The organism is Pseudomonas sp. GL_117, from assembly GCF_057835125.1.
Genome location: NZ_CM174418.1, coordinates 2,573,357 through 3,496,102, shown reverse-complemented (window position 1 = coordinate 3,496,102; position 922,746 = coordinate 2,573,357). Strand labels below are relative to the sequence as shown.

General features: G+C 60.5%; 807 protein-coding genes, 2 tRNA genes, 20 pseudogenes and 2 riboswitches (2 of these 831 only partly in view). Of the genes and pseudogenes, 395 read left to right on the top strand and 434 right to left on the bottom strand.

Going from position 1 to position 922,746, the window contains the following annotated elements:
* From AC3ISR_RS15700 to AC3ISR_RS15665, 8 genes are all read right to left on the bottom strand, one after another.
* Positions 1-464, bottom strand: the 5' end (the start) of a protein-coding gene (locus AC3ISR_RS15700; protein WP_192300832.1) for a GntP family permease. It extends 928 nt beyond the left edge of the window; only the first 464 of its 1,392 coding nucleotides appear in the window; it begins with the start codon at positions 462-464; its stop codon lies beyond the left edge, outside the window.
* Positions 465-760: 296 nt separating this feature from the next.
* The gene (locus AC3ISR_RS15695; RefSeq protein WP_463984609.1) at positions 761-2,158 is read right to left on the bottom strand and encodes a sigma-54 interaction domain-containing protein; all 1,398 of its coding nucleotides are present in this window, start codon (positions 2,156-2,158) and stop codon (positions 761-763) included.
* A gap of 80 nt (positions 2,159-2,238) precedes the next feature.
* Entirely contained in the window at positions 2,239-3,810 is a 1,572-nt protein-coding gene (locus tag AC3ISR_RS15690; protein WP_463984608.1) for an ABC transporter ATP-binding protein, read from the bottom strand.
* 10 nt (positions 3,811-3,820) lie between these two features.
* A complete protein-coding gene (locus AC3ISR_RS15685; RefSeq protein ID WP_192300835.1) occupies positions 3,821-4,843 on the bottom strand; it encodes an ABC transporter permease in 1,023 nt (340 codons plus the stop codon).
* Entirely contained in the window at positions 4,843-5,904 is a 1,062-nt protein-coding gene (locus tag AC3ISR_RS15680; RefSeq protein WP_192300836.1) for a microcin C ABC transporter permease YejB, read from the bottom strand. Before AC3ISR_RS15680 ends, AC3ISR_RS15685 begins: the two co-directional genes overlap by 1 nt.
* Entirely contained in the window at positions 5,904-7,751 is a 1,848-nt protein-coding gene (locus AC3ISR_RS15675; protein ID WP_192300837.1) for an extracellular solute-binding protein, read from the bottom strand. Before AC3ISR_RS15675 ends, AC3ISR_RS15680 begins: the two co-directional genes overlap by 1 nt.
* Positions 7,752-7,881: 130 nt before the next feature.
* Complete coding sequence (locus AC3ISR_RS15670) at positions 7,882-8,163, bottom strand: peptidylprolyl isomerase (protein WP_010210937.1); 282 nt, start codon at positions 8,161-8,163, stop codon at positions 7,882-7,884.
* 576 nt (positions 8,164-8,739) lie between these two features.
* Positions 8,740-9,234 carry a DUF1543 domain-containing protein gene (locus AC3ISR_RS15665; protein ID WP_226457326.1) on the bottom strand — a complete coding sequence of 165 codons (495 nt, stop codon included), beginning with the start codon at positions 9,232-9,234 and terminating at the stop codon, positions 8,740-8,742.
* Positions 9,235-9,340: 106 nt separating this feature from the next.
* Between AC3ISR_RS15665 and AC3ISR_RS15660 the strand changes: the two genes are divergently transcribed.
* Entirely contained in the window at positions 9,341-10,162 is an 822-nt protein-coding gene (locus AC3ISR_RS15660; protein WP_489324369.1) for an aldo/keto reductase, read from the top strand.
* Between the two features lie 37 nt (positions 10,163-10,199).
* Here the strand turns inward: AC3ISR_RS15660 and AC3ISR_RS15655 are convergent, their stop codons facing one another.
* Positions 10,200-10,715, bottom strand: coding sequence for an Hcp family type VI secretion system effector (locus AC3ISR_RS15655; protein ID WP_192300840.1), 516 nt, complete (start codon positions 10,713-10,715; stop codon positions 10,200-10,202).
* Between the two features lie 468 nt (positions 10,716-11,183).
* Here AC3ISR_RS15655 and tssA point away from each other — a divergent pair, with 468 nt between their 5' ends.
* Genes tssA through AC3ISR_RS15575 form a run of 16 tightly spaced genes read left to right on the top strand, consistent with a single transcriptional unit; the run spans position 11,184 to position 30,672 of the window.
* Positions 11,184-12,737 carry a type VI secretion system protein TssA gene (tssA, locus tag AC3ISR_RS15650; protein ID WP_489324368.1) on the top strand — a complete coding sequence of 518 codons (1,554 nt, stop codon included), beginning with the start codon at positions 11,184-11,186 and terminating at the stop codon, positions 12,735-12,737.
* Between the two features lie 31 nt (positions 12,738-12,768).
* Positions 12,769-13,266, top strand: a complete 498-nt coding sequence (gene tssB, locus AC3ISR_RS15645) for a type VI secretion system contractile sheath small subunit (protein WP_192300842.1) — start codon at positions 12,769-12,771, stop codon at positions 13,264-13,266.
* A gap of 25 nt (positions 13,267-13,291) precedes the next feature.
* Positions 13,292-14,767, top strand: a complete 1,476-nt coding sequence (gene tssC / locus AC3ISR_RS15640; protein ID WP_226457329.1) for a type VI secretion system contractile sheath large subunit — start codon at positions 13,292-13,294, stop codon at positions 14,765-14,767.
* Positions 14,764-15,183: a type VI secretion system baseplate subunit TssE gene (tssE, locus tag AC3ISR_RS15635; protein WP_489324367.1), complete on the top strand. Its 420-nt coding sequence runs from the start codon at positions 14,764-14,766 to the stop codon at positions 15,181-15,183. The genes tssC and tssE overlap by 4 nt, the downstream gene beginning before the upstream one ends.
* Positions 15,173-16,942, top strand: coding sequence for a type VI secretion system baseplate subunit TssF (gene tssF, locus AC3ISR_RS15630; protein WP_489324366.1), 1,770 nt, complete (start codon positions 15,173-15,175; stop codon positions 16,940-16,942). Before tssE ends, tssF begins: the two co-directional genes overlap by 11 nt.
* Positions 16,906-17,913: a type VI secretion system baseplate subunit TssG gene (tssG, locus tag AC3ISR_RS15625; RefSeq protein WP_192300845.1), complete on the top strand. Its 1,008-nt coding sequence runs from the start codon at positions 16,906-16,908 to the stop codon at positions 17,911-17,913. The genes tssF and tssG overlap by 37 nt, the downstream gene beginning before the upstream one ends.
* A gap of 12 nt (positions 17,914-17,925) precedes the next feature.
* Entirely contained in the window at positions 17,926-20,349 is a 2,424-nt protein-coding gene (locus AC3ISR_RS15620; RefSeq protein WP_489324365.1) for an AAA family ATPase, read from the top strand.
* Positions 20,346-21,860 (top strand): sigma-54 interaction domain-containing protein, encoded by a 1,515-nt coding sequence (locus AC3ISR_RS15615; protein WP_489324364.1) that lies wholly within the window; start codon positions 20,346-20,348, stop codon positions 21,858-21,860. Before AC3ISR_RS15620 ends, AC3ISR_RS15615 begins: the two co-directional genes overlap by 4 nt.
* A gap of 42 nt (positions 21,861-21,902) precedes the next feature.
* On the top strand, positions 21,903-22,034 hold the full coding sequence (locus AC3ISR_RS15610) for a type VI secretion protein (protein WP_226457334.1): 132 nt from the start codon (positions 21,903-21,905) through the stop codon (positions 22,032-22,034).
* Positions 22,035-22,050: 16 nt separating this feature from the next.
* On the top strand, positions 22,051-23,160 hold the full coding sequence (tagH, locus tag AC3ISR_RS15605) for a type VI secretion system-associated FHA domain protein TagH (protein WP_489324363.1): 1,110 nt from the start codon (positions 22,051-22,053) through the stop codon (positions 23,158-23,160).
* 5 nt (positions 23,161-23,165) lie between these two features.
* On the top strand, positions 23,166-23,633 hold the full coding sequence (gene tssJ / locus AC3ISR_RS15600; protein WP_463984599.1) for a type VI secretion system lipoprotein TssJ: 468 nt from the start codon (positions 23,166-23,168) through the stop codon (positions 23,631-23,633).
* 1 nt (position 23,634) lies between these two features.
* Positions 23,635-24,963 (top strand): type VI secretion system baseplate subunit TssK, encoded by a 1,329-nt coding sequence (gene tssK, locus AC3ISR_RS15595; RefSeq protein WP_192300851.1) that lies wholly within the window; start codon positions 23,635-23,637, stop codon positions 24,961-24,963.
* A gap of 5 nt (positions 24,964-24,968) precedes the next feature.
* Positions 24,969-25,811: a type IVB secretion system protein IcmH/DotU gene (gene icmH / locus AC3ISR_RS15590; RefSeq protein ID WP_192300852.1), complete on the top strand. Its 843-nt coding sequence runs from the start codon at positions 24,969-24,971 to the stop codon at positions 25,809-25,811.
* A gap of 15 nt (positions 25,812-25,826) precedes the next feature.
* Complete coding sequence (tssM, locus tag AC3ISR_RS15585) at positions 25,827-29,165, top strand: type VI secretion system membrane subunit TssM (protein ID WP_489324362.1); 3,339 nt, start codon at positions 25,827-25,829, stop codon at positions 29,163-29,165.
* Positions 29,162-29,869: a PP2C family protein-serine/threonine phosphatase gene (locus AC3ISR_RS15580; protein ID WP_489324361.1), complete on the top strand. Its 708-nt coding sequence runs from the start codon at positions 29,162-29,164 to the stop codon at positions 29,867-29,869. The genes tssM and AC3ISR_RS15580 overlap by 4 nt, the downstream gene beginning before the upstream one ends.
* The gene (locus tag AC3ISR_RS15575; protein ID WP_192300855.1) at positions 29,866-30,672 is read left to right on the top strand and encodes a serine/threonine-protein kinase; all 807 of its coding nucleotides are present in this window, start codon (positions 29,866-29,868) and stop codon (positions 30,670-30,672) included. Before AC3ISR_RS15580 ends, AC3ISR_RS15575 begins: the two co-directional genes overlap by 4 nt.
* 74 nt (positions 30,673-30,746) lie before the next feature.
* Here AC3ISR_RS15575 and AC3ISR_RS15570 read toward each other — a convergent pair whose 3' ends face one another.
* Positions 30,747-30,995: a hypothetical protein gene (locus AC3ISR_RS15570; RefSeq protein WP_305390970.1), complete on the bottom strand. Its 249-nt coding sequence runs from the start codon at positions 30,993-30,995 to the stop codon at positions 30,747-30,749.
* A gap of 394 nt (positions 30,996-31,389) precedes the next feature.
* On the opposite strand from AC3ISR_RS15570, the gene AC3ISR_RS15565 reads away from it, so the two are divergent.
* Positions 31,390-33,465 carry an EAL domain-containing protein gene (locus AC3ISR_RS15565; protein ID WP_463984594.1) on the top strand — a complete coding sequence of 692 codons (2,076 nt, stop codon included), beginning with the start codon at positions 31,390-31,392 and terminating at the stop codon, positions 33,463-33,465.
* Here AC3ISR_RS15565 and AC3ISR_RS15560 read toward each other — a convergent pair.
* Genes AC3ISR_RS15560 through AC3ISR_RS15550 form a run of 3 tightly spaced genes read right to left on the bottom strand, consistent with a single transcriptional unit; the run spans position 33,462 to position 36,730 of the window.
* Positions 33,462-34,295, bottom strand: a complete 834-nt coding sequence (locus AC3ISR_RS15560; RefSeq protein WP_226457343.1) for a metal-dependent hydrolase — start codon at positions 34,293-34,295, stop codon at positions 33,462-33,464. The genes AC3ISR_RS15565 and AC3ISR_RS15560 overlap by 4 nt on opposite strands.
* A gap of 15 nt (positions 34,296-34,310) precedes the next feature.
* Positions 34,311-35,201 carry an SDR family NAD(P)-dependent oxidoreductase gene (locus AC3ISR_RS15555; protein WP_226457344.1) on the bottom strand — a complete coding sequence of 297 codons (891 nt, stop codon included), beginning with the start codon at positions 35,199-35,201 and terminating at the stop codon, positions 34,311-34,313.
* The gene (locus tag AC3ISR_RS15550) at positions 35,198-36,730 is read right to left on the bottom strand and encodes a flavin-containing monooxygenase (protein WP_489324360.1); all 1,533 of its coding nucleotides are present in this window, start codon (positions 36,728-36,730) and stop codon (positions 35,198-35,200) included. The genes AC3ISR_RS15555 and AC3ISR_RS15550 overlap by 4 nt, the downstream gene beginning before the upstream one ends.
* A gap of 274 nt (positions 36,731-37,004) precedes the next feature.
* Between AC3ISR_RS15550 and AC3ISR_RS15545 the strand changes: the two genes are divergently transcribed.
* From AC3ISR_RS15545 to AC3ISR_RS15500, 10 genes are all read left to right on the top strand, one after another.
* Positions 37,005-38,003: an alpha/beta fold hydrolase gene (locus tag AC3ISR_RS15545; protein WP_463984591.1), complete on the top strand. Its 999-nt coding sequence runs from the start codon at positions 37,005-37,007 to the stop codon at positions 38,001-38,003.
* A gap of 294 nt (positions 38,004-38,297) precedes the next feature.
* Entirely contained in the window at positions 38,298-39,578 is a 1,281-nt protein-coding gene (locus tag AC3ISR_RS15540; protein ID WP_226457347.1) for an alkane 1-monooxygenase, read from the top strand.
* Between the two features lie 136 nt (positions 39,579-39,714).
* On the top strand, positions 39,715-40,209 hold the full coding sequence (gene praA, locus AC3ISR_RS15535) for an alkane oxidation protein activator PraA (protein ID WP_192300863.1): 495 nt from the start codon (positions 39,715-39,717) through the stop codon (positions 40,207-40,209).
* A gap of 133 nt (positions 40,210-40,342) precedes the next feature.
* On the top strand, positions 40,343-40,846 hold the full coding sequence (gene praB / locus AC3ISR_RS15530) for an alkane oxidation protein activator PraB (protein ID WP_192300864.1): 504 nt from the start codon (positions 40,343-40,345) through the stop codon (positions 40,844-40,846).
* Between the two features lie 128 nt (positions 40,847-40,974).
* Positions 40,975-42,399, top strand: coding sequence for an outer membrane protein transport protein (locus tag AC3ISR_RS15525; RefSeq protein WP_305390966.1), 1,425 nt, complete (start codon positions 40,975-40,977; stop codon positions 42,397-42,399).
* Between the two features lie 292 nt (positions 42,400-42,691).
* Positions 42,692-45,217 carry an acyl-CoA dehydrogenase gene (locus AC3ISR_RS15520; RefSeq protein WP_463984590.1) on the top strand — a complete coding sequence of 842 codons (2,526 nt, stop codon included), beginning with the start codon at positions 42,692-42,694 and terminating at the stop codon, positions 45,215-45,217.
* Positions 45,218-45,304: 87 nt separating this feature from the next.
* Positions 45,305-46,648 carry a 3-oxoacyl-ACP reductase gene (locus tag AC3ISR_RS15515; RefSeq protein WP_489324359.1) on the top strand — a complete coding sequence of 448 codons (1,344 nt, stop codon included), beginning with the start codon at positions 45,305-45,307 and terminating at the stop codon, positions 46,646-46,648.
* 3 nt (positions 46,649-46,651) lie between these two features.
* Positions 46,652-47,542 (top strand): MaoC/PaaZ C-terminal domain-containing protein, encoded by an 891-nt coding sequence (locus AC3ISR_RS15510; RefSeq protein ID WP_192300868.1) that lies wholly within the window; start codon positions 46,652-46,654, stop codon positions 47,540-47,542.
* A complete protein-coding gene (locus tag AC3ISR_RS15505; RefSeq protein WP_192300869.1) occupies positions 47,539-48,837 on the top strand; it encodes an acetyl-CoA C-acetyltransferase in 1,299 nt (432 codons plus the stop codon). The genes AC3ISR_RS15510 and AC3ISR_RS15505 overlap by 4 nt, the downstream gene beginning before the upstream one ends.
* A gap of 31 nt (positions 48,838-48,868) precedes the next feature.
* Positions 48,869-50,572 carry an AMP-binding protein gene (locus AC3ISR_RS15500; RefSeq protein ID WP_489324358.1) on the top strand — a complete coding sequence of 568 codons (1,704 nt, stop codon included), beginning with the start codon at positions 48,869-48,871 and terminating at the stop codon, positions 50,570-50,572.
* A 2,387-nt stretch (positions 50,573-52,959) separates the two neighbouring features.
* On the opposite strand, the gene AC3ISR_RS15495 is transcribed toward AC3ISR_RS15500, so the two are convergent.
* The gene (locus AC3ISR_RS15495) at positions 52,960-54,075 is read right to left on the bottom strand and encodes a Gfo/Idh/MocA family protein (RefSeq protein ID WP_463984696.1); all 1,116 of its coding nucleotides are present in this window, start codon (positions 54,073-54,075) and stop codon (positions 52,960-52,962) included.
* Between the two features lie 306 nt (positions 54,076-54,381).
* Here AC3ISR_RS15495 and AC3ISR_RS15490 point away from each other — a divergent pair, with 306 nt between their 5' ends.
* The 5 genes from AC3ISR_RS15490 (at position 54,382) to AC3ISR_RS15470 (ending at position 59,683) form a co-directional block, all read left to right on the top strand.
* Positions 54,382-55,419: a WD40/YVTN/BNR-like repeat-containing protein gene (locus AC3ISR_RS15490; protein WP_192300545.1), complete on the top strand. Its 1,038-nt coding sequence runs from the start codon at positions 54,382-54,384 to the stop codon at positions 55,417-55,419.
* Between the two features lie 18 nt (positions 55,420-55,437).
* Positions 55,438-57,813 (top strand): efflux RND transporter permease subunit, encoded by a 2,376-nt coding sequence (locus AC3ISR_RS15485; RefSeq protein WP_226457355.1) that lies wholly within the window; start codon positions 55,438-55,440, stop codon positions 57,811-57,813.
* Between the two features lie 78 nt (positions 57,814-57,891).
* Complete coding sequence (locus AC3ISR_RS15480; protein ID WP_192300537.1) at positions 57,892-58,185, top strand: DUF5629 family protein; 294 nt, start codon at positions 57,892-57,894, stop codon at positions 58,183-58,185.
* The gene (locus tag AC3ISR_RS15475; RefSeq protein WP_463984697.1) at positions 58,172-59,347 is read left to right on the top strand and encodes a lactonase family protein; all 1,176 of its coding nucleotides are present in this window, start codon (positions 58,172-58,174) and stop codon (positions 59,345-59,347) included. The genes AC3ISR_RS15480 and AC3ISR_RS15475 overlap by 14 nt, the downstream gene beginning before the upstream one ends.
* Before the next feature lie 156 nt (positions 59,348-59,503).
* A complete protein-coding gene (locus AC3ISR_RS15470) occupies positions 59,504-59,683 on the top strand; it encodes a hypothetical protein (RefSeq protein WP_192300535.1) in 180 nt (59 codons plus the stop codon).
* 125 nt (positions 59,684-59,808) lie between these two features.
* On the opposite strand, the gene AC3ISR_RS15465 is transcribed toward AC3ISR_RS15470, so the two are convergent.
* The 10 genes from AC3ISR_RS15465 to AC3ISR_RS15420 all read right to left on the bottom strand — a co-directional run bounded on the left by AC3ISR_RS15465 (position 59,809) and on the right by AC3ISR_RS15420 (position 73,270).
* Positions 59,809-60,402 (bottom strand): glutathione S-transferase, encoded by a 594-nt coding sequence (locus AC3ISR_RS15465; RefSeq protein WP_489324357.1) that lies wholly within the window; start codon positions 60,400-60,402, stop codon positions 59,809-59,811.
* Positions 60,399-64,037, bottom strand: coding sequence for an AAA family ATPase (locus tag AC3ISR_RS15460; RefSeq protein ID WP_489324356.1), 3,639 nt, complete (start codon positions 64,035-64,037; stop codon positions 60,399-60,401). Before AC3ISR_RS15460 ends, AC3ISR_RS15465 begins: the two co-directional genes overlap by 4 nt.
* Complete coding sequence (locus tag AC3ISR_RS15455; protein ID WP_192300532.1) at positions 64,034-65,275, bottom strand: exonuclease SbcCD subunit D C-terminal domain-containing protein; 1,242 nt, start codon at positions 65,273-65,275, stop codon at positions 64,034-64,036. The genes AC3ISR_RS15460 and AC3ISR_RS15455 overlap by 4 nt, the downstream gene beginning before the upstream one ends.
* Before the next feature lie 585 nt (positions 65,276-65,860).
* Positions 65,861-67,501: a BatD family protein gene (locus AC3ISR_RS15450; RefSeq protein ID WP_463984700.1), complete on the bottom strand. Its 1,641-nt coding sequence runs from the start codon at positions 67,499-67,501 to the stop codon at positions 65,861-65,863.
* Entirely contained in the window at positions 67,498-69,237 is a 1,740-nt protein-coding gene (locus AC3ISR_RS15445) for a tetratricopeptide repeat protein (protein WP_192300530.1), read from the bottom strand. The genes AC3ISR_RS15450 and AC3ISR_RS15445 overlap by 4 nt, the downstream gene beginning before the upstream one ends.
* On the bottom strand, positions 69,234-70,322 hold the full coding sequence (locus AC3ISR_RS15440) for a vWA domain-containing protein (protein ID WP_192300529.1): 1,089 nt from the start codon (positions 70,320-70,322) through the stop codon (positions 69,234-69,236). The genes AC3ISR_RS15445 and AC3ISR_RS15440 overlap by 4 nt, the downstream gene beginning before the upstream one ends.
* A complete protein-coding gene (locus AC3ISR_RS15435; RefSeq protein WP_192300528.1) occupies positions 70,315-70,809 on the bottom strand; it encodes a DUF4381 domain-containing protein in 495 nt (164 codons plus the stop codon). The genes AC3ISR_RS15440 and AC3ISR_RS15435 overlap by 8 nt, the downstream gene beginning before the upstream one ends.
* On the bottom strand, positions 70,806-71,738 hold the full coding sequence (locus tag AC3ISR_RS15430; protein WP_226457836.1) for a DUF58 domain-containing protein: 933 nt from the start codon (positions 71,736-71,738) through the stop codon (positions 70,806-70,808). Before AC3ISR_RS15430 ends, AC3ISR_RS15435 begins: the two co-directional genes overlap by 4 nt.
* Positions 71,739-71,743: 5 nt before the next feature.
* A complete protein-coding gene (locus tag AC3ISR_RS15425; RefSeq protein ID WP_034119884.1) occupies positions 71,744-72,703 on the bottom strand; it encodes an AAA family ATPase in 960 nt (319 codons plus the stop codon).
* A 213-nt stretch (positions 72,704-72,916) separates the two neighbouring features.
* Entirely contained in the window at positions 72,917-73,270 is a 354-nt protein-coding gene (locus AC3ISR_RS15420; RefSeq protein WP_192300526.1) for a hypothetical protein, read from the bottom strand.
* 481 nt (positions 73,271-73,751) lie between these two features.
* Between AC3ISR_RS15420 and AC3ISR_RS15415 the strand changes: the two genes are divergently transcribed.
* Positions 73,752-78,611: an NAD-glutamate dehydrogenase gene (locus tag AC3ISR_RS15415; RefSeq protein ID WP_192300525.1), complete on the top strand. Its 4,860-nt coding sequence runs from the start codon at positions 73,752-73,754 to the stop codon at positions 78,609-78,611.
* A gap of 196 nt (positions 78,612-78,807) precedes the next feature.
* On the opposite strand, the gene AC3ISR_RS15410 is transcribed toward AC3ISR_RS15415, so the two are convergent.
* The 3 genes from AC3ISR_RS15410 to AC3ISR_RS15400 all read right to left on the bottom strand — a co-directional run bounded on the left by AC3ISR_RS15410 (position 78,808) and on the right by AC3ISR_RS15400 (position 81,708).
* Complete coding sequence (locus AC3ISR_RS15410; RefSeq protein ID WP_192300524.1) at positions 78,808-79,494, bottom strand: GntR family transcriptional regulator; 687 nt, start codon at positions 79,492-79,494, stop codon at positions 78,808-78,810.
* Positions 79,495-79,511: 17 nt separating this feature from the next.
* Positions 79,512-80,213, bottom strand: a complete 702-nt coding sequence (locus tag AC3ISR_RS15405) for a FadR/GntR family transcriptional regulator (RefSeq protein WP_192300523.1) — start codon at positions 80,211-80,213, stop codon at positions 79,512-79,514.
* A gap of 169 nt (positions 80,214-80,382) precedes the next feature.
* Complete coding sequence (locus tag AC3ISR_RS15400; RefSeq protein WP_192300544.1) at positions 80,383-81,708, bottom strand: C4-dicarboxylate transporter DctA; 1,326 nt, start codon at positions 81,706-81,708, stop codon at positions 80,383-80,385.
* 217 nt (positions 81,709-81,925) lie between these two features.
* Between AC3ISR_RS15400 and AC3ISR_RS15395 the strand changes: the two genes are divergently transcribed.
* Complete coding sequence (locus tag AC3ISR_RS15395; protein ID WP_226457674.1) at positions 81,926-82,555, top strand: DNA-3-methyladenine glycosylase I; 630 nt, start codon at positions 81,926-81,928, stop codon at positions 82,553-82,555.
* Between the two features lie 9 nt (positions 82,556-82,564).
* On the opposite strand, the gene AC3ISR_RS15390 is transcribed toward AC3ISR_RS15395, so the two are convergent.
* The 4 genes from AC3ISR_RS15390 to AC3ISR_RS15375 all read right to left on the bottom strand — a co-directional run bounded on the left by AC3ISR_RS15390 (position 82,565) and on the right by AC3ISR_RS15375 (position 86,211).
* On the bottom strand, positions 82,565-83,332 hold the full coding sequence (locus tag AC3ISR_RS15390; protein WP_192300521.1) for an SDR family oxidoreductase: 768 nt from the start codon (positions 83,330-83,332) through the stop codon (positions 82,565-82,567).
* A gap of 9 nt (positions 83,333-83,341) precedes the next feature.
* On the bottom strand, positions 83,342-84,409 hold the full coding sequence (locus AC3ISR_RS15385; protein ID WP_463984701.1) for a phosphotransferase family protein: 1,068 nt from the start codon (positions 84,407-84,409) through the stop codon (positions 83,342-83,344).
* Between the two features lie 129 nt (positions 84,410-84,538).
* Positions 84,539-85,492 carry a 2-hydroxyacid dehydrogenase gene (locus tag AC3ISR_RS15380; protein WP_226457673.1) on the bottom strand — a complete coding sequence of 318 codons (954 nt, stop codon included), beginning with the start codon at positions 85,490-85,492 and terminating at the stop codon, positions 84,539-84,541.
* A gap of 173 nt (positions 85,493-85,665) precedes the next feature.
* A complete protein-coding gene (locus AC3ISR_RS15375; protein ID WP_192300518.1) occupies positions 85,666-86,211 on the bottom strand; it encodes a cysteine hydrolase family protein in 546 nt (181 codons plus the stop codon).
* Between the two features lie 385 nt (positions 86,212-86,596).
* Between AC3ISR_RS15375 and AC3ISR_RS15370 the strand changes: the two genes are divergently transcribed.
* A complete protein-coding gene (locus AC3ISR_RS15370) occupies positions 86,597-87,874 on the top strand; it encodes a serine/threonine transporter (RefSeq protein WP_192300517.1) in 1,278 nt (425 codons plus the stop codon).
* Between the two features lie 160 nt (positions 87,875-88,034).
* A complete protein-coding gene (locus AC3ISR_RS15365) occupies positions 88,035-89,678 on the top strand; it encodes a SulP family inorganic anion transporter (protein WP_192300516.1) in 1,644 nt (547 codons plus the stop codon).
* Positions 89,679-89,729: 51 nt separating this feature from the next.
* On the opposite strand, the gene acnB is transcribed toward AC3ISR_RS15365, so the two are convergent.
* Entirely contained in the window at positions 89,730-92,339 is a 2,610-nt protein-coding gene (gene acnB / locus AC3ISR_RS15360; RefSeq protein ID WP_192300543.1) for a bifunctional aconitate hydratase 2/2-methylisocitrate dehydratase, read from the bottom strand.
* 398 nt (positions 92,340-92,737) lie between these two features.
* Between acnB and AC3ISR_RS15355 the strand changes: the two genes are divergently transcribed.
* Complete coding sequence (locus AC3ISR_RS15355; RefSeq protein ID WP_192300515.1) at positions 92,738-93,208, top strand: DUF1289 domain-containing protein; 471 nt, start codon at positions 92,738-92,740, stop codon at positions 93,206-93,208.
* A gap of 67 nt (positions 93,209-93,275) precedes the next feature.
* On the opposite strand, the gene AC3ISR_RS15350 is transcribed toward AC3ISR_RS15355, so the two are convergent.
* Positions 93,276-94,139: a universal stress protein gene (locus AC3ISR_RS15350; RefSeq protein WP_192300514.1), complete on the bottom strand. Its 864-nt coding sequence runs from the start codon at positions 94,137-94,139 to the stop codon at positions 93,276-93,278.
* A gap of 151 nt (positions 94,140-94,290) precedes the next feature.
* Here AC3ISR_RS15350 and AC3ISR_RS15345 point away from each other — a divergent pair, with 151 nt between their 5' ends.
* A complete protein-coding gene (locus AC3ISR_RS15345; RefSeq protein ID WP_192300513.1) occupies positions 94,291-94,893 on the top strand; it encodes a MiaE family protein in 603 nt (200 codons plus the stop codon).
* Here AC3ISR_RS15345 and AC3ISR_RS15340 read toward each other — a convergent pair.
* Positions 94,849-96,048, bottom strand: a complete 1,200-nt coding sequence (locus tag AC3ISR_RS15340) for an MFS transporter (RefSeq protein ID WP_192300512.1) — start codon at positions 96,046-96,048, stop codon at positions 94,849-94,851. The two genes, AC3ISR_RS15345 and AC3ISR_RS15340, sit on opposite strands and share 45 nt — an antisense overlap.
* A gap of 156 nt (positions 96,049-96,204) precedes the next feature.
* On the opposite strand from AC3ISR_RS15340, the gene AC3ISR_RS15335 reads away from it, so the two are divergent.
* Entirely contained in the window at positions 96,205-96,912 is a 708-nt protein-coding gene (locus tag AC3ISR_RS15335; protein ID WP_226457666.1) for a winged helix-turn-helix domain-containing protein, read from the top strand.
* A complete protein-coding gene (locus AC3ISR_RS15330) occupies positions 96,913-98,190 on the top strand; it encodes an ATP-binding protein (RefSeq protein WP_192300510.1) in 1,278 nt (425 codons plus the stop codon).
* A gap of 53 nt (positions 98,191-98,243) precedes the next feature.
* Here the strand turns inward: AC3ISR_RS15330 and AC3ISR_RS15325 are convergent, their stop codons facing one another.
* Both AC3ISR_RS15325 and ampC read right to left on the bottom strand, forming a co-directional pair.
* Positions 98,244-99,047 carry a MipA/OmpV family protein gene (locus tag AC3ISR_RS15325; RefSeq protein ID WP_489324355.1) on the bottom strand — a complete coding sequence of 268 codons (804 nt, stop codon included), beginning with the start codon at positions 99,045-99,047 and terminating at the stop codon, positions 98,244-98,246.
* Between the two features lie 130 nt (positions 99,048-99,177).
* Positions 99,178-100,320, bottom strand: a complete 1,143-nt coding sequence (gene ampC / locus AC3ISR_RS15320) for a class C beta-lactamase (RefSeq protein ID WP_463984703.1) — start codon at positions 100,318-100,320, stop codon at positions 99,178-99,180.
* A 130-nt stretch (positions 100,321-100,450) separates the two neighbouring features.
* Here ampC and AC3ISR_RS15315 point away from each other — a divergent pair, with 130 nt between their 5' ends.
* Both AC3ISR_RS15315 and AC3ISR_RS15310 read left to right on the top strand, forming a co-directional pair.
* Positions 100,451-101,329, top strand: a complete 879-nt coding sequence (locus AC3ISR_RS15315) for a LysR family transcriptional regulator (protein WP_192300508.1) — start codon at positions 100,451-100,453, stop codon at positions 101,327-101,329.
* A 73-nt stretch (positions 101,330-101,402) separates the two neighbouring features.
* Entirely contained in the window at positions 101,403-102,587 is a 1,185-nt protein-coding gene (locus AC3ISR_RS15310) for a DUF2252 family protein (protein WP_463984704.1), read from the top strand.
* 205 nt (positions 102,588-102,792) lie between these two features.
* Here the strand turns inward: AC3ISR_RS15310 and yghX are convergent, their stop codons facing one another.
* Both yghX and AC3ISR_RS15300 read right to left on the bottom strand, forming a co-directional pair.
* Positions 102,793-103,680, bottom strand: coding sequence for a YghX family hydrolase (yghX, locus tag AC3ISR_RS15305; RefSeq protein WP_305390950.1), 888 nt, complete (start codon positions 103,678-103,680; stop codon positions 102,793-102,795).
* A gap of 44 nt (positions 103,681-103,724) precedes the next feature.
* Positions 103,725-104,219 (bottom strand): PaaI family thioesterase, encoded by a 495-nt coding sequence (locus AC3ISR_RS15300; protein WP_463984705.1) that lies wholly within the window; start codon positions 104,217-104,219, stop codon positions 103,725-103,727.
* 89 nt (positions 104,220-104,308) lie between these two features.
* On the opposite strand from AC3ISR_RS15300, the gene AC3ISR_RS15295 reads away from it, so the two are divergent.
* Positions 104,309-104,875 (top strand): YceI family protein, encoded by a 567-nt coding sequence (locus AC3ISR_RS15295; protein WP_463984706.1) that lies wholly within the window; start codon positions 104,309-104,311, stop codon positions 104,873-104,875.
* Here AC3ISR_RS15295 and AC3ISR_RS15290 read toward each other — a convergent pair.
* The gene (locus AC3ISR_RS15290; RefSeq protein ID WP_192300503.1) at positions 104,872-105,762 is read right to left on the bottom strand and encodes a DMT family transporter; all 891 of its coding nucleotides are present in this window, start codon (positions 105,760-105,762) and stop codon (positions 104,872-104,874) included. The genes AC3ISR_RS15295 and AC3ISR_RS15290 overlap by 4 nt on opposite strands.
* Positions 105,763-105,851: 89 nt before the next feature.
* Between AC3ISR_RS15290 and AC3ISR_RS15285 the strand changes: the two genes are divergently transcribed.
* Positions 105,852-107,177: an aminotransferase-like domain-containing protein gene (locus AC3ISR_RS15285; RefSeq protein ID WP_463984707.1), complete on the top strand. Its 1,326-nt coding sequence runs from the start codon at positions 105,852-105,854 to the stop codon at positions 107,175-107,177.
* A 29-nt stretch (positions 107,178-107,206) separates the two neighbouring features.
* Here AC3ISR_RS15285 and AC3ISR_RS15280 read toward each other — a convergent pair whose 3' ends face one another.
* A complete protein-coding gene (locus tag AC3ISR_RS15280; RefSeq protein ID WP_192300501.1) occupies positions 107,207-107,638 on the bottom strand; it encodes a nuclear transport factor 2 family protein in 432 nt (143 codons plus the stop codon).
* A gap of 235 nt (positions 107,639-107,873) precedes the next feature.
* On the opposite strand from AC3ISR_RS15280, the gene AC3ISR_RS15275 reads away from it, so the two are divergent.
* Both AC3ISR_RS15275 and AC3ISR_RS15270 read left to right on the top strand, forming a co-directional pair.
* Complete coding sequence (locus AC3ISR_RS15275) at positions 107,874-108,098, top strand: DUF6434 domain-containing protein (protein WP_192300500.1); 225 nt, start codon at positions 107,874-107,876, stop codon at positions 108,096-108,098.
* Positions 108,095-108,832, top strand: a complete 738-nt coding sequence (locus AC3ISR_RS15270; protein ID WP_463984708.1) for a CPBP family glutamic-type intramembrane protease — start codon at positions 108,095-108,097, stop codon at positions 108,830-108,832. Before AC3ISR_RS15275 ends, AC3ISR_RS15270 begins: the two co-directional genes overlap by 4 nt.
* A 76-nt stretch (positions 108,833-108,908) precedes the next feature.
* On the opposite strand, the gene AC3ISR_RS15265 is transcribed toward AC3ISR_RS15270, so the two are convergent.
* Both AC3ISR_RS15265 and AC3ISR_RS15260 read right to left on the bottom strand, forming a co-directional pair.
* A complete protein-coding gene (locus AC3ISR_RS15265; RefSeq protein WP_226457653.1) occupies positions 108,909-110,618 on the bottom strand; it encodes an amidase in 1,710 nt (569 codons plus the stop codon).
* 53 nt (positions 110,619-110,671) lie between these two features.
* Complete coding sequence (locus AC3ISR_RS15260; protein ID WP_463984709.1) at positions 110,672-111,460, bottom strand: helix-turn-helix domain-containing protein; 789 nt, start codon at positions 111,458-111,460, stop codon at positions 110,672-110,674.
* Positions 111,461-111,543: 83 nt separating this feature from the next.
* Here AC3ISR_RS15260 and AC3ISR_RS15255 point away from each other — a divergent pair, with 83 nt between their 5' ends.
* Positions 111,544-111,849 carry a DUF2834 domain-containing protein gene (locus tag AC3ISR_RS15255; RefSeq protein ID WP_463984710.1) on the top strand — a complete coding sequence of 102 codons (306 nt, stop codon included), beginning with the start codon at positions 111,544-111,546 and terminating at the stop codon, positions 111,847-111,849.
* Complete coding sequence (locus AC3ISR_RS15250; RefSeq protein ID WP_463984711.1) at positions 111,842-112,285, top strand: MAPEG family protein; 444 nt, start codon at positions 111,842-111,844, stop codon at positions 112,283-112,285. The genes AC3ISR_RS15255 and AC3ISR_RS15250 overlap by 8 nt, the downstream gene beginning before the upstream one ends.
* A gap of 119 nt (positions 112,286-112,404) precedes the next feature.
* On the opposite strand, the gene AC3ISR_RS15245 is transcribed toward AC3ISR_RS15250, so the two are convergent.
* From AC3ISR_RS15245 to AC3ISR_RS15235, 3 genes are read right to left on the bottom strand one after another with little or no spacing between them, the layout of a single operon-like run.
* Positions 112,405-113,328, bottom strand: a complete 924-nt coding sequence (locus AC3ISR_RS15245) for a sugar ABC transporter substrate-binding protein (RefSeq protein WP_192300494.1) — start codon at positions 113,326-113,328, stop codon at positions 112,405-112,407.
* Positions 113,329-113,371: 43 nt separating this feature from the next.
* Positions 113,372-114,496: a phytanoyl-CoA dioxygenase family protein gene (locus tag AC3ISR_RS15240; RefSeq protein WP_489324354.1), complete on the bottom strand. Its 1,125-nt coding sequence runs from the start codon at positions 114,494-114,496 to the stop codon at positions 113,372-113,374.
* Positions 114,496-115,341 (bottom strand): SDR family oxidoreductase, encoded by an 846-nt coding sequence (locus tag AC3ISR_RS15235; RefSeq protein WP_192300492.1) that lies wholly within the window; start codon positions 115,339-115,341, stop codon positions 114,496-114,498. The genes AC3ISR_RS15240 and AC3ISR_RS15235 overlap by 1 nt, the downstream gene beginning before the upstream one ends.
* A gap of 123 nt (positions 115,342-115,464) precedes the next feature.
* Between AC3ISR_RS15235 and AC3ISR_RS15230 the strand changes: the two genes are divergently transcribed.
* Positions 115,465-116,490, top strand: a complete 1,026-nt coding sequence (locus AC3ISR_RS15230) for a LacI family DNA-binding transcriptional regulator (protein ID WP_192300491.1) — start codon at positions 115,465-115,467, stop codon at positions 116,488-116,490.
* 34 nt (positions 116,491-116,524) lie between these two features.
* The gene (gene iolG, locus AC3ISR_RS15225; RefSeq protein ID WP_463984713.1) at positions 116,525-117,529 is read left to right on the top strand and encodes an inositol 2-dehydrogenase; all 1,005 of its coding nucleotides are present in this window, start codon (positions 116,525-116,527) and stop codon (positions 117,527-117,529) included.
* A gap of 61 nt (positions 117,530-117,590) precedes the next feature.
* Here iolG (AC3ISR_RS15225) and AC3ISR_RS15220 read toward each other — a convergent pair whose 3' ends face one another.
* The 4 genes from AC3ISR_RS15220 to AC3ISR_RS15205 form a co-directional block, all read right to left on the bottom strand.
* Entirely contained in the window at positions 117,591-117,977 is a 387-nt protein-coding gene (locus AC3ISR_RS15220) for a hypothetical protein (protein ID WP_463984714.1), read from the bottom strand.
* On the bottom strand, positions 117,974-119,383 hold the full coding sequence (locus AC3ISR_RS15215; protein ID WP_463984715.1) for a PAAR domain-containing protein: 1,410 nt from the start codon (positions 119,381-119,383) through the stop codon (positions 117,974-117,976). The genes AC3ISR_RS15220 and AC3ISR_RS15215 overlap by 4 nt, the downstream gene beginning before the upstream one ends.
* Before the next feature lie 277 nt (positions 119,384-119,660).
* Positions 119,661-120,827 (bottom strand): GGDEF domain-containing protein, encoded by a 1,167-nt coding sequence (locus tag AC3ISR_RS15210; protein ID WP_463984716.1) that lies wholly within the window; start codon positions 120,825-120,827, stop codon positions 119,661-119,663.
* A 107-nt stretch (positions 120,828-120,934) separates the two neighbouring features.
* Positions 120,935-122,146, bottom strand: a complete 1,212-nt coding sequence (locus AC3ISR_RS15205) for an MFS transporter (protein WP_192300488.1) — start codon at positions 122,144-122,146, stop codon at positions 120,935-120,937.
* An 85-nt stretch (positions 122,147-122,231) separates the two neighbouring features.
* Between AC3ISR_RS15205 and AC3ISR_RS15200 the strand changes: the two genes are divergently transcribed.
* Positions 122,232-123,053, top strand: coding sequence for an AraC family transcriptional regulator (locus tag AC3ISR_RS15200; RefSeq protein ID WP_463984720.1), 822 nt, complete (start codon positions 122,232-122,234; stop codon positions 123,051-123,053).
* A gap of 6 nt (positions 123,054-123,059) precedes the next feature.
* On the opposite strand, the gene AC3ISR_RS15195 is transcribed toward AC3ISR_RS15200, so the two are convergent.
* Both AC3ISR_RS15195 and proP read right to left on the bottom strand, forming a co-directional pair.
* Positions 123,060-125,612 carry a bifunctional diguanylate cyclase/phosphodiesterase gene (locus AC3ISR_RS15195; protein ID WP_463984717.1) on the bottom strand — a complete coding sequence of 851 codons (2,553 nt, stop codon included), beginning with the start codon at positions 125,610-125,612 and terminating at the stop codon, positions 123,060-123,062.
* Between the two features lie 182 nt (positions 125,613-125,794).
* Positions 125,795-127,297, bottom strand: coding sequence for a glycine betaine/L-proline transporter ProP (gene proP / locus AC3ISR_RS15190; protein ID WP_192300486.1), 1,503 nt, complete (start codon positions 127,295-127,297; stop codon positions 125,795-125,797).
* Between the two features lie 283 nt (positions 127,298-127,580).
* On the opposite strand from proP, the gene AC3ISR_RS15185 reads away from it, so the two are divergent.
* Positions 127,581-128,984: an MFS transporter gene (locus tag AC3ISR_RS15185; protein WP_192300485.1), complete on the top strand. Its 1,404-nt coding sequence runs from the start codon at positions 127,581-127,583 to the stop codon at positions 128,982-128,984.
* Between the two features lie 38 nt (positions 128,985-129,022).
* Here the strand turns inward: AC3ISR_RS15185 and AC3ISR_RS15180 are convergent, their stop codons facing one another.
* Positions 129,023-129,943, bottom strand: coding sequence for a bifunctional helix-turn-helix transcriptional regulator/GNAT family N-acetyltransferase (locus tag AC3ISR_RS15180; protein WP_192300484.1), 921 nt, complete (start codon positions 129,941-129,943; stop codon positions 129,023-129,025).
* A gap of 151 nt (positions 129,944-130,094) precedes the next feature.
* Between AC3ISR_RS15180 and AC3ISR_RS15175 the strand changes: the two genes are divergently transcribed.
* The 5 genes from AC3ISR_RS15175 to AC3ISR_RS15155 all read left to right on the top strand — a co-directional run bounded on the left by AC3ISR_RS15175 (position 130,095) and on the right by AC3ISR_RS15155 (position 137,654).
* Positions 130,095-131,123, top strand: coding sequence for a UV damage endonuclease UvsE (locus tag AC3ISR_RS15175; protein WP_463984718.1), 1,029 nt, complete (start codon positions 130,095-130,097; stop codon positions 131,121-131,123).
* A gap of 59 nt (positions 131,124-131,182) precedes the next feature.
* Positions 131,183-131,689, top strand: coding sequence for a P-loop nucleotide/nucleoside kinase family protein (locus tag AC3ISR_RS15170; protein WP_192300482.1), 507 nt, complete (start codon positions 131,183-131,185; stop codon positions 131,687-131,689).
* A 75-nt stretch (positions 131,690-131,764) separates the two neighbouring features.
* Positions 131,765-134,476, top strand: a complete 2,712-nt coding sequence (locus AC3ISR_RS15165; RefSeq protein WP_489324353.1) for a type VI secretion system Vgr family protein — start codon at positions 131,765-131,767, stop codon at positions 134,474-134,476.
* A complete protein-coding gene (locus AC3ISR_RS15160) occupies positions 134,473-136,374 on the top strand; it encodes a phospholipase D-like domain-containing protein (RefSeq protein WP_489324352.1) in 1,902 nt (633 codons plus the stop codon). The genes AC3ISR_RS15165 and AC3ISR_RS15160 overlap by 4 nt, the downstream gene beginning before the upstream one ends.
* Positions 136,374-137,654 (top strand): SEL1-like repeat protein, encoded by a 1,281-nt coding sequence (locus AC3ISR_RS15155; RefSeq protein ID WP_489324351.1) that lies wholly within the window; start codon positions 136,374-136,376, stop codon positions 137,652-137,654. Before AC3ISR_RS15160 ends, AC3ISR_RS15155 begins: the two co-directional genes overlap by 1 nt.
* Positions 137,655-137,688: 34 nt before the next feature.
* Here AC3ISR_RS15155 and AC3ISR_RS15150 read toward each other — a convergent pair whose 3' ends face one another.
* Both AC3ISR_RS15150 and AC3ISR_RS15145 read right to left on the bottom strand, forming a co-directional pair.
* Positions 137,689-138,456, bottom strand: coding sequence for a methyl-accepting chemotaxis protein (locus AC3ISR_RS15150; RefSeq protein ID WP_412547885.1), 768 nt, complete (start codon positions 138,454-138,456; stop codon positions 137,689-137,691).
* An 87-nt stretch (positions 138,457-138,543) separates the two neighbouring features.
* Positions 138,544-139,548, bottom strand: a pseudogene (locus tag AC3ISR_RS15145) (cache domain-containing protein); the annotation flags it as partial.
* 256 nt (positions 139,549-139,804) lie between these two features.
* On the opposite strand from AC3ISR_RS15145, the pseudogene AC3ISR_RS15140 reads away from it, so the two are divergent.
* Both AC3ISR_RS15140 and AC3ISR_RS15135 read left to right on the top strand, forming a co-directional pair.
* Positions 139,805-139,963 (top strand): annotated as a pseudogene (locus tag AC3ISR_RS15140) (HIT family protein); the annotation flags it as partial.
* Positions 139,964-139,995: 32 nt separating this feature from the next.
* Positions 139,996-140,253, top strand: a complete 258-nt coding sequence (locus tag AC3ISR_RS15135) for an NUDIX hydrolase (protein WP_489324350.1) — start codon at positions 139,996-139,998, stop codon at positions 140,251-140,253.
* 6 nt (positions 140,254-140,259) lie between these two features.
* Here AC3ISR_RS15135 and AC3ISR_RS15130 read toward each other — a convergent pair whose 3' ends face one another.
* The gene (locus tag AC3ISR_RS15130; RefSeq protein ID WP_489324349.1) at positions 140,260-141,801 is read right to left on the bottom strand and encodes a COG3904 family protein; all 1,542 of its coding nucleotides are present in this window, start codon (positions 141,799-141,801) and stop codon (positions 140,260-140,262) included.
* 125 nt (positions 141,802-141,926) lie between these two features.
* Here AC3ISR_RS15130 and AC3ISR_RS15125 point away from each other — a divergent pair, with 125 nt between their 5' ends.
* Complete coding sequence (locus tag AC3ISR_RS15125) at positions 141,927-143,342, top strand: XAC2610-related protein (RefSeq protein ID WP_192300475.1); 1,416 nt, start codon at positions 141,927-141,929, stop codon at positions 143,340-143,342.
* Here the strand turns inward: AC3ISR_RS15125 and AC3ISR_RS15120 are convergent.
* The 3 genes and pseudogenes from AC3ISR_RS15120 to AC3ISR_RS15110 form a co-directional block, all read right to left on the bottom strand.
* Positions 143,305-143,904, bottom strand: a complete 600-nt coding sequence (locus AC3ISR_RS15120) for a DUF6630 family protein (RefSeq protein WP_192300474.1) — start codon at positions 143,902-143,904, stop codon at positions 143,305-143,307. The genes AC3ISR_RS15125 and AC3ISR_RS15120 overlap by 38 nt on opposite strands.
* An 80-nt stretch (positions 143,905-143,984) precedes the next feature.
* Positions 143,985-144,929: pseudogene (locus AC3ISR_RS15115) on the bottom strand (methyl-accepting chemotaxis protein); the annotation flags it as partial.
* Positions 144,930-145,277: 348 nt separating this feature from the next.
* Positions 145,278-145,550 (bottom strand): annotated as a pseudogene (locus AC3ISR_RS15110) (PAS domain-containing protein); the annotation flags it as partial.
* Positions 145,551-145,712: 162 nt separating this feature from the next.
* Here AC3ISR_RS15110 and AC3ISR_RS15105 point away from each other — a divergent pair.
* Positions 145,713-147,911 (top strand): OsmC domain/YcaO domain-containing protein, encoded by a 2,199-nt coding sequence (locus AC3ISR_RS15105; RefSeq protein WP_463984786.1) that lies wholly within the window; start codon positions 145,713-145,715, stop codon positions 147,909-147,911.
* Positions 147,912-148,064: 153 nt separating this feature from the next.
* Here the strand turns inward: AC3ISR_RS15105 and AC3ISR_RS15100 are convergent, their stop codons facing one another.
* The 4 genes from AC3ISR_RS15100 to AC3ISR_RS15085 all read right to left on the bottom strand — a co-directional run bounded on the left by AC3ISR_RS15100 (position 148,065) and on the right by AC3ISR_RS15085 (position 152,354).
* Complete coding sequence (locus AC3ISR_RS15100; protein WP_489324348.1) at positions 148,065-149,231, bottom strand: cystathionine gamma-synthase; 1,167 nt, start codon at positions 149,229-149,231, stop codon at positions 148,065-148,067.
* On the bottom strand, positions 149,228-150,604 hold the full coding sequence (locus tag AC3ISR_RS15095; RefSeq protein ID WP_463984784.1) for a pyridoxal-phosphate dependent enzyme: 1,377 nt from the start codon (positions 150,602-150,604) through the stop codon (positions 149,228-149,230). The genes AC3ISR_RS15100 and AC3ISR_RS15095 overlap by 4 nt, the downstream gene beginning before the upstream one ends.
* Before the next feature lie 121 nt (positions 150,605-150,725).
* Positions 150,726-151,589: a 4-hydroxy-tetrahydrodipicolinate synthase gene (gene dapA, locus AC3ISR_RS15090; RefSeq protein ID WP_192300469.1), complete on the bottom strand. Its 864-nt coding sequence runs from the start codon at positions 151,587-151,589 to the stop codon at positions 150,726-150,728.
* 282 nt (positions 151,590-151,871) lie between these two features.
* Complete coding sequence (locus AC3ISR_RS15085; protein ID WP_192300468.1) at positions 151,872-152,354, bottom strand: VOC family protein; 483 nt, start codon at positions 152,352-152,354, stop codon at positions 151,872-151,874.
* A 246-nt stretch (positions 152,355-152,600) separates the two neighbouring features.
* On the opposite strand from AC3ISR_RS15085, the gene AC3ISR_RS15080 reads away from it, so the two are divergent.
* Together AC3ISR_RS15080 and AC3ISR_RS15075 are read left to right on the top strand one after the other, a co-directional pair.
* Positions 152,601-152,861 (top strand): hypothetical protein, encoded by a 261-nt coding sequence (locus tag AC3ISR_RS15080; protein WP_192300467.1) that lies wholly within the window; start codon positions 152,601-152,603, stop codon positions 152,859-152,861.
* Between the two features lie 164 nt (positions 152,862-153,025).
* Positions 153,026-153,127 (top strand): annotated as a pseudogene (locus tag AC3ISR_RS15075) ((R)-mandelonitrile lyase); the annotation flags it as partial.
* 54 nt (positions 153,128-153,181) lie between these two features.
* Here AC3ISR_RS15075 and AC3ISR_RS15070 read toward each other — a convergent pair.
* Entirely contained in the window at positions 153,182-154,051 is an 870-nt protein-coding gene (locus tag AC3ISR_RS15070) for an AraC family transcriptional regulator (protein WP_463984783.1), read from the bottom strand.
* A gap of 103 nt (positions 154,052-154,154) precedes the next feature.
* Positions 154,155-154,595: a hypothetical protein gene (locus AC3ISR_RS15065; RefSeq protein WP_463984782.1), complete on the bottom strand. Its 441-nt coding sequence runs from the start codon at positions 154,593-154,595 to the stop codon at positions 154,155-154,157.
* 324 nt (positions 154,596-154,919) lie between these two features.
* Between AC3ISR_RS15065 and AC3ISR_RS15060 the strand changes: the two genes are divergently transcribed.
* Positions 154,920-156,941 carry a methyl-accepting chemotaxis protein gene (locus AC3ISR_RS15060; protein ID WP_053257157.1) on the top strand — a complete coding sequence of 674 codons (2,022 nt, stop codon included), beginning with the start codon at positions 154,920-154,922 and terminating at the stop codon, positions 156,939-156,941.
* 8 nt (positions 156,942-156,949) lie between these two features.
* Here the strand turns inward: AC3ISR_RS15060 and AC3ISR_RS15055 are convergent.
* Positions 156,950-157,657 (bottom strand): annotated as a pseudogene (locus AC3ISR_RS15055) (transposase); the annotation flags it as partial.
* A gap of 134 nt (positions 157,658-157,791) precedes the next feature.
* Here AC3ISR_RS15055 and AC3ISR_RS15050 point away from each other — a divergent pair.
* Complete coding sequence (locus AC3ISR_RS15050) at positions 157,792-158,250, top strand: GNAT family N-acetyltransferase (protein WP_192300462.1); 459 nt, start codon at positions 157,792-157,794, stop codon at positions 158,248-158,250.
* A gap of 345 nt (positions 158,251-158,595) precedes the next feature.
* Here the strand turns inward: AC3ISR_RS15050 and AC3ISR_RS15045 are convergent, their stop codons facing one another.
* The 19 genes and pseudogenes from AC3ISR_RS15045 to AC3ISR_RS14955 all read right to left on the bottom strand — a co-directional run bounded on the left by AC3ISR_RS15045 (position 158,596) and on the right by AC3ISR_RS14955 (position 184,006).
* Positions 158,596-159,006 (bottom strand): SMI1/KNR4 family protein, encoded by a 411-nt coding sequence (locus AC3ISR_RS15045; RefSeq protein ID WP_463984781.1) that lies wholly within the window; start codon positions 159,004-159,006, stop codon positions 158,596-158,598.
* An 809-nt stretch (positions 159,007-159,815) separates the two neighbouring features.
* Complete coding sequence (locus tag AC3ISR_RS15040) at positions 159,816-160,202, bottom strand: hypothetical protein (protein WP_463984780.1); 387 nt, start codon at positions 160,200-160,202, stop codon at positions 159,816-159,818.
* A gap of 75 nt (positions 160,203-160,277) precedes the next feature.
* Positions 160,278-160,742, bottom strand: coding sequence for a GNAT family N-acetyltransferase (locus AC3ISR_RS15035; protein ID WP_226456930.1), 465 nt, complete (start codon positions 160,740-160,742; stop codon positions 160,278-160,280).
* A 123-nt stretch (positions 160,743-160,865) separates the two neighbouring features.
* On the bottom strand, positions 160,866-163,019 hold the full coding sequence (locus tag AC3ISR_RS15030) for a TonB-dependent siderophore receptor (RefSeq protein WP_192300457.1): 2,154 nt from the start codon (positions 163,017-163,019) through the stop codon (positions 160,866-160,868).
* Between the two features lie 211 nt (positions 163,020-163,230).
* Positions 163,231-165,798 (bottom strand): autotransporter family protein, encoded by a 2,568-nt coding sequence (locus tag AC3ISR_RS15025; protein WP_192300456.1) that lies wholly within the window; start codon positions 165,796-165,798, stop codon positions 163,231-163,233.
* A gap of 220 nt (positions 165,799-166,018) precedes the next feature.
* On the bottom strand, positions 166,019-166,780 hold the full coding sequence (locus AC3ISR_RS15020) for a PIG-L deacetylase family protein (protein WP_192300455.1): 762 nt from the start codon (positions 166,778-166,780) through the stop codon (positions 166,019-166,021).
* A gap of 316 nt (positions 166,781-167,096) precedes the next feature.
* Positions 167,097-169,256, bottom strand: coding sequence for a glycogen debranching protein GlgX (gene glgX / locus AC3ISR_RS15015; protein WP_463984778.1), 2,160 nt, complete (start codon positions 169,254-169,256; stop codon positions 167,097-167,099).
* A 188-nt stretch (positions 169,257-169,444) separates the two neighbouring features.
* Positions 169,445-169,684, bottom strand: coding sequence for a DUF2934 domain-containing protein (locus AC3ISR_RS15010; RefSeq protein WP_489324347.1), 240 nt, complete (start codon positions 169,682-169,684; stop codon positions 169,445-169,447).
* Positions 169,685-169,708: 24 nt separating this feature from the next.
* Positions 169,709-172,444 (bottom strand): malto-oligosyltrehalose synthase, encoded by a 2,736-nt coding sequence (locus AC3ISR_RS15005; protein ID WP_489324346.1) that lies wholly within the window; start codon positions 172,442-172,444, stop codon positions 169,709-169,711.
* On the bottom strand, positions 172,441-174,525 hold the full coding sequence (malQ, locus tag AC3ISR_RS15000) for a 4-alpha-glucanotransferase (RefSeq protein WP_192300451.1): 2,085 nt from the start codon (positions 174,523-174,525) through the stop codon (positions 172,441-172,443). Before malQ ends, AC3ISR_RS15005 begins: the two co-directional genes overlap by 4 nt.
* Positions 174,522-176,267 carry a malto-oligosyltrehalose trehalohydrolase gene (treZ, locus tag AC3ISR_RS14995; protein ID WP_489324345.1) on the bottom strand — a complete coding sequence of 582 codons (1,746 nt, stop codon included), beginning with the start codon at positions 176,265-176,267 and terminating at the stop codon, positions 174,522-174,524. Before treZ ends, malQ begins: the two co-directional genes overlap by 4 nt.
* Positions 176,268-176,286: 19 nt before the next feature.
* Positions 176,287-177,843, bottom strand: coding sequence for a glycogen synthase GlgA (gene glgA / locus AC3ISR_RS14990; protein ID WP_192300449.1), 1,557 nt, complete (start codon positions 177,841-177,843; stop codon positions 176,287-176,289).
* A gap of 512 nt (positions 177,844-178,355) precedes the next feature.
* A complete protein-coding gene (locus AC3ISR_RS14985) occupies positions 178,356-179,309 on the bottom strand; it encodes a D-2-hydroxyacid dehydrogenase family protein (RefSeq protein WP_489324344.1) in 954 nt (317 codons plus the stop codon).
* 66 nt (positions 179,310-179,375) lie between these two features.
* On the bottom strand, positions 179,376-179,807 hold the full coding sequence (locus AC3ISR_RS14980) for a YqaA family protein (RefSeq protein ID WP_192300447.1): 432 nt from the start codon (positions 179,805-179,807) through the stop codon (positions 179,376-179,378).
* Positions 179,804-180,250, bottom strand: a complete 447-nt coding sequence (locus AC3ISR_RS14975; RefSeq protein WP_489324343.1) for a DUF411 domain-containing protein — start codon at positions 180,248-180,250, stop codon at positions 179,804-179,806. The genes AC3ISR_RS14980 and AC3ISR_RS14975 overlap by 4 nt, the downstream gene beginning before the upstream one ends.
* 80 nt (positions 180,251-180,330) lie before the next feature.
* Entirely contained in the window at positions 180,331-180,789 is a 459-nt protein-coding gene (locus AC3ISR_RS14970; RefSeq protein ID WP_489324342.1) for an SRPBCC family protein, read from the bottom strand.
* A gap of 90 nt (positions 180,790-180,879) precedes the next feature.
* A complete protein-coding gene (locus tag AC3ISR_RS14965; protein ID WP_489324848.1) occupies positions 180,880-181,692 on the bottom strand; it encodes a methyl-accepting chemotaxis protein in 813 nt (270 codons plus the stop codon).
* A 48-nt stretch (positions 181,693-181,740) separates the two neighbouring features.
* Positions 181,741-182,874: pseudogene (locus AC3ISR_RS14960) on the bottom strand (HAMP domain-containing protein); the annotation flags it as partial.
* A gap of 136 nt (positions 182,875-183,010) precedes the next feature.
* Entirely contained in the window at positions 183,011-184,006 is a 996-nt protein-coding gene (locus AC3ISR_RS14955) for an aldo/keto reductase (RefSeq protein ID WP_192300443.1), read from the bottom strand.
* A gap of 121 nt (positions 184,007-184,127) precedes the next feature.
* Here AC3ISR_RS14955 and AC3ISR_RS14950 point away from each other — a divergent pair, with 121 nt between their 5' ends.
* The gene (locus AC3ISR_RS14950; RefSeq protein ID WP_192300442.1) at positions 184,128-185,039 is read left to right on the top strand and encodes a LysR family transcriptional regulator; all 912 of its coding nucleotides are present in this window, start codon (positions 184,128-184,130) and stop codon (positions 185,037-185,039) included.
* Positions 185,040-185,057: 18 nt separating this feature from the next.
* Here AC3ISR_RS14950 and AC3ISR_RS14945 read toward each other — a convergent pair whose 3' ends face one another.
* Positions 185,058-188,594, bottom strand: coding sequence for a membrane-targeted effector domain-containing toxin (locus AC3ISR_RS14945; RefSeq protein WP_489324341.1), 3,537 nt, complete (start codon positions 188,592-188,594; stop codon positions 185,058-185,060).
* 306 nt (positions 188,595-188,900) lie between these two features.
* Here AC3ISR_RS14945 and AC3ISR_RS14940 point away from each other — a divergent pair, with 306 nt between their 5' ends.
* Positions 188,901-189,095, top strand: coding sequence for a hypothetical protein (locus tag AC3ISR_RS14940; RefSeq protein ID WP_192300440.1), 195 nt, complete (start codon positions 188,901-188,903; stop codon positions 189,093-189,095).
* A 1-nt stretch (position 189,096) separates the two neighbouring features.
* Here AC3ISR_RS14940 and AC3ISR_RS14935 read toward each other — a convergent pair whose 3' ends face one another.
* Positions 189,097-189,477, bottom strand: coding sequence for a fe2+ zn2+ uptake regulation protein (locus tag AC3ISR_RS14935; protein ID WP_192300439.1), 381 nt, complete (start codon positions 189,475-189,477; stop codon positions 189,097-189,099).
* A 237-nt stretch (positions 189,478-189,714) separates the two neighbouring features.
* Here AC3ISR_RS14935 and pvdQ point away from each other — a divergent pair, with 237 nt between their 5' ends.
* The 6 genes and pseudogenes from pvdQ (at position 189,715) to AC3ISR_RS14905 (ending at position 194,906) form a co-directional block, all read left to right on the top strand.
* A complete protein-coding gene (pvdQ, locus tag AC3ISR_RS14930) occupies positions 189,715-192,003 on the top strand; it encodes a bifunctional acylase PvdQ (protein WP_489324340.1) in 2,289 nt (762 codons plus the stop codon).
* Between the two features lie 212 nt (positions 192,004-192,215).
* A tRNA-Cys gene (locus AC3ISR_RS14925) sits at positions 192,216-192,289 on the top strand.
* A gap of 217 nt (positions 192,290-192,506) precedes the next feature.
* Complete coding sequence (locus AC3ISR_RS14920) at positions 192,507-192,677, top strand: hypothetical protein (RefSeq protein WP_489324339.1); 171 nt, start codon at positions 192,507-192,509, stop codon at positions 192,675-192,677.
* 151 nt (positions 192,678-192,828) lie between these two features.
* Positions 192,829-193,437: a LysE family translocator gene (locus tag AC3ISR_RS14915; RefSeq protein ID WP_192300436.1), complete on the top strand. Its 609-nt coding sequence runs from the start codon at positions 192,829-192,831 to the stop codon at positions 193,435-193,437.
* Positions 193,438-193,741: 304 nt separating this feature from the next.
* Positions 193,742-193,852 (top strand): annotated as a pseudogene (locus AC3ISR_RS14910) (signal peptidase I); the annotation flags it as partial.
* 70 nt (positions 193,853-193,922) lie between these two features.
* Positions 193,923-194,906 (top strand): GlxA family transcriptional regulator, encoded by a 984-nt coding sequence (locus tag AC3ISR_RS14905; protein ID WP_192300540.1) that lies wholly within the window; start codon positions 193,923-193,925, stop codon positions 194,904-194,906.
* Between the two features lie 203 nt (positions 194,907-195,109).
* Here AC3ISR_RS14905 and AC3ISR_RS14900 read toward each other — a convergent pair whose 3' ends face one another.
* Genes AC3ISR_RS14900 through AC3ISR_RS14880 form a run of 5 tightly spaced genes read right to left on the bottom strand, consistent with a single transcriptional unit; the run spans position 195,110 to position 201,530 of the window.
* Positions 195,110-196,345 (bottom strand): NAD(P)/FAD-dependent oxidoreductase, encoded by a 1,236-nt coding sequence (locus AC3ISR_RS14900; protein ID WP_489324338.1) that lies wholly within the window; start codon positions 196,343-196,345, stop codon positions 195,110-195,112.
* Between the two features lie 3 nt (positions 196,346-196,348).
* Positions 196,349-197,920: an aldehyde dehydrogenase (NADP(+)) gene (locus AC3ISR_RS14895; RefSeq protein ID WP_489324337.1), complete on the bottom strand. Its 1,572-nt coding sequence runs from the start codon at positions 197,918-197,920 to the stop codon at positions 196,349-196,351.
* 60 nt (positions 197,921-197,980) lie between these two features.
* A complete protein-coding gene (locus tag AC3ISR_RS14890; protein ID WP_305390893.1) occupies positions 197,981-198,928 on the bottom strand; it encodes a dihydrodipicolinate synthase family protein in 948 nt (315 codons plus the stop codon).
* 37 nt (positions 198,929-198,965) lie between these two features.
* Positions 198,966-199,892, bottom strand: a complete 927-nt coding sequence (locus AC3ISR_RS14885) for a 4-hydroxyproline epimerase (protein ID WP_192300432.1) — start codon at positions 199,890-199,892, stop codon at positions 198,966-198,968.
* A gap of 12 nt (positions 199,893-199,904) precedes the next feature.
* Positions 199,905-201,530 carry an APC family permease gene (locus AC3ISR_RS14880; protein ID WP_463984767.1) on the bottom strand — a complete coding sequence of 542 codons (1,626 nt, stop codon included), beginning with the start codon at positions 201,528-201,530 and terminating at the stop codon, positions 199,905-199,907.
* A gap of 189 nt (positions 201,531-201,719) precedes the next feature.
* Between AC3ISR_RS14880 and AC3ISR_RS14875 the strand changes: the two genes are divergently transcribed.
* Both AC3ISR_RS14875 and treS (AC3ISR_RS14870) read left to right on the top strand, forming a co-directional pair.
* Positions 201,720-202,487 carry a PAS domain-containing protein gene (locus AC3ISR_RS14875; protein WP_489324336.1) on the top strand — a complete coding sequence of 256 codons (768 nt, stop codon included), beginning with the start codon at positions 201,720-201,722 and terminating at the stop codon, positions 202,485-202,487.
* A 291-nt stretch (positions 202,488-202,778) separates the two neighbouring features.
* The gene (treS, locus tag AC3ISR_RS14870; RefSeq protein ID WP_192299960.1) at positions 202,779-204,842 is read left to right on the top strand and encodes a maltose alpha-D-glucosyltransferase; all 2,064 of its coding nucleotides are present in this window, start codon (positions 202,779-202,781) and stop codon (positions 204,840-204,842) included.
* 164 nt (positions 204,843-205,006) lie between these two features.
* Here treS (AC3ISR_RS14870) and AC3ISR_RS14865 read toward each other — a convergent pair whose 3' ends face one another.
* From AC3ISR_RS14865 to AC3ISR_RS14850, 4 genes are all read right to left on the bottom strand, one after another.
* Positions 205,007-206,149, bottom strand: coding sequence for a helix-turn-helix domain-containing protein (locus AC3ISR_RS14865; RefSeq protein WP_489324335.1), 1,143 nt, complete (start codon positions 206,147-206,149; stop codon positions 205,007-205,009).
* A gap of 107 nt (positions 206,150-206,256) precedes the next feature.
* Positions 206,257-206,535 carry a hypothetical protein gene (locus AC3ISR_RS14860; protein ID WP_192299961.1) on the bottom strand — a complete coding sequence of 93 codons (279 nt, stop codon included), beginning with the start codon at positions 206,533-206,535 and terminating at the stop codon, positions 206,257-206,259.
* A gap of 112 nt (positions 206,536-206,647) precedes the next feature.
* Positions 206,648-208,018, bottom strand: a complete 1,371-nt coding sequence (locus AC3ISR_RS14855) for an ATP-binding protein (protein WP_192299962.1) — start codon at positions 208,016-208,018, stop codon at positions 206,648-206,650.
* On the bottom strand, positions 208,015-208,677 hold the full coding sequence (locus AC3ISR_RS14850) for a response regulator (RefSeq protein WP_192299963.1): 663 nt from the start codon (positions 208,675-208,677) through the stop codon (positions 208,015-208,017). The genes AC3ISR_RS14855 and AC3ISR_RS14850 overlap by 4 nt, the downstream gene beginning before the upstream one ends.
* A 234-nt stretch (positions 208,678-208,911) precedes the next feature.
* Between AC3ISR_RS14850 and AC3ISR_RS14845 the strand changes: the two genes are divergently transcribed.
* Positions 208,912-209,463, top strand: a complete 552-nt coding sequence (locus tag AC3ISR_RS14845; RefSeq protein ID WP_192299964.1) for a cytochrome b — start codon at positions 208,912-208,914, stop codon at positions 209,461-209,463.
* A gap of 13 nt (positions 209,464-209,476) precedes the next feature.
* Here AC3ISR_RS14845 and AC3ISR_RS14840 read toward each other — a convergent pair whose 3' ends face one another.
* The gene (locus AC3ISR_RS14840; RefSeq protein ID WP_463983796.1) at positions 209,477-210,403 is read right to left on the bottom strand and encodes a universal stress protein; all 927 of its coding nucleotides are present in this window, start codon (positions 210,401-210,403) and stop codon (positions 209,477-209,479) included.
* Positions 210,404-210,621: 218 nt separating this feature from the next.
* Here AC3ISR_RS14840 and AC3ISR_RS14835 point away from each other — a divergent pair, with 218 nt between their 5' ends.
* Positions 210,622-211,695, top strand: a complete 1,074-nt coding sequence (locus AC3ISR_RS14835; protein ID WP_226456897.1) for an NAD(P)-dependent alcohol dehydrogenase — start codon at positions 210,622-210,624, stop codon at positions 211,693-211,695.
* A 63-nt stretch (positions 211,696-211,758) separates the two neighbouring features.
* Here the strand turns inward: AC3ISR_RS14835 and AC3ISR_RS14830 are convergent, their stop codons facing one another.
* The 3 genes from AC3ISR_RS14830 to arcD all read right to left on the bottom strand — a co-directional run bounded on the left by AC3ISR_RS14830 (position 211,759) and on the right by arcD (position 214,795).
* Positions 211,759-212,496 (bottom strand): helix-turn-helix domain-containing protein, encoded by a 738-nt coding sequence (locus tag AC3ISR_RS14830; protein WP_489324334.1) that lies wholly within the window; start codon positions 212,494-212,496, stop codon positions 211,759-211,761.
* A gap of 179 nt (positions 212,497-212,675) precedes the next feature.
* Positions 212,676-213,218 carry an Hsp20/alpha crystallin family protein gene (locus AC3ISR_RS14825; protein WP_192299968.1) on the bottom strand — a complete coding sequence of 181 codons (543 nt, stop codon included), beginning with the start codon at positions 213,216-213,218 and terminating at the stop codon, positions 212,676-212,678.
* An 86-nt stretch (positions 213,219-213,304) separates the two neighbouring features.
* Positions 213,305-214,795 carry an arginine-ornithine antiporter gene (gene arcD / locus AC3ISR_RS14820; protein WP_192299969.1) on the bottom strand — a complete coding sequence of 497 codons (1,491 nt, stop codon included), beginning with the start codon at positions 214,793-214,795 and terminating at the stop codon, positions 213,305-213,307.
* 386 nt (positions 214,796-215,181) lie between these two features.
* Between arcD and AC3ISR_RS14815 the strand changes: the two genes are divergently transcribed.
* Positions 215,182-216,420, top strand: a complete 1,239-nt coding sequence (locus tag AC3ISR_RS14815; RefSeq protein ID WP_192300135.1) for an MgtC/SapB family protein — start codon at positions 215,182-215,184, stop codon at positions 216,418-216,420.
* Between the two features lie 101 nt (positions 216,421-216,521).
* A complete protein-coding gene (locus AC3ISR_RS14810) occupies positions 216,522-217,439 on the top strand; it encodes a universal stress protein (RefSeq protein WP_489324333.1) in 918 nt (305 codons plus the stop codon).
* A gap of 44 nt (positions 217,440-217,483) precedes the next feature.
* On the opposite strand, the gene AC3ISR_RS14805 is transcribed toward AC3ISR_RS14810, so the two are convergent.
* A complete protein-coding gene (locus tag AC3ISR_RS14805) occupies positions 217,484-218,047 on the bottom strand; it encodes a GNAT family N-acetyltransferase (protein WP_192299971.1) in 564 nt (187 codons plus the stop codon).
* Between the two features lie 243 nt (positions 218,048-218,290).
* Between AC3ISR_RS14805 and AC3ISR_RS14800 the strand changes: the two genes are divergently transcribed.
* Positions 218,291-218,725: a hypothetical protein gene (locus AC3ISR_RS14800; RefSeq protein ID WP_192299972.1), complete on the top strand. Its 435-nt coding sequence runs from the start codon at positions 218,291-218,293 to the stop codon at positions 218,723-218,725.
* A 35-nt stretch (positions 218,726-218,760) separates the two neighbouring features.
* On the opposite strand, the gene AC3ISR_RS14795 is transcribed toward AC3ISR_RS14800, so the two are convergent.
* The gene (locus AC3ISR_RS14795; RefSeq protein ID WP_463983791.1) at positions 218,761-218,976 is read right to left on the bottom strand and encodes a hypothetical protein; all 216 of its coding nucleotides are present in this window, start codon (positions 218,974-218,976) and stop codon (positions 218,761-218,763) included.
* A gap of 173 nt (positions 218,977-219,149) precedes the next feature.
* Positions 219,150-219,992 carry an AraC family transcriptional regulator gene (locus AC3ISR_RS14790; RefSeq protein WP_192299974.1) on the bottom strand — a complete coding sequence of 281 codons (843 nt, stop codon included), beginning with the start codon at positions 219,990-219,992 and terminating at the stop codon, positions 219,150-219,152.
* A 143-nt stretch (positions 219,993-220,135) separates the two neighbouring features.
* Here AC3ISR_RS14790 and AC3ISR_RS14785 point away from each other — a divergent pair, with 143 nt between their 5' ends.
* From AC3ISR_RS14785 to AC3ISR_RS14760, 6 genes are all read left to right on the top strand, one after another.
* Positions 220,136-220,324 carry a DUF1656 domain-containing protein gene (locus AC3ISR_RS14785; protein ID WP_192299975.1) on the top strand — a complete coding sequence of 63 codons (189 nt, stop codon included), beginning with the start codon at positions 220,136-220,138 and terminating at the stop codon, positions 220,322-220,324.
* Between the two features lie 12 nt (positions 220,325-220,336).
* Positions 220,337-221,245, top strand: coding sequence for an efflux RND transporter periplasmic adaptor subunit (locus AC3ISR_RS14780; protein WP_463983790.1), 909 nt, complete (start codon positions 220,337-220,339; stop codon positions 221,243-221,245).
* Entirely contained in the window at positions 221,245-223,209 is a 1,965-nt protein-coding gene (locus AC3ISR_RS14775; RefSeq protein WP_489324332.1) for an FUSC family protein, read from the top strand. The genes AC3ISR_RS14780 and AC3ISR_RS14775 overlap by 1 nt, the downstream gene beginning before the upstream one ends.
* A gap of 426 nt (positions 223,210-223,635) precedes the next feature.
* Positions 223,636-224,541, top strand: coding sequence for a transcriptional regulator GcvA (gcvA, locus tag AC3ISR_RS14770; RefSeq protein WP_192299978.1), 906 nt, complete (start codon positions 223,636-223,638; stop codon positions 224,539-224,541).
* 74 nt (positions 224,542-224,615) lie between these two features.
* Complete coding sequence (locus AC3ISR_RS14765) at positions 224,616-225,443, top strand: DMT family transporter (RefSeq protein WP_192299979.1); 828 nt, start codon at positions 224,616-224,618, stop codon at positions 225,441-225,443.
* Between the two features lie 29 nt (positions 225,444-225,472).
* A complete protein-coding gene (locus AC3ISR_RS14760) occupies positions 225,473-226,234 on the top strand; it encodes an SDR family oxidoreductase (RefSeq protein ID WP_192299980.1) in 762 nt (253 codons plus the stop codon).
* Between the two features lie 52 nt (positions 226,235-226,286).
* Here AC3ISR_RS14760 and AC3ISR_RS14755 read toward each other — a convergent pair whose 3' ends face one another.
* Positions 226,287-227,240, bottom strand: a complete 954-nt coding sequence (locus tag AC3ISR_RS14755) for an AraC family transcriptional regulator (RefSeq protein WP_489324331.1) — start codon at positions 227,238-227,240, stop codon at positions 226,287-226,289.
* A 102-nt stretch (positions 227,241-227,342) separates the two neighbouring features.
* Between AC3ISR_RS14755 and AC3ISR_RS14750 the strand changes: the two genes are divergently transcribed.
* From AC3ISR_RS14750 to AC3ISR_RS14740, 3 genes are read left to right on the top strand one after another with little or no spacing between them, the layout of a single operon-like run.
* A complete protein-coding gene (locus AC3ISR_RS14750) occupies positions 227,343-228,593 on the top strand; it encodes an MFS transporter (protein ID WP_192299982.1) in 1,251 nt (416 codons plus the stop codon).
* A 46-nt stretch (positions 228,594-228,639) separates the two neighbouring features.
* Positions 228,640-229,989 (top strand): MFS transporter, encoded by a 1,350-nt coding sequence (locus tag AC3ISR_RS14745; protein WP_489324330.1) that lies wholly within the window; start codon positions 228,640-228,642, stop codon positions 229,987-229,989.
* Positions 229,986-231,650 (top strand): N,N-dimethylformamidase beta subunit family domain-containing protein, encoded by a 1,665-nt coding sequence (locus AC3ISR_RS14740; RefSeq protein ID WP_489324329.1) that lies wholly within the window; start codon positions 229,986-229,988, stop codon positions 231,648-231,650. The genes AC3ISR_RS14745 and AC3ISR_RS14740 overlap by 4 nt, the downstream gene beginning before the upstream one ends.
* Before the next feature lie 258 nt (positions 231,651-231,908).
* Here AC3ISR_RS14740 and AC3ISR_RS14735 read toward each other — a convergent pair whose 3' ends face one another.
* The 8 genes from AC3ISR_RS14735 to AC3ISR_RS14700 all read right to left on the bottom strand — a co-directional run bounded on the left by AC3ISR_RS14735 (position 231,909) and on the right by AC3ISR_RS14700 (position 236,853).
* On the bottom strand, positions 231,909-232,796 hold the full coding sequence (locus AC3ISR_RS14735; RefSeq protein WP_489324328.1) for an aldo-keto reductase family protein: 888 nt from the start codon (positions 232,794-232,796) through the stop codon (positions 231,909-231,911).
* A 34-nt stretch (positions 232,797-232,830) separates the two neighbouring features.
* Positions 232,831-233,085, bottom strand: coding sequence for a helix-hairpin-helix domain-containing protein (locus tag AC3ISR_RS14730; RefSeq protein ID WP_225595626.1), 255 nt, complete (start codon positions 233,083-233,085; stop codon positions 232,831-232,833).
* Positions 233,086-233,521: 436 nt separating this feature from the next.
* Positions 233,522-234,556 (bottom strand): site-specific integrase, encoded by a 1,035-nt coding sequence (locus AC3ISR_RS14725; RefSeq protein ID WP_489324327.1) that lies wholly within the window; start codon positions 234,554-234,556, stop codon positions 233,522-233,524.
* Positions 234,557-234,772: a DUF4224 domain-containing protein gene (locus AC3ISR_RS14720; protein WP_305390866.1), complete on the bottom strand. Its 216-nt coding sequence runs from the start codon at positions 234,770-234,772 to the stop codon at positions 234,557-234,559.
* A gap of 2 nt (positions 234,773-234,774) precedes the next feature.
* Entirely contained in the window at positions 234,775-234,996 is a 222-nt protein-coding gene (locus AC3ISR_RS14715) for a hypothetical protein (protein WP_489324326.1), read from the bottom strand.
* Positions 234,997-235,281: 285 nt separating this feature from the next.
* Positions 235,282-235,956, bottom strand: a complete 675-nt coding sequence (locus AC3ISR_RS14710; RefSeq protein WP_305390862.1) for a hypothetical protein — start codon at positions 235,954-235,956, stop codon at positions 235,282-235,284.
* Positions 235,956-236,402 carry a hypothetical protein gene (locus AC3ISR_RS14705; RefSeq protein WP_305390861.1) on the bottom strand — a complete coding sequence of 149 codons (447 nt, stop codon included), beginning with the start codon at positions 236,400-236,402 and terminating at the stop codon, positions 235,956-235,958. Before AC3ISR_RS14705 ends, AC3ISR_RS14710 begins: the two co-directional genes overlap by 1 nt.
* Before the next feature lie 328 nt (positions 236,403-236,730).
* Positions 236,731-236,853, bottom strand: coding sequence for a DUF4406 domain-containing protein (locus AC3ISR_RS14700; RefSeq protein WP_489324325.1), 123 nt, complete (start codon positions 236,851-236,853; stop codon positions 236,731-236,733).
* Positions 236,854-236,886: 33 nt separating this feature from the next.
* On the opposite strand from AC3ISR_RS14700, the gene AC3ISR_RS14695 reads away from it, so the two are divergent.
* The gene (locus tag AC3ISR_RS14695; RefSeq protein WP_489324324.1) at positions 236,887-237,573 is read left to right on the top strand and encodes a hypothetical protein; all 687 of its coding nucleotides are present in this window, start codon (positions 236,887-236,889) and stop codon (positions 237,571-237,573) included.
* Here the strand turns inward: AC3ISR_RS14695 and AC3ISR_RS14690 are convergent.
* Both AC3ISR_RS14690 and AC3ISR_RS14685 read right to left on the bottom strand, forming a co-directional pair.
* Complete coding sequence (locus AC3ISR_RS14690; RefSeq protein WP_489324323.1) at positions 237,551-239,731, bottom strand: DNA cytosine methyltransferase; 2,181 nt, start codon at positions 239,729-239,731, stop codon at positions 237,551-237,553. The two genes, AC3ISR_RS14695 and AC3ISR_RS14690, sit on opposite strands and share 23 nt — an antisense overlap.
* A gap of 52 nt (positions 239,732-239,783) precedes the next feature.
* Positions 239,784-240,734 (bottom strand): phosphoadenosine phosphosulfate reductase domain-containing protein, encoded by a 951-nt coding sequence (locus AC3ISR_RS14685; RefSeq protein ID WP_489324322.1) that lies wholly within the window; start codon positions 240,732-240,734, stop codon positions 239,784-239,786.
* Positions 240,735-240,815: 81 nt separating this feature from the next.
* On the opposite strand from AC3ISR_RS14685, the gene AC3ISR_RS14680 reads away from it, so the two are divergent.
* Positions 240,816-241,475: a hypothetical protein gene (locus tag AC3ISR_RS14680; protein ID WP_489324321.1), complete on the top strand. Its 660-nt coding sequence runs from the start codon at positions 240,816-240,818 to the stop codon at positions 241,473-241,475.
* 41 nt (positions 241,476-241,516) lie between these two features.
* On the opposite strand, the gene AC3ISR_RS14675 is transcribed toward AC3ISR_RS14680, so the two are convergent.
* The 9 genes from AC3ISR_RS14675 to AC3ISR_RS14635 form a co-directional block, all read right to left on the bottom strand.
* Positions 241,517-241,846, bottom strand: a complete 330-nt coding sequence (locus tag AC3ISR_RS14675) for a hypothetical protein (protein ID WP_489324320.1) — start codon at positions 241,844-241,846, stop codon at positions 241,517-241,519.
* Positions 241,847-241,915: 69 nt separating this feature from the next.
* Positions 241,916-242,518: a hypothetical protein gene (locus AC3ISR_RS14670; protein ID WP_489324319.1), complete on the bottom strand. Its 603-nt coding sequence runs from the start codon at positions 242,516-242,518 to the stop codon at positions 241,916-241,918.
* A gap of 9 nt (positions 242,519-242,527) precedes the next feature.
* Complete coding sequence (locus AC3ISR_RS14665; protein WP_489324318.1) at positions 242,528-243,199, bottom strand: 3'-5' exonuclease; 672 nt, start codon at positions 243,197-243,199, stop codon at positions 242,528-242,530.
* Positions 243,196-244,062, bottom strand: coding sequence for an ATP-binding protein (locus tag AC3ISR_RS14660; RefSeq protein ID WP_489324317.1), 867 nt, complete (start codon positions 244,060-244,062; stop codon positions 243,196-243,198). Before AC3ISR_RS14660 ends, AC3ISR_RS14665 begins: the two co-directional genes overlap by 4 nt.
* Before the next feature lie 10 nt (positions 244,063-244,072).
* Complete coding sequence (locus AC3ISR_RS14655; RefSeq protein WP_489324316.1) at positions 244,073-244,213, bottom strand: hypothetical protein; 141 nt, start codon at positions 244,211-244,213, stop codon at positions 244,073-244,075.
* Positions 244,210-244,704, bottom strand: a complete 495-nt coding sequence (locus AC3ISR_RS14650) for a hypothetical protein (protein WP_489324315.1) — start codon at positions 244,702-244,704, stop codon at positions 244,210-244,212. Before AC3ISR_RS14650 ends, AC3ISR_RS14655 begins: the two co-directional genes overlap by 4 nt.
* Before the next feature lie 265 nt (positions 244,705-244,969).
* On the bottom strand, positions 244,970-245,218 hold the full coding sequence (locus AC3ISR_RS14645; RefSeq protein WP_489324314.1) for a hypothetical protein: 249 nt from the start codon (positions 245,216-245,218) through the stop codon (positions 244,970-244,972).
* Between the two features lie 19 nt (positions 245,219-245,237).
* A complete protein-coding gene (locus AC3ISR_RS14640) occupies positions 245,238-245,522 on the bottom strand; it encodes a hypothetical protein (RefSeq protein WP_489324313.1) in 285 nt (94 codons plus the stop codon).
* A 31-nt stretch (positions 245,523-245,553) separates the two neighbouring features.
* Positions 245,554-245,955 carry a hypothetical protein gene (locus AC3ISR_RS14635; RefSeq protein ID WP_489324312.1) on the bottom strand — a complete coding sequence of 134 codons (402 nt, stop codon included), beginning with the start codon at positions 245,953-245,955 and terminating at the stop codon, positions 245,554-245,556.
* 427 nt (positions 245,956-246,382) lie between these two features.
* Here AC3ISR_RS14635 and AC3ISR_RS14630 point away from each other — a divergent pair, with 427 nt between their 5' ends.
* The gene (locus AC3ISR_RS14630) at positions 246,383-246,904 is read left to right on the top strand and encodes a DUF2441 domain-containing protein (RefSeq protein ID WP_489324311.1); all 522 of its coding nucleotides are present in this window, start codon (positions 246,383-246,385) and stop codon (positions 246,902-246,904) included.
* On the opposite strand, the gene AC3ISR_RS14625 is transcribed toward AC3ISR_RS14630, so the two are convergent.
* Positions 246,901-247,209, bottom strand: coding sequence for a hypothetical protein (locus AC3ISR_RS14625; protein ID WP_489324310.1), 309 nt, complete (start codon positions 247,207-247,209; stop codon positions 246,901-246,903). The genes AC3ISR_RS14630 and AC3ISR_RS14625 overlap by 4 nt on opposite strands.
* Positions 247,210-247,293: 84 nt before the next feature.
* Positions 247,294-247,653 carry a hypothetical protein gene (locus AC3ISR_RS14620; protein ID WP_489324309.1) on the bottom strand — a complete coding sequence of 120 codons (360 nt, stop codon included), beginning with the start codon at positions 247,651-247,653 and terminating at the stop codon, positions 247,294-247,296.
* 104 nt (positions 247,654-247,757) lie between these two features.
* Between AC3ISR_RS14620 and AC3ISR_RS14615 the strand changes: the two genes are divergently transcribed.
* Entirely contained in the window at positions 247,758-248,675 is a 918-nt protein-coding gene (locus AC3ISR_RS14615; protein WP_489324308.1) for a hypothetical protein, read from the top strand.
* On the opposite strand, the gene AC3ISR_RS14610 is transcribed toward AC3ISR_RS14615, so the two are convergent.
* On the bottom strand, positions 248,672-248,884 hold the full coding sequence (locus tag AC3ISR_RS14610) for a hypothetical protein (protein ID WP_489324307.1): 213 nt from the start codon (positions 248,882-248,884) through the stop codon (positions 248,672-248,674). The two genes, AC3ISR_RS14615 and AC3ISR_RS14610, sit on opposite strands and share 4 nt — an antisense overlap.
* 552 nt (positions 248,885-249,436) lie before the next feature.
* On the opposite strand from AC3ISR_RS14610, the gene AC3ISR_RS14605 reads away from it, so the two are divergent.
* Positions 249,437-249,751 carry a DUF1654 domain-containing protein gene (locus AC3ISR_RS14605; RefSeq protein WP_489324306.1) on the top strand — a complete coding sequence of 105 codons (315 nt, stop codon included), beginning with the start codon at positions 249,437-249,439 and terminating at the stop codon, positions 249,749-249,751.
* 40 nt (positions 249,752-249,791) lie between these two features.
* Here AC3ISR_RS14605 and AC3ISR_RS14600 read toward each other — a convergent pair whose 3' ends face one another.
* From AC3ISR_RS14600 to AC3ISR_RS14570, 7 genes are all read right to left on the bottom strand, one after another.
* Positions 249,792-250,115 (bottom strand): hypothetical protein, encoded by a 324-nt coding sequence (locus AC3ISR_RS14600; protein WP_028616750.1) that lies wholly within the window; start codon positions 250,113-250,115, stop codon positions 249,792-249,794.
* Between the two features lie 70 nt (positions 250,116-250,185).
* Positions 250,186-250,404, bottom strand: a complete 219-nt coding sequence (locus AC3ISR_RS14595; protein ID WP_489324305.1) for a hypothetical protein — start codon at positions 250,402-250,404, stop codon at positions 250,186-250,188.
* A gap of 186 nt (positions 250,405-250,590) precedes the next feature.
* Positions 250,591-250,917, bottom strand: a complete 327-nt coding sequence (locus AC3ISR_RS14590; RefSeq protein WP_489324304.1) for a DUF2388 domain-containing protein — start codon at positions 250,915-250,917, stop codon at positions 250,591-250,593.
* 93 nt (positions 250,918-251,010) lie between these two features.
* Complete coding sequence (locus AC3ISR_RS14585; protein ID WP_169994967.1) at positions 251,011-251,784, bottom strand: DUF1828 domain-containing protein; 774 nt, start codon at positions 251,782-251,784, stop codon at positions 251,011-251,013.
* Complete coding sequence (locus tag AC3ISR_RS14580; protein ID WP_489324303.1) at positions 251,765-252,253, bottom strand: hypothetical protein; 489 nt, start codon at positions 252,251-252,253, stop codon at positions 251,765-251,767. The genes AC3ISR_RS14585 and AC3ISR_RS14580 overlap by 20 nt, the downstream gene beginning before the upstream one ends.
* A 27-nt stretch (positions 252,254-252,280) precedes the next feature.
* Positions 252,281-252,478, bottom strand: a complete 198-nt coding sequence (locus tag AC3ISR_RS14575; protein WP_489324847.1) for a hypothetical protein — start codon at positions 252,476-252,478, stop codon at positions 252,281-252,283.
* 4 nt (positions 252,479-252,482) lie between these two features.
* Entirely contained in the window at positions 252,483-253,319 is an 837-nt protein-coding gene (locus AC3ISR_RS14570; protein ID WP_489324846.1) for a S24 family peptidase, read from the bottom strand.
* Positions 253,320-253,431: 112 nt separating this feature from the next.
* Between AC3ISR_RS14570 and AC3ISR_RS14565 the strand changes: the two genes are divergently transcribed.
* From AC3ISR_RS14565 to AC3ISR_RS14400, 34 genes are all read left to right on the top strand, one after another.
* Positions 253,432-253,668 carry a helix-turn-helix domain-containing protein gene (locus tag AC3ISR_RS14565; protein WP_017479602.1) on the top strand — a complete coding sequence of 79 codons (237 nt, stop codon included), beginning with the start codon at positions 253,432-253,434 and terminating at the stop codon, positions 253,666-253,668.
* 50 nt (positions 253,669-253,718) lie between these two features.
* Positions 253,719-254,333: a hypothetical protein gene (locus AC3ISR_RS14560; protein WP_489324302.1), complete on the top strand. Its 615-nt coding sequence runs from the start codon at positions 253,719-253,721 to the stop codon at positions 254,331-254,333.
* 69 nt (positions 254,334-254,402) lie between these two features.
* Positions 254,403-255,260, top strand: a complete 858-nt coding sequence (locus AC3ISR_RS14555) for a BRO-N domain-containing protein (protein WP_489324301.1) — start codon at positions 254,403-254,405, stop codon at positions 255,258-255,260.
* Positions 255,260-256,009 (top strand): DnaT-like ssDNA-binding domain-containing protein, encoded by a 750-nt coding sequence (locus AC3ISR_RS14550; RefSeq protein WP_489324300.1) that lies wholly within the window; start codon positions 255,260-255,262, stop codon positions 256,007-256,009. The genes AC3ISR_RS14555 and AC3ISR_RS14550 overlap by 1 nt, the downstream gene beginning before the upstream one ends.
* Positions 256,006-256,719 carry a replication protein P gene (locus tag AC3ISR_RS14545; protein ID WP_489324299.1) on the top strand — a complete coding sequence of 238 codons (714 nt, stop codon included), beginning with the start codon at positions 256,006-256,008 and terminating at the stop codon, positions 256,717-256,719. The genes AC3ISR_RS14550 and AC3ISR_RS14545 overlap by 4 nt, the downstream gene beginning before the upstream one ends.
* Entirely contained in the window at positions 256,716-257,036 is a 321-nt protein-coding gene (locus tag AC3ISR_RS14540; RefSeq protein WP_489324298.1) for a hypothetical protein, read from the top strand. The genes AC3ISR_RS14545 and AC3ISR_RS14540 overlap by 4 nt, the downstream gene beginning before the upstream one ends.
* Positions 257,033-257,509: a hypothetical protein gene (locus tag AC3ISR_RS14535; protein WP_489324297.1), complete on the top strand. Its 477-nt coding sequence runs from the start codon at positions 257,033-257,035 to the stop codon at positions 257,507-257,509. Before AC3ISR_RS14540 ends, AC3ISR_RS14535 begins: the two co-directional genes overlap by 4 nt.
* A complete protein-coding gene (locus tag AC3ISR_RS14530) occupies positions 257,506-257,922 on the top strand; it encodes a recombination protein NinB (RefSeq protein WP_489324296.1) in 417 nt (138 codons plus the stop codon). The genes AC3ISR_RS14535 and AC3ISR_RS14530 overlap by 4 nt, the downstream gene beginning before the upstream one ends.
* Positions 257,922-258,527: a recombination protein NinG gene (locus tag AC3ISR_RS14525; RefSeq protein WP_489324295.1), complete on the top strand. Its 606-nt coding sequence runs from the start codon at positions 257,922-257,924 to the stop codon at positions 258,525-258,527. The genes AC3ISR_RS14530 and AC3ISR_RS14525 overlap by 1 nt, the downstream gene beginning before the upstream one ends.
* Positions 258,524-259,105, top strand: a complete 582-nt coding sequence (locus AC3ISR_RS14520; RefSeq protein ID WP_489324294.1) for a hypothetical protein — start codon at positions 258,524-258,526, stop codon at positions 259,103-259,105. Before AC3ISR_RS14525 ends, AC3ISR_RS14520 begins: the two co-directional genes overlap by 4 nt.
* A gap of 309 nt (positions 259,106-259,414) precedes the next feature.
* Positions 259,415-259,600, top strand: coding sequence for a zinc finger domain-containing protein (locus AC3ISR_RS14515; RefSeq protein WP_489324293.1), 186 nt, complete (start codon positions 259,415-259,417; stop codon positions 259,598-259,600).
* A gap of 11 nt (positions 259,601-259,611) precedes the next feature.
* Entirely contained in the window at positions 259,612-260,574 is a 963-nt protein-coding gene (locus AC3ISR_RS14510; RefSeq protein ID WP_489324292.1) for a beta propeller repeat protein, read from the top strand.
* A 334-nt stretch (positions 260,575-260,908) separates the two neighbouring features.
* Complete coding sequence (locus AC3ISR_RS14505; protein ID WP_003218335.1) at positions 260,909-261,247, top strand: hypothetical protein; 339 nt, start codon at positions 260,909-260,911, stop codon at positions 261,245-261,247.
* Positions 261,244-261,588 carry a hypothetical protein gene (locus AC3ISR_RS14500; protein WP_489324291.1) on the top strand — a complete coding sequence of 115 codons (345 nt, stop codon included), beginning with the start codon at positions 261,244-261,246 and terminating at the stop codon, positions 261,586-261,588. The genes AC3ISR_RS14505 and AC3ISR_RS14500 overlap by 4 nt, the downstream gene beginning before the upstream one ends.
* Positions 261,589-261,644: 56 nt before the next feature.
* Entirely contained in the window at positions 261,645-262,085 is a 441-nt protein-coding gene (locus tag AC3ISR_RS14495; RefSeq protein WP_489324290.1) for a proteasome subunit beta, read from the top strand.
* Positions 262,086-262,618: 533 nt separating this feature from the next.
* Positions 262,619-263,227 carry a hypothetical protein gene (locus AC3ISR_RS14490; protein WP_489324289.1) on the top strand — a complete coding sequence of 203 codons (609 nt, stop codon included), beginning with the start codon at positions 262,619-262,621 and terminating at the stop codon, positions 263,225-263,227.
* A gap of 1 nt (position 263,228) precedes the next feature.
* On the top strand, positions 263,229-264,716 hold the full coding sequence (locus tag AC3ISR_RS14485) for a terminase (RefSeq protein ID WP_489324288.1): 1,488 nt from the start codon (positions 263,229-263,231) through the stop codon (positions 264,714-264,716).
* Positions 264,716-266,176 (top strand): DUF4055 domain-containing protein, encoded by a 1,461-nt coding sequence (locus AC3ISR_RS14480; protein ID WP_489324287.1) that lies wholly within the window; start codon positions 264,716-264,718, stop codon positions 266,174-266,176. Before AC3ISR_RS14485 ends, AC3ISR_RS14480 begins: the two co-directional genes overlap by 1 nt.
* The gene (locus AC3ISR_RS14475; protein ID WP_489324286.1) at positions 266,151-267,236 is read left to right on the top strand and encodes a minor capsid protein; all 1,086 of its coding nucleotides are present in this window, start codon (positions 266,151-266,153) and stop codon (positions 267,234-267,236) included. The genes AC3ISR_RS14480 and AC3ISR_RS14475 overlap by 26 nt, the downstream gene beginning before the upstream one ends.
* A 27-nt stretch (positions 267,237-267,263) precedes the next feature.
* The gene (locus AC3ISR_RS14470) at positions 267,264-267,611 is read left to right on the top strand and encodes a hypothetical protein (RefSeq protein WP_489324285.1); all 348 of its coding nucleotides are present in this window, start codon (positions 267,264-267,266) and stop codon (positions 267,609-267,611) included.
* 75 nt (positions 267,612-267,686) lie between these two features.
* Positions 267,687-268,394 (top strand): hypothetical protein, encoded by a 708-nt coding sequence (locus AC3ISR_RS14465; RefSeq protein ID WP_187601371.1) that lies wholly within the window; start codon positions 267,687-267,689, stop codon positions 268,392-268,394.
* Between the two features lie 11 nt (positions 268,395-268,405).
* The gene (locus AC3ISR_RS14460; RefSeq protein ID WP_489324284.1) at positions 268,406-269,374 is read left to right on the top strand and encodes a major capsid protein; all 969 of its coding nucleotides are present in this window, start codon (positions 268,406-268,408) and stop codon (positions 269,372-269,374) included.
* 49 nt (positions 269,375-269,423) lie between these two features.
* Positions 269,424-269,999 carry a hypothetical protein gene (locus tag AC3ISR_RS14455; RefSeq protein ID WP_489324283.1) on the top strand — a complete coding sequence of 192 codons (576 nt, stop codon included), beginning with the start codon at positions 269,424-269,426 and terminating at the stop codon, positions 269,997-269,999.
* 59 nt (positions 270,000-270,058) lie between these two features.
* Positions 270,059-270,562, top strand: a complete 504-nt coding sequence (locus AC3ISR_RS14450; protein ID WP_489324282.1) for a DnaT-like ssDNA-binding protein — start codon at positions 270,059-270,061, stop codon at positions 270,560-270,562.
* A gap of 17 nt (positions 270,563-270,579) precedes the next feature.
* On the top strand, positions 270,580-270,951 hold the full coding sequence (locus AC3ISR_RS14445; protein ID WP_489324281.1) for a hypothetical protein: 372 nt from the start codon (positions 270,580-270,582) through the stop codon (positions 270,949-270,951).
* Complete coding sequence (locus AC3ISR_RS14440; protein WP_489324280.1) at positions 270,948-271,604, top strand: hypothetical protein; 657 nt, start codon at positions 270,948-270,950, stop codon at positions 271,602-271,604. The genes AC3ISR_RS14445 and AC3ISR_RS14440 overlap by 4 nt, the downstream gene beginning before the upstream one ends.
* Positions 271,601-272,017 (top strand): phage tail terminator-like protein, encoded by a 417-nt coding sequence (locus AC3ISR_RS14435; RefSeq protein ID WP_489324279.1) that lies wholly within the window; start codon positions 271,601-271,603, stop codon positions 272,015-272,017. Before AC3ISR_RS14440 ends, AC3ISR_RS14435 begins: the two co-directional genes overlap by 4 nt.
* A gap of 73 nt (positions 272,018-272,090) precedes the next feature.
* Positions 272,091-272,747, top strand: coding sequence for a phage tail protein (locus AC3ISR_RS14430; protein ID WP_489324278.1), 657 nt, complete (start codon positions 272,091-272,093; stop codon positions 272,745-272,747).
* Positions 272,748-272,750: 3 nt separating this feature from the next.
* Complete coding sequence (locus tag AC3ISR_RS14425; RefSeq protein ID WP_042572017.1) at positions 272,751-273,131, top strand: phage tail assembly chaperone; 381 nt, start codon at positions 272,751-272,753, stop codon at positions 273,129-273,131.
* 17 nt (positions 273,132-273,148) lie between these two features.
* Positions 273,149-273,451 carry a DUF1799 domain-containing protein gene (locus tag AC3ISR_RS14420; RefSeq protein WP_489324277.1) on the top strand — a complete coding sequence of 101 codons (303 nt, stop codon included), beginning with the start codon at positions 273,149-273,151 and terminating at the stop codon, positions 273,449-273,451.
* A 27-nt stretch (positions 273,452-273,478) separates the two neighbouring features.
* Positions 273,479-276,532 carry a phage tail tape measure protein gene (locus AC3ISR_RS14415; RefSeq protein WP_489324276.1) on the top strand — a complete coding sequence of 1,018 codons (3,054 nt, stop codon included), beginning with the start codon at positions 273,479-273,481 and terminating at the stop codon, positions 276,530-276,532.
* A complete protein-coding gene (locus tag AC3ISR_RS14410; protein WP_489324275.1) occupies positions 276,532-276,870 on the top strand; it encodes a phage tail protein in 339 nt (112 codons plus the stop codon). Before AC3ISR_RS14415 ends, AC3ISR_RS14410 begins: the two co-directional genes overlap by 1 nt.
* A gap of 11 nt (positions 276,871-276,881) precedes the next feature.
* Positions 276,882-277,634, top strand: coding sequence for a phage minor tail protein L (locus AC3ISR_RS14405; protein WP_489324274.1), 753 nt, complete (start codon positions 276,882-276,884; stop codon positions 277,632-277,634).
* Between the two features lie 2 nt (positions 277,635-277,636).
* On the top strand, positions 277,637-278,410 hold the full coding sequence (locus tag AC3ISR_RS14400; RefSeq protein WP_489324273.1) for a C40 family peptidase: 774 nt from the start codon (positions 277,637-277,639) through the stop codon (positions 278,408-278,410).
* On the opposite strand, the gene AC3ISR_RS14395 is transcribed toward AC3ISR_RS14400, so the two are convergent.
* Entirely contained in the window at positions 278,386-278,985 is a 600-nt protein-coding gene (locus AC3ISR_RS14395; protein ID WP_489324272.1) for a hypothetical protein, read from the bottom strand. The two genes, AC3ISR_RS14400 and AC3ISR_RS14395, sit on opposite strands and share 25 nt — an antisense overlap.
* Positions 278,986-279,143: 158 nt before the next feature.
* Between AC3ISR_RS14395 and AC3ISR_RS14390 the strand changes: the two genes are divergently transcribed.
* From AC3ISR_RS14390 to AC3ISR_RS14345, 10 genes are all read left to right on the top strand, one after another.
* On the top strand, positions 279,144-279,752 hold the full coding sequence (locus AC3ISR_RS14390) for an AbiU2 domain-containing protein (RefSeq protein WP_489324271.1): 609 nt from the start codon (positions 279,144-279,146) through the stop codon (positions 279,750-279,752).
* 94 nt (positions 279,753-279,846) lie between these two features.
* The gene (locus AC3ISR_RS14385) at positions 279,847-280,269 is read left to right on the top strand and encodes a hypothetical protein (protein WP_489324270.1); all 423 of its coding nucleotides are present in this window, start codon (positions 279,847-279,849) and stop codon (positions 280,267-280,269) included.
* 55 nt (positions 280,270-280,324) lie between these two features.
* On the top strand, positions 280,325-280,918 hold the full coding sequence (locus AC3ISR_RS14380; RefSeq protein WP_489324269.1) for a tail assembly protein: 594 nt from the start codon (positions 280,325-280,327) through the stop codon (positions 280,916-280,918).
* A 59-nt stretch (positions 280,919-280,977) separates the two neighbouring features.
* Positions 280,978-284,745, top strand: a complete 3,768-nt coding sequence (locus AC3ISR_RS14375) for a TipJ family phage tail tip protein (RefSeq protein ID WP_489324268.1) — start codon at positions 280,978-280,980, stop codon at positions 284,743-284,745.
* Between the two features lie 332 nt (positions 284,746-285,077).
* Positions 285,078-285,704, top strand: coding sequence for a hypothetical protein (locus AC3ISR_RS14370; RefSeq protein WP_489324267.1), 627 nt, complete (start codon positions 285,078-285,080; stop codon positions 285,702-285,704).
* Positions 285,705-285,767: 63 nt separating this feature from the next.
* Positions 285,768-286,532 carry a phage tail protein gene (locus AC3ISR_RS14365; protein ID WP_489324266.1) on the top strand — a complete coding sequence of 255 codons (765 nt, stop codon included), beginning with the start codon at positions 285,768-285,770 and terminating at the stop codon, positions 286,530-286,532.
* On the top strand, positions 286,529-286,858 hold the full coding sequence (locus AC3ISR_RS14360) for a hypothetical protein (RefSeq protein WP_305390755.1): 330 nt from the start codon (positions 286,529-286,531) through the stop codon (positions 286,856-286,858). The genes AC3ISR_RS14365 and AC3ISR_RS14360 overlap by 4 nt, the downstream gene beginning before the upstream one ends.
* A complete protein-coding gene (locus AC3ISR_RS14355; RefSeq protein WP_226456091.1) occupies positions 286,855-287,094 on the top strand; it encodes a hypothetical protein in 240 nt (79 codons plus the stop codon). Before AC3ISR_RS14360 ends, AC3ISR_RS14355 begins: the two co-directional genes overlap by 4 nt.
* 57 nt (positions 287,095-287,151) lie before the next feature.
* Positions 287,152-287,577 (top strand): structural protein, encoded by a 426-nt coding sequence (locus AC3ISR_RS14350; RefSeq protein ID WP_489324265.1) that lies wholly within the window; start codon positions 287,152-287,154, stop codon positions 287,575-287,577.
* Positions 287,574-288,050, top strand: coding sequence for a DUF2514 family protein (locus tag AC3ISR_RS14345; RefSeq protein WP_226456089.1), 477 nt, complete (start codon positions 287,574-287,576; stop codon positions 288,048-288,050). The genes AC3ISR_RS14350 and AC3ISR_RS14345 overlap by 4 nt, the downstream gene beginning before the upstream one ends.
* 678 nt (positions 288,051-288,728) lie before the next feature.
* On the opposite strand, the gene AC3ISR_RS14340 is transcribed toward AC3ISR_RS14345, so the two are convergent.
* Positions 288,729-288,815: transfer RNA gene (locus tag AC3ISR_RS14340), tRNA-Leu, on the bottom strand.
* Between the two features lie 229 nt (positions 288,816-289,044).
* Between AC3ISR_RS14340 and AC3ISR_RS14335 the strand changes: the two genes are divergently transcribed.
* Positions 289,045-289,503, top strand: a complete 459-nt coding sequence (locus AC3ISR_RS14335; protein ID WP_192299988.1) for a GFA family protein — start codon at positions 289,045-289,047, stop codon at positions 289,501-289,503.
* Between the two features lie 2 nt (positions 289,504-289,505).
* On the opposite strand, the gene AC3ISR_RS14330 is transcribed toward AC3ISR_RS14335, so the two are convergent.
* Entirely contained in the window at positions 289,506-290,033 is a 528-nt protein-coding gene (locus AC3ISR_RS14330) for a DinB family protein (protein ID WP_489324264.1), read from the bottom strand.
* A gap of 125 nt (positions 290,034-290,158) precedes the next feature.
* Between AC3ISR_RS14330 and AC3ISR_RS14325 the strand changes: the two genes are divergently transcribed.
* The gene (locus tag AC3ISR_RS14325) at positions 290,159-290,848 is read left to right on the top strand and encodes a tellurite resistance TerB family protein (RefSeq protein WP_463983780.1); all 690 of its coding nucleotides are present in this window, start codon (positions 290,159-290,161) and stop codon (positions 290,846-290,848) included.
* Here the strand turns inward: AC3ISR_RS14325 and AC3ISR_RS14320 are convergent.
* The 8 genes from AC3ISR_RS14320 to AC3ISR_RS14285 all read right to left on the bottom strand — a co-directional run bounded on the left by AC3ISR_RS14320 (position 290,845) and on the right by AC3ISR_RS14285 (position 298,396).
* Positions 290,845-291,648, bottom strand: a complete 804-nt coding sequence (locus AC3ISR_RS14320) for a hypothetical protein (protein ID WP_489324263.1) — start codon at positions 291,646-291,648, stop codon at positions 290,845-290,847. The two genes, AC3ISR_RS14325 and AC3ISR_RS14320, sit on opposite strands and share 4 nt — an antisense overlap.
* Positions 291,649-291,666: 18 nt before the next feature.
* A complete protein-coding gene (locus AC3ISR_RS14315; protein ID WP_226456866.1) occupies positions 291,667-292,014 on the bottom strand; it encodes a DUF2493 domain-containing protein in 348 nt (115 codons plus the stop codon).
* A gap of 61 nt (positions 292,015-292,075) precedes the next feature.
* Positions 292,076-294,790: a magnesium-translocating P-type ATPase gene (mgtA, locus tag AC3ISR_RS14310; RefSeq protein ID WP_463983777.1), complete on the bottom strand. Its 2,715-nt coding sequence runs from the start codon at positions 294,788-294,790 to the stop codon at positions 292,076-292,078.
* Between the two features lie 223 nt (positions 294,791-295,013).
* Positions 295,014-295,286, bottom strand: coding sequence for a hypothetical protein (locus AC3ISR_RS14305; protein ID WP_192299994.1), 273 nt, complete (start codon positions 295,284-295,286; stop codon positions 295,014-295,016).
* Between the two features lie 318 nt (positions 295,287-295,604).
* A complete protein-coding gene (locus tag AC3ISR_RS14300) occupies positions 295,605-296,216 on the bottom strand; it encodes a LysE family transporter (RefSeq protein WP_192299995.1) in 612 nt (203 codons plus the stop codon).
* Positions 296,217-296,264: 48 nt separating this feature from the next.
* Positions 296,265-296,735: an arsenate reductase ArsC gene (locus tag AC3ISR_RS14295; protein WP_192299996.1), complete on the bottom strand. Its 471-nt coding sequence runs from the start codon at positions 296,733-296,735 to the stop codon at positions 296,265-296,267.
* A gap of 1 nt (position 296,736) precedes the next feature.
* Positions 296,737-298,020, bottom strand: a complete 1,284-nt coding sequence (locus AC3ISR_RS14290; protein WP_226456863.1) for an arsenic transporter — start codon at positions 298,018-298,020, stop codon at positions 296,737-296,739.
* A gap of 19 nt (positions 298,021-298,039) precedes the next feature.
* A complete protein-coding gene (locus AC3ISR_RS14285) occupies positions 298,040-298,396 on the bottom strand; it encodes a metalloregulator ArsR/SmtB family transcription factor (RefSeq protein ID WP_192299998.1) in 357 nt (118 codons plus the stop codon).
* 176 nt (positions 298,397-298,572) lie between these two features.
* Between AC3ISR_RS14285 and AC3ISR_RS14280 the strand changes: the two genes are divergently transcribed.
* The 3 genes from AC3ISR_RS14280 to AC3ISR_RS14270 all read left to right on the top strand — a co-directional run bounded on the left by AC3ISR_RS14280 (position 298,573) and on the right by AC3ISR_RS14270 (position 299,863).
* Positions 298,573-298,788 carry a hypothetical protein gene (locus AC3ISR_RS14280; protein WP_025856028.1) on the top strand — a complete coding sequence of 72 codons (216 nt, stop codon included), beginning with the start codon at positions 298,573-298,575 and terminating at the stop codon, positions 298,786-298,788.
* Between the two features lie 71 nt (positions 298,789-298,859).
* Positions 298,860-299,555: an AzlC family ABC transporter permease gene (locus tag AC3ISR_RS14275; RefSeq protein WP_192299999.1), complete on the top strand. Its 696-nt coding sequence runs from the start codon at positions 298,860-298,862 to the stop codon at positions 299,553-299,555.
* Positions 299,552-299,863 (top strand): AzlD domain-containing protein, encoded by a 312-nt coding sequence (locus AC3ISR_RS14270; protein ID WP_192300000.1) that lies wholly within the window; start codon positions 299,552-299,554, stop codon positions 299,861-299,863. Before AC3ISR_RS14275 ends, AC3ISR_RS14270 begins: the two co-directional genes overlap by 4 nt.
* Before the next feature lie 154 nt (positions 299,864-300,017).
* Here AC3ISR_RS14270 and AC3ISR_RS14265 read toward each other — a convergent pair whose 3' ends face one another.
* Complete coding sequence (locus AC3ISR_RS14265) at positions 300,018-300,233, bottom strand: hypothetical protein (RefSeq protein WP_192300001.1); 216 nt, start codon at positions 300,231-300,233, stop codon at positions 300,018-300,020.
* Between the two features lie 145 nt (positions 300,234-300,378).
* On the opposite strand from AC3ISR_RS14265, the gene AC3ISR_RS14260 reads away from it, so the two are divergent.
* Entirely contained in the window at positions 300,379-300,732 is a 354-nt protein-coding gene (locus AC3ISR_RS14260) for a hypothetical protein (protein ID WP_489324262.1), read from the top strand.
* Between the two features lie 144 nt (positions 300,733-300,876).
* Here AC3ISR_RS14260 and AC3ISR_RS14255 read toward each other — a convergent pair whose 3' ends face one another.
* The 11 genes from AC3ISR_RS14255 to AC3ISR_RS14205 form a co-directional block, all read right to left on the bottom strand.
* Entirely contained in the window at positions 300,877-301,581 is a 705-nt protein-coding gene (locus AC3ISR_RS14255; protein WP_192300003.1) for a YoaK family protein, read from the bottom strand.
* Positions 301,582-301,650: 69 nt separating this feature from the next.
* On the bottom strand, positions 301,651-303,273 hold the full coding sequence (locus tag AC3ISR_RS14250; protein WP_192300004.1) for an ABC-F family ATP-binding cassette domain-containing protein: 1,623 nt from the start codon (positions 303,271-303,273) through the stop codon (positions 301,651-301,653).
* Between the two features lie 124 nt (positions 303,274-303,397).
* Positions 303,398-304,435: a DNA topoisomerase IB gene (locus AC3ISR_RS14245; RefSeq protein WP_192300005.1), complete on the bottom strand. Its 1,038-nt coding sequence runs from the start codon at positions 304,433-304,435 to the stop codon at positions 303,398-303,400.
* 76 nt (positions 304,436-304,511) lie between these two features.
* A complete protein-coding gene (gene modC, locus AC3ISR_RS14240) occupies positions 304,512-305,591 on the bottom strand; it encodes a molybdenum ABC transporter ATP-binding protein (RefSeq protein WP_463983773.1) in 1,080 nt (359 codons plus the stop codon).
* Between the two features lie 5 nt (positions 305,592-305,596).
* The gene (gene modB, locus AC3ISR_RS14235; RefSeq protein ID WP_192300007.1) at positions 305,597-306,277 is read right to left on the bottom strand and encodes a molybdate ABC transporter permease subunit; all 681 of its coding nucleotides are present in this window, start codon (positions 306,275-306,277) and stop codon (positions 305,597-305,599) included.
* Positions 306,278-307,030 (bottom strand): molybdate ABC transporter substrate-binding protein, encoded by a 753-nt coding sequence (modA, locus tag AC3ISR_RS14230; protein ID WP_489324261.1) that lies wholly within the window; start codon positions 307,028-307,030, stop codon positions 306,278-306,280.
* A 113-nt stretch (positions 307,031-307,143) separates the two neighbouring features.
* The gene (locus AC3ISR_RS14225) at positions 307,144-308,208 is read right to left on the bottom strand and encodes an NAD(P)H-dependent flavin oxidoreductase (protein WP_489324260.1); all 1,065 of its coding nucleotides are present in this window, start codon (positions 308,206-308,208) and stop codon (positions 307,144-307,146) included.
* A 105-nt stretch (positions 308,209-308,313) separates the two neighbouring features.
* On the bottom strand, positions 308,314-309,360 hold the full coding sequence (gene ada / locus AC3ISR_RS14220) for a bifunctional DNA-binding transcriptional regulator/O6-methylguanine-DNA methyltransferase Ada (RefSeq protein ID WP_489324259.1): 1,047 nt from the start codon (positions 309,358-309,360) through the stop codon (positions 308,314-308,316).
* 76 nt (positions 309,361-309,436) lie between these two features.
* Positions 309,437-310,102: a DNA oxidative demethylase AlkB gene (gene alkB / locus AC3ISR_RS14215; protein ID WP_489324258.1), complete on the bottom strand. Its 666-nt coding sequence runs from the start codon at positions 310,100-310,102 to the stop codon at positions 309,437-309,439.
* A 4-nt stretch (positions 310,103-310,106) separates the two neighbouring features.
* A complete protein-coding gene (locus AC3ISR_RS14210; RefSeq protein ID WP_463983768.1) occupies positions 310,107-310,271 on the bottom strand; it encodes a hypothetical protein in 165 nt (54 codons plus the stop codon).
* A gap of 26 nt (positions 310,272-310,297) precedes the next feature.
* Positions 310,298-310,600 (bottom strand): DUF1883 domain-containing protein, encoded by a 303-nt coding sequence (locus AC3ISR_RS14205; protein ID WP_003173824.1) that lies wholly within the window; start codon positions 310,598-310,600, stop codon positions 310,298-310,300.
* Between the two features lie 213 nt (positions 310,601-310,813).
* Between AC3ISR_RS14205 and AC3ISR_RS14200 the strand changes: the two genes are divergently transcribed.
* Positions 310,814-311,164 carry a hypothetical protein gene (locus AC3ISR_RS14200; protein WP_192300012.1) on the top strand — a complete coding sequence of 117 codons (351 nt, stop codon included), beginning with the start codon at positions 310,814-310,816 and terminating at the stop codon, positions 311,162-311,164.
* A gap of 21 nt (positions 311,165-311,185) precedes the next feature.
* Positions 311,186-311,416, top strand: a complete 231-nt coding sequence (locus AC3ISR_RS14195) for a hypothetical protein (RefSeq protein WP_489324257.1) — start codon at positions 311,186-311,188, stop codon at positions 311,414-311,416.
* 1 nt (position 311,417) lies between these two features.
* Here AC3ISR_RS14195 and AC3ISR_RS14190 read toward each other — a convergent pair whose 3' ends face one another.
* Entirely contained in the window at positions 311,418-311,699 is a 282-nt protein-coding gene (locus AC3ISR_RS14190) for a hypothetical protein (RefSeq protein ID WP_192300014.1), read from the bottom strand.
* A gap of 144 nt (positions 311,700-311,843) precedes the next feature.
* A complete protein-coding gene (locus AC3ISR_RS14185) occupies positions 311,844-312,029 on the bottom strand; it encodes a hypothetical protein (protein ID WP_012724166.1) in 186 nt (61 codons plus the stop codon).
* 309 nt (positions 312,030-312,338) lie between these two features.
* On the opposite strand from AC3ISR_RS14185, the gene galU reads away from it, so the two are divergent.
* Both galU and gorA read left to right on the top strand, forming a co-directional pair.
* Positions 312,339-313,178 (top strand): UTP--glucose-1-phosphate uridylyltransferase GalU, encoded by an 840-nt coding sequence (gene galU, locus AC3ISR_RS14180; protein WP_003212579.1) that lies wholly within the window; start codon positions 312,339-312,341, stop codon positions 313,176-313,178.
* Between the two features lie 106 nt (positions 313,179-313,284).
* Entirely contained in the window at positions 313,285-314,643 is a 1,359-nt protein-coding gene (gene gorA, locus AC3ISR_RS14175; protein WP_463983767.1) for a glutathione-disulfide reductase, read from the top strand.
* On the opposite strand, the gene AC3ISR_RS14170 is transcribed toward gorA, so the two are convergent.
* Positions 314,644-315,651 (bottom strand): DNA-binding protein, encoded by a 1,008-nt coding sequence (locus AC3ISR_RS14170; protein WP_463983766.1) that lies wholly within the window; start codon positions 315,649-315,651, stop codon positions 314,644-314,646.
* A gap of 170 nt (positions 315,652-315,821) precedes the next feature.
* On the opposite strand from AC3ISR_RS14170, the gene AC3ISR_RS14165 reads away from it, so the two are divergent.
* The 3 genes from AC3ISR_RS14165 to ahpF all read left to right on the top strand — a co-directional run bounded on the left by AC3ISR_RS14165 (position 315,822) and on the right by ahpF (position 319,128).
* Entirely contained in the window at positions 315,822-316,754 is a 933-nt protein-coding gene (locus AC3ISR_RS14165) for a site-specific integrase (RefSeq protein ID WP_463983765.1), read from the top strand.
* A gap of 133 nt (positions 316,755-316,887) precedes the next feature.
* On the top strand, positions 316,888-317,451 hold the full coding sequence (gene ahpC, locus AC3ISR_RS14160; RefSeq protein ID WP_010210361.1) for an alkyl hydroperoxide reductase subunit C: 564 nt from the start codon (positions 316,888-316,890) through the stop codon (positions 317,449-317,451).
* A 120-nt stretch (positions 317,452-317,571) separates the two neighbouring features.
* Positions 317,572-319,128, top strand: coding sequence for an alkyl hydroperoxide reductase subunit F (ahpF, locus tag AC3ISR_RS14155; RefSeq protein ID WP_463983763.1), 1,557 nt, complete (start codon positions 317,572-317,574; stop codon positions 319,126-319,128).
* A gap of 50 nt (positions 319,129-319,178) precedes the next feature.
* Here the strand turns inward: ahpF and gloA are convergent, their stop codons facing one another.
* Positions 319,179-319,700, bottom strand: coding sequence for a lactoylglutathione lyase (gloA, locus tag AC3ISR_RS14150; RefSeq protein ID WP_012724171.1), 522 nt, complete (start codon positions 319,698-319,700; stop codon positions 319,179-319,181).
* A 195-nt stretch (positions 319,701-319,895) separates the two neighbouring features.
* Between gloA and AC3ISR_RS14145 the strand changes: the two genes are divergently transcribed.
* Positions 319,896-320,432: a DUF4946 domain-containing protein gene (locus tag AC3ISR_RS14145; RefSeq protein WP_463983762.1), complete on the top strand. Its 537-nt coding sequence runs from the start codon at positions 319,896-319,898 to the stop codon at positions 320,430-320,432.
* A gap of 112 nt (positions 320,433-320,544) precedes the next feature.
* Here the strand turns inward: AC3ISR_RS14145 and AC3ISR_RS14140 are convergent, their stop codons facing one another.
* The 3 genes from AC3ISR_RS14140 to AC3ISR_RS14130 all read right to left on the bottom strand — a co-directional run bounded on the left by AC3ISR_RS14140 (position 320,545) and on the right by AC3ISR_RS14130 (position 323,638).
* The gene (locus tag AC3ISR_RS14140; protein WP_192300020.1) at positions 320,545-320,910 is read right to left on the bottom strand and encodes a histone-like nucleoid-structuring protein, MvaT/MvaU family; all 366 of its coding nucleotides are present in this window, start codon (positions 320,908-320,910) and stop codon (positions 320,545-320,547) included.
* Between the two features lie 198 nt (positions 320,911-321,108).
* Complete coding sequence (locus tag AC3ISR_RS14135) at positions 321,109-322,650, bottom strand: EAL domain-containing protein (protein WP_192300021.1); 1,542 nt, start codon at positions 322,648-322,650, stop codon at positions 321,109-321,111.
* 118 nt (positions 322,651-322,768) lie between these two features.
* Positions 322,769-323,638, bottom strand: a complete 870-nt coding sequence (locus AC3ISR_RS14130) for a LysR family transcriptional regulator (protein ID WP_192300022.1) — start codon at positions 323,636-323,638, stop codon at positions 322,769-322,771.
* Positions 323,639-323,713: 75 nt separating this feature from the next.
* Between AC3ISR_RS14130 and AC3ISR_RS14125 the strand changes: the two genes are divergently transcribed.
* Positions 323,714-324,628, top strand: a complete 915-nt coding sequence (locus AC3ISR_RS14125; protein ID WP_192300023.1) for a DMT family transporter — start codon at positions 323,714-323,716, stop codon at positions 324,626-324,628.
* A 249-nt stretch (positions 324,629-324,877) separates the two neighbouring features.
* Positions 324,878-325,954, top strand: a complete 1,077-nt coding sequence (gene hppD / locus AC3ISR_RS14120; protein ID WP_192300024.1) for a 4-hydroxyphenylpyruvate dioxygenase — start codon at positions 324,878-324,880, stop codon at positions 325,952-325,954.
* A gap of 54 nt (positions 325,955-326,008) precedes the next feature.
* Here hppD and rarD read toward each other — a convergent pair whose 3' ends face one another.
* The 3 genes from rarD to AC3ISR_RS14105 form a co-directional block, all read right to left on the bottom strand.
* A complete protein-coding gene (rarD, locus tag AC3ISR_RS14115; RefSeq protein ID WP_192300025.1) occupies positions 326,009-326,890 on the bottom strand; it encodes an EamA family transporter RarD in 882 nt (293 codons plus the stop codon).
* Between the two features lie 164 nt (positions 326,891-327,054).
* A complete protein-coding gene (locus tag AC3ISR_RS14110) occupies positions 327,055-328,065 on the bottom strand; it encodes an aldo/keto reductase (RefSeq protein WP_226456825.1) in 1,011 nt (336 codons plus the stop codon).
* 82 nt (positions 328,066-328,147) lie between these two features.
* Positions 328,148-329,050 (bottom strand): LysR family transcriptional regulator, encoded by a 903-nt coding sequence (locus tag AC3ISR_RS14105; RefSeq protein ID WP_192300027.1) that lies wholly within the window; start codon positions 329,048-329,050, stop codon positions 328,148-328,150.
* Between the two features lie 101 nt (positions 329,051-329,151).
* On the opposite strand from AC3ISR_RS14105, the gene AC3ISR_RS14100 reads away from it, so the two are divergent.
* Entirely contained in the window at positions 329,152-329,856 is a 705-nt protein-coding gene (locus AC3ISR_RS14100; RefSeq protein ID WP_463983761.1) for an SDR family oxidoreductase, read from the top strand.
* A 144-nt stretch (positions 329,857-330,000) separates the two neighbouring features.
* Here AC3ISR_RS14100 and AC3ISR_RS14095 read toward each other — a convergent pair whose 3' ends face one another.
* Positions 330,001-331,311, bottom strand: coding sequence for an MFS transporter (locus AC3ISR_RS14095; RefSeq protein WP_192300029.1), 1,311 nt, complete (start codon positions 331,309-331,311; stop codon positions 330,001-330,003).
* Positions 331,312-331,471: 160 nt separating this feature from the next.
* On the opposite strand from AC3ISR_RS14095, the gene AC3ISR_RS14090 reads away from it, so the two are divergent.
* The 4 genes from AC3ISR_RS14090 (at position 331,472) to AC3ISR_RS14075 (ending at position 335,502) form a co-directional block, all read left to right on the top strand.
* Positions 331,472-332,578 (top strand): sugar diacid recognition domain-containing protein, encoded by a 1,107-nt coding sequence (locus AC3ISR_RS14090; RefSeq protein ID WP_192300030.1) that lies wholly within the window; start codon positions 331,472-331,474, stop codon positions 332,576-332,578.
* Positions 332,579-332,669: 91 nt separating this feature from the next.
* Complete coding sequence (locus AC3ISR_RS14085; RefSeq protein ID WP_192300031.1) at positions 332,670-333,809, top strand: glycerate kinase; 1,140 nt, start codon at positions 332,670-332,672, stop codon at positions 333,807-333,809.
* Positions 333,810-333,863: 54 nt separating this feature from the next.
* On the top strand, positions 333,864-334,928 hold the full coding sequence (locus tag AC3ISR_RS14080; RefSeq protein ID WP_463983759.1) for a DUF1176 domain-containing protein: 1,065 nt from the start codon (positions 333,864-333,866) through the stop codon (positions 334,926-334,928).
* Between the two features lie 61 nt (positions 334,929-334,989).
* Positions 334,990-335,502 carry a GNAT family N-acetyltransferase gene (locus tag AC3ISR_RS14075; protein ID WP_463983758.1) on the top strand — a complete coding sequence of 171 codons (513 nt, stop codon included), beginning with the start codon at positions 334,990-334,992 and terminating at the stop codon, positions 335,500-335,502.
* On the opposite strand, the gene AC3ISR_RS14070 is transcribed toward AC3ISR_RS14075, so the two are convergent.
* From AC3ISR_RS14070 to ccoN, 3 genes are all read right to left on the bottom strand, one after another.
* Positions 335,499-336,191, bottom strand: coding sequence for an aspartate/glutamate racemase family protein (locus tag AC3ISR_RS14070; RefSeq protein ID WP_192300034.1), 693 nt, complete (start codon positions 336,189-336,191; stop codon positions 335,499-335,501). The genes AC3ISR_RS14075 and AC3ISR_RS14070 overlap by 4 nt on opposite strands.
* A gap of 90 nt (positions 336,192-336,281) precedes the next feature.
* Positions 336,282-336,491 carry a cbb3-type cytochrome c oxidase subunit 3 gene (locus AC3ISR_RS14065; RefSeq protein ID WP_192300035.1) on the bottom strand — a complete coding sequence of 70 codons (210 nt, stop codon included), beginning with the start codon at positions 336,489-336,491 and terminating at the stop codon, positions 336,282-336,284.
* Positions 336,491-337,918, bottom strand: a complete 1,428-nt coding sequence (gene ccoN / locus AC3ISR_RS14060) for a cytochrome-c oxidase, cbb3-type subunit I (RefSeq protein ID WP_192300036.1) — start codon at positions 337,916-337,918, stop codon at positions 336,491-336,493. Before ccoN ends, AC3ISR_RS14065 begins: the two co-directional genes overlap by 1 nt.
* Positions 337,919-338,179: 261 nt before the next feature.
* On the opposite strand from ccoN, the gene AC3ISR_RS14055 reads away from it, so the two are divergent.
* Together AC3ISR_RS14055 and AC3ISR_RS14050 are read left to right on the top strand one after the other, a co-directional pair.
* On the top strand, positions 338,180-338,674 hold the full coding sequence (locus AC3ISR_RS14055) for a hypothetical protein (RefSeq protein ID WP_463983757.1): 495 nt from the start codon (positions 338,180-338,182) through the stop codon (positions 338,672-338,674).
* A 72-nt stretch (positions 338,675-338,746) separates the two neighbouring features.
* A complete protein-coding gene (locus tag AC3ISR_RS14050; protein WP_192300038.1) occupies positions 338,747-339,418 on the top strand; it encodes a DUF3313 domain-containing protein in 672 nt (223 codons plus the stop codon).
* Here the strand turns inward: AC3ISR_RS14050 and AC3ISR_RS14045 are convergent.
* The 6 genes from AC3ISR_RS14045 to AC3ISR_RS14020 form a co-directional block, all read right to left on the bottom strand.
* Positions 339,415-340,425, bottom strand: coding sequence for a DUF3829 domain-containing protein (locus AC3ISR_RS14045; RefSeq protein WP_463983756.1), 1,011 nt, complete (start codon positions 340,423-340,425; stop codon positions 339,415-339,417). The two genes, AC3ISR_RS14050 and AC3ISR_RS14045, sit on opposite strands and share 4 nt — an antisense overlap.
* Entirely contained in the window at positions 340,422-341,972 is a 1,551-nt protein-coding gene (locus AC3ISR_RS14040) for a J domain-containing protein (RefSeq protein ID WP_463983755.1), read from the bottom strand. The genes AC3ISR_RS14045 and AC3ISR_RS14040 overlap by 4 nt, the downstream gene beginning before the upstream one ends.
* Positions 341,973-342,002: 30 nt before the next feature.
* A complete protein-coding gene (locus AC3ISR_RS14035; protein ID WP_463983754.1) occupies positions 342,003-343,403 on the bottom strand; it encodes a DUF1254 domain-containing protein in 1,401 nt (466 codons plus the stop codon).
* Positions 343,404-343,550: 147 nt separating this feature from the next.
* On the bottom strand, positions 343,551-343,916 hold the full coding sequence (locus AC3ISR_RS14030; protein ID WP_192300042.1) for a response regulator: 366 nt from the start codon (positions 343,914-343,916) through the stop codon (positions 343,551-343,553).
* Positions 343,917-344,052: 136 nt separating this feature from the next.
* A complete protein-coding gene (locus AC3ISR_RS14025; RefSeq protein ID WP_489324256.1) occupies positions 344,053-346,503 on the bottom strand; it encodes a hypothetical protein in 2,451 nt (816 codons plus the stop codon).
* Positions 346,421-347,395 carry a hypothetical protein gene (locus AC3ISR_RS14020; protein WP_489324255.1) on the bottom strand — a complete coding sequence of 325 codons (975 nt, stop codon included), beginning with the start codon at positions 347,393-347,395 and terminating at the stop codon, positions 346,421-346,423. The genes AC3ISR_RS14025 and AC3ISR_RS14020 overlap by 83 nt, the downstream gene beginning before the upstream one ends.
* A gap of 243 nt (positions 347,396-347,638) precedes the next feature.
* On the opposite strand from AC3ISR_RS14020, the gene AC3ISR_RS14015 reads away from it, so the two are divergent.
* The 5 genes from AC3ISR_RS14015 to AC3ISR_RS13995 all read left to right on the top strand — a co-directional run bounded on the left by AC3ISR_RS14015 (position 347,639) and on the right by AC3ISR_RS13995 (position 354,207).
* Positions 347,639-351,136, top strand: a complete 3,498-nt coding sequence (locus AC3ISR_RS14015) for a response regulator (protein ID WP_463983752.1) — start codon at positions 347,639-347,641, stop codon at positions 351,134-351,136.
* Positions 351,137-351,967: a CheR family methyltransferase gene (locus tag AC3ISR_RS14010; RefSeq protein ID WP_370694898.1), complete on the top strand. Its 831-nt coding sequence runs from the start codon at positions 351,137-351,139 to the stop codon at positions 351,965-351,967.
* A complete protein-coding gene (locus AC3ISR_RS14005) occupies positions 351,964-352,563 on the top strand; it encodes a chemotaxis protein CheB (protein WP_192300045.1) in 600 nt (199 codons plus the stop codon). The genes AC3ISR_RS14010 and AC3ISR_RS14005 overlap by 4 nt, the downstream gene beginning before the upstream one ends.
* On the top strand, positions 352,557-353,750 hold the full coding sequence (locus tag AC3ISR_RS14000; protein ID WP_192300046.1) for a hybrid sensor histidine kinase/response regulator: 1,194 nt from the start codon (positions 352,557-352,559) through the stop codon (positions 353,748-353,750). Before AC3ISR_RS14005 ends, AC3ISR_RS14000 begins: the two co-directional genes overlap by 7 nt.
* Positions 353,751-353,829: 79 nt before the next feature.
* Entirely contained in the window at positions 353,830-354,207 is a 378-nt protein-coding gene (locus AC3ISR_RS13995) for a response regulator (RefSeq protein WP_192300047.1), read from the top strand.
* 73 nt (positions 354,208-354,280) lie between these two features.
* Here AC3ISR_RS13995 and AC3ISR_RS13990 read toward each other — a convergent pair whose 3' ends face one another.
* From AC3ISR_RS13990 to AC3ISR_RS13970, 5 genes are all read right to left on the bottom strand, one after another.
* Positions 354,281-358,936 (bottom strand): hypothetical protein, encoded by a 4,656-nt coding sequence (locus AC3ISR_RS13990; protein WP_192300048.1) that lies wholly within the window; start codon positions 358,934-358,936, stop codon positions 354,281-354,283.
* A gap of 122 nt (positions 358,937-359,058) precedes the next feature.
* On the bottom strand, positions 359,059-360,729 hold the full coding sequence (locus AC3ISR_RS13985) for an ATP-binding protein (protein ID WP_192300049.1): 1,671 nt from the start codon (positions 360,727-360,729) through the stop codon (positions 359,059-359,061).
* Positions 360,729-362,228 carry an ATPase domain-containing protein gene (locus tag AC3ISR_RS13980; RefSeq protein WP_192300050.1) on the bottom strand — a complete coding sequence of 500 codons (1,500 nt, stop codon included), beginning with the start codon at positions 362,226-362,228 and terminating at the stop codon, positions 360,729-360,731. Before AC3ISR_RS13980 ends, AC3ISR_RS13985 begins: the two co-directional genes overlap by 1 nt.
* Positions 362,229-362,372: 144 nt before the next feature.
* Positions 362,373-363,431, bottom strand: a complete 1,059-nt coding sequence (locus tag AC3ISR_RS13975) for a HEAT repeat domain-containing protein (RefSeq protein WP_192300051.1) — start codon at positions 363,429-363,431, stop codon at positions 362,373-362,375.
* 67 nt (positions 363,432-363,498) lie between these two features.
* Positions 363,499-364,392, bottom strand: a complete 894-nt coding sequence (locus AC3ISR_RS13970) for a bestrophin family protein (protein WP_192300052.1) — start codon at positions 364,390-364,392, stop codon at positions 363,499-363,501.
* A gap of 216 nt (positions 364,393-364,608) precedes the next feature.
* Between AC3ISR_RS13970 and AC3ISR_RS13965 the strand changes: the two genes are divergently transcribed.
* From AC3ISR_RS13965 to AC3ISR_RS13945, 5 genes are read left to right on the top strand one after another with little or no spacing between them, the layout of a single operon-like run.
* Positions 364,609-366,252 (top strand): AMP-binding protein, encoded by a 1,644-nt coding sequence (locus tag AC3ISR_RS13965; protein WP_192300053.1) that lies wholly within the window; start codon positions 364,609-364,611, stop codon positions 366,250-366,252.
* Positions 366,253-366,273: 21 nt separating this feature from the next.
* On the top strand, positions 366,274-367,041 hold the full coding sequence (locus AC3ISR_RS13960) for an SDR family NAD(P)-dependent oxidoreductase (protein ID WP_192300054.1): 768 nt from the start codon (positions 366,274-366,276) through the stop codon (positions 367,039-367,041).
* Positions 367,042-367,054: 13 nt separating this feature from the next.
* Positions 367,055-368,239: an acetyl-CoA C-acyltransferase gene (locus AC3ISR_RS13955; protein WP_370694897.1), complete on the top strand. Its 1,185-nt coding sequence runs from the start codon at positions 367,055-367,057 to the stop codon at positions 368,237-368,239.
* Between the two features lie 9 nt (positions 368,240-368,248).
* Positions 368,249-369,376 (top strand): acyl-CoA dehydrogenase, encoded by a 1,128-nt coding sequence (locus AC3ISR_RS13950; RefSeq protein WP_192300056.1) that lies wholly within the window; start codon positions 368,249-368,251, stop codon positions 369,374-369,376.
* 11 nt (positions 369,377-369,387) lie between these two features.
* Complete coding sequence (locus tag AC3ISR_RS13945) at positions 369,388-370,161, top strand: enoyl-CoA hydratase (RefSeq protein WP_192300057.1); 774 nt, start codon at positions 369,388-369,390, stop codon at positions 370,159-370,161.
* 137 nt (positions 370,162-370,298) lie between these two features.
* On the opposite strand, the gene AC3ISR_RS13940 is transcribed toward AC3ISR_RS13945, so the two are convergent.
* From AC3ISR_RS13940 to arnC, 15 genes are all read right to left on the bottom strand, one after another.
* Positions 370,299-371,450 (bottom strand): acyl-CoA dehydrogenase family protein, encoded by a 1,152-nt coding sequence (locus AC3ISR_RS13940; protein ID WP_226456791.1) that lies wholly within the window; start codon positions 371,448-371,450, stop codon positions 370,299-370,301.
* A 3-nt stretch (positions 371,451-371,453) separates the two neighbouring features.
* The gene (locus tag AC3ISR_RS13935; RefSeq protein ID WP_463983747.1) at positions 371,454-372,557 is read right to left on the bottom strand and encodes an enoyl-CoA hydratase/isomerase family protein; all 1,104 of its coding nucleotides are present in this window, start codon (positions 372,555-372,557) and stop codon (positions 371,454-371,456) included.
* Positions 372,558-372,683: 126 nt separating this feature from the next.
* Positions 372,684-373,553, bottom strand: a complete 870-nt coding sequence (locus AC3ISR_RS13930) for an alpha/beta hydrolase (protein WP_463983746.1) — start codon at positions 373,551-373,553, stop codon at positions 372,684-372,686.
* A complete protein-coding gene (locus tag AC3ISR_RS13925; protein ID WP_463983745.1) occupies positions 373,538-375,142 on the bottom strand; it encodes a cytochrome P450 in 1,605 nt (534 codons plus the stop codon). Before AC3ISR_RS13925 ends, AC3ISR_RS13930 begins: the two co-directional genes overlap by 16 nt.
* Before the next feature lies 1 nt (position 375,143).
* Positions 375,144-376,763 carry an acyl-CoA dehydrogenase family protein gene (locus tag AC3ISR_RS13920; RefSeq protein ID WP_463983744.1) on the bottom strand — a complete coding sequence of 540 codons (1,620 nt, stop codon included), beginning with the start codon at positions 376,761-376,763 and terminating at the stop codon, positions 375,144-375,146.
* A 245-nt stretch (positions 376,764-377,008) separates the two neighbouring features.
* A complete protein-coding gene (locus AC3ISR_RS13915) occupies positions 377,009-377,719 on the bottom strand; it encodes an HPP family protein (RefSeq protein ID WP_192300061.1) in 711 nt (236 codons plus the stop codon).
* 170 nt (positions 377,720-377,889) lie between these two features.
* Entirely contained in the window at positions 377,890-378,132 is a 243-nt protein-coding gene (locus AC3ISR_RS13910) for a type VI secretion system contractile sheath small subunit (protein WP_463983743.1), read from the bottom strand.
* Between the two features lie 211 nt (positions 378,133-378,343).
* Positions 378,344-379,966 (bottom strand): ArnT family glycosyltransferase, encoded by a 1,623-nt coding sequence (locus tag AC3ISR_RS13905; protein WP_463983742.1) that lies wholly within the window; start codon positions 379,964-379,966, stop codon positions 378,344-378,346.
* A 3-nt stretch (positions 379,967-379,969) separates the two neighbouring features.
* Positions 379,970-381,349: a UDP-glucose dehydrogenase family protein gene (locus tag AC3ISR_RS13900; RefSeq protein ID WP_226456785.1), complete on the bottom strand. Its 1,380-nt coding sequence runs from the start codon at positions 381,347-381,349 to the stop codon at positions 379,970-379,972.
* On the bottom strand, positions 381,346-381,747 hold the full coding sequence (gene arnF / locus AC3ISR_RS13895) for a 4-amino-4-deoxy-L-arabinose-phosphoundecaprenol flippase subunit ArnF (RefSeq protein ID WP_463983741.1): 402 nt from the start codon (positions 381,745-381,747) through the stop codon (positions 381,346-381,348). The genes AC3ISR_RS13900 and arnF overlap by 4 nt, the downstream gene beginning before the upstream one ends.
* Positions 381,744-382,091 (bottom strand): 4-amino-4-deoxy-L-arabinose-phosphoundecaprenol flippase subunit ArnE, encoded by a 348-nt coding sequence (arnE, locus tag AC3ISR_RS13890; RefSeq protein ID WP_192300065.1) that lies wholly within the window; start codon positions 382,089-382,091, stop codon positions 381,744-381,746. Before arnE ends, arnF begins: the two co-directional genes overlap by 4 nt.
* On the bottom strand, positions 382,088-383,743 hold the full coding sequence (gene arnT, locus AC3ISR_RS13885; protein WP_463983740.1) for a lipid IV(A) 4-amino-4-deoxy-L-arabinosyltransferase: 1,656 nt from the start codon (positions 383,741-383,743) through the stop codon (positions 382,088-382,090). The genes arnE and arnT overlap by 4 nt, the downstream gene beginning before the upstream one ends.
* On the bottom strand, positions 383,740-384,624 hold the full coding sequence (arnD, locus tag AC3ISR_RS13880; RefSeq protein ID WP_192300067.1) for a 4-deoxy-4-formamido-L-arabinose-phosphoundecaprenol deformylase: 885 nt from the start codon (positions 384,622-384,624) through the stop codon (positions 383,740-383,742). The genes arnT and arnD overlap by 4 nt, the downstream gene beginning before the upstream one ends.
* Positions 384,624-386,615 carry a bifunctional UDP-4-amino-4-deoxy-L-arabinose formyltransferase/UDP-glucuronic acid oxidase ArnA gene (gene arnA / locus AC3ISR_RS13875; protein ID WP_463983739.1) on the bottom strand — a complete coding sequence of 664 codons (1,992 nt, stop codon included), beginning with the start codon at positions 386,613-386,615 and terminating at the stop codon, positions 384,624-384,626. Before arnA ends, arnD begins: the two co-directional genes overlap by 1 nt.
* Positions 386,612-387,649, bottom strand: a complete 1,038-nt coding sequence (arnC, locus tag AC3ISR_RS13870) for an undecaprenyl-phosphate 4-deoxy-4-formamido-L-arabinose transferase (RefSeq protein ID WP_192300069.1) — start codon at positions 387,647-387,649, stop codon at positions 386,612-386,614. The genes arnA and arnC overlap by 4 nt, the downstream gene beginning before the upstream one ends.
* A gap of 444 nt (positions 387,650-388,093) precedes the next feature.
* On the opposite strand from arnC, the gene AC3ISR_RS13865 reads away from it, so the two are divergent.
* Positions 388,094-388,900 (top strand): M949_RS01915 family surface polysaccharide biosynthesis protein, encoded by an 807-nt coding sequence (locus AC3ISR_RS13865; protein ID WP_463983738.1) that lies wholly within the window; start codon positions 388,094-388,096, stop codon positions 388,898-388,900.
* A 108-nt stretch (positions 388,901-389,008) separates the two neighbouring features.
* Entirely contained in the window at positions 389,009-389,923 is a 915-nt protein-coding gene (locus tag AC3ISR_RS13860; RefSeq protein ID WP_463983737.1) for a site-specific integrase, read from the top strand.
* Between the two features lie 16 nt (positions 389,924-389,939).
* Here AC3ISR_RS13860 and AC3ISR_RS13855 read toward each other — a convergent pair whose 3' ends face one another.
* The gene (locus AC3ISR_RS13855; RefSeq protein WP_463983736.1) at positions 389,940-391,148 is read right to left on the bottom strand and encodes a multidrug effflux MFS transporter; all 1,209 of its coding nucleotides are present in this window, start codon (positions 391,146-391,148) and stop codon (positions 389,940-389,942) included.
* A 140-nt stretch (positions 391,149-391,288) separates the two neighbouring features.
* Here AC3ISR_RS13855 and AC3ISR_RS13850 point away from each other — a divergent pair.
* From AC3ISR_RS13850 to AC3ISR_RS13840, 3 genes and pseudogenes are all read left to right on the top strand, one after another.
* Positions 391,289-392,044 (top strand): annotated as a pseudogene (locus AC3ISR_RS13850) (MCP four helix bundle domain-containing protein); the annotation flags it as partial.
* Positions 392,039-392,902 (top strand): methyl-accepting chemotaxis protein, encoded by an 864-nt coding sequence (locus AC3ISR_RS13845; RefSeq protein WP_370694914.1) that lies wholly within the window; start codon positions 392,039-392,041, stop codon positions 392,900-392,902. The pseudogene AC3ISR_RS13850 and the gene AC3ISR_RS13845, both read left to right, overlap by 6 nt.
* Positions 392,903-393,175: 273 nt before the next feature.
* Positions 393,176-393,634 carry an Hsp20 family protein gene (locus tag AC3ISR_RS13840; RefSeq protein WP_192300074.1) on the top strand — a complete coding sequence of 153 codons (459 nt, stop codon included), beginning with the start codon at positions 393,176-393,178 and terminating at the stop codon, positions 393,632-393,634.
* A gap of 2,605 nt (positions 393,635-396,239) precedes the next feature.
* Here the strand turns inward: AC3ISR_RS13840 and AC3ISR_RS13835 are convergent.
* The 3 genes and pseudogenes from AC3ISR_RS13835 to AC3ISR_RS13825 all read right to left on the bottom strand — a co-directional run.
* Positions 396,240-396,464 (bottom strand): annotated as a pseudogene (locus AC3ISR_RS13835) (transposase domain-containing protein); the annotation flags it as partial.
* An 866-nt stretch (positions 396,465-397,330) separates the two neighbouring features.
* On the bottom strand, positions 397,331-397,504 hold the full coding sequence (locus AC3ISR_RS13830; RefSeq protein WP_167496719.1) for a hypothetical protein: 174 nt from the start codon (positions 397,502-397,504) through the stop codon (positions 397,331-397,333).
* Positions 397,505-397,692: 188 nt separating this feature from the next.
* A complete protein-coding gene (locus AC3ISR_RS13825) occupies positions 397,693-398,205 on the bottom strand; it encodes a hypothetical protein (RefSeq protein WP_200846544.1) in 513 nt (170 codons plus the stop codon).
* 99 nt (positions 398,206-398,304) lie between these two features.
* Between AC3ISR_RS13825 and AC3ISR_RS13820 the strand changes: the two genes are divergently transcribed.
* A complete protein-coding gene (locus AC3ISR_RS13820) occupies positions 398,305-398,595 on the top strand; it encodes a helix-turn-helix domain-containing protein (protein WP_102060515.1) in 291 nt (96 codons plus the stop codon).
* A 176-nt stretch (positions 398,596-398,771) separates the two neighbouring features.
* Here AC3ISR_RS13820 and AC3ISR_RS13815 read toward each other — a convergent pair.
* Positions 398,772-399,608 (bottom strand): annotated as a pseudogene (locus tag AC3ISR_RS13815) (IS3 family transposase).
* A 593-nt stretch (positions 399,609-400,201) separates the two neighbouring features.
* Here AC3ISR_RS13815 and AC3ISR_RS13810 point away from each other — a divergent pair.
* From AC3ISR_RS13810 to AC3ISR_RS13790, 5 genes are all read left to right on the top strand, one after another.
* Positions 400,202-401,128, top strand: a complete 927-nt coding sequence (locus AC3ISR_RS13810) for a LysR family transcriptional regulator (protein ID WP_489324827.1) — start codon at positions 400,202-400,204, stop codon at positions 401,126-401,128.
* A 124-nt stretch (positions 401,129-401,252) separates the two neighbouring features.
* Positions 401,253-402,542 carry a flavin-containing monooxygenase gene (locus AC3ISR_RS13805; RefSeq protein WP_177045276.1) on the top strand — a complete coding sequence of 430 codons (1,290 nt, stop codon included), beginning with the start codon at positions 401,253-401,255 and terminating at the stop codon, positions 402,540-402,542.
* Between the two features lie 13 nt (positions 402,543-402,555).
* The gene (locus tag AC3ISR_RS13800; RefSeq protein ID WP_489324826.1) at positions 402,556-403,269 is read left to right on the top strand and encodes an SDR family NAD(P)-dependent oxidoreductase; all 714 of its coding nucleotides are present in this window, start codon (positions 402,556-402,558) and stop codon (positions 403,267-403,269) included.
* A gap of 89 nt (positions 403,270-403,358) precedes the next feature.
* On the top strand, positions 403,359-404,708 hold the full coding sequence (locus AC3ISR_RS13795) for an MFS transporter (RefSeq protein ID WP_489324825.1): 1,350 nt from the start codon (positions 403,359-403,361) through the stop codon (positions 404,706-404,708).
* An 8-nt stretch (positions 404,709-404,716) separates the two neighbouring features.
* Positions 404,717-405,109 carry a Rid family hydrolase gene (locus AC3ISR_RS13790; protein ID WP_489324824.1) on the top strand — a complete coding sequence of 131 codons (393 nt, stop codon included), beginning with the start codon at positions 404,717-404,719 and terminating at the stop codon, positions 405,107-405,109.
* 127 nt (positions 405,110-405,236) lie between these two features.
* On the opposite strand, the gene AC3ISR_RS13785 is transcribed toward AC3ISR_RS13790, so the two are convergent.
* From AC3ISR_RS13785 to AC3ISR_RS13775, 3 genes are all read right to left on the bottom strand, one after another.
* Positions 405,237-406,121 carry a helix-turn-helix domain-containing protein gene (locus tag AC3ISR_RS13785; RefSeq protein WP_489324823.1) on the bottom strand — a complete coding sequence of 295 codons (885 nt, stop codon included), beginning with the start codon at positions 406,119-406,121 and terminating at the stop codon, positions 405,237-405,239.
* On the bottom strand, positions 406,118-406,906 hold the full coding sequence (locus tag AC3ISR_RS13780) for an aspartate/glutamate racemase family protein (RefSeq protein ID WP_489324822.1): 789 nt from the start codon (positions 406,904-406,906) through the stop codon (positions 406,118-406,120). Before AC3ISR_RS13780 ends, AC3ISR_RS13785 begins: the two co-directional genes overlap by 4 nt.
* 64 nt (positions 406,907-406,970) lie before the next feature.
* A complete protein-coding gene (locus AC3ISR_RS13775; protein ID WP_177045289.1) occupies positions 406,971-408,326 on the bottom strand; it encodes an MFS transporter in 1,356 nt (451 codons plus the stop codon).
* 430 nt (positions 408,327-408,756) lie between these two features.
* Between AC3ISR_RS13775 and AC3ISR_RS13770 the strand changes: the two genes are divergently transcribed.
* The gene (locus AC3ISR_RS13770; RefSeq protein ID WP_177045291.1) at positions 408,757-409,584 is read left to right on the top strand and encodes an SDR family NAD(P)-dependent oxidoreductase; all 828 of its coding nucleotides are present in this window, start codon (positions 408,757-408,759) and stop codon (positions 409,582-409,584) included.
* 43 nt (positions 409,585-409,627) lie between these two features.
* Here AC3ISR_RS13770 and AC3ISR_RS13765 read toward each other — a convergent pair whose 3' ends face one another.
* From AC3ISR_RS13765 to hutU, 19 genes are all read right to left on the bottom strand, one after another.
* Complete coding sequence (locus tag AC3ISR_RS13765) at positions 409,628-411,064, bottom strand: NAD(P)(+) transhydrogenase (Re/Si-specific) subunit beta (protein WP_177045293.1); 1,437 nt, start codon at positions 411,062-411,064, stop codon at positions 409,628-409,630.
* Positions 411,064-411,384: an NAD(P) transhydrogenase subunit alpha part 2 gene (locus AC3ISR_RS13760; protein WP_003187417.1), complete on the bottom strand. Its 321-nt coding sequence runs from the start codon at positions 411,382-411,384 to the stop codon at positions 411,064-411,066. Before AC3ISR_RS13760 ends, AC3ISR_RS13765 begins: the two co-directional genes overlap by 1 nt.
* Positions 411,385-411,399: 15 nt before the next feature.
* Positions 411,400-412,521 (bottom strand): Re/Si-specific NAD(P)(+) transhydrogenase subunit alpha, encoded by a 1,122-nt coding sequence (locus tag AC3ISR_RS13755; RefSeq protein ID WP_177045294.1) that lies wholly within the window; start codon positions 412,519-412,521, stop codon positions 411,400-411,402.
* Between the two features lie 119 nt (positions 412,522-412,640).
* Positions 412,641-413,144 carry a DUF1097 domain-containing protein gene (locus AC3ISR_RS13750; protein WP_489324821.1) on the bottom strand — a complete coding sequence of 168 codons (504 nt, stop codon included), beginning with the start codon at positions 413,142-413,144 and terminating at the stop codon, positions 412,641-412,643.
* 134 nt (positions 413,145-413,278) lie between these two features.
* Positions 413,279-414,562: an OprD family porin gene (locus AC3ISR_RS13745; RefSeq protein WP_489324820.1), complete on the bottom strand. Its 1,284-nt coding sequence runs from the start codon at positions 414,560-414,562 to the stop codon at positions 413,279-413,281.
* A 177-nt stretch (positions 414,563-414,739) separates the two neighbouring features.
* Entirely contained in the window at positions 414,740-415,444 is a 705-nt protein-coding gene (locus tag AC3ISR_RS13740) for a helix-turn-helix transcriptional regulator (RefSeq protein ID WP_177045299.1), read from the bottom strand.
* Between the two features lie 29 nt (positions 415,445-415,473).
* Positions 415,474-416,655 (bottom strand): MalY/PatB family protein, encoded by a 1,182-nt coding sequence (locus AC3ISR_RS13735; RefSeq protein WP_489324818.1) that lies wholly within the window; start codon positions 416,653-416,655, stop codon positions 415,474-415,476.
* Positions 416,656-416,669: 14 nt separating this feature from the next.
* A complete protein-coding gene (gene nhaC / locus AC3ISR_RS13730) occupies positions 416,670-418,103 on the bottom strand; it encodes a Na+/H+ antiporter NhaC (RefSeq protein ID WP_177045303.1) in 1,434 nt (477 codons plus the stop codon).
* Positions 418,104-418,163: 60 nt separating this feature from the next.
* Positions 418,164-418,538: a RidA family protein gene (locus AC3ISR_RS13725; RefSeq protein ID WP_218171982.1), complete on the bottom strand. Its 375-nt coding sequence runs from the start codon at positions 418,536-418,538 to the stop codon at positions 418,164-418,166.
* 338 nt (positions 418,539-418,876) lie between these two features.
* A complete protein-coding gene (gene nudC, locus AC3ISR_RS13720) occupies positions 418,877-419,707 on the bottom strand; it encodes an NAD(+) diphosphatase (protein ID WP_489324817.1) in 831 nt (276 codons plus the stop codon).
* A 112-nt stretch (positions 419,708-419,819) separates the two neighbouring features.
* On the bottom strand, positions 419,820-420,212 hold the full coding sequence (locus AC3ISR_RS13715) for an ACT domain-containing protein (RefSeq protein WP_489324816.1): 393 nt from the start codon (positions 420,210-420,212) through the stop codon (positions 419,820-419,822).
* 68 nt (positions 420,213-420,280) lie between these two features.
* On the bottom strand, positions 420,281-421,483 hold the full coding sequence (locus AC3ISR_RS13710; protein ID WP_489324815.1) for a M20 aminoacylase family protein: 1,203 nt from the start codon (positions 421,481-421,483) through the stop codon (positions 420,281-420,283).
* A 29-nt stretch (positions 421,484-421,512) separates the two neighbouring features.
* Positions 421,513-422,271, bottom strand: coding sequence for an ATP-binding cassette domain-containing protein (locus tag AC3ISR_RS13705; protein ID WP_489324814.1), 759 nt, complete (start codon positions 422,269-422,271; stop codon positions 421,513-421,515).
* On the bottom strand, positions 422,268-423,032 hold the full coding sequence (gene hisM, locus AC3ISR_RS13700) for a histidine ABC transporter permease HisM (RefSeq protein WP_489324813.1): 765 nt from the start codon (positions 423,030-423,032) through the stop codon (positions 422,268-422,270). Before hisM ends, AC3ISR_RS13705 begins: the two co-directional genes overlap by 4 nt.
* Complete coding sequence (locus AC3ISR_RS13695) at positions 423,029-423,718, bottom strand: ABC transporter permease (RefSeq protein WP_489324812.1); 690 nt, start codon at positions 423,716-423,718, stop codon at positions 423,029-423,031. The genes hisM and AC3ISR_RS13695 overlap by 4 nt, the downstream gene beginning before the upstream one ends.
* Positions 423,719-423,812: 94 nt before the next feature.
* Entirely contained in the window at positions 423,813-424,586 is a 774-nt protein-coding gene (locus tag AC3ISR_RS13690; protein ID WP_489324811.1) for an ABC transporter substrate-binding protein, read from the bottom strand.
* Positions 424,587-424,687: 101 nt separating this feature from the next.
* Complete coding sequence (gene hutH / locus AC3ISR_RS13685; RefSeq protein ID WP_489324810.1) at positions 424,688-426,214, bottom strand: histidine ammonia-lyase; 1,527 nt, start codon at positions 426,212-426,214, stop codon at positions 424,688-424,690.
* Between the two features lie 36 nt (positions 426,215-426,250).
* Positions 426,251-427,774 (bottom strand): amidohydrolase family protein, encoded by a 1,524-nt coding sequence (locus AC3ISR_RS13680; protein ID WP_489324809.1) that lies wholly within the window; start codon positions 427,772-427,774, stop codon positions 426,251-426,253.
* A 12-nt stretch (positions 427,775-427,786) separates the two neighbouring features.
* Positions 427,787-429,478 (bottom strand): urocanate hydratase, encoded by a 1,692-nt coding sequence (hutU, locus tag AC3ISR_RS13675; protein ID WP_489324808.1) that lies wholly within the window; start codon positions 429,476-429,478, stop codon positions 427,787-427,789.
* Positions 429,479-429,675: 197 nt separating this feature from the next.
* On the opposite strand from hutU, the gene ertD reads away from it, so the two are divergent.
* The 3 genes from ertD to AC3ISR_RS13660 all read left to right on the top strand — a co-directional run bounded on the left by ertD (position 429,676) and on the right by AC3ISR_RS13660 (position 433,326).
* Positions 429,676-431,046, top strand: a complete 1,371-nt coding sequence (ertD, locus tag AC3ISR_RS13670; RefSeq protein ID WP_489324807.1) for a hydantoin-5-propionate amidohydrolase — start codon at positions 429,676-429,678, stop codon at positions 431,044-431,046.
* Between the two features lies 1 nt (position 431,047).
* Positions 431,048-432,307 carry an N-carbamyl-l-glutamate amidohydrolase ErtE gene (gene ertE / locus AC3ISR_RS13665; RefSeq protein ID WP_489324806.1) on the top strand — a complete coding sequence of 420 codons (1,260 nt, stop codon included), beginning with the start codon at positions 431,048-431,050 and terminating at the stop codon, positions 432,305-432,307.
* Between the two features lie 95 nt (positions 432,308-432,402).
* Positions 432,403-433,326 (top strand): LysR family transcriptional regulator, encoded by a 924-nt coding sequence (locus AC3ISR_RS13660; RefSeq protein WP_489324805.1) that lies wholly within the window; start codon positions 432,403-432,405, stop codon positions 433,324-433,326.
* Positions 433,327-433,521: 195 nt separating this feature from the next.
* Here AC3ISR_RS13660 and istB read toward each other — a convergent pair whose 3' ends face one another.
* Both istB and istA read right to left on the bottom strand, forming a co-directional pair.
* The gene (istB, locus tag AC3ISR_RS13655; protein ID WP_029241171.1) at positions 433,522-434,325 is read right to left on the bottom strand and encodes an IS21-like element ISPsy20 family helper ATPase IstB; all 804 of its coding nucleotides are present in this window, start codon (positions 434,323-434,325) and stop codon (positions 433,522-433,524) included.
* A complete protein-coding gene (gene istA, locus AC3ISR_RS13650; protein WP_489324845.1) occupies positions 434,318-435,817 on the bottom strand; it encodes an IS21 family transposase in 1,500 nt (499 codons plus the stop codon). The genes istB and istA overlap by 8 nt, the downstream gene beginning before the upstream one ends.
* A gap of 45 nt (positions 435,818-435,862) precedes the next feature.
* Between istA and AC3ISR_RS13645 the strand changes: the two genes are divergently transcribed.
* Positions 435,863-436,054, top strand: coding sequence for a hypothetical protein (locus tag AC3ISR_RS13645; RefSeq protein WP_489324804.1), 192 nt, complete (start codon positions 435,863-435,865; stop codon positions 436,052-436,054).
* Positions 436,055-436,143: 89 nt separating this feature from the next.
* Here AC3ISR_RS13645 and AC3ISR_RS13640 read toward each other — a convergent pair whose 3' ends face one another.
* Positions 436,144-437,010, bottom strand: coding sequence for a LysR family transcriptional regulator (locus AC3ISR_RS13640; RefSeq protein WP_489324803.1), 867 nt, complete (start codon positions 437,008-437,010; stop codon positions 436,144-436,146).
* Positions 437,011-437,102: 92 nt separating this feature from the next.
* Between AC3ISR_RS13640 and AC3ISR_RS13635 the strand changes: the two genes are divergently transcribed.
* The 3 genes from AC3ISR_RS13635 (at position 437,103) to AC3ISR_RS13625 (ending at position 439,676) form a co-directional block, all read left to right on the top strand.
* Complete coding sequence (locus AC3ISR_RS13635; RefSeq protein WP_489324802.1) at positions 437,103-437,696, top strand: LysE family translocator; 594 nt, start codon at positions 437,103-437,105, stop codon at positions 437,694-437,696.
* 799 nt (positions 437,697-438,495) lie between these two features.
* Positions 438,496-438,888 (top strand): VOC family protein, encoded by a 393-nt coding sequence (locus AC3ISR_RS13630; RefSeq protein WP_489324801.1) that lies wholly within the window; start codon positions 438,496-438,498, stop codon positions 438,886-438,888.
* A 167-nt stretch (positions 438,889-439,055) separates the two neighbouring features.
* Entirely contained in the window at positions 439,056-439,676 is a 621-nt protein-coding gene (locus tag AC3ISR_RS13625; protein WP_489324800.1) for a tyrosine-type recombinase/integrase, read from the top strand.
* 286 nt (positions 439,677-439,962) lie between these two features.
* Here AC3ISR_RS13625 and AC3ISR_RS13620 read toward each other — a convergent pair whose 3' ends face one another.
* The 3 genes and pseudogenes from AC3ISR_RS13620 to AC3ISR_RS13610 form a co-directional block, all read right to left on the bottom strand.
* Entirely contained in the window at positions 439,963-443,043 is a 3,081-nt protein-coding gene (locus AC3ISR_RS13620; RefSeq protein WP_489324799.1) for an AAA family ATPase, read from the bottom strand.
* Complete coding sequence (locus AC3ISR_RS13615; RefSeq protein ID WP_341639049.1) at positions 443,043-444,857, bottom strand: hypothetical protein; 1,815 nt, start codon at positions 444,855-444,857, stop codon at positions 443,043-443,045. Before AC3ISR_RS13615 ends, AC3ISR_RS13620 begins: the two co-directional genes overlap by 1 nt.
* Positions 444,858-445,082: 225 nt before the next feature.
* A pseudogene (locus tag AC3ISR_RS13610) lies at positions 445,083-445,316 on the bottom strand (DNA-binding protein); the annotation flags it as partial.
* 78 nt (positions 445,317-445,394) lie between these two features.
* Here AC3ISR_RS13610 and AC3ISR_RS13605 point away from each other — a divergent pair.
* A complete protein-coding gene (locus tag AC3ISR_RS13605) occupies positions 445,395-446,591 on the top strand; it encodes a site-specific integrase (RefSeq protein WP_489324798.1) in 1,197 nt (398 codons plus the stop codon).
* Between the two features lie 269 nt (positions 446,592-446,860).
* Here the strand turns inward: AC3ISR_RS13605 and AC3ISR_RS13600 are convergent, their stop codons facing one another.
* The 4 genes from AC3ISR_RS13600 to AC3ISR_RS13585 all read right to left on the bottom strand — a co-directional run bounded on the left by AC3ISR_RS13600 (position 446,861) and on the right by AC3ISR_RS13585 (position 451,791).
* A complete protein-coding gene (locus AC3ISR_RS13600) occupies positions 446,861-447,277 on the bottom strand; it encodes a Mov34/MPN/PAD-1 family protein (RefSeq protein ID WP_489324844.1) in 417 nt (138 codons plus the stop codon).
* 77 nt (positions 447,278-447,354) lie between these two features.
* Positions 447,355-448,986, bottom strand: a complete 1,632-nt coding sequence (locus AC3ISR_RS13595) for a HesA/MoeB/ThiF family protein (RefSeq protein ID WP_489324843.1) — start codon at positions 448,984-448,986, stop codon at positions 447,355-447,357.
* 158 nt (positions 448,987-449,144) lie between these two features.
* Complete coding sequence (locus tag AC3ISR_RS13590) at positions 449,145-450,287, bottom strand: SMODS domain-containing nucleotidyltransferase (RefSeq protein ID WP_489324797.1); 1,143 nt, start codon at positions 450,285-450,287, stop codon at positions 449,145-449,147.
* Between the two features lie 4 nt (positions 450,288-450,291).
* Positions 450,292-451,791 (bottom strand): SAVED domain-containing protein, encoded by a 1,500-nt coding sequence (locus AC3ISR_RS13585; RefSeq protein ID WP_489324796.1) that lies wholly within the window; start codon positions 451,789-451,791, stop codon positions 450,292-450,294.
* 408 nt (positions 451,792-452,199) lie between these two features.
* Here AC3ISR_RS13585 and AC3ISR_RS13580 point away from each other — a divergent pair, with 408 nt between their 5' ends.
* Both AC3ISR_RS13580 and AC3ISR_RS13575 read left to right on the top strand, forming a co-directional pair.
* Positions 452,200-452,418 (top strand): hypothetical protein, encoded by a 219-nt coding sequence (locus AC3ISR_RS13580; protein WP_421560483.1) that lies wholly within the window; start codon positions 452,200-452,202, stop codon positions 452,416-452,418.
* A 107-nt stretch (positions 452,419-452,525) separates the two neighbouring features.
* A pseudogene (locus tag AC3ISR_RS13575) lies at positions 452,526-452,768 on the top strand (IS3 family transposase); the annotation flags it as partial.
* 73 nt (positions 452,769-452,841) lie between these two features.
* On the opposite strand, the gene AC3ISR_RS13570 reads toward AC3ISR_RS13575, so the two are convergent.
* The 4 genes from AC3ISR_RS13570 to AC3ISR_RS13555 all read right to left on the bottom strand — a co-directional run bounded on the left by AC3ISR_RS13570 (position 452,842) and on the right by AC3ISR_RS13555 (position 457,944).
* On the bottom strand, positions 452,842-454,248 hold the full coding sequence (locus tag AC3ISR_RS13570; protein ID WP_489324795.1) for a hypothetical protein: 1,407 nt from the start codon (positions 454,246-454,248) through the stop codon (positions 452,842-452,844).
* Positions 454,245-455,231 carry an ATP-binding protein gene (locus tag AC3ISR_RS13565; protein ID WP_489324794.1) on the bottom strand — a complete coding sequence of 329 codons (987 nt, stop codon included), beginning with the start codon at positions 455,229-455,231 and terminating at the stop codon, positions 454,245-454,247. Before AC3ISR_RS13565 ends, AC3ISR_RS13570 begins: the two co-directional genes overlap by 4 nt.
* 4 nt (positions 455,232-455,235) lie before the next feature.
* Entirely contained in the window at positions 455,236-457,194 is a 1,959-nt protein-coding gene (locus AC3ISR_RS13560; RefSeq protein WP_489324793.1) for a hypothetical protein, read from the bottom strand.
* 75 nt (positions 457,195-457,269) lie between these two features.
* The gene (locus AC3ISR_RS13555) at positions 457,270-457,944 is read right to left on the bottom strand and encodes a hypothetical protein (protein ID WP_489324792.1); all 675 of its coding nucleotides are present in this window, start codon (positions 457,942-457,944) and stop codon (positions 457,270-457,272) included.
* A gap of 635 nt (positions 457,945-458,579) precedes the next feature.
* On the opposite strand from AC3ISR_RS13555, the gene AC3ISR_RS13550 reads away from it, so the two are divergent.
* Positions 458,580-459,662 (top strand): hypothetical protein, encoded by a 1,083-nt coding sequence (locus AC3ISR_RS13550; protein WP_489324791.1) that lies wholly within the window; start codon positions 458,580-458,582, stop codon positions 459,660-459,662.
* 557 nt (positions 459,663-460,219) lie between these two features.
* Here the strand turns inward: AC3ISR_RS13550 and AC3ISR_RS13545 are convergent.
* The 5 genes and pseudogenes from AC3ISR_RS13545 to AC3ISR_RS13525 form a co-directional block, all read right to left on the bottom strand.
* The gene (locus AC3ISR_RS13545; RefSeq protein ID WP_192300075.1) at positions 460,220-460,696 is read right to left on the bottom strand and encodes an Lrp/AsnC family transcriptional regulator; all 477 of its coding nucleotides are present in this window, start codon (positions 460,694-460,696) and stop codon (positions 460,220-460,222) included.
* Between the two features lie 680 nt (positions 460,697-461,376).
* Positions 461,377-461,517 (bottom strand): annotated as a pseudogene (locus AC3ISR_RS13540) (leucine ABC transporter subunit substrate-binding protein LivK); the annotation flags it as partial.
* A 19-nt stretch (positions 461,518-461,536) separates the two neighbouring features.
* Positions 461,537-462,457, bottom strand: coding sequence for a branched-chain amino acid transaminase (locus tag AC3ISR_RS13535; RefSeq protein ID WP_463983729.1), 921 nt, complete (start codon positions 462,455-462,457; stop codon positions 461,537-461,539).
* Between the two features lie 65 nt (positions 462,458-462,522).
* On the bottom strand, positions 462,523-463,314 hold the full coding sequence (locus AC3ISR_RS13530) for an HpcH/HpaI aldolase family protein (RefSeq protein ID WP_192300077.1): 792 nt from the start codon (positions 463,312-463,314) through the stop codon (positions 462,523-462,525).
* Between the two features lie 265 nt (positions 463,315-463,579).
* Entirely contained in the window at positions 463,580-464,179 is a 600-nt protein-coding gene (locus tag AC3ISR_RS13525) for a TetR/AcrR family transcriptional regulator (protein ID WP_463983728.1), read from the bottom strand.
* Positions 464,180-464,345: 166 nt separating this feature from the next.
* On the opposite strand from AC3ISR_RS13525, the gene AC3ISR_RS13520 reads away from it, so the two are divergent.
* The 4 genes from AC3ISR_RS13520 (at position 464,346) to AC3ISR_RS13505 (ending at position 468,334) form a co-directional block, all read left to right on the top strand.
* Positions 464,346-465,446: an alkene reductase gene (locus AC3ISR_RS13520; RefSeq protein WP_463983727.1), complete on the top strand. Its 1,101-nt coding sequence runs from the start codon at positions 464,346-464,348 to the stop codon at positions 465,444-465,446.
* Between the two features lie 52 nt (positions 465,447-465,498).
* Positions 465,499-466,287: an SDR family NAD(P)-dependent oxidoreductase gene (locus AC3ISR_RS13515; RefSeq protein ID WP_463983726.1), complete on the top strand. Its 789-nt coding sequence runs from the start codon at positions 465,499-465,501 to the stop codon at positions 466,285-466,287.
* Between the two features lie 103 nt (positions 466,288-466,390).
* Positions 466,391-467,260 (top strand): alpha/beta fold hydrolase, encoded by an 870-nt coding sequence (locus AC3ISR_RS13510; RefSeq protein WP_463983725.1) that lies wholly within the window; start codon positions 466,391-466,393, stop codon positions 467,258-467,260.
* Between the two features lie 75 nt (positions 467,261-467,335).
* On the top strand, positions 467,336-468,334 hold the full coding sequence (locus AC3ISR_RS13505) for an NADP-dependent oxidoreductase (protein ID WP_192300082.1): 999 nt from the start codon (positions 467,336-467,338) through the stop codon (positions 468,332-468,334).
* 504 nt (positions 468,335-468,838) lie between these two features.
* Here AC3ISR_RS13505 and AC3ISR_RS13500 read toward each other — a convergent pair.
* Positions 468,839-468,961, bottom strand: a pseudogene (locus AC3ISR_RS13500) (transcriptional regulator); the annotation flags it as partial.
* Positions 468,962-469,026: 65 nt separating this feature from the next.
* Entirely contained in the window at positions 469,027-469,353 is a 327-nt protein-coding gene (locus AC3ISR_RS13495; RefSeq protein ID WP_305392728.1) for a nuclear transport factor 2 family protein, read from the bottom strand.
* A gap of 89 nt (positions 469,354-469,442) precedes the next feature.
* Between AC3ISR_RS13495 and AC3ISR_RS13490 the strand changes: the two genes are divergently transcribed.
* The 14 genes from AC3ISR_RS13490 (at position 469,443) to AC3ISR_RS13425 (ending at position 483,982) form a co-directional block, all read left to right on the top strand.
* The gene (locus AC3ISR_RS13490) at positions 469,443-469,805 is read left to right on the top strand and encodes a winged helix-turn-helix transcriptional regulator (RefSeq protein ID WP_192300084.1); all 363 of its coding nucleotides are present in this window, start codon (positions 469,443-469,445) and stop codon (positions 469,803-469,805) included.
* A 349-nt stretch (positions 469,806-470,154) separates the two neighbouring features.
* Positions 470,155-471,369 (top strand): methyl-accepting chemotaxis protein, encoded by a 1,215-nt coding sequence (locus tag AC3ISR_RS13485; protein ID WP_463983724.1) that lies wholly within the window; start codon positions 470,155-470,157, stop codon positions 471,367-471,369.
* Positions 471,370-471,378: 9 nt separating this feature from the next.
* On the top strand, positions 471,379-471,747 hold the full coding sequence (locus AC3ISR_RS13480; RefSeq protein ID WP_192300086.1) for a response regulator: 369 nt from the start codon (positions 471,379-471,381) through the stop codon (positions 471,745-471,747).
* A 23-nt stretch (positions 471,748-471,770) separates the two neighbouring features.
* Entirely contained in the window at positions 471,771-472,058 is a 288-nt protein-coding gene (locus tag AC3ISR_RS13475) for an STAS domain-containing protein (RefSeq protein WP_463983723.1), read from the top strand.
* A gap of 41 nt (positions 472,059-472,099) precedes the next feature.
* A complete protein-coding gene (locus AC3ISR_RS13470; RefSeq protein ID WP_463983722.1) occupies positions 472,100-474,136 on the top strand; it encodes a chemotaxis protein CheA in 2,037 nt (678 codons plus the stop codon).
* A 29-nt stretch (positions 474,137-474,165) separates the two neighbouring features.
* Positions 474,166-475,824, top strand: coding sequence for a methyl-accepting chemotaxis protein (locus AC3ISR_RS13465; protein WP_192300089.1), 1,659 nt, complete (start codon positions 474,166-474,168; stop codon positions 475,822-475,824).
* 36 nt (positions 475,825-475,860) lie between these two features.
* Complete coding sequence (locus AC3ISR_RS13460; RefSeq protein WP_192300090.1) at positions 475,861-476,400, top strand: chemotaxis protein CheW; 540 nt, start codon at positions 475,861-475,863, stop codon at positions 476,398-476,400.
* A gap of 10 nt (positions 476,401-476,410) precedes the next feature.
* Positions 476,411-477,220, top strand: a complete 810-nt coding sequence (locus AC3ISR_RS13455) for a CheR family methyltransferase (RefSeq protein ID WP_463983720.1) — start codon at positions 476,411-476,413, stop codon at positions 477,218-477,220.
* Entirely contained in the window at positions 477,217-477,750 is a 534-nt protein-coding gene (gene cheD, locus AC3ISR_RS13450) for a chemoreceptor glutamine deamidase CheD (protein WP_192300092.1), read from the top strand. Before AC3ISR_RS13455 ends, cheD begins: the two co-directional genes overlap by 4 nt.
* The gene (locus AC3ISR_RS13445) at positions 477,713-478,795 is read left to right on the top strand and encodes a protein-glutamate methylesterase/protein-glutamine glutaminase (protein WP_192300093.1); all 1,083 of its coding nucleotides are present in this window, start codon (positions 477,713-477,715) and stop codon (positions 478,793-478,795) included. The genes cheD and AC3ISR_RS13445 overlap by 38 nt, the downstream gene beginning before the upstream one ends.
* Positions 478,796-478,929: 134 nt before the next feature.
* Positions 478,930-479,865 carry a LysR family transcriptional regulator gene (locus AC3ISR_RS13440; RefSeq protein WP_463983719.1) on the top strand — a complete coding sequence of 312 codons (936 nt, stop codon included), beginning with the start codon at positions 478,930-478,932 and terminating at the stop codon, positions 479,863-479,865.
* A gap of 175 nt (positions 479,866-480,040) precedes the next feature.
* On the top strand, positions 480,041-481,492 hold the full coding sequence (tcuA, locus tag AC3ISR_RS13435; RefSeq protein WP_192300094.1) for an FAD-dependent tricarballylate dehydrogenase TcuA: 1,452 nt from the start codon (positions 480,041-480,043) through the stop codon (positions 481,490-481,492).
* Positions 481,479-482,636 carry a tricarballylate utilization 4Fe-4S protein TcuB gene (gene tcuB, locus AC3ISR_RS13430; protein ID WP_463983718.1) on the top strand — a complete coding sequence of 386 codons (1,158 nt, stop codon included), beginning with the start codon at positions 481,479-481,481 and terminating at the stop codon, positions 482,634-482,636. Before tcuA ends, tcuB begins: the two co-directional genes overlap by 14 nt.
* A gap of 47 nt (positions 482,637-482,683) precedes the next feature.
* Entirely contained in the window at positions 482,684-483,982 is a 1,299-nt protein-coding gene (locus AC3ISR_RS13425) for an MFS transporter (RefSeq protein WP_489324842.1), read from the top strand.
* A 160-nt stretch (positions 483,983-484,142) separates the two neighbouring features.
* Here the strand turns inward: AC3ISR_RS13425 and AC3ISR_RS13420 are convergent, their stop codons facing one another.
* From AC3ISR_RS13420 to AC3ISR_RS13400, 5 genes are all read right to left on the bottom strand, one after another.
* Complete coding sequence (locus AC3ISR_RS13420) at positions 484,143-485,816, bottom strand: methyl-accepting chemotaxis protein (protein WP_463983717.1); 1,674 nt, start codon at positions 485,814-485,816, stop codon at positions 484,143-484,145.
* 80 nt (positions 485,817-485,896) lie between these two features.
* On the bottom strand, positions 485,897-487,150 hold the full coding sequence (locus AC3ISR_RS13415) for an OprD family porin (protein WP_192300097.1): 1,254 nt from the start codon (positions 487,148-487,150) through the stop codon (positions 485,897-485,899).
* Between the two features lie 91 nt (positions 487,151-487,241).
* The gene (locus tag AC3ISR_RS13410) at positions 487,242-488,546 is read right to left on the bottom strand and encodes a CitMHS family transporter (RefSeq protein WP_192300098.1); all 1,305 of its coding nucleotides are present in this window, start codon (positions 488,544-488,546) and stop codon (positions 487,242-487,244) included.
* Positions 488,547-488,687: 141 nt separating this feature from the next.
* Positions 488,688-490,019, bottom strand: a complete 1,332-nt coding sequence (locus AC3ISR_RS13405; protein ID WP_463983716.1) for a dicarboxylate/amino acid:cation symporter — start codon at positions 490,017-490,019, stop codon at positions 488,688-488,690.
* Positions 490,020-490,063: 44 nt separating this feature from the next.
* Positions 490,064-491,146, bottom strand: a complete 1,083-nt coding sequence (locus AC3ISR_RS13400; protein ID WP_463983715.1) for a 4-oxalomesaconate tautomerase — start codon at positions 491,144-491,146, stop codon at positions 490,064-490,066.
* Positions 491,147-491,313: 167 nt separating this feature from the next.
* On the opposite strand from AC3ISR_RS13400, the gene AC3ISR_RS13395 reads away from it, so the two are divergent.
* The 4 genes from AC3ISR_RS13395 (at position 491,314) to AC3ISR_RS13380 (ending at position 496,803) form a co-directional block, all read left to right on the top strand.
* A complete protein-coding gene (locus AC3ISR_RS13395) occupies positions 491,314-492,204 on the top strand; it encodes a LysR family transcriptional regulator (RefSeq protein ID WP_192300101.1) in 891 nt (296 codons plus the stop codon).
* A gap of 160 nt (positions 492,205-492,364) precedes the next feature.
* Positions 492,365-494,011 carry a hypothetical protein gene (locus tag AC3ISR_RS13390; RefSeq protein ID WP_463983714.1) on the top strand — a complete coding sequence of 549 codons (1,647 nt, stop codon included), beginning with the start codon at positions 492,365-492,367 and terminating at the stop codon, positions 494,009-494,011.
* Between the two features lie 132 nt (positions 494,012-494,143).
* Positions 494,144-495,013: an isocitrate lyase/PEP mutase family protein gene (locus tag AC3ISR_RS13385; RefSeq protein WP_226457589.1), complete on the top strand. Its 870-nt coding sequence runs from the start codon at positions 494,144-494,146 to the stop codon at positions 495,011-495,013.
* A 467-nt stretch (positions 495,014-495,480) separates the two neighbouring features.
* Positions 495,481-496,803: an OprD family porin gene (locus tag AC3ISR_RS13380; RefSeq protein WP_463983713.1), complete on the top strand. Its 1,323-nt coding sequence runs from the start codon at positions 495,481-495,483 to the stop codon at positions 496,801-496,803.
* 49 nt (positions 496,804-496,852) lie between these two features.
* On the opposite strand, the gene AC3ISR_RS13375 is transcribed toward AC3ISR_RS13380, so the two are convergent.
* Positions 496,853-498,208, bottom strand: coding sequence for a methyl-accepting chemotaxis protein (locus AC3ISR_RS13375; RefSeq protein WP_192300105.1), 1,356 nt, complete (start codon positions 498,206-498,208; stop codon positions 496,853-496,855).
* Positions 498,209-498,393: 185 nt separating this feature from the next.
* Here AC3ISR_RS13375 and AC3ISR_RS13370 point away from each other — a divergent pair, with 185 nt between their 5' ends.
* Together AC3ISR_RS13370 and AC3ISR_RS13365 are read left to right on the top strand one after the other, a co-directional pair.
* Positions 498,394-498,774: a RidA family protein gene (locus AC3ISR_RS13370; RefSeq protein WP_192300106.1), complete on the top strand. Its 381-nt coding sequence runs from the start codon at positions 498,394-498,396 to the stop codon at positions 498,772-498,774.
* Positions 498,775-499,019: 245 nt separating this feature from the next.
* On the top strand, positions 499,020-500,999 hold the full coding sequence (locus AC3ISR_RS13365; protein WP_192300107.1) for a peptidase U32 family protein: 1,980 nt from the start codon (positions 499,020-499,022) through the stop codon (positions 500,997-500,999).
* Here the strand turns inward: AC3ISR_RS13365 and AC3ISR_RS13360 are convergent.
* Positions 500,977-501,882 (bottom strand): DMT family transporter, encoded by a 906-nt coding sequence (locus AC3ISR_RS13360; protein ID WP_192300108.1) that lies wholly within the window; start codon positions 501,880-501,882, stop codon positions 500,977-500,979. The genes AC3ISR_RS13365 and AC3ISR_RS13360 overlap by 23 nt on opposite strands.
* Before the next feature lie 109 nt (positions 501,883-501,991).
* On the opposite strand from AC3ISR_RS13360, the gene AC3ISR_RS13355 reads away from it, so the two are divergent.
* The 3 genes from AC3ISR_RS13355 to AC3ISR_RS13345 all read left to right on the top strand — a co-directional run bounded on the left by AC3ISR_RS13355 (position 501,992) and on the right by AC3ISR_RS13345 (position 505,116).
* Positions 501,992-502,432, top strand: a complete 441-nt coding sequence (locus AC3ISR_RS13355; RefSeq protein WP_463983712.1) for an Lrp/AsnC family transcriptional regulator — start codon at positions 501,992-501,994, stop codon at positions 502,430-502,432.
* A 127-nt stretch (positions 502,433-502,559) separates the two neighbouring features.
* Complete coding sequence (locus AC3ISR_RS13350; RefSeq protein WP_489324582.1) at positions 502,560-503,597, top strand: IS110 family RNA-guided transposase; 1,038 nt, start codon at positions 502,560-502,562, stop codon at positions 503,595-503,597.
* A 376-nt stretch (positions 503,598-503,973) separates the two neighbouring features.
* A complete protein-coding gene (locus AC3ISR_RS13345) occupies positions 503,974-505,116 on the top strand; it encodes a helix-turn-helix domain-containing protein (protein ID WP_489324404.1) in 1,143 nt (380 codons plus the stop codon).
* A 163-nt stretch (positions 505,117-505,279) separates the two neighbouring features.
* On the opposite strand, the gene xylB (AC3ISR_RS13340) is transcribed toward AC3ISR_RS13345, so the two are convergent.
* The 6 genes from xylB (AC3ISR_RS13340) to AC3ISR_RS13315 form a co-directional block, all read right to left on the bottom strand.
* Complete coding sequence (gene xylB / locus AC3ISR_RS13340; protein WP_463984985.1) at positions 505,280-506,743, bottom strand: xylulokinase; 1,464 nt, start codon at positions 506,741-506,743, stop codon at positions 505,280-505,282.
* A gap of 16 nt (positions 506,744-506,759) precedes the next feature.
* A complete protein-coding gene (locus tag AC3ISR_RS13335) occupies positions 506,760-507,752 on the bottom strand; it encodes a LacI family DNA-binding transcriptional regulator (RefSeq protein ID WP_305392711.1) in 993 nt (330 codons plus the stop codon).
* A 21-nt stretch (positions 507,753-507,773) separates the two neighbouring features.
* On the bottom strand, positions 507,774-508,706 hold the full coding sequence (locus AC3ISR_RS13330; protein ID WP_489324789.1) for an ABC transporter substrate-binding protein: 933 nt from the start codon (positions 508,704-508,706) through the stop codon (positions 507,774-507,776).
* Positions 508,707-508,743: 37 nt separating this feature from the next.
* Complete coding sequence (locus AC3ISR_RS13325) at positions 508,744-509,724, bottom strand: ABC transporter permease subunit (RefSeq protein ID WP_463984986.1); 981 nt, start codon at positions 509,722-509,724, stop codon at positions 508,744-508,746.
* Positions 509,717-511,249, bottom strand: a complete 1,533-nt coding sequence (locus AC3ISR_RS13320) for a sugar ABC transporter ATP-binding protein (RefSeq protein ID WP_192300114.1) — start codon at positions 511,247-511,249, stop codon at positions 509,717-509,719. Before AC3ISR_RS13320 ends, AC3ISR_RS13325 begins: the two co-directional genes overlap by 8 nt.
* 392 nt (positions 511,250-511,641) lie before the next feature.
* Positions 511,642-512,187: a hypothetical protein gene (locus AC3ISR_RS13315; RefSeq protein ID WP_192300115.1), complete on the bottom strand. Its 546-nt coding sequence runs from the start codon at positions 512,185-512,187 to the stop codon at positions 511,642-511,644.
* A 485-nt stretch (positions 512,188-512,672) separates the two neighbouring features.
* On the opposite strand from AC3ISR_RS13315, the gene AC3ISR_RS13310 reads away from it, so the two are divergent.
* Positions 512,673-514,082: a circularly permuted type 2 ATP-grasp protein gene (locus AC3ISR_RS13310; protein ID WP_192300116.1), complete on the top strand. Its 1,410-nt coding sequence runs from the start codon at positions 512,673-512,675 to the stop codon at positions 514,080-514,082.
* 2 nt (positions 514,083-514,084) lie between these two features.
* Positions 514,085-515,035 carry an alpha-E domain-containing protein gene (locus AC3ISR_RS13305; protein WP_226457597.1) on the top strand — a complete coding sequence of 317 codons (951 nt, stop codon included), beginning with the start codon at positions 514,085-514,087 and terminating at the stop codon, positions 515,033-515,035.
* Positions 515,036-515,067: 32 nt separating this feature from the next.
* On the opposite strand, the gene msrA is transcribed toward AC3ISR_RS13305, so the two are convergent.
* Together msrA and AC3ISR_RS13295 are read right to left on the bottom strand one after the other, a co-directional pair.
* Complete coding sequence (gene msrA, locus AC3ISR_RS13300; protein ID WP_463984987.1) at positions 515,068-515,760, bottom strand: peptide-methionine (S)-S-oxide reductase MsrA; 693 nt, start codon at positions 515,758-515,760, stop codon at positions 515,068-515,070.
* 82 nt (positions 515,761-515,842) lie between these two features.
* Positions 515,843-517,537 (bottom strand): cytochrome c biogenesis protein DipZ, encoded by a 1,695-nt coding sequence (locus AC3ISR_RS13295; RefSeq protein WP_463984988.1) that lies wholly within the window; start codon positions 517,535-517,537, stop codon positions 515,843-515,845.
* Between the two features lie 147 nt (positions 517,538-517,684).
* Between AC3ISR_RS13295 and AC3ISR_RS13290 the strand changes: the two genes are divergently transcribed.
* Both AC3ISR_RS13290 and AC3ISR_RS13285 read left to right on the top strand, forming a co-directional pair.
* Complete coding sequence (locus AC3ISR_RS13290; protein ID WP_463984989.1) at positions 517,685-518,395, top strand: response regulator transcription factor; 711 nt, start codon at positions 517,685-517,687, stop codon at positions 518,393-518,395.
* A complete protein-coding gene (locus AC3ISR_RS13285) occupies positions 518,392-519,858 on the top strand; it encodes a sensor histidine kinase (RefSeq protein ID WP_463984990.1) in 1,467 nt (488 codons plus the stop codon). Before AC3ISR_RS13290 ends, AC3ISR_RS13285 begins: the two co-directional genes overlap by 4 nt.
* Here AC3ISR_RS13285 and AC3ISR_RS13280 read toward each other — a convergent pair.
* From AC3ISR_RS13280 to AC3ISR_RS13270, 3 genes are all read right to left on the bottom strand, one after another.
* On the bottom strand, positions 519,821-520,753 hold the full coding sequence (locus AC3ISR_RS13280; protein WP_463984991.1) for an alpha/beta fold hydrolase: 933 nt from the start codon (positions 520,751-520,753) through the stop codon (positions 519,821-519,823). The two genes, AC3ISR_RS13285 and AC3ISR_RS13280, sit on opposite strands and share 38 nt — an antisense overlap.
* A gap of 80 nt (positions 520,754-520,833) precedes the next feature.
* Entirely contained in the window at positions 520,834-523,089 is a 2,256-nt protein-coding gene (locus AC3ISR_RS13275; protein ID WP_463984992.1) for an ATP-dependent DNA helicase, read from the bottom strand.
* A complete protein-coding gene (locus AC3ISR_RS13270; protein WP_463984993.1) occupies positions 523,086-524,729 on the bottom strand; it encodes a VRR-NUC domain-containing protein in 1,644 nt (547 codons plus the stop codon). The genes AC3ISR_RS13275 and AC3ISR_RS13270 overlap by 4 nt, the downstream gene beginning before the upstream one ends.
* A gap of 187 nt (positions 524,730-524,916) precedes the next feature.
* Between AC3ISR_RS13270 and AC3ISR_RS13265 the strand changes: the two genes are divergently transcribed.
* Positions 524,917-525,141, top strand: coding sequence for a YgdI/YgdR family lipoprotein (locus AC3ISR_RS13265; protein WP_192300125.1), 225 nt, complete (start codon positions 524,917-524,919; stop codon positions 525,139-525,141).
* A 149-nt stretch (positions 525,142-525,290) separates the two neighbouring features.
* Here AC3ISR_RS13265 and AC3ISR_RS13260 read toward each other — a convergent pair whose 3' ends face one another.
* The 8 genes from AC3ISR_RS13260 to AC3ISR_RS13225 all read right to left on the bottom strand — a co-directional run bounded on the left by AC3ISR_RS13260 (position 525,291) and on the right by AC3ISR_RS13225 (position 535,878).
* Positions 525,291-526,703, bottom strand: coding sequence for a polyurethane esterase (locus AC3ISR_RS13260; RefSeq protein ID WP_192300126.1), 1,413 nt, complete (start codon positions 526,701-526,703; stop codon positions 525,291-525,293).
* Between the two features lie 42 nt (positions 526,704-526,745).
* Positions 526,746-528,083 (bottom strand): TolC family outer membrane protein, encoded by a 1,338-nt coding sequence (locus AC3ISR_RS13255; protein ID WP_192300127.1) that lies wholly within the window; start codon positions 528,081-528,083, stop codon positions 526,746-526,748.
* Between the two features lie 2 nt (positions 528,084-528,085).
* Positions 528,086-529,378 (bottom strand): HlyD family type I secretion periplasmic adaptor subunit, encoded by a 1,293-nt coding sequence (locus tag AC3ISR_RS13250; protein ID WP_192300128.1) that lies wholly within the window; start codon positions 529,376-529,378, stop codon positions 528,086-528,088.
* Positions 529,375-531,075 carry a type I secretion system permease/ATPase gene (locus AC3ISR_RS13245; RefSeq protein WP_192300129.1) on the bottom strand — a complete coding sequence of 567 codons (1,701 nt, stop codon included), beginning with the start codon at positions 531,073-531,075 and terminating at the stop codon, positions 529,375-529,377. Before AC3ISR_RS13245 ends, AC3ISR_RS13250 begins: the two co-directional genes overlap by 4 nt.
* A 104-nt stretch (positions 531,076-531,179) precedes the next feature.
* Positions 531,180-531,548: an AprI/Inh family metalloprotease inhibitor gene (locus tag AC3ISR_RS13240; protein WP_192300130.1), complete on the bottom strand. Its 369-nt coding sequence runs from the start codon at positions 531,546-531,548 to the stop codon at positions 531,180-531,182.
* Positions 531,549-531,600: 52 nt separating this feature from the next.
* The gene (locus tag AC3ISR_RS13235) at positions 531,601-533,034 is read right to left on the bottom strand and encodes a serralysin family metalloprotease (RefSeq protein WP_489324788.1); all 1,434 of its coding nucleotides are present in this window, start codon (positions 533,032-533,034) and stop codon (positions 531,601-531,603) included.
* A gap of 366 nt (positions 533,035-533,400) precedes the next feature.
* The gene (locus tag AC3ISR_RS13230; RefSeq protein WP_192300132.1) at positions 533,401-534,504 is read right to left on the bottom strand and encodes a DmpA family aminopeptidase; all 1,104 of its coding nucleotides are present in this window, start codon (positions 534,502-534,504) and stop codon (positions 533,401-533,403) included.
* Positions 534,505-534,513: 9 nt separating this feature from the next.
* Positions 534,514-535,878 carry an APC family permease gene (locus AC3ISR_RS13225; RefSeq protein ID WP_192300133.1) on the bottom strand — a complete coding sequence of 455 codons (1,365 nt, stop codon included), beginning with the start codon at positions 535,876-535,878 and terminating at the stop codon, positions 534,514-534,516.
* Between the two features lie 199 nt (positions 535,879-536,077).
* Between AC3ISR_RS13225 and AC3ISR_RS13220 the strand changes: the two genes are divergently transcribed.
* Positions 536,078-536,866, top strand: coding sequence for a helix-turn-helix transcriptional regulator (locus AC3ISR_RS13220; RefSeq protein WP_192300134.1), 789 nt, complete (start codon positions 536,078-536,080; stop codon positions 536,864-536,866).
* A gap of 1,298 nt (positions 536,867-538,164) precedes the next feature.
* Here AC3ISR_RS13220 and AC3ISR_RS13215 read toward each other — a convergent pair.
* Genes AC3ISR_RS13215 through AC3ISR_RS13200 form a run of 4 tightly spaced genes read right to left on the bottom strand, consistent with a single transcriptional unit; the run spans position 538,165 to position 541,938 of the window.
* Positions 538,165-539,244 carry a polyamine ABC transporter substrate-binding protein gene (locus AC3ISR_RS13215; protein WP_463984801.1) on the bottom strand — a complete coding sequence of 360 codons (1,080 nt, stop codon included), beginning with the start codon at positions 539,242-539,244 and terminating at the stop codon, positions 538,165-538,167.
* 60 nt (positions 539,245-539,304) lie between these two features.
* A complete protein-coding gene (locus tag AC3ISR_RS13210) occupies positions 539,305-539,646 on the bottom strand; it encodes a cupin domain-containing protein (protein WP_463984800.1) in 342 nt (113 codons plus the stop codon).
* Between the two features lie 26 nt (positions 539,647-539,672).
* On the bottom strand, positions 539,673-541,079 hold the full coding sequence (locus AC3ISR_RS13205; protein ID WP_463984799.1) for an NAD(P)/FAD-dependent oxidoreductase: 1,407 nt from the start codon (positions 541,077-541,079) through the stop codon (positions 539,673-539,675).
* Positions 541,080-541,128: 49 nt separating this feature from the next.
* On the bottom strand, positions 541,129-541,938 hold the full coding sequence (locus AC3ISR_RS13200; RefSeq protein WP_192300950.1) for a helix-turn-helix transcriptional regulator: 810 nt from the start codon (positions 541,936-541,938) through the stop codon (positions 541,129-541,131).
* A gap of 256 nt (positions 541,939-542,194) precedes the next feature.
* Between AC3ISR_RS13200 and AC3ISR_RS13195 the strand changes: the two genes are divergently transcribed.
* The gene (locus AC3ISR_RS13195) at positions 542,195-542,467 is read left to right on the top strand and encodes a DUF1652 domain-containing protein (RefSeq protein ID WP_192300951.1); all 273 of its coding nucleotides are present in this window, start codon (positions 542,195-542,197) and stop codon (positions 542,465-542,467) included.
* A 91-nt stretch (positions 542,468-542,558) separates the two neighbouring features.
* On the opposite strand, the gene AC3ISR_RS13190 is transcribed toward AC3ISR_RS13195, so the two are convergent.
* Entirely contained in the window at positions 542,559-545,006 is a 2,448-nt protein-coding gene (locus tag AC3ISR_RS13190; RefSeq protein WP_192300952.1) for a UvrD-helicase domain-containing protein, read from the bottom strand.
* A 219-nt stretch (positions 545,007-545,225) separates the two neighbouring features.
* Here AC3ISR_RS13190 and AC3ISR_RS13185 point away from each other — a divergent pair, with 219 nt between their 5' ends.
* On the top strand, positions 545,226-545,921 hold the full coding sequence (locus AC3ISR_RS13185) for a pirin family protein (RefSeq protein ID WP_192300953.1): 696 nt from the start codon (positions 545,226-545,228) through the stop codon (positions 545,919-545,921).
* A 69-nt stretch (positions 545,922-545,990) separates the two neighbouring features.
* On the opposite strand, the gene pgm is transcribed toward AC3ISR_RS13185, so the two are convergent.
* The 4 genes from pgm to AC3ISR_RS13165 all read right to left on the bottom strand — a co-directional run bounded on the left by pgm (position 545,991) and on the right by AC3ISR_RS13165 (position 552,363).
* Complete coding sequence (gene pgm, locus AC3ISR_RS13180) at positions 545,991-547,634, bottom strand: phosphoglucomutase (alpha-D-glucose-1,6-bisphosphate-dependent) (protein WP_192300954.1); 1,644 nt, start codon at positions 547,632-547,634, stop codon at positions 545,991-545,993.
* A 113-nt stretch (positions 547,635-547,747) separates the two neighbouring features.
* Entirely contained in the window at positions 547,748-549,154 is a 1,407-nt protein-coding gene (locus AC3ISR_RS13175) for an aminotransferase-like domain-containing protein (RefSeq protein ID WP_463984798.1), read from the bottom strand.
* 36 nt (positions 549,155-549,190) lie between these two features.
* Complete coding sequence (locus tag AC3ISR_RS13170) at positions 549,191-550,627, bottom strand: hypothetical protein (protein ID WP_463984797.1); 1,437 nt, start codon at positions 550,625-550,627, stop codon at positions 549,191-549,193.
* A gap of 713 nt (positions 550,628-551,340) precedes the next feature.
* Positions 551,341-552,363, bottom strand: a complete 1,023-nt coding sequence (locus AC3ISR_RS13165; RefSeq protein WP_192300956.1) for a zinc-dependent alcohol dehydrogenase family protein — start codon at positions 552,361-552,363, stop codon at positions 551,341-551,343.
* Positions 552,364-552,631: 268 nt separating this feature from the next.
* Here AC3ISR_RS13165 and AC3ISR_RS13160 point away from each other — a divergent pair, with 268 nt between their 5' ends.
* The gene (locus AC3ISR_RS13160; RefSeq protein WP_225595727.1) at positions 552,632-553,546 is read left to right on the top strand and encodes a LysR family transcriptional regulator; all 915 of its coding nucleotides are present in this window, start codon (positions 552,632-552,634) and stop codon (positions 553,544-553,546) included.
* A gap of 262 nt (positions 553,547-553,808) precedes the next feature.
* Here the strand turns inward: AC3ISR_RS13160 and AC3ISR_RS13155 are convergent, their stop codons facing one another.
* From AC3ISR_RS13155 to AC3ISR_RS13125, 7 genes and pseudogenes are all read right to left on the bottom strand, one after another.
* The gene (locus AC3ISR_RS13155; protein WP_489324787.1) at positions 553,809-554,861 is read right to left on the bottom strand and encodes a hypothetical protein; all 1,053 of its coding nucleotides are present in this window, start codon (positions 554,859-554,861) and stop codon (positions 553,809-553,811) included.
* A complete protein-coding gene (locus AC3ISR_RS13150) occupies positions 554,861-556,351 on the bottom strand; it encodes a hypothetical protein (protein ID WP_489324786.1) in 1,491 nt (496 codons plus the stop codon). The genes AC3ISR_RS13155 and AC3ISR_RS13150 overlap by 1 nt, the downstream gene beginning before the upstream one ends.
* Positions 556,352-557,158: a hypothetical protein gene (locus AC3ISR_RS13145; protein WP_463984459.1), complete on the bottom strand. Its 807-nt coding sequence runs from the start codon at positions 557,156-557,158 to the stop codon at positions 556,352-556,354.
* A complete protein-coding gene (locus AC3ISR_RS13140) occupies positions 557,158-558,603 on the bottom strand; it encodes a hypothetical protein (RefSeq protein WP_463984460.1) in 1,446 nt (481 codons plus the stop codon). The genes AC3ISR_RS13145 and AC3ISR_RS13140 overlap by 1 nt, the downstream gene beginning before the upstream one ends.
* A 353-nt stretch (positions 558,604-558,956) precedes the next feature.
* Entirely contained in the window at positions 558,957-560,249 is a 1,293-nt protein-coding gene (locus tag AC3ISR_RS13135; RefSeq protein WP_463984461.1) for a type II toxin-antitoxin system HipA family toxin, read from the bottom strand.
* The gene (locus tag AC3ISR_RS13130) at positions 560,242-560,559 is read right to left on the bottom strand and encodes a helix-turn-helix domain-containing protein (RefSeq protein WP_060752876.1); all 318 of its coding nucleotides are present in this window, start codon (positions 560,557-560,559) and stop codon (positions 560,242-560,244) included. The genes AC3ISR_RS13135 and AC3ISR_RS13130 overlap by 8 nt, the downstream gene beginning before the upstream one ends.
* Positions 560,560-561,398: 839 nt before the next feature.
* Positions 561,399-562,574: pseudogene (locus tag AC3ISR_RS13125) on the bottom strand (CoA-acylating methylmalonate-semialdehyde dehydrogenase); the annotation flags it as partial.
* 1 nt (position 562,575) lies between these two features.
* On the opposite strand from AC3ISR_RS13125, the pseudogene AC3ISR_RS13120 reads away from it, so the two are divergent.
* The 3 genes and pseudogenes from AC3ISR_RS13120 to acuI form a co-directional block, all read left to right on the top strand.
* Positions 562,576-562,827 (top strand): annotated as a pseudogene (locus AC3ISR_RS13120) (ABC transporter permease); the annotation flags it as partial.
* A gap of 174 nt (positions 562,828-563,001) precedes the next feature.
* Entirely contained in the window at positions 563,002-563,634 is a 633-nt protein-coding gene (acuR, locus tag AC3ISR_RS13115; RefSeq protein WP_463984462.1) for an acrylate utilization transcriptional regulator AcuR, read from the top strand.
* Between the two features lie 47 nt (positions 563,635-563,681).
* Positions 563,682-564,665 (top strand): acrylyl-CoA reductase (NADPH), encoded by a 984-nt coding sequence (acuI, locus tag AC3ISR_RS13110; protein ID WP_463984463.1) that lies wholly within the window; start codon positions 563,682-563,684, stop codon positions 564,663-564,665.
* A gap of 128 nt (positions 564,666-564,793) precedes the next feature.
* Here the strand turns inward: acuI and AC3ISR_RS13105 are convergent, their stop codons facing one another.
* From AC3ISR_RS13105 to AC3ISR_RS13090, 4 genes are read right to left on the bottom strand one after another with little or no spacing between them, the layout of a single operon-like run.
* Positions 564,794-565,642, bottom strand: a complete 849-nt coding sequence (locus tag AC3ISR_RS13105; protein WP_192300960.1) for an alpha/beta fold hydrolase — start codon at positions 565,640-565,642, stop codon at positions 564,794-564,796.
* Between the two features lie 17 nt (positions 565,643-565,659).
* On the bottom strand, positions 565,660-566,952 hold the full coding sequence (locus AC3ISR_RS13100; RefSeq protein ID WP_463984464.1) for an NAD(P)/FAD-dependent oxidoreductase: 1,293 nt from the start codon (positions 566,950-566,952) through the stop codon (positions 565,660-565,662).
* Between the two features lie 60 nt (positions 566,953-567,012).
* Positions 567,013-567,435: a RidA family protein gene (locus tag AC3ISR_RS13095; RefSeq protein WP_463984465.1), complete on the bottom strand. Its 423-nt coding sequence runs from the start codon at positions 567,433-567,435 to the stop codon at positions 567,013-567,015.
* A gap of 34 nt (positions 567,436-567,469) precedes the next feature.
* Positions 567,470-568,609, bottom strand: a complete 1,140-nt coding sequence (locus tag AC3ISR_RS13090; RefSeq protein WP_192300963.1) for an ornithine cyclodeaminase family protein — start codon at positions 568,607-568,609, stop codon at positions 567,470-567,472.
* Between the two features lie 186 nt (positions 568,610-568,795).
* On the opposite strand from AC3ISR_RS13090, the gene AC3ISR_RS13085 reads away from it, so the two are divergent.
* The 5 genes from AC3ISR_RS13085 (at position 568,796) to AC3ISR_RS13065 (ending at position 573,121) form a co-directional block, all read left to right on the top strand.
* Entirely contained in the window at positions 568,796-569,611 is an 816-nt protein-coding gene (locus AC3ISR_RS13085) for a helix-turn-helix domain-containing protein (protein ID WP_192300964.1), read from the top strand.
* Between the two features lie 155 nt (positions 569,612-569,766).
* On the top strand, positions 569,767-570,513 hold the full coding sequence (locus AC3ISR_RS13080; protein WP_192300965.1) for a response regulator: 747 nt from the start codon (positions 569,767-569,769) through the stop codon (positions 570,511-570,513).
* Positions 570,510-571,586 carry an ATP-binding protein gene (locus AC3ISR_RS13075; RefSeq protein WP_192300966.1) on the top strand — a complete coding sequence of 359 codons (1,077 nt, stop codon included), beginning with the start codon at positions 570,510-570,512 and terminating at the stop codon, positions 571,584-571,586. The genes AC3ISR_RS13080 and AC3ISR_RS13075 overlap by 4 nt, the downstream gene beginning before the upstream one ends.
* 249 nt (positions 571,587-571,835) lie before the next feature.
* Positions 571,836-572,228 carry a hypothetical protein gene (locus AC3ISR_RS13070; RefSeq protein WP_463984466.1) on the top strand — a complete coding sequence of 131 codons (393 nt, stop codon included), beginning with the start codon at positions 571,836-571,838 and terminating at the stop codon, positions 572,226-572,228.
* Positions 572,201-573,121 (top strand): ABC transporter six-transmembrane domain-containing protein, encoded by a 921-nt coding sequence (locus AC3ISR_RS13065; protein ID WP_463984467.1) that lies wholly within the window; start codon positions 572,201-572,203, stop codon positions 573,119-573,121. The genes AC3ISR_RS13070 and AC3ISR_RS13065 overlap by 28 nt, the downstream gene beginning before the upstream one ends.
* A gap of 18 nt (positions 573,122-573,139) precedes the next feature.
* On the opposite strand, the gene AC3ISR_RS13060 is transcribed toward AC3ISR_RS13065, so the two are convergent.
* From AC3ISR_RS13060 to AC3ISR_RS13020, 9 genes are read right to left on the bottom strand one after another with little or no spacing between them, the layout of a single operon-like run.
* Positions 573,140-574,081 carry a helix-turn-helix domain-containing protein gene (locus AC3ISR_RS13060; RefSeq protein ID WP_463984468.1) on the bottom strand — a complete coding sequence of 314 codons (942 nt, stop codon included), beginning with the start codon at positions 574,079-574,081 and terminating at the stop codon, positions 573,140-573,142.
* 43 nt (positions 574,082-574,124) lie between these two features.
* Positions 574,125-574,904: a 2-keto-4-pentenoate hydratase gene (locus tag AC3ISR_RS13055; protein ID WP_489324785.1), complete on the bottom strand. Its 780-nt coding sequence runs from the start codon at positions 574,902-574,904 to the stop codon at positions 574,125-574,127.
* Positions 574,901-576,508 carry a bifunctional 3-(3-hydroxy-phenyl)propionate/3-hydroxycinnamic acid hydroxylase gene (locus AC3ISR_RS13050; RefSeq protein WP_463984469.1) on the bottom strand — a complete coding sequence of 536 codons (1,608 nt, stop codon included), beginning with the start codon at positions 576,506-576,508 and terminating at the stop codon, positions 574,901-574,903. Before AC3ISR_RS13050 ends, AC3ISR_RS13055 begins: the two co-directional genes overlap by 4 nt.
* Positions 576,509-576,568: 60 nt before the next feature.
* Positions 576,569-577,171 (bottom strand): amino acid synthesis family protein, encoded by a 603-nt coding sequence (locus tag AC3ISR_RS13045; RefSeq protein WP_192300972.1) that lies wholly within the window; start codon positions 577,169-577,171, stop codon positions 576,569-576,571.
* A 10-nt stretch (positions 577,172-577,181) separates the two neighbouring features.
* Positions 577,182-577,640, bottom strand: coding sequence for a VOC family protein (locus AC3ISR_RS13040; RefSeq protein ID WP_192300973.1), 459 nt, complete (start codon positions 577,638-577,640; stop codon positions 577,182-577,184).
* A gap of 11 nt (positions 577,641-577,651) precedes the next feature.
* The gene (locus AC3ISR_RS13035; RefSeq protein WP_226457058.1) at positions 577,652-578,692 is read right to left on the bottom strand and encodes a WD40/YVTN/BNR-like repeat-containing protein; all 1,041 of its coding nucleotides are present in this window, start codon (positions 578,690-578,692) and stop codon (positions 577,652-577,654) included.
* Between the two features lie 12 nt (positions 578,693-578,704).
* Positions 578,705-579,499, bottom strand: a complete 795-nt coding sequence (locus AC3ISR_RS13030) for an SDR family NAD(P)-dependent oxidoreductase (protein ID WP_192300975.1) — start codon at positions 579,497-579,499, stop codon at positions 578,705-578,707.
* A 27-nt stretch (positions 579,500-579,526) separates the two neighbouring features.
* Positions 579,527-581,017, bottom strand: a complete 1,491-nt coding sequence (locus tag AC3ISR_RS13025; protein WP_192300976.1) for an aldehyde dehydrogenase family protein — start codon at positions 581,015-581,017, stop codon at positions 579,527-579,529.
* Positions 581,018-581,028: 11 nt separating this feature from the next.
* Complete coding sequence (locus tag AC3ISR_RS13020) at positions 581,029-582,570, bottom strand: acetolactate synthase large subunit (protein WP_463984470.1); 1,542 nt, start codon at positions 582,568-582,570, stop codon at positions 581,029-581,031.
* 209 nt (positions 582,571-582,779) lie between these two features.
* Here AC3ISR_RS13020 and AC3ISR_RS13015 point away from each other — a divergent pair, with 209 nt between their 5' ends.
* Positions 582,780-583,538, top strand: coding sequence for an IclR family transcriptional regulator (locus tag AC3ISR_RS13015; RefSeq protein WP_192300978.1), 759 nt, complete (start codon positions 582,780-582,782; stop codon positions 583,536-583,538).
* 5 nt (positions 583,539-583,543) lie between these two features.
* Here AC3ISR_RS13015 and AC3ISR_RS13010 read toward each other — a convergent pair whose 3' ends face one another.
* The 4 genes from AC3ISR_RS13010 to AC3ISR_RS12995 form a co-directional block, all read right to left on the bottom strand.
* Positions 583,544-584,857, bottom strand: coding sequence for an alginate export family protein (locus tag AC3ISR_RS13010; protein ID WP_463984471.1), 1,314 nt, complete (start codon positions 584,855-584,857; stop codon positions 583,544-583,546).
* Positions 584,858-584,947: 90 nt separating this feature from the next.
* Entirely contained in the window at positions 584,948-586,297 is a 1,350-nt protein-coding gene (locus AC3ISR_RS13005) for an aminotransferase class III-fold pyridoxal phosphate-dependent enzyme (RefSeq protein ID WP_463984472.1), read from the bottom strand.
* An 11-nt stretch (positions 586,298-586,308) separates the two neighbouring features.
* Entirely contained in the window at positions 586,309-587,730 is a 1,422-nt protein-coding gene (locus AC3ISR_RS13000; RefSeq protein WP_463984473.1) for an aldehyde dehydrogenase family protein, read from the bottom strand.
* Between the two features lie 77 nt (positions 587,731-587,807).
* On the bottom strand, positions 587,808-589,256 hold the full coding sequence (locus AC3ISR_RS12995) for an APC family permease (RefSeq protein ID WP_463984474.1): 1,449 nt from the start codon (positions 589,254-589,256) through the stop codon (positions 587,808-587,810).
* A gap of 265 nt (positions 589,257-589,521) precedes the next feature.
* Here AC3ISR_RS12995 and AC3ISR_RS12990 point away from each other — a divergent pair.
* From AC3ISR_RS12990 to AC3ISR_RS12980, 3 genes and pseudogenes are all read left to right on the top strand, one after another.
* Positions 589,522-590,715 (top strand): annotated as a pseudogene (locus AC3ISR_RS12990) (HAMP domain-containing protein); the annotation flags it as partial.
* 15 nt (positions 590,716-590,730) lie between these two features.
* Positions 590,731-591,573 carry a methyl-accepting chemotaxis protein gene (locus tag AC3ISR_RS12985; RefSeq protein ID WP_370694912.1) on the top strand — a complete coding sequence of 281 codons (843 nt, stop codon included), beginning with the start codon at positions 590,731-590,733 and terminating at the stop codon, positions 591,571-591,573.
* 78 nt (positions 591,574-591,651) lie between these two features.
* A complete protein-coding gene (locus AC3ISR_RS12980) occupies positions 591,652-593,145 on the top strand; it encodes an MFS transporter (RefSeq protein ID WP_489324784.1) in 1,494 nt (497 codons plus the stop codon).
* Here the strand turns inward: AC3ISR_RS12980 and AC3ISR_RS12975 are convergent.
* Together AC3ISR_RS12975 and AC3ISR_RS12970 are read right to left on the bottom strand one after the other, a co-directional pair.
* On the bottom strand, positions 593,142-594,590 hold the full coding sequence (locus tag AC3ISR_RS12975; RefSeq protein WP_305392631.1) for an APC family permease: 1,449 nt from the start codon (positions 594,588-594,590) through the stop codon (positions 593,142-593,144). The genes AC3ISR_RS12980 and AC3ISR_RS12975 overlap by 4 nt on opposite strands.
* A gap of 198 nt (positions 594,591-594,788) precedes the next feature.
* Positions 594,789-595,751: a helix-turn-helix domain-containing protein gene (locus AC3ISR_RS12970; RefSeq protein ID WP_192300986.1), complete on the bottom strand. Its 963-nt coding sequence runs from the start codon at positions 595,749-595,751 to the stop codon at positions 594,789-594,791.
* A gap of 204 nt (positions 595,752-595,955) precedes the next feature.
* Here AC3ISR_RS12970 and AC3ISR_RS12965 point away from each other — a divergent pair, with 204 nt between their 5' ends.
* The 3 genes from AC3ISR_RS12965 to AC3ISR_RS12955 all read left to right on the top strand — a co-directional run bounded on the left by AC3ISR_RS12965 (position 595,956) and on the right by AC3ISR_RS12955 (position 599,450).
* Positions 595,956-597,332 carry an aspartate aminotransferase family protein gene (locus AC3ISR_RS12965; RefSeq protein ID WP_192300987.1) on the top strand — a complete coding sequence of 459 codons (1,377 nt, stop codon included), beginning with the start codon at positions 595,956-595,958 and terminating at the stop codon, positions 597,330-597,332.
* A 15-nt stretch (positions 597,333-597,347) separates the two neighbouring features.
* Positions 597,348-598,802 (top strand): aldehyde dehydrogenase family protein, encoded by a 1,455-nt coding sequence (locus tag AC3ISR_RS12960; RefSeq protein ID WP_192300988.1) that lies wholly within the window; start codon positions 597,348-597,350, stop codon positions 598,800-598,802.
* An 84-nt stretch (positions 598,803-598,886) separates the two neighbouring features.
* The gene (locus AC3ISR_RS12955; protein WP_489324783.1) at positions 598,887-599,450 is read left to right on the top strand and encodes a cytochrome b; all 564 of its coding nucleotides are present in this window, start codon (positions 598,887-598,889) and stop codon (positions 599,448-599,450) included.
* A 41-nt stretch (positions 599,451-599,491) separates the two neighbouring features.
* Here the strand turns inward: AC3ISR_RS12955 and AC3ISR_RS12950 are convergent, their stop codons facing one another.
* Positions 599,492-600,829: an alginate export family protein gene (locus tag AC3ISR_RS12950; protein WP_192300990.1), complete on the bottom strand. Its 1,338-nt coding sequence runs from the start codon at positions 600,827-600,829 to the stop codon at positions 599,492-599,494.
* 204 nt (positions 600,830-601,033) lie between these two features.
* Between AC3ISR_RS12950 and AC3ISR_RS12945 the strand changes: the two genes are divergently transcribed.
* The 20 genes from AC3ISR_RS12945 (at position 601,034) to AC3ISR_RS12850 (ending at position 620,037) form a co-directional block, all read left to right on the top strand.
* Complete coding sequence (locus AC3ISR_RS12945) at positions 601,034-601,423, top strand: DUF6152 family protein (RefSeq protein ID WP_192300991.1); 390 nt, start codon at positions 601,034-601,036, stop codon at positions 601,421-601,423.
* A gap of 53 nt (positions 601,424-601,476) precedes the next feature.
* Positions 601,477-602,232, top strand: coding sequence for a hypothetical protein (locus tag AC3ISR_RS12940; RefSeq protein WP_489324782.1), 756 nt, complete (start codon positions 601,477-601,479; stop codon positions 602,230-602,232).
* Between the two features lie 10 nt (positions 602,233-602,242).
* Entirely contained in the window at positions 602,243-603,724 is a 1,482-nt protein-coding gene (locus AC3ISR_RS12935) for an alpha/beta hydrolase domain-containing protein (RefSeq protein ID WP_489324781.1), read from the top strand.
* A gap of 21 nt (positions 603,725-603,745) precedes the next feature.
* Positions 603,746-604,222 carry a DUF6644 family protein gene (locus tag AC3ISR_RS12930; protein ID WP_192300993.1) on the top strand — a complete coding sequence of 159 codons (477 nt, stop codon included), beginning with the start codon at positions 603,746-603,748 and terminating at the stop codon, positions 604,220-604,222.
* 32 nt (positions 604,223-604,254) lie between these two features.
* Positions 604,255-604,743: a DUF6644 family protein gene (locus AC3ISR_RS12925; RefSeq protein ID WP_192300994.1), complete on the top strand. Its 489-nt coding sequence runs from the start codon at positions 604,255-604,257 to the stop codon at positions 604,741-604,743.
* A complete protein-coding gene (locus AC3ISR_RS12920; RefSeq protein WP_192300995.1) occupies positions 604,743-605,444 on the top strand; it encodes a DUF6162 family protein in 702 nt (233 codons plus the stop codon). The genes AC3ISR_RS12925 and AC3ISR_RS12920 overlap by 1 nt, the downstream gene beginning before the upstream one ends.
* A complete protein-coding gene (locus AC3ISR_RS12915; RefSeq protein ID WP_192300996.1) occupies positions 605,441-606,373 on the top strand; it encodes a metal ABC transporter solute-binding protein, Zn/Mn family in 933 nt (310 codons plus the stop codon). The genes AC3ISR_RS12920 and AC3ISR_RS12915 overlap by 4 nt, the downstream gene beginning before the upstream one ends.
* Before the next feature lie 14 nt (positions 606,374-606,387).
* Complete coding sequence (locus AC3ISR_RS12910; protein ID WP_225595731.1) at positions 606,388-607,056, top strand: metal ABC transporter ATP-binding protein; 669 nt, start codon at positions 606,388-606,390, stop codon at positions 607,054-607,056.
* Positions 607,053-607,958: a metal ABC transporter permease gene (locus AC3ISR_RS12905; protein WP_192300998.1), complete on the top strand. Its 906-nt coding sequence runs from the start codon at positions 607,053-607,055 to the stop codon at positions 607,956-607,958. Before AC3ISR_RS12910 ends, AC3ISR_RS12905 begins: the two co-directional genes overlap by 4 nt.
* Complete coding sequence (locus AC3ISR_RS12900; protein ID WP_489324780.1) at positions 607,955-608,899, top strand: metal ABC transporter substrate-binding protein; 945 nt, start codon at positions 607,955-607,957, stop codon at positions 608,897-608,899. The genes AC3ISR_RS12905 and AC3ISR_RS12900 overlap by 4 nt, the downstream gene beginning before the upstream one ends.
* A 28-nt stretch (positions 608,900-608,927) precedes the next feature.
* Positions 608,928-609,239, top strand: a complete 312-nt coding sequence (locus tag AC3ISR_RS12895; protein WP_463984479.1) for a hypothetical protein — start codon at positions 608,928-608,930, stop codon at positions 609,237-609,239.
* Between the two features lie 8 nt (positions 609,240-609,247).
* The gene (locus AC3ISR_RS12890; RefSeq protein WP_463984480.1) at positions 609,248-610,075 is read left to right on the top strand and encodes a DUF4198 domain-containing protein; all 828 of its coding nucleotides are present in this window, start codon (positions 609,248-609,250) and stop codon (positions 610,073-610,075) included.
* 90 nt (positions 610,076-610,165) lie between these two features.
* A complete protein-coding gene (locus AC3ISR_RS12885; RefSeq protein ID WP_463984481.1) occupies positions 610,166-610,597 on the top strand; it encodes a YeeE/YedE family protein in 432 nt (143 codons plus the stop codon).
* A 2-nt stretch (positions 610,598-610,599) separates the two neighbouring features.
* On the top strand, positions 610,600-611,019 hold the full coding sequence (locus tag AC3ISR_RS12880; protein ID WP_305392623.1) for a DUF6691 family protein: 420 nt from the start codon (positions 610,600-610,602) through the stop codon (positions 611,017-611,019).
* Between the two features lie 323 nt (positions 611,020-611,342).
* Positions 611,343-613,775, top strand: a complete 2,433-nt coding sequence (locus tag AC3ISR_RS12875) for a TonB-dependent receptor plug domain-containing protein (RefSeq protein ID WP_192301002.1) — start codon at positions 611,343-611,345, stop codon at positions 613,773-613,775.
* Between the two features lie 62 nt (positions 613,776-613,837).
* A complete protein-coding gene (locus tag AC3ISR_RS12870) occupies positions 613,838-615,451 on the top strand; it encodes an ABC transporter substrate-binding protein (RefSeq protein ID WP_192301009.1) in 1,614 nt (537 codons plus the stop codon).
* On the top strand, positions 615,448-616,398 hold the full coding sequence (locus tag AC3ISR_RS12865; protein WP_489324779.1) for an ABC transporter permease: 951 nt from the start codon (positions 615,448-615,450) through the stop codon (positions 616,396-616,398). The genes AC3ISR_RS12870 and AC3ISR_RS12865 overlap by 4 nt, the downstream gene beginning before the upstream one ends.
* Before the next feature lie 3 nt (positions 616,399-616,401).
* Entirely contained in the window at positions 616,402-617,295 is an 894-nt protein-coding gene (locus AC3ISR_RS12860) for an ABC transporter permease (RefSeq protein WP_192301004.1), read from the top strand.
* A complete protein-coding gene (locus AC3ISR_RS12855; RefSeq protein ID WP_489324778.1) occupies positions 617,292-618,908 on the top strand; it encodes a dipeptide ABC transporter ATP-binding protein in 1,617 nt (538 codons plus the stop codon). Before AC3ISR_RS12860 ends, AC3ISR_RS12855 begins: the two co-directional genes overlap by 4 nt.
* Before the next feature lie 91 nt (positions 618,909-618,999).
* A complete protein-coding gene (locus tag AC3ISR_RS12850) occupies positions 619,000-620,037 on the top strand; it encodes an IS110 family RNA-guided transposase (protein ID WP_489324582.1) in 1,038 nt (345 codons plus the stop codon).
* Between the two features lie 843 nt (positions 620,038-620,880).
* On the opposite strand, the gene AC3ISR_RS12845 is transcribed toward AC3ISR_RS12850, so the two are convergent.
* Positions 620,881-622,221 carry an ABC transporter substrate-binding protein gene (locus tag AC3ISR_RS12845; protein WP_463984484.1) on the bottom strand — a complete coding sequence of 447 codons (1,341 nt, stop codon included), beginning with the start codon at positions 622,219-622,221 and terminating at the stop codon, positions 620,881-620,883.
* A 253-nt stretch (positions 622,222-622,474) separates the two neighbouring features.
* Here AC3ISR_RS12845 and AC3ISR_RS12840 point away from each other — a divergent pair, with 253 nt between their 5' ends.
* The 9 genes from AC3ISR_RS12840 to AC3ISR_RS12800 all read left to right on the top strand — a co-directional run bounded on the left by AC3ISR_RS12840 (position 622,475) and on the right by AC3ISR_RS12800 (position 635,465).
* Complete coding sequence (locus AC3ISR_RS12840; protein WP_192301158.1) at positions 622,475-623,011, top strand: sterol desaturase family protein; 537 nt, start codon at positions 622,475-622,477, stop codon at positions 623,009-623,011.
* Between the two features lie 153 nt (positions 623,012-623,164).
* Positions 623,165-624,532 carry a cytochrome C gene (locus AC3ISR_RS12835; protein WP_489324777.1) on the top strand — a complete coding sequence of 456 codons (1,368 nt, stop codon included), beginning with the start codon at positions 623,165-623,167 and terminating at the stop codon, positions 624,530-624,532.
* The gene (locus AC3ISR_RS12830; protein WP_192301160.1) at positions 624,529-625,041 is read left to right on the top strand and encodes a sorbitol dehydrogenase; all 513 of its coding nucleotides are present in this window, start codon (positions 624,529-624,531) and stop codon (positions 625,039-625,041) included. The genes AC3ISR_RS12835 and AC3ISR_RS12830 overlap by 4 nt, the downstream gene beginning before the upstream one ends.
* Entirely contained in the window at positions 625,038-627,248 is a 2,211-nt protein-coding gene (locus AC3ISR_RS12825) for a GMC family oxidoreductase (RefSeq protein WP_463984486.1), read from the top strand. Before AC3ISR_RS12830 ends, AC3ISR_RS12825 begins: the two co-directional genes overlap by 4 nt.
* Before the next feature lie 357 nt (positions 627,249-627,605).
* Positions 627,606-628,847 (top strand): multidrug efflux RND transporter periplasmic adaptor subunit MexE, encoded by a 1,242-nt coding sequence (mexE, locus tag AC3ISR_RS12820; protein ID WP_489324776.1) that lies wholly within the window; start codon positions 627,606-627,608, stop codon positions 628,845-628,847.
* Between the two features lie 15 nt (positions 628,848-628,862).
* The gene (locus tag AC3ISR_RS12815; protein WP_226457014.1) at positions 628,863-632,042 is read left to right on the top strand and encodes an efflux RND transporter permease subunit; all 3,180 of its coding nucleotides are present in this window, start codon (positions 628,863-628,865) and stop codon (positions 632,040-632,042) included.
* Positions 632,039-633,454: an efflux transporter outer membrane subunit gene (locus AC3ISR_RS12810; protein WP_463984488.1), complete on the top strand. Its 1,416-nt coding sequence runs from the start codon at positions 632,039-632,041 to the stop codon at positions 633,452-633,454. The genes AC3ISR_RS12815 and AC3ISR_RS12810 overlap by 4 nt, the downstream gene beginning before the upstream one ends.
* 138 nt (positions 633,455-633,592) lie before the next feature.
* Positions 633,593-634,120 (top strand): hypothetical protein, encoded by a 528-nt coding sequence (locus AC3ISR_RS12805; protein WP_463984489.1) that lies wholly within the window; start codon positions 633,593-633,595, stop codon positions 634,118-634,120.
* A gap of 814 nt (positions 634,121-634,934) precedes the next feature.
* Complete coding sequence (locus tag AC3ISR_RS12800; protein ID WP_463984490.1) at positions 634,935-635,465, top strand: hypothetical protein; 531 nt, start codon at positions 634,935-634,937, stop codon at positions 635,463-635,465.
* A gap of 60 nt (positions 635,466-635,525) precedes the next feature.
* On the opposite strand, the gene AC3ISR_RS12795 is transcribed toward AC3ISR_RS12800, so the two are convergent.
* On the bottom strand, positions 635,526-635,906 hold the full coding sequence (locus AC3ISR_RS12795; protein WP_463984491.1) for a hypothetical protein: 381 nt from the start codon (positions 635,904-635,906) through the stop codon (positions 635,526-635,528).
* 295 nt (positions 635,907-636,201) lie between these two features.
* Positions 636,202-637,218: an AraC family transcriptional regulator gene (locus AC3ISR_RS12790; protein ID WP_463984492.1), complete on the bottom strand. Its 1,017-nt coding sequence runs from the start codon at positions 637,216-637,218 to the stop codon at positions 636,202-636,204.
* A 167-nt stretch (positions 637,219-637,385) separates the two neighbouring features.
* On the opposite strand from AC3ISR_RS12790, the gene efeU reads away from it, so the two are divergent.
* The 4 genes from efeU to efeO (AC3ISR_RS12770) are packed head-to-tail and all read left to right on the top strand — an operon-like array spanning position 637,386 to position 641,594.
* Positions 637,386-638,219, top strand: a complete 834-nt coding sequence (gene efeU, locus AC3ISR_RS12785) for an iron uptake transporter permease EfeU (protein ID WP_463984493.1) — start codon at positions 637,386-637,388, stop codon at positions 638,217-638,219.
* A gap of 10 nt (positions 638,220-638,229) precedes the next feature.
* Positions 638,230-639,432: an iron uptake system protein EfeO gene (gene efeO / locus AC3ISR_RS12780; protein WP_463984494.1), complete on the top strand. Its 1,203-nt coding sequence runs from the start codon at positions 638,230-638,232 to the stop codon at positions 639,430-639,432.
* Positions 639,429-640,748, top strand: a complete 1,320-nt coding sequence (gene efeB, locus AC3ISR_RS12775) for an iron uptake transporter deferrochelatase/peroxidase subunit (protein WP_463984495.1) — start codon at positions 639,429-639,431, stop codon at positions 640,746-640,748. Before efeO (AC3ISR_RS12780) ends, efeB begins: the two co-directional genes overlap by 4 nt.
* A gap of 27 nt (positions 640,749-640,775) precedes the next feature.
* Positions 640,776-641,594 (top strand): iron uptake system protein EfeO, encoded by an 819-nt coding sequence (gene efeO, locus AC3ISR_RS12770; protein WP_192301172.1) that lies wholly within the window; start codon positions 640,776-640,778, stop codon positions 641,592-641,594.
* A 60-nt stretch (positions 641,595-641,654) separates the two neighbouring features.
* Here the strand turns inward: efeO (AC3ISR_RS12770) and AC3ISR_RS12765 are convergent, their stop codons facing one another.
* Together AC3ISR_RS12765 and pssA are read right to left on the bottom strand one after the other, a co-directional pair.
* Positions 641,655-645,434: a hypothetical protein gene (locus AC3ISR_RS12765; protein WP_463984496.1), complete on the bottom strand. Its 3,780-nt coding sequence runs from the start codon at positions 645,432-645,434 to the stop codon at positions 641,655-641,657.
* A 158-nt stretch (positions 645,435-645,592) separates the two neighbouring features.
* Positions 645,593-646,936 carry a CDP-diacylglycerol--serine O-phosphatidyltransferase gene (pssA, locus tag AC3ISR_RS12760; protein ID WP_463984497.1) on the bottom strand — a complete coding sequence of 448 codons (1,344 nt, stop codon included), beginning with the start codon at positions 646,934-646,936 and terminating at the stop codon, positions 645,593-645,595.
* Between the two features lie 125 nt (positions 646,937-647,061).
* Here pssA and AC3ISR_RS12755 point away from each other — a divergent pair, with 125 nt between their 5' ends.
* Entirely contained in the window at positions 647,062-647,625 is a 564-nt protein-coding gene (locus AC3ISR_RS12755) for a TetR/AcrR family transcriptional regulator (RefSeq protein ID WP_463984498.1), read from the top strand.
* Positions 647,626-647,679: 54 nt separating this feature from the next.
* Positions 647,680-648,159, top strand: coding sequence for a nuclear transport factor 2 family protein (locus tag AC3ISR_RS12750; RefSeq protein ID WP_192301176.1), 480 nt, complete (start codon positions 647,680-647,682; stop codon positions 648,157-648,159).
* Between the two features lie 74 nt (positions 648,160-648,233).
* Here AC3ISR_RS12750 and AC3ISR_RS12745 read toward each other — a convergent pair whose 3' ends face one another.
* The 4 genes from AC3ISR_RS12745 to AC3ISR_RS12730 form a co-directional block, all read right to left on the bottom strand.
* Positions 648,234-649,391 carry a PQQ-dependent sugar dehydrogenase gene (locus tag AC3ISR_RS12745; RefSeq protein ID WP_463984499.1) on the bottom strand — a complete coding sequence of 386 codons (1,158 nt, stop codon included), beginning with the start codon at positions 649,389-649,391 and terminating at the stop codon, positions 648,234-648,236.
* 11 nt (positions 649,392-649,402) lie between these two features.
* A complete protein-coding gene (locus AC3ISR_RS12740) occupies positions 649,403-649,717 on the bottom strand; it encodes a hypothetical protein (protein WP_463984500.1) in 315 nt (104 codons plus the stop codon).
* Between the two features lie 117 nt (positions 649,718-649,834).
* Positions 649,835-650,734, bottom strand: a complete 900-nt coding sequence (gene lpxO / locus AC3ISR_RS12735; protein ID WP_192301179.1) for a lipid A hydroxylase LpxO — start codon at positions 650,732-650,734, stop codon at positions 649,835-649,837.
* 201 nt (positions 650,735-650,935) lie between these two features.
* A complete protein-coding gene (locus AC3ISR_RS12730) occupies positions 650,936-652,183 on the bottom strand; it encodes a Wzz/FepE/Etk N-terminal domain-containing protein (RefSeq protein WP_463984501.1) in 1,248 nt (415 codons plus the stop codon).
* Between the two features lie 309 nt (positions 652,184-652,492).
* On the opposite strand from AC3ISR_RS12730, the gene AC3ISR_RS12725 reads away from it, so the two are divergent.
* Positions 652,493-652,879, top strand: a complete 387-nt coding sequence (locus tag AC3ISR_RS12725) for a TIGR03067 domain-containing protein (RefSeq protein ID WP_192301181.1) — start codon at positions 652,493-652,495, stop codon at positions 652,877-652,879.
* A 10-nt stretch (positions 652,880-652,889) separates the two neighbouring features.
* Here AC3ISR_RS12725 and AC3ISR_RS12720 read toward each other — a convergent pair whose 3' ends face one another.
* Positions 652,890-653,696: a class I SAM-dependent methyltransferase gene (locus AC3ISR_RS12720; RefSeq protein WP_192301182.1), complete on the bottom strand. Its 807-nt coding sequence runs from the start codon at positions 653,694-653,696 to the stop codon at positions 652,890-652,892.
* A 154-nt stretch (positions 653,697-653,850) separates the two neighbouring features.
* Between AC3ISR_RS12720 and AC3ISR_RS12715 the strand changes: the two genes are divergently transcribed.
* On the top strand, positions 653,851-655,089 hold the full coding sequence (locus AC3ISR_RS12715) for an MFS transporter (protein WP_192301205.1): 1,239 nt from the start codon (positions 653,851-653,853) through the stop codon (positions 655,087-655,089).
* Positions 655,090-655,269: 180 nt separating this feature from the next.
* The gene (locus tag AC3ISR_RS12710) at positions 655,270-655,524 is read left to right on the top strand and encodes a hypothetical protein (protein ID WP_192301183.1); all 255 of its coding nucleotides are present in this window, start codon (positions 655,270-655,272) and stop codon (positions 655,522-655,524) included.
* Between the two features lie 131 nt (positions 655,525-655,655).
* On the opposite strand, the gene AC3ISR_RS12705 is transcribed toward AC3ISR_RS12710, so the two are convergent.
* The 3 genes from AC3ISR_RS12705 to AC3ISR_RS12695 form a co-directional block, all read right to left on the bottom strand.
* Complete coding sequence (locus AC3ISR_RS12705) at positions 655,656-655,991, bottom strand: hypothetical protein (RefSeq protein WP_192301184.1); 336 nt, start codon at positions 655,989-655,991, stop codon at positions 655,656-655,658.
* A 74-nt stretch (positions 655,992-656,065) separates the two neighbouring features.
* Positions 656,066-656,713: a hypothetical protein gene (locus tag AC3ISR_RS12700; protein WP_192301185.1), complete on the bottom strand. Its 648-nt coding sequence runs from the start codon at positions 656,711-656,713 to the stop codon at positions 656,066-656,068.
* 800 nt (positions 656,714-657,513) lie between these two features.
* Positions 657,514-658,116, bottom strand: a complete 603-nt coding sequence (locus AC3ISR_RS12695) for a hypothetical protein (protein ID WP_192301186.1) — start codon at positions 658,114-658,116, stop codon at positions 657,514-657,516.
* A 292-nt stretch (positions 658,117-658,408) separates the two neighbouring features.
* On the opposite strand from AC3ISR_RS12695, the gene AC3ISR_RS12690 reads away from it, so the two are divergent.
* Both AC3ISR_RS12690 and AC3ISR_RS12685 read left to right on the top strand, forming a co-directional pair.
* The gene (locus AC3ISR_RS12690) at positions 658,409-659,995 is read left to right on the top strand and encodes an ABC-F family ATPase (protein WP_028616043.1); all 1,587 of its coding nucleotides are present in this window, start codon (positions 658,409-658,411) and stop codon (positions 659,993-659,995) included.
* Positions 659,996-660,197: 202 nt separating this feature from the next.
* Positions 660,198-661,373: an MFS transporter gene (locus AC3ISR_RS12685; RefSeq protein ID WP_489324775.1), complete on the top strand. Its 1,176-nt coding sequence runs from the start codon at positions 660,198-660,200 to the stop codon at positions 661,371-661,373.
* Here the strand turns inward: AC3ISR_RS12685 and AC3ISR_RS12680 are convergent.
* Both AC3ISR_RS12680 and AC3ISR_RS12675 read right to left on the bottom strand, forming a co-directional pair.
* The gene (locus tag AC3ISR_RS12680) at positions 661,367-662,404 is read right to left on the bottom strand and encodes an alpha/beta hydrolase family protein (protein ID WP_192301188.1); all 1,038 of its coding nucleotides are present in this window, start codon (positions 662,402-662,404) and stop codon (positions 661,367-661,369) included. The genes AC3ISR_RS12685 and AC3ISR_RS12680 overlap by 7 nt on opposite strands.
* A 212-nt stretch (positions 662,405-662,616) precedes the next feature.
* Entirely contained in the window at positions 662,617-663,228 is a 612-nt protein-coding gene (locus tag AC3ISR_RS12675) for an FMN-dependent NADH-azoreductase (RefSeq protein WP_192301189.1), read from the bottom strand.
* Positions 663,229-663,352: 124 nt separating this feature from the next.
* Between AC3ISR_RS12675 and AC3ISR_RS12670 the strand changes: the two genes are divergently transcribed.
* Positions 663,353-664,261 (top strand): LysR substrate-binding domain-containing protein, encoded by a 909-nt coding sequence (locus AC3ISR_RS12670; protein ID WP_463984503.1) that lies wholly within the window; start codon positions 663,353-663,355, stop codon positions 664,259-664,261.
* Complete coding sequence (locus AC3ISR_RS12665) at positions 664,258-664,614, top strand: MmcQ/YjbR family DNA-binding protein (RefSeq protein ID WP_489324774.1); 357 nt, start codon at positions 664,258-664,260, stop codon at positions 664,612-664,614. The genes AC3ISR_RS12670 and AC3ISR_RS12665 overlap by 4 nt, the downstream gene beginning before the upstream one ends.
* Here the strand turns inward: AC3ISR_RS12665 and AC3ISR_RS12660 are convergent.
* Positions 664,603-664,986 carry a DUF1294 domain-containing protein gene (locus AC3ISR_RS12660; RefSeq protein WP_489324773.1) on the bottom strand — a complete coding sequence of 128 codons (384 nt, stop codon included), beginning with the start codon at positions 664,984-664,986 and terminating at the stop codon, positions 664,603-664,605. The two genes, AC3ISR_RS12665 and AC3ISR_RS12660, sit on opposite strands and share 12 nt — an antisense overlap.
* A complete protein-coding gene (locus AC3ISR_RS12655) occupies positions 664,983-665,813 on the bottom strand; it encodes an undecaprenyl-diphosphate phosphatase (RefSeq protein WP_192301192.1) in 831 nt (276 codons plus the stop codon). Before AC3ISR_RS12655 ends, AC3ISR_RS12660 begins: the two co-directional genes overlap by 4 nt.
* A 197-nt stretch (positions 665,814-666,010) precedes the next feature.
* Here AC3ISR_RS12655 and AC3ISR_RS12650 point away from each other — a divergent pair, with 197 nt between their 5' ends.
* The 4 genes from AC3ISR_RS12650 (at position 666,011) to AC3ISR_RS12635 (ending at position 670,166) form a co-directional block, all read left to right on the top strand.
* Positions 666,011-667,645, top strand: coding sequence for a methyl-accepting chemotaxis protein (locus AC3ISR_RS12650; RefSeq protein WP_489324772.1), 1,635 nt, complete (start codon positions 666,011-666,013; stop codon positions 667,643-667,645).
* A 119-nt stretch (positions 667,646-667,764) separates the two neighbouring features.
* Positions 667,765-668,907, top strand: a complete 1,143-nt coding sequence (locus AC3ISR_RS12645) for a helix-turn-helix domain-containing protein (protein WP_489324404.1) — start codon at positions 667,765-667,767, stop codon at positions 668,905-668,907.
* 174 nt (positions 668,908-669,081) lie between these two features.
* A complete protein-coding gene (pnuC, locus tag AC3ISR_RS12640) occupies positions 669,082-669,645 on the top strand; it encodes a nicotinamide riboside transporter PnuC (RefSeq protein WP_192301194.1) in 564 nt (187 codons plus the stop codon).
* Complete coding sequence (locus tag AC3ISR_RS12635) at positions 669,642-670,166, top strand: AAA family ATPase (RefSeq protein ID WP_192301195.1); 525 nt, start codon at positions 669,642-669,644, stop codon at positions 670,164-670,166. Before pnuC ends, AC3ISR_RS12635 begins: the two co-directional genes overlap by 4 nt.
* A 120-nt stretch (positions 670,167-670,286) precedes the next feature.
* Here AC3ISR_RS12635 and ggt read toward each other — a convergent pair whose 3' ends face one another.
* Both ggt and pdxR (AC3ISR_RS12625) read right to left on the bottom strand, forming a co-directional pair.
* Positions 670,287-672,011, bottom strand: coding sequence for a gamma-glutamyltransferase (gene ggt, locus AC3ISR_RS12630; protein ID WP_192301196.1), 1,725 nt, complete (start codon positions 672,009-672,011; stop codon positions 670,287-670,289).
* Positions 672,012-672,121: 110 nt separating this feature from the next.
* The gene (gene pdxR / locus AC3ISR_RS12625) at positions 672,122-673,504 is read right to left on the bottom strand and encodes a MocR-like pyridoxine biosynthesis transcription factor PdxR (RefSeq protein ID WP_489324771.1); all 1,383 of its coding nucleotides are present in this window, start codon (positions 673,502-673,504) and stop codon (positions 672,122-672,124) included.
* A gap of 134 nt (positions 673,505-673,638) precedes the next feature.
* Here pdxR (AC3ISR_RS12625) and AC3ISR_RS12620 point away from each other — a divergent pair, with 134 nt between their 5' ends.
* From AC3ISR_RS12620 to AC3ISR_RS12605, 4 genes are read left to right on the top strand one after another with little or no spacing between them, the layout of a single operon-like run.
* Entirely contained in the window at positions 673,639-674,115 is a 477-nt protein-coding gene (locus tag AC3ISR_RS12620) for a carboxymuconolactone decarboxylase family protein (RefSeq protein ID WP_192301198.1), read from the top strand.
* Complete coding sequence (locus tag AC3ISR_RS12615; RefSeq protein WP_463985088.1) at positions 674,108-674,548, top strand: GNAT family N-acetyltransferase; 441 nt, start codon at positions 674,108-674,110, stop codon at positions 674,546-674,548. The genes AC3ISR_RS12620 and AC3ISR_RS12615 overlap by 8 nt, the downstream gene beginning before the upstream one ends.
* Positions 674,545-675,138 carry an FMN-dependent NADH-azoreductase gene (locus AC3ISR_RS12610; RefSeq protein ID WP_463985087.1) on the top strand — a complete coding sequence of 198 codons (594 nt, stop codon included), beginning with the start codon at positions 674,545-674,547 and terminating at the stop codon, positions 675,136-675,138. Before AC3ISR_RS12615 ends, AC3ISR_RS12610 begins: the two co-directional genes overlap by 4 nt.
* 60 nt (positions 675,139-675,198) lie before the next feature.
* Positions 675,199-676,344 carry a MalY/PatB family protein gene (locus AC3ISR_RS12605; protein WP_489324770.1) on the top strand — a complete coding sequence of 382 codons (1,146 nt, stop codon included), beginning with the start codon at positions 675,199-675,201 and terminating at the stop codon, positions 676,342-676,344.
* Positions 676,345-676,386: 42 nt separating this feature from the next.
* On the opposite strand, the gene AC3ISR_RS12600 is transcribed toward AC3ISR_RS12605, so the two are convergent.
* The 4 genes from AC3ISR_RS12600 to AC3ISR_RS12585 form a co-directional block, all read right to left on the bottom strand.
* On the bottom strand, positions 676,387-676,602 hold the full coding sequence (locus AC3ISR_RS12600) for a TOBE domain-containing protein (protein ID WP_003173733.1): 216 nt from the start codon (positions 676,600-676,602) through the stop codon (positions 676,387-676,389).
* A gap of 132 nt (positions 676,603-676,734) precedes the next feature.
* Positions 676,735-677,637, bottom strand: coding sequence for a FecR domain-containing protein (locus AC3ISR_RS12595; RefSeq protein ID WP_192301202.1), 903 nt, complete (start codon positions 677,635-677,637; stop codon positions 676,735-676,737).
* Positions 677,634-678,140 carry a sigma-70 family RNA polymerase sigma factor gene (locus tag AC3ISR_RS12590; RefSeq protein WP_192301203.1) on the bottom strand — a complete coding sequence of 169 codons (507 nt, stop codon included), beginning with the start codon at positions 678,138-678,140 and terminating at the stop codon, positions 677,634-677,636. Before AC3ISR_RS12590 ends, AC3ISR_RS12595 begins: the two co-directional genes overlap by 4 nt.
* A 145-nt stretch (positions 678,141-678,285) precedes the next feature.
* Positions 678,286-678,927 (bottom strand): hypothetical protein, encoded by a 642-nt coding sequence (locus AC3ISR_RS12585; RefSeq protein ID WP_192301204.1) that lies wholly within the window; start codon positions 678,925-678,927, stop codon positions 678,286-678,288.
* Positions 678,928-679,259: 332 nt separating this feature from the next.
* Here AC3ISR_RS12585 and AC3ISR_RS12580 point away from each other — a divergent pair, with 332 nt between their 5' ends.
* Together AC3ISR_RS12580 and AC3ISR_RS12575 are read left to right on the top strand one after the other, a co-directional pair.
* Positions 679,260-680,510, top strand: a complete 1,251-nt coding sequence (locus AC3ISR_RS12580; protein ID WP_489324769.1) for a ribonucleotide-diphosphate reductase subunit beta — start codon at positions 679,260-679,262, stop codon at positions 680,508-680,510.
* An 85-nt stretch (positions 680,511-680,595) separates the two neighbouring features.
* Positions 680,596-681,084 carry a DUF1289 domain-containing protein gene (locus tag AC3ISR_RS12575; RefSeq protein WP_192299580.1) on the top strand — a complete coding sequence of 163 codons (489 nt, stop codon included), beginning with the start codon at positions 680,596-680,598 and terminating at the stop codon, positions 681,082-681,084.
* 124 nt (positions 681,085-681,208) lie between these two features.
* Here AC3ISR_RS12575 and mdeB read toward each other — a convergent pair whose 3' ends face one another.
* Positions 681,209-683,869 (bottom strand): alpha-ketoglutarate dehydrogenase, encoded by a 2,661-nt coding sequence (mdeB, locus tag AC3ISR_RS12570; RefSeq protein WP_463983926.1) that lies wholly within the window; start codon positions 683,867-683,869, stop codon positions 681,209-681,211.
* Between the two features lie 193 nt (positions 683,870-684,062).
* Between mdeB and AC3ISR_RS12565 the strand changes: the two genes are divergently transcribed.
* The 3 genes from AC3ISR_RS12565 to AC3ISR_RS12555 all read left to right on the top strand — a co-directional run bounded on the left by AC3ISR_RS12565 (position 684,063) and on the right by AC3ISR_RS12555 (position 686,817).
* A complete protein-coding gene (locus AC3ISR_RS12565) occupies positions 684,063-684,977 on the top strand; it encodes a class I SAM-dependent methyltransferase (protein WP_226457166.1) in 915 nt (304 codons plus the stop codon).
* A 150-nt stretch (positions 684,978-685,127) separates the two neighbouring features.
* A complete protein-coding gene (gene pcsA / locus AC3ISR_RS12560; RefSeq protein ID WP_192299583.1) occupies positions 685,128-685,847 on the top strand; it encodes a phosphatidylcholine synthase in 720 nt (239 codons plus the stop codon).
* A gap of 190 nt (positions 685,848-686,037) precedes the next feature.
* Positions 686,038-686,817: a TSUP family transporter gene (locus AC3ISR_RS12555; RefSeq protein WP_305392594.1), complete on the top strand. Its 780-nt coding sequence runs from the start codon at positions 686,038-686,040 to the stop codon at positions 686,815-686,817.
* Here AC3ISR_RS12555 and nudC (AC3ISR_RS12550) read toward each other — a convergent pair.
* Both nudC (AC3ISR_RS12550) and AC3ISR_RS12545 read right to left on the bottom strand, forming a co-directional pair.
* Positions 686,785-687,618, bottom strand: coding sequence for an NAD(+) diphosphatase (nudC, locus tag AC3ISR_RS12550; RefSeq protein WP_226457095.1), 834 nt, complete (start codon positions 687,616-687,618; stop codon positions 686,785-686,787). The two genes, AC3ISR_RS12555 and nudC (AC3ISR_RS12550), sit on opposite strands and share 33 nt — an antisense overlap.
* 5 nt (positions 687,619-687,623) lie before the next feature.
* A complete protein-coding gene (locus tag AC3ISR_RS12545; RefSeq protein WP_463983927.1) occupies positions 687,624-688,436 on the bottom strand; it encodes a crotonase/enoyl-CoA hydratase family protein in 813 nt (270 codons plus the stop codon).
* A 172-nt stretch (positions 688,437-688,608) separates the two neighbouring features.
* Here AC3ISR_RS12545 and AC3ISR_RS12540 point away from each other — a divergent pair, with 172 nt between their 5' ends.
* From AC3ISR_RS12540 to AC3ISR_RS12530, 3 genes are all read left to right on the top strand, one after another.
* A complete protein-coding gene (locus tag AC3ISR_RS12540) occupies positions 688,609-689,163 on the top strand; it encodes a UPF0149 family protein (protein ID WP_192299587.1) in 555 nt (184 codons plus the stop codon).
* A gap of 91 nt (positions 689,164-689,254) precedes the next feature.
* Positions 689,255-690,511, top strand: coding sequence for a 3-phosphoshikimate 1-carboxyvinyltransferase (locus AC3ISR_RS12535; protein ID WP_463983928.1), 1,257 nt, complete (start codon positions 689,255-689,257; stop codon positions 690,509-690,511).
* A gap of 32 nt (positions 690,512-690,543) precedes the next feature.
* Positions 690,544-690,933 carry a hypothetical protein gene (locus AC3ISR_RS12530; RefSeq protein WP_192299589.1) on the top strand — a complete coding sequence of 130 codons (390 nt, stop codon included), beginning with the start codon at positions 690,544-690,546 and terminating at the stop codon, positions 690,931-690,933.
* Between the two features lies 1 nt (position 690,934).
* Here the strand turns inward: AC3ISR_RS12530 and AC3ISR_RS12525 are convergent, their stop codons facing one another.
* Positions 690,935-691,534, bottom strand: coding sequence for an NAD(P)H-dependent oxidoreductase (locus AC3ISR_RS12525; RefSeq protein ID WP_463983929.1), 600 nt, complete (start codon positions 691,532-691,534; stop codon positions 690,935-690,937).
* Positions 691,535-691,603: 69 nt separating this feature from the next.
* Here AC3ISR_RS12525 and AC3ISR_RS12520 point away from each other — a divergent pair, with 69 nt between their 5' ends.
* Positions 691,604-692,236 carry a TetR/AcrR family transcriptional regulator gene (locus tag AC3ISR_RS12520; RefSeq protein ID WP_192299591.1) on the top strand — a complete coding sequence of 211 codons (633 nt, stop codon included), beginning with the start codon at positions 691,604-691,606 and terminating at the stop codon, positions 692,234-692,236.
* Between the two features lie 148 nt (positions 692,237-692,384).
* On the opposite strand, the gene AC3ISR_RS12515 is transcribed toward AC3ISR_RS12520, so the two are convergent.
* Both AC3ISR_RS12515 and AC3ISR_RS12510 read right to left on the bottom strand, forming a co-directional pair.
* Positions 692,385-693,062: a GNAT family N-acetyltransferase gene (locus AC3ISR_RS12515; protein WP_489324768.1), complete on the bottom strand. Its 678-nt coding sequence runs from the start codon at positions 693,060-693,062 to the stop codon at positions 692,385-692,387.
* Between the two features lie 28 nt (positions 693,063-693,090).
* Entirely contained in the window at positions 693,091-693,984 is an 894-nt protein-coding gene (locus tag AC3ISR_RS12510; RefSeq protein ID WP_489324767.1) for a LysR family transcriptional regulator, read from the bottom strand.
* 113 nt (positions 693,985-694,097) lie between these two features.
* On the opposite strand from AC3ISR_RS12510, the gene AC3ISR_RS12505 reads away from it, so the two are divergent.
* The 6 genes from AC3ISR_RS12505 (at position 694,098) to AC3ISR_RS12480 (ending at position 701,976) form a co-directional block, all read left to right on the top strand.
* Complete coding sequence (locus tag AC3ISR_RS12505) at positions 694,098-695,270, top strand: MFS transporter (RefSeq protein WP_463983932.1); 1,173 nt, start codon at positions 694,098-694,100, stop codon at positions 695,268-695,270.
* Positions 695,271-695,324: 54 nt separating this feature from the next.
* Positions 695,325-696,035: a FadR/GntR family transcriptional regulator gene (locus AC3ISR_RS12500; RefSeq protein ID WP_192299595.1), complete on the top strand. Its 711-nt coding sequence runs from the start codon at positions 695,325-695,327 to the stop codon at positions 696,033-696,035.
* 103 nt (positions 696,036-696,138) lie between these two features.
* Positions 696,139-697,332 carry an L-2-hydroxyglutarate oxidase gene (gene lhgO / locus AC3ISR_RS12495; RefSeq protein WP_192299596.1) on the top strand — a complete coding sequence of 398 codons (1,194 nt, stop codon included), beginning with the start codon at positions 696,139-696,141 and terminating at the stop codon, positions 697,330-697,332.
* A gap of 58 nt (positions 697,333-697,390) precedes the next feature.
* A complete protein-coding gene (locus AC3ISR_RS12490) occupies positions 697,391-698,716 on the top strand; it encodes an MFS transporter (protein ID WP_192299597.1) in 1,326 nt (441 codons plus the stop codon).
* An 82-nt stretch (positions 698,717-698,798) separates the two neighbouring features.
* Positions 698,799-699,650 carry a CAP domain-containing protein gene (locus tag AC3ISR_RS12485; protein ID WP_192299598.1) on the top strand — a complete coding sequence of 284 codons (852 nt, stop codon included), beginning with the start codon at positions 698,799-698,801 and terminating at the stop codon, positions 699,648-699,650.
* A gap of 139 nt (positions 699,651-699,789) precedes the next feature.
* On the top strand, positions 699,790-701,976 hold the full coding sequence (locus AC3ISR_RS12480; RefSeq protein WP_192299599.1) for an ATP-binding protein: 2,187 nt from the start codon (positions 699,790-699,792) through the stop codon (positions 701,974-701,976).
* A gap of 4 nt (positions 701,977-701,980) precedes the next feature.
* Here the strand turns inward: AC3ISR_RS12480 and AC3ISR_RS12475 are convergent, their stop codons facing one another.
* The 4 genes from AC3ISR_RS12475 to AC3ISR_RS12460 form a co-directional block, all read right to left on the bottom strand.
* Positions 701,981-703,147 (bottom strand): GGDEF domain-containing protein, encoded by a 1,167-nt coding sequence (locus AC3ISR_RS12475; RefSeq protein ID WP_463983933.1) that lies wholly within the window; start codon positions 703,145-703,147, stop codon positions 701,981-701,983.
* Positions 703,148-703,198: 51 nt separating this feature from the next.
* Positions 703,199-705,436 carry a 1,4-alpha-glucan branching protein GlgB gene (gene glgB, locus AC3ISR_RS12470; protein WP_463983934.1) on the bottom strand — a complete coding sequence of 746 codons (2,238 nt, stop codon included), beginning with the start codon at positions 705,434-705,436 and terminating at the stop codon, positions 703,199-703,201.
* On the bottom strand, positions 705,433-708,774 hold the full coding sequence (gene treS, locus AC3ISR_RS12465) for a maltose alpha-D-glucosyltransferase (protein ID WP_463983935.1): 3,342 nt from the start codon (positions 708,772-708,774) through the stop codon (positions 705,433-705,435). The genes glgB and treS (AC3ISR_RS12465) overlap by 4 nt, the downstream gene beginning before the upstream one ends.
* 97 nt (positions 708,775-708,871) lie before the next feature.
* A complete protein-coding gene (locus AC3ISR_RS12460; RefSeq protein WP_192299603.1) occupies positions 708,872-710,848 on the bottom strand; it encodes an alpha-1,4-glucan--maltose-1-phosphate maltosyltransferase in 1,977 nt (658 codons plus the stop codon).
* Between the two features lie 203 nt (positions 710,849-711,051).
* On the opposite strand from AC3ISR_RS12460, the gene AC3ISR_RS12455 reads away from it, so the two are divergent.
* Positions 711,052-711,228: a hypothetical protein gene (locus tag AC3ISR_RS12455; protein ID WP_192299604.1), complete on the top strand. Its 177-nt coding sequence runs from the start codon at positions 711,052-711,054 to the stop codon at positions 711,226-711,228.
* On the opposite strand, the gene AC3ISR_RS12450 is transcribed toward AC3ISR_RS12455, so the two are convergent.
* Positions 711,206-711,697 (bottom strand): MgtC/SapB family protein, encoded by a 492-nt coding sequence (locus AC3ISR_RS12450; RefSeq protein WP_192299605.1) that lies wholly within the window; start codon positions 711,695-711,697, stop codon positions 711,206-711,208. The genes AC3ISR_RS12455 and AC3ISR_RS12450 overlap by 23 nt on opposite strands.
* 121 nt (positions 711,698-711,818) lie before the next feature.
* Between AC3ISR_RS12450 and AC3ISR_RS12445 the strand changes: the two genes are divergently transcribed.
* From AC3ISR_RS12445 to AC3ISR_RS12430, 4 genes are all read left to right on the top strand, one after another.
* The gene (locus tag AC3ISR_RS12445) at positions 711,819-712,058 is read left to right on the top strand and encodes a DUF3203 family protein (RefSeq protein ID WP_192299606.1); all 240 of its coding nucleotides are present in this window, start codon (positions 711,819-711,821) and stop codon (positions 712,056-712,058) included.
* Positions 712,059-712,243: 185 nt separating this feature from the next.
* The gene (ccoG, locus tag AC3ISR_RS12440; protein ID WP_463983936.1) at positions 712,244-713,659 is read left to right on the top strand and encodes a cytochrome c oxidase accessory protein CcoG; all 1,416 of its coding nucleotides are present in this window, start codon (positions 712,244-712,246) and stop codon (positions 713,657-713,659) included.
* Positions 713,660-713,819: 160 nt separating this feature from the next.
* Positions 713,820-715,229 carry a GntR family transcriptional regulator MpaR gene (gene mapR, locus AC3ISR_RS12435; protein ID WP_192299608.1) on the top strand — a complete coding sequence of 470 codons (1,410 nt, stop codon included), beginning with the start codon at positions 713,820-713,822 and terminating at the stop codon, positions 715,227-715,229.
* Positions 715,230-715,295: 66 nt separating this feature from the next.
* Positions 715,296-715,553, top strand: coding sequence for a hypothetical protein (locus AC3ISR_RS12430; protein ID WP_463983937.1), 258 nt, complete (start codon positions 715,296-715,298; stop codon positions 715,551-715,553).
* Positions 715,554-715,560: 7 nt separating this feature from the next.
* Here AC3ISR_RS12430 and AC3ISR_RS12425 read toward each other — a convergent pair whose 3' ends face one another.
* The 7 genes and pseudogenes from AC3ISR_RS12425 to tpx all read right to left on the bottom strand — a co-directional run bounded on the left by AC3ISR_RS12425 (position 715,561) and on the right by tpx (position 728,559).
* On the bottom strand, positions 715,561-716,307 hold the full coding sequence (locus tag AC3ISR_RS12425; protein ID WP_192299610.1) for an SDR family oxidoreductase: 747 nt from the start codon (positions 716,305-716,307) through the stop codon (positions 715,561-715,563).
* A gap of 54 nt (positions 716,308-716,361) precedes the next feature.
* The gene (locus AC3ISR_RS12420) at positions 716,362-718,458 is read right to left on the bottom strand and encodes a putative bifunctional diguanylate cyclase/phosphodiesterase (RefSeq protein ID WP_192299611.1); all 2,097 of its coding nucleotides are present in this window, start codon (positions 718,456-718,458) and stop codon (positions 716,362-716,364) included.
* 395 nt (positions 718,459-718,853) lie between these two features.
* Positions 718,854-720,323: an efflux transporter outer membrane subunit gene (locus AC3ISR_RS12415; protein WP_192299612.1), complete on the bottom strand. Its 1,470-nt coding sequence runs from the start codon at positions 720,321-720,323 to the stop codon at positions 718,854-718,856.
* Positions 720,320-723,427 carry an efflux RND transporter permease subunit gene (locus AC3ISR_RS12410; protein WP_226457115.1) on the bottom strand — a complete coding sequence of 1,036 codons (3,108 nt, stop codon included), beginning with the start codon at positions 723,425-723,427 and terminating at the stop codon, positions 720,320-720,322. Before AC3ISR_RS12410 ends, AC3ISR_RS12415 begins: the two co-directional genes overlap by 4 nt.
* Positions 723,424-726,525, bottom strand: a complete 3,102-nt coding sequence (locus tag AC3ISR_RS12405) for an MdtB/MuxB family multidrug efflux RND transporter permease subunit (protein WP_192299614.1) — start codon at positions 726,523-726,525, stop codon at positions 723,424-723,426. The genes AC3ISR_RS12410 and AC3ISR_RS12405 overlap by 4 nt, the downstream gene beginning before the upstream one ends.
* Positions 726,522-727,826, bottom strand: coding sequence for an MdtA/MuxA family multidrug efflux RND transporter periplasmic adaptor subunit (locus AC3ISR_RS12400; protein WP_192299615.1), 1,305 nt, complete (start codon positions 727,824-727,826; stop codon positions 726,522-726,524). Before AC3ISR_RS12400 ends, AC3ISR_RS12405 begins: the two co-directional genes overlap by 4 nt.
* Before the next feature lie 232 nt (positions 727,827-728,058).
* Positions 728,059-728,559: pseudogene (gene tpx, locus AC3ISR_RS12395) on the bottom strand (thiol peroxidase).
* A 156-nt stretch (positions 728,560-728,715) separates the two neighbouring features.
* Between tpx and AC3ISR_RS12390 the strand changes: the two are divergent.
* The 12 genes from AC3ISR_RS12390 to AC3ISR_RS12335 all read left to right on the top strand — a co-directional run bounded on the left by AC3ISR_RS12390 (position 728,716) and on the right by AC3ISR_RS12335 (position 747,099).
* On the top strand, positions 728,716-730,005 hold the full coding sequence (locus AC3ISR_RS12390) for a glycosyltransferase (protein WP_192299617.1): 1,290 nt from the start codon (positions 728,716-728,718) through the stop codon (positions 730,003-730,005).
* Positions 730,006-730,077: 72 nt separating this feature from the next.
* Positions 730,078-730,983 (top strand): AraC family transcriptional regulator, encoded by a 906-nt coding sequence (locus AC3ISR_RS12385; RefSeq protein WP_192299618.1) that lies wholly within the window; start codon positions 730,078-730,080, stop codon positions 730,981-730,983.
* 139 nt (positions 730,984-731,122) lie between these two features.
* Positions 731,123-737,518: a hypothetical protein gene (locus AC3ISR_RS12380; RefSeq protein ID WP_463983941.1), complete on the top strand. Its 6,396-nt coding sequence runs from the start codon at positions 731,123-731,125 to the stop codon at positions 737,516-737,518.
* Positions 737,519-737,772: 254 nt separating this feature from the next.
* A complete protein-coding gene (locus AC3ISR_RS12375) occupies positions 737,773-739,083 on the top strand; it encodes an ABC transporter substrate-binding protein (protein WP_192299620.1) in 1,311 nt (436 codons plus the stop codon).
* Between the two features lie 152 nt (positions 739,084-739,235).
* Positions 739,236-740,126: a carbohydrate ABC transporter permease gene (locus tag AC3ISR_RS12370; RefSeq protein ID WP_159959151.1), complete on the top strand. Its 891-nt coding sequence runs from the start codon at positions 739,236-739,238 to the stop codon at positions 740,124-740,126.
* Between the two features lie 10 nt (positions 740,127-740,136).
* Entirely contained in the window at positions 740,137-740,967 is an 831-nt protein-coding gene (locus AC3ISR_RS12365) for a carbohydrate ABC transporter permease (RefSeq protein ID WP_003173672.1), read from the top strand.
* A 22-nt stretch (positions 740,968-740,989) separates the two neighbouring features.
* On the top strand, positions 740,990-742,093 hold the full coding sequence (locus tag AC3ISR_RS12360) for an ABC transporter ATP-binding protein (protein ID WP_192299621.1): 1,104 nt from the start codon (positions 740,990-740,992) through the stop codon (positions 742,091-742,093).
* Between the two features lie 16 nt (positions 742,094-742,109).
* Positions 742,110-743,585 carry a mannitol dehydrogenase family protein gene (locus AC3ISR_RS12355; protein WP_192299622.1) on the top strand — a complete coding sequence of 492 codons (1,476 nt, stop codon included), beginning with the start codon at positions 742,110-742,112 and terminating at the stop codon, positions 743,583-743,585.
* Between the two features lie 175 nt (positions 743,586-743,760).
* Positions 743,761-745,242 carry a xylulokinase gene (gene xylB / locus AC3ISR_RS12350; RefSeq protein ID WP_463983942.1) on the top strand — a complete coding sequence of 494 codons (1,482 nt, stop codon included), beginning with the start codon at positions 743,761-743,763 and terminating at the stop codon, positions 745,240-745,242.
* A gap of 12 nt (positions 745,243-745,254) precedes the next feature.
* Positions 745,255-746,193: a carbohydrate kinase family protein gene (locus AC3ISR_RS12345; protein ID WP_463983943.1), complete on the top strand. Its 939-nt coding sequence runs from the start codon at positions 745,255-745,257 to the stop codon at positions 746,191-746,193.
* Positions 746,194-746,364: 171 nt separating this feature from the next.
* Positions 746,365-746,619, top strand: a complete 255-nt coding sequence (locus tag AC3ISR_RS12340; RefSeq protein WP_192299624.1) for a DUF2790 domain-containing protein — start codon at positions 746,365-746,367, stop codon at positions 746,617-746,619.
* 81 nt (positions 746,620-746,700) lie between these two features.
* Positions 746,701-747,099, top strand: a complete 399-nt coding sequence (locus tag AC3ISR_RS12335; protein WP_463983944.1) for a hypothetical protein — start codon at positions 746,701-746,703, stop codon at positions 747,097-747,099.
* On the opposite strand, the gene AC3ISR_RS12330 is transcribed toward AC3ISR_RS12335, so the two are convergent.
* A complete protein-coding gene (locus tag AC3ISR_RS12330; RefSeq protein WP_192299626.1) occupies positions 747,100-747,366 on the bottom strand; it encodes a DUF1652 domain-containing protein in 267 nt (88 codons plus the stop codon).
* Positions 747,367-747,624: 258 nt separating this feature from the next.
* Positions 747,625-748,593 (bottom strand): annotated as a pseudogene (gene ilvA / locus AC3ISR_RS12325) (threonine ammonia-lyase, biosynthetic); the annotation flags it as partial.
* 255 nt (positions 748,594-748,848) lie between these two features.
* On the opposite strand from ilvA, the gene AC3ISR_RS12320 reads away from it, so the two are divergent.
* The gene (locus AC3ISR_RS12320) at positions 748,849-749,049 is read left to right on the top strand and encodes a ParD-like family protein (protein WP_226457126.1); all 201 of its coding nucleotides are present in this window, start codon (positions 748,849-748,851) and stop codon (positions 749,047-749,049) included.
* On the top strand, positions 749,049-749,810 hold the full coding sequence (gene map, locus AC3ISR_RS12315; RefSeq protein WP_463983945.1) for a type I methionyl aminopeptidase: 762 nt from the start codon (positions 749,049-749,051) through the stop codon (positions 749,808-749,810). Before AC3ISR_RS12320 ends, map begins: the two co-directional genes overlap by 1 nt.
* Here map and sfnG read toward each other — a convergent pair.
* A complete protein-coding gene (sfnG, locus tag AC3ISR_RS12310) occupies positions 749,782-750,879 on the bottom strand; it encodes a dimethylsulfone monooxygenase SfnG (RefSeq protein ID WP_463983946.1) in 1,098 nt (365 codons plus the stop codon). The two genes, map and sfnG, sit on opposite strands and share 29 nt — an antisense overlap.
* A gap of 255 nt (positions 750,880-751,134) precedes the next feature.
* On the opposite strand from sfnG, the gene AC3ISR_RS12305 reads away from it, so the two are divergent.
* The gene (locus tag AC3ISR_RS12305; RefSeq protein WP_463983947.1) at positions 751,135-752,373 is read left to right on the top strand and encodes an acyl-CoA dehydrogenase family protein; all 1,239 of its coding nucleotides are present in this window, start codon (positions 751,135-751,137) and stop codon (positions 752,371-752,373) included.
* 32 nt (positions 752,374-752,405) lie between these two features.
* Here AC3ISR_RS12305 and AC3ISR_RS12300 read toward each other — a convergent pair whose 3' ends face one another.
* From AC3ISR_RS12300 to AC3ISR_RS12290, 3 genes are all read right to left on the bottom strand, one after another.
* A complete protein-coding gene (locus tag AC3ISR_RS12300) occupies positions 752,406-753,191 on the bottom strand; it encodes a sulfite exporter TauE/SafE family protein (protein WP_192299632.1) in 786 nt (261 codons plus the stop codon).
* Positions 753,192-753,475: 284 nt separating this feature from the next.
* Complete coding sequence (locus tag AC3ISR_RS12295; RefSeq protein ID WP_192299633.1) at positions 753,476-754,777, bottom strand: ATP-binding protein; 1,302 nt, start codon at positions 754,775-754,777, stop codon at positions 753,476-753,478.
* Positions 754,778-754,780: 3 nt separating this feature from the next.
* Complete coding sequence (locus AC3ISR_RS12290; protein ID WP_192299634.1) at positions 754,781-755,482, bottom strand: response regulator; 702 nt, start codon at positions 755,480-755,482, stop codon at positions 754,781-754,783.
* Between the two features lie 290 nt (positions 755,483-755,772).
* On the opposite strand from AC3ISR_RS12290, the gene AC3ISR_RS12285 reads away from it, so the two are divergent.
* From AC3ISR_RS12285 to AC3ISR_RS12270, 4 genes are all read left to right on the top strand, one after another.
* Complete coding sequence (locus tag AC3ISR_RS12285; protein WP_192299635.1) at positions 755,773-756,927, top strand: efflux RND transporter periplasmic adaptor subunit; 1,155 nt, start codon at positions 755,773-755,775, stop codon at positions 756,925-756,927.
* A 6-nt stretch (positions 756,928-756,933) separates the two neighbouring features.
* Positions 756,934-760,026 carry an efflux RND transporter permease subunit gene (locus AC3ISR_RS12280; RefSeq protein ID WP_192299636.1) on the top strand — a complete coding sequence of 1,031 codons (3,093 nt, stop codon included), beginning with the start codon at positions 756,934-756,936 and terminating at the stop codon, positions 760,024-760,026.
* 192 nt (positions 760,027-760,218) lie between these two features.
* Positions 760,219-760,860, top strand: coding sequence for a DUF1345 domain-containing protein (locus AC3ISR_RS12275; protein WP_192299637.1), 642 nt, complete (start codon positions 760,219-760,221; stop codon positions 760,858-760,860).
* Positions 760,861-761,065: 205 nt separating this feature from the next.
* Positions 761,066-761,527 carry a hypothetical protein gene (locus tag AC3ISR_RS12270; RefSeq protein ID WP_192299638.1) on the top strand — a complete coding sequence of 154 codons (462 nt, stop codon included), beginning with the start codon at positions 761,066-761,068 and terminating at the stop codon, positions 761,525-761,527.
* A 62-nt stretch (positions 761,528-761,589) separates the two neighbouring features.
* Here the strand turns inward: AC3ISR_RS12270 and AC3ISR_RS12265 are convergent, their stop codons facing one another.
* The 3 genes from AC3ISR_RS12265 to AC3ISR_RS12255 all read right to left on the bottom strand — a co-directional run bounded on the left by AC3ISR_RS12265 (position 761,590) and on the right by AC3ISR_RS12255 (position 767,557).
* Positions 761,590-763,857, bottom strand: coding sequence for an autotransporter outer membrane beta-barrel domain-containing protein (locus tag AC3ISR_RS12265; protein WP_192299639.1), 2,268 nt, complete (start codon positions 763,855-763,857; stop codon positions 761,590-761,592).
* Between the two features lie 223 nt (positions 763,858-764,080).
* Positions 764,081-766,057 (bottom strand): hypothetical protein, encoded by a 1,977-nt coding sequence (locus AC3ISR_RS12260; protein ID WP_192299640.1) that lies wholly within the window; start codon positions 766,055-766,057, stop codon positions 764,081-764,083.
* A 216-nt stretch (positions 766,058-766,273) separates the two neighbouring features.
* Entirely contained in the window at positions 766,274-767,557 is a 1,284-nt protein-coding gene (locus AC3ISR_RS12255; protein ID WP_192299641.1) for a hypothetical protein, read from the bottom strand.
* Between the two features lie 249 nt (positions 767,558-767,806).
* Here AC3ISR_RS12255 and AC3ISR_RS12250 point away from each other — a divergent pair, with 249 nt between their 5' ends.
* The 5 genes from AC3ISR_RS12250 to AC3ISR_RS12230 all read left to right on the top strand — a co-directional run bounded on the left by AC3ISR_RS12250 (position 767,807) and on the right by AC3ISR_RS12230 (position 772,958).
* Positions 767,807-768,865, top strand: a complete 1,059-nt coding sequence (locus AC3ISR_RS12250) for a LacI family DNA-binding transcriptional regulator (RefSeq protein ID WP_192299642.1) — start codon at positions 767,807-767,809, stop codon at positions 768,863-768,865.
* Between the two features lie 64 nt (positions 768,866-768,929).
* Complete coding sequence (locus AC3ISR_RS12245) at positions 768,930-769,712, top strand: sugar phosphate isomerase/epimerase family protein (RefSeq protein WP_192299643.1); 783 nt, start codon at positions 768,930-768,932, stop codon at positions 769,710-769,712.
* Positions 769,705-770,646 (top strand): sugar kinase, encoded by a 942-nt coding sequence (locus tag AC3ISR_RS12240; RefSeq protein ID WP_192299644.1) that lies wholly within the window; start codon positions 769,705-769,707, stop codon positions 770,644-770,646. Before AC3ISR_RS12245 ends, AC3ISR_RS12240 begins: the two co-directional genes overlap by 8 nt.
* A gap of 45 nt (positions 770,647-770,691) precedes the next feature.
* On the top strand, positions 770,692-771,984 hold the full coding sequence (locus AC3ISR_RS12235; protein WP_192299645.1) for an MFS transporter: 1,293 nt from the start codon (positions 770,692-770,694) through the stop codon (positions 771,982-771,984).
* Entirely contained in the window at positions 771,981-772,958 is a 978-nt protein-coding gene (locus AC3ISR_RS12230) for a 2-hydroxyacid dehydrogenase (protein WP_463983948.1), read from the top strand. The genes AC3ISR_RS12235 and AC3ISR_RS12230 overlap by 4 nt, the downstream gene beginning before the upstream one ends.
* Positions 772,959-773,087: 129 nt before the next feature.
* Here the strand turns inward: AC3ISR_RS12230 and AC3ISR_RS12225 are convergent, their stop codons facing one another.
* Positions 773,088-774,713, bottom strand: coding sequence for a methyl-accepting chemotaxis protein (locus AC3ISR_RS12225; protein WP_192299648.1), 1,626 nt, complete (start codon positions 774,711-774,713; stop codon positions 773,088-773,090).
* Between the two features lie 234 nt (positions 774,714-774,947).
* Between AC3ISR_RS12225 and AC3ISR_RS12220 the strand changes: the two genes are divergently transcribed.
* Together AC3ISR_RS12220 and AC3ISR_RS12215 are read left to right on the top strand one after the other, a co-directional pair.
* Entirely contained in the window at positions 774,948-776,375 is a 1,428-nt protein-coding gene (locus AC3ISR_RS12220) for a nucleobase:cation symporter-2 family protein (RefSeq protein WP_192299649.1), read from the top strand.
* Between the two features lie 12 nt (positions 776,376-776,387).
* A complete protein-coding gene (locus AC3ISR_RS12215) occupies positions 776,388-776,831 on the top strand; it encodes an LEA/WHy family protein (protein ID WP_192299650.1) in 444 nt (147 codons plus the stop codon).
* A gap of 148 nt (positions 776,832-776,979) precedes the next feature.
* Here AC3ISR_RS12215 and AC3ISR_RS12210 read toward each other — a convergent pair whose 3' ends face one another.
* On the bottom strand, positions 776,980-777,906 hold the full coding sequence (locus AC3ISR_RS12210) for a carbon-nitrogen hydrolase family protein (RefSeq protein WP_192299651.1): 927 nt from the start codon (positions 777,904-777,906) through the stop codon (positions 776,980-776,982).
* 81 nt (positions 777,907-777,987) lie between these two features.
* On the opposite strand from AC3ISR_RS12210, the gene AC3ISR_RS12205 reads away from it, so the two are divergent.
* Positions 777,988-778,881 carry a LysR family transcriptional regulator gene (locus tag AC3ISR_RS12205; RefSeq protein ID WP_192299652.1) on the top strand — a complete coding sequence of 298 codons (894 nt, stop codon included), beginning with the start codon at positions 777,988-777,990 and terminating at the stop codon, positions 778,879-778,881.
* On the opposite strand, the gene AC3ISR_RS12200 is transcribed toward AC3ISR_RS12205, so the two are convergent.
* The gene (locus AC3ISR_RS12200; RefSeq protein WP_003190904.1) at positions 778,874-779,128 is read right to left on the bottom strand and encodes a hypothetical protein; all 255 of its coding nucleotides are present in this window, start codon (positions 779,126-779,128) and stop codon (positions 778,874-778,876) included. The two genes, AC3ISR_RS12205 and AC3ISR_RS12200, sit on opposite strands and share 8 nt — an antisense overlap.
* Positions 779,129-779,291: 163 nt before the next feature.
* Here AC3ISR_RS12200 and AC3ISR_RS12195 point away from each other — a divergent pair, with 163 nt between their 5' ends.
* A complete protein-coding gene (locus AC3ISR_RS12195) occupies positions 779,292-779,612 on the top strand; it encodes an ElaB/YgaM/YqjD family protein (RefSeq protein ID WP_095015928.1) in 321 nt (106 codons plus the stop codon).
* A gap of 34 nt (positions 779,613-779,646) precedes the next feature.
* Here AC3ISR_RS12195 and AC3ISR_RS12190 read toward each other — a convergent pair whose 3' ends face one another.
* Complete coding sequence (locus tag AC3ISR_RS12190) at positions 779,647-780,684, bottom strand: Ldh family oxidoreductase (RefSeq protein ID WP_192299653.1); 1,038 nt, start codon at positions 780,682-780,684, stop codon at positions 779,647-779,649.
* 194 nt (positions 780,685-780,878) lie between these two features.
* On the opposite strand from AC3ISR_RS12190, the gene AC3ISR_RS12185 reads away from it, so the two are divergent.
* Positions 780,879-786,023 carry a dermonecrotic toxin domain-containing protein gene (locus AC3ISR_RS12185; RefSeq protein WP_489324766.1) on the top strand — a complete coding sequence of 1,715 codons (5,145 nt, stop codon included), beginning with the start codon at positions 780,879-780,881 and terminating at the stop codon, positions 786,021-786,023.
* 19 nt (positions 786,024-786,042) lie between these two features.
* Here AC3ISR_RS12185 and AC3ISR_RS12180 read toward each other — a convergent pair whose 3' ends face one another.
* Complete coding sequence (locus AC3ISR_RS12180) at positions 786,043-786,312, bottom strand: PepSY domain-containing protein (RefSeq protein ID WP_192299655.1); 270 nt, start codon at positions 786,310-786,312, stop codon at positions 786,043-786,045.
* A gap of 142 nt (positions 786,313-786,454) precedes the next feature.
* On the opposite strand from AC3ISR_RS12180, the gene AC3ISR_RS12175 reads away from it, so the two are divergent.
* The 7 genes from AC3ISR_RS12175 (at position 786,455) to fapF (ending at position 792,483) form a co-directional block, all read left to right on the top strand.
* Positions 786,455-787,450 (top strand): FecR family protein, encoded by a 996-nt coding sequence (locus tag AC3ISR_RS12175; protein ID WP_192299656.1) that lies wholly within the window; start codon positions 786,455-786,457, stop codon positions 787,448-787,450.
* 327 nt (positions 787,451-787,777) lie between these two features.
* Positions 787,778-788,236 (top strand): fibril amyloid chaperone protein FapA, encoded by a 459-nt coding sequence (gene fapA / locus AC3ISR_RS12170; RefSeq protein ID WP_489324765.1) that lies wholly within the window; start codon positions 787,778-787,780, stop codon positions 788,234-788,236.
* Entirely contained in the window at positions 788,233-788,784 is a 552-nt protein-coding gene (fapB, locus tag AC3ISR_RS12165) for a fibril amyloid subunit FapB (protein ID WP_192299657.1), read from the top strand. The genes fapA and fapB overlap by 4 nt, the downstream gene beginning before the upstream one ends.
* A gap of 67 nt (positions 788,785-788,851) precedes the next feature.
* The gene (gene fapC / locus AC3ISR_RS12160) at positions 788,852-789,601 is read left to right on the top strand and encodes an amyloid-like fimbrin subunit FapC (RefSeq protein WP_192299658.1); all 750 of its coding nucleotides are present in this window, start codon (positions 788,852-788,854) and stop codon (positions 789,599-789,601) included.
* Positions 789,602-789,662: 61 nt separating this feature from the next.
* A complete protein-coding gene (locus AC3ISR_RS12155; RefSeq protein WP_192299659.1) occupies positions 789,663-790,343 on the top strand; it encodes a C39 family peptidase in 681 nt (226 codons plus the stop codon).
* 39 nt (positions 790,344-790,382) lie between these two features.
* The gene (gene fapE / locus AC3ISR_RS12150) at positions 790,383-791,129 is read left to right on the top strand and encodes a fibril amyloid subunit FapE (protein ID WP_192299660.1); all 747 of its coding nucleotides are present in this window, start codon (positions 790,383-790,385) and stop codon (positions 791,127-791,129) included.
* 49 nt (positions 791,130-791,178) lie between these two features.
* A complete protein-coding gene (fapF, locus tag AC3ISR_RS12145; protein WP_192299661.1) occupies positions 791,179-792,483 on the top strand; it encodes a fibril amyloid transporter FapF in 1,305 nt (434 codons plus the stop codon).
* A 64-nt stretch (positions 792,484-792,547) separates the two neighbouring features.
* On the opposite strand, the gene AC3ISR_RS12140 is transcribed toward fapF, so the two are convergent.
* Complete coding sequence (locus AC3ISR_RS12140; protein ID WP_192299662.1) at positions 792,548-793,873, bottom strand: sigma-54 dependent transcriptional regulator; 1,326 nt, start codon at positions 793,871-793,873, stop codon at positions 792,548-792,550.
* A 347-nt stretch (positions 793,874-794,220) separates the two neighbouring features.
* On the opposite strand from AC3ISR_RS12140, the gene AC3ISR_RS12135 reads away from it, so the two are divergent.
* Complete coding sequence (locus AC3ISR_RS12135; protein ID WP_010210845.1) at positions 794,221-794,481, top strand: hypothetical protein; 261 nt, start codon at positions 794,221-794,223, stop codon at positions 794,479-794,481.
* On the opposite strand, the gene AC3ISR_RS12130 is transcribed toward AC3ISR_RS12135, so the two are convergent.
* The 4 genes from AC3ISR_RS12130 to gnd form a co-directional block, all read right to left on the bottom strand.
* Positions 794,482-799,200, bottom strand: coding sequence for a dermonecrotic toxin domain-containing protein (locus tag AC3ISR_RS12130; protein WP_463983950.1), 4,719 nt, complete (start codon positions 799,198-799,200; stop codon positions 794,482-794,484).
* Positions 799,201-799,297: 97 nt separating this feature from the next.
* A complete protein-coding gene (locus AC3ISR_RS12125; RefSeq protein WP_463983951.1) occupies positions 799,298-800,128 on the bottom strand; it encodes an HAD family hydrolase in 831 nt (276 codons plus the stop codon).
* Entirely contained in the window at positions 800,125-801,648 is a 1,524-nt protein-coding gene (gene zwf / locus AC3ISR_RS12120; RefSeq protein ID WP_192299665.1) for a glucose-6-phosphate dehydrogenase, read from the bottom strand. The genes AC3ISR_RS12125 and zwf overlap by 4 nt, the downstream gene beginning before the upstream one ends.
* A complete protein-coding gene (gnd, locus tag AC3ISR_RS12115; RefSeq protein WP_463983952.1) occupies positions 801,645-802,628 on the bottom strand; it encodes a phosphogluconate dehydrogenase (NAD(+)-dependent, decarboxylating) in 984 nt (327 codons plus the stop codon). Before gnd ends, zwf begins: the two co-directional genes overlap by 4 nt.
* Positions 802,629-802,898: 270 nt before the next feature.
* On the opposite strand from gnd, the gene AC3ISR_RS12110 reads away from it, so the two are divergent.
* From AC3ISR_RS12110 to AC3ISR_RS12095, 4 genes are all read left to right on the top strand, one after another.
* Positions 802,899-803,075 (top strand): DUF6026 family protein, encoded by a 177-nt coding sequence (locus AC3ISR_RS12110; protein WP_263864823.1) that lies wholly within the window; start codon positions 802,899-802,901, stop codon positions 803,073-803,075.
* A 140-nt stretch (positions 803,076-803,215) separates the two neighbouring features.
* Complete coding sequence (locus tag AC3ISR_RS12105) at positions 803,216-804,958, top strand: phosphoethanolamine transferase CptA (protein ID WP_192299668.1); 1,743 nt, start codon at positions 803,216-803,218, stop codon at positions 804,956-804,958.
* 128 nt (positions 804,959-805,086) lie between these two features.
* Positions 805,087-807,324: a TonB-dependent siderophore receptor gene (locus AC3ISR_RS12100; protein WP_192299669.1), complete on the top strand. Its 2,238-nt coding sequence runs from the start codon at positions 805,087-805,089 to the stop codon at positions 807,322-807,324.
* 154 nt (positions 807,325-807,478) lie between these two features.
* Complete coding sequence (locus tag AC3ISR_RS12095) at positions 807,479-807,700, top strand: hypothetical protein (RefSeq protein ID WP_192299670.1); 222 nt, start codon at positions 807,479-807,481, stop codon at positions 807,698-807,700.
* A gap of 98 nt (positions 807,701-807,798) precedes the next feature.
* Here AC3ISR_RS12095 and AC3ISR_RS12090 read toward each other — a convergent pair whose 3' ends face one another.
* From AC3ISR_RS12090 to AC3ISR_RS12055, 8 genes are all read right to left on the bottom strand, one after another.
* Positions 807,799-808,290 (bottom strand): GNAT family N-acetyltransferase, encoded by a 492-nt coding sequence (locus tag AC3ISR_RS12090; RefSeq protein ID WP_192299671.1) that lies wholly within the window; start codon positions 808,288-808,290, stop codon positions 807,799-807,801.
* A gap of 165 nt (positions 808,291-808,455) precedes the next feature.
* Positions 808,456-809,562, bottom strand: coding sequence for a cell division protein ZapE (zapE, locus tag AC3ISR_RS12085; protein WP_463983953.1), 1,107 nt, complete (start codon positions 809,560-809,562; stop codon positions 808,456-808,458).
* 5 nt (positions 809,563-809,567) lie between these two features.
* Entirely contained in the window at positions 809,568-812,225 is a 2,658-nt protein-coding gene (pepN, locus tag AC3ISR_RS12080) for an aminopeptidase N (RefSeq protein WP_463983954.1), read from the bottom strand.
* Between the two features lie 13 nt (positions 812,226-812,238).
* On the bottom strand, positions 812,239-813,069 hold the full coding sequence (locus AC3ISR_RS12075) for a DUF2797 domain-containing protein (protein ID WP_192299674.1): 831 nt from the start codon (positions 813,067-813,069) through the stop codon (positions 812,239-812,241).
* Positions 813,066-813,326 carry a YeaC family protein gene (locus AC3ISR_RS12070; RefSeq protein WP_463983955.1) on the bottom strand — a complete coding sequence of 87 codons (261 nt, stop codon included), beginning with the start codon at positions 813,324-813,326 and terminating at the stop codon, positions 813,066-813,068. Before AC3ISR_RS12070 ends, AC3ISR_RS12075 begins: the two co-directional genes overlap by 4 nt.
* Positions 813,327-813,339: 13 nt before the next feature.
* The gene (locus AC3ISR_RS12065) at positions 813,340-814,209 is read right to left on the bottom strand and encodes a rhomboid family intramembrane serine protease (RefSeq protein ID WP_192299675.1); all 870 of its coding nucleotides are present in this window, start codon (positions 814,207-814,209) and stop codon (positions 813,340-813,342) included.
* On the bottom strand, positions 814,206-815,177 hold the full coding sequence (locus tag AC3ISR_RS12060) for a metallophosphoesterase (protein WP_192299676.1): 972 nt from the start codon (positions 815,175-815,177) through the stop codon (positions 814,206-814,208). The genes AC3ISR_RS12065 and AC3ISR_RS12060 overlap by 4 nt, the downstream gene beginning before the upstream one ends.
* Entirely contained in the window at positions 815,177-816,067 is an 891-nt protein-coding gene (locus AC3ISR_RS12055) for an NAD(+) kinase (protein WP_003217892.1), read from the bottom strand. Before AC3ISR_RS12055 ends, AC3ISR_RS12060 begins: the two co-directional genes overlap by 1 nt.
* Before the next feature lie 145 nt (positions 816,068-816,212).
* Between AC3ISR_RS12055 and AC3ISR_RS12050 the strand changes: the two genes are divergently transcribed.
* Entirely contained in the window at positions 816,213-817,160 is a 948-nt protein-coding gene (locus AC3ISR_RS12050) for a DUF1853 family protein (protein WP_463983956.1), read from the top strand.
* A 111-nt stretch (positions 817,161-817,271) separates the two neighbouring features.
* On the opposite strand, the gene AC3ISR_RS12045 is transcribed toward AC3ISR_RS12050, so the two are convergent.
* The 9 genes from AC3ISR_RS12045 to AC3ISR_RS12005 all read right to left on the bottom strand — a co-directional run bounded on the left by AC3ISR_RS12045 (position 817,272) and on the right by AC3ISR_RS12005 (position 829,159).
* Positions 817,272-818,294 carry a hypothetical protein gene (locus AC3ISR_RS12045; protein ID WP_463983957.1) on the bottom strand — a complete coding sequence of 341 codons (1,023 nt, stop codon included), beginning with the start codon at positions 818,292-818,294 and terminating at the stop codon, positions 817,272-817,274.
* A gap of 68 nt (positions 818,295-818,362) precedes the next feature.
* The gene (locus tag AC3ISR_RS12040) at positions 818,363-818,917 is read right to left on the bottom strand and encodes a hypothetical protein (protein WP_463983958.1); all 555 of its coding nucleotides are present in this window, start codon (positions 818,915-818,917) and stop codon (positions 818,363-818,365) included.
* Positions 818,883-819,422, bottom strand: coding sequence for a hypothetical protein (locus AC3ISR_RS12035; protein WP_463983959.1), 540 nt, complete (start codon positions 819,420-819,422; stop codon positions 818,883-818,885). Before AC3ISR_RS12035 ends, AC3ISR_RS12040 begins: the two co-directional genes overlap by 35 nt.
* Positions 819,415-821,451 carry a lipase family protein gene (locus tag AC3ISR_RS12030; protein ID WP_463983960.1) on the bottom strand — a complete coding sequence of 679 codons (2,037 nt, stop codon included), beginning with the start codon at positions 821,449-821,451 and terminating at the stop codon, positions 819,415-819,417. Before AC3ISR_RS12030 ends, AC3ISR_RS12035 begins: the two co-directional genes overlap by 8 nt.
* Positions 821,452-821,678: 227 nt before the next feature.
* Positions 821,679-822,281: a vWA domain-containing protein gene (locus AC3ISR_RS12025; RefSeq protein WP_463983961.1), complete on the bottom strand. Its 603-nt coding sequence runs from the start codon at positions 822,279-822,281 to the stop codon at positions 821,679-821,681.
* A gap of 53 nt (positions 822,282-822,334) precedes the next feature.
* Complete coding sequence (locus AC3ISR_RS12020) at positions 822,335-823,333, bottom strand: magnesium chelatase ATPase subunit I (protein WP_463983962.1); 999 nt, start codon at positions 823,331-823,333, stop codon at positions 822,335-822,337.
* Positions 823,333-827,094: a cobaltochelatase subunit CobN gene (gene cobN / locus AC3ISR_RS12015; RefSeq protein ID WP_463983963.1), complete on the bottom strand. Its 3,762-nt coding sequence runs from the start codon at positions 827,092-827,094 to the stop codon at positions 823,333-823,335. Before cobN ends, AC3ISR_RS12020 begins: the two co-directional genes overlap by 1 nt.
* 3 nt (positions 827,095-827,097) lie before the next feature.
* The gene (gene cobW / locus AC3ISR_RS12010; RefSeq protein WP_192299683.1) at positions 827,098-828,159 is read right to left on the bottom strand and encodes a cobalamin biosynthesis protein CobW; all 1,062 of its coding nucleotides are present in this window, start codon (positions 828,157-828,159) and stop codon (positions 827,098-827,100) included.
* Between the two features lie 93 nt (positions 828,160-828,252).
* A riboswitch (cobalamin riboswitch) is annotated at positions 828,253-828,452 on the bottom strand.
* Between the two features lie 560 nt (positions 828,453-829,012).
* Entirely contained in the window at positions 829,013-829,159 is a 147-nt protein-coding gene (locus tag AC3ISR_RS12005) for a hypothetical protein (RefSeq protein WP_463983964.1), read from the bottom strand.
* Between the two features lie 32 nt (positions 829,160-829,191).
* A riboswitch (cobalamin riboswitch) is annotated at positions 829,192-829,392 on the top strand.
* Between the two features lie 97 nt (positions 829,393-829,489).
* Between AC3ISR_RS12005 and AC3ISR_RS12000 the strand changes: the two genes are divergently transcribed.
* The 4 genes from AC3ISR_RS12000 to cobM all read left to right on the top strand — a co-directional run bounded on the left by AC3ISR_RS12000 (position 829,490) and on the right by cobM (position 831,594).
* Positions 829,490-829,678 (top strand): CbtB domain-containing protein, encoded by a 189-nt coding sequence (locus AC3ISR_RS12000; RefSeq protein WP_192299684.1) that lies wholly within the window; start codon positions 829,490-829,492, stop codon positions 829,676-829,678.
* Positions 829,679-829,689: 11 nt separating this feature from the next.
* On the top strand, positions 829,690-830,388 hold the full coding sequence (locus AC3ISR_RS11995) for a CbtA family protein (protein WP_463983965.1): 699 nt from the start codon (positions 829,690-829,692) through the stop codon (positions 830,386-830,388).
* Positions 830,385-830,777 (top strand): cobalamin biosynthesis protein, encoded by a 393-nt coding sequence (locus tag AC3ISR_RS11990; protein ID WP_192299686.1) that lies wholly within the window; start codon positions 830,385-830,387, stop codon positions 830,775-830,777. The genes AC3ISR_RS11995 and AC3ISR_RS11990 overlap by 4 nt, the downstream gene beginning before the upstream one ends.
* 70 nt (positions 830,778-830,847) lie before the next feature.
* A complete protein-coding gene (gene cobM / locus AC3ISR_RS11985; protein WP_192299687.1) occupies positions 830,848-831,594 on the top strand; it encodes a precorrin-4 C(11)-methyltransferase in 747 nt (248 codons plus the stop codon).
* 130 nt (positions 831,595-831,724) lie between these two features.
* On the opposite strand, the gene nfuA is transcribed toward cobM, so the two are convergent.
* From nfuA to AC3ISR_RS11970, 3 genes are all read right to left on the bottom strand, one after another.
* Positions 831,725-832,309, bottom strand: a complete 585-nt coding sequence (gene nfuA / locus AC3ISR_RS11980) for a Fe-S biogenesis protein NfuA (RefSeq protein WP_003190728.1) — start codon at positions 832,307-832,309, stop codon at positions 831,725-831,727.
* Between the two features lie 59 nt (positions 832,310-832,368).
* Complete coding sequence (locus AC3ISR_RS11975; protein ID WP_463983966.1) at positions 832,369-833,394, bottom strand: acyltransferase family protein; 1,026 nt, start codon at positions 833,392-833,394, stop codon at positions 832,369-832,371.
* A gap of 86 nt (positions 833,395-833,480) precedes the next feature.
* Positions 833,481-835,772, bottom strand: a complete 2,292-nt coding sequence (locus tag AC3ISR_RS11970; protein ID WP_463983967.1) for a fatty acid cis/trans isomerase — start codon at positions 835,770-835,772, stop codon at positions 833,481-833,483.
* Between the two features lie 167 nt (positions 835,773-835,939).
* Here AC3ISR_RS11970 and metH point away from each other — a divergent pair, with 167 nt between their 5' ends.
* Both metH and AC3ISR_RS11960 read left to right on the top strand, forming a co-directional pair.
* Complete coding sequence (gene metH, locus AC3ISR_RS11965; RefSeq protein WP_489324764.1) at positions 835,940-839,650, top strand: methionine synthase; 3,711 nt, start codon at positions 835,940-835,942, stop codon at positions 839,648-839,650.
* Positions 839,651-839,838: 188 nt separating this feature from the next.
* Positions 839,839-840,057, top strand: coding sequence for a DUF2970 domain-containing protein (locus AC3ISR_RS11960; RefSeq protein ID WP_192299691.1), 219 nt, complete (start codon positions 839,839-839,841; stop codon positions 840,055-840,057).
* Here AC3ISR_RS11960 and AC3ISR_RS11955 read toward each other — a convergent pair.
* Positions 840,054-841,121: an ABC transporter substrate-binding protein gene (locus AC3ISR_RS11955; RefSeq protein WP_489324763.1), complete on the bottom strand. Its 1,068-nt coding sequence runs from the start codon at positions 841,119-841,121 to the stop codon at positions 840,054-840,056. The two genes, AC3ISR_RS11960 and AC3ISR_RS11955, sit on opposite strands and share 4 nt — an antisense overlap.
* A 423-nt stretch (positions 841,122-841,544) precedes the next feature.
* On the opposite strand from AC3ISR_RS11955, the gene AC3ISR_RS11950 reads away from it, so the two are divergent.
* Positions 841,545-843,203, top strand: a complete 1,659-nt coding sequence (locus tag AC3ISR_RS11950) for a nitrite/sulfite reductase (RefSeq protein ID WP_192299693.1) — start codon at positions 841,545-841,547, stop codon at positions 843,201-843,203.
* Positions 843,187-843,681, top strand: coding sequence for a DUF934 domain-containing protein (locus AC3ISR_RS11945; RefSeq protein ID WP_192299694.1), 495 nt, complete (start codon positions 843,187-843,189; stop codon positions 843,679-843,681). The genes AC3ISR_RS11950 and AC3ISR_RS11945 overlap by 17 nt, the downstream gene beginning before the upstream one ends.
* A 41-nt stretch (positions 843,682-843,722) precedes the next feature.
* Here AC3ISR_RS11945 and AC3ISR_RS11940 read toward each other — a convergent pair whose 3' ends face one another.
* Positions 843,723-844,127: a MerR family transcriptional regulator gene (locus AC3ISR_RS11940; RefSeq protein WP_463983970.1), complete on the bottom strand. Its 405-nt coding sequence runs from the start codon at positions 844,125-844,127 to the stop codon at positions 843,723-843,725.
* Between the two features lie 72 nt (positions 844,128-844,199).
* Here AC3ISR_RS11940 and AC3ISR_RS11935 point away from each other — a divergent pair, with 72 nt between their 5' ends.
* A complete protein-coding gene (locus AC3ISR_RS11935; protein WP_489324762.1) occupies positions 844,200-845,432 on the top strand; it encodes an NADH:flavin oxidoreductase/NADH oxidase family protein in 1,233 nt (410 codons plus the stop codon).
* Between the two features lie 77 nt (positions 845,433-845,509).
* Entirely contained in the window at positions 845,510-847,234 is a 1,725-nt protein-coding gene (gene poxB / locus AC3ISR_RS11930) for a ubiquinone-dependent pyruvate dehydrogenase (protein WP_463983971.1), read from the top strand.
* Between the two features lie 74 nt (positions 847,235-847,308).
* Here the strand turns inward: poxB and AC3ISR_RS11925 are convergent, their stop codons facing one another.
* Positions 847,309-847,866, bottom strand: a complete 558-nt coding sequence (locus AC3ISR_RS11925) for an NADPH-dependent FMN reductase (protein ID WP_463983972.1) — start codon at positions 847,864-847,866, stop codon at positions 847,309-847,311.
* A 218-nt stretch (positions 847,867-848,084) separates the two neighbouring features.
* Here AC3ISR_RS11925 and AC3ISR_RS11920 point away from each other — a divergent pair, with 218 nt between their 5' ends.
* Positions 848,085-848,321, top strand: coding sequence for a hypothetical protein (locus AC3ISR_RS11920; protein WP_122310093.1), 237 nt, complete (start codon positions 848,085-848,087; stop codon positions 848,319-848,321).
* Between the two features lie 61 nt (positions 848,322-848,382).
* Here AC3ISR_RS11920 and AC3ISR_RS11915 read toward each other — a convergent pair whose 3' ends face one another.
* On the bottom strand, positions 848,383-848,727 hold the full coding sequence (locus AC3ISR_RS11915; protein ID WP_463983973.1) for a hypothetical protein: 345 nt from the start codon (positions 848,725-848,727) through the stop codon (positions 848,383-848,385).
* Between the two features lie 109 nt (positions 848,728-848,836).
* Between AC3ISR_RS11915 and AC3ISR_RS11910 the strand changes: the two genes are divergently transcribed.
* The gene (locus AC3ISR_RS11910) at positions 848,837-849,730 is read left to right on the top strand and encodes a LysR substrate-binding domain-containing protein (RefSeq protein WP_226457220.1); all 894 of its coding nucleotides are present in this window, start codon (positions 848,837-848,839) and stop codon (positions 849,728-849,730) included.
* Here the strand turns inward: AC3ISR_RS11910 and AC3ISR_RS11905 are convergent.
* The 5 genes from AC3ISR_RS11905 to AC3ISR_RS11885 form a co-directional block, all read right to left on the bottom strand.
* A complete protein-coding gene (locus AC3ISR_RS11905) occupies positions 849,727-850,308 on the bottom strand; it encodes a GNAT family N-acetyltransferase (RefSeq protein ID WP_192299702.1) in 582 nt (193 codons plus the stop codon). The two genes, AC3ISR_RS11910 and AC3ISR_RS11905, sit on opposite strands and share 4 nt — an antisense overlap.
* 8 nt (positions 850,309-850,316) lie before the next feature.
* Complete coding sequence (locus AC3ISR_RS11900; RefSeq protein ID WP_192299703.1) at positions 850,317-852,572, bottom strand: Orn/Lys/Arg family decarboxylase; 2,256 nt, start codon at positions 852,570-852,572, stop codon at positions 850,317-850,319.
* A gap of 214 nt (positions 852,573-852,786) precedes the next feature.
* A complete protein-coding gene (gene dnaQ / locus AC3ISR_RS11895) occupies positions 852,787-853,527 on the bottom strand; it encodes a DNA polymerase III subunit epsilon (protein WP_192299771.1) in 741 nt (246 codons plus the stop codon).
* Between the two features lie 70 nt (positions 853,528-853,597).
* Positions 853,598-854,050: a ribonuclease HI gene (rnhA, locus tag AC3ISR_RS11890; protein WP_192299704.1), complete on the bottom strand. Its 453-nt coding sequence runs from the start codon at positions 854,048-854,050 to the stop codon at positions 853,598-853,600.
* Between the two features lie 29 nt (positions 854,051-854,079).
* Positions 854,080-854,838 (bottom strand): class I SAM-dependent methyltransferase, encoded by a 759-nt coding sequence (locus AC3ISR_RS11885; protein ID WP_192299705.1) that lies wholly within the window; start codon positions 854,836-854,838, stop codon positions 854,080-854,082.
* A gap of 65 nt (positions 854,839-854,903) precedes the next feature.
* Here AC3ISR_RS11885 and gloB point away from each other — a divergent pair, with 65 nt between their 5' ends.
* The 8 genes from gloB to AC3ISR_RS11845 all read left to right on the top strand — a co-directional run bounded on the left by gloB (position 854,904) and on the right by AC3ISR_RS11845 (position 866,013).
* Entirely contained in the window at positions 854,904-855,671 is a 768-nt protein-coding gene (gene gloB, locus AC3ISR_RS11880) for a hydroxyacylglutathione hydrolase (RefSeq protein WP_463983974.1), read from the top strand.
* Between the two features lie 98 nt (positions 855,672-855,769).
* A complete protein-coding gene (locus tag AC3ISR_RS11875; RefSeq protein ID WP_192299707.1) occupies positions 855,770-857,185 on the top strand; it encodes a lytic transglycosylase domain-containing protein in 1,416 nt (471 codons plus the stop codon).
* A 236-nt stretch (positions 857,186-857,421) separates the two neighbouring features.
* On the top strand, positions 857,422-859,251 hold the full coding sequence (locus tag AC3ISR_RS11870) for an extracellular solute-binding protein (protein ID WP_192299708.1): 1,830 nt from the start codon (positions 857,422-857,424) through the stop codon (positions 859,249-859,251).
* A complete protein-coding gene (locus AC3ISR_RS11865) occupies positions 859,248-861,080 on the top strand; it encodes an extracellular solute-binding protein (protein WP_192299709.1) in 1,833 nt (610 codons plus the stop codon). Before AC3ISR_RS11870 ends, AC3ISR_RS11865 begins: the two co-directional genes overlap by 4 nt.
* Positions 861,081-862,154 carry a microcin C ABC transporter permease YejB gene (locus AC3ISR_RS11860; RefSeq protein WP_226457213.1) on the top strand — a complete coding sequence of 358 codons (1,074 nt, stop codon included), beginning with the start codon at positions 861,081-861,083 and terminating at the stop codon, positions 862,152-862,154.
* Position 862,155: 1 nt separating this feature from the next.
* Positions 862,156-863,175, top strand: coding sequence for an ABC transporter permease (locus AC3ISR_RS11855; RefSeq protein WP_192299711.1), 1,020 nt, complete (start codon positions 862,156-862,158; stop codon positions 863,173-863,175).
* A 1-nt stretch (position 863,176) separates the two neighbouring features.
* A complete protein-coding gene (locus AC3ISR_RS11850) occupies positions 863,177-864,778 on the top strand; it encodes an ABC transporter ATP-binding protein (protein WP_463983975.1) in 1,602 nt (533 codons plus the stop codon).
* A 359-nt stretch (positions 864,779-865,137) separates the two neighbouring features.
* Positions 865,138-866,013: an AraC family transcriptional regulator gene (locus AC3ISR_RS11845; RefSeq protein ID WP_192299713.1), complete on the top strand. Its 876-nt coding sequence runs from the start codon at positions 865,138-865,140 to the stop codon at positions 866,011-866,013.
* Here the strand turns inward: AC3ISR_RS11845 and AC3ISR_RS11840 are convergent.
* Positions 865,955-866,542 carry a LysE family translocator gene (locus AC3ISR_RS11840; protein WP_192299714.1) on the bottom strand — a complete coding sequence of 196 codons (588 nt, stop codon included), beginning with the start codon at positions 866,540-866,542 and terminating at the stop codon, positions 865,955-865,957. The genes AC3ISR_RS11845 and AC3ISR_RS11840 overlap by 59 nt on opposite strands.
* Between AC3ISR_RS11840 and AC3ISR_RS11835 the strand changes: the two genes are divergently transcribed.
* Complete coding sequence (locus AC3ISR_RS11835) at positions 866,529-867,056, top strand: Rossmann-fold NAD(P)-binding domain-containing protein (protein WP_463983976.1); 528 nt, start codon at positions 866,529-866,531, stop codon at positions 867,054-867,056. The two genes, AC3ISR_RS11840 and AC3ISR_RS11835, sit on opposite strands and share 14 nt — an antisense overlap.
* A gap of 22 nt (positions 867,057-867,078) precedes the next feature.
* On the opposite strand, the gene AC3ISR_RS11830 is transcribed toward AC3ISR_RS11835, so the two are convergent.
* Positions 867,079-867,708 carry a ribonuclease T2 family protein gene (locus tag AC3ISR_RS11830; protein ID WP_463983977.1) on the bottom strand — a complete coding sequence of 210 codons (630 nt, stop codon included), beginning with the start codon at positions 867,706-867,708 and terminating at the stop codon, positions 867,079-867,081.
* Positions 867,709-867,744: 36 nt separating this feature from the next.
* Positions 867,745-868,725, bottom strand: coding sequence for a Gfo/Idh/MocA family protein (locus AC3ISR_RS11825; protein ID WP_192299716.1), 981 nt, complete (start codon positions 868,723-868,725; stop codon positions 867,745-867,747).
* Between the two features lie 127 nt (positions 868,726-868,852).
* Between AC3ISR_RS11825 and AC3ISR_RS11820 the strand changes: the two genes are divergently transcribed.
* Positions 868,853-869,215 (top strand): NUDIX hydrolase, encoded by a 363-nt coding sequence (locus AC3ISR_RS11820; protein WP_463983978.1) that lies wholly within the window; start codon positions 868,853-868,855, stop codon positions 869,213-869,215.
* Positions 869,216-869,218: 3 nt separating this feature from the next.
* Here AC3ISR_RS11820 and AC3ISR_RS11815 read toward each other — a convergent pair whose 3' ends face one another.
* The 4 genes from AC3ISR_RS11815 to AC3ISR_RS11800 are packed head-to-tail and all read right to left on the bottom strand — an operon-like array spanning position 869,219 to position 871,032.
* Positions 869,219-869,680: a periplasmic heavy metal sensor gene (locus tag AC3ISR_RS11815; RefSeq protein WP_192299718.1), complete on the bottom strand. Its 462-nt coding sequence runs from the start codon at positions 869,678-869,680 to the stop codon at positions 869,219-869,221.
* A complete protein-coding gene (locus AC3ISR_RS11810) occupies positions 869,677-870,108 on the bottom strand; it encodes a hypothetical protein (protein ID WP_463983979.1) in 432 nt (143 codons plus the stop codon). The genes AC3ISR_RS11815 and AC3ISR_RS11810 overlap by 4 nt, the downstream gene beginning before the upstream one ends.
* Positions 870,105-870,683 (bottom strand): RNA polymerase sigma factor, encoded by a 579-nt coding sequence (locus AC3ISR_RS11805; protein ID WP_463983980.1) that lies wholly within the window; start codon positions 870,681-870,683, stop codon positions 870,105-870,107. The genes AC3ISR_RS11810 and AC3ISR_RS11805 overlap by 4 nt, the downstream gene beginning before the upstream one ends.
* 37 nt (positions 870,684-870,720) lie before the next feature.
* Positions 870,721-871,032, bottom strand: coding sequence for a YXWGXW repeat-containing protein (locus AC3ISR_RS11800; protein WP_192299721.1), 312 nt, complete (start codon positions 871,030-871,032; stop codon positions 870,721-870,723).
* A 225-nt stretch (positions 871,033-871,257) separates the two neighbouring features.
* On the opposite strand from AC3ISR_RS11800, the gene AC3ISR_RS11795 reads away from it, so the two are divergent.
* Positions 871,258-871,398, top strand: coding sequence for a hypothetical protein (locus AC3ISR_RS11795; RefSeq protein ID WP_192299722.1), 141 nt, complete (start codon positions 871,258-871,260; stop codon positions 871,396-871,398).
* On the opposite strand, the gene AC3ISR_RS11790 is transcribed toward AC3ISR_RS11795, so the two are convergent.
* Complete coding sequence (locus AC3ISR_RS11790; RefSeq protein ID WP_318652603.1) at positions 871,395-871,598, bottom strand: DUF1652 domain-containing protein; 204 nt, start codon at positions 871,596-871,598, stop codon at positions 871,395-871,397. The two genes, AC3ISR_RS11795 and AC3ISR_RS11790, sit on opposite strands and share 4 nt — an antisense overlap.
* A gap of 124 nt (positions 871,599-871,722) precedes the next feature.
* Here AC3ISR_RS11790 and AC3ISR_RS11785 point away from each other — a divergent pair, with 124 nt between their 5' ends.
* Entirely contained in the window at positions 871,723-872,667 is a 945-nt protein-coding gene (locus tag AC3ISR_RS11785) for a GGDEF domain-containing protein (RefSeq protein ID WP_192299723.1), read from the top strand.
* 277 nt (positions 872,668-872,944) lie between these two features.
* Here the strand turns inward: AC3ISR_RS11785 and AC3ISR_RS11780 are convergent, their stop codons facing one another.
* Positions 872,945-873,205, bottom strand: a complete 261-nt coding sequence (locus tag AC3ISR_RS11780; protein WP_463983981.1) for a hypothetical protein — start codon at positions 873,203-873,205, stop codon at positions 872,945-872,947.
* A 93-nt stretch (positions 873,206-873,298) separates the two neighbouring features.
* A complete protein-coding gene (locus AC3ISR_RS11775; RefSeq protein ID WP_463983982.1) occupies positions 873,299-874,348 on the bottom strand; it encodes an AbrB family transcriptional regulator in 1,050 nt (349 codons plus the stop codon).
* A gap of 107 nt (positions 874,349-874,455) precedes the next feature.
* On the opposite strand from AC3ISR_RS11775, the gene AC3ISR_RS11770 reads away from it, so the two are divergent.
* Positions 874,456-875,355, top strand: a complete 900-nt coding sequence (locus AC3ISR_RS11770; RefSeq protein WP_226457200.1) for a LysR family transcriptional regulator — start codon at positions 874,456-874,458, stop codon at positions 875,353-875,355.
* A 5-nt stretch (positions 875,356-875,360) separates the two neighbouring features.
* Here AC3ISR_RS11770 and AC3ISR_RS11765 read toward each other — a convergent pair whose 3' ends face one another.
* The 3 genes from AC3ISR_RS11765 to AC3ISR_RS11755 form a co-directional block, all read right to left on the bottom strand.
* A complete protein-coding gene (locus AC3ISR_RS11765) occupies positions 875,361-875,690 on the bottom strand; it encodes a hypothetical protein (RefSeq protein WP_192299727.1) in 330 nt (109 codons plus the stop codon).
* An 80-nt stretch (positions 875,691-875,770) separates the two neighbouring features.
* Positions 875,771-878,269, bottom strand: a complete 2,499-nt coding sequence (locus AC3ISR_RS11760) for a TonB-dependent siderophore receptor (RefSeq protein ID WP_463983983.1) — start codon at positions 878,267-878,269, stop codon at positions 875,771-875,773.
* Positions 878,270-878,416: 147 nt separating this feature from the next.
* Positions 878,417-878,854: a DUF3995 domain-containing protein gene (locus tag AC3ISR_RS11755; RefSeq protein ID WP_192299729.1), complete on the bottom strand. Its 438-nt coding sequence runs from the start codon at positions 878,852-878,854 to the stop codon at positions 878,417-878,419.
* Between the two features lie 93 nt (positions 878,855-878,947).
* On the opposite strand from AC3ISR_RS11755, the gene AC3ISR_RS11750 reads away from it, so the two are divergent.
* Together AC3ISR_RS11750 and AC3ISR_RS11745 are read left to right on the top strand one after the other, a co-directional pair.
* Positions 878,948-879,337, top strand: coding sequence for a DUF2946 domain-containing protein (locus AC3ISR_RS11750; RefSeq protein WP_226457198.1), 390 nt, complete (start codon positions 878,948-878,950; stop codon positions 879,335-879,337).
* A 95-nt stretch (positions 879,338-879,432) separates the two neighbouring features.
* A complete protein-coding gene (locus tag AC3ISR_RS11745) occupies positions 879,433-881,559 on the top strand; it encodes a TonB-dependent receptor (protein ID WP_463983984.1) in 2,127 nt (708 codons plus the stop codon).
* A 47-nt stretch (positions 881,560-881,606) separates the two neighbouring features.
* Here the strand turns inward: AC3ISR_RS11745 and AC3ISR_RS11740 are convergent, their stop codons facing one another.
* Together AC3ISR_RS11740 and AC3ISR_RS11735 are read right to left on the bottom strand one after the other, a co-directional pair.
* Positions 881,607-882,623, bottom strand: coding sequence for an ABC transporter substrate-binding protein (locus AC3ISR_RS11740; RefSeq protein WP_192299732.1), 1,017 nt, complete (start codon positions 882,621-882,623; stop codon positions 881,607-881,609).
* A 131-nt stretch (positions 882,624-882,754) separates the two neighbouring features.
* Positions 882,755-883,204: a hypothetical protein gene (locus tag AC3ISR_RS11735; protein ID WP_064452050.1), complete on the bottom strand. Its 450-nt coding sequence runs from the start codon at positions 883,202-883,204 to the stop codon at positions 882,755-882,757.
* A 416-nt stretch (positions 883,205-883,620) separates the two neighbouring features.
* On the opposite strand from AC3ISR_RS11735, the gene AC3ISR_RS11730 reads away from it, so the two are divergent.
* Both AC3ISR_RS11730 and AC3ISR_RS11725 read left to right on the top strand, forming a co-directional pair.
* Positions 883,621-883,890 carry a hypothetical protein gene (locus AC3ISR_RS11730; protein WP_192299733.1) on the top strand — a complete coding sequence of 90 codons (270 nt, stop codon included), beginning with the start codon at positions 883,621-883,623 and terminating at the stop codon, positions 883,888-883,890.
* Between the two features lie 111 nt (positions 883,891-884,001).
* Positions 884,002-884,232, top strand: a complete 231-nt coding sequence (locus tag AC3ISR_RS11725) for a hypothetical protein (protein ID WP_192299734.1) — start codon at positions 884,002-884,004, stop codon at positions 884,230-884,232.
* Positions 884,233-884,260: 28 nt separating this feature from the next.
* Here AC3ISR_RS11725 and AC3ISR_RS11720 read toward each other — a convergent pair whose 3' ends face one another.
* The 12 genes from AC3ISR_RS11720 to AC3ISR_RS11665 all read right to left on the bottom strand — a co-directional run bounded on the left by AC3ISR_RS11720 (position 884,261) and on the right by AC3ISR_RS11665 (position 898,730).
* On the bottom strand, positions 884,261-885,481 hold the full coding sequence (locus AC3ISR_RS11720; RefSeq protein WP_442962227.1) for a methyl-accepting chemotaxis protein: 1,221 nt from the start codon (positions 885,479-885,481) through the stop codon (positions 884,261-884,263).
* A gap of 544 nt (positions 885,482-886,025) precedes the next feature.
* The gene (locus AC3ISR_RS11715) at positions 886,026-886,430 is read right to left on the bottom strand and encodes a TraR/DksA family transcriptional regulator (protein ID WP_010564800.1); all 405 of its coding nucleotides are present in this window, start codon (positions 886,428-886,430) and stop codon (positions 886,026-886,028) included.
* A gap of 412 nt (positions 886,431-886,842) precedes the next feature.
* Positions 886,843-887,865, bottom strand: a complete 1,023-nt coding sequence (locus AC3ISR_RS11710) for an ABC transporter permease (RefSeq protein WP_192299736.1) — start codon at positions 887,863-887,865, stop codon at positions 886,843-886,845.
* 27 nt (positions 887,866-887,892) lie between these two features.
* Positions 887,893-889,446 carry a sugar ABC transporter ATP-binding protein gene (locus tag AC3ISR_RS11705; RefSeq protein WP_192299737.1) on the bottom strand — a complete coding sequence of 518 codons (1,554 nt, stop codon included), beginning with the start codon at positions 889,444-889,446 and terminating at the stop codon, positions 887,893-887,895.
* A gap of 56 nt (positions 889,447-889,502) precedes the next feature.
* On the bottom strand, positions 889,503-890,432 hold the full coding sequence (locus AC3ISR_RS11700; protein WP_226457191.1) for a sugar ABC transporter substrate-binding protein: 930 nt from the start codon (positions 890,430-890,432) through the stop codon (positions 889,503-889,505).
* A 48-nt stretch (positions 890,433-890,480) separates the two neighbouring features.
* Entirely contained in the window at positions 890,481-890,657 is a 177-nt protein-coding gene (locus AC3ISR_RS11695; RefSeq protein WP_192299738.1) for a hypothetical protein, read from the bottom strand.
* A 128-nt stretch (positions 890,658-890,785) separates the two neighbouring features.
* Positions 890,786-891,814, bottom strand: coding sequence for a Gfo/Idh/MocA family protein (locus AC3ISR_RS11690; RefSeq protein WP_463983986.1), 1,029 nt, complete (start codon positions 891,812-891,814; stop codon positions 890,786-890,788).
* Between the two features lie 158 nt (positions 891,815-891,972).
* The gene (iolG, locus tag AC3ISR_RS11685) at positions 891,973-892,983 is read right to left on the bottom strand and encodes a bifunctional inositol 2-dehydrogenase/D-chiro-inositol 1-dehydrogenase (protein ID WP_463983987.1); all 1,011 of its coding nucleotides are present in this window, start codon (positions 892,981-892,983) and stop codon (positions 891,973-891,975) included.
* Between the two features lie 19 nt (positions 892,984-893,002).
* Positions 893,003-894,934 carry a 3D-(3,5/4)-trihydroxycyclohexane-1,2-dione acylhydrolase (decyclizing) gene (iolD, locus tag AC3ISR_RS11680; RefSeq protein WP_192299741.1) on the bottom strand — a complete coding sequence of 644 codons (1,932 nt, stop codon included), beginning with the start codon at positions 894,932-894,934 and terminating at the stop codon, positions 893,003-893,005.
* 10 nt (positions 894,935-894,944) lie between these two features.
* Complete coding sequence (iolB, locus tag AC3ISR_RS11675; RefSeq protein WP_192299742.1) at positions 894,945-895,733, bottom strand: 5-deoxy-glucuronate isomerase; 789 nt, start codon at positions 895,731-895,733, stop codon at positions 894,945-894,947.
* Entirely contained in the window at positions 895,730-896,623 is an 894-nt protein-coding gene (gene iolE / locus AC3ISR_RS11670; protein WP_463983988.1) for a myo-inosose-2 dehydratase, read from the bottom strand. The genes iolB and iolE overlap by 4 nt, the downstream gene beginning before the upstream one ends.
* 169 nt (positions 896,624-896,792) lie before the next feature.
* A complete protein-coding gene (locus AC3ISR_RS11665; protein ID WP_463983989.1) occupies positions 896,793-898,730 on the bottom strand; it encodes a bifunctional 5-dehydro-2-deoxygluconokinase/5-dehydro-2-deoxyphosphogluconate aldolase in 1,938 nt (645 codons plus the stop codon).
* Between the two features lie 284 nt (positions 898,731-899,014).
* Here AC3ISR_RS11665 and AC3ISR_RS11660 point away from each other — a divergent pair, with 284 nt between their 5' ends.
* Positions 899,015-899,911 (top strand): MurR/RpiR family transcriptional regulator, encoded by an 897-nt coding sequence (locus AC3ISR_RS11660; RefSeq protein WP_192299745.1) that lies wholly within the window; start codon positions 899,015-899,017, stop codon positions 899,909-899,911.
* Positions 899,912-899,947: 36 nt separating this feature from the next.
* Here the strand turns inward: AC3ISR_RS11660 and pdxR (AC3ISR_RS11655) are convergent, their stop codons facing one another.
* Positions 899,948-901,366, bottom strand: coding sequence for a MocR-like pyridoxine biosynthesis transcription factor PdxR (gene pdxR / locus AC3ISR_RS11655; RefSeq protein WP_463983990.1), 1,419 nt, complete (start codon positions 901,364-901,366; stop codon positions 899,948-899,950).
* Between the two features lie 92 nt (positions 901,367-901,458).
* On the opposite strand from pdxR (AC3ISR_RS11655), the gene AC3ISR_RS11650 reads away from it, so the two are divergent.
* On the top strand, positions 901,459-902,685 hold the full coding sequence (locus tag AC3ISR_RS11650; RefSeq protein WP_463983991.1) for a multidrug effflux MFS transporter: 1,227 nt from the start codon (positions 901,459-901,461) through the stop codon (positions 902,683-902,685).
* 158 nt (positions 902,686-902,843) lie between these two features.
* Here AC3ISR_RS11650 and AC3ISR_RS11645 read toward each other — a convergent pair whose 3' ends face one another.
* On the bottom strand, positions 902,844-903,731 hold the full coding sequence (locus AC3ISR_RS11645; protein WP_192299748.1) for a hypothetical protein: 888 nt from the start codon (positions 903,729-903,731) through the stop codon (positions 902,844-902,846).
* A 413-nt stretch (positions 903,732-904,144) separates the two neighbouring features.
* On the opposite strand from AC3ISR_RS11645, the gene AC3ISR_RS11640 reads away from it, so the two are divergent.
* Entirely contained in the window at positions 904,145-904,828 is a 684-nt protein-coding gene (locus AC3ISR_RS11640; protein WP_010564812.1) for a response regulator transcription factor, read from the top strand.
* Positions 904,806-906,197, top strand: coding sequence for a sensor histidine kinase (locus AC3ISR_RS11635; RefSeq protein WP_192299749.1), 1,392 nt, complete (start codon positions 904,806-904,808; stop codon positions 906,195-906,197). Before AC3ISR_RS11640 ends, AC3ISR_RS11635 begins: the two co-directional genes overlap by 23 nt.
* Positions 906,198-906,333: 136 nt before the next feature.
* On the opposite strand, the gene AC3ISR_RS11630 is transcribed toward AC3ISR_RS11635, so the two are convergent.
* Genes AC3ISR_RS11630 through AC3ISR_RS11615 form a run of 4 tightly spaced genes read right to left on the bottom strand, consistent with a single transcriptional unit; the run spans position 906,334 to position 910,551 of the window.
* Positions 906,334-906,744, bottom strand: coding sequence for an SRPBCC family protein (locus AC3ISR_RS11630; protein WP_463983992.1), 411 nt, complete (start codon positions 906,742-906,744; stop codon positions 906,334-906,336).
* 55 nt (positions 906,745-906,799) lie between these two features.
* A complete protein-coding gene (locus AC3ISR_RS11625) occupies positions 906,800-908,083 on the bottom strand; it encodes an NAD(P)/FAD-dependent oxidoreductase (RefSeq protein WP_192299751.1) in 1,284 nt (427 codons plus the stop codon).
* Positions 908,080-909,168 (bottom strand): polyamine ABC transporter substrate-binding protein, encoded by a 1,089-nt coding sequence (locus tag AC3ISR_RS11620; protein WP_192299752.1) that lies wholly within the window; start codon positions 909,166-909,168, stop codon positions 908,080-908,082. The genes AC3ISR_RS11625 and AC3ISR_RS11620 overlap by 4 nt, the downstream gene beginning before the upstream one ends.
* A 24-nt stretch (positions 909,169-909,192) precedes the next feature.
* A complete protein-coding gene (locus AC3ISR_RS11615; RefSeq protein WP_192299753.1) occupies positions 909,193-910,551 on the bottom strand; it encodes a glutamine synthetase family protein in 1,359 nt (452 codons plus the stop codon).
* Positions 910,552-910,690: 139 nt separating this feature from the next.
* Here AC3ISR_RS11615 and AC3ISR_RS11610 point away from each other — a divergent pair, with 139 nt between their 5' ends.
* Complete coding sequence (locus AC3ISR_RS11610) at positions 910,691-911,578, top strand: helix-turn-helix domain-containing protein (protein WP_192299754.1); 888 nt, start codon at positions 910,691-910,693, stop codon at positions 911,576-911,578.
* 71 nt (positions 911,579-911,649) lie between these two features.
* Here the strand turns inward: AC3ISR_RS11610 and AC3ISR_RS11605 are convergent, their stop codons facing one another.
* From AC3ISR_RS11605 to AC3ISR_RS11595, 3 genes are read right to left on the bottom strand one after another with little or no spacing between them, the layout of a single operon-like run.
* Positions 911,650-912,753, bottom strand: coding sequence for an acetoin dehydrogenase dihydrolipoyllysine-residue acetyltransferase subunit (locus AC3ISR_RS11605; RefSeq protein ID WP_463983993.1), 1,104 nt, complete (start codon positions 912,751-912,753; stop codon positions 911,650-911,652).
* Positions 912,750-913,769: an alpha-ketoacid dehydrogenase subunit beta gene (locus AC3ISR_RS11600; protein ID WP_192299756.1), complete on the bottom strand. Its 1,020-nt coding sequence runs from the start codon at positions 913,767-913,769 to the stop codon at positions 912,750-912,752. The genes AC3ISR_RS11605 and AC3ISR_RS11600 overlap by 4 nt, the downstream gene beginning before the upstream one ends.
* A gap of 26 nt (positions 913,770-913,795) precedes the next feature.
* Complete coding sequence (locus AC3ISR_RS11595) at positions 913,796-914,773, bottom strand: thiamine pyrophosphate-dependent dehydrogenase E1 component subunit alpha (RefSeq protein WP_463983994.1); 978 nt, start codon at positions 914,771-914,773, stop codon at positions 913,796-913,798.
* A gap of 299 nt (positions 914,774-915,072) precedes the next feature.
* Here AC3ISR_RS11595 and AC3ISR_RS11590 point away from each other — a divergent pair, with 299 nt between their 5' ends.
* Positions 915,073-916,923, top strand: a complete 1,851-nt coding sequence (locus tag AC3ISR_RS11590; RefSeq protein ID WP_192299758.1) for a sigma-54-dependent Fis family transcriptional regulator — start codon at positions 915,073-915,075, stop codon at positions 916,921-916,923.
* Positions 916,924-917,051: 128 nt separating this feature from the next.
* On the opposite strand, the gene AC3ISR_RS11585 is transcribed toward AC3ISR_RS11590, so the two are convergent.
* The 3 genes from AC3ISR_RS11585 to AC3ISR_RS11575 all read right to left on the bottom strand — a co-directional run bounded on the left by AC3ISR_RS11585 (position 917,052) and on the right by AC3ISR_RS11575 (position 918,394).
* Positions 917,052-917,177, bottom strand: coding sequence for a hypothetical protein (locus tag AC3ISR_RS11585; protein WP_263864826.1), 126 nt, complete (start codon positions 917,175-917,177; stop codon positions 917,052-917,054).
* 147 nt (positions 917,178-917,324) lie between these two features.
* A complete protein-coding gene (locus tag AC3ISR_RS11580; RefSeq protein ID WP_263864826.1) occupies positions 917,325-917,450 on the bottom strand; it encodes a hypothetical protein in 126 nt (41 codons plus the stop codon).
* A gap of 164 nt (positions 917,451-917,614) precedes the next feature.
* On the bottom strand, positions 917,615-918,394 hold the full coding sequence (locus AC3ISR_RS11575) for an acetoin reductase (RefSeq protein WP_192299759.1): 780 nt from the start codon (positions 918,392-918,394) through the stop codon (positions 917,615-917,617).
* Positions 918,395-918,587: 193 nt separating this feature from the next.
* Here AC3ISR_RS11575 and AC3ISR_RS11570 point away from each other — a divergent pair, with 193 nt between their 5' ends.
* Positions 918,588-920,738 carry a TonB-dependent siderophore receptor gene (locus AC3ISR_RS11570; protein WP_489324761.1) on the top strand — a complete coding sequence of 717 codons (2,151 nt, stop codon included), beginning with the start codon at positions 918,588-918,590 and terminating at the stop codon, positions 920,736-920,738.
* An 18-nt stretch (positions 920,739-920,756) separates the two neighbouring features.
* On the opposite strand, the gene AC3ISR_RS11565 is transcribed toward AC3ISR_RS11570, so the two are convergent.
* Complete coding sequence (locus tag AC3ISR_RS11565; RefSeq protein ID WP_463983996.1) at positions 920,757-922,202, bottom strand: mechanosensitive ion channel domain-containing protein; 1,446 nt, start codon at positions 922,200-922,202, stop codon at positions 920,757-920,759.
* Positions 922,203-922,590: 388 nt separating this feature from the next.
* Here AC3ISR_RS11565 and AC3ISR_RS11560 point away from each other — a divergent pair, with 388 nt between their 5' ends.
* Positions 922,591-922,746: the 5' portion of a pyrroline-5-carboxylate reductase family protein gene (locus AC3ISR_RS11560; RefSeq protein WP_489324760.1), read on the top strand. Its footprint extends 123 nt past the window's final position; the window shows 156 of its 279 coding nt (coding positions 1-156); it begins with the start codon at positions 922,591-922,593; the stop codon falls past the right edge of the window.

The following is a 922,746-nucleotide window of genomic DNA, read 5'->3' as shown; positions in this document are numbered from 1 at the left end:
TCCATGGTGAACGAAAAGGCGCCGAGGGCGATGGTCGCCGGGATCAGGCGCTTGGGGATATTGCTTTGGCGGAACATCTCCGCGGCAAATGGGTACACCGCAAACACCACCACAAACAGCGACACACCGCCGTAGGTGAGCAGGGCGCAGACCAGCACGATCACCAGCATTGCCTGGCGGGTGCCGAGCAAGCGGATCGCGGCGGCGACAATCGAACGAGAAAAGCCCGACAGCTCGATCAGCTTGCCGAACACCGCACCGAGCAGGAACACCGGGAAATACAGTTTGATAAAGCCGACCATCTTTTCCATGAACACCCCGGTAAAGGCAGGCGCGACGGCGGACGGGTCGGTGAGCAGGACGGCGCCGAGGGCGGCGATGGGGGCAAACAGGATAACGCTATAGCCACGGTAGGCAGCCAGCATCAGCAGCGCGAGGGCTGCCAGGGCGATGATTACACTCATGGAGTGTCTCCAGATCGAATTGTTATTTTTGTGGGTGTTGCGGTGGGGAGAGGCTATAGCGAGATGCGTGCCAAGATATTAAGTTATTGAAATATAAGGATAAATTATTTATTTCTGTTCGCGGTTTCGAATAATGTCTTGAATTTGAGACGGTCGCGAAACAAATGTGGGAGCGGGCTTGCTCGCGAAGGCGCAGTATCAGTCAAAGATACGTCGGCTGAACCAGCGTTTTCGCGGGCAAGCCCGCTCCCACAGGAGGCTGTCTTGATAGGGAGAGTGTTGTCTCTGTTTTGAGACTAGGCGATGCCCAGGGCCTGCATCTTTTTGTACAGTGTCGAGCGGCCAAGCCCCAGCCGCTTGGCTGCCTCCACCACATTCCCGCCACAGGTCGCCAACGCCGCCGCAATGATCTGCCGGTCAAAGCGCTCCCGCGCCGCGCTGAAGCTTTCGCCCGCTACCGTCGCCACGGCAGTGCGTTGCACCGGGGTGAAGGTGCCGATGGCTGCGCGAATGTCCTCGGCGTTCAACACCAGGTCGTCACTGAGCAACGCCGCCCGTTCCAGCACATTACGCAGTTCGCGGATATTCCCCGGCCACGCATGTTGCGCCAGCAGCGCCAGGGCTTCGCGATCCAGTTCGTGCTGGCTGCGCAACTCCTCCAGAATCGCTTCGCTCAACGCTGGGATGTCCTCCAATCGTTCACGCAACGGCGGCACCTGGATCGGCAATACATTCAGGCGGTAATACAGGTCCGCACGAAACTCGCCACGCTTGATCGCCGCCTCCAGGTCCATGGACGTGGCGGCAATCACCCGCACATCGCTGTGCAGCATCTCGTTGGAGCCTACCGGCTCGAACTCCTTTTCCTGCAACACCCGCAGCAATTTGCTTTGCAGGGGCAGGGGCATATCGCCGATTTCGTCGAGGAACAAGGTGCCGCCCTGGGCAATCTGGAACTTGCCGGGACGGCCCTTGCGGTCGGCGCCGGTAAATGCGCCCGGCGCGGTGCCGAAGAACTCGGCCTCCAGCAGGTCGGCCGGAATCGCCGCGCTGTTGACGCTGACAAACGCCTTGTGTGCCCGCTTCGATGCGCCGTGAATCGCCTGGGCCAGCAGCTCCTTGCCGGTGCCGGTTTCGCCAAGCAGCAACACCGGCGACTCGGCACTGGCACTGCGCCGCGCACGGCGCTTGACTTCGAGGCTGGCGGCGCTGGTGCCGATAAAGTGCGCGAAGTTGTATTTGCTCTGTCGCGAACGCAGCAACGAGCGGGTCGAAGCCAGTTCCTGCTGCATGCTCAGGTAGCGTTCGATCAGCGGCGACAGGTTGCGCAGCTCATCAAACAGCGCAAAGCCAATCGCACCGATGACCGCGCCGGCATCGTTGTGGATCGGCAGGCGCATCACCACCAACGGGCCTTTGGGCGTGTCCTGTATATCCAGCAGGATCGGCTGGTCATTGCGCACTACCTGGCGTAGCAGGCTGTTGGAGATCACCTGTTCGCACGGCTGGCCGATGGCCTCGTCGGCGCTTTTCAAGCCGAAACGCTTGGCGTAGCGCTCATTCATCCAGACGATATTCGCGTCGCGGTCGACAATCACCGTGCCTTCACTGGACTGCTCGATGATCTCGAACAGCGACTGGATGGCCAGGCCGCGCACCTGTTGGTAATCCTTGAGGCTTTCGTTGGTGTTCATGCTTATGTCGCCAACACAAAATGGGAGTAGGAGTGCGGTCCTGTGGGAGCAGGCAAGCCAGCTCCCACAGGGGGATGGGTTTACAGGGGGATGTGCGCGGCGGCCAGCAGCTCCTGGGTGTAGGCGTGCTGGGGCGCTTCGAATACCTGCTGGCTTGCGCCGCGCTCCACGACCTTGCCGTCCTTGATCACGATCATGTCATGGGCCATCGCCCGCACCACCGCCAGGTCATGGCTGATAAACAGGTAGGTCAGGCCGTACTTCTCCTGTAACTCACGCAACAGCGCCACCACCTGCTTCTGCACCGTGCGGTCGAGGGCCGAGGTCGGCTCATCCAGCAACATCAATGCAGGCTTGAGCACCAGGGCGCGGGCGATGGCGATCCGTTGACGTTGGCCGCCGGAGAATTCATGGGGGTAACGATGCCGGCTGGCAGGGTCGAGGCCGACGTCCTTGAGCACCTGGATCACTTGCGCGTCACGGTCTGCAACGCTGCACGGCGCATGCACTTCGAGGCCTTCGCTGATGATCTGCTGCACTGTCATGCGTGGGCTGAGGCTGCCGTAAGGGTCCTGGAACACCACCTGCATCTGCTTGCGCCACGGGCGCATCTGCTGATGATTGAGCGGGTCGAGGGCTTCGCCCTGGAAGCGGATGCTGCCGGTGGAGTCGAGCAAGCGCAGGATCGCCTGGCCCAGGGTGGATTTGCCCGAGCCCGATTCGCCGACAATCCCCAGGGTCTTGCCGCGCTGCACACTGAGGCTGATGCCGTCCACCGCGCGCAGGTAGGTTTTGCGCTGGAACAGGCCGCCGCCGAGGGGGAATTGCACGGTCAGGTCGTCAACCTGTAACACGGTCTCGCGCTCCTCGCTGCACAGCGCGTCACCCGCCGGCTCGGCATCCAGCAGCAGGCGGCTGTAAGGGTGCTGCGGTGCGTTGAACAAGGTCTGGCAATCGGCCTGCTCGACGATCTCGCCGGCATGCATCACGCACACGCGCTGGGCAATGCTGCGCACCAGGTTGAGGTCGTGGCTGATCAGCAGCAACGACATGCCCAGGCGTTGTTGCAGTGACTTGAGCAGCAGCAGGATCTTGCGCTGCACCGTCACGTCCAGCGCGGTGGTGGGTTCGTCGGCGATCAGCAGTTCCGGCTCGCAGGCCAGGGCCATGGCAATGATGACCCGTTGGCGCTGGCCGCCGGAGAGTTGGTGCGGGTAGGCCTTGAGGCGTTCCCGGGGATTCTGGATGCCCACCAGATCGAGCAATTCGAGGATGCGCGCCTGCGCCGCCTTGCCGCCCAGGCCCTTGTGCAACAGCAGGGTTTCGCCGATCTGTTTTTCAATGCTGTGCAGTGGGTTCAGGGACGTCATTGGCTCCTGGAAGATCATTGCAATGCGGTTGCCGCGCAGCTTTTGCAGAGTCGAAGCCGGCGCGCCAATCAGCTCCTGGCCGCGGTACTGGATGGAGCCTGTGGTTTGCGTGCCGGCTTCGGGCAGCAATTGCAGGATCGAGTGGGCCGTCACCGACTTGCCCGAGCCCGATTCGCCCACCAGTGCCAGGCACTCGCCGGGGCGTACGTCCAGGCTCAGCTTGTTCACTACGGTCTGGCCGCTGAAGGCGACGCTGAGGTCGCGGATTTCGATCAGGTTCATCTGCAGTCACTCATGAACGGGGGTCGAAGGCATCACGTAATGCCTCGCCGATAAACACCAGCAGCGACAGGATCAGTGCCAGGGTGAAAAACGCCGTCAGGCCCAGCCACGGCGCTTGCAGGTTCTGCTTGCCCTGGGCGATCAATTCACCCAGCGAGGCGCTGCCGGCGGGCATGCCGAAGCCGAGGAAGTCCAGGGCGCTGAGGGTGGAGATCGCACCGGTCAGAATAAACGGCAGGTAGCTCAAGGTTGCGGTCATGGCATTCGGCAGGATGTGTCGGCGGATGATCTTGGCGTCGCTCAGGCCCAGTGCGCGAGCGGCCTTGACGTACTCCAGGTTGCGTCCGCGCAGGAACTCGGCGCGTACCACGTCCACCAGGGCCAGCCAGGAAAACAGCGCCATGATCCCCAGCAACCACCAGAAATTCGGCTCGACAAAGCCCGACAGGATGATCAACAGGTACAGCACCGGCAGCCCCGACCACACCTCCAGCACCCGCTGGCCGATCAGGTCGACCCAGCCGCCGTAGTAGCCCTGCAACGCACCGGCGGCAATGCCGATGGCGGCACTGATCGCGGTGAGCGCCAGGGCAAACAGGATCGAGACCCGCGCGCCAAAGATCACCCGCGCCAGCACATCCCGCGACTGGTCATCGGTGCCCAGCCAGTTCACGGCCGAAGGCGGGCTGGGGGCAGGGCGGGTCAGTTCGTAGTTGGGCGTGTCGTCGCTGAATGGGATCGGCGGGAACAGCATCCAGCCGCCATCCTGTTTGATCAGCTTTTGCACGTAGTCACTGCGGTAGTCGGCCTGGAACGGCAACTGGCCGCCGAACTGCTGCTCGGTGTAGCGCTTGAACACCGGGAAATACAGTTCGTTCTTGAAGCTCAGCACCAGGGGCTTGTCATTGGCGATCAACTCGCCGCCGAGGGTCAGGATGAACAGGCCGATAAACAGCCACAGCGACCACCAGCCACGCCGGTTTTTCTTGAACCGTTCGAAGCGTCGACGGGCCACGGGAGACAGGTTGAACATCAGGCGTTCCTCGCGGCGAAGTCGATACGCGGGTCGACCAGGGTGTAGCAGAGGTCACCAATGAGTTTTATCAAGAGGCCGAACAAGGTGAAGATAAACAGCGAGCCGAACACCACCGGATAATCCCGCGACACCGCCGCTTCGTAACTCATGCGCCCGAGGCCGTCGAGGGAGAAAATCACCTCGATCAGCAGCGAACCGGCAAAGAACACGCTGATAAACGCCTGGGGAATCCCCGAGATCACCAGCAACATGGCGTTGCGGAACACATGGCCGTACAGCACCCGGCGTTCGCTCAAGCCCTTGGCGCGCGCGGTGACCACGTATTGGCGTGTGATTTCATTGAGGAACGAGTTTTTGGTGAGGATGGTCAGGGTGGCGAAACCGCCGATCACCAGCGACGTGACCGGCAGCACCAGGTGCCAGAAGTAGTCGGCGATCTTGCCGACGGTGCTCAGTTCCTCGAAGTTTTCCGAGACCAACCCGCGCACCGGAAACCAGTTCAGCGAGGTGCCGCCGGCGAAGACCACGATCAAGAACATCGCAAACAGGAATGCTGGCATGGCGTAGCCGATGACGATGGCGGTGCTGCTCCACACATCAAAGCTGCTGCCATGGCGCACCGCCTTGCGAATCCCCAGGGGGATCGACACCAGGTAGGTGATCAGGGTGGCCCACAGGCCGAGGGAGATGGTGACGGGCATTTTCTCCAGGATCAGGTCGATCACTGTTTTGCCGCGAAAGAAGCTGTTGCCGAAATCCAGCTTGGCGTAGCTCGTCAGCATCAGCCACAGGCGTTCCGGTGCGGGCTTGTCGAAACCGTATTGTTTTTCGATGTCCTTGATCAGCTTCGGGTCCAGGCCGCGACTGGCCCGGGAGCCGCCGCTGATGCCGTCACCCCCCGAGCCGCCGACCGCGCCGCCGCCGATGCCTTGCAGGTGGGCGATGGCTTGTTCCACCGGGCCGCCGGGGGCGGCCTGCACGATGACGAAGTTGACCAGCAGGATAATCACCAGCGTGGGGATGATCAGCAGCAGGCGCCGTACGATATAAGCAAGCATCAGTGGCGGCCTCCGCGTTTTTGCATCTGCTCGTTTGTCAGCGGTGTAGGGCTGATTTCCCACCAGCTTTCCAGGGCTTCATCGTTTTTCGCCTCGACGGCAGGGCGGCCGAATCGGTTCCACCATGCGGCGGACGTGCCGGGCGGGTAGTAGTTGGGAATCCACAGGTAATTCCATTGCAGCACCCGGTCCAGGGCGTGGGCGTAGGTGAGCATCTGCGCCTGGGTGTCGGCCTTGACCAGACCCTTGATCAAGGTATCGACCGCCGGGTCCTTGAGGACCATGTAGTTGTTGGCCCCTGGATCGAACGCGGCGTCTGAGCCGAAGTAGTTGTACAACTCCATCCCCGGCGAAGTAGTGACCGGGAAGCCGACCACGATCATGTCGTAGTCGCGCGCCATCATCCGGTTGACGTACTGCGAGGAGTCGATACGGCGGATATTCAAGGTGATGCCGATTTGCGCGAGGTTGCGCTTGTACGGCAGCAGCAGACGCTCAAGGCCGTTCTGGGTGTTGAGGAAGGTGAACTCCAGCGGCTCGCCGTCGGCGTTCACCAGGCGGTCGCCGTCGGGTTTCCAGCCGGCTTCTTCCAGCAGGGCCAGGGCTTGCAGTTGTTTGTCGCGGATCATGCCGCTGCCGTCGGTGACCGGGGCCTTGAACACTTGCGTAAAGACTTCGTCGGGAATTTGCCCGCGCAAGGGTTCGAGGATCGCCAGTTCCTCTGGGGTCGGCGGTTGGCTGGCGGCCAGCGGGCTGTTGGAGAAGAAGCTCTGCTGGCGGATGTACATGTTGCGCATCATCTGCCGGTTGGCCCATTCGAAATCCCACAGCATCGCCAGGGCCTGGCGTACGCGGCGGTCCTTGAACATCGGTTTTTGCACATTGAACACGTAGCCCTGGGCCGGTTGCGGCATCTCCTTGGCCAAATGCGCGCGTTGCAGGCGACCGTCGTCGAGGGCCGGGCCGTTGTAGCCGATGGAATAGCCGGTGGCGGAAAACTCGCGGTTGAAGTCATAGGCGCCGCCGCGCAAGACCTGGCGCGCTACTTCGGTATCGCCGAAATATTCCAGGCTCAGGTGATCGAAGTTGTACAGGCCGCGGCTGACGGGCAGGTCCTTGCCCCACCAGTCGGGGTCACGGGTAAAGGTGATGGTGCTGCCGGAATCGATCTTGCTGACTTTATACGGGCCGCTGCCCAGTGGTGCCTCGTAGCCGCCGCCGTTGGCGAAGTCGCGGGTTTTCCACCAGTGCTCGGGCAGCACCGGCAGGGTCGCGAGGTCGAGGGGCAGGGTGCGGTTTTCATTGCTGGAGAAATCGAAGCGTACCTGGCGCTCACCTTCGACTTCGACGTGCTTGACGTCGGCGAACAGCGTGCGAAAGCCAAGGCGGCCTTGGGTCATCAGCAGGTTATAGGTGTAGCGCACGTCTTCGGCGGTGATGGGCGTGCCGTCGGCGAAACGCGCCTTGGGATTGAGGAAGAAGCGCAGCGACAGGCCGTCTTCGGCGCGCTCCATCTTCTCGGCAACCAGGCCATACACCGTGTAAGGCTCATCCAGGGAGCGCTGGGCCAGGGGCGAATAGAGCCAGCCGTCGACCTGGGACACACCGATGCCTTTGTCGATGTAGGGCAGCACATGGTCAAAGCGCCCGATCTCAATGGCCGAGCGCCGTAGGTTGCCGCCCTTGGGCGCATTGGGGTTGACGTAGTCAAAGTGGTGGAAGCCGGCGGGGTACTTGGCCGGCTCGCCATAGACCGTAAGGTACGGCAGCGGTGCCGCGATCACGGCGCTGCTGGCCAGCAGCAGGGCCAGGGTAGAGCTAAGCAGGGTAGAAAAAGCCAGTCGCATTATCAGCCTTGAACGCCGCGTATAGAAGAATAGGGATTTGTACGCTAACGGCGGCAGCGTCGCCAGTCATCACATGCACAACGGCCCACCAAAAGGCGGGCCGTTGTGTAGGGCATCAGCGCAGACCGGATCAGTCCTGGCGGCTGGTGACTTCCAGCAGGTGGTAGCCGAACTGGGTCTTCACCGGGCCTTGCACGGTGTTGACCGGGGCGCTGAAGACGACGGTGTCGAATTCCTTGACCATCTGGCCTGGGCCGAACGAACCCAGATTGCCGCCGTCGCGGCTGGATGGGCAGCTGGAATTGGCTTTGGCGATTTCTGCGAAATCAGCGCCGCCTTCGATTTGGGCCTTGAGTTCGTTGCACTTGTCTTCAGTGGAAACGAGGATGTGGCGGGCGGTGGCTTTGGCCATGGGGATTAACTCCTTGAATAAAAAGGGTGAGCCTACCGGATTCAGGCGGTTATTTCCCGGCAAAGTTCCGCTGGTGTTCCGACACGCCTGACCAACGCCCCATGCCACCCAACCGCGACCGCACCATGTAGTGAGCGGGCTTGCCCCGCGCCGGGTGGCGAAGCCGCCCCAAATCCAGACACCTCAATCTTCCTGACCCACCGCAGCGGACCGTTGGGGGCGGCTTCGCCGCCCAGCGCGGGCAAGCCCGCTCACTACAAAGAGGTGTGAGTGTGTGGCGACTTAGTGCGCACCCCGACCTGTTGTAGTGAGCGGGCTTGCCCCGCGCCGGGTGGCGAAGCCGCCCCAAATCCAGATACCTCAATCTTCCTGACCCACCGCAGCGGGCCGTTTGGGGCGGCTTCGCCGCCCAGCGCGGGCAAGCCCGCTCACTACAAAGAGGTGTGAGTGTGGGGCGGCTTAGTGCGCGCCCCGACCTGTTGTAGTGAGCGGGCTTGCCCCGCGCCGGGTGGCGAAGCCGCCCCAAATCCAGACACCTCGGTCTTCCTGATCCACCGCAGCGGACCGTTTGATGTGTCAGGGCAGCACGATGTAGTCGTTGTGCTGCACGATCGGCCGGTGTGGGGCTTGTTCAAGGTGAACATAGCGCCCATCCACCAGATCGATCGGCAGGCAGTCGTCTATATCCATCACGGCATCGGTATGCGCCTGGGCCCAGTGACGCAGCATCTGCTGCTTGCCCAACGCTTTCGCCTCCCGCGCAGTGCGTGCCACAACCAGCACGTACTGATGCGCCTCGCCAAACACGTTGGCTGCATAACCACCGAGGTTGATGAAATACAGGCGCGGGGCATCGGCCTGGGGGGCGAGGTGACTGAGTTGGACCTTCCAGCCATCCACACCGTCTACCGCCATCCACGAATCGATGTGCACGCCCTTGGCGCTGCCAAACCAGGCGTCGCGCAGTTGCGGGTAGGTGGCTTGCAGTGTATCCGCCACGGCGAACACCACATCGTGCACTTCAATCCGGGCCCGTGGGTGCTTGCCCCCGAGCATGACGACAAACAGCATTGCAGGTACTTCCTGGCGACTTGGCAGGCGCCAACCATACTGCGATTGAACCCTTTTGTCCGGCCAATGCCACACTGTTTATCCGCGAACTCATCAGGAGGTTGTCATGCGTACCATTGATCTGGCCGGTGTTCCGGTCCCTGTTATCGGCCAGGGCACCTGGCGCATGGGCGAAGACCCCGGGCAGCGCCGCGCTGAAGTCGCCGCGCTGCAACTGGGGATCGACGAGGGCATGACCCTGATCGATACCGCTGAAATGTATGGCGAAGGCGGCGCCGAAGCAGTCGTCGGCGAAGCCATTCGCGGCAGGCGTGACCGGGTGTTCCTGGTCAGCAAGGTGTATCCGCACAACGCCAGCCACAAAGGCGTGCCGCGCGCCTGCGACGCCAGCCTGCAACGCATGGGCACGGACTACATCGATCTGTACTTGCTGCACTGGCGTGGCCAGTATCCCCTTGAAGAAACTGTCGAAGCCTTCGAGCGCCTGCGCGAAGCCGGCAAGATCGGCCGCTGGGGCGTGTCCAACTTCGATGTGGCAGACCTCCAGGAGCTCGCCGCCCCGGCATGCGCCACCAACCAGGTGCTCTACAACATCGAAGAGCGCGGCATCGAATTCGACCTGTTGCCCTGGTGGCAACAACACCATCTGCCGCTAATGGCTTATTGCCCGATTGCCCAGGGCGGCGCATTGCTGGACAGCAGCACACTCAAGCAGATCGCCCGACGCCATGACGTCACCCCAGCCCAGGTGTGCCTGGCCTGGGTGCTACGCCAAAACGGTGTGATCGCGATCCCCAAGGCCGTTACTCCCGAGCACGTGCGGCTCAACGCCAGCGCCGCGCAACTGGTGCTGGATGAGCATGACCTGGACGCAATCGACCGGGTGTTTGGCGCACCCCAGCGCAAGCACCCGCTGGCGATGGTCTAGTCACGGCTGCCGTCCCTGGCGGCCGCGACCCGCGACGTCAGCCGGAGACTGGTGTGCGCCAGTCATCCGAGCCAGAGGTGCCGGCCACTTCGTGGGTCCAGACGATCTTGCGATAGGTGAAATACACGTCCTCCAGATGGGTGAAGTGCGCATTGGCCGGGTCCTGGCAGTTCGGCATGCGCGACTGGATGTCGACGATGGTCGCGCCTTCCAGCTCGATGGTGAAGTAGTGCTCCTGGGTGCCGGCCGACGAGGTGCGGAACCACTCCAGGCGACATTTGACCTCTTCGCCGCCAGTGAGCGCACTGAAGAGCAGCGGTGACGACTTGTCGAAGATCTTGCTGATCATCAGCGGTTTGTGCACGCGCTGGCCGGTCGGCTGGCCGGACTGTGGATCACGGGGAATGATCACCTGATGGGCGAACGCCTGGACCAGGATCTGATCTTCATGACCTTCCTGGTAAATGTTACCTACCGAGTCCTGGGTAAACGTGCCTGCCGTAATCAAACCTTGTTTGACACCGGTGATGGAGAGATACGCGGGTGTTGGCATGACGGGTTTCCTTGCCTGATGGTTGAGGTAGTTCCACCCGACAGACGGTGCCGGGTGGGCAGGGCTCTATAACAAGAAACGTGCCTGAAAGTGTGTGAGCCAATGAAATATGGCTGGAGCGGTAAGTTGCGGGTTTTCTTTTGGTCAGTATGCGAAATTTAAGTCGGATTAGTTGCGCGTAAGTGCGCAATTAATTGCTCATGTTGGCGTCTCTTGGATTTGCTTGAAGTGCGCATGAATAACGCCAGGCTTACACGTTTGTGCTGCGCAAATTGCTGCGCAGGCCTTGATTTTTGCGGTGTGTAGGATATTCCTTAACTCTTGTTTGGTTGCTTGCTGAACGTTTTATGCATGGCTAAGGTTTGCTGGCTTCGCGGCGATCGAGCGAAGTTAATGTGGCGCGCTACTTCGTGCGATAAGTGCAATTAGTTTGCCAGTCCTGCTTCTGACGGTCATGTATGGCGGCCCATGAACTATTCCGATAAGTGCCTCGACTATTACCTTGAACTTGCACGTTCACCTTGCTTGCAAACGAGTTTTGCCGGCAGTGATATGCGTTATTCAAGCGAATATGAAGCGCTGGAGTCAGAACTGGCCAAGTTGCAGTCGATGCACGGCACCCGCCAGCCGGACTGGCAGAAAGTCCGCGAGATCAGTGAGTGCCTGTTGCGCGAGCATTCAAAGGATGTGCGCGTCGCGGTGTGGCTGACCTGGGCGCTGCATGAGTGCGAATCCTTCCCGGGGTTGCTCGCCGGCCTTGGGCTGCTGCGCTATCTCTGCGAGCAGCATTGGGTCGAGGTGTTTCCCGCCAAGCCACGTACGCGTGCCGCCGCCTTTGCCTGGTTGGTATTGCGTCTTGAGCCGCTGTGTCTGCAAAACCTGCCACTGGCCCAGCAACGCCCGCTGTTTCAAGCGATCCTCGAACACCTGACGCGACTCGATGAACTCTGGGCCGGGCACTTGGGGGATGACGCACCGATGTTGCTGCCGTTGCGGCGGCAACTGTCGGAGCACCTGGAGCACGCCACACAAGGCGCACCGGCACCCGGCGCGGTGGCGGGGGTGATCGCCCAGCTCAAACAGGCCACCACCCAATTGCTCGCCCCCGAATCCACCATCGACAGTGAAAAAGACGCACACAAGCGCCTGCGCACGTTACAGGATCAGGCCCGACCCCTTTGCGCCTGGTGGTTGCGCCAGGACGCCACCGACTTGCGCGCCCTGCGCCTGAGCCGAGCCATGGCCTGGCTGACCCTGGTCGGCTACCCGGACGCCAATAGTGAGCGCATCACTAGCCTGCGCGGCCCGGCGCCGGACAAGCTCCAGCGCTACCAGGAGCGCTTCGCCCAAGGGCACTACGCCGATTTGTTGCTGGAGCTGGAAGCCAGCCTGGCCACCGCGATGTTCTGGTTCGATGGCTTGCACATGGCCTGGCAGTGCCTCGCCGCGTTGCAGGCCGAGCTGGCGATGAGCGAGCTGGAGGCTGACTTTGCCCAGTTGCTCAAGCGCCTGCCGGACCTGCCCCAGCTGCATTTTCACGACGGCACAGCCTTTGCCAGCCGCGCCACCCGCGACTGGATCTCGCTGCATGTCGAACGTCACTTGCGTCAGCCCGCGCCGCCCAAAGTGCTCGTCGACGCCACGGCGCAACCGTGGGAAGCCGCGTTGCAGCAGGTCATGTCGATCCTGCGCAAGGACGGGCTCAAGGCCGCCGTCAGCCAACTCAACCAAGGTATGCAAGCCGCCACCAGCGAGCGTGAACGCTTCCAGTGGCGCCTCGCCGTGGCCCGCTTGTGTGTGCTGGCGGGCAAGCATGAGCTGGCAAAAATCCAGCTCGAACAGCTCGATCAGGAACTGCAACACGCCGGGCTGGAACGCTGGGAACCGGCGTTGGCCCTGCAGGTTGCGCAATTGTTGTACCGCTGTTGCGACCTGTTGCCACAAAACCAGGCCGTGCGCGAATGCAAGGAAGACAGCCATCGCAGGCTGTGCCGTTTCGATCTCGAAGCGGTACTTGAATAGGCTTTCAAGCCACAGGAAAAGGAGAAACACCATGGCCAAAGAAGGTTCGGTTGCACCCAAGGAACGCATCAATATCACGTTCAAACCGGCGGTTGGCGGCGCCCAGGAAGAGGTTGAACTGCCGTTGAAGTTGCTGGTGCTGGGGGATTTCACCCGACGCGAGGACCTGCGCAAGCTGGAAGACCGCAAACCCATCGGCATCGACAAGAACACCCTCGACGAGGTGCTCGCCAAACAGGCCTTGAGCCTCACCCTCAGCGTGCCCAATCGCCTGCAAGACGACGCCGACGTCGATGAACTGGCGATCCAGTTGCGCATCAATGCGATGAAAGACTTCAACCCCGCCAACCTGGTCGAGCAGGTGCCCGAACTGCGCAAACTGATGGTCCTGCGCGAAGCGTTGATGGCGCTCAAGGGCCCGTTGGGCAACACCCCCAGTTTCCGCAAAGCCATTGAGCAGGCTCTGGCTGACGATGATTCCCGCGCTCGGGTATTGGCAGAGCTGGGATTGAACAGCGCCCACCCGTGACTCTTCAGTAAAAGGACACTGATGCATGACCACCCAAACACACCTCCAACCCCAGCCTCTGAGCAGCGACGCCAGCATTCTCGATCACATCATCGCGCAGACACTGCTGAGCGCCGATGACGAGGCCTATGGCATTGCCAAGCGCGGTGTCGCGGCGTTTATCGAAGAACTGGTCAAGCCGCACAACAGCGGCGAGCCGGTGAAAAAACGCCTGGTCGACCGGATGATCACCGAGATCGATACCAAGCTCAGCCAGCAAATCGATGAGATCCTGCATCACCCCGAATTCCAGGCACTGGAATCGGCGTGGAAGGGCTTGCAGCTGTTGGTCGAGCGCACCGATTTTCGCGAAAACATCAAGATCGAGCTGTTGAATGTCGCCCGCCAGGATCTGCTCGACGACTTCGAGGACTCGCCGGAAATCACCCAGTCCGGCCTTTACAAACATATCTACAGCGCCGAATACGGCCAGTTTGGCGGCCAGCCCGTGGGCGCGATCATTGCCAATTACTACCTGTCACCCAGCGCTCCGGACGTCAAGCTCATGCAGTACGCCGCCAGCGTCGCCTGCATGGCCCACGCGCCCTTTATCGCTTCGGCGGGGCCGGGTTTCTTTGGCCTGGAAAGCTTTACCGGGCTGCCGGACCTGAAGGACCTCAAGGATCATTTCGAAGGCCCGCAGTTTGCCAAATGGCAGAGCTTTCGCCAGAGCGAGGACGCGCGCTACATAGGCCTCACCGTGCCGCGATTCCTGCTGCGCACGCCATACGATCCGCTGGAAAACCCGGTCAAGACCTTTGCCTATCAAGAAAACGTGGTCAACAGCCATGAGCACTACCTGTGGGGCAATACCGCCTACGCCTTTGCCACGCGCCTGACCGACAGTTTCGCGCGCTTTCGCTGGTGCCCGAACATCATCGGCCCGCAAAGCGGCGGGGCGGTGGAGGACCTGCCGCTGCATCATTTCCACAGCATGGGCGAAATCGAAACCAAGATTCCCACTGAAGTATTGGTGTCCGACCGTCGCGAATACGAGCTGGCCGAGGAGGGGTTCATCGCCCTGACCATGCGCAAGGGCAGTGACAACGCAGCGTTCTTTTCCGCCAGCTCGGTGCAAAAACCCAAGCACTTCGGCATCAGCGCCGAAGGCAAGGAGGCGGAGTTGAACTACCGCCTGGGTACGCAGTTGCCTTACATGATGGTGGTCAACCGCCTGGCCCATTACCTCAAGGTCTTGCAGCGCGAACAGCTGGGCTCCTGGAAGGAGCGCACGGACCTGGAGTTGGAGCTCAACAAGTGGATTCGCCAATACGTCGCCGACCAGGAGAACCCCAGCGCTGAAGTGCGTGGCCGGCGGCCGTTGCGGGCTGCGCGGATTGTGGTCAGTGATGTCGAGGGCGAACCCGGCTGGTATCGCGTCAACCTCAGCGTGCGCCCGCACTTCAAGTACATGGGGGCGGACTTCACTTTGTCCCTGGTCGGCAAGCTCGACAAAGCATGAGTGCCGGCCAAGGGGTGAACGATCACCGCAGTCTGTTCGAGCGTCTCGAGCAGCCGACGCCCACCGGTGCATCACGGGTGACCTGCGTCGCCGCCCACCTGGGGAAAATGCTCAGCACCCGTGCTGGCAGCGTGCAGACGCTGCCGGACTACGGCTTGCCCGACTTCAATGACATGCGTCGCAGTTTGCATGAGTCATTGAGCCAGTCGCGCCTGCAAATCGAGGGTTTTATCCAGGCCTACGAGCCTCGCCTGGCCAATGTCCACGTCCGGTTGTTGTCCCGTGATCGCAACCCCCTGGCCCTGGCATTCGCGATTGAAGCCTTGCTGACCGTCGATGGCACCACCCAACCCGTCGCCTTCTGCGCGCGGCTGAGTGACGGTGGCCATGTCGAGGTGCTGCCCGATGGCATTTAACCGTTACTACCAAAGCGAACTCAGCGCCTTGCGCCAGCTTGGCCGACGTTTCTCCGAGCGCAACCCGGCCCTGGCGCCGTTTCTGGCGGATGCCGGGCAGGACCCGGATGTGGAGCGATTGCTCGAAGGCTTCGCGTTTCTCACCGGGCGCTTGCGCCAGAAGCTGGATGACGAGTTGCCCGAGCTGACTCACTCGTTGATGCATTTGTTGTGGCCTAACTACATGCGTCCGTTACCGGCGTTCAGCATCTTGCAGTTCGACCCGCTCAAGCGTGCCGGGCACGCCGTTCAGGTGGCCCGGGACACTGCCGTGGAGAGTGTGGGGGTGAATGGGCAGCGTTGTCGTTTTCGCACCTGCTACGCCACGCGGATCATGCCGCTGCAACTCGGTGCGCTGGATTACGTTGCCAGAGGCGAACGCGGGCTGATGAGCCTGCGCCTGGACATGTGCGCCCAGGGCAATTTCAGCGAGCTGGTATTCGACGCCCTGCGTCTGCACCTGGCCGGTGATCGCTACATTAGTCAGGGCTTGTATCTCAGCCTGCTGCGGCACCTGGATGGCATCGAGTTGGTGCTGCTGGATCAACATGGCAGCCCGGTCACGGACGCGGCCGTGTTGAGGCTGCGCCCGGACCATGTGCGCCCCGTAGGGTTTGCCGAGGACCAGGCGCTGATCCCTTATCCGCAGAATACCTTCCGTGGCTATCGCCATTTGCAGGAGTACTTCGCATTTCCCGAGAAGTACCTGTTTGTCGACATCGAGGGGCTGGAGGCGCTACACACGCTGCCCGCCGCAGTGCTGAAACAGGCTCGCAGTCTGGTGTTGCGCTTTGACCTGCGGGCGCGCGGGGCGGTGCTGCAAGCGCCGACGCTGGACAATGTGAAGCTGTACTGCACGCCCATCGTCAACCTGTTCCAGCACGACGCGGTGCCGGTTCGACTGGACGCAAAGAGGGATGAATACCTGCTGTTGCCGGGTGAGTACACCCAGGGCACCGCCAGTGTGTTTTCCGTGGACAGCGTCACCGGGTGGCGGCCAGGCGGCTTGGGTTACCAGGCCTACGTGCCGTTCGAATCGTTTGAACATGACGCCAATGACTGCGCAAAACCAGCAAGTTACACCGTGCGCCAACGGTCCTCGGCGCAGCATGGCGGGTTGGATACCTGGCTGGTGGTGAGGAGTGGGCGTGGGCATGAGCAGGAAACCCTGTCGGTTGAGCTGACGTGCACCAACCACAACCTGCCGCGGCAACTGCAAGTCGGCGAGATCAACAGGGCCTGCGAACAAACTCCGGAATTTATCGCGTTCCGCAATATCAGCGTACCGACCCAGAGCTTTGCTCCGCCCCTGGACCAGGACTTCCTGTGGAAGCTGATCAGCCACATGTCGCTCAACTACCTGTCGCTGACTGACATCAACGCACTGAAGGTCATCCTCGAAACCTACGACCTGCCGCGTTACCACGACCGCCAGGCACAGAAGGTCAGCCGTCGACGCCTGGACGCCTTGCGCTCCATCAGTCACTCCGCCGTCGACCGCTTGCATCGCGGCTTGCCCGTTCGCGGTCTGCGCGTCGACCTGGGCATCGACCCCCAGGGCTTTCTCGGCCAAGGCGAAGTGTTTGTATTCGCCTCGGTCCTCAATGAGTTTTTCGCGTTGTACGCCAGCCTCAATTCGTACCACGAACTTCGCGTCATCAGCACACAAGGAGATGTGTACCTATGGCCACCCAGGATGGGCCAGCAGCCCGTGCTTTAACCCCGCTGTCGCGCTGCATCCGCGAGTACTCGCTGTACCAGGCGGTGTTGCAGGTGATTGAGCATTTGCGTGAAGCCCATCCTTTGCTGGATGAGGACGCGCTGTACGACCAGTTGGAATTTGTCGCCAACCCGGGCCTGGGGTTTGCCGGGCACGACATTGACCGCGTGGAGTTTTTCACCGAGCACGGCCAGTTGCGCGCACGTCTGCGCCTGAATGTGCTCGGGCTGTTTGGTGCGGGCTCGCCACTGCCGGCGTTCTACGGCGATCAGGCCTACGCCGAGCAGTCGGGAGGCAACACCACGCGGGATTTTCTCAACCTGTTTCAACATCGCCTGCACCGGCTGTTGCTGCCGATCTGGCGCAAGTATCGCTACCAGGCTCGGTTTCGCAGTGGCGCCGGTGATGCCTTCTCCGAGCAGATGTTTGCGTTGGTGGGCTTGGGCGGTCCGGCGATCCGCGAAGCCGCGCCACTCGATTGCAAGCGATTGCTGCCGTATCTCGGGCTGTTGAGCCTGCGCGCGCATTCGGCGGCGTTGATCGAGACCGTGCTGCGGTACTACTTCAAGCACCAGCGCTTGTTTATCGAGCAGTGGGTGGCGCGCAGCGTGCTGATCGCGCCGTGTCAGCTCACCCGGTTGGGCCAGGCCAATCATGGACTTGGCCTGGACTCGGTATTGGGCGAACGGGTTGCCGACCGTAGCGGCAAGTTCAGGGTGCATATCGTCGGGCTCGATTGGCAGCGCTTCCATGAGTTCCTGCCGTTCGGTGCGGGCTACCAGCCGCTGTGTGCGCTGGTGCGGCTGACCGTGCGCGACCCGTTGGCCTACGACCTGAGGCTGGGGCTGGCCGAGGGCGAAATCCGCGCGTTGCATATCGGCGAACGCAATGTGTGTCGTCTGGGCTGGACCACTTGGCTGGGGCACGAGCGCGCCGACGGCGTGGTCACGCTGGCCGGCAACCTTCATTAAGGATCAAGGGTGATGATGAATATCGACTTGCAACAACTTATCCAGACGTTGACCGCCCGCACGCGTGGCGACCTGGAGCGTGCCGCCGAGCGTTGTGTCAACCGCGGTGGCCGCGAAGTGCTGGTGGAAGACCTGCTGCTGGTGCTGCTGGAGCATGCCGACGGGCTAGTCGGCAAGGCCCTGGCGGACGCCGGTGTGGCAGTGAGCGAACTGCATGCGCTGCTGCAACCCAAGAGCGAACAACATGCCACGCGCAATCCGGTCTTTGCCCCACCGTTGGTGCGCTGGTTGCAACAGGCGTCAATGCTTGCGCATGTGGAGCTCGGTCAGCACGAGGTGGATCACGGCGCACTGTTGCTGGCGCTGCTGCGTCATCCGCTGGAGCACGCGGGCAACGGCTATCAGCGGGTGTTGGCAGGTTTGGACGCCGAGCGTGTGCGCGATTTTGTTCTGAGCCACAGCAGCCCAGCCGGGCAGCCGGTGGCGGAGTCGATGTTGCAACGGTTTACCCATGACCTGACGCAGCAGGCCCGTGAAGGGCAAATCGACCCGGTGCTGTGTCGCGATGTTGAAATCCGCCAGTTGATCGACATCCTGATGCGTCGGCGCAAAAACAACCCGATCCTGGTGGGCGAGGCTGGCGTCGGTAAAACCGCCGTGGTGGAAGGGCTGGCCCTGCGCGTGGTCGCGACGCAGGTGCCGGAGCCGCTCAAGGACGTGCGCCTGCTGAGCCTGGACATGGGCTTGCTGCAAGCGGGCGCGAGCATCAAGGGCGAATTCGAGCGCCGTCTCAAGGGCGTGATCGATGAGGTGCACGCCTCGCCACGCCGGGTGATCCTGTTCGTCGACGAGGCGCATACCCTGGTGGGCGCGGGTGGCCAGGTGGGCGGCAATGATGCCGCCAACCTGCTCAAGCCCGCCCTGGCCCGTGGGGAGTTGCGCACCATCGCGGCCACTACCTGGTCGGAGTACAAGCGCTACATCGAAAAAGACCCAGCCCTGGCCCGGCGTTTCCAGCCGGTGCTGGTCGACGAGCCCAGTGTTACCCAGACGGTGTCGATCCTGCGCGGGTTGGTGCCGGCGTACGAGCGTAGCCACGGCGTGTATGTGCGGGATGACGCGGTGGTCGCCGCCGCACAGTTGAGCGCTCGTTACCTGGTGGGGCGCCAGTTGCCGGACAAGGCCGTGGATGTGCTCGACACTGCCTGCGCGCGGCTGCGCACCCAACTGGCGATGCCGCCCGAGGCGCTGCAGCGTCTGCACGCCGAGCGCGCCGAAGCCACGCGCCAGCAACTCGCGCTGACACGGGACGCACAGGCCGGGCTGCCCATCGATACGACGGCGCTGCAGGCGGTGGGCCAGCAACTGGAGAGCATCGATCAAGCCTGTCTCGCGTTGGCGCAAGACGTGCCGCCGCCACGTAAACCGCAGGTATGCCCACGCCTGATCGCCGACGTCATCAGCGCCTGGACCGGCATTCCCGTCGAACAACTGGCCCTTGAACACAACGACAAGGTTCTAGGGTTTGCCGAGTTCCTGCGCGCCCGCATCCTCGGCCAGGAGCACGCCGTACAGGCGCTTGACCGCAGCCTGCGGGCCGTTGCGGCGGGGCTCAACAATGCCGACTCGCCCGTGGGCGTGTTCCTGCTGGTGGGGCCCAGTGGCGTGGGCAAGACGCAAACCGCATTGGCCTTGGCCGAGGCGTTGTATGGCGGTGAACGTTTTGTCACCACCCTCAATATGTCCGAGTACCAGGAGCGGCACTCGTTGTCCCGCTTGATCGGCGCACCACCGGGCTACGTCGGCTACGGCGAGGGCGGCGTACTGACCGAGGCGGTGCGCCAGCGGCCTTACTCGGTGGTGCTGCTCGATGAGGTCGAGAAGGCCGATCCGGAGGTGTTGAACCTGTTTTATCAGGTGTTCGACAAGGGCCGCGCCAATGACGGCGAGGGCAGGGCGATTGATTTTCGCAACACCCTGATCCTGATGACCTCCAACCTTGGCAGCGCGCACATCAACGCACTGTGCGCCGACGGCCGGCGACCCGGGATCGAGGTGCTGCAAGCGCAGCTTCAACCGTTGCTGAGCGCCCATTTCAAACCGGCGCTGCTGGCGCGCATGCGCGTTGTGCCGTACTACCCGATAACCGGCGCAGTCTTGCATGACGTGGTCCGCCTCAAGCTGGAGCGTCTTGGCCAGCGTTTGCAGTTGCGCCAGCTGACCTTCACCTACACACCTGAACTGGTGGCGCACATGGCCGAGCGTTGCGTGCATAACGACAGCGGTGCGCGCTACATCGACGCGTGGATCGAGACCCGGTTGCTGCCGCAGATGGCCGATCGGCTGCTCGCGGCGATGTCCAGTGGCGAGTGCCTGGCGCACGTCCATGCGCGACTGGATGAGCACGGCGCGCCGCTCTGTGAGTTCAGCCAATGATGCCGACCTTATTCAGCCAATTGCCCGAGCCTGTGGCCTACGCCGAAACCCTGCTGGGCTGGATCACGCGCCTGGGCCTGGAAAACGACGACCAGCGCCTTACTTGCCTGTGCGTGGACGCGGCGGCACAGCTGAGCCAATGCGAACTCAGTCAGTTGTATGGTCTTGATGAGGCAAGCGGGCAACTGGCGCTGATTGCCCAGCATTTTGCCGAAGCGGTGGCGACGGGCGACAGCCATTTGCGGAACGAACAGTTGTTGCACGTCGTGCTCGACCAGCGTAGTGCCCTGTGCCTGGATGACTTGGGCGACAGCCCGTATGACTGTGCATTTCTGCCGGCGACAGCAGACCCTTGGCGCACGTTGATCGGTGTGCCGCTGTTCAACCGATGCCAGGCCGCCGTGGGCGTATTGCTCTGCGCCAGCCAACGTAAAGCGGCGTTGCAGGGGCACGCGCCGGCGCTGGCGCACCTGGGCAGTTTTGCCCTCAATCAACGGGTGTTGTTGCGACGTCTGTACCCTCGCCACGCGGACTGCCTGCCGTTGCTCAACGTGCCACCCCCCAGCACCTATGGCCTGATCGGTGCCAGCGCGGCGATGGAGGAAACCTGCCGCTTGATCGGCAAGGTCCAGCACACCCCCTACACCGTATTGCTGCGTGGCGAGACCGGCACAGGCAAGGAGGTGGTAGCCCGCGCGATCCACGCCAGCGGTCCGCGCAGCGCCAAGGCCTTTGTGGTACAGAACTGTGCCGCGTTTCCGGAAGGCTTGCTGGAAAGCGAGTTGTTCGGCTATCGCAAGGGCGCTTTCACGGGTGCCGAGCGCAACCATCCTGGGCTGTTTGACACGGCGCACGGCGGCACGCTGCTGTTGGACGAGATCGGTGACATGCCGTTGTCACTGCAAGCCAAGCTGCTGCGGGTACTGCAAGAGGGTGAGATTCGCCCACTGGGTGCCAACGCCGCGCACAAGGTCGACGTACGGATCATCGCCGCCACCCATCGCGACCTCGCGGCCATGGTCGCCCAGGGCAGTTTTCGCGAAGACCTGTACTACCGCCTGGCGCAGTTTCCTATCGAGTTGCCCGCGTTGCGCGCCCGCGACGGCGACGTGCTGTTGCTGGCACGGCACTTTGCCGAGCAGGCCTGCGCAGCGCTGGGCAAAGCTGCGGTGGCGTGGTCGAGTGCGGCGATTGATCAACTGTCGGCACACGGCTTTCCCGGCAACGTGCGTGAACTCAAGTGCCTGGTGGAACGCGCCGTGTTGTTGAGCGATGACGGGGTGATTTTGCCGGCGCACCTCGGACTGCCGACAGCTGCGTCGGCGGTGCTGGATGCGACGCTGCGCCAGCGCCTGGAGCGGGTCGAACGGGTCTTCCTGATCGATTGCCTGCACAAGAACCGCGGCAATCGCACCCGCACTGCACGTGAGCTGGGTGTCGCCCGGCGCACGCTGCTGTATCGCCTGGCACGCCTGAATATCCCGTGCCGCGATGCCCAGGAGGAACGCTGAGTGGCACGCGTTGATGACTTACTTTTTTTGCGGAGAGACCCCATGCCTGATCGTCCTTGGCGAGCCCTGGTGCTTGTCGTGTTGCTGCTCAGCGGCTGCAACGCCAATTACGTGTTTGATGACGCCGACTACCGCCCGTTGGGTGACCCCCAGCTCAGCCGTCGTGGCCAGTGAACGGCGGAGGTTTGGCATGCAATTAGTCTTGGAAGCCAGTGGCGACGGCCCTGGAGTGGCGCGCAAGGTATTCGACGGCGCAGGCGGCGTGATCGGCCGTGGCAATGGCTGCGACTGGGTGATCCCCGATGGCAGTCGTGTGCTCTCCGGTCAGCATGGGGTTGTCAGTTACCGGGATGGTCGGTATTTCCTCACCGACATCAGCAGCAACGGCATCGGGCTGGCGGGTAGCGACGAGCGTTTGCGCAAGGGGCAGCCACACCTTATCAACGATGGCAACCTCTTCGAGTTCGGCCCGCTGGCAATCCGGGCTCGATTGGTGGAATCAAGGCCGTGCCAGGCTGAAGGCGGGCCGATTCCCGATGATGCTTTCCTGACGCACGGCCTGCAGCCGTTGATCGAGCCGCAGCTGGTCCCTGATTCTGCCTGGGTAGAGCGGGGCGCGCCGGAGTCAGACCACCTGGTGCCGCCGACGCTTGCCAAACCCGTACATGACGCACTCGTGCCGCAGCCGATTGCACCTGCGGACGATGGGTTGTTCTGGAGCCACTTTGCCCAGGCCCTGGGCATGCCTCTGGACGGCCTCGACACCCCTGGCCGCGAGGCATTGGCGATCAAGGTCGCGAGCTTGCTCAAGCACACCCTCGATGACGTGCAGCAGTGCGTGCGCACCTGCGACGAACTCAAACGCGAATTGCGCCTGGGGACCGCCCACAGCCCCGGCATCAGCCACAACCCCTTGCACGACCGCCAGGGCGTCGAGGCGGCGTTGCAGGCGTTGCTGGGTGACGGCGCGCTGGGTGAACTATCGGCGCAGCAGTCCGTGGCCCAGGTGTTCCGGGACCTGCAGGCGCATCAGGTGGCAATGCTCGCCGCGTGCCGCGCCGCTCTGCGGGGTGCACATCAGGCGTTCGCGCCGCACTACCTGCAACGACGTCTCGAACGCCAGGCCAAGCGCCCCAGGCTGCTCACTGACGGTGCGCGCTGGCGTGCCTATCAACGTTATTACCAGCAACTGCTCGACGCGCAGGCGCCGGGCGAAGGTGAGCTTGGCCGGGATTTTTCCACGGCTTACCAGGAGCAATTGCGCCTGATCGCCACCTTGCATGCTGCCTACTCGGGATGATGTCCATGTATCGAATATGCCTCACAACCCTGTTACTCACGCTGCTGACTGCGTGCAGCAGCCTGTCGCCGTTTTCGACACTGACCAAGCTGGACTTGAGCCTGGCCGCCGGCGAGCGGCTCAACCCCGACTTGCATGGGCGTCCCTCGCCCGTGGTGGTGCGCTTGCTGGAACTGCGCCAGCCGGTGGCCTTTGAAAACAGCGATTTTTTCAGTCTCTATGAACGTGCCGAGCAGATATTGCCCAAGGATTGGGTGAGCAGCGAGGAGCTCCAATTGCAGCCTGGCGAACACCTGGCCCTCAAGCTCAGCGTTGCACCGCAGAGTCGCTACGTGGGCGTGCTGGCCGCATATCGCGACCTCCCGCAAGTGCAATGGCGCGTGGTGGTGCCCGTGGCCCGGCAACGGCGAACCCACGCAGCGCTGATCCTGGACGAACTGGGTGTGCGCCAGATCGGCGTGGAGGAACGCTGAGATGCAGGTGCATAACGTCATTTGGCAGGAAGGCATGCTCTTGCGCCCCCAGCACCTGCAACACAACGACCGTTACTACCAACAGCAGCTCAACCGGAGCCGTTTGCTCACGCCCGATGCCTGGGGCTTCTTGAGCCTTGAGCTGGACTTGCAGTACCTCAACCTGGGCAAGCTGGTCGTCAGCCAAGCCCGTGGTGTGTTGCCCGATGGCAGCCTGTTTGAACTTGACGGGGCGATGCCACCGTTGGTCTTGCAGGTCGCGGCCAACAGCGGCCCGCAAGGTGTTTACCTGGCGTTGCCGCTGGCCACCGGCAACCAGGTCGAAACCCGTCGGCCGGAGCAGGTCGACGTGCTGGCGCGCTATGTCAGTTGCGAGGTTCAGGCGCGCGACGCCAATGCGGGCGGCGAATCCGAGTGTCGGCTCGACTGCGCGCGCCCGGACCTGCGCCTGGTGGCGGGTGCACAGTCCGCCGATCCGTCGCTGGTGACACTCAAGGTGGCCGAGATCGTGGGTTGCACAAGCGAAGGGGGGGTGAGCCTGGACACCGATTTCACCCCGACCTTCATCCACCTGCCAGCCCGTGGCTACCTGGCGGCGTGTTTACAGGAGGTGATCAGCCTGTTGGCCAGCCGTGGCGATGCGCTGGCCGAGCGCATTCGTGGCAACGGCGCGGCCGCGGCGACACAGGTTGGCGATTTTTTGTTACTGCAACTGATCAATCGTACGGAGCCCGTGTTGCGCCATTACGCGAGCCAGCCTCAGGTGCGTCCGCACACGCTGTATCGCGAATTGTTGGCGTTGCTTGGCGAATTGTCGTCCTTTGCCTGTGACAGCAAGCGTTGTGAATGGGACGTGCACTATCAGCACAGCGATCAGGGCGCGAGCTTTCGCGGCCTGATGGACGGCTTGCGCAGCGTGCTGTCGATGGTGCTGGAACAACAGGCCATCGAGTTGGAATTGCAGCAACGCCAGTACGGGGTGCTGGTATGCCCGGTCAGCGATCTGAAGCTGCTTGGCCGCGCGACCTTCATTTTGGCGGCCACCGCCGGATGCGACAGCGAAGCGCTGCGCAATCGCCTGCCAACGCACCTCAAGGTCGGGCCCGTCGAACGCATCCGCGAGCTGGTCAACCTGCATCTGGCGGGCATCCGGCTCCAGCCGCTGCCGGTGGCGCCGCGCCAGTTGCCGTTTCATGCCGGCAAGACGTATTTCATGCTCGAACTCACTGCCCGTGACATTGCGCAGTTGGAGCATTCGGGCGGCTTTGCCTTCCATGTCAGCGGCGAATTTGCCGAGCTGCAACTGAACTTCTGGGCCATCAGGAACTGAACACCATGGACAACACTTACCCGGCCGATGAGAAAACCATCCTGCTTGACCGCGACGGTCGCGGCCCCGCGCAGGCGGCATTGACGGATTACCCCTCACCGCCACGTTTTGAGCAGTTGGAAGACCGCATGATCTACGCCGCCCGTTTGCACGGCGCGCACACCTTTGACCTGGGGCTCAACCCGCTGGTGGCGGGTGCCTGGGAGTTGCTGGTCGAGGCGGCTCAGCTCAAAGGTCGAGTCGGGCGTGAAAGCCTGGGTGCCCTTAACGAGCGGCTGTCGGCAGCGGTCAGCGGGTTTGAACGGCACGCGCAACATCACGGTGTGGAGAGCGCCCAGGTGGAGGCGGCCTGTTACGTCTTGTGCTGTGTCATCGATGAAAGCGTACTCACCGCGCAATGGGACAGTCGCGGCGAGTGGTCGAAGATGAGCCTGTTGAGCCGCTTTCACCACGAAACCTTTGGGGGCGAGAAGTTTTTCCAGATGCTGGAGCGCCTGTCCCGGGACCCGATCAAGAACGTCGCGCTGCTGGAGTTGATGTACCTGTGCCTGTCGATTGGTTTCGAGGGCAAATACCGCGTCATGGAGCGTGGTGTGTTGCAGCTTGAGGCCGTGCGTGACGGGCTGTACCGGCAGATCCGGCACGTGCGCGGTGACCCGCTGCCCATGCACGTGCCTGAGCCGGTGCACTGGCGCAACAGACGCTTGCGCATGCTTTCCATCCCGTGGCTGGGGGTGTGGCTGGTGGCCAGTCTGTTGGCTGTGTATCTGGGGTTTGCCTGGGTTCTGGGCAATGAACGTGTGGCGGCGCTGCAACCCTTTCATTCTGCGGCACCGCCGCCCCTATAACGCTGGGAGCAATCAATGAACGCATTCTTCAAGAGCGCGGACAGCGTGCTGCGTCGGGTTTGGGTTTGGAGCCTGTTGCTGGTGCTGTTGAGCGCCGCGTTGGTGTGGTGGTTCGGACCTTTACTGGCGGTGGATGACTACCGCTTCTGGCAGGGCGTGTCGGCGCGCTGGGTGACGATCAGCAGTCTGTTGCTGTTATGGGGCATCGCCATGGTCTTGGTCGGTGGGCGCCGTGGGGCCCAGACCCATCGCCCGGAAAATCCGCGCTCGGAACACCAGAATCCGGAGAACCAGGCCCGGCATGTCCAACAGCGAGTAGACGCTGAGCGGCGCCAGGTGCGTGGGCGCTTCAAGGAGGTCGTGCAGGCGCTGAAAAGTGCAGGTTGCTATGGCGCCAAGCGTCAGCGCTGGCGCAATGAATTGCCCTGGTACGTACTGATTGGCGAGGAGGGCAGCGGCAAAACCCAGCTGTTGATGGCGAACGGGTTGCTGGCGCCGCTGGATCGCCTGGACGCCGCACGCTCGGGCCGCACCCCATTCTGTGAAGGCTATTTTGCCGACCAGGCGGTGTTGCTCGATACGCCTGGTCGTTACCTGACCCAGCCTGATGCGGCGGTGGATGGCGCGGGGTGGTCGACCTTGCTGCACCTGCTCAGGGCCAGGTGCCGGGCCAGCCCGCTCAACGGCGTAGTGGTGACGTTATCGGTGGACAGCCTGCTCGCCGGCAACACCCATGACCTCGACGTGCTGGCGCGTCAGGTGTATTCCCGTGTGCAGGAGATCCGGCAGACGCTGCATGTGGATGTGCCCGTAACGTTGGTGTTGACCAAGGTCGACCGACTGCCGGGATTTGTCGAGTTCTTCGATGGGCCCACAGGTGACGTCGCAACACCTGTGTTTGGCGAAGCCCTGGCTGGGGGCACGCAAATGCCCGAGGTCCGCCAGGCCTTCGAGCGGTTGCTGCAACGCTTGAGTGGTGAGTTGATCCAGCGTTTGCACCAGGAGCGCAATGTCGAGCGGCGCGGCCTGATGCTGGACTTTCCCCTGCAACTCGCCGGGCTTGGCGAACGCTTGTGCCACTTCATCGAATCGGCGTTTTGTGCCCATCGCTACCAGCGCATCCAGGGCCTGCGCGGTATGTATTTGACCAGCGCGGATGCCGCTCGGGGGCGCTTTGTCCCAGGGTTGTTCCGCCAAGTGATCGTGGCCGAGGCTGACTTTGCGCAGTTGCATAGCGACGAGCGCCGGCGCATTCGTTGGCGCCAGCTCGGCGCGGCCCTCGCCGCAACGGCGATACTCGCAGGCGCCACGGTGTTATGGGCGCACAGTTATTCACTCAACCATCAGCGCCTGGAGCAGTTGGTTGCGCTGGCTCAACCTGTGCCGCCAGCCCCACTGGAGACGGACAGCAACCTGGTCGCCCTTGCCCGGTTGGACCGCCTGTTTGCGGCGACCCAGGTGTTCCCGGTAGAGGTGCGGAGGGTGGAACGTTTGGGCCTGTACCAGGGCAAGCTGAGCGCGCCGGTATTGGACGATGCCTACGTACACGCCTTGCAGCAGCAATTGCTGCCGCAAGTCATCGAGCTGTTGGGAGCGCAGGTACGCGCCAGCCTGGGCGAACGCGAACAACTGCTGGACCACCTGCGTGCGTATCTGATGCTGACGCTGCACGAGCGTCGGGATTCGGTGTGGTTGGCCGAGCGTGTGGGCGCGGCCTGGGCGGTGCGGCATGCCGGTGAGGTCGCGGTGCAGCAGCGGTTGAACCAACATTTCGCGCGGCTGTTGGCGCAGCCGTTCGTGGCGTCCCTCGATGACGCGCTGGTCGCTCAGGCCCGCCAGGCACTGCGCGGCGAGTCACTGGCTGACGTGGTGTATCGGGTGTTGCGTGAGCAGGCGCGCAGCCTGGAGCCGTTGCGCCTGGCTGAAGGACGCGGGCTGGTTGCCAGCGAGCCGCCGATCCCGGGTTTTTACACCAAGCGTTTCCTGCAGTATTTCGAGGCGCAGGGCCCACGGTTGGTGAATGCGATTGCGCAGGACAACTGGGTGTTGGGCGAGGGCACCGACCTGAGCGCCGCCGATCTGCGCCGCCTGATGCTGGCGTTGGAGCAGCGCTATTTCAGTGAGTACGGCGATGTCTGGGGCAACGCGCTGGGCCAGGTGCGCCTGTCGGATACCGATGGCCTGCGCCAGGATGCCGAGCGGCTTGCACGCTTGACTTCGGCCCAGTCGCCCTTGGTGCAACTGCTGCAACAGGTGCGGGAAAATACGCGCCTGCTGCCGTCCAATGGCGGGCTGGACACGTTGAACCAGGTCGCCGGGCCGTTGCCGCTGCCGGCGGACTCCGCCCGGCGCACCTTGCAGCGGCGCTTCGAGCCGCTGCACCAATTGCTCGACGAACAACACAACCCCGGCACCGAGTTGACCCAGGCCTTGCGCCAGCTTGACGAACTGCACCTGCAACTGGTGGCGCTGCACCGTGAAAGTTCGCCGGGGCAGGCGGCGTTTCAACGGGTCAAGCGGCGCATGGAAGGGCAGCCGGATGGGTTGGGCAATCTGCGTGATGTCGCCACGCGCCTGCCGCTGCCGCTTTCGGCGTGGGTTGAAGGCTTGGCGGATGACAGTTGGCGGCACTTGCTGGACGAAGCCTATGTGCACGTCAACCAGCGTTATCAAAGCGAGGTGTACGGTGTGTATGCCAAGGCGATCCGCCAGCGCTACCCTTTCAATGCGCATGCCTCCAGCGACGTCGCTCTCAGTGATTTTCAGGAGTTTTTCAAGCCCCAAGGCATCCTGGCGCGCTTTCATGAGACTTATCTGCGGCCCTTCGTCAGTGCCGATGGCGGGCGCTATCGCCTGCGTGGCCTGGACGGGCGCAGCCTGCCGCTGGCGCGCAGCCTGTTGCCGCAACTGAGCAAGGCGCAACTGATTCGGCGCAGCTTCTTCAACGAGGCCCAGGGCGACTTGCAGGTGCGATTCAGCTTGGCGCCCTACAGCCTGGACCAGGCTGCCAGTCGGGCGGTGTTGCGCATGGGTGATCGGCAGTTGGAATACCGTCACGGGCCTATCGTGGCGATGCACTTTGAGTGGCCTGTCGCGGCGGAAAACGGCCGCAGCAGCCTGGTCCTGGAGCGGGGCGCAGAGCGGCCGCTGGGGTTGGAAAAAAATGCCGGTGCCTGGTCGTGGTTCCGCTTGCTCGAGTTGTTCCAGAGCGAGCCCGCCAGTGGTCGCGATGGGCAGTTGCTCAAGTCCGACCTGGCGGGTTTGCGCGCCACTTTCCTGCTCACCAGCCAGCGCACGCCAAGCCCATTCCCGCTGGGTGAATGGCGCACGTTCCGTTTGCCGGAGCAGCTATGACGCACGCGGCTTGGCACAGCGCCGGGCGTACGCAGCGTGGCAAGCAGCGAATGCGCAACGAGGATGCGTTTCTCGATTGCCCGCAGCAAGGCTACTGGGCGGTGGCCGATGGCATGGGTGGGCATCAGGCCGGCGATGTTGCCAGCCAGGCAGTCATCGACAGTCTGGCCAGGTTGAACGAGTGCGGCACGTTTGAGCAACGGATCGAGTCGATGCGCCGCTGCCTGCAACGGCTCGACCGGCAGTTGGGCGTGCAGCGCGCACACGGCCGGATGGGCAGCACGGTCGTCGCGTTGCTGCTGGAGGGCCGTCGCGCCGCCTGCGTGTGGGCGGGCGACAGCCGTTGTTACTTGTGGCGCGGGCAGTGTTTGTACCAGTTGTCGCGGGATCACTCCTGGCAGGAGCGCTTGATGGTCGAGCAGCAGCTCAACCGCCAACAGGCCCAGGCGCATCCGGATGCGAGAGCCTTGACCCGTGCGGTGGGCGGGCGCGAGCCGTTGGCGCTGGAGGTCCTCGAACTTTGCACGCGTCCCGGTGATGTATTCCTACTCTGCAGCGATGGCCTGTACCAGGCGCTCAGTCACTGCGAACTGGGCAGTGCCATGGGCCACGGTTCGCCGCAACAGATGGTGGACCGTTTGTTCAGCCAAGTGTTGCGCGGGCCCGCCCGGGATGACCTGACGGCCGTTGTGGTGCAGGCATGAACGAGACACGCCTGCTCGCCGGGCGGTATCAGTTGGAGCGGGAGCTGGGCCGCGGTGGCATGGGCGTCGTGTATCGCGCCCGCGATCTGTTGCACGAGCAATTTGGCGAGCCGTGTTCCCGTGTGGCGTTGAAGTTGCTGGGCGACTGTTTGACCCAGTCCAGCGATGCGCATGTGCTGTTGTACAGCGAGTTTGCGCTGACCCGCAGCCTGCGCCATGAGCGGATCGTCCGCGCGTTTTCGTTCGAGGTCGATACCGCCAGCCAGGTCGCGCTTTTTACTCTGGAGTTGCTGCACGGGATGACGTTGGACCGCCTGCTGTTGGAGCGTCCCGGCGGACTGCCCTGGCGGGAGTTGCAGCCAGTGGCGGTGCAATTGCTCGATGCGTTGGTTTACGCCCACGGGCAGGGCGTGCTGCACGGTGATTTGAAGCCGGGCAATGTGATGCTCGGCGAGGAGGGGGTTCGCTTGTTCGATTTCGGTCTGGGCCATGGCCAGAAACAGGGCTTGCCGAGTCTGAGCCGCAACCGTTTCAACGCGTGGACCCCGGCGTACGCAGCGCCGGAGTTACGCGATGGCGCTGTGCCGACTGCCGCTGCCGACCTGTATGGTGTGGCGTGCCTGTTGTACGAACTGGCGCAGGGCAGTCGCGCTACCGATATTCAAAACCGCCCCCGGCAATGGCCGAGGCAATGCTGGCCGGCGCTGAAGACCGCACTGACCGCCGACCCCGAGCGTCGCGCCATCACGGTCGCCGAATTGCGCAACGTGATCCGCCGCACGCCACATCATGGATGGCTGTAACCCGCGGTCTTGCTGAAACACCGCGGCGGCCCGTTTGGGGCGGCTTCGCCCCCCAGCGCGGGCAAGCTCGCTCACTACAGGTCGAGTTGTCGGCGGCGGGAGTGTTTGCGCAGGCGCCGGTCATTCCAGTGCCTTATGGGTTTGAGCGTAAACAGCAGCACGTACGCGACCAGGACGGTGGCCAAGTCCATCGAATCGTCGCCGAGTTGACCGGTAAATTGTTCCACCACGTCCTTGATCATCAACATCAATGAAACCCCACACAGCCACAGCAATACGTAGAGCAGTATCGGGCGCACGGTTCCTGATGGTTTTTCTGACATGTTGACCCTCTTTTCCCTGAAGCCGATTTCCTCGCAGATATTACCGATCGACCCGGGCTCAGGGACGCTCCCCAGTCAAAAATCCAATTAATGGTAGTGCTCAGGCTCATTACGGCGAGACCAAAGAAGCGCGGTAATACCTGCCCTTGGATTGACTATAGCGGGCTTGAGCAGATTCGCCTGAAGGGCCATGGCAGGAGAGCGGGCGACAGGGGGTGAGGATGAATTGGTCGAATGAGTGGGTCGAGTGCAATAAGGCAATTCAAACGACAACTCAATAATTGGCGTTGCCGTGCTAAAAACCTTTTGCTCCCGGCCTAAGGACGTGTAGCGTTAGGCGGTATTTTCGACCCTGTTTTCCAGGGGCGTGGAGCGATGGACAGAGGGATGGGTCATGGCGCAAACGCTGTTCAAGCTGTTCTTCACCCAGCGTCTGGCCGCCTTGGCCAGCACCGAGTCATTGCGTGCTATCCGCGAGGGATTGTTGTGGATCCTGCCATGCCTGCTGGTATCGGCGGGGTTTCTGATCCTGTCCGAATGCGCCCGGGTACTGGGTTTCGATGCGCAGGTGGTGAGTTTACTGGCCGGGTTGCATAACCAGATCAGCTCGGTGATTCCGCTGCTGGTGGCTGCTTCCATTGGCTACATGCTGGCGATCCAGTACCGCTTGCCCCAGCTTCCCGTTGCGTTTCTGTGCCTGGCCCACGTGGTGATCGCGACTTTCATCCTGCGTGAGTACCCTCGGGCATCGGCCACGTTTGTGTTGTTTATCGCGATTGCTTCGCCCCTGATCAATGTGCCGGCAATTGCCTGGTTGCACCGTTTGCGCTGGACACGCCTGGTCAACGAGGACCTGGTGGGGCACAACCTGCGAGGCACCATCAATATGGTGGTGCCCGGTGCAATCACCGCGCTGGCCTTGGTGCTGGTGTTGTCGTTGCTTTTGCAGATTCCCTATGTCGCCCAGTTGCAGGGCCCGCAAGTGCTTGAAGCCCTGGACTCGCCCTACCGCAGCGGCTTGTTCGTGACGCTGATGAATTCGCTGCTGTGGTTTTTTGGCATCCACGGCGTGTACGCCATGCAACCGCTGTTCGATGTGCTCGACCAGGCCGTGGTGCTCAATGGCACGGCGTTGGCCGCCGGGGAGCCGATCAAGTATCTGCTCAACAGCGGACTGCTCGGCAGCTTCGCCTTTATCGGCGGTTCGGGCGGTGCGCTGTGCCTGTTGCTGGCGATCCTGCTGTTCTCCAAGAGCCAGTCCATGCGGTTGCTGGCGATTGCCAGTCTGCCGCTGTCACTGTTCAACGTCAGCGAGGTGCTGTTGTTTGGCTTGCCGATCATCCTCAACCCGCGCTTGTTCATTCCGTTCCTGGTGGTACCGGCCCTGAATGGGATGGTCGCGTTGACCGCAGTGCAACTGGGCTGGGTGATGCCGGCGGTGGCCAGCGTGCCGTTCACCTCGCCGGTGCTGCTCAACGCCTACCTCAGTACCCACGGCGATATGGCGGCCGTGGTCCTGCAAGTGCTGCTGCTGGGCCTGGGCACGCTGGTCTACGCCCCCTATGTGCGAGCGATCCATCGTCAGCCAGCCGAAGGCGGGACGGTGTACCTGCGTTCGATGGACATGACCTTTCGCGGCCTTGAAGAAAAGGGCCGCCTGCTCGAAGCCGACCCGGTGCTCGCATCCCACAAGGCCCTCGCACGCCAGGCCAGTGAGCTGAGTCGTATCCAGCAGATCAGCGACTACGAGTTCTACCTCGAGTACCAACCCCAAGTGTCGACCCTGACTGGCTTGTGCACCGGCTGCGAAGCCCTGATGCGTGCGCGTGACAGCCACGGCACGGTGCATTCGCCGTGGGAGTTCCTGCAGTGGCTGGCGCAGGCGCGCCTGATGCCGGACGTGGATGTGTGGGTGGCCTCCGAGGCGGTGCGCCAGTACCAGAAATGGCACGCCCTGGGGTTTGCGTTACCGATGACGATCAATATTTCCAGCGCGACCCTGACCGACCCGGCCTACGGCAACCGCCTGGTGAAGATCCTCGCCCAGGCCCGAGGCCAGGTGTCGGTGGAAATCACCGAGGACGCCCTGGTCAGTGACATCCAGGCCACGCGCCAGACCATCCAGAAGCTGCAGGCCATCGGCGCCAAGGTGTATATCGATGATTTCGGTACCGGGTTCTCTGCCCTGAGCTACCTGCACCAGTTTCCGGTGGATTTCATCAAGATCGACCGCAGCTTCGTCGTTGCCCAACACGACCCCAAGGGCGCTCAAGTGTTGACCGGCATGTTGCGCTTCTGCGAGGCGTTGAACCTGGGGGTGGTCGTCGAAGGCGTTGAGACCGCCGAGCAGTTGGCGTTCTTGAATACCGGCAGCGAGCTGTTTATCCAGGGCTGGTATTTCAGCAAGGCGCTGCCGGGCGATCAGTTGCCGGGGTTTGTACGTGAGCGCGCCGCCCTGGCCGAGCCCTAGGTGGATGTGTAGGTACGCTCGATCTCTTCGATCAGTCCATCGATGCGTTCCAGACGGGCGCGGTTGTCGTGGTCCCAGGGGTGAAACCCTGGCCGGAAGTAATCCAGCCAAGGCCGCAGCATCCGTGGGAATACGCCTTTTGGCCCATACAGAAACTTCAGCATGCGCCAGAAGCCCTTCAGGTGCCCGCCGGCCTTGCGGTCGGCAATCAGCAGGCGCAGGTGAAAATCGAACACCACCAGCCAGAAGAACAGCGTGGTCGTCAGCATGGTCCCGGTGCGCAGCAGGTAGCGCTTGGGGCCGGGCTTGATTACGCGGGACCACACGTCGAAGGCCACGGCCTTGTGTTCGGTTTCTTCGAGGGCGTGCCAGTACCACATCTGTTGGTAACCCTTGAGTGAGTTGCCAAAACGCGACGGGTCACTGAGCAGGATCTCCGCGAGCATCGCGGTGTAGTGCTCAAGGGCGATGGTGATCGCCAGGTTGAATGACGGCGGGAAGTGTTTCTTCTGCCAGTCGAGGATGAACTTGAGGCGTCGGTCCAGGGTGTGCGCGGGCAGGCCGGCGGCTTGCAGCAGGTCGTTGTAGGCCACGTGTTCGCGGCTGTGCATGGCTTCCTGGCCGATAAAACCCTGGATCTGCTGTTTCAGCTCTGGATCGTCGATGCGCGAGCGGTAGTGGCGCACGCTGTCCATGAAAAACAGTTCGCCCTGGGGAAACAGCAGTGACAGCGCATTGAAAAAATGCGTGATGAACGGGCCTTGTTCATGCCAGTCCTTGATGTGTTCGGCGGGCAAGGCAAAGCGGATGTCGCGACGGATCGGCAGCATGGTGTGTGCTCCTGTTCAGAGACGGGGCTCGTCGTTGGTTTCCAGGACCGGCGTGCGCGGTTTGGGGGCCATGCGTTTGCTGGCGAACACCACCAGCGCTTGGTAGGCCGCCGGCAGGCAGCGGGCGAGCAGGTCGAGAAAGTAGGCGTCCCGGCCGATCAACACGCGGCGCTTATTGCGGCGTACGCCTTGCAGGATCACCTTGGCGGCCGTGTCGGCGTCGGTGATAAACAGCTTCTCGAAGTCGGCGCGGGCTTGTTGCTCGCTGTGAATCAGAAAGCCGGTCATGTTCGCGTCGATGCGGCTGCTGCGGCAGATGTCGGTGCGGATGCCGCCGGGGTGCACGCAGGTCGCCGAGACACCGCAGCGTTGCAGGTCGAGTTCCTGGCGCAGGGCTTCGGTAAAGCCGCGCACGGCGAACTTGGTGGCGTTGTAGCCGCTCATGCCCGGCTGGGCGAACAGGCCGAACACGCTCGAGGTGTTGATCACATGCCCATCGCCACTGGCTTTGAGGTACGGCAGGAATGCCTTGGTGCCGTGCACCACGCCCCAGAAATTGATGCCGACGATCCATTCCAGGTCGGTGTAGTCGACCCCTTCCACGGTGCTCGACAGCGCCACACCGGCGTTGTTGAAAATCAGGTTGACCTGGCCGTGCCGGGCGAACGTGTCGCTGGCCCAGGCTTGCATGGCCTCGCGGTCGGACACATCCAGCACCTGCGTGGTGAGCGTGATCGGCGCCAGCGTCATGGTCTTGATGATTGCCTCGGTCTGCGCCAGGCCCTGGGCATTTTTGTCTGCCAGTGCCAGGTGGCAACCTTCCCGTGCCAACGCCAGGGCCAGCGCACGGCCCATGCCGGAGGCGGCGCCGGTGATTGCGGCCACGCGGCCGTTGAACGATTTCATGACAGGCTCCCTTCGACGGTGGCGTGGGGCGCAGTGACGGCGGCCGCCTGGATCGGCAGCAACTGGGCGACGTAGTCCTTGAGCGCGAAATGCCGGGTGACCTGCTTGAAGCGCCAGGTCGAACCGGGCCACAGGGTGGTGTTCTTGCCGGTGCGCGGGTCGAGGTACCAGCTCTGGCAGCCGCCGGTGTTCCAGATGGTGCGCTTGAGCCGGTCTTGCAGTTGGCGGTTGTAGACCTCTTCCACGGCGGGCTTGACGTCGACGCTGGCGATGCGATGGCGCTGCATTTGCCGCAGGGCGTCGAGGATGTAAGTCACCTGGGCCTCGATCATCAGAATCATCGAGTTGTGCCCCAGGCCGGTGTTGGGGCCGACGATCAGGAACAGGTTCGGGTAGCCCGGCACGGTGGTGCCTTTGTAGGCATGGGCGCCATCGCGCCAGGTGTCCAGCAGGTCGATGCCGCCACGGCCGATGATGCAGTCGCGCGGCAGTGGGGCGGTGGCCTGGAAACCGGTACCGAAGATCAGGCAATCGGCCGGGTGCTTGATGCCGTTGGCGGTGACCACGCCATCGGCTTCGATGCGCTGCACGGTGTCGGTGATCACCTCGACGTTGCTGCGGGACAGCGCCGGGTAGTAGTCATTCGAGATCAGCACGCGCTTGCAGCCGATGGTGTAGTCCGGCGTCAGGGTCTTGCGCAGGGAAGGGCGGGCCACTTGCCGGTGCAGGTGGCGCTGGGCGATTTTTTGCACCATGGTCATCAACCGTGGATGCAGGGCAAAGCCCACCACACGGCCTTCCAGCGCCCAATAGAAGGCGCCGCGGACCAGGCGCTGGGTGAACGGCAGGTGCTTGAACAGCCAGCGTTCGAGCGATGAGATCGCCCGGTCCGGCTTGGGCATGATCCACGGTGGCGTGCGCTGGAACAGGTCCAGATGGGCAACCTGCGGCGCAATCTGTGGCACGAACTGGATGGCACTGGCGCCGGTGCCGATCACCGCGACGCGTTTGCCTTTGAGTGAGTAGTCGTGGTCCCACTGCTGGGAGTGGAAGCGTTTGCCCTTGAAACTCTCGAGCCCCGGGATCGCTGGCAGTGCCGGACGCGACAACCCGCCCATGCCCGACACCAGCACGCGCGCGCTGACCTGACGGCCGTCGCTGAAGCGCAGTTGCCAGCGTTGTTGTGCCTCGTCGAACACGGCGCGCTCAAGGCCCATGCCAAAACGCAGGAACGGCGCCAGTTCATAACGCCGGGCGCATTGCTCCAGGTAGGCGCGGATCTCGGCTTGCGGCGCGAACTGCCGGGTCCAGTCCGGGTTGGGGGCAAAGGAAAACGAATACACGTGGGATTGCACGTCGCAGGCGCAACCGGGGTAGCTGTTATCACGCCATGTGCCGCCGAGGGTGTCGGCTTGTTCGGCGATAAAGAAGTCGCGCCAGCCGGCTTCCTTGAGCTTGATGGCCATGCACAAGCCGGCAAAGCCGGAACCGATGATGGCGATGTCGATGACCTCGTCGTGGGCATTCATAGGCAGTCCTTCGTGGGCATCTGCGGTGCTCCTGTTTTTGTTTTGTCTTTTAGATAAAACACCATTGCAAAGGAAAATTGAATTATTTATTTTAAAAAAGATTTTAAATAATCTACCTGAAAATATCGCCTACGCTACGACCTTGTTCCTCAGGTGCGATCTGTCCGACGGACGCGCACGTTATGTAGAGCGTCTAGGTCCAGGGTGGACGGTGGCTGAGGCCTTGACCAATCCCGGTCGGGTCGCCAGCAGCAGGGAAGCAGAGGACCGAGCTATGGCTGTCGAGTGGGTTGTCGCTGCGGCTGTGTTGGCAGGGGGGAGTGCGCTGTTATGGCGATTCAGTGCGCGGATGACGCGGCGCATTGAAGCGGCGGTGCCGATTGATGGGCGCTTCGTCGAGGTCGATGGCGAGCGCTTTCATTATGTGGAGGAGGGCAAGGGCCCGCCGCTGGTCATGATTCACGGGCTGATGGGCAGCAGTCGTAACCTGACGTATGCCTTGTCCGCCCCGTTGCGTGAGCAGTTCCGGGTGATCAGCGTTGATCGACCAGGATCGGGGTATTCCACGCGGCATGCGGGTACTGCGGCCGACCTGCCGGGCCAGGCGCGGCAAATCGCCGGGTTCATCAAGGCGCTGGGTCTTGAGCGACCATTGGTGCTGGGTCACTCCCTCGGCGGGGCGATTGCCCTGGCGTTGGCCCTCGATCATCCCCAGGCTGTGGGCGGGTTGGTACTGGTGGCGCCGTTGAGCCATCCGCAGCGGATGTTGCCGTTGGTATTTCTGTCGCTGGCCGTTCGCCCGGCGTGGCTGCGACGTTGGCTGTCACACACGTTGACCGTGCCCATCGGGCTGCTGACCCAAGGTTCAGTGGTCAAGGGCGTATTCGCGCCGGACCCCGCGCCCGAGGATTTTGCCACCCGTGGCGGCGGCATGCTCGGCATGCGTCCCGCCAACTTCTACGCCGCCTCCACCGAGATCAATCGCGTCAACGATCACCTGCCAGGCATGGTCAAGCGCTACCCGCAACTGCGCCTGCCCATCGGCCTGATCTATGGCGCACGGGATCAGGTGTTGGACTTTCGCAAACATGGCCAGGCCCTGGCCGACAAGGTGCCGGGGCTGAAGCTGCAGTTGGTGGAAGGGCGCGGCCATATGCTGCCGATCACCGCCGTCGCGCGTGTGGTCGAGGTGGTGCAGCAGGTCGCCAAACGCACCCGAGCGCCGCAAAACGCCACGGTTTTGCACCCGCCATTTGCCATGGCGAACAAATAAACGTGGCCCTCGTTGCGGGGTGGATCGGCGCAAATGCTTGCTCTAGAGACCTGACCAAACAGCTGAAAAACAGACTGTCCGGTCACGTAAAAAAGCCCTCGAAAAAGTAGTTGACGACCTATCGATTCCGCGTTATTTATTTAAAAAAATATTTCAATTTATATTTTGAAATGATTTTTGAAATGCCTAAGAGCGAATAAAAATGAAAAAAACGCCTTTTATCGCATGGTCAATTTCCTGGAGCATTCCACGCTCCACGAACCTGTTTCGGGTCTCCCTGTCGCGGAGGCTGCCATGAACCAGACCCTCGCAGCGCCAAGTGTATGGACTGACGGCAAGCGCCACCTGTGGTGGTTGGGCATCATGCCGCTGGCCACGCCGCTGTTGTCCGGCGCGCTTGCCATCAGTACGGGCATCCAGCAATTGTGGTGGGTCGGTGTACTGGTGATCTTCGGCCTGATCCCACTGATCGACGGCCTGCTCGGCGAAGACGTCAGCAACCCGCCTGAATCCGCCGTCAGCCAGCTTGAATCCCAACGCTACTACCGCTGGATCGTCTACACCGGCGTGCTGTTCGTGATCTCATCGGTGGTGATCACCGGCTGGCTGGCCGCCGGCGGCATCGACTGGATCATCGGCGGCGGCCTGTTGCACGCCGTCGCCGATCTCGACCCCGCCAGCTGGCCGGCCCGCGCCGCCGCCTACATCACCGCGCGTACGCAGTTGCATGGCGAGCTGAGCTGGTTCACCTACCTGGGCATGGCCATGTCGACCGGCGCCGCCACCGGCATCGCCATCAACACTGCCCACGAACTGGGGCACAAACCCAATGCGCTGGAAGTGTTTCTCGCCAAGGTCACCCTGGCGCCGACCTTCTACGGGCACTTCTACACCGAACACAACCGTGGCCATCACGTGCGCGTCGCCACCCCGGAAGACCCGGCCAGTTCACGCCTGGGGGAAAGCTTCTGGGCCTTCCTGCCGCGCTCGGTGTGGTTCAGCGCCCGTTCGGCCTGGAACCTCGAGCGCGAACGCCTGCGCAAACTCGGCCTGCCGGCCTGGCACTGGCGCAACGGTGTGCTCAGCGCCTGGATGTACAGCGTGGTGTTGTGGGGCGCGATGATTGCCTGGTTGGGGGCAGCGGTGATTCCGTTCCTGCTGATCCAGGGCATCTACGGGTTCTCGCTGCTTGAAGTGGTCAACTATGTCGAACATTACGGCCTCAAGCGTCAGAAGTTGCCCAATGGTCGTTATGAACGTTGTTCGCCACGCCACTCCTGGAACAGTAATCGGATTGTCACCAATATCTTCCTGTTTCAACTGCAACGGCACTCCGACCACCATGCCAACCCCACTCGTAGTTATCAGTCGTTGCGCCACTTTGATGAATCACCGCAACTTCCTTATGGCTACGCGAGCATGATTGTATGGGCCTATGTTCCCTACTTGTGGCGACGCCGCATGGATCATCGGGTACTCAATCACTATGCCGGGGATATAACCCTGACCAATCTTCAGCCGTCGCAACGCTTGAAGTATCTGGAGAAGTACAGCGGCAGTGCCAAGCCGTTCTGATGTGAACTTATAGATCAACAGTGGACTCGGGATCTGTGTATCGCGCAGGTTTTTATTGCCCGAATTACGCTGAACGTTAGTTGCAAGAAGTTTGTTTGACCCGAACAACAATAATTTCAAGGGAAGGACGTACACCATGCACACACCTGCCAGGTTCACCAGCCACCTCGTATTGGCCGCACTTGGGTTGATTGCCTATCAACAGGCCCAGGCCGCGCGCATCGAGCCCGCCGGCAGCGCCTTTACGGCCCAGGGCCCGATCAGCTTTTCCAAGGGCGCGCTGATCAGCGCCGACTGCACCATCAAGGTCGCCGGCAAAGTTGCGGCCGACGGCACTTCGGTGAATGTCGATAAAGTCGAGTTCGACGGCGGCCTCAAGTGCAGCCGCGTCGAAGCCATCAACTTGCCGTGGGTCTTGATCGCCAAAGACACCAAGAGTGGTTCCATGTCGAAGATCAGCGTGGATGTGCACGCCTTTGGCCTGGGCGGCAAGTGCGGGCCATCAACGGCCGATGGCACGTGGGATAACGCCACCGGCAAGTTGGAAGCGAGCAATGTACCGATTGGCGAAGACTGCAAGATCAAAACGGTATCGATCAAGATGCCGCCAAACTTCAAGGTTGTTGAATAAGCATCAGATGTTGTTGTGGTAATCGAATTGAGATTTGGCTGGAAAGGGAAGTTCTGCAGTTTCACCGTGACCTCTCGTTCATGGCCATTACCCCCTGGCGAAATGAATTCGCCATAACATGTGAGGAAAAACAATGAAAAGTTTGAAAACCCTCGTATCGTTGTCTGCTTTGGCTGTTTGCATGGGTGCTGCGTCGATGGCCAATGCCAGCACCATTACCCCTAACCCAACAGCGTTCACCACGCCAGGCGGTACGATTGCCGTGAGTTCGCCAGCGTCTCTTGGCATCCCTGTGAACTGCGGCATTGTTTTCACCGGCTCAGTTGCCGCTGGGGGGGCTTCAGCGTCGATCACCGGCGCCACTGTTACCGGCGGCGGCTTGTGTGGCGTTCCGGTTCTGCTGGGCCTGCCTTGGACACTGACGCCTGGCGCCGGTACGTCGGGCGTGTACACCGGCACGGTGTCTGGCGTTAACTTCAAGATCGTAAATGATTGCGCCACTGCCCCTGCCACGATCGATGTGAAGTTCGATAACGCGACCCATGCCCTGACCATCGGTACTGCGCAAACAGTCGGCAAGTGCAAGATCACCGCGCTCAATGTCACACCGTCTCCGCAGTTCACGCTTAACCCTTAATGCAACTGGCTGATTTGACGTGGTGATCACACGTTGAAAAAAAGCAGGTGTCTTGCAAAAGGCACCTGCTGCTTCAGGCCATATCGGCGCAACCGATCATGGTTGAAAACAATAATAAGGAGTGGAGCATGAACAATAAGAAACAGCAGGCGCACGCATTCCTCGGTCTTGCGTTGTTGGGGGGCTTGATTGCGACTGCCGGCTCGGCACAGGCCGGTGGCTTCTCTACTCCGACCTTCGGGGCAGAAGGTTGGGGTCGGGCTTTTGGTGGTGGTTCGATGTTTAAGAATGACCCGTCATCGGCCTTTAACAACCCTGCCGCCATGGCGTTTATTGATCACAACATTGCGCAGTTCAATGTTGACTACGCACGCATCAATATCAAATACAAAGGCACGGCCAAGGACTATGCCGGCAACCCTACGTCATCCACGACCCTTGACCCCGATACCTTTGAGCCCGTTTCAGTGCCGCGCACCGGTGATGGTGGCCAAGGCGGTTTTACGGCCTGGCTGCCGACTGGGTTCATGGTCATGCCTATCGGTGATCGTTTCGCCTTTGGCCTGAGCCAAGTCGTGCCCATGGGCGCGCGTACCACCTGGGACAATGACTGGAAGGGCCGGGATTTCGCGGTTGACACACGGATCGAAACCGTTGGGTTGACCGGATCGCTGTCGTTCAAGGTCAATGATCAATTCTCTATCGGCGCTGGTGCAATTGTTCAGCACACCAAAGGTTTCGTCAGCCAGAACGTTGACTTGTATGCGGCGGCGGCGCTTGCGCCGAATTCGATTCCATTTCCGGCGGGCATTGGCTATTCGCTGATGCGCGTCAAAGTCGACAACACCTCGGTGGGTTGGTTTGCCGGTCTGGCCTGGAAACCAACACTGCAGGACACTGTCGGTTTGAACTACCACGCCAAGATCAAGAACAAGCTTGAGGGCAAATACAATATCTACGCCGATGAAGGGTCGACGGGGCTGATCGAGGGTGGGTTGCCGGGTCTTTTGTACCCTGGCCTGAACCTGCAAATGAACGGTAAAGCCTCGACGCAGTTGGATGTGCCTGCCAACGCTTCCATCGACTGGGTACACAGTTTCACCGGCAGCCTGGACCGCCTGACCCTCGGCGCCAGTGTCACTTGGACCCAATGGTCATCGTTCAAAAACCTGACGTTGAAGTCTGAAGGTTCGACCATCGTCGCCATCCCTTACAACTACAAGGATGCCTGGATGGTCTCCCTCGGTGGCGACTACAAACTCACCGACGACTTCACCTTGCGCGCCGGTGTGGCGACTGACCAGACACCGACCCGCAACTCCACCCGCGACCCGCGTATCCCGGACGGCGACCGGATCTTCACCTCCCTGGGCTTTGGCTACAAAGTCCGCGCCATCCCCGGCCTGGGCATCGACGGTTCCTACTCCCACCAGTTCGTGGAAAAGGCCAAGTTGAAAACCCACAACCAGGATCGTCTTGGCGGTGCATCGCTGGACGGTAAAGCCGACGCCTACGGCGATGTCGTCAGCCTGGGGGTGACCTACGAGTTCTGATCCCGCGTAACGTCCCGCAATACCGGTATGAGTGGGCAGTCAGCGCATCTTTCTGTCGTATTCCATGCCGGTCATGCATCGACGGGTCGCACGCGACCCGTTCCGATTTCCCACTCAATCAACGTATCTGGCTGACCCTGTTCAGTCGGTGATTTTTTCGCCCAAGCATTAAATAAAAATTTCAAAACAAAATTTGAATTTGTCTTTCCAAGTTTGTAGTGTGGCTTTACGCCGCAGGTCTGTAGGACCTGTCGCGTCACAGCCGTACCCTGAATCGAGTAGAGGTATCCCTATGGTTATCTGGTTATTGATGGGTTTCGCAGCCGCGATTGCTTTGGCGTATCGACAAGCTGCCGCCACCCTGTGGCTGGGCGTCGGCCTGATCTGGCTGGCAGTGGGCTACCTGTTCAACGTAGTGGCTGCTGTTGGCGTGACGGTCGCAGCGCTGCTGGTGCTGGCACCGGCTGCGCTGCTGAGCATCAAACCCTTGCGCCGCGTGTTGTTGACCAACAAGGCCCTCGGCCTGTTTCGTACAATCATGCCGGCAATGTCCGACACCGAGCGCGCGGCCATCGAGTCTGGCACGGTGTGGTGGGACGCCGAGTTGTTCAGCGGCAAGCCCGACTGGCAACGTCTGTTGCACGCCGCGCCAGCGCGCCTCAGCGCAGAAGAACAAGCCTTCCTCGACAACGAGGTGGAAACCCTCTGCGACATCGCCAATGACTGGGAAACCACCCAGGTCTGGCAGGACATGTCCCCCGAGGGCTGGCAGTACACCAAGGACGCCGGTTTCCTCGGCATGATCATCCCCAAGCAGTACGGCGGCAAAGGCTTCTCCCATTACGCGCATTCGCAGGTGGTGATGAAGCTGTCGACTCGCTGCTCGGCGGCGGCGATTTCGGTGATGGTGCCCAACTCCCTGGGCCCGGCCGAGCTGCTGCTGCATTACGGCACCGATGCCCAGCGCAACTACTACCTGCCGCGCCTGGCGCGGGGCGAAGACATCCCGTGTTTTGCCCTGACCAGCCCCTACGCGGGCTCCGATGCCGGGGCGATTCCGGATCTCGGCATCGTCTGCAAAGGCAGGCATGAGGGCCAGGAAGTCCTGGGTTTTCGCGTGACCTGGGACAAGCGCTACATCACCCTGGGCCCCATCGCTACCGTGCTCGGCCTGGCGTTCCGCGCCGAAGACCCGGACGGTTTGCTCGGCGCCGCCGGCTCCCTGGGCATCACATGTGCGTTGATTCCGACGTCCCATCCCGGCGTCAACAGCGGTCGGCGCCACTGGCCGCTGAACGCGGTATTCCAGAACGGCCCGACCACCGGCAAAGACGTCTTTATCCCACTGGAATGGGTAATCGGCGGCCGCGAGCAGATCGGCAATGGCTGGCGCATGTTGATGGAATGCCTGGCAGCAGGGCGCGCCATTTCCCTGCCGTCGGCCAACGTCGGCCTGGGCAAGGTGGCGGTGCGCGGCACCACGGCGTACGCGGCGATGCGCAAACAGTTCGGCCTGCCCATCGGTAAGTTCGAAGGCGTGCAGGCACCGTTGGCGCGCATGGCCGGGCACCTGTATGCCTGCGATGCGGTGCGCAAAGTGTCGGTGGCGTCCCTCGATGCGGGGGAGAAGCCCTCGGTGATCTCGGCCATCGCCAAGTACCACGTGACAGAGCGTGCGCGGATTATCGTCAACGACGGCATGGACATCGTCGCCGGCAAGGGTATCTGCATGGGGCCGAACAACTTCCTCGCCCGTGCCTACCAGCAAAGCCCGATTGCCATCACGGTAGAAGGCGCGAACATCATGACCCGCTGCCTGATCATCTATGGCCAGGGCCTGATCCGTTGCCATCCCTATGTGTTCCGCGAGATGGAAGCGGCGCGCAACCCCGACCGGCGCAAAGCCCTGGAAGAGTTCGACAGCGCAATGTTCGGCCATGTGAGCTTTGTGTTGGCCAACACCGTACGCGCGGCGGTGCATTCCCTGACGGGTGGGCGGCTACTCTCCGCACCAGCCAAGACCGACCCGGCGCTGGCGTCCTACTACCGCCAGGCCAATCGGCTGTCGGTGGTACTGGCGTTGGTCTCGGACATTTCCATGGGGGTGCTGGGCGGTGCGCTCAAGCGCAAGGAAAGTATCACCGGGCGCCTGGGGGATATTCTGTCGCAGCTGTACATTTTGTCCTGCGTGCTCAAGCGCTTCGAGGACGACGGTCGACCGCAGGCGGACCTGCCCCTGGTGCACTGGTCGGCCCAGGATGCCTTGCTGCGAGCGCATGAAGCGTTGGCCGAAGTGCTCGCCAACTATCCGTCGCAAGCGGCTGCGGCGGTGCTGCGCGGCTTGAGTTTTCCGTTCGGGATTCCATCGCGCAAACCGTCGGATCGCCTGCTGGCCCAAGTGGCCGAGGTGGTGCAGACCCCCGGCGAAACCCGCGACCGTCTGCTGGCCAATTCCTACATCCCACGGCCGGAAATCGACAAGTTGGCGTATGGCGAACTGGGGTTCCGTTTATTGCCACAGGTGGAGTTGATCGACGCACGGCTCAAACCTGCGATCAAACAAGGCCTGATCGAACCCCTGCCGATTTCCGCCACGGCCTTCACCGCCTGGCGCGTCAAGGCGCGGGCGCTGGATTTGATCAGCGACGACGAAGACAGCTTGCTGGCGCGGTATGTGGAATACGCCGACCACGCGATCCAGGTCGACGACTTCCCGCAGGACTTCGGGCTGCTGGAAGCGTTGCAGCAGCGCAAGCAAGCGCTGGAACCAGCGACCAAGCGCCGTAGCAGCCAAGGCGAAAACGCCTCGGTGAATTAGCTGCAACGCGGCCAATGTGGGAGTCGGGCTTGCCGGCGCCCACAGGGGCCGGGTTTACAGGTCAAGACACTGTGAGTGGATCTTTCTATGAGTGACAGCTACTTATCTTTTGTTAACTCCCCCTGGGGCCGTCGCCTGGCCCAGGCCGTCGGCTTGCCGCAGCCCTTGGCGCTGCAACGCCACCGCAGCGGCCAACCAGGCTTGGTCAACCCGGTGATCGTCGCCGGGGCAGGGCGCCTGACCGCACACGTGCAACAGCTGTTCAGCGCCACCGACACGGTCACCGCCACCGCGGCGACCCTCACGGCGCCGTCCACCAGCAAGGTGCAGGGTGCGGTGTTTGATGCCAGCGACATCAGCGGCCTGCAACAACTCGATGAGCTCTATGTGTTTTTCCACGCCAACGCCAAGCGTCTCGGCCAGCACGGCCGTGTGGTGGTGCTCGGCACCGCGCCGGAACACTGTGCGGACTTGCCCCAGGCCATCGCCCAGCGTGCGCTGGAAGGTCTGGTGCGGTCGCTGGCCAAGGAACTGCGCCGCGCGATCACCGTGCAATTGCTCTATGTTGCGCCGGGCGCCGAAGACGCGCTGGACAGCAGCCTGCGCTTCTTCCTGTCGCGCCGTTCGGCCTACGTCTCGGGGCAAGTGGTACGCCTGGAACCGCCGGTCGATGGCCACGTTGCCGTCAACTGGGACCAACCCTTCACCGGCCGTCGCGCACTGGTCACCGGCGCGTCCCGTGGCATCGGCCTGGCGATTGCCCAGGTGCTGGCCCGCGACGGTGCGCACGTGGTGTGTGTGGATGTGCCCCAGGCCCAGGAATCCCTGCAACAGGCGGCCGACAGCGTAGGCGGTTCAGCGTTGCCGTTGGACATCACCAGCGCCGACGCGGCCACCTTGTTGCACGCCCATGTCAGCCAATACGGCGCCTTTGACGTGGTGGTGCACAACGCCGGGATCACTCGCGACAAAACCATCGCCAAAATGACCGAAGCCGCCTGGCGCAGGGTGCTGGCGGTCAACCTGGAAGCGCCGTTGCACCTGAGCAATGCGCTGCTGGACAACCAGGGCGTCAATCCTGGTGGGCGCATCGTGTGTGTGTCGTCGATCTCCGGCATCGCCGGCAACCTCGGGCAGAGCAACTACGCCACCTCCAAGGCCGGGGTGATCGGCCTGGTGCAGGGCCTCGCGCCGCAGGCGGCGGCGCGCCAGGTCACGGTGAATGCGGTGGCACCGGGGTTTATCGAAACCCAGATGACCGCGAAGATCCCGCTGATGATCCGCGAGGCGGGGCGACGCATGAATTCGTTGTCCCAGGGCGGCCAGCCGATAGATGTGGCCGAGACGATTGCCTGGCTGGCGCATCCGGCGTCCGGCGCGGTCAACGGCCAAGTCGTACGGGTGTGCGGGCAAAGCCTGCTGGGAGCTTGAGCCATGGACTACGTGACACAGATTATCGATCCACCGCCGTCGCGCAGCCAACTGCTGATGGATGGCCTGCGCGGCCTGCGTAAACCCAAACTCGATGGGCCGCCCGCGCTGCCCGTGGAACGTCTGGTGCGCTCGGCGGTGGCGTTGTCGGCTGCCGAGATTGGCGCCTATGGGCGTGCCTGCGGTTTTCGCCATGAGCAGGGCGTGCCGCTGTCGTTTCCCCATGTGTTGGCGTTCCCGCTGCACTTGATGCTGCTGACGCGGCCAAGTTTTCCGTACCCGGCCAGCGGCATGGTGCACCTGGCCAATCGCATCCGTCAGCACCGGCGCCTGCACGAGGGCCAGGCCTTGCGCCTGGAAGTGTTCTGCGCGCGCTGGGTCGCGCATCCCAAGGGCCAGGCGCTGAGCATCGCCACCCGTGCCTACAGTGAAGGCAGCCTGGTGTGGGAAAGCGACAGCCTGTACCTGCGCCGAGAGGTAAAAAATCCGGTCGGTGAGCCGTGGAATGATGGTTTGCCGTTGCAGGAAGAAGGCCTGCTGCGCACCCAGCGCTGGGTATTGCCCGCCGACCTTGGCCGGCGTTTTGCCAGGGTGTCGGGGGATTTCAATCCGATCCACACCTCGGTGATCGGCGCGAAGCTCTTTGGCTTTCGGCGCGCCATTGCCCACGGCATGTGGACCCTCGGCCGTGCACTTGCAGCCCAGCAACCGCCCGGCGGGCTGGACCAGGCCGAGGCCCATTGCGACTTCAAGCTGCCGATTTTCCTGCCTGGCCAGGTCGCCCTGTGGAACCACCCCGCAAGCGGCCCGCGCCGTGAGTTTGAGGTGCGCAATTTTGCCGGTGATAAACCGCACATGCGCGGGCTCTTTGTCTGGAATGAGAACCGTCGATGACTGACTACAGCTTCAACCCGGCTCCGACTCGCCGCGTGGCGATTATCGGCGGCAACCGTATCCCGTTTGCTCGCTCCAACACCGTGTATGCCCACGACAGCAACCAAGACCTGCTGGTGGCGGCGCTGCAAGGTCTGGTCGACCGCTATAACCTGCACGGCCAGCGTCTTGGCGAGTTTGCCGCCGGGGCCGTGATCAAGCATTCGCGGGATTTCAACCTGGCGCGTGAGTCGCTGCTGTCCACCACCTTGTCCCCGGACACACCGGCCTACGACGTGCAACAAGCCTGCGGCACTGGCCTGGAAGCGGCGCTGCTGGTGGCGAATAAAATCGCCCTCGGCCAGATCGAAGTGGGTATCGCAGGCGGCGCGGACACCACCTCCGATGCGCCCATCGGCATCAACGAAGCCCTGCGCCACACCTTGCTCGCGGCCAATCGCGCCAAAGGCCTGGGCGACAAGGTGAAGAGCTTGCTCAAGGTGCGCCCATCGATGTTTTTCAAACCATTGCTGCCGCGCAATGGCGAGCCGCGTACCGGGCTGTCCATGGGCGAGCACTGCGAGGAAATGGCCAAGCGCTGGCAGATCAAGCGCCTGGCCCAGGATGAGCTGACGCTGACCAGCCATCAACGCCTCGACGCCGCCTACCGGCGGGGCTTTTTCGATGACCTGATCAGCCCCCATCGTGGCCTGGCGCGGGACAACAACCTGCGTGCCGACACCAGCCTGGAGAAACTCGCCAGCCTGGGCCCGGCCTACGACCGCCAGAACGGTACGCTCACGGCGGGTAACTCCACGCCGTTGACCGATGGCGCCTCGGTGGTGCTGCTGGCCAGCGAGCAATGGGCTGCCGCCAATGGCTGGCCGGTGCTGGCGTATCTACGCACCGGCGAAACAGCGGCGGTGAATTTTGTCGACGGCACCGAGGGCCTGCTGATGGCCCCGGCCTACGCCGTACCACGCATGCTCCAACGCGAGGGCCTGAGCTTCAAGGACTTCGATTTCTTTGAAATCCACGAAGCCTTCGCCGCCCAGGTGCTGTGCACGCTCAAGGCCTGGGAAGACGCCGACTACTGCCGCGAACGCCTGGGCCTGGACGCGCCGCTGGGCGCCATCGACCGCGCCAAAATGAACGTCAACGGCGGCTCGCTGGGCTGTGGCCATCCGTTTGCCGCTACCGGCGGCCGGCAACTGGCGACGCTGGCCAAGACCATCCATGCGAACGGCGGCGGGCGCGGCCTGATTTCCATCTGCGCTGCGGGCGGGCTGGGCATTACCGCCATCGTCGAAAAGTAGCTCTATCAAAAACAACAACAAGGAGACTGCCATGAGCACTGTAAGCCTGGAACACACCGAACGGATCTGGCTGAACGCGTACCTGCCTGGCGTGCCGGCGGACATCGATGCCGGGATCGAGGATTACCCGTCGCTGCGCGAAGTGTTCCTGGAGCACCTGGAAAAATTCCGCGAGCGTGTGGCCTATGTGAGCATCGGCACCGAAATGACCTACGCCGACTGGCACATCCAGGGCATCGCGTTCGCCGCCTGGCTGCAAGGGCAGGGCGTGCAGAAAGGCGACCGCGTGGCGCTGATGATGCCCAACTGCTTGCAGTACCCGATCTGCCTGTTGGGTACGATTTTGGCTGGTGCGGTGGTGGTCAACGTCAACCCGCTGTACACCGCCCATGAACTCAAGCATCTGCTCAAGGACAGCGGTGCCGAGACGGTGGTGATCTTCGAGAACTTCGCCCACACCCTGGAAAAGGCCGTGGCTGGCAGCAGCGTCAAGCGCGTGGTGGTGGCAGCCATCGGTGACTTGCTCGGCACCTTCAAGGGGGCAGCGATGAACTTCATCCTGCGTCACGTGCAAAAGCAGGTGCCGCGCTTCAATCTGCCGGGTGCGTTGCGCTTCAACCGGGTGCTCACGCAAGGGCGCGCGCTCAATCACTTCCCGGTGCCCATGGGCCTCGACGACCTGGCCTTCCTGCAATACACCGGCGGTACCACCGGCGATGCCAAGGGCGTGATGCTCAGCCACCGCAATATCATCGCCAACCTGCTGCAAGCCAAGGCCTGGGTCGGTGACCAACTGGACCAGGACAAACAGGAAACCAACGTCACCTTGCTGCCGCTGTATCACATCTTTTCGCTGACGGTGAATTGCCTGATGTTCATGTGCCTGGGCGGGCGCAACATCCTGATCGCCAACCCGCGTGATGTGAAGCGGGTGCAGATGATCCTGCGCAAGGAGCGCTTCAACGGCATTGCCGGGGTCAACACCTTGTTTAACGGTTTGCTGGAGAACAAGGAGTTCTGCGCGCGGGATTTTTCCGATTTGCGCATGGTGATTGCGGGTGGCATGGCCACTCACACCGCAGTGGCCAAGCGCTGGAAGGAGGTCACCGGGCTGCCGATTATCGAAGGCTACGGCCTGACCGAATGCTCGCCGGTGGTGAGTATCAGCCCGATCAACATTGCGCGCATGCGCGAGATGGACTTTACCGGCAGCATCGGCGTGCCGTTGCCGTCGACCTGGGTGCGCTTTATCCGCGAAGACGGTGAACTGGCCGACATCGGCGAGCAAGGCGAACTGCAAGTGCGTGGCCCGCAGGTGATGCAGGGCTACTGGAAACGCCCGAAAGAGACGGCCGAGGTGCTGGATGCCGAGGGGTGGTTGTCGACCGGAGATATTGGCGTGATGGACGAGCGCGGTTACATCCGCTTGGTGGACCGCAAGAAGGACATGATCCTGGTTTCGGGTTTCAACGTATATCCCAACGAGATCGAAGACGTGGTGGCGCTGCACCCGGGCGTCGCCGAAGTGGCAGCCGTGGGCGTCGAGGATGCGGTGACCGGGGAGAAGGTCAAGATCATCGTGGTGCGCAAGGACCCGAACCTGACGCAGGAACAGATTCTCGCCCATTGCCGGGAATACCTGACGGGGTACAAGGTGCCCAGGTACGTAGAGTTTCGGACCACCGAACTGCCCAAGACCACAGTCGGCAAGGTGCTGCGCAGGGCGTTACGCTGATAAACAGGCGGGGGACTCGATGATTGAGGCCAGCACCTCTACCAACAGTGCCGCCGCCTTCGCAGCCTCGCCAAAGCTCGACAGCTCCCACAGGGGATTGGCGGTGCCCGGGCGATCTCCAGCCGAACACTGACATCCCAGCAACACAGCTCAAATGTGGGAGCGGGCTTGCCCGCGAAAGCGGTGGTTCAGCCAACACCTCTACCAACAGTACCGCCGCCTTCGCAACCTCGCTAAAGCTCGACAGCTCCCACAGGGGATTGGCGGTGTGAGAGGGATCTCCAGCCGAACACTGACATCCCAGCAACACAGCTCAAATGTGGGAGCGGGCTTGCCCGCGAAAGCGGTGGGTCAGCCAACACCTCTACCAACAGTACCACCGCCTTCGCAGCCTCGCTAAAGCTCGACAGCTCCCACAGGGGATTGGCGGTGTGAGAGGGATCTCCAGCCGAGCGCTGACATCCCAGCAACACAGCTCAAATGTGGGAGCGGGCTTGCCCGCGAAAGCGATGGTTAAGCCAACACCTCTACCAACAGTACCGCCGCCTTCGCAGCCTCGCTAAAGCTCGGCAGCTCCCACAGGGGATTGGCGGTGTGAGAGGGATCTCCAGCCGAGCGCTGACATCCCAGCTACACAGCTCAAATGTGGGAGCGGGCTTGCCCGCGAAAGCGGTGGTTCAGCCAACATCTCCACCAGCAGTACCACCGCCTTCGCAGCCTCGCTAAAGCTCGACAGCTCCCACAGGGGATTGGCGGTGTGAGAGGGATCTCCAGCCGAACACTGACATCCCAGCAACACAGCTCAAATGTGGGAGCGGGCTTGCCCGCGAAAGCGGTGGTTCAGCCAACACCTCTACCAACAGTACCGCCGCCTTCGCAGCCTCGCTAAAGCTCGACAGCTCCCACAGGGGATTGGCAGTGCCTGGGGGATCTCCAGCCGAACACTGACATCCCAGCAACACAGCTCAAATGTGGGAGCGGGCTTGCCCGCGAAAGCGGTGGTTAAGCCAACACCTCTACCAAAAGTACCGCCGCCTTCGCAGCCTCGCTAGGGCTCGACAGCTCCCACAGGGGATTGGCGGTGTGAGAGGGATCTCCAGCCGAACACTGACATCCCAGCAACACAGCTCAAATGTGGGAGCGGGCTTGCCCGCGAAAGCGGTGGTTCAGCCAACACCTCTACCAACAGTACCGCCGCCTTCGCAGCCTCGCTAAAGCTCGACAGCTCCCACAGGGGATTGGCGGTGTGAGAGGGATCTCCAGCCGAACACTGACATCCCAGCAACACAGCTCAAATGTGGGAGCGGGCTTGCCCGCGAAAGCGGTGGTTAAGCCAACATCTCCACCAGCAGTGCCACCGCCTTCGCAGCCTCGCTAGGGCTCGACAGCTCCCACAGGGGATTGGCGGTGTGAGAGGGATCTCCAGCCGAACACTGACATCCCAGCAACACAGCTCAAATGTGGGAGCGGGCTTGCCCGCGAAAGCGGTGGTTCAGCCAACACCTCTACCAACAGTACCGCCGCCTTCGCAGCCTCGCTAAAGCTCGACAGCTCCCACAGGGGATTGGCGGTGCCCGGGGGATCTCCAGCCGAACACTGACATCCCAGCAACCCCAATCAAATGTGGGAGCGGGCTTGCCCGCGAAAGCGGTGGTTCAGCCAACATCTCCACCAGCAGTGCCACCGCCTTCGCAGCCTCGCTAGGGCTCGACAGCTCCCACAGGGGATTGGCGGTGTGAGAGGGATCTCCAGCCGAACACTGACATCCCAGCAACACAGCTCAAATGTGGGAGCGGGCTTGCCCGCGAAAGCGGTGGTTCAGCCAACATCTCCACCAGCAGTGCCACCGCCTTCGCAGCCTCGCTAAAGCTCGACAGCTCCCACAGGGGATTGGCAGTGCCCGGGGGATCTCCAGCCGAACACTGACATCCCAGCAACACCCATCACCTGTGGGAGCGGGCTTGCCCGCGAAAGCGGTGGTTCAGCCAACACCTCTACCAACAGTACCGCCGCCTTCGCAGCCTCGCTAAAGCTCGGCAGCTCCCACAGGGGATTGGCGGTGTGAGAGGGATCTCCAGCCGAGCGCTGACATCCCAGCAACACAGCTCAAATGTGGGAGCGGGCTTGCCCGCGAAAGCGGTGGTTCAGCCAACATCTCTACCAACAGTGCCGCCGCCTTCGCAGCCTCGCTAAAGCTCGACAGCTCCCACAGGGGATTGGCAGTGCCCGGGGGATCTCCAGCCGAACACCGACATCCCAGCAACACCCATCACCTGTGGGAGCGGGCTTGCCCGCGAAAGCGGTGTGTCAGTCAGCTCATTCATTGGCTGACCCACCGCGTTCGCGAGCAAGCCCGTCCCCACATAAATCCACTGCAATGTTGAGGACTAGACGCTGCTCACTTTGACCCAGCGTTCTTCGCTGGCGGCCACGCGAATGGCTGTTGCCAGTTGCTCCACCGCCCATGCCGCCTCGAAATCAGTGCCATCCGCACCTAGACCGGCCACGGCCATGATCAACTCCTGCACCTCCAGCGTTTTCAATTCGTTGTAACCCAACTGATGCCCCGCCGCCGGGCTGAATGCCGCGTAGCCGGGCAGGGCTGGCCCCGCGAGCAGGCGCTGGAAGCCGTCCTGGCCGACACGGCACAGACGCAGTTCATTCAGGCGCTCCTGGTCGAAGGCCAGCGTGCCTTTCGTCCCGCTGATCTCGAAGCTCAGGTGGTTCTTGTAGCCATGCTTGAGCCAACTGCTGCTCACCGTGCCGCGCGCGCCGTTGGCGAAGCGCAGCAGGGCATGCACCTGGTCGTCGACGGCGATGGTTTTCAGTTCGCTGCTGCCTTTGACCGCCGGTCGCTCGGTGTGCACGGTGTGGGTGTCGGCGCAGACGCTGGCCACGTCGCCCACCAAAAAGCGCGCCATCGACAGCAAATGGCTGCCCAGGTCGGCCAGGGCGCCGCCGGCATGTCCGACTTCGCAGCGCCATGACCAAGGCGAGGTCGGGTCGGCCATGAAGTCTTCGCTGAACTCACCCTGGAAGCTGATGATGTCGCCCAAATCGCCATTGGCAATCATCTGCCTGGCCAGCGTGATCATCGGGTTGTGCTGGTAGTTATAGCCGACCCGCGTCACCACCCCGGCGGTGCTGGCGGCGCGGCGCATGGCGTCGGCTTGCTCCAGGCTGACGGCCAGGGGTTTTTCGCAGTAAACCGCTTTGCCGGCGGCGATGGCGGCCATGGCCATGGGGTAGTGCAGGTGGTTGGGTGTGGTGATGGCCACGACGTCGACGTTGGGGTCATTGATCAACGCCTGCCAGTCACCGTGGGCCTGGGCGAATCCCCAGGCGTTGGCGCAGCGTTGGGCGCGCTCGGTGTCGGCGTCGGCCAGGGCGGCCAGTTTGAGAGTGACCGGCAGTTCGAATACCGCGCGGGCGTTGTTGAACGCCAAGGCATGGGCGCGGCCCATGAAGCCTGTGCCGATCAAGCCGATTCCGAGTTCACGCATAGCCGTGGTCCTTTGAATTATTGTTTTCAGAGGCGCTATTAATGGAATAAAAATTCCTTAAGTTCAATAGATGGAATAAAAATTCATTGCGTGTCGACAATCACTCCGGCGAATGCAGCTATATTCAGCGCGTGGCCAAATGCCGCCAGTTAACAAAACATAACGTAGCGCCGATTGTCAGACGATTCGAAAGCCCGATAGGATGGCCCCTGCTTCCTCCAGGCGCTCTAGATTGCAGGTTTCAAGGCCCCGGAAGGCAGGCGATAACAATAATAAATGGGAGAAAGGTCTATGAGTGAGCCTGTCATGGGTTGGGTTGTTTGCCGCCCACATGCCGCACGCAGGGTTGCGTTGCTGGCCACAGCGCTCTCGCTGTTTGGGGCCGTCGCGTTGCCGACGGCCGTCCAGGCCGCCAGCGATACCCCCGCCGCAGCGGTGTTTGCGATTGAATCCCCCAAGGCCGCCAAAGGCCTGATGATCGACGTGGTCCACGCCGGCAAGCGCCTGGTGGCGGTCGGTGATCGCGGGCACATTCTCTATTCCGACGACCAGGGCGCCACGTGGGCCCAGGCCAAGGTCCCCACCCGGCAATTGCTCACGGCGGTGTATTTCGTCGATGACAAACAAGGTTGGGCGGTGGGCCATGATGCACAGATCCTCGCCACCGCCGACGGGGGCGCCACCTGGACCCAGCAATTTCAAGACCTCAAGCGCGAAGCCCCCTTGCTCGACGTGTGGTTCAACGACGCCAACCACGGCCTGGCCGTTGGCGCCTACGGCGCGCTGATCGAAACCACCGACGGCGGCAAGACCTGGAACGACGTCAGCGAGCGTCTCGACAACGAAGACCAGTTCCACCTCAACGCCATCGCCCATATCAAGGATGCCGGCCTGTTTATCGTCGGCGAGCAGGGCAGCATGTTCCGCTCCAGCGACGACGGCCAGACCTGGGAAAAGCTCCAAGGCCCCTACGAGGGCTCGTTGTTTGGCGTGATCGGCACCGCCCAACCACAGACCTTGCTGGCCTTTGGCTTGCGCGGCAACCTGTACCGCTCCACGGATTTCGGCAGCACCTGGGAGCAGGTCGAACTGAATGCCGCACGGGGCGCGCTGGAGTTCGGCTTGTCCGGCGCGACCTTGCTGGACGACGGCGCCATCGTGGTGGTCGGCAATGGTGGCAGCGTGGTCGTCAGCCATGACGACGGGCTGACCTTCAGCGTCTTCAATCGCCCGGACCGGATTTCCCTCTCCTCGGTGACGGCGGCAGGCAATGGCAATTTGATCCTCGCGGGGCAGGGTGGCGTGCGTGTCGCCACCGTTGCCGGCGCAGAGCTCTCAAAATAATAAGAAGGCGGGGATTCAATGAGCAGTCATCACAACGATAAAGCGACCTTTCTTGAGCGTCTGATCTTCAACAACCGCCCGGCAGTCATCGTGATCTGCCTGCTGGTGAGTGTTTTCCTGTTCTGGCAGGCGACGTTGATTCGCCCGTCCACCAGCTTTGAAAAAATGATCCCCCTCAAGCACCCCTTCATCGAGAAGATGATGGAGCACCGTAACGACCTGGCGAACCTGGGCAACACGGTGCGGATTTCGGTGGAGGCCAAGGACGGCGACATTTTCACCAAGGAGTACATGGAGACCCTGCGGCAGATCAACGACGAGGTGTTCTACATCTCCGGCGTCGACCGTTCGGGCCTCAAGTCGCTGTGGAGCCCCAGCGTGCGCTGGACCGAAGTGACCGAAGAAGGCTTTGCCGGCGGTGAAGTGATCCCGCAAAGCTACAACGGCTCGGCGGAAAGTCTCGATCAACTGCGCAACAACGTGCTCAAGTCCGGCCAGGTCGGGCGGTTGGTGTCCAACGATTTCAAATCGAGCATCGTCGACATCCCGCTGCTGGAGTCCTACCCGGACCCGCAGGACCAGGGCAAGTTGCTGGCCCTGGACTACCGCAAGTTCTCCCATGAACTTGAAGACAAGATCCGTGACAAGTTCGAAGCGCAGAACCCCAACGTCAAGATCCACATCGTCGGCTTCGCCAAGAAGGTCGGCGACCTGATCGACGGCCTGGTGATGGTGGTGATGTTCTTCGGCATCGCGTTTGTCATCACCCTGATCCTGCTGTTGTGGTTCACCAACTGCCTGCGCAGCACCATCGCCGTGTTGAGCACCACGCTGGTGGCGGTGATCTGGCAATTGGGGCTGATGCACTTTTTCGGCTTCGGGCTGGACCCGTATTCGATGCTGGTGCCGTTCCTGATTTTCGCCATCGGTATTTCCCACGGCGTGCAGAAGATCAACGGCATCGCCCTGCAATCCAGCGAGGCCGACAACGCGCTGACGGCCGCGCGGCGCACGTTCCGCCAACTGTTCCTGCCGGGGATGATTGCGATCCTGGCGGATGCGGTGGGTTTCATTACGTTGTTGATCATCGACATCGGCGTGATCCGTGAGCTGGCCATCGGTGCCTCCATCGGCGTGGCGGTGATTGTGTTCACCAACCTGATCCTGCTGCCGGTGGCGATTTCCTACGTCGGCATCAGCAAGCGCGCCATCGCCAAGAGCAAGAAAGACGCGAACCGCGAGCATTCGTTCTGGCGCCTGCTGTCGAACTTTGCCAGCCCGAAAGTCGCGCCGATCTCCATCGCCCTGGCCCTGGTGGCCTTTGGCGGCGGCCTCTGGTACAGCCAGAACCTGAAGATCGGCGACCTCGATCAGGGCGCGCCGGAACTGCGTCCGGACTCGCGCTACAACAAAGACAACAACTTCATCATCAGCAACTACTCCACCAGCTCCGACGTGTTGGTGGTGATGGTCAAGACCAACGCCGAAGGCTGCTCGCGCTACGAAGCCATGGCGCCCATCGACCAGTTGATGTGGAAGATGCAGAACACCGAGGGCGTGCAGTCGGCGATCTCGCTGGTGACCGTGTCCAAGCAGATGATCAAGGGCATGAACGAGGGCAACCTGAAGTGGGAAACCCTGTCGCGTAACCCGGATGTGTTGAACAACTCCATCGCCCGGGCCGATGGCCTGTACAACAACAACTGCTCCCTGGCGCCGGTGCTGGTGTTCCTCAATGACCACAAGGCCGAGACCCTCGACCGGGCGGTGCATGCGGTGCAGGAGTTTGCCAAGGAGAACAACAGGGACGGCCTGGAATTCATCCTCGCCGCCGGTAACGCCGGGATCGAAGCGGCCACCAACGAGGTGATCAAGGAATCCGAGCTGACCATCCTGATCCTGGTGTACCTGTGCGTCGCGACCATGTGCATGATCACCTTCCGCTCGTGGGCGGCGACCCTGTGCATCGTGCTGCCGCTGGTGCTGACCTCGGTGCTGGGTAACGCGCTGATGGCGTTCATGGGTATTGGCGTCAAGGTCGCCACCTTGCCGGTGGTGGCGCTGGGCGTAGGGATCGGCGTGGACTACGGCATCTACATCTACAGTCGCCTGGAAAGCTTCCTGCGTGCGGGCCTGCCGTTGCAAGAGGCGTACTACCAGACGCTCAAGTCCACCGGTAAAGCCGTGCTGTTCACCGGCCTGTGCCTGGCGATCGGCGTGTGCACCTGGATCTTCTCAGCGATCAAGTTCCAGGCCGACATGGGCCTGATGCTGACCTTCATGTTGCTGTGGAACATGTTCGGTGCGCTGTGGCTGCTGCCGGCACTGGCGCGATTCCTGATCAAACCCGAGAAATTGGCGGGGCAGAAGGGCAACTCACTCTTCGCCCATTGATCGATTAGACCAATGCCGCAAGGCACGGCGGGGGAATTGACCTATCATGTGTCTTTTCCCCCGCAGTGACTTCACATCATGACCGACGCAACACCAAACCTGAGCAGCGCCCTGAACGACAGCGACATGCTGATCATCAACGGGCTGCACGCCTTCGAGTTCATCTTTGACCAGCATTTGCTGATCGAAAGCATGGACGGTCGGGACCTCAAGCGTTGGAAGTTCAGCCCCGAACAACTGGCGGCCGCCACCTTCGATGAAAGCCTGCAAAGCTGGTTGCTGATCAATGAAGAGGGTGAGCACCGCCTGGTTTGTTTGAGCGCGTTCACCGGCAACAATAACGACGAGGACGAAGCCGATGCTGATGCGTAAATTCTGGCCCCTGCTGATGGCGGGCAGTGTTGGCGCGATGTCGGTGCAGGCCGCACCGGCCGAGACCTATGAACTGTTGGTCGGCAGCTATACCGCCGGCACCAGCGAAGGCATCTACCGCCTGCAATTCGACAGCCGTACGGGCAAGTTCCAGGGCCAGCCGGTGCTGGCGGCCAAGGCTGCCAACCCGTCGTGGCTGACCGTTTCCAAGGACCAGAAACATTTGTTTGTGGTCAATGAGAACGGCCCGGGTCAGAAAGATCCGGTCGGTCGTGTGAGCAGTTACCGCATCGACCCACAAAGTCATCAACTGACCCTGATCAATCAGGTGCAGAGCCTGGGCAACGAGCCGACTCATTCCAGCGTGGCTGCTGACGGGCGTTATCTGTTCGTTGCCAACTATTCGGTATTGGAAGATCCGGGCGGCAGCCTGGCGATCCTGCCCGTGGACGCCGCCGGCAAGCTGTCGGCACCCGTGCAGTTGAGCGGGCACCCGGCCAGCCGTGTGAACCCTGAGCGCCAGGCCTCCAACCATGTGCATTCGGTGGTGTCGTCGCCGGATGGCAAGTACGTGTTTGTGCAGGACCTGGGAGCAGACAAGGTGTTTGCCTACCGTTACGACCCCAAGGCCAATCATGAACTGCCGTTGACTCCGGCCGAGCCCGCCTCGGTGCAGTTGCCGCCGGGCAGCGGTCCACGTCATCTGCTGTTCAGCGCCGATGGCAAGCATGCGTGGCTGACCACCGAGATGAGTGCCCAGGTCGCGGTGTTCGACTACCAGGATGGCAAGCTCAGCCAGACTCAGCTGGTGGACTTCGCTGCCGGGCAACCGGCTGCGGACAAGGCCGGTGCGGCACTGCATGCGTCCGCCGATGGCAAGTTCCTGTACGTGAGCAACCGTGGCACGGCCAATCAGTTGCTGGTGTTCGGCATTGACCCGGCGACCGCACACCTCACGGAACTGCAACGCCGTTCCGTCGAAGGCGATCATCCGCGCGAGTTCAGCCTGGACCCGAGCGGCAAGTTCCTGCTGATCGCCAACCAGAAAAGCAACGAAATTGTGGTGGTCGAACGTGACCCCAAGACCGGCCTGCTGGGTAAAACCGTGCAGAAATTGCCGATAGATGCGCCCAGCGACCTCAAGTTCCTGGTGCGTCAATAAGCCACAGGCCCCGCACTGCGGGGCCTGAGCCTTTCTATTAATTCGAGTGATAACGGCTACTGTTTCAAAGCATTTCTAAGGTTCAACCCTCGGGCGTAAGTTTGGTTCCAAGGCCTTCCCGGCCACTCAAACCAAACGAACACAAGGGTAACCGACATGAACTTGAACCTCTTCTCCATCATCGCCGCTTCCGCCGTTTCCGCAACTGTGGCCCTGCCAGCGGCCGCCAGCGTGGAACTCACCGGCAAGAAATCCAGCACCAGCGCCTACACCCAGAAATACCTGCAACAGAGCGCCAACTTCTATGCCGCACTGGATCACAAGACTCAGCACTGAATTCAAGATCATCTCAATCTAATGTGGGAGCTGGCTTGCCTGCGCTGCAGACACCTCGGCGAATCGGTTGTACCGAGTTGATGCTATCGCAGGCAAGCCAGCTCCCACAGTCGATCGTGTTGCTCTCAGGGTTTAACCATTACTGCGACAAAGAGCGGTGAATCCAGAAACCGCTGTAGCCACACCTGCAACCGTTTGTACGATGTACCGGCAAACCACACTCGATCCACATGGGCAAACTGACGCACAAACGGCGCCAGTGCAGCATCCGCCAGGGTCAGGTGGTCTGCCAGCAGGTAATTCCGCTCGGCCAATAACCCCTCCAGCTTGTGCAAAAACACCTCGCCCTCGGCCCGATAGTGCTCCATTGGCTGCTCCGGGTAGCGTTCGGCGTACTTGTAGCGGTTCAAGTGTTGCTTGAAGACCTGGTCATTCTCGGCAATCAACGCCAGCACCGCCGGGTCGCCGCCGAGCAGCCAATCCTGCGGATCGTTCTGCGCCAGCGCCCACTGCATGATTTCCAGGCTCTCTTCAATCACGCGGCCATCAACGCTCAACACTGGCACCGTGCCCTTGGGCGACAGCGCCAGCATCTCGGCCGGCTTGGCCTTCAGGCTGACCTCGACGATACGCACCGCCACGCCTGAGTAGCGCAACGCCAACCGCGCACGCATCGCGTACGGGCAGCGCCGGAACGAGTACAGCAGCACCTCGCTCACTTGACCTCCAGGGTGCTCAAGCCATTGCCCTGACGCTTGACCTGGATCTGCACCGGGATGCGCTCGTGCATTTCCTGCACGTGGGAGATCACTGCCACCTTGCGCCCCTGGGCTTGCAAGCCGTCCAGCGCATCCATTGCCAATTGCAGGGACTCGGGGTCGAGGCTGCCGAAACCTTCATCAATAAACAGCGATTCGATCCTCAACGTGCTCGACGCCATCGACGCCAGGCCCAACGCCAGCGCCAACGACACCAGGAACGTCTCGCCACCGGACAGCGAATGCGCCGAGCGCAGTTCATCGCCCATTTCGGTGTCCAGTACCAACAGGCCGAGCATGCTGCCACCGCGCTTGAGGCGGTAGCGGCGCACCAGTTGGCGCAGTTGCACGTTGGCGTGGTGCACCAGCAGGTCGAGGTTGTAGGCCTGGGCGATCTTGCGGAATTTGTCGCCGTTGGCCGAGCCGATCAACGCTTCCAGACGGGCCCAGCGCTGCCATTCTTCATAGGCTTTGGCGGTGGTCAGCGCGAGGCTGTGATTGGCATCTTGGCGGCGCTGGTCTTCGGACTGGCGCGCACGCAGTTCGGCGAGGTGTTTTTCGCCGTCGGCCAATTGTTGGTTGAGCGCCACCAGGGTGCTGTCCAGTTGCTCGGCATCCAGGTTGCCGTTGTGCAAGGCCAGGTGCTCGGCGAGGCGCTGTTCGCGCTCTTGCAGCAGCACCTTGGCTTGTTCGACGGCTTTTTCACTGTGCTGCACCTGCTGGCGCAGCGCACTGACCTGCGCCTCATCGAAGGCCAGCAGGCGTGCGAGGCCACTGTCATCCAGCTCGGGATGCAGGGCGCGCCATTCGCTGATGCGGCTGTCGAGCGTGTGCTGTTCGGTCAGCAGCGCCTGCTGGCGTTCCTGCTGGGCCTTGAGGTCGGCAGCCAACTGGATCAAGGCGTTGTGCAACTCGTGCAGTTGCGTGTTGGCATCGGCTTCGCTTTGGCGTGACTGGGTCACGGCCTGTTCCAACTGCTGTTGCCAGTGTTCGGCGCTCGGATGCTCGCCCAACAAGTTGCTCAGCGTGTGCTGCGCGGCCTGATGCTGTGCGGTCACGTCGCGCAGTTGTTGCAGCAGTGCGTCGAGCTGTTGCTGACGATGTTGCTGGTGGGTCTGTTCTTTCTCGATGGCGTGCTGGCGTTCTTGTTGTTCGGCCAGTTCATCTTTTTGCTGGCCCAACTGTTCAAGACGCTGGCTGACCTGCTGGTCCAACTGCATGAAGGTCGCCGCCGGTTCGCTGCGCAAGCCTTCCAGTGTCTCGGTGGGCAACAGGCTGGCGAACCCATTGAGTTCTTCGTCAAGACGTTCGCGGTCGCTGGACAGTTCGCGCTGCTGGTCCACCAGCAATTGGCGGGCTTGCTGGCTGGCGTCCTGGGCGGCTTGCAGTTGTTGCTGCAAGCGCCCGGCATTTTGTTGCAGGTTGAGCAGGGCGCCTTGGCGTTGTTCGTCCTGGCTGATGCTTTGTGTCAGTTGGCTGAGCTGCTGGGCCAGCCATGCGCTGCGCTTGGCCGCGTCCTGATTGAACAGCAGGGCTGACAGCGGGTGTGCGTCCAGGCTGGGCGCCAGGGCGCTTTGTTGCGTAGCGAGTTGTTCCTGCTGTTGCAGGAATTCCTTTTGCTGGGCAATCAGGCCGCCCACTTCACCCCGCAGTTCGGTGAGTTTTTCCTTGAGGGTGTTGACGGCTTTTTGCGCCGTGGCCTCTTCATTCTCGTCATGCCGACCGAGACTTTGCAGCAGCGCTTCGGGCTGGTGATACGGGTGTTCGTGGCTGCCGCACACCGGGCACGGTTGATCGTCCTGCAACTGCTCGCGCAGTTCCTCGACGCTGGCACTGCGCGCCAGGCGTTGGCGTTCCAGCAGCTGTTTGGTCACCGTCAGCGTCTGCTCGGCGACCGTCAACTCGGCCTTGGTTTGCAGGCCGATCTGGTTCAGCTGTTCGCGTTGCTGCTGGGCGTCGGCAAGCTTTTGTGTCAGCGCGCCGGACTGTTGATCCAGTTGCTGCTGGCTGTCCCACAGGCGCGTGAGGTCTTCGAAGGCACGCTGTTGCTTGCGATTGTCTTGCAGCAGGCTGGCGAGCAGCTGGATTTGCTCGGCCACGGCGTGGGGTTCGGCGCCGGCCTCCTGGTACAACAGGTCCAGGGCTTCGCGTTGCTGGGTGAACCGTTCGGCGGCGGCAGTGGCGCGCTGTTCCAACTGCGGCAGTTCGGCCTGGCCCTTGTTCAGGCGATTGCCGATCAGCATCAACTGTTGCAGGCGCTCACGGTAAACGGTCCAGGCATCGCCCAGCGGCGCGAGTGCGGCGCTGCGCTCCAGCCCGGCGGCGAGGCGTTGCAGGCGCTCAGTGACGGCGGCCTGTTTTTCCTGCAAGGCCTTGAGCAGGTTCTGGCCTTCGGTGCAGGCGCTTTGCTGTTGCTGTTTGTCGTCGTTGCGCTTGGCCAGGTCTTTGGCCAGGTGAGCGAGGGTGTTCTGTTCGGCGAAGGCCTGTTGCAGCAGCGGCCCTGCGTCGACTTGCTGTTTGACCGCGTCGGCCAATGCGGCCTGGGCGGCGGCTTGTTGCTGCTGGGCCTGGGCCTGCCGGGTAAGCAGCTCGGTCTGTTGGGTGTTGGACGCCTGAATCTGCGCGGCCAAAGGCGTCAGCATGCCGAGCAGCTCGGCTTGGCGTGTGAACTGGTGGCGCTGCGGTGCCAATTGTTCGAGGCGGCTCAGGTCCTGGCGTTGTTGGCCCTGGCTATACCAGTCCGCTTGCGCGCGTTGGAGCTGTTCGGTGGCGTCGAGTTGGCGTTGTTGCCATTCACGCAGCTCCTTGAGCCAGGTGTGCTGCAACTCCAGCTGCTTGAGCTGGGCCTGCTGGACCTTGAGCTGTTGCTGGGCCTGGATGAACTGCTCATCCAGCTCGGCGCGGGCTTCAGGGGCCAGGGGCACCACGCCGGTGGCCTGGTCTTGCAAGTGTTTGTGGGCGTCCTTGGCCTCCTTGGCCTTGTCGAACGCACGGCGGCCTAGGCGGGTGTACAGCGCGGTGTCGGTGAGTTTCTCCAGCAGCTCGCTGCGCTCGTTGTCGTTGGCCTTGAGGAACGCACTGAATTCGCTCTGGGCCAGCAATACGGCGCGGGTGAACTGTTCGAAGTTCAGGCCCAGGGCCAGTTCCAACTGGGTCTTGTATTCGGTTTTCTGGCTGGCCAGCAGTTGTTCGCTGTCCAGGTCGATCAGGCTCTGGCGGCTGTTCTGCAATTTGCCGCTGGCCTTGTCGCGGGCGCGGTTGGCTTCCCAGCGCGCACGGTAGCGACGGCCACTGACGCCGACAAAATCCACCTCGGCATAGCCGCCACCCGTGCCACGGCGCAGCAAGGTGCGCGGATCGCCGATGGAGATGTCGCTGTCGGCATCGGGCATCTTGGCCTGGCCGGTGTCGCCCAGTCGGGGCACGGCGCCGAACAGCGCCAGGCACAGTGCGTCGAGCAGGGTGCTTTTACCGGCGCCGGTGGGGCCGGTGATTGCAAACAACCCGGCGCTGGCCAGGGGTTCGGCGGTGAAGTCGATTTCAAACGGGCCGGCCAGGGAAGCCAGGTTTTTCAGGCGAATGGCGAGGATCTTCATGGCTGTTCATCCTCCTGTTGCACGTCCTGGAGCAGCACGGCGAAATCCTTCAAGGTCTGTTCATCCACTTCGCTGCCATAGCTGTCCTGCCAGGCGCGGCTGAACAGTTCCTGGGGGGTGAGCTGGTCGAGTTCGATCAACCGCGCTTCGCCTTCCTCCTCCCGTGGGCCGGTGCCTGCGTACTCGGCGGCGATACGCACCAGGCGCACGGCCTTGCCTTGCAGCGCGGCTTCGATCTGCTGGCGCAGGTCGGGTTGGGGTTCGTCGAGGCGCACGCGCACTTCCAGCCAGGGGTGGTGCTGGGTTTCGGCGAGCAGGTCGACGTCGGGCAACTCGCTCAAGGCCGTGAGAATGTCGGCCAGGGGCGCGGCTTCCAGGCGTTGCAGGTTGACCGACCGCGGAATCAGCAACGGTTCGACGCTGACCAGTCGCTCGCCTTGGAACAACACGTCGAGAATCTGGTGCTTGTAGCCAATTTCGGAAAACGACAGTGGGATCGGCGAGCCGCTGTAGCGAATACGCTCTTCACCATTGACCTTTTGCGGCTTATGCAAATGGCCGAGGGCAACATAAGCGACGCTTCTATCAAACAGCTTGGCCGGCAGCGCCTCGGCATTGCCGATGATCAGGCTGCGTTCGGAGTCTTCCGATACCGAGCCCCCGGCCATGTGCGCGTGGCTGATGGCAACCAGCGCCTGGCCTTTTTTACGCTTGGCGTTGGCAGCAGCGATGAGCGCCTCATGCACCTGGCCGATACCGCGCAGGTAATCGTCACCCAGGTGCGCGCCCGTGACTTCCGCGGGGCGCAAAAACGGCAACGCCAGGCACCAGCCGACAATCTTGCCTTTGGCATTCGGCAGGGGGATCAGCAGGCGTTCGGCATCCAGTTGGCCGTCATCCAGCCACAGCACGCGACCCAGGGCGTGGGTGCGCAAGCGGCGCATCAACGGCGCGGGCAGTTCGATACGCGAACCGGAGTCATGGTTGCCGGCGATCATCACGATGGTGAGGTCGGGGTTTTGTTCGTGGGCACTGATGATGAAATCGTACAGCTGCTCCTGGGCTTTGAGCGGCGGGTTGACCGTGTCGAAGATGTCGCCGGCGATCAACAGCACATCCGGGCGCTGGGCCTTTAATTGCTCGAGCAGCCATTTGAGGAAGCAGGCGTGCTCGAAGTCGCGCTCCTGGCCGTGCAGGTTTTGCCCAAGGTGCCAGTCGGAGGTGTGGAACAGACGCAAGGCAAACTCCCTGGAGAAGATGAAAAGGAGGGGAGTTTACCTGTAAAAGCACGCACGGTGCCGGTGGCTAGCCAAGATCCAATGTGGGAGTTGCTGGGGAGCGAGTGTTTGGCTGGAGATTACCCAGGCACTGCCAATCCACTGTGGGAGCTGTCGAGCTTTAGCGAGGCTGCGAAGGCGGTGGCATGGCTGGTAGAGGTGTTGGCTGAACCACCGCTTTCGCGGGCAAGCCCGCTCCCACAGGTGATTGGTGTTGCTGGGCTGTCAGTGCTTGGCTGGAGATCGCCCAGGCACTGCCAATCCCTTGTGGGAGCTGTCGAGCTTTAGCGAGGCTGCGAAGGCGGTGGCATGGCTGGTAGAGGTGTTGGCTGAACCACCGCTTTCGCGGGCAAGCCCGCTCCCACAGGGGATTGGTGTTGCTGGGCAGTAGGCGCTCGGCTGGAGATTGCCCAGGCACTGCCAATCCCTTGTGGGAGCTGTAGAGCTTTAGCGAGGCTGCGAAGGCGGCGGGACTGTTGGTGGAGGGGTTGCCCTCAGCCATAGAATCTCCCACAGGTTGATTGTGTGGTGTCAGGCCGGCCCTGGTTATTTGGGGTAGAGCGGCGGCAAGCTGGTGGTGTCCGTCGCAGGGTCCAGCTCGCGTTCGGCCACGGGGATGGCCTTGACCGCGCGCCACAGTTCTTCGCCCAGCCAGTATTGGCCGCTTTCGCTGTAGAGCGCGCCGTTGAGGCCGTCGAGGGCGTCGGACAGTGGTACAAACCGGGCGGCCATCTCGGCCAGGGTTTCCGGTTGCTGGCGCGCCCAGGCGTCGAGGGCCTGGCGGGTGGCCTGGGGGTCGTTGGCCTGGGTGGCGCGTTTGAGGTCGTCGAGCAGCGTACGTGGGCTCGGGCCGGTTTGCGCGGCGCGCAGCACGGCGGGCTGGCGACGTGCACGCCACCACAGGCCAAAGCCGAGCAGGGTGGTGCAGGCCAGGATCAGCGTACTCAGTTGCCATAGCCACAAGCGACTGTCGTCCGGTGCGGTGATGATGGTCGGCGTAGCGGGGGTGTCCACCACCAGGCTTGGGTTGTTGGCCACTTGCAGGGTGCGCGCCGGCAGGCTGGTATGTTCAAGGTGGTCTTCGTGGGTGTTCCACCACACCACGTCTACCGCCGGCAGTTCCAACGGGCCGACGCGGTTGGGCACCAGGGCCTCGCGGTCTTCGCGGCTGCCGATCAGGCCGCGGTCGCTGGTCTGGTTGCCGAGCACCGGTTGGTCCGGGTAACGGCGCAGGCCGTTGATGTCGGTGCTGGGCAGCGCCGGCAGTTGCGCGCTGGAGAGGCCTTCGGCCTTGACGATGAGACTGCGGGTCAGGGAATCGCCAACCTGCACATGCTCAGGCTCGGGGTTCCAGCTTTCGCTCAGGGTCAGGCTGCGCGCGGGCAGCCAGGGCGCGTCGGCGGGGTAGAGTTCGGGCTTGGGCTTGACCGTCAATGGCAGCGGCGCCGAGCTGACATGGATCAGCTTGCCGGGCTTGGTGCCTTGCAGGGTGTTTTCCTGGGGCGGGCGCGACTCCACCAGCGTCGCACTGAAGGTCTGCGCCGGAATGTCCAGCGTGCCGCTGTGCTGCGGGTAGATCGCGTAGCGGGTTTCGATCACGCCGTGGCGGATGCTGTTGATGACCTTTTCGTAGGTGCGCGACTCGCCCAGTTGCTCGACGCGGGCGTCGGCGATCTGCAATGGTGTGAGGCTGCTGTCGTCATACAGCGACACCGAGTGGTACACCCGCACCGTCAACAGCGCCTGGGCCTGTACGTACACGGCGGTCTGGTCGAGGCTGGCTTCGATGAACACTGGCGCCAGCTCGGCGCTGGTGTTCTGGCTGGCGGTCTCCACCACTTGCAGGCTGATGGGTTGGGTCGAGTATTCGCCCACTTGCAGCGGCGGGATGATCACCGTGCCGTTTTCCTTGGGCAGCAGGGTGATGATCCAGCGCGTGGTCGCGTGGTTGTCGCCGCCGAGGGTAGTGAGTTGGTTGAGCTGGCGCGTGCCGCTGACTTCGAACTGTGCCTCCAGCGGCGACAGGTCGGGCTTGCCGAACTGGGTGACGTCGCTCGATTCCACCGTCAGCTCGACCGTTTCCCCGGAGTTGAGGCGGCTGCGGTCGACGCTGGCGACCAGGTTCGCCGCCTGGGTGTGGCCTGCCGATAACGTGAGCAGAAGCAGTAGGGTGGTGCGGCGGCTCATCGAGTCTTGTCCTGATGTTGTTGCTGTTCGTACCAGAATTTGCGGCGCAGCAGTTCACCGGGGTTGTCCGGGATCTCCCGCAGCCATTGTTCCAGGGCCTGGCGGTGTTCTCCGTCAAGGCTGGCGTCGTTGGGGCGCAGCGGCGGGGTGGTGGTTTGTTCATCCCCCAGTTCGCTGCCCGGCACTTCGTTGCCGCCGGTGGGGGGTGTGGCCCCGGCCTGGGTCTCGCCGGTGCCGGCCTCGCCCTGGCCCTGGGACGTCTGTTCGTCACCTGTGGCATTTTGCCCGCTGGCACCCGGCTGCGCAGTTTGGCCGGGTTGGCGGGTTTCGTCATCCTGGTTTTCTGCCGGTTTCTCCGGCTCGGGCTCGGCCTGTTCCTGCATCAAGGCTTCCACCAGGGCTTTGTTTTTCAACGCCGGTTGCAGGTCGGGCTGGGCTTCCAGCGCCTGTTCATAGGCATCGATGGCGGCTTCCAGTGCGCCGGACTTGGCCAGGGCATTACCACGATTGTAGTGGGAGTAGGCGTCATTGCCTTCGGCGAAACGCTTGATGGCCTCGGCGTAGTTGCCCGCTTCATACAGCGCCACACCCTGCCATTGCGAGTCCTGGAAGTGCTCGGCGGCTTCGGCCGGGCGCTTTTTCTTCAGCAGGTATTGGCCTTGCTGGTCGGGGCGCAGCCACAGGTCCTGTAATTCAAAGGCATAGCTGGGCTGGGGCGCGGTCAACAGCAGCAACGGCAGGCAGAACAGCCAGCCGCGGCGCCCGGCGCAGGCCGCCAGCAGCAACAGCGGCAGGAGCAGCCAGTAACCCTGGTCGGCCCAGGTGTCGAGGTGCAGGCGCTGGCCGTCGTCGCGCAGGGCCTGGGGCGGGTCGAGCACGCCGAGTTGGCGCAGGTCCTTGTCATCCAGGCGCGCGGCACGGTAGCGGCCGCCCATCTCACTGGCAAAGGCCTTGAGTGTGGGGCTGTCGAGACGTGGTACCAGAATCGCACCTTGTTCGTCCTTGAGAAACTCGCCGCTTTCCTGGGTCACGGGCGTGCCTTCACGGCTGCCGATGCCGAGGATCGACAGGCTCGGGGTCTGGGCACCTTGCAGCAGCAGGCGAATGCCCTGGCGTTCCTGTTTGGACAGCGACGAGCCGATCAACAGCAGGCGTCCCTGGCCCAGCCCGCCTTGTTTGAGCAGGAACAGGGCTTTCTCGACCGCCAGGTCGGCGCGGTGGCCGGGCTCGGGCATGATCGAGGGGCGCAGCGCTTCCAGCAGGTTGCGGCTGGTGGCGAGGTCGTCCGACAGCGGCACCAGGGTGTGGGCGCTACCGGCGTAGACGACGATGGCGGTCTGTGCGTCGGTGCGTGCCTGCAACAAATCGTAGAGCTTGCGCCGTGCCTGCTCCAGGCGGTTGGGCGGGCTGTCGGTGGCGAGCATTTCCGGAGTGAGTTCCAGCAATACCACCAACGGGTCGGATGGCTTCTGGCTGGACTGTTCAACCCGCTGCCAACTCGGGCCCAGCAACGCCAGCACGGCCAGCAGCCAGGCGATGCCGAGCACCACCCACGGCGCTTTGCTTTCGCGGCCGTTGCCGCCGCTGAGCAACACGGCATGGAAGGCCGGCGGCAAGATCATCTGCCAGCGCCCGGCGCGTTTTTGCCGGTGCCACAGTTGCCACAGCAGCCAGCCGAGCAACGGTAGCAGCAACAGCCACCAGGGACGGAACCAGTGCGGCCACAGGTCGATCATCGACGCCTCCGTAAACGCAGGCGTTTGAGGCGTTGGCGCCATTCAGGGTGCTGTTGCAGGAAGCGGCCCTTGCTCGACAGTTTGTCGAACAGCCGTTGCAGCGCGTTGTTCGGCCAGCGTTCCTGGATCACCAGCAGCATGCTCAGCACCAGGGCCAGGCCGAGGGGCGCGCTGTACAGCGCCAGGGCCGGGCGGGCCTGGGTCGGTTGCTGTTCGACGGGTTCGAGTTTGTCGAGGGTCTGCTTGATGGCTTGCAGCTCTTCACCATCGCGCGCGCGGAAATACTGGCCACCCGTGGCCTCGGCAATCGCTTTGAGCGCGGGCTCGTCAAGGTCCAGGCTCGGGTTGACGCCAAGGATACCCAGGGAACCGGTCTGCTCAGGGTCGGCACCGATGCCGATCGGGTAGATTTTCACCCCTTCCTCGGCGGCCAGGCGCGCGGCGGTCAGCGGGTCGATCTGCCCGGCGTTGTTGGCGCCGTCGGTGACCAGGATCAGCACGCGGCTTTGCGCCGGGCGTTGGCGCAGGCGCTTGAGGGCCAGGCCGATGGCGTCGCCAATCGCGGTGTTCTTGCCGGCGATGCCGATGCGCGCTTCATCCAGCCAGGTGCGCACGGTGCGGCGGTCGAAGGTCAGCGGCGCTTGCAGGTAGGCCTGGCTGCCGAACAGGATCAGGCCGACACGGTCGCCTTCGCGCGCCTCGAGGAAATCGCCGAGCAGGTGCTTGACCAGGCTCAGGCGACTGATGTCGTCGTCCTGCCAGTGCATGTCGGGGAAATCCATGGAGCCGGACACGTCTACCGCCACCAGCAAGTCGCGGCCACTGGCGGCAATCGGCAGCGGTTCGCCGAGCCATTCCGGGCGCGCGGCGGCACTGAGCAGCAACAGCCACAGGAAAACGAATGGTGCTTGCTGGCGCCAGCCCGGCAGGTTTGAGCGGGCGCGGCGGCGGGCGAGGCTTTCGAGGTCGTTGAGGTAGCTGACCTTCAAGGCCGGCTCACCGCTGTCGGCGACCGGCAGCACCAGGCGCATCAGCCAGGGTAATGGCAACAGGGCGAAGATCCACGGCCAGGCGAACTCAAACATGTTTGCGAATCCAGGTGTCGACGGCTTGGGTCAGGCCGGCGATGGCCTTGTCGTCGAGTTTGCATTCGGGCTTGTAGGCGCCTTCCACAAGCACCATCCAGCGCGTCAGGCCGGCGGCGGGGCAGCGGTTGTCGAGGAATGCCAGCCATTTGCGGCCGTTGAGGGTGTGGCTCTGGCTGTAGGGGTAGTCGTTGCGGCACAGGCGCTTGAGCAGACCGTTGAGTTGTTGCAGCCAGGCGCCGGCAGGGGCGCCGTCGTAGGGCTTGGGCATCAGCGCGAGTTCCGCCAGCGCGGCGATGCGCAGTGGGTCCAGTGGTTGTTCGGCGCGGGCCACCGGGCGTCGTGTCGGCAGGAAGCGGCGCAGTGACCACAGGCCCCAGCCGAGCAACGGGATGAGCAGCAGCAACAGCCACCAGCCCGGGGCCGGCGGCCAGAAACCGATGGCCGGTGGGGCGATCAGCGGTTGCAGTTGGTCAAGGCTGCTCATTGTTTTTTAACCGGGCGTTGCGGGTTGAGGTATTCACGCAGTTGCTCGACCATTTCGCTCTGGGTGCTCAACGGCATCAGCAGCACCCGCAGTTTTTGCGCGAGCAGTTCCCAGCGTGCAATGCGCGCTTCGGCCTGGGCTTTGTAGGCCTGGCGCAGGTCGTAGTTGAGCGTGTCGAGTTCCAGCAGCGCGCCGCGTTGGGCGAAACGCAGCAGCCCGGCGGCGGGCAGGGCGTGGTCGAGCGGGTCGGAAATCGGCAGTAGCAGCAGGTCGCAATGGCGCGCCAAAAGGCTCAGCTGTTGCTCGGCGCCTTCGGTCAGGGCGCGCTCATCGCAGATCACGATCACCAGGCTGCCCGGGCGCAGTACTTCGCGGCCACGACGCAGGGCCATGCCGAGGGCGTCGGCCTCCGGGTGGCTTTCGGTGTTCAGGCTCTGGTTGACCCGCACCAGGCGGTTGAGCAGTTGCAGCAGGCTTTGCTTGCTGCGCCGCGGCTTGATTTCGTAGTGCTCGTTGTCACCGAATACCAACCCGCCGACACGGTCGTTGTGGCCCAGCGCCGCCCAGCCGATCAGGCTCGCCGCCTGGGCCGCGAGCACCGACTTGAACATCTGCCCCGAACCGAAAAACAGCCGGCAGCTTTGCTCGACCATGATGAAGATCGGCCGTTCGCGTTCTTCATGGAACAGCTTGGTGTGCGGCTCCTGGGTGCGTGCAGTCACGCGCCAGTCGATGGTGCGTACGTCATCGCCGGCCTGGTACACGCGCACCTGGTCGAAGTCGACACCGCGCCCGCGCAACTTGGAGTGATGCAGGCCGATCAGCGGGCTGCGCTGGCTCGGCGTGGAAAACAGCTGCACTTCGCGCACGCGATGGCGCATCTCGATCAATTCGCTGAGGGTGACGCGGATGCCATCGCCTGCGTTCATGGGGCTCAAGCGACGGCAACGACGTCGAGAATGCGTTGCACCACGCGGTCCTGGTCAATGCCGGCGGCTTCGGCTTCGAACGACAGAATGATGCGATGGCGCAGCACGTCGAACAGCACCGCCTGAATATCCTCCGGGCTGACAAAGTCGCGACCGGCCAGCCACGCATGGGCGCGGGCGCAGCGGTCGAGGGCAATGGAGCCCCGCGGGCTGGCGCCGTAGGCGATCCACTCGGCCATCTCCGGGTCGAACTTGGCCGGGGTGCGCGTGGCCATGACCAGTTGCACCAGGTATTCCTCCACCGCATCGGCCATGTACAGGCCGAGGATTTCCTTGCGGGCGGCGAAGATGGCTTGCTGGCTGACGCGACGCTCGGGTTTGGTTTCGCCATTGAGCGCTTCGCCACGGGCCTGTTGCAGGATGCGCCGTTCCACGGTGGCGTCCGGGAAACCGATTTTCACATGCATCAGGAAGCGGTCGAGCTGGGCTTCGGGCAATGGGTAGGTGCCTTCCTGCTCGATGGGGTTTTGCGTGGCCATCACCAGGAACAGTGGCGACAGTTCGTAGGTGCTGCGCCCGACGCTGACCTGGCGCTCGGCCATGGCCTCGAGCAAGGCCGATTGCACCTTGGCCGGGGCCCGGTTGATTTCGTCCGCCAGCACCAGGTTGTGGAAGATCGGGCCTTGCTGGAACACGAAGCTGCCGGTTTCCGGGCGATAGATCTCGGTGCCGGTGATGTCGGCGGGCAACAGGTCAGGGGTGAACTGGATGCGATGGAACTGCGCCTCGATGCCTTCAGCCAGCTCTTTGATGGCCTTGGTCTTGGCCAGTCCCGGCGCGCCTTCGACCAGCATGTGGCCGTCGGCGAGCAGGGCGATCAACAGACGATCGATGAGTTTTTCCTGGCCGAGAATCTGCGTAGAAAGAAAGGTTCGCAGCGCGAGCAGCGCTTCACGATGTTCCATCGATGACGGTTCCTGGAGAGGTGCGCCCTGGGCGTCATGACACGAGCGCCGGGCTGGGGCGTCTACTTTAATGCATCGAGGGGTGTGGCGACTAACGGCGTGACGGGTATTTTTGGCAAATCTTGTAGGATTTTTGTGTTGAAACACTGTGAATGTGTGAGCGAGCAAGCCCGCTCCCACACAAGCTTCAACCTCATTTGACTCTGGGTGGACTTAGATTCGGATGAAGGTGCCGGTGCCCTTGAGGATGTTATGCAGGGTTTCTTCGACTTCGGCCAGGTCCGCTGCGGCGGTGGCGTGGGTGATCTGCAACTGATCCTTGCCGCCCAGCGCGTCGGCATCGCCTGCTGCCAGTTCTACCAGCAGCGTGGTGTCGCCCAGGGTGACTTTAAGCCCGTCAAGCGTCGATGGCTCGTAGTCCCAGGTCAGTTCCACTTCGTCTTCATCCGGGTAGCGGGTGAGCATGAACATCTCACCGTTCTTGCCGTGGCAGCAGAGCATGGCCATGTTGTCTTCTTCGTCGTCGCACGGGGTGACCATCAGGGCGTCGGTTTTAAGTTGCAGCATGGGGAATCCTGTCAGGGCTAGGGCGCAATGCCGGCGATTGTGCCATTGCGGCGAATTTTGTGCTGCATTCTACGTCTGGCCCAGTGCATGACCTTGCGGGCCGAATCGGTCATTTCTGGCACTCACAGGCGTGATAATAGCCGATTTTTTCGCCGCGAATTCCGGGTTGCCCAAGTTGCAACCCGCAGCCTGCTTACCGATGACCGAATATGTCGCAGCATCGCAAGCAGCCGTCTTCCTACACTCGTTAAGCTGCGCAACGGATGTGCACCTGCCAGGCGCCTGACCTGCCCGTCGTACCGTCACCCGGCAAGGTGTGTATCTTGTGAAAGTTGTATGTGACCCGGTGGTCTTGTCCAGCTTCACCCACCTGTCACGCCGAATTCGCTATGGTTAACCTGCGAACGGCGCTGACGGTCTCCCCGCAAGGGGACAACACGCGACGCTTTCATCAATAACAAGCCCAAGCGGAGTACCACAGATGGCGTTCTTCACCGCAGCCAGCAAGGCCGACTTCCAGCATCAACTGCAAGCGGCACTGGCGCAGCACATCAGTGAACAGGCACTGCCACAAGTGGCGCTGTTCGCTGAACAATTCTTCGGCATCATTTCCCTGGATGAACTGACCCAACGTCGCCTTTCCGACCTGGCCGGCTGCACCCTCTCTGCGTGGCGCCTGCTTGAGCGCTTTGACCACACCCAACCGCAAGTGCGTGTGTACAACCCCGATTACGAACGTCATGGCTGGCAATCGACCCACACTGCGGTCGAAGTGCTGCACCATGACCTGCCGTTCCTGGTGGACTCGGTCCGTACCGAGCTGAACCGCCGCGGCTACAGCATCCACACCCTGCAAACCACCGTGCTCAGCGTGCGCCGTGGCGCCAAGGGCGAGTTGCTGGAAATCCTGCCAAAAGGCACCCAGGGCGAAGGCATCCAGCAAGAATCGCTGATGTACCTGGAAATCGACCGTTGCGCCAATACCGCCGAACTGAGCGTGCTGAGCAAAGAGCTTGAGCAGGTGCTGGGCGAAGTGCGCGTGGCCGTGGCCGATTTCGAGCCGATGAAAGCCAAGGTCCAGGACCTGCTGGCCGGTATCGACGCGAGCCAGTTCGCCATCGACGGCGAAGAAAAGGCCGAGATCAAGAACTTCCTGGAATGGCTGGTGGGCAACCACTTCACCTTCCTCGGCTATGAAGAGTTCGTGGTACGTGACGAGGCGGACGGCGGTCATATCGAATATGACGCCGATTCCTTCCTCGGTCTGACCAAGTTGCTGCGTGCCGGCCTCACCGCCGACGACCTGCGCATCGAAGACTACGCGGTGAACTACCTGCGCGAACCGACGGTACTGTCGTTCGCCAAGGCGGCCCACCCAAGCCGTGTGCACCGTCCGGCCTACCCGGACTATGTGTCGATCCGCGAGATCAGCGCCGACGGCAAGGTCATCAAGGAACACCGCTTCATGGGTCTCTACACCTCTTCGGTGTACGGCGAAAGCGTGCGCGTCATCCCGTACATCCGCCGCAAGGTCGCCGAGATCGAGCGCCGCTCGGGCTTCCAGGCCAAGGCGCACCTGGGCAAGGAGCTGGCGCAAGTCGTAGAAGTGCTGCCCCGTGACGACCTGTTCCAGACCCCGGTCGACGAGCTGTTCAGCACCGTGATGTCCATCGTGCAGATCCAGGAACGCAACAAGATCCGCGTGTTCCTGCGCAAAGACCCGTACGGTCGTTTCTGCTACTGCCTGGCCTACGTGCCACGCGACATCTATTCCACCGAAGTGCGCCAGAAGATCCAGCAAGTGCTGATGGATCGCCTGAAAGCATCGGATTGCGAGTTCTGGACCTTCTTCTCCGAATCCGTGCTGGCCCGTGTGCAACTGATTCTGCGGGTCGATCCAAAGAACCGCCTCGACATCGACCCGCTGCAACTGGAAAAAGAAGTGGTGCAGGCTTGCCGCAGCTGGCAGGACGACTACTCGAGCCTGGTGATCGAAAGCTTCGGCGAAGCCCAGGGCACCAACGTGCTGGCCGACTTCCCGAAAGGCTTCCCGGCCGGTTACCGCGAGCGTTTCGCTGCGCATTCGGCCGTGGTCGACATGCAGCATCTCAACAGCTTGACCGAAACCAATCCGCTGGTGATGAGCTTCTATCAGCCGCTGGGCCAGGTCTCCGGCCAGCGCGAGCTGCATTGCAAGCTCTATCACGCCGATACCCCGCTGGCGCTGTCCGACGTACTGCCGATCCTGGAAAACCTCGGCCTGCGTGTGCTGGGCGAGTTCCCGTATCGCCTGCGTCACGCCAATGGCCGTGAATTCTGGATCCATGATTTTGCGTTCATCGCCGCCGAAGGCGTGAACCTGGACATCCAGCAGCTCAACGACACCCTGCAGGACGCCTTCGTGCACATCGTCCACGGCGATGCCGAGAACGATGCGTTCAACCGCCTGGTACTGACCGCCGGCTTGCCTTGGCGCGATGTGGCGCTGCTGCGTGCCTACGCGCGTTACCTCAAGCAGATTCGCCTGGGCTTCGACCTGGGTTACATCGCCAGCACCCTGAACAACCACACCGACATCGCCCGCGAATTGACCCGGTTGTTCAAGACCCGCTTCTACCTGGCGCGCAAACTCACCGCCGACGACCTGGAAGACAAGCAGCAACGCCTGGAGCAAGCGATTCTCAGCGCGCTGGACGACGTTCAGGTGCTCAACGAAGACCGCATCCTGCGTCGCTACCTGGACCTGATCAAAGCCACGCTGCGTACCAACTTCTACCAGACCGACGCCAACGGCCAGAACAAGTCGTACTTCAGCTTCAAGTTCGACCCGCGCGCGATTCCCGAGCTGCCAAAGCCGGTGCCGAAGTTTGAAATCTTCGTCTACTCGCCGCGTGTCGAAGGCGTGCATCTGCGCTTCGGCAACGTTGCGCGCGGTGGCCTGCGCTGGTCCGACCGTGAAGAAGACTTCCGTACCGAAGTGCTTGGCCTGGTAAAAGCCCAGCAAGTGAAGAACTCGGTCATCGTGCCGGTGGGTGCGAAGGGCGGCTTCCTGCCGCGTCGCCTGCCACTGGGCGGCAGCCGCGACGAGATCGCGGCCGAGGGTATCGCGTGCTACCGCATCTTCATTTCCGGTCTGTTGGACATCACCGACAACCTCAAGGATGGCGCCCTGGTGCCACCGGCCAACGTCGTGCGTCATGACGACGATGACCCGTACCTGGTGGTTGCCGCGGACAAGGGCACCGCGACCTTCTCCGACATCGCCAACGGCATTGCCATCGACTACGGCTTCTGGCTGGGCGATGCGTTCGCCTCCGGTGGTTCCGCCGGTTACGACCACAAGAAAATGGGCATCACCGCCAAGGGCGCGTGGGTCGGTGTGCAGCGTCACTTCCGTGAGCGCGGCATCAACGTGCAGGAAGACAGCATCACCGTGGTGGGTATCGGCGACATGGCCGGTGACGTATTCGGTAACGGCCTGTTGATGTCCGACAAGCTGCAACTGGTCGCAGCGTTCAACCACCTGCACATTTTCATCGATCCAAATCCGAACCCGGCCACCAGCTTTGTCGAGCGCCAGCGCATGTTCGAGCTGCCGCGTTCGGCGTGGACCGACTACGACACCAGCATCATGTCCGAAGGCGGCGGTATCTTCTCGCGCAGCGCCAAGAGCATTGCCATCTCGCCACAGATGAAAGAACGTTTCGACATCTCGGCCGACAAGCTGACCCCGACCGAACTGCTGAACGCCTTGCTCAAGGCGCCGGTGGACCTGTTGTGGAACGGTGGTATCGGCACCTACGTCAAGGCCAGCAGCGAAAGCCATGCCGATGTGGGCGACAAGGCCAACGACGCATTGCGCGTCAACGGCAACGAGCTGCGCTGCAAGGTGGTGGGCGAGGGCGGCAACCTCGGCATGACCCAGCTGGGTCGTGTGGAATTCGGCCTCAATGGCGGCGGTTCCAACACCGATTTCATCGACAACGCCGGTGGTGTGGACTGCTCCGACCACGAAGTGAACATCAAGATCCTGCTCAACGAAGTGGTGCAGGCCGGTGACATGACCGACAAGCAACGCAACCAGTTGCTGGCGAGCATGACCGACGAAGTCGGCAACCTGGTGTTGGGCAACAACTACAAGCAGACCCAGGCCCTGTCCCTGGCCGCGCGTCGTGCCTACGAGCGTGCTGCCGAGTACAAGCGCCTGATGAGCGACCTGGAAGGCCGTGGCAAGCTGGACCGCGCCATCGAGTACCTGCCGACCGAGGAGCAGCTCGTCGAGCGCGCGGCCAACGGCAAGGGCTTGACCCGCCCAGAGCTGTCGGTACTGATCTCGTACAGCAAGATCGACCTCAAGGAAGCGTTGCTCAAATCCCAGGTGCCGGATGACGAGTACCTGACCCGTGACATGGAGACCGCGTTCCCGCCGAGCCTGGTGGCCAAGTTCGGCGAGGCGATGCGTCGTCACCGCCTCAAGCGCGAGATCGTCAGCACCCAGATCGCCAACGACCTGGTCAACCACATGGGCATCACCTTCGTTCAACGACTCAAAGAGTCGACCGGCATGAGCCCGGCGAACGTGGCCGGCGCTTATGTGATCGTGCGCGACATCTTCCACCTCCCGCACTGGTTCCGCCAGATTGAAGCCCTGGATCATCAGGTTTCCGCTGACGTGCAACTGGAGCTGATGGACGAGCTGATGCGTCTGGGGCGCCGCGCCACGCGCTGGTTCCTGCGCAGCCGTCGCAACGAACAGGACGCTGGTCGTGACACCGCGCACTTCGGTCCGCATCTGGCGGCGTTGGGCCTCAAGCTCGACGAACTGCTGGAAGGCCCGACCCGCGAAGGCTGGCAGACCCGCTACCAGGCTTACACCGAAGCTGGCGTGCCTGAGTTGTTGGCGCGCATGGTTGCAGGCACTACCCACCTGTACACCTTGCTGCCGATCATCGAAGCCGCCGACGTGACCGGGCATGACGCCGCCGAAGTGGCCAAGGCCTACTTCGCCGTTGGCAGCGCCCTGGACTTGCCGTGGTACCTGCAGCAGATCAGCGACCTGCCGGTGGCCAACAACTGGCAGGCACAGGCCCGCGAAGCGTTCCGCGACGATGTGGACTGGCAGCAACGGGCGATCACCATTTCGGTACTGCAAATGGCCGACGCGCCACAAGACATGGAAGCCCGCGTGGCCCTGTGGCTTGAGCAGCACAAGGACATGGCTGAGCGTTGGGTGGCGATGATGGTGGAGATTCGTGCTGCCGTTGGCACGGACTACGCCATGTATGCAGTGGCCAACCGCGAGTTGCTGGACCTGGCGTTGAGTGGTCAGTCGGTGTTGTAACCGGCTTGATCAAGCGCTGAAAACAAAAGCCCCCGTATCGCAAGATACGGGGGCTTTTTTACTTGAATTGGAATGCGATCACTGTGGGAGCTGGCTTGCCTGCGATAGCGGTGTATCAGTTGCAGATGTGTTGGCTGACCCTCCGCTATCGCAGGCAAGCCAGCTCCCACATTTTGATCTCCATTTGTCAGGGGGATCAGTGGTGTTTGAGTAATTTGGATTCCAGGTGATCCAGGTGCTGGGTCATCAGGCTCACGGCGGCGGTGGCGTCGCGTTGCTCCAGCGCATCCACAATCGCCACATGTTCTTGCCATGCACAGTAGGTGCAGGCTTTCGCTTCATATTGGGCAATGACCAGCGACGTCAGCGGCACCAGGCTGTTGAGAAACTGCGCCAGCGGGGCATTACGCGCCATCGCCGCCAGTTGCAGATGAAATTCCCCGGACAAACGAATCGCCGGGCCACGTTGATCGCGCTCGATGCATTCGCGCTCGCGGGCGATCAGTTCGCGTAACTGGCGCACTTGTGTGGGTGTCGCATGCACGCAGGCCAGTTGCACCACGGTGATTTCCGTCAGGCGCCGGGCTTCGAGGATCTGCCGGGTTTGCTGCGCATCCGGTGCGGCCACCTGGGCACGCTGGTTGGGGCGCAGGATGATCACTTGTTGATGGGACAGTTTCGCCAGGACCCGACGAATCACGCTGCGGCTCACGCCAAAGGTCTCGCCCAGGCTCTCTTCGGTGAAACGGCTGGCCGGCGCGATGCGCTGTTCGAGGATGGCGTCGAACAGGCGCGGGTAGATGTCGTCCACCGAGGGTTTTTTACCGGCGATCAAGCGCAGGGCAGGGAAGATAGGGTCGCGTTGCAACGCATAAGCGGTCATGGCCGGTCTCCAAAAAATCAGCTGCCCAGATGGTCATCCGGGATGTTCAAGCGAATGCCCATGCGCAGGCCTTCCTGAAGGATGTGCCGACGCATTTCGGCACTGGCCAGGGCGCTGTTCTTGTTGCGGATGGCGCGTACCACGGCTTCGTTTTCGCGCAGGCGTTCGGCCAGGTGTTCCGGCGAGTTGCGCAGTACCTGCGCGCTTAGCTTGAGGGCGTTGCGGGTCTGCTGCACCACGTTCTGGAAGATCGGGTTGGAGGTCAGGGCGAACAGCTCTTCGTGAAAGCCGATATAGGCATTCATGCCGGCCTCGGCATCTTCGGCGTCGAGGGCTTCGCGCATGTCCATCAGGGTCAGGCGCAGTTGGCCGACTTCCTTGCTGCTGATGGACTGGGCGACCAGGCCCACGACGAAGGGCTCCAGGGTGTAGCGCAGTTGCAGGATGTCTTCGAGGCTGGCGTCGGCCACCGCGTCGTTGGTCTGGGGTTCGCTGACATCGGTTTCGAGTACGACCACGCCCTTTCCGGGCATCGAGCGCACCAGGCCAAGGGTTTCCAGCACGATCACCGCTTCGCGCAGGCTCGGGCGGCTGATGCCCATCTGTTCCGCCAGTTCGCGTTGGCCGGGCAGCATTTCGCCCCGGCGCCACTGACCCCGCGCCAGGGCGGCGCGGAGTTTTTCTACCACTGAATTGACGACGGTTGAGGTGCTGATCACGTCTACCTCTCCTTTATGTTGCAAATACGGTAATGAATCCAGTGAAGATCTAGTGTGGGAGCTGGCTTGCCTGCGATGGCGGTGTGTCAGTCAAATCATTCTTTACTGATATACCGCCATCGCAGGCAAGCCAGCTCCCACATTGGTCTGTGTTGTTCTCAGGAGTGCTTCAGAACTCCTGATGCGCCGGCAGTACCGGCTTCTTGGCCTGGAAGGTATAGCCGTGCTGGCCTTCAAGCACCTTGTTGGCACGCTGCAGGTCGATGTCTTTTTCCCAGCGGGCGATGGCTACGGTAGCGACGCAGTTGCCGATCAGGTTGGTCAATGCGCGACCGATGCCCATGAACCAATCCACCGCCAGCACCAGCACCAAGCCCACCACCGGAATCGCCGGGATCGCCGTGAGTGTCGCCGCCAGGATCACCAGGGCCGAGCCCGGGATGCCGTGGGCGCCCTTGGAGGTGATCAGCGACACCAGCAGGATGGTCAGCAAGTCGGTCATCGACAGCGGCGTGCCGGTGGCGTTGGCGATAAACACGATGGCCAGGGTCAGGTAGATCGAGAAACCGTCGAGGTTGAACGAATACCCCGTCGGAATCACCAGGCCTACGGTCGAGCTGCCGATGCCCAGGTGCTCGAGTTTGCGCATGATCTGTGGCAGCACCGCGTCGGACGAAGCGGTACCCATCACGATCAGCAGTTCTTCGCGCAGGTACTTGAGCAGCGGCAACATACGCAGGCCGGACAGGCGCATTACCAGGCCGAGGATCAGCCCGACAAAAGCGAAGCAGGTCAGGTAGAACAGGCCGACCAGGCTGCCCAGGTGTTGCAGCGAATCGAGGCCGTAGGTGCTGGTGGTGAAGGCGATCGCGCCAAATACACCGATTGGCGCCAGGCGCACGATCATGCCCATGATGCGGAAGATCACATGGCTCAGTTCGTTGATCAGGCGCGAAATGCCGGAAGCCGCCTCACCCACCAGGTTCAGCGCGCTGCCGAACAGCACCGAGAACAGCAGCACTTGCAGAACGTTGTTGTCGGCGAAGGCGCCGATTACCGAGTTGGGGATCAGGTCCATCAGGAACTGGCTGGTGCCTTTGATGTGCTGGCCTTTGTCGGCCAGTTCATTGAGGCCAGCGGAGGACAACTGCTCAAGGTGGATATTGGCGCCGGTGCCGATCCCGGTGCTGAAGGCCATGACCAGGCCGATCACCAGGGCGACGGTGGTCAGGATTTCAAAGTAGATCACCGACTTGAGGCCGATGCGCCCGACTTTCTTCAAGTCGCCTGCACCGGAAATGCCGCTGACCACCACGCAGAACACGATCAGGCCAATCAGCATTTTGATCAGCTTGATAAAGCCGTCACCCAGGGGTTTGAGTTGTGTGGAGAATTCGGGAAGGGCCAAGCCGCATATGACGCCAAGCATCAGGCCAATCACGACTTGCAGGAAAATCGAACGCGAGCACCATCTGAGCATGGGAGGGATCTCTATTCGGTGCCCTGGTGGTTCCAGGGCTTAATTGTTGTGGTCTTACCGGTAAGTCCAGTGCCGGGCCAGTCTACGCTGGGGTTTTTTGAAATCACAAGTAAAAATTCGCCGGTTGCCCGGTCCCGGTCTGACCAGTTGGTCGGTGACGGTGATGCTTGAGCGGTTGGCGGGTGATAAAAATTTTCGCTTATGATCCGGTGCTTGGCACTTGAGGTAATGGATGGACAGACCAGGACTGACGACCGACGCCTGTGGGCAGACCTATTGCGCCTGGCGCACGTCCGCGCCGGAATACCCGCGTTACCACGATCACGAGTGGGGCGTGCCGGTGGCCGACGATACCCAGTTGTACGAGAAGATCTGCCTGGAAGGCTTTCAGGCGGGCATGGCGTGGATCACCATCCTGCGCAAGCGCGAGCAGTTCAGGGTGGCGTTCGAGGGCTTTGATTTTCGCAAGGTCGCCACGTATGGCGAGGCCGATATAGCGCGCTTGATGAACGATGCCGGGATTGTGCGTAATCGGGCGAAGATCGTGTCGACCATTAACAATGCACGGCGTGCCTGTGAGCTGGTGGATGAAACGGGTTCACTGGCAGCCTGGCTGTGGGCGTTCGAGCCCACTGCACAAGAGCGCCCGGCGGTGGTCGATCTGGCTTATTGGGCGGCCAACCCCACGTCCCCGGCCTCGGTGCGGTTGTCGAAGGCCTTGAAGAAGCGTGGCTGGACCTACGTCGGCCCGACCACGATGTATGCGCTGATGCAGGCGATGGGCATGGTCAACGATCACTTGGAAGGCTGCCACTGCCGGGCACAGATCGAAGACCTGCGCCGGCAGTTCAAGCGGCCCTGAAGCCTGGGTTCAGGAGAGGAAGCCGCCGTCCACGTTCAGCGATACGCCGGTGGTGTAGCTGGACGCATCGCTCGCCAGGTACAGCACCGCGCCGGCCATTTCGCTCGGGTCGGCCACGCGTTTGAGCGGGATCTGCGCCAGTGCGGTTTTCAGGATCGCATCGTTTTTCACCAGCGCCGAGGCGAACTTGGTGTCGGTCAGCCCCGGCAGCAGGGCGTTGCAACGAATGCCAAACGCTGCGCATTCCTTGGCGAACACCTTGGTCATGTTGATCACGGCGGCCTTGGTCACCGAGTAGATGCCCTGGAACACGCCAGGGGAGATGCCGTTGATCGAGGCCACGTTGATGATGCTGCCGCCACCGTTCTCACGCATCAGCTTGCCGGCTTCCACCGACATGAAGAAGTAGCCGCGGATATTCACGTCGACGGTCTTCTGGAAGGCGCCGAGGTCGGTGTCCAGCACGTTGCAGAATTGCGGGTTGGTTGCGGCGTTGTTGACCAGGATGTCCAGTCGGCCGAACTGTTCGCGAATACCGGCGAACACCTGGGTAATCTGCTCCATTTCGCCGATATGGCAGGCAATCGCCGTGGCTTTGCCGCCGGCGGCGATGATCGCGTCCGCCACATGCTGGCAGCCGTCCAGCTTGCGACTGGAGACGATCACATGGGCGCCTTGCTGGGCCAGTAACTTGGCGATGGCCTCACCGATGCCACGGCTGGCGCCGGAAACGAAGGCGATCTTGCCGTCGAGGTCGAACAGGTTGGTCTTGGACATGGAGGTTCCTTAGAGGGCTGATTTACCGATCACGTTCAGGCTCATCTGCTCCAGCAGCTTGTTCATCTGGATGAACTGCGCGAAGCGTTTGTCCTGGGTCTGGCCATGGAAGAAGCGGTAGTAGATCTGCTGCACGATGCCGGCCAGGCGGAACAGGCCGTAGGTGTAGTAGAAGTCGAAATTGTCGATCTGGATGCCGGCACGTTCGGCGTAGTAGTCCACGAACTGGCGGCGGGTGAGCATGCCGGGGGCGTTGCTCGGCTGGCGGCGCATCAGTTGCACCGGGGCCGGGTCGGCGGCTTCGATCCAGTAGGCGAGGGTGTTGCCAAGGTCCATCAACGGGTCGCCGAGGGTGGTCAGTTCCCAGTCGAGCACACCGATGATCTGCATCGGGTTGTGTGCGTCGAGGATCACGTTGTCGAAGCGGTAGTCGTTGTGCACGATGCTGGACGTCGGGTGGTCGGCCGGCATCTTGTCGTCGAGCCACGCGCGCACTGCTTCCCAGCGCGGGGCGTCGGGGGTCAGGGCTTTTTCGTAGCGATCGCTCCAGCCGCGGATCTGCCGTGCCACGTAGCCTTCGGGCTTGCCCAGGTCGGCCAGGCCGCATGCGGTGTAGTCGACTTGATGCAGTTCGACGAACTTGTCGATAAAGCTTTTGCACAAGGCTTCGGTCTTGGCCGCGTCCAGGCCCAGTTCGACCGGCAGGTCGGAGCGCAGGATGATGCCGTTGACCCGCTCCATCACATAGAACTCGGCGCCGATCACCGATTCATCGGTGCAGTGCACGTAGGCTTTGGGGCAGTACGGAAAGCCGTCCTTGAGGCTGTTGAGAATGCGGTATTCCCGGCCCATGTCGTGGGCGGACTTGGCCTTGTGGCCAAAGGGCGGGCGGCGCAGGACAAATTCCTGGCCGGGGTACTCCAGCAGGTAAGTCAGGTTGGACGCACCGCCAGGAAACTGGCTGATGGTGGGCGTGCCGCTCAGGCCGGGGATATGGGCCTTGAGGTAGGGATCGATCAGGCTGGCGTCAAGTTCTTCGCCTGCCCGGATCTGGGTCGATTGGTCGTTCAGCGCCATGCTTATCCCTTCTGCTTATTCTAAAGGCCTCGGACTATTTCCTAATCTAATGCGCACAACCGCCCAGCGACAAGGTCGGGGCGGTTTAATAGGTTAGCGTGTTGGAGGGTGATCAGCGTGCCTGATGGGTCACTTTGCAGGCGGGGGCAGCGCGACCGGCGTGAGCACCGGGCGACCGGCGAAAAACTCCACCAGGTTATCGGCCACGCGCTGCACCGTATCATGGGCGGCCTCCGGTGACAGGCCGGCGACATGGGAGGTGAGCACGGTGTTGCTCAAGCGCTTGAGGGCGTCGGGCACTTGGGGCTCGTCGTCGAACACGTCCAGGGCGGCACCGCCAATGCGCCGCTGCTCCAGGGCAGCCACCAGGTCGGCGGTGACCACCACGCTGCCGCGTCCGATGTTGACCAGGTAACCATTGGGGCCGAGGGCGTCGAGGGCGTGGCGATCGATCAAGTGGCGGGTGCCGTCGCCGCCGGGCGTGGCCAGGATCAGGAAGTCCGAGGTGCGCGCCAGTTCCACCGCGGACGAACAGTAGGTGTAGTCCACATCATCGCGCGGCTGGCGGTTGTGGTAGCTGATTTCCATACCGAAGCCGAGGGCCGCGCGCTTGGCGATCTCCAGGCCCACCGCACCCAGCCCGAGAATGCCCAACTGCTTGCCGCCCAGGGACGGCCGCATCACTTTGGGCCATTCATTGCGCCGCACGGCGGCGTCGGTCTGCGGAATGCCGCGCACCAGCGACAACAACAAGGCCATGGCGTGGTCGGCCACCGATGGCGCGTTGACCCCGGCGCCGTTGGTGACCACGATCCCGCGATTGCTGGCCGCTTGCAGGTCGACATGTTCATAGCCTGCGCCGATCACGCATATGATTTCCAGCAAGGGCAGGGCGTCGATTTCCGCGGCGTACAAGCCCAGCGGACCACGAGTCAGCACGGCCTTGATCTGGGCGCCGTGGGTCTTGATGGCCTGGGCGCGTTCGGCGGGTGTGGGAGCCAGGATCACATGAAAGTCATTGCTTTCGATGATGGGCAGGTAGGCGTTGATGGTTTCAACCAGGACCAGAACTGTTGCGGTCATCGGAAGGCTCTTCCTGAAGGGTTTGAGAGGATGAGTATGCGGGATTTGTAGGGCGGTTCGTTTTACTGAGTAAGAAAATTTTCTTCTTGCGTAAGGCTGTTCTAACAGTTGGATATTGCGCAGAACACCCTCAACGGTGAACTGCGCAATAGGCCCCTGAGGGCCTCCGCGGTTTAGTGGGTCGCGTGGTTGCTTGAGCACCAGAGGTCCCTTGCGCTGATACGCTTCACAAACGCCCCGGCCAATGTCCCATTGTGATGCTCGATGATCGCTTCGGCCTTCAGCGCCGGAGTGTCCATGCAGGTGTGGCCATCCTCGGGCAATACCACCGAAAACCCCAGTTCAACCGCTACACGGCAAGTCGTGTCGATGCAAAACTGGGTTTTCATGCCCACAATCACCAGTTCGTCGACCTGGGCTGCGCGCAGTTGTCGGGCCAGGTCCGTGCCCAGAAAACAGCTTGGGCGGGTTTTGTTGAATAGATGGTCACGGTGTTCGTCCACTTCCAGGCCGTGCCATACCTGCCAAAGCGGGCTGCCCGCCGCAATCGGCGAACCTTCCGGGCCGGTGTGGCGCGCCACGAAGATCGGCTTGTTGGCGGCGCGGGCGCGCTTGATCAACTGGTTGATGGTGTCGAGCAGGCGTTCACGCTCGAAAGGTCTTTGCGGGCCATCGTATAGGCCGGCTTGCATATCGATGATCAACAGGGCGTCAGCCATGGTGTTGCTCCTTGTGATTGCCTGGTGGGCGGGGCAACAAAAAGGCCCCGTCCATTGCTGGCGGGGCCTTGGGTTGAATCTGTGGGGTATTTAGCTCGACCACCCACAGCCACCGCGCGACCCGCCGAAAGCGGTCGTGGTGGTGGTGCGGGTGAGGTGCAACGGCATAACGTTCATCGCCGGATCATGCTGGCGTGGGCGCTGGATTGTCAACAAATGTGTCTGGGTTGGGTGCGGCGTGTCGATATACCACGCCACCGTTCCTCAGCTAAGTCTTTGCTTATTCACAAGAATCCCGGACAATCGCGGCCCTTCTATGGTCGGGGCGCTGCCTGTCAGGTTTTTCTGACTCGTCCCGGCTGTGTAAATGCGGAGATCCGACCGGATGAATGATCAGGCCAATAGCGTTGACGAACGCTATGCATCGACACCTGCAACCCTCACAAGCTGGAGCCGCCAGGACACCACCTGGATGCTTGGCCTGTTCGGCACGGCGATTGGCGCCGGCACTTTGTTTCTGCCTATCAACGCTGGCCTGGGCGGCTTCTGGCCGTTGCTGATCCTGGCGCTGCTGGCGTTTCCGATGACGTTCTTTGCCCACCGTGGCCTGACCCGCTTCGTACTCTCCGGTCGTGATGGCTCCGACATCACCGATGTGGTGGAAGAACACTTCGGCATCAAGGCCGGTGCAGTGATCACGTTGCTGTACTTCTTTGCGATCTTCCCGATCCTGCTGATCTACAGCGTGGCGTTGACCAACACGGTCAGCAGCTTCATGGAGCACCAGCTGCACATCATGCCGCCGCCTCGGGCAATCCTGGCGTTTGTGCTGATCCTCGGCCTGCTGGCCGTGGTGCGTTGCGGCGAGCAGGTGATCGTCAAGGCCATGAGCCTGATGGTGTATCCGTTCATCGTCGCCTTGCTGTTCCTGGCGGTATACCTGGTCCCGCACTGGAACGGCGGCATCCTCAGCACCGCCAGCGTGGTGCCGGAACCATCGGCCTTGCTCAGTACCCTATGGCTGGCGATTCCGGTGATGGTTTTCTCGTTCAACCACTCGCCGATCATCTCGGCCTTTGCGGTTGATCAGAAGCGTCAGTACGGCGCCCATGCCGATGAGCGCAGCTCGCAGATCCTGTCCCGCGCGCACCTGCTGATGGTAGCGATGGTGCTGTTCTTTGTGTTCAGCTGCGTGCTGACCCTGTCGCCGGCGCAGTTGGCCGAGGCGAAAGCGCAGAACCTGTCGATCCTGTCGTACCTGGCCAACCACTTCGACAACCCCACCATCGCGTTCGCCGCGCCATTGATTGCATTCGTGGCGATTGCCAAATCGTTCCTGGGCCACTACATCGGCGCCAGTGAAGGCCTCAAGGGCCTGGTGGTCAAGACGGGGCGCCGTCCGGCACCGAAGACCCTGGACCGCATGACCGCCGCCTTCATGCTGGTGGTGTGCTGGATCGTCGCCACGCTCAACCCGAGCATCCTGCGCATGATCGAGACATTGGGTGGGCCGGTGATTGCTTCGATCCTGTTCCTGATGCCGATGTACGCGATCCGCAAAGTACCGGCCATGGCCAAGTACCGCGGGCAGGCGTCCAACGTGTTTGTCACGGCTGTTGGCCTGGTAGCGATTACGGCGCTGATCTACTCGCTGTTGTCCTGATAGCCGGCTGCACCTGAAGAGGCCGATTCGCGCACACCGCGAATCGGCCTTTTTTGTGGCTGCGCAAAACCTGCACCCGGATCAACCCAGCGCCGGGTAATGAAGGCTAAGCTTGTCGGCTTATTGGTTTCTGATTTGGAGACCCCCAAGGTTGGCTCGATTGAATACTCAAACCCCTCCCGCTGTTGCTGCGTCTTCCAGGCGCATCCAGGACATCCTCGCCGGGCTCTCCATCGCCGGTTTATTGCTGCCGGAGGCAGTGGCCTATTCGAGCATTGCCGCGCTCCCGCCCCAGGCGGGTGTGATTGCCTTGTTTGCCGGGCTGTTGTGCTACGGCCTGTTGGGCACCAGCCGCTTTGCGATTGTGTCGGCTACGTCGTCTTCGGCGGCGGTACTGGCCGCAGCGACCGCCAGCCTTGCCGGTGATGACCCGGCGTTGCGGCTTTCCCTGGCGTTTGGGCTGGTGTTGGTCACGGGTGGATTTTTCTTGCTGGCCGGGTTGCTCAAGCTGGGTGGCGTCACTTCGTTTATTGCCAAGCCGGTGTTGCGCGGTTTCGCGTTCGGCCTGGCGCTGACCATTATCCTCAAGCAACTGGCAGCTGTGGTGGGCGTACACCTGAGCGACAACAACCTGATCCGCTTCCTGCCGCAATTAATCGAGCAGTGGCCAAGCTGGAACTGGCCGGCGGCGCTGGTCGCGGCCGTGGCCTTGTGCGTGTTGTGGCTGTGCGCGCGGATTCCGCGCCTGCCGGGCGGGTTGCTGGTGGTCGTGCTGGGAATTGCCGGCGGGCAACTCCTGGACCTACAGGCCCACGGTGTGGGGTTGATTGGCATGATCGACCTGCGCCTGGAACTGGGGCGCTTGCCGGTGCTGCCGTTCGCCGATTGGTTGCGCCTGGGGGAGTTGGCGTTTGCGTTGGTCATGATCCTTTATGCGGAGTCCTACGGCTCTATCAGCTCGTTCGCCCTTAAACATGGCGACCGCGTGTCATCCAATCGTGATTTGTTGGCGCTGGGGGCGGCCAACCTGGTGTCCGGGTTGTTTCATGGGATGCCCGTCGGCGCCGGGTATTCGGCAACCTCGGCGAATGAAGCCGCCGGTGCGGGTTCACGGCTGGCCGGCATCGTCGCGGCGCTGGTGGTGTTGGTGATTGTGTTGACGGTGCTGCCCTACGTCGCCCTGACACCGGAGCCGGTGCTCGCAGCGATTGTCATCTATGCACTGGGGCATGGCTTGAGCGTGCAACCGCTGGGGCGCTATTTCATCTGGCGGCGTGATCGCCTGCTGGTGATCTGCGCGGTCGCGGCGGTGCTGGTGCTCGGCGTGCTGGATGGCTTGTTGCTGGCGGTGGCGATCAGTGTCGTGTTGATGCTGCGCCAGATGTCCTCCGCTGACATCCAGGTGCTTGGTCGCCTGGGCGATAGCCACGACTTTGTTGACCGTCAGCATCATGCCGACGCACGGGAGGTGCCGAGTGTGCTGATCGTGCGTCCCAGCGAGGCGCTGTTTTTCGCGAATACCGAACGCATCCTGGGCGCGGCCTTGCGCCTGATGCGCCAATCGCCAGTGGAAGCCGTGGTGTTGAGCCTGGAGGAATCGCCGAACCTGGATGGCACCAGCATTGAAGCGCTGGCCGCGTTTTTTGCGCAGGTGCGCGGGGAGGGTAAGCGCCTGGTGCTCGCGCGGGTACGGCACGACGCCCTTGAGGTGTTGCAGGCACTGCCTGAGGCAATGGCGCCGCAGGTGCTGCTCAGCGATTTGAGTGTGGATGGCGCGGTGCAACTGGCCAAATCCCGGGCATAAAAAAAACGCCGCGTATCTTGCGATACGCGGCGCCTTCTACGTCAACACACCTTAGGCTTGAATCACCGGGATGTTGGCGCTTGCTGCGATTTTGCGGAACTCGGCGATCTGGTCGAAGTTCAGGTAGCGGTAAACGTCACTGGCCATGGTGTCCAGTTTCGCTGCGTAACCCATGTACTCTTCGACGGTCGGCAGGCGACCCAGGGTGGAGGCAACTGCCGCCAGCTCAGCCGACGCCAGGTAGACGTTCGCGCCATCACCCAGACGGTTCGGGAAGTTACGGGTCGAAGTCGACACAACAGTCGAGTTCGGCTCTACACGTGCCTGGTTACCCATGCACAGCGAGCAGCCCGGCATTTCCATGCGCGCGCCAGCTTTGCCGTAGATGCCGTAGTAGCCTTCTTCGGTCAGTTGGTGTGCGTCCATCTTGGTCGGCGGCGACAGCCACAGACGGGTTGGCAGCTGGCCCTTGACCTGTTCCAGCAGTTTACCGGCAGCGCGGAAGTGACCGATGTTGGTCATGCACGAACCGATGAACACTTCGTCGATCTTCTCACCGGCAACGCTCGACAGCAGACGGGCATCGTCCGGGTCGTTCGGTGCGCAGAGGATCGGCTCGTTGATTTCCGACAGGTCGATCTCGATGATTTCGGCGTATTCCGCGTCGGCATCGGCTTCCATCAGCTCAGGGTTCTTGACCCAGGCTTCCATCGCTTGGGCGCGACGTTCCAGGGTACGTGCATCGCCGTAGCCTTCGCCGATCATCCAGCGCAGCAGGGTGATGTTGGAGTTCAGGTACTCGGTGACGGACTCTTTCGACAGCTTGATGGTGCAACCGGCAGCCGAACGTTCAGCCGAGGCGTCGGACAGCTCGAAAGCCTGTTCCAGCGTCAGGTCGTTCAGGCCTTCGATCTCCAGGATGCGGCCGGAGAAGGCGTTTTTCTTGCCTTTCTTCTCTACAGTCAGCAGACCCGATTGGATCGCGTAGTAAGGAATGGCATGAACCAGGTCACGCAGTGTGATGCCAGGTTTCATTTTGCCTTTGAAGCGCACCAGGATCGATTCCGGCATATCCAGTGGCATTACGCCAGTGGCTGCGGCAAACGCGACCAAGCCAGAACCGGCCGGGAACGAGATGCCCATCGGGAAACGGGTGTGGGAGTCACCACCAGTACCGACGGTGTCCGGCAGCAGCATGCGGTTCAGCCAGCTGTGGATGATGCCGTCGCCTGGACGCAGCGATACGCCGCCACGGGTCATGATGAAGTCAGGCAGGGTGTGGTGGGTGGTCACGTCGATCGGCTTTGGATAGGCCGCGGTGTGGCAGAAGGACTGCATTACCAGATCGGTCGAGAAGCCCAGGCACGCCAGGTCTTTCAGTTCGTCACGGGTCATCGGACCGGTGGTGTCCTGGGAACCCACGGTGGTCATCTTCGGTTCGCAGTAGGTGCCAGGGCGAACGCCTTTGCCTGCTGGCAGGCCGCACGCCTTGCCGACCATTTTCTGGGCCAGGGTGAAACCCTTGCCGGTGTCGACAGGTGCTTCAGGCAGCTTGAACAGGTCGGTTGGGCCCAGGCCCAGCTCGGCACGTGCCTTGTCGGTCAGGCCACGGCCGATGATCAGCGGGATACGGCCGCCGGCGCGGACTTCGTCCAACAGCACCGGGGTCTTCATTTCGAAGGTGGTGATGACTTCGTCGGTGCCGTGTTTGCAGACTTTGCCAGCATGTGGGTACAGGTCGATCACGTCGCCCATGTTCATGTTGGAAACGTCGAACTCGATAGGCAGTGCGCCAGCATCTTCCATGGTGTTGTAGAAGATTGGAGCGATCTTGCTGCCGAAGCAGAAGCCGCCGGCGCGCTTGTTCGGCACGTAAGGTACGTCGTCGCCGAAGAACCACAGTACGGAGTTGGTCGCCGACTTGCGGGACGAGCCGGTGCCGACCACGTCACCGACGTAGGCGATCGGGAAGCCTTGGCCGCGCATCTCTTCGATCTGCTTCATCGGGCCGGTTTTGCCTTGCTCGTCCGGCACGATGCCTTCACGGGCCATTTTCAGCATGGCCAGGGCGTGCAGCGGGATGTCCGGGCGGGACCAGGCATCTGGAGCAGGGGACAGGTCGTCGGTGTTGGTTTCGCCAGTGACCTTGAATACGCGCAGGCTGATCTTGTCGGCCAGGGTAGGGCGGTTGCGGAACCATTCGCCGTCAGCCCAGGACTGGATCACGCTCTTGGCGTGCTCGTTGCCGTTCTTGGCTTTTTCGGCGACGTCGTGGAACGCATCGAACATCAGCAGGGTGTGCTTGAGTTGGGCGGCTGCGACAGCTGCCAGCTCGGCATCGTCCAGCAGCTCGACCAGGGTCACGATGTTGTAGCCGCCTTGCATGGTGCCAAGCAGTTCAACAGCGCGCTTCTTGTCGATCAGGGGGGAAGTGACTTCGCCCTTGGCCAGGGCAGACAGGAAACCGGCCTTGACGTAGGCAGCTTCGTCAACACCTGGTGGAATGCGGTTGGTGATCAGGTCAACGAGGAATTCTTCTTCGCCAGCCGGAGGATTTTTCAGCAGCTCAACCAGGCCTGCAGTTTGTTCGGCGTTAAGCGGCTGGGGAACAATACCCAGGGCTGCACGCTCTTCGATATGTTTGCGGTAGGCTTCAAGCACAGTTATTACCCTCATCAGTGGTCCCACGGGACGCTCATCCAGAAATGAACGGCACGCATGCGCTCGGGGGCTTTTTGGGCCGCAAAGCCAGCGCTGCCGGCATTCCTCACAGAAGCTGCTTTCAAAGTTTTACGCCTGCAGAACGGAGCTGATGAGGGTTGGCGCTGGTGACTGACCTACCGGGTCAAACACCATCGCCAACACCGTTCTGAAGGAACGACTGTGCTCGTGACGCTTTGAAAACAGCTTCCAGCGGATTGTTGGCGCCTTACAAGGCCGGATGATTCTACGGCAAAAAAAAACTAAAGGTAAGTTGCCTCGCCAAGTTTGCAGGGTGATAGAGGTTAGACAAAGGGCTAACATGGCGCATTGTTTCGCTGATTTGTGTGTCGTTGCCCATGTCCAACCAAGCCATCAAAACCCCCTGCGTAGGCCTGTGCTCCACGGTCTACGGCGATCTCGTGTGCCGTGGCTGCAAGCGCTTCCACCACGAAGTGATCCAGTGGAATGGCTATAACGAAGAAGAAAAGCGTGCGGTTTGGCTGCGCCTGGAGCAACTGCTGGTGCAGGTGATGGGCGGCAAGGTCGAGGTTTTCGACCCCAAGACCCTGCGCGTTCAACTGGAACAGCGCAAGATTCGCTTCGTACCGCACCAGTCGGAGTATTGCTGGGCGTACCAGTTGATTGCCCGGGGCGCACGGGTAATCTCCAATCTGGAGGCCTATGGCATGGTGCTGTTGCCGGAATTTCGCGACTGGGCCTTGCCGGATTTGCGCGATGCGATCGACCGGGAGTTTTTTATCCTGTCCGAAGCGCATTACCACCGCTATATCGCACCGGGGTTTCTGCGGGATGTGTTTGCTGACTGACAACACCCGACCCAATGTAAATGGGCTTGTGTGGGAGCGGGCTCCCACAGTTTGATCCTCGTCGCCCTCAGGACTTAGCCGCCAGCTCTTCCAGGTGATCCATAAGGCTCGCAGGCTTGAGCACCAGCACATCACTTTCCAGCTTGTCGAGCACGACCTCCGCCGTATTGCCGATTAACGCGCCGGAAATGCCGGTACGCGCCACCGTGCCGATGATGGTGACGACCGCATGGTACTTGTGCGCCGCAAAGGGAATCAGCACGTCGGCAGGGCCTTCCTCGATGTGCAGCCTTGGGTTGTCGATATCAAACTCGGCTTGGAATGCCCGGCACTGTTCGCGGTAGCGCGCCTCAATCGTTTCTTTGAGCTGGAACGTCGGGTCCGCCGCCGATAGCATCGGCGAAGGGTGGGCGCTGATCACATGCAGTTGGGCCTTGGCCAGGCTGGCGATGTCGAAGCCATGACCGACTATCTCGGCGTGCAGTTCACGGTGTTCGGCGTCGGTATTACCCACATCGATTGCCGCCAGGATCACACCTTCAGCCCACGGCGTAGACGTCTTGACCAACAACACCGCCGTCGGGCAATAACGCAACAGTTTCCAATCCGCCGGGGTCAGCAGAGCCTTTTTCAATGGGCTGTCGGGAAAGTGCTGCTTGATCACCAGTCCACAGCCTTCGGCCTGCTGCACATCAATAATGGTTGCATGCAGGCTCTCGTTCCACGCCTGCTCGGTGGTCACGCTGTAGCCATCCTCCTGCAAGCCCGCCTTGAGCAGGCTCAGCAGCGCCGAATGCTCATGTTTCCTGTCGCACACCAGCAAATGCAAGTGCGCACCGGTGACCCCGGCGATCAACTTGGCGCGTTTGAGGGCCAGGCTTTCCGAATGTTCGGGCTCGATGAGCACCAGGATGCTGCGGATGGCTTGCATGGTCGGTAACTCCGGGAAGTGGTGGGCATGAGACAACTATAGTTGCTGCCCGGCGCACGTCATGTTGATGCACATCAAGGCCGGTGGCTGGTGGTCTGCGGCGTGGTCGGTATAATCGGCGCCCTTTTGTGATCCTTTGCCCGTGAGCCCGATGAACCTGCCCGAAATCCACGAATTCCTCGGTTGCCGCACCCCCGACGCCTGGGTCCAGGCCGCGCTGGCCGATCAGGAAACCCTGCTGATCGACCACAAGAACTGCGAATTCAAAGCCGCCAGCACCGCCCTGAGCCTGATGGCCAAGTATCACGGCCATGTCGACCTGATCAATATGATGTCGCGCCTGGCCCGCGAAGAGTTGGTGCACCACGAACAGGTCATGCGCCTGATGAAAAAGCGCAAGATCGAGCTGCGCCAGCTGCATGCCGGTCGCTACGCCTCGGCGTTGCGCAAAGTGGTGCGCAGTCATGAGCCGGTCAAACTGGTGGATACGCTGGTGGTCGGCGCCTTTATCGAAGCCCGCAGTTGCGAGCGTTTCGAAGCGCTGGTGCCGCATTTGGATGAAGAACTCGGCAAGTTCTACTTCGGCCTGCTGAAAAGCGAGGCGCGGCACTTCCAGGGCTATCTGAAATTGGCCTACCAATACGGCGACGCCAAGGACATCGCCCAAGTCATCGAGCGGGTGAGGGCGGCCGAGCAGGAACTGATCGAGTCACCCGACGTCGAGTTCCGCTTTCACAGCGGCGTGCCGGCCTGAGGCCACGACCACTCCGATCAACGCGGTGATCCCGGTCAGCAGCAGGATCACCGTTTGCGTACCCAGCGGCGCCGCCAGCAGTGCAACCGCCAACCCGGCCAGGGGTTGCGGCAGGTTGTTGAGCAAGGTAATCACCCCCACGGTTTTGCCAAAGTCCTGCACTGGAATCACCTTTTGCCGCACGCTGCGCATGTACACGCTGTACATCTTGTCGAAGCCGATCACCAGCAGGAACCCCAGCGAGTAAGCCCACAGATTGGGGCTGATCGCGGTGATCAGCGCGCCGGCGGCAATCAGTGCGTATGACAGGCCACCGAGGATTTTCAGCGACAGGGTGGCGCGCGCCAGGTAGAACAGAATCGCGATGGTCACCCCTGCGCCTGCGGCTTGCAGTACCGCATAGGCGTCCTTGTCGGCGGCGTAGAGCCCGGTGACCATTGCGGCCGACGTGGCCAGCGTGACCCCGATGATCAGGTTGACCCCCACCGTCAGCGCAATCAGGCGTTTGAGCCCGGCAAGCTGGCGGATATGCCCGAATGCAATCCGCAGTGGTTGCAGCCAAATATCACGATGCTGTTCAAAGACCGCCAGGTCGACCGAGCTGGAGCGCTGCCACACCCCCATGGCCACGTCCGCCAGCACAAACAACCCGGCAATCCCCAGTACCACCCAATGCCACGCCCACACTTCGAGCATCAGCGCTGCCACCAGCGGCCCGAGCACCAGTCCGCTCTGGTCGGCAATCTGCGAGTAGGAGAGGGTCTTGGCATAACTGTATTGCGCAAAGATATGCGGCATCAGCACTTCGCGGGCCATGATGCCCTGGGTGGTCAGCACCCCGCACACGGCCGAAAGCAACACCAGCCAATAGATGCCGTCGAACATCCCGTACAGCGCCACCGCAACGACGCACGTCAGCGCGCGATAGACCTGGCTGATATGCAGGATGTGCACCGGCGGGTACTTGTCGCACAGCGCCCCGCACAGCGGAAACGCGAGGAAACGCGGCAACGACTCGACAAAAAACGCCAGCCCGGCCCAGGACACGCTCCCTGTGCTCTGAAACACTATCAAGGGCACGATAAACAACAGAATCTGGTCGGCCAGGCGCGACAGGAACAGCGAAACGAAGAACGCCAGGTAATCCTTGCGCATACAACTCCCTGTAGATGGCGTTAAAAATTGCAGGCTATTTGTTAAAAAGTCTTAAAAGCATGAAGCTTCGTCGGCCGCTGCTGGCCAGTTGCTCAAGTTGCCCAGCTTGCCACCTATAATGCCCGCTCTTCAATCTGCGTCGCACACTGAGAACTTATGGAAAACCTGGGGCTGGGCAAGGTCTTGCTCGTTGAAGACGATGAGAAGCTGGCAGGGCTGATCGCGCATTTTTTGTCGCAGCATGGTTTCGAGGTGCGCGTGGTGCACCGGGGCGACGCGGCCTTGGCGGCCTTTCTCGATTTTCGTCCCAAGATCGTTGTTCTCGACCTGATGCTGCCCGGCCAGAGCGGCCTGCACGTGTGCCGCGAAATCCGCAATGTGTCCGACACGCCGATCGTGATCCTCACGGCCAAGGAGGACGACCTGGACCACATCCTCGGCCTGGAATCCGGCGCTGACGACTACGTGATCAAACCGATCAAGCCGCCGGTACTGCTCGCCCGCTTGCGCGCGTTGCAACGTCGCCAGGCGCCAGAGCCCACCGTGCGTGGGGCCCTGAGTTTTGGCCGCTTGGCGATTGACCGTAGCTGCCGGGTGGTGCGCCTGGGAGACGAAACGATCGAACTGACGACCATGGAGTTCGAACTGCTGTGGCTGTTGGCCAGCCACTCCGGCACCATCCTGTCCCGCGATGACATCCTCAACCGCATGCGCGGCATCGCGTTCGACGGCCTCAATCGCAGCGTCGACGTTTACATCAGCAAGCTGCGCGGCAAACTCAACGATAACCCTCGTGAACCGGTGTGCATCAAGACCATCTGGGGCAAGGGCTACCTGTTCAATCCGTTTGCCTGGGAGGTATGAATGCTACGGCTTTATCTACGCCTTTACCTGATCCTTGCTCTGGGCCTGGCGGGGGCGATCTGGCTGGTCAACTACACCTTCGACGAGTGGCTGCCGGAAGCCAACGAAACTTACAACCGCGAGGCGTTGCGTGGACCGGCCTACGCCCTGGTCGAGCAGTTGCGGCCGTTGACGAGCGAAGCGCGGGCTGCCCGCCTCGCCGAGCTGCAACCCCATTACGGGTTGCATCTGAAACTGCTGTCGCGTGATTCCCTGAGGCTGAACGAGCGTGAGCAGCAACTGCTGGCGGACGGGCTGCTGGTCGTGCGTGGGCACTTTATGGAGTTCCTCGCCCGTATCGATGACGGCCCGCAATTGCTGGAAATCAAGCTGCCGGAAGAGCCCAAGTGGCTTTACCTGTGGGCTTATGTGCTCCTCGGCCTGTGCCTGGCCGTCGTGCTGTATTTCTGGGTGCGTCCCCATTGGCGTGATCTGGAGCATATCCGCCTGGCCGCACAGCGTTTTGGCGACAATCACCTGGCCTCGCGCATCCTGCTGCCACGCCGCTCTACCGTGCGCGAACTGGCCGGGCACTTCAACCAGATGGCTGAACGCATCGAGAACCTGATCGCCAACCAGCGTGAACTGACCAACGCGGTTTCCCATGAATTGCGTACGCCGATTGCGCGCTTGTCGTTTGAACTCGATCAACTCAAGCAGCAGGTCGACCCGCGTCTGCGTAGCGAACTGATCGCCGACATGTACGCCGACCTCGGTGAGCTGGAGGAAATGGTCTCCGAGTTGCTGACCTACGCCAGCCTGGAGCGCGGCGCGACCCAGGTCACCCGGGAAAATATCGAGGCTCACAGCTGGCTCGACAGCGTGATCGGCAGCGTGGCCCTGGAGGCCGAGGCGGCAGGGGTCCGACTGACGTTGCGCAGTTGTGAGGTGGACACCATCCAGATCGAACCGCGCTTTATGGCGCGGGCGGTGATCAACTTGCTGCGCAATGCCATTCGTTATGCCGAGCGGCGTGTGGAGGTTTCGTTGGTTAAGTTTGGCAGCGGCTACGAAGTGCGGGTGTGTGACGACGGCCCCGGCGTGCCCGAGGATGGCCGGGCGAAAATCTTCCAGCCGTTTATGCGCCTGGATGCCAGCCGTGACCGCCGCACCGGCGGCTTCGGCCTGGGCCTGGCGCTGGTGCAGCGGGTGTCGCAGTGGCATGGCGGGCAGGTAGAAGTGCTGGATTCTCAGTGGGGCGGGGCGTCGTTTCGGATGACGTGGGCCTATGCCGAATGATCAGGCCCCGCGCTGAGCTCTGCGCTTCACACAGGTGTTGATGGGGGGCTGGATCAGAAGGTGTATTCCAGCGCACCTATGAGCGAGCTTTGCAGGCGCCGCTCGACGATAGGGCTTTTGCCCGCGTCCCCCGACAGGTACTGCATGTCCAGCAGTGTGCTGAATGTGGTGTGCTCGCTGACCGGCAAACTCCACGTCAGGTTCAGGCCACGGCTGAATAACCCGCCTTTGGCGTCATATGCCTGAAAACGGCTGCGCGCGGCTTGGTCGGGCGTCGCGCCATACCATGTGCGCAGGTAATTGGCGTCGCCAAAGCGGCTGTTGAGGCTGGCGTCGAGGCTGCCGTAGTCGCCGTCGTACAGGTTGGTGCCGATGCTCAACTCCAGCGAGGTGAAGGCTTTGGCGCTGTCTTTGTGGTCGTCGTCCTTGAGCGCATGTTCCAGGGTTGCCCCCACAATCGCTGCGCCGAGGTTATAGCTGGCGCTTACGCCCAGTTGCGGGCGTGATTTGATTTCGCCCATGCCTTTGAGGCGGTCCGAGCCCAGGCGGCCGGTTTTGTTTTTATCTTTGCGTGAGGCACTGGCGCCGATATAGGCGCTGAAACTCAAGGCGTTGCCTTCGTAGCCCCAGCCCAGCCCTTTGTCGGTATCAAGGAAAATCCCCCATGGGCTGACGATGGCGCCACCCAGCAGCGGCGTGGTCGTACGCTCGTCGCTGCCGCTGTAGCGCGGCAGGTTGGCCACGCCGGCTTTCAATCGATAGTCCCAGTCGTCGGCCAAAACCTGATGGGCACCGGCCAACAGACACAGGGTGGAGATGGATAAACAGAGGTTTTTTGATCGCATCGTGCGAAGCATGTAGAGCACCCGCTTGGAGGTTTGGAAGCTCGAATGCTAGGTCTGGGGGAGGGCGGGGGTCTTTGACAGCTTTGTCGGAAAACTGTCAAAGACTGTTAAGCGCGCGACACATTGTGGGCCGTGATGCCTGCTACTGATCCATCGCGCTCAAGATGCCATGGGCCGCCGTCACTCTGTCGGCAATCGGGTAGTTCTTGTTGGCCAGGATCACCACGCCTATATCCTTGCCAGGCACATACGCCACGTACGCTCCAAAGCCGCCGGTAGAGCCGGTTTTGTTGAAAATGACGTTGCCCGGTTGTGTCTGCGCCGGTTGCAGCCAATGGGCTTTATTGGGTTGCAGCGCGATAAGCGTGGAGTTGCCGTCAAGCAATGCCTGCAACTTCACCGGGTAGGGGTAGTATTCCCAGCCCAGGCCTTGGGTCATGCCGTTGACGGTGTAGTAGCCGGTGTGTGTCGTGGCAATTGCCTGTTGCAGCGGCGCGCTCAGGGTTTGTGGGTGCATGTTCGCGATGACGAAACGCGCCATGTCCTGGGTGCTGGACTTGACGCCGTAGGCCTCGCCGTCCAGTGCGCCGGGGCCGACCCGTACCGGGTTTTGCTGCTTGTCATAACCTTGGGCGTATTGGTCTGCCTTGTCGGCGGGCACAGTGATATAGGTGTGCTTGAGCCCCAACTGCGGCAGCAGGGTTTTCTCCATCGCCACATTGAAGGGTTGCCCCAGGCTTTGCGCGCTCAGGTAGCCGAACAGGCCGATGCTAGGGTTTGAGTAGAGGCGTTGCACACCGGGGGCGTAGGTAGGTTTCCAGTGTTGGAAATAGCCGAGCATGGTCTTGGCGCTGTCGGCGGCTTCCGGAAATTGCAGGGGCAAACCACCCGCCGAGTAGGTCGCCAGTTGCAACAGGCTGATGCGGTCGAAGGCGCTGCCTTTCAGGGCTGGCAGGTGCTGGCTGGCCTTGTCTGTCAGCTTGAGTGCGCCGGTGGCCTGGGCATAACCGCCCAGCGTGGCGGTGAAGGTTTTGCTGACGGAGCCCAGTTCGAACAGGGTGTCTTCGGTGACGGGGCGCTGGGTGGTCTTGGACATTACGCCGTAGTTAAAGTATTGCACCTGGCCATTTTTGATCGTGGCTACCGCCAGGCCGGCGATCCCGTGTTGCTGCATCAACGGCGCAACGGTGCTGTCCACAACCTGGCGCAGGTCGGTGGCGGCCATGCAGGTTCCAGATCCAACAATTGCGGCTGAAATAAGGAAATTTCTTACGTGATGGTTCATGCTGACTTGCTTCCATATCAAGGGCGCACTGCCAACCGAGGCCTGCGCAGGCGGATAAATCTAGGTAGATTTGCGCGCTTCGACAAACGATCATATCTCGCACCAGCCATTAGAATAACTAGGGTCAAGCATGTTGCGCTCCCATCTACCCCTCAATGCCCTGCGTGCATTCGAAGCCTCTGCACGGCATTTGAGCTTTACCCGCGCGGCCATCGAGCTGTGCGTTACTCAGGCGGCGGTAAGCCATCAGGTTAAAAGCCTGGAGGCACAGCTCAATGTCACCTTGTTCAAGCGTCTGCCACGGGGGCTGATGCTCACGAGCGAGGGCGAAACCTTGCTGCCGGTAGTGCGTGAATCGTTTGACCGGATTGCCCAGACCCTCAGTCGGTTCGAAGGCGGACATTACCGTGAAGTGCTGACGGTGGGCGCAGTCGGCACGTTTGCCGTGGGATGGCTACTGCCGCGCTTGCCGGAGTTTCACGCACGTTATCCATTTATCGACTTGCGCCTGTCGACCCACAACAACCGCGTCGACGTCGCCGCCGAAGGCTTGGATTACGCGATCCGCTTTGGCGCGGGTGCCTGGCATGGCACCGACGCAAGCCCCTTGTTTGAAGCGCCGCTGAGCGTGCTTTGCGTGCCGCACATCGCCGAGCAACTGCAAACCCCGGCCGACCTGCTCAAGTTCACCTTGCTGCGCTCTTATCGGGCGGATGAATGGACCCAGTGGTTTCAGGCCGCAGGTCTACCGGCCGACACTCTGGTGCCGCGCAGCATTGTGTTCGACTCATCCCTGGGGATGATGGAGGCGGCATTGCAGGGCGCGGGGGTGGCGCTGGCGCCGGCGATGATGTTTTCGCGGCAATTGGAAAATGATGTGATTCGCCAGCCGTTCGACGTGGGCATCACCACCGGCAGTTACTGGCTGACCCGCCTGCAGTCGCGTGCTGAAACCTCGGCGATGCTGGCGTTCAAGGGCTGGTTGATGGCAGTAGCGGGGCGCGGCTGAAGGTTTACTCGTGAAACAAAATGAAACATTTGCGCCGGCCTAACCTCTACCGTAGCCCCAGCCGAGTGCCTATATGAACAGTCCGCGTCCCTCCGCCCGCATGCCCCGCCTGATCCAACTGCGCAACCTGAAGATGGCGCGTTCCGCCCACGCCTATGTGCGCGGCAGCACCGTGCAGTTCTACGATTGGCTGCACAGCCTGCCTGGCCGCCGGTTGCCCCACGGCCCGGCGATCTGGATCTGCGGCGATTGCCATGCGGGCAACCTGGGGCCGACCGGCGACAGCAAGGGGCGCATCGATATGCACATCCGCGACCTCGACCAGACCGTGATCGGCAACCCGGCCCACGACCTGGTGCGCCTGGCCCTGTCCCTGGCCACCGCGGCACGTGGCTCTGACCTACCTGGCGTGACCACCGCACGCATGCTCGAAGAAATGATGGTGGGCTACGAACAGGCCTTCAAGGACAAGCCGGATGAAACGCCGCCGCGCCCGTCCCAGGTCAAGGCCGGCATGCGCAGTGCCGTGGAGCGCACCTGGAAGCACCTGGCACGTGAACGCATCGAGAATGCGCGGCCGAGCATTCCCCTGGGCAAGCACTTTTGGTCGTTGTCGCGGGCGGAAAAAAGCGCGTTGGCTGACGTTTGCGCATCGGACGACCTCCACCAGTTGGTCACGTCCCTCAAGGGGCGGCCCAAGGACGCCAAGGTCGAGTTGCTGGATTCGGCCTATTGGGTCAAGGGCTGCAGCTCCCTTGGCTTGCTGCGTTACGCGGCGTTGCTGGGGGTGGGAGACAAGGACGATCGCGAATACTGCCTGATCGACATCAAGCAGGCGGTGGGCGCTGCGGCACCCCGTGCCGCACGGGGGAAGATGCCACGGGACAATGGCCGCCGGGTCGTCGAGGGCGCTCGCCAGCTGTCCCCTGGCCTGGGTGAGCGCATGCTGGCGACGCGCTTTCTGGATCACGGTTTTTTCATCCGTGAATTGCTGCCGCAGGACATGAAGCTGGAGTTGGACGAACTCAGCGAGACCGACGCGATGCATGCCGCCGGGTATCTCGCCCGGGTTGTCGGTATCGCCCATGCCCGCCAGATGGACCGGGACACGCGCAAGGCCTGGATGGCCACGCTGCAAGAAAACCGCTCCAGGCAGCTGGATGCGCCGTCGTGGTTATGGACCAGCGTGGTGCAATTGGTAGGCAGCCATGAGCAGGGCTACCTCAGCCATTGCCGTCGGTATGCGCTGGAGCACTGACCTGCAAATACTGAAAATCAAATGTGGGAGATCTATGGTCGAGGGCAACACTTCTACCTACAGTGCCGCCGCCTTCGCAGCCTCGCTAAAGCTCGACAGCTCCCACAGGGGATTGGCAGGTCCGGGCGATCTCCAGCCGAGCGCTGACAGCCCAGCAGCACCGATCAACTGTGGGAGCGGGCCCGCTCCCGGATCTGGGGGGCCACTAGGCCAGGTATTTGCGGAACCAGCCCAGCGTCCGCTCCCACGCCAGATTCGCCGCCGCCTCGTCATAGCGTGGCGTCGAGTCGTTATGGAAACCATGGTTGGCGCCCTTGTAGATAAACGCCTCATACGTCGTGCCTGCTGCCTTCAACGCCTGTTCATACGCCGGCCAGCCCTCGTTGATCCGCGTATCCAGCTCGCCGTAATGCAGCATGATCGGCGCCTTGATGCGCGGCACGTCCTTGGCCTGCGGCTGGCGCCCGTAAAACGACACCGCCGCGCCCAACTCCGGGTAAGCCACCGCCGCCGCGTTGGTCACGCCGCCGCCGTAGCAGAAGCCGGTGATACCGACCTTGCCGGTACTGCTGTCGTGGTGCATCAGCCATTCGATGGCGGCGAAAAAGTCGTTCATCAGCTTGGTCGGGTCGACGGTCTGTTGCAGGGCCACGCCTTTTTCATCGTTGCCGGGATAGCCGCCCACCGAGGTCAGGCCGTCGGGCGCCAGCGCGATAAAACCAGCCTTGGCCAGGCGGCGAGCGACGTCTTCGATGTACGGGTTGAGGCCCCGGTTTTCGTGGACCACCACCACGGCTGGCAACTTTCCTGACGCCTTGGCCGGGCGCACGAGGTAACCGCGCACGCTGCCGTTGCCGTTGGGCGACGGGTAGGTGATGTAGTCGGCGACGATGTCCGGGTCGGTGAATTTCACCTGTTCGGCCAGCGCGTAGTTGGGGCTCAGCGCCGCCAGCAGCGCCGAGGCGGTGAGCCCGCCGAAGGTGAACAGCGCGGCGCGGTCGAGAAACTCGCGGCGGTTGATCTTGCCGTGGGCGTAGCCGTCGTAGAGTTCCAGCAGTTCGGGGGCAAAGTCCTGCGCGGTGAGACGAGTCATCGGGGCCATCCTCGATTAGCGATAGCAGTCAATGTAGACCACGTTCAATCGTCGCGGCCATGGGCGGCAGCGGCCAACTGCCCGGTGTCGACGCGCACGAACAATGAATCGCCAATGGCGGTCAGCACATCACCGGCGTACACCTCGCAGACCACGCGGCTTTTGCGTCCGACGTCGCCCTCGACCCGGGCGCGCAAGGTCAGGGTGACACCCATGGGCGTTGGCTTGATGAACTTGATGCCGAGGTTGCCAGTGACGCACTCGATGCGCGGCAGGCTGCCGGGCTCGCGCTGTTCGGCGCGGTAGTGGTAGGCCATGGCGGTCCAGTTGGAGTGACAGTCCACCAGCATGGCGATCAGGCCACCGTAGACCAGGTCTGGCCAGCCACTGTATTTGGCTTCGGGCACATGCTCGGCGATCAGGTGGATGCCGTCGGCGTCCCAGCGGCTTTTGATGTGCAGGCCGTGGGGGTTGCTGGCGCCGCAGCCATAGCAGATACCTTCGGGGGCGGTGATGTCCTGGAGGGAAGCGGGGTGCATGCCAAGTCCTTTTTGTTATGGGGGCTACTCTGTTTAGCAGGACACGGGCAGGATGGGAACCCGATGGCCTTACTTCCCCCGGAGCGTGCATGAACCGTCGAATATCCCCAGTCGTGTTGCTGGCACTGGTGCTTGGTGTGTTTTCCAATGCCCGGGCCGTGGAATACCGTGATGTCAATCGCGCCGCCAGCCAGATCAGCTTTACCTTCCAGCAGTTCGGGCAGCGGGTGTATGGCACGTTCAACGAGTTTGAAGGGACGCTGGCGTTCGATACCCAAGCGCCTGGGGCGGCGCACGCGTTGCTCAAGATCCAGCTCGCCAGCATCGACGCCGGCAGCGCGGATGCCAACGACGAACTGCAGCGCCCGTCATGGTTCGACACGGCGACGTACCCGGTGGCGGTCTACCAATCCACCGGCGCCACGGCGCTGGGCAACAATCGCTTCAAGATCAGCGGCAACCTGACGCTCAAAGGGATTACACGGCCGGTGACGGTCGATGTGGTGCTCAAGGAGTTGGGCGGGATTGGCGTGTTCGACGGTGAATTCATCCTCAACCGTGCCGATTTCAAGATCGGCGAGGGTGAGTGGGCTGGCAACAGCGTGGTGTCCAACGACATCCACATCAAATTCAAGATGGTTTCACCGCAACGCTAGCGGGCAAACCTCTTCGCCCCGGCCACGCATCCGATCACCGCGACGGTGACCAGCACCATGCCCAGGCTGACCTGCTCATGCAGCAGGCCCGCCGCCAGTGCCAGGCCGAAGAACGGCTGTAGCAGTTGCAATTGGCCAACGGCGGCGATGCCACCCTGGGCCAGGCCGCGATACCAGAACACAAAGCCGATCAACATGCTGAACAACGCCACATAACCCAGGCTCAGCCACGCCGGCAGGCTGATGCCGCGCACACTCGGCGGCGCCAGGATCACACTCAACGGCACCACCACTGGCAACGACACCACCAGCGCCCAGCAGATCACCTGCCAGCCTCCGAGGCTGCGCGACAACTTGGCGCCCTCGGCATAGCCCAGGCCGCACACCAGCACCGCCAGCAACATCAGCAGGTCGCCGGCCGGTGCAGCGCTGAGGCCCTGGGCGAATGCATAGCCCATCACCAGCGCGCTGCCGAGGATCGAGAACAACCAGAACACCGCACGCGGCCGTTCGCCACCGCGCAATACGCCAAACACGGCGGTAGCCAACGGCAGCAGGCCGATAAATACGATGGAGTGGGCGGAGGTCACGTATTGCAGCGCCAGTGCTGTCAGCAGCGGAAAACCGATCACCACGCCCAACGCGACAATCAGCAACGGCCCCCACTGGTTGCGTGCGGGGCGCTGTTCCTTGAACCACCCCAGCAACAGCAGCCCCAGCACGGCAGCGATGGTTGCGCGGAGCATGGTGAGGAACACCGGGTCGAACTCCATCACCGCCAAACGGGTGGCGGGCAACGAACCGCTGAAAATCACCACGCCGATAAAGCCGTTGATCCAGCCCTGGGTGCTGCTGTCCGGGGTGCTGAGGGAGAAAGTACGTTGCATGGGCAGGGGCCTGAAAAAGAATGTTTGCGTGCCGGTCATCCTAAAGTTGAAGATTAGGACAATCAAAAAATTGTCATGGATACATCCCGATGCCCCGCGCCCGCTACAAATCGCTGGTCGACACCTTTGCCCAAGCCATCCGCAGCGGCGACATGCCGCCCGGCACACGCTTGCCAACTCACCGCCAGTTGGCCGCCGAGCATGGCCTGGCGCTGGTCACCGCGAGCCGGGTGTATACCGAGCTGGAGGCCATGGGCCTGGTCAGCGGCGAAACCGGACGCGGCACCTTTGTGCGCGAGATTTCGCTGCCGCCAGGGCAGGGCAGTGGGCAGATGAATGTTGCCGCGGGGATGTTGGACCTGAACTTCAACTACCCGTCACTGCCGGGCCAGGCGGACTTGTTGCGCACGGCGCTGCGCCAACTGGCGCTGTCCGGCGATCTGGAAGCGCTGCTGCGCTATCAACCCCATGCCGGCCGTGTGCATGAGCGCGCGGCGTCGGCGCGTCATCTGCTGAGCCGTGGGTTGGCGGTCGCCTCCGAGCAGGTCTTGCTGGTCAGTGGCGCCCAGCATGGCCTGGCGGTGACGATGATGGCGCTGCTCAAGCCGGGGGATGTGATCGCCGTCGATGCACTGACCTATTCGGGTTTCAAGGTGCTGGCCGAGACCTTGCACCTGGAGATCGTCGCAATCCCGGTCACACCCACCGGCCCGGATCTGGAATACCTGCACAGCCTCTGCCGCAAGCGCCCGGTGCGTGCGGTGTACAGCATGCCGACCCTGCACAACCCGCTCGGCTGGGTCATGGGCCTGGCGCTGCGAGAGCAGTTGGTAGCGATTGCTCGCCAGCACAACCTGATGATCATCGAGGACGCGGCCTACGCCTTTCTGGCCGAAGATGCACCACCACCGCTGGCGACATTGGCGCCGGAGCGCACGGTCTACGTGGCCGGGCTGTCGAAAAGTGTCGCGACGGGGCTGCGGGTGGGGTTTGTCGCGGCACCTGTGCCGTGGGTGAAGGCGGTGGAGCGCACGATCATGGCCACCACCTGGAACGTTCCGGGGGTGATGAGCGCCATTGCCGTGGGTTGGATCGAGGACGGCACCGTCGCCCAACTGGAAGCGCAAAAACGCGAGGATGCCCGGGCGCGTCAGGCCTTGGCGGCGCAAGTGCTGACGGGGCTGGATTACCTCAGTCACCCGTCCTCGTATTTCTTGTGGTTGCCGCTACCGGAGGAGGCCCGCGCCGATCAGGTCGCCATGGCCTTGCAGCGCGAGAACGTCTCTGTCTCCACCGCGGAGCCGTTTGCGGTCGGTGCTCATGTGCCCCATGCGTTACGCCTGGCGCTGGGCTCGGTAGCCATGCCGATGCTGCGCGAAGCGCTGGTCAAGGTACGAGCGGTGGTGGCGTGGTGAGCCGGGGTTAGGCGGCTCGCCGGGGCGTTTCAGTACTTGTAGGCCTGACGTCCGATCAACAGCCATTTGCCATGCTGCTTCTGCCAAACCTGGAAGTTGTCGATGTCGGTGGGCACTTCGACGCCGCTGTTCACGGCCAACGCGTGAAAGTGGTTGCGCACCAGCGCCGTGTCCCCATCGAGGGTGATGGTCTGGTTTTGCATTTCCAGGGTCTTGAAGGCGCTGGTATGGGTTTCCAGGTCGGCGATGAATTGCGCCTTGTTCTGCACTTTGCCGCTGGAATGGCCGTAGGTGAGGGTGTCGGCGGTCAGCGCGTGGAGTTGCTTGAGGTCCAGGTGCAGCATGGCTTGGGTCAGTTGGTCGACCGCCTGGGCCACGTCCTTTTCTGCCGGGGCAGGGGCGGCAGCGACGTAGCCGCTGAACAGGCACAGAAAACCGATCAGTACTTTGACGTTGGGCATGGGTGTTTCCTTATTGTTTTTGGGTGAATACGACACTTTAGTCGTCGTACAACATTGCAATAATCAGGGCGCCCAAGCAAAGGGAAATTTTGAAATATTCATAAAATATTAGCCATTGAGTGATCGTTGATCTTATGTGACGTCCTAACTCATTGGGAGGACCATCGGGTTTCTTCCTAGTGAAGTGGCACATCGCTATGCTGTTTCCTAAACAACAATGCACCTGAGGGACAAAATGGATTTTGACTGGCACAGCGACCCCATCACTCGCGCCACCCCCGTGACTTCCCACTACAAAAACACCCAGAACGTCCGCCGCTTCATGCTGGAGCACTGCGGCCCGGGGTTTAAGTTTGATCGGGCATTCATGGCCTGGATTTGCGACGGCGCGGCCAAAACCCTGGGCGACGTAGTGGATGAGTGGCAACGCCGTCATCCAGACCAGGAGCCCGGGCAGTGATCGCCGAAGGCCTGGCGGTGCTGATCCACTACACCACTTATCTGAGTTCCGGCGTGCTGCTGTTCGGTCTGTGGTTTGCGCTCACGCCCAAGGCAATGCCGGCGATGCGCATCCTGATTCTGTTGGCCGCGTTCGTGTTGATGCGCGACGTGATGACACCCTTGGGCCTGTGGACGCTGGGCAGTGGGGTGCAGATCGGGTTCACGGCGAATGCCTTTGTACTGGCGGCGCTGGGCGGGTTGTCGGTGCTGTTGATCCTGCTGCTCGCCTACATCGCCCCGGACCTGTGGCGGCTGGTGCGCTGGACCATCGGCAGCCCGTGCGTTGGCTTGGCCGTAGGGTTGCTGGTCGGATGTTTGATCGGTGTACCGCTGCGGGTTTACCAAGGCACTGAGGCGTCTGCGTTTTACGGTTACTGGGTCTGGCTGCCGGCCATGGTGGTGCTGGCCTATGGCGCCAATGCCCTGGAAGAGGTGTTGTTTCGCGGGTTTTTGCAGGGTTATCTGGAACAACAGCTGACGCCATTGCGTGCGGCGTTGACCAGTGGCGTGGCGTTTGCGGCGTGCCATGCCTTCCTGGCGTTGAGCGTGACCCAGTTGGGTTGGCCGGTGTTGGTGTTTACCTTGATCGAAGGTGTGGCGTGTGGGTTGGTGCGCATGCGCTATGGCGTGCTGGCGGCGACGGTCACCCATGGGACGGCGATCTTGCTGGTGGCGGTGCCCTACATAGCCTGATGCGGCATACAGGCTCAAGACAATATGGAACGGGGTCTGCTCCCACACAGGCCCGCGTTCATAAGGCTTGGCGCGTTCAGTCAGATTGCAGTGCAGGTGTACGCGGTGGAACCTGGCGTTTGTTGCCCATGGACTCGAACGCCGCGGCAAACCGCAGCAACGCGGAGTCATCATACGCACGCCCGGCAAACGTCAGCCCGACCGGCATGCCGATGTCTGCCATTACGCCCATTGGCACGGTGACCGTCGGCACGCCCAGGTGGCGGATCGCCAGATTGCCGTTGGCCACCCAGACGCCGTTGCTCCAGGCAATATCTGCCGATGCTTCGTTCACGTCTGCGTCTGCCGGGCCTACATCGGCCACGGTGGGAAACAGCACGGCGTTGAGGCCGAGGTTGTCCATCCAGTCTTCCAGGTCCAGCCGGCGGGTTTGTTCCAGGCCGCGCAGGCCGTCAGGGACGGTGCTGATCTCGTTCCATGGGGTGATGCCGCGTTCGGCCATGCGCACGTACTCGTCCATGCCGGCGGCGAGGTCGTCTTCGCGGTTCGGCAAGGTGCCAGGGTCATGGGGGAAGATCTTCGCCCCATCCACATCCGCCAGGCGGTTGAGGCTCGGGTCGGCGTTGGCGCGCAGGAAATCGTCGAAAGCCCATGCGGACAATTCCCACAACTCATCGTGGAGAAATTCCTTGGAGACCAGGCCACGGGTAAACACCGTTGGCGCGCCGGGGCGGTCGCCTTCGCAGTTGGACACCAGCGGGAAATCCACTTCCACCACTTCGGCGCCCGCCGCTTCCAGGGCTTGGCGTGCGGCTTGCCACAGCTCGATCACCGTCGCGCGGGTGTTGATCTTTTGCCCGGTCGGGCCGCCGATCCCAGGTTTTTCGCTGGTGCCGGCTTCCGGGTCGGCGTTGATGTACATGCGCGGCACGCCGAAGCGTTTGCCGGCCAGGGACGCGCAATCCACCGCCAGTTCAGCGTAGGACGCCGGACGCACCGAGGCGACGCTGGGAATCGCCACCCAGGGTTGCAGGCGCCACAGGTCGCCACGGGTGTCGGGGTCTTCGGCGACGATCACGTCGAGCACTTCCAGCAGGTCGGCCATGGTGCGTGCGTAGGGCACGACCACATCCATGGTCGGTGTCAGCGGCCAGTTGCCACGTACCGAAATCAGTCCACGGGACGGGGTGTAGGCGCACAGCCCATTGTTGGACGCCGGGCCGCGCCCGCTGGACCAGGTTTCTTCCGCCATGCCGAACGCGGCAAAACTCGCCGCCGTTGCGGTGCCGGCGCCGTTGGAGGAGCCGGAGGCAAAGGGTGCGGTCAGGTAGTTGGCGTTGTAGGGGCTTTCCGCGCGGCCATACACACCGCGCTGCATGCCGCCGTTGGCCATTGGCGGCATATTGGTCTTGCCCAGGCAGATCGCCCCGCCGGCGCGCAGGCGCTCGATGGTGAACGCATCGCGCTGGGCGACGAGCTTGGCAAAGGCCGGGCTGCCGGATGCCGCGGTCAGGCCTTTGACCAGGTAGCTGTCTTTGGCGGTGTAAGGAATGCCATCCAGTGGCCCCAGGGTTGCGCCCTTGGCCCGACGTGCATCGGACGCCTCGGCTTCTGCAAGGGCTTGCGGGTTGCGCACGACCACGGCGTTCAGCGCGGTAGCGGTGTGCGGGCCGTCATAGGCCTCGATCCGCGCCAGGTAAGCCTGGACCAATTCAACGGCAGTGGTCTGGCCGGTTTCAAGCGCAGCGCGCAATTGGGCAATGGAGACTTCGGTTACTTGCATCACGTTTTTTCGCCGCCTTCACGTGGGGGTATCGCGGCAGTCTACGTACAGATATTTCACAAAACCAGCGCCGAATATTCTGCATAGGCGGCGCGCATTATCTGCCAGGTGTGGGCGTCGGCCGGAATCAGATGCTCGATACGCAGGGAGGTGAGTGTGATGTCCTGGGGCATGCCGAAGGTGGTGAAGGTTGACAGAAAGTTCAGCTCGCCCTGGGTTGAGCGGATGCAGGTGAGTACCAGTGGCGGCAGTTCCTGGGGCGGCTCGGTGGGGCTTGGCGTCGGCAAACCGGCGAGCAATTGCGCCAGCGGCGGATTACCCAATGCCTCTCGGCTCGCGCGCTGCCAGGCCAGGGTGCGGATCTCGTCGGCATTGAGCAGGTGATCACCGAGGCCGCCGGGTTGTAACAGGGTGGTCAGCAGGTTCAAGCCATCGGCGGCGTCCGGCGCGATGCCGACCAGGCCAAACAACACCGTAGTACTGGCATTCGCCGCCAGCACTTGCCACTGGCTGTCGAGCAGAATCGCCGGGGCAGGATTGTTGGCGTGCAGCACATGGCTGACGGCGTCGCGAATTGCCGTCATGCCGGGTGCAGCGAGCGGGGTGGCGTTGTAGCGCGGGGCGAAACCGGCGGCGAGGAACACGCGGTTGCACTGCTCCAGAGGGATCTCCAATGCCGTCAACAGGTTATGCAACGTCGCGGGGCTGGGTTTGGCGCGGCCGGTTTCGAGGCAACTGAGGTGGCGCTGGGAAACACCAGTGATCAAGGCCAGGTCGAGCTGGCTCAGCTTGGCCTGGCGGCGCAGTTGGCGCAGGTGTTCGCCGGCGGTAGAGGGGGTGTCCATGGCAGCTTCATGACCTCCGAGGTCATTGCGAGGGGCAGAACCTTATCACTAACGTGAGCCTTCATCACGTGGAGGAACAGACCATGCCAAGACCCTATTTCGCCCTGGCCGGCTTGCTCGGATTTACCTTGTATACGGGGTTCACGATGCTGACGGCCGAGCAGTCGCTGCTGGCGTTTGCAGCGCAGTTGCTGTCGCGACCGGACACGGCGCAGGTGGTCATCGACCTGTACCTGATGGCCGTGCTGGCGTGTGTGTGGATGTACCGGGATGCGCGCAGGCGAGGGCGGCCGCTGCGTTCGGTGCTGCCGTATTTTTTGCTGACGGCGGTGTTTGTGTCGGTGGGGCCGTTGCTTTACATCGTGGTGAAGGGGTTCAAGGATGAATGATCTTTTACCTGTCTATGCGGTATGCGTGTTGGTGCTGTGCCTGAAGATGTTCGCCATTTCCTGTTATCAGGGATATTTCCGTATACACGCACGGGCGTTTACCAATCGTGAAGACGCGGCCTTTTTTAATCGCAGAGCGCAGCCTATGGAGTTGCCGCAAGTGGCCCGCGCGGCCAGGGCGTGGGCCAATGACCTGGAAAATATCCCGCTGTTTTTTGTGTTGGGCGGGTTGTGTGTCGCGCAGCAGAGTCACAGCGCCGCGACCCTATGGTTGCTTGTGGCCTTTACCTTGGCGCGGGTGCTGCACACGGTGACGTATCTGATGGGCTGGCAACCCTGGCGCACGCTGGCCTATGGCGTGGGTGTGGTGTGCCTGTTCGGCATCGGCGCCGGGATTATTGGTAGCGCCGTCGATCAACGGTGGGTAGAGCTTTAGCGACGCTGCGAAGGTGACGGCAAGGCCAATAGACAGGTTGCCTGTGCTGGCGTCTTCGCAGGCAAGCCAGCTCCCACCGTTGACCGTGTTCACAAATCAAGATGTGGGAGCGTTCGGGGTTATGGGTTGAGGAAGGCTTGGTAGTTGTCCTTGGTGATCTGCTGATAGGGGATGGTCAGTTCAGCGGTGTAGGGTTGCTTCTTGACCATCTTCACCGCCAGGTCAATCGAGCCCACTGCCTGGCCCTTGTTGTCCTGGTACACCGTCACCAGCAGTTGGCCTTTTTTCACCGCGTCCAACCCGGCAGGGCCGCCGTCGCTGCCGGCCACCAGGATGTCCTTGCCCGGCTGCATGCCCGCCTGGCTGATGGCCATGGCCGCGCCTATCGCCATCTCGTCCGCGTTTGCCGCCACCGCGTCGATCTTGCGGCCGGATACGATCCAGTTGTTCATCAGGTCAATCGCTTTGTTGCGCTGCCACTCTGCGCTCTGTTCCTCGACGATCTTGATATTCGGGTACTCCTTGAGCACGCTCTTGACCCCCAGCGTACGGTTGTGGGTGGCGTTGTTGGACAACAGCCCGAGCATGATCGCCAGGTTGCCCTTGCCGCCCATTTTCTCGGCCAGGTAGCGCATCTGGATCTCACCGGCCTTGACCTCATCGGAACCCACGTAACCCACGCCCGGCGGCAGTTGCGGCGCGTCCGGGCGACGGTTGACGTAGACCAGCGGGGTCTTGGCCTGCTGGGCATTGGTGCTCATCTTGGCGGTGGCGGCGGTGTCCACCGGGTTGACGATGATGGCGTCCATGCCTTGGGCAGTGAAGTTCTGCACCTGATTGAGCTGGCGCACCACATCGCCCTGGGCGTCTTCGAATTGCAGGGTCACACCGGGCAATTCCTTGGCGTGGGCGGCCATGTAGTCGCGCATTTGGGCGAGGAACACATCGTCGACCTGGGCGATGCTCACGCCGATACGGATATCGGCCAGCGCCCAGGGCGTGACAGCCAGGGTAAACAGTGTCGCAAGGATTTGCTTCTTCATGGTTTTGCTCCGTTGTTTTTGTTGTTGTTAAAACACGGGGGATTTACGCCTGGCGCTTGGCTCGCATCTGCGCCACGGCCGCTGCGAAGTCCGCTGGCGGCCAGCGTTCGCGCAACGCCTGCTGCATCAGTTGCTGCCCGGTTTGCGGGGCCAGGCCCTTCAGCGGCGGGTCGGTATCGAGGTTGGTGGGAAACGAATAGCCGTCGGCCGTGCAGGCGATCACCGCCTCGGCATCCAGGGCCGGTTTGGCCAGCAGGGCCGGATACACCGCCAGCATCATGCGGTCGCGGTCGAGGGCCTCCATGGGTTTGCCGAACGCCGAGGAGATTTGCAGCAGATTGGCCATGCGCTGGCGATCCGGCGTGCGGTTGGTGCCGGCCGCATGGAACAGCGCCGGGTTGAAGAACAGCAGGTCGCCCTTGTCCAGCGGCAGTTGCACGGCGTGTTGCTGGAAGTAGTCGATAAATTCCTCACGGCGCCACGCCAGGTAGCCCAGGGCGTATTGCTGGGAGAACGGCAGCAGCTGGGTCGGGCCGGTTTCCAGCGGCATGTCCGAATGGGCCACTGCACCTTGCAAGGTCAGGTACTGGGACAACACGTGCAAGGGCAAGGGGAAGCGCTCGACCACATCGTCGGTCTGGAACCCCAGGTGATAGTCACGGTGCGGTTGCTGCGCCTGGCCGCCGGGGTGCACCACATTGACCTGCGCCGTCACCTGGAAATTGGGCCCCAGCCACGCTTCGGCAATCAGCCCCAACAGCGGGTTGGCGTAGTACTCGACAAACGACTCGGGCGACTGCAGTGCGGCTTTCTGCAGTGAGTTCCAGATCCGCCCGTTGCTGCCGGCCTTGGCAAAGTGGTCGGCGGCCACGCCTTGGGCGGCTTCGTTGGCGAAGATTTTTTCGAACACCTGGCTGTGACGGTCGACCACTTCCAGGTCTTCGTAGGCGCGGCGCACGACCATCACGCCCGGGCCATCACGGAACAGTCGGTGCAGCTCATTCATGACCGTAAGTCTGTCGCTGTTGCGCAGTGCACGTGCCTGATAGATCGGCACGTTGTCCAGCACGTGCTGGCACAGCGGGTACTCTTCAGCCGTGGCCTGTTGCGCGCAGATCCGGCTGAAGTCCGCCAGGCGCACGGCATTCGCGCTCACGAACGCCGACATCACACACCTCCCGGCAGGCTCAGGGCCTGGTGCGGTTGCGGGCTGCCGCCGTCGGTGCAGCCCACCACGCCTTGCTCCAGGTCGATCACCGCGCCGGTCATCATTCCCGATTCACTGGACAACAGAAACGCCACGCTGCGCGCCACCTCCTCGGGCTTGAGCAGACGCCCGAACGGCTGCGCGCTTTCGGCCTGCTGCAACCAGCCGTCCCTGGCACCGTGGTACTGGCGCTGGATCTGATCTTCGTGGGGCGTGTCCATCCAGCCGATGTTCAAGCCGTTGACCCGGATACGGTTGCGCAACGCACTGAACGCGACGTTCTTGGTCAGGATCGCCAGCGCGCCCTTGGACGCCGCATAGGCGCTGAGGAACGACTGCCCACCATGCCCGGTGACGCTCTGGATATTCACCACGGCGCCTGCCACACCTTTGCTGATCATCAGCTTCAGCGCTTCCTGCATCAGGAAAAACGGCGCCCGCACATTCACCGCAAACAGCTTGTCGAACAGCTCCGGCGAGGTGTCGAGGATGGTGCCGCGATCCGACATGCCGGCGCAGTTGACCAAGCCGTGCAAGGTGCCGAAGTGGGTGTGTGCGGCAGCGATGATCGCCCGGCAATCCTCGATATTTTCCAGATCCGCCTCGACAAAAAACGCCTGGCAATCGAGTTGCGCCAGTTGCCGTACCTGTTCTTCGCCTTGGGTGCGACGGCGCCCGCAGATGATCAGCCCGGCGGCGCCACGTTGGGCCAAGGTATGCGCCACCGCCGCGCCGAGGCCCTGGGTGCTGCCGGTGACGACAAAGTATTGGCCGCTGAACGGCATGGCGAGATCGGCGTTAGGCATGGGGTTCTCCGGAGTTTTTGTTGTTGTGAGTCGCCCGGCTCGACGCCGGACGAAACTGAGACTAGCATTGCGAAACCTCATAAATACCCAAATAAGACCTCAAAAACACCTCAGGCGAACCGCATGCTCGAACGCGCAAAACACTTTTCCATCAAGCAACTCGCGACCCAGGCGGGGGTAAGCAACGCCACGGTCGACCGTGTGTTGCACCAGCGCGGCAGCGTGCATGCGCAAACCCGGCGGCGCATCGAACAGGCGCTGGAGGAATTGGAGTCCCAGGAGAAAAATGGCTTGGCGATGGGGCGTACGTTCCACGTCGACGTGATCATGCACACGCCCCAGCGCTTCAGCGCGGCGGTGCAGGCGGCGATCGTCGCGCAACTGGCCAGCCTCGCGCCGTTTCGGATTGCCCCGCGGTTTCACCTGTTCGAAGAGATCGCCCCCAAGGCCATGCACGATCAACTGCTGCGCTGCCTCGACACCGGCAGCCAGGGCGTGGTGCTCAAGGCGGCCGACGAGCCGGCGGTGAACCTGGCGGTCAAGCAGCTGATCGCGGCGGGCATCCCGGTGGTGACCCTGGTGACCGACCTGCCGCAGAGCGAGCGCATCGGCTACGTCGGCATGGACAACCGTACCGCCGGGCAGACCGCCGCGTACCTGATGTCGCGCTGGCTGCCGGCGGTGCCCCAGGACGTCGCGGTGGTGATCGGCAGTGAGCTGTTCCGTGGCGAAGAAGAACGCGAAATGGGCTTTCGCGCCTGGCTGCGGGGGCGCTCGCCGCACTTGCGGGTGTTGGACGTCAGCGGTGGCTACGGGGTGTACGACCGCACGTTCGAGCGCGTGACCCTGGCGCTCAAACAGCACCCCGAACTCAAGGCGGTGTACAGCGTCGGCGGCGGCAATCGGGCGATCGTCGATGCGTTCGCCGCCCTTGGCCGCCCACTGGAGGTGTTTATCGGTCACGACCTCGACGAAGAAAACCGCCAGTTGCTGCGTGAAGAAAAAGTCGCCGCGATCATCGATCACAACCTGCAGATCGATGCGCGCAGCGTGTTCCTGCACATCCTGCAATTCCATCGGCTGTGGAAGGCCGGGCCGATAGCGCCGTCACAGGTGCAGATCGTCACACCGTTCAACCTGCCGGACTGAATCTCCCCCAACAACAAAACCAGGAGTTTTCACCATGCTACGAATTGCCGTCCTCGGTGCCGGGCGTATCGCCAAGATCCACGCCGCCAACGTCGCCGCCCATCCCAATGCCACGCTGGTGCTGGTGGCCGACCCCTGGCGCGAAGGCGTCGATGCGCTGAGCACGCAACTGGGCTGCGAAGCCGCCTACGATTGCGCGGCTGTACTGCGTCGTGAAGACATCGACGCGGTGGTGATCGGTACGCCCACCGACACCCACATCGACTTGCTATTGGCGGCAGTCGCCGCAGGGAAGGCGGTGTTGTGCGAAAAACCCATCGATCTGGACATCGGCAAGGCACGCACGGCGGCCCAAGCGGTGGAACGCCAGGGCGGCAAGGTGATGCTCGGTTTCAACCGGCGCTTCGACCCCGACATGCTGCGCCTGCGTCAGGCCCTCGATGCCGGCCAGATCGGTGCGGTGCGCCAGGTCATCATCACCAGTCGCGACCCCGGCCTGGCCCCGCGTGATTACCTGGCCCATTCCGGCGGCATCCTGCGCGACATGACCATTCACGACTTCGACACCGCCCGCCATCTGCTCGGCGAAGAACCGGTGCAAGTCAGCGCCATCGCCAGCCGCCTGGTGGACCCCAGCCTTGCCGAAATCGACGACTACGACAGCGTAATGGTGTTGCTGCGCACCGCCTCGGGCAAGCAATGCCATATCAACTGCTGCCGCCAGGCGGTATACGGCTATGACCAGCGGGTCGAAGTGTCCGGCGCCAGCGGCGTGCTGCTCACCGACAACCATCGCCCCAGCACCCTGCGCCACTGGAGCGCCGCGCACACCGAAGCGCTGGAGCCGTTGCAGCATTTCTTCCTGGAACGGTATGCCGACGCCTATCGCAATGAGCTGACCCAGTTCATCGATGCGCTGAACGACGACCTGCCGTTGCCCACCAACATGCGCGACGGTTTGTATGCGTTGCACCTGGCGGATTGTGCGCTGGAGTCGGTGCAGACTGGGCGCAGTGTGGTGGTGAGTTACGATCTTTAGCGGTAGATGCGGGTGGGGAAATGGGGACGGCCCCCATTTCTCCCGATGCGACGAGCCGCAGTTAAATCAATTCGAGCTTAACGGCTATGCCAAAGGTCATCATGACCAATAAGAGGCCGATCATGGACCATTCCAAAAATACCAACTTGCGTTTGAGGGAAGGAGGGAAGCCCGCTAAGTCTTTAGCGTTCAATTGGCCTTTTCTGAGCTGGTAGCTTGGGAATGTAATAAGTCCGCAAATGCCGCCTATGAACATCAGTTTTCCCCAGGGGCCGGCATGTAGGATCGGAGCCCAAGTCGTGATTGCCGGACTGTTTTTGAGATGTTCCAGCATCACGTCCGCCTGGGTATAAGCCAGGTGCAGGCAGACGCCGATCCAAAGGAAAATCCCGATGAAGTCGGCAAGCGCTATGGTTAAAAGAACTGTATCGCCCGTGCTCAGTGTCATTTAACAGTCTCGTAGATTTTCTCGCCTACCCATCCGCCAAATGCGTTGCCCAGGGCGCCTCCTGCTACTGAGCCTGCGCCAACCACGACGAGCCCGCATGCTAAAGGAGCTATGCCGACGGTTGGTATGCCCAGCCCGACACACAGCCCGCCGACAGCAGCCGTTGATAGCGCCGCCCCCGCCAAGGCCCCACCCCCTAGCGACCCTGCAAAGCTACCCGTTTCGGTAAATGTGATCTTCTCGCAGGCTTCATCGTTACCCGCAGAACACACGTTTTTCACCTTCATATAAGAAGCCCCACCACCAATCGCTGTACCGACCCAGCCTCCATATTTGATCACCGTCGAAGCTTTCACCAATTGTTGGATGTGGGTCGCGTAGCCGGGTATCTGGCCCGGTGCCCCGGCCTGTGTCCACCGATGAACAAGGCTGCGGCTTGATATCCCCAACGCGGTTTTCAGGTTGGGATGGTCGGGGATACCGGCGCTTCTGCGGGTCAAGGAGGTGAGGTGGGTATCAAGCCGGGCCAGCAGGTTTTTGCGTTCGGCGAAGAACTCTGGTGATCGCAAGTGCCCGTCCTTGAGGAATGCTTTTTGGTGCAGTGCTTCGATCTCTTGCAAGATTGTTTGTAAGTTGTCCAGGTTCCTGGCGAGCATGGTTTCACCCGCCCCAATAGCGGTTGAGCTGTGAGCCAGGAAACTTTGGATCTGCTCGCGGTGGCGCATCATGAAGTCCGCATCGGCTGCACTAAGAGGGTTTATCGCGTCATTGGTGAGTGCCGCTGCTTCCAGTAACTGGTTTTCTTCTTTGCTGCATTGAAAATTGTTTGGATCGCTAAGCACGATCAATGAGCCGGCTTTAACGTTGTCTGTTCGGGGGTTGAGTGTTCGGAACTTGGCCATTGCTGCTGGGTCTGGCGTTGGAAATAACGTGGCTTCCAGAGCTTCGCGGGTCGTGCTTTGGGGAACGATATAGAAACCGGGTTCTTCACCTTGTGGGCTGTTAAGCGAAGAGGGCGTCCAATTTCTTGAAGGACTGTACGTTGGCTGATTCGGTGTCGCCGAGGTGCGGGCCTGAGTCATCGGCGCCGGTTCAGCGGCTGGTCTCATGGTCGGTCGTTCGTAGCCTTCGGTGCGGTAGATCGCCGTGTAGACCGAGGGAATGAATCTGGCTCGGCAGGGGCAACTGCTGAAACTGTCCAGCGTGCCGGCCATCAGCCTGCCATGACTGTTCATGTGGGAAATACCGCCGAGTATTTTATAAATGCCCGGGTGCTTTCCACAGGTCACTCGGTCTCCCTCACAGGCGTGGAGGAGGCCATAGATGTCTATGCTTGGGTCGCCATCCAGGACTTTCCCGCCGCAGTTGGTTTTGTCACCCAAGCCAATGAAGTAGCCGTCACTCATTTATATCGTCCTTTTTATGCAGTAAGTAAACGTGCGTTTATTACGCAGTCACCCTGATAATTTGGATATTCGACGTACAGCCGGACGCCTCCGGCTATTGCTTAGGAAAAGTCATCTGAATATGTGGGATATGGTTGCGGTAGCGAGTTAAAAGCGCGTAGGCGGGGGTGGAGGGCGCGGCGTTTTGGTGCTGCTGGGGTGATGGGACTCAGTCGCACGATGCACGGCACCGGGCGCGAATGGCTTACCGCACGATGAAATTCACCCTCGGCGATGGCTAGCCGAATGAACTCGCGCCGGTGCGATCCACCAACCGAATGCTGTCACGTCCACCGCGCTTGGTTTCATAGAGCGCGGTGTCACCCTGTTCGATCAACTCCGTGAGGTTCGCGGGCGGTTGGTCGAACAGGTTGGCGCCGATGCTCAGGGTCACTGGGGTTGGGGTCGCAAAGGTTTGCGAAGCGAACTGAAAAAAATCCCCGCGCAGGCGGCTGCCGAGGTCGACGATCTGTTCGGTCGAGGCCGGGTGCAGCAGGATCACAAACTCATCACCGCCCAGGCGCGCGGCCAGTGCGCCACGGGGGATCACCGTGCGGATCATCTCGCTGAGGGCGATCAGCAGGCGGTCGCCGGCGATATGGCCATACAGGTCATTGACCGGTTTGAAGTTGTCGATGTCGATCAGCAGCAGTGCGCCAGGACGGGCCGGGGAGATCTGCGCCAACAGGCGCGGCGCGCGCAAATCCAGGGCGCGGCGGTTGTACAGGGCGGTGAGCGGGTCGCGGGCGGCGAGGCGGGCGATCTGTTGTTCGCGGCGGTAGCGTTCAGAGCCGGTCATCGACAGGGCGATCAGCATGATTGCCATCGCGCCCTCCACCAGGGAAATCTGGATGATCTCGCCCTTGAACGAGGCCAGGTCGATCAAGGTGCCCGGGATCAGCACCGACAACGCCTTGGCCACGTAGAACGAACCGTGGAACAGCAGCACATAACGCAGTTGCACCGCGCCGATGCTCAAGGATTTGCCATGGGGCCGCAGCATGAAGCTCGCCCGCAGGGTCGGCGCTGCCACCAGCAAGGATTGCACCGCCAGCATGGCTTTGGACCACGGCAGGTCGCTCGGCAACATCAGCATCCCCAGCCAGATGAGCGGCATCAGTAGCCAGCGTCGCGACAGCCGCACCTGGGTGAAGCGCGCGACGCCAAGCAGGAACAGGAAATGCGCGATGACCAGCAAGCCATTGGCGAACCAGATGCCGATCATCAGCAAGCCGTTGGTGCGCAGCAGGGCCAGGGTGGAGCCGACGGTGATGGTGGCGAAACCGGCGCTCCAGAACAGCAGCGAAGGTTCGCGCACGCTGCGCCATTCAATCGCCAGGTACAGGGCGGCAGCGGCGGCGAGGGCCACGGTGAGGGCCAGAATCGTAGGAGGGTCGAGCGTCATGTCTTGCCGGGTCTGCCTGGTGTGCGTTTAAACCGGAATTGTAAGCGCACACGCAGGTTTTCAGAACACACTTCGTACTGGCATACGGCCAGACGACGCGCGGCCGATCAGACGCCTTTGGTCGAGGGCAGCAAGATCGTCAGGATGCCCACCAGCGGCAGGAACGAACACAGCTTGTAGACATACTCGATGCCGTGGTTATCCGCGAGCAGACCGAGCAGCGCTGCGCCAATCCCACTGAAACCGAACATCAGGCCGAAGAAGATCCCGGCGATCATGCCTACGTTGCCCGGCACCAGTTCCTGGGCGAACACCACGATGGCCGAGAAGGCCGACGCGAGGATAAAGCCGATCACCACGCTGAGCACTGCGGTCCAGAACAGGTCGACGTAGGGCAGGGCGAGCGTGAACGGCGCGGCGCCGAGGATCGAGAACCAGATGACTTTCTTGCGGCCGATCTTGTCGCCAATCGGCCCGCCGGCAAACGTGCCGACGGCAACGGCCCCCAGAAACAGGAACAGGTACATCTGCGAACTGGCGACCGACAGCTGGAACTTCTCGATCAGGTAGAAGGTGAAGTAGCTGGTAAGGCTGGACATGTAGAAGTACTTGGAAAACACCAGCACAGCCAGCACCACCAGGGCAAAGGTCACACGGCCCTTGGACAAGCCATGGGTGGCTTTACCGCCCTGCTTGAGCTTGAACAGATTGAGGTGGTGGCGATACCAGCGGCTCAGGCCGTACAGCACCAGGATCGCGAACACTGCAAACAGACCGAACCAGGCGATGTGGCCCTGGCCGTAGGGAATGATGATCGCCGCCGCGAGCAATGGGCCGAGGGCGCTGCCGGTGTTGCCGCCGACCTGGAAGGTCGATTGCGCCAGGCCGTAGCGACCGCCGGAAGCCAGGCGGGCGACGCGCGAGGTCTCTGGATGGAAGGTCGAGGAGCCCACGCCGACCAGGCCGGCGGCGAGCAGGATCGCCGGGAACGTGCCGACAAACGCCAGCATCAGGATGCCGACCAAGGTGCACACCATGCCCGCCGGCAGCAGCCACGGCTTGGGGTGGCGGTCGGTGTGATAGCCGATCCACGGTTGCAGCAGCGAAGCGGTCAGTTGGAAGGTCAGGGTGATCAGGCCGACCTGGGCAAAGCTCAGGCCGTAGTTGGCCTTGAGCATCGGATAGATCGACGGCAGCACGGCCTGGATCAGGTCATTGATCAAATGCGCCAGGGCGCAGGCGCCAAGGATGCGCATGACCAAGGGGCTGGTTTGGGACGTAGTGGGGGCAGCAGTGGGTGACGCGGTCAGGGTCGACATGCAGGCATTCCATACAGGGGTGGCGAGTACTTGAGCCCGCCACTTATTTCAAAATGATTCGGCGTTCATGCTAGATTTGCAAAAAATGCCTGTCTCGCGAAATTCGGGCAGTAATCATCGCAAAAAGGGCGAAATGATCAAATCACTGGATAAATTTCTGCAGGAGATCGACGAAGGCGACTGGGCGGTGATCAGTTCGGCCACCGATTATCCCGAAAACTGGGTGATCCCTGACCACAGCCACGAGAAGCACCAACTGCTCTATGCCATCGAAGGCGTGATGGTGGTGCACTCGGCGCAAAATCAGTGGACGGTGCCGTCCAATCGCGGCTTCTGGATGCCCTGCGGGCATGTGCATTCACTGCGTTGCGTGGGCCCGTTGAAAATGCGCAGCGTGTTTGTGCGCCCCGACGCGTTCCCGAACCTGTCCACCGAGACCAAGGCGGTGAGTGTGTCGCCGTTGTTGAGCGAACTGATCAAGGCCTCGGTGAGCTTGAAGCCGCCGTATGCCGAGGATTCGCGGGACGCGCGGATCATGCACCTGATCCTTGACGAGCTTGCGCTGCTGCCGGCCTTGCCGCTCTCGCTGCCGCAACCGGCCGACCCGCGTATCCAGCAGATCTGCCAGGCATGGCAGGACGATCCGGGCGACGCCTCCACCGTGGCCGACTGGAGCGAGCGCCTGGACCTGGACCAGAAAACCATCCAGCGCCTGTTCCGCAAGGAAACCGCGATGACGTTCGGCCAATGGCGCCAGCAAGCGCGCTTGCTGCTGGCGCTGGAGCGCATTGCGGTGGGGGAGAAGATTATCGACGTGGCCCTGGAACTGGGCTATGAAAGCCCCAGCGCCTTTACCAGCATGTTCAAGAAACAGTTTGGCAAGACGCCGAGTCAGTTTTTCAGGTAGGGCTGGTCAGCGGGCCAGCAACTGATTGAAGGTGTCCCGGTCCAGCGGCCGACTGAGGAAGTAACCCTGGCCTTCGTCGCATGCCACGGCCTTGAGCAAGTCCAGGTGTTCAGCGGTTTCTATGCCTTCGGCGGTCACGGTCAGGGACAGGGCACGGCCCAGGCCGACAATGGCCTGGATGATGGCTTTGTCATCGTCGCTGTCTTCGAGCCGGCTCAAGAAGCTGCGGTCGATCTTGAGCCCATCGAATGGAAATGCGCGCAAGTAACTCAGGGAGGAATAGCCTGTGCCAAAGTCATCCATAGCGATGCGTATTCCCAGTGCTTTGAGGGTGTGCATGATCGCCAGGGCGCCTTCGGCGTCTTCAAGCATGACGCCCTCAGTAATTTCCAGTTCCAGCCGCGACGGGTCGATACCGGAAGTGCCCAGCGCTTGACTGACACGCGCCACCATGTTCCCGCGCTTGAACTCAGAGGGAGAAAGGTTGACCGACACGAACAGGGGGGCCGGCCACTGTGCGGCACAGGCGCACGCCGTCTCCATTACCCAGTCGCTGAGCGACAGGATCAACCCCGACTCTTCGGCAATCGGGATGAAGGTGTCCGGTGCAATCAGGCCGCGCACCGGGTGTTGCCAGCGCACCAGCGCTTCGGCCCCCACCATCTCGCCGTCAGCGAGACGGTAGCGGGGCTGGAAGTGCAGGCGTAATTCTCCATGCTTGATCGCGAACCGTAAGTCGCTTTCCAGGCGGCGCCGCTCAATGATCCGTGCATTCATATCCGCGGAATAGAAGCGCCAGGTGTTGCGGCCCGCGGATTTGGCTTCGTACAGCGCGATGTCGGCATAGCGCAGCAGTTCGGCCGCGTCGCTGGCATCGTTGGGTGCCAGGGCGATGCCGATGCTGGCGCTGATGAACACCTCCTGCTCATCGATCCCGATGGCGCCCTCGATGGACGCAATCAGGCGTTGGCAGAGTTTTTCGACGTCATTCTGAGTGCCTGTATCGGTGAGGATCAGCACAAATTCGTCGCCGCCCACTCGAGCTACCAGGTCGCCATGGCGCACGCAGTCGACGAGACGGTTGGACACGACATTGAGCACGCGGTCGCCAGCGGCATGGCCGAGCAGGTCGTTGACTGGCTTGAAGCGATCAAGGTCCAGGGTGAGCATGACCAGCGGCTGCGCCAGAGGCGACGCGGCCTGGAGCTTGCTGTTGAGGAAAGCTTGCAGACGTGTACGGTTGGGCAGCCCGGTGAGGGCGTCGTGCTGGGACAGGTACTCGATTCTGCGTCGCGCTTCGACTTCATCGGTGACATCGGTGGCCGTGCCGCGAAACCCGCCACAAGGCATTTCCCGGGCCGAGAGCCGGGTGCTACGCGCCTGGCCTTGGGCATCGACGTAGCGGCACTGCACGCTCAGGTCTGGGCGCCTGCCGGGTGTGGCGAGCCATTGCGCCAAGTGCCCGACGTCCGTGTCGAGCAGGTCGTTCATCGCTGCGCCCATCCAGGCCTGTCTGGCGAGACCGGTGACGCTTTCGAAACGTTCCGATAAGTAGGTGAAATGCCAGGTGGCGTCAATTTCCCAAACCCAGTCGGAACTGGCCTCTACCACGTCGCGAAAACGTGCTTCGCTGGTGGCCAGGGCCGCCTGGCTGCTTTGCAATGAAGCGTGGCTGGCATCAAGAGCCAGGGCGCTGGCAGTGGATCGACGCAGGATCATCCAGGTCATCGCGCACACCAGCAGTGCCGCCAGGCCCAGCAGGGGCAGGCCTACGCCCACCAACTTCAGACCGGGGCGCTCCGGCTCCCAGTACAGGCTGCCGGCGGCGCCGTTGTCGCCGAGGGGTAGAAGTGACTTGCCGATTTCTTCGGAGCTGGCGATGTGGAGGTTGGCGACGCCAAAGTCATTGCCGATAGCATCCAGTTTGGCGCTGTCCAGAATGTCGACGAAGATCAACACGGAGGGCCGCCTGCCGTCCGGCAATACCGTGGGGTCGGTGCCGGGGGTGATCGCGGCAGCCGCCACCAGGGCAGGGCTGCCGCGCACGTTGATAAAGCTCGTCACCGGGGTTTCGGAGGCGGCCCCGGCACGCGCCTGTTCAATAATGGGGTCAATGGATTGGCCAAGCCAACTGCTCAACTCCAGCGGCTGTAGTTTGCCCTCGACCACTGCATACACCGTGCGATTCACGTCGCTGACGACAAAAAGCCCTTGAAACCCGAAATCCTGGAACAGTGTCGGGCCGACATTTTCGCGCACGTAGGCCCAGTCGGTGTCCACTTGAACGTGCAGGTGTTTGTACGCGTCGCTCCAGAACGCATAGTCTTTGACGGTCAAACGCAAGGATTTGTCCAGGGACTGCATGGCCTTGCGAGCGTGAAAAGCGCTTTCAGCCTGTTCGGTGCGATCCATGTCGTAGGCGAGGTAGACCAACGAATAAACCACCGCTGCAAAGACACCCGCCAACAGGGCCATCAGCTTGAATAGTGATGTGCGAGTCAGTGATAGGCTGGTGCGATTGGACAGCGTGCGGACAATTGGTGCGTGGGAGTTCGGCATTATTTCCCGCAGGACACTTCTGCAAGTCAGTTCGATGACAGGCTATCGGCGCCCTTGGCGAAATAATGAGGGGGGAGGGGTAAACACGCTTCAGTCATCAGATGGATAAAAGCAGGCCTCTGCTCGGCCCAGCCTTGCCACGTCGGATAACGTGGCAAGGCTATTGGTGGCGCAGACTTGCTTCAATTTATGCGCGGATGCTGCTGCACCAAGTTTTTGCGTTTGGCTTCCAACTCGGCAATCTCGGCGTCGATGTCTTCGATCTTCTGCTCGATATTGTCGTGATGTTCCTGCAACAACTCCTTGGCCTCTTCCATGTCCGACGCCGCCGGTGCCGCGCCGCGCAGGGGTTTGTTGGCGGTTTCCTTCATGGTCAGGCCGGTGATCAGGCCGACCACCGCGAACACCATCAGGTAGTAGGCGGGCATGTACAGGTCGTTGGTGCTTTCCACCAGCCAGGCCACGGCCGTCGGGGTAAGACCGGCGATCAACACCGAGACATTGAAGGCGCTGGCCAGCGCGCTGTAGCGCAGGTGGGTGGGAAACATCGCGGGCAGCGTCGATGCCATCACACCGATGAAGAAGTTAAGCACCACCGCGAGGATCAGCAAGCCGGCGAAGATCAGGCCGATCTTGCCGCTGGTGATCAGCATGAACGCCGGGATCGACAGCACCAACAAGCCGATGCTGCCGGCAATGATGAAGGGCTTGCGGCCGATCTTGTCGCTGACAAAACCAATGAATGGCTGCACGAACAGCATGCCGACCATGATCGCGATGATGATCAGCACACCGCTGTTTTCTTTGTAGTGCAGGTTGTGGGACAGGTAGCTCGGCATGTACGTGAGCAGCATGTAGTAGGTCACGTTGGTTGCCGCGACGATACCGATGCAGGTCAGCAGGCTGCGCCAGTGCTTGGTTGCGACTTCCTTGAAGGAGACCTTGGGACCGTGGCTCAAGCCTTCGCGGTCGCCTTGTTCGAGCTTGTCCATGTGCTGCTGGAACGCCGGGGTTTCTTCCAGGGCGTGGCGCAGGTACAGGCCGATGATGCCCAGGGGCAGGGCAAGGAAGAACGGCAGGCGCCAGCCCCATGATTCGAAATCGGCCTCGCCCAATACGCTGGAAATCAACACCACGACGCCCGCACCCAGCACGAAACCGGCGATGGAGCCGAAGTCCAGCCAACTGCCGAGGAAGCCGCGCTTGCGGTCCGGCGCGTACTCGGCGACGAAGATCGAGGCGCCGGTGTACTCACCGCCCACGGAAAAGCCCTGGGCCATTTTGCACAGCAGCAACAGGATCGGTGCCCAGATGCCAATCGAGGCGTATCCGGGGATCAGACCGATGGCAAAGGTGCTCAGGGACATGATCACGATGGTCGCGGCGAGGACTTTTTGCCGCCCGTATTTATCGCCCAGTGCACCAAAGAACAGGCCACCCAGGGGGCGGATCAGAAACGGCACGGAGAAGGTGCCCAGTGCGGCAATCATCTGCACGCTGGGGGACGCGTCGGGGAAGAACACTTTGCCGAGTACATAGGCGACAAACCCGTAGACGCCAAAGTCGAACCACTCCATGGCATTGCCCAGTGCGGCGGCGGTGATCGCCTTGCGCATCTTGGTGTCGTCGACAATGGTGATGTCTTTCAACCCGATGGGGCTGACGCTTTTCTTGCGAGATTTCATGGGCACCACTCTAAATCTGAACAGGGGAGGTGCCATCGTGGCGATGGCACCGCTCTGAAAGGTCAGATACAGGCGGATACGAAATAATTCACCACTAATTGCGTTTTTTTGCTGAGGCCTGCGTTTTTGTCGTGATCGGGGGGATGTTGTCCTACGACTTGTTTTGGTTTGGCGTAGTGTTTCAGATTGACAGCCCCTAGATCGCCCGCTATAAAAGTCACAGTTGTACGACGACATATGACGTTACGTATGTCCTACCTAACAAAAATAAAAAAGTGATGCCATGAATTTGAACGAGCCCATCAACGCCCAGCGCGTTGGCCAAGCGGTAGGCAGCTATCGCTGGACCATCTGCGCGATGCTGTTCTTCGCCACCACCGTCAACTACCTCGACCGCCAGGTGCTCAGCCTCCTGGCGCCACAGCTGTCTACGCAATTTGGCTGGAGCAACACCGACTACGCGAACATTGCGGCGGTGTTCCAGTTTGTCTACGCCATCTCAATGCTGTTCGCCGGGCGTTTTGTCGACAAGATCGGCACCAAGGCCGCTTATATCGTCGCGATTGGCATCTGGTCTACCGGCGCGATCATGCATGCGTTTGCCGTGCCGATGGGCGAGGGCATCGCTGCGGTCAGTGGCGCGATTGGCCTGGCGGTGATCCCGGTGTCGATTGCCGGTTTCATGTTGTCCCGCGCGGTGCTGGCGGTTGGCGAGGCGGGTAACTTCCCGATTGCGATCAAGGCCACCGCCGAGTACTTCCCGAAGAAAGAGCGCTCATTTGCCACTGGCATTTTCAACTCCGGGGCCAACGTCGGCGCGATCCTGGCGCCGATCTGCGTGCCGCTGATCGCGGGGCTGTGGGGCTGGGAGGCGGCCTTTATCGTGATCGGTGCGTTGGGTTTTGTGTGGGTAGCGGTGTGGATCGCCTTCTACCAGCCGCCCGAGCAGCAAAAGCGCCTGTCGGCCGCAGAACTGGCGTATATCCGCAGCGACCAGACCGTGCAGCCCTTCAACCCGGCGCCAGCGGGTGCGGTAGAGAAAAAAGTCTCGTGGTTCAAACTGCTCACCTACCGCCAGACCTGGGCGTTTGCCTTTGGCAAGTTCATGACTGACGGCGTGTGGTGGTTCTTCCTGTTCTGGCTGCCGACTTATCTGTCGGCGCAATACGGCATGAAAGGCGCTGACATCGTGATGCCGCTGGCCGTGCTCTACAGCATGACCATGGTCGGCAGCATCGGCGGCGGCTGGTTCCCAAGCTACTTCATGGCACGCGGCGACGCGCCGTATGACGGGCGCATGAAAGCCATGCTGGTGATCGCGCTGTTCCCGTTGGTGGTGTTGCTGGCACAGCCGTTGGGCTATATCAGCTTCTGGGTGCCGGTATTGCTGATCGGCGTGGGTGCGTCAGCGCACCAGGCGTGGTCCTGCAACATCTTCACCACCGTGTCCGACATGTTCCCGCAGAAAACCGTGGCCTCGGTGGTCGGTATCGGCGGCATGGCCGGCGGCCTGGGCGGTGTGGTGATGACCAAGGTCGGCGGCTGGGTGTTCGACTACTACAAGTCGATCAACGATATTCACACCGGCTACATGATCATGTTCGCGATCTGTGCGCTGGCGTACCTGGTGGCTTGGAGTGTGATGAAGACGCTGGTACCACGCCACAAGGAAATCACCGACCTTTAAGTGACGACTTCCCGCGCTGGTGGCGGCGCGGGAAGGCTTTACAGCTCACGGGTCCAGGTTTCGCTGATCAACGATTTGCCGAAACTCTCGGTGGGTTCTTCCTCGACCAACTCGAAGCCGGCTTTCTGATAGAGCTTGCGGGCATCGGTGAGGATGTTCACGGTCCACAGCAGCATGCTTTTGTAGCCGGCCTGCCGGGCAAAACGCAGGCACTCATCCACCAGGCGCTGGCCAATCCCCATGCCGCGCGCACTGGCGTCCACATAGAGCATGCGCAGTTTGGCGGTGTTGTCGTCATGGCGCACCACGAACACCGAACCCACCACTTCGCCGTCTTTTTCCGCGATCCAGCAGCGCTCGCAGCTGCGGTCAAGGTTCCTCAAGTATTTGGCGACAATCTCCGCCACCAGCGCCTCGAACTCCCAATTCCAGCCGTACTCGCGGGCATACAGTGCCGATTGTTGTTGCACCACCAGCCCCATGTCGCCGGGTTGCGGGTCGCGCAGCAGGTAGCTCGGCGCGGTGCCTTGCAGCAGGGCCTGAATGCGTTTCATCGCGCCTGTCAGTTGCTGCTGTTGCCGTTCAGGCAGGGCCTGGAGCAGGGCGATCACTTCGTCCTGGGTCTGTTGTTCCAATGGCGTCAACACGCTGCGACCGAGGTCGCTGAGGTGCAGTTGCACCGCGCGGGCATCGGTGACAGAGCGGACTTTCTGGATCAGGCCTTTCTTTTCCAGCCCACTGATCAGCCGGCTCAGGTAACCCGCATCCAGGCTGAGCATCTGGCACAGGTCGGCGCTGGTCAGGTCGCCTCGGGACGACAACTCATACATCACGCGGATTTCGGTGAGTGAAAACTCGCTTTGCAGCAGATGCTCCTGCAGCACACCAATCTGGTGCGTGTAGAAGCGGTTGAAGCCACGGATGATGCCGGCGCGTTCGACCAGGGGGGAGATAGACATGATGGTGTCCAGATGGTTGCCTTTGGCAATTATATTGTTGCCTTGAGCAAATATGTCAAACCCTTTGCTCGCGCAAAATCTACTGAACCTCCTGCGTAGACCAGCGCCTAACCCCGTATCATCCCGCCCTCAATTTCCGCCAGGCATTCCCATGACCCATCCCCGCATCGGCTTCGCATGCCAATACAAGCACCCTGAACGGTTGCTCTCGGCCAGTGCCATGAAGCTGATCGAAGGCCCGTTCAACCCGCGTACCACCACCTTGCGCTGGATGGACGGTGTGACACCGCAGGAGGCCCGCGCCAAGCTGGTCGAAGTGGTCACCCATAACCTTGCCGCGCAATTGCGCCTGCTCACTTACGTCGCCGGGCTGCCGCCGACCTTGCGCATGCTGCGTCTGAGCAGCGACCTGTTGCCGTTCTACAGTCACCCCAAGGTGGCGGCGGTGTACAAGGACCCGGCCATCGAACACCAACTGGTCGAGGGGTTTGCCGCCATCGGCGAGCTGGCACGGGCGTCGGACATCCGCCTGTCTTTCCATCCCGGCCAATACTGCGTGCTGGGCTCGGAGAATCCCGGCGTGGTGGAAAACAGCCTGGCCGAATTTGAATACCACGCCGATATGATCCGCATGATGGGCTACGGTCGACAGTTCCAGGACCTCAAGTGCAACGTGCACATCGCCGGCCGCCTTGGGGTGGAAGGCACCCGCGCCGTCTGGACGCGCTTGTCGCAAGTGGCGCGCAACTGCATCACCTTCGAGAACGACGAGAAAACCTACGGGCTGGATCACTGCCTGCAAGTCGCCGACCTGGCGCCGGTGGTGCTGGATATTCATCACTGCTGGATCAACGAGAATGAGTACATCGATCCCCACTCGGAACGGGTGGCTCGCGTCATCGACAGCTGGCGCGGTGTGCGCCCGACCATGCACTACTCCCAGCCCCAGGAGAGCCTGCAGGAGCTGGGCTTCGACGCCGAACACAAGCTGGAGATGGATGCGCTGATGCAGGTGGTGTCCAAGCGCGACCTGTACGGCCACAGCGCGCAGATGTGGAACCGCTGGACCAACGACTACGCGCTGCAGTTTCTCGACCGTTTCGACATGATGCTCGAAGCCAAGGACAAGAACGTTGCGTCCCTGGCGTTCTACGAACATTGGCAGCGGCATACCACCTGAGTTGCGGGGTATCGCTGATGCCGGGCATGCTGGGCAAACCGACACAAGGAAACGTCCCCATGCCAACCCTGCATCTGCTCTGCGGCAAGATCGCCTCCGGCAAGTCCACCCTTGCCAACACCCTGGCCACTGCGCATGCCGCACTAGTGCTCAGCGAAGATCACTGGCTGGCGCAGCTGTACCCGGGTGAAATCCTGTCCATCGCGGATTACCTGCGCAGCGCCCAACGTATTCGCGGTGTGCTGGGGCCGCTGGTGGTCAACCTGCTGCAATCGGGCGTCAACGTGGTGCTGGATTTTCCGGCCAACACCCTGGCCAACCGCGAATGGCTGCGCGGCCTGGCGCAGACGGCCCAGGTGCCGCACTGCCTGCATTATCTCGAGCTGGATGACGCCACTTGCCGCGCCCGGCTGCATGCCCGAAATGCGCGGGGCGAGCATGACTTCGCGGCAACCGATGCCGAGTTCGACCTGATCACCCGTCACTTCAGTGTGCCGAGTGAGGAGGAGGGGTTGGTGATTGAGGTGCATCGCGCAAGAGGAGATCAGGAAGCACCCTTCTCTTAAAGTCGAATCTTCCGACATTAATCTGGGATAACAAAACTTTACTCTCTGGACTCTCACGCGTTCAGGAGTAAAGGGATGACTTCCAGCGTACTACCGACCCCATTTTTCGATCACAGCCGGCACGTGCTGTGGGTTCGCAATGTCGGTGCCATGCTTGATGTGCTGGCCTTCGAAGGCGAAGAGCAGCTCAGCCAGCCTTTCCAGTACCGCATCGAATTCACCAGCCCCGACCTCGACCTCGCCGCCGACTCCATCCTCGGCCATCAAGCCAGTTTCAGCCTGCACGCCCCACCACAAAAACTGCCGCTGCTGAGCCTGGCGCCCCCCAAGATCAAACCCCTGCGCACCCTGCACGGCGTCGTCACCGCCTTCGCCCGCCGGTCCGGCTCCAATGACCAGGCCACCTATGCAATCACCCTGCAACCGCGTCTGGCCCTGCTTGAACGTGGCCGACAGCTGCGTATCTACCAGCACCAATCCGTGCCCGAGATCGTCGAACACATCCTGCGCAGCCGCCACGCTTTCGAAGGCCAGGACTTCCTGTTCACCCTCAAGCGCGACTACCCCCGGCGCGAACAGGTCATGCAATACGGCGAAAGCGACCTGGCCTTTATCAGCCGGCTGCTCGCCGAAGTGGGCATCTGGTATCGCTTCACCAGCGACGAACGCCTGCGCCTAGAGGTCGTCGAGTTTTTCGATAGCCAGCGCGGTTACCAGTTCGACGTCGAACTGCCATACCGCCCGCAGTCCGGGCTCGGCAGCAGCGGGCAGGACGGCGTATGGGCGTTGCAATCGAACCACCAGGTCGTCGAGCAACAGGTCAGCGTACGCGCCTACCACCACCGCGACGCCAGCGCCCACCTGAACGGCGGGATCGAGCAGAGCCGCAGCGGGGCCTACGGCGATGCCTACCACTACGCCGAACCCTACAGCGTCCTCGGCAACCGCCTCGATCAAGACGAAGACCTGCCATGCGAAAGTGGCTACTTCTTCGCACGCCTGCGCCACGAGCAGTACCTGAACCAGCAGACCCGCCTGAGCGGCCTCAGCAGCAGCGCCACCCTGGCGCCGGGCCAGGTCCTCAGGATCAGCGGCGGCGCACCCCAGGCGTTCCAAGCCGGTGCAGTCATCACCCGCCTGACCACCCAGGCCGCGCGCGACCGCAGCTTCGAAGCCACCTTCGAGGCGATGCCCTATTCAGAAACCCTGTGCTTTCGCCCGGCCCCACACGCCAAACCGCAAATCGCCGGCACCGTCCCGGCCCGCGTCACCAGCCCCCAGGCCCACGACCCTTACGGCCACATCGACATGGAAGGCCGCTACCGCGTCAACTTCCTGTTCGACCGCGACACCTGGAAACCTGGCGAAGAAAGCCTGTGGCTGCGCCTGGCCCGGCCCTATGCAGGCGACACCCACGGCCTGCACCTGCCACTGATCCCCGGCACCGAAGTGGCCATCGCCTTCGAACAAGGCGACCCGGACCGCCCCTACATCGCCCACGCCCTGCACGACAGCCAGCACGTCGACCACGTGACCCTGCGCAACTACAAACGCAACGTGCTGCGCACTCCGGCCAATAACAAACTGCGCATGGACGACACGCGGGGGCAGGAGCACATCAAGCTGAGCACGGAACACAGCGGCAAGAGCCAGTTGAACCTGGGGCATCTGGTGGATGCGCACAGGCAACAGCGCGGTGAAGGGTTTGAGTTGCGCACGGATGGGTGGGGCGCGATCCGGGGTGGGAAGGGGGTGTTTATCAGTGCGGATGAGCAGGCCAGGGCGCAGGGGCAGCAGCTTGAAATGGGCGCGGCGATGGCCCGCTTGGAGCAAGCGAGTGAGCAGTTGGAGGCGCTCTCCACTGACGCTCTGGCGGCGAATGCCGATCCGGCGGACGTGCAGGCGCAGTTGAATTTACTCAAGCAAGACCTGGAACGACTCAAGTCGTCCGTGCTTCTACTCAGCGCTCCCCAGGGCGTTGCCCTGAGCAGCGGGGAGCACCTGCAACTGGCTGCGCAGGGCAACGTGATGATCAACGCCGGGGCTGAGGCGGATGTCAGTGTGGTCAAGCGCTTGTTTATCGGTGTGGGGCAGGGCGTCAGTCTGTTTGTGCGCAAGCTGGGGATCAAGTTGATCGCCAACGCCGGCCCTGTGCGTATTCAGGCACAGAACGACACGTTGGAACTGATGGCGCGCAATGGCTTGGAAATCATCAGTGCTGAAGATGAAATCCGCATCGTCGCGAAAAAGAAAATCAGCCTGAATGCAGGTGGTAGTTACATCACCCTTGATCCAACTTGCATCGAGTCCGGCACCCTAGGTAACCACAACATCAAATCGGCAAACTTTGATTACCTGGGCCCCGGCAGCCTGAAAGCCGCGCACCCGGAGTATCCGCGCAGTCTCTACAGGCAACCGCTGCGCTTCACGGTAGCGCAAACCCCCAACACCGTCGGCAAGGGCTGGGCAGGCATGCCATACACCCTCTACGCCGACAACGCTGCAATCGAGCAGGGTGTGTTCGACAAGAGCGGGCATGTGCGCATCGATCATCAAGTCGTGACCCAGCACTACCGAATCGAAATGGCCAATGGCGTGAGCTACGAGATACCGGTGCCCAGTGAATATCGCAACGCCGAGCAAGCGGTGCTGGCCAATGGCGGTCTGCACAACCATCACCTGCTGCCTTGCAGCGAGCTGAGCCAGCCCACCTCGCATACCGACCACCGCGCCAAATACGCTGCGGTGATCCGCACGTCCAACGACCAGGAAGGGAAAACCCCATGAATGACCTTTGCACCGTCGTGCCCGTCGCCCTGCGACACACCCAACAGGCAACCTGCACTGCGCCCTGGTACCTGCAGTGCACTGAGTATCACCCGGTCGAGGCCACCTACCAGCCGCTGATCAACGGTGAAGAAGCGTTCAAGGCCGTGCATTTGGCAATCGCCAACGCCACGAGAACCATCGACATCATTTGCTGGGGCTTCCAGCCGTCGATGTATTTCATTCGCGACGGCGAGAGCCCAAGTATCGGCGAATTGCTCATGGCAAAAGCAAGAGAAGGTGTTGAGGTCCGGATATTGGGTTGGGAGTCACCGTTCAATAGCGCTGGCGCGGCCGGCGAGGCCAATCTGCCTGGCAAAGGACCGTACCGGATCCAGGACCGGGCGCTGCAACCGGCCACGGATGATCAATATGCCTACGACCGGCAGTGGTTTTCCCGTTGTGCCTTTGCCGATCATCTGGCGCCTGCCATGCGCGTAGCGCGCAATGTGCCGGTGTTTGTCAGCCGTGGTTTCAGCCTGTTTGAACGCGCGGAAATCGCCCATCAAGCCAAATATAAAAGCCTCGACCCACAGCTCAGCGTCGGCACCCTGGGCGCGCTGGCAGTGGCTGTGACCCACCATCAAAAAACCGTACTGGTCGACTATGAACGGGCCGAGCATGCCGTCGGTTTTGTGATGGGGCACAACATGCTCGACGAGTACTGGGACACGGACGAGCATACGGCGCAGAACCGCGCCGAAGGCAGTAAACCTGCACCCAATCGCGGCCCGCGTGGTGATACACCGCGTCAGGATATTTCCAGCCAGGTCAGCGGGCCGATCCTTGAGCACTTGCACCACAACTTCGCGACCGCCTGGCTTAGGGAGACCGCTGAAGACCTGTTCGCCTTGCGCCAGGCCAAGCAGATCGGCCCCACTCTGCAATGCACCCCCGGCGCGACGCGCCAACTGGCCCAACTGGTGCGCACCCAGGCGCAAGACGGCAAGCGCGACATCGAAAAGCTTTACCTGAAAGCGGTCAACAACGCGACCCAGTTCATTTACATCGAGAACCAGTATTTCCGCTGGCCGCCCCTCGCCGAAGCGATCAACAAGGCCGCCGCCGTCCAGACCCGCGCGGGGCGCGATCCGGGGTTGCATGGCAGCCTGCACCTGTTCGTGATCACCAACGCCAGCGAAGATGGCGTAGGCCCTGGGGCCTTGAACACCTACCGCATGCTCGAAAGCCTTGGGCGCGGTGATGCCATCCCGCAGATCACCAAGCTGCAGCGCATCGAACAGGCCAAGGCCCACACGAGTGCACAGGCACCGACCTTGAGTGAACTGCTCGAACGCCGAGCATTGATCACCTTGACGCGCCTGACCGATGCGCTGAGCGGCGGCGCAATCAGCGAAAAAGCCGAGGACGCGCAGCGCGACGCCAAACTGCGCAATGAGCTACGCGAAGCCGCGCTCGAACAACAGATCAAGGCCATCGAGAATAGCACGCTGGCCCCGGAACCAAGGCCGGGGCTGAAGGTGCATGTGTGTTCGCTGGTGGCCAAGGACTCGCCGGCGGGCAAGCCGTGGATGCCGGTGTATATCCATTCGAAGCTGATGATCGTTGACGACGTGTTCACTACGCACGGCTCGGCGAATATCAATACACGGAGTATGCAGGTGGATAGTGAACTGAATATTGCGCATGAGTGGGGGAGTGTGACGCAGGGGTTGAGGCGGCGGTTGTGGGGGCTGCATACGGATGGGCGGGGGGATCAGGATGATGCGGAAGTCGCATTCATCGCGTGGCAGGACATTATCAATAGAAACAAAGCTCTCCAGTCTAAAAAAATAGCGCCATGGGCGCCTCTTGTTGAATTCCATTACGGTGCAACTGCCCTGAAGGATCTCGACTAATGCGCCGGATGCTTCTCGTATCGAGCCTACTGGCAGTCGCCTCAGGCAACTGTAGTGCCCACACTTACTTGAAACAGGACATTCCCATGACCCCTATCAGCGAGGCTAAGGACAAACTGGCTTTTACCTGCGTACACGAAAATATTCCTCAGTTACCAGCCGAAGCCGATGTTCTGTTCCAGTACGCCCGCTGGTTGCAAAAAAATAACTTGCTCAAACAAGATAAAAAAGTAGATCTAGAGATTGAGAGGCTGTATCGCATTGCTACGGAGAATGGTCATTACAAGGCCAATATCAACCTGCAAAACGGCAGCATGCGTGGGCATTTCAAGCTCCGGGGGGCTGAGCATTTGCGGCTGAGCCAGACATTGATCGATGGAGGTGTGGCGACGGGGTACTACTTTATTGGCGTCTTTCTAAAGAGCGGGTCTGTGGGCCTGAAACAGGACTCGGAAATGTCTATGCGCTACTTGCGCAAGGCTGCTGACGAGGGCAGTGCATTGGCCCAAACCTATGTAGGGGACAAGCTTGCGCCAATCGACATCGCACCAAATGTTGCTCGGCTAATGCGCCGGTGCGCTGCCGAGCAAGGTAGTGCTCAGGCGGCTGTCGCTTTGGGAGTAGATCTTCAAGTCGATGGTAGCTACCAGGAGGCGCTGCAAGTATTTCAACTGGGCGTAGCTGCGGGCGATGAAAGTTCGACTTCTTTTTTGAGCAATGGCTTTCGTGCCCATGTCAGTGATGAGTTGTACTACCTAGGGCAACAAGAAGACCTTGAACGCGCAGAGCGCTATCGAAAAATATGGAGAGTGCTTGCCAGATACTCCTACGCCAACCCCAAAGTCCCCGAAATCAACGAAATCCTCCCCTTGCCCCCAGCCAAACTGCCCGCCTGGGACGGCAAACTTCAATGGTTGGAAGCTCACCTGGCCAACGTTCCACCCCCCAAGCCCAGCGAAGCCCTGATCACCCAACTGGCCAAGGCCAAACTTCTAGACCCCGCCACCGGCCAGGGGCTGCCAGGTTCACCGGCATTCAGCCAATCCCATCTGTCCGCGCCCAACGGCTACAGCGGTCAAATTTGCCCATTGAGCGGCTATTGGGAGGTCGGTTTGCTCTGCTGGAATGAGTCGCTGAGAGATGGAAACGGCGCACGGTATTTCAAGCAAGGCGATGTATTTCCCACGGTATGGATCGAACGCTATCAGTCCCGCCTGTGGCCGTTCTCCGGCAAAGTCACGCAGCGTGAACAATCTGTCGAATGGTGCCTGCTTTCATGAAACGAAAGCAGGTACCACTTTCCCATTCGTTGCCCTATGACTTGAACCGTCCCACCAACCCATTCAACTCATCCGACAGGTTCGACAACCGTCCCGAGTCATCCTGCGCGGAGTTCGCCAGGCTTTCCACCAACCGTGCCTCGTCGTAGATCTGCTGGATATGCCGGTTGATCTCTTCCGCCACGCTGTGCTGTTCCTCAGCAGCCGCAGATATCTGCAGGTTTTGGTCGCGGATCTCGTTCACCGACAACTGGATGCCTTCAAAGCTGTCCCGCGCGCTTTCAATGGACGACACGCTGGCTCGTGACAGGTCGAGGCAACTGCCCATTTTCTGGGTGACTTCCTGGGTCTTGTTTTCCAGGGTGCCGAGCAGGTGTTCGATCTCGCCGGTGGAGTCCGAGGTGCGTTTGGCCAAGGCCCGGACTTCGTCGGCTACCACGGCAAAACCCCGGCCTTGATCGCCGGCGCGGGCGGCTTCGATGGCGGCGTTGAGCGCCAGCAGGTTGGTCTGCTCGGCAATCGCGCGGATGGTGCCGAGGATCTGGTTGATGCTGCGGCTGCCGGCTTCCAGTTCGACCATGGCTTGTGACGATTCCGTGAGGCGGCGGCCGAGGCGGTTGACGTTGTCGGTGGTCACTTCGATTTGCTGCTTGCCCTCGGCGACCCGGCGGTGGCCGTTCTCGGCCGACTCCGCCGCACCGCTGCACGAGCGCGCGACTTCGTTGGCGGTGGCGACCATCTCGTTGAAGGCGGTGGAGACCAGCTCCACCGCCTCACGCTGGCGCCCGGCGGCTTCGTTCATGTTGTTGGCCACTTCACTGTTGACCCGCGAGGCGTTCTGCAAATTGGCCGAGGCCGCGCCGATGTGTTGGATCAACTGGCGGATCGCCGCGAGAAACTTGTTGAACCAGCCGGCCAGTTCGGCGGTTTCGTCCTTGCCCTGCACGTGCAGTTCGTGGCGCAAGTCGCCTTCGCCCTGGGCGATGGATTGCAAGCCGGTACTGACCTGGCCGATGGGTTTGACGATGACCTTGGAGAACGCCGCCGCGACCAACCCGAAGATCAGCACCAGCACCGCGACGATCGCACTGGTGAGATAGGTCATGCGCGTGGCTTCGGCCATCACTTCGTTGTATTCGATCAGGCCGACATAACGCCAGCCGAGGCCGGGGGAGGTCCAGATATTGGCCATGTAGCGCACGCCATTGATTACCACATCGGTCGAGCCCTGGGCGGTGTTCGCCAGCTGTGCGTAGGGTTCGCCGAGGTCTTTGAGCGGCTTGAAGTTGTGCGCATTGTCACGCGGGTCAACCAGCACCACGCCATCTTCGATCAACATCACGTAGCCACTGGCGCCCAGTTTGATGCTCTTGACCAGCTCGGTGAGGTTTTTCAGCGAGACGCTGACCACGAACACGCCTTTGGGTTTGCCGGCATTGTCCAGCAAGGCGCGCGCAGTGCCCACCAGGGCCACGTCGTCCTTGTCGTAGTAATACGCGGGGGTGCGCACGGTCTTGCCGGGGCTCGCCATCGCGGCCTTGTACCATGGGCGCGCGCGCGGGTCGTATTTGGCCAGTTGCGGGTCATCCGGCCATTTGGCGTAGGTGCCATCTTCGAGGCCGATGGACAGAATCGCAGCGGCGGGGTGGGTCGCGCCATAACGCGCAAAGTGCTCGATGACCTCTTGTGCCTGCGCCGGCATCGGCTGGCTGGCGGCATTGGCGGGCTGATAATCCTTGAGCGTGTTCACGGAAGTGTATACAGGATCGTCGGACATTTGATCGACGTTCTGCGTCGTGCCATCGAAAAACTGGCGGATGTTGCCATCGATCTGGCGGATTTCACGGGTGCTGCCGTCGATAAACTGTTCGACTGCCTGGCTCCGCGTGTTCATGACGGAGATCACCGCGACCAGGCTGACCGGGATAAAAGCGACGGAAACGAAAGCAAGGACCAGCTTATTTTTTATTTTCATCGAGACAACCATCAACGGGGAGGGCGGCCAAATCGTCGCTGCTGTGTGTGACGCGGCGATTTGCTATCACTGCTATGTCGGCGCGGGTGTCGAGAATCTTTAGGGCTTTTTTGTGTACAACAGAAAAGATGGATTGTCTGGTATCTGCTCTTGGTTCGCGGTGTAGGTGTGGGCCGATCCAGTGGTTGCCAGCCTTAACGACCTTGATGCTGAAGCCCGCGCCACCTATCTGCTGGACATGGCCCGCCTCGGCAACTCTGAGCCGGAACTGCATTGCCATATCTTTCCGCGCTATGCCTCGGAACCGGATGACAAGCTGCGGATGCCTGCCTGGTGATACGCGAACTGCGCGAGGAGACCGGCGTTGTGCGCGATAGCGTTCGCGCCTGCGTGGCGGATCGGCGCTTTGCCTTGATGCTGCCCAGCGGCGAAACGGTGATGGCCATCGAGCAGTATTTTGTCGTTCAGGCGCACTGTGAGGCGCTTTCCAAAGCCGAGTGGACCCTGGCAGAAACCCAGGTCATGGCCGACCACCATTGGTGGTCTGTCAACGAGCTGAAAACCACTGCCGATACGGTTTGGCCTGAAGCGCTGATCCAGATGCTGCTAGACGCCGGTGTTTGACGCCCCTCAGCGCGTGTAGCCCGGCAACAGCCGAAACGCCTCGGCGACGCGCGTTGGGTTGGGCAGTGCGAGCACACGTCGGTACAACTCCTGGTGGGCAGTGCACACCTGTGCGGGTGCGTGTTTGCTCGGGGACCGATAGCGCTCGTAGGTGCCGGGCTGGACGTGCGTGAACACACGGTTCAAGTCGGCCCGGGCCTGGGCGGTCGGGGCAATGTTCTGGTTGACCTCGGCGGCTGCTTTGACCAGTTCGCGCCGGCTGTCGCGTGCGTTTGTGAACAGCGCCTGCAAGACGTCTGGCATAGCGCCGTAACCCCCGGGATAAACGCCTGTAAGGTAGAACGCGCAGGCCTGTTCGCCGCCTTGCACCGCGGCGTCCACGAGCGACGCCTGGGCTTGCCAGAACCGCAACAGTTGCGGGGCCGGGGCCTTGCGCAGAGCGTCCTGGATCAGCCAAGCGTCGTGCTCGCGCGTGAGCTTATCGAACGCGCTGTAGGCTGTGGCCTCATCCAAGGCTTTTTGTGCCTTGGCCTTGTGCACTTCGTACTGCGCAGGCACCTCTTCGGCCAGCGTTCTGAACTGGAAAAACGTGCGCAAGTAGACATCCAGTTGCCCCGCTTCCCGTAGCCGCGCAAGGCGTGCATCGGTGAAGCCCCGGGCGTCTACGGTGGCCGACACGATGTGCTCACGCTTGAGTTCAGCGATGTCCGGAAACCACATGTCTTCGCGTCCGGTCGCCAGCACTTTATCGACGAATTGTCTGGACGCGCCGTGCTTGAGCAGTGCCTCGCGATACTGTGCGACGACTAGCGTTGATTGATTGTCCGAATCGAACAACGTCGCGGCGTGGAACCCCAGCTTGCCTTCCACGCCTAGCAACCGTTGTTTGCCCGACATGAACACCAGCGCGCAGGCACTCATGCATGCGCTGTTGGTGTAGGTGGTCAACGCCTTTTCTTCGATCAGCCGCGCGATGGCCCGGGCCTCGCCGAACAGGCCGCCCGGGCTGTCGAGCTGGAGCGTGGTGACAGCGGGGTGAGCGGCCAATGCTTGCTCGAAGGCAGAGAAACTGCCGGAGCCGATGCCGCCATTGAATTGGAGCTCAGTATCGCTGAGCGCAGTGATCCGGTAGGGCGGCATCGCGTTGGGGTTCATGGCCAGGCGCAGAGCAGACTTGAACGCCGGCACCACGTCGAGCACCGAGTAAACGGTCTGTACCGCCCCGACCACCACCAGCACACGAACCACCATGACCCAGCGGTGTTTGCCACCGCGTTGGCGGTGATGCCTGGCCGAGCGCCAAACGCCAACGCCTTGCCAAACTGTGACGGCGAGCGCGATAAGCATGAACGGCACGCCTGCCAGCAGCAGGGTGGCGGGGCTCGGAGGGTCACGCACCAACAGCACGTACAACGGCGTCGTGGCGAGCAGGCACAGCAGGCTGATCAATACTTCATTGATCCAGAATGCGTGCGCCAGCGGGAACTCCCCTCGCCAGTGGCGAATAAAATAGTTGCGACGGGCTTTCGGTGTGGCGGCTTCTTCCATGATGGGTGATGGTCCTTGGCGGTGTGGCCGGTTGCAGCCGCGCAACATACCAGCCATTGCCGTTGGCAAAACAGCGATTTGTTCGAATACACTGCGCGCCCCCATTTGCAGCAAGGAAGCGCTGGATGCGTTCGCTCCTCAACGGTGTGCTCATCTCCCTGGCCCTGGCCACCCCGGTCATGGCCGAACCCCGCTCGTTTTCGGTCGATGAGCCCAGTGGTCACTATCTGGTCGAAGTGTTGTTCCCGCAGGTGCCGCAAGACCTTGAGGAATTGACCCGGGCACTGGTCACGATCCGTGACAAACACACCCTGGAAATCCTCCAGCAACTGCAAACCCCCGCCGCGCAGGTGCCGCTCAACGCAGACGGCAAAACCCTCGATTGGCGCCTGGTGGGCGAGTACGGCGTGCTGTACTTCGCCGATATCGACCGCGACGGCCGTATCGACCTGGCGATCCGCAACGGCAATGGCGCCGATGCAAATTTCCAGTCCAGCTACGACGTCTACCTGCAAGACCCGCAGAAGCCCCAGTGGGTGCTCAATCGCCCATTGACCGACCTGGCCAATGAATCCAGCGGCGGGATGTTTTCGGTCAACCCCAGGGACGGCGTGATCCATTCGCAAACCGATCGTGGCTGTTGCTGGACGCGCTCGTCGCAATGGCAAATGCGCGACGCAGAGCTGGTGCGGCTGGGTTCCTACACCCAGGCAGAAGTGCCACCGACCGAAGACGGCGAAAACTCCAGCATGCCCAGCGGCTATATGCTGCGCACCACCGGCGAATGGAAGGACGGCAAATGGCAGGAAACCCCACGTCTGGAAGGGCCGGTTACCGAAGACCCGGAGATGCTCCACGGCACTCTCGACGGCAAGATCCCGGTGCAAATCTGGTATCAGCAGCAGGGCGCGGTGTTGATCGGCGAAGTGCGCTACAGCAAAAGTGGCAGCGGCAAGCCGATCAAGCTGGTGGGTGACCAGAGCGACTACGACGACAAACCCTTCACTTACCTGCATGAATATGCCGACGATGGGCGCCAGACCGGCATCTGGCGCATGACCCGGGAAAGTGTCGAACCCTACAACTTCTCCGGCACCTGGGTCAGCGGCGCCAAGGGTAATACCCCTGAACTGGCGATTCAGCTGGGGCGCTCAGACCGCGAGCCGGACCTGGACAAACTCGGCGACGTCCCGCGCGAGCAGCGCAGCGGCCATTACCAGATGCGAGACGACTTCCTCGGCCGCGATGGCGACCTGGACGTGAACGTGCTACCCGAACGTGACGCCGAGGGCAGGGAGGTCGCGGAATTCACCGTGACACTCAAAGACGCCAAGACCGGCAAGCAGATCCTCAGCGCACATCACCGCGTGCCGATGGAAACCGACAACCTGATCATCGTGCGTGAACCCCTGGCGCCCAAGGGCAACGGGCCATATCACATCCAACTGGTCAGGGACTTTGCGGTGATCAGCCACAACTCGGCGCCGGACAACATGGAGTACTTCACGGGGATGTATCGCAAGCAGCGCTCTGCACAGTGACGTGCAAGCCTGCCTGTTGCGCAAGCTCCAGGGTCGATTCGACGCTGTGCGTGTCGACGATAAACCCCACGTAGTCGTCATCGCCAGAATCCAGATGCAGGTAGCGCTTGCCGAACCCGGCCAGCCATTGGTCGAAGCTCTCCAGCACCTCCTGCATCGGCCGGGTGCCCGTGTGCTCATAGGTATAGGGCGCTTGCACGCCGCTCGCGGCCACCAGGTAAGGCGCGTGGTATTCGAATACGTCGAAGCCGCGCCAATCGACACCGAGCAGCGCCAGGTCAGCGAGCTTCTGGCCTCTTGAGCTGTCCAGTAGCCCATGGGTCAACGCGCTGGCGGGGTCCTGGTCGGCGGCATATTTACGCATGACGCGGCGCACGAGCCGCGCGCTTTCTTCTTCCGGCGTACGGGCCAGCAGGGTTTGCGTGAACAGCTTGAGGGCCTGCTTCTGCGCGGCGTATTGCGGCGAACGCATCTCGCGCATGATCGCCGCGTGGCTGGCGTCGGTTTCGTCGGGCGGTGGCATGGTGAAGCGCCCCCCGAACAAGCGAGCAAAAAATCCCATCACATTCCCTCGTCTTGATGCGAAGGTGGACGTTAGCGCAAGCAGAGGCGCCCTGTAAAAGGGCGCGTGAGAAGGGTGGGTCAGCGGTTGAAGCGTTCAACCAACGCGTATTGGGTAGCGGCGGTGTTGGTCAGTTCTTTGCTCAGGTCAGTGGACTGATGGGCCTGGATCGAGGTTTGGTCCGCGAGCCCGGCGATGGTGGTGATGTTGCGGCTGATTTCTTCGGCGACCGCGCTTTGTTCCTCGGTTGCGGCGGCGATCTGGGTGGTCATCTCGGTGATATGGGACACCGCTTCGCTGATGCCGACCAAGGCCTGGTCGGCTTCCAGTACCCATGCCACGCCTTCCTGGGCCTGGCGCTGGCCGTTTTCCATGCTGTGCACGGCGTTGTTGGACGACGCTTGCAACTGGGTGATCAGCGCGTGGATCTGGGTGGTCGACTGCGAGGTCCGCTGGGCCAGTTGCCGCACTTCGTCGGCGACCACCGCGAACCCTCGGCCTTGCTCGCCAGCGCGGGCGGCTTCGATGGCGGCGTTGAGGGCCAGCAGGTTGGTTTGATCGGCGATGCCTTTGATCACATCCACCACGCTGCCGATTTCGTCGCTGTCGCGGGCCAATTGCGCCACGGTCACGCCGGTTTCGCCGACCACCGCCGACAGGCGCTCGATGGCTTCGCGGGTATCGCGCGCCACCTCACGGCCGCGCCCGGTAAGGGCATTGGCTTGCTGGGTGGCATCGGCCGTCCGCTGTACGTGGCTGGCGACTTCCTGAGTGGTGGCGGCCATCTGGTTGACGGCGGCGGAGACTTGTTCGGTTTCCACACGCTGGCGGTCCAGGCCCTGGGCGCTGGCGCTGGCCAACTGGTCGGATTGGCTGGCGAGGGCGCTGAGCTGTTCGGCGCTGTCCTGCAGGCGCGTGAGGCAGGTCTTGAGGCGCGCATCCTGGCTGAGGAACGCCGTTTCCAGGCGCCCTTGGGGGCCGCGTGCGTCGCTGTACATCTGCGCGATCAAGGCATCCGATGTCGACGGGTCAACCCCCTGCAACAGACCCAACGTGCTGCCCTGGCGCATGCGCGCGCAGAGCACGCCCACTGGCAAGGCAACGGCGACGGCCACGGCGATGGCGAGCGGAGCACTGAAGAACAGCCCCGCCACGCCGCCGATCACGGCGGTGGCCATATACGGCACGCTGCTCACTACGGCCGGCAGCCACGCATCCTGACGCGGCACGCCGGGCTTGCCTGCGCTGATGCGTCGGTACAGCGCCTGGGCGCGGCGGATTTCATCGGCACTGGGCTTGACCCGTACCGACTCGAAGCCGACCACCGTACTGCCGTCGAAGATCGGCGTGACGTAAGCGTTGACCCAATAGTGATCGCCGTTCTTTGAGCGGTTCTTGACGATGCCCATCCACGGCAGGCCCTGCTTGAGGGCGCTCCACATATGGGCAAAGACCGCAGGAGGGACATCGGGGTGACGCACGATATTTTGCGGTGCCCCGATCAGATCGGCCCGCTCGAAACCGCTGATGTCGACAAAGGCGTCGTTGCAGTAGGTGATCACACCTTGAACGTCGGTGGCGGAAATAAGTTTTTGCTGCGGCGCGAGTGAAATCTCACGCTGTGTAACAGGCTGGTTATTGCGCATTCCGACTACTCCCTGGTTGCACTTAGCAATCGGCCACAGCAGCAAAAAGATTAATGCACATTTGATATTTCGCCATCCGCTGGTCAAAAGCCTGAAACTTCCCGGTGAAAGACTTCATAATGGCGGCCATTTTTGTTTAGCCCGTTATTCTGGTGTGCCCGCATGGAAATCAAGGTCAACTTTCTCGACAACCTTCGACTTGAAGCCAAGTTCGACGACTTCACGGTCATTGCCGACCAGCCCATCCGCTATAAAGGCGATGGCTCGGCGCCGGGGCCGTTCGATTATTTCCTGGCTTCGTCGGCGTTGTGTGCGGCGTACTTCGTGAAGTTGTATTGCGCAACCCGCAATATCCCCACGGACAATATCCGTTTGTCACAGAACAACATCGTTGACCCGGAGAACCGCTACAACCAGATCTTCAAGATCCAGGTCGAGTTGCCGGCGGATATTTCCGATAAAGACCGCCAAGGCATCTTGCGTTCCATCGACCGTTGCACGGTCAAGAAAGTGGTACAGGCCGGCCCTGAGTTCGTCATCGAAGAAGTCGAAAATCTCGATGCCGACGCCCAGGCCTTGCTGATGCCCAACTCGACGTCAGCGGCGGGCACCTACATCGCCGGCAAAGACCTGCCGCTGGAGCAGACCATCGCCAATATGTCCGGGATTCTGGCCGGGCTGGGCATGAAGATCGAGATCGCGTCGTGGCGCAATATCGTGCCCAACGTGTGGTCGCTGCATATCCGCGATGCCCACTCGCCGATGTGCTTTACCAACGGCAAGGGTGCCACCAAGGAAGGCGCACTGGCGTCGGCGTTGGGCGAGTTCATCGAACGGCTCAACTGCAACTTCTTCTATAACGATCAATTCTGGGGTGAAGAACTGGCCAACGCGCCGTTCGTGCATTACCCGGATGAGCGCTGGTTCCAGCCCGGGCCCAACGATGAGCTGCCGCCTGAGATCCTCGACGCCCACTGCCTCAAGGTCTACAACCGCGACGGCGAGTTGCGTGGCTCGCACCTGTTCGACACCAACTCGGGCAATGAAGCGCGCGGAATTGTTTCGCTACCGTTTGTGCGCCAGTCCGACGGTGAGGTGGTGTACTTCCCATCCAACCTGATCGAAAACCTTTACCTGAGCAACGGCATGAGCGCGGGCAACACCTTGGCCGAAGCCCAGGTGCAGTGCCTGTCGGAGATTTTCGAGCGGGCGGTGAAGCGGGAAATCATCGAAGGCGAATTCGCCCTGCCGGATGTGCCGGCCGAGGTGCTGGCCAAGTACCCGGGGATTCTTGCCGGTATCCAGGGCCTGGAAGCCCAGGGCTTTCCGGTGCTGGTCAAGGACGCGTCCCTGGGCGGTGAATTCCCGGTGATGTGCGTGACCCTGATGAACCCGCGCACCGGCGGCGTGTTCGCTTCGTTCGGCGCCCACCCGAGCCTGGAAGTGGCGCTGGAACGCAGCCTCACCGAGCTGCTGCAAGGCCGCAGTTTTGAAGGCTTGAACGACCTGCCGGCGCCGACCTTCGAAGGCCAGGCGGTGACAGAGCCGAACAACTTCGTCGAGCACTTCATCGACTCCAGCGGTGTGGTGTCGTGGCGCTTCTTCAGCGCACAGTCGGACTACGAATTTGTCGAGTGGGACTTCACAGGTGAAGGCGCAGATTCCAACGCCGAGGAAGCCGCGACGCTGTTCGGCATTCTTGAAGGCATGGGCAAAGAGTCCTACATGGCGGTGTACGAACACCTCGGCGCAACCGCCTGCCGCATCCTGGTGCCGGACTACTCGGAAATCTACCCGGTGGACGACCTGATCTGGGACAACACCAACAAGGCGCTGTTTTTCCGCGCCGACATCCTCAACCTGCACAGCCTGGATGATGCCGAGCTCAACGCCCTGGTCGAGCGTCTTATCGAAAGCGAGCTGGACGACTACACCGATATCACCACCTTGATCGGCATCGAGTTCGACGACAACACGGCCTGGGGCCAGTTGACCATCCTGGAGTTGAAACTGCTGATCTTCCTCGCCTTGCAGCAGCACGAGGAAGCCAAGGAGTGCGTGGAGATGTTCCTGCAGTACAACGACAACACCGCCGATCGTGGCTTGTTCTACCAGGCGATGAATGCGGTGCTGGAGATGCAACTGGACGACGACCTGGAGTTGGCGGACTACGAAGCCAACTTCCGCCGCATGTTTGGCGATGAGCGGATGGATGCGGTGATTGGTTCGGTCAATGGCAGTGTGCGTTTCTACGGTTTGACGCCGACCAGCATGAAGCTCGAAGGCCTGGATCGCCATCAGCGCCTGATCGAAAGCTACAAGAAGTTGCACGCGGCGCGGGCCAACATCACCTCAAGCTGATCCCGACACGTGTAGGCGCTGGCTTTTCTGTGGGAGCTGGCTTGCCTGCGATAGCATCACTTCGGTTGACCTGATACACCGAGGTGCCTGCATCGCAGGCAAGCCAGCGCCCACAACAAGAAGCTCCCACACAAGCCAGTTCCCAGGCAGGCCTTAGATGTGGGCCAAGGCTCGCGCCAGGTCCGCACGCAAATCCTCCACATCCTCGACGCCCACCGACAGCCGCACCAACCCATCACCAATGCCCAATTGCGCCCGTGTGGCGGCGGGGATGCTGGCGTGGGTCATGATCGCCGGGTGTTCGATCAGGCTTTCCACGCCTCCCAGGCTTTCGGCCAGGGCGAAGATCGTCACGTTTTCCAGAAAGCGTGTGGCGCCGGCCAGGTCACTGTTCAAGTCCACTGAAATCATCCCGCCAAAGCCGCGCATCTGCCGACGTGCCAGTTCGTGCTGTGGGTGGGACGCGAGGCCTGGGTAGTAAACCCGTGAGACTTGCGGTTGCTGTTCCAGCCAGGTGGCCAACTCCAGCGCGTTGCTGCAATGACGCTCCATGCGCAGCGCCAGGGTTTTCACGCCGCGCAGGGTGAGGAAGGCGTCGAACGGGCCGGCGATGGCGCCCACCGAGTTCTGCAGGAAACCCAGGCGCTGCGCCAGTTCAGGGTTATCACCGACAATCGCGATGCCGCCGATCACATCCGAATGGCCATTGAGGTACTTGGTGGTGGAGTGCACCACCACATCAAAACCCAGTTCCAGCGGTCGCTGGACCCAGGGGCTGGCAAAGGTGTTGTCGGCCACGCAGAGAATCCCGCGCGCCCGGCAGATGCGCGCGATGGCGCCAAGGTCGGTGAGGCTCAGCAGCGGGTTGCTCGGCGTTTCGACCCAGACCATGCGCGTGTCGTCCAGCAAGCTTGCTTCAAACGCCCGCACATCGCTCAGGTCGACAAAGCTGAAACGGTGCCCGGCGCTGCGTTGGCGCACCTTGTCGAACAGCCGGAAGGTGCCGCCATACAGGTCATTGCCGCAGACCACGTGCGCGCCCGCATCCAGCAGTTCCAGCACCGTCGAGATCGCCGCCAGCCCCGAGGCGAACGCGAACGCCTGGGTGCCGCCCTCCAGGTCTGCCACGCAACGTTCCAAGGCAAAGCGGGTCGGGTTGTGCGAGCGCCCGTAGTCGAAGCCTTTGTGCACGCCGGGGCTGGCTTGCAGGTAGGTGGAGTTGGCGTAGATCGGCGGCATCAGCGCGCCGGTGGTCGGGTCGGGGACTTGCCCGGCGTGGATGACACGGGTGGCGAACGCGCTTTTATCGGGCAGGCTCATGCAAGGGATCTCCGCAAATGGTTGAGCAGATCGACGCGGGTGATCAGGCCATGGAAGCCCGAGGCGTCGGCGATGATCGCGACCAGGCCGCGGTCCAGTTCTTCCTGGAGTTCGGCGAGGCTGGCGCTGGGAGGCAGGGTTTCGAGGGCTTCGGTCATGGCGCTGGCGACGACCATGTTGAAATCAGCCGCATCGTGGTGCAGGCCCAGCAGAATGTCGGACTCATCGATCACACCCACCAGTTGCTTGCCATCCACCAGCACCGGCAGTTGCGACACATCCGCCAGGCGCATGCGCTGGAAGGCCGTCAGCAGGGTGTCGTCGGGGCCTACGCTGATCACGCGGCCGTCTTCAAAGCGCCGGGCAATCACGTCGCGCAGGTCGCCGTAATGGGTGTAGTGCAGCAGTCCCGCATCCTTCATCCACTGGTCGTTGTAGACCTTCGACAGGTAGCGCGTGCCGGTGTCGCAGACAAAGCTGACCACACGCTTGGGCGAGGTCTGTTCGCGACAGTAACGCAGCGCGGCAGCGAACAGTGTGCCAGTGGATGAGCCGCCAAGAATGCCCTCGGCCTTGAGCAACTGGCGGGCGTGGTCGAAGCTCTCTTCATCGCTGATGGAGTAGGCGTGGCGCACGCTGGAGAGGTCGGCAATCGACGGGATGAAGTCTTCACCGATGCCTTCCACCGCCCACGACCCCGGCGGCTGCAGCGTGCCACTGCGGCTATATTCAGCCATCACCGAACCCACCGGATCGGCCAGCACCATCTCAAGCGCAGGTTGCACGCGCTGGAAAAAACGGCTCAGGCCGGTGAGGGTGCCGGCCGAGCCGACGCCCACCACAATTGCGTCGACGTCGTGCTGGGTTTGCGCCCAGATCTCCGGCGCGGTGCCTGTCTCGTGGGCCAGCGGGTTGGCCGGGTTGTTGAACTGGTCGGCGAAAAACGAATCCGGGATGTCCGCTGCCAGGCGCGCAGCGACATCCTGGTAATACTCGGGGTGGCCCTTGCCCACGTCGGAGCGGGTGATATGCACCTCGGCGCCCATGGCCTTGAGGTGCAGCACTTTTTCCGTGGACATCTTGTCGGGCACCACCAGCACCACGCGGTAGCCCTTGGCCCGGCCGACCAGCGCCAGGCCCAGGCCGGTATTGCCGGCGGTGGCTTCGATGATGGTGCCGCCGGGGCGCAGACGGCCGTCGCGCTCTGCGGCGTCGATCATAGCCAGGCCGATGCGGTCCTTGATCGAACCGCCGGGGTTTTGCGACTCCAGTTTGAGAAACAGCGTGCAGGGGCCGGTATCGAAACGGCTGACCCGAACCAGCGGCGTGTTGCCGATCAGTTCGAGCACGGCGGGGCGAGGGAGGCTGGGCATGGTGTCACCTGTTACGGGTTGACGTAGGTGGGACAACAAAGTGCAAAGCGTGCCTTGGACCATAGGCCGGGATCGCACCGGTCGCAACCGGGCGGCCCGCCGCATGTCTGTTTTTGGCGCATCAGCCGGGTAGCTTGCACACCTGCTGCAAGCGCCTGACCACCGCGTCACTGGCCGCTTGCATCGGCGCGCGCAGCTCGCGGCTGATCAAGCCTTCCAGGGCCAGCGCAGCCTTGACCGGCGCCGGGTTCGGCTCGATAAACATCGTGTTGATCAGCGGCAGCAGTTGGAAGAAGCTCGCACGGGCTTCGGCCAACTGGTTATCCCGCACCTGTTGCCACAGCGCGACGAATTGCTCGGTGTGCACATGGGCCGACGCCGCAATCGCGCCGCTGGCGCCCAGGCACAGCGCGTTGAAGATATGCAGGTCTTCGCCGCACAACACGTCCACCTGACCGCTCGCCAGCAATGCCAGGGTATTGGCCAGGTTGCCGCCACAATCCTTGATCGCGACGATGCGCTCGTGCGCGACGATATTCAGCAACGTGGCTTGTTCGAAGGTCGCGCCGGTGCGGTAGGGAATGTCGTACAAGATGATCGGCACACTGGACGCATCCGCCACCGTGCGGAAAAACGCCTCCAACCCAGGCTGGGACGGGCGGATATAACTGGGTGCCGGCACCAGCAAACCCGCGACCGGACGCTGGAGGATGGCCTGCTGGAACTGCAGCAATTCAATCTGGTTGTTGCCCGACAACCCCATCACCACACGCTGCGCGGGCACCAACTGCAACACCGCATCCAGCACCGCCAATTGTTCCTGGCGGCTCAGCGCGGCGGCTTCGCCGGTGGTGGTGCACACCATGATCCCGGCTACATGCTTTGCCAGCAGATGGCTGACCAGGCGGCGCAGGCCGATAAAGTCGATGGCGCCGTCCTGGAACGGCGTGACCACGGGAACCCAGATACCTTGAAACGCTGACATGCACTTTCTCCTGATGATTGACCGATCAAGTCACCGTCAGAAGGGCAGAGGCAATTGTGCAGAGGGGGGAGACCGTCGCGCTCAATGTCCTGTCAGCTCATCTGACGGGACAGCGCGCCCCGGTCACATGAGCGACTGTTTCTTCGATTTGAGGGCGTGCGCCACGCAACCTTGCGCCTTGGCCACGGAGCCAATGACGGAAAGGTTAACCAGCGACTTAGCAGACATGAATTGTCACACCCTGAATGAGGCGCTCATCTTCAGGGGATGTGAACGAATGTGTCAAGCCCCGGCGACGGCGGCTTCAATCGCGGCAATGTCGATCTTGGTCATGCCCATCATCGCGTCAAAAGCGCGCTTGGCGGTGGCCGGGTTGGGGTGGGTGACCGCTGCGGTCAGTGCCCGTGGCGTGATCTGCCACGACAGCCCCCACTTGTCCTTGCACCACCCACAAGCGCTGGCCTGGCCGCCGTTATCGATGATGGCGTGCCAGTAGCGATCTGTTTCGGCCTGGTCATCGGTGGCCACCTGAAACGAGAACGCTTCGCTGTGGGGGAAGGCCGGTCCGCCGTTGAGGCCCAGGCAGGGGATGCCCATGACGGTGAACTCGACGGTCAGCACATCGCCTTGCCTACCTGCCGGGTAGTCGCCGGGGGCGAGGTGTACCGCTTGCACGGCGCTGTCGGGGAAGGTCTTGGCGTAGAAGGTCGCAGCTTCCAGGGCGGTGCCGTTGTACCAGAGGCAGAGGGTGGTTTTGTTGGGCATCTCGGATCTCCACAGAGTCGGTGGTGAATTGAGTTTAGCCGGTGATTGCCGCACCCCCCCGCGTGCCATGCCTGCCGGTCCGCAAGCGCGACTTTTCAATGCTGAGCCGGGTATTAGACAGAATGATGTCAAAACAGTAGCATTTTGCCTATTGCTTGACGTTCCAGGGCGCACGGGTCCCTCCATAGTGCGTTTGTTCCTGAACAAAACTAAAGCCCGTCCCTCAGCCAGCCTTCAGGCTTATCCATGTTGAAAGTATGTAAATTTATCTTGATCGGTACTTGCGCGTTGATTTCGGCTTGTTCCGGCGTTCCGTATGCACCCAAAGGCTCGACGATGTACCAGGGTGGGTACAGCGACGAAAAAACCGGAACCAACACCTATACGGTCAATTTCGAAGGTAACGCCTACAACCAGCAGGATCAGCCAGCAGTTGCAACAGATCGCCATCCTCACGCGCCAATCCGCCAGCCAACTGGCCACGGTGCTGAGCATCAAGCCGACTGACATGGCGACATTGGAGCACTTGATCACGGACGGGCCACTGGCGCCGACCGACGATGGCGGGCAAACCATCGACGAGCGCGGGGCAGGGCGCATGCCAAGGCCACCGGTACCCAGGACAAGTAGTTGTTCAAGATCGAGGGTGCCACGCCCATCGAGACCTATTGGGCGCCCGCTCGGCGTGGCATACGCATCCGGCGGGGCAGCGTTTGGTGGTGATGTCGGGCGTGGGGTCGACCCAGGAGTGGGGCAAGCCGGTGCAGCGCATCCAGCATATTCAGAGGCGTGTGATGTGACGGCCCCTTGGCGAGAGGCCGTGTGCATTACTGCAAAGGCACATAAATATCGGTCTGCCATTGATCCTGCGCTGTCTCGGGGAAAATGCTCAGATACTCGAAGAACAGCGGCTGGTCCCGCAGCTCCTCGCCGCTGGAAGGCAGCCAGTCGCGATAGATCGGATAGATCGATTCGCCGATATGATCCGGCGAGCCCACGTGACGCACCACGACGCAACGCCCGCCAGGGATAACCCGCTCGGTTACGCCGAACTCATTCGCTGCTACCGCCTCGTGAATCTCGCCGCAGATTGCAAACCGGAACTCTTCGGCCGGGGTCGTATCGGGGTTGCCGAACGGAATACCAAAGCTGCGACTGGAGGCCACCGGCGATTGCCCGCTCTGCATGCGCCACTCGATAAATTTACGCACGCTCTCTCCCACGAGCGCGGGCGCTCCGCGATGCTCCAAGGCTGCAACCCGGACTGCGCAAAACTCGACGATTCGTATCTGCATGATGATGTTCCTGGAAAAATGAGGGATGGTGAACACCGCACTCCAGACCTGCCAATTCGGTTGTTTCCTGAAGGCACTCGGCGTCGTACCGAACGCGCGCCTGAACGCCCTGGAAAACGCTTCGGGGCTTTCGAAACCCGCACCGAACGCGGCGTCCAGCACCGAGTAGTCCGCGCCGCAAGACAAGCGATGCGCCGCGCGTCGTAGTCGCATCAGTTGCACATAACGCGAAACAGGCACGCCTACGAACGCGGTGAATTGTCGGTGGAAGTGAAACGCCGAAAAATTCGCGACCTGGCTTAACGTGTTCACCGACAAGTCGCCTTCAAGATTGGCGTCGATGTAGGCGAGCACCCGGTCGAAGCGTTTTGTGTAGGCGGCGTTGCTCGGCAAGTCAGGCACTGGATGCAGGCTCCGGAAGATACGGTAGGCAGTAGAGTCGACGAGATCGGCGTGCCCGTGCCTAGCCGTGTTTGCTCAGGTCGCGATTGAATTGACGGATCGCTTACTCGGGAATTCCGCTCACCGTATGCACTACGCGCATTGCACAAGGAGGTCGCGCCCCTTGCGGTTCGACCTGCTCGCATTGCTTCAGCAGCGGATAGGCATCGGCAAACTTCATAGCCGCCACCTGTTCGGGGTGCTGCTGCGAAACAAAACAGTGCTCGAACCGGAAGGCGGCATACACCTCGGGCAGCAAGGCCGGGTAGTCGTAAACCTCGTCGACGATACTCTTCAGCATCTGGGACATCGGCCCGTTGGCCGCAGGGGAAATCCTGGAGAGCAGCTCATCCTTGGCGACGCCCGCTTGCCTGGCCTCAATAGCTTGTTTCGACGCACCGATGGAGGCCTGCATTCCCTGCGGAAACGGACAATCAGACGCCGCCCATGCAGAGGCCGACGCCATGCAACTCAGAACAGTGAAAACAGCGGCCATCCTTGCCATGAATTTTCCTCGGTTGTCGCAAGCGTTGTCGAAATAGGCTGCGGATTTTAACGGATGTTGGTTGATGATGGGGTCCGTTGAGCGGGTTCGTTTTGGGCTGCGTTCTGGCTCTCATGGCGGGCGAGAATCGGCCAAAAGCGGACACCAACAGCGTCTACGAAAGCCGGGGCCGTTCACTCTCGGCTGAAAGCAGCCTGTCAATAACGGGGAAACTCCCTAAAATCGCATCCATCCGTCACATCCCACCTCCAGCCTCCACCCAACCTGCCGATAACCCTACTAATCGCATGTCTATCACTGGCCATCCTTGATCGAGTCCACCACATGAACCCACTTTCCCTTCTAAAAAAAGCCCGGGCCGATCGTCAAGGCACCGCCACGCTCACCAGTACTGCCAACGACCTGGACGCCGCACTCACCGCCTTACGCATCACCCCCACCCTGATCACCGGCTTTATCTCGCCGCATCTGGACATCGACGTAATCGCCGCCAAGCTCAAACGCCGCTTTCCCCAATCCACCATCAGCCTCTGCACCACCTCCGGCGAACTCTGCAATGCGCCCAATTCGTTGTATTGCGCCACCGGCGATCGCTGGGATCGGATCGTGTTGCAGTTGTTCGACGACAGTCTGATCGCCTCGGCCGAGGTGGCGATGGTGCCGTTGGAGTGTGAGGACATTCGCGGTGGCGGTAAGCGGTTGGGAATGCAGGAGCGAATTGCCAAGTTGGTGTCCAATATCAAGCGAGTACAGGTGCGCACGTCGATTGATCATCGCGATACGTTGGCGTATGTGGTGTTCGACGGGTTGTCGGCGTCGGAGTCGTTTTTTATGGAGGCGCTTTATGAGTCGGGGCGGTTTCCGTGTTTGTTTGTAGGGGGATCGGCCGGGGGTAAGTCGGATTTCCAGAAGACGCTGATTCATGACGGTCAGCGCAGCTATCAGAACCATGCACAGATTGTGTTCCTGAAGACGGCGGCGCATGTGCGATTTGGGGTGTTCAAGAGCCAGAACTTTAAACCGGCGGATTTGACCTTCAGTGTGCTGACCGCGTCGGTTGAGGACCGCACGATTGACCAGGTGATCGACAGCAACGGCAATATCAAGAGCATGGTGCAAGCACTGTGTGATGCTTTCAGTTGCGCGCCCCAGGCGCTGGAGTCGAAGCTGGCGGACTATTCGTTTGCGATTCGGGTGGGCAGTGAGTTGTTTGTACGATCCATCGCGCGTATCGATTATGAGCAGCAGATCGTGCAGTTGTTTTGCGACGTGGCGCCGGGCGAGGAATTGGTGATGGTGCGGCGTACGCCGTTGCGCGAGGCGACGCGCCTGGACTATGAGCAGTTCCTGCGCGGCAAGGGTGGCCAGCCGGTGGCGGGGATTTTGAATGACTGCATTTTGCGCCGGCTGAACAACGGCGCCGAGCTGGGCAGCATGGCCGGCATTTTTGGTGATGTACCGTTGGCGGGTTTTTCGACCTTTGGGGAGATTTTGGGCTTGAACCTGAATCAGACGTTGACGGCGATTTTCTTCTTTCGGGTGGCCAAGGGTGCGAGTTTCAGTGATGAGTACGTGGACAATTTCATCGCCCATTACGGCGAGTTCAAGGCATTTTTCCTACGGCGCCAGGTGAAGAAGTTGGCGGGGTTGAACCATGTGGTGGTCAAGCAGATTACCGCGTTCAAAAACAATGACTTCAGCAATACCCTCAATACCCGTGGGCTGGACCGCAATATCCTGCCGGTGTTCGAAGGCTTGGCAGACTTAGGCATGGTGTTGGCCCATGCCGAGCGTCAGCAGGAGGACATCGCCGCGCAGCTCAAGCATTACTCGGGTGAGTTGCACGCGTCGATGGACGAACTGGTGGGTACGATCGACCAGCAAAACGCCGTGTCTGCCCAGGCCGGGACAACGGTGGAAGGGCTTTCCAGCCAGGCGGATGTGGCGGTAGAAGGTGCGCGCACGCTGGCCGGGTCGAGTTTGCGTATCCAGTCGATTGTGCAGGTGATCCAGCAGATCGCCGGGCAGACCAACCTGCTGGCGCTTAACGCCGCCATTGAAGCGGCGCGCGCGGGCGACCTGGGCCGGGGTTTTGCGGTGGTGGCGGATGAAGTGCGCAAACTGGCGGAAATCACCCGTAAGAATGCGGCGGAAATCGGCGTGGATATTGACCTGCTGTCCAGTGAGATCCAGCGCGTTGCCCAACAGATCGAAGACCAATCCACCGGCGTCGGCGCGTTGCGCGAAATGCTCGACGCACTGGAGGCGTCGAGCCGCGCGACCGAGGGTACGGCGCAACGCACTAAAACCATTGCGGATACGTTGACCGGGCTCACCCATGCGTAGGCGCAAGCCGAGCGTGGATCTGGGTCTGTGAGGGAGATCTGCTGGTCTGGACTTTCGTGGAGCTGCACCTTCATTTCCTTGAGTTTCTGCATCTGCTTTTTCAGTGTTTCTATCTTTTCTTTAAGCCGCTCTGCTTTGGCCTCGGCCACTTCGGGCGTTGCTCGATCCGCCGAATCCATCGCTGACAGATAGCGATCAATACTTTGCTCGATCTGTTGCATGCGTGCCTTCACTTTGCCCTTGGTGAAGTTACGGTCGCGGTCGTTCACGGCTTTGAATTTGCTGCCGTCGATGGCGATGATCGACTGAGAGAAGAGATTTAGGTTGCGACAAAGCACTACGAACTGGCGGCATACGCTGCGAATGGCTTTGCCGTTGTCCTTGCGAAAGTCGGCAATGGTTTTGAAATCTGGAGACAAACGCCCCGTCAGCAACATCAACTCGACATTGCGCTTGGCCTCACGGTCAAGCCGGCGACTGGACTGAATCCGATTGAGATAGCCGTAGATGTAGATCTTCAGCAAGACCGCTGGGTGATAGGCAGGACGACCCGTTGCAGCAGCATCGACACCCTCAAATCCAAGTGCACCCAAGTCGAGTTCATCGACGAAGACATCAACCACATGCACCGGATTTTCTTCCGTCACGTAATCGTCCAAACACTCCGGCAGTAAGGTAACTTGAGTCCGAGCCTCGCCTTCTATGAATCGCTTCATCATCGCCTCCGCTATCTCGGTGGTCGAAAGGTTAGACGATCCTCCTGACTTTGACATAGTCTGTACCGCAGGCAGACGGCTGTACGATTGTCCCGAACCCTACCAGCGTGACAAATACATAAGGAGCGTTTCAGATGCTGCGAGTGGATTGGCTCGATAAACAAATGGACAAGTGCGGCGTTATGGCCGAATGGCTTTATCGGGAATTCAGTTATGAGTTTACGCAGCAATCTCTTTCGAGTTGGAAACACGAGTTCTCTGATGGACAGCGTGATGGCAGTTGGAAGTGTCTGATCGCAATGGAACGAGACCAGTTGCTAGGTGGCGCAACGCTTGCCAATAACGACCTATCTGACCGGCCGGATCTAGGCCCGTGGCTTGCGTGTGTGTTCATCACACCTGAAGCTCGAAGGAGAGGGCTCGCAGCGCAGTTAATCGAAGGCATCTGTGTCCATGCAAGAGACGCTGGGTTCACTACCTTGTACTTGCACACCCACAGCCAGAGCAATTATTACTCCAAGCTTGGCTGGAAAGTGTTGGAGCGCTTTGAGGCTTGGGGGAAAGAGCAATACCTTATGTCACGGAGTTTATAGTCAAAGCCGACTTCAAATTTCCGCCGCTTTTTTATAAACAGCAAAACTCTGATGTGACGTCTGCGTTTTAACACAGCCTGGACCCAAAGCTGCCTTTCAGAGACGGCAACAATCGGCCAGAAGCGGCCCCTCAATGGTGTCTATCAGAACAGTGGTATTCATTCCCTGACGGACCTCGGTTTAGGTTTTGTACGAAGTTTCGGGACGGTTAGAATCGCCGACATGATTGACTGAAGGCCCGCACGGTATAGAGTTACGACTCCGATGCATCCTGTGAATTGATCAAGAACCTGGTTTCTCCCGAGCAGAAGATGGGTCGACGTCGAGCACGCCTTAACGCGCTGCTCACAGTCGATCAGACTCTTCCTCCGAAACCAAATACTCAACAAAATCCAAGTAGGAGCCCCATACTTCAGGTGCTGTCATCAGTGCTTCTTTACCAATACGATCAACATCAATCGCATCACACCAGAGCACTTGCCCCGATCGGGAATTGCAATCCATCACGATCAAACCTTCAGCAGGCTCCCCCAACACAAGATAGTTTGATAAAAGTCGGCCACTGCTTCTCAAACGCTTCGTTTCATCAAGAACGTTAGTTGGGGATTCCCAACCGATCTGGTGCAGCGGTAAAACATAAATACCACTTCCATCGAAAAATTCCCCAACCAGTTTGAAGCTATCTGGAAGTGATATTTTCAACTCATGCTCGAGCTTTTTAATAAAATCCGGATCCACTGTGCGAATGCCATTCAACGACTCATTCCGCGCGAAGGAGTGCTGGGCATATCCATGCGATGGGTTGCTGCGAAGGTTGCGTGAGCGAGTGACGCCCGATTAGCGCCCCATGAGTGGGTAGTGCTCGATGCGACACGGATGCGGGTGGCCGTCGCCCTTGCAAATCCCATCCAGATACCGGTAGTCAATCTGCACCGACTGGCCTTTTCGAGGCCATTGCCGACGCGGGAGGGTGTTCTGGTAATCGGTGGTTTCCGGGGTGAAGGTGACCATCGAGCCTTGCTGGGGACATTGCGTGGTGGGGGAGGTCGGGCCACCTTGAGGATCCGCCCCTGCAGCTGTGGGTACGGTTGTTTCAAGACGTTGACGATCTGTACGTCCAGCCGGCAAACCTGCCAGCTCGCCGCGTGGACGGGGCTGCACAGGGTGGTGAGCGCAAGGGCCAGCGCTGCGTAAGTTTTCATGGGCTAAATGTCCAGATCCTTGGAACAAGCAACCTGGCAAGGCCCTGAACTTCCGTCAGCTTCTGGCTGACTTAATCCTTGGCGCCGGGTCAGTTGGGGAGTGGTAGCACTATGCCAATTACCCAGCGGCCAATACAAGTCTTATAAATTTGAGAGGGGGCCTATAGGGATATAGGTGTAAGCAATAAGCCAGAATGACTTTAGATATGCAGTCGCATGCTGTGAGCCTTGACTATCGGGCTGAACCGGAACCGCGCTGGCGGTACGCTTCTGGCCGAAAGCCACCCCTCAATACCGCGGCGTTTTCGTCCGGAAAAAAACGCCATTCATAAATGTCTGAAAGAGGGCGCGCAGGCACCCACCTCAAGGACGATACAACCCTGTCGCATCCCGCCAGTACAAGGTTTGCTCGAACTGAAAGCTAATGAGAAAGAGCGCCGAACACGACTGGAATATGGATTGAGCGAGTTTATCCAAATCTTCCATTGCCGATTCCCCCTCTGGTTCAGGCCCTTTGATTCTAATGGTGCAACGTACAGCGACAGGGAAGTCGATCTCCATTTTATGCTCGGCATAAATCGTTGAGTCATCGCGTACGCCATGGGTGCTCAATTTGAGTCCCGAGGTAAATTCAGCGTATAGCCCATTTTCTGTGATCTCGATTTCCAGAGCACCAGCCTGCGCAAGTGCTTTGCTCAGGGTCGAAATGGTGAGCGTACTGTCAGCTTCCAGGCACAGATCAAGACTCATGAATCGTTCCTCTTCCTTGGCAGCACAAAGCGGTGGCCGGTCAACATGCAAGTGTCCTTGTGCGCTCGCACCCAGCTAGCCCGCTGGCGCATGCAGACGAACGTAGTAATTGTCGAACTCGCCGCTTTCGACGAACTGGAAACCGTGGCGGGTGTAAAAACGATTCGAGGCACTCTGTTTCAGCGCGCCGACTTTAATCGGTAGTGCAACGGCATCCGCTTCGTTGAATAGCTGGGCAAGTACCGCAGAGCCGATGCCCGACCCTTGTGCGTTGGGTCGCACATACAAGTGGTCGAGCAACCATTCGCTCGGACGCTGTCGGACCACTACAAAGCCGACCTTTTCTCCCGACACTTCGATATAGCGCGTGTCGCGGGCTTCAAAACTGCCAACAAACCGCTCGCGGGCACGCACCGGATCGAAGCGTCCGACCTGCTCCAGGCTGTCGCGCATGGCTTCAATTCGAATGGCAACGAGATCGTCCAGGTCGCTGTGTTGTGCAGGGACTAACAGGGCAGGGGGATTGGGGGTGATAGGCATAGTTGCACGCGAGGTTCCATCCTGGGGTGGCCAGTATAGGGGCTATTCAGAAACGCGTGCGTTGGGACTGCGATGGCTCCAACGCATGCGTTTCCAGGCGGGTAGCCGTAGGTCGGAGCGCGGTCAGAAGGTGTATTTGGCGGTGACGCCGAAGCTGCGCGGGTTGCCGTAGGTGTCGGTGGAACCCCAGGTCGGGCTGGTGCCAATGGCCGAATAGTAGGTGCGGTCGAAGATGTTGTTCACGTTCAGTTGCAGGTCCAGGTGCTTGTTGAGCTGGTAAGCAGCCATCACGTCGGCCACGGCGTAGCTGCCTTGTTCCAGGCGATAGGTGCTGCCGTTTGCGAGGGCGACATCGTTGTACATGCGGCTCTGCCAGTAGAGGTTGCCGCCGACGCGCAGTTTTTCCAGGGGGCCCTGGAAGCGGTACGAGGTGGTCAGCTTGAACAGGCGTTCCGGGGTATCGGTGTCGAAGCGCTGGTTTTTGTTGCTCGCGCTGTCTTTGACGTAGTGCGCACGGGTGTAGGTAAAGCCGCCGCCGACTTGCCAGTTTTCGGTGAGGGCGCCTTGCAGTTCCAGGTCGATACCTTGGCTGCGCACCAGGCCGGAGGCTTCGGAGCAGCTCTGTTGCGGGCAGCCTGCCTGGGTCGCAGGATCGGTCGCACGGTTTTTCTGGTCGATCTGGAACACCGCCAGGCTGGCGTTCAGCGCACCGTTGAAGTACTCGCCCTTGATGCCCATCTCGTAGTTTTCACCAACGATGGGTTCCAGCACCTTACCGGAAAAATCCTTGTTGCTTTGCGGGGTGAAGATGTCGGTGTAGCTGGCGTAGACCGAGTGGTGGTCGTCGAGGTCGTAGATCACACCGGCATACCGCGTGAGGTTGCGGGTGACCTTGTAGTCGCCGTCGCCCTGGCGGTCGTCGTAGTCATACCAGTCGACGCGCGCGCCGAGGATCACCTTGAGTGGGTCGGCAAGGTTGAGGCGGGTGGTCAGGTAGACGCCGTCCTGGGTAGTGATGGCGTGGGTCTTGCCGTCACGGACGAAGTCGGGCTTGGCACCATTGAGCGGGTAGTTGGTGTCATACGGGCTGTATTCCTTGGAAGTGGCGTCGTAGATGCGCTTGCTGGTGCCGACCACTACTTCGTGAGTGCGGCCGAACGCTTCGACCGGGCCGCTTGCGAAGGTGTCGAAAGCGTATTGCTGGTCGTCCTGGTGCGATTGGTAGACGGTGCGCGCCAGGGTGGTCTGGTAGCGCGACTGATAGCTGCCGCTGAACACACCGTCGAGTTGCGAGGCGGAGCCGGCGACCTTGAGTTTCCAGCCGTTTTCGAAGCGCTGTTCGACGTCGCCGAATACCGTGTCGATGGTGAGTTTCTTGTTTTCCCAATCGGTGCCGGGGTTGGTGGAGCGGGGCAGGTTCAGGTGATGGCCGTCGGTACCGATGGGCAGGCCGCCCCAGAAGAGGTTGGTCTGGTCTTCCTGGCGCGACAGGCCGAGGGTCAGGGTGGTGTTTTCGCTCAGGTCGGCTTCGGTGATGCCGTAGAACAGACCGTGGTTGCTCTCTTCACCGTCGCGGAAGCTGTTGGCGTCGCGGTACGAACCGACCATACGCCCGCGCAAGGTGCCGCTGTCGTTCAGCGGGCCGGAGGCATCGAGTTCACCGCGATAATCATCCCAGCTGCCGGCGGCCCCGGTGATCGACACTTGCGGCGTGGCGGTGGGGCGCTTGCGCACGAAGTTGATCGCCGCCGACGGGTTGCCAGCGCCGGTGACCAGGCCGGTGGCGCCGCGAATCACTTCCACGCGGTCAAACATTGCCAGGTTGGGCTGCACACTGTTGCTGTAGCCGGAGTAGGCGCTGGGCAGGCCGTCGAACATCATGTTGTCGATGTCGAAGCCGCGCGAGCTGTAGGTCTGGCGGCCCGGGCCGCTGGCCTGGCTGAGGAACAGGCCGGGGGTGTTCTTGACCACATCGTTGACGCTGGTCATGGCTTGGTCGTCCATGCGTTGGCGGGTGATGACGGTGCTGGCTTGCGGGGTTTCACGCGGGGTGAGCTTCAGCTTGGTGGCAGTGGCCATTTCGCCGGTGGTGTAGGACTGGGTGCCTTCGGTAGTTTCACCCAGTTGTTGCCCGGAGATTTCGGTGGCGCCGAGTTCCAGCGGTGCTGCGTGGGTGTCTGCGGCGGCCGCGAACGCGGCTTGAGGGCTGGCGATACAAATGGCCAGGGTCAGCAGGCAGGGTGAAAAACGGCCGCTGACGGAGGGTTGTATGGACATGCAGGTTGCTCTCCCCGAAATGCCGTCCCTGGCAAATAATAAAACGGTTGATAATTATTCGCATTAGGTTGGCAGCTTACGTCCTGTAATAAAAGCCTTGGCAGAGAGATAGTTAATAAAATTTTCACATTTGGCGGGGCACTGCGAACGTGCATTTCAAGCGGGGGGTATCGCAGCGGCGCACGTATCCGCTGCGATACAACACAGCACCTCAGAACGCCATTCTCAGTCCCAGCGTACCTTGCCGACCGTTGAAGGCATTGCTGTCCAGGTTGCGGTTGAAGCCCACTTCGCTGTACAGGCTGATGCCCGGCGCCACCGTGAGGTCGGCGCCAAGGCTGACGCCCATCGTAGTGGATTTCTGTTCGGTATCGATGTCGGTGACATCGGCAAAGGTCACCGTGTTTTTACCTCCACGGGTGTGCCAGATGTTGGCACGGGCATAGGGTTGCAATGGCATGCCACTGACTTGGTAATCACCGCGCAAACGTGCGCCGAGGCGGCTGGTGACGGTGGTGTCGGCTTTATACGCAACGTCGGAGATACCGTCGTTTTGGCTGTCCAGTTTGGTCTTGCCGATGATCAGTTGGGCCTGGGGTTCGACGACCCAGTTGGCTACCACCGGGAAAGACCAACCTACTTCCGCCGAAGCAGACACGTTATGCCCACGGGTTTTCATCTTCACGCCACGGTCCGACTCGTTGTGGCCGTCGAGGCGCGAGCCCATCAACACCAGGTCCAGATAAGCCCGGTTGGCGCCGATCAGTGTCCAATACACACCGAGGCTGTCGCTGCGCAGGGTGGTGCTGCCGGCGTCCTTGTCCTGCCAGCCGTCGTTGAAACCCTTGATGTCGCCCTTCAAACGGCTATGACCGACGAAGAACCCGGCGTGGTGCACCTGGCCGTCGTCGGTAGCCAGGGTAAAGAGGTCGGTGCCCACTTGAAACCCGGTTGTGGAACTGTCCAGCGTGGGGTTTACCGTGCCGGCGAAGCTTTGCCGGCTGCTGCTGCCGTAGACCCGGCCCCATCCCGCGTGACGTAGGTCGGTCTGTTGCTGGTTCTGGTCACCCATGCGTTCGTGGTAAGTGCCAAGCATGCCCTGGACAATTTGCTGGGCGGCCGGAAACAGTGCGGCGTAGATCGATGCTTCGGGGCGGTAGATTGGAATCGGGGTGATGACCGGGTTGGGCGGCAGCGGCGGTGTACCGGGCACCGGTTCCGGGAGCGGCGTGACGATCACCGGGTCCGGTGGTGGGATAACCGGAACGGTGGAGCGCAGGTAGTAGTTTTCTGCGGTGCCGTCGGTGACGCCACCCTTGAACAGATAGTAGTTAAATGCCCCTGCGGAAACGGAATGGGCCAGGCTAAAAGCACCGGCGCTACTGGTCGCACCGTTGGTGGCCTGCACTACCTGTATCCCGTCTTGCAACGAGCCTGCGCCCGCGCCGCCGAGGTTGGTGATGTCGATCTTGCTGGAGCCCTGGATCGTACCTTTGCTGACCACCAGCTTGTCGCTGGCTGAGTTATCCGGCCCCAATACGGTCTGCAGGGCGAGCGTGCCGCCGGTCCCGTTGTAATTGCCGTTGACGGTCAGGACGTCCGTGGCAGTGGTACTGCCGGTGGTCATGTCGATCGTTCCGCGGTTATTCAGGGTTGCCAACTGGTTGCTGTCAAATGCGCTGATGGCTCCGGTGTTGACCAGCAGCCTGCTGCTGCCGTTGAGCGTCATGGCGCCGGTTCCCGTACCGGCATCGCCCAGTACAAAGGTGCCTCCAAGGGTGAAGGTGGCGTTGTTGTCCAGCGTCACCTGTTCCCAGTTGGTATAGCGTCCGGGAGTGGTGGCCTGGGTATTGTCGAATGTCAGCGTGTCGGTGCCCGTACCGCCGTCAATCAGTGGGGTAGAAGACACAAGGGTTTCATTCAAGTTCTGTAGCAGCGCCGTATCGTTGTCGGGGCCGAGCAGAATGAAGCCGTTGATTTTGCCGCCACCGATCCAACTGAAACGATCGTTGCCGGTACTGGCGAGGATTTGCCCGTTGATGGTGCCGCCAGTGACGGTGATCGTGTCCAAGCCACCGCTGGTGCTGACATTGCCGCCGATGTAGGCGGTGCCCGAGATCAAAATGGTGTCGTCATCAAAGCCGGTCACCAGGTTGTTGATGATGGTCCCGCCACTCATGTCGAACAGGTTCTTGTCGAGCTTCATGTCCACCCGGCCGATCGTGCCGCCGGTCATCTTGGCATCATCACCGTCCTCGAACGCACCGGTAATCGTGCCGCCACTCATGGAGAACTTGTCGTGCCCGTCGCCCTGGGCCAATGAGGCAATCGTGCCGCCACTCATGGAGAAATCGTCAACGCCGGCCCCTTGGTTGATCGCGCCTGCCTGGCCACCGCTGACCTGCGCAACATCGGTCCCCGAGCCCTGATTCACAGCCCCGGTGATCGTGCCCTTGTTCAAGCGAAAGATATTCGCGCCATCCCCCATGTTCACCGCGCCGTTGATCTGCGTGTCCGGTGCGTCCAGTTGCACCAGATCGTTGCCTGGGCCCAGGGTCACATTGCCATTGATCACGCTGTTGCCACTGGGGAACAACACTTGGTTGTCGCCGGTCGCTGCGTTGATGCCGGGGTCGGTGCCACTGGTACAGGTAAACACCTGGCCGGTGGCAGGGCTGCCGCTGACGACACAGGCGCCCTGGGACAGCAGCGGCCACGCCGCGAGGATCGCCGACGTGGCGAGGCCGAAGTACAGCGGGGGGCAAGTGCGTATACGCATAATCCGTCCTCATGAATGAGCAATGCGGCTCAAACCATGACAACGTGATGCGCGATATGGATCAGGGAATACGGGGTACCTGCTCAAAAACACCGGCCAATGCAAGGGGTTGGCATGGCTTTCTCGACTGCACCTCAACCTGTGCAGCGCTGTTGCCACCTTAGTAGCAGATTCCAGCGCCCGCCACTGTGAGAATTGACAGGTATAGACGAGTGCGTGCCTAGACAAACACGATCTCATACGGGTCGCGCATGCGTTCCAGCAACACCTGCGCAAGCATGGGCGCCAAGCCGATCTCGGGGTCGCCCACCAACTGGCTGGCGTAGGCGTGGGCGGCGTGCAGCTTGCGCGCCACGCTCCAGGTATCCAGGCGTACCTTGCGCGCCCGTTGCCAGGGGATCACCGACGCCTCCCGCGTTGGCCAGTGCCACGCCCAGATCGGTAGCTCGTACAGGCGCGCCCCCACCAGGTTGCATGCATGGGCGGTGGCGCGACCGACTGCATCATGGTCGTCGTTGCCGTCGTTGCGCCAAGTGGTGAAGACTACATCCCCCGGCTGCAGGTAGCGGGCAATGAACTGGCCCAACGGTTGCTCGCGGGCGGCCAGGGCTTTGTCGCAAAAGCCGCCGCGAATCCACTTCAGGCTATGCAATGGCATGCCCAGGCGGCGCAGCGCCTCGACGCTTTCCTGGGGCCGCACCACGCTCAGGCGGCTTGCCGGCCACACGCTGGAGCCGGGGTGGCTGGCGCTGCCGTCGGTCACAGAGATCAGTTGCAGCGGATGATCCAGGGTGCTCAGCAGTTGCAGCAGACCGCCGCAAGCCAGCACTTCATCGCCCGGATGCGGGGCGACCACCACCACGCGGGTGTCCCGTGGTACCAGCGAAGTCGGATTGATTACGGGGATTTGCGCCAGTTGCGGGGCGCTGTTCCAGATTTGCGCCGGGCCGCGGCGGCCGTCGCTTAAGGAGGCAGGCTTCATGGGTGTCACATCCTTGTCGATTGATGCGGGTCGTACCCCGTTGACGGGACGACACTCTTTTATTCACTCCAGGCTCCGCTGGCGTGACTGCACGGCACTCCAACCCTGGAGTGCCGGCAAGGCGACTTGAGCATAGTCAACGATTGGTCGCTTTCACATCTCGTAAAGTCGTTTTTTTAACTGTAGTGAGCGGGCTTGCCCCGCGCTGGGGGGCGAAGCCGCCCTAAATCCATACACCGCGGTCTCGCTGATGCAACGCGGCGTACCGTTTGGGGCGGCTGCGCCACCCAGCGCGGGCAAGCCCGCTCACTACAGGTCACGCTTCGTCGTCGTATTGGAGTTCGAACAATAACAGCGAACGCCCAGTGGCCGCGTACTCGTGATCGAACTCGAAGCGTTCCTGGCCGCGTACGGCGGTCTGGTTGGTGTCGACCATGCACGTCCAGAAGCCGCCTTCAGGCACCGGCGGCAGGCGGAAGTTGACCATGTCGTGGTGCGCATTCACCACCAGCAGCAAGGTGGCATCGGCACCTGGCCGACGAATGCCGGTTTCCTGGGCACGGCCGTCCATCAGCATGCCCAGGCAGCGGCCATGGCTGTCCTGCCACTGCTCGGTGGTCATCTCATTGCCATCCGGCGCGAGCCAGGTGACGTCCTTGACGCCGATGTCTTCGTTGTAGTCGCCCACCAGGAAACGCCCACGGCGCAGGATCGGGTACGCCAGGCGCAGCTTGATCAGGCGTTTGACGAACTTGAGCAGGGCTTTGCCGTCTTCGTCCAGGTCCCAGTTGACCCAGCCGATTTCGCTGTCCTGGCAATAAGCGTTGTTGTTGCCGTGTTGCGTACGCGCGAACTCGTCACCCGCGACGATCATCGGCGTGCCCTGGGCCAGCAGCAGCGTGGCGAAGAAGTTGCGCATCTGGCGCAGGCGCAGCGCGTTGATTTCCGGGTCGTCGGTGGGGCCTTCGACGCCGTGGTTCCAGGACAGGTTGTTGTTGCTGCCGTCCTGATTGTTCTCGTCGTTGGCCTCGTTGTGTTTGTCGTTGTACGACACCAGGTCGTGCAGGGTGAAACCGTCGTGGGCGGTGATGAAGTTCACCGAGGCATAGGGCCGGCGGCCACGATGGTTGAACATCTCGCCGGAGGCGGTCATGCGTGCGGCGAAGTCGGCGAGTTGGCCGTCATCGCCTTTCCAGAAGGCGCGCACGGTGTCGCGGAAACGGTCGTTCCATTCCACCCAGCCCGGCGGGAAGTTGCCGACTTGATAACCGCCGGGGCCGCAGTCCCAGGGTTCGGCGATAAGCTTGAGCTGGCGCAACACCGGGTCCTGGCGGCAGGCGACGAGGAAACTGTGGCGCTCGTCGAACCCGTCGCGGTAGCGCCCGAGGATCGTCGCCAGGTCGAAGCGGAAGCCGTCGACGTGCATCTCGTTGGCCCAGTAGCGCAGCGAGTCGGTGACCATTTGCAGCACGCACGGGTGGCTCAGGTCGAGGGTGTTGCCGGTGCCGGAATCGTTGATATAGAAGCGCTTGTCATCCGGCATCAGGCGGTAGTACGAGGCGTTGTCGATACCGCGCATGGACAGGGTCGGGCCGCGCTCGTTGCCCTCGGCGGTGTGGTTGTAGACCACGTCGAGGATCACTTCGAGCTTCTGCTCGTGCAGGTGCGCGACCATTTCCTTGAACTCGGCGATCTTGCCGCTGGCCAGGTAACGCGGGTCGGGGGCAAAAAACGCGATGCTGTTGTAGCCCCAATAGTTGGTCATGCCTTTTTGCAGCAGGTGCTGGTCGTTGACGAACGCGTGCACTGGCAGCAGTTCGACGGAGGACACGCCGAGCTGGCGGATGTGCTTGAGCACATCATCTTCCATCAACCCCGCGCAGGTGCCACGCACGGATTCGCCGACGCTGGGGTGGCGCATGCTGATGCCGCGCAGGTGGGTTTCGTAGATGATCGTGCGGTCCCACGGTACCCGCACCGGCTGGTCGTTGCCCCAGGTGTGCGCCGGGTCGATGACCTTGCACTTGGGCACGAAGGGCGCGCTGTCGCGTTCGTCGAAACTGAGGTCGTCGTCCGGGTGGCCGATGGTGTAGCCGAACAGCGCCTCGGACCATTTGAGCGCCCCGACCAATTGCTTGGCATAAGGGTCGATCAGCAATTTGTGATGGTTGAAACGGTGACCGTTGGCCGGGTCATACGGGCCGTACACGCGGTAGCCGTAGACAAGCCCGGGGTGAGCGTCAGGCAGGTAGCCGTGGAAGGTTTCATCGGTGTATTCGGGCAGCTCGATGCGCTCCAGCTCCACCTCGCCGCTGTCGTCGAACAGGCACAGCTCGACCTTGGTCGCGTTGGCCGAGAACAGCGCAAAGTTGACGCCCAGACCGTCCCAGGTAGCGCCGAGGGGGAAGGGCAAACCTTCACGAATCCGCGACGGCTCGTTTTTAGGCGTCGATGGGGTGTTGTCGGGTTTGCTCATTGAGTTGCTCCTGCAGAATTTTTTCGGGACGAACGCGGTCGTGCTGACGGTGGTCAGGTGAGCATTGAATTCAGAGTGAAATGCGCCCCAGTGGGAGCGGGCTTGCCCGCGAATGCCGAGTGTCAGTCAGTGCATCGGTGCTGATCCAGCGCCTTCGCGGGCAAGCCCGCTCCCACAGGGAAGTGCGCTCAACTGGCCGGTTTGCGCGGGGCCTTGGTTTTTTTCTCGGCGGGCGGCTTGGCGGCTGGCTTGGGCTTGGCGGCCGCTTTCGGTTTGGCCGCCGGCTTAGGCTTGCTCGGCGTCAACGCTTCGGCTTCCGCCAGCTTGCGTGCCATCTCCCAATGGCGCGTGTCCTGGCCGTGGGGTTTGCCCTCCGACTCCCAGATCTGGTGTGCCAGTTCCCGTATGCGTTTGTCTTCAGTACTCATCGCAATGCTCCTCACAGAAAATGTTCAGCTCTCTTGATCATCAGGATTAATAAAGACGTTGACCGGGAAATCCCCCAGGGCAGTGCTCAGCGGCAGCTCCTTGTTTGGTGTGACTGCGCCTGTGTGGAAAAGTCCCTTCCATTTTTGTGTCGTGGCGGCGAACGGTAGTGTGACCCGTGTATCGCCCCAAACCTGCGCATTGATCTGGGGGAACACACCGTTTTCAAGCAGGCAATGGGACCAGCGTGGCACCACCACCACGAGGTATTTGCCCTGGTGCTCGCGGGCGAACGCGACAACATGCGCGGCGTGTTTGCCCAGCACTTGCAGCGGCGTGTAGCGGCCACTGTGGAACAGTTCGGGGTAGGCCTTGCGCAGGGCCAAGGCCTGGGCGATCACCGCCTGTTTGATACGCCCGTCGCGCCAGTGGAACAACAGTTCGCCGATGTCCGGTGGGGTGCGCAACGCCTGTTGCCGTGCGTTGAAATCCACCGGGCGACGGTTGTCCGGGTCCACCAGGCTGAAGTCCCAGAACTCGGCGCCCTGGTACAGGTCCGGCACCCCCGGCACGGTGATGCGAAGCAAGGATTGCGCCAGCCCATTGATCGCGCCAGCCGGGGCGATGACCTGGGCGGCGTTGCCGATGGCGCTGCGCAAGGCGTGGCCTTCAGCGCTCAACAGCAAGCGCGACAGAAAGGTTTCGACGCCGCGCTCGTAGGCCTCGTTGGGCGCGCTCCAACTGCTGTGCAACTTGGCCTCGCGCAAGGCTTTTTGTTGCCACTGCCAGAGGCGTTGTTGGTAACCATCGAGGTCTGCACCGAGGTCCAGTGGCCAACTGCCCAGCAGCACTTGATAGAGGATCAGTTCATCGCCCGCGGCGGGGCTGGTGTCACTGCGCAACGGCGCGGCAAGGCTGCGCCAGTGTTCCACTTGCTCGACAAACCACGGTGCGCATTCACTCAGCACCGCCAGGCGCGCGCGGCTGTCTTCGCCGCGCTTGTGGTCGTGGGTGGCGGTGGCCAGCAGGTTATCGGGGAAGCTCTGCAAGCGCTGCCGGTTGACCGCATGAAACTCGGCCAGCGGCGCACTGAACTGCTCGGTGCTGAAGCCCACATCGTTGCGCGACAACAGCACCGCCGAACGATAGAACGCGGTGTCTTCCACCGCCTTGGCCGCCGCCGGCGAGGTCAGTTGCTGGAACCGTACGCAGGCATGCTTGAGGATCTTGCGCTCACGCCCCAGCGGGCGATCGCGCCAGGGTTGGCCGCCTAGCCAGTTGGCCAGGTGGTCAAGCACCGGCCAGTCGCCTTCGCCCAAGGTGCTGCGGGCGCCGTCCATGGCCTGCTGGAACACACGCTCATCGGCGGCACTGCGGCCACGGGCGCTGATGTAGGTGCGGTACACCGGGAAATGCACGATCAATTCCTGCAAGGCACGGCGGATTGCGCCAAGGGTCAGGTCGCGGGTCATCACGTCGTCGCGGGCCACTTGCAGCAGGGCTTGGGCCACGCTTTCAAAGTCGCCGCCGAGGGAGCCGTTGAGGATTTGCTGGCGGGCCAGGCGCGCTTCCTCGATGAACGCCGACGGGCGCTCGCTGTGGCGCGTCCACAGCTCGGCCAGTGGGGCGAAGCCGTCCGGGTGATGTTGCAGCAACGACAGCTGGTTCATGAATTCGTAGCCGGTGGTGCCGTCCACCTGCCAGTCTTCACGCAGGGTTTCACCGTCGCCGAGGATCTTCTCGACAAAGATCGGCAAGTGCCGTCCGGGCGCCAGCGAGTCCACGCGTCGGCGCAGCTTGCGGCAGTAGCCGCGTGGGTCGGCCAGGCCGTCGATATGGTCGATGCGCAGGCCGTCCACCAGGCCTTCGCTGATCAGTTCGAAGATCTTGCCGTGGGTGGCTTCGAACACCGCACTGCGTTCGACACGCAGGCCGCCGAGCTCGTTGACGTCGAAGAAGCGCCGCCAGTTGATGTCGTCCGCCGCCGTACGCCAGCTGGCCAGGCGGTAGGCTTGTTGTTCCAGCAGATGATGCAGGCGGTCGAAGTCGAACCTGGCCAACTGTTGCTCGATGGCGCGCAGGACCTGGTCCTCGCTGGCGCGTTCGGCCAGTAACTGTTTGAGCCGTGCGGCCTCGTGGTAGGCGTCGTCTTGATAGGCGAGGGCGCCGAAGCGCTCGGCCAGCGGCTGGAGCAATGGGTCAGTGCCGAGGATCGCGGGGTAATCCCGTGGGCAGATCGGGAAGTGGTGTTCGTAATGGGCGACGTAAAACGCGCCGTTGGCCGCATCAAATTGCAGGGTCACAGTGCCGCTCTGCAACGCTTCGCCGTAATCGCTGCCGAGGAACGGCATAAGCAATTGGCCCTTGAGCAACGGGTCTGGCGAGTGCCACTGGATGTCGAAAAACTCGCTGTAGGGGCTCAAGCGCCCCCACTCCAGCAGGTCCAGCCACCAGGGGTTATCGGCGCCGCCGACGGCCATGTGGTTGGAGACAATGTCGAGGATCAGCCCCATGTCGTGTTCGCGCAAAGCGGCCACCAGGCGCCGCAATGCCGATTCACCGCCCAGCTCGGGATTGACACGCGTGGGGTCGACCACATCGTAGCCATGCATGGAGCCGGCGCGGGCGCTGAGCAGCGGCGAAGCATACAGATGACTGATTCCCAGCGCGGCGAAGTACGGCACCAGCGGCACCGCATCATCCAGGGTAAAGCCGCGATGAAATTGCAGGCGTTGGGTCGCGCGTAGCGGCAGTGTTTTCATCGGTCACGCTCGTAGGCCTGGTTGCGCGCCACGGCCAGCAGTTCCAGGCGGCGTGCGGCACCGGCGTTGTCGAGCAGGCTGGAGGCTTCGCCCGGCAGGCGTCGGCGCCAATTGGGGTGGGTGTCGATGGTGCCCGGCAGGTTGGCTTGCTCGTCCACGGCCAGGGCATCTTCCAGCGGCAGCAGCACCAGCGGCGCACGAGTGTGGCCCAGGTAACGCACGCTGGCGTCGATCACGTGGTCGGTTTCGTTGCGAATCTCATCGACGAAATTCTGCGGGTCCTGGCTCAAGGCCTGACGCAGCGCCTGGCGTTCGCGCAGGCGGTGTTCGCTCCATTGCTCGACAGTAGGCGCGTCGATCAGGCCGAGCTGGATATTCCACTCGATGTCGCGGCTGTGCCACCAGCCGTTGAGGGTTGGCAGGTCGTGGGTGCTGGTGGTGGCCAGGGCGTTGTCGGGCCAGTCGAGGATCGGCTTGAACTGGCCGTCGTGACCCTGTTCGAACAGCAACACGCGCATGCCCAGGATCGAGCGGCCGATGAGTTTGTCGCGCAGGCCATCGGGCACGGTGCCGAGGTCTTCGCCGAGGACAATGGCTTGGTGGCGGTGGGATTCGAGGGCGAGCAAGCGCAGCAGGTCGTCCACCGGGTAATACAGGTAAGCGCCGTCCCGTGGCGAGGCATCCATGGGGATCACCCACAGGCGTTGCAGGCCCATCACATGGTCGATGCGCAAGCCGCCGGCGTGGGCGAAGTTGGCGCGCAGCATCTCGATGAAGGCGCGAAAGCCGTTGCGTTGCAGACCCTCCGGAGAAAACGCGGAAATCCCCCAGCCCTGGCCGGCACGATTGAGGATGTCCGGTGGTGCCCCGACGGTGAGGTCGGCGAGCAGTTCATCCTGACGGCTCCAGGCCTGGCTGCCACCGCCGTCGGCGCCCACGGCGAGGTCAGCGATCAGGCCGACGCCCATGCCACTGCCCCGCGCGGCTTGTTGTGCGCGTTCCAGGCAACGGGCGATCAGCCATTGGCTGAAGGCGAAATAACCGATCTCGCTGGCGTGCTCTGCGGCGAATTGTGCCAGTGCCGGGCTTTGTGGGTCGCGCCAATCCTGGGGCCAGTGGCGCCAGTCGAGATCCTCACCGGCTGCGGCGCGCGCGGCTTGTACGGCTTCGAAGCGGCAGTGGTTTTCGAGGGCTTCGCCGCCAGCCTGGCGGAAGCTGAGGAAGTCGGCGTGTTGCGGGTGATGGCCGTGGCGGAAGTCTTCATATAGCGCGCGCAGCAGACGTTGCTTGGCTTTGGCTGCGCTGGGCCAGTCGATCAGGCTGTGTTGTTCCAGGTCGTGCAGTTCTTCCGTCAGGCCGAGGGCCTCGATGGCGTTGCGCACTTCGCGTTCGCCGAGGATGCAGGCGGGCGAGGCGTACAGGCTGTTGAGGAACAAGCGGCTGGACGGCGAATACGGGCTGTAGCGCCCGGTGTCGGCGCTGAACATCGCGTGCATCGGGCTGATCGCCAAGGCATCGGCCCCGCGTTCGGCGGCCGCGCGCGCCAGGTGTTCCAGGGCCAGGGTGTCGCCAAAGCCGCCGTCGCCCAAGCGACGCAGGGCATAGAGTTGGGCGCTGATGCCCCAGGCACGCGCGGGTTGGCTATGCACCGCTTCGGCCACGCTGTAGCAGTGGGTAGGCGCGACGGCGAGGGTGAAGGTCTGGCCAGCGATGTGCACGTGGTGATAGCCGAGGGCGATGACGCCGGGCAGTAGCGCATTGCCGTCGAGGCGTAGCTCCAGGGTGTCGCCGCCTTCAAGGCTGACCCGGCACAGCGTGTCGGGTTCGAAGTAATGCGCCAGGTTGAGGCTGTCGCCGCTGTCGACCGTCATCAAGGGCGGCAGTTGCCTGTCCTGTTGAGCGCGCTCCAGTTGCAGCAGGCTGGCGTCGACCTCGGCGTCGCTGTCGGCGGGGTGGCCCAGGCCCTTGAGCACGGCGCGCAGGGCCTCGGGTTTGACACGTTGTGGGCGGCCGTTGGCGTCGATCCAATCGACGGCCAGGCCCGCGCGGCTGGCGAGGATTTCCAGGTTCGCTTCGCTCAAGAGTGCTCTCCAACAGGGGATAGGGTGACGCGTGCGCTGTACGGCGGCAGTTGTGCGCCTTGGTCGGCAGGCGTTTCGAATAGCAGGTGTTCGGCGCGGTGATACGCGAGTGCGGTGGCGCTCAGGTTGAGGTCGATCTGCAGCAGGCTGCCGTTGCCCAGGCGCCAACGTGCACTGACGGCGCCCTCGGCCAGCACCTGTGCGCCCAATGCGACGCTGCCGGGCAGGTGCGGCACCAGGTGGCGGTGGCGCAGGCTGAGCAATTGGCGATAGAGCCGGGCCTGGGGGTGGTCGGTGAAGGTCGGTGTCGAGTGTTCAAAGGTGCGCAGGGCGTTCGGGTCGGGAATGCGCTTGCGCAGCGCCGGCTCGTTGAATGCGGCGAAGTCGGCAAATTCATTGCGTCGGCCTTCGCGCACCGCTTCGGCCAGTTCGCCGTGGTGGTCGGTGAAAAACAGAAACGGTTCGCTGGCGTTGACTTCATCGCCCATAAACAGCAGCGGGATCATCGGTGACAGCAGCAGCAACGTGGTTGCCGCCTGAAGTGCCTGGGGTGAGCAGAGTTGATGCAAGCGTTCACCGAGGGCGCGGTTGCCGATCTGGTCATGGTTCTGCAAGAACAGCACAAACGCGGTCGGCGGCAGATGGCCGCTGGGTTCGCCGCGTGTGTGGCCGTGGCGGGTGGTATCGCCCTGGTAGATGAAGCCTTCGCCCAGGCAGCGGGCGAGCTTGGGCGTGGTGTCGGTGGCGAAGTCACGGTAATAGGCGTCGGTCTCGCCGGTGAGCAACACGTGCAGGGCGTTGTGGCCGTCGTCATTCCACTGCGCGTCGAAATCGTGCTCGAGCAGGTTGGCCTGGTTGAACTCGTTCTCCAGCACCAACCATACGTGGCGGCCGGTATCGACTTGCTGGCGCACCCGTTGCGCCAGCTCCTTGAGAAACCCCGGGTTGTCGATGGCGTGCACGGCGTCCAGGCGCAGGCCGTCGAAGCGGTACTCAAGTAGCCACATCAGCGCGTTGTCGAGGAAGAAGTTGCGCACTTCACGGCGTTCGAAGTCGATGCCGGCGCCCCAAGGCGTGTGCACCTCTTCGCGAAAGAAACCCTGGGCGTATTGGCCCAGGTAATTGCCGTCGGGGCCGAAGTGGTTGTAGACCACGTCGAGGATCACCGCCAGGCCGTGTTCATGGGCGCTGTCAATCAGGTGCTTGAGCTGCTCGGGCGTGCCGTAGCTGGCGTGGGGCGCATAGGGCAAAACCCCGTCGTAGCCCCAGTTGCGTTCGCCGGGGAACTGCGCCAATGGCATCAGCTCGATCGCAGTCACGCCCAGCTCGGCCAGGCGCGGCAGGTGTTGCTCTACGGCGGCGTAACCGCCCAGAGCACCGACGTGCAGTTCATAGATCACCGCTTCGTGCCACGGACGGCCGTGCCACTGGCTGTGTCGCCATTGATAGGCGAGGGGGTCGACGACCCGGCTCCAGCCATGCACGTCCGTGGCCTGAGCCCGGGACGCCGGGTCGGGGACATCCTTTTCCCCATCGATATTGAAGCGGTAGCGCGTGCCTGCCGGGCAGGCTATTTCAGTTTCAAACCAGCCATCTGCCTGGGGCAGCATGGCGACGGACTTACCGTGTTCCAATTCAACGCTGACGTAATACGCGTCTGGCGCCCACAAGGCAAAACGCGTGTGTTGCGCGTCCAGCATGATTGCGCCGTGGGGCCAGGTTTCCAGAGTCCGTGACGGCATCTACAGAGACCTCCCATGTCTATTTATTGGCGGATTTCCCCAGGGCCTTGGCCACAAGCTGTTCGTACAGTTCGGCGTAGGGTTCCACCGCCTGGCACCAGTTGAAGGGTTGGGTCATGGCGCGCGAACGCATGGCATTGAGCAGACCCGGGAAGGCGAAGACCCTGAACGCTCGGCTCAGGGCTTCGCGGTAACTTTCTACGCTGGATTCATTGAACAGGAAGCCGGTGACGCCATCTTCAATGGTGTCTGCGAGCCCGCCGGTATTGCGCGCCACCGGCAGCGAGCCGAAACGTTGCGCGTACATCTGGCTCAGGCCGCACGGCTCATAGCGCGAAGGCATCAACAGGAAATCGCTGCCGGCAAACATGCGCCGGGCGTCGGTTTCGTTGAAGCCGATGCGCACGCCGACCTGGCCGGGAAAGCGCAGCGCCAGTTCGCGCATGGCCTGTTCTTCTTCCGGCTCGCCACGGCCGATGATCGCGATCTGGCCGCCGTTTTCGACGATAAAGCCGGCTACGGCTTCGGTGAGGTCCAGGCCTTTCTGGTAGACCAGGCGCGAGACCACCGCGAACAGCGGGCCTTTGGAGTCGTGCAGGCCGAACAGTCGACGCACGTGGCCGGCGTTGATGGCCTTGCCGTCCCAGTCGCCAATATTGAAATTATGTTGCAGGTGCGTATCGGTGGAGGTTTCCCAACTTTCATCGATGCCGTTCGGGATGCCGCTGAGCAGGCCTTGCTGGGTCTTGCTGGCCAGGAAACCATCGAGGCCACAGCCGAATTCGGGGGTGGTGATCTCCTGGGCGTACGTTGCGCTCACCGTGGTGATATGGCTGGAATACGCCATGCCAGCCTTGAGGAACGACATCTTGCCGTAGAACTCCATGCCTTCCTGTTGCAGGGCGTGGGGCGGAATGCCCAACTCCGGCGTGGAGGCCAGGCTGACCACGCCTTGATAGGCCAGGTTGTGGATGGTGAACAGCGTCGGCGTGCGTGACCCACGCCAGTGCATATAGGCCGGGGCCAGGCCAGCGGGCCAGTCGTGGGCGTGCACCAGGTCAGGGCACCAATGGATCTGCGCAAGGTTGGCGGCCATGTCGGCGGCGGCCAGGCCGAGGCGGGCGAAGCGGATATGGTTGTCCGGCCAGTCGCGACCGTTGTTGGCGCCGTAGGGCGTGCCTTCACGTTCGTACAGTTCGGGGCAGATCAGCACATAGATGACCAGGCCGTCCTTGAGGTCCATGCGCCCGATCTTGCACGGCGGCAGCGCAGCGTGGCCGCCCAGCTCGCCGACGATATGAATCGGGTTATCGCTTTCCATCACCTGTGGGTACCCGGGGATCAACACGCGTACATCGTGCAGATGGGCCATGGCGCGGGGCAGGGCGGCGGACACGTCGCCGAGGCCGCCGGTCTTGACCAGGTCGGCGAATTCAGAGGTGACAAACAAGACTTTCTTGCGGTTGGGATTTTCGTTCACGACCTGCCGCACAGTGGTGGGCAGGTCGACCAATGATGGCCCCCCTACCGGCTGACTGACACGCTCTCCCTGAACAACTACAGCGGCATTGATCATAATTCACTCCCACATGTTGGTTGGCTAATGGCCCGCTGCCATCAGCTCCGATGACCGCTTCCTGCGATCAGGCGCACAAGCACTGTACAAACTGGCAAGGCGTATGCCAGATGCACATTTGGCTCGAAAAGATTGGATGGACGGGCATTGGGGATGAACTCCACGTGCTCGCCTCACCTTAAAACTGGACCTACGGCAGAGTTGGAAAGTTTCGATTTTTCGCGGGGTTTTTGTTTTGAAACGGACCCATCGGTCATCAGTCTAGGACAGATCCCAGAGCCCGTAGGGTTTGTGAGGAATTTTTGTAGGACAAAAAACTTGTAACCTTATGCAGCTTTGAAAACATGCCCAGAAAGTTCGCGGATAGGTATTTGTAGTGAGCGGGCTTGCCCCGCGCTGGGTGGCGAAGCCGCCCCAAATCCGCACACCGCGGTCTTCCTGATACACCGCGGCGCGCCGTTTTGGGGCGGCTTCGCCACCCAGCGCGGGCAAGCCCGCTCACTACAAGTGCGTCAGGCGAGCCCGCGAATGGGCGTGCCGTTGGCCCACGCGAGGATGTTTTCGATCATCTGCTGATAGAACTGGCGGTAATTCTGCTCGCTCACATAACCCACGTGCGGAGTAGCCAATACATTGGGCAGGCGCCGGAACGCGTGGTCGTGCGGCAAGGGTTCCTCGGCGAACACATCCAGTGCCGCCCCGGCCAGACGCCCGCTTTCCAGCGCTTGCACCAGCGCGGTCTCATCCACGATCGGCCCGCGGGCAGTGTTCACCAGGCGCGCAGACGGTTTCATCCAGCCCAGCGCCTCGGCATCCACCAGGCCTCGGCTGCGCTCGCTGAGCACCAAGTGCACGCTGAGAATGTCGGACTGTTCGAACAGCGCCTGCTTGCTGACCCACGTCACCCCCGACTCGGCCGCGCGCTCCGGCGTGAGGTTTTCACTCCAGGCGATCACGCGCATGCCGAACACCTGGGCGAACTGGGCGACCTTTTGACCGATGCTGCCGAGCCCGAGAATCCCCAGGGTCTTGCCATGCAGGTCGCCCCCCAGGCCAACCTGCCAGCCCCCGGCGCGCAGCGAGTTGGCTTCGGCCAGCAGGTTGCGGGTAGACGCCATGATCAATGCCCAGGTCAATTCCGGTGCTGCCTGTTTATAGCTGTCAGTCCCACACACCTGAACCCCCAGTGCCTTGGCGGCGGGAATGTCGATGGCCGCGTTGCGCATGCCGCCGGTCACCAGCAGCTTGAGCCTGGGCAAGCCCTGGAGCAGGGCCTTGTCGAAGGTCGAGCGTTCGCGCATCACGCAAATGACCTCGAAGCCCTGCAAGCGCTGGATCATGGTGGCGGTGTCCGCCGGGTAATCGTGGAGGAAGTGCACCTGGCCGACGCTTGCAAGCGGCGACCAGTCCACCACGCCACTGGCCACCTTCTGCCAATCATCAATCACTGCGATCTGTACCGACATCAACGAGTGCCCCGAAAAAGGTTGGATTAAACGGCGTTCAATGTTGGCGAGAAATTAAACAGGGATTCACACCCAGTGCAAGGTCAGTGCGGCGAGCACGGCGTAGCGCAGGCTTTTGGCCACGGTCACCCACAGCAAGAAACGCCACAGGGGTTCGCGCATCACGCCGGCGACCAGGGTCAGCGGGTCACCGATGACCGGCAGCCAACTGAGCAACAGCGTCCAATGCCCCCAGCGCTGGTAATGCCGCCGGGCCTTGTCCAGTTGCCGGTCATTGACCGGAAACCAGCGTCGCCCCTTGAAGTGCTCCACCCAGCGCCCCAGCCACCAGTTCACCACTGAACCGAGCACGTTGCCGAGGGTGGCGACGCCCAGCAGCAGCCACAGGCTGTAATGCCCACTGAGCAGCAGGCCGACCAGCACCGCTTCCGATTGCAGGGGTAACAAGGTCGCGGCGCCAAACGCCGCGACGAACAGTCCCAGGTAACCCGCGATCATCGCGCCGGGTATTCAGCCACCACGACGTCCTTGCCATCACGGGTCAGACCGATCACTTCAAAGGCTTCGCTGCGCCCCTCGACTTCCATGCCAGGCGAGCCCATGGGCATACCCGGTGCGGCGACGCCGAGCAGGTCGTCGCGTGCGCGCAAGGCCAGCACCTGCTCGGCGGGCACGTGGCCTTCGACGAACTTGCCGTCGATCACGGCGGTGTGGCACGAACCCAGGCGTGGGGCGACGCCAAGGCGTTGCTTGACCGCGCTCATGTCGGTTTCCACATGGTCATTGACCTTGAAACCGTTGCTTTCCAGGTGGCTGATCCACTTCTTGCAGCAGCCGCAATTGGCGTCGCGGTGCACGTCGATAGGGATCAGATCAGCCGCCTGGGCCAGGGTGGTGGTGAACAGGGCCGAAAGCAGGGCCAAGCGCAATGGGGTCTTCATGGGTTGTCATCCGGTTCCGAGCAGTAAGCCCGACATTTTCCCCGCTTTTTGCAAGGGTACGCGGCGGTAATGTTTCTAAATTATACAGAGGGTGGGTTTTCCAGCCGTTGCTTGAGCTGGTCCAGGGCAACGGACGACAGCTCGATCATGCGTTCATGCAGGCTGGCCAGCTGCAACTCGGTCTCGTAGATCAGCACACGCTTGAACAGCGTGCCATCGCGGTGGGCCTGCAGGAAATAGTGAATCGAGCCGTCGACGGCCAGGGAGGTGAACACGGTCTTGAATTCGTCGGGACGTCGGGCGATCTGCACGCGATAGCTCATGGGGACGCGGATGCCCAACAGGTCGATGAATTCGGTGAAGCGGGCGCCGACGGGGAGGGAACCAGAGGTGCCGGTCTCGGCGCCGAGGGAAGTGGGGTGCCATTCGTGCCAGCGGTCCGGTTGGGTCACGTAGTCGTAGACGGCCTCGATCGGGGCCTGGATAAAGCGTTCCTGACTGATCCGCTCCAACCGGACCGACTGCTCGACAGCGCGCATGACACACCTCCTGTGTGGCGTGGCTAAACACCTTGAGCTGTCAGAATAGTCCGACTCCCGCGCTTTGCACGGGAGACCTTGGCGAGTTGATCAACGGACTTTGAAGCGACTCATCAGTGCAATAACCCGGCCATTGGCGTCGAGCAGGCTTTGGGTATTGGCTTCGGTGGCGTGACCACTTTGCACCAACTCTTCGACCATATGGCGAATGTGCACCATGCTGCGGTTGATCTCCTCGGTCACTGCGCTTTGCTGCTCGGCGGCCGTGGCGATCTGGGTGCTGAGGTTGTTGATGTGGCTGACCGAGCCCGCCATTTCGTCCAGGCCGGTGTTCACCCGCGCCGTGGCGTCGGCGGCCGACTGGCAACTGGCCTGGGTGTTTTCCATGGCCGCGACGGACGTGCTGACCCCCGTGGTCAGGCGCACCAGCATCTCGTTGATCTGCGACGTGCTGGCCTGGGTACGTGCCGCCAGTGCGCGCACTTCGTCGGCGACCACCGCGAACCCACGGCCTTGCTCGCCAGCCCGCGCCGCCTCGATGGCGGCGTTGAGCGCCAACAGGTTGGTCTGGCCGGCAATCGCGCCGATCACCCCCAGGGTCTCGGTGATACGCGCGGCGTCCTGGCGCATGTTTTCCACGCTCTGGGTGGCACTGGAAACTTCGCCGATCAACGCGCTGACGCTGTTGGACGCCTCACCCACCACCACACGGGAACGGTCGGCGTGTTCGTTGGCACGCTGGGTAAAGGCCGCGGTTTCGGCGGCGTTTTGCGCGACGGTGTCGGCGGTGGAACTCATTTCGGTGATGGCGGTGACGGTCTGGTCGGTCTCCGAGGCATGTCGCAGCAGGATCTGGTTGGTCTGCGCCGAGGTCTGTTGCAATTGCTCCAGGCTCGAGGACATGGCACCCGTGGCCTGGGTGACTTCGCCGATCATGTTTTGCAGGTAGACAATAAACCGGTTGACCGAGTGGCCGATGGCGCCCAGTTCGTCTTCGGCGCGGATGGTGATGCGTCGGGTCAGGTCGGCGTCGCCGGTAGACAGCGCATCGATATTGCTTTTCAGCGTGGTCATGCGCTGCACCAATTGGCGGATCGCGTACACCGCGAGCAGCACCAGCAGCAACACCATGGGGATTTGCAGCAGGGCCAGGGTACCCAGTACATCATCGCGCTGGGCAGTGATCAGCGAGGTGGGCAGGGCGGTGGCGAGGAACCACGGCGTGCCTTCAATCGGGCGCATGTAAAAGGTGCTGGCGACGCCGCCGTTGTCGAACTCACTGCGCTGCAACGCTTGGTTGCGCTGGGCCAGGGCTTTGCTGACCTGGGCGGCGAAGGCCGATGTGCCAGTCAGCTCGCTGATGTTTTTCAACACCACCGGGCTGCTGATGCGCGAGCTGTTGCTGATGATCTTGCCGTCGCCTTCAACGATCAGCATTTGCCCACCGATGTCTTTTTCCTTGCTGGCCACCAACTCATTGAAGAAGCCCAGGGTCACATCGATGGTCGCCACGCCATAGGCGGCACCGTCGCGCTGGATCGCCATGGCACAGTTGGTGCGTGGCTCCTGGCTGGCGTCGTCCTTGTAGGCCGCCGCCCAGGCGCATTGGCCGCGAGGTGAAGCGAGCCCGCCTTTGTACCAACTCTGGTCGTAGTAATTGGGGGCCGGGTCGCTGTTCCAGAAGGTATTGACCGTCAGCTTGCCCGAAGCATCACGGTGCCAGAACGTACTGTGTTTGTTGCGCCCGGGGGTGCGCTGGTTGGGAAGCGGCCAGATGCCACCACCGAAGACTTTCAGCTCGCCGTACTGGTCGACCAGGCCAGGCAGGACCTTGTCGATGGCATCGCTGTCGAGCAGGGGAATGGTTTGGGTGATAGTGCGTTGTTGGGCCTGAACCTTGTTCAGCTCGCCCTGGATCTGTTCGGCGACTTCGCTGATGCGGTTGAGCACCACTTGTTCTTCGGTATGGCGCAGCGTGGGTGCGACCAGTTGGCCGATGCCGACGATGGTCAACACAAACAACACCAGGACGAACAGCACCAGAAACACGGTATAGCGGGCTTGGATAGAGCGCAGTGGGGGCATGGGATCGTCCTTACGAAGCGTTTGTTATTCACGCGGCTTTATTAGAGCTTCGTCGGGCTATCGGCTTGGCGAGCCAGAGCTTTAGGTACGATCGTACAAGAAAGTTGGAGCGCCGCTTCAGGGCGCTCCGGGGTGTTCAGATGTTCAGCATCGCCATCACCGTTTCGGGATAACGCAGGCCGACCGTGGCATCGGCCGCAAACACCGCCTCCAGCGCCGCCAATTCACTCGGGCTGAGGCGCACCTCCAGCGCCGCGACGTTCTCTTCCAGGTACTTGCGTCGCTTGGTCCCCGGAATGGGGATGATGTAGTCGCCTTGCGCCAACACCCAGGCCAGCGCCAGTTGCCCGGCGCTGACCCCCTTGTCCCGCGCCAGGGCCTGCACCTGTGTCACCAGTTGCAGGTTCTTCGCGAAATTCTCGCCTTGGAAGCGCGGGCTTTGGCGGCGATAGTCGTCGGCGTCGAAATCGTCCGGGCTTTGCAGTGCGCCGGTGAGAAAGCCGCGGCCCAACGGGCTGTAGGGCACAAACGCAACGCCCAGGCGCTGGCAGGCGGCGAGGCAGCCGTTGTCTTCCTGGTCGCGGCTCCACAGCGAATATTCGCTTTGCAGGGCGCTGATGGGGTGGACCTTGTGCGCCCGCTCCAGGGTGGCCGCCGACGCTTCGCTCAGGCCCAGGTAACGCACCTTGCCTTGCTTGACCAGTTCAGCCATGGCCCCGACGGTTTCTTCGATGGCCACTTCGGGGTCGATGCGGTGTTGGTAGTAGAGGTCGAGGGTCTCCACGCCGAGGCGGCGCAAGGTGCCGTCGATGGCGTTGCGGATGTACTCGGGGCGCCCGTCGACACCGCGCAGCGTCGGGTTGGCCGGGTCGCGCACGATGCCGAACTTGCTGGCCAGGAACACCTGGTCGCGCTTGCCGACGATGGCTTTGCCGATCAGCGCTTCGTTGGTGTGCGGGCCGTACATGTCGGCGGTGTCGAGGAAGTTCACCCCCAGCTCCAGGGCGCGATGCAGGGTCGCGGTGGCCTCCGTGGTGTCGGTGCCGGGGGTGTAGAAATCGGTCATGCCCATGCAGCCGAGGCCGATGGCAGAGACGTGGGGGCCGTTTTTACCGAGTTGACGTGTGTGCATGTGTTAAACGCCTGGGGTGGGAAGGGCTCCATTGTTATCCTCGACAGAATTGGGATAAACCGGCTAAAACAGTTATCACTATTCGGATTATCTAAATAATCATCAGCGAGGGGCCCGGGTTTTGGACCGTTTTAATGCAATGCGCGTGTTTACCCGGATTGTCGAACTGGGCGGCTTCGCCAAGGCCGCAGACAGCCTGCAAATGCCGCGCGCTTCGGTGACGGTGCTGATCAAGCAATTGGAGGCGTATCTGGGGGTGCAACTGTTGCAACGCACCACGCGCCAGGTCAGCCCCACGCTGGACGGCGCTGCGTATTACCAGCGTTGCGTGCGTTTGCTGGCCGACCTGGAGGAGACCGAGGCGGTATTTTCCACCCGTCGGCAAGACCCGCGCGGCACCTTGAGCGTGGACATGCCGTCGGGCATTGGGCGCTGCATCGTGATTCCCGCATTGCCGACGTTCACGGCGCGCTACCCGCATATCGAACTGGAAATCGGCCTGAATGATCGCCCGGTGGATCTGATCCGCGAAGGTGTGGACTGTGTGCTGCGTGGTGGCCCGGCGCTGGATGAGTCGCTGGTGGCGCGACCTTTGGCGATGCTTGAGCAGGTAACCCTGGCCAGCCCCGCTTACCTGGCGCGCATGGGCGTGCCCGAGTGCTTTGAAGACCTGGTGCATCACCAGATGGTCGAGTACGTATCGAGCACCACTGGCAAGCGCTATGGCCTGGAATTTGAAGTGGGGACCGAGTTGCGCCCGATCAACCTGGCCAAGAGCGTCGCGGTTAACAGCGCCGACGGTTACTTTGCGGCATGTGAGGCCGGGTATGGCTTGATCCAGGCCCCGCATTACCATGCCCTGCGCCAGTTGGCCGAGGGGCGGCTGGTCGAGGTGTTGCCCCGGTTGACGGTACCCGCAATGGCACTGACGGCGCTGTATCCGCCGCACCGCCAGCTGTCCCTGCGGGTACGTGTGTTTGTGGATTGGCTGGTGGAGCTATGCGCCACTCCAGGCCTTGGACTGAGGCGATGACTGCGACGCCGCTGGCGGCTACACGAATATGCGCAAGTCGCCTGGATAGTCCTTGTGGCCCAACGGCTTGCTCGGGTCAGGGGCTGGAACCTTCGCGGCGTAGCCCATGCTTGGCATGGGTTTGACGTTATTGAACACGCCGATCGCCGTACTGCCCGTCATTTCGGCGAGCCCCGGCACCGCTTCGGATGTCTTCATGTGCGACATGCCTACCAGGGCCACCCATTTTTCGCCGTTGGAAGTGGCTTCGATGGTTTTGGTCGCGTAATAGTTGAACTCTCGAAGCCGTTGTTCAGAGCCGAAGCCGGTCTTGGTGGGGCCGTAAAGTGCCTTAACATCCTTGTGCCGGGTGAGGTAATAGTGGTCGAGTGGCACGATCTCGATGCCGTTGGCTTCCAACTTGGCCTTGAGTTCCTTGAAGCTTGGCGATGTGCGCGGCTTGCCTGTGCGTCCGAGCATGCTGATACCGTCATCCTGAAGGCCGTCGGGTAAATCCGGCCGAGACAGCAGCCCTTCCATATACACGCGCTTGACGCCCTCTTTTTTCAACGTTTGCGCATTATCGAACAGGGTCTTGAAGCTGGCCATTTCGTGATGCAGTTCGCCCAGTACCACGCCGTTCGAGGTCTTGAGTGCTTGCGAGAGCAGCTCAGCCGGCGGTATCGGCTTGGTGACCGTTGGAATAGGCGGGCGCGGGGGCATGTTGGTGCCGATCTTGGCGTAATGGTCAAACAGCTCCTCGACGAACTTTTTCATCGTTTCGAACTTGGTATCGGGCTTGAAGTGATCAGGTTCCAGCTTGCCTTTCATGGCGGTGGCATATTCCCCTTCGGGTAACGGCTTTCTGGCACGCGGCGGGCGTTGGCTGACGCTGTACGGCGTGACGCGGCTTTTGCGCGACGGGGAAGAGGCGACGGGCGACGGCGCCAGCGTGTAGGAGGGCTGGAAGTCCTGGATCGGCCCGCCGTAGGGTTGGTTTTTTACTGGGTCATAGGCGTACCAGTTGTCGTTGTGGTGAATCGCGACGGTTTCAATGGTTTGGTCGGCCGACTTGAAGGTGCCGATTGAGGCCGCGCCATGGGCCTGGCTGGCCTTGATCAAATCGTAGCTGCCGTTTGCGCCTTTGAGTGTGCTCATGGTTTTTTCGGCTAATGCTCCGGTGGCATTGCCCAGCGCTTGCGCGCCCTTGAACAATTGCTTGCCGGTTTTACCTGTTATTCGTGCGGCACCTATCAGCAGGTCGCCCATGCCATCCAGCGGGTTGAGGGCGCCGATGGCCGCGGCCCCGATCACCTTCGCGCCCTTGATATATTTCGTACCGGCAGACACGGCGGCGGACCCCAACTTGCCTAACTTGCCCACAGTGCCCGCACCGGCGGTCAAGAAACTGAAGAGGTCCAGGCCCAGATCCAATGCGCCGTCGGCGATATTGCCCTGGGAAAAGTTGACGATCGCGGACCTGAACGGGATCAGGTTCAGAAAGAACTCGCGCGCGTTGTCTTGTGCCTGTAGTTGCCGCTCGTGGGGGGTTGTGCCCATTGCTTCCTGTTTGATTGCGGGGTTGTCGTAGTCAAGGTGCTCGACAAAGGCATTGGCGATGAGGTGGCTGCGGGCGCTGGAAAAACTGTCAGGCAGTGCAGGCCCTGTCGACGGGCGTTCAGCTTGCGCGGCGTCACCGCCGGCTTTGGGTTTGAACTCGGTTTGCCGGATTTGCCGGTTGCCGTCTTGCCATGTCACGTCTTTCAAGTCGATGTAGTTGTCTTTGCGCGTGATCTTGAGGTTCTGGATATCCAACTGGTAAATCGAGCGTTGGCCCTCTTGCTCGACCTTGAAACTCAGCACCAGGTTTTTTGCCGTCACCTTGTTACCGTCGTAGGTGGACTCGTGGAAAAACCTGATGTTTCCCGTCTCCAGCCGCTTGCGGTCTTCCAGTGGCAGTTGTGAAATCAGGTGGCGTACCGTGGTGGCAATCGCACTTTTGCGCGTGTCGATGGCCTTGGTGAACTCGCTGTCGAACGCCTGGAACGAACTGCGTGCCGGGCTATTGTTGAACTTGTCGAGCGGGATGCGCTTATCGGAGGTCTTCCATTTGCCCAGGGGGCTTTGCCCCATAGCCACATCGAGCATTGAAAAATACAGGCCTACGGGCCGCAGGTTGGGGTCATAGAGTGGCTGTGGGCCCTGCTTGTACGCTTCGTCCAGCTGCAGGAGCGGTTTTTCAAACAGTGCCGGGTCCATTTCGGGAAACGCTTGCTTGAGCTTTGCCAGCGCGACCCCTTTGCGCGTGGGGAGGTCGGTATTGATTGACTCACTGGCGGCCAGGCGCTGGTTTTGCTGGTCATCGAAGGCGGCCCTGACCCTCTCCAGTTGTTGCGGGGTGTAAACGCCATCAACTGATTTTTGCAACACGCCACTGACTATTCCCCACTCGATCAAGTTCGCTTGCAGCGCATGCTCGGGGGCGGGTTCGGGGATTTGATCGGCGCGCTGCATGACCTGCGCGTAGGTCATCTTTGCCGACGCGCCAAGCGCTTCTTGCTCCACCTTTGCCACCGCCATGCAGAACGTGGTGTGGGCTTGGCTGCCGTATACGATCTGATCGGGGATGTCCTTGACCAGAAAAGCCGGCGCAACGCGGCTGAGCAACAGGTGTGCGGCCAACGGTGCCGTGGCAGGGGTGGCTTTGCCGGTGGCAACGAGGTGGTTTTTCAGGCCTTCAAGCACGCTCGAGACCGGCTTGCCCCAGTGTTGCTCTTGTGCCCAGTCGAAACCGGCCACGCGGGTCCTGCCGGGCTGGCGGACTGACTCGCGATCGAGCCCCAGTTGGATAGCGCTCAGCACGTATTCGGACAGGCTGTCAGGGGTGGCAATACCCCCCAACTTTGTCTGGATCGCGAGGCCCAGCGCCTCGGCCCTTGGTGACTTGAGCAGTTTTTCGATGGCGTTGTGCGGGTCCTGCAGCTCCTGGCTGGAGAGCGGCGTCTGCTCCAGCAAGTAATCCAGCGCCCCTTTGCGTCGGTCGGCAAGGGGCAGGCCGGCAAGCCCGGCGCTGTTGCGGTCTATCGTGTCGCTGATCGCCCGTTGTTGGGCGGCATCCAGCGGCACGGGCCAGGACAGGCCGCCGCCGGCATTGCCTACCAAGGGGGCCAGCGCTTTTTGATCCAACCTGTCTCGCAGGGCAATGGCCTGCGCCAGACTGGTCGGGAGTTGGAAGCCCAGGCGGGTGATGACTTGCGCCACGCTGGGGTTGGAAAGCGGTTTATCGGGGTAGGACGAGTCGGGGGCAATCGGCATCGTCCAATTGTGCAATGCACTGGATATGGTTTGCGCGGAGGTCGAATCGGTCCACAGCAGCGCAATACCACGGATGTGGTTGGCCAGTTGGCGCAGGTTCTCCTGGTCGGCGGCTGCGATTTTAAAGCCTTCTGCGGGAGGAGTGTGGGTCGGTGTATCGGCGTGGCGGACGGGAGACTGTGCACGATTCGGTTGGTGGGCTGACGCTGCGGCGTTCGTCATAACACCCGGAATATACGCAGAGAGGGGAAAGAGGATCATGTGGGTGACTCAATGGCGTAGTGCCCAAACATCCGTGGGATTGGAGTGTGTAGCTTCTTTCCGTGATGGGCTCTAGCTAGGTGAGTGCAGGAGGGAGGAGGGTTCCGCGCAAACGGTCAGAAGGCGTTTCGAATGTTTGATGCGGGCGCGCAGGCTGAAGGGCTCGCGGGTTCATCAATCAGGCAGCCGATATGCCAAAGCCTGTCATCGCCTGTAACATGGTGGCCTGCTGACTGCGGCCTATGCCCGCGAGTGGGCATGTGTGGTGATACACCGCGGATACATTCTCAAGATTCAGGAACTGTCATGACTCAAAAGCAACGCTTGAAATATTCGATTCTGATTTCCCTGGTGGTGCTGGGGACGATGTTTGGCCTGTCCTACTTGCAGAACACTGGGGTGATCAGCGAGAAGACGTTCCAGTACATCGCGATCGGCGTGGCCGTCACCGTGGTGGTGATCAACGGCATCATGCGCCGCAAGGTCAAGCCCAACTTCTGAGTCAGGCGCGGCCTTCGAGTACTTTGGCAGCCTCTTCATGGAGGCTGTAGCTTTTGTCCGCATTGAGGGTGATCACGCCCTCGCTGCATAGGCGCTTGAGCACTTCACGCACGCTGAGAAACGACAGCGGAATGCCCAACTCCAGCAAATGGCTGTGCACGCCGCGTACCCCGAGGGTGCGCTGGTTGTCGGCAGCGGTGAGCAGGGCGTCGATGACCTTCAGCCGGATCAGGCTGGTACGCAGGCCAAAATACTTGAGCAAGTGGCGGATACGCTGGTTGCCGTGCTGCTCGGGCGCCTTGCCGAACGCTTGGCCGCCGCGGCCGAACGAGGCATCGGCGGCGGGTGAGTGTCCATCCGTGGGCAGTTGCGAGTTGTACATGCAATAAAACTCCTTATCAGAGCCTGATCAGGAAAATGAGCGCTCTTGGTTAATAAGACGTACGAGCGACAGAAATCATGAAGTTCCAGATGTAGAAATTTTGTCGGTATCGCTTTTGTCACATTGCGGCCCTCTTCGATAAACCCCGTTGTCGCCTAAATTTTTCCGGGTTTTTTGCGTCCTTACGGTGGGGTAACTACCCCTTGCGAGGGTGTTCAATTTGACTGTGGAGTCGGCGTGATTATGTCCAACGGGTTGTCCAGGGTATGTGTGGCAGGGGTGTTGCTGGGGTTGAGCCTGGCGGCATCGGCACGGGAGGCGGTGACGCCGGCGTCGGCAGAGATCCGGCGTACCGGGTACGGCGTGCCCCATATCCGTGCCAATGATGAACGTGGCCTGGGCTACGGCATCGGTTATGCGTATGCCCAGGACAATCTGTGCCTGCTGGCCAACGAAGTGGTCACGGTGAACGGGCAGCGGTCGCGCTTCTTCGGCCCGGACCAGGCGACGCTGGAGGAACGCAACAACCTGGCCAGCGATGTGTTTTTCACCTGGCTGAACACGCCAGAGGCCGTCGCGGCCTTCTGGAACGCACAAACCCCGCAGATCCGGCAGCGGGTCGAGGGGTACGTGGCGGGCTACAACCGTTATCTGAAAGAACACGGCGCGCCAGCTCAGTGCCAGGCGGCGTGGGTACGGGCGATCACCGCGCAAGACGTGGTGAAGCTCACCCGGCGTTTGCTGGTCGAAGGTGGGGTGGGGCAGTTTGCCGAAGCGTTGGCGGGTGCCACGCCGCCTGCCGTGACCGCCGGGGTACAGACCCGTGCCCTGGGCTTTGAGCGGGTTGCCGCCAATCAACAGCGCTTTGCCCTGGACCGTGGCAGCAACGCGGTAGCGGTCGGCCGTGACCGTTCGTTCAATGGCCGCGGCATGTTGTTGGCCAACCCGCACTTTCCGTGGGTGGGTGGCATGCGTTTTTATGAGATGCACCTGACCATCCCCGGACAACTGGACGTGATGGGCGCAGCATTGCCCGGCCTGCCGTTGATCAATATCGGTTTCAACCAGCACCTGGCCTGGACCCATACGGTCGACACGTCCAAGCACTTCACCCTGTATCGCCTGACCCTGGACCCCAAGGATTCCACGCGCTATCTGCTGGATGGCAAATCGATCGCGCTGGATAAAACCGCGGTAACGGTGCAAGCCAGGCAGGCCGATGGCAGCCTTAAAGCCGTGTCCCAGACGCTTTACAGTTCCCAGTTCGGCCCGGTGGTGCAATGGCCCGGCAAGCTTGATTGGGACCAGCACCACGCCTTTAGCCTGCGTGATGCCAACCTCGGCAATGATCGCGTGCTGCAACAGTGGTACGCGATGAACCGCGCCGCCAATCTCAAGGAACTGCAAACCTCGGTGCATACCTTGCAGGGTATCCCGTGGGTCAACACGGTGGCGGCGGACGACCAGGGTCAGAGCCTGTACATGAACCTGTCGGTAGTGCCCAACGTCAGCCAGGCCAAGCTCGCCCAATGCAGCGATCCGCGTGCCGGCCTGCAACTGATCGTGCTCGACGGCGCCCACAGCGCCTGCGCCTGGGACATCGACCCGCGTGCAGCCCAGGCCGGGATCTTCGCCGCTGATCAACTGCCGCAACTGGAACGCAGCGACTATGTGCAGCACTCCAATGACTCGGCCTGGCTGGCCAACCCCAAGGCGCCGTTGAGCGGCTTTTCGCCAGTGATCAGCCAGGACCACATCGGCCTCGGCTTGCGTGCGCGTTTCGCCGTGCAACGCCTGCAATCGCTGGAGAGCAAGCCCATCGGCGTCGCTGATCTGCAACATATGGTGATGGACAACGAGGTGTACCTGGCCGGCCAGGTGATGCCCGACCTGATGGCATTTTGCGCCAAACACCTGGGCGCCGATGCCGTGGTCTTGCAGCCGCTGTGCACCAGCCTGAAAAACTGGGACCAGCACGCCAACCTCGACAGCGGCGTGGGCCTGGTGCACTTCATCAACCTGATGGAACGCCTGCAGCAGATCCCCGACGCCTGGCGCGTCGCCTTTGACCCGACGCAGCCGTTGACCACGCCCCGCGGCGTGGCCATCGAGCGCGCACCCGTCGTCACGGCGCTGCGCGAAGCGATGCTGGCGTCCACCGCCGACGTGGCCAAGCTCGGTTTGACGGCCAACAGCCGCTGGGGCGATGTGCAAGTCAGCGGGCAGACCCCGATCCACGGCGGCCCCCAGGCGCTGGGCATCTACAACGCCATGCAAACCGTGCCGCGCGCCGATGGCAAACGGGAAGTGGTCAGTGGCAGCAGCTACCTGCAAATCGTCACCTTCGACGACACCGGCCCCCATGCCCAGGGCTTGCTCGCGTTCTCCCTGTCCAGCGACCCTGCATCCACGCACGCCAAGGACCAGACCCAGGCTTTCTCGCAGAAAAAACTCAGCCCGCTGCCATTCACCGACGCTCAGATCAAGGCCGACCCGCAGTACCGGCAACAACTGATCCAGGAGTAGGGCAGGCGCGCAACCCCTTGATAGCGCTGCGAAATATTTTTGAAATCAAGGGGTTGCACGCTTTGGTAAATGCGTACATAATGGCGCCCATCGAACGCAACGAAGCATTAAAAACTTCAATGTATTCAATCAGTTAGAGTAGAGGCAGGCTTCATTAGCCCACTCAAGTTTGCATGCGGTGAGTGCCAGTGTTCAGGGCATTGATCGTTTGAGGCCGAGTAGCAAAATGGTTATGCAGTGGATTGCAAATCCACCTACGCCGGTTCGATTCCGACCTCGGCCTCCACTCTTGAAAACCCCGTAGATTAGCGTCTACGGGGTTTTTTATTGCCTTGGATAAAGTTTTATCGCCGCAACATAGCCACCCCCAACAGGGAGCCCTGAACCACCTGTATTCATTCAAATACAAACCCTACCAACGCGTTACACGATAGCCGTGACGCCCTCGACTTGCAGTTGTCATAACACTCGCGAAACAAATATTGCCAAGTGAGAGTGTTGTCATGAAGTTGAATTACCTGACCAAGGCCGCCGTCGTGGTCGCCTTGTTGTCCACGTTATCGGGTTGCTGGATGTTCATGCCACCACCAGGTGGTGGTGGTGGTGGTGGTGGGCACGGTCAAGGTGGTGGGCATGGTGGCCCAGGCTTTGGGGGTGGCGGTGGTCCGCGTTAAGTAGCCAGTCAAGGGAGCAAGCTGTCATGGCTTGCTCCCTTTTTCATGTGGCCAAAGTGTATTCCCCGATCCACCCCCAGCTGTACGGGGCGGTCGGCGCTGCAAACCTCTACTGTCACAGGCCTGTCACCCCGCGCCTGGATGCTCTGTCATGTTCATGTCTACCAGCCTGCTGTCAGCCTTTGTGCTGTTCGCCTTTGTGTCTTCGATTACACCCGGTCCCAACAACACCATGTTGTTGGCGTCGGGGGTGAACTTCGGCTTTCGTCGCTCGATGCCCCACGCGCTGGGGATCAGTATCGGCTTCATGTTGCTGGTGATTGCGGTCGGCCTGGGGCTGGGGGAAGTGTTCAAGGTGTTGCCGTGGGCGTACACGTTGCTGCGCTATGTGGGCGCGGCCTACCTGTTGTACCTGGCGTGGAAGATTGCGACGTCCGGCGGCATGTCCGAGAGCAATGACGAGCACGGCAAACCTATGACTTTTCTCGGCGCCGCGGCGTTTCAGTGGGTCAATCCCAAGGCGTGGATCATGGCGCTGGGCGCGATCACCACCTACACGCCTGCGGAGGGCTATGTCACCAACGTGCTGGTGATTGCCCTGGTGTTTGCCGTGGTCAACCTGCCCAGTGTGTGCGTCTGGGTCGTCTGCGGCAGCGGGCTGCGCAATGTGTTGCGCGAGCCGCGCCTGTTGCGGGTGTTCAACGGGTCAATGGCCGGGCTGCTGGTGCTGTCGTTGTACCCGATGCTGTTTGCCAGCTGAGCGCATTAGACCGGCGATATAGTCGCCAACAGGCCGATGCCGATGGTCAGCACTAAAAAGCCGAACAGGAAAATTGCCATCTTGGTCATAAGGCCTCCGAAGGGAAGGGGGCGTCAGGAAGAGTCCTGCCGCGCTCGACAAGGGTGTCGGGAGTGGCGCCATTGTCTCTTTGCAGGCGCTTTCGATACAGAGGCAGATAGCAAAGAAAAAACCGTATCAGATGCACTTGCGAGCGCTCGGCCACGGGTTTTGCGGGCAGGCGGTTTTCTCAAGATCAGGCATAAACCGGCTGTTTAAATCGTTGTATGTACCGCGCCGATTGCTGATCGGTCGCGCGCAGCCTATCCTGGCGTCCGCGCAGATCCTGGATCACTGGATGCCACGATTTCGCCGTTTTGGTGCGCCAATCCTCTAAGATGGCGCCCACTGCATCAACAATAAAAGTGGGCTAACCCTCGATGGAAAGACGCCAGTTCAGCGGTGGCATGAAAGGCAAGAACCTGCGCTACCTGAATGACCCCTCCCAACAGCCGTCGCCGGTCACCCGCGTCGGTTTTTTGCTACTCGAACATTTTTCCCTGCCGGCCTTCACCCAGACCCTCGACACCCTGGTCACCGCCAACCTGCTGCGCCCCGATCTGTTTGCCTCGCGCACCTTTGGCTGGGGCGACGGCGAAGTGATCAGCGACCTGGGCCTGGTGATCCGCCCGGATGCGCGCCTGGATGTGGCGGCGTTGCACGACCTGGAATTGTTGGTTATCTGCGGTGGCTTTCGCACCGAACTCAAGGCTGGCGAAGACTTCATCCACGTGTTGCGCACGGCTGCCGAACACGGGGTGGGTCTGGCGGGACTGTGGAATGGCTCGTGGTTCCTTGGCCGCGCGGGATTGCTGCAGGGCTATCACTGCGCCATCCACCCCGAGCACCGTCCCGCGTTGGCGGAAGTGTCGAAAGCGGCGCAGGTCACCAGCGAACCCTTTGTGATCGATCGCGACCGGCTCACCGCATCCAGCCCTTCGGGGGCCTTCCACATGGCCCTGGACTGGATCAAAAGCCTGCACGGCAAAGCGCTGGTCGAAGGTATCGAGGACATCCTGGCGTTTGAAGAGTCACGCTACCGGCGCATCAAGCCGACTGAAAACATCAGCGTCAGCGCACCGTTGCGCGAGGTGGTCAAGCTGATGGACGCCAACCTCGAAGAGCCCCTGGAACTGGACCAGCTGGCGGTCTACGCCGGTCGTTCGCGACGCCAGCTGGAGCGCCTGTTCAAGGAACAACTGGGCACCACGCCGCAGCGCTACTACATGGAACTGCGCGTCACCGAGGCGCGGCGGTTGCTGCAGCACACGGAGTTGTCCCAGGTGGAAGTGTTGGTGGCGTGCGGGTTTGTATCGCCGAGCCACTTCAGCAAGTGCTACAGCTCCTACTTTGGCTACCGCCCGTCCAAGGAGAAGCGGCTGGTCAAGTAGAGCAGATGTTGCAGGTTCCATGGTTGAGGGGAAATGTCTCTACCAACAGTACCGCCGCCTTCGCAGCCTCGCTAAAGCTCGACACCACAGAGGACTAGCAGTGTCTGGGCGATCTCCAGCCGAGCGCTGACAGCCCGGCAACACCAATCAACTGTGGGAGCGGGCTTGCCCGCGAAAGCGGTGTATCAGGCAATACATCCCCCTCAGAACCGCCCCAATCGGTAAGCCCCACACTGCGCTGAGTCACCTTTCCACAGCTTCACCATCCACTCTGCCGTCACCGCCGCCTGCGTCAGCCCCAAATGCTGATGCCCAAACGCAAGCAGCACTTTGCCCTCACACACCCGATCAATAATCGGTAGAGAGTCCGGCAGCGAAGGCCGGAAACCCATCCACGGCGTGGCATCCGTCACGCTCAGTGGCTGGCGGAACAACCCGTCACTCAACCGATGCAACTGCCAGGCGCGCTGCATGTTCGCGGGGCGATCAAGCCCGGCGAATTCCACCGTGCCGGCCAGGCGCAAGCCGCCCGCCATCGGCGTCATGATGAATTTGCGTTCCAGCGAGGTGACCGCAAACGGCAGGCGCTGCGTTTCCTGGGGCAGCATCAGGTGATAGCCACGCTCGGTGTCCAGCGGGACCTGTTTACCGGTCAAGGCCGCGGTCAGTTTGGCCGAATGCGCACCGCAGGCGATCAACACCTGGCGCGCCGTCAGCTTGCCCTGGTCGGTCAGCAACGCGACGCCTGCGCCTTCAAGGCGGGCATCCATTACACGCTGCTGGAGAAACGTCACACCGCTGGCCCTGGCCGCCTCCACCAACTCGCACACCACCCGATAAGGGTCTACAAAGTGCCCGGTCGCCGGGAAAAACAACCCGCCGCGTATACCCTCGCTCAACTGCGGCGCAGCCTCGCGTATGGCACTGCCGGTCCACGCCTGCACAGGCACGCCTTGCTGTTGCATACGCTGTTGCAGCGCGTCGAGGGCGGCTTGGGATTCGGCGCGTTCAAATACCAGCAACGAGCCATTTTCATGCAACAACCCTGGGCGTTCGATGCTCTGCAACAAACGCTGCCAGGCGCCCAGGCTGCCTTCGTTCAGCGCGCGGATGCCCGCCACGGTGCGCCGGTAGCTGGCCGGACGCAGGTTGAGCAGCAGGCGGATAAACCACGGCAGCGCGCGGGGCAGGTATTTCCAGTCCAGGCGCAGCGGGCCCATGGGGTCCAGCAGCATCGCGGGCAGGCGCTTGAGGATCGACACGTCGGCAATCGGGAAGACTTGCTCGGTTGCCAAGTGGCCGGCGTTGCCCCACGAGGCGCCCATGCCCGGTGCCTGTTGGTCGACCACCACCACACGCTGGCCTTGACGCGCCAGTTGCAGGGCACAGGCGACGCCGACGATACCGGCGCCGACCACTATGATGTCGGGTTCGGGCATGGCCTAGACCTCCCTCGAACCGTCGAGCAGGCGGCGCAACAGCAGCGGGTTGCCTGCCTGGAGCGCGCTGGGCAGCAACTCGTCGGGAAAATCCTGGTAGCACACCGGGCGCAGGAACCGCTGGATCGCCGCGGTGCCCACCGACGTGCTGCGCGAATCCGACGTAGCCGGGAAGGGCCCGCCGTGGACCATGGCGTCACACACCTCCACGCCGGTCGGCCAGCCATTGACCAGCAGGCGCCCGGCCTTACGTTCAAGTACCGGCAGCAGGGCCTTGGCACGTGCCAGGTCGGCCTCATCCAGGTGCAAGGTCGCGCTGAGCTGGCCTTCCAGGTGTTCGCTGACCTGGCGCACCTGCTCATCGTCGGCACACACCACCACCAGCGACGCCGCACCGAACACTTCGGCCTGCAACTGCGCATTGCTCAAAAACTCGCTCGCCTGGGTCACAAACAGGTGCGCCTGGCCTTGGTTCGGCCCAGTCGCCCCCAGACCTCTGGCAACCACCTCGGCGTGTTCAGCCAGGGCGCCGACACCTGCCTCGTAAGCCTGGAAAATACCGGGCGTGAGCATGGTCTGCGCCGGGCATTGCGGGAGCAAGGCCCGCGCGGTGCTGACGAAGCGCTCCAGCGCCGGGCCCTGGACGGCCATCACCAGGCCGGGATTGGTACAAAACTGCCCGGCGCCCTGGGTCAGCGACGCCACAAACCCTTTGGCCAAGCTCTCTGCCCGTGCCTCGAGGGCCGCAGCAAACAGGTACACCGGGTTGATCGAACTCATCTCGGCATACACCGGAATCGGCTCGGGCCGCGCCTGGGCCGCCTGGGTCAGCGCCACGCCGCCGCTGCGCGAGCCGGTAAAACCCACCGCCTTGATACGTGGGTCGGTGACCAGCGCAATTCCCACTTCGCGCCCGGCCCCATACAGCAGCGAAAACACGCCCTCAGGCAAACCGCAGTCCTTGACCGCCTGGGCCACGGCACGTCCCACCAGCTCACTGGTGCCAGGGTGGGCGCCGTGGGCCTTGACGATCACCGGGCAACCGGCGGCCAATGCCGAGGCGGTATCGCCGCCCGCCACCGAAAAGGCCAAGGGGAAATTGCTCGCGCCAAACACCGCCACCGGGCCCAGCGCGATATGCCGCTGACGCAGGTCCGGGCGCGGCAGGGGTTGGCGTTGCGGCTGGGCGCTATCGACCCGCACATCCAGCCATTCCCCGGCACGCACGGTGCGGGCGAAGGTACGCAGCTGCGCGCAAGTGCGCCCGCGTTCGCCGCTGATACGCGCTTGCGGCAGGCCGGTTTCGGCCATCGCGCGCTCGATCAAGGCATCGCCCAGCGCTTCGATTTGCGCGGCGATGGCTTCCAGAAAACGGGCGCGCGCCTCCAGTGAAGTTTCGCGATAACCATCAAAGGCGGCCCACGCCAACGCGCAGGCCTGGGCCACCTGTTCAGCATTGCCACCGGCATAGGCCGGTTCCAAGGGGGTGTCGGTGGCGGGGTTGATCGCCCGGATCGCATCGCGATTGCCGCAAAGGGAGTGCTGACCGATCAGCATCGTGCCCGTCAGAGTCATGGGGTTGTCCTGGAAAAAAGAGGGTTGGCCGCTGCGCAAAGCACAGCGGCGCACGAGGCTTCAGTTGAAGTTCTGCTCAGCCGACCAGTTGGCGTACCACTGGCGGAACAGTGCGTACTGGTTCTCGGCATAACGGCGCTGGGCGTCGCTCAACACGTCCGTCTCGTTGAAGTGCAGCGCGTAGCCCTGGTCACCGTTGAGCACCATCAGGTGCTTGTAGTACAGCACCAGGTCGCAACCTTCATCGAAGGATGACAACACCGCCAGTGCGGCCTCCAGCTCGCGGGCCAGGCGCCGGGCCTTGGCATCGCCCTTGGCCGCCTGTTTGCTCAGGGCCACCAGTTGCAGGACTTCGCGGGGCAGGGCGTTGCCGATGCCGGTGATGGCGCCGGTGGCGTTGCAGTTGACGAAACCATGCACCACCTGGGTGTCGACGCCGACCATCAAGGTCACGCTGTCATCCTGGGAGGTGATGTGTTCCGCCGCGTAGCGCAGGTCCGCGCCACCGCCGAACTCCTTGAAGCCGATCAGGTTCGGGTGTTCACGACGCAGTTCGAAGAACAGCTCAGCGCGGGTCGCAAAACCGTAGTACGGGCTGTTGTAGATCACTGCCGGCAGGTTGGGCGCGGCCTTGAGGATCGCCGAGAAGTGCGCTTTTTGCGCCGTGGCGGACGCACCGCGGGACAACACACGCGGGATCACCATCAAACCGTGGGCGCCGACCTTGGCCGCGTGGGCCGCATGGGCCACTGCCTCACGGCTGTTCACCGCACCTGTGCCAACGATGGTCGGCACGCCCGCGGCCACCAGGCGCGCCACGCCTTCCTGACGCTCGGCCTCGGTCAGCAGCGGCCAGTCGCCCATCGAGCCGCAATACACCACCGCGCTCATGCCCGCGTCGATCAACTCGCGGCCCTTGGCGACCAGCGCGTCGAAGTCCGGCTTGCGCGCAGCGGTGCACGGGGTCATCAGCGCGGGAATGCAGCCGGTGAAGATGTTGTCGCTCATTGTTCTAACTCCTTGGAACGTTCAAATGGATGGGGCCTTAGATGCCCCAGGCGAAAGGGTCCTGCGCGTCGATCAGCAAGGTGCTGTCGGCGGTCATGTAGGCGCGGCCGGTGATGAATGGGCGCACGCGTTCGCCGTCCCATTCGTAGCGGCCTTCGAATTGGCTGCCGGTGATGCTCGCTTGCAGCCAGGTTTCACCGGGTGCGAGTTTTCCATCGGCGGCCAGGCATGCCAGCTTGGCGCTGGTGCCGGTGCCGCAGGGCGAGCGGTCGTAAGCCTTGCCGGGGCACATCACGAAATTGCGGCTGTCGGCCGTGGCGTCATCGGCGAACAGTTCTATATGGTCGATCAGCGCCCCGTCGGCGCCGTGGATGCCCTGGGCTTCGAGGGCTTTGAGCATCGCCCAGGTGTAGTCGGTGAGGGCGTCGACGTTGTCCATTTGCAAGCGTTGGCCGTGTTCCGAGACCAGGAAGAACCAGTTGCCGCCCCAGGCGACGTCGCCCAGGACCCGGCCATGGCCCGGCACATCGACCGCCACCTGCTGACGATGCCGATACGCCGGTACGTTGCGCAGGGTGACGGCGCCGTCCGCGTGCAACGTGGCGGCGACCGGGCCGACCGGCGTGTCGATGGTGTGCACGCCGGGGGCGATGCGCCCCAGGTGATGCAACGACGCCACCAGCCCGATGGTGCCGTGGCCGCACATGCCCAGATAACCGGCGTTGTTGAAGAAGATCACACCACAGGTCGCGCCGGGTGTGACCGGCGCGCAATACAGCGCGCCGACCAGCACATCATTGCCGCGCGGTTCCAGCAGGCAGGCGCGCCGCCATTGATCGTGCTCGCTGCGCAGGTTGTCCAACTGCGCGGCGATGGAGCTGCCGCTCAGGGCCGGGAAGCCGTCCAGGATCAGGCGCGTGGGTTCGCCGCCGGTGTGGGAGTCGATGACGTGCAAGCGCTTCATAAAAGCCTCCATTCAGTGAGTGGCCGGGGCCAGCGTGGTGGCGTAGTGAGCGTCGCCGACGGTTTCGCTTTCAGCGTCGTCGGACTCCAGGTGCACCAGATACGCCGGTACGCCGGTCGCCGCGCCCCAGTAGTAAATGCCCAGGGCGCAGACGGCGACCACAACGGTGTCGAGGGGGTGACCGATGGCGCCGATGCCGCCAAAACTGCCGAGTTTGGAGAGCAGGATCATGGCCGCGTAGAAGCCGATCAGCCACGCAGAAGAACGCACTTGCTGTTTGAGATTGAGGTGCGCGGTCGGCACCCAGCGGGCGCACAGCAGGTACACCACGAACATCAGGATTTGCAGGCCCAGCAGCCAGGACACTGTGCTCCAGCCGGACCAGTACACAATCAACGCAGCGATGATGAACGACAGCGGGCCCAGCACTGCCATGCCCTTGACCCGGAACGGACGCGCCATATCGGGGGCATTGCGGCGCAGCGCGGCGACCGTCACCGGGGCGACTGCGTAACTGAGGATCAGCGCGGCGGAGACCACATTGATCAACGCTTCCCAGGAGGGGAACGGCAGGGTCCAGAACACCGACAAGCCGAACGTCAGCCACAGCGCCGGGCGCGGGATACCGGACTTTTCATCGATACGCGTGAAGATCTTGAAAAACGTGCCGGTCTGCGCCCAGCCGTAGACCACCCGCGGCGTGGCGTTCATGTAGATATTGCCGCAGCCGCTGGGGGAGATCACCGCGTCGGCCACCACCAGGTACGCCAGCCAACCGACACCCAGGGCCAGGGCGATATCGCGGTACGGCAGGGCCAATTGCTTGCTGATCCCGGCCCAGCCATCGGCGAGCATCTCGGTAGGCACGCCGCCGAGGAACGCGGTTTGCAGCAGCACGTAGATCGTCGTCGACAGCAGCACCGAGAGAATCAACGCGATGGGAATCGTGCGTTGCGGGTTCTTCACTTCGCTGGCCACCGAGATGATCGGCGTCAGCCCCAGGTAAGCGAAAATCACCCCACCGGCCGACACGGCCATCTCGATACCCGACAGGCCAAACGGCGCGAAGCCATGGGCCTGGAAATTCGCCGGCTTGAAGAAGGTGAACAGCACGCCAATCACCAACAGCGGCACGATGAACTTGAATACGCTGACCAGGTTGTTGGCGATGGCGAAGGTCTTCACGCTGCGGTAATTGAGGATGAAAAACACGCACAGCAGGGCCAATTGCACCAACCAGCCGAGGGTGGTCGGGTCGCTGGAACCGGCTTTGGTCAGCTCGGGAAACCACGCCGCCGCATATTGACGCGAGGCGACCACTTCAATCGCCACCAGGCTGGAAAACGCGATCAGCGTGATAAAGCCCATCAGGTAGCCCAGCAACGGGCCGTGGGAATACACCGGGTAACGCACCACGCCACCAGCGCGGGGCAGGGCGGCGCCGAGTTCGCAGTACACAATGCCCAACAGCAGCACCGCGAAACCGCCGATCAGCCAGGAGATGATCCCCGCAGGGCCGGCGATGGCCGACACGTGGCTGGCCGCAAACAACCAGCCGGAACCGAAGATGGCACCCAGGCCGATAAAGGTGAGATCCATCAGTGAAAGTTGTTTCTTGAACTTGCCTTGACCTGACATAGCGTCGCCTTCTTGTGAGTTATTGGATAGGCATGCAGTGGCCATAGCGTGAACTCACGAGGGGCGGCGCGATTGATGTTTTTTGCGTGCATGAATGACGAAATCGGCACAGTTGGCGTCGCTCGACAGCGCTCCAGGCATGGTGCAATCTGCTACGCGTCGAGGGGTTCAACGAAGGGATAAACACAGATGATGCCGACCGCGTTTGCGACCCTTTGCCAAGGCAGTGAGGTGAATCGTCCCCACACCATCGAGCAGTTATTGGCCGGCATGGTGCAACTGTTGCCGATGCTGGATGTGATCCCCAATGCGGCGATTTTCATCAAGGACACCAGGGCCCGCTACGTGCTCGCCAACCGTACATTGGTGCAACGTTGCGGCCTCAAGCAGTTGCAACCGCTGCTCGGCAAGACCAGCGCTGAAGTGTTTCCCGCGCAACTGGGGCCGGGCTACACCGAACAGGACCGGCGCGTGCTGGAGCAGGGATTTGTCCTCGAAGACCAGTTGGAACTGCACCTGTACGGCACTCGCGAAGCGGGTTGGTGCCTGACCCACAAATGGCCGCTGTACAACCACGAGGGCGCGATCATCGGCCTCGGCGGTATCTCGGTGGACCTGCAATCGGCGAGTGAAACCCACCCGGCGTATCAGCGCCTGGCAGCGGTGGACGAATACATCCGCACGCACTTCAACCGCCGCGTAACCCTGGGTGAGCTGACTCAGATCGCCGGGATTTCCGTGGCGCAACTGGAGCGCTACTGCAAGCGCGTGTTCCACCTCACGCCCCGCCAGATGATCCAGAAAGTGCGCCTGGAACACGCCCACCGCTTGTTGCACACCGACCTGGCGATTACCGAAGTGGCCTTGCAGTGCGGCTACACCGACCACAGCGCGTTCACCCGCCAGTTCAAGGCATCCACCGGATTCACCCCACGGCAGTACCGCGACGGCTTGTAGTGAGCGGGCTTGCCCCGCGCTGGGTGGCGAAGCCGCCCCAAACGGGACGCCGCGGTGTGTCTGAAAGACCGAGGTGCCCGGATTCAGGGCGGCTTCGCCACCCAGCGCGGGCAAGCCCGCTCACTACAGTTTGTTGACCGTGCCGTATTGGCTACAGGCTGATCGCCGCGCGTGATTGCGCATCGCAACAACACCCGCCCGATTTCGAACTGCGCATCGCAATGCAACGATTGGCGCGCAGCCCCCTCATATGTCTACAAGCAACATTTCACCACGACAGGGACTGAGCTTATGACGGCGCCGGACAACGATCATGTGAACTGGCTGGTTGAACAGTCGATGCTGCACGCGGCACGCCAGCGTGCGCGGCTCTATTCCGGGCACGGGCGCCTGTGGCAACAGCCCTACGCACAAACCCGGCCACGGGATGCATCAGCGTTGTCGTCGGTGTGGTTCACCGCGTACCCGGCGTCGATCGTGACGCGCGAGGGCGGCACGGTGCTGGAGGCGCTGGGCGATGAAAGCCTGTGGCAGGCGCTGTCGAAGATCGGCATCCAGGGCATCCATAACGGCCCGCTGAAGATGTCCGGCGGCTTGAGCGGCACACGGCACACGCCGACCATCGACGGCAATTTCGATCGCATCAGTTTCCAGATCGACCCGCAACTGGGCAGCGAGGCGCAGTTGCAGGCGCTGACGCGCATGGCGGCTGCGCACAATGCGGTGATCATCGATGACGTGATCCCGTCCCACACCGGCAAAGGCGCCGACTTCCGCCTGGCCGAGATGGCCTACGAGGACTATCCCGGGCTGTACCACATGGTGGAGATCCGCGAAGAAGACTGGCCACTGCTGCCCGAGGTCGTCGACGGCCAGGATGCGCACAACCTCAGCCCGCTGCAGGTGGATGCACTCCGCGACAAGCACTACATCGTCGGCCAGTTGCAGCGGGTGATTTTCTTCGAGCCTGGGGTCAAGGAAACCGACTGGAGCGCCACGCCCGTGGTCATCGGCGTGGACGGCAAACCGCGCCGCTGGGTGTACCTGCATTACTTCAAGGCAGGCCAGCCGTCGTTGAACTGGCTGGACCCCAGTTTCGCCGCGCAGCAGATGATCATCGGCGACGCCTTGCATGCCATCGACGTAATGGGCGCGAAGATCCTGCGCCTCGACGCCAACGGTTTCCTTGGCGTGGAGCGCAAGGCCGACGGCACGGCCTGGTCGGAAAGCCATCCGCTGTCGATCACCGGCAACCAATTGCTCGGCGGCGCGATCCGCAAGGCCGGAGGTTTCAGTTTCCAGGAGCTGAACCTGACCGTGGACGACATTGCAGCGATGTCCCATGGCGGTGCGGACCTGTCCTACGATTTCATTACCCGGCCTGCCTACCAGCACGCCTTGCTGATGGGGGACACCGAGTTCCTGCGCCTGATGCTGCGCCAGATGCACAGCCTGGGCATCGACCCCGGTTCGTTGATCCATGCGCTGCAAAACCACGATGAACTGACCCTGGAACTGGTGCACTTCTGGACGTTGCATGCCCACGACAGCTTCGTTTACCAGGGCCAGACCTTTCCCGGCAACAGCCTGCGCGAGCACATCCGCGAGCAGATGTATGAACGCCTGACGGGTGAACAGGCGCCGTACAACCTCAAGTTCGTCACCAATGGCGTGGCCTGCACCACGGCCAGCATCATCACGGCGGCGTTGGGGATTCGCGATTTGGCGGCGATCACGCCGGAGGATGTGGGGCAAATCCGACAGATCCATCTGCTGCTGGTGATGTACAACGCCATGCAGCCGGGGGTATTTGCCTTGTCCGGCTGGGATCTGGTGGGGGCGTTGCCGTTGCCGGCGGATGAGGTGGCGCATTTGATGGGCGATGGCGATACGCGCTGGATTCACCGTGGCGCCTACGACCTGGTGGACTTGAACCCCGCCGCCGAACAGTCGGCCGGGCACATGCCCCGTGCGCACAGCTTGTACGGCAGCCTGAACAGCCAATTGCAGGACCCTGAATCGTTTGCCTCGCAGTTGCAAAAAATCCTCGCGGTGCGCCGCGCGTACGACATTGCCGCGAGCCGCCAGATCCTGGTGCCGGATGTGCAGCACCCGGGGTTGCTGATCATGGTCCACGAACTGCCGGCGGGCAAAGGCACCCAGATCACCGCGCTCAACTTCGGCGCCACACCGCTTACCGAAACCCTGCGCCTGCCCGGCATTGCGCCAGGGCCGGTGGTGGACATTATCAATGAACGGGTCGAGGGGGATCTGACGCAGGAGGGTGAATTCACCATTACCCTGGATGCATACGAAGGCTTGGCCTTACGAATCGTCAGCACTACCCCCATGTAGTGAGCGGGCTTGCCCGCGCTGGGGGGCGAAGCCGCCCCAAACGGTACGCCGCAGTGGGTCAGGAAGAACGAGGTGCCTGGATTTGGGGCGGCTGCGCCCCCCAGCGCGGGTGTAGAACCGTAGACATCCTTTACATCTGAAACCGGGGACATCGTTTACACATTTTAGGCTTGGACGCGGCCCATGCCTCGTCCAAGCCTCCCTAGGGGATAGTCACACAGGTACAGATCCCAAACATCATCTTCAACTTCTTTGAGCGCAATCCGCTCTCCTGATAGCGCTTCGCTTACAAACAACAACTTTCCTTTCCACATGATTGAGCCGTTCTGTCTGACGCTTCGTACTTTCATTTCCGCGGCATACTCCACATCCGGCAGACATCCTGGATAAGGTCGAGTAGACGGCACATATACTTCACCCGGGCGCTTCATGCCCAGCGCCTCGTGAGGTCGTATGTAATTGAATTCATGTCGAAAATGCTCCAGCAAGAGCTGCTGCTCAACCAGGTTTTTCCCCAGTGGCAACTCAAACTTCAAACTACGATGCATCCGTTCGTGCCGGCCGTTCTGGGCAGGTCTTCCCGGCATGGTTCGCTCCGGGTAAATACCCAGGCGGATCCACCAAACTGCCAGTGTGGACATTCTTGCCAGGCCTGGAGAAGCAAAAGGAACGCCGTTGTCAGAGCGAATGACTTCCGGCATCCCGTACTCTTGAAAAAGCCTCTCGAATGCCTGTTTGACGGGCAAGGTCTTGATTTTGGGGTGAGCCCTGCAGGCCAAAATCAAGCGAGAGGCATGGTCCGTAACGGTCAGGGGATAGCACATCTGGGCGTTGAGCATCTTGAACTGCCCCTTGTAATCAACGCACCACGTCTTGTTGGGCTCGTTGGCTTCGCGCATTTCCCTGTGAGCAGTGCTGTGCCGTCGCTTGAAGCGCCGTTTACTGACAAGCCCAAGCCGGTCAAGCCATTGGCCTGCCGTGCTGGGCGATGGCCAGGCGACTGACGGATCCTCGATTCGTAATAGCCTGACAAGCTTCTTCGGCCCCCATTTATCGTGGGTTTCTTTCATCGCCACTATGCGAGCCAAGATCTCATCGTCAGTCTTGTTTGGGCTGGTATGAGGTCGTCGAGACAGCTCTGCCAACGACTTCAAATCGCCGTCAACGTGACGAGAGATCCATTTATCTACAGTTGGTCGACTGACGCCGAAGCGCCGAGCTAGCTGGCTTTTGCTGAAGTCACCAGAAAGCCAGTCGATGACCAGTTTGATTCGTTGATCCATGGGAGACTCTTGGTTCCAGGGCATGATCAGTTACCTCCTGATCATGCGTATTAACCTGTAAACCATGTCCCCGGTTAGATATGTAAACGATGTCCCCGGTTTGTACCGGGGCAAGCCCGCTCACTACAGGTTTAGGGCCAGGGGGTTGGGGCGGGTTTGGGTTGTTTCCTGAAGTAGGCAGTGCGCAAGTAGCGCGCCAATCGCCAGATGCCGTAGGCAACCACCGCAGCCAACAGGCTACCGGCCACATAGCCAATCGTCAGGCCGATCTCGTACGAACTCAGGTAGCCCCGGCGCCATAGCCGGATGGCATCAAGGATAGACCTGGGGGTTTGGACCCACACCAAGATGGATAAGCCATAAACCGGGATGGAGGCCAATAAACGTAGCCAGTAAACGGTCGTGCTCATCAGTGATTTCTTCCTTGGGGTGTGTAGCCGAACGCCGCATGTTAAGGCTTTTTTATGCCAAGTTCACCCCAGCGGCGCTGGCGTATTGTTCCCTGAGCGGCGTAGGGGCGGCTTACGCGTTGATCGGAATCGACAGTGTCGCCCGCAGGCCGCCTTCTGCTCGGTTAGCCAGCTCGATTCGCCCACCCAATCGGGTTGCGATGGTGTTGACGATGGTCAGCCCCAACCCCGCGCCCTTAGGGTTGCCGCGGTTGTAGAAGCGTTCGAACAACCGCGCCCGGTCCGCCTCATGGATACCTGGGCCTTGATCGTCGACGCTCAAGTGGTAAAACCCGTCAGCCTGGGTCAGTTGCACAGTGATCACGCCATGTTCCGGGGAGAAGTTGGCAGCGTTGCTGATCAGGTTGTTCAGGGCGATGTCGATGGCAATGGGATCGGAGAGGGTGTTGAAGGGGTGGTCGCTGACGTCAAAAGCCAGTTCCAGGTGCCTGCTCAGCAGCCATGGCGTGAGCTGCACCAGGCTGTTGCGGACGGTTTCGCCGAGGTCGATGGGTTTGTAGGCGGGCGCGGTGGCCTGGGGTTCGAGTCGGGCCATGGTCAGCAATTGACTGACCAGGCGGCTGGTACGATCGACGCCGGCGATGAGAAATTCGAGTGACTCGTGGCGCTCCTGTTCGGTGCCGGCCTCCAGCAGGTTTTGCGCGTGAACCCGCAGTACCGCCAGGGGCGTGCGCATTTCGTGGGCGGCATCGGCGATGAAGCGCCGTTCACGCCCCAACACCTCCTGAATCTGCGCGAGCATGCGGTTGAGCGCGGTCTGCATCGGCTCCAGCTCGCTGGGCAGCGGCGTCAGTTGCAGCGGTTCAAGGGCGCCACTGTGCCGCGCGCGCAGGGTCGCGGCCATGTTGGCCAGGGGTTTGAGGCCCCAGCCGATGGCGAACCAGATCATTGTGGCAAGCACCAGGCTGCCGATCAGGTTCAGCCACAACGTATGGCGGACGATGCGACTGACCAGTTCCGCACGCACGTCATAGCGTTCGCCGGCCCAGATGCGCAAACCGTTCTGTTTATCCTCCAGGAGGAAGGACCGCCAGTGGTGCTTGTTCAGGTCTTGCGTATCACTGAAGCCGGGCTGGGTGGGTGGCGTGGAAAAGGAAGGCGCGCTGGCGGTGCGCACCAGGACTTCGCCTTGGGGGTTCCACACCTCAAAGGCGATCTTTCTTTCGTAGCGATGGCCATCACCCCGAGGCACGGCTTCAGCCAGCGCCGAGTTGAAGGCTTGATACAGGTTGGCGCGTTCCTGCCCGGCCAACGGCATGCGCATGACGCCTTGCAGCAGGCGCGCGTTCTGCGCCAATTGCGCGTCGTAGACCTCGGCGATTTCGTGGTTGCTGTCGTGCAGGCTGAAAAGGCTGAGCACTGCCAGGCCGGCCAGCATCAGGCCGATGACCAGGGTCAGGCTACGGCGGCGGATCGAGCTCATGGGCGCTCCTCCACCAGGTAGCCTACGCCGCGAATGGTGCGGATCAGGTCGGCGCAGAATTTCTTGCGCAGGTGATAGATGTGCACCTCCAGGGTGTTGCTTTCGGCTTCCTCGTTCCAGCCGTAGAGCAGCTGTGTCAGTTGATCGCGGGTCATGACCCGGCCCGGTGGCGACAGCAGCTCGTGCAGCAGTTGATACTCCTTGGGCGTGAGCACCACCGGCTGGCCGAGATAGCTGACCTGCTGGGTGCCGGGGTTGAGGCTGATACCGGCGTGTTCGATCAGCATTTGCGCGCGCCCTGCACTGCGTCGCAGCAAGGCGCGCAGGCGGGCCTTGAGTTCGGCGAGGTCGAAGGGCTTGATCAGGTAGTCGTCGGCGCCGGCGTCCAGCCCTGCGATGCGGTCTTCGGTGGCATCACGGGCGGTGAGGATCAGCACCGGCAGGTTTGAACCGCTGTCACGCAGGCGGCGTAATACGTCGAGACCGTCCATGCGCGGCAGGCCGAGGTCGAGCACCGCCAGGTCAAAGGTTTCACTGAGCAAGGCGTGCAGCGCGCTGGCGCCATCCTTGAGCCAGTCGACGGTATAGCCTTCGCGCCCCAGCGCCTGCTGAACGCCCTCGCCGAGGGCCACATCATCCTCGATCAGTAATAGACGCACACGGACTCCTTTGAGTCGGGATTGTTGTTCACGCCCACCGGCCATGGGCGCAACGCCGCTCCCAAGGGGGGCGGCGAGTGGAGTATCCGGGCCATTTCTTAACCAAGGCTGAAGGTAAAAAAACCGACGTAACCGTCGATCTTCAGATTGTCTTAAGACTATCAGAGCAGGGTGGCAACCGACTCGAGACTGCCGAACGAATCGGCCGTCGCTTACGATCATCACGAGGCTATTATGACCCGCGACACCGCTGTCACCCGTTATGGAAAACTGTCGATCACTTTGCACTGGCTGATGCTGGTGCTGTTCGTCGGTGTCTATGCCTGCGTTGAAATCAAGGGCTTGCTGCCCCGAGGCAGCGAGGCGCGAAGCCTGTTCATGGGATTGCATGGGGTGTTTGGCGCGAGCATCTTCGTCCTGGTGTGGGTTCGCCTGCTCGCCCGCCTGTCGCCGCGCCCGCCGATCACGCCGACACCGCCGGCATGGCAGACCGCACTCGCGCACCTGATGCACCTGGCCCTGTATGTGTTGATGATCGTCACCCCGGTGCTGGCCTGGCTGATGCTCGCCGCCGGCGACAAAGCCTTTCCGTACTTCGGCTTTCATCTGCCGGCGCTGGTGGCGGTCGACCCCGACCTGGCCAAGCAGCTCAAGGGGTGGCACGAATGGCTTGGCAGTGCGGGCTATTGGCTGATCGGCCTGCATGCGGCGGCAGGGTTGCTGCATCACTATTGGGTGCGGGACAACACCCTGGACCGCATGCTGGGTGGGCGTGAGCGCTCCTAGTAGGCCTGGATGTTCAGTCCGACAGGGGGTGCGGTGAAACTACCCATACGCTGCACGGCATTTTGTACAACACCCGTTCCACCGTGCTGCCGATCAACTGGCTGATACCCCGGTGGCCGACGCGACCCATGACCACCATGTCGATGTCGTAGCTGGCGGCGTAGTTGCAGAGCACCTTGGCCGGGTTGCCCATGACCAGGTGCCGGCGTTCTTCTGGAATCCCGTTGCGTTCGGCCAGCACGCGGAAAGCATCGGCCTGGGCATCCAATAGTGACTTGGCGGCACCTGAGGAGAAAAACGCCATGGCCTTATCGATGCCAAGTTCATTGGCGCTGCTCGATGACAGGTCATGGGCGTAGAGCACATCCAGCTCAGCATTGCAGGCGCTGGCCAGTTTCACCGCTTCGCGCAGGATTCTGTCGTTGAGGTCGGCGTATTGGCCGTCGCGGTGAAACGGGTCCACAGCGGCGAGGATCTTGCGCGGCAGGGCATGCTTGGCGTGGCTGACAAAATGCAGCGGCACCGGGCATTCGCGTAACAAGTGGATGTCCAGCGGCGTAAACATCAGGCGCGACATGAACGGCTCCGGGACCAAGGCCTTGATCAGCACCGCCATGGGCTGCTCTCTCAGATGAGTGAGAATTTCCTGCAGCGCTCGTTCCACCCAGACCACCTCGGTGGTGACGGCTATACCGATGTTGCGCAGTGGCCGTGCCTGGTCTTCCAACCATTGGCGATGACGTTCGACGTAGCCGATGCGCATCTGTTCCAGTGCCTGCTCGTTGACCATACCGGCTGTCGCCAGCCCGTCAAGGTAGTCGAAGGCCACGATATGCAGGGCCGCATCCGACGCCTTGGCGAGTGCCGCGGCCCGGTCCAAGGCGGGGCTGTGTTCCATCAGCGGTGAGATGATCAGCATGAAACGCGGTTGTCCGGACATGGCGAAGCTCCCTTGGCAAGGTGTGTCGAGTCGATGCCAACAGGCTGCGCCTGGCGCGATCCGGCTGGTTGATCTTTGTCAAACAACGCATACCCGCATCCGGTTGCCTGACAGGTGGTCCACCCGGCGGTACGTCTCGCTTTATTGATCATTATCAAACCCGGGCCAGGCAGTCCGGTGCAGCCTGGGCCAAGCGTCGAACCCACCAGGAGAAGATAATGGCCACTATGAAAGCGGCGATATTCGTCGAAAACAATCGCATCGTGCTCGAAGACAAGCCGATTCCGGAGGTCGGCCCGCTGGACGCATTGATTCGAATAACCACCACCACCATTTGCGGTACGGATGTGCACATCCTGCGAGGCGAATACCCGGTGGCCAAGGGCCTGACGGTGGGTCACGAGCCGGTGGGCATCATCGAGCGGCTGGGGTCCCAGGTGCGTGGATTTGTCGAAGGGCAGCGCGTGATTGCCGGCGCCATCACCCCCAGCGGCCAGAGTTACGCCTGCCTGTGTGGCTGTGGTTCCCAGGATGGCCCGGATACTCGCCATGGTTTTCGGGCTATCGGCGGCTGGAAGTTCGGCAACACCATCGACGGCTGCCAGGCTGAATATGTGCTGGTGCCTGATGCGTTGGCCAACCTCTGCCCGATTCCCGACGGCCTGAGTGATGAACAGGTGCTTATGTGCCCGGACATCATGTCCACCGGCTTTTCCGGCGCCGAGCGCGGTGAAGTGAAGATCGGCGATACCGTAGCCGTCTTTGCCCTGGGGCCGATTGGCTTGTGTGCAATTGCCGGTGCCCGGCTCAAAGGCGCCAGCACCATCATAGGGGTGGATGCCGTGGCCGAGCGCATGACGGTGGCGCGTGGATTGGGGGCTACCCATGTGGTCAATTTCAAGGACGGCGATGTGGTCGAACAGATCATGGCCCTGACCGACGGGCGCGGGGTGGATGTGTCGATCGAAGCGCTCGGCACCCAGGGCACCTTTGAATCGGCGTTGCGCGTATTGCGTCCCGGTGGTCGCCTGTCGAGCCTGGGCGTGTATTCCAAAGACCTGCACATACCGCTCGATGCCTTTGCGGCAGGGCTGGGCGATTACAGCATCGTTACGACGCTGTGCCCTGGCGGCAAGGAACGTATGCGCCGCTTGATGGCCGTCGTGCGTAGCGGGTTGGTGGATCTGTCGCCGCTGGTCACTCACCGATTCCGTCTCGACGACATTGAAGCGGCCTACGACCTGTTTGCACACCAGCGGGACGGGGTCATGAAAGTTGCAATCACGCCGTGACCCGGGGCGTGGCATCGGCCTGCGGTTCACTCGATTGCGTCGTTGAGTGAGCCGCATCGGCTGTCAGCGCAGGCGATGGCAGCCTGTGATCAGTTGTCTGAGCCCCTCCATATTCTGGATATTGACCTCGCGCCCGCTTATTTCCACCAGTCCCAGTTCACGCAGGTGAGCGATGCTCCGGCAGATGGTTTCGAGGCGCAGGCCCAGGTAGGAACCGATGTCCTCCCGATACATTTTCAGCACAAAATGGCTGGACGAGTACCCGCGCATACTCAAGCGTTGCGATAGGTTCAGCAGAAAAGCGCCGAGGCGTTCATCTGAATTCATGTTGCCCAGCATCATCAGCACCTCGTGATCGCGAACGATTTCGCGGCTGAAGATCTTGTTCAGGTTGTGTTGCAGCGAAGGCAGGTCCCGCGCGAGTCGCTCCAGATGCCGGTAATGAATAGGGCAGACCTCACTGTCCTCCAAGGCAAAGGCATTTCCAGCGTGTGCACCACTGCTGATGGCATCCAGGCCGAGCATCTCGCCGCAAATCTGGAAGCCCGTGACCTGCTCGCGACCATCAACCGTGAGTGCAGTGGTTTTGAAGGAGCCGATGCGCACTGCGTACAGCGCACTGAATGGGTCGCCGGTGCGATACAGTGCATTGCCTTTTTTGACCTTGATGCGCTGCAAGATCATTTGGTCCAGGCGTTCGACCTCTCGCCCTGTAAGCCCGAGCGGTAGGCACAACTCCAGCACGCCGCAATTGGCGCAGGCCGCCTTGACGGAGCGGCGCTGATAGTTGACTTCAGACATGGCTGACCTTGCGCCCCCCCTGTAAAAGTCAGCTAAGAGTAGCGGCGCAAAAGTTCATACGTTCGTTTGGTTCAATTTAATTCAATAAAAGGCGACGAACGGTCCTGCGGTGATGGCGTGAACCCTGTGATCAAAGAAAACCCCTGTCGTTATCCTGGCAGGGGCAAGTGGGGCAAGCCTCAGTCGGCCTTGATGGGCACGACCTTGTCCGCCTTCATGGCTTCGGGCTTCTTGGGCAATGAGATGTTCAGTACGCCATTGCTGAAGCTGGCTTCGATCTTCTCGGCATCCACACCTTTGGGCAGGCTGAATACCCGTTCAAACGAGCCGTAGTGACGCTCGCTGAGGTGGTAGCCTTTGTTTTTTTCAACCTTCTCCGCTTTCTTTTCCCCCTTGATGATCAGGTTGCCGTTGGACAGCTTGAGCTCGATGCTCTTCTGATCCATGCCGGGCAGTTCGGCGCTGATTTCAAAGCTTTTGTCCTTCTCGGTGATGTCCACGGCGGGCAGGCGCTGGCCGATCCGTTCGTGCCGCCACAGTGGTTCGAGATCAAACAAGCCGCGACTGAAGGGCGACAGCCCTGAACCGCGATTGAAATCGGCAAACAGGTGATCGACCTGCTGCCGGAGTTTTTCAAAGGGCTGCCACAGGTCTGACGACAAGGGATGCTGATTGGACTTGGCCTCGGTCTGGATCGGCATTTTTTTCTCGGAATTGCTCATCTTGACGACTCCTCTTGGGTGAAGGGCAGGCGGCACACTCCCGGTACGCCAGGCCGCCCTGAAAAAACACGGTGTGAGCGCGCTCCTCACAAGGTCAGTGCCCCCGTCCACAACATTCGGCCGGCAAAGGCCGCGGCGGCCCAGATGATGATCAACAGGCCCGTTTCGGCGCCGTTGAGGGGTTGGCCCTGACGGGCTTTCATGCTGGCCAGATAAATCAACGAGCCTGGCGCGTACAGCAAGGCACTGAGCAGCATGTATTTGGGGCCGGCGGCATACAGCAGCCACACGCAATACACCGTGGCTACCAAGGCAATGCCCGCGTCACGGGCTCGCAGGCCAGAATGGCCCTCGTAAGTCAGGCCTTGCCAGGCCAGTTTCAGGGCATAGAGGCCGCTGAACAGGTACGGCAGCAGAATCATTGAGGTCGCCAGGGAAATCAGCGCGAGATAGCTGGCGCTTGAGTAAAGCGTGAGCAACAGAAACAGCTGAATGCAGCCGTTGGTGATCCACAGCGCATGGCTGGGCACACCGTGCACGTTTTCCGTTGCCAGCATCCCAGGCATGACGTTCTCTTTGGCCGGCGTGAAGACCGACTCGGCGGCCAACAGCGTCCAGGCGAGCAGGGCGCCTCCCACCGAGATGATCAAGCCGATGCTGATCAGCACCGCGCCCCAAGGGCCGGTCGCAGCCTCAAGCACACCGGCCATGGACGGGTTCTTCAAGGTCGCCAGCTCGGGTTGCTTGAGGATGCCCAGTGACAACAGGGACACCGCAATCAACAGCAACAAGGTGATGACGAACCCGATCACGGTGGCACGCCCGACATTTTTGCGTTCGGCCGCACGCGCCGAGAAAACGTTGGCCCCTTCGATCCCGATGAACACCCAAACGGTCACCAGCATGGTGCTTTTGACTTGATCGAGGGTGCTGCCCAAATCAGGCGAGCCCCAGAAGCCGACAGCGAAGGTTTCGCGCCGGAAGGCCACGATCACCAGGCCGATGAACAGCAACAAGGGCACGATTTTGGCCACCGTCGTCAGTGCATTGGCGCGGGCCGCGGTGCGCATGCCTCGTAAAATCATCCAATGCAGCGACCACAGCAGTATCGAGGCGCCGGCAACGGCGACGGCGTTATTGCCTTCGCCGAACATCGGGAAGAAGTAACTCAAGGCTGCAAACAGAATCACCAGGTAGCTGACGTTGCCGATCCAGGCACTGATCCAGTAGCCCCAGGCGGAATTGAACCCGAGGAACTCGCCCCCCAAGACCCGGGCGTAGGCGAATACGCCGTTGTCCAGCGCCGGCTGGCGGTTGGACAAGGTTTGATAAACCAGCGCCAACGAAAGCATGCCGATGCCGGTGATCACCCAACCTATCAGGATCGCTCCGGCACCCGCATGGGCGGCCATGTTCTGCGGCAGGCTGAAAATGCCGCTGCCAATCATCGAACCGATCACAAGGGCCACCAGCAGGCTCAGGGAGAGCCGCCGGGAGTCGGCTCTTTGCAAACTGCCTGCGATGGGTTGCCCTGCGGGAGGAACGGTTGAGTGGGTGTCTTGCAGGTGCGTAGTCATAGAAGCCTCCACGAAACGAGGGTTTCTACACTCACCGCGTAGGGTGGTGTGAATGCTGGCTCAAATGTCCCCGTGAATCCTCAGTGGTCGTTTGATTTAAGTCAGAAAGTGTAAACACACCGTGTTTTCGGGCAGCCGCGACGCACGTCGTCATCCAGGGCGTGAGGGTGTCCCACCCGGATTGTTGATCATGATCAACTCCCGGCAACGTCGCCCGGCGCAGTCTGGGTCAGCGGGAGAGCCTTGCAGCAAACGTCTTGGGCGCCCTGAATATGGGCCAGACACGACCATCAGCCGGAGGTGAATGTTGATAACCAGGACGCCGCGCAGACGGTTTTCGGCCAATGCCAGGCCCGGCCCGACGCAACCGCCGGGGTTGCGCCGCCATGCATGAAACACCGGGGCTGGCGGGCGCCGCCGCGGCGCTGGGGATCGGGCTGTTGATCGGTCTTGAGCGCGAACGGCATAAAGGTCGGGGCGACAGCCGTGCCTGTGCCGGGTTGCGCACGTTTGCGATCACAGCGTTGCTGGGTTACGTGGCGATGCAGGTTGGCGGAGCGCTATTGCTGGGGATCGTGGGCGGCTGCCTGGCATTGCTGGTCAGTGTGGCCTATTGGCGCAGCCTGGGCAGCGATCCGGGCGTGACCAGCGAAGTGGCCTTGCTCACGGTGTTGTTGCTTGGTGCACTGTGCGGTACAGCACCGGAACAGGCGATTGCCATTGGCGTGGTGATGGCGGGGTTGCTGGCTTACCGAGAGAAACTCCATCACTTTGCCCGTAGCCAGTTGACCGAAGCCGAGATGCGCGACGGCCTGGTGTTGCTGATCGCTGCGCTGGTGGTGTTGCCGCTGACCCCTGATCGCTTCATCGGTCCCTACTCGGCGCTCAACTTGCGCACCTTGTGCACATTGACCGTGATGCTGATGGCGGTGGGGGCCATTGGCCATATCGCCGTGCGCACGTTGGGTGTTCGTTACGGCTATGTCGTCAGCGCCATCGCCTCCGGTTTTGCCTCCAGCACCATGACCATCGCGGCGATGGGGCACATTGCGCGCAAAGAGCCGGATAACCTCAAGGTATTGAGTGCGGCGGCCATTCTGTCGAATCTGGCCACGGTGGCCCAGGTTGCACTGATCCTCGGCGCGGTCGATACCGCCTTGTTGCCGTACATGTGGGGGCCGCTGCTGGCCGGGCTTGGCGTCACGCTGCTGTTCAGCGCTTGCCTGCTCTTCCCGAAAACCGCGGGTATCGCCAGCCGGCCGATCAAGGTCGGCGGGGCGTTCAACCTCAAACTTGCGCTGGCGGTCACTTTGACCATGGCCGGGATGACGTTTTTATCGTCACTGATGCTTGATCGTTTTGGTCAGACGGGCGTGATGCTCACGGCCATCTTCAGCGGCTTGGCCGACGCCCATTCGTCCACGGCCTCGATTGCCTCGCTTGCCAAAGGCGGGCACCTGGCCTATAGCGCCGTTGCCCCGCCCGTGCTGTTGGCGGTCAGCAGCAATGCGCTGAGCAAATGCCTGTTGGCCTGGATCAGCGGTGGGCGACGCTTTGCCACGTATGTCATCCCCGGGCAGATTCTGCTGACCTCGGCCATGTGGGTCGCGCTGCTGGTGCATTGAACGATGATTTGCCCGATGACTGACAAAGATCAAGTGGGTCGTCGGGCGAGGGGATCAGCCTTGGAGTATTCCCAGCCATCGCTCAAGTGCCGAGGTGCACCATGTCACAGATACCGCGTTTACTCTTGATCGCCCCGTCAGCCATGACCCATACGCCGGCCTTCGAACGTGCAGCGGCGTTGGCGCAAGCCTTGCGACAGCCCCTGCATATCGTGGCGTTTGACTATTTACAGGCGCTGGCGGTGGCCGACCTGTTCGCGCCCGAACAGATCGCCGCGGTCCGCGATGCGTATCTGGAAAAGCACCGCCACTGGCTTGAAGAACAGGCGAGCCGGATGCGCGAATACGGTGTCACGGTCACCAGCGAGGTGGTGTGGGTGCGCGATCCGTATGCGGAGATCCTGCACTTCATCAAAGAAATGCCGCTGACGATGATCATCAAGGATGCCCGCGAGGAGTCGGTGGTGAAACGGGTGTTCTACACCCCACTGGACTGGCAACTGTTGCGGGATTGCCCGGTCCCGGTGCACCTGGTGACCAACGCCCAGAACCCGCACCCCCGTCGTATCCTGGCGATCATTGATGTGTTGCGCAGCGAAGACCAGGACCTGGTATTCAACGATCAGATTCTCGCTGCCGCGTCGAAACTGGCCGAGGTCTGCAATGCTCAGGTTGAATTGCTGCATGCGTACGACTGGACGGCTGCGTACACGCTGGACATGGGCTTCGGCGCCTTGCCCCTGGCCACCGGCATTTACGAAGCCGAGGGCGTGGCACAGCGTGAAGCGTTCGCGGCGATAGCCGAGCGCCATGGCGTTGCGGCCGACTGCCGTCACTTCATCGAGGGTGTACCGGTGTCGGTCATTTGCCAATTCGTCGAACAACACCAAGTCGATGTAATTGTGGCGGGTACGGTGCAACACAAAGGGCTGAGCAAACTGTTGGGCACCACTGCCGAACAGCTCCTGCACCGTGCGCCTTGTAGCCTGTTGGCGATCAAGCCGGGCCGGGGGCTATAGCGGCCGCAGCCGGCGAGCGCCCCGACGCTCGTCGGGGCCAGACGTTACAAGCGTAGGCTGTGAATCACCTGGTGGGGGTCTGCAGGGTCAGCCTGCCGCGCAAAGCCCAGCGCCTGGGCCAGGTCGCGCATGGGCGCATTGCTGGCGGCATCGACTGAATACATCCGGCGCATACCATTGTTGTGCGCCGCCTTGATCAGGTGCTTCATCAGCAGCGTCCCCAACCCCAGATGCGTCCATTCATCCGCGACCGTCACGGCACATTCACATTCATGCTCGCCGGTGGCGGCATAGCGGCTTACACCGATCTCGATCAGTTGACCATTGTCATGCACCAACGCCACGTAGGCCATGCGCAGCCGGTTATCGGTGTCCATCAATTGATTAAGCAAGGTCCCGGACGGCTCGCTGATCTGCCCCAGAAAACGCATGTGCCGCGATTCGGGCGACAAGTGTTTGATGAAAGCGTATTCACGCTCCCGATCCTTTTCGCTCAAGGGCCTGATCAGCACGTGGCGGCCGTCCGTGAGCGCTTCAATCCAGTGTTGGCCGGTGCTCGTGGCATAAATCGCGGCGGCCCGTTCATTGTGCTCTTTGACGCTAAGCATGAGTAAACCCTCTGTTCGGTTTAAAACACGGGCGCGCACAGCACACCCCGCAGACGCTTCTTTTGTACGCCACCGGCGGGGCAAGAATCTGATCTGAATCAGAGATACGGCCTTCTTACGCTAAGTTCAGCCCAACAGGGCTGGCGTGATGCTGGCAGTGCAGCGTATAAAGTTGCCCTGCAGGGCCCAGAAACAAATTGAAATATCCGCAGCAGCTCTTCCAGTCGCAACCGAGTACTCAATATGATCGTCAATGTCGCCACTGTTCCAAGCGCAGTTCCTACCACGCCAGCGGCCACCAGTCCCGCGAGCGCAGACACGACTGCCGAGTCGTCGAGCAGCACCACCGCGACTACCGCCACCAGTGCCAGCAAACGCGCAACTGCTGCCGGTGGCGGGGCTTCCGGCAGTTCATCGACGCAAACGTCCGACACTGTCAAACAACTGAAAAAACAGATTGAACAGTTGCAAAAGCAACTTCAGGCCCAGCAGCAGGCGCTGCAAAAAGCCCAGTCCGGCAAGCTAAGTGAAGAGGCCAAGGCGGCTGCGGTTGCCGCGGCCCAGGTGCAGATTGCTGCGACGACGGCGGCATTGCAGACCGCTACGGCAGCGTTGTTGCAGGCAGTGACCGCCGAGGGTAGCGACACGTCGGGTACGTTGGTCAGTACCACCGCCTGAGGCTGGATTTCATCAGAGTGCTCGGCCCAGCGGTCTTAACGCACGCCGTAAAAGTGGTTCAGCACTAACAACTCAACCACCGCCACCATCGTGCAAACCACCAGGAAGCCTGGGGTGAACACCCGCTTGCGATTGGACGTGTAGCCGTCCGGCCAGATCGCCCCCGTGAAGCAGGTAAACAGGAGCATGCAGGCCAGGAGTGCATAGGTCCACGCCTTGCTCGATGTGCCTTGTGTTCGCCATTGTGTCATCCGGGGGCTCCGTCGCTCGGGGGGGCGTAGCTTAACGCCTTCGGGGTAACAACAGCGGGTTATCGTCACCGGCTGCCTCGCAACCTAGACTTCGTGCACGTTCTCCACTCCTCAAATGAGCGCGCGTGCGTGCGCGGATCTGGAGCAAGGTCAAAAGTGGGACGTAAGGTTGATCACCTGGGAACCGACGCAACGGCAGAAGCGCGATGACCGGAGTTCTTGGCGGGAAGAGCAGTGTTGCGCAGGTAGCGTGCCGGAGAGGTGCCCAGGGTTTTACGAAACATGGAGATAAACGAGCTGACTGACTCGTAGCCGAGGGCTTCGGCCGTCCTCTGTACCGACAACCCCTCGGCCAGGCTTTGCAGCGCGACAATGATCTGCCATTGCTTGCGCCACTGGCCGAAGGTCAGGCCCGTTTCGCCTTTTACCAGGCGCGACAGCGAGCGTTCACTCATGGCCACATGGTGCGCCCAGCTCGCCATGGTGGCGCGATTGGCTGGATCTTGCGCCAGCGCCCGAGCGATTGTGCGAAGCGCGGTTGATGCCGGCAACGGCAGGTACAGCTGTTCGGTGGGGGCCAGCTCAAGCTCTTCCAGCAACACGTTGGCCAGCCGCGCAGTGCGCGAGTGTGGAGGGTAATTCTGGGCCTGGTCACTGAGGTGGAGGATCAGCTCGAGGATCAGGGGCGACAGCGCCAGCGTACAGCAGTGGTCTGGCAGTAACGCAACGCCGGGCTCTACGAACAGAAAGCACACCTGCCCGTTGGCCGTCACACGGTTGCTGTGGGCCACGCCCCCTGGTATCCACACGCCAAAACCCGACGGGACCATCCACACGCCGTCCTCGCCCGTACACACAATGCCACCGCCATACGCCACGACCAGTTGCCCCTTGCGGTGCTTGTGTACCGCGGACTCACTGTCGTTGCGTTGTGTTTCCAGCCTCAGTGCGACGGCAGGTTGAACAAGCGTGTCGTACTCGAACTGATCGACGTGTAAAGGTTGGATTTCGGCCATGGCATGCAATCGAGAGGTTGTCTGGATTTGATTATATTCTGGCAGTCTACTCAATATCGGCAGTGGTGGTAATTGCTTAGCATCATCAACAAGCCCCCTGCAGGAAGGGGAGATGCTACAGCCCCTTGAACCCGGTATTTGCCATGTTTAGCGAAGTCTCCATCGCCAACCTGTATTTCCCACCTTTGTTGATCTACCTGGGCGTGTCGGTCCTGGCCTACACGCTTATCGAGAACCTGACCCGCCGTTGGCTGGATTGGGCCTGGCACCCGGCACTGGCGCGTTTTTTTGTCTCGCTCATCGTCCTGTCGACGATGGTCGTCAATTGTTGAGTGGGGCAGGTCATGTCTATCGTCAAAATTCTCAAACCGGCGCTCACCCTGTTGCTTGGTGTGCTGGCCCTGGTGTTCTGTTTGCAACTATGGCGGGCGTACGTCCTGGCCCCGTGGACGCGTGACGGGAGGGTCAGTGCGCAGGTTATCCGTATCGCTCCGGAGGTGTCCGGCCAAGTCGATCGGTTGCCAGCCAGGGACAATCAATGGGTGGCAAAGGGCGATTTGCTCTATTGCATCGATGCGCGCGCTTATCAATTGGCCCTACAGCAGCGCACGGCGCAGTTTGCCGAGGCGCGCAGTGTGTTCGAGCAACGCAGCGCCCAACTCAAGCGGCGAGCCCAGTTGGCCGGGGCCATTGCCCAGGAAGAGATTGATAACGCCGCCCGCGACCTGGCCGTTGCCCGAGCGCGCCTGGACGCAGCTGCCCACCAGGTCGCCCAAGCGCAGCTCGACGTGGAGCGCACGACCATTCGTTCGCCGGTAGACGGCTACGTCACTCAACTGCGCTTGCAACCCGGTGACTACGCACAGGCTGGCATTACCAACCTGTTCGTCGTCGATGGCCATAGTTTCTGGGTCACGGCCTATTTTGAGGAGACCAAGCTGCCGGCCGTGCGGGTCGGCTCCCCGGTCTCCATCAAGCTGATGGGGTTTGCCCCGCTATTGGAAGGGCACGTGGCAAGCATGGGCAGGGGGATCGCCGATGTTAATGAAGTGCGTAATGCCAACGGCTTGCCCGAGGTGAGCCCGACCTTCAGCTGGATTCGGTTGGCCCAGCGCGTACCCGTGCGCATTGAGTTGGATCAGGTGCCGGAGGGCGTGGAGTTGGTGGCGGGCATGACCGCCAGTGTCGAAGTCAAGGAGTCGAGCGCTGCGCCACGCTGGCGGCTCACCCAATGGCTGCAGGCGTTCCTGTGATGACGAGCCGGCTGACACACCTTTTCGCGAGCATTGCGCGGCCCTGGACGTCCGTCACGTTCTTCTACGTGTTGCGCAGTATCTTGGCCGCAGGTCTGGCGCTGTGGCTTGGCTTTGAACTGCATCTGGACGCCCCGTTCGCGGGCGCATCCACCGTGTTGTTGTTGCTACAGCCCATCCAGGGGGCGGTTCGTGGCAAGGGTGTCTATCGGATGCTGGGTACCCTGGTCGGCCTGGTCGCGGCGGTAGTGCTGACAGGCCTGTTCGCACAACAGATGCTGTTGTTCCTGCTCGGTATCGCTCTGTGGCTGGGCCTGTGCGTCAGTGCAATGACCGTTTTGTGCCATTATCAGGCCACGGCGGCGGTGGTGGCGGGCTATACCGTCTGCCTGGCGCTGGGCCCTGCCATCGTTGCGCCGCAACTGGGGTTTGAGCACATCATCACCCGTGGTACGGCGGTCGCATTGGGGGTGCTGAGCTTGAGCCTGGTGGTCACGCTGTTCAGTGCCAAGACCATGGAGGGCAAGGTGCGCAGCGCGCTGGTTGGCATCTGTGCCCGCAGTGCCCGACTGCTCGCCGCGCGACTCACCAGCGAGCCTATCGCAGCGTTGACAGCACAACGTCACCAGCTCGCGATGGACATCGGCAAGGTGGACGATCAACTGGGACTCGCCCGTGGGGAGTCGGCGCTGATTCGCTCCCGGCAACTGGCGATTCAAGCAGGCCTGGCGCATTTGCAATCGGCGGTGCTGGACGTGCACCTGGACGATGCCGCCCCTGGCGTCGATCCCGTGCTGCTGGCGGACAATGCCAGCGCGCTACTGCAACTGGGTGAGCGCCTGGCGGGTAGTCGCTGCACCTTCCAGGTGGCGGCCGATACGGTAGGGCAACTGCGTCGCTTGGCGGATGAGCATGCAGACTCAACTCAAGGCTCGCGGTTGTTCAGCGAACGCTTGCACGAGCAATTGACGGATTTGACTGAGGCCTTGCTGAACTTCTCCAGCCTCGATCAGCGACGCCCGGCGCAGGTCCGCGCCGTGGGCTACCACCGCCATTACGCGGACGCGGCACGAAACGGCATCCGGGCCGTGCTCGCAACCCTGGCCACGGGGGCGGTCTGGTACTTCAGCGGCTGGAATCAAGGGCCGACGCTGCTGGCAGTCTTGGGCCCAGGTTGCACGCTGCTGGCCACGGCCGCGGCGCCGGCGCAGGGTATGGCCAGTTTTATACGTGGCACGCTCTACGCCATTGTGGCGGCTGCGCTGTGCAAGTTCCTGTTGATGCCCCAGATCAACGGTTTCCCGCTGTTATTTATGCTGTTGGCGGCGTTCTGGTCGTTGGGGGTCCATGCGACGAGCCAACCGCGTCACGCCTTGCAAGGCATCGCCTACCTGATCGGGTTCAACACCCTGGTAAGCACGGGTGCCATCGCCTCCTATGATTTCGCCGACTTTGCGAACCAGGCGCTGGCGTGGATTGTTGCAATGCTGATCTGCTTATTGGCATTCCAGATCTTGCCCAGAGATCCGGTTAAACATATTCGGGCGTTGAAACGTTCACTGCATAAGCACACACGCCAGCTACTTCGTCTTGCAAGCACGATCGACCACGCTAAGTGGCAGGCCAGGCAGCAATCTCGAATCGTCGCGTTGATCAATTTGCTCGGCGCCGATAACCGGCACGATTACCGGGCGGGCTACATGTCCCTGCAATTGAGTAAGCAATTGCGCCGGTTACAGGCTAAGGCGAAGCGTGTTGAGCCGGGCTCGCCCGTCGCCCATTGCGCACAAAGCGGCGCCCGGCGGATAGCTCGTTGGGCGGGTGACCCGACGATCTGCGCGGCGCAGGCTCGCCGCACATCAAGGTCGATGAGAAGGCTTGGCGCGCACGCTTTAGCGACCAGTTACCAAGACTTGGCCTGGCTGCTGGAGCAATACGCGCAGCTCGCGCGTTCCACGCCCTGAGTCATACACCCAGGCATGACCGCATGGCACCACACGGGCGCCGTAGGCTTCTGCGCGCCGACTATTTGGATTTCAACCAACCCAGGTGATACGCAATGAAAAAACTGACACTCGTAATGGCCACCGCGTGGATAGCCTGCGCGCCACTCTCGGCCCTGGCTTCTGACGGCGCTGAAGCACTGATGCGGTGGCATGAGGCATTCCATAAAGAACAACACCGGCAACAGACAGCTCCCCGGCAAGACGCTGCTTCCAAGCGCAACGACTCACCCACCCAGCCCATCGAGAAGCCTGGGCGTCGTTGAGCTGCCAGTTTCCGGTGCACCCCTGTCACGGCAGGGCGGCGACGGTTAGAGTGAATTCAGCGCCTTTATGAGCTAGCGTTCATGCAAGCGTCTTTCTGATATTTCGCCGGATACCGCCCCTATGAGAGATTTGCCGCCCACCGCGACATTGCGTGCGTTCGAAGTTGCCACTCGCCACCCGACATTCACCGCAGCCGCGCAGGAGCTGCATGTGACCCAGAGCGCCGTCAGCCACCAGCTCAAGCATCTTGAGGCGCTTTGGGGGCTGCAGTTGTTCGAACGTGGCAAGGCGTTACGGTTGACGGCCGCGGGGGCAACGCTGGCGCCCATCGTGCGCGAATTCTTCATCAGCCTGGAGGCGACTTTGGGCGACCTGCGCGAGCAAAAAGGCCGGGTTCGACTGCGCGTCAGCACCACCTATTCCTTCGCGCTCAAATGGCTGCTACCACGCTTGCCGCTGCTCTCTCGCCAGCACCCGGAGCTGTTGGTCTCGCTGGATACCACGGACAAAATCATCCACTTCTCTCACGGCCAGGCGGATGTTGCGATCAGGCTCGGCAAGGGTGCTTACCCAGGTCTGTATTCGGAGTTTTTGTTTGGGGAGCAGGTATTTCCTGTGGCCAGCCCTGAACTGCTACGACGCGTCGGGACACCGCAGAGCCCTGCACAGTTGCTGGATTTGCCACTGCTGACGCGTGATGGTGCCGAGCTGGTACCTAAATGGGAGGCGTGGTTTCAAGCCGTCGGGCTGGCCTATTTGCCGCTCAAGGAAAGCGTCAGATTTGGCGACACCAACATGACGGTCGAGGCGGCTTTGCTCGGCCAAGGCGTGGCATTGGTGCGCAGCGGGCATGTCGAGAACGAAATCGCCGATGGCCGTTTGGTTCGGCTGTTCGACGTGCCGCTTCCATCGCCGCTTGCGTACTACTTCGTCTGCCCCAAGGGCATCGAATCGCAACCGCATGTCGCCAGCTTTCGCCAATGGCTCGTCAGTGAGGCGCTGAAAGTACAACGAGTGCAAGCGTAATGCATGAGTATCCGTTCATGCTGCAATGAGGATACTTCGCTTTTGTCTCGGAAACGGATTGCCTAGAGTGGCGCATGCCTATTCATATCGTCTTGCTGGTTCTTTTCGCCGCGCTCCTGCATGCAAGCTGGAATGCGCTGCTGCGCAGCGGTAACGATCGCCTGTGGTCCATGACGGTGATGTGCATTGCCATTGCAATAGTCTGTGCCGTCGCCGCCGCCTTCATGGTCCCACCGGCCATGGAAAGCTGGAGCTACGCGCTGCTTTCTGGGTTACTGCATGTGGGCTACAACTTGTTCCTGGTGCGCAGTTACCGAGTTGGCGACCTGGGGCAGATCTATCCGATTTCACGCGGATCGTCGCCGGTGCTGATCACCTTGGGGGCCGCGGTTTTTGCCGGAGAAAGCATCAGCCCTGGCGAGTTGCTCGGTGTGGCGCTGGTGTCAGGCGGGATTGTTTCGCTGGCCTTCAAAGGGCGCAGTCTGTCGGTTCCCAGCTTGCCCTATGCGCTGGGAACAGGCTGCTTCATTGCGGCCTACAGCGTTGTCGACGGCATAGGCGCCAGACTATCCGGTGCACCGTTGTCCTACGCCGTGTGGATGTGCGCCCTGTGGGGCGTGCTGATGCCGGTGGTTTACATCGGTCTGCGTGGTCCGCGCAGCTTGTTCTCGGTTCGGCCAGGAATGCTTACCGCCATGGGCGGCGGTCTGGTCTCTTTGCTTGCGTATGCAATGGTCATCTACGCCATGAACGAAGCGCCCCTGGGCGCGGTCTCCGCATTGCGCGAAACCAGCGTGTTGTTTGCGTTGTTGATCGGTTATGTGTTCCTCGGCGAGACGCTTACAGCGCGCCGGATACTGGCGTGCGTCGTGATCGCCAGCGGTACCCTCATTATCGGCTGATACGGCCGACTGGCCAGGAGGTAGGTTCAATGATCAACGTCTCAAAGGCACCGCTGATTCTGATCACCGGAGGAAGTCGTGGAGTGGGGGCGGCCACCGCCCGGTTGGCTGCCGCACGCGGTTATGACGTCGCCATCAGCTACGTCGCCCACGAGGCCGCCGCGCTGGCAGTGGTTGCGGATGTCGAAGCACTGGGGCGCAGGGCGTTGGCGGTGCGCGCCGACAGTGCGGACCCGCAACAGGTGGCCGATTTGTTCGCGGCCATCGACCGCTCGTTCGGACGTATTGACGTACTGGTCAATAACGCCGGGATGCTGGCGCCTCAGTCACGCCTGGAAGGCCTTGGCTTCGAGCGGATGCAGCGCATTTTTGCGGTCAATTCCATTGGGCCGATACTCTGTGCCCAGCAGGCGGTGAAGCGCATGTCTTACCGTCACAACGGCCCGGGCGGCGTGGTGATCAATGTCTCTTCGGCCTCGGCGCGTCTCGGCAGCCCCAATGAATACATCGACTATGCGGCCTCAAAGGGCGCCCTGGAGACGTTTACCATTGGGTTTGCAAAGGAAGTGGCCCGGGAAGGCATACGCGTCAACGGTATTCGCCCCGGGCATATTTACACCGACATGCATGCCAGTGGTGGTGAGCCGGGCCGGGTCGATCGGGTCAAGGACTCGATCCCCATGGGGCGGGGTGGCCAGCCGGAGGAAGTGGCACAGGCAATTCTATGGCTCGCCAGCGAGCAGGCATCATTCGTCACCGGCACATTTCTCGACGTGACGGGTGGTAAATAAGCCAGCGCCACGGATCAGCGACTGGGTGCGCTCGGCTTCAACGGGCAGTCGCCTACCTGACCTTGCGACTCAAGCCAGGTGTGTTGCCCGTAATGCGTTTGAAGGCGCGACTGAACGCGGCCTGGGAGGTGTAGCCCAAACGCTGCGCTACCTCTTCAATCGGCAGCCGTTCGAGGGTCAGCCACTGGCTTGCAAGGCGCATTCGCAGTTCGGTGACATAGCGCAGCGGGCTCATGCCAATCGTTACCTGGAAGCGGTCCGCGAAGACCGAGCGTGAGGTATTGCATTGCTCTGCCAACTGCGCAACGGTCCAGTCACGGCCCGGTTGTTGGTGCAGTGCAAGCAGGGCGCCGGCCAAGCGTGGATCGCGCAAGGCGGCGACCAAGCCAGAGGCATTCCCGCAGGCGCACTCCACCCAGCCGCGCACGACCATGGCCGCCACCACGTCGGCCAAGCGCGCGAGGATACCGGCGAAGCCGATACGTGCAGCGCTGACCTCGCGTTCCATGGTTGCCAGGATAGGCACCAGTCCGGGGTAACGCTGGCCGCCGGCATCGATCAACATCAGGCCCGGCATCAGCCGGCCAAGGCCGTGGAGACTGCCCAGTTCAAACTCCATGCAGCCACTGAACACAATAGTGCTCGGCGTGGGGCTGCCATCGGTTCCGGTATCCACTGCGCTGACGGCTTCGCCGAGGGGGGCGCCGTCTAGAAGGTCGATGTCTTGAACAGGCACGTGCGGATCGGAAAACAGTTGATGGGCCGCGCCATGGGAAATGAACACGGCGTTGCCCGCACCCAGCGCGTAGGTGGTTCCGTCCTCCATCCGCAGCACGGCATTGCCGACGGCCATGAAGTGGAACCAGGCATGCCCAGGTTTTTCAGCAAAGCCCAAACCGAAGGTGGGTCCCGCTTGAATACGCCGGTATTCGACGCCGCGCAGGCGCATGCCGCGTAACAGTTCGGTGATGAGGTCCGAGGAGAGCGCAAACTGATCTGTAAGCATTGTTCAGGTGTTTTGGTCAAAAAGTAGAGACTTTAGATCATAGATCATCCGGATTCCCGCGCCTAGACTGCGGATCGCCATGAAGATTGGGAGATCCGTGCAATGACTGACTGTGTGTGTAATTCCGTATCCGACCGCCATCCCGGCGTCGTCCCGGACGTGGAGCCTGCCACCCCCGCGTGGATGGCCGTGTTTTCGCTGGCAATGGGCGTGTTCGGATTACTGACCGCCGAGTACCTTCCGGCCAGCTTGTTGACGCTGATGGCGAACGACCTGGGCGTGTCCGAAGCGCTGGCGGGCCAAGCGGTCACAGTGACTGCGGTGGTGGCGCTGTTCGCGGGCTTATTGGTCCCGGGCCTGACCCGCGGCATCGACCGCCGTTGGGTGTTGCTGGGGTTTTCCACCTTGATGGTTGCCTCCAATCTGTTGGTCGCCGTTTCCTCCAGCTTCGCGGTGCTGTTGTTGATGCGTATCTTGCTGGGCATTGCCCTTGGCGGGTTCTGGAGCATGGCGGCGGCGGTCGCGATGCGCTTGGTACCGAGTGCGTTGTTGCCACGGGCGCTTTCGATCATTTTCAGCGGCATTGCCATCGGCACCGTCGTTGCAGTGCCGCTGGGCAGCTATCTGGGCGGGCTGTATGGCTGGCGCAGCGCATTCTTTGCGGCGGCAGCGGTCGGCATGGCCACTCTGGCGTTCCAGTCGTTCACTCTGCCGCGCCTGGCGCCGCGCCGGCCGGCACGTCTGCGCACCATCCTCGAAGTGCTGCAGCGCCCGGGCATCGCCATGGGGATGTTCGGTTGCGTGTTGGTGCACAGCGGGCACTTCGCGATGTTCACCTATGTTCGGCCATTTCTTGAGGGGACGACCGGCATCGGTACGCAGGGTCTGTCGCTGATGCTGTTGGGGTTTGGTGTGGCGAACTTCGTTGGCACGCTGTTGGCCGGAAAGCTGCTGGAGCGCTACCCGCTGGCCACGCTGGTGTTGATGCCCGCGCTGGTCGGCGTTGCAGCACTGGCGTTGGTGCTGTTGCCGGCCTCGATTGCGGGGCAGGCAGTACTGCTGAGCATCTGGGGCTTGGCCTTTGGTGGTGTGCCGGTGGCGTGGTCGAACTGGGTTGCCAGTGCAGTCCCTGATCAGGCCGAAAGCGCCGGGGGCATGGTGGTGGCTTCTGTGCAGTCAGCTATCGCAACCGGCGCCGCCGCTGGCGGTGTCGTGTTCAACCTCGGTGGCAGCGCAGGCGTATTCATCGCGGCGGCCGTGCTTATGCTGCTGGCCGCATTGCTGATTGCGCTGCGTGTCCGCGTCCCGGTTGCCCAGGGTTTAGGCCAGCCCAAGCCCGCGTTGCACCTTTGATCCGGTTTGCCAAACCGCGATCCCTTCCGTAACCAGGAGATACTCCATGAACAATACGACGTCTCACCAAGGACGCCTCAAATCGTTGCGCGCGGCAAGTATCGGCAATGCGCTGGAATGGTTTGACTGGACCCTGTACGCAACCTTTTCGGTGTACCTGGCAAGCAATCTGTTCGACAAGACCGATGCGCGCTCAGCGATGCTCGCAACCCTTGCTGTGTTTGCGGTTGGCTTTGTCGCACGCCCGGTCGGCGGCTGGTTGTTTGGCCGGCTGAGCGACCGACTGGGGCGTCGGACCATCATGGTGATCACCATGCTGCTGCTTGCGATCAGCAGCCTGGGCATCGCGCTGATTCCCAGCTACCAGAGCATCGGCCTGTACGCCTCGGTCGCGCTGCTGGTTTTTCGCCTGATGCAGGGGCTCGCCCATGGTGGCGAGACCGGGGTGTCCTACACCTATGTCGCCGAAATCGCCCCGAGCAAGCACCGTGGCTTATGGTCGAGTTCCGTCTATGTGGGCGTGACGCTAGGGGTCATGGCAGCGACGGCGGTGGCGGCGGCGCTGACCTGGCTGCTGGGCGCGCAGGCCATGGGTGAGTATGGCTGGCGTATCGGTTTTGCCATGGGGGGAGTGCTTGGTTTTTACGCGCTGTTCTTGCGCCGCGGTGCGCAGGAATCTCATGTGTTTGTAGCGCAGCAGGGGCAGGCGCGGCCGCCGCGCAAGCTGTCCACGGGGGAGATGCTGCGCGTTGCGCGTAACATCGTCATGCTGGCCGCGGCCGCCAATGTCACTTACTACGCCTGGGTCACGTTCGGCGCTTCGACCGCGATTGCCCAGGGTATGGACGCCACGGGTGCCTACATGGCCAGTCTTCTCGCGCAGGTCCTCTGTGTGTGTTGGTTGCCGGTCTGCGGAATGTTGTCCGATCGGGTAGGGCGCCGGCCCATGGTCATTGCCTGGGGCCTGGGTGTGATCCTGCTGACCTATCCCATCTCGATAATGGTGACCACTGAGCCCTACACGCTGTTTTTGGCCCAGGTTCTGGGGCTTGGCGCCTGGTCGCTGATCGCGGCGATTTTCCCTGCGGTGCTGTCCGAACAAGTGCCGACCCAGGCACGGGCGCAGGGCGTCGGCCTGGTGTCTTCGATCTCGGTGGCGATCTTTGGCGGCACCGCCCCCTATCTACATAACTATCTCAGCGGCGCCGACCTTGGCTACCTGTATGTCAGCTATGTCATTGGCTTGGGCGTTGTCACCGTCCTGGCTGGGTTTCTTATCGAAGAAACGGCGGGCATTGACCTTGCGCATATCGGGGCGCCTGGCGCGCGAGTCCGCGTAAATGCATTGACTGCTGGATCCGCAGAATCCACCGAACCAAGGAGTATGACGCAATGAATTCAGCCGCCCCCCAAAACGCCGCTGCCCGAGGTGAACGACCGGGCGCCAACGTGACCGTCAGCCAGGCTTCGGGCCCACGTCAGGCCGCACGCGAGACCTGGGTGGAAGTTCCTTGCGAGTCTGGCCCGGCTGCCGCTTGGTGCTACTCGGACCGCCGCGCCTACAGCCCGGGTGATACGGTTTGCCTGTATCTGTCGTCGAACTGCGCGCAAGTAAGACTGCGGATTTATCGTGATGGAGCCAACACCTGTACGGTGCATACCACCGACAGCCTGGACGCTTGCTTCCACCCCATACCCGAACGTGCCTATGAGCATGGCTGCCAGTGGCCAGTCTTCATGCGATGGACAATCCCGGTGGAGGCCGAGCCGGGTGGCTATATGGTCGAAGTACGGGATGGCGCTGACAGCGTGCTGGGGCATCATCTGTTTATCGTCAAGGCGCTGCTCAAGCGCGCCGATGCCTTGGTGCTCGTTGCAGCCACATCGACCTGGGCCGCTTATAACGACTGGGGCGGTGCCAATCATTACTTTGGCCTTCACCCCGGCACGCCGCGTGGCCGCTCACCGTTACTCTCGGCACAACGGCCCTGGGCGCGTGGGCAGGTCTGGCTGCCGGAGGGTGCGCCCCGTTGCATCAACACGACCCGGCCCCGCAAGCCAGGCCCGGCGCGTTATGAGTTCATCGAATGGGCGGCTCTTAACGGCTATGCCAAGTACTACGCCTTGGCGGGTTGGGCTTCGTTCGAGAGGCCTTTTGTGGTCTGGGCCGAACAGCAGGGGTATAGGGTCCATATCCTGACCCAGGACGATTTGCATCACGACCCGCGCGCGCTGGAGGGCTACGCCTGCGCCGTCTTTGCCGGGCACGACGAGTATTGGACGCGAGAAATGCGCGACCACGTCGACGCCTTTGTCGAGGAGGGCGGCAAGGTCGCGCGCTTCGCTGGCAATTTCATGTGGCAGATTCGCCTGGAGGAGCAGGGCCGGCGGCAAGTGGCCTACAAGTACGATGCCGGTGCACTCGATCCTGTGGCGGCTACCGAGCCTCATCGGCTAACGGGGGCCTGGGAAGATCCGAGGGTCAATCACCCGGGGGCATCGACGTTCGGGGTGAATGCTCTGCGTGGGATATACGCTAGCTTTGGCGCAATGGCACCGCGCAACCCGCGCGGATACACGGTCTTCAGGCCCCAGCACTGGGCGTTTGTGGGGACAGGCCTCGGCTACGCGGACATGTTCGGAGATGAAGCCAACATCTTTGGCTATGAAGTCGATGGCCTCGAATACACGTTCGTCGACGGCCTCCCAGAACCGCTCGGCACAGACGGTGCGCCTTGCCGATTGCAAATCCTTGCAATGGGCTGGGCGACCAATGCCGAGCATGGCCGCAGCGAAGATGCCTATTCATTCATGCTCGGCGATGGCGATGCCCGGTTTCGTGCTTCCATCCTGGCGCCTGACCTTAGTGACGCCAACATCGCTTTACACAGCCGTGGGGCCGGTATGGTGGTGCACTTCCACAAAGGCCGAGGTGAGGTCTTTACCGCCGCCACGTGCGAATGGGTACATGGGCTCATGCAAGCTGACACTTACACCGTGATGATCACAAAAAATGTGCTCGATCGTTTCTTGCTCACTCATCGGGAGGTGCGCTGAACGGGCGGGTGAATAACCGGTTGTTACCACACGAGGACCCCAAAGACTTCGTGAGTCAGTTTACCACCTTGTAGATAGACACTCAGGCGAACCAGAGGGGGGGCTATCATGGTTTCACCCACTGGCCGAGCCCGTCCATCACCGCCTGGCTCGGTGCGGTGGAAGTGGTACGCCAGGGTGTTGTAGTCGTTGCCGGCCGCTACGCTTATCAGCGCCACGTTTTCCAATGTGCCAAATCGTGTTGAAAGAGGGCTAGCGTCAGTGGCTTTTCCCCTCTCTATTTTTGAACAGTGCTTTGAGATTGGAAGGGTCTAGGCAGTCAGGTGCAATCGTCTGCGACTGCTTGAAATAGGCCTGAACTTTCGGGTTCGCGAAATCGCCTTTGAGCGCTAACAGGTAATACCCGTCGGCGCGAAACTGTTCCAGGCTCAGAGAAACCGGCTTGAGGAAGTCCCTCATAGTGGTCAACGGTAGTTCGCGGTTGGCTTCGGCTTGCAGTGAATCTTTGAAGCAGTACGAGCGTACTGCCGGCAGTGGATAATGGCCAGCGTACAGATCCGGCTGCTCTAGAGCACTGGCTAGCTGGCTATACTTGCGAAGAGACTCGGGGTCATCGAGCTTGAATCGCAGGAATGCATCGTCACAGTCGCGCAACACCATTATCGCTCCGGCAACCAAGCCTTGATCCGCGGCGTTCTGGTAAAGCGCGCAAGCCTCTACATGCATAGCCTTATAGCCACTTAAAAAGGTTGCCGCTTTACTCTCTTGCATATTCGCCAACATGAAAGTCGCTACACCGTGCCCTCCGGCGCTAGCTTTACGCAGCTCGTCCTCATAAGTCTCAAGTCCTTTGGTTGCCTCCTGTATTGACTGGCTCAGTGTGACCTTGTCAATTTTACCCTGCTGTTCTCTTTCAACCAGCTGAGCAGCTCGTTGTTGTATGGCATCACCTAACAGCATTGCGTGTTCAAAGACAGCTTCGGTTTCGGGGCTTGGCACAGCCTGCACCTCAGCACACAGAGCGATGCTGAAAAGGAGGACTGAAAGACGAAGTTTCAAAGGCGGTTCTTCCGTGATTGCAGTTGTCTGAGTCTCCATTGCTGTAATGGATTCAATCAGAGTGGGGTAGTTCACGTGCTCGACCATTCAAGCAACCCGACTGGGAGACAATCGAACGAACCTACCTGGCCGGGATTTGCTCTGCAGAGCGCCTCGCAAGCGCCACTGCAGCGGTGATGGCCGCTCTGGCTTGAGGGCTGTTCTTCCAGCAGGTCGAGCCTAATGCTGCTGATGCTTGAGCCAGGATGTCACCAACATCTGATTTTCGGAGTTCTGCGAGCGATTCGATACCCATTTGCTCAAGCCGTGTAATGACGGTTGGTCCTACGCCTTTGAGCGCGAGCAAAGCGGTCCTTTCATCTGATGAAAACGGCATCGTAAATTCCTTTTTTGGCGATGAGTCCACGCAAGTGTGCCCGACGCTAGAAGGTGCCTCAATAGCTCGACGTGCTCGTTTTGAGAATCTTCAAGGAGGGCGTACCGCCAGCATCCAGCCGATCAGGCAGTGATTCGCGCCGGCGGTTGGCAGAAAGATCGGGACGCCGGGGAAGGGGAATTGCGGAGCAGCTTAAGAAATTGCGCAACAGAAACACTAAGGGTCTGCATGAAGTATCTCATGCAAGCCCTTGATATATATGGTGCCCGAACCCGGAATCGAACCGGGACGCCCTTACGAGCGGGGGATTTTAAGTCCGGCCATAAAGTGCTTTAAATCAATAGCTTATGGCTATTTCCGGTCCGCAATAGTTCTGCAATGGCTCGCTTGTAGCCCTTTGTTTTCAAGGGAGCCATTTTTATTGCGGAACGGATTTTCACTTGGTTGGGAGCACTTTCAGGCCCTTGCGACGCCGAATGTACTGCTCTGTCATCCCGACGGTCGTGTGGCCCAATTGGTCCCGAGCGTCACGAATGCTACCTGTCGATTCCTCTTTGTCCGTGGCAGCTTTAGCGCGAAGGTCGCGCATCTGAAACGCAGACTTTTCAATCCCGGCCTTCATCCTGGCCGCGTCAAATCTCCCCCTCAGCATGCTTGCTGTCATCGGCTGGCCGTTGTCCATTACAACGAGCCTGGTTGATCGAATCTTGTGCCCCTTCTTCCTTTCCAGTATGCGGTCGATCACGACCTTCAGCTCCCCAACAACCTCGATTCGTCGTTTCATGCTGGTCTTCCCCTGCGTGATCAGCAGTTGATCATCCAGCAAGTGGCGCTCATCCATCTTCAGGGTGTCGCCAATGCGTTGGGCGGTGAGGTAGAACAGATCCAATGCGTCTTTGAGCGGTTGATCGGCGTGCAGGTATACAGCCGCTAGCATTTCGTCCTCGACGTAGGTGTCCCGGCCGGTCTCCTTGTTCCCCTTGATGCCCGCGCATGGGTTGGCGAGCGACGTGTAGCCGCTCTGGCGGGCGAAGTTCCAGATCGCACTGAGCAGAGCCTTTTCCCGATTGGCGCGTACCTTCGCGGTTTTTGAGCGATAGCGCAGGTACTGAACCACGTGCTTTGGTTCGATTGCCTCCAATGGACCTGGCGGGTCGTTGAAAAAGATAAGGAGCTGCTTCAACTCTCGCGCGTTGTCCTTCTGTGTGGCCGGCGACTTCGTAGGCACCACCTCTTCCACGTACTTGTTTGCGACGTACTCGAAGGTCAGCGCCGCGGCGACCAGCGCATTCGCTGCCCGGCTCTTTTCGAGGCGCGCATACTCAACTATCGCGGCACCATAGTCGGAGCCAAGGGCGATTTCCTTCCTGGGCTTATAGCCTGCATCGTAGTAGTAATAAACCCTTCCCCCGGATCGCAGGCGCTTGCGCAGCCGGGGGATGCTGCCGGGGTTGGTGGGCCGTCGCGCCATTTACTGAATTCCCATCCGTGGTTGCCATTCGGTCTTTTCGGGTTGCCGATCTTTCTTTCCGGCCAGCAACGATGCCGAGATAACGCAGGGCCAGCCATTTCGCTTGATAGTGTGGCGGATGCCATTGCGGGACAGGACCAGAATCTGTCCTGCCTTTGTCTTGGCACCTGTGAGTTCGCAAACGTCTTCGTGCGACAGGAAGTGAATTCCGTCCATACCTACCTCCCGCCGCCCGTGGTGGGCCGCGCAGTCTTGATGATGTGGATGATGAAACCGAAGCTGATCAGCAGCCAGGTTATGAAGCCACCGAAGGCCGTGATGATGTCTTGCGTTTCGCCTGAATTCAGTAGTGCAGGAATGCCTACTACAAAGCCAACGACCGTGCCGAACAGATACAGGATGAAGCCCGCGAGGATCAGGGTGAGCTTTATTGCGAACATGGGATGTCCTTGCCCGCCGTTCACCGGCAGGCACGTAGGGGAATGGGTTAGGGGTAGTTTTTGCTGATGCGTGTTGCGATGGCGTCAAGCTTTTCGACCATGCTCCACATGTGGTTGTTGTCACTGCGCGACACGACAAGGGAGCGCTGAACATTCCGGCCCATGAGGATTGCGATAGCCAGTCGGATCATGGCTGCCTCGAACTTTCGTCGGATGAATCCGTCTCGCGGGATCATGGCCTTGGCCCCTTGTAGATGAACACGTAGGCGAACCAGAGTGTGGCGATCATGGCGTCACCCGCTTGAACTCGACCACCCATACCCACGGGTTGGCTTGCCAGTCGCCGCCGACGGATGACCAGAGCAGTTCGAACGATTTGCGCGGATCAGCGCTGTATGTCTCGATCCCCTCGACGTGCCACCAATCACCCAGTTCCGCGTGATCGGTGTAGAGCCTTACGCCCTCGGCCTTGGCTTGCTCTTCGCTGATGTCCTGCAACCGCTCGACGCGCACGTCGGTGATCTCCAGCAGGATGCGGCTGTCACGGCGGCGCATGTGGATGCTGGGCTTCCATGGGCCGCCGTAGTCGGTGCGGTTGTCGCACTCGCGGTAGACAACCCAGCTTTCGCCAGGCGCCTGGGCCACGCTGATCTCCGCCCAGGCTTCGCGCACCCACAGCCGGTCGCCGGGCTTGCCATACGGACAAGGTGCGTATTCTTCAAGCTCCTTGGCGCACTCAGCTTCGGTCGATCCAAATACGCAGAAGCCATAGCGCGGGTCTCGCTGGCCAATTGCGCTCCAGCGCTGACGATCGCCAACCGGAATGGCGGTGTCCTCGGTTGGGATTTGGAAGCCTTTCACTGCGCGCCGCGTGACCGTCTTCCGGCCTTCCAGGATGGCGCGCACCATCGGCGCCGAGAACAGGATGGGACGTTCTTTCGGTTGCGGTGAGATGGTCATCAATAGCCCTCCCAGTTCATGCTCTGGATGTATTCGTTCGGGATGGTCACGGCTGCGTCGGGTATTGCGCTTTCGACTTGGGTGTCACCGAAATATCCGATAGCTGCCTGAGCGCGCTCCATCGACAGCTGGGCGTGTCGCAACTGCCAGGACTTGCGGGCCTTGTAGGAGCGAAGTGCCAGCGCCTTGTCGGTATAGGCGAAGCGCTTACCCCAGCTGCCGCCGTCTTTCAGTACGCGCTTGCGGCGCTTTTTCACTGCATCAACGGTCCAGCTGTATTGCGGGCCCTTGATCAGGTCGCAGGTGTAGGTGTCGCCGATGTAGTAGCACTGCGCGGTTTCGCCGATCACGTGGTAGGTGATGCAGTGAACCTCAAGACCATCCGGGCCGATGGTGTCGATGTAGCGGAAGTGATCCGGCCCGGCTTTTTGAGTTTCTTCAGGCATGACTTCGTCCTTGCCGCTATAGCGGCTGGCTTTGAAGGGGGAGGGTTACTGTCAGGTAGCGCTTCGGACGCGCTATGATTCGGTTTTTAACGAAGCGAGGAACACGGATGTCTAGCTCGTTTCAGGCCTTCGGGTTTATCTTTCTTGCGTGTGGTGCGAGTCTTCTTCATCTATGGCTTATCTGCTGGGTGATGGTCAGCAGCATCGGCGGGTTGAAGAGAGCCATGTTACTGGCAGCACTTTTACTTGCTCCAATATCTGCTCTTACGGCCGGGCACGGCTGGTATGGAAAGCTTATCTTTCCAGAAGATATTGTGATCAGTTCGGACTAAGGGCTGCCCGCGTGCATGCAGATGTTCATTGCGTGGAAGGCTTCGAAGTTTAGGCCGGGCAGGCCGGTCATGGGGCCGCTGAGGTAAATCCGGTTGCTGCAAAATGCACTTGACGGCATGATGTTTCTCCAGTTTCTATCTAAGGAGTGGAAGTGAAAAAATATCTTTATGGAAAGAGGAAGTTTCTTGGTGACATAATTTCAGGAAAGTCTGGGCTGCGTTTCAGCGACATAATTCATTACTCAGTAATGGAAAATGAATTAATGAGGGATGATGAGCGTACGAAGGTTTTTGAAATACCTAAGGAGTGTTTCAGGCTTTATGTGAATGATAAGGAAATAAATCCGGCGGATATGGTGGGAGGTACTATTCTAAGTATGCCTGTAGACAGGTGTTATTGTGTTTGCTTTAGTAGTAAACCTAATGATCAGGTGCTTTTCAAACGCTTCAATGCTGATGTCTGCTTAGAGATTGATATAGATAACCTTCTGCATTTTCTGTCTATAGCCGTTCAGAAATTTGAAGGTATGTCCGTGATTCATAAAGACGTAAATTATTATCCTGCAATAATGGCGGATTCCTTTCCTGACTTGGATAGCATATTGTTTTATAAGAGGGATATTTACTCGATTGAGAGTGAATATAGAATCGCGATTACAGTTCCACGCCACAGAACACACTTCAAAGGTGAGGGTAATGACAAAATCAAAATGTTTTCTGATGATGTGAACGATATTCGACACCTTTTCATAAATGGAAATACGCCTGAAATTAACAAAAGCTATCTCACAGGCGTTTTTTATTTTCCGGAAGATACTAAGCCGCCAGCGAGTTCATAGAACTGATCCTCCATGGGTCATTGGCCCTGGCCAGCGCTGCCATGGGCGGTGGGCTCACACTGTTGCCGCACATGTGCACCTGCTGCGTGACGGTGAATGGCTTGCCGTCTGCACCGTGGGTGATGTGGTAGTCGGCGGGGAAGCCCTGGGCCTTGTACAGCTCGGCCGGTTTGAGCATCCGCAGGCAGATGTCGACGATCACGTAGGGCGTACCCTTAACCATGACGGTGACCAGGGCCAGGCGGTCCTTGGTGGTGATGGTGGGTGTCGGTGCGTCGCAGGCGCTGACGTTCTCGGTGCCGTAGTAGCTGATCAGGAAGGCGGCGACGCGCAGTGCACCGGCTTCGTGTTCAGGTGACAGGGTGAGCGACACCAGTGAACTCTTGCCGCCGCCACCGGCGGTGATGGTCGGCGCCGGATCATCCAGGCCCTGGCCCACGCTTCCGCCGAATGCCCGCTCCATGAATGCGCTGACCAGCCCGTGGTGCTGGCCGCCGGCGCTGATGGTGTGCAGCGGGTCATTGGCGTCCCTTGCATCACAGTTGCCACGCATGTGCACCAGGTGCGCCGTAGTCAGCGCATGGTGTTGACCGGTCGTCACGGTGGGCACGGGGCAATCAAGGTTCGTCGGCGCGTGGCCGGTGGTGTTCGTCACCAGGGTGGCCGTCACTAACTGCTGCTGACTGCCGGTGTTGGTCACCGTGGTCATCGGGTCGCGGATGTCCTTGGCGTGCACAGTGTTGAATCCTCCGTTGGCCTGGATCATCACCGCGGTGCTGACGGACTGCCCGCCGCCGCTAGCAGTGACTGTGCCCACCGGGCCGCAGATGTCGTTCACCCCGTGGGAGCGGCGCTTTGTCGCGCCAGAACCCTCGCCGTGCCCGGCCTGTACGATGCAGGCCGAGGCGAGTGCCCGGTGGTTTTGGGTCATCAGGGTGCCGGTGGGTTGATCCACGCTTACGGGCTTGCCTGAGTATGCTGGGCCACCGGCCCCGACCATCAGTGGGCTGATCAGCGTCAGCTCGCCGCGATTCGCACAGGTTACCGTTGGCAGAGGTTCGAGCGGGTCATTGATCCGGTCGCTACCCTGGTGTGTCGCTGGTGCGATCACTGGGCTCACCACCGAAAATGCGCCGCCCTTGGGGTAGGAGGTGATTGTGCGCAGCGGCTCGCCGGCGGACTGCACCGACTCACCTGACCAGTTCGCGATAGGCACAATGAACGGCGCCGGGCTGTCGATGACGAATTTCTTCATGCCCTTGGCGACGCGGCGCAGGGTAGCGTCGGCCAGGTCTTTCTTGCGGCCGAAGATGCTCTTGCCCAGGTCGCTGAAGTCGATGCAGTCCGCGGCGGTCTTGTACTTCTGCTGGCCCTTGGCTGGGATCTTCGCGTGGGTCGGCTCCGGCCACACCACCGGCCGGCCGTCGCACCGGGCGATCATGAACAGGCGCTCCCGGCTGGTCGGCGCACCGAAGTCGCAGGCCTTGACGACTTTCCACTCGACGACATAGCCCATGCCTTCCAGCAGGGCCACGAAGCGGCGCCAGGTGCGGCCGCGCTGTTTCGGGTCCGGCACTAGGAACTGGTTTGACACTGGCACCTGTTCGCCTGGCCCGGCGACCCGGTTGGTGGTTTTCCCTTTCTTCGTCGGGTGCGGCACCTGGTCCAGGGTCACCACCCGGCCGGTGGCCTTGTCGCGTTTGGCGATCAACCGGCCCCACTGCAGGATCTGTTTCACGTTCTCCAGACTGATCACCCGGGGACGCTTCATGCCTGCCCACTTAAGCCCGATCCACGACAGGTTGCGGATCTCACGCTTGCGCGGCTGGCCGCCGGCTGCCTGGGAGTGGTGGGTGCAGTCCGGCGACATGTGGAACCAGCCCACGGCCTTGCCGCCGCACTCGGTGTCAGGATCACCCTCGAACACGTCGGTGGTGTAGTGCTTGGCGCCTGGGTGATTCACGGTGTGCATGCTGATCGCTTGCGGGCTGTGATTCTTCGCTACGTTCACGGTGCGGCCCAGGCCCATTTCCAAGCCGGTCCCGGCGCCGCCGCCGCCGCAGAAGAAGTCGACAACGATCTCATCGTCCTGAGGGTTGAAGCCGAGTCCGTATTGGGTTTTGAAATCGAAGGGGTGTTTCTTCTGTTGTGCGGACATAGATAATCCTTGCCGGGCGGCGTGATCTTTAAATTGGGGGCGGTGAGGCGATTTATTCGCAGAGCCCATAGGCAGAAGAGCAACTGCTCTGGCTGTCGGTGCGGGCGATCAGGTCGACCATGTCGAACTGGCGGCCGCCGCGTGCGGTGTTGCTCCAATCGACGATCCGGTCAATTCCATGCGTGACGGCGCTCACCTTGTCATCCGATCTGACGGTGGGGTCTGTGACGGTGGCGAAGAACGTTGCCGCGCCGCGCTTGCTGGCGATGCTCACCAGTCGCTCCCACTCGCGCACCCGGTCAACTTCTTCTGGCCACCTGGCCGCGATCTGCCGGAGCTCGTCTTTCGCACACATGATGCAGGGCATACAGCCCACGCGATTACAGCCTTGCAAGTACAGCGGGTTCGGCTTGATGCCGGCCGCCCGGTGAGCCTCGAAGACCGAATCAACCGTCCACTTCAAGATGGGCCGATAGTTGAACAGGCCGCCGCCAACCTCATCGCACTCTGGTAGGTACTTGCGGGCCGGCGACTCATCAGCCCGAACGCCTTGCCAGGACAGCAGCATGTTCTCGCCGTCCATGAGCGGCAGGTAAACCTGCTCGATGATTGGATTGCGCTTTAGCTCGTCGGTGCAGAAGCGTGCTTTGGTGCTAGGGAATCGGCCTTTCCACAGGCACAGGTCCAGAAACGGGTTGCCAGTTGGGTGAAGGACTTCCAGGGCACCCAGCACCACCGATTCCGCTACACCTTTTTCGCGCCACTTGGTCTCGATGAACTTGCGCTTGCCGGCGATCTGCCTGGAGAAGTCTGCCTTCACCCACCGGATGGGAACGCCCGTGGCTTCCGCCAGGTAGTGGAGGTAGTCGTACGTCTCTGGATGCTCATGCCCGGTGTCAGCCACTACAGCGCTGAGGTTCGGCACCTCCAGCTCGCGGGCGACCAGCAGCGTAGCAGTGCTGTCTTTACCGCCGCTCATGCTGACGATGTTGTGAGTAGACATAGGAGATCCTCGCCGGCTGGCGTGATTCGTTGATATGGGGTATTACGGGTGACCGGCATGGAGCCGGATCAAGGAGCGGGTATGGCTTTTAACAATGGCTCGATAGCTTGGCCCGATAAGCTTTATAGGTACATGAACGAGCCGGATCATGTGGATCAGTTCGTTTCTGGAAAGATTTATCTAAGTACCCTCGACAAATGCCGGAGACACGAAAACAAACAGCAGCGCGATGTCGGGGAGGGTCTGCAAACCTATAATTCTGGGGCGCCGATCACTGGAGATTTAAGCAATCCTGATTTTGCCTATATCGCGGAGATGTCAGGCATCAAGACTGATGCGTCTTGCACCGACATCAGACTTGCGAACAACGAGAAGACTACCTTGGCGGATGGTTACGTGCTTTGCATGACGCTAGGATTTGCCGAAGAGAATCTCACTGACGACTTTGGAAAACACTGTGTCGAGATTTTTAACCCAGAAGCGTTCTTCCAACTCTTGAACTCTGAGCTCCTCAAAAGATGGCAGACGGGGCAAGGCCAGTTCGGGCCTATTGTTTATAAGCAAAGACATTTCACAGGAACTCAACAGGCGCCCGGTCGGCCCGCGTTTGTGAAGCCGCCGGATCAATATGAAGACCAGCAAGAGTTTAGATTTTTCTGGCCGGGGCCTCGGGGGCAGTTCGTGAGTCCTGGCGCATTCCCCGTTCCAGGGCTTGCGGAGTTCTGCCGAAGGATTGCTTGAGCGCCAAACCTGCGTTTACCGGATGCAGTGAGTAGGGTGAGTTATGCTGGTTCGATGATCTCGTCGCCAGGATCTTTCTGGATGGCGAGCAAGCTTTTATTGCGAAATTCCCGCGCCACCTTTTCCGAAGGTTCGAAAACGTGGCGCGGCGGAGAAAGTAGCGGCTGACACTTCGCGGAGCCCAGTGCATGCAGGTGATGAATCATCAGCGTCATCGCCTCGCCCTGCTCAGTAATGCCTGACCACTCCATCAGGTCGGCCAGGGCCTGGCGGGTGCCAGGGCGAACCCTGAGCCTCAATTCCTCTTCGGCAAGTGCCACACGCTTCCTGGCAGACTTGGCCGAGCGTTCTTTCTGGGGTACTGCTGCCATGGCCTACCTCTTCTATTCCGCTGGCCGGCAGTGCGAGCCAGGTTTGACGTTTGCGTTGCTGGGTGCGGGCTATGCGGCGCATGAGGTACTGCCACGTCGTGCCTTCGGGTAGTCGATGCCGAACTTTGCCAGCAGCCGCTCCAGGGTCTTGTTTGAAATCGCTAGCTTCCCGCAACACTGGCGCCGGGTGATGCCAAGCTCTTTGAATGCCTTTATGCGCTCGGCGTACTTTTCGTCGCGCTCCAGTAGCTGCTTTTGGCGTTCCGGCCCGTTGTACCCGCCGTGATTTGTTCTTTTGAACTGGAAGCCGAACTCTTTCGACATACTCAGGAGCGTGCGCCGACAGATTCCCAAGGCATGCATCACCTCTGTCTGGGTGTGCGTCGGCGCCATTGCCATCACCTGCTCGGCCTTCTTCCTGCGAGCCTCTAAGCGCATATCGACGAGATCTGACGGCTCGACAGGTAGCGGCACCGCCTCTACCCGACGGCGAACAAATGGCTTTGGCGCCGGTGGCATCTGGTTGCTGTAGGTGATGGGCTTGGGCTTATAGCCGATCGGTTCGGCTACTTCGATCTTGCCGCCGTCCGCCAGGTACTGCTCGACCTGGGAAGCCAGCTCGGCCGATGCTGGCCGTAGCGCCTCGACCAGGCTTAGGTGGTTGCTGATCATGATTCACCCTCAGCGCAGTAGCGCCTTCCGAACAAATTGGTCAAGGTCCGGCTGATTCAGGAGCCAGCGCCTGTAGTCGCTAGGCAGATCAGCAAAGGCGGCACCTTTGTGTTTGCCGAATCCGATAATTGTGGGGATTCGCGCATCCTCTGAGATCTTCCACAGCTCTTCCCAGTCGCTGACCGGCCGGCCACGCTCGGCAGCGAGTTGGTCGAGAATTTTCACCAGCAGCAGCCGACAATTCTTCACGTCATCCAGCGCTGCGTGGGCGTTGCGGAGCAGGCCTGTCGCTTCGGCGCGGTAGTGCAAGTAAATCATTGCGGACTGGGTGTGGCTGTCGGCGTCCGGCCAGAGCTTTGAGCTCAGCGCCCGTGTGCAGATGCGCTTGACGTCAGGCTCCCCGATGACGCGCCAGTCATAGTCAACGTTGTGCCCGATCAGGTATTCAACATCGTTCGGCAAGTTGAAGTCGGTATGCGGATGGAAGCCAGCAAGCTCTTCGTCAAGGATGTGGCTGGTTGCCAGAGCACTCAACTCGATCGGCTTGCCAGGCTTGTAGCGCTGAAGGAAGTCAGCCGTAACTGCGAGGCTGCTGATGCTTTCCAGTTGGAGCCATGCCGCCTCAATTAGGTGTGGATCGTTTAGGCCAGTTGTTTCGCTGTCGAAGATGTATGCGGTCATGCTTTTTGCCCTTGGGGGTTAAGTTCTAATTTGCGCTTATCTTTGGCTGCGACCACTTGAGCAACCAGGTGATCAAAGCCGATGGCGATCGCCTTGGCCGCATTGAATGCTGATTGAAGCGCGACCATGTCAGATGCGCCGGCGATGTCTGCAATCGCATCAACCAGCAGTTCCTTGGCGCGCGCTTCCGGACTTACACCGGAGTTGAGCCAGGCAAGAAGTTTTCTCCCGGTGCTCTCGTCGATAAGTTCAGGCTGCTCGAACAGCTTTGTCCTATCCTTGCTGGCCAAGGCGGTGTGCGCGTCGTGAGTCAGATCAAGGACAACTGTGAACTCGTAGTCGGTGCCGTCGCGCTGCTCGGACTTCATCCCAAGCTTGACGATCTTCTTGCCCTCACCCTGGACTGTTTCGGTCTTGCTGCGCATGGTGCAGATGACGTGCAGTGAGCTGGTTAAAATTTTGTTGGTGAGTTGCCGGTGTCGAGGCGTCGTTTCGTTCCAGGCTGCCCAGGTGTTGCCACGGAATTTCTGGTGAGCCAGCGCTTCGTTCGCTTCAAGGCAACCGCCCGGGCCAGTCCATTCGTGCGAATAGCTGTCGATGATCAGCACGTTGTAGCCAGCGGCCTCTGCGGCGGTGATGGCTTCTACGTAACGCTCAGGTGTGAACGGTGCCTGCAGCTCAAGCACATCGAAGTCGGCGATGTCTGAGTACAGAGACGCGCTACCTTGCTCTGTATCGATTACCGCGATTGATCCGCCAAGCCCTTTAGCCATGAGCAACGCGGAATAGGTTTTTCCTGATCCAGACGGCCCGGCAAGTGCCAGCCGTAGCTTGGCCTGCTTGCGTTCGGCTTTCTTGAACATTTGAGTTTCCTCAGCTTGGTTGGTTGTCCCACTGCCGCTGGATGCGGCGGGCTTCGTCTTCGTACTCTTTGCGCTGCTCGCCGGTGAATCGCTCAGGCGAGAAGGCGCCGACCATCATCCAGTCGAACTGGGCAGCCATTGCCGGGCTCATACAGCCCTCCTGTGGCTCAGTCCCATCAGCTGGGCTGCTTGGGCCATGGTTTGTGGCTGGATCACGCCGAGGTTGCTGGCTACTCGCTTGAGCACCACCAGGTCATCCAGGGTCCGCGCCTTGTCGATGTAGCCGGCCAGGGTGACCAGCTTCGACTTGCTGTCTGTCAGGGCCATGCCAAGATGCACAATGCTGAACTGGCGAACGTCCCTCCCTACAGCTGTGCTGACCGACTCGAAAACCTGCTCCAGCTTCTTCTTGGCGTAGTTCGCCTCGACCTGGGCGCGCTTGCGGTCATCGACGGCCGCAGCCAGCTTTGCTTCCAGGTCCAGCACCATTTCCGCTGAGCCGCCAAGCTTTTCGATGCGCTCCCGTTCCGCCTGGCGGTGGGCAGCATCAAGCTCTTCGCGCTCGATCTTGGCGGTTGGTGCGGCATGGGCAATCGTCCGCAGATCGGCAGCCGATAGTGGGGATTTGCTTTCTTGAGACATAGAGCCTCCGGAGCGGCATGAGGCGCCGCGGGCGATATTTTGGGTGGGTGCTAAGCAGCAGATGCACGAGAGGACTTGTAGATGTCGTCGATACACGCTTGAAACTCTCGCTGCTCGGTATCGCTGATAGTCCGCAGAAGGAACGCCAGGGTAATCGCGGAGCGTGCCGCGGCGCTTGCGTTCGGCTTTTCTACGTCTCTGCGAAGCTCTGCAAGCTCGGCATTGATCCAGCCGACAGCAGTATCGTGGTCTCGCTGCTGGGAGCTCACTGGGCACTCTCCAGGCTCCGGGCGAGGGCGCAGGCTTCGTTGTGGTTGCGGCGGAATCCCATCACCTTGCCGGTTTTGGTATCAACCACATGGAAGAAGTCACGTCCGGCAGGTTTGACCACCATCCGGAAGGCAACCACTGGCTCAGGCCGGCCGATCAGCCGGTACAGCTCAATGGTGGCAAGACGGGAACGCTGACGCAGGCCGTCGACAATGTCGCGGCGCGATTGAATGCTGTGGTGCATGGTCGCCTCCAGGGTGGCGTTATTCGGTGGGCGGGGCGGGGAGCGGTTGCCAGTGAGTCGGCGGGTTTTCTTCGGTGAATCCGCCGTCCCATGACATCCAGAAAGGCTCGATTTCTTCGTACTCCGGGCATCGGCAAGCGCCGCCGCAGTCGCCTGCATCCCGGAGCAGTTCGTCGCCGACTGTGTAGTGCCCAAGGGTCACGCGGGGCGGAATTGGCACGCCGTCAAACGTCTGCCCGATGGAGGCGAGCAGTACCTCGGTTCCATCCATCGGCGCACTCGCAATTTCCTTCCAATCGCTCATGGCGACCTCCAGTGTTTGGGGTTAGGCGGAATCAGCGGCGCCAGTCGCTTTCTAGTTGCTGCTTGAGCGATGCAACTTCGTGCTCAAGCTGCTTGACTCGGGCGCCGACGATTTCAGGGCCCATCAGATCGCACAGCGGCTTCACCATGGCGTCCCAACTGCTGAAGCTGATGAAGTGCTCGGCCTGATAGCTATCGCTGACCTTGACCATTGAGCCGCCGACCTTCTCGAACTTCCCGGCGATCAAGTTTTTGATTACTCCGGAAACCCGATTTCCAATGTTCGAATCAGTGTCGGTGACTACGTGCGGCAAGTAATCGCAGTAGAGGTCGCCCATGATTCCGTCGATCACTTCCTTGGCCTGTGCCTTGAGCTGATGCATCGCTTGAACCAGCAGTTCTTCGCGCACTTCTTCGTTCGATTTGACGTCCATGGCTTGCTCCGTTGTTTGTTTTGGTTCACCTGTATTCGTCAACACTCATGCCTCCCGCTGGTTGCCGATGGGCGCGGGGTGAGTGCTGACGGGTAGAGGCGGGGAAGGGTGTTTTCTGCATCGGGGTGTGATCTGCCCAGGAATCGAACCTGGAAGACTTACGCGTTCGGCTACCGGGCGCCCGTCGCCTTGCGCTGCATATCTGTGGCGATACCGGCCTTCATACCGTCGAACCGATCCACAAATCACACTCCGATGCAGCCTGGTGCTGGGGAGTACCAGGGCCTCGGGCAGTTAACGACAGGCTGTCGTTGGCGCTGGTTGTAAGTGCCGGTCAGCCCCGGCTTGCTCACCACTGCCCAGGTGACGGGCTTTGCGCTAGGCTGAGTGCTCTCACACAACACAGCCACGCAAAAGAGGGTTATCAATGACACGGTATTTCCATATCGCTGCCACGATGCTTGGAGATGGAAGCGTTGTGCTTCCGGGGAATTACGGGCGCAACCTGAGGGCTTACTCGACCGGCCCGAATGGACCGCAAGGTAACTTCGTCGCCCTCGCTAGAGAGTTGATTTTCGAGAACGCTAGAAAACAGTATTACCCCGACAAAGTGTCTCGCTTTGAGGCGTGCTTTCTGTTTGAAAGTTATGAGTCCGTTCAAAGATTCGGCCATTACATCAATACAACAGGCGTTATCTATGAGGCGACGATAGTTAATCAGAATGCGAAGATTCATCGAGGTGACTTTTCGATGTTTCGAGATCCAACCCTTCATCATCAGGTGCCTTTCATCGAGTTGCATGAGCGTCAGGCCCATGACTATTGGACCAATGCACCTCAGCTGCGGGTGGGGCCGGATGGAATTGGAACACTGCTTCAGGACGTTGAAACAGCAGAAATATTGACTGATAGCCCCATACGACTGGAGCGACAGATAGGATTTGTCTAGCGAGGAGGCTCGGTGAGACTTGGGGCCATGTGTTGATTGCCTTGCCAGTCTGACTTCGGATCGCGCCTGCCGATGTCGAAAGATCTTGCGAACATTTCTTGCTGACCTGGCTTGAGAGGTTCAGGTTTAAGCAAGCTATCAGGGCATGGGCCTTGCCCGGCCATGTACAAGCACTTGGCCTCAATCCCGTGCTCACGCTGCGTGTCGGGGTGAATCACCGTTATCACCCCGCCGAACGCCTGAGCGATCAGCGCGTGTTCTGCTGCCAGCCTGCCAATCTCTGCGTAAGCCTCTTCTCTGGTCATTGCTGCTATCTCCGCTGATTTCCAATGCCGCCTCATAGAAGCGGCATCAGTAAATCTGTGGGTGCGACCCGCTACTGGCGTCAGTCACAGCATGCGATCTAGGTTTTCAGCAACCTGTTGGTCTACCAGGTCGGCAATCTTGAACGTGTCGTCTATTGAGAAGTGCGGGTTGCATTCAGAGCAGTGGCCGGCCACCTCAATCTCAATGGCGTGCTGGACTAGCTCTTGGTCGCGGAAGCAGGAAGGGCAGCGAACGGTATCGGTACCGCGCGCCTTTACCTTTCCGACACAGCATTTCTCTGCATCATCTTTCTCGTCGTGAGCGGATTCGCAAACATCACAGAGCCAAACATCGTTTATGTCGGGCTGGCAGCATCGCTCCGCCTCATGATGAAACTCATGAACTTCTGTGCAGGAACCGCACTCGTAGGCGCGTTTCGGCATATCAAGCACCTCTTAGTTATTGCGGCTTCGGGCGATAGACTGGACTGGTAGTGGCGTCTTGCCGCTGGTAATCTCGGGCAGGGTGATATTGGGGGGCGAAGGCAATGGATGCGAAGAACCTAGAGGTGCTAAGGCAGCTGAAGGATCAGATAGCGGTAAGTATGGAAAAGCCGGAAGTCAAATCCGGGACCATTGATCCTCAGGCCTTACTCCGACTGCTTACTGACGCAAATCTGAACATTCACGATGTTCCTTCTGATTCCAAGCGCACGCGCGACAACAAGAAAAAGAAGCATTCGCCGGCTAAGGTCTGCCCAAGTAAAGCTGTTTCACATGATCCAGCTAGAACTAAGCAAAAGTCCCCTTGGCCGGCGAACGAGTTCTTCCGAAGCGGTTCGGATACAAGTTTTCCAAGCCGTCTTCTGGCGCCGATTGCGCCGACACCAGTCAACGCACCGCAGAGAACCTCTAGGGCAAAAGGCGGCAAGTTTGTATTCAGGGGCGTTTCAGTCAGTCAGGCCCAGTACAAGGCGCTCAAGGAGTCACTAGCCCTCATGATTTACGGTAACGACCATGCGATCCTGACTAAGAAATTTGACGCATTGTCCTTTTATCTTGCTAAAGCGAAAGACGACAAAGAGGCTGCAGGGGTTTACGAAAAAATCTCGAAAATGCTTATCTCAGGCAAGACAAGCAAGTCCGAATCAGATGTTGCAAGGGAGCGAAGGGTCGCTCTAATTAAGGCCGACGTTGCAAAAGTAGCAAGCTCCATCAAGGCAGCTCAGGAGATTGTTGATAAAGACACTCCCGAATGGAGGAAGCGGTATTGCCACTTGTGCCGAGCTGAGTTTTTCATTCACCGAGACTGGGTTAAGCCACCAGCAATGTGTAAAAAATGCCGTGACAGCGCTCACGATGCGAGGACAAATAAGACTAGCAAGAACCGCAAGAGTGGCAGGACAGTCTACAGCCACTATGTGATCTACGGTGGAGGCTCTCCAGGGCTTGGTAAGCGTCACTAACCCGGGCAGTCCAGAAACCTTATGAAGTCCACATATAGGCTGATCACTTTGCCAGTCGGCAACTCAATGATCGCTGCCGGGTAGGTCAGTACCTGCCCCTCATCGATACAACTGTCTGTCGTGAATTCGTGAAATATTGCTTCTCCGCGATCCACTTTCTCAGGATTGGTTTCGTCATCATTCCAACCCAACACCATCACTTTTCTCATCAGTGCATCTCCGGCTGTAATCCCAGAGCACCCTCATCGAAGGTGCTCCAGTGATTCGCTACCGCGTTCTCGCTACGCATATCTGGATCATTCGCCAGTTCGGTATCCCTCGATCCGCCGCAGGTTCTCCCTGCGTTTCCTTCCAGCGCCAAAGTCACTCCCGTGGCGGTAGGTCAGATCAGATCGCCGGTCCCCAGTAGAGGCGTAGCGGCTAAATAGTTAGGTTTTGTTGAGAGCCTTTGCATCGACCCTCCCTGTCCTTGCCGGACAGGAGGCCCGCAACATCTCAGTCGCGGAAACCTTCTACGTTTTTAAAGAGCGGCGGGCTGTGAGGCCCTTCGCAGCCCCTCGTAAGTCGCTGCGATGGGTTTAATTTAGCTTTAGGCTAAAATTACGTCAATAGCTAACAGCTAAATAAATTTAGCCGCTAACGAATTTTCTTCGGATGGAGGGCGATGCTTCGCGTGGGCAACTTCGCGTCTTTACGTAGGGCTTAGCACTGCGCTATGATTTTCGAATGCTGTACGCATATACAGTCAAAAGGAGTAGACGATGAGCGCGGCATTCGAACAAAAAGAAGTCGAGATACCAGCAATGTCAGGTATGGAGCGGTTAAGCCTGCGGGTATCAGAGATGATCAATCACCCGATCGCGCAGCTTCAACGCTGGGTGAACATCCATCGACTAGACACGGATGGGGATCGGGAGTGGGAGGAGGTACTGGGGGTGATCGCTGACACGGACGAGCTTGAGTTGACGCTCAACGACGACGGCAGCGTGACAGTGAGGTGGGAACAGCAGGAAGTCGAGGTGGCGGGGATGGGAGAGCTTGAGTTTGAGCAGGATGAGGAGCTGGCGCCTTTCTGACGAGTATGAAAAAGCCCGCGCTTGGCGGGCTTTGGGATCCTTAGCCTTTTTGCTCCTGTTGCTGAAGGCAGGCCTGGAAGATGGTATCTCTGAAATCCACGATTGCCTTTTCTTTGTACTTGGGAGATGAGTAGGCGCTCTCTTTGTACGCACCATCAATAAGCATTTTGAAGACTCTGGACGTATAGCTGTTATCGGTCACGGACGCTTCGTACATTTTTGCCATGGGAACGCCGTTTTGGCGGGCCTTCATCACAGACTCGGCCATCTTATCCATTTGAGGGCAGTCGTATGCTTTGTCTGCCGCAATGGCAGATGAGGCCGTAACCGTCGAGATAAGAACGGCTGCGATCATTGCTTTCATTGGATCCCTCCCGTAATTGAAACCGCACTTTATCATTCGTGGCGTACAGCCACCATCGAACTGCGGGGCATCAATCCGGCTCTTGCGCCTTCAGCCTGGCCAACCCCTGCTTGATGTGCCCGGCATTCTCGCCAAGGGTGAAGAGGGCGCCTCGTATGTTATCGCCGGCCTCGGCATTGCCCTGCCCTTCAACGATTAACGTCAGTTCCATAACTGCAGCTTCTAGGGCGAGCTGATTATCGTAGATTCGTTCAAGTATGTCGGGGAGGGAGTATTCGGGGGAGGGCATTGCTCTGTCTCCATAGAGGGTATGGAAAGCGTAGCAGCAGGCAAAAAAACGGCCCGCTTGTGGGCGGACCTAAAGGGAATTCTTCAAAGGAGTAGGGTGAGTTTGACTCTTGTCCTGTAAATGCCAGGTGAAAAATATGTCGCCGAAACGAAAGGTCTCGCATCGCGGCCTGCTTGAAGGCCGCTTTCAGAATGATGTAGCTATCGACTGGGCCAACTGCATGTCTGACATGAGCGGAGAAGGATAGGTCGAATGGTAGTATCTGGATGCCTGCTCAAACTCTGCGCCACGAATCTCGCCCTCTGAGCCAATGAATGCGAGGGCATCGTCTTTCGCCTTTATCATCATTGAGGGGCCGTAGACTGTGAATGCCGTTGTTCCGCCGAGGATCATCGTTGGGACCATGGTGGTGACGGTCAGTGTTCTTTCGACGGGATTCTCGACTTCAAACGCTATAGCGTCAGCGCTGCTCATCACCATGACGGCGATCGCCAGGGTCTTCCATGAGTCCATTCTTCGAAGCTTCCATTGCAATCAGAGGGCGCCACCATATCAGAGCAGTGCGTTCGGCAGAAACAAGAAGCCCGGCACAGGGCCGGGCTTGATTCAGTGAACAGCGGAACTGTAATGCGCCTGGAAGTCACTGAACAATATCGTCGGGGACAGCCCACCGAGAACATTGATTTCGTCCTCGGCTTTTTGTTTCTTGTCCCGATCATCGACTATGAACAAGACATCAACGGGCTCTTCGGATTTGTTGATGATGACAGCCTTTCTAAGCCGGGCGTTGATTGACTGCTGCACCGGGGCGACAGCATCAACATAGGTGTCTCCCCACAAAAAATCGAAGGTCACATCAATCTTGCCAACCCTTAGAGCTGCATTTCTCAGCAGCTTTCTTTCCGGGTCTTTAGCCCGAAGCAGCATCTCGACCTCTTCAGTCAATGAGAAGTCAGTATCCCCCTCGGAGAACCTGTCCTCCTCCCACGTAGCGATTGCTGCCATGAGCCGAAGAATCTTTGCTCCCCAAATATCGAGATCACCCTCAGGGAAAACGCATTCAAAGGCTCCGGCGCTAGTCAGCTCAAAACCGTGGCGGACGCCGAGATTCTCAAGACCTTTCCAGTTTCTCTTGTCGCCGAGAGCGTATCCAAGCGAGCGAAGCGCGAAAATGGTTATCCCATCATCGGTAAACTCAATATGGTTTCCGCGTTTGATCAGGTAAAAATCAAGGGGCTTGCCTCCTGGCAATGTTATGGGCGTGCTGATGTAGGTAGCTGGACCGCTACCTACATTGACGGTTTGGCAATGCCACCCCGATTTTGAGAAAAAATCTCCGCATCCAATGCTGCACATACCCTTACCCAAATAGATCGTCATCGAAAGGAGTCGATATTGAACGACCATTAACGCTCATAATTCTAGCGTGTCGTACGAATCGCTCAACCCATCTACGCTCAGTGGCCCCACTGATCGACGACCGGACCTTTTTCGTTATTTGAGCCAAACGCTCGTCACCAAGATGAAGATGAGGCCCAAACATGTCCATTCCTTTTTCTCTGTGGGACCGCTCATGCTCCGGCCACACCTCAAGCATGAAAACGCGGCGCTTTTCCTTGCCCTCTCGGTACATGAGCCCATAGCTGACACGTTCCCCCATTCTCCCAGGCTGAAATTCACCTTTGAAGTAGAGGTTAGGAATCGTTACGCGACGATCATCCAGCAACCCACTTGTAGCTTCTAACCATCCGCTGTGAGAGGGTTTTTCGGACCATTCCACATCTTCAGATAGAGACTTTATCCGCTGGCACCATTGGCGACAGTCGTCTAGCCAGGTGTCTTTGTGCATTGCCGCTCCTTGGTATTATGGGTTTGCTCAGGGCCTATCCCGCACAATCCTTCCCGCCTTTACCTCATCCGCATACCCGGCCAGCCGATCCTCGACACCCTGCTCATCCCCTGCCGCCAGAAGGCGCTTGGCAAAGACAAACAGATCTACCCCTGACCACTTGAGCAGCGCCGCAGCCTCTTTTAGGTCGCGGCGCAGCTGTTGGTTGGGTTTGGTAAAGGCGATGGCGTTAAACCGGTTGTCCGTTCCAAACGTAAAGCACCCGTGCCAGGATGTGAGTGTCGTCCACGCGGATGTCCTCGGGGTCGTGGTGCTTGTTGTCCGAAATCATCTTGAAGCGGTCCTTGCCTTTCTTCTGCAGGCGCTTCACGTAAAGCATGTCGTCGTGGGAGAAGAGGTAGATGCCGTCGCCTGTGAACTCCCGGATCGTGATGTCGACCAGTAGCGGGTCGCGATCTTTGATCGTCGGTGCCATTGACTGACCCCAGCCGGTAATCATCTTCAGGTGAAAGTGCTCTTTGAAAGTGAGGCCCATCTCGCGCAGGTGTTTTGGGCTGACCCGTATGTCCTGGAGCATCTCCGGATACTCGTGCGGGATCTGCCCGCCGCCCATCGCCGCGCGCACGTCGTAGTGCGCAATCCACACCTCGTCACCAACCTGGCCAGGGCGAGAGAAATCGACGGTTATGACGTTACTCGTTTCGTCCGCCGCCGCGATGATCCTGTCACGGGCGATGCTCGTTAATCCTTTGACCTTCGAAAGCATCTGCTTGATCTGATCCGCTGCGGTTTGTGCAGACGATTCACCCAAGTCAGCGCCCGGAGATTGTCCTTCGCCGTGGCTCATCGACTCACCATGCGATATGGAGTCAAACCATCCCCTAGGCAATCTCTCGATCGCCTCGATTCTCCGAGCTACGTCATCCCCCAAGTTCTTTGCCGTTTTGTCCGACAAAATCTGGCTTAGGTGCGCAGGCGCCATCCCCCAGCGCTCGGCGCACGCGCCTTTTCGCTGGGTTCCTATAAGGCTGATCAGTTTCTGCTTACGAATCGCATAAATATCCATGCGGGCAAGAATGCCAGCGTTTAGCTCAATGCTAAATGTGCTCAAAGCTAAATATTCCTTGCTGATATATTAGCCGTAAGCTAAATTTATCCTATGTTTAAGGAGAGATCCCATGAATGACCATCTGCGTGACTGGCTCGCCAGCGCTTCAAACGAACGGCGCCAGTCAGTGGCTGCCGCTGCTAAGACAACGGTAGGACACCTGTGGCAGCTAGCAGGCGGTCACCGAAAGGCATCGGCAGACCTGGCCGAACGCCTTCAAGACGCGTCCGGTGGTGAGATCACCATTGCAGGCTTGCGCCCTGATCTTCTCGATCTGGCGCACAAAGTCCTGCGCGGCGCCGCCTGAAATTCCTCTCCGCCGTTCCATTGAAGCCAGATTAGAAGAGAGCAGTCCCCATGCAAACGTCCAGTTCCAGACACACCGTACAAACCCGTGATCAGGTGCTGGTCGCCCATGCCCAAAACCAGATCGCGCGCACCAGCCTGAGCCAGGACGACTTCGCTCAGGCGCTGAGCCGCGAACTGCATCTTTCGATACCAGATCGCGCCAAGAAGAAGGAAGTGCCTGATTTCAACTCGCCCGAACTGACAGCCGAACTCGGCGAGTTCGTGAAGGCGACCGGCCGCTGGCTCAAGCGTGTTCAACGCTGGCTTAACGGCGATCAGGAAATGCCGTCTTGGCTGGAGGAGTCGTGGGTCAACGCCCTTGAGCCTGAGTACCGCGATCACTGCCTGAATGAACTTGCCAGCCGCCACGGCTTGACCGGCGCCCGCCAGATGACCAGCGACCAATGCGCGAACAAAAGCTTCGGCGCGCTGATCCGTGCGCTCGGCGATGTGATCGACACCGGCAGCGAAGTGTTTGACGACCAGGTGATGTGCGAACTGGATCTGCCGCACTTGCCCGCGTTCGCCAAGCAGTGCCGCCAGGTTGAAGCGAAGGCGGGGGAGTTGGGGCGTCGTGCGGAGCAGTTGCTCGCGGCGGCTCGCCCTCTCAAATCCATCGCCTGAATTAAAGGCACAAAAAAGCCGACGTACGAGGTCGGCTTTTTCTACAGCGGTAAACAACTGGAGCGAATCATGCACCAACACACTGAATCGATCAATAGCCCCAACATTCCCGCGCCACGGTTTTCGCAATCTGAAAACGTGGCGCGCAATTCCTCAGTGATTCCGTTCGACTTCGACGGTGCGGCGATCCGGGTCATCACTGACAAGCTCGGTGATCCGTGGTTCGTCGCGCGCGATGTCGCTGATGCCCTAGGTTACTCCAAGCCGGAGAATGCCGTGGCCCGCCACTGCAAGGCCGCGACCACTACCCCGAAACAGGGTGGTGGTTTCATGACGATCATTCCGGAGCGCGATCTGTACCGGCTGGTGATGAAGTCGAAGCTGCCGGCCGCCGAGAAGTTCGAAGAGTGGGTGGTGGGCCAGGTGCTGCCGAGCATCCGCAAGACCGGCTCGTTTTCCGCCCAGGGCCCGAACAACTCCAAGATCGTCGGCGAGCTGGCAATCCTTGAGTGCTTCGACCGCCTTTTGAAGCCGGCACCCTCCAGCAAAATGCTGATGCTGGCCAAGATCGCCGCCAACAACGGCCTGGACGCCAAGTTCCTCCCAGGCTACGCGGTGGATGCCGCCCCTGACGCCGCTGGCGGGTCTTCGATGCCCACCAAGTCAATTACCGCACTCCTAAAAGACAACGACATCCGTATTGGCCCGGCGGCGTTTAACCGTGCGCTGGAGGAAGCGGGCTTTCTCAAGATGCTACATCGCAAGAACTCCCAGCAAGAGATGGTTCCGTTTTGGTCTGTGACCGAGAAGGGCATGGCCTACGGCAAGAACCTCACCAGCCCTCAATGCCCCCGAGAGACGCAGCCTCACTGGTACGTGGATCGCTTCCTTGAATTGGCCGGCCTTGTCGGCAAAGGAGCCAAGTAATGGCCGGTGACTGGATAAAATTCGAACTGTGCACCCTGGACAAGCCAGAGGTTTGCCAGATCGCAGAGTGGGCTCGTATCGATCCAGATGCGGTAGTTGGCAAGCTTATGCGCGTTTGGGGCTGGTTCGATCAGCAGACAGAAAATGGTAACGCTCCGAGCGTTACTAAAAAGTTACTTGATCGTCTCGTAGGCGTTAACGATTTCTGCGACTACATGAAACTGGTCGATTGGATGGTTGAGTGCGAGGGTGTTATCAGCCTCCCTCATTTCGACCGTCATAACGGGAAGACCGCTAAAAACAGGGCTTTGACGGCTCGCAGGGTTGCCGGACATAAGTCAGGTAACGCAAAAGGTAACGCTGCCAGCGTTAAAAGTGCGTTACCTAAAGAAGAGAAAGAGAAGAATAAAGAACCTCTCTCTGTGCGTGAGTCGGTTGACCCTCGCATGCCCAGCGAAATGACCCTCGACTGGAAACCTGATCACAAGCTGCTGAAGACCTACTCGGTCCACTCTGGCGTAGCGTTGGACCTATTCACCGAAGAGGCGCGCCGCGCTTTCACTGCCCACTATGAACCGCGCGGCCAGGTGAATACTCAGGCCGAGTGGGTGCAAATGCTGGTCAAGTGGGTGCTGAACGACCGAAATCGCGCAGCAGCATCGAACGTAAGGCAATTCACGCCGCGCCAGAGCACTGAGCCTGACTTCGACAGCAATGCCTGGGCCGAAGGCCTTGTGGTGAGCCCATGAAGCCAGTCAACCAACTGATGGCGACCATGGGCAACCTGCCTGCCGTGGAGCCTCGCCAGCCGCTCCAGGTGACGCCCCAGACGGCAGAGGTGGTGAACGACCTGTTCCGTCGCCTTCGCGGGATCTTCCCGGCATGGCGCCAGGCGTGGCCATCCACGGAAGCGCTCGACGCCGCCAAGGCCGAATGGATCAAGGAGTTCGCCGACGAGGGAATCCGCACTCTGGAGCAGATCGAGTTCGGTATCCAAAAGTGCCGCAAGCTCAAGAAGCCTTTCGCGCCGAGCGTGGGGGAGTTCATCGCCATGTGCGTGCCTGGCCCGGAAGACTTCGGCATGCCAGCCGCTGCTGACGCCTGGATCGAGGCGCTGATGGCCGCGTACAGCCATGAAGCGGTGAAGCTGGCCGCCGAGGCTACCGGGTTGTTTGACCTTCGCGGGGCCAAGCAGGAAGACAAGGGGCTGCGGGCCAGGTTCGACCGCAACTACGAAATCATCCTTCGCCGTGCCCAGGCCGGGCAACAGCTCCACGGCCGAATCGCCACCGGTATCGGTCACGACAGCCAGAAAACCGAACTCGAGCGGGCCAACGAGCTGGCCGACCAGCAGACCCAGGCGCGAATCCTTCAACAGGGCATCCCTTCCGATGGTATGTCTGCCCGCGCCCAGCTGATGGCCAAGTTCGGCAAGAAGACAACGGAGCAACGGACATGACCATCGACAAGCAGAAACTTCAGAAGCTGTTGTGGAGTGAAGTCGCTTCTTGGAAGGCTGACTGCGGGGAGTGGAAGCAGAACGCTGAAGCGCTTGGTGAATTCCTCGACGAGAAGACCGTGGAGGAGGTGGCGCTGGAGCTGCTGGCCGAGAACGAGGCGTTGCGAAAGGATGCGGCGCGGTATCAGTGGTTGCGCGAGGCGCGCAGCGGCTACATCGAGGTCGTGGAGTGGATTGGCCCGCACGCAACCGGGATGACCGGCGAAGACCTTGACGCACTGCTCGACGCCGCCATGGGCAAGGGAGAGCTGTCATGAACCCGATCATCACTCATCAAATGCAACCGTGCCCGTACAGCTGCGTGTCGACCTGCATGGCAATGATCGTTGGCCGGCCGGCACAAGAAGTCATCGAAGAGATGCACAAGCCCTATCGCGATGGGGATCTGACCTTGCGCCAGATGCTGGAGCGCCTCGGCGTTGAATACACGGCGTTCTTCAGTCTGGATTGCCCGCCGCTGGCAGATGAGGGTGTTTATCTGTGCACGTCACCTTCGCTCAACATCGAAGGCGGTAACCACCAGATCCTGATCGAGGTCACCGACGAGGGCTACTTCGTCCTTGATCCGGTTCAAGGGCGCGAGGATCGCAAGTATTACGTGGCGCGCGGGAAGGGCGAGGGCATTGCGCTGGCGGTCGACCTTGGTGGGTTTGTCGTAGACGCCTTCATCTCGCGTGACCATCTTTTGGCCAAGCGGGCGGGCGCGACTTTGGCGGAGGCTGCAGCATGACCAGCCTTCAGATCCGCAACGAATCAGACCGCAACAAGGCCATGGGCTATATCGCCGGCCTGGACCTGGCCAAGCCCAAGAAGCTGGCCATCACCGAAGTGGACCGCAGCGGGGAGCAGAACAAGGCCCTGCACGCGGCTCTGTCCGACATCGCCGCCCAGGTCGAACACGCCGGGAAGAAGTGGGATGTCCTGATCTGGAAGCGCCTGCTGACGGCCGCCTGGCTGCGCGAGTCTGGCGATCAACCGCAGATGATACCGGCGGTAGACGGTAACGGCTTCGATGTCATCTACGAGCGCACCAGCAAGCTCACCGTGAAGCAGTGCGCCGAGCTGATCGAGTGGGTACATGCGTTTGGCGCTGAGCACCAGGTGCGGTGGACGCAGAAGGACAACTGGGGAGGGCGGTACTGATGGCGATCGAGCGGAAACAGCCCAAGCCAAAGAAGTGCCGCGTTGCTACGTGCAGGGCCTCATTCGTCCCGGCGCGGATGGGTCAGGCGGTATGCAGCCCTGCGTGCGCAATGATCGACGGGCCGCGCCATGCGCCCAAAGCCCGCAAGGCTCTGGATCAGATCGAGCGCGCCGAGATCAAGGTCCGCAAGGAGAAACTGAAGAGCAGGGCTGACCACCTGCGCGAAGCCCAGACCGCCGTGAACGAGTACGTGCGCCTGCGTGACGCGCACCTGCCGTGCATCAGTTGCGACTCAATGCCGAACGACAACAACCTGATGACGGGTAGCCGCTGGGATGCTGGGCATTACCGATCCGTCGGCGCCTGCCCGGAACTGCGCTTCGAGCCGCTGAACATCCACCGCCAGTGTGTGAAGTGCAACCGCAACCTTTCCGGCAACGCAGTGGAGTACCGCATCCGCCTGGTGCTTCGCATCGGCGCCGAGAAGGTGGCCTGGCTGGAGGGGCTGCACCCACCATGCAAGTACACCGTGGATGAGATCAAGACCATCAAGGCCAAGTACCGCGCAATGACCAAAGAACTGAAAAAGGGGCAGGCAGCATGAAGATCAACTCAGCGCGCCAGGCTTGGCATGACTGCAAGTACAACCCGGCCCCAGGTCAGACCTCTGACGTTGTTCAATTGGGCGTGGTGGTGCAGAACACCGAGCGCGGGCCAACGGCAAACCACGCGGTGCACGGGGCACTGGCCGGGCACATCCAGTCCGCAATCGCCAGGCTGCACCCGCAGATCCGGGTGTTCGGTGACTTTATGTACGCCGCTGAGCAGAGTGACGACATCCGCGAGGCCGCGGAAGAGGTCGTTTTCCTGATGGTGGTCGGTAAGTCGCCACGCATGACGGCAGCCAAGCGCGAGAAGCTGGAGTTCGTCGTGAAGGGGGTGATGCGCCGGTATCAGCACATGCACCAGGGCGGCCAGTCGACCAACGAAGACCCGCTGGCCAATGCAGAGAAGTTCAGGTCGTGGATGTGGCAGGTGTACGAAGTGCGACTGGAATCGTGCAATTGGGAGCGGGATTGGGGCGGTGCGCTGCAACTGATCTTCGACTGCTGCGAAGATTTGGACCGTCGTGCACTCAGCCCGGTAGCGGCGGTAATTTACGAAATGCGCGAGGCCGCATGACGGCCTATTGCGTTCCCGTGCGGCTGGTGGCATTATTTCCCCATAGCTAGTATTTTGCCTCCGGCAACTAGCTCTGATGTTTCACAAAACCCGACCATTGTGTCGGGTTTTTTGTGCCCGGAAGAAAGCAAAAAGCCCCGACAAGTTCGGGGCTTTTTGTTGGGATCGAAAAAAGAGAGGGCGACTCCAGAGGGTGCTGTAACACCCTAAGGAGACGCCAGATCGCAGATCTAGCCTGCAAGCCAGCCAAGGCCCTCACTGCTCGCGCGAGCGGGACGGAGCCTAGCAGATAAATAAACGGACTTGCAGATGTTGAAAGAATACAGATGCGGTAACTGCAACAGACTTCTCGCCCGCACGGGTGGGTTTACAGAGCTCCAGATCAAATGTTCCCGATGTGGGACGCTGAATCATGTGAAGGCCGCGAGCCTCGAGCAATCGCCGATGAGCGCCATACGCCCAATACAGAGGCCTGAACTTAAATCAGCTAAGTAACGGAGTTTAAAATGGAAAACGCAAACTCGGCGTCTCAAACCTTGCAAAATCTTTGGACTCAAGTACAACCGGTGGATAACACCGGCATGCTTAGGCGCGTGGTTTTTGCGCAAGGCAAGTTTTATGCGGCTGGTGGCAACGGTCTTCCCACAACCACTCAGCTTGTCAGCGGCGACGCCACTGGTACAGCGTGGACCAAGCTTAAGGGCGTCGTCACCTCTGATAGCGGAATGGTCCTCAACGACCTGTACTGGAACGGTCTTGGGACACAGCTTCAAGCCGTTTCTCAATCCGGCAATGTGGCCTACGGCAGCACAGCACGCCCTGAAAGGGATTGGACAAACATTACGGCAACTGTTCGCGCGTCCGGAGACTTGCAAGGCATTGTGTATTATCAGCCAATTTCTGGCATTGACACGACCTGGATACTGGTTGGGTCTAATGGTAAAGTCTTTTCCTGTTATGGCGATTGGTCAGGCAAGGTGGAGCGCACTACGACCTTCACTTCTAGCGAGACTGTGTACTGCGTAAACGTCATTGGCGTTTTTGTGTTGATTGCTGGATCGAATGGGAAGCTGCTTAGCGCTGTGAAGATGGCGACGGAGTATTCGCAATCATTCGCGGCCAGAACCAGCACATTCGGCACTAGCACCATCCTTTCCATGAAGCTTTGCAACGGGAATATGTTTATCGTTGGTGCGGATGGCAAGATGGCATATTCATCCGATGGGCTTACCTGGACTGCTGTTGCAGATACCAGTTTCGGTGGAACCATCATCCGCGACATTGCTTACGGTAACGGCAAGTATGTAGCTGTCGGCGACGGCGGCAAGACAGCCGTTTCCGAGGATGGGATCGGCTGGGTTCAGCAAGCCAACACTTTCGCAGGAACCGATATCCGGAGCGTCGCCTACGGTAACGGCAATTTTGTCGCTGTTGGTGCAGACGGCAAGATTGCTTACTGGACTCCATGATCTTCTATCTCCTTGTGTAATAGAGCCCAGCCGTCGCGCTGGGCTTTTCATTTCTGATTCAGGCTCGCCACAGCCGGGTGGCCCTTCGGGGGATGCCTGGACGCTGATAAGCCGGTAGTGCAGCGCTACGGAAAAACACCGGCAGCTCGCGCGCTCTGTTCACACCAGACCTCCAGAGTGGCGTCGGCAGACAGCCCGGAAAGACGCGCACACCTATTCAGGGCCTCGACATGATCGGGGCCTTTTCGTTTTCGGCCCCGCCACACCCTTCGCACTGAGCAGGGAGTGCTGCCGGGGCTGACCTATTTCAAACATGCCCCACGGAGTCGAGCGCATGGAGTATTTACAGCGCCTGCTCGACAAGATCGACAGGTTCGAATTGCTGATTGCGGGCCTCGTTGGGGCAGTGATCGCCAGTTGGTGGCACAAGGACGACTTGAACGACTGGCGTGCCTGGATGATCTTCCTCATCACCGGTATGGCCTGCTCGATCTACCTGACGAGCATGGTCAGCACCTACCTGGGCGTGACCGAGCCGAAGATCGTCGCCGGCATCGGCTTCCTGCTGGGAGCCTTCGGCGGCTCGCTCCTGGCGGCCATCAATCGAGCCATTAAATCCGCTGACCTCTGGGCGCTCATTCGCCAGCGGTTCGGGGGAGGCAATCCACCATGAATCTTGAACTGATCAACTCCATCGCCTGCGGCCTTATCGCGCTTTGGGCTGCCTGGTGCGTACTGAGCGGGAAGGTGAGGGACGGCATCCTCGGGAAGCTGATCTACTCGACGATCGCCATCAGCGGCTTCGTCGTCATGGCGCGCAGCCAGAACATCTTCTTTGGCCCGACCAGTGCTGGACTGACGCTGCATGTCTCCCTAGCGATGGCCGGTGCCCGCCACATTTTCATGGTCACGTACTGGCAGCGGGTAAAGTTCTGGCTGTGCCGGACGCTCAACTGCGAACACTGCATGAGCTGCCCGAAGGCGCCGGAAGGTATAGACCGCCGCAAGCAGTAAGCCGCGCCACGTTTTCCAATGCGCCAAATCGTGGCGCGCAATCATGAGGGTTTCAGATGACGACCATTGCCTACAAAGACGGCGTGATCGCCTATGACTCCCGCATCACAAACGGCAGCACGATCACCCATGACGACTTCGAAAAGTGCCAGGAAGTGAAGGGCGTCAAGTTCGTGCTTTCCGGTTACGTGTGCGACTACGCGAAGTTGATCGGCGCTTGGTTCGGCGAAACCGTCACCAGCACGGTGGAGTGCGCGGCTTTGGTGTTTGATGGCACGACGCTTTGCTACGCCTCGTATAGCGCAGAGGATGGACTCTGCAAGACGCCTATCTGGCTTGAAAGGCCGTACGCCATTGGCAGCGGGTCAGATCATGCCCTGACGGCTATGGATATGGGCGCCACCGCCTATAAGTCTGTCGAGATGGCCGCTAAGCGCAACAGCAGCACGGGCGGCACGATCCGCACGGTAATCATCGACCCGGTCAAGGCTGGGTAGGTGTGCCGCAGGTGAGTGCGGCACACTCATATGCTGGGTTACAGATCTTTTATTCCGGTTAGAGCCCTTTTGTGAATTCGGCTCAGCTCAATAAATTCGTCGGTGACGTCGCCAGCGTGGAGATGAGCATACCTTTCGGATTGTTTGCGGCTGAGCCCAACAAACAACTCTGTGCCTGACTCAACGATGATAGCTCCGGATTTTTCCTGTAGCAGCCTGTTGAAGTTAGGGAGGTAGAGGATGTGTATCCCCGAGCCCAGCCGAGCACATGCAAGGTTTGCTTCGCGCTCGTCAGAGTAAGGCCCGCTAACGCATTCGCCATCTGAGGTAGAGTCCACAACTTGGAAGTGGGCCACAGTTGGGTTCGACGACTCAACTGGGACACCGCTAGTAATCGCAATCAAATCGCTGTGGGGTATGTGTACAACGCTATATCTCTCAGTCATGAGATCCGTCCTTGTGAGTTGACCGCAATCAATACCGGCAACGCGCCACTATTACAATCATGCATTCGGCCACACCTGAGACAATTTATGACAACCAAGCAACCCGACTGGGAGGCAATCGAACGCGCCTACCGGGCCGGGCTGCTTTCCATCCGCGAGATCGCCTCAACCCAAGGCATCACCCATGGCGCAATCAACAAGCGCGCCAAGCGTGACGGATGGGAGCGCGACCTCAAGGCAAAGATCCAGGCCAAGGCCGATGCACTGGTATCCAAACGCACGGTATCCACTGAGGTATCCACCAAACAGGCGGATACCGAAAGAGAGATCATCGAGGTCAATGCCGAGGTCATTGCGAACATCCGCATGGCTCACCGAGGCGACATCTCTCGCAGCCGACGCCTCACCAACAAGCTGCTGGATGAACTCGAAGGCCTGACCGACAACCGCGAGTTGTTCGAAGAGTTGGGCGAGCTGATGCGCGACCCGGACGACAACGGCTTCGACAAGCGCAACGACCTGTATGGCAAGGTGATCAGCCTGCCAGGCCGAACCAAGACCATGAAGGAACTCGCCGAGACCCTGAAGACCTTGGTTGCCCTGGAGCGCCAGGCCTACGACCTCGACACCAAAGCCGGCAACAGCGACGCCGACGAACTCTCGAAACTGATGGACGATCTATCGAAGGAAGCCTGAAATGAAGCCCGAGCACTTGAAGCTGCTCCGGGACAAGTACTGGCGACTGAACAACCTCTACTTCATCACGGACAAGCAGGGCAAGAAGGTCCGCTTCCGGATGACGGACGAGCAGATCGAATACTTCGACGGGATGCACACCCGCAACATCATCCTGAAGGCTCGGCAGCTCGGCTTCACCACCGAGTGCTGCATCATCCAGCTAGACGCAGCGCTGTTCGAGTCGGCCAAGTGTGCGCTGATCGCTCACACCTTGAACGACGCCAAGCGCCTGTTCCGGGAGAAGGTCAAATATGCCTATGACAACCTGCCTCCTGAGATACGCGCCGCCAATCCTGCTTCTAACGATGCTGCTGGTGAGCTTGTGTTCAGCAAAGGCGGATCGCTCTACGTGTCCACGTCCTTCCGGGGCGGGACTCTACGGTATCTGCACGTATCCGAGTTCGGGAAGATCTGCGCCAAGTTTCCCCACAAGGCCAGAGAGATCGTCACCGGCGCCTTCGAGGCTGTCGCCACCGATTGCTTCGTCACGATTGAGTCGACGGCGGAGGGTAGGGCGGGCTACTTCTTCGATTACGCGCAGAGCGCAGAACGCCAGCAACTGGCGGGTGTGCCCCTGGGCCTGCTGGACTGGAAGTTTTTCTTCTTCTCCTGGTGGAAGAACAAGGCCTACTGGCTTGACCCGACTGACGTGGTCATCCCACAACGCCTGACCGACTACTTCAACGAGCTGCACGCCAAGCACGGCATCGTCACCAATGACGGTCAGCGCGCTTGGTACGCGGCCAAGGAGAAGACGCTCGGCGACGACATGAAACGGGAGTACCCGTCGATCCCTGTCGAGGCCTTCCAGCAGTCGGTCGAGGGCGCCTACTACGCCCAGCAACTGACCAAGCTGTACGCGCAACAGCGCATCGGAGTGATCCCGAACAACAGCCACCTGCCGGTGATGACCTTCTGGGACATCGGCGTCGGCGACTCCACGGCCATTTGGTTCGTGCGCCAGGTCGGTGAAGAGTTTCACGTCGTCGACTACTACGAGAACAGCGGCGAAGGCCTGCGCCATTACATGAAGGTGCTCAAGGACAAGGGTTACACCTACTCCGAGCACTGGGGGCCGCACGACATCGACAACCGTGAGTTCGGCAGCGATGCCAAGACCCGCCGGGAGCTGGCCCGCGAGGGCTACGACATCGACGGCCAGAAGTACTGCATGACGTTCCAGGTTGTTCCAAAGCTCGGCGTCAATGACGGCATCGAGCAGGTGCGGGAGATTCTGCCCAAGTGCGTTTTCGACGACTCGAAGTGCGAACAGGGCGTGTCCTGCCTTGAGAACTACCGCAAGGAATGGGACGACAAGCGCGGCTGCTGGAAAGACAAGCCGCTTCACGACTGGACCTCTCACGGCTCCGACGGATTCCGGTACTTCGCCGTGGCGAAGAGCGCGAGGAAGCCGGTTAAATCAATCAAAATGGGATTTGCACGCTAATGGCAGACGTCACCTACACCCGCCCGGAGTACGACGCGGCACAGTCCCGTTGGCGGCTGGTGCGCGACGTGTGCAAGGGCTCCGAGACGATCAAGGCTCGCGGCGATTTGTACCTGCCGAAGCCGAACCAGCACGACACAAGCCCGGAGAATGTCGAGCGGTACAAGGCGTACAAGCAACGTGCCGTGTTCTACAACGCAACCGGTCGCACCAAGCACAGCTTGGTGGGAGCAGTATTCCGCACCTGGCCCACGCTGACGGTTCCGGGCGCGCTGGAGTATGTGGCCAAGGATGTCGACGGGCAGGGCGTGAGCGTTTACCAGCAGTCGCAATCGGTCATCGGGCACCTGCTCGAAGTCGGCCGACACGGGCTGCTGGTGGACTATGCCTCAGTCAAAGCTGGATCGGTGAGCAAGGCTGACGAACAGGCCGGTCGCGCCCGTGCGAGTGTTGCGAGCTATCCAGCTGAGTCGATCAGGAACTGGAAGACGCGCAAGGTTGGTGGTCAGCACCTGCTGAGCCTGGTGGTGCTGCAGGAATCGGTGGACGTTGATACCGATGACGGTTTCGGTAGCGAAAAGGTGGTGCAATACCGTGTGCTGCGTCTAGACCCAGCCGGTGTGTACACCCAAGAGGTGTGGCAGGAGAGCTCTAGCGAAACGACGATGGTTATCCCGCCCTTCACGCCGCTGAACGGGCTGGGCCAGCCCTGGCGCGTGATCCCTTTCCAGTTTCTCGGCAGCGAGAACAACGACACCAGCATCGACGACGCGCCGCTGTACGACATGGCGGTGCTGAACATCGGTCATTACTGCAACAGTGCGGACTACGAAGACTCGGTCTGGTTTTCAGGACAGCCACAATTCTGGATCTCCGGCCTGGACGAAGCGTGGCGCGACCACCTTGAAGCCAATGGCATCTATGTTGGCTCCAGGGCGCCGCTGACGCTTCCTGCCAACGGATCGTGCGGCTTCGCCCAGCCTGAGCCGAACACGCTGGTGAAAGAGGCCATGGACGCCAAGAAGGAAGACATGGTGTCCCTCGGTGCCCGGTTGATCGAGCGCGGTAGCGCGGTAAAGACCGCAACCCAGGCTGACAACGACAGCGCAGCCGAACACAGCGTGCTCTCCCTGGTGGTGAGCAACGTCAGCGAGGCGTATAGCCAGTGCCTGGCCTGGATGGCCGAGTTCGTGAACGCCACCGGTGAAGCGGTCTACAAACTCAACCAAGACTTCAGCCAAATCACTTTGGACCCAACGGTTCTGGTTGCACTGTTCAACGCAGTGCAGGGCGGCAAGCTGCCGGCGGGTGACTTCTGGCAGTACCTGCGTGACCGTGGGGTGATTGACCCGGAGAAGACCGACGACCAGATCCGCGACGAACTGGAAACGGAGAATCCCGGCCCCGACCTGGATGACGACGAGGCGAACCTGAATGGCGGCAAACCAAGCAATCCTTGACGCCACCATCCGGCACGCTGTGTTTCTGGAGCAGTTGAAGTCGGGCGAGGTGGCCAAGTTCGCCCCTTTTCTCAAGGAGATTGACCGCTCGATCCGTGAGCGGCTGACCCGCGCGGACCTGACGGATTACACCGTCGCCCGCCTGGAGCGGCTGCTGAGTGAGGTCGATAGCCTGCTGCTTGGTATCTTCGACCGTTACAGCGAGAAGCTGAACCTCGACCTGGTGGACATCGCCAACTACGAGGCCGAGTTTGAAGCGACCAGCCTGACCCGGGCGGCGCCGGTGGGCGTCACCTTCGATGCGGCAGTGCCAGGTGCGGCGGCAATCAGGGCAGCAATCCTCACCAATCCGCTCAGCGTGCGCGGTGCGGATGGCGGCAAGCTGCTCAAGTCGTTCATTGATGGCTTCACCGCCACGGAGCGGCAGCGCCTCACTGGCGCGATCAGGCAGGGCTTCTTCGAGGGCCAGACGAACTTCCAGATCATCAAGAACATTCGCGGTACCAAGGCGCTCCAGTACAACGACGGCATCCTGGCCACTACCAACCGCAACGCCGGCGCCATTGTGCGGACGGCAGTGCAGCACGTCGCCACCCAAGCGCGCATGGAGACGCTCAAGGAAAACAGCGACGTCGTGCAGTCGGTGGAGTGGGTCAGCACCCTGGATTCAAAGACCACCAGCCAGTGCCGGACGCTGGATAAGCAACGGTTCAGGCTGACTGAGGGGCCCAGGCCACCGATCCATATCAACTGTCGCTCCACAGTGGTGGCGGTGACTCGCTTCAGCGCCTTGTTCGCCAAGGACGCCACGCGGGCATCCATAGGTGAAGGCGGTGCCCAGCAGGTTAGGGCTGACCTCAGCTATTACGACTGGCTCAAGCAGCAGCCTGCGGCATTTCAGGACAAGGCCATTGGCCCGGTCCGTGCGAAACTTTTCCGTGAAGGCGGTCTGAGCATCGAGCGATTCTCTGAGTTGCAGCTAGATCGCAACTTTGCTCCTCTGACACTTGCTCAAATGAAAGTTATCGAGCCTCTGGCATTTCAATCTGCGGGTCTTTAGTATTTTGGTAATTGCTAAGGATTGCAGATGACAAAATTATTTAAGCTTCCACCAGAAAAAATATCGAAATTGTTACATTCGTATTGGGCGATTTTGAAGGCAAACAGAAGAACCAAACCAGATGTAATACTCACTCATAAGGGACTTATCGAGACTTTTGTTGCAGATCAACTTAATCGCGAGAACCTAGATGATGAGGATTTAAAGGAAATTGTTTGGTTTATCGCCGGTTCCACCGACCTGCTAAAAACATTGGATACGCGGCAATTTCTTACGCCAATGATTGCTGATATTCACCGGGAGGTCAGAGCTGCTTATCCCAATAATCTTTACGATCCCGCCACAGCCAGCGCAGTTGACATACTAATTTATTAAGCAATCCGACCCGCTAGCGCGGGTTTTTTTATGCCCGCAGGCAGGGCCTGCATCAACGTCTCTGGGAGACAAACAATGCTGAAATTCCAACTGGATACCCTGGAAGGGGTAGATGAAGCCGTGCGCGCTCTTTACACCGAGAAGGACGGCAAGTTCGTACTCGGCATTGAAGGTCTGCCGCAACAAGAAGATGTATCCGGCCTGAAGGCCAAGGTTGATGAACTGCTCGGCGAGAAGAAAGCCGCCGAGAAGGCCCGCAAGGATGCAGAAGAGCAGGCCCGACTGGAGCGTGAAGAAGCCGCTCGCAAGTCAGGCAACGTCGAAGAGCTCGAGAAGTCCTGGTCTGAAAAGTACAACCGCCGCGAAGCTGAGCTGAACGGCATGCTGGAACAGGAGCGTGGAACGCTGAGCACTCAGATCCGGGATCTGACCGTTGGCCGTACCGCTACTGACATCGCGTCTGCCCTGGCAATTCCAGGCAGCGCCAAAGCCCTGTTGCCGCACATCGAACGCCGTCTGAGCGTCGAGCAGCGCGACGGGAAGCCTGTTGTCGTCGTTCTCGATCAGCAGGGCAAGCTCTCGGCGGCAACGCTGGACGAGCTGAAAGCAGAATTCGCAAACGACACGGCCTTCGCGCCGTTGATCGCGGGTAGCAAGGCATCTGGCGGCGGGGCCGCTGGTGCTGGAGGTGGCGGCGGGGCCGCAAAAGGAAAAATCGGCGGCACCAAAGAGGAACGACAGGCCGCTATCGCGAGCCGGTTCCCGGATCTCCCTCAATCGTAAGGAAATAACTCATGTCCCTGTCGCAAATGCAGGTCTTCAACCAGTACATCATGCCTGCGACTCTCGAGACGCTGGATCAGTACCTGGCCGCATTCAACGCCGCAAGCCGTGGCGCAATCGTGCTGTCCCCGGACGGCTTCACTGGTGACTTCCTGCAAGAGTCGTTCTTCCAGACCCTGGCGGCTGCTCAGCGCCGCGTTGATCGTTACAGCGCCAACGCAGCTGTCGCTGCCACCGACCTGACCGAACTGAAGAACACTTCGGTGAAGGTAGCCGGCGGCTTCGGCCCGATCCGCTACGAGCCATCGCAGATGACCTGGCTGGAGCGCCCAACCGCGCAAGGCATCGAGGTCGCGAGCCGTGCGTTCGCTGAAATCCTGCTGAAGGATCAGCTGAACACCGCGATCGCCGCCCTGGTTGCTGCAATCACTGCCCAGGCCGCCGCGGTCAACGATGTGTCGGCTACCGCTGGCATCACCTACGCCGGCCTGAACAACGCACATGCGAAGTTCGGCGACGCAAGCCAGAACCTTGTCACCCAGGTGATGCAGGGCACCAGCTACCACAAGTTGGTCGGCCAGAACCTGGCAAACCAGAACCAGCTGTTCCAGGCTGGTAACGTCCGCGTGATCGACATTCTGGGCAAGATCTCCGTTGTGACGGATGCCCCTGCGCTGATGCAGGCCGGCACCCCGAACAAGGAAATCATCCTGTCCCTGGTGCAAGGCGCTGCGCTGGTACACGACGGCCGCGACATCATCAGCAACGTCCAGACCACCAACGGCAAGGAGCGTATCGAAACCACACTCCAGACCGACTACACCTTCGGACTGGGCCTGAAGGGCTACACCTGGGACACCACCACCGGCGGCAAGTCTCCAACCGATGCCGAACTGGCGACCGGTACCAACTGGGACAAGACCGCCACCAGCATCAAGCACACCGCCGGTGTGGCTCTGATCGGTGACGCCTCCAAGTAACCCTGAAAGCTGAGTCGGGCCTAGCGCCCGGCTTGGCGAGGACATGATCATGAGCAACAAAAACATCTGGTATCTGCCTGGTCCATTCCACCAGTACCAGGAAGACGTGAAAGCACTCGCCAAAGCAAGCGGCCTGCGCATCGTCGACGCAAGCGTTACCGAAAGTCGTGAAGATGCCGCCGACGATGTGCCGGAAGTGACGACCAAGGAACGGCCGACGGTCCTGCTGATCGATGGCGGAAACTCCAGCATCAACATCGACGCCTTCCGTGCCGAACTCGAATCTGTCGGCCTGATCGTCGAGTCATTCGCTGATCAATCACTGGCGCGCCCTGAAGGCGAGCTTGGCCCGATCGCTGATCGCCTATTTCAGGTATTCGAGGCTGTAAATGCGGGCGTTGAAAGCCTCATCCGCGAGCGTGACGGTGAAGTCGAGAAGGTGAAAGCTCTGCAACTGCAGGTAGACGATCTTCTCCAGCGGGCCAACAAAGCCGGTCAGGTGGATACCGAAGCGAAGGAAATCGCCGACCTGAAGGCCAAGCTCGACGAAGCGAAGGTGCCATACCGGGCCAACGCCTCGAAAGAATCCTTGGAAAAGCTCGTCGCTGATCTGCCCAAGGCCTGATAATGCTGGCTGCCGGTGACCCGGCGGCCAATTTTCAAACCATTCCAGCGAGTTGACGCATGACACTCATCATCGAGGACGGCACCGGCAAGCCTGACGCCGAAAGCTACGCGAGCGCCGAGGACCTGGCCATGTATGCCGTGAAGTTCGGCACGGTCATCCCCGCAGGCGTTCCCGAGCAGGAAGCGCTGCTGCGCCGGGCTGCCTTGGCGATGGATGGCAAGACCTGGAAAGGCCGCAAGATGAGCAGCGAGCAAGCGTTGGCCTGGCCGCGCCGGGGTGTTGAACTGGACTGCCAGATCAAGCCAGACAACTACCTGCCGGCGCGGATCCAGTACGGCCAGATGGCGCTGGCTACCGAGATCCATCAGGACGACATCGATCCGGTGGAAAAGCGTAAAGGTGCAGTGCTGCTAGATCGTGTTGAGGGAGCTGTAACGCGGCAGTATGCCGCCATCACCAGCACCAGTAACCGGCTGTTGCCAGCGGCTCCAGATCGGCCGAGCGCAACGCAGTTTGCAGACTACCTACAAAAGCGCGGGCTGTTCGCAGTGCGCGCATAGCAACAACGGAGACCACCATGGCCGCCTTCTACGACGAAATGGCCGTGATGGCTCTGGAGATGATCACAGAGTTCGGCCAGCCCGTGACCATCAGCAAGACGGTACCCGGCGAGTACGACCCGGAGACTGGCGGCGAAGCGCCAGGTGCCACCGTCGAGCAAACCGCCCAAGGCATCCTGCTCGACTTTACCGGCCAAGAATTCCAGAACAACAGCCTCATCAAGCAGGGCGACAAGAAGCTCAAGATCGCCGCGCAGGGATTGGCCTGGATGCCTGGCCTGCTTGACAAAGTGGTCGCCCTGGGCCGCACCTGGTCAATCGTGCCGCCTCTGAAAGAGGTCAACCCTGCCGGTACGCCGATCCTGTATGAGTTGCAGGTGCGGTCGTGAGCCGAGCAGGCGCCGGACAGTCCGGCAGTTTTGCGCTCAGCCTGGCCGAGTTCGCCACTCAGGCGGGTGAAGCCATTGACGCCAGTGTTCGCGAGATCATCATTGAGGTCGGCAGCAGCTTGATCCGGATGTCGCCCGTGGGTAACCCGGAGATATGGGCGCAGAACGTCACGCATCGAGAGGCAAACAAGCGGGCGGCGGACGACTACGACTTCAAGGTCGCGGTCCGCAACACGATCATCAACCTCAACGAATCGAACTTCACCAAAGGCGGCAAGCTGCGCCAGGGGGTGAAGTACGCCAAGCCTCTGACCAAGACCGAGCGCGACCAAAACTTCAACGTGAACGGTCTGGTCGCCGGCAAGGACTACGTCGGCGGCCGCTTCCGTGCGAACTGGCACATCTCGCTGGGTGTGGTCGAGAGCGTCACCTTCGACGAGGTGGACCCAAGTGGCGCCGAAACCACTGCCGCGCTCGTCGCTGCAATGAGTGACTTCACCGCGGGCCAGATGGCCTACATCATCAACAACTTGCCCTACGCGATTCCGCTGGAGTTCGGCCACTCGACCCAGGCCCCTGGCGGGATGGTACGGGTCACCGTGGCTCGCTTTCAGCAGATCGTGCTGGAGGCCATCAGGAACAATCAGGTATGAGTCACGCCATCATCGCCTCGATCTACGAGGCCAAGCTCATCGCCTGGAACGCAGCCAGAACGGAGAAGCTGAAGATCGTCTTCGAGAATACGGCCTACACGCCGGCGGCGGACGAAACCTACCTGCGAGCCTTCACTATTCCGGGCGATACCGCGAGCAACACGCTCGGCGGCGATCACCGGCTGTACACCGGCGTGTTTCAGGTCAGCATCATCGCGCCGGCGGGCACCGGCAAGACCAAGACCAGCCCGATCACCACCGAGCTGGTAGACCTGTTCCCGCTATACGGCAGGGACACGAAGGGCGCCGTCACCGTGGTGACCATGTCGCCAGTTGACCCAGGCCCTGGCATCGCGGGCGATTCAACTTATACCGTTCCAGTTTCGTTCTTGTACCGAGCCGACACCAACTGATCCCGCCCATTGGGCAACCCCGAGAACCCGCCATCGAGCGGGTTTTTTTACATCTGCAATGAGGAAATACCCCATGGGCTACAAACTCCCGAACGGCGGCACCTTCCAACACGCCGCAACCTACGCCGCGGCACTGGCGTTCGCCACCATCAGCAACGCTAGCGAGGCGGTGGCCACCGTTGTAGGTGGCACCATCGCTGCCGGCGATATTGTTCTGCTCACGTCCGGCTGGAGCAAGCTGGATAGCAAAGTGGTGCGCGTGAAGGCGGCCACCGCCACGGCTATCACCCTGGAAGGCATCGACACTACCGACACGCAGGTCTATCCGGTCGCTGGCGGCGCGGGCACGATGCGCAAGGTGCTGACCTGGGTGCAGATCCCTCAGATCTCCGACGTAGCCTTCTCCGGCGGCGAGCAGAACTACCTCGACGTGGTGTTCCTCGAGAATGACCAGGGCAAGCAGATCCCCACCGACAAATCTGCGGCAAGCATGGTGCTGACCATCGCCGATGACCCGGCCCAGGCGTTCAACGGGGTACTGCTGAAGGCGGACGCGGGCAAGCAGGTCGAAGCGGCGCGCCTGAACCTGCCCGGTAACGACACCCTGCTGTACGGCACCTACACGTCGTTCTCCAAACAGCCGGCGGTGTCCCGTAACAATCTGCTGACCCGTACCGTCAGCTTGGCGTTGCAGGCAGAGCCGACCCGCTACCTGACTGCGGCGGTGTAACCCATGGCTAAGATCCGTATTGCGCAAAAGGCTACGTTCAATGCGCCCGTGCTGATCCCGATCGTCGGCAGCGAACCCGAGAAGGTCGAGTTCACTTTCAAGTACCGGGATCGCACCGAGCTTGCCGCTCTGTTCGATGAATGGAACGAGGCGCGGAACAAGGCGCGGGCTGCGCTGGGCGACAAGCCTTCTTGGTCGGAAGTGGTTGCCGTGGACACCGAGCAGCAAACCCAGCAGATCAAGGACCTGGTAGTCGGCTGGGGCTTCGATGACGAATACAGCGACGACAACATCGTCGCATTCGTGAAGTCCTGCCAGGGCGCCGCAGAGGCAGTCGTTAAGGCCTACGAAGGCGCATACAGCCAGGCCCGCCTGGGAAACTGACTGACGCCGCCCGCGCGATGTACTCGCCGAGCGTTCCCGATGCGATTATCGGCATGTTCGGCCTTGCCCCTGGTGATCTGGTTGAGGAAGTGGAGGTTTGGCCCTGCAACTGGCCGGCCTTCTTTCTTTTCAACCGCATGTCGACCCAGTGGCGAGCAGGCGCCGGCGGCGCTATCGGCCTCGACTACAGCTGCATCCGCGACGTGGCCGGCTTCCTCGGCATCAAGAAAAAGAAACTCGCCGAAATCTTCCCTGACCTTCAGGTGCTGGAAGGCGAAGCCCTGCGCGTCATGGCGGAGGAAAGGGAAAACAGCCCGTAACCACGGGCGCTTATTCAAGGTGAGTCGATGAACATTGCAGAACTCGGCGTCAAGATCGACTCGGCCGATGCAATCCAGGCGAAAACCAGCCTGGATGAAATGGCGAAGGCTGGCGGCCGGGCCGAGCAGTCTGCTGCTTCGTTGATGAACGAAATGCAGGCCCTGGAAAAGTCGCTTTCGACCAGCGCCAAAACCACCCAGGACCTGGCAAAGCAGCGTGACGCACTCGCCAAGCTGACCAAGACCGGCGCCTATGGCGAGGCCGAGGCGGCGAAGATCTCCGCGCAGTTGGACAAGCAGCAGGTAGCCCTGGCCAAGTCTGCCCTAAACGAGCAAAAGGCCTTGAACAGCCTGCTGGGCGCCATCGACCCAGCCCGCGCTGCGCTGGCGAAGCTGGACACCCAGGTCGAGCAGCTTGGCAAGCACTTGGACGAGGGGCGCATCAGTCAGGAGCAGTACAACAGCGCCCTGAGCAAGATCGACAAGGACTACGGGAAGCTCGAGAAGACCACAACCGGCTTCGACAAGCTACGTCTCGGCACCCGCCAGGCGCAGGAAAACGTCGTTCAGTTGGGCAACGCGCTGTCGTCGGGGGATTGGGGTAGCGGCGTTCGTGCCGTGGCTCAGTTGGGCGCAGGTGCGGGTGCAGGCGCTGCCGGACTTCTTGCCATCCTGGCGCCGCTGGCCCTGGCTACCGCAGCCGTGGGCGGCTTGGCCTACGCCTATCACAAGGGCAGCGAAGAGCAGGACAACTACAACAAGTCGCTGATCCTCACCGGCAACTACGCCGGTGTGAGCGCTGGGCAACTGGGCGACATGGCGCGGCAGGTCAGCGCTACCGTGGGCACCACCGGCCAAGCGGCCGCAGTGCTGGCGATGCTGGCAGACAACGGCAAGATCGCCGGCGAGAGTTTCACCGGCATCACCCAGGCCGCTGTGTCGATGCAGGAAGCCACCGGCAAGGCCGTGAGCGAGACGGTTGCAGAGTTTTCCAAGCTGGCTGACGATCCGGTCAAGGCGTCCGCCGCGCTAAACGAGCAGTACCACTACCTGACTGCCTCGGTTTACTCGCAAATCGTGGCCCTTGAGAAGCAAGGCGATCACGCCGGCGCCGTAAAGCTCGCGACCGATGCCTACGCTGATGCGATCAATGAGCGCACTCCGAAGATTCTGGCAAACCTCAGTCTTTGGGAGAAGGCGTACAACGCAGTAGCTCGTGCCGCTGACGGCATAAAGAACATTGGTCGTCCTGATATTGACGCAGATATTGAGCAGGCTCGCCGCGATCTGACTGATGCCCAGAACGGCAATATCGGACTGTTCCAAAACAAAAAAGAGATGATCGAGTTCAGGCAAAACCGCCTGAACATGCTTGAGGACGAGAAGGCCGCTCAGGCCGATATCGCCAAGTGGGAGCGCGAACAAGCGAAGGCGCAGGGCGATGCAGTGTCGTCCATGGCTAAAATCGATGCTTTAACTAAATCGTCATGGACGAATGAGCAGAAGCGCGCCGACGCCCTCAAGGACTACAAAAAACAACTCGACGACATCCGCAAGGTAGCGCCGAATGACCCACGCTTGGCCCAGGCGACGATCGACAAGAACATCGCCAACATCAACGACAAGTTCAAAGACCCGAAAACACCCGGCACCCAGGTCGACCTGACCAGTTTCAACGACGCCAAGAACAACCTGGCGGCCATCGCTGCCGACTACAAAAACTACCAGAAGGAACTGGAAGCGGCGCAGAAGGCGGGATTGATCTCCGAGGCCGACTACCTGGTGCGGCGCCAGGCCCTAATCGGCAACGAACGTGACCAGGTAACGGCCGCGTACGAGTCCGAGATTGCCGCGTTGGAGGCCGCCAAGGGCAAGAAGACCACCTCGGCCACGCAAAGCATCCAGTTGGACCAGAAGATCGCCGACGCACGTGCAGGGATGGTCAAGGCGCAGAAGGATGCCGACAGCCAGCTTGAAGTGTTGGCGACCAACGAGACCGGGCGACTCGCCAAGCAGGAGCGGGCGATCAGTTCGTACGTGCAGGCGCTGGGGCAGCAACAGCGGGCTCTGGAGTTGGCCGGGCAACGTGCCGTCCTGGGCGTTGGCCAGGGCGATCGCCAGAACGCGCTCAACGGGCAGTTGAACAGCCAGCAAGACCGGTTTGCTCAGCAGTCGCTGGAGCTGGAAAACCAGCGTTCCGATCCGTCGCGCAAGATGTCAGACGAAGAGTTCACCCGCAAATCGCAAGCACTCGCCGACGCGAACAAGAAGGCCACCGACCAGATCCGGCAGAACTACGCGGATGTGGAAAGCGCCCAGGGCGATTGGACCAACGGCGCGACGGCGGCCTGGCAAAACTATCTGGATTCGGCGCAGGACGTGGCCGGCCAGACCAAGTCGCTGTTCGGCAACGCCTTCAGCTCCATGGAGGACGCTGTCGTCAACTTCGCCATGACCGGGAAGTTGTCGTTTGCTGACTTCACCAAGTCGATCCTGGCGGACATGGCACGCATTGCCACGCGCCAGGCCAGTTCGGCATTGCTGGGCAGCCTGGTCGGCGCAGCGGCGAGCTATTTGGGCGGCAGCGCTGCCGGCGGCGGTAATGGCATGGCGGCCGGGTCTGCCGGTGCCACGTCGTCTAACCTCGGGGCATCTCAAGCTGGTTACACCGGGATGTACGCTCAAGCTATGGGCGGTGCCTGGTCGGGCGGCGTGCAGATGTTCGCCGACGGCGGTGCCTTCACCAATTCCATTGTCAGCAAGCCCACGGCGTTCGGTATGGCCAACGGCAAAACCGGCGTCATGGGCGAGGCGGGGGAAGAGGCGATCATGCCACTGACCCGCACCTCAAGCGGAAAGCTGGGCGTTATGGCCATGGGCGGTGGCGCCGCCGGCGGCACGCAGATCAATGTCGAGGTGCACATCGATGGCGACGGAAACGCGTCGTCCTCTTCCGACGACCCTGGCTACGACCTGTTCGGCAAAGAGCTGGCGACATTCGTCGAACAGAAGTACCAGGAGCTGCGGACCAAGGACATGCGCCAGGGCGGCGTCATCAACAAAGCAATCAAGGGGCGCTGATGGCCATCGAACGATTCATCTGGGAGACGGAGAAGGGCGCGGAAGGGGATGTTGCCCAGCGCGTCCGCACCAAGCAGTTCGGTGACGGGTACGAGCAGTCGGTCGAGGACGGCCTCAACAACCAGTCCCAGTCCTGGCCGCTCACCTTCACCGGTGGCAAGCCCCGGGTGCTCGAAATCAAGGCGTTCCTTGATCGGCACAAGGGGGCAAAGGCGTTTCTCTGGACGCCGCCCCTCGGAGAGCTTGGCCTCTACAAGTGCAACGGCTACAAACCCGTGCACCGCGGCGGCCAAGTCTACGCCATCAACGCCACCTTTCAGCAAACCTTTCACCCCTGAGATAACCGCCCATGGCACTGATCACGGACATCCAGAAGCTGGAGCCCGGCGGCGAGATTCGCCTGTTTGAAATCGACGGGACCGAATACGGCGCCGACTATCTGCGCTTCCACGGGCACGCGATTCCGCACACGCCGGAAGAGCTGCTGGCTTACGAACACTCGGAAGAGGATCTGCCCGCCAAGTCCATTTGGTGGCAGGGCGAGGAATACGCGGCCTGGCCGGTGCAGATCGAGGGCATTTCCTCCAGCAGCGACGGCACCGCCTCACGCCCGACGTTCGCCGCCGGCAACATCAACGGCCGCGTCACGGCGTTGTGCCTGGCGTTCGAGGACATGCTCAAGTTCAAATTGACGGTTCGCGAGACCCTGGTCCAGTACCTGGATGCGGCGAACTTTCCGGATGGGAACCCAACGGCTGATCCGACCCAGGAGGCGCTGGAAATCTGGTTCATCGACCAGAAGACCAGTGAGGACGGCGAGGCAGTGGTTTGGGAGCTTTCCTCCCCGGGCGAGATCGATAACCACGGCCTGCCCGGGCGGCAGATGACCACGTTTTGCCACTGGGCCATGACCAATGGCTACCGGGGGCCGGATTGCGGCTACACCGGTGCGGCGATGTTCGATGACGAGGACAACGCCACGGATGATCCGGCGCTTGACCAGTGCAAGGGCTGTTTGTCGTCCTGCAAGCTGCGCTTCGGCGAGAACAACGAACTGTCCTTCGGTGGATTCCCCGCCGTTTCCCTGATAGCCCGGAGCTGAGCATGCGCAAGCACATTGTCGCGGCCATCCAGACGCACGCGGCGGCGCAGTACCCGAAAGAATGCTGCGGGCTGCTGCTGGCTGTTGGCCGGGCGCAGAAGTACTTCCCGTGCCGGAACATCGCCACGGAACCGAACGAAGAGTTTCGGCTTGATCCAGAGGACTACGCTGCAGCGGAAGATCTGGGTGAGGTGATCGGGATTGTTCATTCGCACCCGGACGCGACCAGCAGGCCGTCGCCGCATGACCTAGCCATGTGTGAGGCTACGGCCTTGCCCTGGCATATCCTGAGTTGGCCCGAGGGCGATCTGCGCACGATCACGCCCACCGGCTGCACGCCGCTGCTCAAGCGCCCGTTCGTGCACGGCGCCTGGGACTGCTGGCAGGTTTGCGCAGATTGGTATCAGCGGGAGTGGGGGCTGGAGTTCGAATCCTTTCAGCGTGCGGATGGATGGTGGGAGAGTGCCGAGAATGCCAGCCTGTACGAGCAGCATTACGAGGCCGCCGGCTTCGTGCGGGTTGACCAACCGCAGCGCGGTGACCTGATCGTCATGCACGTCGGCCGGACGGTTCACCCGAATCATGCTGGGATTTATCTGGGCACTGATCCGGCGCTACCTGGCGAAGAGTCAGGCACGTTCGGCCCTGGCCCTTTTTTGCTGCACCACCTATATGGCAGGCCGTCTGAGATCATTGTCTATGGCGGACCCTGGCATGACCGAACACGCCTGATTCTCAGGCACAAAGATGCTCAAGCCAGTTTGCCCATGGAGTAAATGGAGAAGCCGCCCTCTGTCAGGTGAGTGACATGCACTGAGCCGCCTATATAGACGCGATCTTTGGTTTTTCCATCTTCCTGCAGCGATTGCGCACGCATTATCTCGGGTGCACACGTTGGGAACGAGCTCCAGTCTATCCCCGCTTTATCCATAAGCTCTGGCTTTACGCCAAGGCCATAATCTAAAGCCTCGGATTTAAAGTCCGACCCGGAACGGTAAGCGAACCCATGGATTTTTCCAGAGTCGTCGGAAATCCCGAAGTGATAGATCGATGCAGATTGGTCCTTGAGGGCGGGGGCATGTCGATTCAATTCGCTCCAGAGGGCCTGAAGCTCTTGGGGCGCATGAGCATCGACCGCGTCTACATCGAGGGCAAAACCTTGGTTATTCACAAGGCCGACCCAGCGGCTGAAAAGCAGGGCGGAGCCTGTCGCTGCGATGACCATGCGCATGTGCGGGATGGCGATAGCTTTACTCACGCAGCCTGGGGGCGTATCGACGGAATAATGTAAAAGCGTGTCCGTGGCCACAATCGCTTCGTTTTCATCCGTGTAGAACAGTAGGGACGACATGGGGCCTCCTGGCCAGCATTTGATTGGGCGGAGGCTACTACCGCTCCCCAATCACGCGTTACTGGCATTCCATCCACGCTGGATGCCTGGCCAGGATTTGCGATAAATGTCTTCCCGTGACACGCTCCCTTATTTAAAGAATGGGTGGAATTGAGGGAATGATAAGCGCCGAAGAAAAGCGCAATCTCTGCATTCAGGAAATGGGCGCAGAACTGGGAGCAATGTACTGCGACCTAAACGACCATTTGCTGGACATACTGTTGATCTGGAGGCAGTACGAGCAGTTGTTCGCAGTGGACGAGAAAACGGTTGAGCTTTTGAATCGAACAGCCCCAGCATTTTTTGGCGTTATCCAATGTCAGCTTTGGGATAGCGTCATGCTCGGCGTATCCCGATTAACTGATCGTCCCGAGAGCTTCGGGAACAAAACCCTATCCATTCAAGCGCTTTCCGCTTTGATTGATGACGCTGGCGTGAAGGTGAAAGTTGATGCAGCAGTGAGCCAGGCCCTAAGTGACGTGCAGTTCGCGAGGACTCACCGCAATAAGCGTATAGCGCATAACGATTTAGTGAGCATGCAGAATCGCGCGGGAAATTCCTTGCCAGGGGCTAGTAGAGAGAAAGTCAGGGTAGGTCTTAAATCGATAATCGCAGTGCTGGAAATTTTGAATGGACACTATCGGGAATCGACGATGCTCTATGACGACATGATTTCAGACGGTGGTGCTGCTCGGTTGGTTGCAATACTGCGCAACAATGCAGCATAGGAACATAAGTGATCTCGAAGAACGGGGCAACCGGTCACTCTTTTTGCATGTCCTCCTCAGTGCTACAGTCCCGCCAAACCAAAGAGGGAACGACATGCGGATTTTGATAGCGGCGGTAGCGGTGTTGGTGCTGGCAGGGTGTGCATCTACAGCGATTTCAGTGCGTGACGCAAGACCGGTACCGGCCGATGAGGTGTACGCATTCCAGTCCAAGCCAGTAGGCGAAAGCGGTAAAATCACGGTGGTGCGCGACTCCGGTGCGGTCGGCTCCGGCTGCGACATCGTTGTCTACGTTGACGGCCGAAGGGCTGCAAAAGTCGGCACCGGCCAGCGGGCTACGTTCTACCTTCCTCCAGGCTCGCCCAATCTCGGCGCCGGTCTGGCTGGCTCTGGTTTGTGCGCAGGCGCTGCAATCCGGACCATTGCGGCGACGGTGCAGCCCGGCAAGGAAAGCCTCTACAGGATCAGCGGGGATATGTCGGGCTTCTACATCGGGCCGTACGTCGACTACAACTGAAACCCAAACCATCAAAACCGCCTTCTGGCGGTTTTTTTTACGCCCGGAGAAAACGATGCAGGCCTCAGCAATCAACTATCAGCCCATGACGACTATTCGGCTGCACGGGCAGCTTCGGCAATTCGGGAAGTCGTTCAGGCTTGCGGTGAAGTCTCCGGCGGAAGCTATCAAGGCCCTTTGTGTGCAAATTCCAGGATTTGAACGTTTTTTGTCGAACGCCAAGTCGCGCGGTCTTGAGTTCGCGGTGTTTCGCGACAAGCGCAACATTGGCGAAAAACAGCTGAACTATGTTGGAGCCGGTGACATCCGGATTGCTCCCGTAGTGGTCGGCAGTAAGCGCGGTGGCATTCTCCAAACTATAGTCGGCGCGATCTTGATTGTTGTGGGTGTGATTTTTTCGGCAACGCCTTTCGGTACGCCACTCATCGGCGCCGGTATCGGCCTTGTCGCGGGTGGTGTGATCCAAATGCTCAGCCCCCAAGCCGGCGGCCTGAAAACCAGCGCCGCGCCTGAGAACACTCCCGGCTACGCCTTCGGCAGCGCCAAGAACACCACTGCATCCGGCAACCCTGTCCCACTGTGCATCGGCGAACGCCGCTGGGGCGGTGCAATCATCAGTGCCGCCATCTACGCCGAAGACCAGATGTAGCCGTCACCCGCAGCACCGCAGCCGCCCCAGAGGCGGTTTTTTATTGCCTGGAGAAAAGCATGGGCGCAGCACGCAAATTAGACATCCACGGCGCCAAGGGCGGCGAAGAGAAACCCAAAACGCCAACGGAAGCCCCGGACAGCCTGCGCTCTGTCGCCATTGCCAAAATGCTGATCGCCGTGGGCGAGGGTGAGTTCGAAGGCACGCCGACCGCGCGCGACATCTACCTCGATAACACCCCATTGCAAGACCCTCAGGGCAACATGAACTTCCCGAACGTGAAGTGGGAGTGGCGCACCGGCGCGGTTGACCAGACCTATATCCAGGGCATTCCGTCGATTGAAAACGAGACGACCATCAGCACTGAGCTGCGCAATGGTACGCCGTGGGTGCGGGCGATCAGCAACACCCAGCTATCGGCCGTGCGCGTTCGATTCGCCTGGCCCGCGCTCCAGTCCGTAGATTCAAGCAACAACATCAACGGCTACCGCATCGAGTACCAAGTCGAGTTGGCCACTGACGGCGGTGCGTACCAGAAGGTGCTGAGCGAGGCCGTCGACGGTAAGACCACCAGCCTGTACGAGCGTACCCGCCGTATCGATCTGCCCCGGGCAACCACTGGCTGGCTGATGCGCATCACCCGCCTGACGACGAACCAGAACAACAACAAAATCGCCGATACCATGCAGATCGCTGGCTTCACCGAAGTGATCGACGCCAAGATCCGCTACCCGAACACTGCGCTGCTCTATATCGAGTTCTCCGCCGAGCAGTTCCGCAGCATCCCGGCGGTGACCGTCGGCTGCAAGGCTCGTAAGTGGCAGGTCCCCAGCAACTACGACCCCGAGTCGCGCACATACAGCGGCATCTGGGATGGGACGCTCAAAGAGGCGTACACCAATAACCCGGTCTGGGCGACGTATGGGATCACCACCGCCGACCGCTTCGGCCTCGGCCGCCGCATCAAACCGTGGATGGTCGACAAGTGGGAGCTCTACCGTATCTCCCAGTACTGCGACCAGATGGTGCCGAACGGGAAGGGCGGCCAGGAGCCGCGCTTCATCTGCAACCTCAACCTGCAAAGCAAGGCCGACGCCTGGTCGCTGCTGCAAGACATCTCGACCATCTATCGGGGCATGACCTACTGGGCCCAGGGCCAAGTCTTCACGCTGGCAGATATGCCGCGCGCCACCGACTTCGACTTCGCCTACACCCGGGCGAACGTGATCGACGGCAAGTTCACCTACTCCAGCGCCTCGGAGCGCACGCGCTACACCCGTGCGTTGATCAGCTACGACAACCCGGCCAACAACTACGACACCGACGTCACGGCGGTCACGGATGCCAAGCTCCAGCGGCGGTACGGCGACAACCCGCTGGAGATCAGCGCCATCGGCTGCACCCGCGAGTCGGAGGCGCAGCGCCGTGGCAAGTGGGCGCTGCTCACCAACTCCAAAGACCGTGCTGTCACCTTCAAGGTTGGACTCGACGGGCGCATTCCGCTGCCCGGCTACGTGATCCCGATTGCCGACGAACTGCTAGCGGGGCGTCCTGTGGGCGGGCGCATCTCGGCGGCGAACGGCAAGGTCATCACCCTGGACCGCGACACGCAGGCCAAGCCCGGCGACCGGCTGATCCTCAACCTGCCAGACGGCAAGTGCGAGGGGCGTACCGTGCAACTGGTCAGCGGCCGACAGGTCACCGTAACCCTGGCCTACTCCGTGCCGCCTGAGCGCGAACTGGTATGGGCGCTGGATGCTGACGACCTGGCGATTCCGCTTTATCGCGTGGTCAGCGTGGCCCGCCCAGAAGCCGGTGTGTTCGAGATCTCGGCCGTGCAGTACGACCCGAGCAAGTTCGATCACATCGACACCGGCGCCCGGCTGGAGGACCGGCCAATCAGTGTTGTGCCGATCACCGTGGTTCCGGCGCCGTCGAGCGTGGGCATCACCTCGAATTACTCCGTGGACCAAGGCCTGGCAATCAGCACCATGAACATCTCGTGGCCTGCCGTCCCCGGCGCGGTCGCGTACGACGTGGAGTGGCGTAAGGACAGCGGCAACTGGATCAAGCTGCAGCGCACTGGCTCGGCGAGTGTCGACGTCACTGGCATCTACTCGGGCGCCTATCTGGCCCGAGTCCGCTCGGTGAGCGCGTTCGAAATCTCGTCGATCTGGAAAAGCTCCAACCTGACCAACTTGGAAGGCAAGGTCGGCCTGCCGCCGGCGGTGGCGCTATTGACCACCACCAGCGAGTTGTTCGGCATCGGCATCCGCTGGTCTTTCCCGCCCGGCGCCGAGGACACTCAGCGCACCGAGCTGTGGTATGGCCCAGCCAATGACCTGTCGGCGGCTACCAAGCTTGCCGACTTGGCGTATCCCCAGTCGAATTACAGCATGCAGGCCCTCAAGGCCGGCGCGCAGTTCTTCTTCTGGGCGCGCCTGGTGGACCGCACCGGCAACGTCGGTCCGTTCTATCCGGTGGTCAATGGCGTGTTGGGGCAGGCCAGCTCAAGCGCCAGTCCAATCCTGGAGCTGATCGCCGGCCAGGTGGGCGAGTCCGAACTGGCCAAAGAGATCCTTGATGAGATCGATCTGATTTCCGGGCCCGGCCCCGGCTCGGTCAATGACCGTTTGGAGCAGGCCAAGCAGGAGCTGGAGGCTCTGATCGACCAGGTAACGGACGCCCTTGTCTACGACCCGGCCAAGACCTACAGCGCTGGGCAGATTGTTCGCACCGGGCAGAACCTGTGGCAGGCGCTCAAGACGGTGCCGGTGGATACCCCGCCGCCCGCTGTCGAGTTCTGGTTCAACATGGGCACCATTGCCCAAACAACCCAGGCCATGGCGCTCCAGATCCAGCAGAACAAGACATCTATCGAGGCTGTGGACGGCAAGGTCACGGCGAACGCTTCGGCGCTGCAATCGCTTCAGGCCAGTTGGCGCGAGGATAACGGAGAGGGTGATCTTGCCGGCGCCCTGCAAAACTGGGATGCCGCCGCGAAGTTTGCGCAGCAGGTGAAGTTGCAGGCTTCCGATAACCTGGCAATGGTTGAACGCACTACGTCGCTGGATGCGGCGGTGGGGGCGAACAAAGCGGCATTGACCACGCTTGAGCAGGTGGTGGCCACCGACAAGCTGGCAACCGCTGAGCGTATCGACCAGCTGAAAAGCAGCGTAGATACCAATACTGCTGCCGTGCAGACCGTCACGCAGTCACTTGCGGATACCAACAACTCGGTTGCATCCCAGTCCACCACGCTCGAAGCCATCGCTGGCGGTGCTCGCGACGGCACTGATGAGGGGGATCTGGCCAGCGCAGTCAACGAGTGGAAAAACAAGGCGTCAATCCAAGTCACCGCCAGGGCTCAAGCCGACACCGACGGCAAGTTGTCCACGATGTGGGCGGTGAAGATGCAGGTCAACGCCAACGGCCAGTACGTGGCGGCCGGGATCGGCCTGGGCATCGAGCAGAACGCCGACGGCTTGTTGCAAAGCCAGTTCCTGGTCAGCGCTGATCGATTTGCAGTGGTGAACACGCTTGCTGGTGGAGCAATCACCACGCCTTTTGTTGTGCAGGACGGTCAGGTCTTCATGAACTCGGCGTTCATCCAGGACGGCACGATCACCAACGCCAAGATCGGCAGCTACATCCAGTCGAACAACTATGTGGCGGGGCAGAGTGGCTGGAAGCTGTTCTTCGACGGAACCTTCGAAATCAACAGTGCTTTCGGTGGGCAGGCGCGGCAGGTCATTAACAATGCCGGCGGCAAAGTGTTCGATGAAAACGGAGTGAAGCGGTATCAGTGGGGGGATCTTTCCGCATGACCTATGGAGTGAGAACTTGGGGGCCGACCGGCCTCCTTGAGCTGGATGAAAGCTCCTTTACTGTCAGAGTTATTCATTCCTCGATAGTTACAAGAGGGCCATCGAGGAATGTATATATCGCTATTCCTGGTGTCGAGCCAAGCACCCATTCAGCAATATGCATACCTTCCGGCGCTTACCCGAAAGACCCAAATGCGCAGAATCCATATGCTGCTCAATTTGAGCCCCAAGTTGTTTCGGGTGGGGTTTATGTTTGGTTTGGTAATAGGTATTACACCGACTCAGCTATGGCTCTCGGCTCCCAAAGGCTGCTGGTTATGAGGTATAGGTAAATGTCCTATGGCATTGAGTTTAGGAACAGCAATGATGTGGTAACTCTTGATTCTGAATTTTCAAGATTGGTTGTTTTGCAGAGAGGAAGATACTCTGGCGGTGCTACTTTTTCACCACCAATCACTACCGATGAGCCTCCGCTGGTTTTTGTAAGGCCCGATGCATCATCCACTTTTCAGTATGCAACTATCAGCGGGACGCCCGGGAACTGGACTGGATTCACCTTTATAGGGAATGTGCCGGGCAATTTTTTTGTTGCGGCATTTCAGTCGCGTGAAGTTTCCGGTTATGGTTTTCGGATATGGGATGGACAGTCGAAACTTCTTTTTGATAGTGGCACGCCCTGCGCCCAATTCACTAGAACGATAACGCAATGGACGTATCTTGGCTCAAGCAACACCTCGCAAGGACAGACGAAAAGTAGTTGGGCCGCTTATTCACCCGTTGATACTGGTGACTATATGCTGATAAATAATATTGGTATGGATGTTTGTGGGTCTTCGGGGTATGCAAAGCTCTACTGTACTTGGGAGTATGAGAATAATCGAATTGTTCCCTTTATAGTTGGCGTATCAAACTCTGTGCATTTTTATATTCCAATATCTTTCGCCAAGCCAATATCCTAAGTAAGGCGGCTTGTTGGCGTTCAATATCCGCCAAGTGCGGATTTTTATTGTCTGGAGAAAAACATGCCATGGTATAGAGCCGGCACCGTTGCTGTAACTTTGAATTCCAATACCGTTACAGGTACTGGCACATCCTTTGTTGCCAACAGCCGAGTAGGTGATGCGTTTCTCGGCCCTGATGGCGGCTGGTACGAGGTCACCAACGTTGTCAGCAACACGGTGCTTTCGATCTCACCGAATTATCGTGGAGCGACGAACGCGGCGGGGGGCTACTCCCTCACGCCTGTGCAGGGTTACACCAAGGACCTGGCAGATCAGGCCCGGGCGATGATTCAGCAGTGGGGCAGTACTCTGGCTGGTCTGGGCTCGGTGTCCACCGAGAATGTTGTGCCTGTCACAAAGGGCGGCACTGGATCAACTACAGCTGCCGGCGCCGGCGCCGCGCTCGGCCTGAAAACTGGTGCATATGCTGATCTGGTCGGCATCGTGACGTCTGGCGCGATATTTGAAACAGGTACAAACGCAAACGGTACCTACATCCGATTCGCAGATGGCACGCAGATCTGCTTTGGATTGGTTACGCGCACCTGTGCTGTAACGAACGTAACCGGGTCGCTTTTCTACGGTTACGCGGCGACGATTACCTTCCCGTCTGCCTTTATCGCTGCACCGACATTTATGTGCCAGTCCTACAGTTCAGGGGTTCTAACATGGGACGGTAATGGTGGCAGTACGACAAGCCTTGGCGTGCCTATGATGCTTTCGTCTGCCTCCGTGGCCTCTCGCAATTTCAGCTGCAATTACTTGGCGATAGGTAAATGGAAATGATCATTAACCTGGTATCAACCCGTTCCGATGCGAGTCTGGAAATCTTCAAGCGCGGCGATTCGCTGACCATCAATGGTGTTGCTCTTGATTTCGGTCCCCTGCCGGACGGGGCAACGCTTCCTGCCGAAGCCGTGGATTGTGAATGGATCAACGACGCCGTCGAGCGTGTGAATGGGAACCTGATCGTAACGATCACCATGCCCGTCGGCCCGTGCGGAGGCCAGGCCTCATGGTACCCGGCCAGTATTACGAACCCGCCGGACGGGCGCGTTTCGCTCCCAACAGACTTTGATCAGAAACCAGCACTCCAGGAGATCGCGCAATGATCGACTTCAGCCAGGCAGTGACCGCCGAACAGAAGCGCGCTGTTGAATATCAGTCCTCCCTTGCAACCGCCCACTCTCAGCGCCGCGCAGCCTATCAGCAAGAGTCCGACCCGCTGAGACTTGAGATCGCCTACGACGCGCTTGTTCAAGGTGCTGTGCCGGACTTTTCCGCCTGGGTTGAGTTGGTGACGACAATCAAGGCGCGCTACCCGCTCCCGGCCCCGATTGAAGCTTGACGCTCAAACCGCATCCACACCCGCCATGAGCGGGTATTTTTTTGTCTGGAGAAAAGCATGCCGACCACCGAAACCCGTGGGGTACGCAACCGCAACCCCGGCAACATAGACTACAACCCCGCAAACAAGTGGCAGGGCCAACTCAAGCCAGACCCAGACATCGAGAAGCGCTTCGCCCGGTTCGACACTGCCGAGAACGGTATCCGCGCCCTGGGCAAGTTGCTGCTGACCTACCAACGCAAGCACGGACTGAAGACGGTGAAGGCTATCATCAGCCGCTGGGCACCGGCGGTGGAGAACGATACCGCTGCCTACGTGCGCGCCGTGGAGGCGAACACCGGCACCCGGCCTGGGGCGGATGTCGACCTGACCCAGGCGCCGGTGATGGCTGGCTTCGTCAAGGCAATCATCCATCACGAGAACGCCGGGTATGCCTATCCCGACGCGGTGCTGGCGGAAGGCGTGCGGCGGGCGTTGGCATGACGTCCTGGCAGATCTTGGTCGCGATCCTGCTGGCGATGGTGATCAGCGCCGGCGGCACCTGGCAGGTGCAGGACTGGCGCTACGGCGAACAGTTGGCAGAGATCGAGCGGGACCATGCCGTCGCACTCAAAGGCGCCGGCGACGAGGCCAGGAAAGAAGAACAACGCCGCCAGGCGTCAGTGAACAAGGAGGCAAGCAATGCGCGAGAACAGAACAAGGCTGCAGCTGTGGATGCTGGCACCGCTGATGCTGCTGGTGACCGGCTGCATGTCGAAGCCACCCAGTTTGCCGCCACTGCCTGCGGCGATTCCGGAGCTGCCCAGCGAGGCGCGTCAGCCACCCGCGCCGCAATGGTGCTCTCCGACCTGCTCCAACGGGCTGACAAAAGAGCGGGAGAGTTGGCGGTCGCGTATGACCGCGCCAGAATAGCTGGACTTGCTTGTGAGCGAAGCTTTGATTCGATGCGTCAATAAGGGATTGTGTTCTCTCGGCAGGACGCCGTTGGAGGGGGGGCCGTGATTGCGTTAAGGGCTCGTCACGGCTGAGCCCAAGGCATTTCCCAATATGTATCAGGAAATTGTCCAGATCGTAGTTAGGGAAATAAACGAGAATACAAACCCGACAACCAGAGTAACTTGGGCCACTGTCACAGACGAAGAAACTAAATTTTCTCTGTAGAATCGCTTGATCTTAGAGTCGCTCACTCCGAGCTTTCTGAAGTACTCTGCCTCAGCTCTTAGCCCCGATAACACTAAAAAAAGCGATATTAACAGAGCGATTTTGAAAGAAATTATAAGCCCAACTGCATACATGCGACGTCCCTATTCTCTATCTATCATCCCCTTACACCATGAGGATTGTGTGGGTATGGTATCGCTATCTTTTGCTAAGTACAACGGCGTCTTTGTTGGTCGCTCCGTTGATTCTCTGACCCTTTGGCGCCTTCTCTATGGCGCTTGGTTATTTCCGCCGGCCTGCCTTGCCTGCGACAGCGGGGCGATTCTACAAGCGAACGCAGGATGTGTCAGGTTTGTGGGTTGGTGTTCGTCGGCAGGACGCCGATGGCAGGAATTGCGGAACAGCTTCAGAAATTGCGGAACAAAAACACTAAGGGCCTGCATGAAGTATCTCATGCAAGCCCTTGATATATATGGTGCCCGAACCCGGAATCGAACCGGGACGCCCTTACGAGCGGGGGATTTTAAGTCCCATGCGTCTACCAGTTTCGCCATTCGGGCGGTAGCGCGTTGCAGCAGGGTTGGGAATATATAGCCCCGGACGCTTCGGTGCAAGTTCGAATAGCAGGTTTGTTACACCCGAGAGGCCAGAAAAAACCCCGGTAGATCAGTGATCTACAGAGGATTTTTGGCGTGACTCCAAGGTCGCTCGATACGCGCGGGTAGGCCTGTTCAACCCTTGGGCATGGGGTTAATCTGCCACGCCCCCAATCATAAAAAGGAAGCAATGATGAGCGTCGAAACCCTGCCGCAAGAGGGCGGCTGTCGCTGTGGCCGCGTGCGTTTCAGCCTGGGCCTGGAACCGGTGATTACCATGGCGTGCCACTGCACCGGTTGCCAGAAAATGTCCTCCAGCGCGTTCTCCCTGAGTGCCTTGGTTCCCGCCAGCGGCTTCACCGTGACCCAGGGCTGCCCGGTCATTGGTGGGTTGCACGGGGTCGATCGCCACTACTTTTGCTCCCATTGCATGAGCTGGCTGTTTACGCGCCCCCATGGCATCGACGAGTTCGTCAACGTGCGCGCGACCTTGTTGGATAACACCACTGCCTACGCGCCCTTCATGGAGACCTGGACCTGCGAAAAACTGGCCTGGGCAACGACCCCGGCCGTCGAAAGTTTTGCGCAATTGCCCGAGCCCCAGGACTTCCCGCGATTGTTGCAAGCCTACGCGGTGTTCAAGGCGCGCTGACGCTAGTCAATCAACGCCAACAGGTCGGTGTCGCCCACATCCACGCCGGCCTGGGACAGCAAGGTGGTGGCCTGGCCGCGATGGTGGGTCTGGTGATTGAAAAAGTGCAGCAGCAGGCTGAAGAAATCCTTGTCCGCTGCCACGCCGCGCATGTTGTGGTAATGCAGGCGGTGATCGAGATCGGGCTCACGCACGGTGTGCGCCCAATCGATGATCATCTGATCCAGCCAGCGACGTCGAGCAGTGAGTTCGCGCAGATCAGCAAAGGCCAGTTGTTTCAGGTCGCCTGGTGTGGCTACCCCGTCCAGCGCAGCCAAGGTTGTGTAGCGTGCGGGGTGCCGGGCAAAGCGCTTGAGCCACACCGTGTCGCCCAGGGCCAAGTGGTTGAGGGTGCCGAGGATTGAGCCGAAAAACGCCTGGCGATCCACGGCCAGCTGCGCAGCACTCAGTGTGCCAGCGGCATCGTAGAGCTTGCGGTTCATCCACTGGTTGTAGCGGGCCATCAGCGCGACGTGCTCGATCCGGTTCACGTGGGTTTTCTCCTGAAGGCGCGGTGGCGCCATCATAAGCTGTGCCCGCCCGGCGGTCATGGTGTTCCGGCAGGCGCGGGCTATGGTTGTTAGACGCCAACACTGCGCCCTCGGAGGGTGACACCATGAACACCAGCGATCTACTCGAACAACTGTTGCGCGCCGGGCAAGCGGGCGGTGCCTCCTCGGGCGGTGGCCTGGGCGGACTGCTCGGCGGCTTACTGAAAGGCACCCGCACCGGCAATGCCTCGGCCGGCGGCGGTCTGGGGGATTTGCTGGGCGGCCTCGGCGGCATGCTGGGTGGCGCTACGGCGCGTCCGGCACAGGGACGTGCAGGCGGGATGAATTACGCGGCGCTGGCATCCCTGGGCATGATGGCCTTCCAGGCGTATCAGGCGTGGCAGAGCCAGCAAGCGAGTAAACCGCAGGCAGCCTTCCAGACGGCCGACCAACTCGCCGGCCCTGAAGCCGAAGCCCACAGCCATGCGGTGTTGCGCGCGTTGATTGCGGCGGCCAAGGCCGATGGGCGCATTGATGAAAAGGAGCAGCAGATGATTTCCAATGAGCTGCGCCAGCATACGGACGACACGCAGCTGCAACAGTGGCTCGACACCGAAGTCGCCAAACCCCTGGATGCGGCGGACTTTGCCGAATTTGCCGGCGACCCGGCAGTGGCCGCCGAGGTGTACCTGGCCAGTGTGATGCTGGTGGACGATCAGCAGGACGCTGAGCGCAATTATCTGGATGACCTCGCGGCGCAGCTGCAACTCGACCCACAACTGCAACTGCACCTGGAGCGCCAGGCCAAAGCCTAGAAGCGCAACGTGGCGCCGGTGGTCAACCATTGGTTGCGCTCACCGATCAGGCTGCGCCCGACCACCAGGTCCACATCAAGCAACTCGCCGAGGTGCACGCGCGGCCCGGCCTGCCAAGCCTGATCGCCGCCTTGCTGACCGTAGCGTTCGGCGATCAGCGTCAGCCACTGCGCCGTCTGGTACTCCACCCCCGTGCCCCAGGTCGGGCGGTGGTTTTGCTCACCGTCGTCGTAGGCATGCGTCCAGCCCGCGTTGAGGTTCAGGCGCAGCGCCTGCACGGGTTGCCAGGTCAGCGGCACGTTCAGGTCCGCGCCATCAAACGCGTGCCGACGGTCAAGGGCGAGGTGCGCCCCGGCCGATACGGCGATCTGCACGCTACTGCGCGACAGCACCTGCGCCTTGAGCTGCGGGTTGGCCTGAGTTTCACCGCCGGCCCGTGACAGCGCCGCGCCCCACTGCACTGACGGCAAGCCGCTGAAGGTGCAGGCGGGCGATAGGGTTTCACTGTGCGTGCTGCCGTCGTGGCGGTTGGCAGTGAACCAGGCGTCGACGTTGCATTCCCCCGGCGCATTGATCGCGCCATCGTCGACGACATAAGCCCCGCCGGCGGCATGGGCCTTGGACAGCAGCGCAATGATCAGCAGCAAGGCCAGGGTCAAACCGATGAAAATCAGGTTGCGTTGAAGCGCGCGGCGCTTTGCGGGCGGCAACAGCAACAAGCTGTGACGCACGTCGCGAGCATGACGCGCGCGGTATTTGGCGAAGCCGTCCCGGCGCTTCGGGGTGTGTTTGTTGTGCATGATGCACCTCCCTTGAATTCAGCTTTCTACGGTAAGCACCGAAATGCCGCTGGCTTTGGCCTGGCACACCAGCTCCGAGGTGTCGTCACCACCCGGCAGGGCGATGACCACGTCGGGGCGGCTGTCGGTCAGCATGAAATGGTTGCGCTGGCGTTCCGCCTGCTTGCCGTGGCGCTGCCAGTTGGGCGGGTAGCGCACCACGTCGATGCCGAGTTCCCGCGCCCATTCCTCGACGTCACTGCCAAGGAATTGGTTGCCGCCGTGGATCAATACCTGCACCGGGTACAGGCGGTGGTAAGCGTCCAGCACTTGGCGGGACTTTCGGGTGTCAGCGTAATGACGACCTGCACAGATCAACACGCGCATATTCGAATCCTTGTGATGCACGGTGACGGCCGGGCGACCGCCACCGTTTGAACGGCGGGGATCAGTACCACTGCTTGAAGCGGCGGATGTAGATCGTTTTCATCAGTTGGGCCACGCAGCAGTAGCTGAGCAGGGTGCCCACCAGCCATGGGAAGTACGCCAGCGGCAGCGGTTGCAGGCCGACCAGGGTGCCCAGGGGCGAGAACGGTACGTAGATCCCCAGCGCGATCACCACGCAGGTCATCATCAACACCGGCCACGCGGCGGTGCTTTGGAAGAACGGGATCTTGCGGGTGCGCAACATGTGCACCACCAGGGTTTGCGAGAGAAGGCCCTCGATAAACCAGCCGGACTGGAACAGGGTCTGCATTTCCACGCTGTTGGCGCTGAACACGTACCACATCAGGGCAAAGGTGGTGATGTCGAAGATCGACGAGGTCGGCCCGATCCAGATCATGAAGCGGCCGATGTTTTTCGCATCCCACTTGCGTGGCTTGGCCAGGTATTCCTTGTCCATCTTGTCCCACGGCAGGGCCAACTGGGAGATGTCGTACATCAGGTTTTGCAGGAGCAAATGGATCGCCAACATTGGCATGAACGGGATAAATGCACTGGCCACCAGTACCGAGAACACGTTGCCGAAGTTGGAGCTGGCGGTCATGTTCAGGTACTTCATGATGTTGCCGAAGGTTTCGCGGCCCTTGAGCACGCCTTCTTCGAGCACCATCAGGCTCTTTTCCAACAGGATGATGTCGGCTGATTCCTTGGCGATGTCGGTACCGCTGTCCACCGAGATACCCACGTCGGCGTCGCGCAGTGCCGGTGCATCGTTGATGCCGTCGCCGAGGAAACCCACGGTATGGCCGTTGGCTTGCAGGGCCTTGAGCACACGGGATTTTTGCAGCGGGGTCAGCTTGGCAAACACCGTGCGTTCTTCGACGCGGCGCAACAGGGTGGCGTCGTCCATCGCTTCGATTTCCGCGCCGAGCAGCGGCTGGCCAGGTTCAAGGCCGACCTGACGACAGATCTTGCTGGTGACCACGGCGTTGTCGCCGGTCAGCACTTTTACCGCTACGCCGATTTGTTGCAGCGCGGCAATTGCCGGGCCGGCGGTTTCCTTTGGTGGGTCAAGGAAGGTCAGGAAGCCCTGGATCACCAGGTTGCGCTCATCGGCGGTGGTGTATTGCTGGCGGGACAACGCCTTGGGAATATTGCGCGTGGCCACCACCAATACGCGGAAGCCGTCTTCGTTGTAGTCGTTGGCCAGCGCCAGCAATTCGGTGCGGCGGCGCTCATCCAGCGGTATGGCGTCACCGCCCTCCATGACGTGGGTGGAAATGCTCAACATCTCCTCAACCGCGCCCTTGCACACCAGCAACTGATCATCGGCGGCGTCCTTGACCACAATGGACAGGCGACGGCGCACAAAATCGAACGGCAATTCATCGACCTTGCTGTAGGCAAACGGCACCTGAAACTTCGGGTTCTGCTCCGAGAACTGCACGACGGCCTGATCCATCAGGTTTTTCATGCCGCTTTGGTGATGGCTGTTGAGCCACGCCAGGGACAGCACCGCATCATCACGTTGGCCGAAGGCGTTGACGTGGTGTTCGAGGATGATCTTGTCCTGGGTCAGGGTGCCGGTCTTGTCAGTGCACAGCACGTCCATCGACCCGAAGTTCTGGATCGCGTTGAGGCGCTTGACCACCACCTTGCGCTTGGCCATCGCCGTGGCGCCTTTGGCCAGGTTGGCGCTGACGATCATCGGCAGCATTTCCGGGGTCAGGCCCACGGCAACCGCCAGGGCGAACAGGAACGCATCGCCCCAGTCACCCTTGGAGAAGCCGTTGAGCAGGAACACGATCGGCACCATCACCAGCATGAAGCGGATCAGCAGCCAGCTGACGCTGTTGACCCCACGGTCGAACGCGGTCTGCACCCGTGAGCCGACAATCGCCTTGGCCAGGGAGCCAAAGTACGTGCGCGAGCCGGTGGCGACCACCACGGCGGTGGCGCGACCGCTGACCACGTTGGTGCCCATGAAGCAGATGTTCGGCAGGTCCAGCAGGTTACCTTGGTCGGCGGCCAGGGGCGCGGCGGACTTTTGTGTGACGTCGCCGAGGGTGTCGTATTTTTCCACCGGCAAGGCTTCGCCGGTGAGGACCGCCTGGCTGATAAACAAGTCGCGGGACTCGATCAGGCGGATGTCGGCCGGGATCATGTCGCCGGCCGACAGCTGCACGATGTCGCCGGCCACCAGATCGCGCATCGGCACTTCACGCAGGGTCGGTTGGGCGCCGACCTGTTCGCGGCGCAGTACGGTGGCGGTGGTGCGCACCATGGCTTTCAAGGCTTCGGCGGATTTCGCCGAGCGGTGCTCCTGCCAGAAACGCAGCAGGCTGCTGAGCATGACCATGGTCATGATAATGATGACTTTGGTCAGGTCGACCTCTTCACCGGCTTGCAACGGCAGCCAATAGTCGGTGACGAAGCTGATGCCGCCCAGGGTCAGTAACACGTAGATGAACGGGTTGTTCAGTGCTTGCAGGAACTGGACGATGGCGTGTGGCGGCTTGTCATGGGCCACTTCGTTGTAGCCCTCGCGTTGCAGGCGCGCTTGGGCATCCAGTTCGGTCAGGCCGTCCCGGGTGGCGCGTACGTTGGCGAGTGTGGCCGACAGACCGTTGTGGGCTTCGCGGGCGGCGCGCATCGACAGTCTGGTGTCGGCGTCGCTGGTTTTTTTGTTGTGCAGTGGCGTGTTTTTTACGGCGCTCATTTGCTGTACTCCTGTCGCCAATTCTCGACAAAACATACCCGGTACTTACCTGCTGACAGGCGAGCGAAAGCATGCCGAGCCGCGGACTTCGCGATCGGTTTAAATAAAGTGTCTGGGCAACGGTTGTTGCGGCGTTAATTAATTAGCGCGCAGCGAGTTACAACTGGAATAGTTCATAAAGAACTCCAGGGTCATAATCAGTTAGTTGCTGTTTCCAGCGGGTTTAAGCGGCGCGTGCGCTCACGTAAAGACCCAGGCTGGAAACCTTCGGTCTCTGTGGATCTTGAGGGTCGGCGTGATCCCAGTGCTGCACCAGTTGGCCGCTGTGTGGGCAGATACGCCAATGCGCCAGCGGATGCGCCGGACGCACTTTGGGGGAGGGTGTGGCAAAGGCCGAGCGGCCCGCGGAAAAACCGCCAGGCGTGCGGCACAGCTTGGCGCGCAGGGCTGCGGCCAAGGTGCGAACATCATGTAAAACAAAGGCTTGGAAGGTCATAACACACCTCGGGACCGGACGGGCGACCGGCGAGGCAGTTACGGTGGAGCATCGAGCTCTAGCGCAGCTTACCGGACCGGGGAGGCGAGTCCTGTCATATTCTGGGTTTGGCGCCCGATGCCCGCAAACGCGGTGCTCGGACAGCGACTAGATACTGTGTCCATTGGCTTCTTTTGTGAGGTTTAAAAAAGGCCCCAGTTGCGGGCAGGGGCAATCTACTCAGGCAGTTACAAAATGTCAACGCATGATTAATTAAAATGCCCGGCGTTCAGAGTTCATTCAGACAAGAGGCACTTGGAAGTTAGTCGATATATAACTTTAAATGCCTTGTGCCGCGAGAATGGCCAAGTAGATCAACACCACGCCACAGGCGCCATAACTGACGCGTTGCCAAGTGGGCGATGCATTCTGGCGCAGCAGGTTCACCAGCGCGGCAATCAGGAAGCACGACAGCACTGAAGCCAGCATGAAGCCGGCAAAGAACATCAACGTCTGCCCGTGGCTCGGCGTCGCGCCGACAATGCCCGACAGCGCACTGCCCAAGGCGCCCCAATAGACGATGTTTTTCGGGTTGGCCAAGGAAATCGTCGCGCCGACGGCCAGTGCATTTTTCGCCGAACTGGCTGGCGCGCTGTCGGCGTCCGGCAAATTCCAGGCGTCGAGCAGGCTGCGCACGCCGAGCCAGGCCAGGTACAGCGCACAGGCCACGGTCAGCGGCACGCGCACGGCGTCATGCTGGATCAGCAGTGCAATCCCCGTAAGGCCAATCACCGCCCATACCGCGTCGCCCACCAGCGATCCGATTTGTACCAGCAGCGCCGGGGTAAAACCTTGGAGCAAGCCACGACGCAGGGTCTCCGCCAGCACGGCACCGGGAGATAGGCAAAACACAAAACCAAAAACCAGCGCGTAAAAGAAGATCGTCAGCATGCCCGCGTCCTTTCAGGAAAGTGCGGGAGCATACGCTGCAGATTTCCGTTACAGCAATCCAATGCGCTCAAGTTCCGCCTTCAATTCGGCCGCGCCGAGGCGCGCAAAGGGCAGGGCGAAAAACGCCCGGCAGCGGCACTCGATGGTTTCCAGCGTGGCCTGGAAAGCGGCATTGAGCATGGCTTCGTCGCCTTGCACATCCGAAGGGTCTTCAAGCCCCCAGTGGGCCTTGAGTGCTGGCCCGAAATACACCGGGCAGGCTTCACCGGCGGCCTTGTCGCAGACGGTGATCACCAGATCCGGCGGGCAGCCTTCAAACGCGTCATTGCCTTTACTGTACAGACCCGCGGTGCGGATGCCGGCGGCTTCCAGCGTGCTCAAGCTGCGCGGGAGCACCTGGCCCTTGGGGAAACTGCCTGAACTGATGGCCTCGAAACCCTGCGGCGCCAAGTGGTTGAACACGGCTTCGGACAAGATGCTGCGGCAGCTGTTGGCGGTACACATGAACAGGACTTTCATTTCAGATACTCAAACGCAAGGCCAGGGCGGCAAGGGTGATCAACAGTACCGGCAAGGTCAGCACGATGCCGACCTTGAAGTAATAGCCCCAGGTGATGGTGATGCCTTTGCGCGCGAGGATATGCAGCCACAGCAACGTGGCCAGGCTGCCAATCGGGGTGATTTTCGGACCAAGGTCGCTGCCGATCACGTTGGCGTAGATCATCGCGTCCTTGACCACGCCCACGGCATGGCTGGACTCGATCGACAGTGCGCCGATCAACACCGTCGGCAGGTTGTTCATCGCCGAAGACAGCAACGCCGTCAGAACCCCGGTGCCCATCGCGGCGCCCCATACGCCGTAGGTGGCGAAGGTGTCGAGCCAGGTCGCGAGGTACGTGGTGAGGCCGGCGTTGCGCAAGCCGTAGACCACCAGATACATGCCCAGGGAAAAAACCACGATCTGCCACGGGGCTTCCTTGAGCACTTTGCGTGTGGAGATCTTATGACCCTTGGCGGCAATGACCAGCAGGAGCAGGGCGCAAGCGGCAGAAATCGCGCTGATGGGAATGCCCAGCGGCTCAAGGGCAAAACAGCCGATCAGCAGGATGCCCAACACCCACCAGCCAGCGCGGAACGTGGCGCGGTCATGAATGGCATGGGCCGGTTCTTCGAGGTCGGCCGGGTCGTAGGCCTGCGGAATATCGCGGCGGAAAAACCACAACAATACGGCCAGGGTGGCAGCGACGCTGACGAAGTTCACCGGCACCATTACCGCTGCGTATTCGTTGAAGCCGATCTTGAAGTAATCCGCCGAGACGATATTCACCAGGTTCGACACCACCAACGGCAGGCTCGCAGTATCGGCGATAAACCCCGCGCCCATGACAAAGGCCAGGGTCGCCGCCGGCGAGAAACGCAGCGCCAGCAGCATCGACATAACAATAGGCGTGAGGATCAGCGCCGCACCGTCATTGGCAAACAGTGCCGAGACCAGCGCGCCGAGCAGCACCATATAGGCGAACAATCGTCGCCCGCGCCCACGTCCCCAGCGCGCCACATGTAACGCGGTCCAGGCAAAGAAGCCGGCCTCATCGAGTAGCAGGCTGATGATGATCAGGGCGACAAACGTGCCGGTGGCGTTCCAGATGATGTGCCACACCACCGGAATATCCCCCAGGCTGATCACGCCGCAGGCAAGGGCCAGGATCGCGCCCATCGTCGCGCTCCAGCCGACCCCGAGGCCCTTGGGCTGCCAGATGACCAATACGATGGTGAAAATAAAGATGCCAATGGCGACAAGCATGAATAAAAACTCCGATGGCTCAGCAGCAACTGCTGGCCCGTTGTGGTCGGTCGCCCATTGCATCCAGACGCTCGGCGTCGGTCTGCAACCACGGCAGGTTGGCTTGCAAGGTGATCTCCAGCACTTGGGTGACCCAGGAGGGCAGTGCGGGATTGATGCGGTAGTAGATCCATTGACCCTGGCGACGATCCAGCATCAACCCGCAACTGCGCAATTGCGCCAGGTGACGAGAAATTTTCGGCTGGCTGTCATCCAAGGCATGGATCAGTTCGCACACGCAAAGTTCGCCTTCACGCAGGATCAATAACGTCATGCGTGCGCGGGTGGCATCGGCCAGGCATTTGAACAGCGTGGGAGGGGAGATGAGCTCGGACATGGCCTTGGCCCTATACATATGGAAATTCGAATATACGTATTTCCATATGTATAGGTCAAATCCGGTTACGATTGATATGGATCAACGCTCCTCAAATCAGCCACAAGTGTTTGAAATTAAAATGAAACACGAATGTCCTAAAGTGCCTGCCCATTGCTGATGAAGGAAGCCCCCGCGTGACCCGTGCCACTCGCAACCTGCGCAAGACCCTCGATTCCGTCGCGGAAAATAACGAAACCGCGGCGTTCGACCTGATGCGCGCCGTCGAAAAACTCGGCGATGAAGTGCTGCGCCAGCGCTTGCTCAATACTATTCATCGCTTGAATCAAGACGCCCACGAGTTGCGCGAAGCGCGGGACTCGGTGGAACAGGTGTCTGTGCGGCTCGCCTGAGCAAGATCGTTCAAGACAAGCCCCTCGTTGCGCTGGCATGCTTGTCGACTGTCTGTCGATGAGCTGTTTCCATGCCTACCGCCTTGCCTCATTACGCCTTCGCACGCGGCGCCATCGCCGTCATTCCATTGTCCCTGGCCTGTGCGCCGTGGGGGCTGCTGGCCGGCTCCATGGCCATCGATGCGCAATTCACCCCGCTGGAAGCTCAAGGGTTGTCGGCCATCGTGTTCGCCGGTGCTGCGCAGTTGGTGGCCATTGGCATGGTCAAGAGCGGCGCGAGCCTGATTTCCATCCTGCTGACCACTGTGCTGCTGACTTCCCAGCATCTGCTCTATGGCATGCACATGCGTCCCACGCTGTCGGCGCTCAACACGCGCTGGCGCATGAGCCTGGGCTTTTTGCTCACCGACGAATTCTTCGCCCTGGTCAGCCACTATGATCGCGACACCTTCAACCGCTGGTACGCACTGGGGGTCGGCCTGACGTTCTACATCGTCTGGAATCTGTTCACCCTGGCCGGCATCGTGCTTGGCAAGAGCATTCCCGGCCTGGATCAACTGGGCCTGGAGTTTTCCATCGCCGCCACCTTTATCGCGCTGATCACCCCGGTGGTGCGCGATGTGCCGACCGTGGTCTGCGTGGCCGTGGCGTTGCTGTTTTCGGTCTGGCTGAGCTTCCTGCACTGGGAGTCGGCGGTGGTGGTCTCCGGTGTACTGGGGATGAGCGCAGGCTATGCGTGCAAGCGATTGGGGGTAGGGCAGCAATGATCTTCATCATGATTGTGGCGATGGGCCTGGCAGTATTTCTCAACCGCTATCTGTTTATCGAGCCGCGCCTGCCGGTGCGCCTCAACCGCGGCGCGCGGGAGTTTCTTGGGTTTGCGGTGCCGGGCATGCTCACGGCGATCTGCGGGCCGATCATTTTTCTCGCCGACCACCAACTCAACCTGAGCCCGGCCAACCCGTACTTGCTCGCGGGCATCAGCGCGGTGGCGTTGATGTACTGGACGCGCAACGTGTTGCTCACTGTGCTGCTGAGCATGGCGTTGTTCTATCTGTTGCGCTGGCTGCTCTGACCTCCAGGCGAAAAAAAGCCCGCGGGAGGGCGGGCAGAAGGGAGGCTTCTAAAAATGAGCCCGGCCACTATAGGTGGCGCGTTCTCCCTTCACAGTGAAACTAAATTCATCCCGCCGACAGCAAGGCAGCCCCGTATGGGGCTGCCGTGTCATATCAGCTCTTGGCGTTGAGCTTGCGCAGTTCTTCATACGTGGCCGACTGGACGAACCAGAAGCCGGAGATGATGCACCACGTCAACGTACCGCCGACCAGGACCGCCAGGCCCGACAGAAAGCTCGCACTGAACATCGACACCAGGCCAATCAGCCAAACAAAGGCCAAGGCGATGTAGAGAACGGTGTTGTTGACGCTGATGACGAAATCTTTCATGACGCTTCCTTGTAGAGAATATCCCGTTGACCTCCTCAGTGAGATCAACCGCGGCATCATAATGCCATGTGCCAGACCGCGCCAGCTTTGGCCCCGCCGTCGCGCGCAAATGGTAGAGTCGCGTTTTTTCCTGTGGAGCAATGGCATGCACAAAGTGGTAATGGGCGCATTGGTACTGGCAGCGTTGGTCGGTTGCGCAGGTTCGAAGATGAAAGAGGCGCGCTCCGGTACGCCCTACAAAACCCTGGCTTCGGACAAAGCCACGTTGGTGGTTGCGCAGTGCATCCAGTTCGGCTGGCAGGATGAGAGCGTATTTGGCGTGGACGCCGGCGGCTTCAAGGAGCCGAACGGGGCGGGTGGTTTTACCGTGTACACCACCGGCGGCGACTACTTTGTCGACGTGCAAAGCGCGGGTGCGGGTGCCAGCGTCAAGTACTACGCCATTGAAGACAACATGCCTGCCAAGCGTCGCCTGGCAGCACTCGCGACTTGCCTGTAATCCATTGCCTTAGCGGATTTAGGAATTGCCCGGCGGGACAGCCGCCGGACATTGGCTTATCATTCCCCCCGCTCGTTCGGCGTGATGGCTCTTTACCAGTACACGGACGTCGAGGCCGAAGCGTCGGACGAGCATCTTTTTCCTCTAGCGGGGCATATAACCCAAGTGCCAGCGCCGAGGAATCTTCAGCGACAAGACCCCCAACGCCGCTGCCAATCCGCCGCTGACCAGCAGCGCCTTGAGGCCCATCTGCTGCTCAAGCACCGCCCCGATCACCGCGCCGACAAACATTCCAGTCCACGGAATCAGTTGCACACGCCAGCCATTGCGGCGTTCTCCCAGCAACCAGCGCCCCAGGCCGCGGCCAAAGCGCGACAGCGCGCCCGTCACGTACGTCAGCCCCACCGGCAAACCGTTGACCTCTTCGACCGCCGCATTGAGCATGCCCATCGCCAGGATTGCCGCCAGCAAGGCGGGTAGCGCATCGACCATCGGCAACCAGGCGCCAACGCACAACAAGGCGGCAATACACAGCAGCAGCGGCAGGGCATGCCGACGGCTGAAGCGGCTGACCACCACGCCCAACGCGTTGCCGATGACAAAGGTAGCGACGAGCAACAGCAAGCGTCCCGTCAAGCCCAGATCTCCCGCACTGATCGCCACCGCCAGGCGCGTGGTGTTGCCGCTCATGAACGAAACAAAATCACCACTGGCCATAAAGCCAATCGCATCGGTCATGCCCGCCAACACCGAAAGGCTGGCCACCAGCATCATCCCGACCCGGCCGCGCCAGCGCTGGCGGTGGGCAAGTGCAGCATTCACGTATGGCTTGGGGGACGAAGGCAGCATGGGGCCGGGCTCCTGGGTGAAATTATTCGGCCACTACGGTAGGACGCTTTGACACCCCGCGCAATGACCTCAGACACACTCCAGGCGCCAGCCCTCGTTTTCCCAGGTCAAACAGTGCGTCGGCCGGATTGCACGCATGAACGCTTGATCGTGGGACGCCACCAACAGCGCGCCGGTAAAACCGTGTAACGCCTGTTCAAACGCGAGTATCGACTCCAGATCCAAATGGTTGGTCGGCTCGTCCAACAGCAGCAACTGTGCCGGCGTTGCGCGCCATAAGGCAATCGCCATCGCCGCCTTTATGCGTTCGCCGCCACTGAGCTGCCCAAGCGGTTGAGTCACCCGCAAGGCGTCCAGTTGCAACAGCGCCAAACGTGTACGCAGTTCGGCTTCGGCCATCGGTGTGCCGAGTAGCTGGAGCTGCTCGATGACGGAGCGTTGATCGTCGAGTAACGCGAGGTGTTGATCAATATAGGCGCAGGGCACATGTACGCTGCAGACCCCACTGACCGCCCGCCATTGGCCCGCCAGCACCGCGAGCAACGTGGACTTGCCGCAGCCGTTCGGCCCGCGCACGGCGACGCGAACGGCGCCCGCAAGATGAAGGTTGAGGCGGGTGTGCGGTAGCCACGGCAGTTGAACATCCACCAGGCCCAGCACCTGTCGCCGCTTGGGCACGGTCGAGGCGGGCAGCGCCAGCAAGGTCGGCGTTTCATCTTGCACCCGCTCGTAGGCCTGACGCACCTGGGCGTCGAGTTCGTGCTTGTGGGCCGAGTGCGCGCTGCGCACAGTGCTGACGATTTCGCTGGCGGTACTTTTCCAGCGTGCCTTGGTGAAGCGGTCCACGTTAGCCGTTTCGGCTTGTTTGCGCGCGCGCGCGGCATGGCGTTGCAGGCTGTCATGCTCGGTTTGCAGGCGCCGTCTTTCGCGGCTGCGGGCCAGGCGGGCATGTTCCAGGGCCGCGACCGCAGCCTGCTGTTCGGCGTCGCGTTGCAGGCGGTAGGCATCGTAGTTGCCGCCATAGACCTGGGCGCCAAGGGGCGAGAGTTCGATGATGCGCCCCAGGCTGTTGAGCAGTTGCCGGTCGTGGCTGACCACCACCAGGCCGCCGCGCCAACCCGCCAACTGTTGCAGCAGCCAGTCGCGGCCGCGGCTGTCGAGGTGGTTGGTGGGTTCATCGAGCACTAATAGTTGTGGGGCCGCCAGCAACGCGCCGATCAGCGCGACCCGTGCCAATTGGCCACCGCTGAGCTGAGCGGCCGGGCTTTGCGGCGCGAGGTGCGCCAACCCTGCGCTATCCAGCGCGCTGCACAGGCGTTCGCGCAGGTCCCAGCGATCATCGATCAGCTCTAGATCGTGCAGCTGCGCAGTGCCCTCGGCCATGCGTTCAAGTGCAGCCAAGGTCAGTGCTGTGCCTGTCAGATGGGCGATGGTGTCGCCTTGGGCGACATCCAGGCTTTGCGGCACGTAAGCCACGCTGGCGGTACGATTCAGTGTGCCAGTGGAGGGCTGCAGCCGCCCGGCAATCAATTGGGCGAGGATACTTTTGCCCCGTCCGTTGCGCCCGACGATGCCGGTCGGCGTGTGGTCGATGGACAGGGTCAGGTCTTGCAGCAATGTTTCGCCATTGGCGAACTGAAAGCACAGGTGTTGCAGGGAAACCAATGCGGGCAGGCGTTTGACGTCAGTCATCAGCACCTCCAGAAAAATGTCGAACAGGCCAACAAGCGCGCCGGGCGGCTTGTTGCAGATACATTTTGGAAGGCTTAGCTGTTCACGTCGGCGGTCGTCCCGGGAGTCAGAAGGGATGCAAAGCCTAACCCGGCTGGGCTTTTTTCGGCAAGTCTGCGGCTAGCTGCTCCAGAAACATCGCCAGCGCCACCTCTTCCGCCTTGAGCCCTTTGCGTCCCCGTGGCTTGGGCAGCCTGGACAGTTCACCCAGGCTGAAATGCTCCAGCACAGCCGGGTGGATATAACATTTGCGGCACACCGCCGGGGTGTTGCCCAGTTGCTTGGCGACGTCCTTGACCGTCGCCACCACGTGGCGCTTGGCGTCGGATTCCGGCTGCCACTCCAACTCACGCAATACCGCGAGTGCCAGTGCGGTGCCGGCCCAGGTGCGGTAGTCCTTGGCGGTGAAGTCGGCGCCGGTGAGGCTGTGCAGATACGCGTTCACATCCTGGGAACTGACGGTATGGCGCTCGCCGTCTTCGTCCAGGTACTGGAACAGGTTCTGTCCCGGCAACTCCAGGCAGCGCTTGACCACCGTGGCCAGGCGCCGGTCCTTGACGCTGACCTGATGTTCGACGCCACTTTTGCCACGGAACTGGAAGCGGATCTCGCTGCCCTTGATACCCACATGGCGGTTGCGCAGGGTCGTCAGTCCGTAGGATTTGTTGTCCCGTGCGTATTGGGTGTTGCCGACGCGAATCAGTGTGGCGTCGAGCAGCATCACCACCGTGGCCAGGACCTTTTCGCGGGTGAATCCCGGCGCGGCGATTTGCGCTTGCAGTTGCTTGCGCAGCTTGGGCAGGGCCTTGCCGAATGCCTGCAGGCGCGAGTATTTGTCGCTGTCGCGCACTTCGCGCCAGCGTGCGTGGTAGCGATACTGCTTGCGCCCGCGGGCATCCCGGCCGGTGGCCTGGAGATGTCCACGCGGGTCGGCGCAGATCCATACGTCGGTATAGGCGGGCGGCACGGCCAGGGCGTTCAGGCGCTGGATTTCATCGGCGTCGCGGATGCGTACCCCGCGGGTATCGAAGTACTGGAACTTGCCCCGCAGCGTCTTGCGGCGGATGCCGGGCTGGGTGTCGTCGACGTAATGCAGGTCATGGGGGAGGTCGGTGTCAGGCATGGTGCGGTTCCTTGGCAACAATCAGGCCGGTATGCCTGATTGACCGCAGCCGTGTGCAGTCGTGCCAAAAGCTTGCTCAGGCGAGGACCGCCACCGCCTTGATCTGCGCCCACAGCGTCTGGCCGGGATGCAGTTGCAACTGGTCGCGGGAAAAACGCGTGATGCGCGCCAGCAACGGTGTGCCTGCGGCATCCAGGCGTACCAGCACGTGGGCGTTATTGTCGGCGCCGATTTCCTGGGTGACCGTCACTGGCAGGCGATTGAGGATGCTGCTGTGTTCTTCCGCCTGCAGGCTGAGGCTTACGTCACGCGCCTGCACCTTGATCCGCAGCGCCTTGCCCACCGCCAGCGGCGCATGGGCCACGCGCATGTGCAAGGCACTGGCGGGCAGTTGCAGGGTCAGCAGTTGGTAATGTGTGTCATAGGCGCTGACCGTGCCATTGATCACTACGCCGGCGTCGTCGCCCGAGGCCATGGGCAGATCGAGCCGTGCCAGGGTTTCACCGATGGGGCCACTGGCCAGGGCCTTGCCGTCACTGAGCAAGACAAGGTGATCGGCCAGGCGGGCGACTTCATCCTGGGCATGGCTGACGTACAGCACCGGGATGTCCAGCTCATCGTGCAGGCGTTCGAGATACGGCAGGATTTCGCCTTTGCGCTCGCTGTCGAGGGCCGCCAGGGGTTCATCCATCAACAGCAACCGGGGGCTGGTGAGCAGGGCTCGGGCGATGCCGACGCGTTGGCGCTCGCCGCCGGACAAGTGCTGGGGGTGGCGCTCGAGCAAGTGGCCGATGCCCAGCAGTGCGGTGGCGTGGCCCATGTCTACGCGACGTTGCTGACGTGCAATGCGCTTGAGGCCGAATTCCAGGTTGGCGCGCACCGACAAATGCGGGAACAGACTCGCCTCTTGAAACACATAACCCAGCGCGCGTTTGTGCGGCGGTACGAACAGGCCCTTGGCGCTGTCTTGCCAGACTTCGTCGTTGATCTTCACAAAACCGTGTTCGGCCCGTTCCAGCCCGGCGATGGCACGCAGGCAGGTGGTCTTGCCGGAGCCGGAATGGCCGAACAACGCCGTCACGCCACGACCGGGCAGTTGCAGGTTCACGTCGAGGGAAAAGCCCGAGTAGTTCAATTGCAGGCGTGCATCAATCATCGTGGTCAGCTCCAACCCATCTTGGTTTTACGGCTTGAGTAGAGCGCCAGCAACACGAGGAACGCGAACACCACCATGGAGCCCGCCAGCCAATGGGCCTGGGCATATTCCATGGCTTCGACATGGTCGTAGATCTGCACCGAGACCACGCGGGTCTTGTCCGGGATATTGCCACCGATCATCAGTACCACGCCGAACTCACCGACGGTGTGGGCAAAGCCGAGGATCGCAGCGGTGATAAAGCCGGGGCGAGCCAGGGGCAGGATTACGCTGAAGAAGGTGTCCCAAGGATTGGCGCGCAATGTCGCGGCGACTTCCAAAGGACGTGTGCCGATAGCGCAGAACGCGTTTTGCAGCGGCTGCACCACGAATGGCATGGAATAGATCACCGAGCCGATCACCAGCCCGGAGAAGCTGAAAGTCAGGGTACCCAGGCCCAGCCATTGGGTGAACTGGCCGAAGTAACCGTTGGGGCCCATGGTCAACAGCAGGTAGAAGCCGATGACCGTCGGTGGCAACACCAATGGCAAGGCGACGATTGCACCGATGGGGCCGCGCCACCAGGAACGGGTGCGCGACAGCCACAGGGCAATCGGAGTGCCGATGACCAGTAGGATCACTGTGGTCAGTGACGCCAGCTTGATGGTCAACCAGATGGCGGAAAAATCGGCACTCGTTAGCGGCATTTAGAGCTCGTAACCGTAGGACTTGATAACGGCCGCGGCCTTCGGCCCTTTCAGGTATTCAACCAAGGCCTTGGCAGCCACGCTGTCCTTGCCCTTGTTGAGGATCACCGCGTCCTGTTTGATCGGGTCATGCAGGGACGAAGGGACAATCCACGCCGAACCGCTGGTGACTTTGCCGTCTTTATAGATCTGCGACAAGGCCACGAAGCCCACTTCGGCATTCCCGGTGGAGACGAACTGATAGGCCTGGGTGATGTTCTGGCCTTCGACGAGCTTGTCCTTGACCTTGTCGGTCAGGCCTTCTTTGGCCAGCACTTGGGTCGCGGCCAGGCCGTATGGCGCAGCTTTCGGGTTGGCGATGGACAGGTGCTTGAATTCGTTCTTCTTCAAGACCTCACCCTTGGCGTCTACATAACCGTCTTTGGCCGACCACAGCGCCAGGGTGCCGACGGCGTAGGTGAAGCGCGAGCCTTTGACGGTGTCGCCTTCGGTTTCCAGCTTTTGCGGGGTGGTGTCATCGGCGGCAAGGAACACTTCGAATGGCGCGCCGTTCTTGATCTGGGTGTAGAACTGGCCGGTGGCGCCGTAGGCCGCGACCAGTTTGTGGCCGGTGTCTTTTTCGAAATCGGCGGCAATTGCCTGGATCGGTGCGGTGAAGTTGGCGGCGACGGCGACTTGCACTTCGTCGGCGTGGGCCGCACCAAAGGCGAGGGCGGCGACCAACGCGGCCAGGCGTGAGGCACGAATCTTCATAGAGCAGCTCCTTAAAGGGTGTACGGCTTGTTATAGGGAGAAGGCTTTACCGCTATCTACGGGAATATATAGCGGTTGGCCATTGCCGGTACAGTGCCAAGTTGCCCCAGGTGTCAGTTCTTGTTGAGTTTGGCCAGGGTCTGTTCGGCCAATTGGCGCGTCAGGTCATAGGTGGACAGCTCTTTGCCCAGGCGCAACGCCTGGCCTGACCACAGGTTGCTGAAACCCGCTTCATCCTTGGCCTTGAGCGGCATCAGCGCGCCCCCGGACCTTGGAAATGCCGGCGCCAGGATATTGATCGGGCCCAACTCGCGCATGACCCGGTTGAGGATGCCGCGTGCCGGCCGGCCGGTGAACAGGTTGGTCAGCGCGGTTTCACTCGCCTGGGCATGGCGCAGTGCATAGTGGTGGGCTGCGCTGACGCTGGCTTGGGGCGTAAATAGATACGCCGTTCCTACCTGCACGGCGGAAGCGCCCAAGGCGAACGCCGCCACAATCCCACGCGCGTCGGCAATACCTCCGGCGGCAATCACCGGTACATTCACGGCGTCGACGATCTGCGGCAGCAGCGCGAACAAACCGATTTGAGTGTTGAGGTCGTCGCTCAGGAACATCCCACGATGCCCGCCAGCTTCAATGCCCATGGCAATGATCGCGTCGCAGCCGTGTTGTTCCAGCCAGATTGCTTCTTCGACAGTCGTGGCCGATGACAGTACCTTCGCCCCGGTAGCTTTCACACGCTCCAGCAAGCCTTTTTCCGGCAGGCCGAAGTGGAAACTGACCACTTCGGGGCGGAACTCTTCAACCACTTGGCAGGCGGCGTCGTTGAACGGCGCACGATTGGATACCGGCGTAGGCGCCTCGAAGTCAGCGCCCAGTTCGCGGTAGTAGGGTTCCAGCAATGCTTTCCAGCGCTGATCGCCGGCTTCATCCGGTTCGGGCGGTTGGTGGCAGAAGAAGTTGACGTTGATCGGGCGCGTGCTGCCTTGGCGGATAGTGGTCAAGGCTTCACGCAGTTGCTCGATGCTCAGGGTTGCCGCCGGCAGCGAGCCGAGCGCGCCGGCCGCATTGGCGTCGATGACCATGGCAGCGGTCGTCGCCCCGGCCATCGGCGCTTGAATGATCGGCACTTCAATGCCCAGCAGGTCAAGAAGGCGGGTGTCTGGCCAGGTGCTCATGGGGTGCGTCTCCAGCTTTAGTAGGATTTTTCGCTGTTTTAGCAGGGCCCTTGGCGGTCGGCCAGTCTGTTTTATTCACTGGACGCAGGTACATTTTCGTGTTGCTCAAGGCTGGCCTTCGCGCTCCAGCAAGCGCCGCTTGCGTTCCACCCCCCAGCGGTAACCCGATAGCTCGCCGTTGCTGCGCACAACGCGGTGACAGGGAATGGCCACCGCCAGGTTGTTTGCCCCACAGGCCTGGGCCACCGCGCGGTACGACTTGGGCGCGCCGATACGCTCGGCGATCTGCGCATAGCTGGCGGTGCTACCCAGGGGGATGTCCCGCAAAGCTTGCCATACCCGTTGCTGAAAGGCCGTGCCACGCAGGTCCAGCGGCAAGTCCAGGCCCAGGGCGGGGGTTTCGATAAAACCCACGACTTGCGCGATCAACTGTTCAAAGCCACGGTCAGCGCCCACCAGTTCGGCCTTGGGGAACTGATCCTGTAGATCACGCACCAGCGCATCCGGGTCATCGCCCAGCAGGATCGCGCAGACGCCACGGTGACTTTGTGCGACCAGAATCGCCCCCAACGAGCATTGGCCGACGGCAAACAACATTGCGCTGTTGGTGCCGCCGGCCTTGTAGTCGCTGGGCGTCATGCCGAGCAGTTGGTCGGCAGATTCATAAAAGCGGCTGTTGGAGTTGAAGCCGGCGTCATACAGCGCATCTGTGACCGAATGCCGGCCCTTGAGCGCCTCGCGCACTTTGCGTGAGCGCCGGGCGTTGGCGTACGCCTTGGGCGTCAGGCCGGTGACGGCTTTGAACACGCGATGAAAATGGTAGGGGCTGAGCCCGGCGTGCGCGGCCAGCGTGCTGAGGCTGGGCGGGGCGTCGGCCTGCTCAATCTGGCGGCACGCCTCGGCCACCAGGTGCGCGTGGTGTTCCGCCAATTGGGTCTGATCGCCGGCCGCGCGTTTACTCGCGCGATAGCCTGCGGCCTCGGCTTGCGCCGCAGTGTCGAAGAACTGGATGTTTTCCGGGCGTGGCAGCCGCGAGGCGCTGCTGGGGCGGCAATACACACCGGTGGTTTTGACCGCATAGACGAACAGCGTATCGGCCTTGGGGTCGCGGGCGACGACGGCGGCCCAGCGCGGGTCTTGTTCGGTTTTCATGGCCTCTGCACTCTGAATGGAGATGCGTAGGTTAAACGCAGCGCACCGGCCTGACACTCTGAAGCTTGCGCTCGAATTATCCTGCCGTGCGAAACGTCAGGTTGATGCGTTGCGGGCCCATGATCGGGTGCAGGCCTTCCTTGATTGGCATCACGCCGTGAAAACGCAGGCGGTCAACGCCGCCCCACACCACCACGTCACCATGAAACAGCGAAATTTTTTGCGTCTTGTCACTGCGTTCATGGCCACCAAACAGGAAAATCGCCGGCAAACCGAGGGACACCGATACCACGGGCGCGTCGAAGCGCCGTTCATTCTTGTCCTGGTGCAGGGACATTTTCGCACCCGCAACGTAGCGGTTGATCAGGCAGGCGTCGGGGTTGAAGTCGATGAAACCGGCATCTGACGCGGCCAGCACGGCCAGTTCACGCAGCTCATCGGGCATCGCTGGCCAAGGCTGCTGGCTGCGCGGGTCCAGCGAGGTGTAGCGGTAGCCGTGGTGCGCGCTGGTCCAGCCCAGCGCACCACAACTGCTCAGTGCTGCCGACATGGTAAAGCCGCCCGGGGTCACCATTTGCCGAAACGGGGATTGCGCCAGAATGCCGCGTAGCGCGGGCAGAAGGCGATCGATCCAGGGCAGGGCGTAGCCCCTTAGCACGTAGGACTCATCGCCGATTTGTTCACGCCCTGCGGGTTGTTGCAGGGCGTCATCGGCAAACAGGTCAGCAGTGGGGCCGGACATCGGCTTACAGCGCCTTGCTCACAGTGATGTCGGTAATTTCATCACTGGTATCGTGAATCTTGGCCAGGGCTTGCTTGGCTTCTTCCACGCTGTTGCTGTGCAGTTGGGCGAACTCGAAACGGCGCTCGCCGTTGAGTTTGTACTTGATGACGTATTTGGTGGTGGTCACTGCTTGTTTCCTGTGAAGGGCCCGGATCAGCTCAGTTTGGTGCTGGTACGACGGACGATACGGATCTTGTGGGACAGCGCTGGTTTGCGGGTCACGCTGATGGCGCGGCGGGTGACCACATCCAGCGTGATGTTCCAGAAACCGGTGCTCGGTGCGGTGATCTTGGCTGGGAACTTGTCGAACGCGCCGCCGTGGTAGGTGTGGCGGCCGCCATTCTTGAAGCTGCGGAAATTTGCGTCGCTCATCAGACGGATATTACAAGTCTGTGAGCATTCGATGACGACAATGTCTCCCTCATTGAGGTGCTCGCGCTGGTGGATGAATTTCATGGGGGGCGTCTCCAGAAGGACTTTTTCTGAAAAATCAGAACGATACGTAGGTTAAGATAGAGTTTATCAGCCCCAGCGCTTTTATTATCGGGCCGTTGTCGGTGACATCGACAATTTAAAACAGTTTTTTCTCGAGTTATCAGGGATAAATCCTACGTGGGCGGGAGAAAATTACCATCCCCGCTGTCGTAGGGTCTTTATCGGAGGTTTTATATGAAGTGGAGTGTGTTGGTTCTGGCCCTGGCGATAGGTGGCTGTGCTTCGGTTGCCGATATCAAGCAGACCCCGCCCACCCTTGCGGTCATTTCCGGCAAGAAGCCGCAGGAATATGCCGCTTGTGTGGTGCGCAAACTATCGACCACCCGTCGTCCGCCGCAGATCGAGCCGCACAAGGATGGTGTACGGGTGATCGTGCCGCAGAAGTTTTCCGCCGACCCTTCCGCGATTTTTGAAATTGAAGAACGCTCCAGCGGCAGTAGCATCAAGCTCTACGAGAGCATGTCCAATGTGCCGATCCGTCCGGGTGATGTGAAAAAGGCTGGGGAAGATTGCATTTCTGGCTGATGCCGTTACGGAATATCCGATATGAAACGTGAACACGTCACCGCCCGTAACGCCGAGGGTCAGATCTCGGCCACCCATGTCATCCAGAATCCCGCCGACCTTGGCGAGTGGATCGTCTTCTTCAAGAAAAGCGGCGGGCGCAGTTTTTTTCTGGTGGACGAACACGATGAAGTCGAGTCCTTTGCCAGCCTCGATGACCTGACCGAAACCCTGCGCGGGCTAGGTATCAAGTTCGCCGAGATTCACCTGTAGCCTATTTGCACACCACCACGACGCTGCGGCTTTTATAGTTGCCGACGTCTTTGCCCAGGGTTTTGTCGTCTTCACTCAAGGCCGGCGTGCCCTCGGTGCCGACGATGCGGTAGCCGGTGCCTGCACACGAGGCGTCGGCCTTTTCGTAGCAACTGGCCCAGGAATTGGCCTCGCCCGAGCAGTCGACGGTCAGGCCTTGTTCGCCGTTTTTCAGGTAGACGTCAGATGTAGTGGTGCACCCGGCAAGCGCCAGTACCGCAGTCAGTGCCAGTATCTTATTCATGGATAGGTCGTCGTAGAAGGTGTTGGAGGACGCGCGGACCCGGTTGTGGGGCGTCTGCGCAAGACTATAGCGAACTGCCATCTGGGTACAGACAAACACAAAAAAGCCCCGTTCAACGGGGCTTTTTACGCGGCGCGCCAGGGCTTATTTGCCTTTTGGGCGCTTGCTCGATGCGTGGCCGGCTTCATCCACAAACACCTCGGCAACCGCAATCGCCTGGCTTTCGCTGGCGAAAGCCCCGGCGACGCTGTCACCGTGGAAGTTGATCAGGTGCCAGCCATCAGCACGCTTGGTGATCAGGTAGCCGTTTACGCCTTTTGGTTCTGACATCTATCGAGAATCTCGTGGTCTGGATCAAGGGGGTAATGATAGCGCCAAATGTCGCACCGCCGCCCAAGTTATTACGGGTCAATGTGCAGTGCCGAAAAGCGTGCTACAAAGGTTGCAGCCCTTTAAATCGTGAGGTGCAGGCATTTTTTGCCGTGCCGGTGGTGACGCTGTTCGTAAGATTAGTGGAACTTACGCCGACATTTTTTCTCTATGTTGACATCGCAACGCCAGCAGGACCCATTGTAAGGTGACTGCGGCCTGATTAGACTGCGCCGAATTCCGTACGCACAGCCCTTTGTAAGGACTTATATGATCAAGAAATGCTTGTTCCCAGCAGCCGGTTACGGCACTCGCTTCCTGCCAGCGACCAAAGCCATGCCTAAAGAGATGCTGCCGGTGGTGAACAAGCCACTGATTCAGTACGGCGTCGAAGAGGCACTGGATGCCGGCCTGAACGAAATCTCCATCGTGACCGGTCGCGGCAAGCGCGCACTGGAAGACCACTTCGACATCAGCTACGAGCTGGAAAACCAGATCAAAGGCACCGACAAGGAAAAATACCTGGTTGGTATCCGTAAGCTGCTGGACGAGTGCTCGTTCTCCTACACCCGTCAGACCCAGATGAAAGGCCTCGGCCACGCCATCCTGACCGGCCGCCCGCTGATCGGTGACGAACCGTTCGCCGTGGTCCTGGCAGACGACCTGTGCGTCAACCTGGAAGGTGATGGCGTGCTGACCCAGATGGTCAAGCTGTATCAGAAATACCGCTGCACCATCGTTGCCGTTCAAGAAGTTGATCCTCAAGAAACCAACAAGTACGGCGTTATTGCCGGTGACGACATTGGTGATGGCCTGATCCGCGTACGCGACATGGTTGAAAAACCAGCGCCGGAAGATGCCCCGTCGAACCTGGCGATCATCGGCCGTTACATCCTGACGCCGGACATCTTCAAGCTGATCGAAGAGACCGAGCCAGGTAAGGGCGGCGAAATCCAGATCACCGACGCCTTGCTCAAGCAAGCCAAAGACGGTTGCGTGATTGCCTACAAGTTCAAAGGTCGTCGTTTCGACTGCGGTGGCGCTGAAGGCTACATCGAAGCAACCAACTTCTGCTACGAGCACTTCTACAAGACTGGCAAGGCTTACTGATCCACGGTTGCCAAACCTGTTTCAAGAGAAAGCCACCTTAGGGTGGCTTTTTCGTTTTTCAGTCCCATGTAAGTCGGTATGCTGATTGCCTGCCGAGGAGAGTGAAATGGCCTACGATTTTGATCTGTATGTAATTGGTGCCGGTTCCGGCGGTGTTCGCGCTGCGCGTTTTGCTGCGGGGTTTGGCGCCAAAGTGGCCGTTGCGGAAAGCCGCTACCTGGGTGGCACCTGCGTAAACGTGGGCTGCGTGCCGAAAAAACTGTTGGTGTACGGCGCGCATTTTTCCGAGGACTTCGAGCAGGCCAGTGGTTTTGGCTGGTCGTTGGGCGAAGCAAATTTTGATTGGGCGACACTGATCGCGAATAAAGACCGCGAGATCAATCGCCTCAATGGCATCTACCGCAACCTGCTGGTCAACAGTGGCGTGACCTTGCATGAAGGGCATGCGCGCCTGATTGATCCGCATCAGGTGCAAATCAATGGCGAGCGCTTCACCGCCAAGCACATCCTGATCGCCACGGGTGGCTGGCCGCAGATCCCGGAAATCCCGGGGCGCGAGCATGCCATTGGCTCCAATGAAGCGTTCTTCCTCAAAGAGCTGCCCAAGCGTGTGTTGGTCGTTGGCGGTGGTTATATCGCCGTTGAGTTCGCGGGCATTTTCCACGGTCTGGGTGCGAAAACTTCGCTGCTGTATCGCGGCGATCTGTTCTTGCGCGGCTTTGACGGCGCAGTGCGTACGCACCTGAAAGAAGAACTGACCAAGCGCGGCCTGGATCTGCAATTCAATGCCGACATCGAGCGCATCGACAAGCAAGCCGATGGCAGCCTCAAGGCCACCCTGAAAGACGGGCGCGTACTGGAAGCCGATTGCGTGTTCTATGCCACTGGTCGTCGCCCGATGCTGGACAGCCTGGGCCTGGAAAACACCGGCGTCAAACTCGACAAGCGTGGCTTCGTCGAAGTGGATGACCTGTACCAGACCGCCGACCCTTCAATCCTGGCTATTGGCGATGTGATCGGCCGTGTGCAACTGACGCCGGTTGCCCTGGCTGAAGGCATGGCAGTCGCACGGCGCTTGTTCAAGCCGGAGCAGTACCGTGCGGTGGATTACGCAATGATTCCGACGGCAGTGTTCAGCCTGCCGAACATTGGCACCGTAGGGTTGACGGAAGAAGAGGCGAAGCAAAACGGCCACAAGGTGCAAGTCTTCGAAAGCCGCTTCCGGCCGATGAAATTGACCTTGACCGAGTGCCAGGAGAAAACCTTGATGAAACTGGTGGTCGACGCCGACACCGACAAGGTGCTGGGCTGCCATATGGTCGGCCCGGATGCCGGCGAGATCGTGCAAGGCTTGGCGATCGCGCTCAAGGCCGGCGCGACCAAGCGGCATTTCGATGAGACCATCGGCGTACATCCTACGGCGGCGGAAGAATTCGTCACCATGCGCACGCCTGTGGCGGACTGATCAGGCGTTTGGCGTTGCCTCTGGGGTCGTTGCAACGGCGGCCGCCAGGCGCAATGCCTCGATACTGGCCTGGGCCTTGATAAGGTCCAGTTCCAGGGCCTTATTGGCGTGCTGGTATCCGGTCAGGGCCTCCTGGCGGGACTGGCTATCCAGCACGGCAACGCGCAGGCGCTCCTGAAGCAGGGTGCGCTCACTCTCTATCACGCTCACCTGCTCGCTCAGTTTTAGTTGCTGAGCCTGGTCTTTGCGCGCTTGCTCCTGCAGTGCCGCCAGTTCCTTTGTTATGACGCGCTGCTCAATCAACAGGCGCTCATTGTCCCGATGCAGTTGAGTGATTTCATCCTGGCGCACCATGGCGCTCTGCTGGGCCTGGCGCAATTCAGCCTGGACCTGTTGCAGTTGACCTTCGTGGCGCCGCTGTTCCTGTTCGCGCTGATCCTTGACCGCATCGCGGTAATGCTCCAACGCATCGCGCGCGTGCAGGTGCTTGTCTTCCAGTGAGCGGATCTGCTCGTCCTTGTCGTTAATGCGCAACTCGTAATCGCTGCACGCCTGGCTCAGGCCGGCATTGCGGGTCTGCTCGGCCTGCAGGCTGCTACTGGCGGTTTGCAGCGCGGCGCTTTCTTCGGCCAGGGCGGCGGCTTGGATGTTGAATTGTTGCTTGAGCTGGCTGTGGGCCTCTTCCAGTGCTTCCAGCTGGGCGAGCAGGGCGGTTTTCTCCTGCTCGAACTGGGCCTGGGCCAGGTCGATAGGCTCCTGGGCTTTTTCTTTCAGGCGCTGGGCCAGGCGTGCCACCAGTTCGCCCAGCTCATCGTCGATAGGGGCCTGGGTGATGGTCTGGCGGCTTTCGCTTTCGTCCAGCTCCTTCAAATAACGATGAATCGTGGTTTTCGAGCCGGTATTGCCCATCTCGATGCGCACAGCGTCGATGCTGGGGTTCTCGCCGCGAGCCAGAATCGCCAAGCGTGCCGTTTGAACTACTGCCTTATTAATGCCGCCGCGCGCCATGGGGTCTCCGTCGATTTAGTACTGTGGTACGTAGTATGTAGATACATACCTTATCACGAATAAAAACCCGTTGAAATTCATCAATTAACAGATGGGATATTGGCGTATTATCCCGTGTCATCGACGTTTTAGCCGCGCGTACATACGCAAGCGGTACGAATAGGCTTCCCATGAGCGATCTGGACCGTTATCTAAATGCCGCCACCCGCGACAACACGCGGCGCAGCTATCGCGCAGCCATCGAGCATTTCGAAGTGAGCTGGGGCGGATTCCTGCCAGCCACCAGTGACAGCGTGGCGCGCTACCTGGTCGCGCATGCCGGAGTGCTGGCGATCAACACCTTGAAGCTGCGCCTCTCGGCATTGGCGCAGTGGCATACGAGCCAGGGCTTTCCTGACCCGACAAAAGCGCCGGTGGTTCGCAAGGTGCTCAAGGGGATTCGTGCCGTGCATCCGGCACAAGAGAAGCAGGCCGAGCCACTGCAACTAAAGCACTTGGAACAGGTGGTGGCGTCTCTGGCGACTCAAGCGCAAGCCGCCGCTCAAGACGACGATCAACCACGCCTGTTACGCGCCAAACGCGACACTGCGCTGATTCTGTTGGGCTTCTGGCGTGGCTTTCGCAGTGATGAACTCTGCCGCCTGGCGATCGAACACGTGCAGGCCACCCCTGGCGCCGGCATCAGCCTGTATCTGCCGCGCAGCAAAAGTGATCGCGACAACCTTGGCAAGACCTATCAGACCCCAGCGTTGCTGCGCCTATGCCCGGTGCAGGCCTACAGAGAGTGGCTCAGCGCTTCGGCGCTGGTGCGTGGCCCGGTGTTTCGCGGAATTGATCGCTGGGGCAACCTGAGCGAGGAGGGGTTGCACCCCAACAGCGTAATTCCATTGTTGCGCCAGGCGTTGGAGCGTGCGGGTATTGCAGCCGACGCGTACACCAGCCACTCATTGCGCCGTGGCTTTGCGACCTGGGCCCATCGCAGCGGCTGGGATTTGAAGTCGTTGATGAGTTACGTCGGCTGGAGCGACATGAAATCCGCCATGCGCTATGTTGAAGCGACACCCTTTCTCGGGATGACCCTGGCAACGCAGCCGCTGCTTTAAGATTTCTTCTATTAATACGGTCAGCTGATAGAGAAAGCCAATCGCGAGCATCAGGTTTGCCAATGAGCCATCGGCCCCGAGACTGGGTAGGATTCACTTCATCAACTTCTTAACCCCTGACGGAGAGTCAACGATGCCTATCATCAACAGCCAAGTAAAACCGTTCAAAGCTACCGCATACAAAAACGGCAACTTCGTAGATGTGTCTGACGCTGACCTGAAAGGCAAGTGGTCCGTCGTGTTCTTCTACCCAGCCGACTTCACCTTCGTTTGCCCAACCGAGCTGGAAGACCTGGCGGACAACTACGCCGAATTCCAGAAACTGGGCGTCGAAATCTACAGCGTTTCCACCGACACCCACTTTGCCCACGCTGCGTGGCACAACACCTCGCCAGCCATCGGCAAGATCCAGTACACCATGATCGGCGACCCGACCCTGACCATCTCCCGCAACTTCGACGTGCTGATCGAAGAAGCAGGCCTGGCTGACCGCGGTACTTTCGTGATCAACCCAGAAGGTCAGATCAAGATCGTTGAGCTGAACGACGGCGGTGTTGGCCGTGACGCTTCCGAGCTGTTGCGCAAAATCAAGGCTGCCCAGTATGTCGCTGCCCACCCGGGCGAAGTGTGCCCAGCCAAGTGGAAAGAAGGCGAGGCTACCCTGGCTCCGTCCCTGGACCTGGTCGGCAAGATCTAAGTCAATGAAGTATCCAGGGCGGGTATCCGCACCTTAAGTCAGCTGCAACCGCCCTCAAAAACGCCCGGGCGAGATTCGCTCGGGCGTTTTTTTTACCCAGAATTAAAGGAAATCGCCCGTATGTTGGACGCCAATCTTAAAGCTCAGTTGAAGTCATACCTGGAACGGGTCACCCAGCCGATTGAGATCGTCGCCTCCCTCGATGACGGCGCGAAATCCCAGGAAATGCTGGCCCTGTTGCAGGACGTTACCAGCCTCACCACGCTGATCACCCTGAAAACCGATGGCAATGATGCGCGCAAACCGTCGTTTTCGATCAATCGCCCGGGTGCCGAAATCAGCCTGCGTTTTGCCGGCATCCCGATGGGCCATGAATTCACTTCGCTGGTGCTGGCCCTGCTGCAAGTCGGTGGCCACCCGTCGAAGGCCAGTGTCGAGGTGATTGAACAGATCCGCGCCCTGAAAGGCGAGTTCAACTTCGAGACGTACTTCTCGCTGTCCTGCCAGAACTGCCCGGATGTGGTCCAGGCGCTGAACCTGATGGCCGTGCTCAACCCGAATATCCGCCACGTCGCCATCGACGGCGCGCTGTTCCAGGCAGAAGTGGACGAGCGCCAGATCATGGCGGTGCCAAGCGTTTACCTCAACGGTGTGAACTTCGGTCAGGGCCGCATGGGCCTGGAAGAAATCCTCGCCAAGCTCGATACCAGCGGCCTCGAAAAAGCCGCCGAGAAGATCAGCGCCAAAGACGCATTTGATGTGCTCGTCGTGGGTGGCGGTCCGGCCGGTTCGTCCGCTGCGATCTACGCTGCGCGTAAAGGCATCCGCACGGGTGTCGCCGCGGAGCGGTTTGGTGGCCAAGTGCTGGACACCATGTCCATCGAGAACTTTATCTCGGTACAGGAAACCGAAGGGCCGAAACTGGCCAGTGCCCTTGAGGCGCATGTGCGTCAGTACGACGTAGACATCATGAACTTGCAGCGCGCCAGTGCCCTGATCCCGGCGAAGAACCCCGGTGAACTGCACGAAATCCGCTTCGAAAGCGGTGCGACCCTCAAGTCCAAGACCATGATCCTGGCCACTGGCGCCCGTTGGCGTGAAATGGGCGTGCCGGGCGAGCAGGAATACAAAGCCAAGGGCGTGTGCTTCTGCCCGCACTGTGATGGTCCGCTGTTCAAGGGCAAACGCGTGGCGGTGATTGGCGGCGGTAACTCTGGCGTGGAAGCGGCCATCGACCTGGCCGGTATTGTCAGCCACGTAACCTTGCTGGAGTTCGACAGCAAGCTGCGCGCCGACGCGGTGTTGCAACGCAAGCTGCACAGCCTGCCCAACGTGGATGTGATTACCAGCGCGCTGACCAGCGAAGTCAAAGGCGATGGCCAGAAAGTTACCGGCCTGGCCTACAAGGATCGCGACAGCGGCGAGTTCAAGACGGTCGACCTGGAAGGCATTTTCGTACAGATCGGTTTGCTGCCCAACACCGACTGGCTCAAAGGCACTGTCGAACTGTCGCCCCGTGGCGAGATCATCGTCGATGCCCGTGGCGAGACGTCACTGCCAGGGGTGTTCGCCGCCGGTGATGTAACGACTGTGCCTTACAAGCAGATCGTGATTGCCGTAGGCGAGGGCGCCAAGGCTTCCCTGAGTGCTTTTGATCACTTGATCCGTACGTCGTAAGTTGCCTGGCTGAAATGAAAAACCCCATGAGTGATCATGGGGTTTTTTGTTTACAGCGGTGCTGGCTGAATAATTTCGACCCAGTACGCATCCGGGTCCTTGATGAACGCCAGGCTCTTCATGCGGCCATCGCTCAGGCGTTTCTGGAAATCACAGCCCAGGGCCTCGAAACGTTCGCAGGCGGCAACAATATCCGGCACCGAGATGCAGATGTGGCCAAAGCCGCGCGGGTCGGTATTGCCGTTGTGGTAGGCGAAGTCGGCGTCGTTTTCGGTGCCGTGGTTGTGGGTCAGTTCCAGGATGCCCGGGATCGACTTCATCCACTGCGTGCGCTCAGCCGCGTCGGCTGGAATCTGGGACTTGTCCACCAGGGCCAGGAAGTACAGGCTGAATTCGGCTTCCGGGAAGTCACGCTTCTCAACCAGCGAGAAACCCAGGACGCGCGTATAGAAATCCAGCGACTTGGTGATGTCTTTGACCCGCAACATGGTGTGATTGAACACGAAGTTCGCGGTCGCGGTATCAGGTTGGGCGGTGACGCCCGGGAAGGTGTTCAGTTCGTGCAGGCTCATGGGCCCTCCAGAAAAAAATGGGGCAAACGCAACTCCTATAAGGAGCGGTTCCTTGGCTTGCGGCCGGCATCCGTGCAGCCGGGCCATGATACGCAAGCCACGACCCCTGCGCCAAATGAAAAAGCCCACGCAGGCCTTGCGACCAGCAGGGGCGGGGCTCAAACTTTAACGCTTGGCCCTCTGGTGTTTTTTGCAATGATCGAATTACGTAAAGCGTTGTTGAGCGCTGTGTGTTTGCTGCTGGTCAGCCCCTTTGCATTGGCGACCGAGCCGCAAATCCATTGGCCCAGTGGCTGGCAAGTCGAGGAAGTCACACCCGACGGCGAGGCGCCCGTTCCTCCTCAGGCAGTGTCGCGCCAGCGCGCGATCAAGAATGATGAAAATGGCTTGACGCTGATGGTCATGGAGTTGACCGGCACACCGATTGAAGAGGGGCACAAAGTTAATCTTGAGGGCGTATTGATGGAAATGCGTAAATCCATCCAGAAAGATTTCGCTCGCAGCGGCTATCAAAGCGTGTGCAGCAAGATGCACGCGACGACCTTGAGCCGTCTCGACGCCCTGGAAACTACTTGTGTGATTACCGAGAATGGCCGGCGCGTGATTTCGCAAACATTGGTGGGCGCGATTGATGCGGATAAGGCGTATGTTTTTTCATACGCAGGCCAAGCCCAAGCGTACGACGCCAGTAAGGACGAAGTCAGTTCGGTACGTGACAGCTTGGAACTTTGAGCGCGATACACCGAACGGGTTTGAACAATATGAAATGTTAGTTAAGTTCGTTTTCGAACCCTGAAGCAAAAAAAGCCCCGCAAGTGCGGGGCTCTTTGTTAGTGCGTGTTGATCAGCCGCGAAGCCAGGAATCTACAGTGGCGGCGCCGTACTGTTCTTTCCAGGCTTTCAGGCCGCGGTGGTTGCCGCCTTTGGTCTCGATCAGTTCGCCGGTGTGCGGGTTCTGGTAGACCTTGACCACACGTGCGCGGCGCTGTTTCGGGGCGCTGGCGGTTGCAGCGCTGGCCTTGCCCGGGTTCGGGTCAAGGATGGAGATGATGTCGCGCAGGCCTTTGCCGTAGCTTTTCATCAGCGCTTGAAGCTTTTCTTCGAATTCGATTTCTTTCTTCAGGCCAGCGTCGTTCTTCAGCGACTCCAGCTGGGCCAGCTGCTCTTGAAGGGCTTTTTCTGCTGCGCGAAATTCGGCGAGTCTGGACAAAATCTGTACTCCAATAGTGTAGTTGGCGGATACAACTGCAGACAAAGCTATGAGCCAACGGCTTTAAGGTGACTTAAAGAAAGTGGCGCTTTTTGCGAGTTCTGCACAGGCATGAAAAATTGTAGTAGTTAATCCGCCACGAGTAAATCACGTCTTTTGTGTAAACAACATTATTTCAGCTTGTTAGTGGCCGGCTATTCAATGGCTGCCCAGCGATTTAATGAATTCATCACAGGGTAACGGCCGCCCGAACAGGTAACCTTGCAGGAAGTCCACACCTTGTGCCGCCAGGTATTCGCATTGCTCGACTGTTTCCACGCCTTCGGCAACGATGCCCAGGTCGAGCTTGCCGGACAGTTCTATGATGCTGTCGAGAATATGCCGCGAGAGCGCATCCGCACCGATCATGGCGACAAAGCTTTGATCAATCTTCAAGTAGTCGACATTGAAGTTACGCAAGTAACCCAAGCTGGAATGCCCAGTACCGAAGTCATCAATGGCGATCATCACCCCTAATCCATGCAGGGCGTCGAACAAGCGTCGGGTTGTATCGGTCGGCTTGATCAGCTCGCGTTCGGTCAATTCGAGTACCAGCGTGACCTGGCCAGGCGCGAAGGCGCCGAGGAATTCGCGACAGTCCTCAACCAACGCCAGGTCTTCGCAATGGCGCGCGGTGATGTTCACGCCGATATGGAAGCCCGGGCTGAAGCGCTCGGCGTGCGGTGCCAACTGCGCAGCGGTCTGGCGCAGCAGGGCGCGGGTCATCGGCACGATCAGGCCTGAGTGCTCGGCCAGGGGAATGAACAAGTCCGGGCGCACCAGGCCTTCCTTCGGATGCTGCCAACGCATCAGCACTTCACAACCGGCCCATGCACGGGTATCGCCGCGCACCACAGGTTGGAAATACGGTATGAACTCGTTGGCGCCCAACGCCCGTTGCAGCTCATGGGTCGGCGCGCAGGAGCGCTTTTGCAGCCAATGCGCGAGGACGCCGGCCAGTATCCCGAAAAACACCAGCAGGCTGAACAGCACCGGGTAGCGGGCTTCCATGTAGCGCCACACCTCACCGGACGGCATGCCGGCATCGACGCTGTAGTGATAGCGCGTGGAGGCCAAATGATGATGCGCCACGGCAAATTCCGGCACGGCGCTGTCATGCACCTTGCCGCTGGCGTCCAGCCAGTTGGGCCCCACTTGCAGGACCAGCAGCGCGTAGCGGCTGATCAGGCGCAGGGCGTTGGTCAGGTGGTAGCCGTCAATCGAGGCAAACGCGGCTTTGTCGCCATCGACCAGGCGATACACCAAGAGCGCCGTATCGGGGGTAACCGGGTTGCCGTTCATCAACCACAGATTGCCCTCTACGTAGTCATCCGGGTTCACCGGCGACGCGTACTCACTGCCAAACAGTGAGCTGCAATAGATGTTTCTCTGCCAGGACAACGTCGTGGCACGCACAAACGGGCGGCGCGTGACTTGTTCACGCAACGCCAATTGCGCGGCGTTATCACAGGGCTGTCCGGCCAATGGAATCAGGGCCTGGGCGGCGAGGGCGGTGTTGTCGAGCATCAGGTCGAATTGACGCACCGCTTCAAGGGCGGTTTGAGCAGTACTCTGCTGTAGGGTGCGTTCGGCTTGCCAGTACAGAATGACCACGCCTAAAACCATCGGTAATAGCCCGCTGAGCACGGTGATCATAGAGCGGGTGGCGCGTTTTCGCGGGCCGTTGAGGGTCAGGGGCATGGAAGAAACGGCCTGTTGCAAGGTGGGAAAAGCGCCGAATGGCAATTCAGATTAAATCGATGATAGATGGCGCGGCGCAATTAAGCTCGCTGTACCTGGCCGTTCGGCCAGTAGGCGCCTACCCATAAATCCGTTGTGCAATCTGAATGAACGCCAGGGTCGCCGGGCTCGCCTGGCGTTGATCCAGCACCCCCAGGCCGATTTCGCGTACGACCGGTGGGGACAGGGCGCGCACGACATAACGCGGGTCCGGCGTTGGCGGCAATGAAGCCTCGGCGACCACGCTCAGGCCATCACCGCGACTGACCGCCTCCAGCGTACTGAGCAATTGCGCGCAGCGGTAGCGTACTTTGGGTGTCAGTCGCGCAGTGCTGAATAGCCGTGAGACCAACTCCAATGAACCGGCCTCAGTCAGTATGAACGGGTCGTTGCACAGCGCCTTCAACGCCACGCTAGGCTGCGCGGTCAGCGGGTGTGCCGCCGGCAGCAAGGCGACCATCTGGTCTTTGAACAACGCATAGGTATCGAGGCGCTCCTGTTCGAGCACCACGAAACCCACATCGACCCGCCGCTCGTCCAGCCATTGCAGCACCTGGCGGTCCGGCCCTTCATCCACGTGCACTTCAATCCCGGGATGTTCGTGGCGAAACTGCGTGAGGATGGGCGGTAGCAAGCGGTTGGACGCAGTGGGGCCGAAAGAGCCGATGCGCAACGTGCCACGTTTCATACCGCGGGCATCGGAGGCTTCCTGTTGTAGGGTGTTGGCCACGCCCAACAGCGTGCGGGCCCGCATGACCAGTTGCTGGCCGATATCGCTGAGTTCGATCTGGGCCTGATGCCGCCGAAACAATTCGACGCCCAGTTCCTGCTCAAGGGCCTTGATGGCATGGGATACCGCCGATTGGCTGATACCCAGCCGATGCGCTGCGCTGGTGAAGCTGTGCAGCTCCGCCACCCGCGAGAATATTTCCAGTTGCGTGAGCGTCATGAGTATTTACTCATTTTACGATGATCGATCATTACCCGGAGGATACGCCAATATCCTCCGTAAAGAGCCTCGTTGATGACTGACCGCCTGACCTACCTGAAGCTTTGCGCCGTGACCATGATCTGGGGCGCCACTTTCGTTGCCGGACGTTACCTGGCTACCGGCGTCGACCCGCTGCTGGCGGCGACCCTGCGGTTTATGTTGGCCAGCGCCGCGCTGCTGGGCTTCATGGGCGCTACCCGCGTGCGCCTGGTGCGGCCGCGCGGTGGGCAACTGTTGCAGCTGGCCGTGCTGGGGTTCTTCGGGATTTTTTTCTACAACCTGTGTTTTTTCTATGGCCTGCACTACATCAATGCGTCGCGGGCATCCTTGATCGTTGCACTGAACCCGGCGGTTATCGGCTTGGCCGCGTGGCTGCTGTTCAAAGAACGCTTGGGCGCCGGCAAATGCCTGGGGATTGCCTTGTGCCTGGGCGGGGCGGGTGTGGTCATCATCAGCCGTAATCCACAGCTACTCATCAGTACCGACCAGGCCTGGCTGGGCGACGTGCTGGTGTTCGGCTGCGTGGTGGGGTGGGGCGTGTACTCGCTGTGTTCACGAACCCTCAACCAAAGCCTGGGGCCGTTGCAAACAGTAACGTGGTCCATCCTGCTGGGTACCGCCATGCTCGCGAGCGTCACGGCCGTCAGCGGCAAACTCACGCTGGCCGCGGTGGCCGCGATCCATCTGCCGCAGTGGCTCAGCCTGCTGTACCTCGGCGTATTGGGCTCGGCACTGGCCTACATCGCCTGGTACGACGGTATCCGCCGCATCGGTGCAACCCGCGCCGGGGTCTTTATTGCACTCAACCCACTGACCGCGGTGATCTGCGGCGCACTAATGCTCGGCGAGCAACTGACGGCGCCCATGCTGCTGGGCGGTGCACTGATCCTGCTGGGCATCTACCTGTGCAACAAACCCCTTGCGCAGCCCAGGGCAATGGGGATTTGATAAGAGTACGGACAAATACTGTTACGCTGTGTAGAATCGATTTACGCATACAAGAATATGGACTTGCGCTCACGCAAGCCTCGGCCGTCAGAGACTGATGTAACCATGAAGCTACTCGGCTCCCCCCTCATCTTTGGTGACTTCCTCGCCCGCAGTGTGCGAGGCCTTTCCTGCGCGCCACCGTCAGACCTCATCCTTGCTCGCACATAACTCGATGGCTAATGACAAGAAATGATGAGGCGCCAAATCATGGCAGATCTATACGAAAACCCAATGGGCCTGATGGGCTTTGAATTCATCGAATTCGCATCGCCAACGCCGGGCGTCCTGGAGCCGATCTTCGAGATCATGGGCTTCAGCAAAGTGGCGACCCACCGTTCGAAGAACGTGCACCTGTATCGCCAGGGCGAAATCAACCTGATCCTCAACAACGAACCCCACAGCATCGCGTCCTACTTCGCGGCCGAACACGGCCCGTCGGTATGCGGCATGGCGTTTCGCGTCAAGGACTCGCAACAAGCCTATAACCGCGCCCTTGAGCTGGGCGCGCAGCCGATCCATATCGAGACCGGCCCGATGGAACTGAACCTGCCGGCCATCAAAGGCATCGGCGGTGCGCCGCTGTATCTGATCGACCGTTTCGGCGAAGGCAGCTCGATCTACGACATCGACTTCGTTTTCCTCGATGGCGTGGACCGCAACCCCCAAGGCGCCGGCCTCAAGGTCATCGACCACCTGACCCACAACGTCTACCGTGGGCGCATGGCCTATTGGGCGAACTTCTACGAAAAACTGTTCAATTTCCGCGAAGCGCGCTACTTCGACATCAAGGGCGAGTACACCGGCCTGACGTCCAAGGCCATGAGCGCCCCGGACGGCATGATCCGCATCCCGCTGAACGAGGAGTCCTCCAAGGGCGCCGGGCAGATCGAAGAGTTCCTGATGCAGTTCAACGGCGAGGGCATCCAGCACGTGGCATTCCTCACCGACGACCTGGTCAAGACCTGGGACAAGCTGAAGAATATCGGCATGCGCTTCATGACCGCACCGCCGGACACCTACTACGAAATGCTCGAAGGCCGCCTGCCGAACCACGGCGAGCCGGTAGACCAACTGCAAGCCCGTGGCATTCTGCTGGACGGTTCGTCCATCGAAGGCGACAAGCGCCTGCTGCTGCAGATCTTCTCGGAAACCCTGATGGGCCCGGTGTTCTTCGAGTTCATCCAGCGCAAGGGCGACGATGGATTCGGCGAAGGCAACTTCAAGGCATTGTTCGAGTCGATTGAGCGGGATCAGGTGCGTCGTGGCGTGTTGGCCACCGACTGACGTCCTCGAAAAATAAAAAACCCGGTATTCACCGGGTTTTTTCAGGCCTGTCATTCATGCCTTGCGCTGGCGTACCAGATGCTTGAAGCCCTCGTACACCAGCACCATCACCGCCAGCCAGATGGGGATATAGGTCAGCCATTCGCCACCCTTGATCCCTTCACCCAGGATCAGCGCCACGCCCAGCAGTAGCACAGGTTCCACATAACTGAGCAGCCCGAACAAACTGAATGCCAGCAAGCGGCTGGCAATGATGTAACTCACCAGCGCTGATGCACTGATCACCCCAAGCATGGGAATCAACCCATACAACTTGGGATGGCTGTCCATCACCGCAAAACCTTGCTCGCCGTGCTGCACGAACCACCATGCCACGGGCAGCATCAACGCCATATCCAGCCACAGCCCGCCCAAGTGGTCGGTGGTCAGGTACTTGCGCACGATGAAATAGACGGGGTAACCGATGATCACCACCAAGGTCGCCCAGGAAAAACCACCGGCCTGATACAGCTCGTTCAACACCCCGAGCCCGGCAAAAAACACTGCGATCTGCTGCAGGCGCGACAAGCGCTCGCCATACACCAGGCGTCCGGTCAGCACCATGGTCAGCGGCAACAGGAAATACCCCACCGATACATCCAGGCTGCGCCCATTGAGCGGCGCCCACATGAACAGCCACAACTGCACGCCCAGCAACGCCGAAGACAGCAGCACACCACCGATCAGCCGCGGCTTGTGTGCAAGCATCTGCAGCAATTCCCACACCCGTCGCCATTCGCCGCTGATGATCATGAACACCGTCATGCACGGCACAGTCAGCAGCATGCGCCAGCCGAAAATCTCCAGGCCGCTCAATGGCGTGAGCAGTGATGTGAAGTAATACATCACGGCAAACAACACCGAGGCCAACACCGATAACACCACACCTTTAGACACGCAGTCCTCGCGAAAACCGATTGAGACAAGAGAGGAGGGGATTATGGTGCTTTTGGCGTGAAAGAGGTGCGCTGTTTTGGGGCGTTTTCCAGGAAAATCTCCCGCCCGTCCAATCTGTCCCAAGGACGCTCGCCACAGCAAGCGCCCTGGTCACGACAGTGCGGTTACGTCCGTGCGACTCGGCCCGACACAAAATGCCCGACATCGTTGAACCCCGGCGTAGACGAATGCCCCGGCGTCACCAGCGAATCGATAAACGCCTCATCCGCTGCCGTGACCTTCACCTCCAGCGCCCCAATGTAGGCATCCCACTGTGCTTCGGTACGCGGTCCGACAATCGCCGAGCTCACCGCGGCGTTGTTCAACACCCACGCAATCGCAAATTCGACGATCCCCACGCCACGCCCCTGGGTGTATTGCTGGATCTGTTGGGCGATGCGCAGCGACTCCACGCGCCATTCGGTTTCGAGGATGCGCTTGTCCTGGCGCGCGGCGCGGCTGCCGGCTTCGGGTGTGACATCCGGCGCGTACTTGCCGCTGAGCACACCCCGCGCCAGTGGGCTGTAAGGCACCACGCCCAAGCCATAGGCCGCCGCTGCCGTGAGTTGCTCGACCTCGGCCTGACGGTTGACGATGTTGTACAGCGGCTGGCTGATCACCGGCTTGTCGACACCCAGGCGCTCGGCCACCCGGATCACTTCGGCAATGCGCCAGCCACGGTAGTTGGACAGCCCCCAGTAACGTATCTTGCCCTGGCGGATCAGGTCGCCAATCGCCGAGATGGTCACTTCCAGCGGCGTGTCATGGTCTTCGCGGTGCAGGTAATAGATGTCCAGGTAGTCGGTATCGAGGCGGGTCAGGCTGGCTTCCAGGGCATTGAAAATGCGCTTGCGGCTCAGGCCGCTGCGGTTGGGCAGGCCATCGGTGGGGCCGATCGCGACTTTGGAGGCGACGATCCAATCGTCACGATGACGGGCGATGGCCTCGCCGACGATTTCCTCGGAGCGCCCACCGGTATAGACGTCAGCGGTGTCGATAAAATTGATGCCCTGGTCCCAGGCCTTGTCGATGATGCGCAGCGAGTCCTCGGTGTTGGTCTGCTCGCCAAACATCATGGTGCCCAGGGTCAAGGCGCTGACCTTCAAGCCGGACTGGCCCAATGTGCGGTAGATCATGGATAGCTCCTTTCTGGCGGTGAAACGTGGGTTATGCAATACCAGACTCGCAGGCTCTGGAACAAGCCCCGCACGCGTTTCTTCATGTGCTCAGCAAGGCCTGGCAACGCTCCTGGAGAAATCGATGCAGCACCTTCACCCGCTCCGACACTTGCAGCCGATGTGGGCACATCAGGTTCAAGGGGGCGGGCTCTCCCTGCCAATCCTCGAACAGCGCCAGCAGCCGGCCAGCGCGAATATCGCCGATGACATCCAGCCTGGCCTTGTAGGCAATACCGTGCCCGGCCAATGCCCAGCGGCGTACGATTTCGCCGTCATCACTGAGGAAATCTCCGCTCACGTCGACGTCTTGCAACTCGTTGGCGCGGCGAAAACGCCAGGTTTTGCTGATCTGGCCTTGGCGCATGTACCGCAGCGCGCTGTGCTGCGACAGCTCCAGGGGCGCCTGGGGCGTACCGTGGCGTGCCAGGTACGCAGGGCTGGCGACGGCGACGCGGCAATGCTCGGGGGCGATCGGCAGCGCCACCAGGCTGGAGTCCTGGGGCACGCCAAAGCGCAGGGCGATGTCGATGGTTTCGCGGAACAGGTCGGCATTGCTGTCGTTGAGCATCAGTTGCAGGCGGATATTGGGGTGTTGGGCCTTGAACTCATCCAGCCAACCGAGCACCACATTGCGCCCGAAGTCCGATGGCGCGGCCACTTGCAGCAGGCCGCTCAGGCCTTGGTTTTGCTGCTTCAGCGCCTGCTCGCCCTCCGACAAGGCGGCCAGCGCCACGCGCACGCTGTCGAGGTAGCGCCGGCCTTCTTCGGTCAGGCGCATGCTGCGTGTAGAACGGGCCAGCAGGCGAAAACCCAGGCGCGTCTCCAGGCGCTTGAGGGCGATGCTCGCGGCCGCAGGCGTCAGGTTCAGGCCTCGCGCAGCCGCTGAAAGGCTGCCGGTGTCGGCGGTGCGCACGAAGACTTCCAGATCAAGGATCGAGCTCATTTATAAAAATCCTTTAAAGATCTTGTCGTTTTACCGGGATTTTTCGCCGATTACCAAGCTGAGAAGATGAACGCTCACTTTCTCAACCAGGACAGTTCTTCATGACTTCTCCCCTGAACGGCAAAACCGTGATCGTCATTGGTGGCAGCAGCGGTATAGGTGCGGCCGTGGCCAAGGCCGCCGCCGCCCGAGGCGCCCACGTGGTATTGGCTGGCCGCCGCCTGACGTCGGGCGCCGAACACGGGCTGCGCAGCGAGCCGGTGGATGTCACCGACGCAGCCTCCCTACAGCGCCTGTTCGAAAGCGTCGGGCATTTTGATCATCTGGTCTACACCTCGGGACCGAACGTACGCGCCAAGGCTCTGATAGACACCGATCTGAACGAGGCCCAGGACAACTTCAACGTCAAACTCTGGGGCTCGTTGCGTGCGATCCAACTGGCGCTGCCATTCCTTGATGCGCATGGCAGCATCAGCCTGACTTCCGGGCAGTTGGGCCGCAAAGTGGTGCCGGGGCAGTTCATCAAGATCGGCATCAATGCCGCGACCGAAGCACTGGGCAAACAATTGGCCAAGGAGCTGGCGCCGCGTCGGGTCAATGTGATCAGCCCGGGGGTGATTGATACGCCCGCGTATGCAGGCTTGGCCGAAGAGCAGCGACTGGCGATGTTCGCCAAGGCGGGCAGCGCGTTGCCGGTTGGTCGGGTAGGGCAGGCGGAAGAAGTGGCGGCAGGTTACGTGCTGGCCATGGAAAACGGCTACATCACCGGCAGTGTCATCGACATCGACGGCGGCGGCCTGTTGTAACTGCGCAATAGGCCTGTGGGAGTGGGCTTGTGTGGGAGCGGGCTTGCTCGCGAAAGCGGTGTATCAGTCAAAGGTGTATTCACTGACCCACCGCTTTCGTGAGCAAGCCCACTCCCACACACCGCATCTCCTACATGGGCCGCGTTAAACCTTGAGGCTGCGGGTCATGCGCAGGGCCAGCACGCTACCGGCCACAATCACCGCCGCCAGCAGGTACAACGCCATGTCCGTCGACCCGGTGGCATCCTTCACAAAGCCGACGATATAGGGGCTGAGGAACCCGGCCATCTGTCCCATGGAGTTGATCAACGCCAAGCCACCTGCCGCCGCGCCTGCGCTGAGCAGGGCGGTCGGGACCGGCCAGAACATCGGCAGGCCAGTGAGGGCGCCCATCGTTGCGATGGTCAGGCCAAGAATCGCAATGGCTGGCGTCGTGGCAAAGTTCACCGCAATCACCAGACCTATCGCCCCCATCAACATCGGCACCACCAGGTGCCAACGACGCTCCTTGCGCAAGTCGGCGGAGCGCCCCACCAGCAGCATGAAGACCGCCGCCAACAGATACGGGATTGCACTGAGCCAGCCGATTACCAGGTTATCGCTGAAGCCCAGGTTCTTGATGATCGACGGCAGCCAGAAGTTGATCGCGTAGACGCCGCTCTGAATGCAGAAGTAAATCAGGCCAAACGCCCAGATCGCCGGGTTCTTGAACACTTCGGCGAGGGAGTCGGTGGTGGTCTTGGGCTTGTTGGCCAGGTCAGTCGCCTGATCGGCCTCCAGTACCGCACGCTCGTGGGGCTTGAGCCACTTGGCGTTGGCGAAACTGTCACTGAGCAGGAAGTAAGCCAGGCCACCAAGGATCACGGTCGGGATGCCTTGCAGCAGGAACATCCATTGCCAGCCGGCGAGGCCACCCTGGCCGGCGGCGAAGTGATTGAGGATCCAGCCGGAGAACGGGCTGCCCAGCAAGCCCGAGACCGGAATCGCCGACATGAACAGCGCCATGATCCGCCCACGTCGGAACGTCGGGAACCACTGCGAGAGATACAGCACCACCCCCGGAAAGAACCCGGCCTCGGCAGCCCCGGTAAACAGACGCAGGGTATAGAAGTGCGTCGGCGTGGTGACGAACAGCAGGCACGTAGACAAGGTGCCCCACACGATCATCATCAGCGCAATCCAGCGCCGCGGCCCGAACCTGGTCAGTGCCAGGTTGCTCGGCACGCCGCACAGCACGTAACCGATAAAGAAGATCCCGGCACCCAGGCCGTACACGGTTTCGCTGAACTTCAAGGCATCGAGCATCTGCAACTTGGCAAAGCCAACGTTTACCCGGTCGAGGTAATTGAACAGATAGCAGATGAAAATGAAGGGGATCAGGCGCAGGGTGATGCGCTTGTAGATGGCGTTTTTATCGTCATCGGTAGCCAGTGCGGCAGTGGCGCTCTGTGACATGGCAGTCTCTCTTTATTATGATTTTTCGCGATGCGAGGGTAACGTTGATCGCCTAAACAGTCTCGGTGACGTGACGGGGTACTGTCTTTGTGCTCGCGCACAGTGAACCTCCCTTTGCGCTGTGCCGGTGAACAACCCGCTTTTTCAGGAAAATAGCCCCATGTTCGAGCTGGATCATGACTTGGCGCAGGATATTGTCGATCGCACCATGGCCATCCTGCCCTACAACGTCAACGTCATGGACAGTCAGGGGCTGATTCTCGGCAGCGGCGAGCCGGAGCGCATCAATACCCGTCATGAAGGCGCGCAACTGGTGCTGGCCAATGGGCGTGTGGTGGAAATCGATGGGCAGACCGCCAAGCACCTCAAGGGCGTGCAGCCGGGGATCAACCTGCCGCTGCTGCATGACCAGCGCCTGATCGGCGTACTCGGCATCACCGGCGAACCGGAAGGCTTGCGCACCTACGCCGAGCTGGTGCGCATGACCGCTGAAATGCTGGTCAGCCATCGCCATCAGCAGGCCGAGCAACAATGGCGGCGCCAGCGTTGCGACGATCTGCTGGCGTTGCTGCTGGCCGAAACCGGCGACTCCCCCCGTCTGGTGGACGAAGCCCAGCAACTGGGGCTCAAACCGCAACTGGCACGCACGCCGTACCTGTTTGAACTGGGCCCGGGCCAATCGGCAGAAGCCTTGAATGCCTGGCTGACCTCGCGCTACCCCGACAGCTGGTGTGTCAGCTCGGCGCAGTTTTCCCTGCTCTGGTGCCGCCCGGCAGCCCTGCCGGTGGATAACCCACGGTTGCTGGAAAAGCTCGAAGGCCAGGGCTGGAATATCCTGCGCGTCGCCGTCGGCGGGCAAGCCGACGGTTTGCCCGGGCTGCGCCGTTGCTACCGCCGCGTCGGCGATTTGCTCGCCTATGGCCGCGATGTCCTGCCGCACACACGGCTGCTGACCCTCAACCGCTTTCGCCTGCCGGTCATGCTCTGGCGCCACCGCAACGATGATGCCCTCGACGAGTTGCTCAACCCCCTGCGCAAGGTGCTGGCCAAGGACGCCAACGGCCAATTGCAGGCAACCCTGCGCAGTTGGTGCGAGCACGACGGGCAAAGTCAGGCCTGCGCCGATGCCCTGGGCATCCATCGCAACAGTTTGCGTTACCGCATGGAGCGCATCGCCGAACTCAGTGGCGTCGACCCACTGACCCTGGACGGCATGCTCGCGCTCTACCTCGGTGTTCAGCTGTTGCCCCAGGCTTTGTCGGAATGAACAACAAAGCCCAGCGGTACTTGTGCATCGGACCGGCGTCATCGGCGCTGCCAACTGGCAGCATGGGCGTTATAAAAACCGGAGAAAGCCCATGAAGATCATCATCGCCCCCGACTCGTTCAAGGACAGCCTGAGTGCCGAAGGCGTCGCCCAGGCTATTGCCCAAGGCTTGGCCGACGTCTGGCCGGACGCGCAGTTGGTCCAGTGCCCAATGGCGGATGGGGGTGAAGGCACGGTTGAATCGGTACTCGCCGCCTGTAACGGCGAACTGCGCAGCCAAACAGTGCAGGGGCCACTGCGCGGTACGGTTGACGCGCGTTGGGGCTGGCTGGCCGACAGCCACACGGCGATCATCGAAATGGCCGAAGCCAGCGGCCTGCAACGGGTGCCGCCAGGGCAGCGAGACGCCTGTTGCAGCACCACATTCGGCACCGGCGAACTGATTCGCGCCGCACTCGACCTGGGTGCACAGCGCATCATCCTGGCGATTGGCGGCAGCGCCACCAATGACGGTGGCGCCGGCGCGATGCAGGCGCTTGGCGTGCAGTTGTTCGACGCCCAGGACCAGCCGTTGCCACCGGGTGGCCTGGCCTTGTCGCGCCTGGCCCGGATCAATCTCGAGCGGCTTGACCCACGCCTGGCCGAGGTGCGCTTTGAAATCGCCGCCGACGTCAATAACCCACTGTGTGGCCCTCACGGTGCCTCGACCATCTTTGGCCCGCAAAAAGGTGCCGATCCCACGCAAGTGCAACAACTGGATGCCGCCCTCAGTCACTACGCCGACCACTGCGCCCAAGTCCTGCGCAAAGACGTGCGCGACGAACCCGGCAGTGGTGCGGCCGGTGGCCTCGGTTTCGCCGCCAAAGCCTTCCTCGGCGCACAGTTTCGCGCCGGTGTGGAAGTCGTCGCCGACCTGGTCGGCCTCGACGCCGCCGTGCGCGGTGCCGACCTGGTGATCACCGGCGAAGGTCGCTTCGACGCCCAGACCCTGCGCGGCAAAACTCCGTTTGGCGTGGCGCGTATCGCCCAGCGGCACAATGTGCCGGTGATCGTCATCGCGGGCACCCTTGGCGACGGTTATGCGCAAATGTATGCCCACGGTGTCGATGCCGCGTTCGCCTTGCCGTCCGGTCCGATGAGCCTGGAGCAGGCGTGCAGCGAGGCACCACGGTTGTTGCGCGAACGGGCCGCGGATATTGCGCGGGTGTGGCGCACTGCCGCTCGACGCTGACGCAACGCCCCAGACATGGGACAATCCGCGCCTTTTTCGACACGGAGAGTCCCCATGCTGCGCCGCTCACTCCCGGCCCTGTTGCTGGCCGCTATCACCCCTCAAGCCTTGGCTCAACCGCCTGTGGAAACCGTGCCATTGCTGCGGGAAATCAAGCAGTGGGTCATCGGTTGCGACAACCTGCGCAATTGCCACGCCCTCAGCGCGCCCAGCGGCGTCGACGAAGAGGACTACAGCTCGCTGACCTTGCATCTCTGGCATCAGGCCGGGCCTGAAGGCTATCTGCGTTTGCGCTTTGACCATCGCGGCCAGGCCGTGGACCTTTCCACCCTGCGGCTGGACGGTCAGCCACTGGGGCCGGACCTGACCCGCGACTTGCACGTCGAGCTGGACGATCAGGGTGGCGATCCCGACATGCAGTCCTACGGCGTGATCGAAGAGGCCGCGGCGCGGCGTCTGTTGCAGCGTTTGCGCAATGGCCAGCGCTTGCAGTTGCCGGGCGAGGACGAGGCCCACGTATCGCTGAGCGGGCTGAGTGCAGCGTTGCTGTTGATGGATGCGGTACAAGGGCGGGTGGATAACGTCACCGCACTTGCACGGCCGGGCAAGGGGGCCGCGAGTGAAGTGCCGCCGCGCTTGCCGACCCCCGTGCTGCGTCGGTTCGAAACCGCGCCACCGCTGAGCGCGACAGAACAAGCCGGGCTGGTCGCCGCCGCATTGCAGGCGGTCACGCCGGAGGAAGGTGAAGCCGAAGCCAACGTGGGCGCGCTGTCAGAGAAGGAAGCGATGACTGTCACGCGTTATGACTGCGCAGCCTACAACTGCGAGTTCGATGTCAGCCGCCGTGAACGACAAGCGCCCTACAAACAAACTCAGCTGAAACTGCAGCCATTGCCGCTGGACGCGGCGGAGCTGCAAGGCTCGGTCGGCTACGACGAAAGCACCGGCACCCTCAGTTACTTCTACAAGCAGCGTGGGATCGGAGACTGTGGTGGCGGTGGCGTCTGGGTGTTTGACGGCAAGACGTTCCAGCTCAGCGAGTTTCATGTAATGCCGCGCTGCACCGGCGTGGCTTATGGCGATTGGCCGTCGTTGTGGACGACTCAGCCGGCACCCTAGCCAGCGGGCGGGCGTGGCCTCTACACTGGGCGGCCACTTGTCTTTCAAAGGATGAAACACAATGCACGCGCCTGAACCCCATATCGTCATCCAGCGTTTTACCGAGGCCCACCTGGAGGGCGTCGCCGCGCTCTATAACGAACCGGCCGTGTGCCGTCAGGTGCTGCAAATGCCTTTCCAATCGATTGAGGCGTGGCGCAACAAGCTGGAAATGGACAACGAGCGACGCCTACAGCTGGTGGCGGTGCATGGTGGGGAAGTGATCGGCCAACTCGGCCTGGAACAAGTGCTGCGTGTGCGCCGCAGCCATGTCGGATCGTTCGGCATGGGCGTGGCCCCGGCCTGGCAGGGCAAGGGCGTGGGCTCGCGCCTGCTGGCGGCCGCGCTGGACGTGGCCGACAACTGGATGAACCTGCGCCGGGTAGAGCTGACGGTGTACGCCGACAACGAAGCCGCGCAGCAGTTGTACCGCAAGTTCGGTTTCGAGGTGGAAGGGCGCATGCGCGATTACGCCGTGCGTGACGGCGCGTTCGTCGACACCGTGAGCATGGCGCGCCTGCGCCAATCCGCCTAGTCCTGCAACGCGAACGCCACCGCAGCCTGCGCATGCAGCTCGGTGGTGTCCAACAGCGGCAACTTGCTGTGCTGCGGCTTGATCAGCAAGCCGATTTCCGTACATCCGAGAATGATTGCCTGGGCGCCGCGCGCGGCCAGGGACTCGATCACCCGTTGGTAGACCTGGCGCGAGGCTTCGCTGATCACGCCGACACACAACTCCTCGTAAATGATCCGGTGCACCGCTTGGCGCTCGTCCGCGTCGGGCACCAGCACGCTCAAACCGTGGTCGGCCAGGCGCGACTTGAGAAAGTCCTGTTCCATGGTGAACGCCGTGCCCAGCAAACCAACGGTCAAGGTGCCTGCTGCAACAGCGGCCAACCCCGCCGCATCGGCGATGTGCAGAAACGGAATCGACACTGCCGCCTCGATACGCGGCGCCACCAGATGCATGGTGTTGGTACACAGCACGACGCAGTCGGCCCCGCCGGCTTGCAGGCGCCGCGCAGCCTCTTCGAGGATCAGCGCGGCGTCGTCCCAACGCCCGGCGTGTTGTGCCTGCGCCACCGGGCCGAAGTCCACGCTGTACATCAACAGTGGCGCCGAGCGCAGCGGGCCCAGTTGCTCACGCACCTGCTGGTTGATGAGGCGGTAGTACTCGGCGCTGGACTCCCAGCTCATGCCGCCGATAAGGCCGATGGTGCGCATGCGATGCTCCTGACAGGGGTAGTCGGCCCACCTTACCCATCGACCACGGATTAGTCATACGCAGTTGCCCGCCAAATCGCCGGTGCAGTTTCACATGTCGAGGTTGATCCAGCCCGGTTTGGCATGTTCCGGTGCAACCGCGTTGACCTGTTTGCCGGTGGCCTGCTCCACCCGTTGTGCCACCTCGGGATCGTCGGCGAAGGGGAGCAGGCTGGCGTCATCCAGACTCTGCTCCGATTGCCCGCGCAAGCAGTACTCCACGGCGCCATACAGGCACATCAACAGCAACCAGCCCCACATCAGGCGATTCGCGCATCTAACTGGGCCATGCGCACGTCGGCGCTGCGCACCGTCCGCCAGGTGTTGTAGGCCATCAGCAGCATGCCCGTCAGGAAAAACACGCCACCGGCGAAACGTACGACAAACCCCGGATGGCTGGCCTGCAAGGCTTCGACAAACGAGTAGGTGAGGGTGCCGTCATCGTTCACCGCCCGCCACATCAGGCCCTGGGTAATACCGTTGACCCACATCGAGGCGATGTACAGCACCGTGCCGATGGTCGCCAGCCAGAAGTGCAGGTTGATCAGCGGCACACTGTGCATCTGTTCGCGGCCGAACACCTTGGGGACCATGTGGTACAGCGAGCCGAACGTGATCATCGCCACCCAGCCGAGGGCGCCGGCGTGCACGTGGCCGATGGTCCAGTCGGTGTAGTGGGACAGGGCGTTGACGGTCTTGATCGCCATCATCGGGCCCTCGAACGTGGACATGCCGTAGAACGCCAGCGACAGCACCAAAAAACGCAGGATCGGGTCGGTGCGCAACTGATGCCAACCGCCGGACAAGGTCATCATGCCGTTGATCATCCCGCCCCAACTCGGCGCCAGCAGGATCAGCGACATTGCCATGCCCAGTGACTGCGCCCAGTCCGGCAGCGCGGTGTAGTGCAAATGGTGGGGCCCTGCCCAGATATACAGGGTGATCAATGCCCAGAAGTGCACGATGGACAGGCGATAGGAATACACCGGCCGCCCGACTTGTTTCGGCACGAAGTAGTACATCATCCCAAGGAAGCCCGTCGTCAGGAAAAACCCTACGGCGTTATGTCCGTACCACCACTGCACCATCGCATCGGTCGCCCCGGAATACACCGGGTAGGACTTGAACCAATCCACCGGGATCGCCAGGTGATTGACCACGTGCAACATGGCGATCACCAGGATAAACGCGCCGAAAAACCAGTTGCCCACGTAGATATGCCGGGTTTTGCGCCGTACCACGGTGGTGAAAAACACCACTGCGTAGGCTACCCACACCACCGCCATCCACACCGCACCGGAGAACTCGATTTCGGCGTACTCCTTGGTGGTGGTGTAGCCCAGCGGCAGGCTGACCAGCATGATCACGATGACCGCCTGCCAGCCCCAAAAGGTAAACGCGGCCAAGCGGTCGGAAAACAGCCGCACCTGGCAAGTGCGCTGCACCGCGTAATAGCTGGCGGCAAACTGTGCGCTGCCGGCGAAGCCAAAAATCACCAGGCTGGTGTGCAAGGGCCGCAGGCGGCCAAAGGTGGTCCAGGGCAGATCAAGGTTCATTTGCGGCCAGACCAGCTGCGAAGCGATCCACACGCCCATGGCCATGCCGACAACACCCCAGACGATGGTGGCAATGACGAATTGACGGACGACTTTATAGTTATAGGCCTGCCCGATTGTTGCTGTGCTCATGCTCAGTCCTCCCACGGTTCCAAGTGGCGGGCACTGTAGGAAGAGTGACAAAAACAAAACAGCCTCAGTAAAAGCTCATTAATGCGGATCAGTTTGTTTGCTATGAAAACAAGGCCACTGGCGGCGCTGATCCGCTATTTATCGCGGGACCTGCGCTTTTATCGTACTGCACCGCAATGGCCCCGGGCTTTAATCGTACGGTGTGTGACGGCATCTGCCATGATCAGCCCTCGCGACCTGGCTCACCCAAGGAGTTCCGCAATGGACGATGTACAGCAACTGGGCGAGATGCTTCGTCATTACGCCGACACCGAAGCGCACAAAAAACAGCAATTCGATGTGCAGTCGGCCCGTTGGGCGCAAAAGCTTGGCGAGTTGTTCGGGCAGATTGAGCAGTGGCTGGAGCCGGTCAAGGCAGTCGGGTTGCTTGAAGTCCGCCGAGAAGCTTATGTCGCGAGCGGCCCGAGCGTCCCGGTGGAGACCTCGACCTTCAAGACCGAGAAGCTGAACGTGCAGATCACCGGCAAGACCGTGGAGTTTGTACCGGATGTCATGGGCGCGGGCGGCTTGATCTCGGTGGCGGTAATGGGCCTGACAGCCGCGCGTCACGGCAGTGTCTCGCTGGTGTTGCCAGCGGATAAAAACGACTGGTTATGGAAGAAAACCAACGGCCTCAAAGACCCGGACACCTTTGGCTTTGATGCGAATTTCCTGGCCTCGCAGTTACAGGGCCTGATTCCACGTGAACGCAGCTGAGCCGGCTATTTCTCCAGAGTTGGCTATACCTACAGCTCGATGTCTCAGTGATGATCGCCAAGGAGTGCCGTGATGAAACCAAGACTAATGCTCAGCGCGCTGTGCGTTGCCTCCATCGCAATGGCAGGCTGCGCCAGCAAAATCACACAACCGGATGAATATTCCGGGTTTCTTTCCGACTACAGCCAGCTCAAGGAGGCCAAGTCGCCGTCGGGCGCCGACGTGATGCGCTGGGTCGATCCCAAGCTCGACCTGAGCCGCTACCACGCGGTGTTTATCGAGCCGACCCAGTTCTACCCCAAGCCCCAAGCCACCGCAAAAATTCCCGACAGCACCCTCAATGGCATCAACGCCTACTACAACCAGGCGCTCAAGCGTGAACTGGAGAAATCCCTGCCGCTGGCCAAGGCCCCAGGCCCCGGGGTGGTCGTGGTGCGCGCAGCGATTACCGCCGTCAGCAGCAAGACCGAAGCGCTCAAGCCTTACGAGTACATTCCGGTGGCGCTGGCCGTGGCGGCGGTAAGTACCGGCGCGGGTATCCGTGACCAGGAAACCACGCTGGGCACTGAGGCACAGTTTCTCGACGGGGCCAGCGGCAAGGTGCTTGCCCAAGTGGTGCGCAAAGGCACCGGCAAGCCGTTGGCCAACGACGCGCAGGTAATGAAGGCCGATGACGTCAAGAGTGTGATCGATGGCTGGGCATCAGATCTGCATCAGTCTTATGTAAAGCTGAAAAGACCCTAGAACGTGTTGCGCGCCTGGCGATTGTAGTAGCTGAGCAGGCTGTCATAGCGGCGGGCGACGACGTAATAGTCGTCGCTCAGTTGCTGCGGCGACGCGTGATCAAGCCAATCGTTGAGCAACGCATGCATCGCCTCAAGGTAGGCGTCGACGCTCGGTTTGACGCTGTACCAGAGGTAGGCCGCGTCCTCGTCGCGGGCGGTGCGCGGGACACCCTTGGCGAAGCGTTCAGTGTTCTCGCCAGCCACTTGTACGGCGGCCGCCAGCGTCGCCAGCGCTTGGGGCGTGAGGCTGGCGTTGCGCATGCCCTGGTCGACCTGGTTGATTGCCTGGCGCGCCGTGATCATGTAATTGAGCACGTGCCAGTGCAGGTCCTCGCCGAAACGAGCTTTTAGCAGGGTCAGTTGCGCGGGTCGCAAGCGCTGTTCCTCGCGTTCCAGCGCGCGGCGCAGCTCGGCGGAGATCGACGTGTAGGCCGCGCCTTCTTTGAGCATGTTCTCCCTGAGCAGCGCCAACATGTTGTCGTTGAACAATCGTTCGTAGGCCGCCGACTGTGGCTGGGACGACTTGGACGCGTAGATCAACCCGGTGATGGCATTCAGGCTCGGCACGAACCGCTCGGCTACGCCAATCAAGCGGCTCCCGGGTTGCTGGCTCTTGAGTTTGAGCGTGATGTTTTCACCGCAGGCATCTTTCTGGATCGTCCGCGCGTCGGGCTCGGTGGTATCGCCGAATTCGTTGCGGTTGTGCGGATAGCCGGCGGGGTGCAGTGTTGACTGCCCATCGCTGAGGTTCGGGTTGGCGCGGCGGTAGTACACCAGCCGCGTATCGCGGTCGACGCGGTTGACGCAGTCGATGAGCGGTGCCAGCGCGCTGGCCATTGCCGTGTCGGCGCCATCGCGTTGGTCCCACCACAACCCGACCAGTTGCACTTGCTTGGCGGCACCGGCGAGGCCAAACAGCCCCATGACCAGCGCAATGCCAAGGGCAATAAACCAATTGGAATTCATTGTGCGGCCTCCTGGCCATACCACTGCTCCTGCGTCGCAGGCGCCTGGCAGTGTTCGGCGGTGCGCGGCATGCGGCTGCACAAACGCTCGGTCCACTGTTGCAGGCCTTGATTGCGGGTGACCAGGTAGTGGTTGTCGAGCATCTTCAAGCCGCCGTACAGCGCGATGCCGCCGACGACGCACAGCGCAATAGCGAGGTTGGTCCTGCGCGGGTTGCGCACGGACCACGGCGTGTGTTGGTTCATGAGCGGTCGCTTGACTGCGCCGATCAGCGCCAGTGCCAGCACCAGGGTCAGGCTGGCGAGGGGGCCGAACCAGTAACCGAGGACGGCGACGAGCACCCCACCGGGCAGCAGATCACGAAGCGGCAGCAAGGGCAGGTGAGTGGGGCTGAGCCAGCGCGGCAGGCGCTGGCTCAGGCGCTCGTCCTGCAAGCGATATTGATGCGCCAGCGGCCGCCAGACTTGCCATGCCACACCTGCGCCTATTGCAAAGGCCAGCGACCACAGCAGCCCTTGGCCGACAGTCGGGACGACGTTGCCGTGCAAGGTGTCAGCCTGCCCGAAGGTACCGACCACACACGCCAACAGCAGCGCCACCAACCATGGCCAGGTGTCCAGGCCCTTGTCCCAACCTTGCCAGAAATACACGGTGCCACCGGGCATCGCTTCGGCCACAGCGACATGTTCGGCGTAGATGTCCGCGCTGAGTGCCTGACAAGCCTGCCAGTCGTCTTCATCCAAGCGCTGGGCAAATGCGCGACGCTGACCGAGTGTCATCGGCGCCAACAGCAAGCGGGCGGCGCGTTGCTGAGGGCTGTAGGGCGGCTGTTCGGCCAGTGCACGCTGCTGGGCCAGGAACAGCGGTGCCTGCTGGCGGCGCAGCAGCAACGCCCACTCATCGGCAGGGCAGCTGTGGTCCGCGCCACCGTGCCAGCCCTGGCCGACGCAGACCGCGTCAAACACCGCGCTTGACCAATAACGGTTGTTTGCCAGCAGCCTGGCCAGCCATTCATTGAACCAGTCGGCGTGGGGGTATTTGCTCACCCACGTGCGCTCGTTCCGTGCGGCATAGGCGGCGAGGAATGCCTCGTCGTGTTGTTGCTCAAGGGCTTCGTACAGAGGTTTTTGCAATGCGGTGCGTTGTTGGTATTCCAGGGTTTGCATCAATGCAACGGGCAGTTCCAGGCGCTGCCAGGCCGTCATCCAATTGAACGTTTCGAACGCCCACCGGGTGTCGGCGGCGTCGAGTTCGCCGTCGACACTGCGTTGCAACAGGTGAATCTCGAAGAGCAGCAGCGTGCCGTCGGCCATCGCGGCTTGATAGCGCTGGTCGAGACTGGTGCCCGTTTCCTCGACCAGCACCTCGGGGGCCTCGTCGCACGCTTGCGCACTCCACGCCAACGCCGCTTCATAGGCTTCGCGCAAGCGCTGGAAGCCCTCGGGGTCGTCATCCGGACGGGTCTTTTTCAGTAACGCCGCGTATTGACGCTTGATTGCGCGGCTATCGGCGTCCGGGGTGAGGCCGAGGACATTCCAGCAAGTCATATGCAGTACAACTCCATAAACAGCAGGGTGTTACTTGAGCGGTGTCAGCGGCGGCAGTTTCCACTGGCCGCTCCCTACTTCAGGCTTGGGCAGATAGATGCGCAGCACTGCGTAGAACGGCCCGGTCGGGGCGGGCAGCCAGTTGCTTTGCTCGGCTTTCGGCGGCTCGTGATGCTGCAACGCCAGCGTCAGGCCGCCATCGGCGTCAGGCTTGAGGTCTGCCAACATGCGTGAATTGATCACGTAGCGTTTCTTGTGGTTGGGCACCAGCTGCTTGGTCTTGGCGTCGTACATGGTCAGCGACCAGAACGCATCGGTCGGCGGCAGTTGGTCCTTGGCGAAGTGTACGGTGTAGCTGTGGCGCGCGCCGTTGGCCGGTTTGCCGTCACTGTCGAGGACGTACTTCAGGTGCGCGATTTCATCGCTGGAACTGCCGAAAAGCCCTTGGTCGGCGCCGGCGTAGCGGTAGAGGTAATTGTTCTTGAGGCGGTCGCGGCTACCGTAGAGATCGGCCCTGGTCACCTGGTTGGTGTCGAGCTTGTCCTTCTTGAAGGCGGCGAACTCGGCCCGGGCATCGCTGATTCCGTCCTCAAGGGCTTTACGCTGTTCTGCGCTCAACTGGTTGACCTTGAATGGCGCACCTGCGGCGATGCCGATCTTGGCGAAGCGGGCCAACAGGTCTTTTTCGCTGTCCTGGGGCGCAGCAAACGCCAGCATGAAGTTCAGGTAGCGGAACAGCTGCGGGCCTTCGGTCATGGTGGCCATGGGCTTGGGCCATTCGATCCTGGGCGCGGCGGCCGGGGCCGGCTGTTTCACGTAGCTACTCAGGGGCTGCACTTTGTAGCCGCCCTGGATCTGCTTGACCTTGCCCAGGTCTTTTTCATCGAACAGCTGCGTGCGGTACAGGGCGTAGGCAATGTTGCTTTCGCTGTAGAGCACGCGGTCGATGTCCACCGGCTGCTGACCTTTCCAGCCTGGGCCTGCGACCATGTAGTGGCCGCCATTGTTGCCTGTGCTGCGGGTACCCAGGTAGGCGAAGTTCTGCGTATACAGGTCGATCAACTGCACCGAGTAGTAACGGTTGTCGTCGATCTTGGGCAGGGTCAGTACCTGGGGTTCCTTGCGCAGGTCCATCCAGACGAAGGAGTAGGGCGTGTCCACGTTGGGGGAGGCGACGGCGGAGTCCTTGGGGGTGAGCACCTGGGCGGAATTGGCGATGCGATTGAACGGCGCCTTGAAGTTGGCACCGCCTTTATCAACGGCCTGGGTGTAGAGCGTCTTGTACATCGCCACCACCGGGTAGCCGTACAGATAGGCTTCCTTGGCAATGGCGCGGGCTTCGGCGGGGCTGGCGGTGAAGTCGGCCAGGGCGCCGGTACTCATGAGTATCGAGAGGCTCGCCAACAGCAGGCGCGTCGGTTTTCCAATCATGTTGTTGCGTCCTTCCAGAGAGCTTATTTAGAGGGCGGGGAATCAGAGCGCCGAGTTTCCAATTTTATTGGCCCAACGTCACGTTAATCCCTGACCGGCCCATGCAAAAATGCCGCCCGGGCAGGCGGCATTGGTACGGCGTTGGTGTCAGGCGGTGCGCAGGATCGACTGGACCTTGTCACGTAACTGGTCGATGGAGAACGGCTTGCCGATCACCTGCATGCCAGGGGGTACATCAATGTTTTCCGCATAGCCGCTGGCAAACAGGATCGGCAGCGCGGGGCGTAGCTCACGTACCTTGGCCGCCAGTTGCTTGCCGTCCATGTCTGGCAGGCCGACGTCGGTCATCATCAGGTCGATCGGTTGATCCAGATTGTTGACCAACGCCAGCGCTTCTTCGGCATCCGCGGCCTCAAGCACACTGAACTCCAGTTCTTCGAGCACGTCGACGATCAGCATGCGCACGATGGCGTCATCTTCGACTACAAGGATGGTGGAGGCGAGCGGGGGCATAGTGAAAATTCCTGAAAAGTGAAGGTGCCGGTCTTGGTCAGTTGACAGACGATTCTCTAGTGAGTCGTATCAAGCCCGGCAAGTTCCCGAAACAGGCACGGCATTGTGCCGGTATCCCCAACGAATGTCCCGCCCGTCATATCGCCGTGCTAAACAAGCCATGCAGGCTGGTGATACTGCCCGTACTCTGCATCAACTCCAACTCGTTGAACTCGGCATATTTGTACTCAGGGCGGGCTCTGTCTGCGCCATAAGGCTGCATCAGCACATTCGAGCGGCCGCTGCTCAGCGCGCTTTCCAGGCCCTTCCTCATTGCCTCTTCAGTCGGGAACTTGACCAGGCCGAAGTTGGGGTCGTAGTAAAACCATTGCTTTGTGTTGTTCTGCATACTCATCCCGGCCAGTACTACATGGCCACGGTCGCGAATCAGCAGCTTTGTCGGTGCCGCTGCGTTGGCCAAATCGTCAATGATCGTCTGATGGCCAGCCTGCGTGGGTGTTTGCAGACCATGAACGCGGTTTTCCAGGATGCCTTGGAAACGGGTCAGGTCCTGGCGAAATTTGATCGATTTGGGATTGTCCAGATCGGCAATCGAGGTAAAGAAATTCCCGATCAATGTATCTGACTTGTTATTTTCAATCGCCAGCGCCATGGCATTGGCGAGCACGGCGCATTCGCCCTCGGAGAGGACGTCTGCCTGGCTCAAATAAAAGCCTTGGGGCATGGGGGTCAACGTTCCACCCGCCGCGCGCATTTCGTCACTGAATATCTTCGAGTTACTAAGGCTGATTTCGATGCGTTTCTTTTCTAAGGCCCTGTACAAAGTTCCCACCTGCTCAGGCGTTCGATGCTTGTCGACAGCCAACTCTTTGAGTTGCTCCAGGTTCATGGATGGAAAATACCCTGGGATGTCGTCCGGCCTGCCTGAAGTGTATCCACGCAAATAAGACACCTCATCGATCGCCTTCGCCTGGCTGACGACCCTCTGAAATACCAATGGAAGATCCTGGGTGGGTGGGTTCGGGGCAACCACCGTGGCCAACCAATTGAGCAGATGCTTATCAAGCGCCTTGACTGCACCGTCCTGCGCAACGGCAGTCGGCACAAAGCCCTGCAAGGCCCCCCCATAAGGCTGCATCTTGTCGACATCAAAGGCATGCCACTTGCCATCCTTGAGCACGGCGCCGCTTGCTACGCTTTGGCCGTCGACAGGGAGGGTGCCATATGCCGCCAAGGTGTGCTGTTTGCTGGCGGCTTTGAGCACGTCATAGCTACCGGTTGCCCCCCGCAGCTCATTGATGCCTTGCAGCATTCTGGCGCCAATTCGCTTGAGACCGTTGCTGGCGAGCCGGGCGGTGCCCAGCGCCAAGTCACCCGCGCCACTGAGGGGGTTCAACGTGCTGATTGCGGCCGCACCGATGACTTTGCTGACCTTGTAGGCTTTGGTCGCCGTAGAGAGTGTCGAATTGCCAATCTTGACGGCCTTGCCGACTGTGCCTGCACCAGCGGTGAGAAAACCGAAAATATCCAAGGCCAGATCAAACGCACTATCGCCGAAATTGCCCTTTTGAAAGTTGACAATAGCCGAGCGAAAGGGGATCACGTCCAGCATGACATCGACGATGCTGGCAATCTGCCTATTGCGCAGGTCTTCGGTGGTAGAGCCTTTGGCATGGTCTTTGATGTCTTGACTGTCAAGGTCAAGATGTTTGACAAACGTGTCGGCAATCGCCTGGGTACGCGGCGAAGCAAAGCTGTCCGGGATAGCCTCCAACGACCTTGGCGCTGCGCGGGCCAGGAGGGTATCGCCGAACGTTTCGGTTTTGCTGACTCTACTGCCATCTCGCTTCTCGCGGACCTCTGCCTGCCAAGGCAAGGCATGGGTGATGCTGCCTTTGTCAAAGTCGATTGAGTACGCGGTGGTCTTGCCATTGTGCTTGACGCTGACCATCAGCGCCTTGTCGGTTGGAAGTGGGGTTTGATCAGAAAAACCGGTGCCTAACTGGTAGGCCTTGTTTTGAAAGAACCGGACTTCGCCATATTCGAAGTTCTGTCGGTCTTCCAGAGGTAGTTGAGCTATCAGGTGCTGGATGCTGGTGCCGACGGCTTTTTTCTTGTCTTCGATCCCCTTGGCAAGTTCGGCTTCAAACGCGTCGAGGACCCTGAACCGTTTATTGGCGTTCAGCTCGGCCATCGGAAGCCGGCTGTCCTTCGAGCGAAAAACCAGGTTTTTGTCCTTCAGGCTCATCATGGCGACATCAAGCATCGAGTGCTCGCCGGCTAAAATAACGGTTTCTCTCGCAGGTGATCCGTTATCGGGAAAGTAACGTTGCAGCACCTTGATGGCTTTGACTTCGAATAACGCTTCTTTGCCGGGGAAGCGCCTGCTCAGCTCCGCCAGTGCCATCTCCCTGCGCGATGGCAACGCTTTATCCAAGGTTTCTGTGGCGCCACGCATCTGCGCAATACGGGCATTGAACGTATCGAACAATGTCTTCATATCTTCAGGGGTGTAGAGGTGATCGGCTTTCCTGGCTACCACGCCGTGGGCGCTGCCCCAGTCCAACAGGGCGGTTTTTTTGTGCACTTTCGGTAACGGCTGGATTGGACTGCGCGGCCAATTCGGCTGCTTGCATAACTTGGAGAAAGGTCATGTTGGGGACCTTTCCGGGCGTCTGGGCGTCAACGGTTGTCGCTGCAACGGCCAGGTTGAGCCAGGCCGGGCTGCCGTAGGTGATGTTGCTGGGAATGTCTTTGATCAAGAATGCAGGCGCTCGGCTCGCCAGTAGCAGACGGGCATCGGCCCCAGCCGTGGCGAGGCTGGACCGGCCTTGAGCGACCAGGTGCTGTTGCAAGCGCTCAACCACCACCGACGCAGGCTGACCGATATGCGCTTGGGCCGCCAGGTCGAAACCGGCCACTGTGTTCCGGTCAAGCGCTGTGGCTAGGTCCGGGTCTAGCTGAAGGTTGATGGCGGCGAGCAGGTAATCGGTATCGCTGCGTTCTGTTGCAATGCCTTGCATATGTTCCCGCAGCGCCTTTCCCATCAATTTGGCTGCTGGGCTGTTGAGCAGAGCGTCCAGCAGCTTGGCCGGACTGTTCAAGGTCTGTGGCGAGAGCGGTAGCTGATAGCGCAGGAACTCCAATATCCCCCCCGGTGTGCTCGCAACCGATGGTTGGGTTCCAAGGTGATGGGTATGACGTTGAGCGAACGCTGTCAGGCGCGCCTGCTCGTCGTTACTCAACGGTATTGGCCAGGACAGAGCGCCACTCAAGTCGCCCAGTGGATGGGGGTTAACCGTGTTCCTCGCCGAATTGGCGAGCGCTACCAAGGGGGGAGGAGTGACAGGTTGTGAATGCTGAGCGTTGGGCAACGCGTCGGCGTCCGGGGGATCTTGCCCTTCGGTCACGGTGACGGGCGCGGAATGGAAACGCTCGTAAGCGCTGGAAATTCCGTACGGGAGCATGCCTGTTAACATTTGGGCGTACCTGCGAAGGGAGGAGAGGTGCCGGCAAGGCACACTTTTATCGTGTCGGCATGCCATGGGTTGCCCGAAATGAGGTGAGCGTTCCTGCAAGAGGAGCGAAATTTCGTTTAAGACTGTGTGGCTCCCCGTAAGCGCGTGGTAAGGCATTCGAGTAAAAACGACGGGCAAACATGGCCTCTGGCCCACCTTTGGGGCAAACTCCCGGTTTTTCCCCCACTCGGCCAAGGCATGCCTATGACTCCCGCGACGTCTGTCGATGAAAAGAGCTTCCGTACTCTCCTGAGCCGAAATGTGGCACTGCCATTGGGTGTGGGCGTGCTTAGTGCGGTGTTTTTCGTGTGCTTGATTACCTATCTGTTGTCGGTAATCCAGTGGGTTGAACACACCGATCGGGTGATCAACAACCTCAATGAATCGTCAAAACTCACAGTTGACCTGGAAACCGGCATGCGCGGTTTCTTGATCACGGGTGAGGAGCATTTCCTCGACCCTTATGAGGTCGCCAAGCCGCGCATCATTGCCGACTTGCGCAACTTGCAGGAGCTGGTGGCGGACAACCCGCAGCAACTCGACCGCCTCAAGCGCCTCGAAGCCCTGCAAAACGAGTGGAACAATTACGCTCAATCGATGATTGATATGCAGCGCCACTCCGGTGACTACCGCAGCGCGGTCAAGGCCGGTCGGGGCAAGCGCCTGACCGATGAAATCCGCAAGGAATACGACGACGCGGTGGCAATGGAGCAGCAGTTCCGGCTCTCGCGCAACGAACAAGTCACCCGCGCCACGGTGATCAGCGTCACGCTGTACCTGGCGTTCGTACTCGGCTTGAGCGGGTTTCTAGCCTACGTTGGCAGGAAGAATTTACTATCCTTGTCAACCAGTTATGCCGCAAACCTCGCGTCTCAACAGAAGATCGCACGGCGTCTGGAGCAGCAAGCGTGGCTGCGTAACGGCCAGACCGAGCTGGCAGAGCAAGTGCTCGGCCAACTGACGCTGAACATGCTGGGCCGCAATATCCTGCAATTTTTTGCCCAGTACATGGGCTCGGTTGTCGCCGCGCTGTATGTCCGCGAAGAACACGGCGGCCTCAGGCGTGTGGCCACCTATGGTTTTTCCCGCGAGCAGGAGCAACTGGAACAGGCGATCTACAGCGACGAAGGCATCGTTGGGCAAGCCGCCCAGCTTGATCGCCTGATTCGCTTGGACGATGTGCCGGTGGATTACTTCAAGGTCAGCTCCGGCCTGGGCGAAGGCCCGACCCGTAGCGTTCTGGTCATGCCCACCAGCGACGACGACCGTGTCAATGGCGTGGTCGAGCTGGGTTTCCTGCGCCCGCTGGAAGAACGTGACGTCGAGCTGCTGGAACTGATCGCCGGCAACATCGGTACGTCCATCGAAGCCGCACGTTATCGCCAACGTTTGCAGGAAGTGCTGGCCGAGACCCAGCAGCTCAACGAAGAGCTGCAAGTGCAGCAGGAAGAGCTCAAGACCGCCAACGAAGAGCTCGAAGAACAGTCGCGCATCCTCAAGGAGTCCCAGACCCACCTGGAAATCCAGCAGGCCGAGCTGGAACAGACCAACGAGCAACTGGCCGAGCAGACCCAGGTGCTTGCAGACCAGCGCGATGCGTTGGATCGCAAGAACGCCGAGTTGAGCCAGGCCCAACTCGAACTGGAAGACCGCGCCGACGAGTTGACGCGCTCGAGCAAGTACAAGTCCGAATTCCTCGCCAATATGTCCCACGAGCTGCGCACACCGCTGAACAGCTCGTTGATCCTGGCCAAACTGCTCGCGGAAAACCCGCAGGAAAACCTCAGCGCCGAGCAGGTCAAGTTCGCCGAATCGATCTATTCCGCCGGCAATGACCTGCTCAACCTGATCAACGACATCCTTGATATTTCCAAGGTCGAGGCCGGCAAACTGGAAGTGCGTCCGGAGACTTCCAGCGTCGCCCGCCTGGTCGACGGCCTGCGCGGCATGTTCGAGCCCCTGGCGGCGGACCGCAAGCTGGGCTTCCAGGTCGATATACAGGACGATGCCCCCGCGATGCTGTTCACCGACCGCCAGCGTCTGGAACAGATCCTCAAGAACCTGCTATCCAACGCGGTCAAGTTCACCGAACAGGGCGAGGTGAGCCTGTCGGTGTCCGGCGCGTCAGGGGAGGGCATCGCCTTTACCGTGCGCGATTCGGGGATCGGGATTGCGCCGGACCAACAGGAAAGCATCTTCGAAGCCTTCCGCCAGGCCGACGGCACCACCAACCGCCGTTACGGCGGCACCGGGCTGGGCCTGTCGATTTCCCGCGACCTGGCGAACCTGCTCGGTGGCTACATCAGCGTCACCAGCGTGCCGGGCGAGGGCAGCGTGTTCACCCTGGTGCTGCCGGAGCAATATGTGGAGCGCGGGGAAGACGCCGCCCCCATCGAAGCTCCGCGCCAAGTGGTGGTAGTGCCGGCACCGGCGCCGGTGAAGGTCTCGCCGCTGCCGGTGGCCGATGCCACATTGATCCCACGCTTCGCCGACGACCGTGACAAAGCGCCGTTCGCTACACGCTGCATCCTGGTGGTGGAAGACGAGCCGAACTTTGCGCGCATCCTGTTCGATCTGGCCCACGAGCTCGGTTATCAGTGCCTGGTGGCCCATGGTGCGGACGAGGGCTACAACCTCGCCGAAGAGTATCTGCCTGACGCAATCCTGCTGGACATGCGCCTGCCGGACCATTCCGGGCTCACCGTGCTGCAACGCCTCAAGGAACACGCCAACACACGCCACATCCCGGTGCACGTGATTTCCGTGGAAGACCGCGTCGAAGCCGCCATGCACATGGGGGCCATCGGCTACGCGGTCAAACCCACCACCCGCGAAGAGCTCAAGGACGTGTTTGCGCGCCTGGAAGCCAAGTTGACCCAGAAGGTCAAGCGCGTGCTGCTGGTGGAGGACGATGACCTGCAACGTGACAGCATTGCCCGCCTGATCGGCGACGATGACATCGAGATCACCGACGTCGGCTTCGCCCAGGCCGCCCTCGACCTGCTGCGCACCAACGTCTACGACTGCATGATCATTGACCTCAAGCTGCCGGACATGCTTGGCAACGAACTGCTCAAGCGCATGGCCACCGAGGACATCTGCTCGTTCCCGCCGGTCATTGTCTATACCGGGCGCAACCTGACCCGCGATGAAGAGGCCGAACTGCGCAAGTATTCGCGCTCGATCATCATCAAGGGCGCCCGCTCGCCGGAACGCCTGCTCGACGAAGTCACACTCTTTCTGCACAAAGTCGAATCCCAGTTGTCCCATGACCGCCAGAAGATGCTCAAGACCGCCCGCAGTCGCGACAAGGTCTTCGAGGGGCGCAAAATCCTGCTGGTGGATGACGATGTGCGCAATATCTTCGCCCTGACCAGCGCCCTGGAGCACAAAGGCGCGGTGGTGGTGATCGGGCGTAACGGCTACGAAGCCATCGACAAACTCAATGAAGTCGAGGACATCGACCTGGTGCTGATGGACGTGATGATGCCGGAGATGGACGGTTACGAGGCCACGGCCTTGATCCGCCAGGACCCGCGCTGGAAAAAGCTGCCGATCATTGCCGTAACGGCCAAGGCCATGAAGGACGATCAGGAGCGTTGCCTCGCGGCGGGTTCCAATGACTACCTGGCCAAGCCGATTGATCTGGACCGCCTGTTCTCATTGATCCGCGTCTGGCTACCGAAGATGGAACGCATTTAAGTGGAGCGAAGTTTTTTGGAAAAAAGCAGCGATATTGAGCTGCGCCTGCTGATCGAGGCGATTTACCTCAAGTACAGCTACGACTTTCGCGACTACTCCGGTGCGTCGGTAAAACGCCGTGTGGCCCACGCCCTGCGTCAGTTCGATTGCGCGACGATCTCCGCCTTGCAGGAGCGAGTGCTGCACGACCCGGCCGCGTTCATGCAGTTGCTGCAATTCCTGACGATCCCGGTGAGCGAGATGTTTCGCGACCCCTCGCACTTTCTGGCGATCCGCCAGGAAGTCGTGCCGCTGCTCAAGACCTACCCGTCGATCAAGATCTGGATCGCCGGCTGCAGCACGGGGGAGGAGGTGTACTCCATGGCCATCCTGCTGCGCGAGGAGGGTTTGCTCGAACGCACGATCATCTACGCCACGGACATCAACCCGGCGTCCCTGGACAAAGCCAAGCAGGGGATCTTCTCCCTGGAAAACGTGCGGGCCTACACCGCCAATTATCAGCAGGCCGGTGGGCAACGTTCATTTGCCGACTACTACACCGCGGCTTACGATTACGCGATCTTCGACAAGACATTGCGCGAGAACGTGACCTTCGCCGACCACAGCTTGGCAACCGATAGCGTATTCTCGGAAACTCAATTAATTTCGTGTCGTAACGTATTGATTTATTTCAATAAAAAATTGCAGGATCGTGCGTTTGGATTATTCCATGAGTCGCTGTGCCATCGCGGCTTCCTGGTGCTGGGCAGCAAGGAAACCCTGGATTTCTCCGCCTACAGCAAGCAATTCGAACCGCTGGTCAAGCAAGAACGGATCTACCGAAAATCATGAACGACGCTGCAGCCAACCCGATTCACGGGATTGAAGCCATCGTTGTCGGCGCCTCCGCCGGCGGCGTCGAGGCGTTGCTGGGTATTTTTGCTGAGCTGCCCGCAGGCTTTGGCTTGCCGATCATTGCCGTACTGCACCTGCCGGACGAGCGCCGCAGCCAGTTGGCCGAGGTCTTTGCCCGACGCCTGCGCATCCCGGTGCGCGAAGCACGGGACAAGGAATTGATCGAGGCCGGTACGTTGTTTTTTGCCGGGCCTGGTTATCACCTGTCGGTAGAAAACGACCGCAGCCTGTCCCTGAGCCAGGAAGACCGCGTGCATCATTCCCGCCCGGCCATCGACTACCTGTTCGCCTCGGCCGCCGATGCCTATGGCGCCGGCCTGCTGGCGATCCTGCTGACCGGCGCCAACCAGGATGGCGCGCGCGGCCTGGCCCACGTCAAGCAATCGGGTGGTACCACCATCGTGCAAGACCCCAAGGAGGCACGCATTGCCGTGATGCCCCTGGCGGCCCTGGCGCTGCACGCACCTGACCACATTCTTACTTTGAGCCGCATCGGTTCATTGCTGGCTTCCCTGGAATATTCCCCATGTTAAGTACTGTCCAGGCCAAATTGCTGATCGTCGACGATCTGCCGGAAAACCTGCTGGCCCTTGAAGCGCTGATCAAGCGCGAGGATCGCCAGGTCTACAAGGCATTGAGCGCCGACGAGGCCTTGTCGCTGTTGCTGGAACACGAGTTCGCCATGGCGATCCTCGATGTCCAGATGCCCGGCATGAACGGCTTCGAGCTCGCCGAGTTGATGCGCGGCACCGAAAAGACCAAAAACATCCCTATCGTGTTTGTCAGCGCTGCCGGGCGTGAGCTGAACTACGCGTTCAAGGGCTATGAAAGCGGGGCCGTCGACTTCCTGCACAAGCCGCTGGATATTCACGCGGTCAAGAGCAAGGTCAATGTGTTCGTCGACCTGTATCGCCAGAGCAAGGCGATGAAGCAGCAGGTCGAAGCCCTGGAACGCAGCCGCCGTGAGCAGGAGCTGCTGCTGACGCGCTTGCAGGCCACCCAGGCCGAGCTGGAGCAGGCCGTGCGCATGCGTGACGACTTCATGTCGATTGTCGCCCACGAAGTGCGCACGCCTCTCAACGGGCTGATCCTCGAAACCCAGCTGCGCAAGATGCACCTGGCCCGGGACAACGCAGCGGCGTTCACCCTGGACAAGATGCACGCCATGGTCGACCGCGATGAGCGCCAGATCCAGAGCTTGATCCGCCTGATCGAAGACATGCTCGACGTGTCGCGTATCCGCACCGGCAAGCTGTCGATCCGCCCGGCACGGTTTGACCTGACGCAACTGGTGCGCAATCTGGTCGAGAACTTCGCCCCACAAGTGGCGGCGGCCAACTCCTCGATGCACCTGGTCGCCGAGGCGCCGGTCGAGGGCCTGTGGGATGAGTTCCGCATCGAGCAGGTGGTCACCAACCTGCTGACCAACGCGTTGCGCTACGGGGCTAAAAGCCCGGTGGATGTGCGCGTGTACAGCGAGCACGGCGAAGCGCGGGTGGAAGTACGTGACCGAGGCATCGGCATCAGTGCCGACAACCAGAAGCGGATTTTCCAGCAATTCGAGCGCGTCTCGGCCAGCCATGTCGCGGCGGGCCTGGGCCTGGGCTTGTTTATTTCCGAGCAGATCGTTGCGGCCCATGGCGGCACCATCGAGGTCGAGAGCCAGATAGGCGAGGGCGCCCTGTTCCGGGTGTGCCTGCCCCTCGAGGCGTCGGCATGAAATCAATCGTCACCTCGACGCAACCTTCTGCGTGACCCCATGGTCGTAACAGCAGCAATTGACCGGACAAAGGCTTCCCATGAGTGAAGATGCACAAGATGTTGTACTGATCGTCGAAGACGACGAGTCGATTATGTTCGTGCTGGGCGAATATCTGGCCGGCCTCGGCTATCGAGTGTTGAAGGCGATCGATGGGGAGCAGGCGTTCGAGATCCTTGCGAGCAAACCACACTTGGACCTGATGGTGACTGACTATCGTCTGCCCGGCGGGATTTCCGGGGTGCAGATCGCCGAGCCGGCGATCAGGTTGCGCCCGGAATTGAAGGTCATCTTTATCAGCGGTTACCCGCAGGAAATTCTCGACTGCAACAGCCCGATTACGCGCAACGCACCGATCCTGGCCAAGCCGTTTGACCTGGATACGCTGCACGAGCATATCCAACGGCTGTTGGCCTGACAGGTTCGCAAGGCGGGTTTGCCAGCGTTAGCGCATCCTTGCGCTGGCGTTGATCCGTCGCGGCAAATCGGCTTCAGTCGATGAAGTCAAACACCTCTTTTTTCTGGCGTTCGGTAAAGGTTTTCGTCGGTTCGATACCTTCAATCAAGTTGAAGGTACCGTCAGGTTTGATGTCGACGCCGCTGGCGGTAGTGATCGTAATTGAGTTCGGGCGGGTGGTTACCCAGTCACGCAGCAGCGTTTCCCCATTGTGTTCCTGGCGCAGCGTAACGGCTATGGCGTATGGGCTTTTGGCTCGCTCGCCGCCCACCACAATGAGTTTTGCGCTGCCATCGGCAAGTGATGTTTGTGCTTGTCTCAGTGCGCTGGATTGCAACGGGTTCAGAGAGCTGCCGCGAAGGTGCATCAGGGTTCGCTTAGCATAAACACCGTCTGTCAAATCCGAGAGGAGAACGATCGCCGTGCAATCGCTGATGCCCCGAGTTTGGAGAATGGTGCTGCGGTCGGAGATCGTTATAGAGTCGTTCTCGGGAACAAACGCGATTTCGGGGGATGGTGGCTTATCAGCCAGCACAGGCTTTTTGACGACCGGTGTGTTTCCAGCGTTGGAAAGCGGAGCGTCATACAACTCGGTCACTCGTTTTTTGTGAAGGCTGGCAGCGTTCGTCCACTTGTCATCATAAACGCTGACCTGAAACTTTAGAGTGTTGGGGTCGCCATACGTTTTGTACTGAACCGGCAGCTTTTTGTTATTAACAATTTTTTGCATGCCGCGACTCATTTGGTCGGCGTTAGAGAAGGTTGCGAGACCAAAGTTAGGGTCATAGAAAAAGAACTTTCTGGTCGCCCCCTCACCTATTACACCGGCTGTCATTGAATGATCGGGTGTACTGATCATCAGGGTTTTCGAAGTGCTGGAGTCGGACAGTTCTTGAACAATATCCTGTGGCGTCATCGCTCGAGGCTGTTTGCCAGCGTGAAACACGGTAGGGGTGTGCACCTGCTTTTGAACATCACTGAGTGAAGAAATGAATTTACGGCTAGCTGCAGACGCCGGGTTTGCAGCCGCTTCAAAAATATTGCCGATCAGTACCAGCTCCTTGCCTTGCGCAATAGCGTCTGCCATGACGCGTGACATCGCCGCGCACTGACCACGGCTCAGCGGGTTGACTTGGCTGAAGTACAACACCTGCGGTACAGGAATCAGCGTTCCGCCTACCGAGCTTACATCTTCGGAAAATATGCTGGCGCCATTGAATGAATGCTTGACTGCAATTCGTTCCTGCTGTCGAGCCAACGCGCCCAATTGCTCTGGGGTACGCGGCTTCTCCAGCGCCAACTTCATCACATCTTCGGATTTCATCGTTGGCCGGAAACCGGCGACGCCTTCTGGAGAAATGTTGTTAAAGCCGTTATCGAATAATGCCTTGTTCGGTCCGTTACGGGTTTGCGTAATCAGATCGCTCCACTGTTTACGAACCAATTCGGATTCTGCCGATAACGGGGTGACAATATTTTCCCAGCTGCCAAGCTCACCTTCGTTGACGCGAATACTCGGCTGGAAATCCGAGAGTGGCTTGCCGTAATGTTTCCGGGACGCGGCGTCAAAGAGATACCACTGCCCATCGACCAAGACCCCGCTACTCTCGACGAGTTTACCTTCGTGCTTAAACGTACCCAGCGCCGAAGTCGGGTACTGTTTGCTCGGTTTGATCAAGTCGTAAACGCTGTCGGTGTTTGCCAGCTTTATACCGCTGGACAAGTCCGTAGCACTGTTCAGCGTTTTCCTCACCGCCCCTGCTGCGCTGCCAAATACACCGCTTAGCGGATTGATAACGTCAAACGCTGTACGCCCCACGGCTTTTGCGAAGATACCCACTTTGCCGAGGGTGCGGGCAGCTTTAAAGGCTTTCGCCGCTTTCCCCCCTACAGCCGCACCCGCTGTCAAAAACCCAAATACGTCAAAGCTGAGGTCAACTAGCCCACCTGAAATATCGCCTTTGGCGAAATTGACAATTGCGGATCGTAAAGGAATCAAGTTAAGGAAAAACTCCTGAATTTTTTTATAGTTCGGGACCTCCGTATCAAGTGTCGTTACGCCTCTGGCAGCTGCCACCATTATGTCCCGCTGGCCATCGATCACATTACTGTGGACCGCGTTGACAATAGAGGCAGTTCGTGCACTGGCGTATGTATTGGGCGTGCCCTTGTCCGGGGTCGCGTTGAAATGTAGCAAATGCGTAATGAACCTGGCCCCTGGTGCAAGGTTCGAGTACTTGGCGACTGCTATTGGTTGATCACTAGGGTATCGTTCATACACATGAAGGTTGGTAAGTTTGCCCACGACAAAGTTGCCTTGCAGGTCATCCCGTTTGAAAATCTCACCTCTTTGTGGGTTTACTTCGTAAAAGACTGTCTTGTCACCTGATTTTGCGCGAAGCAAGAGAGGCTTGTTATTGTCGGGCTGCGCTTTGTGCAAGATGCCCACATCAATCTGCTCCTTATAAATAAGTTCTTCGCGGTAAATATCAATCTCGCCGTATTCAATGAGCCGTTTATCTTCATCCGGCAGCCTCGTTAACATATATCTGGTGAGGACCGGGATACTTTCAATAAAGTCATCCACGTAACGTTTTATCTGGGTGTCGAACTGCGCTGAAAAATCAGGAATTTTAGACGCTCGCGCAGCATTCAGGACGTCCTGTAAAGGGAAGTCAACATTACGTTTAACGTACCATCGATTGGGTGGATGGTTTAAGCCTTTAAGGTTTTGCGGAGGATCAAGTAATAGATTTTTTGCTACCAAATCATAGATTGAGTAAGGCCCGGGAAAGTCCGGATGATAGCCAGATAAAAGCAAGCATTTCTTCTCGTAGTCGATCGTCTCGCCGCAATGTTGCTTCAACCATGTGAGCACGCTTTGTTTAAGATTAGGTATCGGCTCATCAAAGTGTTGTGAGGCTTTGGAGAACTCCCGAATCTGGTTGTTGTACTGGGTGTATACCTCGCTTATTTGCGTTTGGGTATAGCGACCGGAAGCCGATGGCTTAAGTAAACCGTTGGCCAACGCCCAGTCCCTGAGGGCGGCACCTTGTGCATCTTGCTCAATGATTCGTTCTTGTTTGCTGATCGGCCCGATGTCGGCATAAGCCATGATTTGCGCATACGTCGACTGGGCCGTGGAGCCAGCCGCCTTGGAATCTCGCAGCGCCGAGGCGGTTTCAAAAGAAACCCAGCTATGGGAGCCGTACGTCAGCTTATCGGGAATGTCTTTGGCCAGCAGTGGGGGAGCATGACGGGCCAGTAGCAGGTGTGCCGCAACGGGGGCGGTTTCGGTCGTGGCTCGTTTGGTTTGAACCAGATGATTGATGAAAGCGGTGACAATCTCAGTGGCATGCATTCCTGCCAGTTTAGGGCTTGCCAAGTCGAAACCGGCGACCATCCTGGCCGCTTGCTCCGAGGGATTGTGGGCGCGAACCGTAGACGCGGGCTCCAACTGCTCTCCTAGCACGGCGAGCAACAAATCACTGCTGGTGGCATAACCGCCGTACCGCACTCGCAGTACCTCACCGAGCGCTTTTGCCTTCGGCGATTCGAGCATATTTTCTATGATTTGTTGAGGCGTCGAGGTCTGTGCCGAGTCGGTGATCCTGTGTCGCATCAAATAGTCAAGGAGCGGCTCAGGATGTTCGGCGTTTTCCATAAGGCCGGTATTCAACCGGCTTAACTCTGAGTGCTCAATGGGGACTGGCCATGACAACGCGCCGCCTAAGTTTCCAAGGGGCGCTTGTACAGGCGCCGGTGTCGACAGGGACCGTTCAAGGTTGTTGAGTTGCTCCAGGTTTGCGGGCATGTCCCAGCCGTTAAGGAGGATAAAATCCGCGAGGCTGACCTTCCCCTCAGCGTTCGGCATACCGGCCCATGAGTTCGGATGCACGTCCATTCTGGCCGCTCTCAGAAGATCATCCAATGCAGGGCTCGCGCCTGTGTTACCGGCCATCTGCGCTGCCACGGACTTGAGTGCGCTGGCCGCGCTGTGCTTGTTTTGGATGGCCCCCAGCTCACGCTTCTGATGGTCAAGTGCGTCCTTGGCAGCGTCAGTCAATTGAGGAAAGACTTGCTGTTCCTTGAGGCTGGAGGCGCGTGAAGCCAGCCCTTCTTGAGTGTCGGGTAGGGTTTCTCCATAGAATGCGGCGATCTGCGAAAGGTTCGCGGCGTTTTGCGTCGGCACATGCAGGCGTACCTGTCCGGCCGCCAGCTTGGTAGCGGCCTCCATCAGCAGGTACCAGGACGCAGGCAACATTTGATCGCGCCGGGCATCACCACCAAACTGTTTAACATCTCCTTTCACGCTGGCAACCATGAATCCGGGCTTCCACCGCGGAGGGGTGTAAAAAGTGGTGCGTTGTGACAAGTCGACATCGTTTCTTTTCGCCCATTGCGTCAAGTCAGGGCTTTTGAGCAGCGTGCTCAAGTGCTCTTGCCATTGCCCGTAAGTTGAGTTGGCTGGAATGTTAGTAATGAACTCATCGGGTATTCCAGCGTGGTAGCGACCGCTGGAGGCCTTGAGCAATGAGTTGGCATATAACTGGGTCAGTGCCTGGTCGCCAGAAACCGCTGCGCTAGCAGCGGCTGTAGGGGAAGCCTCAGGTGCTCTGGAGTGGGACGCGTGTGACGGCCCGCTGTTTTGAAGGGGTGGGGTGGAACTGAGGTTTGCAGTAATGGTCATCAAGATTTCTCACGTTCAGCGGATACATTTCTGGCAATGCACCGCTTACTAGTGGGGAATCAGTAAGTGTAGTTTCTAAGACAATTCTGAAAGTGGTTTCCAGCGCTGATGAAGTACCCGCTTTAATGGCTGATCATTTCCCGGACTTTTGCCATCAACAAATCGAAGGTGAACGGTTTGGTGATCAACTGCATGCCCGGGTCCAGGAATCCGCCGCGTACCGCGGCGTGTTCGGCATACCCCGTGATAAACAGCACCTTTAGCTCTGGCCGGATCTGCCGGCCGATTTCCGCCAGTTGCCGCCCGTTCATGCCGGGCAAGCCGACGTCGCTGATCAGCAGGTCGATACGCTGCTCCGACTCGATGATCGGCACTGCCGTATCGGCATCGCCGGCCTCGACGAAGGCATACCCCAACTCCTTGAGCACAGCGCTGACCAGCAGCCTGACCGCCGGGTCGTCCTCGACGATCAGCACCGTCTCGCCGACGTTGGCAAAGGGCAGCAATGCCGGGTCAGCCACTTCATTGGCGACGATTTCGCCCACGAAACGCGGTAGGAACAGGCTTACCGTCGTTCCTTTGCCAACCTCGCTATGAATCGTCACGTGGCCGTGGGACTGGCGGGCAAACCCATAGATCATCGACAACCCGAGCCCCGTGCCTTGCCCGATGGGCTTGGTGGTGAAAAACGGATCGAAGACCCGCCCCATGACGCTTTCCGGAATCCCGCAGCCGGTATCGCTGACACTCAGCTCTACGTAGTCACCGGGTTGCAAGGTGCCATAAGCGGCAGTGAACACGTTGTCCAGGTGGCGGTTACAGGTTTCAACCGTGAGTTTGCCGCCATTGGGCATGGCGTCGCGCGCGTTGATCACCAGGTTGAGCAGGGCGCTTTCCAGTTGATTGGGGTCGGCCTCAGCGGTCCACAGTGCGTCGGTGAGGCGCATGTCCAGGGCGATGCTTTCGTTGATGCTGCGTTGCAGCAACTCGCCCATGGAGCTCACCAACTGGTTGATCTCCACAGGCTTGGAATCAAGGGACTGGCGCCGAGAGAACGCCAATAATCGGTGCGTAAGCCCGGCGGCGCGGTTGGCGGAGGTCACGCCCAGGTCGATCAGGCTGTCCAGGTCGTCCAGCTTGCCCCGCGAGACCCGCCGGCGCAGCAGCTCCAGGCTGCCGATGATGCCGGTGAGCATGTTGTTGAAGTCGTGGGCGATGCCGCCCGTCAGTTGGCCGACCGCTTCCATTTTCTGCGACTGGCGTAACGCATCTTCGTTGTGGCGCAGTTGCGCGGTGCGTTCTTCCACCTGTTGTTCGAGGGTTTCCAAGGTGCGTTGCAGGCGTGACTCGCTTTCGCTCAGGTCGACCAGGCGATCGCGGGCTTCATATTGCCGGCGGCGGCCGCGCAAGGCAGTACTCACCAGGCTGATCAGGGTCACCGGGTGAAATGGTCGCTCCAGGAACGTCACGTTGCCGAGCAAGCCGCTCAGTTGCGTGGTGCCGATTTGCTCTTTGCCGCCGTGGTGCGTCAGCAACACGATGGGCAAGTCCGACCAGGCCGGTTGGTGTTGCAGGTACTCCAACAATGGCTCCAACGCCACACCGCGCAGCGCTTCGGCGGCGATGATCAGCAGGCCGGCGCCTTGCTCCAGCGCCGCGCTCAGCGCGCCCAGGTCGCTGGCCACCATGCCGCCGTAGCCGGCTTCGTTGAGCATCATCAACGCCAACGAGCCGTCACGGCCCATTGGCGCAAGGATGATTGCGCGCTCGGAGAGGGGTGACAGGCCCGGCACTACCCCAGGTCCTTGAGCAGTGGCGAACCGGCGCCCATGTACGTCGGAATGCCCCGCAGCACGCCTTGGAAGTTGTTCAGCGGTTCGCCCACGGTCATGCCGCGACTGCCGATGCGGTATTCGCGGATCGTGGATTCATGGGCGCCGGTGCGTTTTTTGATGATCGAGATGGCGCGGCGTACTTCACCGATGGCTTCGAAGTAGCGCAACAAAATCACGGTGTCGGCCAGGTAGGTGATGTCCACCGGCGCCTGCATGTCGCCCACCAGCCCGTGTTGCGCAACGGTCATGAAGGTCGCCGCGCCACGGCGGTTGAGGTACAGCAGCAGCTCGTGCATGTGCAGGATCAGCGCGTTCTCTTCCGGCATCGCGGCCTGGTAGCCGTTGATGCTGTCGATCACCACGGTCTTGATTCCGCTGTCGTCGACGGCGCGGCGCACCCGGTGGGAGAACTCGCCCGGGGACAGTTCGGCGGCGTCGACCTGTTCAATCAGCAGGTTGCCAGTGGCTTGCAGCGCTTGGAGGTCGATGCCCATGTTTTTCATGCGCTCGAACAACAACCCCAGTTCTTCATCGAAGATAAACAGTGCGGCTTTCTCGCCACGGGCTACCGCAGCGGCCGCGAAGATCATCGAGATCAGTGACTTGCCCGTACCCGCCGGGCCGAGGATCAGGCTGCTGGAGCCGGTCTCGATACCGCCGCCGAGCAACGAATCCAGCTCCTTGATGCCGCTGGTCAGGGTCTGGCGGTTGTAGCCGCCACGGTGTTCGGCCGCGACCAGGCGCGGAAACACATGCACGCCGTCCTGCAGGATGGTGAAGTCGTGGAAGCCGCCGCGGTATTTCTGCCCCCGGTACTTCACCACCCGTACCCGGCGCCGTTCCGCGCCGTAGTTGGGCGTCAGTTCTTCCAGGCGGATCACGCCGTGGGCGACGCTGTGCACGGTCTTGTCGAGGGATTCGGTGGTCAGGTCGTCCAGCAGCAGCACCGTGGCGTCATAGCGCACGAAGTAATGCTTGATCGCCAGGATCTGCCGGCGATAGCGCAGCGAGCTTTGCGCGAGCAGGCGGATCTCCGACAGGCTGTCGATGACCACGCGGGACGGCTTGACCCGTTCGACCGCCTCGAAAATCTGCCGGGTGGCCTCGCCCAGCTCCAGGTCGGAGGAGTACAGCAGGCTTTGCTGGTGGTCAGCGTTGAGCAGGCTTTCGGGTGGAGTCAATTCGAAGATATGGATGTTGTCATCCAGGTCCCAACCGTGGGACTTGGCGCCCTGGCGCAACTCGCGCTCGGTTTCGGACAGGGTGATGTACAGAGACGTTTCGCCGTTTTTCGCACCGGCCTGCAAAAAATGTAGGGCGACGGTGGTTTTACCAGTGCCGGGTTCACCTTCCAGCAGGAACAGATGGCTACGCGAGAGCCCACCGCAAAGAATGTCGTCAAGACCTTCGATGCCGATGGCCGCCTTTTCACTGAACAGCTCGTTGGATGTAGACAAGAATTGCCCTCGGATCACATACAAATAGAGGAGCGCACCGCCTTGGGCGCGCCATATTTACTTGACCGTAGTGGCCTGTGACCGTTCAACGAATTCTGATATTTGTACAAGTTGCGTAGGTTTTTACAAGTTTTTGCAGTGCGGCTACAAGCCTTGTTGCAAGGCCGGATCGTCCGGGTTTTGTTGTTCGAGCTGGGCGAGCAACACCTGTACGTTCTGCAGTTGGCCGCTTTCCTTCCAATAGTTGACCAGCAGCACACGGGCCTTGCGATTGGCAGGGTGACGCTGGACGATCTCCTCCAACTGACGTTGCGCGGCTTCCAGTTCGTTCTGGGCGTGCAGGGTAGTGGCCAGGTCGTAGCGGTAATCCTGATTGTCCGGCTCCAGCTCTACCGCCTTGGACAGGCCGAGCAGGGCATAGGCACGCTCACCATGGTGCAGCAGCCACAGGCCGAGGGCGTGTTGCAGGTAGGCAGATTCCGGGTGCGCCGCCAGTTGCCGTGCCAGCAATTGGCGCGACTCTTCACTTTTGCCCTGTTTATCCAGCAATTCGATCTGTGCGACCACGGCTTGCAGGTTGTCGGGCTGCAAGCGCATGGCTTGCTCCAGGGCATTTTGCGCGTCCGGCAGCAGGGCGCTGTGGATGTACAGGCGCGCCAGTTGAATCCAGCCCTCGGCAGATTCGGGCTGGGCCTTGAGGTATTTGACGAATTCGTCCAGCACTTGCTGCAACGGGCCGAAGTACAGGCCCAGAGTGTCGGGCGACAGGCCGAGCAGAGCATTGGCGGCGGCAAAGCGCACGCTTTGCTCCGGGTCGTCCAGCGCCGGGCCAAGCAGCAGCGTGCGCTGGCCACTGGGCACCAGGCCGACGATGCTGTGGATCGCGGCCTCGCGTACCAGCGGGGAATCGCTGGCCAGGTCCTTGTCGGCCAGTTTCAAGGCTTGCGGGCTGGGGTAATTGGGCAGTTCGGCGTGCAGCGCGGCACGCCGTTCAGGCGACAGGTCCGGCCGCGCCAATTGCTGGTAAAGCACGCGGGCCGCGCCAGGCTCGCCGTTATGCGCCTGTTTAAGGGCTTTTGAATAACCATGGGCAATCGCCGGCGGCACGGCCACCTGGGTGGAGCGGGAGAAATACCAGGCGAGCAATACAAAAAACAGCAGGGCGCACAGGCCGACGATGGCGTAACGGCGTGACTTAGACATGCAGGCGTCCGAAAAGTATTACAAAGCCGTCAGCTTCGGTCAGACCAACGCGAGTGTCAAACCGGCATCAGGTCAGCACGTACTCCACAGGTTCCAGGGCGGGCGGCAGGTCGCTTTCGCCGAGGGCGGCGCGCAGTTCGCGCTCCAGGTTGCGCACGATGGCATTGCACGGCAGGTCGTTTTCGTCGAAGCCGAACGGGTCTTCGAGGTCATCGCCAATTTCGTCGAGGCCAAAGAAGGTGTAGCTGACGATGGCGGTGAACACTGGCGTCAACCAGCCCAGCGGCTCGGCCATGGCGAACGGCAGCAAAATGCAGAACAGGTAGATGGTGCGGTGCAGCAACAACGTGTAGGGGAAGGGCAGCGGCGTACTCTTGATCCGTTCGCACGACGCCTGCACCTGGCTCAGGCTGACCAGTCGGGTTTCCAGTTGGGTGTAGCGCCACTCGCTGATCACGCCTTGCTCGCACAGTCGGGAAAAGCGCGCGCCGAGTTGCTGCAGCACGTTGTCGGGCAGGTTCGGGTGCGCTGCGTCTACGCCGATCCAGGGCGTGATCGCCCGGGCTTCGTCTTCGTGGCGCAAACGCGCGATCAAACCATGGGCAAACCCGCACAAACCGCGCAACAGCATGGTGCGCTCTGGCGAATCGCCGAGTACTTGGGTTTCGCGGATCAGCGAGCGCACATCAATGATCATCTGCCCCAATTGCTTGCGACCTTCCCACCAACGGTCGTAGCAGGCGTTGTTGCGAAAACTCATGAAGATCGACAACGACAACCCCAGCAACGTGAAGGGCGTGGCGTTGACCTTGGAGAAATATGCCGGGTGCCACGTCTCGACCAGCACGATCACCGACGCGAGCAGCGTCACCAGCAGGCTGCGCAAGGCAATGCGCTTGGCAATCGAACCCTTGAGGGAGAACAGGATACCCAGCAAGTTGGGCTTGGGACGGACGATCATCGGCAGGGGGGCTTCTTTGGTGGCGCAGGCCCTCAGGTTAGAAGCTTGCGCCAGGGCCGTCCAATCGCTTGGGCTGACCGGTCGATCAGCGCGATCGATGATTGGCCAAAGCAGTCAGCCAACTTGAAAGCTTTGACCATTGCTGCTGCAGCGCTCTGGAGCGACTATTTCCACGGTTTACGTCCTTAAAATAAAAATGCAGAAGGATTTGAAGCGATGCGTGACTATTTGGCTGCCACCACCGGGTTTGACTACCAGCACACCGTTGACGCCGCACTCGCCGGCAACCTGCAAGGCCTCAATGCCTGCGTCGAATGTTGCGACCGCCACGCACTGCCGGGGCGCATCGCGTTGTTCTGGGAAGGCAAGGACGGGTGCAGCGCTACGTCGACCTTCACCGACTTGCAGGACCAGGCCGCACGCTTCGCCAACTTTTTGCTGGCCCAGGGCGTCAAGCGTGGCGACAAGGTGGCGGGGCTGTTGCCGCGCACGGCGGAACTGCTGGTGGTGGTGTTCGCGACGTGGCGCATCGGTGCGGTCTATCAGCCGCTGTTCACTGCCTTCGGGCCCAAGGCCATCGAGCACCGCCTGAACAGCTCCGGCGCCGCCTTGGTGGTCACCGATGCGGTAAACCGGCCCAAGCTGACGGAAGTCGACGGCTGCCCGACCATCGTTACGGTCAGCGGCGCCAAGGGCGAAGGCCTGGTGCGCGGCGACTTCAGTTTCTGGGCCGAATTGCCCAACTACTCCAATGTGTGCGAACCGGTGTTACTGGGCGCGGACGACCCCTTCCTGCTGATGTTCACCTCCGGCACGACCGGCCCATCCAAAGCGTTGTCTGTGCCACTCAAGGCCATCGTGGCATTCCAGAGCTACACCCGCGACGCCGTGGACCTGCGCCCTGAAGACGCGTTCTGGAACGTCGCCGACCCGGGCTGGGCCTACGGCATCTATTTCGGCGTGACCGGGCCGCTGTCCATGGGCCACCCGATTACCTTCTACGATGGCCCCTTCACCCTGGAAAGCACCTGCCGGGTGATCAACAAATACGGGATTACCAACCTGACCGGCTCGCCCACCGCCTACCGCCTGTTGATCGCCGGCGGTGAGCAGTTCGCGCGCGCGATCAAGGGCAAGCTGCGCATCGTCAGCAGCGCCGGCGAGCCGCTCAACCCGGAAGTGATCCGCTGGTTTGCCGACCAGCTCGGCGTGACCATCCACGACCACTATGGCCAGACCGAACTGGGCATGGTGCTGTGCAATCACCATGGCCTGGAACACCCGGTGCATGTCGGCTCGGCCGGATTTGCCTCGCCGGGCCACCGTATCGTGGTGCTGGACGATGATTATCAGGAGTTGCCCGCCGGCCAGCCCGGCATCCTCGCCATCGACCGCGAACAGTCGCCGATGTGCTGGTTCGGCGGCTATGACGGCGTGAAGACCAAGGCGTTTGTCGGCAAGTACTACCTGAGCGGCGACACCGTGGAATTGAACCCCAATGGCAGCATCAGCTTTGTCGGGCGCAGTGACGACGTGATCACCACCTCCGGTTACCGCGTTGGCCCGTTCGATGTGGAAAGCGCGTTGGTCGAGCACCCGGCTGTGATCGAAGCGGCGGTGGTCGGCAAGCCTGACCCGGAGCGCACCGAACTGGTCAAGGCCTTCGTGGTGATCAACAGCCAATACCGCGCCACCCCGGAGCTCGCCGAAGAACTGCGCCAGCATGTGCGCAAGCGCCTGGCCGCACATGCCTACCCGCGGGAAATCGAATTTGTCAGCGACCTGCCCAAGACCCCGAGCGGCAAGTTGCAGCGTTTTATCTTGCGTAACCAGGAGATCGCCAAAGCGGCGGTTGCCTGATCCACTTTTAAGGACACGATGATGCAGATTGAAAACAAGGTATTCCTGATCAGCGGCGGTGCTTCGGGCCTTGGCGCGGCCACGGCCGAGATGCTGGTTGCCGCTGGCGCCAAAGTCATGCTGGTGGACCTCAACGCCGAGGCCGTCGCGGCCAAGGCCAAGCAACTGGGGGACAACGCCCGCGCCGCTGTGGCGGACATCAGCCAGGAAGCGGCCGCCGAGGCCGCGGTGCAGGCTGCCGTGACCGCGTTTGGTGGCTTGCACGGCCTGGTCAACTGCGCCGGTGTGGTGCGTGGCGAGAAAATCCTCGGCAAGAACGGCCCCCATGCCCTGGCCAGCTTTGCCCAGGTGATCAATGTCAACCTGATCGGCAGCTTCAACCTGTTGCGCCTGGCGGCAGCGGCCATCGCCGAGACCGAAGCGAATGCCGACGGCGAGCGCGGCGTGATCATCAACACCGCATCGGTGGCCGCGTTCGACGGGCAGATCGGCCAGGCGGCGTATTCTGCCTCCAAAGGCGCCATCGCCAGCCTGACGCTGCCCGCCGCCCGCGAACTGGCGCGCTTTGGCATCCGTGTGATGACCATCGCACCGGGCATCTTCGAAACGCCGATGATGGCCGGCATGACCCCGGAAGTACGCGACTCCCTGGCCGCTGGCGTGCCATTCCCGCCACGCCTGGGCAAACCGGCCGAATACGCCGCGTTGGTGCGGCACATCATTGAAAACAGCATGCTCAATGGCGAGGTGATCCGTCTCGACGGTGCCTTGCGCATGGCGGCCAAGTAAGGAGCGAATGACCATGACTGATCCCATCGTAATTGTCAGCGCCGTGCGCACGCCCATGGGCGGCTTCCAGGGCGAACTCAAGAACCTGACCGCGCCGCAACTGGGCGCGGCGGCAATTCGTGCGGCAGTTGAGCGCGCAGGCATTGCCAGTGACGCCGTCGATGAAGTGCTGTTCGGCTGCGTGCTCCCGGCGGGCCTCGGCCAGGCGCCGGCGCGCCAGGCGGCGTTGGGCGCAGGCCTGGACAAGTCGACGCGCTGCACCACCCTCAACAAGATGTGCGGCTCGGGCATGGAAGCGGCGATTCTCGCCCATGACTCGTTGCTGGCCGGCAGCATTGCGGTGGCGATCGCCGGGGGCATGGAAAGCATGTCCAACGCGCCGTACCTGCTCGATCGTGCGCGCAGCGGCTACCGCATGGGCCACGGCCGCGTACTCGACCATATGTTCCTCGACGGCTTGGAAGACGCCTACGACAAGGGCCGCCTGATGGGCACCTTCGCCGAGGACTGTGCGATGCACAACGGTTTCAGCCGTGAAGCCCAGGACGCGTTCGCGATTGCCTCCCTGACCCGTGCGCAGGAAGCCATCGCCCATGGCAAATTTGCCGCCGAGATCGTCCCGGTGCAGGTCACCGTCGGCAAGGAACAAGTGACGGTGTTGCATGACGAGCAACCGCCGAAAGCCAAGCCTGACAAGATCGCCAGCCTTAAACCGGCGTTCCGTGAGGGGGGCACTGTAACGGCGGCCAACTCCAGCTCGATTTCCGATGGGGCGGCGGCGTTGCTGCTGATGCGCCAGTCCGAGGCCCAAAAACGCGGATTGAAGCCGCTGGCGGTGATCCACGGCCACGCGGCGTTTGCCGATGAGCCAGGGCTGTTTCCGGTGGCACCAGTGGGCGCTATCCGTACGTTGATGAGCAAAACCGGCTGGAACCTGGCTGACGTCGATCTGTTCGAGATCAACGAAGCCTTCGCCGTGGTCAGCCTGGTGACCATGAGCAAGCTGGAAATCCCCCACGCCAAGGTCAATATCCATGGCGGCGCCTGCGCCCTGGGCCATCCGATTGGCGCGTCCGGTGCGCGCATCCTGGTGACGCTGCTGTCGGCGCTGCGCCAGAACAACCTCAAGCGTGGCGTTGCCGCGATCTGCATCGGCGGTGGTGAAGCCACGGCCATGGCCGTCGAATGCCTGTATTAAGGACTCACCATGTTGCCAGATGACGAACAACTGCAAATCAGCGAAGCTGCCCGGCAATTTGCCCAGGAGCGCCTGAAACCCTTCGCCGCCGAATGGGACCGCGACCACCGTTTCCCCAAGGAAGCCATCGGTGAAATGGCCGAGCTGGGTTTTTTCGGCATGTTGGTGCCGGAGCAGTGGGGCGGTTGCGACACCGGCTACCTGGCCTACGCCATGGCCCTGGAAGAGATCGCCGCCGGCGACGGTGCCTGCTCGACCATCATGAGCGTGCACAACTCGGTCGGTTGCGTGCCGATCCTCAAGTTCGGCAACGATCAGCAGAAAGAGCAATTCCTCAAGCCCCTGGCCAGCGGTGCCATGCTCGGCGCGTTCGCGTTGACCGAACCCCAGGCCGGCTCCGATGCCAGCAGCTTGAAAACCCGTGCGCGCCTGGAAGGCGACCACTATGTACTGAACGGCTGCAAACAGTTCATCACCTCCGGGAAAAACGCCGGGATCGTGATTGTGTTTGCAGTCACCGACCCCGCGGCGGGCAAACGTGGCATCAGTGCGTTTATCGTGCCGACGGATTCGCCCGGCTACACCGTGGCGCGGGTCGAGGACAAGCTCGGCCAGCACGCGTCGGACACCTGTCAGATCCTGTTTGAAGACGTGAAGGTACCGGTCGCGAACCGTCTGGGCGAGGAGGGCGAGGGCTACAAGATCGCCCTGGCCAACCTGGAAGGCGGGCGCGTCGGCATCGCTTCGCAATCGGTGGGCATGGCCCGCGCGGCCTTTGAAGCGGCACGTGACTATGCGCGTGAGCGCGAAAGCTTCGGCAAGGCGCTGATCGAGCACCAGGCCGTGGCGTTTCGCCTGGCGGATATGGCCACGCAAATTGCGGTGGCGCGGCAAATGGTGCGTTACGCCGCCGCCCTGCGTGACAGCGGCAAGCCCGCGTTGGTAGAGGCCTCGATGGCCAAGTTGTTCGCTTCGGAAATGGCCGAGAAAGTCTGCTCCGCCGCCTTGCAAACGCTCGGCGGTTACGGTTACCTGAGCGACTTTCCCCTGGAGCGGATCTACCGCGATGTGCGGGTCTGCCAGATCTACGAAGGCACCAGCGATATTCAACGCATGGTCATCTCACGCAATCTCTAAGGAGCCGCCACATGAGTTACGAAACCATTTTGCTTGACGTCCAGGGCTGCGTCGGGCTGATCACCCTCAATCGCCCCCAAGCCCTGAACGCGCTGAATGCACAACTGGTCAGCGAATTGAATCAGGCGCTCGATGGCCTGGAAGCCAACCCTGACATCGGCTGCATCGTGCTGACCGGCTCGAAAAAAGCCTTCGCCGCCGGCGCCGACATCAAGGAAATGGCCGAGCTGACCTACCCGCAGATCTATCTCGACGATTTGTTCAGCGACAGCGATCGCGTGGCCAACCGCCGCAAGCCGATCATCGCGGCGGTCAACGGCTTTGCCCTGGGCGGCGGCTGCGAGCTGGCGCTGATGTGTGACTTTATCCTGGCCGGCGATGGCGCCAAGTTCGGCCAGCCGGAAATCAACCTCGGTGTGCTGCCGGGCATGGGCGGTACCCAGCGCCTGACCCGCGCGGTGGGCAAGGCCAAGGCCATGGAAATGTGCCTGACCGGGCGTTTTATCGATGCGGTGGAAGCCGAGCGCTGCGGGATCGTGGCGCGGATCGTACCGGCTGATGAATTGCTGGAAGAAGCGCTGAAAGTCGCCACGCTGATTGCCGGCAAGTCGGTGCCGATCAGCATGATGGTCAAGGAAAGTGTGAACCGCGCGTTTGAAGTGAGCCTGTCCGAAGGCGTGCGCTTTGAGCGCCGGGTGTTCCATGCCGCGTTTGCGACCCTGGATCAGAAAGAAGGCATGGCCGCGTTCGTGGCCAAGCGTGCCCCGCAGTTCAAAGACAGGTAATTCGATCTCCCAACAGGTGGAAGCGGCTTATGTGGTGCGGGCTTGCTCGCGAAAGCGGTGGATCAGTTGAAATACCTGTGACTGACACACCGCATTCGCGAGCAAGCCCGCTCCCACACTGTTTTGCAGTGTGTCAGTCAGAGTTGGTAGTGCCTGAGTTCACGGGCAATCACCATCCGCTGGATCTCGCTGGTCCCCTCGTAAATCTGCGTGATCCGCGCATCCCGGTAGTAACGCTCCACCGGGTAATCCTCCAGATACCCATACCCACCATGGATCTGCATCGCTGACGAGCAGACTTTCTCCGCCATTTCCGAAGCAAACAGCTTGGCCTGGGACGCTTCGGACAGGCATGGCTTGCCGGCACTGCGCAACCGTGCGGCGTGCAGGATCAGCAGGCGCGCGGCATTCAGGCGGGTTTGCATATCCGCCAGCAGGTTGGCCACGCTCTGGTGCTCGATGATCGCCTTGTCGAACTGCACACGATCCCGGGCATAAGCCAGCGCCGCTTCAAACGCCGCGCGGGCGATGCCCAGGGCCTGGGCGGCGATGCCGATGCGGCCACCTTCGAGGTTGGACAGGGCGATGGCCAGGCCTTTGCCGCGCTCGCCCAGCAGGTTGGCCGCAGGCACCGTGCATTGGTTCAGGGTGACGGCGCAGGTGTCCGAGGCACGAATGCCCATCTTGTGTTCAGTGCGGTCGACCACAAAACCGGGGGTATCGGTGGGGACCAGGAACGCCGAGATGCCCTTTTTGCCGAGGTCGGGATCGGTCACGGCAAACACGATGGCCAGCTTGGCGCGCTTGCCGTTGCTGACGAATTGCTTGGCACCACTGATTACCCACTGATCGTCACGCAGTTCGGCACGGGTGCGCAGGTTATGTGCTTCGGAGCCGGCTTGGGGCTCGGTCAGGCAGAAGCAACCAATCGCCTGGCCGCTGGCGAGGTCGGCCAGCCAGGTTTGTTTCTGTTCAGCTGTGCCGTAGTTGAGGATCGGCCCGCAACCCACTGAATTATGGATACTCATCAGTGCGCCAGTGGCGCCGTCACCGGCGGAAATCTCTTCGACAGCCAGGGCGTAAGCCACGTAATCCACATAGGTGCCCCCCCATTCCTCGGGGACCACCATGCCCAACAGGCCCAGCTCACCCATCTTGGCGACCAGTGCATCGTCAATCCAGCCGGCTTTTTCCCAGGCCTGGGCATGGGGGGCGATTTCACCCCGGGCGAAATCGCGAGCCATGTCGCGAATCATCACTTGTTCTTCTGTGTATTCAATGTCTTGCATGACTTATCTCGCAACCTGCTTGAAGTGTTGGAAGAAGCTATCGACGTGGCTGGCGTCCAATGCCTGAAGCGTCGGCGGGTTCCAGCGTGGGGCCTTGTCTTTATCGATGATCAACGCACGCACGCCTTCAATCAGGTCGCCGCGCTCAAACCATTGCCGGTCCAGGTGCAGCTCCAGGGCGAAGCATTGCTCCAGCGGCAGGCGCCGGCCACGGCGCAACATCTCGAGGGTCACGGCCATGGCCAGTGGCGAACGGGTTTGCATCATACCGACGGTGGCCAGCGCCCACTCATGGCTATCGGCTACGGTGACTTGCTGCAGTTGTTCGACGATGCTCGGGACGTCCGGCAAGGCGAAGAAGTGGTCGATGGCCGGGCGCAAGCGTGCCAGCGGGGCGTCGGGCAATTGCTGTACGCCGAGCTTGGCCAGTACGCCTTGCAGATCCTTGAGGGCCGACTCGTGCCACTGCAGGTGATCGAGCTTGTGATCCAGCTCGGTCAGCCTGGCACTGTCCAGGTACCAGTCCGCCAAACCACAGTACAACGCATCGGCGGCACGAATCTGCACACCGGTGACCCCCAGGTAAATCCCCAGCTCGCCGGGAATGCGTGGCAGGAAGTAGCTGCCGCCAACGTCCGGGAAGTAACCGATGGCCACTTCCGGCATCGCCAGGCGGCTGCGCTCGGTGACCACGCGCAGGTCGGCGCCTTGCACCAGGCCCATGCCGCCGCCCAGGACAAAGCCGTCCATCAGCGCGAGGACCGGTTTACGGTAGTGGTGAATAGCGAGGTCGAGGGCGTATTCCTCGACGAAGAAGTCTTCGTGCAAGGTATCGCCTTGCTTGAAGCTGTCATACAGGGAACGGATGTCACCGCCGGCGCAGAAGGCTTTGTCACCCGCTCCGCGCAGGACCACGGCGTAGACTGCGGGGTCATCCGCCCAGGCGTGCAACTGGTGGGTCAGGCTACGGACCATATCCAGGGTGATGGCATTCAACCCGGCGGGGCGGTTGAGGGTGAGGTGGCCGATATGGTTGCGGACTTCGACCAGTACGTCTTGCGGATGAATTGCTGCGTGGCTGGCTTGCGATGAAACCTGAGCAGTCATCTCTAACTCCCTGCTTTTATTGTCTTTATCAAGATGTTCGCGGGCGAACCTTCTCGCGATCCTACCAGTGCAAATTTGCCCAGTACAACGTGGAATCATGCAGGTCGTTGTTGCATTTATGCAGGCTCACGCACGGCCTGCGGGCTGCGCCTGAAAATATCCGGCCAGAGCCTCAACGCACAGCTGTATGGCTTTGCGCGCCGCGGCGTGCTGGGCCGGGTAATTGATAAACCCGTGCTGCATGTCAGGGTAGTTAACGTGGCGCACCGCCGCACCGGCTTTTTTCAGGTGGCGTGCATAGGCGCGCCCCTCATCGCGCAGCAGATCGCAACCGGCCGTCACGATCAACGCATCGGGCAGGTTACGCAATGAAGCATGTCGTGCGGGTGACAACCACGGGTGCGCGAGTGACACTCCCTCGGGCACATACAGGCTCAGATACCAGCGCAGCAGTTCGGCTGTCAGCCCATATCCCGAGGCATACGCCGCTCGCGAACGGTTGCGGGCCAGGCAGTCGAGCAGGGGGTAGAGCAGCAACTGGAAGCCGATCGAGGGGCCGCCCTGGTCGCGGGCAAGCTGGCAGATCACCGCCGCCAGGCCTGCGCCTGATCCGCCACCGGCGACCGCGATCCGATTGACGTCGATGCCCATCGACGGGCCTTGGCGCGCCAACCACTGCGTGACGCCGTAACAATCCTCGACAGCGGCCGGGAAGCGCTGCTCAGGCGGCCTGGCGTAGTCCGTGGCCACCACCGCACAACCGGCCCACTCGCACAGGACCCGGCAGAAGCTGTCGTGGGTGTCCAGGTCCCCCGCGACCCAACCACCGCCGTGGAAATACAGCAATGCAGGCGCAGGCGTCGGGCTCGCCGGCCGATAGACGCGCACCCGGACCGCGCGGTGCGGGCCTGGAACGTCAAGGTCCCGGACCGACATGACCACCGCGGCACGTACCGCCGCGCGCATGCTCTCGGGGGTGATCAGTGGCCGGTCCATGCCTGTGCCTCGATTTCAATCACGTAGGCGGGCGCAATCAGCGCCTTGACCTCCAGCAACAGGGTGGTCGGCGGGCAAGCCTGAAAGAACTCCTGATGCGCCCTGGCAATGTGCGGCCAGAGGCGCATGTCGGTGGTGTACATGCGCGTGGCGACCACGAGGGTCCTGTCCACTTCCAATTGCTTGAGGGCGGTTTCGATGATCTCCAGGCAGCGCCGGGTCTGATGGTAGGCATCGCCGGGCGCGTAGGGGTTGCCGTGGTCGTCAAACGCCACCGTACCGCTGGTGATGACCAGGTTGCCGGCCCGCAGTGCGCGGCAATACCCGGCTTTTTGTTCCCACGGCGCGGCGGAGAAACAGCGGGTAATCTCGCTGGCCGCAGGGGCCAGGCGCACCTGGATCTGGCTCAGGCCCCGGAACTGCAAACTGTTGGTACGCCATGTCGGTGGTGCTTGCTCAAGCAGGCCAATGTGCGCAAACCGTGCCAGCAAGCGGGTGAAGACAATCTTCGCCTCCAGCTTGAACAGCATCGAACCCATGCAGAAATGCGGCCCACGGCCAAACGCCAAGTGATCCTGCTGCTGGCGATGGATGTCGAACTGGTCGGGGTCGCTGAAGTGGCGGGGATCGCGATTGGCCGCTGCCCGGATCAGGAACACCACGTCACCTGTGTGGATGGTCTGACCATGCAAGGTGACGTCCTGCGTTGCCACGCGATGGCTGAGCTGACCCGCCGGGCAGATGCGCAAGGCTTCTTCGATAGCGCCGGGGAGCAGCCTCGGGTCGGCCCTGACTTCGGCCAGGCTGGCGGGATGGGTAAGCAGATAGAACAAGATGATGCCGAGTTGGTCCGCGCTGGTCGTCGTCGCCGCGACCAGCACAAACGCCAGCTGCGCCAACAGGTCCTCGTGGCTCATTGCAAGCTGGTCGCCGCTGGCAATAGCCTGGCCGACCAGGTCGTCTCCCGGCGCCAGGCGACGCGCTTCGACGAGCCGGGAGAAGAAGGCGTACATCTGCTCCATGGCCTGCAACGCCTCGCGCGGCCCAAACGCGGGGTCGGTGCTGCCCACCATGAACACGATAATGGCATCCGTCCAATGCCGGATTTTCAGCGCGTCCTCGGCCGCAATGCCAAACATCTGCGCCAGGATCAGCGCCGGGACCTTGTTGAACAGCTTGCTCATCAACTCGGGCTGCGGGCCCAGTTGCGTCAGCAGGTGGTCAACGATGCGCTCTATGTCGCCCGCCAGCGCATCAATGGCCCGGGGCGTGAAGGCCTTGGCCAGCACTTTGCGCCCGCGCTCATGGTCCTTGCCGTCCTGGGAATACATCCACCGCGAGGCCTTTTCGATAAAGGGCTCCAGCGCTGCACGCTGCTTGGCGGGCAGCTGTGCGTTGACCAATGCACGCATGCGGTTGGACGAAAAGCGTCGTGTATCGGTCAACGCGGCGGAAACGTCGTCAAACCGTGTCAAAAACCAGGCCTTGTGGTGTGCGCACCAGTACAGTGGATGGTGATGGCGCAGGTAGGCAAAGGCCTCGTAAGGCTCGCCAATGGTCGCAGGGTTGGAGAAATCCGGGAGGGCCATGTCACTGCTCCTCGTAGAGTTTATGGGTGAATTGCCGGGCGTAATCCGGCGCGTCGATATATGCGCTGATCAAGCACTGGGGCGGTTTAAGCCAGGCTGCCAGCATTTCGACCTGTGCCTGGGTGGCATGCCGGGCAAGCCCTTCGCGGCTGAACATCGCCCAGGGGTGCAGCGGCGCGGCGAAACTATTGATCAGGTCGTCGAGTGTCGGGCTGTCCAGCAGATGCTGGGCCTCGGCTTCTTCAATCACCAGGTCCAAGGCCCTGGCGTATGCCAGGCCCAACGCCTGTTCGTGGGTGAACGTTGCGTCCGTGGCGCACCGCGCGACGAGGGTTGCCTCGACTTGCTGGCCAAGGTTAGTGGGGGCATCGAGAATAAACCGCGGGCGCGCCAACGCATCCTTGATCACCTGATACGCCATCATCGTGCTGTCCCCGGCGAAGGTGCAGCCAACCTCGCAGTCGATGACTTGTGTGGCGATCTGGTTGAACTGATGAAAGCCCTGGGACCCGCACAGTTCGCGGCAGAGACGAATCACGTCAAGGCCCATCCATGCGCCTACGGCCTTGCTCAGCGCGGCCAGCACGTGCAGTTCCTGACGTCGCGGCACCTGCGCCCAGTGCGCCTCGAAACGCCGGATTACCGCCTGCTCCAGCAGGCGCAACGCGAGTGCCTTGAGTTGGACCGCATAGAGACGCTGGCGAAACAACGGCTGGCTCAGCAGCGCCACGGTGCCGCCGTCACGGTGGAGTTGACGGTGGCAGGCGAAACGGTAACTCAGGTGCGCCGCAAGCCCCGCATTTTGGCGAATCCCGGTAAGAAACAGCACACGCTCCTGCAGAAAGGTTTTCAGCGCCGCGATAAAGCGTCGATCTCGCGGCAAATCGCTGACGAACGTCCCCTCGTCGTTGAAATGTGCGTGGCGTTGCAACAGCGCGTCTACCGACAGTTCCAACTGGCAGAACCGGATCGCCGCGACTTGATTGGCGTGAATGCCGCCCTTGGGGTCGCAGGCCATGATCTTCACGCCCTTGCGCAGGCGGCCATTTTCACGCTGGCGGATCACCACACGGAACCAGTGGAGGCCTTGATCCTCGTCATCGACGATCAGGCGCCCGAGCACCATCACTACCTGGGCCGCATACAGCGCGTTGCCAATCCAGCATTTACAGGCCTCGGGGGAGGGGGAATCGAGTATTAGGCGATGGGTTTGCCGGTGGTAGGTCACGGTCGTCTGCGTATTGCGCACGTCGGAACCGCCACCGACCTCAGTGCAGCCAAAGGAGTAGACCTTGTGCATGCCGATCGCTTCGTCGCGGTAGTGCGCGATTTGCGTCGGGCTGGCGTGGTTCAGGAGTGCATCGACGGCAATCATGTGATCGACCAGCGATGAGTGCAGCGCATAGTCGAAGGCGCCGAAGTAGCCCATCCACTCGCAGAGCCTGGAGAACTCCGATTGCTGCGCTTGCCCCAGCCACTGTTCATTGCTGACGATTTGCCCGGCAAAAATCGCGTGCATGCGCTGGATCGTCAGGTCCATGTAGGCCTTGAGGGTCAGCCGATGGCGCAGACGCGGCTCGAACAGCGGCGAGCGCAACAGAGTTTGCAGGGTAACGCCCATGGATTGTCTCCTGTTCCGAGTGGATCTTTCGATACACCTGAACAGGAGAACCGGCGGGAAGATGGCGACAGGCACACGTCGGGGCTCGCGTTATACCGTCCCAAAGCCAGGTAGTCCTTGTCTTCGTTACTGGTACAGCGGTGCCCAGACAGCGTGGTGAACAGCAGACAACTTCAAGTGCTGTAATGACTCTAGCCGCTGCCAGGTCAGGTGCAATACGCCGCTCGTCGCGCGAACGACGCCGCTCAGGCCACGCGACTGGCGAGCACATCGCCAATGCTACGGCGCCGCGCATGGCCTTCCGCCGCGTGGATCAGTTGTTCCAGCTCGGTCGGCTGCACATCGTAGAACTGCTCCATTTCCGCCAGGGCCAGCTTGAGGTCGGCAGCGGTGATTGCCGGGTCGGTCACCACGGGTGTGTTGCCCAGCACTGCAGCAGGTGGTGCCACTTGCCCCTTGGGGTAACGCATGCGGGTGGCATTGTTGTAGGCCAGTGCGCAGGCGAGCAGCGCTGCGGCGCCGAGCATGACCGGGGCCAGTTCCTGCCAGCCAAGGGCGATGGATGCCGGGTCCGCCAGCACCAGGGTCATCGCCAGCCCGCCGGCCGGTGGATGCAGGCAGCGCAGCCAGCAGATCAGGATGACGGTCATGCCCGCCGCCAGGCAGGCACTGCCCAACGTGCGGCCCAGTACCCGCGCGACCAACAAGGCGACCACCCCGGCGCACAGGTAACTGCCGATGATTGACCACGGTTGCGCCAGCGCGCCGGACGACACTGCAAACAGCAAGACCGCCGACGCGCCCAGGGGGCCGAGCAAATGCAGGGCGACGTCCATACCGAATACTTGGCCGCACACCCACACACTGAGCAGCGTGCCCAAGGCCATGCCGATGGCGGCACGACTCCATTCGGCGGGACGGGTATTGATGGCAGTGGGTAACCAGCGAGCGAGCATTAAAAAGGTCCTGAAACAGCGGGCAAAAAAAAAGGCCTGCCGGGCATTCCGGTTAAGCCTTTGGAAAGTTCCAACATTGGGGGAAGGAACGTACATAGTGTGCCGACCTGGATTGCCGCACGCCAATGCAGATTAATGCAGGTTAAATGCAAAAAAACTGAATTCAAGCGCTAGGGGTGAACCGACGGTTGCGCGCTCGCGCTGCCGAGTATGCGTTTGGAATGCTCTTCGCTTAACAGCCGGCGTTGCAGGCTCTCGCGCACCCTGGGGTCGTTGGACAGCGGACCTTTCAGCGCGACGAGGGCATCACGCAGGCCCATCAGCCGGTCCAGGCTCGGCATCGGCACATAGCTGACATGGACCTGCTCACGCGCAGGCGTTGAGGGGGTATCGGGGAATGATTCAGTGGGCACGGCAGAGTCCTTTCATGGATGTAACGGCGATGTAGGTCGCGGGTTACAACGTCCTTGTCCTGTCCCCTTCAACCAAGGGGTAGTAAATAGTTACCGTAACTGGCAAGCGAGTTTACATTTTGAATTCAGGAGCGGGAAAGGGAAACGGCACCAGCCTTTACGCATAGCTGCGTAGGAGCTTTCGCGGGAATACCGGCCGAAGCCGGCAGGATCACGGTTGTAGGGGTTTGCTCAGGTGCAGCAGCACGTAGGGGTTCTTGTCGAATTCGCCGCTGACGGTCGGCGTGAGTGCGCGCAAGCGTGGCTCTTGCAAACCTTCAAAATCCGCCGCACTCATCACCAGCCACGCCGGAGCCTGTAAAGGTGTGAGGTCGCTGCTCGACTGGGTGAACAGCGGCACCCGGTCGCAATCGAGGTTGACCATCAGCTTGATTGCCTTGGCGTCTTTCCCCAGCCCGTGCAGCACCACAGGTGCCGGGTCCTGGGAAATCCGCGCCTTGACCGCCAGGCTGAAGGTACGCGTGTCGTACAGGCTGCGTTCCAGCGGTTCGACCACCACGATGTAGGTTGTCCATAACGCCAATACCGCGGCCAGTGCCGGACCGCCTGTGCGCAGGTGCGGCTTCAACCACGCCAGCAGCGCCAGGACCTGAAGCGCACCGAGCACGCCAAACATCACGCCCAGGTTGCCGACAGCATCCGGGTAACGGCGGCGTACCACTACCAAACCGACCACCAGCAGCGCCGGCAACACAGTCCAGAGGCCCTGCATCAGGCTGCGCAACAGCGCAAACAAACGCCCTTGGGTGACCTGGAACGGGTACGCCGCAATGATCGCCGCCATCGGCAACATCGGCAGCACATAACGGGCTTTTTTCGCCTGGGGAATCGACAGACCGAGCATCACCAGCAAACCCGCCGCCGCGCAATACAGCACCAGTCGCAACGCCGGGTCCGGTGTGCGTTTGCCGCCGACGGCCACCGCCAGCAGCACCAGCAGCGCCACCGGGTAGGCCAGGGCGTAATTGCCCATGGAACTGGTGAAGTAATACAGCACGCCGCTGGAGCCTTCGCTGCCGTCCATGCGCCCCAGGAACTGCATGCGGATCACGTCCTGCATGAATACTTCGCCGCCACTGAGCTTGGCCAACAGCAACAGCAGGCCGACGCACGCCACCAGCAATGCCAGGGCCAATGGGCCGAAGCTGAACAACTGGCGCCATTGGCGGTTGAGCAGGTAGTAACTGCACAGCACGCCCGTGGGGATCACCAGGCCAATCGGCCCGCGGATCGAAAAACCGACAATCAGCAACAGATACACAAGGTGCAGGCGTTTGCCCGCGCCGAAGTGATCGTGGGCGTAGCCCAGGTAGAACACCGCCAGGGCCACGGCGGCGAGCATCTGGTCCAGGGACACGGCGCGGGTTTCGCTGATGAAGGTGCTGCTGAGCGCCAACATCGCCACGCTCAACAGGCCCCAGCGTGTGGAGTAGGGCGCCGTAAGGCGGTACACCAGGATCACAATCAACGCCGAGGCGATGGCCGTCGGCAACCACGCGGTAAAGCTGGTGACCTGGCCCAAGGGCAGGGACAACAGCCAGGTCAACAACGTCGAGGTGGCCAGGTAATCGGCGTACGGCTGGCCATAGGTCGTCGGGAAAAAGCTCGGCCCATGGCGCAGCATTTCCTGGGCAAATAGCACGAAGCGCGAGTCAAACCCGATGATCGCCTGGTGCCAGTTGCCGGCGATAAACAACAGCAGCGCCAACAGCCCAAGCACCAGGGACTGTCGGCGGATCAGGGCACTCATCAAGGGCGGTTGGGCTTTGTTCACGTATCAGGCTTCCACAACCTGCGGCACCCACTGTTGCTGGGGAATAGGCAATTGGCAGGAGTCGCCACGGCCGATCGGGAAGTATTGGAAGCCTTTGCGCGCAAGGCGCTCGCTGTCGTAGAGGTTACGGCCGTCGAAGATCACCGGGGTTTTCAGGCGCTGGAGGATCAAATCAAAGTCCGGCGCCTTGAATTGCTGCCATTCGGTGCAGACGATCAACGCGTCGGCGCCGCTGAGGGTGGACTCCGGTGTGCCCATCAGCATCAAGCGCGGGTCGTCGCCGTAGATGCGCTGGGTTTCCTGCATGGCTTCCGGGTCGAATGCACGCACGTTGGCACCGGCGGCCCACAGGGCTTCCATCAGCACACGGCTGGGCGCGTCCCGCATGTCGTCGGTGTTGGGTTTGAACGCCAGGCCCCAGATGGCAAAGGTCTTGCCCTTGAGGTTGCCTTTGAAGAATGCATTGACGCGTTCGAACAGCTTGCTCTTCTGGCGCTGGTTGATCGCTTCCACGGCTTCCAACAGGTCGCTGGAGCAATTGGCTTCCTTGGCGCTGTGGATCAGGGCGCGCATGTCTTTGGGGAAGCACGAACCGCCGTAGCCGCAGCCCGGGTAGATGAAGTGGTAGCCGATGCGCGAGTCGGCGCCGATGCCCAGGCGCACGGCTTCGATGTCGGCCCCCAGGTGTTCGGCCAGTTCGGCGATCTGGTTGATAAAGCTGATCTTGGTGGCCAGCATGCAGTTGGCGGCGTACTTGGTCAGCTCGGCGCTGCGCAGGTCCATGAAGATGATGCGGTCATGGTTGCGGTTGAACGGCGCATACAGGTCGCGCATGACCTCGCGCACTTCTTCGCGCTCGCAGCCGATGACGATGCGGTCCGGGCGGCGGCAGTCGGCCACTGCCGAGCCTTCCTTGAGGAATTCCGGGTTGGAGACAATATCGAACTCCAGGTGCCGGCCAGCGAGGTGCAGGGCTTTCTCAATGTGCGCACGCAGGGTGTCGCCGGTGCCGACGGGCACAGTGGATTTTTCCACCAGGATCACTGGGTCGACACGGTGACGGGCCACGGCATCGCCCACCGACAGCACGTATTTCAAATCCGCCGAGCCGTCTTCGTCCGAGGGCGTACCCACGGCGATAAACAACACTTCGCCGTGTTCGACCGCGAGTTTTTCGTCATGGGTAAAGTGCAGCCGCCCGCTTTCCAGGTTTTCCTTGACCATCGCCGCCAGCCCCGGCTCAAAGATGGTCACATGGCCCTTTTGCAGCGACTCGACCTTGTTCTTGTCGACGTCCATGCAGATGACATCGTGACCGACTTCGGCCAATACGGTGGCCTGCACCAGACCGACGTAACCACTACCAAATACACTGATTTTCATGGGGCATTCCTGGAGCTTGCGGGGCTAGCACGGTGGGAGTTGATAACCAGAACTCCGAGGATGACCAGCGCCACCCCCAGGGTTTTTGAAAGCGAAAAATGTTCGTTGAACCCCGGCAGGCTGGCCGCCAGCAGGTACACCAGGGCGTAGCTGATGCTCAGCAATGAATAGGCACGGCCCAGGGGCAGGTGCTTGAGCGCGCCGAGCCAGCAGAGCATCGACAGCGCATAGGCGAAGATCGCCAGGATCACCACGCCCAGGGCACCGAGATCGATCGGCGTACTCAGCCATTCGTGGGGCAGCGGCAGGCGCGTCATGCTCCAGCGCATGCCCAACTGGGCCGCGCTGACCAGGCCGACGCTGGCCAAGGCCAGGGCAAAACCACGCACGCGGCTCATACCTGACGCCCCAGCAACACAACACCAGCAATCACCAGCGCCACGCCGAACCAATGGCGGCCATCGATGGGTTCATGAAAGACAAAACGTGCCACCAGCGTGACCAGCACAAAGTTCAGGCTGAGCATCGGGTAGGCGATACCGACTTCCAGGCGCTGCAACACCAGCAACCACACCAGCAGGCCCAGACCCAGACACACCAATGCGGCCCACAGCCACGGCGAGCGTAGTTTCAGCGCCCAACCGTCCGGCAGGTCGCGCCAGCTTTCCACGGCGAATTTTTGCGAGACCTGGCCCATGCACGTGAGCAGGCAGGCGGTCAGTAACAGAAGCAGGGTGATCATGGAGCAACCTGTGGGAAGATCAGAATCACGATGTTGCCTTGTTCAAAGCGCTGGCCGTCGTCTGGCAGCAGTGCAACTTCGGCGATTTCGTCGTCACCTTTAACGCGCATCACCACGCCGACCGGACCTTGTTTGCGCGCAGCGCTCATCCATGCCTGGACCTGCGTGGTGTCGACCTTGTGATGAGTCGCATCCGGGTAGGTGAGGCCGTATTTGACTTCGCCGACGGTGTTGTAGAGCGTCACGTCCGGCCGCGCCAGGCGCCAGGACAGGGCCGATGCCGCACCCAGGTCATTGCTCAGGAGTGCCGTGGCCGGCCGCAGGGCTTGCAGGTGATCGATGATGAATTGGTCGGGGGTCTTGTTGTAGACCACCGAATGGGGCAGTGCGGCGGGCACCAGTGCCACCAGCAACCAACTGCCGAGCACCGGTGCGGCCCACAGTTTCAGCGGGCGCGCTGCCTGCAACAGATTGGCAATGATCCAGCCGAACAGGAACACGAACACCAGCACCAGGCTGAGGGTTTCCTGGCCCGGCTCGTACACCGGCTTCTTCAATTGAAACCACGTGAGTGCCAGCAACGCGACGATGCCCACCACCAGGTTCAACCAACCGTTGATGCGCAGAGCGCGGCCGCGGCCCTCGGCGAGTTTGTCGGCCAGGGTCGAGCCCATCAACAAGGCCAGCGGCAACAGGCACGGCATGATGTAGGAAGGCAGCTTGCCCTTGGCCAGGCTGAAGAACGCCAGAGGCATCAGTAGCCACAACAGCAGGAACGCGGTTTTCGGCAGGCGCTTTTGCAACCAAGCCTGTTTCAGGGTGGATGGCAGCAGCGCAACCCACGGCAGCGAGAACGCCACCAGCAGCGGCAAGTAGTACCAGAACGGCTCGGCATGCTGGGCATCGTCACCGGCAAAGCGTTGGATATGCTCGTGCCAGAAGAAGAAGTTCCAGTAGTCAGGCTCTTGCAGGTGCACCGCCAACGCCCATGGCAGGCTGACCACAATCGCCACCACCACGGCCACCAGGCCGTAGCCCAGCAGTTCACGCAAACGTTTCTGCCAGATGGCATAGGGCAGGGCGATCAGCACGGGTAGCAGCCAGGCCAGGAAGCCCTTGGTCATGAAGCCCATGCCACAGGCCAAACCCAACAACGCCCAGGAGGCCAAGCGGCCATTGCGCGTGGTGCTGTCGAAGCAGTACCACAAGGCCACGCCGGTCAGGTTGACCCAGAAGGTGAACTGCGGATCGAGGTTGGCATAACCGCCGAGGGCCGCGACGCTGACAAAACTCATGTACAGCACGGTGCTGACCAGGCTTTTCTGCGGATCATTCCACAGCCGGCGCGACACCAGGTACACCAGCAGGATGCTCAGGCCGGTGCTCAACGCCGAGGCGAAACGCACGCCGAACAGGTTCTGCCCGAAGATCGCCTGGCCCAGCGCGATCATCCAGTAGCCCGCCGCCGGTTTTTCAAAGTAGCGGATGCCCATGAAGTGCGGCGATGCCCACTTGCCGGTCAGCAGCATTTCCTGGCTGATCTGGGCGTAGCGGGTTTCGTCCGGGATCCACAGGCCATGGGTAGCCAGTGGCAACAGGTAGAACACACCAAAGGCCAACAGCAACAGAGGCAATGCCAGACGCCGGATCATGCCTGCTGCACTCCGAGCCAACCCTCACGGCCGGGCAAGGCGCCGCGCACCAGCTGTTGCTGGGGCAGGGTGGTCAGGTCCGCAGGCAACAAATCGCCCAAGGGTTTGAAGTCGATGCCGCGCTGCCCTGCCTGGGCGAGCAATTGGCGAAAATCGTTGGCCATCAGAATCCCTTCTACTTCTGCGTGGATCGTGTAGACGTTCAGCTTCGACTCGGCAAAGCGGTCAAGGATGAACCCATTGAAATCCTTGGCAGCCACCACCGGCCCGACGACTTCGTCGAAGGTCGGCAGGTCTACCGGAATTTGTGGAGTGCCCGCGCTGCCATCGGCCAGTGTCGGCCTGAACAGGCTGGTGCCCCGGCAATCGCTGTTGTAGCGAAAGTTGAAACCTTGCTTGGCTTGCACCACACGTTCATCGGCGCGCCAACCGGCGGCGGCGGAACAGTCGATGCGCTCCCCGAGGATGTCGCTGAGGGTGTCGACGCCCCGGCGGATCTGCTCCACCAACTGCGCCTCGCTCCAGCGCCCGGTATTGGCCTGCCAGCCGTGGTGATCCCAGGCGTGCAGGCCGACTTCATGCCCGGCGGCCTTGGCCTGGCGCATCAAATGCCCCAGGTCGCGGCCAATCGGCTTGCCCGGCCAGGCGGTGCCGGCCAGCAAGATGTCCAGGCCATACAAGCCGACCGCATTGGAACGCAGCATTTTCCACAGGAACTGCGGGCGGATCAGGCGCCACAAGTGGCGCCCCATGTTGTCCGGCCCAACGCTGAAGAAGAACGTCGCCTTCACTCCCGCTTCATCCAGGGATTCGAGCAACCGCGGCACACCTTCACGGGTGCCACGGTAGGTGTCGACGTCAATGCGAAGACCTGCCTGCATCAGCGCTTGTCCGCGATTTCGAGCATGGCTTCCTTGAGGAAGAAGTCCAGGGTGTTGCCGATGGTTTCGCTCATCTCAACGGTTGGCTCCCAGTTCAGCAGGCGCTTGGCGTTTTCGATGCTTGGCTTGCGGTGCGCCACGTCCTGGTAGCCAGTGCCGTAGAACGCCTTGCTTTCCACGTCGCGGAAACCGGCGAACGGCGGGAAGTTGCCGCGCAGTGGGTGGGCTTCGAACTGGCGCAGCAGCTCTTCGCCCAGTTGACGGATGCTGGCTTCGTTTTCCGGGTTGCCGATGTTGATCACCTGGCCGTCGCACACGCCGTTGTCGTTGTCGATGATGCGTGCCAGTGCTTCGATGCCGTCGGCGATGTCAGTGAAGCAGCGTTTCTGCTCGCCACCGTCAAACAGACGGATTGGCGTGCCTTCCACCAGGTTGAGGATCAACTGGGTGATGGCGCGGGAGCTGCCGATACGGGCCGAGTCCAGGCGGTCGAGGCGTGGGCCCATCCAGTTGAATGGACGGAACAGGGTGAATTTCAGGCCCTTGTCGCCGTAGGCCCAGATCACGCGGTCCAGCAATTGCTTGGAGACCGAGTAGATCCAGCGTTGCTTGTTGACCGGGCCGACCACCAGGTTGGAGGTGTCTTCGTCGAAGTACTGGTCCTGGCACATGCCGTAGACCTCGGAGGTCGACGGGAAGATCACGCGCTTGTTGTACTTGACGCAGTAGCGCACCAGCTTGAGGTTTTCCTCGAAGTCCAGTTCAAACACGCGCAGCGGGTTGCGGGTGTATTCGATTGGGGTGGCGATGGCCACCAGCGGCAGGACCACGTCGCATTTCTTGATGTGGTACTCGATCCACTCGGTGTGGATGCTGATGTCGCCTTCCACATAGTGGAAGTTCGGGTGGCTGCGCAGGCGCTCGATGGCGTCGGAGCCGATGTCCAGGCCGTAGATCTCGTAGCGATCGTCACGCAGCAGGCGCTCGGACAGGTGGTTACCGATGAAACCGTTCACACCCAGGATCAGTACCCGGGTACGACGCGGCTTGCGGCCGGACTCGGCGCCGCGCAGAACAGAGCCATCGACCAGGCCTAGTTCGTCGGCCAGGGATGGGCCGGCCAGGTACAGGCCGTTCTCGTTGCGCTGGCCGAACTTGACCACCAGGGAGTCTTCACCGCAGGCGATGCGCAGCGGGTTGACGCTGATCACGCGACCTGGGGCGAGGCCTTCATTGCCCTTGACCACCTCGGCTTGCCACACGATCAGCTTGTGCTCGCCCACGGCGCAGAAGGCGCCTGGGTAAGGTTGGGTCACGGCACGGACCAGGTTGAACAGTTGTTCAGCGGGTTTTTTCCAGTCCAGCTTGCCATCGGCGGCGGTGCGGCGGCCGAAGTAGCTGGCCTGGCTTTCGTCCTGGGCGGTTTCGCTCAGTTTGCCGGCGGCCAGTTGCGGCAGGGCGTCGCGCAGCAGGTTGGTGGCGGCATCACGCAGTTTGGCGTGCAGGCTCAGGCCGGTGTCGGTGCGCTCGATGAGCACTTTTTGCTGGGCCAGGATTGCGCCGGCATCGGCACGCTTGACCATGCGGTGCAGGGTCACGCCGGTTTCGGTTTCGCCGTTGACCAGGACCCAGTTGGCCGGTGCGCGGCCACGGTATTTCGGCAGCAGCGAGCCGTGCAGGTTGAACGCGCCTTTGCTGGCAGTGGCCAACAGCGGCTCGCTCAGCAGGTTGCGGTAATAGAAGGAGAAGATGTACTCCGGGTTCAGCTTGGCGATGCGCTCGATCCACAACGGGTGGTTGGCGTCTTCCGGTGCGTGTACCGGGATGCCGTTGCGGGCGCAGAGTTGGGCGACGGAACCGTAGAAATTGTTTTCCTTGGGATCATCGGCGTGGGTGAACACCGCCGCAATGTCGTAGCCGGCAGTCAGCAGGGCTTCAATACCTGCACAGCCAATATCGTGGTATGCGAAGACAACGGCTTTTGAATTCATGACGAAACCTGATCGGAAGGAGAAGTAGAAGTGGTATGGGAGGACACCAGGCCGTCAACGACGACGACGGGGGCCGGTGCTGCCGGGGTGTTGCGCAGCACTTTTTCGATAAAGAAGCGTGGGCGGGCGCGCACATCGCTGTACATGCGGCCCAGGTATTCACCCAAGAGCCCCATGCCGATGAACTGGCCACCGGTGAACATGAACAGCACCGCGAACAATACGAACATGCCATCGCCGGCCCATTGGGCGCCGAAGGCCAGGCGCAGCACGATCAACGCGAGGGCGAACAGCAGGCCGAGGCCGGCCAGGCTGAAACCGACGATCGACAGCAGGCGCAGCGGGGTGGTGGTCATGCAGGTCAGCAGGTCGAACATCAGGCTGATCAGGCGCATGGCGCTGTATTTGGATTCGCCGTGTTCACGCTCGGCGTGGTGCACCAGGATTTCCGTGGTGTGCCGGGCAAAGCCGTTGGCCAGGATCGGGATAAAGGTGCTGCGTTCACGGCAGGCGAGCATGGCGTCGACAATCGTGCGGCGGTAGGCGCGCAGCATGCAGCCGTAGTCGCTCATGGCCACGCCGGTAGAGCGCTGTACCGCGAGGTTGATCAGGCGCGACGGCCAGCGGCGGAAGGCCGAGTCCTGGCGATTGTTGCGCACGGTGGCAACCACGTCGTAACCCAGGGCGGCTTGCTCCACCAGGCGCGGGATCTCTTCAGGCGGGTTTTGCAGGTCGGCGTCGAGGGTGATCACCACCTCGCCCCGGCACTGCTCGAAACCGGCCATGATCGCCGCGTGCTGGCCGTAGTTGCGATTGAGGATTACCGCAACCACGTTGCTGCCATCTTCGGCGGCTGCGTCTTCAAGCATTTGGGCGGATTTGTCGCGGCTACCGTCATCCACCAGGATGATTTCGTATTCGTAAGCCAGTTGCTTGCACGCAGCGGTCGTGCGACGCAGCAACTCAGGCAGGCTCTCTTGTTCGTTGTAGACCGGGATAACGATCGACACACAATGAATAGGGTAGGGTTTCAAAGATTCATGACCTCGGGGCTAGAGCAACTTGGAACGTGAAAACAGCAGTCATCAGTGGCGGGCAGCGCCGTGCCTGACTTGACACAAGGTGGAGTGGCGTATTCATTCGACTTTCCTGAGACGGCGTGGGGTCTTCCATGGAGGCGGTTAAAGTAAAGCTCATAAAACGCAAAGGTAAAGCGTAATCAACAGGTTAGTCGGGGAAGTCGCGGTTCGCTCTCAAGTCCTGAAGCCAAGATTAAGCGCAAAAATGTGCAACGAATATGAAAGGCATATGAAAAACTCGTTTATTTGACAGGTAGACAGCCCGTGTTCAGCTAGAAGATCCACACACCGCGCCAAGCGCTCGTGTGCAGGGGCCCGTAACCGATTTTATTCAACAATCTTCTCTGCAATACCCCCCAAGTGCCGGTAAAGTAAGCGCTCTCTTGCCAGGGTAATCGGATGAATAGCGTGCAGCTTTTACGGCCAGTGTTGATGGGGTTGTTGATGACCGTGGCGTGTGTCACGACGGTGCGGGCCGATGCTGGGGTAGCGCTGACCAGCATTGAGCAACTGCCGGATGGAGTCGAAGTGCGCGGCAAGCAGATCGCCGCGTACACATGGGACGATCGCCAGGGCAAAAACCTGCTGGTACTCGCCGAGCAACTCAGCGAGCGCGACGACGATGGCACCCAATCGGCATTTGTCTATGCCGCGCAATATTTGCTCGATGGCAACCGGCCCAAGCGCGTGTGGATGCTCTACGACGATGTGCAGCATTGCGAATTCGACGCGGCGCTGCGCTTCGACCGGGATGCCACCAAGGTCACCGACCTGTCCGGTGATGGCATCACCCAGGCCACCGTGGGTTATTCGCGTACCTGCACCAGTGACGTGAGCCCCAACGAATTCAAACTGATCATGCACGTGGGCAAATCCCAGAAATACCGCCTGCGCGGCGTCGACCGCTATGGCGCCAGTTGGTGGGACGAGGAGGCCGGCGCACTGCGCGGCATGCCGCTGCCCAAGGATTGCAGTGTGGCCGCCCAGCAGGCGCTGGTCAGCCAGTACAAGGAGCAGGGCACCGAATTGCCGCTGCCGGGTTGCTACAGCGAAGAAAAAGACTTCGCCAAGGCCCCCGAGGCGTACCTGACCTTCATGCGCCAACACTGGTTTGCCCTGATGCAGAAACAGGACACCGAATGGAACCAGACCCAAACCCAGACCCAGCCGCAAGATTCTGTCGAGGGTGACGACGTCGCGCCGTGACTTTGTGCGAGGGCCGTTGCTGGGTTAGACTCGGCCCTCGCCAATTCACTAAATACCTCGATTAAACAATGGCTTGTTCGAGGTATTTAATCCAAAGGCTGATCTATTTTGACTGAGTCCATTCGCAATCCTCTGACCCTCTACCTCACCCGCCTGGCCCCCTCCAGCCAACTGACCATGCGCTACGTGCTGCAGGACGCCGCCGACCGCCTGGGTTTCGAGGACATCAACCTCGAAGACATCGACTGGCACCTGTTGCAACCTGAACATGTGATCGCCCTGGTCGCCGCCTTGCGCGAGGACGGCTATGCGCCGAACACCTCTTCGCTGTACGTGAACGCAGTGCGCGGCGTGATGAATGAAGCCTGGCGCCTCAGCCTGATCAGCCAGGAACACCTGTTGCGCATGCGCACGGTCAAGGCCACGCCGGGTACGCGCCTGAGCCAGGGCCGCAACCTGCGGCGCACGCTGATCCGCGAGATGATGGACGTCTGCGCCGCCGACCCACGCCCCCAAGGGCTGCGCGATGCGGCGCTGATCGGGATTTTGTACGGTTCGGGCATGCGCAAGTCGGAGTCGGTCAACCTCGACCTGGCGCAGATCAACTTCGAAGAACGCAGCCTGCGGGTGATCGGCAAGGGCAACAAGGAACTGATCAAGTACGCGCCGGCCTGGGCTTTTGCCAAATTGCAGGCGTGGCTGGATTTTCGGCGTGAACAGCTTAAAGAAGGCGAGAGCGACGATACGTTCCTGTTCAACCGCATCCGCCGGGGCAGCCACATCACCCGCGAACGCATCACCAAGCACGCGATCTACTACATCGCCCGCCAGCGCGGTGAGCAAGTCGGCGTGAAGATCATGCCCCATGATTTCCGCCGCTCATTTATCACGCGGGTGATCGAGGAGCATGACCTGTCGATTGCGCAGAAACTGGCGCACCACACCAATATCCAGACCACCGCCAGCTATGACGCGCGCGAGGACAACGAGCGGCGCCGGGCGGTGGATCGGTTTGATTTGTGATGGGCCTTGCCCGGGATCAGGAGGAGGGTGGGGCACTGCTCAAGTGAGCGGGCAAACGGCGTAACGTCCACAGGGTCACCAGCAGCGCCGCGACGGCACACAGTGCAATGCCGATCAACATTGGCGCCGGCGTATGGTCAGCAAACACGCCGACCACGGTCATGGACACCGCTGCAGTGATCATCTGAATCGCCCCCAGCAGTGCAGAGGCAGAACCCGCCACCGCGCCGTGGTCCTCCAGGGACAAAACGCCCGCCGCCGGCAACAACAGGCCGAGAAAACCGAAACCGATGAACAGTAGCGTCATCATCAACGGCAGGCTATCGATCCACAGCGTGGTCACGGCCAGCGTGCCCAATACGCTTGCCACTGCCACCACTGACCAACGAATCACCGATGCGAGGCCAAAGCGCGCACTGAGGCGTGCGGTCAGTTGGCTCATGGCAAAGAACGACGCCGCATTCAGCGCAAAACACAGGCTGAATTGGGTGGGGGTCAGGCCGAAGTATTCGATATACACGAACGGCGCGCTGCCGATGAATACAAAGAACGTGGCCAGGCCGAAACCGCTGACGACCGAAAGCCCGGTGAAGAGCGGATCACGCAGCAGCGCCCCGTAACTGCCAAACGCGTTGCCCAGGTTTTTGCCCAGGCGCCGTTCGGCGGGATGGGTTTCGGGCAACTGCACGACCGTCATCACCAGGCACGCCACGGCTACCGCGGCGAGCAGTGCAAACACTTCGCGCCAACTCCAGATCGAAATCACTACGCTGCCGGCCAGCGGCGCAAGAATCGGCGAAACACTCATCACCAGCATCAGCAAGGCCATCAGGCGTGCGGCTTCGTGGCCGGTGTACAGATCGCGCACAATCGCCCGGGGAATCACCATCCCTGCACAGGCGCCAAACGCCTGCAACGCACGAAAGCCGATCAGCACTTCAATGCTCGGGGCCAGCGCACAACCGACACTGCCCACCGCAAAAATCACCAGCCCGGCGTAAATCGGCGGTTTGCGCCCGAATACATCACTGATCGGCCCATAGAACAGCTGGCACACGCCGATGATCATGAAGAACACGGTCAGGCTCATCTGCACCGCAGCCGGCGAGGCGTGCAGGCTGGCGCCGAGGGTGGGGAGCGCGGGCAGGTAGCTGTCGATGGCGAACGGGCCGACGGCGGTGATCAAGCCCAGGAGCAGGGCGAGGCGAGCAATACTTCGAGACATGGGCTATTCCAGGCCAAGCAAAGGGCGGCCAGCTTAAGGTATCCGCGCAAATCCGCAAACTTAGGCTTCAATAACAAGCAATTGATGCCGATAACAGTTCAGGCGAAGCCCAATTGGCGGCCAGGCAAGGGGATACCAGCATGACGATTAAACTACGCTTGATGCTGTTGATTGCGACAGGCTTGATTACCGCCTTGATCATGAGCCTGGCCAGCTACGTGGGTAACAGCCGGATGAGCAGCGCCGTGCAGGACAATGAGCAGAGCATGACGGTGCTGCGCAATCATATGGAGGCCGATATGATGCACGACGCGCTGCGGGCGGACGTGTTGTCGGCGATGTTGGTGGGGTTGGGCAAAAGCACCAGTACCGAGGCCGAGGTCAACAGCTCGCTGAAGGAACACGCCGAGCACTTTCGCCAGGTCCTGGCGGACAACCTCAAGCTGCCGCTGGATGATTCACTCAGGGCCAGCTTGGAAAAAATCAAACCCAGCCTCGACACCTATATCGGTGCCGGCGAGCGCATCGTCACCCTGGCCCTGGCCAATCCGGAAGCGGCACGCGAGCAACTGGGCACCTTTAATAGCGCCTTCACTCAGCTTGAAGAGCAAATGGCAGGCCTGAGCGAACTGATCGAATCCAGCACCCAACAAACCAGCGTCGGCACGCGGCAGACGATCAGCAACGCCAACTTGACCTTGGGCGCCGTGCTGATTGCCAGCCTGTTGTTGCTGTTGGCGCAAGGCCGCTGGGTCATGTTGAGCATTATGGGGCCGCTGCAGGCCGCCAGCCGCATTGCCGCCAGCATCGCCCGAGGCAACTTGAGCGAGCCGATTGTCGAACCGGCGCGCAAGGATGAAGCCAGCACATTGATCCGCAGCCTCGCCACCATGCAGCGCGACTTGCGCGGCATGATCGAAGTGGTGCGCAGCAACGCCCATGGCGTCAACGGCATGAGTGAAAAACTCAGCCACGGCTGCCATGAAGTGGCCGGCAGCAGCCAGCAACAAAGCGCGGCGGCCAGCACCATGGCGGCAGCGGCGAGTGAAATGACCGCCAGCATCGAGGAAATCACCCGGCACGCCGGTCGAGCGTTGAATATGGCGCATCAGGCCGAGTCCCTGGCCAAGGACGGCGGCCGGGTGATTCATCAAGTCGTCAGTGACATGGACGGCATCGCCCGCTCGGCGCAGCAATCGGCCCAGGTTATCCGTACGCTGGATAAGGAGTCCGAGGCGATTTTCAGCATTATCCAAGTGATCAAGGGCATCGCCGACCAAACCAACCTGCTGGCGTTGAATGCCGCGATCGAAGCAGCCCGCGCCGGCGAACAGGGACGGGGTTTCGCGGTGGTCGCCGATGAAGTGCGCAGCCTGGCAGGCCGCACCAGCACGTCCACCCAGGAAATTGCCAGCATGGTCGCACGCATCCAGCAAAACACCCGGGAAGCAGTGACCAGCATGGAGGAGGGCGTTGCACAGGTGGATAAAGGCATGGCGGTGACGGCGGAAGTCGAACGGGCCATCCGCGAGATTTTGCAGGCCACGTTGAGCACCACGGAGCTGGTCAACGACATCTCCCGCACCATCGGCGAACAAAGCCTGGCCAGCAATGAAATCGCCCATCAAGTGGAGATGATTGCGGGCATGTCGGAGAGTAATAGCCGAGTGATTGCCACGACTGCGTCGACGACGGATGAATTGTCATCGTTGGCGGGGGAGCTTTCGCAGTCGGTGGATCGTTTCAGATTGTAGGTTGGTTATAACTAAACTAAATGACTATTTAGTTTAGTTATATATTATTTGAATAGTGCCAGGCGGGTCAGGGCGCCTTTTTGTCAGTAGCGCCGAGCCCCAAACATTGCTATGTCGTTGAAAGGCCACGAAATTACAAATAAAGATCATTGCGCAGGGAAATTTTTCCGAACGCCCTTGAATTTTTGTCTTCTGTTCCTACCTAGGGTTTTACGTGATGCCGAATGAGGGTCACGTCTCAAATCACTTGGAGAAAACTCAGGAGATTTAGCAATGGCTACTACTCTTTCGTTGGCCCCACTTTTCCGCCATTCGGTCGGCTTTGACCGTTTCAATGACCTTTTCGAATCGGCGCTTCGCAGTGAGGCCGGAACTTCCTATCCTCCCCACAACGTCGAAAAGCACGGCGATGACCATTATCGAATTGTCATCGCGGTGGCAGGCCTTGCTGAGGCGGATTTAGACATCCAGGTTGAAAAAGGCGTTTTGACGGTCGCTGGTGATAAGCGAGAAAGCAACGAAGATGTCACCTACCTGCATCAAGGTATCGCTCAGCGGGCGTTCCGGCTGTCGTTCCGCTTGATGGATCACATTGAGGTGCAGGGCGCGAAGCTCGCCAACGGCTTGCTGAATATTGACTTGCTCCGAGTTGTACCGGAGGAGGCGAAGCCTAAGCGCATCATGATCGGAGGAGCTGAGTCTACTGACTCTAAGCCGGTCAGTGAGCAGTAAGGTGAACAATGAGGCGCTCTTCGGAGCGCCTTTTTTTTGAGTATCACTACATCAGTTATTACCTGATGCATCGGTACAACTGGATTCGACCGCACCAGTTCAACGATGGGCTGGCCGCGGCTCAGGCCGAGAAAAAACTTAACGTCGTGTCCGGGATTAGTTGACTACTACACACAGTCCTTGAAGCGAGAAGAGTTGAGGGTTGAGGGTTGAGAGGATTGCCATTGGCCAGGGAGTGACCCTTGGTTTGAGATTTGCAATCTGGCCTGTAACGCCCCTGTTGGGTGTGTATGGTATTACGCATAATGTATATTATGTTAAATCGTGTACTGCGTATCACATGTTCATAAGCTGTGAATGAGATGGTGAGGCAATCGCGAAATAAAGAGACTCTGATGGGCCGCGGCGTTCCCTCGCTGTGTATCTTCATTCGGGATCTCACGCGGCCTGCTCTTCAGGAAATGTCTGGAGTACTCGGAAGCAATTTTTGGTCTGGAACACGAAGTAATCGTTAGAACTAACGCGTTTTACACAAGACCAACAACTTGCTTCCAAGCTTTGGGCTGCACATCCTGCGCTGATGTCGTAGCTCACACCGCACCGACTTTTTCCTTCAGCGCTCATACAGATACGTTTCTTTCCTTCCTCTCAAACTCGAGACCAATCTTTTACTTCCTAGACACACCCAGCTTCCGATAATTACTAACAAATGGAAAGACCTTAGATTTTATCAGGTTTTCTCATAATCAACGTCCAACCCCTTCAAGACTTAGGGTGCATGAGAGAATGCCTGTGATGGTCCAGAACGTGTGCTTCGGAATGCATGGCCGGACTCCGCATCAGTTCTTTCCTTACTGAAAGCTCATACGCGTTCTTTCTCATTGCTTCCATATTTAATACCGCATTGAACAATTACTTCCGCACCCAGTATCACGAGGAAATGGTAATTGAAATATTTGACAGATAATAAATACCCAAATCAGTGGAACCTCCACAGGTTCGGGGTTTACTTGCCTGTGAACAGCTTGTTCGATGATCTTGTAATTCCTACACTGTATGTCCCATCAGGTCATCGTAACTAAGATATGGATCTGACACGAAAATCTCTGTACTACCCTTCGCTGGTGTTGAGGGGCGTCTCATGATGGTGAGAGCTACGGGCTACATATGAAGCATGGATAGGTGATCTCCCCTTTGGGACTAGTGACGATCATTTGCCGGCGACATCGAGAATCCTCGGTCCGTCAGCAGCACCTTCAACATGTGCGAAAATCGTGTAAGAACAGCCATTTACTCCCTTGCTGAGGGCTGACGACTGCCCTCCTCCTTAGGCCCAATTTCCGCCTTTTAGGATTGGCGGAAATTTGGAGGTCTATCTGCGCCGAAAAGTCATGGGTCTCGCTATATACATGTAACCTTCCGGCCAAGTCACCTACCGAGCTCCAGCATTAAGGGGCAGTGGTGTCCGCGTATTTTTAAGCGAACGCGATCACCCTTATCGCTAGGATTTCTATGCGCCAACGTAGCTCTTATCCCAACCCGTTCAAAGCCCAGGTCGTCCAGAAAGCGCAATGCGGCAAGGTGTGATTGCGGGACGCTTACCGCCGATAAGCTGAAAGCCCAAAAATAGTGGTTGCGTGGCCATTTCCGTTAATATTTTCTGAGCGTTCGGCGCACATTTTAAGAAAATCTTGGCGCGGTTAAGAAAATCTATCCAACAACAGCGGAAAAAATGGGAAATCTAGTGCGGTACGCCCATTTGATCAGTGCGATGGAGTTGAAGGCTATCGGGTAAAGAAGCCTGATGCGACTGAGTCTGTGGCCTTCACGGTGGAAATGGCCAAGCGGGCATTGGTAATCGTACTGAGGGAAGAAACCGAGTATTTGCAACGATACGACACGTTGCTTGAGGTGGTTAATGACAAGTACGACGTGCGCGGCGGCCTCTTGAGTAGGCTGACTATGCAGTGCTTAGACCAGAATGGGGTCGTATCAAAGGGCTGGCGCAAGCAATCAACGGATATATCCAAGAGGAGGTTTTCGACTTCCTCGAAGGTCACGCCCAAGCCCTTCTTGCAGAAGCCTACGCAGAGCCCGACGACCAATAGTCCAGCGACCGTGGCGATTGAATGGCCGGTAGCAGATTCCTTGCCATGCCCACCTCAATAAATTGTGTACAGATAGGCAGATTAAACGTATACGACAGTATCTGACATCAACTGATTCATACCAATATATCGGACGCACTATAAATTATAGTGATCAGGATATATTCGAATATTTCGTTGCCATGAACGAGTAGCCCATATTCGACATCGACCGGAGGCTCGACTGACTGCATTGGGTCGAATACATTTGAGCACGATCGCGGCGTTTGCCAACTCGATGCTAAGCAAATCACCGGGCCCCACGTTCATTGCTGCAAGGAACTCTGTGGGGAGATCAATGATGACTTCCCCGCTTCCGTCGCTCGGGACTCGGCACTTTCCAATTCAGTCATTGGTAACCCCTCCTAACTTGGCTGATTCACTGAATCGGTATCCAACCTCCGTGGATACCCGTGTCTAACGTTGTGATATATAGATCAAAATTAAGCGTCCGGGCATCACTCCTCGCGTGATGAAACCGGTTGCCATTTATGCGGCAGTAACTGATCAAACTCACTCGCCCGCTGAGTCGGCAGCCGCGTAAGAACATCATTCAGATATGCCTACGGATCAAGACCATTCAGGCGCGGAGACTGGATCAAACTCATGATCGCTGCCGCCCGTTTGCCGCTGCGTAACGACCCTGCAAAGAGCCAGTTCTTGCGTCCAAGAGCCCATCGCTTACTAATCTCATGACTGCCCCCGTCCCTGTCGATGCTATCGCTCGCGGTCGACGAGTTGAGGTTGTAGGTTTGATGCGCCTTATCATCCATGCAAAGTGCCACGAACTTCATCGCTCGCGGCATCCAGGACTATGCCGGCGTCAATTCGTATCACCTCTTTCGGCTGCCTTCAACCGAGGGAGGAATTTGAGGAGCCGAACCAGAAAGCCGTCCCTCAAGCATCTTTGCGCGTCGCCAATATCTCAATGACAGCCTTCAATACTGGGACTGGCTGGTAGCCGCCGTTAGCGTCAAAAGCGTATGTAGGAATGTAATCGACGCCTTCGTAGTTTATGGCAAAAATTCGACCTTCACTCATCAAGCTGTAAACTCTTGTCTTTAGCTCATCAACCGTTTGAGCCGTCAACTCACTCAATTCCGCAACTGTTCAGCCCGTCCCCGGAGGATATAATTCGTTGCTTGCATTCCACTACAAGCATGGCGATTCTCAAAGTAGTGTCCATAGCGTACTCATCCCATAGCAACAAGATATTTCCTCAAGGTCGATGACATGTGCCTTCGGGTTTGCAGACGGGGGTTCAAGCCAATATGAGCTGACCGGTTATCCTCAACTTATCCCCACAATCGATGCACAAGCTGCTCAAAATTCAGTGCGCTAACCATTGCACCCCAGATTCGACCCACGCCTGGCGTTAGTGGAGGGCAGATAGTGAACCATCGGAGTTCTTTGGTATCGGCAGAAATCGGCCAACCGCAGAAGCCTCCGGATTATTCCTTTCAGCATTGGCACGGTTCATGATGTAGGGCCCTGGGTCAGTTATGTTTCAGTATCTGGGTCAAGCCTAAGCTGGCGATAATGGCTTATGCTAACCACCAGCAAGGCGCCCAATAGGTTCATGTTCGATTCCAAATTGCAATGCCGCATCAAGAAATCTATTAGCTGCTTCATTAGGTCTCGTTGCCATAATGCGCTGAGCCTCGGCCTCAAGTTGAGCCTTCAAAAACCACTTAGAGGTTGTGACTTTATGTCTTCCTTTCATGGGCGTCTCTCGTGAATACTGTTGGGAGGTGAGCGTAGCCGTCGCGTTCTTAATGCTCTATCGTCGGCAGATGACTATCGTTAAGTTTGTGAGTTCAAAAGACAGAAGTATCCGTTCCCTCCTCCCCGTGTTGTCTTTCAAAAGGTCGCCTTTGGAATTGAGCTACGGCACCAATGAAGAGTTAGTAACTACTCAGTGGCTTCCTCCGCATCAGGTAGATTTACCGCGTTGACCATTCGAGTGATCACAATAGATAACCAGGTTTGATGGGCGACAAGCTCTGGATCAACGTCACCATTCGCATTGGGCGTTTCATAGAGTGATCTCCAGCCTAAGATATCTGCTGGGTCGACCCTTGCGTTGTCTCTGAATACAGCCTTTGAAGCAAGCCGGTAGGCGTATGTATCTAAGCAAGTGTCATCCGCTACCCTTAGCTCGGCGCGTCCAAAATCAAACACACTTTCAGCGATCCATCGCTGAGATCCGTTAAATTCTGGAGGAACTGCCAGCAGGACACCAACGATAGCCTTATCGGAATCAGGCCGATCCAGTTCGTTGAAAAGGTCGATCAGATTTTGGCCCGAAATGCGCTTGATAATCTCTACACCCAGCTCCGGCTCAGAGACATTCGCCACTGCGACAATGAGCATTGTTGAGGGACTTCGCTCATTTTTTGTGGCGGATAACTGACATGCACTCATCTGTACTCCGGCCATAAAAACCCCATCAAATGAACACTATAGATTGTAGTCCTATAGAGCTCAAGAAGGCCTCATAGTTCCTTTTGTGGATTAATCAAAATGGAGCTGCGAGAAGCGTTTGCCATCGCGTTGCGCAATACACGGATTCGCCAGGGTTTGACCCAAGAAGACTTTGGAATCGTCAGCAGTAGGACATACCTCAGCACGCTTGAGCGAGGTCTCAAGAACGTTACTTTGGAGAAGGCGTCAGAGCTTGCTGGCAGAATGGATGTACATCCACTGACCCTTCTTCTAGAGAGCTTTTTGCTCCTCGATCCTGATACGGATTTAGACTCGTTGCTTGAGCGTATTCGACGTGAAACCCTTTCATCTCGGCTCCGCAAGTCCTAGATAGAAGCCGGAACCAGAACTTCGGCATGCGACGGGCTTTTTATAACACACGAACTGGAATTGAGGGTCATAGGGGCCGGATTCCGAATATAGAGACCGTCAGTTACGGCGATCAAGACGTCCTCGACGCCTCGCGTTTTCAGGTCGTAGAAGACCTTTGAATCGCCCCGGGTTCTCTAGACACCTTGCAAGCTCATTGCGTAACGCTTTTCAAACTCTACCGGTGACAGCTGATTGTTGAAACCATGCCGGCGTTTTGCGTTGTAGAGCATCTCGATGTAATCGAACACATCACTACGAGCATCTTCGCGCGTGGAATAGATTTTCCGCTTGATCCGTTCCCGCTTTAGAAGCTGGAAAAAGCTCTCGGCCACGGCGTTGTCATGACAGTTGCCTCGGCGAGGCGACCGCTGGCTTCCCGCCGTATTTGCCAGGACGGCGTCGATACCCTGTCTGAGAGCGCAGACCTTCAAGACGCATCAGCCTCGCCACACGATGGCGACCACAATCCTCACCGACCTCGCGCAGATCGTCATGAATTTTGCGATAGCCATAAACACCGCCGCTCTCCAGCCATGAACGCTTGATCAAACCCCGCAATCGTTGGTCGTCTTTAGCGCGTGCAGATTGCGGCTCAGACAACCAAGCGTAATAACCACTGGGATGGACTTTCAGCGTCAGGCAAAGCCGTCGAATGGAATAGTCGCCCGCTCGCTGCTTGATAAAGGCGTACTTCAGCCGCACTCCTTGGCAAAGTACGCGGCGGCCTTTTTTAAGATGTCTCGCTCTTCAGTGACCCGCTTGAGTTCCGCTCGCAGACGACGCAGTTCAGCGTGCTGATCATCGTCTTGCTGCCGTTCTGCCTGAGGTTTGCTGTAGCGCTTTATCCAGGCATAGAGGCTATGCGTCGACACGCCAAGACGCGCCGCGACATCAGCGACAGGCAGCTTCTTTTCGGTCACTTGATTGACCGCTTGGATTTTGAATTCTTCGGGATAACGTGGGTTGCTCATGGCACCTCCTGATTGGCCTCAGTTTAAGGCATGGAGGTGTCTACGAAACCCGGGGCGATTCACTACAGGTAGCCGCTACTAGTGTTGTTGCACGGCGATGATCTATCAGATTCTGCAATCCTACGCTTCACCACCCGTTCTTCAAGGTTAACGTTGCCCTAGGTGTGTTTTTTATGGCTGCAACCTGACGAGCGGTACATTCTCAAAATCGCTCAAAAAATCTGAATTTTTCGCCCCTCGTATCCCTCTCTTTTTTATCGATAGAGATTGAGAGGTTGGCTTGAGTTATCTGGATTGGGCTCAGTGGCCAGCCATGGCCGTGACAGTGCTCGCGGCATAGCTCATCGGGTCTCAACGCCCCAACTGAAGGATCGCGGGGTTCTTCTGTTTCATTTTGAGTAATGTTCTCGATTGAAGCGCTTCTGACTTCAGGATAAGCCCTTGACCCCACTACCATTCCCCCCGCGACTGTCTACCTTCACAAACCTTGGTCTTTGTGGGAAGAGGGCGGGTATTCAGGACAATAGCCTCACGCCGCTTCGCGATACGCCCGATGTATGCCATGTTGTGCAAAATTGGTGATGGTCAGCCCTATGACACTGCAACAGCTCAACTACTTTCTCGCCGCTATCGAGCACGGTACGTTTTCCAAGGCCGCCGAGAGCCTGCACATTTCCCAACCCTCACTCTCCGAGCAGATCCTGCGGCTGGAGGAGCACTTGGGCACCCATGTGTTTATCCGCACCAACCGCCGGTTGATGTTGACCGAGGCCGGCAGGCGTCTGCAGCCGTTTGCGCAGGGCATGGTGACCTCGGCCCGCCAAGGGTTTGAGGCCGTGCAGGCCGTGCGGGAATTGTCTGGCGGGGTGGCCAGCTTCGGCACCTTTGGCACCGCGCATCACTATTTTCTCACCGACTTGATCGAAGAATTCCGCACGCTGCACCCGGACATGCGCATCAAGATTGTCGGCTACAACTCGTCGGAGATCGCCGAGCTGGTCAGCCAGGGCGAGATTGAAGCCGGCCTGGTGATGCTGCCGATCAAGCAGCAGAACCTGACGGTCAGCGAGCCGGTGTGGTCGGCCCAGGTAGGGTATATCAGCGCCGACCCGGAACGGCTCAAAGGCCCCAAAACCATCAATGACCTGGCCGTGGCGCCGCTGATTCTCACCGAAGCACGCTGGCGCTCGGCCGACCCGATTCGCCGCCTGCTGGCGCAACTGGCGGCCAAGGGCGGCGAAGTGCTCGACCCGATCATCGAGGTCGAGCACCAGATCACCGGTTTCGAGCTGGCCGCGCGCGGGCTCGGTGATGTGATTGCAACGCGACCGATCCTGCACCACCTGGGCTTCAACGACCGCCTCGGCTGGGTGCCGATCACCCCGGCGATCTTCGAGGTGTTTGGCTTCATTCACCGCCACGACACGCCCATCTCGCCGCCGACCCGCGTGCTGCTCAACTTGATGCGCACGCACCTGAGCCGTATCCAGAACCGCTACGCACACCTGGAGTCGTTCTAGCTATAGGCGATCCCTATAGGACGCACATGACTTGCCCCATTCATCCGCTCAGTCCTTGACCGGATACTCATTCCACGGACGCCAACAATAGGCGCTTCCAACGTTCGAGTAATGGGGAGTCATAATGTCCAATCAACCACGCTACTGCATCATCGGCGCCGGCGCCGCAGGCCTCGCCGCCTTGAAGACCATGACCGACGCGGGCTTTCAGGTGGACTGTTTTGAAAAGTCCGCACAGATCGGCGGCCACTGGAACACCGACTACGATGCCTTGCACCTGATCACGCCCAAAAGCAGCTCGTTTTTCGACGGTTTCCCCATGCCCGCCGACTACCCGGTGTACCCGAGCCGCGACCAGATCAAGACCTACATGAACGCCTACACCGACCAGTTCGGCCTGCGTGAAAAAATCACCTTCAACACTGCGGTCAGCGCCATTAAGCCTTTGGGCGACAACGGTGAAGCCGGTTGGGACGTGACCCTGGCCGACGGCACCACCAAGCGCTACGCCGGCGTGCTGGTCGCCAACGGGCATTTGTGGGACTGCAAGGTGCCGGAAGTCGGCAAGCGGTTTACCGGAATTTCGATTCACTCCGGTGAATACCGCAACGTGCAGCAGATCAAAGGCAAGGTGCTGGTGGTGGGCTTCGGCAACTCCGGCTGCGACCTCGCCGTGGATGCCGCACAGGCGCGCCTGGACACCACCATCGCGATCCGCCGTGGCCAGTTGTTCCAACCCAAGACCGTGTTCGGCCTGCCCCGTGGCGAGTTGCCGTTGCTCGGCCAACTGGCGCCGGAACAACAGAACATGATCATGAACATGCTGATCATGGCCAGCGTCGGCACCCACAAGAATTACCCTGGCCTGCCAGCCCCGGAAACCTATGACCTGGACGCGCAGCCACCGGTGGTCAACACCCTGTTGCTGTACTGGATTCAGCACGGTCGCATCAAGGTCGCGCCAGGCATCGACACCATTGAAGGCAAGACCGTGACCTTCACCGATGGCAGCCAGGCCGACTACGACACCATCCTCTGGGCCACCGGCTTCAACACGCGTTTGCCGTTCCTCGATGAGAGCCTGCTGCAATGGCGTGACGGCGCCCCGCTGCGCACCGCCGCGATGACCCTGCCGACCAACCTTGAAGGGCTGTTCTACATCGGCCTGGGCGCGCCACGTGGCCCGCAATGGCCGGTGTATTGCGAGCAGACCAAGCTGGTGATGCGCTTCCTCAAGCTGCGCGCCTCAGGCATGAAAGGCCTCGCCGCCAAGTTCGCCCAGCTGCAAACCGCCGACTCGCGCATCGACATCGTCAAACGTGAATGGCTGGCCAACTACCAGGAAACCCAGAACCAACTGGACGTCCTCGAATTGGCCCTGCCCGCTCCTGCCCCACAACCTCAACTCGCCTGATCGGATACCCACTATGAACAATGCACCGAACGCCAGCGTCATCATCACGGGCACTTCCTCAGGCATGGGCCAGGCCGTCGCACAACGCTTTCAGGATGAAGGCTGGCATGTGGTCGCCGTCGATGTGACTCCCAGCAAACAAGCCGCCAGCGCACTGTTTTCCCCGGTAGTCGGCGACATCACTCGCGAAGACACCCTGACCGATGCCATCGACGCCGCCCTCGACGGCAAGGCGCCGTTGCGGGCCGTGATCAACGCCGCCGGGATCTTCCCCACCTCGTCCTTGGACAGCTTCAACGAAGCGCTGTACCGCAAGATTTTCGACATCAACGTGCTCGGTTCGCTGAACATTGCGCGAATCGGCAGCCGTCACCTTAAAGCCGCGGGAGGCGGCGCCATCGTGTTTTTTGCGTCGGTGGATGCCTTTACCGTGTCCAAAAACCAACTGCTGTATAGCGCCTCCAAGGCGGCCGTGGTGGCGATGACGCGCTCGCTGGCCATTGAGTTGGCCGACGACAACATCGTGGTCAACGCCCTGGCCCCCGGCTGGGTCGACACCGAAGGCACCCGCGCCGGTGGCCGTATCGAAGCCGCTGTCGCTTCCATCCCGCTCAAGCGTGCCGCTAAAGTTGAAGAAATCGCCGACTGGGTCTGGCAACTGAGCGCCAAGCCAGGTTATGTAACCGGTGAATCGCTGTGCATCGCCGGTGGTGTGTTTATGCGCTGACCCGCTGCCTTGCAGGCCCCACGCGCCAGACGTGGGCCTGACTCCCTATTGACTGCTGCCTCACTACAATTATTCCAGAGGGCAATATCATGGGCGAAGTTTACGCTTCCTCGTCTCACCCCGATTTTTCAGCCGCGCGTGCGCCGGCCCAACCTGCTCCCAAGCGCCTGACCAAAGCCGTGGTCGGCGTGACACTGGGTAATATGGTCGAATGGTTCGACTTTGCGCTGTACTCCTCCCTGGCGGGGATCATTGGCAAAACCTTTTTTCACGACGACAACCCCACCACGCAGTTGCTGGCGATCTACGCCACCTTCGCCGCCGGCTTCCTGATTCGCCCCCTGGGCAGCCTGGTGTTCGGCCCGATTGGCGATAAATACGGGCGCCGCACGGCGCTGTCGCTGAGCATTAGCCTGATGGCCATCGCCACGTTTGCGATTGCGCTTATCCCCAGCCATGACAGCATCGGCATCTTCGCGCCGATCCTGCTGATTTTGATGCGCCTGCTCCAAGGCCTGTCTACCGGTGGCGAATACGGCGGTTCCTGCACCTTCATCGCCGAACACGCGCCAGATAAACGCCGTGGTTTTTTCACCAGTTGGCTGGAGTTCGGCAATATCTGCGGCTTCCTGCTCGGCGGTGCAGTGGTCAGCCTGTTTACCCTCGGCCTGGGTGACGAGGTCATGCAGGCCTGGGGCTGGCGCGTGCCGTTTGCGATTGGCGGCCTGCTCGGCCTGATCGCGCTGTACCTGCGCCTGGGCCTGGAAGAAACCCCGGTGTTCAAGGAGATCCAGGCCAGCGAAAAACTCAACAAAGCCAACACGCCCAAGCAAAGCCTATTCAGCCTGTTGGTCAATGAGTGGCCGAAAATCCTGCAGTGCATGGGCCTGGTCACCGTGTTCAACGTGACCTACTACATCATCCTCGGCTACATCCCCGGCTACCTGGAAAACGTGCTGGGCTACAGCAAGTCGTTTGCCATGTCCCTGGGCATGACCGCGACGCTGTTCATGCTCGTACTAATCCCCGTGTCCGGCCTGCTCGCCGACCGCCTCGGGCGCAATCGGATGATTATCAGCGGCTGTGTGTTGCTGATCGTGATGGCGTTTCCCTGCTTCATGCTGCTGCACACCGGCAACGCTGCATTCCTGCTCGCGGCGCTGCTGATTCTCACGCTGTCGCAGTTGTTCTTCGAAGGCGCGATGCCGGCGACCATGACGTCATTGTTCTCCGCACGGGTGCGCTTCAGCGCCCTGGCCCTGAGCTACAACGTCGCGGTGTCGCTGTTCGGCGGCACTGCACCGTTGATCAATACCTGGCTGATTTCCACCACCGGCAACCAGATGATCCCCGCCTGGTACCTGATTGCGGGTGCTGTGGTCGGCCTGGTGTCGATCCTGTTCGTCAAAGATTCCACCGGCAAACCCCTCCCAAAATGAGAGCTACCATGACCAGCAAAACCGCAACTCGCCAGAACATTTCCTCCGGCGGCCAGTATGAATCCGTATTCGGTTACTCCCGCGCTGTGCGAGTGGGCAACCACCTGCATATTTCCGGCACGTGCGCGTCGCCGGACTACGAGCACAGCAATGCCTACGAGCAAGCCCAGGCCATCCTGGTGACCGTGAACAAGGTGTTGGCCGAAGCCGGCATGAGCGCCGAGGACGTAGTGCGCACCGTGGTTTACCTGCGCGACATCAACGACGCAACGCCGGTGGCCAAGGCCCACAGCGAAGTGTTCGACAGCATCCGCCCGGCCAGCAGCCTGATCCAGGTGGACTCGATGCTGCGCCCTTGGCAGAAAGTCGAGATTGAAACCTACGCGATCGTCGCTGACTGAACCGAGCTCACGCTCATAGAGTGTAAGAAACACTTGTGGGAGGGGGCTTGCTCCCGATAGCGGTGGGTCAGTGGCAAATAGGCTGACTGATACACCGCTATCGGGGGCAAGCCCTCTCCCACATTTTTTATGCGTGGCGTTTCTGGCGAAACAGCTTGGGCGAAATGCCTGCGTGGCGTTTGAAAAACCGCGTGAAATACGCTGGGTCGTCAAAGCCCAGCTCATCGGCCACCTGGCTGATGGTCAGGGTGGTGTAGATCAGCAGACGTCGGGCTTCGAGCATCAAGCGCTCATGCAAGATGTGCAATGCATTGCTGCCAGTCAGGCGCTGGCAGACCTGGTTCAGGTAAGTGCCGGTAATGCCCAACTCATTGGCCAGGGCTTCGATGCCCAAGTGTTGTTTGAAGCACTGCTCGACGCGCTTCTGAAAACGCTGCAAGTGGTGATGGCCCTTGCTCTCGCACGCTCGCTGCGGCGTATCACCGACGCCGGCCAGGCGCGCAATCTGCACCGCCAACACTTGCGTCAAGCCCTGCAGCGCAGCATCCCGCCCTACACCCGGCTCGCTGTATTCGGCGTGCAACAGGCTGAACAAGCTGTCGAGTAAGGCCGCCTGGGGTTGCCCCGCGAGAGGGTGATGGCGGCCGCGCTCGAAGGGTTCGCCAGGCGGCGTGAGTTCATCAAGGAAGGTTTTGTGCACCGCCACCGAGTAGCCATCCGCCCCCGGTTCCAGGTCAAAACCATGGATGGCCATCACCGGCACCACGATCAGTGCCGGCCCGTTCAACGCATGCCGGCCCGCTTCTAATTGCAGCACCAGTGCGCCGCTGCGCAAGTACACAAAGTGCACCAGGTCGGCGTGGCGATGGTTGGGGATATGCCAATCCAGGCGCCCGCTGCGCTCGCTGATCAACTCGCTATGCAACGGCTCCGGCGTGGCCCACGGCAATATCTCGCCGTACAGCTTGAAGGTCGGCACCGTGCGCTGCAAGGCATCGGGCAGCGCCCTCATACCAAACCCAACGCCTTGCGCGCCTGGGCGATGGACGCAGCATCGATACCGGCGAACAGGTTTGCCGCGCTCTTCACCACGCCGGTGCAGTGAGCAATGCCCACCATGGCTTCCAAGTACTTGAGGGCCACGGTCGAAGAATCCACAACCGGCACGTTGGTCCCCGTGACCTGGCAATAGCCGATGCGACGCAGCAAGGGGCCGTAATAGGCGCATCCCACCAGGATCACATCGGCGCCCTCGGCGATGCACTGCTGCGCCACCGCTTCCAGCCGGGGAATAAACGTTGCGTCGGGCGAATGGGTCGCTTCCAGCAGCAGGTCAGCCGTGGAGTACGGCTTGATCGTACGCACTGGCTGGCGAATGCAGCGATCGGTCAGGCCGTAGCCAACAATGTCGCGCTCGATGGCTGCTGCGGTTTTATCCGAGACGGTGATCACCGCAAAACGCTGGCCCATGGCGAGCGTTGCCAGCATCGACTGTTCGCCCACCGAGGCCACCGGGATATCGAGCATTTCACGCGCTTCCCATAGCGGGTCATTCCAGCAACCGAGGAATACACCGTCGTAACCGTCAGCCTGGGCCTGGATCGCCGCTTCCACCATCAACACCGAATTCAGGTGCTCGGCGTAAAGCGAGCGGGTAAAGCCGCCACTGTTGTCGAGAAAACGGAAGTCTAGTTGCACACCCTGGGCCACAGCGCTGCCAACGGTTTCATGGATGGTGTTCCACAACGGTTCAAGGGCCGCGTTACGGCCCGTGGGGTGAATCCAGCAGAGTTTCATCGCGCGTCATCCTGTGGGCGAAAAAAAGCCGGCGACCCGAGTCGCCGGCAACGAGGAAACAGCTTCAGGGCATCGGTTTACCGGTGCGGTCTTCGGTCATCAGGATAGCGACCAAGCCCACCACGGCGGCGCCGATCAGGTAGTACGCCGGGATCATGGTGTTGCCGGTCTGGCCGATCAGCCAAGTGTTGACCAACGGCGCGGTACCACCGAACAACGACACCGACAGGTTGTAGCTCAAGGCCAGGGCACTGAAGCGCACCGGCGCCTTGAACAGCGACACCAGGGTGGCGCCCATCGCCCCTTCAAACAGCAGCTGGGCCACCAGCAGGCCCAGCACCGCGACATACACCAGCACCACGTTGTGGGTCTGCAGCATGGTGAACGCCGGAATCGAGAACACGATCAGCAGGATGCAACCCAGAGCGATCAGGCGCTTGCGCCCTACCCGATCCGCCAGCAACCCGGAGAACGGCACCAGCAGCAACATGCTCAGTGTCCCGACCATGCCCAGCACGCTGCCGAAGCTGGCGGAGTAGCCCAGCTCGTTGGTCAGGTAGCCCGGGATATAGCCCAGCACCACGTAGTAGCAAACGTTATAGATCGCCACCAGGCCCATGCTCTTGACCAGGTTGGGCCATTCTTCCACCAGCATCGACATCAGGCTGCGCTTGTTGGCCACCTGCTTGCGTTCGTTCTCTTGCAGCTCCTTGAAGATGGGTGTTTCTTCCAGGTTCAGGCGCAGGTACAGGGCGATCATGCCGAGCAAGCCGCCGATCACAAACGGCACACGCCAGCCCCAGGCCCGCATGGTTTCTTCGCCCAGGGCGAGCATCAACGCACTGACCACCACACCGCCAAGCAGGAAGCCGGACAGGATGCCGACCTCCAGCCAACTGGTGAGGAAACTGCGGCTCTTGTCCGGAGCATGTTCGGCAATAAAAATCACCGAGCCGCCGTACTCGCCGCCGGTCGACAGCCCCTGCAACATGCGCATCGCCACCAACAATATGGGCGCCGCGATGCCAATACTTTCATAGGAGGGGATGAGGGCAATGCAGAAGGTCGCCACCGCCATGAGCGCGATGCTGAGGGTGAGCGCCGCGCGGCGCCCATAACGATCGCCGATGGGGCCGAACACCAGGCTGCCCAATGGCCGCATCAGGAAGCCGGCGGCGAAGGTGGCATAGATCGCAATCAATTGCGTGGTGCGGCTTTCGCTGTGAAAGAAGATGTCGCCGATCAATACCGCCATCGACGAATACAGCGCGAAGTCGAACCACTCCACCATATTGCCCAGCGTCACGCCGAGCACGGCTTTATTCAAGGGCTTGCTGTTGGACTTGCTCTGTTGCGCATGGGGGTCACTACCCGCCTGCCCTTCGATCAGGCCGGGGGCTGCTGTCGATGTACCGTTCATGGTGCACGCCTCTGAAATTATTGTAGTTCGTGGCAGAGTGGTGGACGGGTCAATCACTCAAGGAGCGGCACGGCAGGATCGAGTCTTGGCTGCGATCTTCTGCAATGTGGCCGGCCCATGGGTACAGAGTGATCAGGAGCCCGTGGCGCATTGTTGCGCCCTTTTTGCGGGGGAATGAACGGGGCGAATCCAGTGGACTGTATAGGCAAGCCCTATACCTGACGATGCAGTCAAGCGGCGCTGTAACGACCGCGCAACAGCGTCTATTCCGTGGGCGTTCTGCCGCGAAGTGTGGGCTGCAGTTATCCAGCCGCAGTTAGGAAAAGTGCAATTTTGCGCAGGTTTCTGCCCTTATCTTCGCCGGCTGACTCATGAAGACTACAGGCGTCCTTTTCGGGTTTTTTCGCGATCAACCTCAGGAGATTCAACAATGACAACGCCCTCCTCCACCCACACCGATTGGCTTGGCATTGCCGGCAAGGTCTGTGTCGTCAACGGTGCCGCCAGTGGTATCGGCGCCTCGATCGCCAGTGCACTGGCAGAAAGCGGCGCCCATGTGGTGCTGCTCGATCGCAACCTGCAGGGCTGTGAAGCGTTGCAACACACGTTGAACGCTTACTCTGGCCGTACGTTGAGCATCGCCTGCGATATCGCCGATGAATTCCAGGTCAAGGCTGCAGCCGAACGTGTCGCCCAAGAGTTTGGTGGGTGTGATGCGCTGGTCAACGCTGCGGGCATCCTGCGTGCGGCCAACCTGGCCGATATCGAACTGGCCGACTGGAATACCCTGCTGTCGGTCAACCTCAATGGCTACCTGCTCTGCGCCAGGGAGTTCGGGCGCCAGATGCGTGAGGCCGGTGCCGGCAGCATCGTGCATATCAGCTCGATCTCAGCGCAAATTCCCCAGCCCTACAGCGGTGCGTACTCGCCGAGCAAGGCCGCCGTGGAGGCGCTCTCCAAGCAGCTCGCAGTTGAATGGGGGCCGTACGGCATTCGCAGTAATTGCGTTGCGCCGGGGATGATTCGTACAGCGCTTACGGCTGCGTATTACGACCACCCAGGCATCACCGAAGCACGCGAAGCCTTTACGGCGACGCAACGCATCGGCACGCCCGAAGACATCGCCAACGCCGTGCTGTTTTTGCTCAGTGAGCGCTCGTCCTACATCAGCGGCACCGAGGTCGATGTGAATGGCGGGCTGTCCTGCATGTTGATGGGCAAGATCCCACGGCCAGGGTTTGCGGCGACCGCTAAATAACTCTGGCTCACGTAGGAAACCGGCCCGTTGCAGGCCGGTTTTTTTATTCGACGGCTTTGACCATGTCTTCGATGACCTTCTTGGCGTCACCAAAGACCATCATGGTCTTGTCCAGGTAGAACAGCTCGTTATCCAGCCCGGCATAACCACTGGCCATCGAGCGCTTGTTGACGATGATGGTCTTGGCCTTGAACGCTTCGAGGATCGGCATGCCGGCAATCGGCGAATTTGGATCGTTCTTGGCGGCCGGGTTGACCACGTCGTTCGCGCCGAGCACCAGGACTACGTCGGCCTGGCCGAACTCCGAGTTGATGTCTTCCATCTCGAACACCTGGTCGTAAGGCACTTCCGCCTCGGCCAGTAGGACGTTCATATGGCCAGGCATACGGCCCGCCACCGGGTGGATCGCGTACTTCACGGTCACGCCGCGATGGGTCAGCTTCTCTGTCAGCTCTTTCAGTGCGTGTTGTGCGCGTGCCACCGCCAAGCCGTAGCCCGGGACGATAATCACGGTGTCGGCGTTGGTCAGCAGGAAGGTTGCATCATCAGCCGAACCGGATTTGACCGGGCGCGCTTCTTTAGAGCCTGCAGCAGCACCGGCATCCGGCGCATTACCGAAACCGCCGAGCAGTACATTAAAGAAGGAGCGGTTCATCGCCTTGCACATGATGTACGACAGGATCGCGCCGCTGGAGCCTACGAGCGAACCGGCGATGATCAGCATCGAGTTGTTCAGCGAGAAGCCGATACCCGCCGCTGCCCAGCCGGAATAGCTGTTGAGCATCGAGACGACTACCGGCATGTCGGCGCCGCCAATCGGGATGATGATCAGCACGCCCAGCACGAAGGCCAGGGCCAGCATCACGGCGAAGGCCGTGAGGTTGCCGGTGAGCATGAACGCCAGACCCAGGCCCAGCGTCAGCAGCCCAAGCACCAGGTTCAGCTTGTGCTGCCCACCGAACTGTACCGGTGCGCCCTGGAACAGGCGGAACTTGTACTTGCCCGACAGCTTGCCGAACGCGATCACCGAACCGGAGAAGGTGATGGCACCGATGGCGGCACCAAGGAACAGTTCCAGGCGGTTGCCCGCAGGGATCGCGTCGCCCAGGTGTTTGACGATACCGAGGGACTGCGGCTCGACCACTGCAGCGATGGCGATAAACACCGCAGCCAGGCCGATCATGCTGTGCATGAACGCTACCAGCTCGGGCATCTTGGTCATTTCCACGCGCTTGGCCATGATCGAACCGGCGGTGCCGCCGACCAGCAGGCCGACGATCACGTAGCCGATGCCGGCAGTCGCCAGCTCAGCACCAAGCTTATAGATGAGGCCCACGGTGGTAAGCACCGCCAGCGCCATGCCGAGCATGCCGAACAGGTTGCCGCGTCGCGACGTGGTGGGGTGCGAAAGGCCTTTGAGGGCCTGGATAAAGCAGATCGACGCGATCAGGTAGAGCGTCGTGACCAGATTCATGCTCATTACTTCGGCGCCTCTTCTTTTACTTTCGGGGCTTTCTTCTTGAACATCTCCAGCATCCTGCGCGTCACCAGGAAACCGCCAAACACGTTGACCGCCGCCAGGGCCACGGCCAGCGTGCCCATGGTCTTGCCCAGTGGCGTCACGGTGAGTGCCGCAGCGAGCATGGCGCCGACGATCACAATCGCCGAAATCGCGTTGGTCACCGCCATCAATGGGGTGTGCAGCGCGGGTGTAACGTTCCAGACCACGTGGTAACCGACATAGATCGCCAGCACAAAGATGATCAGGTTGTAGATACCGGGGGAGATAAGCTCTTCCATCGTCTGAATCCCTGCTTAGGCGTTTTTGCGGATGACTTGGCCGTCGCGGCACATCAGGCACGCGGCGACGATGTCGTCTTCGAGGTTGAGTTCAAACTGCCCTTCCTTGTTGAAGACCAGCTTCAGGAAGTCCAGCAGGTTGCGTGCGTACAAGGCCGACGCGTCGGCGGCGACGGCGCCGGCGAGGTTGGTCGGGCCGCAGATGATCACGCCGTTTTCCACGATGGTTTCATCGGCCACGGTCAGCGGGCAGTTGCCACCTTGGGCTGCAGCGAGGTCGATGACCACCGAGCCGGGCTTCATCTGCGCGACGGTTTCGGCGCTGAGCAGGGTCGGTGCCTTGCGGCCCGGGATCAGCGCGGTGGTGATCACGATGTCGGCCTGCTTGGCGCGTTCGTGCACGGCCAGGGCCTGGCGCTGCATCCAGCTGGTAGGCATGGGGCGCGCGTAGCCGCCAACACCTACGGCGCATTCGCGTTCTTCGTCGGTCTCGTAGGGCACGTCGACGAACTTGGCGCCGAGGGATTCGATCTGCTCTTTTACTGCCGGGCGCACGTCAGACGCTTCGATCACGGCACCCAGACGTTTCGCCGTTGCGATGGCCTGCAGGCCAGCAACGCCGGCGCCGAGAATCAACACACGCGCAGCCTTAACGGTACCGGCAGCGGTCATCAGCATCGGCATGAAACGTGGGTAGTGATGGGCGGCGAGCAGCACGGCTTTGTAACCGGCAATGTTGGCCTGGGACGACAGCACGTCGAGGCTCTGGGCCCGCGAGGTGCGCGGCGCGGCTTCGAGTGCAAAGGCGGTGATGCCCTGCCCGGCCAGCTTGGCAATGGTTTCGTTGCTGAACGGATTGAGCATGCCCACCAACACGGTGCCGCTATTGATCAGCGACAACTCGCTGTCGCTGGGCGCCACCACCTTGAGAATCAGCTCGGCGCCAAATGCATCGCTGGCGCTGCCAATGGTTGCGCCTGCCGCTTCATAGGCACTGTCGACAACGCTGGCCTTGATGCCAGCGCCGCTTTGAACAGTGACCTTGTGGCCCTGGCCGATCAGCTTCTTGATGGTTTCCGGGGTGGCAGCCACCCGCGTTTCACCGGTACTTGTTTCGAGCGGTATTGCGATGTGCACTTTCTTATTCTCCTGCCCCATGACTATCAGCAGGGGATTATCCACGGCGCTATCGGCCGGATGAAGACTGCTTATACGGTGCCAACCATAGGCGATGGCTATGGTCAGTGCAGCGGGTTTCACCCGCGCGCACTGCGCATACCGGTTTCACTCCAATAACGGTTCATCACGCTGGCCAGGAAGCCGCCAATAACACCCAGTGACAATGCCACGGCCAGATCCAGCAACGTCGAGAGCGAGGGCGGCAGGTGTGATGCGAAATAGCAGACAGTCCCCAGGAAGTAGCCCAGCACGTTATTGAACACGGGCACCCACTTCAGCGCTAACACCAACAAGGTGACCCCCAGCGCAACCGGGATAACCGTCAACGCGCCCAGGCTGGACGCCATGAGTTCACTCGCCAAACCGGCCGTGACACCTATGCTCAGCCCTCCCAGGACGCAGCCCCAATTAACCACCCCCTCGCGCGCAGAAGGCCCACGGGTAAAAAACGTGATCCAGCCGATAAACATCGCCCACACCGGTACATGAATCAGCAGTGCACAGAGCGTAGCGATGAGACAGGCCAACACCGACTCACCCACGATCGCCTTGATGGGATTGATCGATATACAGAGGCGCATAACCCTAACTTCTCGCTAACGTAAAAAAAGCCCATTAGGCTGAAAAAGCACGACGGTCATGTGCATGGATGCGCCAGGCACATGGCCGTCAGCAAGCTGATCGCGATCAGACCGATGAACGCACTAAGGCCTCATCAGAAAATCTGAATCGGATAATCCACAAACACACGCAGCTCGTTGCCACTGCTGTTGTAATCGGAGGACTTGTTGGAAACGCGCAAGATCGAACTTCGCAGTTTTACACTCAGGTTTTTTGCCGGCCCACTTTGCACCACATATTTGAACTGGTTAAAAATTTCGCGCTCGCTACCTTCCGAAGTCGTGGCCGTCGAAATATTGTCACCTCGCACATACGCGACATTGTAGGTAAGACCTGGAACACCCAGCGCAGAAAAATCAAACCCATAACCCAACTGCCAGCTGCGCTCGTCCTTGGCATTGAAATCCGACCAGAAGGAATTGGCCAGCGCGACCGTGTTACCCCCATCCCCAACGCCGCCACCGCTCTGATAGCGGCCATAGGGATAACCGAGGTTGCTGTCACCCGTGCTGCGTTGATGCGCGACGGTGAACGCGTGTGGGCCGGTTGCGAACGTGGCGGCCAGGCTCCAGATCTTGTTGTCGTCACCCTCGGCACCGCTTTGGCTTGCATAGGCGTCGTCCAGTTTGGTGCGGTAGCCATTGAAGTCGAAGGTCAGAGACTGACCAGGGTTCAGCGCCAGCGCGTAATTGAGGTTGACGTATTGTTTCGTCAACACGTCTTCCACATCGGATGCATACAGCGCTGCCTTGAATCGCTCGGTAAATTGGTAACTGCCGCCCACTACATTGATCGCCTTCAAATCACCGCTGTCACGACCTTGTGCACTCTTGCGCGATTCGGCGGTAAAGCGCCCGGCATTCAACTCCAGCCCCTGGATCTCCCTCGAAGTGATCAAGGTGCCGGTATAGCTTTCCGGGAGCAGCCTTGAATTGTTGTAATTCAGCACCGGGAGACTCGGCATCTGGTCGCCAACGGTGAGCACCGTGCTGGAGAGACGGAATTTGATCGCCGCACCGCCCTTGGACAGGCTGTCCGCCGCCGAACCGCTATCGCCCTGCTTGAAGAAGTCGATGCCACCCCCGCCACTGCGACCTTTACCGCCATCCAATCGAAGCGCATACAGGCCAAACGCATCCACGCCCACTCCAACGACCCCTTGGGTGAAACCGGACGAGAAGGTACCGATGGCAGCCTGGCCCCATTCCGCCTTATCCGACTCGCCATTTTTGTAGTCGCGGTTGATGTAAGCGTTACGCAGTAACAGGTTGAGGCTGCTGTCTTCGACAAAGCCTTTAGCCAACTTTTGATCACCCGCCATCGCGTGGGACGCAACTACCGCACCCACTGCCATCAGACAAACATGCTTTTTCAACATTTTATTTTCCTTATTATTAAGTTGACCACATTCAATTCATACGCCCACACACCACCACTCCACGGCACTTCTCCAACAAGCGGAGAGTTGCCGCAAACCTGAATAACGGAAACAGGTGTACCGACTGGCTCATCCCTTCACGGGATAAGCCAACTTATGACGTTCAGTGAGTTAAACTTAGACGCTCTGCGCGCCATCTTCCTGCAGTGCACGAATATGCATATACACGGTATTCTTGGAGACACCCAAAACTTCAGCCACTGCCACCACGGCCCCTTTCAACTTGAAAACGCCTTGCTCTTCAAGAATAGCGATAAGCGTTTTGTTGTAGGCGTTCGGTGATGCCAACGTCATCTCAGCGACTTTCTTCTTGGCGGCCTCCAGCGCCGTCATGATCGTATCCTGGACATCCACTGCAAAGTTTTCGGAAACACCATTGCCGTTCGCGGTACCCATCTGCACGAAGTTGGCAAGTATGTCCTGCAACGGTGTATTCAAATGAAAGTTGATGCACAGCAATCCAATCGGCAGATTTTGGCTGCCGCGAATAATGATAGTGGTCGACTTCAACGGCTCGCCTTTTCGGGTTTTACCAAAATAGCTGATGCCTTCGACGCCCTCTTCATCATTGATTTTCCCCAGCATTCCCAGCGCCAAGTCGGTAATCGGCGCCCCCGCCGTTCGGCCTGTGTGGTGACCGTTTATGATCTTGATGACGGAAGCGTCGAGATTTTCCAAACTGTGCAGCACAAATTCATAGCCCCCCCCCAAGTACTCCGCGAGCCCGTCCAGCACTTTTGCGTGAGACTCCAGAATCACTCGGTCAGTGGCAGTCAACTTAACGGGACCCGCACCTGGTTTTGTTTTTTTATTGGTCGACATAACGTGGAAGCGGACCCCGCACAGAGAATTTAATAGGCTTCAAACGCCGCCAGTATACGGTTCAAGCCCTCCCTCAAGGTAGCCTGCGGGCAAGCCAGGTTCATGCGGATGTGGCCCTCACCGCCCTGGCCCAACAAGTGGCCGAAGGTCACAATGATATTGGCGTGTTCCTCGAAAAAATCCTGCAACTGAGGACGGGGCAACGCCCATCCGGAACAATCAATCCAGGCGAAATAGGTGGATTCCGGCCGGCAAACGTACACATCGGGAAAGTGAATGCCGAAGAACTCATAGAGCGACTCGAAATTGGCGCTCACATGCGCCATAAGCTCAGCCCGCCACAGGTCGCATTCCCTGAACGCAGTTTCAGTGGCGACTTGGCCAAACAGCGAACCGCCGTAATACATATTGCTGCGCTGCTGCTCCTTGGCGATGGCCTGCCTGATGGCCTCGTTCTCGGTAACCATCAGCGAATGTTTGAGCCCCGTCAGGTTGAACGTCTTGCTCGCCGACAGCAGCGTAACCGTATTCAGCGACGCACTGGCGGATAGCGATGCCATCGGGGTAAAGCGCACCCCCTCATACAGGAGGCCGTTGTAGACCTCATCCGAGACAACACGGATTGCGTGACGACTGCAGATGTCGTGTAAGCGGCCGAGCTCTTCAGGCGTCCAGACACGCCCAACCGGGTTATGGGGATTGCACAGCAGCAGGATCCTGGTCTTGGCCGTGATCACTTGCTCAAGCTGATCGAAATTGAACCGGTAGGTTTCCCCGTCAAACAACAAAGGATTGGCGACTGCCACGCGCTGGTTCGCACTGATCAGTTCGGCAAAGATGTGATGCACCGGCGGCTGGAATATCACCTCGTCGCCGGGTTCGCTCAACGCCTCGATCACCGGCTGCATCGACGCATAAACCCCCGTCGAAAACTGCACCCACTCGGGCTTGATAGTCCACTGGAAGTTGCGCTGCAAATAGCCCACCACTGCCTCATGGTAAGGCTGCTGCTTGTACGGGTAGCCGAAGTGGCCTTGCTGAGCCGTCGCCACTAACGCTGACACCACCTCGGGGGCTGAGGCAAAGTCCATGTCCGCGGTGCCAAAGGACAACAGCGTATCCCGCCCTTTGCGCTCGAACTCGAACTCCCACTTCGAGCGGCTCAGGCCTGTTGGGTTAATCGGCGTCTCAAAATCGTAATGCTTGTTCATTCTCACGTCTCTTTTCAAACCGCTGCGGCGCGCAATACCAAAGGACGGATTTTTTGCTCGCGACGAAACACGCCAATCCCCAGATAGCCACAGATAACGGAAATCACAGGCGTCATATAGGCAATGAAGGTGTAGGGGCCATAGTCGAACATACTGACGCCCAGCACCGAAGCATAGAACACGGCGGAGACGTCCCAGGGAATCACGGCGCCGACCATGGTGCCGCTGTCTTCCATGGTTCTGGACAGCACACTGGAATGAACATCGCGGTCCTCGAACGCCTCACGGAAGGCCACGCCCGGCAAGGTGAGCGTGCAGTACTGCCCCGCCCCGCCCAACATCAAGGCCAGACAGGCAACGGTGGTCGATAAAATCAGCCCACCGATGCTGGTGGCGTAACGCAACAGGCCGTTCATCAACACGGACAGGATGCCCTGACGGTCCAGAATCCCGCTGATAATACCGGCGCACAGGCACAGGTAAACCGTGAACGCCATGCTCAGCGCGCCGCCCCGGGTCAGCAGTTTATCCACGGCCTCGAGGCCGGTCTTGCTGACAAAGCCATTCATGCCACTGGAAAGCACATGGGAAAAGCCCGAGCCCTGGAACACCAATGCACACACGATGCCCAGCACGATGCCACCCACAAACACTGGAATCGCGGGCTTGCGCAGGGCACTGAACACCAGCACAAACAGCGGCGGCGCGAGCAACAGCGGGTTAATTGTGAAATGTTCCTTCAACCCATCGGTCAGCATCAGGACCGTATGAATATCGGATGAAGTCGCGGCGTGCACATGGCCCAGGTAGGTAAACAACACAAGGCTGATCACCGTGGCCGGTATCGTGGTGTTCATCATCGACAGAATATGATCAATGAGATTGGTGCCGGTACTCGCTGCCGTCAGGATGGTCGTTGACGAGATAGGCGAAAGTTTTTCCCCCACCAAGGCCCCGGAAATAATCGCACCGGCGGTAATTGCCAGTGGAATGCCCAAGCCTTCGGACACGCCCATCAATGCCAACCCGACAGTGCCAGCCGTGCCCCAGGAGGTACCGGTAGTCAGGCACGTCAGCAGGCAGACAAGGAAAGTCAGCGGCAGAAAATAAGCCGGGTTAATCAGCTTTATGCCGTAGTACAACAGGGTTGGAACACTGCCCGCCTCGATCCATACCGCGATCATGATCCCGACAAGAATCATCATGAAGGTCGCGGGGAAAACCCGGTTTATCCCTTGTAAGGCTGAAGCCTGTATATCAACCCATTTATAGCCAAGGTACAAACTGAACAAACTGCTGACACACAGGGCTGCCATCAATGCCATGACGATTGGGACATCGTTCATCACCAGTGTGATGACGCAAGCCAGTGGCAAGAAAAAGCCAACCGCGGCTTTTGTTAATGTCATCGGCTGCCGTGTGACCGGCGCATCAGAACTGTTACGCATACTTTCACCTGTTTTTTATATTGTAGTTATGGTTAAAGCGGCTACTGATTGCGGCGGCTCTTAATCAAGCACGGCAATCGCCTCGATCTCAACGAGCACTCCTTTCGGCAACGCCTTTGCGGCGATGCAGGACCGGGCGGGTTTGGAAACAAAGTACTGTTCGTAGAGCGCATTGAAGACGGCGAAGTCGGCCATATCGCTGAGGAAGCACGTGGTCTTGATGACATTGCCGTAGTGAGTGCCGGCTTCGGTGAGGATCGCCTCGAGGTTCTTCATCACTTGCAGCGACTGAACTTGAATATCAGTGCCGACGACCTCGTTGGTCACAGGGTCCAACGGAATCTGCCCGGAAACGAACAGCATGTCGCCATGAGCCTTCGCTTGTGAATAAGGGCCAATTGCTGCTGGGGCCAGAGGGGTGTTGATGGTTTGCAAAATCCAGACTCCTGAAAACACTCACGCCAAGGGAAATTTGGCTTGAGCGGATCTTAGACTGAACATTTGTTTATCGGCAATACTTTTTTTTACCCTGAAAAATAAAACCGTACGTAGTGTTGCGATGTGAGATCAATGCGTGCCGACCGAACACCTCTGTGAGCGTGTTTGGCTGATCGAGAAAAGCTGCAGGATGAACCAGCCCAGAATTTGATCGCCGGCGTCACGCAGCACTGCAAGCCTCAATCACGATGCTCATTTCGTTTTCCATATCCATACAGCTTCAGCTCAGTGGCCTCGTGCTGAATACGAACAAGATGTGCGTACTTTTCCCATAATCACCTCGGCAACTCAGGATCTGGCTTCGAGTTCCTGCGTGCCAGGTAGAGTTCGATGAGGTATCGCGAAATAGAGCGCTGCGACGAAAGCTGTGGCAGACCATTGAGATTGAACCAGCGTGCGTCCTCGATCTCCTCCATTTGCGGAGTAATTTCACCGGTCGAATATTCGGCATGGAAACCAAACATCATCGAATGGGGATAGGGCCAGGACTGACTCGCCATGTATTTGATGTTGCTGACTTCGATCCCGACCTCTTCGCGGATTTCACGAATGACGCACTCCTCCATCGACTCTCCGGGTTCGACGAAGCCTGCCAGTGTGCTGTAGAGCCCGGGGGGAAAGCCTGGCGAACGAGCGAGCAAGACCTCATCGCCACGGGTCACCAACACAATCATGCAGGGTGAAATTCTGGGGTAGTAACGCAGTTCACACGCGGCGCAATGCCTGACCCTTTCATTAGCCATCACTTGAGTCGGCGAACCGCAAGCACCACAGAAACGATGTTGACGCGCCCATGTGCCAATCTGAGTCGCAAACCCCAGCATCCTGAAAGTCTCAAGATCGCGTTCCAGCATCAGTGGACGCAGTGCCTGCCATATACAACCCGATACAGCATCCCAGTGGCTGACTTCCAACAGATGCACCGACTGGCCGTCGTAAAGGCCAATCCCGTGCTCAGCGCAAACCTTCAGACCTTGCGTGCAGGCCCATTCATAACTGAACAACAATCCCTTCGGCCCTACCAGAAAACCCTCGGGGCCATGCACGAGTACCTGAAGAAGTGTCATTTGAGGGTCGAGTAACACCGGGATCCAAAGACGCGACATGGAGAATTCTCTATTCATCCGTTGGTAGCTAACGAAGATGAACTCATGTCAGCTGAACACTGATGGAGCGGTGTTCAACTGATGAGTGACTCGACGAAAACGCGAGAGGGGATCAGTCCAGAATCTGATGGCCGGCGTCACGCAGCACTGCCAGGCCTTCGGCGAACCGGTCTGCTTTGAGCAACAGGAAGTCGCCATCAAAGGTGGACACCACAAACACGCCGAAACCGGCTTCGGTTAGCGGGCGCACGACAGACAGGACAATACCGGTCTCATCAAACGCGAAGGGGCCAACGAACTGCACACAATTCCAGTCACGATCAATTTTTACGCCCTCGGGCACGCGACTCTGATGGCAAACAATGGACAGTTCATCGGCAGAACGCGCGATGTTGACAAACCCCTCACCGTCCGCCCAGGCAGGGATCGGCGTGTTGCTGTCCAGTCGAGAAATCGAGTAAAGCTCGGGCAGTACTTTCAGAAGAATGCTTTTGACCAGTTTCATGGAGTCTCCAAATGGAAGGGGTTTATAGAGGTGTCATGTGTCGGATCAAGCTGGTTGCTCCAACGGTTTTACAGGGTTTCGTCCAAGAGCCAGGTTTCAGCCAAGCGTACCCAGTAAGTCGCTCCGATCGACAAGATATCGTCGTTGAAATCAAAACTCGCATTGTGTAGAACACACGCGCCAGGACCATGGCCGACACCACGATGAGCGCCCTCACCGTTGCCGATGAACACATAGCAACCTGGTTTATGTTCGAGCATATGGGCAAAGTCTTCAGCAGCCATGGTCGGCTTGCCGTCGGTAATGACTCGCTCTTCACCGGCCAGTTTGCGCAGGATCTCAATGCAGATGTTTGTCTCGTGAGGGTGGTTGATCAGGGGTGGGTAGTCGGATTTAAACGAGGTTTGCGCGCGGCAATCGAAAGCGACAGCGACGCTGTGGGCGATCTCCCTCATGCGCGCTTCAATCAAGCTCATGGCATCACGGGAAAATGCCCTGAACGTCCCACCCAACCAAGCGTCGTCCGGGATGACTGTCAGGCTTGCATCACTGCCTGCATGAATATTCGTGACGGAGATCACGGCCGGATCCTGAGTGTCCAGATTGCGCGTAATGATGCTCTGCAATGCCTGGGCAATGTGCATCAAGGGCTGCAAAGGATCAATGCATTGCTGCGGCAACGCGGCGTGTCCGCCCTTACCAGACAGGCGGATACGGAACTCCGTATCGGATGCCATCATCGCCCCCGGACGTACAGCAAACTGTCCCGCCTCCAGGCCGGGCCAGTTATGCATGCCAAACACCGCGTCCATGGGAAACAGTTCAAACAGGCCCTCTTCGATCATCCGTCGGGCCCCAGCGTCACATTCTTCGGCGGGCTGAAAAATGAAATACGCTGTGCCGTCTATTCGTCGTGTACGCGCGAGTTCAAACGCCGCAGCCAACAACATTGCACAATGGCCATCGTGGCCACAGGCGTGCATTTTTCCTTCGTGGATGGAGGCATGATCGAACTGGTTGTGCTCCTGGATCGGCAGTGCATCCATGTCCGCCCGTAAGCCGATGGATTTGTTGCCGGTACCGCATCGCAAAATACCCACCACTCCGGTACCCGCAAGTCCCCGGTGAACCTTCAACCCCCACGATTCGAGCGTGCAAGCAATCAGGTCAGAGGTCCTTTGCTCTTCGAAGGCCAACTCCGGATGGCGATGGATATCCCGTCTCAGGGCATAGATCGCCTCGGGCACTTTGATACAGTCTGTGTTCTTCATGACCACTCTCCAGCCGATTGAATCATCGATCACTTGAGGTCTAACGCAAGAAACTGGCGCAGGCGTGCACTTTGCGGGTTATCAAAGAGCTGTTCAGGTTTGCCCTGTTCTTCAATCTTGCCGCCGTGCAGAAATACCACTTGAGTTGATGCATGCCGGGCGAAGCTCATTTCATGGGTTACGACAATCATGGTTCGACCCTCCTGTGCGAGTTCCTGCATGATCTTCAGTACCTCACCGACCAACTCCGGATCCAAGGCAGAGGTCGGCTCATCGAACAGCATGACTTCAGGCTCGACCGCCAGGGCACGTGCTATCGCTACACGCTGTTGTTGACCGCCGGAAAGGTGTGCCGGGTAGCTGTCGTGGAAACGGGCATCCAGCCCCACTTTCTCCAGATAGACAATGGCTCGGGTACGAGCCTCCTCCTTACTGACCTTGAGCGCATGTACCGGCGCCATGCTGACGTTCTCCAGCACCGTCATATGCGCCCAGAGGTTGAAGTGCTGAAACACCATCGCCAGCCGAGTGCGTAGCCCCTGCAACGCACGACGGTCCGGGCGGATCGGTTTGCCCGCGCCAATATCGATGGTCAAATTGTCCAGGCTGACTCGACCGCTATCAGGCTGTTCGAGAAAGTTTATGCAACGCAGAAAGGTACTTTTACCGGAGCCGCTGGAGCCAATAATGCTGATGACTTCGCCGCGCTTGGCGCTCAATGAAACCCCGTGCAGGACTTTATGGTTGCCATAGGATTTGTGGATGTTTTCAACGGTCAGGGCATTCATACCAGGCTGCCTTCTTTTATCAGGGGGACGGAGTGCTCAACGGCTGTTTTGGCCTTGCGCGGCTTGAGGTGTCTGAGCCAGCGTTTCTCGGCACGATTGAAACTGGCGATGATGCAGAACGAGATCATCAGGTACAGCAGGGATGCAAGACCGTAGGTGGTGAACGTCGCATAGGTTTCAGCGTTGATGTCACGGGCCACTTTTAGGATGTCCGGCACCGTGGCAGTGAACGCGAGCGTGGTGCCATGAAGCATGAAGATGACTTCGTTGCTGTAAGCCGGCAGCGCTCGTCGCAATGCGCTGGGTAGAATGACCTTGAGATTAAGTACCGTTGCACTCAAGCCAAAAGCCCGGCCCGCTTCGACTTCGCCCCGACTGCTGGCACGAATCGAGCCGACAAGTATCTCAGTCATGTAGGCGCATTCGTTGAGCACGAACGCAAACAACGTGCAGCAGTAGGCGTCACGAAAAAAGTTGTTGAGGACAGCGGTGCTCTGAATGAACGCCAGGCTATACAAGCCGCTGTAGATAATGAGCAGTTGCACGTACAGCGGTGTAGTCCGGAACGTGTAGGTGTACAACCAGATAATCGCGCTTAAGGAACGTGAGGACGACACCCGGCCCAGCGCCAAAGGAATCGACAAGGCAAAGCCGCCGAGCGTTGAAACGATCAAAAGCATCAAGGTGACGGCTACCCCGCTCCACTGCTGGCCATCGGTCCAGAGAAAACTCTGCCAATAGGTCTGAAAGAGATCGATCATAGCTCGGCCTCCCGTACCCAACCGGCAGAACGGTTCTTGATCCAGTACAAGAGCAAGCTGGAAAAGCCCGACAGGCAAAAATAAACTCCGCCGGCCAGCACCATGAACATCAGTGTGTTGTGGGTGCTGCGACCCGCCTCCTGAGCCGCCATGACCAGATCGCTGAGCCCAATGATCGAGACCAGCGCGGTTGCCTTGACCAATACCTGCCAATTGTTACTGATGCCTGGTAATGCGAAGCGAATCAGCTGTGGCAGCAGTACTTTTTGAAAGGTTTGCCGAGACGAGAGCCCATAGGCACTGGCGGCCTCGGCCTGACCTCTATCAATGGCCAGAAACGCGCCACGAAAGGTTTCGGCGAAATACGCGCCGTAGATAAAACCCAGGGTCATGACGCCGGCAACAAAGGGGTCAATGTCGAAACGACCCAACGCAAGCTTGTCGGTGACCTGGTTGATCCCGATCTGGATGGTGTAGAAGATCAGCAACATCAACGCCAGATCCGGAACACCCCGGATCAGGGTGGTGTAGCACTGAGCGGGAAAGGTCAGCCAAGGTTTGCCTGACAGTTTTGCCAACGCGGTAATCAGTCCAAGAGACAGAGCAAGGACCAGCGCTACCAGCGCCAGTTCGACGGTGCTCAAGGCGCCTTTCGCAATCAAGGGTAGATACTCAAGCCATTGCATGGCGCATCACTCGCAATAGATGTACAGAACAGATCGACATAGGGCCGGCCATGACTTTCAACGAGCCGTCATGGCCGCAAAATCGTGCGTGCCGTCAACCGCCGTAGATATCGAAGTCGAAGTATTTGCTGGCGATCTTCTGATAGGTGCCATCAGCCAGCATCCCGGCAATGGCTTTGTCTATACCGCTCTTGAGGTGCTGATCTTCCTTACGAAGACCTACCGCAGTACCGCTGCCCAACACCTTGGCATCGACAATGATCGGGCCGGCAAACTCATACCCTTTACCCTGATCCGTTTTCAAAAAGGCATAAGTCGCCTGCACTTCATCCTGCAATGAGGCATCGATACGGCCATTCAGCAGGTCAGCGTAAACCTGGTCTTGACTAGCATAGGCCTGCAGCTTGATGCCTGGTACCTTCCAATAAGCACGCGCGTAGGACTCTTGAATGGTGCCTTGCTGATAGCCCACCGTTTTGCCCTTGAGCCCGGCGGGTGTCGGTAAGATCCCTGAGCCGGTACGAGCAACCAGGCGTGTGGAGGGATTGGAGAGTTTTGCGCTGAAGTCGATCTGCTTCAGACGTTGCTCAGTGATGGACAGACTCGACAATACGCCGTCGAACTTGCGCGCCAGCAGACCGGGAATCAAACCATCGAAGCTGCTTTGAACGTACTCGCACTTGACGGCCATGCGCTTACAGATTTCGTTACCCAACTCGATATCGAAACCGATCATCTCGCCTTGCGGATCACGATATTCCAGCGGTGGATAGGTCGGGTCCACGCCCAAGCGCAACACTTCTTCGGCCTTTGCCCCAGCGGAGCAAAGGAGCAACACTACACAAGCTACAACGAGATTCTTGTTCATGATTATTTCTCTATGAGGTAGTTGGCAGACTTCAGGGGTTGTTGATTTGGTTGTTGTTATCCATCGCCGGCCACAGATCTGGCAGGCGCTGGGTGATGCACTCAGAACAGTGTTTTCAGATCCGGGCAGCCCTCGACCAGCTCGCTGCTGCGGATCAACTCGGCAACGCTGGCCATGTCCGGCGCGATTGGCCGATCCACATTCATTACCGGAACCTTTCCGCGGATGCTGGCAATCACCGGAGCCAGGCGCGCGCTGTACAACTCGCCGCCTCGCAGATCAAGACCTTGGGCCGCACACAGCGCCTCGATAGAGAGAATCCCGCGCAAGGTACGAGTCATTTCCAGCAGACGGCGTGCTCCGTGAGTGGCCATCGACACATGGTCTTCCTGGTTGCCCGCTGTAGGGATGGTGTCGATGGATGCCGGGGTTGCGCGTTGTTTGTTTTCGGAGGCCATGGCGGCAGCCGAAATATGTGCCGTCATGTAGCCAGAGTGGAGTCCGGCATCGACGGTCAACATCGGTGGAAGACCTGAAAACGCTGGATCAAGCAGCAAGTTGCAGCGACGCTCGGACAGGTTGCCGATTTCGGTAATGGCGATAGCCAACATGTCTGCGGCAAACGCTACCGGCTCGGCGTGGAAGTTACCGCCGGAGATCACTTCACCGGTGTCGACGAAAATCAGCGGGTTATCGGAAGCGGCGTTGCTTTCGATTTCCAGGGTGACACTGGCGTTGCGGATCAGATCCAGACAAGCGCCCAGCACCTGGGGCTGGCAGCGAATGCTGTAGGGATCCTGAACCTTGCCGGAAGCTTGTGAGATGGCCCGCATCGGGCTGTCGTCAAGCAGACGCTTGAATGCAGCACCCACGGTGATCTGTCCCGGATGGCCGCGCAATGCCTGGATACGCGGGTCGAACGGACTGGCAATACCCGCCAGCGCCTCGGTGGTCAGGCAGCCGATCGCTATAGCGGCCATGAAAGCGTTTTCCAATGCAAACAAGCCGGTCAGCGCGAGTGCCGTCGATACCTGGGTGCCATTCATCAACGCCAAGCCTTCCTTGGGCGCCAGCACGATGGGGGTCAGGCCTGCACGGGCCAACGCTTCACCACCGTCGAGCAACTCACCTTCATACCAGGCTTGCCCCATGCCGATCATCACTGCGGTCATGTGTGCCAGAGGCGCCAAGTCACCGCTGGCGCCCACCGAGCCTTGGGCAGGAATAAACGGGATGACGCCACGTTCGCGCATGTCTTCGAGCAACTCCACGGTGCGATACTGCGCGCCCGAAGCTCCACGTCCCAAACTGGCCACTTTCAATGCCATGACCAGACGAACCACATCGGCACCCAGTGCAGGGCCGTAACCGGTCATGTGTGACATCACGAGGTTTTTTTGCAGCTGGCAAAGATCCGCGTCGCTGATCCGTACATTGGCCAGTTTGCCGAATCCAGTGTTCAAGCCATATACCGCGCAACCGCTATCGACCAGCGTATCGACCATCTTCGCGGCAGCCTCGATACCGGACCGGGCGCTTTCGCAGAGTCGAGCCGGAGCTCCGTTGTAAATGGCACGCCAGGTAGAAATACGAGTTTCGCCCGGGACAATTTTTTGTAGTGTGTTCATGTGTTTTCTCGCTGTTCGTAAATGAGTTGAAGCGAACTAAACCGGTTTGCTGCCCAGTCTGAATCGGTCAAATTGGTTGATTGAATGGCGCATGCCCTCCATTTGCGGGTCGTCCAGACAGTCTTGATAAGCGCCCTCCAAGTACGGGCGCAGGATTTCGCTGGTTCGCTGTCCACCACGAACCCGTCCTTGCAGGATCGGCATGCGCTCCATCAGCTCAAGCATCAACGCCTCTTCATCGATGCGGGTGATTCGGCCCTGATCCACCAGCTTGCGCCCCCCCACGTACACGTCACGCACAGAGCCTCCTTGTTCGCAAAAGACCAATTGCGTCAAGGCATCGTTGAGCGGCGTGAATGCACTGGTTTTAAGATCGATCAGGCAAAAATCGGCTTGCTTGCCGATCTCGATCGAACCCGTCTGAGCACCTCGCCCGATGGCTTTGGCGCCACCGAGCGTGGCCATGTTGAACGCCTGCATCGCATCCACCGGGCAGGCATGACTTTGATCAATAAGTGCGTTAGAGAGTGCTGCCAGGCGCATGGCATCAAACATCGAGTTCAGGTCATTGCCATTGTTGTTATCGGTTCCCAGGCCGACGTTCACTTGGCGTCGCAGCATCTCGGCGATGGGCGCTACCCCACTCCCCAGCTTCATATTGCAGGCTGGGTTGTGCACGACACTGGAGCCTCTTTTGGCAATAAGATCAAGTTCGTCGGGTGAGAGCCACACTCCGTGGGCCAGCACGCTACGGGGTGTCAGCAGACCCAAATCGTCCATATACGCGGCCATCGGCTTGCCATAGAACTTCGCCGCCGTCAGTGCTTGGATCCGGGTTTCCAACAGATGGATCAGTACCGGACGATCGTATTGCTCGGCCAGCGCCCAGGTCTGTTGCAGAAAGTCGGCACTGCAGCGCTGTGGACCGGAAGGTGAAAATACGAAGCGCACTCGGCCGTTCCAGCTGCGGGCCAGCTCTTGCCAATGCTCCAGCACTCGATCTGCTGCCTGAGTCGGCACGCTGCCCTTGAGCTCGTTGGGCAACCGCTCGGTCAGGTAGGGGATACCTTCCTGAAACGGCCGGTCAGACCACGCCACACTCACGTCTGCACGAATGCCCAGATCCGAATAAGCCTGAAACGCCGAATGCACGACCTCCGGTTCCAGGTGCCCGCCGAAGTGAATGTCATCGACCACAGTGGTGATGCCACTTCGGAGCATCTCGATGCCGTTAAGCAACGTGCGCAGGTACACCTCGCGAGCAGTCCATCCACGTCGATAGGATGGCGGGTTGTATAAGCCCATCCAGATCTCCAGCGGAATCCCGGAAAAACGGCCCTTGTCGAAACGATCATGAGAATGATGGTGAGCGTTGATCAGCCCGGGAATCAGTAACTTGCCCCGCCCATCGGTACGTTCGTCGAGATTGACCGTCGACAGATCGATTCGCGGCGCCAGGCCAACGAAGCGATCGCCATCGATCAATACATCCACGACCTGGGCGGCCGCACCACCCATGCCGACCACGCTGACCTGTTCGATCAAATGAAGAAGGGCCATGACAATTTCCTTTTACCCGCGGTACTGGGTGGCTTGAGGGGACCACCAGAGAGGAATTTGAATGGCGTTGTCGGTCAGCGGCCCCTCCCCTTTGGAAACGGTTTTGGCCATCGGGTAGCCGGCTTGTGCGTGGCGTACGACACCGATGCCGGAGTCGGTAGTCAGACACGCATCCAGACGTAGATCAGCCTCCTCCGAACCATCGGCAATCATCGTCACACCGGTATGCGCAGAAATACCCATGGTGCCGTTGGATTGAATTGCCACGAGATCGGCCATTGCGGAAACGTTGAGCAGGGCATTCAGGTACGGCCAGTCGGAGATCGCATCGGAGCCGTCCAGCATGTTTTCAGTTTCAAAGGCCGGGTTGGCAATCGAACCGGTATCCAGGTTGTCTCGGGAGAAGGCCACCGGGCCAGCCAGTTCACCGGAACGCACCAACGCGTTGACGGCAAGACCGAAGGCTCGGCGCTGACCAAAACCGAGGAAGCAGATACGTGCGGGCAAACCTTCTACAGGCAAGCGGTGACGGGAGGTGGTGATCCAGCGAGTGACGAGGCTATCATCCTTGAACATCTCCAGCGCCAGATCATCCAGGCGTGTCTGGTCAGAGATTTCACCGGAAACACAGGTCCAGCGGAACGGTCCTCGACCGAGGAAAAACAACGGCCGCACGTATTCGGCAATACAACCCGGATAGGAAAAGGCCTCCTCCTTGGACATCCCCGCATCGACCGCTTCCTTGCGTACGAAAGTGCCGTATTCGAACACTACCGAGCCTGCTTTCTGGAAGCGTGTCATCGCTCGCACGATGCGGATCATCGACTGACGAGAGGTGGCCATGTAAGCGTCGCGGTCGGTTTCCAGCAACGCAGCGGCCTGCTCCAGAGTCAGCCCGGAGGGAATCAGTGCAAAGGGGTCATGGCACGGACACATCTCGGTGACAACGTCTGGCCGCCAGCCGTAGTCGAGCGCCTGCTCCAGAGCGTCCACCATGTTGCCGAGAACAACGATCGATAGAGCCCGACCTTCACGCTTGGCGCTCTCCGCCATTTCAATAGCGTCTTCCAGCGAGGCGGCCTGAACATCGGCATAACCGGCGGCTAGTCGATCGACAATGCTCTGCTGACGGATTTCCACGGTGACACTCACGCCGCCGTGCATGCTCATTGCCAATGGCTGCGAGCGCCCCATACCACCCAGACCCGCAGTGAAGAAGATGCGGCCCTTCAGTTCACTGTCGAAGTGACGGTCTGCCACCAGCGCAAGGGTTTCGAAGGTACCTTCGATCACCCCTTGGCTACCGATGTATTGCCACGGGCCGGCGGTATACGAAGCGAACGCTGTCAGGTTTTGCGCACTCAGGTCATAGAATTTTGGCCAGTCGGCCTTGATCACGTTGCTGTTGGCCATGACCACCCGGGGCGCCAACCGGTGGGTCTTGAAAATGGCAACCGGCATGCCCGATTGAATCGCCAGGGTTTCGTCATTCTCCAGCGCCTTGAGCGACTCGACGATAGCGTCATAGCTTTCCCAGTTGCGCGCGGCCTTGCCGATCCCGCCGTAAACGGTCAATCGTGAAGCGTCCTCAGCGTTTTCCAGGTTGTTTTCCAACATGCGCAGGATGGTTTCCTGCTTCCATCCTTTGCACCGCAAAGTACTGCCACGCGCAGCCATGATTTGTTTGGCTTTTTGCTGAGTCATGTCGAGCCACCCTCGCTGAGGTTAATGCGGAAGCACCTTTGGCAGGCTTCCCCTTGAATGGCTCGAATTATTCAAACCTCAGCGACTAAGAACTATGCCAATAGCTGCAAGTGAAGTTGCCACTTGCTGCATGGTTGGCTCGTCACCCTCTGTCGATACTCGCTCAAAGCTTATTCACCTGATGACGAGGCTGATGTATGAGTGATTTTGATCTGGTGGTACGTGGACGCATCGTCGACAGCCAGCAAACAGTAGAAAACGGCTGGCTAGCCGTGAGTGACGGACGCATTGCTGCTCGCGGAAGCGGCGAGCCGCCAGCGGCCAGGGATACGTTGGATGAGCGGGGGCAATGGGTTTTGCCCGGTGTAATCGATGGACAAGTGCATTCGGGTAGTCAGGCCAACCAGGAAGGCTTGGGTTGGGCCAGCCGCGCCGCCGCTGCGGGTGGCATTACCGTCATGGTCGACATGCCTTATGACGACCCTGAACCTGTCGCCTGTGCTGAACAATTGATCCGCAAGGCCCGGGAAGTCGAAGACACCTGTCATGTCGACGTCGGTTTGTTCGCCACTGTCAATGACACTCATGGGTTGGCAGCCATACCTGGATTGATCGAGGCCGGGGCCTGCGCCTTCAAGTTCTCGACCTTTGAAGCTGCACCGGGCCGCTTCCCGCGAATTGAAGAGGACCTGTTGGCCGAGTTGTTCACTTTGATCGCACCTTCTGGCCTGGTGTGTGGCGTGCACAATCAGATGCAGGAACTGACTCGCAATAACATCAGTCGTCTGATCGAAGCCAATGATACCGGTTGGGATGCATTCCTTCGGGCTCATCCCCCCCTTATTGAAGACCTTGCCACTGCGTTGATTTATGAAATTGGCGCACAAACAGGCGCCCGAGCCCATCCGGTACACGTATCGACAGGTCGCGGCTTCGAGTTGTGCGAGATGTATCGCAAGGCCGGGCACAAGGCGAGTATTGAGACCTGCATCCAGTACTTGATGCTCAACCATGAAGAACATACGCGGCGCTTCGGCGCCAAAACCAAGCACTACCCTCCAATCAGACCCAAGGCAGAAACCGAGAAACTTTGGGATCACATCGCCAAAGGTGATTGCACCTTTGTTTCTTCTGACCACGTCAGCTGGGGCCTGGAACGCAAAGGCAATCCCAATGTGTTCCATAACTCATCAGGTGGTCCGGGCCTCGAAACATTACTGCCGGCGTTCTGGACCGGTGCCATGGCCAGAGGCCTGGCCCCTTCGCTCGTGGTCCAACAACTCAGCCACAACCCCGCAAAGCACTTTCTTCTAAACGACCGCAAAGGTGATTTTGCGATTGGTCAAGACGCCGATTTTGTGGTGTTGGCACAAGAGTGTTATCGCTACGACCCGTCCATCAGCCTGAGCGCGGTCACGTGGAGCTCATTCGAAGACATGGAGTTCACTGCCAGGGTCAAGACTACTTACTGCCGTGGCCAAAGCGTTTTCGATCAAGGAAAGATCCTCAACAAACCGGGATACGGCCGCTTCCTTCGCCCTTGCACGCCAACAAAGAGCACGTACTGACATGACCGACTCACCGCTGCAACTGAACATTGAGCGTCTCTGGAATCGGGTCAATACCCTTTCGACGTTTACGCTGTCAAACGTGCCGTGGACCAGGCGCGCCTTTTCACCCGAGTTCGAACAAGCCAGGCACTGGTTGAGATCTGAATTTGAGGCGGCAGGCCTCACCGTGAGTTTGGATGCTGGCGGCAATTTGATCGGTCAACTCGACGGTTGCGAACCCGACCTGAAACCACTCATCAGTGGCTCGCACTGCGACACCGTAGTCGGCGGTGGCCGGTTTGACGGCATCATCGGCGTCTTGGCCGCTCTCGAGGTCGCCCACGCGCTGAAGGACGCCAATCGACACTTGCGCCATCCGTTCCAGGTGATCGACTTTCTATCCGAAGAGCCGAGCGACTACGGCATTTCCTGTGTAGGTAGCCGGGCCTTCTCCGGGTTGCTGAGCCCTGAGATGCTGGCCTCACAGAACCGTGCCGGCGAAAGCCTGGCACAAGCGTTGACACGTATTGGCGGCGACCCGGAGGCACTCGGCCAAGCGCTCAGGGCTCCCAACAGCACCGCAGCATTTGTTGAACTGCACATCGAACAAGGCCCCGTTCTGGAAAGCCGCGGCCTGCCTATCGGGTCAGTCACCAACGTCGTGGGCATTCGTCGCGTCGGTATCACTGTCCACGGTTTACCTGACCATGCGGGCACCACACCCATGGATCTGCGTCGCGACGCATTGGTTGGTGCGGCGGAGCTGATTTGCGAGGCCCAAAAAATGGCCGCCGTCATGAGCGGTAATCCTCACTATGTAGTTGCCACAGTGGGCCGGCTGGACGTAAGCCCCAATGTGCCCAATGCCGTGCCCGGCAAAGTGGAAATGGTTCTGGAAGTACGCAGCGACTCGAAACAGGTACTGCTCGACTTTCCGGAACAACTGCTTGATGGCTGTGCACCCGCGCTGGCGGATCTCAGATTGACAGTCGATTCGGTAGCGCTGACCTATGCCGATCCAACGGACAGCTCGCCAATCGTGATTGAAGCCGTCAGCCTGGTGGCTGAGCGTTTAGGCTACTCGCACATGACCATGCCCAGCGGAGCCGGACATGACGCGGTTTATGTCGGCGCGACCGGCCCTATGGGGATGGTGTTCGTCCCCTGTCTGAGTGGTCGCAGTCATTGCCCTGAGGAGTGGCTGGACCAACAGCAACTGCTGGATGGCACCCGAGTTCTGGCTGAAACCCTGATTCACTTGGATAGCCAGCTCTCCTAAAAGATTGTCTTGGTGTACAACACTAACAAAAGGCCGAGCGCGACACGTCTTGTTGACACAAGCGCTCTACTCCCAGCACCTGGAGTATAAAAAAGTTGAACACCCCATCGGTTCCCCCTCTGCATGACATTGATTTGAAACATTGGCGACTGTTTAAGGCAGTCGTCGAATGCGGTGGGCTGTCCGCCGCCGAAGAGGCGACTGGAATGGGCATTTCTGCCATAAGCCGACAGCTGTCGGATCTGGAAAGTCGCTTTGGTAGTCAGCTTTGTCATCGTGGTCGTAGCGGCTTCCAACTGACTCAGGAAGGGCAAGTCGCTTACACGGCGATACTTCGCCTGCTCGACTCGATCGACGAATTTCGCGAAACCCTGGCCAGTTCAAAAGGTGAAGTCAAAGGTGAGTTGAGTTTGTGGTTGATCGATCACTGCGCCTTCACACCAAGCAACCCTATTGCCTCGGCCCTGCAGAGCTTTTGCACCCGTTATCCGCTAGTAAGCCTCAGCATCGGTGTGGCCCCACCCGATGCAGTAGAGCGAGCGGTTGCGGAAAAAAAAGCCGGGGTAGGCGTCACTATATGCAAATCGGACCTTCCCTCTCTGACCTATCAGGTTATTGGCAGCGAAGCCTCTGCGTTGTACTGCGGTCGCCATCATGAAGCGTTCGGCAAGAGCGAAGAAAAGGCCCGCCAAATTGTCGAGCAAACAGCACACTATGTTCGCCGTGGATACCTGGTGCAGGACGCGGCACCCGCCTCGTTCCTCCAGAACTCCTGTGCCCTGGCCCACCATGTCGAGGGAACTGTGCAGTTGTTGTTGAGCGGCGGTTTTGTCGGGATCGTCCCCGACCACATTGCTCAACCCTGGGTGGAAAGCGATGCACTTTATCGCCTGCCGCTACCAGAGTTCATGGTGGAGCGCCCCGTGTTTGTCGTCGCGCGTGAATCTCAAGGGGCTTCCAGAACTGCCAGCCTGATGCAGGAGGCAATCATGGACGCTTTTCGACTTACTCAAAGCTGACCCCCGACCGTCAAAGACGGATTGACTGTTGGCGCTGATTGAAAACTGACCCACCCTGCCGATTGAAAATTGACCCAGGACGGATTGCTGATTTCTGTCCCAGCAATTGTGGATAAGCTTAGCAGCAGTGGGCCGATTCAAGACGCATCAACCCCCACCGCATGTAGGCATGCAGCAGGGTATTTATGGTGCGGATCAAAATGGCTCATCGTCCTCGACATCATCTCCGTCCTTGCGCTTTCGTTCCCGTGACTTGATCTTTGTCTGGGCGGCCAAGGTGCTGTGTTGTAGGCGGTAGGACTCGTTGCCCGTTTCGACGATGTGGCAGTGATGTGTCAGCCGATCCAACAACGCGGTGGTCATCTTGGCGTCGCCAAACACACTCGACCATTCCGAGAAGCTGAGGTTGGTGGTGATGACCACGCTGGTGTGTTCGTACAGTTTGGACAGCAGGTGAAATAACAGGGCACCGCCGCTTTGGCTAAAGGGCAAATATCCCAGCTCATCCAGTATCACCAGGTCTGTGCGAAGCAGTCCCTGGGCGATTCGCCCTGCCTTGCCATCGTACTTCTCACGCTCCAGCAAATTCACCAGATCCACCGTGGAAAAGAAGCGCACGCGTTTGTTGTGGGCCGTGATTCCGGATACAGCCAAGGCACTGGCCAGGTGTGTTTTCCCGGTTCCAGGGCCGCCGATGAACACGACATTCTGCGCCGTTTCAGTGAACGCTAAGCTGGATAGATCGCTGACCAGCCGGGCATCAGCGCTGGAAGCGCTGAAGTCAAAGCCAGCTAAGTCACGGTGCATGGGGAGTTTTGCCATGTTCATCTGATGATTCACCGAGCGCACCGCGCGATCCGCATGTTCCTGCTGAAGCAGATGTTCCAGCAGCCATTTCGATGAAGCCGTCGACGCTGTTCCTTGAGAGACCAGTTCTTCCCAAGCACTGGCCATGCCGTGCAGGCGAAGTTCTTTGAGTTCAGTCATTAGGTCACGCATTGCGATTCTCCTCATCGGTCGCACGGAGCCGGTCGTAGCGTGCTGTATTGGCAACAGGCGCGACCTTGAGTTGCAGGCTGGTTTCTACACTGGGAGGTAGTGCGGTGGAGGTCAGGCGGGCAAGGACATTGAGGATGTGATCGGCGCTCAGACTTCCCGATTCAAGTACCAGCTCCACCGCCACCAGCACAGGTTCGAGCCCCGCAATTGGCACAGCAGCCAGTACCTGCATCATGATTCGATCACCGTTGGTGTGACGCCTCAGTCCTCGTTTGAGAAGCCGTAACGGTTTTGGCAGATCAGCAAATGGCGCACCGTTGCGCAATGCACCAGGCTTGCGTTCGATGAGTGGGATGTAGTGCTGCCAGTCAAAACTGACCTGATCTCGATCAAAGAGGCGCTCGTGACTGGCGATCACCGTTTCGTCGGCAATGACCACGATCCGCGAAGGGTACAAACGGCTACTGACCCACTGGCCGACGCGCTCACATGGCACTGAATAGCGATTTCGCGCCACGCTGATCAGGCAGGTGCTGGAGACCCGCACGGTACGCTCGACGTAGCCATCAAATGCCGTCGGCATTGGCATCATTTCGACCTGCTCCAGCTCTAAGACCTCGGCCACCGTCAGCCCGTTGTACTGCGGATGCACCAGTTCGCTCCAGAGCGACCGGCAACGTTGGCCGAGCCAGACATTCAGTTCCTCGAAGGTGTGAAACATGCAGTTTTGAGCATCGAGCCAGATTCGCCTCCGGCTGTCCTGAACGTTCTTTTCGACGATGCCTTTTTCCCAGCCAGAGGCCACGTTGCAGAAGTCCGGATCGAACAGATAGTGCGCGCACATCACGGAAAACCGGGCGTTGACCGTGCGCCCTTTGCCTTTGTTGACCTTGTCGACAGCCGTTTTCATGTTGTCGTAGATGCCGCGACGCGGCACACCATCCAACGCTCCAAACGAACGGGTGTGGGCATCAAACAGCATCTCGTGGCCTTGGCTGGGGTACGCAACCAACCAGAATGCGCGGCTGGCACACAGCTTCATATGGGAGACCTGGATACGTCGAAAAAGACCACCGATCAGCAGGCCTTCTTCGCTCCAGTCAAATTGAAAGGCCTCACCGAGCGCAAACGTCAGCGGTACAAAAGCGCGTAAAGACTTGCCTTGCTCGCCTCGCCAAGAGCGCACAAACGCCGTGAGCTGGCTGTAACCGCCGTCATAACCCTCGGCTTTGATCTGCTCAAAAAGTGCTTTGGCGCTCCTGCGGTTGTGTTTTGGCCGGAACGAATCGGCCTTGAGCGCCTGCTCCAGGGTCTCTTGAAAAGGGCTGAGCTTATTGAAGGTTGCGCACCGTTGGTACGCTGGCTGAATGGCTTCGGGCGCTCTGACCCATTTTCGGATGGTGTTTCTCGACAGCCCGGTACGCTTGGCTATCTGATGCAGCGAGAGCTTGTCGCGGAAGTACATCCGCCGGATTTTTCCCAACATTTCCATGCTGATCACCCTGTGTTCTCCTGCTCGAAAAGTGAGCAGAAGCAGTTGAACACCTGGGTCAGTTTTCAGTCGGCAGAAGAGCCTCTACTGGGTCAGTTTTCGGTCAGCGGCAACATCACGGCACAAAAGTACACGCATGAGATTGAAATCTTGAATCGCCGCAAAGGCATCCAGACTCAGATTTCACGTAGCTGCGTAAAAGAGGCGCTTTCACCAATCAGCTTTCTGGTAGTTTGAGAAAACCGACTTTTTCAACAGAATCGGCCAACAACGGACAGTCAGCCTGGAAAATGAACCCGCCACCAATCGCTTCAGCGCTCCCCGCATCAACCTCCCGCACGATGCGCTCGAATATGCCGAATCAGCTCCTCACTCGCGGCACTTTGCGATGTCTTGGCGCGGTGCAACGTAATTGCTATAGAGGCCAGCTCGGGTAGCGAGGTGTCTGGTGGCAGGATGTCGAGGCCGTTGGGCAGGGTGGACTGCAACCATACGGACACCGCGAGGTCGCTGCCGACCATGGCAATCGTGGCCTCCAGGCTGCCGTTTTCGAACAGGGTTTTCCAGGGCCGGTCTTGGGCCTGCAATGCGGCAATAACGAGCGAGCGAAATACGCAGGTCTCGGCGACCATCGAGACGGGCAACGGCGACCTTAGATACGCCGCGCCGCCCTTGGCACCGGCCCAGACCAGGCGCTCGATGGACAGACAATCGCCGCTTGCCTGCTCTATCACTTCTTCGGCAATTGCCACATCCAGTTCGCCATTGGCAGTGGCTTGTATCAGCTCGGGCGAAGCTCCGCATTTCATTGACAGTTCTACCTGCGGATAGGTGGCCATAAACGCTCTGATCGCTGGCGTTATCCAGGCGCCGGCCAGGTCATAGGGCACGCCGAGGCGCACGATGCCTTGCACGGGATTGCCGTGCAGCTCCGTCCAAAGCTGGTCGTTGAGCGCAAGCATCTGGCGTGCCTTGGCGATCATTCGCTCGCCCAGCGGCGAGAGCCGGATGCCGGGCCGCTGGCGAATGAATAGTGGCTCGCGCAGCAGCTCCTCCAGCTTACGGATCTGATGGCTAACGGCGCCTTGAGTGAGGTGCAGGGCGTTGGCGGCGGCGGTCATGCTGCGTTGTTCGGCAACGACGATAAAGGTGCGCAGCAATACCAGATCGAAGGTGCGTAGAGCGTTGGTCATTACGGTTTGTAATCCTAAACATCGTGAATATTAGTTTCCATATTAACGGCAGATTCGCTATCTAGTCGATCTCACCCTAGGAAATCTTCAGCATGCTCGACGCCTTTTTGCCGCTTGTTCTGTTTGTGCTGGTCGCCACCATCAGTCCCGGCGGTGCCACCACCTTGGCAACTGCGTCTGGCGCCACCTTCGGATGGTGGCGTTCGTTTCCGTTGTTGTCCGGTATCTCGTTCGGTCTGGCCAGCATGGCCGTGGCGGCCGCGCTTGGCCTGGGCGGGCTGATTCTAGCGGTGCCGGCGTTGCAACTGGCTATGAAGCTGCTGGGCTCGCTTTATCTATTGTGGCTTGCCGTGCAAATCGCGCGGCGCGGCCAGCCCGGTAAAGCGGCCGTTACGCAGAAACCATCAGGGTTTATTGCAGGAGTTGGACTGCTCTGGCAGAACCCCAAGGCCTGGGCGATGACCCTGAGTGCCGCCGCTTCGTTTGCCTCACTGACGCACAGCACAGAAAGCTTGGCCGTATTGCTCGGCCTCGTATTCGCCGTGTTGTCGATGGCCTCGCTCGCGCTCTGGTGCGTGGCCGGGTTAGTGCTGGCGCGCGCGCTGAAAACCGAACGGCAGTGGCGACTGTTGAACAGGTTTCTGGGGGCTCTGCTGGTCGCTTCGATTGTGCCGCTATGGCTGTAAATCAGGCTGGGAGCGAGAGAAGAGCACAGATTCGTTTCCTTACTCGAACAGGCCAGCCGTGGTGGTTTACTACCCTTCACGACTGGGAGAAATCGGCTCCAGCCGGTCGAGGGCATGTAATGCGCCGGTCAAGTCTCGTGCAAACGCCTGGTCACGTCGAATGCAAATGATTGGTCAGTGGCAATGCAAACGGGTGGTCAAGTGGAATGCAATTCTCCAGTGAGGAGCAGGACGTCGCTGTATGGACTCATGTCGGTACAAAATTGGTACGCAGCTATCAGGTCGGCTCTGTAGGGCAAGTAGTACGTGGCCTACAGGATTAGCAGTTCCAATCCATCACCGAAAAGGCTGATGTTTTTCGCTCATGACCGGCAGCAGTCGACCCATAACTGCCAGTGGCGACAGGCAGAAAACGGCCGATTCTGTTGAAAAAGTCGGATGTAGTTTTCACGGCAGAAAAGTACACGCATGAGATTGAAATCTTGAATCGCCGCAAAGGCATCCAGACTCAGATTTCACGTAGCTGCGTAAAAGAGGCGCTTTCACCAATCAGCTTTCTGGTAGTTTGAGAAAACCGACTTTTTCAACAGAATCGGCCAAAAGCAGACCTTGGGACACGCTCAAATCATGCATTCCAAACCGAGGATGACATGGTGCACTTAGGTAGTTCGGTACTTTGGTTTTGTTGGGCAGTCATACCGTCAGTTTATCTCGACCATGCTGCACCGCTAAACGGGCCGATTCGTGTAACAAAGCCGCTACCGCGCTACCATACAGCCGTCATAAATCAGGAGACAATATGCTCAATCACATCATGGTCGGCACCAACGACATCGACCGGTCCAAACAATTTTACAATGCTGTCCTTGGCCTCCTCGGCGCCAGCGAACCCATCCGCAACGTGGCTGCATCGGGCCATACGCGCCTGTTCTACACCCACGACGGCAGCAGCTTCTGCGTCAGCGAGCCGATCAACGACGAACCGGCGACTGTGGCCAACGGCGCGACTATCGGCTTCAAGTGCAGCTCGCCGGAGCAGGTGCAAGCTTTTCACGACGTGGCAGTAGCCCATGGCGGCCAATCGATCGAACAGCCGCCAGGCGTGCGCGATACGCCGGCTGGCGGCGTCTGCCTCGCATACGTACGCGACCCAGACGGCAACAAGCTCTGCGCACTGCACCGGATGCCGTAACGGTTACAGCAGGCCCATCTTGAAACGCTTCGTGTGCGGCGCCCAGTTGCCTTGGTAGTTTGCCAATACCAGTACCCGCTGTCGAGCAGTCCGCAGCTTCCCTTTGGGTCGACTGCGGCCCTTCTTGCACAGGGTCATGCTAAGCCTCCATCACCGGAGGTAATGACATGAACGCAAATACTGCTATCTCGTACCAGCCCTGGAATAAAGGCAAGCTGGTTGGTCAAAAATCACCGCTCCGCCTGCGCGACATCTGGGGCATCAGAGTCAGGCTTGAGCTTGCGCAAAACGTGAGGGATCTAGCCCTTTTCGATTTAGCAATCGACAGCAAGCTTCGTGCATGCGATCTGACGAAGCTACGTGTTCGTGATGTCGCGCACGGAAATCACGTTGTAGCTAGGGCAATGGTGATGCAGCAGAAGACAAAACGGCCCGTCCAGTTCGAGATCACTGCGCAGACGCGACTCGCTGTGGAGGAATGGGTACTACAGGCTGGACTCAGAAATGGAGACTTCCTGTTTCCAAGTCGGCTAAAAACTTCCGAGCACCTGTCTACGCGTCAATACTCACGCATAGTGAAAGCCTGGGTCAGCTCAATCGGCCTCGACCCAGTGCCATATGGTACTCATACGATGCGTCGGACCAAGGCATCGTTGATCTATCGCAGAACGAAAAACATCAGAGCCGTACAGATACTTCTTGGTCACACCAAGCTAGAAAGCACTGTCAGATATCTTGGCATCGAAGTGGACGACGCGCTTGAGATGGCCGAGCAGACTGAAGTATGACCGAGCAACCGCGACGGGGCAGTCACCCCGTCGCTTTCGACCCAAAACGGACGGTGACGACAGGCAGGACTCGGTCAAAAGAAGCCGTCTGAGCCAAGCAACCAATTTTTTGTGTTAAGCGCACAAAGGGAAGCTAAGGCAAAAAAATCTTTGCCTTAGCTTCATGCAGAAGCTACCCGGTAAACGCGGCCAGCGATTCCGACTACGTGGCTGGCAGCGTCGCCCAGCTCAAATGCTTTTCATGGCTTAGCAGGACGGCACTAGAGCGACCCTCGCTTGCTCATCGTCACGAAGCTCGCGACAGCCGCAGTTCCTTAAAGTCGTCCTCCAGGAATCGGAACTTGTGACGAAACAGCCCAGCAAGCTTGTTGTCCGCCGTTGCAAAGAAAATTTGACGCGAACCGCTGATTGCCAGATCTCGCAGGTGATCAAGAAATGACAATATGTTGATATCGTCGATGTGTGCTACCGGATCATCGAAGAGCAAAATGGGTGGCCCTGACTGCAGGCGGCCATTCATTGCCAAGAACAGCGACAAGGCGAAGGCAGCCCGCTGGCCGGTACTCATTTGATGAAGCTGAACCTCTGCGCCGTTGCTCCTGCGAATAATTACAAGCTTGCCTTGATCGGTCTTTAGCTCAAACTCGTTGGGCATGTGGATGCTTGCAAATGTGCGGGCGATCTCCGCAGCATTTTCAGTCAAAATCTGGTTGGTCAATTCTCCACCCGAACGCTGTAGAGCAAGCTCCCCCAGCACTGCGTCGGCTTCAACTGCACGTTTTATCTGCGTGTCCAATTCGCCAATCTTGGTATCGAGCTCAGCGATGGTCGATGCCTCTTGATTGAACTCCGTATCGTTTGAAGTCTCCACAGCTTCCGCTGTGGCGACGTTGATAAGCATTTGCCGCATTGTGGCAAGGTTGATACCAATCTGTTCGGCGGTCGATTCAGTATCGATTGTTAGGATCGAGGTTAGGGTCTGTCGAGCACCCAAAGCAGCATCCAAATCCTGAAACTGCTTTTTGACAGCCTGAGCGAACTGCTCGGTATCGTCTAGCACTTCAATCGATAAGCGAGCGGCCAAGGCCTCACTTTCTTGCCTTACCTCATTCAACTCCTCAATCGCGGAAGCGGAGGCAGCCTGAGTGGCATTTAGCAATTCCTTTTTGTCAGCCTGCACTTGGAGCAGCGCATCGAGAGACGTTAATTCAGACAGTCCTGCGATCAGTAATTTCCGGGAAAGGTCTTCACTAGAAAGACCTTCTGCCGAGAGCTGATTGATTTTCGATAGACTGGCATCAAGCTCGTATCGGTCTTGCTCCAACGTCCTTTTTTCCTCATCAATCAGCCGGAGCGCCTCTTCGACGGTGATGAGCAGATCAGTATTGCCGACAAACGATTTCACTGGCATCAGAGTCGCCATTGTCACTTTGGCTTTAGCCAGCTCGTCGCTTTCGAACGTGATCGTCGCTTGCAACATCGCTGCATGCTCCGATGTGCTGCCTTCAATATCTGACATCATGCGGGCAAGTAACTGACCTTCCTCAAACTCTGTTTTGCACAGCGGGCAATGATTAGGATCAACCTGGACTTGCAGTAATTCCTGGGCAGCTACCAGAAGTCGCTGCTTCAAAACGGTCATGGCGCTTTGGCTCTTTTCAAAAGCCTGAAGAGACAATCGCGCTGATTCAAGTCGACGCCCGGACTCCTCTACTTGACCGGTTACCGAAGCAATCACAGCTGCCAGTGGCTGGCTCAGATACGTCTGGATCGGCTGCATATCGATGAGGCTGGCAGTGGTGGCTAACCTCGCGCTCGAAGCACGCACACGCCCTTGAAGATCCTGTGTATCTTGATTCAAACGTGAAAAGTCGGTGCGAGCATACGGCAGTAGAGACTCTGTTACGGCGATCAACTCCAAGGCGGCCTGCGCTTCCCTGTTCGCATTGGATTGCGCCAGCCGAGCGGCATGGGCGCGCTGATCTAGCGCTTCTGCTTTTCTGGCCTCGTCCTCCAGGCTTGCAAGGATCAGTTGAGAGTCACTGAAATTACTGTGAAGTGCATCGATCGATGATCGCCGGATAAGCGCGACTGCGGATGTGGCCTTTTGAAGTTCATCCCTGAACGCGTCGAGCTGCCCCTTTTCTACCGGTGGCTGAATCCAGCCCGACGCTCGGGTTGCCGTCAGTAACTCCAAGAACAAACTGTCAGACAGCTTGGGTATTGTTTTGAGGAAGTCCAGGCGCTTTTGAGATGACTCTTTTAACCGCTGATTTGTAACATTTTCTCGGCGAAAACCCTTCAGTTCGTCCTGCAACTGCGTAAGGACGCGGCGCAGCCGATCCCCAAGCTGTTCTGACGCGGCGCCGAGCACCAACCGAGTTACATCTTCACCGATTTGATCCGAACTCGAAGTAACGCTGAGCTCGACGGCTGCGTCGGTGTCGAGAAAGTTAAACTTCGCAAAGCTGTGCTGAATAGTGGAGCTCTTTAGGTCGGTTTTGGCGTACCAGTTTGAGTGTCGCGCACGCAGGCGCGTCGTATTCGTGGTTGAATTCAGCTTTTCTCCCGTATCCCCAAAATCCAGCACCACAGATGTTTTCGGGAGAACGGGAGATTCCCGACGATTCGTTCCGCAATAAGCGAACTCAATTGCCTCGAGCAGTGAAGTTTTTCCAACTCCGTTACTGCCGACTATCAGGTTGACCCGGCCAAGCTCATGAACCTTTTGCTCAGGGTGAGAGCGAAAACCTGTGATGGCCAGGCTCTGGATAAAATTATCGACTGCGGCCTGTTCGCCGGAAAGCAAAGAAACCGGAGAAACGGCCTTCCCCACCGTGTCGGTTGCACCAGCGACAATTCTGCGTACCGCCTCGGGCACCGTGATGTCGCTGTCAAGGATGAAGTTCAGCTTATGCTGGGATAGCGCCTCCGACCATATTGTCGCGAGGTCGACGGGCATGGTTCTGACAGCCTGCGGTGTACCGGCAACTGCAAGCAGTGGAGCGATCTCATCTTCTTGAATGACTCGCTTTCGAGCATATTCCCGATCTGCTTCGATCGTTGCTTTCAGCCGACCGAACTCACCACCTTGGGCCTCTTCTTCACTGGTGACGAAGTACAGATAATGGTTCCAGCGCAGATCCGTCGAGACATCACTCGAGAAGTACATTCCGGAGAGAACGTCTTCCTGGTAACTCTTGAGAGAGACCGCAGCCTGCGCAAGCTGATCATTCAGATCGAAGTAGCGCACGGCATAGTCACGCTGACCGAAACGGTCAACACCTCGAAATACGCCATTTCCGACATGCTCAAGATCAGGGTATCGGTTCTTGAGCATTGCCTCGACACGTTGCGCATTGATCATTATCTATCCTCTGAAAAATCCACCGGAGACGCGCTGGCGGGTGTGTCGATGAGATTCATTCCCTCAGGGCCTCTAGCGCCGTATTGATTGTCCCTGCGGAACACGACACAGAGTCTGTCTGGAGCGCGTACGATGGCATCGTTCATGGCTGCGGAGTCCAGTCCTGCGCGCGCAGCATCTATCAACGCTTGTTCAACGAGCGCTAAGCGAAGCATACGGTGTGCACTTTCGATGGCAGCATCGTTCGCTTGGTCAGAGAGGTAGACAAGTGCCGCAGAACCGAGGCCACCGGCGGTGGGTTCAATGTTGTGATGCGGAGCTTGTCGGCGCCACGAGAATTTGAAACCTTGGGCCAAGTCACGAACCGCCGCCGGCCAGGGAACGGCAGACTGGGCAAGCCCAATAGCATCGTGTGCGCGCTGCAATCTTTGAGTGCGATACGACACTCCAGGCCGATTGACGTCCTTATCCTGATGGACTGTCACGCGGCGAATGGATTCTTCATCCTTATCGAGGCGCAGAGCATCCAATTCCTTAGTGGTGTACCACGTGGTTGGTTTGCCTCGAGGCCCCATGAGAATCTCAATCGCACGCTCCACTGCAAGTGGGCTAGCCGTAGATGCTCGAAGTAAATCTGCACTGATCGACCGGTACCCCACCAGCGCTTCGGCAAAACCGTCATTTGCGACGGCGCCCGGCACCCAACTGCTGGCGTCCGCGTTCCAAGTCCAGCGCTCTTCAACCTGGATGAAGTTTTTTGTAACCAGTGCTTGCTCACCCGGAAACAGGAGCTTCTGCTTTTGCAGAAGAATGACCTGTCCTCCGTAGTTCAGGAAGAAGGCATGCCACCGTTGATCAAGCAAGCAGTAGTACAAACCACCACGATGCAGCGCATCGATCAGACCATCATCAGCGTTGAACTTTGCCGGAGGAGCATACCAAGCTGATCCTGCAACGTTGTTCCATTCAGAAAACCGCCCTCCACCTTTGACTTCCTTGACGTTTTGAGCCCAGTTCAAGCACAGAAGCTCTACGTGACTGTTCGATCCAACAGAACAAAGCCTGGTGCGATAGCTTGCATAATCAGCATGTGCTGGCTTGGGATTGAGCTGGATATGGATCAGAAGACAGTTGGTATGGAGGTGATCTACGTGCTCCGTGAAATCGAAGGCGTCGGAACATATGATGGAGGCAAGGCACATGTTTCCGACTGCACGATTGAAGACGTACACCACTTGCCCTAAGCACAACGATGTTTGCTCTACATCCAGAGAGTCTCGACAAGCGACAGTCTTTAGTTGTGCCAAAAGCACCAGCACGGATTGACCATTTTGGTCATGAGCCCAGAAGACGTAGAGCAGTGGATCGACATAACGTCGTTGCGCCGCCTGTCTTGGCTCGAGCGGTTCGTGAAGAAATACGCAATGGTCTGCAGCCTGAAAACGATTTCCCAAGTCCTGCAAAGCATTCGGGGAAATACTCTCGCATCCAAGCACCCATATAGAGCCTTGTGGCGGTCGATAGCGTCCGGCAACTATTTCCTCTACGACAGTCCAGGGGACACAGTATTCGGGGGCGACCACCAGATCCGCATGCTGTTGAACGGCGGACTCGAGAAAGCCGCTACAAAGGGCATGCCCAAGCTCCCTGTCCGCATGGCCAATACGCTGTTCGTTCGCTTCAATCACGCCGGTAGGTTGGAGAAGGATGGCCCTATAGGGTTCGCGGGCTGGGTTTAGCGCCTGCAAGCTCATCAGCCTAAGGGGGGACGCTTGCTGCTGCAGCACTTGTTCTACTTCTACGATCCTTATCACCAACCAATCTCCTGGACCAGATGCCGACGAATAACTTTCGGTACACGCGAAGTGCTCGAATAACTCAGCATCCTTCTGTCCGTCGAGTGTAACAAAGAGCTAAGGGGTTTCGCCGAACCGTAGAGTGACCGCTTTTGGCCGATTGCTGCCTGCGAGGTGATATTCCCTGGACCTGCCGCAGACGCATTATCGCGTCGGTAATCGCTTCTGCATTTGTGTCCAGAGTTGCCACAACGCAACAAAGGCCAGCGATAACTCACCAGGCAACGCTGGCAGGCGGGTCTCGCCATTCAGGCGTTCGGCCAAGCGCGACCACCACTGGGCCAGCAGACTGCCGACTCGCGCCGGGCTGCCCCGGCCGAGTTGCAGGCGCACTCGTTCCACCGCCGGCCGTTCACCCCGCGCCAACACCGCGTCCACCGCGGCAGAAACCTCGTGCTCCGGCACTCCTACCGTCACGCCCTGCGCTCCGCTATATTAGGTCTGATAATAGAATGTTATCCGACCTTATCTTTCACGATATGGATTTAAAATACGTTGGACGTACTAAATATTACGAACCAAATTTCGCAGATCGACGAAACGCCGTTGGACCTGCATTTTCTGACGCTCAACTCACAGGAAGCAGCTGCAGCTTTCATTGCCGCCGGCACGGCGGATAACACTGTTCGTAGCTATCGCAGCGCCCTCGCCTATTGGTCGGCGTGGTTACAACTGCGCTACGGACACGCGCTAAGCGATGCGCCATTGCCCGCGGCAGTGGCGGTCCAGTTTGTGGTTGATCACCTAGCCCGTCCTACGGATAACGGCAAATGGGTGCATTTATTGCCGGAGTCCATTGACGCTGCGCTTATCCGCGCAAAAGTCAAAGCCAAGCCGGGTGGACTGGCCTATAACACCGTCACTCATCGACTTTCGGTACTGGGCAAATGGCATCGACTGAATAGCTGGGATAGCCCCACCGATGCACCGGCGCTCAAGAACTTGCTACGCGAGGCACGCAAGGCGCAGTCACGTCAGGGGCTATCGGTGCGTAAGAAGACCGCCATCGTACTTGAGCCTCTACAGGCACTGTTGGCCACCTGCACCGATGGTCTTCGCGGTCAGCGAGACCGAGCCCTCCTCCTGCTGGCCTGGAGCGGCGGTGGCCGAAGGCGTTCCGAGGTGGTGAATTTACAAATTAGCGATGTACGCCAGCTGGATCCCGACACCTGGCTATATGCACTGGGTGTGACCAAAACCGATACCGGCGGGATTCGTCGGGAAAAACCACTCCGCGGACCTGCGGCCGAGGCGCTAACGGCTTGGCTAAAGGCTGCGCCCGCAGAGTCAGGGCCCTTGTTTCGTCGCATGTATAAAGGTGATAAGGTCGGAGCAAGAGGTTTGTCGGCCGACCAGGTAGCGCGGATTGTTAAGCGTCGTGCAGTGCTGGCGGGCTTGAATGGGGATTGGGCGGCACACAGCTTGCGTTCAGGGTTTGTGACCGAGGCCGGCCGTCAGGGAGTGCCTCTGGGTGAAGTGATGGCGATGACTGAACATCGAAGTGTGAGTAGCGTAATGGGCTACTTCCAAGCCGGTGCACTACTCGAAAGTCGAGCCACGACCTTACTCAAGTCGTCACCAATTGATGATCACGGGACCCCGGAGGGCCTAAACGTTGGTGCAAACGAGGATACCGAAAATTCCATGTTATCCGGAGTGCGTATGGGCTCTCCTTCCGTGCAAGCTAGCTAGTCACGAACTTCCGTGCTCCGTTCGCTGCGGACTGTCAGCCCTCGTATTCTAAATGTGGACGGATGCAACCGCTCCGCCCTTCTCATCTTATTAAAATCTAGACCTACGAGCGGCTGTTTTTGGCCATTTTATTGCCTGGCGCCGCCGACCACTATGGATCGTTCTCTGCCGGTCATGGTCACGACTTGTGTAAATCAAATCCGATGCAAATGACCGGTCAGGTCTAATGCTAAGTAGGTGGGGAAGCCTGCGCAATCACTCACCTACGTTTAAGGATGCGTTGGATTTAATCTGACGCTTGGATCCTTACTCGGGAAAACGGTGACACTTAGCGTGACTTTTTCTGGTGGCTGCCCTCCTAGAATGATTAGGATCGGCTCACGGCATGAGTAATTTGAATTGGCAGCAATGGATCGCATAGCACGTATGTCGGGGCCACTCGGTTCCGGCGAACCTCCCGGATGGAAGTGCCATTCACCTACGTAATGAAATCCTTCTTTCCAACGGGAGGCGAGTATCTCTTTCAGTCCAACAGCTCCGCGTTGGAAGGTTGTAGTGCTGAAAATCGAGTCCTTAGGACACGATGTAATCTCTGTGATTAGAGCGAGAGATTGGTCACTCGTGTACCGACCGATCAAGATGCCGCCTGTTTCGTTTGTACCTGCCTTGATGCAGTCATTTACCATAGTGCTCCATGCCGCGAGCTCAAGGTTCACAGCGTACTGAGTATCAGGACATGTGAAGTAGAGCGGAGTGGACGTCTTCATTTTCTGCGCTCGACTGTACCATCTGACATCTGTTGAAAATATTCGTAGCGTCGTCCCGGATTCAGAATCGCCCTACGTATGAATTTGGTACCAATCGCCCCCCAAAGATGCACATCGTCGGCGGTCGCTGGAAAGACGGCATGCCAGCATCCAATGCCTTCAATCTGTGCATCTGCCTCGTTGAGCGCCGGGCTTGGCGAGTCGGCGAATTGAGCTTTGGCATCTACGGCCGGAAAGCTCGTTTCGGAAGCCGCATAGGCAAACAGCCCCTCCGCTCGCCAAGTCATGGCCAGGCTCACAAACAGCTTTTCACTCTGCCAATTGAACAAAGCAAGTGCTTCCAATACTTCGTCGTCCCCCGTGCAGTCAATGATCACGTCATAGCTTTTGACCGCTTGCTTGAGTTGTTCGTTTTGCGGAGGAAATACGGTATCGAACGGTCTCACTTTAGCGTCTGGCATACATTGATTTAGGTGATCTGCCAAGGCGGTGGCTTTCTTGTGGCCTACACTTGGCATGGAGAGCGTATGGCGGCTGAGATTGCCCATCATCAGCCAGTCGAAATCCAAAATGCCCATTTCGCAAACGCCCATGCGAAGGAGGTTTTCTGCAACTGTGCTCCCGAGTGAGCCTGCCCCAATCAGCAGAATCCGGCGCTTGCAGATTTCGTTCTCCGCAGCGCCTCGCGTTCGTAGTTGGTCCGGTGCCCAGTTGGCTGTTCGAAGCCAAGCCAAGGGCTGCATGGATGTTGCAATCTCGGCGTCCCACTGGCGGTGGTTGCGCTCGCATGCCCTAAAACCATTTCTCAACGTCGTTTTGCTGGCGAGATCGGGGCACTTAACAGAGAGCCAATGTAATCGGGATGGAGCAACTCCGAATCGCTCGGCGATCGGGAATCCCAGGAGCAGAATCCAGGGTGGATCTGTACGAGGGCTCTTTCTAGCGGCTGCACCAATTTCAACAAGTATGTGTTTTAGATTGACTTGGTCTGCTGCCAGTCGCTGGCTCAGTTCCAACCAGGTCGAAGGCACTTGCCAGGGATGTAGGACCGGAATCTCAGGCAGGACGATCCATACGGCATCCGATACACGTCCTTTGGTTCGCATTGAGGATGACCATTCCAAGGACCTGATGATTGCACCATCGCTTTGGTCGAAACTCTTTATGAACCGTATGTTGCTGGTTCCTTGAAGGCGAGCAGTGCTTGCATAGCCCCAAGTCGCTTGACGACTTAGCCAATGTGGCAGCTCGGCAGCGAGTTCACGAAATGCCAATAGTGGAAATAGCGACTGTTTAGGCAGGACTGGCAACTCAAGTGGGTCTCCTGCTACGAGGAGTGAGTCAGTAGCTGCCGCGTCAATCCAGACTAATAATCGCTGCAGCAACCAGAGTAAGCGTTCAGCTAGGTCTCGGGGTTCGTCCGACCAGTTGCTACGATTGAAAACGTCAACGGGCTTTTCTAGGCACGGTTTTCCGAGTCTCCAAGCACGTGCTGTGTCTACTTCACCGTTGCAATCCTGGTGTGGAAAAGTAGCGCTGATCCCATGGGCAGCGTCAGGATAAACGTGTGCAACCTCCCCATTCAAAGTTGCCCAGACCACTAGGTGCCAAACCGACTCGAGAGGCATAAAGTCTGTCTCAGGTACCGAAAGACATGCAGTGAACCTGAGCGACCATTCTCCTTCTGAATGCTGAACCCAACTGCTGTCAGTGTAGGTGCGTGCATCGTTGTTGATGGCATCGACAACGGACAGCAAAACTTGGGGCGTCACCGATTGAAGAGCCGTCAAGCGAATCGCTCAGTTTTTTCAGGCTTGGCAGGCTGAGTTGGGGCCGTGAAGCCGCCACTCGATCTGTCACCACCCTGAGGCCCAGGCAACGGGAATTTGCTTCCCAGCAGATTCCGCCAGAGCTGTCCGCTCTCCTTAGCGTCTGTGCTATCCAGTGCTTCCCGTGCAGCCTTGGCTGCTTCACAAACCGCCTTGTAGAAAGCCTTGAAATCCTCAACCGGCAGACGTGCTAGAACGTTATGTTCGGGGACACCATGATCCGTAAGCGTAGGTACTACGTTGAGTAGGTCATAGGTGTACCAGGTATCTCTGAAACGCTCCAATGCTTGGACCAAGCCTGTTGCCATGGAGCTGGTTCCTTCGGACAGGACATGCCCGATCATGTGCTCCAATGGGTAGCCCTTCGGGTACTTAGGAAGCTTGTCTGCGTTATCCTGACGCCACCACTTGACCGCTCGAACCAAATTTACGTAGTGACCGTTACACGCTCGATTTTTTGCAGCTGTCCATTGAATCTGAGCCAGGGGGTGAGTGCGCCCCCATTCTCCGGCATCACGGTCAGGAAGAAACAGCGGATGGGGCTTCCATTCGTCAATTGGGGCGTCTTGAAGTGGTGCTGCATTCCCGAGCAATCCGCTTGGCGGTGCCCAACTGCGGTTCAATCGCCAACTACCCTCGTCTTCAAGCGAGTTGGTAGTCAGTACCGCTTGTGAACGATACAGCTGCTCCATAAGACGCTGGCCGGAGCCATCAATTGGGAGGGCTGTTATTACTAGGTCTAGATCCACGTACGAAAGCTCGATTCCGAAAGAGCGTCCTTGCGGTCGCCATTTGCCCTTGTAGTAACGGTCCAAGAACGGCTCGAAAAGGTCCATGGCCTCTTTCGGCGTGAGGCGGTTGTAGTCGAGGTTAGTCACAACGACGATGTCGACGTCCGGCCGTTTCTCACCCAAAGGACGGATGGCGGTCGACCTGCGGACGCTGCCCTGTAGAAAGGTGGCAACTACGATATCCTTGAGATCCAAATCGGCCTCGAGGCGGCTCCGCAAGGTCTTCGACCCTACCTTCCAATCTTCCTGCTGTGAGGCCGTTGGCCGGATGCCGGTGAGAAACTCCGCAAACTGAGGTTTGAGTTCCATGTCCTTAGACCTTGAAGGTGGGGTGATAGGAGCCGTCGATGCGTCGGTTGAAATCAAATTCGTAGAAGATGCAGAAACCCATGGATTCAGCATGTTGACCCACGAAAAAATTCACAGCATTCGGGGCCGCGCTGAAGACATGCACATTGGCTCCAAACGGAATTCGGGCTTTCGCCACTGCATTGGCCACGTCATCCGCAAGGCGGGCAGCATGGGCTCCACCAGCCACAGAGCCTTGGCCGGCGGCGCCCGGGGGGGTAATGTTTAAAATCCTTCCAATGCTTGTTTGCTTGGTAATCACATAATCCCGCACATCATCCATGGCATCTCTTGAAAAGCTCAATACGAGCGCGATGTCTGGGCCATCATGCAGTTGTTCAACAGTCACATTGGCTGTGCCCTTGTCTTTTCCATCATCTGCTCTCCAAACGGTCGTCCCTGAGCGCCCCTTTTGGACAAGCTCAACGTTCAGACCTGACTTCAACCCGAGGCATCGGCCTGCCAGAAATGCGATGGAGGTATGAACATCCAAGAATAGTCGAATGCGTCGTTCAGACTGCTTTACTCGCGCGAAGAAGGACTCGACTAATGGCTGGACAGCCGAGGTCCAGTCTGCCCCGGGCTTAAGGTGGCGACCGTCGAAGTGCTGCAGGAGCGAGAGAGTATTTTCCGGGAGAGCATCTATTCGGTCCGTTGGCCCATCGGTGAATGAGCGCAGGGCCACGTTGAGGAAGTCTTCAGGTGGATCGGCGCGTAGCCAGCCTTCAACTTTACAAAGCGTGTCGAATTGCTCACGGGTAAACTGGTAAAGACCTTTGCTCTTTAGTGCACGAGCCGCAGCATCGAAGCGAAACTCTGAGGTGTCATAGCAACCGATCAGACCAACGACGCGGAAGCGAAGGTTTACCTCCTGCCGTAACTGTTCCAAAGAGCGCTGCGCTGTAGCGATGTGGAGGCCCATCAATATTTTTTTTAACTCGTCGTCCGACGAGAGCTTGAGATGTTCGCGCCATAGCTTTCGTACTTTGCCCATTCTGCTGCGGTCGGTTTTACCCTCCCAGAGTTTATCCAGTCGTAGGGAGTGGTCTACAGCCGAAATAATCTCACTCAGAGGATCGTCGTCTTTGACGCTATCAATCGTGACGAGGTGGAATGCCGAACGATCAGGAGCGTTCTCTTTGGCTTGCTTCAATCGTTCTAATAGGGATACGGATTCGGCGCCGATAAAGGCGGGGTCAATGAGATCGGAATAGCCGAAGCGACCGGCGCCCGTGACATGGAATTTGATCTGATGATAGTCCACTGAAATGCGCGTGGGCCCGCTGCTGACTCGAGGAGGGTCATAGCGGATGATTACGTCGTCGAACGCTTTGGGACCGTCCGCCTCATACGAAACCTCGATCACGTGTGACTGATCCGGATCCCTTAAGGCGGATGCGTGTACCCAGAAGAAGCGCGCTTGGTAGTCATGTCCGTGCCATCCAGCCGATACCGAGTTGGCCATGCTCAATTCCCTAAGTGGCGTGCCGGCAAAACGCTATCGCTTCTACGTTTTATAATCAAGCCGGATTGCACGTTCTCGATCGCTAATTGCTTTGTTAGGTAATTGCATAGGCTTACCCAAGCATTTGCGTTCGATCTGACCAACCATCTTCATCGGATTTGACCAGAAAGCTACATGGCCATGACAGTCAGAGAACGACCCGTTGCATTTGGTCGTAACCGGCAGAAGTTGACCGATGGCTGGCGGTCATAGTTGCCAAGGGCGGATTCATACGTTGCGAATGGCTGGTAGACTGCAAATAGGCCGTCAATTCATTGTAATATCATTATGTTGGCGAATCTGGACACATGGCTCCAGCCAGCGGAGAAGTCAGCTAGTCTTCCCACACCAGTTACTCAGGACGATCCCATGCCGAATAACTCTGAAGCGAACATAGCCACAGCGGACGCTCTCACACTGTTACTGCACAACCAGCACGCGTTAGCGGCGGCCCTCGAAGAAGTGACCAAATGGATCTCAGAGAACGGAGTTGAAAGTGTCGCCGCTAACGCAGTCGGGGCCATGGACACGCTGGATAAGAATGCACGAGCCATCACAAATGCAATTATGCGCCTACGCCAATTATAGACCTCACCTAACCCCCGGCGCCCCTTGCAGCTACCGAAATGATTCTGCAAAATCCACCCTCAATCTATCACTAGAGTCGCTGGATCTGATCATTTGAGATGTAAGGACGGCTATTTCGCCAGCGGTTGTGGCGATACCATATGCGCCAGAGCATGAGTCAACGAGGAAACTGAGGCGATAACGCACCAATAGAGCGGGTACTCCGCAGCTAGAAAACAGAATGGATACCGACCTTGGGCTATAGATCTGCGCAGGAAGCACTGCGCGATGTCAGCCGTTTCTTGAGGCATCGTTACAACTGGATTTGGCCTCACCAATTCAACTATGGGTGGGCGGTGGCGCGGGCCTAGGAAAACTTAACTTCGTATTTGTAATTAGTTGATCACTACATACGGGGCAGCGCTTATGCTAGAATAAGAATTTTCAGATATAGACCGTTTCAGACTTTGACCTGCCGACAGCACTGGGAAAGTAAAGAAATAAAAACTCTTCCCGCCTGAGATTCGCGTAGCCTATATCATTTGGCGCGCCGCTATGGATCATTTCTTTAGATCCTCGAAAACTGCACCGTTTTTTACTTCGGGCCGCCAACGACACGTGTGATATGTAATAACCATCTTCGATATCGGAATCAGGTTTCCGCAGGAAGAAAGAATAGGGAGGCCTGAAAAATTCCGCCCCCCGCTCAATTCGGATATGCACCCTAATACTATTAGCGCCCGAGAAATTGTCGGTACAAAATTCCACGGCGGACCACGCCGCATGAAACGATATCCATCCGCGTAACAAAAACGTACGGAGGTCCAGCCCCACGGTATTCCTGTAGAACTCCCCCCCCGGGGAATAAGGATTGATTTTAGGACTATTTAAGTCAGCCATCGTGTATAAATTCAAAAAAGTTACGAGCCAAGTGTAATAACCAAGAACGCAACTACAACGCCGCTCGCCAACAAGTGACGAGCAACTACTGACACCGAACCGCTTTATCAGGTTATGACATCGCTTGTGCTTTTTGACGTACAGATTAAAGACATGACGTCTGAGGGATTTCGCACAAGCGACTAAATTTGCGGAACTATCTGCGTCGTTTAACATATGCAACATACGAACCCTCGCTACTGCCACCTTCGGAAAACCTATATCAATGGACGATTCTCCTACCAAGTTCTCAAGGTATCTCCAATAGATAAATAACGGCCTAGATGACCAATGAGCCGCCGAGTTACGTGCAATCTCCAGCAAATGAAGTCCAGAAACTTGCATGACTTTATTGATCCAAGATGTAATTTTCTGATTCCACTGATCCCACCGCAGCGCTGACACATGATCGAGTTTGGGTTGCGGGAATTTCTCGCCTCGGTACAGTTTCAAATGCTCGCAAAAGTACTCGTCCGACTGAAGTCTAGCGACGCCTGTGGGGGTCAACGCATTACTGCATGACTTGCAGGGTTGCAGCGTCAGGCTATGAATTGGACACTTCTCAAGCCAAGGAAAAAAAAACCAAGTCGAGTGAAATAACTGTTCGATGCACATAGAACAATGTCGAACTTCACTGAGCGCATGATTTTTTGGTGAACCAAAAGCAAGATCGACGAATGCCGTACTGGCTGCCTCTTCAGAAATACCTAGAGCATAGCTAAATGAATCTAGGTTAAACTGTTTGCTGCAAAACCAATTTACTCGATGCAAGGATGTTCCTGAAGTAGTCGATCCGACCAGTCTGTAATACTGCACAAGATTAATGTCGTTAATGAGCAGAAGTCGGACTTGCATCCCCCACGCTGATTCGTAGAGGTAGACGTGACGTGGAAAAGTCAGGACATATTTCATTTGCTTGCCCCTGGCCTTGAGGAAGATTGCACAAATTCCGCCATCATTGAGCGATCAATGGCCTCTTTGATATCCTCAATCCGAATTTGGAAATTAGTGCTGTCATTAGCTGACGCTCTGATCAGTAGGTTCTGGAGGGCGCGAAAGAGATGTTCAGTTGGAATGGGCACTCGCGCGGCGGCGGCATCAGTCACCGCTTGCCGGACAGCTGCATAAATGGAACTAGCGTAGTTACTTAGTCGAAAACCGCTAGCAAATGCCAAAGGTACGAAAAAGTTAGTATAAGAGCATCCCGATTCCGGCGGATAGATCAAGGTGGTATCATAATCCTGAAGAAGTTCGTTGAGCCATGTAGCACTATCGCAACCCTGAAACCTGACCCGCTGACTAAGAAATCTCGCAACAATCGCATCTTCCCCAGCGAGCCGAAATGCGCTTATCCGATTGGCGATATCAGGTTGTGCAAATCCGACTGAGGTGAGCGTTATTTCCGATAACTTAAAATGGTTTTGAATCATTTGGAGCACCTTAAACTGCGAAAGTGTAAGGCTTTGCAATTCATCTAAAATGAGCACAAAATGCGCTCCGCCACGGGCCAAGATTTCACATTCCAAGTGCTTTATCAGTCTATTACGTAGTTTGGATTGGCTCTCCCTATACTTTGGGAGTAGCCCAGTTGCATTAACCAATGTATTAACAATCGTATCGTCCTCGCTCATATCGCACGAAATATGGATCGCATATTTTTTAGGAAACTCCTGCTCGAGTAAAAATCTTACCATGGATGCAGATGCCGTCTTCCCCATGCGGGGTGGTCCGTCGAAACAAATGCTCGGATGTCCTAACCAAACACTTTCACGCACCCTTGCGTAAACACCTTGTATGGTGTTTGTAATCGCCTTAACTTTAGCCTCAACGACCGGATGCCCGTCAATCATGGAATTACGCTGATCGATGTTCGCGGGATCAAAAAAAATCATCATTGAACTACCCCTTGCTCAGAAGCTTTCTGAAATCCGGCATTTCTTTTTTCATCAGGGACTTGATTGGATCGCTGGTTGACGAAGCAACGGGTTGGGGCTCTGAGATATCTTCTGTCGCTATTTTTTCGTCCTCTAATGCCCCCGCTCCCACCGCGAGGCTAAGATGCAAGTCATCCTTAATCTCATGCTTCAAACGATTGAACTCGCTACTGGTTTTCTTGCTATCTCGCTTATCTGCTCCAGCCTCCGGCGCTAACAACTGTTTATTAAGATAATTCAAATAATACTCAACCGGATCTTGCATTTCCTGGATGGTTGCGATTTTGTCAGCCAGCAACGAATTGATCTGTTGCCGAGTCTTGCGGCTATGTTTTGTCTTGGCCCACTTACCAGCCGCCATGAGGTGCCCTAGCGACTCACCATTTGGCAAATATGCCTCTACGACTCGCATATCTTCTTCATCTAGGAGGACGGTCAGGGTCTCTTTTGCGAGCCAGCTGGATTCTCTCAACAATGCGTTTGAATACCGCACCCGGTCGATGGTGATGTATGGCCTCATTCCTTTTTTTGGGTAGTAAATAACTTTGCAGGCTATTTTTACCTTGTAAGTCATTTTATCCTCCATCTTATCAGCCAGTAGTCGGCGGACAAGAAAGTTACCATTATCCATTCTAAGCTTTTGCTGGATAAATTCTAAAGGCGTTAAAAAACCTAATCCCTCGTTAGGCGTGGCGTTATATTGAGCGAAGTGATGGTAAGCCAGTTCCTCCACGATGTCGGATTCGATTTTATATGTTTTTGCGACTTTTTCTGCATCCCGTGCACGTCCTTTGGTTGGACTAGAGCCAGTAGTGCTAGGAAATCGTTGGAAGATTGCCTGCGTAACCCCTTCAAATGTTCGCTCTATATTTGGTCTGCTTTCAAAGTGACCTGGAGGACCATAGTTAAGTGCGAAGCCCGATTCCCGCCGCAGCACAGTAGATACTTTAGCTGATAAGTTACACAGCGCGTTGTCTGCCATCAGCACCGCGGGAAGAGCATGTGTCAACTCAGCGAACCGCTCGCTTGGATAACCAGCCTCACCTTGGATGAACATATTCAACTTATTGCTCGTTGGCGCTGGAAGCGTAGCGCCTAGGCTTCGCGTAATCAGCCTCACAACATCACTCGCAGTCACCTCAGGGCCATATACAATCAAAAACCATATAGCAGCTTTTGAACCTCTATCGACTAACGCGAGCAGATTTATTCTTTTTACCGTAAAGTAAGACAGCAAACTGTCTGCATTGCGTACTCCGACCACAAACTGCGCATCAATCTTATGGCTGTCAATTTCCCAAGCGTCGTATACCTCATCGAACCTGAGAGACGCCTCTCTGCCAGTGCCAACTGACAAATGCGCACGCGCAGAACTGTCGCCATATACCCTCACCTGCTGGTCTGCATTCAGGTGGATGATTTCCTTCATGAAGGCTGAAATACTGCGTTGTCCTTGGTATCTCGTATTGAATGGCCACTCGGCGTCGGTTGCTCCTAGCTCCCTCAAACTGTCCCTGAATATTTTGCCGAGCTTCTTCGGAGCAATCTTGTACTCAAATACAGTTCCGGGGGGCTGATCTTTAGCTCTCGTCTTCAGTATCTTATTGACCAGTTTATCGTAAAGATCTGGATACTTTGAAAGGGTCTGATTCAAAACTCCAGCATACCCAGACCTAGTGCCAGGGATGGTTTTTTTTAGCACCGACGTGCGCTCATAAGCCTTTATCCTGAAACCTGGAATGAGAGCCCTGAACCCCCAGACAGTACCATCTGACGCAGTACCCCCACATCTGGCTATGAGCCGGGTAAGCTCTGAAGGCCTGATCCTTGTGAGATCGGCAATAATCTCAACCGGATCTCCGTTCAGATACAAGTCAATCGCCGCCATTCGCCTATTAAACAAATCACGCTGTTCAGCAGTCATGTTACTGGTGTGAACCGGTGCCCACGGCCGAGTTTCAAGAATCGAAATTTGTATCTCTCGCCTGCTACGCACGGATCAATCACCTCTTAATGTCCACCTAGTATTTCTGCCGAAGACGTTCGACACGAACTCCAATTCAATATCCCCCATAAGAGCCGCCCGAGCGAAAACGCCGAGAATTTTCATCTGATCGTACACCATAGAACTCATAATTAATTGCTGTACGTCGCCAGCTCTGTTGGTTCGTAAGAACAAGTTAACCCAATTTGTTTCGACCAAGCATAATTCATCGCGAATTTGAGCCGCGAAAGATATAACTTTTAGCCAATTACCCGAGCGCCTTGCTGCGCCGGCTACGTTTTTAGTATCAAAAAAATTAATAGGCACTTCGCCGGCACTGATACCGCCCTCAAAAACAGTGACCATTTCTCTCCGCTCGCTCGTCATCCCTGAAATGAGCTGATGAAACTCAGTAGTCCCGGTGTGAGTTTCGGTAAGAATGACTTCTCGTTTACGTGCAGTCTCTTCCCAGGGGTACTGGATTACGACCTCCACCCCAAAAAGGAAGTCCTTAATATATGGATTCGGCTCTAGCTCCGAAGCCCAATAAATGCATTCGTTATTACTCACTAACGTAATATCTCCACTTTTTTTTAAGCTGTAAGAAAGCCAGATATGGTTTTTTGAGTTCTTTCGCTCACCATGTGACTTCAACAGTTTTCCGCGCAGCTTAGACTTCAGTGAAGACATTCTTTAACTCCTGTCGCATACTCAGTTGACCACATTTAATACACGAAAGTTTTACTGATCGCTTTGGCTTTTCAGGCAGATGACTAAGCTCGTGGATTGCTCATAACTCACGACAGCATCTGAAGCCACTCTAAATGGAAACAAGCGACCAGTTTAGTTGGCAAGCACGACTGGATTGTCAAAAATTGCAAGTTGAAGCAAAAATCACGGCAGCAAGAACACTTACTTATAGCCGCATTGACAAATGCACCAGAGTACAACCTCAGGAATTGTATTTCTTACTTATCCTGGTTTGATTGTATTTATTTTCTACTGTTTAGAAATTACGTCAGCTACACCGCTGCGGCGCGATCCCAAGTGCCTCACCCCGAACAAAATTCAAACCCAACTCTTCGTTTTGTTAATTCGAATAGCGGAACCTCAAAAGTTTCCTACTAGCAGCCTGCCTAAGTGACCTAGGGTGGGGGTATACCGAGATTTCACCACTGATCCTTGGTCCTTATAACGACGCCGTACTTTTCGTAATACTGCGATTGATGCTTTTCGCCAGCGCTTCAGTTTTGGTAAGTTTCATCATGTTACGATTCATACCGGGATGTCACGCAAGAAAACCATAGCCGCGAGGGTGTGTCAAAGTGGAAAAAAACAAAATTTTTTACCCCCCCTTTGAAAATCAACCTATTGATAGCAATAGTGTTTTATGTACTGAAATTGATTTTCCAATAGCATTGCGAAATTTGTCGAAGGCCCCTATTTGCACAACGTTTACCCCGATGCGGAAACTCAGCATTCTGTGTTGGTACGGATATCTGGGGCGTTCCATCGGTACCATGAAGGCGGGCAGCCTCGAACGATATTTTGAACCTAGTGCGATATCTATCGGACCCGACGGATGCACGAAGCAGAAAAAAAATAAATGGCGTAACTATCGCGACGGCCTTCATAAACCACATGTAAAGCTGGTGCGTGATGTTGATAGCCGAGCACGAGGGTCTGCGCGTATTTTGGAACACCCTCTATGGAAAGTCTGTGACCCCAATAATCAAACTGTGGCAGAAGATTCCGAATTCATTAGGCAGTTGAACCCAAAAATTCAGCAAATTATCTGCCCAAACGAGGCGTACAACCAGTATTTTCAATCTGAACTAGACCTATCCCGTAACCACCGACGATCTCTTTGTAAAATCCCAAGTTTGGACTCTCTAGCGGCCGTTACTTGGATCATCAGGTCTTCCCGGAGACTGACAGTCACCGAACCTTCTCAGGCGTTCTATGCGGCCCATGATATATTGATGAACCTCTCGTCAGAGCTACACCATCTTGGAATCGCGTCACACTTGCTAAATCATTATATAAAATGGATCCTACCCTTGGCCCTGCCGAAGGGCCTTATAGTTGACCTAGCCCCCTCAGACTACATACTGATATCACTATTTACTACCACCTTTATGAAAGCAGGAATTCTCTCCAAAGGCATAATGCACTCGAATGAAAAGATTTATAAGGAGGTGTTCCTGGCGCAGGATCTGAAAAAAGACTTCAATATTTTTTTTGCTCTTTCCGCTCGTTTCGCGTATATCAGTGACATTGACGAAAGCAGTCGCATTTATGACTTCGATACTCATAATAAAATCAGGCATAAAGCTATAACCAGCTTTATGGGTCCTTCATGGGTCGGCCATCTCACCAGTGGGGCATTTAAAACTCTAGCAACCTGAACAACGGCGATTTATCGTAGTGCACATTATTGTGCACCCTGCCGGATGTAATAACTCTAAGCTGAACATCGATATAGTTCAGTGCCTACGAACATCCGCAGCGTCACTCACTGCCAGTTCATTACTAGTTTACCTGTTGAGTGGTCATACGGTCCCCGTTGACCTGAAGTGCGCCCGGCCCACCGTCTCTGCCACCGACTCGCTTGCTACTGCCATACTCTCCTCCTCCCCCCAAAAAAATACGAGTTCATAATATTACTTCCATCCCCATTTATTCACATCAGGATAACTCCTCAAAAAAACCCGCAAAATCACACCACTTCCGATAATTGCTTCCATCGAACGCACCATTTGATATTTACTTCCAAAAACATGTAAGAAATTCTATGGTGAATTCTAATGTCCCAGATCAAATATTCGGCCTACCTGTCTGATCTGACGAAGCTTTTACTATTGCCGCGACATCCATATGATTTCTTCCGAGTACTGGTGACAGCTGATTGTTGAGTGGCAGTTGAAACCAACGCTCACAAAATAGCGGTAACTGCTCCTTCCTACTAGCCGACCATCAAGTTCACTGGCGCTTTTACTTCCTTAACGACAAAAGCGGTACAAACATCCTTGACGCTCGGAAAACCATTTATATTTTTTCTAGCGAACTCGCTAAACGCTGCCAAATCTGTTGCCAAGACCGTCAACTGATAATCATAAACACCAGAGACACAGTGACAGGCTATTACTTGCTCAAATGACGTTATAGATTCCTCAAAAGACTTCATATGACTGGTGTCCTTTTGATCTAAGGCCACCTGCACGAAGGCAGTTATAGCGTATCCAAGCATCTCGGTATTTATGCTTGCATGGTAACCACGTATTAGACCTACTTCCTCAAGCCTTTTGACCCGGCGCCAGCATGGAGAGGCGCTTAAAGACACCAACTCCGCAAGCTCTGCACTAGAAAGCCTTGCATCTCGCTGGAGCGCCCCCAGAATACGGCGATCGGTACCGTCTATTTTAACTTTTGGAATGATCATTTCAAAAACCCCACAAATACAGAATTTTCATTCTGTATCTACTTAATAGAATTAGTGATTTTAGCATATCTTTTTTCTGGAAGAATGTAGTATCTTTCCGCCGGTTCGCTTGCTGCTTTGGGTTGAGATCCTGATATCTTGAAGCGACCCCACAAGGGACAATTGAGGTGAGAATCGCCATATCGGAAACTAAACGACTAGCGTTGTTTGGCGGCGATAGGGGTTCACCCGAAAGCAGTAGCAACCGGCCTCCCTTTTCTTATTTCTACTTAGTTACCAAGCCTAAGAAAAAATAACATCCAAGTCGACTTTTGAACCCAATTTCATTGCGAACACATTGGCTGGATTGAAAGCTAGAATTGCGTCATCACTCTCGCAATCGTACAATACAAATTAATACAATCAACAACAGCGGTGGATTTAATAGCACCTTTAATGAGACTGCTCGAAAGTCTGCCACACTTAGCGAATTCAGCTTATTTGCCATCATCGCTATGCGACACTTAGGAGTTTTCATCTGCAACACCACAAATCTCTGAGTTTTTGACTTGTTCTTAGGGAATGGGGAGCAGTGAGCCTGGGCAATCTCCCTGCTATATCCACATCCCCTTCTATATCAAGAAGTCACACCATCGCTTAGTGCTATCACATTATCAAAAATGTTTTACTGCTCACTCCCCTCCCCCCGCTGCATTTATTTGCTCAATTGCAGTCAAAGCACCAGCGGATACCATATTTCCATATTGCGCAACTGGCCCACTCATCGGCCCCGCGATTGCAGTTTTAATCGTTTCAGCGTGCGCCGCCCCAACTGCACGGATACTTACTCACGCTCAACCGTCAGACGTAAGTCAACCAATGGGCATACTTTTCATTAGTGCCACGTACAGCGGAGAAGTAGATCTCTTGAATCTGCTGTGTAATAGGGCCTCGCGAGCCAGCGCCAATTGTCCTGCCATCAAGTTCACGAATAGGAGTGACCTCAGCAGCGGTACCTGTGAAAAACGCCTCATCACAGCAATACAGCTCATCACGGGTGATTCGTTTCTCCCTGATTTCCAAACCTAAATCCCTGGCGATAACCATAACTGAGTCACGGGTTATGCCATCAAGACACGACGCTAAGTCCGGGGTGTAAATGACCCCATCGCGAACCATGAAGATATTCTCGCCAGCACCTTCACTTACGTAGCCTTCAGTATCTAGCAGCAGAGCCTCATCAAAGCCAAGAGAAGTGACTTCACGGTTTGCCAGGATTGAGTTGATGTAATAACCGCAAGCTTTTGCACGAACCATAGAAACATTGACGTGATGACGGGTAAAAGAGGAGGTTTTTACTCGAATGCCTTTTTCCATCCCTTCTTCCCCTAGGTAAGAGCCCATGGGCCACGCAGCTGTTGCAACGTGAATTTTATTGTTCTTTGCCGCGATGCTCAGAAAGTCTGAGCCGATCCATACTAATGGTCGCAGATAGCATGAGTCGTACTCATTTGCGCGAATGACTTCTACACAAGAATTACTTACAGCTTTTTCATCAAATGGAATTTCCAATTGAAAAATTTTAGCTGAGTTGAAGAGACGACGAATATGCTCCTTCAGACGAAAAATTGCCGGGCCGCGCGCCGTTTCGTATGCGCGTATCCCCTCGAACACGCCCATGCCATAGTGAAGTGTATGGGTCAAAATGTGAGTATTGGCATCACGCCACTCAACCAACTCACCATCTTTCCAGATTTTCCCATCACGATCCGACATCGACATTTACTATCTCCAATAATAAATCAAACAACAGTACTCAACGAGATTGCTCAATGATCAATTAGAAATTAACTTCTCAAGTTGAGAGCATCCAAGGCGTCTGTCGCCCCTTTGGTCAACCATCCGGTATCAGAATGAAGCGCGATAAAGGTCACGCCCTTTTCCCTGTATTGGCGAGCCTCTTCCACCGAAGTTGCAAAGATTCCTACTGCTTTTGAGTGCTTGCGTGCTGCGGTCAACACTTTCTCGACGGCGGCCTTGACGTCATCGTGCCTGGTCTGCCCGAGATAACCCATACTTGCAGACAAGTCAGCTGTACCGATGAACAAGCAATCCACGCCCTCGACTTCAGCTATAGACTCAACGTTCGCTACCCCATCCACTGACTCAATCAGGACAATGGCGCAAGCCTGGTTGTTTGCGGCTTTGACGTAGTTGACGTCTAAACCATAGCTCCCTGCTCTTACCATCCCTGCGACGCCCCTGACCCCACATTGTTCGGGTAGAGGGAATAGCATCGATGCCACTGCAGCTTTTGCATCAGTCGCACTATTTATGTTGGGAAAAACAATAGTTTGCGTTCCGCAATCCATTGCACGCTTGACCAATGAAGGATCGTTGGCAGTGACTCGCACTGCACCTACGGCTTTTGCCCCGTTAAAGGCGGCGGCATCAATTGCTCTGAGTTGAGCAGCAAGATCCTGAGTGTCGCTAGGACCGTGTTCAGCATCGATGACCACCCAATCAAAACCGCAATGAGCGATCAGTTCAGCGACGGCAGGACTCGCAAGCGTCAGCCAGCAGCCAACGGTCGGTTTGCCGCTCTTTAAACTATGCTTGATGGGATTTACAAAGTGCACGGTAGGTCTCCTAGCTTCGTGATGGGTCGATAGTCGATCGACTCATGTTAGGCAGATGCTAGGGGTTTTTTTTGCGCATTTTCATTAACAAAAACGACATGCAATAGAGCATTCATTTCGCTTTTTTAGCATCCGCGAAATACTCATTCTGATTTTGGTGAGTTTTAGTGAAATTCCGACGCGGGGATTGCGCGCTTGGAGGTGCTCTCCCAATGCCACGCCAGAGCAGTTAAGGAACGGAGAAAAATAAATCGTGAGCCGGTCGTTAGGTGCTCTCCCGCGACTCACTAGTCGAAGACAGCGGCAATGACGCAATTATCTCGGCACGACAAGTCTCCAGTATTTCATCCGCGAGAGACGAGTCATCCGGACACGCCCGTGACAGCATAACTGCGCCGATTGCATGGGCTAGCAGGTCTATCATTTTCGCTCGAGCTCCTTGCTTCGTCACATCCAAACCCGCTGTGTACTTTTCCTCGAGTGCTGCAAGCGTGTTTTCAACTCCACTGGCAAAGGTCGCCTTCAAATCGTCTGACTGACGGGCGGCGTCACCACACAGCGCTGCCATGGTGCATCCGGCTCCCCTGCCGTCTCTGTGATCTCTCGACACGTACAGATTTACAAATCCAGGAACGTCGAGATTGCAGGTACTCGAAAGGGATTTCGAAAGGCTATTTTCCGCTGCTTCGGCCATCAAATCTGCCTTGGAGCCGAAGTGCTTGTAGAAACCTCCCTGGGTAAAACCGGCAGTAGCCATGAGTTCTGCCACACCCACACCATCGTAGCCACGCTCACGAAACAGCTCTGAAGCCGTCTCCACAATATGGGCCCGGTTGGCGAGTGATTGCGTCTTGGTGATCTTCATTGCGCACTCCTATGCCTCTTAAACAATGGCCTGACTATACTCTGATGTCGATCACAATCAAAACTGTTGACAGCTTTGATTATGATCGACATCATAAATCCAGTGCCACATGTCTTTGCCACCACGGCGCAGATTGCCGTCATTGATCAACGAGTATGGAATCGATATGAACGACAAGACCTTGTTTGAGCCCTATACGCTCGGCTCGCTGACGCTTTCCAACAGAATCGTAATGGCGCCACTGACGCGAAATCGCGCTGGGGCAGACTGTGTTCCGAGCGAGCACTCTGCAACCTATTACAGCCAGAGAGCGTCGGCAGGTCTGCTGATTTCCGAGGCGTCCCAGATCTCGCAGCAAGGTCAGGGCTATCAAGATACGCCCGGTATCTATACACAGGCGCAGATAGATGGCTGGCGCAAAGTTACCGACGCAGTTCATGCCAAAGGCGGACGCATTTTCTTGCAGTTGTGGCATGTTGGTCGCGTATCCCACGTCGACCTTCAGGAGAACGGTGCAGCTCCGGTAGCGCCTTCTGCTTTGCAAGCCGCGACGAAGGTATTCGTCAACAACACCTTCGCAGATGCTTCAGTTCCCCGAGCTCTTGATATCGAAGAGTTGCCCGGGATCGTTAATGACTTTCGCCAAGCGGCGATAAACGCCATCGCTGCGGGCTTTGACGGCGTAGAGATCCACGGCGCAAACGGCTACTTGCTGGATCAGTTCCTCAAGGACGGCGCCAATATTCGCACTGACGCCTACGGTGGCTCAGTTGAAAACCGTGCTCGCTTGCTGCTCGAAGTCACGGCTGCGGTGGTGGACGCGATCGGTGCCGAGCGAACGGGAATCCGTATTTCTCCAGTGTCACCTGCCAACGGCGTTTCCAGCAGTGACCCGCAGCAGCAATTCAATTACGTCGTCGACCAGTTGGATGCCTTGGGCCTGGTTTACCTGCATGTGGTTGAAGGTGCAACAGGTGGGCCGCGCGACGTCGCCCCTTTCGATTTTGGCGCCCTGCGCCAGCGCTTCAAAAATACCTACATTGCCAACAACGGCTATGACCTGAATCTGGCGGCTTCGCGACTCAACGACAACAAGACTGATTTGATCGCCTTCGGACGTCCGTTCATTGGCAACCCTGATTTGGTCGAGCGACTCAAGAACCACACACCTTTATCCGCATTCGACCCTACAACTTTGTATGGCGGCGGTGCAGCGGGCTATATCGACTACCCGACACTTGCCGAGTCCCGCTCCGCGCAGGGCTGAACAGCCCTGGAAACAAAATCGCTGATATACATCCACTCAAGAGCATCTATTTATGAGCACCCCTGAAACCGTACTGATTACCGGCGCCTCAACAGGCATTGGCGCGATCTACGCTGAGCGTTTTGCCCAACGCGGGCACGACCTGGTACTGGTTGCCCGCGACAAAAACCGGCTGGACGCACTCTCTTCCCAGCTGCGTGAGAAACACGCGGTTTCCATTGACGTGATCCAGGCCGACCTGACTCAAATCAGTGATCTGACCACCGTGGAAGCTCGCCTGCGTGATGACGCCAGTATCGGCATCCTTGTGAATAATGCGGGAGCCGCCCAATCTGGCAGCTTCATTGAGCAATCTACCGACAGCGTTGCCAACCTGGTCGCGCTTAACACCACCGCCCTGGTACGACTCGCCAGCGCAATCGCTCCACGCCTGGCACAAGCCGGTAATGGCGCAATTATCAATATTGGCTCGGTCGTGGGGCTGGCACCGGAATTCGGAATGAGCGTCTACGGTGCGACCAAGGCGTTTGTCCTATTTCTATCGCAAGGCCTGAGCCTTGAGCTCTCGCCTAAAGGCGTCTACGTACAAGCTGTTCTCCCTGCGGCCACCCGCACGGAGATCTGGGAACGTGCGGGCATCGACATCAACACCTTGAGCGAAATTATGGATGTGAGCGATCTGGTCGATGCTGCGCTGGTCGGTTTTGATCGTCGCGAGCCAGTGACCATTCCACCGTTACAAGACGCCGCTCGTTGGGATGCTCTGCAGACTGCCCGCCAAGGTTTGCTTTCTGAGATTCGCCAATCTGTAGTCGCCGAGCGCTATCAAGCCAAGGCGTGATTATCAGGCTGCATGCGCTGATACGCATTCCTTGATGTAAAGGCGCTTGCTGCAGATTTTCTTACATTCACTCAACCGCCCCTCATCAGGGCACGGTGTGCACATGATCGTTGAAGCCACAAATCGTGACCTTGGATTGCCAGCGCAGTTCGTCTGCGCCGCGAACCAGCAGGTGACTGTCAAAGGAACAGCATTTGCCTATCGAGACTTGGGGCCTAGAGACGGATTACCGCTCGTTCTGTTGAATCATTGGGGCGCAGTTCTGGATAACTTCGACCCACGCATCCTCGATGGACTGGCCCGCACCCGACGAATCATTGCCACTGACTATCGGGGAATTGGCGCATCGGGTGGAACCGCCCCTTTGACCGTCAGTGAGATGGCAGACGATGCCATCGCCGTGATCCGTGCTCTGGGATTCAAAAAAGTCGACCTGCTGGGGTTTTCGTTGGGTGGGTTCGTCGCACAGGACATTGCGCTGAGAGCCCCTGAACGGGTGCGCAAACTTATTTTGACCGGTACCGGGCCGGCGGGCGGCGAAGGTATAGATAAGGTGTGGTCTGTGTCGTGGCCGTTGATGCTTAAGGGGCTCCTGACAGTGCGCGACCCGAAGTTTTACCTTTTCTTCACCGCTACGGCCAATGGGCGAAAAGCTGCCAAGGATTTTTTAAAACGCCTGAAGGAGCGCAAGACATATCGAGACAAAAACCCAACGCCTGCTGCCTTCATGCGGCAACTGAAGGCGATTCAAACCTGGGGCCGGCAACAGCCACAGGATCTCAGCCGCATCCAGATACCCACGCTGATCGTAAACGGTGATAGCGACATCATGGTTCCTACTGTGAACTCTGCCGAGTTGGCGAACCGAATTCCAAATTCACAACTGATCATTTACCCCGACGCGGGTCATGGCGGAATCTTCCAATACCACACTGATTTCGTGACGAGAGCGACCGCATTTTTGAATGCCTGAACACCTTCGGCTCGCCTTACAGCAGCACGCTGGCTTGGGCATGCTGCCACCCCATTGAACCATGAGAACCGAATCATGAAAGCCTTCCTGATCGACCGTTACGGCAAAAATCATGGACGTATTGGCGAGGTACCGGAACCGGAACCGGGAATCAACGACGTCCTTGTCAAGGTGCATGCCAGCAGCGTCAACCTGCTGGACTCGAAGATCAGCAAAGGTGAATTCAAACTGATCCTGCCGTATACATTCCCGCTGATTATGGGTAACGACTTAGCCGGCGTCGTCGTCCGCGTGGGGTCAGGGGTGCGCGACTTCAAGCCCGGGGATGAGGTCTATGCCCGCCCTCCTCAATCACGCATTGGCGCTTTTGCCGAGCTGATTGCGGTGGATGAAAGTGCTCTTGCGCTGAAACCCAAAAATATCTCCATGGAAGAAGCTGCTTCTCTTCCCTTGGTTGCGCTGACCGCCTGGCAGGTGTTGGTTGATACAGCCCGGTTGAAAAAGGGGCAAAAAGTCTTTATCCACGCGGGTTCCGGTGGTGTCGGCACAATTGCCATCCAGCTTGCAAAGCATCTAGGTGCTTTCGTTGCCACTACGACCAGCACAAGTAACGTGGATTGGGTCAAGGCATTAGGGGCGGACGTTGTCATCGATTACAAGCAGCAAAACTTCGAAAACGTCTTGCGCGACTACGATGTCGTATTAAACAGCCTAGGCCCTGTCGACCTGGAAAAATCACTCAGCATTCTCAAGCCTGGTGGCCAGCTTATCTCCATCTCAGGGCCGCCGACGGCAGAGTTCGCACGGGAGCAAAAGCTGTTCTGGGGACTGGGCTGGGTCATGCGTCTGTTAAGCAGCGGCATACGCAGAAAAGCCCGCAAGCAAGGCATCAACTATGCGTTCGTGTTCATGCGTGCGAGCGGCGCCCAGTTGGAAAATATCACTGCGCTTGTCGAGTCCGGCGCTATCACACCAGTGATCGACCGCGCCTTCCCTTTCGAAGCAACGGCTGAGGCATTGAGCTATGTCGAACGTGGCAGAGCCAAAGGCAAGGTGGTCATCAAGATCATATGACCAAGCAGGCAATCAATAACCAAAACCCTGGACGAGGGTTTACGTTTATCGCATTTCGATGCGTGCGAGCAGGTCAGGAAACAAGCGAATGACTGTCGATAATCTGAAGACACGCAAATCCGTGCCACCCCATGAATCAGATCAAGGTCAGGCAGGTAGCGTTGTCTCACTGGTCTGTGACTCGACCCTTCTGCCAGACGAGAGTTCTGGTACAGCGATACGTGAAGCCCACTTGTCAGAAGTGTCCTGTAGTAACCCTGTTTCACCGCCAGGAAAATTTGAGCCGCCGTCCAAACCCGCTCCGCCAACGCCTCCAACCATAGTCTGGCGCACGTTAATGCTGGAGCAATAATGCTGAACCACCTTGCTATCTGGAAATTCACCTGACCCGTCCAGCAGCGCCACTCAGCCCAACTGCCGAAGAATTCTGGGCCAGGGTGGGCAGCGACTGATAATGCATCCAATAAAAAAGGCCCCGAAGGGCCCCTTGTACTCAAACCAAACTCACTTTGTCAGCCAGGACTCAACTGTGGCGGAGCCGTGTTCTGCTTTCCATTCTTTCAAGGTCTTGTGATTGCCGCCTTTGGTTTCGACGACTTCGCCGGTGTGCGGTTTTTTGTAGACCTTCAACCACCCGTGGTCACGTCCGGATACGGGATCGCGACAACCTTCCAACCCATTGCCGACAGTCATCAACCAATCTCAAGGGCGTTTATCTTTCCATCATGAACACTGAAGGTGTATGTCACTACCGCAGGACTGCCGGGAAAATTACCGGAGAGCCGCACGCTGATCACCGACTTTGCCTCATCCTCCTGACTGTCCACGGGTTCGGCCGTGTATTGGTACTTCGCTTTCGCTGCCGCTCTCCATGCGGTGATGGCATCAATACCCACGATGGTTTTTCCTTCATCCAGGACTGTCGCATCCTGCGTAAATACTGTGTTTAAGGTGCCGACGTCGGTGCCGGTCTCACTTGTAAAATAGGCTTCAATGGCTGGATGCCGACTAATACTCATCGAGTTATTCTCCTGATAGACAAGTGCTACTCATGATCAGCGCCTCAGCCAAACTCGACAAGAACGCACGAAAAAGTAAGTGACTACCAATGAGCCATAACAAGGTCTACACGCCTGATTCAGCTGCCGAAGATGTCAATGCCGTACTTGCACTACTGCGTGGCAGATGGAAACTGGTCATTTTGTTTCATCTCTTCGATGGCAAGGTTCAGCGCTTTTCAGATCTCGAACGCGTGGTCAGTGGCATATCTCAAAAAATGCTGGCTCAACAACTGCGGGGGCTGGAGCAAGATGGGCTGGTGATACGTACCGTCTACGACGAAAAGCCACCTCGAGTGGACTACCGCCTGACGGCTTGGGGACAAAAGCTTTGTCCGGTGCTTGATGGCATGTTGAAGTGGGCCGAGGCCGACCACGAACAGGTATCACCCTCCTCCTCTCTTCCGGCCTAGGTGTTCGAGGGCCGGGCTCTCGTTACGACGGCGGTATAGCAAGGCGCCCGGTTGCGTGGCTGTACGCTAGGCGCTCGATCGCTCGGGCTTGAGCGCGCCTGGTGATTACGATCTACGCTAAGACACTGGCGCCTTTAATCGCCAAGAATACCTTTGTGGAGCAAGCTGTCCCTGCTGGTGTCGTTGGTTTGGCTCATGCGAGATTTGGATGCGGTGAGTACACCCGAGAAACAGTCGCCTGCTGGTCATAAATCAGACAGATGGCACTTAGGTTGTCTAAAGTTGTGACGCACGGCGCAGATAAGTCGTATGTCATCTCCACGCGCAACACAGTTCAAGGATCGAACTCATGACCCAGCGTCAATCCAGCCGCACTCCCCCTCTCGCTCATCCGCGTTTTCGCTGGTTCGCTTTGATCCCGGTGGTACCTGCCGTGATTTGGACACTGGTGCAATCAACCTCTGCGGCCAACCTGGCGGCTTGCGCGGTACTGGTGCTGATCGGCCTCGGTGCCTGCGCCTGGAGTGCGAGTTCGCAGCGTAACGCCGTGCAGCTAGGCATCGCGCAGGTGCAGGCGGCTCAGGCCGACGCGGGCGCGGCGCGCAACGGTATGGCCTCGCGGGCACAGCTGGATGAGGTGTTGCTGGGCGCCATGCCGATCTGGGCCAAGCAGGTGGAAAGCTCGCGCCATCAGACCGAAGAAGCGATTGTGAGCCTGGCTAACCGGTTTACCGGGATCGCCACGCGCTTGCAGGAAACGGTACACGCCTCGCAGCACGCTGCCGGAGAACTGGATGGGCACGCCGCCGATGGGCCGCTTGAGGCGCTGGCACGCAGCGACAGTGAACTGAGCCAGGTGATCAATTCGCTCAAGGCCACGCAAAGCAGTCGTGATCAAACCCTGGCCCAGGTCCGCAGCCTGACCGCCTACACCGGCGAACTGCGCACCATGGCCGCTGATGTGGCGGCGATTGCTGCACAAACCAACCTACTGGCCCTCAACGCAGCCATCGAGGCGGCGCGGGCCGGTGAGGCCGGTCGTGGCTTCGCGGTGGTGGCCGATGCGGTGCGCAGCCTGTCGAGCAAATCCAGTGAAACCGGCCAGCAGATGTCGGCCAAGGTCGACATCATCAATAACGCCATTACGCAATTGGTGCACGCTGCGTCCAGCAACGCCGACCAGGACAGCCATTCGGTGGCCGAATCCGAAAACAGTATTCAAGTGGTGCTTGAGCGCTTCCAGAACATCACCGGGCGTCTGGCCGACTCCGCCGACCTGCTCAAGCAGGAAAGCTACGGCATCCGCGATGAGATGACCGAGGTGCTGGTCAACCTGCAATTCCAGGATCGGGTCAGCCAGATCCTCAGTCACGTGCGCGACAACATGCACGCTTTGCATGAACACCTCCTGCAAGCCAGCCTGGCCCCCGACCAGGCGGTCGCCGTCGACGCCCGGCAGTGGCTGGCGCGCATGGAAGCCACCTATGCCACCGACGAGCAACGGCGCATCCACCATGGCGATGCGGCCGCGCAGCACAATTCTCAAGACATTACTTTCTTTTAGGAGTACCTCATGGCGAAGAATGTATTAGTGGTCGACGACTCCAGCAGTGTGCGGCAGGTGGTCGGTATTGCCTTGAAAAGTGCCGGTTACGACGTGATCGAAGCCTGCGACGGCCGGGATGCCCTGGGCAAGCTCACCGGGCAGAAGGTGCACCTGATCATCAGCGATGTGAACATGCCCCACATGGACGGCATCACCTTCATCAAGGAGGTCAAGAAGCTGGCCAATTACAAGTTCACGCCTATCATCATGCTGACCACTGAGTCCCAGGAGTCGAAGAAGGCCGAGGGTCAGGCCGCTGGCGCCAAGGCCTGGGTGGTCAAGCCGTTCCAGCCGGCGCAGATGCTGGCAGCGGTGTCCAAACTGATACTGCCCTGAACCCCGGCGCCAGGGAGGCTCCCATGCCGATCACCATCGACACCTTCGACGACACTGCCCGCGTGCGCATTGACGGTGAGCTGACGATTTACACCGTCGCGGAACTGGCAGGTGCGCTGCTGCCGCAGATCGGCGCGTCGCCATGCCTTGAGCTGGACCTGTCCCAGGTCACGGAAATGGATGGCGCCGGCTTGCAGTTGCTTGCGGTCATCCGGCGTGAGGCCGGCATCAGCGGTACAGGCTTGAGCGTGACCGGCCAGAGCCAGGTGGTCATCCAGGCGCTCCAACTGTGTCGCAGTGAGGCCTCATAGTCAGCGCTTCCCACGTTTTTTGATCGACAAGGAAAGGTCCGGTGAGCATCAATCTCGATCAGGCACAGCAGACATTCATCGTTGAGGCACGCGAGCTGTTGCAGGACATGGAGCAATCCCTGCTGCAATTGGAAAGCGAGCCCGCCGACCAGGATGCCATTGGCGCGATTTTCCGCGCCGCCCACACCATCAAGGGTTCGGCGGGCCTATTCGGTCTGGCGTCGATCGTGGGGTTCACGCATATCGTCGAAAACGTGCTCGACCACCTGCGCGAAGGCAGTGTGGCGGTGGACGCCGCTTTGATCGCACTGCTGCTCAAGTGCGGTGACCACATGCTCGAATTGATCGAAGTGGTCGCCGACCGCGGTGAGACGCCGACGCCCGCCGCGCTGGAGCGCGGTGAGGCATTGCGCGAGGCACTGAGTGCCTATTCGCCGCTGCCAACCACCGTTGTCAGCGTCGACACCGCTGAGGTGGGCGACGACGCGGCGGTGGAAGTGCTTTGGCATATTGACCTGCGCTTCGGCGTGGATGTCTTCCGCAACGGCATGGACCCGTTGTCGTTCCTGCGTTACCTCGACACCCTGGGCACGCTGTTGCAGGTCACCACCTTGACTCAGCACATTCCGCCCGCCGCCAGCTGGGACCCGGAAAGCTGCTATCTGGGCTTCGAGATTGACCTGCGCTCGACGGCCAGCCACGCCACCCTCAAGGAGGTATTCGACTTTGTGCGTGATGACTGTGAAGTGCAGATCAGCGCCGTAGACGAAGCGCCTGAGCGCACGACGGCCATCGCTCGCGACCTGGTCACCCAGGCCGAGCCCGCCTTTATGCCAGCAGCATCGCCGCGTCCGGCGCCCAGTGAGGTGAAGACCCGCGACGGCAATTACGTGCGCGTCAACGCCGACAAACTCGACGAGTTGATCAATCTGGTCGGCGAGTTGGTGATCGCCAGCGCCGGCGCTAACCTGCTGGCCCGCTCCTCTAACAATGACCCGTTGCAAGAGGCGGCTTCGACGGTCTCGGGGCTGGTGGAAGAGATCCTCGATGGCGCCCTGCACTTGCGCATGATCCCCATCGGCGACACGTTCAACCGCTTCCGCCGCGTGGTGCGCGATATCAGCCAGGAGCTGGGCAAGGACATCGAACTGATCATCAGCGGTGCGGAAACCGAACTGGACAAGACCGTGGTCGAGAAGATCGGCGACCCGCTGATGCATCTACTGCGCAATGCCATGGACCACGGTATCGAAAGCGCCGATGCGCGGCGTGCGGCCGGCAAGTCGGCGAAGGGCCATCTGAGCCTCAATGCTTACCATGACTCGGGGAGCATCGTCATTGAGATCGCCGACGACGGCGCCGGGCTCAACCGCGACCGCATCCTGCAGAAGGCCCAGGAACGCGGGCTGGTGGCCAGTGGTGCGCTGCTCACCGACCAGGAGATCTACAACCTGATCTTCGAAGCGGGTTTCTCTACCGCCGAGGCCGTGACCAACCTGTCCGGGCGCGGCGTTGGCATGGACGTGGTCAAGCGCAATATCACCTTGTTGCGCGGCACCGTCGACCTCGACAGTCGCCCCGGCAAGGGCACCGTGGTGCGCATTCGCTTGCCGCTGACCCTGGCGATCATCAATGGGTTCATGGTCGGCATCGACCAATCCACCTATGTGATTCCGCTGGACATGGTCCAGGAGTGTATCGAGCTGGATGAAGACCTGCGCCAGTCCAGCCGTGACACGGGATATCTGGACCTGCGTGGCGAAGTGTTGCCACTGGTTCACCTGCGCGATCACTTCAATCACGAAGGCCCGGTCGCCCGACGTCAGAATGTAGTGGTAGTGCGCAATGCCGAGCATAAGGCCGGGCTGGTGGTCGATGACCTGCTCGGCGAGTTCCAGACCGTGATCAAACCCCTGGGCAAGTTGTTCGGCGCACTGCGCGGCATCAGCGGCTCGACCATATTGGGCAGCGGCGCGGTGGCCTTGATTCTGGATGTACCGGTACTGCTCAACCAAATCGTACAACTGGAAGCACGCACAACCCAGGCGCCTCAGTCGCCAACGGTCGTTGCCCGCTGACGGATTTGCAATTCCATGGAGGTTCCCCGATGAAATGGTTCTACGATCTTAAGATTTCCACCAAGTTGATCAGCTCGTTCCTGCTGGTCCTGGTGCTCACCGGGGCGATGGGCGGCTTCGCCATCCACCAGCTCGGTGCGGTCAACCATGCGGCCCAGGACATCAAGGGCAACTGGATGCCCTCCATGCGCGCAGCCGCCGGCATGCGTTTTTTTGCCGCCAACTACCGTTTGAAAGAAAACCGCCACATCGCTACCGAAATTCCCGAGGAAAAGGCCCAGGCCGAACACGAAGCCACCGAAGCGCGCCAGCAGTTCGAAACCCGCATGGGCACCTACGAGCAATTGCTGTCCAACGATGAAGACCGTCAACTCCTGGCCAGCGTCAAAAGCGCTTGGGATGCCTACCTTGCAAGCAGCAAGCAGGTGCTTGAGTTTTCTCGCCAGAACCAGAACGCCCAGGCGAGCGGTTTGCTCAGGGGAGAATCCAGGGGGTATTTCGATGAGGTGACCGCTCGGCTGCAGAAAATGGTCGAGTTCAACGACGCCGGCGCGAGCGCCGCCGGCGACAAAGGCTCGGCGCTGTATGAAAGCGCACGTGTGTCAATCATCGCGGTACTGGTCGCGGCCCTGCTGATCGGCCTGGGCCTGGCGGTATTCATCGCACGGATCATTTCCCGCCCGTTGCGCCAGGCCGCGAGCGCCGCCGAGCAATTGGCCGAAGGCAACCTCAACGCCCATATCGAGCCCGGTGGCAAAGATGAAACCGGCATGGTGCTCAACGCCATGCGCAACATGGTCGGCAAGCTGGCACATATCATCGGTGAAGTGCGCAATGCCGCCGATAACCTGGCCAGCGCCTCCGAGGAGGTCAGCGCCACCGCGCAATCGATGAGCCAGGCCACCAGTGAACAGGCCGCCAGCGTCGAGGAAACCAGTGCGTCGGTGGAGCAGATGAGCGCCAGCATCAACCAGAACACCGAAAACGCCAAGGTCACCGATGGCATGGCCAGCAAGGCCGCCAAGGAAGCCACCGAGGGCGGCGAATCGGTACAGCAGACAGTGGTGGCGATGAAGAAAATCGCCCAGCGCATCAGCATCATTGATGACATCGCCTACCAGACCAATCTCCTTGCACTCAATGCCGCCATCGAGGCCGCCCGGGCCGGCGAGCATGGCAAGGGTTTCGCAGTGGTCGCCGCCGAAGTGCGCAAGCTGGCTGAACGCAGCCAGGTAGCCGCCCAGGAAATCGGTGAGCTGTCCTCCAGCAGCGTGGACATGGCCGAGAAAGCCGGCAAGTTGCTCGACGAAATGGTGCCTTCCATCAACAAGACGTCCGACCTTGTGCAGGAAATCAGCGCCGCGTCCGAGGAACAGGCGGCCGGAGTCGCGCAGATCAACACAGCGATGACCCAGCTCAACCAGGTGACCCAGCAAAATGCCTCGAGCAGCGAGGAACTGGCGGCCACGGCCGAAGAAATGAGCAGCCAGGCCGAGCAACTGCAACAGGCCATGAGCTTCTTCGTGCTGGATTCGGCGCCCAAGGCCGCGGTTCAAAGCAGCAGCGTAGACAGCCCTGGCAGCAAGCCTAACCGCCAGCAGCCACAGCCCAAACCACAGGCACCGCGCAAGGCATTCGCCTACACCATGGCCAGTGCCCCGGACGAAGCGGATTTCACCCGCTTCTGATCGCACGATCAAGGTGGGCCTACTAGGGAGAGTGATATGGGCGCAGTAATGACGACTCGGCAGACCGCTGTGGCGGTAGATGAGGATGCGCAGTACCTGACCTTCATGCTTGGCGGCGAAATGTTCGCCATCGGCATTCTGGGGATCAAGGAAATTATCGAATACGGCAGCCTGACGGTGGTGCCGATGATGCCGGCTTTCGTGCGCGGGGTAATCAACCTGCGCGGCGCGGTGGTGCCGGTGGTGGATTTATCCGCTCGCTTTGGGCGGGCCAACTCGGCGATCACCCGACGCTCCTGCGTGATCATCATCGAAGCGAGTACCGACGATGGCCAGCCCCAGGATATCGGGCTGCTGGTCGATACGGTGTCTGCGGTGCGGGAGATCCCGGTCACGCAGATCGAGCCGCCACCCAACTTCGGCGCGCGAATTCGTGCCGATTTCATCAGTGGCATGGCCAAAGTCGATGGCAAGTTCGTGATCGTGCTGGAGGTGAACAAGGTGTTGTCCATCGATGAGATGTCCAGCCTCGCCGAGGCCGGCCAGGCGCCGACCCTCGACCTCGACCCGCGTTGAGGCCCCGACCATGCCAGACAACGCTTGCATCGATGATCGTGAATTCGGTCAGTTCCAGAGCTGGCTGTACCGCGCGGCCGGGATCAACCTTTCGCCAACCAAGAAAGCGTTGGTGGCCGGGCGCCTGTTCAAGCGCCTCAAGCACTATGAGCTGCAGAGCTATAGTGAGTATTTCAAGCTGATCATGAATGACCAGCGCAAGGGCGAACTGCAGGTTGCGCTGGATTTATTGACCACCAACGAAACGTATTTTTTTCGCGAGCCCAAGCACTTCGAATTCCTGCGTCAGCAGGTACTGCCCCACGCCGCGCCGGGCAAAGTGTTTCGCGTGTGGAGCGCGGCCAGTTCCTCGGGCGAAGAGCCCTACAGCCTGGCGATGACCCTGGCCGAAAGCCTCGGCACCACGCCTTGGGAAGTGACCGGCTCGGACATCAGCACCCAAGTGCTGGCCAAGGCGCGCACGGGCCATTACTCCATGGAACGCACCGAGACATTGCCCCAGCCGCTGCTGGCCAAGTATTGCCTCAAGGGCATTGGCCGCCAGGCGGGCACCTTCCTGATCGACAAGGCTTTGCGTAGCCGCGTCAATTTTGTCCAGGTCAACCTTAACGAGGCGTTGCCTGCCCTGGGGGAGTTCGAGGTGATCTTCCTACGCAACGTGATGATTTATTTCGATCAGCAGACCAAGCGCCAAGTGGTCGCACGCCTGCTGCCGCTGCTCAAACCCGGCGGTTATTTGATCATCAGTCACTCGGAAAGCCTCCACGGTGTGAATGACACCTTGAAGCTGGTGGCACCGTCGATTTACCGCAAGCCATGAAAAAGCCTATCGGTGTAGCCGAAGTAGTATTGGCACCTGGCCAGGTGTGTTTTTCGACGCGGCCGACGCGCCTGCGGACCTTGCTCGGTTCCTGCGTGGCGATCACCTTTTGGCACCCGCAACGGCTGATTGGCGGCATGTGCCACTTCATGCTGCCGGGGCGCTTGCGCAATCATCAGTGCCTGGACGGCCGATATGCCGACGAAGCTCTGGAACTGCTGCTGCGCCACGCCCAGGCGAATGGCACCCAGGCACTCGATTACCAGGTCAAGTTGTTCGGCGGCGGCGAGATGTTTCCCAACCTGCGGCGCCAACTGCCGGCGCAGAACGTGGCCAGCCAGAATATCCGCGCAGCGCTGGCCCTGGCCGAGCGTCATCACCTGCACCTGACGGCCCAGGACATGGGCAGTACCGGTTACCGCACGATCATGTTCGACCTATGGAACGGCAACGTCTGGGTTCGGCACCAACCAATGGGAACACTTCAAGAAGATGCCTACCAAAAAAATCAGTGTACTGCTGGTCGATGACTCGGCCGTGGTGCGCCAGGTACTGCAGGCGATTCTCAGCGATACGCCGGATATTCACGTGATGGGCGCTGCCTCCGACCCGATTTTTGCCATGGATAAACTCTCGCGGGAATGGCCGGACGTGATCGTGCTGGACGTAGAAATGCCTCGCATGGACGGCATCACTTTTCTCAAGAAAATCATGAGTGAGCGGCCGACGCCGGTGGTGATCTGTTCCTCGCTGACGCAGAAAGGCGCGGAAACCTCGCTGCAGGCGCTGTCGGCGGGCGCTGTGGAAATCATCACCAAGCCGAGTACGGGGTTGAAGAGTTTCCTGATCGAATCGGCAGCCGAGTTGGTGGCCGCCATCCGTGCTGCCGCGAACTCCAACGTCAGGAACCTGGGCAAGCGCAGCGCCAGGCCGGCGCCATCACCGCCTCCGGCCAGCAAACTCAGTGCGGATGCGATCCTGCCCGCCGGCAATGGCCATGCGATGGCTCAGACCACCGAGCGTATCGTCGCCATCGGCACCTCCACCGGCGGCACCCAAGCGCTGGAAGCGGTGCTGACCGCACTGCCGCGGGTGTGCCCGGGTATAGTGATCGTGCAGCACATGCCTGAGAAGTTCACCGCTTCGTTCGCCGAGCGTCTCAACAGCATCTGCGAGCTCGAGGTGCGCGAGGCGCGCAACAACGACCGCATCCTGCCGGGCCTGGCCCTCATCGCGCCTGGCGGCAAGCACCTGATGGTCACCCGCAGTGGTGCCTATTATCACGCCCAGGTTATCGACGGACCGCTGGTTAACAGGCATCGCCCTTCGGTGGATGTGCTGTTTCGCTCGGTGGCCCGGTTTGCGGGCAGGAACGCCACCGGCATCATCATGACGGGCATGGGCGACGACGGCGCGCGCGGACTCAAAGAAATGCTCGACGCCGGCGCCGCGACAGTCGCCCAGGACGAAGCCAGTTGCGTGGTGTTCGGCATGCCCAAGGAAGCCATCAAACTCAACGCCGCTCAACGCATCATGGCACTGGAGGATATTCATCAAGCGATTTTGTATAAGTGAACGCGAGCCGCCCATGACATTGCCTGATTGGCCTCAGGTTACCGTTTGAAAGCTGCCATTCGTAGAATGTCTGAACAGCCTCCTGTGGCCATCGATAGGCATCCCAACCATCATTTGACGTGGAGCGGCAACGTTTGGAATTAAGACAACTGCGCTATTTCGTAAAAATCCTCGAACACGGCAGCTTGGGACGCGCAGCCCTTGAACTGGACGTCGGCGTATCAGCCCTTAGCCAACAGATCGCGAAACTTGAAAGTGAGCTGTCAACCCGCCTCCTTAATCGCACCACTACGGGTGTCACGCCGACCGGCTCTGGTATGGCGTTCCTGCACCATGCCCAGCTGTGTTTGAGGCAAGCCGAAAATGCGATCCTGGCCGCTCACCGCGGGCGAATGAGTGGCTATGTCACCGTCGGAATGGCGCCCACGACTGCCACTGTGCTTGCCCTGCCATTGATCAATGCAATGCGAGAGCGCTACCCGGATATTCAATTGCACCTGGTCGAGATGCTGTCCGGGCATTTGGCCACGCAACTCAATGCTCGCCAGATCGACCTGGCCATTGTGTTTCAACTTGAAGGGGGCAAGCGCTGGAGCGTGACACCGCTGCTCGACGAAAAACTATTTGTCATCAGTTCACCGCACCTGCCCCATGCACCACAAGGAACGCGCATGCAACTGGCGGATCTGGGGCAACTTCCACTGGTGATGCCGAGCGCGCAACACGGTTTGCGTTCTACGCTGATGGTTGCGTTTGAACGTTCGGGGTTGGCGCCCAACATCATCATGGAAGTGGATGGTCTTGCCGTATTGATGAACGCCGTACGCGCAGGTCATGCTGCGACCATCCAGCCCGGTGCGGCAGCGGCGCTCAAAGGTGAGTCGGGACTTTCAGTGGTGGAAATATCCGATGCTCACGTAGGTCGACGAAACCTGTTGGCGACACTGCCGGATGATGAGCTTGCTCCCGCTGCGCTGGCGGCGCGGGTAGTTATTACGGATGTCGCTCGACAGTTGGTCATTGATCAACAATGGCCGGGGGCCTCGTGGATCGAGGGCGTCGCCCCATGATCCCGGCGCCCTCCTCCTCTCGGCTGCCAAGAATGGTGTGATCCGCAGCAAAGCCTTTATAAAAACTAAACACCTCGACTGGTTTTGCGCCTTTCGACAACACGCTGACCGCCCTACCTTCTCCCCACTCGCGAGGAGCACTTCGTTCATGCCTCCTTGCGATTGAGGAGTGATGATGATCGACGTATTAGTAATTGGCGGCGGCAATGCCGCCTTGTGTGCGGCGTTGATGGCGCGAGAAGCCGGCGCTAGCGTGATGCTGCTGGAGGGCGCACCGAAAATCTGGCGCGGCGGCAACTCGCAACACACCCGAAACCTGCGATGCATGCACGAAGCACCGCAAGATGTATTGGTCGATGCCTATCCCGAAGAAGAATACTGGCAGGATCTGCTGAAGGTCACCGGCGGGATTACCAACGAAAAGCTTGCTCGTATTGTGATCCGCGCCTCGTCGAACTGCCGTGACTGGATGCGTTCCCACGGTGTGCATTTTCAGCCGTCGTTGTCCGGTGCTCTGCATGTTGCGCGTACCAATGCGTTTTTCATGGGCGGCGGCAAAGCCTTGGTCAACGCGTACTTCCGCAGCGCCGAGCGGCTGGGCGTGAAAATCCGCTACAACGCTCAAGTCACCGACATCGAGTTGAAGGACGGAGCATTCGTCGCGGCCCATCTCGGTGAGCGTGAGGTCGACGGACAGCGTTTGCCTGCCGAGCGAATCCAGGCCAGGACCTGCGTTCTGGCGGCTGGCGGTTTCGAGTCGAACCGCGAGTGGCTGCGCGAGGCCTGGGGTCAGAACGAGCGCGGAGAATGGCCTTCTGACAACTTTCTGATTCGCGGGACGCGCTTCAATACCGGCGTGCTGCTGCAACGCATGCAGAACCTGGGCGCCGACTTTATCGGCGATCCCACCCAAGCGCATATGGTGGCCATCGACGCGCGTGCGCCCCTGTATGACGGCGGTATCTGTACCCGTATCGATTGCGTATCGCTGGGCGTAGTGGTCAACCGCGACGGCGAACGCTTCTATGATGAAGGCGAGGATTTCTGGCCCAAGCGCTATGCGATCTGGGGCCGCCTGGTGGCGGGCCAACCCGGTCAACAGGCCTACTCAATCATCGATCAACAAGCCCTCGGCCGTTTCATGCCTCCGGTGTTTCCGGGCACTAAAGCCAACTCCCTGCAAGACCTGGCGCGCCAGTTGAAGCTTCCCGTGACGCAATTTGTCAAAACCATCGAGGCATACAACGCCGCCTGCCGCGTCGGCACGTTCGACCACACCGCGCTGGACAACTGCCACACCGAAGGTTTGACACCCGCCAAAACCCATTGGGCCCGCCCATTGGTAAAGCCCCCCTTCTGCGCCTACCCACTCAAGCCAGGCGTGACCTTCACCTATCTGGGGCTGGCTACCGACGATACCGCCGCCGTTCATTTCAACGGCAAGCCCAGCCCCAACCTGTTTGTCGCAGGAGAAATGATGGCGGGCAACGTATTGGGCAAGGGCTATACCGCCGGCATCGGCATGGCCATTGGTACCGCATTCGGTCGCATCGCCGGTGTGCAAGCCGCGGCTGCGGCCGGCTTCCTGACCCCTTCCTCCACGGAGCCCCAACATGCAGCTGTTTGACCCCAAGGCACCGGGCAATTTGATTCCCGTACTCAACCTTGATGAAAGCGAAGTTCAGCGACAAATGACCGTTTGCAATGCCTGCCGTTACTGCGAGGGCTTCTGCGCTGTATTCCCAGCCATGACAAGGCGTCTGGAGTTTTCTCAGGCGGATATCCACTACCTGGCGAACCTTTGCCATAACTGCGGTGCGTGCCTGCATGCCTGTCAGTACGCTGCCCCTCACGAATTCGAAATCAATGTGCCCAAGGCCATGGCCAAAGTCCGTCTCGACACTTATGCCGAGTACGCCTGGCCACAGGTGATGGGCAAGTTGTACCGGCGCAACGGGTTGGCTCTGGCGCTGGCATCCGGTGCAGGGCTGGCACTGTTCCTGTGCCTCACGTTGTTGGCGATGGGCAATCTGTTTACCGCAATGCCCGGGGGGAATTTCTACGGGATCTTCCCGCATAACACGCTGGCGCTGATGTTCGGTGCGGTCTTCGGTTTCGCGGTACTTGCCTTGACGATTGGCGTGCGGCGCTTCTGGCGCAACGTTTCACCGGCGGATGCGTCCCCGCAGGAAAAGACCGCCGCTGCACTGGAGGCCACAGCCAACGTCGCGCGCCTCAAATACCTGGACGGAGGTCATGGCGAGGGCTGCAATAACGCCGATGATCAGTTCACCCTGTGGCGGCGGCGTTTCCACCACTTCACCTTCTACGGCTTCATGTTGTGCTTCGCCGCCACCAGTGTCGCCACGCTTTACCATTTCCTGCTGGACTGGTCGGCGCCCTACCCCGTCCTGAGTTTGCCGGTGATGCTGGGCATCGCAGGTGGAGTTGGCCTGCTGATAGGCCCCGCAGGCCTGTTGTGGTTGAACCTGCGTCGCAATCCTGAGCACGGCGACGAACACCAGAAGCCCATGGATCGTGGCTTTATCGCGCTGCTGTTTCTAGTCAGCGCCAGCGGCCTGGCACTCCTGGCGTTTCGCGAAAGCGCTGCCCTGGGCTTGATGCTGGCGATCCATCTCGGCCTGGTCATGGCGTTTTTCCTGACCATGCCCTACAGCAAATTCGCCCATGGCATTTTCCGCAGCGCCGCGCTGCTGAAGTACTCCATCGAAAAACGCCAACCCAACCCGATTAACGCCGCAAGCGATTGATCGCAGCACCACTCATTCCAAAAACAATATTGATCACCACGGTAGCCATGATGAAAACAACAACTCAAGACACTCGATCCAAAGGGTCGAAACTGGGCGCCATCCTGCGGGTCACGAGCGGCAATTTTCTCGAACAGTTCGACTTCTTCCTGTTCGGGTTCTATGCAACTTACATCTCCCAGACATTCTTTCCGACTACCAGCGAGTTCGCCTCGTTAATGATGACCTTCGCCGTATTCGGCTCGGGATTTCTGATGCGACCGCTGGGCGCTATCGTGCTGGGCGCTTACATCGACAAGGTGGGCCGGCGCAAGGGGCTGATCGTGACGCTGTCGATCATGGCCGCGGGCACTGTCTTGATCGCCTTGGTTCCAGGCTACGCCAGCATAGGCATCGCAGCGCCGATATTGGTGTTGCTCGGGCGCCTGTTGCAGGGATTCTCCGCGGGTGCGGAAATGGGTGGTGTTTCCGTGTACCTGGCTGAAATTGCCACGCCCGGACGCCGGGGCTTCTTTACCAGTTGGCAGTCGGCCAGCCAACAAGTGGCCATCATTCTTGCGGCTGCGCTGGGCTATACAATTAACGCCTCCATGGAGGCTGCCGACGTTGCCGCCTGGGGCTGGCGTATCCCATTTTTCATTGGTTGCCTGATTATCCCGTTCATCTTCATTATTCGCCGCTCGCTACAGGAAACCGATGCATTCAAAGCGCGCAGCCATCACCCAAGCGCCAGTGAAGTCTTTCGCTCGATGCGGGACAACTGGCGCACGGTACTGGCTGGTGGTCTGTTAGCGTCGATGACCACCACCACGTTCTATCTCATTACCGTCTACACCCCGACTTTCGGCCGGTCGGTACTCAACCTGAGTACCAGTGACAGTCTGGTGGTCACGCTCTTCGTCGGCCTGAGCAACTTCATCTGGCTGCCCATCGGCGGTACGATTTCTGATCGCATTGGCCGTCGCCCCTTGCTATTGGCGGTCTCCTTGCTGTGCATCTTCACCGCCTATCCCGCCACGCATTGGCTGGCCGCGGCGGCAAGTTTCGAACGACTGCTCGCTGTGCTGCTGTACTTCTCTTTCTTCTTTGGCATTTACAACGGCGCGATGGTTGCGGCATTGACCGAGGTGATGCCTCAGAACGTACGAGTCGTAGGGTTTTCCCTGGCATTCAGTTTGGCGACGGCTGTGTTCGGCGGCTTTACCCCCGCCGTATCAACAATCCTGGTGCAGGCAACAGGTGACAAGGCGTCGCCCGCCTACTGGCTGATGTTTGCAGCGTTGTGCGGATTCACAGCGACAACGATCCTGTATCGCCGGCCAAAAGCACTGCCCGCCAACGCTTGATGAAAGCGAGGGCTGGGTGGAAATCAGGACGTTGCGCTGAATAAATATCGCGCCTTGGCCTGCATTGACTCGTTTACGTATCAATGCGGGCCGACAACGCACCTATCCCGTCCAACGCCCTGCCCCTCCATCGACCTGACTGGCGCCGTACAGCACGGCATCAGATTTTGAATTGCCCCAGCAAGATCTGCAGACGATTACCGATCATATACAACTCATCGACTGTCTTGACCCCGAGCTGAGTCTGGCCGGCCACGCTGTCAATGGCGCGTGCGATCTGATGCACCCCGCGGTTGATCTCTTCAGCCACCGAGGTCTGCTCCTCTGCAGCGCTCGCGATTTGTGCGTTCATCGCATTGATAGTGGCGATCAGTTCAACCGTGTTACCCAGAAACTCCCCCGCCTGATCGGCCTGAGCATTAGCACCTTGAGCGGCTTGGGTGGATTGGTGCATGGCATTGACTACGCCACCCGTGGTGCCCTTGAGACGCTCAACCATTGCCTGGATTTCCTCGGTACTGCGCTGAGTACGACTGGCCAGGGCTCGCACTTCATCAGCCACCACCGCAAACCCGCGCCCGGCAGCACCGGCACGGGCAGCTTCAATGGCTGCATTGAGTGCCAGAAGATTGGTCTGTTCCGCAATCGAGCGAATGACATCCAGCACGGTGACGATTGCGGTCACATCGTCTTGAAGACTCTTCATGGCGACACCGCTCTCATCAAGCTCCACGGCCAGTGCCTGAATTCGAGTCATGCTGTCATTGACTATTTGCCTGGCGTGGCGGGACTGTCTGTCGGTCTCGACGGCTGCATCTGCAGCACTTTGTGCACTGACCGACACTTCTTGTGCCGCCGATGACATCTCGTTTATCGCCGCAGCCACCTGGTCGGTTTCCTGGCGCTGCTGATCCATAGCGCGGTCGATTTGCCTGCTCTGCTCGGCCACATGGCTTACCGACCCATTCAAGTGCTCGCTCATGGCAACGATCTGGCTGACGAGGCTGTGAATCTTTTCGATAAACGCATTGAACGAACCGGCAAGTTGTCCCAGCTCATCTCGACTGACACGCGGCAGACGCCGCGTCAGATCACCCTCACCCGCCGCGATTTCGTCAAGATGGGTTCGGATCAGGGTCAGGGGCCGCAAACTGCGCCTGACCAGCAGTAGCGTCAGAGCCCCAATAATGCCAATCAGTGCGGTAGCGGTGATGGCAATGCTGTACATCAAATGGCGTACCCGTAGATCAACGTCGGCCCGCACCTTGGCGACCTGAACCTCAATGCTGTCCAGGTTGATCGCGGTGACCACGATCATGTCCCACTTGGGCAAATAAAAGCTGTATGCGAGCTTCGGCACGACTTTATCGGTGTTGACCACTCCACCTGAATAGTTGACGAAGTGAGTGTCATTTTTTGCCGCTGCAACCATTTCACGGTTCAAGAAAATCCCGTTGATGTCTTTGCGGTCACTCATGTTAATGCCGACGCCTTCGCTGCTGTCACCGCGAAACAGGCGCACAACCTGGCTGTCATACCCGATGAAATAGCCGTCATCACCATACTTCACTTTCGACAAGCGGCTGATTGCCAAGGCTCGGCTGGAGGAATCCCCGGGAGCAGCTCGATCATAAAGCTCGGCTATAGAAGTGCGCGCAATGCTCGCGTAATCCTTGAGCCGTATGCGGCTCTCCTCAAGCAGTCGCTCGCGGGTCTGAGTGACTTCCTGCTCGGCCTGGGACTGCAAAGTGCCGCGGGCGCTCAAACCTAAAACCAGAGCAAACAACATCACTGGTAATAAGGTCAGCAACAGTATTTTGGTTTTGAACGACATCGTTGAAATCCTTTACCCAATCCTATGAAGCCGCCGCAGAAGAGGCGGCCTGCGACAATCGCAAGGCCGCGTTCAGGAGATCACCAGAGGGCGATGTCGTAGGTAAAGTAGATCCGGTTGCTGTCACGGCCACGGGAATAATCAGAGCGATAAACGTAGTTACGCAACCGCACACCCAGACCTTTGAAGGTGCCTTGTTGCACGACGTACGCCAGTTCGGCATCACGCTCCCACTCTTTTACCGCGGTGTTGGACTTACCGTCGTTACCACTCAGATACCGGGTGGAGAACGTCAGGCCCGGCACACCGACGGCAGCAAAGTTATAGCCGTAGTTGAGCATCCAGGTTTTTTCATCCTCTTCGACGAACTTACCGATGCCGGCGTTGCTGAAGGAGTAAATCGTTGCACCGCTGATAAAGGGCAATCCGGCATCACCCCTGAGGGTCTGGTAGCCACCACCGAAGGTATGGCCGGAAATGGCGTAGGACAGTTGCCCGCTGAGCATGTCGTTGTCGATCTTGCCCCCGTAGGCAGAGCCCGTATCGATACTGTTGAAGTAGCGCAAATCACTGGTCAGCACGCCGCCGCCCAAGGGTAGATCGTGCTGGATACCTGCAAAATTCTGACGATAAAAGTTTTCCAGTTCGCCGTAGAAGTAACTCAAACGAACGCTTTTCCCCAACTTGTATTCGGCCCCGGCATAGCTGAAGTCCCCTGATTTATCTCCGCGATAACCGTCGGGCACGATCGGCATGCTGTCGGTGGAATCACGCAGCTTGAATCGATCCAGGTAACCCCCGGTGAGAGTGAGGTTCTCGATGTCGACGCTACTGATCTGTGTGCCTTGATACGTTTGCGGCAATAGTCGCGCATCGTTGTAGATCAGCACTGGAGTCTTGGGTAACAAGGTGCCGTATTTGACCGTGGTCTTGGCCAGTCGGACCTTGGCAGTCATACCCAGGCTTGCGAATTCGTCAGCCGCGCGACCGTCATCATGGACGGGCAACAAGCCAGTGCCGCTGCGGCCACGGCCGGAATCGAGCTTGACCCCGAGCAGGCCTAGGGCATCCACCCCAAACCCGATGGTGCCGGGGGTAAACCCTGACTGGTAATCCAACAGAAATCCTTGGGCCCACTCGGTTCGCTCGCTCTTGGCCGTGCTTGCCGATTTCGCACTCAAGCCATGTTCGTCGCGGAAATTTTCATTGAAATAGACGTTGCGCAATTGCAGCTTGAGCTTGCTGTCATCGATAAATCCTTCTGCATTGGCACTGGTCAGCGGCAACAAACCAAGAAGTGAAAACAGCGCCCGTCGGGTGTGCAAAGTGGTCATGGCAAACTACTCATTGTTGTTTTTAGAGTGCAGGACAGTGCGCGCCTCGCTCGCGAGGCGCGTCAGGAAAAAACAGGTGGTGTTGGCGGATTCAGGTGAAGAGACTGATCGCCCCGGTCAGCAGGGCTAGCGCGGTAATCACCAGGGAAGTGAGTACCGCCCATTTGACGGTGGCTCTCTGGAAGTCGCCGATGTCGCGATCAACCATGCCCACCAGCAACAGGGTTGAAGCTACCAACGGACTCATCAGGTGTACCGGCTGGCCGAGAATCGATGCGCGGGCGATCTCCACCGGGTCAATGCCATACGCCGCAGCGGCATTCGCCAGGATGGGCACCACGCCGAAGTAGTAAGCATCGTTGGACAGCACGAAGGTCAGCGGCATGCTGGTAATTGCCACTACCAGTGGGAACAGATGCCCCCAAGACGGCGGAATCCAGTCAACCAGGGTTTGCGCCAGAGAGTCGACCATCTTGGTGCCCGAAAAAATCCCGGCAAAGATACCGGCGGCAAATACCAGAAGTACGACGGTCATCGCGTTGCCCGAATGGGCAAGGATGCGCTCCTTCTGAATATCCAGTTGCGGATAGTTGATCATCAGCGCCAGTACGAACCCGATCAGGAACAGGATCGCGGAATGCATGATCCCCATCACCAGTGCGATCATCACCGCGATCACCAACAGCAGGTTGACGTAGGCCAGCTTCGGGCGCTTGTGCGGAGTGTCTTCAAGAATCGCCTTGATGTAGCAGTCGCCGCCGCCGCTTTCCAATTGGATATTACCGATACGCTTGCGCTCGGCACGACCCAGCAGGAAGGCGGTGAAGACCACCCACATCGCACCGCCGATCATGGTCGGCAGCAAGGGCACGAAATAGGCACCGGCATCCAGGCCCAGCGCCGCGATCGCCCGGGTCGCTGGCCCTCCCCAAGGGGTCATGCCACTCATGATGCTCAGAGAAAGCATGGCAATGGTCGCCAGAATCATTGGATTCATCCCGATACGTTTGTATAGGGGAAGCATTGCCGCACAGGTAATCATGTAGGTGGTGGTGCCATCACCGTCCAGGGCCACCACCAGCGACAGCAACGCTGTGCCAACAGCGATTTTCATCGGGTCGCCGTTGACGCGCTTGAGGATCTTGCGAATCAGCGGGTCAAACAGGCCGGCGTCGATCATCAAGCCAAAAAACAAGATCGCGAACAGCAGAAGCGCAGCCGAAGGCGCGACCATTTTCAAGCCATCGAGCATCATCTTGCCGGTAGTGCCACCGAAACCGCCAATGACGGCAAACACAATCGGCACCACTGTCAGGGCGACAATCGGCGACAACCGTTTGGTCATTATCAGGACGGTGAAGACCACCACCATGGCCAAGCCAAGCAATGCGAGCATAGGTAAGTTCTCTTGTTCTTATGAGTAGCGTGGCCGACGCGCAGGCGTACGACCCCGTGCCCGCCAGATGGCCCGATCAACGGTACCTGGCGGGGGGTTGTTCTTGAGGTAATTAAAGGGTCTAGAGTCGGCCGCGGCCGGTTAGACGTGTTCCGTGACCCTCAGGCCATCCCAGTCCGCGTTCTGAACCTGGGTTGGGTTCACAGCGGGCGAAGGTTTACCGTCCAGCGTCCGCAGCAGTGTTTCGCGATCGCAGGCGTTCTCCGAGATGGCCATCACCACGGTAGCCACGGCGTTGCTGGCCAGGCTGGTCAGCGCCCGGGCTTCCGACATGAAGCGGTCGATCCCGATCAGCAGGGCAAGGCCAGCCAGGGGAATGTCATGGATCACCGTCAGCGTCGACGCCAGTGCGACGAAACCGGCGCCGGTGACACCTGCTGCCCCCTTCGAGGACAACAGCATGATGGCCAGCATGGTTACGGTCTGCATCAGGCTCAGTTCAATGTTGCAGGCCTGAGCAATGAACACCGCTGCCAGCGAGAGGTAGATCGCCGTGCCGTCGAGGTTGAACGAGTAACCCGTTGGCAGCACCAGCCCCACCACACCTTTTTTGCAGCCCAAGGCCTGCAGCTTTTCCAACATTCGCGGCATCACCGGCTCGGTGGAGGAAGTCCCTAGCACCACCAGGAATTCTTCGCGCAAGTAGCGCAGCAACTTCCAGAGACTGAAGCCATTCGCCCGGCAAATGCTGCCCAGCACCACAAAGACGAAGAAGGCACAGGCGATGTACAACGTCATGATCAGCTTGGCCAGCGAACCCAACGAGGTAATACCGTACTGGCCCACAGTGAACGCCAAAGCGCCAAAGGCACCGATCGGAGCAACGCGCATCAGGTAGGAGAAGATCTTGAACACCATGTGCGAGGCGGATTCCAGTACATCCAGTACCGGCTTGCCACGCTCGCCTATGGCTGAAAGAGCAAAACCACACAGCACCGCAATGAACAACACCGGCAGCACTTCACCTTTATTGAAAGCACCGATGAAAGTATCGGGGATGATGTGCATGAAAAACTCGACCACTCCCAACTTCGCGGCGGAATCGGTGTACTGCGTCAGGCCCTTGGTGCTCAACTGGGTGGGGTCAATGTTCATGCCCACACCGGGTTTGAACAGGTAGACCGCCACCAGGCCGATAATCAAACTGATCACGGTCAACGCCAGGAACAGCAACATGGTCTTGCTCAACAGACGACCGAGCGCACGTTTGTCGCTCATGCCGGCGATACCGGTGACGATGGTGCAGAACACCACCGGAGCGATCATCATCTTGATCAGCTTGATGAAGGCATCACCCAGCGGTTTCAAGGCAATGGCCTGTTGCGACCAGAAGTGCCCGACCAGCACGCCCAACAACACGGCGAAGAGAATCTGGAAGTAGAGCGATTTTACAACTTTCATGGCATCACCCATTTTTAGAATTGTGCTGATGCAAAGACGGCAATGACTAGGGGAAATTATCCGGCGAGTCGTTGGGAAGCCGTGGCGTAGACAAAACCGGAGAACAGCCTGCGTGATGTACGCACCACCGAGGCACGAATTGTCTCACCCTGAGCACCGGTGTAGGACAATACGACATCTATCCCGCCGCTTGGATGTTCAATGCGTACTTGCTTCAAGCGCGGCTCGCTAGCCCCGCCGAGCAATTGTGCGACAACACTGCCCGGCGTGACACACGCGGTGGCCAGGCCGATGGAGCCGGTGATCGCCAAGGCGCGGTGGCAGTTGTGTGGCATGAAGTAGCGCACCTGGATGGTGCCGCCAGCCTTGGCCGGAGACACCAGTACAGGCTTGGGAATCACTTTGTCACTGACATCACCCAGGCCCATTGCCAACCCGGCTTGCAGTCGCAAGTCTTCCAGACGGCGCAAGAACTCTTTGTCGGCATCCAATTCAGCAGGACTTTCATCACCGCGCTTACCCAGTTGGCCGGCTTCGATGATCATCATCGGCATTGCCATATCGATGCAGGTCACTGGAATGCCATCGATCAAATCCTGCGTTTGCCCAGTCGGGAAGAGTTTGCCGGTCTTGCTGCCCGCTGCATCCAGGAAGGTCAGTTGCACAGGAGCGGCGGTACCCGGCACACCGTCGATGGCGGTGTCGCCTTCATAGCTGACCTGCCCATCGGGGGTCTGTACCTCGGCGTTCACAAAAGTCCCCGTGTTGAGGTTGCGAATCCGCACGCGAGTCAGATCTTTGGAGGCTTTTACCAGCCCATGCTCAATGGCGAACGGGCCAACGGCGCAAAGCATGTTGCCGCAATTGGGTGCGGTGTCGACTCGACGCTGGGAGACCATGACTTGCACAAACAGATAATCGACATCCGCCTCAGGATGCAGCGATGGGCTGACGATCGCCACCTTGCTGGTTTGTGGGCTACCACCACCGATGCCGTCAATTTCCAGCTCATGGCCAGAACCCATCAGGTTGAGCAGCAGCTCATCACGCTCGTCGATCGCAACAGGTAGATCCCAGGCGAGAAACACCGGGCCTTTGGAAGTACCACCGCGCATTAGCACACAGGGAATTCGTTGCATGAATACTGACTCTTGTTGATCAATCGGGGTAATTGTTGCCTTGTGAGCAAGAGTCGCAGGCTTTAAAATTTGTTTCCAATGCAAATATCAGCCTGATTATTGCGTTTGACGAATGATGATTTTAGGATGAGCGGACTGAACAACTCTCGTCTGCTGAGATAAAAAACGTGAATTATGAGCTGAACGACATCCGATCTTTCGTGAAAATCGCAGAACTTGGCAGCTTCCACGAGGCTGCCGATGCACTGCATCTCTCCCAGCCAGCCCTAAGTCGGAGAATGAAAAAGCTTGAAGAGGGATTAGGAACAGCCCTCCTCGATCGCACGACAAGGAGGGTAAGTCTTACTAGCGTTGGGCGAGACTTCCTACCCAAGGCACGACGCTTACTGGATGACTTCGACGACTCGATCCTTAACATCCGGGAACTGGCGGAGCGGCAGAGCGGCCGTGTAACCCTGGCCTGTATCCCCACCGCCGCTTTCTACTTCCTCCCGACGGTGATCCGCCTCTACAACGAGCGCTATCCACAAATCCGCATTCGCTTGCTCGATCTCAGTGCAAACGAAGGCCTGGAGGCTGTTCTGCGTGGCGAAGCCGACTTTGGCATCAACATGATGAGCGGCCAGCACCCCGACATAGAATTCGTGCCGTTGGTCAACGAGCCTTTTGTTTTAGCGTGTCGACGCGACCATGAGCTGGCTGAGCGCAGCGCAGTCACCTGGTCGGAACTCAGCAATTACCGCCTTATCGGGGTCGGTCGCCTGAGCGGCAACCGCATGCTGCTTGACCACGCGTTGTCGGGCTTGAGCTGGCGGCCACAGTGGTTCTATGAGGTGCAACACCTGTCTACATCGCTGGGTCTGGTAGAAGCTGGATTAGGCGTCTCGGCAATGCCGAGCCTGGCAATGCCTGCTGAGGATCATCCAACATTGGTGAGCGTCCCGTTGATAGAGCCCATCGTCAACCGATCGTTGGGACTGGTGTACCGAAGAGGCGCCTCACTCTCTCCGGCAGCGGAAAAATTCGTCTCGATACTGCTGGAGCAGTGGGAGCAATGACCTCTTTCTTCCCCTTAGCCTGGGTTGAGATAACCGCCGAACGGCGTTGAGCAATGCCGACTATGTGGACGATTGCAACCGAGTGAATGGGTTGGCCGCGAACCTCGGGTGGCGAATTTAGCCACAAAATCGGCAAGTCACTTACGACAGGAATAATAGGATGTTCGTACCGAAAGCGTTGGGCGGGATTGAAATCTACAGGGCGAGCAAACGTCATGAAGACCTTATCTTCCAACGAATCAAAAGAGGCGTATTCGAACAATTCGAACCCGGGATCTACACCGACAGGGCCGAAATAAAAAACATCGTGAATCACATGTTCGAACTGTATCGGAAAATCCTTGCCGAACACCTACCCATAATAAATTCCAGGGGGTTCGCTTCATTCTTAGTGCAGCAATATGAACGCTACGGACAAATTTCCAATAAATACAAACTCGGCCTGCTTCCTAAAGAGGAAGAAATATTCTGGCAGGGCTACGCAGTGTCAGCCCGTAGAGGGATAAAATATCTACTTGAACTGATCTGCCTGGCAGACATGAAAGACAACGCTTCGAACCATAGTCTCCCTGAACAACAAGATGCGATAGCTATGGTGTTTGTCGCCGCCGAAGAACTGGTCAGTCTTTATATGCGTAGCGACAACTATGTATATTTGATGGAGAACGTCACACTCATCCTCGACCCTCTGGAAGAAACCTATTTTAATGTGCCTCAAGACGCCGATACAATTTTTGACCCGCGTGAGGCTTATCGTGATGAAGAACTCTATATTCCCAGCCCAGACTTTCTGTGCGATCACGCCGCGCACAGTGAGCTTACTGAAGAAAGTTTCATTCGCCACCTAGGGATTACGTATACAACAGTTTTAGGTATTTTTCAGTGGATCATCACTACCTATAGCGACGCCGAACATCCAGAGCGTATTTGTTTTTTCTATCGCGACGAAGTACTTGCGACAATTATTAAGACTTACGCGGTATCAGCAGAGCAGGCTCGATTATTTTTAGATGGGCTATCTCTCTCGCCTGAAAAAATGCGCGAGGAACGCAGAGAGCTATTTAGTCCGAAACAAGAGTATAGAGCCTATAAGCGTCCGTTTTTTTACGATTACCATAACGGCGACGAACTGATGTTCTTCTCTCAGCTTATGGCAACAGAATGTTTAACATGTCTGGTCCGAGAATTCGCTTTCAAAAAAATCCCGACTGAATGGTACGCCAAACAGGTGGGTGCAGAGTTGGCAGATGTTTCCTTAAAGTCGGGTCGCTGGTTTGAAAGCGTGGTGACAAGCAACTTCGAGCGCATTGGACTGCGCGGCCTGTCATCCGTAAAAAACCTACGCTTCAAAAAGGGTCAAAAAATTGAAGTTCCAGCCGATGTCGGCGAAATCGACCATCTCGTTTTCTGCCCTGATCAACAATTGCTCATCATTATTGAAGACAAACAAGTTATTCAATCTACCGAGCCCAGAACGCACCGGGATGATCTCACAAAATTTATCACCAGCAAAAATAGTTACAGCGAGAAATTCTCCAAAAAGTACACATGGGCCGCTGACAATCTCAACGATCTGGAAGCCTATTTTCAAGAGGTATTTGATCCCGGCATCCAGTTTGGTGCTATTTGCCGCGTAATGATAACGCGGTACCCAACATTCGTCGCAAATCAGATCAAAGACTTTACGTGTATCTCCCTCGTTGAGTTCATGAATATCTATTCTTCTTCGGGCAAACGCTGGATATTCAATAAAAACGAAGTGGTAAAGCTGGCACCGCACAGTCTTGATCGCGATGAATCGCACTAATACGGTGCAATATGCCTACCCCGCATACCCCATTCTCAAACGTCATAATCCTCCCTTTTCCTACATGGTAATCTGCCACCTCCCTCATCGGCTTTGATCCCATGCAGTCAAAGGCCCCAACCAGGAAAGATCATGCCGAAAAAGTCTCACACCGCCCTGCGCCGTAATTTCCGTGAATTGCTTGCAACGCCTACCTGCGTAGAAACTGCTTCCGTCTTTGACCCGATGTCCGCGCGTATCGCCGCCGACCTGGGTTTTGAAGTGGGCATCCTGGGCGGCTCCGTCGCCTCGTTGCAGGTGCTCGCCGCCCCCGATTTTGCCTTGATCACCCTGAGTGAGTTTGTCGAGCAGGCCACCCGCATCGGCCGCGTCGCCCAACTGCCGTTTATTGCCGATGCCGACCACGGTTACGGCAATGCCCTGAACGTGATGCGCACCGTCGAAGAACTTGAGCGTGCCGGTGTGGCCGCGTTGACCATTGAAGACACGCTGCTGCCCGCACAATTCGGGCGTAAATCCACGGATCTGATTTCCATCGACGAAGGTATCGGCAAGGTCCGCGCCGCGCTGGAAGCACGGGTCGATCCGGAACTGTCGATCATTGCGCGGACCAACGCCGGTGTATTGCCCACCGAAGCGGTGATAGAGCGCACCCTGGCCTATCAAAAAGCCGGTGCGGATGGGATTTGCATGGTCGGTGTCAGTGACTTCGAGCACCTGGAGAAGATCGCAGAAAACCTCACGGTGCCGTTGATGCTGGTGACCTACGGCAACCCGAAACTCCATGACGCCCAACGTCTGGCCAGCCTCGGCGTTCGTGTGGTGGTTGCCGGTCACGGTGCATATTTCGCCGCGATCAAGGCCACCTACGACAGCCTGCGCGCCCAGCGCCAGTTGACTCACAGCACCTCGAACCTCAGCGCTACCGAACTGACGCACACCTACACGTTGCCCGAGAGTTACGTGGCGTGGGCGCAAGAGTTCATGGATGTAAAAGAGTAGTCCTTACCTGCCAGGTAAGCGGTGAATGCCCTCCTCCTGCCATGGGCTCACCGCCACCGTTGGCGGCGTCACGCCAGCGCCACCCCATCGCATGCCCCGCCCTGAGCGCCCTGCTCACCAATGCCACTAACCGCAACTAAACAGCCAACTAAAAACTCGCGCGCACGAAAAAAATCCGCCGCAGAGTCTGCGGCGGCAACCAAAGGATTTTGTCGAAGCAGAGCGGCTAAGACAGTTCCACGCTACACCCGGTAGCCAATAAATACCGTGAAGTTTAATTAATCGAGTTTCATCCTTCCCCTGGCTGCAGGCCACGCAGACTCTGCTTAGAATCAGCTTAGGCAGCCACGTCGAAGATAATAAAAACGGTAATGCCTCACCTGAAAACATCTGCCAAAACAATGTTATGCGCTATCCAACAAGTGCGGTGTTTGCGCGCGCGTTCAATATTCTTGGGGATTAAATAAATGTTTAAACACAGCAGTCTGCTGGCACTGGCGGTGTGCGCCAGTATCAGTCAAATGGCATTGGCCGAGTCGGTCAGCGACCAGGCCGAATCGAAAGGCTTTATCGACGGCAGCAGCATCACCGGGCTGTTGCGCAACTACTACATGGACCGCGACCGCGCGAGCGGCAAGGCCGACAATCGTGACTGGACCCAGGGCGCGATGCTCAACTATGCCTCGGGCTTCACCCAGGGCACCATCGGCTTCGGAGTCGATGCCTATGCCTACGGCGGGCTGAAACTCGACGCCACCCACAGCGACGCCGGCACTGGCAACTTGCCGACCGACCGCAACGGCGATCCAGAAAATGCCTACGGCTCAGTGGGCGCGGCGGTGAAGGTAAAAATCTCCAAGACCCAGCTCAAGTTCGGCGACATGCAGCCCACCGCCCCGGTCTTCGCTACCGGCGGCACCCGCCTGTTGCCGCAGACGGCCACCGGTTTCGACCTGACCAGCAGCGAAATCGCCGGCCTCGACCTGGAAGCCGGGCACTTCACCAGCACCAACAGCGGCATGACCAGCAACCACGACCACGACATCTACGCGACCTACGCCAACATCGCCGCCAACAGTGCGAGCTTTGTCGGCGGCAAATACACCTTCAGCCCGTCACTGAGCGCGACGCTGTATGCCGGCGAACTGGAGGACATCTGGCGCCAGTACTACACCAACCTCAACTACGTGATCCCCTTGGGCCACGACCAGTCACTGGCCCTGGACGGCAACCTGTACCGCACCCTCGACACCGGCAGCGCCAAGGCCGGGGCGATCAACAACACCACTTATTCGGTGGCGGCGGCCTATTCGTTCTGGCAGGCGCACACGCTGACGTTGTCGTTCCAGAAAGTGCATGGCGATACGCCGTTTGACTACATCGGCAGCGGCAACAACGGTGCGGGCGAAGGCGGCGATTCAGTGTTCCTCGCCAACTCGGTGCAGTGGGGCGATTTCAACGGGCCCGGCGAGCAGTCCTGGGGTATCCGTTATGACCTGAACATGGCCAGCTATGGCGTGCCTGGGCTGAGTTTCATGGGCCGTTACATCAACGGCTCGGACATCGACGGCAGCCACACACCGGCTCACAGCGCCTACGCCAACGACTATGGCTCGGACGGCGCGCATCACGAGACCGATGTGGAAGCCAAATACGTGATCCAGAGCGGCCCGGCGAAGAACCTATCGCTACGGGTGCGTGATGCCATCGTGTCGTCGAACGCCGACCAGGGCGATGGCAAGTTGAACGAGCTGCGGCTGATTGTCGACTATCCGTTTACCTTGCTGTAGGCGACCACACTGAGCCGGCCGACAGGGCGCCGGCCGGCTCATGACCGTGCTACCCCACCCAGCCTACTGCGGTCTTGGGAATGACTTCCGACTCATCCAGCTTCGACGCAAACATGCTCACCGCTTGCACCGCATCGCTGGTGCTGGTGCGGATCTGCAGGATCACCGAACCGGCCTGATCGGCCAGATTCACACCCCGTTGCGCGCCTTCCTGGGTGGCGTTCATGCTGGTCACCGCGTCACGCGTTTCCGAGAGGATCATGCCGATCATCTCGGCAATTTCCGCCGTCGAGCGGCTGGTGCGCCCGGCCAGTTGTCGGACCTCATCGGCCACCACCGCAAACCCGCGCCCCTGGTCGCCCGCGCGCGCCGCCTCGATCGCTGCGTTGAGCGCCAACAAGTTGGTCTGGTCGGCAATACCGCGAATGGTGTTGACGATGGCCGTGATCTGCTCGGAACGGTCGCCCAACTGCCCCACCAGTCGTGCGGATGCACCGATGTTGTCGGCGATGCGGCGCATCTCGCTGGCAGTTTCCTGGATCACCTGGGTGCCATGCTCGGCAAAGCGCTCGGTCTCGGAGGAGATGTGATAGGCCCGCGACGCGCCACGGGAGTCTTCCTCGAATTTCTCTACCCGCTCGGTGATGTCGCTGGCGAACTTGACGATCTTGAGCAGTTTGCCATCGCCGTCATACACCGGGTTGTAGCTGGCCTCCAACCACGCGACGCGACCATGCTTGCCGATGCGCTTGAATTGCCCGGTGAAAAACTCACCGTTGTTCAGGCGTCGCCAGAAGTCACTGTACTCACTGCTGTTGACCAATGCGGGTTCGCAAAACATGCGGTGATGTTTGCCTTTGAGTTCAGCCAGGGAATAGCCCATGACGTTCAGGAAGTTTTCGTTGGCGTCGAGCACCTGACCATTCAAGTCGAACTCGATCACGGCCATTGCCCGGTCCAGCGCCGCGAGTTTGCTGCGGGTCGCCGCTTCCTGTTCGACTTTCTGTGTCACATCCAGCGCGTACTTGACCACTTTCAACACATGGCCTTGGGTATCCAGCACCGGGTTGTAGCTGGCCTCCAACCACACCGTTTTTCCGTTGGAAGCCACTCGTTTGAAGGTGCCCGACACGAACTTGCCAGCACGAAGGTCGTTCCAGAATTCCGTGTAAGCCGGGCTGCCGGTCAGTTCCGGCAAGCAGAAGTCGCGGTGGGACTTGCCCATCAATTGCGCGGCGCTGTAACCCAGGGTGTTCTGGAAAACTTCGTTGGCGCGCAAGACCTTGCCGGTCAGATCGAATTCGACCACCGCCATGGAGCGCTCGAGCGCGGCGATCAGCCCCTTATATTCAGTGACGTCGGCCGTCCTGGCCGCCAGTTCTGTTTTTAAGACTTTATTGAACATGACGTACCTCTCGCTCAAGCGTGATCCTGTAGTGCCTGAGTCTAGTATCGGCGTAAAAAAAACGGACTTGACACGGAAAAAATATTTATTAATTGACGTCAATATTTACACGCCGCGCATCGCCACCGTGACCCACCCTGCCCCTGTGTTTAAACTGGCAACCCTTTGACCTGAGCGGAGCCCCCATGGCCAACCACGACCTGCACTACACCCCCGACCCCGATGCAGATTCGATTTCCTCCGACGTGATCGGCTTCAACGGCATCCTGGTCTCCACCCAGATTCCCACCCGTGCCGACGGCAGCCTGGAGCTGGGCGACATCACCTTGCAGAGCGAATGCACCCTGCAAGCGCTGAAAGTCGCCCTGGAAAAGGCCGGCAGTTCCATGGACCGGGTCATGCACCTGACGATCTACTTGACGGATATGGCCGATCGCGCCGCGTTCAATGACGTCTACAAGCGCTTCTTCGCCAAGCCGTGGCCGGTGCGGGCAGCCGTTGGCGTGGCCGCGTTGGCCGTCGATGGCATGCGCGTCGAAGTCACCGCAATGGCCGCAAAAGCCTAAGCCAGGCGCAGCCAAAAAATGTGGGAGCGGGCTTGTGTGGGAGCGGGCTTGCTCGCGAATACGGTGTGTCAGTCAATAGATGTTTGACTGATCCAGCGCCTTCGCGGGCAAGCCCGCTCCCACATTTGATTGGGTTTGCAATCCCAAGGCTCAGGAAACACCCGTTAGCCTTGTGGTAGGTGCCCCCCCAGCGTTTCACAGCTACAATGCGCGCCTCAACCGTGACAAGCCTGACTAAAAAAACTATGTCCTTGCCCAAGCACCACCTTGAATTGCTCAGCCCTGCCCGCGATGTCGCCATCGCACGCGAGGCCATCCTGCATGGCGCCGACGCCATCTACATCGGCGGCCCAAGCTTTGGCGCCCGTCACAACGCGTGCAACGAGGTGAGCGATATCGCCTCACTGGTGGAATTCGCCCGCCGTTACCACGCCCGCGTCTTCACCACGATCAACACCATCTTGCATGACAACGAACTGGAACCCGCGCGCAAGCTGATCCATCAGCTCTACGACGCCGGCGTCGACGCGTTGATCGTGCAAGACCTGGGCGTGATGGAGCTGGATATTCCGCCCATCGAGCTGCACGCCAGCACCCAGACCGACATCCGCACCCTGGGCCGCGCCAAGTTTCTCGACCAGGCCGGTTTCTCGCAGTTGGTCCTCGCCCGCGAGCTGAACCTGCAGGAAATCCGCGCCATCGCCGATGAAACCGATGCCGCCATCGAGTTCTTCATCCACGGCGCCCTGTGCGTGGCGTTCTCCGGGCAGTGCAACATCTCCCACGCGCAGAACGGCCGCAGCGCCAACCGTGGCGACTGCTCCCAGGCCTGCCGCCTGCCGTACACCTTGAAAGACGACCAGGGCCGCGTCGTGGCCTTTGAAAAGCACCTGCTGTCGATGAAAGACAACAACCAGAGCGCCAACATCCGCGCGCTGGTCGAAGCGGGTGTGCGCTCGTTCAAGATCGAAGGCCGCTACAAGGACATGGGCTATGTGAAAAACATCACTGCCTATTACCGCCAGCGCCTCGATGAAGTGCTCGAAGACCGCCCGGACCTGGCCCGTGCGTCCAGCGGCCGTACTGCGCATTTCTTCCTGCCCGACCCGGAAAAAACCTTCCACCGGGGCAGCACCGACTATTTCGTCACCGACCGCAAGATCGACATCGGCGCCTTCGATACCCCGACCTTCACCGGCCTGCCGGTGGGTGTGGTGGAAAAAACCGGCAAGCGCGACTTGCAGGTGGTGACCCATGAGCCGCTGTCCAACGGCGACGGTCTCAATGTACTGGTCAAGCGTGAGGTCGTGGGTTTCCGCGCCAACATTGCCGAGCCCAAGGGCGAGTTCGAGGAAGATGGCGAGAAGCGTTACCGCTACCGCGTCGAGCCGAATGAAATGCCGGCCGGTTTGTATCAACTACGCCCCAACCACCCGCTGAACCGCAACCTGGACCACAACTGGCAACAGGCGCTGCTCAAGACTTCGTCCGAACGCCGTATCGGTCTGACCTGGGCTGCACGCCTGCGTGAAGCGCAGTTGGAAGTCACCGCGACCAGCGAAGAAGGCATCAGCGCCAGCGTCACCCTGCCCGGCCCGTTCGGCGTGGCCAACAAGCCGGAACAGGCCCTGGACACCCTGCGCGACCTGCTCGGCCAACTGGGCACCACCGAATACCACGCCACCGACATCCAGCTGGATGCGCCGCAAGCGTTCTTCATCCCCAACTCGCAGCTCAAGGCCCTGCGCCGCGAAGTGATTGAAGCGCTGACCGCCGCCCGCGTTGCCGCGCACCCGCGTGGTGGGCGCAAAGCCGAAACCACCCCGCCGCCGGTGTACCCGGACGCGCATCTGTCGTTCCTGGCCAACGTCTACAACCAGAAAGCCCGCGACTTCTATCACCGTCACGGGGTGAAGTTGATCGACGCCGCCTTCGAAGCCCACGAAGAAACCGGCGAAGTGCCGGTGATGATCACCAAGCACTGCCTGCGTTTCTCGTTCAACCTGTGCCCGAAACAGGCCAAGGGCGTGACGGGCGTGAAGACCAAGGTCGCGCCCATGCAATTGATCCACGGCGACGAAGTGCTGACCCTCAAGTTCGACTGCAAACCCTGCGAGATGCACGTGGTGGGCAAGATCAAGGGGCATATCCTCGGTCTGCCGCAACCGGGCAGCGCAGTGGAGCATTTCAACCCGGAAAACATTATTTTCCAGGGTACGCACTAACCCTCTGGGAGCGGGGCCACCACCAGCCCCGCTGCAACCCCGCCGCCGCCAGCAGAATCGCCGCCACTCCCAGCCATTGCAGCCAACCCAGGCGATGCCCGAAGGCGATCCAGTCGACGAAGATCGCCGCAATCGGGTAGATGAACGACAGTGCGCCGGTCAACGCGGTCGGCAGTTTCTGGATCGCACCGTACAGCAATACATACATCACACCTGTGTGCACCACGCCCAGCGTCGCCAACGCCGCCCAGGCGGTGGGCGCTACCGGCAGGTTGCTCCACGTCACCAGTGGCGCCAGCAACAATGCGCCGGTGGCGACCTGGATCAACGCCATCAAATGCGCTGGCACTTGCTTCAAGCGCTTGATGATCAAGGCGGCAATCGCATACAAAAACGCCGCGCCAGAGGCCAACGCAACCCCAGCCAGATAGTCCCCGCCACCGGCTTGCTGCTCGCCATGGGCAGTGACAATCGCCAACATCCCAAGGAACGCTACGCTGAGCCACGCGAGCTTCTGCACAGTAATCTTTTCCCCCAGAAACAGCGCCGCCAACAGCACCAACATGAACGGCTGCACGTTGTACACCGCTGTACTGATGGCGATGGACGCACGTGAATAGGATTCGAACAACAGCAACCAATTGCCAACGATCGCCACGCCGCTGAGCATCGCCAGCCCGAGCCTGGCCCACGTCAGCAGCGACAGGCGCAGGTAGCCGAGCACGGCACAGACCAGCAACAGTGTCAGCGCACCGATGACACAGCGCCAGAACACCACTTCGATCACCGACACGCCCGACACCAGTACAAACCAACCAATGGTGCCCGAGATGAGCATGGCGGCGACCATTTCCCACGAACCGCGACGGATGGATGTGTCCATGTTTGCTGCTCCTCAAATGAGGCTCAATTATGGCAATCTGCTGGGTAACGGCTCCAGCGCCTAAAAAAGGCCAAAGCCCTGGATCACCTTTACTAATTAGGCAAAAACCATGATCGACACCATCGACCAGCAACTGATCGCCGCCTTGATGGACGACTCACGCCTGTCCCTCAAGGCGCTGGCGGGAATCACCGGGCTGTCGTCGCCCAGCGTTGGCGAGCGCTTGCGGCGCTTGGAAGAACGCGGTGTTCTGACCCACTACACGGTGGACATTGACGCCAAACACTTCGGCTACCTGCTGCAAGCCATCGTGCGCATCCGTCCCCTGCCCGGCCAATTGCAGGAAGTCGAACGCCAGATCCAGGCGATTCCCGAGTTCACCGAGTGCGACAAGGTCACGGGCGACGACTGCTTCATCGCACGCCTGCATGTGCGCACCATGGAACAGCTGGACAGCCTGCTCGACCGGCTCAACGTGTATGCCGAGACCAACACCGCCATCGTCAAGAAAACCCCGGTCAAACGCCGCTTGCCACCGCTTGATAGGTAACGCTGCTTTCCCCGCGCTTGAAATGTACTGCGCTCGCCTGTAGTAATGGAATGGACGCCCCCTTCCTAACGGCATCTATGTGCCAAAGTGAAAGTGTTACCCACACTTAACGGAAGGGAGCGTCCACATGAAGCTTACGACTGTTTCGATTGACTTGGCAAAAGCAGTGTTTCAACTTCACGCCATCGACGAACAAGGCAAGACGGCGCTGAAGAAACAGCTTAAACGTGAGCAGGTTGTGCCTTTTTTTGCCACGCTAGAACCGTGTTTGATTGGCATGGAGGCCTGCGGTGGCGCTCATTATTGGGCAAGAAAGCTGCATTCTCTTGGCCATACGGTCAAGCTGATGGCGCCGCAATTTGTGAAACCCTATGTGAAGTCGAACAAGAATGATGCGGCCGATGCAGAGGCAATCTGTGAAGCCGTCACTCGACCCAATATGCGCTTTGTGCCAGTTAAAACGGTTGAGCAACAAGCCATCCTTGCCGTACATCGTGCACGCCAAGGTTTTGTAAAAGCCCGGACGGCGCAAGCTAATTCGATTCGCGGGCTTCTTGCTGAGTTTGGCGTGGTCTTGCCACAAGGAATCAGGCATATCAACGAGCGTTTGCCAGGCATTTTGGAAGATTATGAAAACGACCTTCCTGGATCTTTTCGTCAACTGATGCAGCGCTTGCACGAACATCTAAAAGAGCTGGACCGACAAGTCGTTGAGTTGGAGCGAGAGATCCAACAATGGCATCGCGCCAACGAGGCCAGTTGCCGCTTGGCAGAAATGCCAGGAGTGGGACCACTCACCGCGACAGCTCTGGTGGCGTCGGTGGGGGACGCAAAAAACTTCGCTAATGGCCGGCAAATGGCGGCCTGGCTCGGGTTGGTGCCGCGACAACACTCCAGCGGAGGAAAGCCCACATTATTGGGGATCAGCAAGCGGGGAGATGGCTATTTACGCACCTTGCTGGTTCATGGCGCTAGGTCAGTCGTTCGCGTGGTGGAAAGTAAGACAGACCCTTCAGCGGATTGGTTGAAGGGGTTATTGGCGCGTCGTAACACTAACGTCGCGGTTGTGGCACAGGCGAATAAAACGGTTCGAATAGCCTGGGCATTATTGGCCCACGGCAGCAGGTTCCGCCTCGACTACACCCCAGATGTAACAGGGGCGTAGTCGGGGCGGTTGAACAAAGGCAGTGATGCATTGGAAAGGAATACTTCCAAGGTTGCTCAGGCGATCATAACGTGATGGCAAGACAGGTAGGACCGGGATCGGGTAATTCTGCTCCGCTCACAGCGCTTCGAGCGCGTTGTAGTGATAAGAACCCGATCAGCGAATTCCATCAGGGACAGAGGTACAGCCTCACTTAAAGTCCGGATGTATGGCTGCAACCTTATCCCGTCTGCGTTTTCACGATTTGAGAGCTTGGCATACTGGGGGCGTCCATGTATGAGCGGGCTTGCCCCGGTACAAACCGGGGACATCGTTTACATATCTAACCGGGGACATGGTTTACAGGTTAATACGCATGATCAGGAGGTAACTGATCATGCCCTGGAACCAAGAGTCTCCCATGGATCAACGAATCAAACTGGTCATCGACTGGCTTTCTGGTGACTTCAGCAAAAGCCAGCTAGCTCGGCGCTTCGGCGTCAGTCGACCAACTGTAGATAAATGGATCTCTCGTCACGTTGACGGCGATTTGAAGTCGTTGGCAGAGCTGTCTCGACGACCTCATACCAGCCCAAACAAGACTGACGATGAGATCTTGGCTCGCATAGTGGCGATGAAAGAAACCCACGATAAATGGGGGCCGAAGAAGCTTGTCAGGCTATTACGAATCGAGGATCCGTCAGTCGCCTGGCCATCGCCCAGCACGGCAGGCCAATGGCTTGACCGGCTTGGGCTTGTCAGTAAACGGCGCTTCAAGCGACGGCACAGCACTGCTCACAGGGAAATGCGCGAAGCCAACGAGCCCAACAAGACGTGGTGCGTTGATTACAAGGGGCAGTTCAAGATGCTCAACGCCCAGATGTGCTATCCCCTGACCGTTACGGACCATGCCTCTCGCTTGATTTTGGCCTGCAGGGCTCACCCCAAGATCAAGACCTTGCCCGTCAAACAGGCATTCGAGAGGCTTTTTCAAGAGTACGGGATGCCGGAAGTCATTCGCTCTGACAACGGCGTTCCTTTTGCTTCTCCAGGCCTGGCAAGAATGTCCACACTGGCAGTTTGGTGGATCCGCCTGGGTATTTACCCGGAGCGAACCATGCCGGGAAGACCTGCCCAGAACGGCCGGCACGAACGGATGCATCGTAGTTTGAAGTTTGAGTTGCCACTGGGGAAAAACCTGGTTGAGCAGCAGCTCTTGCTGGAGCATTTTCGACATGAATTCAATTACATACGACCTCACGAGGCGCTGGGCATGAAGCGCCCGGGTGAGGTATATGTGCCGTCTACTCGACCTTATCCAGGATGTCTGCCGGATGTGGAGTATGCCGCGGAAATGAAAGTACGAAGCGTCAGACAGAACGGCTCAATCATGTGGAAAGGAAAGTTGTTGTTTGTAAGCGAAGCGCTATCAGGAGAGCGGATTGCGCTCAAAGAAGTTGAAGATGATGTTTGGGATCTGTACCTGTGTGACTATCCCCTAGGGAGGCTTGGACGAGGCATGAGCCGCGTCCAAGCCTAAAATGTGTAAACGATGTCCCCGGTTTCAGATGTAAAGGATGTCTACGGTTCTACACCCGCGCCGGGTGGCGAAGCCGCCCCAAATTCAGACACCTCGGTCTTCCTGACCCACCGCAGCGTACCGTTGGGGCGGCTTTGCCCCCGGCGCGGGGCAAGCCCGCTCACTACAGGCCGTGCAGTGTCTTGGCCGCCGCCAATAAACCTTTGAACTTGCGATAGCGCGCCTCCAGCAGCGGCTGTTGCCCGACATCCGGCTGGTAACGCGCCTTGACCGGCATCCCCGCCTGCAGCAACTCGGCGCCCTGCCCGATCGCCATGAGCCCCAGCTTCGCCGCCCCCACGCACGCGCTCAACTCACTGCCGTGCAACGTGAAGATCTCCCGCTGCAGGATGTTGGCCAACAACTGCGCCCAGTACTCACTGCGCGCCCCGCCGCCGACCAAGGCACACGCGCCGACGCGGGCCCCCGCCGATTGCACCGCGTGCAACGCATCGAGCAAACCAAAGCCCACCCCCTCCATCACCGCATACCCGAGCAGCGCCGGGGTGCAGTCGTGGCCCAGGTTCATGAATCCACCGCGCAGCAACGGGTCGTTATGCGGCGTGCGTTCTCCAGCCAGGTAAGGCAGAAACAGCGGCGCCGACAGTGGCACCGCCTGTGCGATCGGCAGTTGCGCCTGCACCTGCTCCAGCAGCGCCTGCTCATCCCGCGTGCCGGTCAGCCGCGTGACCCAGCGCAGGCAACTGGCACCCGCCAGCATCGCGCCCATGGTGTACCAGCGCCCGGGCAGCGCATGACAGAAGCTGTGCACGGCGCTGGCCGGATTGCCGGCGGCGTGATCGGTGATTGCCACAATCGCAGCGCTGGTGCCCAGGGTGATGAACCCGTCCCCCGCATTGATCGCGCCGATGCCTACGGCGGCCACCGGGTTGTCGCCCCCGCCACCGGCGATCACCACCCCAGCAGGCAAGCCCAGGCCGGTCGCGGTCAGCACGGCGCTGGCCGCGCCGCCTTCCACCAGCCTCGGCAACTGCCGCAGCGCCAGGCCGCTGGCGCGAACCATCGGGCCGTACCATTCACGGTTCGCCACATCCAGCCACAGCGTACCGGCGGCATCCGACATCTCGCTGACGCGCTCGCCACTCAAGCGCAAACGCAGGTAATCCTTGGGCGACAACACACAGTCAATTGCCTGGAACACCTCAGGCTCGTGGCGTTGCAGCCACAGCAGCTTAGGCGCGGTCAACCCGGCCATCGGCAGGCTGCCGGTGACGTCTGCAAAGCCCGCGCCCAGCTCTTGAGCCTCAGCGATGGCACGGGAGTCGTCCCACAGGATCGCCGGATACAACACCTGGTCGTCCCGCCCCAACAGCACCGCACCATGCATCTGCCCGGACAAGCCGATACACGCCACCCGGGCAAAGGCCGGGTGCGCCCGCAGTCGCGCCAACGCCTGCACACACGCCTGCCACCAGTCCTGCGGCGCCTGCTCGGACCAGCCACTGTGGCGCCGCGACACACTCAATCGCACGCCGGCGTGGGCCAATACCGTGCCGTCAAGGTCCATCAGGATCGCCTTGAGTTCTGAAGTGCCGAGGTCTATGCCGAGGGAAACAGGACTGCTCATACGCGTGTCATTCCAATCAGATACAGCCACATGAATTGCGCAGTTGCAGGCTCGGCGCCAGGCGCACGCTGTGCGGCGTTGCCTCGGGTGTCGCCATGCGCTGCAGCAGCAGGTGCACCGCACGCGCGCCCAGGTCGTTGACCGGCTGGGCAATCAACGTCAGGCGCGGCACGAAAAAATCGGCCCAGTCAAAATCATCAAACCCCACCAAGGCCATCTGTCCTGGCACCTCTAGCTGCGCGTCACGCAGGGCGTGCATCGCGCCAAGGGTCATCAGGTTGTTTCCGGCCATGATTGCCGTAGGCGGTGCATCCAGCCCGAGCAACTGCACCGTGGCCTGGCGTGCCGGCTCGGTGTTGGAGCCGCCGTTGACCAGCAACTGCGGATCAAACGCCAACCCCGCCGCCTGCAAAGCAGCCTTATAGCCGGCAACCCGCTCGTCCGTGGTGCTGAACCCCGTACGCCCGGCGATAAAACCGATGCGGCGGTGCCCGTGGCCAATCAAATGGGTGATCAGGGCCTGGGTGGCCTGGGTATTCTCCACCCCGACCTGATCGAATTGCGCGCTCATCATGCGGTCCACCAGTACTGCCGGGATCTGGTTGGTGCGCAGGTACTCCAGCGCCTTCGAGTCGTTCGACGGCGCAAGGATCACCCCGTCGACACGCCGGTGATGCAGCGCCGTGACCACCCGCAGCTCCTGCTCCGGGTCGTCGTGGGTGTCGACAAACAGCATCATGTAGCCGTGCTTGGCGCACTCGCTTTCAATGGCATGCACGGTTTCGCTGAAGTAGTGGTTGGACAGCGCCGAGATCGCCACGCCAATCGTGCTGGTGCTCGACCGCGCCAGCGAGCGCGCCAGGGTGTTGGGAATGTACCCCAACGCCTGGATCGCCTGCTGCACCGCCTGCACAGAGGCCGGGCTGACCTTGCGGGTGCCGTTCAACACGTGGGACACGGTTGACGTCGACACCCCTGCCCGGCTGGCCACGTCATCCATGGTCACCACGTTGCTGTTCCCCTTAATCGATCAATGTTTGCTCGACCAACCGCTGTACGTACCGACGTTGTCGCGGGTGATCAGTTTTGGCGTGAGCAGGGTAACCGCTTCGCCAGGGGCTTTGTCATTCAGAATGTCGTTGCCCACATCCACCGCCGTCTGCGCCATGGCCCAGGGGTCCTGGCTGGCCGAGGCCTGGATCAGCGTGTCGGTCTTCAGCGCGTTCTCAATGTCCGGCGCACCGTCCACCGAGGTGATGACGATGCCGCTGCGCTTGAGTTGCTTGGCGGCCAGGTCGCTGCCGATGGCTTGCGGGTCGTTGATCGCGAACAAACCGTCGATTTTCGGGAAGCGTGTGAGGTAGCCCTGCATCACATTCAGGCCGCCTTCACGCGAGCCTTTGCCGTCCTGGTCATCGGACAGCACCTTGATCTGCGGCGCACCGGCCAGCGCCGCCTTGCAGCCTTTGACGCGGTCGGTCACGGCCGTGACCTGCGGGCCGTTCTGGATGATCACATTGCCCTTGCCGCCCAGCTTGTCCACCAGGTACTGGCAGGCCAGCTTGCCGGCTTCGACATTGTCGGTCTGCACCGTGGCGTTGACCCCTTTGGCATCCACATCCACGGCGACCACGACAATCCCGGCGTCACGGGCTTTTTTGATCGCCGAGGCCATGGCCGACGGGTCGACGGCGTTGATCAGGATCAGGTCGACCTTGGACGAAATGAAGTTATCGATCTGCGAAAACTGCTTGCTCAAGTCATAGTCGGCTGACACCGAGGTGACCTTGACGTTGGGGTTCAGCGCCTTGGCCCGCGCCGTGGCGCCATCGGCCAGGGTCACGAAGTACGGGTTGCCGAGCGAGCCCATGCTGATGCCAAGGGCTTTCAACTCACGCGCCTCGACGGCTTGGGACATCAGGGCCGCCAGGGCAATAACGGGAAATACGCGTTTGAAGTTCATACGGGTCTCTCTTGTGATTGTTGTTGTACGAGTGAAATCAGGTGCGTGCACCGGATTGGCGATAACGATCCAGCGCCACCGCGCCAATGATCACGATGCCCTTGATGATGTATTGCCAGATGTCCGACACCCCCAGCAGCACCAGGCCGTTGGTGAGCACCGCAATGATCAGGGCCCCGATCAGCGTGCCGCCGATGGTGCCGACGCCGCCGGTAAAACTGGTGCCGCCGAGGATCACTGCGGCAATCGCATCCAGCTCATAGGATTGGCCCAGTTGCAGGCCGTTGGCCGCGAACAGCCGCGAAGCACTCATCACCGCCCCCAGCCCGGCCAATGCGCCGGACATGGCGTAGACGAACAGCAACACCTTCCACACCTTGATCCCCGACAGCCGCGCCGCTTCCGGATTGCCGCCCACCGAATAGATCTGCACGCCCATCACGGTGCGGAGCAGGATGAACCACGACAACCCCACCACCGCCACGGCAATCACCACCAGCCACGGCACGCCGAGGATCGAGTCGTTGCCGATAAACGCAAACGGCAGGTCCGGGTTGAACACGGTCTTGTCGTCTGCCAGCAAGCGCGCCAAACCGCGCATGGCAGTCAGCGCACCGAGGGTGACGATAAACGGCGGCAGGCGCATGAACGCGATCAAGCCGCCGTTGACCAAGCCCAGCAACAGGCCAAAACCGATGCCCGCCGCGATCCCGAACATGCCGAACTGCGGCGACATCGACGCCTGCAACGCCACTACCGCCGACGCCGCCAGGATCGCGCCCACCGACAGGTCGATGCCCGCCGTGAGGATCACAAAGGTCATGCCCGCCGCCAGCACCACATTGACCGAGGCCTGCTGGGTGATGATCGACAGGTTCTGCATAGTCAGGAAGTTTTCGCTGGCCAGGGCAAAGCCCACCAGCAACAGCACCAGCACCGGCAACATGCCCACCGTGCGCATCAACTCACGTGCACGTTCTGCCTTGCCCATTGTTGTCGTCATCTGCAATTCAGCCATTGGCCACCACCTGATCGCCACCCGTGGCGAGGTCAATAATGCGTTCCTGGGAAATAACCTGACCGGATGCGCCGCCGACCTCGGCGACCAACTGGCCTTCGCGCATGATCAGCACACGGTCGCAAGTGCCGATGATCTCCGGCAGTTCGCTGGAGATCACCACGATGCCCACGCCGGCCTGCGCCAGTTGATTGATGATGCGGTAGATCTCGGATTTGGAGCCGATGTCCACGCCCCGCGTCGGCTCGTCGAGGATCAGCACATGCGGCTTGACCTCCAGCAACCGCGCCAACAGCACTTTTTGCTGGTTGCCGCCGGACAACGCGCCGACATTGACCTTGCCCGACGCCACCCGGATCGACAGCGCCTTGATCGCTTCACTGGCACGCTGTGCGCCGTGGCCGCGATCCAGCACACCACCGGCGTGGGCGTCCGGCACGCAGGCGCAGACGTTGATGTTGTCGGCCACGCTCATGTCGAGGAACAGGCCCTGGGCCTTGCGGTCCTCGGTGAGGTACACCACGCCGGCGCGGATCGCGTCCGCCGGGGTGCGCAGTTGAGTGACGGTCTTGCCGACCACTTCAAGGGTGCCGTGGGTGCGTGGGTCGGCACCGAAGATCAGCCGCGCCAGCTCGGTGCGCCCTGCCCCCACCAACCCGGCGATGCCCAGTACTTCACCGGCATGCAGGTCGAAGCTGCAATTCCGCACGCGCTTGCCGTCGGCCATGTCGCGCACGCGCATCACCACGTCTCCGGGGTTATAGGCAGCGTGCTCCTTCTTGTAGAAGCCGGACAGGTCACGACCCACCATCATTTTCACCAGCACCTCGGCCGACAGCGCGTCGCGGGTCAGTTCGCCGATGTATTGGCCATCGCGCAGCACCGAGACCCGGTCCGACAACTCATAGATCTCGGCCATGCGGTGGCTGATATAGATGATCGCCAGGCCCTGGCTGCGCAGTTGCTTGATCAACGCAAACAAGCGGTCGGTCTCGCGGGAGGACAGCGGCGTGGTCGGTTCGTCCATCACCAGGATCTTGGCGTGGGCATGCAGGGCGCGGGCGATTTCCACCAGTTGGCGCTCGGCAATCGACAGGCTGCTGACCCGCGTCGCCGCCGTGAACTCGGCGCCCAGGCGCTGCAGCACCTCGCGGCAACCGTCCTGCATGCCCTTGCGGTCGATGGTCCAGCCGCGCCGCAGTTCACGCCCCAGGTAGATGTTCTCGGCCACGCTGAGGTTGGGGCACAGGCTCAGTTCCTGATAGATCACGGCAATGCCGAGGGTTTTGGCGGTGGCAGGGTCGAAGCTGGCGACAGGTTGGCCGGCAATGCGGATTTCACCGCCGGGATCGGCCTGGTAGGCGCCGGAGAGGATTTTCATCAAGGTGGATTTGCCGGCGCCGTTCTCCCCCATCAAGGCGTGGATTTCGCCGGGGTAGACCTTCAGGCCGACATTCTTGAGCACACGCAAACCGTTGAAGGTTTTGCTGATGCCCTGCATCTCAAGCAAGGGTTCAAGGCTCATGGCTGAGCTCCTGGTTTTATTATTTTTGTGGTCGAGCGGGCCGACTCTAAAACAGAAGCTTTTGCTTGCGCAAGCGCTTGCTTAGCTGTTTTTGTGCTTGAAGAAACGTTTCACCAACGACTTTTGTGCAAAATTCCGGTTAGTACGCACGCACAGTCCATCGCGCGCAGTGGCAGCCACAGCGCCGCCATTGGCCTTGGGAAAGGAGGTTGGGTGCGATCAGCTTGCAGGGTGCGGGGCAGCCATGGCTGTTGGAGCGGTGCGCTAAGGCTCCTGCTCTTCGATGAGCGGCACCTGCGCATCATCCATCAGCGAACCGGGGTCTTCGTTGCCGGGGTCGTTGAGTTCCTCTTCCGGTTCCTGCTCACGTTCATCCGACATGATCCACACCTCTATGAACCCGGGTTGTCCACCTGGATATAAAACGCATAGGCGCCCAGCAACAACCAGAACACCATAAACAGCCACGGCGCACGCATTGAGAATAGCAGCGACTTGCGGTAGCCCTTGTGGGACGACTCGGTCTCGCAGAACAGCGGTGAATCGTCGTACGCAAGGCCCATCACCGGTTCACTGCGCAACAGCTCGCTTTGCTTGTAGTGCCAGTGGTCGATGATTTCATACGCCGCGCGAATCCCCGGCCAGGCGTTCAGCGAGCTGAGAATGCCGAGCAAGACCAGGAACGCCGGCACCACCAGGGTGAACAGCTTGCCCCACTCGGGGTTGAGGTTGCCCATGCCGGAGACGAAGGCGATGACCAGGAAGGATTGCGCCGTGAGGTAGGCGTCTGTGCGGTTGGCCAGGATCGTGGTTTCGTACTGGATCTCACGGCGGTAGAAGTCCAGGCGATCCTTGGGCGAGCCGAAGATCTTGGCGTTGTGTTCGCTGTGGTCGGTCAGGGCCGTTTCCGGGGAATGCGGCGAGATGATTCTGGGCACGGCGGTGCTCCGTGGGGAGGTCGAGTCCTGTTAGAAGAAGGGGCACTGGATGAAGTTCAAGTTTGTTCGCGCACCAAATCAGCGCAAAGCGCACCCTCCCCTTGTGCGAGCTGTCGCCGTTGTAGTGAGCGGGCTTGCCCCGCGCTGGGGGGCGAAGCCGCCCCAAACCCAGACACCGCGGTCTTCCTGAAATACCGCGGCGGTCTAGTTGGGGCGGCTGCGCCCCCCAGCGCGGGGCAAGCCCGCTCACTACGGGTTGCGCGGGTTCGCAGATTAGGGATTTGGAGGTTCCGGCACAGGCATTGCTTTAGCCATTGAACACTGCCCGCACACAGGAGCTTTCGTTACAACCCGACCCAGAGCCGACCCCATAAGAAAGTAAGGACCAGGCCCATTGGCACCTTCAGCCATGGGCTCATAAAAACATGCGTTTTTTTAAACGGCAGTGCCCCCCAAGCCCCACTCGGCACTGACAAGGTACTGGAATGGCTCGATCTTTCTTCGATGAAATGAATGACGCAAACGGCGCCTGCCGCGCGCACTATCAGGAATTCTCCCGCTGGTTGGCCAATACGCCACCGGAACTGCTGGCCCAGCGTCGCCGCGAAGCCGACTTGCTGTTCCACCGCGCCGGCATCACCTTCACCTTGTATGGCGACGAGCAAGACACCGAGCGCCTGATCCCCTTCGACATCATCCCGCGCAGCATCCCCGCCAGTGAGTGGCGCGTGATCGAACGTGGCTGCATCCAGCGCGTCACGGCACTGAACATGTTCCTCGCCGACATCTACCACGACCGGCGCATCATCAAGGCCGGGATCATTCCCGCCGACCAGGTGCTGGGCAACGAGGGTTACCAGCAGGCCATGGTCGGCCTCGACCTGCACCGCGACATCTACTCGCACATCTCCGGCGTCGACCTGGTGCGCGATGGCGACGGTACCTACTACGTGCTCGAAGACAACCTGCGTACCCCCAGCGGCGTGAGCTACATGCTCGAAGACCGCAAGATGATGATGCGCCTGTTCCCCGAGGTGTTCGCCAAGCAACGCATCGCGCCGGTGGACCACTACCCCAACCTGCTGCTCAAGACCCTCAAAAGCTCAAGCCGCCTGGACAACCCCAACGTCGTGGTACTCACCCCCGGGCGCTTCAACAGCGCGTTTTTCGAGCACGCGTTCCTTGCCCGGGAAATGGGCGTGGAACTGGTGGAGGGCGCCGACCTGTTCGTGCACGACCTCAAGGTGTTCATGCGCACCACCGACGGCCCCAAAGCCGTGGATGTGATCTACCGCCGCATCGACGACGCGTTCCTCGACCCGCAGGCCTTCAACCCCGAGTCGATGCTCGGCGTGCCCGGCCTGGTCGCCGCCTACTGCGCCGGCAACGTGGTGCTGGCCAACGCCATCGGCACCGGCGTGGCCGATGACAAGTCGATCTACCCCTACGTGCCGGAGATGATCCGCTTCTACCTCGACGAAGAGCCGGTGCTGCAAAACGTGCCGACCTTCCAATGCCGCAAACCCGACGAGTTGTCCCATGTGCTGGCGCACCTGCCGGAACTGGTGGTCAAGGAAACCCAGGGCTCCGGCGGCTACGGCATGCTGGTCGGCCCGGCCTCCAGCGCGGCCGAGATCGAGGACTTCCGTCAACGCATCAAGGCGCGCCCCCACGCCTACATCGCCCAACCCACACTGAGCCTGTCCACCTGCCCGACCTTTGTCGAAAACGGCATCGCGCCCAGGCACATCGATCTGCGCCCGTTCGTGCTGTCGGGTAAGGAAACCCGCCTGGTGCCCGGCGGCCTCACGCGTGTGGCACTGCGTGAAGGTTCGTTGATCGTCAACTCGTCGCAAGGCGGCGGAACCAAGGACACCTGGGTGGTGGAGGGCTGAGTATGTTGAGTAGAACCGCCGCAGATCTGTATTGGATGTCCCGTTACCTGGAGCGTGCCGAGAACCTGGCGCGCATGCTGGAAGTCAGTTACTCGTTGTCGTTGATGCCCCAGGCCGGACGCAGCGACGGTCTGGACGAACTGGCCATGTCGTTGCTCAGCAGCGGCACCCTGGACAGCTACCTTGAGCGCCACAAGCAACTGGACGCCGAGCGCATGCTGCACTTCTTCGCCCTCGACGAAGAAAACCCCGCCAGCATCTACAACTGCCTGCGCGCCGCCCGGGGCAACGCCCATGCAGTGCGCGGGCGCATCACCGCCGACATGTGGGAAAACCTCAACGCGACCTGGCTGGAAATGCGCAGCATCGCCGCCGGCGGCCTGGCGCGCCACGGCATCAGCCACTTCTGTGATTGGGTCAAGCAGCGTTCACACCTGTTCCGTGGCGCGACGTCGGGGACCATCATGCGCAACGATGCCTACCGGTTTATCCGCCTGGGCACCTTTGTCGAACGTGCCGACAACACCTTGCGCCTACTGGATGCGCGCTACGAGATGTTTGGCGAAGAGTCGGAGGAAGTCAGCGACCTGTCCGCACGCGGCTACTACCAGTGGAGCGCCCTGCTCCGGGCGTTGTCGTCGTTCGAGGCGTACACCGAGCTGTACCCGAATGCGCTGAATGCGCGCTCGGTGTCGGAGCTGCTGCTGTTGCGCAGTGACGTGCCGAGGTCGCTGCATGCGTGTATCGAGGAGTTGAGTCATATCCTTGCGGACTTGCCTGGCAGTTATGGGCGTACGGCCCAGCGTCTGGCGGCGGAGTTCGAGGCGCGGCTGCGCTATACCGGGATTGATGAAATTCTTGAGGATGGCCTGCACAGCCGCCTGACGGACTTTATCGACACCGTGCGCGAACTGGCCCGGGCCATACACGCGTCTTACCTGGAAGTGGTCTAAACCACACTGAGGAACAACGATGTGGGAGCGGGCTATTGGGTTTTTACCAGCACCGGCTCAGCGCGGTACTGCTCGGGAAACAGCTTTTTCAACTGCGCCACCTTCGGCAGATCATTGATCACGATGTACGGGTAAGACGGGTTCTCGCTGAGAAAGTCCTGGTGATAGGCCTCCGCCGGGTAGAACGTCTTGCCCCTCTCGATTGTGGTCACGATGGGCTTATCAAACGCCTTCGCCGCATCCAGCTGCGTGATATACGCCTGGGCGACGTTCTGCTGCTCGGCATCCAGCGCAAAGATCGCCGAGCGGTACTGCGTGCCTGTATCCGGGCCCTGGCGGTTGAGTTCGGTGGGGTTGTGGGCCACTGAAAAATAGATCTGCAGCAGCTTGCCGTAGCTGATCTTGCTCGGGTCAAACGTGACGGAGACCGCCTCGGCATGGCCAGTGTTGCCTGCGCTGACAGACTCGTACTGCGCCGTGCCCGCCGCGCCGCCGTCATACCCGGAGACCGCGTTTTTTACACCCTGCACATGCTGGAAAACCCCTTGCACGCCCCAGAAGCAACCACCGGCGAAGACCGCCGTTTGCAGATCACCCGATGCCGGCAGGTCCAGGGCGGGCGGTGGGATGACGACTGCATCGTCAGAAGAACCAAAGGAGAACGCCTGGGCCTGGCTGATAAAGCCAGCCAAGGCCAATGCAGGTAGCCATCTGAGAACTTTCATAAAACTCACTCCAGAATACGGTCAACGGTGGGAGCCGGCTTGCTCGCTCCCACATTGATTGGGTTATCAGTTCATCAATCAGTTAGCCGAAGGTGAAGGCGTAGGCCGCTACGTTCGGGTCCAGAAACTCAATGCTGAAGGTGCGGTCCTGCACCGCCTCCGGCTGGCGCACCAGTTGGTACAGGCGCTGCTCGGTCACCACGCCGCTGCCATCCGGGGCGACATCCGTGCCGTGGGCGTCACCGGGGGCCTTGCCGTCGATCGTGACCTTGAAGCGCACAGGCTTGCCATCTGCGCCGGGGGCCAGCACCAAATGCAAGTCACGGGCGTGGAAGCGGTAGACGATGCGCCCACCGGCCTGGTCCAGGGTGACTTGCTGGCCGCCTACGTTCCATTGGCCGTCCAGGGTCCAGTTGTTCAACGCCAGGGGGCCGGACTTGACGAAGTGCTCGGCACGCTGCGCGCCCAGGTAGGTTTCCGGCGACTGCACGGTGTTCAGGTCCGGCGCCTGTTGCACGCCCTTGGCATCCACGTCGATCAAGCCGCCCGCGACGTTTTTTGCCCCGGCTTCGCGCAACAACTGCTGGATCACCCGCTCCGATTCGGCGTAGTCGCCCTCGCCAAAGTGGTGGTAACGGATCTGGCCGTTGGCGTCGGCAAAGTAATGTGCCGGCCAGTACTGGTTGTTGAACGCACGCCAGATCTTGTAGTTGTTGTCGATCGCCACCGGGTAGTTGATCCCCAGGTCCTTCATCGCCTGGGTGACGTTGTTCACGTCGCGCTCAAAGGCGAACTCCGGAGCATGTACACCGATCACCACCAGGCCCTGCTCGCGGTACTTGTCGGCCCAGGCTTTGACGTAGGGCAAGGTGCGCAGGCAGTTGATGCAGGAGTAGGTCCAGAAATCCACCAGCACCACTTTGCCCTTGAGCGCCTCGGCGCTCAGTGGCGGGCTGTTGAGCCATTGCACGGCGCCGTCCAGGGAGGGTAACGCGCCCTCTATCGGCAGCGTGTCGCTGTGGTTGGCCGCCATCATCATCGCTCCGCCCTGGGGTTTGGCGCTCAGGCGATCCACCAGGTGTTGCTCCAGGCCGCCGGTGGAGGCCGTCGACAACCGCGCCAACACGCCGGTATCCAGGCCCAGGGCAATGGCTGCCACCCCGACGAGCATCAACGCGCCAAGGCCGCGGCGCAGCCATTGACCGGCACCGAGGGATTTTTTCATCAAGCCAAACACCTTACCGCCGACCAGCAGCGCCAACGCCAGGGACGTGGCGGCACCGGCAGCGTAAGCCAGCAACAGCAAGGTAGTACCGATACTGGCGCCTTGCAGGGCGGCGCCGGTCAGCACTAGCCCGAGGATCGGCCCGGCGCACGGCGCCCAAAGCAGCCCGGTGGCCACGCCGATCAGGAACGACGCCCCCGGCCGTGGCCTGGCATCGGCCCCGGCCGCCTCGGATAAACGGCTGCCGGCGGCGACCAGCGGGCGCGTCAGGCGCTCCGACAGCCGTGGCAGCAACAGCGTGAGCCCAAACAGCGCCACGCAGAGCAACGCGAGCCAGCGCCCGTATTGATTGACTTGCACCACCCAACCGCCGCCCACCGCCGCCAGCGAGGCCACCAGGGCGAACGTCACCGCCATCCCCGCCAACAGCGGCAAGCCACTGCGCAAAAACGGCTGCCCGGTGCGAGCGAAGACAAAAGGCAGAACCGGCAGGATGCACGGGCTGACGATTGTCAGCACGCCGCCCAGATATGCGAGAACCAGAAGCCACATTGATTGCCCCTTAACAGAATGAACAAGTAGCCCCATCCTGCGCCCAGGCCGGTCGCGCAATCCTCACGCAGAGTTAAACAATTCGTGATAACTACACTGTGGCAAAAGCCGCACAATGCGCCGACTACAAGCCAAGGTTTCGCTTACATGGATCAGCCCAAACGTGTCCTGGTGGTTGAGGACGATGCCCATATCGCCGACTTGATCCTCCTGCACCTGCGCGATGAACAGTTCGAAGTGGTGCACAGTGCCGATGGCAACGAAGGCCTGCGCCTGCTGGAACAAGGCGGCTGGGATGCGTTGATCCTCGACCTGATGCTGCCCGGCGTCGACGGCCTGGAGATCTGCCGCCGCGCCCGCGCCATGACGCGCTACACCCCGATCATCATCACCAGCGCGCGCTCCAGCGAGCTGCACCGCATCCTCGGCCTGGAGCTGGGTGCCGACGATTACCTGGCCAAGCCGTTCTCGCTGCCCGAGCTGGTTGCCCGGGTCAAGGCGCTGCTGCGCCGGGTCGACGCCATGGCGCGCAACCTGAAAATGGATGCCGGCAGCCTCGACCTTGGGCCACTGTTCATCAACCCGCTGAGTCGCGAGGCCACCTTGCACGGCCAGCCCCTGGAACTCACGCCCCGGGAATTTGACCTGCTGTATTTCTTTGCCCGCCAGCCGGGCAAGGTGTTCTCGCGCATGGAGCTGCTCAACGCAGTGTGGGGCTACAACCATGAAGGTTACGAGCACACGGTAAACACCCATATCAACCGCCTGCGCGCCAAGGTCGAGGCCGACCCGGCCAACCCGGCGCGCATCCTCACGGTGTGGGGCCGTGGCTACAAGTTCGCCGAGAACGGCCCATGAAACTGACCCTGACCCAGCGCCTGTCGGTGGTGTTTGCCGTGTTGCTGCTGATCTGCAGCAGCACCTCGGCGTGGTTGCAGGTGCGCTCCAACCGCATGCACGAGCTGGAAGTGGTGCAAGGCGTGTCCCGCGACCTGGCGGCGCATATCGCCCGTGACACGCAGTTGATGGATGCCGACGGCCTCAAGCCCGATGCGGTGCGCAACCTGTTCGGCCAACTGATGCTGGTGAACCCGAGTGTCGAGGTGTATTTACTCGACATCGAGGGGCGCGTGGTCGGCAATGCGGCGCCGAGCGGGCACCTGTTGCGCGACCGGGTCGACCTCGCGCCAATCCGCCGTTTCCTCAGTGGCGCCATGTTGCCAATCCTCGGCGACGACCCGCGCAGCGTCGACGGGCGCAAGGTGTTCAGCGCCGCGCCGCTCAAGGCCAACGGCACGCAAACCGGCTTTCTGTATGTGGTGCTGCTCGGCGAGGCCCACGATGTGTTCGATGCCAAGGACGCCACCGGCATGGCGCTGAAGATTGCGCTGTGGTGCATCGGCCTGGTCGCGCTGCTGTGTCTGTTGGCGGGCCTGCTGGCGTTTGCCTGGATCACCCGGCCATTGCGCCAGCTCACCGACAAGGTTGGCCGATTCGACATCAATGGTGCCCCCAAACCAGCGGAAAACATCGCGCCCACCTCTGACAGCGGCGATGAAATCGCCGTGCTCGACCACGCCTTCATGCAGATGGAAAACCGCCTCGGCGAACAGTGGCGCGCCCTCACCCGCCAGGAACAGGAACGCCGGGAGATGGTTGCGAACATCTCCCACGACCTGCGCACGCCCCTGGCTTCGTTGCACGGCTACCTGGAAACCCTGTCCCTCAAGGACGCGACCTTGAGCGCCGAGGAACGCCGGCGCTACCTCGGGATTGCCCTGGACCAGAGCCGCAAAGTCGGCGGCCTGGCCCAATCGCTGCTGGAACTGGTGCGCCTGGAACATGGTTTTGTCCAGCCGGTGCTCGAAGGCTTTTCGCTGCCGGACCTGGTGCAGGACGTCTTCCAGAAGTTCGAATTGAGCGCCGAAGCGCGCGGTATCAGCCTCAGCGCCAGCCTGCCGGCGCAGGTGCCGGCAGTCATGGCCGACCTCGGCTTGATCGAGCGCGTACTGACCAACCTGCTGGACAACGCCTTGCGGCACACCCCGGTCAATGGCGACGTCGAAGTGCTGTTGGCTGTCGAGGCCGACAGCGTCAGCGTGACCGTCAGCGACAGCGGCCCGGGCATCGATGCCGAGCTGCATGAAGGCTTGTTCCTGCGCGCCTTCACCATTGGCGGCGCACGGCGCGATGGCGGCCTGGGCTTGCGCATCGTGCACCGCATCCTGCAATTGCACGGGCGCAGCATTCGCCTGGTGGAGCGGCCCGGCCGCGGGGCGACGTTTACTTTTTCCCTAGAAAGGCGAGCATCAGTTCGTTGACCTGTTGGCTCTGCTCGTTCTGGATCCAGTGGCCGCAGTTGGGCAGCACGTGCTGCTCAAGGTCCGGCACACAATCGGGCATGCGCTTGAGGGTGTGCGCTTCAAACACACCGACCGGGTCGCGGTCGCCGATCAGGAACAGTGTGGGCTGGAGCACCTGGCGGCCGGCGAGGCATTCGGTGCGCTGCCAGTTGCGCGTGAAGTTGCGATACCAGTTCAGCGGGCCGCGAAAGCCGTGTTCGGCGAAGGTTTGCACGTACACGTCAAGATCCTCGCGGGAACACCATGACGGCAAGGCGCCAGGCATACCGACGCCTTCAAGCAAGCGCGCAGTGGCCGGTTTGTGTTGCAGGAACACGTCCTGGTCCTGCATGAACAGGCGCAGCGTGCGTTCGATGTCGGCGTTCAGTTCCTGCTCGGCCACGCCGGGTTCCTGGAAATACAGGATGTAATTGAAACGCTCGGCATACAGCTCAGCCATGATGTCAATCACCGGCCGGCGCGCTCGCCCGGCGAACGGCACCGACAGCGTGATCAGCCGCGTGACGCGTTCGGGCTCCAGCAACGCCAGGTGCCAGGCCACCACCGCGCCCCAGTCGTGGCCGACCATCACCACCTCGGTGTGGCCGAAATGATCCATGGCCTGCTGGATGTCGGCGCACAGGGTCAGCAGGTCGTAGTCGGCCACCTCGGCGGGCGCGCCGGATTGGCCGTAGCCGCGCATCTCAGGCGCAAACACCCGATAACCCGCCGCCGCCAGCGCCGGGATCTGCGCGCGCCAGGAATGCCAGCATTCCGGGAAACCGTGCAGCAGCCAGATCGGCTGGCCGTGTTCGGGACCGCTGATGTGCACGCTTAACTCAATAGCGTTGACGCAGAGGATTTGCTGGCGCATGGGCAGGGCCTGGCTGAAGGTTTGGCCTAGCCTGGGGGATTGGCGGCGACAGTGCCAGCATCATTGACGACGGGAATAACTCACTCCACCGCCCACCAGCGCGGCAACAACTGGCGCACCCGCGCCTCGCCGAAGCGGTCGTCGATCAACATCACCACGCCCTCGTCCTGCTGGCCACGAATCACCCGCCCGGCGGCCTGCACCACCTTTTGTAGCCCAGGGTACAAATACGTGTAGTCGTAACCGGCGCCAAAGATCGTGGCCATGCGCTGCTTGATCTGTTCGTTGACCGGGTTCAGTTGCGGCAGGCCCAGGGTGGCGATAAACGCACCGATCAGGCGCGCACCGGGCAAGTCGATACCCTCGCCAAACGCACCGCCCAGCACGGCAAAGCCGATGCCCTGGCTGTGTTCGGTGAACTGCTCGAGAAATGCCTGGCGCTCGGCCTCGGCCATGCCGCGCGATTGCAGCCACAGCGGGATCTGCGGGTGGCGTTCGGCGAGCAATTGCGCGACCTGTTGCAGGTAGTCAAAGCTGGAAAAAAACGCCAGGTAGTTGCCCGGCCGCTGCGCGAACTGCGTGGCGATCAACGCGACGATGGGTTCCAGCGAGGCCTGGCGGTGCACAAAGCGCGTGGAGATCTGATCGACGATGCGCACCTTGAGCTGCGCGGCCTTGAACGGCGACTCCACGTCGATCCACGCGGTGTCCGCCGGCAGCCCCAGCAGGTCGGCGTAGTAGTGGCGCGGACTCAGGGTCGCGGAAAACAGCACACTGCTGCGCGCCGCGGTGAGCCGTGGGCGAATGAACTCGGCAGGTACCACGTTGCGCAGGCACAGGGTCGAGCTGCTGCGCTTGCCGCTGTGTTGGCGTTTGCTGATGTCAAAAATGAACTGTTCATTGAACAGCTCGGCGACCTTGGCAAATTGCAATGCGTCGAAGTAGAAGGTTTGCAACTCGCCGCTGAGGGCTTGCGGGTGGTCGTTGAAATAGTCACCCATGGCGCTGGTACACAGGCCTAGGGCGTGCAGAAATTTGTCTGGACGGCTCGCGTAGGCCTGGTAGGACGCGAGCTGGTCCTTGTGCAGCGCATTCCATTCGCGGTTCAGGCGTTGCAGGGGTTTGTTCAGCGGCTCGGGCGCACTGTCGCGCAGGGTCTTGAGGTGGTATTGGTCAAGGCTGGCGCTGTACATCGAGCGGGCGCGCTCCACCAGGTTGTGCGCTTCGTCCACCAGCACCGCCGCCCGCCACTGGTTGAGCTGGGCCAGGCCGAACAGCATGGCGCCAAAGTCGAAATAGTAGTTGTAGTCGGCGACGATCAGGTCGGCCCAGCGCGCCATTTCCTGGCTCAGGTAATACGAGCACACGTCGTGGGCCAGGGCCACCTCGCGCAAGTTGCGCTGATCGAGCTGGCGCACCTGCGAAGCGGCACTGCGGGCAGCGGGCAGGCGGTCGTAGAAGCCTTTGGCCAATGGGCACGAATCGCCGTGGCAGGCTTTGTCCGGGTGTTCGCAGGCCTTGTCGCGGGCGACCAGTTCCAGCACGCGCAAGGGCAAGTCCGGGTGGCTGCGGTGCAGCACATCGGCGGCGTCGAGGGCGAGCTTGCGCCCCGGAGTCTTGGCGGTGAGGAAGAACAGCTTGTCCAGTTGCTGCGGCGCCAGGGCCTTGAGCAGCGGGAAGATCGTGCCGATGGTCTTGCCGATGCCCGTGGGGGCCTGGGCCATCAGGCAGCGGCCGGTGGTGACGGCCTTAAAGACCGTCTCCGCAAGCGAGCGTTGGCCCGTGCGAAACCCGGCGTGCGGAAACCCCAGGGTTTGCGCGGCGCTGTTGCGGGCGGCGCGGTGCTGCATTTCCTGCTGGGCCCAGCCGAGGAACAGCGCGCACTGGGCGTTGAAGAAGGTCTCCAGTTCGGTGGCGCTATAACGCTGGTGCAGTAGCGTTTCGCCCTCGCCGACAATGTCGAAGTACACCAGCGCCAGGTCGATGTCCGTCAACCCAAGCTTCTGGCACATCAGCCAGCCATACACCTTGACCTGGGCCCAGTGCAGTTGCCGGTGGTTGGCAGGCTGGGCATCGAGGTCGCCGCGATAGGTCTTCACTTCCTCCAGGCGGTTGGCGTCCGGGTCGTAGCCGTCCGCCCTGCCCCGCACCGTGAGCTGCTGGTACTCGCCCTCCAGGGCGACTTCATGCTGGTAATGCGCGTTGCGCCGCGAGGCGACGGTGCGATGGCCGACGATACCTTCCTGGGCGCTGGGCGACGGCGTGAAGCGTAGGTCGAGGTCGCCGACCTTGGCCGTGAACTCACACAGCGCCCGCACTGCCACGTTGTAGCTCAAACCGACGACTCCGCCCAGCGCACGTAGCAGACGGTGACCGGCATCTGGTGTTCGGCGCAGAACTCCAGCCAGCGCAACTGGTTGTCCTGCAGGCGGTCGCCGGGGCCTTTGACTTCGATCATGCGATAGGTGTTTTGCGCGGGCCAGAACTGGATCAGGTCCGGCATCCCGGCGCGGTTGGCGCGGATGTCCAGCAGCAGGCGCTCGAACCAGTGGCGCAAATGCACGGCGGGAAAGCACGCCAAGGCCTGTTCCAGCAGTTCTTCGTTGAGCAGGTTCCAGAACACGAACGGCGACTGGATGCCCCACTTTTGCTGGTAGCGCTGGCGGATCGTGGCCTTGTAGCGCTCGTCCTGCAGTTGCGCGAAACAGGCTGCGAACAAGTCGGCACGGCGCTGATGGAAGTCTTCGCTGTGCAGGTCCGCCGGCCCGCGTTGGAACGGGTGGAAAAACGAGCCCGGCAGCGGCGCGAAGATCGCGTCCCAGCACAGCAGGCCAAACAGCGAGTTGATCAGACCGTTCTCGACGTAATGCACCGGCGCGTCGGGCTCGTTCAGGTGTGCCTGTACGCTGGCTTCCACCGACTCCAGAGCCTGCGGCAGTGCCAGGTCCAGGCGCGTGACCTCGCGTGGCTTGAGCCTGGGCAGCGCCGGTTCGCCCAACTTGCGCCGCAGACGTGGCAGCACGCGCAGCAGGTGCTGTTGCTCGGCGGCACTTTCCGGGGTTTGTTGCGCGGCACGCGCCAGGGCCATGGCCTGGGCGTAGTCCTCCTGGCGTTCCAGCACGCGGATCAGCCGCGCACGCGCGCCAGGGTAGGCGCAGGTGCGGTAGATCTGTGCTGCCAGCGCCAGCTCAGCCAGGCGTTCACAATGCTGCCCGAGCAGAAACAACAGCTTGGCCCGACGCCGTTCCAACCAGGGGTTGTCGGTATTGAGGGCGGTGATGCGCGTGCGTATGTCCTCGATCGGCTCACCGGCCTCGAAGGCTTGCTGGCAGCCATGCAGGAACAGGAAACCCTGCACGTCATCACGGCTGCGCAAACCGCGGGATTCGGCGCAGATCTCGACTTTTTCATAGGTGTAGATGCCCAGGTCCGCCAGCACGAATTCGGACCAGTCCTGATACAGGTTGCCGAAGAACATCAGGCGCAGGCGGTCACACAGGTCCATCACCGTGAGGCTGTACAGCGTGTCGGGCAGCGCGGGGCACCACTGGGCAAAGCTGCGGCTCTCGGGGAACTGCGCCACCAGGCCTGCCAGCCACTCGACTTTGTTGGCCTTGGGTTGGTCGATCCATGGTTTGAAGGCATTGAGGATCTCGCCTTTTTGCAGCAAGGCGAACAGCTCTTCAAACGCCAGCGGTTGCTGGTCGTTTACCCACCCCAACTGCAACAGCGGCTGCGCGGCGGCGTGGGTGCAACCGATTTCCAGATAATTGAGCTTGCCCGCACGAAAATGCACGCCCTTGCGCATGACCATGCGCACCAGCAAGGCCTGGGACGCCTGGGGCAAGCTGTCAAATTGCTGAATGAACTGCGTTTCGTCAGGGTCGAGCAGGTCGGCATAGCGTTGCCCCAGCCATTGCAGGACCTGACGGAAGTTTTGCAGGTAATAGAGCGGGTCTTCGAGGGGGTTGGCCATGGCACATAGAGGTCAAATACTGGTTATGCATACAGAGTGCCGTCGCAAACGGCTTGTTGCAATCGGTAATAGATAAATGGCTCACGCAACTTTTTGTATAAAAGTGATCTGATGGGGAAGTCGATGGCGTAAAATTTGTCGCCCGCAGCCTCTGGCGTGGGACTTTTCAAGGTTAAAGGTAAGGGTTATGAACATGAAGAATTTGGGTCTTCCCCTGGTTGCACTCACTTTTCTGGTATTGGCCGGTTGCGCGACGCAAACCGTAGTGACGCTGCAAAACGGCACGCAGTATTTGACCCAGGACCTTCCAAAAACCAACACCGCCGACGGTTTCTATGAGTTCACTGACATCGCCGGCAAGCGTGTGCGGGTCAAGGCTGCGGATGTGGCAACAGTCATCAAGGAAAAGTAATTCTCCGGAGCCGACCGCGAATATTTGGGGAGCGGGCTTGTGTGGGAGCGGGCTTGCTCGCGAAGGCAGTCGGTCAGTTGGTATATATGGCGACTGACACGCCGCCTTCGCGAGCAAGCCCGCTCCCACAGTTTCAAGGCATTCCAGCTTTAGCTGATCACCATCCCCTCTCCCGTCCAGCCGCTCACGCCGACCAGCGTGACCGAATCCGCACCCACACTGATCAGCGTGTCCCCACCCTGCTCCCGGTATTGCACACTGCCCTGCACATCCTTGAACAGCAGCGTGTCCGTCGCCTGATAGCCGATCACCCGGTCCTGGCCAAACTGCCCGCTGAACAGAAAGGTATTGTGCCCACTGCTGTCGCGAATCGTGTCATTGCCCTTGCCACCCTCGATAAAGTCCACGCCCTTGCCGCCCTGGATCAGGTCGTTGCCGTCGCTGCCAATGATGAAGGTATTGCCCTTGTGCGGTTCGGCGTTGCGGTTGAGGTCCTGCACCCAGGTGGTGGCGCGTGCCGGGTCGGACAGGTTGGCGACGATGACCGTGGAATCGCGGGTCATCTGCTCGTAGAAACCCGATTCAACGACCCGTGTCAGCCCGTCGCCATACCCGGTGGGCAGATGGGAGATCCAGGTCGGCAGGTTGGTGATGGAAAACGGCAGCACATTCCACAGGGTCGAGGCGTAGTGGTCGTTGAAGCTGACGATATTGTCGGTGCTCGACTCATGGGGCTTGTCATGCACGCCGAGGGACGACAGGTTGAACGATGAGCCGTCCAGCGCGCGGAACACCGGGTCATTTTCGTAGCCGATATTGAGCACCTTGTCGCCGCTGCTTTGGGTCGGCGAGGCGTAGGCTACGTAGTTGGCGTTCTTGTAGAACCCTGACCACCGACTGCCGCTCAAGTCGGCCATGCTGTTGACCGCCAGGCCGCCCAGGCTATGACCGCTGACCAGCACATCGGCGCCGTGCAGGCCATGGGCACTGGCGTAGTCGGCAACATTTTTCAGCAGCCCGCCAAATGCCTCACCGGCGTAGTTCTTCGCATAATCCTTGGGCCCCAGCGCGGCCAGCAGGTCACTGACCAAATCGCCGATGGAGTCGCTGATCAGGCTTTCCCGTGGCCCGGACGTACCGCGAAAGCCGATGCCGATTTCGAGCAATTTGCCCGCGTCATCGTACTTGCCCAGCACCTCGACTTGCGCCGTGGTGTAGCCGGCCTTTTCCCCAAAGAATGTGCCCCGCGCATCAACCTTGCCGGCGTAGCCCAGGGCGCTGGCGCTGATGGGCGTCCAGCCGGCCTTTTGCACGGCATCCAGGGCGGCCTTTTCCGAATCCGGGTTCCACGGGATACCTGGAATCACCCCTTGGGAATCGCTGCCACCGAGCACCGCGCCGACCAAAGTGGCGGGCAAACCCCAGCCCAGGCCGTTGTGCTGGTAACCCACGGCAAAGCCGTTATCCAGGTTGTGATAGCTGTACAAGGTGATTGCCATGGCGTCGGCGAACAACGCCTTGGAACCCTCGGGTCCGAAGTTTTTGTAATCGAAGATACCCATGCTGATGCCTCTTTTTGTTGTTGGAATGCGCGAGATCGGCGGTCACCGTTGCGCCGGCCCAAACGCCTCATCCACCTTGGCCAGGTCGGTGTCACGCAGGTTGCCGGCGTAGTAATGCAATTTGGTCCAGGCCATCAGGTAGTCGTAGCGCGCCTGGGCGAGGTCGCGGCGGGTGCTGTAGAGCTGCTGCTCGGCGTTGAGCGCGTCGAGGTTGACCCGCTCGCCACCGAGGATGCTTTGCTTTGTCGACACCACCAGCGCTTCGGCCGAGACCAGGGCCTTCTGGTACGCACGCAATTTGCTCACCCCCGACAGGCACGCGCTGAACTGGCGCCGCAGCTCGATCAGGGTTTCGCGGGTCTTGCCCTCCAGTTCGTACTCGGCCTGCTCCATGGCGCGGCTGGCCTGGCGGGTGGAGGCGGCAATACCGCCACCGGCATACAGCGGCAGGCTGACTTCAATGCCGATGGTGTTGGTGTCGTAGCGCTGGTTGTAGGTATTGCCGCTGTCGGACTCCTGCTGGCGCGAACTGGCATACGCCGTGACTTTGGGCAAATGCCCGGCGCGGTTGCGTTCCACTTCATAACGCGCCACTTCCAGGGCCTGGCGCTGGGAGGCCAGCGTCGGGTTGTTGCTGATCGCCAGCGCATGCCAGGTGTCGTAGTTGGCCGGGCTCAGGGTGAACGCGGCGAAGCCTTGGTTCAGCGGCGCCAGGTCGTTGATGTTGACGCTTGGTACGCCGATCAACGCGCCCAGTTCGCGCAAGGACGCGTCCTGCTCATCCAGCGCCTGGATCTCTTCGGCGCTGGCCAACTCGTAACGGGACTCGGCTTCGAGAATGTCCGTGCGCGTGCCCTCACCCCGCTCGAACAAGTGACGGTTTTGCTGGAACTGCTGCTCGAAGGCCTTCTTCTTGGCCCGGGCAATGTCGATCTGGTCCTGTGCGAACAACGCCTGGGTGTAGTAGGACAACACCCGCACCAGCAACGCCTGGCTCTTGTCGCGAAAACTCTCGTCGGCAAACAGTGCCTGGGCCACGCCCTTGCGGTAGTTGGCATAGGCTTCGTAGTCGAACAGCGGCTGTTGCAGGCTGAACGTGGAGCCGTAGCTGTTGTAGTTGCGGTCATCGTGATAGTTGCCACCACGGCCGTCGGGCAAGGTGGCCTGGGAGTTGTTGCGCCCCTTGTTGTAGTTGTACGACAGCTTGGGCAGCAGGCCGGCACGGCCGATGGTGCGATTCTCCAGGCCGGCGTCGCGCTCCTTGATGGCGCCGAGGAACACCGGGTCGTTGCGCAGGGCCTGCTCGTACACGTCGAACGGGCCCATGGCGGCGTGGGCAGTGGTACAACTGAGCAGCAAGGCGATAAACACCGCTTTCATGTTTATTCCTCGGTCAATGCGGAGCCGGCGCGATCCAGCAGCGGCTTGAACAGGTAATTGAGCAGCGAACGCTCGCCGGTACGCACGAACATTTCGGCGGGCATGCCGGGCTTGATCACCAGGCCGTGGAGTTTCTCCAGCGCCAGCTCGCTGACCGTGGTGCGCAGCACGTAGTACGGCGCGCCGGTCTTTTCATCGAGCATCTGGTCGGCCGAAATCAGGCTGACCTGCCCGGGCACCCGTGGCGTGCGGCTCTGGTTGAAGGCGGTGAACAGAATGTCGACCGGCAGTTGCGTGCCGACCTTGTCCACCAGGTGCACCGGCAAGCGCCCTTCGACTTCCAGGCGTGTGCCCTGGGGCACGATCTCCAGTAGGGTTTCACCGGCGCGCACCACTGCGCCGACGGTGTGCACGCTGAGGTTGACTGCAATCCCATCGGCCGGCGCGTTGATCTGGCTGTGTTGCAGGTCGAACCCGGCGGACGTCAACTGCTGCTCCAGGGTCAGGCTGCGCAATTGCGCGTCGGCCAGTTGGCTACGTACCTCTTTCTGGTATTCCTCGCCGTGCTGCTGCAATTTCAGACGCGATTCAAGGATGCCCTGCTCGACCCGGCCGCTTTCGCCGCTGTTTTGCGCCAGGTCCTGTTGCACCTGGGACAGTTGGCGCTGGTACTCCAACAAGCGGTTGCGCGGGATGTAGCCGTTGTCGGCCAGGGGTTGCAGGTTGGCCAACTGATCGCGCAGGGATTGGGCCTGGGCCGTCAGGTCACTGCGCGCACGGCGCATGCCGCCCAGTTGCGCGGTGGCACCCTCGATGTTGGCGCGAATCCCGGCCTGCTCGCGGGCAAAGGCTTCGCGGCGGCTGCTGAACAGTTGGCGCTGGCCTTCCAGGACCAAGGCCAGGGCCGGGTCGGGATTGCTGCTCAGTTCGGCCGGAAAAACGATGCCGGGGCGGTTATCGCGCTCGCTCTGCCATCGCGCCACGCTGGCCCAGGCCATGCGGTATTGGGCTTGCAGCGATTGCACGTCAGCCTGGTGTTGGGTCTGGTCGAGACGAAACAGCGGCTGGCCTTGTTTGACCGCCTCGCCCTCACGCACCAGAATCGCGCTGACCACGCCGGGGCTGAGGGTTTGCACAGCCTTGCGCTTGCCCGACACCACCACCGTGCCTTGCACCGGAATGCCCTGGTCCAGCGGCGCCAGGCTGGCCCAAAGGAAAAAACCGCCGGCGCCGAGCACTGTCAGCAACCAGCCCATGCGCACAAAAAAGCCGGCGTCGTGTTGTTCGTGGATCATGCTGGCATCCTCTCTTGAGGCGGTTGTTCACGCTGCCCGGACAACGCCCGCAGCACTTCCTGGCTGGGTCCGAACACTTGCAGCTGGCCGTCGTTGAGCACCAGCAGCTTGTCGGCCTGGGCCAATGCCGCCGAGCGATGGGTGACCAGTACCACGCTGCTGCCCTGGGCTTTCATCTGCACGATGGCGCTGGCCAGAGCAGCTTCGCCCTGGGTGTCGAGGTTGGAGTTGGGCTCATCCAGCACAATCAGCCGCGGCCCGCCGTACAACGCGCGGGCCAGGGCCACCCGTTGCTTCTGGCCGCCGGACAGCCCGCAGCCGTTGTCGCCCAGTACGGTGTCGTAGCCTTGGGGCAGGCGCAGGATCAGTTCATGTACCCCGGCTTGTTGCGCGGCTTTGACCACGAGCTGCGGGTCGGCCTGGCGAAAACGCGCGATGTTGTCGGCAATGCTGCCGCTGAACAGCTCGATGTCCTGGGGCAGGTAGCCGATGTGCGGGCCGAGGTCGTCGCGGTCCCAGCGGTGGATGTCGGCGCCATCCAGGCGCACCGTGCCCGCCAGGGTCGGCCACACGCCCACCAGCACCCGGGCCAGGGTGGATTTGCCGGAGCCCGAGGCGCCGAGCACACCCAGCACCTCCCCGGCGCCAAGGTTGAAACTGACGTGGTGCAGCGTCGCCACACGCCGCCCCGGCGGGCCCGCGCTGACCTGTTCGAAACTGACCTGGCCGTTGGGCGCCGGCAACTTCATCGGCTCGACGGCCTCCGGGCTCTCGCGCAGCAACGCATCCAGGCGCTGGTAGGCCAACTTGGCCGAACTCCACTGTTTCCACACCGCAATCAACTGGTCGATGGGACTGAGCACCCGCCCCATCAGGATGGAACCGGCGATCATCATCCCGGCGGTCATGTCGCCCTTGATCACCAGCCAAGCGCCAAGCCCCAGCACTAACGATTGCAGGCACAGGCGCAGGGATTTGCTCAGGGAAGTGATTACCGCACCGGTGTCACTGGCCCGATTCTGCAGGCCGAGAAATTGCGTATGCACGGCAAACCAGCGCTGACGCAACGCGCCGAGCATGCCCATGGCCTGGATAGTCTCGGCATTGTGCAAATGGCTGGTGGCCAGTTGCGTGGATTGCTGCGAGTAACCGCTGGCCTCGCCCAACGGCTTTTTGGTCAGGTATTCGTTGAGGCACGCCAAGCCGATCAACAACAGCGCACCGGCCGTGGCCAACACGCCAAGCCAGACGTTGAACAGGAAAATCACCAGCAGATAGATGGGAAACCACGGCGCATCAAAAAACGCGAACAACGCAGGGCCGGTGATGAATTGGCGGATATGGGTCAAGTCGCCAAGGGACTGCCCGGCGTGCCCCTGGCCGCAGTGCAGGTTGCGTTCAAACGCGGCCTTGTAGACGCGCAAGTTGAAACGCCGCTCCAATTGGCTGCCGATGCGGATCACGATAAAACTGCGGATCGCCTCCAGTGTGCCAATAAACACAAAGAAGCCCACGACCATCAGTGTCAACATCACCAGGGTGGTTTCATTCTGGGAGGACAGCACGCGGTCATACACTTGCAGCATGTAAATCGACGGCACCAGCATCAACAGGTTAATCAATGCCGTGAAACAGCCAACGCTGATCAAGAGGTTCTTGTATTCACCCAGCGCTTTGAATAAAGGCGGTGTGGCCATGTCTTCCGATCTCACTTGAACCAAACAATAAGCAATAGTTGCCCGCACCCCGAATAACGGAGCGGCCAACTAATAAAATCAAGTTATAGGCTTATAACCAACAACTAAGGGATGCGCTGCAACAGCACTTCGGTGCCTTGGGCGGTGCGACCTTTATATTCACCCTCTTTCTGCCGGTTCAAATGGGTAATCCCGGTGCCGTCGGCATTCATCAGCCAGATACCGTCCGGGGTCGGCAGCCAGGTCTTCGGATGGTCGCCCAGCCACTGCGCGGCGCATTCAACGTCGCCAGCCACGGCATTGGCGGCGACCACCAGGTCCAACGCACACACCTGGTCCTGCTGGTGCAACTGCCAGTGTCCGGCCAATTGGGCGCTGCTGGGTAAAACAAGACTGCTCGCCATCACGTGGGCTCCTGCCGATACGAACATCGCCAGCAATACGCGGGCGATAAAGGGGGTAAAACGCTGCATCTTGCTTATGCTCCATGGGCAAAGCGCGGCGCCGAAACGCCGCGCTCCTGCATCACGCCACGATGTCGCTGACGGCCGCCTGGCCAACGGTGGTGACGAGGAAATCCGCCACGCCGTGCCCGGAGAAGTCTACCGCCAAGGTGCCCAGGTTGCTGCCAGAAGCGTAGGACAGCACCGCGTCGCCGGCATGCCCGGTAAACGCGTTGACGAAGGTCAGGCCTGCGCCTTTGGTGATACCGGACAGGTCGATCTTGTCCGAACCCGAGGTGAAGTCAAAGATCTTGTCCGCCGCCCCCGGCCTGGAGTCGGAGCTGGCGCCGAACACAAAGGTGTCGTTGCCCGCGCCGCCCCACAGTTGGTCGGCACCGCCGCCACCGTAGATGATGTCGTTGCCGGCACCGCCCTTGATCACGTTGGCCGCGTTGTTGCCGATGATCAGATCGTTGCCGGCGCCACCGAAGGCATTCTCCACGGTCACGCCCTTGGCGATGGAGACGTTGCCTACCAGGCCGCCAACATCGGAGAACGAGGCTTCATTGAGGTTGATCTTCTGGTTCTGGGTGAAACCGGAGAAGTCCAGGGTGTCGTTGCCGCCACCGTCCCATACCGAGAACACCAGCTTGTCGGCGTTGGAAGTGGCGCTGAGGAAGTCACGCCCGGTGTTGGAGTTGAAGCCGTAGGTGGTGTCGCCGGCGCGCGTGTTGTAGTTGGCGCCGTAGAGCTTCTGGATCGCGGCGATGTCGTCGATCAGCGGGCCGGAAGCGTAGGCTTCGACGCCGCCTTTGCTGAAGTTCTGGTTGGTGTTGCTCTCGCTCCAGTAACTCATGACGCTGTAGCCGCGCGTGTCCTGTCCGTAGGACGCGTCGTTGTAGGTCGGTGCGCCTTCGCCGGCGTTGTAGTCGCCGGGATGCGCCAGGCCCAGGGTGTGGCCGATTTCGTGGGTCAGGGTCTGCCGGCCATAGTTGTTCAGGTCCGGGGTCTTGTTTGGCGTGTAGCAGCTGTTGGTCAAGTACCACGAGGTGCCGTCGTAGCCCGCGCCGGTGCCGGGCAGGTAGGCGAACGCCGCCGCGCCGTCCTGGCCGCCGCTGTAGTTGCCGAAGGTCATGTGGGCGTCGCCGCCGCTGGCCTTCTCGGTGAACGTGACGTTGGCCACATCCGCCCAGGACTGCATGGCCAGGGCGGCCTGTGCTTTCTGCTGGGCGCTGAACTGGCTGAAGCCGGAGATGCCATGTTTGTTCATGGTGCTCGACGACGCCGAGGTCAGGAAGGTGTAGGTCAGGTCGATCTTGCCGTTGCCGTCAACGTCCCGGTACGCCGCACCGTCGCGCAGCAGCTGGGTGGCGGCCTGGTCGACGGAGTAGGACGGTTTGCCATTGACCGTGAGGTTGCCGCCACGGTCATACAGATGGCTGAAGCTATCGATTTGCGAGTAAGCGGTGCTGGCTTGCGCCGCCGACACGATAGCCTTGTCTTTTACTTTTGACATAAACGTACTTCCTTGTTTGCAAGTGCATCAGTCTTTGATCGATAGGAACCCCGCGGGCGAGATCGTCCTATCACTCGCCTCTTTTGAAGGCGTAAGAAAACTGACACAACTTGAAATCTTTCGTCTACATCTATTTCCGGGGCAACAAAGTACCCGGTAATTAGCGCCAGTAAGTTGCACTCCGTATTTGCTGGTCGGCGCGGATTTTGTCCGACAAAAAACACGCCGCACTTATTTAAATATTAAATAGGGCTAAAGCCGCCAACGTTTGGCGGCCGCTTAGTTAATGGATCCAATATATTGGCACGGTGTCATTAACGACATTAAACAGCCACTACTTGAACTAAAAGTTGCAGTTGTCCCGGATTACCGGGGCATACTCCAGCCGGTTTTATCCAATGCCGCCAATAGGGTTTCAGCGTGCAGGCCCGGCACCAGCACGCCATCGTCGGTGTGCATGTCTTCGCCGGCCAGGATCGCGTTGATGATCGCCTCCTCCACGGCCTCTGCCGCCGCGCTGAACAGCGGCGAAATGTGATCGTTGTTGAGCATCTGCAACGACGTGCTCAGCGGCAGATCCTGGCGGCCGTAGTCAGCGGGCGGCAGGTCAGCGTTGCCAGTGGCAAACGCCAGGAACAGGTCGCCGCTGGAATCCTCGGTGCCGCCGCCGGTGCGCGCGATGCCGATGGACGCACGTTGCGCCAGGCGCTGGCATTGGTGCGGCAGCAACGGCGCATCGGTGGCAATGATCACCACGATCGAGCCCATGCCTGGCGTGCCGCGCTCGGCGAAGGGCGACGGGATTTGCAGCAACTGGCGGCCCACTGGGTAGCCATCGACCCGCAGTTCCTGGCGCTTGCCGTGGTTGGCCTGGACCAGCACGCCGACGGTCCAACCGCCCTGCTCTGCCGACAAGCGCCGCGACGCGGTACCGATGCCGCCCTTGAACTCATGGCAGATCATCCCGGTGCCGCCGCCCACCGCCCCCTCTTGCACCGGGCCGGTTTCAGCACACTCCAGCGCCTGGCGCACATGCTCGGGCCCGACGTGCTGGCCCCAGATGTCGTTGAGCAAGCCGTCGTAGGTCTCCATCACCACCGGCATGCACCAATACACTGCCGGGTCCGCCAGGCGCTCGCGCTCCAGGGCGATCAGGCTGTCGCGCACTACGCCAATACTGTGGGTGTTGGTGATCGCCAGCGGCGTAGTCAGCAGCCCCGCTTCACGAATCCATTCCAGGCCCGTGGCATCACCGTTGCCGTTGAGCACGTGATACCCGGCAAAGCACGGCTGCTGGCGGGCCTCGCCGGCGCGTGGCTGCACCACCGTCACGCCGGTGCGCACCTGTTTGCCGTCGACGCGGGTCTTGAGCGTACTGTGGCCAACCCGCACCCCCGGTACATCGGTGATGGCATTCAATGCGCCGGGCGTGCCCAGCCCCAACGTAATGCCCAATTGACGTGCACGCATAACCACTCCTTACAATTTCTGGAACGCCGGACTCAACCGGCCACTGATGCAATACAGAATCACCGACACGGCCAGCAAGCCGGCGATGATCATCACGTCGCGCACCGATGCCGCCGCGACCAGGGTCGCCAGCAGATACCCGGCGCCCAGCACGGCGAGCAATGCCGGCAAAGGCCAGAGCGGCATGCGGTAAGGGTGTTCGCGATCACGCAGCAACACCCGGCTCATCAACGCGCTCAACGCGACCACCAGGTACACCAGCATGATCAGCAGCACGCTGAACGAAGTGAGGTCGGCGAGGTTCGAGCTGAAACTCAGCAGTGCCGACGGAATCGCCAGGAACAGCGTAGCCAGCCACGGCGAATCCCAGCGCGGGTGAATGCGCGTAAACAATGTGTTGATCCGCGGCGTCCACAGCGCATCGCGCCCGCTGCTGAAGACCACGCGGCCGATCTGGATCACGATGGCGACAATGGCGTTGAACACCGACAGGAAAATCCCCGCACTGACCAGCCGCGACAAGGTTTCATTGCCATGACTGGTCAGCAGGTAGCCGATGGGGTCCGGGCTGCTGATCATCGCACTCAGGGACGGCGCGCCGATCAGCAACGCGGTGATCGGCACCAGCTCGATCACGACCACCAGGCCCAGCGACCACAACACCGCCTTGTGCACGCCCTTGCCGCCGCATTTCATGTCTTCGGCCAGCAGCACCGCCGGGCCGTAGCCATTGAATGAGAACAGGCCGATGCCCACCGCGCCGATCACCAAGGCCCAGGGCGCCAGGTGCAGCACGCCGTTTTCGACGATCTGCGGCTGGAACAGCACGCTGGCCGGCTGCATCGGGTTGCCGAAGCCGATAAACACGATCACCAGCAACGCGGCGACTTCCAGCAACAGGCAGGTGCCGGTGATCCAGGCGTTGAGCTTGATATTGAGGATGCCCAGGGCGTAACTGCACACCACGATGACCAGGGCGACGGTTTGTGAGTCGAATTTGGTACCCAGGGCGTTGTTCAAGTACGTCGCCGCGCCGGTGGCCAGCACCGGCGGGATAAACAGCAGCATTACCAATACCGTCAGGAACGTCGCGTAGCCCGCCATGCCGCCGAACACCCGCTTGGCATACACGTATTCGCCACCGGCGCTGTTGTGGGCACGGCCCAGTTCGGCGTAGCAGAAGGCAAACATCAGGGCGAGCAAAGCGGCCATCACGAATGCAAGGAACACGCCGCTACCCGCTTGCTGGATGGCAAACGGGGCGATCACAAACACGGAGCTGGCGGGCGTGACCGCCGAGACGGTAATGGCGACTACATCGAACACACTCAGCGTGGGCTTGAGCACGCCGTCTGGCGCGGGGGAAGCACTCATATCGTTATCCTCTGTGGTTGTTTTTGGTGTGAGGCAGAAACGAAAAATGGTGATTTATCGGGATATGTTTCCCGTTCAATGATGCCGACGTTATCGCCTGGGCCGTTGTCGGCCAATTCCCCTATTGGCGTACTCCCCTTGACGACACCCGGCAAAAGCCGAACCCTTGGCCGATCTTCTGCCCGTGGGAACCTGTGATATGAGCCTGTTCAGGGAAGTCGGCATGCACGCCGCACTGGGCCGCACGGTCGCGCACATCGGCACCGAGCGTTTCTGGAAACAGCTGGTGCTGTTGCTGCACCAATGCCTGCCATTCGATAACGCCCTGGCGATTTTCTACCCCAACGATGGCGCACCCCAGGCCCTGGAGGAATACGACGCGCAGCCGAGCAGCAAGCCGGCGTCGATGCTGGTGTACCTCAATGGCTTGTATTTGCTCGACCCGTTTTTCCAGGCCTGTCGCGAGGGATTCAGCAGCGGCGTGTACCGCCTGGAAGAAGTCGCGCCGGATCATTTCCGCCAGAGTGAGTACTTCCTCAACTACTTCCACGACAACGTGCTGGAGGATGAGGTGCAGTTCATCCTGCAAGTGCCGGGCGCAGGGACGTTGTCCCTGTCATTGGGCATGCAGCGCCGATTCAGCGTTGAAGAAACCGGGCTGATGACCCTGCTGGCGGCGTGGGTGTTGCCGTTGATGCAGCAACATTGGCAGCAGAGCACACAGCGCGCGGCGCCGGCCATGGATAGCCAGATCCGCGATGCGTTGAGTCATTTTGGCAGCGGCGTGCTGTCGGAGCGCGAACTGGAAATCGCGCGCCTGGTACTGCGTGGGTTTTCGTCCAAGGCCATGGCCGAGCGCCTGAATATCTCGCCGGATACGGTAAAGGTGCACCGGCGACACTTGTACGCGAAGCTGGATATTTCGTCACAGCCGGAGCTGTTTTCGTTGTTTATCCAGTCGTTGGGGCATGATCTGGAAAACCCCTGAATCCGCGACTGCACAGAATCCAAGTGTGGGGTTTGTGTGGGGAATTCCATGGTTGAGGCGCAACCTCTCTGCCAGCAGTGCCACCGCCTTCGCAGCCTCGCTAAAGCTCGACAGCTCCCACAGGGGATTGGCAGTGCCTGGACGATCTCCAGCCGAACACTCACTATCCATCAACACCGATCAACTGTGGGAGCGGGCTTGCCCGCGAAAGCGGTGGTTCAGCCAACACCTCTACCAGCCATGCCACCGCCTTCGCAGCCTCGCTAAAGCTCGACAGCTCCCACAGGAGATTGGCAGTGCCTGGACGATCTCCAGCCAAGCACTGACAACCCAGCAACACCAATCACCTGTGGGAGCGGGCTTGCCCGCGAAAGCGGTGGTTCAGCCAACATCTCCACCAGCAGTGCCACCGCCTTCGCAGCCTCGCTAAAGCTCGACAGCTCCCACAGGAGATTGGCAGTGTCTGGGCTATCTCCAGCCGAGCACTGACAGCCCGCCAACACCAATCACCTGTGGGAGCGGGCTTGCCCGCGAAAGCGGTGGTTCAGCCAACATCTCCACCAGCAGTGCCACCGCCTTCGCAGCCTCGCTAAAGCTCGACAGCTCCCACAGGAGACTGGCAGTGCCTGGGCGATCTCCAGCCGAACACTCACTCCCCATCAACACCAACCACCTGTGGGAGCGGGCTTGCCCGCGAAAGCGGTGGTTCAGCCAAAATCTCCACCAACAGTGCCACCGCCTTCGCAGCCTCGCTAAAGCTCGACAGCTCCCACAGGGGATTGGCAGTGCCCGGGGGATCTCCAGCCAAGCACTGACAGCCCAGCAACCCCAATCACCTGTGGGAGCGGGCTTGCCCGCGAAAGCGGTGGTTCAGCCAACACCTCTACCAGCCATGCCACCGCCTTCGCAGCCTCGCTAAAGCTCGACAGCTCCCACAGGGGATTGGCAGTGCCTGGGCTATCTCCAGCCGAACACTGACATCCCAGCAACCCCAATCACCTGTGGGAGCGGGCTTGCCCGCGAAAGCGGTGGTTCAGCCAACACCGCTATCAACAGTGCCGCCGCCTTCGCAGCCTCGCTAAAGCTCGACAGCTCCCACAGAGAATTGGCAGTGCCTGGGCTATCTCCAGCCGAACACTCACTCCCCATCAACACCAACCAACTGTGGGAGCGGGCTTGCCCGCGAAAGCGGTGGTTCAGCCAACATCTCCACCAACAGTGCCACCGCCTTCGCAGCCTCGCTAGGGCTCAACAGCTCCCACAGGGGACTAGCAGTGCCATAGAGGGGCGGCCGGTGTTTAACGACCCGTGCGGATGGTGTTCCACACCCGCGTGCGAATCCGGTCGATATTCAGCGGCATCGCCTCCAGCGCAAACAACTTGCCCATCATTTCTTCGCTCGGATAGATCTTGGTGTCGGCCTTGATCTCGGGCGCCACCAGGCCGTCCGCCGCGCTGTTGCCGTTGGCGTAGTGCACCGAGTTGGTGATGTCGGCCATCACCTTGGGCTCCAGCAGGTAGTTCATGAACGCATACCCGGCCTTTTCATCCGGCGCGTCGGCGGGCATGGCCACCATGTCGAACCAGATCGCGGCGCCTTCCTTGGGAATCTGATAGCCGATCTTCACGCCATTCTTGGCTTCCGTGGCGCGGCTTTCCGCTTGCAACACGTCGCCGGAGAAGCCGACGGCCACGCAGATGTCGCCATTGGCCAGGTCGCCGGTGTATTTCGAGGAGTGGAAATACGCCACATACGGCCGCACTTTCATCAGCAGCGCTTCGGCTTTTTTGTAGTCCTCGGGATTTTTGCTGTGGGGTGGCAGCTTCAGGTAGTTGAGGGCAATCGGCAGCAATTCCGGGCCGTTATCCAGGATTGCCACCCCGCATTTGCTGAGTTTTTCCATGTACTCGGGCTTGAAGATCAAGTCCCAGGAATCCACCGGGGCGTTGTCACCCAGCACCGCCTTGACCTTGTCGATGTTGTAGCCGATGCCCGTGCTGCCCCACAGGTACGGGAAACCATGGGCGTTGCCCGGGTCGTTGTTTTCCAGGGCCTTGAGCAACACCGGGTTGAGGTTTTTCCAGTTGGGCAACTGGCTCTTGTCGAGCTTTTTCAGGGCGCCGCCCTGGATCTGCCGTGCCATGAAGTGGTTGGACGGAAACACCACGTCATACCCCGAGTTGCCGGTCATCAGCTTGCCATCGAGGGTTTCGTTGCTGTCGTACACGTCGTAGCTGAAACCGATACCGGCCTGCTTCTGGAAGTTCTTGGTGGTGTCCGGCGCAATGTAGCTGGACCAGTTGTAGATCTTCACCGTCTCGGCGGCCTGGCTGACGGAGGCCAGCAACATCAAGGGCAACAGGGCAATGGCTTTCATGGTTCGATTTCCTGGCGGTTTTAGGGCTGTTTTTATGGCAGGCGATCAAGGATCAAAGCGTTACAGAATCAATACGTAGGTCTTGCGCACGGTTTCCTGGATGTCCCAGATGCCGGTGCTGTTGGCCGGCAACATCAGTGCATCACCGGCTTGTATGTGGACGGTTTCACCGGAGTCGGGGGTGAAGGTGCAGCGGCCCTGGATGAAATGGCAAAACTCCTGGGATGTGATCTGCCGGCGCCAGCGACCCGGGGTGCATTCCCAGATACCGGTCTCGACGCCGTCGCTGCGCTCCACGCTCAGGGTCGAGGCCACGGCGATCGGTTCGCCGAGGGGCACGGCCACGGGTGACGAGTCCGGCAGGTGGGCGTTCAGGGTGTCTTTGAATTGAGTGATGCTCATGGGTTCTCCCGTGTGAGTGAAACGACTTAGTGCATGAAACCTTCCATGAACTCGGCCACGCCGGTCGCCAACTTGCGGCGCCAAGGGGCGCTGTTGGGGTCTGCCAACACTTGGTCCTCATGGACAAAACTGCGAATGATCGCGTTGTAGCCCAACCAGCGGCACGGTTCCGGTTCCCAGGCCTTGAGCGCATCCAGGCCACGTTCGCGGATTACCCAGGGTTGCCTGGTCAGTGGCGTGGCCTGGCCGAGGATCAGGTCGGCCAGGGTGCGCCCGCCCAGGTTGCTGGCGCCGACGCCCTCCCCGCCATAACCGCCGGACAGCGCGATGCCGGTCTGGTGGTCGCACAGCATGTGCGGGCGGAAGTTGCGCGCCATGCCCAGGTTGCCACCCCACGAATGGGTAATCCGTACGTGCTTGAGCTGTGGGAAAAGCTCACCGAACAGGTAGCGACGCAGCTCGACTTCACTGTCAGTCAAATCGAAGTCATGCCGCAGTTTGCCGGCGAACTGATAACCGCCACGGGCGCCAAACACCAGGCGATTGTCGGCCGTGCGTTGGCCGTAGGTGACCTGGCGGCTGCTTTCACCGAACGCCTGGCCGTGGCTCAGGCCGATCTCATCCCAGGTGCTGGCAGGCAGCGGCTCAGTGGCTACGATCAGGCTTTGCACCGGCAATTGGTACCGGCCCAGGGGCGCCAAGGTGTTGGCATAGCCTTCCACGGCTGGCACCACCCAGGCGGCGCGGATGCTCGCCTTGGGCGTGCGCACGCGGCCGGATTGCCAGTGGATGGCCGGGGTGTTTTCGTAGATCTTCACGCCCATGCTTTCGACCACCCGTGCGAGGCCGCGCACCAGCTTGGCCGGGTTGATCGTCGCGACGTGGGGCGCATAGATACCGCCATAAGGCTTGGCGATGCGGATCTGTTGGGCCAGTTGTTGCGGGGCCAGCCAGCGATAATCCGCTTCGGTCAGGCCCTGGGCGTAGAGTTTGTCCAGGTAGCGGCGCAGGCTGCCTTCCTGCTCGGGATAACGCGCGGCGCAGTACAGCGCGCCGCCCTTGCGGTAGTCGCAGTCGATGCCTTCACGGCCCAGGACCTGCGCAACTTCATCGGGGATGCCGTGCAACAGGTCGAACGAGGCGCGGCGCTGTTCGGGCGGCACGTCGGCCAGCAGGCGATCTTCGCCGAGCAGGTTGCCCATCAGCCAGCCACCATTACGGCCCGACGCGCCGAAACCGGCGGTTTGTGCCTCGATGATGGCGATGTTCAGCTCGGGGGCCTGGCGCTTCAGGTAATAGGCGGTCCACAACCCGGTGTAACCGGCGCCGATAATGGCCACGTTGACGTCGAGGTCATGCTCCAGGGACGGCCGCGCCACCAGCGGGTCGTCCAACTGGTCCATCCATAAACTGATATTGCGCCATGCTGGCATGCCCGCTTCCCCTACCTCGTTTCGATAGGGTCGATCCTAGAGCGCGGTGTTACTGAATGTCTTGCGCGCGTGCACGCAGGGAAATTTGTTTGACGTAGGCCTTGGGCGACTGCCCGGTGTGTTGGCGGAACGCACTGTAGAACGCCGACAACGAATTGAAACCGGCGGCGAACGCCAGGTCATCGACCTTGATCGGCGGCGTGGCGTGCTCCAGCGCGGCGAGCAAATGTTGCAGCCTGGCCTGGTTCACGTAGCGGTAGAAGCTCTGGCCGAGCACTTGATTAAGCAGGTAGGAAATCTGATTACGGCTGTAGCCGCATTCCTTGGAAACCCGTTGCAGGTCCAATTCGGGGTCCAGATAAGGCTGCTTGCGTTCGAAGTACTGCTGCAAGTCATTGGCCATATGCCCCAATTGCTGCGGTGACAGGCCCAGGCGGCTGACCGTGGGACGCAGGGTCTGGGTCGGCTGTTCGTGCACCAGGGAGGCGTATTCGTTGACCCGCCAGATCAGCCCGTCGCGCACGGTGATCGCTTCGCTGGTGCGAAACGACACCAGGCCCTGGCCGCCGCGCAAGGTGATGCGGTATTGGATGAACGCAGTGTTGCCATCAGCGCGGATGCGGTCGGTGTGCTCAATCGCCTCGTCCGCCTCACGGGGCATGCTGGCTTGCAGGTACTCACGCAGCTCGGCGTAACCGACCACACGGTTCTGGAAAAAATCGTGGTACTGGATCTGCGGGTGGTAGTAGGACATCACCCCATCAAGGTCGCGACGCCGCCAACACAGGCTGTGGCGCAGCACGACGTCGCAGGTGGCTTGGGTGTGCTGGCTATCATCGTCTGGGGCGATGTTTGGCATGGAAGGCTCTGCGGCGGGTAAAGCGTGGAGATTGCCGAATTTTGTGGCTTGCGACAATGGCCAAGTGCAACGCCCGGATAATGGCCTTTTGGCATCCTCACCATAAGGCGTGATCCATATCAAAAGGTAGGAAAACAACCGCTAAACGGGGCGAAAAAAGTCACGTTGCGTTTACAAACGGATGCTATTTTTAACTTCTCCGATGCCACGACCACTGACGGTCATGGCCCCTGCCGCGAGCAAAAGGAAGCGCTCAATGAACAAGGTGGGCAACATGAATAAAGTGACATTCCCCAACGCCTGCCAGCTGATGCGCTGGCATTTCCATCCGATGGGCTTCGAGGGCAGCATGGACGCGCCCGGCAGCATGGTCGCCCGCCTGTTTGACCGAGCGAGTGGCGAGACGTTGATTGCCATCGCGGGCATCCCTTGCGCCACGGTGATGAATGCGGCCGATGTGGAGCGGATCATCGAAGCGGTGGAGGATGAGTTGGCGTCGTTTGTGCCCCCGCTGACTTTACGGGCTTGAGTACGCGCTGACAGGCAACACCGTTCGAAGGTGGAACAGGCTTGTGTGGGAGCAAGCCCGCTCCCACAGGGGGGGATGTTGCATTCGCCGGCTAACCCCGCTGGTCGTCGAAGAAGGCTTTCTTGCCATCTACCCGCTCTGACGCCTTGGGCACATTCACCGCCTGGCCCTCGGGCTTTTCCACATACCAGTAGCAATGGCTGACAGCCCGGGTAATACCCACATAGGCCAGGCGCAGCACCTCGTCCCTTTGCGCAGTGTCATACGGCTCGCTGTCACCGTCCTTGCCCAGCCCCGCCATGCGGTACACCTGATTCTTGTAGGGCGAGCTGGTGACATGTTGGCAATCGCCCAGCAGAAATACCGCGTCTGCCTGTAGGCCCTTGGCACTGTGGTAGGTCAGCTGTTTAAGCCTGCGCGCCTGGGGTGGCAAGCTAGAATCCAGATTAACTACAGACTGAATATGCTCTTGAATCAGTAACTTATCGCTACTTTTTCGATAAAGCATTAACACTGTTTCGCCGTTTTGATAGTGCATCAACAACTGCTGCCCCAGTGCGGCTTCATCGCGCTCCAGCACCTTGACCGGCACCAACGGCTTGGGCGCTCCGCTGGCCTTGGCCTTTTTGCCGGGAATCGCCGGCGCAGCGCGCACGATATGCTCCGCTGCGTCGATGATGTGCTGGTGACTGCGGTAGTTCTCCGCCAGCATCACGCGAGTGGTGGCCGGGGATGGGAATTCCTGGTTGAACTGCATGAAATACTTGGGCGAACTGCCGCGCCAACCATAGATCGACTGCCAGTCATCCCCCACGCACAGCAGCGATGAACGCTGGGCGCCGCGCCCGACGTGCATGGCCGGACCGCGACTGCGGATCTCGCGCAGGCTGGCGCGGATCCACGAGACGATCTGCGGCGAGACGTCCTGAAATTCGTCGATCATCAGGTGGGACAGCGGCCGCAGCAACGGATCGCTGAGCAGCTTGAGGTTTTCCGGGGTGTTTTCGCCAAACAGCGAGAACATGCGGTTGTAGGTCATGATCGGCGGCGACTGGTCGAGCAAGTGGTCTTCCAGGGCCTTCCAGAAAATGCTCAGCGCCTCGAAGAAAAAGCGGTCCGGGTCGTCCTTGGCAAAGCTCATCTGGCCCACGGCCGTGGGCACATCCAACCCGAGGTTCTCGATAAAACCGGCCGCCATGACGAAACAGTCCAGCAGCGGCGCCGAAGCCAGCTCGCCCTTGACCTTGTAATCAAAGCCCGGCCCCGCGCTGGCATCACCGGCCAGGCTGCTTAACAGTCGTTTTGATGAATCGTAATTATCAAGCCATATCAGCGGCTTACGACAGAAAGCTTGAAACAGGGTGCGCTTTACCGCCCACTCGGCGCGCACCGAAAGTTTCGAATTGGGCCGACTGACCTGGGCGTTTTCCCGCGAATCGAAGCCCAGCACCACCCACGCATCCAGCTCCGGGATGTAGCCATGGCAATGGAATTTCGCGCCATTGATCTCCACGGTCTGCCGGCTCGGCTCAATGCCCTTGATCGGCCAGGCCCCTGCGCGGAACCACAGGTCTTCGATCAGATCGCAGAGTTCTTCGTCGCGTTTGGCCGCCAGCTCGGTCACTGCCACGCGCTTTTGCACGTCGGGATGCTCGCGCTCCAGTTCCTTGAGCTGCAGCCCATGCCGGGCCAGCGGCGCGATCAGCTCGCGGAACCGCGCATGCTGGCCGTGCAAACGGTGATAGCAGGCGTTCATTTGCTGACGCTGGGCGTCGTTGATACGCAGGTCGAACGGGTTGCTGTCAGCCTCTTCAGTACCCGAATTCAGGTTCTCGAAGGCCTGCAGGCGCTCGAAACCCGGCAAGCTGCGCACCATCGGCAGGATGCGCGAATGGAAGGTGCGTACCACCGCCTGGGCCTCTTTGAAGCCAAGGGGTTGGCCCCACAGGTTGAGAATTTCCATGAGCTTGTGGATGAAGTCTCTGCGCGATTCGCGGGTGAAGGTCACCACGGTCATCGAACTGAGTTCAAAGCCCAGGTAATGGGTCAACAGCAGGATACGCAGCACCAGCGAGGTGGATTTACCCGCACCGGCACCCGCGATCACCGACGTCGAAGGTGTGTCGCTGAAGATCATCTTCCACTGCGCGGCACTGGGCTGGGCATGCGCCGGCAGCAGGCGCGCCACGTCAGCCTTGATGCGTTTTTTCAGGTCGGCGGTCAGCGGCAGGCGCCAATCATCGAACAGGTTGTCGTCGACACCCGGCGCACGGTGTTCATCGGGGCGAAAGTCACGGATCAGCAGGACTTGCCGGCCCTCCTCGATGCCGTCGGCCTTGCCCTCGCGGTAGCCATACTCCACGCCTGCCTCATGCCCACTGCGAAAGCCATCGGCCTGCCCATGCAGCCAGGAAAACCGGTGCTGGGCGCGCAGGCGCGTGAGTCCGTGGCCAAACAGGCGCGCCGCCAGGCGCTTGAACAGCGGCATGTCTGCCAGTGGGCGTAGCTCTGGGGGCAAATCAGGGGTGTGTTGCGGCACGCGGACTCCAGCGATGAGGTTGGTTTTGGCGAATGCACCATGGTCGCCGGAATCGGCGTTCAGTTCCAGCCAATTGCTTTGCTGTCATGCAGTTAGGCGATGAAGTGAAAGTCAAACCCCTGCTTATCAATCTAGTAAGTCGATAGGAATCAGGCACTTTTTACGCTTTTTATCGATCATGTAGTGCCGGATCATAGGCGCTATCCACAGGAGACGATCATGCTTGAACTTCGACCTTTCAACACGCTGGGCGGCGCCCACCATGGCTGGCTTGACGCCCATCACCACTTTTCCTTTGCCGAATACCACGACCCTGCGCGTATGCACTGGGGCAACCTGCGGGTGTGGAACGACGACATCATCGCCCCCGGCACCGGCTTCCCGCAGCACCCCCATCGCGACATGGAAATCATCACTTATGTGCGCGAAGGCGCCATCAGCCATGCCGATAATTTGGGCAACAAAGGCCGTACCGAGGCTGGCGATGTGCAAGTGATGAGCGCCGGCACCGGGATCGCCCACAGTGAATACAACCTGGAAGCCACGCCGACCAAGATCTTTCAGATCTGGATTATCCCGAATGAAAGCGGCTTGCCGCCGTCGTGGGGGGCCAAGCCGTTTCCCAAAGGTGACCGCGAAGGCTTTGTGACCCTGGCCAGCGGTAAAGCGGGCGACAGCGAAAGCCTGCGTATTCGTGCGGACGCACGGCTGGTCGCGGCGAACTTGAAGGCTGGGGAAAGCGCCGAGTATCGGCTCGACAACGGGCGCCGGGCGTACCTGGTACCGGCCACCGGAGCCGTAGACGTCAACGGCTTGCGCGCACAGGCTCGAGATGGTGTTGCGGTTGAGGATGAGTCGGTGTTGCGGGTGACTGCCATCGAGGATAGCGAGATCGTTCTCGTCGACCTGGCTTGACCGCGTCCAACGTCTGGAGGGGGCTAAATGTGGGAGAGGCCTGCCCTCTCCCACACTGGTTTTGCCGTGTTACTGGGAAATGGCGCCGTCTACGAGGACCTGAGCTTCTTCCACCAACAACTTGAGGTGATCTTCGCCGATAAAACTCTCGGCGTAGATCTTGTAGATGTCCTCGGTGCCCGATGGCCGTGCGGCAAACCAGCCGTTTTCGGTCATCACTTTCAGGCCACCGATCGCCTGGTTGTTGCCCGGCGCATGGCTGAGGATCTGCTGGATGCTTTCCCCGGCCAGTTGGGTGGACGTCACCTGCTCCGGCGACAGCTTGCCCAGCAATGCCTTCTGCGCCGGGGTGGCCTTGGCGTCGACGCGGATCGCGAACGGCTCACCCAGGGCGTCGGTCAGGCCACGGTAGATCTGGCTTGGGTCCTGGCCTTTGCGCGAGGTCATCTCTGCGGCCAACAGCGCCGGGATCAGGCCGTCCTTGTCGGTGCTCCAGACGCTGCCGTCTTTGCGCAGGAACGACGCGCCGGCGCTTTCTTCACCGCCAAAGCCCAGCGAACCGTCGAACAAACCATCAGCAAACCACTTGAAGCCCACCGGCACCTCGTACAGGCGCCGGCCAATACGTGCGGCGACGCGGTCGATCAAGCCGCTGCTGACCACGGTCTTGCCCACGGCCGCATCGGCGCGCCAGTCGGGACGGTTCTGGAACAGGTAGTCGATGGACACCGCCAGGTAGTTGTTCGGTGCCAGCAGGCCACCGGACGGGGTGACAATGCCGTGGCGATCGTGGTCCGGATCGCAGGCGAACGCCACGTCGAAACGTTCCTTGAGGCCGATCAGGCCTTGCATCGCGTAGCTGGAGGACGGGTCCATGCGGATCTGGCCATCCCAGTCGACGCTCATGAAGCGGAACGTCGAATCGACTTCGGTGTTCACCACATCCAGGTTCAGGCGGTAGTGCTCGGCAATCGCCGACCAGTAGCGCACCCCTGCTCCGCCCAGCGGGTCTACGCCCAGGCGCAGGCCGGCGCTGCGGATAGCGTCCATGTCGATCACGTTGATCAGGTCGGCCACGTAGCTGTTGAGGTAGTCATGGCGGTGGGTGGTGTCGGCCTTGAGCGCCTGGGCGTGGCTGATGCGCTTGACCCCGGCAAGCTTGTTGGCCAGCAACTCGTTGGCCTTGGCTTCAATCCACTTGGTGACGTGGGTATCGGCCGGGCCACCGTTCGGCGGGTTGTACTTGTAGCCGCCACTTTGCGGCGGGTTGTGGGACGGCGTGATGACGATGCCGTCCGCCAGACCACTGGTGCGGCCGCGGTTGTAGCAGATGATCGCGTGGGAAATCGCCGGGGTTGGCGTGTATTCATCACCCTCGGCCAGCATCACGTGTACGCCGTTGGCGGCAAGCACTTCCAGCGCACTGGCGCCGGCAGGCGTGGACAGCGCATGGGTGTCCAGGCCAACAAACAACGGGCCGTTGATGCCTTGGGCTTCACGGTACAGGCAAATGGCCTGGCTGATGGCGAGTACGTGCCATTCGTTGAAACTCAGTTCGAACGAGCTGCCCCGGTGCCCGGAGGTGCCGAAGGCGACGCGTTGGGTGGAGATCGCTGCATCAGGCTGGCCCGTGTAATAGGCCGTGACCAGTCGCGGGATATCCACCAGCAACTGGGCTGGCGCCGGCTTGCCCGCAAAAGGACTGATTGTCATGCATAAACCTCGGAAAGAAGGATTCGGAAAAAATGACAGTTTACTGAGAGTTGGACTACGACGCGATGGTATCGATCCCACAGCAGAAGGAGAATTTTCTAACACTCCCTAACTCAGCCAATCTGCGCCTGCTGGAATGCCAGTGCCAATGCGTCCAAGGCCACGTCCAGGTTCGGATGCCCATTGAATACATGGCTCAGGCGCACATGCTGGTGGTGCAGGCCAGCCAGGCTGAACAGCTCGCCCGGGGCAATCACCACTTGCTGGGCAACCATGCGCTGGAACACCTGGCGCATGTCTACCGTGGCCACCGATTGCAGCCATAGACTGGCGCCCGCGCGGGGCGGCTGGTAGGTCACCCGCCCCTCCAGGCGCGCGTCCACACGCTGGCTCATGGCCTCGGCTTGCTCCTGCAGGCGTTGGCGCAGGGTCTGCAAGTGCTGGTCAAACCGCCCGCTCTGGTACAGGCGGGCGATGGCACGCTGTCGGATCGACGACAAACGAAAGGCGCGCAGCAGGAACTGACGCTGCAATTCGCTGCTCAAGTGCCGCGACAGCAGATAGCCGAACGGCGCTTCCGCCCCCAGGGTTTTGTCGAACGACGAAAAGACGATCAGCCGCTCCGGGTTGACCAGATCACGCAGCGCCGGCTGGCCAGCGGCAAACGCCAAGTCGCCGTAGCTGTCGTTTTCCAGCAGCCAGCAGCCGTGCTGCTCCAGCAGATGCGCCACGTGCAGCCGCTCTTGCACCGACATGGCCACGCCCGACGGCAGGCTGACCACGGATGACAGCAGTACCAGCTGCACCGGCTCATGGCGCAACAGGTGCTCGAAGCTCATCAGGTCGAGGCTGCCATCGGCCTTCCAGGGCAACTCGATCACCCGCACACCGGCGGCCTGCAGCAAACGCAGAATCAACCAGTCGCAGGGCGATTCGACAATCAACGTAGTCCCCTTGAGGCCCAGCACATCGATCAGGATTTCCAGCACGCCACGCAGGTCGGCACCGATGTACACCTCGTCGGCTTGCCAGCAGCGCGTGGGCGATGAGGTGTAGCGCGCCGCCAGTGCCGCCCGCAACTCCCACACGCCGCAGGGTTGCGACCAGGGTTGCAGGTGGCGCGGATAACGGCGAATCAACTGGCGCTCGAGCGTCAGCAAGGTGCCATCCAGTGCGCCCAGCAACGCAGGTTCGTCGCCACTGAGTACGGCCATGCGCGGGCGTCGTGCCGCGGCATAGAGCCTTTCCAGCAGGTCGCCACCGGGAGCCATCAACGGGTTGCTGGTCACTGGCCAGGCGAAGTAACCGGATTTGGCCACCGAGTAGACCCGCCCTTCCTTTTCCAGCAGCGAATAGGCGTACTGAATCGTCGAGATCGACACGTTCAAGCGCGTCGACAACTGCCGCAGTGACGGTAGTTTGACCGGGGTCTCCAGGCCGACTTCATTGATCAGGCTGATCATGTAGCGGTACACCGCCTGATAGGCAAATTCCGCTTGCCGCTCACCCCGCAGGTTCATGACCACCCACCAGGGCAACTGCACCCACCCATGCCGCTAGCGCCCGGACATTTGAAAGGCGCAGCCTGGTGTGGCGACCGCCGAACCCGAGGCCTCGCGGCCGCGCGCAAGCACGCTACGTTCCACCTCTCCGGGCCGCCGGCGGTACAACGCCTGGAGTAACGGCAGCGGCAGCCCGCTGGTGTCGACAGCCCACTGTTGCAGCACGTCGGAGGACACCTTGCCTTGCAGCACCTTATGCAGTTCCGGGAGCGCAACCAGCATTCCGGGGTGGCATTGGCGCAGGTAACCCTCAAGGCGCTGGCCGTGGTGGATGAAGGGCGAGTAGAGCAAGCACGTCAACTGGCTCTCATCCAGGCCAAAAACCGCCTGCGCATGAGCGGTCGACAACGCACGGCCATCCGGGCTGCTGGCCTCTGCGATCAGGTATTCGGGAATCTGTCGGCGACTCATGTAGCCGTGCGCCTGGCGAATAAAGCTTTCGACGCCATCCTCGTAGGACAGCTCACGCAGACACTGGGCCTGCAAGCCGTACAGATGGGCCATCAGCAGCGGGTTCGGATACACCGGATGGCTGAAGTGGAAGCCGAACGGGTCTGGCTTATAGGCCAGGAACTCCGTTAGCAACGGCGCGGAGCCGGGGTCTACGTCGGTCAGTAGATCGGCAATCCCAATGTAGGCCAAATGACGATGCCCGCCACGACCAGGGCTTTCGCCCGGCACGTATTGATCGCCGTAGAGGTCGCGGTAACAGCCGACGCTCCACTCCTCCATGCGTGCAAACAGCCCACTGAGCGACATCGGTTTACCTCGCGACATCCCCACTCCAGCTATCAGTGCGTGCTTTTTCAGCCAGGCCAGGTACTGGCTCTGCTTGCGCGCCGAATCGCCACTGACCACGGCATGCACGCCACCGTTCCAGGTTGTGACCCGCTGAAAGAAATCGCCCAGGGACAGGAAGGTGTCAGTGCACAACGTGGCGCGCAGATCACCGGACGTCAGGTGCCCCACCATCAGCGTCGTGCGCTGGCTGGTTTCGCGACCGCTGCTCGACGCAGGGCGCTGGTGGTTGAAGGGGTACACTTCCTGGTTTTCCACCATCAATAATTCGATGCGGGGGTCGTCATGGAAAAACAGCGCGCTATACCCCTGGTGCAGCGTGTCGAGGGTGGCCTGGGTCATCCCTGCGTGTCGCAAGGTCGCCACGCGCAACTGGAAAGTCTTGGGTGCGCGCCCGGCGATGGACAGTTGCGCCGCCCTTAGCAACGCCAGCGTGTAGCTGCTGACTTCGCCGCCGCCATGGGCTATCAGCACTTTGTAATCACCCACCTGCTCCATGCCACCGGCCGCGACGACTATGCGTTGAATCAGTAATTGAAGTGCGGTGCGTTCGGCGCGTGTGAAGTGCCCGATCAAACGTTGTAGAACTTGTTGATAAACATAGTTCATGGCCTGCTCGTGAATTGCGCTCATAATTCTACTACCCGAGTTGAAATATCAGTTTCAGGCAACTATCGAGATTAGTTGCCCGACCCATTACACCTATAGGCTGGATGTGTATCGTTCTGTACTACGCTGGATCAACGTTAGCACCTCGCAACAAAAGCACTGTGTGCACTTATTCGCCTGCCGGGTGCCCAACCCCTTCACAGGCGGCAGAACCACAGGGGCTAGAGCGGTGCCGCCGTACAACCTAGGAATGTTCCGACAACTTCCTACGCTGCTTTATCCAGAAAGTCAGAGAAGCGTCCGACAAGTAACAATCAAGCAAACCCGTGAATTCAGCGGCTATTGATCAGTACTTTCTGACGCTTGCGCTTTTCGTTTGCGCGAACATATAAACAACCTCTTAGTGCTAGAGGCATGGGACGGTAATGTCAGACATTCAATCATTGCTCAATCCTTGAGATGACAGTGAAGGCACAATTATCGGCAGTCGAATACTGATTAACAGATACAGAAAAGTGCCGAAAACCAGTTCAGATGAACAACCGGCGAAACTTTGTTTGCGCCCACACGACAACGCCGCACTGAAATTCAGCGCGGCGTCAGGGGCAAAGGTATTAAATGCGGGGTCGGCGTGCTTGGGCGGACTTAACCGTGCCGCGGGTTAAGCCCTGTCAAATGGCGTATTCGCCCCATCCGTTCGGATGCATTGGACACGCATTTGCGAATACTCCTACAGATCAAACAGCTTCAACCTGCAATGCGACGCGCTCGCGGCACGGACATTCGTCCATATAGCGGTGTGCTTCGACAAACTGGCTGAACGCAAACACCGTGGTTTTCAGCGGTACCAGCACGCGATCGGCGGTCAGTTGGTTGATGTCGCGTAATGCACGCTGCAATGCCACTTGGTCCTGGATGATGCCCAGTTCCGGCTTGCCGGTGAAATTGCCGATGCAGTGCACAAAAAACTGAATGTTTTTCTGGAACGCTGCACATGCGGGGAATGGCGTCTGGTTGCCACCCTGCAAACCATACAGCACCAGGCTGCCACGCGGCGCCAACACATCGCCGAGCAACGACATCTGCGGGCCACCCAAGCCATCAAACACCACATCGACGCCGCGGTTGTCGGTGAACTTGTTGATCTGCATGAGCAAGTCCTGCTCTTCAGTGACGATGACCTTTTCCGCCCCCAGGGACAGCAGGTATTCACGCTCGGCGCTGTCCTTGGTGGCCGCAATCACCCGCACACCCAAGGCCTTGCCCAGTTGCACGAACGATGGGCCGGCGCAGTGGCTCGCGTCGGTCACCAAGGCAAACTGGCCGGGCTTGACCCGCGCCAGGTCCACATATGCAAAGTAGGCAATCAACAGCGGCGTGTAATGCACGCTGGCTTGAATGGGGCTCAACACATCCGGATAGCGGGTCAGGGCCGAACGGGGCAGGACGATGACTTCGCCATACACCGGATAATCATTGGGGCTCTCGGCCGGAAAACTGGCGACTTTATCGCCCACCGCCAAATCATCCACGCCTTCACCCAGGGCCACGACCACCCCGGCCATCTCATGACCAAGGCCGGACGGCAGGCGCGCATGGGACGACGCCAGGTTCTGGCGCCACAAAATGTCATACCAGCTGATGCCAATCGCCTCGACACGCACCTGCACTTCGCCCGGTGCGGGCTGCGCGGCTACATGCTCTTCGCACTTGAGCACCTCGGCCGGACCAAACTTGTGAAAACGGATCGTGCGGGACATCGCAAACCTCGTCAAAGTAACCTCTAATGCCATGAACTCTATCTGGGCTTTCCCGGTAAGACCACAGGTCACCATTAATAGTCGACATGCCTGTCATTGATTCCGCTCCCGAGGAAAAGACCCCGGCTAACGTAGGAAAACTCAATTAGCCGGTGCAGAGTACCAGCCTTTCCCCGTAAGATTCATGCCGGTCATGCTTCTTAATCGAATCCAGGGGGTTCTTTTATGGCCGCTCTCGTCAAGCTCGCTGACTCTTCCAGGACACAAGATGAACCGTAACGACCTGCGTCGTGTCGACCTTAACCTCTTGATCGTATTCGAAACCTTGATGCACGAGCGCAGTGTGACCCGCGCGGCCGAGAAACTGTTCCTCGGCCAGCCGGCCATCAGCGCGGCCTTGTCACGCCTGCGCGGTTTGTTCGATGACCCACTGTTCGTGCGTACCGGCCGCAGCATGGAACCGTCCGCACGCGCCGTGGAAATCTTCGCCCTGCTCTCCCCGGCCCTGGACTCGATCTCCACCGCCGTCAGCCGTGCCGCCGAGTTCGACCCGGCGACCAGCACCGCGGTATTTCGCATTGGCCTGTCCGATGACGTCGAATTCGCCCTGCTCCCGCAACTGCTCAAACGCCTGCGCGCCGAAGCCCCCGGCATCGTGCTGGTGGTGCGCCGCGTCAACTACATCCTGATGCCCAGCCTGCTGGCCTCCGGCGAAATCTCCATCGGCGTCAGCTACACCGCCGACCTGCCGGCCAACGCCAAACGCAAGGTCCTGCGCCGCAGCCTGCCCAAACTGCTACGCGCCGACAGCGTCCCCGGCGCCCTGAGCCTCGACGACTTCTGCGCCCGCCCCCACGCCCTGGTGTCATTTGCGGGAGACTTGAGCGGATTTATCGACGAAGAACTGGAAAAACTCGACCGCAAACGCCACGTGGTGCTGGCCGTTCCGCAGTTCAACGGCCTGGGCACCTTGCTGGCGGGCACCGATATTGTCGCCATCGTGCCGGACTATGCCGCCGAAGCACTGACCGCCGCCGGCGGCCTTCGCGCCGAGGAGCCGCCGTTGCCGGTGCGCTCGTTTGAACTGCATATGGCGTGGCGTGGGTCGCAGGATAATGATCCCGGGGAGCGGTGGTTGCGGTCGCGGATTCAGATGTTTTTTGGGGACCCTGAGAGTCTTTAGGTGTCGTCGGGAAGCAGTTCAGCCTGATCATTTCCGGCTTTTCATAGGTCATGGAGATCTACCCATTTCCAGAGCGCGAGGCAGCTGGGGGCATATCTGAGGGCATGCTATGGATGGTTTGAAAAGGATGCCCTCAGGTCTAAAACAGGCGGACACCATCGACCTTAATTCTGGCGTTCAGTAAGCGTATTTACCGTTTGCTCAAGTAACGCCTACGTAGATACCTGCGCGGACGCACACCCCCTTACTTCGCCAACACCCCCTATCGCCTGACTTCAACCTTGTAAAACAAATTCTCAACCATAAGTCGGCGCCGATCAGAGGTAACCGCATCTTGAATCTGGCTCACCAATCGCACGTAGTACTTGCACTCTTTTTGTGTGCCCAAATCGGACACCGGCTTGGCCGCTTGAGTAAAGCTTTCATACGTACGCGTGGTATTGGCCATCAGTTCTGTAATACCTGGCAACGCCATCGCATCCTCCTGACGCGCTGGCGGCCATGCGGGTTCGAATGAGAGATTGTTTTCACTCAGTTTTACCGTGAGAAACATCTCCGCTTTACCGGTGACTTCATTCACCCAACACGGCGGAAGGTCACCACCCCGGCCCTTATTCAAGCGGTTCTGCAAGAACTGAACCTGGCCTCGTAAGTCTTTATTGGCCTTCTGTAATTCAATTGGACTCGTACCGCTTTTTTCCGCCTGTGCGATGGCAACGGCGTGCTTGATCGCCTCTTGGAGCTGGTCCTTCGTTTGGTCGGCGTTTGTCCCGAATGCAGCCGCTAGCATGTCGTCCTGAGCCTTGAGCGCCGCGACGCGTTTCACCACATCCGTAGGCTGTACGCCGCTTTCATCAGCAGGATCGACGACCAGCTTTTTTAGCTGCTCAAACGACATCATCGTTTCTAAAATGAGCTGTTTGGCGTCGGCGCCTTTTTTCTGCCCAGCAACCTCTATCAAGGCTTTTTCGATTGCCGCGAGTGCAGTCAGCTCCTGATCTTTTTGGGTCATGAGTACTTTCAAGCGATCCAGCTCTGCAGTTGCTTTCGATGCGTCCACCAGCTTGCTGATGATCTCATCGGGCTTACGCACGCCTAACGCAGTCATCCGCGCTTTCAGTGCATCGGCCGCCTTGTTGATCGCATTCTCACGTACATCCAGATCCTGGAAGGCCAACATTTTTTCATTCAACGCCTGATTTTTATGGGTTAACTTAAAAATCTGGTACCCCATCAGCAGCAGCAATATGAAGCAGACGATGATAAAGATCTCGGTAAGCGAGAGCTGAAACACTTGATCATTCTTTCCGCTCATCAGGCGGATCTCGCTTCAGCCAGGCTCTCTGGCTCAACGCAGTGAGTGGATGAGCCCTGCTCTACCGCAGTGAGATCATCAATCTTGTTAATCAGCGCATCCAACTGGCTGTGAGCGGCTTGGACTGAACGATTGCTCTCCTCCATCCTCGCTGCAACCCCCTGGTGTTTCTCGTTACTTTCAACCAGAGCCCGAACCAGCGGCGCCAAACTCTGCTCAAGACTCTCCGCCAAAATCTCCCGATTGGTTTGACTGACTTCGCGCACACCTTTCAGAGCATCGGCGATGTCCCTGCCCAGGCGCTCTACAGTATCGGCGCTTTCAATACGGATATTCAAAGCATCCAGCTTATCTGCAATGCGTTCTACCGATTGCTGACGAGCCTTGATTTCGTTGAGGTAATCTTCTTGCTGGTCGTCCAGCGAGTCCAGGTACTCTTTCTGTACGCGCTCAACACTTTCCATCACCTCTTTGCTCTGTAGTCTCATCGCATCCACCAGGCGCTCCTGGCTCGTCACAATGGCACCGACGGCTACCAGGTTCTCATCGAGTGTTTGAGTCTTAGCATTCAAGCTACGAATGGCGGTGGTGACTTGGCGCGTAGCGGTTTTAACATCTTCTGCCAAGGAGGCAACGCCTTCATTCACGCTGTCCGTTGTGCCTGCCAATGTTTCGATTGAACCACCCAGTTTGCGGGTGAACAGGTCATCAGGAAAGATCATTTGCTCCACACGATCACGTGCCATCGTGCCAAAATCCAATGCGTTATCTTCCATCTGCCGTAGCGTAATCGCGCTCTTTTCGGTCAGCTCATTGATCGTGCTCAACAAGTTGTCGCTGGATTGCCGGGTGTTTTCAAGTATCAGAGCAAAGGCTTCATTGCTCTGCTGCGTAGCATTGGCAAAGTAAGCGTCGGTGGCACTGATGTTGTGTTCGTAAAGTGCCTTGACCTGCTCCTTCACACTCTGCACTGCTTCGCGAGAAGCGACGTCTACCTTGTCCCGGAAGACTTCAAGCTGTTGAAAAGTGTTGTCAAAGGAGATAGCCAGGTTTTCGGCCGCGTGAATCGCACGTTCTTCGACACTTCGGACCGCATCATTAGCGTCGATACGAAACCCTGTGTGAATAATCCGCGCCAGCATACCCAACGCGGTACTAACCATCGCGGCACCGAATCGCGTTGCCATGCCATTAAGGTTGTCACCCATGCTCTCAATGTCGAGCAAGCAGATAATAATGCTGGCGACAGTGAACAGGAAGCCCAAGTAGTAAACCGAATCGGCAAACTTAGCTACGGTGAGTTGCTTGTCCCATTTTTCTCGAACGAGATAGCCGACAATCCAATATGCAATCATTATCGCCAGAGGAAAGACCAACCCTAGCCAAAAGGGGTCATTTAACTTCAGGCTGGCGACGGACAAACTGATTTTCAGCAGCACCGCGAGCGCAAAGTAGGTGCTGACGCGCTTGATCGATTTATTGACGTCCACTTATAGCCCCTCGAGCCGGGAAAAACCTTCCACAGATACGCCGTTATCTTGAAAGTATTGCTCCCAGAACATGGAGAGTTTGGTGTTCTGTAGGGCTTTCTGATCAGCTGCCAGCAGGTTGATGGCTACACTGCTGCCTTGCAGGCCCGGTGCCACTGCATTTTGCCCATAAGCGGTCTTACGAAAATCCGCGTACGGCGGCAGGTTGGCCTTATACATGCTGAACTCCGGCATGTTCGCGAGCATGTCAGAGTAAATCACCAGCCTGCGCTCACCCGACACATGCGCGCGCTCAAACCCATTGATGCCAACTAGCTGCAGCATCTGGAAAATGGGGGAGTTCTTGCTGCGTTCTTCGAGCGAGATTTTGTGCACGATGTCGTCAAACGGCTTTACGAATTTCTGGTTGAAGTCGCGCTCGACAAATTTCTTGTTGCTCATCTGCTGATTCTTGTCCTTCCACTGACCAGGATTGCAGCGCTCAAATAACGGCTTCTCATTGTTCTTAAAATCTTCACCGAGAAGAAACACGGAGAGCAGGTAGCCTTCGGGGAGTTCCTCATTGACCATCGTTTTAAGCCGTTGGCCTAAAGCGATTTTCTGAGTAAACGGGAAAGGTGAGGTGTTATCAATAAGCACCACGTATTGCCCTTTGGGACCTGTGGACGGGCAAAGCGTCTCCTTATCGAGGGTTTCACGCGTGGCATTGAAATAAAACATCAAGGCAGCCGCAGCTACAGCGACACCACCAACCAGCAACCCGAAAGTTTTACCGGGAAGCCCTTTTTTCTGGGCATAAATTGCCATCATGCTCTCCCTAAAACGATTTGCTGCAGCGGCTGTACTTGATCGTATTTCTGATTAAACGACGATTGAATTCGCGCCCTTATGGTCTCCAGGTTGGCGATCATTTCGTTCATTAAACGTTCCTGCTCAGCGAGCTTGATCTCATCCTTCTCGGTGCCGAAGTCAGGCATGGTGACCTCAACAAATGTCACCGGCTCGTCGAAATAGGCCGGCGGCGGATTATCGCGAGGGCGGGCCATTTCGTTTTCAATCCGATACTTACGGACCAGGTTAGTGAGCGTTTCGTCGGCCAGTACCATCCGCTCATCCACGACTTTCTTGATGACCGTTTTCTGGCTCATGCTGCGCTTGAAATTCTGGATGGCTGCCGCTGCACGATCAACGTTCTGATCGATCAGGAGCAGGGATTCAAGCTTGCGCTGTTCCAGCACATGCCGCAGCGCCTCAATAGCAAAGACATAGCGGCGTTGAGCGTCTTCGTAAGCCAGGTAAACCCTCGCGTACCCTGGATAACGATCAGTCCAGGTGTAGCCCTTATAGACTGCTGCCACTCCAAAAATGACCGTCAGCGCAAATAAGCCGCATGAGCTGATGTCCTGAAATGGAAGGATCGAATCATGTAAATAAGCACGAATCAACTCGACAGCTGATTGCGATTCATCTTCAAGTTGAGGCAGCACAAAACGGAAATAGGCAGTTCCTAAGCCAACAGTGACCATGCTGAGAACAGCCGCACTGAACGCAAAATAGCCTGCGAACATCCGGGACGGTTTGACATGGTTTTTATAGGCGCTGGCTCTGCCCAGAAAGAAGCATACGAACACGTTGAACACTGACAGCATTAATGCGGTGACAAACCCACCCACATATCCGCTGGCCATACCCTCAGAAAACAAAAAGGCGTTTCCAAAGCCTTCGGCCACCGTCATCGCAAACAGCAAGCCACCGCTCTTCCATTTGGCATCCCCATCAGCAGCATCAGCAGTCCTGTGCTGCAACTTGTTTTGCTCACGAAAAGTTTCGAGCGCATGGGCCTTGTCTTCGGCGGCTTGCTGAAGCTCCGTCAACTCGCCATCCATTTTGGAAATGTCCTGATCGGCGTTTCGCTCAAACTCCTCGCCAAGTGCGATAGTGCGTTTGATATCGCGGGTCACGTCAATGGAGTCCAAGCGGTTGTCGGCGCTTTTTAGGGATCGCTCACCGTACTTGAGTATCTGTTCACGCATTCCGCCCAATTTGCCCCGAATGCTGTGCTCGACATCTGAAAGCTGCGTCGCAGTACTGGAGGGAACTCCGGCAGCTCCGCGAAGCCGCGCCAGCTCAACGACGCGCAGCTCTTTCTGGATTTTCTCAGGATCAATTTTCGGCAATACATCGCTATCAGGCTCATCCTTCCGACTGAATAGTTGGACAATGAAAGCCAAGAGCTTTCGAAAGAAACTCATTTATAGAACCGCAAAAGGTTAGACATTGGGGGGTATGCAGAGATAGATGAGCACTAGGCTGGCGCCAAATTAAGCGCACAGAAATAGGCAGCGTGTCGCGGCCATCCCTGCGCCGGCATCGAGTGATGGCTAAATAATGCCAATGCGCACAGATAAGGGCAACAAGTCAGTACAGAATTGTATTATTTGGGACAAATGGTCAGCGCCGCGATTGGCACATTGGGATACCCACCCTAGCGTGGCTACCCAAAGATGCAGGAACATACTATGTCGCAAAGGCGTGTTTGAGGTTCGCTTCCGATCCAACATTCGTGACTTCGGATCAGAGCTGGTGTTTGCCAAGGAATGAAGCGTCAACGGTAGCGGCGACTGCTGCCCGCATGACCGTGGTGTAACCGAGCTACGTTCTGATCGATGCGGCATTGGATCGTGCGCAAGGTGTCTTGAGTAATAACCTGTGGGCATAGGTCCTCGGCGATGCTTGCAAACCGGCTCGCCACATCACAAATGCCGTCAATCATTCTGCCTGCAACGTCCGGGGGAACCTCGGCTTCCTCGGCAAGCCGAAGCATTTGCGTGCGGGAAATCGACAGGGCTTCCCCCATCACATCCATCTGGTGATATCCACTTGGCCCCTCGCAGAAGGTCACGTCGTAAGCCGGCGACAGTCTCCACTGACCGTCTTGCGACATGATGTAGGCAAAGTTCTTGGGATGATCGTCTCTATTGTTGAACGCAACATTGAAGACGGCACGTTCGAAGGCCACCGCCATCTCTCGCACGTCGTTGGTACACATCTGTGTTGCCCGCAAGAAGTTGACGTAGTCCAACACCCCCGGAGACCGGTAATTTGCCCCCGTAAAGGCCGCTAGGCTTTGCATGGGTACGCGCAGTCCATCCCGACGGTCAAATCGCTTACTAGCAAACGCCGCTAAGCCATTAGGCAGACTGAAGTACTGCGTGTCAGGGGTCTCGATACCGCACATGCGCAGGCATTCGGCGTAGACCATTTCGATAGCGCACACCTCGGCATGTTCTTCTTTGGCCGGGAACTTAATCAACCATGCTTCAAAGCCCGCTGTGACGGCAGTGGTAAACCGGCCAGTTTCGGGATCGCGATAGACGAGGGCCTTAGGCCTTGCACCTTGAGGCGAGCCGCCCACCAGCAGCAACGTATGCAGGAACTCGCCACCGTCTCCATGGAGCACTTCCTGCACTTCGGCGGCAAGCTGCTCCAGCGGGATGTGGACTTCAGACTCCTGCCCTTCGGGTGCCACTGGCTCAAACGTCATGGCCCCCATTGCATTGCTACCGATGTAGGCCAGCCGTTCAAGTGAGCCGATGCGCGCCGTGGTGAGCCCGCGGCGCCTGAACATACGGTCCATCAGCAACATGCCCCACCCATCCGGCAAGGAGTCGTAAACAGGCCCTGGCAAGTACAGTTGGTGGTCTGGGAAATCTCGGCGCAACTGAGCCCCCTCCAGCGGCAGCGTGTAGGAGGACAGCTCCAAGCCCCTTTGCCTGGCTTCATTGCTGTACTCGAACACGATCAGCGGGCGACCGGTCAGGGCAGTCGTGGAGACCAGCGTGCCCCATTGCAATCGCTCACCCCAGCCCTCGTAGAAGACGTTCACCTGCTCAAGCATTGCCGGACTTCCTTTTTGTACGGAGACGATTGGCGCTGTTTTCGTAGCGCCGAATATCCTCGATGGTGTCCAGCTTTGGCAGGAACAAGCCTTCAAGTTCCTTGGTTCGGCCAAGAGCCATCGCCACCCGAACGACGCTCTCGAATCCGACATTGCGCCCGGCTTCAAGATTGGACACTGTGTTTGTGCCGATGCCGGCACGCCCGGCCAAGTCGGCTTGTGTCATGTCCAGCGCCAAGCGCTCTGTGCGCAAGCGATCGCAGATGCGTTTAACGACTTCGCTCGGCTTGCTGAAGCTTAAATCCAACATAGTGTGTACCTAGCCCATTCTGTGCCAGTTAGTTCCCAAAATTATAGAATTAACGCATAGCCCTATCAAGCGACTTAATTCCCTAAATCTGTGCCTTATTGCTTAATTTCTAACTTTAGCCACAATTTACTGGACTTATCTACCATAAAGCCAAAGGGCAGGGAGAACTATTGGGGCCTGCTCAGAACCGTATTTTGGATGAAGGCTTGCCTTCCGCCTGAGTCCGGTGAGCGTTGGGGGCAAAAATGGGGGCAAGCTAAAAATTTCTCGACCTGAAACCACCGTCCCAGAGCCATGTCGAAATGTTTTTTGGCGACCCCGAGAGCCTATAGAAGTCGTCTGGCAGTCTGTTCGGCTGATCATTTCTGCCTTTCTACAAACTATGGAGCTCCATTCACTTCCGGTGGATTGCTAAATTGGGGGCACATCTGAGGGCATGCCTTGGATGGTTTGAAAAGGATGCCCCCAGTCTAATGCCACAACCAGAGCTCCCCCTCGACGTAGTTAAGCGCCACCAGAATCGCACTCCAGCGCACCCGGAAAGCGGTCAGCGCCCTGGTCGCTTTGGCGCCCGCATCTCGATGATGTGGATTCTGGTAAGGAGGGAGCGATAAGAGTAGATAGCTCGGCAGGGACAGTCTGGCTACGGGACTCTCCTTGTATGTAGGCCATAAAGAAAAAATGCTCCGCATTTTTCGATACGGAGCATTCTCTTAAGGGGCTGGACAGATTGCTAGGTTTTCACACTGTCTGTTGCAGAACCATTTCATACTCAAATTGAAATCACCTAGCAAGCAAAGATTCGAAGCTTGCATTTAGGTCACCTGAGATAAGGGGATTCACTTCATCGTCGGCATAGAGAACTCGACTCCCTCCCGAATTCCCGAAGACGGCCAGCGCTGGGTGACCGTTTTACGCTTGCTATAGAAGCGAACCGCATCCGGGCCGTAGGCATGCAAATCGCCGAACAACGAGCGTTTCCAGCCACCAAAGCTATGATAGGCGACAGGTACTGGGAGCGGTACGTTGACACCAACCATGCCGACCTTGATGTTGTCAGAGAAGTATCGGGCAGCTTCACCATCGCGAGTGAAGATACAGGTGCCATTACCGTATTCATGAGCATCGATCAGTTGCATCGCCTCTCGCATGCTCTGCGCACGCACGATCAACAGCACCGGCCCGAAGATCTCTTCCTCGTAGCAGCGCATGCCGGGTTTGACTTGATCGATCAATGTCCCCCCAACAAAAAAGCCGTTCTCGCAAGCTGGAACCTGAATGTTTCGACCATCCACTACGACCTGTGCGCCCTCCTCTTCTGCGCTGTCGATGTATCCGATCACCTTTTGCTGATGTTGGCGAGTGATCAGAGGGCCGAAGTCGTTGCTCTTGTCTTGATAGGCGCCGACCTTGAGACGGGTCATTGCTTCGCGCATTTTGCTGATCAAGGCATCGGCTGTTGCATCACCTACTGTGACCGCTACAGACAGAGCCATGCATCGCTCCCCTGATGATCCAAATGCGGCCCCCACCAACTGGTTGACCGCATTATCGATGTCCGCATCTGGCATGACGATGGCGTGGTTTTTTGCTCCACCCAATGCCTGGCAACGCTTGCCATTTGCCGCAGCCGTCCGGTAGATGTACTCAGCGATTGGTGTCGAGCCTACAAAACTTACCGCCTGAATACGATGGTCGTGGAGCAAGGTATCAACGGCCTCCTTGTCACCATTAACCACGCTCATGACACCATTCGGCAAACCAGCTTCCTGCAGCACTTGGGCGATGAACAGGGTCGAACTTGGATCGCGCTCGGAGGGCTTCAGGATGAAGCAATTGCCGCAGGCAATCGCCATAGGAAACATCCACAGGGGCACCATCGCAGGGAAATTGAATGGCGTGATTCCAGCAACTACCCCCAGCGGTTGGAACTCACTCCAAGAATCGATATTGGGGCCAACATTTTTGCTGTGCTCCCCCTTGAGCAACTCGGGCACACCACACGCATATTCAACTATTCGTCCTGGGATCATGTCCGGCGCGCTCTTTGCGATGGTGACCTCATTCGATGAGGCGGTGCTGGTGCAATTTCTTGGCGGGGTTGAGCAACGCACCATCCCGCGCCAGATGTGGTCAGGCATGCGCGAACAGATCAGCCCAACCATCCTGGCGGCGGCCAGGTTACTGATTCTCGGCTCGGTGGCATTGCTGGTCGCTGTTGAACTCATGCGTCAACGCTCGTTGCGCCTACGCGGCATCAAAGAGTAACGAGCGCAGTTCCTGAGGCCCGTGAGACGCACACTTTTATAAAGATGCGTCCAAAAAGAAACCGGGCAGAGGTTAGGCAATCTCTGCTTCGGTTTATCGACTCCAACCGCCTAGGCAACCGTCATGGCAGTTACGCAATTGACTTTGTAGACGATCAGTCTAATATCCTTGGCCATGATCAACTCCTCGCAAACTCCTCGCCGTGGCCGTCCGCCCAAGGTATCCCGACAGAATCCGGATACCCGTGACGCACTCATTCGCTGCGGGACCGAAATTCTAACTGAGCAGGGCTTCATGGCCACCGGCATCGACGGCGTACTGAAAACGGTCGGTGTTCCAAAAGGCTCCTTCTACCACTACTTCGATAGCAAGGAGGATTTTGGACGGGCCGTGATGGACAACTACGCAGCTTACTTCGCCAACAAGCTCAAACGCTGGTTTCTCGATGACTCAATGACTCCTCTGCAGCGTGTTCTAGCCTTCGTCGAGGACGCGAAGGGAGGGATGGAGAAATACCAGTTCAGACGCGGCTGCCTGGTAGGTAACCTTAGCCAGGAAGTAACCATTCTTCCCGCAGGTTTCCGTGAGCATCTGGATGCCACCCTATTCAGTTGGCAGCAACAATTGGCCACTTGTCTAAGAGAGGCACAGGATGCTGGCGAACTCGCCAGAGATGTTGATTGCGCAGAACTCGCTGCGTACTTCTGGATTGGTTGGGAAGGTGCGGTGCTCAGAGCACGGGTGGTGAAAAGCGCAGCCCCTTTAAATACGTTCATCAACGGATTCATGGCCGGATTACCGCGTTAATTTTTTTTGGCGTTTTATAGACGATCGGTCTAATTGAGGAAAACCTTATGTTCCATGGCATTTTGATTGAAAAAAATGACAACAGCAGTCTCGCAAAACTAGCCAGCTTGGACGAAACACAACTGCCTGCCGGTAATGTGACGGTTCGTGTTGCTTATAGCACCCTCAACTACAAAGACGCACTGGCGATAACGGGACAAGGCCCGGTTGTACGCAAGTTTCCGATGGTGCCTGGTATCGACCTGGTGGGGACGGTTGAGGAAAGTAGCCATCCTGACTTCAAGGTCGGTGACAACGTGCTGCTTAATGGATGGGGCGTGGGTGAAGCGCACTGGGGTGGCCTGGCTCAAAAGGCTAGAGTCAATGGTGACTGGCTTATTCCCCTGCCTCGCGGGTTCACCGCGCAACAAACCATGGCAATTGGCACAGCAGGTTATACGGCGATGCTCTCGGTGCTCGCTTTGGAGCGCAACGGCGTGACACCGGATTCAGGTGAAGTCTTGGTGACAGGAGCCAATGGTGGCGTTGGCAGTTTCGCTATCGCCCTCCTCGCTGGCTTGGGCTACACCGTCGTGGCTTCAACTGGTCGTCTTGAAGAATCTGATTACCTGAAGAGGCTTGGCGCCTCGGAGATCATTGATCGCTCAGTCTTAAGCGGGCCAGGTCGCCCACTTGCCAAAGAACGATGGGCAGGCGCGATTGATTCGGTTGGTAGCCATACGCTGGCCAACGTATGTGCCAGCACCTGTTATGGAGGCACCGTTGCGGCATGCGGACTCGCACAAGGGATGGACTTACCTGCCAGCGTTGCCCCCTTCATTTTGCGTGGGGTGACACTGGCTGGTATCGACAGCGTGATGCGTCCGCGAAGAGATCGGATCGCAGCTTGGGATCGTCTGGTACGAGATCTTGATATCTCTATCTTAAAAGAAGTAACGCGAGAGATTGGTTTGGGCGCGGTTGTTCAGACGGCAGAGCAACTGCTCGCCGGCGAAGTACGCGGACGGGTTGTGGTTAACGTCAATAATTGACAGCATTGTTTCAGGCAATGAGGTGTCTACGAAACCCGGGGCGATTCAGTTGATCGTCTTGGGCTGCAGAGCCGTTCAACGAACCAGGAAGCCTCTTGAAGAAAGGACAACCGCGACCGCCGTGCTGACTAGCGCCCCCCGGCCCCCAGCCCCTTCAAGAAGCCTGCAACCAACCCATTGAACACCTCCCCCTGATCGTCATGCACATAGTGACTCGCGTCCGCGACCTCCACCGTTCTGATGTGCGGGTTGCAGGCAGTCATGGCCTCAAGCGTCGCGGCCGGCAGGAAGTCCGAGCGGCCGCCGCGAATGAACAGGGTCGGGCAGTCCAGGGCGCGTACGGCGGGCCACAAATCTGTCGGTTCGATGCTCAGGCGTGCCTTGGCAATGCCTTGCTGATCATGCCGCCAGGTGACCCCTGTGCCACTGTCCTTCATCGAGTGCGCGAGCCGTGAGGCCAGGCCCTGCTCCGACAGGCCTGGGCGCGACGCCTGCCAGAAGGCACGGGCCAGTTCCCAGTTGCCGAACTGCAACGGCGTCTGGCTCATCTCGCGGCGAATACGTGCGGCACCATCACCTTGGGTTGAAGAGCCGGGGCCGATGTCTTCGATCATCAACCCCATCAACCGCCCCGGGTTTTGCCGTGCATATTCAAGGGCGTTGGCTCCTCCCAAGGAATGCCCCAGCAAGACGAAACGCCCCAATCCCAGATGAGCCACCAGGTCCTCAAGGTCTTCCACATAGGATTGCGTGTGGTAGGTCTCTGGTGCGGCCCAGTCGCTTAAACCGCGCCCACGTTGGTCCAGGGCGTAAATGCAGTAACCGGTTCCCAGGGACTGCACCAGCGATTCCCAGGTCTGTGCGTAGGCCCGCAAGCCATGCAGCAGAACCAGCGGCACGCCGCTCGAATCGCCCCAGTGCACGAAGTGCAGGCGCAGGCCTGAACGATTGGTGAAAAAACAGCTTTCAGAAGCCATGGGTTGATTCCTTTGCGTCAGAAACGATCGAAACGATACGGGCTTGGATCAATGATCGGCGTGTCCCCGCTGACAAGGTCCGCCGCGAGGTGGCCCGCCGCCGGTGAGGTACCAAAGCCGTGCCCGGAAAAACCCGTGGCTACGGTCAGCCCGGGGATCTGCGCGACCGGCCCGATCACGGGGTTGGAGTCCGGCGTGACGTCGATGGTGCCCGCCCACGCCTGGGCGATTCGCGCCTGTTCGAACACCGGCCAGGCGGCGATCAGGTTGTTCATCGCGTCACTGTTGAGGCGCGGGTTGGCCGCCGGGTCCTGCACCCTCACCCGTTCGAACGGGCTGACACTGTCGGCGCGCCAACGCCTTGCAAGTTTCAGATCGTCCAGAAAAGGCTTGCCCAGCGACACGTTCAGCACATGGCGCTGTGCGCGAAACTGCGGCATGTATGGCTTGGCGAGCAACAGGTGATCCAGGGTCAGGAACGCGTCCAGCTTGCCGCGCTGGGTGATGATGAAGCCGCCGTCCTTGTGCTTGCGAAACGAAAAATCCGGCGCGCCGACCGCAATCTGCGTCGGGCCTTCCATGGGGTGGGTGCGCAGTACCGAGCAGGTCAGCGGCAAGGTCGGCAACGCCACGCCCTGGTTGCCGAGGAAACGCCGCGACCACATGCCCCCCGCCAGCAGCACATGATCACAACGGATTTCACCGCGCTCAGTGACCACCCCGCTGACAATCCCGGCGGACGTCTGCAGCGTACGTACCGCACATTGTTCGATGATCACCACCCCTTTCGCCATGGCAGCCTTGGCGATCGCGCTGCTGGCCAGGGTCGGCTCGGCACGCGCGTCGGACGGCGTGTAGATGCCGCCGGCCCAGTCGCCTACGCCACCCGGCACCAATGCGTCGATTTCACGTTTGCTGAGCAGGCGCGAATCCAGCGACAGGTGCTCCACCGACTTGAGCCACCCTTCATGCATCGCCATCTGCGCCGGGGTCCGCCCGACAAACATGATGCCTTCCTGGCGGTAGCCGACGTCCGCGCCGACCCGCTCGGGCATCTGCGCCCACAAGCGGTCGGCGGCCAGGGCCAGGGGAATGTCGGCGGCATGGCGACTGGTCTTGCGCACCCAGCCAAGGTTGCGCGACGACTGCTCGGCGGCGATGCGGCCTTTTTCCAGGACCACCACGGCGATATTGCGTTCGGCCAGGGTCAGCGCGGCGGTCAGGCCAATAATCCCGCCGCCGATAATGACCACGCTGGTGCTGGCGGGAAACGCGGTGGAGGTGTTCACGGGCGCGATAGTCGGTGCCATGCTCAAGACTCGGTGATAGGCAAATAAAAGCGGCCGCCGTGCTGCGCGGCCGCGTGACGGTCATGGCGCCAGGCGGATCACTTCAACCTGTGCCTTGGCGGCGTTGCGATACGCCGTCACTTCCAGCTCGACCTTGTAGACCGTCGAGCCCAGCGGCGGGCACGTCACGGTGCTGGCCGGATCGACGCCGCGAAACTTCTCGCCGATCAAGCCCATCACCGCCGGGACGTCCTTGGGGTCCTGGATGAACACCCGTGAACACACCACATCCGCCAGGCTCGCCTGCACCGCCGCCAGGGCGGTTTCGATGTTGGCGAAGACCTGATGGGTCTGCTCCAGCACATCCTCCGGGATCAGCTTGGTCTGCGGGTTGCGGCCAGCGGTGTTGGACACGTAGATCCAGTTGTCCACGACCACCAGACGCGAATAGCTGCCCATTTCTTCGAAGGGGGAGCCGGTCTTGAGCTTGATGATGTTTGTCATGTCGAATGCCTCTTCAGAGTAAGTGTCGGGTGGCTTAGCGCAGCACCGGGGTGTCCCACAGGTTCAAGGTCACGCCGATGCCTTTTTCAATCGCGTTGCGGTACACCACCGTGCCCCAGGCCACGTCTTCGACAGGCATGCCGCCCACCGACATGATGATGATTTCCTCATCGTTCCGGCGGCCGGGGGCGGCACCGGCGATGATCTTGCCGATGTCTTCGACGTCTTCGAGGCGCAGCTTGCCTTCGGCGATCATGTCCATGAAGCGCACGCCAATCACCGGCACGTTGTGGTGCGCGGGCTTGGGCAGCTCGTCAAACCAGGCTTGGTACAGGCCGGTGTTGTCCAGCACCTTGCGCACGTCGGGTTGCTCCATGCCGTCATCCAGGGAGCACGCCGCCGGCATCGCCAGGAACGCGCCCGGCTTGACCCACTCGCGCCGCACAATTGGGTAGATCGAGGGGTCGCCCGTCTCGCCGGAGCTACAATAAGTAACAAGGTCCGAGTCGCGGACCACCGCTTCCAGGGTGTCGACCACGCTGATCGAGGTGATCTGTGGGTAGGTCGCCCTCACCCAGGCAATAAAATCATCCAGGCTCTTCTGGCCACGGCCTTTGATTTTCAACGTATCGATCTGCGGGCACACCGCAATGAACGCCGACAAGGTGGTCTTGCCCATCACCCCCGGGCCGAGCAACCCCACCACCCTCGCCGCCTTGCGCGCCAGGTGCCGCGCGCCAACGCCGGGGATCGCGCCGGTGCGATACGCCGACAGCAAGTTGGCCGACATATGCGCCAACGGCGCGCCGGTATCGGGGTCATTGAGGGTGAACATCAGAATCGAACGCGGCAGGCCCTTGTCGCGGTTGGCGATATTCGAGCCGTACCATTTCACGCCGGCCGTGCCGAAGCTGCCGCCCAGGTAGGCTGGCATCGCCATCATGCGCCGGTCCGCCGTGGGCTTGGGCATGTTCGGGAACGGCGAATCCTTGGGAAAGACCACCATTGCCCCGTGGGAGTCGTTGTTCGGCCCGGCCATGCGGTAGTCGCCGGCATAGAGCAAGCCGAACATCTCTTCCATGGTATTCACGCAGGCCGGCATGTCCGTGACGCCGGCACGGATCATGTCCTGCTCGGAGAGGTAGATAAAGTCGATTTTTGTGGAAGTAGACATAGTCATTCTCGGGCCGCAAGTGAGATCGCTGCGATAGGCGCAGCTCCACGCTGTCGACGTCGAGTATCGAGGGGCACTTGCGCGCCGTATTGTAAATTTCGGACACGCCAGGGCCCGTGTCACCGCAGTAGTTGGCGCGAATCATGCGTGATAAATCCCGCCTCGCAGCCTATCGACAGTGCACACATGACTCCGACTCCACGGCACCACACGGCAAACGAACAGCCCTGGTTCGTCCTCAACTCCTCACGGTATTCGGTGATGCCTTCCGAACACCCGGCGATCTCGCATTTCTATGCCTTCGATGTGGCGCAAACCACCGAGGTGCTGGCGGTGCCGGATGGTTGCGTGGACATTGTCTTCGACTGCGACGCCACCCGCCCCAGCGCCAAGATCTGCGGCACGCCACTGGCGGCCCAGGCCGTCGAGTTGAACCAGAACCACCACTACTTCGGCGTGCGCTTTGCCCCCGGCGTCATCCCCGGTTTCATCAATGTGCTGGCTGAAGAATTGACCGAGCGCGAACTCGACCTGCTGGAGGTCTCGCGGTTTGCCCGGCGCATCTTCGACAACATCGTGCAGGCCCCGCAGCTGGGCGAACAGATGCGCCTGTTCAACGACTACCTGGCCCCCCAATTGATGGGGCGCACGTCGCCGCTGACGCGCATGGTCATTCAGCAAGCCTTGCGTCATCGCGGGGCGATCCGCATCAGGCAACTCGAAGACCTCAGCGGCTACACCAGCCGCACCCTGCACCGCCAGTTCAGCCAGGACACCGGCCTGTCGCCCAAGGCGTTCTGCCGGATCATCCGCTGCCAGGCCGCGCTTGAAACCCTCAACACCCAGCCCGATGTATCGTTCTGCGAACTGGCCCTGGACCTGGGTTTTTCCGATCAGTCGCACTTCCTGCGCGACTTCAAGAAACTGGTCAGCACCACGCCCTGCGACTACCAGCGCCAAATGCTGCAGAACGCCTACACCGACCGCATCAGCTACGCCTGATCACGCGCCAACAAAATAAATTCGCGTCTCCATCGTTTCTCCACAAAACCTCCCATGAAAGCGCACGCTCGGGGTACACACTGGCCTTCGTTGCCCTTGGATGATTCGTCATACTGCGACGATCCCAGTGCACCTGACCCAGACCCGAGCCCACCATGACTGAATCGCCGCTTGCACCGACACCCCAGGACTCCACCGGCAAACACCAGGCCTTGGTGCTGATCGCCGAAGACGAGCCGGAAATTGCCGACATCCTCGCCGCCTACCTCAAGCGCAGCGGCTTCCAGACCGCCCATGCGCTGGACGGGCGCCGTGCCCTGGAACTGCACCAGACACTCAAGCCCGACCTGGTGCTGCTCGATGTACTGATGCCGCAACTGGATGGCTGGATGGTCCTCGCCGAGATCCGCCACCGCGGCAACACCCCAGTGATCATGCTCACCGCGCAAGACCAGGACATGGACAAACTGCTGGGCCTGCGCATCGGTGCCGACGACTACATCGTCAAGCCGTTCAACCCGGCGGAAGTCGTCGCCAGGACCCAGGCCGTGCTGCGCCGCAGCATCGATCACGGCTACGGCAACGGCCAGCGCGTGCTGCGTGTGCAGGCATTTGAAATCGACATCGACAACCATGCAGTCAACGTGCAGGTCGGTGCCGACAAGCACCCGCTGCACCTGACCGTCACGGAGTTCCGCCTGTTGGCGCAACTGGCCAAGGCGCCCAAGCGCGTGTTCAGCCGCGCCGAACTGCTGGCCCTGTGTGCCCCCGAGAGCGACAGCCTGGAGCGCACGGTCGACAGCCACATCAGCAAGTTGCGGCGAAAAATCGAAGACCTCGGCGTGCAGGGCGTACCCACCAGCATCCGTGGCGTCGGCTACCGATTCGGGAGCCACACATGAAGGTCGTCAACGGGTTGAGCCGGCAGATCATTGTGTCGATGTCGGCCGTGGTGCTGTGCGTGATTGCCCTCGCGGTGGTTGGCTCCTACGTGTTCTACGCGGTGCTGTGGACGTTCTGGCCGCCGTCGGACCTTGACGTCGATGAGTGGCTGCCCACCGGCATGGAATGGGCATGGATGGGCTTGATCACCTGCATCAGCCTGGCAGTGGGTGCTGTGGTCGCGATCAAGCTGTCCCGGCGCATTCTCATGCCCTTGAACTCCGTCGCCGCCAGCCTGCGCCGGCTGGCAGACGGCGACCTCGATGCGCGGGCCGTTGCGCCCGACCTTTCATTGGGAGAGACCGCCGTGTTGGTGGATGACTTCAACAGTATGGCCAAGCGCCTGCAACGCATGGCTGAAGAACAGTCGTTCTGGAACGCCGCCATCGCCCACGAATTGCGCACCCCGCTGACCATCTTGCGTGGCCGCTTGCAGGGCCTGGCCGAAGGCGTGTTCGAGCCGGACAAGGCCCAGTTCTACAGCTTGCTCACCCAGGTCGAGGGCCTGACGCGCCTGATCGAAGACCTGCGTGTGGTCGGCCTGGCGGACAACGGCTACCTGGAAGTGCACATCCAGCACGCCGACCTGGCCGAGGAAATCGAGGCCGACGCGCAACTGTTCGAGCCCGGCCTGAACGCCAGTGGCTTTACCCTGCACCTGGACCTGCTCAAGCACCCCGTGCACTGCGACCCGGCGCGCATCCGCCAGGCCTTGCTGGCCCTGCTCGACAACCTGCGGCGGCATGCCACGCCCGGCAACGTCATCGTGCGCCTGGACAGCAGGGAGGGCCTCAACACCTTGAGTGTCGCCGACGAAGGCCCGGGAATCGATGAAGCCTTCGTCGCGCACATTTTCGACCCGTTCCAGCGCGGCGAAAGTTCTCGCTCGCGCGCCCAGGGTGGCAGCGGGCTGGGGCTGGCCGTGGTGCGTGCGATTGCCCTGGCCCATGGCGGCAGCGTGACCTGCCGCAACCTGGCGAGCGGCGGCACGTTGTTCGAACTGAGCTGGCCCGACCATCCCACCGACCTCTGAACTCAACCGGCCCAGGTGAAGGCATGCGCCTCTCTATGTTTGGTTTCTATAGAGCCACACCCTATCGCCACTTTGCCTTGCTGGACACACACGGACGCTGTATCGCTTTCAAGAGCTGCGAAGGGATGCCACAGAACGGCAAGTGGGTACAAGTCAACGAAGTCAAGCTCGCCTGGTTGAACCGGGCGTTGCCTGCGGGCGCCTTGACTACGCCAACCGACCCTTGTGATTCACACGCGGATTGCACCTATGCCCCTCAACTATCGCAGTCGAAACCTGATTGACCTGGCCCAACTCGAAGACTCGGTAAAGTTCTACAGCGCCAGGCTCAGAAAGTTGCAGCGCTTCTGGATCCCCCTGCAAAAACAGGCGCCGCGCCTGGTGATGGTGCTGTGGGTGCTTGGGGTGAGCGCGTCGCTGTTCACCCAGTCCTATGCCCACTGGCTGTTCACCGCACCGGCGATCTGCCTGTTGATCGTCCTCGAGATCGTCATCGACGAAATGCAGATCGACCTGCTGCTGATGACCGAGGAAGCCCGTTATCTGCTCGACATCACTCGCGGTCTGTATACCGACTCATTGCGTCCCCCCACTGCGCTGCACACAGGTGCCCCATGCCCTCCGCCACACCACCAAGAGTGATCGAGCACAGCCACAACATCGGTCAACAATCCGCCAGTCAAACCCTCAAGGCCATCGCCAGGGCCTACCCCGGCAAGTTGTTTGCCACCTTGTCGCTGGTGGCGTTGGAGAACGCGCTGCTGCTTGCCTACCCACTGTTCGCCGGGTTCGCCGTGGACGCGATTATCCGTGGCGATACCGCCAACGCGCTGTTCTATGCCCTGGTGGTGCTGGGGTTCTGGGTGGTGGGCGCGGCCCGGCGGGCTCTGGACACCCGCACCTTTACACGTATCTATGCCGACCTCGCGGTGCCGGTGATCCTCAACCAGCGCCTGCAACGCCACAGCACTTCCAAGGCCGCGGCGCGGGTGGTGCTGGCGCGGGACTTCGTGGACTTTTTCGAGAAGCACGTGCCGATCATGGCCACCGCGCTGGTGTCCATCATCGGCGCGGCGGCGATGCTGCTGGTGATCGAACCGTGGGTCGGCCTGGGCTGCCTGTTGGCCCTGGGGCTGTGCCTTACCGTGCTGCCCGGCTTCGCCCGGCGCAACGAGCAACTGCACGAGCGCCTGAACAACCGCCTGGAGAAGGAAATCAGCCTGGTGGAACAGGTCGGCGCCCACACCCTGCGCCGCCACTACCGGGTACTGTCGCGCTTGCGCATCGGGCTGTCGGACCGCGAGGCCATCGCCTTCCTGACCATCGGGGTACTCGCGGCGTTGCTGTTTGTGCTCGCCATCACCCAACTCGCCCTGTCACCTGCGGTCAAGGCCGGGCACATCTACGCGGTGATGACGTATTTATGGACGTTTGTCAGTTGCCTGGATGAGGCCCCAGGCATGGTCGACCAGTTGGCCAGGCTCAAGGACATCGGCAAGCGCGTTGACCCCGGGCTGGGCAGCACCACTCACTGAGCCCGCGCTACACTGCCTTCAACGCGGCGCCCGCTGGGTTTCCGAGGGCGACTCGCCAAACAGCTCGCGGTAATGGGTAGCGAAATGGCTCAGGTGAAAAAACCCCATCGCCACCGCAACTTCGCCGACGTTCTGCGTGCATGCCGACGTGGTGATCAAGCGCCGGCGCACCGCATTCAGGCGCAGGTTGCGCAGGTATTCGACAGGGCGCATGCCGGTCACCGCCTGAAAACTGTTCTGCAAGGTCCGGCGACTCACCCGCAGGTGTTCGCACAGGTCAAGAATGCTCAGGGCCGTGTCACCGCTGGCGTCGATCAGGTCCTGGCAGCGTTTGACCAGATAGGCACTCACGGTGACATTGCCACGTCGGCAGCGCACCTCATCGGTGGCGTTGCTGAACAGATCGAGAAAAGCGTTGAGCAGCGCGTCCTCCAGCATTTTTTCGGCGATGGGACTGATGGCGTCGGACTGTTCCACAAGGTGACGAAACAGCGGCTGGATGCGCTGGCGGATGCGCGCCAGCAACGCATCATCCACACTCAGCTGCGAGGTGGTCTTCAGCCGTTTGAGCTGCTCAGTGGACAATTCGAAGGCCGCCAGCTTGGCGAAGCGCACCGTGTCGACATTGAACGCAAAAAAGTGCGTGCCCTCCGGCGCGTGCAGCACAAACTCCTCGGCGTCGCGCAACAGCACCACACTGTGGCTGCCCACTTGCTGCCCCTGCACCACCGGAGCACTGCCCAACGACATCGCCGCGCACAGCCGTCCTTTTGGCGCGTAGCCACGCTGGACCACGCGCTTGTCCAGCACCTCCTGGAACACCTGGAAGCGGTCGGCGGACAACTGCCGCAGCTCACTGGTCAGGCAGCCACGGCCGAGCTGGTCGTACACCTGTCGCCAACCGTGGATCGAGCCGGCGTGTTGTTGAGGGTCATTGAAGGTTCGCGCTTCAGCAAGCATGGTCGTGGTTCCTCGGTGGCCCCGGCATGACGGCAACTGGTGTTCACACTGGGACGGTATCAACCGTGAAAACCAAAGCCAGTTCCGTGCCAAACATCCGCAAGCGGTACGTGGTCGGCTGGATCGCCATCGGCGCCAGCAAAGCCCCGGACAGCACCACCTGCCCCGCCTCCACCGGTTGACCGTCAGCCAGCAGGCGGCGAATCAGCCAGCACAGGTTGACCAGCGGCGGGTCCTCGCGCTCGGCGGTATTGCCCTCGCCGCACAGCGCGCCGGCGCACTCCAGGCGATAGTCGACGCCACTGTGTAGCAACGGATCAAACGGCGTGCGCGGCCCGATGCAATACAGCCCTGCCGCCGCGTTGTCGGCCAGTAATGCCCCGGCGCCGAACGCCCAGCCCTGCCAGCGGCAATCGGCGATCTCGAACGCCGGCGCCACCGCGCCGATGGCGGCCAGGATGTCCTCGTCGCGGTATTCACCGGGCGCCAGGCTGCGGCCCATGATGATCGCCACTTCAATCTCCAGCTTGGGCTGGATCAGCCGCGACAGGGCCACCGGTGTGCCGGGCGCGACGTGCATCGGCGTGGTCAGCGCGCCATACACCGGCTGGTCGAGGCCAAAGCGCTGTTGCGCGGCGCGGCCGGCGAAGGCGATTTTCCAGCCGCTCAGGCGCTCGCCGGCTTCCTGGCGTGCCTCCAGGCCCAGGCGTTGCAGCGCGTAGCCGGAATACACGTCCAGCGCATCCGCCGGCAGCGCTGGCAAGGCCTGCGCGCTATGCGTGGCCTGGTGCAAGCGGTTGAGCAATTCGTTGTTGCCATTCATGAGAGTTGCTCCGCCAGCTTGCGCAGTACGCCGTCGAGCCGCTCAGGGGTGGTAATGGCGGCGACAAACCGATCCGGTCGCACCACCACAATGCAATCGCGCACCCTGGAGAACCATTCGCCCAGGCGGTTATCCACGTCTTCCACACTGATGGCCGCTGCGGCAGTCAACGGCTGGCCGCGCCCCAGGCCGCTGCGCGAACGGTTGACCTGGATAAACCGCGTATCCCAGCGCGCCCAATACGCGGCCATTTCGGCACTGAGATGCGCGTGTGGGTTGACCCGGTAACCGAGCACCGCATACGAGTTGCCCAGCACATCGTCCAGGCGTCGGCGCTGGCCGTGGGCATCTTCGATATGCGGCTGCACAAACAGTTGGCCAACCAGATCGTCCTCGCGCAATTCGGCACGTTCGTGATGCACCAGGCCCTTGGTGATGGTCGCCTTGGGTTTGAACTTGAACTCCAGCAAATGCGAGCGCAGGTTGTCGACGCTGTTCACTGCCTGGAACAACCAGTCGCGCACCCCGGCCATCAACGGATTGGTCAGGCCCAGCACCGCGCCCATGTTGTCGGCCAGGGCCACCAGTTCGGTCGCGTGCCCGCGGCGTTCCTGGTCGTAGCTGGCAAGAATCCCGTGGGCGGCGCGGCCCTGGAGGATCGCGGCGAGTTTCCAGGCCACGTTGGCCACGTCCCGCAGCCCGGAATTGAGGCCCTGGCCGGCCCACGGTGGCGAGATATGTGCGGCATCGCCCACCAAGGCCACGCGGCCCTGGACAAACCGCGCCGCCACCCGCGAATGGTGGGTGTAGGCGCGGATGCGGATGATGTTGAGTGCGTCCACCGCATCGCCGATATGCCCACGGATCAGGTCGCGGATGGTGTGCTCTTCGCACATCTTCGCTTCGTCTTCGCCCTCCAGCAGCATGAACTCCCAGCGCCGCTGCTGGTACGGCAGGTAAATGCACACGAACGGCCGTTGCGGGTCGGCATGCAAGGCGGTATAGGGCGCATCCAGGGTGTCGTTGGCCGTGTCGACCACCACCCATTTGCGCGCATGGGTCAGCCCCAGCAGCTCGATGCCGAGCTTCTTGCGCACGGTGGAACGCCCGCCGTCGGCGCCGATCACGTAATCGGCACGCAGTTGATAGGTCTCGCCCTGGGCATCGCGCACCTGCAAGATCACGCCTTCGCCGTCCTGCTCCAGTTCGAGCATTTCATGGCCTTGGCGCAACTCGACACTGGCGTGCTGGCCAAGGGTTTCGCGCAGCGTGCCTTCCAGCAACTGCTGCATGAAGATATTGCGCATCGGCCAACCGTAATGGGCGGTGCTCGGCTTGACCTCGGCGAAGCACACGCCGCGTGCGTTGTAATAACGCAGCGGCACATCGCAGATCATGTCGCGTGCGGCCAGTTCGGCGATGCCGATGCCTTGCAGTACGCGCAGGGCCTCGTCATCCATGCCGACCGCGCGCGGGTACGGCAAGATGCAGTCGGCGAGTTCAAGGACGACGCAGTCGACACCGTACATCCCCATATAGTGTGCGGCTGTGATCCCGTTGGGGCCGCCGCCGACAATGACAACTTGGGTCTTCTCCTGCTTCATCGCTTATCACCGCTTTCTTGTTGTGGTTTTAATCTGCGCCGCCGAAGCCGCACGCGTGTATCAGTGCAGCCCATCCAGCCCTTTGACCTCGTCGGCCTGCAAGCCGCCCAGGCGTGCATGCAAACGCCCGCGAGTGGCGAACGCCCAGATGATAATCACCTCGTCTGGCGCCGGGCCGTCACCAAACATCAGCGACATGCTGTCGTAGTGGGAGCGCACATACAGGGCATCCTTGTGTGCCAGCGGTACATCAATGGTGGAACCCGGCCCACCGCGCTTGCCGGTAGACGGCACCCACGACTTGCCTCCGCCCAGCGCCACACGCACCGGGTCGGCCGCCGGGTTGGTGAGGAACGCGTTGCCATGTTCGTACTCGCCCTGGCTGCCCACCAGGCAGGCCTTGCCGTAGCTGACGATGTCGTGCTGGCCGGCCAGCGCCTGGATACGGCGGCCGAACTCTTCGCCCAACAGCGGCGACGGCTCCACCAGCTCGGCCAGCGACTCGCTGTAGCGCCCGGCATAGGGGTTGGCGATCACCGCCGCGACGGCGTACTTGAACAACGGCTCGCCATCGGCCAACTGGCCGGTTTCATTGGCCAGGGTTTCTTCGACAAAGCTGTACCATTTGCGGATGTGATAGGTGGCGAAATTCGCAGTTTTCATCGGGGTTGCCTCACAAGGGGTCGAGTGGGTCGAGTTTGAAATGTCGGCTGGGCGCGCCCGCTTCCTTGAACCGCGCCTTGCCACGCGCGTCGTCGTGTTCGGTCTCCAGAAAAAACTCCATGCGGTTGCCGTCCGGGTCGTTGAAGTACACGCCATGGCCGATTTCGTGGTCGGTGATTTTCACCACCTCCACGCCCTTGCCCAGCAACATGCCGTACAGCTGGCGCAAGGTGGTCATGTCCCCGGCGATTTCCAGGCCGTAGTGCTGCAACCCCATGCCGCCCTGGTGGGCACCGGGGTCGGCACGGATCAACGCAATGTCGTGATGCTTGGTGCCAAACGCCATCATCACCCAGCTTTCGCCACGGGCACTTTCGTGCATGCCCAGGATGTCGGCGTACCAGCGGGCCGACACGTCAGGGTCACTGACCCACAGCGATAAGTGCGTACGAAGGATGTCGACTTTCATCGCGGGCCACCTCAGCTTTTTTTGACGATGGATTGATGCCCGGCCTTGATCTGCGCCACGGCAGGCGTCCACAGCACATCGGCGATTTCGCTGAAATCGCGCCACTGCTTCTGCCAGCCTTCACCGCCATTTTCCGAGGTAAACAAATGCCCGTACTTGGTGCCCGCGACGATCTGCCGTGGGTTGGCCGGGTTGATGGCAATCGCCCACACGCAGGAATTCGGTTGCTGCGGCAGCGGCAGCACTTCCCAGCTGAGCGCGGCATCGCGGGACACCAGGATTTTGCTGGTGGTGCCCGGCGTACCATCGGAAATGCTCAGGTACAGATCGCTTTGCGTGCCCAGCGGCGCGTTCATGGCGCGGATGTAATACAGGCCGAAGGCTTCACGGCCGATAATGCCGGTCCAGGTCAGGCCCTCATCGAGGCTGCGGTAGACCGCGTTGACGCACACCACCACGATGACTTTCTGGCCACCGTTGGGCAGCACCAGGATGTTGTGTACGTCCGAGTTGTAGTCCCACAGCAAGCGGTCATCGACGCGGGTCCAGCTGTCGCCGCCGTCGCGGGAGTGGAACAGGCCACCCTCTTCCAGGCCGAACCACAGCTGGTTGCGGTCGGTCGGGTCGTAGGCGAAGGCCAGCAAGCGCGGGCGGCTGACACCGTCGCAGAACTCGGGGATTTCCACCGGCGCGCGGTCCCAGGTCAGGCCACCGTCGAGGGTGCGCCACAACACCGCGCGCGACGGTGCGCCGGTGCCGACGAAAATCCGCTGGGCGTCCTGCGGGTCGACCGCGACTTTCCACACCGTCTGCCCGTTGAACGGCGAGTTGATGCGCTGCCAGCGGCCGCCGGTGTCGTAGCTGACACACAGGCCCACATCCGTACCGGCGTAGATCACCTCGGGGGTGTCCGGGTGCATGCTCAACGAGCGGGTGATTGCGTCGAACTCCAGGTCCTGCCCCAGGCCGAGGCGATGCCAGGTGCGGCCATCGTCGGCGCTGCGGATCACCGCCTGCCCGACGGTTGCCACCAAAAGGGTTCCGTTACTCATCGCTGATGCTCCTCAGATGAAGATGCCGCGGGTCAGGCCGCCGTCGATGCCAATGGATTCGCCGGTGACCGCACCGGCCTTGGGGGATGCCAGGAAACCGATCAGCCAGCCCATTTCAATCGGTGCCAGGGTGCGCCGGATCGGCGTGGCGTCGATGTAGCCCTGCTCCACCTCGGCCGGGGTCTTGCCTTGCTTGACCCCTTCACGCTCGTACAGCTCCTGGATGTGCGGGGTATCCACCACGCCTGGGTGAATCAGGTTGACCGTGATACCCGACGGGCCGAGTTGGTCGGACAGGGTCTTGGTCATGTGCGCGATGGCCAGGTTGCGCATGCCCGACAGCACTTTGCTGCCGCGCCCGGTCAGGCCGCCGATGTTGATGATGCGTCCGAAACCACCGGCTTTCATGTGCGGGGTCACGGCCTTGGCGCAGCGGAAGTAGCCGATCACCTTGGTGTTGAGGTCCGATAGCAGTTCGTCGTCGCCGGCATGTTCGATGTCATTGCGCACCACACCGGACGGTGCTGCCGCGCCGTTGACCAGGATGTCGATACGGCCGAAGTGCTTGTAGGCGGCCTCGACCATCTCCGACACGGCCGACATGTCGTTGGTGTCGCAGAACAACGGCAGCACTTCATTGCCGGTCTGCGCGGTGATTTCCTCGGCCGCCAGTTGCAGGAACGCCATGCGCCGCGCGCAGATCACCACCTTGCACCCTTCCTCGGAGAGAAACCGTGCGACTTCCTTGCCGATACCCATACCACCACCCGTGACGATGGCCACGCGGCCTTTCAATTCCAGATCCATAGCAACTACCTCGTGTGATTATTCAGTTCAGGTCAGATCGACAAACACGCTTTTGGTCTCGGTGTAGGCATCGATCACGTTCTTACCCATTTCCCGGCCCCAGCCGGATTGCTTGTAGCCGCCGAACGGCGAGGCCGCGTCGACCACGTTCCAGCAGTTGATCCACACCGAGCCGGCCTTGAGTTGCGCCGCCACCCGGTGTGCCGAGCGCAGGTCGCGGGTCCACAGGCCTGCGGCGAGGCCGTAGGGCGAGTCGTTGGCGCGTACCACCAGCTCGTCGATTTCGTTCCAGCTCATCACCGTCAGCACCGGGCCGAAGATCTCTTCGCGGGCGACACAGGCACCCTCGGCACGATCGAGGAACACGCTGGGGGCGATGAAGTGACCACGCTCCAGATGCGCCGGGCGTCCGCCGCCACAGATCAGCTCGGCGCCTTCTTCCTGGCCCCGTTGCAGGTAGCCCTTGACCGTATTCAATTGGCGCCCGGACACCAGCGGGCCCATGCTGCTGGCCGGGTCCAGGCCGTTGCCGAGCACGTGGGCGGCGGCATGTTTTTGCAGTTCTTCGAGGACTTGATCCAGCACGCTGGCGTGCACGTACAAACGCGACGCGGCGGTGCACACCTGGCCCTGGTTGTAGAAAATCCCGTCGGCGGCGCCTTTGGCGGCGCGCACGATGTCGGCGTCGGGCAGGATGATGTTTGGCGACTTGCCGCCCAGTTCCAGCGAGACTTTTTTCATGTTGCGCGTGGCCGCCTGGGCGATCAGCCGCCCGACCTGGGTCGAGCCGGTAAAGGCGATCTTGTCGACGTCGGGGTGTTCGGCCAGCGGTGCGCCGGTCTCCGCGCCCAGGCCGGTGACCAGGTTGACCACACCGGCGGGGAACCCCGCCTGCTCGATCAACTGCACCAGACGGATCGCCACCAGCGGCGTCTGCTCGGCAGGCTTGAGCACCGCCACGCACCCGGTGGCCAGCGCCGGGCCGAGCTTCCACACACACATGTTCAGCGGGAAGTTCCACGGCACGATCAGCGCGCAGACCCCCACCGGCTCACGCAAGGTGTAGTTGAGCATCGGCGCACCGCTGGCCGGTGACACCGGCAACGTGCTGCCTTCGATCTTGGTCGGCCAGCCGGCGAAGTAACGCAGGATGGTCGCGGCGCTGGCTGCTTCACCACGCGCGGCAGCGATGGGCTTGCCGTTTTCCAGGGTGATCAGTTGCGCCAGCTCTTCGCGGTGCTGGTCGAGCAGGTCCGCCAGGCGGAACAGCAACAGGCCGCGCTGGGCCGGTGACTGCAACGCCCAGGGGCCGGTGAAGGCCGCTCGTGCGGCGGCCACGGCGGCATCCACATCCCGCGCGCCGCCCTGGGCGACTTCGGTCAGGGTGTCTTCGGTCGCCGGGTTTTCCACCGCGAACCGGCGGCCATCGGCGGCGTCCTGCCAGGTGCCGCCGATAAACAAGCGACCCGGTTGCGACAAAAAGGCCTGGACGGCGGGCAATACTTCGAACGTTTTCATGGTCGATTCCTTCACAGCGCCATCTCGATCAGGCACGGGCCGCTGCTGGCAGTGGCGTTGGCCAGCGCGCGTTGCAGTTCGGCATTGGTTTGCACGGTGCAGGCCGGCACGCCGTAGCCTTTGGCCAGGGCTTTCCAGTCGATGCGCGGGCTGTCGAGCACGGTGAGCTTTAGCGCCTCCGGGCCCAGCTCGGTCATGCCGAAACGGCGCAATTCGTTCTGCAAGATCGCGTAGCGATGGTTGGCGGCGATCAGGATCACCACCGGCAATTGCTCGCGGGCGATGCTCCACAGGGTTTGAATGGTGTACTGGGCACTGCCGTCCGATTGCAGGCAGTACACGCGGTTGCCGCGCTCGGCCAGGGCCGCACCGAACCCCACCGGAATGCCCTGACCGATCGCGCCACCCGTGTTGGTGAGCACCCGGTGCCGTGCGGCGCGAGCCGAAGCGGTGAAAAATGGGTAGCCGCAGGTGCCGCCTTCCACCGAAACAATGCTGTCGTCCGGCAACGAGGCAGCCAGTACCTGGCCTACCGACTGGGGGGTGAGTTCGGCATGCCCCGGCGGCAGTTCGATGCCCTGTGGCGTCGGCACGTAGGCCGGTGCTTGGAGGGCATCGGCGAGCGCGGTCAATGCACCGGCCACGTCGTCGCCGACATCGGCCAACCCCAGCAGACGCTCACGTTCGGCCAGGCGCGAGGGGATGCCTTCGTAGCCGAAATAGCTGATCGGTTCCGGCACACCGGCGCACACCACCAGGTCGTACTGTTCGAGGATTTCAATCGCCACTTCCGGGAAGTACGGCAGGCGATCCAGGTCCGGCAAGCCACCGCCACGGTAACTCAGGCGCGGAAAGGTCTCGGCAAACAGGCGCACACCCGGCAGTTGTGCCAGGCGCCCCGCCGCTTCCAGGCCCGCCACCGACAGCCCTTCGTCACCGACGATAAACACCAGGCGCAGCCCATCACGCAGGGCCTTGGCGACCGCTTCGATGCGATCGCCGGCAAACCGTCGCACCGGCGGGCGGATCGGCGCGAATACACCGCTGTGGGTCACGGCATGGGCTTGCAGGTCCATCGGCAAAATCAAGCTGGCGATCTGGCCTTTGGCCTGCCAGGCCGCGCGCATTGCCTCCTGCAGGTCGTCGCCAATACCCGACGCGGTGCGCGAAGTGCGCACCCAGCCGGAGACGGCACCGGCCAGGGCCTGGATGTCACTGGCCAACGGCGGATCGTAGTTGACGTGCCATGAAGCGTGGTCGCCGATCACGTTGACGATGGGCGTGTTGGCCCGGCGGGCGTTGTGCAGGTTGGCGATGCCGTTGGCAAAGCCCGGGCCCAGGTGGGTCAGGGTCATCGCCGGTTTGCCGGCGATGCGGCCGTAGCCGTCCGCGGCCCCGGTGCAGACCCCTTCGAACAACGACAACACCGGCTTGAGTGCAGGTGCGCTGGCCATGGCCGCCACCAGGGGAATTTCGGTGGTTCCGGGGTTGGCGAAGCAGTACTCGATACCGCTTGCCGCTGCCGCATTCACTATCAGTTGCGCACCATTCATTTTCAGCCCTCTTGCTTGAGCGTTTGCAGTGATGAGATTTATCACACACAAATATTCAATCAACAAGCATTTTATTTGTGTTTATCTCATTTATTGAGACTTTTTAGATTTTTAGACAGCCAATAATCCGCCAAATATTGCGTTTTTCTCTCACTGCGGTAGTGTTGCGCCAGCCCGACGCAGCACGTCCCCCCTTTTCTAGGAACGAAATGAGTAGCCTGAGCAAATTGCTGAGTGTCCTGGACCTGTTCGGTCCACAGACGTTGAAGATCGACCCCGACACCATCGCCGAGCGCATGGGCCTGTCACGGGCAACGGTGTACCGCTACGTCAAGGATTTGTGTGACGCCGGCCTGCTGACCCGCGTGGACGCCGGCAGCTATGGCTTGGGCCCGCGGGTGATCGAGCTGGACTGGAAAATGCGCCAGTACGACCCGATCCTCGTCGCCGGTCGCGAGTTGATGCACGAGCTGTCCGCGCAGACCGGCCTGGCGGTGTTTGCCAGCGTGTTTTACGACGGGCGCATCATCAACACCTACATTGCCGAACCCACCGACACCTATCACTTTGCATTCGGACGCGGGCAGCCGTTGCCGTTCTTCCGGGGGGCGCAATCGAAGGTGTTGATCGCGTTCCAGAAAGGCCGCCGCCTGCAACGCCTGTTCGACGAGCACATGGCCAACGACCCCGCCAGCCCCTATGACTGGGCGGGGTTCAACAAGGCCGCGAAAAAGATCCGCAAGGACGGCTACTGCCTGACCCACGATGAACTCAACCTGGGCCTGACCGGGATCGCCGCGCCCATCATCCAGACCGACCTCGACGAAGTGGTCGGCAGCCTGTCGGCCGTCGGCAGCACGCAAAGCTTCAAGCTGCTGCGCCAGGAGACCGTGATCGAAATGGTCATGGACACCACCCGGCGCATCGCCGACAACATGCGCAACCCGCCCGCCACCCCGGCGGCCTGAGCGACTCAGAACGGCACGGCGACGGTCACCTGGCTGTACACGTTGGTGCCGTTGCTCCCCACCTGATTGCCGCCCGAGCTGGCGTCCTGTTGCGGTTTGTACAGGCCGACCAGCGGGGTGATGATCAGGTGCGGGTTCACCGCCCACTCGGCATACAGGTCCAGCTCGCGGGCGTTGAGGTTCAGTGCGTTGGCCTTGCGCACAGTATCGAAATCGAAGAACAGCGCGCCCAGGGTCAGGTTTTCCAGGGGGGTCGCCTTGAGGCCCAGGTGCTGTACGCGCGTGTTGCTGTTGAACGGCCCGCTGTAGTTACTGGCGACTTCGCCCTGCAACCAGGTGCCGTAGCCCTGGCTCAGTCCAGTGAACAGCGAATCCCACTTTTGTGAATAGCGCGCATAGCGGTAGGTCAGCTTGGGCGCCCAGGCCGTGTCGGCGAAGGTGTAGCCGGCTTCACCGTACCAGGCGTTTTGCGGCCCGGCGTCCTTGTCCTGCCAGGCATACTCGAACGCCAGGCTGACGTTGGGCATGCCTGCGTCGCCCTCACCGCGCAGGCTGTAGACATTCATGCCCTTGCGCTGGCGTTGAAAGTCGCTGGCCCACCGCTCGTTGACGTCGATGCCGTGGACCCAGGTCAACCCCAGCGTGCCCGGTTTGGCGGTGTACTCCAGGGTGCCGGCGGCCAGTTCGGTTTCGGCCTGGGCGCGGTTGTCGGACTTGAGCCAGAGCAGGCTGCCATGCACGCCCTCCTGCCCGCCGAGGCGCACAAATGCGGTCTGGTCGAACGCATGCCGCGCCGCCAGGTAAAACGCGCCACCCCGGTTCAGCTGGCCATCGGCGGGGCCCTTGCCCAGGTTCGGCCCGTCATCGTTGATCAGGAAACCGCGGCCCAGCTTGACTACCTGGCGCCCGGCGGAAATATCCACGCCGTCCTTGCCCAGGGCCGGGAACAGATCCCCGGAACGCCAGCCGAGGTAGGCGTCTTCGATCTTGGTGGTGCGCTCGGTGCCCAGGGTGTTGCCAGCCGGGTCACCGTCGCCCCAGGTTGCGGAGCTGAGCAGCGCAAAGGCGCCATACGCCGTGCCATTGCCCGCCAGGGCCTGGTCGCCGCTCAGGCCGTATTTGATAAAGCCTTCGCGCCAGGTCGAACCGCCGGACGTGCCGTCATAGTTCTTGCGACTGTTGAAGTGCCCGAACACGGCGGTCATGTCGGCGTTGAGATGCCGGCTTTCATCACTGTACAACTCATAGGCCTGGGCCTGGTTGAGGGCGCACAGCGCCAACGTGCACACAAGTACCGGACGACGCGATGGATAGCGCATGGCTGAAGCTCCTTGGGGGGCGCCTTTGATAGGCTGTCTCAGATAGGGATGTGACGTCGGTGCGGGCGGGCCGCACCGAATGCGCGGGAACTAGCCGCAGCGGGCGAATGCCGCTTCCAGCGCCGACACCATCAAGCCCGCCTCGTCGCGGGTGAGGGTCAACGGCGGCGAGAGGATGATCTTGTTGCCGATCGGTCGTACCAGCACACCGGCACGGCGCGCCTCGTCGGCGATGCGTGACGGTTGGCCCGTGGCCGGGTCGAGGGGCTGGCGGGTACGTTTGTCGCTGACCAGGTCCAGGGCAATCATCAGGCCCTTGCCGCGCACCTCGCCCACCACCGCGTAGCGTTCAACCAGTGGCTGGAGTTGTTCCAGCAGCTGCGCCCCCACCTTGGCGGCGTTACCGGGCAGGTCTTCGGCTTCGACGATATCCAGCACCGCCAGCGCCGCCGCACACGCGGTCGGGTGCCCGCTGTAGGTGTAGCCGTGCATGATCATGTGGCTGAAACCCTGGCCGTTCTCGATGGCATCGGCGATGCGCTGGTTGAACAGCGTGGCGCCCAGCGGGATGTAACCGGCGGTGATGCCCTTGGCCAGGCACAGGATGTCCGGCGCCACGCCCCAGCCGCGACTGCCGAGCATGCAGCCCGAGCGCCCGAAGCCGGTGACCACTTCGTCGGCAATCAACAGAATGCCGTGGCGGTCGCACACCTCGCGCAAACGCGGCCAATAGTCGGCCGGAGGCACGATCACCCCGCCCGCCCCTTGCACTGGCTCGGCGATCAACGCCGCAATGGTCTGGGCGCCGAGCAACGCGATCTGCTCTTCCAACTGGCGGATGCAGTGCGCGGTCAGCGCTTGGGGATCGCGGCAATCCCAGGGGTTGCGATACAGCCAGGGCGTGTCGAGCAAGTGGCAACCGGCGAGGAGTTGGCCATGGTTGTAGTGGTACACCCCATTGCCGCCCACCGAGGTGCCGCCCATGTGCACGCCGTGATAGCCGTTGCGTAGGGACAGGAAGCGCGTACGCCCGGGCTCGCCGCTGGCGATCCAGTATTGCCGGGCCATTTTCAGCGCGGTCTCGACCGCATCGGAACCACCGGAACTGAACAACACCCGCGCCATGCGCTCCTGGGCGAACATGCCGGTCAGCCGTTCGGCCAGGTCAAACACCCGAGGGTGGGCAATGCCGTCGAAGGTCTGGTAATACGCCAGCTCATCCAACTGTGCGGCAATCGCCGCCTTCACACTGGCGCGGTTGTGCCCGATGTTGACGTTCCACAGCCCGCCCACGCCGTCGAGCATGCGCTGGCCGTCGATGTCGGTGATGTAGTTGCCGTCGCCCCGGGCGATGACCAGGGTTTTGTCACGGTGCGGCGCGGCGCTGGAGCCCATGGGGTGCCAGAATTTTTTCTCGGCGTTCTTGTATTTCTCGTACATGCTCATGTTCCTTATTCAGCCTCGCGCTTGCGGACAAACAGCAGTTGTTGTCCGGTGAACTCCAGCAGCCCTTCCAGGCCGAACTCGACGCCAAACCCGGACATCTTGCTGCCGCCAAACGGTGTATTCGGTTGGATCTGGGCGTGGCAGTTGACCCACGCCACACCGCTTTCCAGGCGACTGGCCAAGGCCTCGGCCTGCGCGACATCCGGCCCCCACACTGAGCCGCCGAGGCCCATGTCGCCCGCATTGGCGCGTTGCAGCACGTCCTCGACATCGCGGTAGGCGATCAAGGGCAATACCGGGCCGAATTGTTCTTCATCCACCAGGCGCTGGCCGTCGGTAACGTCCGCGACCAAGGTCGGCGGATAGAAGTAGCCGGCATGATCCAGGCGCGCGCCACCACACAGCACCCGGCCACCCTGGGCCCGTGCGTCGGCGACCAGCGCTTGCACCAGTTGCAGTTGTTCCAGGTTCTGTACCGGGCCGAAGGTCACGCCTGCGTCGAGGCCATCGCCCACCACCTGGCGCGCGGCAATTTGCGTCAGCGCCTCGCAAAACGCTGCGTATTGCGATTCGTGGATGTACAGGCGCTTGAGCGCGGCGCAGGTCTGGCCCATGTTGAGAAAGGCCGCCTGGAAAATTGCCTCGGCCACCGCGTCCACCGGGGTGCCGGGCAACACGATGGCAGCGTCGTTGCCGCCCAGTTCCAGGGTCAGGCGCTTGAGGTTGCCTGCCGCGCCACGCATCACGCTTTGCCCGGTGGCGGTGGAACCGGTAAACACGATTTTCTGGATGCCGGTGTGGGAAGTGATCGCGCTGCCAAAGCCTTTCTCGCCGGTCACGCAATTGATCACGCCGTTTGGCACATGGCGGGCGATGATGTCCACCAGGCCCAGGGTGCTCAGCGGAGTCAGGCTCGACGGCTTGCTGATCACGCAGTTGCCCGCCCGCAGCGCCGGCATGATGTGCCACACGGCGATCATGAACGGCCAGTTCCACGGTGTGATCGAGGCCACCACGCCCAATGGCTTGCGGTGCAGCTCGATGCGTTGCGTCGGCGTTTCCTCGACCAACTCCACGGCGATTTCCTGCCCGGCCGCGTAGCGGGTCCAGGCGGCGGCGCCCATGACTTCGGAGAACGCCAGCTCCAGCGGCTTGCCTTGCTCTTGCACGATCAGCCGGGCCAGGGCGTCGGCTGCCTGCTCGATGTCGGTGGCGATGGCCAGCAAGCGCTGGCAACGGTCGGCGTGGCTGCTGTGGCGCCAGGTCTTGAACGCGGCGTGCGCGGCGTCGACGGCCTGGTCGAGTTGCGCCAGCGAACCCGCCGGGCATTGGGCGAACACCTTGCCGGTGGCGGGGTTGATCACATCGAAGCGACCCTGTTCACCCGCCACTGGCAGGCCATTGATATGCATCGTGTAGTTTTGCATTGGAAACCTTCCTTCACACACTGACGGGCCGCGCCAACTGGCGGCGGCCCGGTTTTGCCTAGGTAATCGGGTGCGGCTTAAAGCTTGTGGCTGCCCAGCGCGTGGAAACGCGATGGCGAGCTTTTGCGCAGGCGGGCGGCGAGATAGACCCCGATGATCAAAGCCATCGGAATGATCGCGCAGAGGCCGTAGGACAGGACTTTGCTGGCCCCGGTCAGCACGTCGAAGTGCACCACCGCCAGCACCAGCACCGACACCAGCGCCAGGCAGGAAAACCCCGGCAGGATGCGCCCACGCCACACGCCGACATTCAATTCGGGATGGCGCTGGAAGTACGCGCACACGGCCACCGAGGTCAGCGCCATCAGCAAGATCACGCACAGCGTGGCCAGGTTGGAGAACCAGGCGAACAGTTGCAGGATCGGGTCGGCGTCCATCGCCGCGAAAATCAGTACCACCACGGCGGCGATCAGGCTCTGCAACGCCGAGCCCATGTGCGGGCTCTGGTGCACGCGGTGGGTGGTGCCCAGCAGGCTGTGCAGCAAGCCGTCGCGGCCAATCGCGTAGAAGTAACGTGCGGCGGCGTTGTGGAAGGCCAACAGCCCGGCGTAGATGCTGACCATGAACAGCACACGGATCACCTGGGTCAGCTGCGGCCCGACAAAGTGGTCGGACATGCCGTAGATAAAGGTCGTCGGGTCTTGCAGCGACTGCAACAGCGGCACGATCTTGTCCGCACCGACACCCACCACCATCGCCCACACCGACAACGCATAGAAGCCGCCGATCAACAGCACCGAACAGTAGGTGGCAATCGGGATGGTGCGTTGCGGGTTCTTGGCTTCCTCGCCGTAGATGGTCGTGGCTTCAAAGCCGATAAACGCCGCGAAGCAGAACAGCAGGCCGATGGACGGGGTGCCGCTGAACACATGGCTGCTAGTGAATGCATCGAGGTTGACGCCACTGTCACCGCCAGATTTGAGGATGGCGAAATCCAGGATCAGGATCGCCAGGTACTCGGCAATCACCACCACCGACAGCACCCGCGCCGACAGGTCGATCTTGCGATACCCCAGGATCGCCACGCTGGCCATCGCCAGCAACGAATAGGCCCACCACGGCAGCGCCAGGCCGAACACACTGGCCATGGTGCCGCTGACCACCCCGCCAAACATGCCGTACAAGCCGACCTGGAGGATGTTGTAGGCAAACATCGCCAGCACCCCCGCCGCACCGCCGGCCAGGCCGCCGAGGCCCCGGGAGGTGAAGGCGTAGAAACCACCGGCGTTGGTCAGGTGCTTGGACATGGTGGTGTAGCCCACCGAAAACGCCAGCAGCACCAGCAAGGCCAGGATCAGCAACGCCGGCGTACCGGCGCCGTTGCCAAGCATGATGCCGATGGGAAACCCGCCGGCAATCACACTCAGCGGGCTGGCCGCCGACACCACAAAGAAGATGATGAAGCCGACACCCAGGGCGCCACGCTTGAGCTCCGTGGAGCTGTTGACCGGAATAGAAACACTCATTTTGTTGACCTTATTGTATGAGGCAGTCGCTGTTGGGTTGGTCCGACCACACCGCATCGGCACCGGTTAGCTTGTTGTTTTGGTTGCACGCTGAATTTGATCCTATGCCCGCCCCAAACCCCTCGCTATCCCAAATCGGTAGCATCCGAGCCCGCGCCCCAAAACAGGTCAAGCCGCCACCGCCAGCGCTTGCCGATTCGGGATAGCCGCTTATCCAGACGCCCCGCATGCTCGCGCCATCGTGCTCTCTTCAGGAACCTCAGCCATGCGTTCAACCCACCTCACCCTCCAATGGCGCATCACCCTATTGAGCGGGCTGTGCCTGCTGACCGTAGTCGGCGCGCTGATCGGTGCCGGCGTGTACCAGAATCAACAAAGCGCCAACCTGCTCAAGCAACAGAGCAGCCAGTTGCTGGGGCAAGCCGCCGTCGAGCGTTTGCAAGCCCAGGCCGTTGCCCAAGGCCTGCGCGTGGAGCGTTTTTTCAACGCAGCGGCGCTGTACAGCGAAGGCTTCGCCGAACAGGTCGTGCACCTGCGCGAGCAGGCACTCAAGGGTCGCCTCAGCGCTGCGCAATTGCGTGAAAGCCTGGTGGAGGTGACCCGCCAGGCGCTGTTCAAGCGCGCGGACGTGCTCGGCCTGTACGTGGTGCTGTTGCCCGGTGCACTGGCCGGTACCGACGCGGATTTCGTCGCGCAACCCGCCCTGGCCGGCAACGAAACCGGACGCTTTGCGCTGTACTGGTCGCAAAGCCAGCCGGGGCAACTGGTGCAGGATGTGCTGAGCGAGGCGCAAATCACCGCCAACCATGCGCTGCCCGGCGCCGATCCGGATACCGACTGGTATCGCTGCCCCCAGACGCAACGGCGCACCTGCGTGGTCGAGCCCTACACCAGCCAGGTGGAGGGCCGCGACGTACTGATGAGCAGCATTTCCGTGCCGCTGATCGTCAATGGCCAGGTACTCGGCGTGCTGGGCCTGGACGTCAGCCTCGACACCCTGCAAAAGCTTGCCGCCAACCTCGGCCAGGACCTGTACGCGGGGGCCAGCGAGGTGACGATCCTGTCACCCGCCGGTCAGGTGGCCGGGCGCAGCGGTTCGGTCAGCGAGGCCGCCGTGGACGTGGGCCAGGCCCTGCAAACCGTGACGGGCAACCCGGCGTGGCAACTGCAGATCAAAGTACCGCAAGCTCTGGTGCAGGCGCCCGCGCGGCAAATGCAAAGCGAACTGGACAACAAGAACCGCGACGCCAACCGCTTCAATCTGGGCCTGGGCCTGCTGGCCAGCTGCCTGGGCATGCTGCTGATCTGGCTCGCGGCCTACGGCGTGACACGCCCGATATTGAAGGTGGCCAACCTGCTGGATGCGATTGCCGAGGGCGACGGCGACCTCACGCAACGCCTGCCCGCCGGGCGACGCGACGAACTGGGTCGACTCGCCCGTGGCTTCAACCGTTTCCTCGACAAGCTACAACCGATGATGCGCGCCATCCAAAATGCCGCCGTGGAGACCCGCAACCATGCCGACACCTCATCGGGCATTGCCCGCGAGGTCAGCACGGGCATGCAGCGCCAATACCGCGAAGTGGAATTGGCCGCGACCGCGCTGCATCAAATGAGCGCCAGTGCCCAGGAAGTGGCGCGCCATTCCCACAGCGCCGCGGACGCCGCCACCGCCGCCGAAAACGCCAGCCGAACCGGCCAGGCGGTATTCGCCACGGCCGAGCGCAGCATCGATAGCCTCGATCAGCGCCTGGACGGCACCCTCACGCAGGTCACCGCCCTCGCCGACAGCAGCACCCAGATTGGCCAAGTGCTCGATGTAATCAGCGCCATCGCCCAACAGACCAACCTGCTGGCGTTGAACGCGGCCATCGAAGCCGCCAGGGCCGGCGAGCAGGGCCGTGGTTTTGCAGTGGTGGCCGATGAGGTCAGGCACCTGGCGAGCAACACCCAGCGCTCGGTCGAACAGGTGCGCGCGGTGATCGAAACCTTGCAACAGCTCAGCCAGGAAGTGGTGCACAGCACCCAGGCGAGCCGCGAGCAGGCCGGCCACAGCGTGCTCCAGGTGCAACAGACCCGCTCGGCGCTGGAGGCGGTTTCCCAGGCCGTGGATGTGATTGAACAAATGAACCAGCAGATCGCCAGCGCGGCCCTGGAACAAAGCACCGTGGTGGAAGACATCAGCCATCGGGTCAGTGACATCCGTGGCATCAGCGAAACACTCAGCCACCAGATGAACGACGCCACGCGAGCCAGTGAATCGCTGCACGCCATGGCCAATCATCAACAGCAACTGGTTGGGCACTTTCGCGTGTAAACGGCACGGCGCCACGCGCGCCGAGCCTGAGTTACAGTAACCTGCCTGCAACGCTTCCCCTGCCTCCGAGTCCCCCCCATGACACTTCCATTGCGCTGGTTGATCCTGGCGATTATTTCCAGCGCCCTGCTGCTGATCGTCATTGACATGACCGTGCTGTATACCGCCCTGCCCACCCTGACCCGCGAGCTGAATGCCTCGCCGTCGCAGAAACTGTGGATCGTCAACATCTACGCGCTGATCGCCGCCGGGCTGCTGCTGGGCATGGGCACCCTGGGTGACCGCCTCGGCCACAAGCGCCTGTTTATCGGCGGGCTGGCGGTGTTTGGCGTGTTCTCGCTGGTTGCCGCATTTTCGCCAACCGCCAGCGTGCTGATCGGTGCGCGCGGCTTTCTGGCGGTCGGTGCCGCGATGATGATGCCGGCGACGCTGGCCATCGTGCGGATCACGTTCAGCGACCCACGGGAGCAGGCCATGGCATTCGGTGTGTGGGCCTCGGTGGCGTCTGGCGGCGCCGCGTTCGGGCCGGTGGTGGGCGGCCTGTTGCTGGAGCATTTCTGGTGGGGCTCGGTGTTTTTGATCAATGTGCCGATCGTGCTGGTGGCGCTGGTCGTCGGCGTTCTACTGATCCCGAATCCGCCCGCAGATACGCAAAAACGGTGGGACTGGCTGGGCTCGTTGCAGGTGATGATCGGTTTGATCAGCCTGGCCTATGCAATCAAGGAGCTCGGCAAGCGCGCCCCCGCCTACAACGGCATGCTGGTGGCGCTGGTCCTCGGTGCGCTGTTCCTGTGGTTGTTCGTACGGCGTCAACGCCGCGCCGCACAACCGATGCTCGACCTGAGCTTGTTCAGCAACGCCGGTTTCAGGAATGCGGTGATCGCAGCGGTGGTGTCGGCCGCCGCACTGATCGGCATGGAGCTGGTGTTCAGTCAGCGCCTGCAACTGGTGCTCGGCCTGTCACCGTTGGAGGCTGCACTGTTTATCCTGCCATTACCCCTGGGTTCCTTCGTCTCCGGCCCCCTGGCCGGTTACTACCTGCCGCGCCTGGGGCACCAGCGCATGCTGTTCTGGACATTGCTGCTGTCTTCTGCCGCGATGCTGGCGTACCTGTTGCTCTACACCGCGCCGGCGTACCTGCAACTCATCAGCCTTGGGGCCTTGGGTTTCACGATTGGCGCGGCGCTGACCGCTTCATCCAGCACCATCATGCTCAGCGTGCCCGCCGACAAGGCCGGCATGGCCGCATCCATCGAGGAAGTGTCGTTTGAGCTGGGCGGCGCGGTCGGTGTGACCCTGGCCGGCAGCCTGTTGTCGGCGATCTATGCGTACGCCGCGGGAGTGGCGATTCCGACGTGGCTGACCCGCGATCCCGTGGCATTCGACAGCCTGGACGATGCGCTGGTGGTCGCCGAAACGCTGGCGCCCGAAGGCCGTGCGATGCTGATTGCCTTTGCCCGCTCAGCGTTTGATGCCGGTTTTGTGCTGGTGTTGGCGGCATCGGCAGCGCTGCTGTTGGTTGCAGCGCTGCTGGTCAAACTGAGCAAGCCGTCAGCCCCCGTCCAGCCTTAGAGCTTGTGACTGCCCAGGGCCTGGAAGCGCTGCGGTGAACGCTTGCGCAGCCGAGCCGCGAGAAACACGCCGCCCAGCAGCGCCGCCGGAATAATCGCGCACAAGGCATAGGACAAGGCCACGCTGGCGCCCGTCAGCACATCGAAATGCACCACCGCCAGCACCAGCACCGCCAGCAGCGCCAGGCACGAGAACCCCGGGAAAATCCGCCCGCGCCACAGCCCGACCTTCAGCTCAGGGTGGCGCCGGAAAAACATCAGCACCGCAGCCGACGTGAGCGCCATCAGCAAGATCACGCACAACGTCGCCAGGTTGGACAGCCAGGCAAACAGTTGCAGGATCGGGTCGGCATCCATCGCCGCGAAAATCAGCACCACCACCGCCGAGATCAGGCTCTGCAACGCCGAGCCCATGTGCGGGCTCTGGTGCACGCGGTGGGTGGTGCCCAGCAGACTGTGCAGCAAGCCGTCGCGGCCAATTGCGTAGAAGTAACGTGCGGCGGCGTTGTGGAAAGCCAACAGGCCAGCGTAGATGCTGACCATGAACAGCACGCGGATCACCTGGGTCAACTGCGGCCCGACAAAGTGGTCGGACATGCCGTAGATAAAGGTCGTCGGGTCTTGCAGGGACTGCAACAGCGGCACGATCTTGTCCGCACCGACGCCCACCACCATCGACCAGACCGACAACGCGTAGAAGCCGCCGATCAACAGCACCGAACAATAGGTGGCAATCGGGATGGTGCGCTGTGGGTCCCTGGCTTCTTCGCCGTAGATCGTGGTGGCTTCAAAGCCGATAAACGCCGCGAAGCAGAACAGCAGGCCGATCGACGGCGTGCCGCTGAACACATGTGTGCTGTTGAACGCATCGAGGTTGATACCGCTGTCACCGCCGGATTTGAGGATGGCGAAATCCAGGATCAGGATCGCCAGGTACTCGGCGATCACCACCACCGACAGCACCCGTGCCGACAGGTCGATCTTGCGATACCCCAGGATCGCCACGCTGGCCATCGCCAACAGCGAATAGGCCCACCACGGCAGCGCCAGGCCGAACACACTGGCCATGGTGCCGCTGACCACCCCGCCGAACATGCCGTACAAGCCGACCTGGAGGATGTTGTAGGCAAACATCGCCAGTACCCCCGCCGCACCGCCGGCCAGGCCGCCGAGGCCCCGGGAGGTGAAGGCGTAGAAACCACCGGCATTGGTCACATGCCGGGACATGGTGGTGTAGCCCACCGAAAACGCCAGCAGCACCAGCAAGGCCAGGATCAGCAAGGCCGGCGTACCGGCGCCGTTGCCAAGCATGATGCCAATGGGAAAACCGCCGGCAATCACACTCAGCGGGCTGGCCGCCGACACTACAAAGAAGATGATGAAGCCGACACCCAGGGCGCCACGCTTGAGCTCCGTGGAGCGGTTGACCGGGAGAGGTACACTCATGTTGTTGACCTTATTGTATGAGGCAGTCGCTGGAGGATCGGCACAGTCAACCGCTCACCGTCACCGAAGGGTTCGTCGTTCTTGTCGCACGCTGGATTCGATCCTATGCCTGCTCACGAACGCCTCGGTAGCCCAAATCGGTCACCCAATGGCTCAACGACACCTGCCCGGCTGGCGCCGGTTATTCCAGGTCTTTGTTCAGGCGCGCACGCACCCGGTGATGGCGGCGCGGGTGGTCTGGGACGGTAGCTCGGCGAACAGCTCCTGGTACTCCGCGGCAAAATGGCTGAGGTGATAGAAACCCCATTGGGCGGCGGCGTCGCCGATGGACAGCTCGCGGGCGCGGGTGGTCATCAAGGTGCGGCGTACGCCGTTGAGCCGCACCGAGCGCAGGTAGTTCAGCGGCGTGGTCTCGGCCACTGCGCGAAAGCTGTTTTGCACGGTGCGCCGACTCACCTGCAGGCGCTGGCACAAATCGGTCACGCTGGGCACGTTGAGCAGCTCGGCGGTCGCCAGGCGGTGGCATTTCTCCACAATGAAACTGCGCGTGGAACTGGGGCTGCGTTGTTGCTTGTCGCAGGCCGGGTCGAGCATCAGTTGCAACAACTCGTCGAGCATCGCCTGCTCCAACGCCAACTCCCAGGTGCTGTCGAGGTCGTCGTGCAACAGGGCCTGGGAGAACAGCGCCAGCAAGCGGCGACGCGCCTGGGCGAAACGCTGGGGCGACACCTTGATCACCGGCTGGCGCAGCAACTGGTTGAGTGCCTTCGCCGACGGGGTTTGCTCCAGCGCCTGCTCGAACATTTCACGCTCGAAGGTGATGGACAGCAGCTCCATGCCCATCGGCATATGGAACATGAATTCCTCGCCACCGTGCAGGAAGAACAGGCTGCTGTCGTCCACGTCGCGGCCCTGCATCCGGATCGACCCGGGAACGTTGATGGGCACGGCAAAGCACATCTTGTCGCGGGGGGCCACGCCGTTCTGCACCACACGCTGGTTGATCTGTTCGAGAAACAAGTGACAGCCGGTCGTCGTCAGTTGCATGAGCGTGCTTTCGGCGGAGCCAGCAGTGAGTTGGCTGTAGTCCTGGTTCCACTGCTGAACCGTGGCGGCATGCACGTGGATGTCGCGAAAATGGCTGATCGTCTGGTTTTTCATGGTATCTGGAGCCTCTACCCATATTCTTGTTTTTAGATCGCCGCGCCTTTGGATAGTCGCATATCGCAAAAATCCTGCAAATTGTTTCTGAGATTCCGCGCCTCCCTGGGGCTGACACGCGCAATTGCCGATTCGGGCTACCGGCCTGCAACCCGCCACGCAGATGATCGGGCTGACTTAAATCGACATTCCAGAGAGACCGTCATGAGTGAAGCCAAATTTGAAGCCCTGCACTTCGCGGATGCCCCGCGGATCATCTCCAGCGCCCTGCCCGGCCCCAAGGCGAGCGAGGCCCTGGCGCTGTCGGCGCGTACCGAGTCGATGGCCCGCGGGGGTGGCCGCATGCCGGTGGCGATGGACCGCGCTTTTGGCGCCACGTTCAAGGACCCGGATGGCAACACTTACATCGACCTGTCCGCCGGTGTCGGCGTCAGCAGCGTAGGCCGTTGCCACCCCAAAGTGGTGCAGGCCATCCAGGCACAATCCCAAGTGCTGATGCACGCCCTGGAGATCAACAGCACCCGCCGTACCGAACTGGCGGCGAAGATGTCCGAGATCGCCCCCGACGGCTTGCGCGGCGACTGCATTACGTTCTTCACCCAAAGCGGCAGCGATGCGTTGGAGGCCGCGATCAAGTTCGCCAAGCGCATCACCGGGCGGCATCAGATCATTGCCTTCCATGGCGGTTATCACGGTGTATGGAACGCATCCGGCGCCCTCACCACCGGCACGGCCTACCGCAAAGGCTACGGCGCACAGATGGGCGGCGTGATCCACGCGCCCTACCCGTACGCCTACCGCTTCCCCTTCGACACCACCCACAAGAGCGCCGAGCAGATCGCCGGCGACTACGTCGACTACCTGCTGAACACCCCGTACACCGCCGCCGATGACGTGGCCGCCGTGATCGTCGAGCCCGTGCAGGGCGAAGGCGGCTACGTGCCGCCCTCCCCCGAGTTCCTGCAACGCCTGCGCCAAGCGTGCGACCGCAGCGGCACGTTGCTGATTGTCGATGAAGTGCAGTCCGGCGCGGGCCGTACCGGCAAGATGTGGGCGGTCGAGCACTCCGGTGTCAAACCCGACATGCTCACCTTTGGCAAGGGCATCGGCAGCGACCTGCCCATGGCCGGCCTGATCATGCGCTCGGACCTGGCCGCACAGATCCCCGACGGTTCGATGCCCAATACCTTCGCCGCCAACTCGCTGTCGGCAGCCGTGGCGCTGACCAATATCAGCATCCTGCAAGACCCGGAACTCGACCTGCTCAACCGCGCCCACGACCTGGGCCTGCAAGCCCAGGAACGCATCCGCGGCTTCAACAGCCCCTTCGTCGGCGAAGTACGCGGGCGCGGCCTGATGATCGGTATCGAACTGGTCGAGGACCCGCTCACCAAGGCGCCACTGGCCGGTGAAAAGATCGGCCAACTGATGGGCTACCTGATCAACCACGGCGTGCTGATGATCCCTTGCGGTCGCTACAGCAACGTGATGCGCGTGATGCCTTCACTGACCATCTCCCGTGCGCTGTTCTTCAAGGCATTGGACATCTTCGGCGACGCCCTGGCCTCCCTCAAGGCCTGATCCAAGGAGCACAACATGACTGAACAGTTGAACCACTTCATCGCAGGCGCCGCCGCCGAACCTTCGAGCGGACGCTACATCGACCTGCTCGACCCGGTCACCGAACAGGTCTACGGCCGCAGCGCACGCGGCAGCGTCGAGGACGTCAACCACGCCGTGGGTGCCGCGCTCGAGCAACTTGAGCGCGGCGCCTGGAGCCAGCTCGATGGCGCCAGGCGGGGCCGGCTGCTGTCAAAACTGGCAGACCTGGTGGAGCGCGACAGCGAGCGCCTGGCGGACATGGACGCCAACGCCATCGGCCGCTCGCCCATCGAACCGCGCCGGATGGACCTGCCCAACGCCATCGCCAACCTGCGCGCCGCCGCCGGTTGGGCCAACCAGCTGGAAGGTCGCACCATTCCCACCGGCGGCTATTTCGGCACCCGCACCCTCTCGTACACGGTGCGCGAACCCGTGGGCGTGGTCGGCGCCATCGTGCCGTGGAATTCGCCACTGATGATCACCGTGTGGAAGCTCGCCGCGCTGCTGGCCGCCGGTTGCACCGTGGTGATCAAGCCGTCGGAAGAGACCCCGCAGTCGGCCCTGCACCTGGCGGCGCTGGCGCAGGAAGCAGGCTTCCCGGACGGCGTGATCAACGTAGTCACCGGCTACGGTGCCGAGGTCGGGCGTGCGTTGTGCGAACACCCGCACATCGCCAAGATCAGTTTCACCGGCAGCCCCGAAGCGGGTCGCGAGATCCAGCGCACGGCCGGCGTGCTGTTCAAGCGCGTGGCCCTGGAGCTGGGCGGCAAGAGCCCGCAGATCGTGTTCGATGATGCGTCCTTCGACGACGCGGTACGCGGCTGTGCCCTCGGCCTGTTCGCCAACCAGGGCCAGGTGTGTGCCGCCGGTTCACGCATCCTGGTGCAGCGCAGTCTCGCCGAACGCTTCGGCGCGGCGCTGGCTGAAGCCGCGCAGGCGGTCAACGTCGGCGACCCGCACCAGCCCGGCGTACAGATGGGCCCGGTGGCCAAGAAAGCCCAGTTCGAGCGCGTCAACCGCTACATTCAGCTGGGCATCGACCAAGGTGCGACGCTGCTCGCCGGTGGCGTGTCCCCCCCCGGGCGCGGCTGGTTTGTGCGCCCGACGATCTTCGCCAACGCACGCAACGACATGGCGATTGCCAGGGACGAGATCTTCGGCCCGGTCGGCACCCTGATCACCTTCGACACCGAAGATGAAGCGGTCGCCCTGGCCAACGACTCCAGCTACGGCCTGGCGGCGACCGTGTGGACCACCGACCTGGTGCGCGCACACCGCGTCGCCGCGGCGGTAAAGGCCGGTGCCGTGGGTATCAACTGCTGGAGCCCGCTGGACGCCAACCTGCCGTGGGGTGGCCTGAAGACCAGTGGTATCGGGCGTGAAGGCGGCTTCAGTGGCGCGCTGGCCTACACCGAGGAGAAAGTCATCACCGTGCTGATGCCTTCCTGAGTCCTTCCCCCGCACCGAGCGCGCCGCCCTTGCCTGGGTGGCGCGCTCCCAGGCGCCCCCTTGCTGACCGTTGGAGAAACCGTGATGAACTCAAACAACCAAACGACAATCGATCGTTATCCGACGTCCCTGCGCCTGCTGCATTGGGTGCGCGCAGTGATCATCACCGGCCTGCTCTGGGCGGGCTGGCACATGACCGGCATGAATGACGAAGTGGCGAGCAAATTCGAGCTGTATTACCCCTGGCACAAATCCTTCGGGGTGTTGGCGTTCCTATTGGTGCTGACCCAGATTGCCGTGCGCTTTCGCACGCCGCACATTCCACAACCGCTGGAAACACTGGCACCGCATGAGCGCGTGCTGTCCAGGCTGATCCAGCGGGCAATGTATGCCTTGCTGGTGATCGTGCCGCTGATGGGGTACTCCATGTCGAGCACGTTCACCATGAGCGACGGGGTGTTCTTTTTTGGCGTCAACCTGCCAGAGCTGTTGCCAAAAAATGACGACTGGTTCGTGGTGTTCCAATTGCTGCACAAGGTGTGCGCCTACACCCTGCTCGCGCTGATCGTGCTGCACATCGCCGGCGCCCTCAAGCACCGCTTCTACGACAAGGCCCCACGCAACGACGTGTTGCGCCGCATGCTCTGAGGCAAACAGGCGTTGGCGCCAGGCGCCAACGCCGCCCTCTTCTAGAACGTCACCCACACAATCAACTGCATGTACGTGTTGGTGGATGCGCTGCCACTTTGCAGCCCACCATTGCCCAGCCACTTCTCTGGTTTGTAGAAGCCAACCAGCGGCGACAGGGTGATGTTGTCCGTTACCACCCAATCAAGAAACAGATCCACCTCTCGCGCACTGAAGTTCTGTTGTTGTTTACGGGACAGTTGGTGGTAGTCGAAGGCCATGGCATTGAGCGTCAGCTTGTCGGTCGGCCGCACGGAGAGCAGGACATCGTTGATCTGCATGTTCGACGTCACGGAGCCGGCGTAGTTGGCCGCAACCTCACCCTGGTAGCGCTTGCGGAAACCGCCCTGGAACAGGAAATCCCAACCTTCGGAATACCGCGTATAGCGATAGCTGAGCGTCGGCTGCCATTTGACGTCGGCGAAGGTGTAGCCCGCGTCGAAGAACATCGCACGCTGTGACCCCGAGCGTTTTTCCTGGCGCGCCACTTCAAAGGCGAAATCGGCGTTGTCGATCCCGGCGTTGCCCTGGCCCCGCAGGCTGTAGATGTTCATGCCTTTGCGTTCCATCCGATCAGCGAAGGCGTAGCGCTCCTCGACATCCAGGCCATGTATGTAGGTGGAACCGAGCGAGCCGAACGGCGTCGTGTAGTCGACCGTGGCCGCCGCCACTTCGGTTTTGGACTGCCCCGGGTTATCCGACTTGAGCCAGATCAGGCTGCCGTGCAAGCCCTCCTTACCGCCCACCTTGAGCACGGCGGTATTGCCGAACGCCAGACGCTGGCCGAGGTAGAAGGCGCCGCCACGGTTGAAGCGACCATCGTTGACGTCCGCGATGGGACTGAAGGCGTTGCCGGGGTTGAAGCCATCGTCGGTAATCAGGAAGCCGTCCACCGTCACCAGTTGGCGGCCGAAGGAAAAATCCACGCCGTCCTTGCCCAGGGCAGGGATCAGCTCGCCCGAGCGCCAACCCAGGTAGGCGTCTTCCACGGCAGTTCTGCGCTCATTGCCAGCCGTGTTTTTGCCGGTGTCGCCATCGCCCCATGTGGCGGAACTGAGCAGGCTGAAGCCACCGTAGATCGAGCCGGCGGTAAGCTTGTCGGTGGTGCCGTTGAGGCCATATTTGGCGTAGCCCTCTTGCCAACGCATGCTGCCGGGTACTTTCTGCGGGTCGGCGAGGTAATTGCGGGTACTGCCGAACCAGCCGAAGCCAGCGCCCAGTTCAGCGTTCAAAACGGTGCCACCATCCTCTTCGTTGTACAGCGTGTAGGCGTGTGCTTGCGGCTCGAATGCACACAGTGCAACCAGCGACAGTAACGGGGCATAAGGGGGGCTGCGCATGACGTCTCTCCTGTTTTTATATTTATGAGGCGAGTCGCGATTTTTCCGATTCAACCCTGCCAGCGGTAACCCAAATCAGCATGTGCATGGCCATCGCGCGAATTCCTTCGCTCACCGCCACTGGTTGCCGTTTTGGGCTACGGCCTGCCCACTTCGCCACCCTATGCTGGGCCCATAAGAACCATAAAAACCGAGGCACCCGTCATGACTGTTCTGCCCTCCCCGCTGTTGCGCCAGGGACTTTGCCTGCTGAGCCTGGTTGCCTGCAGTGCCCTGTCGTCAACCGCCACGGCCCACCATTCCTTCGCGCTGTTCGACCAGACCCGCACGGTCACCGTCAAGGGTGTGGTGGAACGCTTTGCCTGGACCAACCCGCACATCACCATTTACCTCGATGCCCCCGGCCCGCCGCCCCAGCGCTACAAGATCGAGACGGGCAGCGTCAACGCGTTGCAGCGCACCGGCTGGAGCGCAGACTCGATCAAGGCCGGCGAGAACGCCGAGGTGTCCTTCAAACCGCTGAAAAACGGCGAACCCGGCGGGCTCCTCGTGGAGATCAAGATCGGTGACGTGGTGCTCTCGGGCGGCGGTTGAACGCCGTCTCTTTGCCGCCCAACCGCACCGCACCACTTTGTGGAGATGTCTCTATGAAACCGACACGCACCTTGCACATAGCAATCATCGGCCTGGGCTTCGCCCTTGCGACGAGCACAGCGCTAACCAACGCCGCGACAATGCCCAAACCCAAGCCCGATATCAGCGGCACCTGGGAACGCACTCCAGACGATTGGTTTGGCGAGAACCCGGACGACCCCGTGCACCCCGGCGGGCCGATGGACCTCAAGGCGCCGTATGCCGCCGAATATGCCGCGTTCAAGCAGAAACAGGCCGCCGCCAATGAGGCTGGCACTCCGCTCGCGACCACCAGTTCCAAATGCCTGCCCGAAGGCATGCCGACAATGATGGCGGCGCTGTTCCCGATCCAGATCATTCACGACGGCAAGCAAGTGGTCGTCCTGGGTGAATACCTGCAGCAGGTCCGCCGGATTCTGTTGAACCAGGCGATGCCGCCCAAGGAAAAACTCGACCCGCTGTACCAGGGCCATTCGCGTGGGCATTGGGAAGGCGACACCCTCGTCGTCGAAACCCAGCGTGTGCGCAGCGACGTGCACTTCTATGACGTGCCCCACGGCCCGGACATGAAGATCACCGAACGCATCCGGCTGCGCGGGCCTGATCACCTGGAGGATCAGGTCCTGATCGAAGACCCGCAGGTGCTCAACACGCCGTATCGCTTCACGTTCGACTACAAGCGCTCCAGCTATGCGATTCAAGAGTACGTCTGCGAGAACAACCAGATCGTGATCGACAGCGAGGGCAAGGCGTCCCTCAGTCTTGAATAAGGTGGGCCGGATGCAGCGCACGATGACCCTCGGCGGCCTGTTGCTGGCGCTCACGTCGAACGCGTGGGCCGACGTGCCGCGCCTGCCGACCGCGATTGCCGTGCCGCCGTCGGGCCACTTGCCGCTGTCGTCGGCATTACGTCCCGGCACCGAGTACAGCGACCTCGACCAGTACGGCTACACCGAGCAAGAGTTCTACCTGCAAGGCATCGCCCCGGCCATTACCGCCACTGGTGAGCAACGCTTCGACGCGCCCTACACCACGCGCATTCTGGTGCGCCGACCGGCCGACCCCGCGCGCTTCAACGGCACGGTGGTGATCGAGCCCTTCAGCTGGTTTGGCGAGCGTGGCGCCGGATGGATCCTGACCCGCGACTATTTGCTGCGCCGTGGCTACGCCTATGTCGGCTACACGCTGAACACCAACCAGCCGCGGGTCGATCCCAAGTTCATCGCGGACACGCCAGCGGCCGAGGCCGAGCAGATCGCCAGGTACGGACGAATCGTCAATTTCGACTTTATGCGCCGCTTCGATTACGCGCGGTATGCGCCGCTGGGCACTTACTACGACCCGGAGCATTTCAGCCGGGGCACCGTGCCCGATCCGTTCGCGCCGCAGTCACAAAGCATCGCGGCGCAGCTGGCGTTGCTGCTGAAAACCCCTGCGACACAGGGCCCGCTGGCCGGCTTCGACGTGCAGCGTGTCTACGTCAATAGCTGGGCCGTGACTGCACAAGTCTGGATGAACTACCTCGACCAGGGCCGCCACCAACAATGGCGCCTGCCTGACGGCAGGCCGCTGATCGATGCCTACATGACCGGCCGCATGGCCTATGGCGAAGTCGGCGGCGACGTCATCCGCGTGCCGCGCCAGATGCCCGAGGGCGTGCCGTTCGTGACCGTCTACAGCCAGTCCGAAACCCTGCACGACGTGATCGAAGGCATCCCCTTGCCTTCGGACACCGACAGCCCGCAGCTGCGTTACTACGAAGTCACCGGCATGCCTCATCTACGCCTGGCCGACCTGGGGACCGAGCACACCGAACCGCTGGCGGCCGATGTCGGCAAGGGCGACGACCCTCGCTGCCAGACGCTGTACGACGAACCCGTAGAGCTGGTGGTGTCGGCGCTGCTCGATCGCATGGACCGTTGGGTGCGCGACGGCACCCCTATGCCGAAGGCGCCAAGGGTGGTGCGCGACGGCAAGGCGGCCGCACGTGCCCCGGCCACCGGCAACCTACAGGGCGGCGTGCGCCCGCCGTGGGTCCAGGTGCCGAGTGCGACCTACCTTACCGACCAGGAGACCGGCTGCGGCCTGATCTACGACACCAAGGTGGCCTACGCGAAGGACGTGCTGGGCCGGCACTACGCCAACTTCAACCGCTACGCGCAGAAATTCGAAGAAGCCAAAGCCGTTTCGATCCAGCAAGGCTACCTGCTGCCAGAGGATGCGGCGCGCCTGCGGCCGATCGCGACACCCCAAGACTTCTAAGCCCACGAGGAAGGAACGCCGATGTCATCGTCACTCATCATTGCCTGGATCTATGCATCGCCCCTGAGCACCGCCATCCGCGACATTCTCTGGGTCATTCCCACGGTGCAGAGCATTCATATCATCGCCATCACCGTGCTGTTCGGTTCGGCGCTCGTTTCCGACCTGCGCCTGGCTGGCGTGCTGGCCAGCGACGAACCCATGCGCGGCGTGGTTCGCCGCTATTACCCGTGGATGCGCAACGCACTCATCGTGCTGCTCATGACCGGCTTGCTCATGATCATCGCCGAGCCCGACCGGGTCCTGGTCAACACCACGTTCTGGCTGAAGATGGCCCTGGTGGTGACGGCGTTCGGCCTGACGCTGTGGCTGCGCCGCCCGCTGCTACGCGCCCCCGACAACGGCGATCCGCGCCCGATCAAGGCATTGGCCTGGCTGTCGATCGGCTTGTGGTGCGTCGTGATCATCTGCGGTCGCTGGATCGCCTACACGATCTAAGCGTTTTCAACCCACGCCTTCAGGTAACCGCCATGGATATTCAAGTGTTGCTGCAAACCCTCCAGGACACCGCCGTCGCCACCTTCATCCGCGAGTCGGGCTCGGCCTTTCCGCTGTTGGAATCGCTGCATGTGATCGGCATCGCCATCGTCTACGGCACCATCGCCGTGGTCGACCTGCGTCTGCTTGGCGTGACGGCCCATCGGCGCAGCGCGCTGCGGCTGATCAATGACTTGCTGCCGTTCACGTGGGTCGCATTCGCGGTGTGCGTGATCACCGGCCTGCTGATGTTCTGCGCCAATGGCACCACCTATGTGCAGAACACCGCCTTCCTGTGGAAGATGGGCCTGCTGGTGCTGGCAGGGCTCAACATGGCGGTGTTCCACCTGGGCGCGTTTCGCCGCATCGGCGAATGGGACACCACGTTGCCACCGCCCAGCCAGGCGCGGGTCGCGGGCGCCAGCTCCCTGGCGTTGTGGGCCGGGGTGATTTTCCTTGGCCGCTGGATTGCGTTTCTCTGATGGCCGGCGCGAGCGCTGCAACCCAGGTGGTGCGCCCCGCCTCCGGTCGATGGGAGTCGCTGGGCCTGCTGTTGGCGACCCTGGCCGTCACCGCTGGCGTGCTCGGCTACGTGATGTTTCGCCCCGAGCGCGTCGGCCCGCCCGTGCCCTTGAGCTGGCAGGTGCGTTCCTTCGATGGCTTGGGCGCCGCCGACCAGGCCATTCACAGCGCGCTGTTGCCCGCCGGTGAAGAAATCATCTGGAACAACAACGACACCGGAGGCTGGATCACCCTGGAACATGCGCAGAAGCTGTTGCTGCCGCCGTTCTACCGTGACGGTTTCTGGAAAACCAACGGCGAAGTGCACTGGCAACTGATCCTGCCCGGCACCCACCAGGCCCATGACCCATCGGCCGCTGCCGACGCACCGGCCACCCCGACTGTCAGCAGCGTATCGCAGGCCACCCAGGGCCAGGGCGCCACCGTGTATTACGGTTCTGCCGGCCGAGCGCCGGGGCAGAGTGCGTACCTGCTGGTCATCGGGCATGCACATGCGGGAGTCATGTGGGCGAACCAGGCGACGATCTGGGTCCACCGCGACCCGAATGCGCCCTACCCTGGCATCGTCAAGCCCGAGTCGCTGGTCGGCGCCGGCTGGCGCCAGGTCATCCCTTACGACGGCGCCAGCGAAGTCGAACGCGTAAAAGGAACTCAGCCATGACTGCCTCCACCTCACTGCGCGCCCTGTGGCGCGGCTGCATGGCGCTGCTCGCGCTGATTCCGCTGGTGGCCCTGGCAGGCGCCGCGCCGGACGCAGGCAAGAAACTCAAGATCGGCGTCACGCTGCACCCCTACTACAGTTTCGTGGCGAATATCGTCGGTGACCGCGCGGACGTGGTGCCGCTGATCCCGGCAGAGGCGAACCCCCACAACTACCAGCCGCAGCCCGACGACATCACCCGGGCGATGAGCCTCGATGCGCTGGTGGTCAACGGCATCGGCCACGATGAATGGGCCTTCCAGATCGTCAAGGCGGCCGGCCGTACGCAGACGCTGCCGATCATCCAGGCCAATGCCTCGGTCGCGCTGATTCCGGTGGGGGGCGACCAGGGCGGCGTCAAGGTGGTCAACCCGCATACCTTTGTCTCCACGACCGCAGCGATACAACAGGTGTTCGAGATCGCCCGCAAACTGGGGGAGCTGGACCCGGCCAACGCCGTGACGTACCGCCACAACGCCCTGGCGTACGCCACGCGTATCCGCGAACTGCGCGCGCGTTTCATGACGCGTTTTGCCGCACTGGACCTGTCCGGCTTTCGCTGTGCCACCACCCACGCCGGCTACGACTACCTGATGCAGGAATTCGGCCTGTTTGTCAGCGCGGTGATTGAACCGCGCCATGGCGTTGCGCCGACGGCACGCCAGTTGGCCAATACCATCGAGGCGATCAAGAACGCCCATGTGCGTGTGCTGTTTGCCGAGAAGAACTTCTCCCTCGACCTGGCCAAGCCCATCGAAGCTGCCACCGGCGTGAAGGTGTTTGCGCTGTCGCATATCACTGGCAGCACCTACAGCGCGGACGAGTTCGAGGTGGCCATGGCCGAAAACCTCGAGACCCTGGCCGAAGCCGTCGAGTTCACCCAGCAATGAAGGAGCAATCAGCAATGCGTGGACCTGCCGTGGTATTCGACAACGTCTCATTGCAACTGGGCGGTGCCCCAGTGCTGGACGCCGTGAACTTCCGGATCGAGGCCGGGGCCCTGCATTGCCTGGTCGGTCCCAACGGCGGTGGCAAGACCTCGCTGGTACGTGCCCTGCTGGGCCAGATGCCGCACTCGGGCACCGTGCGGTTGGAGGGCGAGATCACCACGCCCATGGGCTATGTACCGCAATTGCCGGATTTCGACCGCCACGTGCCAATGACCGTCAACGACGTCATGGCCCTGCTCGGCCAGCGTCGGCCGGCCTTTCTCGGCGCATCCCGCGCAGCCAGGGCAAGCAGCGACGCGGCCTTGCAGCGCACCGGGGTAGGCGCAATGGGCGCCAAGCCCTTTGGCAGCCTGTCTGGAGGCGAACGCCAGCGCGTGCTGTTGGCCCAGGCGATCAGCCCGCTGCCGCGGCTGCTGATCCTCGACGAGCCCACGGCCGGGATCGACGAACCCGGTGTGCGCCTGGTGGAGGAGTTGGTCAGCGAACTGCACGCCCAGGGCGTCACCATTCTCTGGATCAACCACGACCTGGAACAGGTCAAGCGCGTTGCGCAATCGGTCACGGTGATCAATCAACGCCTGTTGTTCCATGGCAGCTGCGACCATTGGGAGCACCTGCAATGAACGCCCTGTACGATTTCATTCGCAACCAACTGCAGGCGCTCGCCGCCAACGGCCTGCTGCCACAGCCGTTCGAATACGAATTCGTGATCAACGCGCTGCTTTGCGCACTGCTGATCGGCCCCCTGCTAGGGGTGCTGGGCTCGATGGTGATGATCAAGCGCATGGCGTTTTTCAGCCAGTCCGTGGGCAATGCGGCGATGACTGGCGTGGCGATCGGCGTACTGATCGGCGAGTCCTATACCTCGCCATACTTTTCGATGTTCGGGTTCTGCCTGCTGTTCGCGCTGACGTTGAAGTACACACAACACCGCACCACGCTGGCCAACGACACGCTGATCGGAGTGTTCCTGTCCATCTCGCTGGCGGTCGGCGCCTCATTGCTGCTGTTCGTGTCGGCCAAGATCAACACCCACGTGATGGAGAGCGTGCTGTTTGGCTCGATCCTGGCGGTAGACCACACCGATATGAATGTGCTGCTGGTGGTCACGGCCACCTGTGCGCTTTTCGGCCTGCCGGCGTACAACGGCATGCTGCTCGCCAGTCTCAATCCGAGCCTGGCCCATGCGCGTGGCGTGCCGGTGCGCAGCGTCGAGTACCTGTTCGTGGTGCTGGTCACCCTGGTGACGGTGGCCTGCCTGAAAATCATCGGCGCCGTACTCGTCGAAGCCTTGCTGCTGATACCGGCGGCCGCGGCGCGCAACATCAGCCATTCACTGCCGGGGCTGGTCGCCCGCGCCGTGCTGATCGCCACATTTTCCTGCGTGGTCGGCATCCTGGTGCCCATGCAATTGCACATTCCGGTGCCGACCGGAGGCGCCATCGTGATCGTGGCGGCACTGGTGTTCCTGGTCACCGTGGTCATTCGCGCCTGCGCGTCGCGTTTCAGAGGGGCAAGCGTATGAACAGGCGTTGCATGGGGATGATACTGGCGCTGTTGCTGGGTAACTCACTGGTCGCCGGCGCCGATGCCGGCCGCCAACAGGTGCTGGTCGCACTGCCGGCCGTGTATGCACTCACCTCGGCGCTCAGCGACGGCACGGCAATCGAGGTCGTGCGCGTGCCACAAGCGGCCGCAGTGCCCATGGAAAGCCAGGCCAACGCACTGTCGCGCCTGGACGCCGGGGTGTTCCAACGGGCCGTCGCCGTGGTCACCCTGGGCAGCCTGTGGCGGGCAGACCCGCTTTATGCCGCCGCCCGGCGCCACAACCTGCGGATCGTCGAGATCGATGCCGCACACTCCTGGGACAGCATCAAGCCCGGCGTCGCCGTGACCCGCGTGCCATCGAATGACGTACCGTGGGCAGCCCCCCAGGAGGCCGATGGCGGCCAGTCTCCCTATGCCTGGCTCGGGCCGGTCAACGCCATGCGCATGTCGGCGATTATCGCCACAGACCTGGCGCGCCTGTCCCCTGCAGATGCGCCCCGCATCACACGCAACCTGGCGGCACTCGAAGGCCGTTTGCGTGCGCTCAAGGCCGAGTATGGCGCCCGACTGGTGCAAATCCCGGACCTGCGCGTGCTGTCACTGGCCAATGAGTTCATCTATCTGTTCGGCGAGTTCGGCATCTATGTCGACGGTTGGTTCGTCCGGCAGGACATTGACTGGAGCGACGCCGACCGCACGGCACTGACCCGTTATCTGCGCGAGCGTGAGATTCGCGTGGTGGTCCACAAATGGGCGCCGGACGCCCGGATCGTCCAGGCCATCGAGGACGCAGGCGCACACCTGCTGATCCTCGACACGGGCAACCCGGGCATGCTCGCCGACCCGGCCAACAGCTACGACGCCCTTGTAGTTTCAAACCTGAACGCGTTGCTGGCGGCCTTCGCAGCGCACCCATGATCACTTTCGAGGGTGGAGACCAAACCCCATGAAATCCCCACAACTGCTGATCGCAGGCAGCGTGCTGTTCTGCCAGTTCGCCCTCGCCCATGCCCCCGTATTCGACTGCTACATCGAGCGCGATGACCGGGTGAAATGCGAGGCAGGTTATACGGACGGCAGCTCGGCCCTGGGCAGAAAAGTCCAGGTCCGGGACGCGAGAGACAAGGTGTTGCTCGAAGGCAGCATCGGCCAGGACAACACCTTTACGTTCCAGGCGCCCGCCGAAAACTACTCCGTGGTGTTCCTCGGCGGCGACGCCCATGACGCCACGCTTCAGTCCTCCGACATCACAAGGTGAAACCGAGCATGCAGATCCCAACCCGACAACTGCTCCAAGCCCTTGCCGTTACTGCGTTCAGTGGCTTGACTGGCGTGGCCCAGGCGCATTTCCAGATGCTCTACGTGGAAGACACCGCACTGACGCGTGCGCAGAGTCTGGAGTTTGCGCTGGTGTTTACGCACCCGTTCTCCGGCGGCCCGACCATGGTGATGGAAAAACCCCGCGCGTTCAGCCACATCAGCGCCCACGGTGGCGAAAAAATCGACTTGCGCCACTACCTGCGCCCGGTGCAATGGCAGAGTCGCGACAACCGGACCACCGCTTATCGCGCCTCGATTCCCCGCGAGCTGGTGCGTTCGCTGGGTGACCACGTATTTGTGCTGGAACCCGAGCCCTACCTGGAATCGGAAGAGGACGTGTATATCCAGCAGTTCACCAAGCTGATCGTCAACGTAGGTGGCGTACCCGGCAACTGGTCAGAACCCCAGGGCTTGCCCGTGGAGATCCAGCCGCTGAGCAAGCCCTATGCAAACTGGACAGGTGGCGTGTTCCGCGCCGTGGTCTTGGCCGACGGCAAGCCCGTGCCGTTTGCCGAAGTCGAAATCGAATACCTCAACCACAGCGTCGACATCGCGAACAACGCCTTCGGCGAGCAAGACTACGTCACGGCACCGCAAGCCTCATTCAAGGCCCAGAGCACCTACACAGACGCCCAGGGCGTGCTGACCATCGGCCTGCCCCGGGCGGGTTGGTGGGGTATTGCCGCACTTAACATCGGCAGTACCAAAACCCATAAAGGCAAACCGCTCTCCCAGGACGCCGTGTTGTGGGTGCAGGCCAGGGATATGAAATAAAAGACATGCACCGGCAAGGTTTCGCGATGCCCATCTGACAAATTGTGCTATCGATACGGCTCATCACTTTAGATTCAGGTAGCACTCGACATGAGCCTCTCGATTCACTTCACCCCCTGGACATCGCTGCTCGGCGGCGCACTGATCGGCCTGTCGGCAGGCCTGTTCATCCTGCTCAACGGTCGTATTGCCGGTATCAGCGGCCTGCTGGGCAGCCTGTTGAACAAGGGTGGCGACGGCCGCGCAGAGAAAGGGCTGTTTGTGGTCGGCCTGCTGATCTCACCCTGGGTGTGGTCACTCGTTGCGCAGTTGCCCGAATCGTCATTCCAGGCCAGTGGCTACGCGTTGGTCGCCGCTGGGCTGTTGGTGGGCATCGGCACGCGGTATGGCGCCGGGTGTACCAGCGGGCATGGCATTTGTGGGCTGTCCCGCCTGTCGCCGCGCTCGCTGGTCGCCGTTTGCTGCTTCATGGGCAGCGGGTTTGCCTGCGTTTATGCCATTCGCCATCTGATCGGAGCCTGAACATGCGCAAATTAGCTGGATTGATTGCCGGTTTGCTCTTTGGCCTCGGGCTGCATCTCAGCGGCATGACCAACCCGGCGAAAGTGTTGGACTTCCTTGACCTGGCCGGCGACTGGGACCCGTCCCTGGCGTTGGTCATGGCGGGCGCCCTGGCTGTCAGCAGCGTGCCGTTCTACTTCGCCAGGCGTCTTCAGGTGTCACTGCTGGGGGCGCCCTTCCAAATGCCGACTAACCGGAAAATCGATCGAAGACTGGTACTGGGCAGCCTGCTGTTTGGCATGGGCTGGGCGATTGCCGGCCTGTGCCCCGGACCCGCCCTGGCATTGCTGCTGACAGGGCGGTGGCAGGTGGTTGTATTCACGCTGGCGATGGTGGTGGGGATGTTGATTTTTGCCGGGCTTGAATCCCGTAAAGGCCGATGACGTGAATAGACGCGAGACGGCGGGTGGTTCTGGGCGGGTCAGGCGGGAAAAAGCGTGGGGTCTGGCGTGCGGGCAGGTTCTGCGAGGCACACGGCCATACAGACCGCGGCCGGTTTTATCGGCCAGACGGTCAATATCATAAAAATAGATGATCTTAATTAACCAGGAGATGCCAATTTCTAATAATTAGCTTATTCCAAAAAAGAATTTCACTCAGGTTTTTTATAGGAATATCTTCAAAACACTAGACGACTTCCCTACCCCGCTTTTGAAGCTGTACCCACACCAAGGGCCAGTGCCAGACTCAATGGACTACCACTGACATGCCCGACATCGCCTCTGCCGCCCCTCTGAAGAAGTTCCACCTGTCCTTGCTCACCAGCTCGTTGCTGCTGGCGACTGCGCCGTCATTCGCCGAAACCGCGAGCGAAGACGCCAAGCTCGACACCGTCACCGTGATCTCCACCGGCCTGCGCGGTCAGCAACGTACCGTGGCTGACAGCCCGGCACCGATTGACGTGATCAACAGCGACCAACTGCTCAAGACCGGCCGTGCGGAACTGTCCGAGGCAATCGCCAAATTGCTGCCGTCGTTCAACTTCGGCACCAATATCGCCGGCTACAACTCGGTGACGCGGCCGTTGAGCAACCGCAGCCTGGGCCCGGCGTACACCCTGGTGCTGGTCAACGGCAAACGTCGCCACAACGGCGCCACCGGCCAGCGCGGTTCCATCGACAACAGCGGCGCAAACGCGGTGGACATCGACCTGATCCCGGTCAGTGCCGTGGACCATATCGAAGTGCTCAAAGACAGCGCTGCCGCCCAGTACGGCTCGGATGCCGTGGCGGGCGTGATCAATATCATCCTCAAGAACAGCAAAAGCGGCGGCCACCTCGAAACCAGTTACGGCCAGCTGTTTTCCGGCCAGGGCGAGACCATCAAGGTCGCCGGTGACCAGGGCTTCGAACTCGGCGAAGGCGGCTTCTTCCACCTGTCCGCCGACGCGCGCAAGCGCGGCAACGCGTCGTGGAACGACAAGGCCGACCGCAGCGTCAGGGCCTTCAACGACCCGGCCAAGGAAGCCGCCTGGGACCGCGTCGCGATCAAGAACGGCGACCCCGATCTCAAGGCCTTCAACCTCGCCTACAACGCCGAACTGCCCCTGGAAGACCTTACGCTGTACTCGTTCTCCACCTACGGCGAACGCGACGCCGAAGCGGCCAACTACTTGCGCCTGCCCACTGGCACCGCCGCCGTGCCGGAGGTATTCCCCGACGGTTATTTCCCGCTGAACAACATCAAGGACCGCGACTATCAATTGCTGTTTGGCGGCAAGGGTGAGCTGGCCGAGTGGAACTGGGACCTGAGCACCACCTACGGGCGCAACAATGTGCACCACTCCAGCGACCTGAATATCAACCCGTCCCTGGGTAGCGCATCGCCGACCAAATTCGACAACCTGGCAACCTTCCGGTTTGAGCAGTGGGTCAACAACCTCGACTTCACCCGGCGCTACGACAGCCTGTTCAACCTGACCCCGCCGGTGCAGGTGTCGGCCGGCCTGGAGCACCGTTGGGAGCATTTCAGCACCTTCGCCGGCGACCGCGAGGCGTATATCACCGGCACCTACCCGGCCGCATCGGGTGCGCAGGCGGCGGTGACGATCCGCCCGGAAGATGAAGTCAGCCTGATCCGCAACAACTACGCCGGCTACCTGGACCTGGGTTTTGACCTGACCGACAAGTGGTTCCTCGACGTCGCCGGCCGCGTCGAGCATTACGATGACGATTCAGGCAACACCTTCGGCCTGAAAGTGAACTCGCGCTACGAACTGACCAACACCGTGGCCGTGCGCGGCACCGTCGGCACCGGTTTCCGCGCGCCATCGCTGACCCAGATCGGCTACACCGTGGCCGACAACCGCGTAGCCCTGGACGCCAATGGCAACGTGGTGCCCGCCGTCACCCGCCTGACCCCGTCCGGCAGCAACCTGGCCAAGGCCCTTGGCGGCGATGACCTCAAGCCGGAAAAATCGCGCAACCTGGGCCTCGGCCTGACCTGGCAACCCGCGCCACGCACCAGCATCACCGCCGATGCCTACCTGATCGACATCGACGACCGCATCGCCCTGACCAGCAACCTCTACGACCGTGGCAACGGCGCGATCAACGCCATCCTCACCGCCCAGGGCGTGCCGTCCGGCACCTGGGTCAACTACTACACCAACGCCTTCGACACCCGCACCAAAGGCCTGGACATCGTTGCCGACCACACCACGCCGTTGGATGCGCTGGGCGATGTGCGCTGGAGCCTGGGGTTCAACTGGAACAAAACCACGATCCAGGACAGCCGCGACACCCCCGCCGCGCTGGCCAATACCGGCGTGACCCTGGTCGGCCGCGACCGCGCCGGCGACCTCACCGACGCCACGCCCAAGACCAAGTGGATCCTCGGCGCCAACTGGAAGCTCGACGACCTCGCGGTGAACCTGCAAACCGCGCGCTACGGCGCGGTCAAGACCCTGGCCGTCAACCCCAGCGGCGACCGCAGCTTTGGCGCCAAGTGGATCACCGACCTGGACGTCAGCTACACCTTCGTCGACAGCCTGACCCTGAGCATCGGCGGCACCAACATCTTCGACGTGCGCCCCGACAAACACGCGGTGTACAGCAACCTGGGCCTCGCCGCCTATGGCAACCCGCCGTTCTACCCCGGCGGCGGCTACTGGTACACCAAGCTCGCCTACGACTTCTGATCCACACCTTGCATGCACTTGAATCGCCACATGAGGGCAACCCATTGAATACCGCCAACTTGATGAGCCGTCTGCTGGCCCCCTGCGCACTCGCCCTGGCCCTCGCCGGCTGTTCACCTTCGGGTGAGCAGGCCCAGGCCAGCAAAACCCTGAACATCGCGTTTTTTGGCGACAACACCATCCTGGTCAGCATCGACCCGTTCCAGGTCTATTGGCTGGAGCACCGGGTGCTGTTGCGCAACATCGCCGAGTCCCTGACCGACCAGGACCCGGAAACCGGCAAGATCATCCCGTGGCTGGCCAAAAGCTGGGAGGTCAGTGACGACGCGCTGACCTACACCTTCCACTTGCGCGAAGGCGTGACCTTCAGCAACGGCGAGCGCTTCGATGCCAAGGCCGTGAAAACCGCCTTCGACAGCGACAAGGCCCTGGCCACCCAGTTGCCGGCGACCTTCGGCGCGACCTACCTGGCGGGCTACGACCATGCCGAAGTGGTCGACGATTTCACCGTCAAGCTGGTGCTCAACAAACCGAACGCGGGCTTCCTGCAAGCCACGTCCACCACCAACCTGTCGATCCTCGCGCCCGCCTCCTACGCGCTCACCGTCAAGGAACGCTCCCTGGGCAAGATCATCGGCACCGGGCCGTTCGTATTGCAGAGCTACACCCCGGAAGTCGGCGCGCATTTGACCAAACGCAAAGGCTACGCCTGGGCCTCGGCCAATATGAAAAACCAGGGCGAAGCGCACCTGGACGCGGTCGATGTCACCTACATCCCCGAAGAAAGCGTGCGCAACGGCCTGTTCGTGCAAGGCAAGGCCGACATCCTGTGGCCGCGAAACCCGTTCTCCGAAGTGGACTTGAAACTGTTCCAGTCCAAAGGCGCGACCATCCAGAGCCGTTCGCTGCCAGGGCCGTCGCTGAACCTGTTCCCCAATACCCGTGGCGGCCGCGTGCTGGAGGACAAACAAGTGCGCCTGGCCGTGCAGAAAGCCATCGACCGCAAGAGCTACGCGAGCACCGTCTACAACTCCGAGTTCGCCGTGGTCGACGGCATCTTTGATGTGACCACGCCGTACTTCAAGAGCCAGGGCGACAAGCTCGCCTATGACCCGGCGGGCGCCGAACGCTTGCTCGACAGCGCGGGCTGGGCCAAGGGCGCCGACGGCTATCGGCAGAAAAACGGCAAGCGCCTGAGCCTGAGCTACAACATCAGCCCGGCGGAAACCGCAGGCGATGTGTTGCTGCAGGACCAACTGCGCAAGGTCGGCATCGAAGTGAAACTCAACGTGGTCACCCGCGCCGAATGGGTGGCGAACAACTCGGCGGGCAACTACGACCTGACCATCAACTACATGACCCGCGCCGACCCGATCATCCTGCAAACCATCCTCGATCCGCGCAGCGCCAACAGCGCGACCGTGGCCACCAACATTTTCGAGCCGCCGGTACTCGAGCGGGCCAAGGACTTGTTTGACGCGGGCATCACCGCCACCCAGGGCCAGCAGCGCGCAGCGGCCTACGGCGCGCTGCAAGACCTGCTGATCGATGAGGGCTCGGCGTTTCCGGTATACGAGCGTGTGTGGCAGGCCGCGACGTCGGCCAAGGTGAAGAACTTCCGCTGGACCGCCGAGGGCTTCGCGCTGCTGGGTGACATCGAGATCGGTACACCATGAGCCGCTACCTGATCGGCCGTGTCGGCCAAGCACTGCTGGTGTTATGGGGCGCCTACAGCATCACCTACTTCATCCTGTATCTGCTGCCGGGCGATACCCTGACGCTGATGCTCAGTGCCTCGGGTATGCAGGCCGACGCGCTGTCGGCGCAAGACCTGGCCAAGGCGCGAGCCTATTACGGCTTGGACAAGGGCGTGTTCGAGCAGTATTTCAGCCTGTTGTCCGGTGCAGTGCGCGGTGACTTCGGCCAGTCGCTGTCGCTGAACCGTCCGGTGGCGGAGTTGCTGATGGAGCGTTTACCGCAGACGCTGTCCCTGGCCGGCCTGGCCATCGTGCTGTCGTTGCTCGCAGGGATCGGCTTGGCTTATCTGACCGCCTATATCCGCTGGCGACCGCTGAAGCAGGCGTTGACGCGCCTGCCGTCGCTGGGTTTTTCGGTGCCGGTGTTCTGGATGGGGTTGTTGCTGATCCAGGTGTTCGCCTTCGGCCTGGGTTGGTTTCCGGCCACCGGCAGCCGGGGTTTTGAAAGCCTCGTCTTGCCGGCAGTCACCCTGGCGATCCCGAGCGCCGCGGTGTACGCCCAGGTGCTGCAACGCAGTTTCCAGGGGGTGTGGAAGGAGTCGTACATCGTCACGGCCTACGCCAAGGGCCTCAGCCGCGCCCAGGTGCAAGCGCGCCACGGCTTCAAGAACGCGGCGCTGCCGATCCTCACGCTGATTGGCTTGCAAGTGGGCAATACAGTGTCCGGCGCGGTGCTGGTGGAAACCATCTTCGCCCGCTCCGGCATCGGCCGCCTGGCGCAAGAGGCGGTGCTGCGCCAGGACATTCCCGTGGTGCTGGGGATTGTCGCGGTGTCGGCGGCCGCGTTTGTGCTGGTCAACCTGCTGGTGGACCTGTTGTACCCGTGGCTCGACCCGCGTATCTCCCACACGCCAAAGGTGTCCTAGACCATGACGATCCTTGAGCAGAACCTGATCCCGGCCAGCTCCCGCCCTACCCTGTGGCGACGCCGCAGCCGCCTGCAACGCGCCGGCGCCGTGGTGCTGCCGTTGCTGCGCCGGCCGGGGTTCGCCCTGGCGCTGTTGCTGGTGGTGTTTGCGCTGGTCGCGGCCGTTGCGCCGCAGTTGTTGACCGGCTTTGACCCTTACGCCACAGCACCCGTCGACAAGCTGCGCGCGCCCAACCTGACCCATTGGTTCGGCACCGATGAACTGGGCCGCGACTTGTATACCCGCGTGGTCTTTGGCGCGAGCCTGTCGGTGTTGGCCGCGTCGCTGGCCGTCGGCATTGCGCTGGTGGGCGGGCTGGGGCTGGGCATTCTGTCGGGCTTTGCCGGCGGGCGGATCGATGCGGTGATCATGCGTTTTGTCGATGTGTTATTGGCGCTCCCCGGGGTGCTGCTCGCCCTGGCGATTGTCACCGCCATCGGTTTCGGCACGGTGCCGGTGGCCATCGCAGTGGGCGTCGGCATCATCCCGGGGTTTGCCCGCACCACCCGCGCCGAGGTGCTGCGGGTCAAGACCCTACCCTACGTCGAAGCCGCGCGCCTCGGTGGCGCGAGCTGGGGGCGCACCTTGCTGCGGCACATTCTGCCGAACGCCTGGGGCCCGGTGGCGGTGTTGGCGACACTCGATTTCGGCGCGGCGATCCTCGCAACGGCCGGGCTGAGTTTCCTCGGCTTCGGCGCAGTCCCCCCGGAAGCGGAATGGGGCACGTTGATTGCCAACGGCCGGCACTTTCTGATCACCGCGCCGTGGGTGTCACTGCTGCCCGGCCTGTTCCTGGTGGCCGTGGTATTCAGCCTTAACCATATTGCCCGCACGTTCGAGGAGATTCAGCGATGAGCGCTTTAGTCGATGTTCGCCAACTGAGTGTCAGCTACCGCTCCGGCGGGCAACACGTTCAAGCCGTACGCGATCTGTCACTGACCATCGCCAGCGGTGAGACGGTGGCGATTGTCGGTGAGTCCGGCTCCGGCAAATCGACCCTGGCCAACGCCATCCTCGGCCTGTTGCCAGAACACGGGCAGATCAGCGCCGGCCAGCTGTGGGTGAACGGCAACGACCTGACCCACGCCAGCGAACGGCACAAGCGCAGCGTGCGCGGACGCACCGTCGGGCTGGTTCCCCAGGACCCGATGGTCAGTCTCAACCCTACCCTGCGCGTCGGTCAGCAGATCGCCGAGGCGCTGGTCCTGGCCAAGGGCAAACGTTATCCCGGGGTCGATGCAGACATTGTCGAGTTGCTGCAACACGTTGGCATCGACAAGCCGGTGCTGCGTGCGCGCCAATACCCCCATGAACTCTCCGGCGGCATGCGCCAACGCGTGCTGATCGCCATCGCGTTGGCCGGCAATCCGCGCCTGATCATCGCCGACGAACCGACCAGCGCCCTGGATGTGACGGTGCAGCGCAAGATTCTCGATCACTTGCAGCGCCTGGTGGCCGAACGCGGGATTTCGCTGTTGATCATTACCCACGACCTGGGTGTGGCCACCGACCGCGCAGACCGGATTGTGGTGATGCAACAGGGTGAGTTGGTGGAGCAAGGCGCACCGCGGCAAATCCTCACGGCGCCACGGCATGACTACACGCGGGCGCTGATTGCTGCCGCCCCGGCATTTGCCAAACGGCGTGCGCCGCTGATCCGGATTGACCCGATGGAAGAGCCGATCCTCAGCCTCAAACACGTCGGCAAGACCTTCGCGCTGCCAAAGGTCAAAGGCGAGGCGTCGACCTTCGTCGCCCTGGACGACCTCAGCCTGGAGGTATACCCGGGCCAGACGCTGGCGATCGTCGGCGAATCCGGCTCGGGCAAAAGCACCGCACTGCGCATTGCCCTCGGCCTGGAAAAACCAACCCAGGGCCAGGTCTGGTTCGAACAGCAGGACGTCACCCCCCTCAGCTGGCGCGAATTCCGCCCGCTGCGCCAGCGCCTGCAACTGGTGCAGCAGAATCCGTTTGCGGCGCTGGACCCGCGCTTCACCGTGTACGACAGCCTCATCGAACCACTGGTGTCGTTCGGCCTGCTCAAGGGCCCGGCCCTGGAACAGGCGGCGCGGGAACTGATCAGCCGCGTGCACTTGCCGGCCAGCTACCTGGACCGCCTGCCCCGCGAACTGTCCGGCGGCCAATGCCAACGGGTCGCCATCGCCCGGGCCCTGGCATTGAAACCGGACCTGCTGCTGCTCGACGAACCGGTCAGCGCCCTCGACGTGTCGGTGCAGGCGCACATCCTCGACCTGCTGGAAGAGCTGCAACGGGAAATGGGCATCGCCTACGTACTGGTGTCCCACGACTTGTCGGTGGTGGCCAACTTTGCCCACGAAGTGCTGGTGCTGCGCAACGGCAAGGTGGTGGAACAAGGCTCGGTGGAACGCATCTTCAACCACCCTGCCAGCGACTACACCCGCGAACTGATTGCCGCCATTCCCGGGCAACAAGCCACCGCCGCCTGACCTGTAGTAATGGAATGGACGCCCCCTTCCTAACGGCATCTATGTGCCAAAGTGAAAGTGTTACCCACACTTAACGGAAGGGAGCGTCCACATGAAGCTTACGACTGTTTCGATTGACTTGGCAAAAGCAGTGTTTCAACTTCACGCCATCGACGAACAAGGCAAGACGGCGCTGAAGAAACAGCTTAAACGTGAGCAGGTTGTGCCTTTTTTTGCCACGCTAGAACCGTGTTTGATTGGCATGGAGGCCTGCGGTGGCGCTCATTATTGGGCAAGAAAGCTGCATTCTCTTGGCCATACGGTCAAGCTGATGGCGCCGCAATTTGTGAAACCCTATGTGAAGTCGAACAAGAATGATGCGGCCGATGCAGAGGCAATCTGTGAAGCCGTCACTCGACCCAATATGCGCTTTGTGCCAGTTAAAACGGTTGAGCAACAAGCCATCCTTGCCGTACATCGTGCGCGCCAAGGTTTTGTAAAAGCCCGGACGGCGCAAGCTAATTCGATTCGCGGGCTTCTTGCTGAGTTTGGCGTGGTCTTGCCACAAGGAATCAGGCATATCAACGAGCGTTTGCCAGGCATTTTGGAAGATTATGAAAACGACCTTCCTGGATCTTTTCGTCAACTGATGCAGCGCTTGCACGAACATCTAAAAGAGCTGGACCGACAAGTCGTTGAGTTGGAGCGAGAGATCCAACAATGGCATCGCGCCAACGAGGCCAGTTGCCGCTTGGCAGAAATGCCAGGAGTGGGACCACTCACCGCGACAGCTCTGGTGGCGTCGGTGGGGGACGCAAAAAACTTCGCTAATGGCCGGCAAATGGCGGCCTGGCTCGGGTTGGTGCCGCGACAACACTCCAGCGGAGGAAAGCCCACATTATTGGGGATCAGCAAGCGGGGAGATGGCTATTTACGCACCTTGCTGGTTCATGGCGCTAGGTCAGTCGTTCGCGTGGTGGAAAGTAAGACAGACCCTTCAGCGGATTGGTTGAAGGGGTTATTGGCGCGTCGTAACACTAACGTCGCGGTTGTGGCACAGGCGAATAAAACGGTTCGAATAGCCTGGGCATTATTGGCCCACGGCAGCAGGTTCCGCCTCGACTACACCCCAGATGTAACAGGGGCGTAGTCGGGGCGGTTGAACAAAGGCAGTGATGCATTGGAAAGGAATACTTCCAAGGTTGCTCAGGCGATCATAACGTGATGGCAAGACAGGTAGGACCGGGATCGGGTAATTCTGCTCCGCTCACAGCGCTTCGAGCGCGTTGTAGTGATAAGAACCCGATCAGCGAATTCCATCAGGGACAGAGGTACAGCCTCACTTAAAGTCCGGATGTATGGCTGCAACCTTATCCCGTCTGCGTTTTCACGATTTGAGAGCTTGGCATACTGGGGGCGTCCATGTATGAGCGGGCTTGCCCGCGCTGGGTGGCGAAGCCGCCCCAATAAGACCGATGCGGTGTTTCAGGGAGACCGGGATGTCTGGTTTTAGGGCGGCTTCGCCCCCCAGCGCGGGCAAGCCCGCTCACTACAAGTCTGCGTTTGGGTGTGGTTGCGATGCGTAATCGCGCGGGGCGATCAGCCTGTAGCCAATACGCACAGTCAACAAACTGTAGTGAGCGGGCTTGCCCGCGCTGGGTGGCGAAGCCGCCCCAAATGGGCCGCCGCAGCGTTTCAGGGAGACCGGGGTGTCTGGTTTTAGGGCGGCTTCGCCGCCCGGCGCGGGGCAAGCCCGCTCACTACAAGGTCTGCGTTTGGGTGTGGTTGCGATGCGTAATCGCGCGGGGCGATCAGCCTGTAGCCAATACGCACGGTCAACAAACTGTAGTGAGCGGGCTTGCCCGCGCTGGGTGGCGAAGCCGCCCCAATAAGACCGATGCGGTGTTTCAGGGAGACCGGGATGTCTGGTTTTAGGGCGGCTTCGCCGCCCGGCGCGGGGCAAGCCCGCTCACTACAAGTTTGCGTTTGGGTGTTATTGCGATGCGCAATCGCGCGGGGCGAGGCCTTTCTCTTCGGCATATGCTGCGGACTTGGCCTCGATCAGTGGGCGCAACGTGGCGCGGTCAGCCTGTAGCCAATCCGTCACCAATACCCACTTCTGCCCATCCCACTGCTGCACGCGGGCGGAGCCGCCGCCTTCGTGGTCGGCGCACGACAGCTTCAACGGCGCCAACAAACCTTCAAAGCCCAGGGCCTTGAGGCGTGCAGCATCGATGTCCAGATGCTCGAATGCCCAGCGGGTTTCTTCGCCGTTGAGCGCACGGTTGCCAAACTTGGCCTGGCCGGTGCGCAGCGCTTCGACGGCAATCGCGGCATTGATCAGACCGATGTTGTAGTAGACCTTGCCGAAATAGCTGGGGTCCTTGAGGTTGCTCTTGCCCGGATCGAGGATGTACTGCTTGAGCTTGCGGTGAATCTCAAAACCGTCGCCACCCGGAAACGGCGCCAGGGCCTGATAGCCCTTGGCGGCCGTGCCGGCGGGAATCACATCGGCTTCGGAACCCGCCCACACGTCACCGATCAGGCGGTCTACCGGGACGCCAAAGCGCACGGCGGTCTTGATCGCCACCGGGGTGGACACGCCCCAGGTGCGCAGGAATACCCAATCCGGGTTGAGCTGGCGCACTTGGCGCCACTGGGTCGACTGTTCGTTGCCCGGGTCCGCCACGGGGATCTGGATGTTGTCGAAACCATACTTGTGCGCCAGCAACTGCATGGCCGCCTGGGTTTCGCGACCGTAGGCGGAATCGTGGTAGACCGTCACAATCTTTTTGCCTTTGAGCTTGTCCAGGCCGCCTTCGCGCTGGGCGATGTAGTTGATGCCCACCGACGCCTGCCCGTAGTAGTTGAGCAGCAGCGGGAAGGCATAAGGGAACACGCGACCATCGGTGGACTCGGTGCGCCCACCGGCACCGTCGATCAGCGGGATATGGTCCTTCGCCGCACGATCCATCAAAGCGTAGGAAGCAGGCGTGCTGTGGGTGAAGAAAAACCCGGTGGGTGCGCCATCCAGGCCATCTTTGTAGCGCTCGTAGCATTCGATGATGCGGTCGGTTTTCCACTCGGTCTCGCATTCCTGCCAAACCAGCTTGACGCCGTTCACGCCGCCTTCGACTTCGTTGATGTAGCGAAAGTAGTCAATCTCCCCTGCCCACCACGGGATGCCGCTGGAGGCATAGGCGCCGACGCGATAAGTGGCCAGCGGGATGAACTGTTGATCATTGGCAGCCTGGGCGGCCGCCGGACGGAGCGTGCCCAAGGTGGTGAGCGCCACCAGGCTGGCGATCAGGGTGCGTTGCAAGAGGTTGTGCATGGGTGTGGTTTCTTGTGAAGGGTGGGGTTCCCCTCCCGTGGTCGGGTTGAGGCAGCGAGTGCTTCAATCAACTGGAAACACAATTCATGCCAAACCAATAAATCAATGTATTCAATGACTTGATCCGCATCAGGAGTGCGGACTCCAGCAGGCAATCGGACAATCTCTTGAACCGCTGTTGCGTCACCAACACTGCGCCTTGAATCTGTGCTCCAATTGCCGCCGCCTTTCGCACTATAGGGATATTCCGCACATGGCTGCTTCCAATAAATGGCTGATGTCATCGCTCGCTTACTACCTCGATTTTTTCACCGTGCCCCTCTTTATCCTGCTGGCGCTCTACCTCGCGCCATTCGACCTGGGCCTGGCCCTGATGGGGCTGCTGGCCTGGACGCTGGTGGAATATTCGGCGCACCGCTTCCTGTTCCACTCGTTGTATCGCCGCGAGCATTGGACCCACCACGTCGACGTGCTGGCCTATATCGGTGTTTCCAGCTGGAAGACCAGTTCGACCTTCGCCATCCTGCTCCTGCTGGCCTGGTACACCGGGCTGACCTCGGCCTTCGTCGGCGCAGTCGCGGGCTATGGGTTCTATATCTCGGTGCACTACGTGATGCACCGTCCCGAGCACTGGGCCTACCGCTTTATGCCACGGTTGGTGGCCAATCATGATCTGCACCATCGCCAGGGGATCGAGAAGAACTTCGGGGTCTCTTCGCCGCTGTGGGACCACGTGTTCCGCACCTTTATCCGCGCCGAAACCCGCCGCGCCGACAAGGAACCTGCTTGACGCCGTTAGCGATTGTTTTTATTACGAATAAATCTAGTCGCAGAACCACCGGTCATTCCAACGTTATCTAATCTCAAGCCCGTGCCAGGAGGCGCATTGAAGAGTCCATGACGGACCCACTGTCTCCTGACGCCTGATGCCCAGGAGATAACGATGAGAACGGAAACCCATCGCCCCCGGCCCGGGTTCGGCTGCGCGCTGTTCGGCGCACTGCTGAGCCCACTGGTCGTCGCGGCCCCCACGCTGTCTACGCAAATCCCCTTCGATGTCACGGCGACCCCGCCGTTTTCCCTGACCAGCCTGCAACAGAACTTCGATGACATGTCGTGGCAGACATTCATTGCACTGAACTGGCCGGCCCTGGCCGACGGCAACCCCAACACCGGCATGCAGATCGGCCAGCAGGACGCGGCCACGGTGTGGGAAGGCTACCGGGAGAGTTACCAGATCTTCCTGCCCCAAGGGCAGAAGCCACAGCCCTATCACGCCCCGGCAGCCGTACCGCCGGCCTGTGAAGGCAAGGGCTCCGGGCGCCTGTTGCAGCAGATGGGCAAGGTCCCGGATGTGCTCGACGAGTTTATCCAACCGTTTGAAAGCGGCCCGCTGGTGGACCAGAGCGGCGTGTACACCCGCAATGAAATCGTGGTCAATCAGTCGATGTTCGACGGCATCGTCAACAACGGCCTGTATAGCATCCAGGGCCAACAGGCGTTTTTTGCCGCCAGCCCGACCAACGCAGTGGCGTTCAGTTGCGGCGACCCGGCTACCAGCCAGGTCGGTTCGCTGATGGTCAAGGCCTCGTGGAAGGTGCTGGATGGCAACGACAAGCCCGGCAGTTTCCATACGGTGGATGCGTTGGTGTATACGCCGGGCAACAGCGACCCGAGCAAGGGGCCGGTGGTGGCTGAATCCTGCGTGGCCGAGCCGGTCGGGTTGGTAGGCCTGCATATCGTGCACAAGACCACCAGTGCGCCGCAGTGGGTGTGGTCGACCTTCGAGCACGTCGACAATGTGCCGGAAAAGACCACGCCACCGGCCGAGCGCAAGGGCCCGTATCTGTTCTACAACGCCAGCAGCCAGGCCGAGGTCAACCAGCCGCCGCCACGCCCGTGGAACCCGGCGGTGAAAGCGACGCCGTCGCAGATCGTGCGCGAGATCCCGCTGACCGACGCGACCAAGACCCTCAACAACACCTACCAGACCCTGCTGCGCACGGTGAACCCCAACAGCGTGTGGGCCAACTACCAGTTGATCAGCACCCAGTGGCCGACCCTCACCGGCCAGCCTCCGTGCCAGATCTCGGCCACCGTACCGCTGGGCAAGCCGGCGCCGTCGTTCCTGGCCAATGCGACCTTGGAGACTTATATCCAGGGCACCGTGCCCCAGGCGTCGTCCAGTTGCATCGCCTGCCACGGCAATGCCGCGACCCACGTGACCCAGTCGCCGCGCACCAGCTTCGCGGACTTCACCTACCTGCTCGAACGCGCCCAATCCACAGGTGCGACAGGGAGTCAGCCATGAGTACCGACCTCGACAATTTCACCGGCCTGAGCGTGGTGCTTACCGGCATCGACCAGGAACGCCTGGCGCCCTCCGTGGACCCCATCGGCCTGCCCACCACGTTTCTCAACTTCATCGGCCCGCGCCTGGGCCAGAACGTACTTGGCGCCCTGCTCGCCCAATACGCTTCGCTGCTGGCCGAGCAACAGACGCCGCAGCAGATCGGCACCGCGATCCTGATGCAGAACGGCCAGCCCGCCACCACCCAGACCGCCCTGGCGGCGCGCGCGATCATGAAGCTGTGGCTGCTCGGCGTGTGGTATCAGCCGTATGCCCAGGGGGCGTTCCCGCTGGGTGAGCAAACCGTGGTCAGCGACGAGGCCTACACCCAAAGCTGGGCGTGGAGCATCGCCCAGGCCCACCCGATGGGTTACAGCGAGTTCTTCTTCGGCTACTGGAACAGCCCGCCGCCCAGCCTTGAGGACTTCACCGGGGTGGCCGCCAGCCTCCAGCCAGGAGCATCGTCATGAGTACTGAACAAGCAGATGTAGTGATCGTCGGCGCGGGCCTTGCGGGCAGCCTGATTGCCTATCAACTGGGCCTGGCGGGCGTGAAAGTGCTGGTGCTGGAGTCCGGCCCGGAAATCCCGGCGAACCGTAACCAGTACCTGGAGCGCTTCTACACCGCGACCCTCAAGACCCCCGAGTCGCCCTACCCGCCGGTCAGCACCCTGAGCCCGGCACGCAACCCGGCCGAGCAGAATGCCCCGCGCGCGACCATCGCCGACCTGATCCTGGGTTGGGACAATCCCGACGTCAGTTACCTGGTGCAGAAAGGCCCGCTGCCGTTCACCAGCACCTACGAGCGCGTGGGCGGTGGCACCACCTGGCACTGGGTTGCCACCTGCCTGCGCATGTTGCCCAATGACTTTCGCATGAAGTCGCTGTACGGCGTCGGGGTCGATTGGCCGATCGGCTACAACGACCTGCAAAGCGCGTATTGCCGCGCCGAAGCGGAAATCGGCGTGGCGGCGAACGTGGCCGACCAGGGTTACCTCGGTATTACCTTCCCGCAGAACTACGAATACCCGATGACCAGCATCCCGCTGTCACTGGTCGACGGCAGTTTCGTCAGCGCGGTGCAGGGCCAGGCGTTCCAGGGCCTGCCCCTGGTGGTGAGCCCGACGCCGGCCGGGCGCAACTCCCAGCCCTATGCCGGGCGCCGCGTGTGTGCGGGCAACACCAACTGCACGCCGATCTGCCCGATCCAGGCCAAGTACGACGCCACGGTGACCATGAACAACGCGCTCAACACCGGCAACGTGCGGGTCCTGTACAAGACCGTGGCGAGCAAGGTTACGGTGGCGGCGGACAAGACCATCAGTGGCATCGAGTTCATCCAGTATCAATTGGGCGACGGACCGGCAACCGGCACCGGGGTGGCAATCGGGCAGCGCTATGTGATCGCCGCCCATGCCATCGAGACGCCCAAATTGCTGCTCAACTCCACCAGCAGCGCCTGGCCCAAAGGCGTCGCCAACAGCAGCGGCCAGGTCGGGCGCAGCCTGGCGGACCACCCGATCTACCTGGCGTGGGGCTTGATGCCTGAAGGCAAGACGGTGTTCCCGTACCGCGGGCCGGTGTCGACCTCGGGGATTGAAAGCCTGCGCGATGGCGCCTTTCGCAGCCAACGTGCGGCGTGGCGTATCGAGATCGGCAATGAAGGCTTCAACTGGCCGATTGGCGATCCCTACACCACCGTTGCCGACCTCATCGATGGCAGCAATGTCAGCCGTACCAACCCGCTGCCCAACAGCGGCGATACCACGCAGACGCTATTCGGCACGGCGCTGGTACAGCAGTTGAACAACCTGTTGACCCGGCAATTTCGCGTGGGCTTCCTGGTGGAGCAAGTCGAGGAAGATCCCGACAACGCCAACTGCTACATCGTGCCGTCGAGCCAATACAAGGACCGCCTGGGCATCCCGCGCCCGGAGATCCACTACGACCTGTCGGACTACACCAAGGAGGGCTTCAAACAGGCGCGCATCCTGGCCAGCCACATCATTACCGAACTGCTCGGTGCCACCGAACTGACGGCCGACATCCAGCCGGGGGTGTTCGTCTATCAGGGCGAATCCTATTCGTTCCAGGGCGCCGGGCACTTGATGGGCACCTACCGCATGGGCGCCGACCCCAAGACCTCGGTGGTGGACAAATACCAGCGCAGTTGGGACCACGCCAACCTGTTCCTGGTCGGCGACGGCGTGTTCCCCACCACGGGTACGTCCAACCCGAGCCTGACCATCGCCGCGCTGTCGATCCAGGCCGGTGACACCCTGTGCAACGACCTCAAGGCCGTGACCGTGCAGGTGCAGGCCAACCAACCATGGCAAGGCACCGGCGTGCAGATCAGCGGGCCGAGCCCACGCCTGGTGCGTTATGTCAGCGGCAAATGGCTGGCCAGCCCGGTGGGCGGCATGGTGGATGGCAACGGCAGCCCGGGGTTGATCGCCAAGGCCGGGTATACGTTGCCGGGGGCCAATGAAGGCGCGCTGATCGGGCGTGTAGGCAGTGGTGGGACGCCGTTTCTGGTGGGCGATCTGGCAGCGGTTCCGCCGGGGCTGACGGGGGAATTGCAGCTGTGTATCAATGATGATCTGGAGGGCCGGTATGGGATTGGACTGGGGGATAACCAAGGGGCGCTGACGGTGCAGGTGGGGTTCGGCACGGTGTAGCTTGTCGACCTGATACATGGATCTCCACATGTGGGAGCGGGCTTGCCCGCGATAAGGGGCTGTCAGTCAATTAATGTATGACTGACACACCCTCATCGCAGGCAAGCCAGCTCCCACAGTTTTGAACGAGTACGGCACATGCTTCGGTGCTGCTATTCAGTTTTGCTGTTGCACGCCCCGCAACAGTCCTTTGTCATCACCGACATTGATAGCACCCTAACGAAAAGCCCATGCTAGAGGGCTAATCCCGCGCTTATATCATTCCGAATGATAGTTACCTTTGCTTCATTCGATTCGTGACATAGCACCTCGCCGCGCATGATCCGCCCATCTCAAATACATTGGCGGATGCACCTCATGGAACAGTCACTCAAACATTTGCGCTTCCCCCTGGCAATCTTGGCCGTGGTGGTGATGAGCGCGTGCGGCAAGACCCCGGAACAAGCGGCCGCCATGCCCCCTGCGCAGATCAGCGTGGCCAAGGTGCTTGAGCAACCCGTCAACGAGTGGGACGAGTTCACCGGTCGCCTGGAAGCGCCGGAAACCGTGCAGATCCGTCCACGGGTGTCGGGGCAGATCGATCAAGTGGCCTTCACCGAAGGTGCACTGGTGAAGAAAGGCGACCTGCTGTTCCAGATCGACCCGCGTCCGTTCCAGGCTGAAGTGCGCCGCCTTGAAGCCCAACTGCAACAGACCAAAGCCGCCGCCAGCCGCAGTGAAAACGAAGCACAACGTGGCGAGCGCCTGCGCGAAAGCAACGCGATCTCCGCCGAGCTGGCCGAGTCGCGCACCACGGCCGCCAAGGAAGCCCGCGCCGCTGTCGCCGGCATCCAGGCGCAGTTGGACCTGGCCAAGTTGAACCTGAGCTTTACCCGCGTGACTTCGCCGATCAGCGGCCGCGTCAGCCGTGCCGAGATCACCGCCGGCAACCTGGTGACCGCCGATGTCACCGCGCTGACCAGTGTGGTCTCCACCGACAAGGTCTACGCCTACTTCGACGCCGACGAGCGCGTGTTCCTCAAGTACACCGAACTGGCCCGCCAAGGCCGTCGTGGTGCGACCACCCCGGTGTACCTGGGCCTGTCCAACGAAACCGGCAACCCGCACCTGGGCCAGATGAACTTCGTCGACAACCAGGTCAACCCGGCCACCGGCACCATCCGTGGGCGTGCGGTGTTCGACAACGCAGACGGCCGCTACACCCCTGGCCTGTATGCACGCCTGAAACTGGTCGGCAGTGGCACCTATTCCGCCGTGCTGATCAATGACGAAGCCGTCGGCACCGACCTGGGCAAGAAGTTCGTGCTGGTGATGGAAGGCGACAAGCCGGCGTATCGCTCGGTGGAACTGGGGCCGAAGATCGAAGGCTTGCGCATCGTGCGCAGTGGCTTGGGCAAGGACGACACCATCGTCGTCAAAGGCCTGCAGCGCATCCGCCCTGGCTCGCCGGTCGCCCCGCAAACCATCCCGATGGCCAGCAAGGAAACCCTCGCCGCCTTGGCCCAACAACGACAAGCGCTTGAAGCCAGCAACCTGGAGCAAGTGGCGCCGGAAAAAACCGCGCCCAAGCTCGCAGCCGTCGCGACTCCACGCGGTTAAGGGATACGACTCAAGATGAATTTTTCCAAGTTCTTCATTTCGCGGCCGATCTTCGCAGCGGTGCTGTCGCTGTTGATCCTGATCGCCGGCGCGATCTCGCTGTTCCAATTGCCGATCAGCGAATACCCGGAAGTGGTGCCGCCAACCGTAGTGGTACGCGCCAACTTCCCCGGCGCCAACCCCAAGGTCATCGGTGAAACCGTGGCCGCGCCACTGGAGCAGGCCATCACCGGCGTCGAGAACATGCTGTACATGTCCTCGCAATCGACCGCTGACGGCAAGCTGACCCTGACCATCACCTTCGCCCTGGGTACCGACCTGGACAATGCGCAGGTGCAAGTGCAGAACCGCGTAACGCGGACTCAGCCGAAACTGCCCGAGGAAGTGACACGCATCGGTATCACCGTGGACAAGGCCTCCCCCGACCTGACCATGGTGGTGCACTTGACCTCCCCGGATCAGCGCTACGACATGCTCTACCTGTCCAACTACGCCTTGCTCAACGTGAAGGACGAGTTGGCACGCCTGGGCGGTGTGGGTGACGTGCAGCTGTTCGGCATGGGCGACTACTCCCTGCGGGTGTGGCTGGACCCGAACAAGACCGCGTCGCGCAACCTGACCGCTACCGATGTAGTGACGGCGATCCGTGAGCAGAACCGCCAAGTGGCCGCCGGTGCCTTGGGTGCGCAACCTGCACCGAATGCCACCAGCTTCCAGTTGTCGGTGAACACTCAGGGCCGTCTGGTGACGGAAGAAGAGTTCGAGAACATCGTCATTCGCGCAGGCAACAACGGTGAGATCACCCGCCTCAAAGACATCGCACGGGTCGAGCTGGGTTCCAGCCAATACGCCCTGCGGTCGTTGCTGAACAACCAACCGGCAGTAGCGATCCCGATCTTCCAGCGCCCGGGTTCCAACGCGATCCAGATCTCCAACGAAGTGCGCGGCAAGATGGAGGAGCTGAAGAAGAGCTTCCCGCAGGGCATGGACTACAGCATCGTCTACGACCCGACCATCTTTGTGCGTGGCTCCATCGAAGCGGTGGTGCACACCCTGTTCGAAGCCTTGATCCTGGTGGTCTTGGTGGTGATCCTGTTCCTGCAAACCTGGCGCGCCTCGATCATTCCGTTGGTGGCGGTGCCCGTCTCGTTGATCGGTACGTTTGCGGTGATGCACCTGTTTGGCTTTTCGCTCAACGCGCTGTCGCTGTTCGGCCTGGTGCTGGCCATCGGTATCGTGGTGGACGACGCCATCGTGGTGGTGGAAAACGTCGAACGGAACATCGAGCTGGGCCTGGAGCCGTTCCCGGCGACTGAAAAGGCCATGAGCGAAGTGACCGGCCCGATCATTGCCACGGCGTTGGTGCTGTGTGCGGTGTTTGTTCCGGCGGCCTTCATCAGTGGCTTGACCGGGCAGTTCTACAAACAGTTTGCCTTGACCATTGCGATCTCTACGGTGATCTCGGCGTTCAACTCGCTGACCTTGTCCCCTGCCCTGGCAGCCGTGTTGCTCAAAGGGCACCACGCACCGAAGGACGGCTTCTCCAAGTTCCTCGACAAGCTGCTCGGTGGCTGGTTGTTCAAACCGTTCAACCGTTTCTTCGAGAAGGCCAGCCATGGCTACGTCGGCACCGTACGCCGGGTGATTCGCGGCAGTGGTATCGCGCTGTTCCTGTACGCCGGCTTGATGGTCCTGACCTGGCTGGGCTTTGCCCACACGCCAACCGGGTTCGTACCGGCCCAGGACAAGCAATACCTGGTGGCCTTCGCCCAATTGCCGGACGCCGCCAGCCTGGACCGCACCGAAGACGTGATCAAGCGCATGTCCGACATCGCCCTGAAACAGCCGGGTGTGGAAGCTGCGGTGGCCTTCCCGGGCCTGTCGATCAACGGTTTCACCAACAGCCCCAACAGCGGCATCGTGTTCGTGACCTTGAAGCCATTCGATGAGCGTAAAGACCCGAGCATGTCCGCCGGTGCGATTGCCGGTGCGCTGAACGGCAAGTACAGCGCCATCCAGGAAGCCTACATGGCGATCTTCCCACCGCCGCCGGTACAGGGCCTGGGTACGATTGGCGGCTTCCGCCTGCAGATCGAAGACCGTGGCAACCTGGGATATGACGAGCTGTACAAAGAAGTGCAGAACATCATCACCAAGAGCCGCACCACGCCGGAGCTGTTCGGCCTGTTCACCAGCTACACGGTCAACGTGCCCCAGGTCGATGCCGCCATCGACCGCGAAAAGGCCAAGACCCACGGCGTGGCGATCAGCGACATCTTCGACACCCTGCAGATCTACCTGGGTTCGCTGTATGCCAACGACTTCAACCGCTTTGGCCGTACCTATCAGGTCAACGTGCAGGCTGAGCAGCAGTTCCGCCTCGACGAAGACCAGATCGGCCAGCTGAAAGTACGCAACAACAAGGGCGAGATGATCCCGCTGGCGACCTTTATCAAGGTCAGCGACACCTCGGGCCCGGACCGCGTGATGCACTACAACGGCTTTATCACCGCTGAAATCAACGGCAACGCTGCACCGGGCTACAGCTCCGGCCAGGCGGAGGCGGCGATTGAAAAACTGCTGAAAGAGGAACTGCCCAACGGCATGACCTACGAGTGGACCGACCTGACGTATCAGCAAATCCTCTCGGGCAACACCGCACTGTTCGTGTTCCCGCTCTGCGTGCTGCTGGCGTTCCTGGTACTGGCCGCCCAATACGAGAGCTGGAGCCTGCCACTGGCGGTGATCCTGATCGTACCGATGACGCTGCTGTCGGCCATCACCGGGGTGATCATCTCGGGCGGCGACAACAACATCTTCACCCAGATCGGCCTGATCGTACTGGTGGGCCTGGCCTGCAAGAACGCGATCCTGATCGTCGAGTTTGCCAAGGATAAACAGGCCGAGGGTCTCGACCCGCTGGCTGCGGTGCTGGAGGCGTGCCGTCTGCGTCTGCGGCCGATCCTGATGACCTCGTTCGCCTTCATCATGGGTGTGGTGCCACTGGTGTTGTCCAGCGGTGCCGGTGCCGAGATGCGTCATGCGATGGGTGTGGCGGTGTTCTCCGGGATGATCGGCGTGACCTTCTTCGGTCTGTTGCTGACGCCAGTGTTCTACGTACTGATCCGTCGCTATGTGGAGCGCCAGGAAGCGCGCAAAGCGGCCAAGGCCTTGAAGCTGGAGACACAGCAATGAGCGTGAAAGTATTCCTGCCGAGCTTGCTGGTATTGGCGCTGAGCGCCTGTGCCGTGGGCCCGGACTATAAAACCCAAACCCCGGAGGCGGCGAGCATCACGGCCGCCGCCGATGCCAAACAGTACGACCACGCCAAGTTCGAAGGTATCTGGTGGCAGCAGTTCGACGATCCGACCCTCAATCAGTTGGTGACCCAATCGCTGCAAGGCAACCGCGATTTGCGTGTGGCGTTTGCCCGTCTGCGGGCGGCTCGGGCCATCCGCGACGACGCCAGCAATGACGCCATGCCGACCATCACCAGCCGCGTCAGCAGCGACCAAGGCAAGGGCCAGATACCAGGCCAGACCACCCGCCGTGTGAAGACCGAGCGTTACGACCTCGGCCTGGACATGGCCTGGGAGCTGGACCTGTTCGGGCGCATCCAGCGCAACCTGGAAGCCACCGACGCCGACCAGCAGGCCGCGGAAGCCGACCTGTACCAACTGCAAGTCACGATGATTGCTGAGCTGGTGGATGCCTATGGTCAACTGCGCGGCGCCCAATTGCGTGAACGCATCGCCCTGGACAACCTCAAGAACCAGCAGGAGTCGCGCACCATCACCGTCAGCCTGCGCGATGCCGGGGTTGGCGACCAGTTGGACATGGAGCGTGCCGACGCACGCCTCGCCGGGGTCGAAGCCAGCGTGCCGCAACTGCAAGCCGAACAAGTGCGCGAGCGCAACCGCATCGCCACCCTCCTCGGCCAGCGTCCGGACAAGCTCAGCGTCGACCTGAGCCCGAAAGACCTGCCAGCGATTGCCAAGGCCTTGCCAATTGGCGATCCGGGGCAACTGCTGCAACGGCGTCCGGACATCCTCAGCGCCGAACGCAAACTGGCGGCCGCCACCGCACGCATCGGCGTGGCCAAGGCCGACCTGTTCCCACGGGTCAGCCTCAGCGGCTTCCTCGGCTTTACCGCCGGGCGCGGTTCGCAGATCGGTTCGTCCGCCGCCAATGCCTGGGCCCTCGGCCCGAGCATCACCTGGGCCGCGTTCGACCTGGGCAGCGTACGCGCGCGTTTGCGCGGTGCAAGCGCCGAGGCCGATGGCGCGTTGGCGACCTATGAACAGCAAGTATTGCTGGCACTGGAAGAGTCCGAGAACGCCTTCAGCGACTACGGCAAGCGCCAACAGCGCCTGGTTTCGCTGATCCGTCAGAGCGAATCCAGCCGCGCCGCCGCCGACCTCGCCGCAATCCGCTACCGCGAAGGCACGGTGGACTTCCTGGTGTTGCTGGACGCGCAACGCGAACGCCTGGCTGCCGAAGACTCCCAGGCCCAGGCCGAGGTGGAGCTGTATCGCGGCATCGTCGCGATCTACAAGGCGTTGGGTGGTGGCTGGCAGCCGGACACGGTGGTGGCCAGCAACCAGTGATGTAAAGAGCTCCTTTGGTTGGTCGCATCCAGCCAATTTTTAGCCCCACGGTCCATTCGGTCGTGGGGCTTTTTTTTAAAGTGGGATTAAGGGTGGCCGATAAATAGACGTAGCTTTCGGTTGATGGAGGACTTTGCGATGGCCGTGTTATTGACTGCGGAGCAAATGAGGCATACGAAGGCGTCTAATGCGTTTCAGATACAGCATCCGGAAAAGGTTGAAAATAAATATACGATAAAAGAAGCGTCGGTGGCGGCAGATACGTTGAAGCTGCGCGAGCAGGAAGAGATTGAGAGCTTGAAAGTTTTTCTGAAGGACTATGACATGACGTCGATCAGTACCGATGAACTAAAGAAAGTCGGTAGACGACTCTATAACAGTGGCTTGATTGATGGCGAGGCGTTTCACAATTTCATATCTGGGCTTGGTGCTTTTGATGCCAACGGCCAGCAAGCTGAAACCGACGTAAAATACAATGCAATTGCCTTGTTCGACGAAAAACTTGAAGATTATCTTTCCTTTATTGAAAGCCACCCGAACGTAAAGCGCTCGCAAGGCATCCCTGAATATATCCAGGGAATGATTTCTGCCAATCACGCAATCAACGCGCTGGCATACTTTGTCAACTCTTCCCGCAGTGACCTTTCAATAGAAGAGCGTGCTTGAAATAGGCCCAGTCTTTACAGGGTGCCAACAACATCATCGGCACCCTGCTTTACTAGTGGATTATCGGCCAAATCTTACCGTCCCCCAATAGGACTTGGAGACCGCTTCGCGGTTATCCAACATCACTCGATATGTACCCAATGGGCCAAGCCATGAGGCATAGGCTGACAAAGGGTTACTGGCCACTGTTCTCCAGGAACCGCCTACCTGCTGTTGTATGTAAATCTGTGGTGCTCTTCCCCCTCCTGCGGCAGACACCATTGCATCGATATTTGCGTTAGAACACCCGTTAGCACCTGTAATGGTGAACGGGCCAAGGGCTATGGCTTCGGATTCAGGCTGGATGATTCCGCTATAGTTATCAGTAAGCGTCAAGCAAAGCGCAGACACTTGCGACGACAACAACATAAGCACAGCGAAGGGTAAGGCAATTAAACTTTTCATTTTCATCACCGTAGAGTTGGTTATCGAACACCCGTTCAGAAAGCGAGTGGCCACTTCCCCGCCCACATAGGATCATTCGTCCCCTTGCGTAGGAATGACACGACAAAGCCTGCATGATTTTTTTAGTTAAATATGCCAGCTGCGTCCTAAAATCATTAAGGAGCGATCTGTAATACCAAACAGTAGGATGTTGTCAGCTAACTCCTAGTCCTTTGGGTGTGCGAACAGAGCAGGCGTTTTCTCACGATTTGAATCTGAGTCAAAGCCATCAAGTCTGGACTTTATTTCGAGCGACTCGCTGCCCTTGGTTAAGCTCGGCCAAAACCGGTCGATACAGAGAGGTAGCTTTCTTTTGATGGAGAACTGCGAGATGAACACAAGCTCATCGGCGGCAACGAACACCATAAGCAAACAAGACGCTGGATACATAATCAAGAACCCAACCAAAGTAATAACTGACTATACCGTCAGGGACGACGCACACGCTGCAAAGGCACTAAAGTTAAAAAATAACGAGCAAATCACAGAGCTGAAGAAATTCTTGAAAAACTATGACATGACATCCATCACCAACATGGAACTCAAACATGTCGGCCGAAAGCTGTATGAAAACAAGCTGATCGACGAGCAGGCATTTGGCGTTTTTATCGAGGGAACACGGGCTGTTGATAAAAATGGTAATCAAGCAGATCTTTACGTCAAATTCAATGCAATTGCACTGTTCGACCAAAGACTTGAGGAGCAGACAGCATCCTTGCCGATGTACTCTGAAAAAACCAAACAAGAACCCTTGTTCTGGCCATGGCGGCAAGGAATGATCGCTGCAAACCAAGCTATAAACGCGCTCGCATATTTTGCCTATTCGTCCAGAAGTGATTTATCAATAGATGAGCGCGCTTAACGTCTTTGCAAAAAAGCAGGGCATTGAAGATGACTCTTCACGCCCTGCGCAACTCAAGCTTCAACGACCATATCGCACTGTGCCAGAGTAAGCCTTTGAAACTGCATCAGAGTTTTTCAGCCTGACTCGGTAAGTACCGTATTGTCCGGAGTAAGATGCAATGTTCCCTATACTGAATGTCGCACGCACCCATGACGCACCAACTTCGCGCTCAATATAAATCTCCGGCGCCTTCCCAGCACCAGGAGCAGAGACAGTTGCATCGATATTTGCGCCAGCGCATCCGCCAGCCGAAGTGATCGTGAAAGGACCGTTAGCGGTGATCGCCGTATCAGCCGCTATCGTGCCGACGAAGCTCTCGGTAGTGTACAAACACAATGCAGACGCTTGAAATGATGCAAGGGTTAGAGCCAAAAAAGGCAATACGAAAGGAACTTTCATACTATTCACCTCCACAATTAAACAACGAGTGTTATTAGCGTACGATGACAATACGAAAACTGTCGCTTCATCTCGACACAGGTAAACCTCCCGAATAAAAAACCGACAACGCAACTCGGGATGCTCTTACGCTGCGAGTAGGATCAATGATGAATCGCAGTAGGTATCACGAGACAAAGCATGCGCGAATTCACACTCGGAATATGCCGGCTCCGTCCTAAAAACTAGAAAGACCACTCTGTCATACCAGGAAGCAGGACATCGTCAGTTACGTCCTAGCCCCAGATGCCGCCCATTAATCTCGACTGACTTCATTCAAAATCAAACTCCGATAATGCCCCGGATTCGACCCACACCATTTACGAAACGCCTTATAAAACGAACTGGCATCGGCAAACCCCAGCCGTGCCGCGATCTCGGCAAAGCTGATCTGAGGTTCCGCCAACCACACAATGGCCAACTCTTTACGCACGCTGTCCTTGAGCCCCTGATAAGTCTGCCCCTCTTCCGCCAAACGTCGGCGCAGGGTTGAGGCGGAGATGCACAGGTTGGCAGCGAGGCGTTCGGTTTCCGGCCAGGTGTCGGGGGGCATCTGGCGCAGGTCGTGTTTGATGCGGGTGGCGAAGCTCTCAGGGTCGCGGTATTTGACCAGGATGTTGGCCGGGGCATGGGCCAGGAAACGTTTGAGTTCTTCTGCGCTGCGCTTGATGGGCAGGTCGAGGCAGTCCGCAGAAAAGATCATGCGGGTACGTAGCCGATCAAACCGTAGGTTGTCAGAGAACATCACTTGGTAGTCGTGACAAAAGTCCGGCTGCTCACAGCGCAGTTCGATCGCCAGGATCGGAATGCGCCTTCCCGCCAGCCAGCAAGCCACGCCGTGGACGATCATCCAATAAGTGAAGTAGGTGAATGCGCGTTTGGGCACGGGCTCCGACAACACGATTTCCGCCAGGCTCTGCTGACGCACCAGTTGCGCAGGCATCTGCTCCAGCATCAATGACAAAAACCCCAACACCGTTTCCAGGCTGGCGCCCAGGGTCGGCTGCGCCATCGCGGCGCGGCACAGGAAGGCTAGGCTGCCGGACTTGAGCTTGCGTGGGTCCATGCCGAAAAACTCATCATCCGTACGCCGTGCAAGCAAACGCCACAAACGCGCGTAAGCCGTCGCCGGTACGCGGGCGTCAGGCTGCTGCAGCAGTGTCGGATCGATCCCGACCTTGCTCAGCGCCTCAGCCGTGGCCGCACCGGCCGCACAGCTCTGCAACAGGGCTTCGCGCACCAGGTGGATGGAGATGGTGTCTTTTTCCGACATGAGCAGTTGAACATTCCGCAGCACATAACAGGGTCTGCATCATAAGGGCGCCCGCCCTTCACCACCACCGTTCAGCCACTGTTCAGTAAACGTCAAGTTTTCCTGTTTAGTAATGAGTATCATTATGTTACAAATTAGCTTCCTATCTAATGACGCTGCGGTGCCGAATGCTCGTTCCCTTTCTCATCATGCTGCGCGAAGGCATTGAAGCCGCTTTGATCGTTGGCATCATCGCCAGTTACCTGCAACAGACCGGGCGTGGCCAATGGATGCCGGCGGTGTGGATCGGCGTGTTCCTCGCCGCCGCACTGGCGCTGCTGGTGGGCGGTGGCCTGGAATTGGTCAGCGCAGAGTTTCCGCAAAAGCAGCAGGAGCTGTTCGAAGGCGTCGTTGGCCTGGTCGCCGTGGGCATTCTCAGCTCCATGGTGTTCTGGATGCGCAAAGTGGCGCGCTCGATCAAGCATTCCCTGCATGAATCCCTCGACCACGCCCTGGCAGGCTCCAAGCACCAAGTGATCGCGCTGATCGCCATGGTGTTTTTTGCCGTGGCCCGCGAAGGACTCGAAACAGTGTTCTTCCTGCTGGCCGTGTTCCAGCAAAGCGAAGGCCCGGGCGCACCGATCGGCGCCCTTCTCGGCCTGGTCCTGGCGATCATCGTGGGCTTGCTGATCTACAGCGGCAGCATGCGCCTGAACCTGGGGGCGTTCTTCCGCTGGACCGGCCTGTTCATCCTGGTCGTAGCCGCCGGCATCCTCGCCAATTCGGTGCAGGCCCTGCACGAAGCCGGGGTGTGGAACCACCTGCAAACCGTGCTGTTCGATTTCAGCGCGGCACTGCCCATGGACAGCCCGCTGGGCTCGGTGCTCGCCGGGATGTTCGGCTATCAGGAAGCGCCGACCGTCAGCACCCTGGGCGCCTATCTGATTTACCTGGTGATCGCTCTGGTGATGTTCTTCCTGCCCTCGCCTGCCGCCCAACCTTCTTCCGTTTCCAGCCAGTAAGGACCGCCTCTTGTCCAGCCCAACCCCTCAACCGGCTCTGCCACCCCGCGCCTTGCGCTGGGCCGTGGCGGGCTCGGTGGTCGTGATGATCGCCGCCGGTGGCCTGTTCTACTACGCGTCACAATTGGCCGCGAGCAAGCGCCAGACCAATCACAATGAAATTGCCGTGACCATTCATGGCCACGCCTGCGAGCCGAATGCACTGACGGTACCGGCCGGGCGTGCGAGTTTTCGCATCATCAACCGCTCCGACCGCGCGGTGGAGTGGGAAATCCTCGACGGCGTGCTGGTGATCGAAGAACGGGAAAACATCGCCCCCGGCCTGAGCCAGGTGATCAACGCCAACCTGCTGCCCGGCGACTACGCCATCACCTGCGGCCTGCTGAGCAACCCGCGCGGCACCTTGCACGTCACGCCAACGGCTGAGTCCGACGCCCAGGCCAAGGCCAAGCCGTCGATGGTGGCGTTCATCGGCCCGCTGTCGGAATTCCGGGTATACCTGAGCAGCCAGGGCGGCGCCTTGATCAAGGCCGTAAGCGCCTTGCAACAGGCCATCGACGCCGGCGATCTGGCCCAAGCCCAGTCGCTCTACGTCCCAGCCCGCGAGGCTTACCAACGACTGGCGCCAGCGTCCCAACGCCTGGCGCAGTTGGACAACGCGATCAACGCGCGTGCCGATTACTTTGAGAGCCGCGAGCAAGACCCGGCCTTCAGTGGCTTCCATCGTATTGAATACAGCCTGTTCCAGCAGCGCAGCCTGGATGGCCTGGCGCCGATTGCCCAACGTCTGTTCAACGACGTCACCACCCTCAAGCAACAGTTGCTGGCCCAGTCCCTGCCGCCGGAGCAATTGGTGGGCATCGTGGTGCGCAACCTCAACAGCCTGGCGGATGTGCGCGCCCTCAGCGGGGAAGAAGAGCGCTACAGCCACATCGACCTGAATGGCTTTGCCGCCAACCTGGACGCTGCACACAAAGTGGTCGAACTGATGCGCCCACTGCTGAGCAAATCCGCCGCCGACCTGTTGCCCAAGATCGACAGCGCTCTCGCCGCCTTCGACAGCGAGCTCGCCGGGTTCAAAACCAACAACCGTTACATCTCGTATGACAGCGTGACCGCCGATCAGCGCAAGCAGATCGCCGACAAGGCCAAGGCTCTGGCCGCCGCACTCGATGGAATCGATCCCGCCCTTGGCCTTTCCGGCCTGCAGTGAAGACGACCGCACACATGAGTGATTCAGCACACACCAACCTCCAACGCCGCCGTGTCCTGCTGGGCATGGCCGCCACCGGCGTCGCCATTGCCGGCAGCAGCCTGAGCTGCCCGGCCATGGCCGCCGCCGAGCAAGTCACCACTGCGCCGCGCAGCGACAAGACCCAGGACCATCACGACTTTTTCGGTAAGCACCAAACCGGCATCGTCACCCCGCGTCCGGCCTGCGGCATGCTCGTGGCGTTCGACGTACTGGCCAGCGACCGCGACGATCTGGAGCGCTTGTTCCGCACGTTGAACGAACGTATCGCCTTCCTGATGACCGGCGGTGCCGTGACGCAAGTCGACCCGAAACTGCCGCCTACCGATTCCGGGATTCTCGGCCCGGTGGTCACCCCGGATAACTTGACGATCACCGTGTCGGTCGGCGAGTCGTTGTTTGATGAGCGCTTCGGCCTCACGGCGGCCAAACCCAAGCGCTTGAGCCGTATGGTCGGTTTCCCCAACGATGCGCTGGAACCGGCGCAGTGCCACGGCGACCTGAGCCTGCAATTTTGCTCCAACACCCCTGACACCAACATCCACGCTCTGCGCGACATTGTGAAAAACCTGCCGGACCTGCTGCTGGTGCGCTGGAAACAGGAAGGCAGCGTGCCGCCCCAGGCACCGAGCAAACCCGGGGAACCGGCGCAGAGTGCACGTAATTTCCTCGGCTTTCGCGACGGCTCGGCCAACCCCAATTCCAACGATGACAAGGCCATGGACCAGATCGTCTGGGTCCAGCCCCATAGCAACGAACCGGCCTGGGCCGCCCACGGCAGCTATCAGGCGGTGCGCATCATCCGCAACTTCGTCGAGCGCTGGGACCGCACGCCCCTGCAAGAACAGGAGAGCATCATCGGCCGCGTCAAGACCACCGGCGCGCCCATGGACGGTAAACAGGAAAGCCAGGTGCCCGACTACAGCAAGGACCCCGACGGCAAGTTGACCAAGCTCGATGCCCACATCCGCCTGGCCAACCCTCGTACCCCGCAGACCCAGGCCAACCTGATCCTGCGCAGGCCGTTCAACTACTCCAACGGCGTCAATAAAAACGGTCAGCTGGACATGGGGCTGTTGTTCATCTGCTACCAGGCTGACCTGGAGAAAGGCTTTATCAGCGTGCAAACCCGGCTCAACGGCGAGCCCCTGGAGGAGTACCTCAAGCCGGTCGGCGGCGGGTATTTCTTCACCTTGCCGGGCGTTACCGGGCCAGAGGATTTCCTTGGGCGCACGCTGCTCGCCGCCACGCACCCTCACACCACTGCCAACACCTGAAACCAACCCCACAGCGGAAACCGTCCCATGAAGAAGTCGACTCTCGCGTTGTCGTTGCTAATGACCCTTTCGCCCCTGGCCGCCTTCGCCGCCACGGCGCCGCTGGACCTGGTAGGCCCGGTGTCGGACTACAAGATCTATGTCACCGAAGAAATCGGTGAGCTGGTGACCCAGACCCAGGCCTTCACCGACGCGATCAACAAAGGCGACCTGGCCACCGCCAAAAAGCTCTACGCACCGACCCGTGTGCACTATGAGTCCATCGAGCCGATTGCCGAGCTGTTCAGCGACCTCGATGCGTCCATCGACTCGCGGGTGGATGACCATGAGAAAGGTGTAACCGCTGAAGACTTCACCGGTTTCCACCGCATCGAATACGCGTTGTTCTCGCAAAATTCGACCAAGGGCCTGGAGGCGTTGACTGCCAAGCTCAATGCCGACGTCAACGACCTCAAGACCCGCGTCGACGGCCTGACCTTCCCACCGGAGAAAGTCGTTGGCGGCGCCGCCGCGTTGCTGGAAGAAGTCGCCGCGACCAAGATCTCCGGTGAAGAAGATCGCTACAGCCACACCGACCTGTACGACTTCCAGGGCAACATCGATGGCGCGAAGAAAATCGTCGATCTGTTCCGTGGCCAGATCGAGAAACAAGACAAGGCCTTCCTGGCCAAGGTCGACAAGAACTTCGCCACGGTCGACAAGATCCTCGCCAAATACACAACCAAGGACGGCGGTTTCGAGACCTACGACAAAGTGAAGGAAAACGACCGCAAAGCCCTGGTGGGTCCGGTCAACACCCTGGCGGAAGACCTGTCCACATTGCGTGGCAAGCTGGGCCTTAACTGACAAGACGTCCGCAGGCTGTGCATTCAAGCGGTGGAATGCACAACCCGCGGGCGCTGGTGCTTAACTGGTGCCGGCGTCGGGCTTGAAGTCAGTCAGCGGGGCTCCGGTTGGCTTATGGGTGAGCGGGTCAATCGCATACCACGCGGCGCCCTGCTGCACCGCGTATAACCTGCACTGCTGGCTCACACCCAGGCGGCTTCCAGGGTAAGTGGCGCTGGCCGCGGGGGTGGCACGCAACGTGTCGTACACCCCAAGTCCCCATCGGCATCGCTCAAAGGCAGTGGCCCCCATATAAAAGCCTTCACCGGCAGTCACAAACTCACCGGCCAACGCACGCTGGGCGGTCTTCATGACGTCAATCGAGCTGTCGAGCGGGTTGAACACGCTACGCACCAACGTCGGCGCCCCCTTGAGCCCGCGCATGGCAAACCCACGACCGCCGTACGGCACAACGACTTTCAGGCCCTTGAAGAATGCTTTGGCCCCAGCCACCCCGCCTGTCACGGCGAACGAGCCGAAGTCGAGCAGCAAGCCCTTGATGCCAGCCCCGACCTTCCCTTCGGCGATATCGGCAATCGCTCCGACAAACGGGATCATGCTCAACACCGTCCTCGCGTTCAGGTTGGAAAAAACCGCGCTTGAACTGAAGGGGTAGTTACGTATTTTGTGATACGTGGTGGGCTGGTTGGCATAGTCGATCAGTTGCGTGCGCTTCTGATCAAAGGTGACATCGAGTATCGCGTTGGCGATCGCAGTGGTTTTGTCCGATGCCCAACTGTTCGGTACATAATCGGCACCCGGCGCGGGCCAGTTTTCCAGGCCCAGGCCCGGCAATGCAGGACCTGCTTTTTCGATAATGACGTTCGACTTTATGTTGGGACGCGGGTCCCCCCCGCTTTTATAGGCCTGAAAATCAAACGACTCCGGCAGGCCGTCACGAAAGGACTCGCGCCTGCGCGCTACCGTTCTCTCTTTCACTTGCCCGCCATAGACCTTGAGGCTGTCGCGCAGATCGTCGCGCCGGATGATCTTCATTGAACCCGGGAAAAACTCTAAATACCCACCCGTAGGGCTCGTCGCTTTCGTGTCGTAGCGAATCAACACCCCCTGCCTGCCGATTTTTTCGGCCACGCCCTCAGGTTCGTATTGATCGTCCAGCAGGGTTTTGCCCGTGGCTTCACGCAGACTGAATACCTGGATGTCGGCGACCTCCAGGATTCGCCGCACATCCAACGGCGCGTTGGCGATCATCTGCCTGATTACCGTTGCGTGAGCGCTACGGGCATCGGCCAAATGCTTGTCCACAGCGGGTTCGACCAATGAGGCAATGTTCGGCAGCTGCTTGATGCGCTCGGAATAGGTTTCCCAGGAAATCTTCGGATGAACAAACGCGTAATCCTTGAGGTTGTTCAACACTTTTATCAGGGGGGGCACAAGAACGTGTAAAAGCTCCGGCGGAGCTTGTTCATAAAGGATCACGTCGGTTAAAAGCGGCCCAGACACCCCCGTATGGCCCCGCGCGGCAGTGTCCATAGGCTGCAATCTGAAATCGCGGATCTCCTCCTCTGTCATCTCGGGAAACAGTAGCGCCAGTTGTTTGATCAGCAGGTTTGTCTGATTGGGCGTATCCCGCGTCAAGGTTTCAAATGCCTTGCCAATGCCCGTCTCTCGGTCGACAAACGCTTGCGTGGCCGCACGGTAGTCCTCTGACGAGTAATGTCCATCGGTACGCTTGGGAATCACGCCAGTCATCACGGCCCAATCCAGCACCGGTTGCGCGCCAAGGCTTTTGATCAATTGCTCCTGTTCATCTATCACCGGATTGAGCCGAGCAAGGGCATGGGCCTGGGTAATGTTCAATGCCCGCGAACTGCCTGGGCCGCCGAGTTTTTCCGACAGGGCACAGGCAAGTCGCAGGTTGAGCCAGGACGTTGAACCGATGCTCACTTGCCCGGGCGACAGCTTCAGTGCTGCAGGCGCTTGCGCCGGCACTTGAGGGTCGGGCCTGAGCAGGAACTCGGGGGCAGCCTGCGCCAAAAACAGGTGGGCAATCAGCGGCGCGGTGGTCGCGTCCGCACCTTTGCCGATCAAGTGCCGTTCAATGTCTCGGCGCTCCTCCTCCAGCGTACGACCGAGGTTACTGGCGCGATAGATCTGGTGGCCCGCCACTACGCCCGGCTTACCGGGTACATCTGCCGTGATGCCGGTCTTGATCGCAGTTGCCAGGAGCTGATGACGGGTTGCCCGTGAAAGCGCCCGCCCCTCGGCCACCTCGGCCATGTTCAGCAGCCGAGCCAGGGCCTGGGCTTTTGTTTTGGCCTGTGACGAGTCGAAGAAATGTTGAAGTTTCAGATGGTCGTCGTCGGGCATGCCTGACGGGAATGTGTGGTTGCGCAGTAGGCTATGCACCGAACCAGGCCCGGCGGCCTGGGCCCTTAATGTGGCCAGATCCGTTGGCGATAACGCTCCAGGGCCCCAGGTATAGGGCGTCAAGCCGGCGTAATCAGCGCCTATGGGCGAAGGCGGCAACGTGCTGCCGAGCCAGCCGATGACGGACTTCACTTGCCCGACTGTCGTGGGCGTCCCGAGCTCGGAAAACGCCAGGTACTGACGCGCATCGTAGATGGGCTGGGAGCACAACGCGTTGCCGGTCGCCTGACTCTTTTCAACCAGTTGATCAAACTCAGTGCGCAGCGTGCCAATGGCAGCTTTTTCCTGGGCGTTGCCGTTCACCTGGACCTTGCCGATCTCATCGTCCAGATAGGCCTGTAATGACTGCCACTGCAGGTTGTCGCCACGCAGTTGCAGTTGCCCGTTCGAGATCCGGTAAACGTTATCGTCGCCGCCAAACCCGATTTTCTGGATAAACGCCTGGAATGTCGGGGTCGCCAGCCATTGCAAAAACTGCTCGCGCGGCGCCTGGCTGATTTTTGCCAGCGTCGATTCGGGGTCGATCAGCACAGGCTCATCACTCAGGTTGAGCTGATCGCCCTCGGCTTTAGCGTTGATCAGCGCCTGCAGTTGGGACGCCAGCGCTGGGCGCGTATCGCGGTCGCTGTTTTTCTGCAAAAGCTGCACGAATTGTTCGCGCCAGTGAGCCCGCTTGTCGTCGGTAATGGGTGGCCAGCCGTTATCTTCCAGGGCCTTGCCCAACTGTGCAGCGTCCGCCGGTCGAGAGGGCGCATTCACCCCATAGAAGCCAAGCATCACGCGGACATCGCGGAAATCACCGGTTTTTGCATCCGGCATCAGCACCCCGGCATAGTCAGGGCACAATATGTTGACGGCCTCGGTGACCTTCGCGCCAACCTCCCACCAGCCAGAGCCGTCAGTCGTGGTGAACCGTTGCCTGACCTTTTTGCCGTTGATATTCACCTCACCGTCGACCCCATCGTTGAAGATGCGCACGGTGGACACATCCAGGCCCTTGGACGCGAACCAGGCCTGCACCTTTGGCTCACGCAGGGCTTCGCCAAAAGCGTCGGTGAAGGGCTTGATCGAAGCATCGGGAGGAATGGGGTTGGCGTTGAGTTTGCCGGTGACCAGCCAACGCGCCAACGTGTCTTGCAAGCTGCTGTCGGCAGCCCTTGCACGCTCATCCGTTGGAAAAGCCCTGCTCGGCCTTGTCGTCACGTCACGCTTGCTGCGCCCAGAAGCCTGCTCAAGGATGACGAGCTTCAGCTGCTGGCTGCTTGTGCGCGGAGCACGCCCCGGCAGCGGCGTTTCGGTTTGCCCTGATCGCCCCTGTAGGGCTGGGGGTTCAAGGGAGGCCGCAAAGGCGTTGTTCGGGACCGAAACAACTGCACGCACGGACGAATAATCGGGCGGGAATGTCGGCATCGGGAGTTCTCTTCACGGTTGAGATCGCGAAAGTTCTCGTCCCTTAGAACCGTCCAAAGAAATCCTACAAAGCCACCTCAAGACCGCATGTAAGTGTTTTCGCAATGCACGTGCTGCCAGGGCCCGTTCAGCCCTGGAAGTGGTTTCGGGTTGTGTCGCTACAGAATCCGGTACAGCAACCGTTCGATCCGCACCCGACTGACCCGCCGCAGAAACTTGCCTACCGCCGCCGGGTAGTCCACCAGGGTCTGCAACTGCGCGTAACCGTCGATGCGCGTGGTGTGCTGGAAAATCTGCGCCAGCTCGGTACGCCGTGGCTCCAGCCACTGGCCTTGCGGGTCATCGATCAGCAAGGCGTTTTCCAGGTCCAGCCGAAACGCCCGCGGGTTGAGGTTGTTGCCGGTCAGCAACGTATAGCGCTGGTCGACCCACATGCCCTTGAGGTGGTAGGTGTTGTCGCCATCACGCCACAGGTGCAGGTTCAACTGGCCGCTGTCGATCATCGGCTGGTGACGCTTGGCGAAGCGGCGCAGGCTGATTTCGTACAGGTACGGCAATGCCGCGATCACCTTGAAGGGTTCGCTGGGCGGGATGTAGAAGTCGTTGGCGGTCTTGTCGCCGACAACGATGTCGATCTTCACGCCACGCGCCAGGGCACGGTTGATCTCGCGGGTCACCGGCAACGGCAGGTTGAAATACGGCGTGCAGATCGTCAGCTGGTGCTGGGCGCTGGCGATGAGCTCCAGGATCACCCGGCTCAACGGGTTGTTCTTGCCCACCCCCAGCAAGGGGCTGACCGACAGATGACCGTTGGGCAACTGCCCGCGGGTGGTGTCGTAGGCCGCGTGTTTGAGGCGGCTGCGCAAATCGCCGATGTCGTTGCGCAGGCTGCGGGTGGTCGGCGGGTTCGGCAGGTCGAGGCGATGCACCGCTTTGGACGCCACCAGGCCGTGCTCGATCAGGTGTTGCATGGAATCGGCCAGCGGCTGGCTGTGAATCAGGTGATAGCGGTCGAAGCGATACTTGTCGAACTTGTGCAGGTAAACGTTGTTCAGGCTGGCGCCGCTGTACAGCACCGTGTCGTCGATCACAAAGCCCTTGAGGTGCAGCACGCCGAACAGTTCGCGGGTCTGCACCGGCACGCCATACACCGGCACTTCACTGGCATGGGATTGGGTCATCGCCTGGTACCAGGCGCTGTTGCCGGGCTGTTTGCCGGCACCGATCAACCCACGCTGGGCGCGCAGCCAGTCGACTACCACCACGATGTCCAACTCGGGCCTTGCGGCCTTGGCGGCATGCAGGGCGTCGTAGATTTCCTGCCCGGCTTCGTCCTGCTGCAGATACAGCGCGACGATGTAGATGCGGCGCGTCGCCTGGGGAATTTTCTCCAACAGGCAGCGGCGATAGGCATCGGCGCCGGACAGCACCTCGATGGCATCGGTGGACAGTGGGAAACCGCGCAGTTTAGGCAACAGGGAACGTTTGAAGAACGACGGCATAAGGCTCGCAATGGGTCGAATCCGAAGAGGCCCCGAGCTTACACCATGGGGGTGCTCAGGTCTTGCTGCGGCGCATGGAAAAAAATTAATTGACCATGAAGAACGATCGTTCTACTGTCTGCAAAATGAACGATATGACCCATAGTGAAACCCGCGACATTATTCTCGACGTCACTGAAAAGTTGATCTACCGCCATGGCATCGCCGCCACCGGCATGGACTTACTGGTGAAAACCGCCGGCGTGTCGAGAAAAAGTATTTACCGCTATTTCGCCAACAAGGACGAATTGGTGATTGCCGCCCTGCAACGGCGCGACGCGCGTTGGATGCAGTGGCTGCGCACTGAAGTGGCGCGCAGCGAGGGCAGTGGCGAACGCCTGCTGGCGCTGTTCACGGCGCTGAAGGCGTGGTTCGGCTCAGCCGACTTCCGTGGCTGCGCCTTCATCAACACCAGTGGCGAAACCGGCGACCCACAAGACCCGGTACGCCTGCTGGCCAAGGCGCATAAACGGAAACTGTTCGAGTACGTACTTGAACTGTGTCAAGCACATGGCACCGCCGACCCACCGCAGCAGGCCGCGCAACTGCTGATCCTGATCGATGGCGCCATTACCGTTGCCCTGGTGATGGGTGATTCAACAGCTGCCGATAAAGCGCAATGCATGGCGCGAACATTATTGGGACTGTGAACGCACTTGCCTGGCAACTTTCGATAGAACCTTATTGTTTACAGGAGCTGCCTGATGTCATCTAACACCGAAACACGCCCGCCGTTGCCGCCGTTCACCCTCGAGTCGGCGGTCGAGAAAGTTCGCCTGGCCGAAGACGGCTGGAACTCCCGCGACCCGCAACGGGTGTCGCTGGCCTACACACTGGACACACGCTGGCGCAACCGCGCCGAATTTGCTCACGGCCGTGACGAAGCCAAGGGTTTGCTCAGCCGCAAATGGGCCAAGGAGTTGGACTACCGCCTGATCAAGGAGCTGTGGGCATTCACCGATAACCGCATCGCCGTGCGTTATGCCTATGAGTGGCATGACGACTCCGGCAACTGGTTCCGCTCCTACGGCAATGAGAACTGGGAGTTCGACGAGAACGGTCTGATGGCCAATCGGTTTGCCTGTATCAACGACCTGCCGATCAAGGAGAGCGAGCGCAAGTTCCACTGGCCGTTGGGTCGGCGACCGGATGATCATCCAGGGCTGTCGGACCTCGGCTTGTAAGCCTGCGCAGGATCAAACGGCGGCAGGGGACGTGCCCCCCTCCCGCCGTTTTTGACCACGTGGTGTCAGTACCATCAGTCCTGATTCAGTCCGACCCGATACAACACGCCGTCATCTTCATCCGTCAGCACATACAAGTAGCCATCCGGCCCTTGCCGCACATCGCGAATTCGCGCTTTCAAGCCGCCCAGCAGGCGCTCTTCATGCACCACCTTGTCCCCTTCGAACTGCAAACGGATCAATTCCTGGCTGGCCAATGCACCAATGAATGCGTTGTGCTGCCAAGGCTTGAAGCGGTCAGCGTCATAAAACGCCATGCCGCTGATGCCCGGTGACTTTTCCCACACATGGTGAGGCGCCACCGTGCCTTCCGCCGTCTTGCCCTTGGCTTCCGGAATCGGCGTCAGGGAATAATTGATGCCGTGGGTTGCCAGCGGCCAGCCATAGTTCTTGCCACGTTCGATGATGTTGATTTCATCCCCGCCACGCGGCCCGTGTTCGTTTTCCCAGACCGTCCCACTCCATGGGTTGAGTGCCAGGCCTTGCGGGTTGCGCTGGCCGTAGGACCAGATCTCAGGCCTCACGCCGGCCTGCCCCACGAACGGGTTGTCATCCGGCACGCGGCCGTCCGGATAAATACGCACCACCTTGCCTTGCAGCTTGTCGAGGTCCTGGGCGGTCGGCCGGTCGTTGTTTTCGCCCAGCGTCACAAACAGATAGCCGTCGCGGTCGAACGCCAGGCGCGAGCCGAAGTGGTTGCCGGTGGACAGCTTGGGCTCCTGGCGCAGGATCACCTTGAAATCCTTCAGCCCGCTCAAGTCGTCGGCCAATCGTCCGCGCCCGACCGCCGTACCGGCGGTGCCGCCCTGCCCGCCACCTTCGGCGTAGGACAGATACACCATGCGGTCCTGCTTGAAGTCCGGCGACAACACCACATCGAGCAGACCGCCCTGCCCTTTGGCCCAAACCTGCGGCACACCGCTCAACGGTGCAGAGAGCTTGCCGTCCGGGCTGACCAGCCGCAGATGGCCGGGGCGTTCAGTCACCAGAAAGCCTTGCTTGTCCGGCAGAAACGCTACCGCCCAAGGGTGGTCCAGGCCCTTGGCGATCGGCGTGGCGGTGATGCTGCCTTGCTCACTGGGGAACTGCTGGCCATCGGCGGCGTAAGCAGTGGCCAGAGGCAGCAGCGTGCTGGTGCAGAGGACGGCGAGCAGCGTTTTACGTAAAAACATATGGCGAGTCCTTACCGGCGATTGCCGTTGGCATCGTAAGTGGGGGCTTTGGTTTCGGTGGCCGGACGGCTGGGGGCGGTATTACGCGTGGGGTAACGATTACCGATGCCGCCGTTTTCAAGGGTCGGTGCAGGTGGGGTCGGGCCAGTCCGGGGGCCGCGAATGGCCGGCGCATTGGGCTGGGTGCCCTGCATGCTGTTGGGGTTGGCCCGGTGGATCGCGCCGTTGTTGGCGTCGTTGTTGCCGGGCAGGTTTTGGGCCTGGGCCAGTGAGGTCAGGGCCAGGCCCACCGCCAGCGCGGCCAGATGACGTACACAACTGTTCATGACAAAGCCTCTCAAGGGCGAGTAGTACGTGCTTTCGATAGCACGCTACGCCCAGGGTTCGGCTTTGGTAACTAAATTGTTTCTCATCAGGTGTAACACGATCTGTCTGCGCCAGGCTCAGATCAGCACGAAGATCATCGCCAATGCCGCAAAAATCGCCCACTTTTCCAGGTAATAACGCGTGCGGTTGCGCTTCTTCAGCTGCTTGCCACGCAGACGAATCTTGTACAGCCGCGTAAACGCTCGGTTCAGCCCGCCAGTCTTGTCGCCAGCGTCATTCGGCGAACCTGCGGCCGCCATCACGTTGCGGCTGAACCAGCGGTTGAATGCGCTCGCCCAGCGGTATTTCATTGGCCGTTCGATGTCGCAGAACAGAATGAGTCGGTTCTGCTGGGTGGTGTTTTCGGCGTAGTGGATATATGTCTCGTCAAACATCACCGCTTCGCCGTCACGCCAAAAATACTGTTCGCCATCCACATTGATATAGCAACCGGGATCGTTCGGCGTATCCAGGCCCAAGTGGTAGCGGTAGGACCCGGCGTAGGGGTCGCGGTGCCGCACCAGCCGCGAGCCCGGCGGCAGCTCGGCGAACATCGCCGCCTTGATCGAGCCGATGCCTTTCACCAACTCCGTGGTGCGCGGGCACAGCTTCATGGCCGAGGGATGACTGTCGCCGTACCACTTGAGGTAGAAACGCTTCCAGCCCGACTTGAAGAACGAATTGAAACCCACGTCGTTGTATTGGTCCGAGCGCTTGATCGCCCCGGCGCGCATCAGGTTCTGGCCTTCTTCACGAATTTCCTGCCAGTGCTCCTGCAATGGGCTCAGGTCCGGAAAGTCGCTGGGCGACAGGTACGGCCGGCTCGGCAGTTTGGAAAACAGGTAGAGAAAGCAGTTGATCGGCGCCAGGAACGTAGAGTGGTCGCTCAGTTGGCGACCCAGTTTGTGGCGCACCCGGCCACGCAGGTGTACATACGCGATGCAAGCAACGTAGAGGCCAACAATGATGAGTTTCACGGGAATCCGTCACACGTCAGAAGAAAACAGGCTGCTCCTGCGTGCCCACGACGGCCGAGGTTTAATAAGCAGCAGCTGAAATCACAATTCACAGACCGGCGACGCGCACGGTTGAATGACTCAGCGCGACGTCGCCATTGGCAGATATTTAGCCACAATTTGTAACCAAAGGTTAACTAAGAATTGTGAAAAGCTGTCCACTTAATGTGTAGAGGGTGTGCGTTCCCCCCGCGTCTGGAAGAGATGGCGGATCAAGGCCAGCAACATCCCGAGCATCAGCCCAGCCGACAGGCTCACGACGATGATAAGCGCCTTGCGCGGCTTGATCGGGCTCAGCGGTTCCTGGGCCGGGCGGTCGATTGTCACCAGTTTCAGCCCGTTCATATCAATATTGAGGCCGCGCAGCCGTGCGATTTCGGCCCTCGGCCATTCCACATTCTGGATGAACATGTCGTCATCGCCACGTGCCTTGAGCGCATCAACCTCTCGATTCGCCTCCAGCAGATGCAGCTCCTTGCCGATTTCGGCGACGCGTTCACTGGTGAAGTCGTCGCCGGTGCGCTGCTGCAACGCGGCACGCTCGGCCTCCAGCGCTTGAGTGCCCATCAAGTAGAGCGCTGACGCCTGGTTCGTGACCTGCGTAGGTGATGCTTGGGGTGTGCCCACTGCCGAGGGCGTTTTTATTCCGGCGGACCTGGCAATCGCAATCGCCTCACTCAACTGCGCCAAACGTTGGGTGCGCTGCACTCGCAGCGCCAAGCGCAACGCATCGAGTTCGTCCTGTAACTGGGCGCGCTTGATTCTGTCGTTTTCCAGTAATTGGGCGATTTTTGCCGCTTTTTCCCGCGCGTAATCTTTACGCGCGTTATCGATCTTGCCCTCGAGTTCCGCCAGGCGATTGTTGACGATCACCGTCAAGTCGGCGCCAACCTGATCCCGTTGGCGGGCAATCGCATAGTCGATAAAACCCTTGAGGATCGCCACACCATCGACGCCTTTTGGGTACTGCATCTCCACCCGCAGGGAAGCGTTGCCCGCGTCGCTCCCTTTGGAATCAAACAACATCAGATTGAATGCCTCAGCGCTTTGGGCCTGGCTGTATCCAGAGCGCTCATCGGCTGCAAGCAACGTTGGGTTCGCCCTGAAGAAAGCCAAACGGGTTTCGTAGGAATCCAGCTGTACCGCCACTTTGGCCAAGGCATCCGCCGGTGACAGCTTGTACACATCGGAACGGTTGAGCGCATCCAACTCATTGATGGCTACCGGCCTCAGCACACTGCTGACCTGATACACCTGCGGCGACATAAACGCGTAAATGGCGCCCAGCAGCCCGGCGACAAGTGCACAGCCAGCCACCCATGTTTTCTGCTTCCAGATCGCTTGAAGCAGGTCAAACAGGTCGATTTCGTCAGAAACGGGATGCTGGCGTAACGGATGAGTATTTTTCAACGTTGATATGCCCCGAAAAGTTGTTACTCAGTGCCCAACAACACAGACCTGAATAACGACGGAATAAACAGGGGGCAACGTCAAGGACACACAAGGCGTCCTCTGTTACTGACGAAAGCATAGACGGTTGCGTGGCGGACACTGCCCGAGGGCCAGAAAATAACGCTAATCCATTGGCAAAAAAGGAAAAATCTCGGTCAGCGGAATAAAAGCAGACCATTCCTACAACCTTGTGAACTCAAGTAGACGGAGTAAAGTGAAGCCCCCCCTAACGACTCGCGACCAGTCCAACAACAAAAAGGAATTTGTATGACATTTACTGCAGACCCAGACTTCCAGGCCCTACAAGGCATCTGGGAACAGACCGCGCTGGAAGACAGTGGCGTGCTCAACCCGGTCGATGCCCACAGCGCTCCAGGCGCCGTGACCACCATTACCGATGATCGATTCGAAGTGACTACCGTCGACGGCGAAGTATTGCTGGCGGGGCGGTTTTTCCTGGACAGCGCCGCTGTCCCCAAAAGCATTACCTGGATCGATGCCATCGGCGAAGACGCCGGCAAGCAGTTGCCCGCCAGCTATCGCCTTGAAGCGGATGAGTTTGTGTTTATTGCAGCAGATGAACACATGCCCCGGCCGACGGTATTCAGCACAGGGCCGGGGCAAACCATGCGTACCTTCGTGCGCAGGGCCTGAGCGCCAATGCTCAGCGCTTGCTTGCCGTCAGGGTAAAACACAACGGCAACTGCGCGAGCTGGTGCTCATATTGGTCATAGAGCTCCTCGCGGTTGGAATGCGGGTACTCCTGCAAATGACCAATCTGCAGGCCCGCCCCAATTGCCGCGGTGATCAGACTGCCCAAGGTGTGCACAAACCAATAGGACGTAGGCCCGGCCGTCTCACCCAGCCCTTCATAGACGATGGACTCCTGCAACACGAAAGGATCGCGCTGGAAATACGAGCTGGCGGGCAACTGCGGATTGTCTGCGCGTGGGTCAAACACTTCCAGGAACGGATGGGTTTCATACATCACCAGCGTGCCGCCGGGCTTCAGGGTGCTGGCGACATGACGCATGAACAGCGCCACATCCGGCATCCAGCCCAGTACCCCAATGGTCACCAAGGCCACGTCGAACCGTTCGTGCAGACGCTCGGGCAATTGATAGACATCGGCCTCGATAAACTCGGGGTTATGGGGCGAGACCTGTGCCAGCTCCCCTGCCTGCTGCAAAAAGGCCCGGGATTGATCCACACCCACCACCGAACGCGCGCCCAGGCTGAACAACGACAGGCATTCGCGGCCGTTGTTACAGCACAACTGCACCACGTCTTTACCGTCTACACCGACGTCTCGCAGCAAGGCGGTGATGGTCGGGTCCAGCCGCGAGAAATTCGGGTCGGCGACCGCGCCCAGCAAGCTCTTCCAATTATCGGTGTCTTTGTGCAACTGCGCGGATTGGTCCCAGGCGTGCTTGTTGCTGGTGATGGCCTGTTGGGCCGAGGGCATGTCCATTGCTTCTCCAGGGAGTTGTATTCGCGGGGACAGAAAGTAAGCCAAGCGCGTCGGGAATAAAACCCTGATGACGCCGCGAAACTAATCCCAAAGCCCGCAGGTCATTAACGCAATGCGTGTTCAGCCGTTGAACGCCGCCCCCGAAGAACCCGCCGTGGCCCGACACTCAGACCTGCGCAACACCCTGTCCCTCGACAGCCTCAACTTCTTCCTCGCGGACGTGCGTGACGGCCTTGGCCCCTACCTGGCGATTTACCTGCTGGCGGTACACAAATGGGACCCCGCCAGTATTGGTGTCGTCATGACCCTGGCCGGCATCGCTGCACTGCTTACCCAAGGCCCGGCCGGAGCACTGATCGACCGCACCCACAGCAAGCGGGCCGTGATCGCCATCGCCGCCATCCTGGTCACCCTCAGTTGCCTGCTGCTGCCTTTCGTCAGCTCGTTCAGCCTGGTGGCCTTGACCCAAGCGGCCAGTGCCGTCGCCGCCTCGGTGTTCGCCCCGGCCATTTCTGCGATTTCCCTGGGCATCACCGGACCACGCGCCTTCACCCGCCGCACCGGCCGCAACGAAACCTTCAACCACGCCGGCAACGCCACCGCCGCACTGCTGGCCGGTGGCCTGGCGTACTTGTACGGCCCGGTGGTGGTGTTTTACCTGATGGCCTTCATGGCCCTGGCCAGCGTGGTGGCGATCAGTTGCGTGTCGGCCAGCGCCATCGACCATGACGTCGCCCGCGGTTTCGACCCTACCCACAGCCGCGACCACACCCAACCGTCCGGCCTGCGCGTGCTGCTGGCAAACCGCCCGCTGCTGGTGTTCGCCATCTGCTGCGCACTGTTCCACTTGGCCAACGCTGCGATGCTGCCGCTGGTCAGCCAAAAGCTCGCGCAAATCAACCTGCACCTGGCCACACCGCTGACCTCCGCCTGCATCGTCGCCGCACAATTGGTGATGGTGCCAGTGGCCTGGCTAGTGGGCATAAAGGCCGATGTGTGGGGGCGCAAACCGTTGTTGCTGGCCGGCTTCATGATCCTGCCGGTACGCGGTGTGCTTTACACCTTGTCCAATGATCCCTACTGGCTGGTGGCGGTCCAGCTGCTTGATGGCGTCGGTGCAGGCATTTTCGGCGCACTGTTTCCGGTCATCGTCAAAGACCTGACTCAAGGCACCGGCCGCTTCAACGTCAGCCTGGGCGCCCTGTCCACCGCATTTGGCCTGGGCGCGGCACTGAGCAGCAGCCTGGCCGGTTTTGTCGTGCAACAGGCTGGGTACAATGCGGCGTTCCTGACGTTGGCGGGTGTGGCGACGGTGGCGCTGGGGCTGTTGGGCATGGCGATGCCGGAGACGTTGGTGAGGGGGGCTTCGGTGCGGCGTGTCACTGTTGCCTGAAGCCAAAAATCCCACCAGGATCGTCGACGTTGTCCTGTAGGCTACCTACACGTTCGGCTACTGCCATCGGCACTGGATAATCCAATGAACTCATGGCGAAACCAGCGCTTTGTGCTGTACGTTTTCGTAGGTGTGGTTGAGTTGCTACTGCCGAATCATTTCTTTGGGGAGCATGGGTAAATGGCAGATCTGATGGAAAAGCTCGACGGCCCCAGGACCGCCCAACAGGAACTCTTCTACGACCTTGAAGATGCGGCGGCGGTCATCGCCTGGTCGGTGAACGCGCTGACCGCCAGCGCGGGGATCGACAGATCCCCCGATCAAGCAATCGCCTTGATGAAGCTGTGTGCCCTGCTCACGGCTCAGCAGGCAAAGCTCGCCGGGTATGCGGATGAGGTGAAGGCGGGACAAATAATCCGGAGCCATTCCGTTTAGGCACATGGTCTTACCCTGAAATTGCTGCCCGGCTATTGCGACGCCGGGCAGTTGGGCGATGAACACGCGGCTTGGCGGGCGATTGCATCCCTCAGAACGATTGCAGCGAGATGCAATTGGGCGTAACCCTCTTATTTGGCGATGTAAACGCCGCACAATTCCTTCTGAAGCACCTGAAAAGGTGGAGCGCTGAGTTTTTTTACCATCTCGGCAACTTCGGGTTTATATGCAGGTTCTGCTTGTATTCTTCTGACTTCTGCTTTCGTTTCAACCTCCCAAGTGTCGTTGGCGAAAGCGTTTTCGAGGCTCACATTCATCCCAGGGTTGGCGTTTTGGCAAACCTGCTCCATCGCAATAGTGGTTATAGCGGTTCGATGCAGTTCTAAACTCTCGCTTGCAAAAGCACTCGCCGCGAAGCAAATGCCTGCCCAAGATAGTGACAGCCTACAAATCCCTACAACCGACATTCACAGCTCCTTTTGGATAAACGCTGAGGCCCGCAAACAGCGGGTAGAACAGTAAAAAATATGCACCGTGCTACTTAACCCTTGCACAGCGTCTGTGGCGACTCCGAACCTGCAAGCCTTTTCGGCAATGCAAACGGTAAGTTAGGGACAGAGGCAAGCTCGACTACGCCAAACATACACACAAGCACCACATTTCCATCCGCGTTTGGCGCGCGGCCGAATCCGACCAACGCCTCATAGTCTTTTCCGGGCTCCAGATTGAATACTTTCGCCTGGCCTGGGCACACAGCATAAGTGCTGCCGTAGCTGCCGGCCGACGCCCCCAATGTCGCGATCTGAAAGGGTGTATCTGTTTTAACGCGATACTCAGCCACCATCTCGGTGTACAAGCCCTCGGCCATCCGAACAGCCCCGATATACTGCTGAAGCTTGGGTGAAACCCTTCCCGGCATACCAAGAATGGCCGGTTTAAGTGGGTACTGAGGGTAGTTAATGCTCGGCTGTCCGTCCTCGGAGAAACGGCCAGCTTCAGCCATTTTGTGGCGAGTACCCGGGGCGCAACTACCAGTCACGCTATCGCCAAACACACTGGAATTGGTGATCACACGGACTCGGGCCGTATTCTCAGCCTGAGTTGGATCGACATAGGGAACAGAGGGAATCCCGCCACAACCCGCAAGGGCGATAGACGAAGAAAACAGGAGCAACCAGGTATTACGCATCTACTACATCCTTGAATCTGGTTTTTTTGGAAGATCGTCCCAATCTCTTCTCGAGTAGGCATCGTCCAGTCAGAAGGGGTTCTTTCATGGACTGATTTATCGCGACTGTATCCACCGTAGGTGAACATCAAATGCGGTTGCGGCTAACGCCCTCACTTTAGTTCAAGGCGGCCTGAGTTTTTCATGCCCTACACCGCCCACAGCGGGCTGGTTTGCGTCTGGATTTAGAAGCTCACCAGGCGCCAAAGGAGCAGCCAATCAGCAGCGCGACCAACCAAGACGCGGTTGTACATAGTGAAATGTGACGATACCATAATGCCACGATCCTCACGGTGGTAGGGGATGGAAAAATGGAGTATAGGGACGTCACATGTATGCAGTAGGGCTTATAATTTCCTTCAAAATCGCTCTGTTAATATCGATTTTTTTAGTATTTTCGGGACTAAGAGCTGAGGCAGAGTACTTTAAAAAGCTCGGCGTGAGTGCCCCGAAGATCAAGCGATTTTACAGAGAAAATTTAGTTTCTTCGTCTATAACAGTGATCCAGGTTTCTCTGGTTGTTGGGGTTGTATTTTCGTTTATTTCCCTGACTGCGATCTGGACAGTTTCCTGATAATTATTGGGAAATGCCTTGGGCCTAGGAAAGGCAAGCCTTTAACGCAATCAAGGCGTTTCCCCACTCCTCGGTGATAGCACCTACGTCCATCTTTGCTATCAAAATTCTACGAGAACCAACTCACGCTTGAGGTATCGATCTTTTAGCGCCTGCGTGGATTTATTCAAGGTGCACAGAAGCAAGGCTAGAAAAGCCGTTTCATGAATTCCTGAGTCGTTACATCCAGCCCATTACCTTCACCGAATGCAACGTTAACCCCGTCATTTGCCCTTAACAGCATCTCACTGTGCATACCCAGAGCAGCCGCTTGATGGTAATACTCGCGCTGCTCTTGCACGTACTTATCCTTGTAGACTTGCAGGCGTTCAGCTACCAGGCCCTTGTGCTTCGGATCTGTCTCTTGGGCTAGAGCGCGCTGCTCTTCTAGCAGTCGCCGCTCAGTCATACCGACCCGCAAATTGGCCATACGAAAGCGCGTGTACGTGCGTATTACGTTCAAGGCACGGGATGTGAACTCTATTGCCGCATCTCTTTTCGCCTCGGCGCCCGACCAATCGGCAGATTGCATTTCAAGCAGATCCGCCGCCAGTTCCTTCTCAGCCTCCTCACCGCGCGCCAAATAGCTCGACAGGTCAACTCTCGGCTCCTGTTCAAAAGCAAGCAGGTGCCTGGACACCAGGGACGACGTTTTGGCGACGTTGCCCCTGTCACGTTGCTCGCACCATCCATAATCAGCTGTCCCAAACCCGAGAATGACCAATAAAAGCGGGACGATCGTTTTTCTCATGGATCCCTCCAAATCATCTTTAAAGGCTATCACGGCGCGTACCCAAAGAAGGAATTGAGCCTCCTTGCGTGGTGACAATGCGGTAGACGAAGAGCAAAGGACGGCCCACGTCTCCATCCACCAAAGAACGCGCCATACAACTGTCGCCTGACATATGCGACAATGCGCGCCAAATTCCAACACACATCCAAATTTTCTGTTCAGCGACCGGGTTTCGCGCCTTGATGTCGCTGTTGACGCATGCCTGAAGGCTCCTGCCGCCACGCTCGCAACCCATTGATAGGTAAAGTAATTGATCTCCACAGCTAACATCACCATGCAGTTCGGCGCCAAGCCGCTCTTCGAGAATGTCTCGGTCAAGTTCGGCGCTGGCAACCGTTATGGTTTGATCGGTGCCAACGGTTGCGGCAAGTCGACCTTCATGAAAATCCTCGGTGGTGACCTGGATCCGTCCGGCGGTCAGGTCATGCTGGAGCCGAATGTGCGCCTGGGTAAGTTGCGCCAGGACCAGTTCGCCTACGAAGAATTCACTGTGCTCGACACCGTGATCATGGGCCACGAAGAGCTGTGGAAGGTCAAGGCCGAGCGTGATCGTATCTACTCGCTGCCGGAAATGAGCGAAGAAGACGGCATGGCCGTGGCCGAGCTGGAAACCGAGTTCGCCGAGATGGACGGCTACACCGCCGAATCCCGTGCCGGCGAGTTGCTGCTGGGCCTGGGTATTCCGCTGGAACAGCACTTCGGCCCGATGAGCGAAGTGTCGCCAGGCTGGAAACTGCGCGTGTTGCTGGCCCAGGCGCTGTTCTCCGATCCTGAAGTGCTGTTGCTCGACGAACCGACCAACCACTTGGACATCAACACCATCCGCTGGCTGGAGAACATCCTGACCCAGCGTTCGAGCCTGATGATCATCATCTCTCACGACCGTCACTTCCTGAACAGCGTGTGCACCCACATGGCTGACCTGGACTACGGCGAGCTGCGCCTGTTCCCAGGCAACTACGACGAGTACATGACCGTGGCGACCCAGTCCCGCGAGCAACTGCTGTCGGACAACGCCAAGAAGAAGGCGCAGATCTCCGAACTGCAATCCTTCGTCAGCCGCTTCTCGGCCAACGCCTCCAAAGCCAAGCAGGCCACTTCCCGCGCCAAGGCAATCGACAAGATCCAGCTGGCCGAGGTCAAGCCTTCGAGCCGGGTGAGCCCGTTCATCCGTTTCGAGCAGAACAAGAAGCTGCACCGCCAGGCAGTCATGGTCGAAAAAATGGCCAAAGGCTTCGACGGCAAGCCGCTGTTCAAGGACTTCAGCTTCCAGGTCGAAGCCGGCGAGCGCGTGGCGATCATCGGCCCGAACGGTATCGGCAAGACCACCCTGCTGCGCACCCTGGTCAACGAACTGACCCCGGATGCCGGTAGCATCAAGTGGACCGACGCGGCGGAACTGGGCTACTACGCCCAGGACCACGCGCATGACTTCGAAGACGACGTCACCCTGTTCGACTGGATGGGCCAGTGGACGCAGGGCGAGCAGATGATCCGTGGCACCCTCGGTCGCATGCTGTTCTCCAACGACGAGATCCAGAAGTCGGTGAAGGTGATTTCCGGTGGTGAGCAAGGCCGCATGCTGTTCGGCAAGCTGATCCTGCAAAAGCCGAACGTGCTGATCATGGACGAACCGACCAACCACTTGGACATGGAATCCATCGAAGCATTGAACCTGGCGCTGGAAAACTACCCGGGCACGCTGATCTTCGTCAGCCACGACCGTGAGTTCGTATCGTCCCTGGCTACCCGCATCATCGAGTTGAGCGCCACCGGCGTAATCGACTTCAGCGGCACCTACGACGACTACCTGCGCAGCCAAGGCGTGGTGTTCTAAACACCCGCTTGTACCCCGCGCCGGGCTGCGCAGCAGCCCTGCATCCAAACACCGCGTTCTGCCAGACAGACCGCGGTGTTTTTTTTGGGCGGCGCTGTGCAGCCCGGCGCGGGCGAGCCCGCTCACTACAATAGATAGCCTGCTTTCTTTTGTGCCAAAGCCTTGCCATGATGCCCTCACCGCCTCCCGCGAATGAGTGCTCATGTCTGCCGCCGCCCCCAGCTCCCTGTCGATTACCCTGCAGATTGTCTCCATCGTCTTCTATACCTTCATTGCCTTCATCTGCATCGGCCTGCCGATTGCGGTGATTCCGGGCTATGTGCATGAGCAACTGGGGTTCAGCGCGGTAGTGGCCGGGATCACCATCGGTTCGCAATACCTGGCGACCCTGCTCAGTCGGCCGATGGCTGGGCGCATGTCGGACAACGTCGGCACCAAGCGTGCGATTGTGCTGGGGTTGGCGGGGATTCTGGTCAGCGGCGTGCTGACGTTGCTGGCGACACTGCTCGAAAGCCTGCCCGAGTTGAGCCTGGGCATCCTGATCGCCGGGCGTTTGTTGCTCGGTGTGGCCCAGGGCCTGATCGGCGTGGGCACCATCAGTTGGTGCATGGGCCAGGTCGGCGCCGAGCACACGGCACGCTCGATCTCCTGGAACGGGATCGCGTCCTACGGCGCCATCGCCATCGGTGCACCACTGGGCGTAGTGATGGTCGCCGAATACGGCTACACCAGCCTCGGCATTGCACTGTCGGTGCTGGCGACGCTGGGTTTGCTGCTGATCCGCAATAAGCCCTCGGTGCCGGTGGTGCGCGGCGAGCGGCTGCCGTTTTGGGCGGTGTTCGGGCGTATCGCACCGTTTGGTGCCAGCCTGTGCCTGGCGTCGATCGGCTATGGCACCCTGACGACCTTTATTACCCTGTACTACCTCAATCGCGGCTGGGCCGGTGCGGCGTATTGCCTGACGGTGTTCGGCGTGTGTTTTATCCTGGCGCGGATGGTGTTTATCTCCGCCATCAGCCGTTTTGGCGGCTTCCGCGCGGCGATTGCCTGCATGACCATCGAAACCCTCGGCCTGACGCTGCTGTGGCTGGCGCCGTCCACCGGCGTGGCATTGATTGGCGCCGGGCTGACCGGTTTCGGCTTGTCGCTGGTGTACCCGGCGCTTGGCGTAGAAGCCATCAAGCAAGTACCCAACAGCAGCCGGGGCGCGGGGCTGAGTGCGTTCGCGGTGTTCTTTGACCTGGCCCTGGCGATTGCCGGGCCGTTGATGGGCTTTGTTGCATTGAACCTGGGTTACGGCTGGATCTTCTTCTGCGCGGCGTTGCTGTCGGTCAGCGCACTGGGCCTGACCCTGCTGCTCAAACGTCGCGCTTACTGATCAGCGGTCTGCAACCCGGCGCGGGTCGATTGCCCCAGGGTATGGGTGAAGAAACGCCCCGCCTCGGAAATCAGGTTGCGATGGATGCCTTCACGGTCGACGCCATCGGCATCGGTGCAGATCGCCGGCATCGCCAATAGTTGATCGCTGTCGCACGGGGCCATGAAGACGAAGTGCCCCGCCCCCGCCAACAGCTTGAAGTTCGGCGGTTGCGGCAACTTGCGTGCGAGGGCGGCGGCGTTCTTGTCCACGGCCACCAACTTATCGCCGTCACCGCTGTAGAGCAGCACCGGCACATGCACGTCGGCCAGGGTCTGGCGACCAAACATCAGGCTCAGCGGCGCCATCAGCATCAGCGCGTGGATGCGCGGGTCGGCTTGCGGTTGCAGGTCGTCGCGGTCGACCACCAGCTCACCCTTGGTAGTGCAGGCGTCGCGGTCTTCCGGACGCTCCTGGCAATAACGGCGCAAGCGGTCGAAATCCGGCTTGGCCCCTGCCAGGATCAGCGCAGTCTCGCCACCGGCCGAATAGCCGATGACCCCGACTTGATCAATATTGACGAACGGCGACAGCATCGGGTCGCCGAGGGTGGCGGTGATCGCTTCGGAAATCTGGATCGGCCGCCCATACAGGTTGCTCAGGGTGCCCAGGCGACTGTGATCCTTGTAGTTGTCGCCAGGGTGCAACACCGCCACCACCACAAAGCCCTTGCGTGCCAGGGACGTGGCCAGGTCATGCAGGGCCAGCGGCGTACCGGTATTGCCGTGGGACAGCATCAGCATCGGGAAGCGGCCGATGGCGACCTTGGCGTCCTCACCCGCCGTGACTTGGTAGGCGCCCAGGTGCGTGGTGTGCTCGACGTCGGTGGACGGGTAAAAGGCGATGGCTTTCATCGGCTGCAAATCCAGCGGATCGAGAAAGGTCATGCGATGGAAGCCCACACTCCAATGCGGGTGCGGCGCAGGCGCGGCATGCACTGAAACCAGGCCGCCGAGCAGGGAAAGAACCAAAACAGCACAAAGACGCATCATGGGGATGTCCACCTTTGTTGCGTAAGAACCGACATGTCGAATTAAAAGTCCAGGGCACTGAACCCGAGCTTGCATAACCTGGGCCATATTAAAAAGACAGCGGGTAAACGAAAAAACTCCGTACTCCGGTCGCGTATTGAGGCGAACAGAATACAGAGTTTAGGCGCCCGTTTTCAGATTGAAACGGGGAACGGCGATGTTTTACACAACCCTTACGCGGCGGCGAACAATTGTTCGTTGATGAGTACGTTGGCGTCGCTCAGGGACTTGTTGCGAACGTCATCACCGTAGGCCAGGCCTTGGGCGCGCACGAACTCGATGTCGGTGATGCCCAGGAAGCCAAACACCAGCTTCAGGTAGTCTTCATGGCCGACGTTGCTCGCCTGGCCAGCGTGCAGGCCGCCGGCGGTGGAGACGATGATCAGTTTCTTGCCGCCACACAGGCCTTCAGGGCCGGCTTCGGTGTAACGGAAGGTCTGGCCAGCCACTGCGATGCGGTCAATCCAGGCTTTCAGTTGGGATGGCACCGAGAAGTTGTACATCGGCGCACCGATCACCACCGCGTCCGCGGCGATGAATTCAGCCAGGGACGAAGCGCTCAGCTCGGCTTCGTGCTGTTGAACGGCATCACGCAATTCGGCAGCAGTCCCCAGCGCCCCCAGGGTCAGGCCGGAAAAGTGGCTGATGGCCTCGCTCGCCAGATCGCGATAGGTCACTTCCACGCCCGGCTCGGCGGCTTGCCAGGCCTTGACCACGGCAGCGCTGAGCTGACGGGATGCCGAGTTGTCGCCGAGGATGCTGGAATCGATGTGCAACAGTTTCATGGGGGATCTCCGAGTAGGATCGTCAGTGGCGATCAGATGGTGATGATGCTACGCATGAAACCAATAGCCGATAAGCCCGCTGAAATGCGATAGTTTGTCCCACTGACAGGACAATAGGTTGACCATGCAAGACCTCAACGACCTCTACTACTTCGCCAAAGTCGTCGAAGCCGGCGGCTTCGCGGCTGCCGGCCGGCTACTGGGGATTCCCAAGTCGCGGCTGTCACGACGTATTGCCGAGCTGGAGGAACGCCTCGGCGCCCGCTTGCTGCAACGCACCACGCGGCAGCTGACCCTGACCGCCGTCGGCGAACGCTACCTGCGCCATTGCCAAGCCATGTTGCTCGAAGCCGAGATGGCCGACGAAGCCGTGGCCAGCATGTCCAGCGAAGCCCGTGGACGGCTGCGGGTCAGTTGCCCGGTGGGCATGGCCCAGCACATCCTGCCGGAACTGGTCGCCGGATTTCTGGCCGCACATCCCCATGTGCAACTGGAAATGACCCTGGTCAACCGACGTGTCGACCTGGTGGCCGAGGGCATCGACGTGGCCCTGCGCGTACGCGAGCTGGGCGATGAAGACCCACTGCTGGTGACCAAGCGCCTGCGTCAGGCCCAGACGGTGCTGGTGGCCAGCCCCGCCTTTGTGCAAGGCAAGCGTATCGACTCGCTCGACGACCTCCGGCAACTGCCTATCCTCGGCGCGCTGGAGCCGGACCGCATGGTCCATCAGCGCATCCTCGACCCCCTGGGCAACCCCCACGAACTGGTGATGGAAGCGCGCCTGGGCATCGACGATTTCATCGTGCGCAAGGCCAGCGCGATCATGGGCCTGGGGTTTACCGTGCTGCCGATGATGTATTGCGAAGAAGAACTGGCCAGCGGCCGCCTGGTGCAATTGCTGCCGCAGTGGTCGTTGCCGGGCGGTTGGTTGCAGGCCGTATACCCACACCGACGCGGCGTGTTGCCGGCGATCCGGGCGTGGATCGACTACCTGGAAGAAGGCTTCAAAAGCTGCGGAGACCGTCTGTTATGAAGATCAGCGAAGAACAAGTCGCCACATTCTGCCTGAGCCTGCCCGGCGCGCGGGAAGACTACAAATGGGGCGGCGTGCGCGTGTTTTCGATTGCCGGCACCAAGATGTTCGCCCTGCAAAACCTGCGCGGTGATTCGCTGGCATTCAAGGTCGACAAGGATCTGTTCCTCGGCCACGTCGACCGCCCAGGCGTCCACCCAGCGCCCTACCTGGCCCGCGCGCAGTGGATCATCATGAACACGCCCTACCCGCTGGGCGCCGAGGAACTGCGCGGCTTGTTGCGGCGCTCCCACCAACTGGTGGTGAGCAAACTGCCCAAGCGCACGCAGATCGGCTTGCTTTTAGAGGACTGAAAGAAAGGTGCCGCCCAGGAACAACTGGTCCAGCCAGAACACCTGATGCAGCAGCACAATCGCCCAGAACAGCACCTGATAAGACACCTTGCGCGTCTTGTGCCGCAACACCTGCTGGGCGATCAACGCCCCCGGCCAACCGCCTGCCAGCTCGACGGCGTGCAGGATGTTTTCCGGGGTGCGCCGGCCGTTGGTTTGCGCCTGGCGCTTATCGCGCCAGTACAGCAAGAACGCCAGCACGCTGACCACGGCGTAGGCCACCAGCGGCAGCACCGTCTCGCCGCGCCACCACAGCAGCACCGAGCCCAGCAGCGGCGCAGCGCACAGCAACAGAAAAATCGCCGCCTTCAGGCGTGGGTACTGGATGCTCATGGCTTGACGGCGGACCAGTCGATCCAACCGAACTGCCAGGTCGCCAGGATCAGCAGGCCAAACGCGATCCGATACCAGGCAAACGCCGCGTAGCTGTGGCTGGCGATGAACTTGAGCAACGCCTTGACCGCGATCATCGCGAAGATGAACGAGGTGACAAAGCCGATGGCAAACACCGGCAAGTCATCGGGCTGGAACAGGTGACGGTACTTGTAGCCCGAATACACTGCCGCACCGACCATGGTCGGCATCGCCAGAAAGAACGAGAACTCGGTGGCGGTCTTGCGCGACAGGCCGAACAACAGGCCGCCGATAATGGTCGCGCCGGAACGCGAGGTACCCGGGATCATCGCCAGGCACTGGGCCAGGCCGACCTTGATCGCGTCTTTCCAGGTGATGTCATCGACGCTTTCGGCATGCACCGCGTGTTGACGCTGTTCAGCCCACAACATGATCACGCCGCCCACCACCAACGCGGCGGCCACGGTGATCGGGTTGAACAGGTAGTGTTTGATCAAGTCGGCAAAAATCACGCCCAACACCACTGCCGGCAACACCGCGATGATCAGGTTCACCGTGAACCGCTGCGCCTTGCGCTGGGTCGGCAGGCCGATGACCACGTCGAGGATCTTGCGTCGGAACTCCCAGACCACCGCCAGGATCGCGCCCAGTTGAATGATGATATTGAACGCTTCAAAGCGCTCACCGCCGAAACCGATCAAATCGGCGACGATGATCTGGTGGCCGGTACTGGAGATCGGCAAGAACTCCGTCAGCCCCTCCACCACGCCAAGAATCAATGCCTGTATGGCGGTCCAAAAATCCATGCTTCCCCCAAAAGGTCATGCGCGTGGCATGCCTCGTTAGTCTTTTTTAATTGGTTCACTGACGCTGGGCGTTTGAAAAAACCCGTGAAAAATCAGGCAGTACTCAGGTTTTCCGATTACCGGCCGAAAGCCTATCAGACAAGGCGTAAAAGTCGATGCAACGCCCACAATTATAAAAAGCCCGGAGTGACAGGACGATGAACAGTTTGCGCAATATGTCGATCAGCCGCCGCCTCTGGCTGATCCTGATAGTCGCGGTGCTGATGCTGCTGGCCTTGGGTTTACTGATGCTCAAGCAGATTCATGGCGAACTCTACCAGGCCAAGAGCCAGCAGACCGAGCACGTGGTGCAGACCGCCAGCGGCATCCTGACGTTTTATCACGGCCTCGAAACCAGCGGCGTCATGACCCGCGAAGCCGCGCAGAAGCAAGCCCTGAGCGCGGTGCGCGGGTTGCGCTACGACCATGACGACTATTTCTGGATCAATGACCTCACGCCCGTGATGATCATGCACCCGGCCAACCCCAAGCTTGACGGCCAGAACCTCTCGGCGATCCGTGACCCAGACGGTTTTGCGGTGTTCAACGAATTCGTGGCCCTGGCCAAGGCCAAGGGTGCCGGCATCGTCAACTACCGCTGGCCGAAACCGGGCGCCGATGCACCGGTGGCCAAGACCTCGTACATCCAACTGTTCCAACCCTGGGGCTGGATCATCGGCTCCGGCGTCTACGTGGACGATGTGCAGTCCGAGTTCTCCGCCCAGGTGTGGAAAGCCTCGGCCATTGGTTTGATCATCGCGCTGGTGATGACCCTACTGGTGGTGTTGATCGCGCGCAGCATCGTGCGCCCGTTGCAGGCAGCAGTGGACGCCATGGGCAATATCGCCAGTGGTGAAAGCGACCTGACCCACAACCTCGACACCCACGGCCGCGACGAAGTGACCCAACTGTCCCAGCACTTCAACAGCTTCACCGCCAAATTGCGCGACGTGGTCGGCCAGTTGCAGGCGTGCGCCAACGCCCTCGGCCAATCGTCTACCGAGCTGGGCAACAACGCGAGCCAGGCCCACGACCGCAGCCAGCAGCAATCGCAGCAGATGGAATTGGTGGCCACCGCGATCAACGAAGTCACCTACGGCGTGCAGGACGTGGCCAAGAACGCCGAACACGCCGCCAGTGAAATGCGCGATGCCCAGGCTCAGGCACAGCAAGGCCAGGTCAATATCGATGGCAGCCTGCAACAGATCGACCAGCTCTCCGGCACCATCAGCCAGGCGGTCGAGGTGATGCGTACCCTATCCGCCGAAAGCACCCAGATCGGCAGCGTGCTCGAAGTGATCCGTTCCATCGCCGACCAGACCAACCTGCTCGCACTCAACGCCGCCATCGAGGCCGCACGGGCCGGCGAACAAGGCCGTGGCTTTGCCGTGGTCGCCGATGAAGTGCGCCTGCTGGCCCAGCGCACGCAAAAATCCACCGCCGAGATCCAGGGCATGATCGAACGCCTGCAAGGCCACTCGGAAGCGGCGGTCAAGGTGATCAGCGAGAGTCACAACGCCTCGCAACTGACCATCGAACAAGCCGGCCAGGCCGGCGCCAGCCTCACCGCCATCGGCCAGGCCCTGCACAACCTCAACGGCCTGAACGCGTCGATTGCCAGCGCCACCCTGCAACAGGCGCATGTGGTAGAGGACATCAACCAGAACGTCACCCAGGCGGCAGGCTTGTCCCACAGCACCGCCATCGCCGCCGAACAGTCGAGTGCCGCCAGCACCCACCTGCGCGGCCTGAGCGAACAACTCAACACCCTGCTGCGCCAATTCAAAATCTAACCCCAGGACGGGGTCTGTAGTGAGCGGGCTTGCCCCGGTACAAACCGGGGACATCGTTTACATATCTAACCGGGGACATGGTTTACAGGTTAATACGCATGATCAGGAGGTAACTGATCATGCCCTGGAACCAAGAGTCTCCCATGGATCAACGAATCAAACTGGTCATCGACTGGCTTTCTGGTGACTTCAGCAAAAGCCAGCTAGCTCGGCGCTTCGGCGTCAGTCGACCAACTGTAGATAAATGGATCTCTCGTCACGTTGACGGCGATTTGAAGTCGTTGGCAGAGCTGTCTCGACGACCTCATACCAGCCCAAACAAGACTGACGATGAGATCTTGGCTCGCATAGTGGCGATGAAAGAAACCCACGATAAATGGGGGCCGAAGAAGCTTGTCAGGCTATTACGAATCGAGGATCCGTCAGTCGCCTGGCCATCGCCCAGCACGGCAGGCCAATGGCTTGACCGGCTTGGGCTTGTCAGTAAACGGCGCTTCAAGCGACGGCACAGCACTGCTCACAGGGAAATGCGCGAAGCCAACGAGCCCAACAAGACGTGGTGCGTTGATTACAAGGGGCAGTTCAAGATGCTCAACGCCCAGATGTGCTATCCCCTGACCGTTACGGACCATGCCTCTCGCTTGATTTTGGCCTGCAGGGCTCACCCCAAGATCAAGACCTTGCCCGTCAAACAGGCATTCGAGAGGCTTTTTCAAGAGTACGGGATGCCGGAAGTCATTCGCTCTGACAACGGCGTTCCTTTTGCTTCTCCAGGCCTGGCAAGAATGTCCACACTGGCAGTTTGGTGGATCCGCCTGGGTATTTACCCGGAGCGAACCATGCCGGGAAGACCTGCCCAGAACGGCCGGCACGAACGGATGCATCGTAGTTTGAAGTTTGAGTTGCCACTGGGGAAAAACCTGGTTGAGCAGCAGCTCTTGCTGGAGCATTTTCGACATGAATTCAATTACATACGACCTCACGAGGCGCTGGGCATGAAGCGCCCGGGTGAGGTATATGTGCCGTCTACTCGACCTTATCCAGGATGTCTGCCGGATGTGGAGTATGCCGCGGAAATGAAAGTACGAAGCGTCAGACAGAACGGCTCAATCATGTGGAAAGGAAAGTTGTTGTTTGTAAGCGAAGCGCTATCAGGAGAGCGGATTGCGCTCAAAGAAGTTGAAGATGATGTTTGGGATCTGTACCTGTGTGACTATCCCCTAGGGAGGCTTGGACGAGGCATGAGCCGCGTCCAAGCCTAAAATGTGTAAACGATGTCCCCGGTTTCAGATGTAAAGGATGTCTACGGTTCTACACCCGCGCCTGGGGGCGACGCAGCCCAGCGCGGGGCAAGCCCGCTCACTACAAGGTTAATTCCTACGCGAAACTTCTTTCGTTACAATCACCGCCCCTTTCCACACTCCCAAGGAACCGCCATGTCCGGGCTTGAACTGTTCGCCGCCGCCCTGGGGGTGATCGCTGTCTGGCTGACGGTTAAACAGAACCCCTGGTGCTGGCCCATCGGCCTGATCATGGTGTTGCTCTACACCTGGGTGTTCTACGACGTAAAACTCTATTCCGACATGCTGCTGCAAGTGGTCTACGCCGTCCTGCAACTGTACGGCTGGTGGCAGTGGACCCGCGCCGGCGAGGTCAAGCAAGGCCGCCAGGTCACCAGCCTCGGCGGGCCAGCCATCATCGCCAGCCTCGCGGTGGGCGCCGCCGGCAGCCTGCTGCTGGGCGCCGCCATGGCCCACTGGACCGACGCCGCGCAACCCTGGCTCGACGCCGCCCTCACCGGCTTCAGCCTGGTGGCGCAGATGTGGATGGCGCAGAAACGCGTGCAGTGCTGGCCGCTGTGGATTGCCGTGGATGTGATCTTCGTCGGCCTGTTTCTCTATAAAGGTCTCTACCTCACCGCCGCGCTCTACGCCCTGTTTACCACCATCGCGGTGCAAGGCTGGCGCGAATGGCGTGCAGACCCGGCGTTGCAGGCATGAAGGTCGTGGTATTGGCCGGCCCCGAATCCAGCGGCAAAAGCTGGCTGGCCACCGAGTTGCAAGCGCATTTCGGCGGGTTGATGGTCGGTGAATACGTGCGCCATTTCATCGATCATCACCAACGCGATACCACCCTGGCCGACATCCCGGCGATCGCCCGTGGTCAACTGGCCTGGGAAGACGCCGCCCGCGCCCAACAGCCTGCGCTGTTGATCCTCGACACGCATTTGCTGACCAACAAGCTCTGGAGCCAGACCCTGTTCGGCGACTACCCGGCCTGGCTCGACAGCGAACTGCTGGCCCGTGACTACGACTTGCACTTGCTGCTGTCGCCGGACGATGTGGAATGGACTGCCGATGGGCAACGCTGCCAGCCGCAGTTAGAGGATCGCCAGGCTTTTTTCCAGGCCAGCCTGGACTGGATGCAGGAGCATGAACAGCCGGTGATTCTGATTCGGGGGGATTGGGAAGAGCGCAGAAGTGCGGCGTTTTCAGCAGTGGAACAACTGTTTCAGCCATAACACTGGCCTCAATGTGGGAGCGGGCTTGCCCGCGATGACGGAGTACCAGAAACACAATGGTTGGCTGATACACCGCAATCGCGGGCAAGCCCGCTCCCACACTTTTGACCGCGTCAGGCGTTAGTAGCCCAGCGACAGGCCGGTGTTACGACGCGGATCATTCGCGCCATAGAACCGGTTGTTCCCCACCGGCTTGCCACCCAACGACGGCGCACCCACCAGAATCGCCGCCAAGTGGTTCGCATCCTGCGGCCCGGCGAACTTGTGGCCCCAGCTTTCGAGGATCTTCTGGGTATCCGGGCTCACTGCAAACGTCTCAAGGTTGGTAGTCTCCGGCATCCACTGCTGGTGGAAACGCGGCGCGTCCACGGCTTCCTGGATGTTCATCTTGTAGTCGATGACATTCAGCATCGTCAGCAAGGTCGCGGTAATGATGCGACTGCCACCCGGCGTGCCCACCACCATTACGGCCTTGCCATCCTTGGTCACGATGGTCGGGCTCATCGACGACAGCGGCGCCTTGCCCGGTGCGATGGCGTTGGCTTCACCCTGCACCAGACCGTACATGTTCGGCACGCCGACCTTGACGGTGAAATCGTCCATTTCATCGTTGAGGATGACCCCGGTCTTGCTCGCCATCACGCCCGCACCGAACCAGTCGTTGAGGGTGTACGTCACCGAGACCGCGTTGCCCCACTTGTCGACAATGGAGTAGTGCGTGGTGTTGTTGCCTTCATGGGGCGAAACACCCGGCTTGATCGCTTGGGAATCGCCCGCCTTTTGCGGTTCGATGGCAGCGCGCAGCTTGGTGGCGTAGTCCTTGTCCAGCAGGTGGGCGATGGGGTTCTTCACGAAGTCCGGGTCGCCGAGGTAGCTGTTGCGGTCCACGTAGGCATGGCGCATCGCTTCGATCTGGTAGTGCAGGCCCTGGGCCGAGTGATAACCGAGGTCGGCCATCGGGTAGCCTTCGAGGATGTTCATGATCTGGCAGATCACCACGCCACCGGAACTCGGCGGCGGCGCGGAGACCACGTGGTAGCCACGGTAGTCGCACTCGATCGGCGCCAGTTCGCGGGTCTTGTACTTGTCCAGGTCAGCCTGGGTGATGATGCCTTTGCCGGCCTGGCTGGAATCCACCAGCGCCTTGGCTACCCAACCTTTGTAGAAACCGTCGCTGCCCTTGGCCGAGATTTCCTTGAGGGTCTTGGCCAGGTCTTTCTGCACCAGCTTCTGGCCCACCTGCATCGGTTGACCGTTGTGCAGGAAGATCCCGCGCATATCTTTATCTTTTTCGAACTCGCCGGTGGCGGTATGCAGCAGGTCGATATCGCCCTGCTCCAGCTCAAAGCCGTTTTCCGCCAGCTTGATCGCCGGGGCAATCACCTGGGCGCGCTTGAGGGTCCCGTATTTGCTCAGGGCCAGCTCCATGCCCGAGACGGTGCCGGGCACGCCGACCGCCAGGTGGCCCTTGGCACTGAGGCCTTCGATGACGTTGCCGTCTTTATCCAGGTACATGTTCGCGGTGGCCGCCAGCGGGGCTTTTTCGCGGAAGTCGAGGAAGGTCTTGCGCCCGTCCGCCAGTTGCACGGTCATGAAACCGCCGCCACCGAGGTTGCCCGCCGCCGGGTATACCACCGCCAGTGCGTAACCTACGGCCACGGCCGCATCCACGGCATTGCCACCGGCCTTGAGGACATCCACGCCCACATGGGTGGCCAGATGCTGGGCCGTGACCACCATGCCATTTTCACCGGCCACCGGGGCCTGGGACGCGGCTTGCACACCGCCGACCGTCAATACCAGCGCAGTGGCAATCAAGGTACGGCTGAAGGGTTGGTATTTCATCCATGGCTACTCTGGTTATTGAGATGCACCAAAATAGCCCGTCGAGGATCTAATCCCCAGCGCAGTGACGTTTTTATTACAGAACTTGTCGGTCACAGATTCGTACAGCATCACCGCCCCTGTGCCCCAGCCACGGTTTGCCCGGCAATCACCCCACGCAACACCTGCGCAATAGCCTGGGCCTGTTGCGCCGTTGCCACATTAGTGAACCCCATCAGCAAGCCCTGTGGCCCCGGTTCAATCGCCCACCGCGACAACGCCTGCAGTGCCAGGCCCGCCTCATTCGCTGCCTGCGCCACCGCCTCGTCCGGCACCGCGACCACCAAGCGTGCCAACAGATTAATCCCGCCCGCCTGCTCATCGACCCGCAGGACATCCGCGCAATGGGCCTGCAACGCCTGCACCAACAGCCCGCGTCGCTGCGCATACAACTGACGCATTTTCTTCAGGTGCCGGGTGAAATACCCCTGCTCGAGAAAATCCGCCGCGGTCAGTTGCAACAGTTGCGCACAGCGTTGCTGCAACAACTGCGCACTGCGCTCAAACGCCGCCACCAAGGCGTTCGGCACCACCAGGTAGCCCAGGCGCAAACCGGGGAACAACATCTTGCTGAAGCTACCGGCGTAGATCACCCGGTCGTCGTGATCCTGGCTCTTGAGCGCGGCCAGCGGTTTGCCGTGATAGCGGAATTCGCTGTCGTAATCGTCCTCGACCACCCAACTGCCCTGCGCCGCCGCCCAGCCCAGCAAGGCCTCGCGCCGCGCCGGGCTCAGCGCCACGCCGAGCGGGCTCTGGTGCGCCGGCGTGACCAGCGCCAGCCGCGCCCGTGGGCTGCGCAGGATGCCCTGGCCCACATCCAGCCCATCGCGGTCCACCGGCACCGGCACCAGTTGCAAGCCTTGATGGCTCAACAACTGCCGTGCATGCACGTAACCCGGGTCTTCGAACCAGCAGCGTTGCCCGGGCATGTCCAGGGCGTCACAGACCAGGGTCAGGCCCGCCGCATAACCGGCGCAGACAAACACCTGATCCGGCGAACACTCCACGCCCCGGTACAACGCGAGGTAACCGGCGATGGCCACGCGCAGGGCTTGTACGCCGCGCACGTCGCCCATGGCCAGGCTGTCGGCATCGGTGCGGCGCACTTGCTGGGTGACCAGCCGGGCCCACAGCTTGCGCGGGAACGCGTCCAGTGCCGGCACGCCCATTTGCAGCGGCAACGGTCCGCTGGGGACGGGCGCCGGCACGGGCGCAGGCTTTACCGCGATCTGGGGCAGCGTCGTCGCAATCACCGTACCGGCCTGCCCGCGCGCCTCAAAAAAACCTTCGCTGACCAGCAACTGATACGCCGTCTCCACCGTGCCCCGCGCCACCTTGAGTTCCTGGGCCAGCGCCCGCACCGACGGCACCCGCTCGCCGGGGCGCAATTGGCCCTGGTCGATGGCCTGGCGAAAACGCCGGTAGATTTCCTGGTATTTGGGCAGTGACGACATCGCGGGCGGGCTCGGCGGGTAAACAGGGCCAAGTCTGATCATGTCCCAACCCACTTGTCCAATCATGCCCCTGTCGACTGGCCGGGCGAGCCGCGAAAATGGCGCATCTGTTCAACCACCTAAGGAACCTTCCCATGAAAGACCGTCTTGATTACGCCCAGGCCGCCCCCGCCGGTTACAAAGCCCTGGGCTCGGTGCACAGCTACGTGCATGGCTGCGGCCTGGAAAAGGAATTGATCGAACTGGTGTACCTGCGCATCTCCCAGCTCAATGGCTGCGCCTATTGCCTGGACTCCCATTCCCGCGACCTGCTCAAGCAAGGCGTGAGCCTGGAAAAAATCATGCTGGTGGCCGCCTGGCACGAAGCCTCGCCGCTGTTCAGCCCGCGTGAACGTGCCGCATTGGCCTGGGCCGAATCGGTTACTCAAGTGGCCCAGACCCACGCGCCGGACGCCGATTACGCCGCCGTCGCCGCAGTCTTCAATGACAAGGAAGTCGCCGACCTGACCCTGGCCATTGCCCTGATGAACGCGCTGAACCGCGTCGGTATCAGCTTTCGCAAGGTGCCGGCAGCGGTCAAGGCCCATCTGGAGAACCTCAGCTATGCATGAGCACGTCGACTTCGTGCCCGTGGAAAGCGACGCCGACTGCCTCGCCAGCTTTCAGGTGATGCAGCAACTGCGCCCGCACCTGACGGACGCCACCGCGTTCGTCGCGCAGATCCAGCGGCAACGGCAGAACGGCTACCATCTGCTGGTCGCCCGTGAAGACGCCAAGGTGATCGGCCTGGCCGGCTACCGGCTCAGCGAGAACACCCTCTACGGACGCTTCATCTATGTCGATGACCTGGTGGTAGATGCCAGCCTGCAGCGGCGGCGTCTGGGTGAGCAACTGCTCGAGCGGGTCCGCGAGCAAACCCGCGCCCTGGGCTATCGCTACCTGGTGCTGGACACCGGCATGCACATGGCCCTGGCCCAACGTTTCTACTTCCGCCAAGGCCTGTTGCCGCGCGGCATGCATTTTTCCCAGGATCTAAGCCAATGACCCGCGCCCTGCTGCTCAGTTTCAGCCCCCACGGCAAGTCGGCCCAGAACTTCCAACTGGCCCGCAACCTGCTCAGCGACTGGCTGCCCGACGCGCAGGTCACCGAGCGCGATTACGGCAGCCAGGCCCTGCCGCCGCTGACCCGCGAATACGCCTGCGCCCTCACTGGCGCTGACGACGGCAGTGAGGACGCCACCGCGCTGTCGGAACAATTGATCGTCGAGTTGGAAGCCTGCGACCTGCTGGTCATCTGCACCCCGGTGCACAATTTCACGGTGCCGGCGGCGCTCAAGGGCTGGATCGACCATGTGGTGCGCATCCACCGCAGCTTCACGGTGAACGAGCGGTTTGAAAAAGTCGGCCTGCTCGACGACCGGCGCACCTTTGTACTGGTCAGCTCGGGCAACGCCCGCAAGGGGCATGAGCCGGACTTTTTGACGCCGTATCTGAGCGCCATCCTGTCTATCGTGGGCATCCGCAGCGTGGAGTTCGCCTACCTGGGCGCCATGGTGCGCGGTGAAGAAGCGGTCAGCCAGGCCGTGGCACAGGCACATCGGCAACTGTCCGAGGCAATCAGCTCTGGTCTATAAAATTAATGGCGCTAGAATCAGCGCCATTCTTTGCGCCAGCCCCCCTGATACGAGCCGCCCATGAGCTTTGATTTCGACACGATCCACCCCCGCCACAACACCGGCAGCACCAAATGGAGCCGCTACCCGGCGGATGTGCTGCCGATGTGGATCGCCGATATGGACATCGCCGCGCCGCCCGCCGTGCTGCAAGCCCTGCGCGAACGCCTCGACCAGCAGATCCTCGGCTACAGCGTAGCCGGCCCGGATGTGCGCGAGGCCATCGTCGCCGACTTGTGGCACAAGTACGCCTGGCGCGTGCAGCCCGAAGACCTGCTGTTCCTGCCCGGCGTCGAGCCCGGCTTCAACATGGCGCTGCACGCATTCGTGCAAACGGGCCAGCCGGTGGTGCTGCAAACCCCCAACTACCGGCCGATCCGCCTGGCGCCAGGGCACTGGAACCTGCCGAAAATCGAAGTGCCATTCGAACTCGTCAACGGTGAATACCTCACGCCCCTGCCCGCCCTGCGCGATGCCTTGAGCGGCGCCGGTGCACTGCTGCTGAGCAACCCGCACAACCCCATGGGCAAGGTGTTTCCCCGCGAAGAGCTGCTGGCCGTGGCCAATGCCTGCCTGGAACAGGGCGCACTGATCATCAGTGACGAAATCCACGCCGAACTGTGCTTCGACGGCCGCCGCCACATCCCCACCGCCAGCCTCAGCCCGCAGATCGCCGAGCGCACCATCACGCTGATGTCGGCGAGCAAGGCCTACAACGTCGCGGGCCTCAAGACCTGCTTTGCGGTGATCCAGAACGCCGATATCCGCGAGCGCTTCAACAATGCCCGCTGCGGCATGGTCGACAGCGTCAGCCCCCTGGGCCTGGAAGCCACCCGTGCCGCCTACAGCCAATGTGGCGAGTGGCTCGACGCACTCAAGGGCTACCTGCAAGCCAACCGCGACTACCTGCTCGACGCCGTGAACAGCCGCCTGCCGGGCGTAGTCATGCACGCGCCGCAAGGCACTTTCCTGGCCTGGCTCGATTGCAGCGCCCTGGGCCTGGACGACCCGCAGCGGTTTTTCCTGGAACAGGCCAAGGTCGGGTTGAGCGCCGGGATCGAATTCGGCGATGACAGCCAGCAATTCGTGCGCCTGAACTTCGGCTGCCCACGGGCCTTGCTGGAAGAAGGTTTGCAGCGAATGGAGCATGCCCTGCGCGGTCGGTAAGCCATGTGGGAGGGGCTCGCCCCTCCCACATTTGAGTGGGATCTACAGCTTGGCGATGGACACTTCGGTGGACTTCACAAAGGCAATCACTTCACTGCCCACTTTCAATTCCAGGTCACGCACCGAGCGGGTGGTGATCACCGAAGTGACGATGCCGGACGCCGTCTGTACGTCGATTTCGGACACCACTTCGCCCAGCAGGATCTCCTTGATCACGCCCTTGAACTGGTTGCGCACGTTGATCGCTTTAATGGTCATGTCGGCTTTCCTTTTGGCTGTTGGGTCAATCCGCACGAATGCGCAGGCCTTCAAGATGCCGCAGGCGGCAAAAACCTAAAAGGAATATATAAATCTTTATTTATTCCATATGGAAATATAAAGCAGCATTTCTCAGGTGAGAGTGACCCAGTAACGCGTTCGCGCCTGCACCTTGAAGCCCAGGGTCGAGGCCAGCAGGTTGAGGATGCGGTCGGTGTCGTCCAACTGAAAACTGCCGGTGACGCGCAACCCCTCCAAACGCGGGTCCCAACGCAAGACACCCGGGCGGTAGCGCTGCAACTCGCGCAAGAAATCCCCCAGCGCCTGATCCTGCGCAGTCAGCACACCATCACGCCAACCCAGTTGCAGCACATCAAACGCCACCGACGCGCCAAGGCCCGTGGCTTGAAGCGACGCTTGCTGGCCACCGTGCAACGTCGTCGAGTGCCCATTGAGGTCGCGCACCTGCACCGCGCCCTTGAGCACCGAGACCCGGCAGCCCGACGCCAATTGCCGCACACCCACCTCGGCCTGGCTGACCGTCAGTTCGCCATACCGGGTCTGAAGCGTCATTGCACTCACGCCCGGCACGTTCAACGCCAACTCGCCTTCCACCAGCCGGATGTGCCGTGGCGCCACGTCCACGGCAGTGGCGGTATTGAGTTGCAGGCTGGCGCCGTCGCCCAGGGCCATGCGCGTGCGCTCACCCGTGGCGGTGTGCAGGTCTGAGCGCCACACGTCGATGGGTAACTGGCGGCTGATCAACCACGCGGTCGGCACCAGAGCCGCCACGCCCAAGGCACGCTTGAGCACGGCGCGCCGCCCCGGTTGCGGACGGTCGAGGCTGGCCAGCGCCAACGCCTGGGGCAACCCGCCGAACCGCTGGCGCAGGGTCTGGGCTTTTTGCCAGGTCTGTTCGTGCTGCGGATGGCTGTCGCGCCAGTGCTGCAGGGCGAGGTGATCACGCTCGGTGGCCGCGCCGGACTCCAGCAGCGCCAACCATTGCGCGGCGGCACGGGCGACGTCGCGGTTCACAGGTCCACCAGCAAACAGTGTTCATAGGCCTGGGCCATATAGCGTTTGACCGTGCGTTCGGACACCTCCAGGCGTGCGGCAATCTCGCGATAACCCAGGCCTTCCAGCTGGCTCCAGAGAAACGCGCGGCGCACCAGCACTGGCAAGCCATCAAGCAATTCATCCAGTGCTTGCAGGGTTTCCAGCAACACCCAGCGCTGTTCCGGAGACGGCACGCAGGCTTCGGGCAAGCTGGCAAGCGCATTCAGATAGGCCTGTTCCAGGCTACGGCGCTGATGAAAATTGACCAGCAGGCGCTTGCCGACTGTCACCAGGTACGCCCGTGGCTCCTGCATCTGCGCAAGCGGCTGGGCACTGGCCAGCACGCGCAAAAACGTATCCTGGCTCAGGTCCGCCGCATCCCAGGCATTGCCCAGGCGCCGGCGCAGCCAGCTTTCCAGCCAACTGCGGTGGTCGCGGTAGAGGCTGGATAACGTCAGTTCGGGGGCGACAGCATCATTCATGGCAAGCAACCTGCAAGGCGCGATTATGTCTCAAATGAGATTCATTCTATTTAATATCGCTACTGCATACCATGATCTTTTCAACATGCCGTTTAGAGCATCGCCGCCTTCTGCCGCAGCAGGTCGATAAACAACCCCAGTCGGCTCACACCCCGCCGACTTCCTTGATCACAAACGTCGTCGGCATGATCTTGAGCACCGAGAGCTTGAACTGGCGATTGTGTTTCCTGAATGTCCACACCGGCAGGTCTTCTCGGGTGTCGAGCGTTTCTACGTGCTCCTCGGAGTCGGGCAGCGTCAAGAAAAAATCCACCGAGGAATTCAATGGCCCCAAGGAATAGCCGCCCATCCTGATACTGACCCCGAGGCGCTCATCGGACCAGTTCCCACCTTTTGTCATGACGATATTCATCGGTGGTAACGGGCTGGGGATTGCGCTGACCTTGGCCGTCAGATCGGCCAGTTGTTGCTGTAGCTGCTGATAGTCAGCTTTCGGCACGTAGAGGCTGTGGATTTTGTCGATGGCGACGTAGTTTTTTTCAACATCGACCTTGCTCAAATAGTCCGACGATACCTTGGCAAGTGGGAGGTATGACTCGGCAAGCACGGTCCGCGAAACGTAGTTTTCCATCAGTTCCGCGGACGGGATAAAGTTGTCTGCCGCGCCGAATTTAAGGCCGAACAGTGAGGCCGCAGCGGTAAATGCCGCCCACAGGCCGGCCGCGACGATAATGATCAGCGGCCAGGAATAAGTGGTGGGCGTGGGTGTAGGTGCACCTTGAGTCATACGTACTGACGTCCTTTTCTAGAAACTGAGCCTTGCGTGTCACGATTGACAACGACCGCTCTGGTTCAACGGTTTGAGCGCCAACAATATCACTAGGCCACCACCCCTGACAGGGGAATGCCCCTGCGACGATCAATACACTCTCGTTCGTTGACCCATCCCCGCACACACCATATAGTGTGCCCACAAACAGAACAGACCACTACATAGTGTGCAGTATCGGTATTTGCCGACCACACTACGCGCAGTATTTCAATGCCTAGTAGCCTGCAAATCGAATATTTTTGGACGGGTTCACACGCCGTCAGAACAGACCAGGAAGGAGTATTTCAATGCTGAGTTGGGATGAAGTCGACAACGAAGACACCGGTGCAGCGGTGATCAAGGGCGCCAACGCCGGCCACGCCAGCGAAGCCAACATGGACCGCCTCGACGGTGCAGGTGCTGCCGCGGCGCTGGAAGCCCGTAACGTGACCGCCAACGACTCCGCCGCGATTATCCGTGCCAAGGCCGCCCTCGACAAACTCGACATCGCCGAAGGCCTCGCCGAACTCGAAGGCGCCTCCGCCCGCGTCGCCGTTGACGAAAAGCGCATGATCAACTGCCGCGCCGACCTCAACCAACTCGTGCCCTTCAAGTACGACTGGGCCTGGCAGAAGTACCTCGACGGCTGCGCCAACCATTGGATGCCGCAAGAGGTCAACATGACCGCCGACATCGCGCTGTGGAAAAACCCCGAAGGCCTGACCGACGACGAACGTCGCATCGTCATGCGCAACCTGGGCTTCTTCTCCACCGCCGACTCCCTGGTCGCCAACAACCTGGTGCTGGCCGTGTACCGCCTGATCACCAACCCGGAGTGCCGCCAGTACATCCTGCGCCAGGCCTTCGAAGAGGCGATCCACACCCACGCCTACCAGTACTGCATCGAATCGCTGGCCATGGATGAAGGCGAGATCTTCAACATGTACCACGAGATTCCATCGGTCGCGAAGAAAGCCGCCTGGGGCCTGAAGTACACCCGTTCGATCTCCGATCCGAAGTTCGAAACCGGCACCGTCGACACCGACAAGGAACTGCTGCGCAACCTGGTCGCGTACTACTGCGTGCTGGAAGGCATCTTCTTCTACTGCGGCTTCACCCAGATCCTGTCCATGGGCCGCCGCAACAAAATGACCGGCGTGGCCGAGCAGTTCCAGTACATCCTGCGCGACGAGTCGATGCACCTGAACTTCGGCATCGACGTGATCAACCAGATCAAAATCGAAAACCCGCACCTGTGGGATGCCGAGATGAAGGAAGAAGCGACCCAGATGATCCTGCAAGGGACCCAACTGGAGATCGAATACGCCCGCGACACCATGCCCCGCGGCGTGTTGGGCATGAACGCCGCGATGATGGAGGACTACCTCAAGTTCATCGCCAACCGTCGTCTGTCGCAGATCGGCTTGAAGGAAGAATACCCAGGCACCACCAACCCGTTCCCGTGGATGAGCGAGATCATGGACTTGAAGAAAGAGAAGAACTTCTTTGAGACCCGTGTGATCGAGTATCAGACTGGCGGTGCGTTGAGCTGGGACTGAAAATGTGGGAGCGGGTTTGCTGTGGCGAGCCCGCGTCTACATTATTGGTTTTCGGTGTTCTCTGGATTTTGCAAGCAAGCGACTTATGCCCAACCAAACCATCAAGACCCCGTGCATCGGCCTGTGCTCCACCGTCTACGGGGACCTCGTCTGCCGGGGCTGCAAGCGTTATCACCACGAAGTGATCCAGTGGAACGGTTACAACGCCGAGGAAAAACAGGCGGTGTGGCTGCGTCTGGAACAGTTGCTGGTGCAGGTGATGGCCAGCAAGCTGGAAGTGTTTGATCCGCACCTGCTGCGCCAGCAACTGGAAAGCCGCAAGATCCGCTTTGTGCCGCATCAGTCGCCGTATTGCTGGGCGTACCAGTTGATTGCCCGGGGGGCGCGGGTGATTTCCCGGCTGGATGCGTATGGGCTGGTGCTGCAACCGGAATTTCGTGAACGTCATTTGGCGGATCTGCGCGATGCGATTGATCGTGAGTTTTTCCTGTTGTCCGAAGCGCACTACGAGCGCTATATCGCACCGGGTTTCCTCAAGGAAGCATTTGGGCCAGCCCTGATAGCTACCCTCTAAAGACCAGCACAAAACCCATGTGGGAGCGGGCTTGCTCGCGAAGGCGGTGCATCAGTCAGCACATGCATTGCCTGACACAGCGCTTTCGCGAGCAAGCCCGCTCCCACATTTTGATTTGCGCCTGTCAGGAGATCCAGGACGCCGCACGTTCCGTCTGCAAACCGTATTTCTCAATCGCCAGCTGACCCATCCGCGCGTCCAATGCCGTCAGCGCCGCCAGCACGATGTGATACCGATCTACCTCAAAAAAGTCGCGCAACGCCGCCCGCGTATCACTGCGCCCGAACCCGTCAGTGCCCAGCACGGTGTAGCGACTGTCCAGGTACGAAGCGATCATCTGCGGCACCGCCCGCACATAGTCAGAAACCGCGATGACCGGCGCGCCGTGGGGCAAGCAGGCATTCACATGGCTTACCCGTGCAGCCTCTTGCGGATGCAACCGATTCCAGCGTTCCACCTCCCGCGCATCCCGCGCCAGTTCGCTGTAACTGGTGACGCTGAACACCTCGCTCGTCACTTGCCAATCCTCGGCCAATAGCTGCGCCGCCGCCTGGGCTTCGCGCACCAGCGTGCCCGAACCCAGTAACCGCACCTGGGCGCCAACCGTGCCTTCCAGACGGTACATGCCCTTGATGATCGCCGCTTCAACCCCTTGCGGCAGGCTCGGCTGCGGGTAGTTTTCGTTCATCAGCGTCACGTAGTAGAACTCGTCCACCTCGTGCTCCAGCATCTGGCGCATGCCGTGGTCGAGGATCACCGCGAATTCCCCGGCGAACGCCGGATCGTAGGCGCGGCAATTGGGCACGGTGGCCGCCATGAGATGGCTGCTGCCGTCCTGATGTTGCAAGCCTTCCCCCCCCAAGGTAGTGCGCCCGGCCGTCGCGCCGAGCAGGAAGCCACGGGCACGCTGGTCGGCGGCGGCCCAGATCAGGTCGCCGACGCGCTGGAAGCCGAACATCGAGTAATAGATGTAGAACGGCAGCATGCGCAGGCCATGCACCGAATAGCTAGTGGCCGCCGCGACCCAGGAGCTGATGGCGCTGGCTTCGCTGATGCCCTCTTCGAGGATCTGCCCGTCGGTGGCTTCGCGGTAGCTGAGGATCGAGCCGATGTCTTCCGGCTCATAACGCTGGCCGACGCTGGAGTAGATGCCGATTTGCTTGAACAGGTTGGCCATGCCGAAGGTGCGCGCCTCATCGGCGACAATCGGCACAATGCGCGGCCCCAGGGCCTTGTCCTTGAGCAGGTTGGTCAGCATGCGTACGCAGGCCATGGTGGTGGACATTTCCTTGCCGTCGGCCGCCGTGGCAAACCCGGCGTAGCCCGCCAGCGGCGGCACGCTGAGCGGCGCGGCAAGCGGGCTGCGGCTCGGCACATAACCGCCGAGCGCCTGGCGGCGCTGGTGCAGGTAGCGCATTTCCGGGCTGTCGTCGGCGGGCTTGAAGAAGCTCAGGGATTCGGTCTGCGCATCGCTCAGGGGCAGTTGGAAGCGATTGCGGAAAGCAAGCAACGCGTCGCGATCCAGCTTTTTCTGCTGGTGGGTGGTCATCTTGCCCTGCCCTGCTTCACCCATGCCAAAGCCCTTCTTGGTCTGGGCGAGGATCACCGTGGGTTTGCCTTTGACCCGGCGCGCGGCATGGTAGGCCGCGTGGATCTTGACCATGTCATGGCCGCCACGCTTGAGGCGGTCGATCTGCTCGTCGCTCATGCCTTCCACGAGTTTGGCCAGGGCTTCACTCTGACCGAAGAAGTGCTCGCGATTGAAGGCGCCGTCCTTGGCGGCGAAGGTCTGCAATTGACCGTCGACGGTATGCGCCAAGGTGTTCACCAGCGCGCCGTCGTGGTCCTTGGCCAGCAAGGGGTCCCAATCCGAGCCCCACACCAGCTTGATCACGTTCCACCCGGCGCCGGCGAACAACGCTTCCAGCTCATCGATGATCCGCCCGTTGCCGCGCACCGGGCCGTCAAGGCGCTGCAGGTTGCAGTTGACCACCCAGGTCAGGTTGTCCAGACCTTCGCGCGCAGCCAGGGTCAGGGCCGACATGCTTTCCGGTTCGTCCATCTCACCGTCGCCGAACACCCCCCAGACGTGGCGGTCAGTGGTGTCCAGCAGGTTACGGTGTTGCAGGTAACGCATGAAACGCGCCTGGAAAATCGAGCTGATCGGGCCGATCCCCATGGAACCAGTGGGGAACTGCCAGAAGTCAGGCATCAGCCACGGGTGCGGGTAGCTGGACAGGCCACGTGCGCCAGCCTTGGGCCCGCCGATTTCCTGGCGATAATGGGCCAGGTCTTGCTCGCTGAGGCGCCCTTCAAGGAAGGCACGGGCGTAGATACCGGGCGCGGAATGGGGTTGATAGAAGACCAGGTCGCCGCCAAACCCGTCACGGCGGGCGCGAAAGAAATGGTTGAAACCCACTTCGAACAAATCCGCCGCACTGGCATAGCTGGCGATATGCCCGCCCAACTCGCCATAGGCCTGGTTGGCGCGGACCACCATGGCCAGGGCGTTCCAGCGGACCAGCGAGGCCAGGCGTTCTTCGGTGGCCAGGTCGCCGGGAAACGCCGGCTGCTGCTCGACGCTGATGCTGTTGACGTAGGGCGTGCCGTGGCGCGGTTTCCAGTCGATGTGCGCAGCGCTGGCGTCCTGGGCCAGTTGGTCGAGGATCTGCCGGGCCCGCGCAGGACCGGCGTTGGCCACCAACGACGCCAGGGCGTCGCGCCACTCGTCCAACTCTTGCTGATCCAGGGCGGTGTGATTGACTGCGCTCGCGAAACCGTTCATGGGCATCTCCAGGCCTTTTTTTTCCAGTTTATGTCGACGCCCAAGGATTTTTTGCCTGTTTTCAGGCGTAAAATTCTGAATTTTGAGCATGAATCACTGGTATTGCGATTTTCCCCAGCACGTTGTGCTCAACCACCCCGGAACCTCGCCATTGTGTTTAAAATGCCGCCCGCTCAATGACTGACGTTTAATGATGAACCCAGACGCACTCGCTACCCTGCACGCCCACCTGCTCGACGCCTTGGCGACCCCACCAGACGAAACCCGGCGCCTGTTCCACGGCCGCGGGCGCTGCTGGCCGGGCCTGGAGCAACTGACGGTGGACTGGCTGCAAGGCGTGATACTGGTCGCATTGTTCAAGGAGCCGGAACCGGCCCAGTTGGAAGCCCTGAAACAGTTGCTGCGAACGCAGTTGAGTGCCTACACCGTGGCGCTGCAACACCGCTACCTGCCGCAAAGCACCACCGAATGGCTGGTGGGCAGCCCCATCGACGAGTTGACCATCACCGAAGGCGGCCTGCGTTATTTGATCGACCTGGGTAAAAAGCAGAACAGCGGGCTGTTCCTCGACATGCGCTACGGCCGCAACTGGGTGCGCGAACACGCCAAGGGCCAGCGCATCCTCAACCTGTTTGCCTACACCTGCGGCTTCTCCGTGGCCGCCATCGAAGGCGGCGCCGACCATGTGGTGAACCTGGACATGGCCCGTGGCGCCCTCAGCCGTGGCCGTGACAACCATCGCCTGAACGGTCATGACCTGAGCCAGGTCACGTTCCTGGGCCACGATCTGTTCAAGTCCTGGGCCAAGGTCACCAACAGTGGCCCCTATGACTTGGTGATCATCGATCCGCCGTCGTTCCAGAAAGGCAGTTTCCTGTTGACCAAGGACTACCAACGCGTGCTGCGCCGCCTGCCGGACTTGCTCACAGCCCAGGGTACGGTGCTGGCGTGCATGAACGACCCAGCCTTCGGCGAAGACTTCCTGATCGACGGTGTGACCCGTGAAGCACCGGGGCTGCGATTTGTCGAACGCCTGGAAAACCCGCCGGAATTTCCGGATATTGACGCGCAAAGTGGTCTCAAGGCGCTGGTGTTCCGCCAGGGTTGATGCCGAAACGGCCAGCGCTTGCTACGCTTAGCTCTAACGCCGGGGTGGTGAACCTTATCCCCCCCTTCCCGGTCGATACCTGCATTCCCTGGCCAGACTCGACCGCGCTTCGCTGTCGGCTGCCCCGTTTCACCTTTTGGAGAACCGCCCGTGATAACGACCCTGCATGTAGCCAGACTCAAAGCCTGGGGCGCCCACGGCTTTACCGCCACCGGCGTGGTACTGGCTTTTCTGGCCACCCTGGCGCTGCTGGAAAATTCCCCCAAGGCCTGCCTGCTGTGGCTGGGCCTGGCGCTGGTGGTCGATGGCGTCGACGGTTCCCTGGCGCGCAGGGTCAATGTCAGCACGGTGTTGCCGAGCTTTGACGGCTCGGTGCTGGACCTGGTGATCGATTACCTCACCTACGTGTTCATCCCCGCGCTGTTTATCTACCGCTATATCGACCTGCCGGACTTTACCCACCTGTTCACCGTGTCGGTGATCCTGGTGTCGTCGTTGTTCTGCTTCTGCAACGTCAACATGAAGAGCAAGGACAACTACTTCGTCGGCTTCCCCGCCGCCTGGAACGTGGTGGCGCTGTGCGTGTACATCATCCAGCCGGATGCCTGGGTCACCTTGCTCACGGTGATCGGCCTGGCCCTGCTGACCGTGACGCCGATGAAGTTCTTGCACCCGTTCCGCGTGAAGCGGTTCATGCCGATCAATATCGCAGTGACCACCATCTGGTTGCTGTGCAGCTTCTTGATGGTGGTGGATTATCCGAACACCAACCCGTGGACGTTTGGGTTGTGGTCGCTGATGTCGGCGTACTTTCTGGGGATTTGCATCTGGCGCACAGCCTTGGAATGGTTGGATAAACGTCACGGCTGATCGCAGTTAGACATGTGGGAGCGGGCTTTGTGGGAGCGGGCTTGCTCGCGAATGCGGTAGTTCAGTCAAAAACTTAGTGACTGACACACCGCCTTCGCGAGCAAGCCCGCTCCCACATTTGGTTCTGTGTACATCTGGCAGTAAGATGGCGGCCTTCCGCATAGCGCCTTGCCAACCATAAGCCCTGCCCATGCCCTTCGAACTCAGCGTTGACCTCACCACCCTCGCCATTCTCGCCGCCGTGGCCTTCGTCGCCGGTTTTATCGACGCCATCGCTGGCGGCGGCGGCCTGCTCACTACCCCCGCCCTGCTCACCGCGGGCATGCCACCGCATCTGGTACTGGGCACCAACAAGCTCAGTTCCACCTTCGGCTCGGCTACCGCCAGCTTTACCTTCTACCGCCGTAAGCTGTTTCACCCGCGCCAGTGGGTACACGCCATTGTCGGCACCTTCATCGGCGCACTGACCGGCGCGGTGGTCGCCCACTATCTGCCAGCCGAAACCCTGAACAAGATGCTGCCGGTGATCGTTTTCGGTTGCGGCCTGTACCTGTTGTTCGGCGGCACGCCCAAAGCGCCGCTGGAAGCCGACGCACCGATAAAGAAGAAGTGGCAATCCACCCAGGGTTTTGGCCTGGGCTTCTACGACGGCGTGGCCGGCCCCGGCACCGGCGCGTTCTGGACCGTCAGCACCCTGCTGATGTACCCCGTCGACCTGGTGAAGGCCAGCGGCGTGGCGCGCAGCATGAACTTCGTCAGCAACGCGGCGGCACTCTCGGTGTTTATCTTCAACGGCACGGTGGACTGGATCGTCGGCCTGACCATGGGTATCTGCGTGATGTTCGGCGCATTCTTTGGCGCTCGCAGCGCGATCAGCGGCGGCGCCAAATTCATTCGCCCGGTGTTTATCACCGTGGTCCTGGGCCTGACCGTGCGCCTAGCCTGGCAGCACTGGTTCAGCGTGGCCTAAGCGCCGCGCCAGGTAGAGGTCGATCAGGTAGCGCGCAATCGAACGTGACGCCGGCAACGGCGGCAGGTTATGGATATTGAACCATTGCGCATCTTCGATCTCGTCGGCTTGGGGCACGATGTCGCCACCGGCGTATTCGGCATGAAAGCCCAGCATCATCGAATGGGGGAACGGCCAGCATTGGCTGCCCATGTACTGGATGTTCTTGACCTCCACCTGCACTTCCTCGCGCACCTCGCGGATCAGGCAGTCTTCGGCCGACTCACCCGGCTCGGCAAAGCCCGCCAGGGTGCTGTAGACACCACTGACGAAACGCGGCGAACGCGCCAGCAGGATCTCGTCGCCACGGGTCACCAGCACGATCATACTCGGCGAAATCCGTGGGTAGCTGCGCAGGTCGCAAGCCTGGCAGAACATCGCTCGCTCCCGTGGCACCTGGGCCATGGCCTGGCCGCAACTCCCGCAAAACCGGTGTTCCCGCGCCCAGGTGCCGATCTGCGCGGCGTAGCCCAGCACTTTGTACAGCCTGTGATCACCTTGCAGCATAAAGCCGCGCAGGCCCTGCCAACTGCACCCCGGCACGTCGACGGGGGCGTTGAGTTCCAGCAGGTACACCGGCTCGCCGTCGAGGTGGCCGATGCCGTGTTCGGCAAACACCGACACATCCTGGCGCTTGAGCCATTCCCGGGGGAACAGCGGGCCATTGCTGTCATGCAAAAAGCCCTCGCGGCTGCGGGCGACGGCCCAGCCGCCAGGGGTGTCGTTGTCCAGCAGTGTGGTGGTAATCCAGCCTGGGGTCATGTCAGTCAATCCACGAATTCGGGTTTCTGCTTGCTCATATGGGCCGCGATGGCCACGCGCAGGTCGTTGGATTGCAACATAGCCGCGTTCCAGGTGGCAACGTATTCCAAGCCATCATTGACTGTATGGTCACGCATGTAGCTGATCATGGCTTTGGTGCCGGTCACGGCAATCGGCGACTTGGCGGCGATTTCACGGGCGATCTCCATCACACCGGCCAGCAGGCTTTCCTGATCGGCGTAAACGCGATTGACCAGGCCGATGCTGCGCGCCTCTTCGGCGCCGAACTGGCGACCGGTGTAGGCCAGCTCACGCAACATGCCGTCGCCGATAATGCGCGGCAAGCGTTGCAGGGTGCCGACGTCGGCGGCCATGCCGATGTCGATTTCCTTGATCGAGAATTGCGCGCCCTCGGCGGCGTAGCGCATGTCGCAGGCGCTGATCAGGTCGATGGCGCCGCCGATGCAGTAACCCTGGATCGCCGCCAGCACGGGTTTGCGGCAGTTGTCGACGGCGTTGAACGAGGCTTGCAGTTCGAGGATCTTGCGCCGCAGCAGACGCGCATTGCGGCCCACGTCCTTACCGAATTCGTTGGCCACCGAGGCCAGCATCATCAAATCGATCCCCGAGGAGAAATGCTTGCCGGCACCGCTCAGTACCACGGCGCGTACCGCGTCGGTGTCTTCGATCCACTGGAAGATGTCGATGATCTCGGTCCAGAACGCCGCGTTCATCGCGTTGATCTTTTCCGGGCGGTTGATCTGCACATGGGCAACATTGCCGCTGAGTTCGACAACGAAAGCTTGATATTCGGACATGGCAGTGATCCCTGACTGGCGAGTGATAAGGGCCGAACTATAACAAGGGTGCACAACGGCGCATCGGCCAAAAGCGGGACTGGGAAAACGCTGGATAAAACCCCGCACACACGCCATCCTTCGCGTTTTAAGCCGCCCCGTCCGCGGCGCTCGACGTTTGAAGGATATGCCCATGCACGCCCAACCCCTCTCCCCGGCCGAATTCGACTTTATCGAAGACACCCTGCAAAAGTATGGCGACGACCATTCGGTGCTGAACCTCGCCGAACTGGACGGTTACTTCACGGCACTGGTGTCGAGCCCGGCCCAGGTGGATGTGGCCGAGTGGTTCCCGGCGATCTGGGGCGGCCAGAATCCCGCGTGGGACAACATGGACGAGGCGCAACGCTTCCTTGAACTGTGCGTCCGCCACATCAACACCCTGGCCGGGCAGCTGGCGACCGATGCGACGGGCTTCAAGGCCCGCTTTGACGACACCGAACACCAAGGGCAAACGGTGACCCTCGCCGAGGAATGGTGCTTTGGTTATATCCGTGGCGCCGCCATCGGCAACTGGCCCGCGCTGCCAGCACCACAGGCCGCCGAACTGGAAAAAATCTCCTGGTGCGCCGAACAGGACAATTTCGAACTGCCAGCCGACCTGGATGTGGCAGCGCACCAGCAGCGCGTCAGCCAGATCGAACCGGCGGCGCGGGCGCTGCACGATTACTGGCTCAGCCAGCGCTAAGCCTCGACAAGCACTGCGGGTTTGGCCGATTATTCGGGTCCGCCCGTCGGCCACTCCGTACCACCTTGCCTTGCATCAGGAGCCTTGTACCTTGAGTTCGCAGAAAACCGTGACCGTTACACCGCCCAATTTCCCCCTCAATGGCAAGGTCGCGCCCCCCGGCTCCAAATCCATTACCAACCGCGCCCTGTTGCTGGCGGCCCTGGCCAAGGGCACCAGCCGCCTGAGCGGCGCGCTGAAGAGCGATGACACCCGCCATATGTCGGTGGCCCTGCGCCAGATGGGCGTGAGCATCGACGAGCCGGACGACACCACCTTTGTCGTCACCAGCTCCGGCAAGCTGCAACTGCCGACGCAACCGCTGTTCCTCGGCAATGCCGGCACCGCGATGCGCTTTCTGAGCGCCGCCGTCGCCACCGTGGAAGGCACCGTGGTGCTGACCGGCGACGACTACATGCAAAAACGCCCGATCGGCCCGCTGCTGGCGACCCTGCGCGCCAACGGCATCGCGGTCGACAGCCCGACCGGCTGCCCGCCAGTGACCGTGCACGGCGTGGGCAAGGTGCAGGCCAAGCGCTTCGAGATCGACGGCGGCCTGTCCAGCCAGTATGTCTCGGCCCTGCTGATGCTCGCCGCCTGCGGCGACGCCCCGATTGAAGTGGCGCTGACCGGCAAGGACATCGGTGCCCGTGGCTACGTCGACCTGACCCTCGACTGCATGCGTGCCTTCGGCGCCCGGATCGAAGAAGTCAACGACACCACCTGGCGCGTGGCTGCGACCGGCTACAGCGCCCACGATTACCTGATCGAACCGGACGCGTCCGCCGCCACCTACCTGTGGGCCGCCGAAGTGCTGACTGGCGGGCGCATCGACATCGGCGTCGCCGCCCAGGACTTCACCCAACCGGACGCCAAGGCCCAGGCCGTGATCGCCCAGTTCCCAGACATGCAGGCCACGGTGGTCGGCTCGCAGATGCAGGACGCGATCCCGACCCTCGCGGTACTCGCAGCGTTCAACAACACCCCGGTGCGCTTCACCGAGCTGGCCAACCTGCGCGTCAAGGAATGTGACCGCGTGCAGGCGCTGCATGACGGCCTCAATGAGATCCGCCCGGGCCTGGCGACCATCGAAGGCGACGACCTGCTCGTAGCCAGCGATCCGGCACTGGCCGGTACCTCGTGCAATGCGTTGATCGACACCCACGCCGACCACCGCATCGCCATGTGTTTTGCCCTGGCCGGGTTGAAAGTCGCGGGCATCCGCATTCAGGACCCCGACTGCGTGGCCAAGACCTATCCTGACTACTGGAAGGCCCTGGGCAGTCTTGGGGTCCAGCTCAGCGACTGAGCCGGCAGCGTCGGAATGGGGAGGCCAAGCACATGAATATTCGCCAACCCTGCCCACCCGGCGCTTGCGACTGCGACCGCGAACAACTGCTGCAAAGCCCTGGCGCCGATGTGCGCATCCTCAACCTCACGCGCCAGGAAGAGAAGAAACTGGTCGAGCGCCTTGAAGACCTCAAGAGCCTGCAAGACCTGGAGCGCATGCAGCAGCTGATGTACCAGCAATTGGGCATCCGCGTGCAGGTCGCGCCGGGGCACACCGAGGTCAGGAGCATGCGCGGGATTCAGATCGAGATCGACGCCTTGCCGGGCCTGTGCCGCAAGACCCGGCAAGCGATTCCGGCAGCGATTCGCCGGGGCCTGGAGAAGCGCCCGGAGATTGCCTACCGCCTGCTCGACGCCCACGACCTGTTTCGCGAAGGTTGAATCAACCCGCCACGGTTTCCCCTTGGAACAGCCGCTGCCCGATCGCCCGGGCGGTGTTCAGGTGCGCCTGCGCGGTGCCGCTTTCCGACTCCAGCATCAGCTCAGAGGTCAGCACCTTCGCCCCGCAGTAATCAAAAATCCCATGGTCGATCTGCGTGCGCATGGCCTTGGCGTAACCGTGACGCTCAAATGCGCTTTCATCCGCCGCACCGACGGCCAGCAAGTGCACGTGCAAGTGCCGCAGCTTTTTCACCACTGGTTTATCCGGACCGTAATCAATCGCCCAGCCGTTGACGAACACGCGGTCGATCCAGCCTTTGAGCAGGCCCGGCAGCGACCACCAGTAGATCGGGAACGCCAGTATCAGCGCATCGGCACGGTCGATACGCGCCTGTTCGGCCAGCACATCGGCAGGCGGCTCGGCGCGGCTGCGATGCACGCGCTGGTCGGCGGCGCCGTAACGTGGGTCGAAACCTTCGGCGGCGAGGTCGGCGATCTCATGGGTGTGACCGGCAGCGGTCAGCCCCGCTGCGGCTTGCACAGCAATGCTATGGGTGAGGGATTGCGGGTCGTGATGGGCAACAACGATCAGAGCGTGCATGACATTGACTCCATTTCGGTTTAGGCTGGGCTTAAGTTACCTTTGGTAAGTTACTTTTGGTATATAAGCATGTCAAGCCATGAATCCCCTGCCCCACGTCGCCGCCTGTCGCGCGAAGATCGCCTGCGCCAGCTGTTGGATGTGGCCTGGCAACTGGTGCGCGATGAAGGTACCGACGCCCTGACCCTGGGCCGCCTCGCGGAACTCGCGGGGGTGACCAAGCCGGTGGTCTACGACCACTTTGTCACCCGCGCCGGGTTGCTCGCCGCGCTGTATGAAGACTTTGATGGGCGCCAGAATCAGCTGTTTGCCGAGGCTATCGAGGCGAGCAACGCGACACTGGAGGACCGCGCGTGGGTGATTGCCTCGTCCTACGTCGATTGCGTGTTATTGCAGGGCCGCGAAATCCCAGGGGTGATCGCCGCGCTGAGCAGTTCACCCGAGCTGGAAAGCCTCAAGCGCCAGTACGAGGGGATTTTCCTGGATAAATGCCGCGACGCGCTGTCGCCGTTTGCGCCCGACGGGTGTGTGTCCCAGGCCGGATTGCGCGCCATGCTGGGGGCGGCGGAAGCGCTGTCCCAGGCGGCGGCCAGTGCTGAAATCAGCCGGGAAGAGGCGCAGCAGGAGCTGTTGGCGACGATCATGGCGATGGTGAATCGGCGATCTGTATCGCCAGTGCCGCCGCTTTCGAAGCCGCGCTGAAGCTCGACATCTCCCACAGGGGATTGGCAGTGCCTGGACGATCTCCAGCCGAACACTCACCCTCCATCAACCGCGATCAAATGTGGGAGCGGGCTTGCCCGCGAAAGCGTTGGCTCGGGCAACATATCTCACACAGCGGCGCGCTATTTCAGCCACGCCCCCGCAAAAACACCTGCACCTTGCGCGCCAGTTGATCAAGGTGACGGTCGCGCTGCTTCTCGGCATCGACCATCGCGCGCTTGCCGTGTTTTTGCAGCAGGTAGGTGTGGATCTGCCGCACTTCAAGCGAGCTGTAGATCGACGTCACCTCCACCACGCCCATCAGCCCGTCGGTCGCGTAATCGCGGGTATTCATCAGCACCTGGGTGTCGCGTGCGCCGCGCACCTGGAAGCCCATGGCTTCGAAGGCCGGCACCTTTTCCACCGCGCAGGCCAGCTCGGCGTGGGGATAGCGCGCAAGCACCTCGCCCACCATGCCGCGCGCCACGCCCTGGCGCCGGCACCCCTGCTGCACCGCCATGAACGCAATGCCGCACGCCTCGGGGTCGTCCTTGACCGGCAAATACAACACAAAGCCGATCACCTTTTCCGGGTTCTGGGCATCGGTGGCCACGACCAGTTCAACCGCAATCCCCTTCGCACCGTTCAAGGCTTCCAGGTACAGGTGCACCTCAAAGCCGATGGCGTACTGGTAGATGTTGTAGAGCAAGTTGCTCGGTGGCAGTGCCACGCTGCTGATATCGGTGAGGTTGTCCACCACCAGTTGCAGGATCTGGCCATTGATGGACTCCGGGCACGGCGTGGTGTAGCGGGTAAGGCTGAACATGCAAATTCCTGGGGTTGGGGTGCGGCGATTATACCTGTTGCTGCCCGCACACCTCACGCAAACATCCACGCAACCAGCGATGGGCCAGGTCGGCGTCCAGACGCGGGTGCCAGAGCATGGCCACGGTAAACGTCGGCAGGCTCAATGGCAGCGCAAAGCTGTGCAAGCCTTCGCGTTGGTGCAGGGTGTAGCGCTCGGGCACGCTGGCGATCAGATCGGTGCTGCGGGCCAGGGCGATGGCGGTGGCGAAACCGGCAACGATGGTGCTGATCTGCCGGGCCAGGCCCAGGCCTTCGAGGGCAAAGTCGATCTGCCCACGGTCCTGTCCGCGACGGGAGACGTAGACATGCTGGCCTTCGGCATAGCGCTGCACGCTGACGTCGCCCTGGCTCAGTGGATGCCCACTGCGCACCACGCCAATCAAACGGTCGCGGAACAACGCCTGGGTCAGCACTTCCGGGCTGCCGGCGGGGTCGACCACGCCAGTTTCCAGGTCGACGCTGCCTTCGCGCAGCAACGCACTGTCCTTGTCGGTCTTGTTGACGAAACGCAGGCGCACGCCGGGAGCCTCGCGGGCAATCCGTGCGAGCAGCGCCGGGCCGACGTTTTCGACGAACTCCTCGCTGGCGCGCAAGGTAAAGGTGCGCTCGACAGAGGCCATGTCCAGGCTTTGCAAGGGCCGCAGTACGGCATGGGCGTCCTGCACCAGTTGGCTGACCTGTTCGCGCAACTGCAGCGCACGCGGCGTCGGCACCAGGCCACGCCCGGCGCGCACCAGCAACGGGTCGCCGGTGGTTTCACGCAGGCGCGCCAATGCACGGCTCATGGCGGAGGGGCTCAGGCGCAGGCGCTTGGCTGCACCGGCAACGCTGCCTTCGGCGAGCAACACGTCCAGGGTGATCAACAGATTCAGATCGGGCATCGGCGCTCCTTATCAGGCGTTACACGCAGGTATTCAGTGCAACCCATGCGTCTTCCGCCATGTTAGGCGACGCCGTAGATTTGTAACAGTTGCGATCACTCAAGGAATTCCGGATGCAGACCTCTTCACGCGGCGCGCTGTTCAGCCTGTCACTGTCCATGTTGCTGGCCTCCCTTGGCACCAGCATCGCCAATGTCGGCCTGCCCAGCCTGGCGCAGGCGTTCGAGGCGCCGTTCCAGGCAGTGCAGTGGGTGGTCATCGCGTATCTGCTGGCGATCACGGCGGTGATTGTCAGTGCCGGGCGCCTGGGGGATCGACTTGGGCGCGGGCGGCTGTTGCTGGCTGGCTTGCTGGTGTTCGCGGCGGCCTGCGGGCTTTGCGGCATGGCGCCCACCCTGCCCTGGCTGATCGCCGCGCGGGTGCTGCAAGGCTTGGGCGCCGCGGTCATGATGGCGATGACCCTGGGTATGGTCGGTGACACCGTCAGCAAGGAACGCACCGGCCGGGTGATGGGTTTGCTCGGCACGCTCTCGGCCGTCGGCACCGCCATGGGCCCCAGCCTCGGCGGTGTGTTGTTGAGCCTGTGGAACTGGCGCGCGCTGTTTGTGCTTGGCGTGCCACTGGGCCTGTTGGCGACCGCGCTCGCCTGGCGGTATCTACCGATGGAGGACGGGGCACGTCCAGGCGGGCCATTCTGGTCGGCACTCGGAACCCCCGGCCTGCGTTCGGGCCTGGCCCGGAGCGCGCTGGTATCGGCGGTGATGATGGCGACGTTTGTGGTCGGTCCGTTCTACTTGTCCCGCGGCCTGGGGCTCGCGCCGGGCTGGATGGGCCTGGTGATGGCGGTCGGGCCGTGTGTCGCCGCCGTCACCGGCGTACCGGCGGGCCACCTCACCGACCGTTTCGGTAGCCCGCCCATGACCCTCGCCGGGCTCGGCATCATGGCCGTGGGCGCGCTGTCACTCGCGCTGGCCGCCGGGCTGCCGGCCTACCTGGGCGCGCTGGTCTTGCTGACGACGGGTTACAGCCTGTTCCAGGCCGCCAACAACACCGCAGTGATGCGCGATGTGGACGGCGCGCGCCGGGGCACGGTATCGGGGCTGCTGAACCTGTCGCGCAATATCGGCTTGATTGTCGGCGCCTCGGGCCTGGGTGCGGTGTTCGCCTGGGCCACGCCGGATGTGATCCGCGCCACCCCGCAGGCCGTGGCTTTTGGCCTGCACAGCACCTTTGGCGTGGCGGTGGGCCTGATCCTGCTGGCGGCAGGAATACGACACAAATATTGACAAGGTAAAATCGTAACGACTATTGTCTGACAACCTGATTACCAAGGTTGTCCCATGCTTGAGCTCCAGCGCCCCGACTCGCTTGTCGTGCGGGTTGTCAGCGCGATTCGCGCAGAAATCGATTCCGGTCAATTGCCGCCGGAATCGCGCATGCCTACCGAACAGCAACTGGCCGAACAACTCAACGTCAGCCGCTCGGTGGTGCGCGAAGCCATCGCCCAGCTCAAGGCCGACGGCATCATCACCGCCCGCCGTGGTCTGGGCTCGTTTATCTCGCAGACGCCTGCCGGCACGGTGTTCCGGTTCCCGCAGCCCAATGGTCGCAGCCCGGACCTGGCGCAGATGTTCGAAGTGCGCCTGTGGATCGAAACCCAAGCCGCCTCGATTGCCGCAAAGCGCCGTGACGAGGCCGACCTGCACCGCATGAAAAGTGCCTTGCAAGCCATGCAGGACAACCGCGATAACTTCGAAGCCGCCGCCATCGCCGACGTGGAATTCCACCGCGCCATCGCCGACGCCAGCAAAAACGAATACTTCGTCGCCTTCCACGACTTTCTCAGGAGCCAATTGGCCAGCGCGCGCAAAACCGCCTGGGAAAACTCCGCATCACGCTTCGCCACCGGCTCTGCCGACGCCACCCAGGAGCACCAGCAGCTCTTTCAGGCGATTGCCGATGGCGACGCCCAACGCGCCGCCGCCAGCGCTGAAGCCCACCTGCGCGCAGCGGCACGGCGTCTGAGCCTGGAGCTGCCCGAGACAAACTGATCCTTTAAGTAGCGTGTCCTGGACACGCCATTTTTTTAACAAAAACATTAGTCTGACAACCTGATAAGCAGACCGAAATGTGCAACTTTAGGTAGCCCACCCCATGATTCACGACTATTGCATTATCGGCGGCGGCATCGTCGGCCTGGCCACGGCGATGGAACTGCTCAAGCGCCAGCCCGGTGCCTCGCTGGTGATCCTGGAAAAAGAGCCAGTGCTGGCCAAACACCAGACCGGCCACAACAGCGGCGTGATCCACGCCGGCATCTACTACGCGCCGGGCAGCCTCAAGGCGGACCTGTGCAAGCGCGGCGCCGAGCAGACCAAACAGTTCTGCACTGAACACGGGATCAAGTTCGAGGTATGCGGCAAATTACTGGTGGCCTCCAGCCCCCTGGAAATGCAGCGCATGGAAGCCTTGTACGCACGCTCCCAGCTCAATGGCATGAAGGTCGAGCGCCTCGACGCCGACCAGTTGCGCCAGCGTGAACCGAACATCGTCGGCCTCGGCGGGCTGTTCCTCGACGCCACCGGCATCGTCGACTATCGCCAGGTCTGCGACACCATGGCCCGGGTGATCCGCCGCAACGGCGGCGAGATCTGCCTGGAGCGTACCGTCACCGCGATCCATGAAGACACCGACAAAGTCACGGTCAACACCCGTGGCGAAAGCTGGCAGGCCCGCCGCCTGGTGGTGTGCGCGGGCTTGCAGTCGGACCGCCTGGCAACGCTGGCCGGCATACCGATCGACCACCAGATCATCCCGTTTCGCGGTGAGTACTTCCGCCTGCCAGCGGCGAAAAACAACATCGTCAACCACCTGATCTACCCGATTCCCGACCCGGAGCTGCCGTTTCTCGGCGTACACCTCACGCGCATGATCGACGGCAGCGTCACCGTCGGCCCAAATGCCGTGCTTGGCCTGGGCCGCGAGAACTACCGCAAGTTCTCGGTGAACTGGCGCGACGTGGCGCAGTACGCCAGCTTCCCCGGCTTCTGGAAAACCATCTGGCAAAACCTCGGCTCCGGCACGACCGAGATGAAGAACTCGCTGTTCAAATCCGGCTACCTGGAGCAGTGCCGCAAGTACTGCCCATCGCTGACCCTCGACGACCTGCTGCCCTATGAGGCGGGCATCCGCGCCCAGGCGGTGATGCGCGACGGCAGCCTGGTACACGACTTCCTGTTCGCCCAGACCCCACGAATGCTCCACGTGTGCAACGCGCCCTCACCCGCCGCGACGTCCGCCATGCCCATCGGCGCGATGATCGCCGACCGCCTGTTCAAGCCCGAGTAACACCCCGCACCACGCGTCCATTTGACAATAACTACAAAGACCCAGAAGGAAGTACAACATGACGGTAACTGCCCCGATTCCCGGCACCGAAACCCCCGAGCAAACCCGCAAGCGCCTGCGCAAGGTGGCCGCCGCGACCATCTTCGGTTCGATGCTGGAGTGGTACGACTTTTACCTGTACGCCACCATGGCGGCCATCGTGTTCTCGAAGATCTTCTTTGATAACAGCGACCCCAAGACCGCCACACTGATGGCCTTTTCCACCTTTGCCATCGGTTTTATCGCACGCCCGTTCGGCGGGATTCTGTTCGGCTACCTCGGTGACAAGTTCGGCCGCAAGCAAGTGCTGGTGCTGACCTTCTGCCTGATGGGGGTGTGCACCACCCTGATCGGGCTGATCCCCAGTTACGCCTCCATCGGCATCTGGGCGCCGATCCTGCTGGTGTTTATCCGCATCATCCAGGGCCTGGGCGCCGGTGCCGAGCTGTCGGGCGCGGCGGTGACGTCCTACGAGCACGCCTCCCAAGGCAAACGCGGCAGCCAGGGCGCCTGGCCGGCACTGGGCCTTAACCTGGGCCTGTTGCTGTCGTCGCTGACCGTGTACCTGCTGACCATCAATGGCAACGAGTTCCTGCTGGCCGGTGGCTGGCGCATCCCGTTCGTGTGCAGCATCGTGCTGGTAGGCGTCGGCCTGTGGGTGCGCAACAGCATTCCGGAAACCCCACAGTTCAACCAACTGAGCAAAGAAGCGACCAAGGCCAAGGCCTCGCCACTCAAGGCGCTGTTCAAGAATGACCTCAAGGGCCTGGCCGTGGTGTTTTTCGTGGCGATTGGCTACAACGCCCTGAGCTACATCTTCAAGACCTTCTCCCTGGCCTACCTGACCCAGTTCAAAGGGGTGGATGTGCACGTCACCTCGCTGTCGGTAACCATCGCCAGCCTGATCGCGATTGTCGCCGTACCCTGCTTTGGCTGGCTGTGCGACAAGTGGAGCAGCAAGACCGTGCTGATGCTCGGCGGGCTGTGCTCGCTGCTGTTCGCCTACCCGTTCCTGGCCCTGCTCAACACCGGCGAAAGCCTGATGATCTACATCGCCATCGGCGTTGGCACCGGCATCCTTGCACCCATGATGTTTGCCCCGCAGGGTTCGTTCCTGAGCCGCCAGTTCCCGACCCAGACCCGCTCCTCGGGTTTTGGCACCGGGCGCGAAATCGGTACCGCCATCGCCGGCGGGCTGGCACCACTGGGTGCGTTGTCGATGGTGGCGGCATCGGCCACCCACTCCACCGATGGCGTGGTGATCATCCTGGCGATTTCCGCGCTGCTGGTGGTGGTATTCGCCCTGTGTGACCAGGGTCGCAAGCACTCCACATTCAAGAACTGAAGGAAAAAGTTCAGACCAACGGGTGCATGGACGCACCCACATCGCGCATCATGGGCACTTTACAAGCTCAAGGGTAATGTCCATGCGCGTTCTGTCATTGATGATGGGTCTCACGACGCTGGCCGCCAGTTCGGTGTTCTGCGCCAGCGCGATGGCGAATGAAGAAAGTCAGTTGATACAACAGATCAACGTCTACCGCAGCCAGCTCCAGCGCTGCGGCGACCAGGGTTCCCAGGAACTGCCACCGCTGACCAGCGATACGCGGCTGGTGTTGCCGGCCAACAACGTCGGCGACCTGCAACAGGCCCTGGCGCGGGCGGCGTATCCGATGGTCAACGTACAGGCCATCAGCCTGTCCGGTCCCAAGGATGCAACGTCGGCGATGAAGGCCGTGCGCGAAAGCTTCTGCCGCGTGGTGCTGGACCCGCAATTTGTCGACATCGGCGTAAGCAACAGCGGCCAGGACTGGCGCATCGTGCTCGCCCGCCCGCTGCTGTCCAGCGGCCTTGGCGACTGGCAGACCGAAGGCAAGCAACTGCTCAACCTGATCAACACCGCCCGATCCCAGGCACGCCAATGCGGCACCCAGGCGTTTAGCGCCACCACGCCGCTGAGCTGGAACGACGACCTGGCCGGCGCTGCCAACAGCCACACGCGCAACATGGCCAACGGCAACTTCTTCGACCACCTCGACCATGACGGCCGCACGCCGGGCGATCGTGCCGAGTTGGCGGGGTACATTGCAAAGAACATCGGTGAAAACATCGCCGCCGGTCTCGACACCCCGCGCAAAGTGGTAGACGGCTGGCTCGCCAGCCCCGGGCATTGCGCCAACCTGATGAACCCGCAATTTCGCGAACTGGGTGCGGCGTACGCCATGGACCCGAAGAGTGATGCAGGCATCTATTGGACGGGGTTATTCGGCAGCCAATAGGGGCAATCATTTGGACTGAGCATCAAATTGCTATCACGTGGATAATAGCGCTGAACTGCCAACGGCGATTCCGGTCTGTAGCTTGTTGGCCTGACCCTCCGGGCCACTAAAAGGTTGCGGCAAACAAGGTGTTCTCCCAATGATGAATTGGCTGCAAAGCAGCAGCGACATGGCCGAGCAGGTGCGCGTGTATGACTGGGCCAGTACGCCGCTGGGCCCGCTTGAGCTATGGCCGGACGTACTCAAGACCACCGTCGCACTGTGCTTTGCCTCAAGCTTCCCCCAAGCCATCGTGTGGGGGCCGTCGCTGACCATGCTCTATAACGATGCGTTTATCCCGATCCTGGGTGACAAGCCCTACGCCCTGGGTCGCCCATTCAGTGAAGTGTGGAGCGAAGTCTGGCGTGATATCAGCCCCATCGCCCAGGCGGCCTTTGAAGGGCATGCGACCTACATTGAAAACTACCCGCTGGTGATCGAACGCGGCGCCGGGCCCGAGCAGGCGTATTTCACCTTTTGCTACAGCCCGATCCGTGACCCTCGCGGCGCCGTGGTCGGCATGCTCGACACCGTCACCGAAACCACCGCGACCGTGTTTCTCACCCGTCGCCTGGCCATGCTCGATGCCATCGGCAACGCCGTGGCCAATGCCACCGATGCCGAAGCCATCATGACCAGCACCACGCGCTTGCTGGCGCAGCACCTGCAAGTCACCAATTGCGCGTATGCCGACATGGACGCTGACGAGGATGGCTTTACCATTCGCGGCAATTGGGCGGCTCCCGGCTCGCCAAGCATCGTCGGGCGCTACAGCCTGGCGTCGTTCGGCGAGCGGGCGGTACGCCGCCTGCGGGCCGGCGAACCGTTGGTGATCCGCGACAACCGGGTCGAATTCCCGCCAGAGGAGTCGGCCAGCTACCAAGCCCTGGGGGCTACCGCGACGGTGTGTTTCCCACTGATCAAGGAGGGCCGGCTGACAGCGCTGATGGCCGCGCACCACAAATCCCCGCGCACCTGGTCGCCCTACGATCTGGCGCTGGTGGGCGAAGTCACCGAACGCTCGTGGGCGCATATCGAGCGCGTACGCGCCGATGTGGCCGTACGCGAGGGGCTGGCGGCATTTTCAGAACTCAATGCCACGCTCGAGCAACGGGTCGCCGAGCGCACCCTCGCCCTGACCCAGGCCGAAGCCGCACTGCACCAATCGCAAAAACTCGAAGCCATCGGCCAATTGACCGGCGGCGTGGCTCACGACTTCAACAACTTGCTGACCATCATTCGCTCCTCGGTGGACTTCCTGCGCCAGCCGGGGCTGTCCGAAGAGCGCCGCCAGCGCTACATGGCGGCAGTGTCGGACACCGTCGAGCGCGCCAGCAAGCTCACCAGCCAACTGCTCGCCTTCGCCAGGCGCCAACCGCTGAACCCGCAGGTGTTCGACGCGTGCCAGCGGGTGGCAAACATCGGTGAGATGCTCGAAAGCCTCACGGGTGCGCGCATCCACGTGCAGGTGGAACTGCCCGCACAGGCGTGCCATGTGCGCGTCGACTCCAGCCAGTTCGAAACCGCGCTGATCAACATGGCCCTCAACGCCCGCGACGCCATGGACGGCCAAGGCACCTTGACCCTGCGCGTGTCGACTGTCAGCGCGCTACCGCGCATTCGTGGCGATGCCGGGTTGCATCAGCCGTTCGTGACGGTTTCACTGAGCGACACCGGCGCCGGCATTGGCTCGGACGTCTTCGAACGTATCTTCGAGCCGTTCTTCACCACCAAGGCCGTCGGCAAAGGCACCGGGTTGGGCCTGTCGCAAGTGTTCGGCTTCGCCAAACAATCGGGCGGCAACGTCGATGTGACCAGCACCCAGGGTCAGGGCACGCGCTTTACCCTGTACTTGCCCGCCGTGGCCGCAGAGGCGGACTCGCCTGCCCCGTCAACCCACGAACAGGCCCCGGTCACCGACACGAGGCAGCGCCATATCCTGATCGTGGAGGACAACCTGGAAGTCGGCCGTTTCGCCAACCAGATCCTGCAAGACCTGGGCTACCAGACCACCTGGGCCACCCATGCCGAACAGGCACTCACCTTGGCAGGCCCGGATGCGATGGCGTTCGACGGGGTGTTCTCGGATGTGGTGATGCCCGGCATGACTGGCGTGGTGATGGCCAAAGTTCTGCGCCAACGGCGGCCGGACCTGCCGGTGGTGCTCACCTCCGGCTACAGTGAAGAGCTGGCCGACAGCGGCTACGAAGGCTTTGAGTTCCTCGCCAAGCCCTATTCCGCCGACCAGGTGGCACGGGTCCTGGCCAAGGCCATGCAGCGCGACTGACGCCCTACTCCGCCACTGCGACGCGGTTGCGACCCTCGGCCTTGGCGCGGTACAGCGCCTTGTCGGCCGTATTCATCAGGCTGTGCAAGTCCTGGTCAAGGTTGCGGCTCGAGGCCACGCCCAGGCTGGCGGTCAAGCCGTGCACCGGCTCGGCGGCCAGCCCGGAGATGGACTTGACCAACTGTTCGGCGATGTCACGCGCGGTGTCCAATGAAGTGTTGGGCAGCAATACGCCAAACTCTTCGCCGCCCAACCGACCGTACACATCCGACTGGCGAAATGACGCGCTGATCACCCCGCCGATCTGGCGCAACACTTCGTCCCCGGCCTGATGGCCGTAGGTGTCGTTGATGTCCTTGAAGTGGTCCATGTCCATCATCAGCGCACACAAGGGCTGCCGGTTGCGCCGGCATTGCGCGTACAGCAACTGGGCGTGCTCAAAGAAGGCGCGGCGGTTCATCAGGCCCGTGAGCTCATCGGTCTGTGCGGCGCGGGCGGAAATATTGTGGGCACGTTCCATCTGCCGGGTCAGGCGAAAGGCTTTTTCCAGGGCGTCCGAGAGTTTGCGCGTGGCGCTGACCACAAAGGTCGAAAACACCAACACCGCCGCCGCCACCCCGACTTGCATCGGTGACGGCTGGAACAGCAGCCACAAGGTACACGGCAACAACACCAGGGACATGGACATCAAGGTCATGTAGCGATATGCCGAGTAACACGACACCGCACTGACCGACATACCCACGGTAAACAGCATCACCAGCACCTGGGACACGCGGTCATCGGTGGGCATCACTGCAAACGCGCCCAACCCCCAGATTCCGGCGGACAGCATCAGTGTCAGCCAGTAGCGCCGTTCCCAGCGTTCCGGCGTGCGTTCGGCACGGGGACAGCGAAACCAGCCCATGAACAAGTGGATACGCAGCAGCGAGGACGCGCTCAGCGCGACCAGCCAGATCAGGATGACCTGATGATCGAACCGGTCCCAGCACAGCCAGCACAGCATGATCGCGGCGAAGAAACTGCCGAAAATCGCGGCAAATGACTGGCGAAACAGCTGGTGCAAACGATCGGTTCGCACCTGCTCTTCGATAAAGCAATCCTGGTCCTGCTCACGCCCAAGGCCATTCATGAAATCCGCCTGCTTTGACTGCCACGACAAAGGCGCCATTGTGGCATCCTGCCAGCAGCGCGGACAACAGAATCCATTACGCCAGAGCCTTTAAGGCGTGTCCGGCCGCAGAATCAGCACCCCCAGAGGTGGCAGATTCAGCGTCAACGACACCGGTTGCCCATGGCGCGGTTCATCCTGGGTAAACACTTCGCCGCCGTTGCCATAGTTGGAGCCGGCATAAGTGTCGGCATCCGTATTGATCACCTCGCTCCAGCGCCCGGCAAATGGCACGCCCACGGCGTACGCCTCGCGGGGCACTGGGGTGAAATTGGCCACCACCAGCACCGGCCTGCCGTCCTTGCTCCAGCGCAACCAGGCGTAGACGCTGTTGATCGCATCGTCGCCGATCAACCACTGGAAGCCCTGGGGCGCGTCGTCCTGCTCGTGCAGTGCCGGTTCCTCGCGGTACAGCCGGTTGAGGTCGCCGACCAGTTTTTGTACGCCCTTGTGTTCGGCGTACTGCAACAGGTACCAGTCCAGTTGCTGGTCGTGGTTCCACTCGCGCCACTGGCCGAATTCGCAGCCCATGAACAGCAGTTTCTTACCCGGATGCATCCACATGAACGCCAGGTAGGCGCGCAGGTTGGCAAACTTCTGCCAGCGGTCGCCGGGCATCTTGTCGATCAGCGAATGTTTGCCGTGCACCACCTCATCGTGGGAAATCGGCAGGATGAAGCGCTCGGACCAGGCATACACCAGGCCAAAACTCAGCTCGTTGTGATGATGGGCGCGGTACACCGGGTCTTGCTGGATGTAATGCAGCGAATCGTGCATCCAGCCCATGTTCCACTTGTAGTTGAAGCCCAGGCCGCCCTGTTGGGTCGGTTGGCTGACGCCGGGCCACGCGGTGGACTCCTCGGCGATCACCAGCGCGCCGGGGGCTTCCAGGGCGACAACGTCGTTCAGGTGGCGCAGGAAGTCGATGGCTTCGAGGTTCTCCCGACCACCGTGGCGGTTGGGCACCCATTCCCCGGCCTTGCGCGAATAATCGCGGTACAGCATCGACGCCACCGCATCGACGCGCAGGCCGTCCACATGGAAGTGTTTCAGCCAGTGCAGCGCCGAGGCCAGCATAAAGCCATGCACTTCGGTGCGACCAAGGTTATAGATCAGCGTGTCCCAATCCTGGTGAAAGCCTTCCAGCGGGTTGGCGTATTCGTACAGCGCAGTGCCGTCGAATTGCGCCAGGCCGTGGGTATCCGTAGGAAAATGCGCCGGGACCCAATCCAGAATCACGCCAATATCTGCCTGATGCAGCGCGTTGACGAAGTAGGCGAAATCTTCGGGTGAACCAAAACGTGCGCTCGGTGCAAATTGTGACAACGCCTGGTAACCCCACGAGCCGCCGAACGGGTGTTCCATGATCGGCATCAGTTCGACGTGGGTGAAGCCCAGTTGCTGCACATAGGGCACCAGGCGCTCGGCCAGTTCCCGCCAGCCATATTGGCGCGCGACTTCGCCGGCTTCGTCCAGTTCGCACTGCCAGGAGCCCACGTGCAGCTCGTAGATCGAGAGCGGCGCGGTGGTTTTGTGTTTGTCGGCCCGCGCCTGCATCCATCCATGGTCCTGCCAGTCGACCTGCAACGGCGGGGCGACTTTGGAGGCGGTGTCGGGCGGCAGCTGGGTCGCCAGCGCCATGGGGTCGGCCTTGAGCGGCAAGATCCCATGAGCACCAAGAATCTCGTATTTATAGGCCGCGCCCGGTTGCAGGCGTGGGATAAAGATCTCCCACACGCCAGACGGGTGCCGCAAACGCATCGGATGGCGCCGACCGTCCCAAATATTGAAATCTCCCACCACTGACACGCGCCGCGCATTCGGTGCCCACACGGCAAAGCGCACACCCTGCACGCCATCCACCGTGGTCACCTGGGCGCCGAGGCAACTGCCGAGGTCACGGTGGTTGCCTTCGGCAAACAGGTACAGGTCCATTTCACCCAGCAACAATTGGGCGAAGCTGTAGGGGTCCTCGGTAATCTGCTCGCCACCGGCCCACTGGATTTTCAGCAGGTACGCCTGGCGATGCTTGAAGTGCCCGACAAACAGGCCCGGCACCTGGGTTGCGTCCAGGCTGCCGATCAGTTCGCCGCTGTCGCGCTCCAGCACTTGAACGCTCAAGGCTTCTGGCAGAAAGGCGCGGATAAACTGGCCACCGTGTTCATCATCGTGCGGGCCCAGAACCGAGAACGGGTCCGGATGTTCGGCGCGTACCAGCGCATCGACGTCGTGGGACGCCGGCAGTGCTGTCAACTTAGGCTGCAGCGGTTCTTTATTCGTAAAGCTCATGACCTCTCCCCACCGCGTGCGGTTTTCGATACAAGCCCGCTGAGCAGACCGTGCAACCCTTGCAGGGGCACCGGCAGCCAGCTTGGGCGATTTTCCGCTTCGTAAGCCACTTCATACGCGGCCTTCTCCAGGCTGAACAACGTCAGCGCGGCGTCCTGGCCTTTGGCATCCTGCCAGTCATGCGCCAGTGTAGACGTAGCTGACTGATAAGCCTGGATAAATGCCTGACGTGCGTCAGTCAGGTAACGCTCGGTCACGCGTCGGCGCGCCAACTGCGCGGTAGGCGATTGATCCAGGCCTTGGTCATTGCGCGCCATCGCAGCCGCGTAATCAAAGGAGCGCAGCACGCCGCTCACATCCTTATAGGGGCTGTGCTTGCCACGTCGTTCATGCAATGGTCGCGCCGGCTCGCCTTCAAAGTCGATCAGGTACGCATCGCCCTTCACCACCAGCACCTGGCCCAGGTGCAAATCGCCGTGGACGCGTATCCGCAGGCCGCCCAGCGTGGCTTTCGCCAATGCCTGAACGTGGCTGGTGATGGCTTTTTTCTGCGCCAGCAAATCACTGACCAACGCCTGATCCGCGGGGTTCAATTGATTTTGATGAAGGTCAAGCAGGTGCAAGGCGCGCTCGATCTGCGCAGCCACATCCTTGGCCCAGGCCTGGGCCTGCCTGGCCGTGGTGAGCTCGGGGCGGAAGTCCTTGTCGCTGGTTTTGGCCCCCAACACCCCATGCATCTCGCCCAGGCGGCGGCCGAGCAACCCGGCAAACTCCTTGAGTTCGTCAAGGGCGTTGTAATGCTGTTCCTGCTCGGAGATGGCTTGGGCCAGCTCATCGCGAATCGCCCGTTCCAGGTTGTTCTGGGTCCAGGCCCACGCATCGCCCTGATTGCTCAGGTAACCCTGGGCGATCATCAACAGGTTGTCCTGCCCTGCCCCGTCACGGCGAATCACCGAGCCCAGCAGCGGCGAGATATTCGGGTAACCGGCAGCGGTCAGGTAGGCGCTCATTTCCAGTTCAGGGTGCACCCCAGAGGCAACTTTGCGAATCAGCTTGAGCACCAGGCTTTCACCCACCACCACCGAGCTGTTGGATTGCTCGGCCGACAGGTAGCGCACTGGCGCGTCGTCGCCCAATGGCAGCTTGGCCAGGTGTGGTGTGGCTTCAAAGCGCAGTTCGCCCTCGCTCGAGTTCAATAGCGTACCGGCTTGCAGCCCATGGATAACGGCACGGATGAACGGCTCAAGGCTGAACGCGTCGGTCACCAACCCCACCTGACGCGCCCGTCGCACACGGGCCAGGGCCAATTGCTGAGGCAAGGCGCTGGTGAACTGGTCCTCACCCAGAAAACCGAACGGCAACTGATAACGGCTGACCTGCCCGCCGCTGCTCACGTCAATTTCGCTGAGCAACACCGGGTGCTGCGGGTCGCCAAAGCGCACACCGTAGGCGATATGCACGCTGTCGATGCTCGCATCCTTGCCCGCGAACCAGCGGCGTTTGGGCAGCCAGGCGGGTAGCGAAGTCTGCTCCAGGGTGGCGCGGCACGCGGGTTCAAGCAGTTCTTCCAGGCGCTGTTTAAGCACCAGGGTGGTGAAGTCCGGCATGCTTTGCGCCGGTTCCACGTGCCAGCTGGGCATCTGGTTTTCCGCGGCCAGCACGAACCAGTAGAAACCATAGGGCGCCAGGGTCAACAGGAAATTCAGTTGGCCAATGGGCGGGAAGGCATTACCGCCAAGCATCTCTACCGGGACCATGCCGGCGTAGGCCGACAGATCCAACTCGGCGGCCTGGGCGCTGCGCGACACGTTGGCCACGCACAGGATGATTTCGCTGCGACCATCCTCGCCGGTGAACTCGCGGGTATAGGCGAGGATGCGGCGGTTGCTCGGCGAGAGCATCTTCAAGCTGCCCCGGCCAAACGCCTTGGACTGTTTGCGCACCGCGAGCATGCGCCGGGTCCAATTCAACAGTGAATGGGGATCTTGGGCCTGGGTTTCGACATTGACCGACTGATAACCGTATTGCGCATCCATGATCGGCGGCAGTACCAGGCTGGCCGGGTCGGCGCGGGAGAAGCCGCCATTGCGGTCGATGGACCACTGCATCGGCGTACGCACGCCGTCGCGGTCACCGAGGTAGATGTTGTCACCCATGCCGATTTCATCGCCGTAATACAGGGTTGGCGTGCCAGGCATCGACAGCAGCAGGCTGTTGAGCAGCTCGATGCGGCGGCGGTCGCGCTCCATCAGCGGCGCAAGGCGCCGACGAATGCCCAGGTTGATGCGCGCGCGGCGGTCGGCGGCGTAGTAGTTCCACAGGTAGTCGCGTTCCTTGTCGGTGACCATCTCCAGAGTCAGCTCATCGTGGTTGCGCAGGAAGATCGCCCACTGGCAATTGGCGGGAATCTCCGGGGTCTGGCGCAGAATATCGGTGATGGGGAAGCGATCTTCCTGGGCCAGCGCCATATACATGCGCGGCATCAGCGGAAAGTGGAAGGCCATGTGGCATTCGTCGCCGTCGTCGCCTTTTTTGTCACCGAAGTAGAGTTGTGTGTCCTCCGGCCATTGGTTGGCTTCGGCCAGCAGCATGCGGTCCGGATAATGGGCGTCGATCTCGGCGCGGATCTGTTTGAGCACCTCGTGGGTTTGCGGCAGGTTTTCGTTATTCGTGCCGTCGCGCTCGATCAAGTAGGGGATGGCGTCCAGGCGCAGGCCGTCGATGCCCAGGTCGAGCCAGAAGCGCATCACTGCGAGCACGGCCTGCATGACTTGCGGGTTGTCGAAGTTGAGGTCGGGCTGATGGGAGTAGAAGCGGTGCCAGAAGTACTGGCCGGCGACCGGGTCCCAGGTCCAGTTGGAGGTCTCGGTGTCGAGAAAGATGATGCGGGTGCCGGCGTATTTCTGGTCGTCATCGGACCACACATAGAAATCCCGCGCGGCCGAACCCGACTTGGCCTTGCGCGCCCGCTGGAACCATGGGTGCTGGTCGGAGGTGTGGTTGATCACCAACTCGGTAATCACCCGCAGCCCGCGCTTATGGGCCTCGGCGATAAAGCGCTTGGCGTCGGCCAGGGTGCCGTAGTCCCTGTGCACGCCACAGTATTCGGCGATGTCGTAGCCGTCATCACGGCGGGGCGAAGGGTAGAACGGCAACAGCCAGAGGGTGTTGACGCCAAGGTCGGCGATGTAATCGAGTTTGGCGATCAGGCCGGCAAAATCGCCGATACCATCGTTGTTGGCGTCGAAAAACGATTTGACGTGAACTTGATAGATCACCGCATCCTTATACCAGAGCGGGTCTTGGGTAAAGGTGTTCGGGGCGGGCTTCTTCGCCATTGGAAACTCCTGAGAATACGTTCAAAACCACCTGGAGACACTTGCTCAATGTGGGAGCCGGCTCGCCTGCGCCCACATTTTTGGATCTCCAACAGGTTCAAGGAAGGGTGATACGCCAGATACCGAACGGCATCTGCGGCTCCAGCCGCATCCACTGGGTCTTGCCGTACCATGTCCAGCGATGGCCATTCATCAGGTCTTCCCCCCCGGTCTGAGCATCGTCCGGCAGGCCCAATTCCCACAGAGGCAACTCAAAATTCGCCTCCTGGGCGTTGTAGGGATCAAGGTTCACCGCCACGAGGATAAAGTTGCTGCCATCCTCACTGCGCTTGCCGAAATACAGGATGTTGTCGTTCCACGCGTTGTAGAGCTTCAGCCCCAGGTGCGTGTGCAACGCCGGGTTTTGCCGGCGGATGCGGTTGAGCTGGGCGATCTCGGCGATGATGTTGCCGGGCGCGCTGAAGTCTCGTACGCGGATCTGGTACTTCTCCGAATCCAGGTATTCCTCTTTGCCCGGCACCGGCGCGGCTTCGCACAGTTCATAGCCCGAATACATGCCCCACAGGCCCGAGCCCATGGTCGCCAGTGCAGCGCGGATCAAAAAGCCCGGGCGCCCGGATTCGTGCAGGAACGCCGGGTTGATGTCCGGCGTATTCACAAAGAAATTCGGCCGGAAACACTCGCGCCACGGCGACTGGTTCAGTTCGGTGAAGTACTCGCTCAGTTCGGCCTTGGTGTTGCGCCAGGTGAAATAGGTGTAGCTCTGGGAGTAACCGACCTTGCCCAGGCGCGCCATCATCGCCGGGGTGGTGAAGGCTTCAGCGAGAAAGATCACCTCGGGGTGCTTGGCGCGCACATCGCTGATCAGCCATTGCCAGAACGGCAGCGGCTTGGTGTGGGGGTTGTCGACGCGAAAGGTCTTCACGCCCTCTTCCACCCACCCGACCACGATGTCGCGCAGCTCGGTCCACAGACTGGGGATCGCATCCGCCGCATAAAAGTCGACGTTGACGATGTCCTGGTATTTCTTCGGCGGGTTTTCCGCGTATTTGATCGTGCCGTCCGGGCGCCAGTTGAACCAACCCGGATGCTGCTTGAGCCACGGGTGGTCCTGGGAACACTGGATAGCGAAGTCCAGGGCGATTTCCAGGCCATGCTCGGCGGCGGCCTTGACCAGCCGGCGGAAATCTTCGCGGCTGCCCAGCTGCGGGTGAATCGCCTCGTGGCCACCTTCCTCGCTGCCGATGGCGTAGGGGCTGCCGGGATCATCGGGGCCAGCCGTCAGGGCGTTGTTGCGGCCCTTGCGATGGCTGCGGCCGATGGGGTGGATCGGCGGGAAGTACAGCACGTCGAAACCCATATCGTGGATCGTCGACAAGCGCGAGTGCACGTCATTGAATGTGCCGTGACGCGCCGGATCGTCGGTGATCGAGCGCGGGAACAGCTCGTACCAACTGGCAAATTGCGCGGCGCTGCGTTCCACATCGATCGGGTACACGGTGCTGATGCTCAAGTAGGCGCGGTGGTCGGCCAGGGTCATCAGGTGTGCACTGTCTTCGTGCAGGAACAGCGCGACCTGCTCGGTTTCCAGCAGGCCGGAGAGTTCGTGGTGCAACAACATCAGGCGGTCGCGCAGCTCGTTGTCGCTGCGCTCGGCAGCTTGCAGCACCAGGCTGCGGCCTTCCTGCAACTCCAGGCTGACCGGCACGCCGGCCTCATGTTTCTTGCGCAGTTCGTAGCAGAAGCTGGCGAAGGTATCGATCCAGGCTTCGATGCAGTATTCGTGGGGGCCCTGGTCAACCACGGTAAACGCGCCCGCCCAGCCGTTGTTACCCACATCCGTCATCACCACGCTGTGCCAGCTTTCTTCATGCAGCGCGCGCCAGCGAATCAGTACGGCGAGTTTGTCGTGGCCGTCGGCGAACACCTTGCTGCTGACATTGACGCGCTGGCCAACCACGGCCTTGACGGCAAATTCGCCGCCGTCGATCACGGGTGTGGTGCTTTCGATTGCGATCCTGGGCAACAGCAGCGCCTGGGACAGTGGTAACAAAGCCTCTGTTTCAGCAGTCATCGAGCATCTTCCCCTTACGCCCTGTGGACGCTCTTTGCTTGATCCGGATTCCGATACGGCGGCGCTTCCCTGAGCCAGACCGACTTAGGTCCGAGCCCGGGCCCGCGGGAAAAGTTCAGATGGATGTGCCGCCATTGGGCGGGGAATCAAATCCCCCTGGCGGCTGTCCACCGATAGAGCAAAGCACAAAGGAGGCCACACCGATGAATATCCCGATCCCGGCAGAAACCCCAGACCCGAATATCGATAACCCGACCCTGCCGCCCAGTGAACCGGAGCCGATTCCTGAGCAGGAACCACCGCAACACCAGCCGCCACCGGTCGAAGAGCCGCCGACGAGCATGCCGCCAGTGATCGTCAGTCCTTGTCGAAACGCTTGACGATTTTCGGCATCACGCTGAACACCGCCAGCGCCAGCAACGTACTCAACACCGCTGTGGATTCCCGGCCCAATCCGGCCGAGACCCCAATCGCAGCGGTCATCCACAGGCCCGCCGCGGTGGTCAGCCCCTTCACGTGACCCTCTTCATCATCCTTGCCCTTGATGATCGTACCGGCGCCAAGAAAGCCGATGCCGGCTATCACGCCCTGCACCACCCGGCTCATTGCGTCCGCCTGGTTGCCGGACATCTGCGGCACCATCACAAACAGCGCCGCGCCCAACGCCACCAACATATGGGTGCGCACGCCGGCGGCCTTGCCCTTGCTCTCGCGCTCGAAGCCAAGAATGCCGCCGAGCACGGCGGCGATCAGCAAGCGCACGGTGATCTGGGTCAGCTGTTTCGCATCACCGATATCGGCGAACTCGGTTTGTAAGGTTTGCCACACTTGATGCCACCAGGCGTCCATGAACAGCTTCCTTTGTCGGGATGGGTAAAGGATGGACAGCAGCGACCGCCAGTCAGTTGCCGGGAACGCTTGGCGATGCACCGGCCCCTAACCTTCACCAGCCTTTGAGAAGGAGATCACCATGCCCGTGCGTATTGAAAACCAGACGTGCTATTTCAAGCTCAACACTGATGGCCAGGAACAAAGCCTGCCTGCCAGCGCGGTGACGGTCAGTACCGACATCCCCAAGGCCATGTCCTACGTGGAATTGGCCACCGGCCGGGTGTACATCACCGAACAGGAAGCCGACGCCCTGACTGTTGCCGGCGCAACCGATGGGCGTCAGCACAAGAAGGTCACCGAGCCTGGTTCGGCGATTTGATTGATCTGTATCAGCACAGCAAAAAAACCAGCTGCACCCCAGGCGGGACGGGGTGCAGCAGATTGACGCAGGGTTGCCTGCTGAGCGCATCTGATCCGCTTTTTATCGCCATACCTGAGTCTGTTATGCAAACAGTCCCACGCGCATAGTTCATCGGCCTGATGGAGGCTGATGAGCGAACGACCATGAGCGAGAGAATCCCCGTCCGAACCGTGGAAACCTTTGAGCCACTTCACCCAAAGAAGGTGAAGGCCAAATCCAGCGACAACCTGATCCACACCCGTAGTTTCACCGGCCTGTTCCGCACCTTGCGCTTGAGCGGTGCAGGCTTTCTGTTCCTGGCCTTTTTCGGCACCGTGTGGCTGAACTGGGGTGGGCGCCAGGCCGTGCTATGGGACTTGGCTGAAAGTAAATTCCATATCTTTGGCGCCACGTTCTGGCCGCAGGATTTCATCCTGTTGTCGGCGTTGCTGATCATCTGTGCCTTTGGCCTGTTTGCGATCACGGTGTTCGCCGGCCGCGTGTGGTGCGGCTACACCTGCCCGCAAAGCTCGTTCACCTGGCTGTTCATGTGGTGTGAAAAAGTCACCGAGGGCGAACGCAACCAGCGCATCAAGCTGCAAGCCGCGCCGTGGAGCCTGAACAAACTGGCGCGGCGCTCGGCCAAACACACCTTGTGGCTGGGCATCAGCGTGCTGACCGGGCTGACGTTTGTCGGTTACTTCACGCCGATCCGGCCACTGGCGGCCGAGTTGCTGACCTGGCAGATGGGCGGTGTGAGCCTGTTCTGGGTCCTGTTTTTTACCGGCGCCACCTACATCAACGCCGGCTGGCTGCGCGAAGCGGTGTGCATGCACATGTGCCCCTATGCGCGGTTCCAGAGCGTGATGTTCGACAAGGACACCCTGACCATTTCCTACGACGCCGCCCGCGGCGAGCAGCGTGGCCCACGCAAACGCGAGGTGAACCCCGTCGACGTCGGCCTCGGGGATTGCATCGACTGCCAGCTGTGCGTACAGGTCTGCCCCACCGGCATCGACATCCGCGACGGCTTGCAAATGGAATGCATCGGCTGCGCGGCGTGCATCGACGCCTGCGATTCGATCATGGAAAAAATGGGCTATGCCCCAGGATTGGTCAGCTATACCAGCGAGCATCAGTTGCAAGGTGGCAAGACCCACCTGCTGCGCCCGCGCCTGATCGGCTACAGTGCAGTGCTGCTGGTGATGATCGCGGCGTTGGTGGTGGCGTTGGTCGAACGGCCGATGGTGTCGCTGGATGTGACCAAGGACCGTGGCATGTTCCGCGAGAACGCCCAGGGCTTGATCGAAAACATCTACAGCCTCAAGGTCATCAACAAGACCCAGCAGCGCCAGGATTACCGTCTGGAACTGGTGGACGCCGAGGGCTTCCAGTTGCAGGGCAAGACCGAGATCAGCCTGGCGCCAGGGGAAATCGTCGATGTGCCGGTGTCGGTGGCGTTACTGGCAGATAAACCGGCAAGCAGCTCGCAGACCTTGCGTTTCAAGGTCACGGATGTGGATGAACCGTGGGTCTACAGTGCTGCCGACAGCCGCTTCGTAGCACCGCTGAACCGCTGAGACCTGTCCGACTAGATGCAGATCCAAATGTGGGAGCGGGCTTGCTCGCGAAGGCGGTGTATCAGTCACCTTATTGATGAACTGACCCAGCGCCTTCGCGAGCAAGCCCGCTCCCACAGTGTGTTCCGTTTACATTCTGAAGAATTTGTTTAAGGCCAAAATGAAACGCTACGAAAAATTCGCCGACGACATCGCAGAACTGATCCGCTCCGGCGTCCTCGGCCCCGGCCAGCGCGTGCCCTCGGTGCGCTATGCCAGCCAGACCTACGGCGTCAGCCCGTCCACGGTGTTCCAGGCCTATTACCTACTGGAGCGTCGCGGCCTGATCCGCGCACGCCCGCGCTCCGGCTACTTCGTCAACACCCACGCACCCAGCCCGTTTTCCGAGCCGGTGGTGAGCGAGCAAGTGCACGAATCCACCGAGGTCGACGTGAGCGAGCTGGTGTTCTCGGTCCTCGACTCGATCAAGGACCCGAACACCGTGCCCTTCGGCTCGGCGTTCCCCAGCCCGATGCTGTTCCCGCTACCGCGCCTGGCGCGCTCCCTGGCCAGTGCCAGCCGTGAGATGGACCCGCGCCTGGTGGTCACCGACATGTCGCCGGGCAACCCGCAACTGCGCCGCCAGATTGCCCTGCGCTACATGGTCGGCGGCCTGATGCTGCCCATGGAAGAGTTGCTGATCACCAACGGCGCGCTGGAAGCCCTGAACCTGTGCCTGCAAGCCGTGACCGAACCCGGCGACCTGGTAGCCATCGAAGCCCCGGCCTTCTACGCGTGCCTGCAAGTGCTGGAGCGTCTAAAGCTCAAGGCCGTGGAAATCCCGGTGCACCCGCGGGACGGCATCGACCTCAACGCCCTGGCGCAAACCCTGGCGCGCTACCCGATCAAGGCCTGCTGGACCATGACCAGCTTCCAGAACCCCATGGGCGCCACCGTGCCCGAAGCCAAGAAACAAGCACTGGTGGAACTGTTGCGCAGTCACCAGGTGCCGTTGATTGAAGACGATGTCTACGCCGAGCTGTATTACGGCCAGCACGCCCCGAAACCGGCCAAGGCCTTCGACACCGAAGGGTTGGTGATGCATTGCGGCTCGTTCGCCAAGAGCCTGGCCCCGGGTTATCGCGTTGGCTGGGTCGCAGCCGGGCGTTTCGCGCAAAAGGTCGAACGCTTGAAGCTGATGACCTCGCTGTGCCCGTCGATGCCGGCCCAGGCGGCGATTGCCGATTACCTGCAACACGGCGGGTACGACCGGCACCTGCGCAAATTGCGCTATGCCCTGGAAGAACAGCAAAGCGCCATGCTCGCCGCCATCGCCCGTTATTTCCCGGCACAGACGCGGGTCAGCCAGCCGGCCGGCGGGTATTTCCTATGGTTGGAATTGCCGGAACAGACCGACTCGTTGAAGTTGTTCCAAATGGCCCTGGCCCAAGGCATCAGCATCGCACCGGGGCCGATTTTCTCGGCGACCCAGCGCTTCAGGAACTGCATTCGCTTGAACTATGGCAGCCCGTGGACGGAGGCGTCGGAGCAGGCCATGGAGACCTTGGGAAGGATCGTGCGGTCGTTTTGAATCGGAACCGAATCTGCCAGAAAGCCACAGAGGCCAAGACTTTTTCTCACTGCAATGATCGATGACTTGAAACGACAGGTGGGCGATTGGAGCGGCGCCAACCCGAACCCGCAGACCCGGGCGGACGCGGCCTACGACCTGGACAAAGTCTTGCGCTTTATCGACAACCTCGACGACCGCCAACTGAACGCCAGTCACAGCCGCAACGGCAAAATCGACGGCTTCGCCGACGACGGCTACGACACGCTGGAAAACTCCGAAGCCAGCGTACTCAAGGAATTTTCCGACAAGGGTTATCCAGTGCTGCGCGAGTTTCTCACTTGAGCGTTGTCTAGCGACCGCCACCCAGATCCAGGAACGTCCCGGTCGTGTAGGAAGCCTTATCCGACAACAACCAGATAATCGCTTCCGCCACCTCGTCCGGGCGCCCGCCTCGGGCCATGGGGATACCCGACTCCAACTTGCTGACCCGATCCGGGTCGCCGCTGAGCGCATGAAAATCGGTAAAGATATAACCGGGGCGCACGGCGTTGACCCGGATACCCTCCCCCGCAACTTCCTTCGACAGCCCGATGGTGAAGGTATCCAGCGCGCCCTTGGACGCGGCGTAGTCCACGTATTCTCCCGGCGCGCCCAACCGCGCCGCCACCGACGACACGTTGACGATACTGCCCCCCTGCCCGCCATGCTTGGGCGACATGCGCAGCAGCGCATGCTTGGCACACAGGATCGGCCCCAGCACGTTGGTTTTCATGACCTTGAGGATACGGAACTCGGACATCTCATCGACCCGCGACTTGTGCCCCACGGTGCCGGCGTTGTTGACCAACGCTGTAACGCGCCCCAGTTCGGCATCGACGCGATTGAACAGCATGATCACTTCATCTTCGATGCTGACATCTGCCCGCACCGCGATGGCCTGTGCACCCAACGCGCGGACCTGCTCAAGCACGCGGTGGGCAGCGTCCTCGTCGGACTGGAAATTGATGCAGATGCGATAGCCCTGGCGCGCCGCCAGCAAGGCCGTCTGCGCGCCAATCCCCCGACTGCCCCCGGTGATAATGACGACTTTGTCCATGGGAGTGATCTCCTGTTTCAACCGAATGTTTAAGGTTGGGCCCAAGAATACCCGTCACACACGGTTTTTGTCAGGCGCAACGGCCGCTTCCGCGCGTTGGATATCGGCCATGAACCGCTCCGCCGGCAACGGATGGCCCAACAGGTAGCCCTGCAACGAGTTACAGCCCAGCCGCGTGAGGAAGGTTTGCTGCATGTCGGTCTCCACCCCTTCGGCGACGATGCGCAAGCCCAGGGCCTGGCCGAGGGCAACGATGGCCGAGACAATGGCGGCGTCGTCGCCGTCGTGCTCAAGGTCGCGCACAAAACCACGGTCGATCTTCAGCTCGTTGGCCGGCAGGCGCTTGAGGTACATCAGGCTGGAATAGCCGGTGCCGAAATCGTCGATGGACAGGTCCACGCCCATGTCCGAGAGCTGCTGCAACACGGTCATGCTCGCGTCCGCATCACTCATGGCGGTGGTTTCGGTGATCTCCAGGGTCAGGCTGTTGGCCGGCAACTGGTGACGTTCAAGCGCCGTGGCCACGCTGTTGACCAGCCCGGCGTGGCAGAACTGCAGCGCCGACAGGTTCACGGCGATACGCCAGTCTTCATAACCCAGCACGTACCACAGGCGCATCTGGCGACAGGCTTCATTGAGCACCCATTCGCCGATAGGAATGATCAGCCCGGTTTTTTCCGCCAGCTCGATAAACGTCGCCGGTAGCAACAGGCCTTGTTGCGGGTGTTCCCAGCGCAACAACGCTTCGGCGCCGACCGGGATGCCAGTCACCGCGTCGAACTTGGGCTGGTAATACAGACGGAACTGTTGCTGCTCGACGGCGTTGCGCAGGTCCTGCAACAACTGCAATTGCTTGCGCGCGTTGGTGTTCATCGACACGTCGAAGAAGCTGTAGCCGTTCTTGCCCATGCCTTTGGCGTGGTACATCGCGGCGTCGGCGTTCATCAGCAGTTCCTGGGGGTTGCTGCCGTTGCCGGGGTAGATTGCAATGCCCACGCTGGCGGAAATCTTCAGCTCATGCTCGGCAACCTTGAAGGCGCGGTTGACCAGGCCCACCTGGCGCTCGGCCAGGCGCAGCGCATCGTCGGGCTGGCTCAGGCGCACCAGCAATACAAATTCATCACCGCCGATGCGCGCCAGGGTGTCCTGGCTGCGCAGGTCTTCGCGCAGGCGCAGGCCGACTTCGTACAGCAGTTGGTCGCCCATATGATGGCCGAACGCATCGTTGACCGGCTTGAACCCATCCAGGTCGATAAACATCAGGGCAAAGCAGCCGCCCTTTTCGTTGACCGCCTGCATCGCTTGTTGGATACGGTCGGCGAGCAACGTGCGATTGGGCAGCCCGGTCAGGGGGTCGTGCAGGGCCAGGTGGGTCAGTTCCTGATTGGCCAGGCTCAGGGAGTCGGCCAGTACCGAGGTACGCGCTTCCAGGCGGGCATCCAGCACCGAGGTGAGCAAGGCAATCACCAGGACCGCAAGGCTGGTGACCACGACCAGGTTGTCCAGGCCCTTGCCACTGAGGCCCGACACCGCAGCGCCGCAGTAACTCTCGTCGGCAAATTGCGCCGCCGCCATGCCGGTGTAATGCATACCGACGATGGCCAGCCCCATGATCACGGCAGCGCCACCGCGCATCAGACGCACGTAAGGCGTATTGCGTCGCAGGTGGAAGGCGATCCACAACGCTGCGCCGGAGGCCACCACCGCGATCAGCAACGAGGCGCTGAAGAGTGTGGGGTCGTAGTCGATGCCGGGGGTCATGCGCATCGCAGCCATGCCGGTGTAGTGCATGCTGCTGATGCCCGCGCCCATGACCAGCGCACCCAATGTCAGTTGCCAGGCGGGCAAGCGTGACTGGTTGACCAGCCACAACGCAAAGCCGCAGGACAACACCGCGATCAGCAGCGACAGCGCAGTGATACCCACGTCGAAACCCAGGGCGAACGGCAGGCGCAGCGCCAACATGCCAATAAAATGCATGGACCACACGCCCACGCCCATTGCCACGGCCCCACCGCTCATCCAATAAAAGACCGCACGGCCCTTGGCGGTCGCAATGCGCCCGGCCAGGTCCAGCGCGGTATAGGAAGCGAGGATCGCAACGAGCAGAGAAATCACGACCAGCGAGGGGGAATAGCTACCGATAAGCATGGGACTTCTCAAGACTGACGGGCCTTAAAAACCCCGTGCCAGGTGGCAAAGGCGGCGATTGTAGCGAGATTGATTATTGGACAGTTGAAATATTAGCGCATGGCCATCATGGACTTTTTGACGCCAAACTACTGGCTCAAATACCCCAGAATCCGGAGGCTGATTGACACCAGATGTGGGAGATTCCATGGCTGAGGGGCAACCCCTCAACCACAGCGCCGCCTCGCTCAGAAGACTAGCAGTGTCTGGGCGATCCAGCAGAGCACTGACGCCCCATCAACCCCCATCAACTGTGGGAGCGGGCTTGCCCGCGAAGGCGCTGGATCAGCCAATGAATCCGTTGACTGACACACCGCATTCGCGAGCCAGCTCCCACATTTAGTCCATGTTTGCGGTTAATCCTTTGCGTCAAACGCGGTTTTCCCGTCCCAACCGCCGCCCAACGCCGCAATCAATTGCACACTCGCCACCAGTTGCGTCTGCAACAGGGTCAGCACGGTGCGCTCATTGCTCAGGGCCGTCGCTTGCACCTGCACCACGTCCAGGTAGGCAATCAACCCGGCCTTGTACTGGTTCTGGGTCAGGCGCAGCGACTCACGCGCGGCCTCCAGCGCCTCGTTGCTGACCACCGCCTCGTCTTCCAGCACCTTGAGCTGGACCATGTAGTTTTCCACTTCGCGGAAACCATCCAGCACGGTCTGGCGGTACTTGGCCACGGTCTCGTCATAGCTGGCGACGGTGCGGTCGACTTCCGCCGAGCGCTGGCCGCCGTCGAACAGGGTCATGGCGAGTTTGGGCCCCACCGACCAGAAGCGGTTCGGCAGGCTGATCCAGTCGGCGTAGGTGCTGCTGGAGTAACCACCGGCCAGGCTCAGGGTCAGGTCCGGATAATAGGCGGCCTTGGCCACGCCGATATTGGCGTTGGCGGCGATCACCGCGCGTTCGGCCGAGGCGATGTCCGGGCGCCGTTCCAGCAGCTGCGACGGCAGGCTCACCGGGATCTGCGGCAACGCGGGAATATCATTGCTCACCGCCAGCTTGAAGTTGGCAGGAGCCTCGCCGATCAACACCGCGATGGCGTTTTCCAGCTGGGCGCGCTGCCAGATCAGGTCGATCAAGCTGGCCTGTGTCGACTTGAGCTGGGTTTGCGCCTGAGCCACCGCGTCCTTGCCGGACACACCGGCGCGGTATTGGTTTTCGGTCATTTGCAGGGAGCGTTGATAGGTCTCCAGGGTCGCTTGCAGCAGGCGCGTCTGTTCGTCCATGACGCGCAACTGCAGGTAGCTTTGTACCAGTTCCGACTGCTGGCTCAGGCGCATCGCCGCCAGGTCCGCCGAGCTGGCTTCGGCGCTGGCCTCGTTGGCCTCCAGGCCACGGCGTAATTTACCCCAGATGTCCGCCTCCCAACTCACCCCCAATTGAGCATTGAGGGTGTCACGGATACCGCTGCTGGAACTGCTCAGGCTCGCGCTGCTGCTGCCAGTACCCTGGCTGGCGCGGGTTTTCCCGGCGCTCAGGTCAACCGTGGGGTAAAACGCGCCACGGGAACTGCGCACCAGCGCCTGGGCCTGACGAAAGCGCGCTTCGGCCTGGGCCACAGTCTGGTTGGCACTGTTCAGGCGCAGCACCAGCTCATTGAGCTGGCGGTCGCCGTACAACTCCCACCAGGCGCCACGGGCCAAGGAGTCGCTTGGGGTCGCCTGGCGCCAACCCTGGGCTTCCTTGAATTGTGCCGGCTCGACCACGTCCGGGCGCTTGTAGTCGGGACCGACGGCGCAGGCACTGAGCAACGCGCCGCAGAGCACCAGGCTCGCCACGCGGGAGCCCCGCAACAGGGCCAATCGGGCAAAGGTTGAATCGGTCATAGCGCAGTGTCCAGGGCAGCATCGGTACGCACGCCGCGCCAGGCGTTGAAGCGGTGGCGCGCGCGGTCGAGATAGAGGTAAACCACCGGGGTGGTGTAAAGGGTCAGGATCTGGCTGAACACCAGGCCGCCGATAATGGTCAGGCCCAGGGGACGGCGCATTTCCGCGCCATCGCCGGCACCCAGCAGCAGCGGCAAGGCGCCGAGGATGGCGGCCAGGGTGGTCATCAGGATCGGCCGCAAACGCAGCAGGCAGGCACTGCGAATCGATTCGAGCGGCCCCATGCGGTCATTGCGCTCCAGCTGCAACGCCAGGTCGATCATCAGGATCGCGTTCTTCTTCACCACCCCAATCAACAGGAACAGGCCCAACAGGGAGATCAGGCTGAACTCGCCTCCCGTCAGGTAGATGGCGAGCATGGCGCCGACACCTGCCGACGGCAAGGTCGAAAGAATCGTCAACGGGTGAATGTAGCTTTCATACAGAATGCCCAGCACCAGGTACACCGCCACCAGCGCGCCGAGGATCATGAACGGCTGGCCCTTCTGGGTCGCCGCAAACGCATCGGCGGTACCGGCCATCTTGGCGATCACATCTTCCGGCAAACCGACCTTGGCGATCGCCCGCTCGATGGCCGCCGTGCCCTGCTCGACCGTGACCCCGGGTGCCATGTCGAAGGCAATGTTCTCGGAAGCGAATTGGCCTTCGTGGCTGACACGGTCGTCGGCCAGGCTGTTCTCATAATGCGCGATGGTCGACAACGGCACCCGCGCCCCGCTGGAGGTGATCACCTGCATCTGGTTGAGGGTGATCGGGTCCTGGGCGTATTTCGGGTTGACCTCCATCACCACCTGATACTGGTTCAGGCTGTCGTAGATGGTGGAAATCTGCCGCTGGCTGTAGGCGTTGTTCAGCACCGCGGTGACCATATTCATATCGATACCCAGGCGCTTGGCCTGGTCGCGGTCGACCACCAGCGTGACCTGCGCCGCGCCACGCCCCTCGCGGGCGTCGATGGCGGTGAGTTCCGGCAGCTCGCGCAAGGCGCTGACCACTTTCGGATACCACAGGCGCAACGCGGCCAGGTCGCCGCTTTGCAGGATGTAGGAATACTGCGCGCTGGTCTGGTCGCGGCTGCCGCCAAACTGCAGGTCCTGGTCAGCCATCAGGAACAGGCGCCCGCCCGGCACCAACGGGACGTTCTTGCGCAGGCGCTCGATCACCGCCTGGGCCGAGACCTTGCGTTCACTGATCGGCTTGAGGCGCACCAGCATCACCGCGTTATTGGTGCCGTTGTTGCCGCCGATAAAGCCCGCCACGCTGAGCACCGCCGGGTCCTTGAGCACCGCTACGCGGAAGGTCTCCATCTTCGGCTGCATCACGTTGAACGACAGCCCATCATCGCCGCGCACAAAACCGATCAACTGCCCAGTGTCCTGTTGCGGCATGAAGGTCTTCGGCACCACCACGTACAGCGCAATGTTCACACCCACGGTGATCAACAGGCTGAGCAGCGTCAGGCGGCGATGGCGCAACGCCCAGTCGAGGCTCGTGGCGTAGCCGGCGACCATGCGGTCATTGACCTTCTGGCTCCAGCGCTGCAACCCACTCAGCTGGCCTTTGACATGGGGCTTGAGCCAGCGCGCGCAGAGCATCGGGGTCAGGGTCAGCGACACCACCAGCGAGACGATGATCGCCGCCGACAAGGTGATGGAAAACTCGCGGAACAGGTTGGTGACGATCCCGCCCATGAACAGGATGGACAGGAACACTGCCACCAGCGACACGTTCATCGACAGCAAGGTGAAGCCGACCTCCTTGGCCCCCAGGTACGCCGCCTTCATCGGCGGCACACCCTCGTCGATATGCCGGGAAATGTTCTCCAGCACCACGATGGCATCGTCCACCACCAGCCCGGTGGCGAGGATCAGCGCCATCAGCGAGAAGTTGTTCAGCGAAAAACCGAACAGGTACATCACCGCAAAGGTGCCCACCAGCGACACCGGCACCGCCAGGGTAGGAATCAGCGAGGCGCGGAAATTGCCAAGGAACAGGTACACCACCAGGATCACCAGGGCCACGGCAATCAGCAGGGTCATTTCGGCTTCATGCAGGGTCGCGGTGATTACCGGCGAACGATCCATGGCCAGGTTCAATTTAACGCTGGACGGCAGCACCGCCTGCAACGCCGGCAACTGCGCCTTGATCTGCCTGACGGTCTCGATGATGTTGGCGCCGGACTGGCGGTTGATCACCAGCAGCACCGCCGCATCGTTGTTGAAGAAACCGCTGTTGTAGCGGTCTTCCACGCCGTCGCTGATCCTGGCCACATCGCCCAGGCGCAAGGCCGCGCCATTCTGGTAGCGGATCAGCAGCGGCTCGTAGTCCTTGGCTTTTTCCAACTGGTCGTTGGCCTGGATCTGCCAGTTGCGCTCGCTGTCTTCCAGCGAGCCCTTGGGCCGCCGCTGGTTGGCGTTGGCGATGGTGTTGCGCACATCGTCCAGGGCCACACCGTATTGATCCAGGGCCTTGGGTTCGAGTTCGATACGCACCGCGGGCAAGGAACTGCCGCCGATCTGCACTTCACCCACGCCCGGCACCTGGGACAGGCTTTGCGACAGGATGGTCGAGGCCAGGTCGTACAACTGGCCCTTCTGCAACACGTCCGAGGTCAGCGACAGCACCATGATCGGCGCCTGGGACGGGTTGATCTTCTTGTAGGTCGGCATGCTGCGCATACCGCTGGGCAGCAGGTTGCGCGAGGCGTTGATCGCGGCCTGCACTTCCCGCGCCGCGCCGTTGATGTCGCGGTCGGAGTCGAACGCGAGGATCACCCGCGTCGAACCCTGACTGGAGCTGCTGCTCATGGTGGTGATGCCGGCAATTGCGCCGAAGGAGCGCTCCAGCGGCGTCGCCACGGTGGAGGCCATCACCTCGGGACTGGCCCCGGGCAAGCTGGCCGAGACCACGATCACCGGAAAGTCGATCTGCGGCAGCGGTGACACCGGCAACAGGTTGAAGCTCACACCGCCCAGCAGCATGATCGCCAGGCTCAACAGCATGGTGGCGACGGGGCGGCGGATGAAAGGTCCGGACAGGTTCATGACTCAACCGGCTCCAGGCTTTGCGGCTCTTTGCGCCAGCGACGGCCAAGGCGGTCGAAATACAGGTAGATCACTGGCGTGGTGAACAGGGTCAATACCTGGCTCACCAACAAGCCGCCGACCATCACCAGGCCCAACGGCTGACGCAACTCTGCGCCGGAACCGGTGGCCAGCATCAACGGTACCGCGCCAAACAGGGCCGCCAGGGTGGTCATCAGGATCGGCCGGAAACGCAGCAACGCGGCCTGATAGATCGCGGTCTGCGGGTCCAGGCCTTGATTGCGCTCAGCGTCGAGGGCGAAGTCGATCATCATGATCGCGTTCTTCTTCACGATACCGATCAGCAAAATGATGCCGATGATCGCGATCATGCCCAGGTCATTGCCACTGAGCAGCAAAGCGAGCAAAGCGCCCACCGCCGCCGACGGCAAGGTGGAAAGAATGGTGATCGGGTGGATATAGCTCTCGTAGAGCACGCCAAGCACGATGTACATGGTCACCACCGCCGCCAGGATCAGCAGCAAGGTGCTCGACAGCGACGCCTCGAACGCCTGGGCCGCGCCCTGGAACTGGGTCTGCACGCCCACCGGCATGCCGATGTCCTTCTGCGTCTGGTTGATCAGTTCCACGCCTTTGCCCAGCGCGACGCCGGGGGCCAGGTTGAACGACATCATCACCGCCGGGAACTGGCCGATATGGGCAATCGCCAACTGCGCCTGGCGCTGCTCGACCCGGGCCAGGCTGGACAGGCGCACCTGGCCGCCATCGGTGGTCTTCACGTGGATCTGGTTCAGCGCGTCCGGGCCGAGGGTTTCGCCGGACTGGGCCTGCAACACCACGCGGTACTGGCTGGCCTGGGTGTAAATGGTGGAAATCTGCCGCTGGCCGAAGGCGTCATACAGCGCGTCGGTGATGGTAGAGACCGTCACGCCCAGGCGCGACGCCGCATCGCGGTCGATCACCAGAAACACCTGCAAGCCTTTGTCCTGCAAGTCGCTGGCGACGTCAGTGAGTTCCGGCAACTGGCTCAAGGCATGCACCAGCTTGTCACTCCACAGCGCCAGCAAATCGGCGTCTGGCGACGACATGCTGAACTGGTACTGGGTACGGCTCACGCGGTCTTCGATGGTCAGGTCCTGCACCGGCTGCATGTACAGGCGGATGCCCACAAGCTTGTCGATTTGCGGTTGCAGGCGGGTGATCACCTCGGCCGCACTCAAGTCGCGCTGGCCGTGGGGCTTGAGGTTGATCAGCAGGCGACCGCTGTTGAGGGTCGCGTTGTCGCCATCCACGCCGATATAGGAAGACAGGCTTTGCACCGCCGGGTCGGCCAGGATGACCTTGGCCAACGCCTGCTGGCGCTGGCTCATGGCCGCAAAGGAAATCGACTGCGGCGCTTCGGAAATGCCCTGGATCACACCGGTGTCCTGCACCGGGAAAAAGCCCTTGGGCACCACCAGGTACAGGAACACGGTCAGGCCCAGGGTGGCGATGGCCACCAGCAGGGTCAGCGGCTGGTGCTTGAGCACCCACTGCAACTTGCGGCCGTAGGCTTCGATCATCCAATCGATCCATGCGCCGCTGGCCTTGTAGAAGCGGCCCTGTTCCTCTTCCTTGGGTTCACGCTTGAGCAGGCGCGCGCACATCATCGGCGTCAGGGTCAGGGACACCACCAGGGAAATCAGGATCGCCACCGCCAGGGTGATGGCAAATTCGCGGAACAAGCGCCCCACTACGTCGGCCATGAACAGCAACGGGATCAATACCGCGATCAGCGACAGGGTCAGGGAGATCAGGGTGAAGCCAATCTGCTTGGCGCCCTTGAGTGCGGCCGCCAGCGGGGTCTCGCCCTCTTCGATATAGCGCGAGATGTTCTCCAACATCACGATGGCATCGTCCACCACAAACCCGGTGGCGATGGTCAGGGCCATCAACGTCAGGTTGTTGATGGAGAAACCGGCCAGGTACATCACCCCAAACGTGCCCACCAGCGACAGCGGCACGGCGATGGACGGGATGATCGTCGCGCTGAACCGACGCAGGAACAGGAAGGTCACCATTACCACCAGGGCGATGGCGATGAGCAATTCGTGTTGTACGTCAGTGACCGAGGCGCGGATGGTCTGGGTGCGGTCGGTCAGCACGAGCACATCGAGGCCGGCCGGCAGGTTGTCGGTGATGCTTGGCAGCAGCGCCTTGATGCGGTCGACCACTTCAATCACGTTGGCGCCAGGTTGGCGCTGGATGTTGAGCAGCACGGCCTGGTTTTCGTTGGCCCAGGCAGCGAGGCGTTCGTTTTCGGCGCCGTCGACGATCTGTGCGACGTCCTTCAGACGCAACGGCGCGCCATTGTTGTACGCCAGGATCAACTCGGCGTATTGCTGGGGCGAGACCAATTGGTCGTTGGCGTCAAGCATCGACACGCGGGTCGGGCCGTCGAAGTTGCCCTTGGGCTGGTTGACGTTGGAGGCAGCGATCAGGGTGCGCACGTCCGACAGGTTCAAGCCGTTGGCCGCCAGGGCCTCGGGGTTGACCTTGATACGCACGGCCTGGCGCTGGCCGCCGGCAATACTGACCATGCCGACGCCACTGATCTGCGCGATTTTCTGCGCCATGCGGGTGTCGACCAGGTCGTTGAGCTTGGGCAGCAGCATGGTCTTGGAGGTGACGGCCAGGGTCAGCACCGGGGTATCCGCCGGGTTGACCTTGTTGTACACCGGCGGCGCGGGCAAGTCCTTGGGCAACAGGTTGGTAGCGGCGTTGATCGCGGCCTGCACCTGTTGCTCGGCGACGTCCATGTTGACGTCGAGGTTGAAGCGCAGGGTCAGCACCGACGCACCACCGGAACTGGTGGACGCCATCTGCGTGAGGCCGGGCATCTGGCCGAACTGGCGCTCCAAAGGCGCGGTGACGGCACTGGTCATCACGTCCGGACTGGCGCCGGGGTACAGGGTCATCACGCGGATGGTCGGGTAATCCACCTGGGGCAGCGCCGAAACCGGCAGCAGGCGATACGCAATGATGCCGGCCAACACAATGGCCAGCATGCTCAGCGTGGTGGCGACCGGGCGAAGAATAAACAGCCGCGACAGGTTCATGAACCGACCTTTTGCGCCTTGCCGGCGGTGGTGCCGGTCTCCCCTTTCGCCGCAGGCTTGCCTTGCAGGTGTTCGGTCGGGGTGGTCAACACTTCGCTGCTGTCGTTGACCACTTCGATTTCACTGCCGTCCTTCAAGCGGTCGGTGCCTTCCAGTACCACGCGGTCACCCGCCACCAGGCCTTGCTTGATCACGGTGTTGTCGCCATCGGTGTCACCGACCACCAGCGGCTGGATCTTGACCTTCTTGTCGCCATCGAGCTTGTAGACAAAGGTGCCGTTGTTGCCGAACTGGATCGCCGCGGACGGCGCCAGCACAACGTTGTGCAGGGTGTCGGCGAGCAAGTGCACATTGACGAACTGGTTGGGAAACAGCGCCTGGTCCTTGTTATCGAAACGGCCCTTGAACTTCAGGGTTCCGGTGGTGACGTCGATCTGGTTGTCGAGGCTTTGCAGCACGCCGACCGCCTGCTTCTTGACGTCGCCACGGTCCCAGGCTTCCACCGGCAGCTTGTTGCCGGCGTGATAGCGAGCGAGCACCGTGTCGAGGGTGTTTTCCGGCAGGGTGAAGGCCACGTTGATCGGCTGGGTCTGGGTGATCACCGCCAGCGACGTGGTGTCGTTGGCCGCTACCAGGTTGCCCACATCGACCTGGCGCAGGCCGACACGACCACCGATAGGCGCACGGATCTTGGTGAATTCAAGGTTGAGCTTGGCGTCGTCCACCGCGCCCTGGTTGGTCTTGACCGTGCCCTGGTATTGCAGGACCAGCGCTTCAGCGGTGTCCAGGGTCTGCTTGGCGATACTGTCCTGGGCATACAGGCCGCGATAACGCTCCACATCCACCTGGGCGTTCTTCAACTGCGCCTGGTTTTGCAGCAGCGTGCCCTGGGCCTGGAGCAAGGCGTTCTGGTAGCTGCGCGGGTCGATCTCTGCCAGCAGGTCGCCGGCCTTGACCATCTGCCCTTCTTCAAAGGCGATCTTGATCAGCTCGCCGCCCACCCGGCTGCGCACATTGATGGTGTTGAGCGCCGTCACGGTCCCCAGCGCCTTGTAATACACCGGGAAATCACCGACTACCGCAGGCGCGACACGCACCGGGATCGGCCCCGTGGAACCACCAAAGCCCGGGCGCATCATCCCCGACTTGCCAGCACGCCCGGCCGGCGCCTGTGCGGCGGCGTCCTTGTGGCTGGCGGGCCAGAATTTCCAGCACAGGCCGGCGATGACCAGCAGCACGAGCAGGCCGAACAGCCAGCGGCGGGACTTACGGGGGGAGGATTGCATGGATTGATCAACCATTGGGCGCGAGAGCTTCTTCTTCGGGAGGCTGAAAGATAAGCACTGGAGCGCGTTTAGAGAAGCGCCTTTACCGGCTATTTACCTTGGGCTTACAACTTTTGACTTCTGACTTTAGTCCATCCGCTAATTCGGCTAAGCGGTTGACCCTTAAATGAAAACGGCCTGGACTAGGCCAGGCCGCAATCATGTAGCACGCGTGTTACTGTCAAGCGACAGCAATGCGCCGAAACAGTTACTTCAATACAGCCAGGGCTGCATCGTAGTTTGGCTCTTGGCCGATTTCGGCGACCAGTTCGCTATGCAGCACGTTATCGTTTTCGTCCAGTACCACGACAGCGCGAGCGGTCAGGCCTTTCAGCGGGCCATCAGCAATCGCGACACCGTAGCCAACGGCGAACGCCGCGTCACGGAAGTCCGACAGGTTCTTCACGTTTTCCAGGCCTTCGGAGCCGCAGAAGCGCGCCTGGGCGAACGGCAGGTCGGTGGAGATGCACAGGACAACGGCGTTGTTCAGCTCGTTGGCCTGGGCGTTGAACTTGCGCACCGAGGTCGCGCAGGTCGGGGTGTCGACGCTTGGGAAGATGTTCAGCACTTTGCGCTTGCCGGCAAAGGTCGCCAGGGTTGCATCCGACAGATCGCCGGCAGTCAGGGTGAAGTCGGGCGCCTGGGTGCCAACTTACGGCAATTGGCCTTCAACCTGGACAGGGTTACCACGGAGGGTGACTTGAGCCATGAACGGAATCCTTATGCTATTTGGGTTAAACGAATTCGAGAGGCCGAAGTTAACCACAAAGCGCGGTGGCTACCTACCGCCAGACACAAATTCTCATCGGTGGGGTTGTGGTTTAATTGCGCGCTTTTCGCCTGCCCTTCAAGAGAGTCGTTGTTGATGAATCAGCCCGCCACCAAAGTCCTGGTCATTGGTTATGTCTGGCCGGAGCCGCGCTCCTCGGCCGCTGGCGGACACATGATGCAAATATTGCAGAGTTTCCTTACGCAAGGCTGGGATATCACCTTCAGCAGCCCTGCCGCGCTTGGCGAACACAAGGCCGACCTGCAAATACTCGGCATCAGCGAATGCGCCATCGAACTCAATAACAGCAGCTTCGACGATTTTATCCGCGAACTGGCCCCGGACATCGTGCTGTTCGACCGTTTCATGATGGAGGAGCAATTCGGCTGGCGCGTTGAAAAACACTGCCCCGACGCCCTGCGCGTGCTGGAAACCAGCGACCTGCAAAGCCTGCGCGACGCGCGCCAGCAGCGCCTCAAGGACCACCTCAAGGCCCATCCCGACAGCGACGACTTCAGCGCCCTGTTCGCCCCGGCGCTGGAGGAAGAATTCCAGCTGATGGCCGACACCGATATCGCCAAGCGCGAGATCGCAGCGATTTACCGCTGCGACATCAGCCTGATGATCTCCGACGCGGAAATCCGCCTGCTCACCGAACACTTCAAGGTGCCGGCGGCCCTGCTGCACTGGTGCCCGTTGATGCTTGACGCACCGACCGCGCCCTTCACCCCGTTTGAAGACCGCGCGCATTTCCTCAGCATCGGCAACTTCCGCCACGCGCCCAACTGGGACGCGGTGCTGTGGATGAAGAACAGCCTGTGGCCGCTGATCCGCCAGCAGCTGCCGGGCGCCCAACTGCACATCTACGGCGCCTACACGCCGCCCAAGGCCACCGCGCTGCACAACCCGGCGCAGGGTTTTCATGTAATGAACTGGGCCGAAGACGCGCTGCAAGTGATGGGCGCAGCACGCATCTGCCTGGCGCCGCTGCGCTTTGGCGCGGGTATCAAGGGCAAGCTGGCGGATGCAATGCTCTGCGGCACGCCGAACATCACCACGCCGATTGGCGCCGAGGCCATGGGCGACAGGCAACCCTGGCCAGGCGTGATCGCCCACAGCGCACCTGCCCTGGCCGCTGCCGCCGTGGCGCTGTATCAGGACCGCGCGCGTTGGACAGAGGCCCAGGAACAGGGGCGTCGATTGCTGGCAAGTCGCTACGACACCGCCCTCCACGCCCCGGCACTGGTGGCCTGCCTGGCGCAGTGCCGCAGCCGCCTCCAAGCCCATCGCCGCGACAACTTCACCGGCGGCATGCTGCGCCATCACGCCCATAAAAGTACCCAGTACATGTCCCAGTGGATCGAGGCGAAAAACCGCACCGTATAAACATCGGCGCTGGCAGGCTTACACGCATAGGGGCATTATTCGGGTCGCAACCAACAATAAAGCGACGGCAGCATGACCCGAGCAACGCGCATCACCGACCCTTCCTACGAGCTGATGGACGATCACAACGGTCTGTCCATCATCTATCGTCAGCACGGCTTCCCCTGCCCGCTGGTGCGCTGGCATTTCCACAAGGAATACGAGCTGCACCTGATCGTCGCCAGCTCCGGCAAGGTGTTTATCGGCGACTATATCGGCAATTTCTATCCGGAAAGCCTGTTCCTCACCGGCCCCAACCTGCCCCACAACTGGATCAGCCAGGTTGAAGAAGACGAAGTGGTGCCCAAGCGTGACATGCTGGTGAACTTCACCGATGAATTGCTGGAAAACGGTAGCCAGATCTTCGCCGAGCTCAAGAGCCTGGCGCCGCTGCTGGAGCGTGCCCAATACGGCATCGAGTTCCGCTGCAAAAAGACCATCGCCCAGGCCATGGCCTTGATGCAGCGCATCGAGGATGCCCAGGGCATGGCACGGTTGGGGCACTTTTTTATCCTGCTGGAAGTGCTCAGTGCTTGTGAGGATTACCAGTTGCTGTCTGGCGTGACCACGCCGCAACTGGCTGACGAACACAGCATCGACCGCACCAACCGCGCGGTGGACTACATCTTTGCCCACTACGCGCGGGAGTTGCCGCTGGAGGAAGTGGCGGATTACCTGGGGATGAAACCCACGTATTTCTCGCGGGTGTTCAAACAGGCCACGGGCCGCACGTTTATCGAATTTGTCAATCGCCTGCGCATCAGCAAATCCTGCGAATTGCTGGCCGATGGCGATAAAGCCGTCACGGATGTGTGCTTTGAGTCGGGCTTCAACAACATCTCCAATTTCAACCGACGCTTCCAACAGCTCAAGGGCATGACGCCCTCCCACTACCGACGCCTGGCGGTGCAGCGGCTCACTGAGCAAAACCTGGCCTGAAACCGCAACGCCGCAGCCATAGCCTTTCGGGGGTACAAAAAAGGAACCCATACACGGCCCGCCGCCACGCAATGAGGGAAGTTTCCAATACCGGTTTACGGGAAGTTCTTTCTCATATTCGCAGCTATCCAGGACCTCTATGATCAGACTTTCGCAGTCCACTCCCGCAGTGACCACTCCGCATTTTGACACGCAGCGCCCACCCGTCGAGCGCGCAACCCCCTCTGTCACCTCCAGCGTCATCGGACTTTTCAATCGGCGCACCGAACAAGATCCAACATCCTCCACCCCGTCCGTTGACGCGCCGGCCAGCACGCGTCTACCTATTGAATACCTGCTCAGATTTGCCGTGGCAAAAGGGCAACCCAGCCTGGCCGAGCAGATCAAACAACGCGTAATGAGCACCCCTGACCCGCTGAGCGCTTCCGCGGTACGGGCCGACGTAGAGAAACTTCTTGACCAGCCAAGTGCGCTCAATCCGCAAAAAAGCTACGCCCAGTTGATTAAAGAAATACTGGGGGGCACAGCGCACAGTGCGCCGAACATTCGTCCTATTTCATCGCGCTCACGTCGAGACCTGCAAAACACGCCCCCCACCCAAGACTCAGGCAAAGCCTTGTTGCGCAAATTCGCCGACACCCTGGTTAACAAAAGTGATGGGGAGATGGCGATCAATACCGCCTACACCCTGATCAACGCATTGCTTAACGCTGAACAACTTGCCTCAAAAAACCAGATGTATGTGGTGTCCGTCGAGCCCGACTCCACCTTTGGCATGGCCCTGGCCGAGCTGGATGATGCGCTGCGCTCGGAACCCTTCAAGTCGTTTGCCCAAACCCATGACATCGATATTGAATCTTTGGTGTTTGACCCCGCCGGGAGCATCTATATACAGCGGGAGGACGACGACATCGACATCCGCCATTACGATGAAAACAGTTTTATAAAAGCCACATCAGCGGTGTTCAAAGCCGTCACAAAGCTGGCGGGCCCAGGGGGTGAACGCTTCGGATTTCACGGGCGGGATCAGGCACTTCCCGAGCAGGTTGCCAACTTCTATGGCATGCAACTGCCCAGTGATTATTCCCGCGCCCTCAACGGCGATACGTTGTTCAGGATTGGGCAGTTGATTCATGAAGGAACATTCCCTTCGCTGAGTAATTCCAATCCGCTCTACGAGAGCCAATTTGCCCCCGTCAAGCAACGTCAACGGGACGCCAAGCAACACATCGTCGATCTGCCAGCGCAACAACTGGATCAACCTCTCGCTCGCCATGCTCCATTGACAGCGGCCCAGACAGTGCAGGACGCAGACAAGGCGCTCGCGTGGCAGTGCAGCAAGATGCTGCTAAAACAAGTGCCAGAACTGAAGGGTGGACGTGATAAAACACCGCCTATCCTCGATACAATTCCAGAATACTCAACCTTCAATCAGGTCCGCCAACAGCTCCTGAATGCACTCACAGGCCCGGCTTTCAGCGATTTTGCGCAGAAGCATGGCATTGACCCCATGACTGCGCGCATCAACCCCAATGATGGAAGCCTGACTGCCAGCGTGAACCGGGTGGAAACCACCTTCACCGTCAACGATGTGTCGGAAGATTGGAGCAATGTCTGGAACGCGATAAAGGATGCGGTGCAACAGATGGCTGCGGGCTCCAATGCGGATGTGCATTACCCCACTGCGTCTAGCGCCACACTGGAAGAGGTGATGCGTTTCTACAACGAAGAAATGCCCGCTCGACCAGACACAAAACAACAAGAAGGGAACACCCCCCGACTCACGACGTTACTAAGCCACGGTTTGGAGCTGGTTCGAAAAAGCAGTTTCAAAGCACTGGTCGACCCATCATTGAACGATCCCAGGTCTGTTGCCGTACGCAAACACCAGGACACCGTAACGAAAATGCTGGCCTCTGCGCCGCTGGCTCTCTCGCCGATTCAAAACCTGGCCGCCGCCATCACCGCCAACCGCCCTACGCCAGTGGAAACTGCAGATAACCGCGAAGCACTTTTGGCGCGCGCCGAAGTTGAACTCGCAACCACTGTTCATCGCGCAATGCTTGAGCTCAAAGCCAAGCCGGAGCAAGCCGCGTCAAAAATCATCCAACCGATACCGGCCAACAGCCTGTTCGGTGAATGGCAGGCCTACCTGAATAAAGCCCTGCAGGGCCGCGGTTTCCAGGAATGGGCACGTAATCAAGGGGTTGACCTCGCCACCCTGCGCTATGACCCCACCGACAACGCGCTGGTTGGCAAAGTGCAGGGAGTGGACCAGCGCTTCACTACCCGCGACTTCGCGAAACAGTATCCCGAACACTTTGATGTGCTCGAGCCCGTGCTGACCGCGGCAAAGGCATTCGCGAACAATACGCACCCTATCGCACTGTTTAACGCCGAATCCAGCGGCGCACCTTACCAATGGGTGGCCAACTTTTATAACCTCAGCGACCTTCCAGGCAGCCCGGAATTCGAACAACAGGTTGCGCTGATGGGCCGTACCCAACAGTTCCCCGACCACCCTGATGATCCACAAAGCGTAGTGGCCTTTGTGGGCCGGCAAAAAACCGCACTGGGTGATAGCAACAACCGGTATGGGCTGATCAACGAACTGAAAAACTGGACGCCGGACAGCGGTTCCAAGGACTTTATGGTCGACCCGGACTCTTCTTACCCGCCTGACGGTACGACGTCGGTTGCAACCTTCATCTCGCAAAACGACTGGTACCCAGTGCGTTCAAGGTCAGACGCTGACAATTTGCTGGCTGCCTTGCAGACGCCGATGCCACAGTCCCCACCCCTGGGCAATCGCTGGGGGTTCCTGTCAACACAACTGCCGTTGAGTACCGAACAACGCAACGCACTGGTCAACGAGGTGAAAGAGGCGATAGGCCCCGACACCCTCCTCAACTACCTCGGCAACCAGGTGACCACACTCGACACCAACCCTGAACGCGCCTTGGAGCAACTGCTCACCAGCGGCAAGGCGCTTGATCTTGCCGAGCACCTGCAAACCCAGATGAAAGGCGCCTTGACCCCATCCAGCGCTAAACAATGGCTTTTGACCGCCTTGGTACTGGAGCTTGATCCAACGGCCGGCACTCAACACAAGACCGTCGCAGGTGCGGATTTAACCGGCCCCGATAACGTCGGGCGCGGCGTTTCATCGATCCGCGACCGATTTGACCAATACCTGACCGCCCAGAAAAATATACCTGCCCACCTTGCCCCCATAGCGTCATACGTGTTGCTGTCAGGGGCTGCGCCGCAGTTGTTGGTCAACGAGGTACCGAAACAAATAACGCTTGGCTCCCCCGAGTATTTCAACTTTACGGCAGCGGTAAACCTGGTCGAGTGGACCGCACCCGGCGCTAGCGCAAACATGACCTACCCGCAGGTCATGAGGCATTACAACATCCAGCCTGTTTCAGCACTGGAAACGCAGATACAAAGTTACGCACAGATGGCCCCCTTACTGGAATGGGCCTCCATCCATAACAAGATCGACAAGAACAACTACACCCTGGAACAGTTGAAAGACAGCCAGCAAAAACTCCAGACACAGATCAATAGCACGACTGAAGCGGTGCGCTGGCTGAACACAGCTGAAGCGCCCACTAGACGGGACATGGCGCTTAAGGTGCTAAGAGAAAAGTTCGGTGCCGATATTGACTATGAAAAACGCTTTATGGTGGAAAACGAATTCGCCGGCATAATCACCGGTAATCACTACAGCCTCGTAGAGATCTATGAAGCAGGCAGGCTGGATGAAAGCTGGATACAGGAAGGCAATCATGTGGACTTCAACAGCCTGCGTGAAAAAGCCAGAGAGCCTGGGTTTCCGGTCATCAACGATGAATTCGACAAGGCCATAAAAGAAGATTTCAACCTCCGTAGACAGCACACCACGACGTTGTTCGAAAACATGCTCAAAAAGATGCCTGTCGAGGAGCAAAAGAGCCTGCTCTATGGCGACGTAGAATTTTTGAATGTTGAAGGCCCCGGTGGTCGCAGCGGCATGGTGATAACGTCTATCTACAACGGGGTCAGAAGAGATTTTGCGGTTTATCCGACGTGGGGCCAGATCGTAAGAATTGCTGACATCGATCCCTCCACCCCGCAGGGCAAAGTGGTCAACCTCGAAATCGACGCCGAGGCGTTCAAAAGTGGCAAAGAGCCCAGGACGGGAGTTAAAACCAACGTCGTATTGCGCACCACTGACCAACACCTGCTGGATGACAACAATGAACCCTGGCCATTGGAAGTGACCCTTCCAGCCCACAACGAAAATGACGCGCGCGCTCCCCACTATGTGGCCGGCAGAATTTCCACATTGGCCAAGGTCATGATCGACTCGACTTACCTGAATAAAAGCGAGTTTGTGAACCTTCACCGCAATTGGTCCAGCAATACACTCGAAACGGCCACCGAGCCCAGTGACTTCTTCAAAGCGCTGTGGCACGCCTTGCCCGGGGCCAGCACGCTGGAGGACCTCTATCATGGCCAGTTCCTCAAAGCAGCCGTAGACCTTGCCATTGATGTCGCGATCGTGATGGTCACAGAGGGCGCAGGCAAGCTGTGGGGCTTGGCAAAATCTGCGGCGTCCTGGGCGGCTGCCAAGGTATCTGCGGGGTTTATCGAGAAGTTTGGCGTTAAAGAAACGGAAGCGATTGCCCTCAAGGACTTCACGGCTGCCACGACCACGCAATCGACTCGCTCCCTGAGCCGGCTACAGAATGGCCAGCTCACTGAGCAGACAGCGGATATGGCAAATGGCAGCGTGTCACTTTCCGGGGCTCAGGGCAGGGTCGAACTCACAGCCATACGCCAGGGCGGCGAGTGGTATGCCTACGACGCGAAGACCGCGGCCGCTTACGGTCCTGCGCTTGAGGGTTTCGTGTCTGACACCTCATCGATCGTGAAACAGGAAACCTTTTCCGACGGCACCCAAGCCCTGGTTACCGAAAAACCTTTGGCCGCAGACGCGTACACCATCACGCGCACCCATGGCTTCGACTTGATCAATGAGGGCAAGGTTTATCGCTACGACTCCCGCAATCCAGGCTTGCTCCGCGATCTGGAGTCGGCCGATCACTATCAGCCACTGGAAGGCTTCGAAGCTTTCTGCCCGGCCCCCGGTATCGGCGGCCGCATCAAGCGCGGCGCCAACGACACGTGTTTTACCAAGGTCACCGAGGACGTATCCAGCGAGTTGAAACAGGAACTTCAGGCGCTTGAGCACGTGCGCTTGTTTCCCTCGGCACCGAAGTTCCTGCGAAAGAACCAGTTTGTGGTTTTCGAACGCCGCCGCTGGAAAATGAAAGACACAGCAACGGGGCCAGAATTGATTCCGGTGTCTGAGACCACGCACATCACCTACAAACCAACGATCACCGGCACGCTCAAAAACGAACCCCAATTCGGCTTTTTCGACGCACAAAGCAGTGAGGGGCTGGAGCGCGAAACACGTGTGGTCAAGCTCAACGGCATCACTGATGCCGTCGACGATAAACGTGAACTGCGTGGCGTGATCGTTAACGACCCGGCACGCGGCAGTACCGCCAAATACCTGGTGATCGAGGCGGATACCGCCGAGTTCTACTACGCGCGATTGGATAATGCACCCGGCGGCCAACTGACGTTCAACAAATGCACGAGTAGAGAGCTGCCGATGGTGGCGGCCTACCGGAATAAATTCAGCATTCGTCAAGGTGCTGCCAACGCACCGTTTGATGCCAATTTCATTGCGCTGCCGAAATTGAAATCTGCCTTTCAAAAACTGGAGCGCGCGGGCTACTTGAAAGAGGATATAGAGGCGTTAAAAGCAAAGTGCAAAGACCTGACCGAGGAACAGCAACGCGAGGTTGTCTATCAACTGCAGCGGGCCAAAGCGATCGATAAAGCGAATATCGCCTTGACACCCAACCAGGTTTCCGCGCTGGACAAACCCGCCAATTTCTCAGCGTGGACGGCCGAGCAGCAAAACAAATTCTACGCAGAACAAGCGCGAGACAACGTGAACCGTTCCATGAAAGGCACCGGCCTGGGACCGAGTAACCAACTGCGCTCACAAGCGGACCTAGCCCGCTCTGACGCCGCGAATATGACCATTAACTGGTTGCGCAGCACCGTACCGCCTGGCGCGCTAAACCGAGCAGACCTGATTCTGAAGTCCGGGGCCGGAAACTGTGGGGAAATGGCTATGCTGGCCGAAGACATCATCAAAAAAAGCGGAGGAAACGCACAAACCTGGTATGTGGAAGGAGGAGACCACGTGTTCACCGTTATCGGCGGACCGGCTTCAGGAGCTAAAGCCACCGTTGACTTTTCACAAGCCGAATGGAAAGACGCCTGGATCGTCGACCCCTGGGCCGAAATTTCATGCAAGGCATCCGAGTACACCGAGCTCGTGAAGAAGAAAATGGCTGAGTGGGACGCAAAAGGCCTGCAAATTCACACCCGTGGCGAATGGCGTAAGCCGGTGGACCCACAGTGGATCAAAGAGCTGACCACGTTTGAAAAAGAATCCTATTAAACCGTAGCGTCGCAACCTCCAAAGACCTGGCGCTGCCGCGCTATTCACGGCGCCAGGTTTTCGGTTGCAAGCCAGCTTCAAGCAGCCACCCGAACTGGAGTGCAAAAAAGTATCAGTCCCAGTGCTCCCAAGGATTTGTCACATCACCATTTCAAGGCTGTAATCGACGCACACTCTTCCTGACTCCCTGTAGGAAGACACAACAACAATAACTGTCCTTCTGTAGCCCCCCGGGCGCGGAAAAGGAGTGCGCGATGAAGTTCACAGCAAAAGTTCTGCTTGCCTCTACCTGCTTGACTATCAGCGCCGTCAGCCTTGGCGCGCAGACCCTGACCATTGCCACCGTCAACAACAGCGACATGATCCGCATGCAAAAGCTCTCGAAAACCTTCGAGGCCGAGCACCCGCAGATCAAGTTGAACTGGGTGGTACTCGAAGAAAACGTGCTGCGCCAACGCCTGACCACCGACATCGCCACCCAGGGCGGGCAGTTCGACGTACTGACCATCGGCATGTACGAAGCGGCACTGTGGGGCGCCAAGGGTTGGCTGGAACCAATGAAGGATCTGCCTGCATCCTACGACCTCGACGATGTGTTCCCTTCAGTGCGTGACGGTTTGTCGGTCAAGGGTTCGCTGTACGCCCTACCGTTCTATGCCGAAAGCTCGATCACCTACTACCGCACCGACCTGTTCAAGGACGCCGGGCTGACCATGCCCGAGCATCCGACCTGGACACAGATCGGCGAATTCGCCAGCAAACTCACCGACAAGACCAAAGAACAATATGGCTTGTGCCTGCGCGGCAAAGCCGGCTGGGGCGAGAACATGGCGCTGATCACCACCCTGGCCAACGGCTACGGCGCGCGCTGGTTCGATGAGAAATGGCAGCCACAATTCAACGGCCCCGAGTGGAAGGACGCGCTGAACTTCTACGTCGATAACATGAAGAAATCCGGCCCGCCGGGTGCGTCCAGCAACGGTTTCAACGAAAACCTTGCACTGTTCAACAGCGGCAAGTGCGCCATCTGGGTCGACGCCAGCGTGGCCGGCTCGTTTGTTACCGACAAGACCCAGAGCAAGGTGGCTGACCACGTCGGCTTCACCTTTGCTCCCCACGAAAAAACCGACAAAGGCACGTCGTGGCTGTACTCCTGGAGCCTGGCGATTCCCACCAGCTCCAAGGCCAAGGACGCCGCCAAGGTGTTCACCAGCTGGGCGACCTCCAAGGAATATGGCGAGTTGGTGGCCAAGACCGACGGTGTGGCCAACGTACCGCCAGGCACCCGTAAATCCACCTATAGCGATGAGTACATGAAGGCGGCGCCGTTTGCCAAGGTGACTCTGGAATCGCTGAAAGTTGCAGACCCAACCCAACCGACGCTCAAGCCGGTGCCCTATATCGGCATCCAGTTGGTGACCATTCCTGAGTTCCAGGCGATTGGGACGCAGGTCGGCAAGTTCTTCTCGGGGGCACTGACCGGCCAGCAAACCGTTGATGCCGCACTGACCGCCGCGCAGACCACCACCGAGCGCGAAATGAAGCGGGCCGGATATCCCAAATGAGGTAAGCCTTCCACTGTCAATGTGGGAGCGGGCTTGCTCGCGAAGGCGGTGCATCAGTCACAGTTTTATCAACTGGAAGACTGCATTCGCGAGCAAGCCCGCTCCCACATTGATCGCACTCCGATTCCTGCTTTGCATTGGTCTTGATCACCATGAATACACCCCCCAAAAACCGCCTGGCCAACCCCGGCTGGTTCCTCGTCAGCCCCTCCGTGGCCTTGCTGCTGTTGTGGATGATCGTGCCGCTGGGCATGACCCTGTACTTTTCGCTGATCCGCTACAACCTGCTCTACCCCGGCGAAAACCAGTTCGTCGGGCTGGAAAACTTCACCTACTTCATCACCGACTCAGGCTTCTTGCCCGGTGCCACCAACACCCTGTTACTGGTGGGCAGCGTGCTGCTGATCAGCGTGGTGTTCGGCGTATTGATCAGCGCCCTGCTGGAGGCCAGTGAGTTCCTCGGTCGCGGCCTGGTGCGGGTGTTGCTGATCTCGCCCTTCTTCATCATGCCAACCGTCGGTGCGCTGATCTGGAAGAACCTGATTTTCCACCCGGTGTCGGGGATTCTCGCCGCCGTGTGGAAGTTCTTCGGCGCCGAGCCGGTGGACTGGCTGGCGCACTACCCGTTGCTGTCGATCATCATCATCGTGTCGTGGCAATGGCTGCCCTTCGCCATCCTGCTGCTGATGACCGCCATGCAATCCCTCGACCAGGAACAAAAGGAAGCCGCGCGCCTGGACGGTGCCGGTGCTATCGCGATCTTCTGGCACCTGACCCTGCCCCACCTGGCCCGCCCGATTGCCGTGGTGGTGATGATCGAGACGATCTTTTTGCTCTCGGTTTTCGCCGAAATCTTCACCACCACCAACGGTGGCCCCGGCTATGCGTCAACCAACCTCGCCTACCTGATCTACAACCAGGCGCTGGTGCAGTTCGACGTGGGCATGGCCTCGGCCGGCGGCCTGATTGCCGTGGTCATCGCCAATATCGCGGCGATCATCCTGGTGCGGATGATCGGCAAAAACCTGACTGACAAGCCTTGAGGGCCGCGCCATGACGCTTCAACAATCCCGTCGCCTGCAAAGCCTGTTGCTTGGCACCCTGGCCTGGGCCATCGCAATCCTGATTTTCTTCCCGATCTTCTGGATGGTGCTGACCAGCTTCAAGACCGAAATCGACGCGTTCGCCACGCCGCCGCAGTTCATCTTCACACCGACGCTGGAGAACTACCTGCACATCAACGAGCGCAGCAATTACTTCAGCTACGCGTGGAACTCGGTGCTGATTTCCTTCAGCGCTACGGCCTTGTGCCTGCTGATCTCGGTGCCGGCGGCCTACTCCATGGCGTTCTACGAAACCCAGCGCACCAAGGGCACGCTGTTGTGGATGCTGTCCACCAAGATGCTGCCACCCGTGGGCGTGCTGATGCCGATCTACTTGCTGGCCAAGAGCTTTGGCCTGCTGGATACGCGCATTGCGCTGATCATCATCTACACCCTGATCAACCTGCCGATCGTGGTGTGGATGGTTTACACCTACTTCAAGGACATCCCCAAGGACATCCTCGAAGCCGCCCGCCTCGACGGCGCCACCCTGTGGCAGGAAATGGTCCGCGTGCTGCTGCCGATTGCCAAGGGTGGCCTGGCATCCACGGTACTGCTGTCGCTGATCCTGTGCTGGAACGAGGCGTTCTGGTCGCTGAACCTGACGTCGTCCGCGGCCGCGCCGCTGACTGCGTTGATCGCCTCCTACTCCAGCCCCGAAGGCTTGTTCTGGGCCAAATTGTCTGCCGTCTCGACCCTGGCCTGTGCGCCGATCCTGATCTTTGGCTGGATCAGCCAGAAGCAATTGGTGCGCGGCCTGTCCTTCGGCGCCGTCAAATAACAATTCCTAGCGGAGGCCCATCATGGCCAACCTGAAAATCAAGAATCTGCAAAAAGGCTTCGAAGGTTTCTCGATCATCAAAGGCATCGACCTGGAAGTGAACGACAAGGAATTCGTGGTCTTCGTCGGCCCCTCGGGCTGCGGTAAATCCACCCTGCTGCGCCTGATCGCCGGGCTGGAAGAAGTCAGCGATGGCACCATCGAACTGGACGGGCGCGACATCACCGAAGTGACCCCGGCCAAGCGTGACCTGGCGATGGTGTTCCAGACCTATGCGCTGTACCCGCACATGAGCGTGCGCAAAAACATGTCGTTTGCCCTGGACCTGGCCGGCGTCGACAAGCAGCTGGTGGAGAGCAAGGTCAGCGAAGCCGCACGCATCCTGGAACTGGGGCCGTTGCTGGAGCGCAAGCCCAAGCAATTGTCCGGCGGCCAACGCCAGCGTGTCGCCATCGGCCGTGCGATCGTACGCAACCCGAAGATCTTCCTGTTCGATGAACCGCTGTCCAACCTCGACGCCGCGCTGCGCGTACAGATGCGCCTGGAACTGGCGCGCCTGCATAAAGAGCTGCAAGCGACGATGATCTACGTGACCCACGACCAGGTCGAAGCCATGACCCTGGCCGACAAAGTGGTGGTGCTCAACAGCGGTCGCATCGAACAGGTCGGCTCGCCGCTGGAGCTCTATCACCAACCGGCCAACCTGTTTGTCGCGGGGTTCCTGGGCACGCCGAAGATGGGCTTCCTCAAGGGCAAGGTCACCCGCGTCGACAGCCAGAGTTGCGAAGTGCGACTGGACGCCGGCACCACCATCAACCTGCCACTCAGCGCTGCCAGTCTGAGCGTCGGCAGCGCCGTGACCCTGGGCATCCGCCCGGAACACCTGGAAATCGCCACCCCCGGCCAGACCACCCTGACTGTCACCGCCGACGTCGGCGAACGCCTGGGCAGCGACACCTTCTGCCACGTCAATACGGCCAACGGCGAGCCGTTGACCATGCGGATTCGCGGGGACATGGCCAGCCAATACGGCGAAACCCTGCACCTGCACCTCGACCCGGCGCACTGTCACCTGTTCGACTCCGATGGCGTGGCCGTGGCACGTCCACTGCGCGCTGCCGCCTGATTTCGCGAGATTTGTGATGAAACTGAATAAGCAAAACCTCACCCGCTTGGCGCCAGACGTACAGCTGCCGACTTACCCCCATACCTCCCAGGGCATTGCCCACATCGGCGTCGGCGGTTTCCACCGGGCGCATCAGGCGTATTACACCGATGCGCTGATGAATACCGGCGAAGGCCTGGACTGGAGCATCTGCGGCGTCGGCCTGCGTGCCGAGGACCGCAAGGCCCGCGACGACCTCGCCGGCCAGGACTACCTGTTCACCCTGTATGAACTGGGCGACAGCGACGACACCCAAGTGCGCGTGATCGGCTCCCTCAGCCACATGCTGCTGGCCGAAGACGGCGCCCAGGCGCTGATCGACAAGCTCGCCAGCCCCGAGATCCGCATCGTCTCGTTGACCATCACCGAAGGCGGCTACTGCATCGATGACAGCAACGGCGAGTTCATGGCCCACCTGCCGCAGATCAGACATGACCTGGCGCATCCCAAGGCGCCGACGACCGTGTTCGGCTTTCTCTGCGCGGCCCTGACCCAACGCCGCGCCGCCGGCATCCCGGCGTTTACCGTGATGTCCTGCGATAACCTGCCGCACAACGGCGCCGTCACGCGCAAGGCGCTGCTGGCGTTCGCCGCGTTGCACAACGCCGAACTGCGTGACTGGATCGCCGCCAATGTGAGCTTCCCCAATGCCATGGTCGACCGCATCACGCCGATGACCAGCACCACCCACCGCCTGCAATTGCACGATAAACATGGCATCGACGATGCCTGGCCGGTGGTGTGCGAGCCGTTTGTGCAGTGGGTGTTGGAAGACAAGTTCGTCAACGGCCGCCCGGCCTGGGAAAAGGTCGGCGTGCAGTTCACCCATGACGTCACGCCCTACGAAGAGATGAAGATCGGCCTGCTCAACGGCAGCCACCTGGCCCTTACGTACCTGGGGTTTCTCAAGGGTTACCGGTTTGTGCACGAGACCATGAATGACCCGCTGTTTGTCGCCTACATGCGCGCCTACATGGACCTGGACGTCACGCCCAACCTGGCGCCGGTGCCCGGCATCGACCTTACGCAGTACAAGCAGACCCTGGTGGACCGCTTCTCCAACCAGGCGATTGCCGACCAGCTGGAACGCGTGTGTTCCGATGGGTCATCGAAGTTTCCCAAGTTCACCGTGCCGACCATCAACCGCTTGATCGCCGATGGCCGCGAGACGGAACGTGCGGCGCTGGTGGTTGCCGCGTGGGCCTTGTATTTGAAGGGCGTGGATGAAAATGGCGTGAGCTACAAGATCCCGGACCCGCGTGCGCAGTTTTGCCAGGGGCTGGTGCGTGACGAGGCCTTGATCAGCCAACGGTTGTTGGGCGTGGAGGAGATTTTCGGTACGGCTATTCCCAACTCGCCTGAGTTTGTGGCAGCGTTCGAGAAGTGTTATGCGAGCCTGCGCGACAATGGCGTGACTGCAACACTGAAGCAACTCCAGAAGAAACCGAAGTAAAAAATGTGAGAGCGGGCTTGTGTGGGAGCTGGCTTGCCTGCGATAGCGGTGGGTCAGCCAGCACTTTCATCAACTGACACGCCGCCTTCGCGGGCAAGCCCGCTCCCACACAAGCCCGCTGCCACATTTTGATCGGGTTAACACTCCAAACAATAAAACTGCTGAGCAAATCATCATGACCCAGCAAAACCTGTTCCTCGGCATCGACTGCGGCACCCAAGGCACCAAGGCCATCGTCCTCGACGCCACCAGCGGCAAAGTGCTGGGCCTTGGCGCGGCGGCCCACACCCTGATCAGCGGCGCCAATGGTCGCCGTGAACAGCACACCCAGGAGTGGCTCGACGCCTTTACCGAGGCCACCCACCGTGCCTTGCAACAGGCCGGCGTGGACGGCCAGGCCATCCTCGGCATCGGCGTTTCCGGGCAACAGCACGGCCTGGTGTTGCTCGATGAGCAGGGCCAGGTCCTGCGCCCGGCCAAGCTGTGGTGCGACACCGAAACCAGCGCGCAAAACGACCGCCTGTTGCAGCACCTGGGCGGCGAAAGCGGCTCGCTGGAACGGCTCGGCGTGGCGATCGCGCCGGGCTACACCGTGTCCAAACTGCTCTGGACCCGCGAGCAACACCCCGACCTGTTCGCACGCATCGCCCACATCCTGCTGCCCCACGACTACCTCAACTACTGGCTCACCGGGCGCGCCGTCGCGGAATACGGCGATGCATCGGGCACCGGTTATTTCAACGTGCGCAGCCGCGCATGGGATGTGGCGCTGCTGCAGCATATCGACCCCAGCGGGCGCCTGGTCAACGCGTTGCCGCAACTGATCGAGGCCGACCAGAGCGTCGGTACGATCCTGCCGCACATCGCCGAACGCCTGGGTATCAACCCCGGCGCCATCGTGTCCAGCGGCGGCGGCGACAACATGATGGGCGCCATCGGCACCGGCAATATCGCCCCTGGCGTAATCACCATGAGCCTCGGTTCTTCGGGCACGGTCTACGCCTTTGCCGATCAGCCCAACGTAAGCCCCCAGGCCTCGGTCGCGACCTTCTGCTCCTCCAGCGGCGGCTGGCTGCCGCTGATCTGCACGATGAACCTGACCAATGCCACCGGGGCGATCCGCGAACTGTTCGAGCTTGACCTCGCCGCCTTCAACGCACAGGTAGCCGAGGCACCGATTGGTGCCGATGGCGTGAGCATGCTGCCGTTCCTCAACGGCGAGCGCGTGCCCGCCCTGCCCCACGCCAGCGGCAGCCTGCACGGCTTGACCATGAGTAACCTGAGCCGCGCCAACCTGTGCCGCGCGGTGGTCGAGGGCACCACGTTCGGCTTGCGCTACGGCCTCGACCTGCTGCGCCAGACCGGCCTGCAAAGCCAGAGCATCCGCTTGATCGGCGGTGGTTCGAAAAGCCCGTTGTGGCGGCAGATGGTCGCCGACATCATGCACACCGAGGTGATCTGTACCGAACAAAGCGAAGCCGCCGCCCTGGGCGCGGCGATCCAGGCGGCCTGGTGCCAGTCTGGCGAATCCCTGGCCAGCCTGTGCGACAGATGCGTAAGTATCGACCCGGCCAGCCGTACCGTGCCGGTAGCGGCCAATGTGAGCGCCTATCAACAGGCTTACGAGCGCTACCAGCAGCTCGTGGCAACCCTTTAAGAGCGAACGACTATGTATCTGGTGTGTGGTGAAGCGCTGTTCGATTTTTTCAGCGAGGAAGATGCCAGTGGGCAGGCGTCCAAGGTCAATTACAAGGCGATTGCCGGCGGTTCACCGTTCAACGTGGCGGTGGGTTTGCGTCGGCTGGGGGTCGAGTCGGGATTGTTGGGCGGCGTGTCGAGCGACTTCCTCGGCAGGCGCCTGGTGCAAGTGCTCAGGGATGAAGGTGTGAGCGAGCAGTTCCTGGTGCAGTTTGCCGCGCCGACCACGTTGTCGATGGTCGCGGTGGGCACCGATGGTTCGCCGCAGTACAACTTCCGTGGCGAGGGCTGCGCCGACCGTCTGCTGGAGGCCCACCATCTGCCGCCACTCGGCGCTGACATCCGTGGCCTGCATATCGGTTCCTACTCCCTGGTGGTGCAGCCGGTTGGCGACACCTTGCTCAGCCTGGTCCGACGTGAAAGCGGCAAGCGCCTGATCAGCCTCGACCCCAACGTACGCCTCAACCCGCAGCCGGACATCCAGCTGTGGCGCGCCCGCATCGCCGAACTGGTGCAGCATGCGGACCTGATCAAGGTCAGCGACGAAGACCTGCACCTGCTTTACCCAGACCAGTCGCCGGAGAGCGTCCTGCAAGGCTGGCTGCAACACCGTTGCCAACTGGTATTCCTGACCCGCGGTGGCGACGGCGCCAGCGTGTTCAGCCGCCAGCACGGCCATTGGTCCGCCCCTGCGGTCAAGGTGGTGATGGCCGACACCGTCGGTGCCGGGGATACTTTCCAGGCGGCGCTGATCACCTGGCTGACCGAGCATGGGATGGACTCGGTAGAGGGCCTGCAACAGCTGTCCCGTGAGCAGATCGATAGCATGCTGGGCTTTGCCATCCGGGCTGCGGCGATGACCTGCACCAAGACCGGTCCGGACCTGCCCTACCGTCATCAACTGAGCTAAATGCCACGAAGATGTCGGACAAAATCGGCGATCATGTAGGTAATCGCTTTTTAAACATGAAGCTTTTGTCAGCAACCTCCGGCATTAATCCATGGTTAATGCCGGGGGCCAACAGTGAGTTCGTCCGCCCATCAGCTCGATGGGCCAATGAACTGCTGTTGGAGAACTGTCATGAAAAGCCAATCCCTGCTGATCGCCCTTAGCCTCACGCTGGCCGCCGTTTCGGGCGTGGCACACGCCGATGCCGAACCCGTGCCGTATCGCTACGGCATGCCCATGGATGTGCAGAAAGTCATTTCGATGAACGAACCGCAGACCAGCGAATGCAAGGTGATCAAGGCCAACATCAAGTTCCTGGACAAGGCCGGCACAGAGCAATATGTGAGCTACAAAAAACTCTCCGATGCCTGCATGTCCCAGAATTGAACAGCGTGCTGACAAAGGGCGGCGTTAGCTGTGCCGACAGGTTATCCTTGCGCGCTGACCCCACGGCCGAAAGGACTCATCATGCCGCTGCGCTTTCATACGCTCGCCCTGTTTACCGCCCTGCTCTGCTTCGCCCTCGCATTGACGTGGGGCCTGCGCCCCGACTGGCTGCTGTGGTTGTGGAACGTCGAGTATTCAAGTGCCACAGGGCTGGTCTGCCGGCGTAACGCCGCGCTGTTCCTGGCCCTTGGCATCATGTTTTACCGCGTCCGTCACGCACCTGCGTCCGACACACGCCGCGCCATCACCACCGGGTTTATCTGCGGGTGCTTTGTGCTGGCCGCGTTGGGCCTGAGTGAGTGGATCAATGGCAATGCCGGCCCGGGTATCCTGCTGGCAGTGGTGACAGAAGTCGTGCTGGGCCTGGCGTTTATCCAGGCCCATAGATCCTCGGTGATTCACCCTCAAACCACAGCCTGATCAGTAGCCGCGCGCTGCCACCCGTTGCAGGGTGGGTGCGTGGCTGTGCTTGAGGTCTTCGCGCAACCCGGTGATCAGGTTGCAAATGGCGCGACTGCTGTCGAGCTTGTCGGCGTTGATGCCTTTGACTTCCAAATCCACCCGGTCACGGTCGCGGTCGTCATAGACCTTGATCGTCAGCGAAGCATCTTCGGCTTTGGTGCATTCGCACCGTTTGGGCAGGAAACTCGTTTCAATGATGCTGCGAAGTTCCAATTCCGAAAGCATGGTCAACCTCTCCTTTCATGAGACTGCCAATCGATTGTTGTGAGTCCGGCAGGCACTGGCCTGCCGCGTCTTGCCGACCCTGGCAGACGTTTACAGTCAATAAGCCTACTCGGCAAAATCCGACCTCGTTGTAACCTTTCCTCATAAGCGCGCAGCGCGGTTATATAAGTTGGACGGCGCCGTTTAAAACATCGTCGAACCGCCGCGATTAAACGTTTAACCCGGCGCCCCAATCTAAGCCACAGCTTGCGCAGCCACTCTTTCTGCAACATGTCGCAAACTATCGAAGTTGATATTCGCCCCGGAATTCACCGCCACCAAGGTCTGCCCACGGACGCCGCTGCGCGCGACGTACTGGCAAATGCCTGCCACGGCCAATGCCCCCGAGGGTTCGGTGATCGAGCGCGTGTCGTCGTAGATCAGCTTGATGGCGCTGCACAGTTGGTCATTGCTGACGGTGATGACCTCGTCCACCCAGTCCCGGCAGACTTCAAAACCGTAGGCGCCGACCTGCGCCACCGCCGTGCCGTCGGCAAAACCGTCGACACCGGGCAACACCACCCGCTCACCCGCGCGCAGGGCCGCCAGCAGGCAACTGGAACCTTCGGGCTCAACGCCGATGATGCGCACCTCGGGGCGCAGGTATTTGACGTAGGCCGCAATCCCGGCGATCAGCCCGCCACCGCCCACCGGCACGAAGATCGCGTCCAACGGACCTTGCTGCTGGCGCAGGATTTCCATGGCGACCGTGCCCTGGCCGGCAATCACATCCGGATCATCGAACGGCGAAACAAAGGTACACCCCGACGCTTCGGCCAGTTGCAACGCATGGGCCAGGGCCAACGGGAAACTCGTGCCGTGCAGCACCGCTTCGGCCCCCCGGGAGCGTACGCCGAGCACCTTCAGTTCCGGCGTGGTGGCCGGCATCACGATACGCGCCGCAATCCCCAACTCTCGCGCCGCCAGGGCCACGCCCTGGGCATGGTTGCCCGCCGACGCAGTCACCACGCCCCGGGCCTTTTGCTCGTCACTGAGCTGCACCAGCTTGTTGTAGGCGCCGCGGATCTTGAAGGAAAACGTCGGCTGCAGGTCTTCGCGCTTGAGCAGCAGGGTATTGCCGAGCAACGCCGACAAGGCCGGCGCTACTTGCAGGGGCGTGCGCACCGCCAGGTCGTACACCGGGGCGGCGAGGATCTTTTTCACGTAGTGCTCAAGCAAGGTGCTCATGGGTGTCTCCTGGCGTTGTGTCGAAGGCCCTGGAGACGGATAAACAAAACCCGCCTCTAGGGCGGGTTTGGGTACAGCCGTGCGCTATCCCGCCAAATGAGGAATGGCGGTAATAATCATGCTCGGCTGGGTACGGAAGGCTTGATAGGTCATGCGATGAAATTAACCGCCCGACGCCGGATGAGTCAACAAAAGGTTTACTCGCAATATACGAAACGTATACGCTTTGTACATTACTCAATCACAGTGAACCCCATGGGCATCGTCAAGATCACCGACCAACTGCACGAACAACTGCGCGTGGCCAGCGCCGCGATGGATCGCTCCATCAACGCCCAGGCCGAGTTCTGGATCAAGATCGGCCTGCTCGCCGAACTCAATCCCGACCTGCCCTACAACGCGCTGATCAACAAGCTGCTGCTGGATAAACCCGACCTGATCCGGGGGCGCAGTTGATGATCAAGACCGCCGCACAACTGGCCGTGATGCGTGAATCCGGGCGCCTGCTGGCGCAAGTGTTCGACATGCTCGACGGTTTTGTCACCGCTGGCCGCTCCACCCTGGAGCTGGACGCCGCCGTCGAAGCCTTCATCCGCAACGACCTGCAGGCCCGCCCGGCCAGCCTCGGCCAATATGACTATCCATTCTCGATCAACACCTCGATCAACGAAGTGGTGTGCCACGGCATGCCCAGCGCCAAAGCCGTGTTGAAGGACGGCGACATCATCAATATCGACATCACCCTGGAAAAAGGCGGCTACATCGCCGATTCCAGCAAGATGTACATGATTGGCAGCGTCGCCCCCAAGGCCCGGCGCCTGGTCGAGCAGACCTTCGAAGCGATGTGGGCCGGCATCCGCCAGGTCAAGCCTGGCGCGCGCCTGGGCGACATCGGCCACGCGATCCAGAGCCACGCCCAGGCCAATGGCTACAGCGTGGTGCGCGAATACTGCGGGCACGGCATCGGCCGGCAGATGCATGAAGAACCGCAGGTTCTGCACTTCGGCCGCCCCGGCACCGGGCTGGAACTGCGCGAAGGCATGGTGTTTACCGTGGAGCCGATGCTCAACCAGGGCGGCGCCAAGACACGCAGCCTCAAGGATGGCTGGACGGTGGTGACCAAGGACAACAGCCTGTCGGCGCAATGGGAACACACCGTGGCCGTAACGGCGGACGGCTTCGAAGTCCTTACACTGCAAGCTCGCTCACTACATTGATCGCGGCGTTGGCTTCCAGCTCCCGCACCAGCGGCAACACGCGCTTGCCGAAGTATTCGACCTCTTCCTGGAAGTGCAGGAACCCGGCGAGGACCAAATCCACCCCCACGGCCTTGAGCGCGACGATGCGTTCGGCAATCTGCTGCGGGGTGCCGATCAGGTTTGTCTTGAAGCCGTCGTTGTACTGCACCAGGTCCTCAAAGCTGGACTTGGCCCAATTGCCCTCGCCTTCCGGCGACGCCTTGCCCGCCTGCCTGGCCGCGTCGCCAAAGGCATTCACCGCTTCCGGGTCGGCCTTGTCGATGATCTCGGCGAGCACGGCGCGGGCTTCTTCTTCGGTGTCGCGGGCGATCACAAAGGCGTTCACGCCGATTTTGACCGAATGGTTATTCGCCGCCGCCTTGGCGCGGATGTCATCGACCTGGGCCTTGATGCCCTGCGGGGTGTTGCCGTTGGTGAAATACCAGTCCGACACCCGCGCCGCCATGTCCCGCGCAGCCCGTGAGCTGCCGCCCTGGAACACTTCCGGCTGGCCCAACGGCTTTGGTTTGAGCGTGTAGTTGTTGAAACGGTAGAAATCGCCTTTAAAGGTGAAATCGTCCTCGGTCCAGATGCCTTTGAGCGCGCGGATAAATTCTTCGGAGCGGCGATAACGCTCATCGTGCTCCAGCCAGTGTTCGCCAATAGCCTGGAACTCGCCCTTGAACCAGCCGCTGACGATATTGACCGCGATACGGCCGTTGGTGAGCTGGTCGATGGTCGCCAGTTGCTTGGCCGCCAACGCCGGTTGCCACGGGCCGGGCAGGATCGCGGCGATCACTTTGAGGGTGGTGGTCGCGGCCAGCAGCGCATGGCTGAACGCCACGGATTCATGCTGGTTCTCGGCACCGTAGCCGGCGGTAAAGCGGATCTGGGTCAAGCCATATTCAAAGCCGGCCGCTTCCGCCAGCTGCGCCAGTTTGCGGTTGTAGTCGATGCCCCAGTGGGTACGTTGTTCGATCTTGCTGACCACCAACCCGCCGCTGACGTTGGGCACCCAGTAGGCAAATTTCACAGGCTTCTGACTCATCGAACACTACCTCGTACAAATGGGATGTACCCAAGGCTTGAGCAGCAAGCGTGCCAGCCAGGGCAAACGCCCGTGGCAAGGGGGTTACGGCGCTTGGCGGGCAAAACCGTCACTGCACTGGATTACGCCGGTTTGTCGATTCGCTGTTGCCAGGGCAACAGTCACGGCGGCCTTGCCCCCGCAAACACGGGCCCGCGCACCCGGCACGGACTGTGCAATCGCCCTTGCATTGATCACAGCCCAGGAACCCTTGCCATGACCGAACACCACGTCATCAACCCGCTGTCCACCGGCGTCGATTACCCCACGCTGGCCGCCCGCTTCCGGCCGATCTTCGCGCGTATCGCCGCAGGCGCCGTGCAGCGCGAACAGGCCCGCACCCTGCCCCATGAGCCGATCCAATGGCTCAAGGAGGCGGGTTTCGGCGCAGTACGCGTGCCAGTGGAATACGGCGGCGGCGGCGCGTCCCTGCCGCAGCTGTTTGAACTGTTGATCGAACTGGCCGCCGCCGATTCCAACGTGCCCCAGGCCCTGCGCGGGCACTTCGCATTTGCCGAAGACCGCCTCAACGCGCCGCCCAGTGCCGGTCGCGACCTATGGTTCAAGCGTTTTGTCGACGGCGACATCGTTGGCTGCGCCTGGACCGAAATCGGTAACGTCGCCATTGGTGATGTGGTGACCCAGGTCAGCCCTGACGGCGACCAGTGGAAACTCAACGGTGAAAAGTTCTACAGCACCGGCAGCATTTTCGCCGACTGGATCGACGTGTATGCCCAGCGCAGCGACACAGGTGGCGATGTGATCGCCGCCACCCGCGCACGCCAGCCCGGTGTGGAGCACAGCGATGACTGGGACGGCTTTGGCCAGCGCACCACCGGCAGCGGCACCTCGCGGTTTACCGACGCGGTGGTAGAGGCTGAAAACGTCATCGACTTTGCCACGCGCTTCAAATACCAGACCGCGTTCTATCAGCTTGTCCTCTTAGCCAGCCTGGCCGGGATCGGCCGTGCCGCGCTGGTTGACGTGGCCGAGCAGGTGCGCAGCCGCAAGCGCATCTACAGCCATGGCAACGCGCCCCATGTCAGCGGGGATGCGCAGATCCAACAAGTGGTGGGCGAAGTCGCGGCACTGGTCTACGCCGCCGAGGCCAGCGCCTTGAAGGCCACGCTACCGGCACAACGGGCCTATGTGGCGCGGTTTGGCGGGGATGCTGCGGTGGAGCGCGAAGCCAATGTGGCGGCCGAGATTGAATCGGCGACCGCGCAGGTGGTGGTGTCGGACTTGATCCAGCGCGCCACCAGCCAATTATTCAATGCACTGGGGGCATCGGATGTCCGCCAGGGCAAGGCCCTGGATCGGCATTGGCGCAATGCGCGCACAGTGTCGTCGCACAATCCGGTGATCTACAAGGCGCGGATTGTCGGGGATTGGCAGATCAATGGATCTGAGCCGCCGTTTGTGTGGCAGATCGGCAACGGGCCGGCGAGAGCCTGAGGCCAGCCTCGGTGAAACCTGTGGGAGCGGTCTTAGAAGGCGAGTTTGTAGCCGATGGCCATCAGCATCACCGCCAAGCACGGGCGCAGTACGCCGTCCGGGAGTTTGCCGGTCATATGGCTGCCGACATAAATCCCCGGCAGCGACCCCATCAACAGGAAGCCCAGCAACTGCCAATCCATGTTGCCCATGCTGGCGTGGCCCAGGCCCGCGACCAGCGTCAGCGGCACGGCGTGGGCGATCTCGGTGCCGACCAGGCGCCGCGTGGCAAGGAACGGATAGAGGATAAACAGCGCCACGGTGCCGAGGGCGCCAGCGCCGATGGACGTCAGCGCGACCATGGTGCCCAGGATAGCCCCGGTAACCACCGTCAACAGGTTCAGGTTGCGCGGGCTCATGTGGTAGCTGTCGCCGGCATGGCGCTGGGCGAAGGCCAACAGCTGCCTCTTGAACAGGATCGCCAGGGCGGTCAGCAACAGCACCACGCCGAGGGCCTGCTTGATCACCGCGTTCATCGAACTGGGGTCGGTGTGCAGGCTGGCGAGGAACCACAGGGTCAGCAACACCGCGGGCACGCTGCCCAGGGTCAGCCAGCCGGTGATGGTCCAGTCGATGTTCTTGTTCTTGCCATGCACCAGCACGCCACCGGACTTGGTGATTGCCGCGTACAACAGGTCGGTGCCCACGGCGGTGGCCGGGTTGATGCCGAACCACAACAGGATCGGGGTCATCAACGAGCCCCCGCCCACACCGGTCATGCCCACGATAAAACCCACGATCAGGCCGGCAACGACGAAACCAAAATTACCCACATCCATTACAGCTACCTGCGGCCATATAAATTTCTGGCCGCAGGATAGCGATTTTTCTTATAACCACTTATATCAATATGATCTGACTTTAGATCATTTTGCGCTTTACCCCCCGCATCCAACCGCCCTGCAACGCTTTGTAGTGAGCGGGCTTGCCCCGCGCTGGGTGGCGAAGCCGCCCTGAATCCAGGCACCTCGGTCTTTCAGACACACCGCGGCGTCCCGTTTGGGGCGGCTTCGCCCCCCAGCGCGGGGCAAGCCCGCTCACTACAACTTGGGGGATCGTGGGGTCAAGGCACGCTGGGCAACCACAGGCGAAAGCGCGCACCGCCCAGCGGCGAGGCCTGGGCGATCAATGTACCGCCCTGGGCCTGCATGGCGCGTCGGCTGATCGCCAACCCCAGGCCGAAACCGCCGGTGGCGCGGTCGCGGCTGCGGTCGAGGCGGTAGAACGGCTCGAAGATACGATCACGCTGGTCCAGTGGGATGCCGATGCCATCGTCGTCGACCCAGATCTCGCAGCCGTCGGCCCCGACCTTGACCCCCACTTGAATGCGTCCATCGCAGTAGCGCGTGGCATTGCGCAGCAGGTTTTGCAGCACGCGGGCGGTGAGACGCGGGTCGAGGTTGAAGCGTTCGACGGCGCAGTCCAGGGCCACATCGATGACGATGTCGGGGTTCTCCAGTTCGTCATCGACGCTGCCGAGCACGCTGTCGATAAACTCATCGAGCACCACGTCGACCCGCTCCGGCAACTGCGCCGGGTTTTGCAGGCGGCTGTAGGAAAGCAGTTCCAGCACCAGTTCATCCAGCTCGCGGATATGCGCCACCAGGCTTTGCAGGCGTGCGCGGCTGGCCTCGGGCAAGTCATCGGACAGCGCCAGGGCCAGGCCGAAATCCAGGCGCGTGAGCGGTGTGCGCAGTTCATGGGAGACGGCGTTGAGCAAATCGCGCTGCTGGTTGAGCAGGTGCTCGATGTCATCGGCCATGGTGTCGAACACCGCCGCGAGGCTGCCGATGTTGGAGCTGGATGGAATCCGCGTACGCTCCGCCAAATTGCCCCGCCCCAGTTGTGCGGCAGTGCTTTTCAGGCGCTCCAGGTCTCGCCAGTGCGGGCGCAGCCAGACCAGCAGGCACGCCAGCAGCGCGGCGCCGATCAGCACGTTCATCGACCAATACAGCAGGTTCATGTCCAGTGGGTCGGGCGGGATGGTCAGCTTGACCACAAACTGTTGGTTGATCGGCGAACTGATGTCCTCCATCCAACCCCATTCGCCCAGGCGGATCACCGGTTTGCCGGCCGCCAGTTGTTGCTCTTCTTCTGGTGTGTAGCTGGCGTCCTGGCGCAACAGCAATTGCACTTTGAGCGGCGCGAAATCGGCGTTGAGGTGTTCAGTGACCTGGGACCAGCGCTCCACCGGCGCGCGCAGGTATTGCTTGACGATCAGCTTCTGCATGCCCCGCGACTGCTCGACGTTGTAGTCCATGTAGCGGTGTTCGAACAGTTGGATCACCAGCTTGGGAATCAGGAACGTCGCTGCGCTGTAGGTGACGATGATGATCAGGTACAGCCTGAGGAGTACACGAAACATCGCTTAGCATTCCCACTCGGAACGGCTGAACAGGTAGCCCTTGCCCCACACCGTCTTGATCTTGCGCGCTTCGCCGGCGTGGTCGTCGAACTTGCGGCGCAGCTTGGAGATCGCCACGTCCACCGAGCGGTCGGTGCCGTTGAACTCGATGCCGCGCAGGCGTTGCAGGATCTGGTCGCGGCTGAGCACTTCACCGGCATGCCGGGCCAGCACCACCAGCAGGTTGTATTCGCCGCTGGACAGCTCCACCACCTGTTCGCGCCAGGTCACGGTGCGCTCCGACAGATCGATGCACAGGTTGCCCATGATGATCTGGTCGTTGGCCACCTGCGGCTCGGACAGGCTGCTGCGGCGCAGCAAGGTGCGCACACGGGCCAGCAGCACGCGAGGTTCGCAGGGTTTGGTGACGTAGTCGTCGGCGCCCATTTCCAGGCCCAGCACCTGATCGTGGCTGTCGTCGCGGGCGGTCAGCATCAGGATCGGCAGGCCCGCCGAGTCGGCGCGCAGCAGGCGGCACACTTGCAGGCCGTCGAGGCCGGGCAGCATCAGGTCGAGGATCACCAGGTCCGGCGGGTTCAGGCGTGCGCGTTCACGGACATGATCGCCACGGCTGAGCACACTGACGTGGTAGCCATTGCGTTCCAGGTAGCTGGCAATCAGCTCGGAAAGTGCGGCGTCGTCTTCCACCAGGAGGATGTTGGGCATGGTGTTTCCAGTAGATACGGTTAAAAGTCATACACAAATCCAATGTGGGGGCGGGCTTGCTCGCGAATGCGGTGGGCCAGCCAACTCATCAGGTGACTGACCCACCGCATTCGCGAGCAAGCCCGCTCCCACATTATTCGATCTTTGGTGCTTGCAGGATTGTGCAAGGATATACGTCCTCTGCCGACTATGGGCGGCACCTTACATTTCTTCACACACCCCCTACATAGCTTCACAGCACTCCCCCACCCGTGACCTTAGGATGCACCTCTCATTATTGGGATAAGAGCATGTCGAAGAATCTGTTTGCGCCATTTTGCCTGCTGGCCCTCACCCTGGCCCTGAGCGCGTGTGGCGACTCTGGCGCCGAAACGCCGCAAATGCCCCTGGCCAAAGTGCGCATCGAAACCCTGGAAGCCAAGCCCCTGTCGATCAGCAGCGAGCTGAGCGGGCGCATTGCCGCGCCGCGCATCGCTGAAGTGCGCGCACGGGTCGCCGGCGTGGTGATGCAGCGGGTGTTCAAGGAGGGCCATGACGTCAAACAGGGCGACGTGCTGTTTCGCATCGACCCCGCGCCGTTCAAGGCCGACCTCGACAGTGCCCTGGCCAACTTGAGCAAGGCCGAGGCAGACGCCTTCAAGGCGCGCCTGCAGGAGCAGCGCTACAGCCAATTGGTGGAAGGCAACGCCATCAGCGGCCAGGACTACGACAACGCCCGCGCCGCCGTGCGCCAGACCAACGCCGAAGTCGCCGCCAACAAGGCCGCCGTCGAGCGCGCCAGGTTGAACCTGGGCTACGCCACCGTGACCGCGCCGATTTCCGGGCGTATCGGCCGGGCGCTGGTCACCGAAGGCGCCCTGGTGGGCCAGAACGAAGCCACGCCGCTGGCGATCATCCAGCAGTTGGACCCGATCCACGCCGACCTGACCCAATCCACCCGTGAGCTGAATGATCTACGCCGCGCCTTCCGTGCCGGTAGCTTGAAGCAGGTTGGCCAGGACCAGGCCAAGGCCACGCTGGTCCAGGACGATGGCAGCCTTTACCCGTTGCCAGGCAAGTTGCTGTTCGCCGAGATCAGTGTCGACCCCGGCACCGGCCAGATCATCCTGCGCAGCGAGTTCCCCAACCCGGACCTCGACCTGTTGCCCGGCAGCTTTGTGCGGGTGCGCCTGGAGCAGGCCGTCGACAGCCAAGGCATCAGCGTTCCGCAACGCGCCATCACCCGTGACAGCGCGGGCATCCCCATGGTGTTGCTATTGGACGCCGAGCAGACCGTCAGCCAGCAACCTGTGGAGCTGGGTGCGGTGATCAACGATCGCTGGGTGGTCAGCCACGGCCTCAAGCCCGGTGACCGCATCATCGTCGAAGGCCTGCAACACGCCCGCCCCGGGGAAAAAGTCGAGGTGGACGACAGCCCAACCTCCGGCCAGCTCGCAAAGGAATAATCCGACATGCCGCAGTTCTTTATTGACCGCCCGATCTTCGCCTGGGTGGTCGCCCTGTTCATCCTGCTCGCCGGTTTGCTGGCGATCCCGCAGTTGCCGGTGGCGCAGTACCCCAACGTCGCGCCGCCCAAGGTGGAAATCTACGCGGTGTACCCCGGCGCCTCGGCGCAGACCCTGGATCAAAGCGTGGTCAGCCTGATCGAGCAGGAGCTCAACGGCGCCGATCACCTGCTGTATTTCGAGTCCCAGAGCAGCCTCGGTTCGGCCACTATCACCGCCACCTTCCAGCCGGGCACCAACCCGGAAATGGCCCAGGTCGATGTGCAAAACCGCCTCAAAGCGGTAGAGCCGCGCTTGCCGCAAGCCGTGACCCAGCAGGGTTTGCAGGTGGAGAAAGTCTCCGCCGGCTTCCTGCTGTTGGTGACCCTCACGTCTAACGACGGCAAGCTTGATGACGTGGCGCTCAGCGATTACCTGGCGCGCAACGTGATGAACGAGCTCAAGCGCCTGGACGGTGTGGGCAAGGCCCAGCTGTACGGCGCCGAACGCGCGATGCGCATCTGGGTCGACCCGCAGAAGCTGATCGGTTTCAACCTCACGCCCGCCGATGTGAATGCGGCGATCAGCGCGCAGAACGCCCAGGTTTCAGCGGGCAGCATCGGCGATCTGCCGGGAACAAACACCCAGGAAATAACCGCTGCGATCCTGGTCAAGGGCCAGCTGTCCACGCCGGCGGAGTTCGCCGACATCGTGCTCAAGGCCAACCCCGACGGCTCTACCGTGCGCATCGGCGATGTGGCACGGGTGGAAATCGGCAGCCAGGAATACCAGTTCTCCACGCGCCTGAACGGCAAGCCGTCCACCGCCGTCAGCGTGCAACTGGCGCCGGGCGCCAACGCGTTGAACACCGCGACCCTGGTGCGGGCAAAGATGGATGAGCTGTCGCGCTACTTCCCGGCGAACGTGGAGTACAAGATTCCGTACGACACCTCGCCGTTCGTCAAAGTCTCGATCACCAAGGTGGTCTACACCTTGCTCGAGGCCATGGCGCTGGTGTTCGCGGTGATGTTCCTGTTCCTGCAGAACGTGCGCTACACGCTGATCCCCACGCTGGTGGTGCCGATTGCGTTGATGGGTACCTTTGCCACCATGTTGCTGCTGGGGTTCTCGATCAACGTGCTGACCATGTTTGGCATGGTGCTAGCGATCGGCATCCTGGTGGACGATGCAATCGTGGTGGTGGAGAACGTCGAGCGGATCATGGTCACCGAAGGCCTGTCGCCCAAGGAAGCCACGCGTAAAGCCATGGGCCAGATCACCGGGGCCATTGTCGGCATCACCCTGGTGCTGGTGGCAGTGTTCCTGCCGATGGCGTTCATGGCCGGTTCGGTGGGGGTGATCTATCAGCAGTTCTCGCTGTCGATGGCCACCTCGATCCTGTTCTCGGCGTTCCTCGCCCTGACCTTGACGCCAGCGCTGTGCGCCACCTTGCTCAAACCGATTGCCAAGGATGAACACCACGCCAAGGGCGGGTTCTTCGGTTGGTTCAACCGCCGTTTTGAACAGCTCACCGACCGCTACGAAGGCTGGGTGGCCTATGCCCTCAAACGCAGCGGCCGCTACCTGTTGATCTATGCCGTGCTGCTGGTGGGCCTGGGGCTGATGTTCATGCGCCTGCCCTCCTCGTTCCTGCCGGTGGAAGACCAGGGCTACACCATCACCGACATCCAACTGCCGCCCGGCGCGAGCAAGAACCGCACGGTGCAGGTCGCCGAGCAGATCGAGGCGCATAACGCCGGGGAGCCCGGGGTGGGCGATACCACCATGATCATGGGCTTCAGTTTCTCCGGCTCGGGGCAGAACGCGGCGCTGGCGTTTACCACGCTCAAGGATTGGTCGCAGCGTGGCGGCGATGATTCGGCCCTGGCGATTGCCGACCGCGCCAACGCCGCTTTCAGCGAGCTCAAGGATGCGATTGCCTACGCGATCCTGCCGCCGCCGGTGGATGGTCTGGGCACGTCGAGCGGGTTTGAATTCCGCTTGCAGGACCGGGGTGGCGTCGGTCATGCGGGACTGATGGCGGCGCGCACCGAGTTGCTCGCGGCCGCCGCGAAAAGCCCGATCCTCGCCAACGTGCGTGAAAGTGCCCTGGCCGAAGCGCCGCAGGTGCAGTTGGTGGTGGACCGCAAGCAAGCGAATGCGCTGGGCGTGTCCTTCGCGGATGTGGGCAATGTGCTGTCGTCGGCCATCGGCTCGGCCTATATCAACGACTTCCCCAACCAGGGCCGCATGCAGCGCGTGGTGGTGCAGGCCGAAGGCGACCAACGCAGCCAGGTGGCGGACGTGATGAAGATCAACGTACGCAACAACGCCGGGAAGATGGTGCCGCTGTCGGCGTTTGTCGAAGCCAAGTGGACCCAGGGCCCGGCGCAGTTGACGCGGTATAACGGCTACCCGGCAATTGCGATCAGCGGTGAAGCAGCGCCAGGGCACAGCACGGGCGAGGCGATGGATGAAATCCAGCGTCTGGTCAGCCAGTTGCCCGCTGGCCTGGGTCAGGAATGGACCGGGCTGTCGTTGCAGGAACGCTTGTCCGGTGCCCAGGCGCCGTTGCTGCTGGGCCTGTCGTTGTTGATCGTGTTCCTGTGCCTGGCGGCGCTGTATGAAAGCTGGTCGATTCCAACGTCGGTGCTGCTGGTGGTGCCGCTGGGCGTGCTTGGCGCGGTGTTGGCAGTGACCTTGCGCGGCATGCCCAACGACGTGTTTTTCAAAGTGGGCTTGATCACCATCATCGGCCTGTCGGCGAAGAACGCGATTTTGATCATCGAGTTTGCCAAGGACTTGTACGACCAAGGTGAAGACTTGATCAGCGCAACATTGAAGGCCGCGCGCCTGCGTTTGCGGCCGATCATCATGACCTCGCTGGCGTTCATCCTTGGCGTGGTGCCGCTGGCGATTGCCACCGGGGCCAGCTCCGCGAGCCAGCAGGCGATTGGTACGGGGGTGATTGGCGGGATGATCACGGCGACGCTGGCGGTGGTGTTTGTGCCGGTGTTCTTTGTGGTCGTCATGAAACTGGTGAAGAAAAAACCTCGATAGCACGAACACCGCAGTTCCCCTTGTGGGAGCGGGCTTGTGTGGGAGCGGGCTTGCTCGCGAAGGCGGTGGGTCAGCCAATGAATGAGTTGACTGACACACCGCCTTCGCGAGCAAGCCCGCTCCCACAGGGGGTTAGTTGCTGCATTCACGATCCTGTACAGTCTGCTCACCCGCCGCCAGCTGTGAGTCCATATGCCCTTTCTCGCCCGCACCCACCCTCGCCTCTCCACCGCCGCCGTGCTGGGCCTTGCGGTGGGTATCCTGGTTCCCGCCGACAGTCTGATCAGCAAAATTCTCATCGGCTGGAACGCCGGCGTCTGGACCTACCTGATACTGATGCTGTGGCTGACCGTCCGCGCCAAAGCCCCGGACGTCAAACGCATCGCCGAAATAGAAGACGAAAACGCCGGCCTGGTGCTGTTCATGGTGTGCATCGCGGCCATCGCCAGCCTGGCGACCATCACCTTTGAACTGATCGGCAGCAAGGACCTGCCCACCACCGCAAGGCTGCTGCACTATGGCTTTACCGGGTTGACGGTCATGGGCTCGTGGCTGCTGATCGGGGTGATCTTCAGCGTGCATTACGCGCGCCTGTATTACACCTGGGACGGCAAGGAACCGGCGCTGCGCTTTGCCGAAGGCCTGACCACCCCCAATTACTGGGACTTCCTGTACTTCTCGTTCACCATCGGCGTGGCGGTGCAAACCTCCGATGTGGGGGTGGCCACGCGAGGCATGCGCAAGGTGGTGTTGGGGCAGTCGTTGATCGGGTTCCTGTTCAATACAGCGATCCTGGGGTTCTCGATCAACATTGCAGCAGGGCTCTTCGGCTAAGCGAAACACCCGTGCCGGGCACTTGTTTAAGCCTAAAAGAAATAAAAAGCCGACCTATTGAACTGTCAGATCTGACAGTAGATTTATTCCAGGAAACCCGTCTAATTGAAACCAAGGTAGGGCGCCTGATTCGAGGGCAGTTGTCGACAAGCCAGGCACATGCCGCCGCGTTTTTGACCTATTCATCAGAGATGGAGACGCAATCATGCCTGCGCAAACTGCAACGCTGACCCCCCACCAACAGAGCGTATTGATCCCCCGGGCACGTGAGGCACAGGGAACCTTCTCTGTGTTCCTCAATAGCAATCCCCTCGGCATCCAAACCATCACTATTGTGAATGACCCCTCCCAACGCATTCTGGGTATTACCGGGCGCAACACCGAGGGCAGCGATACAGTGCGGGAAATCTACATTCAGTTTGCGGATCACACGCCGGCCGGCACAACGTACTCGTTGGCGGAAAGTGAATTCACCTCCACCAGAATTTGGCTCTCGGTCAAGACAGCGACCGAAAGCTATGCCGTTCGCGGCGTTCTCGGCACCTTGAACATTCAGCAAATCTCACCTCACCTTATCAAGGTCCAAGGCTCCGCTGTTGTTACCACCGATAGCGACCCGCACGGAAACGTACACAGCTTGATCATCAACTTCGACATTCATACCTGAACCGGTAAACAGGCAAAAAAAAGCCCGTATCTTTCGATACGGGCTTTTTTCATCGGCGAAACTTACCAGGTGTAACGAACCCCCACATTGGCGCCCCAAGGCTGCTCAACTTTACCGCCGCTGCTGTGCTCAAGGTCAGCATGCAATTGCAGGTTCTTCGACAGCTTCACCGCCACACCCGCTCCGAACTCGGCACGCGACCCAGACAGGTCGTTGTTGAACACATTGTTGTTCACCGACACCTTATTGTTGTTGGCAAACTCGTGCACCATTGCCGCCCGCAGGTAGGGCTGGAGCACGCTGCCACTGTCAAGCTGGATGTCACGTCCAACCGTTGCACCCGCCTTGGCCGTGATCGAACGAGTACGCTCGCCCTTGGCTTTCAGGCCATTGTCCAGGTTGTAATTGGCACCCTGGATCACCACGGTCGACACCTGGGCATACGGTTCGATAAAGAAGCCGTCATCCGACTTGATGTTGCGACCGAACTCGGCCGACAAACCAGCACCGGTGTTGTTGTACTTGCCTTTCGACGTGGTGCCGTCGCTCAAACCGACCTTGGACTCGTTGTGGAACCGGTTGACCTTGGCGACCGCATCGAAATACAGGCCGCTCTCATCGTCCAGCCAGGTGGCATAAGCGCCCAGGTAGTAGCTCTTCACGTTACCGGAGGTACCGCGCTTGAGGTTCAGGTCGGACGTGCTGTGACCGGCCATGACACCGGCCAACCATTGGCTATCGGCCAGCGGCATGTCGACACCCAGGGTAAAGCCCTGTTGGGTCTGGTCGTAGCCCACGCCCGTGCTCTCGGACACTTTGTATTTGTTGCCATAACCGCGAATCCACAGACCCGACTGGCCCGGTTCGAAGCGCAATTCACCCATACGGGTACGCAGTGAAGTTGCCTCGCCGTACCACACGGTCGGTGCAGTATTGAACAGTGCCATTACCGAGCGCGTGCCAGGGCTGATCACACGATTGTTCGGGTCAAGGAACCAGTCGGTCCCTTCTTTTTTCAGGCCGTAGGAGTAGGCGCCGACGTCGACCACATCGCCTACCAGGGAGAAACGCGCGTCGCCACCACCGGTGTGCACGATGCGAACTTCTTCAGGGTTGACCGGCTCCGCACCGCTGGCGGCAAGCAACAGGCTGTGATCGCCTTTAGCCTCGCCCTCGATGTTCAGGAAGTCGGTGACACCACGGGCAAAATCGGTGCCCATGACAAAGGTGCCGTTGCCTTCCAGAGTGTCCAGGTCCAACCGATAGAACGCATCAGTGGCACCAAACTTCACCGTGCCACCGGCCAGGCTCAAGGCACCCACCTGGCTGTCGCCGGTCAACTCCCAGGAAGAGGCGTCGCCCACGTTCAGGCTGGTGACATTCTTCAACTGGCCGGTAAGGCCCGCATTGTTCTGCAGGTTCAAATGCGCTTTGCTGCCATCCTCGACAATGACATTGCCATTCAAACGGCTGTTGTCGACATTCATGTTGGCGGTTGCGCCACTCTTGACTTCCAACAGCGTACCGTTGCCACCGACCAAGGTCGAACCATTGCGCACGTCGATGTCGACGGTCGGAACACGACCTGGCCGGCCTTCTACAAGAATCGCGGAACCTGTGCGCCCTTCGACATGAGCGTTGTCCAGCACCAGCTTGCCGGATTCGGCGCTGTTCAGCTGGTTTGTCATGAGCACACCGTTCTTGCCACCGATCAATGTACTTTGGCGGGCGGTCACGAGTGCGCCGCTGTCCAGCCGAACGCCGGCACTGTCGGCACCCGTGCCTTCAACCCAGGTGTTTTGGCTGAAATGCAGCTCGCTGTTACCTTGCGCAAGTGCACCGGCAGTAGCGCCTTTGATGACACTGCTGAATACATCGGCAACCCCGCCTTTAGCCGAACCGACACTCTGGAACGCCTGCAAGCCAAAATTGGTATGGCTGATCAGGGTACTGCCGGTGATGGTTGCGTTGCTGTCATCCAGGCGTACGGCACCAAACGACGCGTCGCTCGACTCCACATGTGCGCCAGTGAGCTTCACGGTCGAGCCCTGCGTTGCGCGGATTTCATTCACTCGGCTGCCGGCGTTAACGATCAAGGCCGAATCATTGACCAGGATGTTCTGTGCGGTGGCGCCGTTAAGGGTCAGTTCGGACTTATAATCCAGTTGCCAGTCTTTGGACGTTTCGCTGGAGTCAATGGTCTTTTTTTCGCCAATCAGTTGATCGGCGTGGGCGGCCCCATGAACAGCTGCAAACATAAGCAGAGTCATGGTCGGGGCCTTCATCATCACGCTCAGGGGCTTGAGCTTAAAGTTAGCAGGTACGTACATGGTCAATCACTCTCTGGGGGTAGAGCCAATGAAAACGGTTTGGCTCGTTCCCAAGGAATGGAGCCTTACCTGTGCGGCGCAGAGAGTACGGATCAAACAGCCCAAGCTCTGTAGGATTTATCTTATTGAGGCGAGTGAACAGACAGCGTTCATGGCGGGAAGAATAAATGCGCAAAGAACAGGGGCGCTGCGCTCCCCTGTTCTTCTTCAGGTTTGATCACGGTTAAGGAAAATTGGCCCCATCGCAGAAGTAGTGAGTGTTCGCCAGCGTGCTACGTATATCAGACAACTCACCATGGCCGGTCACGCCATTGCTCAAGACCGTTTCATAGGTCGCCACGCACGAGCCCCTCGGGGCCTGAGCCAGGTAAGGCCGGTAGTCAATTTCAAACGTGATCCCGTTGTCGATGTCCGATTGGCTCAGACTCGGGTGCGTAATCGTTAACGGGAAAGGCCCAGGTGGCAAGCCGGCGAATGTATTGGTAAGGCTCAACGTCAATGTCAGTGGCACGCCGACGGCCATCCGTGCATCGCCTGGCACATAAATCTCACCAAACAGCACGGGGGGAGTCCCGGGCGTCCGAGTGATCAAGTCCGAGCAGAACCAACGACCTGGGGTCGCAACCCTATATTGCGCTTTCGCCAACTCCACAACGACGGCGTCCTGCACATCGACCGTGGTGGGGGGCGACTCGTTTTCGTTGGTTGTGTCGGGGTCGAGGATCAGATACTTGATGGTCTTCAAGTCGTTGCCATGACGGGCGACGACTTCCCAGTCAATAAAGAACGAGATCGGATCGGCCGTCGCGCTGACAGGGAACGGTCCGACCCGCTCATTCTCCCAGACGAAGATGATCGACAACCCCGCATGCGGCAACACAGCAACGGTCCACGGCTCGATGTCCACGCGTACCTGTTGATCAGCATGGGCTTCCAGCAACACGTCCGGAATCGTCGAGCCAGCACCGAATACGTGGGCTTGGTTGAGGTTGGGGTTGGGTGACCCCGGGTCCCCAGGGTTGACAGCACCGCCTACCGACAAATCGAGCCGGACGGTTTTGTCGAGGGAGGGGAACCTGGCGCCGTTGCGGTCAACCCGATAGCGCACAGGCACCGACTGCGGCCCAACCGTGGTCTGGGTGTAAGCGGCCCTGATGGCCGCCTGCATGCCGTTGAATATTTGCGGAAACGTTGTGAATGGCATTCCCAGTGGGGTGAAATTTCCCGTACCCCACTGCACCTCCAACCGATCAAGTTGAGGCGAGTGATTATTGTAGGTCCGAACCCATACCTCAGGGTCCATCTTGTAATCTGCAATATTGATCAAGTCATCTGTACTACCGCCCTCGGGCGCAGGCGCCAGCGGTAGAAACGGGGTGCCGGGTTCCGGATCGGCGATCAAGGCAACACGGCGAGTTTCGACGAACGAAGGGCGACTGATGTTACCCGCCCGGTCCGTGATGGTGTAGAACGCGTAGTAGTCCCCACTCATATCAATCATTGCTGCCGGCAGGAAAAACGTATTGCCGGACTGCAGCATCGGAATCCCGCCGGGAGGGCTGACGATGTCCGCTGGGCGCGGAAACATCACCGTGCTCCAGTAGAAGGTAATAAAGTCCCCGGCAGCCCACCTGCCCGGAATCGGTACGAAGGTGTTATCGGGAATATCAAACTGCACCCCGCCATGCATGACCAAATACGCATTGTCGATCACGGCACCTGCAGGAAGCGTTGAAGGCCACGCTACTGCATTGGGCTGATCACGAAAGGTAGCATCGGAATACGGCGAAAGCAGGTCAACGGTAAAAAAGCCTGGCTCCGAGTGTTCTCCCGTCGCTGCCGGAACACCACCGAGGTTGAGGTATTGAACGCTACGTAGCTGATAGAAACCATGCCTGAAACCACCGGGTGGCGCGGCGACGGTGATATTGAACCTGTCAGGGATGGGGATAGGGGTCGGGCTAATTTGCATTGGCGCTGTCACAGCGACCCAGACCAGTACAGGTTGCGAAAGGTCCGCCATTTCGACGGCGATAAAATCATCGAAATCTGAAAAGTCGCCTGTTTTGCATCGTACGGTAAGGTCGGCCGTCGCATTAATGGCCAAAATCAGCCCGGAGGCATCATCAAGTGCCCCCACGATAGTGGGAGCAACTGGGGCTGCCCGGGGGGTCAATGGCACATTCGGATTGCTGCTCATTTTTGATGATCTCCACGTTCGCTCAACATAGGTTTCTTACAAAAAAACCACTTATCTGCCAGGTGGCGTTCGGGCTCCAATCCAGCGACGACGAACTCATTTCCCGGCAATACATCTCCCTACCGCTTCATGTGCGGCATAGCCAAAAACACTTAACGCTTGCAGTAAAATCCGCCTCGGTGCGCCGATAGCGCTAAACACACTGGATACCCGGGGTCAGGGCTCAGGCGCATTACCGTGGACCCAGCAATAGAGGGTGGGTGGCTTCGACGGCACGACGCGGTCAAAGTGTGCGAACCTGGCGCCAGATCGGCCTTGCAGCACGCCACCGCTATAAACCCTGTAGCTCGCCTTCCCACCCGCATGCTCTCGGAGCGGGCGGATCAGACGCTCAACATCCAAAATCCAGAAGGAGTAACCCAAGGCGTCCGCTACCGAGTCCCAAACGTGGCTTTGTGTATCGACGATGTCGGGAAGTGGATCCACATCAGGGGCCTGGCGGTAACCTTGAAAGTGCATGACAACCAACTCTCCATGCTGGATACCCGGGCCTGGTCCTGTATTGGGGTCAATACGAATCTCGACGCCGAACCAGATCCTGGGTGTACAGGCGCACGTCATATATCTGTTCGGATTCGCTATCGGTTCGGAATCAGCCTGCGGAAAGCGCGGCCGCAGGTAGGTCGGAGCGGGCAACCCCACCTGCAGCGCAGCTTGCGCCACCAGGGAAAAATCCGGGTTGAGATTGCCGGCGCGATCACGCAGACGGTAGAAGCAAAAAATAAAATCGGCACCCGGGAAGTTCTGGAAAACCGTATTGGGGACATCCACGAATATTTGCCCGGTAGCACTCACCAGCGGCGCGGATACCACGGTGGGTGCACCGGTCGGCAACGTGTTCATGTCCGAAAAATACATCAGTACTTGATCACCGATCTCACGCCCGAAATACCCTCCAGGGATTTGCATGGGCACCAGTGGCGTGACCCCCAAGTAAGGGTCAGTGATCGGATCAACCGGATATATCGCCGGTGGCAGCGGCCCTGGGCCCCCAGGCGCATCCCGGTCGATTCTGAGCAATGTGGGCTCAGACGTATCGAAATTAGGTGATGTTGGCGAATCGAGATGGACCCGGAAGTAGAGATCGACATTCGCACTGTTCAGCAGGAAAGACTGGGGAATGGCGAATTGAATAGGAAAATCGCCTGGGGTCAACGGGCCATCCAGTGCCAAGGCCGGTAGCACGTCGACGGGTGGGGCGATGTGGTCGTCCCATACGGGTACGACGTATTGAGTCTCGCCAGCTCCGGGCAGAAAGGTCCATGGCATAACGATTTCGCACTCAAGATCGGCGAAATAGTACTGCGCAGGCACTAATCCATCTGACAGCGCATGAACCACCCGGGGCCCATCAAAAGCCAGGACGTCCCCAGAATCAGCAGTAACGTTACCGGTCTTGGTTTTTATGGGCTTTGATTTGACGGGTTTTGGCTTACTCATGGCGCCCTCCTGTGGACCCAACATCCAATACGTTTGATGCGCTAATGCGGTTAACCTGAAGCCGATTGAACACCCGGAACCCATGCTTGGATACTGTCAGAACTCACAGGTGCAATTGCCGTCCGTCGGACTCATCCAGCAGAACACAGTGTGTGTTCTGCGAATTTCCTCTTGACTGCAAGCAATGGCTGGTGTCTTCTGAAACCGGTTTCAGAGCCACTCGAACTCCAAAATAAGAAAGGCGCTACCGTGACTTCATTTTCCGCCGCCCAGCGTAGCCGCGTAACCATGCTTGATGTGGCCGAGCGCGCCGGCGTGTCCAAGGCCAGCGTGTCACGCTTTATCGGCGACGACCGCGCCCTGCTCTCCGATGCCATTGCCCTGCGCATCGAGCAAGCCATCGAGCAACTTGGCTACCGCCCCAATCAAATGGCCCGTGGCCTCAAACGTGGGCGCACACGCCTGATCGGCATGCTCGTCGCCGACATCCGCAACCCCTATTCCATTGCCGTGATGCACGGCGTCGAAACTGCGTGCCGCCAGCACGGCTACAGCCTGGTGGTGTGCAACACCGACCGCGATGACGAGCAAGAGCGCCAACACCTGGCCGCGCTGCGTTCGTACAACATCGAAGGGCTGATCGTGAACACCCTCGGCCATCACCTTGACCAATTGCTGGAACTGCAACGGGAAATGCCCCTGGTGCTGGTGGACCGCAAGGTCGCGCCGTTGCACAGCGACCTGGTCGGGTTGGACAACCCGGCAGCGGTGCGCATCGCCGTTGAGCATCTGGAAAACCAGGGTTATCGCGATGTGTTGCTGGTGAGCGAAGCCACCGATGGCACCAGTTCGCGGTTGGAGCGCCTGGACAGCTTCAAGGCCGAGATTGCCGGCCGCCCGCAGTTGACCGGTGCGGTATTGGAACTGGACGTCGAACTGGAACAGCACCTGCAAAACTTTCTCGCCAAATCCGGCCCCAAGGCGCTGTTCTGTGCCAATGGCGTCGCCGCGCTGGCCTGCACCCGTGCACTCAAGAGCCTGGGCTGCAACCTGTTTGACGACGTTGGCCTGATCGCTCTGGATGACCTGGACTGGTACCCGCTGGTAGGGAATGGCATCACCGCCCTCGCCCAGCCCACCGAAGCCATCGGCGCCAGCGCCTTCGAGTGCCTGCTCAAGCGCCTGCGCGGCGACACCGAGCCCACGCGCACCCTGGATTTCCTGCCCCAACTGATTATCCGAGGCTCAACACAATCCATTGTGGGAGCTGGCTTGCCTGCGATAACGATGCAACAGGCGAAGGTCTAGCAAGCCAGCTCCCACAGGTCTAATTTTCGCTTAAAAATGAAACCGGTTTCAGAGGTAAACAATAATGCACAAATACCCCGTTTCCATCAGCCTTTCCAGCTACGGCGCCGACCTGGTCCGCCAGCAGGGCCAATTGAGTTTCGTCGAGCTGCTCGCCGCCGCCGGTGCCCAGCGCATCGAATGGCGCGAAGAGTTGCTGACCCACGAACACCCCGCCGAACTGGCCCAGGCCGCCGCGCAGCATGACTTGGAAGCGGTGTTCTCTTCGCCTCTGGAACTGTGGGTCGCCGGCCGCGCCCAGCCCAACGCCGAACTCGCCGCCACCCTGGACCGTGCCCAGACGTTTGGCGCGCGTTGGCTGAAGGTCTCGCTCGGCTACTTCACCGACACCAACGACCTGCAAAGCCTGCACGCCCTGCTCAGCCGCCATCCGGTGCAGTTGCTGGTGGAAAACGACCAGACCCTGCACGGCGGGCGCATCGAGCCGATGCAACGTTTCTTCAGCGAAGCCGAACGCCTGGGCCTGCCGGTAAAAATGACCTTCGATATCGGCAACTGGCAGTGGCAGGACCAATCTGCCCTGACTGCCGCGCGCCTGCTCGGGCGACATGTGGATTACCTGCACTGCAAAGCGGTGGCGCGCCGCCCGGACGGCAAACTCGTGGCCCTGCCACCCGGCGCCACCGACCTGCAACTGTGGGAACAACTGCTCAAGCACATGACCCAAGGAATTGCCCGGGCGGTGGAATTCCCGCTGCAAGGCGACGACCTGATCGCGGTCACCGCACACCAGGTCGCCACCCTCGCCCTGCTGGGCCAACCTCGCGTGGAGAACGCCCATGTCTGAGATCGATATTCTGTCGTTTGGCGAAACCATGGCGATGTTTGTCGCCGAGCAGACCGGCGACCTGGCCCAAGTGGCGCAGTTTCATAAACGCATCGCCGGGGCCGACAGCAACGTCGCCATCGGCCTGTCGCGCCTGGGTTTCAAGGTGGCGTGGCTGAGTCGGGTGGGCAACGATTGCCTTGGCCGCTTTGTGGTCGATACGTTGAAACACGAAGGGCTGGATTGCCGGCACGTGGCCGTCGATCCCCTGCATCCGACCGGCTTTCAGTTCAAGTCCCGCGAAGAAGCCGGTGCCGATCCTCAGGTGGAGTACTTCCGCAAGGGTTCGGCCGCCAGTCACCTGTCGGTGGCGGCGATCAGTCCTACATTGCTCAACGCCCGTCACTTGCACGCCACGGGGATTCCGCCGGCGTTGTCCGAGGCCACCCGCGAGTTGTCCGTCGAGTTGATGACACAGATGCGCAAAGCCGGGCGCAGCGTGTCGTTCGACCCCAACCTGCGCCCGTCGCTGTGGCCCAACCAGCAGACGATGATCCGTGAAATCAATGCCCTCGCCGGCCTGGCCGACTGGGTCTTGCCGGGCCTGGGCGAAGGCCGCCTGCTGACCGGTTTCGACGACCCGGCCGACATCGCCGCGTTTTATCTGGACCTGGGCGCCGAGGCCGTGGCGATCAAGCTAGGCCCGGACGGCGCCTATTACCGCACCCAGATGGACCAGGGCTTTGTGGCCGCAGTGCGTGTGGACAAGGTGGTCGACACCGTCGGCGCCGGCGATGGTTTTGCCGTCGGCATGATCAGCGCCCTGCTGGAAAACCTCAGCTTCCCCGAGGCGGTGCAGCGCGGCAACTGGATCGGCAGCCGTGCCGTACAGAGTCGCGGTGACATGGAGGGTTTGCCCACCCGTGAAGAGTTAACCGTCAAATCCGTTGCTTGACCCACAACCTGTTGCCACAACTACAACAAGCTCAGGAGCAACCCCATGGAAACCGTGAAACTCGCCACCCGCCGTTGGTGGTACATCATGCCCATCGTTTTTATCACCTACAGCCTGGCCTACCTGGACCGCGCCAACTACGGCTTCGCCGCTGCCTCCGGGATGGCCGAAGACCTGATGATCACCCCGGGCATGTCCTCGCTGCTGGGTGCATTGTTTTTCCTTGGCTACTTTTTCTTCCAGGTGCCAGGGGCGATCTATGCGCAAAAACGCAGCGTCAAAAAACTGATTTTTGTCAGCCTGATCCTCTGGGGCGGCCTGGCCACCCTGACCGGCGTGGTGTCCAACGCCTACATGCTGATCGTGATCCGCTTCACCCTCGGCGTGGTCGAAGCGGCAGTGATGCCGGCGATGCTGGTGTACCTGTGCCACTGGTTCACCCGTGCCGAACGCTCGCGGGCCAACACCTTCCTGATCCTTGGCAACCCGGTGACCATGCTGTGGATGTCGGTGGTGTCGGGCTACCTGGTGCAGCATTTCAGCTGGCGCTGGATGTTTATCATCGAAGGCCTGCCCGCCGTGTTGTGGGCCTTTATCTGGTGGCGCCTGGCCGATGAGCGACCAAACGATGCGAAATGGCTGAGCGACAGCGAAAAACACAGCCTGCAAAGCGCCCTCGCCGCCGAACAGGTGGGCATCAAGGCGGTGAAGAATTACGCCGAGGCGTTCCGCTCGCCGAAGGTGATCATCCTCGCGCTGCAGTTCTTTTGCTGGAGCATTGGCGTGTACGGTTTTGTGCTGTGGCTACCGTCAATCCTCAAGGCCGGTTTGCAGATGGACATGGTCGAGGCCGGCTGGCTGTCGGCGCTGCCTTATCTGGCAGCGGTGATTGGCATGCTCGTGGTGTCCTGGGGCTCGGACAAGCTGCAAAAACGCAAACGCTTCGTCTGGCCGCCGCTGCTGATCGCGTCCATCGCGTTCTACGCGTCCTACGTGCTCGGCGCCGAACATTTCTGGTGGTCCTACACCTTGCTGGTGATCGCCGGGGCCTGCATGTACGCGCCGTATGGGCCGTTTTTCGCCATCGTTCCGGAGATCCTGCCGGCCAACGTCGCCGGGGGCGCCATGGCGCTGATCAACAGCATGGGCGCCCTCGGCTCGTTCGGCGGTTCGTACCTGGTGGGTTACCTCAATAGCAGCACCGGCTCGCCCGGCGCCTCGTACCTGCTGATGAGCGGTGCGTTGCTGCTGTCGGTGGTGCTGACGATTTTCCTCAAGCCCGGCGCCAGCGATCGCGTGCCGGTGCCAACCCTGGATTTGGAGGTAAAGACCGCATGAAAAAGTCTGTCGTGTTGTACAAGAAACTCTCCGCTGCGCTGATGGCGCGCCTGCATGAACAGGCCGAGGTCACCCTGATCGACGCACTCGACGAACCAGGGCTGGCCAAGCTGCGCGAGGCTTTGCCGACCGCCCACGGTCTGCTCGGTGCCAGCCTGCGCCTGGACGCGCAACTGCTCGACCTCGCGCCGCACCTGGAAGCGGTGGCAAGCGTGTCCGTGGGGGTCGACAACTACGACATCGACTACCTCACCGCACGGGGCATCCTGCTGAGCAACACCCCTGATGTGCTCACCGAAACCACCGCCGACACCGGCTTCGCGCTGATCCTCGCCACCGCCCGGCGCGTGGTCGAACTGGCCGACATGGTGCGCGCCGGCCAATGGCACAAGAACATTGGCCCGGCGCACTTTGGCAGCGACGTGCACGGCAAGACCCTGGGTATCATCGGCATGGGTCGCATCGGCGAAGCCTTGGCCCAGCGCGGGCACTTCGGCTTTGGCATGCCGGTGCTCTATCACAGCCATTCGCCCAAGCCGCTGGTGGAACAGCGCTTTGGTGCGCAATACCGCAGTTTGCAGGACTTGCTGCAACAGGCCGATTTTGTCTGCCTGACGTTGCCGCTGACGGCCGAGACAGAAAAGCTGATCGGCGCCGAAGAGTTCGCGCTGATGGGGCCGGAGACGATCTTCATCAATATCTCGCGGGGCAAGGTGGTCGACGAAGCGGCGCTGGTGGCGGCGTTGCAACAGCGCACCATCCACGCGGCAGGGCTGGACGTGTTCGAGCATGAGCCGCTGAATCACGACTCACCGTTGCTGCGCTTGAACAATGTGGTGGCGACGCCGCATATCGGCTCGGCGACCCATGAGACACGGGAGGCGATGGCCAAGTGTGCGGTGGATAACCTGCTACAAGCGTTGGCGGGGGAACGGCCGAAGAACCTGGTGAACCCCGCAGCCTGGACTCAGTAGCCCTGACACACCGCTGAAAAAACTGTGGGAGCTGGCTTGCCTGCGATCGCGGTGGTTCAGTCAATGACGCATTGACTGACAGGTTGCTATCGCAGGCAAGCCAGCTCCCACAAGGGTTTGCGGTGACTGTTAGATCACGAAGCGCGCCACCATCCCATTCAAATCCACCGCCAGGCGCGACAGCTCATGGCTGGCCGCGCTGGTCTGGTTGGCGCCCGCTGCCGACTGAGTTGCCAGGTCGCGGATGTTCACCAGGTTGCGGTCCACTTCACGGGACACCTGCGCCTGTTCTTCCGAAGCGCTGGCGATCACCAGGTTGCGTTCGTTGATCAGGCTGATGGACTGGGTAATCTGCTCCAGCGCCACACCGGCGGCGCGGGCCATTTCCAGGGTGTTTTGCGTGCGCTGGTTACTTTGCTGCATCGATTGCACCGCTTCACCTGTGCCGTTCTGGATGCCGGCGACCATCTTTTCGATTTCCTGGGTCGACTGCGCAGTGCGATGGGCCAGGGCGCGCACTTCGTCCGCCACTACGGCAAAACCGCGTCCGGCCTCACCGGCACGGGCGGCCTCGATGGCGGCGTTGAGCGCCAGCAGGTTGGTCTGCTCGGCAATGGCGCGGATCACGTCGAGCACTTTGCCGATGTCCCGGCCCTGGGTCGCCAGGCCTTCGATCAATACGGCCGTGTTTTGCACATCGTGGGTCATGGTCTGGATCGCCTCGACGGTTTCCACCACGCGGTCGCGGCCTTCCCGCGCCGCCTGGTTGGACTGGCCGGATGCCTCGGACGTGGACACCGCATTACGCGCCACCTCTTCCACGGCCGCCGTCATCTCGTTGACCGCCGTGGCAGCCTGATCGATTTCGTTGTTTTGTTGTTGCAGGCCTTTGGAGGCTTCTTCGGTGACCGCGCTCAGCTCTTCAGCGGCAGACGCCAACTGCGTGGCCGAACCGGCGATGTGCTGGATGGTCTGGCGCAGGTTGGCCTGCATCGTCGCCAGGGCGCTGAGCAGCCGGGCCGGTTCGTCCTTGCCGTCGTCCTCGATGGTTTTGCTGAGATTGCCGGCGGCGATGGTCTCGGCCACTTCCACAGCCTTGCGCAGCGGCGTGACGATGCTACGGGTCAACAGCCAGGCCAGCAGTACGGTGAGCAGCGCGGCGACGACCGCGACCACAATCACCCCCATGATTGCGCCTTGGTAACTCTGCCCGGCATCCGCGTCGGCTTGCTTGGCATTCGCCGCGTTCATCGCGATGAGCTTGTTCAACTGCTCGCCCATCTGGTCGGTGCCGTCCTTGATCCGCGTGTTGATCAGGGCGCGCATTTCCTCGACCTGGCCCTGTCGCGACAAGGCCAGCATGTCGGCCTGGGCCTTGCTGTAGTTGTCCAGGGTGGTCACAAAGGTCTTGTACAGCGCGGCCTCATCTGGGCTGGCAGGCAGCGCCGCATAACCCGCCTGGGCGGTTTTTACCTTGTCGGCCAGTACCGCCATGCGGGTTTCCGCTTCCTGCAGGCTGGCCGGCTCGCGGTTGACCAATACGCGAAATGACAGAATGCGCAAACGCAACACGTTTTCGGTGATGTTGCCCAGGTACGTCACGCTAGGCAGTTGGTTGGCGCTCATGTCCACCGAGGACTGGCGGATCTGCGTCATGCGGTTGACCGCGAACACCCCCAATAGGATCACTAACAACGCAATAAAGGCGAAACCGAGAAACGCGCGAGGGGCAATGTTCAGTTGGCGAAGTGACATAGAGGATGCTCTCAGATGGAATGTTTGCGCGCGTCCCTGCCGCGAAACGATCCGTCAGCGACAACGCGCTGCTCAGACCTTGGTCACCACTGTTGTAATTGATAGGTGGGCCTATCCACGTTATCGGCAAGCAACCGCGTTTTATGCAGGGTCTTTATAAATATTTTTTTACACTTCTGGCGTTGGGCAGTTTCTGGCATCCTGCGCCTCCATTTTCTGACCCGAGCCATCATTTTGTCTGACGCTCAAGCCCCGCGCCCCCGCTATAAATCCGACCTGATCTACGGCCTCGAAGACCGTCCGCACTTCACAGCCGCGATTTTTGCCGCATTGCAGCACGTGTTGGCGAGTTTTGTCGGGATCATCACGCCCACCCTGATTGTCGGCGGCGTACTGGGCCTGGAAAGCGAAGTGCCCTATCTCGTGAGCATGGCGTTGTTCGTGTCGGGCCTCGGCACCTTTGTGCAGGCGCGCAAGTTCGGCCCCATCGGCTCCGGCTTACTGTGCCTGCAAGGCACCAGTTTCTCGTTTATCAGCGTGATCCTCAGTGCGGGGTTCATGGTCAAGGCCCGGGGCGGCGGCACCGATGAGATTCTGTCGACAATCTTCGGCATCTGCTTTTTTGCGGCGTTTATCGAAGTGGTGCTCAGCCAGTTCATCGGCAAACTGCGCAAATTGATCACCCCGGTGGTCACCGGCACCATCATTACCTTGATGGGGTTGTCGCTGATCAAGGTAGCGGTCACCGACATGGCCGGCGGTTTTGGCGCACAGGACCTGGGCGCCGCCGGCAACATGGGCCTGGCGGCGCTGGTGCTGCTGACCATCGTGGTCCTCAACCGCTTCAGCAATCCGTTCCTGCGCCTGGGTTCCATCGTCATCGGCCTGACCCTGGGCTTCGTGGTGGCCTGGATGATGGGCCGCGTGGACCTGGCGGCGCTGCCCCTGGTGCCGTTGATCAGCGTGCCGGTGCCGTTCAAATACGGCTTCTCGTTCGACTGGGTGGCGTTTATCCCGGTGGCGGTGATCTTCCTGATTTCGCCGTTGGAGGCGGCCGGCGACCTGACGGCCAACTCGATGATTTCCCAACAGCCGGTCAAGGGTCCGCTGTACATCAAGCGCATCAAATCGGGCCTGCTGGCCGACGGTCTCAACTCGGCGATGGCCGCGACCTTCAACAGCCTGCCAATGGTGACCTTTGCCCAGAACAACGGCGTGATCCAGTTGACCGGCGTGGCCAGCCGCTACGTGGCGTACTTTATCGCCGGCCTGCTGGTGCTGTTGGGGCTGTTCCCGATGATCGGCGCGGTGCTGCAACTGATGCCCAAGCCGGTTCTGGGCGGCGCCACCCTGATCATGTTTGGCACTGTGGCCGTGGCCGGCATCAAGATCCTCGCCGAAGCCGGGCTGCACCGCCGCAATGTGCTGATCGTGGCGATCTCCCTCGGCATGGGCCTGGGCGTCGCTGCCGTACCGGAAGTACTGCGCGACCTGCCCAAGGCGCTGCACAACATCTTCGAATCGCCGATTACCGTGGGTGCGTTCTGTGCAATCGTGCTGAACATTTTCCTGCCGGAAGAGTTCATAGAGCTGGAAGAAGATGAATTTGATCCGGAGTCCTCTACCCTCAAGGTGATGCAAGACCCGGACGTCACGAAATAGGAGCACCTTTGTATGCGCAAGCTCATGGTTGTAACGCTAATGCTGCTGACCTTGAGCGCGTGCGCGCTGTTCCCGCACCGTGACCCGGTGACCATCAATGTGGTGGGCATCGAACCGCTGCAAAGCCAGGAGCTGGAAGTGCGGTTCTTGGTGAAGCTGCGGGTGCAGAACCCCAATGAAACGGCGATCGACTACAACGGCGTGGCCCTGGACCTGGAGGTCAATGGCCACCCGTTGGCATCGGGAGTGAGCGATCAGGCCGGAAGCATCCCACGCTTTTCCGAGACGGTGCTGAAGGTGCCGGTGAGTGTTTCGGCGTTCTCGGTGTTGCGCCAGACCCTGGGCCTGAGCCAGACCCAGAGTTTGAACAACCTGCCCTACGTGCTGCGGGGCAAACTGGCGGGCGGGCTGTTTGGCACCATGCGCTTCGTGGACCGTGGCACCCTGGACTTGTAGTGAGCGGGCTTGCCCGCGCTGGGCGGCGAAGCCGCCCCAAATCCAGGCACCTGGGTCTTCCTGACACACCGCGGCGGACCGTTTGGGGCGGCTTCGCCCCCCAGCGCGGGTGCAAGCCCGCTCACTACAGGTTATCAGCGGGTGCATGTCAGTCAGTGATAAAGCGCACCCCCGGCCTGGCCCGTTCATCCACGACCAACTCGAACACGTCCGGGCGGGCATAGTGCCCCACCACGTCGTAGTCATACCGCGCACGCACCAGCTCATCGGTATCGATCTGCGCCGTGAGCAACCCCGCCTCGCCCAGCAATGGCCCTGCCAGCACATCCCCCATCGGCCCGACAATCACGCTGCCACCGGCAATCAACGGCCGCTGCGCCGGCCAGTTGGCGATCTGCACACCTAACGCCTCGGGCGATGCCTGCACCTGACACGCACTGACCACAAAGCAGCGGCCCTCATGGGCGACATGACGCATGCTGACCTGCCACATCTCACGCTCGTCCACCGTCGGTGCGCACCACACCTCCACGCCCTTGGCGTACATCGCCGTGCGCAGCAGCGGCATCATGTTTTCCCAGCACACCGCACCGCCAACACGCCCGACGGCCGTGTCGATCACGGGTAACGTCGAGCCATCGCCCTTGCCCCAGATCAGCCGCTCGGTGCCGGTGGGCATCAGCTTGCGGTGCTTGGCCACCAGGCCGCCTGCCGGTTCGAAGTACAGCACGGTGCAATACAGGGTGTTGCCACTGCGCTCGATCACACCGAGGACCAGGCTGGCGCCGGTACGCGCCGACAAGCCCGCCAGCGCGTCAGTCTCGGCGCCGGGCACGTCGATGGCATTGGCAAAATAGCGCGCAAAGGCCTCGCGCCCCTCCGGCAGGCGGTAGCCCAGTTGCGTGCCGAAGCTTTCGCCCTTGGGATAGCCACCGAGCAACGCCTCGGGCATCACCACCAGTTGCGCGCCACTGCGCTGGATCTCGTCTTCGTAACCGAGGATTTGCGCAAGGGTGTCAGCCTTGCCGCCGGGCAAAGAACCGATTTGCAAAGCAGCTACAGTCGAAACAGGCATCACGATCACTCCGGAAAATGGGGTTGCCCATTCTCCCGCCAGCCTCGATCATGAATAAAGCCCAGTTCACTGCTGAATGATATGAGCCAAATGAATATCGCCAAGGTCGATCTGAACCTACTGAAAACCTTCGAAGCCCTGTACGACGAATCCAGCGCCAGCCGTGCGGCATTGCGCCTGGGCGTCACGCAATCGGCCGTCAGCGCCGGGCTGCGACGCTTGCGTGAGGTGTATGAGGATCAGTTATTCGTGCGCACCGGCCGCGGGTTGGCGCCGACCTTGCGCGCCAATCAACTGAAACCGCTGATCAGCGAGGCCCTGGAACGCTGCCGGCAAAGCCTGGCCATGGTCAACCCGGATAACCAGCAATATCAGGGGCGCTCGGTGGTGCTGGGTTTGTCCGATGACTTCGAAATCGCTTACGGCCGCCGGCTGATACAAGCCATCGCACAACGGGCGCCGAAACTGCGGGTGATTTTCCGTCAGACCCACAGCCAGATCGTCGCCGGCGCCCTGCTCGACCGCAGCCTGGACCTGGCGATCACGGCGGGCGGCTTTGCCCAGGGCAGGCTGAGCCGCCAGGTGTTGGGAGAAGGTGATTACCGCTGCCTGCTGGACTCGGACCAGGCGGGCATCAGCCTGGACGAGTTCGTCAGCCGCGAACATGTGCTGGTGTCATCCGGCGGGTTTATCGGGATTACCGACGAGGGCTTGGCGGCCCAGGGTTTGAGCCGCCAGGTGTGTGCGTCCACCAGCCACTTTGCCGCGCTGCCGTTTCTGCTCAAGGGCAGCCAGGCGGTAGCGACCATTCCGGGGCATGCGGCGCAGGCCATCGCGCAGATGAGCGGCCTGCGTATGCTGCCGTGCCCGCTGGCGTTGCCGCGCTACCCGGTGGAACTGGGCTGGCGCACCCAGGCACAGCTGGATCCGATGTTACTGAAAGTGCGTGAAGCCATCGTGGCGAGCTTTATTTAGCCGCTGCCATCAGCTTGTTGACTTCACTGCGCACCATGTTGGAAAACTCCGGCGGCGACATGCCGTCGAGTTCGGCGCGGACCCACTCGGCCCATTTACCCTTGCGCTTGGCACGCTCGCCGAACAAGCGCGCCGCTTCGCCCTTGGCCTTGCCCAGGTTGGTTTGCCACAGGTCGTAGAGGCGCGACTTTTCATCTTCCAGCTCGGCGCGTTCGGCGAGGGTCTTGTTGGCCAGATTGAAGCTCATGTTGAAATACCTGCTGCACAAATAGGCGACATCTTACACTGTAGGTCCAAATTTCCTGATTCGGATTTTGCCCAAGACCCGGCGGCGGCAAAAAAAACGCAACTTTTGCCGCCGCCCGATACTCCATTGTTCACTGTCACATTCACTCGCAAGGAGTCACACAATGGCCCGCAAAACCGCTGCCCAAGCCGTCGAAGACCAAATCAAGGACCAAGCCTTCAGCGAACTGACCGCGCTGATCGAAGAATCGGACAAACTGCTCAAAAGCAGCGCATCCCTGGTGGGCGAAGAAGGCGAAACCCTGCGCGAGCAGGTTGCCATCAAGCTCAAGCAGGCGCTGGACTCGGTGTCCAGCGTGCGTGAACGCAGCAAGCCGGTGGTCGATGCTACCGAAACCTACATCGGTGGCCACCCTTGGCAGACCGTGGCCATCTCCGCAGGCTTTGGCCTGGTGGTCGGCCTGTTGCTCGGTCGCCGCAACTGAGTACGCCGGGCTGCGCCACTGGCGCAGCCCGCTTTCACGCTTCGGCCAGCGCCTGCAACTCGTGCAATTGCTGCGCCTCGATCTCGATCCCCTGCTCCAGCGACTTCGCCCGCGTGCGATGGCGCCGATCCCCCGGCAACCGCCGCAACCCCGCCGCATGCATCTGCCGCACGAGTTCCTGGCTGCGCTCGGCGAACGCCTGGCCGCTGGTTTTGCTCGGGTCGATCACGATCAACAGTTGGCCGGTCCAGGGCGTACGTGCGCCGGGGTGATCGGACCAATCGAACTCGAAGGAAAAATTGCCGCCGGTCAACGCTGCCGCGAGCAACTCCACCATCATCGACAACGCCGAGCCCTTGTGGCCACCGAACGGCAGCAAGGCGCCGCCTTCAAGAATGGCTCTGGGGTCCTGGGTCGGCTGGCCAAGGCCATCCACGCCCATGCCCGGCGGCAGGCGTTCGCCCTTGCGTGCGGCGATCTGCACGTCGCCATGGGCGATCGCACTGGTGGCCAGGTCGAACACAATCGGCAGACCGTCGGCACGCGGCGCGGCAAAGGCGATGGGGTTGGTGCCGAACAGCGGACGGTCGGCGCCGTGGGGCACCACGCAGGTCATGCTGTTGACCACGCTCAATGCCACCAGGCCTTCTTCGGCGAACGGTTCGACGTCCGGCCACAAGGCCGCAAAGTGATGGGAGTTATGAATCGCCAGCAACGCGATCCCGGCACTGCGGGCCTTCGCCACCAGCAGTGCCCTCGCCGCTTCCAGCGCCGGCTGCGCAAACCCGTTGCCGGCGTCGACCCTGACAAACCCCGAGGCCACATCGGTAACGACGGGCTCGGCCTTGCCGTTCACCCAGCCGCTGGCCAGGGTACTGAGGTAGCCGGGGATACGGAAAATGCCGTGGCTGTGCGCGCCGTCGCGCTCGGCCATCGCGCAGTTGTGCGCCAGCACGGCCGCCACGTGGGGCGAGGTGCCATGGCGTTCGAAAATGCGTTGCAGCAGTGCCACCAGGTCGGTGAAGCGGATACGAGCATGGGAACTGCCAAGTTGCGAGGACTGCGCAGACATCTGTAGCTCCGATTTTATGATTGGAAGGGGCGACAAGACTGGAAACCCAGGCCTGGGATTAAACAACGCCGACAGCACAGGCTGTCAATCGCCGTTTGATAACCCATCGGGATTTGCAGCAGTTATCTACCGCCGTATGCCAAGCCGAGGCTCCTACCCTGCCGCTCCAGACGCAGACCGAGACGGAGCAAACGATGGCGCGCGTAACCCCACCCTATTTTTTCAACGAGTTCCTGCAACCAGTCAGGAGGAAACAGCCGACCGAGCGCGAACAAGCCCTGGGTTTGACACTCAACGACCTCGACTGGCTGCACACGCTGTACTACGCCACCGATCACGCCCGCCAGAACACCGAACTGCGCAAGTACCCCATGCAAGTGGAGAAATTGCAGGTCAGCATGAAGGACCAGCCCGCGCTCCCACTGGCCGGGGCATTCATCATGAGTCCCAGCCCCGATGGCCAGAAGGCATTGCTGTACACGCCCTATGGCGGGATTGAGGTGTTCGACAGCCGCGACGAGCTACTTTCAGAGTTAAACAATCGCATCAACACACCAAGTCAACGTACTGATTTGATTATATTTTTATCAATATATCAGCGTGCAAAATTCACCCCAGACCAGCCCTGCACCCTGACATCTTCGATCATTGACGGCGCCGTCATGCAGGATCAGGAGCAGACCCTGCAGGCCTGCCAGCATCAGAATGCGCAGGACATGCTGGCGCAATTGCGCACCACGCCAACCCTGTCATGGATGCTCGACACGCTGCTCGGCATCATGGCGCGCTCGTACTTCTCCGGCCTGGATCAGCGCGATACACGCGTCAACACACGCCACCAAGACGCTTCGCAGTGGGCCAGTTCTGTCCCTTTGAGTGAGGTGCTGTTGCAGTTCTACCTCAAGCAGGCGTGGCCCGGCAGCCAGACGCGCACATTCACCAACCCACGGCATGACACTCGCGCCTTCACCGCCGCGCAGTTGGCAGCCGATCAGCGGCAGTGGGAAAGCCTGATCGAACAAACCGCGGGGATTCTGTCCAAACTGCTGAGCAGCCTGTTGCTGACGTGGTGGCATGAAGACATCGGCGGCGGCCGCTCACGGCTGGGGCTGTTTGCCCAGGTGATGAGTGACAAGTTCCGCGTCGACCTGTTGCTCAAGCGCCAGAACGGCATCCTGTCGGCCGAGGAAAGCCACCAACTGCTCGCCATCTTTCTTCCCGACCAGGCTGCACGCAGCGCCTGGCACGCACACCTGAACATCGACAAGGTGAAGATCCACGCGCCTTATCAACATTACGTGGAACTGGCTGCCACGTTGTTGATCAATGACACCCACGCCTACCTGTACACCCAGTCGCGCGGGTTGCAGGTGCTCAAGGACCTCGCCGACCTCAACGATACGCTGCTCGAGATGCTCAAGGCCGCCGGGCATCAGGATGAACTGCTCAACTTTCTGTCGCTGGACGAACGCAGCGTGTACATCGGCATGGATCAAGTGCAGATCAGCGGCGTGCCGGTACTCGCAGACGTGTTCGGCGAAATGGTTCAGGACATCGCCGCCAAGCAATTGAGCAACCTGGAGCACGCCCTCGCGGTATATCGACGCAGTGAAGGGGCGGTGGACCTGGCGGCGTTGCTCGACTGTGCGCTGGACCTGCGCCACATGCTCGACAGTCGCTTGCTGGCGCTGGACACGCAGGGACGCTGGAGCACACACCCTGTCTCCAGCGACAACGGCCGCCCTTCCACGGTGCAAGCCGAACGTGCCAAACAACAGTTGCTCACTTTGCGCGCCGCCGACGCGGCACTGGCGATGCGCCGGCGCGAGCACCCCACGTTACGCACACTGGCGGCACAGGCGTTGGACAAAGAGTTGAACGAGCGCTCGCTGGCCTTGCACGCCGATGACGTCTACGTGAACACCTACGCCACCGAAGCCCGGCAAGAGGAAGACCGCAAGCCCCTGACCTCTGTGAGCATGGTCGATCACTTTATCCAGCGCTTGAGTCATGCAGCCCCACCTGTGGAAGAGACGCCGCAGTTGGGGTTCTATGGCAAACACCGCGCCGGCTTCTCCAGCCGCTGGAACAGCTTGAACGGTAAAACCTTCAATGCGGTGATCGAACACACCCTGGCGCCGTTCAGCAATCACGACATCCGCATGCTGCCGCGCCTGTTCCTGCGAAGCCATCGGGATGCCTTGAACGACGCGCTGATGCTGGGCTTGCGCAGTGAAGCCGAGCTGCGGCTGCTGAACAAAACCCTGAGCCCGGCGAGCCAGGCGATTGTCGACACGGTGTTGCGCCCGGACAGCATGACCCGAGTCAAACGGCACGGCCTCAAGGGCTTTCTCCCGGATGCGTTTGGCTTGACCCTCAAGGTCGGCACCGACGAGCGTGCGCACGCTCTGGCCAACTGCTTTGTACTCACTGAACGCGGTGGCCTGGACCCGGACCATTCGGGGCAAGCCGTGCTCTGGACCCCGCAACTGGGGCATGAAACGTTCGTATCGGTGCAGGCCCTGCGCGACAGTCTCGCGGTGCGCCTGTCAACCGCCGATGACCGTTTGATGCTGCTGGATAACCTGCCGATCGGCCTGCGCTGGCCTCATCAAACCTTCCAGCTCGGCCCGCTGCAACGTATCGACGAACACTTGCTGGACAATCGCCAGCAGAGCTACCTCGATTACAGCCTCAACGCCATCGACTACTGGCTCGCCGCGCCGCTGGGGCCCCGACAGTTACAGGACTGCCTGGACAACCAAATGCTGCGTGCAGCGCCTTCCAACCTGGGTCGCGCCACCGACATCGCCCGTGCGATGGTTCTGCAACAAGGGTTGCCCGTCTGGCTGGGCATGGCGTCAGCCCAGGAGCAACTGCGGCATGCCGAGCTGCTTGAGCAATACCGCCTCAGTGCCGCCGATGACCGGGATTACCTGCACGCCCTGCCGCCCTTGCGCGACCACGTGGCCAGCGCCTTGCGCGCCCTGCTCAACGCTCGGTTTTACGGCTTCGAGCTGGACCCGGATGACATCCTGATCCCCACGCGGGTCATGCTCAACGGCCATAGCCAGAGCCTCACCGATTTTGCCCAACGCCACCTGCCAAACCTGCTGGCCGACACGCTCAAACCGTTTTCGCGCACCCGCACACCCCTGCCCCCGACCCTGGACGGTGCGGCGCTGGTGCAGTTGATTCGCCAGTTGGACATCGCCAAGACTTACCGCGCCTTGCTCGATACCCACCTGAGCGCAGACACCGAAGATGCCCGTAAGCGCAAAGCGTTGTTCTGCCAGCAGCTACCGTGGCAGCTGTTGAGCCATGCCCACGAAGAAAAACTCGAAGAACGCTTGAGTGCGACGGCCTGGAGCTTTGTGCAACAGGTCTTTGATATGCCGGATGCCATAGCACGGGCGAGTGTCAGCGGGGTAACCGCGATGATTCGGCCACTGGAACTGGTGGCCACGCCTGGCGCGACGCCGGCCAGGGCCCGGGGCATCTACTTGATCGGCCCACACACCGGGGCCTCCGGGCCCCAGGTGCTGTACGCCCCCTACTGCCCGACGCAGACGTTGACAGAGTTCCCCCGCGAGGAGGACCTGCTTGAGCAACTCAACCGTCCGGGACCTTTGCAGGACTGGGTGATTCGCCAACTGGACGATCCCCAGCGCGCCACCTATCGGCATTTGATGCAGGCGCACCCGCGCAGCCCTTCCAGCGATCTGGGCCTGGCCTCTTCGCCAGTGCGCGGCAACCTGCTGCCGCTGCTGTTCGATGACAACACGCAACAGCTGGCAAGAATGCTTGGCAGCCAATTTGACCCCAACGGCAAGAGTGCCTGGGACGCTGTCACCAGCCTGTTCGGCAAGGGTATACCCATGGCCCTGCAATTTATCAGCGGCAAGCTTCAGTACCCGCTTGCGGTGTGGCGCAGCTACAAGCTGTTCAAGGCGTCAGCGGAAAGCTTGCAAAACCAACGCTGGGCCGAAGCCATGAGACCCTTCATCCAGGGCGTGGCGACCCTGGCCTCACTGCGCAGTCGCCTCGACCAGCCGTTCAAGCCACGCCATCCTCCCGCCAGCCCCACGCCCGAGATGCCGGATGAAGCCGGCCCTGGCGCAGCAACCACCCTGGCGACCCTGGACATCACCGACCCTTTGCGCACCCGATTGCGGCACTTTGAAAATGTCGATATTTCACTGATAGACCTGCAACGTCGCGCCCCGCAGCAACCGTACTCGCACCCTGTGAGCAAGCGGACCTACGTGCCAGTGGCGGGCAAGGTGTACCCGGTGACGAAAGCCGGCGCGCGTTGGCGGATTGTCCTCGGCGAAGAAATAGGCCCGTATGTCGAACGCAACGCACGAGGTGAATGGGTATTCGACCTATCCCAACACCATCCACGCCTCGGCCCGACGTTGTCGCGTTACATCGGCCGCAGGCAAACCCGTTCGGCTGAGCGCGATGCAATCAATATCGAGGCCGTCGGGCTACCGGCCATCACCGCGCTCTCGCCGTGGAAGGCCCAGTGCATCAACGAAGGCCTCAACGTCGCGACGTACTACGCGGTGACCTGCAAGCGCAATATCGTGCAGTTCGCCACGGACCGTAAACCGGGCTCGCGCGTCGGCTTGTTCCTGACCGAGATGTTCGGGGTGCTGAGCTTCAGCCCCTCGCAACTGCAAAAAATCGAGCAGCGCGTGGACGAGATACTCGATGCGCTGGTAGACCCGACCCTGACCAACCTCGACTCAGGTCGATTTGTCACCGGCACCGCACGCTGGAGCCCACAGGACACCTACGCATTCACCCTGCCAGATGATGTGCAGAAAAAAATCTACCTGCTGGATCGCTTTTTCGACCCGCACATGGACGTGTATGAGAACCTCCTGAAAACACCATTCAACGTCTCTGCCCACGCCCGCGCGGCGATCATCACGCATGAGATCTCGCACTTCAAATGCAACACCGAAGACCTGGCCTACCTGGACAGCATGCGTCCGTTCCACGACCTGATCAACGTCGGCACCCTGCGCGGCCAGTTGCTGTACACCGACCTGTCGGACTTGCGCACCACCGCCTTGTCGACGCTGACGCCGGCGAGCCTGTTATTCAAGACCTGGGACAGTCTGTCGCAACGCTGGGAAGACCTGGGTCGATTTGGCGGGGTGCACGGGCGCGACCGGGTGTTCAAACTGACCGGCGCGAAGACACTGGATGATGCGCGGCAAATCTTCATGAGTGACGCGGACAAGCGTATCGATACGATCCTGGCCAATGCCGATTCGCTGACGTACCTGATCAGTCACTTGGGGCGCGAGTTGGATCAGGGGGCCTGAAACGGCCCCCTGGAGGGAGTCAGTCTTTCTGGTCGCGCAGGATATTGCCGGAGGCGCCATCGATGCGCGCCTCATAGACGGTGCCATCGGATTTGCGGCCTTTGACTTCCCAGTAGCCATTGTCATCGGCTTCGGCCGCATAGACCTCGATATAACCGGCCTTTGTCTTGGCGACTTCGATCGCCTTTTCAATCGGGATCCAGCCCGCCCCCGGCTTGTCCGCCAGGGCGGCGCCAGCGCTGAGCAGCGCGGAGGTTGCACATAGGGCGACTAAGGTTTTCTTCAGCATATTCGTTCTCCATTGTAAGAATGTCCTGAGATTTTTTAGGCACCCCCAAACGAGAATAAGTTCCAATTGGCGTGCAATCACTATGATGGCAGTTCTCGGCCCATGCCTGGGAGGTTAGAATGTGGGAAATCAGGACGTTTAAATGACAGAAAAGTCTCTTTCAGAAGCCGAATATGACGCGATCACCGACGCCGCCGCGCATTGGTGCATGCGTTTGCACGCGCACGATTGCACGCCCGCCGAGCGTCAGGCTTTTGAACAGTGGCACGATGCTGATCCGCTGCACGCCTTTGAATACGCGGCCATGCTGGAGATCTGGGACGTTGCCGACCACCTGCCGCGCCACGAAGCCTTGGCAGCGGTAGTGCCGTTCAAGCCCCGCAGGCGCCTGCGCCAGTACGCGATAGCCGCGGCAATCTGCCTGGCGGCGCTGCCCGTGGCGGCGTTCACCGGCTGGGAAGCCGGCTGGCTGCCGAGTTCCTACGAACGCTTCGAGGCGTCCACCGGCTTGCGCCAAGTGACCTTGGGTGACGGCAGTCAGGTGGAATTGAACCTGGGCACCGAGCTGGTCTTCAGCAATTACAAGGATCAGCGCCGGGTCATCCTGAAAAAAGGCGAGGCGTTTTTCAAGGTCAGCCATGACAGCACCCATCCATTCATCGTACGCGCTGGCGAAGGTCAGGTACGCGTAACCGGCACACAGTTCAACGTCTGGAAGTACGAAGATCAGGTGCGGGTGATGCTACTCGAAGGCTCGGTACAGATCGCCAGCGATCAGGTGCACGGCAGCGTACCGCTGACGCCGGGCATGCAGGCCAGTTATCGCCTGGGCGACGCGACACCGCAGGTCCAGGCGTTCAACGCCAATGACACGGCCCTGGCCTGGCGCCAGGGCAAGCTGGTGCTCGACAACCTGGCGTTGGCCGACGCGTTGCCGCTGATCAACCGCTACCTCAACAAGGCGGTGATGCTGGCCGATGCCAACACTGGCGCGATCCGCATCGGCGGTATCTACAACATCAATGAAGTCAACAATCTCATCCCCTCGCTGCCCAAGGTCCTGCCGGTCTACCTGACCCAGAACCAGGACGGCAATCCCGTACTCAATTCCATCCCGCGTAAAGCGCCGAAAGGCTGAGCCCTGCCTGCAGGACCGGGCGCCCTTGCGTCTGCCGTGTCCATTTTTGAAACACCTCCCTGCCCTGAACCGCCCATGCAGCGCGGATTCACGGTTTTGTCATGTGTGCTGTTACAGCGCTGATACAGCTGGGTGAAACGTTTACGGTGTGGCCGGCGGTGGGCACCTGGCGGGCAGGTGTCTCATCCGTGAAACAGCGCCGATAGCACTCTGCTGCGTAAAAAACGCAAGCCATTGAATAACAACAACAATTAAAAAGCGGCACGGCTTCTGCTCTATCCCTTACAGCGCTGTTTAGGGTCAGCGCGAAGAACAAGGAATATCGCCGTGATCACATTCACTCAAGGTTCGATGAACGTTCTGCTGATCAGCTGTGTACTCAGCGTTGGTATCAGTGTTCCGAGCTATGCGGGTGACGGTGTGATCGTGACCGGCCGCGACGTCCAGGCGCACATGTATGGCCGCGCGTCCTTCGGGCCCGATCCGTATCCCAACACGGCGAATGCCAATCCCAGTAAAGACATCCTGAACGCCATGTCCGGCGAATTGACTGACCGTGACTTTGGCGGCGTCAACAGCGGCTTGGGCATCACTCGCACGGCACTGCAGCCAACCGGCAATTTCTCCGGTGTCAGTGCGACGCAGAACAGCATGTCCACCCTCGGCGCCGGCGCCTCCTCCGGCCACGGCTCGGGTAGCAGCATGGGCGGGCAGATCAGCGATTCGATCCAGCGCGGCATGGCGCCCTTGAACAATCTCGGCAACATGCTGGGGGGCAAACAATGAACCGTTCCCTGCTCCTTCTCGCGCTGCTGGGCAGCGCCTGCGCCATGGCCGACAACAGCGCCGTGATCAACAACAGCGGCACCGACTACACCGGCAACTTATCGGTCAACCAAGCGGCCGGTAATCAGCAGCAACAGGCCAACAACCGGGCGATCACGCTCGGTGGCCAGGCCAGCACGCTCAATATCCAGAGAACGGATGGCAGCGTCGACCCGTCCACGAACGCCAAGGCGGCGATTCAGGGCAACTCTTTTACCAACGGCAACGGTGTACTGGGCGTCAACCAGTCGGCCGGGGCCAATAACCAACAAGTCAATGCCGTGCGGATCAGCGTAAACCCTGCCCCGCAAAGCATCGACGACAGCGTCCTGGTGCAACAGAACACCACGACGCTGGCGACCGACTCAGGGCTCACCCCCACCACTGGCAGCCGCCAGGTCGTGACAAGCGACCAGGCCTTCACCGGCAGCCGAGGAGTGATACAGGTGAACCAGAGTGCCGGGGTGGGGAACCGAGTGGCTAACACCCTGGGCATCACTATCAAGTAACTGCTTGATAGCACTAGTTAGACCGTACCAACACTTAACCAACTAATTAGAAGCAAGGAGAAACACCATGAAACCTCAAATGGCTCTGAAACCAATGGTTTTCGCTCTCGCCGCACTGATGGCAGCAGCTGCTCAAGCAGGTGGTGGTGGCTGGCACCCAGCTCCGCAACCCACTGGCGTGGTTGCCTCCGTGGTGACCGATGTGCAAAACAGCATCGGTAACAAGTTTGACGACACCAAGACCGAAAACAACGCCTCTGCCGATAACTCGGTAAACGACAACAGCGGTAACGTCGGGGTTAACGTCCAGGCTGGCAGCGGCAACCAAGCAGACAACTCTGGCGCGATCTCCAGTGCCAAAGGTGACTTTGCCACCGTGTTCGCTGTAGTCGATGTGAACCAAAACAGCGGGTTGAACAACTTCGTCAACAAAGGCACGCAAAACAACACCTCGCTGGACAACGCCGTTAACCATAACTCCGGCAACGTGGGCTACAACGGTCAGTCCGGCCAAGGCAACCAAGGCAAAAACAACCTGGCAATCACCACAGCTGATGGCAAAAACATCGCTGCGGCTGCCAACACCGAGCAAAACTCGCTCGGCAACAACTACCTCAATGCTGCCGCTACCAGCCACGGGTACGGTTGGGGCAACAAGGCTCAATACGTATCTAACAACTCCAGTGCCGACAACTCGATCAACCGCAACTCCGGCAACGTGGGTGTGAACCTGCAATCGGGTGCGGGTAACCAAGGCAGCAACAGCCTGTCTGTTGGCCAAGGTTGCAGCGTCTGCCAAAGCGGCGTGCGCTTCTGATGCAACGGGGCCTTGGAAACAAGGCCCTTTTTTATTCCAGTGTCCAACAGGTCATACGATCATGCGCCTCGCGACCCTCACCCTCCTGATGTTGCTCACCGGCCCAGCCTGGGCAGGCAACATGGCGATTTCCGCCATGCCTGGCGGTGCAGTCATCTTCAAGAAGGTCGAGAGCATCCGTGAGCGCCGGTTCGCCAACCTGGTGGAACAGAAAACCGATTTCAGCTGCGGTGCCGCGGCACTCGCCACCATCCTGCGCCAGGGCTATTGGCTCGACGTAGACGAAGATCACGTCATCAAAGGCATGCTGGTCAACGCCGACCAGGATCTGGTCCGCACCCAGGGCTTTTCGATGCTGGACATGAAGCGCTACCTCGAAAGCATCGGCATGCGTGCGCGGGGCTACAAAATTGCACCAGAGACCCTGGTGACCGTGAAGATCCCCGTGGTGGTCCTGCTGGAAATTCGTGGCTACAAGCACTTTGTGGTGATGCAGCGGGCCGACAAGGACTGGGTCTACATCGGCGACCCGGTACTGGGCCACAAACGCTACTCACACGACGACTTCGTCAAAGGCTGGAACGGCATCGTCTTCGCCGTACTGGGCGAAGGTTACGACAAGGCCAACGTCTTGCTCGACCCGCCCCTGCCGCTGACCGCCAAGAACCAGTTGAATGAGTTCAGGCCTGTCGGCGACGCCGAGCTGATGGACTTCGGTTTCATCCAAAGCGACTTCTTTTAACGAAGCGCAATAAGGAGCAGGACGCTCCAGGAGCAAAAGATGAACACTTACCGTTGGCTGACGGTCATGTGCCTGGCAGCCTCAATGCCCGCTTATGCTTCATCGGGGTTCAAGCCTATTGAACTGAAGGATTCGGAGATGTCCGAACTTCGCGGCCGTTATGTGATGCCAGGGCGAATCATCAGCTTTGGCATTGTCATGAGCAGCACCTGGACCAACGCCATCGGTGACACCATCACCGGCAAGGCCAGCATGCAGATCGACAAAACCACCATTACCCCGCAATTTTATGTGCAAACCACTGGCTCGTCGGGCACGGGTACCAACCAGAACACCGGCACCGGCACGGTCACCGGCGGCGCTGGCCTGGGCAGCGGCCAAGGCGTGACGCAGAGCGTACGCTCGGCAGGTGATGGCAACACCGCCTACAACAACGTCGGCATCACCATCAGCGACAACGGCTTCGCCCCCGCCAACATGGCGCAATCCGGGCAAGTACTGGCGGCGGGCGGCACGGTGACAGGGGCCAGTGCAGCCGGTCAGGTGAGCGTCTCGGCCAACAATGGCGGCTTGCAGATGGCGATCCAGGCCAATCACAACCAGGGCAACAGCCTCCAGAGCATTGGTGGCGGCACTGTGCTGCAAGGCACGGTACTGACCGGCAATACCAACTTCGTCAACAACATGACCCAACTTAACGTCGTGATGAACAATAACAGCCTGAACAACCCAGCCTTGAACTGCAATCTTGAACAACTCAAAGGCCTACGCACGCTCGGTTATTGAACTACGCTGACCCTCGACACTTTAGCATTCAGAAAAGGACGGCTTTTTCATGCATCGATCGTTATCGCTACGTGCGGTGGTCTGCTTAAGTACGCTCTTGCCCGCATCCGTTTTGTATGCGGCGCCAGATGCCGATATCGAGACCCTCAAACAGGAGCTTCTGCAACTTAAACAGCGGTACGAAGTGCAACAAAAAGCCCTGGCCGTGCTCGAACAGCGCGTACGCCAAGTGGAGGATCAGCCGGCCACACCGGCACCGAGGCGCCTGGCCAAGTCCCCTGCGGACTTCCAGAAAGCCAGCGGCGCTACCGTGGCAGGCACGGGCGCGGCAGCCGCATCCGGTGGCGCGGGCGGCGGTGGCAGTTCCTATGGCCAGTCGCTCAAGGACGATTCGGCGCCCGCACAAAGTGTGAGCAACCTCTACAACGAAGCCAGTGGCTTCTTTGGCAATGGCAAGTTCAGCTTTGAAACCGGTGTCACCTATGCGCGTTACGATGCGCGCCAGTTGACCCTCAACGGTTTCCTGGCGCTGGACTCGATCTTCCTCGGCAATATCAACCTGGACCGGATCAAGGCCGACAACTGGACGCTGGACCTGACCGGGCGCTACAACGTCGACAACCGTTGGCAGTTCGACATAAACGTACCTGTGGTGTACCGCGAGTCGACTTATCAGTCGGCCGGCGCCGGCAACAATGCCACCGCCACGTCGGAAGAGTCGGTGACCCGCGACCCAACCATCGGTGACGTCAACTTCGGCGTGGCCTACAAATTCCTCGACGAAACGCCCAGCCTGCCGGATGCGGTGGTGTCGTTGCGGGTCAAGGCGCCTACGGGCAAAGAGCCGTTCGGGATCAAGCTGGTCAAGTCGGCCAACAACGACAACCTGTATGTGCCGGAGAACCTGCCGACGGGTAACGGTGTCTGGTCGGTTACGCCGGGCATTTCCCTGGTCAAGACCTTCGACCCAGCCGTGTTGTTTGGCTCGTTGTCCTACACCCACAACTTCCAGGGCTCGTTTGACGACATCAGCAGTGACGTCAATCAGAAAGTCGGCGGCAAGGTCAGCCTTGGCGACAGCTTCCAACTCGGGGTTGGCGTAGCGTTTGCGTTGAACGAGAAGATGAGTATGTCGTTCTCGGTCTCCGACCTGATCCAGCGCAAGAGCAGGCTCAAGCCCAACGGTGGAGACTGGCAGTCGGTGGTGTCCAGCGATGCCAACGCCGGCTACTTCAACGTGGGGATGACGATTGCCGCGTCGGATAACCTGACGATCGTGCCGAACCTGGCAATCGGCATGACGGATGATGCACCGGACTTTACGTTCAGCCTGAAATTCCCGTACTACTTCTGACCGCTCACGACAAAAAAAGCCCCGCAACGATAAGGGTCGTTGCGGGGCTTTTCGTTTACCCGCCCTAGCGGATCTGGTGTTTGTGCAGCAACCGGTAGAACGTCGGCCGGGAAACCCCCAGCACACGGGCGGCGACACTCAGGTTGTCGCTGTGCCGGTTGAGCACATCGCACAGCGCCTGATGTTCGGCGCGGTGCTTGTAGTCCTCCAGTGTAGCCATCGGTGAAACAATTGCCTGCTCGCTTTGCAATCCCAGATCAGCGGCTTCGATCTGGCGCCCTTCGGCCAGTACCAGGCCGCGTCGCACGCGGTTGGCCAACTCGCGCACATTGCCCGGCCATGGGTGCTGGCCCAGTGCGACCAACGCGTTTTCGCTGAAGCTGCGCGGGCGGCGTCCGGTTTCCTGGCTGTAGAACCGGGAAAAATGGTTGGCCAGCATCGGCACATCACCGTGGCGCTCGCGCAATGGCGCGGTCACCACTTGCAGAACGTTGAGCCGGTAATACAAGTCTTCGCGGAAAGTGCCCTTCTCCACCGCCGCCTCCAGGTCGACGTGGGTCGCGGCCAAGACCCGCACATCCACGGGGATGGGCTGGCTGCCGCCGACACGTTCGATCTGTTTTTCCTGGAGAAAACGCAGCAGGTTGGCTTGCAGTTCCATCGGCAAATCACCGATCTCATCGAGAAACAGCGTGCCGCCATTCGCCGCTTCGATGCGCCCGACCTTGCGTTGATGGGCGCCGGTGAACGCACCTTTCTCGTGCCCGAATAACTCGGACTGGATCAGGTGCTCCGGGATCGCCCCGCAATTTATCGCGACAAACGGTTTGGCGTGGCGTTGGGATTGACGGTGCAGGGTCTTGGCCGCGAGTTCCTTGCCTGTGCCGCTGTCGCCGCGGATCAGCACCGGAGACTCCGTGGGCGCCAGCTTGGCGAGCAATTTGCGCAACTCGCGTATGGGACGGCTGTCACCCAGCAGCTCATGTTCAGGCCCGTCCACCGGGGTGGTGGCCTGACCACGCAACCGCGCCATGCCAAACGCGCGCCCCAGCGTGACCTGCACCCTGGCCACGTCGAAAGGCAAGGTATGGAAGTCGAAAAACCATTCGCAGACAAAATCACCGACGTTTTGCAGGCGCAGCACGTCCTGGCTGAGCACGGCGATCCATTCAGTGCCGCTGCGACTGATCAGCTCCTTGACTGCCTCGGGCCGCTCCAGGTGATAAGGCTGCAAACGCAGCAAGCCGACATCACACGAGCGGTCTCCGACGGCTTCCAAGGCACAGCTGTCGACCTCCCACCCGGCCGTTCGTAAACCGGGCAACAACCCATGACAATCCTCACAAGGGTCAACCACCAGCAAGCGACGTTGCACAGGTGTAACAACCATGACTATTCCTTGACGCCAAAATTGTTAAAGTTATTTAGAAACAATGGTTTGTGGCTTCCGGTAGCAACAGTAGCAAGATATTGACGCACGCCTTGTACCGTTTCGCTATAAGTGTTGGCAAAAAGCCAGCCCCCCCAACGCCAACGGCTAAAAAGTTACCACCCCGGAAAACTTTCATTGGGCTTTCAAAACAGCCGCTTACATGACACTCATCACGAAAGTTGGATTTTTCTTACACTAACATGTGACCCGTACCCCGCCATCGTGCATCAGTACAAGTAACTCGCCGTACGGCCCGCCCAACCGACGGCACTCCACTTGATTGGGCATTTAGAGAGACGACCCACATGAACGCCCCGCTCCGCATCAACGAAGCTCTTTTGATCGCAGACCGTGCCTTCCAACCCTTTCAATGCGTGGCCTGGCATGACGGCAATGGCGCCCTCAGCCTGAGCGTCATCGACCGCACCAACACGCGTATCGGCAGCAAGCAGCTGTCGTCCAGCGCCTATACCGACCCGGCGCAACTGGAAGACCTGCTGTTGCAAGCCCGCGCCGAACTCGACAAAAGTGGCTATCAGCTTCAGTCCTGGGCCATGCCGAAGTAATTACTGATCGGCGGGGTTGACGTCCTCGCCAAAGAACACCGTTTCGGCAACTTCTCGATCAATGTTGGAACGTAAAACATTGATCAGAAGCTGGTTGTTCGAGGTGCGTTGTTTCAACTTGTGGTAGCTGGCATTTCGATCAGCATATCGAAGTAGCAGTCCTCGGGAAAAGTGGTAACCAATGTTGCGCGCACTCTGATCTTCATAGAAAAAACGTGCAAACCAGAGTTCGCGCCCTGAGGAACGCTCCCGCACCACAAATGGGCGAATCAACGGGTCATGGCTGTCCATTTCCACCACGTCGATCAACCACGCCTTGTACAACGTCAAAAGGCCCTCCGAGGTGGGGGCCCCGTGAAGGATCATGCGATTACGGGCCAGCGACGCCTGCTCCTGAAAGCGTATGACTTCGTCATACAGGGCACTGGGTGTATTTTTGAAAAACTCCAGTAGTTCCTGATGCTTCGGCGAGGCAGCAGGTACTTTCAGTGCATCGATCAGCAAATCTCGTTGCCGGACCATCTTGTTCGCATAGTTCAACCACTCTCTGCGCACCAGTCGTGGTGAGAACCGAGCGAATGCCTCCATCTGGAGGAGCTGGGTAAACTGGTTTCCCGCGCCGCGCCACAAGCGATTGGCTTCACCGCCGATATTCGCCAGTTGCTCATGGGCAGCAAGCTCATCCGCAGCCTTCACAAGCGGCGCAGGCACTTCCCGCCACATCGGTTCCTCCTGCGTACCTTGCTGCTTGAAAGTCCAGATACTGCGGTGGTCAAAGGGTTCAAACACGTCGACATAGGCTTGCACTTCACCCTCCTCCACGACACTGCGACGGTTGCCTATCACCCGACCGACAAGAACATCGTCAATGATGCGCTTTGAGCCGCTCGCGAGCACCGCGTTAACATCCTGGATCCTGGCGGCCTCGTACCGATGATAAACATCAATCAGATCCTGCTCGGCGACCTGCAGCAAATCGCGCACAAAACTGCGGTAGTTGCCCAACGCCCAGCTCTTGATGTAGCGGGGAGGCCGATCCAGTTGATAGGACAACCGGCCGGAGGCCAGGGCCAGCGCGTCCAGCACATCGTTCAACACCTGCACCTGCTGGCTCAGGTTGAAATGACCGGGAGTGAGCAGCTCGCGCCAAGTCATCAGCTTCAGACTGCATAACGATGTGACGTCCTGGATCAGGTCCAATGTGGCGTCACTAAAACACGCCGCGCTGGCATCGAAGCACAGTAGCGCCAACGTCCGAAGTTGCAGTTCCTGCCACTTTAGCGAGTTTCTACGCCCGACCCAGGCACCGGACTGCAACGCCGCTACCGAGGTATCGGCGATGCGTCCATGGCGTTTCATCTCTTCGAATCGTTGCTCGGCATCGAGCGCTGCGTCGATGGCCTTCTGTTGCATTGCCGCGTAGTCCGGCAACTTCGCCGCAACGCTACGCAAGGTCGCAGGCGTCAAAACCACGGCAGTCAGGTTGGGTGCATCGAATGAGGCGCTCTGGAGTTGGTGGTCCATCAACATCAAGCTTCGCTTGCCACTGTAAAGCATTGCCTGGTTTCGTCGCGCCCTCACCGCGCCGGCGGAAAACTTGTTGGACAATGCGTTGAAATCCCGCACCAGCACCCGTTGTCGGCGGCGGGTCAACGCGTCCATCAAGGTGATTGCACACCAGTGAGTCACATCGGCCTTGAACAACTCTTCATCGAGCAACTCTCGACTACCCGGCTCGAGATACCGATGCGTGATGCCTTGCAGGGTTTCAGGATCTGTAAGGACTTGAGCATCAAACATCATCGACAATCGGCTGTATTCCGCATCCAGATCCAGCCGCTGCCGTTCGTCGTCCTTGAGTTGAAACAGACGCCACTGCTCCTGTTTCAACGCCAGCTGAAGATCCTCAGGCTGGCTCGGCTCAGCAACGAAGCTCCATAGCCCGGCGCCGGAAGACTGGATTTGCGGCCCCTGACGCCCGGCCATGTCGTCGTTCACAATCCGGAAAACCCCGGCATGGTCTTCAACTTTGAACCAATCACCCTCCATGTCGACGTAAAGGTTGCCATTGGCGCTGTACAAACCACGATGAGAGCCGGTGTGAATACGCTGTGCGTAGGGCAGCATACGGACCTTGTACAACGCCAGTTCAGCCTGGCGAATGACCGAAAGCCGGTTGTACAGACCGCTCCAAGTCTGCTCCAGCGCCCAGTCGCCGCGCGCCAGCAACGAGGAGCCTTGTTCGGCGGGCAATTGCACCTGGGACGCCTTGGTGGAAGCCCCTCCCTCAAGCAGAACTTGCGGCGGTTCGTACCAGTTCATCTCGATGGACGCTTCCACATCAGCACCGTCGGCCATTTCGATCAATGTGTCGGCAGCGCCCAGTGCCGATGCGGGTCGGGAAACGCGCCCCCGACTCAGCAAGACCAAGCCAATGTCGAGTAGCAAGTTGATCACGCTCGACGTGGAACTATGGGCGGTATCGGTGGCGAGCCGGTAGATATCCTGGGTGGCCGACCATGCCACCAACAGCCAACCTGCCGCCCCGCCCAGAGGCCCGCCATATGCTGACAGCAGCAACATCAGGCCCAGCCCGAAGAAGCGCCGCACCCAATCCCAGAATCCAGCCATTGCATCCACCGACTGCGCTCCCGGCAGGCTGGACATGGCGGCAACAGCACTGTTGAACAGGTGCTCCAGATAGTCGCCTTCGACCTCCTCCCGGGACTGGGTGAGCGCAGCATCGGTCCACAGGCTGTCATTGAAATCCACCGACTGAAAGACCTGTGGTCCCGGCACCGTCACACCCGGCACCAGGTAGCGAGCGCGCGCATCCTCCGGCAACCAGGCCAGCACTTGGTACTGCACGGGGCCGGGGCGGCGAATATAGGCGAGGATGGCATCCCAAACCGGGAACTCGATCAGTTTCACCTGCGCCATGGGTCGGTACAGGACATGCGGCCCTGCATGAACATCCCGCGGACCAATGACAAACAGGTTGCGCACCCGGTCCACCGGGCCATCGCCGATCTTGAATGCCAGGGGCCGCAACACGATAGGCTGGCCGTCGACACGCCGCGCCGTCACGGCCGGCCGCAGCACAGCAACAACAGCGTCATAGGCCCAACGCGAGAACGCCTGGGGGAACTTGAGGTGGTATTCCAGCGCGAGCATCGGCAATTGCAGGCGCTGCTGTTCGATGAAGCGGGCCTTGCGCCAGGCGAGTTCCTCCGGGTTCTTGAATGTCTGCGCAAACAATTGACCATAGGTGCCGCTGATATTCGCGCGGTTGATCAGCGTGACAGCCTGCTCGGGGGTCAACCAGACCGGCTGGGCGTCATGGTCACCCAGGATCAGTTCCAACTGTTTGGTATCAACGCCAACGAGCCCCAGCAAGGCGAATCCCGGCAAACTCCACACCGCATCTTTGAGCAACGGCGGCACATGCCAGAACGGCTTTTGCGCCGGCGGTTGCCCAGGCGCGTCAACGCTCATCCTGACGTTGATCTGCCCAGGGCGCAGCGGCGGCTTATCCGGATAGTCCTTGGCCAACTGCGCCGCCAGCGCCTGGTCGGCGAAATCATTCAGGGAAGGAATGCCCTCGTCAAACGGCTTCCAACCGGGCTGGCTGACGGCTCTTGCCAGTTCCATGGCGTATTGGGCCATCTCCATTTGCCGCTGAGGATCTGCCTGCACCAGCCATGTAGGCAACGCTGCACGCAGCCGAGCCAAGCGCGTCGAATCAATGGGCGTACTGTCAAAATCACTGGTAATCACGCGCAGGGCCCGCTCCAGCACGCGGCGCTCACTTGGATAGCGCCGCACCTGGGGCAGAACCGTACCGACATCTGCCAACTGCTTGGCCAGGAAGGTCAGGCTGAAACTATGGAAGATGTTGCCTTTGGGCTGGTTAAGCCGCCATTGCATGTGTTTGCCGGGGGCGATATCCGTCAACAGGTTGACCAGCCACTCACCCAGTTTTTCCAGGGATTCGAACACCTGAATCCCCCTGGACAGCGTAAACAACAACACACAGGGAGCGTGTTCGTCCTCTTTGACCAGTACCAGCCCGCGCAGCATTTCCAGGTTGATCGCCCCAGACTCACCCCACTGGTCAACAATGTAGGCCTTGGTGCCATTGGTCAGCTCAGGATCGCTGACCACGCTGATCACCATATCCAATTGCTCGCCCGTGATGCTCGAGCGACCTGACGCAACCAGCAGCGCATTCTTGAGCGTATCCGCCAACCACAGAAAGCGCGCCTTGCCGTGGGTGCCTGATTCCATCCAATAGTTGACCAATGCCTCTTGATAGCGCTCGAGCAACTGCGGGCCACGCTCATTGATCACGGCTTCCACGTCACTGCTTTTGACATGCAGTGGAAGCGGTGAATTCGGCTCCGCACTTTGTGCCAGGAACGTCCCGTCGGAATAGTCGACGAATGTCCCGGTGGCACATCGCTCGATCAACGCATCGACCAATGTCAGGCTGTTGTGGCCGGCCAGCTTGAAGGCCTTGCCGTCAAAGACGTAGACCGGCTCCAGCAGCACCGGGTGAGACGGGTTGATAACCAACCACCGATATTGATTGCCCAAGCTTTGCTGCAAAACGGCAATTGCCACTTCTTGCAGCGTGGGGCAGGAAAGAAAATGGCGCCTGATTTGTTGTATCGGGTACAGCGAGAGCCCATTGAGGGCAGAGGATGCGTGCGTGGCCACGGGACGACTCCTTGTCGTGTCGTGGCGCCCCGTCGATCAGGGCGCCAAGGTCGGCCAGCAGTATCGAGGTATAACGCAGAGGGCCTGTGGTAGCTGTCTATCGCAGGCCGGCAGACAAGATGAAACGTTCGAAGGCTTCGGCAGCGCCATCCTCGACATGACTGCCGGTGACTACGCTGGCCTGACGCTTGACGGCCTCCTCGGCCTGCCCCATGGCAATCGAAAACCCGGCCACCTGGAACATCGCCGGGTCATTGCCGCCATCCCCAATCGCCGCCGTTTGCTCCAGCGGCACTCCGAGGTGGGCGGCCAGAGTCTTCAACGCCTCGCCTTTGTTGGCCAGCATCGCCGTCACGTCCAGGTACACCGGCTGTGAACGCGAGACCTGCGCCAGCCCTTGCACCCTGGGCTGCAACTGCGCTTCCAGTTCAATCAAGCGTTGCGTATCGAGGCTGGCGGCGACGATTTTGTCGATGCGGTCCAGGTACGGCTCGAAACTCTCCACTACGAGCGGGCCATAACCCAAGCCATCGGTCTCGCGCTGCACCATCGGCCCTGGTGGGTCGCGGCGCAGCCAGTCACCGTCGGCAAACACCCAGGTTTCGACGTCCGGCGCGGCCGAAAACAGCGCCAGGGCAATCAGCGCCGCTTCAGCAGGCAGATGATGGGCGACAAGCACTCGGCCATCAGGACCGATCAACGTGCCGCCATTGAAGCCGGCCACCGGAATATCGATACCGAAAGTCTCGACCATATGCAGCATGGCCTTGGGCGGGCGCCCGCTAGCCAGGCTGAAAAACACCCCGGCGGCGCGCAACGCACGTACCGTATCAACGGTGCGTTGGCTGGGCCGGTGATCGGGATGCAGCAGGGTGCCGTCCAGGTCGCTGAGGATAAAGCGGATGGGATGAATCGCGGCATCACTCATCCGAGGGAGTGCCATGTGCGGCCATCACGGGCCAGCAACGCGTCTGCCGCGGCGGGGCCATCTTCGCCGGCCTTGTAGGGCTGGATGCCGTCGTCCTGCTTCCAGGCATCGAGGAACGGTTGCACCGCACGCCAGCCGTTTTCGATGTTGTCGGCACGCTGGAACAAGGTCTGGTCGCCGGTCATGCAGTCGTAGATCAAGGTTTCGTAGCCTGTCGACGGCTGCACTTCAAAGAAGTCCTTGTAGGCAAAGCCCAGCTGGATATTGGCCATGTCCAGGGTCGGCCCAGGCTTTTTGGCCAGCAGGTCGAACCACATGCCTTCGTTCGGCTGGATCTGGATCTTCAGGTAGGTGGGCTTGAGCTCATCCACCTCGGTATCGCGAAACTGCGCATAAGGCGCAGGCTTGAAGCAGATGACGATTTCGGTGTCGCGCACACTCATGCGCTTGCCGGTGCGCAGGTAGAACGGCACGCCAACCCAGCGCCAGTTGTCGATCATCACCTTGAGGGCGACAAAGGTCTCGGTACTGCTGTCGGGCGCGACGTTGGCTTCTTCGCGGTAACCGGGCAGTGGCTTGCCGCCGATTGCACCGGCGGTGTATTGCCCGCGTACCGAGTTGGCTCGCGCATCCTCCAGGGACCAGGGCCGCACGGCACCAATCACCTTGGCTTTTTCACCGCGTACCGCGTCGGCACCAAACGCAGCGGGAGGTTCCATGGCCACCATCGCCAGCAACTGGAACAGGTGATTGGGCACCATGTCGCGCAAGGTGCCGGTTTTTTCGAAGAAATTGCCCCGGGTTTCAACGCCGACGGTTTCGGCGGCGGTGATTTGCACGTGGTCAATGTAATGGTTGTTCCAGAATGCCTCGAACAGCACATTGGAAAAACGGCTGATAAGGATGTTCTGGACGGTTTCCTTGCCCAGGTAATGGTCGATGCGATAGATCTGCTTCTCGCTCATCACCTTGAGCAGGCTGGCGTTCAACGCTTCGGCGGTGGCCAGGTCGGAGCCGAAGGGCTTTTCGATGACCACGCGGCGAAAGCCATCCTCGGTTTCCGACAATAGCCCCGCGCTGCCCAGGCGCTGCGCCACTTCACTGAAGAAGCGCGGCGCGGTGGCCAGGTAGAACACCGCATTGGCGGTGCCGCTGTCGGCGATCTTCTTGCCGATGTCCACGTAGGTGCTGTCGTCGAGGAAGTCGCCCTCGACGTAGCTGATGTTCTTGGCCAACTGGGCCCACAACTGTGGGTCCAGGGCATTGTCGGCATTGCCCTTGACCTTGCTGGCGGCCTCGGTGCGGATGAAGTCCTCGAGCTTCTTGGCAAAGTCGGCGTCGCTGATGGCGTTGTGATCAACGCCAACAATACGCAGGCCATCGCCCAGCAACCCATCTCGACTGAGGTTGTACAGCGCCGGCATCAGCAGGCGCTTGACCAGGTCACCATGGGCGCCAAACAGAAACAATATGGTGGGTGGAGCAGGTTCGGCCTTGGACTTCTTGCCGTTGGCGGTCATTTTTTGGACGTCTCCACATGGCCACCAAAGCCGAAGCGCATGGCGGAAAGCATTTTGTCACCGTAGGTGCTCTGCTGGCGCGAACGGAAACGGGCGAACAACGAAGTGGACAGCACCGGCACCGGCACGGCTTGTTCCATCGCCGCTTCGATGGTCCAGCGACCTTCGCCACTGTCGGCCACGGAGCCGGAGTAGCCGTCGAGTTTCGGGTCGGTGGCCAGGGCGTCGGCGGTCAGGTCCAGCAGCCAGGACGACACCACGCTGCCACGGCGCCAGACTTCGGCGATGTCGGCGACGTTGAGGTCAAAACGTTGATCTTCCGGGAGGTTGTCCGAGTTCTTGGTCTTGAGGATGTCGAAACCTTCGGCAAACGCCTGCATCATCCCGTATTCGATGCCGTTGTGGATCATCTTGACGAAGTGCCCGGAACCCGCGGGGCCGGCGTGGATGTAGCCCTGCTCGGCGCGCGGGTCAGCGCTGTCTTTGCGGTCTTTGGTACGCGGGATGTTGCCGATGCCCGGGGCCAGGGCCTTGAAGATCGGGTCCAGGCGCTGCACGGTTTCGGTGTCGCCGCCGATCATCATGCAATAGCCGCGCTCCAGGCCCCAGACGCCGCCGGACGTGCCGACGTCAACGTAGTGCAGGCCCTTTTCCGCCAGTGCCTTGCCGCGACGCACGTCATCCTTATAGTTGGTGTTGCCGCCGTCGATGATCACATCGCCAGCCTCCAGCAGCGTGCTCAGCTCATTGATGGTGTCTTCGGTGGGCGCGCCTGCTGGCAGCATGACCCATACGGCACGCGGCTGTTGCAGCCCGGCGACCAGTTCCTTGAGGCCGCCGACGCCAGTGGCGCCCTCTTCGCTCAAGGTTTTGACAAATGCTTCGTTACGGTCGAAAACAACGGTGGTATGCCCATTGAGCATCAGGCGCCGTGCAATATTCCCGCCCATGCGGCCTAGTCCGATAATCCCCAGTTGCATGTGCTGATGCTCCTAACTACTAAAAAAATGTGTGACATAGTTTATAGCGCAATGCGCCTAATGAGGATCAGAACCGCACAGATCCATTCAGTTTCATGACAAAAAAATAGCCATCGTTTCAACATCACGGCAGCGAAAGTCACACGACCGCCAAAAATAAAAAAGTTCCCTTGCTGCAAAAAAGAATTCAGACTTGCTCCCGACTGATGCCGAGAACCTCGAATCAAGCGTTCTGGCACCGCGATCCACCGGCTATTTGCGAGGCAAGCAATGAGCACAGCACAGATGACCCGCCCTCCACAGACCCTCTACGTCACTGTCCGTCGCGATGAACTGCGCCAGTTGAAGGATGAGCGCGATCAATTGCAGCAGGAAGTGCTGCGCCTGCGTTCGCACCTGCAAGGCCAGCTCAGCCAAGCCCCAGCCCCGGCACTGAGCGCCTTGTAAGGTAATCCTTACAAATAACTCACAAAGTTTTCACACCCCCTTCTCGATACTCCAGCCCCCAAGGGCCACCCCATGCAAGGGTGGCTTGTGTTGCGTGCGTCCCTGCACACAGCTGAAAAATAACCGGGTTGGAGCGCTGGATGGCGATGTTCAAACGCAGCACTAAGTCTGCGAAAGGCTTTGATTGGGCTGGCCTGTGCTGGCTGTTCCTGTTTTTCTGGTACTTTTCGGGCATTACCCAACTTCTGATCCAATTGACCGGCGTTTCCGGTTTTGCGGGCTTTCGCCAGGCATTCTTCATGAGTGCGCTGTGGCTGGCCCCGTTGTTGATATTCCCGCGCCAAACCCGTTTGCTTTCCGCCTTGATTGGCGTGGTGCTGTGGGCCTGCTCCATGGCCAGCCTGGGTTATTTCTTCATCTACCAGCAGGAATTTTCCCAAAGCGTCATCTTCATCATGTTCGAGTCGAACATCTCTGAAGCCGGCGAATATGCCACCCAGTACTTCGCCTGGTGGATCGTGCTGGCGTTCATTGCCCACACCGCCGTGGCCATATTCCTCTGGACCCGTGTACGCCCGGTCTACCTGCCACGCGGACAGGCGTTGGTGGCGGCCGCCGCTATCGTGATTGCGATTGTCGGCTACCCACTGGTCAAGCAGATCGCTCGCAGCGACACCCTGGAAGACGCCTTCGACCGCTTCGAAGCCCGTATCGAACCGGCGGTGCCATGGCAGATGATCGTCGCCTATCACCGCTACACCCAGCAGTTGGACAACATGCAGGGCATGCTCGACAGCGCCAGCCAGATCCCGCCGCTGCGTAATCTGAAGGACAACATGGCCGGCCAACCGTCGACCCTGGTGCTGGTAATCGGCGAGTCCACCAACCGCCAGCGCATGAGCCTCTATGGCTACCCGCGCAACACCACACCGGAACTGGACAAGCTGCGCGATCAGCTGGCGGTGTTCGACAACGTCATCACCCCGCGCCCCTACACCATCGAAGCGCTGCAACAGGTCCTCACCTTCGCCGACGAAGAGAACCCGGACCTGTACCTCAAGACCCCATCCATCGTCAGCGTGATGAAGCAGGCCGGTTACAAAACCTACTGGATCACCAACCAGCAGACCATGACCAAGCGCAACACCATGCTGACCACCTTCTCCGAACAAGCTGACGAGCAGGTGTACCTGAACAACAACCGCAACCAGAACGCCCGCCAGTACGACGGCGACGTGTTGCCACCGTTCGCCAAGGCCCTGGCCGACCCGGCCGAGCGCAAGTTCATCGTGGTGCACTTGCTCGGCACCCACATGAGCTACCAGTACCGTTACCCGCCGACCTTCGACAAGTTCACCGACCGCCAGGGCGTACCTGCCGGGATCAGCGACGACCAGTTGCCGACCTACAACAGCTACGACAATGCCGTGCTGTACAACGACTTCGTGGTGTCGAGCCTGATCAAGGACTACGCCAAGACCGACCCGAACGGCTTTTTGCTGTACCTCTCGGACCATGGCGAAGACGTATTCGACTCCGCCGGCCACACCACCCTGGGGCGCAACGAAGGCAAGCCGACGGCACCGATGTACACCATTCCGTTCATGGCCTACGCCTCGCCGAAATGGCGCGAAAGCCACGACTGGAGCTTTGCCGGCGACTTGCAGCGGCCCTACAGCAGCTCGCAGTTGATCCACACTTGGGCCGACCTGGCCGGGCTGAGTTTCGACGAACTGGACCATAGCAAGAGCCTGGTCAGCGACAGCTTCAAGGCGCGCCCACAGATGATCGGCAACCCGTACATGCGCCAGCAGAAGCCGTTGATTGATTTCAGTTTGATCAAACCGAAGAAGACCGAGCCTACGGATGTGGTGGCCAAGTAAACGACCGCTCGTAACAAAAAGATAACAATCATTCTCATCCAGCCCTAAAGTTCGGGCGCTCCTTTCGTCTTTGAGCCAAGGCCTTTTCTTACCGAGAAGGCCTCAAAGACGACAAGGAGTCTTCCGCGATGCTCGCGCCTTTTACCCGTTCCATGACCTTCTCCCTCGGCCTGTTCAGTGCCGCACTGAGCCCGCACCTGCTGGCTGAAACCGACCCCGACGCCACGCCGAGCAAGGCCCTGGAGCTGGGCAGCACCAGCATCACCGCCGAAGGCCTTGGCACCACCACCGAGCACACCGGGGCCTATACGACCGGCTCGATGAGCACCGCCACCCGGCTGAACCTGTCGATCAAGGAAACCCCGCAGTCGATCTCGGTGGTGACTCGCCAGCAGATGGATGATTTCAATCTCAATACACTGACTGATGTACTGCGCCAGACCACCGGGGTTACCGTCCAGCATCTGGATTCGGACCGGGCGGGCTACTCGTCGCGTGGCTACGGCATCGATAACTTCCAGATCGACGGCATGCTCAACACCTTCGGGCGCATGAAGTCAGACGCCGACACCATCATCTACGACCGTATCGAAGTGGTGCGGGGCGCCACCGGATTGACCACCGGCGCCGGCAACCCTTCGGCCACGGTCAACATGATCCGCAAACGCCCCACCGCCCAGTGGCAAGCCAAGACCGGCGTCAGCGGTGCCAGCCATGACAACTACTACAGCTACCTGGACGTCGGCGGCCCACTGGCATTTGACGGGCGCCTGCGCGGGCGTACGGTGCTGGCGTACCGCGACAGCAAGTCGTTTCGCGACAATTACGCGCTGCAACGGGAAGTCGGCTACGGCATTCTCGAAGGCGACCTGACAGACGACACCGTGGTCGCCGTAGGCTTCGATTACCAGAACAAACATGTGCAGGGCAGCTCCTGGGGCACCCTTCCCTATTGGAACAGCGACGGCAGCAAGGCACGACTCTCGCGCTCGGCCAACCTGGCGGCAGATTGGAGCTCCTGGCCACTCAAAGACAAGACCACCTTTGCCTCCATCGACCACAAGCTGTCGGCCGACTGGCGTCTCAAAGCCGCTTATACCCATCGACAAAGCGATACCGACGGCAAGGTGTATTACGGCGGCGCGGGCTTCCCCAATCCGGATGGCAGTGGCATGACCGCCTGGACCAACCAGATGGTCGGCACTTCGAAAATGGACGTGGTCGATTTGAATCTCAACGGCACCTATGCGCTGCTGGGTCGCGAGCATGAGCTGATGGTGGGTTACGGTGAGTCCCAGCAGCGCGATGCTTCGCCCTACCAGCGCTTCACCACGCCTGACGGCTACGAAACCATCGAGGACTGGAAGCACATGGGCGCCATCGCCAAGTTCCCCGACCGCACCACCCACCTTCAGGGCGAACACTCGCGCAAGAAACAGAAGGCCGGTTACCTCGCCACGCGCCTGAGCCTGACCGACAAACTGCACGCCGTGCTGGGCAGCCGTTATGGCAGTTGGGACATCGAAAGTGTGTCGCCGGAGTACGACGCCAGCTTCAACCTGACCAAAGCCACCAAAACCAGCCAGACCCACAACGACATGTGGACCCCCTACGCGGGCCTGCTGTACGACATCACGCCGCAGTACACCGTGTACGCCAGCTACACCGACATCTTCAACCCGCAAAGCGTACGTGATGTCAGCCGCAAATACCTTGAGCCCGTGGTCGGCAGCAACTATGAGCTCGGCATCAAGGGCAGCCTGCTCAATGAGCGCGTAAACCTGGCCGCTGCGTATTTCTGGAGCACCCAGGACAACGTCGCCGAGCTGGACAACGCAGCCGAACCAGACCCAGTGACCCGCGAACAGTTCTACACATCCAGCGGCAAAGGCAGCAAGGTCCAAGGGTTCGAGGCCGAGGTATCGGGCGAAGTGCTGCCCGACTGGAACCTCACGGCGGGCTACAGCTACACGCACTCGCTCAATGGTGATAAGCAACGCAACAACACCAACGTGCCGCTGAACATGCTCAAGGTGTCGACGTCCTACCGCCTGCCGGGCGAATGGCGCGGGCTGACAGTGGGCGGCGGAGTGAACTGGCAGAGTGATTTCTACCAGTTCGCCGACCGCCCCAGCGGTGGCCGGGACGATGAGGGCTACCTGAACACCGAACGCGCCAAGATCACCCAACAGGCCTACACCGTCGTCAACTTGATGTCGCGCTACCAGTTCGACGAGCACGTGTCGGCTTCGGTGAATGTGAATAATCTATTCGATAAAAAGTACTACGAACGCGTCGGCTTTTATAACGGCGTGTATTGGGGCGACCCACGTTCTATTACACTGGCGCTGGACTGGAAACTTTAATCCCCCTGCCCTGCGGCGCTTCGAAACTTAACAAAAATATTAAGTTTCGACGCCGCTCAGTTAAGCCTCTCTTAATAAAGCCTGCACATAATCGGCCCCACGAGTCTGGTCCAAGCGGACCGACACCCCTCAAAACCGACTGGGAATACCGACGATGAAACTCTCTACGCTGATGCTTGCAGGCTTGATGACCCTGACCTCTGCTGCCGCTTTTGCCGAAGGCGGCGCCGAGCGTTCGAAGGAGTTCTACGCCAACTTCAAGTTCATGCAAGAGCAGTCCAATGGCAAAGCCGAGCAAACTGCGGCCAATGACGCAAAACAACCAAAGCCTGAACAAGCGGCTCAACGTGGCGACGAGCAACAACCGAAGATTTAATCAACGCGCAACTTCCTTAGCCTTCCCGCTCCTTTGGCCAAGGTAAACTTGGCGCCAGATTCTGGCGCCTTTTTTTTGCACGCTTAACAACTCACTACTTACAACGGTTTATTCCAGAACAGCATACGGCCGTGCGCCGGATCAAACTTCGAATCGTCAAAACCAAACTTCCGATACGCCGATTGTGCGACTGCATTCCCCTCAAGTACTTCCAGGGTAATCTTGCAGCAACCACGCTGACGGGCGATTTCTTCGACCTTCTGCAGCATTTTCTGGCTGAGACCCAAGCCACGGAACTGTTGCATCACCACCACATCATGGATGTTGACCAAGGGACGGCACGCAAAGGTCGAGAACCCCTCGAAGCAGTTGACCAACCCCGCCGGCTCACCGCCGACAAATGCCAGCACGCTGAATGCGTGTGGGCGCTTGGCCAGCTCGCCAGGCAGTTGCTGCAACAGGTCGGCAGGCAAGCTGTGACCGCCCCCCATCGGGTCTTCGGCGTAATGGTTGAGTACCAGGCTGATGGCCTCGGCGTGCACGGTATTGGTGTAGCTGGCTTGCAGCACCAGAATGTCTGGAGTGTCCATTGCCTTCCTCGATCGCGACAACACGGGAATCGTCTCCCTTTGAGGCGAACGATTGTATGCGCGGTGCAGGCTATAGATGAAGGAGATTTACTACCAATACCCGACAGAAACGGCACAGGTTGTGCGCATCCACACGCACCAACAGGGCAGTGCGCGGATTTTTTCTCACATGCCAAAGCGCTGTAACTGCATCTCCTGCAAGCGGCTGAGCGTGCGACGAAATGCAAATTCCAGGTAGCCTTCGGTGTAAAGACACTCCAGAGGCACCGCCGCCTCGATGAACAACGGCACCTTGCGGTCGTAGCACTCATCCACCAGCGCAATGAAACGCCGCACGCTGTCATCGTGTACCGACAGTTCGGGTAACTCCCGATCCCCCGCCGCCACCCGCTGTGCACCGTCCTCAGTGCCACGTGCAATGCGTCCCGGACGCTTCTGCGCGCTCAGGTTGGGCACCTCGCCCACCAAGATCGCACGGTAACGATCGCACAACTGCATGAAATCCATCGCCGACAGCGGTTGCTCGCATAGGTCGGCATAACGGCACCAGAGCACGGTCTCGCTGGCCTGCACTGCCATGATCGAACGATAACCGACGCTGACCGCCCCCCTGCTAACGGCTTGCCCTTCACTCAAGTGCTTGAACACCTCGGCCAAGGCCTCGGGCCGATTCACCCAATAACGCTGCAGCCCGGTGCCAGGGTGTAGACGGTGATCCTCAGCGCCGTCCACTGCCACCACCTGCATATGCTGTTTGATCGCCGCGATACCCGGCAGGAAACGCTCGCGGTTGAACCCGCCGGCGTACAACTGGTCGGGCGGCTGGTTGGATGTGCAGACCATCACCACCCCCTCGTCAAACATCACCTGGAACAGGCGACCGAGGATGATGGCGTCACCAATATCATTGACGAACAGCTCGTCAAAACACAGCACGCGCACCTCCCGGGCCAACTCTCGGGCCAGGGCTTGCAAGGGATCGTGGATACCCGTGAGCTGAAACGAGCGCTGGTGCACCCAGCCCATGAAGTGATGAAAGTGCTGGCGCCGCGCCGGCACGCGCAGGCTTTGATAGAACTGGTCCATCAGCCAAGTCTTGCCACGCCCCACCGGCCCCCACAGGTAAACCCCGGCGATGGGTGAACGGCCTTGATGCAGCGCCTCGTGACACGCTTGCAACGCCTCCACCGCCCGACGCTGGGCCTCGTCGGTGACGAAACCCTGCTCGGCGATGGCGTGCTGATAGGCGGCCAGTGGCGAATCAAATGCCATGGGCTTTACGCAAGGCTCTTGCTGACCACCTCGAACACATCGCTCGACAACTCGCCCGAGGCGCGAATGCGCTCCAGCTCGGCCTTCATCAGTGCCTGACGTGCGCTGTCATACTTGCGCCAGCGGGTCAGCGGCGCCAATTGACGCGAAGCAATCTGCGGGTTGAACCCGTTCAACTGGATCACCAGATCCGCCAGGAAGCGATAGCCCGAGCCATCTGCCGCGTGGAAGTTGATCAGGTTCTGCCCGGCAAACGCGCCAATCAATGCACGCACCTTGTTCGGGTTCTTCAGGGTGAACGCCGGGTGCTCCATCAACGCCCGCACCCGCGCCAACCCGCCGGGCAAGGTGCTGCCGGCCTGGACGCTGAACCACTGGTCCATGACCAGCGGGTTGTCCTTGAAGTTCTCGGCAAATACCGCCAATGCCTGGGCCTTCTCGGCGTCAAACGGCGAATTGACCAACACCGCCAGTGCGGTCAGGCGCTCGGTCATGTTGTCGCTGGCGTCGAACTGTTCCAACGTCGCAGCCAACACCTCGGGCTTGCTGCTGAGCATCAGGTAGGACAACGCAATGTTCTGCAACGCACGACGGGCAAAGTGCTCGGCCGCGGCCACGTAAGGGGTCTTCTTCGACAGCTCGCGATTGGCCTGGTAACGCAGCCACAAGGCGTCATGCAGCTTGTCCGCCAATTGTTTGCGGGCAAACTCGCGGGCAGCGTGGATGGCATCGACATCCGCCACTTCGCTGATTTCCGTCAGATAGGCTTCGCCTGGCAGCGCGAGCATTTCCGCAACCATTGCCTGGTCCAGCGATTCATCGCTGAGCACCGTGCCCAGCGCGTCGACCAGGCGCTGGTCCAGCTGCAGGGGCTGACCGGCCTGATGCTGGCCGATCAGTTCCTGCAACACCTGTACCGCCAACTGCTGGCCGGCGTCCCAGCGGTTGAAGCCGTCGCTGTCGTGCTGCATCAGGAACATCAGTTGATCGCGGTTGTACGGGAAGCTCAACTTCACCGGCGCCGAGAAGCCGCGCAGCAGCGAAGGCAGCGGCTGCTCGGGGATGTCGACGAACGTGAAGGTCTGCTCGGCCTCGGTCACCGAGATCACCCGTGACGTAGCACCAGCGCTGGCTTCGCCGGCCAGACGCAAGGCGATAGCCGCGCCCTGCGCGTCCAGCAAGCCCAACGCCACCGGAATCACGAACGGCAGTTTTTCCACCTTGTCCGGGGTTTGCGGACAGCTCTGGCGGAAGGTCAGGCTGTAGGTTTTTGCCACGGCATCGTAGGACTCGCTCACAGCCAGGCGTGGGGTGCCGGCCTGGCTGTACCAGCGCTTGAACTGGGTCAGGTCGGCACCGTTGGCGTCTTCCATGGCCTTGATGAAGTCGTCGCAGGTCACGGCCTGGCCGTCATGGCGTTCGAAATACAGGTCGCTGCCTTTGCGGAAGCCTTCGGCACCGAGCAACGTATGGATCATACCGACCACTTCCGAACCCTTTTCGTACACGGTCAGGGTGTAGAAGTTGGATATCTCGATAAAGCTGTCCGGGCGCACCGCGTGAGCCATGGGGCCGGCGTCTTCAGCGAACTGGTGCGTGCGCAGGTACGCCACGTCCTGAATGCGCTTGACGGTGGCCGAGTTCATGTCGGCAGAGAATTGCGAGTCTCGGTAGACGGTGAACCCTTCCTTGAGCGACAGCTGGAACCAGTCGCGGCAGGTCACGCGGTTGCCCGACCAGTTGTGGAAGTATTCGTGGGCGACAATCGCCTCGACCCGCTGGTGCGCGGCATCCGTGGCGGTTTCGGCACGGGCCAGCACGGCGCTGGAGTTGAAGATGTTGAGGCCCTTGTTTTCCATGGCGCCCATGTTGAAGTCGTTGACGGCAACGATCATGAAGATGTCGAGATCGTACTCACGGCCGTAGGTTTCTTCGTCCCAGCGCATGGATTTTTTCAGGCTGGTCATGGCGTGCTGGCATTTGTCGATGTTTTCCGGCTCGACGTAGATGCGCAATGCCACTTCACGCCCGGTCATGGTGGTGAAGCTGTCTTCAACGCACCACAGGTCACCGGCTACCAGCGCAAACAGGTAGGCCGGTTTCTTGAACGGGTCTTCCCAGGTCGCCCAGTGGCGGCCGTCTTCGCCCGGGCCGCTGGCAATCGGGTTGCCGTTGGACAGCAGCACCGGGTAGCTGTGCTGTTCGGCGATCACCGTGGTGGTGAAGGTGCTCATCACGTCAGGGCGGTCGAGGTAGTAGGTGATCTTGCGGAAGCCTTCGGCTTCGCACTGGGTGCAGAACATGCCGCCGGATTTGTACAGGCCTTCAAGGGCGGTGTTGGTTTCCGGGTGGATTTTTACCGTGGTATCCAGGGTAAACGTCTCAGTTTTCGGCTGCAGCGTGAGGTGACTGTCGGTCAACTGGTAATCGGCGCCAGTCAGTTGCTGGTCCGCCAGGTTCACGCTCAACAGCTCAAGTTGCTGCCCATCCAGCACCAGCGGCGGCAAACCCTGGCCGCGCTCAGGGTTACGGCGCATTACCAGTTGCGCGTGGACCAGGCTGTGGTCCTCGAACAACTCGAAGGTCAGGTGCGTCTCGTCGATCAGGTAGTCCGGCGCCTGATAGTCCTTGAGGTAAATCATCTTCGGTTGTTCGGTGCGCATGCTTGGTGTCCTTCTACTGATGCACGGCGAGCTGGTAGGCCGTGTACTTGCGGATATTGATGACGCCGGTATCGAAGATCAGGTATTGGCCCTTGACCCCCAGCAGCGTGCCTTCGGCAATCGGGTTCTTGTCCAGATTGAAACTGACGATCTTGGCGGGATATTGCTCCACCGGGTAGCGGATTTCTATCGGCTCGATGTCGGTAACGGGTTGGATGGCTTGTAGGCCAAAGCGTTCCTGCAAGGCGCTGATGCCTTCGGCACAGGACGTGAACAGTTCATCGCGCACTTGCTTGAGGTCCACGGACGCGGCGTCGCCTTTGAGCAATGCGCGCCAATTGGTCTTGTCGGCCACTTGGCTACGGAACACATCTTCGACGAAACCGGACTGCTGGCGGGTCGCCACGCGCATGATCGGCAGCGCCTGGCTCGCGCCCTGGTCCAACCAACGGGTCGGCAACTGAGTGGCGCGGGTGATACCGACCTTGATCCCCGACGAGTTCGCCAGGTACACCACATGGTCGGTCATGCAGAATTTCTCGCCCCAGGACGGTTCACGGCAGGTGCCTGCGTCGTAATGGCAACGCTCGGGGCTCATGATGCACAGGTCACACTGCGCCAGCTTGGTCATGCACGGGTAGCAATACCCCTGGCTGAAGCTGGTCTTGGTCTTGCGGCCGCAATGGCTGCAATGGATGGCGCCAAGGTATTCCAGGCGGATATGGCTGCCGATCAACGGATTGACCGGCACCTCGGCATCGCCCAGGCGAAACGCGTATTGAACGGTCGGCTCACCGAGTTGCGCCGACATTTTGCTGACTGCACCACGACCGATTTCAATCAATGGATCGCATCCGACTTGAACAGGATGTTCGGTACGGTGGTCGACTTCGACTGGCATTCCTGCGGGCCCATGTAGCCGGTGCGCTGCTCTTCCGGCAGGTTCTGGATTTCCCAGGCAATCATCGCCTGCAACGACAGCTCGCGTTGCTCGGCACTGAGCTTGCGGCCATCGGACCATTTGCCGATTTCCACGGCAAGCTTGAGGCTCTCGTAGATGTCCGGGGTGATGTTTTCGATCATTTCAGCAAAAGAGGACATGAGCTCTTCCTTATCAAATAGAAGATTTGCGGCGATTGTACAAACCACCCAGCAATCCGGTCAGGCAACCGATAACCAAGCCACCGACGTGGGCCGCGTTGGCGATTTCGCCGAAACCGATCATCGAGACCAGCCCGGACATGCACAACACCAGCCACACCAGCATCATCGCCAGCACCCCACGGGGCAGACGATACGCCGGGTTGGGCGACAATAATTGAAAAATCCAGCAATGCCCGAGCAAGCCATACAACACGCCGGATAAACCGCCGAACAGGCTCGGACCGCCGTAAGCGTATTGCGCGTAGTTGGAGACCAGGCTGAACAACAGGGTCAGGCCCAGCAGGTTGATGCTGCCCTGGCGCACTTCGATGCGCCGGCCCAGCTCCCAGTACCACATGCCGTTCATGGCCAGGTGCAGGATGCCGAAGTGGATCAGCATCGGCGTGACCAGGCGCCACCACTGGCCCGACGCAAGGCTGTCGGCCAACGGCGTGAACTGGATGTATTCGCCCATGATGCGAAACGGCAGAAACGTCAGCCAGGCCATGGCCTGCAGGTTTTCACCAAGCAAGGTCACCGCACCAACGATGATGCTCGCCAGCAGCACCAACGCGGTCACCGGGCTGTGGCGCAGTTGCTGCACAAAGCTTGGGCGCGTCACCGGCGCCTGCTCGGGAATATCCAGTTGCTGGTCCGGGTCACCGGCAGGAAAGCGTTGATACAACACGCGCACGTCGTCACTGATGGTTTCCGGCACCCACAACACCTGCTCGCCCGCCTCCTCGCTGACGCGATGGGGCACCTGCATGCGTTGCAGCAGCTTGACGAAACCGCTCAGGTCAACGCTCAGGGGCAAGCGCAATACCGCCACGCTACTCATACAATCACCTCGGGTCGCTCAACGTCGACCCATACGAATTTACGTGGGTCCAGGCGGGTTTCCTGGTCCAGTCGATACGCCACCAACTTGCCGTACAGCACCGCGCTGTAGTCCAGGCAGGCCAGGTTCTCGCGGATCGGTGCCGGTTTACCGCTGCGCCAGTAATGCCCGACGAACAACATTGGCTCGTCGACGCCATAGCGCAGCAGGGAATTCTTTTCGGTGGACGACAACGGCGTACGCGCCACCGGTTCGGGCAGTGCGTCGGGCTGGAACACGATGTCGCCGTAGGTTTTCGGGTCGTCTTCCCAGAATTTGGTGCGAAAAAACGAGCGCGTCAGGCCATCACCGCCGGTCAGCGTCAAGCCGTCCGGCAAGCGCATGTCGGTACCGCGCAACAGGCGATCAAAGGCGTTGCAGGCAAAGCTGCCCGGCACGGCGGCGGCCTGCAGGAAATGCTGGTCGATGCAGCCATCCGGGAACGTCGCACGCAAAGGTTGGATGAAGCCGTCATCCCAACACGCATGCACCACACGAAAGCGCCCGGCGTCGACAAACAGCGGCATGTCGTAGAACCAGCCGAGGAAGTCATGCCAATCGCCGGGGTGCTGTTCGAATTGGGTCAGCGTCTCGTGGAGCAACCGCGCATGCCGTGGGTTGTGTTCGCGCACGAACTGCTTGCCACTGCCCGGCGGCGCCGGTGTGCTCCAGCCCAGCGCATTGAATTCATGGTTACCCATGATGCACAGCGCCTGGCCTGCTTCGGTCATGTCGTGGACGATATGCAGCGCCTCGCGAATACGCGGACCGCGGTCGATGATATCGCCCAGGAACACCGCCATCCGCGACGGGTGGCGCCAGGTGCCACCCAGCTTGTGGTAGCCCATTTGGTCGAGCAAGTGCTCAAGGGTATGGGCGCAACCGTGCACGTCACCAATCAGGTCGTAGCTACGCGCGGGATCGAGCATCAGTCGCCTCCACCCCCCAAGCGGCTGCCCCAGCCCAACTTGGTGCGGCACACTTCGTAGTAGTTGTGGTCCAGCGGGTGGATCAACCGCAACTTCTGTGCCTTCTTGCTCACGGTGATGGTGTCACCGGGGGCGCAGGTGAAATGGTTCTGCCCGTCACACGATACCTGCGGGTAGATCTGCATGTCTTTGGACACCACGATTTTCAGCTCACTGTTGCCATCGACCACAATCGGCCGGCTGGACAACATATGAGGGTACATCGGCACGATCACAATGGCATCCAGCTTGGGATGCATGATCGGACCACCGGCGGACAGCGCGTAGGCGGTGGAGCCGGTGGGCGTGGCGACGATCAGGCCGTCAGCCTTCTGGCTGCACACGAACTGGCCGTCGATATACAGCTCGAACTCGATCATCCGCGTGGATTTGCCGGGGTGCAGCACCACGTCATTGAGGGCATCGCCCTGGCCGATGGCTTCACCATGGCGGCGCACTTCGGCTTGCAGCAGGAAGCGGTTTTCCACCAGGTAGTGGCCGTCGAGCACCTTGGCCACTTCGACTTCCAGCTCATCCGGGCGGATGTCCGTCAGGAAACCCAAGCTCCCCCGGTTGATCCCCAGCACCGGCACGTTATGCCGCGCCAACGCCCGGGCAGCGCCAAGCAGGCTGCCGTCGCCCCCGACCACGATGACCATGTCACAGACTTCGCCGAGCATCTTGCGCGACGAGGTCTGCAGGCCATGGCCCGGCAGGATTTCGGCGATGGTGTCCTCGAGGATCACATGCAGGTGGCGTTCCAGCAGGAATTTTTTCAGCCGGCGGACGGTGTCCAGCACCTGGGTACTGCCCAGGCGACCGATAATGCCGATATTGCGAAACTGCTCCATGGGGCTCCTGCGGGGTGTGCGGCGTGGCGGAAAACCGCGATTATGGGCGAAAGGCCGCCCCAGGCAAAATCCTTTGTCGCCGCGAAGCCTTGATGACAATGGTTCTCAGCCACCCGCACCACGGTTAAACGGCTATGCTCGGACCATGACTGTGTTCCCGGATCTGCACGACCTGCCCCGCCAGTTGCGCCACCCTGAGGTGCGCGATCTCGCGTGGGTGATGCTCGCCCCGCCGATGCTCAGCCAGACGCCGTGGCCGCAACGCCATCCGTTGGCGGGCAGTGATTGGGTGCAAACGCCGCATTTGCTGGAAGGCTGGCTACGTCAACTCGATCAAGACAGCAGCACACTGCAACAGTGGCTGAGTCTGTCCCGCACCCGACGCCTTGGCCTGTACTACGAGCGGTTGTGGCAGTTCGCCGTGCAGCACGCGCCCGGTGTGGAATTGCTGGCCGCCAACCTGCCGATCCGCCGCGCCGGGCACACCCTGGGCGAACTGGATATGCTACTGCGCGACCGCGACGGCGTGCATCATCTGGAATTGGCGATCAAACTGTACCTCGGGCCCCAAGCCGGCGACGGCAGAGACACCGCCTTGTGGCTGGGCCCTGGCTGCCATGATCGGCTGGACCGCAAGCTGACGCACCTGGCCCAACACCAATTGCCGATTTCCGCGCGGGCGGAGAGCCGCGAAGCACTGGCCGCTCTGGATATTCAGCAGTTCGACGCGCATTTATGGCTGGGTGGCTACTTGCTCTACCCCTGGCCCGGCGAAGCCGACGAACCCCTTGGCGCCCACCCTCAACATTTGCGCGGGCGCTGGCTGCATCAGCGCGACTGGCAAGCATTCGCCAGCACCCGCCAACCCGGCCGCTGGCAACCCCTGCCCCGCCATGCCTGGCTGGCGCCAGCACATTACCCTGCGAGTGAGGTGTGGAGTGAAGCGCAGATGCAGGGGTGGCTGGAAGAACTCGACCCCATGGCGCCGGCGCAGTTGTTAGTGCGGATGGTGCAAATGGACGGGGATTGGGAAGAGGCGGAGCGGTTGTTTTTGGTGGCGGATCTTTGGCCGGATGTGACGGGGGGTGGCTGACAACTGCGTGGCGCGTTTTCTGGCCCCAACGCAAGCAAGCCAGCTCACACCGCAAATAGGCAGCGCGGGCCAACCCGGGAACTGGCTTGGCTGGGTGCGTCACCCTGCCTATTAAGGAAACTCTACTTCGCGCAACGGGTGCATGCTTTCGGGGATCGGGCGGGTTAGCCCGTTGGCATCCGTCTTCCACTTGTTTATTCGGCCGTCCTTACCGACCAGCCGATAGTCATAGGTCGGCAACTTGTTGCCCCATTCGTCCACAATGAGGTACTGCCCGAAACCGGGTTTGTCCGGGACGGGGAGCCATTCGGGTAATAACTGCGGGCGGCGGTCCGGGCACTTGTGGTAAGTCCAAGGGGAAAGGCAATCGCCGGCGCGGCCGGTGCGCAGGCTTTGGAGTTTTAAGAAGTCGGGTTGTGATCGGCGATCGGCGACAACGCTACCGTCGGGATAGGTGAAGACAGTGTGGTTACCTTCTTTCTTCTCCTTTGGTTGTATGGAGAAAACAGTAAATGCCGAATGCAATGTGGGCTCGAAGTACACAGTGCGAGCTCTCAACGCTTGATACTTCAGATAAATACCGCCCTCACCTGCAAGACTAATGCGCTTGCGATACCCCCCCAGAAACGCCTCTTTAACCCAAGGGTAGTAGTCTCTCTTGATCGTCAGATCTCCATCAACTTTGAAATCAGGACCACCTCTTGGTGAATTGTTGTAGTCGAATATCACGATTACACCCCCACCCGCACCAGCGGTCACGTTCTCGCCAAAGCGCGCCGGGTCTGCGTAGACCACACCAAACGTCACATTCGCCAGATGCCAGCGACACGCACCGCCCCCATCCTTTGGCAATTCCACTTGGTAAAGGTCACTCTCGCCTTGACGTTCAAATTCTTTGTAGATTGAGTGATGACCATCCTGCTCTAAACGCTGACCGCTGGCTCCAGAGCTGATGCGCTTACAGGTAGCCGAGCGATACATGACCCACATGGTTTCGGTTTTCAGTTCCTTGGGCAGTTTCACCGTGACGGTTATCTTTTCACTGTCAGCAGGCGGCGACAGGCTGTAGTCCTGACGGCAACCACTTAGGCCAAAAAACAGCGTGCATAAAACCAGATAGATGCGATAGAGCATGGCAATGCTCCTTCGGGTATCGACGGGTACGATGGTTGAATTTCGCTTTGGCAGCTTCACCCAATTCATTAGGGAAACTCCACTTCGCGCAATGGGTGCATGCTTTCCGGGACCGGGTGGGTTAGCCCGTTGGCATCCGTCTTCCACTTGTTTATTCGGCCGTCCTTACCGACCAGCCGATAGTCATAGGTCGGCAACTTGTTGCCCCACTCGTCCACAATGAGGTACTGCCCGAAACCGGGTTTGTCCGGGACGGGGAGCCATTCGGGTAATAACTGCGGGCGGCGGTCCGGGCACTTGTGGTAAGTCCAGGGGGAAAGGCAATCGCCGGCGCGGCCGGTGCGCAGGCTTTGGAGCTTTAAAAAGTCGGGCTGTGATCGACCATCGGCTACGACAGTGCCGTCGGGATAGGTGAAGACAGTGTGGTTACCTTCTTTCTTCTCCTTTGGTTGTGTGGAGAAGACAGTAAATGCCGAATGCAATCTGGGCTCGAAGTACACAGTGCGGGCTTTCAACGCCTGGTACATCAGATAAATTTCACCCTCACCGGCCAGGCTAATGTGTTTTTTATAACCGCCAAGAAAAGCCTCACTTAACCAGGGATAATAGTCCTTCCGTAGCACCAAATCCCCATCGACCTTTATGTTTGCTCCGCCTCGCGGCGAGTTGTTGTAGTCGAATATCACAACTACACCGCCGCCCCCCCCCGTCGATTACGTTCTCGCCAAAGCGCGCCGGGTCTGCGTAGACCACACCAAACGTCACATTCGCCAGATGCCAGCGACACGCACCGCCCCCATCCTTTGGCAATTCCACTTGGTAAAGGTCACTCTCGCCTTGACGTTCAAATTCTTTGTAGATTGAGTGATGACCATCCTGCTCTAAACGCTGACCGCTGGCTCCAGAGCTGACGCGCTTACAGGTAGCCGAGCGATACATGACCCACATGGTTTCGGTTTTCAGTTCCTTGGGCAGTTTCACCGTGACGGTTATCTTTTCACTGTCAGCAGGCGGCGACAGGCTGTAGTCCTGACGGCAACCACCAACAGTGAAAAGAAGTACGTACAAAACCACGGCCAGTCGGAGGGCGCTGGTTGAGTTCTTAAGCGCATTGATTTGCTTAACCATAGGTTTTCTCGTAATAGGCCCGTGGATCGGCGATGGCATCAAAACGCTCTAGTGCTTCTTTGCCCCCATCGGCTTGCTTTGTGACACGCAGGGCTTTATCCACCAAACGCTGCAAGTCGAGAAACACACGGTTGCGAGCCAACTCCTCCTCAGGAACACGCCCGTAGTAGTCCTTAATCTGCTGTTCGAATTTGCGTCGTTGTATCTGGCGTTCCAGCAAGGGTTCGCGCGCTGGATTGATGGACTCCAGCAGTTGGTTGTGGATATAGGGTTGGTACTGCGACATGAAGTGGTCGCCAATCCGCAACACTCGGCCCACTGGGGTGTTGCTGTAGTGCGGAAAGTACCGGGCACGATTTTCAGGACTCAGCGAAGCGTTGAAACGCTGCGTGGCCTCCTCGGCCTCTTGCTCGTCGGTTTCACTGAGACTGGGCACCAAATACAGCTTGGCTTTCTCAGGTAATTCAGCAGTGATCGTGCCGCGAATGGGTGTGCCATCCGGCTTTCGATAGGCGGGGTATGACCCGAACTCTTGATAATGGTGTTGTTCAGCCTTGAAGAACATGGCGATCTTGCCGTGATGGCTGAACGCATTCTCGTGCTTGTACACCATGCCAATTAACGCTTGGCCTACTGACCGTTGAAGTCCGAATACGTTGCCAAGTGGGCCGTATCGGTCATACAGGTCATTGTCCAGCGCAGCCTCGGGGGGCACGCGTGGGATCAAATCAGTGTCGTTGACATGACGGAAGTGCCAAAGGTCGCCCAGGTATTGCACGGCGAGCAGGGTGAAGGTGCGGGGCATGCCGTAGGTGTAAAGCAGGGGATTATGTTTCAACAGCGAAGCGGCATGGATAAGGCCGAGAGCGCCGCCGAGGCTATGGCCGCAGATGAAGAGCTTTCTGTCGAGCGCCTTTTCAGGAATCGTTTCACCAAGCCCCTTGGCAAAAATCCTTCTCGCCACCTCAAAAGCATCACGAAAACCTAGATGCACACTGCCTAGCGAAGTTAGATCTGCACAAGGAACCTTAGGCTCGCATAGCGCCGCAATCTCCGGCTTCACGGGACGAAAAGTAGCATCAGTGATCAGATCAGCAAGCCCCTCCATTTCAGTACCGCGCCAAGCAACCAACACTTGAGATGCGCTGATAACGTAAAACAATTGGGTATGACCTTCCGGTGGATCAGCTTTAGCCGTATCCAGAGCTTCGACAGTTAAATAGCGCTCACTGAACGGCACATCCACCACAACACAAGGCCACGCCTGACCACTATCCCAAACACGCGGAGTCCGCGATAAATCCAGACACTGCCGTTCGAAAAGTTCTTTGACGGAACCCAGATCACCCTCACCCCGGTTGCTATACGCCAAAATACTCATCAACCCCAGGTTGTAAGCATTCACCAGGCTGTACTCCTCCTGATGATGCAAAACCAGCGACCACGCGCGAAACGGGCAGACTTCCAGTACATGCCGACGGTCCAAGTGATCGCCGCTCACAGTAAAACCACCGAACGTCTCATCAGGAAAGTGAAACGCAGGAAGCTCACTCGGATCAGCCAACGGTGGTTGAAAGGTGGGCCGCCGATCGCATAACTGCCCGATCCGTAAATAGTGGTAGTCGTGACCTTTCGCAAGCGCAGCCTTTTCAACCGGCGAGAACCCCGCGCGCTGAGGCCCATACAACGGCGTACGGTCGCCTATTCCCGGGCGGGGTGGCTCTGCACGTACAGCACGTAGGCGTCGGGTTTGCAGTTGCTCGGCCAGCAGGTCTGCTCCCACCCACAACGTAATGGGCAGGGGATGCAGACCCTCGAGACGAATCACGCCCTCAGCATCGGTATACCCCGCGAACTCAGGCACATAGCCCCCACGCGAAGCCTCGTTCGCCGCACGATAAGGCAGACTCGCCAAAGGTTGGCCTAGTTCGTCAACCAACTGGAACTCGACCCAATGCTGGATCTGCTTGCCGCCAATAAAGTCCTTGAAGGGATTGAGCGTATCCGTGTAATGCAGTGAGTCGTTCATACCAGCCCTTGATCGAGAGTGGTACGCGCGGGGGCAGTCGAGTGGCGAGTTGAACGGAGCGTCTTGCCTGCCAAGACCTGGCAATAACAAACACCCTGTATTACGCAGGAATTCATCCCTTTACCCCTGAACGCGTGAAGGCCCACAGAGTAAAGAGTTGCCATCAACGATGAATGTCGGAAGATTCGACTTTACAAGAGCGACCCTTCCCGATCTCCCCTCAAGACCTACAAACCATCGATATGCCGGTAATCAATTTTCAGCCCCGCAGCCAGCGCTTGCGCCCGCCCCAACCTGATCGGCCCGCGCTCGATATCCACCAGCAACCCAGGGCACTCCAACAGCGGCAACCCGGCGATGTCCCTGAGTCGCCCATCAGTAATCAGCAACAAGCGCTGTTGCTCAGCCGGATAGCGTTTACGCCGCGCCGCCAACCAATGTCCGGCCTCGGTCAGTGCGGCGAGCAGCGGCGTGCCTCCGCCAGCGCCGAGTTGGGCCAGCCAGCCCGCCAAGCCTTTGGCGGCCTTCAGACCCTGCACTTGCCACGTGGGCGCGTGCCCACTGGCCGTCAGCAACGCCATGCGCGCACGCTGGCGATAGGCGTCGTCAAACAACTGGGCCAGTAAGCCCTTGGCGTCGGTCAATGCTTGATGGCGGCGGGTGGAGGCCGAGGCATCGACGATCACCAGCCACAGCTCATGGGCCGAGCGACTGCGCAGGTGAAACAGCAAGTCTTCCCGCGATTGCGGGCGGCCGCCGAGCAGGGTGCCCGGCCAGTTGATCGAGCCGTACTGCGCGCTACGTGCCTTGCCGTGCCGGCCTTTCTCCACGCGTCCTGCCTTGGGTCGGGCATCCGCCCCCGCGTCAGGTCGAGGGCGAATGCCTAGGGCTTTTTTGGCCAGGTGGGGACTTCCCGCCGGGCGCCCGTGGGTAAGGCGGCGGCGGGCATGTCGCCCCATTGGCCTTGGCCGGGAGAGGTGTCAGAGGACTTGGGGGATTGCCCTTGGTTCGGCGGGCTGGCCGGCGGAGATTGCTCTTGGCGGCGATGGCGCAAGGCAAAGTCGGCGACGGCCTCGATGTCCTCTTCGTCAATGGCGCTGGCACCACGCCAGGCCGCATGGGCCCTGGCGCCGCGCAGCCAGACCAGGTCCGCGCGCAAGCCGTCGACTCCGGCGGCGAAACAACGCTCGGTGATCTGCGCCAAGGCCTGGTCATCCAGCGCAATAGCCTCAAGCCGCGCTCGCGCCTCGGTGCAGCGCCTCTGTAGAGCGGCTTGCTGCTCGGCCCACTGCGCGCAGAACGCCGCGGGGTCAGTGTCAAAATCCAAGCGCCGACGGATGATCTGCCCGCGTTCCGTGGGCAAGGTCTGCCCGCTCAGCGCCACGTTGAAGCCGAAGCGATCAAGCAGTTGCGGGCGCAGTTCGCCCTCCTCCGGGTTCATCGTGCCGATCAGTACGAAGCGCGCCGAATGGCGATGGGAAATGCCGTCACGCTCGATCAGATTGGTGCCGCTGGCAGCCACGTCCAGTAACAGATCCACCAGATGGTCGGGCAGCAGATTGACTTCATCGACATACAGCACGCCGCCATCAGCCTTGGCCAACACCCCCGGCGAAAACTGCGCCCGCCCCTCCCCCAATGCCGCGTCCAGATCCAGCGTGCCAACAAGACGCTCTTCCGTCGCGCCCAACGGCAAGGTGACAAACTGGCCACTGACCAGCAGGTCCGCCAAGCCCCGCGCCAGGGTGGACTTGGCCATGCCACGCGGGCCTTCGATCAGCACACCGCCGATCTTCGGGTCGATGGCGGTGAGGCACAGCGCCAGTTTCAATGCGTCGGCGCCGACCACGGCGGACAGCGGGAAATGGGGAATATCAGTCATCAGCTGTCTTCTTCTATATCCAGCAACAGGTTTTCCAACGCCTCACGGTAAGCCCCCGGCTCCTGCCACATGCCGCGCTGCTGGGCTTCAAGCATGCGTTCGGCCATGTCGCGCAGGGCGGCGGGGTTGTGTTGCTGCACAAAGGCGCGGGTGTCGGGGTCGAGCAAATAAGCGTCGGCGAGCAGCGCGTATTGGTGATCGTCGATCAGCGCGGTGGTGGCGTCGAAAGCGAACAGGTTGTCCACGGTCGCAGCCATTTCAAACGCACCTTTATAGCCGTGGCGTTTCACGCCTTCGATCCACTTGGGATTGGCGGCGCGGGAGCGGATCACCCGGTTCAGCTCTTCCTTCAAGGTACGGATTTTCGGCAAGTCCGGCTGGCTGTGGTCGCCATGGTAACTGGCGGCCTTGTCGCCGCTCAGGGTTTCCACGGCAGCGAGCATGCCGCCCTGGAATTGGTAGTAGTCGTTGGAATCGAGCACGTCATGCTCGCGGTTGTCCTGGTTCTGCAACACCGCCTGTACCTGGCTCAGGCGCTGGGCAAACTGCCCACGGGCGGCGGTGCCCTCGTCGGAGCCGCCATATGCATAGCCACCCCAGTTCAGGTAGACCTCCGCCAGGTCCTCGCGGCTTTGCCACAGGCGGCCGTCAATCGCACCCTGCACGCCCGCGCCATAGGCTCCAGGCTTGGCGCCGAAGATGCGCCAGCCGGCCTGTTTCGCCGCAGCTTCTGCGTCCAGGCCAGACGCCAGCAACGCCTCGCGCTCACTGCGCACCTTGGCCGCCAACGGGTTCAGGTCGTCCGGCTCGTCCAACGCCGCCACCGCCTGCACCGCCGCATCGAACAGGCGGATCAGGTTGGCGAAGGCATCACGGAAGAACCCCGACACCCGCAGCGTGACGTCAACACGCGGGCGGTCCAGCAGGCTGATCGGCAGGATTTCAAAGTCATCCACCCGCTGGCTGCCCGTGGCCCAGACCGGGCGCACGCCCATCAGCGCCATGGCCTGGGCAATATCGTCGCCGCCGGTGCGCATGGTGGCCGTGCCCCACACCGACAAACCGAGCTGGCGTAGGTGGTCGCCGTGATCCTGCAAGTGCCGCTCAAGGATCAGGTTGGCGGATTGAAAACCGATGCGCCAGGCCGTGGTGGTCGGCAGGTTGCGCACGTCCACCGTGAAAAAGTTACGCCCGGTGGGCAGTACATCCAGGCGCCCGCGACTCGGCGCACCGCTGGGCCCCGCCGGCACGAACCGACCGCTCAAGGCATCCAGCAGGCCGCGCATTTCCGCCGGGCCGCAGGCATCCAGGCGCGGCGCAACGACGATGCGCAGGCTTTCAATGACGGCCTTCACGCCTTCCCAGCCAGGCTCCTCCAGTTGCTCAAGCGGGCCTTCCAGAGCCTGTTCGATCAAGCGCGCCGCGTAGAGCTCCAGGCGCTCGCGGGTATCCCCGGCGGTACGCCACAACTGCGGGTCGATCTTCTGCAACACCAGGGGACGGCGACCGGTCCAGGGTTCGGCGAGTGCACAATCCAACGGATCGAAGCCCAACTCGAAGGCCTTGGCCAATACCCGCAGCAAACTCGACTGCGCGCCGCGCCCATCACCACGGGGGATACGCAGCAACGCGAGCAAAGTGTCGATGCGCAAACGGCCGTCAGGCGACTGGCCAAAAATGTGCAGGCCGTCGCGGATCTGTGACTCCTTCAAGTCACACAGATAAGTGTCGAGGCGCGGGAGCCAGATGGCGGCGTCAGCTTCTTTATCCAGTTCAAGCTCTTGGTCGATGCGGGTTTCGCGCACCAACTTGAGGATGTCCTTTTGCAGCTCGAGGGCGCGGCGAGGATCGAGCAGTTGCGCTTCGTAATACTCGTCTGCCAGCAGTTCCAGGTCACGCAATGGGCCGTAGGTTTCGGCACGGGTCAGCGGCGGCATCAGGTGGTCGATGATCACCGCCTGGGTGCGGCGTTTGGCCTGGGCACCCTCGCCCGGATCGTTGACGATAAACGGGTAGATATTCGGCAACGGCCCCAGCAGCGCATCGGGCCAGCAGTTTTCCGACAGGCCAACGCCCTTGCCCGGCAGCCATTCCAGGTTGCCGTGCTTGCCCACATGGATCACACCGTGGGCGCCATAGGTGTGACGCAGCCAGAAGTAGAACGCCAGGTAGCCATGAGGCGGCACCAGATCGGGATCGTGGTACACCGCGCTGGCGTCCACCTGATAACCCCGCGCAGGCTGGATGCCGACGAAAGTCAGGCCCAGGCGCAGGCCGGCGATCATCATGCGGCCGTCGCGGAACATCGGATCGTTATGGGGCGCGCCCCACCGTTCAATAACCGCCTGGCGATTGGCTTCGGGCAGGCGTTTGAACATCGCCTCGTAGTCGTCCAGGCCCAGGCTTTGGTGACAGGGACGCAGATCAATACTGTCGAGGTCGTTGGTGACGCCACCGAGCAGGTCATGGATCAGGGCCGTTCCACTCGGAGGCAATTCGTCGGGCAGCGGATACCCTTCGGCTTGCAGGGCACGCAGGATGTTCAGCGCCGCCGCCGGTGTGTCCAGACCAACGCCGTTGCCGATACGGCCGTCGCGGGTCGGGTAGTTGGCGAGGATCAGCGCGATGCGTTTCTGCGCATTCGGTACCCGTGCCAATTCGACCCAACGGCGCGCCAGTTCGGCAACAAAATCCATGCGCTCGGGCGCGGCGCGGTAACACACCACATCCGACTGGCTGCGCTCACTGCGCCAGGCCAGATCCTTGAAGCTGATCGGCCGGCTGATGATGCGCCCGTCCAGCTCCGGCAAGGCAATATGCATCGCCAAGTCGCGCGGGCCCAGGCCTTGTTCACTGGCCTGCCAGCCCGGCTCGTTGTCTTGGGCGCAAATCGCCTGGATCACCGGGATATTGCGGCGAAACGGGCGCAAATGCGGCGCTTCCGGGCTGGATTGGGCAAACCCGGTGGTGTTCAGGATCAGCCCCGCGCCGACCTCATCGAGCAGGTCCTCGACGACCGTCAGGCAGCCGGGCTCTTTCAAACTGGCCACCGCTATCGGCAACGGGTTCAGGCCCGCAGCCTGCAAGCGTTGGCAAAACACATCGATAAAACCGGTATTGGCCGCCTGCAAGTGAGAGCGGTAGAACAGCACCGCCGCCACCGGAAACTCGGCCTGCCAATCCGCCTGCCAGTCATTCAAGCGGGGGTTGGCTTTGTGCGGGTGATAAATCGCCGTGCGCGGCAGGGTTTGCGGCTCGGCCCAGGCATAGTCGCGCCCCAGGTAAGCGCTGGCCAGGCAGCGATAGAAATCCAGCGCATTGCCCAAGCCACCCTGGCGCAGGAAGTGCCACAGGCGATCACGTTCTTGTGCGCCAACGGTGCTCAAACCGCTGAGTTCCGGGTCGGGACGATCGTCGCCCGGCACCAGGATCAGTTGTACACCGCGTTCGGCCAGCTCCACCAGACGCTCGATGCCGTAACGCCAATAGCCGATGCCACCATGCAGCGAGATCAGGATGACCTTGGCGTGGCGCAACACCTCGTCGACATACAGGTCGACCGAGGCGTGGTTCTGCACCTGCATGGGGTTGGCCAGGCGCAGGCTCGGGTAATCGTCGGGCAACTGCTGGGCCGCTTCGGCCAGCAGCGCCAGGCTGGAGTCGCCGCTGCACAGGATCACCAGTTCAGCGGGGGTTTGGCCAAGGTCGGCAATATTGTCGTCCGAGACGAAACCACCGGGCTGGGTCCTGAGCAGGTGCATGGGTTAAACGCTGAGCGCAGCGCGCAGTTGCGCTTCGAGGCCCGCCGCATCGAGGTCCTGACCGATCAGTACCAGACGTGTGATGCGTGCTTCGTCGGCCGCCCAGGCGCGATCGAAGTGCTTATCGAAACGCGTGCCTACGCCCTGGATCAGCAGGCGCATCGGCTTGTTCGGGATCGCGGCGAAGCCTTTGACGCGCAGGATGCTGTGTTGCACCACCAGCTGGGTCAGGGCGTCGAGCAAAAGCGCCTCGTCGGCTTGCGGCAGGTCGATGGAAATCGAGTCGAAGGCGTCGTGGTCGTGGTCGTCTTCACCTTCGTGGTGATGATCGTGATGGCTGTGGCGAGCGTCGATATGCTCTTCGGAGCCCGCGCCCAGGCCAATCAACACGTCCAGCGGCAGACGGCCGCTGCTGGCTTCGACGATCTTCACGGCCGGCGGCAGCTCTTCGGCGACTTCCAGGCGCACACGGGCCAGGTCTTCCGGGCTGATCAGGTCGGATTTGTTGAGGATCACCAAGTCGGCGCTGGCCAGTTGGTCGGCGAACAACTCGTGCAGCGGCGATTCGTGGTCCAGGTTCGGGTCGAGTTTGCGCTGGGCGTCGACTTGGTCCGGGAATGCGGCGAAGGTGCCGGCGGCCACGGCTGGGCTATCGACCACGGTGATCACCGCGTCAACCGTGCAGGCGCTACGGATTTCCGGCCATTGGAAGGCTTGTACCAGGGGTTTTGGCAAAGCCAGGCCAGAGGTTTCAATGAGGATATGGTCGAGGTCGCCGCGCCGGGCAACCAGCTCGCGCATCACCGGGAAGAACTCTTCCTGCACGGTGCAGCACAGGCAGCCGTTGGCCAGCTCGTAGACACGGCCGTTGGCTTCTTCTTCGGTGCAACCGATGGAGCACTGCTTGAGGATTTCACCGTCAATGCCCAACTCGCCGAATTCGTTGACGATCACGGCGATGCGACGGCCCTGGGCGTTGTCGAGCATATGGCGCAGCAAGGTGGTCTTGCCCGAGCCAAGAAAGCCGGTAACGATGGTGACGGGGAGTTTGGCCAGTGTTTTCATCGGATGCCCTTGGGGGCGGGCATACGGGACGATAGGCCCTGCGACAGTGCGCAGCAGCGGATTTCGTCACCGGATCACCCCGCCCGGTTGAATTGAAAAATCGATTGCGAGGCAGGTCTCCTGGCTTGGGGCTTGCAGATCTTGCGACCGGCGCTGGCTGCGCCTTCCCGCCTTGTCGGCAGTGGCGTGGCAGTCAACTGGACCCTTTACAGTTGCGGGGGCAGCCGCGGCTTGAACCGCGTTCCCTTCTTAGCTTCGGCCTGGGCCGAAGAACCTCGAGGGTGCAAGGCTACGCAGTGCTTGGGGGATGGTCAATGATGGGGTTGGGTTCGTGTACATATCCGATATTTAGGTAACGGCGACTCCTTACGGCAGCTCACTTTAGGAAAGAGCCCAAAAGTAACCAAAGGGCTCTTGCCCCAATACTCGGCACCTCGCCCAGGCTCGGTGTGCCCTTAATCCGACATGGATTTGGGCGGCCTGACAGCCGGCCTGATCGAGAAAGCGGGCGGGCTCCCCTGTGGGAGCTGGCTTGCCTGCGATGGCATCAACTGGGTGCGCCTGATGTACCGAGGCGCCTGCATCGCAGGCCAGCCAGCTCCCAAAGTCGAGGGTGAACACCATAAAAAACACCGGTCGGCTCCAAGGCCGCCGCGCTCTGGCTTTTGATCTCACTTGCCCCGTTAAACACGCTGGCCGAACGCAGGCTTGAATCCGTGGGCAACCCGGCAGGACGCCGGGTTAGCCGTCCTGGGCCAGGGATGGCCGATGACGGCGGCCCACGGATTCAAGCCGGAGTGAGGGCACACCGAGCCTGGGCGAGGTGCCGAGTGTTGGGGCAAGAGCCCTTTGGTTACTTTGGGGCTTTTCCAAAGTGACCCGCTGTAAGAGCGGAACCATAAGCCGCCGTTACCGAAGAAACGGATATGTACCCCACCACCACCACCACCACCACCACCACCACCACCACCACCACCACCACCACCACCAAAAACCACATCCCAATTGACTCCCCTCCCACCCCCATGCTCTCCTACACATCTTGTTTCGGGTGCCCTGCAAAGGGTGAAACGGGAAACCGGTGACTCATGTGCGCATGACAGTCCGGTGCTGCCCCCGCAACGGTAAGCGAGCGAAACGTCATATCCACTGTGCCCAAGGCATGGGAAGGCGACGTTTTCAGGCATTGAGCCCCTCGCAAGCCCGGAGACCGGCCCGAAAAAATCAGATAACAAACCCGCGGTGGGCGGGCGCTGTTCAGAACCCTGCGTGCCTGGCTCGCGGGGTTTTCATGCGCTCGTTTCACCCAGACACCTGAAAGGGACGCGCCATGTCGATCATCAGCAGCACCTCGCACTCCGCCAGCCGCACTTCTACCCTGAGCCAACGCCTGACCGCCGCCATCGGTGCGTCGATCCTCGGCGCGTGCCTGGTGTATTTCGCCGGTTTCTCGCATATCGAGGCGGTGCACAACGCTGCCCACGATACCCGCCACAGCGCCGCGTTCCCGTGCCATTGAGACCTGCCGAAATGATCAAGCGTATTGCGCAAACCGCAGGGTTCAGCGGACTTTTGGCCGCCCTGCTGCTGACCCTGCTGCAAAGCTTCTGGGTCGCCCCGCTGATTTTGCAGGCGGAAACCTTTGAAAAAGCCCCTGCCGAGGTGATGCACGAGCATACCGCCGGCACCGCTGCCCATACCCACGACGCCGAAGCCTGGGAGCCGGAAAACGGCTGGCAGCGCGTGCTCTCTACCACAGGTGGCAACCTGGTAGTGGCAATCGGTTTCGCACTGATGCTCGCCGGCCTGTACACCCTGCGCGCGCCAACCCGCACCGCCCAAGGGCTGCTGTGGGGGCTGGCTGGTTACGCGACCTTCGTACTGGCGCCGACCCTGGGGCTGCCGCCTGAGCTGCCGGGCACGGCTGCCGCCGACCTCGCACTGCGCCAGACGTGGTGGATCGGTACCGCAGCGTCCACCGCGGCCGGTATCGCGCTGATCGTATTCGGTCGCAACTGGCTGCTCAAAGCACTGGGGGCGGCAATCCTGGTGGTTCCCCACGTGATTGGCGCACCGCAACCGCAGGTGCATTCGATGCTGGCCCCAGAAGCGCTGGAAGCGCAGTTCAAGATCGCATCGCAGTTGACCAACGTGGCGTTCTGGCTGGCCCTGGGCCTGATCAGCGCCTGGCTGTTCCGCCGCAACCGTGACGATCAATACTCGGCATGACCCTGGTGGCCGGCCTGGGCTGCCAGCGGGGTTGTGATGTTCACACCCTGCTGAGCCTGTTCGACGCCGCCCTCGCCGAGGGTGGTATCGAGCGCCGGCACGTTACGGCCTTGGCGAGTATTGATCGCAAACGCGATGAACCCGGATTACTCGCCCTGGCCGCGCTGCTGAATCTGCCACTGCACTGCTTCAGCGCGGCCGGGCTAGGGGCTTATGCCGACCGCCTGAGCCACAGATCCGCTGTCGCTTTCGCCCATACCGGCTGCTACGGCATCGCCGAAAGCGCCGCCCTGGCACTGGCCGAGCACCTCACTGGCGCCCCTGCGCGCCTGCTGATCACCCGCAAAAAAACCGCCCAGGCCACCTTTGCGTTGGCTTGCGCCGACTAAAATCCCGATAATCGCCCTTCCCGATCATGAGCAATCTTCATGCTCGCCCGCTTTTCAACAGGAATTCCCCATGACCGTCTACTTCATCGGCGCAGGCCCCGGCGACCCGGAATTGATCACCGTAAAAGGCCAGCGGCTGATCCGCAGTTGCCCGGTGATCATCTATGCCGGCTCCCTGGTGCCAGCGGCGGTTTTGGAAGGTCACCAGGCAGGAATCGTCGTCAACAGCGCTGAGTTGCATCTGGAACAGATCATCGAACTGATCAAAACCGCCCACGCCAAAGGCCAGGATGTGGCACGCGTGCACTCCGGCGATCCGAGCCTGTATGGCGCGATTGGCGAGCAGATCCGCTGTTTGCGCGAGCTGGGCATCCCTTTCCAGATCATCCCTGGCGTCACCGCCGTGGCCGCCTGCGCGGCGCTACTGGAGACCGAGCTGACCCTTCCGGACATCGCCCAGAGCGTCATCCTGACCCGCTATGCGGATAAGACCAGCATGCCCCCCGGCGAGGACTTCGACAGCCTGGCGCGGCACGGCACGACCATGGCGATTCACCTGGGGGTCAACCATCTGGAGAAAATCGTCGCTGAACTGCTGCCGCACTATGGCGCAGACTGCCCGATTGCGGTGGTGCACCGGGCGACGTGGCCGGATCAGGATTGGGCGGTCGGGACCTTGAGTGATATTGCCGAGAAGGTCGCAGCCAAGGGGTTTCGGCGTACCGCGCTGATTGTGGTGGGTCGGGTGTTGGCCAGTGACAGTTTCAGCGAGTCGTCGCTGTACCGGGCTGGCCACGCACACCTTTACCGCCCTTGAAGGAATGCGGGCAAGCCCACTCCCACACTTAAACCCATTTGTTAGAAAAACAGCGTAAGGCGTTGAAAAGCATGCATAAAAAAAACGGCACTCACGGGGCGCCGTTTTTTCTTCGCAGTGAACACCTTACTCAGTAGTAGGCGTTTTCTTTCTGCGTGTGGTCGGTCACGTCACGGACACCTTTAAGCTCTGGAATACGCTCCAGCAGGGTGCGCTCGATACCTTCGCGCAGGGTCACGTCCGCCTGGCCGCAGCCCTGGCAACCACCACCAAACTTGAGCACCGCGATGCCGTCGTCCACGACATCGATCAGGCTGACCTGGCCGCCGTGGCTGGCCAGCCCCGGGTTGATCTCGGTCTGCAGGTAGTAGTTGATACGCTCGTTCACCGGGCTGTCAGCGTTGACATTTGGCACCTTGGCGTTGGGCGCTTTGATGGTCAATTGGCCGCCCATGCGATCGGTGGCGTAGTCGACTACCGCGTCGTCGAGGAAGGCTTCGCTGAAGGCGTCGATATACGCGGTAAAGCTTTTCAGCCCCAGCGCGGTGTCTTCAGGCTTCTCTTCACCTGGCTTGCAGTAGGCAATGCACGTCTCGGCGTACTGGGTGCCAGGCTGGGTGATAAAGACGCGGATACCGATACCCGGGGTGTTCTGCTTGGACAGCAGGTCAGCCAGGTAATCGTGGGCGGCGTCGGTAATGGTTATGGCAGTCATGGAAACTCCTCACAGGCTTGCCGGCAGTTTACGCCAAAATATTACGCAGGTACAAAGTCCTAGTATTTTTGTCGGGAAAGGATGGGCGGCTGATCAATGCCCAACCACTGCTTGAGCCTGCTGTACGCCGCTTTTTCCAGCCAGTGGTAGCTGCCAAATGAGGCGAACGCCGTCACCAGGATGCAAACCGGCAGCATCACGTAGGGATCAACGCCCGTGCGCTCGGCAAACCATCGCCCGGCGCACAGCACCATGGTGTGGAGCAAATACACCGAGTAGGAGCAATCTCCGAGCATCTTCAAGACACGCGAATGACGAAAAAAAGGCTCCAGCGTGACAAAGCAGATGACCAATATCGCGCTGGGCACCCCCCACTCCAGCGCGCGCGGAACGTCCGCGCCGTGATAAATCGCGGCCAAGGCCGCCACGATACCCAGCAACGGCAACCACGCCGGGGCTCGGCACAGGCCACGGTGATACAGCATGCCGATGACGATGCCCATCAGGAATTCGACGACAATGTCGTTGCGGTAAAAACCGCCAAACAGGTCAAAGGCGGGGCTGATGACGCCACACACCAGGTACAGCAGTGTGGCGACTATCCACAACCGGTAAGCCCTGCGAAAACACAAGGTCAGGGCGAACAGCCCATAAAACAGCATCTCGAAGTTAAGGGTCCAGCCGACATCCACTAGCGGATAACGCCCAAAGCCGCCGGGGTGTTCCGCCGGAATAAACAGCAGCGACTGCAGCACATGGCTGGGCACCACATACGTTTCTGGAAACATCGAAGGCACCGTCATGACCAGTAACGCCATGAGCAGCGTATAGAACCAATACGCGGGAGCGATCCTGGCCACGCGCATGAGCATGAAACGCCCTGGTGTCTGCGCCTTGTCGGCTGTTGCGAGAAAAATCACCAGGCCACTGATGACAAAGAACACGTCCACGCCGATGGCACCTTTATCGGCGAACAAATAGGCCAGCGGGGTATCGACCTCAAAGTTGAAAAACACCTGGATGAAGTGATGCCCCACCACAACCCAAGCCGCCAAGGCGCGTAGTGCCTGCACTGAAACCAGCATCTTCGGGGTACCTTTTCCATTGCTGCATGGTAGATATCCGACTGCTTCAGCACCCGCCTAGAGGGATGAGCGGATCACTGACACCCTTATAGGTTTTCATAGCGATTCATGTCCAGCACGCCCTCTTCCACCGGTGTGCTTTCGCGGATGTACTGCGATAAATCGTGGAAGTACTGCCAGAACAATGGATGACTGCGACGCACACCCCAATGATCGACAATTTTTTCAAAGCGATCGGCATCCTTGGCCCGCTCCATTTCGGCGACGAACTCAGGCACATCCTGCGCCGGAATATTGAACATGAAGTTCGGGTAGCTGCTCAGCACGCCGGGATAGATGGTCACGGTGTCCAGGCCCGGCTGGTAGCGATAGGCCTCACCCAGCAGGAACGCCACGTTACTGTGGGCACGGTTGCGCAGCATGCTATAGAACACGCGCTTGCCATTGCTGGTTTCGATGCGCAGCATCGTCGCTTCCGGCAATTGGTCGATAACCTTGAGCCCCGCCGCCGGGCGCGAGGTCAATCGGCTGAGGGCCTGCTCGGCATCCTGTAGTGCCGGATCGATGCCGTCACGCGAGCAGTAGGCGCCGTTGCAGCGGTTGATCGGGTCCGGGCTGGCGTTGAGGTCGCCGTAGCGGCTGAGCAATTGGTTGGCGAAGTCGCGTTTCGGGTCTTTGGCGTCCAGGTGCAAGCCGCTCGGCTTGTCGTCGTCAATAGCTTCGTAGTCCAGCCACAACTTGAGTTTGCCGCTGTTCTGATACCAGTCATCGAGGAAATCGTCGCGGGAGTTCGCCGGCATCAACCGCAAGAAGTTCTGCTCGGCACCGTTGCGGATCAGGTCGAAATACAGGCGTGTCTGGGCTTGGTGCGAAACGTTGCCGAACACGTCGAAGTTCACCGCCAACTGGTAATAGGTGCGCTCCAGCAACGGATAGTCGAACAACCACATCGTTTGCGGCACTTCACCGATCAAGCCCTTGTTCACCGAGGCGCTGTCGAAGTGGCGGAAGATGCTCAGCAACGCGTTGTCATTACCGACCCACAGGCTCGACCAGCTCGGCGGCGGCACATCGGCATAACTGTCACGGCGCAGGGCCTCGTATTCGTTGCGCTTGTCGCGATAGGCCAGCCACAGGCTGAGGACACTGCCGACGTCGTCGTTCTGCCCCGGCATGGCCAGCAGTGGCGTGGCCTGGCCACGATAGCGCGCATCGGTGATGTACAGGTCGTGGTCGGGGTCCTGGAACAGGGTCCAGAAGTTGTCGCGGATGACGTCCGTGGCGATTTGTCCACGGCAGACCGGCCCGCGGATAAAGGTGCGCACGAAGTATTCGGCGTTATCCAGCATGAACTGGTAACGCGCCTTGGCCGGTATGGCCTCGAACGTTTCGAACGGATTGGCGCGACGGCCCGGCCCGTAACCCGGCAAGGCGTTGACCTGCCAGTTGCCGGCGTAGAACAGCGCCTTGATCCGCGCCATTTTCTCGGCACTGAACGGGTACGTGATGTGGGTTTTATGCACGATCACCCCCTGCACTGGCCACAGGCGGTAGTACACGCGGGTGCCCGGGTCATCATTCGGGCGGCGAGTGGCGATCAGGTCAATCGGCTGACCACTGGGCGTGCGCGAACGCACCCACTGGAAGAAATGCCCCGGTTCGCCGTTCTCGAAATAGATATGAGCAAGGAACAAATGCTCGAATAACCAGCGCGCCACCAGGCCCTCACGGGCGCCTGGCTGGTTGAGCAGGTTCTCCCACTGCTGCACTTGCAGGGCTTCCCTGGCACTCGGCGCCAAGCCCTGCTCATCAATCGGCGCGCCGGACGCGAGCCAGCGCTGCAGGGTCTGGTATTGCTGATCGGTCAGGCCGGTGACAGCCAACGGCATGCCTTCCTTGGGATGGGCGCCGGCATAGGCATTGAACTCGCCGGGCATGGCGCACATGTTTTCGCGGTTGAGCCCCAGCACGATCTCTTCAGGCAATTTGGCATTGGGCTGCAGCGGCGCGTTGTGGCCCAGTTCGAGCATGCGCGCCATCAGCGCGGCCTGGCTGCCCTGGGCGTCCAGCACCGAATGGAAGCCTTTCTGCTGCCAGGCGGCTTTGCCAAAAGCGTCATAGAACAATCGGGTGGTCGGGGTGGCCTGGCTGCGCTCGCCGTCATACACCGGCACTTTGCTCGCCCCACGTGCCGCACCCTCGGCGCTGCCCAGGTTGAGCTGGCAGGCCGAGTCGTAGCAGGCATGGCACGCCACACATTTCTCGGTGAAGATCGGCTGGACATCACGGGTATAGGAAATCGCCGGGGCGGGCCCTTGAGCCTGGGCGGTACTGGCAATCAAGGCCAGAACGGCGCTGACGATAAGACGAAGTGACATGTATCCGGTCCCGATTCAATGCGTGCGATGAAAATTTGCCGGTGATTCTACCGGGCCACCCCCCCTGACAACATGAACGATATTCATGCAAAACCTGCACATGCTCCAAATCGGCACAGGTTTGCTATGATTCACGCCCTCCGTAATGCCTGACCTAGAGTAGTCCCATGTCCGATCGTAGCGTTCGTCTGCAAGCCCTTCATCAAGCCCTCAAGGAACGTATCCTGATCCTCGACGGCGGTATGGGCACGATGATCCAGAGCTACAAACTGGAAGAAGAAGACTACCGCGGCAAACGCTTCGCCGACTGGCCGAGCGACGTCAAGGGTAACAACGACCTATTGGTTCTCACCCGTCCGGACGTGATCGGCGGTATCGAAAAAGCCTACCTGGATGCCGGCGCCGACATCCTTGAGACCAATACCTTCAACGCCACGCGCATTTCCATGGCCGATTACGGCATGGAAGCACTGGCCTACGAGCTGAACGTAGAAGGCGCACGCCTGGCGAGAAAGATCGCCGACGCCAAAACCCTGGAAAACCCGGCCAAGCCGCGCTTCGTCGCCGGCGTGCTGGGCCCGACCAGCCGTACCTGCTCGTTGTCGCCGGACGTGAACAACCCCGGCTACCGCAACGTGACCTTTGATGAGCTGGTGGAAAACTACACCGAAGCCACCAAAGGCCTGATCGAGGGCGGCGCCGACCTGATCCTGATCGAAACCATCTTCGACACCCTCAACGCCAAAGCCGCGATCTTTGCCGTGCAAGGGGTGTACGAAGAACTGGGCCTCGAACTGCCGATCATGATTTCCGGCACTATCACCGACGCTTCCGGCCGCACCCTGTCGGGCCAGACCACCGAAGCGTTCTGGAACTCGGTGGCCCACGCCAAGCCGATCTCCGTGGGCCTCAACTGCGCCCTGGGCGCCAGCGAGCTGCGTCCGTACCTGGAAGAGCTGTCGAACAAAGCCAACACCCACGTTTCCGCGCACCCGAACGCCGGCCTGCCCAACGAGTTCGGCGAATACGACGAACTGCCATCGCAAACCGCCAAGGTCATCGAAGAATTCGCCCAGAGTGGCTTCCTCAATATCGTCGGCGGCTGCTGCGGCACCACGCCAGGCCATATTGAAGCCATCGCCCAGGCCGTGGCCGGTTATGCGCCGCGCCCGATTCCGGACATTCCCAAGGCCTGCCGCCTGTCGGGCCTGGAACCGTTCACCATCGATCGCAGCTCGTTGTTCGTCAACGTCGGCGAACGCACGAACATCACAGGTTCGGCCAAGTTCGCCCGGCTGATCCGGGAAGACAACTACACCGAAGCCCTCGAAGTCGCCCTGCAGCAGGTAGAAGCCGGCGCCCAGGTGATCGACATCAACATGGACGAGGGCATGCTCGATTCGAAGAAGGCCATGGTGACCTTCCTCAATCTGATCGCCGGCGAGCCAGACATCTCCCGCGTGCCGATCATGATCGACTCCTCCAAGTGGGACGTGATCGAAGCCGGCCTGAAGTGCATCCAGGGCAAGGGCATCGTCAACTCCATCAGCATGAAGGAAGGCGTCGAGCAGTTCATCCACCACGCCAAGCTGTGCAAGCGCTACGGCGCCGCGGTGGTGGTGATGGCCTTCGATGAAGCCGGCCAGGCCGACACCGAAGCGCGCAAGAAGGAAATCTGCAAACGCTCCTACGACATCCTGGTGAATGAAGTCGGCTTCCCGCCGGAAGACATCATCTTCGACCCGAATATCTTTGCGGTCGCCACCGGTATCGAAGAACACAACAACTACGCCGTCGACTTCATCAACGCTTGCGCCTACATCCGCGATGAGCTGCCGTATGCGCTGACCTCCGGTGGCGTGTCCAACGTGTCGTTCTCGTTCCGTGGCAACAACCCGGTGCGCGAAGCGATCCACTCGGTGTTCCTGCTGCATGCGATTCGCAACGGCCTGACCATGGGTATCGTCAACGCCGGCCAGCTGGAGATCTACGACCAGATCCCGGCCGAGCTGCGTGACGCCGTGGAAGACGTGGTGCTCAACCGCACCCCGGACGGCACCGATGCCCTCCTCGCCATCGCCGACAAGTACAAGGGCGACGGCAGCGTAAAAGAAGCCGAGACCGAGGAGTGGCGCGGCTGGGAAGTCAACAAGCGCCTGGAGCATGCACTGGTCAAGGGCATCACCACCCACATCGTCGAAGACACCGAGGAGTCGCGCCTGTCGTTCGCGCGCCCGATCGAAGTGATCGAAGGCCCGCTGATGTCCGGCATGAACATCGTCGGCGACCTGTTCGGCGCCGGTAAAATGTTCCTGCCGCAGGTGGTTAAATCCGCCCGCGTGATGAAACAGGCCGTGGCCCACTTGATCCCGTTCATCGAGCTGGAAAAAGGCGACAAGCCGGAAGCCAAGGGCAAGATCCTGATGGCCACGGTGAAGGGTGACGTACATGACATCGGCAAGAACATCGTTGGTGTGGTGCTCGGCTGCAACGGCTACGACATCGTCGACCTCGGCGTGATGGTGCCGGCGGAGAAGATCCTGCAGGTGGCCAAGGAGCAGAAGTGCGACATCATCGGCCTGTCCGGCCTGATCACGCCGTCCCTGGATGAGATGGTGCACGTGGCCCGTGAGATGCAGCGCCAGGACTTCCACCTGCCGCTGATGATCGGTGGCGCGACCACCTCCAAGGCGCACACGGCGGTGAAGATCGAGCCCAAGTACAGCAACGACGCCGTGGTGTACGTCACCGACGCCTCGCGTGCGGTGGGTGTGGCCACGCAGTTGCTGTCCAAGGAACTGAAGGCCGGTTTTGTCGAGCGCACCCGCGAAGAGTATGTGGAAGTGCGCGAACGCACCTCCAACCGCAGTGCCCGCACCGAACGCCTGAGCTACGCGGCGGCCATTGCCAAGAAGCCGCAGTTCGACTGGAGCAGCTACACCCCGGTGACGCCGACATTTACTGGCGCCAAGGTGCTGGACAACATCGACCTCAACGTTCTGGCCGAGTACATCGACTGGACGCCGTTCTTTATTTCCTGGGACCTGGCAGGCAAGTTCCCGCGCATCCTGACCGATGAAGTGGTAGGCGAAGCCGCTACCACGCTGTACGCCGACGCGCGGGAAATGCTCAAGAAGCTGATCGACAAAAAACTCATCAGCGCCCGTGCGGTGTTTGGTTTCTGGCCGGCCAACCAGGTCAAGGACGATGACCTGGAAGTCTACGGCGACGACGGCCAACCGCTGGCGACCCTGCATCACCTGCGCCAGCAGATCATCAAGACCGACGGCAAGCCGAACTTCTCCCTGGCCGATTTCGTGGCGCCAAAAGACAGCGGCGTGACCGACTACGTGGGTGGTTTTATCACCACCGCCGGCATCGGCGCCGAAGAAGTCGCCAAGGCTTACCAGGACGCGGGCGACGACTACAACTCGATCATGGTCAAGGCTCTGGCCGACCGCCTGGCCGAAGCCTGCGCCGAGTGGCTGCACCAGCAAGTGCGCAAGGACTATTGGGGTTACGCCAAGGATGAGCAACTGGACAATGAAGCGCTGATCAAGGAGCAATACAGCGGCATCCGCCCTGCCCCGGGCTACCCGGCGTGCCCGGATCACACCGAGAAAGGCACCTTGTTCCAATTGCTCGACCCAGAGGCACGTGAGATGGAGGCCGGCCGCAGCGGCGTGTTCCTCACCGAGCACTATGCGATGTTCCCGGCGGCGGCAGTCAGCGGCTGGTACTTCGCGCACCCGCAGGCGCAGTACTTTGCCGTGGGCAAGATCGACAAGGACCAAGTCACCAGCTACACCGCACGCAAAGGCCAGGACCTGGCCGTGACCGAGCGCTGGTTGGCGCCAAACCTGGGTTACGACAACTGATCCTGGGCACGCCCTTGTAGTGAGCGGGCTTGCCCGCGCTGGGTGGCGAAGCCGCCCCAAACCCAGGCAACTCGGTGTATCAGAAAGACCGAGGCGCCTGGATTTGGGGCGGCTTCGCCACCCAGCGCGGGTACATTCGCAGGATCGTCGGCTATGCTGTCCCTCACACACCTTGTGTCGAGGGATGTATGGACGATCCAGTCAACAACAAGCCTCCAACCTTCTGGCAGATGCTGCACAGCGTCATGGCGGCGGCCTTTGGCGTGCAGAGCGGCAAGAACCGCGCCCGCGACTTTACCCACGGCAAGCCCAGTCATTTTGTGCTGCTGGGTATCCTGTTCACGGCGGTGTTTGCACTGACGCTGTTTGGCATCGTCAAGCTGGTACTGCTACTGGCCGGGGTTTAATGCAGCAGCAGTTGCAGGCTGAACGGGTAGCGGTAGGACTCGGGCTTGCCCTTGGCCGACAGTGCGCGAAAATTCACCGCCGGCAACGGCCCCAACAGTTGCTGGGCCTGCACTCCATCGATCAACTGGAACAGCGCGGCCTGGCGATCGCGCCCGCCGTGGGCGGCCAGATCCACGCCCTTGGCATCGTCACTGATCAAGACCAGCGCCCATCCGCCCAGGGTGAAATGCCCGGCCACCAACGTCGTCAAACGCCCGTCCAGGTGTGCCCGCAATATCTCGGGTGAACTGTTTACCGCGCTGAACAACACGTCCTTTCCCGGCACCCGCCCGCTGCCTTGCAGCGCCTGCATCGCGCCCAGCGCCATCTGATCGTTGGCCGACCACACCAGCGCCGTCTGCGGGTAGCGCTTGAACAACTGAGTGGCTTGCTCGAAAGCCCGCTCACGGTTCCACTCGCCATAAACCAACTGACGCAGGCGCACTTGCGGATACTGCGCCAATGCACGGCGCAAACCTTGTTCACGCAACTGTGCGGACGGCGTGTTCTTCGCGCCGGAAAAGGCCAGCAGGTCGAGGGTCTGGCCGGGGGCTATCGGCCCATGCTTGCGCACCAGATCGACGAGCATCATATGGCCCGCTTCTTCGTCGTTGGGCACCAGGCTGCCGATCCAGTGAGCGTCGTTGCGCTCATTGAGCATCTGCACTTGGTCGGGGGTTGGCGTGCTGTTCACGATCAACAGCTTGACCCCGCTGCCTTGGGCCATGCGCAGAATCTGTGGGGCTACATATTGCTCGTTCACCAGCATCAGATAATCGGGTCGTACGGGGCCTTGCAGCGTGTCCCTGGCCTGCGCCAGGGTGTTGCCGGAATCACGTTCGGCATAACGCACACGCAAATCCAGGCCGAGGTCCTTGGCCGCGGCCTGCATGAATTGCGTGTAGCTGACCCAGAAGGTTTCCGTCGACGTACCAGGGTTGAGAAACACCACGGACGTCGCATGGGCCGCTGCGCCATACGCCGCCCCCAGCAACCACATGCACTTAATCAGAACCTTCAGCATCGTTATCCAAGCCTTGAAGAGTGGCCGCCATGATAGTGGCAATTAACCGCTCAATCGAGGCTCAATCAACGTCGTTTATTGGTGGCTCACCCAGAATACAGCGGTGCCGACCACCAGGATTATCAGAAACAGAATGGCCCAGGCATCAACGGTACTGTCGGGCTTACGGGCTTTGGTTGGGTTGCTCATCGCATCGCCTCTTATCGGTTTTATTAGGTGACTGCATCAAGACTCGACCACAGTAAAGTTCAAGATTGCCCGCATGACAAATGTGGGTATAGCGATAACAGTTCTCATTAGTCGATTTGGTTATTTGCATATACTCAAACATCACTTTTGCGCATAAACGCAAACTGGTATCGTGCGGCGGCTCCGTTGGGAGTGCGCGGCCGTGCGCGCAGATTTGCCGAGAACAGGACCTATATGTACGTATACGACGAATACGATCAGCGCATCATCGAGGACCGCGTCAAGCAGTTCCGTGATCAGACCCGACGCTACCTAGCAGGTGAACTGAGCGAAGAAGAGTTCCGCCCTCTGCGCCTGCAAAATGGCCTTTATGTTCAGCGCTTTGCGCCGATGCTGCGGGTAGCCGTGCCTTATGGCCAACTGACCTCGCGTCAGGTGCGCATGATGGCCAAGATTGCCCGCGACTTCGACAAAGGCTACGCGCACATCAGTACGCGCCAGAACGTACAGTTCAACTGGCCGGCGCTCGAAGATGTGCCGGACATCCTGGCTGAACTGGCCACCGTGCAGATGCACGCCATTCAGACCAGCGGCAACTGCCTGCGCAACGTGACCACCGACCAATTCGCCGGCGTTGCCGCCGACGAACTGATCGACCCGCGCCCCTGGTGTGAAATCGTCCGCCAGTGGACCACCTTCCACCCGGAATTCGCCTACCTGCCGCGCAAGTTCAAGATCGCCATCAATGGCTCGACCTCGGACCGTGCCGCCATCGAAGTACACGATATCGGCCTGGAGCCGGTGTACAACGCCGCTGGCGAGTTGGGCTTCCGTGTCCTGGTCGGTGGCGGCCTGGGCCGTACCCCGGTGGTCGGCGCGTTCATCAACGAGTTCCTGCCGTGGCAGGACCTGTTGAGCTACCTCGACGCCATCCTGCGGGTCTACAACCGCTACGGCCGTCGTGACAACAAGTACAAGGCCCGGATCAAGATCCTGGTAAAAGCGCTGACCCCTGAGGTGTTCGCCCAGAAAGTCGACGCTGAAATGGAACACCTGCGCGGCGGCCAGACCACTCTGACCGAAGCCGAAGTACATCGCGTCGCCAAGCACTTCGTCGACCCCGAGTACAAGGCCCTGACCAATCAGGACGCCGAACTCGCCGCCCTCGACGCAGAGCACCCGGGTTTCGCCCGCTGGCGTGGCCGCAATACCCTGGCGCACAAGAAGCCGGGCTACGTTGCCGTGACCCTGTCGCTCAAACCTACGGGTGTTGCGCCGGGTGACATCACCGACAAGCAACTGGACGCCGTCGCCGACCTGGCCGAGCGCTACAGCTTCGGCCAACTGCGCACCTCCCACGAGCAGAACATCATTCTCGCGGACGTTGAGCAGAGCCAACTGTTCACCCTGTGGGGCGAACTGCGCGAAGGTGGTTTTGCCACGCCGAACATCGGCCTGTTGACCGACATCATCTGCTGCCCGGGTGGCGACTTCTGCTCCCTGGCCAACGCCAAGTCGATCCCGATTGCCGAATCTATCCAGCGCCGTTTCGACGACCTGGACTACCTGTTCGACATCGGCGAGCTGGACCTGAACATCTCCGGCTGCATGAATGCCTGTGGTCACCACCACGTCGGCCACATCGGCATCCTGGGCGTGGACAAGAAAGGCGAAGAATTCTACCAAGTGTCCCTGGGTGGCAGCGCCAGCCGCGACGCGAGCCTGGGCAAGATCCTCGGCCCGTCCTTCGCCCAGGAAGCCATGCCCGAGGTGATCGGCAAGCTGATCGACGTGTACATCGAACAGCGCACCGAAGATGAGCGTTTCATCGACACCTACCAGCGCATCGGCATTGACCTGTTCAAGGAGCGCGTCTATGCAGCGAATCATTAAGAACAACGAAGTCCTCGACGAAACCTGGCACCTGCTGCCCAAGGACGCGAGCTTCGACGGCATCTCCAACTGCGACGACCTGATCGTGCCGCTGGCCCTGTGGCGCGAGCACGCTCATGCGCTCAAGGCCCGCGACGGCGGCCTGGGTGTATGGTTGGACGCCGATGAAGAAGCTGAAGAAATCGGCGACGACGTGGAACACTTCCAGGTCATCGCCCTGAACTTCCCGGCCTTCACCGACGGGCGCAACTACTCCAACGCGCGCCTGCTGCGTGACCGCTACGGTTACAAAGGCGAGCTGCGTGCGATTGGCGACATCCTGCGCGATCAGTTGTTCTACCTGCACCGTTGCGGGTTCGATGCCTTCGCCTTGCGCGCCGACAAAGACCCGTACGAAGCGCTGGAAAGCCTCAAGGACTTCTCGGTGACGTACCAGGCTGCAACGGATGAACCGTTGCCACTGTTCCGTCGCCGCTGAGTTTCAGCGCATGATCAAGCCCTGGCCTGCCAGGGCTTTTTTTATCCATTGAATTGGATCGACGCCAGCACCTGCTTCTGCCCCATGGAGCACGGCACGCCTTGCGGCTGCGCCCGAACCGCTTCGATCACACCCAATAACTGGGCCTTGCTGTGGGCCAGTTGCGCCTGCATCTGCTCAATCTGCGCCACCTTGCGCTCCAATGCCTCGATCAGCTCTTCACGCTTGTGTTCGCCCGGCGTCGGCATCAACGCCTTGAGCTCCTGCAAGGTGAAGCCCGCCTGTTGTGCGCTCTGGATCAGTTGCAAGGTCTGCAACGCCTCGGCCGAATAACGTCGATAGCCGTTGGACTGGCGCCCCACCTGACTGATCAGGCCTTGCGCTTCATAAAAGCGGATGCGTGACGCCGCCAACCCACTCTGCTTTGCCAGCTCGCCAATATTCATCACCATCACCTGCTTGACATTAAAGTTAACTTTAAGCTTAGCCTGAGGCCTCCCCCGCTCAGGAGTCAACCCATGTCACCCTTTGAAGCCCTGCAACTGCCCAATGGCCAGATCATCTCCAACCGCATCGCCAAAGCCGCGATGGAAGAGAACATGGCCGATGCGCAACAGGCCCCGTCCCGCGAATTGAAGCAACTGTACAAGGCCTGGGCCGAGGGCGAGCCCGGCTTGCTGATCACCGGCAACGTGATGATCGACCGCCGCGCCATGACCGGCCCCGGTGGCGTGGCCCTGGAAGACGAGCAGCAACTGGACAGTTTTCGCGAATGGGCCGCTGTGGCACGCGACAGGGGCGTGCAGTTCTGGATGCAACTCAGCCATCCCGGGCGCCAGACCCCGGCCAACCTGCGCCAGCAAGCCATGGCACCGTCTGCAGTGGCCCTCGACCTGGGTGGATTCTCGAAGATGTTCGCCAAGCCACAGGCCATGACCGAAGACGACATCCAGGAGGTGATCAAGCGTTTTGCCACCAGCGCCCGCCTCGCCGAAAAGGCCGGGTTTACCGGGGTACAAATCCACGGCGCCCACGGCTACCTGCTGAGCCAATTTCTCTCCCCCTTGAGCAACCATCGCAACGACCGCTGGGGTGGCTCGCTGGAAAACCGTGCACGCCTGCTGCTGGAAGTGATCCACGCGGTGCGCGCCAGCGTCAGCCCGGCGTTTTGCGTGGCGCTCAAACTCAACTCGGCGGACTTCCAGCGCGGTGGTTTTGCAGAGGCCGATGCGCGCGCCGTGGTCGAGATGCTCAACCCGTTGCCCATCGACCTGCTGGAGTTGTCCGGCGGCAGCTATGAAGCGCCGGCGATGCAGGGCGAAGCGCGGGACGGGCGCACGCTGGCCCGTGAAGCGTATTTCCTGGACATGGCCACCGAGCTGGCAAGCATCGCCAAGATGCCGGTAATGGTCACCGGCGGCATCCGCCGCCTGCCGATCGTGCAACAGGTGCTCGACAGCGGCATCGCCATGGCCGGCATCGCCACCGCCCTGACCCTGGAGCCGCAGGTGATCCAGCACTGGCGTGAAGGGCGCGACCCCAACCCGCAACTCGAGCCCATGAACTGGAAGCGCAAGCCTCTGGCGTCCCTGGCCATCCTTGCGGTGGTGCGTCACCAGATGCGCCGCCTCAGCCACGGTCGCGCGCCAAGCGCCAAGGTAGCGCCGTGCATGGCGCTGGTGCGTGACCAATGGTTTCTGGCCAGGCGCACCCGGCAGTACCGTGCGGCCATGGCGCAGTCTTCACAATAAAGGCGGAGCATTCGCCGTGATCGAACTGTCCCCTATTGATCAGCAGTTTTTAACCTCACTGACGATTGGAGTTTTTCATGGCGAAAATCAACCTGGCCCAGCAATTGGCGACCACGCTTGAACAGGCGGGTATCAAGCGCATCTGGGGCCTGACCGGTGACAGCCTCAATGGCCTCACCGACGCTCTGCGCACCATGGAGAGTATCGAGTGGATGCATGTGCGCCACGAGGAAGTCGCGGCCTTCGCGGCGGGTGCCGAGGCCGCTGCCACCGGCGAGTTGACGGTGTGTGCCGGCAGTTGCGGGCCCGGCAACCTGCATTTGATCAACGGCCTGTTCGACTGCCATCGCAACCACGTCCCCGTGCTGGCGATCGCGGCGCAGATTCCCTCCACCGAGATTGGCCTGAACTACTTCCAGGAAACCCATCCCCAGGAACTGTTCAAGGAATGCAGCCACTTTATCGAACTGGTGACCAGCCCCGAGCAGATGCCCCACGTGCTGCATCGCGCCATGCGCTCGGCGATCCTCAATCGCGGCGTCGCGGTGGTGGTGATTCCGGGCGACGTGTCGCTGCTGGAAGTGGAAGACAAGCTCAAACCGTGGCCGGCCTTGCACGCACCGCGCACCTTGCCAGCGGAACAAGACCTGCTACGCCTCAGCGAAATCCTTCAAAGCAGTCAGAAAACCACCCTGCTGTGCGGCAGCGGCTGTGCCGGTGCCCATGATCAAGTGGTCGCCTTGGCCGACGCCCTTGGCGCCCCCGTGGTACACGCCCTGCGCGGCAAAGAGCACGTGGAATGGGACAACCCGTTCGACGTGGGCATGACCGGCCTGATCGGCTTCAGTTCCGGCTACCATGCGATGCTCGACTGCGACACCTTGATCATGCTCGGCACGGACTTCCCTTACCGTCAGTTCTACCCCACCGATGCGAAGATCATCCAGGTCGACCGCGACCCACAAGCGCTGGGGCGCCGCACCACCCTGGACCTGGGCATCTGCGCCGACGTCAGCGAAACCATCGCTGCCCTGCTGCCGCGCCTGACCCGCAAGGCCGACCGCAGCTTTCTCGAGACCTCGCTCAAGCATTACGAGAAAGCCCGCCAAGGCCTCGACGACCTGGCGCAACCGTCCAAGGCCAATCGGCCGATCCACCCACAATACGTGGCGCGCCTGCTCAGCGAATTGGCGGACGACGATGCGATCTTCACCGCCGACGTCGGCTCGCCCACCGTGTGGGCCGCGCGTTACTTGAAGATGAATGGCAAGCGTCGACTGATCGGCTCGTTCAACCATGGCTCGATGGCCAACGCCATGCCCCAGGCAATTGGCGCGCAGGCGGCGTTTCCGGGTCGGCAGGTTATTTCAATGTCCGGCGACGGTGGCTTTGCCATGCTGATGGGGGACTTCATTTCATTGGCCCAGTTGAAACTGCCGGTCAAGGTGGTGGTGTTCGACAACTCATCCCTGGGTTTTGTCGCCATGGAGATGAAAGCCGCAGGTTATCTGGATGCCGGCACCGAACTGAAAAACCCGGACTTTGCCGCCATGTCCAACGCCATGGGCATCCTCGGGATTCGTGTGGAGCAGTCCGAGGACCTGGAACCGGCCTTGCTCCGCGCCCTGGCCCATGACGGGCCGGTGCTGGTGGATGTGGTAACCGCGACTCAGGAACTGGTGATGCCACCGACGATCAAGCTGGAGCAGGCCAAGGGGTTCAGCCTGTACATGCTCAAGGCGGTCATGAGTGGCCGTGGCGATGAGGTCATTGAGCTGGCACGCACCAATTGGCTACGCTAGACCCAATAAGTAAGAAGGCTTGGCAGCGGACTCGTCTGCCAAGCCCGCTCCCACACTTCGGTCTCATTACCAAGTCAGGACTTCTGTTTTTCTACCCAAGAACCATAGGCATCGATAAACGCCTGCAAGAACGGCCGGGTCTTTTCCGATAGCTTGCCAGCCTCATCAAACAAGCTTCCCGCACCGCCCACATAAGCTTCCGGCTGCTGCATGCACGGTACATCAAGGAACACCAGGGATTGGCGCAGGTGATGGTTGGCGCCAAAACCACCGACGGCCCCTGGCGATACACTGATGATCGCACCCGGCTTGCCACTCCAGGCGCTTTGGCCGTATGGACGGGAGCCCACGTCAATCGCGTTCTTCAACGGCGCAGGCACGGAACGGTTGTATTCCGGGGTCACGAACAACACCGCGTCGGATGAACTCACCTGCTGGCGGAAAGTGCTGTAGGCTGCCGGCGTTGTTGCACCGTCGATGTCCTCGTTGTAGAGCGGCAAATCGCCAATTTCGACAATCTTCAACCTGAGGTTGGCAGGGGCCAGTTCGGCCAGGGCCAGGGCGACCTTGCGGTTGATCGACTCTTTTCTCAAGCTGCCAACCAGGACGGCAATCGTGTAGACCTTGCTCATGGAGGTTTTCCCGACGTCTGAATAAAGGAGCTTGTAGTTATAGAGTCTTCGCGGCGGGTTCACCAGAAGGTTTTTGATAATCCTCCAAACGCCCCACCTTGTAGGATTCATCCGAAATCGCCAGCGAATAGTATTTTTTTAACGTAGGTAAACTACACCGCTCCATAACGGTCTACAGAACCGCAAATCGAGTGATTATCTCCAGAGGTTCTAAACAGATGGCAGCAGTACTAGTCGGACAGTTTCATGCCAGAGACGCAGAGGGACGCGTGTATTCGGTGCATGAGTTCCAGGAATCCAATCCGGCGCAGGGCGACCTGGCAGGCTCGACGCCCACCACTACCTACAAGCTGGCCATTGGCGACCGTGTAGAAAAGCTGGAAGGCGATGAGTTCAAGTTGATTCAGTCGGGCATCATTATCGTGCGCGAGTCGCAAACTACCCTCGCTTCGTAAGACCTCGCCCTGCCTACCAGCCCAGTCCTGGCCATGCATGGCGTTGGCTGGGCTGGGGTGATCAGGGGCGGCGGATCTCCGTGACTTCGATTTCCCGGCCCCCCGCTACCTCCTTCAGCGTCACCAGCAACTTGCCCCGCTCGCCCTCCACCGCATACATCGAACGCGTGTAGCCCGCTGCGTTATTGCTGGGGTGCGCGACCACCTGCCTGACCAGCGCAATATCCAGCACCGCGCCTACCTGCTCGATCACCTGCTCCTCAGAGCGGACAAACGCTTCAAGGGCCAGGTTGTCCGGCGCAGTGTCGTCATGATTGTTGAAGAGATAAGCAGCCACGCACCCCACGGTCACCAGGACCAGCAGTTGCTTGGCCGTTACCCCGAGGAATATCGAGGGTAGAGGCATATGAGACCAGACCTGTTCTTGTTGTAAGTGCCGCTAGCCGGCTTTGGTCATTGTTGATCAGCGCAGCCATTCTATTGAATCCCCGGCGCGCTGCACATAGACTCCGGCGATGCGTTTACGTCATATCGAAGTGATTCAGGCCATCTTGCAGACCGGACACCTCGGCACGGCCGCCGAATGGTTGCAACTCTGCGTGGGCGATGTGGACGCAGCGCTCAAGGACGCCGAGCAACAGCTTGGGTTCATGTTGTTCGCCAGTGTGCGCGGACGCTTGCAGGCCACCCGGGAAACCCTGGAACTGCAAGCCGAAATCGCCCATGTGTACGAAGCGCTGGAGCCGCTGCAACGCCTGGCCAGCCGCTTGAAGCACCATCACGCCCCACCCCTGCGCGCCCTGTGCACGCCACCGCTGGCCAATCAGCTGTTGCCGCAAAGCATCGCGCTGCTGCGCCGACGCTTCCAGGACACCCCGTGCAACCTGTCCAGCCAGCCGACCCGCGACATCGTTCGCAGCCTGCTGTTGCACGAGGCCGAGGTCGGCCTGAGCCTGCATGACCCGGAACACCCGCAAATCCACAGCAGCGTGCTGGCCCAGGGCAAGTTGCAATTGCTCGCGCCCCACGGTTGGCTCAAGCCCAAGCAGAAGTACATCGCCCTGCAAGATCTGGCAGGCCAGTCAATGATCGGCCTGGAAGGCCAGGACCCGCTGAGCCGTCTGCTGGACGCCAAGCTGCAAGCCTTGCGCCCGCTGCCCGTGGTGCAGACCCGCGTGCAGACCTACCAGATGATGCGCAGCATGGTGGAAGCGGGAGAAGGATTGGCGATCGTCGACCCCTTCACCGCGTACGGCGCACGCGACGCGGGCCTGGATGCGTGCCCGCTGTCACCGCCCGTGATGGTCAACCTGTATGCGCTGACCCTCAAGGACGGCGTGACGTCCCCAGCACTGAACGCACTGCTGGAGATCGTCACACAGAAGGCTGAAAGCCTGTTGGCCGGTTAAGGTTTGTCGACTTCGGTCTTGAACAGCCGATACCAGAAAATCGCCACCTCGCGGGTCTGCGGATCAATGCCGCGATAGCGTAAGTGGTCGATCCCGCCCATTACATAGCCGCAACGCTCATACAAGCGGCAGGCCCCGAGGTTGTTGTTCTGGGTTTCCAGCATCATGCCCGGCAGGTTTTTCTTGCGACTCCAGAACTGCGCCACATCCAACAACGCCTTGGCCACCCCGTGGCGCCGCGCAGGCAGGGCCACCGCCAGCTCATCGACATGGGCAAAACCATTCCAGTTGGTGCTGACCACGATATGCCCCACCGCCCGGTCGTCGAGGTACGCCATGAAGACCGCGCTGTCGGGCGCATCGCGGAAACTGGCGAACTCCTCCGGATCGATGCCATAACACTTGCGGTACGGCAGGATACGCTCCACACGCCATTGATCGACCCGCGCGCCCATCTCGGGCACGCTGTAGCCGCTGACCTCAAAGCTGAAGTCATTGCCCCACACGTAGGCATCGAAGCCTTCGTCGGCGACCCGCACACTGAGCCCTGGATACTTCGGGTTCATTACAGCTTGCATAAACATCCTTAACCCTTGATGCAATCGACGGTGTAACAACGACCACTGCCGTCGTCTTCGTGTTGCAACCCGTGAACATCCGCGACAAAACCAGGAAAGCTGCTATCGAACGTGCGAGCAAACGCCAGGTAGTCGATGATCGACCGCGTCGACTCCGTAAAGCGCTCCCCCGGCATGATCAGCGGGATGCCCGGCGGGTAAGGCACCAGCATTACCGCTGCAATGCGTCCTGGCAAGGCGTCAATGGATACCGCTTCCACTTCACCTCTAACCAATTGGTCGTATGCGTCGGCCGGTTTCATCGCAATTTCCGGCAACACGGTGTACATGCGCTTGAGGTGTTTGGCGGTGGCGTTGCTGCGATAGCAGTTGTGCAATTGGTTGCACAGGTCGCGCAATCCCAGCCCTTGGTAGCGCGCCGTACCTTGGGCATAAACCGATGGCAGGCAACTGGCCAGGCTGATATTGGCGTCGTAGCTGCGCTTGAATTCGAGCAACTCGGTGAGCAAGGTGCTCCACTTGCCCTTGGTGATGCCCATGGAAAACAGCACGAGGAAGGAATACAACCCGGTCTTTTCCACCACCAGCCCACGCTCCCAGAGGAATTTGCTGACCACTGCAGCGGGAATCCCGCAATCGCTCAACGCGCCACCGGCATTGAGGCCGGGCATCACCAGCGTGACTTTGATCGGGTCAAGCAAGACGTAATCTTCGGCAACATCGCCAAAGCCGTGCCAATCATCCCCGGGATGCAACAACCAATCGGCGGTTGCAACCCGATCGATGCCCGCGACGGAGGGCGGCTGCCAGATGGAAAACCACCAGTCTTCGGCGGCGATATGCTGGCGCAGGTTGGCCAGGGCGCGACGAAAACTCAGGGCCTCATCGAACATCTCTTGCAGCAACGAACGCCCGGCCGGGCCTTCCATCATGGCCGAGGCCACGTCCAGCGAAGCAATGATGCTGTACTGCGGCGAAGTGGAGATATGCATCATGAACGCTTCATTGAAACGGTCGCGGTCCAGCTGCCGTGCACCGCCGTCCTGCACATGGATCATCGACGCCTGGCTGAATGCGGCCAGCAACTTGTGCGTTGAATGGGTGGTGAACACCAGAGGGCTGTCCGGCGTGCGCGAAGTGCCCATGCCGTAGCGCCCGGCGAAAAATTCGTGGAACGCCGCATAGGCATACCAGGCTTCGTCAAAGTGCAAGACCTCGACACTGTTGCCCAGTTGCTGCTTGATCAGTTCGGCGTTGTAACACAGGCCATCGTAGGTGGAGTTGGTAACCACTGCCATCTTCACTTTCGGCGCACGGCCACGGGTCAGCGGGCTGGCATCGATCTTCGCGCGGATCGACTCCGGGCTGAACTCACTCAAGGGAATCGGGCCGATGATCCCCAGTTCGTTGCGCTCGGGGCACAGGTACAGCGGGATCGCGCCGGTCATGATGATCGAATGCAGCACCGACTTGTGACAGTTGCGGTCCACCAGCACCAGATCGTCACGGCCGACCATGGAGTGCCAGACAATCTTGTTCGCGGTAGATGTGCCGTTGATCACAAAGAACGTATGGTCGGCGCCGAAGTTACGCGCAGCGCGGGCTTCGGCTTCGGCCAGGGGGCCGGTGTGGTCCAGCAGCGAGCCCAGCTCCGGGACGGAGACCGACAAGTCCGAGCGCAGCGTGTTTTCCCCGAAGAACTGATGAAACGCCTGCCCCACCGGACTCTTGCGATAAGCCACGCCGCCGCCATGGCCGGGAGTGTGCCAGGAATAGTTGGAGTCGGCCGTGTGCTGCACCAGCGCCTTGAAGAATGGCGGCAACAGGCCATCCAGGTAGCCACGGGCAGCACGGGCCACTTGGCGGGCCAGAAACGGTACGGTGTCTTCAAACAGGTAGAGAATGCCGCGCAACTGGTTGAGTTCGCTCATCGCATCGGCCGGAGCGTTTTCCAGGGTGACTTGCTCGCCCAAGGCAAAGATCGGCAGGTTGGGCGCACGCAGCCGCGCCAGGCGGATCAGTTCGACCATATTTTGCAGCAGGTGAGTGTTTTCCCCGGCGCCTTCGGCGGCGATCAGCATGCACGCCAGGCCATGATGGGTAGAAGCCACCAGCCGGCCTTCGGCGTAATCCATTGCAGAGAAAATACTGAAGCCTTCTTGTTCCAACTCCCGAGCAATGCCGCGGACCCGGTCACCGGCAACGGTATCGGCCTTGATGTCGCGGTGCACGATAAGGACAGGGAACTTCAGGTCTTTGTACATGAGCGCGGTTAGTCCAGGGGGCTATGCACTCAAGGGTAGAAGCTGGGAGCGGATGTAGCGAATGAAGATTTCGAAGCCGATATAGATCAAATGTGGGCTTGCTCGCGAATGCGGTGTGTCAGTTAACAACCCTGTAACTGATCCACCGCATTCGCGAGCAAGCCCGCTCCCACACAAGCCAGCTCCCACATGTTGGATGGCATTCCGCCTGGGCTTACTGTTCGCTCAGTTGGGTCCACAACGCCGGCGCACCCGCCGACTTGGCAATCGCTTCCAACCGTGCGGCATGCTCGGCCAGATCCTGCTCGCTGGCGCGAATGATGGTGGTCGGTTTGCGATCCGCCGGCAGGCGGCGGATTTCCGAAGGGCGGTTGCCCGAACCTTCCGCCGAACCACTGCCATCGGACGCGTTACCGGCCAGGGACAGGCTGGTCTGCCCGCCGGTCATGGTCAGGTAGACGTCGGCAAGAATCTCGGAGTCGAGCAAGGCGCCGTGGAGTTCACGGCCGGAGTTGTCGACGCCATAACGCTTGCACAATGCATCGAGGCTGTTGCGCTGGCCCGGGTGCCGCTCACGGGCCATCATCAGGGTGTCGAGGATCGAGCAGTGCTTGGAAATATCCGCACGATCCATCTGGCCCATGAGGGCGAATTCGTTGTTGATGAAGCCTACGTCGAACGCCGCGTTATGGATGATCAACTGGGCGCCGTTGATGAATTCGAAGAACTCATCGGCCACTTCGGCAAAGCGCGGTTTGCCTTTGAGGAATTCGTCGGTGATGCCGTGGACGCCGATCGCGCCTTCGTCACTGTCACGGTCCGGTTGCAGGTAGACGTGGAAATGACGACCGGTCAGGCGTCGACCCATGAGTTCGACACAGCCGATTTCAATGATCCGGTGGCCGTCGGTCACCGGCATGCCGGTGGTTTCGGTATCGAGTACAACAGATCGGATGGACATCAGGGTTCAGCTCTCAACGGTGTGGTGTGTGTCAAAGGGCACGATGTTAACACGTGAGCCGGCATCAGCCCTGCTTGTAGCCCCGCACTTCGTCCACACCCCGGTTGGCCAGTTGGTCGGCGCGTTCGTTGCCGGGGTGACCGATGTGGCCGCGCACCCATTTCCAGGTAATGTCATGGCGATTGCATTGCTCGTCGAGCAACTGCCACAAGTCGGCATTTTTTACCGGTTCCTTGGCGGCGGTCTTCCAACCGCGTTTTTTCCAGTTGACCATCCACTCGTTGATGCCTTTCATCACGTATTGCGAGTCGGTCACCAGCAGCACGTTGCAACGGCGCTTGAGTTCCTCCAGGCCACGGATGGCACCCATCAGCTCCATGCGGTTGTTGGTGGTGTTCGGTTCACCGCCCCACAGTTCCTTCTCCACGCCTTTGCACACCAGCAACGCGCCCCAGCCGCCAGGGCCCGGGTTGCCTTTGCAGGCGCCATCGGTGAAGAGTTCTACGCTATCGGTCATCGGTTGCTCGGTCTGAAATCAAAAAAGGTTTACGGTTCGCTCTGCTTGCGGTTGACCTTGGCCATCGGCATCGGCACCAGCTTGCCCATGGGCTCGCGTCGCACTTGGCGCACCGGCCGCAGGCCCACCGCGATCTTGCGCGCGACCAGTAAATAGAAGCCGCCACCCGACAGTTGCCAGGTACCCGCACGGCGTTCCCAGCCGGCCAGGCGAGCCTGCCACTTGGTGGAGGCAAGCGGCGGACGATAGCACCCGAAGCGGCGTTTCTCCAGCGCGAAGCCCAGCAGGTTCAGCCAGTCGCCCACCCGTTGGGGCGAGATACAGCGCGCCTGGCGCAGCCCATCGTGGGCGAACACATGGCGCAGCCCCCAACTGCTCCAGGGATTGATGCCGACAATCAACAAATGCCCACCCGGGCGCACGCTGCTCGCCGCTTCACGCAACAGGCCGTGGGGCGACAGGCAGAAATCCAGACCATGCTGCAACACCACCACATCGGCGGCATGCTCGCTCAGCGGCCAGGCCTGCTCCTCGCAGACAATCTCCACCCCCGGCAGTGGCGCGCCCAGGCGTACATTGCGTTGCACCTGCGGTGCCGAGGGCGGAGTCTCGGCCGACGGGCCGTAATGCACCAGGTAGCCACCAAAGAACCGGCCCAACTCGTCTTCGAGCATGCGCCGTTCTTCATCCAGCAAAAATTGCCCGATCGGCCCGGACAGCCATTCGCGGGCCGCGCTGATCAGTGCCAGCCACTCAGGATCGGCCTGGGCGAACGCTTTATCAGTCATTGCATTCTCCAACTCGCCTAGACGTTCTAAGATGCACCAATGTGTTCAGCTTGGCGAATCGAAGAATGATACAGATCAGTGCCCTGCCCGCCTTCACCGATAACTACATCTGGTTGTTACAAGACTCCCGGAGCCGACGCTGCGCCGTGGTCGATCCCGGCGATGCCGCGCCCGTGCTCGACTGGCTCGAACGCAACCCTGGCTGGGAGCTCAGCGACATCCTGATCACCCACCATCACCATGATCATGTCGGTGGTGTCGAGCAACTGAAAAATGTTACAGGGGCCAAGGTCTACGGCCCGGCCAACGAAAATATCCCGGCGCGGGATGTGGCCCTCCACGATAACGACCGCATCACGGCGCTGGGTTGGGACTTCGACGTTTATGCAGTGCCCGGCCACACCCTCGGCCATATCGCCTTTTATCACCAAGGCGTACTGTTCTGTGGCGACACCCTGTTCGCCGCCGGCTGCGGGCGCCTGTTCGAAGGCACGCCGGAGCAAATGCACAGTTCTCTGGAACGCCTGGCCGCCCTGCCCGCCGATACATTGGTGTACTGCACCCACGAATACACCCAAAGCAACCTCAAGTTTGCCCAAGCGGTGGAACCGCACAACGCGGACATCGCCGAACGGGTGGAAAACGTCCGCCAATTGCGCGCTCGTGGCGAGATCACGCTGCCTTCCAACCTGGCGCTGGAAAAACGCACCAACCCTTTTCTGCGCACCGCTGAAACATCCGTTAAACAAAAAGCAGACGAACGGAACGGGCGCGACAACCGCTCTGGGGCCGAGGTGTTTGCTAGCTTGAGGGCTTGGAAAGATAAGTTCTAAGCCAACGCAATCTGATACGTAATTTCTGAATGGTTGACCGGAACCAAACGGGTTTCTAGAATCGCCCGACATTTTTGCCCGGAACTTACTTCCAGCCAATGTCGTCATCTATTCGTAAATCCAACCATTCAGACGCATTGACCCGCCTGGCTCAAGCTGTGGCGGTGGCTGTGTCCGCCACGCTGGCGGGCTGCCAATCAAGCAATTTCACCGCACAATCCACCGTGCAACCCAAGCCAAATCTTAGCGCCAAGATCAAACAGAAACCCGTCATCTGGCTTTCGGAAAAGCCGGCTCCCGAAGTGCCCCAGGATGTTTGGGAGCGTATGCGACGAGGCTTCCAACTGCAGGACGGCGTAGGCGTCAACCCGCGCATCGAGCAACAGCGCCTATGGTTCGCCAGCAATCCATCCTTCCTGGAAAGCGCCGGGGAACGCGGCAGCCTCTACATTCATTACATCGTCGAACGTCTTGAAGAACGCAACATGCCCCTGGAGCTGGCGCTGCTGCCAGTGATCGAAAGTGCCTACAACCCAATGGCCTATTCGCGCAGCGATGCGGTCGGCTTGTGGCAGTTCATCCCCTCCACCGGGCGCTACTTCAACCTGCGCCAGACCCGCGCCTACGATGGCCGCCGTGACATCACCGCCTCCACCACCGCCGCCCTCGACTATCTGACCCGTCTGCACGATATGTTCAACGGCGACTGGCTGCTGGCACTCGCCGCCTATAACGCTGGCGAAGGCACCGTGAGCCGGGCCATCGAGCGTAACGAGAAACTTGGCCTGCCGACCGACTACTGGAACCTGCCGCTGCCCCAGGAAACCAAGGACTACGTGCCCAAGTTCCTGGCACTGTCCCAAGTGGTGCTGGCGCCCGAAGCCTACGGCGTGAACCTGAACCCGATTGCCAACCAGCCGTACTTCGAAGTGGTTGAAGTCAAGCAGAGCATGGACCTGTCCCGGGTCGCGGCGCTGGCCGAGATCGACGAAGACGAACTGTTCCAGCTCAACCCCGCGCTGAAACAACGCACCACCCTGGATGGCCCGCAGCATTTGCTGGTGCCGAGTTCCAAGGCGCAGTTGCTCACCAGCACCCTTTCGACGATGAAGCCAGAAGAGTTGCTGGCAATGCGGCCGAAAAAGCAGGTGTTCGACGAAGTCGAGACCGCGCGCGTTGCTGGCCGTACCCGCAGCTACAAGGTACGCAGTGGCGACAACCTGACGCTGATCGCGAAGGCGAACAAGGTCGACGTGCATGACCTGCAGCGCTGGAACAAGCTCAATGGCCAGCAGCTCAAGGTCGGCCAGACCCTGGTGATGCAGGACACCCGCAAGCTGGTGGCCAAGGCCGACGGCAAGAAACCGGTGCAATACAAGGTCAAGAAAGGCGATTCGCTGTACATCGTCGCCAAGCGCTTCAACGTCGAGATGCAACATCTCAAGCGTTGGAACCCTCGCACTGGCCAGGCGTTGAAGCCGGGGCAGATGCTGGTGGTTTCAGGCCCACGCTAAGCCCGCCTACTGACTATATGGACGCTGGCTTGTGTGGGAGCTGGCTTGCCTGCGATGGCATCACCTCGGTGCTTCAGATGTGCCGTGCCGATGCCATCGCAGGCGAGCCAGCTCCCACATATGCTTTTCACATAGATCAAGCCCTCGGCTCGCCCTACCAACAACCTTTTTCCAACCGGAACAAGCTGTTACTGTACCGATCATAAAGCCCAAGCTGCCTGGATCGGATCCCTGATTTGAAGCGTCCCCTCCTTCTACTAATAAGTCTGGCCTTGAGCTTTGCCGCGAACGCGACGATTACCGAGAGCCACGGTTACACGCAGTTCGGCGTACTCAAATACCCGGCCAAATTCACCCACTTCGATTGGGTAAACCCCGCAGCGCCGAAAGGCGGAACCTTGCGGGTCATGGCCTTTGGCACCTTCGATACGCTCAACCCCTACACGTTCAAGGGTTCCAGCCCGGTTTCCACGCCCAACTTCCTGCAATACGGCGTCAATGAGCTGAACGAACCGTTGATGGTCGGCACCGGCCAATACGCGCCCTCCGGCGATGAGCCCACCTCCAGCTATGGGCTGATTGCCCAATCGGTGGAATACAGCGAAGACCGCAGTTGGGTGGTGTTCAACCTGCGCCCGGAAGCACGCTTCCACGATGGCCACCCGATTACCGCCTATGACGTGGCATTCTCCTATCGCACCCTGTTGACCGAAGGCCATCCGCAATACCGCACCAACCTGCAAGAGGTGGCGCGGGTCGACATCCTCAACCGCCATCGCATCCGTTTCGTGTTCAAGCGCGCCGGCAATCCGCTGCTGATCCTGCGCCTGGGCGAGTTGCCCGTACTTCCCCAGCATTACTGGAAAGACCGCGATTTCAAGGCCACCACCTTCGAGCCACCGCTGGGCAGCGGGCCATACCGCGTGACCAAAGTCACCCCGGGCCGGCAATTGGTGTTCGAACGGGTCAAGGATTATTGGGGCAAGGCCCTGCCGGTCAACCAGGGTTTGTATAACTACGACAAGGTCGAAGTCGAGTTCTACCGCGACAGCGATGTGGCCTTCGAAGCCTTCAAGGCCGGCGAATTCGACATCTATATCGAGCACCAGGCCAAGAACTGGGCGACCGGCTACAACTTCCCGGCGGTCAACCGTGGCGAGGTGATCAAGGCGCAGATCGCCCACCAGATCCCGACCCAGAGCCAGGGCCTGTTCATGAACACGCGGCGCCCGACCTTCAGCCAGGCCAAGGTCCGCGAAGCCCTTGGCCTGATGTTCGACTTTGAATGGACCAACCGCACGCTGTTCAGCAGCGCCTACAAGCGCACCCTGAGCTACTACCCCAACAGCGAATTCTCGGCGACGGGTGTACCGATCGGGCATGAATGGCTGCTGCTCTCGCCCTACCGCGACCAGTTGCCGCTTGACCTCTTCACCCAGCCGTTCAGCCTGCCGCAGACCGACGGGCGCGGCATCCCCCGCGACACCATGCGCCACGCCCTGACCCTGCTCGGCGAGGCTGGCTGGAAGCTGTCGGGCCAACGCCTGCTCAACGCGGACGGGCAACCGCTGCGCTTCGAGATCCTGCTGGTCAACCCGAACCTGGAGCGCATCCTGCAACCCTATGTCGAGAACCTGATCAGCATCGGCATCGACGCGCGCCTGCGCACCGTCGATCGCGCCCAGTACAAGCAGCGCCTGGATCAATTCGACTACGACATGATCCTGATCACCCTCAACCAGACCTTGAGCCCGGGCCTTGAGCAGTGGCAGTACTTCCACTCCAGCCAGGCCACGATCAAGGGCAGCAAGAACTACGCAGGCATCGCCAACCCGATTGTCGATCACCTGCTGGAACAACTGCTGGCCGCGCAGACCCGCGACGCGCAACTGGCCGCCGGCCGCGCCCTGGACCGGGTGCTGCTGTGGCAGCACTACAGCATTCCCAACTGGTATCTCAACTATCATCGCCTGGCGTACCGCAACCGGTTCGCCTTTGTCACCACGCCGCCCTACAGCCTGGGCTTGAGCGCGTGGTGGCTGAAAGCTTCGGAGAAAGCCCAATGATGTCTTTGCGACCTGCACTGTTCGCCGGCCTGCTGCTCTGCAGCGCGGCCCACGCCGCCCCGCAACATGCGTTGACGCTCTACAATGAACCGCCCAAATACCCTGCAAACTTCAAGCACACCGACTACGTCAACCCCGACGCCCCCAAGGGCGGCACCTTCCGGGAATCCAGCCTGGCCGGCTTTGACAGCTTCAACCCGTTCATCAGCAAAGGCGTGCCTGCCGACAACATCGGCCTGATCTACGACACCCTCGCCACCCAAAGCCTTGACGAACCGTTCACCGAATACGGCCTGGTCGCCGGCAAGATCGAAAAGGCCCCGGACAACAGCTGGGTGCGTTTCTACCTGCGTCCCGAAGCGCGTTTCCACGACGGCCACCCGATGCGCGCCGATGACGTGGTGTTCAGCTTCCAGACCCTGATCAAGGACGGCACCCCGCTCTATCGCACCTACTACGCCGATGTCGACGAAGTGGTCGCCGAAGACCCGCTGCGTGTGCTGTTCAAGTTCAAGCGCACCAACAACCGCGAACTGCCGCTGATCCTCGGCCAATTGCCGGTATTGCCGAAACACTGGTGGGCCACCCGCGACTTCACCAAGGGCAACCTCGAATTCCCGCTGGGCAGCGGTCCTTACAAGGTGGCCGAGGTCAAGGCCGGGCGTTCCGTACGCTACGAGCGGGTCAAGGATTACTGGGGCAAGGACCTGCCGATCAACAAGGGCCTGTACAACTTCGACCAGCGCATCACCGACTATTACCGGGACGCCACCGTCGCACTGGAAGCGCTCAAGGCCGGGCAATTCGACTACTGGGCCGAGTTCAGCGCCAAGAACTGGGCGAACGCCTATAACGTCCCGGCCGTGACCGAAGGACGCCTGATCAAGGAACAGATCCCCAACGGCAACCCCACCGGCATGCAGGGCTTCGTATTCAACGTGCGCAAGCCAATGTTCCAGGACGTGCGCGTGCGCAAGGCCATCAGCCTGTTGCTGGATTTCGAGTGGAGCAACAAGCAGCTGTTCAACGGTGCCTATACGCGCACCCGCAGCTACTTCGAAAACTCCGACATGGCCGCCACCGGCCTGCCCGGCCCGGATGAGCTGGCGATCCTGGAACCGCTGCGCGACAAGATCCCGCCGCAAGTCTTCACCGAGGCCTTCGAACCGGCCAAGACCGATGGCAGCGGCATGATCCGTGCGCAGCAGCGCGAGGCTTACCAACTGTTACAGGAAGCCGGCTGGAAGATCGTAGAAGACAAGATGGTCGACACCAACGGCAAACCCGTGGTCATCGAGTTCTTGCTGGCCCAGACCGAATTCGAACGCATCCTGCTGCCGTTCAAGCGCAACCTGGCGGACTTGGGCATAGACCTGGTGATCCGCCGGGTCGACGTCTCCCAATTCGTCACCCGCCTGCGTTCGCGGGACTTCGACATGCTGGTGGGCAGTTTCCCGCAATCCTCCTCGCCAGGTAACGAGCAGCGCGAGTTCTGGAAGTCGACCAGCGCCGACAAGCCCGGCAGCCGCAATTACATGGGCTTGAAAGATCCGGCCGTCGACCAGTTAGTGGAGCAACTGATCGATTCCGACACCCGCACCAGCCTGATCGCCCACGCCAAGTCCCTGGATCGCGTGCTGCAATTTGGCTACTACGTGATTCCCAACTGGCACATCAAGACCTTCCGCGTGGCCTACTGGAACAATCTCGGTCATCCAAAGGTTTCGCCGCTGTACGACGTCGGTATCTCCACATGGTGGAGCAAACCGAATGTGCAACCGCCCGTTCCCCCCCAGACGAGCGCCGATCCGGCGAGCGGAGGCGATTAAATGTTGGCCTATATCTTTCGCCGCCTGTTGCTGATCATCCCCACGCTGTTCGGCATCCTGCTGATCAACTTTGTCATCATCCAGGCCGCCCCCGGGGGCCCGGTGGAGCAAATGATCGCCAAGCTCGAAGGCTTTGACGGCGCCACCAGCCGCATCGCCGGTGGCGGTGCCGAAGTCGCCGTGGCCGGTTCCAGCTACCGCGGCGCCCAGGGCCTGGACCCGGCGCTGATCAAGGAAATCGAAAAGATGTACGGCTTCGACAAATCGGCGCCGGAACGTTTGTGGATCATGGTCAAGAATTACGCGCGCCTGGATTTCGGCGACAGTTTCTTCCGTGACGCCAAAGTCATCGACCTGATCAAGGAAAAGATGCCGGTGTCCATTTCCCTCGGGCTGTGGAGCACGCTGATCATGTACCTGGTGTCGATCCCCCTGGGGATCGCCAAGGCCACGCGCCACGGCAGCCACTTCGATGTGTGGACCAGCTCGGCGATCATCGTCGGCTATGCGATCCCGGCGTTCCTGTTTGCGATCCTGTTGATCGTGGTGTTTGCCGGTGGCAGTTATTTCGACTGGTTCCCGTTGCGCGGGCTGACCTCCAACAACTTCGACGAGTTGAGCTGGGGCGGCAAGATCCTCGATTACTTCTGGCACCTGGCCCTGCCGATCACTGCACTGGTGATCGGCAACTTCGCGACCATGACCCTGCTGACCAAAAACAGCTTTCTCGACGAGATCAACAAGCAGTACGTGGTCACCGCCAAGGCCAAGGGCCTGACCAACCACCGCGTGCTCTACGGCCACGTGTTCCGCAACGCGATGCTGCTGGTGATCGCCGGTTTCCCTTCGGCGTTCATCGGCATCTTCTTCACCGGCTCGCTGCTGGTGGAAGTGATCTTCTCCCTCGACGGCCTCGGTCTGATGAGCTTTGAAGCCGCGATCAACCGCGACTACCCGGTGGTGTTCGGCACGCTGTTCATCTTCACCCTGCTGGGCTTGATCGTGAAACTGATCGGCGACCTCACCTACACCCTGGTCGATCCGCGTATCGACTTCTCCAGCCGGGAGCATTGAGATGAACCTATCCCCCCTCAATCGCCGCCGGTTCGAACGATTCAAGGCCAACAAGCGTGGCTGGTGGTCGCTGTGGCTGTTCCTGATCCTGTTCGTGCTGAGCCTGGGCGCGGAACTGATCGCCAACGACAAGCCGCTGGCGGTGCACTTCGACGGCGGCTGGTACTTCCCCGCGCTCAAGCGCTACCCGGAGACCACCTTTGGTGGCGAGTTCCCCCTGGAAGCCAACTACAAGAGCCCGTACATCCGGGAGCTGCTCAAGGCCAAGGACGCCTGGACCTTGTGGGCGCCGATCCCGTTCAGCTACCAGAGCATCAACTACGACCTGAAAGTGCCCGCGCCGGCGCCGCCATCCAGCGTCAACCTGCTGGGCACCGATGACCAGGGCCGCGATGTGCTGGCGCGGGTGATCTACGGCTTCCGCGTGTCGGTGCTGTTCGCCCTGACGCTGACCATCCTCAGCTCGATCATCGGCGTGATCGCCGGGGCCTTGCAGGGCTTTTACGGTGGCTGGGTCGACCTGGCCGGGCAGCGTTTCCTGGAGATCTGGTCGGGGTTGCCGGTGCTGTACCTGCTGATCATTCTCGCCAGTTTTGTGCAGCCCAACTTCTGGTGGCTGCTGGGGATCATGCTGCTGTTCTCCTGGATGAGCCTGGTGGATGTGGTACGTGCCGAGTTCCTGCGCGGGCGCAACCTTGAATACGTGCGGGCAGCCAGGGCGCTGGGCATGCAGAACGGCGCGATCATGTTCCGCCATATCCTGCCCAACGCCATGGTCTCGACCATGACCTTCATGCCGTTCATCCTCACCGGCGCCATCGGCACCCTGACTGCGCTGGACTTCCTCGGCTTCGGCTTGCCGGCCGGTTCGCCGTCCCTGGGCGAGCTGGTGGCCCAGGGCAAATCCAACCTGCAAGCGCCGTGGCTGGGCATGAGTGCGTTTGCCGTGCTGGCGATCATGTTGAGTTTGCTGGTGTTTATCGGCGAGTCCGCTCGCGATGCCTTCGACCCGAGGAAATGAGATGAATCAGGACAATCTGATCGAAATCCGCGACCTCAGCGTCGAGTTCGTCACCGGCGAACACGCTCACTGCGTGGTGAACAACGTCAGCTTCGACATCAAGCGCGGCGAAACCCTGGCCCTGGTCGGCGAAAGCGGCTCCGGCAAATCGGTGACCGCCCACTCGATCCTGCGCTTGCTGCCCTACCCGCTGGCGCGGCATCCGTCTGGCACCATTGGGTATGCAGGGCAAGACCTGCTGACCCTGAAGGAAAAATCCCTGCGGCATATTCGCGGCAACCGCATCGCGATGATCTTCCAGGAGCCGATGACCTCGTTGAACCCGCTGCACTCGATCGAGAAGCAGATCAACGAAGTGCTCGGCCTGCACAAGGGCCTGCAAGGCAAGGTCGCCACCCAGCGCACCCTGGAGTTGCTCGAGCTGGTCGGCATCCCCGAACCGCACAAGCGCCTCAAGGCCCTGCCCCACGAGCTGTCCGGCGGCCAGCGCCAGCGGGTGATGATTGCCATGGCACTGGCCAACGAGCCGGAGCTGTTGATCGCCGATGAACCGACCACTGCGCTGGATGTGACGGTACAGTTGAAAATCCTGGAATTGCTCAAGGAGTTGCAGGCGCGCCTGGGCATGGCCTTGCTGCTGATCAGCCACGACCTCAACCTGGTACGGCGGATTGCCCACCGCGTGTGCGTGATGCAAAAAGGTTGCATCGTTGAACAGGCCGAGTGCGAAACGCTGTTCCAGTCGCCCCGGCATCCCTACACCCAGGAATTGCTGGCGGCTGAACCAAGTGGCGGCCCGGCCACCAATGTGGTCGGCCCACCCCTGCTGGAAGTGAATGACCTCAAGGTGTGGTTCCCGATCAAGAAAGGCTTTCTGCGCAGCACCGTGGATTACGTCAAGGCGGTGGATGGCATCAACTTCAGCCTGCCCCAAGGGCAAACCCTGGGCATCGTTGGCGAAAGCGGCTCGGGGAAATCCACCCTTGGCCTGGCGATCCTCCGGCTGATCGCCAGCAAGGGCGGCATTCGCTTCGAAGGCCAGCAACTGGGCTCACTCACCCAACAGCAGGTACGCCCGCTGCGCCGGGAAATGCAGGTGGTGTTCCAGGACCCGTTCGGCAGCTTGAGCCCGCGTATGTGCGTGAGCGAGATCGTCGGTGAGGGCCTGCGCATTCACAAGATGGGCACGCCGGCCGAGCAGGAAGCGGCGATTATCGCGGCGCTCAAGGAGGTCGGGCTGGACCCGGAATCCCGGCATCGCTATCCCCACGAGTTCTCCGGCGGCCAGCGCCAACGCATCGCCATCGCCCGCGCCCTGGTGCTCAAGCCACGGTTGATCCTGCTGGACGAACCCACCTCGGCGCTGGACCGCACGGTGCAACGCCAGGTAGTGGAACTGCTGCGCAGCTTGCAGGCCAAGTACAACCTGACCTACCTGTTTATCAGCCATGATCTGGCGGTGGTGAAGGCATTGAGTCATCAGTTGATGGTGGTGAAACAAGGCCAGGTGGTGGAGCAAGGCGATGCAAAGGCAATCTTCGCCGACCCGCAACACCCCTACACCCGACAGTTGCTGGAAGCCGCCTTCCTCGTACCGGCCTGACCCGTACGGTTCAACATTTGGCAGCTGGCTTGTGTGGGAGCGGGCTTGCCCGCGATTGCAGTGTGTCATTCGACAGATTCGGCACTGACAGGACGCCATCGCGGGCAAGCCCGCTCCCACATTTGACCGTGCCCACCCCGAACGACAGCCTCAACCGCGGCGATTCGGCACGGGCTTCTATGGCGAGCCACGCAGCCTGCAACGGGCGACCAAATGGGACTTCTGACCTGAAGCCAATACCCCGGGGCCGACGACCTGCACCGGATGACACTCGCGCAATCTTGAAGCCTTGAACATTGCGCGATTTTGTATAACGCTGCCGGTCCGCCTATACGGTTCTTCGCCAGGGAATGCCCGCCATGACCCCTTCCACTGCCCCGCACTTCTGGCGTGACCCTGCGCTGGCGTTTATCGAAGCGCGCACCATCGCCGACGGGCGCAAGGTCACCTACGCGCGGCACGCTCACGAGCATTTTTCCATCGGCGCGATCACCAGCGGGCGCAGCTATTACCACTACGGCACGGACACCTTCGAGATCAGCGCCGGTACGGTGGTACTGATGAACCCTGGCGATGTGCACGCGTGCAATCCGATCCGTAACGAAGCCTGGTCCTATCAGATGCTGTACATCGATACGCCCTGGCTGACCGAATTGCAGCACCAACTGGGCTTCAGCACCGACCAGGGCTACCGGCCGTTCGACATCCCCTACGTGCGCGATGAAGCGCTCTACGCTGGGCTGTTGGAGCTGTACCGGGTCCTGGTGGATACCCAGGCCGAGCACCTGCACAAGCAAAGCGCGCTGGTGGGTTTCTTCACTGAGGTGCAGCAGCGCCTGAACCCGTCCGACGCACCGTTGCGCGAGGTCAACCACAAGCTGGAGCGCGCCGCCGAGTACATCCGCGCGCACTGCACCTGCGCCTTGAAACTGGAAGACATCTGCCTGGCCGCCGAACTGTCGCCGTCCTATCTGATCCGTGCGTTCAAGCAGTATTACGGGTTGACGCCCCATGCGTTCCTGATCAACCAGCGTATCCAGTTCGCCCGCACGCAACTGCGTCAGGGCGAACTGATCGCCGATGTGGCCCTGGCCGCAGGTTTCGCCGACCAGGCGCATTTCCAGCGGGCGTTCAAACAGCATTTTGCGGCGACGCCGGGGCAATACCGCGATGTGCTCAAGCCATCAGCAAATAACCCACACTGGCCACCAGCAACGCGGCCATTGAACGGTTGAACACGCGCACGCCCTGCGGGTTGCCCAGGTAGCGCCGCAAAAAGGTCCCGGCATACGCCCAGCACGCCACCGACAGGTAGCAGATCACCAGGTACAGCGCCGCAAACAGCCACACTTGAGCGGCGTCGCCATCCGCCACAAACAACCCCATCCCCGCCACGCAGGCCAGCCAGGCCTTGGGGTTGAGCCATTGCATAATGGCGCCGTACAGCATCGACGGCGCGGTGGCGGCGTTATCGGCTTGCAGGCGGCCATCGTCGCACGCCAGTTTCCAAGCCATCCACAGCAAGAAAACCACCCCGCCCCACTGGATCAACTGGGTCAGCAACGGCCAGCGCACCAGCACTTCGTGCAAACCCAGGCCGATCAACACCAGCAACAAGGTAAACCCTGCGGCGGCGCCGAATACATGCTTCTGGCTGGCGGCAAAGCCAAAGCGCGCACCGGAGCTGAGGGCCACCACGTTGACCGGGCCCGGTGTGATGGAGGTGGCCAGGGCGAAGGCGGCCATGGAAATGATCAAGCTCATTGCAATTCCCTTTTTCTGTGACGGTGAGGATGACGTCACGGTAAAGGGCGGCACGCGCCAGGTATTGAACAAAATGCCCCTCGGGGCGTTACGGCGCAGGCGCTTGGGTGACGACGTCGTCAACGCCCAGCACGCGGCCGTCCTCAGACACGATCTCGACCTTGCGCAGCGGCTTGAGCGAATGCGCATCCAGCAGCCGCGTGCCGAGCAGTTGCGGCTGAGTGTGGGCCTCACCCCATTGCGCCAGCGTCACCAGCACCGGCATCAGCGCGCGACCCTTGTCGGTGAGTTGGTACTCGTTGCGCGCGCCGACTTGGTCATCGGCGTGCACCCCGCCTACATCGACACCGACATGGTCGCCGACGTGCAGGCCCCCAAAAGCACGCCCCAGGAAGTGGTCGCCCTCACGCTGCAAGCACTGGCCGAAGGCCGTGAAGAAGTGCTGGTCAGCGACACCAGCCACGGGGTGAAGGCGTCGCTGTCCACGGACAGCCCGGTGTATCTCAACCATTGATCAAGGAAATGTGCGGGCTGCCTTAACGCTGCGCCGGAATGCGGATGTCGCCGTCGCGGCATTGGCTTTTGACGCTGCGCGGGCAACCGGCGAACGCCAGATCCTTGGTCAGGCACACGCGCACTTCCGACAACACCTTGCCCTTGCAGATCACCGCCAGGCCATGGTTGCCCAGGCGCGGGTTGCTCTCGCGAAACAACGCCTCGATCTCGCGGGCCGGCAACGCCGGTGGCGTGTTGAACGGTTGCAATTGCGGCGGAATCACCACCACGCCCAGCGCCTGGTCGGTCTTGGCCAGGTAGTCCAGCGGCTCAAGCCCGGAACAGGTGCCATGCTTGGCCCATTCGTGCTTGAGCAGCGCACGTGTGGGAAACAACGCCGCGCCCTTGTCCAATTCCTCGCGGCTCAAGCGCGACTGCGGCGCACACGACGCCGGCCAGCCGCCCCGCGCGTACTGCGGCCACAAACCGTGCAACACAAAGCCGTAGCCCTTGCCCGAACACTGCTCGTTGTCCGGGTGGGTCAGGCAAAACGTCGGCGACCACGACAGCGACAACACATAAAAATCAAACTCCCCAGGCGTGCCTTGGCTACGCGCCGCCGCGCCTGCGCTTGTGGCGATGGCCAGCCACAACAGCATCCAGTATTTCATCGGTGTGTATCCTTGAAAAAATAAACCCTATCGTGCTTACCCAGGGTGATGGGGGTTGCGTTGTAGCACCGCGTCGAGGATCCGGTCGGTTTTCAATGCCTCGATCGCCAACGATGGATGCAGCGCCTCACCGCGGATATGCGCGTTCATGGCCAGCACGTGGTGCCACTGGATATGTGCGTGGCACGGCACCTCCAGGACCTCGCACTCATCCCCCTCAAGCCGCAAGGGTTGGTCATCGAACACCGAGAACTCGATACGCCCCTGGCTGCCGATCAACACGACACGATCTTCACGTCGGTCCGCGACAAAATTCCAGCAGCCCATGCCCAATGCGCCCGAGGCAAAACGCCAGCTGGCGGTCACCGCATCCTCCGCGGCATAACGGCCGGCCTGGCGCGAGGTAAAACCGGCCACTTCGATGATGTCGCCGGCCAGGTACTGGAACAGGTCGAAGCCATGGCTGGCCAGGTCGGCAAAGTAACCGCCACCGGCAATCGCCGGGTCGGTGCGCCAGTTGTCGGCGTGGGCGTCCGCAACGGCCTGCGGCTTGCACAGGGTCCAGGTGAGGTGACGCAACTCACCGATGCGCCCTGCTTGCAGCCAATCGCGTACCTGCTGGAAACGCGGCAAGGAGCGGCGGTAGTACGACACAAACAGATGCAACCCGGCGCGCTCGAACGTGCGCTGCATCAACGCGCTCTGCTCGGCATTCATCGACATGGGCTTCTCGACGCAACAGTGCTTGCCGGCCGCCGCCACCATCAGGCTGTATTCAAGGTGGCTGGCGGGCGGCGTGGCGATGTACACCGCGTCCACCTCAGGGTCGTCGATCAGCGCCTGGGCGTCGGTATAAAAACGCGCAATGCCGTGGCGTGTTGCATAATCGCGCACCGCCGCTTCACGGCGCCCCATCACGGCCACCAAGGCCGAACCTGGCGCTTTGTAGAAAGCGGGTCCACTCTTTAACTCAGTGACACTGCCGCAACCGATCATGCCCCACCGCACGGTGTTCATCTGTTTTCCTCGTCCGTTTTCATCAAGGGCGCAGTATCCACATACCCCGAGGCCCACGCCAGCCGGACTTAGCATGACAATTGCATTACACTTTTATGACAATCATCCACCTGCGGGGGCACAGACGATGAAAATTCGCGCAACGGTCATTTGCGAACACGAGGGGCATATCCTCTTCGTGCGCAAGGCCAGATCAAAATGGGCACTGCCTGGCGGCAAGGTCGAACGTGGCGAGCGCCCGGTCGGCGCAGCCGAGCGGGAGCTGGAAGAAGAGACCGGCTTGAACGTGGACGGGTTGTTGTACTTGCAGGAGCTGAAGGCCCGCGACACCCTGCATCATGTGTTCGAGGCCTCGGTAGTCAACGTCGCCGATGCAAGACCTTGTAATGAAATAGTCGATTGCCTCTGGCACGCCTATGCCGCGATGGATCAACTGGACACCACCGACGCCACCCGCCATATCGTCAAATCCTTCTTGCGACGCCTGTAGTCTTCATTTTTGTTTGGCTTTGGCCTGCCCTCGCGAATACAGCGCTTCCACCAGTTTCTGCCGCTCGTCCTGGGGCAAATTGCCCGCGAACTCAGCCAGCGTGGCATCCACCAACGCCCGCAATGCCGCATCGGCCTCACGCGCCTTGGCCAACTCACTCACCAGCCTCTCGCGGTCCAACGTCGGCGCTTGCAGTTGCTGGATCACCCCCAGCCGTGCTTCGCGACCGGCCATGATCAATGGCTGGCTGTCGGCGCGGTTGTGCCGCAACAGTTGACGCAGCTCCCTGCGACGCTCCGGCGGCAGCTTGAACATCGCCTGGCGCAACCCATGCTGGTTGACCACGGCCTCGGCAGGTTTGGCCATGGCCATCCAATGGTAGAGGCCACCGCCCACCCCACCGAGCAAAAACACGTTGAGCAACACCGAGACCAGCAACCACGGTTTAAGCGACTTTGAGGTCATTGCTCGGCTTCCTCGGCGTTGACGGAAAACACCACTTCAGCATCGCCCTGATCGAACACGCTGGGCAGCACCTCCGAGGACAGCATCGGCAGCGGCACGCTCATCGACGCCACGAGCACGCCGGCGACGATGCCCGCGATACCCGCGCCCACCAGGCTGGCGGATGACCACCAGTTGGCGTAACGCGACAGCGATGATGCCCGTGGCGGTGCGGATCGGCGGATCTGCCGCGCCAGCGCCGGATCGGCAGGTGCCAGTTGATGGGCATCCAACTGCCCGTCGAGCCAGCTGGCTTCACGCAACACTGCGCGGGCGTGGGCGTTGCCACTGTCGAGCAGAGCCTGGGCGGCCGTTCGTTCAGCGAGCGGCCAGCGGTGCAGGCTGGCGCCGTAGGCGTCGGCCAAGTGGGCGAATCGTTCGGGCGTCATGGTTTTTCCCTTCCTGGGCGGGCAAGCCCTGGTGTGTCGGCAAGTCTATTGCGCAACTGACGGCGAGCCCGTGACAGCAGGCTCTCCAGTGCCTCGACGCTGATGTTCATCAGCGCGGCGGCGTCGATGTTCGACAGCTCCTGGTAATACTGCAACACAATCGCTTCGCGCTGCCGCTCGGGCAGCGCGGCCAACGCGGCGGCCATCTGCGTGCTGCGGTCGGCGGCTTCGAGTTGCTCGTCCGGCGACGGGGCGCTGTCGGCCAGTTCCAGGGCCTCATCCGCCTCCAGCGGGCGCTCCTTGCGCCGGCGCAAGCGGTCCCGGCACAGGTTCAGTGCTACCCGGTGCAACCACGTGTCGAACCGCGCTTCGCCCACTCGCCAGTTGGCCGCCTGGCGCCAGATCCGCAGGAAACTCTCCTGGGCCACGTCCTTGGCCTCGTCGGCATCCCCCAGGATCCGGCTGGCGAGCGCGAGCAAACGCGGGAGTTTGCGCGTCACCATTTCGTTGACGGCCGCAGGTTCGTTGTTGCCGATACGCGCCAGCAGCTCTACGTCCGGATCAGTGTCTTTCAATCGGGTAATTCTCGGTCCGCAGGCTAAGTGGCAGGTTTCAACGCATCCAACGTCCTTCACGCCAGACCCAGTTCGGCCCGTGGGATTCCCAATGCCCCGGCTGCCAACGTGCGTTGCGCATCACCGGCTGCCAGTGGCCCGGCACCCAGGCGTAGGCGCCGCGTTCCCATCGCCAGTGGCCACGGTCCCAGGCATAACCGGGGCGCCCGGCGGGAATCACCTCGACCCGCTCCACCGGCGGCGCCTGGCGAATGATGATCTCGGTCTGGGCAAACGCCGGGGTGCTGACAAACGCGGCGAACGTCAGCGGGATCAGCAAGGCATAACGCAATCGGGCCAGTGTGCTCATGGCAACTCCTTCAGGTGACGAACGAAAATGTCCGCTGCTGATGGGTTGAACGGCACGTGCTGCAGAATCCGTCGCAGGACACGCAGTTTTTTTCCGCACAGTGCGTAAGAGGAAGTATTGCCCACGGGCCGGCAACGCTGGATGAAATGTTTGAAAGGTGTGCGACGGATGTGTGCCGGTGGCGACGTTCAATAGATGACGCACCCCACACCAAGAGGAAATGCCATGTCCCGTCGCCTTTACATGCTCGTTGCCGCCCTGTTGATCGCAAGCCTGAGCGGCTGCGTGATCGTGCCCGAGCACCGGCATTGCTGCTGGCGCTATTACGGCGCGGTGTCGACCACCACCGCCGGCGTCAACAGCTAACCCACCGCCGCAAAACCGCGGCGCCCGGCCTTGAGTTCAGTGCGCAACTCACCGATAAGGTTTGAGATGGAACGGATGCTGTCCAGACCTTCGGGGGACACGCAGGTCAACAGCAACTCGACGCGACCGGAAACCGGCTCGAACACGCTGATGCGCAGCGAGCCATCGCTATTGAGGGTGCACTCATTTTTTCCCGCCAAACGCTGGCGGGCCGGCGCCAGAAAGCCAGCACGTGACCTCTCGTCTGTTGCCCTGACGAAAACTTGACTCCCACCCGCGATCACCAGACGCTCTGGCTTTATGCCACTCCCCGAGCAGCCGACCATGAGCATCGATCCCCCGAGCCCGCCCGACAGCGACGTTTACAAAACCCTGCTGGAATCGACCAAGGCGATCCCTTGGCGGATCGACTGGCAGAGCATGACCTTCAGCTACATCGGTCCGCAGATCGAAACACTGCTGGGCTGGACGCCGCAAAGCTGGGTCAGTGTGGATGACTGGGTCGCGCGCATGCACCCGGACGACCGCGAGTACGTAGTGAATTTTTGCGTGTCGCAATCGCGCGCCGGCGTAGACCACGAGGCCGATTACCGTGCGCTGACGGTGAACGGCGACTATGTGTGGATCCGCGATGTGGTGCATGTGGTGCGCAAGGATGGCGAAGTGGAGGCGCTGATCGGGTTCATGTTCGACATCAGTGAGCGCAAGAAGACCGAGGAACACCTGATCCGCCTGCAAAAGCAATTGGAGGAATACTCCTTCCAGGACGGCCTCACCGGCATCGCCAACCGCCGCATGTTCGACACCGTGCTCGAACGCGAATGGACCAGCGCCCAACGCAGCCAGTTGCCGCTGTCGTTGATCATTCTCGACATCGACTTTTTCAAGCAGTACAACGACCACTACGGCCATATCAAGGGTGACGAATGCCTGCGCCAGGTGGCCAATACACTGGCGCAGGCGGCCAACCGCCCACGGGATTTCATCGCACGGATCGGCGGTGAAGAGTTTGTGTGGCTGTTGCCGGAGACCGATGCAACCTCGGCCAGGCTGGTGGCGCAACGCTGCCTGCACCTGATGCGTCAACGCCAGATCGAACACGGGTTTTCGCCGGTGTCCAGGCTGCTGACCTTGAGCCTCGGGGTTGGCACTCATATCGTCAGGCCTGCCAGTTCGATGCTGGGGTTTGTCGAGCAGGTCGACAAATTACTCTACAAGGCCAAACACAATGGACGGATGCGCGCAGAGTTCGCCGATATTGAAGTTTGACGCCGAGGTCAAATCGCGGGCAAAAAAAATCCCAAGTAGCTGATGGAAACTTGGGATTTAAAAATGCATAAACCGTGGGAGGTGAACGCACGACTATAGTAGCGATTGTAAAAAGCTGTAACAAGACTGTTTTAATCCTTTCGTCGGATTAAAACAGTCGTAAGTCATTCAATAACCACACATTTTTTAAGGCGGCCGACATACAAATGCCACTTTTTGGTGCAAGTAAGCGTGATACTTGCGACCTATATTCCCCCTTATAAAAAATGGTTATTAACTAAGGCGCGGTGACACTCTCTGGCGCTTGTGCACCCAATTGCCTGCAACTGTCGCCCAGTTTGATAGCGTCGGTCATCGTCGCGCTGGCGACTCGCTCCATTTGCCGACAAAGCAGCAGACGCTCGGCCGCCTCGGCCCGATGGCGATCGGCGCTGGCGTTGATATGCATAAAGTAGCCGCCCAACAGCACCGCGACACACAGCACGCCGACCGCATAGTGGCGCAAGCTGTTTGGCGATGAAGGTTCTGGCTGGTACATGGCCCCGTGACGACCTGTTCTATCTGCGACGAAGCGTGCAATTGTATGCAAATAGAAACACAGCAATTGTCGTGGTTTTGTAAAGCGCCGGCCTTACACAGACACAGGCTTTTCGTTGGCGCTTGCATGCCCCTTCAACAGCCGATACACCGGCAGGCACGCGGCCTGGATCAGCAGCATTCGGATCACCTGCATCGCCGTCACCAATGTAACCGCCAGCCCCAGCGCCTCAGCGGTCAGGCTCATCTCCGGTGCGCTGCCGGGCATCATGCCCAGGGCCAGCGACAACCATGGCATCTGCAGCCACGTGCCCAACGCCCACGCGGCGGCTGCGGTCGCAACCAGCGAGCCAATCAACAACGCCAGCACCTTGACGAGAAACCCCGGTGCGCGGCGGAAAAAATCCCGCTCGAAGGCGGCGCCCAGCGCACACCCGATCAGCAACTGGCCGACACCACTGAGCCAACCGGGCATGCTCATCGACAAATTGTTACACCCTACCCCCACCGCACAGATCAGGAACGGCCCGAATGTCCAAGGGTTGGGCAGGTTGCAGCGCTTGAAGCCGATAGCGGCCAACAGGCTCATAGCCAGCAGAAAGATCAACCAGGGCCAGATGACCGGCAATGGCGCAGCCATCACAGGATGAGCCAGGCCAAGGCTGGCCCGCGCAGGCACGGCCAGCAGGATCAGCAGCAGCCGTAGACTGTGGGCGGCGGCGATAAAGCTGGTGTCCGCCTGGCGCTGACGACCGAGGTGAACCATCTCCGTAGAGTTGGCCGGCATCAGCGCGAAGAACGCCGTGCCGAAGGCGACGCCAGAGCGGTTCAACAGCCACACCGAGCTCAATGCCAGCACCAGCGTCAACAGCACCGCCGTGACAATCAGCCCCAGGTGCGCCGCCACCTGCTGCATCACCGGCAAAGTGAAATAACAGCCAATCGCCACCGCGACAATCAACTGGCCCGCTTGGCGCCCATGGGGAATTTGCGCCATCCTCGCGCCGCCGCAGCGGCCGATCAGCACAGCCAGCAAAGCACCTATCACCCAGGGCAGCGGCCAGCCGAGCCACTGCGCAAAACTGCCGCCCAAGGTGCCCGCGATCAGGGTGACAAGCCAATACTGGCGAAGGTTGAAGGTCATGTTGAGATCCGGCATGGAGAAGTATGCCGACAGGTTATAGACTCGCGCTCATCACAAAAAATATCCATTTGTGAACATCAACATCACACATTGTTATGCGAGAACCGATGAATCTTAAAGCCCTGGAATACTGCGTCGAGATCGCCCGCCAAGGCAGTTTTACCAAGGCCGCGCAGGCGTTGCATGTGGCGCAACCGGCGCTGAGCATGGCAGTCAGCCGTCTGGAAGATGAACTGGGGGTGGCGCTGTTCAACCGCGCCACACGGCAGATCAGTGTCACAGCGGAAGGCCAACTGTTCCTCACCCGCGCTGAAGCCTGCCTGCAAGGCTTGGCCGGGGCCCGCCGCGAGTTGCAGGACCTGACGCAATTGCACAGCGGTGAAATCCGCGTCGGCATCCCGCCGATGTACGGCATCCGGCATATCCCGGAGTTGCTGATGCAATTTCGCGCGCACTACCCCGGCATCGCCATGCATGTGGTGGAAGGCAGCGCCGATGACATCAGCGCACGCCTGGCAACGCGGGATATTGATGTAGCGTTGCTGGAGTCACGTCGCGTCGACCCGGACTGGGAGTCGGTCTTGCTGGGCAGCGATGAGATGGTGCTGTGCATGCATGAGCAGCATCCATTGGCGAGCGCGGCGTCGGTCACGGCCGAGGGTTTGCGTGGCGAGCAGTTGCTGGTGTTCGACAATACCTTCCTGCAACGGCACTTGCTCGACGCCTTTTGCGACGCTGCCCGCGTGCGCTTCAACATCGCCCTGGAAAGCAACTTCGTGCCGCTGGTGATTGCCGCCACCCGCAATGGCATGGGGGTTTCCACCCTGCTGCGCTCGGTGCAACAACAGGAACCGGGCGTGGCCGGGGTGTCGTTCGAGCCCGCGCAGTTCATGCACTTCAACCTGTGCTGGAGAGGCAGCGAATACCTGTCCCAGGCCAATCGACGGTTTATTGAAACGGCGAAGGTGTATTTCCAGGAAGACGTCAGCTCACCGCTGTCGCACTGAACCGGTCATTTGCGCGCCACTTTGTAGCGCACGCAATCCTGATAGAAGCTTTGGCGAATCGCTTCTGGCTTGAGCCGGGAGCGACTGTCGTAGGTCTGCTCGGTGATGCCCATGGCCATCATGCGCATCCACGACTTGTTGAATTTGAGGGTCTGGATTTTCTGCCGCGCCGCATACAGCGACACACCCGAGAGCTTCAACTCCTGGGCCCTGGCGGCCGTGCCCGCGCCCCAACTGCACATGTACTTGTCACCTTCACGCAGCTCCCGGGCCTGCACGGCAGCCGCGCCGCCGGCCAACGAGCAGGCGACAAGCATGATTCCAACAGTGCGCATTTGCATCCCCACCTAACCACCTGAAAATAAAAGCGATTCTGGCGAGGATTTGGTTACAGAGGGGCCATTAAATTGCCTTATCACCACTGATAAGTCGCACTCGCCTGTACCGTGCGCTGTGAGCCATACCAGCACCAGGAGTAGGAATAGCACGAGGCGACGTACTCCTTATTCGCCAGGTTGGTGGCGTTGAGCGCCAGGCGCAGGTTGTCCTTGAGGTTGGCGAGGTTCGGGATGTCGTAGTGCACCGCCGCGTCGAACAAGGTGTAGCCCGGGACTTTCAGGGTGTTGGCCGTGTCGCCCCAGGACGAGCCGACATAACGCGCCCCTGCCCCGACGCCGAAGCCCTTGAGGTGGCCGTCGCGGAAGGTGTAATCCGCCCACGCCGACGCGGTGTGGCGCGGCACACCGTAGGTGCTGGTGCCTTTGGCCGGTAGGGCCGGGCCTACACCGATGTCGGTGACGGGCGTGTATTGCACGGTGTTGTTGGACTGGCTGATGCGGTTATCCAGGTAGGCATATGCCGCGCTGATGTCCAGGTTATCGTTGAGGCTGGCCTTGCCTTCCAGCTCAAAGCCACGGGATTGCACTTCGCCGTCCTGGCTCTGGCAGCGGCCACTGCCACACAGGTGCGTGGGGTCCGGGTCGGTGGTCAGTACATTGGTCTGGCGCAGGTCGAAGATCGCGGCGGTGATAAAGCTGTTGCTGCCCGGCGGCTGGTATTTGATCCCGACTTCATACTGCTTGCCCTCGGTCGGTTTGAACACCGAACCGCCGTAGCCGGTACCCGACTGCGGGCTGAAGGACTCCGAATAACTGGCATAGGGTGCCAGGCCGTTGTCGAACAGGTAGACCAGGCCAATGCGGCCGGTGAACGCCTTGCTGTCCAGGGACGACTGGCTCTTGGCGCCGCTGCTCAGGGTCTTGGTAGTGCTGTCGGTACTGGCCCAGTCATAGCGGCCGCCCAGCAGCAGCACCCAGTTGTCCCACTTCATTTGCTCTTGCAGATAAACGCCGGTCTGCTCGCTGCGGGAGGTACCGTCGGTGGTGTAGGCCGGGGTCGCGACCGGACGGCCATACACCGGGTCGAAAATATCCTGGGTCGGCCCGGCACCGACACGGGTCGAGCCTTGCAGGGTGTCGGTGCTGGTGTTCTGGTAATCGACGCCCATCAACAAGGTGTGTTGCAGCGGGCCAGTGTCGAATCTGGCCTGGGCCTGGTTGTCGAGGGTGTAGGCGTCCAGGTTGACGTCGCTGGCGATGGTGGCGCGCTGCATGGTGCGGTAATCGCTCAGCAGGTTGTTGCTGTAGAGACTACGGTAGCGGCCCTCGCTGCGCAGGTAACGGGCGTTCTGGCGCACGGTCCACACATCGTTGAAGTGATGTTCGAAGGCGTAGCCGATGGAGTAGTACTCGCGATCGCTTTTCTCGAAGTCTTTTTCGCCGTCATAGAAATCCACATCGATCTTGCGCCCGGTGGGGCTGCGCAATACCGAGCCCCAGGCAGGTACCGAGCCGTAGGACGCGCCCTTGGGGTCCTTCTGGAAGTGCCCCAGCAGGGTCAGCGAAGTGGCGTCGTCCGGGCGCCAGGTAAAGGCCGTCGACAGCGACTGGCGACGCGTTTCGGTGTGTTCCACCTGCCCGTCGGCGTCGTCGAAAAGCCCGGCCACACGGTAGGAATACACGCCCTGATCATCAATCGGGCCGCTCAGATCGAAGGTGGTGCGCTTCTTGTTAAAGGTGCCGTATTCGACGCCGACCTCATGAAACGGAGTGTCCAACGGGCGCTTGCTGACCATGTTGATCACCCCGCTGGGTGTGCCCTGCCCGTACAGCACCGACGCCGGGCCGCGCAGCACTTCCACGCGCTCCAGATCGAAGGCGTCCTTTTGCGGCGAAGCGTCACGGCTGGAGGGCATGCGCAAGCCGTCGAGGTAGGTGGCCGGCGAGAAACCCCGGATCGTCAACTGGTCCAGCCGCGAAGCCGTAGCGCCACGGCTCTCCGGGACCACCGCGGCGCTGTAGCGCAGGATCTGGTTGAGGCTCTCGGCGTTCTGCGCGCGCATCTGGTCTTTGGTGACGATGGAGATCGACTGCGGGGTTTCGATCACGGCGGTGTCGGTCTTGGTGCCGGACAGGCTGCGGGTGGCCACATAACCCGCCACCGGACCCACGGGGCTCTGGGCCTGATAGCCGCCGCTGATCGTGGTGGCCTGCAACTCCACCGCCCCGCCGTTATCCGGGAGGGCCTCCAGGCGATAGCGGTCGTTGGCGATCTTCAGCGCCTGCAAGCCGCTGCCAGCGAGCAATCGGGTCAGCGCCACCTCTGTGTCGTACTGCCCGCTCAACGCAGCGCTGCGTTTACCACGGGTCAAGCCCGCATCGAATGCCAGCACCAGGCCTGCCTGCTCGGCCAAGCTGGTGAGCGCCTGGCTCAAATCACTGGCGGGAATCGAGAAGCTGCGCACGCTGCCGCGGCTGTCTGCGGCAAAGGCGGACGGGGTATTGAGCAGTGGCATAGCGGCAAAAGCCATCGCCACTGACAGGGCCAGTGGGTGCAAGGGACGAGCAAGCGACATGGGAGGTCCTGGGTAATAGAGGTTCTATTAACCATGACGGGCAGCTCGGCAAATCGGGCAAGAATGAGAGGCGTTTTTATTCGCCGGGTGCTGCCGCAAGCGCTTGGATCGCCTTTTTGCGTGGCCTTTCACCCCCACACAGCGCGATCACCCCCACGCAACGACCAACAACCCCAGCCCCAACACCAGACACAACGGCGAATAAACATAGGTATCCAACCTGGCAAACCGCGACCCGCCGACCTTTTTGAAAAAACCCACCAGCTCCGAATCCCCAATCGCCCGGGCAAACATGACCAGCGCTATCGCACTGATGCCCCATTGCAACGCGCCATGGGACACCGCGGAAAAGTACAAACCGGCGCGCAGGCACACGAGCAAGGCAATCGCCACCAGGCCCATCGCTACGAGGAATGTCATCAGTGCCGACGGTATGAAAGCCGGTCGCGGCCCGCTGGCGAATTCGCCGGGCAGCTCGGGAATGGCGGCCTGGAACCCGAGTTTGCCACCCGCCGCCCAGTACAGGTGCACCATGCTGATACCCGTGAAAATACCGACGATCCATCGTGCAATGACAAAGCTCATGGCTGGCTCTCCCTGAAAATGTGCGAACAAGGATAGTCGCCCTGCGTTTTTTTGCAGGTATTTCGTCGGTGGCTGATGGTAAAGTGCCGCCCCATGAAATTCGCCCGCACCGACCGCTCGCTCATTGCCTGGATGCTCTATTGCTGCGTCCTGTTCAATGTGTTCGCCTGCAGTATCGGTCACGGGCAGATGGTCGGGATGCAGCTCAACGGCATCGGCGGCCAGTTCTGCACGGTAGACCCGCGCACCCAGGCGCCCACGCCTGCCAACTCCACGGATGAGAGCCTGCCGACGCTGTCCAAGGCGTTCGGTTGCCCGCTGTGTTCCAGTGGAGGCATGGGCCCGGCGCTCAATTCCAGCCTGAATGTGGCGGTGTTGCCACAACCCCACGCGCCACCACCGGCCGTGGTACTCGCCGCTGACATCCCTGCCCGCTTTACCTGGCCCACGGCGCATCCCCGCGCGCCGCCCGCTGTTGCCTGACACCTTCGCTATCTGATCGGCACTGACCACCGCATCCCCAAGGGGTGACGGACATTCGTGCATTGTTTTCAAGCCAAGTTTTTCAGGATTCAACCATGAAACATTTACCCCTGTTGGCGGGCCTGTTCGGCTGCCTGCCCTTCTGCGCCTGGGCCGTCGAGCTGGCACCGACCACTGTCACTGGCGAACCAAGCGCCGACCCCGGCCTGACCCTGGATCAATCCAGCGGCATGGCCTCGCGGCTCGGGCTGAGCGTCCGGGAAACTCCCGCGTCGGTGGCCATCGCCAAGCGCAACGACATCGAGCGCCACGGTGCCAAGACGTTCCGCGATGCGGCCAACACCCTGCCCGGCGTCAATGCCAGTGCACCGCCGGGGTTTGGCGGGTTTGTCTCTTATCGTGGATTTACCAGCAGCCAGATCACCCAGATGTTCAACGGCATCAACGTCGCCACCGGCCTGGCACGCCCGGTGGATGCCTGGATCTATGACCGCGTGGAACTGGTCGGCGGCCCCTCCTCGCTGATCAACGGCGCCGGCTCCGTGGGCGGCTCGCTCAATTACGTGACCAAGCTCGCCGGCCGTGAAGAACAGGCCGCGCAAGGCCAACTCAGCTACGGCAGCTACGACACCGCTGGCATGGCCCTGGGCCTCAACCACGCCCTGACCGAGCCAGGCAGTGAGGTGCAGCACTACGCGCGCCTGGATGTAAGCCGCAACACCAACCACAGCTACATCGACCGCGATAAACGGGACGCCTGGAGCATGGCGTTTTCCCTGCTCAGTGACCTCACGCCGGACCTGTCCCACACCCTGGCGGTGGAATACCAGGACGAACATGAGGACAGCCCCTACTGGGGCACTCCGGTGCTCAACCCCAAGGCCGGCGAGTTGAAGATCGACAAGCACAACCGCTTCAACAACTACAACGTCGCCGACGGACGTTACGAGCAACGCACGGTGTGGCTGCGCTCGATCATCGACTACCGGCTCAACGACAGCACCACGCTGAAAAACACCCTTTATCACCTCGACAGCCAGCGCGATTACCGCAACCTGGAGACCTATCAGTACAACGCCGATAACAGCGCGGTAAACCGCTCGACCGCCTATCAGGTGCGCCATCAGGGCGAGCAGCAGGGCAACCAGTTCGAGTTGCGCCACGACGCCAGCGTCTTCGGCCTTTCCACCACCTGGTCTGGCGGTTTCGAGTACAAGCTCAACAGCACCACCAACAGCCCGCTGCGAGCGGCGGGCAACAGTGCCGTCGACCCGAACAACTTCGATCCCGGGCATTTTTATGCCATCCCCGGCACCAGGCCCGGCTTCAACAAGGACAAGACCAACGAGGTCACCACCAAGGCGCTGTTCGTGGAAAACCGCCTGGGCCTCACCGACAAATTGTCGCTGCTCACCGGCCTGCGTTATGACGCCATCGACCTGGACGTGACCAACCACGGCACGCTGACTGCCACCAGTCCGCGGCATTTCAAGCGCAGCTGGGAGCCGCTCACCGGGCGCGTCGGCCTGACCTACCAGTTCATCCCGTCAGCGAATGTGTACGTGCAATACAGCACCGCCGCCGAGCAGCCAAGCACCACGACCCAGGTGTTCGATGTGTCGACCGGCAAGCAATGGGAAGTGGGCAGCAAGTTCGACTATCTGGATGGACGTGGCGCGGCCACCGTTGCCGCCTACAGGATCGAACGCAAGGACTTCGCCGTCACCGACCCGCTGGACCCGACCAACAGCATCCCGGTGGGTGCGCAGTCGTCCAAGGGCATTGAGTTGGCCAGTTCGTTGCGCATCACTCCACGGCTGCTCGCCGAAGGCAATTTCGCCTGGGTGGACGCCGAATACGACGAGTTCAACGAGAAGCTCGCCAGCGGTGCCGTGGTGTCACGCAAGGGCAATACGCCGACCAACGTCCCCAAGCGCGTGGGCAACCTGTGGCTGACCTATGATATTGCCGAGGACTGGCAAGGGGGTGTGGACGCGCGGTATGTCGCCGAGGTTTATGCGGATAACGCCAACACCCAGACGGTGCCAGCCTACACGTTGTTCGGCACGTTCCTGCGCTACAAGGTGGATCAGCACACCTCGGTGACGGCGCGGGTGCGCAACCTGACGAATGAGGTGTATGCCGAGTTTGCCCATGTGTCACCGGCGTATTACCTGGGGTCGCCAAGGACCTTCGAACTGGCTGTAAACACTCAGTTCTGAGCCCGGAACACAGGCCAATACGGGAGGGGGCCAGCCCCCTCCCACACTTACTTCAGGCTTGCCTCGACCTTCTGCGCCACCTCTTCGGTCAACCACGCCTTCCACACCTCAGGGTGCTCCTTGAGGAACGCCTGGGCCACGTCCCGTGCAGGCGTGTGGTTTTCGCTCATTTTCGCCAGCGCCTGATTGAGTGGCCCGATGGGAAACTCGACTTTGGTGAAAAACGCGGCAATCTGCGGATGCTCTTTCTGGAACGGCGTCGACACGCCAATACTCAGCTTGGACGCCAACGACCGTGTCGGTTTCGGCTCGGGATTGTCCGCATCCGTCAGCGTCTTCCATGCCTCGGCATCAAATGGCGGTTCTTCCAACTGGATCAACTTGTAGCGCCCCATCAACGGCGTCGGCGACCAATAGTAGAACAGCACCGGCTTGCCCCGGCGGATCGACGAAGCAATCTCGGCGTCCAGCGCCGCGCCTGAGCCACTGCGGAAGTTCACGTAGCTGTCGCTGAGCCCGTAGGCCTTGAGCTTCTGTGCATTGACCACCTCGGACGTCCAGCCGATCGGGCTGTTGAGGAAGCGCCCCTTGCCGGGAGACTCCGGGTCCTTGAACACGTCCTTGTAGCGCGCCAGGTCCTGCACGCGCTTGAGGTCCGGTGCCAGGGGCTTGAGGCCTTTGGCGGCGTCGCCCTTGACCACGTATTCCGGCACCCACCAGCCTTCGGTGGCGCCCTTGACCGTATCGCCCAGGCCCACCACCTTGCCTTCGGCCTCGGCCTTGACCCACACCGGGCTGCGACCGGCCCACTCTTCGCCGATCACCTGGATGTCGTTCTTGGCCAGTGCGGTTTCCAGGGTAATGGTGGTGCCGGGCAAGGTGTCGGTAGGCAAGTCATAGCCCTTCTCGACAATAACCCGAAGCACTTCGGTGATCAGGCTGCCGCTCTCCCAGTTCAGGTCGGCGAAATGAATCGGCGCCTGGGCCGCCGACACCGGCAATGCTGCAACTGACAGGCCCAGTGTCGCCAGCGACACGGCCAACAGCGATCTCAATCCTTTCATGCCTTCGCACCTCATGTTTAGCAGCCATAGCGGAGGGCTTTGCTGCCAACGCGCGAAGCCTCTGAATAGTTAAGTCAACTCAACTGTAGTAGAGGTTCCGGGAGAAACGGATTACACATTGCGTTTACAAACTACTCGCTGGCCTTGAAGGTCACCAGTTCACCCTTGCGCCACTTGGCGGCCTTGCCGGTCACGGCCTTGAGGGTTTTGGTCAGGCCTTCCTGCAATTGTTCATTGGCGGCAAACACCAGCATGACGCTATGGCCTTCCTTGAACACGATGCCCTGGCCTTCAGCCGACGAAACAAAGGCGTAATCGCCCAGGCCATATACCGTCAACTTAATGTCGCGGAACTTCAATTCAAACTTGCCGCCTTCACGGCTGGGCAGCACGGCCGCACGAAAATGGTCGCCGACCTTGAGTTCCAGGCGCGGTTTGTCATCGACAACCAATGCGGTTTCGGTATCGATTTCGGCGATGTAAATACCTTCCGGCGTTTGTTCAGTGATGTAAACAAAACGCGATTGAAACTGCTTGACCAACTTTGCGCGTAAATCACCCAGCACGAATAACGCGTGCATATCCAGATTACTGACTGCCAAGGAAACGCCCCCACATCAAAAGAAGTGCTGACCGCCACAGCGGGCAGCACAAAAATCCGGCCGTTACGGCACGATCACACAACACATTCATTGAAAAACTGAAGAAGATCCCGCTGCTGAGCCATACGGCTGGTACAGACGTACCCAATGAACCTCGGGCGAGGACACCATGTATCACAGCAGATCACAGGTTTGACGGCTCGAGAATAGAGACCGCACCGCTTCAGAGAATAACCCAAATAAAAAACGCGGTTTCCGACAGCCCACCTTAAACAAAACAACCAGGTGCGGAACCAGACATCGTTCGCCGACGACAATACTAAAACAGCAACACGGGTCAAAACCACCCGAAACACTGCAGCTGCATCAACACAATCGATCGACAGGAGCTGACCATGCAACGACGTCAACACGATGCTACGTCTTGCCACACTCGCTCGACACTGCATGACGAGCGCCAATACTACTGCGTGCAAGGCCTATACGGGTACTCGAATTCGGTTCTTTACCAAGTTGTGCCGGCGGGGCGTAACTTCTTTCATATCCGCGAAGTCACCAGCGGCCGTGTGCTGGGGTTTCGCAGCGACCATATCAAGGCCTGCCAACTGGCCAAGGAACTGGAAGCCACACTGCAACAGGGTGGCCTCGTTTCGTCACCAGGATGACTTTACCGCGCCGCCACCCACCAACAACTGCCATACTGGCCCGTCGATTGAAGTTTGCCCCTCTGCGGGTCAGGTCTCATCTGTGCAGTTACCTTGAAGGGAAGGCTATACGTGACGGAATTTGATATTGGCGAGTTTTTCATCCATGGCGATGCGAGGGAAGTAGACGGAGAATTCCAGGCGGTCATCGTGATGCGCGCCAAGCCGCCGCTGAAAACGGTCACCACGCATCAGGTGGAAAAGGACCGCTGGTTCAAGACTGCAGAAGCTGCCGCCGTCGCGGGCAAAGAATCCGCCCTGGCCCTCAAGACTGCCGTCGATTCAGGGGCATTGACCTCCTGAACCCCGCTCGACGGCCCCCTCCCCGCGCCTACACGCCTTCCGGCCTGTAGCCCAGCCGCAACCCACCCCAGTGCCGGCCCTTGACCATGATCGGCACTGACAAGTCATGCATCAATTCGCCGGTATCGCGGGTATACGTCTGTAGCAGCACCGCTTGCTGGTGGCTGCCACAGCGAATCCCGGTGCGGTCGTCAAACTTGCGCTTGGTGCGGTTCTGCACCGCATCCACCTGGGCATCCCCGGTCAAGGCCTGGGAAAACGCCTTGTTGTGCGTCGGCACATAGCCCTGGGGCGTGCAGGCTATAGCGAAGACCAACCCCTCGTGACGCGGCAACAACGCCTCCTGAATCCCCGGCAACACCTGATCGGTATAACCGTCAAACCGCGTGTGGTACTTACTCGGATGGGTATTCGGGATCAGCGTGTAACTGCGGTCGAACAGGTCGTCCAGGCTGATGCGGTTTTGCTCCACATCGGCCTCGAACTGCGCGGCAATGCGGCTGGCGCCTTCACGGGCCAGGTCGTAGACGCGCTGGTGATAGTCATCCAGCCCGACCTCGGCCAAGCGCTCACTGATGATTTCGGCCTGGCCTTCCATCTGTACGGCGGCGTCGGCCAGCTGACGGGTTTGCTGGTCACTCACGGTCAGGTCGCTGCGCATTTGTTCCACGGCATGGAACAGGCTGTCCAACTGGGCACGGTTGGTGTCGGTGCCCTGGGCGATCTCATTGACCTGCCCTTCCACATCCGCCGCCAGGCTGGCGATGCTCGACAGCTGTTCACCGGCATGCTCGACCTGCTCCACACCCGTATTGAGGTCGGTCGACAGTTGGCGAATCTGCTCCACCACCTGGGCGGTACGTTGTTGAATATCGGCGACCATCACCCCGACCTCATCGGTCGCGGTGGCGGTCCGCCCGGCCAGCCCGCGCACTTCATCGGCAACCACGGCAAACCCGCGCCCATGCTCGCCGGCACGCGCGGCTTCAATGGCCGCATTCAAGGCCAACAGGTTGGTCTGGCTGGCGATGGACTGAATCACCAACGTCACTCGCTGGATTTCCTCGCTGCGCTGGCTCAACGCTTCGATCAACTCGCGACTGGCGTTTGCCCGGTCGCTGAGCTGATGCATGCGCGTGATCGACTGCGCCAACACCTCACGCCCTTCGGTGCTGCGTTGATGGGCCTGGCTGGCTGCACCGAGCGCCTGACGGCTGAGCTGTGAGGTGACCTGCTCCGTGCCGATCATCACTTCGGCGCTGCTGACGATCTGCTTGGCCGCACTTAACTGCGATTGCAGGCGCGCAGCCAGTTGCTTGACCGCATAGGCCACGCCGGCGGCAGACAGCGCGTTATGGCTGGTGGTGTGGGACAGGTCACGCGTGAGCTCACCGATGGCGTCGCTGTCCGTGAAAGGTGCGACCGCAGGCGTGCGGGTTTTCAGGCGAGGCAGCCAGATCACCAGCAAGGCCAGCGGCAGGCAGAGGTATATCGACAGGCCGGCAAACGCCAGGCCCAGCAGGACCAGCACCAGGGCGGTGCTCTGCAAGAGCGGCGTCAGCCAACCGGGCAGCCCGCGCACCACCGTCTGCGGTGGTACTGCTGCGCCCATCAGAGATCCGTCTCCAGCCATCTTCGTCACCCCACTGCTTGTCATTATTGTCACTGCATTAGACGCCACTATCAGGCCATTATCCATGGGCCTTTAGTGGGGTGCGTTGCAGCAGATCAATAGACGGGGCGTAACGGGTATCGCCTGGAGGGACGCAGGCGCGCCCCCCAGCTTCAGCGCATCAGGCTTGGCGCTGGTGCTTGTCAATCTGCTCGTGGCGCTCTTGCGCTTCGATGCAGTACTTGGTGGTCGGGCTGATCAGCAGGCGCTTGAGGCCGATAGGCTCGCCGCTGTCGTCACACCAGCCAAAGGAGTCTTCCTTGATGCGTTCCAACGCGCGTTCGAGTTGCGGCAGCATGCGCTGGTCGCGGTCGATGGCGTTCACCAGCCAGGTACGCTCTTCTTCGACCGAAGCGGCGTCGGCCGGATCGGCCGGGGTGTCCAGGCTTTCAATGGCGATACGGTTCTGTTCAATGCGCTCGTGGTGTTCCACTTTCATGTCTTGCAGCAATTGCTCAAAAAAAGCGTGCTGTTCGGCATTCATGTAGTCATCCGCCGGCATGGCCAGCAACTTTTCCTTTGTCATTGATTTCTCTATAAAAAATACGTGCATTAAGGCGAATAAGGGAGCGTTCCGGCCGACCTCTGCAGGTCTCGGAAGGGCGCCGTCCATTTCAAGCGCCACCCGGCACTCAATTTACGAGGGGCGGCAGTCTAAGGCCGACTTGAGGGCGCAGCAACTGAAAAGACAGGCAATTTTTCCGAGATAACCCCTAAAAGCACCAGGACGGGCTTGGCGATTGGTTATCGGAGTGCGTTTATAGCAAGAAATTCAGTGTTGTGGAGCTATATAGAAGACAAACGGTTGGAACGGATCAGCGATAGACCCCATGTGGGAGCGGGCTTGCTCGCGAAAGCGGCGTGTCAGCCGGTACATTCTGTACTGAGACACCGCATTCGCGAGCAAGCCCGCTCCCCCATTTAACCCTGCATCCAGGTCAGCGTTTGAGCTTGCGCTTGTTGCGGTATTGGTCGATCACCACGGCCACCACGATGATCAGCCCCTTGATGATGTCCTGGATGTACGCATCCACACCGACAAAAGTAAACCCGCTGGCCATCACGCCCAGGATCAGCGCGCCGATCACCGTGCCGGTAATGCGCCCTACCCCGCCCGCCAGGCTGGTGCCGCCGATCACGGCGGCGGCAATCGCGTCCAGTTCATAGGACATGCCCATCCCGGCCTGCCCCGTCGCCGCACGTGCCGAGGCAACCACACCGGCCAGGCCCGCCAGCAGGCCGGCGATGCTGTAGACGATGACCAGATGACGCTTGACGTTGATCCCCGAAGTCCGCGCCGCCTGCATGTTGCCGCCGATGGCGTAGGTGTACTTGCCGTACTTGGTGTAACGCAGGGCGATATGGAAGATCACCGCAACCACCAGGAAGATGATCACCGGCATCGCACCATGGCCGATGGCCGTGTACGAGTCCGAGAGCATGCTCACCGGCTGGCCTTCGGTGTAGTAGCGCGCCAGCCCACGGGCCGACACCATCATGCCCAGAGTGGCAATGAACGGCGGGATACCGGTCACGGCGATGATGCTGCCGTTGATCGCCCCCGCCAGCAGCCCTACGCCCAGCCCCATCGCCACCGGGATCCACACCGGCAAATCCGTGAGACTTGGAAACACTGCCCGTGAAAAGTCTGAAGTTTGCGCCAAACTGGCGGCGATCATCGCCGACAGCGCCAACACCGAACCGGATGACAGGTCGATACCCGTGGTAATGATCACCTGGGTCACGCCAATCGCCAGCAGACCAATGATCGACACTTGCAGGATCATCAGCACCAGGCGCTGGGAGTTCATCAGGAAGCTCTGGTCACGCACGATCCAGCCGAACAGTTCAAACACCAGGCCGATACCGATCAGCACCAGGAAGATGCTCAGCTCGGTCGGCATGCGCCGGCGTGTCTTGGTCGGCACAGTGGCCGGTTTGTTATCCGTTATTGCGTTCATAACCCATCACCTTTTTTATTCTGTACGTCAGTGGACTACGGTCATACCGGAAGCCAGCTGCATGACTTTTTCCTGGGTCGCCTCGGACCGATCCAGGGTGCCCATCAGTTCGCCCTCGTGCATCACCATCACCCGGTCGCTCATGCCCAGCACTTCGGGCAGCTCCGAGGAGATCATGATCACCGCCATGCCTTCGCTGGCGAGGAAGGAAATCAAACGGTAGATCTCGGCCTTGGCGCCCACATCGATGCCACGGGTCGGCTCATCGAGGATCAGCAAGCGTGGATTGGTCATCAACCAGCGCGCGAGCAAGGCTTTTTGCTGGTTGCCACCGGACAAGGTGTCGATGCACTGTTCAAGGGACGGGGTTTTCACCCGCAGCTTCTTGCACATGTCTTCGCACAGCGCACGCAGGGCTTTCTGCTGGATAAATCCGTTGCCGCTATAGTGCGGCAGCACGGCCATCTCCATGTTCTCCAGCACCGACAGGCACGGGAACAGGCCGCTGAGCTTGCGGTCCTCGGTCAACAGCGCAAAGCCCTTCTCGATCGCCATGTGCGGGTCGGTAATGCGCACCGCCTTGCCGTCGAGGGTGATCTGGCCGCTGCTGCTGGGGGTGATGCCAAAAATGGTTTCCGCCACATTGGTGCGGCCCGAGCCCATCAACCCGGCGATGCCGAGGATTTCACCGGCGTGCAGGTCGAACGAAACGTCTTTGAACACGCCATCCAGGCTCAGCTCGCGCACAGACATCAGCAGCGCACCGATGGGCGTCTCGCGCACCGGGAACAACTGACTCAGCTCACGGCCGACCATCATCGAGATCAGGCTGTCGCTGTTCATGCTGTCGGCGCGTTGCAGGCCGATGTAATGGCCGTCGCGAAACACGGCCACTTCGTCGGCGATGGCAAACACTTCGTTCATTTTGTGCGTGATGTAGACGATGCCTTTGCCCTGGGCCTTGAGGTCGGCAATGATCGAAAACAGGTGGGCCACTTCCTTGTCGGTAATGGCCGAAGTCGGTTCATCCATGATCAGGATGTCAGAGTCGTAGGACACCGCCTTGGCAATCTCGACCATCTGCCGCTCGGCGATACTCAGGTTGCCGACGTGTTCTTCCGGGTCCAGGTTGATGCGCAGGCGTGCCAGCAACTCGGCGGTGCAGCGGTGCATTTCGCGGTGGTTGACCATGTGCAGGCCGTTGAGCTGCTCGCGGCCGATCCAGATGTTCTCGGCGATGCTCATGTGCGGCATCAGGTTGAGCTCCTGGTGGATCATCGCGATCCCGGCCTTTTGTGCCGCCAGTGGGGTTTCAAACACAATCGGCTTGCCGCGCAGGCGGATTTCCCCGGCGTCGGGCTGGTAGATGCCGGCGATGATTTTCATCAGCGTCGACTTGCCCGCACCGTTCTCGCCCATCAGCGCCAGCACCGTACCCGGGCGCACTCGCAGTTGCACATCGGCCAGGGCCACGACGCCGGGAAAGCCTTTGCTGATATTGCTGATTTCCAACAGGTAGGGTTCTTCCAGTTCTACTGGCTGGATACCGGGAGGCTGCGAGAGAGTGGCTTGAGCAAGCATAGGGAGGTACTCCATCGGCAGGGCAACCGCACAGCTGCCCTGCTGGCTTATTGTTGTTATTTGAAGTCTTTGACGTTTTCGGGGGTGATCAGCTGGAACGGGATCACCACGTTCTGCTCGATAGGCTCGTTCTTAGCCATCTTGCGCGCTGTCTCAACCGACTTGTCCGCTTGGCCCTTGGCATCCTGGAAAGCCGACACAGTCATGTCACCCTTAGTGATCGCATTCAAACCATCCGGCGTGCCATCGACACCGGCGATCAGCACGCCTTTCTTACCTGCCGACTTCAGGGCCATGGAAGCACCAATCGCCATCTCGTCGTTGTTCGAGAGCACCGCCTGGAAGTCGCGCCCTTGGGTCAGCCAATCGTTGACCAGGGTCATGCCCTTGTCACGCAGCCATATCCCGGTCTGCTCCTGTTCGATCTTGATGCCAGGGTATTTGGCCAGGACTTCCTTCACTCCTTTGGTACGGTTGGAAGTGGAGTTATTCGCCAAGTCACCCAGCAGGATCACAATATTGCCTTTGCCGTCGAGCTTCTCCGCGATGTACTGCATTTGCAGCTTGCCCGCCTCGACGTCGTCGGAGGTTACCGCCGCTACGCCGGGGGCCAATGTTGCGCTGTCAGGGCGACGGTTGACGAATACCAGCGGGATTTTCGCCGCAGTGGCAGCCTTGATAATGTTCGCAGTCGAGGCTGTATCAACCGGGTTAACGATGATTGCATCGACTTTTTGGCTGATAAAGTTCTCGACCTGACTAAGTTGCTTCACCACATCGGCGCGGGCATCTTCAAACTGCAGTTGCACGCCGTCACCCTTTGGGTAGGACTTGGCTTGTTTGTCCATGTCTTCGCGCAGGTAGGTAAGAAAGGTGTCGTCGAAGGCGGACATACTCACACCTATCTTGAGATCGGCAGCCGAAGCAGCACCACTGGCCAGCAACAGCGACAGGGCTAGCGCGGTAAAACGGATCGGGGTCTTCATGAACGGTCTGTCTCCACTTTCTTGTTGGTTTTTTGGACGTTGCGTTTATCAGAGCTCGGCAGGCAGCCGGACGACGGGTGCACCTGGAATGCAGCACACCAGCGCGCCTTGGTTTTCGACGCACAACACATTGAGGAAAGAGAAGTAGAACGGCCGGGCGCGGGGCAGACCGCGTGGCGTGGAGGCTGGGCGTAAAACTCGCAGTACAGCGTTGAAGATTTTCATCTGACGGTACCTGGTTGTTTTTGATCTTGTTTTTGTTGAGTCGCCGGGGTCGAGCCCAAGACGTACTTTATGCAACCTGGAAAAGACTTTATTGGAAAATAATTTCCATATCAACCTGTTTTAGAATTTTATTCTATTTTTGTTGAAACCACCTGCTGACGCCCCGCGCTAAGGCGTGCGGCGTCCAATATACGGGTGGTTTCCAGCGCGTCATAGACGTCCACCGGCAGTGCTTCCTGGCTGTCCACGGCACGTTGCAACTGGCGATAGAACTGCGTCCAGCAGCCCTTCTCCGATGGCACCCGCTCGCGCTCCTCGCCTTGTTCGAACCAGCCCCAGCGCCGATGTTCTTCGGCGCCCCAGTGCTCGCCTTCGGTCTTCGGCGATTTGCCGGCCAACAGCGCCGCCTCCTGGCCATCCAGCCCTTCGACGGTGTAGCAACCGAGGGTGCCACTCACGCGAAAACGCGGGGCCTGGCTGTTTTGCAGAGCGCTGCCCCACAAATGGGAAATCACCCCGTTGGCATGGGTCAGGGACACAAAGAAGCCGTGATCGACGGTCGGGTGTTCGTGGCTGAACTGCAATTGCGCAAACACCCGATCCACCGGGCCGAACAGTTGCAGCGCCTGGTCCACCAGATGGCTGCCGAGGTCACGCAACCAACCGCCGCCGCTGGCATTGCCGACGGCGTGGGGGGCGTAGCGTTCCACGCGGGATTCAAAGCGGGTAATGGTGCCCAGGGCACCGGCGTCGATCAGTTTGCGCAGGGTCAGGTAGTCCGAGTCCCAGCGTCGGTTCTGATAAACGCTGAGCTTCACCCCATGGCGCTCGGCGGCGGTGATCAGCGCCTGGGCCTGTTCGGTGTTGGCGGCGAAGGGTTTGTCGCTGACCACCGTCAGCCCGTGCTCGATGGCTTCCAGCACCAGCGCCGGGCGGCCCTTGAGGGTGGTGGAGATGACCAGGGTGTCGACGCCGGCTTCGACAATCTGGCCGATGGAGTCAAACGCCTTGAGGCCGGGATGATCACTCGCCAACTGCTGGCGGCGCTCGGGGGAGCGTGTGACGACGCCGACAAACGTGGCGCCGGGCAAGGTTGCAATCAGCGGCGCATGAAAAAAGCGCCCTCCGTGGCCGTAGCCCACTAGTCCGATTCGCATGCAAACACTCCTTTTTCAAAGTGAAAACCTAATCTAAATGTGGGAGCGGGCTTGCTCGCGAATGCGGTGTGTCAGCCAAAATTCTGTATCTGAGACACCGCATTCGCGAGCAAGCCCGCTCCCACATTTTTGACTGCATTCCACCTTTGGGGTTGGGGTTAGCCGTAGAAGCGCGGACGATCCGGCAAGCTGACTTTCACAATCTGCTCACTGCTCTGCGCTTCGATACACGCATCCGCCGCCACCGCCGCCGCAAAGCCATCCCACGCCGACGGCCCGCCGACCTGGCCGGCGCGCACGCTGTCGATGAACGCCTGCAATTCCACGTCGTATGCACCGATAAACCGATCCTTCCAGTCCATCAGGATCGCATTGGACAACTTCGCTTCACTGCGCAGCTGCACCTGGGACGGCTCCGGCAGCTTGGCAATGCCGGTCTCCCCCACCACTTCGCACTGGATGTCGTAGCCGTATTGGCAGTTCACAAACACTTCCACATCGATACGCGTGCCCTTGGCGGTTTCCAGCAGCACGATCTGCGGGTCGCGCAGGTGCGCGAGGGCCTTGCTCGACTTGCGCGGGAACACCACTTGCACCGACACGTAGTCGTCGTTGAGCAACCAGCGCAACACATCCAATTCGTGGATCAGGGTGTCGGTGATCGCCATGTCGGTCTTGTAGTTCTCGCCCACTGTCGGGTTGCGGTGCGCGCAGTGCAGCATCAGCGGCTCGCCGATCTGGCCGCTGTCGATCACCGCCTTGAGTGCGCGATAGCCTTCGTCATACGGACGCATGAACCCGACTTGCACCAGGCGCTTGCCGTAGGCGACTTCGGCGTCGACGATCTTGCGGCAGCCGGCAGCAGTGACTGCCAGGGGTTTTTCGCAGAACACCGGCTTGCCGGCGGCGATGGCGGCGAGCACGAATTCCTCGTGGCTCGGGCCCCAGGACGTGACAAGCACCGCCTCGACCTGCGGCGAGTTGATCAGCGCGTGGCCGTCGGGGTACACCTCGGCGTCCAGCTTCAAATCGGCCACCACCTTGGCGGCCTGCTCGAGATTGATGTCGGTCACCGCCACCACCTGGCTGTTGAGCAGGGTCTGGCTGCAACGACGGATATGGTCCCGGCCAATGGCCCCAGTACCGATGACTCCAAGCTTCAACGACATGTAAAAACTCCTCTTGTTATTAGTACTGCCGGGCCTTCGCCAGCTGTTCATTGAGTTTCTTTGCAGCGGCATTCGTGCGTTCGCTGGTCGACACCTGCGCCACGCCGACCCGCCACCACGACAGGTAGCCGTGCACCATGGTTTTGGGCAGCACCTTGATGTCGATCAGCGTCGACACCGTTTGCGTACGCGCATCGGCCAGCGCCGCTTCAAGTTGCGCCACGGTGCTGACCTTGTAGGTCTTGCAGCCATAGGCCGCCGCGCTCATGGCAAAGTCCACCGGCACCAGGCCGCCGTCGAGCTTGCCGCTCTCGGGGTTGCGGTAGCGGAACTCGGTGCCGAAGCTGTCCATGCCATTGCCGATCTGCAAGTTGTTGATGCAACCAAAGGCCATGTTGTCCAGCAGCACCACGTTGATCTTGCGCCGCTCCTGGATCGAGGTGGCCAGCTCCGAGTGCAGCATCATGTAGGAGCCGTCGCCGACCAACGCATACACCTCCTTGCTCGGCTCGGCGAGTTTCACCCCCAGCGCGGCGTTGATCTCGTAGCCCATGCACGAATAGCCATATTCGACGTGGTAGGTGTTGACGCCCTTGCTGCGCCAGGCGCGTTGCAAGTCGCCGGGCAGGCTGCCGGCAGCGGCGACGATGATCGCGTCGTCGGCCAGGGTCTGGTTGAGTACACCGAGCACGCGGCTCTGGGTCAGGCACGAGCCGGTCAGCTCGATGAATTCACGCAGCACGGCGCGGTCGAGGTGGTCGTCGACTTCGGGCACGAAGCCGTCGCCGCTGTATTCCACCTGATGCACGCGCTCGACTTCGGCGTCGAGCTGCGCCTTGGCCTCGCGCACCTGTTCGCCCCAGCCGCTGCGGTAATCGCCCAACGCATCCGCCAAGGCTTCAAGGGCCAGTTGCGCATCGCCCAGCACTTGCACCGCGTCGAGTTTCAACACATCGCACGGGCTGATGTTGAGGTTGAGGAACTTGACATCGGCATGCTTGAACAGCGATTTGGACGAGGTGGTGAAGTCGGTATAACGCGTGCCGATGCCGATGATCAGGTCGGCCTGCGGTGCCAGCAGGTTGGCCGCCAGGCAACCGGTTTCGCCAATGCCGCCAACGTTCAGCGGGTGGCTGGAAACCACCGCACTCTTGCCCGCCTGGGTTTCGGCAAACGGAATCCCGAAGCGCTCGGCGAACGCCTGCAACGCAGCATTCGCGCCGGAGTACTTGACCCCGCCGCCGCAGATAATCAGCGGCTTGCGCTTGCCACGGAACGCGGCCAGTGCATCGCCGATCATTGCCGGGGTGGCCGGGCGACGGTCGATACGGTGCACGCGTTTTTGCAGGAAATAGTCGGGATAGTCCCAGGCTTCGGCCTGCACATCCTGGGGCAGCGCCAGGGTCACCGCGCCGGTTTCGGCGGGGTCGGTGAGCACGCGCATGGCGTGGATCGCCGCCGTCATCAATTGCTCGGGGCGGTTGATGCGGTCCCAGTATTTGCTCACGGAACGGAACGCGTCGTTGGTGCTGATGCTCAGGTCATGGAACTGTTCGATCTGTTGCAACACCGGGTCAGGCTGGCGGCTGGCGTAGACATCGCCGGGCAACAACAGCAGCGGGATGCGGTTGGCCGTGGCAGTGGCAGCGGCGGTCAGCATATTCGCCGCGCCGGGGCCGACCGACGCGGTGCACGCGTAGATCTTGCGCCGCAGGTGCTGCTTGGCAAAACCGATGGCGGCATGGGCCATGCCCTGCTCGTTGCGGCCCTGGTGCACCACCAGGTCGCCGCTGTCCTGCTCCAGCGCCTGGCCGAGGCCCAGCACGTTGCCGTGGCCGAAAATGGTGAACACACCGGCGACAAACTTGCTCTCTACGCCATCGACTTCGATGTATTGGTTGTCCAGGAACTTCACCAGGGCCTGGGCCATGGTCAGTCGGGTTGTGGTCATGTCGCGCCCCTTAAAGGTCCAGTAGCCAGCTGTGCTGCGGGTCGTTGTGGAAATGCCAGGCGCGCTTGGGGCCGGCCATCACGTTCAGGTAATAGGACTCGTAGCCGTACGGCACGCTGACCGGGTGATACCCCTTGGGCACCACCACCAGGTCGCTGTTTTCCACGGCCATGGCCTGGTCGATGCTGCGGTCGTCGGTGTACACGCGCTGGAACACAAAGCCCTGGGGCGGGTTGATCTGGTGGTAATAGGTCTCTTCCAGAAAGCTCTGGTGCGGCAAGTCGTCGGTGTCGTGCTTGTGCGGCGGGTAGCTCGACGAATGCCCGGACGGCGTACGCACCTCCACCACCAGCAGCGAATGGGCCGGCTCGCTGTCCGGCAGGATGTCGCACACGTAGCGGGTGTTGGCGCCCTTGCCACGCACACTGCGCTTGCACTGTTCGGGGCGGATCAGGCGCGGTTCGTAACCTTCGGCACCGGGGGCGGCGCACACGGCAATCTGCACATCGCTCAACGCGGTGACCTGGGCCACGGTGCCGGGTGGCAAGTAGGCGGCGAACGGCGATTTGTCTTCAAACACCGACTGGCGATCACCGAGGTTCTGCCAGTTGAAGCCCTCGCCCTGGATATTCACCCGGCCGCTGAGCAGCACCAGGCACAGCTCCTTGTCCCCGGCACTGACCGGCAGGGTTTCGCCCAGGCTCAAGCGGTAGGCTTTGAAACCCACGTACTCCAGGCGTCCGTCTTCGAGGGCGACCATGGTTTGCCCGCGTTTGTGGCTCTTGACCAACAGGCTCATGCTTTTGTCCTCTCGGTGAGCAGCGCACGCAGGGTGTCGTAGCCCTTTTTCGCGTAGGTATAGCTGGGCGCGACGGCCGGGTCCTGCTCGGCTTCGACCACCAGCCAACCTGCGTAGCGGGCGGCCAGCAGCACGTCGAGCAGCTCGCCAAACTCAATGTCGCCATCGCCGGGCACGGTAAAGGTGCCGTTGACGATGCAATCCGGGAAGCTCCACATCTGGTTGCGCGCCAGCTGCACCACCGGCTTGCGCACGTCCTTGAAGTGCACGTGACAAACACGGTCGATGTGTTTTTTCAGGACTTCCAGCGGCTCGCCGCCCCCCATGTAGCAATGGCCCGAATCGAACAGCAGGCCGACTTCCGGGCCGGTGCGTTGCATCAGCTGGTCGATGTCTTCCGGGGATTCAACGTAAGCCCCCATATGGTGGTGGTACGCCAGGCGCACGCCCTGGGACAGGGTAAAACGCGCCAGCTCAGTGAGCTTGTCGGCGTAGTCCTGCCAGGCTTGTTCACTGTGGAACCGCGGGCGTTCGATCAAGCGGATACGTGACCCCTGGATCGAATCGGCGACTTCGCCGTACACCAGCACCGTGGCGCCGTTTTGTTTGAGCAACTCGACGTGCCCGGCGATGGCCTCGATTTCTTCTGCCACCGAGCGCCGCGCCAGGCGGCTGGAGTACCAGCCGGAGACCAGCGCCAGGTCATACGGGCGCAGCACATCGCCGACGCCCTTGGCGTCCTTGGGGAATTTGCCGTTGAGTTCAAAACCTTCGTAGCCGATTTCCTTGCCTTCGCTCAGCGCGGTGCTCAGGGGCGTTTCACCGCCGAGGGCCGGCAGGTCGTCGTTGCTCCAGGAAATCGGGTTGATGCCAATTCGGATTGCGGGCATGGCTGCACCTTTTGTTTTTATCTAACTTAAGCCGGGTGAGATTTGCTTTATGTGGGAGCGGGCTTGCTCGCGAATGCGGTGTGTCAGATAAAGATGCTGTGACTGATACACCGCTTTCGCGAGCAAGCCCGCTCCCACATTTGATTGCATTCCACATTTGAAACTGGGTTTAGGTTCGGGCACTGCGCCAGGCGTTAATGAGCTGTTCGAACGTCGCCTGGACGCGCTGAATCAATGTCTCATCATCAATATCCCCGGCCAGCCACGCGCGGCTCGGCTCCTGGAAGATCGTGCGACCCACGGCGAAACCACGGCAGGTGCTGCTCTGGCTGGCCTGCCGGAAGCCATCGGCGAGGCATTCGGCCGACGCATTCAGCCCCAGCAACACCACCCCACGGCAATACGGGTCGCGTTCCTGGATCAGTTCGTCGAGCTGTTTCCAGTCCTCGGCCGATTGCGCCTCGATCTTCCACCACGCCGGGTAGATGCCCAGGTTGTACAGGCGCTTGAGGCTGCGATACAGCACATCCGGGTAAGTGGACGGGTGATCCTTGGGCGGGATGACTTCCAGCAACAGCTCATGGCCGCTGACCACGGACGCGTCGTACACCGCCTTGAGTTGCGCTTCCTGCTCCAGGCGCAGCAACGGTTCGTCGTCCGGGTGGTATTGCACCAGGCACTTGATGATTTGTTCCTGGGGCCAGGCGATCAGGTTGCTGCCGAGCGAACGGCCGTGTTCCAGCGCCAGGGGCCGCGAGTTCTGCACTTCCACCGGGCGTGCGATCCACCAGCCGCGACCGCTGGCGGCGTTGAGCGCATCCTGGCCGAAGCGTTGGTCTGCCAACAGGCCCACATCGGCGTCGACACCCTGCTCGGCGAGCTTGCGCTCCACGCGTTCGATGGCCTGGATAAACAGTTGCTTGATCGCACTGATGCGCGTGGTGTCCTGGCCGCCGCGTTGCGCCAGGTCGACCAATTGCCAGCGGTGATCGAAAGCAAAGATGAACAACTGCTTCCAGGCCTTGCGCGGCACCGTGACGCGGTGCAGGCGTTGCAGGGTTTCGTCCTGGTCGGGACGGGTAATCGGCACCGGGCTGTTGAACAGGTACTCGAGTTCGGCCGGAGTCGGCATGGCCGGGGCGCAGGCGTGGCGCGACACCACAAGGCCGCCGCAGGCGTTGGCCAACTGGCTGCAACGTTCGTCGCTGGCGTCATTGATCCAGCCGCTGAGAAAGCCCGACATGAACGCATCGCCGGCGCCGAGGACATTGAGCACTTCAACGCGCACGCCGGGGTAGATCGCACCGTCTTCCAGGCGCGCAGGGATCGCTCCGTGGATCACCGTGCAGCCCTGCGGGCCAAGCTTGACCACCAGGGTCGCCGGGGTCAGTTCACGCACTCGGCGCAGCGCGGTGAGCAAATCTTCACTGCCGCCGGCGATCAGGAATTCTTCTTCAGTGCCGACGATCAGGTCGAACCGCGGCAGGATTTTCTGCACATGGGCGCTGACATTCTGGTCGGCAACAAACCGCGTCTCGCCATCGGCCTTGCCCGCCAGGCCCCACAGCACCGGGCGGTAGTCGATGTCGAGCACACGCTTGACGTTATGCTTGGCCGCGTAATCCAGGGCCTGGATGCTGGCCTTGTACACACTGTCGGTGGAGAAATGCGTGCCGGTGATCAGCAAGGCTTTGCTGGAGGCGATAAAGGCTTCGTTGATGTCTTCGGCGCGCAGGGCCATGTCGGCGCAGTTTTCGCGGTAGAACACCAGGGGGAAGGTCTCGCGATCCTTGAGCCCGAGCAACACCAGCGCGGTGAGACGTTCCGGGTCGACCTTGATGCCGCTGACATCGCAACCTTCACGGGCCAGGGACTCCACGAGGAAGCGACCCATATGGTCGTCCCCGACCCGGCTCAACATCGCTGACTTGAGCCCAAGCCGTGCGGTGCCGAACGCGATATTGGCGGAGGAACCGCCGAGGTACTTGGCGAAGCTGGACACGTCCTCAAGCCGCGCACCCACTTGCTGCGCATAGAGGTCGACGCCCAGGCGCCCGAGGCAAATCAGATCCAATTGACGCCCACTGGCAAAACGAGTCTGGCCCATGCTGGCTCCTGTTATTTTTATCAGCCTGCGTTGTGCCGCCGTGGCGACGGCAAACGCTCTTGGTGGGAGCAGACTAGAACGTCCGCCGGCAGCAATCAATATTTATTCTAGAATTATTTTTAGTGGAATATTTTTTCCAATACGTCAGCATAGGGGCACGCCAGCCACCGTGCATCGTTTCAGCAGGCCACGCGGGCCGTGATGCCGGGGTATTTTTTTGCGCCTACCCTGTAGACTTGCGCCACCCATCAGCGCAACAGACGAACAAGACAGAAGGATTGCCCATGCCCGAGACCCCTTCACAAGACGCTCTCGCCAGCCCTCCGATCAATGCCGAGCGCCTGTTGCAGCTGATCACCGACGAATACGAAAGCCTGCCGCGCCAGCTCAAGCGCATCGCCAGCTACATGAGCCAACAGAGCGACCGCATCATGGTCGACCGCATCAGCGACATCGCCCGCGAATGTGAAGTGCACCCTTCGGCCATCGTGCGTTTCTCCCAGCGCTTCGGCTTCAGTGGGTTCAGTGAGATGCAGGCGTTGTTCCGCGAGGCCTACACCCACAAGACCACGCCGGTGCAGAACTACCAGCAGCGCATCCGCAGCATGATCGCCAACAAATCCCAGAAGGCCAGCGGCGGCGACCTGGCGCGCGAGTGCGTCAACGCGACCTTGTCCGGCATCGAGCGCCTGGGGCTGGAACTGGACGATGCGGCCTTCGAAAAAGCCGTGGACCTGGTGGTGAATGCCGACAACATCTACGTGGTCGGCGTGCGCCGCTCGTTCGCGGTGGCCGACTATCTGGTCTACAACCTGCAGCACACCAACAAGCGCATCCACCTGATCTCGGGCCTGGGCGGCAGCTACCGCGAGCAGATGCGCAGCGTGCGCGCCAACGACCTGGTGATCGCCATCAGCTTTACGCCCTACGGCAAAGAGACCCAGCACTGCCTGCGCATCGCCCAGCACCATCAGGCCAAGACGTTGATCATCACCGACAGCAACCTGTCGCCCCTGGCCAAGCGGGCGAACGCGGTGCTGTTGGTCAATGAAGGATCGTCGTTTGCGTTTCGTTCGTTGAGCGCGACGTTATGCCTGTGCCAGGCGCTGTTTATTGCCGTGGCGTATCGCCTGGAACTCAAGGTGGATGAGATCCACGAGCAGGTTGGGTTTGACGACTGATACCCGGTACAACACCTGATTGTCGTGTTGTACGGGTCAAGCGGCCGTTAACAATTGCGCAAGTGCACGTCCGTGAAAGCGGATCTGCGCCAGGGTCAACGCGGTGTAGCCGATGATCACCGCCGATGGCAGGCGCACCTGGGCGCAGAACTTGCCCAGCGGCTGCAACGTCAACCCGACGGCGGCGGCCCGTTGGCAAAAATCGGCTTCCTCGACGCCCGGCGGCAACCACAACACAAAATGCAACCCGGCCTGCTGGCCGCTGACCGTGGAACTGTCCGGCAGGCACGCAAGCAACCCATCGCGCCGTGCCTGATACGCCTGACGTGAAGCGCGCAAATGCCGCACAAACCCGCCGCTGCGCAGAAACACCTGCAAGCCCAGTTGATCCGTAACACCCACCGAATGCCCGGTGAGTTGCAGCGTGCGCAGCAATGAGCGACGCAATGCCTTGGGCACCACCATGAACCCCACACGCAGGCCGGGGAACAGGTTCTTGTTGAAGCTGCCGCAATAGATCACGCGGTCGTTCGAATCCAGGGACTTGAGCGCGGCCAGTGGCGCGGCGTTGTAGTTGTATTCGCTGTCGTAGTCATCTTCAACCACCCAGGCGTCGGCACGGCTGGCCCAGTCCAACAGTGCCAGGCGCCGCGAAACTGACAGGGTCATGCCCAGCGGCGCCTGATGGGCAGGCGTAACGTAAGCCAGGCGCGCCGTCGGCGGTAGTTGTTCGGTGTCGAGGCCTTCGCCGGTGACGGCAATACTCTGGACCTGCGCCCCCGCTAGGCTGAACAAGCGTCGCGCCGGCAGATAACCGGGGTCTTCGACGCAAGCAATGTCGCCTGGCTTGAGCACGGTTCGCGCGATCAGATCAAGGGCATGGCGGATGCCCGTGGTGACAAGCACTTCATCCGCCTCGCACCTCATGCCGCGATAGCTGCGCAGGTAGTCGGCGATCTGCGCACGCAGTTCAGGCAGGCCCGCGGGATGAGAGGCTTCGAGCACGCCCGGCCCCACCGCCAGCAAGCCTCGGGAAATACAGCGGGCCCAAGTTTTCAGATCAAACAGGCTGGCATCCGGGCGTCGGGCGACAAAGGGGATGTGGCTCTGCACACCTGTGGCCGGCTGATCGGGCACGGCCTCGCGACGCGGCGCGGCATTTGCCGGCGCCGCAATGAACTGTTCCGGAATCACCGCACACACCCGCGTTCCGGAACCTGCCACCCGCTGCACATAGCCTTCGCTGTGTAACCGATCAAACGCTGCCTCCAGGGTGCCCCGGGACACCAGCCAGCGCTCGGCCAGGCTGCGGGTGGACGGCAAGCGACTGCCGGCCGGCAACTGTCGATTCAGGATAGCCCCGCGCAGGGCGTCGTAGGCGCCCTGCTGCTTGCCTGTATCCAGGCTGTCGGGGCGCGGCAAATCCAGGGCGGATCCAGCTTTTCCTCGGCTCATAGTGGTCCAGTCAATCCATGGTCAAGTGGCCCTGCGAATTAAACCACAAAGGCAATAGAGTCCGAATCCTACCTACAGCGAAGAAATCTCCTATGACCCAACGCGCCCTTTCCACAGGTTTTTGGCTGGTGCTGCTGACCGTCCTGATCGCCTTGCCGCGCATCACCCTGGACCTGCACCTGCCCGCCTTGCCCGGCATGGCCGACTACTTCCACAGCAGCGACAGCCAGCTGCAACTGACCCTCACGCTGTACACCCTGGGTTCGGCAATCTCGCTGCTGGTCGCCGGCCCGCTCACCGACCGTTTCGGCCGCCGTCCGATATTGCTCGCCGGACTGTTGCTGTATGTCATCGCCACGGCGGCCTGCGCCCTGGCTGACAGCCTCAGCGTGCTGATCATCGCCCGCCTGTTCCAGGCCCTGGGCGGTTGCTGCACCACGGTGATCGGCCGGGTGATCGTGCGCGACTACTTCGACCGCCACGAACAGGCACGCCTGCTCGGCCTGATTTCCATGGCCATGGCCGTGTCACCAATGGCGGCACCGGTCCTGGGCAGCCTGATGTTGCCGCTGATCAACTGGCGTGGGCTGTTTGTGTTGCTCGCAGTGATTGGCGTGGCGCTGTGCCTGGTGGTGTATCGCCGCCTGCCGGAGACCCGTCCGCCGGAAGTTGCCGCGGCGCCGCCGAGCAACCTGTTGCGAATCTACGGCCAGTTGCTGGGTGAGCGCTATTTCCTGCGCTACTCCCTGGCCATCGGCTGCGTGTACAGCACGTACTTCCCATTTATCAGCGAGTCATCGGCGTTGTTGCAGCGCAGTTTTCAGCTCTCTGCCACGGCGTATGCAGGGGTCTTTGCAGCGACTATCAGCGGCTACATGCTCGGCGCACATCTGTTCCGGCGCCTGGTGCTGCGGTTCGAGCCGGATCAATTGATCACAGCCGCCATCGCATTGAACGTGCTCGGCAGCCTGACGCTCGCGGCGACGACCACCGCGTTGCCGGGCGAGTGGCTGGCGATTGTATTGCCGATGGTGGTGATCATGGTGTCGGTGGGAATGGTGATTCCGGCCTGTCAGCTGGCGGTGTTGCAGCCCTACGGCGCGATAGCGGGGACGGCGTCGGGATTGTTCTTTTTTACCCAGATGTTATTGACGGCAGTCAGCAGTTGGGCGACAGGGTTGTTGTCCGACGGCACCTCTGGGCCGTTGGTGGTGATGACGTCGCTGGCGAGCGCATTGCTGGTCATCAGTTGGCTGACACTACGCAAAACCCAATGTGGGAGCGGGCTTGCCCGCGATGGTGGTGTGCCAGTCAACTGATGAGTCATTGACAGACCGCCATCGCGAGCAAGCCCGCTCTCACATTTTGAGCCGAGCAAGGCTCAGGTTTAATGCATGAAGATAGCGATCAGGATGATGACCGGGATAGGCACACCGAGGAAAAAAAGCAGTATCGAGCGCATGATGTTCTCCTTGAATTAACGGACAAAGTGTTCAGTTTCGACATACACCACTGCATCGCGACGGCGACCGCCGTAGGTGGCAGCGAAGCTGGCAAAGAATGCACCGATCAGCAGGGCAATGAAGGTCCACAGCGACGTGTAGGCAGCGACTTTGGCGGCAGTATCAGCGGCCTGCTTGGCTTTGAGCTTGGCATCCTCGACGGCTTTACGGGCATCGCCATAGACCTTGTCGATGCGCGCCTCGGCGTCGGCCTGGCTGAGGTTGGTGCGCTGGCTGATCAACTGGGCCAGGTAGGCACGGTCTTCGGCGGCGAGCTGGCCGTCGTTGCTCAGAGTGCGGGCGAAGATGCGCGCCACCACGCCGTGGGCCGCGTCATCGCTGACGGCAACCGGGCGGTTGTCGCGGAACAGGCTGTCGACGTAGTAGCCGAAGTCTTCACCCTTGGCCGCAGTGCCAATGGCCTGGGCCGCACCCGACGCCACGCTGGCCGAGGCTTTCACGCCGCCACCGACCACACTGCTGACCGAGCCGACGACCAGCACCGCCGTCACCAACGTGGCCACGGCCCAGGCCAGGAAGCCATGGGCAGTGTCGCGGAAATACACCTCATCGCCATGCACATTGGCCCACTTCACCCGCAATCGGCCGGCAATGTAACCGCCCAGGCCCGACGCGACGATCTGGGTGAACGCCAGCCAGACAATCGTGGAAATGCCCAGGCCCTTGGCGCTGATACCGCTGTCGGCCCACGGCGATACCGCCGAAAAGCCCAGGCCGAAGCCCAGCAGTACCAGGATCAGGGAAAACGCCGCCGCAGCGGCGGCCCCGGCAAAGATCGCGGCCCAGGAAACCCCGGACTGCGCGCTCGACGCTTCTTGTAGCGTGGATGAGGATGTGATCATTGTTGTTTTGCTCCCGGCAGGAAAAATGGTGTTACATGTCTCAGAAAGGACAAGTGCAGACGCCGTGCCAGTCGCAACAAAATTAAATATCCATAAATATCAAAACGTTAGATAACTTGAACTTCCTAGGACCATGCAACTTGCAAGAACAGCCTCCTCCGGGCAGGCGTTATGCAACCTCCAGCCGAACTCGGTCAGTGTGGGAGCGGGCTTGCTCGCGAATGCGGTCTATCTGTAACAAGTGTGTTGGCTGGCAGACCGCTATCGCGAGCAAGCCCGCTCCCACATTGACCAGCGCCAGCCAGTGAAAAATCTGTTGGTTGCGCCAACATGAAGTTTAATTTAGGAAGCGTTCAGGCATTTCTTGGCAAAATGTCCGCACTTCTAGTGTGAATCGCTCACCAGGTAATCCTATGACCCGCATTTTGACCATCGAGGATGACGCCGTAACAGCCCGCGAGATCGTTGCCGAGCTGAGTAGCCATGGACTGGACGTAGATTGGGTAGATAACGGCCGCGAAGGCCTGGTCCGCGCCGTGAGCGGCGATTACGACCTGATCACCCTCGACCGTATGCTCCCGGAGCTCGATGGCCTGGCCATCGTCACCACCCTGCGCACCATCGGGGTGTCGACGCCGATCCTGATGATCAGCGCCCTCTCCGACGTCGACGAGCGCGTGCGCGGCTTGCGCGCCGGCGGTGATGACTACCTGACCAAACCTTTCGCCTCCGATGAAATGGCCGCCCGCGTCGAAGTGCTGCTGCGACGCAAGAGCACGGTCAAGGAATTCGAAACCGCCCTGCGCGTGGCCGACCTGGAGCTGAACCTGATCAGCCGCGAAGCCAGCCGCGCCGACCAGCCGTTGAGCCTGCTGCCCACCGAATACAAGTTGCTCGAATTCCTGATGCGCAATACCGGGCAGATCCTCTCGCGGATGATGATTTTCGAGGAAGTCTGGGGCTATCACTTCGACCCCGGCACCAACCTGATCGACGTGCACATCGGCCGTCTGCGCAAGAAGATCGATCCACCGGGCCTCACGCCGCTGATCCGCACGGTACGAGGTTCCGGTTATGTCATTGCTGAACCCCTCTAAGGGCTGGCGCTCGTCCAGCAGCCGCTTGCTGGCGCTTTACAGCTCACTGTTCGTGGCCTGGAGTTGCATCCTCATGGGGGTGCTGTATTACGAAGTGTCCGGTTACCTGAGCGACTTGTCGCGCCACTCGCTGATGCAACGCCAGCACCTGTTCCAGCGCTTCGACGGTGAGGAACTGGTGGAAGCGCTGACCACCAGCATGACCTTCGACATGAAGGGCGTGGACGCCTACGGCCTGTTCGACGAGCAATTCAACCCGCTCAGCGGCCCGATCCGCGCCGTGCCGCCCGACCTGCCGCTGGACGGCAAGATCCACACCCTGGCCAACTGCGTCGACTCCAACGACCCCAAGTTGCCCAAGGACAGCTGCGACGCCGTCGCCACCCACACCGACGACGGCCGCTGGCTGGTGCTGGTGCGCGCCAACGGTTCGCTGTTTGGCGTGACCCGGATCATCTGGCATGCGCTGCTATGGGCACTGTCGTTGACCATCATCCCCGGCGCCGCCGGCTGGCACCTGTTGCGCCGTCGCCCGTTGCGGCGCATTCGCGGCATTCAGGCCAGCGCCGAGGCCATCGTCGCCGGCGACCTGACCCACCGCCTGCCGCTGTCGAATCGGCGTGACGAACTGGACATGCTCGCCGCCATCGTCAACGCCATGCTCGACCGCATCGAGAAGCTGATGAACGAGGTCAAGGGCGTGTGCGACAACATCGCCCACGATCTGCGCACCCCGCTGACCCGCCTGCGCGCGCAGCTCTATCGCATCCGCCAAGAGGCGGAACAGGACTCCAACTACGCGGTAAAACTGGACGATGCGATCACGGAAACCGACACCCTGATGGCGCGCTTTCGCGGTTTGCTGCGCATCTCGGAGCTGGAAGACCACCAGCGCCGCTCGGGCTTCCTGGTGATGGACCCGCTGCCGCTGCTGCGCGAACTGCATGACTTCTACCTGCCGCTGGCCGAAGAAGGCGAGCTGCAACTGGTGCTCGATACGCCGGAGTCGCTGCCGTGGATCACCGGCGACCGCGCCCTGTTGTTCGAAGCCCTGGCCAACCTGCTGAGCAACTCGATCAAGTTCTCCCCGCCAGGCGGCGAAGTGATCCTGCGCGCGCTGAACGACGCCGGCAGCACCCGCATCGAAGTGCACGACTCCGGGCCCGGCATCCCGATTGCCGAACGCAACGCGGTGTTCCAGCGCTTCTATCGCGTGGATGAAAACGACCAGCAAGGCGGGTTTGGCTTGGGCTTGTCGATTGTCGCGGCGATCATCAACCTGCACGGGTTCAAGCTGGAAGTGGGCAGCAGCGCGAGCGGTGGTGCGCGGTTGGTGCTGGAGTGCCGGCAGCAACTGATGCCCGAGTAACCCAGGCACCACAAAACCCTGTGGGAGCGGGCTTGCCCGCGATAGCGGTGTGTCAGTCAAAGATATATTCACTGAACCACCGCTATCGCGGGCAAGCCCGCTCCCACATTGGACTTGCAGCGCCAGCCAGATCAGGTCAGAAGTTCGCCCGCAGCGCCTCAACCCCACCCTTGTAGACACCGGCAAACAGCTCTTCCACCGCCGCATCCGTCACACCGTCCACCGGCGTGAACACACCCGACCAGGTGACTTTGGCCGACGCGTCAGTCAATGCTTCAACCTGCAACGTCGCCAGATACGCACTCACCGGAAACGGCGACTGTTCAATGGTGTAGCTGTAGGTGCGCGCCACGTTGTCAAACGTCTGCATACGCTCCACGATCACACCACCGTCGGCGGTCGTCAGGTGACGCAGACGCCCGCCTTCACTCGGCTCACTCTTGACGATCAGCGGCAGCCATTTGGGCAGATCGTTGAAGCCACCGACCAATGCCCAGACCTTGTCAGCGGATACCGGGATTTCAATTACTGCGGATGCTGTTGGCACGTCAAATCTCCAAAAGTCATAGGAAAACCTCGCCCAGCCTGCCACGCCAAGCGCTTCAATGCATCAACTCCCGCAAGCGATACCACAACATGCCCAATGCCAACAGCGGCGAACGCAACACCTTGCCGCCGGGAAACGTCATGTGCGGCACCCGGCTGAAAACGTCTAGGCCCTGGCTGTGCCCGGCGTGGATGCCTTCGGCGAGCAGGCGCGCGCACCAGTGGGTCACGTTCAACCCGTGCCCCGAATAACCCTGGGCGTAAAACACATTGGGGTACTGCTGCAGGCGCCCAACCTGGGGGAAACGGTTGGCGGTGATGCCGATCTTGCCGCCCCACTGAAACTCGATGGTCGTGCCTGCCAGCTGCGGGAACACCTTGAGCATTTTCGGCTGCATATACGCGGCGATGTCAGCCGGATCGCGGCCGGAATAGTGGCAAGCGCCGCCAAACAACAGGCGCCGGTCGGCGGACAGACGGTAGTAATCCAGGCCGACCTTCTGGTCGCACAGCGCAAGGTTTTGCGGGATCAGTTCATTCGCCAATGCTTGCGACAACTGCTCGGTGGCGATGATGTAGCTGCCCGCCGGCAGCACCTTGCCGCTCAGGCGTGGCTCCAGCTCGTCGAGGTGCGCGTTGCAGGCCAATACCAGGCGGGTGGCGCGTACCGTGGCGCTGGCGCAACGCACTTGCACGGTGTCGCCATGGATCAGTTCCAGCACTTCGGTGTGCTCGAAAATCCGTACCCCGAGGGACTCGGCCACCTGCGCCTCGCCCAACACCAGGTTCAGCGGATGCAGATGCCCGGAGCCCATGTCCACCAGGCCACCGGCATACATGGTCGAACCCACGATCTGCGGCATATCCTTCGCGCCGACGAGGCGGGTTTCATGGGCATATCCCATCGCCGCCAAATGCTCCTGCTCACCCTTGAACGCAGCGAATTGCGCCGGCGTATTCGCCAGCTCACAAAAGCCCCAGCGCAGGTCGCAGTCGATACCATGCGCGCGGATGCGCTCGCCCACCAGCGCCACCGACTCGATCCCGGCGCGCTCCAGGTAACGCACGCCCTCCTCGCCCACATGCTTGGCGAACCCCGACACATCGTGGCCGATGCCGCGAATCAACTGCCCACCATTACGCCCGCTGGCGCCCCAGCCAATGCGCCGGGCCTCCAGCAGAATCACCGAGAGCCCGCGCTGGGCCAGTTCGATGGCGGTGTTCACCCCGGTGAAACCGCCGCCGATCACACACACGTCGGCACTCAGGTCGGCGTCCAACCGCCCACGCTCGGGCATGGCATGGGCACTTGCCTGGTAATACGAGCGGGCGTGACTCATTTGTTGGTCTTCACTTTGCTCCAGGCGCGGGTCATCAGGCGCATGGTCGTCGGGGTCGGCGTGGTGGAAATGTAAAGTTTGTCGAGCACCGCCTGGGACGGGTACACCTCAGGGTTGTTCACCAGCTCAGGGTCCATAAAGGCCTTGGCCGCCGGGTTGGCGTTGGCGTAGCCCACCGAGGCGCTGACCTTGGCGATCACTTCGGGGTCGAGCAGGTAGTTGATGAAGGCGTGGGCTTCTTTGGGGTTGCTCGCATCGGCGGGGATCGCCAGCAGGTCGAACCACAGGTTGGAGCCTTCCTTGGGAATCGAATAGGCGATGTTCACCCCGTTCTTGGCTTCCTTGGCGCGGTTGGCGGCCTGGAACACGTCGCCGGAATAACCGAACGCCACGCAGATGTCGCCGTTGGCCAGGTCCGAGATGTACTTGGACGAATGGAAATAGGTGATATACGGCCGCAGCGTCAGCAGCTTGGCCTCGGCCTGCTGGTAATCCGCGGCGTTTTCGCTGCGCGGGTCCTTGCCCATGTAATTGAGGATCGCCGGGAACAGCTCATCCGCCGAATCGAGAAAGGCCACGCCGCACTGATTGAGCTTCTTGAGGTTTTCCGGCTCGAACAGCACCGCCCACGAGTCGATATGGTCGATGCCCAGCACCTGCTTGACCTTGTCGACGTTGTAGCCGATGCCATTGGTGCCCCACAAATAAGGCACGGAGTGGGCGTTGCCCGGGTCGTTCTTCTCCAGCAGCGCGAGCAATTTGGGGTCGAGGTTCTTGAAGTTGGGCAGTTGCGCGCGGTCCAGCTTGAGGAACGCACCGGCCTTGACCTGGCGCGCCAGGAAGTGGTTGGACGGCACTACCACGTCATACCCGGTACGCCCGGCGAGCAGCTTGCCCTCCAGGGTTTCGTTGGAGTCGAACACGTCGTAGATCGGCTTGATCCCGGTCTTGGCCTGAAAATCCGCCAAGGAGGTCTCACCGATGTAGTCAGTCCAGTTGTAGATACTGACCGTCGGCGCCGCCTGGCTGGTGCTGCAGAAGGCGGCCACCAAGGCCAGCGGAAGAAGCTTGTTCGCAAGACGCATATCAACACCCCTTTTGATGGATTTTTAGACGCTCAACAACAGGAACTCTCGCTCCCAGGAACTGATCACCCGCTTGAAATTCTCATGCTCGGCGCGCTTGACCGCGACGTAGCCACGCACAAATTTGTCGCCCAGGTACTGCCTGACCGTGGCGCATTCCTCCATGCGTGCCAGGGCGTCTTCGATGGTGATCGGCAGGCGCAGGTTGCGCCGCTCATAGGCACGGCCTTCCACGGGCGCGCTCGGTTCGAGCCGCTCAATCATCCCCAGGTAGCCACACAGCAGACTGGCGGCAATTGCCAGGTACGGATTGGCATCGGCGCCGGGCAGGCGGTTTTCCACGCGCATCGCGTCCGGGCTGGAGGTGGGCACGCGCAGGCCGACGGTGCGGTTTTCTTCGCCCCACTCGACGTTGACCGGTGCCGATGTGTCCGGCAGGAAGCGGCGGAACGAGTTGACGTTGGGCGCGAACATCGGCAGCAGCATGGGGATGTACCTTTGCAGGCCGCCGATATGGTGAAGGAACAGTGGGCTCATCTTGCCGTCGGCGTCGACAAACACCGGTGTGCCGGTGGCGATGTCCACCACGCTCTGGTGCAGGTGCATGGCGCTGCCCGGCTCGTCGGCCACCGGCTTGGCCATGAAGGTCGCGGCCACGTTGTGCTTGAGTGCGGCCTCACGCAGGGTGCGCTTGAACACGGTGATCTGGTCGGCGAGGTCAAGGGCGTCGCCGTGGCGGAAGTTGATTTCCATCTGCGCCGGGCCGTCTTCGTGGATCAGCGTATCGAGGTCCAGGCCCTGGGCTTCGCACCAGTCGTAGACATCTTCGAACAGCGGGTCGAATTCGTTGGCGGCGTCGATGGAAAACGACTGACGCCCGGTTTCGGCACGCCCGGAACGGCCCACCGGGGTTTTCAGCGGCAGGTCGGGGTCTTCGCAGCGCTGGGTCAGGTAGAACTCCATTTCCGGCGCGACAATCGGCTGCCAGCCCTGCTCGGTGTACAGCCGCAAGACCTTCTTGAGCACGTTGCGTGGCGACAGTTCGATAGGGTTGCCCTGCTTGTCGAAGGTGTCGTGGATCACGATGGCGGTGGGCTCGATGGCCCAGGGCACCACGTAGGTGGCGTTGGCCACCGGGCGGCAGACCATGTCGATGTCGGCAGGGTCGAGCAGGTCGTAGTAGATGTCGTCGTCGACAAAATCCCCGGTTACCGTTTGCAGCAGCACACTTTCCGGCAGGCGCATGCCGCGCTCATGCAGGAACTTGTTGGTGGGCGCAATCTTGCCGCGTGCGATACCAGTCAAGTCACTGATCACGCATTCGACTTCGGTAATCTTGTGTTCTTTCAGCCAGGCGGACAGCTGATCGAAGGGGGCGTTCATAAAGACCTCGGCATGGGTGGGGGGCATGCGCCGGCTTGTGTCGGCGGCGCATTGAGGTCTATCTTGGGCCGGCCTTCGAAACGCATCTATCCACTTTGCACGAACCACAACGCACCAATAGAGTGCGTACGGATCTCCCATGACCCAGGCAACCGCCGCTCGCGTACAGGCCTTCACCACCGCTGATGTGGTCGCCCAATGCAGTGCGACACCCGGTTGGGTGCAGCACTATCAGCAGATGTCCCCGGGGCATTTCTCCGGGCAGGTCCGCTACCTCGATCTGGATGGTGTGCAGGTGTACGAAGAGTGCATGAACACCCGTGTCGAGCAGCATTTCAACGCGCCGCCTGGCTCGCTGGCGTTCTGTTTCGATGGCAGCGACAACGCGCTGTACCTGCTCAATGGCGAAAGCCGCAACACCTGGATCACCCCGGAAAACTACCGCGAGGTAGCAGTAGTGTTCGGCCCGCAGTTTGTGCAACGCCATGGCCTGGATGTGGCGAAGTTGGAAGGCCTGTTCATGGCGCCGCTCAGTGGCCAGCAGAACGGGTTGTTTGCCCGCTGGCTCAGTGGCACGTTGACGCGCCTGCCCACGCAGATCGACCCACTGCCCCTCACCCGGCAACTGCTCGACGACTGCCTGTTCATCCTCGACAACGCCTGCGTGTGCCTGGACCGCAGTTCATTGCAACGGCGCAGTGAAGAGCGCCGCGTGATGGCCCGCATCGGCGAATGGGCGGCGGACGCACCGGATGCAACCGTCAACCTGCTGGAGCTTGCGCAGATTGCCGGCGTGCCGTTGCGTCAATTGCAGCAAGGATTCAAGACCTACACAGGGATGAGCCCGGCGCAGTGGTTGCGGTTGCGCAGGTTGAATGGGGCGCGGCGGGAGTTGTTGAGCGGCGCCGACACCACCGTGGCCGAGGTGGCGATGAACTGGTCGTTCTGGCATTTGGGGCGGTTTTCGAACAGTTATCGCGCGCTGTTCAAAGAGCTGCCCAGTGAAACCCTGAAGCGCCAAAGTTGAAATGCAGTCAAAAACTGTGGGAGCTGGCTTGCCTGCTCCCCCACACGCCAATTCCCACAGTTAGAGCCCGATCAGGCTTGGGATTTGAGGAAGGTTGCCATGCGTTGGTTGACCTGCTCTGCCGCCTCCAACTGCACCATGTGCGCCTGCCCCGGCAAGATCTCCACCTGGGCCTCCAGCCCCTGTGCATGCCGCACCGGGATGATGGCATCGTCACTGCCCCAGATCACCAGGCTCGGCTGGCGACCCACCACATGGCGCAAGTCCACCTTCTGCTGCCCGCCGTCAAACAGCGCGCTGTTGAGTTGGCGCAACGCTTGATCCACACCCTCCAGGCGCTTGAACTTGAGCATGTCCTCCAGCATCTGCCGCGTCACCAGTGCCGGATCGCTGAACAGTTGAGTCAGTTGCGGCTTGAGGGCATTGCGATTGTTCGCTTCGGCAAAGCCTTGCAGGTAATCCGCGTTGATGTCCGCGCCCAGGCCGGCGCTGGCGATCAGCGTCAGCGAAGCCACGCGCGCGGGCGCCTGGTCGGCAACCGTCAGCGAAACCAGCCCGCCCATGGAGTGGCCGGCCAGGTGCACCCGATCAAGGTTAAGGTGATCGAGCAAGGCCAATACGGCCTGGCTCAACTCCGCGGCATCACCACGCTGCAGTTGCTTGCCTGACTCGCCATGCCCCGGCAAGTCGAGGGCAATTACCCGGCGCTCGGCGGCCAACGCCGGTTGGTTGAACAGCCAGTTGTTCAGGTCGCCGCCAAAACCGTGCACCAGCACCAGCGGCGTGCCGCCCTCGCCCAGGTCGAGATAACGCAGCAGGCGCCCGCCGATCTCGACCTTCTGCGCACTCGGCCCCGACGCTTCGGCCTCGGCCGCATTGGACACAAACCCGGCATTGAAGCTGTCGATCACTGCGTCGATGTCCGCTTCACTGGCGTCACCGTCCACCACAATCCCCAGCAACGCGCCCACCGGCAAGGTCTCGTCGCTCAGCGCCAGGACCCGGCGCAACACGCCACTGAACGGCGCCTCGACGCTGCTGGAAATCTTGTCGGTCTCCACATCGAGCACTTCCTCGCCCTTCTCTACCCGGTCGCCGGGTTGCTTGAGCCAGACGTCGATACGCCCCTCGGTCATCGACAGCCCCCACTTGGGCATGGTCAAGGTATGGATCATGCGGCATTCCTCTTGTCGGCGATCTTCAGCACGGCGGCTTCGATCTTCGCGGCGTTGGGGATGTACAGGTCTTCCAGCGCATCGGAGAACGGCACCGGCGTGTGCGGCGCGGTGACCATTTCAATCGGCGCACGCAGGGAAGAAAACGCGCGCTGCGCCACCAACGCGCTGATGTCGGTGGCAACGGAACAGCGTGGGTTGGACTCATCGATCACCACCAGTCGCCCGGTTTTTTCCACGCTTTCGAGGATGCTGTCTTCGTCCAACGGGCTGGTGGTGCGCAGGTCCAGCACTTCGCAGTCGATGCCCTGGCGCGCCAGGTTGGTCGCGGCTTCCAGGGCAACATGCAGCATGCGCCCGTAGGTCACCAGGGTGACATCCTTGCCCTCGCGTACAAAGTTGGCTTCGCCGAAGGGCACGGTGTAGAGCTCTTCCGGGACTTCACCTTGCAGGCTGTAGAGCATCTTGTGCTCAAGGAAGATCACCGGGTCGTTGTCGCGGATCGCCTGGATCAACATGCCCTTGGCGTCATACGGCGTGGCCGGGCACACCACCTTCAGGCCAGGGATGTGCGTCCACATCGAGGTGAGCATCTGCGAATGCTGGGCCGCCGCGCGCAGGCCGGCGCCGTACATAGCGCGGATCACCAGCGGCGTGGTGGTCTTGCCGCCGAACATGTAGCGGAATTTGGCCGCCTGGTTGAGCAGTTGGTCGAGGCAGCAGCCGATAAAGTCAACGAACATCAATTCGCACACCGGGCGCATGCCTCGGGTGGCGGCGCCGACCGCCATGCCAACGTAGCCGACCTCAGACAGCGGCGCGTCCAGCACGCGCTCGGGAAATTCCGGGTACAGGCCCTTGGTCACGCCGAGCACACCGCCCCAGGCGTCTTGTTCGCCGGGCGATCCGGTGCCACCGGAAACGTCCTGGCCGATGATGAACACGCTGTTGTCACGGCGCATTTCCTGGGCCAGGGCTTCGTTGATTGCCTGCTGGTAGCTGATTTTGCGAGCCATAAGATTCTCTCCACGGATTATTGTTATTAGCGGTAGGCGACGTAGACATCACTGAGCAGGTCGGCGGCCTGGGGCTTGGGATCGGACTTGGCGCGACGCACGGCGTCTTCGATCAGTTGCGCGACTTCGCTGTCGATGCGCTCAAATTGCGCTGCGTCCAGCCAGCCCTCGGCGGTGCAGCGTTGGCGGAACAGCGCCAGGCAGTCGGCGGTGTCGCGCAGGTTCTTCACTTCATCGGGGCCGCGATAGGTTTGCGCATCGCCTTCGAAGTGGCCGTAGAAGCGGCTCAGTTTCACTTCCACCAACGTTGGCCCCTCGCCCTTGCGCGCACGTTCGACGGCAACGCCGAGGGCGGCGTGCACGGCGAAAAAATCATTGCCATCGACAATCACCCCCGGCATGCCAAAGCCCACGGCACGCTCGGCGATGTCCTTGCACGCCACCGACCAACCAGAGCCGGTAGCCTCGGCATAACCGTTGTTTTCGGCAACGAACAGGCATGGCAACTTCATGATCGCAGCCAGGTTCATCGCTTCGAACACCGCGCCCTCGTTGGAGCCGCCGTCGCCAAAAAAGGCCACCGCCACGCCCTGGCTACCCTTGAGCTTGGACGCCAGCGCGGCACCGGCCGCCAGCGGCGCACCCGCGCCGACGATGCCGTTGGCGCCGAGCATGCCCTTCTCCTGGTCGGCAATGTGCATGGAGCCGCCCTTGCCGCCGCACACGCCGGTTTTCTTGCCGTAGATCTCGGCCATCATGCCGAACACGTCCACGCCCTTGGCGATGCAGTGACCGTGACCACGGTGGTTGGAGGCGATGCAATCTTCATCGTTGAGGTGGGCCATGACCCCGGCGGCACTGGCCTCCTGGCCGGCGTACAGGTGCACGAAACCGGGGATCTCGCCGGTGGCGAATTCCACGTGCAAGCGCTCTTCGAAATCACGGATGGTGCGCATCACGGTGTAGGCATGCAGCAATTGATCGGTGGACAGGTGAGTGGACATCTTGTTGTTCTCCAGGTTGTCTCGACACACAAAAGGCTGAGGGTATTCAGCTACAGGGCCTTCAGCACAGCCTGTGCCAAGGCGCGAAAAAACCTGGCAAAGCCTTGATCCAGAGCAGTTGTGACGGTGCGGCAAGCCACCGCAGAATGAGACGGCAGATTGCACCGCGCAGCTCGCGTCTCAGGCCTGCTGAGACGCCGCGTCTCATCCCGGGCTGTTGGTCAGGCCGCGCTTGTCCGACCCGACGCATGCGCGCTTAATGGCGGGCATAACAACAAAGATCGAGAACCGGAGGCCTTATGCTCGCCGCGAACTCCAGGGAACACGTCGACTGCGTCAGTCGCGTGGTCCGCAATGCCGACCGCCTGCCCCAGGCGCCGGTGCCGTCGCTGATCTTCGATTCGTGGCGGCGCTCCATGGAACAACATCACCTCGACCCCGGTTCCTTGCAGGGGCCACGCATCCTCAGTGAACCCTTGCTCAAGGAATGCCGCGAGCGCGCCGAACTGTTCATGCGCATCGCCGCTGAAGCCGTCGGCCAACTGCACCACCGTGTGCGCCAGGCCGATTATTGCGTGATGCTCACCGACGCCCAGGGCCAGACCATCGACCACCGCGTGGACACTTCGATCCGCACCGACTGCCGCAAGGCCGGCCTGTATCTGGGCACCTGCTGGTCGGAAGCCGAAGAAGGCACCTGCGGCGTGGCCACGGTGCTGACCAGCAAGGCGGCGGTGACGGTGCACAAGCGCGATCACTTCCGCGCGGCCTTCATCGGCCTGACTTGCTCCGCCGCGCCAATCTTCGACCCCCAGGGCAACCTGCTCGGGGTCATGGACGCCTCGGCGCTGAAATCCCCCGATGACCGGCGCAGCCAGCACCTGGTGCGGCAGTTGGTGGCGCAAAGTGCCGAGGCCATCGAAAACGCCTTCTTCATGCACAGCGCCCGCGAGCATTGGGTGCTGCAAGCCCACAGCACGCCGGGGTATGTGGACAGCCAGCCCGACCTGTTGCTGGCCTGGGACCGCGACGGGCGCCTGCACGCCTTGAACAGCAAGGCGCGCCAGGCGTTGCGGCGACGCTTTGGCCAGGTGCCGGAACATATCGGCGAGGTGTTTGACCTGGATGCATTGCGCGCCGTCAGCGAGCAATCAACCCAACAACTGCAGCTGCTGGGGGAACGGGGCGCGCTGCACGTTCGCATCAACGCGCCGCGGCGCAAACCGACCCGGGCAGCGGTTGCCCCGCAGGTGGATGCGCGCGTGGAAGAACACCTGCGCCTGGCCGTACGGGTCAAGGACCGCAACCTGCCGGTGCTGGTGCAAGGCGAAACCGGCGCCGGCAAAGAGGTGTTCGCCCGCCAGTTGCATGAACGCAGCGCCCGGCGTCACGGGCCGTTCGTGGCGGTGAACTGCGCGGCGATTCCCGAGAACCTGATTGAAAGCGAGCTGTTCGGCTACGTCGCCGGGGCCTTCACCGGCGCATCCAGCAAGGGCATGCCGGGGCTGTTGGTGCAGGCCGACGGCGGCACCTTGTTCCTCGATGAAATCGGCGACATGCCCCTGGCGCTGCAAACGCGCCTGCTGCGGGTGATGGCCGAAGGCGAAGTGGCCCCACTGGGCGCGGCGAAAACCCGCGCGGTGGACATTCAGGTGATCTGCGCCAGCCACCGCGACCTGGCGGGGTTGGTGAGTGAGGGGCGCTTTCGTGAAGACCTGTACTTTCGCCTCGGCTGCGCGCGTTTCTGCCTGCCGCCCTTGCGTGAGCGTACCGACAAGCTGGCGTTGATCAATCGGTTGCTGGAGCAGCAAGCACACCCTGTGGGTATCGCCAGCACCGCGCTGGAGTTGCTGCTGGGCTACGCCTGGCCGGGCAATGTGCGGCAACTGCGGCACGTGTTGGCGTATGCCTGCGCGGTGTGTGACGGCGACACGCTGCAAGTGACGGACCTGCCAGTGGAAGTGCGTGGGGAACAGGCGGCGGTGGGGGTTGAAGAAAGCGTCAGCCCGCAGCGCCAGCTGGTGCTCGATGCGTTGATCCGCCATCGCTGGAAGCCGCTGCCGACGGCGCAAGCGCTGGGGATCTCCAGGGCAACCCTGTATCGCCGAGTCAACCAGCTGGGTATCGACATGCCCAACAAAACCACCTGACACAACGGGATCAAAATGTGGGAGCTGGCTTGCCTGCGAAAGCGGTGTATCAGTGCCAAATGGGCGAGCTGACCCACCGCTTTCGCAGGCAAGCCAGCTCCCACATTAGACCTAGCCCACCTAGAGGTTCAGCGGTAGACCAGGCCGCCGTCGATCAGCGGCGCCTGGCCGGTCATGTAATCCGCATCCGGCCCGGCCAGGCAGATTTCCAGGGCAACCCCGTATCGCCACGTCAACCGACTGGGTATCGACATGCCCAACAAAACCACCTGACACAACGGGATCAAAATGTGGGAGCTGGCTTGCCTGCGATAGCGGTGTATCAGTGCCAAATGGGCGAGCTGACCCACCGCTATCGCAGGCAAGCCAGCTCCCACATTAGACCGAGCCCAGCTAGAGGCTTAGCGGTAGACCAGGCCGCCGTCGATCAGCGGCGCCTGGCCGGTCATGTAATCCGCATCCGGCCCAGCCAGGCAGATTTCCAGAGCAACCCCGTATCGCCACGTCAACCGACTGGGTATCGACATGCCCAACAAAACCACCTGACACAACGGGATCAAAATGTGGGAGCTGGCTTGCCTGCGAAAGCGGTGTATCAGTGCCAAATGGGCGAGCTGACCCACCGCTATCGCAGGCAAGCCAGCTCCCACATTAGACCGAGCCCACCTTGAGACCGAGCCCAGCTAGAGGCTTAGCGGTAGACCAGGCCACCGTCGATCAGCGGCGCCTGGCCGGTCATGTAATCCGCGTCCGGCCCAGCCAGGTAGGAGACCAACCCCGCGACATCCTCTGGCGTTTGCGCCCGGCCCAATGCAATGCCATCCACATACTTCTTGTACGTCGCCCCAACTTCGGCGCCAGTGATCTGCGCCATGCGCTTGTCGATCTCCACCCACATGTCCGTGCCCACTACGCCGGGGCAATACGCATTCACGGTAATCCCCGCGCTCGCCAGTTCCTTGGCCGCCGCCTGGGTCAGCGCACGCACCGCGAACTTGGTCGCCGAGTACACGCCCAGCAGCGCGAACCCTTCATGGCCTGCGATGGAACAGGCATTGATGATCTTGCCCTTTTGCTTGAGTGCCTTGAATTTCTTGCCGGCGGCCTGGATGCCCCACAGCACGCCCTGCACGTTGATGCCCAAGGTGCGCTCGACCTGCTCCGGGCTGACCTCCAGCAGCGAATCAATCTGCGCCACCCCAGCGTTGTTGACGATGATGTCAAAGCCTCCCAGGGTCTGGTGCGCGTGCTCCACCGCGGCCACCACTTGCTCAAGCTTGGACACGTCGGCGACGAATACCGACGCCTTGCGGCCCAGGCCCACGACTTCAGCGGCAACGGCTTCGAGCTTGGCGCCGTTGATGTCCACCAGGGCGATGTCGGCCCCGTCCTGTGCCAGGCGCAGGGCAATGGCCCGGCCGATGCCCTGCCCGGCGCCGGTGACCAGCGCAACTTTTCCAGCGATACCCATGACAATCTCCTGCAACAGTGAGAGAAGCCTTGTCTATCGCAGCTGTGCACGCCCGCTGTCGAGGTGCAGCTGGATCGGCGTGAGGGCTGAGACGGGTTGTCTCAAGCCGCGAATCATTCTCGAAGCCTTGTAAAAGTGTGCACTTATGCCTAGCTTATGCGCCCCCCGCCCCGCGCTTTAAGGCCCTGCCCCCATGGTTTTGCGTTTTCGTCCCGTCGTCACTTCACGTTTCGCCCTCGGCCTGCTGCTCAGCGGCGGCATCGGCAGCAGCCTCGCGGCCGAGCTGGAACTGCCGGCGGTGAACGTTCTGGGCCAGGATGAAACCGGCTATCGCAGTGAAACCGCGTCGGTCAGCGGCTTCAGCGAAGCCGCTCTGCTCGATACGCCGGCGTCGATCGCGGTGATCAACGCGCAGTTGATCAAGGACCAGCAAGCACGCCTGCTCAGTGAGGTGTTGCGCAACGACGCGTCGGTGGGCGACAGCTACGCACCCATCGGCTACTACGAGAACTTTGTGGTGCGCGGCTTCTCGCTGAACGCGGCGAGCAGCTACAAGATCAACGGGCGCACCATCACCGGCGAGCAGAACGTCGCCCTGGAAAACAAGCAGCAGGTCGAGGTGCTCAAGGGCCTGGCCGGTTTGCAGAGCGGCATTTCCGAGCCCAGCGGCGTGATCAACTACGTGACCAAGCGCCCGGAAGATGTGCGTTCGGTGACGGTGTCCACCGATGATCGCGGCAGCGGCTACATCGCCACCGACGTCGGCGGCTGGTTTGGCAGCGACAAGCAATTCGGCCTGCGTGCCAACGTCGCCCATGAAGACCTGCATTCCTATGTGGAACACGCCAATGGCCAGCGCGATTTCCTGTCCCTGGCCTTCGACTGGAACATCAGCCCCGACGCCGTGCTGCAACTGGATGCCGAATACCAGAACAAGCAACAGCGCTCGGTGCCGGGCTACCAGTTGCTCGGTGGCACTCAAGTGCCGAACGACGCCTCGCCGAAAAAGCTGCTGGGGCACCAGAGTGGCTCGAAGCCGGTGGGGATCGATTCGCTGAACCTCAACGGCAAGTTCGAGTACCGCTTCAGTGATCAGTGGAAAGGCAACGTCAGCGCGGCGCGCAGCAAGGTGGTGATTGACGATTACAGCTCGTTTGCCTACGGCTGCTTCTACGTGACCGATTGCGGCACCGCAACCTTCGGCCCCACCGGCGACTACGACGTCTACGACTACCGCAGCCCCGACGACACCCGTCGTGACGACGAAGTGCAGGCGGCCATGACCGGGCTGTTCGACACCGGCAGCCTGGGCCATGAACTGACCTTCGGCACCAGCGCCTTTCGCCGGGTGATCGACAAGCGCAAGTCAGTGAACGAATACATCGGCAGCTCCAACATCAATGTGGATGCCCCGACCTTCACCCCCACCGACGTACCGCTGAACGACAAGCACCGACGCCTCGACAGCCGCCAGTACGGCCTGTTCGTCACCGACCACATTCGCCTGAACGAGCAATGGCAAACCATCCTCGGAGGCCGCGAAGTGCGCCTGGATGAAAAGGCGTTTGATGAGTTCGGCAACCAGCAACGCCACACCCAGACATACGAATTCCTGCCCCAGGCATCGTTGATCTACAAACCGGTGGAAAACCTGTCGTTGTACACCAGCTACAGCAATGGCCTGTCCCTGGGCGGTGAAGCGCCTTGGACCACCACCAACGACGGCGAAACCCTGGCCCCCACCACCTCACGCCAGCTCGAAGCCGGGGTGAAATACGACTGGCGCCGCATCAGCTTCGCCGCCGCCGTGTTCCAGACCCGCCAGGCCTACCAGTACGCCAAGCCGGACGGCACCGGCGCGTTCAACTACGTGCAACAAGGCGAGCAGAAAAATACCGGGCTGGAACTGTTGGCCAATGGCTGGGCCACCGAACGCCTGCAGATTTCCAGCAGCGTGGCGGCGATCCGTGCACGGGTCACCGGCAGTGGCACCGCGCAATACGAAGGCCACCAGGCAATCAATGTGCCGAAACTGCGCGCCAGCCTGTACGCCGACTACGCGCTGCCGTGGGTCAACGGCCTGGCGGTGCTTGGCGGCGTGCAATACAGCGCGAAGAAGGCCGCCAACCGTGACGGCAGCGTGGAAGTCGGGGATTACGCAGTGGTCAATGTAGGCAGCCGCTACACCACCAAGGTGGACGGCTATGAGACGGTGCTGCGCCTGAGCGTCGACAACCTGTTCGACAAGCGCTACTGGCGCGACGCAGGCGAATACCTGGGCGATGACTACCTGTTCCAGGGCGCGCCATTGACCGCGCGCCTGAGTGCCACGGTGAACTTCTGATCGAACGCGAGCGCGGGCCTAGAGCCCGCGCTTTTTCAGCCACTGCAAGAAGCCCTTCTTCACCGGCACCACGGGCGTTTCCTGGGTCAGGGCCTGCGCCGCGTGCAGGCGGAAATCCAACAGCGCTTTCATCGCCTCGCTGATGTCATGGCGCGCATCCAGGCACGGCTTGAGGTATTCCTTCTCGATGCGGTACAGGGTGCAGAAGGTCTTCGCCGAAAAGTCCGCCAGCGCCGCCTGATCCGACAGGATTCCCGCCTCGCCAATCGCCTCGCCCGGCCCCATGCGCCCGGCTTCGAACTTGTGCCCCCCCTTGGTCAACATCACCGAGACCACGCCGGACTCGATGATGAACAGATGATCACTGACCTCCCCTGCCGCCAGAATCATTTCGCCGGTGAGATAGGTGTGCAGGGTCATGTTCTGGCTGAAGGTGTCTTTTTCTTCCTGGCGCAGAGTCGAGAAAATCGACGAACGCTCCAACAGCGCCCGCGCCGCCGATGCAGTGGCTGGCGTGCTGCTTTCGGTGGCGGACAACAGGCTCACACCCGCCGATTGCAGGTGACGGAAAGCCAGGTCGTAAAGCTGGTTGCGTACCTCGCGCTTGAGGCTCATGGCCGGCACAAAGCCGCTGATTTCATACTCCACGCCCGCGCTGCCGCTGGTTTTGAACGCCACGCTGGGCGCCGGATTCGCCAGCAACGGCCGGCAGCCTTGCATCGCCCGCTCCAGGGCCTCGATCACCGTTTGCGGGCGTGCATGGGGGCTGACTTGCAGGCTGACCGCCAGGCCGAACATATCCGCCGGGCGCGAAAAGTTGATGATCTTGGCCTTGGCCGCCAGGGAATTGGGGATCACCGCCAGGCTGCCCTGGGAGGTTTGCAGGCGCGTGGCACGCCAGTCGATGTCGGTGACACGGCCCTCGGTGCCGTCGATGGAGATCCAGTCATCCAGCTGGTAAGGCTTGGTGGTATTGAGCACGATCCCGGAAAACACGTCGCTCAAAGTACTTTGCAGCGCCAGGCCGACAATGATCGCCACTGCACCCGAGGTGGCCAGCACGCCCTTGACCGGCAGGTCGAGCACGTAGGCCAGGGCGGCGATGATCGCGATCAGGAAAATCACCGCACCGAGCAAATCCTGCAACAACCGCCCGGTGTGACCGACCCGCTGCATCATCAACGCGCCGAGCAACACCGTCAGCGTACGCGCCGCAAACAGCCACCAGCCGATCTGCAAGGCCGTCGCGGCCATGTGCAGTGCGGTGTTGTCGGCGTAGGGCGCAACCAGCATGGGGTTCATGCCATCGTTGAACAGCACGGCGCTGAACACCGCAAAAATCACCAGCCGAGCGGCGAGCTTCCAGTTGGCGAGGTCGGCGGAGATAAGACGCCAGACGGCGATGTCGATAAAGATCAGCCCCAGGGCACAGAGCATGGGGTGATCGGAGATAAATGAGGGCATCCAGGCGACTCCAGGGCGAATGGCGAGAAGATCGCATGAAATCGAGATGTGGGGTATAGCGCGGGGAAAAATGTGGGGCTAGGGTGCGACGTACCGACTTAGCCGTCCGATCATTGGACACTCAAGGCTGCAAGCACATGAGCGACTTATAAAAGGTCTCATATTAGATACAGGAGCGATCTTTCGGAAAGTTCTGAAACTTGCTTCACTCTCGCAAACCTACCCAAACCATCCAGCAAATAGTTATAGCCGTATCCGTTGCCAAAAATTAATTACACCAGAAATGGACTACACATCTTTAGGAAGCTCAAGGTTTGATGCCAGTCAAACTTTGGATGAATCTGAAAACAAACAGGAGAGTAATACCCATCAGACAAACAGAGAGCTCATGATGACCAAGACAACAATTGAGGTCACAATTATAGGCGCGGGCCATATGGGAAGCGCCATTGCACTTGGTTTGAAACGTTCAAGCCTTGACATATCGATAACGACTATTGACCCTGATGCTGCACGCAGGGATGAAATGACTAAAATGGGTGTC

Bases quoted from the DNA above. Each gene is read 5' to 3' on its own strand.
- AC3ISR_RS13145 (WP_463984459.1), bottom strand. From the start codon at position 557,158: ATGGCAATTTATGCCCAGAAAAAAGGGCTTCCCGGTAAAACTTTCGGG.
- AC3ISR_RS15340 (WP_192300512.1), bottom strand. From the start codon at position 96,048: ATGCGCAAGGATTACCTGGCGTTCTTCGTTTCGCTGTTCCTGTCGCGC.
- AC3ISR_RS14565 (WP_017479602.1), top strand. From the start codon at position 253,432: ATGAATGACCATCTGCGTGACTGGCTCGCCAGCGCTTCAAACGAACGG.
- AC3ISR_RS14255 (WP_192300003.1), bottom strand. From the start codon at position 301,581: ATGCTGCCTTCGTCCCCCAAGCCATACGTGAATGCTGCACTTGCCCAC.
- AC3ISR_RS12825 (WP_463984486.1), top strand. From the start codon at position 625,038: ATGAGTACTGAACAAGCAGATGTAGTGATCGTCGGCGCGGGCCTTGCG.
- AC3ISR_RS11900 (WP_192299703.1), bottom strand. From the start codon at position 852,572: ATGTACAAAGACCTGAAGTTCCCTGTCCTTATCGTGCACCGCGACATC.
- nhaC (WP_177045303.1), bottom strand. From the start codon at position 418,103: ATGCGTAACAGTTCTGATGCGCCGGTCACACGGCAGCCGATGACATTA.
- AC3ISR_RS13135 (WP_463984461.1), bottom strand. From the start codon at position 560,249: ATGCTTGAGCAGGTGAACGTCTTCTACGAGGGCTGGGGTGAGCGATTG.
- AC3ISR_RS15450 (WP_463984700.1), bottom strand. From the start codon at position 67,501: ATGAGCCGCCGCACCACCCTACTGCTTCTGCTCACGTTATCGGCAGGC.
- AC3ISR_RS14170 (WP_463983766.1), bottom strand. From the start codon at position 315,651: ATGGCGCGCGGCGGCATTAATAAGGCAGTAGTTCAAACGGCACGCTTG.
- AC3ISR_RS14675 (WP_489324320.1), bottom strand. From the start codon at position 241,846: ATGGCAGCAGTACCCCAGAAAGAACGCTCGGCCAAGTCTGCCAGGAAG.
- AC3ISR_RS14335 (WP_192299988.1), top strand. From the start codon at position 289,045: ATGAGCGTCGAAACCCTGCCGCAAGAGGGCGGCTGTCGCTGTGGCCGC.
- AC3ISR_RS12055 (WP_003217892.1), bottom strand. From the start codon at position 816,067: ATGGAGCAGTTTCGCAATATCGGCATTATCGGTCGCCTGGGCAGTACC.
- AC3ISR_RS12100 (WP_192299669.1), top strand. From the start codon at position 805,087: ATGCTCGCGCCTTTTACCCGTTCCATGACCTTCTCCCTCGGCCTGTTC.
- AC3ISR_RS15435 (WP_192300528.1), bottom strand. From the start codon at position 70,809: ATGAGCAGCCTTGACCAACTGCAACCGCTGATCGCCCCACCGGCCATC.
- AC3ISR_RS12070 (WP_463983955.1), bottom strand. From the start codon at position 813,326: ATGTCCTCTTTTGCTGAAATGATCGAAAACATCACCCCGGACATCTAC.
- AC3ISR_RS14090 (WP_192300030.1), top strand. From the start codon at position 331,472: ATGTTCGAGCTGGATCATGACTTGGCGCAGGATATTGTCGATCGCACC.
- AC3ISR_RS13235 (WP_489324788.1), bottom strand. From the start codon at position 533,034: ATGTCAAAAGTAAAAGACAAGGCTATCGTGTCGGCGGCGCAAGCCAGC.
- AC3ISR_RS13295 (WP_463984988.1), bottom strand. From the start codon at position 517,537: ATGTGGCTTCTGGTTCTCGCATATCTGGGCGGCGTGCTGACAATCGTC.
- AC3ISR_RS11800 (WP_192299721.1), bottom strand. From the start codon at position 871,032: ATGAGCACACTGGCCCGATTGCGTTATGCCTTGCTGATCCCGCTGACG.
- AC3ISR_RS15310 (WP_463984704.1), top strand. From the start codon at position 101,403: ATGAACAGTCCGCGTCCCTCCGCCCGCATGCCCCGCCTGATCCAACTG.
- AC3ISR_RS11740 (WP_192299732.1), bottom strand. From the start codon at position 882,623: ATGAAAGGATTGAGATCGCTGTTGGCCGTGTCGCTGGCGACACTGGGC.
- AC3ISR_RS14525 (WP_489324295.1), top strand. From the start codon at position 257,922: ATGGCGATCGAGCGGAAACAGCCCAAGCCAAAGAAGTGCCGCGTTGCT.
- cobW (WP_192299683.1), bottom strand. From the start codon at position 828,159: ATGAAAACACTGGCCAAACTCCCCGTCACCATCGTTACCGGCTTTCTT.
- modB (WP_192300007.1), bottom strand. From the start codon at position 306,277: ATGCCGCTAACGAGTGCCGATTTTTCCGCCATCTGGTTGACCATCAAG.
- AC3ISR_RS13995 (WP_192300047.1), top strand. From the start codon at position 353,830: ATGAGTGAAGATGCACAAGATGTTGTACTGATCGTCGAAGACGACGAG.
- AC3ISR_RS15295 (WP_463984706.1), top strand. From the start codon at position 104,309: ATGAACCGTCGAATATCCCCAGTCGTGTTGCTGGCACTGGTGCTTGGT.
- AC3ISR_RS12650 (WP_489324772.1), top strand. From the start codon at position 666,011: ATGAACAGTTTGCGCAATATGTCGATCAGCCGCCGCCTCTGGCTGATC.
- arnA (WP_463983739.1), bottom strand. From the start codon at position 386,615: ATGAATTCAAAAGCCGTTGTCTTCGCATACCACGATATTGGCTGTGCA.
- AC3ISR_RS13545 (WP_192300075.1), bottom strand. From the start codon at position 460,696: ATGATCATTCCAAAAGTTAAAATAGACGGTACCGATCGCCGTATTCTG.
- AC3ISR_RS14135 (WP_192300021.1), bottom strand. From the start codon at position 322,650: ATGCCCCTGACCCTCAACGGCCCGCGAAAACGCGCCACCCGCTCTATG.
- AC3ISR_RS14190 (WP_192300014.1), bottom strand. From the start codon at position 311,699: ATGAATAAGATACTGGCACTGACTGCGGTACTGGCGCTTGCCGGGTGC.
- AC3ISR_RS11860 (WP_226457213.1), top strand. From the start codon at position 861,081: ATGTTGGCCTATATCTTTCGCCGCCTGTTGCTGATCATCCCCACGCTG.
- AC3ISR_RS12980 (WP_489324784.1), top strand. From the start codon at position 591,652: ATGACACTTCCATTGCGCTGGTTGATCCTGGCGATTATTTCCAGCGCC.
- AC3ISR_RS13520 (WP_463983727.1), top strand. From the start codon at position 464,346: ATGAACGACAAGACCTTGTTTGAGCCCTATACGCTCGGCTCGCTGACG.
- AC3ISR_RS14900 (WP_489324338.1), bottom strand. From the start codon at position 196,345: ATGCCCGAACCCGACATCATAGTGGTCGGCGCCGGTATCGTCGGCGTC.
- AC3ISR_RS14245 (WP_192300005.1), bottom strand. From the start codon at position 304,435: ATGCCTGACACCGACCTCCCCCATGACCTGCATTACGTCGACGACACC.
- AC3ISR_RS12945 (WP_192300991.1), top strand. From the start codon at position 601,034: ATGACTGTTCTGCCCTCCCCGCTGTTGCGCCAGGGACTTTGCCTGCTG.
- AC3ISR_RS11755 (WP_192299729.1), bottom strand. From the start codon at position 878,854: ATGAGCTTTGTCATTGCACGATGGATCGTCGGTATTTTCACGGGTATC.
- AC3ISR_RS11935 (WP_489324762.1), top strand. From the start codon at position 844,200: ATGTCACCCTTTGAAGCCCTGCAACTGCCCAATGGCCAGATCATCTCC.
- AC3ISR_RS12985 (WP_370694912.1), top strand. From the start codon at position 590,731: ATGATGCGCGCCATCCAAAATGCCGCCGTGGAGACCCGCAACCATGCC.
- AC3ISR_RS11770 (WP_226457200.1), top strand. From the start codon at position 874,456: ATGAATCTTAAAGCCCTGGAATACTGCGTCGAGATCGCCCGCCAAGGC.
- AC3ISR_RS13060 (WP_463984468.1), bottom strand. From the start codon at position 574,081: ATGCTTGCTGAAGCGCGAACCTTCAATGACCCTCAACAACACGCCGGC.
- AC3ISR_RS11775 (WP_463983982.1), bottom strand. From the start codon at position 874,348: ATGACCTTCAACCTTCGCCAGTATTGGCTTGTCACCCTGATCGCGGGC.
- AC3ISR_RS12885 (WP_463984481.1), top strand. From the start codon at position 610,166: ATGAGCCTCTCGATTCACTTCACCCCCTGGACATCGCTGCTCGGCGGC.
- AC3ISR_RS13915 (WP_192300061.1), bottom strand. From the start codon at position 377,719: ATGCTCGCTCGCTGGTTACCCACTGCCATCAATACCCGTCCCGCCGAA.
- AC3ISR_RS13475 (WP_463983723.1), top strand. From the start codon at position 471,771: ATGCCGATCACCATCGACACCTTCGACGACACTGCCCGCGTGCGCATT.
- AC3ISR_RS13620 (WP_489324799.1), bottom strand. From the start codon at position 443,043: ATGATCAATGCGCAACGTGTCGAGGCAATGCTCAAGAACCGATACCCT.
- AC3ISR_RS12845 (WP_463984484.1), bottom strand. From the start codon at position 622,221: ATGCACAACCTCTTGCAACGCACCCTGATCGCCAGCCTGGTGGCGCTC.
- AC3ISR_RS15030 (WP_192300457.1), bottom strand. From the start codon at position 163,019: ATGTCCATACAACCCTCCGTCAGCGGCCGTTTTTCACCCTGCCTGCTG.
- AC3ISR_RS12210 (WP_192299651.1), bottom strand. From the start codon at position 777,906: ATGCCTGTTTCGACTGTAGCTGCTTTGCAAATCGGTTCTTTGCCCGGC.
- AC3ISR_RS13505 (WP_192300082.1), top strand. From the start codon at position 467,336: ATGAAAGCCTTCCTGATCGACCGTTACGGCAAAAATCATGGACGTATT.
- AC3ISR_RS13810 (WP_489324827.1), top strand. From the start codon at position 400,202: ATGACACTGCAACAGCTCAACTACTTTCTCGCCGCTATCGAGCACGGT.
- AC3ISR_RS15685 (WP_192300835.1), bottom strand. From the start codon at position 4,843: ATGTTCAACCTGTCTCCCGTGGCCCGTCGACGCTTCGAACGGTTCAAG.
- AC3ISR_RS13420 (WP_463983717.1), bottom strand. From the start codon at position 485,816: ATGTCGTTCAAAACCAAAATACTGTTGCTGACCTTATTACCAGTGATG.
- AC3ISR_RS12320 (WP_226457126.1), top strand. From the start codon at position 748,849: ATGGGCATCGTCAAGATCACCGACCAACTGCACGAACAACTGCGCGTG.
- AC3ISR_RS11960 (WP_192299691.1), top strand. From the start codon at position 839,839: ATGGACGATCCAGTCAACAACAAGCCTCCAACCTTCTGGCAGATGCTG.
- AC3ISR_RS12540 (WP_192299587.1), top strand. From the start codon at position 688,609: ATGCACGCCCAACCCCTCTCCCCGGCCGAATTCGACTTTATCGAAGAC.
- AC3ISR_RS14825 (WP_192299968.1), bottom strand. From the start codon at position 213,218: ATGAGCAATTCCGAGAAAAAAATGCCGATCCAGACCGAGGCCAAGTCC.
- AC3ISR_RS14545 (WP_489324299.1), top strand. From the start codon at position 256,006: ATGAAGCCAGTCAACCAACTGATGGCGACCATGGGCAACCTGCCTGCC.
- iolD (WP_192299741.1), bottom strand. From the start codon at position 894,934: ATGACCACAACCCGACTGACCATGGCCCAGGCCCTGGTGAAGTTCCTG.
- AC3ISR_RS11945 (WP_192299694.1), top strand. From the start codon at position 843,187: ATGCAGCGAATCATTAAGAACAACGAAGTCCTCGACGAAACCTGGCAC.
- AC3ISR_RS15175 (WP_463984718.1), top strand. From the start codon at position 130,095: ATGACCCATCCCCGCATCGGCTTCGCATGCCAATACAAGCACCCTGAA.
- AC3ISR_RS12805 (WP_463984489.1), top strand. From the start codon at position 633,593: ATGGCCGTGTTATTGACTGCGGAGCAAATGAGGCATACGAAGGCGTCT.
- AC3ISR_RS14705 (WP_305390861.1), bottom strand. From the start codon at position 236,402: ATGCCTGAAGAAACTCAAAAAGCCGGGCCGGATCACTTCCGCTACATC.
- AC3ISR_RS12005 (WP_463983964.1), bottom strand. From the start codon at position 829,159: ATGTGGTTTTTGGTGGTGGTGGTGGTGGTGGTGGTGGTGGTGGTGGTG.
- AC3ISR_RS15335 (WP_226457666.1), top strand. From the start codon at position 96,205: ATGGAAAACCTGGGGCTGGGCAAGGTCTTGCTCGTTGAAGACGATGAG.
- AC3ISR_RS14640 (WP_489324313.1), bottom strand. From the start codon at position 245,522: ATGAGCGATTGGAAGGAAATTGCGAGTGCGCCGATGGATGGAACCGAG.
- AC3ISR_RS14315 (WP_226456866.1), bottom strand. From the start codon at position 292,014: ATGCGCGTGTTGATCTGTGCAGGTCGTCATTACGCTGACACCCGAAAG.
- AC3ISR_RS15490 (WP_192300545.1), top strand. From the start codon at position 54,382: ATGGGTTGGGTTGTTTGCCGCCCACATGCCGCACGCAGGGTTGCGTTG.
- AC3ISR_RS11950 (WP_192299693.1), top strand. From the start codon at position 841,545: ATGTACGTATACGACGAATACGATCAGCGCATCATCGAGGACCGCGTC.
- AC3ISR_RS13305 (WP_226457597.1), top strand. From the start codon at position 514,085: ATGTTGAGTAGAACCGCCGCAGATCTGTATTGGATGTCCCGTTACCTG.
- ccoG (WP_463983936.1), top strand. From the start codon at position 712,244: ATGAGCGAGAGAATCCCCGTCCGAACCGTGGAAACCTTTGAGCCACTT.
- AC3ISR_RS12955 (WP_489324783.1), top strand. From the start codon at position 598,887: ATGAACTCAAACAACCAAACGACAATCGATCGTTATCCGACGTCCCTG.
- AC3ISR_RS15220 (WP_463984714.1), bottom strand. From the start codon at position 117,977: ATGACACTGAGCACGGGCGATACAGTTCTTTTAACCATAGCGCTTGCC.
- arnF (WP_463983741.1), bottom strand. From the start codon at position 381,747: ATGAGCCGCGTGCGTGGTTTTGCCCTGGCCTTGGCCAGCGTCGGCCTG.
- AC3ISR_RS14835 (WP_226456897.1), top strand. From the start codon at position 210,622: ATGGCCACTATGAAAGCGGCGATATTCGTCGAAAACAATCGCATCGTG.
- AC3ISR_RS14665 (WP_489324318.1), bottom strand. From the start codon at position 243,199: ATGACCGCATACATCTTCGACAGCGAAACAACTGGCCTAAACGATCCA.
- AC3ISR_RS11615 (WP_192299753.1), bottom strand. From the start codon at position 910,551: ATGAACGCCCCCTTCGATCAGCTGTCCGCCTGGCTGAAAGAACACAAG.
- AC3ISR_RS15065 (WP_463984782.1), bottom strand. From the start codon at position 154,595: ATGGCAAGGATGGCCGCTGTTTTCACTGTTCTGAGTTGCATGGCGTCG.
- AC3ISR_RS11885 (WP_192299705.1), bottom strand. From the start codon at position 854,838: ATGACTGATAAAGCGTTCGCCCAGGCCGATCCTGAGTGGCTGGCACTG.
- AC3ISR_RS11820 (WP_463983978.1), top strand. From the start codon at position 868,853: ATGAAAATTCGCGCAACGGTCATTTGCGAACACGAGGGGCATATCCTC.
- AC3ISR_RS11840 (WP_192299714.1), bottom strand. From the start codon at position 866,542: ATGAGCTTGATCATTTCCATGGCCGCCTTCGCCCTGGCCACCTCCATC.
- tssF (WP_489324366.1), top strand. From the start codon at position 15,173: ATGGCATTTAACCGTTACTACCAAAGCGAACTCAGCGCCTTGCGCCAG.
- AC3ISR_RS14805 (WP_192299971.1), bottom strand. From the start codon at position 218,047: ATGCTTAGCGTCAAAGAGCACAATGAACGGGCCGCCGCGATTTATGCC.
- AC3ISR_RS12290 (WP_192299634.1), bottom strand. From the start codon at position 755,482: ATGCCCAACATCCTCCTGGTGGAAGACGACGCCGCACTTTCCGAGCTG.
- AC3ISR_RS13750 (WP_489324821.1), bottom strand. From the start codon at position 413,144: ATGCGCCTCTGTATATCGATCAATCCCATCAAGGCGATCGTGGGTGAG.
- iolG (WP_463983987.1), bottom strand. From the start codon at position 892,983: ATGTCGTTGAAGCTTGGAGTCATCGGTACTGGGGCCATTGGCCGGGAC.
- AC3ISR_RS11765 (WP_192299727.1), bottom strand. From the start codon at position 875,690: ATGCGCACTGTTGGAATCATGCTTGTCGCCTGCTCGTTGGCCGGCGGC.
- AC3ISR_RS14020 (WP_489324255.1), bottom strand. From the start codon at position 347,395: ATGTTAACAGGCATGCTCCCGTACGGAATTTCCAGCGCTTACGAGCGT.
- AC3ISR_RS12645 (WP_489324404.1), top strand. From the start codon at position 667,765: ATGCCCTGGAACCAAGAGTCTCCCATGGATCAACGAATCAAACTGGTC.
- ada (WP_489324259.1), bottom strand. From the start codon at position 309,360: ATGAAAACCGAACAAGACCCGCGCTGGGCCGCCGTCGTCGCCCGCGAC.
- gorA (WP_463983767.1), top strand. From the start codon at position 313,285: ATGGCCTACGATTTTGATCTGTATGTAATTGGTGCCGGTTCCGGCGGT.
- AC3ISR_RS14360 (WP_305390755.1), top strand. From the start codon at position 286,529: ATGATCATTAACCTGGTATCAACCCGTTCCGATGCGAGTCTGGAAATC.
- AC3ISR_RS14600 (WP_028616750.1), bottom strand. From the start codon at position 250,115: ATGAAAGCAATGATCGCAGCCGTTCTTATCTCGACGGTTACGGCCTCA.
- AC3ISR_RS11955 (WP_489324763.1), bottom strand. From the start codon at position 841,121: ATGCTGAAGGTTCTGATTAAGTGCATGTGGTTGCTGGGGGCGGCGTAT.
- AC3ISR_RS13715 (WP_489324816.1), bottom strand. From the start codon at position 420,212: ATGAAACTGGTCAAAAGCATTCTTCTGAAAGTACTGCCCGAGCTTTAC.
- istA (WP_489324845.1), bottom strand. From the start codon at position 435,817: ATGGAAATGTTGGGAAAAATCCGGCGGATGTACTTCCGCGACAAGCTC.
- AC3ISR_RS14085 (WP_192300031.1), top strand. From the start codon at position 332,670: ATGAAGATCATCATCGCCCCCGACTCGTTCAAGGACAGCCTGAGTGCC.
- mdeB (WP_463983926.1), bottom strand. From the start codon at position 683,869: ATGAACGGTTTCGCGAGCGCAGTCAATCACACCGCCCTGGATCAGCAA.
- cobM (WP_192299687.1), top strand. From the start codon at position 830,848: ATGACCGTCTACTTCATCGGCGCAGGCCCCGGCGACCCGGAATTGATC.
- AC3ISR_RS12655 (WP_192301192.1), bottom strand. From the start codon at position 665,813: ATGGATTTTTGGACCGCCATACAGGCATTGATTCTTGGCGTGGTGGAG.
- cheD (WP_192300092.1), top strand. From the start codon at position 477,217: ATGAAAAAGCCTATCGGTGTAGCCGAAGTAGTATTGGCACCTGGCCAG.
- AC3ISR_RS14300 (WP_192299995.1), bottom strand. From the start codon at position 296,216: ATGCTGACGATCTTCTTTTACGCGCTGGTTTTTGGTTTTGTGTTTTGC.
- AC3ISR_RS12000 (WP_192299684.1), top strand. From the start codon at position 829,490: ATGTCGATCATCAGCAGCACCTCGCACTCCGCCAGCCGCACTTCTACC.
- AC3ISR_RS15505 (WP_192300869.1), top strand. From the start codon at position 47,539: ATGACTGACTACAGCTTCAACCCGGCTCCGACTCGCCGCGTGGCGATT.
- AC3ISR_RS11700 (WP_226457191.1), bottom strand. From the start codon at position 890,432: ATGAAGACCCCGATCCGTTTTACCGCGCTAGCCCTGTCGCTGTTGCTG.
- AC3ISR_RS13410 (WP_192300098.1), bottom strand. From the start codon at position 488,546: ATGCTCGCATTGCTTGGCTTGGCCATGGTGGTGGTCTTCACCGTCCTG.
- fapF (WP_192299661.1), top strand. From the start codon at position 791,179: ATGCATCGATCGTTATCGCTACGTGCGGTGGTCTGCTTAAGTACGCTC.
- AC3ISR_RS14760 (WP_192299980.1), top strand. From the start codon at position 225,473: ATGATCAACGTCTCAAAGGCACCGCTGATTCTGATCACCGGAGGAAGT.
- AC3ISR_RS11850 (WP_463983975.1), top strand. From the start codon at position 863,177: ATGAATCAGGACAATCTGATCGAAATCCGCGACCTCAGCGTCGAGTTC.
- mgtA (WP_463983777.1), bottom strand. From the start codon at position 294,790: ATGAGCGCCGTAAAAAACACGCCACTGCACAACAAAAAAACCAGCGAC.
- zapE (WP_463983953.1), bottom strand. From the start codon at position 809,562: ATGGCATTTGATTCGCCACTGGCCGCCTATCAGCACGCCATCGCCGAG.
- AC3ISR_RS13085 (WP_192300964.1), top strand. From the start codon at position 568,796: ATGACTCCGACTCCACGGCACCACACGGCAAACGAACAGCCCTGGTTC.
- AC3ISR_RS13975 (WP_192300051.1), bottom strand. From the start codon at position 363,431: ATGTCTAAGTCACGCCGTTACGCCATCGTCGGCCTGTGCGCCCTGCTG.
- AC3ISR_RS11580 (WP_263864826.1), bottom strand. From the start codon at position 917,450: ATGTCGATACCCAGTCGGTTGACGTGGCGATACGGGGTTGCTCTGGAA.
- AC3ISR_RS13325 (WP_463984986.1), bottom strand. From the start codon at position 509,724: ATGGCTGAATTGCAGATGACGACAACAATGGGCAAGGCAGAACGTGCA.
- AC3ISR_RS15355 (WP_192300515.1), top strand. From the start codon at position 92,738: ATGTCCAACCAAGCCATCAAAACCCCCTGCGTAGGCCTGTGCTCCACG.
- AC3ISR_RS14385 (WP_489324270.1), top strand. From the start codon at position 279,847: ATGCGGATTTTGATAGCGGCGGTAGCGGTGTTGGTGCTGGCAGGGTGT.
- AC3ISR_RS15280 (WP_192300501.1), bottom strand. From the start codon at position 107,638: ATGCCCAACGTCAAAGTACTGATCGGTTTTCTGTGCCTGTTCAGCGGC.
- AC3ISR_RS13775 (WP_177045289.1), bottom strand. From the start codon at position 408,326: ATGAACGGTACATCGACAGCAGCCCCCGGCCTGATCGAAGGGCAGGCG.
- AC3ISR_RS15260 (WP_463984709.1), bottom strand. From the start codon at position 111,460: ATGGACACCCCCTCTACCGCCGGCGAACACCTGCGCCAACTGCGCCGC.
- AC3ISR_RS15370 (WP_192300517.1), top strand. From the start codon at position 86,597: ATGAATGATCAGGCCAATAGCGTTGACGAACGCTATGCATCGACACCT.
- glgA (WP_192300449.1), bottom strand. From the start codon at position 177,843: ATGATCAATGCCGCTGTAGTTGTTCAGGGAGAGCGTGTCAGTCAGCCG.
- AC3ISR_RS12295 (WP_192299633.1), bottom strand. From the start codon at position 754,777: ATGTTTCGTGTACTCCTCAGGCTGTACCTGATCATCATCGTCACCTAC.
- AC3ISR_RS15350 (WP_192300514.1), bottom strand. From the start codon at position 94,139: ATGCAAGCCATCCGCAGCATCCTGGTGCTCATCGAGCCCGAACATTCG.
- AC3ISR_RS15235 (WP_192300492.1), bottom strand. From the start codon at position 115,341: ATGCCTAACGCCGATCTCGCCATGCCGTTCAGCGGCCAATACTTTGTC.
- ccoN (WP_192300036.1), bottom strand. From the start codon at position 337,918: ATGAGCACAGCAACAATCGGGCAGGCCTATAACTATAAAGTCGTCCGT.
- ampC (WP_463984703.1), bottom strand. From the start codon at position 100,320: ATGAACCATCACGTAAGAAATTTCCTTATTTCAGCCGCAATTGTTGGA.
- AC3ISR_RS14345 (WP_226456089.1), top strand. From the start codon at position 287,574: ATGACGTCCTGGCAGATCTTGGTCGCGATCCTGCTGGCGATGGTGATC.
- AC3ISR_RS13215 (WP_463984801.1), bottom strand. From the start codon at position 539,244: ATGAAAGCCATTGCCCTGTTGCCCTTGATGTTGCTGGCCTCCGTCAGC.
- AC3ISR_RS13240 (WP_192300130.1), bottom strand. From the start codon at position 531,548: ATGCAGCGTTTTACCCCCTTTATCGCCCGCGTATTGCTGGCGATGTTC.
- AC3ISR_RS12790 (WP_463984492.1), bottom strand. From the start codon at position 637,218: ATGTCGGAAAAAGACACCATCTCCATCCACCTGGTGCGCGAAGCCCTG.
- AC3ISR_RS13015 (WP_192300978.1), top strand. From the start codon at position 582,780: ATGAGTAGCCTGAGCAAATTGCTGAGTGTCCTGGACCTGTTCGGTCCA.
- modC (WP_463983773.1), bottom strand. From the start codon at position 305,591: ATGATTGATGCACGCCTGCAATTGAACTACTCGGGCTTTTCCCTCGAC.
- AC3ISR_RS14685 (WP_489324322.1), bottom strand. From the start codon at position 240,734: ATGTCTACTCACAACATCGTCAGCATGAGCGGCGGTAAAGACAGCACT.
- AC3ISR_RS14645 (WP_489324314.1), bottom strand. From the start codon at position 245,218: ATGCACCACAGCATTCAATCGCGCCGCGACATTGTCGACGGCCTGCGT.
- AC3ISR_RS15520 (WP_463984590.1), top strand. From the start codon at position 42,692: ATGGTTATCTGGTTATTGATGGGTTTCGCAGCCGCGATTGCTTTGGCG.
- AC3ISR_RS15130 (WP_489324349.1), bottom strand. From the start codon at position 141,801: ATGGAAGAAGCCGCCACACCGAAAGCCCGTCGCAACTATTTTATTCGC.
- AC3ISR_RS12610 (WP_463985087.1), top strand. From the start codon at position 674,545: ATGACCCGCGCCCTGCTGCTCAGTTTCAGCCCCCACGGCAAGTCGGCC.
- AC3ISR_RS14320 (WP_489324263.1), bottom strand. From the start codon at position 291,648: ATGCACAACAAACACACCCCGAAGCGCCGGGACGGCTTCGCCAAATAC.
- AC3ISR_RS11645 (WP_192299748.1), bottom strand. From the start codon at position 903,731: ATGATCACATCCTCATCCACGCTACAAGAAGCGTCGAGCGCGCAGTCC.
- acuR (WP_463984462.1), top strand. From the start codon at position 563,002: ATGATCAACTCCTCGCAAACTCCTCGCCGTGGCCGTCCGCCCAAGGTA.
- AC3ISR_RS14415 (WP_489324276.1), top strand. From the start codon at position 273,479: ATGAACATTGCAGAACTCGGCGTCAAGATCGACTCGGCCGATGCAATC.
- AC3ISR_RS13350 (WP_489324582.1), top strand. From the start codon at position 502,560: ATGAAGCTTACGACTGTTTCGATTGACTTGGCAAAAGCAGTGTTTCAA.
- AC3ISR_RS13090 (WP_192300963.1), bottom strand. From the start codon at position 568,609: ATGTCTACTTCCACAAAAATCGACTTTATCTACCTCTCCGAGCAGGAC.
- AC3ISR_RS15670 (WP_010210937.1), bottom strand. From the start codon at position 8,163: ATGGCCAAAGCCACCGCCCGCCACATCCTCGTTTCCACTGAAGACAAG.
- fapC (WP_192299658.1), top strand. From the start codon at position 788,852: ATGAAACCTCAAATGGCTCTGAAACCAATGGTTTTCGCTCTCGCCGCA.
- AC3ISR_RS14475 (WP_489324286.1), top strand. From the start codon at position 266,151: ATGGCGGCAAACCAAGCAATCCTTGACGCCACCATCCGGCACGCTGTG.
- AC3ISR_RS13020 (WP_463984470.1), bottom strand. From the start codon at position 582,570: ATGAATGGTGCGCAACTGATAGTGAATGCGGCAGCGGCAAGCGGTATC.
- AC3ISR_RS14670 (WP_489324319.1), bottom strand. From the start codon at position 242,518: ATGATCAGCAACCACCTAAGCCTGGTCGAGGCGCTACGGCCAGCATCG.
- AC3ISR_RS12795 (WP_463984491.1), bottom strand. From the start codon at position 635,906: ATGAAAGTTCCTTTCGTATTGCCTTTTTTGGCTCTAACCCTTGCATCA.
- AC3ISR_RS13920 (WP_463983744.1), bottom strand. From the start codon at position 376,763: ATGGGCGTTACCCTGCAAACTCTGTTGCGCTCGCCGCTGTTCGAGCCG.
- AC3ISR_RS15495 (WP_463984696.1), bottom strand. From the start codon at position 54,075: ATGCGTGAACTCGGAATCGGCTTGATCGGCACAGGCTTCATGGGCCGC.
- AC3ISR_RS12930 (WP_192300993.1), top strand. From the start codon at position 603,746: ATGTCATCGTCACTCATCATTGCCTGGATCTATGCATCGCCCCTGAGC.
- AC3ISR_RS14585 (WP_169994967.1), bottom strand. From the start codon at position 251,784: ATGACGATCTATTTGGGTAAGGGTATGTGCAGCATTGGATGCGGAGAT.
- AC3ISR_RS12360 (WP_192299621.1), top strand. From the start codon at position 740,990: ATGGCCAACCTGAAAATCAAGAATCTGCAAAAAGGCTTCGAAGGTTTC.
- AC3ISR_RS13210 (WP_463984800.1), bottom strand. From the start codon at position 539,646: ATGAGCATCACTCAATTCAAAGACACCCTGAACGCCCACCTGCCGGAC.
- AC3ISR_RS13950 (WP_192300056.1), top strand. From the start codon at position 368,249: ATGTTGCCAGATGACGAACAACTGCAAATCAGCGAAGCTGCCCGGCAA.
- AC3ISR_RS12035 (WP_463983959.1), bottom strand. From the start codon at position 819,422: ATGGTTAAGCAAATCAATGCGCTTAAGAACTCAACCAGCGCCCTCCGA.
- AC3ISR_RS12135 (WP_010210845.1), top strand. From the start codon at position 794,221: ATGAACGCCCCGCTCCGCATCAACGAAGCTCTTTTGATCGCAGACCGT.
- AC3ISR_RS15675 (WP_192300837.1), bottom strand. From the start codon at position 7,751: ATGCGACTGGCTTTTTCTACCCTGCTTAGCTCTACCCTGGCCCTGCTG.
- AC3ISR_RS14895 (WP_489324337.1), bottom strand. From the start codon at position 197,920: ATGACTCTGACGGGCACGATGCTGATCGGTCAGCACTCCCTTTGCGGC.
- AC3ISR_RS15380 (WP_226457673.1), bottom strand. From the start codon at position 85,492: ATGACCGCAACAGTTCTGGTCCTGGTTGAAACCATCAACGCCTACCTG.
- modA (WP_489324261.1), bottom strand. From the start codon at position 307,030: ATGAAGATTCGTGCCTCACGCCTGGCCGCGTTGGTCGCCGCCCTCGCC.
- AC3ISR_RS13140 (WP_463984460.1), bottom strand. From the start codon at position 558,603: ATGAGTTTCTTTCGAAAGCTCTTGGCTTTCATTGTCCAACTATTCAGT.
- AC3ISR_RS14540 (WP_489324298.1), top strand. From the start codon at position 256,716: ATGACCATCGACAAGCAGAAACTTCAGAAGCTGTTGTGGAGTGAAGTC.
- AC3ISR_RS12725 (WP_192301181.1), top strand. From the start codon at position 652,493: ATGACATTTACTGCAGACCCAGACTTCCAGGCCCTACAAGGCATCTGG.
- AC3ISR_RS14035 (WP_463983754.1), bottom strand. From the start codon at position 343,403: ATGATTGGAAAACCGACGCGCCTGCTGTTGGCGAGCCTCTCGATACTC.
- AC3ISR_RS15215 (WP_463984715.1), bottom strand. From the start codon at position 119,383: ATGAGTGACGGCTACTTCATTGGCTTGGGTGACAAAACCAACTGCGGC.
- AC3ISR_RS12660 (WP_489324773.1), bottom strand. From the start codon at position 664,986: ATGAGCATCCAGTACCCACGCCTGAAGGCGGCGATTTTTCTGTTGCTG.
- AC3ISR_RS15050 (WP_192300462.1), top strand. From the start codon at position 157,792: ATGCTGCGAGTGGATTGGCTCGATAAACAAATGGACAAGTGCGGCGTT.
- AC3ISR_RS12815 (WP_226457014.1), top strand. From the start codon at position 628,863: ATGAATTTTTCCAAGTTCTTCATTTCGCGGCCGATCTTCGCAGCGGTG.
- AC3ISR_RS14605 (WP_489324306.1), top strand. From the start codon at position 249,437: ATGAGCGCGGCATTCGAACAAAAAGAAGTCGAGATACCAGCAATGTCA.
- AC3ISR_RS12340 (WP_192299624.1), top strand. From the start codon at position 746,365: ATGAAAAGCCAATCCCTGCTGATCGCCCTTAGCCTCACGCTGGCCGCC.
- AC3ISR_RS11705 (WP_192299737.1), bottom strand. From the start codon at position 889,446: ATGCTTGCTCAAGCCACTCTCTCGCAGCCTCCCGGTATCCAGCCAGTA.
- hutH (WP_489324810.1), bottom strand. From the start codon at position 426,214: ATGAACACACTACAAAAAATTGTCCCGGGCGAAACTCGTATTTCTACC.
- AC3ISR_RS15580 (WP_489324361.1), top strand. From the start codon at position 29,162: ATGACGCACGCGGCTTGGCACAGCGCCGGGCGTACGCAGCGTGGCAAG.
- AC3ISR_RS14560 (WP_489324302.1), top strand. From the start codon at position 253,719: ATGCAAACGTCCAGTTCCAGACACACCGTACAAACCCGTGATCAGGTG.
- AC3ISR_RS11695 (WP_192299738.1), bottom strand. From the start codon at position 890,657: ATGAAAATCTTCAACGCTGTACTGCGAGTTTTACGCCCAGCCTCCACG.
- AC3ISR_RS13390 (WP_463983714.1), top strand. From the start codon at position 492,365: ATGTTCGTACCGAAAGCGTTGGGCGGGATTGAAATCTACAGGGCGAGC.
- AC3ISR_RS13205 (WP_463984799.1), bottom strand. From the start codon at position 541,079: ATGCCAGCATGGCGCAATATCAGTTTATGGATGGACCAGTTGGACGAC.
- AC3ISR_RS15035 (WP_226456930.1), bottom strand. From the start codon at position 160,742: ATGCCTATCACCCCCAATCCCCCTGCCCTGTTAGTCCCTGCACAACAC.
- tssE (WP_489324367.1), top strand. From the start codon at position 14,764: ATGAGTGCCGGCCAAGGGGTGAACGATCACCGCAGTCTGTTCGAGCGT.
- AC3ISR_RS11575 (WP_192299759.1), bottom strand. From the start codon at position 918,394: ATGGGTATCGCTGGAAAAGTTGCGCTGGTCACCGGCGCCGGGCAGGGC.
- AC3ISR_RS14865 (WP_489324335.1), bottom strand. From the start codon at position 206,149: ATGCCCTGGAACCAAGAGTCTCCCATGGATCAACGAATCAAACTGGTC.
- AC3ISR_RS11815 (WP_192299718.1), bottom strand. From the start codon at position 869,680: ATGACCTCAAAGTCGCTTAAACCGTGGTTGCTGGTCTCGGTGTTGCTC.
- AC3ISR_RS14840 (WP_463983796.1), bottom strand. From the start codon at position 210,403: ATGTCCGGACAACCGCGTTTCATGCTGATCATCTCACCGCTGATGGAA.
- AC3ISR_RS13155 (WP_489324787.1), bottom strand. From the start codon at position 554,861: ATGAGCGGAAAGAATGATCAAGTGTTTCAGCTCTCGCTTACCGAGATC.
- AC3ISR_RS14630 (WP_489324311.1), top strand. From the start codon at position 246,383: ATGACACGGTATTTCCATATCGCTGCCACGATGCTTGGAGATGGAAGC.
- AC3ISR_RS12910 (WP_225595731.1), top strand. From the start codon at position 606,388: ATGCGTGGACCTGCCGTGGTATTCGACAACGTCTCATTGCAACTGGGC.
- AC3ISR_RS12410 (WP_226457115.1), bottom strand. From the start codon at position 723,427: ATGAACCTGTCCGGACCTTTCATCCGCCGCCCCGTCGCCACCATGCTG.
- AC3ISR_RS12300 (WP_192299632.1), bottom strand. From the start codon at position 753,191: ATGGATGTGGGTAATTTTGGTTTCGTCGTTGCCGGCCTGATCGTGGGT.
- AC3ISR_RS12840 (WP_192301158.1), top strand. From the start codon at position 622,475: ATGGCTGCTTCCAATAAATGGCTGATGTCATCGCTCGCTTACTACCTC.
- AC3ISR_RS12600 (WP_003173733.1), bottom strand. From the start codon at position 676,602: ATGACCATTAAAGCGATCAACGTGCGCAACCAGTTCAAGGGCGTGATC.
- AC3ISR_RS15085 (WP_192300468.1), bottom strand. From the start codon at position 152,354: ATGCCCAACAAAACCACCCTCTGCCTCTGGTACAACGGCACCGCCCTG.
- AC3ISR_RS14880 (WP_463984767.1), bottom strand. From the start codon at position 201,530: ATGTCAGGTCAAGGCAAGTTCAAGAAACAACTTTCACTGATGGATCTC.
- AC3ISR_RS15440 (WP_192300529.1), bottom strand. From the start codon at position 70,322: ATGTTTGAGTTCGCCTGGCCGTGGATCTTCGCCCTGTTGCCATTACCC.
- AC3ISR_RS15330 (WP_192300510.1), top strand. From the start codon at position 96,913: ATGCTACGGCTTTATCTACGCCTTTACCTGATCCTTGCTCTGGGCCTG.
- AC3ISR_RS15510 (WP_192300868.1), top strand. From the start codon at position 46,652: ATGGACTACGTGACACAGATTATCGATCCACCGCCGTCGCGCAGCCAA.
- AC3ISR_RS12455 (WP_192299604.1), top strand. From the start codon at position 711,052: ATGAATATCCCGATCCCGGCAGAAACCCCAGACCCGAATATCGATAAC.
- AC3ISR_RS12915 (WP_192300996.1), top strand. From the start codon at position 605,441: ATGACTGCCTCCACCTCACTGCGCGCCCTGTGGCGCGGCTGCATGGCG.
- AC3ISR_RS15325 (WP_489324355.1), bottom strand. From the start codon at position 99,047: ATGCTTCGCACGATGCGATCAAAAAACCTCTGTTTATCCATCTCCACC.
- AC3ISR_RS14970 (WP_489324342.1), bottom strand. From the start codon at position 180,789: ATGCGCGCTGTCGAGCAGTCGGTCCGGTTGGAGCGGATCAGTCAGGAA.
- AC3ISR_RS15525 (WP_305390966.1), top strand. From the start codon at position 40,975: ATGAACAATAAGAAACAGCAGGCGCACGCATTCCTCGGTCTTGCGTTG.
- AC3ISR_RS13360 (WP_192300108.1), bottom strand. From the start codon at position 501,882: ATGGACACATCCATCCGTCGCGGTTCGTGGGAAATGGTCGCCGCCATG.
- AC3ISR_RS13080 (WP_192300965.1), top strand. From the start codon at position 569,767: ATGACTGAATCGCCGCTTGCACCGACACCCCAGGACTCCACCGGCAAA.
- AC3ISR_RS12705 (WP_192301184.1), bottom strand. From the start codon at position 655,991: ATGTCGGTTGTAGGGATTTGTAGGCTGTCACTATCTTGGGCAGGCATT.
- AC3ISR_RS14980 (WP_192300447.1), bottom strand. From the start codon at position 179,807: ATGATCGCGGGTTACCTGGGACTGTTCGTCGCGGCGTTTGGCGCCGCG.
- AC3ISR_RS13780 (WP_489324822.1), bottom strand. From the start codon at position 406,906: ATGAAACTCTGCTGGATTCACCCCACGGGCCGTAACGCGGCCCTTGAA.
- AC3ISR_RS14125 (WP_192300023.1), top strand. From the start codon at position 323,714: ATGACTGACCGCCTGACCTACCTGAAGCTTTGCGCCGTGACCATGATC.
- map (WP_463983945.1), top strand. From the start codon at position 749,049: ATGATCAAGACCGCCGCACAACTGGCCGTGATGCGTGAATCCGGGCGC.
- AC3ISR_RS12405 (WP_192299614.1), bottom strand. From the start codon at position 726,525: ATGAACCTGTCGCGGCTGTTTATTCTTCGCCCGGTCGCCACCACGCTG.
- AC3ISR_RS15410 (WP_192300524.1), bottom strand. From the start codon at position 79,494: ATGACCGCTTATGCGTTGCAACGCGACCCTATCTTCCCTGCCCTGCGC.
- gcvA (WP_192299978.1), top strand. From the start codon at position 223,636: ATGAGAGATTTGCCGCCCACCGCGACATTGCGTGCGTTCGAAGTTGCC.
- AC3ISR_RS13400 (WP_463983715.1), bottom strand. From the start codon at position 491,146: ATGCAACGAATTCCCTGTGTGCTAATGCGCGGTGGTACTTCCAAAGGC.
- AC3ISR_RS12355 (WP_192299622.1), top strand. From the start codon at position 742,110: ATGAAACTGAATAAGCAAAACCTCACCCGCTTGGCGCCAGACGTACAG.
- AC3ISR_RS12870 (WP_192301009.1), top strand. From the start codon at position 613,838: ATGAGCCGTCTGCTGGCCCCCTGCGCACTCGCCCTGGCCCTCGCCGGC.
- AC3ISR_RS15240 (WP_489324354.1), bottom strand. From the start codon at position 114,496: ATGTCGGCGTTCGTGAGCGCGAATGCCGTGCGCCTGGCGGACTTCAGC.
- AC3ISR_RS15195 (WP_463984717.1), bottom strand. From the start codon at position 125,612: ATGCCGAACTCCCACGCACCAATTGTCCGCACGCTGTCCAATCGCACC.
- AC3ISR_RS14405 (WP_489324274.1), top strand. From the start codon at position 276,882: ATGGCACTGATCACGGACATCCAGAAGCTGGAGCCCGGCGGCGAGATT.
- efeO (WP_192301172.1), top strand. From the start codon at position 640,776: ATGAAGAAGTCGACTCTCGCGTTGTCGTTGCTAATGACCCTTTCGCCC.
- AC3ISR_RS13465 (WP_192300089.1), top strand. From the start codon at position 474,166: ATGAAATGGTTCTACGATCTTAAGATTTCCACCAAGTTGATCAGCTCG.
- mexE (WP_489324776.1), top strand. From the start codon at position 627,606: ATGGAACAGTCACTCAAACATTTGCGCTTCCCCCTGGCAATCTTGGCC.
- AC3ISR_RS13585 (WP_489324796.1), bottom strand. From the start codon at position 451,791: ATGGCCAACTCGGTATCGGCTGGATGGCACGGACATGACTACCAAGCG.
- AC3ISR_RS11570 (WP_489324761.1), top strand. From the start codon at position 918,588: ATGGTTTTGCGTTTTCGTCCCGTCGTCACTTCACGTTTCGCCCTCGGC.
- AC3ISR_RS15415 (WP_192300525.1), top strand. From the start codon at position 73,752: ATGGCGTTCTTCACCGCAGCCAGCAAGGCCGACTTCCAGCATCAACTG.
- AC3ISR_RS13690 (WP_489324811.1), bottom strand. From the start codon at position 424,586: ATGAACAAGAATCTCGTTGTAGCTTGTGTAGTGTTGCTCCTTTGCTCC.
- AC3ISR_RS13005 (WP_463984472.1), bottom strand. From the start codon at position 586,297: ATGTACGAGAAATACAAGAACGCCGAGAAAAAATTCTGGCACCCCATG.
- AC3ISR_RS12445 (WP_192299606.1), top strand. From the start codon at position 711,819: ATGCCCGTGCGTATTGAAAACCAGACGTGCTATTTCAAGCTCAACACT.
- AC3ISR_RS12695 (WP_192301186.1), bottom strand. From the start codon at position 658,116: ATGAGAAAAACGATCGTCCCGCTTTTATTGGTCATTCTCGGGTTTGGG.
- AC3ISR_RS12240 (WP_192299644.1), top strand. From the start codon at position 769,705: ATGTCTGAGATCGATATTCTGTCGTTTGGCGAAACCATGGCGATGTTT.
- AC3ISR_RS13220 (WP_192300134.1), top strand. From the start codon at position 536,078: ATGAGCCTGTTCAGGGAAGTCGGCATGCACGCCGCACTGGGCCGCACG.
- AC3ISR_RS15545 (WP_463984591.1), top strand. From the start codon at position 37,005: ATGGCTGTCGAGTGGGTTGTCGCTGCGGCTGTGTTGGCAGGGGGGAGT.
- nudC (WP_226457095.1), bottom strand. From the start codon at position 687,618: ATGACCCCAGGCTGGATTACCACCACACTGCTGGACAACGACACCCCT.
- tcuB (WP_463983718.1), top strand. From the start codon at position 481,479: ATGCAGCTGTTTGACCCCAAGGCACCGGGCAATTTGATTCCCGTACTC.
- AC3ISR_RS12235 (WP_192299645.1), top strand. From the start codon at position 770,692: ATGGAAACCGTGAAACTCGCCACCCGCCGTTGGTGGTACATCATGCCC.
- AC3ISR_RS13525 (WP_463983728.1), bottom strand. From the start codon at position 464,179: ATGAAGATCACCAAGACGCAATCACTCGCCAACCGGGCCCATATTGTG.
- AC3ISR_RS13790 (WP_489324824.1), top strand. From the start codon at position 404,717: ATGACCAGCAAAACCGCAACTCGCCAGAACATTTCCTCCGGCGGCCAG.
- AC3ISR_RS13840 (WP_192300074.1), top strand. From the start codon at position 393,176: ATGGCTACTACTCTTTCGTTGGCCCCACTTTTCCGCCATTCGGTCGGC.
- AC3ISR_RS12230 (WP_463983948.1), top strand. From the start codon at position 771,981: ATGAAAAAGTCTGTCGTGTTGTACAAGAAACTCTCCGCTGCGCTGATG.
- AC3ISR_RS13510 (WP_463983725.1), top strand. From the start codon at position 466,391: ATGATCGTTGAAGCCACAAATCGTGACCTTGGATTGCCAGCGCAGTTC.
- AC3ISR_RS14080 (WP_463983759.1), top strand. From the start codon at position 333,864: ATGCTGCGCCGCTCACTCCCGGCCCTGTTGCTGGCCGCTATCACCCCT.
- AC3ISR_RS13640 (WP_489324803.1), bottom strand. From the start codon at position 437,010: ATGACCAACGCTCTACGCACCTTCGATCTGGTATTGCTGCGCACCTTT.
- AC3ISR_RS13630 (WP_489324801.1), top strand. From the start codon at position 438,496: ATGCTCAATCACATCATGGTCGGCACCAACGACATCGACCGGTCCAAA.
- AC3ISR_RS13265 (WP_192300125.1), top strand. From the start codon at position 524,917: ATGAACATGAAGAATTTGGGTCTTCCCCTGGTTGCACTCACTTTTCTG.
- AC3ISR_RS13445 (WP_192300093.1), top strand. From the start codon at position 477,713: ATGCCTACCAAAAAAATCAGTGTACTGCTGGTCGATGACTCGGCCGTG.
- AC3ISR_RS15180 (WP_192300484.1), bottom strand. From the start codon at position 129,943: ATGTCTATCTCCCCCCTGGTCGAACGCGCCGGCATCATCCGTGGCTTC.
- AC3ISR_RS15615 (WP_489324364.1), top strand. From the start codon at position 20,346: ATGATGCCGACCTTATTCAGCCAATTGCCCGAGCCTGTGGCCTACGCC.
- AC3ISR_RS13745 (WP_489324820.1), bottom strand. From the start codon at position 414,562: ATGTTGAAAAAGCATGTTTGTCTGATGGCAGTGGGTGCGGTAGTTGCG.
- AC3ISR_RS15080 (WP_192300467.1), top strand. From the start codon at position 152,601: ATGTTGAAAGTATGTAAATTTATCTTGATCGGTACTTGCGCGTTGATT.
- AC3ISR_RS15500 (WP_489324358.1), top strand. From the start codon at position 48,869: ATGAGCACTGTAAGCCTGGAACACACCGAACGGATCTGGCTGAACGCG.
- AC3ISR_RS12565 (WP_226457166.1), top strand. From the start codon at position 684,063: ATGAACCCAGACGCACTCGCTACCCTGCACGCCCACCTGCTCGACGCC.
- AC3ISR_RS14780 (WP_463983790.1), top strand. From the start codon at position 220,337: ATGTCTATCGTCAAAATTCTCAAACCGGCGCTCACCCTGTTGCTTGGT.
- AC3ISR_RS12810 (WP_463984488.1), top strand. From the start codon at position 632,039: ATGAGCGTGAAAGTATTCCTGCCGAGCTTGCTGGTATTGGCGCTGAGC.
- AC3ISR_RS12270 (WP_192299638.1), top strand. From the start codon at position 761,066: ATGCCTGCGCAAACTGCAACGCTGACCCCCCACCAACAGAGCGTATTG.
- AC3ISR_RS11600 (WP_192299756.1), bottom strand. From the start codon at position 913,769: ATGGCTCGCAAAATCAGCTACCAGCAGGCAATCAACGAAGCCCTGGCC.
- mapR (WP_192299608.1), top strand. From the start codon at position 713,820: ATGAAACGCTACGAAAAATTCGCCGACGACATCGCAGAACTGATCCGC.
- AC3ISR_RS14165 (WP_463983765.1), top strand. From the start codon at position 315,822: ATGAGCGATCTGGACCGTTATCTAAATGCCGCCACCCGCGACAACACG.
- AC3ISR_RS14185 (WP_012724166.1), bottom strand. From the start codon at position 312,029: ATGTCAGAACCAAAAGGCGTAAACGGCTACCTGATCACCAAGCGTGCT.
- sfnG (WP_463983946.1), bottom strand. From the start codon at position 750,879: ATGAGTCAGAAGCCTGTGAAATTTGCCTACTGGGTGCCCAACGTCAGC.
- AC3ISR_RS11715 (WP_010564800.1), bottom strand. From the start codon at position 886,430: ATGACAAAGGAAAAGTTGCTGGCCATGCCGGCGGATGACTACATGAAT.
- iolB (WP_192299742.1), bottom strand. From the start codon at position 895,733: ATGAGCCTGTTGGTCAAGAGCCACAAACGCGGGCAAACCATGGTCGCC.
- AC3ISR_RS14005 (WP_192300045.1), top strand. From the start codon at position 351,964: ATGAACGACGCTGCAGCCAACCCGATTCACGGGATTGAAGCCATCGTT.
- AC3ISR_RS14740 (WP_489324329.1), top strand. From the start codon at position 229,986: ATGAATTCAGCCGCCCCCCAAAACGCCGCTGCCCGAGGTGAACGACCG.
- AC3ISR_RS14455 (WP_489324283.1), top strand. From the start codon at position 269,424: ATGAGCAACAAAAACATCTGGTATCTGCCTGGTCCATTCCACCAGTAC.
- AC3ISR_RS13955 (WP_370694897.1), top strand. From the start codon at position 367,055: ATGACTGATCCCATCGTAATTGTCAGCGCCGTGCGCACGCCCATGGGC.
- AC3ISR_RS13855 (WP_463983736.1), bottom strand. From the start codon at position 391,148: ATGTCTCGAAGTATTGCTCGCCTCGCCCTGCTCCTGGGCTTGATCACC.
- AC3ISR_RS13900 (WP_226456785.1), bottom strand. From the start codon at position 381,349: ATGAAAATCAGTGTATTTGGTAGTGGTTACGTCGGTCTGGTGCAGGCC.
- AC3ISR_RS15150 (WP_412547885.1), bottom strand. From the start codon at position 138,456: ATGAACGAAGCCGCCGGGCGCCAGCGTGAGGCGGTGGAGCTGGTCTCC.
- AC3ISR_RS15300 (WP_463984705.1), bottom strand. From the start codon at position 104,219: ATGCACCCCGCTTCCCTCCAGGACATCACCGCCCCCGAAGGTATCTGC.
- AC3ISR_RS15565 (WP_463984594.1), top strand. From the start codon at position 31,390: ATGGCGCAAACGCTGTTCAAGCTGTTCTTCACCCAGCGTCTGGCCGCC.
- AC3ISR_RS14370 (WP_489324267.1), top strand. From the start codon at position 285,078: ATGTCCTATGGCATTGAGTTTAGGAACAGCAATGATGTGGTAACTCTT.
- treZ (WP_489324345.1), bottom strand. From the start codon at position 176,267: ATGCCGTCACGGACTCTGGAAACCTGGCCCCACGGCGCAATCATGCTG.
- AC3ISR_RS14550 (WP_489324300.1), top strand. From the start codon at position 255,260: ATGGCCGGTGACTGGATAAAATTCGAACTGTGCACCCTGGACAAGCCA.
- AC3ISR_RS12380 (WP_463983941.1), top strand. From the start codon at position 731,123: ATGATCAGACTTTCGCAGTCCACTCCCGCAGTGACCACTCCGCATTTT.
- AC3ISR_RS14105 (WP_192300027.1), bottom strand. From the start codon at position 329,050: ATGAGCTCGATCCTTGATCTGGAAGTCTTCGTGCGCACCGCCGACACC.
- AC3ISR_RS13625 (WP_489324800.1), top strand. From the start codon at position 439,056: ATGAACGCAAATACTGCTATCTCGTACCAGCCCTGGAATAAAGGCAAG.
- AC3ISR_RS11735 (WP_064452050.1), bottom strand. From the start codon at position 883,204: ATGCACGCGTTATTCGTGCTGGGTGATTTACGCGCAAAGTTGGTCAAG.
- AC3ISR_RS15230 (WP_192300491.1), top strand. From the start codon at position 115,465: ATGCTCGAACGCGCAAAACACTTTTCCATCAAGCAACTCGCGACCCAG.
- AC3ISR_RS12680 (WP_192301188.1), bottom strand. From the start codon at position 662,404: ATGATGCGTCTTTGTGCTGTTTTGGTTCTTTCCCTGCTCGGCGGCCTG.
- AC3ISR_RS11660 (WP_192299745.1), top strand. From the start codon at position 899,015: ATGCCCGAGACCCCTTCACAAGACGCTCTCGCCAGCCCTCCGATCAAT.
- AC3ISR_RS12420 (WP_192299611.1), bottom strand. From the start codon at position 718,458: ATGCTTATCGGTAGCTATTCCCCCTCGCTGGTCGTGATTTCTCTGCTC.
- AC3ISR_RS11620 (WP_192299752.1), bottom strand. From the start codon at position 909,168: ATGCGTCTTGCGAACAAGCTTCTTCCGCTGGCCTTGGTGGCCGCCTTC.
- AC3ISR_RS15375 (WP_192300518.1), bottom strand. From the start codon at position 86,211: ATGGCTGACGCCCTGTTGATCATCGATATGCAAGCCGGCCTATACGAT.
- msrA (WP_463984987.1), bottom strand. From the start codon at position 515,760: ATGAAAGTTCTCAGATGGCTACCTGCATTGGCCTTGGCTGGCTTTATC.
- AC3ISR_RS13055 (WP_489324785.1), bottom strand. From the start codon at position 574,904: ATGAATGGCAACAACGAATTGCTCAACCGCTTGCACCAGGCCACGCAT.
- AC3ISR_RS13770 (WP_177045291.1), top strand. From the start codon at position 408,757: ATGACAACGCCCTCCTCCACCCACACCGATTGGCTTGGCATTGCCGGC.
- AC3ISR_RS14720 (WP_305390866.1), bottom strand. From the start codon at position 234,772: ATGGACGGAATTCACTTCCTGTCGCACGAAGACGTTTGCGAACTCACA.
- AC3ISR_RS12590 (WP_192301203.1), bottom strand. From the start codon at position 678,140: ATGAATGATGCTGTCGCCCCCGAACTGACGTTATCCAGCCTCTACCGC.
- AC3ISR_RS13385 (WP_226457589.1), top strand. From the start codon at position 494,144: ATGCCGAAAAAGTCTCACACCGCCCTGCGCCGTAATTTCCGTGAATTG.
- AC3ISR_RS12505 (WP_463983932.1), top strand. From the start codon at position 694,098: ATGCAGACCTCTTCACGCGGCGCGCTGTTCAGCCTGTCACTGTCCATG.
- AC3ISR_RS11610 (WP_192299754.1), top strand. From the start codon at position 910,691: ATGACCCAGGCAACCGCCGCTCGCGTACAGGCCTTCACCACCGCTGAT.
- AC3ISR_RS15680 (WP_192300836.1), bottom strand. From the start codon at position 5,904: ATGCTTGCTTATATCGTACGGCGCCTGCTGCTGATCATCCCCACGCTG.
- AC3ISR_RS11835 (WP_463983976.1), top strand. From the start codon at position 866,529: ATGATCAAGCTCATTGCAATTCCCTTTTTCTGTGACGGTGAGGATGAC.
- AC3ISR_RS14885 (WP_192300432.1), bottom strand. From the start codon at position 199,892: ATGAAGCGCTTGCACGTCATCGACTCCCACACCGGCGGCGAACCCACG.
- tssJ (WP_463984599.1), top strand. From the start codon at position 23,166: ATGTATCGAATATGCCTCACAACCCTGTTACTCACGCTGCTGACTGCG.
- AC3ISR_RS14860 (WP_192299961.1), bottom strand. From the start codon at position 206,535: ATGAGCACGACCGTTTACTGGCTACGTTTATTGGCCTCCATCCCGGTT.
- AC3ISR_RS13705 (WP_489324814.1), bottom strand. From the start codon at position 422,271: ATGAATGCCCTGACCGTTGAAAACATCCACAAATCCTATGGCAACCAT.
- AC3ISR_RS11625 (WP_192299751.1), bottom strand. From the start codon at position 908,083: ATGAGTCACGCCCGCTCGTATTACCAGGCAAGTGCCCATGCCATGCCC.
- AC3ISR_RS12620 (WP_192301198.1), top strand. From the start codon at position 673,639: ATGAAAGACCGTCTTGATTACGCCCAGGCCGCCCCCGCCGGTTACAAA.
- AC3ISR_RS13000 (WP_463984473.1), bottom strand. From the start codon at position 587,730: ATGCAAAACTACACGATGCATATCAATGGCCTGCCAGTGGCGGGTGAA.
- AC3ISR_RS14275 (WP_192299999.1), top strand. From the start codon at position 298,860: ATGCCTACCGCCTTGCCTCATTACGCCTTCGCACGCGGCGCCATCGCC.
- AC3ISR_RS13050 (WP_463984469.1), bottom strand. From the start codon at position 576,508: ATGAAGCAGGAGAAGACCCAAGTTGTCATTGTCGGCGGCGGCCCCAAC.
- AC3ISR_RS14730 (WP_225595626.1), bottom strand. From the start codon at position 233,085: ATGCCGTTTTCATCAGATGAAAGGACCGCTTTGCTCGCGCTCAAAGGC.
- AC3ISR_RS14855 (WP_192299962.1), bottom strand. From the start codon at position 208,018: ATGAGCTCGATCCGCCGCCGTAGCCTGACCCTGGTCATCGGCCTGATG.
- AC3ISR_RS13680 (WP_489324809.1), bottom strand. From the start codon at position 427,774: ATGGCCCTTCTTCATTTGATCGAACAGGTCAGCGTGGTCGGCATGGGT.
- AC3ISR_RS13760 (WP_003187417.1), bottom strand. From the start codon at position 411,384: ATGGAAGAGCTTATCTCCCCCGGTATCTACAACCTGATCATCTTTGTG.
- AC3ISR_RS14200 (WP_192300012.1), top strand. From the start codon at position 310,814: ATGAAGTGGAGTGTGTTGGTTCTGGCCCTGGCGATAGGTGGCTGTGCT.
- AC3ISR_RS13010 (WP_463984471.1), bottom strand. From the start codon at position 584,857: ATGCGCTATCCATCGCGTCGTCCGGTACTTGTGTGCACGTTGGCGCTG.
- AC3ISR_RS14100 (WP_463983761.1), top strand. From the start codon at position 329,152: ATGACTTCTCCCCTGAACGGCAAAACCGTGATCGTCATTGGTGGCAGC.
- AC3ISR_RS11745 (WP_463983984.1), top strand. From the start codon at position 879,433: ATGAAACATTTACCCCTGTTGGCGGGCCTGTTCGGCTGCCTGCCCTTC.
- galU (WP_003212579.1), top strand. From the start codon at position 312,339: ATGATCAAGAAATGCTTGTTCCCAGCAGCCGGTTACGGCACTCGCTTC.
- AC3ISR_RS14145 (WP_463983762.1), top strand. From the start codon at position 319,896: ATGATCGAATTACGTAAAGCGTTGTTGAGCGCTGTGTGTTTGCTGCTG.
- AC3ISR_RS12835 (WP_489324777.1), top strand. From the start codon at position 623,165: ATGAGAACGGAAACCCATCGCCCCCGGCCCGGGTTCGGCTGCGCGCTG.
- AC3ISR_RS13330 (WP_489324789.1), bottom strand. From the start codon at position 508,706: ATGAACTTCAAACGCGTATTTCCCGTTATTGCCCTGGCGGCCCTGATG.
- istB (WP_029241171.1), bottom strand. From the start codon at position 434,325: ATGCGTGACCTAATGACTGAACTCAAAGAACTTCGCCTGCACGGCATG.
- AC3ISR_RS14260 (WP_489324262.1), top strand. From the start codon at position 300,379: ATGCACAAAGTGGTAATGGGCGCATTGGTACTGGCAGCGTTGGTCGGT.
- AC3ISR_RS15010 (WP_489324347.1), bottom strand. From the start codon at position 169,684: ATGAGTACTGAAGACAAACGCATACGGGAACTGGCACACCAGATCTGG.
- AC3ISR_RS12425 (WP_192299610.1), bottom strand. From the start codon at position 716,307: ATGGACAAAGTCGTCATTATCACCGGGGGCAGTCGGGGGATTGGCGCG.
- AC3ISR_RS14775 (WP_489324332.1), top strand. From the start codon at position 221,245: ATGACGAGCCGGCTGACACACCTTTTCGCGAGCATTGCGCGGCCCTGG.
- AC3ISR_RS15025 (WP_192300456.1), bottom strand. From the start codon at position 165,798: ATGCGTATACGCACTTGCCCCCCGCTGTACTTCGGCCTCGCCACGTCG.
- AC3ISR_RS12585 (WP_192301204.1), bottom strand. From the start codon at position 678,927: ATGACTCAAGGTGCACCTACACCCACGCCCACCACTTATTCCTGGCCG.
- AC3ISR_RS14785 (WP_192299975.1), top strand. From the start codon at position 220,136: ATGTTTAGCGAAGTCTCCATCGCCAACCTGTATTTCCCACCTTTGTTG.
- AC3ISR_RS12065 (WP_192299675.1), bottom strand. From the start codon at position 814,209: ATGAGTAGCGTGGCGGTATTGCGCTTGCCCCTGAGCGTTGACCTGAGC.
- AC3ISR_RS14620 (WP_489324309.1), bottom strand. From the start codon at position 247,653: ATGCCGAAACGCGCCTACGAGTGCGGTTCCTGCACAGAAGTTCATGAG.
- AC3ISR_RS14715 (WP_489324326.1), bottom strand. From the start codon at position 234,996: ATGTTCGCAATAAAGCTCACCCTGATCCTCGCGGGCTTCATCCTGTAT.
- hppD (WP_192300024.1), top strand. From the start codon at position 324,878: ATGGCAGATCTATACGAAAACCCAATGGGCCTGATGGGCTTTGAATTC.
- AC3ISR_RS13290 (WP_463984989.1), top strand. From the start codon at position 517,685: ATGGATCAGCCCAAACGTGTCCTGGTGGTTGAGGACGATGCCCATATC.
- AC3ISR_RS14420 (WP_489324277.1), top strand. From the start codon at position 273,149: ATGTACTCGCCGAGCGTTCCCGATGCGATTATCGGCATGTTCGGCCTT.
- AC3ISR_RS14515 (WP_489324293.1), top strand. From the start codon at position 259,415: ATGTTGAAAGAATACAGATGCGGTAACTGCAACAGACTTCTCGCCCGC.
- AC3ISR_RS14295 (WP_192299996.1), bottom strand. From the start codon at position 296,735: ATGAAAGTCCTGTTCATGTGTACCGCCAACAGCTGCCGCAGCATCTTG.
- zwf (WP_192299665.1), bottom strand. From the start codon at position 801,648: ATGACCGCCAACGGCAAGAAGTCCAAGGCCGAACCTGCTCCACCCACC.
- AC3ISR_RS13560 (WP_489324793.1), bottom strand. From the start codon at position 457,194: ATGACTGCTGAACAGCGTGATTTGTTTAATAGGCGAATGGCGGCGATT.
- AC3ISR_RS11910 (WP_226457220.1), top strand. From the start codon at position 848,837: ATGCGTTTACGTCATATCGAAGTGATTCAGGCCATCTTGCAGACCGGA.
- AC3ISR_RS15560 (WP_226457343.1), bottom strand. From the start codon at position 34,295: ATGCTGCCGATCCGTCGCGACATCCGCTTTGCCTTGCCCGCCGAACAC.
- AC3ISR_RS12720 (WP_192301182.1), bottom strand. From the start codon at position 653,696: ATGGACATGCCCTCGGCCCAACAGGCCATCACCAGCAACAAGCACGCC.
- AC3ISR_RS14985 (WP_489324344.1), bottom strand. From the start codon at position 179,309: ATGTCGGTACAGATCGCAGTGATTGATGATTGGCAGAAGGTGGCCAGT.
- AC3ISR_RS11970 (WP_463983967.1), bottom strand. From the start codon at position 835,772: ATGTCACTTCGTCTTATCGTCAGCGCCGTTCTGGCCTTGATTGCCAGT.
- AC3ISR_RS15540 (WP_226457347.1), top strand. From the start codon at position 38,298: ATGAACCAGACCCTCGCAGCGCCAAGTGTATGGACTGACGGCAAGCGC.
- AC3ISR_RS12555 (WP_305392594.1), top strand. From the start codon at position 686,038: ATGCCCTTCGAACTCAGCGTTGACCTCACCACCCTCGCCATTCTCGCC.
- AC3ISR_RS15570 (WP_305390970.1), bottom strand. From the start codon at position 30,995: ATGTCAGAAAAACCATCAGGAACCGTGCGCCCGATACTGCTCTACGTA.
- AC3ISR_RS12225 (WP_192299648.1), bottom strand. From the start codon at position 774,713: ATGTCACTTCGCCAACTGAACATTGCCCCTCGCGCGTTTCTCGGTTTC.
- icmH (WP_192300852.1), top strand. From the start codon at position 24,969: ATGGACAACACTTACCCGGCCGATGAGAAAACCATCCTGCTTGACCGC.
- ahpC (WP_010210361.1), top strand. From the start codon at position 316,888: ATGCCTATCATCAACAGCCAAGTAAAACCGTTCAAAGCTACCGCATAC.
- AC3ISR_RS13095 (WP_463984465.1), bottom strand. From the start codon at position 567,435: ATGACAAACATCATCAAGCTCAAGACCGGCTCCCCCTTCGAAGAAATG.
- AC3ISR_RS12525 (WP_463983929.1), bottom strand. From the start codon at position 691,534: ATGCACGCTCTGATCGTTGTTGCCCATCACGACCCGCAATCCCTCACC.
- arnT (WP_463983740.1), bottom strand. From the start codon at position 383,743: ATGATCCGGCGTCTGGCATTGCCTCTGTTGCTGTTGGCCTTTGGTGTG.
- AC3ISR_RS14265 (WP_192300001.1), bottom strand. From the start codon at position 300,233: ATGAAAGATTTCGTCATCAGCGTCAACAACACCGTTCTCTACATCGCC.
- AC3ISR_RS12755 (WP_463984498.1), top strand. From the start codon at position 647,062: ATGAACGATATGACCCATAGTGAAACCCGCGACATTATTCTCGACGTC.
- AC3ISR_RS11595 (WP_463983994.1), bottom strand. From the start codon at position 914,773: ATGTCCACTCACCTGTCCACCGATCAATTGCTGCATGCCTACACCGTG.
- AC3ISR_RS14790 (WP_192299974.1), bottom strand. From the start codon at position 219,992: ATGGCCGAAATCCAACCTTTACACGTCGATCAGTTCGAGTACGACACG.
- AC3ISR_RS11650 (WP_463983991.1), top strand. From the start codon at position 901,459: ATGACCCAACGCGCCCTTTCCACAGGTTTTTGGCTGGTGCTGCTGACC.
- AC3ISR_RS13480 (WP_192300086.1), top strand. From the start codon at position 471,379: ATGGCGAAGAATGTATTAGTGGTCGACGACTCCAGCAGTGTGCGGCAG.
- AC3ISR_RS14735 (WP_489324328.1), bottom strand. From the start codon at position 232,796: ATGGTCGAGCACGTGAACTACCCCACTCTGATTGAATCCATTACAGCA.
- AC3ISR_RS13250 (WP_192300128.1), bottom strand. From the start codon at position 529,378: ATGATCCACGAACAACACGACGCCGGCTTTTTTGTGCGCATGGGCTGG.
- AC3ISR_RS14495 (WP_489324290.1), top strand. From the start codon at position 261,645: ATGACGACCATTGCCTACAAAGACGGCGTGATCGCCTATGACTCCCGC.
- AC3ISR_RS13075 (WP_192300966.1), top strand. From the start codon at position 570,510: ATGAAGGTCGTCAACGGGTTGAGCCGGCAGATCATTGTGTCGATGTCG.
- tssC (WP_226457329.1), top strand. From the start codon at position 13,292: ATGACCACCCAAACACACCTCCAACCCCAGCCTCTGAGCAGCGACGCC.
- arcD (WP_192299969.1), bottom strand. From the start codon at position 214,795: ATGACTACGCACCTGCAAGACACCCACTCAACCGTTCCTCCCGCAGGG.
- AC3ISR_RS11780 (WP_463983981.1), bottom strand. From the start codon at position 873,205: ATGTACCAGCCAGAACCTTCATCGCCAAACAGCTTGCGCCACTATGCG.
- AC3ISR_RS14610 (WP_489324307.1), bottom strand. From the start codon at position 248,884: ATGAGAAAAGTGATGGTGTTGGGTTGGAATGATGACGAAACCAATCCT.
- tssG (WP_192300845.1), top strand. From the start codon at position 16,906: ATGGCCACCCAGGATGGGCCAGCAGCCCGTGCTTTAACCCCGCTGTCG.
- AC3ISR_RS12940 (WP_489324782.1), top strand. From the start codon at position 601,477: ATGAAACCGACACGCACCTTGCACATAGCAATCATCGGCCTGGGCTTC.
- AC3ISR_RS11995 (WP_463983965.1), top strand. From the start codon at position 829,690: ATGATCAAGCGTATTGCGCAAACCGCAGGGTTCAGCGGACTTTTGGCC.
- AC3ISR_RS14015 (WP_463983752.1), top strand. From the start codon at position 347,639: ATGACTCCCGCGACGTCTGTCGATGAAAAGAGCTTCCGTACTCTCCTG.
- AC3ISR_RS15515 (WP_489324359.1), top strand. From the start codon at position 45,305: ATGAGTGACAGCTACTTATCTTTTGTTAACTCCCCCTGGGGCCGTCGC.
- AC3ISR_RS12855 (WP_489324778.1), top strand. From the start codon at position 617,292: ATGAGCGCTTTAGTCGATGTTCGCCAACTGAGTGTCAGCTACCGCTCC.
- AC3ISR_RS14810 (WP_489324333.1), top strand. From the start codon at position 216,522: ATGTCACAGATACCGCGTTTACTCTTGATCGCCCCGTCAGCCATGACC.
- AC3ISR_RS14435 (WP_489324279.1), top strand. From the start codon at position 271,601: ATGAGTCACGCCATCATCGCCTCGATCTACGAGGCCAAGCTCATCGCC.
- AC3ISR_RS15575 (WP_192300855.1), top strand. From the start codon at position 29,866: ATGAACGAGACACGCCTGCTCGCCGGGCGGTATCAGTTGGAGCGGGAG.
- ertD (WP_489324807.1), top strand. From the start codon at position 429,676: ATGAGTGATTTTGATCTGGTGGTACGTGGACGCATCGTCGACAGCCAG.
- AC3ISR_RS12545 (WP_463983927.1), bottom strand. From the start codon at position 688,436: ATGTCCGAATATCAAGCTTTCGTTGTCGAACTCAGCGGCAATGTTGCC.
- AC3ISR_RS14975 (WP_489324343.1), bottom strand. From the start codon at position 180,250: ATGAAGACCCCATTGCGCTTGGCCCTGCTTTCGGCCCTGTTCACCACC.
- AC3ISR_RS15390 (WP_192300521.1), bottom strand. From the start codon at position 83,332: ATGTCCAAGACCAACCTGTTCGACCTCGACGGCAAGATCGCCTTCGTT.
- AC3ISR_RS14905 (WP_192300540.1), top strand. From the start codon at position 193,923: ATGAAAGGCAAGAACCTGCGCTACCTGAATGACCCCTCCCAACAGCCG.
- AC3ISR_RS12450 (WP_192299605.1), bottom strand. From the start codon at position 711,697: ATGGACGCCTGGTGGCATCAAGTGTGGCAAACCTTACAAACCGAGTTC.
- AC3ISR_RS12050 (WP_463983956.1), top strand. From the start codon at position 816,213: ATGACTGTGTTCCCGGATCTGCACGACCTGCCCCGCCAGTTGCGCCAC.
- AC3ISR_RS15475 (WP_463984697.1), top strand. From the start codon at position 58,172: ATGCTGATGCGTAAATTCTGGCCCCTGCTGATGGCGGGCAGTGTTGGC.
- AC3ISR_RS11690 (WP_463983986.1), bottom strand. From the start codon at position 891,814: ATGCGAATCGGACTAGTGGGCTACGGCCACGGAGGGCGCTTTTTTCAT.
- AC3ISR_RS12670 (WP_463984503.1), top strand. From the start codon at position 663,353: ATGCAAGACCTCAACGACCTCTACTACTTCGCCAAAGTCGTCGAAGCC.
- AC3ISR_RS15425 (WP_034119884.1), bottom strand. From the start codon at position 72,703: ATGGAACATCGTGAAGCGCTGCTCGCGCTGCGAACCTTTCTTTCTACG.
- AC3ISR_RS13925 (WP_463983745.1), bottom strand. From the start codon at position 375,142: ATGGCCCTCCCGGATTTCTCCAACCCTGCGACCATTGGCGAGCCTTAC.
- AC3ISR_RS15120 (WP_192300474.1), bottom strand. From the start codon at position 143,904: ATGGGATTTTTTGCTCGCTTGTTCGGGGGGCGCTTCACCATGCCACCG.
- AC3ISR_RS11825 (WP_192299716.1), bottom strand. From the start codon at position 868,725: ATGAACACCGTGCGGTGGGGCATGATCGGTTGCGGCAGTGTCACTGAG.
- AC3ISR_RS11635 (WP_192299749.1), top strand. From the start codon at position 904,806: ATGTCATTGCTGAACCCCTCTAAGGGCTGGCGCTCGTCCAGCAGCCGC.
- AC3ISR_RS11990 (WP_192299686.1), top strand. From the start codon at position 830,385: ATGACCCTGGTGGCCGGCCTGGGCTGCCAGCGGGGTTGTGATGTTCAC.
- AC3ISR_RS15290 (WP_192300503.1), bottom strand. From the start codon at position 105,762: ATGCAACGTACTTTCTCCCTCAGCACCCCGGACAGCAGCACCCAGGGC.
- AC3ISR_RS15315 (WP_192300508.1), top strand. From the start codon at position 100,451: ATGTTGCGCTCCCATCTACCCCTCAATGCCCTGCGTGCATTCGAAGCC.
- AC3ISR_RS11920 (WP_122310093.1), top strand. From the start codon at position 848,085: ATGGCAGCAGTACTAGTCGGACAGTTTCATGCCAGAGACGCAGAGGGA.
- AC3ISR_RS15555 (WP_226457344.1), bottom strand. From the start codon at position 35,201: ATGAAATCGTTCAACGGCCGCGTGGCCGCAATCACCGGCGCCGCCTCC.
- AC3ISR_RS12245 (WP_192299643.1), top strand. From the start codon at position 768,930: ATGCACAAATACCCCGTTTCCATCAGCCTTTCCAGCTACGGCGCCGAC.
- AC3ISR_RS13595 (WP_489324843.1), bottom strand. From the start codon at position 448,986: ATGCCTCTCGAGTCGGTTTGGCACCTAGTGGTCTGGGCAACTTTGAAT.
- AC3ISR_RS15430 (WP_226457836.1), bottom strand. From the start codon at position 71,738: ATGAACGCAGGCGATGGCATCCGCGTCACCCTCAGCGAATTGATCGAG.
- AC3ISR_RS15155 (WP_489324351.1), top strand. From the start codon at position 136,374: ATGCGCCGGATGCTTCTCGTATCGAGCCTACTGGCAGTCGCCTCAGGC.
- AC3ISR_RS15205 (WP_192300488.1), bottom strand. From the start codon at position 122,146: ATGTCGACCCTGACCGCGTCACCCACTGCTGCCCCCACTACGTCCCAA.
- AC3ISR_RS12710 (WP_192301183.1), top strand. From the start codon at position 655,270: ATGGCAGATCTGATGGAAAAGCTCGACGGCCCCAGGACCGCCCAACAG.
- AC3ISR_RS14045 (WP_463983756.1), bottom strand. From the start codon at position 340,425: ATGAATTCCAATTGGTTTATTGCCCTTGGCATTGCGCTGGTCATGGGG.
- AC3ISR_RS13865 (WP_463983738.1), top strand. From the start codon at position 388,094: ATGAATAGCGTGCAGCTTTTACGGCCAGTGTTGATGGGGTTGTTGATG.
- AC3ISR_RS12260 (WP_192299640.1), bottom strand. From the start codon at position 766,057: ATGAGCAGCAATCCGAATGTGCCATTGACCCCCCGGGCAGCCCCAGTT.
- AC3ISR_RS14680 (WP_489324321.1), top strand. From the start codon at position 240,816: ATGGCTTTTAACAATGGCTCGATAGCTTGGCCCGATAAGCTTTATAGG.
- AC3ISR_RS14590 (WP_489324304.1), bottom strand. From the start codon at position 250,917: ATGGACTCATGGAAGACCCTGGCGATCGCCGTCATGGTGATGAGCAGC.
- AC3ISR_RS13965 (WP_192300053.1), top strand. From the start codon at position 364,609: ATGCGTGACTATTTGGCTGCCACCACCGGGTTTGACTACCAGCACACC.
- AC3ISR_RS14500 (WP_489324291.1), top strand. From the start codon at position 261,244: ATGAATCTTGAACTGATCAACTCCATCGCCTGCGGCCTTATCGCGCTT.
- AC3ISR_RS15170 (WP_192300482.1), top strand. From the start codon at position 131,183: ATGCCAACCCTGCATCTGCTCTGCGGCAAGATCGCCTCCGGCAAGTCC.
- AC3ISR_RS15485 (WP_226457355.1), top strand. From the start codon at position 55,438: ATGAGCAGTCATCACAACGATAAAGCGACCTTTCTTGAGCGTCTGATC.
- AC3ISR_RS14940 (WP_192300440.1), top strand. From the start codon at position 188,901: ATGACTCAAAAGCAACGCTTGAAATATTCGATTCTGATTTCCCTGGTG.
- AC3ISR_RS13285 (WP_463984990.1), top strand. From the start codon at position 518,392: ATGAAACTGACCCTGACCCAGCGCCTGTCGGTGGTGTTTGCCGTGTTG.
- AC3ISR_RS11710 (WP_192299736.1), bottom strand. From the start codon at position 887,865: ATGAACGCAATAACGGATAACAAACCGGCCACTGTGCCGACCAAGACA.
- AC3ISR_RS12390 (WP_192299617.1), top strand. From the start codon at position 728,716: ATGAATCAGCCCGCCACCAAAGTCCTGGTCATTGGTTATGTCTGGCCG.
- AC3ISR_RS14570 (WP_489324846.1), bottom strand. From the start codon at position 253,319: ATGGATATTTATGCGATTCGTAAGCAGAAACTGATCAGCCTTATAGGA.
- hutU (WP_489324808.1), bottom strand. From the start codon at position 429,478: ATGACTCAGCAAAAAGCCAAACAAATCATGGCTGCGCGTGGCAGTACT.
- iolG (WP_463984713.1), top strand. From the start codon at position 116,525: ATGCTACGAATTGCCGTCCTCGGTGCCGGGCGTATCGCCAAGATCCAC.
- AC3ISR_RS14660 (WP_489324317.1), bottom strand. From the start codon at position 244,062: ATGTTCAAGAAAGCCGAACGCAAGCAGGCCAAGCTACGGCTGGCACTT.
- AC3ISR_RS14520 (WP_489324294.1), top strand. From the start codon at position 258,524: ATGAAGATCAACTCAGCGCGCCAGGCTTGGCATGACTGCAAGTACAAC.
- AC3ISR_RS14915 (WP_192300436.1), top strand. From the start codon at position 192,829: ATGTTCATGTCTACCAGCCTGCTGTCAGCCTTTGTGCTGTTCGCCTTT.
- AC3ISR_RS13375 (WP_192300105.1), bottom strand. From the start codon at position 498,208: ATGTTCAATAAAGTCTTAAAAACAGAACTGGCGGCCAGGACGGCCGAC.
- AC3ISR_RS12280 (WP_192299636.1), top strand. From the start codon at position 756,934: ATGCCGCAGTTCTTTATTGACCGCCCGATCTTCGCCTGGGTGGTCGCC.
- AC3ISR_RS15695 (WP_463984609.1), bottom strand. From the start codon at position 2,158: ATGAACACCAACGAAAGCCTCAAGGATTACCAACAGGTGCGCGGCCTG.
- AC3ISR_RS13845 (WP_370694914.1), top strand. From the start codon at position 392,039: ATGCAGCGCGACTTGCGCGGCATGATCGAAGTGGTGCGCAGCAACGCC.
- AC3ISR_RS14615 (WP_489324308.1), top strand. From the start codon at position 247,758: ATGGATGCGAAGAACCTAGAGGTGCTAAGGCAGCTGAAGGATCAGATA.
- AC3ISR_RS13765 (WP_177045293.1), bottom strand. From the start codon at position 411,064: ATGAGCATGAATCTGGTCACGACGCTCTACCTGATCGCGTCGATCTGC.
- AC3ISR_RS13555 (WP_489324792.1), bottom strand. From the start codon at position 457,944: ATGTCTTCACTGAAGTCTAAGCTGCGCGGAAAACTGTTGAAGTCACAT.
- AC3ISR_RS14955 (WP_192300443.1), bottom strand. From the start codon at position 184,006: ATGCACACACGTCAACTCGGTAAAAACGGCCCCCACGTCTCTGCCATC.
- AC3ISR_RS11665 (WP_463983989.1), bottom strand. From the start codon at position 898,730: ATGGGCCAGACTCGTTTTGCCAGTGGGCGTCAATTGGATCTGATTTGC.
- AC3ISR_RS14055 (WP_463983757.1), top strand. From the start codon at position 338,180: ATGGACGATGTACAGCAACTGGGCGAGATGCTTCGTCATTACGCCGAC.
- AC3ISR_RS12995 (WP_463984474.1), bottom strand. From the start codon at position 589,256: ATGAGTGTTTCTATTCCGGTCAACAGCTCCACGGAGCTCAAGCGTGGC.
- AC3ISR_RS12530 (WP_192299589.1), top strand. From the start codon at position 690,544: ATGAATATTCGCCAACCCTGCCCACCCGGCGCTTGCGACTGCGACCGC.
- fapB (WP_192299657.1), top strand. From the start codon at position 788,233: ATGAACCGTTCCCTGCTCCTTCTCGCGCTGCTGGGCAGCGCCTGCGCC.
- hisM (WP_489324813.1), bottom strand. From the start codon at position 423,032: ATGATCGATCTCTTTCAGACCTATTGGCAGAGTTTTCTCTGGACCGAT.
- AC3ISR_RS14700 (WP_489324325.1), bottom strand. From the start codon at position 236,853: ATGCCGTCAAGTGCATTTTGCAGCAACCGGATTTACCTCAGCGGCCCC.
- AC3ISR_RS14270 (WP_192300000.1), top strand. From the start codon at position 299,552: ATGATCTTCATCATGATTGTGGCGATGGGCCTGGCAGTATTTCTCAAC.
- treS (WP_463983935.1), bottom strand. From the start codon at position 708,774: ATGGCGAAGAAGCCCGCCCCGAACACCTTTACCCAAGACCCGCTCTGG.
- AC3ISR_RS12095 (WP_192299670.1), top strand. From the start codon at position 807,479: ATGAAACTCTCTACGCTGATGCTTGCAGGCTTGATGACCCTGACCTCT.
- AC3ISR_RS14945 (WP_489324341.1), bottom strand. From the start codon at position 188,594: ATGATCCTCTTTCCCCTCTCTGCGTATATTCCGGGTGTTATGACGAAC.
- AC3ISR_RS14875 (WP_489324336.1), top strand. From the start codon at position 201,720: ATGATGCCGACCGCGTTTGCGACCCTTTGCCAAGGCAGTGAGGTGAAT.
- AC3ISR_RS12330 (WP_192299626.1), bottom strand. From the start codon at position 747,366: ATGCTTTCGGAATTGGAACTTCGCAGCATCATTGAAACGAGTTTCCTG.
- AC3ISR_RS14130 (WP_192300022.1), bottom strand. From the start codon at position 323,638: ATGACGCTCACGCAACTGGAAATATTCTCGCGGGTGGCGGAGCTGCAC.
- AC3ISR_RS13270 (WP_463984993.1), bottom strand. From the start codon at position 524,729: ATGGCCAACCCCCTCGAAGACCCGCTCTATTACCTGCAAAACTTCCGT.
- AC3ISR_RS12970 (WP_192300986.1), bottom strand. From the start codon at position 595,751: ATGAAAAACCAGACGATCAGCCATTTTCGCGACATCCACGTGCATGCC.
- AC3ISR_RS13485 (WP_463983724.1), top strand. From the start codon at position 470,155: ATGACCCAGCGTCAATCCAGCCGCACTCCCCCTCTCGCTCATCCGCGT.
- AC3ISR_RS14400 (WP_489324273.1), top strand. From the start codon at position 277,637: ATGCGCAAGCACATTGTCGCGGCCATCCAGACGCACGCGGCGGCGCAG.
- AC3ISR_RS13940 (WP_226456791.1), bottom strand. From the start codon at position 371,450: ATGCAAGACATTGAATACACAGAAGAACAAGTGATGATTCGCGACATG.
- AC3ISR_RS12215 (WP_192299650.1), top strand. From the start codon at position 776,388: ATGCGCAAGCTCATGGTTGTAACGCTAATGCTGCTGACCTTGAGCGCG.
- AC3ISR_RS12205 (WP_192299652.1), top strand. From the start codon at position 777,988: ATGAGCCAAATGAATATCGCCAAGGTCGATCTGAACCTACTGAAAACC.
- AC3ISR_RS14050 (WP_192300038.1), top strand. From the start codon at position 338,747: ATGAAACCAAGACTAATGCTCAGCGCGCTGTGCGTTGCCTCCATCGCA.
- AC3ISR_RS13600 (WP_489324844.1), bottom strand. From the start codon at position 447,277: ATGGTAAATGACTGCATCAAGGCAGGTACAAACGAAACAGGCGGCATC.
- AC3ISR_RS12700 (WP_192301185.1), bottom strand. From the start codon at position 656,713: ATGCGTAATACCTGGTTGCTCCTGTTTTCTTCGTCTATCGCCCTTGCG.
- AC3ISR_RS12400 (WP_192299615.1), bottom strand. From the start codon at position 727,826: ATGGTTGATCAATCCATGCAATCCTCCCCCCGTAAGTCCCGCCGCTGG.
- ertE (WP_489324806.1), top strand. From the start codon at position 431,048: ATGACCGACTCACCGCTGCAACTGAACATTGAGCGTCTCTGGAATCGG.
- AC3ISR_RS13200 (WP_192300950.1), bottom strand. From the start codon at position 541,938: ATGCCAAACATCGCCCCAGACGATGATAGCCAGCACACCCAAGCCACC.
- AC3ISR_RS14800 (WP_192299972.1), top strand. From the start codon at position 218,291: ATGATCGTCAATGTCGCCACTGTTCCAAGCGCAGTTCCTACCACGCCA.
- AC3ISR_RS12510 (WP_489324767.1), bottom strand. From the start codon at position 693,984: ATGCCCGATCTGAATCTGTTGATCACCCTGGACGTGTTGCTCGCCGAA.
- AC3ISR_RS12665 (WP_489324774.1), top strand. From the start codon at position 664,258: ATGAAGATCAGCGAAGAACAAGTCGCCACATTCTGCCTGAGCCTGCCC.
- AC3ISR_RS14290 (WP_226456863.1), bottom strand. From the start codon at position 298,020: ATGCTTGTCGCCATTGGCATCTTTATTTTCACCATCGTATTGGTCATC.
- AC3ISR_RS15200 (WP_463984720.1), top strand. From the start codon at position 122,232: ATGCCTGTCTCGCGAAATTCGGGCAGTAATCATCGCAAAAAGGGCGAA.
- AC3ISR_RS11590 (WP_192299758.1), top strand. From the start codon at position 915,073: ATGCTCGCCGCGAACTCCAGGGAACACGTCGACTGCGTCAGTCGCGTG.
- AC3ISR_RS14595 (WP_489324305.1), bottom strand. From the start codon at position 250,404: ATGCCCTCCCCCGAATACTCCCTCCCCGACATACTTGAACGAATCTAC.
- AC3ISR_RS13495 (WP_305392728.1), bottom strand. From the start codon at position 469,353: ATGAGTATTAGTCGGCATCCAGCCATTGAAGCCTATTTTACAAGTGAG.
- AC3ISR_RS14490 (WP_489324289.1), top strand. From the start codon at position 262,619: ATGACAACCAAGCAACCCGACTGGGAGGCAATCGAACGCGCCTACCGG.
- AC3ISR_RS15275 (WP_192300500.1), top strand. From the start codon at position 107,874: ATGGATTTTGACTGGCACAGCGACCCCATCACTCGCGCCACCCCCGTG.
- glgX (WP_463984778.1), bottom strand. From the start codon at position 169,256: ATGAGCAAACCCGACAACACCCCATCGACGCCTAAAAACGAGCCGTCG.
- cobN (WP_463983963.1), bottom strand. From the start codon at position 827,094: ATGCACCTGCTCAGGACCCAGCCCGGTGGTTTCGTCTCGGACGACAAT.
- poxB (WP_463983971.1), top strand. From the start codon at position 845,510: ATGGCGAAAATCAACCTGGCCCAGCAATTGGCGACCACGCTTGAACAG.
- AC3ISR_RS15395 (WP_226457674.1), top strand. From the start codon at position 81,926: ATGGACAGACCAGGACTGACGACCGACGCCTGTGGGCAGACCTATTGC.
- AC3ISR_RS14890 (WP_305390893.1), bottom strand. From the start codon at position 198,928: ATGAGCGACAACATCTTCACCGGCTGCATTCCCGCGCTGATGACCCCG.
- pepN (WP_463983954.1), bottom strand. From the start codon at position 812,225: ATGCGCACCGAACAACCGAAGATGATTTACCTCAAGGACTATCAGGCG.
- AC3ISR_RS14325 (WP_463983780.1), top strand. From the start codon at position 290,159: ATGAACACCAGCGATCTACTCGAACAACTGTTGCGCGCCGGGCAAGCG.
- AC3ISR_RS12105 (WP_192299668.1), top strand. From the start codon at position 803,216: ATGGCGATGTTCAAACGCAGCACTAAGTCTGCGAAAGGCTTTGATTGG.
- AC3ISR_RS14845 (WP_192299964.1), top strand. From the start codon at position 208,912: ATGACCCGCGACACCGCTGTCACCCGTTATGGAAAACTGTCGATCACT.
- AC3ISR_RS13175 (WP_463984798.1), bottom strand. From the start codon at position 549,154: ATGAACCTGCGGGGTGAGCGGCAAGCGGAATTTGCCTATCAGGCGGTG.
- AC3ISR_RS14480 (WP_489324287.1), top strand. From the start codon at position 264,716: ATGGCAGACGTCACCTACACCCGCCCGGAGTACGACGCGGCACAGTCC.
- AC3ISR_RS11810 (WP_463983979.1), bottom strand. From the start codon at position 870,108: ATGACGCCCGAACGATTCGCCCACTTGGCCGACGCCTACGGCGCCAGC.
- AC3ISR_RS13565 (WP_489324794.1), bottom strand. From the start codon at position 455,231: ATGATGATTTTTTTTGATCCCGCGAACATCGATCAGCGTAATTCCATG.
- AC3ISR_RS15480 (WP_192300537.1), top strand. From the start codon at position 57,892: ATGACCGACGCAACACCAAACCTGAGCAGCGCCCTGAACGACAGCGAC.
- arnE (WP_192300065.1), bottom strand. From the start codon at position 382,091: ATGATCACCCTGCTTCTGTTACTGACCGCCTGCCTGCTCACGTGCATG.
- AC3ISR_RS11845 (WP_192299713.1), top strand. From the start codon at position 865,138: ATGACCCCTTCCACTGCCCCGCACTTCTGGCGTGACCCTGCGCTGGCG.
- iolE (WP_463983988.1), bottom strand. From the start codon at position 896,623: ATGCCCGCAATCCGAATTGGCATCAACCCGATTTCCTGGAGCAACGAC.
- AC3ISR_RS14365 (WP_489324266.1), top strand. From the start codon at position 285,768: ATGCCATGGTATAGAGCCGGCACCGTTGCTGTAACTTTGAATTCCAAT.
- AC3ISR_RS13045 (WP_192300972.1), bottom strand. From the start codon at position 577,171: ATGAAAACTGCGAATTTCGCCACCTATCACATCCGCAAATGGTACAGC.
- AC3ISR_RS14920 (WP_489324339.1), top strand. From the start codon at position 192,507: ATGAAGTTGAATTACCTGACCAAGGCCGCCGTCGTGGTCGCCTTGTTG.
- AC3ISR_RS13035 (WP_226457058.1), bottom strand. From the start codon at position 578,692: ATGAGTAACGGAACCCTTTTGGTGGCAACCGTCGGGCAGGCGGTGATC.
- AC3ISR_RS12110 (WP_263864823.1), top strand. From the start codon at position 802,899: ATGAGCACAGCACAGATGACCCGCCCTCCACAGACCCTCTACGTCACT.
- AC3ISR_RS12520 (WP_192299591.1), top strand. From the start codon at position 691,604: ATGTCAAGCCATGAATCCCCTGCCCCACGTCGCCGCCTGTCGCGCGAA.
- AC3ISR_RS15470 (WP_192300535.1), top strand. From the start codon at position 59,504: ATGAACTTGAACCTCTTCTCCATCATCGCCGCTTCCGCCGTTTCCGCA.
- AC3ISR_RS14650 (WP_489324315.1), bottom strand. From the start codon at position 244,704: ATGTCTCAAGAAAGCAAATCCCCACTATCGGCTGCCGATCTGCGGACG.
- AC3ISR_RS12905 (WP_192300998.1), top strand. From the start codon at position 607,053: ATGAACGCCCTGTACGATTTCATTCGCAACCAACTGCAGGCGCTCGCC.
- AC3ISR_RS13990 (WP_192300048.1), bottom strand. From the start codon at position 358,936: ATGACCATTACTGCAAACCTCAGTTCCACCCCACCCCTTCAAAACAGC.
- AC3ISR_RS14390 (WP_489324271.1), top strand. From the start codon at position 279,144: ATGATAAGCGCCGAAGAAAAGCGCAATCTCTGCATTCAGGAAATGGGC.
- AC3ISR_RS14755 (WP_489324331.1), bottom strand. From the start codon at position 227,240: ATGCTTACAGATCAGTTTGCGCTCTCCTCGGACCTCATCACCGAACTG.
- AC3ISR_RS13945 (WP_192300057.1), top strand. From the start codon at position 369,388: ATGAGTTACGAAACCATTTTGCTTGACGTCCAGGGCTGCGTCGGGCTG.
- alkB (WP_489324258.1), bottom strand. From the start codon at position 310,102: ATGTCCGGCCCCACTGCTGACCTGTTTGCCGATGACGCCCTGCAACAA.
- AC3ISR_RS12365 (WP_003173672.1), top strand. From the start codon at position 740,137: ATGACGCTTCAACAATCCCGTCGCCTGCAAAGCCTGTTGCTTGGCACC.
- AC3ISR_RS13370 (WP_192300106.1), top strand. From the start codon at position 498,394: ATGGCCAACCACGACCTGCACTACACCCCCGACCCCGATGCAGATTCG.
- AC3ISR_RS15095 (WP_463984784.1), bottom strand. From the start codon at position 150,604: ATGCCCAGCCTCCCTCGCCCCGCCGTGCTCGAACTGATCGGCAACACG.
- AC3ISR_RS12950 (WP_192300990.1), bottom strand. From the start codon at position 600,829: ATGCGCAGCCCCCCTTATGCCCCGTTACTGTCGCTGGTTGCACTGTGT.
- pdxR (WP_489324771.1), bottom strand. From the start codon at position 673,504: ATGTCGTCACTGCCCAAATACCAGGAAATCTACCGGCGTTTTCGCCAG.
- AC3ISR_RS11785 (WP_192299723.1), top strand. From the start codon at position 871,723: ATGAGCATCGATCCCCCGAGCCCGCCCGACAGCGACGTTTACAAAACC.
- AC3ISR_RS14750 (WP_192299982.1), top strand. From the start codon at position 227,343: ATGACTGACTGTGTGTGTAATTCCGTATCCGACCGCCATCCCGGCGTC.
- AC3ISR_RS12515 (WP_489324768.1), bottom strand. From the start codon at position 693,062: ATGTTCAGCCTTACCCGCTACACCACGCCGTGCCCGGAGTCCATCAAT.
- gnd (WP_463983952.1), bottom strand. From the start codon at position 802,628: ATGCAACTGGGGATTATCGGACTAGGCCGCATGGGCGGGAATATTGCA.
- AC3ISR_RS13960 (WP_192300054.1), top strand. From the start codon at position 366,274: ATGCAGATTGAAAACAAGGTATTCCTGATCAGCGGCGGTGCTTCGGGC.
- AC3ISR_RS11915 (WP_463983973.1), bottom strand. From the start codon at position 848,727: ATGCCTCTACCCTCGATATTCCTCGGGGTAACGGCCAAGCAACTGCTG.
- AC3ISR_RS13255 (WP_192300127.1), bottom strand. From the start codon at position 528,083: ATGAAAGCGGTGTTTATCGCCTTGCTGCTCAGTTGTACCACTGCCCAC.
- AC3ISR_RS15255 (WP_463984710.1), top strand. From the start codon at position 111,544: ATGCCAAGACCCTATTTCGCCCTGGCCGGCTTGCTCGGATTTACCTTG.
- AC3ISR_RS14830 (WP_489324334.1), bottom strand. From the start codon at position 212,496: ATGTCTGAAGTCAACTATCAGCGCCGCTCCGTCAAGGCGGCCTGCGCC.
- AC3ISR_RS12750 (WP_192301176.1), top strand. From the start codon at position 647,680: ATGTCATCTAACACCGAAACACGCCCGCCGTTGCCGCCGTTCACCCTC.
- glgB (WP_463983934.1), bottom strand. From the start codon at position 705,436: ATGAGCTTTACGAATAAAGAACCGCTGCAGCCTAAGTTGACAGCACTG.
- AC3ISR_RS12265 (WP_192299639.1), bottom strand. From the start codon at position 763,857: ATGTACGTACCTGCTAACTTTAAGCTCAAGCCCCTGAGCGTGATGATG.
- AC3ISR_RS12850 (WP_489324582.1), top strand. From the start codon at position 619,000: ATGAAGCTTACGACTGTTTCGATTGACTTGGCAAAAGCAGTGTTTCAA.
- AC3ISR_RS15385 (WP_463984701.1), bottom strand. From the start codon at position 84,409: ATGGCGCTGAACGACCAATCGACCCAGATCCGGGCAGGCGAAGAACTT.
- AC3ISR_RS13635 (WP_489324802.1), top strand. From the start codon at position 437,103: ATGCTCGACGCCTTTTTGCCGCTTGTTCTGTTTGTGCTGGTCGCCACC.
- xylB (WP_463984985.1), bottom strand. From the start codon at position 506,743: ATGAGCAGTCCTGTTTCCCTCGGCATAGACCTCGGCACTTCAGAACTC.
- AC3ISR_RS15620 (WP_489324365.1), top strand. From the start codon at position 17,926: ATGATGAATATCGACTTGCAACAACTTATCCAGACGTTGACCGCCCGC.
- AC3ISR_RS13230 (WP_192300132.1), bottom strand. From the start codon at position 534,504: ATGCGTGCACGTCAATTGGGCATTACGTTGGGGCTGGGCACGCCCGGC.
- AC3ISR_RS14410 (WP_489324275.1), top strand. From the start codon at position 276,532: ATGGCCATCGAACGATTCATCTGGGAGACGGAGAAGGGCGCGGAAGGG.
- AC3ISR_RS14745 (WP_489324330.1), top strand. From the start codon at position 228,640: ATGAACAATACGACGTCTCACCAAGGACGCCTCAAATCGTTGCGCGCG.
- AC3ISR_RS14580 (WP_489324303.1), bottom strand. From the start codon at position 252,253: ATGCACAAAGACACCTGGCTAGACGACTGTCGCCAATGGTGCCAGCGG.
- AC3ISR_RS12305 (WP_463983947.1), top strand. From the start codon at position 751,135: ATGACCGAACACCACGTCATCAACCCGCTGTCCACCGGCGTCGATTAC.
- AC3ISR_RS11760 (WP_463983983.1), bottom strand. From the start codon at position 878,269: ATGTCGCTTGCTCGTCCCTTGCACCCACTGGCCCTGTCAGTGGCGATG.
- AC3ISR_RS14430 (WP_489324278.1), top strand. From the start codon at position 272,091: ATGGGCTACAAACTCCCGAACGGCGGCACCTTCCAACACGCCGCAACC.
- AC3ISR_RS13170 (WP_463984797.1), bottom strand. From the start codon at position 550,627: ATGAGCGCAATTCACGAGCAGGCCATGAACTATGTTTATCAACAAGTT.
- AC3ISR_RS11605 (WP_463983993.1), bottom strand. From the start codon at position 912,753: ATGATCCATACCTTGACCATGCCCAAGTGGGGGCTGTCGATGACCGAG.
- AC3ISR_RS12385 (WP_192299618.1), top strand. From the start codon at position 730,078: ATGACCCGAGCAACGCGCATCACCGACCCTTCCTACGAGCTGATGGAC.
- AC3ISR_RS13070 (WP_463984466.1), top strand. From the start codon at position 571,836: ATGCCCCTCAACTATCGCAGTCGAAACCTGATTGACCTGGCCCAACTC.
- AC3ISR_RS12935 (WP_489324781.1), top strand. From the start codon at position 602,243: ATGCAGCGCACGATGACCCTCGGCGGCCTGTTGCTGGCGCTCACGTCG.
- AC3ISR_RS12765 (WP_463984496.1), bottom strand. From the start codon at position 645,434: ATGCCGACATTCCCGCCCGATTATTCGTCCGTGCGTGCAGTTGTTTCG.
- AC3ISR_RS13570 (WP_489324795.1), bottom strand. From the start codon at position 454,248: ATGAAATATGTCCTGACTTTTCCACGTCACGTCTACCTCTACGAATCA.
- AC3ISR_RS12045 (WP_463983957.1), bottom strand. From the start codon at position 818,294: ATGCTCTATCGCATCTATCTGGTTTTATGCACGCTGTTTTTTGGCCTA.
- AC3ISR_RS14095 (WP_192300029.1), bottom strand. From the start codon at position 331,311: ATGTCACAGAGCGCCACTGCCGCACTGGCTACCGATGACGATAAAAAC.
- AC3ISR_RS12125 (WP_463983951.1), bottom strand. From the start codon at position 800,128: ATGAGTGATGCCGCGATTCATCCCATCCGCTTTATCCTCAGCGACCTG.
- AC3ISR_RS12500 (WP_192299595.1), top strand. From the start codon at position 695,325: ATGCTTGAGCTCCAGCGCCCCGACTCGCTTGTCGTGCGGGTTGTCAGC.
- acuI (WP_463984463.1), top strand. From the start codon at position 563,682: ATGTTCCATGGCATTTTGATTGAAAAAAATGACAACAGCAGTCTCGCA.
- AC3ISR_RS12580 (WP_489324769.1), top strand. From the start codon at position 679,260: ATGCTGAGTTGGGATGAAGTCGACAACGAAGACACCGGTGCAGCGGTG.
- AC3ISR_RS12190 (WP_192299653.1), bottom strand. From the start codon at position 780,684: ATGTCTGCGCAGTCCTCGCAACTTGGCAGTTCCCATGCTCGTATCCGC.
- AC3ISR_RS12375 (WP_192299620.1), top strand. From the start codon at position 737,773: ATGAAGTTCACAGCAAAAGTTCTGCTTGCCTCTACCTGCTTGACTATC.
- AC3ISR_RS15285 (WP_463984707.1), top strand. From the start codon at position 105,852: ATGCCCCGCGCCCGCTACAAATCGCTGGTCGACACCTTTGCCCAAGCC.
- AC3ISR_RS11855 (WP_192299711.1), top strand. From the start codon at position 862,156: ATGAACCTATCCCCCCTCAATCGCCGCCGGTTCGAACGATTCAAGGCC.
- pgm (WP_192300954.1), bottom strand. From the start codon at position 547,634: ATGACAATCAGTCCTTTTGCGGGCAAGCCGGCGCCAGCCCAGTTGCTG.
- AC3ISR_RS14030 (WP_192300042.1), bottom strand. From the start codon at position 343,916: ATGCCCCCGCTCGCCTCCACCATCCTTGTAGTCGAAGATGACGCCATC.
- AC3ISR_RS14225 (WP_489324260.1), bottom strand. From the start codon at position 308,208: ATGAGCACCTGGCCAGACACCCGCCTTCTTGACCTGCTGGGCATTGAA.
- AC3ISR_RS14625 (WP_489324310.1), bottom strand. From the start codon at position 247,209: ATGACCAGAGAAGAGGCTTACGCAGAGATTGGCAGGCTGGCAGCAGAA.
- AC3ISR_RS12900 (WP_489324780.1), top strand. From the start codon at position 607,955: ATGAACAGGCGTTGCATGGGGATGATACTGGCGCTGTTGCTGGGTAAC.
- praA (WP_192300863.1), top strand. From the start codon at position 39,715: ATGCACACACCTGCCAGGTTCACCAGCCACCTCGTATTGGCCGCACTT.
- AC3ISR_RS12485 (WP_192299598.1), top strand. From the start codon at position 698,799: ATGCGCGTTCTGTCATTGATGATGGGTCTCACGACGCTGGCCGCCAGT.
- AC3ISR_RS15105 (WP_463984786.1), top strand. From the start codon at position 145,713: ATGGAAATCAAGGTCAACTTTCTCGACAACCTTCGACTTGAAGCCAAG.
- AC3ISR_RS13590 (WP_489324797.1), bottom strand. From the start codon at position 450,287: ATGGAACTCAAACCTCAGTTTGCGGAGTTTCTCACCGGCATCCGGCCA.
- AC3ISR_RS13795 (WP_489324825.1), top strand. From the start codon at position 403,359: ATGGGCGAAGTTTACGCTTCCTCGTCTCACCCCGATTTTTCAGCCGCG.
- treS (WP_192299960.1), top strand. From the start codon at position 202,779: ATGACGGCGCCGGACAACGATCATGTGAACTGGCTGGTTGAACAGTCG.
- AC3ISR_RS14285 (WP_192299998.1), bottom strand. From the start codon at position 298,396: ATGTCCGAGCTCATCTCCCCTCCCACGCTGTTCAAATGCCTGGCCGAT.
- AC3ISR_RS15100 (WP_489324348.1), bottom strand. From the start codon at position 149,231: ATGAGCCTGCCCGATAAAAGCGCGTTCGCCACCCGTGTCATCCACGCC.
- tssM (WP_489324362.1), top strand. From the start codon at position 25,827: ATGAACGCATTCTTCAAGAGCGCGGACAGCGTGCTGCGTCGGGTTTGG.
- AC3ISR_RS13185 (WP_192300953.1), top strand. From the start codon at position 545,226: ATGCTTGAACTTCGACCTTTCAACACGCTGGGCGGCGCCCACCATGGC.
- AC3ISR_RS13830 (WP_167496719.1), bottom strand. From the start codon at position 397,504: ATGAAAGGAAGACATAAAGTCACAACCTCTAAGTGGTTTTTGAAGGCT.
- pdxR (WP_463983990.1), bottom strand. From the start codon at position 901,366: ATGAGCCGAGGAAAAGCTGGATCCGCCCTGGATTTGCCGCGCCCCGAC.
- AC3ISR_RS13260 (WP_192300126.1), bottom strand. From the start codon at position 526,703: ATGGGTATCTTCGATTACAAAAACTTCGGACCCGAGGGTTCCAAGGCG.
- AC3ISR_RS13030 (WP_192300975.1), bottom strand. From the start codon at position 579,499: ATGGATCTGGAATTGAAAGGCCGCGTGGCCATCGTCACGGGTGGTGGT.
- AC3ISR_RS15610 (WP_226457334.1), top strand. From the start codon at position 21,903: ATGCCTGATCGTCCTTGGCGAGCCCTGGTGCTTGTCGTGTTGCTGCTC.
- AC3ISR_RS12415 (WP_192299612.1), bottom strand. From the start codon at position 720,323: ATGACCGATTCAACCTTTGCCCGATTGGCCCTGTTGCGGGGCTCCCGC.
- AC3ISR_RS14725 (WP_489324327.1), bottom strand. From the start codon at position 234,556: ATGGCGCGACGGCCCACCAACCCCGGCAGCATCCCCCGGCTGCGCAAG.
- AC3ISR_RS12615 (WP_463985088.1), top strand. From the start codon at position 674,108: ATGCATGAGCACGTCGACTTCGTGCCCGTGGAAAGCGACGCCGACTGC.
- AC3ISR_RS12195 (WP_095015928.1), top strand. From the start codon at position 779,292: ATGGCCCGCAAAACCGCTGCCCAAGCCGTCGAAGACCAAATCAAGGAC.
- rnhA (WP_192299704.1), bottom strand. From the start codon at position 854,050: ATGACCGATAGCGTAGAACTCTTCACCGATGGCGCCTGCAAAGGCAAC.
- nfuA (WP_003190728.1), bottom strand. From the start codon at position 832,309: ATGACTGCCATAACCATTACCGACGCCGCCCACGATTACCTGGCTGAC.
- lhgO (WP_192299596.1), top strand. From the start codon at position 696,139: ATGATTCACGACTATTGCATTATCGGCGGCGGCATCGTCGGCCTGGCC.
- AC3ISR_RS15345 (WP_192300513.1), top strand. From the start codon at position 94,291: ATGAACCTGCCCGAAATCCACGAATTCCTCGGTTGCCGCACCCCCGAC.
- AC3ISR_RS15125 (WP_192300475.1), top strand. From the start codon at position 141,927: ATGCGTTCGCTCCTCAACGGTGTGCTCATCTCCCTGGCCCTGGCCACC.
- AC3ISR_RS14535 (WP_489324297.1), top strand. From the start codon at position 257,033: ATGAACCCGATCATCACTCATCAAATGCAACCGTGCCCGTACAGCTGC.
- metH (WP_489324764.1), top strand. From the start codon at position 835,940: ATGTCCGATCGTAGCGTTCGTCTGCAAGCCCTTCATCAAGCCCTCAAG.
- arnD (WP_192300067.1), bottom strand. From the start codon at position 384,624: ATGCAGGCAGGTCTTCGCATTGACGTCGACACCTACCGTGGCACCCGT.
- AC3ISR_RS15550 (WP_489324360.1), bottom strand. From the start codon at position 36,730: ATGAATGCCCACGACGAGGTCATCGACATCGCCATCATCGGTTCCGGC.
- AC3ISR_RS11865 (WP_192299709.1), top strand. From the start codon at position 859,248: ATGATGTCTTTGCGACCTGCACTGTTCGCCGGCCTGCTGCTCTGCAGC.
- AC3ISR_RS13740 (WP_177045299.1), bottom strand. From the start codon at position 415,444: ATGTCGACCAATAAAAAAACAAAACCAGGTGCGGGTCCCGTTAAGTTG.
- AC3ISR_RS13970 (WP_192300052.1), bottom strand. From the start codon at position 364,392: ATGATCGTCCGTCCCAAGCCCAACTTGCTGGGTATCCTGTTCTCCCTC.
- AC3ISR_RS11640 (WP_010564812.1), top strand. From the start codon at position 904,145: ATGACCCGCATTTTGACCATCGAGGATGACGCCGTAACAGCCCGCGAG.
- AC3ISR_RS12090 (WP_192299671.1), bottom strand. From the start codon at position 808,290: ATGGACACTCCAGACATTCTGGTGCTGCAAGCCAGCTACACCAATACC.
- AC3ISR_RS13100 (WP_463984464.1), bottom strand. From the start codon at position 566,952: ATGGCACCGACTATCGCGCCCGTGAACACCTCCACCGCGTTTCCCGCC.
- AC3ISR_RS11750 (WP_226457198.1), top strand. From the start codon at position 878,948: ATGAAATTCGCCCGCACCGACCGCTCGCTCATTGCCTGGATGCTCTAT.
- AC3ISR_RS11830 (WP_463983977.1), bottom strand. From the start codon at position 867,708: ATGAAATACTGGATGCTGTTGTGGCTGGCCATCGCCACAAGCGCAGGC.
- AC3ISR_RS12475 (WP_463983933.1), bottom strand. From the start codon at position 703,147: ATGGCGCCTTTGTCGTGGCAGTCAAAGCAGGCGGATTTCATGAATGGC.
- AC3ISR_RS15020 (WP_192300455.1), bottom strand. From the start codon at position 166,780: ATGAAGCCTGCCTCCTTAAGCGACGGCCGCCGCGGCCCGGCGCAAATC.
- AC3ISR_RS14765 (WP_192299979.1), top strand. From the start codon at position 224,616: ATGCCTATTCATATCGTCTTGCTGGTTCTTTTCGCCGCGCTCCTGCAT.
- AC3ISR_RS15445 (WP_192300530.1), bottom strand. From the start codon at position 69,237: ATGATCGACCTGTGGCCGCACTGGTTCCGTCCCTGGTGGCTGTTGCTG.
- efeU (WP_463984493.1), top strand. From the start codon at position 637,386: ATGCTCGTTCCCTTTCTCATCATGCTGCGCGAAGGCATTGAAGCCGCT.
- AC3ISR_RS13345 (WP_489324404.1), top strand. From the start codon at position 503,974: ATGCCCTGGAACCAAGAGTCTCCCATGGATCAACGAATCAAACTGGTC.
- AC3ISR_RS14075 (WP_463983758.1), top strand. From the start codon at position 334,990: ATGCACGCGCCTGAACCCCATATCGTCATCCAGCGTTTTACCGAGGCC.
- AC3ISR_RS14505 (WP_003218335.1), top strand. From the start codon at position 260,909: ATGGAGTATTTACAGCGCCTGCTCGACAAGATCGACAGGTTCGAATTG.
- AC3ISR_RS13455 (WP_463983720.1), top strand. From the start codon at position 476,411: ATGCCAGACAACGCTTGCATCGATGATCGTGAATTCGGTCAGTTCCAG.
- AC3ISR_RS13785 (WP_489324823.1), bottom strand. From the start codon at position 406,121: ATGAGGGCGCTGCCCGATGCCTTGCAGCGCACGGTGCCGACCTTCAAG.
- AC3ISR_RS11875 (WP_192299707.1), top strand. From the start codon at position 855,770: ATGTCGTCATCTATTCGTAAATCCAACCATTCAGACGCATTGACCCGC.
- AC3ISR_RS13415 (WP_192300097.1), bottom strand. From the start codon at position 487,150: ATGACCACTTTGCACACCCGACGGGCGCTGTTTTCACTTCTTGGTTTG.
- AC3ISR_RS11730 (WP_192299733.1), top strand. From the start codon at position 883,621: ATGCAACGACGTCAACACGATGCTACGTCTTGCCACACTCGCTCGACA.
- AC3ISR_RS15185 (WP_192300485.1), top strand. From the start codon at position 127,581: ATGAATTTGAACGAGCCCATCAACGCCCAGCGCGTTGGCCAAGCGGTA.
- AC3ISR_RS13225 (WP_192300133.1), bottom strand. From the start codon at position 535,878: ATGAGTGCTTCCCCCGCGCCAGACGGCGTGCTCAAGCCCACGCTGAGT.
- AC3ISR_RS12480 (WP_192299599.1), top strand. From the start codon at position 699,790: ATGATGAATTGGCTGCAAAGCAGCAGCGACATGGCCGAGCAGGTGCGC.
- AC3ISR_RS14250 (WP_192300004.1), bottom strand. From the start codon at position 303,273: ATGACTGACGTCAAACGCCTGCCCGCATTGGTTTCCCTGCAACACCTG.
- AC3ISR_RS13580 (WP_421560483.1), top strand. From the start codon at position 452,200: ATGCCGAATAACTCTGAAGCGAACATAGCCACAGCGGACGCTCTCACA.
- AC3ISR_RS13805 (WP_177045276.1), top strand. From the start codon at position 401,253: ATGTCCAATCAACCACGCTACTGCATCATCGGCGCCGGCGCCGCAGGC.
- AC3ISR_RS12925 (WP_192300994.1), top strand. From the start codon at position 604,255: ATGGATATTCAAGTGTTGCTGCAAACCCTCCAGGACACCGCCGTCGCC.
- tssA (WP_489324368.1), top strand. From the start codon at position 11,184: ATGAACTATTCCGATAAGTGCCTCGACTATTACCTTGAACTTGCACGT.
- AC3ISR_RS15690 (WP_463984608.1), bottom strand. From the start codon at position 3,810: ATGAACCTGATCGAAATCCGCGACCTCAGCGTCGCCTTCAGCGGCCAG.
- AC3ISR_RS12060 (WP_192299676.1), bottom strand. From the start codon at position 815,177: ATGCTCGATCCCGCGCGTAGCTACGACCTGATTGGTGACGTGCACGGT.
- AC3ISR_RS14530 (WP_489324296.1), top strand. From the start codon at position 257,506: ATGACCAGCCTTCAGATCCGCAACGAATCAGACCGCAACAAGGCCATG.
- AC3ISR_RS13245 (WP_192300129.1), bottom strand. From the start codon at position 531,075: ATGGCCACACCGCCTTTATTCAAAGCGCTGGGTGAATACAAGAACCTC.
- AC3ISR_RS12800 (WP_463984490.1), top strand. From the start codon at position 634,935: ATGAACACAAGCTCATCGGCGGCAACGAACACCATAAGCAAACAAGAC.
- AC3ISR_RS13040 (WP_192300973.1), bottom strand. From the start codon at position 577,640: ATGAAAGTCGACATCCTTCGTACGCACTTATCGCTGTGGGTCAGTGAC.
- gloA (WP_012724171.1), bottom strand. From the start codon at position 319,700: ATGAGCCTGCACGAACTGAACACCTTCCCGGGCGTCACCGCCCAACCT.
- AC3ISR_RS12460 (WP_192299603.1), bottom strand. From the start codon at position 710,848: ATGACTGCTGAAACAGAGGCTTTGTTACCACTGTCCCAGGCGCTGCTG.
- AC3ISR_RS12605 (WP_489324770.1), top strand. From the start codon at position 675,199: ATGAGCTTTGATTTCGACACGATCCACCCCCGCCACAACACCGGCAGC.
- AC3ISR_RS12185 (WP_489324766.1), top strand. From the start codon at position 780,879: ATGGCGCGCGTAACCCCACCCTATTTTTTCAACGAGTTCCTGCAACCA.
- AC3ISR_RS13025 (WP_192300976.1), bottom strand. From the start codon at position 581,017: ATGAAAACGTTCGAAGTATTGCCCGCCGTCCAGGCCTTTTTGTCGCAA.
- AC3ISR_RS13160 (WP_225595727.1), top strand. From the start codon at position 552,632: ATGAACCGTAACGACCTGCGTCGTGTCGACCTTAACCTCTTGATCGTA.
- AC3ISR_RS14450 (WP_489324282.1), top strand. From the start codon at position 270,059: ATGACACTCATCATCGAGGACGGCACCGGCAAGCCTGACGCCGAAAGC.
- AC3ISR_RS12255 (WP_192299641.1), bottom strand. From the start codon at position 767,557: ATGAGTAAGCCAAAACCCGTCAAATCAAAGCCCATAAAAACCAAGACC.
- AC3ISR_RS12335 (WP_463983944.1), top strand. From the start codon at position 746,701: ATGCCGCTGCGCTTTCATACGCTCGCCCTGTTTACCGCCCTGCTCTGC.
- AC3ISR_RS14710 (WP_305390862.1), bottom strand. From the start codon at position 235,956: ATGACCATCTCACCGCAACCGAAAGAACGTCCCATCCTGTTCTCGGCG.
- nudC (WP_489324817.1), bottom strand. From the start codon at position 419,707: ATGTCGCGTCTTTGGATCCCGGTGTTACTCGACCCTCAAATGACACTT.
- AC3ISR_RS12275 (WP_192299637.1), top strand. From the start codon at position 760,219: ATGCCCTTTCTCGCCCGCACCCACCCTCGCCTCTCCACCGCCGCCGTG.
- AC3ISR_RS13825 (WP_200846544.1), bottom strand. From the start codon at position 398,205: ATGAGTGCATGTCAGTTATCCGCCACAAAAAATGAGCGAAGTCCCTCA.
- AC3ISR_RS14205 (WP_003173824.1), bottom strand. From the start codon at position 310,600: ATGAAATTCATCCACCAGCGCGAGCACCTCAATGAGGGAGACATTGTC.
- AC3ISR_RS13280 (WP_463984991.1), bottom strand. From the start codon at position 520,753: ATGCGCCAGCAAATCCTCTGCGTCAACGCTATTGAGTTAAGCGTGCAC.
- AC3ISR_RS12875 (WP_192301002.1), top strand. From the start codon at position 611,343: ATGCCCGACATCGCCTCTGCCGCCCCTCTGAAGAAGTTCCACCTGTCC.
- ahpF (WP_463983763.1), top strand. From the start codon at position 317,572: ATGTTGGACGCCAATCTTAAAGCTCAGTTGAAGTCATACCTGGAACGG.
- AC3ISR_RS12960 (WP_192300988.1), top strand. From the start codon at position 597,348: ATGACTGAACAGTTGAACCACTTCATCGCAGGCGCCGCCGCCGAACCT.
- AC3ISR_RS12860 (WP_192301004.1), top strand. From the start codon at position 616,402: ATGACGATCCTTGAGCAGAACCTGATCCCGGCCAGCTCCCGCCCTACC.
- AC3ISR_RS11905 (WP_192299702.1), bottom strand. From the start codon at position 850,308: ATGCAAGCTGTAATGAACCCGAAGTATCCAGGGCTCAGTGTGCGGGTC.
- AC3ISR_RS12155 (WP_192299659.1), top strand. From the start codon at position 789,663: ATGCGCCTCGCGACCCTCACCCTCCTGATGTTGCTCACCGGCCCAGCC.
- AC3ISR_RS12880 (WP_305392623.1), top strand. From the start codon at position 610,600: ATGCGCAAATTAGCTGGATTGATTGCCGGTTTGCTCTTTGGCCTCGGG.
- AC3ISR_RS12635 (WP_192301195.1), top strand. From the start codon at position 669,642: ATGAAGGTCGTGGTATTGGCCGGCCCCGAATCCAGCGGCAAAAGCTGG.
- AC3ISR_RS13310 (WP_192300116.1), top strand. From the start codon at position 512,673: ATGGCTCGATCTTTCTTCGATGAAATGAATGACGCAAACGGCGCCTGC.
- AC3ISR_RS11940 (WP_463983970.1), bottom strand. From the start codon at position 844,127: ATGAATATTGGCGAGCTGGCAAAGCAGAGTGGGTTGGCGGCGTCACGC.
- AC3ISR_RS13820 (WP_102060515.1), top strand. From the start codon at position 398,305: ATGGAGCTGCGAGAAGCGTTTGCCATCGCGTTGCGCAATACACGGATT.
- AC3ISR_RS14690 (WP_489324323.1), bottom strand. From the start codon at position 239,731: ATGTCCGCACAACAGAAGAAACACCCCTTCGATTTCAAAACCCAATAC.
- AC3ISR_RS12285 (WP_192299635.1), top strand. From the start codon at position 755,773: ATGTCGAAGAATCTGTTTGCGCCATTTTGCCTGCTGGCCCTCACCCTG.
- tagH (WP_489324363.1), top strand. From the start codon at position 22,051: ATGCAATTAGTCTTGGAAGCCAGTGGCGACGGCCCTGGAGTGGCGCGC.
- AC3ISR_RS14935 (WP_192300439.1), bottom strand. From the start codon at position 189,477: ATGTACAACTCGCAACTGCCCACGGATGGACACTCACCCGCCGCCGAT.
- AC3ISR_RS12370 (WP_159959151.1), top strand. From the start codon at position 739,236: ATGAATACACCCCCCAAAAACCGCCTGGCCAACCCCGGCTGGTTCCTC.
- ggt (WP_192301196.1), bottom strand. From the start codon at position 672,011: ATGAAATACCAACCCTTCAGCCGTACCTTGATTGCCACTGCGCTGGTA.
- AC3ISR_RS14655 (WP_489324316.1), bottom strand. From the start codon at position 244,213: ATGAGCCCGGCAATGGCTGCCCAGTTCGACTGGATGATGGTCGGCGCC.
- AC3ISR_RS14065 (WP_192300035.1), bottom strand. From the start codon at position 336,491: ATGTGGGGCTGGTTGCTGTTGATGTGCCTGTATGGCGCCGTGGAGTAC.
- AC3ISR_RS12030 (WP_463983960.1), bottom strand. From the start codon at position 821,451: ATGAACGACTCACTGCATTACACGGATACGCTCAATCCCTTCAAGGAC.
- AC3ISR_RS15250 (WP_463984711.1), top strand. From the start codon at position 111,842: ATGAATGATCTTTTACCTGTCTATGCGGTATGCGTGTTGGTGCTGTGC.
- AC3ISR_RS11925 (WP_463983972.1), bottom strand. From the start codon at position 847,866: ATGAGCAAGGTCTACACGATTGCCGTCCTGGTTGGCAGCTTGAGAAAA.
- proP (WP_192300486.1), bottom strand. From the start codon at position 127,297: ATGAAATCTCGCAAGAAAAGCGTCAGCCCCATCGGGTTGAAAGACATC.
- AC3ISR_RS14425 (WP_042572017.1), top strand. From the start codon at position 272,751: ATGGCTAAGATCCGTATTGCGCAAAAGGCTACGTTCAATGCGCCCGTG.
- AC3ISR_RS13735 (WP_489324818.1), bottom strand. From the start codon at position 416,655: ATGAACAAGCATTACGATTTTGAGACGCCGATTAACCCAACAGGCCTG.
- AC3ISR_RS14965 (WP_489324848.1), bottom strand. From the start codon at position 181,692: ATGTCCTCGAGCCTGGAGCAATTGCAACAGACCTCGGCGCAGACCAAC.
- AC3ISR_RS13130 (WP_060752876.1), bottom strand. From the start codon at position 560,559: ATGTTGGATTTAAGCTTCAGCAAGCCGAGCGAAGTCGTTAAACGCATC.
- AC3ISR_RS13930 (WP_463983746.1), bottom strand. From the start codon at position 373,553: ATGGACCGGCCACTGATCACCCCCGAGAGCATGCGCGCGGCGGTACGT.
- AC3ISR_RS14485 (WP_489324288.1), top strand. From the start codon at position 263,229: ATGAAGCCCGAGCACTTGAAGCTGCTCCGGGACAAGTACTGGCGACTG.
- AC3ISR_RS14000 (WP_192300046.1), top strand. From the start codon at position 352,557: ATGTTAAGTACTGTCCAGGCCAAATTGCTGATCGTCGACGATCTGCCG.
- yghX (WP_305390950.1), bottom strand. From the start codon at position 103,680: ATGACTCGTCTCACCGCGCAGGACTTTGCCCCCGAACTGCTGGAACTC.
- AC3ISR_RS12490 (WP_192299597.1), top strand. From the start codon at position 697,391: ATGACGGTAACTGCCCCGATTCCCGGCACCGAAACCCCCGAGCAAACC.
- AC3ISR_RS13195 (WP_192300951.1), top strand. From the start codon at position 542,195: ATGAACAAGGTGGGCAACATGAATAAAGTGACATTCCCCAACGCCTGC.
- tssK (WP_192300851.1), top strand. From the start codon at position 23,635: ATGCAGGTGCATAACGTCATTTGGCAGGAAGGCATGCTCTTGCGCCCC.
- AC3ISR_RS15420 (WP_192300526.1), bottom strand. From the start codon at position 73,270: ATGCTGCAACTTAAAACCGACGCCCTGATGGTCACCCCGTGCGACGAC.
- AC3ISR_RS14350 (WP_489324265.1), top strand. From the start codon at position 287,152: ATGCCGACCACCGAAACCCGTGGGGTACGCAACCGCAACCCCGGCAAC.
- AC3ISR_RS15060 (WP_053257157.1), top strand. From the start codon at position 154,920: ATGAACCCACTTTCCCTTCTAAAAAAAGCCCGGGCCGATCGTCAAGGC.
- AC3ISR_RS11795 (WP_192299722.1), top strand. From the start codon at position 871,258: ATGTCCCGTCGCCTTTACATGCTCGTTGCCGCCCTGTTGATCGCAAGC.
- AC3ISR_RS12740 (WP_463984500.1), bottom strand. From the start codon at position 649,717: ATGAACAGTTGTGTACGTCATCTGGCCGCGCTGGCGGTGGGCCTGGCC.
- tcuA (WP_192300094.1), top strand. From the start codon at position 480,041: ATGATCGACGTATTAGTAATTGGCGGCGGCAATGCCGCCTTGTGTGCG.
- AC3ISR_RS13460 (WP_192300090.1), top strand. From the start codon at position 475,861: ATGGGCGCAGTAATGACGACTCGGCAGACCGCTGTGGCGGTAGATGAG.
- AC3ISR_RS14305 (WP_192299994.1), bottom strand. From the start codon at position 295,286: ATGACCTTCCAAGCCTTTGTTTTACATGATGTTCGCACCTTGGCCGCA.
- AC3ISR_RS15660 (WP_489324369.1), top strand. From the start codon at position 9,341: ATGCGTACCATTGATCTGGCCGGTGTTCCGGTCCCTGTTATCGGCCAG.
- AC3ISR_RS13800 (WP_489324826.1), top strand. From the start codon at position 402,556: ATGAACAATGCACCGAACGCCAGCGTCATCATCACGGGCACTTCCTCA.
- AC3ISR_RS14375 (WP_489324268.1), top strand. From the start codon at position 280,978: ATGGGCGCAGCACGCAAATTAGACATCCACGGCGCCAAGGGCGGCGAA.
- AC3ISR_RS14815 (WP_192300135.1), top strand. From the start codon at position 215,182: ATGCATGAAACACCGGGGCTGGCGGGCGCCGCCGCGGCGCTGGGGATC.
- AC3ISR_RS14355 (WP_226456091.1), top strand. From the start codon at position 286,855: ATGATCGACTTCAGCCAGGCAGTGACCGCCGAACAGAAGCGCGCTGTT.
- AC3ISR_RS12745 (WP_463984499.1), bottom strand. From the start codon at position 649,391: ATGTTTTTACGTAAAACGCTGCTCGCCGTCCTCTGCACCAGCACGCTG.
- AC3ISR_RS15040 (WP_463984780.1), bottom strand. From the start codon at position 160,202: ATGAGTCTTGATCTGTGCCTGGAAGCTGACAGTACGCTCACCATTTCG.
- AC3ISR_RS14395 (WP_489324272.1), bottom strand. From the start codon at position 278,985: ATGTCGTCCCTACTGTTCTACACGGATGAAAACGAAGCGATTGTGGCC.
- praB (WP_192300864.1), top strand. From the start codon at position 40,343: ATGAAAAGTTTGAAAACCCTCGTATCGTTGTCTGCTTTGGCTGTTTGC.
- AC3ISR_RS13165 (WP_192300956.1), bottom strand. From the start codon at position 552,363: ATGTCCCGCACGATCCGTTTTCACAAGTTTGGTCCGGCCGAGGTGCTC.
- AC3ISR_RS14040 (WP_463983755.1), bottom strand. From the start codon at position 341,972: ATGACTTGCTGGAATGTCCTCGGCCTCACCCCGGACGCCGATAGCCGC.
- AC3ISR_RS13380 (WP_463983713.1), top strand. From the start codon at position 495,481: ATGTTTAAACACAGCAGTCTGCTGGCACTGGCGGTGTGCGCCAGTATC.
- dapA (WP_192300469.1), bottom strand. From the start codon at position 151,589: ATGTCAGCGTTTCAAGGTATCTGGGTTCCCGTGGTCACGCCGTTCCAG.
- AC3ISR_RS14465 (WP_187601371.1), top strand. From the start codon at position 267,687: ATGCTGAAATTCCAACTGGATACCCTGGAAGGGGTAGATGAAGCCGTG.
- AC3ISR_RS12895 (WP_463984479.1), top strand. From the start codon at position 608,928: ATGAAATCCCCACAACTGCTGATCGCAGGCAGCGTGCTGTTCTGCCAG.
- pnuC (WP_192301194.1), top strand. From the start codon at position 669,082: ATGTCCGGGCTTGAACTGTTCGCCGCCGCCCTGGGGGTGATCGCTGTC.
- AC3ISR_RS14795 (WP_463983791.1), bottom strand. From the start codon at position 218,976: ATGACACAATGGCGAACACAAGGCACATCGAGCAAGGCGTGGACCTAT.
- AC3ISR_RS13695 (WP_489324812.1), bottom strand. From the start codon at position 423,718: ATGCAATGGCTTGAGTATCTACCCTTGATTGCGAAAGGCGCCTTGAGC.
- AC3ISR_RS15245 (WP_192300494.1), bottom strand. From the start codon at position 113,328: ATGAAGAAGCAAATCCTTGCGACACTGTTTACCCTGGCTGTCACGCCC.
- AC3ISR_RS14555 (WP_489324301.1), top strand. From the start codon at position 254,403: ATGCACCAACACACTGAATCGATCAATAGCCCCAACATTCCCGCGCCA.
- AC3ISR_RS15165 (WP_489324353.1), top strand. From the start codon at position 131,765: ATGACTTCCAGCGTACTACCGACCCCATTTTTCGATCACAGCCGGCAC.
- AC3ISR_RS14195 (WP_489324257.1), top strand. From the start codon at position 311,186: ATGAAACGTGAACACGTCACCGCCCGTAACGCCGAGGGTCAGATCTCG.
- AC3ISR_RS11565 (WP_463983996.1), bottom strand. From the start codon at position 922,202: ATGCCCTCATTTATCTCCGATCACCCCATGCTCTGTGCCCTGGGGCTG.
- AC3ISR_RS13405 (WP_463983716.1), bottom strand. From the start codon at position 490,019: ATGGGTGATGCCATGAAAGTTGTAAAATCGCTCTACTTCCAGATTCTC.
- tssB (WP_192300842.1), top strand. From the start codon at position 12,769: ATGGCCAAAGAAGGTTCGGTTGCACCCAAGGAACGCATCAATATCACG.
- AC3ISR_RS13105 (WP_192300960.1), bottom strand. From the start codon at position 565,642: ATGGCTTCTGAAAGCTGTTTTTTCACCAATCGTTCAGGCCTGCGCCTG.
- pssA (WP_463984497.1), bottom strand. From the start codon at position 646,936: ATGCCGTCGTTCTTCAAACGTTCCCTGTTGCCTAAACTGCGCGGTTTC.
- AC3ISR_RS12180 (WP_192299655.1), bottom strand. From the start codon at position 786,312: ATGCTGAAGAAAACCTTAGTCGCCCTATGTGCAACCTCCGCGCTGCTC.
- AC3ISR_RS12020 (WP_463983962.1), bottom strand. From the start codon at position 823,333: ATGACTGATATTCCCCATTTCCCGCTGTCCGCCGTGGTCGGCGCCGAC.
- fapE (WP_192299660.1), top strand. From the start codon at position 790,383: ATGAACACTTACCGTTGGCTGACGGTCATGTGCCTGGCAGCCTCAATG.
- AC3ISR_RS15460 (WP_489324356.1), bottom strand. From the start codon at position 64,037: ATGAAGATCCTCGCCATTCGCCTGAAAAACCTGGCTTCCCTGGCCGGC.
- AC3ISR_RS14110 (WP_226456825.1), bottom strand. From the start codon at position 328,065: ATGATCTACCGCACATTGGGCCAGTCCGGCTTGAAGGTCAGCGCCTTG.
- AC3ISR_RS14470 (WP_489324285.1), top strand. From the start codon at position 267,264: ATGACAAAATTATTTAAGCTTCCACCAGAAAAAATATCGAAATTGTTA.
- AC3ISR_RS13365 (WP_192300107.1), top strand. From the start codon at position 499,020: ATGTCCTTGCCCAAGCACCACCTTGAATTGCTCAGCCCTGCCCGCGAT.
- AC3ISR_RS13425 (WP_489324842.1), top strand. From the start codon at position 482,684: ATGATGAAAACAACAACTCAAGACACTCGATCCAAAGGGTCGAAACTG.
- AC3ISR_RS13490 (WP_192300084.1), top strand. From the start codon at position 469,443: ATGAGCCATAACAAGGTCTACACGCCTGATTCAGCTGCCGAAGATGTC.
- AC3ISR_RS12830 (WP_192301160.1), top strand. From the start codon at position 624,529: ATGAGTACCGACCTCGACAATTTCACCGGCCTGAGCGTGGTGCTTACC.
- AC3ISR_RS12575 (WP_192299580.1), top strand. From the start codon at position 680,596: ATGCCCAACCAAACCATCAAGACCCCGTGCATCGGCCTGTGCTCCACC.
- AC3ISR_RS14460 (WP_489324284.1), top strand. From the start codon at position 268,406: ATGTCCCTGTCGCAAATGCAGGTCTTCAACCAGTACATCATGCCTGCG.
- AC3ISR_RS14380 (WP_489324269.1), top strand. From the start codon at position 280,325: ATGCAGGCCTCAGCAATCAACTATCAGCCCATGACGACTATTCGGCTG.
- AC3ISR_RS12200 (WP_003190904.1), bottom strand. From the start codon at position 779,128: ATGAGCTTCAATCTGGCCAACAAGACCCTCGCCGAACGCGCCGAGCTG.
- AC3ISR_RS12685 (WP_489324775.1), top strand. From the start codon at position 660,198: ATGTCTGCCGCCGCCCCCAGCTCCCTGTCGATTACCCTGCAGATTGTC.
- AC3ISR_RS13535 (WP_463983729.1), bottom strand. From the start codon at position 462,457: ATGTCGATGTCGGATCGTGATGGGAAAATCTGGAAAGATGGTGAGTTG.
- xylB (WP_463983942.1), top strand. From the start codon at position 743,761: ATGACCCAGCAAAACCTGTTCCTCGGCATCGACTGCGGCACCCAAGGC.
- AC3ISR_RS13935 (WP_463983747.1), bottom strand. From the start codon at position 372,557: ATGACTGCTCAGGTTTCATCGCAAGCCAGCCACGCAGCAATTCATCCG.
- gloB (WP_463983974.1), top strand. From the start codon at position 854,904: ATGATACAGATCAGTGCCCTGCCCGCCTTCACCGATAACTACATCTGG.
- AC3ISR_RS13320 (WP_192300114.1), bottom strand. From the start codon at position 511,249: ATGAGCCTTGAACCCTTGCTTGAGATGCAGGGCATCAGCAAAACCTTC.
- AC3ISR_RS11720 (WP_442962227.1), bottom strand. From the start codon at position 885,481: ATGATCGGCACGGAGCAGGTCACCTCACAGCTCAGCCGTCAGGCGCTC.
- AC3ISR_RS12920 (WP_192300995.1), top strand. From the start codon at position 604,743: ATGGCCGGCGCGAGCGCTGCAACCCAGGTGGTGCGCCCCGCCTCCGGT.
- AC3ISR_RS15005 (WP_489324346.1), bottom strand. From the start codon at position 172,444: ATGAAAACACTGCCGCTACGCGCGACCCAACGCCTGCAATTTCATCGC.
- AC3ISR_RS12890 (WP_463984480.1), top strand. From the start codon at position 609,248: ATGCAGATCCCAACCCGACAACTGCTCCAAGCCCTTGCCGTTACTGCG.
- AC3ISR_RS11975 (WP_463983966.1), bottom strand. From the start codon at position 833,394: ATGCTGGTTTCAGTGCAGGCACTACGCGCCTTGGCGGCTTGGGTTGTG.
- AC3ISR_RS15665 (WP_226457326.1), bottom strand. From the start codon at position 9,234: ATGCTGTTTGTCGTCATGCTCGGGGGCAAGCACCCACGGGCCCGGATT.
- AC3ISR_RS11585 (WP_263864826.1), bottom strand. From the start codon at position 917,177: ATGTCGATACCCAGTCGGTTGACGTGGCGATACGGGGTTGCCCTGGAA.
- AC3ISR_RS15655 (WP_192300840.1), bottom strand. From the start codon at position 10,715: ATGCCAACACCCGCGTATCTCTCCATCACCGGTGTCAAACAAGGTTTG.
- AC3ISR_RS12140 (WP_192299662.1), bottom strand. From the start codon at position 793,873: ATGGTTGTTACACCTGTGCAACGTCGCTTGCTGGTGGTTGACCCTTGT.
- AC3ISR_RS12675 (WP_192301189.1), bottom strand. From the start codon at position 663,228: ATGAAACTGTTGCACATCGATTCCAGCATCCTCGGCGACAACTCGGCA.
- AC3ISR_RS15210 (WP_463984716.1), bottom strand. From the start codon at position 120,827: ATGACGCTCGACCCTCCTACGATTCTGGCCCTCACCGTGGCCCTCGCC.
- AC3ISR_RS12975 (WP_305392631.1), bottom strand. From the start codon at position 594,590: ATGAGTGTACCTCTCCCGGTCAACCGCTCCACGGAGCTCAAGCGTGGC.
- AC3ISR_RS12965 (WP_192300987.1), top strand. From the start codon at position 595,956: ATGAGTGAAGCCAAATTTGAAGCCCTGCACTTCGCGGATGCCCCGCGG.
- AC3ISR_RS15160 (WP_489324352.1), top strand. From the start codon at position 134,473: ATGAATGACCTTTGCACCGTCGTGCCCGTCGCCCTGCGACACACCCAA.
- AC3ISR_RS12345 (WP_463983943.1), top strand. From the start codon at position 745,255: ATGTATCTGGTGTGTGGTGAAGCGCTGTTCGATTTTTTCAGCGAGGAA.
- AC3ISR_RS13065 (WP_463984467.1), top strand. From the start codon at position 572,201: ATGCCCTCCGCCACACCACCAAGAGTGATCGAGCACAGCCACAACATC.
- AC3ISR_RS13710 (WP_489324815.1), bottom strand. From the start codon at position 421,483: ATGAAGAACACAGACTGTATCAAAGTGCCCGAGGCGATCTATGCCCTG.
- AC3ISR_RS14445 (WP_489324281.1), top strand. From the start codon at position 270,580: ATGGCCGCCTTCTACGACGAAATGGCCGTGATGGCTCTGGAGATGATC.
- AC3ISR_RS14510 (WP_489324292.1), top strand. From the start codon at position 259,612: ATGGAAAACGCAAACTCGGCGTCTCAAACCTTGCAAAATCTTTGGACT.
- AC3ISR_RS14635 (WP_489324312.1), bottom strand. From the start codon at position 245,955: ATGGACGTCAAATCGAACGAAGAAGTGCGCGAAGAACTGCTGGTTCAA.
- AC3ISR_RS14070 (WP_192300034.1), bottom strand. From the start codon at position 336,191: ATGCGCACCATCGGCCTTATCGGCGGCATGAGCTGGGAGTCCAGCGCC.
- AC3ISR_RS13515 (WP_463983726.1), top strand. From the start codon at position 465,499: ATGAGCACCCCTGAAACCGTACTGATTACCGGCGCCTCAACAGGCATT.
- AC3ISR_RS12175 (WP_192299656.1), top strand. From the start codon at position 786,455: ATGACAGAAAAGTCTCTTTCAGAAGCCGAATATGACGCGATCACCGAC.
- AC3ISR_RS13355 (WP_463983712.1), top strand. From the start codon at position 501,992: ATGATCGACACCATCGACCAGCAACTGATCGCCGCCTTGATGGACGAC.
- AC3ISR_RS12865 (WP_489324779.1), top strand. From the start codon at position 615,448: ATGAGCCGCTACCTGATCGGCCGTGTCGGCCAAGCACTGCTGGTGTTA.